The organism is Ensifer sesbaniae (assembly GCF_013283665.1).
Taxonomy (GTDB): Bacteria; Pseudomonadota; Alphaproteobacteria; order Rhizobiales; family Rhizobiaceae; genus Ensifer; species Ensifer sesbaniae.
On record NZ_JABEKU010000002.1, the window covers coordinates 637,171 to 1,546,139 of the forward strand.

At 61.5% G+C, this 908,969-nt stretch carries 792 protein-coding genes, 2 tRNA genes and 61 pseudogenes (2 of these 855 only partly in view); 412 read left to right on the top strand and 443 right to left on the bottom strand.

The window, feature by feature from the left end:
- The 7 genes from BHMPCIPO_RS20730 to BHMPCIPO_RS20760 form a co-directional block, all read right to left on the bottom strand.
- Positions 1–331, bottom strand: the start of a protein-coding gene (locus BHMPCIPO_RS20730; RefSeq protein WP_246304615.1) for a glycosyltransferase family 4 protein. Its footprint begins 833 nt before the window's first position; only the first 331 of its 1,164 coding nucleotides appear in the window; the start codon lies at positions 329–331; its stop codon lies beyond the left edge, outside the window.
- A gap of 262 nt (positions 332–593) precedes the next feature.
- Entirely contained in the window at positions 594–1,853 is a 1,260-nt protein-coding gene (locus tag BHMPCIPO_RS20735; RefSeq protein ID WP_173518719.1) for a glycosyltransferase family 4 protein, read from the bottom strand.
- Between the two features lie 9 nt (positions 1,854–1,862).
- Positions 1,863–2,624 (bottom strand): polysaccharide deacetylase family protein, encoded by a 762-nt coding sequence (locus BHMPCIPO_RS20740; protein WP_173518720.1) that lies wholly within the window; start codon positions 2,622–2,624, stop codon positions 1,863–1,865.
- Positions 2,617–3,945 carry an O-antigen ligase family protein gene (locus BHMPCIPO_RS20745; RefSeq protein WP_173518721.1) on the bottom strand — a complete coding sequence of 443 codons (1,329 nt, stop codon included), beginning with the start codon at positions 3,943–3,945 and terminating at the stop codon, positions 2,617–2,619. The genes BHMPCIPO_RS20740 and BHMPCIPO_RS20745 overlap by 8 nt, the downstream gene beginning before the upstream one ends.
- A gap of 12 nt (positions 3,946–3,957) precedes the next feature.
- Positions 3,958–5,574: a GumC family protein gene (locus BHMPCIPO_RS20750; protein WP_246304617.1), complete on the bottom strand. Its 1,617-nt coding sequence runs from the start codon at positions 5,572–5,574 to the stop codon at positions 3,958–3,960.
- A gap of 128 nt (positions 5,575–5,702) precedes the next feature.
- Positions 5,703–6,851 carry a GNAT family N-acetyltransferase gene (locus BHMPCIPO_RS20755; RefSeq protein WP_173518722.1) on the bottom strand — a complete coding sequence of 383 codons (1,149 nt, stop codon included), beginning with the start codon at positions 6,849–6,851 and terminating at the stop codon, positions 5,703–5,705.
- Positions 6,841–8,160, bottom strand: a complete 1,320-nt coding sequence (locus BHMPCIPO_RS20760; RefSeq protein WP_173518723.1) for a lipopolysaccharide biosynthesis protein — start codon at positions 8,158–8,160, stop codon at positions 6,841–6,843. The genes BHMPCIPO_RS20755 and BHMPCIPO_RS20760 overlap by 11 nt, the downstream gene beginning before the upstream one ends.
- Before the next feature lie 225 nt (positions 8,161–8,385).
- Here BHMPCIPO_RS20760 and BHMPCIPO_RS20765 point away from each other — a divergent pair, with 225 nt between their 5' ends.
- Both BHMPCIPO_RS20765 and BHMPCIPO_RS20770 read left to right on the top strand, forming a co-directional pair.
- Positions 8,386–9,084 carry a N5-glutamine methyltransferase family protein gene (locus BHMPCIPO_RS20765; protein WP_376741674.1) on the top strand — a complete coding sequence of 233 codons (699 nt, stop codon included), beginning with the start codon at positions 8,386–8,388 and terminating at the stop codon, positions 9,082–9,084.
- Complete coding sequence (locus BHMPCIPO_RS20770; RefSeq protein ID WP_173518724.1) at positions 9,081–10,196, top strand: hypothetical protein; 1,116 nt, start codon at positions 9,081–9,083, stop codon at positions 10,194–10,196. The genes BHMPCIPO_RS20765 and BHMPCIPO_RS20770 overlap by 4 nt, the downstream gene beginning before the upstream one ends.
- A 173-nt stretch (positions 10,197–10,369) precedes the next feature.
- Here BHMPCIPO_RS20770 and nadE read toward each other — a convergent pair whose 3' ends face one another.
- From nadE to BHMPCIPO_RS20810, 8 genes are all read right to left on the bottom strand, one after another.
- A complete protein-coding gene (gene nadE / locus BHMPCIPO_RS20775) occupies positions 10,370–11,377 on the bottom strand; it encodes an NAD(+) synthase (protein ID WP_173518725.1) in 1,008 nt (335 codons plus the stop codon).
- The gene (locus tag BHMPCIPO_RS20780; RefSeq protein WP_173518726.1) at positions 11,374–12,921 is read right to left on the bottom strand and encodes a class I adenylate-forming enzyme family protein; all 1,548 of its coding nucleotides are present in this window, start codon (positions 12,919–12,921) and stop codon (positions 11,374–11,376) included. Before BHMPCIPO_RS20780 ends, nadE begins: the two co-directional genes overlap by 4 nt.
- Before the next feature lie 21 nt (positions 12,922–12,942).
- Positions 12,943–13,209 carry an acyl carrier protein gene (locus tag BHMPCIPO_RS20785; RefSeq protein ID WP_173518727.1) on the bottom strand — a complete coding sequence of 89 codons (267 nt, stop codon included), beginning with the start codon at positions 13,207–13,209 and terminating at the stop codon, positions 12,943–12,945.
- A 22-nt stretch (positions 13,210–13,231) separates the two neighbouring features.
- Entirely contained in the window at positions 13,232–15,169 is a 1,938-nt protein-coding gene (asnB, locus tag BHMPCIPO_RS20790; protein ID WP_173518728.1) for an asparagine synthase (glutamine-hydrolyzing), read from the bottom strand.
- 148 nt (positions 15,170–15,317) lie between these two features.
- Positions 15,318–15,521: a hypothetical protein gene (locus BHMPCIPO_RS20795; protein WP_173518729.1), complete on the bottom strand. Its 204-nt coding sequence runs from the start codon at positions 15,519–15,521 to the stop codon at positions 15,318–15,320.
- Positions 15,522–15,993: 472 nt separating this feature from the next.
- The gene (locus BHMPCIPO_RS20800; protein WP_173518730.1) at positions 15,994–16,755 is read right to left on the bottom strand and encodes an FkbM family methyltransferase; all 762 of its coding nucleotides are present in this window, start codon (positions 16,753–16,755) and stop codon (positions 15,994–15,996) included.
- Positions 16,756–16,863: 108 nt separating this feature from the next.
- Positions 16,864–17,328 carry a cyclic nucleotide-binding domain-containing protein gene (locus tag BHMPCIPO_RS20805; protein ID WP_173520122.1) on the bottom strand — a complete coding sequence of 155 codons (465 nt, stop codon included), beginning with the start codon at positions 17,326–17,328 and terminating at the stop codon, positions 16,864–16,866.
- 91 nt (positions 17,329–17,419) lie between these two features.
- The gene (locus tag BHMPCIPO_RS20810; RefSeq protein WP_173518731.1) at positions 17,420–20,122 is read right to left on the bottom strand and encodes an ABC transporter transmembrane domain-containing protein; all 2,703 of its coding nucleotides are present in this window, start codon (positions 20,120–20,122) and stop codon (positions 17,420–17,422) included.
- 303 nt (positions 20,123–20,425) lie between these two features.
- Here BHMPCIPO_RS20810 and BHMPCIPO_RS20815 point away from each other — a divergent pair, with 303 nt between their 5' ends.
- The gene (locus BHMPCIPO_RS20815) at positions 20,426–21,100 is read left to right on the top strand and encodes a class I SAM-dependent methyltransferase (protein ID WP_173520123.1); all 675 of its coding nucleotides are present in this window, start codon (positions 20,426–20,428) and stop codon (positions 21,098–21,100) included.
- Positions 21,101–21,253: 153 nt separating this feature from the next.
- On the opposite strand, the gene BHMPCIPO_RS20820 is transcribed toward BHMPCIPO_RS20815, so the two are convergent.
- From BHMPCIPO_RS20820 to BHMPCIPO_RS20860, 9 genes are all read right to left on the bottom strand, one after another.
- Positions 21,254–22,390, bottom strand: a complete 1,137-nt coding sequence (locus tag BHMPCIPO_RS20820; RefSeq protein ID WP_173518732.1) for a glycosyltransferase family protein — start codon at positions 22,388–22,390, stop codon at positions 21,254–21,256.
- Positions 22,390–23,634, bottom strand: coding sequence for a glycosyltransferase family 4 protein (locus BHMPCIPO_RS20825; RefSeq protein ID WP_173518733.1), 1,245 nt, complete (start codon positions 23,632–23,634; stop codon positions 22,390–22,392). Before BHMPCIPO_RS20825 ends, BHMPCIPO_RS20820 begins: the two co-directional genes overlap by 1 nt.
- Before the next feature lie 4 nt (positions 23,635–23,638).
- Positions 23,639–24,856: a glycosyltransferase family protein gene (locus BHMPCIPO_RS20830; protein ID WP_173518734.1), complete on the bottom strand. Its 1,218-nt coding sequence runs from the start codon at positions 24,854–24,856 to the stop codon at positions 23,639–23,641.
- Between the two features lie 69 nt (positions 24,857–24,925).
- Positions 24,926–26,101 carry an ABC transporter permease gene (locus tag BHMPCIPO_RS20835; RefSeq protein WP_173518735.1) on the bottom strand — a complete coding sequence of 392 codons (1,176 nt, stop codon included), beginning with the start codon at positions 26,099–26,101 and terminating at the stop codon, positions 24,926–24,928.
- Positions 26,098–27,096 carry an ABC transporter permease gene (locus BHMPCIPO_RS20840; protein ID WP_173518736.1) on the bottom strand — a complete coding sequence of 333 codons (999 nt, stop codon included), beginning with the start codon at positions 27,094–27,096 and terminating at the stop codon, positions 26,098–26,100. The genes BHMPCIPO_RS20835 and BHMPCIPO_RS20840 overlap by 4 nt, the downstream gene beginning before the upstream one ends.
- Position 27,097: 1 nt before the next feature.
- A complete protein-coding gene (locus BHMPCIPO_RS20845) occupies positions 27,098–28,999 on the bottom strand; it encodes an ABC transporter substrate-binding protein (RefSeq protein WP_173518737.1) in 1,902 nt (633 codons plus the stop codon).
- Positions 28,996–30,888, bottom strand: coding sequence for an ABC transporter ATP-binding protein (locus tag BHMPCIPO_RS20850; protein ID WP_173518738.1), 1,893 nt, complete (start codon positions 30,886–30,888; stop codon positions 28,996–28,998). The genes BHMPCIPO_RS20845 and BHMPCIPO_RS20850 overlap by 4 nt, the downstream gene beginning before the upstream one ends.
- A gap of 123 nt (positions 30,889–31,011) precedes the next feature.
- Positions 31,012–31,962: a polysaccharide lyase family 20 protein gene (locus tag BHMPCIPO_RS20855; protein WP_173518739.1), complete on the bottom strand. Its 951-nt coding sequence runs from the start codon at positions 31,960–31,962 to the stop codon at positions 31,012–31,014.
- Positions 31,963–31,971: 9 nt separating this feature from the next.
- Positions 31,972–33,321, bottom strand: a complete 1,350-nt coding sequence (locus BHMPCIPO_RS20860; protein ID WP_173518740.1) for an adenylate/guanylate cyclase domain-containing protein — start codon at positions 33,319–33,321, stop codon at positions 31,972–31,974.
- Between the two features lie 375 nt (positions 33,322–33,696).
- On the opposite strand from BHMPCIPO_RS20860, the gene BHMPCIPO_RS20865 reads away from it, so the two are divergent.
- Complete coding sequence (locus BHMPCIPO_RS20865; RefSeq protein WP_173518741.1) at positions 33,697–35,034, top strand: nucleotide sugar dehydrogenase; 1,338 nt, start codon at positions 33,697–33,699, stop codon at positions 35,032–35,034.
- Positions 35,035–35,083: 49 nt separating this feature from the next.
- On the opposite strand, the gene BHMPCIPO_RS20870 is transcribed toward BHMPCIPO_RS20865, so the two are convergent.
- Positions 35,084–36,253, bottom strand: a complete 1,170-nt coding sequence (locus tag BHMPCIPO_RS20870; RefSeq protein WP_173518742.1) for a DUF3095 domain-containing protein — start codon at positions 36,251–36,253, stop codon at positions 35,084–35,086.
- Positions 36,254–36,531: 278 nt separating this feature from the next.
- Between BHMPCIPO_RS20870 and BHMPCIPO_RS20875 the strand changes: the two genes are divergently transcribed.
- Positions 36,532–37,362 carry an MBL fold metallo-hydrolase gene (locus BHMPCIPO_RS20875; RefSeq protein ID WP_173518743.1) on the top strand — a complete coding sequence of 277 codons (831 nt, stop codon included), beginning with the start codon at positions 36,532–36,534 and terminating at the stop codon, positions 37,360–37,362.
- On the opposite strand, the gene BHMPCIPO_RS20880 is transcribed toward BHMPCIPO_RS20875, so the two are convergent.
- The 6 genes from BHMPCIPO_RS20880 to BHMPCIPO_RS20905 all read right to left on the bottom strand — a co-directional run bounded on the left by BHMPCIPO_RS20880 (position 37,349) and on the right by BHMPCIPO_RS20905 (position 45,881).
- Complete coding sequence (locus tag BHMPCIPO_RS20880; RefSeq protein WP_173518744.1) at positions 37,349–38,119, bottom strand: polysaccharide deacetylase family protein; 771 nt, start codon at positions 38,117–38,119, stop codon at positions 37,349–37,351. The two genes, BHMPCIPO_RS20875 and BHMPCIPO_RS20880, sit on opposite strands and share 14 nt — an antisense overlap.
- The gene (locus BHMPCIPO_RS20885) at positions 38,116–39,213 is read right to left on the bottom strand and encodes a glycosyltransferase family 4 protein (protein ID WP_173518745.1); all 1,098 of its coding nucleotides are present in this window, start codon (positions 39,211–39,213) and stop codon (positions 38,116–38,118) included. The genes BHMPCIPO_RS20880 and BHMPCIPO_RS20885 overlap by 4 nt, the downstream gene beginning before the upstream one ends.
- A gap of 69 nt (positions 39,214–39,282) precedes the next feature.
- On the bottom strand, positions 39,283–39,567 hold the full coding sequence (locus BHMPCIPO_RS20890) for a hypothetical protein (RefSeq protein ID WP_173518746.1): 285 nt from the start codon (positions 39,565–39,567) through the stop codon (positions 39,283–39,285).
- A 38-nt stretch (positions 39,568–39,605) separates the two neighbouring features.
- Positions 39,606–41,060, bottom strand: a complete 1,455-nt coding sequence (locus tag BHMPCIPO_RS20895; protein WP_173518747.1) for an MltF family protein — start codon at positions 41,058–41,060, stop codon at positions 39,606–39,608.
- Between the two features lie 42 nt (positions 41,061–41,102).
- The gene (locus BHMPCIPO_RS20900) at positions 41,103–43,229 is read right to left on the bottom strand and encodes a mechanosensitive ion channel domain-containing protein (RefSeq protein WP_173518748.1); all 2,127 of its coding nucleotides are present in this window, start codon (positions 43,227–43,229) and stop codon (positions 41,103–41,105) included.
- Positions 43,230–43,337: 108 nt separating this feature from the next.
- Complete coding sequence (locus BHMPCIPO_RS20905) at positions 43,338–45,881, bottom strand: SH3 domain-containing protein (protein WP_173518749.1); 2,544 nt, start codon at positions 45,879–45,881, stop codon at positions 43,338–43,340.
- 456 nt (positions 45,882–46,337) lie between these two features.
- On the opposite strand from BHMPCIPO_RS20905, the gene BHMPCIPO_RS20910 reads away from it, so the two are divergent.
- The 9 genes from BHMPCIPO_RS20910 to curA all read left to right on the top strand — a co-directional run bounded on the left by BHMPCIPO_RS20910 (position 46,338) and on the right by curA (position 55,595).
- Positions 46,338–46,790 carry a helix-turn-helix domain-containing protein gene (locus tag BHMPCIPO_RS20910; RefSeq protein ID WP_173518750.1) on the top strand — a complete coding sequence of 151 codons (453 nt, stop codon included), beginning with the start codon at positions 46,338–46,340 and terminating at the stop codon, positions 46,788–46,790.
- A 27-nt stretch (positions 46,791–46,817) separates the two neighbouring features.
- Positions 46,818–48,689, top strand: a complete 1,872-nt coding sequence (locus tag BHMPCIPO_RS20915) for an AfsR/SARP family transcriptional regulator (RefSeq protein WP_173518751.1) — start codon at positions 46,818–46,820, stop codon at positions 48,687–48,689.
- A gap of 32 nt (positions 48,690–48,721) precedes the next feature.
- Positions 48,722–48,943, top strand: coding sequence for a hypothetical protein (locus BHMPCIPO_RS20920; protein WP_173518752.1), 222 nt, complete (start codon positions 48,722–48,724; stop codon positions 48,941–48,943).
- A gap of 72 nt (positions 48,944–49,015) precedes the next feature.
- Positions 49,016–50,203 carry a YcaO-like family protein gene (locus BHMPCIPO_RS20925; RefSeq protein WP_173518753.1) on the top strand — a complete coding sequence of 396 codons (1,188 nt, stop codon included), beginning with the start codon at positions 49,016–49,018 and terminating at the stop codon, positions 50,201–50,203.
- Positions 50,200–50,925: a TfuA-like protein gene (locus tag BHMPCIPO_RS20930; RefSeq protein WP_173518754.1), complete on the top strand. Its 726-nt coding sequence runs from the start codon at positions 50,200–50,202 to the stop codon at positions 50,923–50,925. The genes BHMPCIPO_RS20925 and BHMPCIPO_RS20930 overlap by 4 nt, the downstream gene beginning before the upstream one ends.
- 65 nt (positions 50,926–50,990) lie before the next feature.
- A complete protein-coding gene (locus BHMPCIPO_RS20935) occupies positions 50,991–51,281 on the top strand; it encodes a hypothetical protein (protein ID WP_246304493.1) in 291 nt (96 codons plus the stop codon).
- A 600-nt stretch (positions 51,282–51,881) separates the two neighbouring features.
- Positions 51,882–52,928: an isopenicillin N synthase family dioxygenase gene (locus BHMPCIPO_RS20940; protein WP_173518755.1), complete on the top strand. Its 1,047-nt coding sequence runs from the start codon at positions 51,882–51,884 to the stop codon at positions 52,926–52,928.
- 27 nt (positions 52,929–52,955) lie between these two features.
- Complete coding sequence (locus BHMPCIPO_RS20945; protein ID WP_173518756.1) at positions 52,956–54,317, top strand: O-acetylhomoserine aminocarboxypropyltransferase/cysteine synthase family protein; 1,362 nt, start codon at positions 52,956–52,958, stop codon at positions 54,315–54,317.
- Between the two features lie 252 nt (positions 54,318–54,569).
- Positions 54,570–55,595, top strand: coding sequence for an NADPH-dependent curcumin/dihydrocurcumin reductase (gene curA, locus BHMPCIPO_RS20950; protein WP_173518757.1), 1,026 nt, complete (start codon positions 54,570–54,572; stop codon positions 55,593–55,595).
- Positions 55,596–55,615: 20 nt separating this feature from the next.
- Here the strand turns inward: curA and BHMPCIPO_RS20955 are convergent, their stop codons facing one another.
- The 4 genes from BHMPCIPO_RS20955 to BHMPCIPO_RS20970 form a co-directional block, all read right to left on the bottom strand.
- Complete coding sequence (locus BHMPCIPO_RS20955) at positions 55,616–57,385, bottom strand: hypothetical protein (RefSeq protein ID WP_173518758.1); 1,770 nt, start codon at positions 57,383–57,385, stop codon at positions 55,616–55,618.
- Between the two features lie 219 nt (positions 57,386–57,604).
- Entirely contained in the window at positions 57,605–57,880 is a 276-nt protein-coding gene (locus BHMPCIPO_RS20960) for a hypothetical protein (protein WP_173518759.1), read from the bottom strand.
- A gap of 453 nt (positions 57,881–58,333) precedes the next feature.
- Entirely contained in the window at positions 58,334–59,380 is a 1,047-nt protein-coding gene (locus BHMPCIPO_RS20965; protein ID WP_246304495.1) for an HAD family hydrolase, read from the bottom strand.
- 43 nt (positions 59,381–59,423) lie between these two features.
- The gene (locus BHMPCIPO_RS20970; RefSeq protein WP_376741713.1) at positions 59,424–60,377 is read right to left on the bottom strand and encodes a formylglycine-generating enzyme family protein; all 954 of its coding nucleotides are present in this window, start codon (positions 60,375–60,377) and stop codon (positions 59,424–59,426) included.
- A 275-nt stretch (positions 60,378–60,652) separates the two neighbouring features.
- Here BHMPCIPO_RS20970 and BHMPCIPO_RS20975 point away from each other — a divergent pair, with 275 nt between their 5' ends.
- The 8 genes from BHMPCIPO_RS20975 (at position 60,653) to BHMPCIPO_RS21010 (ending at position 69,219) form a co-directional block, all read left to right on the top strand.
- Positions 60,653–61,624: an AAA family ATPase gene (locus tag BHMPCIPO_RS20975; RefSeq protein WP_173518761.1), complete on the top strand. Its 972-nt coding sequence runs from the start codon at positions 60,653–60,655 to the stop codon at positions 61,622–61,624.
- Positions 61,625–61,640: 16 nt separating this feature from the next.
- Positions 61,641–62,636, top strand: coding sequence for a DUF58 domain-containing protein (locus BHMPCIPO_RS20980; RefSeq protein WP_173518762.1), 996 nt, complete (start codon positions 61,641–61,643; stop codon positions 62,634–62,636).
- Positions 62,637–62,707: 71 nt separating this feature from the next.
- A complete protein-coding gene (locus BHMPCIPO_RS20985; protein ID WP_246304496.1) occupies positions 62,708–63,166 on the top strand; it encodes a DUF4381 domain-containing protein in 459 nt (152 codons plus the stop codon).
- Positions 63,153–64,157, top strand: a complete 1,005-nt coding sequence (locus BHMPCIPO_RS20990) for a vWA domain-containing protein (protein WP_173518764.1) — start codon at positions 63,153–63,155, stop codon at positions 64,155–64,157. The genes BHMPCIPO_RS20985 and BHMPCIPO_RS20990 overlap by 14 nt, the downstream gene beginning before the upstream one ends.
- Complete coding sequence (locus BHMPCIPO_RS20995; protein WP_173518765.1) at positions 64,154–65,725, top strand: vWA domain-containing protein; 1,572 nt, start codon at positions 64,154–64,156, stop codon at positions 65,723–65,725. The genes BHMPCIPO_RS20990 and BHMPCIPO_RS20995 overlap by 4 nt, the downstream gene beginning before the upstream one ends.
- Complete coding sequence (locus tag BHMPCIPO_RS21000) at positions 65,722–67,086, top strand: BatD family protein (RefSeq protein WP_173518766.1); 1,365 nt, start codon at positions 65,722–65,724, stop codon at positions 67,084–67,086. Before BHMPCIPO_RS20995 ends, BHMPCIPO_RS21000 begins: the two co-directional genes overlap by 4 nt.
- A 346-nt stretch (positions 67,087–67,432) precedes the next feature.
- The gene (locus tag BHMPCIPO_RS21005) at positions 67,433–67,969 is read left to right on the top strand and encodes an L-2-amino-thiazoline-4-carboxylic acid hydrolase (protein ID WP_173518767.1); all 537 of its coding nucleotides are present in this window, start codon (positions 67,433–67,435) and stop codon (positions 67,967–67,969) included.
- Positions 67,966–69,219, top strand: coding sequence for a Zn-dependent hydrolase (locus BHMPCIPO_RS21010; RefSeq protein ID WP_173518768.1), 1,254 nt, complete (start codon positions 67,966–67,968; stop codon positions 69,217–69,219). Before BHMPCIPO_RS21005 ends, BHMPCIPO_RS21010 begins: the two co-directional genes overlap by 4 nt.
- 151 nt (positions 69,220–69,370) lie before the next feature.
- Here the strand turns inward: BHMPCIPO_RS21010 and BHMPCIPO_RS21015 are convergent, their stop codons facing one another.
- The 4 genes from BHMPCIPO_RS21015 to BHMPCIPO_RS21030 all read right to left on the bottom strand — a co-directional run bounded on the left by BHMPCIPO_RS21015 (position 69,371) and on the right by BHMPCIPO_RS21030 (position 71,993).
- Entirely contained in the window at positions 69,371–70,012 is a 642-nt protein-coding gene (locus BHMPCIPO_RS21015) for a hydrolase (RefSeq protein WP_173518769.1), read from the bottom strand.
- Complete coding sequence (locus BHMPCIPO_RS33860; protein ID WP_173518770.1) at positions 70,009–70,356, bottom strand: pirin-like C-terminal cupin domain-containing protein; 348 nt, start codon at positions 70,354–70,356, stop codon at positions 70,009–70,011. Before BHMPCIPO_RS33860 ends, BHMPCIPO_RS21015 begins: the two co-directional genes overlap by 4 nt.
- Positions 70,298–70,558, bottom strand: a complete 261-nt coding sequence (locus tag BHMPCIPO_RS21025; protein ID WP_173518216.1) for a pirin family protein — start codon at positions 70,556–70,558, stop codon at positions 70,298–70,300. Before BHMPCIPO_RS21025 ends, BHMPCIPO_RS33860 begins: the two co-directional genes overlap by 59 nt.
- A 205-nt stretch (positions 70,559–70,763) precedes the next feature.
- Entirely contained in the window at positions 70,764–71,993 is a 1,230-nt protein-coding gene (locus tag BHMPCIPO_RS21030; RefSeq protein ID WP_173518771.1) for an ROK family transcriptional regulator, read from the bottom strand.
- Positions 71,994–72,224: 231 nt separating this feature from the next.
- On the opposite strand from BHMPCIPO_RS21030, the gene BHMPCIPO_RS21035 reads away from it, so the two are divergent.
- The 12 genes from BHMPCIPO_RS21035 to BHMPCIPO_RS21090 all read left to right on the top strand — a co-directional run bounded on the left by BHMPCIPO_RS21035 (position 72,225) and on the right by BHMPCIPO_RS21090 (position 85,480).
- Positions 72,225–73,463: an extracellular solute-binding protein gene (locus BHMPCIPO_RS21035; RefSeq protein ID WP_173518772.1), complete on the top strand. Its 1,239-nt coding sequence runs from the start codon at positions 72,225–72,227 to the stop codon at positions 73,461–73,463.
- Positions 73,464–73,652: 189 nt separating this feature from the next.
- On the top strand, positions 73,653–74,534 hold the full coding sequence (locus BHMPCIPO_RS21040) for a carbohydrate ABC transporter permease (RefSeq protein WP_173518773.1): 882 nt from the start codon (positions 73,653–73,655) through the stop codon (positions 74,532–74,534).
- Positions 74,534–75,379, top strand: coding sequence for a carbohydrate ABC transporter permease (locus BHMPCIPO_RS21045; RefSeq protein WP_173518774.1), 846 nt, complete (start codon positions 74,534–74,536; stop codon positions 75,377–75,379). The genes BHMPCIPO_RS21040 and BHMPCIPO_RS21045 overlap by 1 nt, the downstream gene beginning before the upstream one ends.
- Positions 75,376–76,401, top strand: coding sequence for an SIS domain-containing protein (locus tag BHMPCIPO_RS21050; protein WP_173518775.1), 1,026 nt, complete (start codon positions 75,376–75,378; stop codon positions 76,399–76,401). Before BHMPCIPO_RS21045 ends, BHMPCIPO_RS21050 begins: the two co-directional genes overlap by 4 nt.
- A gap of 3 nt (positions 76,402–76,404) precedes the next feature.
- The gene (locus BHMPCIPO_RS21055; protein ID WP_173518776.1) at positions 76,405–77,340 is read left to right on the top strand and encodes a PfkB family carbohydrate kinase; all 936 of its coding nucleotides are present in this window, start codon (positions 76,405–76,407) and stop codon (positions 77,338–77,340) included.
- Positions 77,337–78,422 carry an ABC transporter ATP-binding protein gene (locus BHMPCIPO_RS21060; RefSeq protein ID WP_173518777.1) on the top strand — a complete coding sequence of 362 codons (1,086 nt, stop codon included), beginning with the start codon at positions 77,337–77,339 and terminating at the stop codon, positions 78,420–78,422. The genes BHMPCIPO_RS21055 and BHMPCIPO_RS21060 overlap by 4 nt, the downstream gene beginning before the upstream one ends.
- A gap of 104 nt (positions 78,423–78,526) precedes the next feature.
- Entirely contained in the window at positions 78,527–79,585 is a 1,059-nt protein-coding gene (locus tag BHMPCIPO_RS21065; protein WP_173518778.1) for a D-TA family PLP-dependent enzyme, read from the top strand.
- Between the two features lie 320 nt (positions 79,586–79,905).
- A complete protein-coding gene (locus BHMPCIPO_RS21070) occupies positions 79,906–80,943 on the top strand; it encodes a sulfate ABC transporter substrate-binding protein (RefSeq protein WP_376741675.1) in 1,038 nt (345 codons plus the stop codon).
- A 118-nt stretch (positions 80,944–81,061) separates the two neighbouring features.
- A complete protein-coding gene (cysT, locus tag BHMPCIPO_RS21075) occupies positions 81,062–81,922 on the top strand; it encodes a sulfate ABC transporter permease subunit CysT (RefSeq protein WP_210266620.1) in 861 nt (286 codons plus the stop codon).
- Positions 81,912–82,826: a sulfate ABC transporter permease subunit CysW gene (gene cysW / locus BHMPCIPO_RS21080; RefSeq protein WP_173518781.1), complete on the top strand. Its 915-nt coding sequence runs from the start codon at positions 81,912–81,914 to the stop codon at positions 82,824–82,826. Before cysT ends, cysW begins: the two co-directional genes overlap by 11 nt.
- 31 nt (positions 82,827–82,857) lie before the next feature.
- Positions 82,858–83,991 carry a sulfate/molybdate ABC transporter ATP-binding protein gene (locus tag BHMPCIPO_RS21085; protein ID WP_246304498.1) on the top strand — a complete coding sequence of 378 codons (1,134 nt, stop codon included), beginning with the start codon at positions 82,858–82,860 and terminating at the stop codon, positions 83,989–83,991.
- A 124-nt stretch (positions 83,992–84,115) separates the two neighbouring features.
- Positions 84,116–85,480 carry an FAD-binding oxidoreductase gene (locus BHMPCIPO_RS21090; RefSeq protein ID WP_173518782.1) on the top strand — a complete coding sequence of 455 codons (1,365 nt, stop codon included), beginning with the start codon at positions 84,116–84,118 and terminating at the stop codon, positions 85,478–85,480.
- 45 nt (positions 85,481–85,525) lie between these two features.
- Here BHMPCIPO_RS21090 and BHMPCIPO_RS21095 read toward each other — a convergent pair whose 3' ends face one another.
- From BHMPCIPO_RS21095 to BHMPCIPO_RS21170, 16 genes are all read right to left on the bottom strand, one after another.
- On the bottom strand, positions 85,526–86,035 hold the full coding sequence (locus BHMPCIPO_RS21095) for an RES family NAD+ phosphorylase (protein ID WP_173518783.1): 510 nt from the start codon (positions 86,033–86,035) through the stop codon (positions 85,526–85,528).
- Entirely contained in the window at positions 86,035–86,403 is a 369-nt protein-coding gene (locus BHMPCIPO_RS21100) for an antitoxin Xre/MbcA/ParS toxin-binding domain-containing protein (protein ID WP_173518784.1), read from the bottom strand. Before BHMPCIPO_RS21100 ends, BHMPCIPO_RS21095 begins: the two co-directional genes overlap by 1 nt.
- 72 nt (positions 86,404–86,475) lie before the next feature.
- Positions 86,476–87,261 (bottom strand): crotonase/enoyl-CoA hydratase family protein, encoded by a 786-nt coding sequence (locus BHMPCIPO_RS21105; protein ID WP_173518785.1) that lies wholly within the window; start codon positions 87,259–87,261, stop codon positions 86,476–86,478.
- Positions 87,258–88,127: a hydroxymethylglutaryl-CoA lyase gene (locus BHMPCIPO_RS21110; protein WP_173518786.1), complete on the bottom strand. Its 870-nt coding sequence runs from the start codon at positions 88,125–88,127 to the stop codon at positions 87,258–87,260. The genes BHMPCIPO_RS21105 and BHMPCIPO_RS21110 overlap by 4 nt, the downstream gene beginning before the upstream one ends.
- Positions 88,124–90,112, bottom strand: coding sequence for an acetyl/propionyl/methylcrotonyl-CoA carboxylase subunit alpha (locus BHMPCIPO_RS21115; protein ID WP_173518787.1), 1,989 nt, complete (start codon positions 90,110–90,112; stop codon positions 88,124–88,126). Before BHMPCIPO_RS21115 ends, BHMPCIPO_RS21110 begins: the two co-directional genes overlap by 4 nt.
- Before the next feature lie 15 nt (positions 90,113–90,127).
- Positions 90,128–90,511: a RidA family protein gene (locus BHMPCIPO_RS21120; RefSeq protein ID WP_173518788.1), complete on the bottom strand. Its 384-nt coding sequence runs from the start codon at positions 90,509–90,511 to the stop codon at positions 90,128–90,130.
- A 10-nt stretch (positions 90,512–90,521) separates the two neighbouring features.
- Positions 90,522–92,129: a carboxyl transferase domain-containing protein gene (locus BHMPCIPO_RS21125; protein ID WP_173518789.1), complete on the bottom strand. Its 1,608-nt coding sequence runs from the start codon at positions 92,127–92,129 to the stop codon at positions 90,522–90,524.
- A 46-nt stretch (positions 92,130–92,175) separates the two neighbouring features.
- Positions 92,176–93,339: an isovaleryl-CoA dehydrogenase gene (locus tag BHMPCIPO_RS21130; RefSeq protein ID WP_173518790.1), complete on the bottom strand. Its 1,164-nt coding sequence runs from the start codon at positions 93,337–93,339 to the stop codon at positions 92,176–92,178.
- A gap of 311 nt (positions 93,340–93,650) precedes the next feature.
- Positions 93,651–94,208 (bottom strand): gluconokinase, encoded by a 558-nt coding sequence (locus BHMPCIPO_RS21135; protein WP_246304500.1) that lies wholly within the window; start codon positions 94,206–94,208, stop codon positions 93,651–93,653.
- A gap of 102 nt (positions 94,209–94,310) precedes the next feature.
- Complete coding sequence (locus BHMPCIPO_RS21140; protein ID WP_173518791.1) at positions 94,311–95,006, bottom strand: class II aldolase/adducin family protein; 696 nt, start codon at positions 95,004–95,006, stop codon at positions 94,311–94,313.
- Positions 95,003–96,472 (bottom strand): FGGY-family carbohydrate kinase, encoded by a 1,470-nt coding sequence (locus tag BHMPCIPO_RS21145; protein ID WP_173518792.1) that lies wholly within the window; start codon positions 96,470–96,472, stop codon positions 95,003–95,005. Before BHMPCIPO_RS21145 ends, BHMPCIPO_RS21140 begins: the two co-directional genes overlap by 4 nt.
- 133 nt (positions 96,473–96,605) lie before the next feature.
- The gene (locus BHMPCIPO_RS21150) at positions 96,606–97,454 is read right to left on the bottom strand and encodes a sugar phosphate isomerase/epimerase family protein (RefSeq protein WP_173518793.1); all 849 of its coding nucleotides are present in this window, start codon (positions 97,452–97,454) and stop codon (positions 96,606–96,608) included.
- A gap of 2 nt (positions 97,455–97,456) precedes the next feature.
- Positions 97,457–98,455 (bottom strand): ABC transporter permease, encoded by a 999-nt coding sequence (locus BHMPCIPO_RS21155; protein WP_173518794.1) that lies wholly within the window; start codon positions 98,453–98,455, stop codon positions 97,457–97,459.
- Positions 98,452–99,453 carry an ABC transporter permease gene (locus BHMPCIPO_RS21160; RefSeq protein ID WP_173518795.1) on the bottom strand — a complete coding sequence of 334 codons (1,002 nt, stop codon included), beginning with the start codon at positions 99,451–99,453 and terminating at the stop codon, positions 98,452–98,454. The genes BHMPCIPO_RS21155 and BHMPCIPO_RS21160 overlap by 4 nt, the downstream gene beginning before the upstream one ends.
- A complete protein-coding gene (locus tag BHMPCIPO_RS21165) occupies positions 99,446–100,960 on the bottom strand; it encodes a sugar ABC transporter ATP-binding protein (protein WP_173518796.1) in 1,515 nt (504 codons plus the stop codon). The genes BHMPCIPO_RS21160 and BHMPCIPO_RS21165 overlap by 8 nt, the downstream gene beginning before the upstream one ends.
- A gap of 147 nt (positions 100,961–101,107) precedes the next feature.
- Complete coding sequence (locus BHMPCIPO_RS21170; RefSeq protein ID WP_173518797.1) at positions 101,108–102,100, bottom strand: autoinducer 2 ABC transporter substrate-binding protein; 993 nt, start codon at positions 102,098–102,100, stop codon at positions 101,108–101,110.
- Positions 102,101–102,345: 245 nt separating this feature from the next.
- Here BHMPCIPO_RS21170 and BHMPCIPO_RS21175 point away from each other — a divergent pair, with 245 nt between their 5' ends.
- From BHMPCIPO_RS21175 to BHMPCIPO_RS21185, 3 genes are all read left to right on the top strand, one after another.
- Positions 102,346–103,404: a LacI family DNA-binding transcriptional regulator gene (locus tag BHMPCIPO_RS21175; RefSeq protein WP_173518798.1), complete on the top strand. Its 1,059-nt coding sequence runs from the start codon at positions 102,346–102,348 to the stop codon at positions 103,402–103,404.
- An 88-nt stretch (positions 103,405–103,492) separates the two neighbouring features.
- Positions 103,493–103,945 carry an Lrp/AsnC family transcriptional regulator gene (locus BHMPCIPO_RS21180; RefSeq protein WP_173518799.1) on the top strand — a complete coding sequence of 151 codons (453 nt, stop codon included), beginning with the start codon at positions 103,493–103,495 and terminating at the stop codon, positions 103,943–103,945.
- 91 nt (positions 103,946–104,036) lie between these two features.
- Complete coding sequence (locus tag BHMPCIPO_RS21185) at positions 104,037–104,660, top strand: LysE family translocator (RefSeq protein ID WP_173518800.1); 624 nt, start codon at positions 104,037–104,039, stop codon at positions 104,658–104,660.
- Between the two features lie 37 nt (positions 104,661–104,697).
- On the opposite strand, the gene BHMPCIPO_RS21190 is transcribed toward BHMPCIPO_RS21185, so the two are convergent.
- The 3 genes from BHMPCIPO_RS21190 to BHMPCIPO_RS21200 all read right to left on the bottom strand — a co-directional run bounded on the left by BHMPCIPO_RS21190 (position 104,698) and on the right by BHMPCIPO_RS21200 (position 107,710).
- Positions 104,698–105,696 carry a DUF535 family protein gene (locus tag BHMPCIPO_RS21190; protein ID WP_173518801.1) on the bottom strand — a complete coding sequence of 333 codons (999 nt, stop codon included), beginning with the start codon at positions 105,694–105,696 and terminating at the stop codon, positions 104,698–104,700.
- Between the two features lie 149 nt (positions 105,697–105,845).
- A complete protein-coding gene (locus BHMPCIPO_RS21195; protein ID WP_173518802.1) occupies positions 105,846–107,018 on the bottom strand; it encodes an ATP-binding protein in 1,173 nt (390 codons plus the stop codon).
- Positions 107,015–107,710, bottom strand: a complete 696-nt coding sequence (locus BHMPCIPO_RS21200) for a response regulator (RefSeq protein ID WP_173518803.1) — start codon at positions 107,708–107,710, stop codon at positions 107,015–107,017. The genes BHMPCIPO_RS21195 and BHMPCIPO_RS21200 overlap by 4 nt, the downstream gene beginning before the upstream one ends.
- Positions 107,711–108,122: 412 nt before the next feature.
- Between BHMPCIPO_RS21200 and BHMPCIPO_RS21205 the strand changes: the two genes are divergently transcribed.
- Positions 108,123–108,824 (top strand): phosphatase PAP2 family protein, encoded by a 702-nt coding sequence (locus BHMPCIPO_RS21205; protein ID WP_173518804.1) that lies wholly within the window; start codon positions 108,123–108,125, stop codon positions 108,822–108,824.
- A 15-nt stretch (positions 108,825–108,839) separates the two neighbouring features.
- Here BHMPCIPO_RS21205 and BHMPCIPO_RS21210 read toward each other — a convergent pair whose 3' ends face one another.
- Entirely contained in the window at positions 108,840–110,933 is a 2,094-nt protein-coding gene (locus BHMPCIPO_RS21210) for a two-component system sensor histidine kinase NtrB (protein ID WP_173518805.1), read from the bottom strand.
- A complete protein-coding gene (locus BHMPCIPO_RS21215) occupies positions 110,930–111,670 on the bottom strand; it encodes a response regulator transcription factor (RefSeq protein ID WP_173518806.1) in 741 nt (246 codons plus the stop codon). Before BHMPCIPO_RS21215 ends, BHMPCIPO_RS21210 begins: the two co-directional genes overlap by 4 nt.
- Positions 111,671–111,888: 218 nt before the next feature.
- Here BHMPCIPO_RS21215 and BHMPCIPO_RS21220 point away from each other — a divergent pair, with 218 nt between their 5' ends.
- The 5 genes from BHMPCIPO_RS21220 (at position 111,889) to BHMPCIPO_RS21240 (ending at position 118,328) form a co-directional block, all read left to right on the top strand.
- Positions 111,889–112,911, top strand: a complete 1,023-nt coding sequence (locus BHMPCIPO_RS21220; protein WP_247958724.1) for an ABC transporter substrate-binding protein — start codon at positions 111,889–111,891, stop codon at positions 112,909–112,911.
- A 124-nt stretch (positions 112,912–113,035) separates the two neighbouring features.
- A complete protein-coding gene (locus tag BHMPCIPO_RS21225; protein ID WP_173518807.1) occupies positions 113,036–114,061 on the top strand; it encodes an ABC transporter substrate-binding protein in 1,026 nt (341 codons plus the stop codon).
- Positions 114,062–114,178: 117 nt separating this feature from the next.
- Positions 114,179–116,413 carry an ABC transporter permease gene (locus BHMPCIPO_RS21230; RefSeq protein ID WP_173518808.1) on the top strand — a complete coding sequence of 745 codons (2,235 nt, stop codon included), beginning with the start codon at positions 114,179–114,181 and terminating at the stop codon, positions 116,411–116,413.
- Positions 116,414–116,421: 8 nt separating this feature from the next.
- The gene (locus BHMPCIPO_RS21235) at positions 116,422–117,483 is read left to right on the top strand and encodes an ABC transporter ATP-binding protein (RefSeq protein ID WP_173520128.1); all 1,062 of its coding nucleotides are present in this window, start codon (positions 116,422–116,424) and stop codon (positions 117,481–117,483) included.
- Positions 117,484–117,515: 32 nt separating this feature from the next.
- Positions 117,516–118,328, top strand: a complete 813-nt coding sequence (locus BHMPCIPO_RS21240) for an inositol monophosphatase family protein (RefSeq protein WP_173518809.1) — start codon at positions 117,516–117,518, stop codon at positions 118,326–118,328.
- A 13-nt stretch (positions 118,329–118,341) separates the two neighbouring features.
- Here the strand turns inward: BHMPCIPO_RS21240 and BHMPCIPO_RS21245 are convergent, their stop codons facing one another.
- The gene (locus BHMPCIPO_RS21245; protein WP_173518810.1) at positions 118,342–119,121 is read right to left on the bottom strand and encodes a slipin family protein; all 780 of its coding nucleotides are present in this window, start codon (positions 119,119–119,121) and stop codon (positions 118,342–118,344) included.
- 60 nt (positions 119,122–119,181) lie between these two features.
- Positions 119,182–120,525 carry an NfeD family protein gene (locus BHMPCIPO_RS21250; protein WP_173518811.1) on the bottom strand — a complete coding sequence of 448 codons (1,344 nt, stop codon included), beginning with the start codon at positions 120,523–120,525 and terminating at the stop codon, positions 119,182–119,184.
- A 264-nt stretch (positions 120,526–120,789) separates the two neighbouring features.
- Between BHMPCIPO_RS21250 and BHMPCIPO_RS21255 the strand changes: the two genes are divergently transcribed.
- Entirely contained in the window at positions 120,790–121,479 is a 690-nt protein-coding gene (locus tag BHMPCIPO_RS21255; RefSeq protein WP_173518812.1) for a DUF2161 domain-containing phosphodiesterase, read from the top strand.
- Positions 121,480–121,543: 64 nt separating this feature from the next.
- Positions 121,544–121,867, top strand: coding sequence for a YbaN family protein (locus tag BHMPCIPO_RS21260; protein ID WP_210266684.1), 324 nt, complete (start codon positions 121,544–121,546; stop codon positions 121,865–121,867).
- Positions 121,868–122,503: 636 nt separating this feature from the next.
- Here the strand turns inward: BHMPCIPO_RS21260 and BHMPCIPO_RS21265 are convergent.
- Both BHMPCIPO_RS21265 and BHMPCIPO_RS21270 read right to left on the bottom strand, forming a co-directional pair.
- Positions 122,504–123,544 carry a glutamine synthetase beta-grasp domain-containing protein gene (locus tag BHMPCIPO_RS21265; RefSeq protein ID WP_173518814.1) on the bottom strand — a complete coding sequence of 347 codons (1,041 nt, stop codon included), beginning with the start codon at positions 123,542–123,544 and terminating at the stop codon, positions 122,504–122,506.
- A gap of 336 nt (positions 123,545–123,880) precedes the next feature.
- Positions 123,881–125,323, bottom strand: a complete 1,443-nt coding sequence (locus BHMPCIPO_RS21270; protein WP_376741677.1) for an aminotransferase-like domain-containing protein — start codon at positions 125,321–125,323, stop codon at positions 123,881–123,883.
- A gap of 80 nt (positions 125,324–125,403) precedes the next feature.
- Here BHMPCIPO_RS21270 and BHMPCIPO_RS21275 point away from each other — a divergent pair, with 80 nt between their 5' ends.
- On the top strand, positions 125,404–126,267 hold the full coding sequence (locus tag BHMPCIPO_RS21275; protein WP_173518816.1) for a DMT family transporter: 864 nt from the start codon (positions 125,404–125,406) through the stop codon (positions 126,265–126,267).
- Between the two features lie 51 nt (positions 126,268–126,318).
- On the opposite strand, the gene BHMPCIPO_RS21280 is transcribed toward BHMPCIPO_RS21275, so the two are convergent.
- Positions 126,319–127,212 carry a LysR family transcriptional regulator gene (locus BHMPCIPO_RS21280; protein WP_173518817.1) on the bottom strand — a complete coding sequence of 298 codons (894 nt, stop codon included), beginning with the start codon at positions 127,210–127,212 and terminating at the stop codon, positions 126,319–126,321.
- 112 nt (positions 127,213–127,324) lie between these two features.
- Between BHMPCIPO_RS21280 and BHMPCIPO_RS21285 the strand changes: the two genes are divergently transcribed.
- From BHMPCIPO_RS21285 to BHMPCIPO_RS21295, 3 genes are all read left to right on the top strand, one after another.
- Positions 127,325–128,194: an NmrA/HSCARG family protein gene (locus BHMPCIPO_RS21285; RefSeq protein WP_173518818.1), complete on the top strand. Its 870-nt coding sequence runs from the start codon at positions 127,325–127,327 to the stop codon at positions 128,192–128,194.
- A 72-nt stretch (positions 128,195–128,266) separates the two neighbouring features.
- Complete coding sequence (locus BHMPCIPO_RS21290; RefSeq protein ID WP_173518819.1) at positions 128,267–128,515, top strand: DUF2798 domain-containing protein; 249 nt, start codon at positions 128,267–128,269, stop codon at positions 128,513–128,515.
- Positions 128,516–128,686: 171 nt separating this feature from the next.
- Complete coding sequence (locus BHMPCIPO_RS21295) at positions 128,687–129,382, top strand: helix-turn-helix domain-containing protein (RefSeq protein ID WP_210266622.1); 696 nt, start codon at positions 128,687–128,689, stop codon at positions 129,380–129,382.
- Between the two features lie 34 nt (positions 129,383–129,416).
- Here BHMPCIPO_RS21295 and BHMPCIPO_RS21300 read toward each other — a convergent pair whose 3' ends face one another.
- Positions 129,417–130,406 carry a quinone oxidoreductase family protein gene (locus BHMPCIPO_RS21300; protein WP_173518820.1) on the bottom strand — a complete coding sequence of 330 codons (990 nt, stop codon included), beginning with the start codon at positions 130,404–130,406 and terminating at the stop codon, positions 129,417–129,419.
- 184 nt (positions 130,407–130,590) lie between these two features.
- Here BHMPCIPO_RS21300 and BHMPCIPO_RS21305 point away from each other — a divergent pair, with 184 nt between their 5' ends.
- A complete protein-coding gene (locus BHMPCIPO_RS21305) occupies positions 130,591–131,460 on the top strand; it encodes a LysR substrate-binding domain-containing protein (RefSeq protein WP_173518821.1) in 870 nt (289 codons plus the stop codon).
- Between the two features lie 79 nt (positions 131,461–131,539).
- Here BHMPCIPO_RS21305 and BHMPCIPO_RS21310 read toward each other — a convergent pair whose 3' ends face one another.
- Positions 131,540–132,580 (bottom strand): dipeptidase, encoded by a 1,041-nt coding sequence (locus BHMPCIPO_RS21310; RefSeq protein WP_173518822.1) that lies wholly within the window; start codon positions 132,578–132,580, stop codon positions 131,540–131,542.
- 273 nt (positions 132,581–132,853) lie between these two features.
- Between BHMPCIPO_RS21310 and BHMPCIPO_RS21315 the strand changes: the two genes are divergently transcribed.
- Positions 132,854–134,374: a serine hydrolase domain-containing protein gene (locus BHMPCIPO_RS21315; protein WP_173518823.1), complete on the top strand. Its 1,521-nt coding sequence runs from the start codon at positions 132,854–132,856 to the stop codon at positions 134,372–134,374.
- A gap of 87 nt (positions 134,375–134,461) precedes the next feature.
- Positions 134,462–135,391 carry a LysR family transcriptional regulator gene (locus tag BHMPCIPO_RS21320; protein ID WP_173518824.1) on the top strand — a complete coding sequence of 310 codons (930 nt, stop codon included), beginning with the start codon at positions 134,462–134,464 and terminating at the stop codon, positions 135,389–135,391.
- On the opposite strand, the gene BHMPCIPO_RS21325 is transcribed toward BHMPCIPO_RS21320, so the two are convergent.
- Both BHMPCIPO_RS21325 and BHMPCIPO_RS21330 read right to left on the bottom strand, forming a co-directional pair.
- A complete protein-coding gene (locus BHMPCIPO_RS21325) occupies positions 135,388–136,254 on the bottom strand; it encodes a D-amino-acid transaminase (RefSeq protein WP_173518825.1) in 867 nt (288 codons plus the stop codon). The two genes, BHMPCIPO_RS21320 and BHMPCIPO_RS21325, sit on opposite strands and share 4 nt — an antisense overlap.
- Before the next feature lie 71 nt (positions 136,255–136,325).
- The gene (locus BHMPCIPO_RS21330; RefSeq protein WP_173518826.1) at positions 136,326–137,384 is read right to left on the bottom strand and encodes a P1 family peptidase; all 1,059 of its coding nucleotides are present in this window, start codon (positions 137,382–137,384) and stop codon (positions 136,326–136,328) included.
- Between the two features lie 551 nt (positions 137,385–137,935).
- Here BHMPCIPO_RS21330 and BHMPCIPO_RS21335 point away from each other — a divergent pair.
- Positions 137,936–140,230 carry an Orn/Lys/Arg family decarboxylase gene (locus BHMPCIPO_RS21335; RefSeq protein ID WP_210266623.1) on the top strand — a complete coding sequence of 765 codons (2,295 nt, stop codon included), beginning with the start codon at positions 137,936–137,938 and terminating at the stop codon, positions 140,228–140,230.
- Between the two features lie 22 nt (positions 140,231–140,252).
- Positions 140,253–141,818 carry an arginine/agmatine antiporter gene (adiC, locus tag BHMPCIPO_RS21340; protein WP_173518827.1) on the top strand — a complete coding sequence of 522 codons (1,566 nt, stop codon included), beginning with the start codon at positions 140,253–140,255 and terminating at the stop codon, positions 141,816–141,818.
- 110 nt (positions 141,819–141,928) lie between these two features.
- Here adiC and BHMPCIPO_RS21345 read toward each other — a convergent pair whose 3' ends face one another.
- Positions 141,929–142,867 carry an AraC family transcriptional regulator gene (locus BHMPCIPO_RS21345; RefSeq protein WP_173518828.1) on the bottom strand — a complete coding sequence of 313 codons (939 nt, stop codon included), beginning with the start codon at positions 142,865–142,867 and terminating at the stop codon, positions 141,929–141,931.
- 107 nt (positions 142,868–142,974) lie between these two features.
- Here BHMPCIPO_RS21345 and BHMPCIPO_RS21350 point away from each other — a divergent pair, with 107 nt between their 5' ends.
- Complete coding sequence (locus tag BHMPCIPO_RS21350) at positions 142,975–144,177, top strand: MFS transporter (protein WP_173518829.1); 1,203 nt, start codon at positions 142,975–142,977, stop codon at positions 144,175–144,177.
- A 149-nt stretch (positions 144,178–144,326) separates the two neighbouring features.
- On the opposite strand, the gene BHMPCIPO_RS21355 is transcribed toward BHMPCIPO_RS21350, so the two are convergent.
- Positions 144,327–145,412: a DUF930 domain-containing protein gene (locus BHMPCIPO_RS21355; protein ID WP_246304624.1), complete on the bottom strand. Its 1,086-nt coding sequence runs from the start codon at positions 145,410–145,412 to the stop codon at positions 144,327–144,329.
- 380 nt (positions 145,413–145,792) lie between these two features.
- On the opposite strand from BHMPCIPO_RS21355, the gene BHMPCIPO_RS21360 reads away from it, so the two are divergent.
- The 4 genes from BHMPCIPO_RS21360 to BHMPCIPO_RS21375 all read left to right on the top strand — a co-directional run bounded on the left by BHMPCIPO_RS21360 (position 145,793) and on the right by BHMPCIPO_RS21375 (position 150,399).
- Positions 145,793–146,836: an amino acid ABC transporter substrate-binding protein gene (locus BHMPCIPO_RS21360; protein WP_173518831.1), complete on the top strand. Its 1,044-nt coding sequence runs from the start codon at positions 145,793–145,795 to the stop codon at positions 146,834–146,836.
- A gap of 14 nt (positions 146,837–146,850) precedes the next feature.
- Positions 146,851–148,041: an amino acid ABC transporter permease gene (locus tag BHMPCIPO_RS21365; protein WP_173518832.1), complete on the top strand. Its 1,191-nt coding sequence runs from the start codon at positions 146,851–146,853 to the stop codon at positions 148,039–148,041.
- A complete protein-coding gene (locus tag BHMPCIPO_RS21370; protein ID WP_173518833.1) occupies positions 148,038–149,111 on the top strand; it encodes an amino acid ABC transporter permease in 1,074 nt (357 codons plus the stop codon). Before BHMPCIPO_RS21365 ends, BHMPCIPO_RS21370 begins: the two co-directional genes overlap by 4 nt.
- 79 nt (positions 149,112–149,190) lie before the next feature.
- Positions 149,191–150,399 (top strand): TIGR03862 family flavoprotein, encoded by a 1,209-nt coding sequence (locus BHMPCIPO_RS21375; RefSeq protein ID WP_173518834.1) that lies wholly within the window; start codon positions 149,191–149,193, stop codon positions 150,397–150,399.
- 58 nt (positions 150,400–150,457) lie between these two features.
- On the opposite strand, the gene BHMPCIPO_RS21380 is transcribed toward BHMPCIPO_RS21375, so the two are convergent.
- The 3 genes from BHMPCIPO_RS21380 to BHMPCIPO_RS21390 all read right to left on the bottom strand — a co-directional run bounded on the left by BHMPCIPO_RS21380 (position 150,458) and on the right by BHMPCIPO_RS21390 (position 153,848).
- Positions 150,458–152,272 carry an ABC transporter ATP-binding protein gene (locus BHMPCIPO_RS21380; protein ID WP_173518835.1) on the bottom strand — a complete coding sequence of 605 codons (1,815 nt, stop codon included), beginning with the start codon at positions 152,270–152,272 and terminating at the stop codon, positions 150,458–150,460.
- Between the two features lie 398 nt (positions 152,273–152,670).
- Positions 152,671–153,309 carry an NrsF family protein gene (locus BHMPCIPO_RS21385; RefSeq protein WP_173518836.1) on the bottom strand — a complete coding sequence of 213 codons (639 nt, stop codon included), beginning with the start codon at positions 153,307–153,309 and terminating at the stop codon, positions 152,671–152,673.
- Between the two features lie 2 nt (positions 153,310–153,311).
- Positions 153,312–153,848 (bottom strand): sigma-70 family RNA polymerase sigma factor, encoded by a 537-nt coding sequence (locus BHMPCIPO_RS21390; protein WP_173518837.1) that lies wholly within the window; start codon positions 153,846–153,848, stop codon positions 153,312–153,314.
- Between the two features lie 220 nt (positions 153,849–154,068).
- On the opposite strand from BHMPCIPO_RS21390, the gene BHMPCIPO_RS21395 reads away from it, so the two are divergent.
- From BHMPCIPO_RS21395 to BHMPCIPO_RS21425, 7 genes are all read left to right on the top strand, one after another.
- Positions 154,069–154,392, top strand: a complete 324-nt coding sequence (locus tag BHMPCIPO_RS21395) for a BufA1 family periplasmic bufferin-type metallophore (protein ID WP_173518838.1) — start codon at positions 154,069–154,071, stop codon at positions 154,390–154,392.
- Between the two features lie 109 nt (positions 154,393–154,501).
- Complete coding sequence (gene bufB / locus BHMPCIPO_RS21400; RefSeq protein WP_173518839.1) at positions 154,502–155,428, top strand: MNIO family bufferin maturase; 927 nt, start codon at positions 154,502–154,504, stop codon at positions 155,426–155,428.
- A complete protein-coding gene (locus BHMPCIPO_RS21405; RefSeq protein WP_247958734.1) occupies positions 155,415–156,218 on the top strand; it encodes an HvfC/BufC family peptide modification chaperone in 804 nt (267 codons plus the stop codon). The genes bufB and BHMPCIPO_RS21405 overlap by 14 nt, the downstream gene beginning before the upstream one ends.
- A gap of 4 nt (positions 156,219–156,222) precedes the next feature.
- A complete protein-coding gene (locus BHMPCIPO_RS21410; RefSeq protein ID WP_173518840.1) occupies positions 156,223–156,738 on the top strand; it encodes a DoxX family protein in 516 nt (171 codons plus the stop codon).
- Between the two features lie 174 nt (positions 156,739–156,912).
- Positions 156,913–157,521: a helix-turn-helix transcriptional regulator gene (locus BHMPCIPO_RS33685; RefSeq protein ID WP_173518841.1), complete on the top strand. Its 609-nt coding sequence runs from the start codon at positions 156,913–156,915 to the stop codon at positions 157,519–157,521.
- Positions 157,518–158,495, top strand: coding sequence for an ornithine cyclodeaminase family protein (locus tag BHMPCIPO_RS21420; protein WP_173518842.1), 978 nt, complete (start codon positions 157,518–157,520; stop codon positions 158,493–158,495). Before BHMPCIPO_RS33685 ends, BHMPCIPO_RS21420 begins: the two co-directional genes overlap by 4 nt.
- The gene (locus BHMPCIPO_RS21425) at positions 158,492–159,478 is read left to right on the top strand and encodes a pyridoxal-phosphate dependent enzyme (RefSeq protein WP_173518843.1); all 987 of its coding nucleotides are present in this window, start codon (positions 158,492–158,494) and stop codon (positions 159,476–159,478) included. Before BHMPCIPO_RS21420 ends, BHMPCIPO_RS21425 begins: the two co-directional genes overlap by 4 nt.
- On the opposite strand, the gene BHMPCIPO_RS21430 is transcribed toward BHMPCIPO_RS21425, so the two are convergent.
- Entirely contained in the window at positions 159,468–160,409 is a 942-nt protein-coding gene (locus BHMPCIPO_RS21430) for a LysR family transcriptional regulator (protein WP_173518844.1), read from the bottom strand. The genes BHMPCIPO_RS21425 and BHMPCIPO_RS21430 overlap by 11 nt on opposite strands.
- A gap of 111 nt (positions 160,410–160,520) precedes the next feature.
- Between BHMPCIPO_RS21430 and BHMPCIPO_RS21435 the strand changes: the two genes are divergently transcribed.
- From BHMPCIPO_RS21435 to BHMPCIPO_RS21485, 11 genes are all read left to right on the top strand, one after another.
- Positions 160,521–162,320, top strand: coding sequence for an adenine deaminase (locus tag BHMPCIPO_RS21435; RefSeq protein ID WP_173518845.1), 1,800 nt, complete (start codon positions 160,521–160,523; stop codon positions 162,318–162,320).
- 58 nt (positions 162,321–162,378) lie between these two features.
- On the top strand, positions 162,379–163,779 hold the full coding sequence (locus BHMPCIPO_RS21440) for an NCS2 family permease (RefSeq protein ID WP_173518846.1): 1,401 nt from the start codon (positions 162,379–162,381) through the stop codon (positions 163,777–163,779).
- 73 nt (positions 163,780–163,852) lie between these two features.
- Positions 163,853–165,649 carry an adenine deaminase gene (gene ade, locus BHMPCIPO_RS21445; protein WP_173518847.1) on the top strand — a complete coding sequence of 599 codons (1,797 nt, stop codon included), beginning with the start codon at positions 163,853–163,855 and terminating at the stop codon, positions 165,647–165,649.
- A 539-nt stretch (positions 165,650–166,188) separates the two neighbouring features.
- A complete protein-coding gene (locus tag BHMPCIPO_RS21450) occupies positions 166,189–167,865 on the top strand; it encodes a putative bifunctional diguanylate cyclase/phosphodiesterase (RefSeq protein ID WP_173518848.1) in 1,677 nt (558 codons plus the stop codon).
- Positions 167,866–168,009: 144 nt separating this feature from the next.
- On the top strand, positions 168,010–168,528 hold the full coding sequence (locus BHMPCIPO_RS21455; protein ID WP_173518849.1) for a ubiquinone biosynthesis methyltransferase UbiE: 519 nt from the start codon (positions 168,010–168,012) through the stop codon (positions 168,526–168,528).
- Entirely contained in the window at positions 168,525–169,700 is a 1,176-nt protein-coding gene (locus BHMPCIPO_RS21460; protein WP_173518850.1) for a class I SAM-dependent methyltransferase, read from the top strand. Before BHMPCIPO_RS21455 ends, BHMPCIPO_RS21460 begins: the two co-directional genes overlap by 4 nt.
- Positions 169,697–172,057 carry a SpoIIE family protein phosphatase gene (locus BHMPCIPO_RS21465; protein WP_173518851.1) on the top strand — a complete coding sequence of 787 codons (2,361 nt, stop codon included), beginning with the start codon at positions 169,697–169,699 and terminating at the stop codon, positions 172,055–172,057. The genes BHMPCIPO_RS21460 and BHMPCIPO_RS21465 overlap by 4 nt, the downstream gene beginning before the upstream one ends.
- A gap of 4 nt (positions 172,058–172,061) precedes the next feature.
- Complete coding sequence (locus BHMPCIPO_RS21470) at positions 172,062–172,622, top strand: slr1658 superfamily regulator (RefSeq protein WP_173518852.1); 561 nt, start codon at positions 172,062–172,064, stop codon at positions 172,620–172,622.
- A gap of 13 nt (positions 172,623–172,635) precedes the next feature.
- Positions 172,636–172,977 carry a slr1659 superfamily regulator gene (locus BHMPCIPO_RS21475; RefSeq protein ID WP_173518853.1) on the top strand — a complete coding sequence of 114 codons (342 nt, stop codon included), beginning with the start codon at positions 172,636–172,638 and terminating at the stop codon, positions 172,975–172,977.
- 207 nt (positions 172,978–173,184) lie between these two features.
- Entirely contained in the window at positions 173,185–173,862 is a 678-nt protein-coding gene (locus tag BHMPCIPO_RS21480; RefSeq protein ID WP_173518854.1) for a FadR/GntR family transcriptional regulator, read from the top strand.
- Positions 173,859–175,163, top strand: a complete 1,305-nt coding sequence (locus tag BHMPCIPO_RS21485; protein ID WP_173518855.1) for a CynX/NimT family MFS transporter — start codon at positions 173,859–173,861, stop codon at positions 175,161–175,163. Before BHMPCIPO_RS21480 ends, BHMPCIPO_RS21485 begins: the two co-directional genes overlap by 4 nt.
- Before the next feature lie 87 nt (positions 175,164–175,250).
- Here BHMPCIPO_RS21485 and BHMPCIPO_RS21490 read toward each other — a convergent pair whose 3' ends face one another.
- A complete protein-coding gene (locus BHMPCIPO_RS21490) occupies positions 175,251–176,468 on the bottom strand; it encodes an MFS transporter (RefSeq protein WP_173518856.1) in 1,218 nt (405 codons plus the stop codon).
- Between the two features lie 320 nt (positions 176,469–176,788).
- On the opposite strand from BHMPCIPO_RS21490, the gene BHMPCIPO_RS21495 reads away from it, so the two are divergent.
- Positions 176,789–178,009 (top strand): winged helix-turn-helix domain-containing protein, encoded by a 1,221-nt coding sequence (locus BHMPCIPO_RS21495; protein ID WP_173518857.1) that lies wholly within the window; start codon positions 176,789–176,791, stop codon positions 178,007–178,009.
- A 10-nt stretch (positions 178,010–178,019) separates the two neighbouring features.
- Positions 178,020–178,661: a Vgb family protein gene (locus tag BHMPCIPO_RS21500; protein ID WP_173518858.1), complete on the top strand. Its 642-nt coding sequence runs from the start codon at positions 178,020–178,022 to the stop codon at positions 178,659–178,661.
- 13 nt (positions 178,662–178,674) lie between these two features.
- On the opposite strand, the gene BHMPCIPO_RS21505 is transcribed toward BHMPCIPO_RS21500, so the two are convergent.
- Positions 178,675–179,871, bottom strand: a complete 1,197-nt coding sequence (locus BHMPCIPO_RS21505) for an MFS transporter (RefSeq protein ID WP_173518859.1) — start codon at positions 179,869–179,871, stop codon at positions 178,675–178,677.
- 103 nt (positions 179,872–179,974) lie between these two features.
- On the opposite strand from BHMPCIPO_RS21505, the gene BHMPCIPO_RS21510 reads away from it, so the two are divergent.
- Positions 179,975–180,868 carry a LysR family transcriptional regulator gene (locus BHMPCIPO_RS21510; RefSeq protein ID WP_173518860.1) on the top strand — a complete coding sequence of 298 codons (894 nt, stop codon included), beginning with the start codon at positions 179,975–179,977 and terminating at the stop codon, positions 180,866–180,868.
- Between the two features lie 97 nt (positions 180,869–180,965).
- On the opposite strand, the gene BHMPCIPO_RS21515 is transcribed toward BHMPCIPO_RS21510, so the two are convergent.
- The 11 genes from BHMPCIPO_RS21515 to BHMPCIPO_RS21565 all read right to left on the bottom strand — a co-directional run bounded on the left by BHMPCIPO_RS21515 (position 180,966) and on the right by BHMPCIPO_RS21565 (position 191,662).
- Positions 180,966–181,796 carry an alpha/beta fold hydrolase gene (locus BHMPCIPO_RS21515; RefSeq protein WP_173518861.1) on the bottom strand — a complete coding sequence of 277 codons (831 nt, stop codon included), beginning with the start codon at positions 181,794–181,796 and terminating at the stop codon, positions 180,966–180,968.
- Between the two features lie 86 nt (positions 181,797–181,882).
- Positions 181,883–183,484, bottom strand: coding sequence for an MFS transporter (locus tag BHMPCIPO_RS21520; RefSeq protein ID WP_173518862.1), 1,602 nt, complete (start codon positions 183,482–183,484; stop codon positions 181,883–181,885).
- Positions 183,481–183,939: a DoxX family protein gene (locus BHMPCIPO_RS21525; RefSeq protein ID WP_173518863.1), complete on the bottom strand. Its 459-nt coding sequence runs from the start codon at positions 183,937–183,939 to the stop codon at positions 183,481–183,483. Before BHMPCIPO_RS21525 ends, BHMPCIPO_RS21520 begins: the two co-directional genes overlap by 4 nt.
- A gap of 28 nt (positions 183,940–183,967) precedes the next feature.
- Positions 183,968–184,204 (bottom strand): hypothetical protein, encoded by a 237-nt coding sequence (locus BHMPCIPO_RS21530; protein WP_173518864.1) that lies wholly within the window; start codon positions 184,202–184,204, stop codon positions 183,968–183,970.
- A 19-nt stretch (positions 184,205–184,223) separates the two neighbouring features.
- Positions 184,224–186,206 carry an amidohydrolase gene (locus tag BHMPCIPO_RS21535; RefSeq protein ID WP_173520131.1) on the bottom strand — a complete coding sequence of 661 codons (1,983 nt, stop codon included), beginning with the start codon at positions 186,204–186,206 and terminating at the stop codon, positions 184,224–184,226.
- Positions 186,206–186,499, bottom strand: coding sequence for a XapX domain-containing protein (locus BHMPCIPO_RS21540; RefSeq protein ID WP_173518865.1), 294 nt, complete (start codon positions 186,497–186,499; stop codon positions 186,206–186,208). The genes BHMPCIPO_RS21535 and BHMPCIPO_RS21540 overlap by 1 nt, the downstream gene beginning before the upstream one ends.
- 120 nt (positions 186,500–186,619) lie before the next feature.
- Positions 186,620–187,270, bottom strand: coding sequence for a hydrolase (locus BHMPCIPO_RS21545; protein ID WP_173518866.1), 651 nt, complete (start codon positions 187,268–187,270; stop codon positions 186,620–186,622).
- Positions 187,271–187,450: 180 nt separating this feature from the next.
- Positions 187,451–188,353: a helix-turn-helix domain-containing protein gene (locus tag BHMPCIPO_RS21550; protein ID WP_173518867.1), complete on the bottom strand. Its 903-nt coding sequence runs from the start codon at positions 188,351–188,353 to the stop codon at positions 187,451–187,453.
- A gap of 244 nt (positions 188,354–188,597) precedes the next feature.
- A complete protein-coding gene (locus BHMPCIPO_RS21555) occupies positions 188,598–189,506 on the bottom strand; it encodes a helix-turn-helix domain-containing protein (protein WP_173518868.1) in 909 nt (302 codons plus the stop codon).
- A 135-nt stretch (positions 189,507–189,641) separates the two neighbouring features.
- Positions 189,642–190,532, bottom strand: coding sequence for a helix-turn-helix domain-containing protein (locus BHMPCIPO_RS21560; protein WP_173518869.1), 891 nt, complete (start codon positions 190,530–190,532; stop codon positions 189,642–189,644).
- 230 nt (positions 190,533–190,762) lie between these two features.
- A complete protein-coding gene (locus tag BHMPCIPO_RS21565) occupies positions 190,763–191,662 on the bottom strand; it encodes a LysR family transcriptional regulator (protein ID WP_173518870.1) in 900 nt (299 codons plus the stop codon).
- A 179-nt stretch (positions 191,663–191,841) separates the two neighbouring features.
- On the opposite strand from BHMPCIPO_RS21565, the gene BHMPCIPO_RS21570 reads away from it, so the two are divergent.
- Positions 191,842–192,474: an alpha/beta hydrolase gene (locus BHMPCIPO_RS21570; RefSeq protein WP_173518871.1), complete on the top strand. Its 633-nt coding sequence runs from the start codon at positions 191,842–191,844 to the stop codon at positions 192,472–192,474.
- A 17-nt stretch (positions 192,475–192,491) separates the two neighbouring features.
- Here the strand turns inward: BHMPCIPO_RS21570 and BHMPCIPO_RS21575 are convergent, their stop codons facing one another.
- Complete coding sequence (locus BHMPCIPO_RS21575) at positions 192,492–194,714, bottom strand: aq_1923 C-terminal domain (RefSeq protein ID WP_173518872.1); 2,223 nt, start codon at positions 194,712–194,714, stop codon at positions 192,492–192,494.
- 449 nt (positions 194,715–195,163) lie between these two features.
- Here BHMPCIPO_RS21575 and katG point away from each other — a divergent pair, with 449 nt between their 5' ends.
- From katG to BHMPCIPO_RS21590, 3 genes are all read left to right on the top strand, one after another.
- Positions 195,164–197,371, top strand: a complete 2,208-nt coding sequence (gene katG, locus BHMPCIPO_RS21580; protein WP_173518873.1) for a catalase/peroxidase HPI — start codon at positions 195,164–195,166, stop codon at positions 197,369–197,371.
- Positions 197,372–197,789: 418 nt separating this feature from the next.
- The gene (locus tag BHMPCIPO_RS21585; RefSeq protein ID WP_173518874.1) at positions 197,790–198,902 is read left to right on the top strand and encodes an efflux RND transporter periplasmic adaptor subunit; all 1,113 of its coding nucleotides are present in this window, start codon (positions 197,790–197,792) and stop codon (positions 198,900–198,902) included.
- Between the two features lie 3 nt (positions 198,903–198,905).
- A complete protein-coding gene (locus BHMPCIPO_RS21590; protein ID WP_173518875.1) occupies positions 198,906–202,115 on the top strand; it encodes an efflux RND transporter permease subunit in 3,210 nt (1,069 codons plus the stop codon).
- A 144-nt stretch (positions 202,116–202,259) separates the two neighbouring features.
- Here BHMPCIPO_RS21590 and BHMPCIPO_RS21595 read toward each other — a convergent pair whose 3' ends face one another.
- From BHMPCIPO_RS21595 to BHMPCIPO_RS21625, 7 genes are all read right to left on the bottom strand, one after another.
- On the bottom strand, positions 202,260–203,777 hold the full coding sequence (locus BHMPCIPO_RS21595; RefSeq protein ID WP_173518876.1) for an FAD-dependent monooxygenase: 1,518 nt from the start codon (positions 203,775–203,777) through the stop codon (positions 202,260–202,262).
- Between the two features lie 121 nt (positions 203,778–203,898).
- A complete protein-coding gene (locus BHMPCIPO_RS21600; protein WP_173518877.1) occupies positions 203,899–204,627 on the bottom strand; it encodes a FadR/GntR family transcriptional regulator in 729 nt (242 codons plus the stop codon).
- Positions 204,628–204,645: 18 nt separating this feature from the next.
- The gene (gene yjfF, locus BHMPCIPO_RS21605) at positions 204,646–205,614 is read right to left on the bottom strand and encodes a galactofuranose ABC transporter, permease protein YjfF (RefSeq protein WP_173518878.1); all 969 of its coding nucleotides are present in this window, start codon (positions 205,612–205,614) and stop codon (positions 204,646–204,648) included.
- Positions 205,611–206,636, bottom strand: a complete 1,026-nt coding sequence (locus BHMPCIPO_RS21610; RefSeq protein ID WP_173518879.1) for an ABC transporter permease — start codon at positions 206,634–206,636, stop codon at positions 205,611–205,613. The genes yjfF and BHMPCIPO_RS21610 overlap by 4 nt, the downstream gene beginning before the upstream one ends.
- A complete protein-coding gene (ytfR, locus tag BHMPCIPO_RS21615) occupies positions 206,633–208,147 on the bottom strand; it encodes a galactofuranose ABC transporter, ATP-binding protein YtfR (RefSeq protein WP_173518880.1) in 1,515 nt (504 codons plus the stop codon). Before ytfR ends, BHMPCIPO_RS21610 begins: the two co-directional genes overlap by 4 nt.
- 140 nt (positions 208,148–208,287) lie before the next feature.
- Positions 208,288–209,250: a galactofuranose ABC transporter, galactofuranose-binding protein YtfQ gene (gene ytfQ / locus BHMPCIPO_RS21620; RefSeq protein WP_173518881.1), complete on the bottom strand. Its 963-nt coding sequence runs from the start codon at positions 209,248–209,250 to the stop codon at positions 208,288–208,290.
- 216 nt (positions 209,251–209,466) lie between these two features.
- Entirely contained in the window at positions 209,467–210,375 is a 909-nt protein-coding gene (locus BHMPCIPO_RS21625) for an EamA family transporter (protein ID WP_173518882.1), read from the bottom strand.
- Between the two features lie 91 nt (positions 210,376–210,466).
- On the opposite strand from BHMPCIPO_RS21625, the gene BHMPCIPO_RS21630 reads away from it, so the two are divergent.
- The 7 genes from BHMPCIPO_RS21630 to BHMPCIPO_RS21660 all read left to right on the top strand — a co-directional run bounded on the left by BHMPCIPO_RS21630 (position 210,467) and on the right by BHMPCIPO_RS21660 (position 219,050).
- A complete protein-coding gene (locus BHMPCIPO_RS21630) occupies positions 210,467–211,351 on the top strand; it encodes a LysR family transcriptional regulator (protein WP_173518883.1) in 885 nt (294 codons plus the stop codon).
- A 142-nt stretch (positions 211,352–211,493) separates the two neighbouring features.
- Positions 211,494–212,522 (top strand): LacI family DNA-binding transcriptional regulator, encoded by a 1,029-nt coding sequence (locus BHMPCIPO_RS21635; protein WP_173518884.1) that lies wholly within the window; start codon positions 211,494–211,496, stop codon positions 212,520–212,522.
- 112 nt (positions 212,523–212,634) lie between these two features.
- Complete coding sequence (locus BHMPCIPO_RS21640) at positions 212,635–213,903, top strand: ABC transporter substrate-binding protein (protein WP_173518885.1); 1,269 nt, start codon at positions 212,635–212,637, stop codon at positions 213,901–213,903.
- Positions 213,904–213,986: 83 nt separating this feature from the next.
- Positions 213,987–214,886, top strand: coding sequence for a carbohydrate ABC transporter permease (locus tag BHMPCIPO_RS21645; RefSeq protein ID WP_173518886.1), 900 nt, complete (start codon positions 213,987–213,989; stop codon positions 214,884–214,886).
- A complete protein-coding gene (locus BHMPCIPO_RS21650) occupies positions 214,883–215,704 on the top strand; it encodes a carbohydrate ABC transporter permease (protein ID WP_173518887.1) in 822 nt (273 codons plus the stop codon). Before BHMPCIPO_RS21645 ends, BHMPCIPO_RS21650 begins: the two co-directional genes overlap by 4 nt.
- A gap of 8 nt (positions 215,705–215,712) precedes the next feature.
- Positions 215,713–217,977: a glycoside hydrolase family 2 protein gene (locus BHMPCIPO_RS21655; protein WP_173518888.1), complete on the top strand. Its 2,265-nt coding sequence runs from the start codon at positions 215,713–215,715 to the stop codon at positions 217,975–217,977.
- Positions 217,974–219,050 (top strand): ABC transporter ATP-binding protein, encoded by a 1,077-nt coding sequence (locus tag BHMPCIPO_RS21660; protein ID WP_173518889.1) that lies wholly within the window; start codon positions 217,974–217,976, stop codon positions 219,048–219,050. Before BHMPCIPO_RS21655 ends, BHMPCIPO_RS21660 begins: the two co-directional genes overlap by 4 nt.
- Positions 219,051–219,065: 15 nt before the next feature.
- Here the strand turns inward: BHMPCIPO_RS21660 and BHMPCIPO_RS21665 are convergent.
- The 6 genes and pseudogenes from BHMPCIPO_RS21665 to queC all read right to left on the bottom strand — a co-directional run.
- A pseudogene (locus BHMPCIPO_RS21665) lies at positions 219,066–219,230 on the bottom strand (Tn3 family transposase); the annotation flags it as partial.
- A 290-nt stretch (positions 219,231–219,520) separates the two neighbouring features.
- Positions 219,521–220,384: an alpha/beta fold hydrolase gene (locus BHMPCIPO_RS21670; protein WP_173518890.1), complete on the bottom strand. Its 864-nt coding sequence runs from the start codon at positions 220,382–220,384 to the stop codon at positions 219,521–219,523.
- Positions 220,385–220,528: 144 nt separating this feature from the next.
- Positions 220,529–220,879 (bottom strand): DUF488 domain-containing protein, encoded by a 351-nt coding sequence (locus BHMPCIPO_RS21675; protein WP_173518891.1) that lies wholly within the window; start codon positions 220,877–220,879, stop codon positions 220,529–220,531.
- Between the two features lie 87 nt (positions 220,880–220,966).
- Complete coding sequence (gene queE / locus BHMPCIPO_RS21680) at positions 220,967–221,704, bottom strand: 7-carboxy-7-deazaguanine synthase QueE (RefSeq protein WP_173518892.1); 738 nt, start codon at positions 221,702–221,704, stop codon at positions 220,967–220,969.
- A complete protein-coding gene (queD, locus tag BHMPCIPO_RS21685; RefSeq protein ID WP_173518893.1) occupies positions 221,701–222,057 on the bottom strand; it encodes a 6-carboxytetrahydropterin synthase QueD in 357 nt (118 codons plus the stop codon). Before queD ends, queE begins: the two co-directional genes overlap by 4 nt.
- A complete protein-coding gene (queC, locus tag BHMPCIPO_RS21690; RefSeq protein WP_173518894.1) occupies positions 222,057–222,767 on the bottom strand; it encodes a 7-cyano-7-deazaguanine synthase QueC in 711 nt (236 codons plus the stop codon). Before queC ends, queD begins: the two co-directional genes overlap by 1 nt.
- Positions 222,768–223,112: 345 nt before the next feature.
- Between queC and BHMPCIPO_RS21695 the strand changes: the two genes are divergently transcribed.
- Entirely contained in the window at positions 223,113–224,129 is a 1,017-nt protein-coding gene (locus tag BHMPCIPO_RS21695) for a GSU2403 family nucleotidyltransferase fold protein (RefSeq protein WP_173518895.1), read from the top strand.
- A 761-nt stretch (positions 224,130–224,890) separates the two neighbouring features.
- Here the strand turns inward: BHMPCIPO_RS21695 and BHMPCIPO_RS21700 are convergent.
- The 9 genes from BHMPCIPO_RS21700 to BHMPCIPO_RS21740 form a co-directional block, all read right to left on the bottom strand.
- Positions 224,891–225,247: an SPW repeat protein gene (locus tag BHMPCIPO_RS21700; protein ID WP_057255411.1), complete on the bottom strand. Its 357-nt coding sequence runs from the start codon at positions 225,245–225,247 to the stop codon at positions 224,891–224,893.
- A gap of 318 nt (positions 225,248–225,565) precedes the next feature.
- A complete protein-coding gene (gene ggt / locus BHMPCIPO_RS21705; RefSeq protein ID WP_173518896.1) occupies positions 225,566–227,305 on the bottom strand; it encodes a gamma-glutamyltransferase in 1,740 nt (579 codons plus the stop codon).
- A gap of 249 nt (positions 227,306–227,554) precedes the next feature.
- Entirely contained in the window at positions 227,555–229,168 is a 1,614-nt protein-coding gene (locus BHMPCIPO_RS21710) for a GMC family oxidoreductase (protein WP_173518897.1), read from the bottom strand.
- Positions 229,169–229,189: 21 nt separating this feature from the next.
- Positions 229,190–230,407, bottom strand: a complete 1,218-nt coding sequence (locus tag BHMPCIPO_RS21715) for a mandelate racemase/muconate lactonizing enzyme family protein (protein WP_173520132.1) — start codon at positions 230,405–230,407, stop codon at positions 229,190–229,192.
- Positions 230,408–230,643: 236 nt separating this feature from the next.
- Positions 230,644–232,068: an aldehyde dehydrogenase gene (aldA, locus tag BHMPCIPO_RS21720; RefSeq protein ID WP_173518898.1), complete on the bottom strand. Its 1,425-nt coding sequence runs from the start codon at positions 232,066–232,068 to the stop codon at positions 230,644–230,646.
- A gap of 194 nt (positions 232,069–232,262) precedes the next feature.
- Positions 232,263–233,168, bottom strand: a complete 906-nt coding sequence (locus BHMPCIPO_RS21725) for a LysR substrate-binding domain-containing protein (RefSeq protein WP_173518899.1) — start codon at positions 233,166–233,168, stop codon at positions 232,263–232,265.
- 317 nt (positions 233,169–233,485) lie between these two features.
- Positions 233,486–234,484 (bottom strand): TRAP transporter substrate-binding protein, encoded by a 999-nt coding sequence (locus tag BHMPCIPO_RS21730; protein WP_173518900.1) that lies wholly within the window; start codon positions 234,482–234,484, stop codon positions 233,486–233,488.
- A gap of 29 nt (positions 234,485–234,513) precedes the next feature.
- Entirely contained in the window at positions 234,514–235,779 is a 1,266-nt protein-coding gene (locus BHMPCIPO_RS21735; RefSeq protein WP_173518901.1) for a TRAP transporter large permease, read from the bottom strand.
- A complete protein-coding gene (locus BHMPCIPO_RS21740) occupies positions 235,779–236,396 on the bottom strand; it encodes a TRAP transporter small permease (RefSeq protein ID WP_173518902.1) in 618 nt (205 codons plus the stop codon). Before BHMPCIPO_RS21740 ends, BHMPCIPO_RS21735 begins: the two co-directional genes overlap by 1 nt.
- 88 nt (positions 236,397–236,484) lie before the next feature.
- Between BHMPCIPO_RS21740 and BHMPCIPO_RS21745 the strand changes: the two genes are divergently transcribed.
- On the top strand, positions 236,485–237,144 hold the full coding sequence (locus BHMPCIPO_RS21745) for a GntR family transcriptional regulator (RefSeq protein WP_173518903.1): 660 nt from the start codon (positions 236,485–236,487) through the stop codon (positions 237,142–237,144).
- 473 nt (positions 237,145–237,617) lie between these two features.
- Here BHMPCIPO_RS21745 and BHMPCIPO_RS21750 read toward each other — a convergent pair whose 3' ends face one another.
- The 3 genes from BHMPCIPO_RS21750 to BHMPCIPO_RS21760 are packed head-to-tail and all read right to left on the bottom strand — an operon-like array spanning position 237,618 to position 242,615.
- On the bottom strand, positions 237,618–240,779 hold the full coding sequence (locus tag BHMPCIPO_RS21750; protein WP_173518904.1) for an efflux RND transporter permease subunit: 3,162 nt from the start codon (positions 240,777–240,779) through the stop codon (positions 237,618–237,620).
- A 27-nt stretch (positions 240,780–240,806) separates the two neighbouring features.
- The gene (locus BHMPCIPO_RS21755) at positions 240,807–241,955 is read right to left on the bottom strand and encodes an efflux RND transporter periplasmic adaptor subunit (RefSeq protein ID WP_376741679.1); all 1,149 of its coding nucleotides are present in this window, start codon (positions 241,953–241,955) and stop codon (positions 240,807–240,809) included.
- A gap of 57 nt (positions 241,956–242,012) precedes the next feature.
- Positions 242,013–242,615, bottom strand: a complete 603-nt coding sequence (locus tag BHMPCIPO_RS21760) for a TetR/AcrR family transcriptional regulator (protein ID WP_376741680.1) — start codon at positions 242,613–242,615, stop codon at positions 242,013–242,015.
- Positions 242,616–242,863: 248 nt separating this feature from the next.
- Here BHMPCIPO_RS21760 and BHMPCIPO_RS21765 point away from each other — a divergent pair, with 248 nt between their 5' ends.
- Positions 242,864–243,832: a DUF808 domain-containing protein gene (locus BHMPCIPO_RS21765; RefSeq protein ID WP_173518906.1), complete on the top strand. Its 969-nt coding sequence runs from the start codon at positions 242,864–242,866 to the stop codon at positions 243,830–243,832.
- Between the two features lie 77 nt (positions 243,833–243,909).
- Here the strand turns inward: BHMPCIPO_RS21765 and speB are convergent, their stop codons facing one another.
- On the bottom strand, positions 243,910–244,863 hold the full coding sequence (gene speB / locus BHMPCIPO_RS21770; RefSeq protein ID WP_173518907.1) for an agmatinase: 954 nt from the start codon (positions 244,861–244,863) through the stop codon (positions 243,910–243,912).
- A gap of 241 nt (positions 244,864–245,104) precedes the next feature.
- On the opposite strand from speB, the gene BHMPCIPO_RS21775 reads away from it, so the two are divergent.
- The 5 genes from BHMPCIPO_RS21775 (at position 245,105) to BHMPCIPO_RS21795 (ending at position 250,677) form a co-directional block, all read left to right on the top strand.
- Complete coding sequence (locus BHMPCIPO_RS21775; RefSeq protein ID WP_173518908.1) at positions 245,105–246,211, top strand: polyamine ABC transporter substrate-binding protein; 1,107 nt, start codon at positions 245,105–245,107, stop codon at positions 246,209–246,211.
- Positions 246,212–246,241: 30 nt separating this feature from the next.
- Positions 246,242–247,309 (top strand): ABC transporter ATP-binding protein, encoded by a 1,068-nt coding sequence (locus BHMPCIPO_RS21780; protein ID WP_173518909.1) that lies wholly within the window; start codon positions 246,242–246,244, stop codon positions 247,307–247,309.
- 9 nt (positions 247,310–247,318) lie between these two features.
- Positions 247,319–248,221, top strand: a complete 903-nt coding sequence (locus BHMPCIPO_RS21785; RefSeq protein WP_173518910.1) for an ABC transporter permease subunit — start codon at positions 247,319–247,321, stop codon at positions 248,219–248,221.
- Positions 248,222–248,232: 11 nt separating this feature from the next.
- Complete coding sequence (locus BHMPCIPO_RS21790; protein ID WP_173518911.1) at positions 248,233–249,057, top strand: ABC transporter permease; 825 nt, start codon at positions 248,233–248,235, stop codon at positions 249,055–249,057.
- 528 nt (positions 249,058–249,585) lie between these two features.
- Complete coding sequence (locus BHMPCIPO_RS21795; RefSeq protein ID WP_173518912.1) at positions 249,586–250,677, top strand: nucleotidyltransferase family protein; 1,092 nt, start codon at positions 249,586–249,588, stop codon at positions 250,675–250,677.
- 168 nt (positions 250,678–250,845) lie between these two features.
- On the opposite strand, the gene BHMPCIPO_RS21800 is transcribed toward BHMPCIPO_RS21795, so the two are convergent.
- Positions 250,846–251,730 carry a helix-turn-helix transcriptional regulator gene (locus BHMPCIPO_RS21800; RefSeq protein WP_173518913.1) on the bottom strand — a complete coding sequence of 295 codons (885 nt, stop codon included), beginning with the start codon at positions 251,728–251,730 and terminating at the stop codon, positions 250,846–250,848.
- Between the two features lie 386 nt (positions 251,731–252,116).
- On the opposite strand from BHMPCIPO_RS21800, the gene BHMPCIPO_RS21805 reads away from it, so the two are divergent.
- On the top strand, positions 252,117–252,494 hold the full coding sequence (locus BHMPCIPO_RS21805) for a cupin domain-containing protein (RefSeq protein WP_173518914.1): 378 nt from the start codon (positions 252,117–252,119) through the stop codon (positions 252,492–252,494).
- 14 nt (positions 252,495–252,508) lie between these two features.
- Positions 252,509–253,903 (top strand): NAD(P)/FAD-dependent oxidoreductase, encoded by a 1,395-nt coding sequence (locus BHMPCIPO_RS21810; protein WP_173518915.1) that lies wholly within the window; start codon positions 252,509–252,511, stop codon positions 253,901–253,903.
- Positions 253,904–253,997: 94 nt separating this feature from the next.
- Here BHMPCIPO_RS21810 and BHMPCIPO_RS21815 read toward each other — a convergent pair whose 3' ends face one another.
- From BHMPCIPO_RS21815 to BHMPCIPO_RS21825, 3 genes are all read right to left on the bottom strand, one after another.
- The gene (locus tag BHMPCIPO_RS21815) at positions 253,998–254,936 is read right to left on the bottom strand and encodes a LysR family transcriptional regulator (protein ID WP_173518916.1); all 939 of its coding nucleotides are present in this window, start codon (positions 254,934–254,936) and stop codon (positions 253,998–254,000) included.
- A gap of 272 nt (positions 254,937–255,208) precedes the next feature.
- Positions 255,209–256,912, bottom strand: coding sequence for an amidohydrolase (locus BHMPCIPO_RS21820; protein ID WP_173518917.1), 1,704 nt, complete (start codon positions 256,910–256,912; stop codon positions 255,209–255,211).
- A gap of 288 nt (positions 256,913–257,200) precedes the next feature.
- The gene (locus BHMPCIPO_RS21825) at positions 257,201–257,611 is read right to left on the bottom strand and encodes a hypothetical protein (protein WP_173518918.1); all 411 of its coding nucleotides are present in this window, start codon (positions 257,609–257,611) and stop codon (positions 257,201–257,203) included.
- Positions 257,612–257,947: 336 nt separating this feature from the next.
- On the opposite strand from BHMPCIPO_RS21825, the gene BHMPCIPO_RS21830 reads away from it, so the two are divergent.
- The 5 genes from BHMPCIPO_RS21830 (at position 257,948) to BHMPCIPO_RS21850 (ending at position 262,606) form a co-directional block, all read left to right on the top strand.
- Positions 257,948–258,649 carry an RNA polymerase sigma factor gene (locus BHMPCIPO_RS21830; RefSeq protein ID WP_376741681.1) on the top strand — a complete coding sequence of 234 codons (702 nt, stop codon included), beginning with the start codon at positions 257,948–257,950 and terminating at the stop codon, positions 258,647–258,649.
- An 88-nt stretch (positions 258,650–258,737) separates the two neighbouring features.
- Positions 258,738–259,259 carry a DUF4142 domain-containing protein gene (locus tag BHMPCIPO_RS21835; RefSeq protein ID WP_173518919.1) on the top strand — a complete coding sequence of 174 codons (522 nt, stop codon included), beginning with the start codon at positions 258,738–258,740 and terminating at the stop codon, positions 259,257–259,259.
- A 7-nt stretch (positions 259,260–259,266) separates the two neighbouring features.
- Complete coding sequence (locus BHMPCIPO_RS21840; protein ID WP_173518920.1) at positions 259,267–259,581, top strand: cupredoxin domain-containing protein; 315 nt, start codon at positions 259,267–259,269, stop codon at positions 259,579–259,581.
- 132 nt (positions 259,582–259,713) lie between these two features.
- The gene (locus BHMPCIPO_RS21845) at positions 259,714–260,736 is read left to right on the top strand and encodes an LLM class flavin-dependent oxidoreductase (RefSeq protein WP_173518921.1); all 1,023 of its coding nucleotides are present in this window, start codon (positions 259,714–259,716) and stop codon (positions 260,734–260,736) included.
- A gap of 139 nt (positions 260,737–260,875) precedes the next feature.
- Positions 260,876–262,606 (top strand): adenylate/guanylate cyclase domain-containing protein, encoded by a 1,731-nt coding sequence (locus tag BHMPCIPO_RS21850; RefSeq protein ID WP_173518922.1) that lies wholly within the window; start codon positions 260,876–260,878, stop codon positions 262,604–262,606.
- Between the two features lie 95 nt (positions 262,607–262,701).
- Here BHMPCIPO_RS21850 and BHMPCIPO_RS21855 read toward each other — a convergent pair whose 3' ends face one another.
- The 5 genes from BHMPCIPO_RS21855 to BHMPCIPO_RS21875 form a co-directional block, all read right to left on the bottom strand.
- Positions 262,702–263,064: a hypothetical protein gene (locus tag BHMPCIPO_RS21855; RefSeq protein ID WP_173518923.1), complete on the bottom strand. Its 363-nt coding sequence runs from the start codon at positions 263,062–263,064 to the stop codon at positions 262,702–262,704.
- A 123-nt stretch (positions 263,065–263,187) separates the two neighbouring features.
- Positions 263,188–263,958 (bottom strand): ABC transporter ATP-binding protein, encoded by a 771-nt coding sequence (locus BHMPCIPO_RS21860; protein ID WP_173518924.1) that lies wholly within the window; start codon positions 263,956–263,958, stop codon positions 263,188–263,190.
- Positions 263,959–263,967: 9 nt separating this feature from the next.
- Entirely contained in the window at positions 263,968–264,948 is a 981-nt protein-coding gene (locus BHMPCIPO_RS21865) for an ABC transporter substrate-binding protein (protein WP_173518925.1), read from the bottom strand.
- Positions 264,949–264,986: 38 nt separating this feature from the next.
- Positions 264,987–265,847 carry an ABC transporter permease gene (locus tag BHMPCIPO_RS21870; RefSeq protein ID WP_173518926.1) on the bottom strand — a complete coding sequence of 287 codons (861 nt, stop codon included), beginning with the start codon at positions 265,845–265,847 and terminating at the stop codon, positions 264,987–264,989.
- A 9-nt stretch (positions 265,848–265,856) separates the two neighbouring features.
- A complete protein-coding gene (locus BHMPCIPO_RS21875) occupies positions 265,857–267,209 on the bottom strand; it encodes an LLM class flavin-dependent oxidoreductase (RefSeq protein ID WP_173518927.1) in 1,353 nt (450 codons plus the stop codon).
- A gap of 518 nt (positions 267,210–267,727) precedes the next feature.
- On the opposite strand from BHMPCIPO_RS21875, the gene BHMPCIPO_RS21880 reads away from it, so the two are divergent.
- On the top strand, positions 267,728–269,089 hold the full coding sequence (locus BHMPCIPO_RS21880; protein ID WP_173518928.1) for a dicarboxylate/amino acid:cation symporter: 1,362 nt from the start codon (positions 267,728–267,730) through the stop codon (positions 269,087–269,089).
- A gap of 376 nt (positions 269,090–269,465) precedes the next feature.
- Complete coding sequence (locus tag BHMPCIPO_RS21885; protein WP_173518929.1) at positions 269,466–269,933, top strand: SRPBCC family protein; 468 nt, start codon at positions 269,466–269,468, stop codon at positions 269,931–269,933.
- 151 nt (positions 269,934–270,084) lie between these two features.
- Here the strand turns inward: BHMPCIPO_RS21885 and BHMPCIPO_RS21890 are convergent, their stop codons facing one another.
- From BHMPCIPO_RS21890 to BHMPCIPO_RS21910, 5 genes are read right to left on the bottom strand one after another with little or no spacing between them, the layout of a single operon-like run.
- Complete coding sequence (locus BHMPCIPO_RS21890; protein WP_173518930.1) at positions 270,085–271,101, bottom strand: ABC transporter ATP-binding protein; 1,017 nt, start codon at positions 271,099–271,101, stop codon at positions 270,085–270,087.
- Complete coding sequence (locus BHMPCIPO_RS21895; protein WP_173518931.1) at positions 271,098–272,093, bottom strand: ABC transporter ATP-binding protein; 996 nt, start codon at positions 272,091–272,093, stop codon at positions 271,098–271,100. Before BHMPCIPO_RS21895 ends, BHMPCIPO_RS21890 begins: the two co-directional genes overlap by 4 nt.
- A complete protein-coding gene (locus BHMPCIPO_RS21900) occupies positions 272,086–272,994 on the bottom strand; it encodes an ABC transporter permease (RefSeq protein ID WP_173518932.1) in 909 nt (302 codons plus the stop codon). The genes BHMPCIPO_RS21895 and BHMPCIPO_RS21900 overlap by 8 nt, the downstream gene beginning before the upstream one ends.
- Entirely contained in the window at positions 272,985–273,920 is a 936-nt protein-coding gene (locus BHMPCIPO_RS21905) for an ABC transporter permease (protein WP_173518933.1), read from the bottom strand. The genes BHMPCIPO_RS21900 and BHMPCIPO_RS21905 overlap by 10 nt, the downstream gene beginning before the upstream one ends.
- A gap of 12 nt (positions 273,921–273,932) precedes the next feature.
- Positions 273,933–275,510, bottom strand: a complete 1,578-nt coding sequence (locus BHMPCIPO_RS21910; RefSeq protein ID WP_173518934.1) for a nickel ABC transporter substrate-binding protein — start codon at positions 275,508–275,510, stop codon at positions 273,933–273,935.
- Positions 275,511–275,942: 432 nt separating this feature from the next.
- On the opposite strand from BHMPCIPO_RS21910, the gene BHMPCIPO_RS21915 reads away from it, so the two are divergent.
- From BHMPCIPO_RS21915 to BHMPCIPO_RS21930, 4 genes are all read left to right on the top strand, one after another.
- Positions 275,943–276,218: a metal-sensing transcriptional repressor gene (locus tag BHMPCIPO_RS21915; protein ID WP_173518935.1), complete on the top strand. Its 276-nt coding sequence runs from the start codon at positions 275,943–275,945 to the stop codon at positions 276,216–276,218.
- 48 nt (positions 276,219–276,266) lie between these two features.
- Positions 276,267–277,589 carry an MFS transporter gene (locus BHMPCIPO_RS21920; RefSeq protein ID WP_173518936.1) on the top strand — a complete coding sequence of 441 codons (1,323 nt, stop codon included), beginning with the start codon at positions 276,267–276,269 and terminating at the stop codon, positions 277,587–277,589.
- Positions 277,586–277,738 carry a hypothetical protein gene (locus BHMPCIPO_RS33865; RefSeq protein WP_376741682.1) on the top strand — a complete coding sequence of 51 codons (153 nt, stop codon included), beginning with the start codon at positions 277,586–277,588 and terminating at the stop codon, positions 277,736–277,738. The genes BHMPCIPO_RS21920 and BHMPCIPO_RS33865 overlap by 4 nt, the downstream gene beginning before the upstream one ends.
- 134 nt (positions 277,739–277,872) lie before the next feature.
- Positions 277,873–278,592, top strand: a complete 720-nt coding sequence (locus BHMPCIPO_RS21930) for a nickel/cobalt transporter (protein WP_173518937.1) — start codon at positions 277,873–277,875, stop codon at positions 278,590–278,592.
- A gap of 8 nt (positions 278,593–278,600) precedes the next feature.
- Here BHMPCIPO_RS21930 and BHMPCIPO_RS21935 read toward each other — a convergent pair whose 3' ends face one another.
- A complete protein-coding gene (locus BHMPCIPO_RS21935; RefSeq protein WP_210266688.1) occupies positions 278,601–279,740 on the bottom strand; it encodes an MFS transporter in 1,140 nt (379 codons plus the stop codon).
- A 264-nt stretch (positions 279,741–280,004) separates the two neighbouring features.
- The gene (locus BHMPCIPO_RS21940; protein WP_173518938.1) at positions 280,005–280,607 is read right to left on the bottom strand and encodes a TetR/AcrR family transcriptional regulator; all 603 of its coding nucleotides are present in this window, start codon (positions 280,605–280,607) and stop codon (positions 280,005–280,007) included.
- Positions 280,608–281,056: 449 nt separating this feature from the next.
- Between BHMPCIPO_RS21940 and BHMPCIPO_RS21945 the strand changes: the two genes are divergently transcribed.
- Both BHMPCIPO_RS21945 and BHMPCIPO_RS21950 read left to right on the top strand, forming a co-directional pair.
- Positions 281,057–284,200: an efflux RND transporter permease subunit gene (locus BHMPCIPO_RS21945; protein ID WP_173518939.1), complete on the top strand. Its 3,144-nt coding sequence runs from the start codon at positions 281,057–281,059 to the stop codon at positions 284,198–284,200.
- A 15-nt stretch (positions 284,201–284,215) separates the two neighbouring features.
- Complete coding sequence (locus BHMPCIPO_RS21950; protein WP_173518940.1) at positions 284,216–285,367, top strand: efflux RND transporter periplasmic adaptor subunit; 1,152 nt, start codon at positions 284,216–284,218, stop codon at positions 285,365–285,367.
- A gap of 104 nt (positions 285,368–285,471) precedes the next feature.
- Here the strand turns inward: BHMPCIPO_RS21950 and BHMPCIPO_RS21955 are convergent, their stop codons facing one another.
- A complete protein-coding gene (locus BHMPCIPO_RS21955) occupies positions 285,472–285,930 on the bottom strand; it encodes an SRPBCC family protein (protein ID WP_173518941.1) in 459 nt (152 codons plus the stop codon).
- A 146-nt stretch (positions 285,931–286,076) separates the two neighbouring features.
- Between BHMPCIPO_RS21955 and BHMPCIPO_RS21960 the strand changes: the two genes are divergently transcribed.
- The 4 genes from BHMPCIPO_RS21960 (at position 286,077) to fabF (ending at position 290,685) form a co-directional block, all read left to right on the top strand.
- Complete coding sequence (locus BHMPCIPO_RS21960) at positions 286,077–287,135, top strand: adenylate/guanylate cyclase domain-containing protein (RefSeq protein WP_173518942.1); 1,059 nt, start codon at positions 286,077–286,079, stop codon at positions 287,133–287,135.
- Positions 287,136–287,449: 314 nt separating this feature from the next.
- Entirely contained in the window at positions 287,450–288,055 is a 606-nt protein-coding gene (locus tag BHMPCIPO_RS21965) for a TetR/AcrR family transcriptional regulator (protein WP_173518943.1), read from the top strand.
- Between the two features lie 45 nt (positions 288,056–288,100).
- A complete protein-coding gene (locus tag BHMPCIPO_RS21970; protein ID WP_173518944.1) occupies positions 288,101–289,294 on the top strand; it encodes an acetyl-CoA C-acyltransferase in 1,194 nt (397 codons plus the stop codon).
- Between the two features lie 122 nt (positions 289,295–289,416).
- Positions 289,417–290,685 carry a beta-ketoacyl-ACP synthase II gene (gene fabF, locus BHMPCIPO_RS21975; protein ID WP_173518945.1) on the top strand — a complete coding sequence of 423 codons (1,269 nt, stop codon included), beginning with the start codon at positions 289,417–289,419 and terminating at the stop codon, positions 290,683–290,685.
- 24 nt (positions 290,686–290,709) lie between these two features.
- Here fabF and BHMPCIPO_RS21980 read toward each other — a convergent pair whose 3' ends face one another.
- Positions 290,710–291,165, bottom strand: coding sequence for an Lrp/AsnC family transcriptional regulator (locus tag BHMPCIPO_RS21980; RefSeq protein WP_173518946.1), 456 nt, complete (start codon positions 291,163–291,165; stop codon positions 290,710–290,712).
- A 116-nt stretch (positions 291,166–291,281) separates the two neighbouring features.
- Between BHMPCIPO_RS21980 and BHMPCIPO_RS21985 the strand changes: the two genes are divergently transcribed.
- On the top strand, positions 291,282–292,193 hold the full coding sequence (locus BHMPCIPO_RS21985) for a DMT family transporter (protein ID WP_173518947.1): 912 nt from the start codon (positions 291,282–291,284) through the stop codon (positions 292,191–292,193).
- Between the two features lie 25 nt (positions 292,194–292,218).
- Positions 292,219–293,424, top strand: coding sequence for an aromatic amino acid transaminase (locus tag BHMPCIPO_RS21990; RefSeq protein WP_173518948.1), 1,206 nt, complete (start codon positions 292,219–292,221; stop codon positions 293,422–293,424).
- 54 nt (positions 293,425–293,478) lie between these two features.
- On the opposite strand, the gene BHMPCIPO_RS21995 is transcribed toward BHMPCIPO_RS21990, so the two are convergent.
- The gene (locus BHMPCIPO_RS21995) at positions 293,479–293,961 is read right to left on the bottom strand and encodes a methyltransferase family protein (protein WP_173518949.1); all 483 of its coding nucleotides are present in this window, start codon (positions 293,959–293,961) and stop codon (positions 293,479–293,481) included.
- A gap of 157 nt (positions 293,962–294,118) precedes the next feature.
- Between BHMPCIPO_RS21995 and BHMPCIPO_RS22000 the strand changes: the two genes are divergently transcribed.
- Complete coding sequence (locus BHMPCIPO_RS22000; RefSeq protein ID WP_173518950.1) at positions 294,119–294,544, top strand: OsmC family protein; 426 nt, start codon at positions 294,119–294,121, stop codon at positions 294,542–294,544.
- A 170-nt stretch (positions 294,545–294,714) separates the two neighbouring features.
- On the opposite strand, the gene BHMPCIPO_RS22005 is transcribed toward BHMPCIPO_RS22000, so the two are convergent.
- The 3 genes from BHMPCIPO_RS22005 to BHMPCIPO_RS22015 all read right to left on the bottom strand — a co-directional run bounded on the left by BHMPCIPO_RS22005 (position 294,715) and on the right by BHMPCIPO_RS22015 (position 296,848).
- On the bottom strand, positions 294,715–295,095 hold the full coding sequence (locus BHMPCIPO_RS22005) for a VOC family protein (RefSeq protein WP_173518951.1): 381 nt from the start codon (positions 295,093–295,095) through the stop codon (positions 294,715–294,717).
- 244 nt (positions 295,096–295,339) lie between these two features.
- On the bottom strand, positions 295,340–296,311 hold the full coding sequence (locus BHMPCIPO_RS22010) for an aldo/keto reductase (protein WP_173518952.1): 972 nt from the start codon (positions 296,309–296,311) through the stop codon (positions 295,340–295,342).
- A 120-nt stretch (positions 296,312–296,431) separates the two neighbouring features.
- Positions 296,432–296,848, bottom strand: coding sequence for a hypothetical protein (locus tag BHMPCIPO_RS22015; RefSeq protein ID WP_173518953.1), 417 nt, complete (start codon positions 296,846–296,848; stop codon positions 296,432–296,434).
- A gap of 465 nt (positions 296,849–297,313) precedes the next feature.
- On the opposite strand from BHMPCIPO_RS22015, the gene BHMPCIPO_RS22020 reads away from it, so the two are divergent.
- Positions 297,314–297,937 carry a hypothetical protein gene (locus BHMPCIPO_RS22020; RefSeq protein ID WP_173518954.1) on the top strand — a complete coding sequence of 208 codons (624 nt, stop codon included), beginning with the start codon at positions 297,314–297,316 and terminating at the stop codon, positions 297,935–297,937.
- 99 nt (positions 297,938–298,036) lie between these two features.
- On the opposite strand, the gene BHMPCIPO_RS22025 is transcribed toward BHMPCIPO_RS22020, so the two are convergent.
- From BHMPCIPO_RS22025 to BHMPCIPO_RS22040, 4 genes are all read right to left on the bottom strand, one after another.
- Entirely contained in the window at positions 298,037–299,377 is a 1,341-nt protein-coding gene (locus BHMPCIPO_RS22025; RefSeq protein WP_173518955.1) for an HlyD family type I secretion periplasmic adaptor subunit, read from the bottom strand.
- A gap of 6 nt (positions 299,378–299,383) precedes the next feature.
- A complete protein-coding gene (locus tag BHMPCIPO_RS22030) occupies positions 299,384–301,723 on the bottom strand; it encodes a type I secretion system permease/ATPase (RefSeq protein WP_173518956.1) in 2,340 nt (779 codons plus the stop codon).
- Between the two features lie 20 nt (positions 301,724–301,743).
- Entirely contained in the window at positions 301,744–303,855 is a 2,112-nt protein-coding gene (locus BHMPCIPO_RS22035) for a type I secretion protein (protein ID WP_173518957.1), read from the bottom strand.
- A 130-nt stretch (positions 303,856–303,985) separates the two neighbouring features.
- The gene (locus tag BHMPCIPO_RS22040) at positions 303,986–305,722 is read right to left on the bottom strand and encodes a hypothetical protein (RefSeq protein WP_173518958.1); all 1,737 of its coding nucleotides are present in this window, start codon (positions 305,720–305,722) and stop codon (positions 303,986–303,988) included.
- Positions 305,723–306,255: 533 nt separating this feature from the next.
- On the opposite strand from BHMPCIPO_RS22040, the gene BHMPCIPO_RS22045 reads away from it, so the two are divergent.
- The 3 genes from BHMPCIPO_RS22045 (at position 306,256) to BHMPCIPO_RS22055 (ending at position 310,964) form a co-directional block, all read left to right on the top strand.
- Positions 306,256–306,738: a hypothetical protein gene (locus tag BHMPCIPO_RS22045; RefSeq protein WP_173518959.1), complete on the top strand. Its 483-nt coding sequence runs from the start codon at positions 306,256–306,258 to the stop codon at positions 306,736–306,738.
- Positions 306,739–306,903: 165 nt separating this feature from the next.
- Positions 306,904–307,851, top strand: a complete 948-nt coding sequence (locus BHMPCIPO_RS22050; RefSeq protein WP_173518960.1) for a DUF817 domain-containing protein — start codon at positions 306,904–306,906, stop codon at positions 307,849–307,851.
- Between the two features lie 74 nt (positions 307,852–307,925).
- Entirely contained in the window at positions 307,926–310,964 is a 3,039-nt protein-coding gene (locus BHMPCIPO_RS22055; protein ID WP_173518961.1) for an AsmA family protein, read from the top strand.
- 46 nt (positions 310,965–311,010) lie between these two features.
- Here BHMPCIPO_RS22055 and BHMPCIPO_RS22060 read toward each other — a convergent pair.
- Positions 311,011–311,418 (bottom strand): annotated as a pseudogene (locus BHMPCIPO_RS22060) (dihydrodipicolinate synthase family protein); the annotation flags it as partial.
- Positions 311,419–311,836: 418 nt separating this feature from the next.
- On the opposite strand from BHMPCIPO_RS22060, the gene BHMPCIPO_RS22065 reads away from it, so the two are divergent.
- The 6 genes from BHMPCIPO_RS22065 to BHMPCIPO_RS22090 all read left to right on the top strand — a co-directional run bounded on the left by BHMPCIPO_RS22065 (position 311,837) and on the right by BHMPCIPO_RS22090 (position 318,673).
- Positions 311,837–312,826, top strand: coding sequence for a GlxA family transcriptional regulator (locus tag BHMPCIPO_RS22065; protein WP_173520136.1), 990 nt, complete (start codon positions 311,837–311,839; stop codon positions 312,824–312,826).
- A 186-nt stretch (positions 312,827–313,012) separates the two neighbouring features.
- On the top strand, positions 313,013–314,074 hold the full coding sequence (locus BHMPCIPO_RS22070; RefSeq protein ID WP_173520137.1) for a hypothetical protein: 1,062 nt from the start codon (positions 313,013–313,015) through the stop codon (positions 314,072–314,074).
- Positions 314,075–314,361: 287 nt separating this feature from the next.
- Positions 314,362–314,958 (top strand): PE-PGRS family protein, encoded by a 597-nt coding sequence (locus tag BHMPCIPO_RS22075; protein ID WP_173518963.1) that lies wholly within the window; start codon positions 314,362–314,364, stop codon positions 314,956–314,958.
- A gap of 187 nt (positions 314,959–315,145) precedes the next feature.
- Entirely contained in the window at positions 315,146–316,861 is a 1,716-nt protein-coding gene (locus BHMPCIPO_RS22080; protein WP_173518964.1) for a type I secretion system permease/ATPase, read from the top strand.
- Positions 316,862–316,880: 19 nt separating this feature from the next.
- The gene (locus tag BHMPCIPO_RS22085) at positions 316,881–318,308 is read left to right on the top strand and encodes an HlyD family type I secretion periplasmic adaptor subunit (protein ID WP_173518965.1); all 1,428 of its coding nucleotides are present in this window, start codon (positions 316,881–316,883) and stop codon (positions 318,306–318,308) included.
- A gap of 95 nt (positions 318,309–318,403) precedes the next feature.
- Positions 318,404–318,673, top strand: coding sequence for a transposase (locus BHMPCIPO_RS22090; protein WP_173518966.1), 270 nt, complete (start codon positions 318,404–318,406; stop codon positions 318,671–318,673).
- Here the strand turns inward: BHMPCIPO_RS22090 and BHMPCIPO_RS22095 are convergent.
- On the bottom strand, positions 318,642–319,415 hold the full coding sequence (locus tag BHMPCIPO_RS22095) for a LuxR C-terminal-related transcriptional regulator (RefSeq protein WP_173518967.1): 774 nt from the start codon (positions 319,413–319,415) through the stop codon (positions 318,642–318,644). The genes BHMPCIPO_RS22090 and BHMPCIPO_RS22095 overlap by 32 nt on opposite strands.
- Positions 319,416–319,730: 315 nt before the next feature.
- Complete coding sequence (locus tag BHMPCIPO_RS22100) at positions 319,731–320,297, bottom strand: methylated-DNA--[protein]-cysteine S-methyltransferase (protein WP_173518968.1); 567 nt, start codon at positions 320,295–320,297, stop codon at positions 319,731–319,733.
- A gap of 140 nt (positions 320,298–320,437) precedes the next feature.
- On the opposite strand from BHMPCIPO_RS22100, the gene BHMPCIPO_RS22105 reads away from it, so the two are divergent.
- Positions 320,438–320,665 (top strand): hypothetical protein, encoded by a 228-nt coding sequence (locus BHMPCIPO_RS22105; RefSeq protein ID WP_173518969.1) that lies wholly within the window; start codon positions 320,438–320,440, stop codon positions 320,663–320,665.
- A 66-nt stretch (positions 320,666–320,731) separates the two neighbouring features.
- Entirely contained in the window at positions 320,732–321,220 is a 489-nt protein-coding gene (locus tag BHMPCIPO_RS22110; RefSeq protein ID WP_173518970.1) for an RrF2 family transcriptional regulator, read from the top strand.
- On the opposite strand, the gene BHMPCIPO_RS22115 is transcribed toward BHMPCIPO_RS22110, so the two are convergent.
- The 4 genes from BHMPCIPO_RS22115 to BHMPCIPO_RS22130 all read right to left on the bottom strand — a co-directional run bounded on the left by BHMPCIPO_RS22115 (position 321,203) and on the right by BHMPCIPO_RS22130 (position 323,423).
- The gene (locus tag BHMPCIPO_RS22115) at positions 321,203–321,424 is read right to left on the bottom strand and encodes a hypothetical protein (RefSeq protein ID WP_173518971.1); all 222 of its coding nucleotides are present in this window, start codon (positions 321,422–321,424) and stop codon (positions 321,203–321,205) included. The genes BHMPCIPO_RS22110 and BHMPCIPO_RS22115 overlap by 18 nt on opposite strands.
- A 248-nt stretch (positions 321,425–321,672) precedes the next feature.
- Positions 321,673–322,080: a cupin domain-containing protein gene (locus BHMPCIPO_RS22120; protein WP_173518972.1), complete on the bottom strand. Its 408-nt coding sequence runs from the start codon at positions 322,078–322,080 to the stop codon at positions 321,673–321,675.
- A 51-nt stretch (positions 322,081–322,131) separates the two neighbouring features.
- Positions 322,132–322,884 carry an SDR family oxidoreductase gene (locus BHMPCIPO_RS22125; RefSeq protein ID WP_173518973.1) on the bottom strand — a complete coding sequence of 251 codons (753 nt, stop codon included), beginning with the start codon at positions 322,882–322,884 and terminating at the stop codon, positions 322,132–322,134.
- Positions 322,885–322,943: 59 nt separating this feature from the next.
- Positions 322,944–323,423: a carboxymuconolactone decarboxylase family protein gene (locus BHMPCIPO_RS22130; protein WP_173518974.1), complete on the bottom strand. Its 480-nt coding sequence runs from the start codon at positions 323,421–323,423 to the stop codon at positions 322,944–322,946.
- A 131-nt stretch (positions 323,424–323,554) separates the two neighbouring features.
- Here BHMPCIPO_RS22130 and BHMPCIPO_RS22135 point away from each other — a divergent pair, with 131 nt between their 5' ends.
- Positions 323,555–324,460 (top strand): LysR family transcriptional regulator, encoded by a 906-nt coding sequence (locus tag BHMPCIPO_RS22135; RefSeq protein ID WP_173518975.1) that lies wholly within the window; start codon positions 323,555–323,557, stop codon positions 324,458–324,460.
- A 16-nt stretch (positions 324,461–324,476) separates the two neighbouring features.
- Here BHMPCIPO_RS22135 and BHMPCIPO_RS22140 read toward each other — a convergent pair whose 3' ends face one another.
- The gene (locus tag BHMPCIPO_RS22140; RefSeq protein WP_173518976.1) at positions 324,477–324,962 is read right to left on the bottom strand and encodes an Lrp/AsnC family transcriptional regulator; all 486 of its coding nucleotides are present in this window, start codon (positions 324,960–324,962) and stop codon (positions 324,477–324,479) included.
- A gap of 131 nt (positions 324,963–325,093) precedes the next feature.
- Between BHMPCIPO_RS22140 and BHMPCIPO_RS22145 the strand changes: the two genes are divergently transcribed.
- Both BHMPCIPO_RS22145 and BHMPCIPO_RS22150 read left to right on the top strand, forming a co-directional pair.
- On the top strand, positions 325,094–325,510 hold the full coding sequence (locus BHMPCIPO_RS22145; protein ID WP_173518977.1) for a DUF2000 domain-containing protein: 417 nt from the start codon (positions 325,094–325,096) through the stop codon (positions 325,508–325,510).
- A gap of 317 nt (positions 325,511–325,827) precedes the next feature.
- Positions 325,828–327,006 (top strand): MFS transporter, encoded by a 1,179-nt coding sequence (locus BHMPCIPO_RS22150; RefSeq protein ID WP_173518978.1) that lies wholly within the window; start codon positions 325,828–325,830, stop codon positions 327,004–327,006.
- 76 nt (positions 327,007–327,082) lie between these two features.
- Here BHMPCIPO_RS22150 and ycaC read toward each other — a convergent pair whose 3' ends face one another.
- Positions 327,083–327,709 (bottom strand): isochorismate family cysteine hydrolase YcaC, encoded by a 627-nt coding sequence (ycaC, locus tag BHMPCIPO_RS22155; protein WP_173518979.1) that lies wholly within the window; start codon positions 327,707–327,709, stop codon positions 327,083–327,085.
- Between the two features lie 146 nt (positions 327,710–327,855).
- Between ycaC and BHMPCIPO_RS22160 the strand changes: the two genes are divergently transcribed.
- On the top strand, positions 327,856–328,803 hold the full coding sequence (locus BHMPCIPO_RS22160) for a LysR substrate-binding domain-containing protein (RefSeq protein WP_173518980.1): 948 nt from the start codon (positions 327,856–327,858) through the stop codon (positions 328,801–328,803).
- 214 nt (positions 328,804–329,017) lie between these two features.
- A complete protein-coding gene (locus tag BHMPCIPO_RS22165) occupies positions 329,018–329,311 on the top strand; it encodes a hypothetical protein (RefSeq protein WP_173518981.1) in 294 nt (97 codons plus the stop codon).
- Positions 329,312–329,422: 111 nt separating this feature from the next.
- On the opposite strand, the gene BHMPCIPO_RS22170 is transcribed toward BHMPCIPO_RS22165, so the two are convergent.
- The 11 genes from BHMPCIPO_RS22170 to BHMPCIPO_RS22220 form a co-directional block, all read right to left on the bottom strand.
- Positions 329,423–330,121: an aspartate/glutamate racemase family protein gene (locus tag BHMPCIPO_RS22170; RefSeq protein ID WP_173518982.1), complete on the bottom strand. Its 699-nt coding sequence runs from the start codon at positions 330,119–330,121 to the stop codon at positions 329,423–329,425.
- A 446-nt stretch (positions 330,122–330,567) separates the two neighbouring features.
- On the bottom strand, positions 330,568–331,413 hold the full coding sequence (locus BHMPCIPO_RS22175) for a sugar phosphate isomerase/epimerase family protein (protein ID WP_173518983.1): 846 nt from the start codon (positions 331,411–331,413) through the stop codon (positions 330,568–330,570).
- Positions 331,410–332,720, bottom strand: coding sequence for a DUF6005 family protein (locus tag BHMPCIPO_RS22180; RefSeq protein WP_173518984.1), 1,311 nt, complete (start codon positions 332,718–332,720; stop codon positions 331,410–331,412). The genes BHMPCIPO_RS22175 and BHMPCIPO_RS22180 overlap by 4 nt, the downstream gene beginning before the upstream one ends.
- Entirely contained in the window at positions 332,717–333,997 is a 1,281-nt protein-coding gene (locus BHMPCIPO_RS22185) for an AMP-binding protein (RefSeq protein ID WP_173518985.1), read from the bottom strand. Before BHMPCIPO_RS22185 ends, BHMPCIPO_RS22180 begins: the two co-directional genes overlap by 4 nt.
- Entirely contained in the window at positions 333,981–335,729 is a 1,749-nt protein-coding gene (locus BHMPCIPO_RS22190) for an IucA/IucC family protein (RefSeq protein ID WP_173518986.1), read from the bottom strand. The genes BHMPCIPO_RS22185 and BHMPCIPO_RS22190 overlap by 17 nt, the downstream gene beginning before the upstream one ends.
- Positions 335,713–337,497, bottom strand: coding sequence for an IucA/IucC family protein (locus tag BHMPCIPO_RS22195; RefSeq protein ID WP_173518987.1), 1,785 nt, complete (start codon positions 337,495–337,497; stop codon positions 335,713–335,715). Before BHMPCIPO_RS22195 ends, BHMPCIPO_RS22190 begins: the two co-directional genes overlap by 17 nt.
- A 103-nt stretch (positions 337,498–337,600) precedes the next feature.
- Positions 337,601–337,891, bottom strand: a complete 291-nt coding sequence (locus BHMPCIPO_RS22200) for a DUF2218 domain-containing protein (RefSeq protein ID WP_173518988.1) — start codon at positions 337,889–337,891, stop codon at positions 337,601–337,603.
- A gap of 113 nt (positions 337,892–338,004) precedes the next feature.
- The gene (locus tag BHMPCIPO_RS22205; protein WP_173518989.1) at positions 338,005–340,314 is read right to left on the bottom strand and encodes a TonB-dependent receptor; all 2,310 of its coding nucleotides are present in this window, start codon (positions 340,312–340,314) and stop codon (positions 338,005–338,007) included.
- 119 nt (positions 340,315–340,433) lie between these two features.
- A complete protein-coding gene (locus BHMPCIPO_RS22210; protein ID WP_173518990.1) occupies positions 340,434–341,435 on the bottom strand; it encodes a FecR family protein in 1,002 nt (333 codons plus the stop codon).
- Positions 341,436–341,640: 205 nt separating this feature from the next.
- The gene (locus BHMPCIPO_RS22215; protein ID WP_246304632.1) at positions 341,641–342,144 is read right to left on the bottom strand and encodes an RNA polymerase sigma factor; all 504 of its coding nucleotides are present in this window, start codon (positions 342,142–342,144) and stop codon (positions 341,641–341,643) included.
- 448 nt (positions 342,145–342,592) lie between these two features.
- On the bottom strand, positions 342,593–343,042 hold the full coding sequence (locus BHMPCIPO_RS22220) for a winged helix-turn-helix transcriptional regulator (RefSeq protein ID WP_173518992.1): 450 nt from the start codon (positions 343,040–343,042) through the stop codon (positions 342,593–342,595).
- Between the two features lie 105 nt (positions 343,043–343,147).
- Between BHMPCIPO_RS22220 and BHMPCIPO_RS22225 the strand changes: the two genes are divergently transcribed.
- Positions 343,148–344,419 (top strand): MFS transporter, encoded by a 1,272-nt coding sequence (locus BHMPCIPO_RS22225; RefSeq protein ID WP_173518993.1) that lies wholly within the window; start codon positions 343,148–343,150, stop codon positions 344,417–344,419.
- Between the two features lie 125 nt (positions 344,420–344,544).
- On the opposite strand, the gene BHMPCIPO_RS22230 is transcribed toward BHMPCIPO_RS22225, so the two are convergent.
- Entirely contained in the window at positions 344,545–345,381 is an 837-nt protein-coding gene (locus BHMPCIPO_RS22230) for an oxidoreductase (protein ID WP_173518994.1), read from the bottom strand.
- Between the two features lie 115 nt (positions 345,382–345,496).
- Between BHMPCIPO_RS22230 and BHMPCIPO_RS22235 the strand changes: the two genes are divergently transcribed.
- Positions 345,497–346,402, top strand: a complete 906-nt coding sequence (locus BHMPCIPO_RS22235) for a LysR family transcriptional regulator (protein WP_173518995.1) — start codon at positions 345,497–345,499, stop codon at positions 346,400–346,402.
- Between the two features lie 85 nt (positions 346,403–346,487).
- On the opposite strand, the gene BHMPCIPO_RS22240 is transcribed toward BHMPCIPO_RS22235, so the two are convergent.
- The gene (locus BHMPCIPO_RS22240) at positions 346,488–347,426 is read right to left on the bottom strand and encodes an MYG1 family protein (RefSeq protein ID WP_173518996.1); all 939 of its coding nucleotides are present in this window, start codon (positions 347,424–347,426) and stop codon (positions 346,488–346,490) included.
- Positions 347,427–347,777: 351 nt separating this feature from the next.
- Between BHMPCIPO_RS22240 and BHMPCIPO_RS22245 the strand changes: the two genes are divergently transcribed.
- Complete coding sequence (locus tag BHMPCIPO_RS22245) at positions 347,778–348,221, top strand: hypothetical protein (protein WP_173518997.1); 444 nt, start codon at positions 347,778–347,780, stop codon at positions 348,219–348,221.
- A 48-nt stretch (positions 348,222–348,269) separates the two neighbouring features.
- Here the strand turns inward: BHMPCIPO_RS22245 and BHMPCIPO_RS22250 are convergent, their stop codons facing one another.
- From BHMPCIPO_RS22250 to BHMPCIPO_RS22280, 7 genes are all read right to left on the bottom strand, one after another.
- Positions 348,270–349,196, bottom strand: a complete 927-nt coding sequence (locus BHMPCIPO_RS22250) for a fatty acid desaturase (RefSeq protein WP_173518998.1) — start codon at positions 349,194–349,196, stop codon at positions 348,270–348,272.
- 220 nt (positions 349,197–349,416) lie between these two features.
- Positions 349,417–350,223, bottom strand: coding sequence for a phosphate/phosphite/phosphonate ABC transporter substrate-binding protein (locus tag BHMPCIPO_RS22255; RefSeq protein ID WP_173518999.1), 807 nt, complete (start codon positions 350,221–350,223; stop codon positions 349,417–349,419).
- A 178-nt stretch (positions 350,224–350,401) separates the two neighbouring features.
- Positions 350,402–350,617, bottom strand: a complete 216-nt coding sequence (locus tag BHMPCIPO_RS22260) for a hypothetical protein (RefSeq protein WP_173519000.1) — start codon at positions 350,615–350,617, stop codon at positions 350,402–350,404.
- 45 nt (positions 350,618–350,662) lie between these two features.
- A complete protein-coding gene (locus BHMPCIPO_RS22265; protein ID WP_173519001.1) occupies positions 350,663–351,073 on the bottom strand; it encodes an SRPBCC family protein in 411 nt (136 codons plus the stop codon).
- Positions 351,070–351,393 (bottom strand): ArsR/SmtB family transcription factor, encoded by a 324-nt coding sequence (locus BHMPCIPO_RS22270; RefSeq protein WP_173519002.1) that lies wholly within the window; start codon positions 351,391–351,393, stop codon positions 351,070–351,072. The genes BHMPCIPO_RS22265 and BHMPCIPO_RS22270 overlap by 4 nt, the downstream gene beginning before the upstream one ends.
- 140 nt (positions 351,394–351,533) lie before the next feature.
- A complete protein-coding gene (locus BHMPCIPO_RS32600; RefSeq protein WP_210266627.1) occupies positions 351,534–351,848 on the bottom strand; it encodes a hypothetical protein in 315 nt (104 codons plus the stop codon).
- A 251-nt stretch (positions 351,849–352,099) separates the two neighbouring features.
- Entirely contained in the window at positions 352,100–352,564 is a 465-nt protein-coding gene (locus BHMPCIPO_RS22280; RefSeq protein WP_173519003.1) for an Rrf2 family transcriptional regulator, read from the bottom strand.
- A 197-nt stretch (positions 352,565–352,761) separates the two neighbouring features.
- On the opposite strand from BHMPCIPO_RS22280, the gene BHMPCIPO_RS22285 reads away from it, so the two are divergent.
- A complete protein-coding gene (locus BHMPCIPO_RS22285; RefSeq protein WP_173519004.1) occupies positions 352,762–353,733 on the top strand; it encodes an alpha/beta fold hydrolase in 972 nt (323 codons plus the stop codon).
- Positions 353,734–353,781: 48 nt separating this feature from the next.
- On the opposite strand, the gene BHMPCIPO_RS22290 is transcribed toward BHMPCIPO_RS22285, so the two are convergent.
- Entirely contained in the window at positions 353,782–354,513 is a 732-nt protein-coding gene (locus BHMPCIPO_RS22290) for a glutathione S-transferase family protein (protein ID WP_173519005.1), read from the bottom strand.
- Between the two features lie 328 nt (positions 354,514–354,841).
- Here BHMPCIPO_RS22290 and BHMPCIPO_RS22295 point away from each other — a divergent pair, with 328 nt between their 5' ends.
- From BHMPCIPO_RS22295 to BHMPCIPO_RS22325, 7 genes are all read left to right on the top strand, one after another.
- Positions 354,842–355,315 (top strand): VOC family protein, encoded by a 474-nt coding sequence (locus tag BHMPCIPO_RS22295; RefSeq protein ID WP_173519006.1) that lies wholly within the window; start codon positions 354,842–354,844, stop codon positions 355,313–355,315.
- A 244-nt stretch (positions 355,316–355,559) separates the two neighbouring features.
- The gene (yghU, locus tag BHMPCIPO_RS22300; protein WP_173519007.1) at positions 355,560–356,474 is read left to right on the top strand and encodes a glutathione-dependent disulfide-bond oxidoreductase; all 915 of its coding nucleotides are present in this window, start codon (positions 355,560–355,562) and stop codon (positions 356,472–356,474) included.
- Between the two features lie 10 nt (positions 356,475–356,484).
- Positions 356,485–356,862, top strand: coding sequence for a hypothetical protein (locus tag BHMPCIPO_RS22305; RefSeq protein ID WP_173519008.1), 378 nt, complete (start codon positions 356,485–356,487; stop codon positions 356,860–356,862).
- Between the two features lie 339 nt (positions 356,863–357,201).
- Positions 357,202–358,542 (top strand): ABC transporter substrate-binding protein, encoded by a 1,341-nt coding sequence (locus BHMPCIPO_RS22310; RefSeq protein WP_173519009.1) that lies wholly within the window; start codon positions 357,202–357,204, stop codon positions 358,540–358,542.
- Positions 358,543–358,606: 64 nt separating this feature from the next.
- Entirely contained in the window at positions 358,607–358,744 is a 138-nt protein-coding gene (locus BHMPCIPO_RS22315) for a hypothetical protein (RefSeq protein WP_173519010.1), read from the top strand.
- Positions 358,741–359,682: a carbohydrate ABC transporter permease gene (locus BHMPCIPO_RS22320; protein WP_173519011.1), complete on the top strand. Its 942-nt coding sequence runs from the start codon at positions 358,741–358,743 to the stop codon at positions 359,680–359,682. The genes BHMPCIPO_RS22315 and BHMPCIPO_RS22320 overlap by 4 nt, the downstream gene beginning before the upstream one ends.
- On the top strand, positions 359,679–360,494 hold the full coding sequence (locus tag BHMPCIPO_RS22325) for a carbohydrate ABC transporter permease (protein ID WP_173519012.1): 816 nt from the start codon (positions 359,679–359,681) through the stop codon (positions 360,492–360,494). The genes BHMPCIPO_RS22320 and BHMPCIPO_RS22325 overlap by 4 nt, the downstream gene beginning before the upstream one ends.
- Before the next feature lie 18 nt (positions 360,495–360,512).
- Here BHMPCIPO_RS22325 and BHMPCIPO_RS22330 read toward each other — a convergent pair whose 3' ends face one another.
- Positions 360,513–360,917 (bottom strand): CHRD domain-containing protein, encoded by a 405-nt coding sequence (locus tag BHMPCIPO_RS22330; protein WP_312033055.1) that lies wholly within the window; start codon positions 360,915–360,917, stop codon positions 360,513–360,515.
- A 157-nt stretch (positions 360,918–361,074) separates the two neighbouring features.
- Entirely contained in the window at positions 361,075–361,638 is a 564-nt protein-coding gene (locus BHMPCIPO_RS22335) for a TetR/AcrR family transcriptional regulator (protein ID WP_173519013.1), read from the bottom strand.
- A 141-nt stretch (positions 361,639–361,779) separates the two neighbouring features.
- Here BHMPCIPO_RS22335 and BHMPCIPO_RS22340 point away from each other — a divergent pair, with 141 nt between their 5' ends.
- A complete protein-coding gene (locus BHMPCIPO_RS22340; RefSeq protein ID WP_173519014.1) occupies positions 361,780–362,982 on the top strand; it encodes an MFS transporter in 1,203 nt (400 codons plus the stop codon).
- 43 nt (positions 362,983–363,025) lie between these two features.
- Here the strand turns inward: BHMPCIPO_RS22340 and BHMPCIPO_RS22345 are convergent, their stop codons facing one another.
- The 5 genes from BHMPCIPO_RS22345 to BHMPCIPO_RS22365 all read right to left on the bottom strand — a co-directional run bounded on the left by BHMPCIPO_RS22345 (position 363,026) and on the right by BHMPCIPO_RS22365 (position 366,921).
- Positions 363,026–363,610 carry a cysteine hydrolase family protein gene (locus BHMPCIPO_RS22345; RefSeq protein ID WP_173519015.1) on the bottom strand — a complete coding sequence of 195 codons (585 nt, stop codon included), beginning with the start codon at positions 363,608–363,610 and terminating at the stop codon, positions 363,026–363,028.
- Between the two features lie 134 nt (positions 363,611–363,744).
- On the bottom strand, positions 363,745–364,128 hold the full coding sequence (locus BHMPCIPO_RS22350) for a response regulator (RefSeq protein WP_210266628.1): 384 nt from the start codon (positions 364,126–364,128) through the stop codon (positions 363,745–363,747).
- Positions 364,125–365,651, bottom strand: coding sequence for a sensor histidine kinase (locus tag BHMPCIPO_RS22355; RefSeq protein WP_173519016.1), 1,527 nt, complete (start codon positions 365,649–365,651; stop codon positions 364,125–364,127). The genes BHMPCIPO_RS22350 and BHMPCIPO_RS22355 overlap by 4 nt, the downstream gene beginning before the upstream one ends.
- A 438-nt stretch (positions 365,652–366,089) precedes the next feature.
- Positions 366,090–366,419 (bottom strand): ArsR/SmtB family transcription factor, encoded by a 330-nt coding sequence (locus BHMPCIPO_RS22360; protein WP_173519017.1) that lies wholly within the window; start codon positions 366,417–366,419, stop codon positions 366,090–366,092.
- Positions 366,403–366,921, bottom strand: a complete 519-nt coding sequence (locus tag BHMPCIPO_RS22365) for an SRPBCC family protein (protein ID WP_173519018.1) — start codon at positions 366,919–366,921, stop codon at positions 366,403–366,405. Before BHMPCIPO_RS22365 ends, BHMPCIPO_RS22360 begins: the two co-directional genes overlap by 17 nt.
- A 517-nt stretch (positions 366,922–367,438) precedes the next feature.
- On the opposite strand from BHMPCIPO_RS22365, the gene BHMPCIPO_RS22370 reads away from it, so the two are divergent.
- On the top strand, positions 367,439–368,332 hold the full coding sequence (locus BHMPCIPO_RS22370) for a DMT family transporter (RefSeq protein WP_173519019.1): 894 nt from the start codon (positions 367,439–367,441) through the stop codon (positions 368,330–368,332).
- 40 nt (positions 368,333–368,372) lie between these two features.
- The gene (locus BHMPCIPO_RS22375) at positions 368,373–368,648 is read left to right on the top strand and encodes a hypothetical protein (RefSeq protein ID WP_246304503.1); all 276 of its coding nucleotides are present in this window, start codon (positions 368,373–368,375) and stop codon (positions 368,646–368,648) included.
- Positions 368,649–368,752: 104 nt separating this feature from the next.
- On the opposite strand, the gene BHMPCIPO_RS22380 is transcribed toward BHMPCIPO_RS22375, so the two are convergent.
- The gene (locus tag BHMPCIPO_RS22380) at positions 368,753–370,204 is read right to left on the bottom strand and encodes an amidase (protein WP_173519020.1); all 1,452 of its coding nucleotides are present in this window, start codon (positions 370,202–370,204) and stop codon (positions 368,753–368,755) included.
- Positions 370,205–370,253: 49 nt separating this feature from the next.
- Here BHMPCIPO_RS22380 and BHMPCIPO_RS33690 point away from each other — a divergent pair, with 49 nt between their 5' ends.
- Positions 370,254–371,027 carry a helix-turn-helix transcriptional regulator gene (locus BHMPCIPO_RS33690; RefSeq protein ID WP_312033056.1) on the top strand — a complete coding sequence of 258 codons (774 nt, stop codon included), beginning with the start codon at positions 370,254–370,256 and terminating at the stop codon, positions 371,025–371,027.
- On the opposite strand, the gene BHMPCIPO_RS22390 is transcribed toward BHMPCIPO_RS33690, so the two are convergent.
- Both BHMPCIPO_RS22390 and BHMPCIPO_RS22395 read right to left on the bottom strand, forming a co-directional pair.
- Positions 371,028–372,359 carry an APC family permease gene (locus tag BHMPCIPO_RS22390; protein ID WP_173519022.1) on the bottom strand — a complete coding sequence of 444 codons (1,332 nt, stop codon included), beginning with the start codon at positions 372,357–372,359 and terminating at the stop codon, positions 371,028–371,030.
- Between the two features lie 152 nt (positions 372,360–372,511).
- A complete protein-coding gene (locus BHMPCIPO_RS22395) occupies positions 372,512–373,342 on the bottom strand; it encodes a hormone-sensitive lipase (RefSeq protein WP_173519023.1) in 831 nt (276 codons plus the stop codon).
- 327 nt (positions 373,343–373,669) lie between these two features.
- Here BHMPCIPO_RS22395 and BHMPCIPO_RS22400 point away from each other — a divergent pair, with 327 nt between their 5' ends.
- The 7 genes from BHMPCIPO_RS22400 to BHMPCIPO_RS22430 all read left to right on the top strand — a co-directional run bounded on the left by BHMPCIPO_RS22400 (position 373,670) and on the right by BHMPCIPO_RS22430 (position 380,730).
- A complete protein-coding gene (locus tag BHMPCIPO_RS22400) occupies positions 373,670–375,289 on the top strand; it encodes a benzoate-CoA ligase family protein (RefSeq protein WP_173519024.1) in 1,620 nt (539 codons plus the stop codon).
- A gap of 4 nt (positions 375,290–375,293) precedes the next feature.
- Positions 375,294–376,130 (top strand): tryptophan 2,3-dioxygenase, encoded by an 837-nt coding sequence (kynA, locus tag BHMPCIPO_RS22405; protein ID WP_173519025.1) that lies wholly within the window; start codon positions 375,294–375,296, stop codon positions 376,128–376,130.
- 42 nt (positions 376,131–376,172) lie between these two features.
- Positions 376,173–377,312 (top strand): ABC transporter substrate-binding protein, encoded by a 1,140-nt coding sequence (locus BHMPCIPO_RS22410; protein WP_173519026.1) that lies wholly within the window; start codon positions 376,173–376,175, stop codon positions 377,310–377,312.
- Between the two features lie 93 nt (positions 377,313–377,405).
- On the top strand, positions 377,406–378,326 hold the full coding sequence (locus tag BHMPCIPO_RS22415) for a branched-chain amino acid ABC transporter permease (RefSeq protein WP_173519027.1): 921 nt from the start codon (positions 377,406–377,408) through the stop codon (positions 378,324–378,326).
- 7 nt (positions 378,327–378,333) lie between these two features.
- A complete protein-coding gene (locus BHMPCIPO_RS22420) occupies positions 378,334–379,305 on the top strand; it encodes a branched-chain amino acid ABC transporter permease (RefSeq protein ID WP_173519028.1) in 972 nt (323 codons plus the stop codon).
- Positions 379,298–380,047 carry an ABC transporter ATP-binding protein gene (locus BHMPCIPO_RS22425; protein WP_173519029.1) on the top strand — a complete coding sequence of 250 codons (750 nt, stop codon included), beginning with the start codon at positions 379,298–379,300 and terminating at the stop codon, positions 380,045–380,047. Before BHMPCIPO_RS22420 ends, BHMPCIPO_RS22425 begins: the two co-directional genes overlap by 8 nt.
- Positions 380,044–380,730, top strand: a complete 687-nt coding sequence (locus BHMPCIPO_RS22430) for an ABC transporter ATP-binding protein (protein WP_173519030.1) — start codon at positions 380,044–380,046, stop codon at positions 380,728–380,730. The genes BHMPCIPO_RS22425 and BHMPCIPO_RS22430 overlap by 4 nt, the downstream gene beginning before the upstream one ends.
- Positions 380,731–380,737: 7 nt before the next feature.
- Here the strand turns inward: BHMPCIPO_RS22430 and BHMPCIPO_RS22435 are convergent, their stop codons facing one another.
- The 5 genes from BHMPCIPO_RS22435 to BHMPCIPO_RS22455 all read right to left on the bottom strand — a co-directional run bounded on the left by BHMPCIPO_RS22435 (position 380,738) and on the right by BHMPCIPO_RS22455 (position 385,866).
- Positions 380,738–381,706, bottom strand: a complete 969-nt coding sequence (locus tag BHMPCIPO_RS22435) for a threonine ammonia-lyase (RefSeq protein WP_173519031.1) — start codon at positions 381,704–381,706, stop codon at positions 380,738–380,740.
- Between the two features lie 140 nt (positions 381,707–381,846).
- The gene (gene kynU, locus BHMPCIPO_RS22440) at positions 381,847–383,094 is read right to left on the bottom strand and encodes a kynureninase (protein WP_173519032.1); all 1,248 of its coding nucleotides are present in this window, start codon (positions 383,092–383,094) and stop codon (positions 381,847–381,849) included.
- Positions 383,095–383,109: 15 nt separating this feature from the next.
- Positions 383,110–384,033 (bottom strand): ABC transporter permease, encoded by a 924-nt coding sequence (locus BHMPCIPO_RS22445; RefSeq protein ID WP_173519033.1) that lies wholly within the window; start codon positions 384,031–384,033, stop codon positions 383,110–383,112.
- A 5-nt stretch (positions 384,034–384,038) separates the two neighbouring features.
- Positions 384,039–384,818, bottom strand: coding sequence for an ABC transporter ATP-binding protein (locus BHMPCIPO_RS22450; RefSeq protein ID WP_173519034.1), 780 nt, complete (start codon positions 384,816–384,818; stop codon positions 384,039–384,041).
- A gap of 64 nt (positions 384,819–384,882) precedes the next feature.
- Positions 384,883–385,866 (bottom strand): ABC transporter substrate-binding protein, encoded by a 984-nt coding sequence (locus BHMPCIPO_RS22455; RefSeq protein WP_173519035.1) that lies wholly within the window; start codon positions 385,864–385,866, stop codon positions 384,883–384,885.
- 160 nt (positions 385,867–386,026) lie between these two features.
- Here BHMPCIPO_RS22455 and BHMPCIPO_RS22460 point away from each other — a divergent pair, with 160 nt between their 5' ends.
- The 13 genes from BHMPCIPO_RS22460 (at position 386,027) to BHMPCIPO_RS22515 (ending at position 400,710) form a co-directional block, all read left to right on the top strand.
- Positions 386,027–386,800 (top strand): GntR family transcriptional regulator, encoded by a 774-nt coding sequence (locus BHMPCIPO_RS22460; RefSeq protein ID WP_173519036.1) that lies wholly within the window; start codon positions 386,027–386,029, stop codon positions 386,798–386,800.
- 98 nt (positions 386,801–386,898) lie between these two features.
- Positions 386,899–387,423, top strand: coding sequence for a MarR family winged helix-turn-helix transcriptional regulator (locus BHMPCIPO_RS22465; RefSeq protein ID WP_246304504.1), 525 nt, complete (start codon positions 386,899–386,901; stop codon positions 387,421–387,423).
- A 212-nt stretch (positions 387,424–387,635) separates the two neighbouring features.
- Complete coding sequence (locus tag BHMPCIPO_RS22470; RefSeq protein ID WP_173520141.1) at positions 387,636–389,957, top strand: bifunctional salicylyl-CoA 5-hydroxylase/oxidoreductase; 2,322 nt, start codon at positions 387,636–387,638, stop codon at positions 389,955–389,957.
- A complete protein-coding gene (locus tag BHMPCIPO_RS22475; protein ID WP_173519037.1) occupies positions 389,954–390,730 on the top strand; it encodes an SDR family NAD(P)-dependent oxidoreductase in 777 nt (258 codons plus the stop codon). Before BHMPCIPO_RS22470 ends, BHMPCIPO_RS22475 begins: the two co-directional genes overlap by 4 nt.
- Positions 390,731–390,732: 2 nt before the next feature.
- Positions 390,733–391,575 carry an enoyl-CoA hydratase family protein gene (locus BHMPCIPO_RS22480; protein ID WP_173519038.1) on the top strand — a complete coding sequence of 281 codons (843 nt, stop codon included), beginning with the start codon at positions 390,733–390,735 and terminating at the stop codon, positions 391,573–391,575.
- Between the two features lie 2 nt (positions 391,576–391,577).
- Positions 391,578–392,771 (top strand): acyl-CoA dehydrogenase family protein, encoded by a 1,194-nt coding sequence (locus tag BHMPCIPO_RS22485; RefSeq protein ID WP_173519039.1) that lies wholly within the window; start codon positions 391,578–391,580, stop codon positions 392,769–392,771.
- Between the two features lie 14 nt (positions 392,772–392,785).
- Positions 392,786–393,973 carry an acyl-CoA dehydrogenase gene (locus tag BHMPCIPO_RS22490; protein WP_173519040.1) on the top strand — a complete coding sequence of 396 codons (1,188 nt, stop codon included), beginning with the start codon at positions 392,786–392,788 and terminating at the stop codon, positions 393,971–393,973.
- A gap of 10 nt (positions 393,974–393,983) precedes the next feature.
- Positions 393,984–394,412, top strand: a complete 429-nt coding sequence (locus BHMPCIPO_RS22495) for an acyl-CoA thioesterase (RefSeq protein WP_173519041.1) — start codon at positions 393,984–393,986, stop codon at positions 394,410–394,412.
- Complete coding sequence (locus BHMPCIPO_RS22500) at positions 394,390–394,785, top strand: RidA family protein (RefSeq protein ID WP_173519042.1); 396 nt, start codon at positions 394,390–394,392, stop codon at positions 394,783–394,785. Before BHMPCIPO_RS22495 ends, BHMPCIPO_RS22500 begins: the two co-directional genes overlap by 23 nt.
- Positions 394,786–394,796: 11 nt before the next feature.
- Entirely contained in the window at positions 394,797–396,779 is a 1,983-nt protein-coding gene (locus tag BHMPCIPO_RS22505) for a 3-hydroxyacyl-CoA dehydrogenase NAD-binding domain-containing protein (protein WP_173519043.1), read from the top strand.
- Positions 396,772–397,974 (top strand): 3-oxoadipyl-CoA thiolase, encoded by a 1,203-nt coding sequence (pcaF, locus tag BHMPCIPO_RS22510; RefSeq protein ID WP_173519044.1) that lies wholly within the window; start codon positions 396,772–396,774, stop codon positions 397,972–397,974. The genes BHMPCIPO_RS22505 and pcaF overlap by 8 nt, the downstream gene beginning before the upstream one ends.
- Before the next feature lie 231 nt (positions 397,975–398,205).
- On the top strand, positions 398,206–398,328 hold the full coding sequence (locus tag BHMPCIPO_RS33505; protein ID WP_282439093.1) for a hypothetical protein: 123 nt from the start codon (positions 398,206–398,208) through the stop codon (positions 398,326–398,328).
- A 312-nt stretch (positions 398,329–398,640) separates the two neighbouring features.
- Entirely contained in the window at positions 398,641–400,710 is a 2,070-nt protein-coding gene (locus BHMPCIPO_RS22515; RefSeq protein WP_173520142.1) for an ATP-dependent helicase, read from the top strand.
- A gap of 60 nt (positions 400,711–400,770) precedes the next feature.
- Here BHMPCIPO_RS22515 and BHMPCIPO_RS22520 read toward each other — a convergent pair whose 3' ends face one another.
- From BHMPCIPO_RS22520 to BHMPCIPO_RS22530, 3 genes are read right to left on the bottom strand one after another with little or no spacing between them, the layout of a single operon-like run.
- Positions 400,771–401,547, bottom strand: a complete 777-nt coding sequence (locus BHMPCIPO_RS22520) for an SDR family oxidoreductase (protein ID WP_173519045.1) — start codon at positions 401,545–401,547, stop codon at positions 400,771–400,773.
- 11 nt (positions 401,548–401,558) lie between these two features.
- Entirely contained in the window at positions 401,559–402,707 is a 1,149-nt protein-coding gene (dgoD, locus tag BHMPCIPO_RS22525; RefSeq protein WP_173519046.1) for a galactonate dehydratase, read from the bottom strand.
- A 53-nt stretch (positions 402,708–402,760) separates the two neighbouring features.
- Complete coding sequence (locus BHMPCIPO_RS22530) at positions 402,761–403,522, bottom strand: FadR/GntR family transcriptional regulator (RefSeq protein ID WP_247958784.1); 762 nt, start codon at positions 403,520–403,522, stop codon at positions 402,761–402,763.
- Positions 403,523–403,715: 193 nt separating this feature from the next.
- On the opposite strand from BHMPCIPO_RS22530, the gene BHMPCIPO_RS22535 reads away from it, so the two are divergent.
- The 4 genes from BHMPCIPO_RS22535 to BHMPCIPO_RS22550 all read left to right on the top strand — a co-directional run bounded on the left by BHMPCIPO_RS22535 (position 403,716) and on the right by BHMPCIPO_RS22550 (position 408,254).
- Positions 403,716–404,699, top strand: coding sequence for an arabinose ABC transporter substrate-binding protein (locus tag BHMPCIPO_RS22535; protein WP_173519047.1), 984 nt, complete (start codon positions 403,716–403,718; stop codon positions 404,697–404,699).
- A 178-nt stretch (positions 404,700–404,877) separates the two neighbouring features.
- A complete protein-coding gene (araG, locus tag BHMPCIPO_RS22540; RefSeq protein ID WP_173519048.1) occupies positions 404,878–406,410 on the top strand; it encodes an L-arabinose ABC transporter ATP-binding protein AraG in 1,533 nt (510 codons plus the stop codon).
- The gene (gene araH / locus BHMPCIPO_RS22545) at positions 406,407–407,357 is read left to right on the top strand and encodes an L-arabinose ABC transporter permease AraH (RefSeq protein WP_173519049.1); all 951 of its coding nucleotides are present in this window, start codon (positions 406,407–406,409) and stop codon (positions 407,355–407,357) included. Before araG ends, araH begins: the two co-directional genes overlap by 4 nt.
- A 3-nt stretch (positions 407,358–407,360) precedes the next feature.
- The gene (locus BHMPCIPO_RS22550; RefSeq protein ID WP_173519050.1) at positions 407,361–408,254 is read left to right on the top strand and encodes an aldose 1-epimerase; all 894 of its coding nucleotides are present in this window, start codon (positions 407,361–407,363) and stop codon (positions 408,252–408,254) included.
- 52 nt (positions 408,255–408,306) lie between these two features.
- On the opposite strand, the pseudogene BHMPCIPO_RS22555 reads toward BHMPCIPO_RS22550, so the two are convergent.
- The 4 genes and pseudogenes from BHMPCIPO_RS22555 to BHMPCIPO_RS22570 all read right to left on the bottom strand — a co-directional run bounded on the left by BHMPCIPO_RS22555 (position 408,307) and on the right by BHMPCIPO_RS22570 (position 412,344).
- A pseudogene (locus tag BHMPCIPO_RS22555) lies at positions 408,307–409,978 on the bottom strand (DHA2 family efflux MFS transporter permease subunit).
- The gene (locus tag BHMPCIPO_RS22560) at positions 409,975–411,069 is read right to left on the bottom strand and encodes an HlyD family secretion protein (protein WP_173519051.1); all 1,095 of its coding nucleotides are present in this window, start codon (positions 411,067–411,069) and stop codon (positions 409,975–409,977) included. Before BHMPCIPO_RS22560 ends, BHMPCIPO_RS22555 begins: the two are co-directional and overlap by 4 nt.
- A 47-nt stretch (positions 411,070–411,116) precedes the next feature.
- Entirely contained in the window at positions 411,117–411,530 is a 414-nt protein-coding gene (locus tag BHMPCIPO_RS22565) for a cupin domain-containing protein (RefSeq protein WP_173519052.1), read from the bottom strand.
- 61 nt (positions 411,531–411,591) lie between these two features.
- Positions 411,592–412,344 (bottom strand): SDR family oxidoreductase, encoded by a 753-nt coding sequence (locus BHMPCIPO_RS22570; protein WP_173519053.1) that lies wholly within the window; start codon positions 412,342–412,344, stop codon positions 411,592–411,594.
- A gap of 270 nt (positions 412,345–412,614) precedes the next feature.
- On the opposite strand from BHMPCIPO_RS22570, the gene BHMPCIPO_RS22575 reads away from it, so the two are divergent.
- On the top strand, positions 412,615–414,201 hold the full coding sequence (locus BHMPCIPO_RS22575; protein ID WP_173519054.1) for a winged helix-turn-helix domain-containing tetratricopeptide repeat protein: 1,587 nt from the start codon (positions 412,615–412,617) through the stop codon (positions 414,199–414,201).
- Positions 414,202–414,294: 93 nt separating this feature from the next.
- Here the strand turns inward: BHMPCIPO_RS22575 and BHMPCIPO_RS22580 are convergent, their stop codons facing one another.
- From BHMPCIPO_RS22580 to BHMPCIPO_RS22590, 3 genes are all read right to left on the bottom strand, one after another.
- Complete coding sequence (locus tag BHMPCIPO_RS22580; RefSeq protein ID WP_210266629.1) at positions 414,295–415,314, bottom strand: 2-dehydropantoate 2-reductase; 1,020 nt, start codon at positions 415,312–415,314, stop codon at positions 414,295–414,297.
- Positions 415,315–415,378: 64 nt separating this feature from the next.
- Positions 415,379–416,233 carry an EamA family transporter gene (locus BHMPCIPO_RS22585; RefSeq protein WP_173519056.1) on the bottom strand — a complete coding sequence of 285 codons (855 nt, stop codon included), beginning with the start codon at positions 416,231–416,233 and terminating at the stop codon, positions 415,379–415,381.
- The gene (locus BHMPCIPO_RS22590; protein WP_173519057.1) at positions 416,230–416,844 is read right to left on the bottom strand and encodes a nitroreductase family protein; all 615 of its coding nucleotides are present in this window, start codon (positions 416,842–416,844) and stop codon (positions 416,230–416,232) included. The genes BHMPCIPO_RS22585 and BHMPCIPO_RS22590 overlap by 4 nt, the downstream gene beginning before the upstream one ends.
- Before the next feature lie 104 nt (positions 416,845–416,948).
- Here BHMPCIPO_RS22590 and BHMPCIPO_RS22595 point away from each other — a divergent pair, with 104 nt between their 5' ends.
- The 5 genes from BHMPCIPO_RS22595 (at position 416,949) to BHMPCIPO_RS22615 (ending at position 423,319) form a co-directional block, all read left to right on the top strand.
- Positions 416,949–417,839 carry a LysR family transcriptional regulator gene (locus BHMPCIPO_RS22595; protein ID WP_173519058.1) on the top strand — a complete coding sequence of 297 codons (891 nt, stop codon included), beginning with the start codon at positions 416,949–416,951 and terminating at the stop codon, positions 417,837–417,839.
- Positions 417,840–417,993: 154 nt separating this feature from the next.
- Positions 417,994–419,178 (top strand): glycoside hydrolase family 5 protein, encoded by a 1,185-nt coding sequence (locus BHMPCIPO_RS22600; protein WP_173519059.1) that lies wholly within the window; start codon positions 417,994–417,996, stop codon positions 419,176–419,178.
- Between the two features lie 198 nt (positions 419,179–419,376).
- Positions 419,377–421,209: an adenylate/guanylate cyclase domain-containing protein gene (locus BHMPCIPO_RS22605; RefSeq protein ID WP_173519060.1), complete on the top strand. Its 1,833-nt coding sequence runs from the start codon at positions 419,377–419,379 to the stop codon at positions 421,207–421,209.
- 558 nt (positions 421,210–421,767) lie between these two features.
- The gene (locus BHMPCIPO_RS22610) at positions 421,768–422,934 is read left to right on the top strand and encodes a DUF2778 domain-containing protein (protein ID WP_246304505.1); all 1,167 of its coding nucleotides are present in this window, start codon (positions 421,768–421,770) and stop codon (positions 422,932–422,934) included.
- A gap of 118 nt (positions 422,935–423,052) precedes the next feature.
- A complete protein-coding gene (locus tag BHMPCIPO_RS22615; RefSeq protein ID WP_173519062.1) occupies positions 423,053–423,319 on the top strand; it encodes a DUF2277 domain-containing protein in 267 nt (88 codons plus the stop codon).
- 469 nt (positions 423,320–423,788) lie between these two features.
- Here BHMPCIPO_RS22615 and BHMPCIPO_RS22620 read toward each other — a convergent pair whose 3' ends face one another.
- A complete protein-coding gene (locus BHMPCIPO_RS22620; RefSeq protein ID WP_173519063.1) occupies positions 423,789–424,016 on the bottom strand; it encodes a hypothetical protein in 228 nt (75 codons plus the stop codon).
- A gap of 164 nt (positions 424,017–424,180) precedes the next feature.
- A complete protein-coding gene (locus BHMPCIPO_RS22625; RefSeq protein WP_173519064.1) occupies positions 424,181–424,678 on the bottom strand; it encodes a BA14K family protein in 498 nt (165 codons plus the stop codon).
- On the opposite strand from BHMPCIPO_RS22625, the gene BHMPCIPO_RS22630 reads away from it, so the two are divergent.
- The 3 genes and pseudogenes from BHMPCIPO_RS22630 to BHMPCIPO_RS22640 all read left to right on the top strand — a co-directional run.
- The gene (locus BHMPCIPO_RS22630; RefSeq protein WP_173518217.1) at positions 424,614–424,814 is read left to right on the top strand and encodes a hypothetical protein; all 201 of its coding nucleotides are present in this window, start codon (positions 424,614–424,616) and stop codon (positions 424,812–424,814) included. The two genes, BHMPCIPO_RS22625 and BHMPCIPO_RS22630, sit on opposite strands and share 65 nt — an antisense overlap.
- A gap of 134 nt (positions 424,815–424,948) precedes the next feature.
- On the top strand, positions 424,949–425,638 hold the full coding sequence (locus tag BHMPCIPO_RS22635; protein WP_173519065.1) for a hydrolase: 690 nt from the start codon (positions 424,949–424,951) through the stop codon (positions 425,636–425,638).
- A gap of 316 nt (positions 425,639–425,954) precedes the next feature.
- Positions 425,955–426,980, top strand: a pseudogene (locus BHMPCIPO_RS22640) (PAS domain-containing sensor histidine kinase); the annotation flags it as partial.
- A 31-nt stretch (positions 426,981–427,011) separates the two neighbouring features.
- Here BHMPCIPO_RS22640 and BHMPCIPO_RS22645 read toward each other — a convergent pair.
- Together BHMPCIPO_RS22645 and BHMPCIPO_RS22650 are read right to left on the bottom strand one after the other, a co-directional pair.
- Positions 427,012–427,551 (bottom strand): invasion associated locus B family protein, encoded by a 540-nt coding sequence (locus BHMPCIPO_RS22645; protein WP_246304507.1) that lies wholly within the window; start codon positions 427,549–427,551, stop codon positions 427,012–427,014.
- Complete coding sequence (locus BHMPCIPO_RS22650; RefSeq protein ID WP_173519066.1) at positions 427,551–430,649, bottom strand: autotransporter family protein; 3,099 nt, start codon at positions 430,647–430,649, stop codon at positions 427,551–427,553. The genes BHMPCIPO_RS22645 and BHMPCIPO_RS22650 overlap by 1 nt, the downstream gene beginning before the upstream one ends.
- Positions 430,650–430,876: 227 nt before the next feature.
- On the opposite strand from BHMPCIPO_RS22650, the gene BHMPCIPO_RS22655 reads away from it, so the two are divergent.
- Both BHMPCIPO_RS22655 and BHMPCIPO_RS22660 read left to right on the top strand, forming a co-directional pair.
- A complete protein-coding gene (locus BHMPCIPO_RS22655) occupies positions 430,877–431,971 on the top strand; it encodes a sensor histidine kinase (protein WP_173519067.1) in 1,095 nt (364 codons plus the stop codon).
- Positions 431,968–432,771, top strand: a complete 804-nt coding sequence (locus tag BHMPCIPO_RS22660; RefSeq protein ID WP_173519068.1) for a LytR/AlgR family response regulator transcription factor — start codon at positions 431,968–431,970, stop codon at positions 432,769–432,771. Before BHMPCIPO_RS22655 ends, BHMPCIPO_RS22660 begins: the two co-directional genes overlap by 4 nt.
- 29 nt (positions 432,772–432,800) lie before the next feature.
- On the opposite strand, the gene BHMPCIPO_RS22665 is transcribed toward BHMPCIPO_RS22660, so the two are convergent.
- Positions 432,801–433,694, bottom strand: a complete 894-nt coding sequence (locus BHMPCIPO_RS22665; RefSeq protein WP_173519069.1) for a LysR family transcriptional regulator — start codon at positions 433,692–433,694, stop codon at positions 432,801–432,803.
- Positions 433,695–433,840: 146 nt separating this feature from the next.
- Between BHMPCIPO_RS22665 and BHMPCIPO_RS22670 the strand changes: the two genes are divergently transcribed.
- The 3 genes from BHMPCIPO_RS22670 to BHMPCIPO_RS22680 are packed head-to-tail and all read left to right on the top strand — an operon-like array spanning position 433,841 to position 437,850.
- The gene (locus BHMPCIPO_RS22670; RefSeq protein WP_173519070.1) at positions 433,841–434,452 is read left to right on the top strand and encodes a glutathione S-transferase family protein; all 612 of its coding nucleotides are present in this window, start codon (positions 433,841–433,843) and stop codon (positions 434,450–434,452) included.
- A gap of 59 nt (positions 434,453–434,511) precedes the next feature.
- Positions 434,512–436,578, top strand: a complete 2,067-nt coding sequence (locus BHMPCIPO_RS22675) for a 2Fe-2S iron-sulfur cluster-binding protein (protein WP_173519071.1) — start codon at positions 434,512–434,514, stop codon at positions 436,576–436,578.
- A gap of 51 nt (positions 436,579–436,629) precedes the next feature.
- Positions 436,630–437,850 carry an adenylate/guanylate cyclase domain-containing protein gene (locus tag BHMPCIPO_RS22680; RefSeq protein ID WP_173519072.1) on the top strand — a complete coding sequence of 407 codons (1,221 nt, stop codon included), beginning with the start codon at positions 436,630–436,632 and terminating at the stop codon, positions 437,848–437,850.
- An 11-nt stretch (positions 437,851–437,861) separates the two neighbouring features.
- Here BHMPCIPO_RS22680 and BHMPCIPO_RS32970 read toward each other — a convergent pair whose 3' ends face one another.
- Positions 437,862–438,206, bottom strand: a complete 345-nt coding sequence (locus BHMPCIPO_RS32970; RefSeq protein ID WP_247958800.1) for a DUF6074 family protein — start codon at positions 438,204–438,206, stop codon at positions 437,862–437,864.
- A gap of 290 nt (positions 438,207–438,496) precedes the next feature.
- On the opposite strand from BHMPCIPO_RS32970, the pseudogene BHMPCIPO_RS22690 reads away from it, so the two are divergent.
- From BHMPCIPO_RS22690 to BHMPCIPO_RS22700, 3 genes and pseudogenes are all read left to right on the top strand, one after another.
- A pseudogene (locus BHMPCIPO_RS22690) lies at positions 438,497–440,214 on the top strand (ABC transporter ATP-binding protein).
- A 93-nt stretch (positions 440,215–440,307) separates the two neighbouring features.
- Positions 440,308–441,870, top strand: coding sequence for a D-aminopeptidase (locus BHMPCIPO_RS22695; protein WP_173519074.1), 1,563 nt, complete (start codon positions 440,308–440,310; stop codon positions 441,868–441,870).
- A gap of 81 nt (positions 441,871–441,951) precedes the next feature.
- A complete protein-coding gene (locus BHMPCIPO_RS22700; RefSeq protein WP_173519075.1) occupies positions 441,952–442,737 on the top strand; it encodes a pseudouridine synthase in 786 nt (261 codons plus the stop codon).
- 173 nt (positions 442,738–442,910) lie between these two features.
- Here the strand turns inward: BHMPCIPO_RS22700 and BHMPCIPO_RS22705 are convergent, their stop codons facing one another.
- The 3 genes from BHMPCIPO_RS22705 to BHMPCIPO_RS22715 all read right to left on the bottom strand — a co-directional run bounded on the left by BHMPCIPO_RS22705 (position 442,911) and on the right by BHMPCIPO_RS22715 (position 450,601).
- Positions 442,911–444,170, bottom strand: coding sequence for an HlyD family type I secretion periplasmic adaptor subunit (locus BHMPCIPO_RS22705; protein ID WP_312033057.1), 1,260 nt, complete (start codon positions 444,168–444,170; stop codon positions 442,911–442,913).
- A gap of 89 nt (positions 444,171–444,259) precedes the next feature.
- The gene (locus BHMPCIPO_RS22710; RefSeq protein WP_173519077.1) at positions 444,260–445,993 is read right to left on the bottom strand and encodes a type I secretion system permease/ATPase; all 1,734 of its coding nucleotides are present in this window, start codon (positions 445,991–445,993) and stop codon (positions 444,260–444,262) included.
- Between the two features lie 18 nt (positions 445,994–446,011).
- A complete protein-coding gene (locus tag BHMPCIPO_RS22715) occupies positions 446,012–450,601 on the bottom strand; it encodes a beta strand repeat-containing protein (RefSeq protein ID WP_173519078.1) in 4,590 nt (1,529 codons plus the stop codon).
- 862 nt (positions 450,602–451,463) lie between these two features.
- On the opposite strand from BHMPCIPO_RS22715, the gene BHMPCIPO_RS22720 reads away from it, so the two are divergent.
- From BHMPCIPO_RS22720 to BHMPCIPO_RS22730, 3 genes are all read left to right on the top strand, one after another.
- The gene (locus BHMPCIPO_RS22720) at positions 451,464–451,772 is read left to right on the top strand and encodes a DUF982 domain-containing protein (protein WP_173519079.1); all 309 of its coding nucleotides are present in this window, start codon (positions 451,464–451,466) and stop codon (positions 451,770–451,772) included.
- A gap of 320 nt (positions 451,773–452,092) precedes the next feature.
- Complete coding sequence (locus tag BHMPCIPO_RS22725; RefSeq protein ID WP_173519080.1) at positions 452,093–453,739, top strand: caspase family protein; 1,647 nt, start codon at positions 452,093–452,095, stop codon at positions 453,737–453,739.
- Between the two features lie 325 nt (positions 453,740–454,064).
- Positions 454,065–454,550, top strand: a complete 486-nt coding sequence (locus tag BHMPCIPO_RS22730; RefSeq protein ID WP_173519081.1) for an adenosine-specific kinase — start codon at positions 454,065–454,067, stop codon at positions 454,548–454,550.
- 156 nt (positions 454,551–454,706) lie between these two features.
- Here BHMPCIPO_RS22730 and BHMPCIPO_RS22735 read toward each other — a convergent pair whose 3' ends face one another.
- Both BHMPCIPO_RS22735 and BHMPCIPO_RS22740 read right to left on the bottom strand, forming a co-directional pair.
- Positions 454,707–456,083: a carboxymuconolactone decarboxylase family protein gene (locus BHMPCIPO_RS22735; protein WP_246304508.1), complete on the bottom strand. Its 1,377-nt coding sequence runs from the start codon at positions 456,081–456,083 to the stop codon at positions 454,707–454,709.
- Between the two features lie 71 nt (positions 456,084–456,154).
- The gene (locus tag BHMPCIPO_RS22740; RefSeq protein WP_173519082.1) at positions 456,155–456,739 is read right to left on the bottom strand and encodes a substrate-binding domain-containing protein; all 585 of its coding nucleotides are present in this window, start codon (positions 456,737–456,739) and stop codon (positions 456,155–456,157) included.
- Between the two features lie 127 nt (positions 456,740–456,866).
- Here BHMPCIPO_RS22740 and BHMPCIPO_RS22745 point away from each other — a divergent pair, with 127 nt between their 5' ends.
- On the top strand, positions 456,867–457,787 hold the full coding sequence (locus BHMPCIPO_RS22745; RefSeq protein ID WP_173519083.1) for a LysR family transcriptional regulator: 921 nt from the start codon (positions 456,867–456,869) through the stop codon (positions 457,785–457,787).
- A 229-nt stretch (positions 457,788–458,016) separates the two neighbouring features.
- Here the strand turns inward: BHMPCIPO_RS22745 and BHMPCIPO_RS22750 are convergent, their stop codons facing one another.
- The 4 genes from BHMPCIPO_RS22750 to aspA form a co-directional block, all read right to left on the bottom strand.
- Complete coding sequence (locus tag BHMPCIPO_RS22750; protein ID WP_173519084.1) at positions 458,017–459,345, bottom strand: sigma-54-dependent transcriptional regulator; 1,329 nt, start codon at positions 459,343–459,345, stop codon at positions 458,017–458,019.
- Positions 459,342–461,141 carry a sensor histidine kinase gene (locus BHMPCIPO_RS22755; protein ID WP_173519085.1) on the bottom strand — a complete coding sequence of 600 codons (1,800 nt, stop codon included), beginning with the start codon at positions 461,139–461,141 and terminating at the stop codon, positions 459,342–459,344. The genes BHMPCIPO_RS22750 and BHMPCIPO_RS22755 overlap by 4 nt, the downstream gene beginning before the upstream one ends.
- A 141-nt stretch (positions 461,142–461,282) precedes the next feature.
- A complete protein-coding gene (locus tag BHMPCIPO_RS22760; protein WP_173519086.1) occupies positions 461,283–462,563 on the bottom strand; it encodes a dicarboxylate/amino acid:cation symporter in 1,281 nt (426 codons plus the stop codon).
- 65 nt (positions 462,564–462,628) lie between these two features.
- Positions 462,629–464,047 carry an aspartate ammonia-lyase gene (aspA, locus tag BHMPCIPO_RS22765; RefSeq protein ID WP_173519087.1) on the bottom strand — a complete coding sequence of 473 codons (1,419 nt, stop codon included), beginning with the start codon at positions 464,045–464,047 and terminating at the stop codon, positions 462,629–462,631.
- Positions 464,048–464,211: 164 nt separating this feature from the next.
- On the opposite strand from aspA, the gene BHMPCIPO_RS22770 reads away from it, so the two are divergent.
- Entirely contained in the window at positions 464,212–464,415 is a 204-nt protein-coding gene (locus BHMPCIPO_RS22770) for a hypothetical protein (protein ID WP_173518218.1), read from the top strand.
- Here the strand turns inward: BHMPCIPO_RS22770 and BHMPCIPO_RS22775 are convergent.
- The 14 genes from BHMPCIPO_RS22775 to BHMPCIPO_RS22840 all read right to left on the bottom strand — a co-directional run bounded on the left by BHMPCIPO_RS22775 (position 464,357) and on the right by BHMPCIPO_RS22840 (position 477,715).
- On the bottom strand, positions 464,357–464,548 hold the full coding sequence (locus tag BHMPCIPO_RS22775) for a DUF4147 domain-containing protein (RefSeq protein WP_247958883.1): 192 nt from the start codon (positions 464,546–464,548) through the stop codon (positions 464,357–464,359). The two genes, BHMPCIPO_RS22770 and BHMPCIPO_RS22775, sit on opposite strands and share 59 nt — an antisense overlap.
- Before the next feature lie 234 nt (positions 464,549–464,782).
- Positions 464,783–467,755 (bottom strand): NAD(P)-dependent oxidoreductase, encoded by a 2,973-nt coding sequence (locus BHMPCIPO_RS22780; RefSeq protein ID WP_173519089.1) that lies wholly within the window; start codon positions 467,753–467,755, stop codon positions 464,783–464,785.
- A 129-nt stretch (positions 467,756–467,884) separates the two neighbouring features.
- On the bottom strand, positions 467,885–468,019 hold the full coding sequence (locus BHMPCIPO_RS32975; RefSeq protein WP_376741684.1) for a BCCT family transporter: 135 nt from the start codon (positions 468,017–468,019) through the stop codon (positions 467,885–467,887).
- Between the two features lie 124 nt (positions 468,020–468,143).
- On the bottom strand, positions 468,144–468,476 hold the full coding sequence (locus BHMPCIPO_RS22790; protein WP_173519091.1) for a cupin domain-containing protein: 333 nt from the start codon (positions 468,474–468,476) through the stop codon (positions 468,144–468,146).
- Between the two features lie 10 nt (positions 468,477–468,486).
- Positions 468,487–469,491, bottom strand: a complete 1,005-nt coding sequence (locus BHMPCIPO_RS22795) for a quinone oxidoreductase family protein (RefSeq protein WP_173519092.1) — start codon at positions 469,489–469,491, stop codon at positions 468,487–468,489.
- Between the two features lie 29 nt (positions 469,492–469,520).
- Positions 469,521–470,399, bottom strand: coding sequence for a beta-keto acid cleavage family enzyme (locus tag BHMPCIPO_RS22800; protein WP_173519093.1), 879 nt, complete (start codon positions 470,397–470,399; stop codon positions 469,521–469,523).
- The gene (locus tag BHMPCIPO_RS22805; protein WP_246304510.1) at positions 470,399–471,163 is read right to left on the bottom strand and encodes an SDR family NAD(P)-dependent oxidoreductase; all 765 of its coding nucleotides are present in this window, start codon (positions 471,161–471,163) and stop codon (positions 470,399–470,401) included. The genes BHMPCIPO_RS22800 and BHMPCIPO_RS22805 overlap by 1 nt, the downstream gene beginning before the upstream one ends.
- Positions 471,160–472,086, bottom strand: a complete 927-nt coding sequence (locus tag BHMPCIPO_RS22810) for a dioxygenase family protein (protein WP_173519094.1) — start codon at positions 472,084–472,086, stop codon at positions 471,160–471,162. Before BHMPCIPO_RS22810 ends, BHMPCIPO_RS22805 begins: the two co-directional genes overlap by 4 nt.
- 29 nt (positions 472,087–472,115) lie before the next feature.
- Positions 472,116–472,889: a glutathione S-transferase family protein gene (locus tag BHMPCIPO_RS22815; protein ID WP_173519095.1), complete on the bottom strand. Its 774-nt coding sequence runs from the start codon at positions 472,887–472,889 to the stop codon at positions 472,116–472,118.
- 64 nt (positions 472,890–472,953) lie between these two features.
- Positions 472,954–473,997 (bottom strand): branched-chain amino acid ABC transporter permease, encoded by a 1,044-nt coding sequence (locus tag BHMPCIPO_RS22820; RefSeq protein ID WP_173519096.1) that lies wholly within the window; start codon positions 473,995–473,997, stop codon positions 472,954–472,956.
- A complete protein-coding gene (locus BHMPCIPO_RS22825) occupies positions 473,997–474,875 on the bottom strand; it encodes a branched-chain amino acid ABC transporter permease (protein ID WP_173519097.1) in 879 nt (292 codons plus the stop codon). The genes BHMPCIPO_RS22820 and BHMPCIPO_RS22825 overlap by 1 nt, the downstream gene beginning before the upstream one ends.
- Before the next feature lie 10 nt (positions 474,876–474,885).
- On the bottom strand, positions 474,886–475,614 hold the full coding sequence (locus BHMPCIPO_RS22830; protein ID WP_173519098.1) for an ABC transporter ATP-binding protein: 729 nt from the start codon (positions 475,612–475,614) through the stop codon (positions 474,886–474,888).
- A complete protein-coding gene (locus tag BHMPCIPO_RS22835; RefSeq protein ID WP_246304512.1) occupies positions 475,614–476,411 on the bottom strand; it encodes an ABC transporter ATP-binding protein in 798 nt (265 codons plus the stop codon). Before BHMPCIPO_RS22835 ends, BHMPCIPO_RS22830 begins: the two co-directional genes overlap by 1 nt.
- Positions 476,412–476,437: 26 nt before the next feature.
- A complete protein-coding gene (locus BHMPCIPO_RS22840; protein ID WP_173519099.1) occupies positions 476,438–477,715 on the bottom strand; it encodes an amino acid ABC transporter substrate-binding protein in 1,278 nt (425 codons plus the stop codon).
- Positions 477,716–478,005: 290 nt separating this feature from the next.
- Between BHMPCIPO_RS22840 and BHMPCIPO_RS22845 the strand changes: the two genes are divergently transcribed.
- Entirely contained in the window at positions 478,006–479,055 is a 1,050-nt protein-coding gene (locus BHMPCIPO_RS22845; protein ID WP_173519100.1) for a LacI family DNA-binding transcriptional regulator, read from the top strand.
- 180 nt (positions 479,056–479,235) lie between these two features.
- On the opposite strand, the gene BHMPCIPO_RS22850 is transcribed toward BHMPCIPO_RS22845, so the two are convergent.
- A complete protein-coding gene (locus tag BHMPCIPO_RS22850) occupies positions 479,236–480,186 on the bottom strand; it encodes a LysR family transcriptional regulator (RefSeq protein WP_173519101.1) in 951 nt (316 codons plus the stop codon).
- Between the two features lie 104 nt (positions 480,187–480,290).
- Between BHMPCIPO_RS22850 and BHMPCIPO_RS22855 the strand changes: the two genes are divergently transcribed.
- The 9 genes from BHMPCIPO_RS22855 to BHMPCIPO_RS22895 are packed head-to-tail and all read left to right on the top strand — an operon-like array spanning position 480,291 to position 489,598.
- Positions 480,291–481,151 carry a dioxygenase family protein gene (locus BHMPCIPO_RS22855; RefSeq protein WP_246304513.1) on the top strand — a complete coding sequence of 287 codons (861 nt, stop codon included), beginning with the start codon at positions 480,291–480,293 and terminating at the stop codon, positions 481,149–481,151.
- Positions 481,148–482,209 (top strand): maleylacetate reductase, encoded by a 1,062-nt coding sequence (locus tag BHMPCIPO_RS22860; protein ID WP_173519103.1) that lies wholly within the window; start codon positions 481,148–481,150, stop codon positions 482,207–482,209. The genes BHMPCIPO_RS22855 and BHMPCIPO_RS22860 overlap by 4 nt, the downstream gene beginning before the upstream one ends.
- A gap of 39 nt (positions 482,210–482,248) precedes the next feature.
- Positions 482,249–483,529 (top strand): ABC transporter substrate-binding protein, encoded by a 1,281-nt coding sequence (locus BHMPCIPO_RS22865; protein WP_173519104.1) that lies wholly within the window; start codon positions 482,249–482,251, stop codon positions 483,527–483,529.
- A 40-nt stretch (positions 483,530–483,569) separates the two neighbouring features.
- Positions 483,570–484,289, top strand: a complete 720-nt coding sequence (locus BHMPCIPO_RS22870; protein WP_173519105.1) for an ABC transporter ATP-binding protein — start codon at positions 483,570–483,572, stop codon at positions 484,287–484,289.
- The gene (locus tag BHMPCIPO_RS22875) at positions 484,286–485,008 is read left to right on the top strand and encodes an ABC transporter ATP-binding protein (protein ID WP_173519106.1); all 723 of its coding nucleotides are present in this window, start codon (positions 484,286–484,288) and stop codon (positions 485,006–485,008) included. Before BHMPCIPO_RS22870 ends, BHMPCIPO_RS22875 begins: the two co-directional genes overlap by 4 nt.
- A complete protein-coding gene (locus BHMPCIPO_RS22880) occupies positions 484,995–485,858 on the top strand; it encodes a branched-chain amino acid ABC transporter permease (RefSeq protein WP_173519107.1) in 864 nt (287 codons plus the stop codon). Before BHMPCIPO_RS22875 ends, BHMPCIPO_RS22880 begins: the two co-directional genes overlap by 14 nt.
- A gap of 10 nt (positions 485,859–485,868) precedes the next feature.
- Positions 485,869–486,954 (top strand): branched-chain amino acid ABC transporter permease, encoded by a 1,086-nt coding sequence (locus BHMPCIPO_RS22885; protein WP_173519108.1) that lies wholly within the window; start codon positions 485,869–485,871, stop codon positions 486,952–486,954.
- Positions 486,947–488,701, top strand: coding sequence for an FAD-dependent oxidoreductase (locus BHMPCIPO_RS22890; protein ID WP_173519109.1), 1,755 nt, complete (start codon positions 486,947–486,949; stop codon positions 488,699–488,701). The genes BHMPCIPO_RS22885 and BHMPCIPO_RS22890 overlap by 8 nt, the downstream gene beginning before the upstream one ends.
- Before the next feature lie 3 nt (positions 488,702–488,704).
- Positions 488,705–489,598, top strand: coding sequence for an intradiol ring-cleavage dioxygenase (locus BHMPCIPO_RS22895; protein ID WP_173519110.1), 894 nt, complete (start codon positions 488,705–488,707; stop codon positions 489,596–489,598).
- A gap of 168 nt (positions 489,599–489,766) precedes the next feature.
- Here BHMPCIPO_RS22895 and BHMPCIPO_RS22900 read toward each other — a convergent pair.
- The 4 genes from BHMPCIPO_RS22900 to BHMPCIPO_RS22915 form a co-directional block, all read right to left on the bottom strand.
- Positions 489,767–489,862, bottom strand: a tRNA-Sec gene (locus BHMPCIPO_RS22900).
- Positions 489,863–489,917: 55 nt separating this feature from the next.
- Positions 489,918–490,172, bottom strand: coding sequence for a DUF4429 domain-containing protein (locus tag BHMPCIPO_RS22905; RefSeq protein ID WP_173519111.1), 255 nt, complete (start codon positions 490,170–490,172; stop codon positions 489,918–489,920).
- A 305-nt stretch (positions 490,173–490,477) separates the two neighbouring features.
- Positions 490,478–490,678, bottom strand: a complete 201-nt coding sequence (locus tag BHMPCIPO_RS22910) for a hypothetical protein (RefSeq protein ID WP_173519112.1) — start codon at positions 490,676–490,678, stop codon at positions 490,478–490,480.
- Positions 490,679–491,470: 792 nt separating this feature from the next.
- Positions 491,471–492,067 (bottom strand): helix-turn-helix domain-containing protein, encoded by a 597-nt coding sequence (locus BHMPCIPO_RS22915; protein ID WP_173519113.1) that lies wholly within the window; start codon positions 492,065–492,067, stop codon positions 491,471–491,473.
- A 296-nt stretch (positions 492,068–492,363) separates the two neighbouring features.
- Here BHMPCIPO_RS22915 and BHMPCIPO_RS22920 point away from each other — a divergent pair, with 296 nt between their 5' ends.
- Together BHMPCIPO_RS22920 and BHMPCIPO_RS22925 are read left to right on the top strand one after the other, a co-directional pair.
- The gene (locus BHMPCIPO_RS22920; protein WP_173519114.1) at positions 492,364–492,540 is read left to right on the top strand and encodes a hypothetical protein; all 177 of its coding nucleotides are present in this window, start codon (positions 492,364–492,366) and stop codon (positions 492,538–492,540) included.
- A gap of 112 nt (positions 492,541–492,652) precedes the next feature.
- Positions 492,653–492,880: a hypothetical protein gene (locus tag BHMPCIPO_RS22925; RefSeq protein ID WP_173519115.1), complete on the top strand. Its 228-nt coding sequence runs from the start codon at positions 492,653–492,655 to the stop codon at positions 492,878–492,880.
- A 126-nt stretch (positions 492,881–493,006) separates the two neighbouring features.
- On the opposite strand, the gene selB is transcribed toward BHMPCIPO_RS22925, so the two are convergent.
- The 7 genes from selB to fdnG form a co-directional block, all read right to left on the bottom strand.
- Complete coding sequence (selB, locus tag BHMPCIPO_RS22930) at positions 493,007–495,046, bottom strand: selenocysteine-specific translation elongation factor (RefSeq protein ID WP_173519116.1); 2,040 nt, start codon at positions 495,044–495,046, stop codon at positions 493,007–493,009.
- Entirely contained in the window at positions 495,043–495,870 is an 828-nt protein-coding gene (locus BHMPCIPO_RS22935; protein ID WP_376741685.1) for a tetratricopeptide repeat protein, read from the bottom strand. The genes selB and BHMPCIPO_RS22935 overlap by 4 nt, the downstream gene beginning before the upstream one ends.
- Positions 495,867–497,282: an L-seryl-tRNA(Sec) selenium transferase gene (gene selA / locus BHMPCIPO_RS22940; protein ID WP_173519118.1), complete on the bottom strand. Its 1,416-nt coding sequence runs from the start codon at positions 497,280–497,282 to the stop codon at positions 495,867–495,869. Before selA ends, BHMPCIPO_RS22935 begins: the two co-directional genes overlap by 4 nt.
- Before the next feature lie 93 nt (positions 497,283–497,375).
- The gene (fdhE, locus tag BHMPCIPO_RS22945; RefSeq protein WP_173519119.1) at positions 497,376–498,293 is read right to left on the bottom strand and encodes a formate dehydrogenase accessory protein FdhE; all 918 of its coding nucleotides are present in this window, start codon (positions 498,291–498,293) and stop codon (positions 497,376–497,378) included.
- 49 nt (positions 498,294–498,342) lie between these two features.
- The gene (locus BHMPCIPO_RS22950; RefSeq protein WP_173519120.1) at positions 498,343–499,062 is read right to left on the bottom strand and encodes a formate dehydrogenase subunit gamma; all 720 of its coding nucleotides are present in this window, start codon (positions 499,060–499,062) and stop codon (positions 498,343–498,345) included.
- Positions 499,059–500,000, bottom strand: coding sequence for a formate dehydrogenase subunit beta (gene fdxH / locus BHMPCIPO_RS22955; RefSeq protein ID WP_173519121.1), 942 nt, complete (start codon positions 499,998–500,000; stop codon positions 499,059–499,061). Before fdxH ends, BHMPCIPO_RS22950 begins: the two co-directional genes overlap by 4 nt.
- Positions 500,001–500,011: 11 nt before the next feature.
- Positions 500,012–503,098, bottom strand: a complete 3,087-nt coding sequence (gene fdnG / locus BHMPCIPO_RS22960; protein WP_210266632.1) for a formate dehydrogenase-N subunit alpha — start codon at positions 503,096–503,098, stop codon at positions 500,012–500,014.
- A gap of 546 nt (positions 503,099–503,644) precedes the next feature.
- Between fdnG and selD the strand changes: the two genes are divergently transcribed.
- From selD to BHMPCIPO_RS22980, 4 genes are all read left to right on the top strand, one after another.
- A complete protein-coding gene (gene selD / locus BHMPCIPO_RS22965; RefSeq protein ID WP_173519122.1) occupies positions 503,645–504,703 on the top strand; it encodes a selenide, water dikinase SelD in 1,059 nt (352 codons plus the stop codon).
- Positions 504,704–505,331: 628 nt separating this feature from the next.
- Positions 505,332–508,385, top strand: a complete 3,054-nt coding sequence (locus tag BHMPCIPO_RS22970; protein ID WP_173519123.1) for a GAF domain-containing protein — start codon at positions 505,332–505,334, stop codon at positions 508,383–508,385.
- Positions 508,382–508,771 carry a response regulator gene (locus BHMPCIPO_RS22975; RefSeq protein WP_173519124.1) on the top strand — a complete coding sequence of 130 codons (390 nt, stop codon included), beginning with the start codon at positions 508,382–508,384 and terminating at the stop codon, positions 508,769–508,771. Before BHMPCIPO_RS22970 ends, BHMPCIPO_RS22975 begins: the two co-directional genes overlap by 4 nt.
- Entirely contained in the window at positions 508,768–510,027 is a 1,260-nt protein-coding gene (locus tag BHMPCIPO_RS22980) for an adenylate/guanylate cyclase domain-containing protein (protein WP_173519125.1), read from the top strand. The genes BHMPCIPO_RS22975 and BHMPCIPO_RS22980 overlap by 4 nt, the downstream gene beginning before the upstream one ends.
- Before the next feature lie 4 nt (positions 510,028–510,031).
- Here BHMPCIPO_RS22980 and BHMPCIPO_RS33870 read toward each other — a convergent pair whose 3' ends face one another.
- The 10 genes from BHMPCIPO_RS33870 to BHMPCIPO_RS23030 form a co-directional block, all read right to left on the bottom strand.
- The gene (locus BHMPCIPO_RS33870) at positions 510,032–510,385 is read right to left on the bottom strand and encodes a DUF6894 family protein (protein ID WP_376741686.1); all 354 of its coding nucleotides are present in this window, start codon (positions 510,383–510,385) and stop codon (positions 510,032–510,034) included.
- 341 nt (positions 510,386–510,726) lie between these two features.
- On the bottom strand, positions 510,727–511,230 hold the full coding sequence (locus BHMPCIPO_RS22985; RefSeq protein ID WP_173520150.1) for an SRPBCC family protein: 504 nt from the start codon (positions 511,228–511,230) through the stop codon (positions 510,727–510,729).
- A gap of 329 nt (positions 511,231–511,559) precedes the next feature.
- A complete protein-coding gene (locus tag BHMPCIPO_RS22995; RefSeq protein ID WP_173519126.1) occupies positions 511,560–513,317 on the bottom strand; it encodes an adenylate/guanylate cyclase domain-containing protein in 1,758 nt (585 codons plus the stop codon).
- A 397-nt stretch (positions 513,318–513,714) separates the two neighbouring features.
- Entirely contained in the window at positions 513,715–513,852 is a 138-nt protein-coding gene (locus tag BHMPCIPO_RS23000; protein WP_173519127.1) for a hypothetical protein, read from the bottom strand.
- Between the two features lie 338 nt (positions 513,853–514,190).
- Positions 514,191–515,264 (bottom strand): ABC transporter ATP-binding protein, encoded by a 1,074-nt coding sequence (locus BHMPCIPO_RS23005; protein WP_173519128.1) that lies wholly within the window; start codon positions 515,262–515,264, stop codon positions 514,191–514,193.
- The gene (locus tag BHMPCIPO_RS23010) at positions 515,261–516,088 is read right to left on the bottom strand and encodes a carbohydrate ABC transporter permease (RefSeq protein WP_173519129.1); all 828 of its coding nucleotides are present in this window, start codon (positions 516,086–516,088) and stop codon (positions 515,261–515,263) included. Before BHMPCIPO_RS23010 ends, BHMPCIPO_RS23005 begins: the two co-directional genes overlap by 4 nt.
- Positions 516,085–516,987 carry a carbohydrate ABC transporter permease gene (locus tag BHMPCIPO_RS23015; RefSeq protein WP_173520151.1) on the bottom strand — a complete coding sequence of 301 codons (903 nt, stop codon included), beginning with the start codon at positions 516,985–516,987 and terminating at the stop codon, positions 516,085–516,087. The genes BHMPCIPO_RS23010 and BHMPCIPO_RS23015 overlap by 4 nt, the downstream gene beginning before the upstream one ends.
- Positions 516,988–517,164: 177 nt before the next feature.
- A complete protein-coding gene (locus BHMPCIPO_RS23020; protein WP_173519130.1) occupies positions 517,165–518,397 on the bottom strand; it encodes an ABC transporter substrate-binding protein in 1,233 nt (410 codons plus the stop codon).
- Between the two features lie 59 nt (positions 518,398–518,456).
- The gene (locus tag BHMPCIPO_RS23025; protein ID WP_246304648.1) at positions 518,457–519,323 is read right to left on the bottom strand and encodes a sugar phosphate isomerase/epimerase family protein; all 867 of its coding nucleotides are present in this window, start codon (positions 519,321–519,323) and stop codon (positions 518,457–518,459) included.
- 46 nt (positions 519,324–519,369) lie between these two features.
- Positions 519,370–520,404 (bottom strand): Gfo/Idh/MocA family protein, encoded by a 1,035-nt coding sequence (locus BHMPCIPO_RS23030; RefSeq protein ID WP_173519132.1) that lies wholly within the window; start codon positions 520,402–520,404, stop codon positions 519,370–519,372.
- A 137-nt stretch (positions 520,405–520,541) separates the two neighbouring features.
- Between BHMPCIPO_RS23030 and BHMPCIPO_RS23035 the strand changes: the two genes are divergently transcribed.
- A complete protein-coding gene (locus BHMPCIPO_RS23035; RefSeq protein ID WP_173519133.1) occupies positions 520,542–521,558 on the top strand; it encodes a LacI family DNA-binding transcriptional regulator in 1,017 nt (338 codons plus the stop codon).
- Positions 521,559–522,429: 871 nt separating this feature from the next.
- Here the strand turns inward: BHMPCIPO_RS23035 and BHMPCIPO_RS23040 are convergent.
- The 3 genes from BHMPCIPO_RS23040 to BHMPCIPO_RS23050 form a co-directional block, all read right to left on the bottom strand.
- Entirely contained in the window at positions 522,430–522,660 is a 231-nt protein-coding gene (locus BHMPCIPO_RS23040; RefSeq protein WP_173519134.1) for a hypothetical protein, read from the bottom strand.
- A gap of 386 nt (positions 522,661–523,046) precedes the next feature.
- The gene (locus BHMPCIPO_RS23045) at positions 523,047–524,165 is read right to left on the bottom strand and encodes a CapA family protein (protein WP_246304514.1); all 1,119 of its coding nucleotides are present in this window, start codon (positions 524,163–524,165) and stop codon (positions 523,047–523,049) included.
- A 284-nt stretch (positions 524,166–524,449) separates the two neighbouring features.
- On the bottom strand, positions 524,450–524,641 hold the full coding sequence (locus BHMPCIPO_RS23050) for a DUF6494 family protein (RefSeq protein WP_173519136.1): 192 nt from the start codon (positions 524,639–524,641) through the stop codon (positions 524,450–524,452).
- 89 nt (positions 524,642–524,730) lie between these two features.
- On the opposite strand from BHMPCIPO_RS23050, the pseudogene BHMPCIPO_RS33875 reads away from it, so the two are divergent.
- Both BHMPCIPO_RS33875 and BHMPCIPO_RS33880 read left to right on the top strand, forming a co-directional pair.
- Positions 524,731–525,152 (top strand): annotated as a pseudogene (locus BHMPCIPO_RS33875) (Tn3 family transposase); the annotation flags it as partial.
- A gap of 65 nt (positions 525,153–525,217) precedes the next feature.
- A pseudogene (locus BHMPCIPO_RS33880) lies at positions 525,218–525,295 on the top strand (IS3 family transposase); the annotation flags it as partial.
- 83 nt (positions 525,296–525,378) lie between these two features.
- Here BHMPCIPO_RS33880 and BHMPCIPO_RS23065 read toward each other — a convergent pair.
- The 6 genes from BHMPCIPO_RS23065 to BHMPCIPO_RS23090 all read right to left on the bottom strand — a co-directional run bounded on the left by BHMPCIPO_RS23065 (position 525,379) and on the right by BHMPCIPO_RS23090 (position 531,821).
- The gene (locus BHMPCIPO_RS23065; RefSeq protein ID WP_173519137.1) at positions 525,379–526,383 is read right to left on the bottom strand and encodes a TRAP transporter substrate-binding protein; all 1,005 of its coding nucleotides are present in this window, start codon (positions 526,381–526,383) and stop codon (positions 525,379–525,381) included.
- 49 nt (positions 526,384–526,432) lie between these two features.
- The gene (locus BHMPCIPO_RS23070; RefSeq protein ID WP_173519138.1) at positions 526,433–527,710 is read right to left on the bottom strand and encodes a TRAP transporter large permease; all 1,278 of its coding nucleotides are present in this window, start codon (positions 527,708–527,710) and stop codon (positions 526,433–526,435) included.
- Positions 527,710–528,243, bottom strand: a complete 534-nt coding sequence (locus BHMPCIPO_RS23075) for a TRAP transporter small permease (protein WP_173519139.1) — start codon at positions 528,241–528,243, stop codon at positions 527,710–527,712. The genes BHMPCIPO_RS23070 and BHMPCIPO_RS23075 overlap by 1 nt, the downstream gene beginning before the upstream one ends.
- Before the next feature lie 22 nt (positions 528,244–528,265).
- On the bottom strand, positions 528,266–529,426 hold the full coding sequence (locus tag BHMPCIPO_RS23080) for a fumarylacetoacetate hydrolase family protein (RefSeq protein WP_173519140.1): 1,161 nt from the start codon (positions 529,424–529,426) through the stop codon (positions 528,266–528,268).
- A gap of 216 nt (positions 529,427–529,642) precedes the next feature.
- Positions 529,643–530,350: a FadR/GntR family transcriptional regulator gene (locus tag BHMPCIPO_RS23085; RefSeq protein ID WP_173519141.1), complete on the bottom strand. Its 708-nt coding sequence runs from the start codon at positions 530,348–530,350 to the stop codon at positions 529,643–529,645.
- 43 nt (positions 530,351–530,393) lie between these two features.
- Entirely contained in the window at positions 530,394–531,821 is a 1,428-nt protein-coding gene (locus BHMPCIPO_RS23090; RefSeq protein ID WP_247958832.1) for an FAD-binding oxidoreductase, read from the bottom strand.
- A 147-nt stretch (positions 531,822–531,968) separates the two neighbouring features.
- On the opposite strand from BHMPCIPO_RS23090, the gene denD reads away from it, so the two are divergent.
- The 5 genes and pseudogenes from denD to BHMPCIPO_RS33885 all read left to right on the top strand — a co-directional run bounded on the left by denD (position 531,969) and on the right by BHMPCIPO_RS33885 (position 536,721).
- Complete coding sequence (denD, locus tag BHMPCIPO_RS23095) at positions 531,969–532,952, top strand: D-erythronate dehydrogenase (protein ID WP_173519142.1); 984 nt, start codon at positions 531,969–531,971, stop codon at positions 532,950–532,952.
- Positions 532,952–533,863, top strand: a complete 912-nt coding sequence (locus BHMPCIPO_RS23100; RefSeq protein ID WP_173519143.1) for an NAD(P)-dependent oxidoreductase — start codon at positions 532,952–532,954, stop codon at positions 533,861–533,863. Before denD ends, BHMPCIPO_RS23100 begins: the two co-directional genes overlap by 1 nt.
- A complete protein-coding gene (locus BHMPCIPO_RS23105) occupies positions 533,860–535,644 on the top strand; it encodes an IlvD/Edd family dehydratase (protein WP_173519144.1) in 1,785 nt (594 codons plus the stop codon). The genes BHMPCIPO_RS23100 and BHMPCIPO_RS23105 overlap by 4 nt, the downstream gene beginning before the upstream one ends.
- A 122-nt stretch (positions 535,645–535,766) precedes the next feature.
- Positions 535,767–536,189, top strand: a pseudogene (locus BHMPCIPO_RS23110) (DinB/UmuC family translesion DNA polymerase); the annotation flags it as partial.
- A 283-nt stretch (positions 536,190–536,472) separates the two neighbouring features.
- Positions 536,473–536,721 carry a ProQ/FINO family protein gene (locus tag BHMPCIPO_RS33885; protein WP_246304515.1) on the top strand — a complete coding sequence of 83 codons (249 nt, stop codon included), beginning with the start codon at positions 536,473–536,475 and terminating at the stop codon, positions 536,719–536,721.
- A gap of 78 nt (positions 536,722–536,799) precedes the next feature.
- Here BHMPCIPO_RS33885 and BHMPCIPO_RS23120 read toward each other — a convergent pair whose 3' ends face one another.
- From BHMPCIPO_RS23120 to BHMPCIPO_RS23180, 13 genes are all read right to left on the bottom strand, one after another.
- Complete coding sequence (locus tag BHMPCIPO_RS23120) at positions 536,800–537,774, bottom strand: 3'-5' exonuclease (protein WP_173519145.1); 975 nt, start codon at positions 537,772–537,774, stop codon at positions 536,800–536,802.
- 833 nt (positions 537,775–538,607) lie between these two features.
- On the bottom strand, positions 538,608–539,543 hold the full coding sequence (locus BHMPCIPO_RS23125) for a homocysteine S-methyltransferase family protein (RefSeq protein WP_173519146.1): 936 nt from the start codon (positions 539,541–539,543) through the stop codon (positions 538,608–538,610).
- A 23-nt stretch (positions 539,544–539,566) separates the two neighbouring features.
- Positions 539,567–540,010, bottom strand: a complete 444-nt coding sequence (locus BHMPCIPO_RS23130; protein ID WP_173519147.1) for an Lrp/AsnC family transcriptional regulator — start codon at positions 540,008–540,010, stop codon at positions 539,567–539,569.
- The gene (locus tag BHMPCIPO_RS23135) at positions 540,007–540,801 is read right to left on the bottom strand and encodes a phosphotransferase (RefSeq protein ID WP_173519148.1); all 795 of its coding nucleotides are present in this window, start codon (positions 540,799–540,801) and stop codon (positions 540,007–540,009) included. The genes BHMPCIPO_RS23130 and BHMPCIPO_RS23135 overlap by 4 nt, the downstream gene beginning before the upstream one ends.
- A gap of 13 nt (positions 540,802–540,814) precedes the next feature.
- The gene (locus BHMPCIPO_RS23140) at positions 540,815–542,203 is read right to left on the bottom strand and encodes an aspartate ammonia-lyase (RefSeq protein ID WP_173519149.1); all 1,389 of its coding nucleotides are present in this window, start codon (positions 542,201–542,203) and stop codon (positions 540,815–540,817) included.
- A gap of 21 nt (positions 542,204–542,224) precedes the next feature.
- The gene (locus tag BHMPCIPO_RS23145; protein WP_246304654.1) at positions 542,225–543,439 is read right to left on the bottom strand and encodes a trans-sulfuration enzyme family protein; all 1,215 of its coding nucleotides are present in this window, start codon (positions 543,437–543,439) and stop codon (positions 542,225–542,227) included.
- Positions 543,440–543,597: 158 nt separating this feature from the next.
- On the bottom strand, positions 543,598–544,476 hold the full coding sequence (gene dapA / locus BHMPCIPO_RS23150; RefSeq protein ID WP_173519151.1) for a 4-hydroxy-tetrahydrodipicolinate synthase: 879 nt from the start codon (positions 544,474–544,476) through the stop codon (positions 543,598–543,600).
- Positions 544,477–544,507: 31 nt separating this feature from the next.
- Positions 544,508–545,197 (bottom strand): ABC transporter permease, encoded by a 690-nt coding sequence (locus tag BHMPCIPO_RS23155; protein ID WP_173519152.1) that lies wholly within the window; start codon positions 545,195–545,197, stop codon positions 544,508–544,510.
- Positions 545,198–545,208: 11 nt separating this feature from the next.
- Positions 545,209–545,931 carry an ABC transporter permease gene (locus tag BHMPCIPO_RS23160; RefSeq protein ID WP_173519153.1) on the bottom strand — a complete coding sequence of 241 codons (723 nt, stop codon included), beginning with the start codon at positions 545,929–545,931 and terminating at the stop codon, positions 545,209–545,211.
- 113 nt (positions 545,932–546,044) lie between these two features.
- Positions 546,045–546,815, bottom strand: a complete 771-nt coding sequence (locus BHMPCIPO_RS23165) for a transporter substrate-binding domain-containing protein (RefSeq protein ID WP_173519154.1) — start codon at positions 546,813–546,815, stop codon at positions 546,045–546,047.
- Positions 546,816–546,854: 39 nt separating this feature from the next.
- Positions 546,855–547,634, bottom strand: a complete 780-nt coding sequence (locus tag BHMPCIPO_RS23170) for an ABC transporter ATP-binding protein (RefSeq protein WP_173519155.1) — start codon at positions 547,632–547,634, stop codon at positions 546,855–546,857.
- A gap of 128 nt (positions 547,635–547,762) precedes the next feature.
- Positions 547,763–549,172, bottom strand: a complete 1,410-nt coding sequence (locus BHMPCIPO_RS23175; protein ID WP_173519156.1) for an aldehyde dehydrogenase family protein — start codon at positions 549,170–549,172, stop codon at positions 547,763–547,765.
- Positions 549,169–550,233 carry a homoserine dehydrogenase gene (locus BHMPCIPO_RS23180; protein WP_173519157.1) on the bottom strand — a complete coding sequence of 355 codons (1,065 nt, stop codon included), beginning with the start codon at positions 550,231–550,233 and terminating at the stop codon, positions 549,169–549,171. Before BHMPCIPO_RS23180 ends, BHMPCIPO_RS23175 begins: the two co-directional genes overlap by 4 nt.
- A gap of 173 nt (positions 550,234–550,406) precedes the next feature.
- Here BHMPCIPO_RS23180 and BHMPCIPO_RS23185 point away from each other — a divergent pair, with 173 nt between their 5' ends.
- Both BHMPCIPO_RS23185 and BHMPCIPO_RS23190 read left to right on the top strand, forming a co-directional pair.
- Positions 550,407–550,874, top strand: coding sequence for an Lrp/AsnC family transcriptional regulator (locus BHMPCIPO_RS23185; protein ID WP_173519158.1), 468 nt, complete (start codon positions 550,407–550,409; stop codon positions 550,872–550,874).
- A gap of 238 nt (positions 550,875–551,112) precedes the next feature.
- A pseudogene (locus BHMPCIPO_RS23190) lies at positions 551,113–551,645 on the top strand (IS110 family RNA-guided transposase); the annotation flags it as partial.
- Positions 551,646–551,698: 53 nt separating this feature from the next.
- Here the strand turns inward: BHMPCIPO_RS23190 and BHMPCIPO_RS23195 are convergent.
- Both BHMPCIPO_RS23195 and BHMPCIPO_RS23200 read right to left on the bottom strand, forming a co-directional pair.
- Positions 551,699–551,923, bottom strand: coding sequence for a hypothetical protein (locus BHMPCIPO_RS23195; RefSeq protein ID WP_173519159.1), 225 nt, complete (start codon positions 551,921–551,923; stop codon positions 551,699–551,701).
- A 748-nt stretch (positions 551,924–552,671) separates the two neighbouring features.
- Positions 552,672–553,565, bottom strand: a complete 894-nt coding sequence (locus BHMPCIPO_RS23200; RefSeq protein ID WP_173519160.1) for a GNAT family N-acetyltransferase — start codon at positions 553,563–553,565, stop codon at positions 552,672–552,674.
- A 244-nt stretch (positions 553,566–553,809) separates the two neighbouring features.
- Here BHMPCIPO_RS23200 and argE point away from each other — a divergent pair, with 244 nt between their 5' ends.
- The 6 genes from argE (at position 553,810) to BHMPCIPO_RS23230 (ending at position 560,399) form a co-directional block, all read left to right on the top strand.
- Complete coding sequence (argE, locus tag BHMPCIPO_RS23205; RefSeq protein WP_173519161.1) at positions 553,810–554,934, top strand: acetylornithine deacetylase; 1,125 nt, start codon at positions 553,810–553,812, stop codon at positions 554,932–554,934.
- Between the two features lie 22 nt (positions 554,935–554,956).
- The gene (locus tag BHMPCIPO_RS23210) at positions 554,957–555,880 is read left to right on the top strand and encodes a 2-hydroxyacid dehydrogenase (RefSeq protein WP_173519162.1); all 924 of its coding nucleotides are present in this window, start codon (positions 554,957–554,959) and stop codon (positions 555,878–555,880) included.
- Between the two features lie 24 nt (positions 555,881–555,904).
- Positions 555,905–556,261: a cupin domain-containing protein gene (locus tag BHMPCIPO_RS23215; protein WP_173519163.1), complete on the top strand. Its 357-nt coding sequence runs from the start codon at positions 555,905–555,907 to the stop codon at positions 556,259–556,261.
- A gap of 147 nt (positions 556,262–556,408) precedes the next feature.
- Positions 556,409–557,872, top strand: a complete 1,464-nt coding sequence (locus BHMPCIPO_RS23220; RefSeq protein WP_173519164.1) for an aldehyde dehydrogenase family protein — start codon at positions 556,409–556,411, stop codon at positions 557,870–557,872.
- 9 nt (positions 557,873–557,881) lie between these two features.
- Complete coding sequence (locus tag BHMPCIPO_RS23225) at positions 557,882–558,925, top strand: tartrate dehydrogenase (RefSeq protein ID WP_173519165.1); 1,044 nt, start codon at positions 557,882–557,884, stop codon at positions 558,923–558,925.
- A gap of 19 nt (positions 558,926–558,944) precedes the next feature.
- Positions 558,945–560,399, top strand: a complete 1,455-nt coding sequence (locus tag BHMPCIPO_RS23230; protein WP_173519166.1) for an NAD-dependent succinate-semialdehyde dehydrogenase — start codon at positions 558,945–558,947, stop codon at positions 560,397–560,399.
- A gap of 340 nt (positions 560,400–560,739) precedes the next feature.
- Here BHMPCIPO_RS23230 and BHMPCIPO_RS23235 read toward each other — a convergent pair whose 3' ends face one another.
- Complete coding sequence (locus BHMPCIPO_RS23235; RefSeq protein ID WP_173519167.1) at positions 560,740–562,014, bottom strand: NAD(P)/FAD-dependent oxidoreductase; 1,275 nt, start codon at positions 562,012–562,014, stop codon at positions 560,740–560,742.
- 15 nt (positions 562,015–562,029) lie between these two features.
- The gene (locus BHMPCIPO_RS23240) at positions 562,030–562,698 is read right to left on the bottom strand and encodes a haloacid dehalogenase type II (protein WP_173519168.1); all 669 of its coding nucleotides are present in this window, start codon (positions 562,696–562,698) and stop codon (positions 562,030–562,032) included.
- 316 nt (positions 562,699–563,014) lie between these two features.
- On the opposite strand from BHMPCIPO_RS23240, the gene BHMPCIPO_RS23245 reads away from it, so the two are divergent.
- From BHMPCIPO_RS23245 to BHMPCIPO_RS23275, 7 genes are all read left to right on the top strand, one after another.
- Positions 563,015–563,851 carry a GNAT family N-acetyltransferase gene (locus tag BHMPCIPO_RS23245; RefSeq protein ID WP_173519169.1) on the top strand — a complete coding sequence of 279 codons (837 nt, stop codon included), beginning with the start codon at positions 563,015–563,017 and terminating at the stop codon, positions 563,849–563,851.
- 13 nt (positions 563,852–563,864) lie between these two features.
- Positions 563,865–565,241 (top strand): aspartate aminotransferase family protein, encoded by a 1,377-nt coding sequence (locus BHMPCIPO_RS23250; RefSeq protein WP_173519170.1) that lies wholly within the window; start codon positions 563,865–563,867, stop codon positions 565,239–565,241.
- 243 nt (positions 565,242–565,484) lie between these two features.
- Positions 565,485–566,198, top strand: coding sequence for an HAD-IA family hydrolase (locus tag BHMPCIPO_RS23255; protein WP_173519171.1), 714 nt, complete (start codon positions 565,485–565,487; stop codon positions 566,196–566,198).
- A gap of 69 nt (positions 566,199–566,267) precedes the next feature.
- Positions 566,268–567,878, top strand: a complete 1,611-nt coding sequence (locus BHMPCIPO_RS23260) for an ABC transporter substrate-binding protein (RefSeq protein WP_173519172.1) — start codon at positions 566,268–566,270, stop codon at positions 567,876–567,878.
- An 85-nt stretch (positions 567,879–567,963) separates the two neighbouring features.
- Positions 567,964–568,914 carry an ABC transporter permease gene (locus BHMPCIPO_RS23265; protein WP_173519173.1) on the top strand — a complete coding sequence of 317 codons (951 nt, stop codon included), beginning with the start codon at positions 567,964–567,966 and terminating at the stop codon, positions 568,912–568,914.
- Positions 568,911–569,774, top strand: coding sequence for an ABC transporter permease (locus BHMPCIPO_RS23270; RefSeq protein ID WP_173510806.1), 864 nt, complete (start codon positions 568,911–568,913; stop codon positions 569,772–569,774). Before BHMPCIPO_RS23265 ends, BHMPCIPO_RS23270 begins: the two co-directional genes overlap by 4 nt.
- Positions 569,774–571,429, top strand: coding sequence for an ABC transporter ATP-binding protein (locus tag BHMPCIPO_RS23275; protein ID WP_173519174.1), 1,656 nt, complete (start codon positions 569,774–569,776; stop codon positions 571,427–571,429). The genes BHMPCIPO_RS23270 and BHMPCIPO_RS23275 overlap by 1 nt, the downstream gene beginning before the upstream one ends.
- Before the next feature lie 159 nt (positions 571,430–571,588).
- On the opposite strand, the gene BHMPCIPO_RS23280 is transcribed toward BHMPCIPO_RS23275, so the two are convergent.
- A complete protein-coding gene (locus BHMPCIPO_RS23280; protein ID WP_173519175.1) occupies positions 571,589–572,065 on the bottom strand; it encodes an Lrp/AsnC family transcriptional regulator in 477 nt (158 codons plus the stop codon).
- A gap of 235 nt (positions 572,066–572,300) precedes the next feature.
- On the opposite strand from BHMPCIPO_RS23280, the gene BHMPCIPO_RS23285 reads away from it, so the two are divergent.
- On the top strand, positions 572,301–573,626 hold the full coding sequence (locus tag BHMPCIPO_RS23285; RefSeq protein WP_173519176.1) for an NAD(P)/FAD-dependent oxidoreductase: 1,326 nt from the start codon (positions 572,301–572,303) through the stop codon (positions 573,624–573,626).
- Positions 573,627–574,220: 594 nt separating this feature from the next.
- Here the strand turns inward: BHMPCIPO_RS23285 and BHMPCIPO_RS23290 are convergent.
- Positions 574,221–574,511, bottom strand: coding sequence for a type II toxin-antitoxin system RelE/ParE family toxin (locus tag BHMPCIPO_RS23290; RefSeq protein ID WP_173519177.1), 291 nt, complete (start codon positions 574,509–574,511; stop codon positions 574,221–574,223).
- Complete coding sequence (locus BHMPCIPO_RS23295; protein WP_173519178.1) at positions 574,499–574,777, bottom strand: CopG family ribbon-helix-helix protein; 279 nt, start codon at positions 574,775–574,777, stop codon at positions 574,499–574,501. Before BHMPCIPO_RS23295 ends, BHMPCIPO_RS23290 begins: the two co-directional genes overlap by 13 nt.
- 68 nt (positions 574,778–574,845) lie before the next feature.
- On the opposite strand from BHMPCIPO_RS23295, the pseudogene BHMPCIPO_RS23300 reads away from it, so the two are divergent.
- Both BHMPCIPO_RS23300 and BHMPCIPO_RS23305 read left to right on the top strand, forming a co-directional pair.
- Positions 574,846–574,965 (top strand): annotated as a pseudogene (locus tag BHMPCIPO_RS23300) (fumarylacetoacetate hydrolase family protein); the annotation flags it as partial.
- Positions 574,966–575,146: 181 nt separating this feature from the next.
- Positions 575,147–575,812: pseudogene (locus tag BHMPCIPO_RS23305) on the top strand (DUF433 domain-containing protein).
- A 961-nt stretch (positions 575,813–576,773) separates the two neighbouring features.
- On the opposite strand, the pseudogene BHMPCIPO_RS23310 reads toward BHMPCIPO_RS23305, so the two are convergent.
- A pseudogene (locus BHMPCIPO_RS23310) lies at positions 576,774–577,891 on the bottom strand (IS110 family RNA-guided transposase).
- A 276-nt stretch (positions 577,892–578,167) separates the two neighbouring features.
- On the opposite strand from BHMPCIPO_RS23310, the gene BHMPCIPO_RS23315 reads away from it, so the two are divergent.
- On the top strand, positions 578,168–579,622 hold the full coding sequence (locus BHMPCIPO_RS23315) for a TrkH family potassium uptake protein (protein WP_173519179.1): 1,455 nt from the start codon (positions 578,168–578,170) through the stop codon (positions 579,620–579,622).
- Here BHMPCIPO_RS23315 and BHMPCIPO_RS33510 read toward each other — a convergent pair whose 3' ends face one another.
- Positions 579,623–580,396 carry a glycosyltransferase gene (locus BHMPCIPO_RS33510; protein ID WP_282439094.1) on the bottom strand — a complete coding sequence of 258 codons (774 nt, stop codon included), beginning with the start codon at positions 580,394–580,396 and terminating at the stop codon, positions 579,623–579,625.
- Positions 580,397–580,734: 338 nt separating this feature from the next.
- Positions 580,735–581,175: a hypothetical protein gene (locus BHMPCIPO_RS33890; protein ID WP_376741687.1), complete on the bottom strand. Its 441-nt coding sequence runs from the start codon at positions 581,173–581,175 to the stop codon at positions 580,735–580,737.
- Positions 581,176–581,699: 524 nt separating this feature from the next.
- On the opposite strand from BHMPCIPO_RS33890, the gene BHMPCIPO_RS23325 reads away from it, so the two are divergent.
- Both BHMPCIPO_RS23325 and BHMPCIPO_RS23330 read left to right on the top strand, forming a co-directional pair.
- Positions 581,700–583,220 (top strand): amino acid permease, encoded by a 1,521-nt coding sequence (locus tag BHMPCIPO_RS23325; protein ID WP_173519181.1) that lies wholly within the window; start codon positions 581,700–581,702, stop codon positions 583,218–583,220.
- A 305-nt stretch (positions 583,221–583,525) separates the two neighbouring features.
- Positions 583,526–584,134: a DNA-3-methyladenine glycosylase I gene (locus tag BHMPCIPO_RS23330; RefSeq protein WP_173519182.1), complete on the top strand. Its 609-nt coding sequence runs from the start codon at positions 583,526–583,528 to the stop codon at positions 584,132–584,134.
- A gap of 300 nt (positions 584,135–584,434) precedes the next feature.
- Here BHMPCIPO_RS23330 and BHMPCIPO_RS23335 read toward each other — a convergent pair whose 3' ends face one another.
- Genes BHMPCIPO_RS23335 through BHMPCIPO_RS23345 form a run of 3 tightly spaced genes read right to left on the bottom strand, consistent with a single transcriptional unit; the run spans position 584,435 to position 588,727 of the window.
- Positions 584,435–585,634 carry an efflux RND transporter periplasmic adaptor subunit gene (locus tag BHMPCIPO_RS23335; RefSeq protein ID WP_173519183.1) on the bottom strand — a complete coding sequence of 400 codons (1,200 nt, stop codon included), beginning with the start codon at positions 585,632–585,634 and terminating at the stop codon, positions 584,435–584,437.
- Between the two features lie 4 nt (positions 585,635–585,638).
- Positions 585,639–588,002 (bottom strand): ABC transporter permease, encoded by a 2,364-nt coding sequence (locus BHMPCIPO_RS23340; protein ID WP_173519184.1) that lies wholly within the window; start codon positions 588,000–588,002, stop codon positions 585,639–585,641.
- Positions 588,003–588,007: 5 nt separating this feature from the next.
- Complete coding sequence (locus BHMPCIPO_RS23345) at positions 588,008–588,727, bottom strand: ABC transporter ATP-binding protein (RefSeq protein ID WP_173519185.1); 720 nt, start codon at positions 588,725–588,727, stop codon at positions 588,008–588,010.
- A 249-nt stretch (positions 588,728–588,976) separates the two neighbouring features.
- Between BHMPCIPO_RS23345 and BHMPCIPO_RS23350 the strand changes: the two are divergent.
- Positions 588,977–589,381 (top strand): annotated as a pseudogene (locus tag BHMPCIPO_RS23350) (TAXI family TRAP transporter solute-binding subunit); the annotation flags it as partial.
- A 360-nt stretch (positions 589,382–589,741) separates the two neighbouring features.
- Here BHMPCIPO_RS23350 and BHMPCIPO_RS23355 read toward each other — a convergent pair.
- On the bottom strand, positions 589,742–590,170 hold the full coding sequence (locus BHMPCIPO_RS23355; protein WP_210266635.1) for an ArsR/SmtB family transcription factor: 429 nt from the start codon (positions 590,168–590,170) through the stop codon (positions 589,742–589,744).
- Positions 590,167–590,811: a peroxiredoxin gene (locus tag BHMPCIPO_RS23360; RefSeq protein WP_173519186.1), complete on the bottom strand. Its 645-nt coding sequence runs from the start codon at positions 590,809–590,811 to the stop codon at positions 590,167–590,169. The genes BHMPCIPO_RS23355 and BHMPCIPO_RS23360 overlap by 4 nt, the downstream gene beginning before the upstream one ends.
- A gap of 124 nt (positions 590,812–590,935) precedes the next feature.
- Here BHMPCIPO_RS23360 and BHMPCIPO_RS23365 point away from each other — a divergent pair, with 124 nt between their 5' ends.
- The 12 genes from BHMPCIPO_RS23365 (at position 590,936) to arsH (ending at position 599,709) form a co-directional block, all read left to right on the top strand.
- The gene (locus BHMPCIPO_RS23365; RefSeq protein WP_173519187.1) at positions 590,936–591,862 is read left to right on the top strand and encodes an MBL fold metallo-hydrolase; all 927 of its coding nucleotides are present in this window, start codon (positions 590,936–590,938) and stop codon (positions 591,860–591,862) included.
- Positions 591,863–591,867: 5 nt separating this feature from the next.
- Positions 591,868–592,299, top strand: a complete 432-nt coding sequence (locus BHMPCIPO_RS23370; RefSeq protein ID WP_173519188.1) for a YeeE/YedE family protein — start codon at positions 591,868–591,870, stop codon at positions 592,297–592,299.
- Positions 592,296–592,736: a DUF6691 family protein gene (locus tag BHMPCIPO_RS23375; protein ID WP_173519189.1), complete on the top strand. Its 441-nt coding sequence runs from the start codon at positions 592,296–592,298 to the stop codon at positions 592,734–592,736. Before BHMPCIPO_RS23370 ends, BHMPCIPO_RS23375 begins: the two co-directional genes overlap by 4 nt.
- 14 nt (positions 592,737–592,750) lie before the next feature.
- A complete protein-coding gene (locus tag BHMPCIPO_RS23380; protein ID WP_173519190.1) occupies positions 592,751–594,427 on the top strand; it encodes a bifunctional protein tyrosine phosphatase family protein/NAD(P)/FAD-dependent oxidoreductase in 1,677 nt (558 codons plus the stop codon).
- Between the two features lie 16 nt (positions 594,428–594,443).
- On the top strand, positions 594,444–595,235 hold the full coding sequence (locus tag BHMPCIPO_RS23385) for a sulfite exporter TauE/SafE family protein (protein WP_173519191.1): 792 nt from the start codon (positions 594,444–594,446) through the stop codon (positions 595,233–595,235).
- 73 nt (positions 595,236–595,308) lie between these two features.
- A complete protein-coding gene (locus BHMPCIPO_RS23390; RefSeq protein ID WP_173519192.1) occupies positions 595,309–595,695 on the top strand; it encodes a DUF302 domain-containing protein in 387 nt (128 codons plus the stop codon).
- A 332-nt stretch (positions 595,696–596,027) separates the two neighbouring features.
- Positions 596,028–596,312 carry an EF-hand domain-containing protein gene (locus BHMPCIPO_RS33700; protein WP_173519193.1) on the top strand — a complete coding sequence of 95 codons (285 nt, stop codon included), beginning with the start codon at positions 596,028–596,030 and terminating at the stop codon, positions 596,310–596,312.
- Between the two features lie 678 nt (positions 596,313–596,990).
- Complete coding sequence (locus tag BHMPCIPO_RS23400) at positions 596,991–597,350, top strand: ArsR/SmtB family transcription factor (RefSeq protein ID WP_173519194.1); 360 nt, start codon at positions 596,991–596,993, stop codon at positions 597,348–597,350.
- Positions 597,351–597,369: 19 nt separating this feature from the next.
- On the top strand, positions 597,370–597,879 hold the full coding sequence (locus tag BHMPCIPO_RS23405) for an arsenate reductase ArsC (RefSeq protein ID WP_173519195.1): 510 nt from the start codon (positions 597,370–597,372) through the stop codon (positions 597,877–597,879).
- Positions 597,880–597,882: 3 nt separating this feature from the next.
- Complete coding sequence (locus BHMPCIPO_RS23410) at positions 597,883–598,581, top strand: aquaporin (RefSeq protein WP_173519196.1); 699 nt, start codon at positions 597,883–597,885, stop codon at positions 598,579–598,581.
- Positions 598,582–598,583: 2 nt separating this feature from the next.
- Positions 598,584–599,009, top strand: coding sequence for an arsenate reductase (glutaredoxin) (gene arsC, locus BHMPCIPO_RS23415; RefSeq protein ID WP_173519197.1), 426 nt, complete (start codon positions 598,584–598,586; stop codon positions 599,007–599,009).
- The gene (gene arsH / locus BHMPCIPO_RS23420) at positions 598,984–599,709 is read left to right on the top strand and encodes an arsenical resistance protein ArsH (RefSeq protein WP_173519198.1); all 726 of its coding nucleotides are present in this window, start codon (positions 598,984–598,986) and stop codon (positions 599,707–599,709) included. Before arsC ends, arsH begins: the two co-directional genes overlap by 26 nt.
- Before the next feature lie 191 nt (positions 599,710–599,900).
- Here arsH and arsK read toward each other — a convergent pair whose 3' ends face one another.
- Positions 599,901–601,148, bottom strand: a complete 1,248-nt coding sequence (arsK, locus tag BHMPCIPO_RS23425) for an arsenite efflux MFS transporter ArsK (RefSeq protein WP_246304516.1) — start codon at positions 601,146–601,148, stop codon at positions 599,901–599,903.
- Positions 601,141–601,506, bottom strand: a complete 366-nt coding sequence (locus BHMPCIPO_RS23430; RefSeq protein WP_173519199.1) for an ArsR/SmtB family transcription factor — start codon at positions 601,504–601,506, stop codon at positions 601,141–601,143. The genes arsK and BHMPCIPO_RS23430 overlap by 8 nt, the downstream gene beginning before the upstream one ends.
- A 42-nt stretch (positions 601,507–601,548) precedes the next feature.
- Between BHMPCIPO_RS23430 and BHMPCIPO_RS23435 the strand changes: the two are divergent.
- The 3 pseudogenes from BHMPCIPO_RS23435 (at position 601,549) to BHMPCIPO_RS23440 (ending at position 602,569) form a co-directional block, all read left to right on the top strand.
- Positions 601,549–602,039, top strand: a pseudogene (locus BHMPCIPO_RS23435) (DUF6428 family protein).
- Positions 602,040–602,070: 31 nt separating this feature from the next.
- A pseudogene (locus BHMPCIPO_RS33000) lies at positions 602,071–602,295 on the top strand (hypothetical protein); the annotation flags it as partial.
- Between the two features lie 2 nt (positions 602,296–602,297).
- Positions 602,298–602,569 (top strand): annotated as a pseudogene (locus BHMPCIPO_RS23440) (WGR domain-containing protein).
- A 461-nt stretch (positions 602,570–603,030) separates the two neighbouring features.
- On the opposite strand, the gene BHMPCIPO_RS23445 reads toward BHMPCIPO_RS23440, so the two are convergent.
- The 3 genes from BHMPCIPO_RS23445 to BHMPCIPO_RS23455 form a co-directional block, all read right to left on the bottom strand.
- Positions 603,031–603,321, bottom strand: a complete 291-nt coding sequence (locus BHMPCIPO_RS23445; protein ID WP_173519200.1) for a hypothetical protein — start codon at positions 603,319–603,321, stop codon at positions 603,031–603,033.
- 83 nt (positions 603,322–603,404) lie between these two features.
- Positions 603,405–603,947: a hypothetical protein gene (locus BHMPCIPO_RS23450; RefSeq protein ID WP_173519201.1), complete on the bottom strand. Its 543-nt coding sequence runs from the start codon at positions 603,945–603,947 to the stop codon at positions 603,405–603,407.
- Between the two features lie 111 nt (positions 603,948–604,058).
- Positions 604,059–604,472, bottom strand: a complete 414-nt coding sequence (locus BHMPCIPO_RS23455) for a SyrB-like regulator (protein ID WP_173519202.1) — start codon at positions 604,470–604,472, stop codon at positions 604,059–604,061.
- A gap of 351 nt (positions 604,473–604,823) precedes the next feature.
- On the opposite strand from BHMPCIPO_RS23455, the gene BHMPCIPO_RS23460 reads away from it, so the two are divergent.
- The 4 genes from BHMPCIPO_RS23460 to BHMPCIPO_RS23475 all read left to right on the top strand — a co-directional run bounded on the left by BHMPCIPO_RS23460 (position 604,824) and on the right by BHMPCIPO_RS23475 (position 609,336).
- Positions 604,824–605,855 (top strand): IS110 family RNA-guided transposase, encoded by a 1,032-nt coding sequence (locus BHMPCIPO_RS23460; protein WP_173519203.1) that lies wholly within the window; start codon positions 604,824–604,826, stop codon positions 605,853–605,855.
- Between the two features lie 847 nt (positions 605,856–606,702).
- Complete coding sequence (locus BHMPCIPO_RS23465; RefSeq protein ID WP_173519204.1) at positions 606,703–606,957, top strand: type II toxin-antitoxin system HicA family toxin; 255 nt, start codon at positions 606,703–606,705, stop codon at positions 606,955–606,957.
- On the top strand, positions 606,954–607,310 hold the full coding sequence (locus BHMPCIPO_RS23470) for a type II toxin-antitoxin system HicB family antitoxin (RefSeq protein WP_173519205.1): 357 nt from the start codon (positions 606,954–606,956) through the stop codon (positions 607,308–607,310). The genes BHMPCIPO_RS23465 and BHMPCIPO_RS23470 overlap by 4 nt, the downstream gene beginning before the upstream one ends.
- A gap of 274 nt (positions 607,311–607,584) precedes the next feature.
- On the top strand, positions 607,585–609,336 hold the full coding sequence (locus tag BHMPCIPO_RS23475) for a thiamine pyrophosphate-binding protein (protein ID WP_173519206.1): 1,752 nt from the start codon (positions 607,585–607,587) through the stop codon (positions 609,334–609,336).
- Here BHMPCIPO_RS23475 and BHMPCIPO_RS23480 read toward each other — a convergent pair.
- The gene (locus BHMPCIPO_RS23480) at positions 609,327–610,256 is read right to left on the bottom strand and encodes a LysR substrate-binding domain-containing protein (RefSeq protein WP_173519207.1); all 930 of its coding nucleotides are present in this window, start codon (positions 610,254–610,256) and stop codon (positions 609,327–609,329) included. The genes BHMPCIPO_RS23475 and BHMPCIPO_RS23480 overlap by 10 nt on opposite strands.
- A gap of 115 nt (positions 610,257–610,371) precedes the next feature.
- On the opposite strand from BHMPCIPO_RS23480, the gene BHMPCIPO_RS23485 reads away from it, so the two are divergent.
- The 6 genes from BHMPCIPO_RS23485 to BHMPCIPO_RS23510 are packed head-to-tail and all read left to right on the top strand — an operon-like array spanning position 610,372 to position 615,183.
- Entirely contained in the window at positions 610,372–610,836 is a 465-nt protein-coding gene (locus BHMPCIPO_RS23485) for an Lrp/AsnC family transcriptional regulator (RefSeq protein ID WP_173519208.1), read from the top strand.
- A gap of 28 nt (positions 610,837–610,864) precedes the next feature.
- On the top strand, positions 610,865–611,698 hold the full coding sequence (locus BHMPCIPO_RS23490; protein WP_173519209.1) for a transporter substrate-binding domain-containing protein: 834 nt from the start codon (positions 610,865–610,867) through the stop codon (positions 611,696–611,698).
- A gap of 12 nt (positions 611,699–611,710) precedes the next feature.
- Positions 611,711–612,412 (top strand): aspartate/glutamate racemase family protein, encoded by a 702-nt coding sequence (locus BHMPCIPO_RS23495; protein WP_173519210.1) that lies wholly within the window; start codon positions 611,711–611,713, stop codon positions 612,410–612,412.
- An 11-nt stretch (positions 612,413–612,423) separates the two neighbouring features.
- On the top strand, positions 612,424–613,083 hold the full coding sequence (locus BHMPCIPO_RS23500; protein WP_173519211.1) for an amino acid ABC transporter permease: 660 nt from the start codon (positions 612,424–612,426) through the stop codon (positions 613,081–613,083).
- A 44-nt stretch (positions 613,084–613,127) separates the two neighbouring features.
- Positions 613,128–613,898 carry an amino acid ABC transporter ATP-binding protein gene (locus tag BHMPCIPO_RS23505; protein ID WP_282439095.1) on the top strand — a complete coding sequence of 257 codons (771 nt, stop codon included), beginning with the start codon at positions 613,128–613,130 and terminating at the stop codon, positions 613,896–613,898.
- Between the two features lie 28 nt (positions 613,899–613,926).
- Complete coding sequence (locus tag BHMPCIPO_RS23510; protein ID WP_173519212.1) at positions 613,927–615,183, top strand: NAD(P)/FAD-dependent oxidoreductase; 1,257 nt, start codon at positions 613,927–613,929, stop codon at positions 615,181–615,183.
- Positions 615,184–615,343: 160 nt separating this feature from the next.
- Here BHMPCIPO_RS23510 and BHMPCIPO_RS23515 read toward each other — a convergent pair whose 3' ends face one another.
- The 8 genes and pseudogenes from BHMPCIPO_RS23515 to BHMPCIPO_RS23550 form a co-directional block, all read right to left on the bottom strand.
- Positions 615,344–615,673: a type II toxin-antitoxin system RelE/ParE family toxin gene (locus BHMPCIPO_RS23515; RefSeq protein ID WP_173519213.1), complete on the bottom strand. Its 330-nt coding sequence runs from the start codon at positions 615,671–615,673 to the stop codon at positions 615,344–615,346.
- Positions 615,670–615,945, bottom strand: coding sequence for a type II toxin-antitoxin system ParD family antitoxin (locus BHMPCIPO_RS23520; protein ID WP_173519214.1), 276 nt, complete (start codon positions 615,943–615,945; stop codon positions 615,670–615,672). Before BHMPCIPO_RS23520 ends, BHMPCIPO_RS23515 begins: the two co-directional genes overlap by 4 nt.
- A gap of 185 nt (positions 615,946–616,130) precedes the next feature.
- Positions 616,131–616,720: pseudogene (locus tag BHMPCIPO_RS23525) on the bottom strand (alcohol dehydrogenase catalytic domain-containing protein); the annotation flags it as partial.
- A gap of 19 nt (positions 616,721–616,739) precedes the next feature.
- Entirely contained in the window at positions 616,740–617,819 is a 1,080-nt protein-coding gene (locus BHMPCIPO_RS23530; protein WP_173519215.1) for a quaternary amine ABC transporter ATP-binding protein, read from the bottom strand.
- Positions 617,812–618,699 (bottom strand): ABC transporter permease, encoded by an 888-nt coding sequence (locus BHMPCIPO_RS23535; protein WP_173519216.1) that lies wholly within the window; start codon positions 618,697–618,699, stop codon positions 617,812–617,814. The genes BHMPCIPO_RS23530 and BHMPCIPO_RS23535 overlap by 8 nt, the downstream gene beginning before the upstream one ends.
- 101 nt (positions 618,700–618,800) lie before the next feature.
- Positions 618,801–619,802, bottom strand: coding sequence for an ABC transporter substrate-binding protein (locus BHMPCIPO_RS23540; RefSeq protein ID WP_173519217.1), 1,002 nt, complete (start codon positions 619,800–619,802; stop codon positions 618,801–618,803).
- Positions 619,803–619,919: 117 nt separating this feature from the next.
- A complete protein-coding gene (locus tag BHMPCIPO_RS23545) occupies positions 619,920–622,433 on the bottom strand; it encodes a CoA transferase (protein ID WP_173519218.1) in 2,514 nt (837 codons plus the stop codon).
- Between the two features lie 24 nt (positions 622,434–622,457).
- Positions 622,458–624,146: a GMC family oxidoreductase gene (locus tag BHMPCIPO_RS23550; RefSeq protein WP_173519219.1), complete on the bottom strand. Its 1,689-nt coding sequence runs from the start codon at positions 624,144–624,146 to the stop codon at positions 622,458–622,460.
- A gap of 160 nt (positions 624,147–624,306) precedes the next feature.
- Here BHMPCIPO_RS23550 and BHMPCIPO_RS23555 point away from each other — a divergent pair, with 160 nt between their 5' ends.
- Together BHMPCIPO_RS23555 and BHMPCIPO_RS23560 are read left to right on the top strand one after the other, a co-directional pair.
- A complete protein-coding gene (locus BHMPCIPO_RS23555) occupies positions 624,307–625,233 on the top strand; it encodes a LysR family transcriptional regulator (RefSeq protein ID WP_173519220.1) in 927 nt (308 codons plus the stop codon).
- A 126-nt stretch (positions 625,234–625,359) separates the two neighbouring features.
- Positions 625,360–625,755 (top strand): annotated as a pseudogene (locus BHMPCIPO_RS23560) (IS91 family transposase); the annotation flags it as partial.
- Positions 625,756–626,190: 435 nt separating this feature from the next.
- Here BHMPCIPO_RS23560 and BHMPCIPO_RS33005 read toward each other — a convergent pair.
- The 17 genes and pseudogenes from BHMPCIPO_RS33005 to BHMPCIPO_RS33010 form a co-directional block, all read right to left on the bottom strand.
- Complete coding sequence (locus BHMPCIPO_RS33005; protein WP_246304518.1) at positions 626,191–626,583, bottom strand: PIN domain-containing protein; 393 nt, start codon at positions 626,581–626,583, stop codon at positions 626,191–626,193.
- A gap of 122 nt (positions 626,584–626,705) precedes the next feature.
- A complete protein-coding gene (locus tag BHMPCIPO_RS23570; protein ID WP_173519221.1) occupies positions 626,706–627,236 on the bottom strand; it encodes a hypothetical protein in 531 nt (176 codons plus the stop codon).
- A gap of 483 nt (positions 627,237–627,719) precedes the next feature.
- Positions 627,720–628,787 carry a c-type cytochrome gene (locus tag BHMPCIPO_RS23575; protein ID WP_246304519.1) on the bottom strand — a complete coding sequence of 356 codons (1,068 nt, stop codon included), beginning with the start codon at positions 628,785–628,787 and terminating at the stop codon, positions 627,720–627,722.
- Positions 628,787–629,425, bottom strand: coding sequence for a cytochrome c oxidase assembly protein (locus BHMPCIPO_RS23580; RefSeq protein WP_173519222.1), 639 nt, complete (start codon positions 629,423–629,425; stop codon positions 628,787–628,789). The genes BHMPCIPO_RS23575 and BHMPCIPO_RS23580 overlap by 1 nt, the downstream gene beginning before the upstream one ends.
- Complete coding sequence (locus tag BHMPCIPO_RS23585) at positions 629,422–629,802, bottom strand: hypothetical protein (protein ID WP_173519223.1); 381 nt, start codon at positions 629,800–629,802, stop codon at positions 629,422–629,424. Before BHMPCIPO_RS23585 ends, BHMPCIPO_RS23580 begins: the two co-directional genes overlap by 4 nt.
- Complete coding sequence (gene ctaD, locus BHMPCIPO_RS23590; RefSeq protein ID WP_173519224.1) at positions 629,802–632,318, bottom strand: cytochrome c oxidase subunit I; 2,517 nt, start codon at positions 632,316–632,318, stop codon at positions 629,802–629,804. Before ctaD ends, BHMPCIPO_RS23585 begins: the two co-directional genes overlap by 1 nt.
- Positions 632,315–633,229 (bottom strand): cytochrome c oxidase subunit II, encoded by a 915-nt coding sequence (gene coxB, locus BHMPCIPO_RS23595; protein ID WP_312033058.1) that lies wholly within the window; start codon positions 633,227–633,229, stop codon positions 632,315–632,317. Before coxB ends, ctaD begins: the two co-directional genes overlap by 4 nt.
- A 275-nt stretch (positions 633,230–633,504) precedes the next feature.
- Positions 633,505–633,612, bottom strand: a complete 108-nt coding sequence (locus BHMPCIPO_RS33705; RefSeq protein ID WP_312033073.1) for a CHRD domain-containing protein — start codon at positions 633,610–633,612, stop codon at positions 633,505–633,507.
- Positions 633,566–633,994: a CHRD domain-containing protein gene (locus BHMPCIPO_RS23600; RefSeq protein WP_312033059.1), complete on the bottom strand. Its 429-nt coding sequence runs from the start codon at positions 633,992–633,994 to the stop codon at positions 633,566–633,568. The genes BHMPCIPO_RS33705 and BHMPCIPO_RS23600 overlap by 47 nt, the downstream gene beginning before the upstream one ends.
- A 124-nt stretch (positions 633,995–634,118) precedes the next feature.
- Positions 634,119–636,068 (bottom strand): protein-L-isoaspartate(D-aspartate) O-methyltransferase, encoded by a 1,950-nt coding sequence (locus tag BHMPCIPO_RS23605; protein WP_173519226.1) that lies wholly within the window; start codon positions 636,066–636,068, stop codon positions 634,119–634,121.
- An 82-nt stretch (positions 636,069–636,150) separates the two neighbouring features.
- Positions 636,151–636,360, bottom strand: a complete 210-nt coding sequence (locus BHMPCIPO_RS23610; protein WP_173519227.1) for a hypothetical protein — start codon at positions 636,358–636,360, stop codon at positions 636,151–636,153.
- Positions 636,361–636,428: 68 nt separating this feature from the next.
- Positions 636,429–636,551 (bottom strand): annotated as a pseudogene (locus tag BHMPCIPO_RS32605) (ATP-binding protein); the annotation flags it as partial.
- A 16-nt stretch (positions 636,552–636,567) separates the two neighbouring features.
- Positions 636,568–637,791: pseudogene (locus BHMPCIPO_RS23615) on the bottom strand (PQQ-dependent sugar dehydrogenase).
- A gap of 191 nt (positions 637,792–637,982) precedes the next feature.
- The gene (locus BHMPCIPO_RS23620) at positions 637,983–638,918 is read right to left on the bottom strand and encodes a DUF3618 domain-containing protein (protein WP_173519228.1); all 936 of its coding nucleotides are present in this window, start codon (positions 638,916–638,918) and stop codon (positions 637,983–637,985) included.
- Positions 638,915–639,334 carry a phage holin family protein gene (locus tag BHMPCIPO_RS23625; protein WP_173519229.1) on the bottom strand — a complete coding sequence of 140 codons (420 nt, stop codon included), beginning with the start codon at positions 639,332–639,334 and terminating at the stop codon, positions 638,915–638,917. Before BHMPCIPO_RS23625 ends, BHMPCIPO_RS23620 begins: the two co-directional genes overlap by 4 nt.
- Entirely contained in the window at positions 639,327–639,914 is a 588-nt protein-coding gene (locus BHMPCIPO_RS23630) for a nutrient deprivation-induced protein (RefSeq protein WP_173519230.1), read from the bottom strand. The genes BHMPCIPO_RS23625 and BHMPCIPO_RS23630 overlap by 8 nt, the downstream gene beginning before the upstream one ends.
- 452 nt (positions 639,915–640,366) lie before the next feature.
- Positions 640,367–640,764, bottom strand: a pseudogene (locus tag BHMPCIPO_RS33010) (glycogen debranching protein GlgX); the annotation flags it as partial.
- A 530-nt stretch (positions 640,765–641,294) separates the two neighbouring features.
- Between BHMPCIPO_RS33010 and BHMPCIPO_RS23635 the strand changes: the two are divergent.
- Both BHMPCIPO_RS23635 and BHMPCIPO_RS33015 read left to right on the top strand, forming a co-directional pair.
- Complete coding sequence (locus BHMPCIPO_RS23635; protein ID WP_376741688.1) at positions 641,295–641,930, top strand: UdgX family uracil-DNA binding protein; 636 nt, start codon at positions 641,295–641,297, stop codon at positions 641,928–641,930.
- A gap of 100 nt (positions 641,931–642,030) precedes the next feature.
- Complete coding sequence (locus BHMPCIPO_RS33015) at positions 642,031–642,342, top strand: glycogen/starch synthase (RefSeq protein ID WP_512698617.1); 312 nt, start codon at positions 642,031–642,033, stop codon at positions 642,340–642,342.
- Here BHMPCIPO_RS33015 and BHMPCIPO_RS23645 read toward each other — a convergent pair.
- From BHMPCIPO_RS23645 to BHMPCIPO_RS33900, 4 genes and pseudogenes are all read right to left on the bottom strand, one after another.
- Entirely contained in the window at positions 642,282–642,941 is a 660-nt protein-coding gene (locus tag BHMPCIPO_RS23645) for a BON domain-containing protein (RefSeq protein ID WP_173520160.1), read from the bottom strand. The two genes, BHMPCIPO_RS33015 and BHMPCIPO_RS23645, sit on opposite strands and share 61 nt — an antisense overlap.
- A 312-nt stretch (positions 642,942–643,253) precedes the next feature.
- Positions 643,254–643,473 (bottom strand): annotated as a pseudogene (locus BHMPCIPO_RS23650) (IS3 family transposase); the annotation flags it as partial.
- Between the two features lie 357 nt (positions 643,474–643,830).
- Positions 643,831–644,031, bottom strand: a complete 201-nt coding sequence (locus BHMPCIPO_RS33895; RefSeq protein WP_376741690.1) for a hypothetical protein — start codon at positions 644,029–644,031, stop codon at positions 643,831–643,833.
- Positions 643,964–644,209: a chemotaxis protein CheB gene (locus BHMPCIPO_RS33900; RefSeq protein WP_376741691.1), complete on the bottom strand. Its 246-nt coding sequence runs from the start codon at positions 644,207–644,209 to the stop codon at positions 643,964–643,966. Before BHMPCIPO_RS33900 ends, BHMPCIPO_RS33895 begins: the two co-directional genes overlap by 68 nt.
- Positions 644,210–644,227: 18 nt before the next feature.
- Here BHMPCIPO_RS33900 and BHMPCIPO_RS33710 point away from each other — a divergent pair.
- Positions 644,228–644,350, top strand: a pseudogene (locus tag BHMPCIPO_RS33710) (DUF1328 domain-containing protein); the annotation flags it as partial.
- A gap of 190 nt (positions 644,351–644,540) precedes the next feature.
- Here the strand turns inward: BHMPCIPO_RS33710 and BHMPCIPO_RS23660 are convergent.
- From BHMPCIPO_RS23660 to BHMPCIPO_RS23675, 4 genes and pseudogenes are all read right to left on the bottom strand, one after another.
- A pseudogene (locus tag BHMPCIPO_RS23660) lies at positions 644,541–645,148 on the bottom strand (DUF6766 family protein).
- Positions 645,149–645,466: 318 nt separating this feature from the next.
- Entirely contained in the window at positions 645,467–645,694 is a 228-nt protein-coding gene (locus BHMPCIPO_RS23665; protein WP_173519232.1) for a hypothetical protein, read from the bottom strand.
- A gap of 407 nt (positions 645,695–646,101) precedes the next feature.
- Positions 646,102–646,596 carry a YciE/YciF ferroxidase family protein gene (locus BHMPCIPO_RS23670; protein WP_173519233.1) on the bottom strand — a complete coding sequence of 165 codons (495 nt, stop codon included), beginning with the start codon at positions 646,594–646,596 and terminating at the stop codon, positions 646,102–646,104.
- A 539-nt stretch (positions 646,597–647,135) separates the two neighbouring features.
- Positions 647,136–647,345, bottom strand: a complete 210-nt coding sequence (locus BHMPCIPO_RS23675) for a CsbD family protein (protein ID WP_173519234.1) — start codon at positions 647,343–647,345, stop codon at positions 647,136–647,138.
- Between the two features lie 351 nt (positions 647,346–647,696).
- Between BHMPCIPO_RS23675 and BHMPCIPO_RS23680 the strand changes: the two genes are divergently transcribed.
- The 5 genes from BHMPCIPO_RS23680 (at position 647,697) to BHMPCIPO_RS23700 (ending at position 652,340) form a co-directional block, all read left to right on the top strand.
- Positions 647,697–647,999, top strand: coding sequence for a hypothetical protein (locus BHMPCIPO_RS23680; RefSeq protein WP_173519235.1), 303 nt, complete (start codon positions 647,697–647,699; stop codon positions 647,997–647,999).
- 88 nt (positions 648,000–648,087) lie between these two features.
- Positions 648,088–648,405, top strand: a complete 318-nt coding sequence (locus BHMPCIPO_RS23685) for a hypothetical protein (protein ID WP_173519236.1) — start codon at positions 648,088–648,090, stop codon at positions 648,403–648,405.
- A gap of 263 nt (positions 648,406–648,668) precedes the next feature.
- A complete protein-coding gene (gene ku / locus BHMPCIPO_RS23690; RefSeq protein ID WP_173519237.1) occupies positions 648,669–649,535 on the top strand; it encodes a non-homologous end joining protein Ku in 867 nt (288 codons plus the stop codon).
- A 3-nt stretch (positions 649,536–649,538) separates the two neighbouring features.
- Positions 649,539–652,091 (top strand): DNA ligase D, encoded by a 2,553-nt coding sequence (ligD, locus tag BHMPCIPO_RS23695; RefSeq protein ID WP_173519238.1) that lies wholly within the window; start codon positions 649,539–649,541, stop codon positions 652,089–652,091.
- A gap of 33 nt (positions 652,092–652,124) precedes the next feature.
- Positions 652,125–652,340: a KTSC domain-containing protein gene (locus BHMPCIPO_RS23700; RefSeq protein ID WP_173519239.1), complete on the top strand. Its 216-nt coding sequence runs from the start codon at positions 652,125–652,127 to the stop codon at positions 652,338–652,340.
- A gap of 4 nt (positions 652,341–652,344) precedes the next feature.
- Here BHMPCIPO_RS23700 and ku (BHMPCIPO_RS23705) read toward each other — a convergent pair whose 3' ends face one another.
- Positions 652,345–653,154 (bottom strand): non-homologous end joining protein Ku, encoded by an 810-nt coding sequence (ku, locus tag BHMPCIPO_RS23705; RefSeq protein ID WP_173519240.1) that lies wholly within the window; start codon positions 653,152–653,154, stop codon positions 652,345–652,347.
- A gap of 138 nt (positions 653,155–653,292) precedes the next feature.
- Complete coding sequence (locus BHMPCIPO_RS23710) at positions 653,293–654,246, bottom strand: SDR family oxidoreductase (RefSeq protein WP_173519241.1); 954 nt, start codon at positions 654,244–654,246, stop codon at positions 653,293–653,295.
- A 500-nt stretch (positions 654,247–654,746) separates the two neighbouring features.
- On the opposite strand from BHMPCIPO_RS23710, the gene BHMPCIPO_RS23715 reads away from it, so the two are divergent.
- The 3 genes from BHMPCIPO_RS23715 (at position 654,747) to BHMPCIPO_RS23725 (ending at position 656,241) form a co-directional block, all read left to right on the top strand.
- On the top strand, positions 654,747–655,232 hold the full coding sequence (locus BHMPCIPO_RS23715) for a hypothetical protein (protein ID WP_246304521.1): 486 nt from the start codon (positions 654,747–654,749) through the stop codon (positions 655,230–655,232).
- A gap of 186 nt (positions 655,233–655,418) precedes the next feature.
- Positions 655,419–655,760, top strand: a complete 342-nt coding sequence (locus tag BHMPCIPO_RS23720) for a hypothetical protein (protein WP_173519242.1) — start codon at positions 655,419–655,421, stop codon at positions 655,758–655,760.
- 124 nt (positions 655,761–655,884) lie between these two features.
- Complete coding sequence (locus BHMPCIPO_RS23725) at positions 655,885–656,241, top strand: low affinity iron permease family protein (protein ID WP_173519243.1); 357 nt, start codon at positions 655,885–655,887, stop codon at positions 656,239–656,241.
- A gap of 709 nt (positions 656,242–656,950) precedes the next feature.
- Here BHMPCIPO_RS23725 and BHMPCIPO_RS33905 read toward each other — a convergent pair.
- Positions 656,951–657,190: pseudogene (locus tag BHMPCIPO_RS33905) on the bottom strand (DUF892 family protein); the annotation flags it as partial.
- A gap of 51 nt (positions 657,191–657,241) precedes the next feature.
- Positions 657,242–657,829, bottom strand: a complete 588-nt coding sequence (locus BHMPCIPO_RS33025) for a cysteine hydrolase family protein (RefSeq protein ID WP_173519244.1) — start codon at positions 657,827–657,829, stop codon at positions 657,242–657,244.
- A gap of 712 nt (positions 657,830–658,541) precedes the next feature.
- Here BHMPCIPO_RS33025 and BHMPCIPO_RS23740 point away from each other — a divergent pair.
- The 6 genes from BHMPCIPO_RS23740 to BHMPCIPO_RS23765 all read left to right on the top strand — a co-directional run bounded on the left by BHMPCIPO_RS23740 (position 658,542) and on the right by BHMPCIPO_RS23765 (position 662,225).
- A complete protein-coding gene (locus BHMPCIPO_RS23740; protein WP_173519245.1) occupies positions 658,542–658,856 on the top strand; it encodes a PepSY domain-containing protein in 315 nt (104 codons plus the stop codon).
- Positions 658,857–658,889: 33 nt separating this feature from the next.
- Positions 658,890–659,495, top strand: coding sequence for a general stress protein (locus BHMPCIPO_RS23745; protein WP_173519246.1), 606 nt, complete (start codon positions 658,890–658,892; stop codon positions 659,493–659,495).
- Between the two features lie 261 nt (positions 659,496–659,756).
- Positions 659,757–660,236 carry a type I glutamate--ammonia ligase gene (locus tag BHMPCIPO_RS23750; protein ID WP_376741693.1) on the top strand — a complete coding sequence of 160 codons (480 nt, stop codon included), beginning with the start codon at positions 659,757–659,759 and terminating at the stop codon, positions 660,234–660,236.
- Positions 660,237–660,252: 16 nt separating this feature from the next.
- The gene (locus BHMPCIPO_RS23755; protein ID WP_173519247.1) at positions 660,253–661,071 is read left to right on the top strand and encodes an N-formylglutamate amidohydrolase; all 819 of its coding nucleotides are present in this window, start codon (positions 660,253–660,255) and stop codon (positions 661,069–661,071) included.
- A complete protein-coding gene (locus tag BHMPCIPO_RS23760; protein WP_173519248.1) occupies positions 661,068–661,610 on the top strand; it encodes an aminotransferase class III-fold pyridoxal phosphate-dependent enzyme in 543 nt (180 codons plus the stop codon). Before BHMPCIPO_RS23755 ends, BHMPCIPO_RS23760 begins: the two co-directional genes overlap by 4 nt.
- A 432-nt stretch (positions 661,611–662,042) precedes the next feature.
- Positions 662,043–662,225 (top strand): hypothetical protein, encoded by a 183-nt coding sequence (locus BHMPCIPO_RS23765; RefSeq protein WP_173519249.1) that lies wholly within the window; start codon positions 662,043–662,045, stop codon positions 662,223–662,225.
- A 322-nt stretch (positions 662,226–662,547) separates the two neighbouring features.
- Here BHMPCIPO_RS23765 and BHMPCIPO_RS33030 read toward each other — a convergent pair whose 3' ends face one another.
- Positions 662,548–665,025: a PAS domain S-box protein gene (locus BHMPCIPO_RS33030; protein ID WP_246304525.1), complete on the bottom strand. Its 2,478-nt coding sequence runs from the start codon at positions 665,023–665,025 to the stop codon at positions 662,548–662,550.
- Between the two features lie 157 nt (positions 665,026–665,182).
- Entirely contained in the window at positions 665,183–665,578 is a 396-nt protein-coding gene (locus BHMPCIPO_RS23790) for a response regulator (RefSeq protein WP_173519250.1), read from the bottom strand.
- 1,080 nt (positions 665,579–666,658) lie between these two features.
- On the opposite strand from BHMPCIPO_RS23790, the gene BHMPCIPO_RS23795 reads away from it, so the two are divergent.
- From BHMPCIPO_RS23795 to BHMPCIPO_RS23815, 5 genes and pseudogenes are all read left to right on the top strand, one after another.
- The gene (locus tag BHMPCIPO_RS23795; RefSeq protein ID WP_173519251.1) at positions 666,659–669,469 is read left to right on the top strand and encodes a cadherin-like domain-containing protein; all 2,811 of its coding nucleotides are present in this window, start codon (positions 666,659–666,661) and stop codon (positions 669,467–669,469) included.
- A 115-nt stretch (positions 669,470–669,584) separates the two neighbouring features.
- Positions 669,585–669,731, top strand: a pseudogene (locus BHMPCIPO_RS23800) (transposase); the annotation flags it as partial.
- Between the two features lie 145 nt (positions 669,732–669,876).
- Positions 669,877–670,745 (top strand): annotated as a pseudogene (locus BHMPCIPO_RS23805) (tyrosine-type recombinase/integrase).
- 9 nt (positions 670,746–670,754) lie between these two features.
- Positions 670,755–670,986, top strand: a pseudogene (locus BHMPCIPO_RS32625) (transposase zinc-binding domain-containing protein); the annotation flags it as partial.
- Positions 670,987–671,720: 734 nt separating this feature from the next.
- Positions 671,721–672,497 (top strand): annotated as a pseudogene (locus BHMPCIPO_RS23815) (transposase).
- A 406-nt stretch (positions 672,498–672,903) separates the two neighbouring features.
- On the opposite strand, the gene BHMPCIPO_RS23820 reads toward BHMPCIPO_RS23815, so the two are convergent.
- Entirely contained in the window at positions 672,904–673,350 is a 447-nt protein-coding gene (locus tag BHMPCIPO_RS23820; RefSeq protein WP_173519252.1) for a hypothetical protein, read from the bottom strand.
- A 565-nt stretch (positions 673,351–673,915) separates the two neighbouring features.
- Here BHMPCIPO_RS23820 and BHMPCIPO_RS23825 point away from each other — a divergent pair.
- From BHMPCIPO_RS23825 to BHMPCIPO_RS23835, 3 genes and pseudogenes are all read left to right on the top strand, one after another.
- A pseudogene (locus tag BHMPCIPO_RS23825) lies at positions 673,916–674,300 on the top strand (type II toxin-antitoxin system RelE/ParE family toxin).
- Positions 674,263–674,586, top strand: coding sequence for a helix-turn-helix domain-containing protein (locus BHMPCIPO_RS23830; protein WP_173518361.1), 324 nt, complete (start codon positions 674,263–674,265; stop codon positions 674,584–674,586). The pseudogene BHMPCIPO_RS23825 and the gene BHMPCIPO_RS23830 overlap by 38 nt, the downstream one beginning before the upstream one ends.
- A gap of 98 nt (positions 674,587–674,684) precedes the next feature.
- Positions 674,685–675,881, top strand: a complete 1,197-nt coding sequence (locus BHMPCIPO_RS23835; RefSeq protein WP_173519253.1) for a lactonase family protein — start codon at positions 674,685–674,687, stop codon at positions 675,879–675,881.
- Positions 675,882–676,005: 124 nt separating this feature from the next.
- On the opposite strand, the gene BHMPCIPO_RS23840 is transcribed toward BHMPCIPO_RS23835, so the two are convergent.
- The 3 genes from BHMPCIPO_RS23840 to BHMPCIPO_RS23850 form a co-directional block, all read right to left on the bottom strand.
- Positions 676,006–676,530: a nuclear transport factor 2 family protein gene (locus BHMPCIPO_RS23840; protein ID WP_173519254.1), complete on the bottom strand. Its 525-nt coding sequence runs from the start codon at positions 676,528–676,530 to the stop codon at positions 676,006–676,008.
- Positions 676,531–676,566: 36 nt separating this feature from the next.
- The gene (locus tag BHMPCIPO_RS23845; protein ID WP_173519255.1) at positions 676,567–677,529 is read right to left on the bottom strand and encodes an alpha/beta hydrolase; all 963 of its coding nucleotides are present in this window, start codon (positions 677,527–677,529) and stop codon (positions 676,567–676,569) included.
- Between the two features lie 134 nt (positions 677,530–677,663).
- Positions 677,664–678,395, bottom strand: a complete 732-nt coding sequence (locus BHMPCIPO_RS23850) for an AraC family transcriptional regulator (protein WP_246304527.1) — start codon at positions 678,393–678,395, stop codon at positions 677,664–677,666.
- A gap of 492 nt (positions 678,396–678,887) precedes the next feature.
- On the opposite strand from BHMPCIPO_RS23850, the gene BHMPCIPO_RS33910 reads away from it, so the two are divergent.
- Complete coding sequence (locus tag BHMPCIPO_RS33910; RefSeq protein WP_376741715.1) at positions 678,888–679,136, top strand: TfoX/Sxy family protein; 249 nt, start codon at positions 678,888–678,890, stop codon at positions 679,134–679,136.
- A 76-nt stretch (positions 679,137–679,212) separates the two neighbouring features.
- On the opposite strand, the pseudogene BHMPCIPO_RS23860 reads toward BHMPCIPO_RS33910, so the two are convergent.
- A pseudogene (locus tag BHMPCIPO_RS23860) lies at positions 679,213–679,388 on the bottom strand (Tn3 family transposase); the annotation flags it as partial.
- 310 nt (positions 679,389–679,698) lie between these two features.
- Here BHMPCIPO_RS23860 and BHMPCIPO_RS23865 point away from each other — a divergent pair.
- The 3 genes and pseudogenes from BHMPCIPO_RS23865 to BHMPCIPO_RS23875 form a co-directional block, all read left to right on the top strand.
- Entirely contained in the window at positions 679,699–680,337 is a 639-nt protein-coding gene (locus tag BHMPCIPO_RS23865; protein WP_173519258.1) for a helix-turn-helix domain-containing protein, read from the top strand.
- Complete coding sequence (locus BHMPCIPO_RS23870; RefSeq protein ID WP_210266636.1) at positions 680,330–681,562, top strand: type II toxin-antitoxin system HipA family toxin; 1,233 nt, start codon at positions 680,330–680,332, stop codon at positions 681,560–681,562. The genes BHMPCIPO_RS23865 and BHMPCIPO_RS23870 overlap by 8 nt, the downstream gene beginning before the upstream one ends.
- 663 nt (positions 681,563–682,225) lie before the next feature.
- Positions 682,226–682,441: pseudogene (locus BHMPCIPO_RS23875) on the top strand (peptidase T); the annotation flags it as partial.
- Between the two features lie 312 nt (positions 682,442–682,753).
- On the opposite strand, the gene BHMPCIPO_RS23880 reads toward BHMPCIPO_RS23875, so the two are convergent.
- The 6 genes from BHMPCIPO_RS23880 to BHMPCIPO_RS23905 all read right to left on the bottom strand — a co-directional run bounded on the left by BHMPCIPO_RS23880 (position 682,754) and on the right by BHMPCIPO_RS23905 (position 690,048).
- A complete protein-coding gene (locus BHMPCIPO_RS23880) occupies positions 682,754–683,287 on the bottom strand; it encodes a hypothetical protein (RefSeq protein WP_173519260.1) in 534 nt (177 codons plus the stop codon).
- Between the two features lie 31 nt (positions 683,288–683,318).
- On the bottom strand, positions 683,319–683,876 hold the full coding sequence (locus BHMPCIPO_RS23885; protein ID WP_173519261.1) for a hypothetical protein: 558 nt from the start codon (positions 683,874–683,876) through the stop codon (positions 683,319–683,321).
- Positions 683,877–683,993: 117 nt separating this feature from the next.
- Positions 683,994–684,428, bottom strand: a complete 435-nt coding sequence (locus tag BHMPCIPO_RS23890) for a SyrB-like regulator (protein ID WP_173519262.1) — start codon at positions 684,426–684,428, stop codon at positions 683,994–683,996.
- Between the two features lie 301 nt (positions 684,429–684,729).
- Positions 684,730–687,996, bottom strand: a complete 3,267-nt coding sequence (locus tag BHMPCIPO_RS23895; protein WP_173519263.1) for an error-prone DNA polymerase — start codon at positions 687,994–687,996, stop codon at positions 684,730–684,732.
- Positions 687,993–689,516, bottom strand: a complete 1,524-nt coding sequence (locus tag BHMPCIPO_RS23900) for a Y-family DNA polymerase (RefSeq protein ID WP_173519264.1) — start codon at positions 689,514–689,516, stop codon at positions 687,993–687,995. Before BHMPCIPO_RS23900 ends, BHMPCIPO_RS23895 begins: the two co-directional genes overlap by 4 nt.
- Entirely contained in the window at positions 689,431–690,048 is a 618-nt protein-coding gene (locus tag BHMPCIPO_RS23905; protein ID WP_246304528.1) for an ImuA family protein, read from the bottom strand. The genes BHMPCIPO_RS23900 and BHMPCIPO_RS23905 overlap by 86 nt, the downstream gene beginning before the upstream one ends.
- Between BHMPCIPO_RS23905 and BHMPCIPO_RS33035 the strand changes: the two genes are divergently transcribed.
- Together BHMPCIPO_RS33035 and BHMPCIPO_RS33040 are read left to right on the top strand one after the other, a co-directional pair.
- Positions 690,034–690,369 (top strand): hypothetical protein, encoded by a 336-nt coding sequence (locus BHMPCIPO_RS33035; protein WP_246304529.1) that lies wholly within the window; start codon positions 690,034–690,036, stop codon positions 690,367–690,369. The genes BHMPCIPO_RS23905 and BHMPCIPO_RS33035 overlap by 15 nt on opposite strands.
- A gap of 476 nt (positions 690,370–690,845) precedes the next feature.
- Positions 690,846–691,301: a thiamine pyrophosphate-binding protein gene (locus tag BHMPCIPO_RS33040; RefSeq protein WP_472955921.1), complete on the top strand. Its 456-nt coding sequence runs from the start codon at positions 690,846–690,848 to the stop codon at positions 691,299–691,301.
- Positions 691,302–692,878: 1,577 nt separating this feature from the next.
- On the opposite strand, the pseudogene BHMPCIPO_RS23915 reads toward BHMPCIPO_RS33040, so the two are convergent.
- Positions 692,879–693,026: pseudogene (locus BHMPCIPO_RS23915) on the bottom strand (CorA family divalent cation transporter); the annotation flags it as partial.
- Positions 693,027–693,245: 219 nt separating this feature from the next.
- On the opposite strand from BHMPCIPO_RS23915, the gene BHMPCIPO_RS23920 reads away from it, so the two are divergent.
- Positions 693,246–694,011 (top strand): IS5 family transposase gene (locus tag BHMPCIPO_RS23920; RefSeq protein WP_173519266.1). Its coding sequence is split into 2 segments (ribosomal slippage): positions 693,246–693,574 and positions 693,573–694,011, totalling 768 coding nucleotides; the frame shifts between segments, so codons are not numbered across the junction.
- A 184-nt stretch (positions 694,012–694,195) separates the two neighbouring features.
- On the opposite strand, the pseudogene BHMPCIPO_RS33045 reads toward BHMPCIPO_RS23920, so the two are convergent.
- Positions 694,196–694,331: pseudogene (locus BHMPCIPO_RS33045) on the bottom strand (histidine kinase); the annotation flags it as partial.
- Between the two features lie 315 nt (positions 694,332–694,646).
- Here BHMPCIPO_RS33045 and BHMPCIPO_RS23925 point away from each other — a divergent pair.
- From BHMPCIPO_RS23925 to BHMPCIPO_RS23950, 6 genes are all read left to right on the top strand, one after another.
- Positions 694,647–696,131, top strand: a complete 1,485-nt coding sequence (locus BHMPCIPO_RS23925) for a PAS domain-containing sensor histidine kinase (RefSeq protein WP_246304531.1) — start codon at positions 694,647–694,649, stop codon at positions 696,129–696,131.
- Positions 696,127–696,738 carry a response regulator FixJ gene (fixJ, locus tag BHMPCIPO_RS23930; protein WP_173520163.1) on the top strand — a complete coding sequence of 204 codons (612 nt, stop codon included), beginning with the start codon at positions 696,127–696,129 and terminating at the stop codon, positions 696,736–696,738. The genes BHMPCIPO_RS23925 and fixJ overlap by 5 nt, the downstream gene beginning before the upstream one ends.
- 91 nt (positions 696,739–696,829) lie before the next feature.
- Positions 696,830–697,168: a response regulator gene (locus BHMPCIPO_RS23935; RefSeq protein ID WP_173519268.1), complete on the top strand. Its 339-nt coding sequence runs from the start codon at positions 696,830–696,832 to the stop codon at positions 697,166–697,168.
- A gap of 68 nt (positions 697,169–697,236) precedes the next feature.
- Positions 697,237–697,875: a helix-turn-helix domain-containing protein gene (locus tag BHMPCIPO_RS23940; protein ID WP_173519269.1), complete on the top strand. Its 639-nt coding sequence runs from the start codon at positions 697,237–697,239 to the stop codon at positions 697,873–697,875.
- Positions 697,876–697,971: 96 nt separating this feature from the next.
- A complete protein-coding gene (locus BHMPCIPO_RS23945) occupies positions 697,972–698,133 on the top strand; it encodes a hypothetical protein (RefSeq protein ID WP_173519270.1) in 162 nt (53 codons plus the stop codon).
- A 134-nt stretch (positions 698,134–698,267) separates the two neighbouring features.
- Positions 698,268–698,537, top strand: a complete 270-nt coding sequence (locus tag BHMPCIPO_RS23950) for a hypothetical protein (protein ID WP_173519271.1) — start codon at positions 698,268–698,270, stop codon at positions 698,535–698,537.
- Positions 698,538–698,778: 241 nt separating this feature from the next.
- Here BHMPCIPO_RS23950 and rpsU read toward each other — a convergent pair.
- Both rpsU and BHMPCIPO_RS23960 read right to left on the bottom strand, forming a co-directional pair.
- Positions 698,779–699,016: pseudogene (gene rpsU, locus BHMPCIPO_RS23955) on the bottom strand (30S ribosomal protein S21).
- A 442-nt stretch (positions 699,017–699,458) separates the two neighbouring features.
- Positions 699,459–699,668, bottom strand: coding sequence for a cold-shock protein (locus BHMPCIPO_RS23960; protein ID WP_173519272.1), 210 nt, complete (start codon positions 699,666–699,668; stop codon positions 699,459–699,461).
- A gap of 782 nt (positions 699,669–700,450) precedes the next feature.
- Here BHMPCIPO_RS23960 and BHMPCIPO_RS23965 point away from each other — a divergent pair.
- From BHMPCIPO_RS23965 to BHMPCIPO_RS23975, 3 genes are all read left to right on the top strand, one after another.
- A complete protein-coding gene (locus BHMPCIPO_RS23965; protein WP_173519273.1) occupies positions 700,451–701,530 on the top strand; it encodes a fatty acid desaturase in 1,080 nt (359 codons plus the stop codon).
- 559 nt (positions 701,531–702,089) lie between these two features.
- A complete protein-coding gene (locus BHMPCIPO_RS23970; protein WP_173519274.1) occupies positions 702,090–702,368 on the top strand; it encodes a hypothetical protein in 279 nt (92 codons plus the stop codon).
- Positions 702,365–702,589, top strand: a complete 225-nt coding sequence (locus BHMPCIPO_RS23975; RefSeq protein WP_173519275.1) for a hypothetical protein — start codon at positions 702,365–702,367, stop codon at positions 702,587–702,589. The genes BHMPCIPO_RS23970 and BHMPCIPO_RS23975 overlap by 4 nt, the downstream gene beginning before the upstream one ends.
- 411 nt (positions 702,590–703,000) lie before the next feature.
- On the opposite strand, the gene BHMPCIPO_RS23980 is transcribed toward BHMPCIPO_RS23975, so the two are convergent.
- From BHMPCIPO_RS23980 to BHMPCIPO_RS23985, 3 genes are all read right to left on the bottom strand, one after another.
- Positions 703,001–703,771, bottom strand: coding sequence for a hypothetical protein (locus BHMPCIPO_RS23980; RefSeq protein WP_173519276.1), 771 nt, complete (start codon positions 703,769–703,771; stop codon positions 703,001–703,003).
- A gap of 103 nt (positions 703,772–703,874) precedes the next feature.
- Positions 703,875–704,168 (bottom strand): hypothetical protein, encoded by a 294-nt coding sequence (locus BHMPCIPO_RS33050; RefSeq protein WP_246304532.1) that lies wholly within the window; start codon positions 704,166–704,168, stop codon positions 703,875–703,877.
- Positions 704,169–704,453: 285 nt separating this feature from the next.
- Positions 704,454–704,663 (bottom strand): cold-shock protein, encoded by a 210-nt coding sequence (locus BHMPCIPO_RS23985; protein ID WP_173519277.1) that lies wholly within the window; start codon positions 704,661–704,663, stop codon positions 704,454–704,456.
- A 177-nt stretch (positions 704,664–704,840) separates the two neighbouring features.
- Between BHMPCIPO_RS23985 and BHMPCIPO_RS23990 the strand changes: the two genes are divergently transcribed.
- Positions 704,841–705,257 carry a hypothetical protein gene (locus BHMPCIPO_RS23990; RefSeq protein WP_173519278.1) on the top strand — a complete coding sequence of 139 codons (417 nt, stop codon included), beginning with the start codon at positions 704,841–704,843 and terminating at the stop codon, positions 705,255–705,257.
- Between the two features lie 476 nt (positions 705,258–705,733).
- Here the strand turns inward: BHMPCIPO_RS23990 and BHMPCIPO_RS33055 are convergent.
- The 3 genes and pseudogenes from BHMPCIPO_RS33055 to BHMPCIPO_RS24000 all read right to left on the bottom strand — a co-directional run bounded on the left by BHMPCIPO_RS33055 (position 705,734) and on the right by BHMPCIPO_RS24000 (position 706,817).
- Positions 705,734–706,026: pseudogene (locus tag BHMPCIPO_RS33055) on the bottom strand (type II toxin-antitoxin system RelE/ParE family toxin).
- Between the two features lie 117 nt (positions 706,027–706,143).
- Entirely contained in the window at positions 706,144–706,566 is a 423-nt protein-coding gene (locus tag BHMPCIPO_RS23995; protein WP_173519279.1) for a type II toxin-antitoxin system VapC family toxin, read from the bottom strand.
- The gene (locus BHMPCIPO_RS24000) at positions 706,563–706,817 is read right to left on the bottom strand and encodes a type II toxin-antitoxin system Phd/YefM family antitoxin (RefSeq protein WP_173519280.1); all 255 of its coding nucleotides are present in this window, start codon (positions 706,815–706,817) and stop codon (positions 706,563–706,565) included. Before BHMPCIPO_RS24000 ends, BHMPCIPO_RS23995 begins: the two co-directional genes overlap by 4 nt.
- A gap of 552 nt (positions 706,818–707,369) precedes the next feature.
- Here BHMPCIPO_RS24000 and BHMPCIPO_RS24005 point away from each other — a divergent pair.
- Entirely contained in the window at positions 707,370–708,752 is a 1,383-nt protein-coding gene (locus BHMPCIPO_RS24005; RefSeq protein WP_173519281.1) for an adenylate/guanylate cyclase domain-containing protein, read from the top strand.
- A 424-nt stretch (positions 708,753–709,176) separates the two neighbouring features.
- Here BHMPCIPO_RS24005 and BHMPCIPO_RS24010 read toward each other — a convergent pair.
- Both BHMPCIPO_RS24010 and BHMPCIPO_RS24015 read right to left on the bottom strand, forming a co-directional pair.
- Positions 709,177–709,593: pseudogene (locus tag BHMPCIPO_RS24010) on the bottom strand (plasmid maintenance toxin (PemK-like)); the annotation flags it as partial.
- Complete coding sequence (locus BHMPCIPO_RS24015; protein ID WP_173519282.1) at positions 709,580–709,858, bottom strand: type II toxin-antitoxin system Phd/YefM family antitoxin; 279 nt, start codon at positions 709,856–709,858, stop codon at positions 709,580–709,582. The gene BHMPCIPO_RS24015 and the pseudogene BHMPCIPO_RS24010, both read right to left, overlap by 14 nt.
- Between BHMPCIPO_RS24015 and BHMPCIPO_RS33060 the strand changes: the two genes are divergently transcribed.
- Genes BHMPCIPO_RS33060 through BHMPCIPO_RS24025 form a run of 3 tightly spaced genes read left to right on the top strand, consistent with a single transcriptional unit; the run spans position 709,842 to position 710,728 of the window.
- The gene (locus BHMPCIPO_RS33060) at positions 709,842–710,177 is read left to right on the top strand and encodes a hypothetical protein (RefSeq protein ID WP_246304533.1); all 336 of its coding nucleotides are present in this window, start codon (positions 709,842–709,844) and stop codon (positions 710,175–710,177) included. The genes BHMPCIPO_RS24015 and BHMPCIPO_RS33060 overlap by 17 nt on opposite strands.
- Positions 710,147–710,305 (top strand): type II toxin-antitoxin system MqsR family toxin, encoded by a 159-nt coding sequence (locus tag BHMPCIPO_RS33065; protein ID WP_376741717.1) that lies wholly within the window; start codon positions 710,147–710,149, stop codon positions 710,303–710,305. The genes BHMPCIPO_RS33060 and BHMPCIPO_RS33065 overlap by 31 nt, the downstream gene beginning before the upstream one ends.
- Before the next feature lie 36 nt (positions 710,306–710,341).
- Positions 710,342–710,728 carry a type II toxin-antitoxin system MqsA family antitoxin gene (locus tag BHMPCIPO_RS24025; protein ID WP_173519283.1) on the top strand — a complete coding sequence of 129 codons (387 nt, stop codon included), beginning with the start codon at positions 710,342–710,344 and terminating at the stop codon, positions 710,726–710,728.
- 540 nt (positions 710,729–711,268) lie between these two features.
- Here the strand turns inward: BHMPCIPO_RS24025 and BHMPCIPO_RS24030 are convergent.
- Genes BHMPCIPO_RS24030 through BHMPCIPO_RS24040 form a run of 3 tightly spaced genes read right to left on the bottom strand, consistent with a single transcriptional unit; the run spans position 711,269 to position 713,763 of the window.
- Positions 711,269–712,051 carry an SDR family oxidoreductase gene (locus BHMPCIPO_RS24030; protein ID WP_173519284.1) on the bottom strand — a complete coding sequence of 261 codons (783 nt, stop codon included), beginning with the start codon at positions 712,049–712,051 and terminating at the stop codon, positions 711,269–711,271.
- Between the two features lie 15 nt (positions 712,052–712,066).
- Positions 712,067–713,263, bottom strand: coding sequence for an aminotransferase class V-fold PLP-dependent enzyme (locus BHMPCIPO_RS24035; protein ID WP_173519285.1), 1,197 nt, complete (start codon positions 713,261–713,263; stop codon positions 712,067–712,069).
- The gene (locus BHMPCIPO_RS24040) at positions 713,257–713,763 is read right to left on the bottom strand and encodes a RidA family protein (protein WP_312033060.1); all 507 of its coding nucleotides are present in this window, start codon (positions 713,761–713,763) and stop codon (positions 713,257–713,259) included. The genes BHMPCIPO_RS24035 and BHMPCIPO_RS24040 overlap by 7 nt, the downstream gene beginning before the upstream one ends.
- A gap of 59 nt (positions 713,764–713,822) precedes the next feature.
- On the opposite strand from BHMPCIPO_RS24040, the gene BHMPCIPO_RS24045 reads away from it, so the two are divergent.
- A complete protein-coding gene (locus BHMPCIPO_RS24045; protein ID WP_282439097.1) occupies positions 713,823–714,779 on the top strand; it encodes a LysR substrate-binding domain-containing protein in 957 nt (318 codons plus the stop codon).
- Between the two features lie 287 nt (positions 714,780–715,066).
- Here the strand turns inward: BHMPCIPO_RS24045 and BHMPCIPO_RS24050 are convergent.
- From BHMPCIPO_RS24050 to BHMPCIPO_RS24060, 3 genes and pseudogenes are all read right to left on the bottom strand, one after another.
- Positions 715,067–715,361 (bottom strand): annotated as a pseudogene (locus tag BHMPCIPO_RS24050) (ATP-binding protein); the annotation flags it as partial.
- Between the two features lie 16 nt (positions 715,362–715,377).
- Positions 715,378–715,812 (bottom strand): annotated as a pseudogene (locus BHMPCIPO_RS24055) (IS21 family transposase); the annotation flags it as partial.
- 76 nt (positions 715,813–715,888) lie between these two features.
- The gene (locus tag BHMPCIPO_RS24060; RefSeq protein WP_312033061.1) at positions 715,889–716,875 is read right to left on the bottom strand and encodes an alpha/beta fold hydrolase; all 987 of its coding nucleotides are present in this window, start codon (positions 716,873–716,875) and stop codon (positions 715,889–715,891) included.
- A 200-nt stretch (positions 716,876–717,075) separates the two neighbouring features.
- Between BHMPCIPO_RS24060 and BHMPCIPO_RS24065 the strand changes: the two genes are divergently transcribed.
- Entirely contained in the window at positions 717,076–718,005 is a 930-nt protein-coding gene (locus BHMPCIPO_RS24065; protein ID WP_173519287.1) for a LysR family transcriptional regulator, read from the top strand.
- A gap of 175 nt (positions 718,006–718,180) precedes the next feature.
- Here BHMPCIPO_RS24065 and BHMPCIPO_RS24070 read toward each other — a convergent pair whose 3' ends face one another.
- A complete protein-coding gene (locus BHMPCIPO_RS24070) occupies positions 718,181–719,455 on the bottom strand; it encodes an LVIVD repeat-containing protein (protein WP_246304538.1) in 1,275 nt (424 codons plus the stop codon).
- 279 nt (positions 719,456–719,734) lie between these two features.
- On the opposite strand from BHMPCIPO_RS24070, the gene BHMPCIPO_RS24075 reads away from it, so the two are divergent.
- On the top strand, positions 719,735–720,625 hold the full coding sequence (locus BHMPCIPO_RS24075) for a LysR family transcriptional regulator (protein ID WP_173519289.1): 891 nt from the start codon (positions 719,735–719,737) through the stop codon (positions 720,623–720,625).
- On the opposite strand, the gene BHMPCIPO_RS24080 is transcribed toward BHMPCIPO_RS24075, so the two are convergent.
- The gene (locus BHMPCIPO_RS24080) at positions 720,619–720,780 is read right to left on the bottom strand and encodes a hypothetical protein (RefSeq protein WP_173519290.1); all 162 of its coding nucleotides are present in this window, start codon (positions 720,778–720,780) and stop codon (positions 720,619–720,621) included. The genes BHMPCIPO_RS24075 and BHMPCIPO_RS24080 overlap by 7 nt on opposite strands.
- Before the next feature lie 72 nt (positions 720,781–720,852).
- Entirely contained in the window at positions 720,853–721,593 is a 741-nt protein-coding gene (locus BHMPCIPO_RS24085; RefSeq protein ID WP_173519291.1) for a hypothetical protein, read from the bottom strand.
- A 152-nt stretch (positions 721,594–721,745) separates the two neighbouring features.
- Between BHMPCIPO_RS24085 and BHMPCIPO_RS24090 the strand changes: the two are divergent.
- Positions 721,746–721,940, top strand: a pseudogene (locus tag BHMPCIPO_RS24090) (IS30 family transposase); the annotation flags it as partial.
- Positions 721,941–722,116: 176 nt separating this feature from the next.
- Here the strand turns inward: BHMPCIPO_RS24090 and BHMPCIPO_RS33070 are convergent.
- Positions 722,117–722,296 (bottom strand): annotated as a pseudogene (locus BHMPCIPO_RS33070) (adenylate/guanylate cyclase domain-containing protein); the annotation flags it as partial.
- A 361-nt stretch (positions 722,297–722,657) separates the two neighbouring features.
- Here BHMPCIPO_RS33070 and BHMPCIPO_RS24100 point away from each other — a divergent pair.
- From BHMPCIPO_RS24100 to BHMPCIPO_RS24115, 4 genes are all read left to right on the top strand, one after another.
- Complete coding sequence (locus tag BHMPCIPO_RS24100; RefSeq protein ID WP_173519293.1) at positions 722,658–722,939, top strand: type II toxin-antitoxin system RelE/ParE family toxin; 282 nt, start codon at positions 722,658–722,660, stop codon at positions 722,937–722,939.
- A 30-nt stretch (positions 722,940–722,969) separates the two neighbouring features.
- On the top strand, positions 722,970–723,269 hold the full coding sequence (locus BHMPCIPO_RS24105) for a HigA family addiction module antitoxin (RefSeq protein ID WP_173519294.1): 300 nt from the start codon (positions 722,970–722,972) through the stop codon (positions 723,267–723,269).
- A gap of 406 nt (positions 723,270–723,675) precedes the next feature.
- Complete coding sequence (locus tag BHMPCIPO_RS24110; protein WP_173519295.1) at positions 723,676–724,998, top strand: type II toxin-antitoxin system HipA family toxin; 1,323 nt, start codon at positions 723,676–723,678, stop codon at positions 724,996–724,998.
- 17 nt (positions 724,999–725,015) lie between these two features.
- Complete coding sequence (locus BHMPCIPO_RS24115; RefSeq protein WP_173519296.1) at positions 725,016–725,294, top strand: helix-turn-helix transcriptional regulator; 279 nt, start codon at positions 725,016–725,018, stop codon at positions 725,292–725,294.
- Positions 725,295–725,882: 588 nt separating this feature from the next.
- Here BHMPCIPO_RS24115 and BHMPCIPO_RS24120 read toward each other — a convergent pair.
- Complete coding sequence (locus BHMPCIPO_RS24120) at positions 725,883–726,656, bottom strand: ABC transporter permease (RefSeq protein WP_173519297.1); 774 nt, start codon at positions 726,654–726,656, stop codon at positions 725,883–725,885.
- A 116-nt stretch (positions 726,657–726,772) separates the two neighbouring features.
- Between BHMPCIPO_RS24120 and BHMPCIPO_RS24125 the strand changes: the two genes are divergently transcribed.
- Together BHMPCIPO_RS24125 and BHMPCIPO_RS24130 are read left to right on the top strand one after the other, a co-directional pair.
- Positions 726,773–728,869 carry a 4Fe-4S binding protein gene (locus BHMPCIPO_RS24125; RefSeq protein WP_210266638.1) on the top strand — a complete coding sequence of 699 codons (2,097 nt, stop codon included), beginning with the start codon at positions 726,773–726,775 and terminating at the stop codon, positions 728,867–728,869.
- Positions 728,866–729,747, top strand: coding sequence for an FAD:protein FMN transferase (locus BHMPCIPO_RS24130; RefSeq protein WP_173519298.1), 882 nt, complete (start codon positions 728,866–728,868; stop codon positions 729,745–729,747). Before BHMPCIPO_RS24125 ends, BHMPCIPO_RS24130 begins: the two co-directional genes overlap by 4 nt.
- On the opposite strand, the gene BHMPCIPO_RS24135 is transcribed toward BHMPCIPO_RS24130, so the two are convergent.
- Both BHMPCIPO_RS24135 and pedF read right to left on the bottom strand, forming a co-directional pair.
- Positions 729,744–730,637 (bottom strand): substrate-binding periplasmic protein, encoded by an 894-nt coding sequence (locus tag BHMPCIPO_RS24135; protein ID WP_173519299.1) that lies wholly within the window; start codon positions 730,635–730,637, stop codon positions 729,744–729,746. The two genes, BHMPCIPO_RS24130 and BHMPCIPO_RS24135, sit on opposite strands and share 4 nt — an antisense overlap.
- Positions 730,638–730,645: 8 nt before the next feature.
- A complete protein-coding gene (pedF, locus tag BHMPCIPO_RS24140) occupies positions 730,646–731,332 on the bottom strand; it encodes a cytochrome c-550 PedF (protein WP_173519300.1) in 687 nt (228 codons plus the stop codon).
- Positions 731,333–731,482: 150 nt separating this feature from the next.
- Between pedF and pedA1 the strand changes: the two genes are divergently transcribed.
- The 5 genes from pedA1 to pedC are packed head-to-tail and all read left to right on the top strand — an operon-like array spanning position 731,483 to position 735,667.
- Positions 731,483–732,670, top strand: coding sequence for a lanthanide ABC transporter ABC transporter substrate-binding protein PedA1 (gene pedA1 / locus BHMPCIPO_RS24145; RefSeq protein ID WP_173519301.1), 1,188 nt, complete (start codon positions 731,483–731,485; stop codon positions 732,668–732,670).
- Between the two features lies 1 nt (position 732,671).
- A complete protein-coding gene (locus BHMPCIPO_RS24150; RefSeq protein WP_173519302.1) occupies positions 732,672–733,634 on the top strand; it encodes a YVTN family beta-propeller repeat protein in 963 nt (320 codons plus the stop codon).
- Positions 733,635–733,652: 18 nt separating this feature from the next.
- Positions 733,653–734,108, top strand: coding sequence for a cupredoxin domain-containing protein (locus BHMPCIPO_RS24155; protein ID WP_173519303.1), 456 nt, complete (start codon positions 733,653–733,655; stop codon positions 734,106–734,108).
- Between the two features lie 6 nt (positions 734,109–734,114).
- Positions 734,115–734,828, top strand: coding sequence for a lanthanide ABC transporter ATP-binding protein PedB/LutE (pedB, locus tag BHMPCIPO_RS24160; protein WP_173519304.1), 714 nt, complete (start codon positions 734,115–734,117; stop codon positions 734,826–734,828).
- Positions 734,825–735,667: a lanthanide ABC transporter permease protein PedC gene (gene pedC, locus BHMPCIPO_RS24165; RefSeq protein WP_173519305.1), complete on the top strand. Its 843-nt coding sequence runs from the start codon at positions 734,825–734,827 to the stop codon at positions 735,665–735,667. Before pedB ends, pedC begins: the two co-directional genes overlap by 4 nt.
- A gap of 400 nt (positions 735,668–736,067) precedes the next feature.
- Here pedC and BHMPCIPO_RS24170 read toward each other — a convergent pair whose 3' ends face one another.
- Together BHMPCIPO_RS24170 and BHMPCIPO_RS24175 are read right to left on the bottom strand one after the other, a co-directional pair.
- Positions 736,068–736,748 carry an ABC transporter ATP-binding protein gene (locus tag BHMPCIPO_RS24170; protein ID WP_246304540.1) on the bottom strand — a complete coding sequence of 227 codons (681 nt, stop codon included), beginning with the start codon at positions 736,746–736,748 and terminating at the stop codon, positions 736,068–736,070.
- Entirely contained in the window at positions 736,720–737,694 is a 975-nt protein-coding gene (locus BHMPCIPO_RS24175) for an ABC transporter substrate-binding protein (RefSeq protein ID WP_173519306.1), read from the bottom strand. Before BHMPCIPO_RS24175 ends, BHMPCIPO_RS24170 begins: the two co-directional genes overlap by 29 nt.
- A gap of 202 nt (positions 737,695–737,896) precedes the next feature.
- Here BHMPCIPO_RS24175 and BHMPCIPO_RS24180 point away from each other — a divergent pair, with 202 nt between their 5' ends.
- The 10 genes from BHMPCIPO_RS24180 (at position 737,897) to pqqE (ending at position 747,686) form a co-directional block, all read left to right on the top strand.
- Positions 737,897–739,663: a PQQ-dependent methanol/ethanol family dehydrogenase gene (locus BHMPCIPO_RS24180; RefSeq protein WP_173519307.1), complete on the top strand. Its 1,767-nt coding sequence runs from the start codon at positions 737,897–737,899 to the stop codon at positions 739,661–739,663.
- Between the two features lie 113 nt (positions 739,664–739,776).
- On the top strand, positions 739,777–740,466 hold the full coding sequence (locus BHMPCIPO_RS24185; RefSeq protein WP_246304542.1) for a response regulator: 690 nt from the start codon (positions 739,777–739,779) through the stop codon (positions 740,464–740,466).
- Positions 740,467–740,569: 103 nt separating this feature from the next.
- On the top strand, positions 740,570–741,721 hold the full coding sequence (locus BHMPCIPO_RS24190; protein WP_173519309.1) for an FIST N-terminal domain-containing protein: 1,152 nt from the start codon (positions 740,570–740,572) through the stop codon (positions 741,719–741,721).
- Entirely contained in the window at positions 741,718–743,910 is a 2,193-nt protein-coding gene (locus BHMPCIPO_RS24195) for a PAS-domain containing protein (RefSeq protein ID WP_173519310.1), read from the top strand. The genes BHMPCIPO_RS24190 and BHMPCIPO_RS24195 overlap by 4 nt, the downstream gene beginning before the upstream one ends.
- A gap of 83 nt (positions 743,911–743,993) precedes the next feature.
- Complete coding sequence (locus tag BHMPCIPO_RS24200) at positions 743,994–744,434, top strand: pseudoazurin (protein ID WP_173519311.1); 441 nt, start codon at positions 743,994–743,996, stop codon at positions 744,432–744,434.
- A 132-nt stretch (positions 744,435–744,566) separates the two neighbouring features.
- Positions 744,567–744,668: a pyrroloquinoline quinone precursor peptide PqqA gene (gene pqqA, locus BHMPCIPO_RS24205; RefSeq protein ID WP_173519312.1), complete on the top strand. Its 102-nt coding sequence runs from the start codon at positions 744,567–744,569 to the stop codon at positions 744,666–744,668.
- Between the two features lie 9 nt (positions 744,669–744,677).
- Positions 744,678–745,565 carry a pyrroloquinoline quinone biosynthesis protein PqqB gene (gene pqqB / locus BHMPCIPO_RS24210; RefSeq protein ID WP_173519313.1) on the top strand — a complete coding sequence of 296 codons (888 nt, stop codon included), beginning with the start codon at positions 744,678–744,680 and terminating at the stop codon, positions 745,563–745,565.
- Positions 745,562–746,332, top strand: a complete 771-nt coding sequence (gene pqqC / locus BHMPCIPO_RS24215; protein WP_246304543.1) for a pyrroloquinoline-quinone synthase PqqC — start codon at positions 745,562–745,564, stop codon at positions 746,330–746,332. The genes pqqB and pqqC overlap by 4 nt, the downstream gene beginning before the upstream one ends.
- A complete protein-coding gene (gene pqqD, locus BHMPCIPO_RS24220) occupies positions 746,329–746,601 on the top strand; it encodes a pyrroloquinoline quinone biosynthesis peptide chaperone PqqD (RefSeq protein WP_173519315.1) in 273 nt (90 codons plus the stop codon). Before pqqC ends, pqqD begins: the two co-directional genes overlap by 4 nt.
- Positions 746,598–747,686: a pyrroloquinoline quinone biosynthesis protein PqqE gene (gene pqqE, locus BHMPCIPO_RS24225; protein WP_173519316.1), complete on the top strand. Its 1,089-nt coding sequence runs from the start codon at positions 746,598–746,600 to the stop codon at positions 747,684–747,686. Before pqqD ends, pqqE begins: the two co-directional genes overlap by 4 nt.
- Before the next feature lie 386 nt (positions 747,687–748,072).
- Here the strand turns inward: pqqE and BHMPCIPO_RS24230 are convergent.
- Positions 748,073–748,946: pseudogene (locus BHMPCIPO_RS24230) on the bottom strand (SfnB family sulfur acquisition oxidoreductase); the annotation flags it as partial.
- A gap of 1 nt (position 748,947) precedes the next feature.
- On the opposite strand from BHMPCIPO_RS24230, the pseudogene BHMPCIPO_RS24235 reads away from it, so the two are divergent.
- Positions 748,948–749,313: pseudogene (locus tag BHMPCIPO_RS24235) on the top strand (pilus assembly protein); the annotation flags it as partial.
- Positions 749,314–749,541: 228 nt separating this feature from the next.
- Here BHMPCIPO_RS24235 and BHMPCIPO_RS24240 read toward each other — a convergent pair.
- The 3 genes and pseudogenes from BHMPCIPO_RS24240 to BHMPCIPO_RS24250 all read right to left on the bottom strand — a co-directional run.
- On the bottom strand, positions 749,542–749,748 hold the full coding sequence (locus tag BHMPCIPO_RS24240) for a hypothetical protein (protein ID WP_173519317.1): 207 nt from the start codon (positions 749,746–749,748) through the stop codon (positions 749,542–749,544).
- 1,107 nt (positions 749,749–750,855) lie between these two features.
- Positions 750,856–751,440 carry a DUF4334 domain-containing protein gene (locus BHMPCIPO_RS24245; protein WP_173520169.1) on the bottom strand — a complete coding sequence of 195 codons (585 nt, stop codon included), beginning with the start codon at positions 751,438–751,440 and terminating at the stop codon, positions 750,856–750,858.
- 358 nt (positions 751,441–751,798) lie between these two features.
- Positions 751,799–752,215, bottom strand: a pseudogene (locus tag BHMPCIPO_RS24250) (plasmid maintenance toxin (PemK-like)); the annotation flags it as partial.
- A gap of 593 nt (positions 752,216–752,808) precedes the next feature.
- Between BHMPCIPO_RS24250 and fdxA the strand changes: the two are divergent.
- A complete protein-coding gene (gene fdxA, locus BHMPCIPO_RS24255; RefSeq protein WP_173519318.1) occupies positions 752,809–753,147 on the top strand; it encodes a ferredoxin in 339 nt (112 codons plus the stop codon).
- A 126-nt stretch (positions 753,148–753,273) separates the two neighbouring features.
- Here fdxA and BHMPCIPO_RS24260 read toward each other — a convergent pair whose 3' ends face one another.
- The 8 genes from BHMPCIPO_RS24260 to BHMPCIPO_RS24295 form a co-directional block, all read right to left on the bottom strand.
- Positions 753,274–754,539 (bottom strand): amidohydrolase family protein, encoded by a 1,266-nt coding sequence (locus tag BHMPCIPO_RS24260; protein WP_173519319.1) that lies wholly within the window; start codon positions 754,537–754,539, stop codon positions 753,274–753,276.
- A 128-nt stretch (positions 754,540–754,667) separates the two neighbouring features.
- Positions 754,668–755,591 (bottom strand): LysR family transcriptional regulator, encoded by a 924-nt coding sequence (locus BHMPCIPO_RS24265; protein ID WP_173519320.1) that lies wholly within the window; start codon positions 755,589–755,591, stop codon positions 754,668–754,670.
- Between the two features lie 43 nt (positions 755,592–755,634).
- Positions 755,635–756,408 carry an enoyl-CoA hydratase-related protein gene (locus BHMPCIPO_RS24270; protein ID WP_173519321.1) on the bottom strand — a complete coding sequence of 258 codons (774 nt, stop codon included), beginning with the start codon at positions 756,406–756,408 and terminating at the stop codon, positions 755,635–755,637.
- Positions 756,405–757,562, bottom strand: coding sequence for a CaiB/BaiF CoA transferase family protein (locus BHMPCIPO_RS24275; protein WP_173519322.1), 1,158 nt, complete (start codon positions 757,560–757,562; stop codon positions 756,405–756,407). Before BHMPCIPO_RS24275 ends, BHMPCIPO_RS24270 begins: the two co-directional genes overlap by 4 nt.
- Entirely contained in the window at positions 757,559–758,914 is a 1,356-nt protein-coding gene (locus BHMPCIPO_RS24280) for an FAD-dependent oxidoreductase (protein ID WP_246304545.1), read from the bottom strand. The genes BHMPCIPO_RS24275 and BHMPCIPO_RS24280 overlap by 4 nt, the downstream gene beginning before the upstream one ends.
- A gap of 114 nt (positions 758,915–759,028) precedes the next feature.
- On the bottom strand, positions 759,029–759,802 hold the full coding sequence (locus BHMPCIPO_RS24285) for an ABC transporter permease (RefSeq protein ID WP_376741718.1): 774 nt from the start codon (positions 759,800–759,802) through the stop codon (positions 759,029–759,031).
- Between the two features lie 62 nt (positions 759,803–759,864).
- Complete coding sequence (locus BHMPCIPO_RS24290; protein WP_173519325.1) at positions 759,865–760,668, bottom strand: ABC transporter ATP-binding protein; 804 nt, start codon at positions 760,666–760,668, stop codon at positions 759,865–759,867.
- A gap of 4 nt (positions 760,669–760,672) precedes the next feature.
- Positions 760,673–761,707: an ABC transporter substrate-binding protein gene (locus tag BHMPCIPO_RS24295; RefSeq protein ID WP_173519326.1), complete on the bottom strand. Its 1,035-nt coding sequence runs from the start codon at positions 761,705–761,707 to the stop codon at positions 760,673–760,675.
- 221 nt (positions 761,708–761,928) lie between these two features.
- On the opposite strand from BHMPCIPO_RS24295, the gene BHMPCIPO_RS24300 reads away from it, so the two are divergent.
- On the top strand, positions 761,929–763,362 hold the full coding sequence (locus tag BHMPCIPO_RS24300) for an aldehyde dehydrogenase family protein (protein ID WP_173519327.1): 1,434 nt from the start codon (positions 761,929–761,931) through the stop codon (positions 763,360–763,362).
- A gap of 411 nt (positions 763,363–763,773) precedes the next feature.
- Here the strand turns inward: BHMPCIPO_RS24300 and BHMPCIPO_RS24305 are convergent, their stop codons facing one another.
- Genes BHMPCIPO_RS24305 through BHMPCIPO_RS24315 form a run of 3 tightly spaced genes read right to left on the bottom strand, consistent with a single transcriptional unit; the run spans position 763,774 to position 766,207 of the window.
- Positions 763,774–764,700: a dihydrodipicolinate synthase family protein gene (locus BHMPCIPO_RS24305; protein ID WP_173519328.1), complete on the bottom strand. Its 927-nt coding sequence runs from the start codon at positions 764,698–764,700 to the stop codon at positions 763,774–763,776.
- The gene (locus tag BHMPCIPO_RS24310; protein ID WP_173519329.1) at positions 764,697–765,404 is read right to left on the bottom strand and encodes a ribonuclease activity regulator RraA; all 708 of its coding nucleotides are present in this window, start codon (positions 765,402–765,404) and stop codon (positions 764,697–764,699) included. The genes BHMPCIPO_RS24305 and BHMPCIPO_RS24310 overlap by 4 nt, the downstream gene beginning before the upstream one ends.
- Before the next feature lie 17 nt (positions 765,405–765,421).
- Entirely contained in the window at positions 765,422–766,207 is a 786-nt protein-coding gene (locus BHMPCIPO_RS24315) for an SDR family oxidoreductase (RefSeq protein WP_173519330.1), read from the bottom strand.
- Positions 766,208–766,298: 91 nt separating this feature from the next.
- On the opposite strand from BHMPCIPO_RS24315, the gene BHMPCIPO_RS24320 reads away from it, so the two are divergent.
- The 3 genes and pseudogenes from BHMPCIPO_RS24320 to BHMPCIPO_RS24330 form a co-directional block, all read left to right on the top strand.
- Entirely contained in the window at positions 766,299–767,156 is an 858-nt protein-coding gene (locus BHMPCIPO_RS24320; RefSeq protein WP_173519331.1) for a LysR family transcriptional regulator, read from the top strand.
- Between the two features lie 559 nt (positions 767,157–767,715).
- On the top strand, positions 767,716–768,879 hold the full coding sequence (locus tag BHMPCIPO_RS24325) for an IS110 family RNA-guided transposase (RefSeq protein ID WP_173519332.1): 1,164 nt from the start codon (positions 767,716–767,718) through the stop codon (positions 768,877–768,879).
- 299 nt (positions 768,880–769,178) lie between these two features.
- Positions 769,179–769,319, top strand: a pseudogene (locus tag BHMPCIPO_RS24330) (transposase domain-containing protein); the annotation flags it as partial.
- Positions 769,320–769,493: 174 nt separating this feature from the next.
- On the opposite strand, the gene BHMPCIPO_RS24335 reads toward BHMPCIPO_RS24330, so the two are convergent.
- The 4 genes from BHMPCIPO_RS24335 to BHMPCIPO_RS24350 form a co-directional block, all read right to left on the bottom strand.
- Positions 769,494–771,668, bottom strand: a complete 2,175-nt coding sequence (locus BHMPCIPO_RS24335; RefSeq protein ID WP_246304546.1) for a peptidase domain-containing ABC transporter — start codon at positions 771,666–771,668, stop codon at positions 769,494–769,496.
- On the bottom strand, positions 771,665–773,005 hold the full coding sequence (locus BHMPCIPO_RS24340) for an HlyD family secretion protein (protein ID WP_173519333.1): 1,341 nt from the start codon (positions 773,003–773,005) through the stop codon (positions 771,665–771,667). The genes BHMPCIPO_RS24335 and BHMPCIPO_RS24340 overlap by 4 nt, the downstream gene beginning before the upstream one ends.
- Positions 773,006–773,421: 416 nt before the next feature.
- Entirely contained in the window at positions 773,422–773,571 is a 150-nt protein-coding gene (locus BHMPCIPO_RS24345; protein ID WP_173519334.1) for a hypothetical protein, read from the bottom strand.
- 45 nt (positions 773,572–773,616) lie between these two features.
- Positions 773,617–773,793, bottom strand: coding sequence for a hypothetical protein (locus tag BHMPCIPO_RS24350; RefSeq protein ID WP_173519335.1), 177 nt, complete (start codon positions 773,791–773,793; stop codon positions 773,617–773,619).
- 300 nt (positions 773,794–774,093) lie between these two features.
- On the opposite strand from BHMPCIPO_RS24350, the pseudogene BHMPCIPO_RS24355 reads away from it, so the two are divergent.
- A pseudogene (locus BHMPCIPO_RS24355) lies at positions 774,094–774,367 on the top strand (cupin domain-containing protein); the annotation flags it as partial.
- A 339-nt stretch (positions 774,368–774,706) separates the two neighbouring features.
- Here BHMPCIPO_RS24355 and BHMPCIPO_RS24360 read toward each other — a convergent pair.
- Positions 774,707–775,273, bottom strand: coding sequence for a UPF0149 family protein (locus BHMPCIPO_RS24360; RefSeq protein WP_173519336.1), 567 nt, complete (start codon positions 775,271–775,273; stop codon positions 774,707–774,709).
- Between the two features lie 256 nt (positions 775,274–775,529).
- On the bottom strand, positions 775,530–776,150 hold the full coding sequence (locus tag BHMPCIPO_RS24365) for a DUF1176 domain-containing protein (protein ID WP_173519337.1): 621 nt from the start codon (positions 776,148–776,150) through the stop codon (positions 775,530–775,532).
- Positions 776,151–776,268: 118 nt separating this feature from the next.
- On the opposite strand from BHMPCIPO_RS24365, the gene BHMPCIPO_RS24370 reads away from it, so the two are divergent.
- Positions 776,269–776,550, top strand: coding sequence for a hypothetical protein (locus BHMPCIPO_RS24370; protein WP_173519338.1), 282 nt, complete (start codon positions 776,269–776,271; stop codon positions 776,548–776,550).
- Between the two features lie 99 nt (positions 776,551–776,649).
- On the opposite strand, the gene BHMPCIPO_RS33525 is transcribed toward BHMPCIPO_RS24370, so the two are convergent.
- A complete protein-coding gene (locus BHMPCIPO_RS33525; RefSeq protein ID WP_173519339.1) occupies positions 776,650–777,390 on the bottom strand; it encodes a helix-turn-helix transcriptional regulator in 741 nt (246 codons plus the stop codon).
- A gap of 214 nt (positions 777,391–777,604) precedes the next feature.
- Between BHMPCIPO_RS33525 and BHMPCIPO_RS24380 the strand changes: the two genes are divergently transcribed.
- On the top strand, positions 777,605–778,228 hold the full coding sequence (locus BHMPCIPO_RS24380; protein WP_173519340.1) for a LuxR C-terminal-related transcriptional regulator: 624 nt from the start codon (positions 777,605–777,607) through the stop codon (positions 778,226–778,228).
- Between the two features lie 60 nt (positions 778,229–778,288).
- Entirely contained in the window at positions 778,289–778,714 is a 426-nt protein-coding gene (locus BHMPCIPO_RS24385; RefSeq protein ID WP_173519341.1) for a hypothetical protein, read from the top strand.
- Positions 778,715–778,723: 9 nt separating this feature from the next.
- Here the strand turns inward: BHMPCIPO_RS24385 and BHMPCIPO_RS24390 are convergent, their stop codons facing one another.
- The 3 genes from BHMPCIPO_RS24390 to BHMPCIPO_RS24400 all read right to left on the bottom strand — a co-directional run bounded on the left by BHMPCIPO_RS24390 (position 778,724) and on the right by BHMPCIPO_RS24400 (position 782,627).
- Positions 778,724–779,755 carry a peroxiredoxin family protein gene (locus BHMPCIPO_RS24390; protein ID WP_173519342.1) on the bottom strand — a complete coding sequence of 344 codons (1,032 nt, stop codon included), beginning with the start codon at positions 779,753–779,755 and terminating at the stop codon, positions 778,724–778,726.
- 81 nt (positions 779,756–779,836) lie between these two features.
- A complete protein-coding gene (locus tag BHMPCIPO_RS24395) occupies positions 779,837–780,541 on the bottom strand; it encodes a hypothetical protein (protein WP_173519343.1) in 705 nt (234 codons plus the stop codon).
- 409 nt (positions 780,542–780,950) lie between these two features.
- Positions 780,951–782,627 (bottom strand): ATP-binding response regulator, encoded by a 1,677-nt coding sequence (locus BHMPCIPO_RS24400; RefSeq protein WP_246304547.1) that lies wholly within the window; start codon positions 782,625–782,627, stop codon positions 780,951–780,953.
- A gap of 231 nt (positions 782,628–782,858) precedes the next feature.
- On the opposite strand from BHMPCIPO_RS24400, the pseudogene BHMPCIPO_RS24405 reads away from it, so the two are divergent.
- Positions 782,859–783,253, top strand: a pseudogene (locus tag BHMPCIPO_RS24405) (IS6 family transposase); the annotation flags it as partial.
- Positions 783,254–783,466: 213 nt separating this feature from the next.
- On the opposite strand, the gene BHMPCIPO_RS24410 reads toward BHMPCIPO_RS24405, so the two are convergent.
- From BHMPCIPO_RS24410 to BHMPCIPO_RS24435, 5 genes and pseudogenes are all read right to left on the bottom strand, one after another.
- On the bottom strand, positions 783,467–783,769 hold the full coding sequence (locus tag BHMPCIPO_RS24410; protein WP_173519344.1) for a hypothetical protein: 303 nt from the start codon (positions 783,767–783,769) through the stop codon (positions 783,467–783,469).
- A gap of 483 nt (positions 783,770–784,252) precedes the next feature.
- Complete coding sequence (locus BHMPCIPO_RS24415; protein WP_173519345.1) at positions 784,253–784,471, bottom strand: bacteriocin; 219 nt, start codon at positions 784,469–784,471, stop codon at positions 784,253–784,255.
- A 90-nt stretch (positions 784,472–784,561) separates the two neighbouring features.
- On the bottom strand, positions 784,562–785,188 hold the full coding sequence (locus BHMPCIPO_RS33530; protein ID WP_282439098.1) for a helix-turn-helix transcriptional regulator: 627 nt from the start codon (positions 785,186–785,188) through the stop codon (positions 784,562–784,564).
- Positions 785,189–785,411: 223 nt separating this feature from the next.
- Positions 785,412–785,558 (bottom strand): annotated as a pseudogene (locus tag BHMPCIPO_RS24430) (IS110 family transposase); the annotation flags it as partial.
- 375 nt (positions 785,559–785,933) lie between these two features.
- Entirely contained in the window at positions 785,934–787,028 is a 1,095-nt protein-coding gene (locus tag BHMPCIPO_RS24435; protein WP_210266639.1) for a sensor histidine kinase, read from the bottom strand.
- 548 nt (positions 787,029–787,576) lie between these two features.
- On the opposite strand from BHMPCIPO_RS24435, the pseudogene BHMPCIPO_RS33990 reads away from it, so the two are divergent.
- Positions 787,577–788,341 (top strand): annotated as a pseudogene (locus tag BHMPCIPO_RS33990) (IS66 family transposase); the annotation flags it as partial.
- Positions 788,342–788,660: 319 nt separating this feature from the next.
- Here BHMPCIPO_RS33990 and tnpB read toward each other — a convergent pair.
- The 10 genes from tnpB to BHMPCIPO_RS24490 all read right to left on the bottom strand — a co-directional run bounded on the left by tnpB (position 788,661) and on the right by BHMPCIPO_RS24490 (position 798,521).
- Positions 788,661–789,290 (bottom strand): IS66 family insertion sequence element accessory protein TnpB, encoded by a 630-nt coding sequence (gene tnpB / locus BHMPCIPO_RS24445; RefSeq protein ID WP_210266640.1) that lies wholly within the window; start codon positions 789,288–789,290, stop codon positions 788,661–788,663.
- A 194-nt stretch (positions 789,291–789,484) separates the two neighbouring features.
- A complete protein-coding gene (locus tag BHMPCIPO_RS24450; protein WP_173519347.1) occupies positions 789,485–790,918 on the bottom strand; it encodes an aldehyde dehydrogenase family protein in 1,434 nt (477 codons plus the stop codon).
- Between the two features lie 12 nt (positions 790,919–790,930).
- Positions 790,931–792,067, bottom strand: a complete 1,137-nt coding sequence (locus BHMPCIPO_RS24455; protein ID WP_173519348.1) for a fumarylacetoacetate hydrolase family protein — start codon at positions 792,065–792,067, stop codon at positions 790,931–790,933.
- Positions 792,054–792,953, bottom strand: coding sequence for an aldose 1-epimerase (locus BHMPCIPO_RS24460; protein WP_173519349.1), 900 nt, complete (start codon positions 792,951–792,953; stop codon positions 792,054–792,056). The genes BHMPCIPO_RS24455 and BHMPCIPO_RS24460 overlap by 14 nt, the downstream gene beginning before the upstream one ends.
- Positions 792,954–793,691, bottom strand: a complete 738-nt coding sequence (locus tag BHMPCIPO_RS24465) for an SDR family oxidoreductase (RefSeq protein WP_173519350.1) — start codon at positions 793,689–793,691, stop codon at positions 792,954–792,956.
- An 11-nt stretch (positions 793,692–793,702) separates the two neighbouring features.
- Positions 793,703–794,434: an ATP-binding cassette domain-containing protein gene (locus BHMPCIPO_RS24470; protein WP_173519351.1), complete on the bottom strand. Its 732-nt coding sequence runs from the start codon at positions 794,432–794,434 to the stop codon at positions 793,703–793,705.
- 3 nt (positions 794,435–794,437) lie between these two features.
- Positions 794,438–795,415 (bottom strand): ABC transporter permease, encoded by a 978-nt coding sequence (locus BHMPCIPO_RS24475; RefSeq protein ID WP_173519352.1) that lies wholly within the window; start codon positions 795,413–795,415, stop codon positions 794,438–794,440.
- Between the two features lie 146 nt (positions 795,416–795,561).
- The gene (locus BHMPCIPO_RS24480; protein ID WP_173519353.1) at positions 795,562–796,542 is read right to left on the bottom strand and encodes a sugar ABC transporter substrate-binding protein; all 981 of its coding nucleotides are present in this window, start codon (positions 796,540–796,542) and stop codon (positions 795,562–795,564) included.
- Positions 796,543–796,585: 43 nt separating this feature from the next.
- Entirely contained in the window at positions 796,586–797,788 is a 1,203-nt protein-coding gene (locus BHMPCIPO_RS24485; RefSeq protein WP_173519354.1) for a mandelate racemase/muconate lactonizing enzyme family protein, read from the bottom strand.
- 10 nt (positions 797,789–797,798) lie between these two features.
- Complete coding sequence (locus tag BHMPCIPO_RS24490; protein ID WP_173519355.1) at positions 797,799–798,521, bottom strand: FadR/GntR family transcriptional regulator; 723 nt, start codon at positions 798,519–798,521, stop codon at positions 797,799–797,801.
- A 110-nt stretch (positions 798,522–798,631) separates the two neighbouring features.
- On the opposite strand from BHMPCIPO_RS24490, the gene BHMPCIPO_RS24495 reads away from it, so the two are divergent.
- Positions 798,632–799,528 (top strand): SMP-30/gluconolactonase/LRE family protein, encoded by an 897-nt coding sequence (locus BHMPCIPO_RS24495; protein WP_173519356.1) that lies wholly within the window; start codon positions 798,632–798,634, stop codon positions 799,526–799,528.
- Between the two features lie 61 nt (positions 799,529–799,589).
- Here BHMPCIPO_RS24495 and BHMPCIPO_RS24500 read toward each other — a convergent pair.
- Positions 799,590–799,769: pseudogene (locus BHMPCIPO_RS24500) on the bottom strand (LysR family transcriptional regulator); the annotation flags it as partial.
- A 1,553-nt stretch (positions 799,770–801,322) separates the two neighbouring features.
- On the opposite strand from BHMPCIPO_RS24500, the gene BHMPCIPO_RS24510 reads away from it, so the two are divergent.
- Together BHMPCIPO_RS24510 and BHMPCIPO_RS24515 are read left to right on the top strand one after the other, a co-directional pair.
- The gene (locus BHMPCIPO_RS24510) at positions 801,323–801,694 is read left to right on the top strand and encodes a hypothetical protein (protein WP_173519358.1); all 372 of its coding nucleotides are present in this window, start codon (positions 801,323–801,325) and stop codon (positions 801,692–801,694) included.
- 174 nt (positions 801,695–801,868) lie between these two features.
- Positions 801,869–802,147 carry an HU family DNA-binding protein gene (locus BHMPCIPO_RS24515; RefSeq protein ID WP_173519359.1) on the top strand — a complete coding sequence of 93 codons (279 nt, stop codon included), beginning with the start codon at positions 801,869–801,871 and terminating at the stop codon, positions 802,145–802,147.
- 747 nt (positions 802,148–802,894) lie between these two features.
- Here the strand turns inward: BHMPCIPO_RS24515 and BHMPCIPO_RS24520 are convergent.
- Positions 802,895–803,374 (bottom strand): annotated as a pseudogene (locus tag BHMPCIPO_RS24520) (IS630 family transposase); the annotation flags it as partial.
- 158 nt (positions 803,375–803,532) lie between these two features.
- Between BHMPCIPO_RS24520 and BHMPCIPO_RS24525 the strand changes: the two are divergent.
- The 10 genes and pseudogenes from BHMPCIPO_RS24525 to BHMPCIPO_RS24570 all read left to right on the top strand — a co-directional run bounded on the left by BHMPCIPO_RS24525 (position 803,533) and on the right by BHMPCIPO_RS24570 (position 820,136).
- Positions 803,533–804,699 carry an IS110 family RNA-guided transposase gene (locus tag BHMPCIPO_RS24525; protein WP_173519360.1) on the top strand — a complete coding sequence of 389 codons (1,167 nt, stop codon included), beginning with the start codon at positions 803,533–803,535 and terminating at the stop codon, positions 804,697–804,699.
- Between the two features lie 511 nt (positions 804,700–805,210).
- Positions 805,211–805,321, top strand: a pseudogene (locus tag BHMPCIPO_RS24530) (DUF2950 family protein); the annotation flags it as partial.
- Between the two features lie 146 nt (positions 805,322–805,467).
- Complete coding sequence (locus BHMPCIPO_RS24535) at positions 805,468–806,133, top strand: CBS domain-containing protein (RefSeq protein ID WP_173519361.1); 666 nt, start codon at positions 805,468–805,470, stop codon at positions 806,131–806,133.
- A gap of 52 nt (positions 806,134–806,185) precedes the next feature.
- A complete protein-coding gene (gene adhP, locus BHMPCIPO_RS24540; RefSeq protein ID WP_210266641.1) occupies positions 806,186–807,214 on the top strand; it encodes an alcohol dehydrogenase AdhP in 1,029 nt (342 codons plus the stop codon).
- A gap of 60 nt (positions 807,215–807,274) precedes the next feature.
- A complete protein-coding gene (locus BHMPCIPO_RS24545; protein WP_173519363.1) occupies positions 807,275–809,713 on the top strand; it encodes a phosphoketolase family protein in 2,439 nt (812 codons plus the stop codon).
- Positions 809,714–809,735: 22 nt separating this feature from the next.
- Positions 809,736–813,578: a GH36-type glycosyl hydrolase domain-containing protein gene (locus tag BHMPCIPO_RS24550; protein WP_173519364.1), complete on the top strand. Its 3,843-nt coding sequence runs from the start codon at positions 809,736–809,738 to the stop codon at positions 813,576–813,578.
- Positions 813,579–813,580: 2 nt separating this feature from the next.
- Complete coding sequence (locus BHMPCIPO_RS24555; protein WP_173519365.1) at positions 813,581–814,900, top strand: glucoamylase family protein; 1,320 nt, start codon at positions 813,581–813,583, stop codon at positions 814,898–814,900.
- Positions 814,901–814,942: 42 nt separating this feature from the next.
- On the top strand, positions 814,943–817,288 hold the full coding sequence (locus BHMPCIPO_RS24560; protein WP_173519366.1) for an ethanolamine ammonia-lyase: 2,346 nt from the start codon (positions 814,943–814,945) through the stop codon (positions 817,286–817,288).
- A gap of 123 nt (positions 817,289–817,411) precedes the next feature.
- Complete coding sequence (locus BHMPCIPO_RS24565) at positions 817,412–819,091, top strand: ABC transporter ATP-binding protein/permease (protein WP_173519367.1); 1,680 nt, start codon at positions 817,412–817,414, stop codon at positions 819,089–819,091.
- 438 nt (positions 819,092–819,529) lie between these two features.
- Positions 819,530–820,136 (top strand): annotated as a pseudogene (locus BHMPCIPO_RS24570) (SOS response-associated peptidase family protein).
- A gap of 243 nt (positions 820,137–820,379) precedes the next feature.
- Here the strand turns inward: BHMPCIPO_RS24570 and BHMPCIPO_RS24575 are convergent.
- A pseudogene (locus BHMPCIPO_RS24575) lies at positions 820,380–820,568 on the bottom strand (hypothetical protein); the annotation flags it as partial.
- A 319-nt stretch (positions 820,569–820,887) separates the two neighbouring features.
- Between BHMPCIPO_RS24575 and BHMPCIPO_RS24580 the strand changes: the two are divergent.
- The 5 genes and pseudogenes from BHMPCIPO_RS24580 to BHMPCIPO_RS24600 all read left to right on the top strand — a co-directional run.
- Positions 820,888–821,147, top strand: a pseudogene (locus BHMPCIPO_RS24580) (IS6 family transposase); the annotation flags it as partial.
- Positions 821,148–821,978: 831 nt separating this feature from the next.
- Positions 821,979–822,779 (top strand): DUF2092 domain-containing protein, encoded by an 801-nt coding sequence (locus BHMPCIPO_RS24585; protein WP_246304552.1) that lies wholly within the window; start codon positions 821,979–821,981, stop codon positions 822,777–822,779.
- A gap of 53 nt (positions 822,780–822,832) precedes the next feature.
- Positions 822,833–823,102, top strand: coding sequence for a hypothetical protein (locus BHMPCIPO_RS24590; protein WP_246304663.1), 270 nt, complete (start codon positions 822,833–822,835; stop codon positions 823,100–823,102).
- 46 nt (positions 823,103–823,148) lie between these two features.
- Positions 823,149–824,591: a DUF1254 domain-containing protein gene (locus BHMPCIPO_RS24595; protein WP_173519370.1), complete on the top strand. Its 1,443-nt coding sequence runs from the start codon at positions 823,149–823,151 to the stop codon at positions 824,589–824,591.
- Positions 824,592–824,899: 308 nt separating this feature from the next.
- Positions 824,900–826,816, top strand: coding sequence for a mechanosensitive ion channel family protein (locus BHMPCIPO_RS24600; protein ID WP_173519371.1), 1,917 nt, complete (start codon positions 824,900–824,902; stop codon positions 826,814–826,816).
- Between the two features lie 46 nt (positions 826,817–826,862).
- Here the strand turns inward: BHMPCIPO_RS24600 and BHMPCIPO_RS24605 are convergent, their stop codons facing one another.
- On the bottom strand, positions 826,863–827,840 hold the full coding sequence (locus tag BHMPCIPO_RS24605; RefSeq protein ID WP_246304553.1) for an AraC family transcriptional regulator: 978 nt from the start codon (positions 827,838–827,840) through the stop codon (positions 826,863–826,865).
- Positions 827,841–828,423: 583 nt separating this feature from the next.
- On the opposite strand from BHMPCIPO_RS24605, the gene BHMPCIPO_RS24610 reads away from it, so the two are divergent.
- Positions 828,424–829,992, top strand: coding sequence for a DUF1254 domain-containing protein (locus tag BHMPCIPO_RS24610; protein WP_173519372.1), 1,569 nt, complete (start codon positions 828,424–828,426; stop codon positions 829,990–829,992).
- Positions 829,993–830,123: 131 nt separating this feature from the next.
- A complete protein-coding gene (locus BHMPCIPO_RS24615; RefSeq protein WP_376741719.1) occupies positions 830,124–831,461 on the top strand; it encodes an alpha/beta hydrolase in 1,338 nt (445 codons plus the stop codon).
- Between the two features lie 154 nt (positions 831,462–831,615).
- Here the strand turns inward: BHMPCIPO_RS24615 and BHMPCIPO_RS24620 are convergent, their stop codons facing one another.
- Positions 831,616–832,707 carry an IS630 family transposase gene (locus tag BHMPCIPO_RS24620; RefSeq protein ID WP_173515971.1) on the bottom strand — a complete coding sequence of 364 codons (1,092 nt, stop codon included), beginning with the start codon at positions 832,705–832,707 and terminating at the stop codon, positions 831,616–831,618.
- A gap of 68 nt (positions 832,708–832,775) precedes the next feature.
- Between BHMPCIPO_RS24620 and BHMPCIPO_RS24625 the strand changes: the two genes are divergently transcribed.
- From BHMPCIPO_RS24625 to BHMPCIPO_RS24640, 4 genes are all read left to right on the top strand, one after another.
- A complete protein-coding gene (locus BHMPCIPO_RS24625) occupies positions 832,776–833,534 on the top strand; it encodes a porin family protein (RefSeq protein ID WP_173520177.1) in 759 nt (252 codons plus the stop codon).
- A 73-nt stretch (positions 833,535–833,607) separates the two neighbouring features.
- Complete coding sequence (locus BHMPCIPO_RS24630; RefSeq protein ID WP_376741694.1) at positions 833,608–834,027, top strand: hypothetical protein; 420 nt, start codon at positions 833,608–833,610, stop codon at positions 834,025–834,027.
- A gap of 4 nt (positions 834,028–834,031) precedes the next feature.
- Entirely contained in the window at positions 834,032–834,610 is a 579-nt protein-coding gene (locus BHMPCIPO_RS24635) for an OmpA family protein (RefSeq protein WP_173519373.1), read from the top strand.
- A gap of 194 nt (positions 834,611–834,804) precedes the next feature.
- Positions 834,805–834,948, top strand: a complete 144-nt coding sequence (locus BHMPCIPO_RS24640; protein WP_173519374.1) for a hypothetical protein — start codon at positions 834,805–834,807, stop codon at positions 834,946–834,948.
- Here the strand turns inward: BHMPCIPO_RS24640 and BHMPCIPO_RS24645 are convergent.
- The 3 genes and pseudogenes from BHMPCIPO_RS24645 to BHMPCIPO_RS24655 all read right to left on the bottom strand — a co-directional run.
- Positions 834,936–835,448: pseudogene (locus BHMPCIPO_RS24645) on the bottom strand (transposase); the annotation flags it as partial. The gene BHMPCIPO_RS24640 and the pseudogene BHMPCIPO_RS24645 sit on opposite strands and share 13 nt — an antisense overlap.
- A 79-nt stretch (positions 835,449–835,527) precedes the next feature.
- A complete protein-coding gene (locus BHMPCIPO_RS24650; protein ID WP_246304554.1) occupies positions 835,528–835,923 on the bottom strand; it encodes a protein-L-isoaspartate O-methyltransferase family protein in 396 nt (131 codons plus the stop codon).
- 473 nt (positions 835,924–836,396) lie between these two features.
- Positions 836,397–836,828: a hypothetical protein gene (locus tag BHMPCIPO_RS24655; protein WP_173519375.1), complete on the bottom strand. Its 432-nt coding sequence runs from the start codon at positions 836,826–836,828 to the stop codon at positions 836,397–836,399.
- Between the two features lie 260 nt (positions 836,829–837,088).
- Here BHMPCIPO_RS24655 and BHMPCIPO_RS24660 point away from each other — a divergent pair.
- The 3 genes and pseudogenes from BHMPCIPO_RS24660 to BHMPCIPO_RS24670 all read left to right on the top strand — a co-directional run.
- A pseudogene (locus tag BHMPCIPO_RS24660) lies at positions 837,089–837,421 on the top strand (IS110 family transposase); the annotation flags it as partial.
- A gap of 299 nt (positions 837,422–837,720) precedes the next feature.
- Complete coding sequence (locus BHMPCIPO_RS24665; RefSeq protein ID WP_173519376.1) at positions 837,721–839,706, top strand: AI-2E family transporter; 1,986 nt, start codon at positions 837,721–837,723, stop codon at positions 839,704–839,706.
- Between the two features lie 783 nt (positions 839,707–840,489).
- Positions 840,490–840,726 carry a hypothetical protein gene (locus tag BHMPCIPO_RS24670; protein ID WP_173519377.1) on the top strand — a complete coding sequence of 79 codons (237 nt, stop codon included), beginning with the start codon at positions 840,490–840,492 and terminating at the stop codon, positions 840,724–840,726.
- Between the two features lie 157 nt (positions 840,727–840,883).
- On the opposite strand, the gene kduD is transcribed toward BHMPCIPO_RS24670, so the two are convergent.
- The 7 genes from kduD to BHMPCIPO_RS24705 all read right to left on the bottom strand — a co-directional run bounded on the left by kduD (position 840,884) and on the right by BHMPCIPO_RS24705 (position 848,720).
- The gene (gene kduD, locus BHMPCIPO_RS24675) at positions 840,884–841,648 is read right to left on the bottom strand and encodes a 2-dehydro-3-deoxy-D-gluconate 5-dehydrogenase KduD (RefSeq protein ID WP_173519378.1); all 765 of its coding nucleotides are present in this window, start codon (positions 841,646–841,648) and stop codon (positions 840,884–840,886) included.
- A complete protein-coding gene (gene kduI, locus BHMPCIPO_RS24680; protein ID WP_173519379.1) occupies positions 841,645–842,481 on the bottom strand; it encodes a 5-dehydro-4-deoxy-D-glucuronate isomerase in 837 nt (278 codons plus the stop codon). The genes kduD and kduI overlap by 4 nt, the downstream gene beginning before the upstream one ends.
- 38 nt (positions 842,482–842,519) lie before the next feature.
- Positions 842,520–844,385, bottom strand: a complete 1,866-nt coding sequence (locus BHMPCIPO_RS24685) for a DUF2264 domain-containing protein (protein WP_173519380.1) — start codon at positions 844,383–844,385, stop codon at positions 842,520–842,522.
- Between the two features lie 77 nt (positions 844,386–844,462).
- Positions 844,463–845,746 carry an ABC transporter substrate-binding protein gene (locus BHMPCIPO_RS24690; protein WP_173519381.1) on the bottom strand — a complete coding sequence of 428 codons (1,284 nt, stop codon included), beginning with the start codon at positions 845,744–845,746 and terminating at the stop codon, positions 844,463–844,465.
- A 43-nt stretch (positions 845,747–845,789) separates the two neighbouring features.
- Complete coding sequence (locus BHMPCIPO_RS24695) at positions 845,790–846,872, bottom strand: ABC transporter ATP-binding protein (RefSeq protein ID WP_173519382.1); 1,083 nt, start codon at positions 846,870–846,872, stop codon at positions 845,790–845,792.
- A 35-nt stretch (positions 846,873–846,907) separates the two neighbouring features.
- The gene (locus tag BHMPCIPO_RS24700; RefSeq protein WP_173519383.1) at positions 846,908–847,801 is read right to left on the bottom strand and encodes a carbohydrate ABC transporter permease; all 894 of its coding nucleotides are present in this window, start codon (positions 847,799–847,801) and stop codon (positions 846,908–846,910) included.
- Positions 847,794–848,720 carry a carbohydrate ABC transporter permease gene (locus BHMPCIPO_RS24705; RefSeq protein WP_173519384.1) on the bottom strand — a complete coding sequence of 309 codons (927 nt, stop codon included), beginning with the start codon at positions 848,718–848,720 and terminating at the stop codon, positions 847,794–847,796. The genes BHMPCIPO_RS24700 and BHMPCIPO_RS24705 overlap by 8 nt, the downstream gene beginning before the upstream one ends.
- A gap of 142 nt (positions 848,721–848,862) precedes the next feature.
- On the opposite strand from BHMPCIPO_RS24705, the gene BHMPCIPO_RS24710 reads away from it, so the two are divergent.
- The 5 genes from BHMPCIPO_RS24710 (at position 848,863) to BHMPCIPO_RS24730 (ending at position 855,088) form a co-directional block, all read left to right on the top strand.
- Positions 848,863–850,053 (top strand): YyaL domain-containing protein, encoded by a 1,191-nt coding sequence (locus BHMPCIPO_RS24710; protein ID WP_173519385.1) that lies wholly within the window; start codon positions 848,863–848,865, stop codon positions 850,051–850,053.
- Positions 850,054–850,120: 67 nt separating this feature from the next.
- Positions 850,121–851,185 carry a LacI family DNA-binding transcriptional regulator gene (locus tag BHMPCIPO_RS24715; RefSeq protein WP_173519386.1) on the top strand — a complete coding sequence of 355 codons (1,065 nt, stop codon included), beginning with the start codon at positions 850,121–850,123 and terminating at the stop codon, positions 851,183–851,185.
- A 794-nt stretch (positions 851,186–851,979) separates the two neighbouring features.
- A complete protein-coding gene (locus BHMPCIPO_RS24720) occupies positions 851,980–853,143 on the top strand; it encodes a hypothetical protein (RefSeq protein WP_246304555.1) in 1,164 nt (387 codons plus the stop codon).
- Positions 853,144–853,230: 87 nt separating this feature from the next.
- Entirely contained in the window at positions 853,231–854,187 is a 957-nt protein-coding gene (locus BHMPCIPO_RS24725) for a DUF8426 domain-containing protein (RefSeq protein ID WP_173519388.1), read from the top strand.
- A 157-nt stretch (positions 854,188–854,344) separates the two neighbouring features.
- A complete protein-coding gene (locus BHMPCIPO_RS24730) occupies positions 854,345–855,088 on the top strand; it encodes an HNH endonuclease (protein WP_173519389.1) in 744 nt (247 codons plus the stop codon).
- Positions 855,089–855,102: 14 nt separating this feature from the next.
- Here BHMPCIPO_RS24730 and BHMPCIPO_RS24735 read toward each other — a convergent pair whose 3' ends face one another.
- Together BHMPCIPO_RS24735 and BHMPCIPO_RS24740 are read right to left on the bottom strand one after the other, a co-directional pair.
- Positions 855,103–856,248: a hypothetical protein gene (locus BHMPCIPO_RS24735; protein WP_173519390.1), complete on the bottom strand. Its 1,146-nt coding sequence runs from the start codon at positions 856,246–856,248 to the stop codon at positions 855,103–855,105.
- A 10-nt stretch (positions 856,249–856,258) separates the two neighbouring features.
- On the bottom strand, positions 856,259–856,855 hold the full coding sequence (locus tag BHMPCIPO_RS24740) for a class I SAM-dependent methyltransferase (protein WP_173519391.1): 597 nt from the start codon (positions 856,853–856,855) through the stop codon (positions 856,259–856,261).
- A 174-nt stretch (positions 856,856–857,029) separates the two neighbouring features.
- Here BHMPCIPO_RS24740 and BHMPCIPO_RS24745 point away from each other — a divergent pair, with 174 nt between their 5' ends.
- Entirely contained in the window at positions 857,030–857,635 is a 606-nt protein-coding gene (locus BHMPCIPO_RS24745) for a HEPN domain-containing protein (RefSeq protein ID WP_173519392.1), read from the top strand.
- Here BHMPCIPO_RS24745 and BHMPCIPO_RS24750 read toward each other — a convergent pair.
- The gene (locus BHMPCIPO_RS24750; RefSeq protein WP_173519393.1) at positions 857,632–858,237 is read right to left on the bottom strand and encodes a poly-gamma-glutamate hydrolase family protein; all 606 of its coding nucleotides are present in this window, start codon (positions 858,235–858,237) and stop codon (positions 857,632–857,634) included. The genes BHMPCIPO_RS24745 and BHMPCIPO_RS24750 overlap by 4 nt on opposite strands.
- A 153-nt stretch (positions 858,238–858,390) precedes the next feature.
- Here BHMPCIPO_RS24750 and BHMPCIPO_RS33915 point away from each other — a divergent pair, with 153 nt between their 5' ends.
- The 10 genes from BHMPCIPO_RS33915 to BHMPCIPO_RS24800 all read left to right on the top strand — a co-directional run bounded on the left by BHMPCIPO_RS33915 (position 858,391) and on the right by BHMPCIPO_RS24800 (position 878,274).
- Positions 858,391–858,696 (top strand): XRE family transcriptional regulator, encoded by a 306-nt coding sequence (locus BHMPCIPO_RS33915; RefSeq protein WP_376741695.1) that lies wholly within the window; start codon positions 858,391–858,393, stop codon positions 858,694–858,696.
- Positions 858,689–859,882, top strand: a complete 1,194-nt coding sequence (locus BHMPCIPO_RS24760) for a cysteine desulfurase family protein (RefSeq protein ID WP_173519395.1) — start codon at positions 858,689–858,691, stop codon at positions 859,880–859,882. Before BHMPCIPO_RS33915 ends, BHMPCIPO_RS24760 begins: the two co-directional genes overlap by 8 nt.
- The gene (locus BHMPCIPO_RS24765; RefSeq protein ID WP_173519396.1) at positions 859,875–860,825 is read left to right on the top strand and encodes a DUF4007 family protein; all 951 of its coding nucleotides are present in this window, start codon (positions 859,875–859,877) and stop codon (positions 860,823–860,825) included. Before BHMPCIPO_RS24760 ends, BHMPCIPO_RS24765 begins: the two co-directional genes overlap by 8 nt.
- Positions 860,818–864,267: a DUF6079 family protein gene (locus BHMPCIPO_RS24770; protein WP_173519397.1), complete on the top strand. Its 3,450-nt coding sequence runs from the start codon at positions 860,818–860,820 to the stop codon at positions 864,265–864,267. Before BHMPCIPO_RS24765 ends, BHMPCIPO_RS24770 begins: the two co-directional genes overlap by 8 nt.
- On the top strand, positions 864,257–865,111 hold the full coding sequence (locus BHMPCIPO_RS24775) for a phosphoadenosine phosphosulfate reductase family protein (RefSeq protein WP_173519398.1): 855 nt from the start codon (positions 864,257–864,259) through the stop codon (positions 865,109–865,111). The genes BHMPCIPO_RS24770 and BHMPCIPO_RS24775 overlap by 11 nt, the downstream gene beginning before the upstream one ends.
- 144 nt (positions 865,112–865,255) lie before the next feature.
- On the top strand, positions 865,256–867,031 hold the full coding sequence (locus BHMPCIPO_RS24780) for a hypothetical protein (protein ID WP_210266642.1): 1,776 nt from the start codon (positions 865,256–865,258) through the stop codon (positions 867,029–867,031).
- A 208-nt stretch (positions 867,032–867,239) separates the two neighbouring features.
- A complete protein-coding gene (locus BHMPCIPO_RS24785) occupies positions 867,240–868,544 on the top strand; it encodes a methylation-associated defense system protein MAD7 family protein (RefSeq protein ID WP_210266643.1) in 1,305 nt (434 codons plus the stop codon).
- Positions 868,545–868,551: 7 nt separating this feature from the next.
- Positions 868,552–873,837, top strand: coding sequence for an FtsK/SpoIIIE domain-containing protein (locus tag BHMPCIPO_RS24790; protein ID WP_173519401.1), 5,286 nt, complete (start codon positions 868,552–868,554; stop codon positions 873,835–873,837).
- Between the two features lie 90 nt (positions 873,838–873,927).
- Entirely contained in the window at positions 873,928–876,279 is a 2,352-nt protein-coding gene (locus BHMPCIPO_RS24795; protein ID WP_173519402.1) for a sensor histidine kinase, read from the top strand.
- 9 nt (positions 876,280–876,288) lie between these two features.
- The gene (locus tag BHMPCIPO_RS24800) at positions 876,289–878,274 is read left to right on the top strand and encodes a hypothetical protein (RefSeq protein WP_173519403.1); all 1,986 of its coding nucleotides are present in this window, start codon (positions 876,289–876,291) and stop codon (positions 878,272–878,274) included.
- A 180-nt stretch (positions 878,275–878,454) separates the two neighbouring features.
- On the opposite strand, the gene BHMPCIPO_RS24805 is transcribed toward BHMPCIPO_RS24800, so the two are convergent.
- Complete coding sequence (locus BHMPCIPO_RS24805) at positions 878,455–879,369, bottom strand: helix-turn-helix domain-containing protein (RefSeq protein ID WP_173519404.1); 915 nt, start codon at positions 879,367–879,369, stop codon at positions 878,455–878,457.
- Between the two features lie 355 nt (positions 879,370–879,724).
- Here BHMPCIPO_RS24805 and BHMPCIPO_RS24810 point away from each other — a divergent pair, with 355 nt between their 5' ends.
- Complete coding sequence (locus BHMPCIPO_RS24810) at positions 879,725–880,618, top strand: hypothetical protein (protein WP_173519405.1); 894 nt, start codon at positions 879,725–879,727, stop codon at positions 880,616–880,618.
- Positions 880,619–880,673: 55 nt separating this feature from the next.
- Here BHMPCIPO_RS24810 and BHMPCIPO_RS24815 read toward each other — a convergent pair whose 3' ends face one another.
- The 4 genes from BHMPCIPO_RS24815 to BHMPCIPO_RS24830 form a co-directional block, all read right to left on the bottom strand.
- Positions 880,674–881,423 carry a hypothetical protein gene (locus tag BHMPCIPO_RS24815; protein ID WP_173519406.1) on the bottom strand — a complete coding sequence of 250 codons (750 nt, stop codon included), beginning with the start codon at positions 881,421–881,423 and terminating at the stop codon, positions 880,674–880,676.
- Positions 881,423–881,599, bottom strand: coding sequence for a hypothetical protein (locus tag BHMPCIPO_RS24820; RefSeq protein ID WP_173519407.1), 177 nt, complete (start codon positions 881,597–881,599; stop codon positions 881,423–881,425). The genes BHMPCIPO_RS24815 and BHMPCIPO_RS24820 overlap by 1 nt, the downstream gene beginning before the upstream one ends.
- A 301-nt stretch (positions 881,600–881,900) precedes the next feature.
- Positions 881,901–882,003, bottom strand: a tRNA-Pro gene (locus BHMPCIPO_RS24825).
- Positions 882,004–882,076: 73 nt separating this feature from the next.
- On the bottom strand, positions 882,077–882,916 hold the full coding sequence (locus BHMPCIPO_RS24830; RefSeq protein ID WP_173519408.1) for a DUF429 domain-containing protein: 840 nt from the start codon (positions 882,914–882,916) through the stop codon (positions 882,077–882,079).
- Between the two features lie 391 nt (positions 882,917–883,307).
- Between BHMPCIPO_RS24830 and BHMPCIPO_RS24835 the strand changes: the two genes are divergently transcribed.
- The 4 genes and pseudogenes from BHMPCIPO_RS24835 to BHMPCIPO_RS33120 form a co-directional block, all read left to right on the top strand.
- A complete protein-coding gene (locus tag BHMPCIPO_RS24835) occupies positions 883,308–883,562 on the top strand; it encodes a type II toxin-antitoxin system VapB family antitoxin (protein ID WP_173519409.1) in 255 nt (84 codons plus the stop codon).
- Positions 883,562–883,948: a type II toxin-antitoxin system VapC family toxin gene (locus BHMPCIPO_RS24840; protein ID WP_173519410.1), complete on the top strand. Its 387-nt coding sequence runs from the start codon at positions 883,562–883,564 to the stop codon at positions 883,946–883,948. The genes BHMPCIPO_RS24835 and BHMPCIPO_RS24840 overlap by 1 nt, the downstream gene beginning before the upstream one ends.
- Positions 883,949–883,951: 3 nt before the next feature.
- Positions 883,952–884,877: pseudogene (locus tag BHMPCIPO_RS33115) on the top strand (integrase); the annotation flags it as partial.
- Positions 884,847–884,942 (top strand): annotated as a pseudogene (locus tag BHMPCIPO_RS33120) (recombinase family protein); the annotation flags it as partial. The pseudogenes BHMPCIPO_RS33115 and BHMPCIPO_RS33120, both read left to right, overlap by 31 nt.
- Before the next feature lie 117 nt (positions 884,943–885,059).
- Here BHMPCIPO_RS33120 and serA read toward each other — a convergent pair.
- Complete coding sequence (serA, locus tag BHMPCIPO_RS24845) at positions 885,060–886,298, bottom strand: phosphoglycerate dehydrogenase (protein ID WP_173519411.1); 1,239 nt, start codon at positions 886,296–886,298, stop codon at positions 885,060–885,062.
- A gap of 169 nt (positions 886,299–886,467) precedes the next feature.
- On the opposite strand from serA, the pseudogene BHMPCIPO_RS33125 reads away from it, so the two are divergent.
- Positions 886,468–887,221: pseudogene (locus tag BHMPCIPO_RS33125) on the top strand (site-specific integrase); the annotation flags it as partial.
- A 174-nt stretch (positions 887,222–887,395) separates the two neighbouring features.
- Positions 887,396–887,602, top strand: coding sequence for a KTSC domain-containing protein (locus BHMPCIPO_RS24850; protein ID WP_173519412.1), 207 nt, complete (start codon positions 887,396–887,398; stop codon positions 887,600–887,602).
- A 236-nt stretch (positions 887,603–887,838) separates the two neighbouring features.
- On the opposite strand, the pseudogene BHMPCIPO_RS24855 reads toward BHMPCIPO_RS24850, so the two are convergent.
- A pseudogene (locus BHMPCIPO_RS24855) lies at positions 887,839–888,748 on the bottom strand (nucleotidyltransferase and HEPN domain-containing protein).
- 705 nt (positions 888,749–889,453) lie between these two features.
- On the opposite strand from BHMPCIPO_RS24855, the gene BHMPCIPO_RS24860 reads away from it, so the two are divergent.
- The 5 genes from BHMPCIPO_RS24860 to BHMPCIPO_RS24880 all read left to right on the top strand — a co-directional run bounded on the left by BHMPCIPO_RS24860 (position 889,454) and on the right by BHMPCIPO_RS24880 (position 894,284).
- A complete protein-coding gene (locus tag BHMPCIPO_RS24860) occupies positions 889,454–890,431 on the top strand; it encodes a tripartite tricarboxylate transporter substrate-binding protein (protein WP_173519413.1) in 978 nt (325 codons plus the stop codon).
- Between the two features lie 224 nt (positions 890,432–890,655).
- A complete protein-coding gene (locus BHMPCIPO_RS24865) occupies positions 890,656–891,117 on the top strand; it encodes a tripartite tricarboxylate transporter TctB family protein (protein ID WP_173519414.1) in 462 nt (153 codons plus the stop codon).
- 10 nt (positions 891,118–891,127) lie between these two features.
- Positions 891,128–892,633, top strand: a complete 1,506-nt coding sequence (locus tag BHMPCIPO_RS24870) for a tripartite tricarboxylate transporter permease (RefSeq protein WP_173519415.1) — start codon at positions 891,128–891,130, stop codon at positions 892,631–892,633.
- A 677-nt stretch (positions 892,634–893,310) separates the two neighbouring features.
- Positions 893,311–894,015, top strand: coding sequence for a Crp/Fnr family transcriptional regulator (locus tag BHMPCIPO_RS24875; protein ID WP_173519416.1), 705 nt, complete (start codon positions 893,311–893,313; stop codon positions 894,013–894,015).
- 53 nt (positions 894,016–894,068) lie between these two features.
- On the top strand, positions 894,069–894,284 hold the full coding sequence (locus BHMPCIPO_RS24880; protein WP_173519417.1) for a hypothetical protein: 216 nt from the start codon (positions 894,069–894,071) through the stop codon (positions 894,282–894,284).
- Between the two features lie 56 nt (positions 894,285–894,340).
- Here BHMPCIPO_RS24880 and BHMPCIPO_RS24885 read toward each other — a convergent pair whose 3' ends face one another.
- The 5 genes from BHMPCIPO_RS24885 to repA all read right to left on the bottom strand — a co-directional run bounded on the left by BHMPCIPO_RS24885 (position 894,341) and on the right by repA (position 900,585).
- On the bottom strand, positions 894,341–895,495 hold the full coding sequence (locus BHMPCIPO_RS24885) for an RHE_PE00001 family protein (RefSeq protein WP_173519418.1): 1,155 nt from the start codon (positions 895,493–895,495) through the stop codon (positions 894,341–894,343).
- A gap of 295 nt (positions 895,496–895,790) precedes the next feature.
- The gene (locus BHMPCIPO_RS24890) at positions 895,791–896,321 is read right to left on the bottom strand and encodes a hypothetical protein (RefSeq protein WP_173519419.1); all 531 of its coding nucleotides are present in this window, start codon (positions 896,319–896,321) and stop codon (positions 895,791–895,793) included.
- 598 nt (positions 896,322–896,919) lie between these two features.
- The gene (gene repC / locus BHMPCIPO_RS24895) at positions 896,920–898,215 is read right to left on the bottom strand and encodes a plasmid replication protein RepC (protein ID WP_173519420.1); all 1,296 of its coding nucleotides are present in this window, start codon (positions 898,213–898,215) and stop codon (positions 896,920–896,922) included.
- A 156-nt stretch (positions 898,216–898,371) separates the two neighbouring features.
- On the bottom strand, positions 898,372–899,385 hold the full coding sequence (gene repB, locus BHMPCIPO_RS24900; RefSeq protein WP_173519421.1) for a plasmid partitioning protein RepB: 1,014 nt from the start codon (positions 899,383–899,385) through the stop codon (positions 898,372–898,374).
- A 3-nt stretch (positions 899,386–899,388) separates the two neighbouring features.
- Positions 899,389–900,585, bottom strand: coding sequence for a plasmid partitioning protein RepA (gene repA, locus BHMPCIPO_RS24905; RefSeq protein ID WP_376741720.1), 1,197 nt, complete (start codon positions 900,583–900,585; stop codon positions 899,389–899,391).
- Positions 900,586–901,226: 641 nt separating this feature from the next.
- Here repA and hutC point away from each other — a divergent pair.
- Positions 901,227–902,006 (top strand): histidine utilization transcriptional repressor HutC, encoded by a 780-nt coding sequence (gene hutC, locus BHMPCIPO_RS24910; protein WP_173520179.1) that lies wholly within the window; start codon positions 901,227–901,229, stop codon positions 902,004–902,006.
- Positions 902,007–902,061: 55 nt separating this feature from the next.
- On the opposite strand, the gene BHMPCIPO_RS24915 is transcribed toward hutC, so the two are convergent.
- From BHMPCIPO_RS24915 to BHMPCIPO_RS24935, 5 genes are all read right to left on the bottom strand, one after another.
- A complete protein-coding gene (locus BHMPCIPO_RS24915; RefSeq protein WP_173519423.1) occupies positions 902,062–903,315 on the bottom strand; it encodes an adenylate/guanylate cyclase domain-containing protein in 1,254 nt (417 codons plus the stop codon).
- A 245-nt stretch (positions 903,316–903,560) separates the two neighbouring features.
- Complete coding sequence (locus tag BHMPCIPO_RS24920) at positions 903,561–905,030, bottom strand: sensor histidine kinase (protein WP_173519424.1); 1,470 nt, start codon at positions 905,028–905,030, stop codon at positions 903,561–903,563.
- Positions 905,027–905,701, bottom strand: a complete 675-nt coding sequence (locus tag BHMPCIPO_RS24925; protein ID WP_173519425.1) for a response regulator transcription factor — start codon at positions 905,699–905,701, stop codon at positions 905,027–905,029. Before BHMPCIPO_RS24925 ends, BHMPCIPO_RS24920 begins: the two co-directional genes overlap by 4 nt.
- A gap of 111 nt (positions 905,702–905,812) precedes the next feature.
- Positions 905,813–906,190, bottom strand: a complete 378-nt coding sequence (locus BHMPCIPO_RS24930) for a hypothetical protein (RefSeq protein ID WP_173519426.1) — start codon at positions 906,188–906,190, stop codon at positions 905,813–905,815.
- Between the two features lie 293 nt (positions 906,191–906,483).
- On the bottom strand, positions 906,484–906,795 hold the full coding sequence (locus BHMPCIPO_RS24935) for a hypothetical protein (RefSeq protein WP_173519427.1): 312 nt from the start codon (positions 906,793–906,795) through the stop codon (positions 906,484–906,486).
- Between the two features lie 682 nt (positions 906,796–907,477).
- On the opposite strand from BHMPCIPO_RS24935, the gene BHMPCIPO_RS24940 reads away from it, so the two are divergent.
- Entirely contained in the window at positions 907,478–908,515 is a 1,038-nt protein-coding gene (locus tag BHMPCIPO_RS24940) for a hypothetical protein (RefSeq protein WP_312033063.1), read from the top strand.
- Between the two features lie 10 nt (positions 908,516–908,525).
- On the opposite strand, the gene BHMPCIPO_RS24945 is transcribed toward BHMPCIPO_RS24940, so the two are convergent.
- Positions 908,526–908,969, bottom strand: partial view of an ABC transporter ATP-binding protein gene (locus BHMPCIPO_RS24945; RefSeq protein ID WP_173519429.1) — the 3' portion only. 639 nt of this gene lie beyond the right edge of the window; only the last 444 of its 1,083 coding nucleotides appear in the window; its start codon lies off the right edge, out of view; the stop codon is at positions 908,526–908,528.

Here is a 908,969-nt window from a genome sequence, read left to right on the forward strand (position 1 = left end):
GGATATGCAATACGTCCGGCCGCCGCCAGGCGGCAAGACATACGCCGAGAAATGTGTGAACGAGCGCCTCGAGAGCCATGCGGCGTGGCGACCAAAGAGGGATCACCTCCACCCCGTTCCAGGCATAGCAGTCGCCGTCCTGAAGATAGCGCCGACGCCCGACGACCTCGACATCCCAACCGTGGCCCAGAAGTTTGTCGGCGAGCATTTCGACATGCTTTTCGACACCCCCCTGTACGTTCGGAATACCGCGCAACCCCAGCATCATCACGCGCTTGCGCTCGCCTCTGGCTGCAACGGCTCCATTCTGGCCAGCGATGCCCCGTCGCATTCCAGAGTGAGCCGCGCCGCGCCGCGGCTTCTGCCCGCGTCCCTCGGACAACCCGGATTGTGCGATCTCCTGTGCAATCACCGGCTGCTGGTGATGACATCGCGAGACATCAGAGTTACTGCTCATGCGTCGCCTCGAAGGTTGTCCGCACTCGATTTCACGGCGAAATACTTATTAACCAAGTAAATATTTCATTCACCACTCATATAACTGACCGAAAACCATACGGCGAGCCCACATTACTACAAATTGTGCGCGACGGTTAACGGCGCCGCCCCTCCCCCGCCCCGAGCGATGCATAGAGGTCAAGGGTTCTGTCGCGATAGGCGGCGGCCGAGAATTCGCTGGCGATCCAACGCCGCCCCGCGGCCCCCATGGCAGTACGGTCGGAGACCGTGAGCGCCGCCATGCACGTCAGCACCCGCGCCAGATCGTCAGCGTCACCGGATAGGGCAGTCATCCCGGTCTCTCCTTCGCGGATCATTTCGGGGATGCCGCCGATCGACGCGCCAATTACGGGTCTTCCCAGCGCATAGGCTTCAAGCACGCTGATCGGCGCGTTCTCGTACCATTCGGACGGCAGGACCAGGGCACGTGATTCCCCAATCAGGCGATGCAAGGCCTCGCCGGAGAGATAGCCGGCAAAGGTGACATTGGCTCCGGTCTGTTCGACGAGCCGGCGAAGCATTGCTTCCTCGGGGCCGGTTCCGGCGATCACCACCCGCTGGCGCGACGATGCGGCAGCTCTTATCAAGGTCGCCAACCCCTTCTCTGGTGCCAGGCGTCCGGCGAAGACGAAATAGTCGCTCTCCGTCCATTGGTCGGAGTAGTCGTCGACATCGACAAAATTTGGAATGTGGACCATGCGCTCGCGCGGCCATCCCCACTCGACCAACTTCTCGACGTAGAACTCGCTTGGCACGACGATGCGATCCACCTGGTTGCTGTAGAGGCCGAGCGCGCGGTGGACCAGCGTTTCCGCGAGTACAACGGCACTCAGCGTCAGTTCCCCCTTGATGCAGCGGTGGCGCAGGACGTTGTAGACGTGTCCGCCGCGACAGTCCTCGCAGACGGTGCCGTCGCGCAGCATCTTGTAGGAGGGGCAGGCAAGTTTCAGGTCGTGCGCTGTCATGACGACGGGGATGCCGGCCTGCTTCAGCGTCGAGAAGATCGCCGGCGACAGATGATGGTAGACGTTATGGGCGTGGGCAATCGAGGGCCGGACACTGTGTATCAGCCGGTCGATGTTGCGCTGGGCCTCGCGCGAGTAGATGACGCTTGCGGCCTGCACGACCTTGCGCAACAGATTGGTGCGCCGGCCGTATTCGATCTCGGAGACGAAGTGGTCGGACCAAGGCGAAGGCTCGTTGTCCTCATGCTGCATGGCAAAGGGCACCACGTCCCAGCCAATCTCGCCAAACATCTTCATATGGTCGAAAAACACCGCTTCGGCGCCGCCGCGGCGATAGAAGTAGTTGTTGATAGCGAGCAGCCTGCTATCGCCGTTTCCCTGGCCAGACATGCCGCTCTCCTACCAGCCGAGCCTGTCGAGCGCCTGCTCGACCGGCAGGACCACGCATCCCCTGGAGACCGCGTGCTGAACGAGGTGCTCGAAGGTCTCCGGCGTGCAGCCATAGGGAGTGGGACGCGCGGCGATGTCGTGGGTAAAGAACACGAGCCAGCCCGGCCGAGCGGCCACATCGTCGATCCATCCGGTGAGCGCCCGTGCATCCGCCTCCGGCTGACGGATCTCCACGGCCTTGAGCATCAGGGGGTCGACGGCCGTGCGATTGACGCTTTCGCCGGCCGCGCGGCAGGTGCGATAGCGCCGCCCCAACTCACGGCGCGCCATCGGCCAGGCGGCATTGTAGGGAAACGCGAAGTTCGTCGCAGTCGCCTTGACCCCGCTGCGCTTCAGATAATCGGCATTACGGTCGAGGTCGCGGGCAAGGCCGTCACCGCTCAAGCGCCTGATCTTGGCGTGAGAATAGGTATGGCAGCCGACTTCGTGGCCCCGACCGGCGAGATCGGCGCATCCCTCCGACGAGATCAGCGTGCGATCAACTTCGACACGCCCGGCCAGCCCGCCAGCGATGTAGAACGTACCTCGCACGCCGTGTCGTTCGAGGATCGTCGCCCCGTTATGAAGTGCGCTGTCCGGCACGTCATCGAAGGTGAAGGAAACGAGCGGCACATCGGTCACGACATCGCACGGCTTGGCCGCGAAGCGCCAGATCAACCGGTTGGCGACGCGATCGACAAGGCCGCCGACGGTTTGCAGGAGATCAGACATAGACGGCTCCGGATTTTACCTGCTGCGGGGCCACCGAAAGAACCGCGCGCGACTGGAGGTGCAGGCCGTAGAGGGAAAAGAGGAAAGTGAACCACAGGAGGTTGCCGCCCTCGAAGAACAGGCTCTCGAGACCGGCGTTGAAGATCGTATAGAGCCAGACGCGGATATAAAGCCGGGTGAGATGGGAATGCTCCTCAGCCGGTGCCAGACGCGCGATGTTGCGCAGAGGCAGGACCAGCAGCCAGATCACCGTCAGCAACAGTCCGGGAAAACCCGTCGTCAGAGCGATGTCGAGATAGGAGTTGTGACCGTTTGCGGCCGCCACCGCCCAGGTTTCGATCGAGCCACCGCTATTGACGAGTTCCGACGTCTGCCAGAAACCCTTGAAACCGTAGCCGGTGATCGGTTGCTTGGCGAGCGCCGTAAAGGCGAAGCGCCAGATGTCGGCGCGATTGGTGAAGGTTGCATCGATGCCAAGCTCGGTGACGAAATCGCTAAGTGGCTTGAACACCGCGGAGCCGACCGCGAAGAGATTGAACAGGCCGACCCCACCGATGACGATCGGGATGCGCAGGAAGCGGAATCGCTCGAAAATCCAGGCAAGCAGCACGATCGCCGGCAGCATGGCGGTCGAGGTCTTGCCGCCCGTATGGAGCAGGAAGTTGAACGACAGGGCAACGATGGCAAGGCCGGCCAATCGCGACCAGACGTTCGTGACGAAGAGGCCGAAGAAAGCCGCAATCACCATGGCCGCGGCGGCGCTGTTCTTGTGGGGGAAATGGCCGCGCCAAAGGCCGGCGTTCATTGGCTCGCGCAGTTCGGAGGCCTGGTGGATCGCAAGCGTCGGCTTGAAGAGAATGCCGTAATAGGCGACCGCCAGCATGAACAGGGTGCCGATGCCGAGCATTTTGGCGAAATGTCGCTCCGAAGCCGGCAGCAGCAAATAGACGCTGGCGTTGATCGTCACCATCACCGCGAGCACGGTTCCCTTGATGCCGAACATCGGATAGGCCGAAATCGCCGAGACGAACAGAAACCAGCAGTAGAGCACCGCCAGCAACGGCCGCGGCTGCAGAATGATACCGCGTAGTGGGTGCGCCAGCCCGTAGGCGAACATGCCCGCGAAGAGTGAAAGCGATACGATCTGGTTCAAGCGATTGGAATTTCCAGCCGAAGGATCCAGCACCGCCGCCCCAGTCAGATCGATGAAGGGCGTGGTCGATATCCAGAAAAACAGGAACGTCGCCATGAAGAGCACGGTCCCGATGCGTGCGCGGAGCAGGTCCGCCGGGCTCTTGTCGCGATAGACGGCGCTCGTCATGCCGTCCCTCTCTCAGGCCGCTGCGCGCCGGCGTCCGCGCAGGAAGCGCCAGAGCCCCCGCGTCAGGGCCAGGCCGATGCCAAGTGCGAGGCCGAAGATTGCGCCGCCCGCGAGCAGGATCAACGTACGCGGCGGCCAGCTCCGCGCGTTCGGCGGCAAGGCGCGCGAGATTACGCGGACATTGGTCGTGTCGATCTGCTGGCGCTCGGTAATCTGCTGAGCCCGCGCCAGATGGGTCTCGTAGATCGCAGCCTTGGCCCGAGCATCTCTCTCGAGATCCCGAAGCTGCACCTGGGCCTCGTTGTCGGAGAAAACATTCGATTTCTCGTCGCTTGCCTTGGCACGCAAGGCGGCAAAAGCCTGCTGCTCGCGATCCATGTCCGCCTTGGCGCGATCGAGGATGCGGCGCGCCTCGTCGGCCAAGGCCCCTTCCAGGGTCGTGCGCTCGGAGCGGGCATTGACGAGGCGCGGATGCCGCTCGCCATAGGTGCGCTGCATCGAGGCGATCTGCTGCTGCAGCACGTTATACTGCTCGCGCAGGTTCGTCATGTTGACCGATTCGAACTCCGAAGCGCTCGCGGTGCGACCCTGCGCAATCGCATCATTCATCTGCCGGTAGCGTGTCTCCGCCTGAATGAAGCGCTGTTGAGCATCGAGAACCTGTGTGTTCAGCTCGTTTGAAAGCTGATTGCTGACGAGTTGGCCGTCGTTGGTGGACTGGAGGCCATTCTTGCGGCGAAAATCCTCGACGGCCCTCTCAGCCTCGGTCACGTTGCGGCGCAATTCGTCGAGACGCGCATTGAGGTTCTGGGCAACGCGACCGGCGCTTTCGGCGGCAGACTGAAACAGCTCCCGCTCAAAGGCTGCGACGATCGCATTGGACAGCGTCACCGCCTTCGCCGCCTCTTCGCTCCAGACCTTCATCACCACGACGAAGGAGCGCTCTTCGCGCCGCGCTTCGACCCGCTCCGATAGCGCCCGCATCGCGGCAAGCTCATTGCCAGCCTGTTGTTCCGCCTTCGTCGAGAAGAGGCCCTTCAGCGAGCCGAAGACTGAGGGTTTCACGAACTCCGGATCCTCGGAGAGGCGCAGTTGGTCGATGACGCGCGACAGCACGTTGCGCGATGTCAGAATGCGAAGCTTGCTTTCCACCTCCAGCAACTGCGCATCGCGCTGCGGGTTGGAAGTGAAAACGTCGTCGCTGACGACATTCAGGTTGGAGGGATCGACAACGATGTCGGTATAGACGTTGTAGCGCGGCGTCGCCGTCATAGCATAGGCGAGCGCGGCGGCCACACAGAGCATCACGGCGACGACGATCCAGAGGAGGCCTTCTCGCAGCCAGCCGATGATATCGTCGATGCCGATATTGCCGAGATTGTTCAATCCGGGGAAATAACTGTCGCGACGCAACTGTGGCGTTGGCACAACGGCACTGACCTGGCGACGCGATGCTTCCGAAGGACCGCCGGCTTGCGGTCGGGCAACTGCGGGCTTCTCGTCCTCCTGCTCGGCTTCCGGCAAGTCAGGTGACAGCAGATCGAGCAACGAGCCTCTCGCGACCGGCACACCCTGATCGTGCACCGGACGGCTGGGCCTCCGTTTTTCGGCCTCGTCCGGCCTATACATAAGCATCCCTCACGCACGCCCATCAAGACGCGAAGATCGTGACCCCGCGAGCCGCCTTCCATCGCAGAATTAGAGTTGTAGGGTGAATTTTCCGTTAAACGGCGGGGATCGCCGCTTAACACCGGGGGTCAGAAGTCGGTCAGCAACCGGCTCCAGCTTTCCGACGCCAGTCCGCCGACATAGATATCGTTCCGCTGGGCGGCATCCTTGAGATCCGCGTGCCGCGTCACCATGCAGAAGTATCCGCGATGATGGAAGGAGAGCCATCTCTGGCGCGAAATAGCATTCATCAGGAACGGCTGCGCACTGCCGACGGCAAGAGCGTAGCCCTCCGCATCAAGCGAATGGAACATTTGTGCAGTGACGTCGAACTCACGGCCCGCCTCACAGACGATGTTGAGCACCGTCGCCGCCTCGCCTGCCCTGCCGAAATAGAGATAGGCACCGATCACGCGCCCGCTCTCGTTCACGACCTCCCGGCAGAGGAGTTCGCCCAAGGTATTGTTCAAGCCGGCGACCGCCATCAGCCAGTTGAACTCGCTCCTCGACCAGACGGGTCTGACGGCAAAGCGCTGGAGCATCGGCTCGGCGCACTCGACAAAGGCCGCGGGATCGATGGCGCGCGTTGCGCACCCGGCGGCGGCATCCGGTTTCGTCCTGGGTCGGCGGCGGCGCAGAATTCGATCGGCAACCGCGAGCGGCCCCAAGACGACGCTCGATCGGAGAAGCGGTACCTGCCGACCGACCGTCAGGGCCCAGGCTTTGAGCGGCCGAAAAGAGCGACGCCAATCGAGGCTCTGTATCGGCAGCACGCTACCCCCGCCCGCCACCCAGTGATCCGCACTGACCGGTGACGAATTGTCCGAAAAGCACATATCCTGTTTGGCGGCGCGCATGGCGCGGGCAAGGCAGGCCGCGCCGACTGCGCCAGCCTTGCCTTCGGACATGAAGGCGCACAACAGCTTCGCTACCGTCCGGCGACCGTTGACCGTGAACTCCATGGGAAGCGCCAGGATGGCGCTGCCGATACCGCCGGTACCATCGTCATAGACGATGCTGCCGTTTTCCGGGGTATAGAGGGGGCTGCCGAAGAAGATCGTCTCGATATACCGCCGAAGCTCTTCGCTTGCTGCTCCTTCGCGCTTGCGAAAGATCCGGGTGAACATGCTGCTGACGGCGGGGATATCCCGGGGCTCCATCGCCCGTACATTGCCCAGGCGGGCCATTTCCCGTGCGAGCGGCCTTGCGGCCTGGATGTTCCCGGCTTCAAGCTTCATGGGCCATCCTCGCCGCCAGGGGCGCGCCGCCGGCCTGTTCCCTGTCGCGCCGTACGAAGCGCAGGAAAACGGCCCAGGAAACGATGACCATCGCGATTTCGATGACGTAGAAGGAGATGAACGTTCCGGCCGGCGGTGCGTACCAGGTGGCCCAGGCCGTGAGCGCCGCGCCGAATACGCTGCCGAGCCCCATGACCGAGGCGCGCGCCGGATGGTGGCCAGACGCACCGAGCGCCTCCATCGCCACCGCCCACATGGCAATCGGCACAACGACCCAGCAGAGGATACGGACGAAGGAAACGAGAGAGACGTAATCCTTGCCGAAGAGATAGGGCAGAACCGGTGCGAGCACGAAGACCGCGATGGCGGCGGCTACACTGATCGACGTGGCGGCCAGAAGCACCTTGCGCACACGCTCGAACGCGTGATGCAGGCCGGCTGCAGTCGCCTTCGCGGACCCCGGATAGATCAGCCGGTTCAGCGCTTCGACCGAAAGATAGCTGCTCTCCAGCATCCGCCGCGCGACGCTGTAGCTCGACGTCACCTCGGCGCTCGCCACGAGGCTCAGCACCAGAAGGTCGGCATTCTGCCTGACGGCGCGCAGGATGAACGGGATGCTGAAATAGAGCCCCAGTGGCAGTTCTTCGCGTACGATGCCATAGGTCGGACGCCCCAGCCCCTTGACGGCGCGCCAACATCCGACAGCCACGAGCACATGGCAGATGAACTGCCACACCGCCCAGGCGGCGACCGTGGCCACCCCGAAGGCGATACAGGCGAGCGCCGCGGCAATGGTGCGCGCCACGGCAAAGCCGACGACGACCTTGTTTGCCGAGGCAAAATTGGAATGGGCGAGGAAGATCTGTTCCGCCAGCACGATGATGCGGACGAAGACGATGTTGGTGATGAGCATCAGCGTGATGACGGCGACATTGGTTGCCGGATCCGGTGACAAGGTGAAGAAGAATGGCAGTACGGCCGCGCCGAGCAGAACCAGGACCACGCCGCTTACGGCGGTCAGCAGAATGTTGTGCCCGAGCATGCGCGAGTACATGCCGCGATCGCGTGCCACGCGGCGCACCAAGCACTCCATCGCGCCAAGACCGCACAGGTGTACCGCAATGTTGGCGACAGCAGTAATTGCGACGAAAACGCTGAACTCATGTACGCCGAGCCAGCGCGCCAGAATTGCAAACGTCAAGAGCTGGGCGGCGGATCCGATGACGAGACTGCCGCCGGATGCAGCATAGGACATGATCATCGAGAGGAACGGTTTGTGCGCGCGTTCCTTCACACCTTCCGAAGCCATTCCGAACTGCCTTTGACACCAACCCGTCGTTCATTGCGCAAACGCGCACTCAATGAAAACGAGCAATCCCCTTTGATCGCTGCGCAAGGTAGCAGGCAGAGATGATTGCGCGGTTAACGCACGCGCCGCGATTGCATTTGAGCTTCGTTTACCCGATTACAATAGTCTGCAGCACTGCGCGTCCATAGATTTATCCAGGAACAATTCGACCGAGGACGCGAGGGGGTGGCCGTGCCGCACAACGACAACCATATCCGACTGCATCGCTTCATGGGCGTGGACCTCGAACTCGCACCCGATGTTCTGGTTCCCCGCGAGGAAACGGAGCTCCTCGGACGAAAAGCAGTGTCTATCCTCGCCGATGGCCCGGCGGCACCGACCGTGATCGACATGTGCTGCGGCTCCGGTAATCTCGCGCTTGGCATCGCCAACGATATCCCCTCTGCCCGCATCTGGGGCGCTGACCTCACGGACAGCACCGTCGCATTGGCGCGCCGCAACGTTGACCGGCTCGCGACAGGTGCACGCGTCTCCATCCGGCAGGGCGATCTCTTCGCCGCCTTCGAGGGCGATAATCTCGAAGGCACTGTCGACATGATCGTCTGCAACCCGCCCTACATCTCGACCGGACGCCTTGAGGGAGACCGGGCGCACCTGCTCGAAAACGAGCCGCGCGAGGCCTTTGACGGCGGCCCCTACGGCATATCCATTCATCAGCGGCTGGTCCGTGACGCCGTTGCCTTTCTGAAGCCGGGCGGCTGGCTGCTGTTCGAGTTCGGCGAGGGCCAGGATCGTCAGGCGGCAGCACTTCTGGCGCGCATCAAGACCTATGAACCGGTGACATTTGCGACCGATCGCGACGGCAAGCCGCGCGTCGCCATCGTCAGGAAAATCGACGACCAGGCCGGAAGCTTACCCAAATGAGCGAAATCCGTTCGCTCGAACGCGCGGACATCCCAGCGATTGCGGGCATGTTCCAGCGGGTGTTCCGCAACGACCAGAGCACACCGCCGCCAGCACTTGCCGATTACATGCAGCAGCTCTACCTCGATGCGCCCGGCTGCGATCCGGAGATACGCCCGCTCGTCCATGTGAACGACAAGGGCGTCATTTCCGGATTTGTCGGCGTCAACGTCCTGCCGATGGTGCTGAACGGCCGCCGGCTGCGCGCGGCAATCTGCGGCTCGCTGATGGTCGAGGAACGCGAGAACGATCCGCTCGCCGGCGCGCGCATTCTCAAGGCCTTTCTGGCCGGCCCGCAGGATCTCTCTTTCAGCGAAACCGCAAGCGACGTCTCGACACAGATGTGGACGCGCCTGCGTGGCGTCGTCCTGCCGCAATACAGTCTCGATTGGGTGCGCGTCATTCAACCCGCTTCCTTCAGCCTGAGTGTCGCGTCAAACCGCATCAAGCCGGCGCGCATTGCGGCACCCTTCGCGCGGGCCGTTGACAACGCCTATCGCAAGCGGATGGCGCCCGGCGAGCAACGCTGGTCCGCCGTGTCTGCCGGTGGCACCAGCCAGGCCGGCTTCACGACTGAGGAAACCGATCGCAACGGCTTTGCCGCCGTGGTCGATCGCTTCATTGCGTCGTTTCCGCTTCGCCCCGAATGGGCCGAAGGGCAGCTCGACCATATTCTCGGCGATGCGGAACAAAAGCCCGAGCAGGGCGAACTCATCTATGCGCTTGTCGCCGCGCGCAGCGGCACGCTCGTTGGCGCTTTCGCCTATTACGCCAGGGCGGGCGAGATCGGGCGGGTACTACAGGTGCTGGCGCTGCCGGGCCAGGCCGGTCCGGTTATCGACTGCCTCGTCGACCACGCCTCCAAGCGCGGGCTTCCGGGCCTCAGGGGGCGGACGCAGCCGGTGCTCATGGAAGCGATGCTCGGACGTCGGATTGCCTTCGTCCACGTCGCCTCGACGGTGCTTCACTCCCGTGACCCGGCAATCGTCCAGGCCTGCCGGGATGGGCAAGGCTTCTTCAACGGCATCGCCGGAGAACACTGGTGCCGGCTGATCGCGGGGCAGTTCGACTGATTACCGCATGTCTCCTTAAATCGACATCGATTTAAGGACGAAGACATGCAGAAGATCAAAGTTCTACAGCGACCTTTGCGCGTCTGAAAAGACGCGCGGCGTTGTCGGCCCTCGGCTATTGCGATCTTCCGCGAAGCCATCGCAATAACCCGCCCGCGCAATGAGGGTTGCGATCAGCTTTTGATCTCCTCCACCGGCCGCACCAGCTGTGGCCCCAGATGCAGGTAGCGTGTGGCCTTGCGCTTCGCGGCGATATCCGCCCAGACCCGCTCCACCTGCGTGGTCGTCAGGTCTGCCGCCTTGGCGACGGCGTCGATCTCGATGCCGTTGTTGAGCCCGTAAAGGCAGAGATCCATGCGGTCGTATGGCAGTGAGAAATAGAATTCCTCCTGCGTCTGCTCCAGCGAGTAGGTATCGGTCGTCGGCGGCCTGCGTCGGATCTCCTCGGGAATGCCGAGATAGGCCGCAAGCGCGTAAACCTGCGACTTGTAGAGATGGGCGATCGGCTTGACATCGGCTGCCCCGTCACCGTTCTTGACGAAGAACCCCTGGTCGTATTCCAACCGGTTCGGCGTGCCGAGCACGGCGAAATTCAGCCGGTCGGCATGATAATATTCCACCTGCTTGCGCGTGCGCTGCTTCATGTTGGTAGCGGCGACGATGCCGAGGTAGACCGACGGCGGCATGCGGTGCTTCGAGCGCGTGCCGTCGGGGCTTTGCACCACGAGGGAGGAGATGTTGTAGCCTTCGCCTTCGAGCGCATTGGCGATGACGATCTTCGAGGCCCATCCGTCGCCATAGTCCGGGACCAGTTCACGAATAAAGGCATCGCGACGCTCGTAGCAACCCATCGCCTTCAGGGTCGGACCGATATCCTCGATGATCGCTTCGACGCCGAACGTCTCGGCCACGAGGCGACCAAAGCGCAGGCTCTCGGGATCGGAATCGTTTTCCGGCATGAACAGACAGAAGACATTCTTGGCACCGACGGCACGCACGGCGAGCGCCACCGAAACGCTCGAGTCGATTCCACCGGAGAGCCCGAGCACCAGACCGCGCTTCTTCATCGCCCGCAACTGCTCGCGCAGCCCGGCGACGATCTGGTCGGTTTCGGCCGCATGGTCAATTGTCAGCGTCTCCGCCGAAAACGGGCGCGTGCCCTCAGTCGTCAGAATGTTCATTGGGCGGGCTCCATCGTCTCGGCCGCAAGGCGGCGGCTGACCTTACCAGTATCTGTCTTCGGAAGTTCGGTGCGGAATTCGACAATCTTCGGCACCATGAAGTCTTCGAGATGACGGGCGCAATGGCGAATAATGTCCTTGTCCGTCAGGCCGGGATCGGAAAGCACCACCAGTGCCGCAATTGCGTGGCCGAGCACCGGGTCGGCGACACCGACCACCACGGCTTCGGCAATACCGGGATGCGCGTGCAGCACGGTCTCGACTTCCTTGGGCGCGACCTTCTCGCCGCGCGTCTTGATGATGTCGTCCTTGCGGCCGACGAAATAGAGGAAGCCCTCCTCATCGGTCTGGAAGAGGTCGCCGGTGTAGAGCACCTTTTCCCACGGGTTCGGCCCCGGCCGCAGCATGCGCTCGGTCGCTGCATCGTTGCGCCAGTAGCCCTGCATGACGTGGGGACCGCGAATTACGAGTTCACCGGGAACACCAGGCGGTACGCGCTTGCCCTCATCATCGACCACGAAGGCTTCGGTATTCGGTATCGCGATGCCGACCGAGCCCGGCCGGCGGTCGAGTTCCTCCGGCGGCAGGTAGGTGCACCGCTTGCACTCCGTCAGCCCGTACATTGAATAGAGCCGGGCGCTCGGGAAGAGCTCGCGCAGCCGCGCGATATGCGGCGGCGGCAAGGCGGCGGCGGTGTTGGAGAGATAGCGCAGGCTTGGCAGGAAGCCAGGCTCCAGATCACGCATCTGCAGGATCATCGCCGCCATCGTCGGAACCAGCGGGAAGCCGGTAACGCCCTCCTCGCGGATCCGCTCGAAGATCGCATGCGGGAACGCGAAGGATTTTTCGAGCACCAGTGTCGCACCGATGCGGATCGCCATCAGCAACTGGTAGAGGCCGTAGTCGAAGGCAAGCGGCAATACGTTGAGGATGATATCGTCGGGCTCGTTGCGCAGGTAGGTGGTGATCGATTCAGACGCCGCATCGATGTTGCGATGGGTCATCATCACGCCCTTCGGACGGCCGGTCGAGCCCGAGGTGTAGATCAACATCGCGAGGTCCACATCGATGCCGCGATGCGGGACAGGCGTCGCTCCTTCCGTGAGGCAGGTCTCGAAGGAGATCGCGTCAAGCGGCGTCTGACCGTTGGCCGCAGCCGTCGAGGCAACGAAGATGTCCGATTTACCGCTCAGCGCTTGCGCCTCCGCGACGATCGGCATCAGCTTTGCCTGCGTCAGGATTGCGGCCGCCTCACAGTCGGTGATGATATAGGCGAGCTTGTCCGCCTTGGTCGAGGCGTTGATCGGGCTAAATGTCGCGCCGGCCTTCAGGATCGCGAAGATCGAGACAGCCGCTTCCCAGCAATTGTCCATGAAGACCAGCACGCGGTCGTTGCGTTTGACGCCGGCCCGCGCGAGCGCGGCAGCCAGCCTGCCCGACAGATCGTCGAATTCGCCGTAGTTGAGGCGACGGCGATCGGTGACCAGCGCCGTTTTCGCCGCGTGCCTGGCGGCATTGCCAATAAGGAATTGCTCGAACCGCATGGACGCCCCCTCGCGCCTTGATTATGCCGTAGCCGGCGCCCCGACCCGGGCCTCGATGAAGGCCGAAATGCGCGCAACAGAATCGAGGTTCGCGGGCACGATATCGGCGTCGCCCATGGCAATGCCGAACTGGTCCTCGATAAAGGCTACGAGTTCGAGAACGCCGGTCGAATCGATGATGTCATTCTCGATGAGCGACGCTGTATCGGCGAGATCGTAGGATGTGTCGCCGAACAGGAAGTTTTCGATGACGAAGGCTTTAACCTTGTCCTTGATCGTTTCCGTCATGTGGTTTCCTTTCCTAAATATTTCAGGCTGCTTCCGCCGCGCGGACGCTGGTGCCGGTGAAGGTCTGCAGCCAGAGCTGTGTCGAAAGGACTCCGACGAAAGCCGCATTGTCGCGGAAGCCGGACACCGGCTGCGACTGGCATTTTTCGTAGAGCTTCGTCACGGCTTTGGCATTGAAAAGTCCGCTGTCGCTGATGCGCGTCTCGCTCATGGCGTCGCGAACGTAGTCGAGCTCGCCCGCCCCGGTGAAGGAATGGCTGTCGGGCGCGCGATAGGGCTGCTTGGTCCGCTGGCCGATGGATGGGGGCAGCAGATCCTTCGTCGCTTCGCGCAGGATATGCTTCTCCACCAGTCCCTTCAGCTTCATCCTGGGCGGCAGGCGGGTCGCGAATTCGACGAGGCGATGGTCGAGGAACGGGAAGCGCCCCTCGACCCCATGGGCCATGGCCATCCGATCGCCCTGGCTGGAGAGAATATAGCCGGGCAACAGGAAACGGCTTTCGAGATATTGCGCCTGGTGTAAGGGGTGCCAGCCTCCGAAGGCGGCCGGAAGCCGGCTCGCCAGGTCCTCCGCAGCATCGTAGTTGCTCAGCCGCGTACGCAGGTCGCCCGAGAAGAAGATCTTGGTTGCCGCCGTACTCTTGAAGCGTGGCCGGTGCGAGAAGAGCGGATCGTTGAGCGGCACATCGCCGGCACCGAAGAACGCTGCAAGATACTCAGCCGATTGCTGCTGCAGGCCCGGGATATAGGGATAGAGCTTGCGGAACAGGTGCGGGCGTATGCGCGATCCAGGCTGGCGGCCACAGAACCGACGAACCCTCGCCTCCTTGAAGATGTCGTAGCCGGCAAAGACCTCGTCGGCCCCTTCGCCGGTCAGAACGACTTTCAACCCCTCGTCGCGGACGAGGCGCGAAAGCTGGTAGAGAGGCGCCGGTGCCGTTCGGATGATCGGCCGCTCCGCAAAGCGGACGACTTCCGGAAAGGACCTGGCAATGTCGCCCGCCCGGCAGGCAACGGCGCTGTGATGCGTGCCGAGCGCCGTCGCCATTTCCATTTGGAAGGCGCTCTCGTCGTGTTCCACGCTCTCGAAGGTGACGGAGAAGGTCCTGAGCCCCTGTGGCGCCATGCCGGTGGCCATCGCCGCGACGATGGAGGAGTCGAGCCCACCTGAAAGATAGGAGCCGACAGGAACATCGGCGCGCATCCGGATCCGGGTAGCATCCGTGAGCAGCGCTCGCAGTTCTTCGGCAGCTCTGCGCTCGTCCGTCAACAGCGGCGATGCCTCGCGTTCGGGATAGTCCAGTTGCCAATAGGGGCGGATCGTGACCTTGCCCCTTTCTGCAATCATGAGATGTGCTGGCTCGAGCTCATGAATGTCGCGAAAACCGGTGCGTGGCGCGATCGGAGCCCAAAGCGTGAAGATCTGGTCGAGCGCGATCGGATCGAGCTCGGCAGAGACGCCCGGCACCTGCAGCAGGGCCTTGATCTCGGAAGCGAAATAGAGCGTGCCTCCATGGGTCATGTAGAACAACGGGCGTACGCCCATCCGATCGCGCGCCAACATCATCCGCTGGCGGCGGCGATCCCAGATGGCGAAGGAAAAGTCGCCGTTCAGGCGGGCCAGACATTCCTCCCCCATGACATCGTAAAGATGCAGGATCACTTCGGTGTCACTCGAGGTGCGGAAGCGCCGGCCCTTGGCGCGCAGTTCCTTGCGCAATTCAACATAATTGAAGATCTCGCCGTTGAAGGCGATCGTCAGTTCACCGGTCTCGTCGGACATCGGCTGCTGTCCGTCGCCAAGTCCGACGATCGACAGGCGTGCATGAGCAAGACCGGCCCCCTCGTCGACGAAAACGCCGTTCTCGTCAGGGCCGCGATGCGCAATTGCGGCAACCATTCTCTCGAGGAGGATCTTTGCCTCTGGAACTGCGCCGAAATAGCCACCAAATCCGCACATTCTCAAATACTTTCACACCGGTCGATCACCGCCGAAGCATAGTTCGCGTGAGGGACTCATGGGTTAAACTTCCGGCATTTTCTGGTTGTATGGTAAATGCCATGGTTCAGGCGTCAAAACCCGACATTGGGGCAGGAAAATTCTAACCTTAGCGCTCCGAAATTCTTGTTTTCGATATCATTTTAAACATCAGATAGAGAAACAGGACCGGCCAAAGAATGCAGACCAGCAGTCCGGCAAGACGATACATGTTCCAAGGCGCACGCGCCTGCAAACCTTCAAGATAAGTCATCGCCACGAGGAACAAGGCGGTCAGGCAATAGGCGGCAATCGCAAAATACATCAATGACATGCGGTCGTCCTCACGACACAATATCAATTCTAAGGCGTGTCGCGCAAAAGTGCGCAGTGGCTTTGCGTGACATGCGAAATATCAATAACTTAAAGCGAAAGGAACGGATCTGAACGATCGCGACGCCTTTGGGCAATACGCCGCGAAATATATACCACCGAAAATCGTGTCTTTAAACGAAGAATTAACTTTGTCTAAAGAATGGTTAACCGCGCCGGCCCCGCCACCGTTGTCGGCGAGTGTCTGCCGCGCCCCGCAAAATGATCCGACGGGACAGCGTTGAACGCCTGTCGCGAACCGCGTCTGCGCGAAGCCGGAACCGCCGCTTGAAGCACGGGAAGATGGAGAACGCCCCTACAGCGCTGCGGGTCTTATCAGACGAGCAAAGGTCGCTGTAGGACTTTGAATTTCTGCATGTCTCCTCAAATCGAGATCGATTCAAGGAGACATGCAGTAGCGTTCTTGGGATCGCTTAGCGATCACTCTGCCTGGAAACGAACAAGAGGTCGAAGCCTCGAAATTCTCGGCGGGCGATCGATTTGCGCAGCGCCGCCCAGATCGCCTTGGGATTGTCGAGACGAAAGCCGCTCAGGCTGCGGATCAGGTGCATCGTGGCTGCGATGGTGCGAATGGCACGCAGCAGCGAAGGTCCAGTCAGTGAGGCAAAGAGGATTTGCGGGTGCACGGCGAGCAGGACGCCGGCGGTCCGCTGCGGATCGATAGCCCGGAACTGGTCCATGGCACGATACTCATATCCCTCGATGTCGATCTTGAAACAGAGCCGCTCGGTCCGGGCCATGGTCTGAAGCTCACCGATCGTAACCGTCTGCGCACGGATCGCCTCACCGTCATCGTCGGCAATCAGTGCGGACGTTTCTGAACTGCCGAAGCCGCCACCGACGGAATGTAGCACCAGCACCTCGTCCTCGGAGAGTGCCGCGTTGATCACACGCACCTCGCCGCTGTTTTCCGGCTGCATCTCCTTGAGGATGCCGAAGCAGACGGGGTCAGGCTCGACGGTGATGACGTTGTCGGCGATCTGCGCCGCCCAATAGGGCGTCACTCCGATCCATCCGCCGATGTCTATGAAGGTCGTCTTGCGATCGACGAGGCGTTCAATGTTCTGAAACGTACAAGGCTCCCAGTCACCATTCTGCAACCGCGCGAAGAAACGCTTCTTCTCCGGCTTGTCGGGAAACTGGACGGTTTTGCGGAAATAGGTGATCGAACGCATGTCGCCTGTCTAGCCGATATCCCCGCAAAGCGGAATCGCTTTTGCGAAAGGCTCACATGCCCGAAGGGAATGTCTCCACATGAAACAATTCGGGCCGTGGGTTAGGCGTCAGGCCTCCACCCGTTCGATCTGGTTACGGGCTTCGCTAAGCTCGGCCGTGGTCTGGGTCAGGCGGTCAGCCAACACACGCATGATCTCCACCGCCATCTCCGGAAAATCGGCCAGTAGCTTGAGGAAATCATCCTTGCGAATACGCAAGGCTTCGAGCGGCGTGGTGGTCCGCACGGTCGCCGTGCGTGGGGTGTTACAGAGGATGGCGATTTCGCCGACGATCGAATTTTGCTCGAACTCGGCAATCTTGAAGGGCCCGCCGGCAGTATTGATGAGAACCTCTGCCTTACCGGAGAGGATGACATAGGCTGCATCGCCGATGTCGCCCTGATAAAACAGCGCCTCGCCGGCACCGTACATGACCCTGTCGGACGTGAAGGCAAGAAGCTTCAACTTCGCCGGCGGCAGCCCCGAAAACAGGGTAATCCGGCGCAGCATTTCAACTTCATCCTTGAGCAACATCACAATCCGTGTCTCCGATTTCCGGTCGGGAGCAGTCTGCCTCCCGCATCGCGGCGGGACCATAGGCTCGTGCTCTGACATTAATATTACATCAAGATGCCATTTCCTTGTAGTCGCGTCCGTCATCCACCGCTGCGTCGACACCGGTGTCATGAATTAGGCGTCCGTTCTCGAACTGCGCAACGCGGTCGAAGAGATCCAGTAACGAGGGATTGGCAAGGACCCAGACGATCGCCGGATCACGCCCTGCGCGGTCAAGCAGCGAGAAGACATTGCGCACGACCTGCTCCTGGACGCGTTGATCAAGCGCAAGCAGCGGCTGATTGAAGATGTAGAAATCGCAGGCGCGGACGAGCGCGCGCGCAAGATCGAGCTTCTGCCGCTGCGCCGCCGTCAGACGCTTGCCGCCGGCGCCCACATTGTAGTCGAAGCCGAAGGCCAGCACTTCGTTATAGAGGCCGCCGGCCTCGAAGAGATCGCGAACGATCGCCCGGATTTTTTCCGACCCGTCGGCATGCTTGTGGCCGATGCGGCCGAAGAGCACGTTGTCGATGATGCTGCCCGAGGCGATGTAGCGGTTCGGGCGATAGTGCTCGATCATCCCGGCGAGGTCGGCCGGGAGGCCCTCATCGAATTCACGGCGTGCCGCAACGACCTTCGCCATGACCTCTTCCGTCAGCAAACCGAAGCGATGCCGCGGCTCGATGTAATCGAAGCACAGCCGGATGATCTTGATCTGATCGTCTTCCGAAACCTCGCTCTTGCCGCGGCTGCGCACCTTCTGCAGGATGGTCTCGTAGACAGGTATTTCCTCGGCGGTCATGAAGGTCAGCTGCTGGAAGAACGGATGGTCCGGCGGCAAGTCGCGGAACAGTTCGACCACGTTCTCGGCAATCTCGATGCCCATCTCGTAGAACGTGTCGCGCAAACCGACGCGCCGCAGGATGGTCTTGAAGAACGGATGGTTCTCAAGCGCATTCGCCCACATCACCTGATCGGTGATGGTACCGAACAGCATGTTTTCACCGATGGTGGCCTCTACATTGTAGGTCCCCGGTTCGAAGAAGACGACGAGATCGCTGAGTTTTTCCTTTTCGAGACGCTGCCTCAGAGCACTGCGCATTTCGACGATACCGGCCGCAAAGGCCGCGTGCCGGTTCGGGTCGATCGTCGAGCGGACGGCAAGCGCCATCACGTCATTGGTCAACAGGACGGCATCGAGAACCGGGCGGATCTGCACGAGCAGATCATCCGGACCGCTGGCCCCGGCCGAGCCGTAGTCGATCCAATCGCTGTTGATATCAAGTTGCGGATTGCCGGCCAGGCGCGCCTCGGTCACTTCCCACTTCCGGTGCGAGGCCCGCTCTCCCTCATAAGTTACGTCCGTCAGCGGGGCGTGCTTCAACCCGTAGAGGATATTGTCGCCGAGGCTGCCCTGGAACACGTAGACGTCGGACGACGCATAAGCGATGCGACGCCCGGTAACCGATTCCGGTATCTCCAGAATATCCTGTCCACCGATAACAACCTTGCCGCTCGCCGGCCAGACCAACCGACCGAAGGCCTCGGCCAGTACCTCGCCGCCACCGGTCAGGGCGACCTTCTCGCCCTGCTGCACCTGAAGCGACACGTGCTCGAGCACGGTGGAGCCGCCGTCGTCGATCACCGTCAGGTTCACGGCCGCCAGTGGACCGCTCAACGATTCGGTGGCTCCTGCAGCAACGGCCTGAACCTTCGGATCGAGCAACGGCTCGATGCTGAATTGCTCGACGACCTGCGCATACTTGACCTGAACGTCCTGGCGGGCCTGGTCCCAGTCGATGAGCTCCTTCAGCGGACCTGGCAGGTCCTTATAGGCGCCGATGACCGCGACGAGCTGACCGATATCGAGGCGACCCTGCAGGGCGAAGTAACCGCCGATCGCGTAGAAAAGGAAAGGTGTGACCTGCGCCAGGAAGTTGTTGATGAACTTGACGAGGAATTTCCACTGGTAAAGGTCGTAGCGGATCTTGAAGATCCTGCCGAGACGCGACGCGATGTCGGCACGCTCGTAGTTGGAGGTATCGTGGCCGCGGATGGCTCCGATACCGTCGACAATTTCACTGACGCGGCCGGAGAGTTCTCGCGCCGTCAGCTGCCGTTCACGCCCAAGCACCAGAAGCCGCTTGCGCATGCGCGGGATGATGATCGCCTGAACCGCCACGATCAGCGTCGCGACCAGACCAAGCCAGAAGCTCTGCAGCAGGATGAACACCAGCGCCGTCAGCGCCTGGCCGCCGAGCAGTGCCGGCGAGACGAAGGCGTCACCGGTAAAGCCGCCGAGCGGCTCGACCTCATCCTTGATCATCGTCGCGATTTCGGCCGGCTTTACCCTCTTGAAGTGGCTGGGCGGGAACCGAAGCACGCGATCGACGAGCTCGAAGCGAATGCGCCGCAGGAGGCGCTCGCCGAGCCGGCCCTTGAAAGTGTTGATGTAGAACTTGAAGAGGCCGTTGACGACCACCAGCAGCAGGAACACCAGGCTGAGCGCGAGCAACATGCCTTCTCGACCGAGATGGAAGCCGTCAAAGACATTGATCGTTCCAAGATACGGTAAGTCGAACGAAATCGGCAGGAAGGCCTGCGTCGCCTCTGGACTGTCGAATCCGTCACCCTGGATGGGTCCGTTGACGATCTGCTTCGGCAGGTCGAAGGACAGGAAATAGGGGATCATCGACAGCGCGACGACCACCAGAATCCAAAGCTGATCCTTGCGCGTGTGGGTCCAGATGTAGCGGGAAAGGCGTGGTTCCATGTGTCTGGCAATAGGACCTTATTGAACACGATAGCTGCTGGCGTGGCGGGCTGCCGATTGCCCCGCCACGCATCATTCCTCGGCGGAGCTCCGGATGGGTGCCTATCGGCGCTCGATCGCGAAGTGGATGTCTGCATATTCCGCCCGGCGCCGAATCCGGTTCCATTGATTATGCAGGTGCGGGGGAAATCTGCAATGGACGCGGCTTCGTCTCCACTGCCGCGAAGGCAACCACAGAGACTGTCATTCTCCGAAGCACACGCCGTTATTGCACTCGCCCGACACCCAGCTTACAACGAGCACATGAAACACACCAGCCACCCGCCTTCCCAAACCAGCGATTGGTATGAGCATGCCTTTGATTTGGCACGCGGCATCGCCGCCTATACGCAGAGCCCTCTCATCGAAGGCATCGCGAAGGTAATCGCCAGACACCCCGAAGCCCACATCGCCAACGCCTTCAATCACAAGCAGGTTGCCTGCAAGATCTGGGCGCGCGATACGCTCCTCAACGTGGCTGGTTCGTCCTACGCCAGGATTGCGATCCTCGGCGGGTGGTACGGCATCCTGGGCGCGATGCTGCTGGAGGACGCGCGCTTCAACGTGGCCGCGGTCGACAGCTTCGACATCGACCCGGACGTCGAAGCGGTTGCGCGAACCCTGAATGCCGCCTTCCCGGAGAAATTCCGCGCCGTGACGGCCGACATGTACGCCATCGACTATGTGACACTAGGGGCCGACCTCATCATAAACACGAGTTGCGAACACATCGCCGACCTGAAATCGTGGCTCGACCGCATTCCCGCCGGTACGCGCGTTCTGCTGCAATCCAACGACTATTTCAGCGAGCCGACCCACATCAATTGCGTTGCTTCCGTCGAGGATTTCGTCAAACAAGCGGCGCTGACGACAGTGGAATTTGCCGGCGCCCTGCCGACGAAAAAATATACCCGCTTCATGCTGATCGGAACGGTCTGAGTGCTGCAGCTGCCGTCGCTCGATCCCGTCGTTTCAGGATAAGCCTCGCCGGGCACGTACGCCAGCAAGACGCGCCATCTATCGCATGGCACCGAAAACCGATTCCGCGCTCGCGATGACGCGGGCCCGGTACAGCGCCCGCGACGAGGCCGGTCAAAGGGCGATGCGGCGCTCCAGGATTTCGGCGGTCTTCGTCGCGCCGTCAAGGTCCAGCGGCGGTATGTTCGGCTTCCGTCTCGCCAGCATCGCTTCGACATCGCGCGCCAACCTTACGGGCGTCACTTCGGCCTCCGGCAGCACGCCGGCAAGGCCGAGCTTTTCGAGTCGCTCCGCCCGGGTCGACTGCTCGGTTTCGCCGCCGGCGACGAAGGGGATCAGCAAGGATCCGCAACCGGCACGGATGATGTCGCAGACCGTGTTGTAGCCGGCCTGAGAAACCGATAGCCGCGTGCCCGAAAGCAGACTGGCGAAATCCTTGCGGAAGCGGAAGAGCCGTACGTTGCCCGGCGCGGCGGCCGCGAAGGCGTCGTAGTCCTGCTGCGGCAGGTTCGGCCCCGTGACCAGACACCATTGCAGCGCGGGCGGCAGCAAGCTCGCCGCCTGCAGTGCCGCACCGATCAGTTCCTTGCCGACCGCACCACCACCGGCCGAAACGAGCACGTCGAACGTTTCCGACGGAGCTTCGGGTGCCGGCCCAGCCACGAGGCCGGTATAGGCGATCTTGTCGGCGATCTCGGCCGCGTAAGGGTAGGTCTCTTCGAGCCGCGCGAAGGCAGGATCCCCGTGCACGAGCACGAGATCGAAATGTGCCTTTACGACGTCGAGGGTCTCCTCGGCACGCCCTGGCTTCGTCCGCTCTTGCAGGATATCCCGAAGCGAAGCCGCAACCAGGGGCCGCGGGTTCTGCTTTTCGATGACCTCGAGCAAGGGCATCAGCTCGAAACGCATCTGGCGGCGGCCGAAGGGGAAAGCTTCGAAGATGACGATATCGGGATCGCAGGCAAGGTACGCCTCGATCAGCAGGTCCCGGCGCCTGTCCTTGAACGCATCGCTCACCGGATTTCCCTCGCTGTCGGCAAGGCCGGAAAACCCCGTGTCGCCGGCGAGCACCGGCGGAAGGGCCACGTGCTTTACGTCATTTCCCGGGAAGCCCGACACCGGATTGCCGCCGGTCACGACGGTTACCTCGAAACCTCTGGCGGCAAGAGCGCTCGCGATCCGGCTCGCCCGCGCCAGATGGCCGATGCCGAGCAGATGCTGCACGTAGAAAAAGACGCGGCGCGCACGCATCACGCGGCTCTCCATTCGCTGGCAAACAGCCCGGCAAGCTGATCGATACTTGTGTGGTGGTCGAATTGCGCGCGGACTTTCCGCTCCGCCGCATCGCCCAGCCTGTGACGAAGCGCGGGATCGCGGATGAGTGCTTCGAGGGCCGCCGCAAGCGCCTGTGGGTCTTCCGACGGGACGACCCGGCCATTCTCGCCGTCGACGAGAAGTTCCGGTACGCCGGAAATCGCCGTCGAAACGCAAGCCAGGCGTTGGCTCGAGGCTTCGACGAGCACATTGGGCAACCCGTCGCGATCGCCGTCGGCCGAGATCCGGCAGGCAAGCGCGAAGATGTCGCTCGTCCGGTAATGCGCAAGCACGTCCGTCTGGTCAAGCGCGCCCTTCCAGGCGATCCGGTCGGAAACGCCAAGCTCGGCGGCCAGTGTCTTGAGCGTGGCGGTCAGCTCGCCGGCGCCGATGTGTTCGAACCGCCAATGGAGATCTGTCGGCAGCAGCGAGAGTGCCTTCAGCAGCACGTCGTAGCCTTTCTTGCCGACAGCGCGGCCGACGCTGACGATGCGGACGGAATCCGAAGGGTCGGAACCATTGCGGCCAGAATGCGCGCCCTCGAAATGAGGGAACCGATCGAGATCAAGGCCATGGTAGCTCAGATGGACCCTGGCCTTTTCGGTCGTCAGGCTCTTCAGATGCTCATAGCCCATGCGCGTGCAGGTGACCGTCCAGCGCGCCCGGCCAAGCTTTTCGGAAAGCTCCCAGTCCGGCGATGTCCAGATGTCCTTGGCATGCGCCGAGCAGGACCAGGGCGTGCCCGTGATCACGCTGGCATAGGCCGTCACCGACGCCGGAGTATGGATGAAATGTGCGTGTAGCCAGCGCGGATTGCCCGGCCATTCCGAAGCGAGCACCAGCGCCTGCCCGAACCGACGAAAACGATTGCGGCTGAAATCGCGGCGCAGGTCTTTCAGAAAGAGCCCGAATGCCGGCCAGAAACCCGGCTTCGGCAAGCAACGCACGAGACCGCGGAGCACTCGCAGCGGCTCCTCGTGCAGATATTCGGGCAGATAGTGGACATCGGCACGAATTTCATCGTGAACCGGATGGCGCTTGCCGTCGGTCGGGCGGCGAAGCGCGATCAGCACGAGGTCTAGTCCGGCCCGCTCGAGGCCAAGCAGTTCCTGCGCGATGAAGGTTTCCGAAAGACGCGGATAGCCCTTCAGAACGATTGCAATCTTGCGATTTGTCGGCAATGCTTCAGCTCGATTTCTTCACGATATTCAGGTGGTCGCTCGAAGGCCGTTCGAGCCACCCGCCGACGATTTCAGAGATATGCGCGAGTCCTTCCAACCGCAAGCCGTTGGCGGTGCTCTTCGACGGCGGCGCCCGGGACGGCAGCGCCTTCAGCGCCGCCGCCAACCGCAGCGGATCTTCCGCTTCGTCCGGCAGCAGCATTTCGACGAGCCCAAGCTCGGCGGCGCGGCGCGCACGGATCAACTGCTCTTCGCGCGGCTGGATGCGCGGCACGATCAGAGCAGGCTTGTCGAAAGACAGGATTTCGCAATAGGTGTTGTAGCCGCCCATGGCGACGACGCCTTTTGCCCCGGCGATGAGCTCTTCCATGCGGTTGTCGAACTCGATGATCTTGATATAGGGGATCTTGCTGCCCTTACGGATCAATTTTTCCCGCTTCTTGACCGGCATATAGGGCCCGAGCACGATCAACGCATTGTACGTGAGTTTCGGGTCCTGTTGATAGGCGTGGATCACATCGTGGATCAGGTCAGCACCGTCGCCGCCGCCACCTGTCGTCACCAGGATGTAGTCGCCCTGCGGCTTGTGTCCGGGCAATTCCTCGCGCGGAACGCTGCGCTGCAGGAAGCCGACGAAGTTCATTCGGTCGCGCACGGCCGGCGGCACTTCGAGCTCGGTCAGCGGGTCGTAGAAATCCGGCGGGCCATAGACCCAGATCGTATCGTAATACTGCTCGATCTTTCGCATCGTGTCGCGCCGCTTCCACTCCGCTTCCAGCAGGTGCGGCGCATCCATGACCTCGCGCAAGCCCAAGACCAGCGTCGTGCCGTGCGCTTTCAAATAGGTGAGCGTCTCTTCGACTTCGCCGCGCAGGCCCATCGGCTCCTTGTCTACGATGAAGATGTCGGGCTTGAAGGTCTCGGCGGTGTGGCGAATGATCGCCTGGCGCATCTTCAGCGTCTCATCGAGCTCGATGTGGCGGTCGAGCGACGTGTAGTCGCCATTGTGGAGTTTGATAACGCTCGGGATCTTCACGAAATCGACGCGCGCACGGTAGTCGAATGCGCCGGCGATCGTCGCGCCGGAGATGATCAGAATGTTCAAACCGCGGTAGTCTTCCACCAGCGAATGCGCGATCGTGCGGCACCGGCGAAGGTGCCCGAGCCCGAACGTGTCATGGCTGTACATGAGGATCCGGGCATCTTCAAAGCGCCGCATCATGCAAGGAACCTTTCGCTCAGGGGCAATGAACCGTTTCACGCCGTTCGGTTGCCGGCATCAAATCGGGCCTCATTTGTAGGGATCGGCCGCGTCACGCAACCCATCTCCCAGGAAGTTGAATGCCAAAATCACAAGAATGACCGGAATTGTGGGAAATAGGAGCCAGGGATAGAAGGCGATGACGCTGACGCTTTTTGCCTCGGTCAGGAGAATACCCCAACTGGTGATCGGGGGCCTGAGGCCGAGGCCGAGGAAGCTCAGGGCGGTCTCGCCGAGGATCATGCCGGGGATCGAGATCGTCGCGGTGGCGATCAGATGCGACATGAAGCCGGGCACGAGATGTCGGCCGATGATGCGGCTGCTCTTCGCACCCATCAACTGGGCCGCCAGCACGTAATCTTCCTCGCGAAGCGCGAGCAGTTTCGAGCGTACCGCGCGCGCGAGCCCCGTCCAGTCCAGGAGTCCGAGGATGATCGTGATCGCCAGGTAGATCAGAATCGGGCTCCAGGTCGCCGGCATGATCGCCGCGAGCGACAGCCAGAGCGGGATGCTTGGGATCGACTGCAGGACTTCAATGACGCGCTGAACGATGAGATCGAAGACGCCGCCGTGATAACCGGCAAGGCCGCCGATGACGATGCCGAGCACGAAGCTGACGGTGATGCCGAGAAGACCGATCGTGAGCGAAATTCGAGCGCCGTAAATGATGCGCGACAGCACGTCACGGCCGAGACGATCCGTTCCCAGGAAAAAGGCCTGACCGCCTTCGGCCGGGCAAACGAGATGCACGTTGCTGTCGAACAGGCCCCAGAAGCGATAGCTGTCGCCGCGGCAGAAGAAGCGGAGCCGCTGCACGTCCTTGGTATCGTCGGTGTAGTTGCGCTTCAGCGTGTCCATGTCGAGTGTCATGGTCCGTCCATAGACGAAGGGACCGACGAACTTGCCCTCATGGAACAGATGCACCGCCTGCGGCGGCGCATAGATGTAATCCATGTTGCGGGTGTGCAGGTTGTAGGGCGCCAGGAACTCGGAGGCGACGATCGACAGATAGAGCACCGCGAGGAAAATGCCGGAGGCGAGCGCGAGCCTGTGGCGGCGGAATTTCCACCACATCAGGCGAAGCTGGGAAGCCTGGTTGACGCGCACCTGCTCGTCGGTCATCGCCTCGACGGAATAGGGATCGAAAGGAGCCGTCGATACGTAGTGCGGCAAGGGCTCGCCGGGCGCCGGAAGGAATGACGTCACTTGGTGCTCCTGCCTTGCAGCCGAATTCGAGGATCGAGGATGGCGAGCGCAATGTCGGAAATCAGCACGCCGATGACCGTCAGAAAGGCGAGGAACATCAGGAACGAACCGGCGAGATACATGTCCTGGCTCTGCAGAGCCTTGATCAACATCGGTCCGGTGGTTTCCAACGACAATACGATCGCGGTGATTTCAGCGCCGGAAATGATCGCCGGCAGGATCGAGCCGATATCCGATATGAAGAAGTTCAGGGCCATCCGCAGGGGGTATTTGACCAGCGTGCGCATCGGCGAAAGGCCCTTGGCCCGGGCCGTCACCACATACTGCTTCTGCAACTCGTCGAGCAGATTGGCGCGCAGGCGCCGGATCATGCCGGCCGTGCCCGCCGCACCGACGATGATGACCGGAATCCAGATATGCTCGAGGATCGACTTCGCCTTGGCCCAACTCATCGGCTCGGCCAGATATTTCTGGTCCATCAGGTGACCGATCGAAATCCCGAACCAGATATTGGCGAAATACATCAGGATCAGCGCGAGCATGAAGTTCGGGATGGCGATACCGATCAACCCCATGAGCGACAGGCCGTAGTCACCCCAGCTATACTGATGCGTCGCGGAATAGATGCCGATCGGAAAGGCGATCAGCCAGGTGAAGATGATGGTGACGAAGGAAACGAGGATCGTCAGCCACAGACGGTCGCCGACCACGGCGCTGACCGGCAGTTCATATTCGAAGGAATAGCCGAAATCGCCCTTCAGCATGCCACCGAGCCAGTAGACGTAGCGCAGGGCCGCCGGCTGATCGAAGCCGTACTCCTTCCTCAGCGCCTCGATCTGCTCCATGTCGACGCCTTCGCCCTGCGCCTTGATCTCGGAGACATAGCTCTCGAAGTAGTCGCCGGGCGGCAGTTCGATGATGGTGAAGACGAGAGCGGAAATGATGAGGAGGGTTGGAACCATCGCCGCGATACGCCAGAGAATATATCGCAGCATGTCAGGCTTCCTGCTCGATCCAGAACGTATCGGTCTTGTAAACACCAAAATAGCAGGTGGGATCGAAACCGTAGAGCGCCGTTTCCGGCACATTCCGAAGCTTCTTGGCCACGAGGATCGGCTGCAGCGAGGCGTTGACGATACCGATCGAGAAGACCTGGTCTGTGTAAATCGACAGCATGCGGGTCCAAATCTCCGTACGCTCGGCATCTTCAGCCGAATGCCGCCAGCGCTGCAGCAGCTCTGTCAGTTCGATGGCGGCCGGAAGATCCGGCGGCTGGCCCATTTCGCCATGGGACAGGTAGTTGAGCCCCCAGACCGGCCATTGCAGTTGGTCGTCGGCGGTCGGCGCCAGCTGCCCCGGGTTCATGCCCGGGGTGGGAACGCCGTTGTCGAGCCCGAACCACATCGACATGATGATCTCGCCGCCGACAGCGCGGCTGCGGAACGTGTCGCGCTGCGAGGTGCGGATGAAAAGGGATATCCCGATCTTTTGCCAATAGTCGGTGATGAGCTGCAGCACGTCCGTTTCGAGCGTGCTTTCACCCGCCGTTTCCACGACGATTTGCGCCGCCCGGCCGTCGGACAGGATGCGAATGCCGTCGCTACCGCGTTGCGTAAGCCCCGCCTCGTCCAGCAGCGCATTCGCCTGGGCCGGATCGTGGGCGATCCAGGCGCTGGCGAATTCCGGACGAAAGAGCGGGCTATCCTGCAGGACCGTGTCGGCGCTCTCCTTGGTCAGGCCGTAGAAGACTGCCTTGTTGATCTCGGTGCGGTCGATCGCAAGCGAGAGCGCGCGGCGAACGCGCACGTCCTGCAGAAGCGCCCGCCAGACCGTGTCGGAGCAGTTGAGGTTCGGCAAGAGCGCCAGGCGCGAGCCTTGCGTCTTCTTCCACAGCAGCACCTTCACCGGATAACGCTTCTCGGAATCCTTGAGGAAGGTATAGTCGACGAAATCGATACCCGTCGCCTGCAAATCGCTTTCGCCCGTTCCGGTCTTCGCCGGAATCAGCGCCGGCGAGCTGACGTTGAGCACGAACTTGTCGATATAGGGAAGCTGCAATCCGTTCTCGTCGACGCGGTGGAAATAGGGATTGCGCTCGAAGACGAACTGTTCGGCCGGAAGCGACGTGGTGTTACGCCATGGATCGAGCGTTGGAAGGTCGGGGTTCTCAGGGCGATAGGAGCGAGCCATGCGCATATGGAGCTGGCTCCATTTCTTGACGCGCTGCTCCTTCATCAAAGCCTTGAGCTTGTCTTCTTCCTGGTACTTCTCATGGAACTGTTTGAGATAGGCTGACGGCATCGCCACCACCAGCGGCTGCGGTGCCGCGAGCTTCTGCAGGAAGTCCGGGTTCGGTGTCGACCAGGTATAGCGAACGGTTCGCTCGTCGATGACTTCGAACTTTCCTGCTTCGCCGTCCATGACGAGCGCAGTCGGCAATCCGGCGGGGCTAAGCTTCTCGTTGTTGAGGACATCGTCCCAGCAGTAGCGGAAGTCCTCGGCCGTCAGCGGTGTTCCGTCGGACCACTTGTGCCCTTCCCTCAAATGGAAGGTGAAGATACGGTCCTCGACCGTCTCGTAGCTCTCGAGCACGTCCGCTTCGAGCTTCAGCGTTTCGTCATAGCCGACCAGTCGGGCATAGCCGTAGACGGTCATCAGCCGGATGTCCTTGGCGCTGCCGATGATCATCGTCACGACGCCACCATGCTTGCCGGGTTTGCGCCCCAAGGCCGCGACGTTGATGACGCGTGGCGTCTTGGGCAAACGTTCGCTAAGCGGCGGGAGCTTGCCTTCCGCAATCAGCTTTTCCAGAAACGCCGGCTCGCCGGCGGCAGCCAGGAGCCGCATAGGAAACGCCACGGTTGCAAGCAATGCCAGAACAGTTCGGCGGGTGATCATGGCCGTAACTCCCTTGCATCCACCGACCGGCGCGCCAGTACGAAGTGGTCGCCACCGAGATCTGCGGCGGTGAGCGTGTCGCCAGCGTCGTCGTCACGGAACTGCGGTCCCCAGCGCCGCATATCCGATCCTTCGCTGTCCTTCAGCCTGTCGAAGTCGAGTTGCCGGTCGAGATCCGGATAGGGAACGGCCGCCAGCAGCGACTTGGTATAGGGATGAACCGGATTGCGCATTAGCACCTCGCGCGGGGCGAGCTCGACGATGCGACCGGCGCACATCACGGCGATGCGGTCCGCCATATAGTCCACGACTGCAAGGTTGTGCGAGATGAACAGGCAGGTCAGCCCCAGTTCCTTCTGCAGATCCTTGAGAAGGTTGAGAATTTGCGCCTGGACCGAAACGTCGAGCGCCGAAACCGGTTCGTCGCAGATCAACAGTTCCGGTACCAGTGCGAGAGCCCGGGCAATGCCGATACGCTGACGCTGCCCACCGGAGAAGCTGTGCGGGTAACGGTTGATGAAACGCTGGTCCAGACCCACCGCCTGCAACAGCGAACGCACCGTCTCGACACGCGATTTCGCCGTCCCGCGCCCGTGAATCTCCAGCGGTTCGCTGAGGATGTTCTTGACCGTCATGCGCGGGGAAAGCGACGAAACCGGATCCTGGAAGACCATCTGGATTTTCGAGCGCAATGCCTGGAGATCGTCGCCCTGCGCCTTCAATACATCGACGGGACCTTCGCCATTGTCGAAGATCACCGATCCGGCATCGGGTGTCACCGCCCGCATGAGGATCTTGCTGACGGTCGTCTTGCCGCAGCCGCTCTCTCCGACGAGACCAAGACATTCACCACGGCGAATATCGAAGCTGACGTCGTCGACGGCGCGATGCAGCGTGCTCTCCCCGCCGCCGAACCACGAAGACTTTCGCGTTCCGTAGGTCTTCGAAACATTGTGGACGGACAAGAGCACATCGGGACCGGCCCGTCGGTCGGCAGCCGAGCCCCCAAGCAGCGTGCCCGCCTTGACCGGCACTTCACGCAGCGCCTTCAACCGCTCGCCGGGCTTCATGTCGAAATGGGGAACGGCCGCCATCAGCCCCTTGAGATAGGGGTGCTGCGGATTGCGGAAGATCGCCTCGACGGGACCGGCCTCGACGATCTGCCCGTGATAGATCACCACAACCTCGTCGGCCATGTTGGCGACGACGCCGAGGTCGTGGGTAATCAGCAGCATCGCCATATTGAGCTTCACCTGAAGCTCGCGCAGAAGTTTCAGGATCTGCGCCTGTACCGTCACGTCGAGCGCGGTCGTCGGCTCGTCGGCGATCAACAGGGCAGGCCGACAGATCAGTGCCATGGCGATCATCGCGCGCTGGCGCATCCCGCCGGAAAGCTCGAAGGGATACATGTCGTAGGCGCGCTTCGGATTGGCGAAGCCGACATAGCCGAGCAGTTCCTCGGTGCGCGCACGGCGCTCAGCCTTTTCCGCATCCGTGTGGATTTTCAGCACTTCGGAAATCTGGTTTCCGATCGTGTGGAGCGGCGACAGCGACGTCATCGGCTCCTGAAAGATCTTGCTGATGCGCGTACCGCGTAGACCGCGTATTTCCTCGCCTTCCCGCTCCAGCGAGAGCAGGTCGATCGGCTTTGCCGCCGTGGTGGGGTCGTTGAACAAAATTTTGCCACCAACCCTCGCGACGTTGGGCAAAATGCCCATTACCGCTTGGCTGATGGCCGACTTTCCCGATCCCGACTCACCGACGAGAGCCGTAACCTTCCCGGGCAAAATCCTGAAATTCGCGTTATTGACGGCTTGAACTTCGCCGCCGAGCACCGAGAATGTGATCCGCAGACCTTCAACTCGAAGCAGGTCCGCCCCAGATGTCATCGCAGCACGCTTCCCTCATCGCTTCTTTTTATCCGCCGCCTCTAAAAAAAGACTAGCGCAGCTTCAGAGGGCTGTCCAGCAGGGCCGACTGCAACCGGAGCATTGCCCCGTGCATTCAGTTGGTTAGAGCGCAGGGCACGCCCCGCCCTTCAACACATCGGAGCAATTCGGCGAGCGACGGAAGTCGTCATAAAACAGCGTCCAGTCCGTCCCGTCGGCCGCACGGTAGGGGCCGAATTTGAAGTATTGGTTCTTCCCGAGCCCCTTGTCGTCGTGGCCGACGTGCCCCGTTACCGTGATGATCGGCTTGTCATTGGCGAACAGCTCGATGCGCCCCGTCCCATTGGCTCCCGGTAGCGTGTAGATCGCGAAATCGATCCAGCCGGATTTCGGGTCGGGCAGGGGGTTGCCGTGGTTCGTCACCTTGATGGCATCCGTGCAGGCATTGAACAGACTGCCGTCCTCCAGTTTCCAGTTGCTGTCGGCGGCGACCAGCATGCGCATCTGGTTGACGCCTGGCCGCCCCCACACGGGGATCTCGCCGGGCTTGCAGCTCGCTGGCGTACCTTCCGGACCGGATGAGAGCGGCGCGATGTAATTCGTCTCCACCGTGACGAAGAGCTTGCCCGCCTCGAGGCGCAAGGCAAGGAACGGGCTGAAGTCGCCTTCGGCGCCGGGATCGATCTCGCGCTTCCATTGGGCGATCAGATAGCGATGATCCTCGTTGGGGATCGGATCGGCGAATTTGACTGCGAAGCCGTACCAAATCCCCTGGTCGTAGGGCACGCGAAGCGCCGTCTTCTCCCAGATCTCGGCTCGCTCGCTGCAACCGTCGAGCGAATCAGGACAGGTCGGAACGACGCTCAGTTTGAGCGCGCCCTTTCCGGTATGCGTGACCTGGCTTTGAAATTCGACCGTGCCGGCGCTCTGCTCGAAATTCTCGCGATAGTAAAGCCCACCTTCGGGCGCGAAGTTCTGTCCCTCGAAGCCGTCTGACAGTTTGGTTTCCCACGGCTGCGCCATCGCGCCCCCGGCCATGGCAATGCTGGCGGCGACAAACACGACTCGGAACATTCTTCCCCCTTATTGAAGCATCTTGTCGATGAGGCCGCGCGGCGGCTGTAGCGGACGAGTATTGCGATGAAGCAACATGACATGTTCCGCCTCGGAAAGTCCATCCTGCAACACATCGTCGAAGCGCTCGTCTGCCCTGGCAAGCAACGCCGCATCGTTGGGGTAGAGAATCGTGAATTTCTGCCGGACTCCGCGCAGTTTTTCCTGGCCGAGCGCCGTCCAATCTCCGCCGCAGTAGTTGACGAAGGCCTCACTGGCAACAACGCTATGCGCATATTTCTTGGTGAGGTTCTGCAACCGCTGCACTTCGTTGACGGCCGAGCCGAAAGCGGAAAAGGTCAGCCGGTCGCGCAAGCCAACGTTGCCGAACATCACGTTGCCGACATGGAGCCCGATACCGTAGCCAATCGGATCGCGCGCTTGCTTGCGCCGTTCGCCGTTCAACATCTCCATGCGCGCCGTTGCTGCGCGCACGGCGGAAAAAGCCTCGCGGGCAGCAAACTCGGACGGCTCCTTGTGGCGGCCGCACGGATAGACGGCGATGAACCCATCCCCGACGAAGCTCAGGATATGGCCGCCATTGCGGTTGAACGGCGCGGCGATCGCGTCGAAATAGGTGTTCAGCGTCTCGATGTAGGACTGTCGCCCTTCCTTTTCCGCCAGCATCGTCGAACGACGCATGTCGGCCATGACCAGGATCGCGCGCACCGTTTCGCCGTCGCCACGGCGGACCTGACCGCTCATCACGCGTCGACCGGCACTGGAACCGAGATAGGTGGTCAGCATGTTGTCGGCGAGTTTGCCGAGTACCGCCATCTTAGCAGCGACCGCGAGGTGATACTGCAGCTTCAGCAATGCCCCGATCACATCGTCGGTGAAGCCGCCGTGACGATCCGTCGTCCAGGAACCGACCATGCCGTGACCGGAATCGGCGCCGAGCGACTGCATGAAGGCCAGATAGTCGGTGGCCCCCATCTCCTTGAGGTCGTCGAAGATCGGGAACTCGGACGGGGTATCCTGATAGATGCGCCGCCGGACATGTTCGAGATTGTTGTTGAGCAGATAGTAATAGGGGCTCTGGAGGAAACGCTCCGGATTGAGCGCCAGCTCTTCGTGCCGAAGGCCGCTGACCTCGACGCCCTTGCCGCGGATCCAGGTAAAACCAAGCGCATCATAGAGCGGATGCAACATCGAAAAGGACAGATGAACGCGCATCAGCGGCAGGCCGGCGGCGGCGAGCCGCTCGCAGAAGCCCTTGACGATCGTCTCCAGCGGTGCGTCGCTCAGCGATGTCCGCATCAGCCAGTCGGCAACCTTGTCGATGAGGATTTCGGATACGTTGTCGTTCGTCGGGGCCATTTCGCGTCCTCACCATGACAGACCGTCCCGCGTCAGCATCCGGAGACGACGAACGCCCCGGCAAAGTGCCGGTCCATGTTCGCGGGGGGGATGATGATGAGCCGTGCCCGTTAAGAAAATGCTCCAGCCGATTCCGGCGTCAATGACGTGCAGGCACCCGGAATGCGGCACTTATATGTTGCAGATATTGATCCCGCCTTGCGATTTCCAGAGGCCCGGCAAAGTTTTTCTCGCACGAAGAATTGATAGCCGGCTCAAGGGCCTGAATGCAGGCGTGACGCAGTGCCTCGCTTGACTTGCCGCTTGTTTCTCTCCAACAAACCACGACATGTTCGCGCGGGCGCCACCGCCTGCCACGAGATCCGGAAAACAAACTTGACCTCACCTCATTACGAAAGCCTGCTCTCGTCCATCTCCGCCTTGAGCGCCACGGTTGGCGTCATCGGTCTCGGCTATGTCGGCCTGCCGCTCGCCATCGCCGCTGCTCGCGCGGGCTTCGTCGTCACCGGCTTCGACATCGACCCCACCAAGATCGTCGCGCTCGACGCGGGCAAATCCTACATCGCCGCCGTATCGGACGCAGCACTTGCGAAAGAGAACAGTGCCGGCCGCTTCCGCTCGACCACGGACTTTCAAAAGCTGACGGACTGCGACGTCATCATCATCTGCGTGCCGACCCCGCTCACCAAACACCGCGATCCCGATCTTTCCTTCGTCGAGAAGACGTCACGGGCGATCGCCGCGACCCTGAGGCCCGCACAGCTCGTCGTCCTGGAATCGACCACCTATCCCGGGACGACCGACGGCGTCGTGCGCACGATCCTCGAAGAAACCGGGCTCAAATCGGGCAGCGATTTCTTCGTCGGCTTTTCGCCGGAGCGTGAGGATCCCGGCAACCCGACCTACGAAACCGTCAGCATTCCGAAGGTCGTCGCCGGCGACGGACCGCAGGCTTCGGCGTTGATGGAGCGCTTCTACGCAGCCGTGGTGAAAACCGTGGTGCCGGTCTCCTCCAACGCCACGGCGGAGGCGGTGAAACTGACCGAGAACATTTTCCGCTCGGTGAACATCGCCCTCGTCAACGAATTGAAGATCGTCTACGAGGCGATGGGCATCGACGTATGGGAAGTGATCGAGGCGGCGAAGACCAAGCCGTTCGGCTACATGCCCTTCTACCCCGGCCCGGGGCTCGGCGGTCACTGCATACCGATCGACCCCTTCTATCTCACCTGGAAGTCGCGGGAATACGAACTGCCGACACGCTTCATCGAACTTGCCGGCGAGATCAACTCGGCCATGCCCCGTCATGTGATCAGCCGACTTGCCGAGGCGCTCGACCGCAAGGCCGGCAAGGCGCTCAGCCGTTCCAACGTCCTCGTCGTCGGCCTCGCCTACAAGAAGAACGTTCCGGATATTCGCGAAAGCCCGTCGCTGCGCCTGATCGAATTGATCGAAGAGCGCGGGGGCCGCACCGCCTATCATGACCCCTACGTCGCCGAGATCCCGCCGACACGCGAACATGGTGCGCTGAAGGGCAGGCGTTCGGTCCCGCTCGACGCGCGAACGGTCGCGGCGTTCGATGCGGTTCTGATTGCCACCGACCACGACCAGGTGGACTACGCCGCCCTTGCCAATTCCGCCTCGCTCATCGTCGATACGCGCAACGTCTTTTACCGCAACGGCTTGACCGGCGACCATATCGTCAAGGCTTAGCCCGATCTGGCCCGGGAGGTCTGAAAATCGGGCGGCAGCTCGCGTGTGTCTACGCCGCCTGCACGCGCGCCAGCGCGGCCTTGAGCTTGCTTGCTGCCACCGCATAGCCGCCCGACGCGCCGTCGACGAAATGCATGTGATCCCGTGTCATCGGCGTCGGCACGATGCAGGTCATCAGCGCCGAGCCCTGTTGATGCAGGCCATAGTGCCCGACACCCGCCGCCTCGGCCTGCCTTAGCCGCGTCTCGATCCGTCCGAGCCGTTCGGCACTGATGTCGATCGTCATTTTCAGCCCATCATCGAATTTGCGGAAATCCGTGTTGTCGGCGAGATCACGACGGTAACGGCCCGTGTCGAATGATCCAAGATTCCAGCCCATCCTGAGGCAGACGAACAGCACCAGCGTCTGCACGGTGATGAAGCAACGGGCGAGGAAGCGCCGTCCTTTTGGTGCCACAGCCCGCGTCTCGGCATCGATCCCCTTGAAGGAGAACCGCGGATTCGGCCCGAGTTCAGGAACCGGATGGCCGTTGCGCTCCTCCTCGTCGGCCAAAGCGACAATATCGGCGATCAGCGACTGGAATTCTGCTCCATTGCCTTTCGGTCCGGGCACGGCGATGATCGACGCAATGGTGCCATGGCGGGACTCGATCGGGTTCCAGCGACAGGAGAGCCCGGTCAAATCAGGCCGGCTGCCGGGGATCGCGGCACCGACGGAATAGCGACCCGCCTTCATCGCCGCCTCGGCCCAACTGGCGCCACCGCCCGCAAACATCGCATAGGAAACTTCTTCGCTCGCCTTGAAGCGGGCGACGCGCATGTCGAGGCCGTTTGCGCGGATATCGCTGACCGGCACCAGCGCGGCGCGCAAGTCGAGCCCAAGTTCCTCCGCCACCCAGGTCTTCACGGCGGCGAGTGCGTCGCGGGCGCGATCCTGCATTGGCGCCGGCAGCGCGGCGAGCGCGCCGTCACCCCCGAAAACAAAGGGCATCGACTTTTCTTCGAGTGCGTTCATCAACGCCGAAATGACGCTGGCGCCTGCCATGTTCACGGTTTTGTAACGGCCCTCGGCGATCGCGCCGGTGGAATTGACGATGTCGGCAACGGCAAGAATCCAGCTGTCCGGCAGCGGGCGATAGTTCGCCTCGTCCGCGACCCCTTCGAACGCATCGAAAAGGGGGACGCTGTCGTAGAACCGCCCGTCTGCTGTCTCAACCATGCGTGACCTGTTCCCTACGTTACTGCGTTCGATAGACAATCCATATAAGAGCGCAACAAAAAGTTTCACATGCCGTTGCCAAGGCCCCGCAATCTGTCCGGCGACCCCCGCTATAATGCGGTTCCGTCGGGCGATTTCCAATCAGGCGCTGTTGGCGACGCTAAGGTTACTTTCCAAATAATAACCCATGGCATTGCAGGGGTATGGCCATCTGTGCTTGTTTAACAGTCACACAAGGATCAAAATGACCCGAGCGTGCGTAGTGAAGCCGAAACTGAATGCGTGACGACAACTTTCGAGTGCGGTTCTGGGGCGTAAGAGGAAGTTTGCCGGTATCCGGCCAACAATACGTCGCCTATGGGGGAAATACATCCTGCATCGAAGTTCGATGCGGCAAGGATGTTTTGCTCTTCGATGCGGGGTCTGGGCTGCGCGAAGCCGGTTACTCGCTGATCGCCGAGGGCGTCGACCGGTTCGACCTTTTCTTCACCCACAGCCACTATGACCACATCATCGGCCTTCCCTATTTCAAGCCGATCTACAAGTGTCAGAATTCGGTTCGCTTCTGGTCGGGCCACCTGCACGGCAGCATGACCACCAGGGAAATGATCCGTGACTTCATGCGCCCGCCATGGTTCCCGGTGGACCCGGATATCTGTCAGGCAAGCCTCGACGGCATGGATTTCAAGCCCGGCGACGTACTGACACCGCGCGAAGGGATCACGATCCGCACGACAAGTCTCAATCATCCCGGCGGCTGTGTCGGCTACCGCGTCGAATGGAACGGCCGCGCCGTCGCTCTCGTCTACGACACCGAGCACGAGCCCGGCATTCTGGATCCCGCCGTTCTCGAACTGATCGCCGGCTGCGACCTGATGGTCTACGACTGCACCTATCTCGAGAGCGAGATGGATCATTTTCAGGGCTATGGACACTCGACCGGCATGCATGGCGCCCGGCTGGCGATGGCCGCCGGGGTCAAGCAGCTCGCCATGTTCCATCATGATCCGTCCCGCACCGACGAGGCGCTTGCCGCCATGGAGCGTGACATTCGAGCCACCTTCGCCGGCGCCTTTGCCGCCCGCGACGGGCAGTTCATCGATCTGTAAGGTCGCCGCCGGCAAGCCAGCGACAGGCAGGATGTCTGCTGGTCGCTGCGAAGAGCTTTTCGAGGAACGCCCATACTCCCTCGTCGTGAACCAAGTGATGCGTCAGCACGCCGATCATGCGGCCCTTCTGGTCTGCTCTCTCATCGACATCGCCGGATACTTGCCGAAGCCTCGCGAGGATGTCGGCGACGATCAGGGCATGGTCGCGGCAGCCGCGTGTCCCGCGCCAGTCCATCACGTCGACATGGGTGTTAACGAGCTTGAACGGTGACGGCTTTTCCGGACCGAAGATCGAGAGCGCCTTGAAACCGACATCGGGCAAGCCGTCGAGAAGGGCTGGATCGATCCGGTTCCACGGCGGAACGAGCATCGGCACGAAGCTACCGGGGAAAAGCGCCTGCAGGCGGCTATAGCCGCGCTCGAGTTCGTGGAGCACCGTGGCGCGCGGTCGGTGTGCGCCGAGCTCCTGCTTCTTTTCCTCAGGCGGCGCGTGATTGCGATGCGCCCAACCGTGCACCGCAATGCTTGCACCTTCGAGCCCGTCGAGGCGGCGCGCGAGCGCATCGCCGGCCTGGGCCGGCGGAACGGCCAGAACCACCGGAGATGCGTGTCGGTCGATCAGCGACAGCAGGCGATCGAGCGCCGCCGTCGGTTCGGCTGCGTCGTCGTCCCGCAGCCAGAAGTCCACCTGCCGCCCCGACGCCGCAACGCGATCGAGTTCCGCAGCAAAGCGCTGCCAATGGATTTCTTCGGTCATGCCGGCCTCTCCAGGAATTCATCGAAAATCGAGCGAAGCCGTCGAGCGGCTGCCGGAAACGAACGCTCCTCATGAACGAACCGTCGGGCGGCTGCGCCCAATCGCCATCGGCGTGCCGGGTTCTCGATCAGGTCGCGCATCGCCGCCGCATAGGCATCGATATCCCCGTCCGGCGTCAGCAACCCGGTCTCCCCGTGCCTCACGACCTCGGGCACACCGGCCGTTCGCTGGGCAACGACCGGCAGACCGGCCGCCTGCGCTTCGAGATAGGCAAGCCCGTAGGCCTCGCCGCAGCCGGGCCACACGTAAAGGTCACCGCCTGCAAGAATTTGCGGAAGCTCGGCTGCATCCTTTTCGCCAAGCCACACCAATCGGTCGGGAGGCAAGGAAGTGAAGGTTTCTTTGACCGCCTCCCGGCAAGGCCCGTCGCCGACGATCGTCAAGGTCCAGGCGGTGGCAGCAAGGCGCATCAGCGCCTGCGCCAGCATGCGGTAGCTGTCCATCTTGTCGCCGCTGCGCATCATCGCGACCACGACCATCCGGCAATCGGCATCGGCCCGCGGCTTGGTTTCAATGAATGGCGCCGCATCGATGAACGGCGCGAGCATCGTGTGGCGGCAGGAAGGCGCGGCTTCAAGAAGGCCGTCGCGGTCGCGGTGTGTCAGGCAGATATTGACGGCCGCCTGCGAGATGGCCGCAAGAACATGCCGCTGGGCTATGGCCCGGATACCCTCGTTCCGCCGCATCGAATAGGACGCTTCAGCCGTCACATAGGGAATGGAAAATTCGTCTGCGAGCCCCGGCCCGAGAAGGTCCGGCGCCTTGTAATAGGGGTGGTAGCAGAACCAGAGATCGGGCGCGCCCTCGCTGCGCCAGAGTGCCCGAAGGCGCGCGGCCTCCGTGTCCGCCGCAAGCTCCAACGCGTGGAAATCGTGATCGGATGGCGTCGCCATGAAGCTGCGCAGGTCGGATGCAATGGCAACCTCGTGCCCATCGATCCGAAGGGCCGCCATCAGCATGCGCGCCATCAGCCGGTCACCTGACGGCACCGGGTGATCGGGGGATTTCAGCGGTGCATAAAAGGCGATCTTCATCTGCAGCGAGCTATCGTGCCTCCGCGCGAGACTGTCAACCAACCGAGTCCGGCACGCACCTTAGGTTCATCAATCAAACGGCAAATCATAGTAGTCGCGCCGGATAAGTTTCAGCGTGCGATCCGGCTGAATGACATAGGTCTCCTGAACGAAACTGTTGCCGCTCGTGAAGCGGTGCGGGACGATGCTGCCCACGGGCGCCTTCGTCAGTTTTGTCCGGGGCTGGCCACCATAGGTGATGCTGCCCGGGATCGGCTCGATGTCTGGCGTCGTGCAGCCGGCGAGCGTCAGAGCGAAAAGGCAAAGAAGGGCTGCCGATCGCCTCACGGGCGCATTGCTTTTCACCGCGACCATTTCGAAACCTCCACTTCCGGCGAACGCGTGCGCCGCACCTATGGCGCGGTGGGTGCCGCCTTGTTTTCAACTTTTGCCGCGGCCGCGTCGGCGTCATGGGCCTCGAGCAGGCTGTAGGCGACATAGTATTTATGGATGTTGCTGACATATTGAACCGTCTCGCGCCCCACGATCGCGGCAGCGGCGTTTTCGACATTTCCGAACCAAACGTTCGGATCGAGTCCCATCTCCTTGGCCTTCGTTCGGAACTTGCGCAGGTTCCCAGGCCCGGCATTGTAGGCGGCGAAAGCGAACAGCAGCTGGTCTCGCGGCGTGACCGCCGGATCGTTGATATAGGTGTCGATGAGGAAACGCAGATACTTCGATCCAGCCTCGACGTTCAGGTTCTCGTCCTTGTCGATGCCGCGAATGTCGACAGACTTGTCGGCCGCGGTCGATGGCAGCAATTGCATGATGCCAACGGCGCCGCGCGGGCTGCGCCTGGACTGGTCGAGTTGCGATTCCTGATAGCCCTGGGCCATCAGCATCAGATGATCGAAGGAATAGTTGCCTCCGTGCTTGCGGAAGATCTCCACCAGTTGCTTGAAGCGCTCGACATCATCAGGCGCATAGGCGCGCTTCAGCATCTTGTCGCTCTTGTAGTATTTGTTTCTCAGGATGTTGCCGAAGGTCGTGCCGATCCGATGCCCCTTAACGAATCCGTCCAGGACGGCCTTGAATTTCGGGCTGTTCTTGCGGATCGCCCAGGCAATCTGTCCATGATCCGAAATGACGATATCGTCGCGCACCTTGATGTCGGTCAAAACCCTCGACCAGATACCCACCTTGTGCCCGTCGACGACGGTCCACGACAGCAGACCGGCATTGACCATCTCCAGGATGTCTTCGTCCTCAAGGTTCTCGTCGATGTCCTTCAGCGCGATCGGCGCACGGCCCACCTTCTTGAAATTCGCGCTGAGCGCCACCAGGTGTTCGTAATAGCTGCTCGAGCGGCGCACGTGGATCTCCTGACCGCTCAGGTCGTCGAGGCTGGCGATTGCCGGTGCCGAAGGACCGGTAACCAGCACTTCCTTGGCCTCCTCGAACAACGGCGCGGTAAAGTCCACCTTGGCAAGCCGCGTCTCGGTGATCGTCAGATTGGCCATGACGACATCGCCAAGGCCCTCCTCAAGCGCCGACAGCAACCGCGCGCGGGGCACGGGCACGAAACCGACATGGATCTTGTCGACCTGCTTCTTGCGGCCTTTGTTGAGCTCTTTTTCGAGAGCCATCCCTGATTCGACCGCCGTGCCGAGCTGCTGGCCGCGGTCGATGAAGTAGATCGTCTTGCTGAACGGCACGAGGATGCGGACAATCCGCCTCTTTTCCATCCCGTCGAAATCGTCCTTGTGCGGAACGAACATCGACCGGACGAATTGCTCGCTCGATTGCGCCAAGGCGCTGCCGCCTGCGAAGAACACGAACAGCAACATCCCCAATAGAACGCGCTTCATGGTCGGCCTCCCCAGCCCCTGGAAAACCTGTCGATGAACCCCCTATTCCTCTGGCGGCCCTCCCTCCCCGAGGGCTGCGGCGGCATTCTTCTTGGCGATGGCATCGCGGGTGGCGGCAGCGGCGGCAGCAGAATGCTGCTGCTCGTCGCCGGCCACCTGCACCGTCGGCGAGGCGAAGTTGATGCCGTTTTCCTTGAAGGCTTCCTTGATCATGACCTGGGCCCGGCGTCTGACCTGGGTCTGGCTGCCCGGCTTCGTCTTCATGGCGAAGCTCAGGGTCATCCCATAGTCACCAAAATTCTCGACGCCCTTCATCTTGACCGTTTCCAGGATCAGTGGCCCGATATCCGGATCTTCGAGCAGCTTGGCACCGATGCCCTTCACCAGCTTCTTCACCTTGGCGACATCGGCATCGAACGAAACGTTGATCAGGAACTTGTCGATCACCCAGTCACGGCTCATGTTCTGCACCGCGCCGAGCGAGCCGAAAGGCACGGTAAAGACCGGGCCGCGGTGATGCCGGAGCTTGACGGAACGAATGCTGAAGGATTCGACCGTGCCCTTGTAGCTGCCGCTCTGGATATATTCCCCGATGCGGAAAGCGTCATCCATCATGTAGAAGATGCCGCTGATGACGTCCTTGACGAGCGTTTGCGAGCCGAAGCCGATGGCTACGCCGAAGACACCGGCACCGGCGATCAGCGGGCCGATTTCCACTCCGAGGCCGGACAGCACCATGAGCACCGCCACGACGGCGATGATGGCAGCGAGGAAGTTGCGCAGGATCGGTAGCAACGTCATCAGACGGGTGTTGCGGGCGCGCTCGGCCGGGTCCTCGGTCGCGTGATTGGCCTGCTTGACGCGCAGATTGATGAAACCCTTCACGAGCTGCCAGATGAGGTCTGCCGCCAGCAGAATGACGATACCGGCGAGCGCCCCGCGGACCACCCGATTGAAGGCGTCGTCATGCATCATCGCCGTGGCACTGACCTTGAAGACCAGCGCCAGCCAGCCGGCCGCCAGAGCGATGACCAGCAGCCGCGCGCCGCGCTCGACGAAGATATTGCGCATCACACGCGTGTCGTCTTCGGCAGACGCAACCAGCATCGTCTTGGTAAACGCACTGGTGAAGCGCAGCAACGGCGGTATGCCGATCACGTAGAGGCCGATCCAGAACAGCACGTCCATCCCCGCGACCCACAGCATCCACAGCACGACCAGGAAGGCGACCAGCAGGATATTTCCGACGATGCGGCGCGAGCCGACGACGTTACCGGTGGGCCGGCGCACCACCGTCAAGATCCCGAGCGCCAAGACCACCAGGCCAAGAGCCGCGGCGACGAGATCGTGCACGTCAGTGGGAATGGAAAGAGCCAGCATCGCATCGCCGACACCCCAGACCAGCGCGGCAGCGCCGATCAGCCACAGGCTGTGCCGGTACCAGAAGCGGGCATCGTCCGGCGTCAGCGACATGTAGCCGACCCGTCCATCTGCACTCTCCTCGCTTGCCGGTCCGCCGGTCAACACAGCCGAGGCGATGATCATCAGCAGGCGGGCGCCGATCCAGGCGCCAAGCAGCGGCGCGATCGTCGTCTCCAGCCGCCGAGGCCAATCGGCGATCGCAAGCACCGACATGCTGGCGGCCGCGAAAACGATGAGCGGCAGGACCCGTGTCAATATCGTCCGGGCCGGCCCGGTCAGGACCGCACCCTGCAGGCTGCGCTTTAACACCCAACGCAGCAGATATTCGGCGCCGTAGCCGATCAGCAAGATGAGGAAGAAGCCTTTGAGGATCGGAGCGGCGCCGTGGTTTTCCATGTCTCCGGCCAGGCGATCCCGTGCGGCTTGCATTTCCGGGAGAACGCGCGGCACGGCATTGGTGATGCCTGTCAGGTGGCGCCTGATTTCAGCCGTCCACCGGGCGACGACCCCCGTCGCCGGCGCCTCGGTCGCAGCCGGAGTGACGGCAGGCGTCTGTTTCGTCGAAAGCCACTGCTTCACTTCGGGATCGTCGAGAAGCTGGATCAGTTGCTGGACCTTGGCAGGCGGCGCGGCGGGCGCCGCTTCCTGCGCAAATCCCTTGGAAACGGGACCGAAGACAATCGAAAGGAACACGAGAAGGCCGATGATCGGCCCTAGAAAACGATGCGACGACCCGACACAGCCCATTCTTACCACCCCCATTGACCATGCCGGTCCCCCGACCGGCACGATTCTCAACCTTTTCAAATGCTAACATACCTATAGGCGGTTCTGCCAACGCCCTTTCGCCGCAGATCAACGACGTCGGAAGCCGCCGCCCCCGTGGAAACCACCGCCTCCCTGGAAGCCGCCACTGCCATGGAAGCCGCCTCTCTCGAAGTCACCGCCACCGAAGCCACCCGGACGGTCAAAGCCACCGCCTGCGCTGCTCGGGAAGTTCAGCGGCCGCTCATCGAAGGACTGACGCCCGAAGGAACGCTGGTTGCCGAGCTGTCGCCCGATATTGTCGATGGCCAGGTGATCGGGCGCGCGGTCCAGCGTTCGCGCGCCCGCTCCCTGGCCGAAATCGATCTGCTGGTTCAGGCTCTGGGCCGCGTCCGGGTGCCTGGCAGAAAAGTGTTCGCCCGCCTTGGCCCTGTCCTGGATCGAAGGCTTGTCGACCGGCTGCCAGCCGTCCGGAGTGTGCTTCTGCCATTGTCCGTCGTCGCGGCGATAGACGTTTCCGTCGCGCCCGGCATAGACGTCGCCGCCCTTGCCGTCGGCGACAAAGCCGTGATTGCCGTCCGACGTGCGCCAATGCATACCGGCGCCGTCCGCGGTCGAGCCGCCGGAAATGCGCGCATAGTCGGAACCATGCTTGACGGCCGCCGTGCCCCAGCTCCCGTAGACATTGTGCCCGCCGCGCGCGATCGCAGCGTTGCCAGTGCGCGGATTGTAGGCGGCAAGGAAGCCCCGGTCACCGTTCGGCCCGTAGCCGACGGTACCGCGCATATAGGTGCCGGTGCGTGGATTGTAGGCCGCACCGGCGGCGATGCCGCGATAGGGACCGTACGCATAGCCATAGCGGCCGAAGGTCCCGACGGCCGGGTTGTAGAACGCACCGACGCCATAGGTCACGGGACGGGGATAATAGGGCCAGTAGCCGCCGCCGGCCCAGCCATAGTCCCAATAATCGTCATAGTACCAGCCAGTGCCGTAGACGAAGGTATCCCAGGCGAGATAGGCGCCGAGATAGCCCATCGTATAGCCGAACCAGACGGCATCCGGTTCAGTTTCGTAGATCCGCACATAGGTGACGTTGTAGACCGGCGAGGACGGCGGGATCTTGTAGATCTCGTCGGGCACCGCCTTGGCGACGCTGAACGGTCCAGTCGGCGTGTCGCCGACGAACCATATACCGTCCTTCACCACGAAGTATTGGTCACCGACCTTGATGACGCTCTCGTTCGTGTTCACGGCGTAGGTGAGCGAGGTGCCGTCGATCTTTTCGAATTTCGGATCGCCACTATAGGTGACGTCCGCCTTGACCGACCCGTCGAGCGCCACACGCGCCTTTTCGGGGATGCTTGCCTTCAGCCGCGCCTCGGCATTCTCGGACGTACCGGGAACGGACGAGCGCACCGTGTAATAGGCGGCGTCCTGCGGGATGTTCTGGAAATCTTCGGGAAGCTTGGGCGTGGCGAAAGTCCACGGGCCATCGAGCGAAGAACTCGCAAACCAGCGACCGGACACGAGGATATACCAGTTGGAATCTGCGTCGCGGTAGAAGACGTCGCTCTCGCTGTTGGTCGCAACCTTGAGGCCGGTGCCCGGTACCTGCTCGAGCTTCGGCTCACCGTCGAAGACGAGCAGTTCCGACGGCTTGTCCGAATAGATGACCTTCGCCGCGGCGTCCGTCTCGGCCTGCGGCGGGATTGCCGCCTTGGCATCCTTCCAGTTGTCATCGTCCGGCAGCTTGCCGAGAATGTCCGGAAGCGATGAAGCAGGTTGCCACCCCGAGGCCAGATCCTTCGATTGCAGCCACGCCTTGTCGTTGCGCAGGTAATAGCTGCCGTCCGCATCGACCTTGAACAGGTCCCAATTGGTATTGACCGCGAAGGACAGGCCCTCGACGCCCTTGACCGGCGCGAACACCGCTTTGCCGTCGGTCTGCACCAGCACCGCCGGCTCGTTGCTGACGAAGATCGGCGGTGGATCGGCCTTCAGCCCCTCGACATTGCCGAGCCGCTCGTAGTCGGCGAGGCTCGCCGTCAACTTGTCCTCGGAAACCGTGATGGTTCCGACCGGCATCAGCTTGCCGACCTCGAGAGCGAGTTCCGCCAGTTCCTTCCGATCGAGGACTGAGAAATTGATCTCCGTCATCTTGATATCCGAAACGACGACCTGGCCGGACGCGCTGTCGGCATCGGTCTTGCCGGTCACCCCGATGACACCGTAAATCGGCTTGGCGTCGTCGGACCGCTTGTATTCGGCAGCGATCAGCGCATCGAGGTCGGTGAAGTCCTTCCACGCGTTGATCTGCGGCTGATAGAGCGTGATGGTCGCGCCGCTGTCGGTCTTAAAGGCGCGCGGCCAGCCGAGCCCCTTGAGATCGGCATCGTTCAGATATTTGCCGCTGACGAAGCCGTTCTGGCCATCGAAGCTCACCGCGCACCATGTGCCGCCATCGTCGCATTCCTTGACGTCGACTTGCGCGCCTGCCGCAATCGTGCCGAGACTGTCGAAGCCGGTTCCCGGCCCTTCCCGGAAATTGACGGACGCGCTCGTCGTTGCGGGACCGGCCTCGGCCGGAACGGAAGCAATCGCGAACAGGGTCAAGGTCAAGGTCAATCTGCGCATTTGGTTCTCCGGCATCTGGCAGCGATCAGAACCGGCACCGCGCCGTCGCCCCTCGCGTAGATGGCGGGTGGGGAGCGGACATGGGACCGGGATCATCGCAGCATCCTCGGCAGCGGGAACAGCGCAAGTACGTAACAGTAACGGCGACTGTAACCGGCTGCTGAAAGGGACGGTAAGTCTCGGCCACAGGCCCCTCGGGCGGCCGCGTAAGACGAGATCGATTCGCGCGGGCGCGCTTCGCATTTCGGCGCAATCAGGGCAATCTGTCGCATATGGACCATCACAATTGGCGCGCTTGCGTGCCGATCACGGCAGCACCGGCCGGCTCATCCCTTGGAAAACCGGGACGGCGCCGCAAATCTCGGCGTTTTAGCCCGTAGTGATTGCATCAGGAGATTTATTCAAGCAAACTCATATGTATGATTTCGACCATTCCTACGTGCGGAGGACATGCAAGTGAACACAAAAGCCCCCAGCCAGATTGATGTCTTTGTCGGTTCCCGCGTCAGGATGCGTCGGTTGATGGCCGGGTTGAGCCAGGAAAAGCTGGCCGACGGCCTCGGGATCACATTCCAGCAGGTTCAGAAATACGAAAAAGGCACCAACCGCATCGGCGCCAGCCGTCTTCAGGCGATCGCCGATATCCTCGGCGTGCATCCGAGCTTCTTCTTCCAGGAAGGCGACGACGCCTCTGCTCGCACCGGCGCCGGCGACACGACCCGCGAACCGAGCGAGATCTCCTCTTTCGTTTCGTCGAAGGAAGGCATCGCCCTCAACCGCGCTTTCCTGAAGATCAGCGATCCGGTGCTGCGCAAGAAGATCATCTCGCTCGTCGCCGCCGTGGCCCAGACGCCCGAGACGGAAAGCAGCCGCGCAGGAACGAGCCACGCTCAGGATCTGCACGGATAAGCGTTTGCGCCCGACAGGAATGAGCGGATGACATTCAGACTGCAGACCCTCGGGCGCTTGCGTCTCGTCGACAAGAACGGGCGCGAAGTGGCCTTTCCGGAGAAGGGTCTGCTCATCCTTTGCCATCTGATCGTCGGCGGATATCGCGAACAATCGAGAAACGACATCGCGAAGCTGTTGTGGGACGAAGTCGTCCCCAGCCAGGCCTTCGTCAATCTGCGCAAGACAATCTCCCGGATCAGCGCGCGACAGGACGAACTCGGCTGCCATTTCCTGAGTTTCTCCCAATCGTCGGTCGCGCTCGACGTCGATCGGCTGCAGAGCGACCTGGACGAAATCAATCGAGACCCGGGCGATGCGCTCACCCGCTTCGAACTGGCGGCAACGACGTTCCAGGAAGATTTCCTCAAGGACCTGAAATCGCAGGGGCAATCGTTGCACGGCTGGATCGAACGGCAGCGCGGCGAACACATGACGCTCCTGCGCGAAAGCCTGATCGCAGCCGCGCCGGAAGCGACGAAGACCCATCGCAAACTGGTCAAGGCGGCTGCAGCGCGGCTTCTCGAGCGCAATCCGCTCGACGAGGATGTGCGCAAGATCCTAACTGAGGTGTTTCAGCTGGAAGGCAATCACCTCGAAGCGAGGGCAATCGCACACAGCAATGCGCCGGCCATTCCGGCCGTCGCGGAATGGCGACCCGCTTCGCCGATCTTCACGCCCGTCTCCGAGGCGGCCGCGGACCTGCGTCCGCCACGCGTCGTGCTGCTGCCGCCGAGCAACGGAGCGATCGACAGTCCCGGCACGCAGTTTGCGAGCGCCTTGATCGAGGACGTCACCATCGGCCTTTGCGGCCTTCGTTCGGTCTCGGTCATCGCCCCCTACACGGCGGCGCAGATCAGCCTCCAGGCCGACAAGGCAAACACCTACCAGAAGCACGCCATCAGCTACATCCTCGACACGCGCCTGACGGACGAAGGCAGCCGGCTCACCCTGTTCACGCAGCTGATCTTCTTTGCCAATGACGAAGTGATCTGGGCCGACCGTTTCAATCTCGACGGCGAAGGGCTGATGACCTCGCGGCGGGAGATTGCCCGGCAGATCGCCTATGCCATCGCCAGCCAGGTAGAGCGCAACGAGACGCACCGGAAGACCTACGAGACCAATGTTGGTTCCTATCGCAGCTTCCTGCTGGGCCAGCGCTACCTCAAGCAACTCAACCTTCCGGAGCTGCGGCGCGCGCGCAAGAGCTTCCGTGAATCGCTGTACGAAAATTCCGACTTTGCGCCAGCAATGAGCGGTCTGGCGCGCAGCTACTTCTTCGAATGGCTGTTGACGGCGCGCGGCGACAGCGAATTGCTGGCGCTTGCGGAACGGCACGCACGCGATGCAGTGGTGGCCGACGACACGCTGGCAACCGGCTACCGCGAGCTCGGCGTCGTCAAGCTCTATCTGAGACAGTTCGATGAGAGCATGGAATACCATGACAAGGCGGAGGCGCTGAGCCCGCAGCACGCCAACGTCATCGCGAGCTACGCCGACACGCTGGTGCAGGCGTCGCGGCCGGAGGGCGGCCTTCGCAAGATCCAAGCCGCGCTCGACCTTAACCCGATCGCGCCGGACGAGTATTTCTGGACCGCCGCCGGCGCCAGCTATTCGCTTGGCCAATACGAACAGGCCATCGCCTACATCGAGCGCATGCGCGATCCGACGCCCGCCGACCGGCTGTCGGCGGCAAGTTGGGGCATGCTCGGCAACAAGAAGAAGGCCCGCCAATTCGTCCGCAAGACGTTCGACGTACACCCGGATTTTAATCTCGACAAATGGATGGCCATCGTTCCCTTCAGGGAAGAGTGGCAACGAGTCCACTATTGCGAAGGTCTGCGCAAGGCAGGCTTCTGAGATCTTCGTTCAGCGAAAGCCAGGAGGGGCAAATGGCGAAAGTGGTGGTAATTGGCGTGGCGGGTGACGATCGGCTCTGGATGGCCGATCTGGATGCGGGAACGGTGACACAGATTCCGGCGCCGACACAGGGGCCTTTGGCAGCGGCCAATGACCTGCGCGTCAACGGTGGCGCAACGGTACACAAGGGCGTCAACCTCGCCGTCCTGGCGGCCTCGTCCGACTCGGTATCCGGCGGGTTCATGGACGGCTGACGCCGACAGGTGGCGCAAGTCAGCGGAATTGACCGGGCGTCGGACGATTGTTTCAGCCGTTCGACGCCCGGCGTGCTTTCATACAGCGATCGCGCCTGCCCACCGGAAGAGACCCTCCGGCGCATCGAACCGCTTTTGCCGAAATTCGGCGTCAGCAGGCTTGCGCGCCTGACCGGGCTCGACAAGGTCGGAATTCCCGTCTGGAGCGCCATTTCTCCGAACGCGCGGTCGATCGTCATCAATCAGGGCAAGGGCGTCACCGACGATGACGCCAAGGTTTCGGCCGCCATGGAGGCGCTCGAACGCGCCGTTGCCTGCGCTCCATCGGTGCCGGCCAGCATGGCGACCCGACAGGCATTATGTGAAAGCGGCGATCGGGCGTTGACGCTTCCGGGATTGATCGCCAGCGGCCAGCCGGATCTCGGCGACGATGAGACGATCGCCTGGCTTCGCGGCTTCGATCTCTCAGACGGAGCCACCACCTGGGTGCCGCTTCAGGCGACCACGCTCGACCGGACCATCGAAGGCTGTCGATACTGGCAATCCTCGGATGGCCTCGCCTCCGGCAACACCCGGACGGAAGCCATTCTGCACGGACTGCTTGAGCGGATCGAGCGCGACGCCGAAACGCTTTGGCGCCTGTTGCCGCTCGGCGCCAAGCTCGGAAGTTGCATCGATCCTGCGTCGTTCGAGGATCCGATCCTCGACGCGATGCTTCGTCAAATCATGGCCTGCGGCCTGCAATTGCGCCTCTTCGACGTGACCAGTGACGTCGCTATCCCCTGCTACGCAGCAACCCTTGCAGATGCCGGCATCTCGAGTGCACGGCAAGCCCGGTACCATGACGTGACGATCGGACATGGAGCTCACCCGGTAGCGCGCAGAGCCGCCATCCGCGCCGTGACCGAGGCAGCCCAGTCGCGCCTCACCTATATCAGCGGCGCCCGCGACGACGTTTTTCCCGAAACCTTTACCCACCCCCTCTCTCGCGAGACGCAGCGCCTGTTCGAGGCGGCCCCGCAAAGGAAAGCCCCGATGCCGACAAACGCAGCAGGTGCACCGCAGGGACTGCTGCGCTTCGCAATGCAACGGCTCGAGGAGGCGCGTATCCGCTCGGCTGTGGTCGTACCGCTCGTCGAAGAAGGAGACATGCCGTTCTCCGTCGTCAAGGTTCTCGTTCCGGACCTCGAGAACCCCGACGGGTTGCGCAAGCGCCGTTTCGGCGAACGGGCGCTGGCGCGCGCGCTGGAGGTCGGATGAAGATCGCCTTTGTCGGGCCGAGCCTGCCGGACGCGCACCGCCTGGCAGCCGCCGCCATCACCGTCCTGCCGCCCGCCGCTCAGGGCGACATTCTGCGCGCGACCGAACGTGGCGCGACGGCCATCGGCCTGATCGATGGCAATTTCGAACACGTCGCCCCGGTTTGGCACAAGGAGATTCTGTATGCGCTGACGCAAGGCGTTCAGGTATTCGGCGCCGCCAGCATGGGGGCGCTTCGCGCTGCCGAATGCGCTCCCTTCGGCATGGTGGGCATCGGTGAGATCTGCCGACAGTATGTTGAAGGCAGGCGTGTGGACGATGCCGATGTCGCCCTGATCCATGGCCCGGCCGAACTCGGATACCTGCCGCTGACCTTGCCACTCGTCAACGTCGACATGACCCTTGGACGCCTACGGGAGCGTCAGTTGCTTCCGGCGGATGAGGTGGCGGCGCTCGGCGCCGCGGCAGCCGCCGTCTTCTACAAGGATCGCACCTGGACGACGATCGTCGAGCGCGCGGCACTTCCTGCCGGCACCAACCGCACCCGCCGCGCTGAGCTGCTTGCCGCAGAATTCATCGACCAGAAACGCATTGATGCGCTGCATTTGCTAGACGCACTGCACAACGCGCCCGACCAACGGACGGTTGTGGCGCGAGATTGGGAATTCAATTCTACCAGCATGTGGAAGAGGTTGTTCGGTCAACCTGACGCTTCATCTTAAGCGCGCGGTTTTCCCATACAACGTGTGTCACGCTCATGTCACGCGCACTGCGGCGCAGTCACGCTATGATTGACCACGCTGAACTGGATCTATCGATCCATAGGGAGCTGGGGAAAATGATGCTATCTTCATTTGCTGTACCGGTGGAACCGGAAGACAAGGAAAAGGAGCTGCTGGCATTGGCTCGCCTTGTCACCTATGCGCGAGATTCCGCCAAGACCCTCAATGTCGAAGGTGTGCAATATTGCCTCGAGCTGGCGCTCGCATCGCTGCTCAAGGAGGCTGGGGAATACGGTGACAAGAGGGCGCATCTCACCAACGAGCTGATGACGCGACCAAGCCTCGGTCGCTGCTGAGGCCGGCGAGTTCTGGGCGTTCAGCGTCCAGAATTGTGCAAACGTGAAAGATCATCCGCCGTTGCCGGGAACGATGGAATGATCTGAAAACCAAATCGCTAAAAAGCCCTGTCTGCAGACGTGCACGACAGGGCTTTTCATTTGCCGCCTGCGATTTCATCTCCGACGATGCGTCGTCGTGCGGCCTGCGGGGCACCGCAGTTTCGTCTTCCGCCGATCTGCCGCCGGCACCTGTCATCAAACATTTGAAGCTCAGTGCGAGATAGCGCTCGCCGGAGGCAAATGCAGGGGCTGGACGGATTTTTCCTGGAAGGTCGCCCCGTCCGAATGTTTGCTTCGCTGATCGCCGACAATTTAGTCCAGATTTTCCATAGATTTTATTGAATAAAGAGCATTACCGGGTAGGCTTGAACTGCCAGACACAAACGGGGATGCCATGAGCCAACTCCACTTCACGACCGGTGACTTGTCGCAGCGCAATCTCTTGCGACCAACCGCGGCTGCCGGACTCCCCCTTCCCACCTGCCCCTTCGGTGCAGCCGCCGCCCGCTCCGCTCAATGCGCGGGGTTTCGCCGGCCAGCGGCACGGGCCACGCAACAATGGAGACCAGCTTGAGCCAGACCAACCCAACCCTGCCTGTCCTCGACCTTTCGCGCTTTGCGGCGGGCCACCCCGAGCGGGCAACGGCGCTCGACGAATTGCGCAGCGTTGCCCGCTCGGTGGGCTTCTTCTACCTCGAAGGACACGGCATTCCGCAAGACGAGATCGACGGCATCCTCTCGCTTTCGCGGCGCTTCTTCGCACTGCCTGAGGATGACAAGCTGGCGATCGAAATGCGCAAGTCGCCGCACTTCCGCGGCTATAACCGCGCCGGCCTCGAATATACCCGCGGCACCCAGGACTGGCGCGAGCAGGTCGATTTCGGCCCCGAGCGTCAAAGCCTTGAGGTCACGGCACAGGACGCGCCGTGGAAGCGGCTGGTCGGCCCCAATCAGTTCCCCGATGCATTGCCCGAGTTGAAGCCGGCAGTCCTCGGCTATATCGAAGCCGTCACCGGGCTCGGCATTCGTCTGATCGAGATCTTCTCCGAGGCGCTCGGCCAGAAGCCCGATGTCTTCGGGCCGATCTATCGCGACGGCCCCAACCAGCTTCTGAAGATCATCCGCTACCCCGGCCGCGACAAGACCGAGAGCGACCAGGGGGTGGGTGCCCACAAGGACGGCGGCTTCGTCACCATCCTGCTGCAGGACGTGGTCGGCGGCTTGCAGGTCGATGATGGCAAGGGCGGCTGGATCGACGCGCCGCCGAAGCGCGGCACATTCGTCATCAATGTCGGCGAACTGCTCGAACTGGCGTCGAACGGCTACCTGCTCGCCAACATCCACCGGGTGGTCACGCCGCCGGCGGGCGGCGACCGGCTTTCCGTCGCCTTTTTCCTCGGCGCCAACCTCGCCTCGACCATTCCGGTGCTCGACCTGCCGCCGGAGCTGGCGGCGCAAGTCCGCGGCGTGACCCAGGATCCGCAGAACCCGCTCTTCCACGAGGTGGGCCGCAATGTGCTCAAATCCCGGCTGCGCTCGCATCCGGATGTCGCGGCCGCGCACCACGCCGACCTCCTGGAGCAGAAGGCCGCCGTACCCGCCTGATCAACCTGAGAACCGAGGAGAAATGGCATGACGATCCATCAAAGGCCGGAAGAACCCGCAATCGAGATCAAGGCACCGACCGGGCTGCGGGAGACCGGCGGGCGACTGCATCCGGAAACCCTGGCGCTCCACGGAGGCAGCTACCGTTTCGACTCGGCAAGCGGCGCCGTCGCCGTACCGATCTACCAGACGACCTCCTATCAGTTGCCCGGCACGGATGGGGCCGACAAGCTCTTTGCGCTCGAGGCCCCGGGGCATCTCTACACCCGTGTCTCGAACCCGACCCAGGACGCCTTCGAGCAGCGCCTGGCGGAAATCGAAGGCGGCGCCGCAGCACTGTCGCTCGGCTCCGGCCAGGCGGCATCAGCTTTCGCATTGCTGAACCTTGCACGCGCCGGTGACAACATCGTCAGCGCCGCCGGCCTCTATGGCGGCACCTGGGCGCTCTTTGCCGCAACGCTGAAGAGCTTCGGCATAGAAGTGCGCTTCGTCGATGCCGCCGATCCCGAGGCCTTTGCCCGGGCAACGGACGACAGGACGCGCGCCTACTACGCCGAGGCCCTGCCAAACCCGAAGCTCGAAGTCTTCCCGATCGGCGAAGTGGCCGAAGTCGGCCAGCGCTTCGGCATTCCGCTGATCGTCGACAACACCGCGGCGCCGCTGACCATCCGCCCGTTCGACCACGGCGCGGCCGTCGTCGTCTATTCGACGACCAAATATATCGGCGGTCACGGCACCTCGATCGGCGGCGCGATCATCGACAGCGGCCGCTTCCCCTGGCATGAGCATGAGGCGCGGCATCCGAACCTGCACGAGCCGGACCCGAGCTATCAGGGCAAGACCTGGCTCGAAAAGGCCGCCGCGATCGCCTTCCATCCCTATATCCTGCGCGCCCGGGCGGTACTGCTGCGCGACCTCGGCGCCGCCATTAGTCCGTTGAACGCCTTCCAGTTCATCCAGGGGCTGGAGACGCTGCCGCTCAGAATCCGCCAGCACAACGAGAATGCGATCAAGGTCGCCGAGTTCCTCCTCACCCATCCGAAGGTCGGGCGCGTGATCTTCCCGAAACTCCAGGAAGGCGAAGTGAAGGCCCGCGCCGAGAAATATCTCCAAAACGGGCACTATGGGGCTCTGGTCGGCTTCGAGCTGAAGGGCGGACGCGAGGCCGGACGCCGCTTCATCGACGGACTGAAACTGCTCTACCATGTCGCCAATATCGGTGATGCGCGTTCACTTGCCATCCATCCGGCAACGACGACGCACTCGCAGCTTTCGGAGGAGGACCAGCTGAAGACCGGCGTAACGCCGGGTTACGTCCGGCTGTCGATCGGCATCGAACATGCCGACGACATCATCGCCGATATCCGCCAGGCGATCGACGCGGCCTGACGACACGTTTCCGTGCCATCCTCCGCAGCCCGGGCCCTTGCGGTCGGGCTGCGGAGGTTTCTTTTGGCGGGCGAGAAATGCCCGATAGGCCGACGATCGCTTTCGTGCCACAACTGCCCGCCGGTCGCGGCGTCCGTGAAACGCTACCCGAACGCCCCCAACAGCGCCGAGCGTCAGACGCACGAAGGCTTTTCTGCATGTCTTCGTCCTTAAATCGAGGTCGATTCAAGGGGACATGCAATAGGAGAGATGATGAGCACGAATACCCAGATCCTGCTTGCCGCCCGGCCATCGGGCCGGCCGACGCCAAGCGATTTCCGCATCGTCGAAGCGGCAATCCCCGAGCCGGCCGAAAGCGAGGTCCTGCTGAAGATCCTCTACCTCTCGCTCGATCCCTACATGCGTGGCCGCATGAACGCCGGCAAATCCTACGCCAAACCCGTGGAGATCGGCGCGGTCATGGAAGGCGGCACCGTTGCCCGCGTCGTACGCTCACGTCACCCGGACTTCACCGACGGCGACTTCGTGCTCTCCCACTCCGGCTGGCAGAGCTATGCGCTCTCGCGCGGTGCGGACCTGCGCAAGCTCGATCCGTCCGCGGCACCCCTGTCGACCGCGCTTGGCATTCTCGGCATGCCCGGCTTCACCGCCTATGCGGGACTGCTGACGATCGGCCAGCCGAAACCGGGCGAGACGGTCGTCGTGGCTGCGGCAAGTGGCGCCGTCGGCTCGGCGGTCGGCCAGATCGCACGCATCAAGGGAGCGCGCGCGGTCGGTATAGCGGGCGGAGCGGACAAGTGCGCTTTCGTTCGCGACACGCTCGGCTTCGATGCGGTGATCGATCACCGCGCTCCCGATTTCGCCGAGCAGCTTGCCACCGCGTGCCCCAACGGCATCGACGTCTATTTCGAGAATGTCGGCGGCCATGTCTGGGACGCGGTCTTTCCGCTGCTGAACGACTTTGCCCGCGTCCCCGTCTGCGGCTTGATCGCGCACTACAATCAGACCGGTGGTCCGCAAGCGGGCGGCGACAGGCTGCCGGGCGTCATGCGTGAAGTTCTGAGCAGGAGCCTGCTGATCAGGGGCTTCATCCAGCGTGAATTCGCCGGTCAGCGACCAGCCTTCTACCAGGAGATGGCAGACTGGATTGCGCGCGGCGAGGTTCGCTACAAAGAGGACATCGTCGATGGCATCGAGAACGCTCCCAATGCCTTCATCGGGCTGCTCGAAGGCCGCAACTTCGGCAAGCTGATCGTGCGGGTGGCCGCCGAGAACTGAAAGCCACGCCTCGCAAGTGATCAGTGCAGGCCGGCGAGACGGACGCCGGCCTTGCCAAGACCATCGTCGAGAAGCGCGATCAACTCGGGCGCATAACCGCGCGCGGTGAGTTCGCTTTCAATCGACCGCGTCGAGCCAACCTTGTGCCAGCGTAAGCCGTCAAGGGCGCTGGTGGCCTCTCTCGTTCGGCCGAGTTGACCTGCCGCTGCGATCCGCAGGAGGTTGACGGCGGTGTCGGCGGGATTGGCGAGTTGGCGCGCACGTCTCAGCGCTTCGCGGTATTTGCCGTTCCGATAGTCTTCGAGCGCCAGTGTGAGCGCCGCGTCGCGATGCAGATACTCGCAGCCCACCTCCGCCACCCGCGCGAGGCTCACGCCCTCCGAATATTGCCCACTGACAAAGAGCAGCAGGCCGAGCCGGGCGGCTATGACGTCATCGAGCGGATTGAGCGCAGCGGCACGGCGACCGGACAAGAACGCGGCCTCTGTGTCGCCGGTGACGAATCGCGCCTGCATCTGCGCGATGTAGCTCTGGCTCGATTGCGGTGCAAGAGCCACGGCCTTGTCCGCGAGCTTCACCGCCCGTGCCGCCACCGTCGGCGAGGCGCTCGCCTCGCCGGTCGCCACCAGCACCATGGCGAGGCTCGCGAGCACGTCGGGATCCGCCGCCTGGTAGGTCATCGATTGCTCCAGGCAGGCATGTGCCGAAGCCAAGCCTTCCGGGTCGAGCCGGGCCACCGCGACGTCGGCAAGCAGCACGCAACCGTAGCCGATCGACGGCGTCACGAGCTGCCGCGCCGCCTCCAGGCTGACGATGACGCCTTCCTCGCCGGCGAGCGAGCGGGCGAGCCGAGCCAACAGTTTTTCCTGAACTGCTTGTGCATCACCGTTGTCTATATCGGCTTTCGCGGTACCCGCTCTCAGCGCCTCATTGCTTTGCGCATCGACAACCTGCCACGAGACCTGATGCTCCTTGACGTCGGCACTGTACGCGACCGAGAGCCGGTATTCCTTGCTCCCCTGCAGCTTCACCTGCGGTGCTGACGCGACCCAGCCGGTAACCGATGCGACATCGACGCCCGGCGCCGGCGCCCGCGCCAAAGTGCGGACAGTGGAGAACTGGGACAAGGCGTGGATCAGGTAGTCGCCTGCCTTCCTCTGCTCTTCGCCACCGGTTCCGCTGCCCGCTGGAGCGTCGATGACGATCGTGGGCTTGGCGGAAAGCACCGGTTGCCATGGAAGGCGTTCAGCGACGGAGAGATAGAAGGTTCCAGCCATGGCTGCGAGTCCTGCGGCAGCGGCCGCAATCACGCCGAGCGGACGACGCGACCGTCGAACAGGGGCCGAAGCGACGTCGGCCGGTTCTTGCTGCTCGTTCCCCGATTCAGTGGGATCCGCTGCGATTTCCGAAGGGCCCTGCGCCAAGCCGCTCATCACGAAATGCGGGACGTAGTTTCCCTTTGGGAGCTCAATGCGAAGCCTCTCCTTTTCGCCGACGGTCTCATAATATTGTGTCAGCGCCGCGCGCAGCCGCGAGGCTTCGACACGCACGATCGGATCGGTTGCCGGATCGAAGGAGGCCGGTCGGCCGAAAACGTCGATCGCGATAGTATAGGCTTTGACCTGCCCCGAGCGGCCAGCGAAGAACTCGTCGACCAGGTAGCGCAGGAGCTTCCGGTGGCGTTCAGTCGCGTGAAATTGGCTATCCGCAAGAATACGATCAAGTGCAGCACGTGCGTCACATTCATCAACGGCACAATGAGCTGCTAGACCCGTATTTCTGGCTTCCATAATACGCTCCCAACTGCCCACAACCCCAAAGAGAGTGCAAACGCGAGACGAACTCTAGACGAGAGCCGCGATGACGAAAAGAAGAATATTGCGCCATCACAAAGCATTTTTGCGAAGGAAACGAGCTATTTCAGAGCGGGATAAGAACCGCCAAAATATCCCACGAAGTTTATACTGGATTTACATGAAATCTATGAATCCAAGGAGGCTATTTGCTAATCACACCGGACTAGGTTCGCGGCCTGAATCGATGATACAGATAGAAATTACCTCTTCTTCAATCTCGCGACAGATCAATTCATACTCCGAGATCATGGAATGATCCAGCGGATCGAGCCTGCGTTGCCGGTCGAGCATGGAACTTGCTTCTTCGTAGGCCTCGCAGAGGTTGGAAAGAGACACGTTCTTGGCGATCAGGAGCTGCAGTTGGCCGCGCAGCGCCGGGAGCTTCAGCATGAGCTTCAAAAATCCGCGCTGTAGGGCCGCGTTGGGCATTGTTTGTTACCCGCCTGATCGACAGTCGATGACCTTGTCGCCAGCCCGACATGCTGGCGCGCCATTTCTCAGGACCATTTTCCCGGCACCGAGACGACACATCGGTCTGCCGACGCCCTCAACCAAGGCTGGCGACGGGAGCAGCCCTCTCCCTCGAAGGTCAGCGTGACGACAGCCGCTCCGTTTCGGAAGTACGTAACAGTAACATTGCCCCGATAGTCTTGACGCCGACGCGGTGAGCGTCCGAATTCGTCCCTCGATACGGCGAGCCTTACCCCTCGCGGGCCCCGGCATCGCCAAGGCTATCCCTGTCGACGACAGATCGGTTTGGACGCCTTTCTCGAACCATAGGTCACCGTTGCCGGAGCGCGGCCGAGAGGGCTGGAACCCACCGGCTGTCGTAGGCGGGTCGATTGACCCCGGGGCGCCACCGCCCAGGGGGCTGACTGCTCCCTACTTCTCGAAAGCATAGATCTTGCGCCAGTCCTCTTTCATGTCGACCAGCAGCCAGTTTCTCTGTTCGGCTTCCGTCAGCGCCTTGTCCAGCTTGCCGACGGGCGATTGCCGATCATAGGCCCATTCGCGCTCTCCATCCGTATGGTGCACGATCAGGCCGAAGCGTGGGCCTGCGCCGGCCGTCGCCCAGCGCAGCATTTCGTAGTCGCCGTCGGAATTGCCGGCAGCAAAGATCGGCCGTCGGCCGATGAACGTGTTGATGCCGACGGGCTTGCCCGGGCCATCGTCGATGAAGTCGATCTTGGGTTCGCGCGTCAGCACCGGCGTATCGCCATCGAGTGCATATTTCGTCACGATGCTGCTGCCGATGACCTGTTCGGGCGGGATGCCATACATCCGTTCGGTCATCGGCCGCATGAACTCGATGCCGCCGCCGGAGACGATATAGGTCTTGAAGCCATTGGCCCTTAGATAATCGAGCAGCTCACGCATCGGCAGATAGGTGATCTCGTTATAGGGACGGTTGAAACGCGGGTGCCTGGCCGTCGCGAACCAATCCTTGACCGTCTTGGTAAACGCATCCGTCGTCATGCCGGCATGGGTCTCCATCAAGAGTTCGACGAGGCCTTTCTCGCCGGCGGCGGCGACACCCGCCATGTCGCCCTTCAGCAGCGATGCGAACGGCTCCTTGTCCTTCCATTCCGGATGCTCCGGCGCCATGACCTTGACGCGGTCTGCGGCGAACAGGCCCTGGAAATAGCTCGGCTGCTCGGTCCAGAGCGTGCCGTCATTGTCGAAGACGGCGATACGTTCCTCCGGCGCCACGAAGTCGGCGCCGTTCTCGCTGGTCACCCGCGTGACGAAATCGACGATGGCCGTCTTCGCCTCACCATCGTTCCAGGACGGAAGATTGTCGGCGGGCGCATCGGCCGCGACGACGGCAGCCGGCGCGGCCAAGGCGGTCGAAAGCAGAAACAGGAGAGCGGCGAACCGCGAGCGGCACCGGCTTGGCCTGGCATTGGATCGCATCGCAATTGCCGTCATACCGCATCCTCCTTGCAGGAACGATTTGAATCCTCTGGAAAGGTTAGGGCCGCCGAATGCAGCGAAAACCGATATGGGTGGTCGCCGCGTTTTCCTCATGCGCATGGCGCGCCGCCGGCCGGTAGCGGCGGCAATAATTGGGTGCGCAGAGATGCGAGCCACCTTTCACCACCCGGCGGGCGATGTGGATCGTCGGTTGTCTCGGATCGAAACTCGCTTCCCTGTCGCCGCCGCGCGGATTGGAAGGGATACAGCAGCTCTTTTGCGCCGGCGCCGGGTGGTGGGTCGACCAGAAATCGCTCGACCATTCCCAGACATTGCCAATCATGTCGTAGAGGCCGTAGCCGTTCGGCGGGAAGCTTGCGACCGGCGAGGTCCGCTCGAAGCCATCGGGCCTGAGATTTTCCGTCGGGAACATGCCGTGCCAGGTGTTCGCCATGAAGCGACCCTCCGGTACCAGGTCGTCGCCCCAGGCAAATTCAGCGCCCTCGAGCCCGCCCTTTGCGGCGAACTCCCATTCCGCCTCCGTCGGCAAATCCTTGCCCGCCCATTCCGCATAGGCCTTGGCATCGAGATAAGAGACCTGGACGACCGGATGATCGAGCTTGCCGCGGATATTGCTCTGCCGCCCATAGGGCCGCCGCCAATCGGCGCCGAACTTGAAGTTCCACCATTGCGACGGACTGCTGCCGGAAATCCTCTTCGGCGGATCGAAGATCACCGACCCGGCACGCATCATCTCCGGCAGGGCGCCCGGATAATCCTTGGGATCCGGCGCCTTTTCCGCCTCGGTCACGTAGCCCGTCGCCTCGACGAAGGCGGCAAACTGGCGGTTGGTCACCGGCGCCACGTCGATCCAGAATCCGTCGACCTTAACCGGATGCGCCGGCGCCTCCTCCGGATAGTGCTTGTCCGAGCCCATGACGAAGGTGCCGCCTTCGATCCAGATCGGCTCACGCGCACTGATCGCCGCCGGCGTTTCGTTGAGAAGCAGTATTTTCTGCGACACGGGCATGCGGTTCCATATCCCCGGAGCGGCGGTTTCGATCACCAAGTCGCTACAAGCTAACGCCATTTCCCTTCGACCCAAAGTACGTAACCGTTACGACGGCAAGCAAAACCTCGCGCGCCACGGTCGAAATCGGGCAAATGCGCTTCCTGCCTAGTCTTTGTTACTGTTACATCCTTTCCAATTGGCCTGATTTAACAATAAGCTCTGCCGAAATTTCATGATGACTGATGCTGCCGGAAAGGCAGAGGGAGCAGGAATTCATGGGTGCACGCGACGACATCGAGCAACTCGGCAAACGCATCGGCGAAGCGATCGTCGGCCAGCAAGGCATGATCGAGCGGTTGCTGCTGGGCTTGCTCAGCAACGGCCACTTGCTCGTCGAGGGCCTGCCGGGGCTCGCCAAGACGCGCGCCATCAAGAGCATGGCGAAGAACCTCGACGCGGAGCTTTCGCGCATCCAGTTCACGCCCGACCTTCTGCCCGCCGACATCACTGGGTCGGAGATCTACTTTTCCGATGGCGGCAAAGGCGAGTTTCGCTTTCAGGAAGGCCCGATCTTCGCCAATCTCATCCTCGCCGACGAGGTGAACCGTGCGCCGGCGAAGGTGCAATCGGCGCTGCTCGAAGCGATGGAGGAGCGCCAGGTCACCATCGGTGGCAAGCGTCACGCCCTGCCGGACCTGTTCCTGGTGATGGCGACCCAGAACCCGATCGAGCAGGAAGGTACCTATCCCCTGCCCGAAGCACAGCTCGACCGCTTCCTCATGCATGTCCAGGTGGATTACCCGAACGCTGCGTCGGAAGCCGAAATCATGCGGCTCGTGCGGTCCGAGGAAATCCACACGAAACCCAACAATCACGCGACGGAAAAACTCGCCCAGGATGCGGTGTTTACCGCGCGCCAGGAGATATCGGCGATCACCGTTTCCGAAGCGATCGAGAACTACATCGTCGCGCTCGTCATGGCGACCCGCTACCCCGACAAGGTCGACAAGGATCTCGCCAAATGGGTCCAGGTCGGCGTCAGCCCGCGCGGCGTCATCGGCCTCGACAAGGTTTCGCGGGCGCACGCCTGGCTGAACGGCCGCGACTTCGTGACGCCCGACGACGTGCAGGCAACCGTACATGACGTCTTTCGCCACCGGCTGGTGCTCTCCTACGAGGCGCATGCCGGCGGCACCACCGCCAACCAGGTGATCGACCGTATCGTCGAACTCGTCGCGGTCGCCTGAGGATGGAGGTCTGCCGATGGCCATATCCCTGCCGGCTCTCGCCCGTTCCCGCGGCATCGTAAAGCCCCGCCAGGTCGATACGACCGGCGTCTATACGTCGGTCGACACGCTCGTCGGCCTTGAAGCGATGGCCCGCGACCTGACTTTCCTGCGCAAGGCGCCGGTGCGGCGCCTGCTTGCCGGACGTCATGAATCGCGCATGCGCGGCCGCGGGCTCTCCTTCGAAGAACTGCGCAACTATCTCCCCGGCGATGACATCCGTGCCATCGACTGGCGGGTGACGGCCCGCACCGGCAAGCCGGTCGTCCGTGTCTATGACGAGGAGAAGGACCGGCCGGCGCTGATCCTCGTCGACCAACGCATCAACATGTTCTTCGGCAGCCGCCGCGCGATGAAGTCGGTCGCGGCTGCCGAAGTCGCCGCGCTCTCGGCCTGGCGCGTGCTGGCGCTCGGCGATCGTGTCGGCGGCGTCGTCTTCGGCGACGAAGAGGTTACCGAGGTGCGCCCCTATCGCAGCCGGGAAGCGGTGATCCGCCTGGCCGACAGCATCGTGCGCTACAACATGGCGCTGAAGGCGGGTTCGCAGGCGCCGCATGGCGAGGAACAGCTCGACGTGGTTCTCTCCACGGTCGCCAACATTGCGCGGCACGATCACCTGATCATCGTCATCAGTGATTTCGACGGCTACAGCCTCGAGACCCGCGACATGCTCCTGAAGCTCTCGGCCCACAATGATGTGATCTCCGTTCTCATCTACGATCCGTTCCTGCTCGAGCTGCCCCGCAAGGGCGATATCGTCTTCAGCGGCGGGCTGCTTCAGGCCGAAGTGCAATTCGGCCACGGCAATGTTCGCGAGGCCATCGACGGCTTCGCCAGAAAGCGCGGGCGGGCGCTGCGCGCCTGGCAGGAGGAACTCGGCTTGCCGATGTTGCCGATTTCGGCGGCCGAGGAAGTGGCGCCGCAACTGCGCACCATGCTCGGCCAACTCGCCAGCCGGCAGCGGAGGCGATAGCGATGGCGACGGCCGCCCCTGCGAAAGATCCGTTGCTCGAGGCAAGCCTTCGAGGTCTCGCGGACATCGCCATGCCTCAGCCCGTCTCGATGATGCCGCAGACCGTGGCCTGGGCGGTGCTCGGCTGCGTCGTGCTCCTGCTGATCGCCTTCGCCTGCTGGCGCTGGTACCGGCGCTGGGAGACCAATCGCTACCGCCGCGAAGCGCTCGCTGACCTCAAGGAAATCGAAGGACGGCTGACCGCCCCCACCACCCGCGGCGAAGCGCTCGTCGCCCTGCCCGTCCTCCTGAAGCGCACCGCCTTGGTACTCTGGCCGCGCGAAACGATAGCCGGGCTCCACGGCACGGGCTGGACGGGTTTCCTCGATGCCCATTCCGGCGGCCCCGTGTTTCCGATCGCCTCGGCGCGCTTTTTCGAAGAGGCCGAATATCGCGGCAGCGCGGCGCTTTGCGCGGTTCCGGAGCCGGAAGCGCGGACCTATGCCGCTGCGGCACGTCACTGGATCGAGGCGCACCATGTACGTGCTTGACCATGCCTGGGTTCTGATCCTCCTGCCGCTGCCCTTCCTCGTCTGGTGGATGCTTCCGCCGTACCGCGAGCAGTCGGCCGCCGTCAGAATACCTTTCTTCAAGGACATTACCGCCGCTGCAAATCTCGGTCCGACCGAAGGTTCGGTCGTTCCGAGAACCAATCTCGGCCAGAAGGTGATTGCGCCGATCTGCTGGACCCTGATCGTGCTGGCGCTCGCGCGGCCGCAATATGTCGAGCCGCCGATCGAGAAGACCGAGCCCCAGCGCGACCTGATGCTGGCGATCGATCTTTCGCAGTCAATGGACACGCGGGACTTTCGCGCTCCCTCCGGCGAACTGCAGACCCGGGCAGAGGCGGTTCACAAGGTGGTCGCCGGCTTCATCGACCGCCGGCCGAACGATCGCCTCGGCCTGATCGCCTTCGGCGATGCGCCCTATCCGCTGGTGCCGTTCACGCTCGACCACGAGACCGTCAAGCTGATCCTGTCCGACAGCCTGCCCGGCATGGCCGGCCCGCGCACCGCCGTCGGCGACGCGATCGGCCTCGCGATCAAGATGTTCGACGCCAGTACCGCGCCGGACAAGGTGATGATCCTCCTGACCGACGGCAACGACACCGCCAGCAAGATGCCGCCCGACAAGGCCGCCAGCATCACCGCCGACAGGCAAGTGGTGATCCACACCGTCGGCATCGGTGACCCCAATGCGGAAGGCGAACAGAAGCTCGATACGGCAACCCTCCAGGGCATCGCCGAGACGACGAAGGGCCGCTATTTCTTCGGCCAGGACCAGGCAAGCCTGCAGAACATCTACGAACTGCTCGACCAGCTGACGCCGGCCAATCAGAAGACGCTATCCTGGCGGCCGCGCATCGAACTGTTCCACTACCCGCTTGGCGCAGCCCTTCTGATCGTCCTCGCTTACCACACCATCATGTGGCTCCTCTCTTCGCTTACCGAGCGCCGCCGACGGCAGGAGGCAGCGCCATGATCTCGGATTTCCACTTCCTGAGGCCGTTCTGGCTGCTGGCGCTGGTCGCCGCCCCTCTGCTCGTCTACCTCGTCAGCCGGCGCGGTGATGTCCGCTCGCAATGGCAGGGCATGATCGCGCCGCATCTGCTCGACCACCTTCTGGTCGAAAAAGGCGGCAAGCGGCGCTTCCAGCCCGTGCACGTCACGGCGGCGTTGATCGTCGTTGCGGCCATCGCCGTCGCCGGTCCGACCTGGCAGCGCGAGCGCCCGCCCTTCGTCGAGGACACCGCGCCGCTGGCGATCGCCATCGACCTCAACCCGACCATGAACGCGACCGACATCTCCCCGACGCGGCTCGAACGCGCCAAGCTCAAGGTCCTGGATATTCTCAGCCTCAGAAAGGGTTCGCGCACCGCGCTCTTCGCCTATGCCGGCTCCGCCCATATGGTGCTGCCGCTGAGCGATGATGCAGCGCTGGTCAAAACCTATCTCGCCGCCCTCTCACCTCAGATCATGCCGGTCGACGGCAAGGATACGGCAAAGGCCCTGCAGGAAGTCGAGAAGGCTCTGGCCTATGAAACGGTGCCCGGCACGATCCTGTTCATGACCGACGGGGTCGAGCGCGCCGCTTTCCAGGCGTTCAGCCGGTATCAGGGGCGCAATGCCCTGATGGTGCTCGGTATCGGTACGGCCGAAGGTGGCCCGGTGAAGACCGCCGACGGCGGGTTCCTGACCGACGCGACCGGCAGTCATGTTCGCTCCAAGCTCGATGTCGACGCCCTCAAGGCGCTGCAGTCCGCGTCCAAGGCCGAGGTCGCGACCGTGACGCCTGACGATGCCGACGTGCGCTGGATCGTCCGGCGCATCCAGACCAACTTCGCCGCAAAGACCGCGGAGGGGCTGACGCGCTGGCACGATGCCGGCTGGTGGCTGACGATCCCGATCGCCGTCTTCGGCCTGTTCTGGTTCCGGCGCGGCTGGACCGTGCGCTGGGCAGTCTACCTGTTCGCCGTCGCCCTGTTCATGGGCAACGAACGGGCGCAGGCCGCCGATAACCGATTCCTCGATCTCTGGCTGACGCCGGACCAGCAGGGCCGTCGCGCCTTCGAGCAAGGCGACTTCCCGGGCGCGACCGAAAAGTTCGCCAATCCCGACTGGCGCGGGGCGGCGCTCTATCGTGCCGGGCGTTTCCAGGATGCGATCGACGCCTTCGCCGAGACCGATACGGCCGAAAGCTACTACAACCAGGGCAACGCTCTCATGCACCTCGGCAAGGCGGAAGAGGCGATCGCTGCCTATAAGCAGGCATTGAAACGCCGCCCCGACTGGCCCGACGCGAAACAGAACCTGGCGGCTGCCGAAAATTTCAAGGTCGCCAAGGACAAGCAGGAACAGGACGAGCAACAGGAACAGGCGGGCATCGACCCCGATCAGGTGCAGTTTGACGACAAGGGCAAGAAGGGCACGGACGCGACGATCCAGGGTGAGCCGCAGACGGCCGACATGTGGATGCGCAACATCCAGGTCTCGCCCGCTGCGCTGCTCGCACGCAAATTTGCGATCGAGGCGAAGGAGGCGACACCGTGAGCGCCTCGTCCAATTTGCCTCGGCTGCTCGTCTGGCTCGTTGGCCTGTCGTTCTGGCTTGTGGGCAACGCACTTGCCGCGAACCCCTTCGCGCGCGCCACGCTCGCAACCGAGGGGACGATCTATGCCGGGCAGCAGATAGAGATCGACGTCGACGTCTTCGTGCCGAACTATTTCCTGGCGCCGCCGCAGTTCCCCTTGTTCGACCTTCCGGGTGCGGTGGTCACCATGCCCGACGACCGCGGCATGAACCTCAACGAGACTGTTGATGGTGAGGCCTTCTCCGGCATCCGCAAGACCTTTGTGATCACGCCTCAGGCAGCGGGCAACTATGCCCTGCCGACGATCGTGATCCCCTTCGGCTATGCCGCCCTGCCCGGCCAGACGACACAAGGCAGGGTGGCGGTACCACGGCTCAAATTTACCGTTGCTGCGGTTCCCGGAGGGGCGGCCGGTACGCCCGGTGTCACCGCCGGGAAAATAACGATCACGCAGACATTCGACCGGGACGCCGCCGGCCTGCATGCGGGCGACGCACTGGTGCGCACAGTCACCACCCGCGCGACCGGCCTGGCGCCGATGATGATCCCCGAGCCGACCTTCGAAGCGCCCGAGGGCGTCAAGATTTATCGGCACGATCCGGTGCTCTCGGAGGAGCGCACGCCGCGCGGCGATATTGCCGCCGGACTGCGCAAGGACGCCGCAACCTATGTCTTTGCCGCGCCGGGAACCTTCTCGCTGGCGGCGATTACACTGGAATGGTTCAGCCCCGCGACCGGGAAGACCGAAACGGCTGAGGTCGACGGGGCGAAGGTGGTGGTCGGTGCAGCGCCGGCAACGGAAATTGCCCTTGCGCCGCCCCCGCCGCCACCCGTCGAGGCACCAATCGACTGGCTGTGGTGGGCCGCTGCCGCGGCCGCCGTCCTCGCTTTTGCCTTACTGGTCCAGCTTGCCGCCAATCTGGCCGGCCGGCTGGAAACCTGGATCGGCGCGGCGCTCTTGCGCAAAGCGCACTCAGAGGAGACGGCCTTCCGACACGTTCTCGATGCCTGCCGCGACCATGACAGGACACGGCTGGAATCGGCGCTCGATAAATGGTCGCGCAAGACCGGCAACGTGCCGCTTGCGAAATGGGTGGATCGGTTTGCCGATCCGAAGACGCAAAGCGCCTTCGCTCGCCATCGGCAGAGCCGCTACGGCATCGCGCAATCAGGACACGAGCGCTCCGATTTCACCCGTCTGCGAAGCGGACTGAAGTCGGCCCGGCGACGTTGGCTGGAAGAGTTCTCCGACGACGAAGCGGCTGATGAATTGCCCGAGCTCAACCCGCTGTTCGACAGCACCTTGCGCAAGAGCCGCTGAAGCCCCATGCGGCGCCCCCGTTACACGCGTCCGCGCGCCTTCGTAACCGTTGCGTACTTACCCGCTGGCGCCTTCCCGCGGAGATTACGTCGGTAAATTCGAACCTTGCCTGCAGTCCAAGAGCCGATCGCATAAATCTGTGTTTCGCCGGTCACGAACGGACATCACGCGACTCCTACTCGTTCGGCGCCGGTGGCGGCGAGATTGATTCCGGCATAAGCGCAAATCCGCGCAAAATATTTGCACCATATCAGTCGCTTCCGGCACAGAATTGCAACACAAAGGCATCACCGCCGTAGTATCCTCCCCCCGTTGTTCTGCCCTGTGGCAGACAGGGAGGCATTCCATGGAAAAGACGGACAAAGAAAACACCGAAACCACGTCGCGGGCGGCGATGGACGGCGAAATCGGTATTCTCGCACGCCGCCGGATCGAGGCCGGCATCATCGCGCCGATCTACGAGGCGATGCGTGAGGAAATCGGCGAGGCGCGCGCGCAGGCAATCCTCGACAAGGCGATCACAAAGGCCGCGATCGAAGCCGGCCGGACCTTTGCGGCAAAGACACCCGGCGGCACCAATCTGCGCACGTTCCAGGAGTTGCAGGACCTCTGGACCCAGGATGATGCACTGACGATCGAAGTCACGAAAGCGACGGACGAAGAGTTCCACTACAATGTGAAGCGCTGTCGCTACGCCGAGACCTATCGCGAGATGGGGCTCGGCCATATCGGGCACCTGCTTTCCTGCAACCGTGACGGCGTCTTCTGCACCGGCTACGACCCACGCATCACGCTTGAACGCACCCAGACGGTGATGCAGGGCGCAACCCATTGCGACTTCCGCTACCGGTTCGACAAGGACGCTCCGGAGCAGCCGAAATGAGCGCCGAAGCCTTGCGCACTCAGCCCAAGCGCATCAACACACCGGCAACAAACGGCGACAGGCTGTGGAACGACATCGTCACGACGGCCCGTTTCGGCGGCACCGACAAGGGCGGGGTCACCCGCCTGACGCTGACCGAGGAGGATCGCCAGGTCCGCGACTGGTTCGTCGGCGAGTGCCGGGCGCTCGGCTGCTCGGTCGAAGTCGACGGCATCGGCAACATCTTCGCGACCTATCCGGGCGAGGACATGGCGCTGCCGGCGATCGCCGTCGGCAGCCATCTCGATACCCAGCCGCAAGGCGGCCGGTTCGACGGCATCCTTGGCGTGCTGGCTGGGGTCGAGATCCTGCGCACCCTCAAGGAAACCTCCACGCGGCTCCGCCGTCCGCTGACGGTGGTCAACTGGACGAACGAGGAAGGCTCGCGCTTCTCGCCGGCGATGATGGGTTCGGGCGTCTTCGCCGACGCGCTTTCGCTTGATGCAGCCCATGCCCTCAGCGACCGCGAAGGCGTCACGGTGGGCGCGGCCCTCGATGCGATCGGCTATCGCGGAAGAGGAACGCTCGAAGCGACCGCCTTAGCCGCCTATGTCGAGCTCCATATCGAGCAGGGACCGCTGCTCGAAGCGTCCGCAACCGAGATCGGTGTCGTCACTGGCATCCAGGGCCTGCGCTGGTTTGATGTCGTCATCACCGGAACCGAGGCACATGCGGGCAGCACGCCGATGGCGCAGCGCGACGATGCGCTCGTTGCCGCCGCCGAAATCGTGCTTGCCGTGCGCGACATCGCCCGAGAGAATCCCCCCGGCGTCGGAACCGTCGGCTTCGTCGAGGTCGGCCCCAATTCGCGCAACGTCGTGCCGGGTTCCGTTCGACTCCAGATCGACATGCGCCATCCCTCCGAGGCTGGCCTCGACCGGATGGAAACCGCTTTGCAGGATGCCGTTCGCAAGGCGGGCGCTAACGCCGAGCTGAAGTGCGTCTGGTCGAAGGCGCCGGTCGTCTTCGATCCGTCGATCGTGGATGCCGTGCGCCACAGCGCAGACGCACTCAGCTATTCGGCCACGGACGTCATATCCGGCGCCGGGCATGATGCGGCGCATATCGCGACGATTACGCCGACCGCAATGATCTTTGTGCCCTCCAAGGACGGTCTTTCGCACAACGAGGCGGAATATACCGCGCCCGAAGAGTGCGCCCGCGGCGCGGAGGTTCTGTTCCAGACCATCCTGGAACTCGACCGGCGCTGATCGATAAAGCGAAGCACACAACGCCGTGGGTGTCTGTAGGTGTCGTGGTCTTGCTCCGCGTTGGAACGCAGGCACGCATTCGGGTTCGCCGAACACGAACGCTTCGGCGTTTGGATTGGGGCGCGGCGGTCAGCCGCGCCCGCGGTTTTCGTTATTCGGATTTGTCGTAAGAGAACTGGATGCCGGCGGTACCGCCGGTCTCGATGAAGAGATTCATGAAGGCGGTCGCCGTTTCCTTGCGCTGCCAGTCACGCTGCAGTTCGCAGAAGAGCTGTGGCACGCTGATCATCTGGCCGCCCGCCTGTTCGATCCGGCGCAATGCGGCCTCATGGGCGGCGACGGACGTGCCGCCGACCGCGTCGACCGGGACATAGACCTCGTAGCCAGCCTTCAGCGCGTCGAGCGCCGGAAATGTCAGGCATGCTTCGGTCCAGAGCGCTGTCATGATCAACTTCTTGCGTCCGGTCTTCTCCACGGCTTGCCGGAACTCGACGTCTTCCCAGGAATTGATCGAGGTGCGGTCGTAGGTCGGGACCTCCTTCAAGACCCGGTTGACTTGCGGGATCGGCGGCTTGTTCAGCCCGGTCTTCACGTTGACCGTCGAATGGACGATCGGCAGCCCGTAGACGACAGCGGCTTTGGCTGCGCCACAGATGTTGTTGATCAGCAGTTGCCGGTCCATCGAAGCGATCGAGTTCACCTGGACCGGTTGGTAGTCAATGATGATGAAGGTCGAATTGGCAGGGGTCAGCAGATGATCCTTTGAAGGATCACGAATTGCTTCACTGGTCATGGTCGTCTTCCTTCCTTCGAGTGCCCGAGATGATCGGCGGATCGTCCCCGCCGCAGGACCGCCCGAGCGTCGGTCCGGGACACGGGCGCCTGGCAGGCTAAGCCGACGCTAGGCGCTCGCGATCTTGCCAAGCGGCCGGACTGAAAGTCCGTCATCGCCTGCCTGATTTCCTGCTCGGTGTTCATGATGAAGGGGTCGTCCATGGCGACCGGTTCGTTGATCGGCTCGCCGCTAAGGACGAGCGCCGTCACATCCGAGCTGACGTCCAGTGTAACGCCGCCGCCGTCACGACCGAAGAGAACAAATTGCCTCCCCGAAGAGATAGCCGCGATTGACGAGGACATTGCCGCGCGGGACCGCCAGGCCAGCCGAATGGCCCTCCGGGAGATCGAGAGCCAGCGAAGCTTGCCGTTTCAGGCGCAGGTCCCAGCGATCGGGCGTGAAGTTGCGGGCGGATCCATGCGCTCCGGCATAACTCCCGGCAATCACCCGCAACGCTCCGGCGCCATCCGGCAGGCAGACCGTCGAAATGTCCCGATCGAGCAAAATTGGTCCGGCAGGACCTGAAGGATGGCACGCTGGTCGATGTGCTGCCGGACTGGGGGCCAAAGGCCGGCAGCATCCACGCCGCGTTCCCGTCGCGCCGGGCCTATTGCCTTCCGTTCGCGCGCTGCTCGACCTTCTCGCCTCCGAATTTGCGGACCTGGCGCGTCTGGACGAGCCGCGAACCTGATCGCCCGCAAACCCGTGGTCATAGGGCGGCGCTGACCCGGGTCTTGAGGATTGCTGAGAAGCGCGGATCGAAAGTGCGGCTGATCGGCTCTGCCGCGGCACCGATCGCCACCGCCCAGGGATCGGTGAAACCGATCTGCAATCGCGGGAGGCTGCGGTCGCGCCGGTCGGCGATCGAAGGCAGCAACGGCATCATCGCCTCGACGAGCAGACGCGCGAGCCCCGGTGGAAGCCCGCCGCACAGGATCACCGTCTGCGGATCGAAGATCGTTTCGAGCGCCTGCACGGCGGCGCGCAGTTCGAAGACGGCCGCGTCGAGCCAGCGCCGCACCCGCTCGTCCGAGCCGGCGGCAACCGCATCGATATGGGCGTATAGCTCGGGATCGGCGGGGTCGAGGTCGAGCAGCCTGCAGAGCGAAGCGATCGAGGCGCGGTGTTCGAGCGGCGTACGCTCGTCCAGCGACGCACCCCGCGGCAGGCTGAGGATCATGCCGATCTCGCCGGCATTGCCATTGGCGCCGCGGTAGAGCTCGCCGTTGAGGATCAGCCCGGCGCCAAGGCCATAGCCGAGATAGATGCAGATGGCATGGTCCACGCCGTGCGCTGCTCCAACCATGCGTTCGGCAGTCGCAGCCGCAGCGGCATCGTTCTGCAAGCCGACATCGAGTCCCGTGCCGGCCGCAAGCGTTTCGAGCAACGGAAAATTCTGCCAGGCTGCCATCATCCAGGTATCGTCGTCATCGGCTTCGATACCGAAGGGACCGGGCATTGCCGCCCCGAGGCCGACGAGCCGGTCTTCCGATTGCGGAGCGATCGCCGTGAGATCGCGGCGGGTCTTCTCGATCAGTTCCAGGATCGTCCGGACCCCGGTCGCCGGTCCCCCGGCGGGCAGGTTGGCCTCGCCGCGGGCAAGCACGCGGCCGACGAGATCGACCGCGATGGTCCGCGTCACATGCCGGTCGATCTGCAGTCCGATCGCAAAGGCACCCTCCGGCACCAAGCGATAGGGTGTCGAGGGTTGTCCGCGGCCGTTGCGCACCGCCTCAAGCGATTCGACCAGCCCGTCACGCTCCAGCTCCTCGATGATGTTGGAGACCGTCTGCTTCGTGAGCGCCGTCGCGCGGGCAAGCTCGGCCCGGGACAATTGACCGTTCAAGCGCAGAGCGTCGATCATCACACGCCGGTTGTGTGCGCTCGTTCCTTCCTGATTGGTGCCGCTCTTCGCCCGGATCAGGCGCATATCGTTCATCCAAAAACCCCTCTTGACACTGTTAGAATATTGAACAAAAAATAAGTCAAGACAATTGACTTAATAGGAGCCGAAATGAGCTCCGGGGGAACGAAGGCAGCGGCAAAGGCCGCTGCGGGCGCTCCGATGGATATGTCGACGGCCGCTCGGAAACGGACGGACTTCTCGCATACGGCGCACCATAGAGAGGCGTCGAAGGAAGCTGAAACGCTCAAGTTACTGGAGGTAATCATGTTGAAATCGATAAGAACCGCGCTGCTTTGCGCGACCCTCGCCGGCGTTTCCTTCGCCGGCCATGCGCATGCGGAAACGACGCTGAATGCGCTGTTCATGGCCCAGGCTGCCTATAGCGAAGCGGACGTACGCGCCATGACGGAGGGCTTCACCAAGGCCAATCCGGATGTGAAGGTGAACCTCGAATTCGTGCCCTATGAGGGGCTGCACGACAAGACCGTGCTGGCGCAGGGGTCTGGCGGCGGCTACGACGTCGTGCTCTTCGATGTGATCTGGCCGGCCGAATACGCCACCAACAAGGTGCTCGTCGACGTCACCGACCGCATCACCGACGAGATGAAATCCGGCGTGCTGCCCGGCGCGTGGACGACCGTCGAATATGACGGCAAGCGCTACGGCATGCCCTGGATCCTCGACACCAAATACCTGTTCTACAACAAGGAGATCCTGGAGAAGGCCGGCATCAAGGCGCCGCCGAAGACCTGGGACGAGCTTGCCGAACAGGCGAAGGTGATCAAGGACAAGGGCCTGCTCGCAACCCCGATCGCCTGGAGCTGGTCGCAGGCCGAAGCCGCGATCTGCGACTACACGACCCTCGTCAGCGCCTATGGCGGCAAGTTCATCGACGGCGGCAAGCCGGCCTTTACGTCGGGCGGCGGCCTCGACGCGCTCAACTACATGGTGACGAGCTATTCTTCGGGCCTCACCAATCCGAACTCCAAGGAATTCCTGGAGGAGGACGTGCGCAAGGTGTTCCAGAACGGCGAAGCCGCTTTCGCGCTGAACTGGACCTACATGTACAACCTTGCCAACGATCCGAAGGAAAGCAAGGTTGCCGGCAAGGTCGGCGTCGTGCCGGCGCCGGGTGTTGCCGGCAAGAGCGAGGTTTCCGCCGTCAACGGTTCGATGGGCCTCGGCATCACCTCGACCAGCAAGCACCCGGACGAGGCCTGGAAATACATCGTCCACATGACCTCGCAGCAGACGCAGAATGCCTATGCCAAGCTCAGCCTGCCGATCTGGGCCTCTTCCTACGAGGATGCGAGCGTCACCAAGGGTCAGGAAGAACTGATCGGTGCCGCCAAGCGCGGCCTGGCGGCCATGTATCCGCGCCCGACGACACCAAAGTACCAGGAACTTTCGACTGCCCTTCAGCAGGCGATCCAGGAAGCGCTGCTCGGCCAGGCTTCACCTGAGGACGCCTTGAAGACGGCGGCCGAAAACAGCGGCCTTTGAGCCGTCCTCCCAAGCCCCGGGCGGATAACCGCCCGGGGACCGCGGGAAGCGACGCTTCGGCGGTTTAACGCTTGCGTCCAAGGACTTTAACACTTTGATTTGGCGCATCATTCGCTTGGGTCGGTTACGATCCGAGGCAATGTGCGATAGCATGACGGGGCTCCCTGGGCCCGAGAAGGTTTCCACCCCATGTCCGGCACCTGGATAACGACGCGCGCATGGCTGCTCATGCTGCCACTGCTGGTGGTCATGATTGCGGTCATCGGCTGGCCGTTGGTCGATACGGTCAGGCTGTCCTTCACCGACGCCAAACTCGTCGGCACTGAAGGCACATTCGTCGGCTTCGACAACTATGCCAAGATGCTCGGCGGCTCGAACTTCCAGCGCGCCTTCGTGACGACGGCCTGGTTCGCCGTCGTCTCGGTCACCGCCGAGATGGTGCTCGGCGTGCTGGCGGCCCTTCTGCTCAATCAACAGTTTCGTGGTCGCACCGCACTGCGGGCGCTGATGATCCTGCCCTGGGCGCTGCCGACGGTGGTCAACGCCACACTCTGGCGGCTGATCTATAATCCCGAGTATGGCGCGCTCAACGCCGCCTTGACGCAGATCGGCCTGATCGACAGCTACCGCTCCTGGCTCGGCGAGCCCGGCTCCGCGCTGACGGCGCTGATCATCGCCGACTGTTGGAAGAACTTTCCGCTGGTGGCCCTGATCGCACTCGCGGCCCTCCAGGCCGTGCCGCGCGATATCACCGCCGCCTCGCTCGTCGATGGCGCCGGCCCCTTCAATCGCTTCCGCTATGTCATCCTGCCCTATCTGGCGGGGCCTCTGCTCGTCGCCCTCGTGCTGCGCACGATCGAGGCCTTCAAAGTGTTCGACATCATCTGGGTGATGACGCGCGGCGGCCCCGCCAACAGCACGCGCACGCTGTCGATCCTCGTCTATCAGGAGGCCTTCTCCTTCCAGCGCGCCGGATCGGGCGCCTCGCTGGCACTGATCGTCACGCTGCTCGTGACCGTGCTGGCCGTCGCCTATGCGGCACTGGTGCGCAAGGCCGCAGGAGCATCGTAATGGAACGCCAGAGCCACCTGTTCACCACCTTCGTCTACGCCTCGGCGCTCTTGCTGGCAGCGGTCATCCTCGCCCCCATTCTCTGGCTCTTCGTCATGAGCATCTCTTCGGCTGCCGATCTCTCCGCAAGGCCGCTCAACTGGTGGCCGGACGAAATTGACCTGTCGCGCTACCGCCTGCTGTTGTCGACGCTGGAAAACAGCGCCGGCGCCGCCTTTACCGCTTCGCTGTTCAACAGCATCAAGGTCGCCGGCATGGCGACGCTGGCGGCGATCGCTGTCGCCATACCGTCCGCCTGGGCGGTATCTCGCACGCCCAGTGTTTCCTGGTCGCTCTATGGCGTGATCGCCACCTATATGCTGCCGCCGGTGGCGCTGGCCGTACCGCTCTACATGGGGCTTGCCTATCTCGGCCTTTTGAACTCCGTGTTCGGCCTGGCGCTTGTCTACCTCACCATTTTGGCCCCCTTCACCACCTGGCTGTTGAAATCCGGCTTCGATTCCATTCCCAGGGAGATCGAGAGCGCGGCGATGATCGATGGCGCCCGCCTCGACCAGATCCTGCGGCTCATCACCCTGCCGCTCGCGGCACCGGTCATGGCGACTTCCGCGCTCTTCGCCTTCCTGCTCGCCTGGGACGAATTCTTCTATGCGCTGCTCTTCACCTCCGATCTGCGCGCCAAGACGCTCACGGTCGCCATTGCCGATCTCGCCGGCGGCCGTGTCTCCGACTACGGACTGATCGCAACCGCCGGGGTGCTCGCCGCCCTGCCCCCGGTGCTGATCGGCCTCCTCATGCAGCGAGCCCTGATTTCCGGGCTGACCAGCGGCGGCGTCAAAGGATGACGGCTATGACCACCACGCAACGCCCGGCCGGGCTCGTCGCAATCGATCGTGAAATGGCGCGTCAGGCCTCGGATGCGATCGCCTCCTTCCACCAGGCAACCACCCCTGCAACGAAGATTGCCGCCTCGCTAGAGGCGACGGGCAAGCTGCTGCTGCTCGGCATGGGCGGTTCGCATGCCGTCGGCCGCGCCGTCGAGCCGCTCTACCGCGCCCATGGCATCGACGCCGTTGCCCTGCCGCTCTCGGAACAGCTCGGCCAGCCGCTTCCAATCGAGAACAAGACAATCCTGGTGACCTCGCAGTCGGGCGAAAGCGCCGAAGTGCTGCGCTGGTTTGGCGAAACCAATGGTGCAACGCCGGACACCTTCGGCCTCACCTTGGAAGGCGGCTCCTTCCTCGCGAGGAATGCACCATCGCTCATCGGCGTTGGAGGCACGGAAAAAGCCTTTGCCGCCACCCGCAGCCTGACGATCAGCTTCGCCCTGCATCTTGCCGTTCTCGCTGCCCTTGGCGACGACCCGGCCGCAGCGTTTCAGGCACTGGAACATCCGCAATCGCCCGATGCGGCGGCAGCGCTTGCTGCGTTGAGCGGCGTCCGATCCGTCGTCACGTCGGGCCGCCGGTTGCAGGGCCTCGCGGAAGCGATCGGCCTCGGTCTGACCGAGCTTTCGCGACTGCCCTGCTTCTCGCTCGAAGGCGGCCAGCTCCGCCACGGACCGATGGAAATGCTCGGCCCATCGGTTGGCGTCGTGCTCTTCCGGGCGAACGATCCGACCGCCGGTCTCGTCGAAGCCATGGCTGTTTCCGCCGCCGGGGCCGGCTCGCCGGTCATCGTCTTCGACGCCTCCGGCCAAGCGCCGATCGAAGGCGTCACCACCGTTTCCTTTGCACCGGCCGCCGGCATGGCGGCGATTTTCGCCATGCTGCCGGTCGCCCAGTCCTTCATGATCGCCTTTGCGGCGGCCCGCGTCGAGAATGCCGGCACTCCCGTGCGCTCGACCAAGATCACCCGGAGCGAATAGCCGATGCGTCCTCTTGCCGTGGTCGGCAACGCCAATGTCGACCTCATCCTCGGGCCGGCGGCCCCCTGGCCGAAGGCTGGCACCGAAATCATCGTCGATCACGACGAACTGCGCGTCGGCGGCTGCGCCGGCAACAGTGCGCTCGCCTGGAATTCGCTCGGCGTCGACTATGTGATCGCCGCCAATGTCGGCAACGACCAGTTCGGAACCTGGCTGAAGGAGGCTTTTCCCGAGCGATCCAAGTCCTGGCCGGTCGAAAATGTCGGGACCACGCTCTCCGTCGGCATCACCCATCCCGATGGCGAGCGCACCTTCTTCACGACGCGCGGACATCTTCCGCTTTTGAGTTTTAAGAAGGTTCGAGCGATGCTTGACGGCGAGAAGCTGCGCGGCGGCTACACGCTGCTTTCGGGTGCCTTCCTCACCGATGCGCTAACCGCGGACTATGACCGTTTCTTCGACTGGACAGACGCGCACGACATAGCCGTTGCCCTCGACACCGGCTGGCCGCTCGACGGCTGGACGCAGACAAACTGCACGGCAACCGTCGGCTGGCTGAAGCGTTGCCGGCTGGCGCTGTTCAACGAGGTCGAGACGACGACGCTGACGGGCGTTGCCGACCCGACCGCAGCAGCACACGAACTCCGGAAACACATGCCCGAGGGCGCGATCGTCGTCGTCAAGCGTGGACCCCATGGCGCGATCGCCATCGATGCGGAAGGCCGTCTTTCGTCGGCCGCCGCACCCGCGGTTTCCGTGGTCGATACGATCGGCGCCGGCGATGTTTTCAATGCCGGGTTCCTGGCGGCACTTGCCGCCGAGATGCCTTTGGAAGCCTGTCTTCGCACCGGCGTCGCCATCGCCTCCGAGGCGATTTCCACCCTGCCGCGCAGCTACGGCAAACCGCTTTCGTCCTACCTTCAGGAGACCGGCGCATGAGCGCTCTCGCCATTCAGAATATTCACAAGCGCTATGGCGAGATCGAGACGCTGAAGGGCATCGACATCGACTTGGAGAGCGGCGAGTTCCTGGTGCTGCTCGGTTCGTCCGGCTGCGGCAAGTCGACCCTGCTCAACATCATCGCCGGACTTGCGGAGCCGAGCGGCGGCGACATCCGGATCGGCGATCGCTCCATTCTCGGCGCCCACCCCAAGGACCGCGACATCGCCATGGTGTTCCAGTCCTACGCGCTCTACCCGAACATGAGCGTCGCGCGGAACATCGGCTTCGGGCTGGAGATGCGCAAGGTTCCGGCCGCCGAGCGCGAGAAGGCGGTGGCGGAAACGGCGAAGCTCCTGCAGATCGAGAACCTGCTCGACCGCAAGCCGAGCCAGCTTTCCGGCGGTCAGCGCCAGCGCGTCGCCATCGGCCGCGCGCTTGTCCGCAATCCGCAGGTCTTCCTCTTCGACGAACCGCTCTCCAACCTCGACGCAAAGCTGCGCATGGAGATGCGCACCGAGCTCAAGCGCCTGCACCAGATGCTGAAGACCACGGTCGTCTACGTCACCCACGACCAGATCGAGGCGATGACGCTCGCGACCCGGATCGCGGTGATGCGCGACGGGCGGATCGAGCAACTCGGAACGCCGGAAGAGATCTACGACCGGCCGGCGACGCTCTATGTCGCCGGCTTCGTCGGCTCGCCGCCGATGAACATCCTTGATGCGACCGTTGCGCGAGGTGAGTTGCAGATCGCCGGCGACGGGCAGGCAATCACCCTGCCGACCCGCTTCCGGGGCGTTGTCTCGGATGGCCAGCGCGTCAAGGTCGGCCTTCGGCCGGAAGCGCTGCGGCTTGCCGCCGCCGGCGAGACCGCGCCGCAGTTCAAGGCCCGTGTCGAGGTGGTCGAACTGACCGGCCCCGAGCTCGTGACGACGGCGCGGATCGGCGAGCAGCGCATCACCGCGTGCCTGCCGCCGCGCAGCTCGGTTCTTTCGGGCGAAGAGCGCGCCTTCGCCGTCGAGGCGGATGCCCTTCATCTCTTCGATCCCGACAGCGGCCGGTCGCTGGCGAAGGCCTGAGGTTGGCTACGGGCGACGGCCCGGATTGCTTTGACAACGCCTTTTCCTTCTTGTGAGAATCGTTCATCACAGATTGTCCCGCGCGAGAAGAGGAAGTGACCGTGATGCCCTTGCCGATCGAAACGCCGGCCGTTCTCGTCGATCTCGAGGTTGCCAAGCGCAACATCGAGCGCTTCCAGGCCTACGCCGACGAGCATGGCATTCGCGTGCGTCCGCATATCAAGACGCACAAGCTGCCGCAGATGGCCGAACTGCAGCTCGAGGCCGGCGCAGTCGGCATCACCTGCCAGAAGGTCACCGAGGCGGAAGCGATGGTCGAGGGCAGCGACCGGATCAAGGACGTGCTGATCACCTACAACATTCTCGGCGAGGCCAAGATGGCTCGGCTGGAACGGCTCAATGGCCGCGTCGCGCTTGCCGTCGTCGCCGACAATGAGACCGTCATCGACGGGCTTGCGGGCTTTTTCGCGGGCAAGGACAAGCCGCTTCGCGTGCTTGTCGAATGCAACACCGGTGCCGATCGCTGTGGCGTTGGCACGCCGGCAGAAGCCGCGAGGCTGGCCCGCCGGATCGCGGATGCGCCGGGGCTGGTCTTCGGCGGCCTGATGACCTATCCGCCGGTCGACGGCGAGGCGAAGGTCCAGGCCTTCATGAGTGAGGCGAAGCGACTGATCGAAGCCGACGGCATCGCCGTGCCCGCCATCACCTCGGGCGGCACCCCGAGCATGATGCACGCCGCCGGCGCCCCTGTTGCCTGTGAGTATCGACCGGGCACATACATCTACAACGATCGCTCGCTGGTTTCGCGCGGCGTTGCCGGCTGGGACGATTGCGCCCTGACGGTGCTTGCGACCGTCGTCTCGGTGCCTTCCGAAAGCCGGGCGATCATTGATGCCGGCAGCAAGGTGCTGACCTCGGACCTGCTCGGGCTTGCCGGTTACGGTCACGTGCTCGGCCGTGATGACATCCGCATCGACCAACTCTCGGAAGAACATGGCCGCCTCGTCACCGATGGCCCGATCAACCTTAAGGTCGGCGACCAGCTCCGCATCGTACCCAACCACGCCTGCGTCGTGACCAACATGGTCGACGCCGTCCATATCGTCGAGGGCGGCACGCTGAAGGACACCTGGCCAATCGTCGCCCGCGGCCGCGTGCTGTAGAGACGTAGCGACCTGCCTTCTGCAGAAGCCTGTACTCTCCGGGAGTACCCGCATTCGCCCTGAAATGCAGAGCTGACGGATCCTTGAGGGACCTTTCGGCCAAACAGCAGCAGGGAGAATCGACGCGCGTCCACTGGACATAGGCGTCGCTCCCTCCATTTAATGGTCCCGGCGGACCGGTGCGGCCCGATGGGACGGTTGCAGGCAAACCGTTCCTGAAAAAGCCGCGAGAACGATAGGACATTTCCCGACAGCCGCCTCCAGCATCATCGGTTTGCGTTGTAGCAGTCGATTAAATTGATAGTTTTATCTGGTAACCAATGGAGGTCGAGATGGTCTTTGGACGAATTACCGGAATAGTGGGACTGGCAATTGTGCTCGGAGGCCTGCAGCTGGGAGCTGCGAGTGTTGCGTTTGCCGACACAACGATCCTGAACGTGTCCTATGACCCGACACGTGAACTCTATAAGGACTTCAACGCTGCCTTTGCCGAGAAGTGGAAGGCCGATACCGGCGAAACGGTGACGATCCAGACGTCGCATGGCGGCTCGGGCAAGCAGGCGCGCTCGGTCATCGATGGCCTGCAGGCCGATGTCGTCACGCTGGCGCTCGAAGCCGATATCGACGCGATCGCCAAGGGAACCGGCAAGATCCCGGCCGACTGGAAGTCGAAATTCGAAAACAACAGCGCGCCTTACACGTCGACGATCGTCTTCCTGGTGCGCAAGGGCAATCCCAAGGGCGTCAAGGACTGGAACGATCTGGTGAAACCGGACATCCAGGTGATCACGCCGAATCCGAAGACTTCGGGCGGGGCACGTTGGAACTTCTTGGCCGCTTGGGCCTACGGCAGAGCCGCCAATGGCGGTGACGACGCCAAGGCGCAGGAATATGTGACGGAACTCTTCAAGCACGTTCCGGTGCTCGACACCGGTGCGCGCGGAGCGACGACGACCTTCGTGCAGCGCGGCCTCGGCGACGTCCTGCTCGCCTGGGAAAACGAAGCCTATCTGTCGCTCGAGGAGCTCGGGCCCGACAAGTTCGAGATCGTTACGCCGTCGATCTCGATCAAGGCCGAACCGCCGGTGGCGCTCGTCGACGGCAATGTCGACGCCAAGGGCACGCGCAAGGTGGCGGAAGCCTATCTCGGCTACCTCTACAGCGATGCCGGCCAGAAGATCGCCGCCAAGCACTACTACCGGCCGTTCAAGCCGGCGGCGGCCGACCCGGCTGATATCGCTCGCTTCGGCGAATTGAAGCTCGTCACCATCGAAGATTTCGGCGGCTGGAAGGAAGCCCAGCCGAAATTCTTTGGCGATGGCGGCGTCTTCGATCAGCTCTACAAGCCGGGCCAATAAGAACAACCTCGGACGCGCAGCCGGTCAAACGGGCTGCGCGTCTTGCTTCGCGCCGCGCCGGGCCATTGGCAGGAAATGCGGTTCATTACGTCTCGTGAGCTTTGCAAAGGTAGTGCCATTGACGGATACGACGAAGACTGCGCCCTGGCGGTTTCGCCAGCCGAGTGTCTTGCCCGGGTTTGGGCTGTCGCTCGGGATCACGCTGAGCTGGCTGGTGCTGATCGTGCTGATCCCGCTGTCGGGCCTGGTGTTTCGCGCCAGCGGGCTCGGCTGGTCCGATTTCGTGGCGCTGACGCTCGATCCGCGCACGCTCAACGCGCTGAAGATCTCCTTCGGCACGGCGTTCCTCGCCGCGGTGATCAACCTGATCTTCGGCGTCATCCTCGCCTGGGTGCTGGTGCGCTATCGTTTCCCCGGCAAGCGGGTGATCGATGCCATGGTCGACCTGCCGTTCGCGCTGCCGACCGCGGTCGCCGGCATTGCCCTGACGACGCTCTATGCGCCCAATGGCTGGATCGGCCAGGTCATCGAGCCGCTCGGCCTCAAGGTCGCCTTCACCCCCGCCGGCATCGTCGTCGCGCTGATCTTCGTCGGCCTGCCCTTCGTCGTGCGCACCGTGCAGCCGATCATGGAGGAGATCGACAAGGAGGTCGAGGAGGCCGCCGCCACCCTTGGCGCCAGCCGCTTCCAGACGATCAGCCGGGTGCTGCTGCCGGGGCTGATGCCGGCCGGCCTCACCGGCTTTGCGCTCGCCTTTGCCCGCGGCGTCGGCGAATACGGCTCGGTGATCTTCATCGCCGGCAACCTGCCCTATGTCTCCGAGATCGCGCCGCTGTTGATCGTCATAAGGCTGGAGGAGTTCAACTACGCCGCCGCCACCGCGATTGCCGCGGTGATGCTGGCGATCTCGTTTGCGATGCTGTTGTTCATCAACTCGATCCAGGCCTGGAGCCGGCGGAGATATGTCTATGTCGCATGATCTGACCGCCAGCTCCGTGGCAAGCCCCCTGCCCGCTTCCGGCCCGCAGCCGGCCCTGCCGCAGCTTGCCGCCGCCACCTCGGAAAGCCGCTTTGCCCGGCTGACGCTGACGATCACCGCCCTTGCCTTCGTCGCGCTGTTCTTGCTGTTGCCGCTCGCCGCCGTCTTCACCGAGGCGCTGCGCAAGGGGCCGGCCGAGTTCGTGGCCGCACTTGGCGACGCCGAGACCTTCTCGGCGATCCGCCTGACGCTCACCGTCGCCGCCATCGCCGTGCCGCTCAACCTCGTCTTCGGCGTCGCCGCCGCCTGGGCGATCGCCAAGTTCGAGTTCAAGGGCAAGGCCTTCCTGACGACGCTGATCGACCTGCCGTTCTCGGTCTCGCCGGTGATCTCCGGCCTCGTCTTCGTGCTGTTGTTCGGCTCGCACAGCCTGATCGGCCCGTGGCTGCAGAGCCACGGCATCCAGATCCTCTTTGCCGTGCCCGGCCTGGTGCTCGCCACCGTCTTCGTCACCTTCCCCTTCGTCGCCCGCGAGCTGATCCCGTTGATGCAGGAACAGGGCAGTAGCGACGAGGAGGCGGCGCTGTCCTTGGGCGCGTCCGGCTGGCAGACCTTCTGGCACGTGACGCTGCCGAACATCAAATGGGGGCTGCTCTACGGCGTGCTCTTATGCAACGCCCGCGCCATGGGCGAGTTCGGCGCCGTCTCGGTCGTCTCCGGCCACATCCGCGGCGAGACCAACACCATGCCGTTGCAGGTGGAAATCCTCTATAATGAATACAACTTCGTCGCCGCCTTCGCGGTGGCGGCGTTGCTGGCGCTGCTGGCGCTGATCACCCTGATTTTGAAGACGGCGCTGGAGATCCGCTACAGCGCCGAGATCGCCGCCAGCCGCAGGCACTGACCGGGACAGCCCGCATTCGAAAGGTATCGCCATGGACGTGCGCGTTCACAACATCCGCAAGGAATTCGGCCGCTTCCCGGCGCTCGACGACGTCTCGCTCGACATCCGCTCCGGTGAGCTGATCGCGCTCTTGGGTCCCTCCGGCTCCGGCAAGACGACGCTGTTGCGCCTCGTCGCCGGGCTCGAAAGCCCGACCGGCGGCACGATCTTCTTCGGCGACGAGGATGCCTCGCAAAAGACGGTGCAGCAGCGCAACATCGGCTTCGTCTTCCAGCACTATGCCCTCTTCCGCCACATGACGGTGCTCGACAACGTCGCCTTCGGCCTCAAGGTGCGGCCCGGCCACCGCCGGCCGCCGGCGGCCGAGATCCGTAAGCGGGCCCTCGATCTCCTCGAGCTGGTGCAGCTTTCCGGCCTCGACAAGCGTTATCCGGCGCAGCTCTCCGGCGGCCAGCGCCAGCGCGTCGCACTCGCCCGCGCCATGGCGGTCGAACCGAACGTGCTGCTGCTCGACGAGCCCTTCGGCGCGCTCGACGCCCAGGTGAGGAAGGAACTGCGCAAGTGGCTGCGGGAGATCCACGACCGCACCGGCCACACGACGATCTTCGTCACCCACGACCAGGAGGAGGCGCTGGAACTCGCCGACCGGGTCGTGGTGATGAGCAAGGGGGCGATCGAGCAGGTCGGCACCCCGGACGAGATCTACGACCATCCGGTCTCGCCCTTCGTCTATGGCTTCATCGGCCAGTCGAACTGCCTCGCCGTGACGCTCCAGAACGGCGAGATCTGGTTCGAGGACCGGCCGATCGGCCTTAGGGCCCCGGCCGAGCCGGACGGCCCGGCCAACCTGCACTTCCGCCCGCACGACATCGAGCTGATCGACGGCTGCGGCGGCTGTCTCGCCGGCCTCGTCACCGCCAGCCGCCGCGTCGCCGGCACCCGCCATCTCGAACTCGACCTCGGCCGCACCCACCCGCCGGTCGAGATCGAGCTCCCGCCCGAACGCGCCGCCGCCGGCGACCACAGCCGCATCGCCTTCCGCCCGACCAAATGGAAACTCTTCAGGGACGGAGAACGACAGACGGAAGACGAGAAGGCTGAACAGCAGGATGTGGAGGAATCCGGAGAGACGGAAGCCTTCGAGCTCGCCCGCACGGGCACCTGAATTCATCGCCCCTTCACAGGCTGGCGAAGACGTTTGAGCTTCGTCGGCCGATTTCGGTTTGCTTCGATATGCGTTAAGCAGGGACGCCCGCTGCCCACAATCGCCGCGGAAACGGGAGAAGCGCATGACGATCGTCGACGACCTGAAACAAGCCCTCGGCGACATCGTCCTAACGGGAACCGAGATCGGCGAACGCCATCGCAGTGACGCCAGCCTGACCGGCCGCGAACTGCCGAAGGCCGTTATCAGGCCAACGCGCAGCGAGGAAGTTGCGGAAGCCCTCCGCCTCTGCAACGCGCGCGGCCAGACGGTCGTTGTCCAGGGCGGCCTCACCGGACTTGCCGGCGGGGCGAATGCCGGCAGTGATGCCGTGGTGATTTCACTTGAACGTTTTACCGGCATCGAGGAAATCGACCCGCAGGCCGGGACCATGACGGTGCGCGCCGGCACGCCGCTCGAAGTTGCCCAGCGCGCTGCCGAAGACGCAGGCCTCCTGCTGCCGATCGATCTGGGTGCGCGCGGCTCCTGCCAGATCGGCGGCAACCTTGCCACCAATGCAGGCGGCATCCGGGTGCTTCGCTACGGCGTGACGCGCGACAACGTGCTCGGCCTCGAGGTCGTGCTCGCCGACGGCACGATCGTCTCGTCGATCAACAAGATGATCAAGAACAACACCGGCTACGACTTGCGTCAGTATTTCATCGGCTCCGAGGGAACGCTCGGCGTCATCACCCGCGCCGTCCTCCGGCTGCGGCCACTGCCGGCCGGCCGGCTGACGGCGCTTTGCGCCCTCGACAGCTACGACGCTGTCGTTGCCTTCCTCGCGCGCTGCCAGCGCCGTCTGCCCGGACTCTCGGCCTTCGAGGCCATGTGGCAGAGCTACTTCCGCTTCAACACCGAAGCCGAAAAGCAAAAGCTGTTCGCCGAAATTCCGCCCTTCGCCGTCATCATCGAGCAGGATCTGCTTAGTGACGACAGCGAGCGCGATATATTCGAAGCCTTTCTCGGCGAGACGCTCGAAGCCGGCATCATCAGCGATGCGCTGATTGCCCAGTCGGAGAAGGAGAGCCGCTCGTTCTGGAGCATTCGTGAGGGCCATGCGATGGACCAGTTGTTGCCCGCGATGATCAACCTCGACGTCAGCCTGCCGATCGGCGATATCAGCCGCTTTGCCGAGGAATGCGGCCAGGCCTTGTCTGCGCGTTTCCCCGCCGCCCACGTCTCCTTCTTCGGCCACGTGGCCGACAGCAACCTGCACATCGCCTTCTCGGAACCGGACAGCGACGCCGAAACGCCACATGTCGTCGACCGCATCGTCTACGAGATCGTGCGGCGCTATCGCGGCTCGATCTCGGCTGAACACGGTATCGGTACGCTGAAGCGGGATTTCCTCCACCATTCGCGCAGCCCCGCCGAACTCGAGCTGATGCAGCGGATCAAGCAGGCGCTCGATCCGAAGGGAATTCTCAACCCGGGCAAGGTGCTCTAACGCGGCTCGGTCTTCCGTCCGTAGCTGCGCTTCGGAGCATGGGTTTCAGAGCCAGGAAGCCGGCGTTTTCGGCAGGCGCCCCTCGGGATCGATGACCTGCAACTCAGCCCCTTCCCCATCGTTCCAGCGCCAGAGCGCAACGCAGGTGCCGCCAGGCGACATGAAGGACGGATAGATCAGGGCGTCGAAACCTCGGGCGCTAAGGTCCGCCTGCAAGCGATGTGTCTCCGGCACGAGACCGCCATCGAGCGCATCGCGCCATTCGCAGCGGTGGATGTCGTCGGTGAGTCCGAACATGGCCAGCCCATCTGCCGTTGTCAGATCGGCGAGCCTCGCAGAGCGTAATTCAAGCTGGGCGATCAGCGCCGGGTGCTGGACGAAACCCTCATTATACTCGGCCCAGGCGGTCGAGAGTTCGCGCGCGGCATAGATCGTCTGCGTTCCGATCGGATTCCAGCGTCCGCCGAAGCGTGCCGCGCCTTCGCCGGAGAGCGGCGCATGCGCCCAGCGCGGCACATAGGCGCGCCACAGGCGCACCGGCTCGCTTCCTGCCATCAGGCGTAGACACCGGAACGTACGGCTTCGAGATAGGCGAGCACCTTGTCGGCCTTGCCCTCGCCGACGAGATCATAGGCAGTCTTGCCGGCCCAGCCGGGGATCGGCTGGTGCTTGAACCAGATCACGGCGCGACTGTCGTCACCCGCCATCTCGCCGGCCATAGCAAGGATGCGCACGACGTTGCTCAAAGCCGCATCGACCTTGCGGGCACTGGACTTCGCCGTCAGCGTATTGCGCGCGACGCCGATCAGCTTCGCGAGCTCGGCAAGCGTCACGCCGAGACGATCAGCGACCAGCCGGGCGGAGAGAAAGGACGAGTGGCTCTCGCCGTAGCGGGCGGCGGAGACATTGAAACTGACAGCCATGGCACGATCCGCGCTTATTTTGATCACCATGCAATCAAAATAAGCTCAAAAAGCGTCCAATTCAAGGAAGGCCTATTGACGCCAGGAGGGCTCACGCTTGTCAAAAAAGGCGCCGACACCTTCGCGAGCCTCGTCGGACTCCCAGCAATCGGCGAGCTGCTCGATCGTCGCCGCGATGGTTTGCTCGGTGATCGGGGCCCCGAGCGAACGCGCGAGCCGCTTGGCCCGGCCGGTGGCTTCGGGAGCCGTTACCAGATAGGGCCCGATCTCCGCTTCGACCGCCGCATCCAGTGCGTCGGCCGCGGCAACGACCGTAACCAGCCCCAAGGCGCGCGCCTCCTGCGCGCCGAACAGGCGGGCGGACATGAACAGCGGTCGCGCCTTGCCCTCGCCGATCCGGGCGACGACATAGGGGCTGATGGTGGCCGGGATCAGGCCAAGGCGAGTCTCGGTCAATCCAAATTTGGCGTCGGCCGCGGCAACGGCGGCATCGCAGATACTCATGAGACCGACACCGCCGCCGAAGGCATTGCCGTGAAGACGACCGATCACCGGCTTGGCGATCTCATTCAGCGCCTTGAACATCATTGCAAGCCGCGTCGCCTCAGTGATCCGGGCCGGCCGATCCGCATCGAACTGCTCACGCATCCAGCCGAGATCGCCGCCAGCGCAGAAGCTGCGGCCCTCCGCTTCCAGTATGACGACCCGGACCGAGCGGTCGTCCGAAAGCGCGTTGGCGGCATCGGTCAGTTCGCCGATCATCCTCGCCGACAATGCGTTGTGTTTCTGCGGTTGCGCCAGCGTCAGCCGCGCGACGCCGCGCGTGTCGGTCGCGATCCGGATCGTTTCAAAAGTCATGAGTTTGTCCTCAAAGTCCGCGCGAAAGCCGCCGCTTGCCCAAGCTTCACCGGGTCGAGACCGGTCGAAAATCCCTTGCCGGTGACGAAGGCGCTGACGGCGAGCGTATCGACGTTACCGGCCGCTCCCGGCGCATAGGGACATCCACCGAGACCGCCGGCCGAGGCATCGAAAACCCGCAGGCCGCGGTTAAGCGCCACGGCGATATTGTCCAATGCGCGGCCGGACGTATCGTGGAAGTGGCCGGCAAGCCGCTCGGACGGAATGCGCTCCAGCACTTTGGCCAGCATCGCGTCCACCGCCTCCGGCGTGCCGCGGCCGATCGTGTCGCCGAGACTGATCTCGTAGCAGCCGAGATCGTCGAGCAGACCGGCGACATAAGCAGCACTGGCCGGCGCAATCGCGCCCTCATAGGGGCACTCGACGACGCAACTGACATAGCCGCGCAGCAGAAGCTCGCGCTCACGGCAGGCGTCGGCAATCGGTCGAAACCGCTCGATACTTTCGGCGATCGAGCAATTGATGTTCTTCTGCGAGAAGGTTTCGGAAGCGGAGGCGAAAATCGCCACCTCGTCGGCGCCGGCCTCGAGTGCCGCTTCGAGCCCGCGCATGTTGGGCGTCAGCACCGCGTAGCGCGTACCGGGTCGCCGGCTTATGCCAGCCATGACCTCCGCGGCGTCCGCCATCTGCGGCACCCATTTCGGACTGACGAAGCTCGTCACCTCGATCCGCTCATAGCCGCATTCAGAGAGCATGTCGACGAGGCGAATTTTGTCAGCCGTATCGACGATTCGGCCTTCATTCTGCAGTCCGTCACGCGGCGCCATCTCGACGATCGTCACGTGCCGCGGCCCCGATCCACTCATGCCGGGTTCTCCTGCTGGAGCATGACCAACACGGCGCCGGCGCTCACCTGCTCACCTTCGCTGACCAGAACGCTCTCGACCACGCCGGCGCGCGAGGCGGACAGCGTGAGTTCCATCTTCATTGCCTCCATGACGGCGAGCGCCTGTCCCTTTTCGACCGCATCACCCGGGCGGACCCGGATGAGCTTGACGATGCCAGGCATCGGCGCCGACACCTCGTCGTCGGCCACCTCGGTGGAATGACCGGTGCCGAGGGCATCGGGTAGGCGCAGCACGTAGGTTTCACCGCTGAGGAACAGGGTGATCTGCTCGCCCTCGCGCAGGAAGCGGAACTCATGCTGCGCGCCGGAAATCTCGGCGCGGGCGCCATCGGTGAAGCGGGCGAGGATCACCACGGGCAGAGCCGCCGTTCCGGTGTGGACCGCAAACTGGTCGCGGCCGCGCGCGGCAAGCGTCACGATCGTCCGTCCGCTGCTGTGCTCAACCGTGACGTTCCTGCTGGCGTCGCCCCAGATCTGCCAATGGCCGAGCGAAGACCAGGGATCGGCAGATCCATCCGGCAGCAGCGCCCCGGTCGAGATGATCGCCGCCAGCGCCAGCGCCGCATCGCTCGGCGCCATCGTTGCCGTGAGTTGTCCGATCGAACGGTCGATCAGGCCGGTATCGGGATGCCCGGAGCGAAAATCCGGTTCCGCAGCAAGGCGCGCCAGAAAATCGAGATTTGTAACCGCGCCGCCGATGCGGCAAGCCCTCAGCGCATTTTCAAGCTTTGCGAGAGCGGTCGAGCGGTTGGGGCCATGGACGATCAGTTTCGCGATCAACGGGTCGTAGAACGGGGTGATCCTGTCACCTTGGCGAACACCGGCATCGACACGCACGCCATCCTCGGGAAAGCTCAGCGTCGTCAGCCGCCCGGTGGCCGGCAGGAACCCGCGGGACGGGTCTTCCGCGTAGATGCGCGCCTCGAACGCCCAACCGTCGATGCCGATCTCACTTTGCCGTTTCGGCAACGCTTCACCAGCAGCGGCGCGCAATTGCCACTCGACGAGGTCAATACCGGTGATCGCTTCGGTCACCGGATGCTCGACCTGCAGCCGGGTGTTCATCTCCATGAAGTAAAACTGATCCGGCCACAGCCCATCCGTCACGTCGGCGATGAATTCGACGGTGCCCGCACCGACATAGCCGATGGCGTGGGCTGCCCGAACTGCAGCATCGCCCATCGCGCGACGTACTTCCGCGGTCATGCCGGGGGCCGGCGCCTCCTCGATCACCTTCTGGTGGCGGCGCTGCAGCGAGCAGTCGCGCTCGAAGAGGTGCAGAATGTTGCCGTGCCGGTCGCCGAAGACCTGAACCTCGATATGCCGGGGCTTCGTCAGGTATTTTTCGATCAGCACCGAACCATCGCCGAAGGCGGCTTCCGCCTCGCGCCGCGCCGCCTCGAGTGCGGCCGGAAACTCGGTGGCGCTGTCGACGCGCCGCATGCCTTTGCCGCCACCGCCGGCACGGGCCTTGATCAACACCGGATAGCCGACATTCGCCGCTTCCGCCGCGAGGAAGTCAGCATCCTGCCGCTCGCCGTGGTAACCGGGAACGACCGGCACGCCGGATTGCTCCATCAGTGCCTTGGCTGCATCCTTCAGACCCATGGCGCGGATCGCCCGCGCCGACGGACCGACGAAAGTGATACCGGCCGCCTCGACGGCATCGGCGAAATCGGCATTTTCCGAGAGAAAACCGTAACCCGGGTGGATTGCATCCGCACCGACCGCGCGCGCGGCGGCGATGATGCGCTCAGCCGAGAGATAGCTATCGAGCGCCGGCGGCGGGCCGATGCGTATCGCTTCGTCGGCAAGCGCTACGTGCAGCGCTCCCACATCGGCATCGGAATAGACGGCGACCGTGCGAATGCCGAGACGCTTGGCGGTGCGCATCACCCGGCAGGCAATCTCGCCGCGATTGGCAATCAGGAGTTTGGAAAACATCGGCATCCCCTGCCTCTATCGCGCCGCGATCACGTCGACTTCAAGCAGCCAGCCGGAATCGAAGATCCCGGCGATCACCACCGTCATCGCCGGGGCGAGCGCGCCGAGATATTCGTTGCGGATCTCGCGGTTCGCCAGAGTGTGATGGCGGTCGGCGAGATAGGTCGTCACCTTGACGATATCCGTCTTGCTCATACCCGCCGCCTTCAACTGCGCGTCGATATTGAGCCAGACCTGGCGTGCCTGCGCCTCGAAACCATCCGGCAGCACGTCGTCGGAGTTCAAGGGCACCTGGCCGCTGACGAAGAGCAGATGCTGGAAATCCTCGAGGCGAACAGCCTGCGAATAGCCGCCGCGCGGTTGCGGCGCGTTCTTGGCATTAATGTTCTCGCGTTTCATCCGCGTCTCCCTACATCCTGAAGAGGCCGAAGCGCGTGTCTTCGATCGGCGCGTTGAGCGCTGTCGAAAGCGACAGGCCGAGCACGTCGCGCGTCTTGCGCGGATCGACGACACCGTCGTCCCAAAGTCTTGCCGAGGCATAGAGCGGATGGCTCTGGCGCTCGAAGAGATCGAGGATCGGCTGGCGGAAACGTGCCTCCTCCTCTTCGCTCCAGGGCGTGCCCGCCCGTTTCAACGCTTCGCTGCGCACCGTCGTCAACACGCCGGCCGCCTGCTCGCCGCCCATCACCGAGATCCGGCTGTTCGGCCAAGTCCACAGGAAGCGCGGCGAGAAGGCGCGGCCGCACATGCCGTAATTGCCCGCGCCGAAGGAGCCGCCAACGAGCATGGTCACTTTCGGAACCCTCGCGGTCGCCACCGCCGTCACCAGCTTGGCGCCATGCTTGGCGATGCCTTCGGTTTCGTATTTTCGCCCGACCATGAAGCCGGTGATGTTCTGCAGGAACACGAGCGGGATCTTGCGCTGGGTGCAGAGTTCGACGAAATGCGCCCCCTTCAGCGCCGATTCCGAGAACAGCACGCCATTGTTGGCGATGATGCCGACCGGGATGCCATGCACATGGGCGAAGCCGCAGACGAGCGTGGTGCCGTAGCGCGCCTTGAACTCGTCGAAACGGGAGCCATCGACCACACGGGCGATGACCTCGCGGATGTCGTAGGGCGTGCGCAGATCGGAGGGCACGATGCCGGCGATCTCCTGCGGATCGTAGAGCGGCGGCTCGGGTGTCGCCAGTTCGACCGCCAGCGGCTTGTGACGGTTGAGCGTGGCGACGGCCCGACGCGCCAGCGCCAGCGCGTGGGCGTCGTCGCGCGCCAGATGATCGGCCACGCCGGAAAGGCGCGTATGCACATCGGCGCCGCCGAGATCCTCCGCCGAGACGACCTCGCCGGTCGCCGCCCTGACGAGCGGCGGGCCTGCGAGAAAGATCGTGCCCTGGCCTTCGACGATGATCGTCTCGTCGGACATCGCCGGCACATAGGCGCCGCCGGCGGTGCACGATCCCATCACGACGGCGATCTGCGGAATGCCTGCAGCCGACATGTTGGCCTGATTGTAGAAGATCCGGCCGAAGTGATCCCTATCCGGGAATACCTCGTCCTGGTTTGGCAGGTTGGCACCACCGGAATCGACGAGATAGATGCAAGGCAGATGGTTTTCCGCGGCAATCTCCTGCGCCCTGAGGTGCTTCTTTACCGTCAGCGGATAGTAGGTACCCCCTTTGACCGTCGGGTCGTTGCAGACGATCATGCATTCGCGGCCGGACACCCGGCCGATGCCCGTGATCAGTCCGGCCGCGGGCGCGTCACCGTTATACATGCCATGCGCCGCCGTCATGCCGACTTCGAGGAAAGGCGTTGCCGGATCGATGAGGTGCGCCACCCGGTCGCGCGGCAGAAGCTTGCCGCGGCTGACGTGACGCTCGCGCGCGGCATCGCCCCCGCCAGCGGCCGCGAGCTTCACGGCCTCCTCGACCGTCGCGATCGCCTCGGCCATGGCCGATTGATTGGCCCTGAACGTTTCGGAGGACGGCGAGATGTGAGATTTCAGAACGGTCATGAGGTCCTCATTGGATCGAGTTCGGCCGCTTTCGTCTCATCCCGCTCTAGCTCGTCTCGGTGAACAGTTCCCGGCCGATCAGCATGCGGCGGATTTCGCTGGTGCCGGCACCGATCTCGTAAAGCTTGGCGTCGCGCAGCAGACGACCCGCCGGGTAGTCGTTGGTATAGCCGTTGCCGCCGAGCGCCTGGATCGCCTCGAGCGCAAGCGCCGTCGCCTTCTCGGCCGCATAAAGAATGCAGCCGGCCGCATCCTTGCGCGTCGTCTCGCCGCGATCGCATGCCGCCGCCACCGCATAGACATAGGCACGTGCCGCATTCGCCGTCACATACATGTCCGCGAGCTTGCCCTGCATCAGCTGGAATTCGCCGATCGGCTGACCGAACTGCTTGCGCTCATGCAGATAGGGGACAACGACATCAAGGCAAGCGGCCATGATGCCGAGGGGGCCTGCCGAAAGCACCACCCGCTCGTAGTCGAGCCCGGACATCAGCACGCGGACGCCGCCGCCGACGGTGCCGAGCACGTTTTCTGCCGGCACTTCGCAGTCCTTAAAGATCAGTTCGCAGGTGTTGGAGCCGCGCATGCCGAGCTTGTCGAGCTTCTGGCCGGTCGAGAACCCGGCATAGCCCTTCTCCACCATGAAAGCGGTGATGCCGCGTGGACCGGCCGTCGGATCGGTCTTGGCATAGACGACGAGCACGTCGGCGTCCGGGCCATTGGTGATCCACATCTTGTTGCCATTGAGCACATAGCGGTCATCACGCTTGTCGGCCCTCAGCGTCATCGAGACGACGTCTGACCCGGCGCCGGGCTCCGACATCGCCAATGCGCCGACATGCTCGCCAGAAATTAGCTTCGGCAGATAGCGCGCCTTCTGGTCGTCGTTGCCGTTACGGTTGATCTGGTTGACGCAGAGATTGGAGTGCGCGCCGTAGCTGAGGCCGATCGAGGCTGATGCGCGGCTGATCTCCTCCATCGCCACGCAATGGGCGAGATAGCCCAAGCCGGCACCGCCGTATTCCTCGCCAGCGGTGATGCCGAGCAGGCCGAGTTCGCCCATCTCGCGCCAGAGCTGCATTGGAAATGCATTGTTGCGATCGGTCTCGTCCGCCAATGGCGCGATGCGGTCCATCGCGAAGCGCCGCACGCTCTCGCGCAATGCGTCGATGTCCTCGCCAAGCGCGAAGCTCAATCCGCCCTCAAACATGTCTATCCTCCCATCGTGCGGGCCGCGCGGTCTCCTCCCACAGCGGCCGGACGATAACGCTCCATCCTCTACGCGGATCGCGGCGAAAGCAATGATATCAACGCCGCGACATGGCCGGACGATAACACCGCGTTCCGCTAATTTCCTTCCAAAGAGCGGCGAAGCCAAGCACGATATGAAAATGCGAAGGCACCCGATGATTACATCCTGTGCGTGAAGCGGTCGCCGGAGGGGCAACGACACGAGGAACCTGCAGCTTGTGGCGTCACGACCGCGCCGAACCGGTCGTTTTCGGAAAACCGCTTCGAGACCTAGCGGCCAGCGGCAACGCCCAGCCCCACAAGCTGCGCGAGCACCTCATGGATCACGGCCTGCGGCGGCGGAGAGATGTCCACGGTGACGGTCAAAGGCTCGCCGACAGGGTCTTCCAGCGTCGCGAGCTGCGTGTCGAGCAACGAGGCAGGCATGAAATGTCCCGTCCGGCGCTGCATTCGCCCGGTAAGAACGTCGCGATCGCCGTGGAGATAGACAAAGGCAACAGGCTTGCCGGCACTCTCACGCAACAGATCGCGATAGCTGCGCTTCAGCGCCGAACAGGAGACGACGAGCGGAGCATCACCCGATGCGAGCTGCCGGCCGATCTCCTTCAGCCACGGCCAGCGGTCCGCATCGGTGAGCGGGATGCCCGCCGACATCTTGCGGATGTTCTCCTCGGGGTGAAGTGCATCACCCTCGATGAAGCGGTAGCCGCAGGCGGCGGCGACGGCCTCGCCGACCGAGGTCTTGCCGGTACCCGACACGCCCATCACCACGATGGAGCCGGGAAATGTCAGATGAAGACCGACCTCGGACGCGTGATCGTTCGACATGGCCGCGCTTGCTCCTTGCATCTGCCGCACTGATCCTTCCTGATACCTTTGCGACGACGGACGGACAAGGCGCCGGGGAGCACTTGCGCGCCGGACGCCCCCTTAAATCGCAGCGCGGGGGCGGGCGACGTCGTTGACGCCCTCGCCATCCGGCGCCTGGCCGTAGCTCATGCGACGCATCTGGGCGATGACCCGCTCCATCTCATCGTCGGGGAGCACCGGCGGTTCGCCGAGCGTCAGCGCCTGGACATACATGCGCGACAGGGTTTCGATCTCGATCGCCAGCCAGAGCGCGGACTCGAGCGTCTTGCCGAGTGAGATCTGGCCGTGCTGGCCGAGCAGGCAGGCCGTCCGGTCCTTGAGCGCCACCAGCGCATTGTCCGAGAGCGCCTGGGTGCCGAAGGTCGCATATTCGGCGCAGCGGATCGTCGTGCCGCCGGCGATGCCCGTCATGTAGTGGAAGCTCGGAATGGTCTTGTGATGGCAGGCAAGCGTCGTCGCATAGACGGAATGGCAATGCAGCACGACGTTGATGTCGGTGCGCTCCCTCAGGATATCGCGGTGGAAGCGCCATTCCGACGACGGACGAAGACCAACATAGGTGCCGTCGAAATCCATCTCGACCAGATCTTCGGGCTGCATCGTCTCATAGGGCAGCGACGACGGCGTGATCAGAAAACCGTCGTCGGTGCGCACCGAAAGATTGCCTGCGGTGCCCTGGTTGATGCCGCTCGAGTTCATCCGGCGGCAGATGTCCACCATCTCGCGGCGGAGCGAGAGCATGTCGGTCTTGGTCATCGATATGTCCTTTCGAAGTCGCGACTGGAACCATTGTTGTGCCCGGCGCGCGCTCGGGCGCGCCATTGCGACGCATAGACGGCGACCGCAGGCGAAAGATGCGAAACGTCGCCCGGATCGGCGAGCGACAGCGGCGCGGGACCTTGGCGTTGGCCCTGACTTGCAAGCAGCGCAGCACCGGAGGCCACGCCGTAGGCATCCAGATTGAAGCGGACCCGCCGGTTCGGCATGAGCGCCGCAACGAGGCGGGCATAGAGGGGATCGCGCAGAAAGCTTCCGTCAAGCACGACCAGCGGCCCCGGCCCGAGCGCTTCAATGCATTCCGCCGTCAGCAGGGCACAGTAGATGAGAGCCAGCGCCTTGCGCTCGATCGGGGTCTCCGGTGGCGGCCCGCTAATGCGACCGCGTCCGGCGCTTCCCGGAAAGAGGCCATCGTCATCGCCGAAGGAGGGCAGCGCCATGGTGCGTTTGGTGATCAGGCCCAGCACGACATCGTCCGGGACCTGGGCTGCCGGCGGTGCGGTGCCCGCCACATGCGAAAACTCGCGTCCGCCCATGGTGAGCACACCGCCCAGAGGATTGCCGAAGACGTCGCTGTTCAGCGTCATGCCGCGATGCTCGTCGAGCCGGCCGAGCGGCGTGCGGCCGGAAAAGCCGACGATCCAGGTTCCCGTGGAGACGACGATGAAATCGCCGAGGCCGGCGGCATGGTAACGATAGTGGTTGACGCTGCTGTCGTGGCCGCCGGTCAGCACGCGCAGCCCCTTCGGCAGGCCATAACGGTGGGCAAGCTCCGGACGTACCGGGCCGAGGACCTGCCAGGCATCGGCGAAATCCGGCATCAGCCGTTGCCAGCCGCGCGCGGCGACAATGGGCGCGAACCGGCGTTCGGCGACGTTCCACAGGTGCGATTGCGCGCCGAGGAAGCTTGCTTCCGATGCCGCAACGCCGGATAGCCGCCACGCCCAGTATTGTGGCAAGCCGAGATACCAGCGCGCACCGGCGACCGCATCCGGTGCATGCTCCTGCATCCAATAGAGCTGGCGGGCCTGATGGGTGGCGCTGTGCATCATCGCGCTGCCGCGATCGAAGAAGGAGCCGGCAAGCGGCGCGTAGCCTTGCCGGATCGCCTCCGGCAAAGGCTGCTCGTAGTCGATCATCGGTAAGGCGACGCCGGCCTCCGCGTCGGGATCTGCGCCGACGAGGACGCCACCGGATCCATGACCGGCGGCGACGAAGATTTGCAGCGGATGACGATTGCCGAGCGCTGCGAGGTTGGAGAGGACCCACTCGCCGAGGCTTGCGAGGTCGTGATGTCGCCAGGGCGGCCCCGGCAGCACCGAATTGGCGACGCTCTGCGTTTCCAGAACGACACCGTTTGCAGAGACCGCATTCAGCTTCACATTGGTCTTGCCGACATCGAGCACGGCCACCGTAGCGGCCTCGTCATCCGCTGCGACTGACATCTCGCTCGCAACCTCCCGTCCTGATCTAACGCGCGCAGAAGCGTTCTAGAGCGGCTCCAGCGAAAGCCGCTCTATCTGTTTGTTTTTACGCATTTCCGGACGTAAGCCGCTGCGCGCGTTTGCTGGAAATGCTTTAGATCAACCCGTATTGCCTCGCCTTGTTGCGCAGGAACGGCAGGCCGTTACCCATGACCTCCTCCTCGTCCTTGGCGACGGGTCGCCAGACGGCGAGGCCATAGGCAACTTCCGGCGGCATGTTGATGAAGCTCTCCATCGCAAGGCCGCCCTTGAAGCCGATCGCCGCCAGCGTCGCGAAGATCTCGTCCCAGGCGCAGTTGCCGTAACCGGGCGTGCCGCGATCGCTCTCGGACAGGTGGATGTATTTGATGAAATCGCGCGCATCGAGAATGCCGGTGCCGATGCCCTTCTCCTCGATGTTCATGTGGTAGGTGTCGAGGTGGACGAAGACATTGTCGGCACCGACGCGCTTGATCATGTCGACCGCCTGCCAACCGGTGTTGATCAGATGGTTTTCGTAGCGGTTGACCGCCTCAACGCCAAGCTCGATGCCGCGCATCTTGGCGTGCTTGGCCGCCGCCTGCAGCACGCGCGCGATGTTGTCGTATTCGGCCTCGGTCGGCGGCACGCCGGTGCGCTCGCCGATGCCGCCGTAGATGACGCCGGAGAGCGCCTCGCCGCCGAGATCGGCCGTCTTGTCGATCGCCACCTTCAGGTGCTCGATCGCCGCATCGGGACGGACGGATGCCCAGGCGTGCTCGGGCAGGCCGAGCGAGCAGACGGCGCGCAGCTTGTGTTTCTCGAGCAGGGCCTTGGTATGGGCGGTGTCGACCGCCGGCGGGTTGAGCATCGGGATCTCGATGAAATCCACCCCGTATTTCATCGCCGCGGCGACCGCGCGCTCAGCGCCGGGACGATCCCAATTCATGGTCCACATGCTCGTATGGACACCAAAACCCTGCATGGTCACGTTTCCTTTCTGACAAATGAAATCTTGAACTTGGTCGCCACGAAGCGCAGCACCATGACGCCGGCAAGCAGCAGCCCCCAGACGGCCGTTGCCAGATGCTGGTTGGCGCCGACGAGGTTGAGACCGGAGGAGAGAAGCTGCAGTACCACCAGCGCGACGAAGACGGGAATGACCCGGCCGAAGCCGCCGAACGGATTGACGCCGCCGAGGAAGCAGGCGAGCACCGTGATCAATAGGTAGCTTTCGCCGTGGCCGATGCGCACGGAGTTGAAGCGCGCCAGCATGATGATGCCGGCAATCGCGCACATGGCGCCCGAAAGCGCATAGACGAGCACGATTACCTTGCGAGTGTTGATGCCGGAATAGCGCGTCGCCTCGAGGTTGGAGCCGATCATGTAGGTGTTGAAGCCGAGCTTGCTGCGGGTGAGCAGCACGTGCCAGGCCAGCACGCAGACGACGAAGACGATGAGCGGAACCGGCACCCCAAGGAGCGATCCGTGGCCAAGCGGGCCGATGAAGGCCGGGAAACCTGAGACATCGCCGCCGCGGGTCAGAAACTCGCCGAGGCCACGGAGGAAGATCATCATCGACAGCGAGACGAGGATCGGATGGGCGCGGGTAAAGGCGATCACCAGTCCCATGATCACGCCGCTTGCCGCACCGACGAGGATCGCCAGAACCGAGCCGAGCATGAATGCGGCAGGTCCGGCATCGGCGCCGCCATTTGCCTGCAGCACCCAGGCGAGCGTCAGCCCGGCGATGTTGGCGGTAAAGGTGATCGCGAGGTTGAGGCCGCCGGTCAGGATCGGCAGCAGCATGGCGAGCGTCAGCAGGCCGAGCTCCGGAAGCTGGAAGGCGACCGAGCCGAAAGTGGCCGCACTCAGGAATTGCGGCGAGGCAATGCCGAAGACCAGCACCACGGCGAGGAAGGCCAGGCCCGGTCCGGCCATTTCCGGCCCGAGCACGGTCTTCACGCGTTCGATGATCGCGTTCATCGTCCGGCTCCTTTCTGGCTGACGAAGGGCAAGAGCCTTTCGATGCGGGTGTTGGAGAGCGTGATCGCCATGAGGATGATGGCGCCGACGATCATCTTGAAGGCGAAGGGCGACACACCCATCAGGTTGAGGCCATTCTGGGTGATCGAGATCAGGAGCACGCCGAGCACGCAGCCGAGCACCGAGCCCTTGCCGCCGCCAAGCCGCGCGCCGCCGAGGACGACCGCCGCCAGCACGTCGAGCTCGCGGCCATAGAGCGCGTTCGGCACCACTTCCTGCGCATAATGTGCCTGGATCAGGCCGCCGATCCCCGCCATCAGTCCGAGCCAGCCGAAGGCGATGAACTGCATCGCGCCGATGTTGATGCCGAAGCGGCGGGCGCCTTCCGGATTGTCGCCGAAAGCATAGAGCTGGCGACCGGTGGTCGTGCGGGTGATCAGCACCCAGGTGGCGATGACACAGAGAACCATCACCAAGACCGGCAGCGTGATCTCGATCCAGGTTCCGTCGGCCATCTCGTGTTCGAACAGGATGACGCGGTCCGTCAGCCAGCCCGGCAGGTCGTAGATCGACACGCCCTTGGTAAAGAACATCAAGAGGCCGAAATAGATATTGAAGGTCGAAATCGTCGCGACGATCGATATGACGCGGAAGCGGTGGATCAGGAAGGCGTTGATCGCACCGAGCAGGATGCCGAGCGAACCGGCGATCAGCAGTCCCGAGACCCAGCCTCCGCCGCCGATCCAGCCGAGTGCGATCGCCGTGCCGTATTGGACGACCGACGCAGCGACCGCGAAGGAGATGTCGATGCCGCCGGCAATCAAAACCACCAGCAGGCCGACGGCGAAGATGATGTTGACCGAACTGATATTGAGCAGGTCGAAGGCATTTCCGAGTGAGAAGAAGTTGGCGGTCGAGACCGACAGCACCGCACTGATCGCGACGATGACGGCGAGCAGCGACACTTCCGTCGCGTGGGTACGGACGAAGCTACGCATAGACAGCTCCTTCGATATCGGCGAGCGAGGACGTGCGCGGATCATAGCTGCCGACAATGCGGCCCTGCGCCATGTGCAGCACGCGATCGGCATTGAAATAGACTTCCGGCACCTCGTCGGAAATCAGGATGATCGCCAGCCCGCTTTCGGCGAGCCGCGCGACGATGTCGAAGATGCCGGCGCGCGCGCCGACATCGACCCCGACGGTCGGAGCGTCGAGAATGAGAAGCTTCGGATCTGTCGCGAGCCACTTGGCGATCGCCACACGCTGCTGGTTGCCGCCCGAAAGCGTCGAAATCGCATCCTGCTGCAGGCCGATCTTGACGCCGAGATCGCCGATCCAGCGAGCGACAAGGCTGCGCTTGCGCTCTTCCGAGAGGAGACCGCCGGAAAGGACCTTGTCGAGCGAGCTGATGACGAGATTGTCGGCGATCGATTGCGGCTGGATGAGGCCGAGCGACAGCCGGTCCTCGGAGAGATAGGCGACCCCGGCCCTGATCGCATCGCGATTGGAGGAGAAATGGACAGGTTTGCCCTCCAGCGAGATCGTACCGGATGCGGGCTTCAACATGCCGAAGAGTGTCAGCGCCAGTTCCGTACGCCCTGCGCCGAGCAGACCGGTGATCCCGAGCGTTTCGCCACGGCGCACCGTCAAGGAAACATCTTCAAACTGGCTAGGGCGCGACAGTCCCTTCACATCAAGCACGACCGGCTGCCCGTCACGCGACTTCGCCCGCACCTGTTGATCGAAGGTCTTGCCGGTCATCAATTCGGTGATGCGCGATTGCGTCATGCCCGCCGCGGGGTAGACACCCACCAGCGCGCCATCGCGCAACACCGTGATGCGGCTCGAAATCTCCAGCACCTCGGCAAGCCGATGGCTGACGAAGACGACGGCGACACCGGAGGCGGAGAGCCCGCGAACGATGTCAAGCAGGTGATCGGTTTCCGATTGGGTCAGCGATGCGGTCGGCTCGTCCATGAAGACGAGCTTCGCTTCGCCGACGAGAGCCCGGGCGATCGCGACGATCTGGCGCTGGGCGATGGCGTATTCCTTCAGCGGCAGGTCGACGTCGAGCGTCACGCCGAGGCGGGCGAGCGCATCCTTGGCGATCTGACGCATACGGTTGTAGTCGACGAGCTTCGGCCAGCGGCCGAGCACGGTCTGGAAGGCGATGTTCTCGGCGACGCTCATCTCGGGGAAAAGGGCCAGGTCCTGCCAGATCACCTGGATGCCGCGATCCTGCGCGGTCACCGGAGACATGTGGGAATAGCTCTCGCCGTCATATTCGATCGACGCGCCGTCGGCGGGACGATAGACGCCGGTGATGATCTTGATCAGCGTACTCTTGCCGCAGCCATTCTCACCGGCAAGGCAATGGACCTCGCCCGGACGCACGTCGAAGCTCACATTCTTGAGCGCTCGGACGCCGCCGAAGGTCATGTTGATGTCGCGCAGGGCCAGAAGCGGCTTCTCGCTTCCTCCCGCGGTCGCAAGCTGATGCATGTGCCTGCCCATAAATCGCGTTAAGTTAGAGCGGGATGCGGGCGGAAAGCCGAAAACACCTTTCCTCATCCCGCTCCAGTACCGTTTGAGGGGACTTGCCAGGCCGGCCGGAGCCGGCCCAGCAGCCGGGAGAACCGTTGAGGTCTGTCAGAGACCCATGGCCGCGAGATCTGCGACCGTGTCCTTGTTGATCGGCACGAGCTGGTCGACGATGATGTTGCGGTTCTCGAAGTCGGGCTTGATCTTGCCGAGACCTTCGATCTCGTCGCCCTCCTTGACCTCCTCGCCCTTCATCAGCTTGTCGGCAAGGGTGACGAAGACTTCGCCGGCCTGTTTCGGATTCCACATGAAGCCACCGGAAATCGCGTCGGATTTCACCAGCTTCTGGCCCTGACCGGGGGAGAAGGGACCGAGTACGAAGATCTCACCGACCTTGCGGCGTTCTTCGACGGCGCGGCCGGCACCGATCGGGCCCTGGCTGCCAAAGGCGAGGAAACCCTTCAGGTTCGGATGGGCGGAGATCAGGTCGAGCGCGGTCGACCGGCTCTTGTCGACGTCTTCAGCGACGCCATAGCGGTCGCCGACCAGCGTCATGTCCGGGTAGTTCTTCTTGATATAGGCGATCGCCGCATCGGCCCAGGCGTTGTGCAGCGGCACGGTCAGGGAACCGACGAAGACGGCGTATTCGCCCTTGCCGCCCATCTTCTCGGCGAGCAGCTTGCCGTGCGCCTCACCGAAACCGGTCGACGACGCCAGTTCGAAATCCCAGTCGGCGCCCTTCTGGCTCGGCGATTCATGGGTGATGACGATGATGCCTTTTTCCTTGGCCTTGGTCAGAACCGGCTCGAGCACCTTGGCGTCGTTCGGGACCACGCCAATGACCTTGACCCCTTGGGCGATCAGATCTTCGATGGCGCGAACCTGGAGCGCCGGATCGGCGCTGGTCGGACCGACCATGAAGGCGTCGACGCCGAGCTTCTGTCCGCGCTCCTTGATACCGGCTTCCATGGCGTTGAACCACGGAATACCGCCGATCTTGACGACGACGCCGACCTTGCCGGCATCCTGAGCAAAGGCGGCTGCAGAGCTGGCAAGCGCCAGCGATGTCGCCAGGGCGGCGACGAGAATTTTCCTGATCATGTCTCTCCTCCACTCGTTCCCGAAGAGGGAACGCGCCCGGTCGCTTCCAAGCGCCGGCCTCCAGTTTCAAACCATCACTGGCGAAGTGCGCCCTCGCCTCCCGGATCACCGCCTCCTCAGACGGCACCACCAAAATTGCACAATCGATATTTCTTGTTTGCACAATCGATGGTGCAAGAACTATTGTGCAGACTTAATCTTTCGTCAAGGGGAAATCGGCACTAAAACGATCAAGGGAGAAAGCGATGGCCAACAGCGGCAAAAAGAAAGCGACGATCTACGACCTGTCGGTGTTGTCGGGCAGCTCGCCCTCAACCGTAAGTGCTGTCTTGAACGGCACCTGGCAGAAACGCCGGATCAAGGAAAGCACGGCGGAATTCATCCGGAGCCTCGCTGAGACGCACCAGTATACGGCCAACCGCCAGGCACGCGGCTTGCGCAGTTCGCGCTCCGGCCTGATCGGCCTGCTGCTGCCGATCCATGACAACCGCTATTTCTCGTCGATGGCGCAGACCTTCGAGGCGCATGTCCGAAGCAAGGGGCAATGCCCGATCGTCGTCAGCGCCAGCCGCGATCCGAAAGAGGAGCGCAAGACCGCGGAGACGCTGATCTCCTACTCGATCGACGAACTTTTCATCTGCGGCGCCACCGATCCTGACGGTGTGCATGAGGTTTGCGAGGCGGCCGGTCTCAAGCACATCAACATCGACCTGCCTGGCACCAAAGTGCCCTCGGTCATCAGCGACAACTACGAAGGCGGGCGGATGCTGACGGAGGCGATCATCCGCCACTTCCAGGCAACGCGCCCGCTCGAACCGCATGAACTCTACCTCTTCGGCGGCCGCAACGACCATGCCAGCCGCGAACGTATCCGCGGATTCCGCGCCGTCAAAAACGAGCTTCTCGGCGCCGATCCGGACGAGTGCATCCAGCCGACCGGCTATGCGCCGAACAATGCGAGGCTGGCCTTCGAGGCCTTCTACGAGAAGCACGGCAAGTTGCCGCGTGGTCTCTTCGTCAACTCCTCGATCAACTTCGAGGGCCTGTTGCGCTTCATGGCGGGACATCCGCACGAGAACTTCGCCGATCTCGTCGTCGGCTGCTACGACTACGATCCCTTCGCATCCTTCCTGCCCTTCCCGGTCATCATGATCCGGCAGGACGTCGAGGGCATGATCACCAAGGCCTTCGACGTCATCGAGGAGGCCCGGCCCCAACCATGCATCCACCTTATCCAACCCGAACTGGTGCAGCCACGAACGGCACTGACCGGCCCGCTCGACGCCTTAAAGGACATCGAGTAAGCCACCCGGCCAACGTTTCCTCGGCCGAACCCATCGGCAAACAAAGAATCTTCTGTACAATTCCTAAATTCCCGCGTATTCATTGGTCATGGATGCAGTGGACAGAAAAATCATTGAAATTCTCGCTGAAGACGCCAGGCGGTCGCTGACCGATATCGGCGCCGCGGTGGAGCTTTCCCCCTCCGCCGTCAACGAACGCATCCGTCGGCTCGTCGCCACTGGCGTGATCCGAAACTTTACGCTTGAGGTCGATCATCGCGCGCTTGGCCTCGACGTGCTGGCCTTCGTCTGGGTCGGCTTGGCGCCGGATGCGGATGAGGCGGCGTTCCGTAGCTTCATGGCCGACCATCCGGCCGTGGCCGAGTGCCACCATGTTACCGGCGCCTGGTCCTATTGCGTGAAGGTCCGGATGCCATCACTTGGCGACCTTGAACCGTTCCTTGCCGAGTTGAAGCAACGGCGGTTCCTGGCGCGAAGCGAAACGGTGATCGCGCTGTCGACCGTCCGGGAAAGCCTGGCGACGACCGCACAGCGCGCCTGACCGGAGGCGCAAAGACTTGCTGCTACATTTTTGAATTGCTGCGCATGGCCATCCATTGGGGTGTCGAGCCATGCCGCGCCGGAGACCTGCCATGTCTACGTTGTTGTTTGGAAAAAGCCTCTTGCTCGGTCTCGCGATCGCAGCCCCGCTCGGCCCGATGGGGGCGCTCTGCATCAACCGCACGCTGGAACGCGGGTTCTGGGCCGGCGTCGCCGGTGGACTGGGAACGGCCGCTGCCGATGCCACCTACGCAGCCCTTGCCGCGATCGGTTTTGCCGCTTTCGCAGCCGTGCTCTCGATCGTGGCCACGCCGCTTGGCCTGGCCGGCGGGCTGTTCATGATCTGGCTCGGCTTAAGCGGTTTGCGGCCGAAACCGGTGACAGCCGCAGCCGATGTCGGCGGACACGATCTCATCCGCACGACGGCTTCAACGTTTCTCCTGACGATGACCAGCCCGGCGACCATCCTATCCTTTGCCGCGATCTTCGCCGGCCTCGGCCTCGCCAAAACCGGCGACGCACTGAGTGCAGCGATCGTCGTCATCGGCGTGTTCCTCGGCTCGCTCGGCTGGTGGTTTTTCCTGAGCGGCGGGGTCGCGATCGCCCGGACACGGCTGCCCGGCAGCTTCGTCGCCTGGGTGTCGCGCCTTTCGGGCCTCGTCCTGATCGCCTTCGGCGTCATCGCCGTCGGCGCCGCCGCCAAGGGACTGTTTTAGAAAAGCAGAAGGGAGGAAGCGTGCCGATGCGCCCGGTTCAGTAGAACCAGGCGCCGATGTCGCGGAACGCCCGCTTGCTTTGCTCGCGCCGATTGCCCCCGGGCGCGGCCTTGGCGTCCACAACGGGAAGGCGGAAGCCGAAGGGTTCAGCCGGTGCCCCGCCGCGATCGCACCAATAGGCGTCGAGATCCACCATCATCATCTTCCGCCGCTTGAGGCGACGGCGATTGATCACGTGTCTTTCGTTCGAAACCGCATGGATAAAGGCCGCATGACCTTCCGCCACCAGCCCCTGGAGGACGAGCAGCGCCGCATCCTTGGGACGCAAACCACCAAGATCACGCGTTGCCGTGATCAACGCCCGTTTCGCATCTTCGCCCTTCGGCCCCTGCATGCCGCCGATCGCAAGGCTGTAGGTGTCGTCGCCAGAGCGTACGAAGACGAAGCCGACCGTACAAAGCGTGTATTCGTCGCTCTGGCGGCGAAGCCTGATTGCGAAGGCACCCTCGTGACGGGCACCGCAATGGTCGGCCAATTGCAGCTGAATGCGATAGTTCTCAGCGCGACCGGAGACCGTTCCCATCTCCAGCGCGCCTCCCCGCCAGAGCGCCATCAGCGAGCGGCGTGACAGGACCTCGCTCGCGACGTCGAAATGATTGAGCAGCAAGTCGAGCCGTCCGGACGAAGAGGCACCGTGCAGGAAGAAGGTCGGGATCGATTTGCGCACGAGATCGTCATGCGGCAGCCCCAGGCGATAGCGTTCGCCGAACTCGCCGAGAAAGGCGATCCAGCGCGCAGTAAGGAAGGGATGGCGCACAAATCGCATCGAAAAGACGATAGCGCGTTTCAGGTTGACCCTGAGGCCGAGCTTCAGGACGTGGCCCAGGATCGATGCTTTGGTTCGCGACCGCTCTCGGGCAATCGACCCGGGCAGCGAGCGTCCTGAAGACGATAACGGCGCGCCGCCATGCGTCGTAGTGTCTTGAGCGGGTAACCGCAGGTCCGCGCTGTATTCCTGCCTGATTTCCAGGGACATGGTGCAATCCTCGAGAGCAAATGCTGCCGGCGGGGTTAATCGGCCAGCCTGGGTTTGCCTTCGGACTGTCAAGGAATTGCGGAGAAGCGGTCGGCAAATGAGCGCGGAATCTGCACGCCAGGCGCGACGCCCGGAGGCCGGCGCCGGCCTTAGGCTGGGACTGCGCGGGGCAGGACGATCGTGATCACGGCGCCGCCGCCGGCGCGGGATGCGAATTCCAGCCGCCCGCCATGCGCCTTGGCGATCGCCTGCACGACGGAGAGACCGAGGCCGGTGCCTCCCGTTGCCCGCGACCGTGAGGCATCGCCCCGCCAGAAAAGATCGATCGAATGGGTCGAGACGTCGTCCGGCAGTCCTGGGCCGCGATCCAGCAACCGGATGAAGGCCTCGTCAGCCCCGCGTCGGCCCGTCTCACACCGTAGTACCCCGCCACTGGCTGCGTAACGCGTGGCGTTCTCGATCAGCGCCAGAAGCGCCTGGCGCAGGCGTTGCGAATCTCCGGAGACCCGGACCGGTTCCAGCGCCGTCTCGACCGACATGCCGACCGCGCCAAGCAAAGTGCAGGACGCGCCGAGAACCTGGGTTGCCTCGGCCGCAAGATCGACCGGTTGACACTGCGTGACCAGCTTCTGTCCGGCGGCGAGCGAGAGCGTCCGCAAGTCCTCGACCAGGGCGGAGAGTCCCTCCACCTGCAGCAACAGTTGCTGGACCCTCTCCTGTTCGAGAGGAAACACGCCATCCGCCATGCCCTGGAGGTTGCCTTGAAGGATCGTCAGCGGCGTTCGCAGCTCGTGGGCCACCGCCATCGTGTTGAAACGCAGCCGATTCTCCATGTTTTCGAGCTCGGCCGCCAGTTCGTCGAACGTCTTCACGAGCGTTGCCACCTCCTTGGCACCCTTGCGGATCGATCCGACGCGTACGGCGAAATCACCCGCCCTGAGGTTCTGCGTTGCCTGGGCGAGCACCTCGAGCGGCCTGCTGATCTTGCGCGCCAGCCAGTAGCCGACGAGACCGCAGAAGGTTACGGCGGCGGCCCCGAAGCCGAGGATGATCTTGTCCACCTCCCAGTTCGCCCAGTCCTCAAGTTCCGGCATGGTCGAAAGCAATTTCTGCAGCGATTCCTGGCTCGGCAGCTTGCCGGAATTGAAATCGGTATAGGCCTGGGCTGCCTCCGGCGGCATCCGCTCAAGCATCTTCGCTTCCAGCCGGGGCTCCATGTAGTCGACGCCGGCATAGATGATGAACACGCTGATGATCAGCAGAACGATCGTCACCAGGGCCGTGAGAACGCCGAGCGGCAGGCGCGAGAGGCTGATCTTCATCTCGGCTCCACGAAACGATAACCGACGCCACGCACGGCGCTGAAGAAACCACAGGCGCCGAGATCGTCCAGCTTGCGCCTGAGATTGGCGATATGGGTATCGACCGTGCGGGCCAGCGCATCGCTGTCCGGCAGGCAGGCATCGAGGATATCGGCGCGGTCGAAGGCATGGGTCGGGCGACGGATCATGTGGGCAAGGATGCGGAATTCGCTGAGCGTCAGCGGCACCGAATGGCGGCGGCCGCTCTTCTCGACGAAGGCGACGTGGGCATCGAGATCGACCTCCACATTCTCGAAGCGAAGCACGGTCGCACCCGCGCCGTTTCGGGTGCGCCGCAGCACCGCGTTGACGCGCGCCACCACCTCCTGAGGATTGAAGGGTTTCACCACATAATCGTCGGCCCCGAGCCTCAGGCCGGTCAACCGGTCGAGATCCTCGGCAAGGGCCGTGACCATGATGACGGGCGTGTTGCCCTCGCGTCGCAGACGGGCGAGGACTTCGAAGCCATCGAGCTTCGGCATGCGGACGTCGAGCAGAACCAAATCGGGCGACAAAACCGCATGATGCGTCAGCGCCGTTTCGCCATCGGCCGCACGCACCGTCCTGAAGCCATCGCGCACCAGATAGGCGTCGAGTATCTGCGCGATCTCCGGCTCGTCCTCCGCCAAAAGGATGAGACCCTTGTCGACCATAAACCAACTCCCTGGGCCGATGTTGTAATGAGCAGCTTATGGGACGAAAGGATTCGACTTGCAATTCGTCCGGGCAGCACGACCGCCCCTTCTCTGGCTTTCCGGATAGAGCGCCGGACAAATCTCCGCCGTTTCTTGACAATCGGCACCGAGGCGCCAGGGAAATTGATAGATGGCGCCACCTGTAATCAACCAAAAGGTGTGGCCAACAATCGCGTTACTCTACGCGTCAAGCGCACCTTGATCCTCCACCTAGCCTTGACAGGGCGAAGCAAATGTCCGGTCCGCGCACACCGACAATCTGCGAGCGACCGGCATGTCCAGCCTTTTCCCATCCACGGCAACATCTTCAGACGGCATCCGACGGTTGCGCGCCAGTCCGCGTCTGTGGGTCAGGCAAGCCCGCGCCCGCATGGAAGATCAACCGATCGCCGTTGCCGGCGCGTTGACCATCTGCGCGGCTTTCGTCTTCATGGCCCTTCCCGGCATCGATCTCGTCGTTTCGCGCTGGGCTGCATCGGCGGCAGGTGACTTTCCGCTTTCCCGGGAGCCCGTGCTCAGGGCACTTCGCGACTTCAATCGCGTCCTGCCGGTCTTCATCCTGCCGTCCGTCCTGGCACTGTTGATCATACAGACGATCACCCCGCACCCACGGTTGCTGCGTCCGCACAAGGCATTGTTCCTCCTCACCTTTTATGCCGTTGGGCCCGGGCTGCTCATCCAGACGCTGAAGCGGCTGGTCGGCCGCGCCCGCCCCTACGACATCACGGATTTCGGCGGCAGCCTGCCGTTCACGCCCGCCTGGCAGGTCTCCAGCGCCTGCTCGCGCAGTTGCTCCTTCGCGTCCGGCGAATCCGCAACGGCGATTGCTCTCATTGCATTGGCGCTGCTTCTGCCCGTTCGGTGGCAACGCATGGCGATCGTCGCGCTCATCCCCTTGATCCTCGCCTTGTCGCTCAACCGGATCGTGTTTGGCGCACACTTCCTCTCTGACGTCGTGCTCGCCTGGCTTCTGATGCTGTGGCTGATGACGTGGCTCTGGTCGGCCTTCCGCGACAACGGCGAACGCATCGATGCCGCCGTTCAACGGCTCGGGCGGCGGCGAAATCCGTAGACCGCCACCGACGGTTCAACTCGGAAAGACCAGCTCGACGGTCGTTCCCCTTCCCGGCTGAGAGAGGATGCGGGCATCGCCCCCGCTTTGCCGGACGAAGCCGTAGACAACGGCGAGGCCGAGGCCGGCGCCGCCCTGCTCGTCGCGGGTGGTAAAATAGGGCTCGAACGCCTTGTCCGCGGCTTCCGGCGACATGCCGATCCCCTCGTCTGTCACGGAGACGACGACGTCGCCCTCCATCCGAGCGGCCCGGATCAGGATCGTCCCGCCCTCAGGCATCGCGGCAGCGGCATTGAGGCAGAGATTGAGGATCGCCTGCTCGAAGAGGGCGGCATCGAGCTGCACATTGGGCAGGCCGTCGGCGATCTCGAAGGCAAGACGGCATTTTTCGCCGACGGCGATTTCCAGCACGTCGGCCATGCCGCGCAGCACCCCGCCGATCTCCAGCGTGCCGGGCTGGATCGGGTGCTGGCTGCCCACGGACAACATGCTCGAGGCAAGCGAACGGCCGCGATCGGCCGCCTTGCGGATGCGGGCGATGTGACGCTTCTGCCGATCGTTGAAACCGGTGTCCCTTTCCAGAAGCCCTAGGCTGCCGGTGATGATGCCGATCATGTTGCCGACTTCGTGGCTCACTTGGTGCGTCATGCGCATGATGCCATCGAGGCGCTGGGCCTTTGCCGCTTCGGCCTCCTGCCGATCGATGTCGGTCACGTCCCGGGCAAGCAGCACGATGCCGCGATCCGGCTGCCGCGACAGCGAAACCTCGATCACGTGGCCGACCTCGGACCGATGCCGCAGGACAAGTCGGTCGTCGAGCGTGCCCGCGTCGCGATCGGCCGGCAGCAGAGCCGGGTCGATCTCGGGCATCGGGCTCACGAAACTGCGCAGCGGCAGCTTCCTTGCCGAACCCGGCCACCCGACGAGCTCCATGACGCGGCGGTTCATCGTGATCGGCTTGCCGCTGGGATCGAAGAGCGCGATGCCTTCGTTCATGTTGCGAAAGGTTGAACGGATGGTGCGCGCGGCGGCCTCGGCCGTCCGACGGAGCCGCGAGACGCGCTCGACGCTTTCTCGAAATGCGCTGAACGCCTCCAACAGCCGAACGAGCTCCGTTTCCGTCCCCTTGTAGGTCGGCGCGTCGACGTCGCGGCGCCCCTCCGCAAGCGCGTTCATCCCATTGGACAGCGACACGATCCCACGCGACACGCGCATGACGGAGCGAATGGAGAAGACTGCCATGACGAGCACGAGGAGCGCGGCGACGGCGACGATGACCAGCAGGCGGCTCAGAGCATCGGAGGTCGAAACGAGATCGTCGTTGAGGCCGCGGGCGACGGCCTCGCTCTGCGTTTCCGTCGCATGCGAGAGGTCGCGCGACACGCTGTGCAATCGCGCCACAGCCGCGCGAATGGCGAACATCTCCAAGAGATATTGCGTCTGCGCTTCGAAAACCCGTTCGTAAGGCGCGAGTTCGGCGGCGGAAACCCGGATATCCGGCGCCGCATGCTCGAGACGCGGCACCGTTTCGGCAATGTAGCGGCGGCGCAATTCACCGAGCTGGAACAGGCTGTCCGAGTTGGATGCCGATTGTACGATCCCATTGAGGCGGCGGCGGAAGTCGGCGTCGGCCATGCCGCTGCCGATCGCGATCTCGCCAAGCGCGGCGGCCGCTTCCGCCTTGTGCTGCTGGGCCGATTCGGCGTCGCCGGCCAGCGTCATCGTCTGCATGCGGATGGTCTCCAGGAGCTCGACGATATGAGCACTGGCAAAGCCCTTGGCGGCCGCGTCGCCATCGTGCGGCACCATGGCGCGCAGCAGCGCGTCGACCTGCGTCACGACCGACCGGCTTTCGCTCGACACGCGATAGGGAGAGGTCGCGTTCATCAGGAACGGTGCGCTCGACACGAGGTCGGAAACCTGGCGGGAAACCAGGGAAGCCCTTGCAAGGCTGGAAAAGGCCTGCAGCCCGTAGGCCGCCATCTCGTCGCGCGCCCGTTGCAGGCCGAAGACCGCAACCGTTGCAAGGCCGAAGACAAGGACGCAGATGAAGACGATCGCGAAGGGCAGCCGGAAGGCGATCGACGAGAGAAAAGGGCGAACGATCACGATTTCGGCTCGCCGTCGTCGGTATCGAGCACGTAGCCTTTGCCGCGTCTCGTCTTGATGTGGCGCGGTAGATCCGGATTGCGCTCGATCTTGCGGCGAAGCCTGAGCACGAGCACATCGACGTTGCGGTCGATGTAGCGATCGCTTTCGGCGCCGAGGCGGTCGAGGATCTGCGCGCGGCCAACCGGCGTGTTCGGCGTTTCTGCGAGGATTTCCAGAAGGGCGAACTCGGCGCTCGTCAGCGATCTGGAGGGATCCGTCAGGCAAATCGCCCGGCGGCTCCGGAGGTCGATCGACCAATCGCCGAGCTTCATCGATGCAGGTTCAGGCTCGCGCTCGCTTTCCCGCTCAGGCTTGAGCGAAGGATGGGTGCGGCGCAGGACGGCCTTGATGCGCGCCGTCAGCTCGATCGGCTCGAATGGCTTGACGACGTAATCGTCCGCCGCCGTCTCCAGGCCCAGCACCCGATCGGCAGCGCTGCCGGCCGCCGTCACCATGACGATGCCGATATTGGTGCGCGCCCGCAGCCTTTGCGCAAAGGTGCGGCCCGAAGTGCCCGGCAAATTATGGTCGACAAGCACGAGATTCACCGCCTCGCGCGCGAGCACATTGGCCGCCGCCTCCGCCGACGGCGCTGTAAGCGGTAGCCAGCCTTCCGCCTCGACCAGATCGGAAATAAGCTCCGCCATGTCCGGATCGTCCTCGACGATCAGAATCCGTATCCTTTCACTCAGCATGCACGTCCTCCCGCCCCCATCATAGGCGGGGCCGTCTGAATGTTCAAAGCAGCTCGCATTATCTGATTTGTCATATTTGTAATCTTTGTAATTTTGAAACGGCGGAGAGCGCCCGAAGCTGTAAGAACGGTAACCATTCTGCGGGTTGCGGCAGGCGGGGAATATCGACATCCTGACTGCGGAGATTGGGACGGCAGCGTTCCGAAGAGGAGGACATCGTGAGAGGCATCACCGCAATCGGCGCGGGCGTGGCGCTATGGCTATGCGCCGCCACAACAGGCATGACGGCGCCGGCGCTCACCGTGTTGTGCGGTGTCGACGAAGCGTGGTGCGCCACGATGAAGACGGCGTTCGAGGCGAAATCCGGCCTCGAAATCTCGATGACGCGCATGAGCACCGGCGACATCCTCAACCAGCTCCGCGCCGAGAAGGACGGCCCGACCGTCGATGTCTGGTGGGGCGGCACGGGCGACACCCATCTGCAGGCAGGGTCCGAGAACCTGCTCGAAACGTATAAACCGGCGCATGAACGCGACATGCTGCCCTGGGCGCAGAACTTCTTCGCCATCTCCGGCGGCCGATCGGCCGGCATCTACGCTGGGGCGCTTGGATTTGCCTACAACGCCGATCTCCTGCATGCACTGAAGTTGCCGGCGCCGACCTGCTGGAAGGACCTCGCAGACAGCGCCTATCGCGGCCGTATCCGCAGCGGCAACCCGAATTCCTCCGGTACCGCTTTCACCACGCTTGCGACGCTGGTCCAGCTTTTCGGTGAAGAGGAAGCCTTCCGCTTCCTGTCGGCGCTCAACCGCAACATCGACCAGTACACGACGGCCGGCTCCGCCCCGGTGAAAGCGGCCGCACGCGGAGAAACGCTGATCGGCATTTCCTTCATGCATGACGCCGTCACCCAGAAGCAGGCGGGCTCGCCGCTGGTCATCGTCGCGCCCTGCGAGGGGACCGGTTACGAGATCGGAGCGGTCAGCATCGTCAAGGGTGCCCGTCATCTGGAGACGGCGAAGATCTTCGTCGACTTCGCGCTGAGCCCGGAGGGCCAAGGCACCGGGGCGGCCTCCGGGCAGAACCAGGTGCCGTCCAATGCGCGCTCGAACCTACCGCTCGCCGCGCCCGATATCTCGATGATCAAAATGGTGGATTACGACTTCGCCACCTTCGGCTCGCCGGAAGAACGAAGTCGCTTGCTCGAAAGGTTCGACGCGGAGATCGCCGCGACGAACTGACTGGCCCTTAGCCAACTCGCACAACCAAAAATCGTGAACGTGCTGCCCGCCGGGCAGGCCGATGGCCGCCCTGCGCGCCCCGTGTTCGCGTCAAGTTTCAAACAGGCAACAGGAGGATGCCCCAATGAAAACGATGACCCTTTCCCTCATGCTCTTCGCCGGAACGGCGCTCAGCGCGCTTTCGGCCCAGGCTGCCGGCAGCCTCAATCTCATCTGCTCGGCGGACGTGGTGATCTGCGAGCAGATGACCGGCGATTTCCAGAAGGAAACCGGAATCAAGGTCAACATGGTTCGCCTGTCCTCCGGCGAGACCTATGCCAAGATCCGCGCCGAGGCGCGCAATCCGAAGACCGATATCTGGTGGGCCGGTACCGGCGACCCGCATCTGCAGGCCGCTTCCGACGGCCTGACGCTCGAATACAAATCACCGATGCTGGATCAGCTTCACGATTGGGCAAAGAAGCAGGCCGAAGGCTCCGGTTACCGCACGGTCGGCGTCTATGCCGGCGCGCTCGGCTGGGGCTACAACACCGAGATCTTCTCGAAGAAAGGCCTGAAGGAGCCGAAGTGCTGGGCCGATCTGCTCGACGCCTCGCTGAAGGGTGAGATCCAGATGGCGAACCCGAATTCGTCCGGCACCGCCTACACGGCGCTTGCCTCGCTGGTGCAGATCATGGGCGAAGACCAGGCCTTCGACTATCTGAAAAAGCTCAACGGCAATATCGCGCAGTACACCAAGTCGGGCTCGGCGCCGGTAAAGGCAGCCGCGCGTGGCGAAGCGGGCCTCGGCATCGTCTTCATGCATGACGCGGTGGCGCAGACCGCCGAAGGCTTCCCGATCAAGGCGATCGCGCCCTGCGAAGGCACGGGCTACGAGATCGGCTCGATGTCGATCATCCGCGGCGCCAAGAACCTGGACAATGCCAAGGCCTGGTACGACTGGGCGCTGAAGCCCGAGGTCCAGTCGCGCATGAAGGACGCCAAGTCGTTCCAGCTACCGTCCAACAAGTCGGCCGAAGTGCCGAAGGAAGCACCGAAGTTCGAGGACATCAAGCTGATCGACTATGACTTTGCCACCTTCGGCGACGCCGAGAAGCGCAAGGCGCTGCTTGAGCGCTGGGATCGTGAGATCGGCGCCACCGCCAACTGATCCTCCGGACAGGCTCGGCCGGATGATCGATCCGGCCGAGCGGCCCAGCGCTCGTCCGTCGCCTCCGCGGCGACGCCACGTCACACCATTCTCATTTCAATTCACGCGAGGACCGTCATGGAACATCGCAACCGCAGGCTCGACCTCGCGCTCGGGCTCGGACTGGCCGCATTCTTGGCTGTCCCCTGGTATCGCATCGAAGGTGGCTTCTTCGGGCTCGGCTGGATCGCCGATTTCCCCGGGGACTCGGCCGTTGCCCCCGGCCTGATGCAGATCTTTGCGCATGGCCGGCCGTGGCTGGTCGTGGCACTGGTGCTGCTCGGCATCTGCGCGGCGGCGCGCTTTGTGAGCGATCCCGCACGCCGTGGGCTTGTGCTTGCTATCGCCGGCGCAACGGGTGTCCTCTATCTCGCCCTTCAGGGGCTTGCGATCGGCTTCACCGGCTGGACGTGGACAGTCAGCGAGGTCCTGTTCGGGCCGCTTTCGGACGGGCAGCCATCGATGGGCGCCGGCGCCGTATTCCTGGCACTTGCCTTCATCCTGATATTCGCCTTCGGGCTTGCCGAGCGTGGCGTGCTCAAGGGAGATGCCTTCATCGTCGCAGCGATCTCGCTGCTCGTTTCTCTGGTCGTCGTCTTCGTTTTCTATCCGGTCGGCAGCATGTTCGCGGCTTCCGTCCAGGATTTCGACGGCTCGTTCAAGCCGGACGGGTTCATCCGCAACATCCAGGATGCCTCGATCTGGAGCTTGCGCTGCGTCGTCGGCGAGGGCCGCTGCGGCGTTGCCTGGCGAACCCTGTGGCTGGCACTGATGACGGCGTCCGGCTCGACGCTGCTCGGCCTCGCCTTCGCGCTGGTCGCCACCCGCACGCGCTTTCCCTTCAAGAAGGGCATGCGGCTCTTGACGGTGCTGCCGATCATCACGCCGCCCTTCGTCATTGGCCTGGCGCTGACCCTGCTTTTCGGCCGCGCCGGCGTCGTCACCGAATTTCTCTCCGATGTTTTCGGCGTCGAGCCCGGCCGCTGGCTCTATGGGCTCACCGGCATCTGGATCGCCCAGGTTCTCTCCTTCACGCCGATCTCCTTCCTTGTGCTGATCGGCGTCGTCGAAGGTGTCAGCCCGTCGATGGAGGAGGCGTCTCAGACGCTGCGCGCCGATCGCTGGCGCACCTTCTGGAACGTCTCGCTGCCGCTGATGAAACCCGGCCTCGCAAACGCTTTCCTCATCGGCTTCATCGAAAGCATGGCCGATTTCGGCAATCCGCTGGTGCTCGGCGGCAGCCACGGCGTGCTCTCGACCGAAATCTTCTTTGCCGTCGTCGGCGCGCAGAACGATCCCTCCCGCGCCGCGGTTCTCGCGATCATCCTGCTCTGCTTCACGCTCTCGGCCTTTTTGGCGCAGCGCTACTGGCTCGCCGGCAAGAACTATTCGACCGTCACCGGCAAGGGCGACTCCGGCGCCCACAGTGCGCTGCCGCGCTCGCTGTCGATCGGCGTTCACGCCGTCGTCATCCCCTGGATGATCTTTACCGTGGTCGTCTACGGCATGATCCTCTTCGGCGGTTTCGTGAAAACCTGGGGCCTCGACAATTCGCTGACGCTCGACCACTACGCCAAGGCTTTCTCGATCTCCGTCGTGGACGGCGCGATCGCCTGGACCGGCGTTGCCTGGAACTCCTTCTGGACGACCATGGAAATCTCGCTGATCGCAGCGCCCCTGACGGCGTTGGTGGGGCTGCTCACTGCCTATCTCATCGTGCGCCAGCGCTTTGCCGGCCGCGACGTCTTCGAGTTCGCGCTGATGCTGAGCTTCGCCATTCCCGGCACCGTCATCGGCATCAGCTACATCATCGCCTTCAACCTGCCGCCACTCGAAATGACCGGCACGGCGTTGATCCTCGTCGCCTGCTTCGTCTTCCGCAATATGCCGGTCGGCGTGCGCGGCGGCATTGCGGCGATGAGCCAGCTCGACAAGAGCCTCGACGAGGCGTCGCTGACGCTTCGGGCAACGAGCTTCCGCACGCTGCGCAAGGTCATCCTGCCGCTGCTGAGGCCCGCCGTCGTCGCCGCCCTCGTCTACTCTTTCGTCCGGGCGATCACCTCGATCAGCGCAGTCGTGTTCCTCGTCAGCGCCGAATACAACATGGCGACCGCCTATATCGTCGGCCTCGTCGAAAACGGCGAGTTCGGTGTTGCGATTGCCTATTCCTCCGCCCTCATCTTGGTGATGATCACCGTCATCACCGGCCTGCAGCTCCTCGTCGGCGAACGCAAGCTGAGGCGGGAGAACCGCGTCTTCGGCGCCGCTCCCGCCCGTCCCGCCACCACCATCTCCCAGGAGAAAACCGCATGAGCACTCACATGAGCGCCCCGCGCACCGGCTCTGTCGTCTTTCAGAACGTGCGCAAGCAGTTCGGCGCCGTCACCGCTATCCACGACCTGTCGCTCACCATCGAACCCGGTACGCTCGTAACCCTGCTCGGGCCCTCCGGCTGCGGCAAGACGACGACGCTGCGCATGCTGGCGGGCCTCGAGCACCCCTCTGCTGGAAAGATCCTGATCGGCGGCAAGGACGTGACCATGCTGCCGGCCAACGAGCGCGACGTCTCGATGGTCTTCCAGTCCTATGCGCTCTTCCCGCACATGTCGGCGCTCGACAATGTCGCCTATGGGCTCGAGTCGTCCGGCATCAAGAAGAAGGAGGCGCGCGAGCGTGCCGAAGAAGGTCTGCAGCTCGTCGGCCTTGGCGGTCTCGGACAAAGGCTCCCGGCCGAGCTTTCCGGCGGACAGCAGCAGCGCGTGGCCGTTGCCCGAGCCCTCGTGCTTGAGCCGCAGGTGCTCCTCCTCGACGAGCCGCTTTCCAACCTCGACGCGCGCCTGCGCCGCAGGGTGCGCACCGAGATCCGCGAATTGCAGCAGCGGCTCGGCTTTACCGCCGTCTACGTCACCCACGACCAGGACGAGGCGCTCGCCGTTTCCGACCGCATCATCGTCATGAAGGACGGCGCAATCGCCCAACAGGGCGCGCCGCGCGATCTCTACGAGGCGCCCGCCTCCACCTTCATCGCCGACTTCATGGGCGAGGCCAATGTGTTGCCCTGCGAGGTCACCGCGACTGACGCCGGCCAGGCGACAATCCGTGTCGGCGGCCTCGAGCATCGCCTGCAGTCGAGAAGTGCTCGGCCCGGTCCGTCGAAACTCGCCGTCCGACCGAATGCGGTGACGCTGACGCCGGCCAAGGGTGCGGCCCTTGCCGGCACGATCAGCAGCGCCGCCTATCTCGGTAGTCACGTCGAATACGAGGTCGAAACGCCGGCGGGCCTGTTGTTTGTTGTCGATCAGGCGGTCGAGGAAATGCTATCTCCGGCAACCGAGGTCGCCATCGGTTTCCGCAACCGCGGCCTTGCTTTGATTGACGCCTGAATTTTCAAACTGGATACGAGAGGGACACTTGCATGACTTCTGAAATTGCCGGCCTCGACGCCCGCTTCGCGCTTGCCAGATCCATGGCCGAGGAGGCCGGCCGGCTCGCCTACGATTATTTCCTCAAGCGGGAAACGCTTGTCATCGAAACGAAACGCGACGCGCACGACGTTGTCTCGATCGCCGACCGCAACGTCGAGACCTTGATCCGCGACAAGATCGCCGCGGCATTTCCGGACGATGGCGTGCTCGGCGAGGAACACGGGCTTCTCCACGGCACGTCCGGCTTCACCTGGGTGCTAGACCCGATCGACGGCACCACCCCCTTCGTCAACGGCATGCCGAACTGGTGCGTGTCGATTGCCGTTGTCCATGCGGAAAAGCCGGTCATCGGCGTCATCCATGCGCCGTGCCATCAGGAAATCTATGCCGCGGCAACGGGCCGCGGCGCGACACTGAACGGCAAGCCGCTTCGTCTCGACGGCACACGCACGATCCGCAACGCCGTCACCGGGCTTGGCGCCAACGACCAGGTGAAACCCGCCGAGATGGGCGCCATCGTCGAGCGCCTGCTTTCAAACGGCGGCAACTTCATGCGCAACGGCTCCGGCGCGCTGATGATCGCCTATGTCGCCGCTGGCAGGCTGGTCGGTTACTATGAACCCTGTATGCATGCCTGGGATTGCCTCGGTGGCTACTGCCTGGTGAACGAAGCCGGTGGCTGGACATTGCCCTTCCCGACGCGTGGCGAGGCTTTGACCCATTGGGCGCCGGTCCTGGCGGCTGCGCCCGGCGCAGTCGACGATCTGCTGAAAGTCGCCAATCTTGAAAGGACGGCGGCCTGAGCCCTTGGCGCACTCATGATTGACCGGTCGGCTTGTCAGCCTTTAGCCCGAACAGGCCGCCGATCTCCATCGGGAAGGGAAAGACGATCGTCGAGTTCTTCTCGCCCGCAATCACGTTGAGCGTGCTCAAATAGCGTAGTTGCATCGCCTGAGGCTGCTGGGACAGGATCTCCGCAGCCTCGAGCAGCTTGGCCGCCGCCTGCTGCTCGCCCTCGGCATTGATCACCTTGGCGCGCCGCTCGCGTTCGGCTTCCGCCTGGCGGGCGATCGCGCGGATCATGCTCTCGTTGATGTCGACATGTTTGATTTCGACCGTCGCCACCTTGATGCCCCAGGCATCCGTCTGGCTGTCGAGGATCTTCTGGATGTCCTCGTTCAGCCGGTCGCGCTCGGCCAACATCTCGTCGAGATCGTGTTTGCCGAGCACCGAACGCAGGGTCGTTTGCGCCAGCTGGCTGGTCGCCATCATGAAATCCTCGACCTGGATCGTCGATTTCTCCGCATCGATGACGCGGAAGTAGATCACGGCGCTGACGCGGACCGAGACGTTGTCATGGGAGATGACGTCCTGGCTTGGCACGTCCAGCACCCGGGTTCGAAGGTCGACCCGCACCATCTGCTGCACATAGGGCACGAGCAGGATCAAGCCCGGCCCCTTGACGCCGGTGAACCGCCCGAGCGTGAAGACCACCCCGCGCTCGTATTCGCGCAGGATCCGGATCGCATAGGCGATGACGAGAATGATGAGCACCAGCAACGCGGCAAAAGGAGCAAGGCTCCCGAACATGTCCATGACCATTCCTCCATTCCGGCTTTCGCTTGCGCCCACAGGACCCGCGGCGCGCTATGCCTTTTAGCCGTCGCGCACCACTTCGAGCGTCAGGCCGTCTCGCCCGACAACCTTCACAGTTTCACCTCTCGATAGCGTTTGCGTGCTTACCGCCTGCCAGCGTTCACCATGGGCAATGACGTAGCCGGCGGCGCCTGTCCAACTATCGACCTTGCCGACAATGCCGATCATCTGTTCGCCGCCGGTCACCACCGCGTGGCGGCGTGAGCTGAAGGCCAGCCGGGCGACCAGCAGGCTGAAGCCGAAGCTTGCGACGGCAAGCGCCGCCAGCACGGACCAGGAGACCTGCAGGCCCGGCGTATCTGTGTCGAAAAGGATTGCCGCGCCCAGGACTATGGAAACGCTGCCGCCGGCTCCGAGCACGCCGAAAGACGGCGAATGGGCCTCGGCAACCATGAGGCCGATCCCGAGCAGGATCAGCCCGATGCCGGCGTAGCTGACCGGCAGCACGGAAAGCGCATAGAGCCCAAGCAGCAGGCTGATGCCACCAACGGTGCCCGGCGCCACCGATCCCGGCGAGAGAAACTCGAAGATCAAACCGTAAATGCCGATCATCATCAGGATGACCGCGATATTGGGATCGGTGACGACTGAAAGCAGTCGGGTGCGCCAGTCGGGCATGAAGTCCTCGGCGGCGATCCCTGCCGTATCGAGCACGATCTCCTGCTGCCCGGCGCGCACGGTCCGCCCGCTTGCCTGCTTCAACAGATCAGCGATGGTTGTGGCGGTGAAATCGACGACCTTCTCCCTGACGGCCGCCTCGGCCGAAAGGCTTGCGGCCTCGCGCACCGCCTTTTCGGCCCAGTCGGCATTGCGCCCGCGCAACTCGGCCAGTCCGCGGATATAGGCCACCGCATCATTGACGAGCTTCGCCTCGGCGGCGTTCTGCGCCGCGGGCGGTTTGCCGTCGTCCTTGTCGGTATCGGCATCCTTGCCCTGGCCGAACATGTCGCCGCCGATCGCAATCGGGGTCGCCGCACCGAGATTCGTTCCCGGCGCCATCGCCGCAATGTGGCTGGCATAGAGGATGTAGGTGCCCGCGCTCGCTGCGCGCGCACCGCTCGGCGCGACGTAGCTCGCTACAGGCACGGGGGAAGCGAGGATCGCGCGGATGATCTCACGCATCGACGTGTCGAGACCGCCGGGCGTATCCATCTGCAAGACGATGAGCGCAAGGCGACGCTCCTGCGCCTTTGTCAGGCCGCGCCTGACATACTCGGACGTGGCCGGGCCGATGGCGCCGTTGACATGCAACACCAAGGCGACCCGATCGTTTTCGGCTCGCAACGAAGCTGGAAACGCGAACGATGAGACCAAAACGAGCAACAGCGTGAGGATTCGCAACATCCGTCGTCAAAACCTCGCATGCGCAACGCCCCCGAAGAGGCGTCCATTCGAGGATGATAGCACAACACAAGGTTAGGACGAAGCAAGCTTGCTACTGGTTGGCCGGCTCCCCGAGCAACGAGGGCAGCCTTCCGGCTGCGGCGTGATGACAAGTCCGGCGATCGGGGTTATCTGCTAGGCTCCTTTCGCGAAGACGCGCCGCGGCCGGCTCGAGGCAACAGCTACGGCGCCTCCCCGATATCGACCACAACAGGATTTCCGGGTTTGGAGACGACCCTCTATCAGCCGATCAAGAACTTTCTCGAGGCCCGTGGCTACAGCGTCAAGGGCGAAATCGGCGGCTGCGATATCGTGGCGCTCAGCGATGACGAGCCGCCGCTGGTCGTCATCTGCGAACTCAAGCTGAGCTTCAATCTCGAATTGATCCTGCAGGCCGTCGACCGCGCCGCCGCCGGCGACGAGGTATGGATCGCCGCCCGCGTCTCGGCCAAGGGCAAGGGACGGGAGAGCGATCGCCGCTTCCGCGATCTCTGCCGCAGGCTCGGTTTCGGCGTGCTGGCGGTCGCCGACAACGGCATGGTCGACGTCATTCTCGCAGCCTCCGCGGTAATGCCCCGCAAGAACAACAGGAAGCGGTCGCGACTGATCGGCGAGCATCGCCGCCGCAAGGGCGATCCGACCGCCGGTGGCGTTACGCGCTCGCCGATCATGACCGCCTATCGGCAGCAGGCGCTTGCCTGTGCCGCCGCCCTGCAGAACGGTCAGCTGCGTCCGCGCGACCTTCGCGCAGTCGCACCGGATGCGGCCAAGATCTTGCTCAGCAACGTTTATGGCTGGTTCGAGCGGATCGACCGTGGCATCTATGCCCTGACGGAACTGGGGGTCGAGGCGCTTCGCCGCTGGCCACCGAGCGAGACGGCCACAACGTCAATCGCCGAGGCAACCGAAGCATGACGCCGTCTGGAGCCATCACGTGAACCCCGCCCTTCGCATCCTCTGCCTCTGCCTGGCATGGCTGATGGTCGGGCTGGGCGTCATCGGCGCCTTCCTCCCCGTCCTGCCAACGACCCCATTCCTGCTTTTGGCTGCGGGGCTCTTCGCGCGCGCTTCCCCGCGACTGGAGCAATGGCTGCTGAACCATCACATCTTCGGCACATCGCTGCGGCTATGGCGTGAAAAGGGCGCGATCTCCAGGCGCGCCAAAACCGGCGCGGTGAGCCTGATGGCCGCAAGCTTCGGGCTCTTCCTTTTCTTCGCGCATCCGAGTCTGGTGCTGACGGCGATCGTCGCAGCGGCGATGACGCTCCCGGCGCTGTTCATCCTGACGCGTCCCGCGGAATAGCCATCCGGAGAACTACCTGCGCCGCCCTGCAGGAAAACGATACTTTTCCTCTCAAGAAATACTGGCCCCACTCGAAAAGGTCGCACAGTTCTTGAAATTACACTTTATGAGCGCGCAAATATCGATACTTAGTGTTTTTGTAAATCAAGATATATTTCGAACAACTCAAGAACAAAGTTGTACAAACGTGCAATTTGCAGAGCGGCGCGCTTAGGTCGCGCGTCCCGCCCGCCCTTTTTCCCAAACCGCCATCGCAGCCACGCATCCGAGACAGACCGGGATTCGCACGCTTTGTTGACCTCCTGTGACCCGAGCACGCGCGTCGGTCGGCCGCCGGCGCACCCCCACACTAAGCTGTTGCTTTCGGCCGTGCCCGACTCAGATATCCGCTTCGACGATCCGGACGCCCAGGTGAGCTCGGCGCAAGCGGATGAAACGCGCCGCCGCTCTGCCGTGCCCCAGGAGACGAACCGCGATGTTGAGCCCGATCATTTCGTGCGCGTCGCCTGAGCCAACAGCTATAGGACCAACAAAAAACGCTCCGCAACTTGAACTGCGGAGCGTTTTTTGTTGGTCGCGAAAAGCGCAACCCCGTTGATTTTGGCCCGGCGCCCTCGTGTGCGCCGGGCTTGAAAATCAGGCGGCTTCGCGATTTTCGGCGCCGGTCGGAACGGTTGCGATCGTCTTCAGGATCTGCGATGCGATCTGGTAGGGGTCGCCCTTGGAGTTCGGGCGGCGGTCTTCCAGGTAGCCCTTGTAGCCGTTGTTGACGAAGCTGTGCGGAACGCGGATCGAAGCACCGCGGTCAGCCACGCCATAGCTGAACTGGTGGATCGAGGCGGTTTCGTGCTTGCCGGTGAGGCGCATATGGTTGTCCGGGCCGTAAACCGCGATATGGTCGGCGCGAGCTTCGGCGAAGGCAGCCATCAGGCTTTCGAAGTAATCCTTGCCGCCGACTTCGCGCATGTAGGCGGTCGAGAAGTTGGCATGCATGCCCGAGCCGTTCCAGTCGGTGTCGCCGAGCGGCTTGCAGTGGTACTCAACATCGATGCCGTATTTTTCCGTCAGGCGCTGCAGCAGGTAGCGGGCGAGCCAGATTTCGTCGGCGGCCTTGCGCGAGCCCTTGCCGAACACCTGGAATTCCCACTGGCCCTTGGCGACTTCCGCATTGATGCCTTCATGGTTGATGCCGGCAGCCAGGCAGATGTCGAGGTGCTCTTCGACGATCTTGCGGGCGACATCGCCGACGTTGCTGTAGCCGACGCCGCAGTAATAGGGGCCCTGAGGCGCGGGGAAGCCGGCTTCCGGGAAGCCGAGCGGGCGGCCGTTCTGATAGAAGAAATACTCCTGCTCGAAGCCGAACCAGGCGCCTTCGTCGTCGAGGATCGAAGCGCGGGTGTTGGACGGATGCGGCGTCTTGGCGTCCGGCATCATGACTTCGCAGAGAACGAGCGCGCCGTTCTTGCGCTCCGGATCCGGATAGACGGCAACCGGCTTCAGCACGCAGTCAGAGCTGCTGCCTTCGGCCTGCATCGTGGACGAACCGTCGAAGCCCCAGAAGGGAAGCTGTTCAAGCGTCGGGAAAGCGTCGAATTCCTTGATAAGGGTCTTGCCGCGCAGGTTCGGGGTAGGCTTGTAACCGTCGAGCCAGATGTATTCGAGCTTAAACTTTGTCATTTCGTTCTCTCACTTGACGCCAGGAATGGCTGGGTTCCGAAGCGGCTGGGCAATCCAGATCGGCTTGCCCGACGACCGATGCCTGTTAAGAAGCATTAATCGTGCCAATTCGAATTCAGCGCCGAAAATCCAAGAGAATTGATAATTGCCGGCACCCGTGAACGCCGGCGAACCGATGCGTCAGCGCAAGGAAGAAGCGCCATGCACAAAAAATAGGCGAAAGCTGCTCGACTCCGCGGCAAAGCAAATCGGCGAGGCTGAGATCGGCCGTCCTTCCCCGGAGATCGCCGGCGGTTGCCTCCAAAAAGTGCAACTGTCGTTGGCGGGCGATCCCACTTAGCCCGCCCCCGCAACGCCGCATTGGCGCATGATCGAAGGCAGGACCTTGAAAAGCCGCTCGTCTTCGCATTGAGAGACATTGAAGCGCAGGAAGTCATTGGCCGTGCCGGCATGGCTGAAGACATTGCCGGGTGCCAACACGATCTCCTCAAGCAACGCCTTTTGCGCCACCTCGGCCGCATCGATACTCTCCGGCAGGCGGCACCAGAGGAACATCCCCGCCTGCGGCTCGATCCACGGTTTGATGCCGATATCCGTGAGCCGTCCTGCCGTGTCGGCCATCGCTCGCGCCAGGCGCTGGCGCAGCGCCTCCATGTGCTTGCGATAGCTGCCGTCCTTGAGCATCGTAAAAACGAGTTCCGCCGCAAGGCTCGGCCCGCCAAAGGTCGTGGCGATCTTCAGGTCGGTGAGCCCTTCGATCCAGTCGCGCGGCGCGGCGATGAAGCCGCAGCGCATCGAGGCGGAGAGGGTCTTGGAAAAGCTGCCGATCTGCACCACGCGATCAAGCCCGTCGAAGGCGGCGAGCCGCGGGGCCGGCACATGTTCGAAATCGGCAAAGATATCATCCTCGACGATCGTCAGCCCCGCCTGCTCGGCAAGCTTGAGCAGGCGATGCGCGACAACGGGCGAGAGCGTTGCGCTGGTTGGATTGTGGATTGCGGAATTGGTGATGTAGAGCCGCGGCCGATGCGCTGCCAGGACTTCGGCAAATCGTTCGAGGTCGGGGCCCGTGGGCGTATAGGGAACACTGACCACCTCGGCCCGGTGAGCGCGCAGCAAGGCATAGAAATTGAAATAGCAGGGGTCGTCGACCACGACCGTATCGCCCGGCTCCAGCAGGAAGCGGCAGATAAGGTCAATCGCCTGCGTCCCCGATTCCGTCAGGATGATCTGATCGGGCGACGCCTCGACGCCATGCTCGCCGAGACGCCGCGCCAGAAGCTGGCGCAGCGGCCGATGGCCAAGCGGCGTTCCATAGTCGGTCAGACCGCTCGCCTCCAGCCGGGCGGCGGACTTGAGCGCGCGGCGCAGGGCCGCCTCCGGCATCCAGCTCGGCGGCAACCAGCCGCAGCCCGGCTTCAGCACGGTGTCGCCGGTTTCCAGCGCCTGGCGCGAGACCCAGAGCGGATCGACGGCGCGGTCGAGCCGCGGGCCGATCTCGGCCAAAGACAGCGGCGCCAGGGGCGCCGAGACAAAGAAACCGGCACCCGGCTTCGAGCGGATGACCCCTTCGGCCACAAGCCGTTCATAGGCTTCGACGACGGTGGACTTGGAAACGCGCATGGTCTTGGCGAAGGCGCGGATCGACGGCAGCTTCGCCCCCGGTGTCAAAACGCGCGCCGAGATCCGCTGCCGGATTGTCGCCATCACGCCTTCGAGCAGTGTCTCGCTGCCGAGACCGAATTCTTGCATCGTCATCCGTACTGCCCGAGTATCCATTACAGTTTGGAAAAACTGTACCGTATTGTCTCTGGCGAGACCAGCCCGCTCGACCGATACAGGCGAAAAAGGAGCCTATTATGGACAAGACGGCAGACGGTTGGGTAAGCGGTTTTCTCGGGGTATTGATCTTCAGCGGATCTCTGCCGGCGACACGCGTTGCGGTGATGGATTTCGATCCAGTGTTTCTGACGGTGGCGCGCGCGGCGATCGCCGGCCTGCTCGGACTCGCGCTGCTTGTCGTCTTCCGCCAGTCGCGCCCGGCGCGGGCCGATCTCGTTTCGCTCGCAATCGTCGCCTTCGGCGTCGTTCTCGGTTTCCCGCTGTTGACCGCCCTGGCGTTGCAGCATGTCACCTCGGCGCATCTGATCGTCTTCGTCGGACTGCTGCCGCTGGCAACCGCCATCTTCGGCGTGCTGCGTGCCGGCGAGCGGCCGCGCCCGGCCTTCTGGCTATTTTCCTCCCTCGGAAGTGCGGCAGTCGTCGGTTTTGCGCTGATGCAGGGCTTCGCCGCATCTCCCGTCGGCGACCTCTTGATGCTCGGCGCCATCATCGTCTGCGGCCTCGGCTATGCCGAAGGCGCCAGTCTTTCGCGCAGGCTCGGCGGCTGGCAGGTGATCTGCTGGGCGCTGGTACTGTCACTGCCGATCATGCTCGCGCTCACGCTTTTCACCATGCCGGCTTCCTTCTCGACGATCAATCACGCCGCCTGGACGGGGCTTGCCTATGTATCGGTCTTCAGCATGCTCGTCGGCTTCGTCTTCTGGTATCGCGGCCTCGCGCTTGGCGGCGTCGCCGGCGTCGGCCAGTTGCAATTGCTGCAGCCCTTCTTCGGTCTGGCGCTAGCGGCGACGCTGCTGGGCGAAGCCGTAAGCTGGGGCATGCTGGCGACCACGGGCGCGATCGTGTTCTGCGTCGCCGGCGCCAAGAAATTCGCGAAGTAGGCGCCTTCAGAGATCAAGATTGGGCGGCGGACGAAGCACCCTCACCCCGCTTCAAAGCTGATCGAGCTTCAGGTGTTCGCCGAGAAGATCCAGGAAGCAGCGGATCTTTGCAGACGGAGTTCGCCCTTCCAGCCAGAGCGCATGGATCGGCACCGGTGCGGGTTCGAAGTCTTCGAGCACGAGTTCGACCTTGCCCGCGTCGATCAGGTGCTTGATCTGCCAGAGCGGCGAGTAGCCAAGACCAAGGCCTTGCTCCACCGCCGCGTAGATCGCGTTCATCGAGTTGGTGCGCAACTTGCCGCCGACCTTGACCGCCCGCGCCCTGCCGTCGATGGTGAACATCCAGGCACCAGGCCGCTCGTCGCCCGTGCGCGTGACACAGCCATGCTCAGCCAGTTCCAGCGGATGCGTGGGCCGACCGAAACGGGCGAAATAGGAGGGCGCGCCGAAAACGACACGGCGGAGCGCACCCAGCCGTTTGCCCGTCAGTCCCGAATCCGCGAGGTCGCCGATCCGTATCACCATATCGAGCCCGCTGCCGGCGAGATCGACGAAGGCATCGGAGAGATCGAGATCGACCTCGACCTCAGGGTACCTCGCCATATAGCCGGCGATGACAGGCATCAGGAACCGCGGCGCAAACAGATTGGGCGCCCCGAGGCGCAGCACGCCTGAAGGCTCGGACCGGCGTTGCGCAGCTTCCTCGCGCGCGTCGTGGATCTCCTCCACCGCCGACTTGATGCGCCGATAGAAGCTCTCGCCAGCCTCGCTCGGCATCGAGCGCCGCGTGGTCCGATGCACCAGTTCCACGCCTACGTCTGCCTCGAGCATTGCGAGCGAACGGCTGACGGTTTGAAGCGGTCGCCCCAACCGTTTGGCCGCAGCCGTCAGGCTGCCCTGTTCCACGATCGCCAGAAAGGCTTCCAGGTCTTCGATGCGGCTCATGAGATAATCCCGTTTTCCGGGAGAATAAATCACATCTGACGTGGATTGTCCGCATTGTTTTGACTCACTAGCTTGAGGTCATCGCTCCTCGACGGCACGAAAGGCAGCCCCCATGAGCCAGCGCTCCAATACCATCCTTGTCGTCGGCGCCACCGGTCGCTTTGCCGGCCTCGTCGTCCCGGAACTGGCGCGGCGGGGAGCAAGGGTCCGCGCGTTGATCCGCAACGAAGCGCATGGCACGCTTGCGAAATCCCTCGGCGCAGCCGAAATCGCCATTGGCGACCTGCGTGAGCGAGGAAGCCTCGACCGGGCGCTCGAGGGCGCCGCCGGCGTCTTCCATATCGGGCCGGCCTTCGCGCCGGATGAAGCGGCGATGGGCGTGTCGATGGTCGAAGCCGCGGTGCGTGCCGGTGTCAGGAAGTTCGTCTTCTCCTCCGTTATCCAGCCGAGCCATATTCGATTGAAAAACCATGCGGCAAAGATCCCGGTGGAGGACGCGCTCTATTCGTCTCCCCTCGAATACACCATCCTGCATCCGGCAAACTTCATGCAGAACCTTCGCTCTGCTTGGCCCACTGTGCTTGCAACCGGCACCTTCGCCGAACCGTTCCCGACGACGGCCCGTATCGCCCGTGTCGATTACCGCGATATTGCCGAGGTTGCGGCAATCGCGCTCACCGAGGATCGGCTCGCCTTCGCAACACTCGAACTCTGCGCCGAAGGCCGGCACAATCGCGAGGAGATCGCCCGAATGATGGGCGAAGCCCTCGGGCGGCCGATCGTTGCCGGAACCATCGACTTTCAAGAATGGGCAAGACCGATCCTTGCAAAGTACACCGACCACCAACTCGACCTTTTGGCCAAGGTGCATGCCCACTATGCGGAGGCGGGACTCGGCGGAAACAGCCTGACGCTTCGGGCGGCCCTTCAGCGTGAACCCCGCAGCCTCCAAGGCTTCATCCGCGAGATGGCGCAATCCTGACGGCAAGGATCGTCCGGGCCATTCCGGCCGACCGACAAGACCGTTTTCTTCAACATCCTGGAGTTCATCCCCATGCCAAAGAAGCTTCCACATCGCTACCAGGCAATCGTCATGCCATTGGTCCTCTCCGTCCTGATGTCGTCGATCGTCTCCTTCGTCTCGACGGCCAGCGGCAGCGGCCTTCAGCCAGGCCTCCTGGCGTTGTGGCTCAAGGCCTGGGCCTTCTCCTGGCTGGTCGCGTTCCCAAGTCTGCTCGTGGTTCTTCCGCTCGTCCGCCGGATCGTGGCGGCGACGGTGGAGCAAACGCGCAGTAGCCCTTGAGGCGGATAGCGCACTCCTCTGCTCTCACCCTCGGCAGCCACCCGCCAGGAGCCCGCCCCTTCGCCGTTTCTGGCCTTCTGCCGCCGTCCAAGATTTTTAGGATATCTAAAATCGATTGACAGGAAATCGGGCTGCACCCTAGCTTGAGCAGTGACGAGAAGGGGACAGACAGTGACAACGGACCAGGCCAGCGGCGCACCGACCGGCGGGGCAGAGGCGACGCCGCTCGGCGATCGCCTGCGCCAACGGCGCAAGGCGCTGAAGATGACGCTTCAGGAAGTCGCCGACGAGGCGGGCTTCTCTGTCGGCTTCATATCGCAGATCGAGCGCGGCATCACCGTTCCCTCCTTGACTTCGCTGATCGCCGTGTGCCGGACGCTGAAGGTCGAGGCCGGCAGCTTCCTCAACCCGCCGAAGGTCGCGACGCCCTTCACCCGTCGCGACCACCGACCGGTCTACGGCCTCGGCGGAGAAGGCGGCAACTCCGTCTCCTACGAACGGCTCTCCGCTTCCTTCCCCGGCAATGTGCTCCGGAGCACCATCATCCACGAGCCACCGGGACACCGCAGCGAACCGATGTCGCACGAGGGCGAAGAGATCTTCTTCATACTCCAGGGTGCCTTGACGCTGGAGGTAGACGGCGAGCGCATGGTGCTGGAGGCCGGCGATTCCGCGCATTTTCCGTCGGTGCGCACCCACACGATGTGGAACCACACCGGCGAGCCGACCACAATCCTGCACACCTGCACCATGGATGTCTTCGGTGACGGCGATCCGTCAGGCAACCCGGCCGACAGCCTTGCGGTGACCCGCGCCGAAAACCGGTTGAATGCCTCCGGGAAGTCTGAGGGCAGCCAGGAAATTTGAGTGGAGACCGAAGGCAGCTCACTGACACAAGCTCTCAGACTTCCCTGACACGGTCAGGCAACAGCACCATCGCACCCGTCGTCTGGCGTCCTTCGAGCCGGCGGTGCGCCTCGGCCGCCTCCGCCAAGGGCAGGCGTGCGTGGACTGGGATCTTGACCGCGCCGCTCGCGACGACGTCGAAGAGGTCCTTGCTCATGGCAAGCACGTCGTCGCGCCGCGCCAGATGCGTGGGCAACAGCGGCCAGGTGGCGTAGAGCGAGCCCTTCGTCGCCAGTATCGTGATGTCGAACGGCGCGATGGGACCGGACGCCGCACCGAAGCTCACGAAGTGGCCGAACGGCCGCAGGCTGTCGAGCGAGCCTTCGAACGTCAACTTGCCGATGCCGTCATAGACGACATCGACGCCCTTGCCTTCCGTAATCTCGCGAACACGCGCAACGAAGTTTTCCTTGCCATAGTCGATCACGTGGTCGGCGCCATTTGCCCGTGCGAGGTCGGCCTTTTCCGCTGAGCCGACCGTGCCGATGACCGTTGCGCCGAGATGCTTCGCCCATTGTGTGAGGATCAGGCCGACACCGCCCGCCGCCGCATGGACGAGGATGATGTGACCGGCCCCGACCCGGAAGGTGCGGCGCAAGAGATATTGCGCCGTCAGACCCTTCAGCATCATCGCTGCACCAGTCTCGAAGCCGATATCATCAGGCAGGTGCACGAGGACATGAGCAGGCACATTGTGCTCTTCCGCATAGGCGCCGAGCGCCTCGGCATAGACGACCCGATCGCCCGGCTTGAAGCCCTCGACGCCAGGTCCGACCGAGATCACCTCGCCTGCCCCTTCTTTTCCGGGCGTGAATGGGAACTGCGGCGGCGGATAGGAGCCACGGCGCAGGTAGACATCGACGAAATTGACGCCGATCGCGCGGTTGCGAACGCGAACCTCGCCTGGCCCGGGCTCGGCGATCTCGACATTTTCATAGGCGAGCACGTCCGGCCCGCCGTGCTGGTGCACGCGAATTGCTTTCATGCGTTTCTTCCTTTGGACGGGATGCTGGCGGCGGGGCCATAACGGCGCCTAGACGGCGATGGATGCCGGCTTGGCTGTCACGGGCAACGTCGCTTGAAGCGCTCCTCTCTGATCACAGCTAATAGATAGCCATCCCAACGTTCCCATTGTAGACTGATATCTATGACAACAGAGTTCAAAGTATATGATATCTGATCAGATCGGCATCGACCTGCTGCGCACCTATGTCGCCGTCTGCCGGCAGGGCAGCTTGAACCGTGTCGCCACCCAGACCGGCCGCACCCAATCGGCGCTCAGCATGCAGATGCGACGGCTCGAAAGCCTGCTCGGTCGCCAGCTGTTCCAACGCACGGGCCGCGGTGTGGTGCCGACGCCCGAGGGCGAGCTGTTCCTGGGATACGCGACCCGTATGCTCGCACTCGGCGACGAAGCGGCGGCCCGCCTCCGGCAGACGGAGCTAAGCGGCGGCGTGCGCGTCGGCCTTGCCGAGGAAGTGGCGACGACGGCACTGCCGGAAGCGCTCGGACGGCTGCGGCGCGGCTATTCGGAAATCCGGCTCGACGTGGTCGTCGAGCAATGCGTCGCACTCGGGAAGTCCTGGCCCGAAGGCGATCTCGATATCATGGTCGTGCCGACCTCCGTCGTGACCGCCGATGCAGTGACCACCTGGAACGTCGAGCTGCAGTGGGTCTGCGCTGCGGACTATGCGCTCGATGAGACGCGGCCGATCGATCTCGTCGCCTTCGCTGCACCCTGCCTGTGGCGCCGGCGCATGATCGAAACGCTGGCGGACAAGGGGCGGGAACACCGGATCACCTTTACGAGCCAGAGCATCACGGCCCTGCAGGCCGCCATAGAAAACGGGCTCGGCATCGGGTTGCTGCCGCCGGAGGCGGTGCGGGCGAGTAAGATGCGCGTGCTCACCGCTTCCGCCGGCGTGCCGAAGCCGCTTCCGGTCCAATACGGGCTCTTTGCCAGGGACCGCCGCGCAGCCGTCGTCGACGCGGCGATCGCCGTTCTGTTGGAGGGGCTGCCTCTGGCGCCGAAGACTTAAACCCGTCGCGCAGCGGTTTTGCGCAACAGGCGAAGTATCAAAAAGCGCAAGGCGCGAACGCGAAAGATCGCGACGGTTTTCAAGCTCCCCAGGTCGTCTCCAGAACACTGATCCAATTGCCGTGGCAGATCTTGGCAAGCGCCGCATCGTCGTAGCCGCGCTCGCGCAGGAGATCGACAAGCAGGGGCAGGTCGGCCGCACTGCGCATCGCGGCCGGGATCGTCGTTCCGTCGAAGTCCGAGCCGAGCGCGACATGCTCGATGCCGATACGATTGACGATGTAATCGATGTGATCGGCCAGAAGCGACAGCGGCGTATCCGGGTTCTTGACGCCATCGGAGCGCAGGAACAGGACACCGAAATTGATGCCGGCGAGACCGCCGGTGTCCTTGATTGCGTCAAGCTGCCGGTCGGTGAGATTGCGGCTGTGCGGGCAGAGCGCGTGCACGTTGGAGTGGGATGCCACCAGCGGCGCCTGCGACAAAGCGGCGATATCCCAGAAACCCTGCTCATTCATGTGCGAGAGGTCGAGCACGATCTTCAGCTCGTTGCAGGCGCGCACCAGATCTCTGCCGGCTTCGGTCAGGCCCGGGCCGATATCGGGCGAGGAGGGAAAGCGGAATGGAACGCCATAGGCGAAGATGTTCGGCCGGCTCCACACGGGCCCAAGCGTACGCAGGCCGGCGGCATGGAGCACGTAGAGCGCTTCGAGATCGGCGCCGACAGCTTCGATGCCTTCGATATGCAGCACCGACGCAAACGCGCCCTTGGCCATGGCGCCGCGGATATCCGCCGCACTCCGGCAGATCTTCAATCGTCCCTCCGACTGGCGCTCGATCCGCATCAACAGGCTTGCCATGCCGAGCGTCGCTTCGAGCGCGCTCGCCTGATCCGGCGTCGCAAACTCGCCGCTGCCGTCCTTCGCGAGCCCCGGAGAGGACACGTAGACGGCGCACAGGCCGCCGGCCAAACCGCCCTCCTCCGCCTTGTCAAGGTCGATATGCCCGGTGTCGACGCCATCGAGAAAGCGGCGTTCCGGCGCGCCGCCCGGCGAACGCCAGAGCCGCGACAGCACGTCGTTATGTCCGTCAAAGACCGGAATTTTCGCTTGGATCGCCAATTCTGGATCGCCTTCTCAACCTGTTGTCCTGTGCGCGACTCATGGATAGTCGCGGACGGACCATAGACTTTGGATGCGGGCACCGCACCCCTTTTCCAAAGAGCGTCCTTAGTGCGTTCATCCGAACCACGCCCTCTAGCGCACGGCAGGCACGCCGGGCAAATGCAAACCGTGCATAGGCCCTGCCGGAATCGGAATTGGCAGCAAGGGCGGCCGTCATGCTTAGTCGGAAAATGCGCGCGGGAGCCGCCGCAAACGGAATGGAGAATGGACATGACGAAGCCGGCATCGCTGGATTGGCAAGCCGCCGAAGCAACCGCAAAGCGCCTGACCGCACAATGGACAGAAGATCAGCCGGGCGGCGCCGTCATTGGTTTCGACAGATCCGGAACCTGCTTTTCGCATGCGGGTGGCGTCGAGAGCCTCGCGACGTTTGCCCCATTCACGGTCGACAGCGTGGTGCGTTATGCCTCCCTCACCAAGCATGTCTTTTCGGCGATGGTGCTCGCTCACGATGATCTGATCGGCCTCGACGATCCGCTCGGCCAACACCTTCCGGAATTGCGTTCACCGCTTGCCGAAGTCACCGTCGGGCAGGCACTCGACATGAGTGGCGGGCTGCCGGATACCCGCGAATGCCTGTCGTTGCTCGGCCTCTCGGTCTATACGGAGACGAAGGCGGGACCGCTGCTCGATTACATTTCGCGCCTCGAACGGCTGAATTTCGATGCCGGCCGCGAAGTCTCCTATTCGAACACCGGCTACCGCCTCGTCGAAGCCGCGCTCGAGCGCAAGGGTTTCCGCTTCGACGACTTCGTTGAGCGCGAGATCGCGACGCCGCTTCGCGTCGCGCTGAAGGCGCCAGACGTCTGGAACGACCCGGTGAAGGGCCTCGTTCCCGGCTATTGGCATTCGGGGGAACGCTGGCAGCTTTCCGCCGCCGGTCTGCACATCTCCGCATCGGGCAGCCTGACGGGCAGCGCACGGGCGCTCGCCACCTGGCTCCACGCCCTGCTCGACGATGAAGGTCGCTTCGCCGGCCTTCTCGACAGGCTGCAGGCAACGCGCTTTCTCGCCGACGGACGGCCGACCGGCTACGGTCTGGGCTTGCGCAAGTCCTGGCTCGGCGCGCACGAATTCGTCGGCCACGGCGGCTCGCATCCCGGCTACAAGACCTATTTCCTGCTTGATCCTAAGACCGGCGCCGGCTTCGTTGTCGTTTCCAACCGCGAAGACACCAACGGCTACAAGATCGCGCTCGAAGGCATGGCGGCGCTCACCAGTCTCCCCCTGCCGGCTCCCGCGGCCGATCTCGGCGACGGTTTGTACGTAACGGAGACCGGTCCCTGGTGGATTGAGATCAAGGACAGCACCTGCACCTATCTCGATGCCGACGAGACACTTTATGACGACGGCGAGGGCTGGGTCTCGTCCCGCTCCGCCTCGGCGCCGATACGGCTTCGTCGCGATGGTCCTGCGCTTGTCGGCGAGGTCGGCCATGCCGCCAGGCGCTTCCTTCCCGCGGCGACGCATGAGCCGGTGCCGGCTTCGCTCTCCGGCGTCTGGCGCTCGGACGAAGGCGCGGAATTCACGATCGAGAACGGCGCGGTCTTGATGGGCGTCGGCCCGACCCGCCACGCCATGGCGCTGACTGCACTCGGCAATGGCCGCTTCCTGTTCACCCTGATCGACGGTCCCTGGGTCAAGCGCATCTGCCTGCATGTGCTTGCGCCCGATCATCTCGAGTTGGTGTCGAGCCGCGCCCGCATGATCGAATATCGTCGCCGTGCCTGATTTCTCTTGATGACGCGCGGGCGCTGCCGCAAAGGAGCCTGTCCCCCGGCGACCGGCTGAGCGGAATGGACTTCCGGAGTGCATGTCGTGGAAATCAAATGGCTTGAAGACTTTCTGGCGCTCGCCAGCACACTGAACTTCTCCAAGGCGGCAGACGAGCGTCACGTGACCCAGTCGGCTTTCAGCCGTCGCATCCGGCAATTGGAGGCCTGGCTGGGCGCGACGCTCGTCGACCGGGCGACCTATCCTTCACGCCTCACCGAAGCGGGCGCGAAATTCGTGCCGGTGGCGCAGGAAACACTGAAGCAGCTCTATCAGACGAAGCGCAACCTTCAGCAGGAGGAAGGCTCCGACGCCCGCACCATCAAGCTGACGGCGCTGCACACGCTTTCCTTCACCTTCTTTCCCGAGTGGATGAGCCGCGTCAACGCCAGGATCGGGCCGCTCTTCTCACGACTTCGCCCGGACTCCGGCAGCATGGAGGAAAACCTCAACTCGCTCGTCGACGGCGAGTGCGACTTCCTGCTCACCTATGCCCACACCCAGGTTCCACACCTGCTGGACCCGCGGGCCTTCGAGCATCGCGTGCTGGGCCACGAGCGCATCCTTCCCGTGTCGGCGGCGAGTAAAACGGGCACACCCTTGCACTCACTCGTAGACGCAGCGATACCCTTCCCGCATCTGAGCTACGAGAAATCGTCCTTCTTCGGCCAGCTTCTCGACGAGCTGATCGGCCCGGAGCTGCCCGCCTCCGAGCGGGTCCACGAAGGCAGCATGTCGGTCGGGCTGAAGGCCATGGCCGAGGCCGGCTGGGGCATCGCCTGGGTTCCCGAGAGCCTGATGACGGCCGAACTGGCGAAGGGCTCGCTGGTGCGCGCCGCCGATCCGCGCTGGGACGTCAGCGTCGAGATCCGCCTCTATCGCGCCAAGGACAACCGTCGCCCGATCGTCGGCCGGGTCTGGCAGAGCCTGGAGGCGCCGTCTGAGCGCCAGTCCAACCGCGCACGGACGACCTAGATCGCCGTCCGCCGCGCGTGCTCCAGATAGAGCTCGCGCAGACGCTTGACGATCGGCCCCGGTGCACCGGAGCCGACGGGCTTCCCGTCGATGCGGGTAATCGGCGCGACGAAATTCGAGGCGCTTGTCAGGCAGGCTTCGCGGGCGTTCAACGCCTCGTCGAGCGTGAAGGGTCGCTCTTCCAACGTCAGCCCCTGTTCGGTGGCCAGCGCCAGGGCGGCAAGCCGGGTGCAACCGGGCAAGGTTGCGTGGCTGTTGCCCCGTGTGATGATGCGGTTATCCTCGGTGACGATGTAGGCGGTGGAGGACGCGCCTTCGGTCACGAATCCGCCTTCGATCATCCAGGCTTCGTCGCAGCCTTCAGCCTTGGCGATGCGCTTGGCGATCACCTGCGGCAGCAGGCAGACGCTCTTGATGTCGCGGCGTTCCCAGCGCTGGTCCGGCACGGTCTTGACCGAAAGCCCCTTCTCCGCCGCAGCGCCGCTCACCAGCGTCTTCTCCTGGGTGAAGAGCACGAGGGTCGGCTTGATAGCCTCCGAGAACAGGAAATTCCGGTCTTCGACACCGCGGGTGAGCTGGAGATAGACGATGCCTTCGAGAACGTCGTTGTCTCGCACCAGGCGCTTTTCAATCGCCACGATCTCCTCGGTCGACACCGGCAGCGGCACGCCGATTTCGCGCGCCGAACGTTCCAGTCGGGCCATATGCGGCGCGCTGTCGACCAGCTTGCCGTCGAGCACGGCGGTCACTTCATAGATGCCATCGCCGAAGAGGAAGCCGCGATCGAAGATCGAGAGGCGCGCCTCGTTCTCCGGCAGAAACGCGCCGTTGAGATAGACTGTGCGAATGGGCGGCTGGGACATGTGGACTCCGTGAACGTTTCTTTGGGGGGGCAGACTGGATCGCTGCTTGCTCGCGATCCGTGGCGCAATTGTCAGTGTCCGCTCAGGGCGCGAAGCCTCTCGAGCGAGATTGGTTCGACCGTGCTTGGCTTGCCGCTCGCGGCGTTGAAGCCATGCATCGTGCGTGCCATGGTGAGCGAATTGAGGATCGCCTCCTCGCTCGCCTCGATCGCTGCCTCGAAGAGCGGCGACATCAGGTCGTTCGGAAGGTCCGGATAATGCGTGATCGCTGCCCGCCGCGCCTTTGTGCGGCGTACGGCAGGCGCCGTGGAGAAGCCAAGCGCATAGTCTCCGGAACCGTTGCTGAGCGCTGCCCCGGTGCGGGCAAGGCCGCCGAAGGCGCGCTCGGCGAGGCGCTTGAGATTGCGTGCGAAGAGCGGCGCGTCGGTCGCGATCACGATGACGATCGAGCCATCCCGGTCGTGCGCCGCCGGCGCGTCATAGGCACGGCCGCAAACGGTGAGCCGGCCGCCGTAATTCGTCTGAACCAGCACGCCGAGGGTGAAGACCTCGCCGGCGGTCTTGACGCGGCGCGAACTGGTGCCGATACCGCCCTTGAGGCCGAAAGCCACCGTGCCGGTTCCAGCGCCGACTGCACCCTCCTCCACAGCCCCGGTCCTGGCGGCCGCGAGGGCAGCACCGATCTCGTCAATCGTCGGGCGGCCGGCGCGGATGTCGTTGAGGCGGGAATCATTGGTCTCGCCGACAACCGCGTTCAGTGACACGACCTTCTCGTTGCCGGGTTGCGCCAGCGTCCAGCGGTTGATCGCCTCGATGGCGCGGCCGGTCGCCAGGGTGTTGGTGAGAACGATCGGCGTCTCCAATTCGCCAAGCTCTTCAATCTGAGTGGACCCGGTGAACTTGCCGAAACCGTTGAACACGGCGAGCGCTGCAGGCACCTTGTCCTGAAAGAGGTTGCCGCCATGCGGCAGGATGGCGGTCGCGCCAGTGCGAATGCGGTCCGCCTCGATCACGGTGGCATGGCCGACCGCGACGCCCTCGACATCGGTGATGGCATTATAGTGACCGGTCTCGTAGACTCCCGGCCGGAATCCGAGGTCCCGAAGTCGCAAGCATTTGATATCTGTCATTTTTCCCCGTCGCCTCCTGTCCGCCGACCCGATCGAGAAGCAGGCATTTCGTCGCAGGGGACCCTACCTTCGTCGGCGGTAAAACGGCATCTCAAAAATGGAATAGTTTTATGAGAAGCCTGCAACGCCGGCAATCACACCGTTTCGACACCCGCGAAAGACGAAGCCGATTTCCCTTATCGCCGCCAGGCAGGCGGCAGCCACTGATAGTCGAGTAAAACAAAGCAGTTGCAACCATAAGAGACAGTTCATAAGTTCGCCTCGTCTTTGGCAAGGAACGCCCCATCCATGACGAAGCCGCCTGATGCTAGCATCGGCAGAACTCAGGAAATGAGGTCCGCAGTGGCGCGGCTAAGTCTCGGCAGGACCCTATGCGCTGGTCGCCTTCATCTTTTCGCTGTGGACCGTCTACGGCAGCGAGCCCCTGGCCGGCCTTTGTTGCCTGCTGCTGTCCGTCTTCCTTTCGGTCGAAAGGAGGGCGCAGGCCGCAAGCTGACGCCAGAAGAATACCCCCGCCTGCACCAAGCACCGAACTACGGAGAGGATTGGACATGACCACGTTGAACAGGGGTCACCGCCGTCTCGGCATGAAAGCACTCGTTCTTGACGACGAGATCAGCGAAGAAAGTGCGGCTGGCCGGGCCGTGCGGTCGCTGATATCAGAACTCGAGCAGCGCCAGATCGAAGTGGTGACCGCAGAAAGCGCAGACGACGGCGTCGCCGTGATCCGGTCCGACCCGGCTCTCCAATGCGTACTGGTCGACTGGGACCTCGGACCGAAGGGGCACGAGCAATCCATCGGGGTCGTCGAGGCGCTGCGCAAGCGCAACGGCACCGTGCCGCTCTTCCTGCTCGCCGACCGCAGCGTCGCTTCGACCGTTCCGGCCGACATCATGGCCAAGGTCGACGACTTCGTCTGGATGCTCGAAGACACCATGGACTTCGTCGGCGGGCGCATCCAGGCGGCGATCGAGCGCTATCGCTCCACCGTGCTGCCGCCGATGTTCAAGGCGCTCGCCCAGTTCTCCCAAGTCCACGAATATTCCTGGCACACGCCCGGCCATACCGGCGGCACGGGTTTTCTGAAGTCGCCTCCCGGCCGCGCCTTCTTCGAATTCTTCGGCGAGCCGTTGCTGCGCTCGGACCTTTCGATCTCGGTCGGCGAACTTGGATCGCTGCTCGACCATTCCGGGCCGATCGGCGCCAGCGAAAAATATGCCGCGCGCGTCTTCGGCTCGCACCGCAGCTACCACGTCACCAACGGGTCCTCGACTTCCAACCGCGTCATCCTGATGGCGAGCGTCAGCCGCGACCAGATTGCGCTTTGCGACCGCAATTGCCACAAGTCTGCCGAACACGCGATGACAATGTCGGGCGCCGTGCCAACATATCTTGTGCCGACCAGAAACCACTACGGCATCATCGGCCCCATCCCGCCGGAGCACCTGACGGCTGCGGCGGTCAGAAAGGCGATCGATCAGAACCCGCTCGCGGCCGACCTCGCGGACCAGGAACCGAAACACGCGATCATCACCAACTCCACCTATGATGGCCTCTGCTACAACGTCACCAGGGTTGAGGAACTGCTCGGCGCCAGCGTCGACCGGCTGCATTTCGACGAAGCCTGGTACGGTTACGCCCGCTTCAACCCGATCTATCGCGACCGGCACGCAATGCACGGCGATCCGAAGGCACACACCGCGGACAAGCCGACCGTCTTCGCCACCCAGTCGACCCACAAGCTGCTCGCCGCGCTTTCGCAGGCGTCCTTCATCCACGTGCGCGACGGCCGCAAACCGATCCCGCATGGCATCTTCAACGAGACGTTCATGATGCACGCCTCGACCTCGCCGAACTACGCGATCATTGCATCGAACGACGTCTCGGCCGCCATGATGGACGGCCCCGGCGGCCCAGCGATCACCAGCGAATCGATCGAGGAAGCCGTCGCCTTCCGCCTGATGATGTCGCGGCTTGCCAACGATGCCGCCGAGCGCGGCGACTGGTTCTTCGATTGCTGGCAGCCGGACACGGTGCGCGACCCGAAGACCGGCCGCACCAGCCCCTTCCATGAAGCCTCGCCCGAAGCATTGGCGACGGACCCATCCTGCTGGGTGCTGAAGCCCGGAGCCGCGTGGCACGGCTTCGGCGAGATCGAGGACGGCTACTGCATGCTGGACCCGATCAAGGTCTCGGTCGTCACACCCGGGGTTGCGGCGGGCGGCGGACTGATGCCGGTCGGCATTCCGGCGAGCCTTGTCACCGCCTATCTCGCGGCATCGTGGTGGAAAAGACCACCGATTTCACCATCCTGTTCCTGTTTTCGCTGGGCATCACCAAGGGAAAGTGGGGATCGCTCGTCAGCGCGCTCTGCGACTTCAAGCGCGACTACGACGCCAATCTCACGCTCGAAGTGGCGATCCCGTCGCTGGTCGAGGACCATCCCGAACGCTACGCCGGCATGGGTCTCAAGGATCTGGCAAGATACGATGTTTACCGCGATGGACCAATTGAAGACCACGGCCTCGATGGCCACCGCCTTCTCTGTGCTGCCGCATCCGGATCTCAGCCCGGTGCGTGCCTATGAACGGCTGGTGCGCGGTGAAGTCGAACAGGTGCCCCTCGACCAGCTGGCCGGGCGCACGGTCGCGACCGGCGTCGTGCCCTACCCGCCGGGCATTCCGCTGTTAATGCCGGGCGAGAATGCCGGCGCGGCCGACGGCCCTGTCCTCGGCTACCTCAAGGCGCTGGAAGCCTACGACCTCCGGTTCCCGGGCTTCACCCATGACACGCACGGCGTGGAGGTCGAGGGCGGCTTCTATCGCGTCTACTGCTTGACCCGTTGAACCGGCCCCAGGAGCGACGAAAATGGCTGCTGTCGATACCGCTTCCAAAACCATATCTGCGGGCGTGGCGGACTCCGCCAAGATCGGCCTCGTTCCCGCGACCTTGATGGTCGCGGGCAACATGATGGGCTCTGGCGTCTTCATGCTGCCGGCGAACCTCGCCGCGGTCGGATCCATCGCCATCTTCGGATGGCTGATCACGATTGCCGGCGCCATCGCGCTGGCGCTGACCTTTGCGAAGCTGGCAGCGATCGATCCCGCCGCCGGCGGGCCCTATGCCTATACGCGCAAGGCCTTCGGCGACTACATGGGCTACCAGACCAACCTCATCTATTGGCTCGCCAACGTCGTCGGCAATGTCGGCCTTGCGGTCGCCGGCCTCGGCTACCTCACGGCCTTCTTCCCGATGCTGCGAGATCCGCTCGTCTCGGCGCTGGCGCAGGTGGCGCTCATCTGGTTCTTCACCTACGCCAACATCCTCGGTCCGAACGTCGTCGGACGGCTGCAGTCCTTCACGACCTCCTTCGCGCTCGTACCAATCCTCGGCATGGCGATCTTCGGCTGGTTCTGGTTCTCGCCGGCGACCTTCTCCGAGGGCTGGAACGTGTCCGGCAAGGACAGCTGGGCGGCGATCATGGCAACGCTCAACTTCACGCTCTGGGCCTTCATCGGGGTCGAGAGCGCGTCGGTCTCGGCGGGCGTCGTGCGCGATCCGCAGCGCAACGTGCCGATCGCCACCGTCGGCGGCGTCATCCTTGCGGCCGTTGCCTATATTCTCTCCTCGACCGTGATCATGGGCATGATCCCGAACAAGGAGCTGATCGCCTCCTCCGCGCCTTTTGCCGACGCCGCCCGGCTGGCGCTCGGCGATACCGCCGGTGCGGTTGTCGCGATCTGCGCCGCCCTCGGTTGCCTCGGCTCGCTTGCCGGCTGGACGCTGCTTGTCGGACAGACGGCAAAGGCTGCCGCCGACGACGGTCTCTTCGGCTCTATCTTCGCCAAGGTCAATTCCAAGGGTGTGCCTTCGGCGGGCCTCGCGATCGTCGCCGTCATCATGACGGTGCAGGTCTTCGCCACGATGTCGCCGACCGCCAGCGAGCAGTTCGGCAAGATCGCCTCAATCGCGGTGATCATGACGCTGCTGCCCTATATCTACTCGGCGATCTCGATCAAGGTGCTCGGCTACAAGAAGATGCCGGCGAGCACTTATAACTGGTACGTGGTCATCGGCCTGGCGGCGGCGATATACAGCCTGGTGGCGCTCATCGGCTCCGACGGCGAGCAGACGCGCTGGTCGCTGATCTTCGTCATCTCGACGATCGTGTTCTACTCGGCCGCAATCACCCGCAAGCGCGAGATCGACGAGAAACACATCGATCCCGGCGGCCACGCACCGACCTGGATCCGCTACGTCACGGTCACCGTAACGATCGCCGCCCTCGTCGCTCTGTTCTGGGTTTCGGTCGGCCGCCATCGCGCCGAGACCTTGCGCACCCGCTCGCCGGTACCGCCGGCCGCAAGCACCGCCCAGCCCGCCGCCGGATCACCCGCGGCCGCGTTGCCCGCCGAAAGCCAACCGACGCAATAGCCCGGACAAACGGGGCGGTGGAACCGTCCGCCGCCCTCCTCGACGGCCCGGGATCATGGCGTCCGGGCCGTCCTCACCGCCGAGTTTGAGACGACGCCGCTGCCGCCGGTTCACGAAACGGTCTGCTCCGGAGCCGAAGCCAGGTTTCGCGAATGACTTGGCGGCGCGCCCATGATCTTGCGGAAGGCGCGGCTGAAGGAAGCTTCGGAATCGTAGCCGAGCCGGTTCGCCACATGGGCGACGCGTTTTCCTTCGCGCAGCCATTGATGCGCCTGATGCATACGCATGCGCGCTACATAGCGGGCCGGCGTCTCGCCGACCGTATCGGCAAAGCGCTGGGCAAAGCCCGAGCGCGACGCGCCCATGAGCTTGGCGAGCTCGGGCACAGTCCAGTCCTTCGTGGGATCGAGATGGATCGCGGCGAGAACGCGGCCGACCTCCGGATGGCGGACGGCTGCAAGCCAGCCCGTCGCCGTGCCGCATCCATGCTCCACCCAGGCGCGGATGATCGTCGCGGTCAGGACGTCGGCAAGTCGCGCCAGGATGCCGCCCGAGCCGACGCGCTGCATCGCCGCCTCGCGCGTCATGGTATCGAGCAGCGACGGGATAGACGGCTCGCTGGATGCGAGATCGCTGGTGCGCATGACCGAGGGCATCAGTTGCAGCAAGGGGTGCAGGCGATCGACGTTAAACTGCATCACCGCGAAGAACAAAAGGTTCTGGCTGTCCGAATTGGGGCATTGCACATCGACGATGCCGTCGCAGAGCTGCCGCTTCGGCAGGTCACGGATCGAAATCGTCGGCAGGCCGGGTTCGCTGGCAAGCACATGCGCATCGCCGCGCGGCAAGAGCACGGCATCCCCCGGCGCAAGCTCCATCCAATCGCCGTCCGGCGTCTGAAGATGAGCGGAACCGGACGCCAGAAAATGAAATCGCGCCGGTTCCTGCGCGGGATAGGAGGTTGCCCATGGCGCACAGGGCTGACAACGCCCATATTCCACGCCGTCGAGCCTCAGTCCGCGCAGGATGTCAGTGAGCGCATCAGTCATTGGCCACTCCAACTTTGGACAAATGGCATAGTGTTTTGGATTTTCTAGCATAGAAACTCCAAATCGCCATGGATATTTTCATCCCAACTGCAATGGAGATGAAAATCATGGATGGCATCGTCGCAAGCCCTGCAGGCGAGGCGTATGAACGGAAGAAGCCACTATGGGCGGCCGTCGTTTCGCTTTCGCTCGGGGTTTTTGGCCTGGTAACGGCGGAATTTCTGCCGGCAAGCCTTCTCACGCCCATGTCCGCCGATCTCGGCGTAACCGTCGGTGCGGCCGGCCAATCGGTGACCACGACCGCCGTCGTCGCGGCCATTGCCGGTCCGGCGATCGTCGTCTACACCGGGCGCTTCGACCGGCGGAATGTCCTTCTTACACTGACCGCGCTTCTCGTCATATCGAGCCTGATTGCCGGCTTTGCCTCCAGCCTGCCGATGCTGCTTGCCGCACGGTTCCTGCTCGGCATCGCGCTTGGCGGTTTCTGGGCCCTGTCACTGGCGCTCGCCATGCGGCTCGTTCCGGGCAGGCTGATGCCGCGGGCGATGGCGATCATCATGTCGGGCGTGTCGATCGCGACGGTCTGCGCCGCCCCCATCGGCGCCTGGATCGGCGCGACGCTCGGCTGGCGCTATGCCTTCCTGCTCGCCGCCGCCGTCGGCATCGTCGCCTTCATCGTCCAGGCCCTGACGGTCCCGCGGCTTCCGCCGGTCGGATCAACCGGCCTGAATACGATCCTCAACGTGCTGAAGCGCCCGGCCATCCGGCTCGGCCTCGCAACCATCCTGCTCGTCGTCACGGGTCACTTTGCCGGCTTCACCTATGTTCGCCCGTTCCTCGAGCAGGTGCCGCAGTTCGGCGTCGAGGCGATCACCGCGATCCTGCTCGCCTTCGGTATCGGTGGCTTCTTCGGCAACATTGCCGGCGGTTTCCTCGCCGAGCGCAGCACGCGCCTGTCTATGATGTCGGCTGCAGCCGGTGTCGCCGTCACGACCCTGACGCTGGCGCTTGCCGGCGCGCTGCCGGCCCTTGCCATCCTAGCCACCGCCGCCTGGGGCTTCGCCTTCGGCGCGCTGCCCGTCAGCGTCCAGTCGTTCTTGAGTCGCGCCGCCGGTGACGAAGCCGAAGGTGCCGGTGCGGCAACGCTCACGACCTTCCAGATCGCCATTTCCACCGGCGCAATCCTCGGTGGCCTTCTCGTTGAATTGCAGGGTCCGACTGGCGTCTTCCTCTTCGCCGCGGTCGCGGCGATGCTCGGCACATCGCTGGTCTCCGTCTACCGCGAGCGGGCGCTGCAAGCCGCAGAGTAACGCTGTCCGCCACGGTTTGGTGCGAGTGGCAACGCGCACCTGTGCCTGCCGGGCCTCACGGGGGTCCGGCAGACGAAGCGCGCGTCATTGGCGCCCTCCTTTGCTGGACGACATGGAAGACAGGCTTCCCACATCGAAGCGCGACGTGATCAACTCGGTGGCGGACGCAGGCGTCTCTTCTCCCAAGTTGCCTTCGGCACGATGTTGCCAATGGCGATGCTGAACGATACCAGTTCCGTTGCGTCCTCATTAACGAGGCACTTGAAGTCGACATCATACCAGTTCGACTTGTTGTGGTAGGCGCCACCGCTCGCCTCCATTCGGTTATCGAAGATGAAGCCGCCCCTCGGACCAAAGGGAACGAAACCTTCCGGCGGGGTATTCGGTCGCTGATTGCGGATCTGCTCCAGCGCCTCGGCCGTGCAAATCTGGCGGATGCGTACTTTGACGGGCAACTTGAGAAGTGCCTGCTTGAACCGCGGGTCAGCGATTGCCTTCTCCGAATATAGTACCTTCGCCTCCACCAATTTGCTCGGCACCGGCTTGAGCTCAACTTTTGCAGCCGCATCTGCCGGCTTCGTCTTCGGCTTTTCTTCCGGTTGCTTTTCCGCTTGCTGCTTGGCCTCGGCTGCCTTCGTATCCTTCGGCTCGGGCTTCACCTCGGCCACCGTCGCCATTGGCTTTGCGTCCGATTTTGCCGTGGCATTGTCTGGCGATTTCGCTGGGGCGGCCAGCGTCGGCAAGGGCTTTTGCTCCTTTACCGGAGTCTCATCCTTCTTGAGTGGCACCTTTGCAGGCTCATCTACGGCTTTCGCCGATTGGCTGGCAGCCTTCACCTGCTCCGACGCGTCGGGCTTCTTTTCAGCCGTTTGCGCGGCCGGCGGAAGCTCGGCCTCCTTGTTGTCCTGCTTGGTCTTGGCCATGGCCGAGGCGAAGGATTGCGGCAGTTGCTGCGCGGGCTTCGGCTGTGGCTTTGGTTGAGGCTGCGGTTTGGGTTGCGGCTTGGGCTTCGGTTGCGGTTTCGGCTGTTCGGCCTTCTTCTGCTCAGCCTTCTTCTCTTCCTTTGCCTGGGGAGGAGGAACGAGCTCGACGTTGACGGTCTGCTCCTTCGGAGGCTTCGGCAGTTCGAGCGGCAGGTCGAACAACAGCAAAAAGGCGACGATGAGATGCAGGGCCACCGATGTCGGCGCGCCCCATCCTACCCGTTCCCACCATTTCTTCGCAAAGAGCCGCATTGCCAACGAAATAAACCATTCGACCGGCGGAACCTATGAACTTCCGCCGATCTCAACAAGAGGCACAGTTCTGAGACCCGGCAGCCCGGACGCGCAGCTCCCGGCCGATCGGACCACGCAGTCGCCGCCACGCGGGAGCGTGGTCTCGCCTAACGCAAGCGGGCGACGACGCAATATGGCCGCCCTGCTTCGGCCCGACCTCCCACTTGTCAAAAAAGTCCCCGATAAAAACGGGACAGCGAAATCTGTTTCGGGCCGCGCGCCGATTTTGCACAAAAATTTCTATTATATAAATTCTATATATTTAATCATTACGGCACGCATCGGGCGCTTCCGCCGGGCATGCGCAGCGACATTCCTTTCTGGCTTTGGGGGCCTTCATGCAGCAACATTTCACTCACCGAAAACTTTTCACCAAAGCCTTTGCCGCAACGACAGCGCTGGCGGCTGGCCTGATCGCCACGTCAGCGCTTGCCGGCGAAACGCTCGACAAAATCAAGGCACGCGGCGTGATCAAAGTTGGCGTCGGCACCACGCCGGGCTTCTTCTCGCCCGATAGCAGTGGCCGCTGGCAGGGCTTCTTCGTCGATTTCGGCCGCGCCATCGCCATCACCGTTTTCAACGACGCCGAGAAGGTCGAGTTCACCAACTCCTCGCCGCAGCAGCGCCTGCCGGCACTGCAATCCGGCGAGTTCGATATCCTGCTTTCCGGCGTCACTCAGACGGTGAGCCGCGCCTTCAAGCTCGGCTTCCACTTCGGTCCCGTCGTCTTCTATGACGGCCAGGGCCTGCTGGTGCGCAAAGACCTCGGCGTCGCCAAGGGCGAGGAACTGGATGGCGCGACGATCGGCGTCCAGAGTGGCACGACCGGCGAACTCAACATCGCCGACTTCTTCCGCAAGACCGGCAAGGCCTTCACGCCTGTCACGATCGAGGAGACCGGCGAATTCCTGAAGGCGCTCGATTCCGGCCGCGTCGATGCTCTGACCCAGGATGCGACCGACCTTGCCGCCAAGCGCACCCAGCTTTCCAAGCCCGACGACTACGTGCTTCTGCCGGAGCGCCTGTCGAAGGAGCCCTTGGCACCGGCGATCCGCGCCGGCGACGACCAGTGGCTCGAAATCGTCAACTGGACGGTCTACGCCACGATCCAGGCGGAAGAATTCGGCATCACCAAGGACAATGTCGACACGTTCCTGAAGAGCGAAGATCCGGCAATCAAGCGCTTCCTCGGCGTCGACCCGTCGCTCGGAGAAGCCATCGGCCTCGACCCGAAGTTTGCCTATAACATCGTCAAGACGGTCGGCAACTACGGCGAAATCTTCGAACGCAATGTCGGCAAGGGCACGGCTCTCAACTTCGAGCGTGGCTACAATCAGCCCTGGACCTCGGGCGGCCTGCTCTATTCGCCGCCGTTCCGTTGAGCCGGGTCTTTCCCATGACACGCTTCCTCCAACCGGGCCCTTCGGGGCCCGGACCCGTCTTACGCCTGCGCACCTGGATCGGGCCCCTGCCGCTGCAGCAGAGCCTGCTCTTCGTCGGCGTGCTCCTGCTCTTCGCGGTTTTGGGGCAGAACACTGCCGACAGCATGCACCGCATGGGCCTCACGCCGGGTTTCGCCTTTCTCTCCCATCAGGCGAACTTCGAGATCGGTGAAAGCGTGCTTTCCTATTCCGCCGGCGACAGTTATGCCCGGGCGCTTGCGGCCGGCGTCGCCAACACGGTCAAGGTCGCGGTTGCCGGCTGCCTGCTTGCAACCGTGCTCGGCGTCGCGCTCGGCATCGCGCGGCTCTCGGGCAATTTGCTGCTTGCCAGCTTCGTCCATGGCTACGTCGAGTTTCTGCGCAATACCCCGCTGTTGCTGCAGCTCTTCCTGTGGAGCGCGATCATTCACGCGCTGCCGCCGCCGCGCGGCGCCTATACCTTCCTGGGCAGCGTCTATCTCAGCAATCGCGGCATTTACCTACCCTCGCTCTCGATCGAGGGGGTACCGACCATCGTCTGGCTTTCGACGGTCGTACTGGCTGTTCTCGCCGCGGTCCTTCTCTGCCGTCAACTTTTCGCAGGCTCAGCCTTCTATCTTCCGAAATCTGCCGGTGTCGCGCTCGCCGTCCTTGCCCTCTGCTACCTCGCACTCACCTCCCTTGGCTTCGCGGCCTCTGTCGAAATCCCCGCCAAGGGCGGCTTCAACATTCGCGGCGGCCTGTCGCTGACGCCGGAATTCGCGGCATTGCTCGTCGGCCTGGTCGTCAATGCCTCGGCGTCGATTTCGGAGATCGTGCGCAGCGGCATCCAGTCGGTGAAATCGGGCCAATGGGAGGCAGCCCGAGCCCTCGGACTGCGGCCCGCGCAAATCCTGCGTCTTGTGGTGCTGCCGCAAGCCCTTCGGGTCATCGCGCCGCTGATGATCTCGAGCTTCCTGGATCTCACGAAGAACTCGAGCCTCGCGGTCGCGATCGGTTACCCCGACCTCGTCAGCGTCGCCAATACGACGGCCAACACGACCGGACAGGCACTGGAAGCGATCATCATCATCGGCGCCGTCTACCTGACGATCAGCCTGTCGGTATCGTCCGTCATGAACGTCTACAACCGGCGCGTGGTTCTGCGCGGAGAAGGAAAGCGATGAGCCAGATCGAACTTGCGTCCCCCGTCGCGCCCGATTGGCACCGCTGGCGCCAAGGGCTTTTCAACGGCTGGGGGAACGGCCTCGTTACGCTTGGAACACTTGCGACGATCCTCTGGCTCGCGCTTCCCCTTTTCCGCTGGGCGGTCATCGATGCCGTCTGGTTCGGCACGTCGGCCGATTGTGCTGAGGAAACCGCCGGCGCCTGTTGGGCCTTTGTCGGCGCAAAGCTTCGCTTCATGCTTTTTGCCTTCTTCCCACCGCCGCTGCAGTGGCGCCCGGCATTGGTCGTTGCCTTCATCCTGACGCTGCTCGCGGTCTCCGCCCTTCCCCGCTTCTGGAGCTTTCGCCTCGTGCCGGTCTGGCTGCTGGCTCTTCTCGGCAGCTGGCTGATAATGGCGGGCACCGGTGCCATGGAACCGGTCTCGACCAATCACTGGGGCGGGCTGCCGATCACGCTCACCGTGTCGATCGCCGGCCTCGCCTTTGCCTTCCCGATCGCGCTGCTGCTGGCGCTTGCCCGCCAGTCCGACATGGGCATCCTGCGATGCCTGGCGATTGCCTTCATCGAAGTGCTGCGCGGCGTGCCGATGATCGCCATCCTCTATGTGGCGATGCTGATCGTGCCGATGGCGCTGCCGAGCGGGGCCACCATCGACAAGCTGCTGCGCGCGCAGATCGGCGTCACCCTGTTCTTTTCTGCCTATCTCGCCGAAGTCATTCGCGCCGGTCTCCAGGTCGTTCCCGTCGGTCAGCGGGAGGCGGCCCTGTCACTTGGCTTGAGCAGAATTCAATTGCTGCGCCTCGTGGTCCTGCCGCAGGCGCTTCGCGCCGTCATCCCGGCTATCGTCAACCTCGCAATCGGCATCGTGCTCAACACCTCGCTGCTTGCGGTCATTGGCATCTATGATCTGCTGAACGCCGCCAAGACCTCGGCAACCGACCCTGGCTGGCTCGGCTTCTACAGCGAGGCCTACATCTTCGCCGCGGCGGTCTATTTCGTCATCTGCTTCACCGGTTCGCGCTACAGCCTGTGGCTCGAGAGGAAGCTCAATGGTGCCAATCGCCGCTGAGTGCACGTCAGGCGGGGTTGCGCGACGGCCGTTGCCGGGCCAAGAGTGCCGGGAGTGGAATCGATGACCGGGCAGGCGGATGGGGAAGAAGCAGATCGCCGTTATCGGCGGTGGGCCAAGCGGGCTGATGGCCGCCGAGGTGCTGGCTGAACGCGACCACGCGGTCACTGTCTACGACGCCATGCCGACGGTCGCGCGGAAGTTCCTGCTTGCCGGCAAGTCGGGCCTGAACATCACCCATTCCGAACCCTATGCCGTCTTTGCCGAGCGCTTCGGCAACGCTTCGCCGCGGCTGCGCGCGGCCCTTGATGCGTTTACGCCCGACGATGTCAGGCAATGGGCCGCCGCTCTCGGAACGAAGACCTTCGTCGGTTCGTCGGGCCGTGTCTTTCCTGAGGTCATGAAGGCGTCGCCGCTGCTGCGCGCCTGGCTGAAGTCGCTGGAAGGCCGCGGAGTCCGGATCCTGACCCGGCACCGCTGGACGGGCGTGGAGGGCAGCGAACTCGTCTTCGACACGCCCGATGGCAAGAAGCTCGCCAGCGCCGACGCGACGCTACTCGCGCTCGGCGGCGCCAGCTATCCACGCCTCGGATCTGACGCCGTCTGGGTCCCCCAATTGGGCGAGAGGGGCGTGGCTGTCGCCAGCTTCCAGCCTGCCAACTGCGGCTTCGACGTCGATTGGAGCGAAACCTTCCGCGACCGTTTTGCCGGCGCAGCGCTCAAGGGCGTCACCGCCACATCCCCGGCAGGGACCGTTCCCGGTGAGTTCGTGGTGTCCAGCAGCGGCATCGAGGGCAGCTTGGTCTACGCCCATGCAGCCCCGCTCAGAGACCGCCTCGTGGGCGGTGAAAAGGCCGATCTGGTGGTCGATCTCGCTCCCGGACGAACCGCCGAGCGACTGGCGAAGGATCTCGGCCGCTTTGACAGCAAGACGAGCTTCGCCAACCGCCTGCGCAAGGGAGCCGGGTTCGAAGGCGTGAAGGCAGCGCTGCTGCGCGAACTTGCGCCCGAAGCCGCCCGGATGAGCCCACCGGATCTCGCTGCCTTGATCAAGGCGCTGCCGATACCGCTGCGACGCCCGCGGCCGATCGCCGAAGCCATCTCTTCGGCAGGCGGAGTTCAGTGGGATTCGATCGACGACAGCTACATGCTGAAAGCCCTGCCCGGCACGTTTGTCGCTGGCGAGATGATCGACTGGGAAGCGCCGACCGGCGGCTATCTGTTGACCGCCTGTTTCGCCACCGGCCGTGCGGCTGCGCGCGGCATCGTTCGCTGGCTTGCTCAGTAGATACGAAATCCGCCGCGCCCACATCAGGCGCGGCGAACAGTTTGGCAGACGACATTCCTTACTGGTCGTTCAGCACCAGCCCCTTGGTCAGTTCCAGCGCCTGGCGCTCGAAGAGACCGCGGTAGATTCCGCCGTCAAGACGGATCAGCGCGTCGTGCGTGCCCTCCTCCGCGATCCGGCCGTGATCGAAGACCAGCAGCCGGTCGAGCGCCCGCACGGTCGACAGGCGATGCGCGATCACCAGCGTCGTACGCCCGAGCATCAGCCGTTCCATTGCCTGCTGGATCAGCACTTCCGATTCCGAATCGAGGCTCGAGGTTGCCTCATCGAGAATAAGGATCGGTGCATCCGCCAGGAACGCGCGCGCAATGGCGATGCGCTGGCGCTCACCGCCCGAGAGCTTGACACCGCGTTCGCCCACCAGCGTGCCGTAGCCTTTCGGCAGGGCCGTGACGAAGTCGTGGGCGCTGGCAAGCTTCGCTGCCTTCTCGATCTCGCTCTGCGTGGCGCTCGGCCGCGCATAGGCGATGTTTTCTGCAAGCGAGCGATGGAACAGGATCGGCTCCTGCTGGACGATCGCGATCTGCTGGCGCAGCGACGTCTGCGCCACCGAGGCGATGTCCTGGCCGTCGATCCGGATCTGCCCGGACTTCAGATCGTGCAGACGCTGGATCAGCTTGACGAAGGTCGTCTTGCCCGAGCCGGAATGCCCGACGAGGCCGACACGTTCGCCCTCCCGGATCGTCACCGAGAACCGGTCGTAGAGCGGCTTGCGGTGCGCACCGTAATGGAACGTCACGTCCCTGAACTCGATGCGACCGTCGGTGATCCGGATCGGCTTGGCATCGGCCCTATCCTCGATACCGAGCGGCTGGCCATGGATGTCGACGAGCTCTTCCATGTCGTTGATCGAGCGCTGCAGGTTGCGGATATGCTGCCCGACTTCACGCAGGTAACCCTGCAGGATGAAGAACGAGGTGAGCACGAAGGTGATGTCACCCGCCGTTGCCTGCCCGCGCGCCCACAAAAGCAAGGCGAAGCCGATCACGGCCGCGCGCAGGACGAGCAGCATCGCCCCCTGTGTCGTGCCGTTGGTCGTGCCTCTAATCCACGTGCGGCGCGTGCGGTCCCGCCACTTGGCAAGAACCTTGGCAAGGCGTGCATCCTCGCGCCCCTCGGCGCCGGAGCCCTTGACGACGATGTTGCAGCTCACCGCGTCGGCGAGTGCGCCGCCGAGCTTCGTGTCCCACCGGTTGGCGAGGCTTGCCATCGGCGCGACATAACCGAGCGAAAGCGCGATCGTCATCAGGATGAAGACGATCGAGCCGATACCGATGATGACACCCATCATCGGCCAGTAGAACGACATCAGCACCGTCGAACCGACCAGCATCACGACGGACGGGAACAGCGCGACCAGCAATGTGTCGTTCAGAAGGTCGAGCGCCCACATGCCGCGCGTCACCTTGCGCACCGTCGAGCCGGCGAAGCTGTTGGCGTGCCAATCGGTCGAGAAGCGCTGGATGCGGTAGAACGCCGCCGAGGCGATGTCCGCCATCATCTTGAGCGTCAGATCCGTGACGCCCAGGAAGGTGAGGTGACGCAACAGGATCGCGCCGAGCGAGAGCGCCATCAGCATCCAGAATGCCGCGATCGCCGCGGTCCAGGCGAGCTCATCCGTTGCCGCGCCGGAAACGACGGCATCAACGAGCCGGCCCGAATAGAGCGGCGTCAGGACATCGGCGAGCGTCGACAGAAGGACCATGCCGAGGATGGCGCTGATCCTGATCGGCTGCGCCTTCCAGTGAGACCAAGTGAAACCAAGAACGCTGCGGAACGCACCGCCGCGCAAGGCGAAACGAGTAAAAGCCATAATATTTGCCCGATGCGCGACGCATCGGCCTCAAAAAGATTCAGAATGGATTATGCCGTTAAAAAGGAACCCAGCTTCCGATGCGGCATCATTGGCTTGGCAATATTCTCTGGAAGAGAACGGCCAAAATCAGCGAAACGACTTCTGACCCGGAATAGACGGAAAGACGAAGGCGCCCTTCTGCGTCCAGTTCAGAACTGTACGCCGCCCCGTAGGGAGAAAGAAAAAGCTGGCATCTTTTGAAACCTCCCTGATTGGTTGCCGGATGACGAGCTATAAGCGAATCGCGTGCAACCGCCAAGTGCGGAAATCTTGCCATGACGCCAATCGTCGCGGCTGCGTCCCGTATGCAACAGTCGCAGAAACAGCCGACGGCGTGGCTTCTGCCCGCGACCTTTCTACCAGCGGACGAGCCAGCGGGCGCCAAGGGTCCCGAGCAGGGTGAGGCCAAGGACGGCAATCGTGTACCAGGTCGCGACGAAGAGCGGTGAATCATCGGGGCAGTGCGCCGCATAAAACGTGGCGGCGATGCCGCCGGCGGCAAGCCCCGCCAGTGCACCGGATAGCGCCGGACGCGATGGAGCGCCGTAGCGCAGCGCCAGCAGGAAGAGACCCAGTGGCGCCAACCCGATCAGCGGAATGAAGGTCAGGCAAAGCCGGCTGTTGGTGCCGATAAGCCGCGTCGCCCAGGCGTCCTGCGGCACCGCGAGAAGCTCCAGCACGACGCCGCCGACGACCAGCGCTGGCGCGATTGCGAGATAGGGCAGCAGCTTGCGCAAATCCGCTTCGGGCCAGGCCGCGACGCGCATGGCGACGAAGGCGGCGGCGGCCAGCGCGATGGTCACGACGAACTTGAAGAGGAAGCGCACCGTCTCCGCGACGATGGCGATGTCCGGCCGCGGTCCGAGGAGGACCGAAAACACGAGCCCGGCGAGAACCAGCGCGCCGGCACAAGTGGCGAACCAGACGGCATTCATCGAGAATCCGGGCCGCCTTGTATCCGCGGCAAGAGCCTTGATCAGGTCGTTCGTATCCATGTTCAGTCTCGTCCAAATCGACGGGCGATTGCGGCAAGGCCGCGATGAAGCGCCACGCGAACCGCCGTCTCATTCATATCCAGTCTCTTCGCCGTCTCGGCCACCGAACAGCCTTCGATCGAGATCGCATTGACGACCGAACGCTGCCCCGGTGCGAGGCCCTCGAGCGCCCGGCCGATCTCCCAATCGCGGGCCTTTTCGGTTTCGGCGCTCGCAAGCGTCTCTTCAAACTCCTCGATGCCAACCGTCGGGCGGCGGGCCTGTCGTCGGACGGCATCGACGAATTTGTGCCTGGCGATCGCGTGAAGCCAGGGGATAACAGGGGCATCGTTTCGCCAGGTGTGGCGCTTGACGTGCACCGCCAGCAAAGCCTCCTGCACGATGTCTTCGGCATCAATGCCGCCGCCAACGGCCCACCGCCGCGCCCAACTGCGGATCAGGACCGCGGCGTCACGCAGGAAGTCAGCATAGGCCTTTTCGTCTCCGGCCACAGACCCGCGAAGAAGTCCTGCCAGATGCTCGTCGTCCGCGCCGCTCAACCGCGCCTTTCCTTCTCATTCGCCGAACCCGGGCGTTCGTTACACCTTCATCCCAAAAATCGCAGCGGCTGTTAGCCTGCCGTCATGATCTAGACCGCTCGCGAAGACATCACGAAAGCGTGTTGCCAAGGTTATGTAACGCCACCCGTCTCCGCGACGAAAGACCCGATGTGCGCCTGAGAAAGGACGCACGGGAACAGTTCAACACGGAGAAAGAATGATGTCCATGAAGTCCACGATCAGCAGCGCAATGCTGGCAAGCGCGGTGGCTGCCGCCCTGTCGTCGCTTGCGACCGCAGCACCGCTCACCGAGGCGCAAGTCAAGGCGGCTATGGATGCGGGCAAGGAAAAGTGCTTCGGCGTCGCGCTCAAGGGCCAGAACGATTGCGCCGCAGGACCGGGCACAACGTGCCAGGCCACTTCGACAGTCGACTATCAGGGCAACTCCTGGAAGTTCGTCGATGGCGGGACGTGCGCCACGATGCAGCTTCCGGACGGACGCAAGGGCTCGCCGGACCCGCTGACGCGCGACCTCCCGTCCTGAGCCGATCCGATGCGGGCGGGAAGAGCGAACGCCTTTCCGCCCGGACACGGCAACAGCGGTCGCGCAATGCGGCGCGACCGAACGCGGAAAACCAGCAACAGGATTGGCAATGAGCACTTTAGCAGCAACGCCCGATCGGCTCGCTTCGGCAAGCCAGCGGTTTCCCACGCATGAGATCGATGGCCTGGCAGGCACCAGCTTCAAGCACCAGCATCTGCAGGCGATCCTTGCGGATAACGCCTCCGGCGGCTTCTTCGAAGTCCACGCGGAAAACTACATGGGCGCCGGCGGTCCGCCGCATGCGGCGCTGGCCCGGATCCGCGAAGACTTTCCCGTTTCGCTGCACGGCGTCTGCATGTCGATCGGCGGGCCGCAGCCGCTCGACAAGGCGCATCTGGGGCGGTTCAGGGACCTGGTCCGACGCTACGAACCGGCGCTCGTCTCCGAGCATCTCGCCTGGTCGACTCATGAAACCACCTACTACAACGACCTCTTGCCGCTGCCCTACACCGAAGCCACGGTAACGCGCGTTGCCGCGCATATCGACGAGGTCCAGCAGGCGATCGGCCGGCCGTTGCTGCTCGAGAACCCTTCGACCTACGTCACTTTCCGGGAATCGACGATGAGCGAAACGGCGTTCATCCGCGAACTGGTGAAACGCACCGGCTGCGGATTGCTGCTCGACATCAACAACGTATTCGTTTCCGCCACCAACCAGAATTATTCCGCGCTCGACTATCTGAGCGACTTTCCGTTGGACCATGTCGGCGAAATCCATCTTGCCGGGCATGCTAAGCAGCAGGATGACGAGGGCGAGTTGTTGCTGATCGACAGCCACGACGGACCGGTCAGCGATGCCGTCTGGAAGCTCTTCGACATCGTCATCGGCCGTAGCGGCCCGATCCCGACGCTGATCGAATGGGATAGCGCCATTCCCGACTGGCCGGTGCTGAAGCGCGAGGCGGCGGCCGCGCAACTGATCCTCGACCGTCATTCCGAGGCAGCTTCGCGGGAGAAGAGCCGTGCAAGCGCCTAGCAAAAAGCCCGCTGTGCCGCTCGAAGGGAGCGAGAACTACGCTGCCGAATTCGTGCCGCCGCTTCTCGATCCGGAACGTGAAACGCCCGCGCTCGTTTCCGGCCCCGACGGCAAGGCCGCCATGAAGCGCTTCAACGTCTACCGCAACAATGTCACCGTCAGCCTGATCGAGGCGTTGGCGGCGACGTTCCCGGCAACGGCGCGCATTACCGGCGAAGCCTTCTTTCGCGCCATGGCCCGTTTTCATGTGCGGGAGACAGCCCCGACTTCGCCGCTGCTCTTCGAGTACGGCCGGGATTTTCCGGATTTCATCGCACGCTACGACCATGCACGGTCGATGCCCTGGCTGGCCGATGTGGCGCGGATCGAACGTGCCTGGCTCGATGCCTATCACGCTGCCGATGCGCCAGCTTTGACGCCCGAGACACTCGCCTCCGTCCCGCCTGACCGGCTCGGCGACGTCGTTTTCGAGGCCCATCCGGCAACCAGACTTGTCCGTTCCGATTATCCAGCCGTGACGATTTTTGCTGCCAATCGGGCGAGTGATCCGGTCGGCCGGATCCAGACCTCGGCGCCGGAAAGCGCGCTGATCACCCGCCCCGACTTGGAGGTGGCTGTCCGCCACCTGACACCGGGAGCCGACATTCTGCTCGACCGGCTGCTCTCAGGCGTTCCGCTCGCCGCAGCGGCAACGGAGGCAGCAAGCCATTGCCCCACACTCGACCTCGCCACCGTCATCGCAACGGCGCTCGACGCCGGCGCCTTCGCCGCCCTTCATCAAGGAGGATGAAAACATGATGTCCGCATCCAGTTCACCGAACGACATCAACCGGGCAGACCTGTCGCACTGGGTCCGGCGCGCCAACCAGGTGGTGAGCATGCTTGCCCCACTTTGGCTTGCCCAGCTCGTTCTGCGCTTCGGCCTCGCAGTTCCGTTTTTCCGCTCAGGCATGAGCAAGTGGGACGGCTTCCTGCAGTTGAACGACGTCGCCGTGCTGCTGTTCAGCTCGGAGTTTCAGTTGCATCTTCCCGGCGGTCCCTACCCCTATCCTGCCCCAGCCGCCATGGCGTTTGCTGCCGGCTCGGCCGAGATCATGCTGCCCATCCTGCTGGTGTTCGGTCTGGCAACCCGCCTTGCCGCGCTCGGCCTCCTGATCATGACGGCAGTCGTTCAGCTGACCGTGCCGGATGGCTGGCCGATCCACATCACCTGGGCTGCGATGGCACTTGGCCTCATGGCCTCCGGGCCCGGCAAGTTCTCGCTCGACCATATGCTCTGCGCGTGGCGCGGCGGCCCCCGCAAAGGCTGAGACCAACCGCGGTGCCTGGGGTCAGCACCTGGCGTCGGAGCAGCGGCATAGGATGCAATCAGCGGCGTGCGAACCCTTGCACGCCGCTGTTGCGCCTTCCGGATACAAAAAATCTATTATGGACAACTTAGTCTACGAATGGTTTAACGGCCACCGATCGAGAAAGGGAAGGCCGTGAACCCGGAACTCCGCCCGCATATCCTAGTCTGCGACGCGATTGCATTGCTGTTCCAGCCCTATGCCGAAGTCGTGTTGCACGACCTCGCAACCGAAACCGTCGTCCATATCTCCGGAAATTTCTCGAAGCGGGAAATCGGCGAACCCTCGCTGCTCAGCGAGATCGGCTTCAAGGAAGCGGACGGGATCATCGGTCCCTACGAGAAGGTCAACTGGGACGGCCGCCCGATCAAGGCGATCAGCGCCGTGCTGCGCGACAGGATGGGCAAAGCAATCGGCGTGCTCTGCATCAACGCCGACGTCTCGGACTTTCACGCCGCACTGCGCACGCTCAATGCGTTTGTCGGTGTGCCGGCCAGCGACAAGCCGGAGAGTCTGTTCAAGGAGGACTGGCACGAGCGCGTCAACGAATATGTCCAGCAATGGACGGCTACCCGCGGACTGACGATCTCGACCATGAGCCGGACCGACAAGCAGGCGCTGGTGATCGCGCTTTCCTCCGATGGCGCCTTCGGCGGCAAGAATGCCGCCTCCTATATCTCCCGCATCCTCGGCATGGGCCGGGCGACCGTTTACAAATATCTGAGCAAGGATAGCGCGCAATGATCGTGATCGACCGCGAAAGTCTTGCCAAACTGCCCTTGCTGACGCTCGCAGCCCCGGCGATCCGTGACGCCTACATCGCCGCGATCGACGGCCGCGCCAACCTGCCGCCGGTCGGCTACCTGCCGCTTTCCGGCCGCAACGCTGATTGCCACATCAAATACGGCTACATCGAAGGCGATCCGATCTTCGTCGTGAAGATCGCCTCCGGCTTCTACGACAACCCGGCCAAGGGGCTGCCATCGAGCACCGGCATGATGGTTGCGGTCTCCGCCGAGACTGGAGAAGTCGTCGCCGTGCTCGACGACAAGGGGTTGCTGACCGATCTTCGCACTGGCGTTGGCGGCGCGATCGCGACCATGGCGCTCTGGCGCGGCGACGCCCGGAGGATCGGCATGGTCGGCACCGGGACGCAGGCTCGCGTTCAAATCCGGGCGCTGGCCGCACTCTCGGACCGTCCGTTGCAGTACACTGTTTGGGGCCGGTCGCCGGAAGGTGCTAAGGCCGTGGTCACCGACCTGGCGGACCTTGATCTTTCCATCGCGGCGACAACCGATCTGGAAACATTGTGCCGCCAGTCCGACGCGATCGTAACGACAACACCGTCGAAAGAACCGCTGATCCGATCGGAATGGATCGCACCAGGCACGCATATCACCGCCATGGGCGCCGACGCGCCAGGCAAGCAGGAACTCGATAGCGCGCTTGTTGCCCGCGCCGATCGCCTCGTCGTCGATCTCGCTGAGCAATGCCTGGACCATGGCGAATTTTCCGCTGCCGCGCGCGCCGGGCTGATTGGCAGAGACCGCTGTATCGCGCTCGGCGCAGTCCTTTCCGGGGCGTCCGAAGGCCGGCTCTCGAACGGGGATATCACCATCGCCGACCTGACGGGGATCGCCACGCAGGACATCGCCATCGCCCACACCGTGCTCGATGAACTCGGCCTGCTCGGCCGCGTGCAAGGAACAACCCCATGACCAAAGACGTCCTTGAAACGGCCGCGCGCTCCGTCAGGGCTCGCCAGCGCATCCGCCCCTTCATCTATGAGACGCCGCTGCTCCCCTCCCGCACGATTGGGCAGCAGAGATCTTCGACAGCGCTGTTCAAGGCGGAGAACCTGCAACTAACTGGCTCCTTCAAAATCCGCGGTGCTGCCAGCAAGATGACCTCGCTGCCGCGGGACCAGCGGGTCATCACCGCCTCCTCCGGCAATCACGGCATCGGTGCTGCCCATGCGGCAAGCGTGATCGGCCAGAACCTGACCGTCGTGCTGCCCGAGATCGTCACGTCGGCAAAACTCGAACGCATCCGTTCCTATGGCGTTGACGTCATTCTCCACGGCGCCGAGACCGGGCTTGCCGAGCAGCATGCGCAAGGGCTGGCCGCATCGGAAAAGCTCGCTTACGTCTCGCCCTACAACGACCCTGACATCATTGCCGGACAGGGGACGATCGCCCTCGAATTGCTGGAACAGGCCGAGCGCATCGACAATGTCTTCGTCGCCATGGGCGGCGGCGGGCTGATCAGCGGCATAGGCTCCGTATTGAAGAGCTTCAGTCCACACACCCGTGTCATCGGCGTTTCGGCCGCCAACTCGGCGGCGCTCGCCGCTTCCATGAGCGCCGGCCGAGTCGTCAACACGGACCATCTCGACACGCTCGCCGAAGCAGTTGCCGGCGGTCTCGATGAAGACAGCCTGACGCTCGGGCTTTCGATGTCCGTGATCGACGAGGTCGTGACCTGCACGGAAGCGGAAATCGCAGCGGCGATGCGCGACCTGCTTCTCGGCGAGCACATGCTGGTGGAAGGTGCGGCCGCCCTAGCACTTGCCGGCTTCCGGCAGGTCGCCGAAAAATGTGCCGGCCAGACCAATGTCGTCCTGCTCTGCGGCGGCAATGTCGACGGCACCAGCGTGCTTCCCACATTGCTTAACCAGGCGAAGATTGCCGTCAAAGACTGACCCGTTCCACGTAGTAGCGCGGGATCTTCACCCGGTCCCGGTCGCGATAGAAATCGATGCAGAAGTCGACGAAGGCCTTGAAGCGCTTCGACACGTGCCGGCGGCGCGAATAAATGAGGTTGATGGCCGTTTGCGGTGAACGCCAGTCGGGAAGCACCGGCTCCAGCAGTCCGGCCTGCCGCTCGGTCTCGACGAAGAAGTCGGGCAGATAGGCGATGCCCTCCCCTGCGACAGCAAAATACTTGATCGTCCAGTAATCGTTGGTGGTGCAGGTCGCCGTCGGTAGCAGGTCCACCTCGTCCTCACCGGGTTGCGTCAGATACCAGGACTGTAACCGCGTCGGCTGGCGGAAGACGAGGCCGCGATGGCCGGCAAGCTCATCGGGATCTTTCGGCTGACCGTGGCGCGCGATGTAGTTCGGACTGGCGAACAGGCCGTAGGACGAGACCGAAAGCCTGCGGCTGATATAGTCGACATCCGACGGCTCGCCCCAATGGAAGATGCCGTCGAGCGCCTGCTCGGTGACCTCGGAGAACGGCTGGCGCGAGGAGAGAAAGACGACATCGAGATTGACCTGCGGATATTGCTGGCGAAAGGCGTAGAGCAGTTCCGAAGTGATCGTGGTGCCGAACTCGCCGGTCGATCCTACACGCAGCGTGCCCGCCACCTCCTGGCGCATCTCCGCCATGGCGGTTGCCGCGTCGTCACAGTTTGACTGGATGAGCCGTGCATAGCGCAGGAACTCCGCCCCCGCATCGGTCACGTGCAACTGATGTCCTTCACGAACGAAGAGTTCGATGCCGAACTCGTCCTCCAATTGCCGGATCTTGTGGCTGAGCGTCGACTTCGGCAACCGATAGCGACGCGAAGCCGCTGAAATCGAACGGGAATCGGCGACCTTTACGAAGCAGTCGATGAGCGAAAGATCCATATTTCGTCCAAAATCTTGGATGATATGTTCAGAAACTAGCCTGTTTCGGCCCATTGTGTAAACAGCATGGAATTGGGAATATTCACTGGAGCTAAGGGAGAAGAGGTTCCAGTGAGCGATATCAGAGAATTCATTCGCGCCGCGTCGGGCACCGGCGGCAAAGCAACGCTCGCGATCCGGGGCGGTCGCCTGGTCAATGTCGTCTCGGAAGAGATCTATCAGGCCGATGTTGCCATCTATGGTGAGCGCATCATCGCCGTCGGCGATATCTCCGACTATGTCGGTCCCGATACCAAGATCGTCGACGCAGCGGGCAAGTACCTGGCGCCGGGCATGATCGACGGGCATCTGCATGTCGAATGCTCGAAGATGTCGCTGACGAGCTTCGCCAAGGCCGTCGTTCCGCTCGGCACGACCTCGATCGTCACCGGTCTCGACCAGATTATCGTCGTCGGCGGCCCCGATGCTGCGCGCGAGTTCCTCGACGAAGCGAAGCAGACGCCGCTGAAAGTCTTCTGGGGCGCGCCCTGCAAGACGCCCTACACCATGCCGCGCTCGACCGTCGGCCACTATTTCAGCCCCGCCGACCACCAGGCCACGCACCACTGGCCGGAATGCGTCGGCATCTGGGAAACCGTGCGCGAATTCATCCAGGAGGAGGACGCCGACGTGCTCGCGGCGCTCGAACTCGCCAAGAGGAGCCGTCTGCCGGTGCTCGGCTGCTGCCCGATGACGCGCGGCGCACGGCTCAACGGCTACCAGCAGTCCGGCGTGCGTGCCGATCACGAGAGCTACACGCCGGGGGAAATGCTCGAAAAGCTGCGCGCTGGCATGCATGTCGTGGTGCGCGAATCCTCGATCTCGCACTTCCTCGCCGACAACCTGCGTATCGTCACCGAGATGGGCGCCAAGGCACTGCGCCGCATCAGCTTCTGTACCGACGACGTGGTGGCGAGCGACATCCTGAAGCGCGGCCATCTCGACAACATGGTGCGCATGGCGATCGCGATGGGCATCTCGCCGATGGCGGCGATCCAGATGGCGACGATCAACGGCGCCGATGCGCTGCGGATCGACGACAAGGTCGGCTCGATTTCGCCCGGTCGCGCCGCCGACATCCTGCTCGTCAACGACCTTCGTAACTTCAACATCGAAACGGTGGTCGCCAAAGGCGAGGTGGTCGCACGCAACGGCAAGATGACGATCGAGTTGACGCCGCCGGAACGCAGCGCAGCACTTCTCAATTCGGTGAAGGTCGCGCCGCTTCAGCCCGGCGATCTCAAGGTTGCCTATGATGGCGCCGGCGAGACGGCGCAAGCGATGGCAATTGGCGTCACTCCGGAGAAGATCTTCGTGCGCACCCGCCGCGACGTGACGCTTTCGGTCAGGCAAGGCCAGGTGTTCGCTGATCCCGCGAGGGACGTGCAATACGTCACCGTCGTCGAACGCTACGGCAAGACCCGGAACCGCCCGGTCGCCTTTGCCTCCGGCTTCGGCCTCAAGGAAGGCGCGATCGCCAGTTCCACCGCGCCCGATGACAACAACATCATCTGCATCGGCGCCAATCTCGAAGACATGCGCATCGCCATCAACCACCTGATCGCAAACAATGGCGGCCAGGTCGTGGTCAAGAACGGCAAGGTCGAAGCCTTCCTGCATCTGCCGATCGGCGGCATCGTCTCCGACATCGAGCCGGCCGAAATGGCGGCACTGGAAGATCAGCTCGACGATGCGGCCCGCGCGCTCGGCTGCCCGCTGCCCTGGCCCTTCATGTACATGTTCGTCCTGCAGATCACGGCGATCCCGGAATATGCGATCACCGATCTCGGTGTCGTCGACTGCGTCGGGCTGAAGGTGATCTCGCCGTTTGCGCCTACGGGCGGGGATGAGCGTGCCGTCGTCGCCGAATGATGCCTAGGAGGGGGCCGGCCACGCCGGCCCCCTTCGTCATCTAAAAAAGGGGAACAAGATGAACTACCAGAACAAGACCGTGGAGGCGGCACCAGGCCCGGAGACATCCTGGCTCGGCGCTCTTCTCGACCGCTACTTCCAGATTTCGCGGCGCGGCTCGACCGTCCGCACCGAAATCCTCGCAGGCCTCACCACCTTTCTCGCCGCCTCCTACGTCATCGTCGTCAATCCGTCGATCCTGGCGCATGCGGGCATTCCGTTTTCGGCCGGCGTGACGGCGACGGTGCTCGTCAGCTTCATCGGCAGCTGCGCCATGGGGCTCTATGCGCGCAGCCCCATCCTCGTGGCACCCGGCATGGGCATCAATGCGCTCTTTGCCTACACCATGGTCGTCGGCGCCAAGGTTCCGCTCGAAATCGCACTTGGCTGCGTCTTCTGGGCCGGCGTGCTCTTCACCATCATGGCGTTCTTCAACCTCCGCCAGACGATCATCGAGGCGATCCCGGTTGATCTGCGCTATGGCATCGCCTGCGGCATCGGCCTCTTCATCGCACTGATCGGCCTGGAAAACGCCAAGTTCATCGTCGCCAATCCCGATACGATCGTTGGCCTCACGCAATTCAACCCAGTGACGCTTACCTTCATCGTCGGCTTCGTGCTGACGGTGGCTCTGGTGCTTCGGCGCGTCCCCGGCGCCATGATGGCCGGCATGATCCTCACCACGATCCTCTCGATCCCGATCGGCCGCTGGTGGGGCGACGGCAGCGCGTTCTCGCCCGAAACCCCTGACGTACACACGCTCGTCAACTGGAGCGGCTTCTCCGCCGCGCCGGATTTCAGCTTCGTCGGCCAGATCGATCTGTTGGGCGCTTTGAACCTGATCTACCTGCCCTTCATCTTCGTCTTCCTGTTCACCAACTTCATCGAGGCGCTTTCCACCTTCCTAGGCCTGGCGGAAGCTGCCGACCTCAAGGATGAAACCGGCATGCCGCGCAACATCCGCGAATCCATGCATGTCGACGCGATCGCGGCGCTGATCTCCGCACCGCTCGGAACGAGCCCCGCGACGGTCTATCTCGAATCCGGTGCGGGCATCGCGCAAGGGGGACGAACCGGCCTCGTCGCACTGATCGCGGGTCTTCTCTTCGTGCCCTTCCTGTTCCTGTCGCCACTGCTTTCGCTGGTGCCCGCGGTCGCGACCGCGCCGGTGCTGATCCTCACCGGCCTCTTCATGTCCGAACCGATCAGCAACATCCGCTGGAGCGTGCTTGATGAAGCGATCCCGGCCTTCCTTGCGATCGTATTGATCCCGCTCACCTTCTCGATCACGCTCGGCCTGTCGCTTGCGATCATCGCCTACGTGCTGATCAAGCTGGTCTGCGGCCGCGCCGGCGATGTAAGACCGGTCATGTGGTTCGTCGCCCTGCTTGCCGCAGCGCTCGTCGCCCAGACCCAGTAGACCGCCAGCAAATCCTTCGGCGCCCTCCGTTCCAAAGAAGGGCGCCGACATCGCCCATTCGAAGGAAACCGTCATGCTTCAATCCTGGTCGAAAACCGCACCCGAACTGGTCGACGTCGCCATGGGCCGCAAGCCGGCCGATCTCGTGATCCGCAACGGCAAGTGGGTCAACGTCTATTCCGGCGAGATCATTCCCGGCACCGATATCGCCGTCAAGGCCGGCCGTTTTGCCTATGTCGGCCCGGACGCCGGCCACACGATCGGCGCTGAAACCAAGGTCGTCGACGCGGCCGGCCGCTACCTCGTGCCTGGCCTTTGCGACGCCCACATGCATGTCGAAAGCGGGCTCGTCACCGTCACCGAATTTGCCCGCGCGGTAATCCCGCACGGCACGACCACCATGTTCATCGATCCGCACGAGATCGCCAACGTGCTCGGGCTCGATGGCGTCCGGTTGATGAACGAGGAAGCCCAGAGCCTGCCGATCAACGTGCTCGTCCAGATGCCGAGCTGCGTGCCGAGTGCGCCGGGCTTGGAGACCGCCGGCGCCGAGCTTTCCGCCCAAGATGTCGCCGAGGCACTCGCCTGGCCGAACATCATCGGGCTCGGCGAGATGATGAATTTCCCCGGCGTCGCGGCCAACGATCCGAAGATGATGGCCGAGATCGCCGCCACCCAGGATGCACGCCTCACCGTCGGCGGGCATTATGCCTCGCCGCATCTCGGCCGCGCGTTCCATGCCTATGCCGCCGGCGGACCGGCCGACGACCACGAAGGCACGACCGTGGAGGACGCCATCGCCCGCGTTCGCCAGGGCATGCGCGCCATGCTGCGGCTCGGTTCGGCCTGGTACGACGTTGCGGCGCAGATCAAGGCCGTTACCGAATCCGGTCTCGATCCGCGCAATTTCCTGCTGTGCACCGACGACAGCCATTCCGGCACGCTCGTCCATGACGGACACATGAACCGGGTCGTGCGCCACGCGATCGCTCAAGGGCTGAAGCCGGTGACCGCCATCCAGATGGCGACGCTCAACACCGCCCAGCATTTTGGCCTCGAGCGCGAGCTCGGATCGATTGCGCCGGGCCGGCGAGCCGACCTGATCGTCACCTCGGATCTCGCGGCGCTACCGATCGAGATGGTGTTTGCCCGCGGCGAACTCGTGGCCGAAAGCGGCACGCTCGCGCGCGATATCCCGGCTTACGTCTATCCGGAACGTGCGCGCAACACCGTCCACCTCGGTCGGATGCTCGCCGCCGCGGATTTCGACATTGCGTCCAACGCACGCGCGTCGTGCGCCCGCGTTCAGGTGATCGGCGTCGTCGAAAACCAGGCGCCGACGCGTGCGCTCGAGGCCGAGGTCACGATCGAGAACGGCCTGGTGCAGATGGACCGCGCCAACGACATTTGCCAGATCGCGCTGGTCGAACGCCACCGCGGCACCGGCGACGTCGTCAACGCCTTCGTTTCCGGCTTCGGCTATGACAGCGATTGCGCGATCGCCAGCACGGTCGCACACGACAGCCACCACATGATCGTCGTCGGCACGAACAAGGTGGACATGGCCAAGGCGGCCAACCGGCTGCACGAGGTCGGCGGCGGCATCGTCGTGATCAAGGAAGGTCGCGAGCTGGCGCTCGTCGAGTTGCCTGTCGCGGGTCTCATGTCCGATCAGCGGGCAGAGATCGTCGCCGAGAAGGCGGCCGCCATCGTCGAGGCGATGCGCGCCTGCGGCTGCCGCCTGAACAACGCCTACATGCAGCACTCGCTGCTGGCGCTCGTCGTCATTCCGGAGCTCAGGATATCCGACAAGGGCCTGATCGACGTCCGGACCTTCCAGAAGACCGACGTGATCCTGAGCACGCGTTGAACCCTCTTCGGAATCGGCCGCCGATACAGGCGGCCGACCTTTGGCCGCCAAACTGTGCTTTCGACCCCGTCGCGGGTGCCGAGCAGTCATCCGATCCACCAGTTTCTTCGTTTATGGTTAACCTGCGCCTGAAGGAGACCATTCCATCCGCTCGCCCGTCCAAATCAGCGGTTCGTCGATCCCGGGCAGGAAGCCCTTGCGCCGCAAAGCTTGATTCACACGGCTGTCCTGCAATGGGATTGCTGCATGAACCAAACTTCGGCGCTCTCTCTAAGTGGCACCAAATTGCATGCAATGATGGTAAATGATAAAAGAAGGAGCTTACATACAACCGTGCAGGGCAATGGCGCCGTGCCAGGCCCACGACGTTCCGAAACGAGGTTTCCACAGGCAAGGTCCAGCGTGCGGCAAGGGCATTGACCCGGATACGTCGCGCGATAGCTTTGGGGAAGGACGATCCACGCCGTGTGCAGTGTCCGCGGGAGGCGCAATCGTTTGCTACCCCGGATGAGTTCGGGACAGAAAAGGGAAAGGCAAGTATGCCGGACACTGATGCAACTTTGTCTGCTTCAGCTTCAGTGCAAGACACCGTAGCGGCCAACGCCGATGAAATCCTTTCGTTCTATGATGAGGCTTTCCATCTGACGAGCGCTTCGTCAGCGCTCCAGGAGACCTACGAGGTCGGCGCGCTGGTCGATGCGACCCTGTGGCACCTCTATCCGGAGCTGCTTGCGCCCGCCTCCAAGGCGACGGTCGAGTCTGTGATCGCGAACGGCGTGCCCAGAAGCGTCGAAGTCATCGACGCCACCACCAAGTCACGGCGCACGCTCCTGGTCTTCCGCGCCGTGCGCGGCATCGGCGTGCTCGAAACGAGCGGCCGCGCGACGCGCCGAGAGGTCGGCAGCCACGGCGAAAGCGAACGGGCGCTGCTGCTGCATCAGGCGACCCACGATGTGCTGACGGGCCTGCCCAATCGCCGGCAATTCAGCGACGATCTGCAAAGCATCCTGCCGACGCCGGGCGAGAAGCTGGCGCTGATGCAGATCGACCTCGACGACTTCAAGCCGGTCAACGATACGCTCGGCCACGGCGCCGGCGACGCCGTGCTCAAGATGGCGGCGGAGCGGATTCGCGGAGCGCTTCGCGATGGCGAGGTTGCCTATCGCCTGGCCGGCGACGAGTTTGCCGTCATCCAGCGCCACAGCGACCAGCCGACCGACGCCGAATATCTCGCCGAAGCCTTGATCCAGGCGTTCAACGAGCCGTTTACGATCGACGGCATCACAGTCTTCGTCGGCGCCAGCATCGGCATCGCCATCGCGCCGAACGATGGCAACGAGATCGAGCAGTTGATGAAGGCGGCCGACATCGCGCTCTACGCGGCGAAGAAGGACGGCAGGGGCCGGGCCAAGACCTTCAGCCGCTCGATGCTGATCGTGCTGGAACAGCGAGAGATGCTGCGTCGCAGCCTGCGCACGGCTCTGCAGGACAATCAGTTTTCCATCGAATATCAACCGCTCGTCGAACCGCCGTTTTCGATCGTCGGCTTCGAAGCATTGGTGCGCTGGCACCATCCGCTGGTAGGTGTCATTCCCCCCAACGTCTTCATTCCCATGGCGGAAGCCGACGGGCTGATGAGCGAGATCGGCCAATGGGTGCTCGAAGAGGCCTGCCGGCAGGCCGCCACATGGCCGTCGCACTTCACCGTCGCCGTCAATCTCTCTCCGGCTGAATTCCTGCGGGAGGGGCTGACCGACCGGATCGCCCAAGCGCTCGACATGTCCGGCCTCAGGGCTGACCGGCTTGAGTTGGAGGTCACGGAAACGGTCCTGCTCGAGCGCACGACCAACAATCTGGACACGCTGAACACCCTGAACGTACTGGGCATCCAGATTTCGCTCGACGATTTCGGCACCTTCTACTCCTCGCTCAGCTACCTCAAGAACTTCCCCTTCGACACGATCAAGATCGACCGCTACTTCATCAAGGACCTCGAGAGCGACGAGAAGAGCCAGACGATCGTTCGATCGATCATCGGGCTTGCGCATGGCCTCGGCATGCGGGTCACCGCCGAAGGCGTGGAAACGGTCGGTCAGGCGGTCTGGCTGCGAAAAGAGGGATGCGACCGGCTGCAGGGCTATTTCCTGGGCATGCCCATGCCGGCAGACGCGATCGGCGCCTACCTTCGCCGCTCGTCGGCCATGGCTACGCTCTAGTCGCATCCATGCGTTGCGCAATGAGAGGCGCGACGCCAAGCCTGGGTTGTTTACGTGCAAAATCCGGGGGTTGCGTGGTTACAAATCATTATGGAAAGTGCCATATGGCCGTAGCAGAGTTCGGGGTGGGGAGGACATTGCTGCATGGGTGCAAGTGTCAATGAGACCACGGAGACGGCTTTCGAGCCCTTGCTTCAGTTCGATATGGAGATGGAGATATTCCTCTCGGATTGGCAGCATTGCGATCATGTTTCGAGCTACCTCGCCCGTATGATCAGCCACAACAGAACCGATCCCGTGCGGCATTCGAACTTCTTCTCCTCCGCTCTGAACGAGCTTCTGGAGGTCTCGTTTCGCGGCGGCACCACCGACGGAAAGATCGGCCTGTCGATCTACCGCCAGGGAGGCACGGAACGGGTTCAACTCAGTTTCCCATGCCCGCCAGGTCAGGCGCGTTTCTACCGCGAGGCCGTATCCAAAACCCGCGAGAGCGATGCTCAGGCCCGCTATCTCGACGCCATTTCCAACGACCTCGCCCCGAGCCGAGAATCGGTGCTTCTGGATCTCGCCGTCAACTATGACGCCCGCCTTCGGTTGGACGAACGCGAGGCACCGGCCATCACCCTGATCGTCGACCTGCCTCTTGAAGGAATGGTGAGTTGATCACCGCGGGCCTTACTCAGCGCTTCAAAGTCGCATTCGACCCGAACAGCCAGATCTTCTCGCTCGCCGGAACGATCCGTCCGCGATCGATCGATGAGATCGCCGAGAGCATTCATGCGCTGCGCGAAGCAATCGATGCGGTGCGAGGCGTTCTCTATATCGACGTGAAGCGCCTCATCCAGATGAACAACACGGCCTTCCAGGCCTTCATCCGGGTCGCGCTCGATGCCTGCCGCGAGCGGTCGGACCTGCGTCTGATCATCATCACCTCGAGCGTCGTCGGCTGGACGACAAGGATGTTCAGGCACTTGAGCACGATTGAGCCGCAGATCTCCGTCGAGGTCTACGATTCGATGTTCTACCCCGGCCAAAGCTTCGTCGAGGATACGAGCTTCATTCCCATCCTCCGCGCGCAGACGAAAATGACCTGGCGCCACGAGCGCACCATCCTGCCGCGCCACGGCATGCGGCCCGGCATCGCCATGGCCGACATCTGCTGCGGCATCGGCGATTTCGCCGTGCTCGCGCAGAAGGAGTTTCAGCCGGCCCGAATCGTGGCCCTCGATCATTCCCGCGCGAGCCTTGCCTACGCGCGCACGGTGGCCGCCGATTTCGGCGTCACCGGCATCGAATACACGTTCGGCGACGCTTCCGAGATGCTGCTCGAGGACAACCAGTTCGACTTCGTGACCTGCCGGCATTCGCTGCAGATCTTCAATCAGCCGGAGCTGCTTCTCAAGGAGCTCTATCGGATCGTGAAGCCGGGCGGCCGCGTCTACATTACCAACGAGAAGAACTCGCACTGCCTCGGCGAGCCACGGGCGCAAAGCATCCAATGGACCTATAATGAGCTCGCGAGGCTGTTGAGCCACTTCGAGATGGATGTGGAGCTCGGCCCGAAGAGCCGGCGCTATCTCGCCGACGCGGGCTTCGACGACATCCTGGTCGAATCCTTCATGGTCACCAATCTCGACGGCGACCCGCAGGATTTCGCCGACGTCATCGCCGGATGGGAGAAGATGTTTGCGGCTATGGCGACGAGACACGGCGAAACACCCGAATTCATCGACCGTTTTCGCCAAGGCTTCCGCGATCACATCTTCGCGGCGCTGCATCCGAAGGGCTATGCAGGCTGGCCGATCTGGGCAGCGTCCGGACGCAAACCGCTATGAGCGAGAACAATGTCCAACGTCCCCGGTTCGGTTTGAGATCCTTTCGCGCAAAGTTCGTGCTGGTCGTCGGCAGCGCCGTGCTCTTCGACCTCCTGGTCACAGGCGGCCTGGCGCTCTGGAACGTTCAAAGATTGTCGCGCGACGCGACGACGGAGGTCGGGCAGGGCCTGGAAAAGGCAAACAAAGATTACATGCTCACCTACGCGGAATCGACGGCCGCGCGGGTTGATCTTCTGCTCGGCCAGGTTCACGCCGACGTCGCCACGCTCGCGGGCGTGCTCCAGGCGCAGATCGACCGCCCCATGCGCAGGTCCGACGTCGGAGAGGCGCTTGCGCGGCACGCACCGGAATCCGTTACCGTGGCTTACGATCCCAAAGGTGGGTGGGCGCAGAACCTTCCGGGACCGCTCTCGAGCGTCAGCGTTTGGAGCTATCTCCTTGGCCCCGACCGCCGGCCGCTACCCGAGGTGCAGACCGATATCGAGAACAGCGCCGTTCTCGATCTGGTTGCTCCCGCCCTGCTTGCGCACGGGCGTTCCAAACTGCAGATGTACTACGTCGGACCAAAGGAGCGGCCGATCTTGCGGATGGCGCCCTATGCCGATCAGGCGCAGACGTTCGACCGCCTCTACCCCGGTCACAACGAGGCCAACTTCTGGAACTTCTTCTTCCCCGGCCTCTACGAGTCCTGGGAGGGATGGGCGAAGGATCCCGGCCTCAGGCCCGTTGCAGTCGATACCACGCAAACGGCACCTTATACGGATGCTGCCTCGGGAAAGCTGATCGTCAGCTTCTTCCAGCCGCTCTGGACGCGCGACCGCAAGGGTGTCGCCGGGGCGGCCGGAACCGATATCACGCTCGATCAGCTGGCCGAGGTTGTCGAAAGCGTCAAAGTCGGCGACAGCGGGTTCGGTTTCCTCGCCATGTCCGACGGCAACGTGGTTGCCATCAACGGCGTAGGAGAAAAGGTCATCGGCCTGCAACGATCGAGCGAGACCGGCAGCCAGGGTGTCACGGGCCTTAATCGCTCGCTGCACCAAAGTGTGCAGCCGGCGATCGCGCAACTGCCGCTCGGCGCCGACGGCGCGATACAGCGCGTACTGCTCGACGAGGCCGGCGAGAAGGTGCCCTATCTCATCCTCTTGAAGCAACTCGAGCCGGCGAATTTCTGGGTATCCGGCCCCGTTCGCCGCGAGACCATGTCGCTCGGCATCGTCGTGCCCGAACGCGAGATCTACGCCTCGTTGTTTGCGGCGCAGGCCGGTATTTCCGAAGCAACGAACCGTATCCTCGTCTATCAGATTCTCGCTCTGCTTGCCTCGCTGCTGTTCGTCACGCTTGCAGTGTTCGGCATTTCCAAGCGGGTCACTCGCGGCATCAGCGCCCTTGCCGGAGCGGCAACACGGATCGAGGCCAAGGACTATTCGGTTCGCGTTCCGATTACGACGCGCGACGAGGTCGGCGAAGCCGGTATCGCCTTCAACCGGATGGCTGAAGAGATCAGCTACCACACCGAGAACCTCGAAAACCTGGTGACCGAGCGCACAAAGCAGCTCGAGGACGCCAACCATCAGATTTCGACGCTGAATACGCAATTGCGCAGCGAGAACCTGCGCCTCGGCGCCGAACTCGCGGTCGCCCGGCAGATCCAGATGATGGTGCTGCCCAGGGCCCGTGAGCTCGCGGAAATCGCCGAACTCGAGATCGCCGCCTATATGCGACCGGCCGACGAGGTTGGAGGCGACTACTACGACGTGCTTCGCGACGGGGAGCGGCTGAAGATCGGTATCGGCGACGTGACCGGCCACGGGCTTGAAAGCGGCGTGCTGATGCTGATGGTGCAGTCCGTCGCCCGGGCCTTGCAGGAAGCCGGCGACATGAACCCGCAAGAGTTCCTCAACCGCCTGAACCGCGCAATCTACAAGAACATCGTGCGGACCAATACCGACAAGCATCTGTCGCTCGCCTTCCTCGACTACGATGACGGCCGCCTGACCCTGTCGGGGCAGCACGAGGAACTAATCGTGGTGCGCAAGGGTGCCGAAGTCGAGCGGATTGACACGCTCGACCTTGGTCTGCCCATCGGCCTCGAATCCGACATCTCGCGCTTCGTCGCGACCCGCGAAATTTCCTTCGGGCACGGCGACATGGTCGTGCTGCACACGGATGGCGTGACCGAGGCGGTGAACGCCAAGGGCGAAATGTTCGGCATTGAGCGGCTGTGCGCGAGCGCAGGCAAATTTTACGGGCAGAGCGCCGAAGAGGTCAAATCGGGTATCATCGAGGACCTGATGGCGCATATCGGCAAGCAGAAGATATATGACGACATCACGCTCGTCGTCATGAGACACAGGTGATCAGATGACCACGCTCTACGGACTGGCGGACCTGACGATCGGCGCCCACCAGAGAATGACGCGGCTGCGTCTTTATGACGGTCCGCTCGATCTGAGCTGGAAGCATTGCGCCATGGCTTCGGATTTCGTGGCCGAGCTCGCGGCGCTGCGCTACCGCGCCTCGCGCAATGTCTACCGCGAAGTTCGGCACAACATCGGCTATCTGACCAACGAACTGGTCGAGAATGCGGTGAAGTTCCGTGCATCGGGCGCCGTTGTCGTGGAAGCGGGTCTCGAAGCGAACAGCTTCCGCACGAAAGTCTCCAACATCATCGACAACGAGACGGCTGTCCGCTTCCAGTATCTGCTTTCGGAGATCGCCGAAAGCGACCCGGGAGACCTGCTCATCGAGCGTATCGAGGCCAACGCAACGGGGCTGGGTAAAAGCGGCTCGGGGCTTGGTCTTTTGACGCTGATGAGCGATTATGGCGTTCGTTTCGCTTGGGTTTTTGGCGCCCAGGGAGACGGTGGCGAAACCTCGCTGGAGACCTATGCCTCCATCGCGGTCCCAGACCTCTCGAACTGATGAGCCGGAGAACATGGAAAACAAGGACGAAGAAGAGTATCGCGTTTGGTCCGAAGGCAACGATATTCATTTCGAAGGCACCATGCGGCTGCCCGGAACGGAAGCCTATGCCCCGATCTTCTCAACTGTCATGGGCGTGCTCGAAGCCGAGCCTGAGCACATCACGATCGATCTCACCGAATTGCAGTTTCTGAACTCGTCCGGGATCAACTTGCTCGCCAAGCTGACGATCGAGGCGCGCAACCGGCCAAACGTGCAATTGACGGTGCGCGGAACCGCAGAGATTCCGTGGCAATCGAAGTCCCTGCCGAACCTCAAGAAACTGCACCCCGGCCTCGACCTCAGGCTCAATTGAGGCCGGCCGTTCGGCGGCTTCGCGGCCCGCTCAAAGCGATGACGTCAGGCCAGCGCTCCCTTGCCGGCGGCGCTGGTTGATGCCGGCAAGACAGATTTCAAGGGAAGAACCCGATGCAGCTCGGCCCTCGGCTGCGCTCTATGCTGATTGACTGGCGGAGCAATCCGACTTATTGATAAAATCATCTGATGACTTGATGAGCAGATGATGCAGCCGATCAATCGTACCAATCTCGCCGAGAGCGCGGCCGAAAGCCTGCGTGCGGAAATCCTCAGCGGCCGCTGGGCGGTCGGGGAGCGTATTCCCAACGAAACGGCGCTCACCGAGTTGCTCGCCGTCAGCCGAGGCACGGTGCGCGAAGCCGTACGGGTCCTGATCTCGAAGGGCCTGCTCGACGCCCGCCAGGGCTCCGGCACCTATGTCCGTTCGACCGTCGACGCCTCCGGCGCTCTCGACCGGGTCAAGCGCACGAGCCTGCGCGATCAATGGGAAGCGCGCGCGGCACTCGACGTCGAGGCCGCCCGGCTGGCGGCACTGCGCCGCACGCCTGAAGACCTCGAGCGCCTGTTCAAGCTGCTTAGGGCGCGCGGCACGGTGGCCGACGGCGGACGTGAAGCTTTCAGCCAACGCGACATCGCCTTCCACCGATCGATCGTCGAGGCATCGGGCAATCGCGCCATCATCGAACTCTACGATTTCTTCACCTCCGCCATCCTCGAGACGATCCACTCGACGCTCAATGGCGACCTGCCAGAACCTGACGACCGGGCGCATGCGGCGATCGTCGAGGCCATCGCGACCGGCAATCCGGACGAGGCCGCAGCCTCGGTCCGGGCGTTCATGGCCCCGGTCCTCGCTGAACTTGATCGGCTTCTCACCCAATGAACCAGACTTTTCGTACTCCCCACACGGCCGAGACCGCCGAGCGGCTGGACCTCGAAGACCAGCTTATCGATGCCGAGGCCGACAGCCTGCCGGCGCCGCAGCCACCCGTCCTGAGCCGCAGCGCCCGTATCCTTCTGGGCGTGAGCCTCGTCCTGATCGCCTTCAACCTGCGGCCGCTGTTTTCCAGCCTCTCGGTGCTGCTGCCCGAGGTCATGCAGACGACCGGCCTGTCCACCGCCGGCGCCAGCGTGCTCACCACCCTGCCGGTGGTCTGCCTCGGCATCTTCGCGCCGCTTGCGCCGAAACTCGCGCAACGTTTCGGCGCCGAACGCACTCTTCTTGGCGTGCTGCTGCTGCTGACGCTCGGCACGGGCCTGCGCGGCATCCAGTCGGTGCCACTGCTATTCCTCGCAACCTTTGCCGCCGGTGCGGCGATCGCGATCGGCAACGTCCTGCTTCCCGGTCTCGTCAAGCGTGACTTTGCCGACCGGGCCGCGATGATGACGGGTCTCTACACGATGGCGCTCTGCGCCGGCGCGGCGAGTGCCGCCGGTCTCACTTTGTCGATCGAGCATCATGTCGTCAGCTCCTGGTCCGGCGCGCTCGCGGCCTGGGCGGTGCCGGCGCTCATCGTGGTGATGATCTGGGCGCCGCAGGCGCTGCGCGGCAAGGCGCAGGCCCGCCACAGCGGCTTCCGCGTCGTCGGCCTCTGGCGCGACGGGCTCGCCTGGCAAGTGACCCTTTTCATGGGACTGCAATCGGCCCTCGCCTATTGCGTCTTCGGCTGGATGGCGCCGATCCTCCGCGAGCGCGGCCTCGATGCCGCCACCGCCGGTGCGGTCGTTTCGGCCTCGATCATGATGCAGGTCGTCACCTGCCTGCTCGTTCCTTCCTTTGCCGTCAGGCGTCGAGACCAGCGTGCCGTCTGTGTTGCGCTCGTGGGCGCGGCCGTCTTTGCGCTCATCGGCATCCTCTTTGCGCCGATATCGACGGTTCTCATCTGGGCCGTGCTGCAGGGCATCGGACAGGGCGGCCTGATCGCCGCGGCGATGACCCTCATCGTGCTCCGCTCGCCCGATTCCCATGTCGCCGCCCACCTCTCCGGCATGGCCCAGGGCGTCGGCTACGTGCTTGCCGCCATCGGCCCGCTGCTCGTCGGTTTCATCCGCGGCTGGACCGGCAGCTTCGCCGCCAGCTCCGTTCTCTTCATCGCCCTCGGCACCGGTGTGGCGATCATGGGGATGGGCGCAGGCCGGGCGCTCCATGTCGGCGCCCGGACTGTCCGGATTGACGATCGTTAAAGCAGACCAGGCCTCTCGGGGCAGGCATCGATCGGATCGGGCTCCATTTCTTAGGTGGGGCCCATTCTGTCGATCTCCGCGGCTGCATCACGCCGCCGCAGCAACCGCCTGCTGATAGCGCGGTGCAGGCCTGAACGTCAGCGCGATCAGGAATGCCCCGAGGCCGATACCCCAGGAGCCGACATAGAGCCAGGTGTAGCTTGCCAGCGCATCGTAGATCATGCCGCCGGCAATCGGTCCCGTCGCCATCCCCAGGCTGCCGGCCATGGCCGTTCCACCGATGACGGTTCCCATCATCCGCAAGGGGAAATTCTCGCGGGCAAGCACGGCATAAAGCGGCATGACGCCGGCATAGATGAAGCCGAACAGGGCCGCGACGGCATAGAAAGAGCCAAGCCCCGCCGCAAAGACATAGGCCAGCGCCCCGAAGGCCTGGGCGAGCAACCCGAGAACCAGGACGCGCTTTGCCCCGAAGCGGTCGCCGAGCAGACCGAACACCACGCGCCCGCCCATGCCGGCCAGTCCCTCGACGCTATAGATCGACACGGCCGCCATCACCGGAATGCCGCATGTGACGGCATAGCTCACCGTATGGAAGATCGGGCCCGAATGGGTGGCGCAGCAGAAGAAATTCGTCAGCAGCAGGATGATGAAGAGTGGCGATTTCAGCACCTGGCTCGTCGTCATCGACGAATGCGCCTCGTCCTCCGGAGATACCGCGGCAGCGCCCGCTGCGAATGCCGGCGGCTGGCGAACGAGAAGCGACACCGGGATCATCACGACGGCGACGACGACCGCGATGATCTGCAGTGCGGTTCTCCAGTCGTAGCCTGAAACCAGCCAGGCCGCGAAGGGCGACATCGTCATCGGCGCCATACCCATGCCGGCCGAAACGAGCGAGACCGCGAGGCTCCGGTGCGTGTCGAACCAGCCGGTGACGCAGGCCATCATCGGCGCGAAAATCGCCGCCGCTGCCGTGCCGACGACGACCCCGAAGACGATCTGGAAGACGATGAGGGACGTTGCCCAGCTTGCTGCCATCAGGCTGACGGCCAGCAGCACCGAGCCGATGAGCACGATCGGCCGTGCGCCCCAACGATCGGAGAGGCTGCCCCAGGCAATGCTGGCGAAGGCCATCGCCAGGAAGCCGATGGTCATCGCACTGGAGACTCCGGTGACAGACCAGCCGGTATCACGCGAGATCGGCAGCAGGAAAACCGGAAGCGAGAACATGGCGCCGATCGCCAAGCAGCCAAGCAGACCACCGGCCGCCACGATAACCCAACGATAATGCGAATTGGTCATTGCAAATCTCCCTGACGGCGCCCCACTGTCGGCAGCGCCGATAACGTGCAAACTGATCGCGCAGCAGGTTGGAAGTGCAGAGCACCACCTCTTGCTCGTTGCTTTAAGACGCTGGTGCCAACCGAAATCCGACACCGTATTTTGCAGAATTTTATAATTATTGCAGGTTCGCCGGGCGTCTTCCCAGCCACGCCTGCAACCGGTCTGGATCCAGGCACTTGATCGTGCCGTGAAGGTCCTCACTGTTGTCCCGTGCCGTTCGAGCAATAGATAGAGGCCGGAGCACAAGTTGGGGGAGTGACAAGTGTGACGGGATTTCCATGGATTCGCTGATTACCGCGGCAGGCCGGGCTCTGGCGGCCGGCGATCTGCTCGGTGCGTTGAAGCGGGTCGCCTTGCGGGACGACCCTCCGGCCCTGGCGCTTCGCGGTATCGCCATGGCTCAGCTCGGAGAGCTCGGCCGCGCCAAGACCCTTTTGAAAGCGGCGGCGCGCGGCTTCGGCCCGAAGGAGGCCGTGGCCCGGGCGCGGTGCGTGGTTGCCGAAGCGGAAATCGCCATCGTCTCGCGCGATCTCTCCTGGCCGATGAAGGCGCTCGACGCCGCCCGCGCCACGCTCGAAGCCCACGGCGACCACCTCAATGCCGCACACGCTCGAAATCTCGGCGCCCGGCGCCTATTGCTTCTCGGCCGTCTCAACGAGGCCGAACACATGCTTGCCAAAGTCGATGCGGGCCGGCTGACACCGCCAGCAAAAGCCACACACGAACTCGTGGTTGCCGGCATCGCCGTTCGCCGATTGCAGACGGCCGCCGCGGCCAGCGCCTTCGCCCGGGCAACCGAAGCGGCGCGAGCAAGCGGCATGCCGGCTCTGGGCGCGGAAGTCGAAGGCGCGGCCCTTGTCCTGAAGACACCTGCGGCCCGGCTTCTGTCCAGGGGAGACGAGCGCCTGCTGCGGCTCGCCGATGTCGAAGCCCTGCTCAATTCCGGCGTGCTGGTGGTCGATGCGTGCCGGAACATCGTCCGGCGCGAAGCCTCCGCCGTTTCACTTGCAACGCGGCCGGTGCTCTTCGCGCTGGCGCGCGCACTTGGAGAGGCGTGGCCGGCCGATTTGTCGCGGCGCGCCTTGCTCGCCCGTGCGTTCGGCGCGAAACATGTCGACGAATCCCACCGGGCAAGGCTGAGGGTCGAGATCGGCCGACTGCGCGAAGAACTCCGCGCCTTCGCGGACATCATCGCGACCCAGGACGGCTTCCGGCTGGTTCCGCAGGGCGAGCACACGGTCGTCGTGCTCGCGCCGCCAGTCGATGAACGCCATGCGGCGGTGCTGGCGCTGCTTGGCGACGGCGAGGCGTGGGCAAGTTCAGCTCTCGCCATTGCACTCGCCGCCAGCCCGCGTACCGTGCAACGGGCGCTCGACGAGCTTTCCTCAGAGGGAAAGGTGCTGCCGGTCGGTCGCGGGCGGGCGCGACGCTGGGTGATCCCGCCGGTACCGACATTCCCGACAGTCTTGTTACTCCCCGGTCCACTGCCAAGCGATTAGGATTGAAACCATGAAACGATCCGAAGCCGAAATCCTCCGCGAATATGGCCCCTTCCCCGGGGCTGACCACGTCCATGGCGTCACTTTCGACGGCCGGAACATCTGGTTTGCCTCCGGCGACAAGATCAATGCACTCGACCCGGAAAGCGGCAGCACCGTGCGCTCGATCGACGTCGCCGCGCATGCCGGTACGGCCTTTGACGGCAAGCACCTGTTCCAGATCGCCGAGGACCGCATCCAGAAGATCGATCCCGATAGCGGCCGCGTGCTGGCGACGATCCCGGCACCGGGCGGCGGCGGGGACTCCGGCCTTGCCTGGGCCGAAGGGACGCTTTGGGTGGGGCAGCATCGGGGCCGGAGAATCCATCAGATCGATCCCGAGACCGGCGCAATCCTGCGCACCATAGAGTCCAAGCGCGTCGTGACCGGCGTCACCTGGATCGATGGAGACCTGTGGCACGGCACCTGGGAAGGCGACGACAGCGACTTGAGGCGCATCGACCCTGAAACGGGGTCGGTGCTCGAGCGGATCGTAATGCCATCGGGCACCGGTGTCTCGGGGCTGGAGTCCGACGGCGGCGATCGCTTCTTCTGCGGCGGCGGTGGAAGCGGAACGATCCGGGCCGTTCGCCGGCCGAAGCGGTCCCGCTGATCCTCCAGCAGTCTCAACGGTTCGACAGAGCCTGGGCCGGGCTGCGCCTTGCGCGGAGCTTCGCTGTCAGCGCCGCCACCGCAAGCACGGCGCCGAGCAGGCTGACGCCCGGCCACGCGCCACAGCTCCAGGCGGCGAAGGACAGGGCGGAACCGGCCGCTCCTCCGAGAAACATGCTGGTCATGAAGACCGTGTTGATACGGCTGCGCGCCGCAGGTTCCAGCGCATAGATGATGTGCTGGTTGGCAATCAAGGCGACCTGGATACCGACATCGAGCACGATGACGCCGGCCACCAGTCCGGCAAGCGAGGTCCACGTTCCGAGTAGAGCCCAGGCGGCGAGCGTCAAGACGGCGCCGAACCAGACGACGGACCGCGCACCTCTTCGATCTGCCATTCTGCCGGCGAGTGGTGCCGCAAAGACGCCGACCGCGCCGACAATACCGAACAGACCGGCAGTATCCGCGCCCAGATTGAAACGCGGCGTCGCAAGAAAAAGGGCAAGCACGGTCCAGAACGCCGTAAAGGATGCGAAAAGCGCCGCCTGCACCATCGAGGCGAGGCGCAACTCGGGTTCGCGCCGCCAAAGCGTGGCAAGCGAACCAAGCGCCTCGCGATAGGGCAAGCGCGATGCCGGACGCAGATCCGGCAAGGCCCGGATCATCAGCAACGAACCTGCGAGAGCAAGCGGGACACTCGCCCAGAACATCTCGCGCCAGCCGGCATGGGCGCCGACAAAGCCGGAAACCGTGCGGCTGAGCAGGATACCGGTCAGGACTCCAGCCATGACTGTCCCGATCGCCGCCCCGCGTTTGTCAGGCGTGGCAAGCATTGCAGCGAGCGGGACGATCTGCTGCGCGACGGTCGCGCTTGCTCCGAGCAGCACGGACGCGGCAATCAGCCATGACGGCGACGGAGCCACAGCCGCGGCTGATGCTGCTACAGCAACTGCCAGGAACTGGCCGACGATCAGTCGCCGCCGACGGACGATGTCCCCAAGCGGCAACAGAAGCAAGAGGCCGAGCGCGTAACCGAGTTGCGTCGCTGTCGGAAGGAGGCCGACGGCCGCCTCACCGGGAAACTCGGCCTCGATGAGACCCAGCAGCGGCTGATTGTAATAGATGTTTGCGACCGCGACGCTGCTGGCGACGGCCATGGCGTAGAGGCGGATTCGGCCGAGACCGGAATGCTCCATTTCGTGGGTAACCATTTCACTTGCCCTTCTCACTGGAGAGATGGGTTTGATCTATCTCTTTATCGATATGCGCTGTAGTGTTGTATTTCTTGGCACTAGTATATCGGAGATCGATATAATGAATCTCGATGAGGTCCGCGTCTTCGCCGCGGCGGCGCGCGGCGGCAGCCTCGCCGAAGCCGCGCGGCGGCTTGGCATCACGCCAATGATCGCGACCAGGCGGCTTGCCTCATTGGAGCAGGTGCTCGGCGTTCGGCTGATGCATCGCACGACCCGGTCACTGTCGCTGACGCCGGAGGGCGAGACCTTTCTGCCCTATGCCCAAGGCCTGCTCGAAACCGAACAGCAGGCGCGAACGCTCCTGAGTGGTGACGGGGATGGGGCGAGCGGTCTCCTGCGCGTCTCGGCGCCCGTTGCCTTCTCGATCAAGCTGATCGCTCCGCTGATCCCCTCGCTGCTTGATGACCATCCGGAACTCAAGATCTCACTCGACATGAGCGACACCATGCCCGACCTCGTGGCATCGGGCATCGATCTGGCGATCCGCATCGCACGACTGAAGGACAGCAACCTGATAGCCCGCAAACTCAGCGAAAACCCGCGTTCCCTCGTCGCCGCTCCATCCTATGTCGAAAAGCACGGACGGCCTCGGACCGGCAGCGATCTCATTCATCATCAATGCCTGCCCTTGCACGGCGTCAGCCATTGGACCTTTCTGAGCGCCGGGGCCGAGACACATGTCCGCTTGCAGAGCCGCTTCTCGTCGACGAGCATCGAGGGGTGTCATGCCGCCTGCCTCGCCGGTGCCGGCATCACACTGCTATCGGACTGGAACGTTGCCGACGATCTCGACGCGGGCCGGCTGGTGCGCATTCGCCTCGAAGACGCGGAGGCCGAGACTTTGGCGATCTGGGCGGTCTACCCGACGACAAAGCTCGTCGCGCCCAAGGTACGGGTCTTCATCGACCGGTTGATGCGCGCGCTTGGTGAAACCGCGAAGGCACGCGCTTGAGCAACAAAGACCCGCACCGCGATCATGGCGGTGCGGGCACCAACATTCATCCCGGCACGGTCCGCTGTCCCGAGACGCTGCGGATCATGCCAGCCTTTTAGGCCTCGATGAAGGCAAGCAGGTCAGGATTGATGACATCGGCATGGGTCGTCAGCATGCCGTGTGCATAGCCCTCGTAGACCTTGAGCGTACCGTTTTTCAGGAGCTTGACCGCAAGCCGCGCACTGTCGTCGATCGGAACGATCTGGTCGTCGTCGCCATGCATGACCAGCGTCGGCACGTCGATCGCCTTGAGGTCTTCGGTGAAATCGGTTTCGGAGAAGGCCTTGATGCCCTCGTAATGGGCCTTGGCGCTTCCCATCATGCCTTGGCGCCACCAGTTCCGGATCACACCCTCGGACGGCTCGGCGCCCGGCCGGTTGAAGCCGTAGAAAGGGCCGGTCGGAACATCGAGGAAGAACTGGGCGCGATTGGCGGCCAGTGCCGCCCGGAAGCCGTCGAACACCTCGATCGGCAGGCCGCCGGGATTGCTCTCGGTCTTGACCATGATCGGCGGCACGGCACCGACGATGATGAGCTTGGCGACCCGGCCGCCGCCGTGGCGCGCCACATAGGCGACCGCTTCACCACCGCCTGTGGAGTGGCCGATATGCACGGCGTCGCTGAGACCGAGCTTGGTGGTGAGTGCGGCCACGTCCTTGGCGTAGTGGGCAATATCGTGACCTTCGCTCACCTGTGTCGAGCGACCATGGCCGCGGCGGTCGTGGGCAATGACGCGATAGCCCTTGTTGACGAAATAGAGCATCTGCGCGTCCCAATCGTCTGCCGACAGCGGCCAGCCATGGTGAAAGACGATTGGCTGGCCCGTGCCCCAATCCTTGTAGAAGATGTCGACGCCGTCTTCAGTCCTGACGAAGCTCTCGGTCATGGGAATGGTTCCTTTGCTTGGGTTCTATTGCATGTTTTCAGGCACGTTCCGTGGCGCTGGCTTCGCGACATGGAACGCCACCCGCTTCAACCGAGATGCGGCCGGTTGATCGCGAGAAGGTGGTGAACGACCGGTGCCGCCGGTCCCTTGTGAAAGCGACGAACGTTTTCCTGGACATCGGCATCCGCCTTGGACACGCGCTTGTGCTGGCGCAGATGCTCAGCCCAGGACTCGACCATGAACCACTCCACCATGCGGCCGGTATCAGCCGCGTCCTCGGTCACGCCCCAGCCATAGGCGCCGTCGCGGCGACGCTCATGCGACAGGCGGGCAAGCGCCTTCAGGAATTCGGAACGATCCGCCTTTTCGACTGAGTATTCGATCAGCACGAGCACGGGGCCCCGGTCGTGTTCGACCGGCTCGCTGGTCAGTGGCTCCGGCCAATGGTTGGAGGGGATGAGGTCCGCCTCTCCCTTCGGCAGTTTCATGGTGTGAAAGACGCCCCCGACGCACAGAAGGCCGACGGCCGCCACTCCCAGGGTGAAGGGCACGCCGATCGCCTCGGCGATCGCGCCCCAGGCAAGGCTGCCACCGGTCATGGCACCATTGAAAACGGTAAGATAGACGGCGAGGGTACGCCCCCGCACCCAGTTTGGAAGGATGGCTTGCGCGGTGCTGTTCAGGGTCGTCAGCGCCGTAATCCAGGCGGCGCCGCAAACGAGCAGCGCCACAACCGCCACCCATTGCGCCGGCGCGAAGGAGAGCACGCCCATCACCGCGGCCGTGAATACGGCCGCAAGCAGTAGCAGCCCGTCCGCATCCATCCGGGCGCGCAGGCGCGGCATCACCAGCGCGCCGCCGATCGCACCGGCGCCGACGGCACCGAGCAGGATGCCGTAGAAGCTGGCGCCACCGCCGAGAAGCTGACGGGCGACCAGCGGCAGGAGCGCCCAAATCGCGCTCGAAAACGCGAAGAACACGGCGGCACGCAGCAGGACAACGTGCAGTTCGCGGCTGGCGCGGGCGTAACGCAACCCCGCCCGGAAGGCGCCGAAGAAGCGCTCTGCAAGAGCGTCGTCTTCCGCCGCCCCGCGCCGCCACCACAGGAGTGCCGCGATCACGAAGGCATAGCTGATGACGTCGACGCCATAGGTGACGGCGGCGCCGAACCAGGCAAGCAGCAGACCGCCGAGTGCCGGACCGATCGCGCGGGCGATGTTGATGCCGAGCGAGTTCAGCGCCACGGCGCCCTTGACGTCCTGCCTTGAGACGAGCTCGGGCACGATCGCCTGCCAGGTCGGGGCGACCAGTGCCGCGCCGATGCCGCCCACAAAGGTCAGCGCGATCAGCGAACTCACGGACTGCAATCCGGTCGCGGAGAGAAACAGCAGGCAAAGGCTTGCGGACGCGAGCAGGAACTGCACCACAATCAGGAACTTGCGTCGGTCGAGGATATCCGAGAGGACACCCGCGGGAATGGCGAGCAGGAAGATCGGCAGCGTCGCCGCCGCCTGGACCATAGAAACGGCGGCCGGCGTCGCAGAAAGGTCTGTGACCAGCCAGGAGCTGGCGACATCACGAATGAAGCTGCCGGTATTGCCGATGATCGTCGCGACCCAGAGAACCGCGAAGACCTTCTGCCGGAGCGGTGCAAACGTGCCTGCGCCCTGCTTCGCTGCCGCCGTCATCGCCCTGCCCTCCTTGCGGACGCCCGTTGGCTGAGATCGTAGCAGGCGACGAGCAGGAAGGCACCGGCGAGACCGATATGCTCGAAGAATCCGTTCGTCGCCATCGCCCGTTCCATGCCCGGCGGCAGCTCCCAGAAGCGAAACGCAAGGAAGGTGGCAGCCAGTGTGAACGCGGCAAGCGCACTGGCTGCCGCCCAGCGATAGAACCCCATGAGAATGAGGGCCGACATCAGAAGCTCGAAGATGATCACGCCGACGGCAAAGAGCGGTGCCGGATGCAGACCGAAGTGGTCCATCTCGGCAAGCGCACCCGGAAAGTCGAAGATCTTCGTGAGCGGCCCCTGGATGTAAGCCGAGCAGAGCGCCAGCAGCCCGATGAACACGACGCGGCTGCCGGCAAGGCTCGGCCGAAGGCGAGCGACGAGATGGCTTTCAAGGGAGGAAAGGCTCAGCATTTTGGTTCCTTGTCAGGCGGCCTTCAACTCAACGGGGAGCCGGACTGCCCTCATCGCGTTTGCTGTCATTCGAGATGGCGATCGGGGTCTGGGACACGCCTTTGTAGTAGGCGCCATGCTTCGACGCCGGATGGTTCACCACGACCTTCGCCCAGGGGTGCCGGACGCCGGCCGTTGGCGAGGCTGAGGCGCAAACAGGAGCAAGCGACGAGCTGATCAGGATTGAGACCGCCGCCATCGCCGCAGTCCCGACTATCGTTCGCATTTGATCCCTCCACTCTTCCTCACACGGCCCAGCACGAGCAGCCGAGCGCCCCGAAGAAGCCCTTGAGATCGGCGATCGGCAGGCGGGACGTCCAGGCGCCGGCGTGGTCGTGGCCATGGACGCCGCAATTGCTGGCGCAGCCACAGGAGCTGATCGCGGTCCGCCGGAGGGAATTCTTGCCGGCACCATCGGGCTCGCCCCAGGCAGCATAGCCGCCGAAGCTTCGCACCGGCGACCAGTCCGGCATCGCCGGCGGCAACGGGTTTTCGTCGTGGGGCGCAAAATCTCCCGCCGCATAGACGATCTTGCCGCCGACCATCGTGAGCTCCGAGGTGAGGAACGAGATCTCGTCCTCGGCGCAGTTGAAATAGTCCTTGTCCGGCACGATCAGGTCGGCGAACTGCCCCTTCTCGATGCGCCCCTTCTTGCCCTCCTCGTTGGAGAACCACTGCACCTTTTCGGTCCACATCCTCAGCGCCGTTTCGCGGTCGAGACAATTGGCGCGCGGATAGAGCTGCATGCCGCCGACGGTCTTGCCGGTGACCATCCAGGACAGCGAGACCCAGGGATTGTAGGAGGCAACGCGGGTCGCGTCGGTACCGGCGGAAACCTTGACGCCCTTTTCGAGCATCTTCGCCACCGGCGGTGTCGCTTCCGCCGCCCCATGGCCATAACGCTCGACGAAATACTCGCCCTGATAGGCCATGCGATGCTGGACGGCGATGCCGCCGCCGAGTGCGGCGATCCGGTCGATCGACCGGTCGGATATCGTCTCGGCATGGTCGAAGAACCAGTTGATGCCGGAAAGCGGGATATCCTGGTTGACCTTCTCGAAAACGTCGAGCGCGCGGGTGATCGTCTCGTCATAGGTCGCATGCAGCCGCCAGGGCCAACGGTTCTCGGCCAGGATCCGGACGACCTCTTCGAGTTCCCCCTCCATTTCCGGCGGCATGTCCGGACGCGGCTCGCGGAAGTCCTCGAAATCGGCGGCCGAGAAGACCAGCATCTCGCCGGCGCCGTTGTGACGGAAGTAGTCGTTGCCCTGCTTGTATTTGACCGAGGAGGTCCACTTCAGGAAGTCTTCCTTCTCCTGCTTCGGCTTCTGGGTAAAGAGGTTGTAGGCGAGGCGCACGGTCATCTGGCCCTCATCCGACAGCTTCTGGATGACGGCGTAGTCGTCCGGGTAGTTCTGGAAGCCGCCGCCGGCATCGATGACGCTGGTCACCCCCAGCCGGTTGAGCTCGCGCATGAAATGGCGGGTCGAGTTGAGCTGATAGTCGAAGGGCAGTTTCGGCCCCTTGGCGAGCGTCGAATAGAGGATGCCGGCATTGGGCTTTGCAAGCAGCAGACCGGTCGGGTTGCCGTTGGCGTCCCGGCTGATCTCCCCGCCCGGCGGGTTCGGCGTGTCCTTGGTGTAGCCGACCGCCCGAAGGGCTGCGGCATTGAGCAGTGCCCGGTCATAGAGATGCAGCAGAAACACCGGCGTATCCGGCGCCACCGCGTTGATCTCGTCGATGGTCGGCAGCCGCTTCTCCGCGAACTGGTGCTCCGTGAAGCCGCCGACGACGCGCACCCATTGCGGCGCCGGCGTGATCGCCACCTGCCGCTTCAGCATCGCCATTGCATCGGCGAGCGAGCGCACCCCGTCCCAGCGCAGTTCCATGTTGAAGTTCAGACCGCCGCGCACGACGTGGGTGTGGTTGTCGTTGAGGCCAGGCAGGACGCGCTTGCCCTTGAGGTCGATCTTTTTCGTGGCTGACCCGGCCAGTGCCATCACCGTCCGGTCGTCGCCGACGGCAAGAATGAGGCCGTCCTTAATCGCAATCGCGGTCGCAGCCGGGTTGGCGCGGTCGAGCGTCGTGACAAGGCCGTTGTGAAGGATCAGGTCGGGCGTCATCGAGGGGTCTCCGGTCTGTTGGGCGCCGGCGCTACGGACCGACGAAAAAAGGGCAGGCAGGGCAAGCGACGATGCCGCGCCGAGGAAGGAGCGTCGCGTCGGCATCATCCGACCCTTTCATCGTTGAGCGCCGCATCCTTCGCCTTGCCGGCGGTGGCCTGGGCGCCGCCAGGGAGGTGGCCGAACATGTGCGGCATGCACTGCAGATTGAACCAGCTGAGATTGACCGGTTCACCCGACAGGACGCGCTTGACCAGCGGGACGGATTGCTCCCCGACGAGGATGCCGAGCAGTCCGACCAGCGCGACGACGGGCGGCGCCGGCGAGCGGACGTTCAAGAGGGAATAGATGACGCCGACCAGCACCCCGGCTGCGAGCGAGAGAAGATACATCTTCATCGCCAACTCCTTCACGAATGACATTGCCGCCCCGGCGACCGCAAGCGCGGCCAGAGCGTTCATCCAGGGCGCCGCGCGTTCAGAGAAACGCGCGGCGCCCACTTTGATCAGAGCGTCCCGTCAGTGCCCTTCGGAAGCGCCGAACATCGACTTGGCGTAGATGATGCCGAGGCCATAGGCGCCGCCGAACTTCTTGGCGATGCCGGTGGTCATGTCGTAGGTCTCGATGCGTGCCCAGTCGCGCTGAAGCTCGAGCATGTATTGCAGCGAAGTCATCGGCCGCACGCCGGCCTGCACCATGCGGTCCATCGCGCGCTCATGCGCCTCGTCGGAGACGTCGCCGCAGGCGTCGGCAATGACATAAACCTCAAAACCCTGGTCGAGCGCCGACAGCGTCGGACCGACGATGCAGACGGACGTCCAGAGCCCGCACATGACGAGGCGCTTCTTGCCGATGCGGTTGACCTCTTCGATCACGGCCGCGTCTTCCCAGGTGTTCATCGAAGTGCGGTCCAAGAGCTTCTGGCCCGGGAAGGCATCGGTGATCTCGGAGAACATCGGACCGGAGAAGGTCTTCTCGGCAACGGTGGTGAGAATGGTCGAAACGCCGAATCCCGCGGCCGCATGGGCGACCAGCGCCGCATTGTTGCGCAGGAGAACCGCGTCGATCGACTTGGTCGCAAAGGACATCTGCGACTGGAAGTCGATCATGATCAGGGTGTGATCCCTGGGCGAGACGAGGAGTTTGCCGGGGGTCGCTGTCGCGGACATGGTCGTGGCCTCTTTCTGTTGAAACTCACTCCGATCGGAGAGGCTCAACTATGCCGTCGACGGCGGTCCCGTTCTTGTCGCCAAAGATGGATTTTTGAAAGTTTCGCTCGCCATGCCAGCGGCCGACAATCTGGTCCGAGCCGCTTCACCGCACAACTATACTTTTGGTAGCCCGAAAGATTACTGGCTGCGGCGCCACAGACGCGGTGTCGTCCCGACCGCCTGCACGAAGGCACGGGTAAAATGGCTCTGATCCGAAAAGCCGCAGGTGGACGCGATCTCGCTCAGCGGTGTGGAGGAGAACTGCAGCAGGTCCTTGGCCTTTTCGATCCTTTGCTGCAGCAGCCAGCGATACGGCGTGCTTCCCATGGTCTCCCGAAAGGCGCGAAGAAAAGCGGCCTGCGACAGATTGCAGGTCGAGGCCAACTCCTCCACGGTGAGCCCGCCGTCAAGACGGGCCTGCACGAGTTCGCGGATCTTTGCCTGGCAGCGCTGCGAGAGCCTACGCCCCCCCGCCAAGCTATCGCCGCGGCCGTTGCCGTACTGTCGCACCATATGCACGCCGATTGCGACCGAGAGCTGGTCGACGAACAGGGCGCTTCGATCCGTGTGGCCGTCCACCGATGCAAACAAGGCGCCGAGCATGCCGCCGAGAACGGGATCGGGAGAGCCGGAAATGGATCTGAGCTCGCTGACACCGGTAAGATCTGCCGCATCCGCAATGCGCTGCAGCGCACCGTAGCCGATTTCAAGCAGGGTAAAGTCAAAGGACCCTTTCAGATCCGCCTTGTAATCGTCGGCGAAGTTCCTGACGTAAATCGAGTTCTGGCCGAATTCCTGGATCGCCGAATGATGCTCCCCGAAGACCCGACGGCTATGGCCGCCTGAAAGCGACAGGCCAATCAGATATCCCCGTCCATTGCCGGGCGTCGTGACCCGGCCCGGCGGCCCTGCAAGCGATCGCTTGCGATAAAAGACCATGTCGCGGCCTTCGATCGTCCTGTCGTCGTCGAGTTGGTCCAGCGAGCATCCGAGGCTGTCGCGCGGCCGCGTTCCGGCCGAGGCAGCGGAGGCATTCGTCATCGTCTTCGCTCCTGTTTGTCGCGACCACCTGCCAAAACCTCCTGCAGCGCTGATGAAAACGAAAAGCGCGGAACCATACTGACGCGCGGATCGCGGCGCGCTTGAAACGCGTGCACGCAATTCATTCTCATATTCACCAGATCGTCTGCAGGAGCGGCGTATGATTGCCCCGACCGCGGCGGCATTCTTGCACGCTTTTCATGTATTTTGAATGATCCGTATGAGGGCGCGCCCTCTTTCCGCGCTATAGCTGAGATCGATCGACCGCCACGCTGACGGCCCGGTTCTTTTTCCTGAAACGCGCCGGTGTTTCTCCCGTCTGGCTGGTGAAAACCCGGGTCATGTGGCTCTGGTCGGCAAAACCGCAGTGGATCGCGATTTCGGCAAGAGGGATGTCCTGAAGCAGACACTCCTTGACCCGTGCAATCCGGTACTCGGTCAGCCACCTGGAAGGCGTGCGCCCGAAGCTCTCCTTGAAAGCCTTGTTGAAATAGCTGCGCGAGAGCTCGCACTGAGCCGCGAGATCGCCGATTGAAAACGCCTTGTTGAAGTGTGCGACCAGAAACTCCGTTGCCTGCCTCTCCTGCCAGGGCGCCAGCGTGCCTTTCTTGTCGACAGGGAAATGCAAGCCGCCATAGGTCTGGCTGAGATGAGCCAGTGCCGCGAGGTTGATCTGTTCGACGAAAAGCAGATTGGCCCGGTCCGGCTCGTCGAGCGAAGGCAGCAGTGCCTGGGCAAGGCCGAACATCACCGGATCGACCCGTCCCTGCACCGGCGAGAGCGACACATACTCGCCGCGCCCCGCCCTTTCGGTGAAGGTCCGCATGCAGGAAAAGGGGATGTGGAAGCGGACATTGTCGAAGGGAGACAGGTGATGGCACTGCCATTGATCCCGAAGGTCGGTGATCGCGAGCGATGCCTTTGAGTGCCCGCCTTCGTAGACGAGCTCGCCACGGCGCCACAGCCGATGCGCCTCGAAATCGCGCATCTGGACGATGACGTTGAAGGCGTCGGCGACGGGGATCATCGGCCCGAGCTCCAGATCGAAACGATCCGAGAAGGTTCTCGTCACGGTGATCTCGCCCGCGCTGATCTTTTTGACAGTGGGGCGCGACGTGCGATCGCCGGCGCTCAATCCCTCATGCAAGGCCATCGGTCACGCTCTCCCGATTTCCAGCTCGGCCGTCCGCTTCAGCGGCCGGGCAGATGCTACACCGGTTGGCCACCACATGACAGCGGCAATTCCCGCGGCGCTTCTCAGAGCTTCATGGGTCAACGTCGTGTCCCCTCACTGCAGCCAGCGCGCACGCCAGGCAGCGGGCGTAACCCCTGTCACCTCGCGAAAGGCTTCGATGAAACGCGTCTCGTCGGCATAGCCGCAACTGGCAGCGACTTTGGCGCACGACCAGCCCTCCTCGATCAGGTAGCGTTTCGCTCGACCGATCCTGTAGCGTATCAACCACTCTTCCGGCGTTTGTCCGGTCACGGCCACGAAGGCTGCGGCAAAGTCGCCCTGCGACAGGTTCGCGGCCGCCGCCGCCGCCGCCATCGAAAAGTCCTTGGCCCAATGGTCGATCATGAAATCCTTGGCCGCCTTCTCCTGCCATACGGACAGATCCGGGCCGCCGGATAGAGTGGCGCGATCCGGATAGGAGTGCAGGAGATGTGCGCAAATGGCGACGGCAATATGCCGCAGCACCGGACCAGGTTCGTTCTCACTCTCCGCAAGCAGCGGCAGCAGGGCCAAGGCAAGATTGTGCATGACGTCGTCGATCTCGCCGCGGCGGCACCGCAGACCAGTGGCGGCGGGAGCGTGCGAGAACTCCGAGACTTCGCGCAACAAGGCCCGCGGCAGATGAAAGGCGACTGAATCGAGATCGCTGACAAGTCGGATGCTGGCGCCCTGAACGAGATCGACGAGACAGATCGATCCTTGCCGGTAACGGCGAATTTCACTGTCGCTTGCGCCCGCAACCACGTCGCAATGCATGACGTCCTTGAAATAGAACATCAGGAAATAGGCGTCGTCCGCGGGAAGGGAGACGACACGGCTCAATGCTCCATTGAGCCGGCACTTGAGACGCGTGACCGAAAACCGAGCGTCGCGGACGGGCCGAACCATGAGCGACCGCGCCTTCGGCTCGCCGAAATGCGCTCCAATGCCATTCGGATCTGTCATAACCTGCCGTCCACCCTCGCCTCCTGGCGATGGAGTTCATTCCTCGCGTGGAACCGGCCCCAATGCTTGATCGACCCGATGGCGAACGCACAGGGGATCATCTCGCGATTGCCGTCCATGTCAGGGAAAAGATGCGGGGGCCTGCCGCCAATTTCTTGTATCCTTTGCTCACATTTAGCCCCAAACGACTCCGTTTTGAGGGAAAATCCGTTCGACATGAACCGATCGGGCTAGAGCGGTCGCGTTTCGGTGACATAGCTCTCGAAGAAATCCGAGAACTTGGCAACCCTCAGCGGCAGCCGTTCATAGGGCGGATAATAGAGCGTGAGCCACAGTTGCGGGGCCTCCCACCCATCGAGGATCTGCTTGAGCGCTCCAGTTGCCAGCGCATCCTCGACGATGAAAAGCGGCAGGAGCGCGATGCCCTCTCCATTTTCCGCAAGCCTCGCGACGAACTCGCCATTGTTGGCAGCCAAGGTCTGGCCGGCCCTGACCCTTCGCGCCCGGCCCTGGGATGTGAGTTCCCAGGTCTCCGAGATCGCCTGTCCGTCATAGGCAAGGCAGCCGTGACGGTCGAGATCATCCGGCGTCTGCGGGGATCCATATCTGGCGAGGTAACCGGGCGACGCGACCAGCACGCGCCGCACCGGGCAGATCCGGCGCCAGATCGTCGATTTGTCGCGCGGCGGTTCCGACACGCGGACAGCAAGATCGAAATCCTCGGCCACGATGTCGATGAGCCGGTCGGTCAGCGACAGCGAAATTTGCGTGCCCGGATGCTCGGCGCGAAAGCCGGTGACGATATCCGGCAGGATGTGCTGGCCGAGCGACAGCGGCGCGTTGATGCGGATCAGTCCGGCGACGTCGCCGTGCTGCTCACGCAGATCCTCGCGCGCTTCATCGAACTGGCGGATCAATGGCTCGATACGCGCCGCATAGACCGCGCCAGCCGAGGTCAATGATACCTGGCGTGTCGTGCGCAGCAGCAACTGAACCCCGAGGTCGTCTTCCAAAGCACTGACTGCGCGGGTGACACTTGGCGCCGTCATCGAAAGCTGGCGCGCTGCGGCGGTAAAGCTTCGCTGTTTCGCCACCGCCAGGAAGACGCGGATATCACTCAAATCGCTCATGCGAAATAATTGCGATAAATGCAATAATATTGTCAATATTATTGCTGTTCATTTTGCCTATGAATGCACCGATCCTTGTCTCGGGAGAAGCGCGACGCGTGGCGTGCTGACCGGGATCAGGCAGCAGTGCCTGCGGCCTCGACGACGGCCTCTCGATCTCCCAAATCGGGAGTGGCAGCATGACAATCTCACGTTTCGACGAGCAGGTGGAACAGTTCAGGCACGACGCACCGATCGTCTTTGCTTTCTACGATCCCGGTCCGGACGATCCGGTCGCAGGGCTGATCGCCAGCATACTACCGGATGCCCAGGTGTTTTCTTTCAATAAAGGCACGAGAGATACCGATCCCGCGCGCCCTTCCCGGATCAGCGACGCGATGCCCGATATGCAGGCATTCGCTGTTCATGTGGAAGACTTGACAAACGTCATTACCGATAAGCGGCGCCTATATGATGGCAGGACCGCCTATGGGATCGGCTACACGACCGGAGCGACGGTGCTCACGGCGCTCCTGGTCAAACGCCCTGATCTGTTCGATCGCGCCGCCTTGTTGCATCCCCTCGTTGCGTGGACGCCGCCCGGCAATGCCGGGCTTGCGGGCAAACCGGTCCTCGTCACGGGCGGCCAGGACGATCCGGCTCGCCCATTGGCGCTTATCGAGCGGCTGGTCGACTATCTTGCCGGACAAAAGGCTGATGTCCGAGCCCTCTACAATCGCGGCACGCATGAGATCGGACGGGAAGAAATGATGGCACTGCGAGAATTCCTAGAGGAACCCATAGGCAGAAGAGATGCGAGCCGCGTCGGCTGACGCGGCCCGCAATCGCGTTACTGTGCCGTGGCTTCGAGGTCGACCTTGTCGAGCAGAAGCGCGGGGTTTTCGGCAGCGCCCATCAGCTCGAGGGCGCCGATCCCGGCTTCATCCTTGGCCTTGACCTTCAGGGTGAAGGCGCCGGGCTTGCTGATGAACTGGGTAAACGCAGTTGCCGCGTCCTGCAGCTTCGGCTGGGTGGCAGCAAAATGCTGCACGCCTGCGCTCGTCATCAGCACGAGGAGCCCACGAACGCTGTCCTCGGTCATGTGGTTGTCCTCGGCATAGAGCTTGATGCCCTTGGCCAAGATGCCCTTGTCTTCAAGCTTGAGCGTGGCTTCCCGGGCCGTGAGGCCGAAGAGCGCCACCTGCGCAGCGGTCATGTCGCCGGAGAAGAAATCCTTGCTGGCGCCTCCCATCAAGCCGGAGAAGGAGAAGCTGCCCATGTCCTTGCCGTTCACGGAGATGTCCTTGATGACGAGGTTCTCGTTCGGCTCATCCCAGGCGAGCTCGACGTTGGAGGAGAACACCAGCTTGTCGAAACCCAGCTTGCGCAGCGTCGCGAAACCCTCGTCCTGCGTATCAGCCGGCACCTGCACGCTGAGATCACGGTAGGTGACCCGAACATCCGTCGGGATGCCGTTGCGCGGCTTGGTCAGAGCCACCTCGTAACTGTCGAGCGTGAAGCGCACGCGTTCGGGGACCGAAGGCACGGCATCCTGCTCGGCCGGCGCTTCGACCATCGGAGCGTCCTGGGCATCGGCCGGGACCTCTGTCTCGGATGCGGCATCCCCATCCGTCGCGGCATCACCATCGGAGGAAGCATCGCCATCGGTTGCCTCATCCGGCACGGGCTCGGTGCTGACGGACGGATCGGCCTCATTTTCGGTCGCGCTCGGGTCGCCGTCGATAATTTCGCTGTCCGTCAAGCTTGACGGCTCGGCGCCAGGCATGTCCACGTCCAGTCCGGCGATGCGGATTGTTCCGAACTCCGGCATCAGCGTCGTGAAGGGGAAGGTTTCAAACTCTTCCTCTTTCAGCCCTGCCAGCTTCGTGAGCGCCTCCATGGTCGGAGCCCAGGAGAAGCCCTTGATGCTTGCTTCGGCGAGCTTGACGTAGTCGGCACCTTCGCCGGCAGAAAGGCCGTGGAGGGAACCGTCGAAGCTGCGGCCATCGAGCTGCATCGCCACCTTGTCGACGGCGAGCTTGATCGTCTTGCCTTCCTCATCGCTGCTCTTGTCCGGCACTTCCATCTTGATGCCCGACAACTCGATGTCGCCGTTGCCGATCATGTCGACGATCGAAAGGACGCGCTTGAAGAACGCCTGCCGCTCGGCCGGCGGCAACGCCTCGGGGTCTGTTACGCCTTGCAGTTTTTCGAGCGTTTCGAGCAGGGGTTCCGCTGGCATGCGCGCAGTGAAGCCCTTGCTGCGCACTTCGTCATAGCCGAACGTCGCCTTGCCGTCGGAGAAGGCAAGGTTCTTCACCGTGATCGGGCCATAGAGCGGCTTCGGCTCCTTGTCGTCGGGTCCGGCCTTTTCCGTATAGATCCGCGTCAGATAGGCCGCATCGAAGTTCTCGCCCGTGACGGCCCCGATCGAGCCGTTCATCTGCTCGCGCTTCGTTGCGCCTTCTCCGTCAGGAACATCCATGGCAAAGGCGAAGCTTGCGCCGCTCGCCGAATAACGGGCGACGCGACCGCCCGCGATGTCCTCGAGGGCGAGATCCTTGTACACCGTCTTCTGCTCGGTACCGGCCACATCTTGGCTGATTGTCGCCTCCGGCGCCGAGATCCGTTTTGCGGCAAAACGCTCGATGCGTTTCAGGGTCGTCAACTCACCCTGATCGCCTGCCTTGGAGAGCGCGCCGGCGAAGAAGTCCGGCTCCTCGATGACCGCATGCGGCACAGAGAACTTTCCTGCGGCGATGTCGAGTTCAAGTCCCTTCACGTCAAGCTTGCCGCTCAGGAAGAAGATCTTGGGACGGCCATCGATCGCGGCGACCTGTACCTTGGTGCCATTGGCAAAGGGCAGCGTCACGTCGCGCAGGTGAAGGCGGCCGAGAAAGTCCGCCTCGACGGAGCCGGCCTTGCCACCACGCGCGGCGATGAACTTATCGACCGACCTTTCGAGCATGAACTTGCCGCCGGTCACGCCGGCGGCCGCGATCGCGATCACTGCGACGGCCGCCCAAAGCGCTTTGCGACGGCCCTTGCCGGCCCCAGTTTCTGTCTCAGCCACGATGTCTGTCCTTTCACCACGCGAAAAATGGAAAGCTCTTTGAGTCTATGCGGCTGTGACTAACCATTGATGCTTTTTTCCGCAAGTTTGGCGGGAGTGCCGTGCACCAATATTCTTGTGTGGGCTGCAATCGGCGAAGCGGTCGGACGTCATCAGAGATGCATACAAGGCTGCAAGCATGCGCTTGTTGCCCTGTCGCCCACGGCAATAGGATTGCCTTATCGCTGCCATCAGGAAATCCAACTTAAATTAATGGAACCACTTTGATAGACTCGTCAGCGCAATGAAGGAGATGCAGCCAGTGGCCAGACCGCTTCGCAAAACGACAATCAGCGACGGCACAAAGAATGCCGCAAGCCGGGCCCGGCAAACCGTTGGCCCGCACAGCCTGCTTTTCCTCTGACCCGCACAATTCACGTCATCGTAAGTCATCGTAAAGGGAGATAAAAATGGACGCGAAAGCCGACAAAACGGGCAAATGTCCCGTCATGCACGGAGCTCAGACGAGCGCTCAATCGGCCGGCACCTCGAACCGCGACTGGTGGCCGAACCAGCTCAACCTGAAGATCCTGCACCAGAATTCCTCCCTTTCCGATCCGATGGGCGAGGCGTTCAACTATGCCGAGGAATTCAAGAAGCTCGACCTGCCGGCGGTGAAGAAGGATCTCTTCGCCCTGATGACCGATTCGCAGGATTGGTGGCCGGCCGACTTCGGCCACTACGGACCGCTGTTCATCCGCATGGCCTGGCACAGCGCCGGCACCTACCGCACCGGCGACGGCCGCGGCGGCGCCGGTGCCGGGCAGCAGCGCTTCGCACCGCTCAACAGTTGGCCGGACAACGCCAACCTCGACAAGGCGCGCCGCCTCCTCTGGCCGATCAAGCAGAAATACGGCAACAGCATCTCCTGGGCCGACCTGATGATCCTCGCCGGCAACTGCGCGCTCGAATCGATGGGATTCAAGACCTTCGGTTTCGCCGGCGGCCGTCCCGATGTGTGGGAACCGGAAGAGGACATCTACTGGGGCACGGAAAAGACCTGGCTCGACGACAAGCGCTATTCGGGCGACCGGGACCTCGAAAACCCGCTCGCAGCGGTGCAGATGGGCCTGATCTACGTCAACCCGGAAGGCCCGAACGGCAACCCGGACCCGCTCGCTGCCGCCAGGGACATTCGCGAGACCTTCGCCCGCATGGCGATGAACGACGAGGAAACCGTTGCGCTGATCGCCGGCGGCCACACCTTCGGCAAGACCCACGGCGCTGGTGATGCGGCCAATGTCGGCCGCGAGCCGGAAGGTGCGGGCATCGAGGAACAGGGCCTTGGCTGGGCAAGCACCTACGGCAGCGGCCGTGGCGGCGACACCATCACCAGCGGTCTCGAAGTCACCTGGACGACGACGCCGACCAAGTGGAGCAACAACTACTTCTGGAACCTCTTCGGCTACGAATGGGAACTGACGAAGAGCCCGGCCGGCGCCCACCAGTGGACGCCGAAGCATGGCATGGGCGCCGGCACCGTCCCGGATGCGCATGACAAGTCCAAGCGTCACGCCCCGTCGATGCTGACGACCGACCTCGCGCTGCGCGTCGATCCGGCCTATGAGAAGATCTCGCGACACTTCTACGAGAACCCGGACGCTTTCGCCGACGCCTTTGCCCGCGCCTGGTACAAGCTGACCCACCGCGACATGGGTCCGCGCGCCCGCTATCTCGGCCCGGAAGTTCCGGCCGAAGAACTGATCTGGCAGGATCCCATCCCCGCCGTCGATCACCCGCTCGTCGACGCGAAGGATATCGCCGACCTCAAGGCCAAGATCCTCGCTTCGGGCCTTTCGGTCTCCGAGCTGGTTTCGACCGCCTGGGCATCCGCCGCGACCTTCCGCGGATCGGACAAGCGTGGCGGGGCCAACGGCGCCCGCATTCGCCTTGCGCCGCAGAAGGACTGGCAGGTCAACCAGCCGGCACAACTGGCAAAGGTTCTCGAAACCCTCGAAGGCATCCAGCGCGCCTTCAACGACGCGCAGTCCGGCGGCAAGAAAGTGTCGCTCGCCGACCTGATCGTGCTTGGCGGCGCCGCTGCCATCGAAAAGGCAGCGAAAGCAGCCGGCCATGACATAGAGGTTGCCTTCGCGCCGGGTCGCATGGACGCCTCGCAGGAACAGACCGACGTCGACTCCTTTGACGTTCTGGAGCCGATCGCCGACGGTTTCCGCAACTACCAGCGGACACAATATGCGGTTTCGCCGGAAGAACTGCTGATCGACAAGGCCCAGCTCTTGACGCTGACCGCGCCGGAGATGACCGTTCTCGTCGGGGGCCTGCGTGTTCTCGGCGCGAACCACGGTCCGACCAAGCATGGCGTCTTCACCGATCGTGCCGAAACGCTCAGCAACGACTTCTTCGTCAACCTGCTCGACATGAGCACGGTCTGGAAGGCGACGTCGGATGCGAAGGACGTGTTCGAAGGGCGCGACCGCAAGACCGGCGACGTCAAGTGGACGGCGACCCGCGTCGATCTCGTCTTCGGTTCGAACTCGCAGTTGAGGGCGATTGCGGAAGTCTACGGACAGGCGGATGCCAAGAAGAAGTTCGTGCGCGACTTCGTGGCCGCCTGGAACAAGGTAATGAACGCCGATCGCTTCGATCTCGTCTGAGATCCGGTCGGACTGCCGAAATCCAGTACAGATCCCGGCATCATGCCGGGATCTGGTTCGTGCACGTCGAATGCAAAGCGTCACCCAAGGTTGCAGCCACGGCTCGTTGCCCGTAATGGCCGACCACACGTTAAACGACCGCTGCCAAACGTCCCAACTAACCGGACGACCGAGAGTCCCAGGCTGTCGAGCCCTTCCGCGTCGAACAGGCCTCCCCGCGCAAGCCTTTGCTTTTGTGACAACTTCTCTCTGTCGGCATCCTCCATCGGCAAATTCGCCGTCGCTCTGCATCCGGCGCCTTATCAATCACTAATTGCGTGACTTGACGTGGATAACGTGTTCTGATTTCAACGCCATCGGGCCGCCTGCGAAGGCGACCGACGTCATCTCAAGCTGTTTCGTTCAGGGGGAACGTTGCATGCATCGCTCAAGAGTCCGGGTCGCTTCACTTTCATCAACACTCCTTGTCGCGATCTTCCTCGCGGCGCAAACCGCCTCTGCGCAGCAGGCTCCGGCGGTGGTCGTGGCGCCGGCCACGGTCATGGACCTGCGCGAGAGCGTCGATCTGACGGGTCAGGTCACCGCCATCCAGAAGGTCGATATTCGCGCCCGCGTTTCGGGCTTCCTCGAGGCCGTCAACTTCACCGAGGGACAGAAAGTCACCGCTGGCACGGTGCTCTACCAGGTCGAAGACGGTGCCTATCGCGCCGCAGTCCAGGAAATCGAGGGGCAGATCGAAGCGGCGGAAGCAGCCAAGGAACTTGCCATCCTCGAACGTGACCGCGCCGAGCAACTGCTGACGACCAAGACGATTTCTCAGGCGAAGGTGGACGAGGCCCATGCCGAGGTGAGGAAGGCCGAAGGCGATCTGGTCCGGCTCAGAGGCAGCAAGGACAACGCCGACCTCAACCTTTCCTATACGAAGATCGTCGCGCCCTTCGACGGCATCGTCGGCTTGACAGCCGCGGATGTCGGCGCGCTCGTCGGCCCGGACAGCGGGCCGCTGGTAACGCTGACTCGGCTTGATCCCATCTATGTTCAGTTTCCCGTGGCGACCGCCCTCTACCTTACCTATCGCGAGCGTGTGCTGAAGGGCGAGATCAGCGGCGGCGCCAATGTCGGGCTCGGGCTGCCGAACGGCACGGAATACAAGCAGAAGGGCACGATCAACTTTATCGCCAGCAACGTCTCGCAAGGGACGGACACAGTGACGGTGCGCGCCGAGTTCCCTAATCCGGACAGCATCCTGCTCGACGGCGCCCTGGTGCGCGTCATGCTCGAGCAATCCGACAAGCAGGAGGTTCTCGCCGTGCCGCAGCAGGCGGTCCAGCGTGATCAGCAGGGCGCCTTCGTGCTGGTGGTCGATGCGAGTTCCAAAGTGGAGCTTCGCCGCGTCGATGTCACGCGCAACACGCGCGGCCAGGCCGTCATCGGCAAAGGCCTCAAGGAAGGCGAGAACGTCATCACCGAGGGGGCGGGCAAGGTCCGACCGGGCATCGCTGTCGATGCCGCCACGGCAGCAGGTGGCTGACCCATGATTTCAGAGATCTTTATCGATCGCCCGCGCTTCGCCACGGTCATTTCCATCGTGCTGACGCTGGCGGGCCTTCTTGCGCTCACCCGCCTGCCGATCGCGCAATTCCCCGATATCGTACCGCCGCAGGTGAGCGTCACCGCAAGCTATCCCGGCGCCGGCGCCGACGTAGTCGAAAACACGGTCGCCCAACCGATCGAAAGCAAGGTCGTCGGTGTCGACGACATGCTGTACATGAAGTCGACCAGCGGCGCTGACGGCTCCTATACCCTGACCGTCACCTTCGCCGTCGGCACCGACCCCGATATCGCCACCGTCAACGTCCAGAACCGCGTCTCGCTCGCCGAAGCTGGCCTGCCAGCGGAAGTCAAGCAGAGCGGCGTCAGCGTGCGCAAGAAGTCCTCGGCGCTGATGCAGGTGATTGCCATCTATGGTGCGGACGAGAAACAGAACTTCGATTCCCTGTTCCTGTCCAACTACGCCACGATCAACGTGCTCGACACGGTCAAGCGCGTGCCCGGGGTCGGCGATGCTCAGCTCTTCGGTGCGCAGGACTACTCCATGCGCGTCGTCCTCGACATCGACCGGATGACCAGCCTCGACCTGACGCCGACAGACGTGATCAATGCGCTCAAGGCCCAGAACGTCCAGGCGGCGATCGGCCGCATCGGCGCGCAGCCGATGACCGACGACCCGCTGTTCCAGCTAAATCTCCAGACACAGGGCCGCCTCACCGACCCAAAGCAGTTCGAGGATGTGGTGCTGCGTGCAAGGCCCGATGGTTCCTATGTACGCATCCGTGACGTGGCGCGTGTCGAGCTCGGCGCCGCCAGTTCTGATTCCAGCGCCCGGATCAATGGCAAGCCTGTCGCCATGATCGGCACCTATCAGGCGCCGGGCGCCAACGCGCTTGCCGCTGCCAGAGGCGTGCAGGAGGCGATGGAACGATTGTCGAAATCCTTCCCGCCGGGCCTCACCTATTCGGTCTCCTACGACACGGCGCAATTCGTCGAAGCGAGCGTCGACAATGTCGAGGAAACACTGTTCGAAGCCTTCGTCCTCGTCATTATCATCGTCTTTCTCTTCCTTGGAAACTGGCGGGCAACGCTGATCCCGCTCGTCGCCGTTCCGGTCGCGCTGATCGGCACCTTCGCGGTGCTGCTTGCCATGGGCTTCTCGCTCAACACCGTGTCACTGCTGGCTTTGGTTCTGGCGATCGGTATCGTCGTCGACGATGCGATCGTGGTGGTCGAAAACGTCGAGCGGGTGATGGAGGAGAACCCGGGTCTCTCGGCGGCGGAAGCGGCGCGGCGCGCGATGGGCGAAATCACCGGCGCCATCGTTGCGATCACCCTTGTGCTCCTGTCGGTTTTCGTGCCGGTGGCCTTCATTCCCGGGTTGAGCGGCCAACTGTTCCAGCAGTTCGCCGTCGCCGTCTCGGTATCGATGGTGATCTCGGCAGTCAACGCGCTGACGCTCAGCCCGGCGCTCTGCGCCGTGCTGCTGAAGCCGCATCACGGACCCAAGCGCGGCATTCTCGGCTATATCTCGCGCACCATCGACAAGGGGCGCGACGGCTATGCCTTTGTGGCCGGGCATATCGCCCGGCGCGCGATCATCGGCCTCGCGCTGCTGGCACTCGCCTTCGTCGCGGCCGGCTCCCTCTTCCGCGTCGTTCCGACGGGTTTCCTGCCGGCAGAAGACCAGGGCGCCTATTTCACCGAAATCCGTCTGCCTGAGGGCTCTTCCTACAACCGTACCGATGCCGTCGTGAAGCAGGTGGAGACGATGCTTGGCGGCATCGAGGGCGTCGCCAATGTGACCACCGTCACCGGCTACTCCTTCCTCGACGGCCTTTCCAAATCGAACTCCGCTTTCGCCATCGTGACGATGAAGCCCTTCGCGGAGCGCCTAAGCGCATCGGCCGGCGTCGAGGCGGTGATCGCCACCACCATGGCCAAGGGACAAACGATCCGCGGTGCGCAGATCTTCGCCTTCAACCTGCCACCAATCATGGGTCTCGGCACCGGGTCGGGCTTCGAATACCAGTTGCTCGACCTGCAGGGCCGCTCGGTCACCGATCTCGCGGCGACTGCCGGCGGGCTGATCATTGCCGCCAACCAGAACCCGGCGCTCGGTCCCACCTTCACCACCTATTCGGCCAGTTCACCGCAACTCTATCTCGACATCGACCGCGATCGGCTGCAATCGCTCGGCGTGTCGGTCAGCGATCTGTTCACGACGCTGCAGGGCACGCTCGGCAGCTACTACGTCAACGACTTCAACCTCTTCGGCCGCACCTGGAAGGTGACGATGCAGGCGGCCCAGGCCGACCGCAACGCCGTCGACGACATTCAGCGCCTGCACGTGCGCAACGTGAACGGCGACATGGTCCCCGTCGCCTCGGTCGCCAAGGTCGACTATATCGTCGGCCCGCAGTCGATCGTGCGCTACAACAACTACCGCTCGATCACGCTGAACGGCCAGCCGTCCGCCGGCCATTCCTCGGGCGAGGCGCTGGCCGCGATGGAAGCGCTATCCGCCTCGACCCTGCCGCCCGGCTACAGCTACGAATGGACCGGGACGGCGCTGCAGGAACTGGAAGCGGCCGGCAAGACGACCGCCATTCTGGCGATGGCCGTGCTCTTCGCCTATCTCTTTCTCGTGGCGCTCTACGAGAGCTGGACGATCCCGGTACCGGTGCTGCTGTCGGTCGCCTTTGGGGTTACGGGTGCGCTGCTGTCGGTGCTCGTCGCCGGTCTCTCCTTCGACATCTACGCCCAGATCGGCCTCGTCGTTTTGATCGCGCTCGCCTCGAAGAATGCGATCCTGATCGTCGAGTTCGCCAAGGCGCACCGCGAGGCCGGTGCGACGATCGTCGATGCGGCGATCGAAGGCGCGCGCGCCCGCTTCCGTGCCGTGATGATGACGAGCTTCGCCTTCATCGTCGGCCTGGTGCCGCTGGTGATCGCCAAGGGCGCCGGCGAACTCAGCCGCCGCGCGGTCGGCACCGGCGTTGCCGGCGGCATGCTCGCCGCCGCTCTCGTCGGCATCTTCGTCATCCCGGCACTCTACGTCGCCTTCCAGTGGCTGCGCGAACGCGGCCACAAGCTCGCCGGCATTTCCAAGCATCCAGCCGAAGCGCAGGGTGCCTCGGCTGAGAGCGGCATGACGGAAGGCAAGACTGCGACACCGGCCAGCCACGGTTAGGTTTGGGGCCGGACGATAACATCGAGACGGGGCCAATCTGGCCCCGTTTCCGCGTTCACCATTTCCAGTCGGAGCCCGTGTCGAATTCCAAACCTGACGAAAAACCGCCTTCGGGACGTTCCGGCTCTGTTGTGCGGATGTCCGTCAGGACAGGGTGATCCCTTGTTCCGCCAGATAGGCATCGAATAGCTCGGGTGCCTGCTTTTCAGCGGCGAGCGCCACGTAAGTGTCCGGCCGCAGGAGATAGACGGCATCCGCGGCCAAACCTGCCGTCCCGTGCGCCCTCGTCCATGGGAACACATGGAGCGGCACGCCGCGCGCTCCGCACCAATCTCTCATCTCGTCGCGCGGCGTGCCATAAACATGCACCTGCCAGGTGATGGCGGTGAGCGGCTGATAGTTGTCGCGGCCAGCCGTATCGACCCAGGGAAGCCGGTCTCCGCCCTTCACTCCGCCGGCCGTGCCGCGGCTCAAGGGGCCACCGCGATAGTTCAGCTGGGTCTGCGAAAGCATCCGGAACAGAAACTCGCGGACACGGCCGATGCGGAAGGCGACACCCGCCAGAATGGGAGCGATCTCGACACGCAAGACGTCCGCGAAACGGCCTTCGGCAGTCACGAAGGTGAACAGGCGATCCGTGGTCGCAACGAGCTGGCGCGCGAAACCGATGCGCTCGCGCTCATAACTGTCGAGCAGGCTGTCGGGCGCCTGTCCCTTCAATACTGCCGCAAGCTTCCAGGCAAGATTGATCGCGTCGCCGATACCGGTGTTCATGCCCTGGCCGCCGACGGGGCTGTGCACATGGGCAGCGTCACCCAGCAGGAATGTGTGTCCCTGTCGAAAGCGATCAGCGACGCGATGATGGACGCGATAGGTCGAGAACCAATTGACCCTGTCGATCGTGAGCCGCAAACGCGCGATCGCCCGGTGGCTGACATCCTCGAAGGCGAGCCTGTCCGCGTCCTCCCGTTCGTCGCGGACGAGGCCGATCAGACGCCCGCGACCCTTGGCATAGGCAAGCAGCGCAACAAAGTCGTTGCTGTCGAGGGAAACATGCACCTCGCCATTGGCAGTGGGACCGCTCGCCTCGACATCGGCGACATAGAAAATCTGGTTATACGTGCCGCCTGCAAAACCGGTCGCGAGCTTGTGCCGCACGGGCGAGCGCGCGCCGTCGCATCCCGCGAGATATCGGGCGATCGAAACCTCCTCGCTGCCGTCGGGCAGCCGAAGTTGCGCGCTCACGTGGCCATCGGCGTCCAGGAAGCCGACAAGCTCGGTCTGCCGCTCGACCTTGACGCCCAGGGCTTCCAGCCGTGCAGCAAGCAGCCCCTCATGATGATCCTGCGGATAGATCAGGACAAACGGATAGGCCGTCAGCTTCGCACCGGTCGAAGTGAAGGAAATTCGTGCCTTTTCCCTGCCTTTGGCCCAAAGATTGACCGAAGGGTTGCGGTGCCCCGCTTCGATCACGGCGGATGCCAAATCGAGCTGGCGATAGAGCTCGAGTGTACGGGCATGCACCACCATCGCCCGCGACGTCGGACCGGGACCGGTGTTTTTATCAATGATGCGGACCTTCACCCCCTGGGCGGTCAGCCAGAGGGCAAACACCAGCCCCGTCGGTCCAGCGCCGACGATCAGCACATCCTGTTCCGTCACCCGGTTCTCCGCTCGCCTTCACCCGCAGCGGCAGCCTACGCGCACGCGACGGACAAAGCCAAGCCGCGCGGAAAGTGCCTTGCGGTCACGCGTCGCGAAGCATCCGGTGCTCACTTCCGGGTCAGTCGCGCACCCGCAAATTTGCGATCAGCTGTTGTTGCCCCACGCGTATCACGTGCTCCATTGCGCTTCGTGCACCTTCCTCGTTGCGCAGGCGGATTTCCTCGACGATACGGATATGCGCGACGGCGACACGATCGATCTCGGCACCATCGGTGGCCGCGTTGCTCAAGCTGAAAACGCCCATCAGTGCCGCCTCGATCAGGCTGCCCACCGTCTGCATGAACGGATTGAGGGAAGCTTCGAGAAGGCGGAGATGGAATTCGAGATCGGCAATGGCCAGCGTCTGCGCGCTGTGCCCGGCATCGCCCATGGCGACCGCCAGCCGCATCATATGGGAGATATCGGCGTCGGTGGCCCGACGCGCAGCGAGCCCAGCCGCAAAGGGTTCCAGGGCGAGACGGACCTCGGTGACATGGCGCAGGAACTCCTCATCGACACCGGCCCGGAAATGCCAGGAAAGCACGTCCCCGTCGAAAAGGTTCCAGTTCGCCCGGGGCATCACGCGTGTGCCGATGCGAGCGCGCGCGACGACGAGCCCCTTGGCGGCGAGCGTCTTCATTGCTTCGCGCAGAACCGTGCGGGAGACGTTGAACCGCGCCGCAAGCTCCACGTCTCCGGGCAGGATGGCGCCGACGGCGAATTCCCCTGCGACGACCGCCTGGCCGAGCTCTTCAACCACGAGCCGATGGCTCGTCCTCTTGCGCGGCGGTTGGAAGAATGGCCACATCGCACGATCCTTGTCCGGTCACGCCGGCTGTCGACGATGACGCGAGACGTAGATGATGCCCTTCTGCAAGAGGATGAAAGCAAAGAGCAGAAGGCCGATCAGGATCTTCGTCCACCAGCTCGACAGCGATCCGTCGAAAGTGATGTAGGTCTGGATCAGGCCCTGGATGAGGGTGCCGACAAATGTGCCCGCAACGAAACCGGAGCCACCGGTCAAGAGCGTCCCGCCAATGACGACGGCGGTAATCGCGTCCAGTTCGACGCCGACGGCCGCAAGGGAGTAGCCCGCGGACGTGTAGAGCGAAAAGACGATGCCGGACAACCCGGCGAGCAACCCCGAGAGCGCGTAGATCCTCACGGTCGTTGCCGCAACCGGAACGCCCATGAGCCGCGCCGTCGCCGTACCGCCGCCGAGCGCATAGACATTGGTGCCGAAGCGGGTTCGATGCGCCAGGAGAATACCGACCGCAAAGACGAGCAGCATCAGCCCGCCGATCAGCGTGATGCGTCCGCCGCCGGGCAGCTTGACGTAAAGTCCTTTCAACGTCGCGTAGAACGGATGCTTGATCGGGATGGAATCGATCGACAGCACGAAAGCCATGCCGCGCGCGAGAAACATCCCCGCAAGCGTGACGATGAAGGCCGGCATCTCCAGATAGTGGATGATCGCACCCATCGCGGCACCGAAGAGCGTCGCGATCGCGAGGACCATCGCGAAGGCGACGAGCGGGTGGATGCTGCTGTGTTCCAGCACGACGGCCAGGAAGACGCCGGTGAACGCGATGACTGAACCGATGGAGAGATCGATGCCGCCCGAGAGGATGACGAAGGTCATCCCGACGGCCGCGATGCCGAGGAAGGCATTGTCGGTCAAAAGGTTTCCAATCACCCGCGTGGACAGGATGTTCGGATACTGCGCGACGCAAAGCGCATAACCGAGCAGAAAGATCACGAGCGTCGCGATCAGCGGAAGATATTTCGGCTTCATTTTGCAGCTCGCTCGCTTGGTTTGCTCGCACCGCGCGCCGGCACGAGGAAGGCAAAGGCGGTGCGGAACCGCGGCGACTGAAGCACCAGGATGACGACGATGATCGCCGCCTTGATGATCAGGTTGAACTCTGGCGGGAAGCCGGAGAGAAGAATACCGGTGTTGATCGCCTGGATGATGATCGCGCCGAGCACCGATGCGGCGATGCTGAAGCGTCCGCCGAGCAGCGACGTGCCGCCGACCACGACCGCGAGAATGGCATCGAGCTCCAGCCAGAGCCCGGCATTGTTGGCATCGGCGCCACGAATGTCGGCGGCGGCAATGATGCCGGCAATGGCGGCGCAGAGACCGGAGAGAACATAGGCGGCGATCAGCAGGACTGGCGTCAGCACGCCGGACAGCGTGCTCGCCTGACGATTGACGCCGATCGCCTCGATCAGCATGCCGAGCGCCGTCCGCCTGACGAGCATGGCGATCAGCACCCCGAAAACCAACCAGATCACGACCGGCATTGGCAGGCCCGCGAAGGAGCCGCTGCCGATGAAGATGAGGCCGGGATCATTGAAGGTCAGGATCGCGCCCTCGGTAATGAGCTGGGCAATCCCCCGCCCGGCGACCATGAGGACCAACGTGGCAATGATCGGCTGGATGTCGAGCACCGCCACCAGCACCCCGTTCCAAAGACCGCAAAGAATACCGACGGCAAGCGTGATCAGCAGCGTTCCGGCGAGCGAGTGGCCGGAGGTGATCGCAGCGGCGGCGGTGGCGCCGCAGATCGCCATCACCGCGCCGACCGAGAGATCAATGCCCTTGGTGGCGATGACGACAGTCATGCCGATTGCCAAAAGCACGACGGGCGCGCCGCGATTGAGGATGTCGACGAGGCTGCCATAAAGGCGTCCGTTCTGGATTTCCAGGTTGAGGAAGCCGGGAAACACCAGTGAAACCGCCACGACGATGACGGCAAGCGCGATCAGTTGCGGCAGCAACCGGTTCAAATAGAGCCGGAAGAACGACGTCATGACGCCCTCCTTTCATTGGTTGCGGCGATCGCTTCGACGATCTCGTGGGCCGTGAGCCGGTTGCCGTCGAGTTCGGCGACATGGGCGCGATCCCGAAGCACGATGACCCGCGTGCTGTAGGCGACCAGTTCCTCGATCTCCGACGAGACGACGATCAGCGACAGCCCCTTCTCGCGCAGCGCCTCAATGAGCTTGACGATCTCCGCATGGGCGCCGACGTCGATGCCACGGGTCGGCTCGTCGAGGATCAGGAATTCGGGCTCGGTCGCAAGCCAGCGCGCCAGGATCGCCTTCTGCTGATTGCCGCCGGATAGAAGCTTGATCGGTTTTTCTCGATCGGCGGTGCGGATATCGAGCGCGCGGATGTAGTGGTCCGCCAGCCGGTTCTGTTCCGCCCGCGAGATCGGCCGTGTCCAGCCGCGGCGCGCCTGCAGCGCGAGCACGATGTTCTCGCGCACCGAGAGATCGCCAATGATGCCTGATGTCTTCCGATCCTCCGGGCAGAAGCCGAACCTGTGCCGGATGGCGGCACGCGGCGATGATAGATCGATCGCGCGGCCGTCGATCTCCGCCTGACCGCTATCGGCAGAGTGGGCGCCGAAGAGAAGCTCCGCGGTTTCCGTCCGTCCGGAGCCGAGCAGGCCGGCCATGCCGACAACTTCGCCGGCACGGACATCGAGGTCGAAGGGACGAACGCGACCCTTGCGGCCATAGTTGCGAAACCGGTAACGCAGCGGCCCTTCCGAGGTTTGCGCACGCGGGGCATGAATCTCAGCGGCCAGTTCACGGCCGATCATCATCGCGATCAACGCGCGGCGGTCGAGATTGGCAGTTTCACGGGTTCCGACGAGCTGCCCGTTCCTGAGCACCGTTATCCGGTCGGAAATCTCGTAGACCTGTTCAAGAAAATGGGTGACGAAGACGATGCCGAGCCCGCGGGCCTTGAGGCGCCGGACAATGCGGAACAGCATCGCCACCTCATGCGCATCGAGGCTTGCCGTCGGCTCGTCGAGGATCAGCACCTTGCCTGAGAGATCGACGGCACGGGCGATGGCGACGACCTGCTGGATCGCCACGGAATAGCTTGCGAGATCGCGGGTGACGTCGATGTCGAGCTCATAGTCAGCGAGCAGCTCCCGCGCACGCCGGTTCATGGCGCCAACGTCAACCATGCCGAAGCGGCGCGGCTGGCGCCCGAGGAAGAGGTTTTCGGCAACCGTCAGGTTCGCCAACAGGTTGACCTCCTGGTAGACCGTGCCGATACCCAGAGTCTGGGCCTCGAACGTGTCGCGGGGATCAACCTCCGTGCCGTCGAGCAGGATGGCACCGCCGTCGCGGCGGTAGGCGCCCGTAAGGCATTTGATGAGAGTAGACTTGCCGGCGCCGTTTTCGCCAAGCAGCGCATGAACCTCTCCACGCCGGAGGTGAAAATCGACCTTGTCGAGGGCCCTGGTGCCCGGGAAGGCCTTCTCGATCCGGATCGCCGAAAGAATGTGGTCACTGGTCTGCATCGATACCGTCTCCGCGATGCGGGTATCTGTCGGACGAGAAGCACAGTTTGGCCGCGGCAAGCTGCACTCTTCGCCCGGAAAGTATCTCAGGAAAGGAGCCTGGCCCGCGCGCGAGAAGAGGGCGCGGGCCAGGGGCGACGTCAGTAGCCGAGGCCCTTCTTTTCCTCGTAGACCTTCAGCGGTTCGTCGGCCTGCGTATAGAGCTTCGATTCCGTCTGGATCCACTTCGGCGGTGCCGTGCCATCCTTCTGGTAAGCAGCAAGCGCATCGAAGGCGGGGCCGGCCATGTTCGGCGTCAGCTCGACCGTGGCATTGGCTTCGCCGGCGGCCATCGCCTGGAAGATATCCGGCACGGCATCGATCGAGACGACAAGGATATCCTTGCCGGGTTTCAGGCCGGCCTCCTTGATCGCCTGGATGGCGCCGACGGCCATGTCGTCATTGTGGGCGTAGAGTGCGCAGATGTTCTTGCCGCCGTCCTCGGCCTTCAGAAAGCTTTCCATCACTTCCTTGCCCTTGGTGCGGGTGAAGTCGCCGGTCTGGCTGCGGATGATCTTCAGGTTGTCATGCCCCGACAGCGCCTGTTCAAAGCCCTTCTTGCGGTCGATCGCCGGCGAGGACCCCGTCGTACCCTGGAGCTCTACGACATTGCAGGGCTTGCCGGCCGTGGTGTCGACGAGCCATTTGCCGGCGACACTGCCCTCGTGCACCAGGTCGGAGGTTACCGCCGTCAGATAGAGATCCTTCGAGGCGTCGACGGTGCGGTCGAGCAGGATGACCGGAATTTCCGCGTCCTTGGCTTCCTGGAGAACTTCGTCCCAGCCGGTTGCTACGACCGGGGCGAGAAGAATGGCGTTCACGCCCTGCGCGATGAAGGAGCGGATCGCCTTGATCTGGTTTTCCTGCTTCTGCTGCGCATCAGCGAACTTGAGGTCGATGCCGCGCTGTTCGGCTTGCTGCTTGGTCAGCGTCGTCTCGGCGGCGCGCCAGCCGGACTCCGAGCCGATCTGCGAGAAGCCGACGACCAGTTCGGCGGCAGTAGCGCTGCCGAACGTGCAGGCAGCAAGGATCGTTGCACTCGCAAGTGCCTTGGCGATTTTCATGATTTCCTCCCAAAGAAAGCTGCCTCCGCGCAGCCAGCGAGAAAAAATCATATTATATTACTTTTGTAAACCGACACTTCTCACTTAGCGCGTAAGATGTGGATGAAATTCACCGGGAGGTCGCAGACGAAAGAGCGCGGGTCAGCCGCCCCGCGGCAAGCGACAGCGGAATTTTCGTAGGATTGACGAACGAGAACGGCGCCTTCCGCTATGGCGTTAGGCTTTCGCCAGCACGGTCCCGGCGGCACTGGCGAGCATCACGAGTGCGACGCCGAAGATCTGGTGGAGCGACAGCACCTGCCCAAGGACGATGAAGCCCGCGCAGGCGCCGATAGCCGGCTCCAGGCTCATCAGGATACCGAAGGCCGATGGCTGCATGCGGCGGAGCGCCATGAATTCGAGCGCGTAAGGGAGCAACGGCACCAGAACGGCGAGCCCGGCCGTCACCAGCAGCAGGTCGAAGGATAAGCCGGATTGCACCTGGTGAACGCCGAACGGCGTTGCGACGAGTGCTGCAAACAATAGCGAAACGGCAAGCCCCTCCAATCCCCTGAAGCTTTGGCCGGCATGTTTCATCAGCACGATATAGCCGCCCCAGCCGATCGCAGCGCCGAAGGCGAAAAGCAGCCCGCGCGCATCCGCCACCCACGCCGAACCGTCCCAGGAAAGGCACAGCACGCCGGCCGCGGCGATCGCAGGGAAAAGCAGGCGCCAACCGCGACCGCCAAATATCGCCGCGACGGTCAAGGGGCCGAGAAACTCGATCGCCACGCCAAGCCCAAGCGGGATCCGTTCGATCGCCGCGAAGAAGCAGAGCGTCATCGTCGCCATCGTGGCGCCGAGCGAAAGCGCCGTTAGCCACTGCGACCGCGTGTAACTGAAGAAGCGCGGCCGGACGAGAAGCAGCAGGAATGCCGCAGCCCAGGAAACCCGCAGCCAGGTTGCGCCAAAGGCGCCAAGGCTTTGCATGGCCGGCTTCGAGAGCGCGGCGCCGAACTGCACGCTCGACATGGACAGAAGGCAAAAGGCGATCGCTATAGACACTCGCCCGGCAGAACCGGGCACCGTTGCCGGCCCGCTCCAGCCGCTGTCTGCCGTTACCGTTGCCGTTTCCGTATCAGCCATGTCCGTTCTCCTGTTGGGCTTGAACGGACATAGCAATTTCGGCACAATAATGAACTCTAATAGTTGTGATGCCTCTATAAGGGATCGTTATATGCATGATCTGGACATCGGCCTGTTGCGGGCCTTCGTCGTCACCGCCGAATGCGGCAGTGTCAGCGGTGCCGCCCAGCGGCTGGCGCGGACCCAGGCCGCCGTCAGCATGCAATTGCGCCGGTTGGAAGACGATCTTGGCGCCAGGTTGTTGAACCGCAGCACAAGGGGCATGGACCTCACCGAAGCCGGGTATGTGCTGCTTCCCTACGCCCGGAAAATGCTGGGCTTGAGTACGGGCGCACGGAGGGCGTTGGCCGGCCGATCGGTCCACGGCCCGATCCGCTTCGGCATGATCGAGGACATCGCCGTCGGCTCGCTGCCAAGGGCACTGCAGCGCTTCTCCGAATGCCATCCAAACGTGGCACTCGAGCTGACGGTCGCCGAAAGCACCGTGCTGTCGGAGAAGCTGTCGCAGGGACAGCTCGATGTCGCAATCGGCGACCCCGCTCTGATCCATGGCCGGCCGATCCTCGCCTGGCGGCTACCGCTCCGCTGGGTCGCCGCGCGTGGTTTCGCGATGCCGGACGAGGGTCCCCTGCCGCTCGTCACCTTCGACGGGGTCTGCACCTGGCGCCAAAAGATGATCGAAGCGCTGAACGGTGGCAAAAGACCGTGGCGCACGGTGCTGACGAGCGCCAGCCTCGCCTCGATCCAGTCGATGATCGAAGCCGGTCTCGGCATTGCGGTTCTGCTGGATCTCAACATCCGCCCGAACACGATGAAGATCCTTGGCGCCAATGAAGGCTTGCCGCCGGCTCCGGTGATCGAGCTCGGCCTCTTCGCCGCCGACGACCAGGGCCTGTCGTCACAGCCCGTCGCGGCGCTCTGGGAATTTCTCTCCGATGAACTTCAGGCAGAAGCCCTGGCAACAGCTCAATCTTAGCAATCGCAAATGCAGTCCGATCCCGGAACGAAATACGGCCCCGGCGCGAACCGGAGATTGAAAATCCCAAAGCAAAATTTTACTAAATAATGATTGCGCCGCGCCCGAAACCGGGCCGCTGGCGGCGGGCAGGAAGCTGGACATGGTCACAATAAAGGAAATCGCGTCGGCTGTCGGGGTTTCGTCGGCAACGGTTTCGCGGGTGCTGAACTACGATCCGACGCTTTCGATCTCCACGAAAAAGCGTCAGGCGATCATCGAAACGGCCGAGGCGCTGAACTACGCGACGCCACGCAATCGCGGCCGCGGCGCCGGCTCGATGCAGGGCCTGAAGTTCGCACTGGTGCATTTCCTTCAGCCCGCGCAGGAACTGATCGACCCCTATTATGTCGGCGTTCGGCTCGGGATCGAGAACCGCTGCCAGGCGCTGAAAATCGAGGTGGTCAAAGTCTTCCACAACGGCAACCTGCCGGAGGCGGCGATCCTCCAGGGCGCCAGCGGCGTCGTTGCCGTCGGTCACCACTACGGCGAAGAGGTTCACTGGCTGCGGCGCCATAGCCGCCACCTGGTCTTTGCCGACTTCGCGCCTGACGACGACATCGACGACAGCGTGATGAGCGATGTCTCCGTGGCAATGAACCGCTTGTTGCAAGGCGTTCACGGCATGGGTTACCGCCGCATCGGCTTCCTCGGCTGGATCGACGCCTTTCGTGGCAAGGACGACATCCATTCCGAACGCCGCTGCCGCGCCTTCATCAACTGGACGACGAATGCAGGCCTTTACGATCCGGACCTCTGCATGGTCGAGAAGCTGACGCCGGACAGCGGCTACACGTTGGCAAAGGCCATGCTGTCGAAACCCAATCGGCCTGAGATCCTGATCACCTGCAACGACAACATGGCGATCGGCGCCTATCGCGCAATTCACGAGATGGGCCTGAAAATTCCGGAGGATGTCGCCGTGGCAAGCTTCAACGACATTCCGGTCGCGCAGTTTCTCGGCCCACCGCTTTCGACGGTCAAGATACCGGCGGAAATTATCGGCGAAACGGCCGTCGACCTGCTGGTCGAGCGGCTCTCGGGACGCGACGTCGCCAAGAAGGTGCTGCTCGGAACGGAGATCGTTTGGCGCGGCAGCACCGCCGCCGGAAGCGCGACTGCAGGCCGGTAAAAATGGCTTGGTAAAAATTTACTGAAATATTGCCTTCTTCAGAGTTTTACGAAATACTCCGCGCCGAGACACGGAGGAACGTCTCGGGGAACGAAAATCGAGGGAGGAAATTATGGACATGCGTACCTATCTGCCGCGTTTTGCCGCCATCGCGCTCGCGGGGGCCAGCCTGTTGGCGGTGACTTCAGCGCAAGCCAAGGAAATCACGGTCTGGTGCTGGGATCCGAACTTCAACGTCGCGATCATGAAGGAGGCCGGCGCGCGCTATACCAAGTCGCACCCTGACGTCACCTTCAACATCGTCGATTTCGCCAAGGCCGATGTCGAACAAAAGCTGCAGACCGGTCTCTCGTCCGGTACGGCGGATGCGCTTCCCGATATCGTGCTGATCGAAGACTACGGCGCGCAGAAATATCTACAATCCTTCCCCGGCGCCTTCGCGCCACTCTCCGGCACCGTCGACTATTCCGGCTTCGCTCCCTACAAGGTCGAGCTGATGACGCTGAATGGCCAAGTCTACGGCATGCCGTTCGATTCCGGCGTGACCGGCCTCTATTATCGCAAGGACTATCTGGAGCAGGCCGGTTTCAAGCCCGAAGACATGCAGGATCTCACCTGGGATCGCTTCATCGAGATCGGCCAGCAGGTCGAAGCCAAGACCGGCAAGAAGATGATGGGTCTCGACCCGACCGACGCCGGGCTCGTGCGCATCATCATGCAGTCGGCCGGGCAATGGTACTTCGACAAGGAAGGCAACACGAACATCACCGGCAACGCCGCGCTCAAGGCGGCGCTGGAGACGGTTGGCAAGATCATGTCCGCCAACATCTACAAGCCGGCCGCCGGCTGGTCCGACTGGGTCGGCACCTTCACGTCGGGTGACGTCGCAACCGTCATTACCGGCGTCTGGATCACCGGCACGGTCAAGGCGCAGCCGGATCAATCGGGCAAATGGGGCGTGGCACCGATCCCGGCCCTTTCGATCGATGGCGCGACGCATGCCTCGAACCTTGGCGGATCGAGCTGGTACGTGCTTGAAAGCTCGGCCGAGAAAGCCGAGGCGATCGAATTCCTCAACGCGGTCTACGCCAAGGACGTCGATTTCTACCAGACAATCCTCCAGGACCGCGGTGCCGTCGGCTCTCTGCTTGCCGCACGCGGCGGGGCCGCCTACGGCGAGGCCGACGCCTTCTTCGGCGGCGAAAAGGTCTGGCAGAACTTCTCCGACTGGCTCGCGAAGGTCCCCTCGGTCAACTACGGCATCTTCACCAACGAGGCGGACACCGCCGTCACCGCGCAACTGCCGGCGCTGTCGCAGGGAACGCCTGTCGACGAGGTCCTGAAGGCGATCGACGCCGAGGTCAGCGCACAGGTCCAGTAATCGCCGCGGCGATTGTCTGCCTTATTCCCGGCCGTGGCGGCGTATGCCACGGCCAACGGCTCCTGCTATCCATGAGGATGATGATGGCTCTCGCACATCGCGGCGGCATCGGCCGATACTACAACATCAATGGCTGGCTATTCGTCGCGCCGGCGCTCGGGCTGATCGCCCTTTTCATGATCTATCCGATCCTCTGGTCGCTGTGGATGTCGTTCCAGTCCGGCCGCGGGATGATGCTGAAGTTCGCCGGTTTCGCCAACATCGTCCGTCTCTGGAACGATCCGGTCTTCATCAAGGCACTCACCAACACGATGACCTATTTCGTCGTGCAGGTGCCGATCATGATCCTCCTGGCGCTGATCCTGGCGTCGCTGCTCAACAATCCGAGGCTCGTCGGCCGCGGCTTCTTCCGCACCGCCATCTTCCTGCCCTGCGTCACTTCGCTGGTCGCCTACTCCGTTCTCTTCAAGGGAATGTTCGCGCTCGACGGCATCGTCAACTCGACCCTCGAGGCGGTCGGCATCATCGCTTCGCCGATCCCGTGGCTGACGCATCCCTTCTGGGCCAAGGTGCTCGTAATCATCGCCATCACCTGGCGCTGGACCGGCTACAACATGATCTTCTACCTCGCGGCGATGCAGAACATCGACAAGTCGATCTATGAGGTGGCCCGCATCGATGGGGTGCCTGCCTGGGCGCGCTTCACCCACATCACCATCCCGCTGTTGAAGCCCGTCATCCTGTTCACGACAGTCATTTCGACGATCGGCACGATCCAGCTCTTCGACGAGGTCTACAACCTCACCGAGGGCAAGGGCGGACCGTCGAACGCGACGCTGACGCTGTCGCTCTACATCTACAACCTGACCTTCCGCTTCATGCCGAATTTCGGATACGCGGCAACGGTCTCCTATGTGATCGTCGTGCTCGTCGCCCTGCTTGCCTCTCTTCAGTTCTTCGCAGCACGGGAGCGTGACCGATGAACAATGGATCCGCACGTATCGCCGGCGCCATCGTCACCTACGGCTTCGTCGGGCTGATGGCCTTTCTCTCGATCTTCCCCTTCGTCTGGATGCTGCTCGGTGCTACCAATTCGTCGATCGACATCATCAAGGGCAAGATGTTGCCGGGCAGCGCGCTTGCCACCAATATCAGCACCTTCTTCACCCAGGTGAACGCGCCGCTGGTCTTCTGGAATTCGGCCAAGATCGCCATTCTTGCGACAGCGCTGACGCTCGCCGTCTCGTCGCTTGCCGGCTACGGTTTCGAGATGTTCCGCTCGCGCCGTCGCGACCGGATCTACAGCGCTCTTCTGCTGACGATGATGATCCCGTTTGCGGCGCTGATGATCCCGCTCTTCATCATGATGGGCAAGGTGGGCCTCATCAACACGCACCTCGCCGTGGTGCTGCCGTCGATCGGCTCGGCCTTCGTGGTCTTCTATTTCCGCCAGTGCACCAAGGCGTTCCCGTCGGAGCTTCGCGACGCGGCCAAGGTCGACGGGCTGAAGGAATGGCAGATCTTCCTCTACATCTACGTGCCGGTGATGCGCTCGACCTATGCGGCGGCCTTCATCATCGTCTTCATGACGGCGTGGAACAACTATCTCTGGCCGCTGATCGTGCTGCAGTCAAACGAGACGAAGACGATCACGCTGGTCATCTCCTCGCTCGCCTCCGCCTACTATCCCGACTACGGCGTCGTCATGGTCGGCACCATTCTCGCAACGCTTCCCACCCTTGCGGTCTTCTTCTTCATGCAACGCCAATTCGTCCAGGGAATGCTGGGCTCAGTCAAATAGGAATGATCATGCGTTCTGTTACATCCTTCAACGACACCTGGGTCTTTTCCGAAGGTTTCTCCGCCACTGAAACCAGCCGGCTGCGGGCCGGCAAGCCCGTCAGCCTGCCGCACAATGCGGTGGAACTGCCGTTCAACTATTTCGATGAGACCTCCTATCAACGCAGCTTCACCTATCAGAAGGTGCTTGCCTGGCGTCGGGAGTTCCACGGCCGCGAAGTCTCGCTCGTCTTCGACGCTGCCATGGCCGACGCCGTCGTCTACCTCAACGGCGAAGAAATCGTCGCCCACAAGGACGGCTACACGCCCTTCGAGGCGCGGCTGACGGACAGGCTCAAGGAGGGAGACAACCTGATCACGGTCAAGATCGACGGCAGCGAGAACCCGGAGATCCCGCCCTTCGGCGGCCGCATCGACTACCTCACCTATGCCGGCATCTATCGCGACGTGTGGCTGAAAGTCACCGATGCCGTTTCGGTCGCCAATATCAAGATCGAGACCCGCGACGCACTCAGCGACACCAAGTCTGTCACGGTCCGCTGCGATCTCGCCAATCCGCAAGGCTTGACCTTCGCCGGTACAATCACGGCGCTGCTCAAGGACGCCAACGGCCGAGTGCTGGCGGAAGCCATCGGCGAAACCCGCGGCGAGAGCGTCACATTGGAAATGACCGGTCTCGCCAGGCTTTCGCTCTGGGATATCGACGATCCGGTCCTCTATGAAATCGAAGTCCAACTGCGCAGCGATCGCGGCAGCGACCGCCTCTCCTCGCGCTTCGGCTTCCGCACGGCGGAGTTCACCACGGATGGGTTCAAGCTCAACGGCCGGCCGCTCAAGATCCGCGGCCTCAACCGCCACCAGGCCTTCCCCTATGTCGGCTATGCCATGGGCCGCACGGCACAGGAGCGCGATGCGGAGATGCTGAAGAACACGCTGCATTGCAATCTGGTGCGGACCTCGCACTACCCGCAGTCCAAATGGTTCCTCGACCATTGCGACCGCATCGGCCTGCTGGTGTTCGAGGAAATCCCCGGCTGGCAGCATATCGGCGGCGAGGCGTGGAAACAGGAGGCGATCCAGAACGTCCGCCGCATGATCGAGCGCGACTGGAACCATCCTTCGATCATCATCTGGGGCGTGCGCATCAACGAGTCGCAGGACTCGCACGACTTCTACGTCGAAACCAACCGGCTCGCCCGTGAACTCGACCCGACGCGCCAGACCGGCGGCGTGCGCTACATCACCGACAGCGAATACCTCGAAGACGTCTACACCATGAACGACTTCATCCTCGGCAACGAGGAGCTGCCCGGCGCAAACCGCCCGCGCACGGCGCTGCGGCCGCAGCAGGAATGCACCGGGCTCAATCGCAAGGTGCCCTATCTCATCACCGAATTCGGCGGCCACATGTACCCGACGAAGATCTACGACCAGGAGCAGCGGCAGGCCGAGCACGTACGCCGGCACCTGGAGGTACTGAATGCCGCGCACGGCGACGCAAGCATTTCCGGCGCCATCGGCTGGTGCATGTTCGACTACAACACCCACAAGGACTTCGGCTCCGGCGACCGGATCTGCTATCACGGTGTCATGGACATGTTCCGTCAGCCGAAATTCGCGGCCTATGTCTATGCCAGCCAGTGCGAACCGTCGGAGGAAGTGGTGATGAAGCCGGTCACCTTCTGGGCGCGCGGCGAGCGCAACATCGGCGGCGTGCTGCCGCTGATCGTGCTCACCAATTGCGACGAGGTCGAGCTGAGATACGGCTCGCTGGTGAAGCGCGTCGGTCCGGACCGGGAAAACTTCCCGCATCTGCCGCATCCGCCCGTCGTCATCGACCATCGCCACTTCACCAAGGACGAACTCGGCGTCTGGGGCATGAAGTGGGAAGATGCCGCTTTCACCGGCTTCATCGACGGCAAGGCCGTTGCCAACCTCCGGATGGTCGCCGATCCCGTGCCGACGACGCTGGAGGTCGTCGCCGACAGCACGACGCTGAGAGCCGAAGGGCGTGACGGCGTCCGCGTGATCGTGCGTGCGCTCGATCAGGCCGGCAACGTCCTGCCGTTCCTCAACGATGCGGTCGACGTCACCGTCACTGGGCCGGCCCGGCTGCTCGGGCCCGAACGCCTCGTCTTCCAGGGCGGCTCGACCGGTTTCTGGCTGGAGACGACGGGAGCTGCCGGCGGCATCGCGGTCGCGGTGGCCTCGACACGACTTGGGTCCGTAAGACTCGAACTTTCGGCAATCGCCAGCGAGGCAGCGGCTGCATGAGCGAACTCCAACTCAGCGACGTCAGAAAATCCTATGGCAACTTCGAGGTCATCAAGGGCGTAGACCTCGACATCAGGACAGGCGAGTTCGTCGTTTTCGTCGGACCATCCGGCTGCGGCAAGTCGACTTTGCTCCGGATGATCGCCGGCCTCGAAGAGATCACCTCCGGTGATCTCTTGATCGATGGCGAACGCATGAACGATGTCGACCCGTCGAAGCGCGGCATCGCCATGGTGTTCCAGTCCTATGCGCTCTATCCGCATATGACGGTGAGGGAAAACATGGGCTTTGCGTTGCGCTTTGCCGGGGTGCCGAAGGCCGAGATCGACAGCCGCGTCGGCGAGGCGGCGAACATTCTCGAACTCGGACCGCTGCTCGACCGCAAGCCGAAGCAGCTTTCCGGCGGCCAGCGTCAGCGCGTGGCGATCGGCCGGGCGATCGTGCGGCATCCGAAGATCTTCCTTTTCGACGAGCCGCTGTCCAATCTCGATGCGGAACTGCGCGTGCACATGCGCATCGAGATCGCGCGGCTGCACAAGAAGCTGGCAACCACGATCATCTACGTCACCCACGATCAGGTCGAGGCGATGACGCTCGCCGACAAGATCGTCGTCATGCGCGGCGGCGTGGTCGAGCAGGTCGGTTCGCCCCTCGATCTCTATGACGATCCCGCCAATCTCTTCGTCGCCGGCTTCATCGGTTCGCCGAAGATGAATTTCCTGAAGGGGATCGTCGAAATGGGCGCGGGCGGAGACAAACACGTCCGCCTGCCGGATTTCGGCAACGCGACGCTTCCGGTTACGGCAAGGGATGCGGCACCCGGCAGCGCCGTGACGATCGGCATCCGGCCCGAGCATTTCGGCGACAATGGTTCGGCCCATCTCGCTCTGACGATCGACATGCTGGAGCATCTCGGCGGCGAGACCTTTGCCTATGCTCGCCACGGCAACGGTGAGCTGATCGTCATCGAAACGAAGAACGGCCGCAGCCTGAAGTCCGGCGACAGCATCGCCGCTCGTTTCGACTCCACCGTCGCTTTGGTATTCGACGCGGATGGCAGACGCCTGCGCTAGAGTATCTTAGGGCTTGCCGGCGACCATCGTGGCGGCGCACCGGAAGAGATCGGGCCAGTTGGAAACGATCAGCTCTTCGCGGATTTTGCCGCCGATCAGGCCGCGCAAGTCCTTCGGCATTGCTGCAGGATAGAACACGTAGAGTCGTTTTGAGGGCAGATCGCGGATGCGCAGGATGGGCCGATAGCCGATGCGTTGAGTGCTGAAGGCCGCAGCTACCGTTGGGTCGCGCGCGACCTTGGTATGTCGGCAGAGGAGTAGCCGCAGGCCCTCGATGAAGCCATCCCGTCCCCAGCGGAAACTCGCGCGTTCATGAAACACCGCGACGGTTCCGTCCTTCACTATCGACAATCGGCCGCGACCTTCCGCAACGGCGCATGGCGGTTGCGAAGCGACAAGCTGTAGGCTGGTCGCTCCACAATGGGGGGAAGTCACCCCACCAAGGCACCACTCTCGCGGCAGTCTCGCACTTACGGGAACATGCCCTTTGGCGTCTCGCCCTTCAGGAAGGGCTCGGTGAACGCGTATAGGAGATCCGTCTGGTTGATGACCGCGGTGTGCGACGTCGCCGGCAGGATCGCAAGGCGAGAGGCGGCGAGCGGCTTGCCCATGTCGCCCATCGCTCCGCCGCCGAGCAGGCGGAACAGCGCAACATTGTGTTCGAGCGTCGCCACGTCGGCATCGCCGGCAATGATCAGAACCGGTACCTTCAGAGCCTTGACGTCAGCCTCCCAGGCCATCGGCTCCTTTTCGAGCTGGATGAGCTTTCTCGCCAGTTCCGGAAAGCCGTCCGGGTTGGCGGCGAGCTTGCGATAGTCTTCGGCAAAGGGCAGGCCGACGATCATCTCAACGGTCATTTGCGGGATGACCGCCTTGAACTCCGGCTGCCAGCCCTCGGCATCATAGGCGACGGATGCGGCCACGAGCTTGTTGACCTTCTCCGGATGCCGGATCGCGAGCTGCAGACCGGCGGCCGCGCCCATCGAATAGCCGAAGACGTCGGCCTTCTTGAGATCGACGGCATCCATGAAGGCGGCGACATCGTCAGCCAGGTTCGGATAGGTGATCGGCCGGTCGATATCGGTCGTGCGGCCATGGCCCTGCAGCTCGACCACGTAGACCTTGTGGGTCTCGGCAAGCCTCGGGATGATCTCGCCCATCGACGGAATGTTCATGTAGGCGCCGTGCAGCACGACCAGCGGTTCACCCTCGCCCGAGACCTCGTAATACATCTTCATGCCGTTGACATCGACGCGATTGCCGATCGGCTCGGCCTCGGCAGTCGCGGTGCCGAAAATTAGCAGGGCGCCTGCGATCAAAGCGGTACGAAACATTCTCAATCTCCCTGTTGCCAGCGCGGTCCAAAACCGCCGTCGAGATTAAGACGTGCGGCAACCGCCCGTCCCGACATTGACGGCCAAGAAACTTCGCGGTTTTTCATGCAGCAGGTGGCTCGCAGATCGGGGCGTCCGTTATCGCTATGCTCGCCCCAGCATATGGGCCTTGAGGACCTCGGCGTGATTGTGCGTCTCGTCCTTCACGCTGTAGAGCAAGGTTACCGGGCCTTCTTCGATGAGGTTGCGCAACTGCTCGACCACGGCCCGGTTCCCGTCGAGCTCGGCAAGGTAACGTTTGCTGAACTCGGCCCAGGTGCCCTGATCTCCATGAAACCAACGGCGCAGTTCCGTCGTCGGCGCGATCTCCTTCAGCCAGAGATCGACCGCGGCTTCCGCCTTGGTCAACCCCCGCGGCCACAGGCGATCGACGAGGATGCGCATTCCGTCGCTGTCGGCTTTCGGCTCGTAGACACGTTTCGTGCTCAGTTGCATGACCGCCCCCCGCGCATCCCCACCGTTGGAGCATAGACCAAGGCCTTTGTCCAATCGCGCTCCGGTGATCTGGCAACGGCCGGGGCGTCACACCCCGCGCCTGTTGCCCCAGAGCAGGACATGCAACTGCGGCAGAACGCGGGCCTCGAACCAGCGATCCTCCGTTACCTTGCCGACGAGCCAGAGCATGCGGTCGATGATACCGTCGATATCGACGGTGGCGTTGTCGTCATCAGGCGGTGGCGGCGTGTGGTTGCCGGGCTGCAGGTAGAGCGGCAGATGCGGATAACGAGCCGCGACGTCACGCGCATAGGCATAGTCGCGCTCGTCGAACACGACGATTTTCAGCGCCACCTCAGGCTTTCCCGCCGCCATCAAAAGACAGTCGTCGAAGTCGTGCCAGTTCGTTTCCATGCCGCTCGACGGCGGCTTCGGGCTCAACACCAGGACGTCGAGATCGGCGAACCAGTCCTTCGCGATACTGCCCTGCGTCTCCAGGGCAAACCGGTAACCATCCTTTCGCCCACGCGCGATCAGGGGGCCGAGCGGCTGGATCGCCGGATTGCCGCCGGACAGCGAGACCGTGAGCGGCTTGCCGCCCGATAGCCGGATCACTTCGCTCCAGATCTGCTCCACCGTCATCGGCAGCCATTGGTCGCGGTATTCGCTGTCGACGGCATGCAGCGTATCGCACCAGCTACAGCGATAATCGCAGCCGCCCGTGCGCACGAACACGGTCGGCAGGCCGATCAGTATGCCCTCGCCCTGGATCGTCGGGCCGAAGATCTCGCTGACGCGGATGCGCGTTTCGCCGGGTCCGGTCATGGCCGGTATTCCGCCCAGGTCTTCGGCGTCTCGCTGACGCGCACCGCCGACGTTTCGGGCAGCCTCGCCTTGCACCAGTCGTAGAAATGCTTCGCCAGAAATTCGGCCGTCACCTGGTCGTGGCCGAGAACATCGTTGAGGTGACGATGGTCGAAGCTCTCATCGATATAACGCTTCAGGGGTGCCAGCTCGTGATAGTCGCGGACAAAACCGTGGACATTCAATTCCTCGGCAGCGAGTTCGACTTCGACGACGTAGTTGTGGCCATGCAGCCGGGCGCATTGGTGGTCAGCCGGCAGGCTCTTCAGCTGATGCGACGCGGAGAAATGGAACTCCTTGGTGATCCGAAACATCACTTCACCTCCTCTGCCGCATATGCCGAGGTCGCAGCCACCCAGAAATCCGGATCCTCATAGTCGGTCGGATCCGCAACGCCGGCGAGATGGAAGGCCTCGCGCCGCTCGACACAGGTGCCACAGCGACCGCAGTGGCGGGCGCCGCCCTTGTAGCAGGACCAGGTCTCTTCAAAGGGTGTCGCATGGCTTGCGCCGTCGGCGACGATATCCGCCTTTGAGATCGTCACGTAGGGCGCATAGAGCGCGACCTTGGCGTAACCATCGAGCGCGTGGTTCTGCATCGCCTGGAACGCGTCGATGAAGCCGGGTCGGCAGTCGGGGTAGATGAAATGGTCGCCGCCATGCACGGCGACGGCCACCGCATCCGCCTTCTGTGCCGCCGCCAGTCCGAAGGCAATGGCGAGCATGATGGCGTTGCGGTTCGGAACAACCGTCGCCTTCATCGTTTCCTCGGCATAGTGGCCGTCGGGCACGTCGACGTCATCCGTCAGTGCCGATCCGGTGAGATGCGTACCTATCGTGCGGATGTCGATGATCTGATGCGGAACGCCGAGGCGCCGGGCGCAAGCCGCGGCAAAGTCCAGTTCCTTGCGGTGTCGTTGTCCGTAGTCGAACGAGAGCAAGCCAACAAGCTCCCGCTCGGCTGCGACCTTGTGGGCAAGCGATACCGAGTCCAATCCGCCGGAGCAGATGACGATGGTCTTCATGATAGGTGTCCTTGTTTTGACCGGGTAGGCTGCGACCGGATTACAGGGTGCCTTCTAGGACAAAGCAGGGGCGATGGGAAGCGTTATGTTTGTTCTCTCTCTCTCTCTCTCTCTCTCTCTCTCGGTCGTGGTGGGTTTATATCGACCGCCTTCGGGAGCGGCCTCTGGCGTAATCTGGGCGCGCTTCGGCTGCGAATGACGGGAGAACGTGCGCCCGCTGGTTGCAATCAGCAAATAGCAACTCCAAACACAACCACAAGGCACGCACCAGAGAGAATATGCCGTTGTTTTTATACCTTTTGTCCTGCAAAATCAAAAAAATCAGAATTTGCAGGACAAAACTTTATGGTTGAAATCGTAACCCCATACACTGATGAACAGCGGCGCGTTCTCATCAACATCGAACAACACTATGACGTGTGGCTGGGTGTGGAACGCGCCCTGCTAACGCTCCCTTATGGGATGAAATGGGCAGAACGCTCGGGCAAACAATACCTTTACGAATTGCTCGACAGAACCGGGAACGCGAAAAGTCTGGGAGCCAGGTCTGAGGAGACCGAAGCTGCCTACGAAAGGTTCCTCCGCACTAAGGATGACCTAGCAGGACGACTGCTAGAAAGCCGCAAGAGATTAGCCGAAACCTGCGCCCTCTATCGCTCCCTCCTATTACCACAGATACCTTCGGAGGCGGCTAAAATCCTCAGGGAGGCTGACAAGCGTCGAATGCTGGGGGAAAAGCTGTTGGTTGTGGGTACAAACGCTATGCCGGCTTACAACATCGAAGCCGGCGGGCGCATAAATGACGCCCCCGATGAGACCGATGACTTCGACATGACGTGGTCGGCGCTTATAAAGGACGATACCGGCGGCGGCGTCATGTCCATGCTGAAGGCAGCCGACAGCACTTATACAGTCAACACAGAGAGAACCTTCCAGGCCAGAAACGCAAAGGCGTTTGAGTTCGAGTTGTTAGCTGCGCCATCTACGGTTTCCAATATGCTCCAAAACGACAGGCCCAGTCCGCTTCCCCTACCAGAGCAGGAATGGCTGTTGTTGGGTCGGCATGTGAACCGCGTCGTTGTAGGGCGAGATGGGACGCCGGCTCGGCTCGTCGTTCCCGATCCTCGGTACTTTGCGCTTCAAAAGCTTTGGATGGCCGATCAGGACAAGCGCAACTTTCTGAAACGACCCAAGGATGTCAAGCAAGGCTCCGCAGTGCTCGCCGCGATCGCAGCCTCGATGCCTCATTTTCCCCTGGATGAGCGGTTCGCGCAGTCACTGCCTGCAGAACTCAGTCCGTACTTCGACCAATGGCGGTCTACGTACAATGAAACTCCCGCAAAATCTCCCTCTTGGTGGTAATCCAGATTGGTGGCTCGTCCCATTCTTCAGCCGATCTTAATCCGTAACCGGCACAAAACCCGCGACCACATCGCGCACCCGAACGCCGTAAAAGTCCATCGATACCCGCGAGGATACGATTGAGCGGCTTGTCCCGAGTACCTTTTTTCGAGGACGAGGTCCTCACGAGTTATGTCGCGCGCGTAGCGCGAGCTAATGGCCGATCGTCGTCCTCGACGGCCGGAAACCTATCAAGCGAGCCGCCAAAATCACTCAAAAATCGATAACAATTTCAGATACTTAGAGCGCGGTCAGATTAGCCTGTCATTTGGGACATTTTGCGGTGACGCAGGCTGCGCTAACCCTCTGAAATTGTTGGTACGACTAGGTCAAACTCCGTGTCTTTCCACATGTTGTTCGTGCTCTGCCTCGGCAACGCCGGGACCGTCATCTGAGCTCTCCATCACACCCCGGCGCTTCACCCGCGTGCCGGTTCCGGCTTGCTTGATCGCATCCTGAACTGGGTTGGCGATGGCCCGTCTGAGGGAAACCGCGAACGAGTTATCGATCGCCAGACTGGGTGGCGGCAATGTTGCGGCACAACTCGACGTCATCCACGGTGCCAGCCAATTCTTTGAAATCGCGCAAATCTGAAAGGAGATCGTTCTACGCGTTTTCAGGATTTGCTCTCAATCCGGGAAAAACAAAAGTTTGCATCGAAACATGCTACCTGTTCGCGGCCCGGAGCTGCGGCGCCGGGCCGCGACCTTCGCTGCTCATCATCATGCATGCGCATGCGGGTGCTGCCGTTCGTCCCAGACCGACCAGATCGCGAGCGCAGTCACCAGTGCCCCGAGGACGACATGCGTCCACATGGGATTGGCGCTGGTCGAGAAGCCGAGCAGCCAGGGGGAAGCGATCAGCCAGAGCCCGACGACGAGGCTTGCCCATTCCTCCCATTCCGCAAACATGGCCAATGTTGCGATCGCCAGAACGCCGAGTACGACGCCAGCGGCCCAGGCGTTCCAAGCCGGAACGCTCTCGACAACAAAGCCCATGATCCAGGGGGAGATGAACAGGCAGACGGCGAGAACCAGATTGATCCAGTCCTGCGCTTTCTTTCCTTCCATCAGTGCCATGACAACCTCCACGAATGAAGCTTGATCAAAGCGCACGACCGCGTGCGGCGCACGCTCTGGAAACTATAATAAATTCAATCAAAAGCGCTTTCAAATCTTTTTCGCGCGAGCATCCGGTGATCGCACCTGCGGAACCGCGCGGCGAACCGGCGATCCGCCGCTTTCCCGGGTGGCACCGTCTTGCCACCATCGTCTCGCCAAAACTCTAGATCACGATGATTTTGGGTCGGGTCGACCCAAAATCATAAACGTGATCGATTCTAATAGGTTGGAGCGGGATGCGGGCGGAAAACCGCACACACTTTTCCTCATCCCGCTCTAGTAGCCGCGCGCAGCGCCTGCGCCGATGCGGCTGTCTACCGCGCCGTTGTAGCGGGCGCCGCCGCCGGACTCGATGTCGGAGAGACTCTCGCCGCCGACGAGAATGCCGGTCGCCTGCCCCCAGATCGTCCAGTTTTCGTCGATCTGGACCTTGTGGCCCATTGCCGAGAGAAGCTTGCGGGTATCGGGCGAGAGGGCATAGGGCTCCATGAAGACCTTGTCCGGCAGCCATTGATGATGGATGCGCGGCGCGTCGACCGCTTCCTGAATGTTCATGCGATGATCGATCACATTGAGGATTGCCTCGAGCGTGATGGTGATGATGCGGGCGCCTCCGGGGCTGCCGATCACCATGAAGGGTTTGCCATCCTTGGAGATGATCGTCGGGCTCATCGACGATAACGGCGTCTTGCCGGGCGCGATCGCGTTCGCCTCGCCCTGGACGAGCCCGTAGAGATTGGGCACGCCGGGCTTGGCGGTGAAGTCATCCATCTCGTTGTTGAGGAGGATACCGGTTCCAGGCGCCACCACGCCGGCGCCGAAGGAGCCGTTCAACGTATAGGTGACGGCGACGGCATTGCCCTCGTCGTCGATGATCGAATAGTGGGTCGTCTCCTTGCTTTCGCCGAAGCCCTTGGGGATCAGCGCCGCGGAGACGCCGGCACGGAACGGATCGATCTTGGCGCGGATCTCCTTCGCATAGGCCTTGTCGGTGAGCTTGGCGACCGGGTTTTCGACGAAATCAGGGTCGCCGAGCGACGTGTTGCGGTCGACATAGGCGTGGCGCATCGCCTCGATCATCGCGTGAACCGTGTCTGCGGCGCCGTAACCCATATAGGAAAGCGGATAGCCTTCGAGAATATTGAGGATTTCGCAGATGATGACGCCGCCGGAGGACGGGGGCGGCGAGGAAATGATGTCGTAGCCGCGATAGTTGCACTTGACCGGCTCCAGCTCGCGCACCGCATAGCGCTCGAAGTCTGCTTTCGCCAGAATACCACCCTTCTCGGCACTGGCCTTGACGATCGCATCGGCAATCGCGCCCTTGTAGAAGGCGTCGGTTCCCTTTTCGGCGATGCTGGACAGAGACGCCGCAAGATCTGTCTGAACCAGCTTCTCGCCGACCACGAAGGGCTTGCCGTCCTTGAGGAAGATCGCGGCGGCCGCCGGATCCTTGGCGAGCCTATCGGTCTCGCCGTCGAAGGAGTCGATATCGCCTTGCTCCAGCACAAAGCCGTCCTTGGCAAGCGCGATCGCCGGCGCGATCAGGTCGGCCAGCGGCTTCGTGCCGTAGCGGCTGCGGGCCACTTCGAAGCCCATGACCGGCCCCGGCACGCCGACGGCAAGATAGCCCTCGGTGCTCAGCCCTTTGACGACATCTCCCTTGTCGTCGAGATACATGGTCTTGGTCGCCGCCTGTGGCGCCCGCTCGCGGAAATCGAGGAAGGTCGTCTTGCCGTCCTTGAAGCGGATGGTCATGAAACCACCTCCGCCGATATTGCCGGCAGTCGGGTAGGTGACAGCCAGCGCGTAGCCGACGGCAACAGCGGCATCCACCGCATTGCCACCGCTCTTCAACACCGCAACGCCGACATCCGATGCCAGGTGCTGGGCGGTGACGACCATGCCGTGCTCGGCCTTCACCGGCTCCGGCGAGGCCGCTCGGCCCTCTATTGGCGCCAAGCTCAGCGCGAGAAACAAGGTAACGGGCAGGCTCTTCAAGCGGAAACTCAGCATGCGTCTCTCCCTCGCAGGCGTTGCTCGCAGTGCTTTGCCGACGGCCGCAGCGCGGACGCCCCTCACCGCAGCAAATGCGGCGGCAACAATCTCTTGGCCAGGCAAGCACTGATTGTGGGCAGCTATGAAGTCAACGGAGTATAGCCACGCTCGATCGGCGATGGCAATTCACACCTGGCCAATCGCAGCGCTTGCATTCGCGGCCGGCGAAGCCCCAGCCAGCGAACGGTGGACCATTCGGACCCCGCGTCAGGCGGCATCCGCCAGGATGAGATCGGCGCCCTTTTCCGCAACCATCATCGTCGGCGCATTGATGTTGCCGGCGGTGATGTTCGGGAAGATCGAGGCGTCGACGACGCGCAAACCCGGAACGCCATGGACCCGCAGGCTGCCGTCGACGACGGAGGTCGCCTGATCCGGCCCCATCGTGCAGGTGCCGCAGAGATGGTAGATCGACCCGGAGTTTTCGCGGAAATAGTCCATCAGAGCCTCATCGCTTTCCACGCGCGGCACCGGCGAAATCTCTTCCGCGGTCAGCGAGGAGAGCGCCGAGGCAGAAGCGATCCGGCGGACGAGCCGGCTTCCCTGCAATACCTCATCGATGTCGCGATCGGTCGTCAGGTAGTTCGGGCGAATGAGCGGCTTCTGTGCGGGGTCGCCGGACGCGATCGAGATGCTGCCGCGGCTCGTCGGCCGGCAGGAATTGAAGCAGATCAGGTAGCCGGGATAGGGCTCGGGCTTCAGGCCCGCCTTTGGATCCTTAGGGATGCGATACGACAGAGGATTGAAATAGAGCTGAATGTTCGGTCGTTCTTCATCTGGCCTGCCGCGGAAGAAGCCGCCGGCCTGGTTGACGCTCATCGAGAACGGACCCTTGCCGGTCAGCAGATATTGGAGGCCGAGGCGCATCTGGCCGAAGAGACTGCCGAATTCGTCGTTGAGCGTCGGGATCGTCGCGCGATAGTAGAAGCTGGCGCAGAGGTGGTCCTGCAGGTTCTGGCCGACGGCCGGCAAGTGTCGCCGCGTTTCCATGCCGAGCGTGGAGAGTTTCGCGCCATCGCCGATCCCGGAGAGCTGCAGCAACTGCGGGCTGCCGACCGCGCCGGCGGCGAGAATGACCTCACGCGCAGCCGTGAAGCGCCGCCGCTCTCCGTTCTGGAGAACATCGACGCCGGTCACACACCCATCGTCCCCAAAGACCAGCCGCTCGGCCTGGGCATAGCGCTCGATCGCAAGATTCGGCCGCTTCAGCGCCGGCCGAAGATATTCCGCGCTCGAATGCGACCGGCGGCCGTTGTTGGTGTTGACGTCGTAGACGCCGGCCCCTTCGATCGAGGCGCCGTTGAAGTCCTCGTTCAGCGGCAGTTGCAGCGATCCGCAGCTTTGGAGAAAGGCGTCGGTGATCGGGTGCGTCATGCCGCGCATCGGCGTGATATGGATCGGGCCTTCGCCGCCATGCCATTCTGACGATCCGCGCGCATGGGTTTCGAGCCGACGAAAATAGGGCAGAACGTCGTCATAACCCCAGCCTGCATTGCCGGCGTTTTTCCAATCGTCGAAATCGTCGCGCGCGCCGCGCACGAAGATCATAGCGTTGATCGATCCGGAGCCACCCTGGACTTTGCCGCGCGGCACATAGATGCGGCGATCCTGCAACTCGCCCTCCGGCTCGCTCGAATACATCCAGTTGACCCGCGGATTGTAATAGTTGCGGGCATAGCCGACGGGGATCTTGAACCAGAAGGAATTGTCGTTGCCGCCCGCCTCGATCAAGAGGACGCGGTGCCGGCCATTCTCGCTGAGGCGGCTCGCCAGGATGCAGCCTGCCGACCCGGCGCCGACGACGATATAATCGTGGATCATCTCCAAATCCTATCGTCGCAGTTATCCGCGCGCCGGTGCGAAGGCCTTCACGTCGGCCGGCCGGCTGTCCATCTGCAGGTGCAGACGCTCGCCGGCATAGGGCGTGTGCTCTTCGACAACCTCCAGGTCGAGTTCGATGCCGAGCCCGGGCTCGCGCGAGGGGATCAGGTAGCCATCGTCGAAGGCGAGCTTGGTCTTCAGCACATCCGCATGGAAACCGGAGAAATCGAGGATCGCCTCGTGGATCAGGAAATTCGGCGTCGCGGCCGAGAGCTGGATGCTCGCCGCGGCGCCCACCGGACCGTTGTAGAGATGCGGGGCGATCTGGGCGTAATGGGCCTCGGCCATGCCGGCGATCTTCTTCGCCTCCAGCAGGCCGCCGACGCGTGCGACGTTCATCTGCAGGATCGACGCCGCCTTGAGCTCAAGCACGCGTTGAAATTCGTATTTCGTCGTCAGGCGTTCGCCGGTCGAAACGGGAATCGAGGTTGCGCGCGCCACTTCGGCCATGGCCGCTTCCTGTCCCGGAGGAACGGGCTCCTCGAACCAGAGCGGGTCATATTTTTCCAGGCGCCGCGCCAGCCGGATGGCCGAGGACGGCACCATCTGGCCGTGGGTCCCGAAGAGGATATCCGCGCTGCTGCCGACCGCGTCGCGTATCTTGCGGCAGAACTCCTCGCAGCGATCCATGACGCCGAGCGAAAGCTGATGGCCGGAATAGTTGGTGTAGGGACCCGCGGGATCGAACTTGACCGCGGTGAATCCCATTTCGACCATCTCGACGGCGCATTCGGCCGCAAGATCCGGGTCGTTGAAATCGAACTCGCCGGCGGCGTTCTTCGGGTAGAGATAGGTATAGGCGCGGAGCTTCTCGTGCACCGTTCCGCCGAGCAGATCTGACACAGGCCGGCCGGCTGCCTTGCCGATGATGTCCCAGCAGGCGATCTCAAGTCCGGAGACGATGCCCATCATCGTCGGATCAGGGCGCTGGGTGAAGCCGCTCGAATAGGCCGAGCGCCAGAATCGCTCGATCTGATGGGGATCACGGCCGAGCAGATGCCGCTCGAAGACGTCCTCGATCAGCGGCGTCATGACGCTCGGATGGAACGAGGTCGCATAAATCTCGCCGATGCCCTCGATGCCGCAGGCGGTCGTGAGGCGTACGAAGATCCAGTACATTCCGCCCACATGCGGCGGCGGAACGGCGACGGCATAGGTCTTGAGCGACGCGATTTTCATGTGTGTCATCCCTTTTTCGTGGGGCGGACCATTAGAACCAGGGGGCGATCACGATCAGCGCCAGTTGCAGATAGCGGCTGCGAGTCGCGGCGGATGGCGCGGCGGTATCGGTTTCGGCAATTGAGCTCACAGGTCGTCTCCTCCCCCTGCCGGTAGCGAGAGCGCCGCCATCGGCCCGGTATTGATGTCGGTCAGCAGTTCCGGTTTCCGGCCGGACTTGCGCAATCTCGAAAGGTTTAATGTTTGAGCACCACGAGGCGCGTCTGGGTGAATTCCAGCATGCCATGCTTGCCGTCATCACCGCCGAGACCCGAACGTTTCCAACCAGCGTGGAAGCCCTGATAGGGATCGGCCGGGAAGCGGTTGACATAGAGTTCACCAGCCTCGATCGCCTCGCTGGCGCGCATCACCGTGCGATAGTTCTCGGTGAAGAGCACCGAACTCAGGCCGAACTGATGGTCGCTCGCCTTCGCAAACGCTTCCTCGAAGGTGGCGTAACGGAGAACGGCGAGCACCGGGCCGAAGACTTCTTCGCGAACGATCTCCATCTGCTGGCGGCAGCCGGAAATCAGCGTCGGCGGATAGAAATAGCCGTCTCCCTCAGGCAGGTAGCCACCGGTCTCAACGACGCCGCCTTCCGCCCGCGCCTGCTCCACCATGGCGTGAACCCGCTTCTGCGCGGCGGCGTTGGCGAGCGGCCCCATGCGGGTAGCGTCCTCGGCGCGGTCGCCGAAGGCGCGGCCGGCAAAACCTTCGCGCAGCTTGGCGAGCAGCCGATCATGCACGCTTTCGTGCACGTAGAGCCGCTCTGCGCTGGTGCAGACCTGGCCGCAATGGGTGGTCTTGGCGGCGATGATCATCCCGGCCACCGCATCAAGATCCGCGTCCGGCTCGACGATCACGGGCGTCTTGCCGCCCAGTTCGAGCGACGGCTTGGCAATATTTTCCTTGCAGTATTCGAGCACGACACGACCAGCCGACACGCTTCCCGTCAGGGTGATCATGCCGACACCAGGATGGGTGCAGAGCGTCTTCGCGACGTCGTGCGACATCGTCAGGATGTTGACGAGTCCTTCCGGCAAGCCTGCCTCGGCGACGGCCTCGGCAAAAACGAAGGCCGAGGTCGGCGTGTTGTTGCTCGGCCGCACGACGACGGCGTTTCCGGCAATGAGCGCTGGTGCGATCTTCCGCACCAGCGTGTAGATCGGATAGTTGAACGGGATCAGGCAGGCGACCACTCCGATCGGCGTGCGCTTGAGGAGAAGCGTTTCGCCAGGATTGTCGCTCTCGATCACCTCACCTTCGATGCGACGGGCCCACTCGGCGTGATAGCGCATCAGTTCGGCGCCGTAGATCACTTCGGCCGTCGCGTCGGCAAGGCTCTTGCCCGACTCTTTTGCGAGCGCGGCACCAATGTGCTCGGCCCGACTTTCCAGCACTGCCGCAAGGCGGCGGAGCGCGTCGCCGCGCTGGATGGCCGGCAGCGCCGCCCAGGCGCGTTGCGCCTTCGCCGCGGCATCGACCGCCGCCCTCGCCTCGTCGTCCGTTGCCGCCGGCACCGACGCGAAGACCTGGGCCGTTGCCGGGTTGCGGACCTCGATCATGGCCGTGGATGGGCTTTCGATGAAACGACCGCCAGAGAAGTTGCGATAAGGGCCCATGGCATCTCAGAAACGTTCGCCGCTCTCTGCGCGCCTTTGGCAACGCAGGAAAGCAGATTGGCGGGAGAGCGCATTACGAGCGACGGCCAGGCTCCCTCCCCGATCGGAACCGTCCCGAAAACTGATGCGACGATGAAGACGAGGGCACAAGCGAGTAATTTTCGATGAGAGCATTCCAAAAAGGAATGCTTGGCTCAGGCGGTCCGCTCAGTCGCGACCTCCGCCAGCAGCCAGGCGCGGAACGCTTGCACCTTGGGATCGCTTCCGGATTTCGGTCGCGCCACGAACCAGTAGGATTCATGGCCTGCGACCTCGACGTCGAAGAGCTGCACCAATTGTCCCGACTGCAACTGGCCACGCACCATCGAGCGGTCGGCGACGGTGACGCCCAGCCCGGCGCAAGCCGCCTCGATCGCGAGATCGAGCAGGTCGAACTCGAGGCCGCCGCGGGTGTCGACATCCTGGAAACCCGCCGCATCCAGCCAGTGGCGCCAGGTCAGATAGCGCCGGTCGGGCGAGGCCAGCACATGCAGGAAGGTGAAGCGCTGAAGATCGGTCGGCCCTGCGACTTTCACCCCTTCGAGAAGCGAAGGCGCGCAGACGACCACATGTCGCTCCGTCATCAGAATGCTCGTATCCAGCATCGGCCACTCGCCGTCGCCAAAGCGGATGGCGCAGTCGAGAAGCCCGCGTTCGGCAAGCGTGTCCGTGGCCTCAGTGCTGATACTGACGTCCACATCCGGCATGACCTCACGCAATCGAGCCAGACGCGGCAGCAGCCAGCGCTTGGCGAAGGTCGGCGGTACGTTGATCCGTAAGCGATTCTGGTTGCTCTTCTCGGTTATGCTGCGCAGCGAGACTTCGATGCTGTGAAACGCCGCCTGGATCGTCGCCAGCAGTTCGGCGCCGGCGGGCGTCAGGTCGAGATGATGGTGGCGGCGGATGAGGAGGTCCTCGCCAAGCTCGTCCTCGAGATTGCGGACCTGCCGGCTGACGGCGCTCTGCGTCAGGTTGAGGCGCTCGGCCGCCCGCGTGAAGCTGCGGGTTTGCCCAACCACTTCGAAGACCTTCATCGCCGACAGTCCAGGAAGTCTTCGCATCGCTATTTTAGCCTCGGGATAGGGAGCGCTGACATCTGCGTAGACGCCAACGCGAGATCGACACGCACTTTTGCGTGCCGCGCCTTGGCGCACAAGCAGGAAAATCGGCATCGTTTTCCAGGAGGATTTCTCGGCTCGATTGTTCCAGCCCTTGTAGGACCGGTGCTCGACCGTTGCCATGAGGTCATCCCGTTTCCATGCCCGCCCAACTGAAATCGCCACTACGATTATCCAGGGCACGCCGGAGGCCGACGGTCCGCACCCTGTCTTCCGAGGATACGGACCACCAGTCGTCAGTCGCTTGGGCGTTGGGCGGCTCAGAGCGTCGCGCCGACCTTGCGCAGGTCCGCGAGTATCGGTGCCTTCGGCAGCCAGATTTTGTCGTATTCGGCGATGATCCTTGCCGCATCGGCGACCTGCACATCCTTGATCGGAATCGGGGCGGCAGCGAACTGTTCGAGCAGTTTCGGCTCATTGGCCACCGTCGCGTCAATCTGAGCGTCGAGCGCTGTCTTGGTGGCCTTGCTTATCAGCTCGCGATCGGCCTCCGGCAGGGTCTGCCAAACGCGACCAGATGCCAGCGCAACGCAGGGCATGAAGATGGCGTTCATCTTCAGCATGGTCTTCGCTACCTTGTCGAAGCGCTGGTTCCACGAGAAGTCCAGATCGGCCTCGAGACCGTCCACCTGACCATTCGACATGGCATCAAATACAGCCGGCGTCGGGATCGGCGTCGGGGCCGCGCCGAGCAACTGGTAGAAATCGCGGTAGGCGGGCGTCGTGTTGATACGCAGCTTCATGCCGTTGAGGTCTTCAAGACTGCTGATCTCCCTGGCGGAGAAGACCACACGCATAGTGGTGATGCCCCAAGCGAGCCCGATCGTGCCGGTTTCCACCGGCAGGACGTCAAGCAGCTTCGTGGCGATCGGATCGCGAACGAGCTTGGCGACCTTGGCCGTGGAATCGACCACCCAAGGCGCGTTGATCGCAGCGACCGAGGGAATTCGCGAGCCGAGCTCGGCTGTCATGATCCAGCCGAAGTCGAGCGCACCGCTCTGCATCTGCTGCATCATCGCGGCTTCGTTGCCCAACTGGTTGGCCGGGAAGACTTCGATCGACAAGCGGCCATTGGTCTCGGCCTTTAGCGCTTCGCCAACCTTCAGGGCCGCATTGTTCCAGGGATGGCCCGGAGGCGTTGTGATGCCGAGGCGGAACACGCGCGCATCCTGGGCGCGCAGGATAGACGGCGTGCCAAGCGTGAAGACGGCGGCACCCAGTGCTGAATTGCGGATGAAGGTTCTGCGTGTAAGCGTCATGTCACTTCCTCTGGTTGGTTCGCTTTTGTTTATCGGATCATGAAGGTCGAGAGTGTCGGGAAGATCGAGAGAAGGACGAGCAACAGGCACGACACGAAGAAGAAGGGCAGCGTCACGATGAACATCTTGCCGGGCTTGGCGCCGGTTACCGCGGCGGCGACGAAGAAACAAAGGCCAACCGGCGGCGACAGGAAACCGAGCACCAGGTTGATGACCACGACCACGCCGAAGTGAATAGGGTCGATACCGTAAACCTCGGTGGCAATCGGCAACAGGATCGGAACCGTCATGATCAGGCCGGGCGCACCGTCGATGACAGTGCCGATGACCAGCAGGATGACGTTAACCAGCAGCATGAAGGTGATCGGATCGGACGCGATGGCCTGAACCCAGCTCGCAACCTTCTGCGGTACCATGCCGTAGACCAGCACCCAGGAAAACACGCCGGCTGCCGCGACGAGGAACAGCACGACGGCGGAATAGATGCCGGCGCGCAGCAGCATGGTCGGGATTTGCGACAGCTGCAGTTCTCCGATCCAGTATCGGCCGACGAGCACGGCGGCAACGGCGCCGACGGCGGCGGCCTCGGTGGGGTTGGCCAGCCCGCTGAGAATGGAGCCAACGATGATCACCGGGATCAGCAACGTCGGCAGCGCGTTGAGAACCGTGCGCACGCGTTCGCGCAAAGTTGCTCGTTCGCCGCGGGGGTAATTGTAGACATAGCCCATCGCCGCGATGATGCAGCAGAACGCGACCGTGAGGAGGATGCCCGGCACGATGCCGGCAGCCAGCATGTCGCCGACGGGTATCTGTGCGAGAACGCTGTAGACGACGAACATGATTGACGGCGGGATGATTGGCCCGAGCATTCCGGCATAGGCCGTAAGGCCGGCGGCAAACGTCTTGTCGTAGCCCTTCTTCTCCATTTCCGGCACCATCATCTGCGCCATGATAGCGACCTGCGCCGTCGCCGAGCCGAGGATCGACGCCACGAACATGTTCGCAAGCAAGTTCACATAGGCGAGACCGCCCTTCATCGCACCGACGAAGGCCATGGTCATCTCGATGATGCGCTTGGTGATGCCTCCGCCGTTCATGATTTCGCCGATCAGCACGAAGAGCGGAATGGCGATCAATCCGTAATTGTCGACGCCGCCGAAGAGCTGTGTCGGGAAGCTCTGGAAGAGCAGCGGATTGCCGGAGGCGTAGATGTAGACCACGCTGACGAGGCAGAGACAGATGCCGATCGGAACGCCGACCAGCATGAAGATCAGAAATGCAGCGCCGGTAACCATCAGTTGACCCCCTCTGCGCTCTTGAACTCGGGATGGGTTCGGCGTTCGCACCAGCCGAGATCCTCCACGATGTTTGCAAGGCCGTGCAGCGTCATGGTGATCGCAAACAGGGGAATCACGAGATTAACCGCCCAGGTCGGCCAGTTCAGCGTCTGGGTGCGCTCGGTGTAGAGGAAGTTGAAGCTCCCAGCGGCGTAAGCCTTGGCATCGAAGCCTGCGCTGGCGATTCCAATGGGATCAAGCCAGACGTAGCACATGGCCGCGAGCGCGATCGCAAACGCAATCAGCAGCGATGTTGCCAGGATCTGCATGACGCGCGCGGCCGAGGGCGAGAGCCTTTCCGTCAGCAATGTCATGGAAAAGTCCAGTCGCAACCGCGTGAGCGCAGAGCCACCGATGAATGTGAGCCAGACCATGGCGTATACCGCCGCTTCATCGACCCAGTAGAGCGGCATGCCGGTGTAGCGGGTTACGACATTCAGCAGGATCAGGCTTACGAGTACGCACATGAAGCCGCCGACGGCAATCTTCTCGACAGCAAGGATCCCCTCCGACAGGCGTACGATAAGACGCGCCGCGGGCGCGAATTTTCCGCCCGTGGCGGGTTGATTGGTCATGACGTTCCCCCAATTTTCGTATAATGTAAATTTTATACATTTTACGAGTCAACTGGCTTTTTTTCCTTTTTCATGTAGCGGATACGCCATGGCTTCGACTTTGAAACACCGCACGCTCTCCGGCGCCCTGCTCGAGGAAATTCGGCAGGCCATCCTCTCCGGCCGTTATCCCGCAGGCAGTCAGTTGCGACAGGATGCGCTTGCCGAAACCTATGGCGTCAGCCGTATCCCAATCCGCGAGGCACTGTTCCAGCTTGAGGCGGAGGGGCTGGTGCGGATCGTGCCCCAGAAGGGAGCGATTGTCTCAGAGCTGTCGCAGGCGGAGATCGATGACGTGTTCGAGCTGCGCGCACTTCTGGAGCCACGTCTCTACCGTCGCTCCGCCCCCCTCTTGTCGAAAGCCGATTTCGATCAGTTGGAGCAAATTCAGGCAAGCTACGTCCGCGCCATCAAAGGCGGAGAAATCAATCGGTATGGCCAGCTGAACGCCCAGTTGCACGTCGCACTTTATCAGCGCGCCAACATGCCACGTACACAGCAGATCGTCGCGTCGCTCCTCCAGACCAGCGATCGCTACACCCGCGTCCAGCTGTCGAGCATCGATGCGATGAACCGCGCCATGGATGAACATGCCGAACTTATTCGCCTGAGCCGAGCCGGCGACTTCGAGATGGCGGCGAAATTGTTGGAAGCTCACATCGTTACGGTTAGAACTGATCTTCTGGCTGTTCTCAAGCGGCAGAACTGATCACGGAGAGATGTCTCCTTATCGAGCGGTGAGCGAACGACATAGGCCGCCACCGAAGATCAGGCGACGACACTCGTCACGATATTCCGATGCGCCATGGCGCGGAAACGATGAACGTGTGTGGCGAGAGCAGAGCGGCTGCGATGCGGCGCGACGAAGAGATTTCCGGTGCGGAGAAGATAGTCATGAAACGTTGTAGTTCGCTGATCGGAGCCCTGCATTATTCGCTCTCCGGTCTGCGGGTGGAGCGGAATTCGCGACTATATCTGGATGAACTACTGCCTGTTCAAGTATCTATGGCACGGCCACGCTCTGTATATCATGGCGTGAGCTGAGGCGGCTGAAAGCCGCCCCTTCTTCAACTCCAGATCCTTTCATTGGAACAGTGAAAGGATCTGGCTGTTTGAATGACGCAATTCTGGACGGAAAAACCGTTTCTCACTTTCTCGGAATTTCCCCAAGGCGCCGTGGCGCTATTCCGCCGCCACGGCCGGAGGATAAGCATGCGGCTCGTCGCGCCCGGCATTCGGATTGACCTCTTCCGCCTTCTCCGGATCCGCACGCTCCTTCTTGGGCTCGCGCCCGAAGAACAAGGCGTAGCCGGCGGGCAACACCAGAATGGTTAATACCGTCGCGACCAGGATGCCGCCCATCATGGCGTAGGCGAGCGGTCCCCAGAAGACACCACGGGAGATCGGGATCAGCGCCAGCACCGCCGTCAGCGCCGTCAGCGTGATCGGGCGGAAGCGTCGCACGGCAGAGCCGACGATCGCCTCGGCCCGGTCCATGCCGGCGGCGATGTCCTGGTCGATCTGATCGACGAGAATGATCGAGTTGCGCATGATGATGCCGAGCAGCGCGATCACGCCGAGGATTGCGACGAAACCGAAGGGCGCCCCGCTGATCAGCAGTGCGGCCGCGGCACCGATGATGCCGAGCGGCCCGGTGGCGAGCACCAGCATCGCCTTGCCGAAATGCTGGAGTTGTATCATCAGCAGGACGACGATGACACCGAGCATGATCGGCGCCTTGGCGGCGATCGAGGCCTGGCTCTCCGCTGAATCCTCGGCGCCGCCCTGAATGCTGATGCTGTAGCCGGCGGGCAGGCTGTCGCGCAGCGACTGCATGTCGCCGAACATCTTCATCGCCACGTCATTCGGCTGCACGCCATCCGGCAGGGTGCCGCGCACGGTGATCGTCGGCAGGCGGTCGCGGCGCCATTCGATGCCCTGTTCGAGCACGGGCACAACCTTGGCCACCTGCGAGAGCGGAACGAAGCCACCGAAGTCGGTCGGGATGTAGATGGAGTCGACCGAGCTCAAGAACTTGCGGCTCTCCGCCGGCTCACGCGCGACGATCGCCACCGTTTCCTCGCCATCGCGGAAATTGTCGAGCGGCGCACCGGTGACGCTCGCCTGCAGCATCTGGCGGATGCGCTGCGAGGTCACGCCGAGCGCGCGGGCGCGATCCTGGTCGATCACCAGCTTCATGCCCGGCACCGGCTCCAGCCAGTCGTCGTGAACGGCACCCAAGAGCGGGTTCTCGTGGAACTTCGCCTTCACCCGGTCGGCGATGCGCCTGACCTCCTCGCGGTCCGGTCCCATGACGCGCATCTGGACGGGCCAGCCGGTCGGCGGACCGAGGAACAGCCGGTCGACCTTGGCCCGGATCGACGGGAAGTCGGCGGCGAGGATCGCACGCATCTTGGCAATCAACCGCTCGCGCGCCAGCTCGTCCTTGGCCATGACCAGAAGCTGGACAAAGTTCGGATTGCGCAACTGCTGATCGAGCGGCAGGAAGAAGCGCGGTGCGCCCTCGCCGATATAGGTGGCGATGAAGCGCTTGTCCTCGTCGTCCATCATGCGGGCTTCGAGCGCCTTCGCCTGCTTCTCCACTTCCTTGATGCTGGTGCCCTCGGGCAGCCACAGGTCGACGAGAATTTCTGGTCGCGACGACTGCGGGAAGAAGTTCTTCGGAATGAACTGGAAGGCCCAGAGGCTGACCAAGAAGATGACGAGCGTCGTCGAGAGCACGATGATGCGATGGCGCACGGCCCAGGCGACGGTCGAACGCAGATGCCGATAGAAGCGCGTGTCGAAGACATCGTGATGGTTGCCGGCATGGCTGCGCTGTTTGAGCAGCATATTGCCGAGCCAGGGTGTAAAATAAACGGCGACGAACCAGGAGACGACGAGCGCGATGCCGACCACGTAGAACAGCGAACGCACATATTCGCCAGCCGTCGAGGCGGCGAAGCCGACCGGAATGAAGCCGGCGGTGGTGATCAGCGTGCCCGTCAGCATCGGGAAGGCGGTGGAGGTATAGGCGAAGCTCGCGGCCTCGACCTTGACGAGCCCCTCCTCCAGCTTCCGCTCCATCAACTCCACCACGATCATGGCGTCGTCGACCAGCAGGCCAAGTGCGATGATCAGTGCGCCGAGCGAGATGCGCTGCAGATCGATGCCGAGCTCATACATGATGGCGAATGTCGCAGCCAGCACCAGCGGGATGGTTATCGCGATCACCAGGCCCGAGCGCCAGCCGATCGACAGGAACGAGACGACGAGAACGATCGCGAGGGCTTCGCCGAGCGCCTTCATGAACTCGCCGACCGCCTCCTTGACGACCTCCGGCTGATTGGAGACCTGGTCGACCTGGACGCCATAGGGCAGCGACGCCTCGAAGCGCTCATAGGTCGCTTCCACCGCTTTGCCAACATCCGTCACCTTGAAGCCCTTGGCCATGACCACGCCGATCTGAACGCTATCCTGGCCATTGAAGCGGAACTTGCGCGAGAAGGGATCCTCGAGCCCAGAGCTTACCGTCGCGATGTCGCCGAGCCGGGTAATCTGGCCACCAGCGCGAAGCCTGAGGTTCTTCAGGTCCTCGACCTTGTCCAGGCCGCCCTCGACGGAGATGCGCACCGAGCGCGAGCCGGTATCGACGGAACCCGCCGGGTCGATATTGTTCTGGCCGGCAATGGTGCTGCGCAAATCGTTCAGCGTCAGGCCGCGCTCGGCCAGCACCTTGGAAGACACGTCGATGAAGATCTTCTGCGGCTGGTCGCCGATGATGACGGCCTTCTCGACGCCCGGCGTCGTCAGGAGCATGTCGCGCGCCTGGATCGCGAACTTCTTCAGTTCCGGATAGCTGTATCCCTCGCCGCTCAGCGAATGCAGAGTGATGAAGGTGTCACCGAACTCGTCGTTGAAATAGGGCCCGAGCAAGCCTTCTGGCAGCTCGCTGGAGATGTCGCCTACCTTCTTGCGGACCTGGTAGAAGGCGTCAGCCACCTGCTCGGCGTTGGTATCGCCTTCGACCTGCAGCGTGATGATCGCACTGCCAGCGCGCGTATAGGAGCGGACGAAATCGAGATGCGGCGTTTCCTGCAGCTTGCGCTCGATCTTGTTGACGACCTGGTCCTGCATTTCCTCGATCGAGGCGCCTGGCCAGAAGGCCTGCACGACCATGACGCGGAAGGTGAAGTCCGGGTCCTCCTTCTGCCCCATGCGCATCAGGCCGAAGACGCCGGCGAGAATGATGAGACCGAACAGGAAACGCGCCATGCTCGGATGCGCGATCGCCCAGCGCGAAAGATTGAAGGGCCGCTTTTCTTCGGAAGAGGAGGTCGTCATCGGCTCGGTTCCGCTATCCTGGTAACGTCAGCGCACGAGGCTGGTTTCGGCTGCCGCAGCAGCTTGGCGCATCGTATCGTTGGAGATGGTCACCTTGAGATCGTCGGTCATGAACTGCGTTCCCGCAGCAACGACGAGGTCGCCGACATTGAGGCCCTCGGTGACCCGCACGCCATCGGTGGTGAAGTCCGCAAGCGTGACCGGCCGGCTGCGGACCGTTTCCGTACCGCGATCGACGACCCATACGATCGGATAGCCGTCCTTCTCAGCCAACGCGCTCAAGGGGACGGAGACGAAAGGAGTGCCGCTGCCAGCGGAAGCCTCGACGGTCGCGGTCATGCCGAGCAGGACCCGCGGGTCATTCGGCAGGCTGACGCGCACCGAGAAGGTCCGCGATTGCTGGTCGGCGCTGCCGGCGACCTCGCGCACCATGCCGTCGAGCGACAGGCCCGCATCGGACCAGATCCCGACCTTGACCGGCAAACCGGCCTTGAAGTTGCCGATTTCGGTCTCGGGTACCGCGACCTGGACTTCCTTTTCGCCTTCAACGGCAACCGTGGCAACAGGCGTGCCAGAGCCGACGACCTGGCCGACATCGGCGTTGATCGCGGTAACGATACCCGGCCGGTCGGCGACGAGGCTCGTATAGACCACCTGGTTCTTCGCCTGGGATAGCGCCGACTTCGCGGCATCGCGCGTGGCGACGGCCTGGTTGTAACTCAGCACCGCCTGGTCGAATTGAGCCTGCGAGGCGAATTTCCTGGCGAGCAGCTGCTTGGCGCGATCGCGCACCAACTCGACCGTCTCGACCTGGCGCTCGGCCGCCTCCAGATTGGCGGTGGCGCTGCGCACCGCGAGCTCGTAGTCGGTCGCGTCGATGCGGGCGAGGCGATCGCCGACCTTGACGCGATCGCCGACATTGACGATCCGCTCGACGATCTTGCCGCTGACACGGAAGCCGAGGTTCATCTCGGTTCGCGCGCGAACCGCACCGGAATAGCTGAGCTGGCGTGCAGCGTCGGCCTGGGCGATCTCGACGACCTTGACCGGGCGCACGACGTCGGCAGTTTCGGATTTTTCTTCCGAGCAGCCGGCGAGCGCCGTCGAGAGGGTGGAAATCAGCGCAATAGTGGCAACGAATGAAATACGGCGGCGAAATTCAATAGGCATAAACATAGTCGCACTCCTGAAAATAGGCCGACGCCGCCACTGGCTGCGCCGGAAACAGTTCGGCTAGACCTTCAATCCCTTGATCGCGAATTCGACCAGTTCTTCCGGCGCGGCGCGGTTTGTCTTGCTGAGACATTGGGCAACCATTTGCGGGTGACAGAGTGTGACCGTCGCCGCACCGAAACAGCGCGACGCCGCATCGGCGTCCTGTTCCGGGAACTCACCGGCGGCGATGCCTTCGCGGATGACGTCGGCGAGAAGCGCATCGATCCTATCGATATGCTTGTCGATGACATGCCACTCGCGTTCGATGGCAACGACCACCATCTCATGCACTTTCGTGTCGTCGAGCATGAGCTCGACGGTCATCTGATGCTGCGCGTGGACGTAACGGCGCAGACGCTCCGTCGCGCTCAATGGCAAGGAGCAGATCTCCTGTGCCATCTGATAACTCGCCGCGAGCATCCGGCCGCAAAGCGCCTGGTGGATCTCCGTCTTGGAGGCAAAGAACCGGTAGATGTTTGCCGGCGACATGCCGAGTTCCTTGGCGATGTCGGCAACATTGGTCTTGCTGTAGCCGAAATGCCGGAACAGCCGCTCCGCGGCATCGAGGATCCGCGTGATGTTGTCCTGGCGCGCCTGGTCCACGACCGTATCATTGCTCACCGGCATTGCCTGCCTTTCGATTTACGACTGACGAATTTTGTATTTCGTCAGTCGTAAATCGAAATGAGACACTCGTCAACGATAGAATCCGTCCACACGATCACGATTTGATAACCAAGACTGCTCTTGCCGCGCGCGGCCGACAGCCCGCGAACGGCATCCGGCGGACGTTGACTCGACACGCCATGGTGGTTACCAGCGCTACTGGAGCCTCGTTTCTCGGATTCTTCTCAAGGGGTTAGCAACTTATGGCCACAGGTCTCATCGCCCTCCTCGACGACATCGCGGCCATCGCCAAGATGACGGCCGCTTCGCTGGACGACGTGGCGGCCCAGACCGCGAAGGCCAGCGCCAAGGCGGCCGGCGTCGTGATCGACGACGCTGCGGTGACCCCGCGCTATGTGGTCGGGCTGACGCCTGAGCGGGAACTGCCGATCATTGCGCGGATTGCCCTAGGCTCGTTGAAGAACAAGCTGCTTTTCCTGCTGCCCGGCGCACTGGTGCTCAGCTATTTCGCACCCTGGGCAATTACGCCGCTCCTGATGCTCGGCGGCATCTATCTCTGCTACGAGGGCGCCGAGAAGCTTTACGGTGCAGTCTTTCCGCATGCGGCCCACGCGCATGAGAAAGCGGTGCTCGGCGAGATGAGCGATCCGGTGGCGCTGGAAAACGAGAAGGTCTCCGGAGCCATCCGCACCGACTTCATCCTCTCTGCCGAGATCATGGCGCTGACGCTGTCGACGGTCACCGATGCCGGCATCTACACGCAGGGCATGGTGCTCGCCGGGGTCGGCATCCTGATCACGCTTGCCGTCTATGGCGTCGTGGCGCTCATCGTCAAAGCTGATGATGCGGGCGTCGCGCTCGCGAAGAACCCGCTGTCGACCTTGAGCCTGTTCGGTCGCGGCCTCGTTCTCGGCATGCCCGCATTCCTGAAAGTTCTGGCCGCGATCGGCACCGCCGCCATGCTCTGGGTCGGCGGCAGCATCCTCGTGCATGGCATGGCGCAACTGGGACAGGCCGGTCCGGAACACTTCATTCACGATGTCTCCGAGGGAGTCGTCCACACGCTGGCCCTCGCCCCGGCGGTCGTCGGCTGGCTCACGACCTCGGCGCTCCAGGCCCTGCTCGCCATCGCCGTCGGCGCCGCAACCATCATCGTCATGGGCAATGTGGTCGCGCCACTCTGGAGTCGTCTGCGGCCGGCGAGGAGCTAGAGCCGCTCGCAAGCGCGTTCGACCAGGAGACCGCTCCCGGCGCCTCCTGGGACTTCGTTTCCGATCTCCCCGGCGGCCTACCGCTTGTACTTCACGCCCGGCAGGACACAGAGCATCTCGTAGAGAAGGTTTGCCGCCGTAATCGCCGTCGTGCCTGTGGTGTCGAAAGGCGGGCTCACCTCGACGAGATCGGCACCAACGAGATTAAGGCCGCGGCAGCCGCGAATGATTTCGATCGCCTGGATGACAGTCAGTCCGCCGATTTCCGGCGTGCCGGTGCCCGGAGCATAGGCCGGGTCGAGGCTGTCGATATCAAAGGTCAGGTAGGTCTTGTGGTTGCCGATCCTGGCGCGGATGCCTTCGATCAGCGGCACCATCGACTTGTGCCAGCACTCTTCCGCCGGGACGACGGTGAAGCCCTTGTCGCGCGACCAGTCGAAATCGTCGGACGCATAGCCGGTACCGCGCAGGCCAATCTGGAACACGAGGTTGGGATTGAGGCAGCCGTCCTCATAGGCGCGGCGGAACGGCGTGCCGTGCGCAATCTTCTCGCCGAACATCGTATCGTTGATATCGGCGTGGGCATCGACATGGATGAGGGCAACCGGCCCGTGCTTTTCTGCGATCGCCTTCAGGATCGGATAGCTGATCGTGTGATCGCCGCCGAGCGTCAGCGGGATGCAATCGTGCTTGAGGATCTCGCCGATACCGCGGGTAATGATTTCCATATTGGCCGGCAGGTTGAAGGTGTTGATGGCGATGTCGCCGATATCGGCCACCTGCAGGCTTTCGAAGGGTGCTGCGCCCGTCGCCATGTTGTAGGGGCGGATCATCACCGACTCGGCGCGGATCTGGCGCGGTCCGTATCGCGTTCCGGAGCGGTTGGACGCGCCGATATCCATAGGGATGCCGACGAAGCAAGCATCGAGGCCTTCAGCCGATGTCGCAGCGGGAAGGCGCATCATCGTGCCCGGACCACCGAAGCGGGGCATGTCGTTGCCGCCGAGTGGCTGATTGAATTTCTGCTCCATGGAAAGCTCTCCCTTTGATGTCGCCGAACCCTAGCAGGCACTGAAAGCCGAGAAATACCCATTGATCGAATGTTACTTCGATGCGGGCCAAACAAACTTCGCTCGATGCAGCCAAGGCAGGCGTCGATTGCGTTTTACGATGCTGCTCCGCCTCCCGCACCTAGCCAAAGGGAGTGTTGCCGTCTTTGGGCCTGCCAATCACTTTGGCGAAAACAAAAATACGCCGTTCTTGGGAGGAACCATGCAAAACTTACGTCGCACCACGTTGCGCTCCATGTTCGCCGCGTCGCTTGCCGCCCTTGCGCTCTCAACGACCGCCCAGGCACAGGACAAGCTGTTCATCTACAATTTCTCGGACTATTTCGCCGAAGATACGGTTTCGGACTTCCAGACGCGCACCGGCGTCGAAACGCAGGTCGATTTCTACGATTCGCTCGAAGTGCTCGAAACGCGGCTGCTCGCCGGCGGCAGCGGCTTCGACGTCGCCTTCCCGAGCGCCACGGTCGGAGAGCGGCTGATCCAGTCAGGCGCGCTGAAGCCAATCGATGTCACGGCTCTCAAGAACTACGGCAATCTCGACAAGGACCTCTTGAAGCTCGTCGCCGAGTACGATCCGGAAAACCAATATCTCGTTCCCTATATGTGGCTGACGACGGGCGTCGCCTACAACGCCAAGCTCGTCGCCGAGCGGCTGCCGGATGCCCCCGTCAACAGCCTCGACATGTTCTTCAAGCCCGAGGTCGCCGAGAAATTCCAGGATTGCGGCATCGGCATCGTCGACGCACCGAACGAGGTGATCCCGATCGCGCTCAACTACCTCGGCCTCGATCCCTATTCCGCCAAACCTGATGATCTCGACAAGGCGAAAGAGCTCCTGCTCAAGCTCCGCCCCTATATCCGCCACATGCAGAGCGGACAGCTCGTCGCCGACATGGCCTCGGGCCAGCTCTGCCTGGCGCTGATGTGGAGCGGCGATGTCGGCATTGCGGCGGCACGCGCCGAGGAAGCGGAGACCGGCGTCGAGGTCGACTATTCGATACCGAAAGAGGGGACGATCATCTCCTTCGACACGATGGCGATCCCGGCCGACGCGCCGGATCCGGAACAAGCGCTGGCCTTCATCGACTATATCCTCGAGCCGAAAACGGTCGCCGCGATCAGCAACCACGTTTTCTACGCCAATGCCAATGCCGCGGCGACACCGGAAGTCGATGCCGCGATCCGCGACAACCCGAACATCTATCCTCCTGCCGACGTCCGTTCCAAGCTCTTCGTCGACAAGTCGCTGCCGCCGCGCCAGACGCGCGAGCGCACCCGCGTCTGGTCGGCCTTCAGGGCCGGCCAATAGCGCGAACCGTCAACAGCAGGACCAGACCCCGTGCAATCCTATATTTCGATCGAGAACCTAGCGAAGTCCTATGGCGTCGTCACCGCCGTCAACAATATCAATCTCGGCATCGAGAAGGGCGAGTTCTTCTCGCTTCTCGGCCCCTCGGGCTGCGGAAAATCGACGCTGCTCCGGATGATCGCCGGCTTCGAGACACCGACAACCGGCGCTATCAAGCTGGAAGGGGCGGATGTCACCGACGTTCCTGCGCATAAGCGTCCGACCAACATGATGTTCCAGTCCTATGCGCTGTTTCCGCATCTGACGGTGGGCAGGAACATCGCGTTCGGATTGCAGCAGGACGGCCTCGACAAGGGCGAGATCAAGAAGCGCATCGGCGAAGTCGCGGAAAAGCTGCAGCTGACCGCACTGCTTGATCGCAAGCCGGCGCAGCTTTCCGGCGGCCAGCGCCAGCGCGTGGCGCTCGCCCGTGCACTGGTCAAACGGCCGAAGGTGCTGCTGCTCGACGAACCGCTCGGCGCGCTCGACAAGAACCTGCGGACGGAAACGCAGCTCGAACTCGTCCGCCTGCAGCGGGAACTCGGCCTCACCTTCATCATCGTCACCCATGACCAGCATGAGGCGATGACGGTTTCAACCCGCATCGCCATCATGAAGCAGGGGCAGGTGCTGCAGGTGGGCACACCCTCGGAAGTCTACGAAACGCCGCAGTCGCGCTATGTCGCCAAGTTCCTCGGCGAAACGAACGTGTTTGCCGGTGGTCGCGCCGATCGCAGCGGCGGCGAACTGCAGATCGAAAGCGACGAAGCCGGCGGACCCGTCCGCGCCGCCTTCACCGAAAGGGTGCCGCTCGATCGGCCATTCTGGGTCTCGGTTCGCCCTGAGCGGGTGGAACTTGCGACTTCGGGCGGTGGCCTCGAAGGGACCGTGGAGCAGCTCAGCTATACCGGCGTCGAGCGGCACTACCGGGTGCGGCTGAAATCGGGGGCGACGCTCGACGCGCGTCGGGTCAATCTCGGCGCCGAAAGCGATCTCGCGGTCGGTGATCGGGTGTTTGCGAGCTGGTCACCGCAGGCAAGCCGCCTCTTGGCCGAATAGGAGGTCTCCATGCGCACGGCAGCGACACCGTCCTCTAAGACGAGCTGGGGCAGGCGTATTCTGATCGCCATTCCCTATGCCTGGCTTCTGGTCCTGTTCCTGGCACCCTTTGCACTGGTTGCGGGCATCAGCCTCTCGACCGTGCGGCTCGGCATGCCACCTTTCGAACCGCTTACGGCCTGGGACGGATCGATCCTGAACCTCAGGCTCAACTTCGAGAACTTCCTCTACGTTCTCACAGACGACACCTATCTGCTCGCTTATCTGACCAGCCTCAAGATCGCGGCGATATCGACCGCGGCCATGCTTTTCATCGCCTATCCGCTCGCCTATGGCATTGCGTCCTGCTCGCCGTCCTCACGCTCTCTCCTGGTCTTCCTGGTGATCGTGCCCTTCTGGAGCTCGATGCTGATCCGGGTCTATTCCTGGATGAGTATCCTCAGGAACGACGGTCTTCTGAACGCGCTCCTCTTGAAGATCGGCCTGATCGGCGAACCGCTGCGCATCCTCAACACCGAAACGGCGATTTATATCGGCATCGTCTACACCTACCTGCCCTTCATGGTGCTGCCGATCTATTCCAACCTCAGCAGCGCCGATCGAACATTGATCGAAGCGGCGCGCGATCTCGGCTGCGCCCGCATCTCCGCCTTCTGGAGGGTCACCTTCCCCTTGAGCCTTCCCGGTGTCTTGGCCGGCTGCGCCCTCGTCTTTATCCCGGTCGTCGGCGAATTCGTCATCCCGGATCTGCTCGGCGGTGCCGATACGCAGATGATCGGCCGCGCCATCTGGCTCGAATTCTTCAACAACCGTGACTGGCCGATGGCCGCCGCCGTGACGATTGTACTGCTCGCCCTGTTGGTGGTTCCGATCGTCTACTTCCAGTCGCGCCAGGCGCACACGCGGACTTAAGGGAGATGGCCATGACGAAACCAAGCTGGTTCAATCGGCTGTCGATCCTGTTCGGCCTTGCCTTCCTCTATCTGCCAATCGTCGTTCTCGTCATCTACAGCTTCAACGGCTCGAAGCTCGTGACCGTCTGGGGCGGCTTCTCGACCCAGTGGTATGCGACGGTTCTCGCCAATCCCTCGATCATCGAGGGCGCGAAGGTCAGCTTCCTGGTGGCCGCGGTGTCGGCGACGGCAGCGACCATTCTCGGAACGCTCGCAGCCGTTGTCATGGTGCGGCTGCGCCGCTTCCGTGGCCGGGCGCTGTTGAACGGCATGCTGCTCGCGCCCATGGTCATGCCGGAAGTGGTGATGGCCGTCTCGATGCTCTTGATGTTCGTGACGCTCGGGATCGATCGCGGGCCGCTGACCATCACGCTGGCACACACTACCTTCACGCTCTGCTTTGCCACCGTCGTGCTGCAATCACGGCTGGTCGAACTCGACCCGTCGCTGGAAGAGGCGGCGCGCGATCTGGGCTGCCCGCCGGCCAAGGCTTTCGTCAGCGTTGCCTTACCGAACATGGTCCCGGCCCTCGTTTCCGCCTGGCTCTTGTCCTTCACCCTGTCGCTCGACGATCTGGTTATCTCGAGCTTCACGACGGGGCCGGGCGCCTCGACCCTGCCGATGAAGATCTATTCCCAGATCAAGTTCGGGGTGACACCGGAGATCAATGCGATCTCGACGATCATCCTCGGCACCGTGGTGCTTGGATTGGTCGCCGCGCAATTGGTTTCGCGGCGAGCGGAACAACGGGGGAAGCGCCGCTGCTTGAAGCAATTCGAGACTGGGGATTCGTAGGGAAGCAAGTGGCCGACGCGTACCGAGGTGTTCGCCCACCGCGCCTACACGGAAATGACGGCGCAAGTTGGCCCGGCCGAGAACGTGACCGTCCTCACAACAAGCTGTGTCATGGCTTGAGAAGAGCGGTCTCCTTCGACCCGTTGCCGTCGTCCGCTTCAGGCGCGGTGAATGGCACAGTTAGCCCATTGCACCTCGGCAGGACACGACGAACGGGACGATCACACCTGGAGCGGACACTTGGGCACCAGCACGAGGTTGCCACGTGACGCCGACCTTGTCCGTATGTTGATTAAGCATACCCGCAGCGGCGCTCGCCCTTTGCCGCGAAAGTGCATCCCTTGGGTCTGCGCTGGTGCCAATGGAGAAGTCGGCGTCGCTCTAGATCCGATGGAAATGGGCGATCATTAGATCCGAGGCGCGAAATCTCGCCTGTTATTACCATATCCGCAGGTATGGTAATAACAGGCGGTAGACTTTTTTGCGAATTAGCGTTATTACCATTGACGCGAACATGGTAACAACCTATTGAAACTCACGCACACCTACCAGACACTTTACAGCGAGCTCTCTCAGCGAGCACTTGATAGTTCGTTTGCAAGCGAGTTCAACGTGGAAGGCCGCTTTATCTCTGCCGAGGTGAAGGGGCGTAGATACTGGTATTTCGATCTTCCAGACGGAAAGGGTGGGAAGAAGCGGACCTATGTCGGCCCTGTCGAAGACACCGAGATCACAAGACGGGTAGAGAACTTCAAAGATCTGAAGGCAGACGTCCGTGAACGACGCAAGCTGGTATCGACCCTCGTGCGCGAAGCGTATCTGCCCCGTCCGGAACGACAAACAGGTGAAATTGTGCAGGCGCTGGCTGAAGCCGGTTTCTTCCGTTTGCGTGGTGTCCTGGTCGGTACCGTAGCCTACCAGTGCTATCCAGCGATACTCGGCATTCGTCTGCCGGGGATGGCCATGATTACGGCCGATGCGGATTTCGCTCAGTTCCATTCGATTTCGGTGGCGGTTGAGGATCAAGCGCCGCCCATGCTCGAAACGCTGAAGACGGTCGATCCAACATTCAGGGAGATCCCGCATCAAGCTGACGGTCGCTTCACGACGCAGTACGCGTCTCGAGAGGGCTATAGGGTAGAATTCCTCACTCCAAATCGCGGTACCGACGATTATAGCGGGCGGCCGACACCCATGCCTGCACTCGGCGGAGCTGCGGCGCAACCGCTCCGCTTCCTCGATTATCTAATCTACCATCCGATCCGCGCCGTTCTACTGCACGGAGCTGGCGTTGCCGTGAATGTTCCCGCTCCGGAGCGGTTCGCCATCCATAAGCTGATCGTCGCCAGTCGTCGCCTCACCGACAAGGACGGCACAGCGAAGAGCCGCAAGGACCTAGCTCAATCTGTCGCCATAATGGAGGCAATGATCGAGACGCGGCGAACGGAAGACCTCGCCGAAGCCTTCATGGAAGCATACGATCGTGGTCCAGCTTGGAAGGATGCCATTCGTAAGAGCGTGGGCCAGCTCGAAGATGATGTCCGTGCGCGCATCCAATCGTCACTCGGCGCGAGTATCCGAATGTTGAAAGGGGATCCCGCGAAATACGATTGCCGATAGCGTCCGGAAGAACCGTTGCCGTAGCGGTCCTACCGACTGATGGACTGGCTCTGTCGCTAACTTGGCGAACGATTTCCTACGTGATCGCATTCGTTTGATTGCAAAAGCGAACGCGACTGGCGCGCAGCCTTGGCAGCCCACACATGTAATTGCGTCGCAAGAGTTAAATTAGTGCTGCATCAGCACGCCGCCCGGCGACAGGTATGAGACCAGCGGATCCTCGAAGGCACTGCTCGCCGACGACACGGCGTCGATGAACAGCGAGAACAGCGCGGTCTGCGAGGTGATGTCGAGCTTGGCGTAGAGGTTGCGCCGATGCAGCTTGACGGTCGCCGGTGATATGCCAAGCTTTTCAGCGGCACCCTTGACCGAATATCCGCGAAGGATCATCTGAGCGACCTGGCATTCGCGATCAGTGAGCAGGCTGCGGCCAAAGTTCCGGATTGCCTGCGCCAAGGCGCTCTGCAGCGGCGAGCCGTCATCGCCGAGGCTTTCGGGCCTGAGGTCGCGATAGTGCCGAAGCACGGCCATGCTGAGCAGCGGCGCTGCACTCTGCAGAAAATCCTGGTCTTCTCCGCTGAAGGCCGCGTGCGAATGGCGCCGCGCCAGCGAGATCGCGATCTTCGTGTCGGCATCGATGCCGATGAAGAAATTGAATTCGTCGTGCAGGCCCGAGTGGCGGTAGTAGTCGCGATAATATTGCGACCGGTCGAAGGACGGATCGATCTGCCTCAGGCGGTAAAGACCATCGTCGCCATTGTCGAGCGCCAGCCGGTAGAACGGGTCGAGCCGATACGGGCCCTGCAGATAGGCGCGGATATCGGACAAGCCCTTGTCCGTACGCCAATCGTTGAACAGGATCTTCGGCGCCGTGTTTCGCCGATACAAGAGCATCAGACCTGCATCGATCGCAACGTGTCGCTTCAGCGACTGCGCCAGACGATCCTGGAAATCCGAACGCCCAACCCCCTCCATCAGGGATAGCGCCAGATCCCCCACACCGGGTGCCCGCTGCGTCGCCGTGCAGACTTTGATGATCGTATCGTCGTTCATGTTGTTCTCCTCCAAGCGCAGACTAGGCGAAGGTTGGGCTCGTCGCAAGCAACTGACCTTTACTATGTGATTTCCAAAACTATCGTTTGGCCGGGCAAAACAACAGCAATCGCCGCCAAAGCCCGGCAAGGCAAGGCCTGTAGCCCGGTGGCGGGGCGCCGTTTGCACCGGCAACCTAGCCCTTTGGCGTATACCTAAGGTCATTCCAACCACTTAGAAAAACAGGACAAGCCGCGCAGTAAGAACGTCGACTTGCAAAGCAGTGCGCGATGGCCGAGACGACATTGATCTCTGGCACCGCGTCGTATTGCGAAGATTTTAAGCAACGAAACCTTGAGGGGCGGCCGATCACCTTACCGCTCGTCTTTTTCTGAACTGGAGTGAACATGTCGAAGGTCATCAAACTCGGGCGCAACGGTGTCGGCCTGCGCGAGCTCGAAAAATGCAGCGTCGTGCCCCCGGAGGCGATCCTTTCCGGTTTTGCGGACGAGCTCGGCGACATTCATTTCGAATGCCCCGGCAAGGCGGTCGTGATCGGCACCTGGCAGTCGACACCCTATGCGGAAATGCTGTCCTATCCTGAGGGATGCGAATATAGCTTCATTCTGTCGGGCAAGGTCGCGATCACCAACCCGGACGGTTCCGTCGAGACTTTCGAAGCGGGCGAAAGCTACGTCCTGCCTGCAGGCGTCGAGGTGCGTTTCGAAGTGCTCGAGACGATGCGCAAGGTCTACGTCCTCTACACGGCACCAGCCGCGAAGTGATGTGAGGCGCCCCTATGACCGAGGTAAGTAGCAAAGCCCTTGCAGATGTGAAGATGACGCCGTTCTGGCTCGATCGGTCGGATGCGCCCGAGCCGCGAGAGCGGCTGACGCGCCATCTGAAGGCGGATCTGCTCGTCGTTGGCGGCGGCTTTACCGGATTGTGGGGCGCCATCCAGGCTAAGCAACGCCAGCCCGAAATCGACGTCGTGCTGATCGAGAAGGGCTCGGTCGCCAATGGCGCTTCGGGCCGGCCGGGCGGCGTCGTCTCGACGTCCGTGATGCACGGGCTTTCGAATGCCGTGCGCATCTTTCCCAAGGATATCGCCGCGCTCGAAAAGCTCGGCCAGGAGAACATGCACGGTTTCCTGCAGACGCTTGAGGAACATCAGATCGACTGCCACGCCGAGTGGGGCGGCGAACTGACGGTCGCGGTCGACGACGCGCATGTCGAGGCGCTGCACGAGGAGCACGAACTCCACCTCAAATATGGCCACCAGGCCGTCTTCCTCGATCAGAGTGCGGTGCGCGCCGAGATCAACTCGCCGCGCTACAAGGCGGGCGTTTGGTCGAAGCATATCTGCGGCACGGTGCATCCGGCACTGCTTGCCTTCGGGCTGAAGCGCGTTGCGCTCACCCTCGGCGTTCAGATCTTCGAGAACACCGAGCTCACCGGCCTAGAGGACCTCGGCGACCGGATGAAGGCCACGACGTCCTCAGGAGGCGTGACGGCACCGAAGATTCTTCTCGCCACCAATGCCTTTGCCTCCGGCCACAAGAAGATCAAGCACCGCGTCGTCACCGTTCGCGACCGGGTCCTGGCGACGGAACCCCTATCGGCAGAACGCATGGCGTCGATCGGCTGGAGCCACCGGCAGGGCGTCTATGACACTCGCACGCAGATGAACTACATGCGGCTCACCAAGGACAACCGCATCATCTTTGGCGGACGCCTCGCCTACGCTTTCGCCGGTGATCCCTTCCCTTCCGTCGACCAGGAACTCGAAACCTACGAGCCCCTGGCATCCGCCTTCTTCGACACCTTCCCGCAGCTCGAAGGTGCGCGCTTCACCCATGCCTGGAGCGGACCGATCGATCTCAGCACCCGCATGGCGATGCATTTCCAGCGGTATTACGGCGAGAAGGTCGTCTATGCCGGCGGCTATTCCGGCTTCGGCGTCTCGGCCTCCCGCTTCGGCGCGCGCATCGCGCTCGATATCCTCGACGGTTCGAAGACTCCGGAGAGCCGGCTCGATTTCGCCACCAGCCTGCCGAATGCGATCCCGCCGGAGCCGTTCCGCTGGCTCGGCGCGCAGGTCACCATGTATGCGCTCGATACGGCCGACAAGTCCGGCGGTTGGCGCAAGCCCTGGCTGAAGATGGTCTCCGCCATGGGTTTCCCACTGAGCTGACGTTCTTTTCGGCAAGAGCATTGAACAGAGGCGAAGCCGGCATTCCGGCTCCGCCTTTATTCGCGCGCCGTTACCGGCTAGGTCGAGGTTGCGGCTATCGCCCGGCCCGCAGGCGCGACGCGCTTCGCCCGGACTGCGACACGCCAAATTCGCTGATGAGCAATTTCACGAAAAACGGGACCAGGCCCGACTTTGCGCGCGACTTGTCGAAAGCGGCCTGGAACGGCGCCTTGTAGCTGAAGAGATCCGGACGGATCGGCCGTAGCAACCCTTCGCTGACATAACGGCTGGCGAAGTGATCGGGCAGATAGCCGAGGTAGCGGCCGGAGAGGATCAGCCGCGCTTCGGCCTCCATGTCGCTGACGGTTGCGCGCGGATTGGCAATCGCGAAAATCTTGAGGTCGCGGGCATTCCAATAGGAGCGGCCGATCAGATTGTAGGAGCGGATGTCGTCGATCTCGATCTCGCTGTCATCACGGGAATAAAGCGGATGCTCGGCGCCGCAATAAAAGCGCTGGGTCTCCTCGTAGAGGTCGATATATTCCAGCCCCAGCGTCGTGCGCGGAAAACTGGCGATCGCGATGTGAAGCTCGCCCGTTATCACGTCCCGCAGGAGTTCGTGCGGCGGCCGTGTGACGATCGAAAACGCCACTTCCGGCGCTTCGTCCGTCATACGGGCAAAGACGCGGTTGAGGCGGGAGGACGGATCGGAGAGCGTGTTGTCGATGAGGCCGATGCAGAGCGTGCCATTCAACTGGTGCTGCAATCCCTTCATGCGGATATCGAACTGGTCGATCGAGCCGAAGAGGCGCTTGGCTTCCTCGTAGACGGCACGCCCCTCCTCCGTGAGACGAAAGCCGGACCGGCCGCGCTGGCAAAGGGTGAGGCCCAGCCGGCCCTCCAGAGCCGAGATATGGTTGGAGATCGTCGACAGCGAGAGGTTGAGCTCTCCCTGCGCGGCCGCGAAGCCACCCGCCTCGACGATCGTGACGTAGATGCGCAGCAGCCTCACGTCCAACGAGTCCAGTGCCATTACAACGCGCCCCTTACCTTGATAAAAGTCTAAGTGAAGCGCGATTATTATGCATATTCAGGCACTAAGCCAGGGCAGGCTGCGACGATCCTGGCAACAGCCCACCAAACTTCAGATGAGCACCGAACAGCTCCGAAAACCGGTAACGGCAAAGCCCGCACGCCAAGTCGGCTGGCGCCACAGGCGCCGGCCGAAAATAATCAGACGACCCGAAAGCGCGATCGCCTTGGCCCACAAGGCGACCGGCAATAATGGTGAGCTCTCTTCCAGATTTACGGCTGACGATAGACCTCGTTTCCGGCGAGGTAGGTCGCCTCGACCTTGCGTTCCCGGATGGAACGATCAAGCGGATCCGGCAGCGTGCCGTCGATCACGACGAAATCCGCCCACTTGCCGACGCTGATCGAGCCGATCTGGTCGCCCCAAGGGGTCATGTCGGCACCTGCTTGCGTCAAGCCGTGCAGCGCCTGATCGAAGCTCACCGCCTGCTCCGGATGCCAGGGTCCATCACCAAGACCGAACGGGCTTTCGCGGAAGACGGCGTCGTTGATCTGCGTCAGCGGGCTCAAAGGCGAGGTCGGCCAGTCCGAGCCGAACACCAGCGGCACGCCGGCATCGAGCATCGAATGCCAGACATAGGCCCGCGGCTCGCGTTCGGTACCGATGCGTTCGGTGATGTATTTGCCGATCGTGCCGGTTGCGTGGTTCGGCTGCATCGAGGCAACGACGCCGAGTTCCTTGAAGCGCTGAATGTCCTTGGTTTCGACCACCTCGATATGTTCGATGCGGTTCGGTTGCGGCCGCGGAACGGACGCCTTCGCAAACGCATCCAGCACGAGACTGACGCCGCCGTCGCCGATCGCATGCACCGCCGTTGGGAAGCCGTTTTCGTTGGAAGCCTTGATCGCGGCGGCGAGCTGCTCCTTGGTTTCGAAAGGCTTGCCCTTCCAGCCGTGCTGGTCGGAGTAGTCCTCATGCATATAGGCCGTGCGGGTCGAGAGCACGCCGTCGATCACCGACTTGGTGTAGCCGAGCTTGAGCAGCGGTCCCTTCGTCTCCTGTTCGCCGGAATCCGCGGCGACCTTATCGACCTCGTTGCGGTCCTTCACGGCGGCGGCGATCTTCTTCGGGTCGCCCTCGAAGAAGCCGTACCAGACGCGAAGCGGCATCTTCTTTTCGGCGAGGATCGCCGCATAATCATGCACGGCGGCAAGGTCGGACATGTCGTTGACGCCGGTGATCCCCAGGCTGTTGGCGAACTTCATCGTCTGCAGCAGTGCCTCGCGCCGTTCGCTGTCGCTCGCGACCGGGCGGTGCTTTTCGACAAGATCACCGGCCTTTTCCAGCAGGATACCACTCGGTTCGCCCTTGTCGTTCAGCAGCACCTGCCCGCCCTCTTCGACTTTCGACGTTGCCGTCACGCCGCCGACTTCGAGTGCCTTGGAGTTGACCCACACGGAATGGAAATCGATGTCGCGCAGGACGACGACGCGATCCGGCACCACGGCGTCGAGATCCTCCTTGGTCGGCAGCTTGCCTTCGCCGAGCGTGTAGTCCCATCCGCCGCCCATCAGCCAGACGCCCTTGGGCAGGCGCTGATCGGCTTCCTTGATCTTTTCGAGCCAGGTCTTCTTGTCCGGGATGTAGGAAAGGTCGACGCCGGTCACCATGTCCATGCCGGATGTCAGATGGGTATGGCCGTCGATGAAGCCCGGCGTGACGGTCTTGCCGCCGGCATCGATCACCTTGGTCCCGGCATCGGCGAGCGTCTTGATCTCGTCATTGCTGCCGATCGCGGTGAACTTGCCGTTCTCGACGGCAAAGGCCTGCGCCTTGGCCTTGCTTTCATCGACCGTGCGCACGTCGCCATTCAGCACGATCAGATCGGGCGCCGCCCAAACCGGCTGGGTTGCGCAAACCATGATCGCCAGGGCCGAGGCCGCGCTCAGCGCCCGGGTTACTGCTGCCAATGTCATGAAATCCTCCTCCCGCGACTGCATCCCTCCAAGCCCCGGCGAGCCGCGCGACACCGGCGTTAAGGGATGATGCTGCAAGTCGGGAACGCAGCGATATACTCCCTCGGGCTAGGTTTGCATAAAGCCGCAGTGTCGTTTGGAGGATGACGTTGCCGCCAGCCGTTGCCGGCAGCCGCACCACGTCTCAACCACCCTGCGGCGAACCCTCATCGCCGCAGGAGAGGAAGACGAATGTGAGGGAAGCTTCCGGCTGACGCCATGGCTTCCCTTAAGTGAGGCCGATCCGACTCAGCTAAAGAGCGCCTTCAGTCGCGGCCAGAGGCCGATGGCTGAGCGAACCCGCCGGGCCGCATAGGCGGCACGTACCGAGCTGCCGAAATTGCAGTCGCAGACGATGTCGTGCAATTGGTGGTCCGATATTTCGAAGAACCGTTTTGCTTCGCCATAGCTGTCATCGGCAAGGCCCGCGAGCCGCAATTGCGGATCCTCGAATGCAACGGTCATGGGGGAACCGTTGACCTGCATGGCCTGCCGAACGGCAGCGGTCGCACGTTCGGTACCGGAAAGCGTGCCCAGCCGGCGGTCGGGATTGCTTTCCAAAAGTTCGGCCCAACGTTGAAGCCGTTCCGTTCTCGTCATCACGGGATCGGGACGGATTTCGGCGAGCGCTTGCAATTGTTCAATCGATTGATGCTTCATAGTCGTCTCTCCTGGTCCGAAGATGCGACCTCGGTGCGCGCCCCTCCACACGGAGATCGCCGCTTCACCAACTCGCCAGCAGGAACCACAGTTCCCTCCTCGATAAAAAAAAGACAGCTGACGGGTACCGTCGCGCGAAAACTGGCCCGGCCTCCAACTATCACTGGCGAAGATACCCGTATTCTCGGTCCGAGCAGGCAAACTCACGCGACCGCGTACCGGAAAGCGGGGACCCGATTTCCGTTCCGGTCGCCCTTGGCAAAGGGTATTCTTTCCGTCAACCGATCGGGAACGATTTTGCCGGATCCGCATCAAACGTTGGTTTGGAGGTGGATGATGAAGGATGTTCTCTTGCAAATGCCACGGCTCTCGCCTCAGGCCGATCCATTGACGGACCACGATCTCGTCCAGCGCGCGCTCGCCAATGATCCCGAGGCGTTCCGCACCATCATGCGTCGGCACAATCAACGGCTCTTCCGCATCGCGCGTTCGGTCGTGCGCAACGACAGCATCGCCGAGGATGTGGTGCAGGAGGCCTATCTTCGCGCCTTCGAGCACCTTGAAACTTTCCGTGGCGACGCCAGTCTCACCACCTGGCTCCATCGCGTGGTTCTCAATGAGGCGCTCGGACGCTTGCGCAAGTCGTCCACGCGCCATGAGGTTCCCCTGGCAACCGAACAGGCGAGCGCCGACATCGTGCCGTTTCCAAACGCGGCAGCTTCGGACGATCCGGAGCGAGCCCTCGCCCAGCGGCAAATCCTGCGTCTGGTGGAAGAAGCGACGGACGCCTTGCCGGAAGCGTTTCGCCTGGTCTTCACCGCTCGCGTCATAGAAGCCATGAGCGTCGAGGAAACCGCCGCTCTGCTTGACATCAAGCCGGAGACAGTCAGAAGCCGCCTGCACCGGGCCCGCCAGCTCCTGCGCCAACATATCGACCGCAAGATCGGCCCCGTGCTGATGAATGCCTTTCCCTTTGCCGGTCGCCGCTGCGAACGGCTGACGGCAGCCGTCATGAGCCGGCTCGGGCTCGTCAGATAAAATTTCGGGAACCTTCGTCGATGGCGCACATCCAATGGGTGTCATCCACAGAAACCGGCGGCAACGCGCCGCCGGAGAGGAGTTCCCGATGTATGCCCGCCTGACCTCAGCCCTCGCCCTCGCCTGCCTCATCAGTGGCGCCAGCCTTGCGGCGGGGAGCAAGATCACCGATCCCCAGATTGCTCATATCGCCTACACCGCCGGCGTTATCGACATCGAGGCCGCCAAGCAGGCCCTGAAGATTTCGAAGGACAAGGAGGTGCTCGCCTTCGCCAACGACATGCTGCGCGACCACGAGGTCGTGAACAAACAGGCGCTCGATCTCGTGAAGAAACTGAAGGTGAAGCCCGAGGACAATGACACCAGCCGCTCACTGACGAAGGCAGCCACGCAGGAGCGCGAAAAGCTGGCGAAGCTGAGCGGCGCCGACTTCGACAAGGCCTATGTCGCCAACGAGGTCGCCTACCACAAGCAGGTCAACGGCGCGCTCGAAACCCTGCTGATCCCGTCTGCGAAGAATGCCGACCTGAAGGATCTGCTGGAGACCGGCCTCAAGCTGTTTCAGGGCCACCAGCAACATGCCGAACACGTCGCGGCCATGATGAAGTAGGCCGATCATGATCTCGAAGCTGAGGCTTGGTGCCATTGGCGCTCTGGCCCTGATGCTGGCCGGATCGCCGGCGCGGGCCGGGACCATCCGGGTCACGATTGAAAAGCTCGTCTTTTCGCCCGCCGAGATCAGCGCCGCTGTGGGCGACGTGATCGAGTGGCAGAACAAGGACGTCATGGCGCATACGGCAACGGCCAAGGGTGATTTCGACATCGTGATACCGCCCGGAAAAACGGCGGCACTTACCGTCACCAAGGCCGGCACCTTCGCCTATTTCTGCCGCTTTCACCCGAACATGAAGGCGCGTCTGCAAGTGCGATAAAACCGGAAGGACCCTGTTCCGTAGAGGGGCAGGGTCCCACTCCGTTCACGGCGAAGTCACCGATCGCCGTCTGTATCCAAAATCGGAATCGTGTCATGAAGCGGTCGGTTTCATTCGACAGGCGGCACGACCATGAAGAAGATCGGTTTTCTTTCCTTCGGACACTGGACCCCTTCGCCCCAGTCACAAACGCGATCGGCGGCCGACGCATTGCTGCAGTCGATCGATCTCGCCGTTGCGGCCGAGGAATTGGGCGCGGATGGCGCCTATTTCCGTGTCCATCATTTCGCCCGCCAGCTCGCCTCGCCGTTCCCGCTCCTGGCCGCAATCGGGGCCAAGACCAGCCGGATCGAGATCGGCACCGCCGTTATCGACATGCGCTACGAGAATCCGCTGTACATGGCCGAGGACGCCGGTTCGGCCGACCTCATCGCCGGCGGACGCCTGCAGCTCGGCATCAGCCGCGGCTCGCCGGAACAGGTGATCGATGGCTGGCGCCATTTCGGCTACCAGCCAGCCGAAGGCGAAACCGAAAGCGACATGGCAAGACGGCACGCGGAAGTGCTGCTCGACATTCTGCGCGGCGAAGGATTCGCGGCGCCCAACCCACGGCCGATGTTTCCCAACCCTCCTGGCCTGCTGCGCGTCGAACCCCACTCCGATGGTCTGAGAGACCGCATCTGGTGGGGCGCCAGCTCGAATGCTACCGCCGTCTGGGCCGCCAAGCTCGGCATGAATCTGCAAAGTTCGACGCTGAAGGACGATGAGACCGGCCAGCCTTTCCATGTCCAGCAGGCCGACCAGATCCGAGCCTACAGGGAGGCGTGGAAAGCCGCCGGCCATACGCGCAAGCCGCGCGTCTCGGTCAGCCGCAGTATCTTCGCGCTGGTAGACGAGCGCGACCGCGCCTATTTCGGGCATGGCAATCAGCACGAGGACAAGATCGGCTTCATCGACGACAAGACGCGGGCGATCTTCGGGCGCAGCTACGCCGCCGAACCGGACGTTCTCATCGAGCAACTGGCGAAGGACGAAGCGATCGCTGAAGCAGACACGCTGCTCCTGACCGTGCCGAACCAGCTCGGCGTCGACTACAACGCCCATGTAATCGAGGCGATCCTGAAGCACGTCGCGCCGGCGCTCGGCTGGCGCTGAGACCTGGCTCGGCGAACGCTGGCAGGGATGTCGCCATGAAGCTCGGTTGCCGTCGATCGCACCCATAAGCACTCCCTCATAGACATTTCTGGCCGACGTCCTACAATTCCGTGCACCCCATTCTGCGGAAGCACGCGACATGGCTGAAGAACGCGCTCAACGGCGTCTCGCTGCTATCGTGGCTGCCGATGTCGTCGGTTACAGCCGCCTCGTCGAACTGGACGAAGGCGGCACGCTTGCAGCTTTGAAAGAACGCCGCAAGCAGATCCTCGATCCCCTTGTCCGCGAGCACAACGGCCGCATCGTCAAGACGATGGGCGATGGCGTGCTGGTGGAGTTTGCCAGTGCCGTGAATGCGGTCAGCTGCGCGATCGACATTCAGAAGGGCATGGCAATGGCCAATCAGGGGCTTGCCGATGATCGCCGAATTCTCCTGCGCATCGGCATCAATCTCGGCGATGTCGTCGTCGAAAGCGGCGATCTCTATGGAGACGGCGTCATTGTCGCCGCGCGGCTTCAGACCATGGCCGGCCCCGGCGAAATCTATGTCTCCGGCAACATATACGACCAGGTGAGGCGGCGCCTCTTTTGCGATTTCGACGCGCTTGGCCCCCACGCGATCAAGAACATCATCGAGCCGGTTTCTCTCTATCGGATCGGCACGACGACCTTGAGCCAGGCCAGCAGCGCCAGGGCCTCCCTGCCGTTGCCCATCAAGCCGTCTATCGCCGTCCTCCCCTTCACCAATATGAGCAACGAGCCGGAGCAAGAGGTCTTCGTCGATGGCCTGACCGAAGACCTGATCACCGACCTTTCCAGGGCCGGCGGGCTGTTCGTCATCGCCAGCAACTCGGTTTTTGCCTACAAGGGCCGGCATGAGGATGTGCGCCGCATCGCGCGGGAACTCGGCGTTCGCTACGTTCTGGAAGGCAGCGCCCGACGGGCGGCGGACCGAGTTCGCATCAACGCCCAACTGATCGATGCCCTGCAGGGCGATCACCTGTGGGCGGAGAGGTTTGACCGCAGCCTGGAGGATATGTTCGCCGTTCAGGACGAGGTGACGAGCAGGATCGTCGAAGCCCTTGTCGGGCGTCTCACCGACGCGCCGGCCCGCAACCGCCCATCGAACCTGAAAGCCTACGACTATTGCGTGCGCGCACGCTCGCTCGGTCTGCAGACCGCAGGGGCAGCAAGAGAGGCGATCTTTCTTCTCGAGCGGGCACTCGCTCTCGATCCGGACTATGCGGAGGCGCATCGACTGCTGGCGCTGAACCTCTGGCTAAGCTGGGAGTTCTGGGACCAGCCGATCGATCCCTATCGGCAGCGCTCCGTCGACGAAGCGCAAAGGGCGGTCGCGCTCGATCCCAACGACGCCGGGAACCGCTGGGTCCTCGGCATCATTCTCGGCCACGAGCGCCGTTGGGAAGAATCCGACGCCGAGTTCGACCTGGCCCTGACACTTGATCCTAACCATGCCGATGCCTGGGCGATGCGCTCCGACCTCATCGTCCTCTGTGGCCGACCGGCACAGGCCATCGAGCATGTTCACAAGGCGCTACGCCTCAACCCGCATCCACCGGGCTGGTACTATTGGATGCTTGGTCAGGCTCAATATGGCATGCGGGATTACGAGGCCGCGGTCCAAACCTTGCGCCACCCTGCAACCTATCGGGCGACATCACGCCGCCTGCTCGCTGCCAGTCTGGCGCGGCTTGGTCGCCTGGACGAGGCACGAACCGAAGCGCAGTTGTTCCTGATGAACAATCCAAACTTCACGATCACCCAATGGGCCACCTCTCAACCGTTCCGGGACGAGAAGATGCGGCAGCACTTCGTGGAAGGCTACCGCCTGCTCAACCTACCCGAATAGGCCGCGCCGCGATGAGGTGCGTCAACGGAACGACGCGTGAGATCTGTCCCACGCGTTGCCTCCAGGCACTGTCGGTTGGATCCGCAGTATCAGACTCAAGGAACCTGTGGCGGATGCGCGACACCGAGATAGTAGTCGCCCTCGTGGGGACCCTGGTACTCACCCGTGTAGCGCTGGCGGGCATCGCCCAAAGTCCTCGCCGGCGGACGATAGACGTAAACCGGCGCTGGAGCCACATAGATGCTGCCTGTCGGCATCGGATCGACGTAGACCGCCCCTGGCGCCGGCGCCACATAGACAGGCGCAGGCGCGGGCTCGACATAATACATCACCCTGTTCTGGGTACCAGGCGGATTGTGCGGGTCGATGCCCGTATAAAAGCCGTTGGCCAGCACCGGACCCGCTGCCCCAAGGGCAAAGACGATCGCGGCGAATGACATCCTCTTGGAAATTCTCATAGCGTTGCTCCTGTCTCGGCTCGGCATCCGGCCCCGCACGAGAGGCCCAGCAGGCTGCGCCTCCTGTCGGATGCGGCCTTGAAGAGGGTAACGCTTGATCGCTGCAACCGTTCCGCCAAAGCCTCAATGCAGACCGAAGAGGTGGAGCAGTCCTTCGCGATGACGGACGAATTCGGGTGCGCTGCGATCGCGGGGTCGCGGCAAGCCGATCTCGATCAGCCTGGGCTCACCACCCTTCTCGCGCGGCAAGATCAGGATACGATCGGCGAGATAGATCGCCTCCTCGAGGTCGTGCGTGACGAGAACGGTCGTTACGTCCTCGTCACGCCAGATCCGCGCCAGTTCCTGCTGCATGCTGATCTTGGTCATCGCGTCGAGCGCGCCGAGCGGCTCGTCGAGCAGGAGGATTTCAGGCTGGACCGCGAGCGCGCGCGCAATGCCGACACGCTGCGCCATGCCGCCGGACAGTTGCCGGGGATAGGCCCCTTCGAACTGTTGCAGGCCGACGAGTTGGACGTAGCGCCGTGCCCGCTCCCTCGCCGCGCCGCGGAAAAGCCCCTGCGTCTCCAGCCCAAAGCCGACATTGTCGAGCACGGTCAACCAGGGCAAAAGCCGCGGCTCCTGGAATATCACCGCACGGTCGGTGCCGACGCCTCTCGTCCGCTTACCGTCGATCAGAACCTCTCCGGCATCCGGATCCTCGAGCCCCGCCAGTACCCGCAGCAGGGTCGTCTTGCCCGAGCCGCTGGCACCGACAATGGCAAGTGTCTCACCGGACCGGATATTGAGGTTGATATCCCTAAGGACAGGCAGTGGCGTCCCGTTCAGGCGATAGGATTTGGAGAGGTGGCGGATCGCCACCTCTCCACGACGAAGGTTCTGGGAAGCGCTCATAGCCGTTCCTCAGTTGCTGACCGGAGCGTCGACGGCGAAGAGCACATCCTTGGGCGCCAGTTGGCCTTCCTTGAGCTTGCCTTCACGCACCAGGACGTCGATCCAGAACTGGACGTCGCGCTCGACGGGCAGGCCGCCCGCTCGCACCCCGTAACCGCGGAAATACTGGGCGATCTCAGGGTTTTCGCCGCGCGCCTGCAAAGCCTTTGCCAGGATCACCTTGGTTTCCTCCGGATGTTCGCGCGCGTAATCCAGCGCACGGGCCGACTGAAGAACGAAAGTCTTTGCGGCCTCGGGATGCGCCTTGACGAAATCCCGGCGCAGCACCACGAAGCCGCCGGCAATTTCCCCCAGCACGTCGGTGTCGTCGAAGATCGCCCGCAGGCCGCCGTTCTTGCGCGCTGCGCCCTCGAAGGTCGTCTGCCAATAGCCGAAAGCGGAAATGTCCACCTGGCCGGAACGCAGCACCTGCTCGAGCTGCGGACCAGGCACGACCACCTGGTTGGCGGCGTCCGTCGGCAGGCCAACCGAATGCAAGGCTTCGCGGATCGTATAGTCGAGATGCGCCCCGAGCGTGTTGACCGCAATGCTCTTGCCGGCGATGTCCTTGATGCTCTTGATGGGACTGTCTTCCAGGACGTAGAAGATCGACTGAACCTCGTCATTGATGCCGTTTGACGGGTAAGCGGCGACGAAATCGTTGCCGCTGACGATCGAGTTCAGCACGGCGGACGTTGCGGCACTGCCGATCTCGACGTCGCCCGAAGCAAGGGCGATCAGCGAGGCCGGACCGCCGGTGGCGTAGCCGATGTTCTCGATCGTGATCCCGGTGCCATCGAAGTAGCCGAGTTCCTGAGCGAGCTCGTGCGCCGACAGGCCGCCCTGGCTGGCAAGATAGCGCAGCTTCACTGCGTCGACGGCCGCCGCCGGTGCAGCAAGGCCGAGGGTGAGTGCGGCAGACAGAAGAAGATTGCGGGGGTGGAAAGTCATCGCGTTGTCCTTTCGAAAGAGAAAATGGGAGGTGACGATCAGGCGTTGGGTTGCGACCAGCGGCAGAGGTTGCGCTGGGCGAGAACGAGCAGCGCGTTGGCGGCGAGCCCGAGCAGGGCAAGCAGCAGGATCGCCGCGAACATCAGCGGGATTTGGAAGTTGTATTGGGCGTTCATGACCTGGAAGCCGATGCCCTTATTCGCGCCAATCATCTCGGCCGCGATCAAGAGCAGAAGCGCCGTGGTGGCCGAGAGACGCAGGCCGACGAAGATCGCCGGCACCGAGGCCGGCAGCACCACGCGACGGAAGACGGTGAGCGGCCCGGCACCGTAGGTCCGCGCCATCTCGACAAGTTTGTTGTCGACCTCTTTGACGCCGCCGATCGTGGAAAGAAGGATCGGAAACAACGTGGCCCAGAAAATCACGAATACCTTGGAGGTCTCGCCGAGGCCGAGCATCAGGATGAAGACCGGGTAGAGCGCCAGGGCTGAAGTCTGGCGGAAGAGCTGCAGGATGGGGTCGAGCGCCTGCTCGACGAAGCGAACCTGCCCCATGAACAGCCCGAGCGGGATACCGATGGCAACTGCGGCCGCAAAGGCGATGCCCGATCGCTGCAAACTGATGGCGATATCGTCCAGCAGCGCGCCGCTGGCAAGACCGCTCCAGAGCGCGGACAGGATCACGTCGAGGGGCGGAAAGACCGCTGGGTTGACCCAGCCGACGGTGCTTGAGAGTTGCCAGAAAGCGAGAAAACCGAGCACCAAGCCATAGCGTGCGACGATAAAGCCAATCAAGGCGCGCCAGCGCGAGGCAATCGCCGGGATCGCAGTGGAGTGCCCCTCAGCGCGGCCGAGCCCAAAGCCTGCCGCAAGCGACGTGTTGACGTGTTCGTAGGACATGATCGCACCTCACTCTGCTGCCTGGACGGCCGTCCGCGCGGCTGCCCATCGGTTCACGGGAACGGGCAGGCCGAGATTTTCCCGGAGCGTCCTGCCCTCGTAGGCGGTGCGGAAAAGGCCACGGCGCTGCAGTTCCGGGATCACCAGCTCGACGAAATCGTCGAGGGCCGTCGGGAACCAGGGCGGCAGGATATTGAAGCCATCGGCCGCTTCGTTTTCGAACCACTCCTGCAGGGTGTCGGCGACCTGCTCCGCGGTTCCGACGATCGTATAGTGGCCGCGCGCCGAAGCGATCCATTGATAGAGCTGGCGGATGCTGAAGTTGTTTTCGTCGGCGATCTGGCGGATCAGCGCCTGCCGGCTCTTCATGCCCTCGGTCGGCGGTGCCGGCGGCAATGGCCCATCGAGATCGTAGCCGTGCAGATCGAGCGTGCCGCCGGTCAGGCCATTGAGCAGGCCGATGCCATCCTCCTCGACGATGAGCGAAGTGAGGCGATCGTATTTCTCGCGCGCTTCGGCCTCCGTCCTGCCAACGAAGGGAGAGACGCCAGGCATGACCAGAATGTGGTCCGGGTTGCGGCCGAGTCCCCGGGCGCGGGCCTTGATGTCACGGTAGAATTCCTGCGCTGTCTCGATGTGCTGGTGGGCAGTGAAGATCACCTCCGCCGTTGCGGCTGCCAGCCCGCGGCCGTCATCGGACTGGCCTGCCTGTACGATCACGGGGTGGCCCTGAGGAGAGCGCGAGATGTTGAGCGGGCCGCGCACCTTGAAATGTTCGCCGCAATGGGCGGTGTCGTGCAGCTTCGTCGGATCGAAGAAGATGCCGGTTTCCTTGTCGCGAATGAAGGCGTCGTCCTCGAAGCTGTCCCAGAGTTTCCTGACCACCTCGACATGCTCGGCGGCGCGCCGATAGCGCTCGGCATGCGGAAGCTGGGTATCGCGATTGAAATTCTGCGCCGTTGGGTCGCCGGTTGTCGTCACCACGTTCCATCCGGCGCGACCGCCGGAGATCAGGTCGAGCGAGGCGAACTTGCGCGCCGTGGTGTAGGGCTCTTCATAGGTCGTCGACGAGGTGGCGATGAAGCCGAGGTGAGTGGTCAGCGGCGCAAGTGCCGAGAACAGGGTCACGGGCTCGAAGCCCGCCACCCGGGCGTTGCCGCCTTCACGCGCACCGCCGAAACCGATCGCCAGCCCATCGGCCAGAAAATAGGCGTCGAACAGGCCACGTTCTGCCGTCAGCGCCAGTTGCTTGTGAAACTCGAAACTGGTCGCCCCGTCGGCTGGCTGGTCGGGGTGGCGCCAGGCGGCGATATGTTGTCCGCCGCCGGGAAGAAATGCTCCAAGCCGGATCTTGCGTGTCATCTCAGTCCTCTCCTCTTCTCGCTGCAAATGCGTGGGCGCGGCGCGGATGAAGGACCGTCTAAAGCCAGACCCAGGATCTCGGGCACGCCATACAGACAAGTTACATTATCCATAATATTTATAGAGAAAGAGAATTTCTCTTGCGCCGGAAGCAAGTGAAATGATTTTCGACACAGAGGCAGAAAGCAGGATCAGCCGCCGTAGGCCCGGGACTGAATGCGCGTCAAAAGAAGTCAGTCACAGCGTGACCTTGCTGCGCGCGGGCAGCCCAAGGAGCCGAGGAATTAGCTCAACGCGCCGCTGCACATGCTGCTTGGGCGCGGCTATCGTTTCTATTCGGGCCTCGGCTGTGCACTTGGGCAACCCAAGGGAATTTTGCCGGAGAAATTATTCCACTCTGAGTGGTTTCCGCGCCAAAGAGTTTCTTACCCGGAACCGGACACTCGACTATTTTTCGAGCACTTGCGGCGGCCTTTGCCCAAAATTTCGGCCGCCGCCATCCAATGAGAGTGCAAGACGTGTCGCAAGCAACCACCAAATCCTCACCGCAGCCGATTTACGCCTCCTTCGGTTTCCAAGTCCTGGCCGCCATGATCATCGGCCTCCTGCTCGGCCTGATCGCCCGCAACATGGGCGCAGACGCCGCCGGCAATGCCAATTGGCTGACCGTTACCCTCCAGACGGTCGGCTCGATCTTCGTCCAGCTCCTGCGCGCGCTCGTGCCGCCGCTCGTCTTCACCGCGATCGTCGCCTCGATCGCCAATCTCGCGACGCTGCAGAACGCCGCAAAACTCGTCTGGCAGACGCTGCTCTGGTTCGCGATCACCTCGCTGATCGCCGTTGTCATCGGCATCGCACTCGGCCTGATCCTGCAGCCGGGCATCGGCTCGGCCGTGTCGCAGGAAGCCGCCAAGGCCCCCTCCTACTCCGGCTCCTGGCTTGATTTCCTGAAGGGTCTCGTGCCTGCCAACGTGCTCGGCCTCGAAGCCAGCACCAAGATCACCGAAGGCAGCGCCAGCACCTCGCTCAATTTCAACGTGCTGCAGATCCTCGTCGTCTCCATCGCCGTTGGTGCGGCTGCGCTGAAGGTCGGTGACGCCGCCAAGCCGTTCCTCGCCTTCAACCAGTCGCTGCTGGCCGTCGTCCGCAAGATCCTCTGGTGGGTCATCCGCCTGACGCCGATTGGCACGATCGGCCTGCTCGGCCGCGCCGTTGCGCAATATGGCTGGGAAACGCTGGCGCAGCTTGGCTGGTATGCCGCCGCCATCTATATCGGCCTCGCGATCGTGCTCTTCGTCGTCTATCCGGCGCTGCTCGTCGGCCATGGCCTGAAGCCCTCGCGCTTCTTTGCCGGCGCCTGGCCGGCCATCCAGCTCGCCTTCGTCTCGCGCTCCTCTGTCGGCACTCTGCCCGTCACCGAGACCGTGACCGAAAAGAGCCTCGGCGTGCCGCGCGAATACGCCGCCTTCGCCGTGCCGCTCGGCGCAACCACCAAGATGGACGGCTGCGCCGCGATCTATCCGGCAATCTCGGCGATCTTCATCGCGCAGTTCTTCGGCCTGCCGCTCGGGATCCAGGAATATGTGCTGATCGTCTTCGTCTCGGTGCTCGGCTCGGCAGCTACGGCCGGTCTGACCGGCGCGACCGTCATGCTGACATTGACCCTTTCGACGCTCGGCCTGCCGCTCGAAGGCGTCGGGTTGCTGCTCGCCATCGACCCGATCCTCGACATGGGCCGTACGGCGGTCAATGTCGCCGGCCAGGCGCTGGTGCCGACGATCGTCTCCAAACGCGAAGGCATTCTCGACGAGACCGTCTACAACGGCGACAAGTCCGTCGACGACCTCGAGCCGCTCGCGGCGGCCGCCCGCGCGGCCTAACGCTCCTACAGCGCCGCGCGTCTTTTCAGACGCGCAAAGGTCGCTGTATGACTTTAATTTGCTGCATCTCTCCTTAAGTCGAGGTCGATGCAAGGAGACATGCAGTAGGGAAGAACATGCGGGCCACGACACCCGCATGTGCCCGTCGACGAGGCGCACGGCCACCATCAAGTCAAGTGGATGGCCCTGCGACACGCCCATGGCGGCGGCCTGCAAATCCCTCTGCTGAACAAGGAGAGCTTGCACAAGCAAGCCAAGAGGCGGATCTTTTGCCGAGACTTATCGAATGTCTGGCCGGATCACGTGCGCTGGCCTGCGCTTTGCTCAAGCACTGCTGCCGGCGTCCTGCGTCGTCCGGCTCTGAAGAGGACCGGCGATGTCTCTCACCGAATTCCATCTTGTCACCCAATGGCCCATCGATGCCCCGGTGGAGGATGTGTGGCGGGAGCTGAGCACGCCGGAGGCCTGGCCCGAATGGTGGCCATCGGTCAAGCGGGTTTCCCTCCTGCGTGAGGGAGATGAACACGGCATCGGTGCGGTTCGCCGCCTGGAATGGGTGACGGCCTTGCCCTATGAACTGGCCTTTGACATGGAGACCGTGAAGGTTGAACCGCTGTCGCTCATCGAAGGCAGGGCTTCGGGAGAGTTGGAGGGGGTCGGCCGTTGGACGCTGCAGAGCGACGGTTCCCGCTGCCGCGTGCGCTACGACTGGATGGTCAAGATCACCAAACCCTGGATGATCAGGCTTTCATTCATTCTAAAGCCGGTTTTCCGTTGGAACCATGGGATCGTCATGGAGCGTGGCCGGCGCGGTCTTGTGCGCCGCCTGGCCGACAGCGACTGACAAAAAGAGCCCCGCTCGATGGCGGGGCAGTCGCGCATCCCCAGCTTACAAGGATGCGAGGGAACTGTGGATTCGGCGGTGGTCACATCCAGACTGGCAGCTGCGAGGCGCCGCTCTTTGGGAGCAACGCATGGGCGGGCCCTTCCCGGCTCTATGCGGCCGACACCTCCTGCTGAAGGAGAGCCGATCGCTTGCCGCGATGAAGATCCCCAGCGAAGGTGCAGGCCGCCGTGTGACCCGGCGAAAGCACGCGGGATGGCGGCAGCGCCTTGGCACAGTCGTCGACGGCAAGAGGGCAGCGCGTTCGGAACCGGCAGCCCGACGGCGGATTGGTCGGGCTTGGCACCTCCCCGATCATCAGTGGTCCCCTGCGGTTCTTCTCGATCCGCGGATCCACCTCGGGCGCCGAAGCCAGCAGCATCTGCGAATAGGGGTGGCTCGGATGGTCGTAAAGCTCCTGGGACGGGCCATGCTCGACGATCTTGCCGAGATACATGACGTAGACCCGCGAGGCCGCCTGCCGCACCAGCGCGAGATCATGGGCAATGAACAGACATGCAACGCCGAGATCCTTCTGCAGCCGCAAAAAGAGGTTCATCACTTGCGCCCGGATCGAAAGATCGAGGGCGCTCACGGGCTCGTCGCAGATCAGCACCCGCGGGTTCACGGCGAGCGATCTCGCAATCGCCACACGCTGGCGCTGACCACCCGAAAGCTCGCGCGTATGACGGTCGCTGACCGCGGACGCGAGGCCCACCTGATCCAGGAGCTCCTTCGTACGACGATTGCGCTCCTCCGGCGACCGGGTGCCGGCGATCACCAGTGCTTCGTCGATCGTCTCGCCCACCGTCTGACGATCATTGAGCGACGAATAGGGATCCTGAAAGACGTATTGCAGCGCCCGGCGGCTGTCACGCAGGGCAGCTCCGGAGAGGGCGCTGAGATCGACGCCATCGAGCAGAACGCGGCCGCTGCTTGCCTTCTCGAGCCCGACGATGGTGCGCCCGAGGGTCGATTTACCACAGCCGGATTCACCGACAAGGCCAACGATCTCACCCGGGTAGAGCTCGATCGAGACGTCGTCGACGGCATGGACATATTTGTCCCGCTGAACGCTCTTGAAGCGCGTCTGCAGGTTTTCGACTTTGAGAACGGGTGCTTGTGTCATGCGGCAGCCTTTCCTTGATTGACGACGGGGCAAGCCACGAGAACGGCGCTGTCGTCCGACCGGACCAGCGGCGGGCGGCTGTTGCCGCATGCCGGGACGGCCAGTTCGCAGCGCGGCTGAAGGGCACAGCCCTTGATCGGCGCACCGAGCGTCGGCGGGATGCCGGGAAGCCCGCGGAACTCCGAACCGATCGGATCCTCCCGTCTCGGTATCGCGTTGATCAGGCCCCTTGTGTAGGGATGGCGCGGGCTCACCAGAACCTTGTCCACCGGACCGCATTCCGCGGCGCGCGCCGCATACATGACGACGATGTTGTCGGCAGCGCCTGCCACCACGCCCATGTCGTGGGTAATCAGCACCATCGCCATATTCAGCCGGCGCTGCACGTCTTTCAGCAATCGCAGGATCTGCGCCTGAACCGTGACGTCGAGTGCGGTCGTCGGCTCGTCGGCGATCAGCAGCTTCGGTTCGCCGGCAAGCGCAATGGCAATAACGATGCGTTGCCGCAAGCCGCCGGAGAGCTCATGCGGATATTGCCGGAGCCGTGCCATGGGATCGGATATGCCGACGAGCTTCACGAGTTCCAACGCACGCGCTTCCGCGGCGCTGGGCGTCATGTCGAGATGCAGTTCGGCCATCTCGGCGATCTGTCGCCCGATCCGACGCACCGGGTTGAGGGCGCTCATCGGGTCCTGGAAGATGAAGCCGACGGATTTCCCGCGCAGTTTCTGGATCTCGGCCTCGGGCAAGCCGATCAACTCGCGGCCCTCGAGCTTGACGGAGCCGGAGAGCATCGTCGTCACGCCTGTTGGCATCAGGCCGAGCGGTGCGAAGTTCATCACCGTCTTGCCGCTGCCGCTTTCGCCGACGATGGCGAGACATTCGCCTTGGCGGACCGAATAGCTGACGTCGTCGACGGGGCGGAGCGCCGATTTCGCAGTCAGCAAGTTGACCGTCAGATTGCTGACGTTCAGGAGAGGTTCGTCATGCATCGGAATTCTCCTTGCTCCAGCTTGCGACCTCGGCACGACGGATTGCCAGCATGCGCCGGGTGAGCGGTTTCGGAATGCGGTTGAGCGCGATGGATTCTCCAAGCGTGTTGAAGCCGATGACTGCGGCCGTGAGGGCGAGGCCCGGCAGCAGAACCTGGCGCGGGTCGGACTCGAGATAGGGCAGCGCATCAACGAGCATCTGACCCCATTCCGGCGTTGGCGGCTGGATGCCGAGGCCGAGGAAACTCAGCGTCGCGACCGCGAGTGCGGCGGTGCCGGCATCCGCCGTCGCATAGACCATCACCGAGCCGATCGTGCCGGGCAGAAGGTGGCCGAAATAGATGCGCCAGGGGCTGGCGCCCAGTACCCGCAAGGCTTCGATATGCGGCTTGCTCATGATGCTGACCGCGACCGCGCGGCTGATGCGGCCGCTCATCGGCCACCAGGCGAGCGCCAGTGCCAGCACCATCGTCCAGTATCCAGGGCCGACAATGCCGATCACCGCCAGCGAGATGATCAGGCTCGGCACGGACAGGCCGACATCGACGACGCGCATAAGGAGGTCGTCGACCCAGCCGCGATGATAACCGGCGATCGTTCCGAGGAGGATGCCGATGGTCATGGCGGCGCCGAGAACGGAACCGACGCTGACGAGCGAGGTGTTTGCGGCGATGATCAAGCGGCTGAAGGTATCGCGTCCGAGGTGATCGGTTCCGAGCCAGTGCGCAGCGGACGGGCCAAGTCCAGCCTCCAGCAGGTTTTGGGTGCTCGGATCCTGGGGTGCAAGCCAGGGCGCGAAGGTTCCGAGAGCAAAGAAGAGGCCGATGGTGATCAGCGCCGCGCGCGGCATCTTGTTCAATCGGGCCAGAATGGGATTGAGCATGTTCATGGTCAGCTCCATTGGCGGCGGATGCGCGGATCGGTCAGCAGGACTGCCAGATCGACGATCAGGTTCACCACGATGAAGAAAGTGAGGAAGATGAGCAGGCACGCCTGCACCACCATGAAATCGCGGAAGCGTACGCCGGCGAGGAAGTAGTCCCCCACGCCCTGCCAGGCAAACAACGGCTCGACGATGATGGCCGTCGCGGTCATCAAGCCGACCTGGGTACCGAGCGCGTTGATGAAAATCGGCGTGATGTTGGGCAACGCTTCACGGAATAATATGGCGGTGCGACCGAGCCCCTTGCTCTTTGCGGTCAGAACGAAGGGGCTCACCATCGCCTCTTCCAGGCCCACCCGCACGACGCGACTGAGAACGGCCGCTGGCAAGACTGCGATGGTGAGCCAAGGCAGGATCCAGCTCTTCGGACCGTCGAAACCGAACGATGGCAGGAGCTGGAAGGTGACGGAAAAGGCGTAGATCATCAGCGCGCCGACGAAGAACGTGGGTGTGGACGCGCCAAGGAGTGCCAGACCGCGCGAGACGCGGTCCGGCAATCTGTAGGGCCAGAAGGCACCGAGGAATCCCAGAGCCAGGCTGATGAGGGTGGCGATCACGGCCGAACCCGCAATCAGCGTTCCGGTCACGAGCATCCGGTTTGCGAGATCCGCACTGACGTCCTGACCGGTTCTATAGGAGATGCCGAAATCTCCGCGAACAGCGTCACCAAGCCAATCCACGTAGCGCATCAGCAGTGGCTTGTTCAGTCCTATCTCTTCCTCAACCTGTTCAACATAACCAGGCGTGGCGACGGCTCCCCGCAGTTCGGCAATCAGGACGGCAACATTGCCGGGTGCCGACACGACGAGTGTGAAGCAAACCAGGGACGCCATGAACAAAAGGACGAGGGAATGCTTCAGCCGCTTGCTGATGAAGTGGATCAAGGCACCCTCCCGCTATTCGGCCAATACGATGTTTTCGTAGGGCATGTCGTATTCGGTGACCGGACTGCCAAAGCCCTGGACGCGCTTGGAATGCGCCCAGATGCTCGGCACGTATACCAGCGGCGCAATGGCGTCGTTGTCCCTGAGCCAGTCAAAGACCTTCTGAATGGTCGGCTGGATCTGATCCCCGGTCGCGGCCATCGCCGCATTGATCAACGGATCGAGATTGGTCGGATCGGTGACCAGCTTGCCCTCGACATCGTTCTTGAAAGTCGACAGGCACAAACCCACGATCGAGCCGAACGGATCGTAAGGCGCGCCATAGGTCAGGAAGAAGCCGAGGTCGTACTTCTGCTCCAGCATGTCGGTGTGCTTGGAGGCATGGTCGACCGACCGGATCACCAGGTCGATGCCGATCTCCTTCATCTCTGACTGGATGACTTCGGCGATCACGCGCGATCCCGGCACCGCATCCGGGCTGACGACCAGTTCGAGCGTCAGCGGTTTGCCGTTCTTCGATCGGATGGGGCTTCCCATCCAGCCGGCCTTTTCGAGCAGGGCCGATGCGGCCGCGACGTCGCGCACGGGCGCATCATGTTGCGTCCCGGCATAGGGCAGAGCCTCGGAGAACATGTTGCCGGCGGGCCTGGCGTAGCCGTGGTAGAGCACCTTGGAGATCGCCGCGCGGTCGATGCCGATGCTGACGGCCTTGCGCACCTGCGGGTCCTTGAGCGCCTCGGCACGGTCGGGGTTGAACGCCATCACAAGCGTGACATTGCCCGGATCGACGACGACGTTGAAGCCGGCTGACGCGAGTTGCTTGCCCTCCTCCGGGGTCAAAGGCGCGATCCAGAAACCGCCGATGAGGTCGATCTCCCCGGCACGCAACGCCGCAACCCGCGACCGCGCATCGGGGATGACCTTGGCCTCGAGACGCTCATAGGTCGGCTTGTCGCCCCAATAGCCGTCATAGTGTTCGAAGACGCTCTGGGTGTCATCGGCGCTGATCTGGACCCACGGTCCCGTTCCGACCGGATCCTTGAACTTGCCGTCGGCGCCAACCGATTTGGGCGAAAGGAAGCGCGTCGGCCGCGTGTAGGAAAGCTCCTGCATCAGCGCGAGGACCGGCTCCTTGAAATGCAGGGTGATGTGATAATCGTCGATGACCTCCAGCGACTGGAAGTGCTTGGAGCAATTCATCCAGCTGAACTGGTCGAGACCCATCCAGCGCTCGAGGTTCCACTTGCACGCGGCGGCATCGAACTTGGTGCCGTCCTGGAACGTCACACCCTGGCGCAACGTCAGGTGCAACGTCTTGCCGCCGTCCTCGATCTCCCAGTCCGTCGCCAGGCACGGCTCGATCTGGCCGCCCTTGCCGTATTTCACGAGCGGCTCGAACATCAGATCCTGGATCGCCCAGATGGCGTAGTGGCTCTGCGGATCGAGATTGCCGGCGGGCTTGGCGATGGCGACCCGGAGCGTGCCGGCCGCCCCCTGAGCATAGGCGATTTTCGACAAGGCACTCTGTGCGATGGCCAAGCCGACAGCGCCGGCCGCCCCTTGCAGGAACGTACGTCTCTTCACTGACATGGATTTTCTCCTCCTTTTTGGCGCTCCTCGCGCCGTCGACACAATCGGCCTCCACACCGTTTTGTATAGACAAAAATGACTGTCTCATGTATGCAATCTTGCGTCAATATCGTATTTTATGTTGTAGGCATTCTGAACATAGAGTGAAAATCCGCCGACGCCGAGACGCTGCCGTGACTGCGAAAGGCGCCAATTCTCCGCGCCCACGAGGGCAAAACATCGGCTTCATCGCCGGCATGAGCGGCCAAAATCGGCCTAGATAGGCAACATTACCGGAATTTTCCGAGATAGAATTGCATACAATACGAGGAAATTCGCCTCATTCCCCGGTGAAATTGCGCGCGCTTGGACGGAACAGGGCAGACTGCTGCCTCAACTGCCGCGACAAGCTATTACTTGAAATATCCTCTCCAGGAGGATAGGTTGCAAGAAATGACCGAGCACAGACACGACACCCACCCCGAGATCGTCAAACGGCTGAAGCGCGCCGAAGGCCATCTGAAGAGCGTCATCGCCATGATCGAGAGCGGCCGGCCCTGCCTCGACATCACCCAACAGCTCCACGCGGTGGAAAGGGCGATCAGCCAGGCGAAGCGGACCCTGATCCAGGATCATCTGGATCACTGCCTCGATGAGACCATCGGGACGCTGCCGCGCGACCAGCGCCAGTCCATCGACCAGTTCAAGGCGATCACAAAGTATCTCTGAACGGCCAAGCCCGCCTTGACCGCCACCGAGTGAGCGAGCCCAAACATCATGCTGCAGATCCTTGCAAACCCGACTTATCGTCATCTGTTTCTGGCGCAGGTGATTGCGCTGATCGGAACTGGTCTCGCGACAGTCGCACTCGGGCTTCTCGCCTACGATCTGGCCGGCGCCGAGGCCGGAGCCGTGCTCGGCACCGCGCTCGCGATCAAGATGATCGCCTATGTTGGCGTGGCACCTGTCGCCGCCGCCTTCGCCGAACGGCTTCCGCGCCGTGCCATGCTCGTCTGCCTCGATCTGGTGCGCGCCGCCGTTGCGCTCCTCCTGCCGTTCGTGACGGAAATCTGGCAGGTCTATGTGCTGATTTTCGTGCTTCAGTCAGCCTCGGCCGCCTTTACCCCGACGTTCCAGGCGACCATTCCGGACGTGCTGCCGGATGAAAAGGAATACACGCGCGCCCTGTCGCTCTCGCGGCTTGCCTATGACCTGGAAAGCGTCGCAAGCCCGATGCTGGCGGCCGCGCTGCTCAGTCTGATCGACTTCCACAGCCTGTTTTCCGGCACGGTCATCGGCTTCCTCGCTTCGGCCGCCTTCGTCGTCTCGGTCGTCCTGCCGAGCCCGAAGGCCCCGGAACGCCGAGGCATCTACGACCGGACGACCCGTGGCCTGCGCATCTATCTGGCAACGCCGCGGCTTCGGGGACTGCTGGCGCTGAACCTCGCAGTCTCGGCGGCGGGGTCGATGGTCATTGTCAACACCGTGGTTCTGGTCCAGGCAGAATTCGGCCTCACACAGCGCGCCACCGCCCTGGCGCTTGCCGCCTTCGGCGGCGGCTCAATGATTGCGGCGCTGCTGCTGCCCCGCCTCCTCGACAGGACTGCGGACCGCCTCGCCATGTTTTCAGGGGCGGCGATCCTTCCCATTGGCCTGTTCATCGGCGCCTTTGTCCCAAGTTTCGTTTGGCTGGTGCCGCTGTGGCTCGTGATCGGTCTTGGCTATTCGCTGACACAGACGCCGTCCGGCCGGCTGCTGCGCCGCTCGTCACGTCCGGAGGACAGGCCGGCGCTCTTTGCCGCGCAGTTCGCCCTGTCGCATGCCTGCTGGTTGATCACCTATCCGCTTGCCGGATGGCTTGGCGCGACGGCCGGTCTGCCGGCAACCTTTGCAACACTGGGAGTGATCGCCGCGGCCGCCATCGTCGCGGCGGCACGACTTTGGCCCGCGCATGACCCGGACGAGATCGAACACGTCCACCATGACCTCGAGGAGAGACATCCCCACATCGCGGGCGCCGTGCGCGTCGACAGCGGGCACAAACACGTCCATGTCTTCGTGATCGACAGTCATCATCCCGATTGGCCGGCCGAGCGATGAGCGACCTTGGCGTCCACGCCGGGCTGTTCCTGATGGCGTTTGCAACTGCCACGATCCTGCCCGTGCAGGCAGAAGAGACGCTGGATTGGAGCGTACACAATATTGGTATCAACGGTTTGGCAAGCGGTCGCTGCTTCTCTGTTCGATGATCACAGGCGATCCGTTGACCAGCGCGGCCGGCGACATGAAAGACCCACTAACGCATTTTGTGCTGCTGGTGACGGTCGCCAAGGTGACACGGTGTCCAGCCGTGGCGACCATTACTGTGAACTGAGCATAGGCATTGCTGCAATCGATCGTAGACATCCAGCGTGACATCTATCTCGCCTTTGCGGAGCATATCAAAATGTTCGCGAACGGTGATGGTTGGGCGGCTTTCCTGGCCTTCCTGCCGATGGGGATCGTGTTTGGCGCGGTGCACGCGATGACCCCGGGCCACAGCAAGGCTGTGCTTGCCACCTACCTGACCGGAGCCTCGGCGGGCATGCGGCGCGGGCTGGTGGTCTCCCTGGCACTCTCTGCCACGCATGTGTCGATGGCCGTGATCATAGCCTTGTTCTCGCTGCCGCTGGTCTCCGTCATGCTTGGCAGCGCCGGGTCCGCACCGCTGCTCGAGAATGCGAGCCGCGGCCTGCTCGGCCTCATCGGAGCCTGGATGCTGTGGAATGCCCTCTTCCGTCCGCCGCATGTCCACGGCGAGGGGGAAGGTGTCGCCGTCGGCTTCATGGCCGGCCTGATCCCCTGCCCCCTCACACTGTTCGTCATGACCTTCGCCATGTCGCGCGGCGTGCCCGAGGCCGGGATCATGTTCGCGCTCGTCATGATGACCGGAGTAGCGCTCACGCTCTCCAGCGTGGCGCTCGCGACCGTCTTCTTCCGGACGCGAATGGAGAAACTGCTGGCGACCCGGCAAGCTCTGCTGATCCGAGCCTCAAAGGTTCTCGAGGCCTTCACCGGTCTGATCCTGATGGCCATCGCCGTGCGAGAGATCTTTATGCGCTGACGATTACGTCAGCATTCCTCCGGCGGCTTCAGCCTCCGGAACTGCATCAGCAACATGAGATCGTAAACAATCTTCAACATCCCGCAGATGAGCAGCGGCCATGCTCGGGACGAAGCGGCGAAGAGAGCGCCCGCCAGGACGGGGCTCACCGAGGCGGCGAGACTACGTGGCACTGACGTAAAGCTTGCAGCTGCGGCCCGCTCTGTCTCGGTGACGACGGCCATCACGTAGGACGAGCGCGTCGGCACGTCCATCTGCGACAATGCCGCCCGGACGAGCAGAAAGCCAAGCGCAAGCGACAATGTCGGCGCAAGCGCCGCCAGCACCAGGGCGATACTGGACGGTATATGTGTGAACACCATGGTGTTGATCAGCCCGATGCGCCGCGACAGCCATGCGGCCACAGGGAACGAGAATGCCGACAGCACGCCCGACCAGAAGAAAAAAACACCCGCCTGTGGAAGCGACAAGCCAAATCGCTCGAAAAGCCAAAGGGCGAGCAGCGATTGGACGACAAAGCCGCCCGCAAAGGCATCGAGACTGAACAGCGCCGCCAGCTTGAAAACGATATGGCGCGATGGACCCAGGGCAGCGGTCGTGCTCGCGGCTTGTACCGGACGGCGCGGGATGCGCGCGTAGAGCAGACCACCAAACAGCCCCAGAAAAGCATAAAAGACGAACATGGCCCTGATACCGCCAAGCCGGCCGAGCCCGAGCGGGGTCAAAAGATCCGGTACTGCTGCAGCAAGTCCACCAACGGCTCCGGCGATTGCGCCCACGAGACTGTAGCGCGCGAACATGCTGGTGCGTTCACGCTCCATGACTTCGCGCGTGAGCACGGCGTGCTCCAAGGGCACGAACACGCTGACACTGCCGGCCGAGGGGTTGATCGTGCCAGCGAACGCGATGACCAGCAGAAGCGCGTAATCGTGGACCACGGCAAAGACCACGCCCGTTGCGATCATCAAGCTGGCGCCAGCCAGCAGAAGGTGGCGGTGATCATGCCGGGCCCCGAGGAAGCCGACACAGATCGTCAGCAGCGCGGAACCGAGAAGCGACGCGGTGGCGATGACGCCGACCTCCAGGGGCGTAAATCCGAGCGCGAGCAGATAGACCGGCAACAGCACGGCCACGAAGCCGTCGCCCATGTCGCGCAAGGCACGCGCTGCGAAGAGGAATGTTACCGGATGAATCCGCAGCACCAATCGGGGTCTCGCAATATTTGGTCGCTTGCATCAGCGTCATGGCCTTCGCCGGTCGCCGCCTGAAGCCGCGATATGATGCGGAGCGGAGTGTCGGTTGTCACTACTGCATGTCTCCCTGAATCGACCTCGACTTGAGGACGAAGGCATGCGGAAAATCGAAGTTCTACGGTGACCCTTGCACGTCCGATAAGACGCGCAGCGCTGTACTTATTCCAAAGCAGCACCGCTCCCGGCAAAGGACAGGATCGCCGCGTCAGCGATCTCTGCAAAGCGGGCGCTCGGCCCTTCGGCGCCGCTGCATTGCTGAGCGGCGCGCGCGCCCTCGATCAAAAGCAGCAGAGTATCGCAAAGCAGTTCCGCCTCGGCGATGCCGGCCCTGCGGCAGAGCCCCACGACACGGTCACGCTGCGCATCCTTGAACATCCGGATGACCGAGCGCCCGGGATGATCCTCGTCCGTAAGCTGGACGGCGGCGCTCATCATTTCGCAGTGGCAATTGTCATCACCGAGATGCTCGGCAATCCGCAGGACCCAGGCCCTGAGCTGTTCCAATCCGTCGCCGGGATGCGCGTCTTCCAGTTCGCGCCAGAAATCGTCCATCTCCATGCCCGCGTGGCGAAGGCATTCGACGATCAACTCGTCTTTCGAACTGAAGTGGCGGTAGAGTGTCATCTTGTTGCTGCCGGCGGCATCGGCGATCGCATCGACGCCGGTCCCGCGAATGCCGTGCCGGCGGAAGAGATCACGCGCAGCCGCGACGATACGATCGCGCGGCGAACGACGTGATGGTTTGCAGGTGTCCGTTGTCATCGCGTTGGCCCGGCGTGGTCGGCCCGGAAAATCTGGCCCCTTGACGCCCTGGCATTGGTCGATAACATGCAGCGATGTTACCGACCAGTAACATTTTCGCCAGCGCGGCACGTCGAGGAATGGCCGCTTGCCGCAAAGGCCCTTTCAGATACGGCGGTAACCGCAAAAAATTCTAGCGCAGTGTCGGCGGGCGCGGTCGTCAGGCGTCTTTTAGCCTGAGCGCACGCCGCGGAGACATTTGAAGTTCGATAACGCTCGTGATTTGGGTCGATCCGGCCCATCATGATCTCGTGCTGGAGCCTGACAATGCGCATGCTGGATGGGCTTAAGGCTGGAAAATACGTCTCTGACCTGACGGTCTGCGTGGCAGGCGTGCGCGTGACCGGTTTCAAAACGTTCCGACTTGCCGCCCGAAGGGCTGGCGGCGCCCCAAAAGGATCGATCCTGCCATGATCGACTTCTTCATTCACCGGCCGATCTTCGCATCGGCGATCGCGATCATCATGACGCTCGCCGGCGGTATCTGCTATTTCCTGCTGCCGATTTCGCAGTTTCCCGACGTGACGCCGCCGCAGATCGTCGTCGCCGCCAATTATCCGGGTGCCAGCGCCCAGGTGGTTGCCGACACGGTGACGACGCCGCTCGAACAGCAGATCAACGGCGTGCCGGGCATGCTCTACATGACCTCGACGAGTTCGAACGACGGCTCGTCGCGGATCATCATCTCTTTCGAAGTGGGCTACCCGATCGACGTCGCGGCGCTCGACGTGCAGAACCGCGTCTCGCAGGCAGCCTCCTCGCTTCCCGCGCTCGTCAACCAGACCGGCGTCACCATCGCCAAGCAGATCCCCAATTTCACCGTTCTGGTGAGCCTGGATTCGCCGGACAATTCGGTCGACTTCGCCTCGGTCAGTAACTACGCCTATCTGCAGATCCTCGATCCGCTGAAACGCCTGCCTGGCATCGGCGACGTCCAGCTCTTTGGTGAGCGCCGTTATTCGATGCGCGTCTGGCTCGATCCCGACCGCATGGCCAATCTCGGCATCACTGCCGTCGACGTCCAGAACGTCATCGCCGAGCAGAACATCCAGGTCGCGGGCGGCAAGATCGGGCAGTCGCCGGCGCCAGCCGGAACGCCCTTCGAAATGCAGATCAATGCGCTTGGCCGGTTGAGTGATCCCTCGCAATTCGGCGATATCGTGCTGCGGGCCGACCAGACGACCGGGGCGACGACCAGGTTGCGCGACGTGGCGCGCATCGAACTCGGGGCACTGCTCTATTCGTCGTCCGTCACCTTCAACGGCAAGGAGAGCGTGGTGCTTGCCGTGTTCCAGGCGCCGGGCTCCAACGCGCTCGACCTGCAGAGCCGCGTGCAGGCGAAAATGGACGAGCTTTCGCAGCGCTTCCCAACAGGCATCGCCTACCACATGTTCTACGACACCACGCGGTTCGTCTCGGCGGCGATGAAAGATGTCGTCTTCACGCTGCTCGAGGCGCTTTCACTCGTCGTTTTCGTCGTCTTCCTCTTCCTGCAGAACCTGCGCACCACGATCATCCCGACGATCGCCATTCCGGTCTCGCTGATCGCGACGCTCGTCGTCATGTATCTGCTGGGCTTCTCGCTGAACATGCTGAGCCTGCTCGGCATGGTGCTCGCCATCGGCCTCGTGGTCGACGATGCGATCGTCGTCGTCGAGAACGTCGAAAGGCAGTTGGAGTCCGGCCTGCCGCCACTTGCCGCCACGCGCAAGGCCATGCAGGAGGTCACGGGCCCGATCATCGCGACGACGGCGGTGCTTCTCGCCGTCTTTGTGCCGGTCGCCTTCATTCCGGGCGTTGCCGGTAGCCTTTACAACCAGTTTGCCCTGACGGTCGCGATTTCGGTTGCTTTCTCTGCCTTCAATTCGCTGACCCTCAGCCCGGCGTTGAGCGCCGCCTTTCTGCGCTATCGCGGCGAGCCGCGCTTTGCCCCCTTCCGCTGGTTCAACACCGGCTTCCATGCGCTGTCGCACGGCTATGCGCGCAGCGTCGCCGGGCTCGTGCGCTGGCACTGGGCGCTGTTTGCCCTCTTCCTGCTGGCGATCGGCTCCACCTACGCGTTGTGGCAGCGCACCCCCTCGACCTTCCTGCCGGTCGAGGACCAAGGCTATTTCTTTGTGGTCATCCAGCTTCCGGATGGCGCCTCGCTCGAACGCACCGAGGCCGTCGCGCGCCGATCCGAGGAAATCCTTCGCGGCACCGCAGGCGTCGATTTCGTCGGTTCCGTCGTCGGCTTCAATTTCCTGTCCTTCGCCGCCCAGTCGAACTCCGCCGTGCAATTCGCCGTGCTGAAACCATGGGACGAGCGGCCACCGGAACAGGGCGCCTCGGCGCTGCGCGAGGCCGTGCAGCCGCAGCTTCTGCAGATCCCGGATGCGCTCGTGCTTGCCTTCGATCCGCCGTCGATCCAGGGGCTGGGCGCTACGGGCGGTTTCGAATTCCAGGTGGAGGATCTGGGCGGACGCAGCGCCCAAGCGCTAAACGACGCAACGCAGGCGCTGATTGCCGAGGCGCGCAAGCAGCCGGAGATCAATCCCTACCAGCTCTTCACCACCTTCAGCACGTCGAGCCCGCAGTTCGACTATGACCTCGACCGCGACAAGGCAAAGCTCCTCGGGCTCACGCTGCCCGATATCTTCAACACGCTGCAGATCTATTTCGGTTCGCTCTATGTCAACGACTTCAACCTCTTCGGCCGCACCTTCCGCGTGACGCTGCAGGCCGACCAGGGCGCCCGGGCCTCGGCCACGGATCTTTCGCGCCTCTATGTGCGCAACGCCCGGGGTGAAATGGTGCCGCTCAACACGCTCGGAGCCTTCAGGCCGACGGTCGGTCCCGAGACCGTCACCCACTACAACAACTACCCGTCGGCGCTGATCAACGGTGCGGCAGCGCCCGGCTTCAGCTCGAGCCAGGCAGTGGCGGCGATGGAGCGCGTGGCCCGTACGACGCTGCCGCGGGACTACACATTCGAGTGGACCGGCATTACCTATCAGGAGATCCGGGCAGGCTCGATCGCCGCGCTCGTCTTTGCGCTCGCGCTCGTATTCTGCTTCCTGATCCTGGCCGCCCAGTATGAAAGCTGGTCGATGCCCTTCATGGTGCTGCTTTCGGTGCCGCTCGCGCTTCTGGGTGCGCTTTCGGCGCTGTGGCTGCGTGGAATGCAGATCGATGTCTATTCGCAGATCGGTTTCGTGATGCTGGTAGGACTTGCTGCCAAGAACGCCATTCTGATCGTCGAATTCGCCCGTCGCCGGCGCGAGGAAGGGCTCGACGTGGTCGCCGCGGCGGCGGAAGCGGCACGCCTGCGCCTGCGGCCGATCCTGATGACGGCCTTCGCCTTCATCCTCGGCGTGCTGCCGCTGATGTACGCCAGAGGCGCGGGTGCCGCCAGCCGCCAGTCGATCGGCACCACGGTCTTCGGCGGCATGCTGGTGGCGACCATTCTCACACTCATTTTCGTCCCGGTCTTCTACGCGGTCATCGAGCAATGGCGGGAGGGGGTCTCGTCCAAACCGGTGGGTGCGAGCCAAGAGCCGGAGGCGGCGGAATAGGAATTGGAGCCTGACATGCGTGGTTCGAAACTGGTCCTTGCCGCAGCGGTCGTGAGCGCCTCCCTCGCCGCGGCCTATCACTACAAGAACGGAGGCTTTGAGCTCAAAGGCGGCGATGCTGGCGCTGCGGTGGGACCGCCGCAGCAGGCGATGCCCGTTCCCGTCGCGGCGGTCGTCAAGAAGACGGTCCCGATCTACCTCGACTATTCGGCGCGCACCGAGGCGATCCGCAACGTGACGCTTCGCGCCAAGGTCACCGGCTATATCGAGTCACAGGCGGTGCCTGACGGTTCGGATGTGAAGCAGGGCGACCTTCTCTACCGGATCGACGCCCGCGACTATCGCGCTGAACTCGATCAGGCCAAGGCCCAGGTCGAGCGCGATGAGGCATCGCTTGCCTACCTTCGTTCCAATCTCACGCGCGGCAATGAACTCGCGACCACCGGCTATCTCGACAGAGACAGTTTCGACCAGCGCCAGAGTGCCGTGCACCAGGCAGAAGCGGCGCTTGCCATGTCGCGGGCAGCGGTCCGCACCGCCGAGATCAACCTCGACTACACCGAGATCCACGCTCCCTTCGCCGGCCGCCTGGGCCGCAACCAGGCGCCGGAGGGCACACTGGTCAGCAACACGACCGGAACGCCGCTCAACAACCTGGTGCAGCTTTCGCCGATCTACGTCTCGTTCAACCCGAGCGAGTCCGAGCTCGCCAACATCCAGAGGGCGCGGGCGAAAGGCAAGGTGGAGGCCGAAGTGCTTCTGCCAGGCGATACCGAGCCGCGGTATCGCGGCGACCTCAGCTTCATCAACAATACGGTCGAGGGCAATACCGGGACGGTCGTGGCGCGCGTGACGATCGACAACAAGGACCTGACCCTGCTCCCCGGCCAATATGTCCGCGTGCGGCTGAAGATCAGGGATGAACAGAACGTCCTGATGGTGCCGGAAACGGCGCTCGGTTCGAGCCAGCTCGGTAAATACGTCTATGTCGTCGGCAAGGGCGACACGGTCGAACAGCGGCTGGTCTCCCTCGGCCCGACGAGCGGCAACCTCATCGGCCTGACATCAGGGGTTTCGGAGGGCGATCGGGTGATCGCCGGAAACCTGCAGAAGATCTTCCCCGGCGCTCCGGTCAAGCCGATGCCTGCGGAACAGGCGCAGAAGTAGCGGCTCTCGACGACCTGCGGGAGCCGGTGCCCATTCCGGCGAAGGCCGTCATGCCTACGCGTCGGTGGCGGATGTCACGCCAGGTGCCCTTTTGAGAGAGGTGGTCAGCTGCTGCTGCCGTCACGGCCGAGCCATGGATCCGGCCCGGGATCGCGCCCCGACGCGACCTGCCCCAAGCGCTCCAGATAGTGCGCCCAACCTTCCGCATGGCCGGCGCATTGCTCGGAATTGGGCAATCCCGTGTGGGTGAGACGCAGCAACGTGCCATCCGGTTGTTCGATCAGGTCGATCTCGACCAGACTGGAACCGGGCGGGACGATGTCACTGCCTTCCCAGCCGAAGCTGTAGGCGAGCCGATGCACCGGCACGACCTCACGGAAAGAACCGCGGGCAAAGCGTGCACCGGTCACGTTGACGAGATAGAGACCGCCGGGCTCCGCCTTGGTGTCGGCCTCCGTTCCCATCCAACGGAGGATCTTCTCCGGATCGGTCAGAAGCGCGAAGACGGCGGCAGGCGGTGCCTGAATATGCGTTTCGCGGCGGACGACGAGGGCTTCCTGCATCGGTTTTCCCTTCGCTGTTTGGCCTGCCCACCGGTTCTTAAAAGAGAAAGCACGGAACCCGGGCTGCCGCGATCATAGACCCGCGCGGCCGATGGCGCCACCGGCATGGCTCTTGCCCGAACGGGTCCCGGCACTATCATTCTGGCATGGATTTGTCCGCACCCCTCGCCTGGCTGGTGGATGAAGCAAGCGCCGTGTCTGAACCGGACCGCTTCCTGGCGCAGCTTGGACACCTGCTTGTCGCCGACGAACTGCCGCTTGCCGGTGGTGCCCTCACCCTTTCCGTGCCGCACCCGATCATCGCCCGCCGCAGCTGGTTGTGGCGGGCGGAGACCGGTGTGGTGATAGAAAGCCTGGGCTTTGCGGGCGCAGTCTCCGACCGGGCAGGTCAAGATTGGCTGGCCGGGCTGGGACCGGTGCTGGTACAACCAACCGGCTCCGGAACGGACCGAGCGACGCTCGGTTGGGCCGGTACCCGGCCTTTCGATCCAGCCGAGAGGGCAAAGCTTCGTCAGGTGGCCCGCTTTGCCGCCGCGCCCTTGGCCGCACTCGTCGAGCGGGCAGCGCTCGCTGCACTGCTCGAAGCCTATCTCGGCCGCCGCAGCGCCGCCCGCGTCCGGGCCGGGGCGCTCACCCGTGGAACCGGGGAAACCATTCGTGCAGCATTGTTTTACGCCGACCTGCGCAATTTCACCGTTCTGTCCGAAGCGACGGAACCCGCTTTGGTGATCGCGGCGCTCGACGCCTGGTTCGATCGCGTGGCCGGCGCGATCCATGCCTTTGGCGGCGAGGTGTTGAAATTCATCGGCGATGGCGTCCTGGCGATTTTTCCGGTCACTGGCTCGCCGACCGAAGCCTGTGATGCGGCTTTGCACGCGGTCACGGCCGCTCGCGCCGGCATGGCGCATCTCGATGCGACACGGCAGGCCGAGGGCCTAGCGCCGCTCTCCTTCGGCGTGGCCCTGCATCTCGGCGACATTCTCTGGGGCAATATCGGCGCAGCCGACCGGCTCGATTTCACCGCCATCGGTTCGGCAGTCAATCTCGTCAGCCGCCTCGAGGGATTGTGCCGGCCGCTCGGCCAGTCGGTGCTGATCTCGGGCGCAGTCGCCGCAGCGACCTCGACTCCGCTCCTGCCGCTCGGCGATCACACCTTGCGCGGCATCGCAACACCTTGCTCCGTCTTCACCCTGCCGGATGCGTAGGGCCGTCGTTGGGCTACCGGTCAGAGCGCGCTTGACGAGAGTTGGCCTGAAGGCCAGCAGTCATGTGCTGCCACGGCATACGTTTGAACGCGATGCTGAAGGCGGCTTGCGAGGCGTAGCCGACGGACTGCGCGGCATGGGCGGCAACAATCTGCCATCAGAAGGCGACGACCGGTGTGCGGCTAGGCGCCTGGAGCTTGCACGTCGTGGCCACTCAAGCGGCCACTAAGATTTCGATCACCATCTATACTTGACGAATAGATGGTGATCACAATATAACCTCACTGTTCGCATTTCCTTGACGGGAGCAGGCAATGAGAGTGAGCCGCGCACAGGCGGAGGAAAACCGCCGAACGGTCATCGACGTCGCCAGTCGCCTCTTTCGGGAGAGAGGCTTCGACGGCATCGGCCTGAACGACCTGATGAAGGGCGCCGGCCTGACCCAAGGCGGCTTCTACAAGCAATTCGAATCCAAGGACGACCTCATCGTTCAGGCCTCCTCCAAGGCCTTGGAGAAGGGCGTCGCGAACTGGGCCGGGGTCGTTTCCAAAGCGGCCGGCAAGCCGCTTCGCGCCCTGCTCCGCTTCTACCTGTCGGATGCGCATCGCCACGAAAAGGCGGAGGGATGCGCCTTGGCAGCGCTCGCGCCGGAGGCTGCCCGCCGCGGCAAGGCCCTTCGCCAGGTTTTCGAGGCCGGCGTCGAAAGCCATCTCGATATTCTCGATGGCATGATGACACCTGCGCCGGGGCACGAGGTACGTGACCAATCGATCGTCGCGCTCTCGACCATGGTCGGTGCGCTGATGCTGTCTCGGGCCGTCGACGACGAGCAACTCTCCAATCGGTTCCTCAAAGCGGCCGCGGACCATCTGTATCCGGAACCGTTTACCGGGGACGCCTCCCAACATCTGCCTCGGTGAGCGGCGGGAACCGCACCGTCATTTTCCAGCCGGAAAGGTTTCGACATGTCCAGTCCCATTGATCCGATCGTCATCGTATCGGCGGTGCGCACGCCGCTTGGCCGCTTTCTTGGCGATCTGGCACCGGCCCAGGCGAGCGCGCTTGGCGCCCACGTCATCCGCGCGGCACTCGAACGGGCACAGCTCCCTCCCGATCGGCCGGACGAGGTGTTGATGGGTTGTGTGCTTCCCGCCGGCCAGGGACAGGCACCGGCAAGGCAGGCAGCCCGCAGCGCCGGCCTGCCCGATTCCGTCGGCGCCACCACGATCAACAAGGTCTGCGGTTCCGGCATGAAGGCGACAATGCTGGCGCATGATCTCATTCTCGCCGGACCGATCGATGTCGCGGTCGCCGGCGGCATGGAGTCGATGTCGAACGCGCCCTATCTGCTCCCCAAGGCGCGGGCCGGCTATCGCGCCGGGCATGACCGGATCTTCGACCATATGATGCTCGATGGCTTGGAAGATGCCTATGAGCCCGGCCGCCCGATGGGCGATTTCGGCGAGGCGGCGGCCGAGGCCTATGGGTTCAGCCGCGCCGATCAGGACGCCTATGCGGTGGAGACGCTGACACGCGCCCGTGCCGCGATCGAAACGGGGGCCTTTGCCGACGAGATCGCACCGATCACCGTCGCTGCCAAGGGGGCAGACAAGGTCATCGCTAGCGACGAACATCCGCTGAAAGTGTCGCCCGAAAAGATCCCGAACTTGAAACCCGCCTTTCGCGCCAACGGCACGATCACGGCCGCCAGCGCGTCGGCCAATGCCGATGGCGCGGCCGCTCTCGTCCTGACCCGCCGCTCGATCGCCGAGCGCGAAGGCATGCCGATTCTCGCTGAAATCAGGGCGCATGCGACGCACAGTCAGGAACCCGCCTGGTACACCACGGCGCCTGTTCCCGCGATCCGCAAGCTATTGGAAAAGACCGGCTGGAGCGTCGATGACGTTGATCTGTTCGAAATCAACGAAGCCTTCGCCGTCGTCGCCATGGCCGCGGCCAAGGACCTTGGCATCGCCCGCGACCGGCTGAACGTCAATGGCGGCGCCTGCGCGCTCGGCCACCCGATCGGTGCCACCGGCGCGCGGCTGATCGTGACCCTGCTTCACGCCTTGGCGCGACGGGGGCTTTCGAAAGGCGTCGCGGCCCTCTGTATCGGCGGCGGTGAGGCCACCGCGATCGCCATCGAGCGCCCACGCTGAGAGCAGATCAAAAGGGACGTCCGCGCTGCTGCACGCTCGTTGCGGCCCGCAAACCAGAGCAATTTCAGAACAACACGAATGGTTTTCCGTTCGGGTTGCGTAAACCCAGGTCAGGAGAATCGATGCGTCGCATCGTCGTAACAGGAATGGGGGCCATCAGCCCTTTGGCAGCGGGCGTAGAGGCAAGCTGGTCGCGGCTTCTTGCCGGACACTCGGGGCTTCGGCGTCTGCCGGATGAGGTCGTCGCCGACCTTGGCAGCAAGATCGCCGGGACGGTGCCTACGCCTGCCGACGACGCGGAGGCTGGCTTCGATCCCGATCGGATCGTTCCGCCGAAGGACCAGCGCAAGATGGACCGCTTCATCCTGCTGGCGCTGGCGGCGGCGGAAGAGGCAATCGAGCAGTCCGGCTGGAAGCCTGCAAGTGCGACCGAACAGCAGCGCACGGCCACGGTGATCGCGTCCGGCATCGGCGGCTTCCCGGCAATCTCGGAGGCGGTCCGCACGGTCGACCAGCGCGGCGTGCGGCGGCTCTCGCCCTTCACCGTACCCTCGTTTCTCGTGAACCTCGCCGCCGGCCAGGTTTCGATCCGTCACGGTTTCAAAGGGCCGATCGGCGCGCCGGTGACCGCCTGCGCCGCAGGTGTCCAGGCCATCGGCGACGCGGCCCGGATGATCCGCGCGCACGAGGCGGATATCGCGATCTGCGGCGGGGCGGAAGCCTGCATCAACACCATCAGCCTCGGCGGTTTCGCCGCCGCCCGCTCCCTGTCGACCGGATTCAACGAGACGCCTCATCGCGCCTCGCGGCCGTTCGATATCGATCGTGACGGTTTCGTCATGGGTGAAGGCGCCGGCATCGTCGTGATCGAGGCGCTGGAGCACGCATTGGCGCGCGGCGCGACGCCGATCGCCGAACTCGTCGGCTACGGCACGACGGCGGATGCCCACCACATCACCTCGGGCCCGGAGGACGGTGCGGGAGCCCGACGGGCTATGGAGATCGCCATCGCCCAGGCCGGCCTTCGGCCAGGCGATATCCGTCACCTCAATGCCCATGCGACCTCGACGCCCGTCGGCGACAGGGGCGAAATCGAGGCGATCAAATCGGTCTTCGGCCGCAACGGAGAAATCGCCGTCAGCGCGACGAAATCCGCGACCGGACATCTGCTGGGTGCAGCCGGTGGTCTGGAGGCAGTCTTTACCGTGCTTGCGCTGCGCGACCAGACGGTGCCGCCGACGCTCAACCTCGAAACGCCGGATCCGGCTGCCGATGGCATCGACATCGTCTCCGGGGCGGCACGAAAGATGCCGCTCGATCATGCCATCTCCAACGGCTTCGGGTTCGGTGGCGTCAACGCCAGCGTCATCTTCCGACGTTGGGCGGCGTGACGAGGCCCGGCACTCGCTGGCCGCTCACAGACGCGGAAAGACGGTCGCGCGCTTGACCGTGCCATAGGCAAAGCTCGTATCGATCGCCGCAATGCCCTCGATATTGTGCAACTGCGTGCGGACGAACTGTTCGTAGTCCTTGAGGCTTGTCACCAGGACACGCAGCAGATAATCCGCCTCGCCGGTCATGACGTAACAATCCTGGATGTTGTCGATCGTTCTTACCTTGCGTTCGAAGGCGGCGACGGAGGCTTCGGAATGGCGCTCCAGGCGGATGCGGACGAAGGCCGTGATCGGCAGACCATAGGCCTCCTCGTCGACGATCGCCGTATAGCCCTTGATGATCTTCGCCTCTTCGAGCAAACGCAGCCGCCTGAGGCACGGCGACGGCGACAGCGCGACCTTCTCGGAAAGGTCCTGATTGGAAAGGCGGCCGTCCTTCTGCAGCGCCCAGATGATCTGCCTGTCCTTTTCGTCCATTCACCCCTCCCCGTTGGCAGATTCTGCCAATATCCATGTGCTAGGCCAGTGAAATAGCAAGAAATCGACTGCCCGAGAAGCATATCATGTGAGCCATCCAGACAGCGAGGCCCCGCATGACCGATGTGACGTCAGATTTCCAGCAACCGAGAACCGGATGGCTGACACCGACGGCAACCGGCTACGTCGTGCTCTCTATCGTCGTCTTGGTCTGGGCAGGTTTTGCGCTGACCATGCGGGCGATCGGGGCATCGCCGCTCGCCACCGCCGACGTCGCCGTCATCCGCTTCGCGATCCCCATCATCGCTTTGCTGCCGGCCATTCCCCAGCGGCTCTCCGCGCTTCGCAAGGTCGAGCTACGGGATGCGTCCCTGGTCTTGCTCGGCGGCGTGCCGTTCTTCTTCGTCGTCTCCGAGGGTGCCAAGGCGACATCCGCGGCCCATGTCGGCGCGCTGGTTGCCGGAACGACGCCGCTTTCCGTTGCCTTGCTCGCCTTTCTGCTCGAGCGAAAGGGCGTTGCGAGGAAGCGCTGGCTGCCGCTGGCGCTGATCCTCGCCGGCGTCATCGGCATCGTCGCCGGGCAGCAGCATGCGGTAACGACCGAGACGCTCAGCGGCGTCGGCCTGCTGCTGATCGCGAGCCTTTTCTGGGGCGCCTATACGATCGGCCTTCGCCGCACCGGCGTGGATGCGATCAGCAACGGTCTGCTGCTCTCCATAGGCTCGCTCGTCATCCTCGCCCCGCTGCTGCTCACGGGCGCCGTCACGACGCAAATCGGGCAATTTTCCTGGCACCAGGCCCTGCCCTTCATTCTGGTCCAGGGGCTCGGCGTCGGTCTCGTCTCGACCGTCGGCTACGCCTTCGCGATTTCGCGGCTCGGCGCTGCCAGAAGCGCGACGCTCGGCTCACTCGCACCGGCGCTTGCCAGCCTGATGGCCATTCCGATCCTCGGCGAGGCCCTCGCGCTCGCGACCGCCATCGGCATCCTGGTCATCACCACGGGCGTGATCCTGGCAAACCGCCATTAGTTTCAAGAACGACAGGAACCCAAGCATGCTCGCTGCTCTGCCAATCGCCGACCCCGATCCATTGTGGGCGCTCATCAGCGCGTTCCGGCAGGATCGTCGCACCGACAAGATCGACCTCGTCGTCGGGGTCTATCGCGACGCTTCGGGCCAAACTCCGGTAATGCAAGCCGTGCAGGATGCTGAGGCGCGCCTCGCTTCCGCCGCTGCCTCCAAATCCTACAGGGCGCTTTCCGGGAACCTGGCGTTCAACGATGGAATGTCGAGACTCCTTCTCGGTGACGAGGCCGAGGCGCTCGACCGTCAATGCACGATCCAGACGGTCGGCGGCACCGGCGCGCTTCGAATCCTCGCCGATTTCATCGCTCTCGTCTCGCCGCGCGCGACGGTCTGGAACACCAATCCCGGTTATGTAAACCACCGCCCGATCATGGCCGCTGCTGGCCTGACCGTGCGGGCATTCCGCTGGCAGGAGAACGAGACCGGCCTCGACCTCGACGCGGTCGTCGCGGATCTCGAGGAAGCCAGCCGGGGTGACGTGGTTCTTCTCCACGGCTGCTGCCACAATCCGACCGGTATCGACCCGACATCAGGGCAGTGGCGCCGGCTTGCCATGCTCTGCAAGGAGAGAGGACTGATCCCCCTTATCGACATGGCCTATCAGGGCTTCGGCGACGGGATCGAACAGGATGCCGCGGGCCTGCGCCATTTCGCTCAAGAACTCGACACGATGCTCGTTGCGGCAAGCTGCTCCAAGAACATGGGCCTTTATTGCGAACGGACCGGTGCAGCGATGGTGATCGCGCCAGAGCGAAACCTGCTCGGCAACATTCGCGCCACGCTGGAGAGGATCACGCGAGCCAACTATTCCATGCCGCCGGAGCACGGCGCCGCCATTGCCGCGCACCTTTTCGAGAGCCCCGGAATGTGGCTTTCCGAACTGGAAGCAAGCCGCCGGCGCGTCGCCGAGGTCCGCCGCGACCTCACCGCAGCGCTCGCTCGCTGCGGCGCTCCGGAGACGTTCCAGGCATTGCGCCGTCAAAAAGGCATGTTCTCGCTGCTGCCCCTCGACCAGCGCCAGATGGGCCGGCTCCGTGAGGATTTCAGCGTCTATGGAACCGCGAACGGTCGCATCAACATTGCCGGGCTGCTGCCTGGCGACGTCGAGCGACTGGCCGAAGCCCTCCGGGCGGTTTCTAGCTCTCCGTACCTGGTTCACGCTCGAGCGGGATGAGGAAAGTGCGTGCGGTTCCGCCCGCATCCCTCCCGCTTCACTGATCGTCGTGATCTAGAGCCAGCGCCTGACGCGTCCCTTGTAAGCGCGATAGACGTCACCGAACTTACGCTCGAGATAGGCTTCCTCGCGGGCGACAACGCCATAGCGGATGACAAGGTAGAAGGGGACCAGCAGGATCAGCAGCCACAGGCTGTCGAAGACGATGGAAAAGCCGATCAAGCCGAGGAACATGCCCGTATAGATCGGGTTGCGCGTAAAGCGGTAAGGCCCGGATTCAACGATCGTGGTGGTCGGCCGGTCGATCTGGATCTGGGTTCCCGCCCGGCCGAAGGTCACGGCTGACCAGACCAGCAGCGCCAGACCGGCGACAAAGACGATGCCACCGACCACAACACCGGGCACCGCGTCGGGCACGAACGGCAGCGGGTAGAGGCGGTCAAGCACGAAGCCGCCACCAACCGCCAACACCCAGGCGATCGGCGGATGGACCACCGCGCCGGAACTGTCAGCCGATTTTCCGGTCGTCTCGTTCATCCCACTGATCCTCGCCCTGTTTCGCGTGCAAATGAACACAGGCTCCATTTTAGCGGAGGCGGGCCATTTGCGAAAACCCTTCGAGACGTTATGTGAACTGGGGATCATCGACCTCCTGGTCCATGATCCGGGCATTTGCTGCAACGGGACGAGACACATGAAAGCACGCGTCAAATGGGTGGAAGACCGGACCTTCGTCGGAGAGTCTGGAAGCGGCCACAAAGTCGTATTGGGAACCGCCTTCGGTGAAGAGGGGCGCACACCGGGGCCGAGCCCCATGGAGATGGTGCTGATCGGCACGGGCGGCTGCTCGGCCTATGATGTCGTCCATATCCTCCAAAAGGGCCGCGAGCCGGTCGAGGACTGCGTCGTGGAACTCGATGCGGATCGCGCCGAGACCGAACCCCGCGTCTTCACCCGCATTCACATGCACTTCATCGTCAAGGGGCGCGGGCTGGCGGTCAACAAGGTCGAACGCGCGATCTCGCTCTCGATCGAAAAATACTGCTCGGCCTCGGCCATGCTCGCCAAGACCGCGACGATCACGCACGATTTCGAAGTGGTCGACACCAGCGCCGGCTGAGACCCGCCCCACCTCTCGCGCCCCAGCGGTACGCGTGGCATCGACGAACGTGCCTACTGCATGTCTCCTTAAATCGACCTCGATTTAAGGACGAAGACATGCAGCAAATCAAAGTCCTACAGCGCCCTTTGCGCGTCTGATAAGACGCGCGGCGCTGTAGGGCGCGAAAGTCATCGGCCCGCTGGCTGAAACAGTTCGACGACATTTCCGGAGGGGTCGACCAGCAGGATCTGCGCCCCTCCGGGACCGGTGACGATGTCATTGCGAAACGTGACGCCGGCGTGGCGCAGCCGTTCCACTTCGGCCTTGAGGTCATCGACGATCAGATGGATGCGGCTCCAGCCGCCGGGCCCCGGCTTCTGGCCATCCGGCATCGGCCTGCCCGCCGAACTCGTCGGCCCGCTGAGCAGGAGCCGCAGTGCACCGCGCCGGACATCCGCGAAGGCCGGCGCATGACTCGACAGAACCGAAAAGCCGAGATGGGTCGTGTACCACGCGATCGCCGCCTCTACGTCGTCGACCATGTAGCGGACATTGACTGTTTCCGACATTGCCTTTCCTCCAACGGAGCACGGCCGATGCGGCTCCCTCGCGATGGCCAGAGCTCATTCCGGTAAATCCGCAAGCCTCATGCCTTCAGCATATCGCGCAGGCGGCGTCGTGTCCCGATAGGGCGCGCGAGAACGGTGCAGGCGGTCGAGTTGCGCGCAGGTGCGACGAGAAATCGGCAAGCCCAACCAAGATCGATCCAGCTGCAGGGCCAATTCTCCAGGCTAAGCGGGCGAAACGGGCCGCTCAATCCCGGTAGAAGTTGCGCCGCCAGCGATGGGCGCTCAGCTTTGCGCGCTGAGCATCCGGCAAGCCCAAGCCGTCGCCGATGGCGCAGTTGCGCTCGACATTGCGCACCGAGCGCATGCCGGGAATGACGGTCGATACCGCGGGGTGGCTGAGAACGAAGCGCAGCGCCGTTTCGGCGAGCGCATCGGGCGCGATCTCCAGGTCTTCGACGATCTTCTGCGTGCGCTCCTCCACCTCGCGCTTGCGCTCGCCCCGGAAGTAGGCCTCGCGAAAATCCCCTTCGGGGAAGACGGTGTCGGCGCGGATCTGGCCGGTCAGGCCGCCTTCGTCCAGCGCCACGCGAACGATGACGCCGACCTTGTGTTCGAGGCATGCGGGCAGCAGCTTTTCCTCCGGCGCCTGCTCGAAGATGTTGTAGATCACCTGCACGCTGTCGACCACGCCGGTCTCGATCAGCCTCAGGGCATTGTCGGGCTCATAGTCGTTGATCGAGACGCCGAAGTAGCGGATCTTGCCGTCGCGCTTCAGGCGCTCGACCCCCTCCAGCCAGTCGCCACGGCCGACCCATTCATCGGACCAGACATGGAACTGCTGGACGTCAATCGTCTCGACACCGAGATTGCGCAAGCTCATCTCGGTACAGGCGATCACATGATCGGCAGGAAAGGTCTGCTCTGCCGGCGTGCCGGCGCGGGCAGGCCATTGCATGTTCTTCGGTGGAATCTTGGTGGCGACATGGATCGTCTCCGACCGCTCACGCAGCAAAGCCCCGATCAGCTTCTCGCTGTGCCCCTGGCCGTAGCCGAGTGCGGTGTCGATGAAGTTCACGCCCAGATCGACTGCGCGGTTCAGGGCCCGGGCGGATTCGTCGTCGCTCGCGCCCCGCCAATGGCTCTTGCCGATGCCCCAGGCACCATAGCCGATTTCGGATATGCGAAGGCCGCTGCGGCCGAAGGTTCTATAGTACATGATGAGCTCGCTGGCGTTGGAAGGGCGGGGTGTCGCCGGTTATCTAGGGTTCGGCCTTCCCTCGTCAACCGTCGCGGCACTGCAGAGATCGGGCAATGTCGCCCGCACGCTTTCATCGCCCTATGTCAGGAACCAGAAGAAGACTGCTGACAGGAAGATGAAGGCGAGCACCAGGCCGATGAACTGTCGCATCGCGTCGCTGGTATTATCGCCGAGCACGGCCAACCAGACCGGCCCGCCGGAGCAGTCCTCGTCACGCATATCCTGGACAGAAACCAGCTTGCCAAGCTTGACCGCCGGACGGCTGTAGTCGTGCGGAGACGGTTGGTGGCTGCGATCGGGTTCAAGGGTGGCATCGAGATCGGGGGCTACCAGACCGCCGTCGCCCGCGTCGACAACCTGCGCCCGCGGTTCTTCCGCCGTCGCTCGGCCGCCCGCATCACCGCCTTCTGCCCGCCGGATATGCCCGGCGCCGTGGTGAAACGCCCATCGCGGTGATTTCAGTTCCACATGGGTTTTCAAGTGCCGGATAGCCATTGGAACCTCCTTCGGATTTAACCGTCCAGCCGGCGCTTTGTTCCGCAGAGTTTGAGCGCGCCATACACCCGCCGTCGCTGCCGGTGCATGTGCGAAGGCTGAGGTTTCCATCCGGCGAAAAACAAAAGAGCCCGCCGCGGGAGGAGCGGCAGGCTCTTGAAAGATTGATCAGCAGCCTGGGAGGAGGAGTGGCGCTGATCTCGCAAACGACCTTTGGGAGGAGGAGAAAGTCGTTCGCCTGTCGAAGCTCTGCGGGAGGAGGAGCATCGCTTCGATGTTTTTGAATATATAGCGATCGCGCCGAAATCGTAGCGGGGATTTCGCAAGCCAGCCATGCGTCCTGCGCGCAACGGGTGCCTTGCCCGTTGCCCGATGACCCGCGCGCGTCCCTTCATCACGCCAATTCGATTTTACTCGGCCAAGCACGCCCATTAGGCTTTCCTGAAACCGATGGGAGAGAGATCCATGAGAAGCCGACTTGCAGTTCTCGCATTCGTCCTGGCCTGCTCCGGAGCAGCCCATGCTCAGGACAACAGCATGAGTTTCTTCGTCACCAGCGTGAACCCCGGAAAGGGCGGTGATCTTGGCGGTCTCGCGGGCGCTGACGCCTACTGCGACACCCTGGCAAAAGCGGCCGGATCGACCGGCAAGACGTGGAAAGCCTATCTGTCCACCGACAGCGAAAATGCCAAGGACCGGATCGGCAAGGGCCCATGGTACAATGCCAAGGGCGAGAAGATCGCCGACGACGTTGCCTCCCTCCACAGCGACAAGAACAACCTCACCAAACAGACCGCGCTCAACGAGAAGGGCGAGGTCATCAACGGGCGTGGCGACACACCCAACCGCCATGACATTCTGACCGGCTCCAAACCGGATGGCACCGCGGCAGCGGACACCTGCGGCAACTGGACGATGGGCGGCGCGGACGGGGCGGCGATCGTCGGCCACAGCGACCGTATGGGCCTGAACGATTCCGCCGAAGCGAAATCCTGGAACGCCTCGCATGTGACGCGCGGAGGCTGCACCGTCGAAGCCTTCAAGGGTACGGGTGGCGAGGGCCTCTTCTATTGCTTCGCGGCGAATTGAAGCTCAGAGGGGAACAGGCTCCTCCCCCGTTCCGTCAGCAATCCAGCGTGAGGGTCCCAAGCGATTGGCACGCTCCGAACGAGCGTCGAAAGGCCCCGATCAGTTTTCCATGAAGGCGCGGGCCATGCTATCGCGGATCGGTTTCGTAAGATAATCGAAGAAGGTCCGCTCGGCCGTCTGGATGAGGATTTCGGCCGGCATGCCCGGCGTCACGGCAAAGTTATGGACCCGTGCGAGTTCACTGGCCGGCAGGCTGACACGGGCGAGGTAAACCTCGCGCGTCCCGTCCTGCGTCTGCACGGGCAAGGCGTCGGCAGACACATAGAAGACCTGCCCGTTGAGAACTGGCGTCGTGCGTTGATTCAGCGCCGTCAGTCGCACGGTTGCCTTCTCGCCGACCTTGATATTGTCGATCTCGGTGCGCAGCACCTGCGCCTCGATGATGAGAGGCACGTCGGCCGGCAGGATTTCCATGATCGGCTTGCCGCTTTCGATGACGCCGCCTGATGTGTGATAATGCATCCTGATGACCGTACCGGTCACCGGGGCGTTGATCGTGGCACGGCGCAGCACATTGGTAGCCCCGCGCAACTGCTCGCGCACTGTGTCCAGTTCGGCTTCAGCTTTCTGCAACTCGTCGAGCGCCGCCTCCTTGTAGCTCTCTTCCGTCTGGTTGACTTGCTGCTCCTGCTTCAGGATCTGTGCACCCGTTTCGGAGACTTCCGACATCAGTCGGCCGATCTGGCCTTCGGCATCGGCGATCGCCCGCTGGATGGTCTTGATCTCCGTCTTGCGGATCAGGTCTTTCGCCAGCAGCACTTTCTTGCCGGCGTATTCCTCGTTGAGAAGCGCGCGCTGCTCACGAACCGCCTTCAACTGCTCCTGGAAGCCTTCGGACCGGAATTCCAGGCTCTCGATGTTGCGTTTCAGCAGGCCGATATCGCTATCGAGCTTGCTTCTCCAAGTCTGGAAATTGAGCTGCTGGCTTTGCACGATCGGCGCGATTTCCGGATCATCGTTCAGATGCGATGTCAGAACATCGGGCAATGCGATCTCCTTGAGGCCATGCGCCTGCGCACTGAGGCGGGCGACGATCGCCTCAAGCCTTGCCCGTCGCAGGAAGAACTGGCGCTCGTTGGCGAGCGCGGCCGTCTCGTCGAGACGGACCAGCGGCTGGTCCGCCGTGACATGATCGCCCTCGCTGACCAGGATTTCCTTGATGATCCCGCCTTCGAAATGCTGGATCACCTTGTTCTGGCCGGTAGCGACGAAACTGCCCTGCGCGATGATCGCCGCCGCCAATGGTGCGGTGAAGGCCCAGGCACCGAAGCCGCCGAATGTGACACCGATCAGCACGAAGCCGATCAGCGTGTGTTGCCAGATGGATCGCGGAACCTCCGCGTACCATGTCAGGTCCTGAACTTTGGCTGTGTCCGTCATGGTCGCCTACGGAAGCTGGTTCTGGTCGAGCGGGTTGCCTTCGGTATTCACGCCGCGCTGAGCAAGGGCCTTGAGAACGTCCTGCCGCATGCCGAAGAGCGCCACCGCGCCGTTCACCAGCAGCAGGACCTTGTCGACGCTGTTGAGAAGCGCGGGCCTCTGGGTGATGGTAATGACCGTGATTTTTTCGCGCTTTGCATGGGCGAGCGCCCGTGTGAGCGCCGCTTCGCCGGCCGTGTCCAGATTGGAATTGGGCTCGTCGAGCACCACCATGCGCGGATTGCCGAAGAAGGCACGGGCGAGTGCGACGCGCTGCTTCTGGCCGCCCGACAAGGGCGAACCATCGGCCGCCACCACGGTCTCGTATCCGTGCGGCAGCATGGCGATCATGTCGTGAACGTCCGCAAGCTTGGCGGCGGCATAGATCTCCGCGTCTGTCGCATCTTCGCGCATGCGGGCGATATTGGCCTTGATCGTCCCCGGGAAGAGCTGCACGTCCTGCGGCAGATAGCCGATGCTTTCACCGAACTGACGCTGATCCCAGTTCCTCAAATCCATGAGATCGAGCCGGACGTTGCCGGATGTCGGCAGGATCGAGCCGACCAGCATCTTGCCGAGTGTCGTCTTGCCCGCACCGGAACTGCCGATCACGGCAAGCGAGTCGCCCGGCTCGAGTGCGAAGGTGATGCCGTTGAGCACGACACGCTTGGTGCCTTGTGGAACGAAGAGCAGACGTTCGACGTCGAGGCGTCCTTCGGGACGCGGCAGCTTCAACCGCTCGAAATTGAGCGGCGAACTCTGGAGCAGCGAGGCGATGCGCGAATAGGCGGCACGCGACTGGATAACCTGACTCCACCCCTCGATTGCCCCTTCGATCGGCCCAAGCGCGCGGCCGGCGATGATTGAGGCCGCGATCACCATCCCGCCCGTGAGCGCGCCATCGATGGCGAGATGGGCGCCCCAGCCGAGCATCGTCACCTGGGTCAAAAGCCGCACGGCCTTGGAGAGCGAGGCGAAGGCGATGTTGCGGTCCTGCGCCAAGACCTGCGCCTTGAGCGAGCCGGCCATGTCCTTGCCCCAGATGTGCACGGCCTCGGGGATCATCGCAAGCGCATTGATGATCTGCGAGTTGCGCGACATCGAATCGAGATGCAGGTTCGCCCTGGTCTGGAAATTGGTGGCTTCGCCGAAGGCACGGGCAGTCGCCCTCTGGTTCATGACCGTGACGATGAGAAGAAGAAATGCCGACGTAACCACAATCGCGCCAAGATGCGGATGAATGAGGAACACGGCCACGAGGAAGAGCGGTGCGATCGGTGCGTCGAGGAAGGAAAGCAACGTGCCCGACACCAGGAACGAACGCAGCTGCTGCAGGTCGCCAAGCGTCTGATATTCGCGTCCATTGCTGTGCAGCGCCGCCCTCGCCGCCGCACTCAGGATCGGCGCGCCGAGCTGAGCGGCGACCTCCACCGCCGTCCGCATCAGGATCATGCGTCGAATGGCGTCGAAAACCGTCTGCAGGGCGACCGCGCCGACGATGATGATCGTCAGCATTACCAGCGTGTCGAGCGAGCGGCTGGTGAGAACCCGATCCGAAATCTGGAAGAGATAGACGGGGATCGCGAGCACGAGGACGTTGGTGGCGATCGTGAACACCATCACGATCATCAGGTTCTGCCTGATCGCCTTGAGACCGGCCCGCAGGCTGGCGGAGAAATCGACTGGCCCGAGGCGTTTGTGAAAGGCGCCCCCGCCTCCCCCACCGCCTGTCCCGTTGGGGGAACCGCCGCCCTTGCCGGGTGGTCGGGCCTCCGCCTTGATCGGTCCGCGATCGCCATCGATCACGACCATGCCCGGCGGCGAACCCTTGTCCTTCATTTCGGCCGTCGGCCAGACGATCGGCTTCTCGACGTGGGGCTCAGGCTTTTGCTCCACCGGCGCACGTTGCTGTTCGGCCGACATCCTGTTGCGCAGTTCGGATAGGGTTTCCATCTTGGCCGGGTTCTCGGTTTTCGGGGGCCATGTCCGCTGTGTGACGTTGCTCGTCGGCGCCGTGCCTGCTGCCGTGCCACTTGGCCCCGGAACGGGTGGGGCAGCGGAATTGGTCCGGTACTCGTTTTCGTTGACACCGGTCGCCGCCGCTCGTCGCAATTGGTCTGCCACCCCGTCGATCTCCTTGACAGCTCGATCGACAATGTTCTCCTGATGGTCAAGCTTGCGGAGGAATTCGTTCTTCACGATTTCCGCATCCGGCTTTTCCGGCTGCCCGCCCGCGCCGGCGGCCGGCGAGGCGTCTGTATGATCGCCTGCAAACGGCGGCCGGGCTGGCGCGCGGTTGTCGGTCATGGTCTCCTCCCACGTTCCCTTCAGGCCAGCATACTTTGCATCGGATCGGCGTCTGTCGTGTCGATCGAATGCGGTCCGTGATCTGCCGGCCCATGATCGGATTGCCCGTTATTCCGCGCCTCGTGGTCCTTGTAGCCGTTCTTCTGGTGACCGGGCGGCTCGTGATCGGGCGACTGGGGCCCTTGATCCGGCGCCAGCATGTCGTCGCCGAGAAATACCACCGCCTCGCTGACGAGCGCATCGGGATCCTGGCCGGCAAGGTAGGGGTCGTCCTTGATCAATTCGGCCTGAAAAAGGACTTCGTCCGAATAGACGTCTCCACCGGCATAGACGGTCTTGCCGGTATCCACGTCGACGATGCCGGCGTAGTTCATCAGGGCATTCTTGCCTGTCGCAATGGTCCAGTCCGCATCCGGACGCTCCGTCAGCGCGTTCATGGCCAGCGTCACCTGGTCGCTGTCGCCCAGAATATTGGTCTGCTGAATGTAGTTGAGGCTGACGAGGTCGCCGGAAATATAAAGCACCCTCAGGCCCAACAATCCGGCAAAGGCAGAATCGTGCATGAAGTCTTTCGACGACGGGTTCTTTCCTTCGGAAAGATCTTGCAGGGCCGACAGGTAGCTTTCGGGCATCGGGTTCACCGGACCCGCACCACCGGCTTCAACGATGCTGGCATAGTTCCACAAAAGGTTGCCGCCGGCCGAAACGGACCCGTGGCCGCTCATATGGAAACCGCCGACAGCCCCGATGAAATCGTTGTCGAGCAGGATGTTGGTCTGCTGGATGATGTTGGCGTCGAAGACGTTTCCGCCGACGAAGACGAGATCGAAGCGATATCCCAGCTCCAAAACCGAGAGCTGGTTGGCGGCGGTGTTGTCGCCGGCGATGATCGACAGCTTGGAGCCGGAGGCGGCCAGGATCGCCGTGTCGTTGTCGGACATGAAAGTGAATTGTTGGTGCCAGTTCACCATCATCAGGTCACCCTTGATTTCGGTGATGGCCCAAGCCTTGGGAAAAGCGTTCGTCTCGTTGTGTGCGGTTTCCGTTGGCTCGACATGCTTGAACGATGCGATATTGAGCGCCTCGGTCTGCTTTTCCGCCGCAAGCTCCCCACCGGTGAGCGTGGCGCCCACGGCGTCACTGTCGGCATAGACATTGGTCTGGATGATGGCGTTGTGCTGGACGTGATCGCCGGCAGCCGCAAGGACATTCGCTTGCAGCCAATTGCCTGAAATGACGACCTCGTTGACCAGCGTGTTGCTACCGGCCTCCAGTTCAACCGAAGCTGCGACTGGAACAGGACCCTCGCCGTGCGCGACAGCGCCACTGGCCTCCTTCGGGCTGTTCGTCAGTTCAGGCACATCGGGTTCGTTCGACGGTTCGTCGGGGTTTGGCAGATGATCCTTGAGAACGGGCGCCTTCTCGACGAGTTCCCCGTTCACATGGATGCCTTCAAGCGTGTCGCCTTTGGCGACGAATTGGCTGGCAGCAAACCCATCCACCTGTCCCGTATCGTCGGGAGAATAGGCATCAAGCGTCGCGGCCGTCGTCGTAACCAGGCTGGCGATCGTTGCATCGGAGCCGGCAACGTCCACGGGGCCTAGCGGCGAAACCTGCTGCGCGGCGTCGATGAGCTGAGCCATCGTGGCGCTGTCGTCGATATGCAGGCCGGATTTCAATCCGTGCCCACCCATGTCGACGAAATCGTTATCCGAGAGCTCGATGGTCTGCTGGCTGTAGACCGCCACCGACCCCGGGGGATTGATGGTGTGCGGCGCACCGACATAAGACGCCTTGAAGGACGAGGTTTGCGCGACACCTTCAACGTCGCCGCGGCCAATCACGCCTTCCGTGAGCGGGGGCTCCGGAAAGGGCAGTCCGGCATATCCGTCCGGAACAGGCCCAGAGATGTCAGTGTCGAGCGGACGGTAGGGAACGTCGGGACTGAAGTCGTCGAGATTGTAGGGAGCCTGCGCCTTGACGGGCGCGGTCTCGATATCCTTGGGATCCTTGTGAACGTCGCGTTCCGGGTCGAACTTCTCATGCGCTTCGCGTAGGCGAGCATCTTCGATCGAGACTTGGAAAAGACCGATGAAATGGGCGATGGTTTCGGAGATTTTCGCGGAGTACATGGTTAGTGTCTCCTCTTTGTTGCCGGTAGTGGCCCTTAGCGGATCGGGTCATGACGGGCTGCGCGGGAACCCGCGCAGCCCTGTTTGAAACCGATTGCGAACCGTTGGAACCGGCCGCGTCACCTCACGATCAGGCGTTGTCGTCGTGACCGATCACGTCGGCATGGTAGTCGCCACCGACGACCGTCATGTCGATCGTATTGCCCTGCAGGTTCGCACCGAGCACGATCTGCTGGTTGAAGGCATTGGTGTCGATCGTGGCATCTGCCGTCGCCTGGGAGAGCCCCTCGACCACGGAGTCGCCGCCGTTGAAGGAACCCCAGGTGCCCGCATTGCCGCCCGCGCCGCCATCGCCGTTGGTCGCGAAGCCGCCGTTGCCGCCGGCACCGCCGTCGCCGCCCCAGGCGTCGCCACCAGAGGCCGCACCGCCTTCACCGCCACTGGCCCACGAGCCCGTGAGGGCAAGACCGCCGAGGCCATGGCCACCAGCCGCTGCGCCACCGGTTCCGTCACCGCCTGTGGCAGCACCAGTGGCTCCGCCGTTCGCGCTGGCACCGCCGCCGGCACCGCCGTCGCCACCGTAGCCAGCGCCTGCGCCAAAGCCGCCGCCGGCACCGAAGCCTGCGCCAAAGCCGTTGCCGCCATTGCCGGCATTGCCTGAGCTGCCACCGCCGGCGTCACCGGTCTGCCCCAGTGCTACGCTGTTGCCACCGTCGTTGTCGCCACCGTCGCCACCGAAATTGAGGATCGGAAGCACGAACCCACCGGCATCCCCGCCGTCGCCAGCATCCGAGGCGTTGGCTTCGTCGCTTTCGACGTCACCCGACTCCCCACCGTTTCCGGCAGTGGTATCACCGCCTTCGCCGCCGGCTGCGGCACCGACCCCCAGGCCGACGCCAAGACCGAGGCCGAGACCGAGACCTGCGGCGCCTGCGCCACCGGCACCGCCCGTGGCAGCACCACCGTTGGCGTCACCGCTCGTGCCGTCCGCACCGACGCCGACGCTGGCTGCGATACCGCCAAGGCCGTGCCCGCCGGTTGCGTCGCCATCGTTGTCGGAATCGCCGCCGTCCCCCTCACCGCCAGCTGCAAAGCCACCGATCGTGTGACCGCCGCCGCCGCCGTCGCCACCATTGGCAGAGGCATTGCTTCCGCCTACGCCGCCGTCAGCTCCGGATTGAATACCGTCGCCAGACGTGGCGGTGCCACCCCAGGCGCTGCCGTTCTGGTACAGCTGTCCGCTGTTGTTGATGTTATCAGCGTTGTCGTCATCCGACATGATGGCGTTCTGGCTGAAGACGTTGGCCACGTTGTTGTTGCCATTGAGCGAGTCATTCAAGATGTCCTTGAAGCTCGTGCTCGCCATGCCGTTGATCGTCGAGTGGTCGATGTCGTTGAAGTCATCGTCAGACGGCTTGTAACCATCGAGGTCGATATCGACGTCGACGTCCACCTTGGTCTTGCTGTCGACGTCGACATGGGTGTTCGACGTATTTTCATTGAGGTTGGCGTTCAGGTTGCCGTTGGCATTCAGGTTGCCGTTACCGTTCAGGTTGAGATTGCCGTTGCCGTTGCCATTGGCGTTACCGTTGGCATTGCCGTTGCCGTTGGCATTGCCGTTGGCGTTGCCGTTGTAGGATTCGCTGTACTGCGACTGGCCTTGGCCCTGTCCTTGGCCCTGATCCTGACCTTGTCCCTGGCCCTGATCCTGTCCTTGTCCCTGGCCTTGTCCCTGACCCTGACCCTGGAGCTGGCCCTGGAGCTCAGCCTGCAGTTGTCCTTGTCCCTGGCCTTGACCCTGATCCTGGTCCTGGCTCTGATCCTGGCTCGGGTCCCATGGGAACAGGAAATTCTTGTCCTTGCTCATAACGATCACCTCAAGTTGAGGCCGCCGTAGCCGAACCGCATTCTTCTCTTACGCGGATTTGGGCCATCAGCGGGCTGCGGTTGGTTTTGATGAAAGTTTGGATCCTCCGAGGCGCTTGCGCGCCCGTATGTCAATAATTTGCAATCAACTTAAATAGAGCTGCTCTCTCTCCCACTTGGTCGAGAAGAGCTGATCAGGTTCTAAAAAGGGCATTTTCCATTTCGGTGCAGTGTCCAGCCCTCAAAGGCCTGAGTGCATCCTGCTCTCCGGTTGCGCCAGCAGTCTGTCGCAAACAGACATGTGTTGTAAGCTGCCACTTCGAGTTAGCCTCGCCGGGGTAGCGCGACCGTTGCTCTCGGTCCGCCCAAGGTATTACCTATTAGAACTAGCTTTTAAACGGAGTCATTGCACGCGACCGAGCCGGCACCGTATGCGTGCGCCGCATCGTCCCATTGGAAGAATTTACTGAAAACGGGAATGCGCTATTCTGGAACGTAATGGTTCTTGGACAGCAAGGTTTTGGCAGGGCCCCAATGGCGAGATTTCACGACATCCTTCTCCTGATCGGGCAACTCAACTACACCTGGACCAACACGGAAAGCCTGCTCATCTATCTGATCGCCGGCCTCGCGCGGGTGGACAAGGAAACCGCGATCGTCATCTTCCTAACGCTGAACACGACGCGGGCTCGCATCGAGCTCGTCGAGCGATTGGCCAAGACAAACAAGACGCCGGCGAACCAACGGCAGGAAATTCTCGCGCTGACGCAACAGCTCGCTCGGCAGGCGAAGCTTCGCAACAAGTACAGCCACTGCATCTATTCCTTCGACGAGACCGGAGACCTAGCAAGCACCCAGCTGATGGCGATTTTCGACAGCAAGGACACGATCAAGTACGGCAAGATCGAGCAGATCAACGATGCCGAGATCTCCCGGATCAACGACGTCATCGAGCAGCTCCAGGGGGTCAACAAGGAAATCTGGGCAATCGTCGAGCGCTATTCCTTCCCACGTTGAAGCCACTGGCCCGCAGGCGCTGCCGCAAGATAGAATGAGCCCGGTGTCGCAAGGCGGCGCCCGCATGTCCATCCACCTGCCAGTTGTCGTCCATCCATAATTCAACCGTAATGTCCCGCCATCGCGTCTCCAACGGGCGAAGCGGAGGCGGAAACGGTGGCTCAAATGTCGGATGGCAGGCGTTTCACGAGCCGGGAAGCGCGCATTGACGCTGTGGCGCATCGCCTTCTCGATCGACTTCCTGCGAGCGGCCTCCTCGGCGGTCTGACGGAGTTCCTGGTGTTCGGCATCAAGCAGGCCTTCGCCTGCCTTTTCGGCGGTGCCATGCTCGCCCTGATGCTCGCGACGAAATTGTTCTGGCCGGAGGAGATGGGCATCGCCCGCTATGATTTCCTTTTCCTCGCCGCCCTTGCCATCCAGGTTTGTCTGCTCGTCTTCAAGCTCGAGACCATTGCCGAGGCCAAGGTCATTCTGATCTTCCACGTCGTCGGCACGGTGATGGAGATCTTCAAGACCTCGGTCGGGTCGTGGATCTACCCGGAGCCAAGCTTCTTCCGCATCGGTGGCGTGCCCCTGTTCTCAGGTTTCATGTATGCCGCCGTCGGCTCCTATCTCGCCCGCGTGACCCGCATCCTCGACATGCGCTATGGCAGCTATCCGTCGCTCTGGGCGACGGTGCTGCTCGCCTTGGCAATCTATGCCAATTTCTTTACGCACCACTTCATCGTCGACCTGCGCTACGCGCTGTTTGCGATCACCGCGGCACTGTACTTCCGCACCACAGTGCACTACCGCGTCTTCCGGTTTCGGCACCGCATGCCGTTGCTTCTCGGATTTCTGCTGGTCGCCCTGTTCATCTGGTTTGCGGAGAATATCGGCACCTGGTCGCGCGCCTGGATCTATCCTTCGCAGCACGATGGCTGGACCCCGGTATCACTCCAGAAGCTCGGCGCCTGGTACCTCCTGATGATCCTGTCCTTCGTGCTGGTGACGCTCGTGCATCGCCCGCGAACATGCGTGGCGGCAGTTCGGAACGTATCGACGACGAACAGCGATACGAAGGCGAACACGGACGTCACCGCAGGGGCAGAAAGTCCCGCGGCTTCCAGGTGAACACCGCAGGAGTTGCAAAACGCGCCGCCGTGGAAAACGATACCGAATCAATCGCTTTCGCAACGGAGAGACACATGCGGCGTTTCTTTCTCGGCCTGCTGGCGCTCGGGGTTCTCGTCGTCGTCTCTCTCATTGTCCTGCCGAGCTTCGTTTCCAGCGACTGGATGCGTGCCGAACTCAGCCGACAGCTCTCGAGCGCGACGGGCAGCACGATCGAACTGAAGGGTCCCGTCCGGCTTTCCGTCATCCCTCATTTGGCAGTTGTGGCCGAGAACGTTTCGCTCGACGCGGAAGGCGCTGGCGTGACGGCCGAAATCGGCGAAGTTGCCAGCTCGGTGACACTCTCCTCGCTATGGTCGGACCGCTTGCACGTCAAGGAAGTCAGGCTCACGCAGCCGGTCGTGGTGATACGGCAGAAATCAGTAGACGCAGCGGCCGCGCAAGACGACGGCGGCGGCAATGGCACGGCAAAGCCGAATGATCCGCTTGCCGCCCTGATCGCCTTCCTCGAACGAAGCGCGATCGATACGATATCGATCACCGAAGGCACGCTGAGACAGGTGAATGGCGGCGGGGCGAATGAGGTCGTCAGTGATCTCGACGTGACACTCCAGGCCCCTGACATCGACGGCGAACTTTCGCTGTCGGCCGGTGCCCGGCTCGAGGACCGGCGCTATCGGATCGCGCTCTCCGTCTCCCCGCTGCGCCCATTGCTCGAGCGCAAGCCGGCCGATCTCAGCCTCTCGGTGGAAGCCGATCCCGTGCTTGCACCCGGCCTGACCGAACTCAAGGCCACCGGGCAAGTGGCACTCAACAGCAATGGCAGCTACCAGATCCGCGGCGGCAAACTGCTTGTCGGAGACGAAGAGCTCAGCCTCGATGCGCTGTTCATTCCCGGCGATCGGCCGCGATTTTTGGCCGATCTCAGTGCCGATCAACTGGATTTCAGCGCCTTTGTCGAAACCAGCGCCTCGGGGTCGTCCAAATCCGCGGAGCAATCGGAGAAGCAGTCGCCTTCGGCCGGCTTGCAGGCACTCGCCGGTTTTGATGCCGATGTCAGCGTCAATGTGGGCGCCATTTCCGTCAACGATATTTCCGCCGCTGATGTAGCGCTGACGGCGACGCTGAAGGATGGAGTGCTCACGACCCGGCTTGAACATCTTGGTATAGACGCCGGCGGCATTTCGGCCGAGATCACCGCCGACGTCCGCAAGGGCGAGCCGACGTTCAAGGGCCGCGTCGCAAGCAAGGGGCTTGACATCTCGAAGCTCGCGAGCCTCGCCGGCCAATCGGTTCCACTGTCCGGCACGCTTGCGATGGATACCGGGTTCGCGTTCCGCGGCCTCGGCGGAAACACATTCCGGAAGACCGTCAATGTCAACGGCACCGCCAGCCTGCGCGATGCCACCTTCGTAGCGCCAGGCATCAGTGACCCGTCGATGAGCGAGGTGAAAATCAGGAAGCTGGCAGTCAAGATCGACGATCTTACCAAGCCGGTGCTCCTGTCCGGCAATCTGGTCTGGCGGGGGAAAGCGGCCGATGCCGATTTACGGCTGCCTGTCCGCGACCTGCTCTCGGGCTCGGTTCCAAGTGAGCTGCCCTTGAAGCTCGACCTGCGCATGCCGGAAGCGACACTCTCGCTTGACGGCAAGGCGGCCGTCACAGGCAGCTATGCCGGGAAGGTGAATTTCGCGGCAGCCGATATGCGCGCGCTTCTGGCTTGGATCGGCCAGGGCGGCGGCGACAGCGTGAAGCAATTCGCCTTCAAGGGCGAGGTCAACGCCAGCGCCTCCGGCGTCGCGTTTCAAAAAGCCACTCTTTCGGTCAATGGAGTCGAAGGGACCGGCAACGGTTCCGTCGAACTGGGTACCCCGCTCAAGTTAGCCAGTGCGCTCCATTTCGCCGAACTGGACCTGGCGCGTCTTGCCGGTGCCCGACCAGCATCGCCGCAACCGAAGGGCAAAGCCGGCAGCCCAGTTCCCGACGCGCCGCTGGACCTGTCGTCGCTTCGAACGATCGATGCGTCCATCAAGGTCGATGCCGAGAGGCTCGGATATGGCCGCGTCTTTGCCGGACCGGTGGCAACCACTCTGGTGATCTCCGAGGGTGTGGCCAGCCTCGACCTGCCTGAAAGTCCGTTCTATGGCGGCCGGATGGCCGCGAACCTCAAGGCTGATGGCACCGCAGAAGAGGCGTCGATCGCCTTGAAGGCCTCGATTGCCGGCGCTTCGGCCGCCCCGCTGCTGATCGACCTTGCGAATTTCAAGCATCTCGAAGGCGCACTGCAGGCCCAGTTCGATATCGCCGGCGCGGGCGCGACAACTGGAGCGCTCAAGCGTGCGCTTCAGGGATCCGCGAACGTCCGCTTCTCCGACGGTGCTGTCCGGGGCATCGACGTCGCCGATGTCTACAGCAACCTCGTCGGCCTGATGTCGTCGGGCTTCAAGCAGAACGAAAACAACGCAACCGGCTTTACCGAACTCGGAGCATCCTTCGCCATCGAGAACGGCGTCGCGCGCACCGAAGATATCAAGCTCATCGGCCCGCTGGTGCGTATGAGCGGCAGCGGTGAGGCAAACCTTCCGAACGACCAGCTGAACTTCCGCCTGGATCCGCGCGTCGTCGCCTCGCTGGAAGGCCAAGGCGCCGATATCGCGACCGAGGGCATCGGCGTTCCTGTGATGATCGAGGGTTCCTTTGCTGCTCCGCGCATTTATCCCGATCTCTCAGGCCTGTTGAAGAACCCGGACGCCGCACTGTCGGCGCTGAAGAAGCTGGGACTGCCCACCGAAAAGCTGAAGCTCGACGAGCTTCTCTCCGGCGGCGGGAAGGCCGGATCCATCCGCGACATCATCGGCGGCGCGATCGGCAAATCACCGAAAGACGGAGGGGATCAGCTCTCCATCGAAGAGATCATCGGTGGCAAGGCGACCGAGGGCGGCGAGACGCCGCCCGCGCCGCCGGCTGAAGAGCAAGCGGTGACACCCGACGTCGCCGCCGAACAACCGGCACCGGCAGTGCAACAGCCCGACCAGCAGCCGGCCGCCGAAGCGGAGCAGCCTGCGGAGGAAAGCGGCACCTTGGGAAAACTGTTCAACCAGCTTCTGCAATAGCCCGCGCCTGAAGCGCCTTCCTCACCGATCCGGACGCGGAGGAACGTCACCTTGGACGTTCGTATTTCCGGAGGATTGCCACGATCTGGCCGTCCTGCTCTGCGTTCGGAAGCAGGGCAGGCTGGCGGCCCGCACCGACGGGGGGGGCCTGCAGGAAGAGCGCGCGCTTGACCATGGCCGGGGCGAAGCCGAGCGCATAGAGGTCTGTGCGGAAAGCGGCGAAGATCGCCTGCTGCTTTTCGGCTTCATCGATCTCGCCCGTATTGAAGGCCTTCAGGATGCCCGCAAGCACCTGCGGTATGGCGTTGCCGGGGCCTGAAATGCGGTCGGCCGCACCGTTCTGCAGCGCGCAGAGCACGAGATGGTCGGGACAGGAATAGACCTCGAAACCATCGACCTCCTTGGCAACCTGCAGATAAGCCTCCAGCGTCTCCTTTGCGCCGCCCGAATCCTTGGGCAACGAATGCTTGCTTGGTCATGCGGGTATCCTATGAATGTGCGCGCCTCAAGATGCGCGCTGAAGACGTGCGGCACGATGGCGGCCTGGACGTCGGGATCGGGGTCGAGGCCGGCGGCGAGCAGCGCGCGGGTATAGTCAAGTAGCCTCTTGCGCCATGGTGCCCGGCGGAGGTCTGCTTCATCCCGCGATGAGCAACAGCCTCACGCGACTTAAAAAAGATGGAACCATGGGTCCCGGCTGATCTTCATGGATGATTGTGATGCTCTGGCACGCGGATTTCAGATAGGATAACGGATCGGATCCTGGTCGGCGAAACGTGATTGTCGCCGCTCTTGCGACGTTGCGCCACGATCCTCGGGAGGTGTCTCGGCCGTGACGGGCAGGAGCAATTGAAAGTGGGTTCTCAATGACGATGAACACGAAATCCAACGATGCCGCAGCCAATCGTCTCAAGATCGGCTTCGTGCTCGCACGATCGTTCACACTCTCGGCCTTCGCTCTCTTCATTGATACGCTTCGGCTGGCAAGCGACGAGCTCGACAAATCGGGCCGCGTGCGCGCCGACTGGCAGGTCCTCGGCAATACCCGCCACCTGATCGCATCCAGTTGCGGGGTTCAGGTGGCGCCGACGTCTGGTCTCGTCGACCCCGGCCAGTTCGACTACATCGTGATGGTCGGCGGCCTTCTCAAGAACGAACATCCGATCGATGACGAGACCATCGCTTTCCTGAAGAAAGCAGCCGCGAAGAAAGTGCCGTTGATCGGCCTGTGCACCGGGACCTTCATCCTGGCGGAGGCGGGGCTGATGGCAGGGCACGTCGTTTGTGTCAGCTGGCTCCACTACCAGGCGTTCCGCGAGCGCTTCCCGGATCTGAAGGTTCGCTCGGACCGCCTCTTCAATCTCGACCGCACCCGCGGGTCCTGCGCCGGCGGCAGCAGTGCGGCCGACATGGCGGCCCATATCGTGCGCCTCCACATCAGCAGGGAGGCAGAGCGCAACGCGCTCGAGGTCCTGCAGATCGACAAGGCCCGCTCGCATCTTCATGTGCAGCCGAGAAAGCCGCTCGCGATCGAGAGCAACGACCCGCGCCTGAACGCTGCCCTCATCATCATGGAGCAGAATACCGAGAACACGATCTCGATCCCGGAGCTGGCGGCCTCCGTCGGCCTGTCGCGGCGGCAACTCGAGCGCCTGTTCATGGAAAAGGCGAAGATGTCGCCCGCGCACGTCTACAGGAAGTTCCGGCTGGAACGCGCCAAGCATCTTCTCACCCAGACCGATGCTTCGCTCATTGAAATCGCCCTCGAAGTCGGCTTCGAGAGCGCGGGGCACTTCTCCAGGACATTTGCCAAGACCTTCGGCCAGTCGCCGCGGCAGATGCGCGCGACCCTGTCGAAATGAAACTTGCATTGCGGTGCTCGGGGACTGGGCCGCTATTAGCCGATCGGCTAACACCCTCCCCGAACGGGCGTAGCCGAATTGCAGGCTCACCTTTTGCCGCAACCGCCTTCAAAATAGCTCGCGATGCGTGCTCGCACACGTCGCATGATCGTGTTGCGAGGGATCGGGTCTATGGGAGTCATGGCGATGGCGGAAACTCGTCTTTTGTCGGAAGAGGCACCGAACGCGAACTCCAATCAGAGCACGGTCGCCGGCGGACATCTCGCGCTGGTTCCGACGTGGCTTCCGCTCGACATAGCGCCGACGCAGAACTCCGCTGGAAGTGGCGGCGACGGCACCAGCCTGGGCACGATCGGCAGCAACACGTTGGCGATGTTCACGCCGTCGAACGCGGCAATCGCCGGTCCGCATACGGACGCCGACGCGCACCAGGGCAACAACGCCTTGATAAACCAGCACGTCACCGAGATGGCGGGCATCGGTGGCGAAGGCGGGAACGGTAACGTGGCCAGTGGCCATGGCAGCGGCAGCGTGGCCGGCGGTGGCGGCGACGGCACCTTCTTTGGCGGCCTCGTCAGCACCGACACCGCCGTGTTTGCGCCGTTGAACCTGGCGGTGGCGGCCGGTCCAGGCGCGAGCGCTTCGGCCGGGCAGACAAACAATGCCGCCTTCCTCCAGGGCGCCACCCAGATCGGCGGCGTTGGCGGCGCCGGCGGGGACCATAACGTTGCCGGCAATACCGGCCCGGCTCCGCAGGGCGCGACGTTCATCTTCAATGGCGACAACTATGCGGGCCACGGCGGCGACGGCACTTTCATCGGCAGCATGGTCGACGTAAACGTCGCTGTGTTCTCGCCGATCAACATCGCTGTCGGCGCCGCCGGCGGTGATGCCCAAGCCACGCAGACGAACAACGTGATCTTCGACCAAGGCGGCGTGCAGATTGCCGGAGTCGGCGGCAAGGGCGGCGGTTTCAACCTCTCCTCGGACACGATCTTTACCGGAGGCGGGGTCGCTGGCGGCGGCGGTGACGGCTATTCGAACGGCAGCACCGTCGACGTCAACATCGGCTACTTCCATCCGATCAACATCGCCGTGCCCGCGGGCGGCGTCGCCGAGGCGGACCAGCTCAACCACCTGCTCGTCGACCAGCATACGCTGCAGATCGGCGGCATCGGGGGAGCAGGCGGCGAAGGCAACATTGTCGATACCAATGCCGCCCTGATCGACGACGTCCTGCACGGCTGATCCCGCCACATATCAAGCCCAGAAAACGCCCTGGCGTCGCGGATACCTGACGTTCTGCCGCCATTACCATCATCATTATAGTTGATAACCGTGCGCCGCCGGAACACTTGACGCCGGCCGAAGCCTGAAGCGCGGGCAGACCCTACCCAAAGGAACGTCTCCGAATATCCGGCTGGTTCGCCTCGATGATCGCGCGCACCATAATTTGCGCTGACCCCCGCCCGTGGCGGTGTGCTGTGGCATCGAACCGTCCAACACTACGGGGCAACGAGTAGAGGAGAGACGCTATGCCTATTACGCAAGTGACATCAGACACGATTAACCTGGCCAATCCCACTGCGGGCGACGCGAATGCAGGTAACGGTGGCGACGGCACCAACAACGGCGATATCTTCTACAGTCCAGTCGCCACTCTCGCCAGCACACAGACCGTCGATGGCGCAGACCCCACGGTCTTCAATGGCGACATTGTTGGGCAGGGCGCGGCCTGGGGAACCGGCGACGCCAATGGCGGCGGCCTCGTTCAGGTGCCGATCGCCGTGCTTGCAGCCCTCACCAATACCGGCACCGGCGGCGCAGGCGGGAACCCGACCTCGAGTGGCGACCAGAGCAATTCGAGTGGCGGCAACGTCGTGGGCATGGGTGCGGATACCACCGCCACCCAGACCAATACACTCGTTGCCGACCAGCATGGAACGATCATTGCAGGCATGGGCGGTGCCGGCGGCAACGGCAATGCGGCCCTCGGTGGCGATATTTCCGCCGCTCTGGTTCATTCGAACCCGATCTCGGAAACCACCACGACGACCAACACCACGGCGGTCTCGAATGTTCTCGACAATTTCGACAACACTTTAGGCAACATCAGCGATATCGGCATCTGAGTCGCTCGACAAGGGTCGCCGGCCATGGCCGGCGATCCTCCTATTCGCCTTTCCTGCGGCACCGCGCCTCCCGGACGCGCAAGGTGCCGTAGCACGTTGAACCGCTGCGGGATTTAGTCCTGAGATCGATTTCGGTTCAGGGAATCCTGCGGGAAACGAGCCGCCGTGTCAGTATCGAGATCTGATAATGACAACGAATCCGACAGGAGCGCACCTTCCTCCGACCCATCTCGTCATCGCTCTCAGGGCCTGCACCGGGGCGTTCCTGCTGGTCTTCCTTTATAGCTGCGCCTATAACCTGTTCCTGCTGGCTCCCTCCATCTATCTGCTGCAGATCTACGATCGCGTCCTGTCGAGCCGCAGCGCCGACACGCTGCTCATGCTGACGCTCATCATCGCGGCGGCAGTGTTGGTGGGCTCGATCCTCGATATCGTGCGGCGCGCGGCATTGTCGCGGATCGGCAGTTGGCTGGACCACCGCTTGCGGCCGGTCGTGCTCACGGCATGCTTCGAATATGGAGCCCGCACGGAAACGGGCCTCGCCAACGACTGCTACCGGGACCTGTCGACGCTGCGCCAGTTCCTCGACGCCCCGGCCAGTTCGCTGCTTTTCGACGTTCCCTGGGCGCCGATCTTCCTGCTGCTTCTATTCCTCGTCCACCCATTGCTCGGAACCATTGGCCTCTTCACCGCGCTCATCTTGCTGCTGCTTGCCATCGTGACGGAATTCTCGACCCGCCAACCGCTGGCGAAAGCGAACCTGGCACTCTCCCGCAGCCATATGCGGTTCGCGACCGCACTGCGCTATATCCAGGTCATCCGTGCGATGAACATGCAGAACGGCGCCGCTCAGCTCGTCTACCGCGACGCCGAAACCGCGCGGCAAGCGCAGGACGATGCGATGAAGCGCACCGAGACCATTCTCGGGCTCTCGAAATCCGTGCGCATGCTGGCGCAGATCCTGATGATGGGGTCGGCTGCCTGGCTCGTCCTGGAGGAAAACGGAAACCCCGGCATTATCTTCGTCTCCAGCCTGCTTCTCGGTCGCGGGCTTGCACCGATCGAGGGCGCGATCGGTGCGTGGCGCGCCGTTGCCTTCGCCTATGCTGCATTCAATCGCATCAATACGATGCTGATGTCGATCGCCGCGCAGGACAATGTGCGCACGATACCGATGCCCGAAGCGGGCGGCCTCGTGCTCGAGCGCGTCGGCTACACGCTTCCCTCGGGCAATCGCCAGATATTGAACTCCGTCACCTTGCGGCTGATGCCGGGCGACTGCCTTGCGCTGATCGGTCCCTCTGGCTCCGGAAAGTCTACGCTTGGCCGCATCATCGCGGGCGTGCAGCCGACGACCTTCGGCAACGCCCTGCTCGGCGGCGTCGATATCTCCACCCTCCGGCTCGGTGGCGGCATGCGCCACATCGGCTACCTGCCGCAGGACATCGAACTCTTCGGCGGCGCGGTGAAAGACGTCGTCGGCCGGCTCGACGGCGGCGACGTCAACAAGGTCATCCAAGCGGCAAAACTTGTCGGGCTGCACGATGTGATCATGCAGCTGCCACAGGGCTATGAGACGGATATCGGCGACGGAGGCGCGACCCTGCTGCGGGCCCAGCGCCAGCAACTCGGATTGGCGCGCGCGGTCTACGGCAACCCCGCACTCGTCGTCCTCGACGATCCCAATTCCAGCTTGGACTATGACGGCGAACGCCGATTGTTTGCAGCAATCGCTCGCATGCGCGCCATGGGAATGATGATTGTCATCATCACGCACCGCATGGGCATTCTCCCCGTGACCAACAAGATCGCGATCATGCGCAACGGCACGATCGAAGCCTTCGGCGACAGCGACTGGGTCTTCGATACCTATCTGCAGCCACCGGCGCGGGCGGGCACGTGAGCAGGGAGGCACGAAAACGATGGAGCTCATCAAATCCGACCTGACCCGACGCGGACCTGAAATCGATGGCTATGTCTCAGACAGCAAGGGGATAACCAGGCCCCAACCCTCCACCGCCATCGCCACAAGCCTTCCGCTGACGCTTGCCGACGCCTCACCGATGTCGAGACTGCGGCATGTCGCCTGGACCGGGAATCTGCTGGTCGGCGTCTTCGTCGTTGGCCTAGGCATCTGGTCTGTTCTTGCACCGCTCAGCAGCGCGGCGATCGCGTCCGGCGTCGTCGAGACCGAAGCGAACCGCAAAACCATCCAGCATCTCGAAGGCGGGATCGTCAGGCGGATCCTTGTCCGCAACGGCGACGCGGTATCTGCCGGTCAGGTGCTGATCAAGCTCGACGACACGAAACCTCGTTCGGAGCGGGACAGTCTTCGCGGCCAACTCTGGGATGCCGAGGCGCGGCAGGCGCGGCTGACCGCCGAGCAGGACGGTTCGGACCACGTCGCCTTCCCGCCCGATCTCGTGGAGCAGGCCGACAACTACCGGGTGATCCGCGACATCCTCGACGGGCAGCAGAACATCTTCGACGCGCGGCGCCAGGTGATGCAGTCGGAAATTGTGATCACGCAGCAGAAGATCAAGGAGGTGCTGGAGGAAATCGCCGGACTGAGCGCCCAGAAGGCATCCCTGGTCGAAAGAAGCGCCATATCGCATCAGGAGCTTGAAACAGTCTCGATGCTGACCGAGAAAGGCCTCGAACGAAGAAGCCGGGCCCTCGTCCTGGCGCGAGAAAAAGCCGACATCGGCGGCCAGATCGGCGAAGTCTCCGCACGCATATCCCGCGCCCACCAGGTCATCAGCGAGTCGCAGTCCTACATCGTCAAGCTGCGTAGCGACCGGCTGAATGAGGTCGCGCTCACGCTGCGCGACACGGAAAACCAGCTGGCGCAGCTGCGCGAACGCCTGAACGCCATCGATGATCAATTGGCGAGAACGGAGATCCGGGCGCCCGACGACGGTGTGATCATGGACCTGCGTGTCCACACCACGGGCGGCGTCATCGGTGCCGGAGAGCAGCTGGCCGACCTCGTGCCGGACGCCGGCGCACTGGTCGTGGCAGCGCGGGTGAAACCGGAAGACATCGCCCAGGTCCATGCCGGACTCGAGGCCCAGGTTCATCTCATTCCGTACAACCAGAGGCGGGTTCCGCTGCTGAAGGGCACCGTCTCCTATGTGTCCGCCGATCACCTGGTCGACCGGCAAACCGGGCACACCTACTACGCCGCAACGATCCGCGTTACCGATGAGCGGCTGGGTCTGATGCCGGGCGTGGAGATGGTACCGGGCATGCCGGTGCGGGCCATGATAGAGACCGGTACGAGCAGCGTGGCGCTTTATGCGCTGCGTCCGTTGATGGACAGTTTCAATACCGCATTTCGCGAGAACTGAGGTATGCCGCGCGGTACGCCGTGGCCTATCACTTAGGCTCTGTTTTCTGCCCTCGCGACCACATGTGCCACTCGCTTCCCCGAAGGATAGCCGCGATGGGCAAACGCAAGTTCAATGACGACGAAGTCCTGGAGATCCTGAAGGAGCATCAGCACGGTGCAACCGTCGCCGATGTCTGCCACCGGCATGGCATCAGCCAGCCGACTTTCTATCGGTGGCAATCGCTGCAAAGCAGGGGCCCCAACTTCGATGCGGACCGCCTCAAGGCGCTCGAAGTGGAGAATCAGAAGCTCAAGAGGTTGCTGGCCGAGGCCATGCTGACGGCGGCCACCCTCAGCGAGATGCTCGAAAAGACGTCACGTTGACGACCCTGCTGCCGTTGGTGGCGACGGCATGACCATCGCCGGCGGTTGCCCGGTCAGCCAGCAAGGCGACGACCTCCGTTCGGTTCTGCACCTGCAATTTGCGCATGATGTGCTGCAGATGCATCTTCACCGTATGGTCGGACAGATTGAGCTTTCCAGCGATCACCTTGTTCGAAGACCCGCAGCGCAGCTCGGCGAGGACGTCCGCCTCGCGGGGCGTGAAGTCGGCGAGCGCAAACTCGCTTCGGTAGGCGCTGATCGGTACCCTATCACTTTGGCGAACGGCAGCGGCACAATCGGTGAGCGCGGCAAGCGGGTCTGGACAGAAGACACCGCCGGCAAGGATCAGACGCAAGCCTGCAAGCGCCAGGTCGATTCGCAGGGAGGTCGTGAAGAAGCCGCGAACGCCAAGCTTGAGAACGTTGGCGGCAGTCGTCTTGTCGTCCGCGTCCGAGAGCACCGCAACCGGCACGTCCGGAAAGTGCTTGCGAATTTTCGCAAGCGCATCATGCAAGCTGTACCCGACATCGCTTCGAGCGCTCAGGTCCAGCACAATTAAACGCACGTCGTAGCCGAGCGCCTGGTCAAGGCAGTCCGTCGAAACCATATCGATAAAGTTCCAACCGGAGAGTTCGCACTCGAGAATGGCGACGATGACGCTTCGCACCAGCGTCTGCTGTTCTATCACGATCCCCGTCGGCGTACGGTCCTTGCGGCACGGCGTTCCTGAACTGATGGACATGCGTCACCCCCAGGATTCGTTTGCGACAAGTTGGTGACGCTAAAATATTTCCGTTCTGATAGTCTGTCATGAGAAAATCGGAATTAATCCGATCGGGCAGCTTCGACAACATTTTGAAAACACTATGTATTTCGTGAAATGCCGATGAAGCTTGTAACATATCTTGAGCAGCATGCCTGAGAACCTCTCGGGAAGAGGGTGGCAGGGCGCAACCACCAATCCACACCTGTTCCCACAACACACGCGCACGGCGTCCCAATTGGTTCGGCAAAAGCGACTTTCAGTGCCGGATCCGTGGGGCGATCGCCGAAGTCTTTAGAACCCGAAGGACTGTTGCGTCGGTTCGGCCGTCTGACCCAAATGGACGCCTTCCAGCTCGAGCATGCGGGTCTTGGTGGTGGAACCGCCGGGCGCCGAGAAGCCGCCAATCTTGCCGCCGGCGGCAAGCACCCGGTGACAAGGGATGATCAAGGCTACCGGATTCCTGGCCATGGCCTGACCGACATCACGCGCCGCCTCCGGCCCGGCACCCAGCTCTTTTGCCAGCGCACCATAGGTGGTGGTCTGTCCCCAGCGCAGCGCGCGGGTCGCGGCATAGATGCGGCGGAAGATCTCGTCCTGGCCTTCCAGATCGACCGTGAACCCGGTGAAGTCGACTTCCTTGCCGTCGAAGTAGCGTCGGACGGCTTCCACGGCTTCCCGGATTTCGGAGGTCGGCTGGGAAGCCTCGGCGACCGGCAGACGCCGCAACAGTAGCCGCTCGGTTGCCTCTGCCGTACGGGTCGGCAGCTGGAAGCGCGTGATGCCCACTTCGTTCCAGGCGATACCGCAAAACCCGGCGGCAGTCTCGAAGATGAAATAGCGATGTCCTGCCTGGCCCATCGGTACGGTCTCCCTGTGTCTCCCCATCAAAATCGTGCCGGAGGGGCAAGAATTCAACCCGTTTCCTGCCATGATGGCCGCCGCTTGACTGCGCGACGGCTACAATTTCATCACCATCTCGCTCGGCAAATGCGCTCGCCGTGCTGGCGCTGGCGCTGGCGATGATCTGGCCCGGCCTGCGCGCTTTCGGCAATCCGCCGCTGAAGATCGCCTCCGCACTTTTCGGACCGATCCTCTGGATCGCAGTGACCTACTTCTCCGATTTTTTCCGCGAAAGCGTCACGATGCTTCCTGAGCCGGGACATCGCGCACCGCAGCGAACTGCCTGCACCGCAAGGTGCAGCGCTGTTTACACGGCGGCAAAATAGGGATATTTGTTATCCTTAATAGGTGCGGATGGCACCGGCCGGACGAGTGCATGATCGTTAGAACACATGATCCTTAAGAGCCAAGTCGAATGGGCGTTGCATTGCTGTGCGATCCTCGCGGGCCTGCCTGAGGGCCGTTACCTCTCGACGAAGGCGCTTGCCGAGTTCCACGGGCTCCCCAAGGAATATCTGTCGAAGGCGCTGCAGAGCCTCTCGCAAGCCGGCCTTGTCCACACCACCCTCGGTCCGTCGGGCGGATATCGGCTGGCAAAAGCGCCGGCCGAACTGACCTTTCTCGATATTGTCGAAGCGGTCGAAGGCAAGGCGCGAACCTTCGTCTGCACCAACATCAGGGCCAACAATCCCTGTCGCGCACCTGGTTATTGCGAAAGCACGCCGTGTGCGGTGGCGCGCATCATGTGGGAAGCGGACGAAGCCTGGCGCGAGAAACTGCGCAATGTGCGCTTGTCCGACCTGATCGAGATCCTGTCGAAGGAAATTCCCGCAGACCTCATGAAGCGTACGTTCGGCTGGGTGCTAGAGCGCGCCGGCTGAACGAAGTCCGGTGTCTGTCTCGGCAGGCGGCGCATAAAGATATGCCTGCGGCGGCAATGCAAGCGAAAGACCGTCTTGGCGACATTGGTCATGGACGCGCGCGATCACCTCGTTGCGGGCGGGGGTCCGTTCTGCCGGGCTCTTGACGCGAAACTGCAGTTCAACCTCGATCGCCACCGCGTCGATCGCCTTGAGGGCGACCACCGGCGGCGGCTCGTGCACGATCCGGACGCAGCCATATAGCGCCGTCCGCAGAAGAAGAGGATCTGGACGATCAGCCTGGCCGTGGGGCGGTCGCGACCCTGCAGGTGCCAGACGACAATGCCGGCAACCCCGAGAAGATTGATCAGGACGAGCGGCAATGGCAGATTGTCGGCGAACATGATCGGCTCCAAAGGTTGCGCCCGAACGAAAGGGCCGGCTGCGCGATCGGCACCCGGCCCTTCCTTGCGTTACTTCGTCATCGGATAGGTCAGTTCCTTCTCGGCAGTATCGACCACGAAAACAGCAAGCAGCTTGGCCGGTTCGGTCTTGCTGCCGTTTTCACTGACGCCATGACGATCGCCGGGCATCTCGGAGAAACTCTCACCAGCCTTGTACTCCTTGACCGGGCCGTCATTGACCTTGCTTCGGATCGTGCCTTCGAGCACCGTTGCGTAGATGAAGGCCGTGCTCGGATGGGTATGCGCTTCCGAGGAACCGCCCGGCCCATATTCCACCAGCACACCCTTGATGCTCTTGCCTGGCACGTTTGGCAGTTCATGCTCGTAGACGAGCGTAACCTTGGAAGCGTCGCCAGCAGCGGCTGATCCAAACAATGCGGCCGTGACCGCAAGAGCGGAAACGAGTGACTTGATCATGTCGGAAATCCTTTCGGGTCTGGTGGTGTGCGCCAAGCACATGGAGTTTGGTCACTTGCGAGCGGAGGTGGCGAACCACTGCTCGAAGGTGATGCGGCCGAGCCGCGGGTTGTTGTCGGAGACGAGCGAACCGTCCTCCAGACGTGCGCCGAAATAGCGCGCCTGGGGATCCGGCTCGACCTTGCGGCTGTCCCCGCTGGCCTCGAGATAGCGCGCGACGAGATCGCTGAGACGCGAGCGCTCCGGGCCAGCAATTTCGGTCGTGCCGTTGGCAGGCGCGGCAAGGGCGATCTCGGCCATGGCGTCAGCAACATCGTCCGAGGCGATCGGCTGCACGTAGGCGGGGGACAGATGCACCGTGTCGCCGACGGTTCCCGACTGGGCGATGCCGCCCAGGAACTCCATGAACTGGGTCGAGTGCACGATCGTATAGGGAATGCCGCCGGCCTTGATCAGCTTCTCCTGGGCGAGCTTGCCGCGGAAATAACCGCTTTCCTGCAACCGCTCGGTGCCGACGACCGAAAGCGCGACATGATGTTTGACGCCCGCCGCCTTTTCGGCCGCAAGCAGGTTGCGGCCGGAGGTCTCGAAGAACGCGAGCACCGCCTCGCCCTCGAAAGAGGGCGAATTGGCAAGATCGACGACGACGTCGCAACCGGCAAGCGCCTCAGCGAGGCCTTCGCCCGTGATCGTGTTCACGCCGGTATTCGGGGAGGCGGCGATCACCTCGTGGCCCTGCTTTCGCAGGCGCTCGACCGTCTTGGAGCCGATAAGGCCCGTTCCGCCGATGATGACGATTTTCATGGGATCCTCCAATCGCTACGGCGCACGCGCCGCGCTGCTCGATCACTCTGGAACAGGGGTCAGTTCAGTCCGGCCTTGTCGAGGCCATAGAGTTTGTCGGCCGAACCGGGCACGTTCTTGAAGGCGACGCTGACACGGTTCCACGCATTGATGACCGAGATTGCCAAGGTCAGGTCAGAGATTTCCTTCTCCGAAAGCTGGCCGCGTACGCGCTCGTAAACTTCATCCGGAATGCCGCCTTCGGGCAATTTCGTCACCGCCTCGGTCCAGGCCAGCGCTGCGCGTTCGCGCGGGATGAAGAGGTTCGATTCGCGCCAGATCGCGACATGGTAGAGGCGCAACTCGCTCTCGCCGTGGATCTTCGCTTCCTTCACATGCATGTCGAGGCAGAAGGCGCAGCCGTTGATCTGCGAAGCCCGGATGTTCACGAGGTCGCGGATCTTCTGCTCGATGACGCTGTCCTTCAGGCTGAAGCTGAGGTCGGAGAGCTTCTTCACGAACTCGGGGGAATGCTGTGCGTAGTTCAGGCGCTGTGTCATGGCTTCTTGCTCCGTTATTAAGGACATCAAATATCCTTATGGACACAAGATATCCTTAATCGCTGGACAGTAAAGCGCATTGGGCATACATTCGGCGCATAAGCCTTATGCCGAAACGTTTGGGGACCTGAATGGACATCGTCTCTGCGCTGAGAGCCTTCTTGCGGGTGGCGGAAACGGGCTCGTTCTCCGCAGCAGCGCTCGACCTCAACCTGACACAGCCGGCCGTGTCGCGGCAGGTATCGGCGCTGGAAGAGCACTTGAACACGCGCCTTCTGCATCGAACGACGAGCGCGCTGGCGCTCACCGCCGAGGGTGAACATATGATTCCGATGGCGCTGAGAGTGGTCGAAGCGGTCGACGCACTCAACGAGGCGTCCTGCGCCGAGACCGCCATGGTGTCCGGACGCGTACGGCTCACCCTGCCTGCACCGCTCGGCCTCTATGTCAGCGACCGTCTCGCTGCCTTCCTCGAGCGGCATCCGGGCCTGTCGGTCGAATTGACCTTCCGCGAAGAACCGTCTGATCTCGTCGGCGAAGGCATCGATCTCGAAGTGCGTCTCGGTCCTGTTTCAGACAGCAGCCTGATGTGCCGTCGCATCGGCTGGACGACCGCCTTTCTCGTGGCAGCACCCGGCTATCTCGACGGAAGAAGCGCACCGAAAACACCGGATGAGATCGGTGGCCACGAATGTATCTGTTATAGCCGCGCCGGAGACGGGCGCTCCTGGACCTTTTCCGATGGATCCGACGACATCTTCGTGCGCATCGCACCGCGTCTCGTGGCCAACAACGCGGTGGCCGTGCATCGGGCGGTATTGGCAGGGGGCGGACTTGCGGTTCTTTCACATATCCTGGCCTGCCCTGACATCGAAGCCGGCAGGCTGGTGAACGTCATGCCAGACTTTCCGCCGGCACGCCTGCCGATCAGCGTCGTCTATCCGTCACGCCGGAACATGCCGCTGAGGGTGCGGACGGTTCTCGACTTCCTCGTGCAGGTCGTCCGGGAGGACCCCTTGATGGCGTCCGCCTCCTGACCACGAAACGCTTCGCTCAGCGGTGGCCGGTCGTCGCGCGCAAAGGGAGGCCGCTGAAGGCCTTGATCTCCTTCAGGACGAAGGTCGTCTGCATTTCCTTGATGCAGGGCAGTCGCCGCACGACCTTCATGGCGAAGTCCGAGTAGGAATCGAGGTCGGATGAAACGACCTGGAGAAGGAAGTCCGCATCGCCGGCAATGCTGTAGCAGGCTACGACGCTGTCGAGCTTCATCACTTCGTCAGCAAAGGCATCAGCTTCCGCCTCCGTGTGGCTGTCGATTTTTACCCGGATGAAGGCAAGCACCCCCAAGCCGATTTCCCTCCGGCTCAGGACGGCCATGTAGCCCTGAATGACACCATCGTCCTCAAGCTGGCGCACGCGCCGCCAGCACGGCGAGGTCGACATGCCGACTTCCTTCGAAAGCGCCTGGTTGCTCAGGCGCCCGTCATTTTGCAACGCGGTCAATATCTTCACGTCGCCAGGCGTCAAAGTCGCAGGCATATTCTACCTCACTGATCTCTCCTCTTGGTAGAACCTACCCCATCCTAACAATTTTCCGCAACATCCGAAAGAACCTACCTCGAAGCTCGGTCTATTCTCCCGATCGAGAAACAGAGAAGGAACAGACCACCGTGCTTCAGGACATCCGCCTCGCCATCGTCGTCAATCCGGAGTTGTCACCGGGCCACCTCGCCAACACCATCGCGGCGATTTCCATCGGCATCGGCTCGGCGATGCCCGACCTTGGCAACCAGAGACTGACGGACAGCAGGCAGAATACGATCGATATCAGCTCCAACCGCCCCGTACCGGTTCTCCAGGCCGATAGTCGCACGATCGGCGCACTGCTTCTAAAGGCGCTGCCGAAACAGGAGGACCGCATCGTCGTGCCGTTTCCGGCCTTCGCACGCTCGCTACACAACTTTACGGATTATGAGGCCCAGTTCCCCGAGCGAGACCTTGCAGAGGAAGCGATCGACGGCATCGGCCTCGCCGGCACCGTCAAATGGGTGAAGTCGCTGACGGGGTCCCTGAAGCTGCTCAGGTGATCCGCATCGAACGGCAGGCGTGCGGCGTCCATTCGCAGGGACGCCGCCCATGCTCATGTATATTTTTTTCACATCAGCGAAGCATCACACGGCAAGGTGGCGACACATTCGCAACACCCTCCCGCCATTCGCTCCGGAATGGTTGCATTCCCGCCAGAGAGGCTCTTTTCAAGCTTGACGACATCTGTCGTGCACTACAAGCTTTGAAAACGATTTTCAGAATATCAAAATTGCTTCATAGACCGCATCGGTTCGACGGCGCCGCCGCTGCCGAGGCTGGAGTGTGCGATACCGATATCTATTGGGGAACAATGCGCATGACCAATCAACGGCTCATCATGCTGATCTTCTTCCTTCAGCCGATTGCCTTCGGCGCCTGGCTGCCGCGCATTCCCGATGTACAGCAGCGGCTTGGTCTGGGACCGGCGGAGCTCGCCGTTGCCCTCCTCGGCATGCCGCTGGGCATCTTGCTTACCCTGCCCTTCGCCGGGCGTTTCGTCGCCTGGATCGGCGGCCGAGCCACCATCCTCTACGGTTTCGTGGTCTTTCTGGCACTTGTCTGGCTGCCGACATGGGCGTCAAGCATCGAAGGACTCTTCGTGACACTCGCCATCGTCGGCGTGGCGCTGGCAACGCTCGAACTCGGCCTCAACGTCGAGGCCGACGCGATCGAAAAACACTCCGGGCAGTTGATCATGAGCACCTGCCACGGGTTCTGGAGCCTCGGCATCATGACCGGAAGCCTGATCGGTGTCGGCTTCGCCGCGCTCCGCGTCGCGCCGGAATGGGCCGTGCCGCTGACGGCCGCGCTCATGCTGCCGATCAGCGTCTTCTTTGCCAGCAAGCTGCCGCGCCTCCAGACCGGCGAGACCGCGGCTGCGGAGACGGCGCCATCCAGGCGACGGTTGCCGAGCCTTGCACTGCTTGGCGTCTGCTTCTTCGTTTTCGGCATCACCATGACCGAAGGCGCCGTGGCGGACTGGTCGGCCGTCTTCCTTCGCGACGTCTTCGGGCTTTCCGCCGCCAGCGCCGGTTTCGGTTATTCGATCTTCGCCTTCATGGTGGCAGCCGGCCGCTTCGCCGGCGACCGGCTGAAGGCAAGCTATGGACCAGTTGCCGTCGCGCGCGCCTGCAGCATTGCCAGCGTTACCGGGCTGGTTCTGGTGGTCATCAGCCCAGCTGCTTGGGCAGCGCTTGCCGGTTTTGCCGCCATGGGCTTCGGCGTTTCAGTCGGGTTCCCGCTCGCCGTCACCGCTGCGGCCGACCAGAAGGACCGGCCAGCCGCCGCCAGCGTCGCCATCCTGTCCTTCATCGCGCTCTTGGGCTTCCTGCTCGGACCGCCGCTGATCGGCCTCGTCGCCGAACACAGCGACATGCGCTTCGGCCTTAGCGTGCTCGTGCCTTTCCTCGTGATCAGCCTGCTTTTGACCGGCCGGCTGAAACCCGCCGCCCGCGTCACCGTGCAAGATGCTCAACGGGCCGCCAGCCGCGCGTAACGGCCATCGCGATATGCCATGCGAAAAGCCCCGGCCGAAAACGACCGGGGCTTTCACTGTCAGCGGCAGGCGTGCCTTACTTGCGCGCCGCCATGGTGTTGTAGCTGGTGATGAGGTTGCGGTAGTCGGGGATGTGGTTGGAAAACAGCGTACCGAGACCCTCGATGTCGTTGCGCCAGTCGCGGTGCAGTTCGCAGGCAACGCCGAACCAGGTCATCAGTTGAACGCCGGCGGCGGTCATGCGCGACCAGGCGGAATCGCGAGTCACCTCGTTGAACGTGCCGGAGGCGTCGGTGACCACGAAGACCTCGAAGCCTTCTTCGATTGCCGAAAGCGCCGGAAACGCGACACAAACCTCGGTCACCACGCCGGCGATCAGCAACTGCTTCTTGCCAGTGGCCTTCACCGCCTTGACGAAGTCCGCGTTGTCCCAGGCATTGATCTGACCCGGACGGGGAATGAAGGGCGCGTCGGGAAACAGTTCCTTCAGTTCCGGCACCAACGGGCCGTTCGGGCCGTCTTCGAAGCTGGTGGTGAGAACCGTCGGCAGCTTGAAATATTTGGCGAGATCGCCGAGCGCCAGGACATTGTTCTTGAACTTGTCCGGATCGAAGTCGCGCACCAACGACAGGAGACCGGTCTGATGGTCGACGAGCAGGACGGCAACATCATCCTTGTTGAGACGTACGTAGGGCTTGGTCATCGGAAGTCCTTTCCTTCGCTTGGTTTCCATCACCGCCGGCGGTGCGTTCGTCGCGGCCTGATCCGCTGTGATTGGGTGTAGGCTACTGCAGGACCGACCATGCAAAAAGATTGTGAAATTCGACGCAGCGTTCTATTTGTAGAACGATGCAAGACCTGAACGACCTCTATTATTTCGTGCAAGTCGTGGAGCATGGCGGCTTTGCGGCAGCGGCACGGGCGACCGGAACGCAAAAGTCCCGATTGAGCCGACGGATCGCGATGCTGGAGGACCGGGTTGGCGTCCGGCTGATCCAGCGCTCGCCGCGCCGCTTCTACGTCACCGATGTCGGCCGCGAATATTACCAGCGCTGCGTCGCCGTGTTGATCGAAGCCGAAGCGGCCGATGCCTTCATCGCGCAGCACCAGGGAGAGCCGCAGGGCACCATCCGGGTGAGTTGCCCGACGGCACTGATCTCCTTCCAATTCGGCCGGCTCTTCGCCCGGTTCATGACCGCCCATCCGAAAATCAGCCTGCAGCTCGAAAGCACCAACCGCCGCGTGGACGTGATCGCCGAGGGCTTCGACGTCTCGATCCGGGTGCGGTTTCCGCCGCTGGAAAGAAGCGAGCTCGTCATGCGCAAGCTCGACGACAGTTCGCAATATCTCGTCGCCAAACCGGGCTTCCTCAAGGAGCCGATCCGGGTGCCCGAGCAACTGACGGGACTCGCGAGCCTTGCCTGGACATCCGCCACCCACAGCTATGAATGGCGGCTGGAAAGTTCCTCGGGAGAGCAAGCGGTCATCCGGCATGAGCCGCGCTTCCTGACCGACGATATGGCGGCGCTGCGCGAGGCCGCACTCGACGGCGCCGGCATCGTGCAGTTGCCGACGATGATGATCTGGAAGGACCTTGCGGCCGGAACCCTGGTGCCGGTGCTGCCGCAATGGCGGCCGGCGTCAGGCATCGTTCACGCCGTCTTTCCCTCGAAGCGCGGGCTTTTGCCGTCGGTTCGCACCTTCATCGACTTTCTCGCCCAGGAATGCGCTGCCGACCGCCTGACGATCGACGAGAGCCTGGCATGGCCGACGAAGACCACCCATATAGGTGGCTGAAGCGCCGCGAAGGCAACTCTCTTGCCGTAGGTCGCGACCCATGCGCGGGGCGCATAGTAGCCATTCCTTGCATACCGCGCCGCTATTCACGATTTTAGTGGGGAAGCCGCGTTCGACGCCGGCTCCCTTTAACGATCCATCACAGTCGTAGACTTTTCCCCCGGCCCTCTGGCCGGCGCGGCCAATTCCGGCTTGAACAACAGGGAAGGTAATCATGCAGACATCTGCCAAGACGCTTGACGCCAAGACACTGGACAAGATGACGCTTCACGAGCGTTCGGACATGATGGCGCTCGTCGCAGACGCACTCGAGGCGACGGCCGAAAAGGCCTATGAGATTGGCGATGATCGGTTCGCAGAGAATTCGATCAGCCTCGCCAACATCATCACCAGCTGTGCCGACGATCTGGTCACAGGCAACTTGCCGGCAGCCGAACTTCTACTGCAGCAGGGCATCGCGTTGGTCAGCCTGTTTCAGGGCGAGCCCCGAGCATTCACCTTACACTAAAGCTTGCGATCACGGCCGGCGGTTCCGCCGGCCGTCAAAGCATCGCGCGGCCAGCGCACCTCCGTCAGCACCCTGCCCGACCCGGCAGCAGTCGAATGGCATCTCAGCCACTCACGCGCCTTCGAGGGCGAGGTCCACGGCGGCGAGCGCGTGGATCTCGGTGGTGTCGAAGACCGGGACCGGGCTGTCTGCCTGCGAAATCAGAAGCATGATCTCCGTGCAGCCCATGATGATCGCTTCCGCGCCCGCATCGACGAGCCGCGCGATGATGGCGCGATAGGCGTCGCGCGAGCTGTCCTTGACGATGCCGGCGACGAGTTCGCGATAGATAATCTCGTGCACCTTGGCGCGGTCTTCCGCCTCCGGCACCAGCACCTCCAGCCCGAACGCGTCTTTCAGGCGGCCCTTGTAGAAGTCCTGCTCCATGGTGAAGGCCGTGCCGAGCAGGCCAACCTTGCCGAGGCCTGCCGCCCTGATCTTCTCGGCCGTCGGGTCGGCGATATGAAGCAGCGGGATGGAGACGGCTGCCGAAACGTCAGTGGCCATCTTGTGCATGGTGTTGGTGCATATCATCAGGAAATCGGCGCCGCCTGCTTCCAGTCGGCGTGCTGCCGCGATCATTTCCTCCGTCAGCGCCGGCCAATTGCCATCGTGCTGGAGACGCTTGATTTCACCGAAATCCATCGACCACATCAGCGATTTTGCCGAATGCACGCCGCCGAGCCGGTCGCGGACCGTCTCGTTGATGATGCGGTAATACTGGGCGGAGCTCTCCCAGCTCATCCCTCCGATTAGCCCAATGACCTTCACCTGACGTCTCCTCTTTGCACCGACCTTCGAGCTAACAAATCGCCGGCGATAGCGAAAGCTCCTGCGCGCGGGATTTCCCTGATGAACCGGGCGCTTCCTCGGCCGAGACTGCGCCGGCCCTGCCGGCCTCCATCAAGCCTGGCGTTCGACAACGCCCGTGACACGACGGCCTCCGGTCGACGCCGTGCCGATTGCTGATCCGACACGCCGCCATGCCCGCCGCGGCGTTGCAAGCGACGAGCTCAAGAGCCCCTTGCGCGCCCGACTGTATTCCGGCTAAACGGCGTTACCGGCAGGTCGGGGAGGACCATTTCGTCCAGGTGTAGACGGACCGTCGTCTATCCGGTACCCGCCCGCAAGGCCAGGGGAGCCACGCGCGGCGATCCGCTCGCCGTCATGCGGCACCGCCAAGGTGCCGCCATCAAGGTACTTCTTGTTATCGTGCTTTAGATCTGCGCCGTTCGCAGCGGTCTTTCGCGGCTCTCGATCGACTGGCGCACCCGCCTGCGATCGCGCCCGAGTGTCTCCAGGCAATCATTGCCGAACCACTCCAGCGACGCCTCGGCCTGCGGATCGCCTGAAATCTCCGCAAGAATGCGGTCGTAGTCGACAATCCCTTCGAACAGGGGCGTCATGCCCCTCCGGCTGCCGGCGGCGGCATAGACATTGGCCGGTTCGAAAACGGACAAATCCGAGCGGGCGACGATGTTCTTCAGGTGGTAGTGGCGGATATGCGGCTTCATCGTCCGGTGGACCGCGACGGGATCGTCACCCCCCTCCCACACATGCAGCGTATCGAAGTTGATCGCAAAATAGGGATGGTCGACCTCTTCGATGAGCTGCATGGTCGAGGCCGCGATATCGGCCAACGTCTTCGGATGGGTCTCGGCGAGCAGATGGATGCCGTAGCTGGCGGTGATCACGCATATCTCCTTCAACCGGGCGACAACGCGCTGCCGCTCTTCTGCGCTGGCCGCAAGGCTTCCGACGCTGCCAGCAAAGGTGCGGACCTTGCGCGTGCGCCATCGGCGCGCGAGCCGGCAAAGCTCCACCGCCTTGTGCCGCAAGGTCTCCACCTCGCCATCGAGCGGCAGGTAGTCGCTGATCATCGGCACCGCGAGACCGTAGCCGTCGAGCCAATCGGCATTGCGATCCGATCGCGGCGCCAGGTTGCGCGCGTGCGCGCCCCAGAGCTCGATGCCTTGAAAATCGTTGGCCTCAGCCCAGGCGGCAATCTCGTCGAGCGAGGTGAGATGATGCCGGAACGTAATGGTGCAGAGCGAAACTCTCATCGTGCAATTCTCTTCAATGCAGGAATTTGTTCGGGAAGGACGAGATCGCACCAGAGATCGAAGACCTCGGCGAGCTTGCCCTTGAGCTTCGTCTCCAGCCGATCTGCCTCGTCGAGGCGCTCGAAGACGGTGCCCGCCAGGGTTCGGTCGCCGGTCTGGGCAAGCTTCATGCAGGCGTAGTGCAGGGTCTTCAGCGCCTGAACCAACGCCTCGATCTCCCTGCACCACCTTTCGAACTCTGCCGCCGGCAGCTTCAGCGCCCGCCAGTAGAAGGCAAAACCGTGTTCATAGGCGTATTTCCGGATGGTGATGACGGGAAGTTCGCGCACCGCCGCACCGAGGTTCGAAAGCGCGAGGCCATCCCGTTCTTCAAGATGCGCGGCAACGATCGCGCGGACCGCATCGACCAGCGGGTTTCTGTCTCTGACGAAGCACGCCTCGAAATAGGCTTTCAGATCTTCGGCATGTGGGGCCCGCGCTTCGGCAGTGTCGAAGACGTAACCACCGCCGACGGTCGGCTGCATGATGGCGTGGATAACCTTCTCCCGCGCGATCTCGCCTTCCCAGCGGTAGTCCGGATCGTGCACGAACCAGGTCTTGGGATCGGCGGTCTCCTGCAGCATCAGGTAGTGTGGGAAGGGGTTCTGGTTGAACTTGTTCTCGCGCTCCGGCAGGTGGAACATGTCGAGCATGACCATGACCGAGCCGGTTTCGCTGCGCTGTTTGAGAAGACCGGTGAGCACCGCCAGGTTGTCGAGTTTGGTGCGCTCCGGATCGTACCATTCGACGACGGAGACGCCGTAGAGCCGCTCGAACCAGCCGCGGAAGAACTCCTGGGTGATGTCGGGCGCGTGATAGAGAAGCTCGAACCGGTCGCTCACCGCGAACTTCGCGTCCCAGACACCGAAATAGAACGGCCTCTGGTCCAGCCCGTTTCGTTTCAAGCCATCGGAGACGCAACTGACGAAGCAATGAACCTTGATGTCATAATAGGCTTCACCATGGACACCCTCGTCGGTCGTCCCGCCGGTGAGCGGAAAGGCTGGAACGACGGTCGCTGTCGTTTTCGGCAGATAGAGCGAGACGAGATCGGAGATCGTTTCGATCTCCTGTTTCGCGATCGCTTCTTCCGGCACGGACAGCCCGTATTCGAGCTCGAGATTGAGGAAGATCTCCAGGATCAGGACGGAGTCGAGATAGAGGTCCTCGTTGAGCCGGGCATCCGGACCGAAGCCCTCCATATGCCCATGCGCCATTTTTTCATTCAGAACAGTCTCGATCGCCGTCAGGATTTCGATTTCGGTCATGATGCGGTTCCTGCCATCGGCTTGTTGAATTCCCCGGCCAGATGGCGCGCCGCGACGTCCCGACGGCTAATCTTGCCGTTGGCCTGCCGGGGGACGGCATCGACCTGCAGGATTTCCATTGGCAGCTGGTGGCCGGCGAGATGGCGGCTGCACCATTCGCGCACCGCCTGCGGCGGCACCGGCCCTTCAGCGCTGAAGAGTAAAGCGACGCGCTCCCCGGCGAAGCGGTCGTTCTTGCGGAAGGCGACCGCGTCGGTGATCGCCGGCATCGCCATGACCGTGTCCTCGACGTCCTTCGGATAGACGTTGAGGCCGGAGACGTTGATCATGTCGTCCAACCGCGAAACGAAGACCAGCATGCCATCGGCGCGACGGTAGCCGAGGTCGCGCGTACGGATCGGTGTGCCATCGCTATTGCTAACGACGATCTCGCCGGTGTCCTCGGCGCTGGTGCCCGTTTCGGCAGACAGATGCGGCAGCACAAAGCCCATATCGCCAGCGGCGGTCACATCCGGATTGATCGCGATGCAGCCGGATTCCGAGCAGCCATATTGCTGGAACATGTGCCTGCTCTTCGCGCGGATGTCGGCAAACCACGGATCGGGAAGCAGCGTGCCCGAGGTCATCGTCGCGTGGATCTGTTCGCGCTGAGGCAGCAGTCGCGCCAGCGTGTGCAGGATCGCCGGCGACGAATAGAGCAACGGCCGCTCGGTCTCGCGCAGCACCTTCAGCAGGTATTTCGGATTTGCCGTATTGACGATGACCGGCGTCTGGCCGCGCTTCATCGCCACCAGGATGCCGCAGATCAGCCCATAGGAATGGGTGGTCGGGCAGGCAATGATCGGAGTCATGTCCTCCGGTTCGCGGAAGGTGCGCACGTAACTGTCGATCTCCGCATCGATGTCTTGCCAGCTTCGCGCAACGCATTTCGGAGCACCGGTGGTACCGGAACTCATCTGCAGCAGCGTGCCTTGCGTCGATGCCACCTCCGGCACGTCGAGGACCTCGGCCGTGAGACTATTGTAAAACAGACGATCGCAGCCGGCAGCGATCGCGAGCCTGCGGGCCGCCGGATAGGGCGTGCCGGGATGGATCGGCAGCACGCTCGCACCCGCCTTGCGGATCGAAAAGAACAGCGCCAGCCAGTCGACCGTCTCTGCAAAGCAGACGGCGTAGCGGCCGGTGCTGCAGTCGGAAACGCCGGTCGCGACAGCGAGCTGCGCCGATCTCTCGCTGAAATTGGTCTCCTCGTAGAGCCTGTCATCGATGCGGATCATGCCATCTCCTTTGTTGAAGCGCTTTCCCGGCCAGGGTGTTCGGTATGCTGTGGTGGTATTCCGGCTTGGCGGCGAGGAGCTTCCTGGTCATCAGGGATTCGGTGAGAATGCGGGGTCGGCCGCAGCCGAGCGCAGCCAGCCGCTCCGTCGCCGCATGCGCCACTTCGTAGGAGGCGAGCACGGCTGCGACGCGTTGCCAGAAGAGCGCTTCCGGCAGGTCATAGGCGTGGTCGAGCAAATGGGAGATTTCGCTGAGGTTGAAGACGAACAACGTGTCCATCACCAATTCGCGTAGCGAATCCGGATTGTCCGTCCAGTAGAACCGGTCCGGCTCGGCATCCCGGTAGACCGGGTTCAGCGCCAGGAAATCCGGCGCGTTGCCCGGCTCGCGCAGGAAGCTCGGCGAAAACTCGATGCTCTCGTGGAAATCGCGCAGGATAAGCCTGGCCGGCCAGCCGTCGCGATGGACGAGCAGCATGTTCTGCCCGTGCGCCTCGACCGCCAGACCGTGATGAACGAGCAGATGCCAGACCGGGAGAACCGCGACTTCGATCAGCCGGTTGATCCATGGCATCAGCCCATGGCGCTGGATCCAGTCGTCGGCGAACGGACGTCCGTCCCCTTCCACTATCATCAGGGCATTGAAGGGAATGACGGCCTCGCCGGCTGCAAGCGTGGCTTCGGCATTTGCGCGCCATATGGCAGCGACCTGTCCCGCCAGAGGTCCATCGCGATCGGCGATGATGCCCGCATATTCCTGCAGGATCGTCAGCGGATAACGCTCACCAAAAGCCGGATCGCTCGCAACGATCCCGGCAATCCAGCGCGAGATCACCGGCGCCGTGCAGACCGAATGCGGCTCCAGCGTCCGCCGCGACGAGGTGTTGACGATGTTGAGCGGCAGCTTGAGGCTGGCGGCACCAGGCCGGTCCCTGTTCATGAGCGAGCGAACCGACTGCGTCGCCGCATAGTGGTCGCCCGCCGGCCCCAGGCAAAGCGCCTCCCCCGACGCGATCCAGCCGGAAAGCTCGGTTTCCCGCAGTTCGCGCCATTGCCAGGGGTGGAGCGGGACGAGCCCGAATTCTTCCGGCGAGACGCCGAGTTGCTGCTGCTTCGCGGTCAGCTCGCACCATGCCTCATGCCCGAGTTCCGCCCGCCAGAATGCATCCTCGTCTCCGGGCAAGGCCTGGTGAAGATGTTTGCGCGCGACGAGCAGCCAGACGAGTTGGAACGCCCGACCTGCCTCCGGCCCGTAGGCCGCATGGTCAGCGAAGGAAAAACCGGTGCGCGCCTTGAAGCAGGGATGGTACGGGTGTCCCTCGTCAAGCGCGCCTTCGAGCTCGGCGACGGACAGGGCACGGCGAGGGCGCTGAGGGAGATGGCGTTCGTTCCACGCGCAAAAGGCGATCGTCTGCGAAAGCTCGTCGAGCAGCTTTCCTCGCGTGGGACCACTGCCCGGCAAGGCTGCAACCAGTTGCGCCAGCGCCGGCGCGATCCAGTTGTCCGCGCCTTCGCGGACTTCCACGGAACCCGGCACCAGGCGAAGCCGTCCAAAAGGGCCAATGGTGCCGCGGCAACGATAGTCCCGGCCGCCGAGCGACCACTGAAACTCGACCGCATCCCCTTGGATGTGCTCCCTGGCATTGACGACGCCCTCGAACAGCAGCGCCCCAACGAGCTGGCGAAGCACCCTATCCTCCGGCCGTGCCTTGAGATCAAGAGGCAATGGCATGATCGGTCCTCGGCACTGTCAGGACTGCCGGCGCCCTGAGCGGGTTTGGCACCGGGCGGTAGAGCGCAGGGGCGTGATTGGACTGTAGCTCGTCCACGTCATGGAGGCGGGTCGTCAGATTGGCCTTGGACGCGATCGTCGGCAGGTCGAGAACATGGCGCGCGAATTCACGGCCAGCTCCGGTCATACGGGCGGCATAACCTTCGAGATGCAGGCGCAGTTCGCGCAAGAGCAAGCTCTCGTTGCAGACGCCGTCATGGCCCATGCGACTGACGACCGAGAAGACCTGGTTGACGATCAAATAGTAGGCGAAGCGGTCGCGGACTTCGCAGTCGGCAAAATAGAGAGACGCGATCGTTTGCGTCTCGGGAATATGGCTGACGAGCAGGTTGCGATAGCGTTCGGAGAGATAGAAGCCCTGGTTGTCGCGATAATAGCTGGCCGAGGGATAACCATTGGCCACGTCGAGCAGGCTGTTCTGCTGATGCGCCTCGAGCGCGATGCCATAGTCGTCATAGAGGCGGATCAGCGGTTCGACGGCGCAGTCGAGGTAGCGACGGAACCACAAGAGAGCCGCGTCCGGCAGGCTTTCACCGGTGCGCGCGGCCAGCGCCCGTACGAGGCGTTCCAGGCGGGAAACCTGGCCCGGAAGCGGATCTGCCGTCAGGGCGGCGACCGTCACAACACCCCTGCCCTTCGTGCCCGGAAAAGGGTTCTCCCGCAGGATGACTTCGAAGCCGCTTTCGCTGCGGCCGGGCAGGTCGAGCGTGATGCAGGCGGGGTCCTGGATGATGTGGAAATTTTGGGACCGCGCGGCAAAGCCGATGCGATCGATGAGCTTTGCCATGGCGACGCCCGCCTCGAGCTCCTGGCGCCGATTGAGACGAACCGAGTTGGTGATGCGGACAGGGAGGGAGAACTTGAGCATCCAGTCGGCATCGGCGGCGTAGACCGTGCGTACCGAAGAGGTCGCCGTAAAGGGTTGGCCGGCGGGACCGAGATGGCGCAGCCGCCCTTCCCCGAGCATGGCCTGAATCTCGGGATCGAGCAGCAGTGCTTCCGCCTGCAGCGGGTGCATTGGCAGCAGATGCTCGTCGTTCCCCAGCGCGATGGCCTCTGCGTCCGATCCCATCAATGACCGGACAATCTCGTGGGCCGTCATCGAACGGGCGGATGCGTGCCGCACGCAATCCGCATGGGCCGCAAAATAATGCAGTCTGAACTGCCCGCGCAGTTCCGGTGCGTAGGATTCCTGCTGCCAATAGGTCATGCCTTGCCGACTTTTCGGCGTCGGGTGCTGCCAGTGACCAAAGACGAGCGACTGCTCGGCTTCGATGAAATGGCCGCCTTCCGCCGGTTCGGGCGCCGCCTTGTCGATATAGAGGCTGGTCTGCTGATAGCTTTCGAGCACCCGCATCAGCAGTTCGAGTTCGAAGCCGCGCAAGTTGTCGGCGTGATTGTCATCAGCCTGGCGGTAGCATTCGTGAATGAGAATGTGCAGCGCGGAGATCAACTCGATCTGGCGCCAGGCCATATCCGAGATCCCCCGACCCCAGATCCGGCCAAAATGATGCGGGCCGCAAAGCGACGGCGAAACCACCTCGGCGCGCAGGATCATGTGCTGCCTTGGGAGCGACCATTCCACACAGTCGAAGCTGCCGCCGACGGTTCGATGCATGACCCGGGTGCCCGGGTTCACTTCGCGCAGATAGCAGTTGGCGAAGCTTTGAAAGGTGGCGATTTCTGCGACTTGCCTAGACGATTGCATCCTGTCGGTCCTCGGCACGCGACACGTACAGCCGCGCAATGGCGTTGGCATTCTCGGCCAACACATTGAATTTCTTTTCGAACGAGGTTTCAGTGCGCCGTGCTCAGCCGGTGGCCTGCCAGTGCAACGATCCCGGCTCCTCGCGGAATGCGAAGCGCCGAAGATGGCTTTCGATGACCGACTTTGTATCGGCGAGATTGGCCTCGTCGGGTGACCGGGCCCTGATACTCAGGCCGTCCGATGTTGCCTGGAGATAACCAGTCCCGCAGGAGAACCGCAGTTCGGCGCGATCGCCCGCCTGCTCGACGTCGATCTTGTGGGCGAAGTGCTTGCAGAGCTGCGTCAGGTATTTCTGACCGTCTTCCGTCGCAAAATGGGTGGTCGCTTCTTGCATCTGGAACTCCTGTTTCGGCTTTCGCTGCTCGGGCGGCCCTTGGGCGGCCGCCGTCGCGTCTTGAAGCGAGTGCCGCGTGGAGGATGCGGCGGTCGCGATCGCGGATCGTCGACCTAGAAGGTCGCTCTTGCGGTCAGGATGAAGGAACGGCCGGGCTCGTAGAGCGGCGTCACGTTCCCGAACTCCTGGCCGTAGGTCGCCCGGTCCGAATAGGTTTCGTCGAAGATGTTCTTGAGCTCGGCGCGCAGCGTCAGGTTGGGTCGTTGCGGCGGCACATATTCGACAAAGGCGTTGAAGACTTCGTAGCCCTGCAAGGGCTTGCTGCCGGCAGCGACATCATCATAGTCGAGTGCGATTTCCGCATCGGCGCCGAAGGTGACGCCCCAGTCGGCCAGTGTGTGAACCGCCTGCAGAGTGATGATCTGGCCGGCGGGTGCTGCGAGATAGGTGCCGAGATCGGAGTCGGCAGGCTTTCCATCGATTTCGACGTCGATATTTGCGTATTTCACCTTGAAGTAGCCATCGCCCCAATTGTAGCCGCCGCCGATTTCAAAGCCACGCGAGCGAACGTCATGGGCGGCGATGCCGAGATCTGCGCGGAAACGCGGCGCGCGCGCATCTTCGAGATCGGTCTGGAAGACACTGCCCTCGACGATGAAGCCGTTATGGTTGGCCTCCAATCCGAAGATGTAATTGTCCGCGGTTACCGGCTTCGGACCGCTGCCGTAGTCCCACTTCGGATTGATGATGAAGTTCTCGGCAAGCGGAATGCCAGCCCAGACATGCGAATAGCCGGCCTTGGCCGTCAGAAGATCCTCGATGAGATCATATTCGCCCGAGATGTTGCCGCTGAAGCCGGAATTTCTCCATTTCTCGCCGGTCGTTCCGGTGAAGTGCTGGTTGTCCCCTCTTGCGCCGAAGGAGAGCCGCGTCCTCTCCCAGGGCTCTAGCCTCGCCTGCGCGTAGATACCGACATTGCGCGCCTTCTCGGCACCGGGATCGTAGAGGTCCTCGAGCTCCGCCTTGTCGCTGTAGAAGTCGATGCCGGCGATCACATTGCCGATGTCGAAGGAGAACTTGTTCTCGAACTTGCCGTTGAAGCTATCCGACGTGCCGACGGCGTCGTAGCTGGCAGGAACACCCGGCCGCGGTTTCGGGAAGATCGGCAGATCGACCTCGGTCTTGCTGTAGGCGAGCAGAAGCTTCGGGTCCCACCACCCCTCCGGCGTGCTGTCGGTATAGGTGAAAACGGTGTTCTGCCGATCGAGCGTATAGTCGCGAATGCGTGGCTCCCACGGCTTGGGGTTCGAAATCGAACCCACGTTGGCACGGAACGGCCGTGGCGCGGCGTCATTGATCCGGTCGTGACTGATCTCGAAGCGGTCACCGCTGTCGAACTCATAGGCGAGCTTGCCGAGACCGCTCAGCAGATTGGTGCTGGTGCCTTCGACCTCATTGCCGTTGCCGGCGGTGAAATCGTTGCCCTTGCCGAAATTGAAATAGCCCAGGAATTCGAGCCCTTCCTGCATGCCGTAGGCCGAAAGGCCCGTGGTTACCGTATCGCTGTTGAAATTGTAGTTCGACGTGACGAAGCCGCCGAAACCGTCGCCATCCGACAGCTCGCGCGGGTCGATCGTTTCATAGGCAATCGCACCGGCGAGCGCCCCCGGGCCGGCATCGGCGGGCGCAACGCCGGCATCGACGTTGACGGCCTTCAGGAGGCCCGGATCGATGAGGTTCGTACCGTTGTGGTGGAAGACCTTGTTGTTCTGGCGGCCGCCGTCCATGGTCACGGCAAGGCTCGTTTCCTCGATCCCGTGGACATAGACCTTTTGCGACATCGGCAGCGAACTGCCGACGGCTATGCCCGGCTCGCCTGAAAAGACGTCGGCGATGTTGGCAGGGTTCTTCTGCTTCAGATCCTCGGACGAGATGACGATCTCGCCGGCGCCGAGCGGGCCGCTGCCAAGGGCGGAAATCGGGTCAAGGACCGTGGCACCGGAAGCATCCACGCCCTCGCTGCCGCCGGCCACAGTCGTCGCACCGATCAGGGCCGTTCCGCCCGATATCCTGTAGGAGATGCCGGTGCCCGACAGCAGCCGTGTAAGAGCCTGCTGCGGTTCCAGCGTCCCGTTGACGGCAGTCGAGCGGATGCCCTCGGACGTCGCGGCAGCCAAGGTCACCTGCAGGCCGGACTGCCGCCCAAAGGCATTCAGGGCACTCGCAAGCGGTTGCGACGGGATGTTGAACGTGCGGGCCGTGCTGCCGCGCGACGTCATCTCTTGGGCCGAGGCGACGGAAAGGGGCATGAAGGCAAGGGAGGAAAGCCCGACGATCGCCGTCGTTGTCAGCAGGCGCAGTCCTGCATGGCTATATCCTGCACTGAAGGAAGGATGTCCCTTGCGGCATTTCGGCGAACTCATTTTACCCCCGTGTCGATGATCCGCGCGCTGCCTCTCGGGCAGGCGCTTCGGACCAAAGACGACGGGCTCCGGATTTTTTTTCACCGGCCCGCGATTTTTCTTGAATTTTTGAGTCCAAATTAAAATCGCGTCAGAACGCGGCCATAGGGTGTTACCGCGCGCACCGTGCCGCCAAACGGCTGAACCAATGCCTGAAGGGCATGATCGGGATCCGTGAGATCGTAGACCCCCGTCACTCGTCGTGCCGCGAGCTCCGGTTGCGGAATGGAGATCCAGGCAGAATGGTAGCGTTGCAGCCGCGCGGCTGCGGCGGCGACGGTAACGTTGTTGACGAACATCTTGCCGCTGCGCCAGGCTCCGATCTCTTCGGTCGCAATCGTACTTCGGGTGACCGCGCCCGTCGCATGCACCACTGTCGCTGTTTCTCCCGGCGCGAGTTCGAAATTCTGCCTGTGGTCTTTCCCGCTGTACGAAACGGCCACCGCGCCATGCGCGAGCTCGACCGTCGTTTCCGTACTTGCGAGTTGCACATCGAAGGACGTGCCGAGAACCGACACTTCGACGCCGCCGGCGTCGACGACGAACGGACGCGACGGGTCGCGCGCGACATCGAAATAGGCTTCGCCCTTGAGGAGTCGGACGTGCCGGACCGTGGCAGAAATCTCGGTGGCGATGGCGCTGCCGCCTCCCATTTCGATGGTCGTGCCGTCCGCCAAGGTGATCGTCCTGCTCTCAGCGGTCTCGGTCACGTGGTCGGCCTGCCACCACACCAACAGCGAAGGGAGCGAGACGAACAGCACCAGGCAGGCGGCGAGCGCTATGGCCGCCGCACCGGCGGCCCAGGTTCTGGCCGCCCAGCGCTTCGGCTGGCGGGCAGTTGCGGCAGGTGAAACCAACGGCGCCGCGCCGCGCCAAAGATGTTCATGCACCGGCGGCACGTCTCCCAGCATTTGCCAGGTCTTCAGCGCCGTCTCCCAGGATCGGACATGGAGGGCCGATCGACCCAGCCAAGCCTGAAACGCGAGCTCCGTCTCCCGACAGTTCGGACGCGCCTTCAGTTCGAGGAACCAGTCCATGGCCTCTTGGAGCAACGCCTCCGGTATGTTGTTGTCCTTGGTCAAAGCTCTGCCTGCTGGTTATGTGTTCAACGAAACACTACGGCGCCGCGCGTCTTATCAGATGCTCAAAGGTCGCTGTAGCACTTTGACTTGCTGCATGTCTTCGTCCTTAAAACGAGGTCGATTCAAGGAGACATGCAGGAGCGGAATCATCCGGTCTGTCACAAAGACGAATTGCTTCGGATTTTTTTTCACGCGGACCAAAATCCTAGGAGGCATCGCCTGCCAGAGTGGTCGCCACCCGCATCATGGCGGTGCGCACATGGCGATGGGCGGTTGCGACCGAGATGTTCAGGTGGGCGGCGATCTCCTCCAGGGTGTATCCACCGAAGCGATGCATCTCAAGGGCAATACGAACCTCCATGGGAAGCGCGTCGAGGACGCCGGAAATGCGCCGGATCTCATCGGTCACCACAACGATATCTTCCGGCGTCGGCAGCTCGATCGGCATCGACCAGAACGGCGGCTCGCCCTGTTCCTCCCGCGCCTCGATCTTCCGGCGCTTGAGAAGATCCAGGCACAGGTTGCGGACGATCCTGTAGAGATAGGCAGGCGAGAGCCCCTGGGAACCATCGTCGGTGCTGGTCGGTGCAAAGCGGATGAACGCCTCCTGCACGATGTCTTCGGCCGTTTCACGCGAGCCGACGATGCGCGTCGCATAGGCGACCAAAGCGGTACGATTGGCGAAATAGACCTGATGGCGCGTTTCCATATCGACCAAGGCGTCTGATCCGAACAAAGCAACTTCGATTGGCGTCCAGCGTCGTTACTGCTTGCCGCTACGCGATCGGTGGACCGGATGACCAAACGAGCGCGAAGCCTCTTAGCACGCGGAAATAAACTTGTCTGTAATAGTCATGTTATTTTTCGAGGCAGCAACCGCGACGCGTTGCCGCCGAGCCTTTCCGTTCTTGGCGGGGCACCCGTATCCCGTTGCAGAAGCGGAACTTTTCTCCGAGAGGACCATTACCCAGCCGAGCGCGAACCGTGTCAACCGGACGCGGCAGGGATGGCGAACATGGCGGTTTTTCCGGTTTCTCGCCATGGCCAACGAAACGGCAGTCGAGCGCCCAACCTGCCCGGTTCGTCTCACCTTTGTATCGAGGTTCCGGCTGGCGACGATCGGTTTGTCGTCGTTGTGCGAATCGTTGCAGACCCGATCAGTCTTCGGGAACCTTGATCAGGGCCGTCTCGGCGGCACCGATCGGCCTGCCGTCCTGTGTGCGGATATCAAGCTTTACCGGCAACCCGGTTTCCTTTTCGACCAGCAGGGAATGCTCCTCGCCTGGCTGAAAGAGGTGTCGTTCGCCGAATTGCCGCAAAGCGACCATCACGGGAAACAGGTCCCGCCCCATCGGCGTCAACTGATACTCGACCCGGGCCTTCGTCCCGCCCACGGGAACCGTCTCGAGAATGCCGCGGTCGACGAGCGTACGCAGACGATCCGTCAGGATGTTCTTGGCAATGCCGAGGCTTTTGTGAAAATCGCTGAAGCGCCTCAGTCCGTCGAACGCATCGCGCACGATCAGCAGCGACCACCAGTCGCCGATCGCGTCCAGAGATCGCGCGCTCGGGCAGTAGTCCCCCTTGAGGCTTTTGCGCGCCACCATACGAACTCTCCTCTCCCGCGCCACGAGACTTTTGGTTGCATTATAAAACTAAACCGGTACCATTGGGTTTGTTTCATTATTAAACCGAAGCAAGGAAGAAGTCCAATGGATGGTAGAGCTGCTGCGGCGTCGAGCGACGCCGCAAACGATGCCGTGCGCCCAAATGCCGGTGCCGTGGTGTCACCGTTACCGCGCCCGATGATGACCCTTTTTGCCTTTGCCGCCGGCCTTGCGGTCGCCAACGCCTATTTTGCGCATCCCCTGCTGGATGTGATGACGGCCGACCTCGACCTTTCGCAGACAGGCGCCGGCTTGATCGTCGGGGCGACGCAAGTCGGCTACGCGCTCGGCCTGATCCTGCTTGTTCCGCTTGGCGACCTTTTCGATCGCCGCAGGGTGATCATCGCCCAATCGTTGCTCTCAACGGTGGCGCTCGGCTTCGTGGCCCTTTCAGCCAACACGGAAATGCTGATGGCCTCGATCGCGGCCGTCGGCATGCTTGCCGTCCTGACGCAGGCCCTGGTTGCCTATGCGGCCAGCCTGGCCCGGCCATCTGAACGTGGCCATGTGGTCGGTTTCGTCACCAGCGGCATCGTGATCGGCATCCTGTCCGCCCGCACAGTCGCAGGTCTCCTGACGGATCTCTTCGGCTGGCGGTCGGTCTATCTCGCATCGTGTGCCGTGACGCTTGTGATCGCCGTCTTACTGCATCGGCTCCTGCCGCACCAGAAGCGGGAAGCGAATGAGCTCAGCTACCCCCGCCTTGTCGGCTCCACCTTCAAGCTGATCTGGCAAGAGCCGGTGCTGCGCACCCGGGGCGTGATAGCCCTGCTGATTTTCGCGAACGTGACGACGCTGCTGACGCCGCTTGTTCTGCCGCTGAGTGCGCCGCCCTTCTCCATGTCGCATACGAAGGTCGGTCTTTTCGGCTTGGCAGGCATCGCCGGGGCACTGGCTGCTTCTCGCGCTGGCCGCTGGGCCGACCTAGGACTGGGCCAGACGACGACGGGCATTGCACTCGCGCTCATGCTCATTGCGTGGCTGCCGATCTCATTGCTGGACCAGTCCATTCTGTGGCTGATCGCTGGTGTCCTCGTTCTCGACTTCGGGCTCCAGGCGGTCCACGTCACGAACCAGGCCTTGATCTACCGGGTCCGCCCGGAAGCGCAGAACCGGCTGACGGCCGCCTATATGCTGTTCTATTCGCTCGGCAGCGCAATCGGATCCTCCCTGTCCACCGTCGCCTACGCACATGCGGGATGGAGCGGCGTTTGTCTGATGGGCACGGTGATCAGCCTTGCCTCGCTGCTCTTCTGGCTGGCGACCCGACCTTCGAGATCGAAGCATACGGAGGAAGGGGCGGCGTTGAACGGTTGAGTGGCGGCGCCGACCGCGACGACCGGCCGAGACCGCCGTCGTCAAAGCGGAGTTGTCCCAGATAACGAGAAAGCCCCGCACCATGGCGGGGCCGCCTCCGCGGGAGCGGCAGGCCGCCTCGACGTTTATGCGGCCGGGTCGAAGTCGGTCGAGAGGGACACGGCACGCCATTGGGCCAGAAGCTCGGCGTCCGATTCGTGTTTGGCCTCGATCGCCGCCACCGTGTCGCTACCGAGCGGCAACCGCACCGGCGGATTTTCCGCGTCGACGAACGAGATCAGCACCTCTGCCAGCTTGTCGGGGTTGCCCGGCTGGTTATGGCTGATGTCCTTCGCCTTGCTGCGAACGACAGCGGCCGTCTCCGCGTAATCGTCGATTTCGATCGGGCTGACGCTGAGTGAGGTCGAGTCGAGGAAGTCGGTGCGGAAGTAGCCGGGCTCGATCGCCGTGGCATGAATCCCAAGCGGGGCAAGCTCTGCCGCAAGTGCCTCGGTCAAGCCTTCGACCGCAAACTTCGTCGAGCAATAGACGCCAAAGCCGGGCCCGCTGCGATATCCGCCGATCGACGAGAAGTTCAGGATGCGCCCCGAATGCTGGCGGCGCATATGCGGCAACACGGCACGGGTGACGGCCAGCAAGCCGAAGACATTGGTGCGGTAGAGGGCCTCGATCTCGGCACCGCTTGCCTCTTCGACTGCACCGAGCAGTCCGTAGCCGGCATTGTTGACCAGAATATCGATCCGGCCAAAGCGTGCGATCGCCTGCCCCACGGCCTGATGCGCCTGAGCCTCATCGGTAACATCGAGCGCCACGGCGAGAAGATTGGGCTGCGCGCCGAAACGCTCGACGATCGCCTTCGGATTGCGCGCCGTCGCGACGACCTGATCGCCCTTGGCGAGCGCCTTTTCAACGATGAGGGCACCAAATCCGCGGGATGCACCGGTAACGAACCAAGTATGCATGTGAACCTCCTGTTGTTTCGCCGCTCCATCGTCGGCGGCTGAGAAGGTTTTACCCCGTCGCATTTGCTGAGATAATCGACTGGAATCTCTTTTAGCTAATGAGTAGCTTTCAACAATGAGAACCGTATCGCCTTCCGATCTGTCTTGCTTCCTGGCGCTGGCCCGGCACCGAAGCTTCCGCCGCGCCGCCGACGAAATGGGCTGCACGCCATCGGCACTCAGCCATGCCCTGAAGGCACTTGAGGAACGGCTCGATCTTCGTCTCTTCAACCGGACGACCCGCAGCGTCGCGCTGACGGAAGCAGGCGAACTTCTGCTCGCCCGGGTCGCCCCCGCCTTCCGCGACATCGAGGATGCGCTTGATGATCTCAACAACTTCCGGGGCACACCTATCGGGCGGTTGAAACTCAATACGGCGCGGGTCTCGGCAAAGTTGGTGCTCCTGCCTCTGGTCGCGCGTTTTCTGAAGGTTCATCCGAAGATCAGTATCGAGATTGTCGTCGACAACGACCTCGTGGACATGGTGTCGGAGGGCTTCGATGCCGGCGTTCGTTTCGGCGAAGTGATCGCGCAGGACATGATCGCCGTGCCGATCGGGCCGCGCCAGCGCACCGCGATCGTGGCAACGCCTTCCTTCTTCGAGCGCTTTGCCAAGCCAACTGCTCCCGATCACCTGAAGGAACTACCCTGTGTCGGACTGCGCTTCGGCAGCGGCCGGCTTTATGCATGGGAGTTCGAGCGCGGCGGCGTGGAACTTCAGGTCGAGGTGAACGGCCCTCTGATCGTCGACGACCAGGACATGATGGTGGACGCCGCGCTTGCGGGCGCCGGCGTAGCCTTCACCTTCGAGGATCAGGTGCGATTGCTCGTCGAAGAAGGCAAACTGGTTCGAGTGCTCGAGGATTGGTGTCCCTATTACGGCGGCTTCTATCTGTATTACCCCAGCCGGCGGCAAATGCCGGCGGCGCTGCGCGCCTTCGTCGATTTCGTCAAAACCGCGGGCCCCAAAACTCAGCGCTAAGCCGCTTCATGCGACCGATCGCGCCGCGGTCGGTCCTGATACCGTCTCCGGCCAGGCAAAGCCGCCCGATGCAAGATCCCCTGGCTTACGCCCTGTTTTCCGTGGCGGAAGTGGCCTCCGCAACGGCCAGCGCGGCCATGGCAAGGGCCGCTTCGCGCGTTGCGGCGGCCGCGATGAAGCGGCCATTGTGACAGAAGCTCGCGCCTGCGACCCCACAGACCGCCTCCAATTCGCCGTTGGTCAGACCGGCCCAGGCTGCCGGCAGGTCTGCGCGAAGCTCGAAGCCCTCATCGGCCTTGCGGATGCCCGTCAGGCACCAGTCTTTTTCGCGCGGATGAACGACGAACAGCAGGTGATCGGCGCCGGATTTCACGACGGCCGGACGAAAGGGCATGCCCATCGGCAGTTCGAGAATTCGACCGTCGCCGGCCTGGGCGATTTGCTGAAGGACGAGCGTCTCGGCCCTGAGCTTGGCAGCGCGCTGCGCTACGCCGGCCTCTACGAGCGTACGGGCAATCGCCAAGGCAGCCTGAAAGCCGCGATCATCAGCCTCCTGGCCGGCTTCGTCGAAAACGGGTTTCAAGGTTTCGAGCAGCGCCGGCAACGTGAGCCCGGCCAGCGGTCCGGCAACGGACGGATCGAGCGCGCCATTGTCCATCAGGTCGACCGGAAGCACGAAGCGGGCGTCGAAGGCGGCATGGACCGCCTCGATATGGTCTTCAGGAACGCCTGACGCGGCCAGATAGTCGCGGCCATAGTGCTTCCAGATCAGTCCGAACGAACTGTAGGGCTGGCCGTCCGCTCTCAGCGGCGCGCCGCGCTGATGATGATCGAAGATACCGGCGGCGGCGTCATACTGGCCGCCCACATCGTAGACGATGCGGTCTGCACCGGGCCTGATCCATTCCGCAGCCCGACTGCGGACGAGACGCGCCTCTGGGAAAAGCCGCGTGAGGATGACGGTGGACAACAGCTCGTCGGCATGGAAGCCACCGGAATGGGTAACGAGAAACTCTGGGATCATCCCGATTGGCCTTGTGGTTCGTTGAAGAGGGCGCGCCCCACATAGCCATTGCTTGCTGCCACCTCAACCCACCATCTTCTTCGCGGCGTGGGGGATCTCGCATCCGGACTGGTTCGAGCGCACGACGACGAACCGCATCTGTGTTTTACGACACCCCCATCTCCAATCCACCAGGCTTTCCTCGGATATCGACTTCGAATGACGTAAGAGCCTTTCACGGACAGGATGTCAGCCGGTTCAAGTCACTGCGGCGAGATGGTAGTTGTTCGCGCGGCAGCGATCAGACGCCGGGGACTGGATATGCCGCCAACGCTTTGACAACATAGGCGTTCAAGGCAGGGTTGCGATTCGATGACGATTTTCTTTAAGGCAGCAATTTCCGACGACGTGGCATTCGGGATGATCGAGCGGTGTTTTTCCGATCCGGATGATTATGACGGCTATCTCGATATCTTTGGCGATCACACCGAGCGGACCGTTTCATGGAGCAAGGGACGGTCGGTAGACGAGTTCAAGGCAGAGATAACGGAAGCGTTGCGGTCCGCTTGGGAAAGCGCACGTTTCTGGCAGGTATACGAACGGCGCGAAGACCGGGACGATGCCGGCACCAACGAAATTCGGCGCGCTGCCATCAACCTGACACGCACCTATGGCGGCGTGATCGTCATCACGCTGAGCCTGCTTGGCAGGCGTAGCAGCACGAACGATCTCGAACTGGTGTTCGTCTGCTTCCAGGAAGATGCCCAGCGCCGGAATTTTCGCGTGCGCTACGACGGCAAGTTCATTCCCGTCTGACGCCTCCCGCAGCATGGAAAGCAGCGCCCACGTCGCTCGCTCCCTGAGCTACGGATGCTGCGGATGGCGCGGATCGTCATGCGGCTTCAAGAGAAATCGGCGCGCCACGTCGAGATAGCCGCGATAGACGAGGCCACCATTGATCGTCAGCAGCGCAACTCTGTGCCGGCGATAAAGGCCCGGGATCTGATACCAGGGAACGCCCGGTCGTTGGTGGTGCAGCACATGCAGGTTGTTGTAGAGAAACAGGAGACCGAAGAGCGGCGTGCCTTCGACGATCGCCGTCCGCTCGTCATGATGACCGGCGTAACGATGTTCCGCATAGGAGCGAAGCCTCGTCAGCGCAGCTCCGACATAGACGAAGCCGAAAAGATAGAGCCAGAGCGGCAGGCCGCAAACACCGACAATCCAGACGAGCACGACGGCAACGCCGGCCGCGTGCGCGCGCCAGATCCTTGTCCGCGCGCAGCCACCCCGCGCGATCAGGACCGCCTCCTGCGCGAGGAAGCTCAGGATCATGACCAGCGGGCCAAGCGTCAGCCGGCCGAGCAAGGTCGTGTTCCACTCGGCAAGTTTCCGTCCCGCCTTGCCCATACCTTCCCAGGCCGTCCGGGTGAAAAAGGAGGACTCCGGATCCTCTATCGGATCCGTCAGATGTTCGTCGCGATGGTGGACGAGGTGCCCTTCGCGATAGATCGCATAGGGCAGCCAAAGGGACAGCGGCGGCCATCCGATCGCATCGTTGACGCGCTGATTGCGCGTCGGATGCCCGTGAATGACCTCGTGCTGCAGCGATCCGTGCCAGGCAATGAGCCAGCCGCCAAGGCCAATCACGACGGCAATAGGAAGCGATTGCCAGAACCAGGTCAGAGCGAGAAAGCCACCATAGATGACGAGCGCCAGGGCAACGGTCTGCCATTCGACGCGGGCGATTGCAGATAGGCTCGATTGTGGGGGCAGCGCGTCAGTCGACATCGGGTCTCCGGCCGGAAAAAGCGATCGATTTCAATCGCCAATATAAAAAGCCGACCAATGGGAAGGCGCCGCATGGCTTTGCGGCGAAGCCACGCAAACGGGAAAAGTGCCTGCGCCAAACGCACAGCAACAAAATATTTATTCTATGTAATTTATAATCTATTCCGCCCGTCTCGCTTATGTTCGCGACCGGTCGGGATGAATCGCGGTTGATGAACCGTCAGGCGATCGTCGGGTACCCCCGGCCGGCAGCATCGCGGTCAAGCGCAGCCAAAGCCTCGTAGTCGCCATCTCCCAGCAGGCTGATGCCGCGCAGCGAAAGCGTGTTGCAGATCTCGGCAAGTGCCGGATCGGCGATGGTTTCCGCAAGCACGCGGCGCAGCAGCACGAGATCCCTTGCCGGCGTCGATGCGGCGGTGATGAACGGCAATCCCGGACCTTTTTTCGTTTCCGCCAGGATGCGCACGCCGGCGACGCGATCCGGGTCGAAACGCAAGGTATTGCCGAAGGTCACGCAGTCGATCGCGGCGATATCCGCGATACCGCTCGAAACCGCGTCGATGCTCGCAACATGGCCACCGGTCTCCAGCACCGACGAGAAGAACCGGCCGTCGACCGCATGGGGCGCCACAAAGGCGCGAAAGAGGTTGTAGCCGGAATTGCTGCCAGGATCGTTGATCGCCGCGCGGGCACCCCGAAGCTCCTCGATCGAGCGCGCAGAGGATTCGGCATTGACGATGATGAAACTGCATTTGAGCGGGCCATCGCAGCCCGGCAGTCCGTAGACCGGTGTCGCCACCAGTTGCACCCGGCCGCGCAGCCGCTGGACATAGGGATAACCGCAGGTCTGGCCGAACAACAGGTCAGGACGAAGCCAGGCGTCGTCATAACGCATGTCCTCCTGCAGTGCCGCGGGCGCATCGAGCCCCACGGCACGAAGGCGATCCGCCAGCGCCTCCCAGAACAGCCGCGTCGCGTCTTTCAGCGGCGCCGGGCTGACATACATGGCAAGACTTGCGATGGGCATGAGCGACCTCGGGGCGACATCGTGAATGCGATTAGAAATCCTATGCATTGCATAGACTTAATTCTCAATCGAATTCTATGCGACCCCGAGGCCCGCCTCGAGGATAGGGGATTCCCGCACGCGCTTGTCTACGCCGACTGGGTGCCCGCACGGCCCTTTTAGGATCCCGTCACGCCCCTTACTCGGCCGCCTGAACCCTGTCCCTCGGCTTGCTCAGATAAGGTAGCGCGAAGAGATAGAGGCCCGTCGGCAGAAGCACGGCCAGCGGCGGCAGAGGCAGGTAGTAGACCCATTCGGGAAGCACCACCAAAACCATGCCGGCAAAGATCGCGGCAACGGCCAGGGAGAACAGCAGCGACGTCCATCGATGGATTGTCCGGATGAGAGAGGTCATTCTGGCACCTTGATTGTGAGAAGCGGTTCTGAAGCCAAGGGATGATCAGTCGAGTTTCGCGACGACCTCGGCCAGCTGGGTGATGAAGCGCGGCCATCCGACGGTGGCGCCCTGGAAATAAGCCTTCTGGTCCGCCCTGAAGCCGCGCTGCTCCATGCGCAGGTTCGTGCCACCATCGGCGGCTGCAAGGGTCCACGTAACGACGCTGGTGAGATCCTTGGTATCCCAGCGATAGGCGAGCTCGCGGTTCGTCTCGATCGTCTGAACCTCGCAATCGACCTGCCCCCAATCGGCGGAGAGGGTAAAGCGACGGCCGACCTCAGGGATGAAATCGTTCCGCATCAGCCATTCGGCGATCAGATGCGGTTGTGTCAGCGCGCGCCAGATCTTCTCTGGCGGATAGGGAAAATTGCGTTCGACCACGACAGCGCGGGTAGTTTCGGTTGTTTCGATCATTGGTCCATTCTCTTCAGTAGATCATCGAGATCGTCGAAGCGGTCCTGCCAGAAGCCGGCCATCTCCGTCGTCCAGTCAACCAGGGTCCCAAGCGCTTCGCGTCGGGCACTGTAATAGGTGTAGCGGCCTTCATGCCGGTCGTGCACGAGCCCTGCAGCTTTGAGGATCTTCAGATGTTTGGACACGACCGGCTGCGAAACGCCGGCATCGGCCAGCAAGCCGACGACGGTCGTATCCCCCTGGCGGCAGAGACGCTCGAAGAGCCCACGACGTGTGGGATCTGCGAGCGCCCGAAATACCGCGTCCTGCAACTGCGACATGTCTCATACCCAATTGGCTATGAATGACGTATACCCAATTGGCTATACGTTTGTCAAATGGGTTGCGGCGAAACTTGCTTGCAGGTCTCGTCCGTCTTCGCATCCAAGGCAGTTAGAGAGGAAGGTGAGCTAATCGGAGATTACCATTTCCTGCTGAGTTTGAACGTGACGGTCCGGGCGTCGCCGTAACCGCAGACGAGCACGCCGCTGCAACCGCTCACATACTCCTTGTCGAACAGGTTGGTGACCTCCTTGTCGAACAGGTTGGTGACGTTCAGAGCGGCATCTTTAATGCGCAACGGAAGCCCTGATTGGGGGCGCATTAGCGAACCCCGTCGAAGGTGAATCAGGCCTGCATCGGTTGGAACGAACCCGCAAGTTTCAAAATGGAAGCCACGAAGATGTGCCTCGAAGTCGACATGCAGCCATTCGCCCGATGACTTTGCATTTGCCACCGTCTCTTCGACGAGCCGACGTGCATAGCCCTTTCGCCATCAAGGCGTGGCCACCATGTCGAACAGAAAGGCGTGCTGCCGTCCCAGGCAACATTGACGAAACCGCCAAGCTTTCCCGAGAGAAGCAGGCAAACCCAGCCGAGACTGACGATGTTCACCTGCGTCTACCAATCGTCCTCGGCAACCCTGTGTTCGAAACATTTGGCTTATCGCCATTCTTGAAGTCGCCGCGCCATACCAGGCGCGGGTCGTCAGCGCTCATTTCCGTCTCTTCCATCGGGAGGCGGGATCACTTGTCTTCCGTCCGATATGGCATGTTCGGCAATGATCGACAGCCTGAGCTTTGCGAACTCGTCCAGCAAAGCGCTCTCCGCCTTGTCGAACGCCTGCACCAGGGCGGCATTCGCTGCCCGCTCTACCGGACAGGCGGGGTGATCTTCCGAAATGCCGGCGGCCAGGACCTCGCCTTCATCCAGCGCCTTTTGAATATCAAGGACTGTCAGGTCGTCCAGCGACCGCAACAGAACCCATCCGCCGCCTCGTCCCCCTTCGGAATCCACCACGCCCTTGCGCTTCAAGGCCGCCATCGTGCGGCGCACGACCACCGGATTGGTGTTCAACATTTTCGCGATGGTTTCCGAAGTCTCGCGCCCGCCCAGAAGCCCCATATGGATGAGCACGTGGATCATCCGCGCCAGCCGGCTATCTCTTTTCATGTGTCACCCCTAAAGCGTAACTATGATTGTTACGCAATCTTGACCTCACCCGATTCTGTAACTTATAAACTTACGGAATCAAGGACCCAGGGATGCGAAGACGGACGATATTGGCCGCTCTGCTGGCAGCAGCGTGGCCGGCAAGGAGCGCTGGGATCGCCATCCGAGGCACTACATCAAGAGCGGAAGGACTGCAAATGCCTGCTCGTACCATCGAGACGCGAACGATCCGGATGAATGTCGTCGAACAGGGAGAAGGGCCGCTCGTCCTCTTCTGCCACGGCTTTCCGGAAACGGCCCGCGCCTGGCGTCATCAATTGGCGGCACTGGGCAAAGCCGGCTTTCGTGCGGTGGCACCGGATATGCGCGGATATGGGCATACGGAATGCCCCGCAGCGATCGATGAATACACCCTGTTTCATCTCGTCGGGGACATGGTCGCGCTCTTGGACGCGCTCGGCGAAGAGACTGCCCTCATCGTCGGCAACGACTGGGGTGCCACGGTCGCGTGGCATGCCGCGCAAATGCGGCCGGATCGCTTCCGTGGCGTGGTCGCGATCAGTGTGCCGATGATGGCTCCTCCGCCCGTGCCCCCGACCCGGATCTTCCCGCAGACCGATAAGGCACAGCTCTACGCGCTCTACTTCCAGGAACCCGGTATCGCCGAGGTGGAGCTGGAGCGGGACATTCGGCAGACGCTAAGGAAAATTCTCTTTGCAGCCTCCGGAGACGCCGGCCCGCGGCAAGCCGGGGATCAGACGCCAAATCCGTTCGGGATGGTTTCCCGGCGCGACGGACTGCTGGCGACTCTTCCTGATCCGCATAACATGCCGGACTGGCTGACGGCCGCCGACCTCGAGGCCTATGCGCAGGCGTTCGCCCACTCCGGCTTTCGCGGCGGCCTGAACTACTACCGCAACCTGGATCGCAACCGGCAACTGCAAGCGTCGCTCGCCGGCATGAAAGTCGATGTACCCGCCCTGTTCATGGTCGGCGAGCGGGACACCGGGCTCAGCATCCCAGGGATGCAGGACATCATCGACGCAATGCCCCGCCTCGTTCCCCAACTCCTGCACCAGGTCGTCGTGCCCGGCAGCGGACATTGGCTGCCGCAGGAACGTCCGGACCTCGTGAGCGACGCCATCATCGATTTCGCGCGGCATATCTGACGGTCGGTGGGTTGCGCGCCGCGCTCGTCGGCGCATAACCTCATCGGATCAAAGCGCGCCCGTCAACCGCAACACGTCCTCAAGCGGAACGAGTCCTTTCATCGAACCGTTACCGGCAGCCGGCTCTCCATCCTCGATCGCCAGCGCGAAGCGGAAGGCGGGATCGGCCTCGAGGCGTTTGCGCAGCGCGTGGATGCGGGGGTAGTTCCGCTCATAGTCCTGCGGATCGATCGCTTCGTGAAAATCCACCCAGCGCGCGACGCCAACGAACACCGCATCGGCGAGCGTCGGCCGGTCGCCCAACAGATAGTCGCTGGCGCCCATCATCGCCTCGAGCTGCGCATGCCGCTTGGCGACAAATTCGCGACCGGCGGCGCGGAGCGTTTGGCGATAATCCTCCGTGGCCTCCTCCGCCTCTAGCGCCACCCACAGGGGGAAGAAGGCGCTGGTGAAGCCGGTGTTGAGGAAGGCGATGAACTGATGCATCCGGTCAGCTTCGTACGTTCCGGGCGCGAAGCTGATGCGGCGCTCTCGGTCCCGCCCCTCCAGCCACAACGCGATCGCCATCGTTTCGGTGAGGACACGGCCTTCCTCGCTGACCAGTACGGGGGTTTCGACCCGGCCGTTCAGCCGCCGATAGGCCTCGGTGCGCATTTCCCCGAGCATGTCGACGCGGGTGAGGCGGTAGGGTTGGCCGAGCCATTCGAACGCAGTGACGAGTCCTGCGGAACTGCCAAGCGGAAAGCCCGCGGTGAAGATCGGTTCAGAGATAGAGTGCATGTCGGTTTCTCCATGGTTGGTGCCATGGATGTAACTGTGTGGACGCTGTCTCTGCAGATGGTCTGACTTGGACTTATCGTCTACATGTGTAGACGCTGACTGTCGCGAGTGAGACCGCCGCCCAACCAGGGATCGCGACCCGGCTTTCCAACGGATGACGCTCCGATCGAATGCGCGTGCAAAAATGCAAGGCGATGGAAGCTGTCATCATGCGCGCTCGGCAGAACGCTCTAACACTTTTGGGCTGGAGAAAACCGGGAGGCTACCTATTTCGTAGGAGACCCCATGGAGAGGACCGCAGGTCTTCAACGCGAAAGGAACAAAGCTCATGGCAAAGAACACGATCTGCCTCTGGTACGACAAGGATGCCGAAGCGGCCGCGCGCTTCTACGCCGAAGTCTTTCCGGACAGTCGCGTGACGGCGGTGCACCGGGCGCCCAGCGACTATCCGTCCGGCAAGGAGGGCGACGTGTTGACGGTCGAGTTCACCGTTGCCGGTGTCGCCTGTCTCGGCCTCAACGGGGGACCGATGTTCAAGCACAACGAGGCCTTTTCGTTCCAGATCGCCACCGACGATCAGGAAGAGACCGACCGCTACTGGAACGCCATCGTCAACAATGGCGGCGAGGAGAGCGCCTGCGGCTGGTGCAAGGACAAATGGGGGATCTCCTGGCAGATCACGCCCCGCGTCCTGACGGAAGCGCTGGCCGCCGGCGGCGGCGAGGCGAAGCGCGCTTTCGAGGCCATGATGGACATGCGGAAAATCGATGTGGCCGCAATCGAAGCGGCAAGGCGCGGCTGAGGCTCCGCCCAACGGACGATCCTGCCAACGGCGTTCTTGGCCGACCAGAGCGGAGGCGCGCACGTCGAAAAAGCCGCGCGTCTACGAGACTCGCATGCTAGTGCGTGCGCACGAAGTGAAACCGTATTTCTGGAAGGCGCCGAAAGGACGGTATAGAACTGCGCGAAGCAGCTGGCCGACATCGGATGCTTTGTGACGTTGCTTGCCCGTTGGATGTGCCTTTTAAACGACAAGGACAGATTTCATGACCGAAAAATCTCCCGCTGACAATTTCCCTGCGGGCTACCAAGTTCCCAAGGTCTGGACCTGGGACAAAAGCAACGGCGGCGCGTTTGCCAGCATCAACCGCCCGATCTCCGGGCCGACCCACGACAAGGACCTGCCGGTTGGCAAGCACCCGCTGCAGCTCTATTCGCTCGCGACTCCGAATGGCGTGAAAGTCACGATCATGCTCGAAGAGCTTCTGGCCGCGGGCCATTCGGGCGCCGAATATGATGCCTGGCCGATCCGTATCGGCGATGGCGAACAGTTCGGATCCGGATTTGTCGACGTCAACCCCAACTCGAAGATCCCGGCGCTCTTGGACCGTAAGCCGAAAGGCGGCGGCGAACCGGTCCGCGTCTTCGAGTCAGCCTCCATCCTCACGTATCTCGCCGAAAAATTCGGTGCCTTCCTGCCGAGCGAGCTTCGTGCCCGCACCGAGACCTTCAACTGGCTGTTCTGGCAGATGGGCTCGGCCCCCTTCCTCGGCGGCGGCTTCGGTCATTTCTACGCCTATGCGCCGATGCACATCAAATACGCCATCGATCGCTATGCGATGGAGGTGAAGCGCCAGCTCGACGTGCTCGACCGTCATCTCGCCGATCATCGGTTCCTGGCGGGCCCCGAATACACCATCGCCGACATGGCCACCTGGCCCTGGTACGGCAACCTCGCGCTTGGCCAGGCCTATGGCGACGCCGGCACCTTCCTCGAGGTCCAGAGCTACGAGCACGTCCAGCGCTGGACGGCCGAAATTGCCGCGCGCCCGGCGGTCAAGCGCGGTCGCATGGTCAACCGGTTGAGCGGCGATCCGTCGGAACAACTGCACGAGCGCCACGACGCCTCCGACTTCGAGACGAAGACGCAGGACAAGATCGCTCAGGCCGAGACGGCCTGAGGAGGATCAGATGGCAAACCTGCCCGACATGACCAAACACCGGGGCTTTCCGTCCGGCATGCCGGGCACCGGCATCCAGTTCACCATTCGCCGGGCCAATCCGCGCGGGGTGACGCCGCTCAAGGCGATACCGCGTCGCGGCCGCCCGGGCACGGCGGAACACCGCATCGACGCCGCCTTCCTGCATGCTCTTTGGCATTACTTCGGCGCGGAACCCTTCGAGCGCGGCAATCTCGACGCCGCCCGCCTCTGCCTTCTGTTCGGCCGCGAGGTCGTGGCCGCGGACAAGGACTTCGACCCGCTATCCTACGAATCCCTGCTCGTCATCGACGAAAGGGTCGCCCGCCAGAGCTTCCCGGAATCGTTCGAAGACGTATTCGAGGTATGACCGCCGCGATTGGACCTTCAAGCATCTGATCGCCGAGGCCCAATCGGCTTTTTCCGCCGCCTTCGCGTAGACGCGCTCCATCCCCAAGGCGCTGACGAGAGCGGCTTTCGGCTCTCCAGCAGCGTTGACGCGGTGATCGGACCGGCTGAGAAATTCCTACCCCGGTCGATGGGTCGTCGCAGGAAATTCGTTCTCATATAATCCATAAAACATATAGACTATATGTATGTTGAGATCAATTTCTCCCCCATGATGCTGAAGCAAGGTCGCGCGGCGCTGACCACCGGCCGACGGAGGCGCGCGCCGACCGCCAGAACTCAGATCTCGACGGAGGATCCCATGTCCAGTTCCATTTTCGACCAGGCTTACCGCCGCCGCAGCGTGCTGAAATCGCTTGCCGCCGCCGGGACCCTTCCTTTCACCGCACCGCTTGTTGCCTCGACGGTGCTTGCATCCGGCAACAAGTACGCCGGGCGCACGATCAATCTCCTGATCATCCAGCCGCATGTCGTCACCGGCAGGAAAATCGCCGAGGATTTCGAGAGATTGACCGGCGCCAAGGTCAACGTCACGGCGGTCCCTTATGATCAGGTCAGCGTCAAGGCGACACTGGACGTGCAATCGGGCGCGAACCAGTTCGACGTCATCGACTATTTCTATACCTACAAGGGCCAGCTCGCCGAGGACGGCGTGATCGAGGATGTAACGGACCTGATCGAACGCGACAAGGCGGAGATCCAGCCGGACGATTTCATCCAGACCATCTACGACCAGTACACGCTGCATGATGGCCGCCGCTACGGACTGCCCTATGACGGCGACAGCCATCTGCTGTTCTACAATCGCGAGATCTTCGACCGCTACGGCCTGAAGGCGCCTTCCACCTGGGACGAATACAATGAAAACGCCAAGGTGATCACCGAGGCCGAAGCGAAGAACGGCATCTACGGCGCGGCCGTTCTGGGCGCCAAGATCCCGGTCATCATCCTCTCGACCTATGCCAACCGCCTGACCGGCTTCGGCGGCAACTTCCTGAAGCCAGACGGCACCTCTGCGCTTGACAGCACCGAGGCCGTCGAGGCGTTGAAGTCGCTGCTCGCCTCGGCACCCCATGCGCTGCCGACCCCGCTCGAAACCCGCTTCGAAGAGGGGCTGCCCGCCTTCCTCAACGGCAAGGCGGCGCAGATCGATTTCTGGACCGACCTTGGCGGCTATGCCCAGGATCCCAAGGGCTCGAAGATCGTCGACAAGTGGGGCGTTGCTCGCATTCCCACCGGCGGCAGCAACAGGACGCCGCGGCTCGCCTTCAACGCCGGATTCGGCTTTGCAATCACGAGCGGATCCAAGAACAAGGATGTCGCCTGGGACCTGGTCAAGCTCGCCACAGGCAAGGACTATCACGAGCAGCTCCTGGCGCTGACCGGCTCCGGCATCGATCCGGATCGCCAGTCGGGCCTGAAGTCGGAAAAGTTCAAGGCCTTCCAACCGCTCGTGCAGCCGTTGCTGGATGACGGCGCCTTGGAAAACAGCCTGGCCTGGCCGACGGCGGTTTATGCGCCGAAGCTCGAAAACGCGCTGACCGACGAGCTGGCGCTGGCGCTCGCCGGCACCAAGAGCGCAGAACAGGCGATCGCCGATGCCCACCAGGCCTGGACCGAGATCATCGAGACCAACGGCTGATTGCTCGCTGGGGGCGCTCGCTTCCTCCCGGCAGCGCCCCTCTTCTCTTTAGAGGTGAAAGACCATGACCACGCAAACCTTGCCGAAGCGCAGGCTCGGCCGCAGCGAATTCGAAATCACGCCTGGTGACATCGAGGACATGCTGGTCGCCACACGGGCCGGCAGCAGGTCGACACGGCCTGCTCTGGCAGAGGCCGCATGACCGTCTTCACTCTCGACGCCCTTGGCCCGGACGCGAACCGAAAGACCTGGCGCCGGGGCACCCTGTCGGCACGCTTCGGCCGTGCGTTATGGATCGTCCCCGTCGTGCTCGCGCTGGCCGTCACGACGTTCTACCCGACCGTCTTCCTGCTGGGTCTCGCCTTCAGCAAGAGCACCCTTGGAAAGCCGTTTCGCGGCTTCGTCGGCATCAAGCATTTCGCAACGGTGCTGCAGGATCCGGTGTTCCTTTCGGCGATCGGCAGAAGCGTCGCCTATGCGTTTTCGACGTCGCTGCTGCAGCTCGCATTCGGTTTCCTGATCGCGCTGCTTTTCACGTCGCTGCTGAAAGGCGGCCGATTCCTGACGAGCCTCGTGCTCTTGCCTCTGATGACGCCGCCCGTCATGGTCGGCATCGCCTGGAAGCTGATCTTCGCGCCGGCGGGCGGTCTGCTGAACGGCACATTGATCAACGCCGGCATGATCTCCCAGCCGATCTGGTTCCTCGGCCACCCGCTGTTCGCCTGGCTGGCGATCGCTGTGGCCGACCTCTGGCAATGGACGCCCTTCATCGTCATCCTCTGCTTCGCGGCGCTTTCGACGATCCCGGAAGGCGTCCGGGAGGCGGCACTCGTCGATGGCGCGAATGGCTGGCAGCGCTTCTGGCACATCACGCTGCCGCTCGTCGCCGCACCTCTCTCGTCGATCTATCTCTTGAAGCTGATCCTCTCGTTGAAGCTGTTCGACCTCGTCTATATCCTCACCTTCGGCGGGCCGGGTTTTGCAACGACATCGGCGGGATTTTCCATCTACAGGCGGGCGATCGAGCAGTTCGATGTCGGGCGGGCGGCAGCCGAGACGATAATCTACGCGCTGGTAATCGGACTGGCGACGCTGCCGGTCGTCCGTCTCCATCAGCATTTCGAAAGGCGCGAATTATGAGGCTCGTCCCACGCCATCTCTGGCTCAGCCTGGCAACGGCACCGATCGTCGGCTTCTTCGCCCTGCCCTTCCTCTATCTCCTCGCCGTCTCCCTGAAAACGAAGGACGACGTGCTCAACGGCCACTTCTGGCCGACTGCGCCGACGCTTGCCAATTGGCCGGCGGCCTTCGAAGCGGCCAACATCCTCGGCTTCATAGTGAATTCCGTGATCGTATCGCTCCTTGCCGGATCGCTCACCATCGCGCTCACGTTGCCTTCGGCCTACGCGATGCTGCGGCTGAAGATCGGCGGGCGATGGCTTTCGGACGTAACGCTCTCAAGCTACATGGCGCCACCGATCGTGGCACTCATCCCGCTGTTTTTCCTGCTGAAGGCGAGCGGTCTCCTCGACACGCGCACCGGTCTGGTTCTCATCTATGGTTTCGCCAACGTACCCGTCGCCTTCTGGCTGCTGACGCCATTCCTGCGCCGGATGCCGATCGAGATCGAGCAAGCCGCGGCCATCGACGGAGCGGGGCCGCTTCGCATTTTGCTGCAGATCGTGGTGCCGATCATCGCGCCGGGCATCGTGGCGACCTTCATCATCGTCACGATGCTCGCCTACAACGAGTTCCTCTTCGCTTCGGCCTTCACCTTCTCCGATGCCACGCGAACGCTGCCGGTCGGCATTTCGCTCTTCCAGGGCGACAGGCTGGTGAATTTCGGCCAGATGGCTGCGGCCTCTCTGGCGGGCATCGCCCCGGTCTATCTGATCGCACTGTTCATGCAGCGCTATCTGGTCAGCGGGCTTGCCCATGGCGCCGTGAAGTAGGCGGAAGGTCGCCGGCCGTTACTGTGCCTTCTCCACCTGGCCGCGGATCTCACCGTCGGGGAATTTTGCCGTGTGGATGTTGAGGTACCACTTGCCGCCTTGCAAATCGGCGAGCTGCTGATCGGTGAGTTCGGCAGAGCCCGATTTCATGGAGGTCGAGATATCGACGACCGGGTCGGCGTTTTTCCCCGTGGCTGCCGGACCATGAAAATGGGCGGCGGTCGGATCCCCTGACAGGCCATCGGCCGTCACGGTCCAGGTCAACGTCTTCGACGTTGTATCAAGGGTGACTTCACCCATGCCCTTGCCCGCGCTTTCATTGGGCGGCACTTCAGCCGATCCCGTCATATCCGCCTTGAATTTCAAGGTTTCGGCCGAAACGCCGCCGGCGGCCATGATCGCAATGGCAGCAAGGCCGGCCAAAAGGGAACTCTTGTGGATCGGTCTCATCTCGCATCCTCCAGAACAGGTGTTGGGCAGGTCTTCCAACCCCGAGCACCGGCTTAAGTTCCGGTTGCAGGATCGTCGCAGGACCCGCGGCGGGATGCAGATGCTATCGTTCTCGGGAAGCAAGCACGCCTCAAGGCGCCGGTTTCGCCGCCAGCGACGCCCTCACCAGACGCTCGACATGCGCCGCGTCCGGCGCTCCGCCGAAGAGGATCCGGTACATGATCGGCGCGACGACGCCGTCCATGACGGTCTCGACATCCGGAAAGAATTCACCGCGCTCCTCGGCGCGTTCGGCAATCGTTTCGATCTGTTGCCGCGTGAAGTTGCAACATTGGTAGGCGCCGCTTCCATCCTGTGCCGCAAGCACGTCGCGGATCATTTCGCGACCCGGCCCCGAGGACATTTCCTCGGCATATTGTTCGGCCCAAGCCATCAGGTCACTACCAAAACTTCCAGTGTCGACGGGTACCATGTCGGGGCGCAGCCGCTCGACCGCGACATCGGCGAGAAGTTCCTGCAGGTCGCCCCAGCGGCGATAGATTGTCGAAGGCGTAACGCCCGCTTCCGCCGCGATCAGCGGAACCGTGACCTCGGTGCGCTCGTGCGTCGCCAGCAATGTCTGCACGGCCTTGTGAACCGATGCCTGAACCCGTGCGCTTCGTCCGCCCGGCCGCGGGCCTTCCCTTGTCGCCATTCGCTCCAACCCTGTCTTCCTTGGCCGCGCGGCCGATGCTTCAGAAATTCTCACAACAGCATAAAAGCAAATTATTTGCTTTTAGCGCGGCGCATACCTAAATCTGCCAAACGCAACGATTTAGCTTTAAGGGTTATATAGATGTCTTCCTCCTCCGAATCCAGAGAGAGCACTCGCCCGGCAGGTCCCATCGCCTTCTACGCCGTCACGCTCGCGACATTCTTCGGGGCCTCCTCGGCACCAACCCCGCTCTACCGCTTCTATCAGCAGAACTTCGCCGCCAGCCCGGTGGAAATGACCGTTATTTTTGCGGTCTATGCCTTCGCACTTCTCGCGGCCTTGCTGATCGCCGGTTCGATCTCGGACCATCTCGGGCGCAAGCCGGTGATATTCGCAGCATTGCTCGTCGAGATGGCGGCAATGGCCCTGTTCGTGCTCGCCGACGGAACCCACTGGCTGATCGCGGCACGCATCGTGCAGGGTCTTGCGACTGGCGTCGCCGGCGCTTCGATCGGCGCGGCGCTCGTCGATGTCGACTACGCCAGGGGGCAGCTCGTAAACTCGCTCGCACCGCTGATTGGCCTAGCGGTCGGGGCGCTCGGCACCAGCGCGCTGATCCAGTACGGCCCCCTTCCGCTTCATCTCGTCTATGTCCTTCTGTTCGCCGGCTTCCTGGTGCAGGCGGCGGCGATCTGGCTGATATCCGAAACCGGTTCGCGCCGCCCCGGAGCGCTATCCTCGCTCATGCCGCGGATCGCCGTTCCGCAGCGCGCCAAGCGGCCGCTGGCGCTCGTCACCCCGGTCAACGTAGCGAACTGGGCGCTTGGGGGCTTTTACCTCTCGCTCGTCCCATCGCTGGTCGTCGCCACCACGGGAAGCAAGAGCCCGCTGACCGGGGGCGCCGTGGTCGCGGCGCTGATGGCTGCCGGCGCGTTCGCAGTCTTCCTCCGCCGCGCCCGCAATCCTCAGGCAAACCTGACCTTCGGCGTCCTGAGCACGACCTTCGGCATGCTGACCGTGGTCACCGGAACCCACCTCGCCTATGTGCCCGTCCTGGTCGTCGGCACGCTTCTCACCGGCATGGGTTTCGGCACGAGCTTCCTCGCCACGCTCGGCTCGATCATGCCGCTGGCAAAAGCCGACGAGCGCGCCGGGCTGCTATCCACCATCTACATCCAGAGCTACCTGGCGTTCAGCCTGCCGGCAATTCTCGCCGGCTTCCTGGCGAAGGCGCTGGGCTACCAGCTCACGACCGACATCTATGCGGCAGCGATCATTGGCGTCGGTATCCTCGGCCTGATTGCCAGCCGCACGTCTTCGGAAAGGGAGCCGAGCATGGCCTGACCCGCGGCGCGAGGGGTGTTGGGGACCTGCCAAATGGCCGCGCCTAAGCCCGCATCTGCGAGAGCCATTCCTGCGTCGTCGCGATCTCCAGCTGAACCGAGAAGCGATTGCCGAGGAGGTCGAGCGCGGCATTGTAAGTTTGATCGACGGAGCTGCAGACGGCGTCCTTCAACAGGATCACCCTGTAGCCAAGGTCGATCGCGCCAAGTGCGGTCGCCAGGACGCAGACATCCGTTTCGCCGCCCGTCACCACGATCGTTCCGACGTCCTGATGAGCGAGCAAGCTTTCCAGCTTGCCGCTTAGCCAGGGCGAATAGGTGCGCTTGTCGAGGACCCGGGCAGGCGGCACCAGACGCTGCAAGGGATGAAGCAGATCGAGCATGCCCGGGTCGAGCCGTGTCGCTGTCATCATCGGCCATTTTTCATAATAGGACCGCCACATGCCAGGCATTTCTGCCGGCGAATGTGGCGGAATGAACCGGGTAAAGACAGTGCGATCAGGAAAGCGACCTGCAACCTCCAGCACCTGGTCCGAGATCGTCGCCATCCAGTTCACCTGCCATGGCGTCTCCTCGCTGAACATGCGCTGCATGTCGACGCAAATATGAATCCAGCGTTCCGCGTTCATGATCACAATCCACCCGACACATTGGGCCATCCGATGCATTTGGGTCCGACGACCCAACCCGCAGGATGAAATGCGGTTCCTTCAGGGCGGGAGGCACTCTATGCAGGCGCCACCAGCCAGGGTGCCCGGGCCCATCATGAGCGGCTGCCGTCGAAAAGCGTCGTGAGAGCCTTCACGAGTACCGCACTCGCGAAGGGCTTGGAAAGGATCGGGGCCGCATGGCGTGTCCCGCTGAGAGCGGTGTCGCCATAGCCGCTCAGGATGAGAAAGGGGATCGATCTTTCATCGCATGCGTCCGCGACCGGAAGCCCGCTGTGTCCCTGGAGGTTCATGTCCAGCACGACGGCATCGATTTTGGCCTCGTCCTGCAGCAGCCCCAATGCCCGCCCCACGGTGGGCGCGGGGCCAACCACCTCGCCGCCGGCATCGATCAAGGTGTCCTCGATCGACATGGCCACCAGCATCTCGTCTTCGACGACAAGTATCCGGCGTCCCGCCAAAATCGCAGACATGATCATTCCCCCCTGTCGTCCATGCCGGCGCGCCGCCCGTCGACGAAATCCATCCGGATCGTGCAGGTAACACCCGCCGGCTCGAACCGAAGATCGACCGGGCGTCCGAGTTCGCTGGCGAGCCCGCGGTTGAGAACGCGCAGCCCGAACCCCTGGCGGTGCGGGGGTGACGCCGATGGTCCGCCGCGCTCTTCCCACCGGACCGAACATGCGTCGCTGCATTGCCACGACAGCACAACGCAGCCACTGCTGTTCGATAGAGCGCCGTATTTGATCGCGTTGGTCAGCAATTCGTTGAACGCCATCGAAAGCGCGAGCGCCTGTTTGGGACTGATGCGGATCGCAGGTCCTAGAAGAGACACGCGCCCATCTTCGATCCAGGCTGCGAGAACGGCGTGGGCAATGTCGTTGAGGTATACCGCCTGCCATGCCTCGCGCGTGAGCAGGTCGTGCGCCTTGGCAAGAGCAAGCAGCCTGGTGTTGAAAGCACTGGCGAACGCTTCCGGCGTCTCCACGCTCTTCAGCGTCTGTTCGGCAAGGGACTGCACTGTTGCCAGCGTGTTCTTCACACGATGATTGAGTTCGCCGATCAGCAGCTTCTGCCGCTTTTCCGCCCTGCGCTCCTCGGTTCGGTCCCTGAAGATCTTGAGGTAGCGGTCCGGTCCGCTCCCCTCGACCGGAAGCATGACGCCAGAACCCCAGAAACGGGATTCATCCTTGCGATAGTGCCAGCGCTCGCTGGTCGCGCGGCCCTCCTCGCGCGCCGTTCGCATTTCCTGGTCGGGGACATCCGACGCTCGGTCCTGAGGGCTGAAGAAAATGCCGCCTGGTTGGCCAAGTATCTCGCTCTCGCGATAACCGAGCAGTCGTTCGGCGCCGCTGTTCCAGCTTGCGATCCGTCCGGCACCGTCGAGCGTGATGATCGCATACTCGCTGGCGCTGTCGAGGATGATCCGCAATCGCTCATTGCTGCGGCGAAGTCCCTCCTCGGCACGCTGATGCGCCTCCTCGGTCCGTCTACGCTCGATGCTGAAGCCCAATTGTCGTGCGATCGTCAGGGAGAGAACGGCCTCCTCCTCCGTGAAGACGTGCACGACTTCGCGATAGGTCATAAACTTTCCAATGACCACGCCGTTGGCGGTCAAGGGAATGAAGGCCAGCGCGCGGATCCCCTCGCGTCTTATGGTGTCCTTGAGCGCCTCAGGCTCGTCGGCAAGCTCTATGTCACTGATGAAAATCGGGGCGGCGTCGCGGTCACCAGGTTTCCACGGCGAGTGACCGTCAACAGCCCGGCGGTAACCTTCCGAGAGCCCGCGCGACGCGACGAAGCGCATCACCCCCTCATGGTCGAAAAGCAGGATGGAGGCACGGCTGCAGCGCAAGGCTCGCTCGATCGCATCGAACGTAGCATCGAAAATGTCGGCGATCGAATCGGCGCGGTAGAGGGCATCCGTGAACTGAAAGAGGGCCGCTAGTTCGTCGGCCTTCTTGATCCAGGAACTATCGACGCCGGACGAACCCTGCCTCATGTCTGCACCCCGAGTCCCGGCGAGAGGTCTGCCGGATCCACCCCTGGAAGGCTGCGATCACGAATGCCATTTGTGAGATTGGTCCGTCCACGCACGCCCGGTGACCAAAAGAAAACAACTGTAGCGGCGCGCTTCGATTTCAAGCCTGCCTGGACAGCCGATCGGACCAATCACGGACAAGTGCGACGCGCGACCCGGGCGGGCATCTCGACCTTTGGCGGCACGAGATCGGTTCGAGCACCGAGACCAGGCGTTCCCGGCGCTCGCCAGGTGGTCCGTCGCGAAAGACGTATCCAAGGCCGGAACCGTCGGCAATCATCGGATCGCAGGTGCCGTTTCTCCTCTCCGGCGCATCCGGACCGGATCACCGGCCAGGTCGGCCAAGTTGCCGACGGACACGCACTTTGATCCGGCCATCAGGGCCGAACCCACATCGCCTCAGGGCGCTTCGACAAGCGACTTGAGCCGGCCAAGCGCCTTGTCCCAGCCCTCTGCGATCGCCTCGAGAAATGCGCGCGCCTCTTCGAGGCGACGTGGATCGACCGCGTAGAGGACCTCTTTGCCGTGACGCTCGTGCACCACCAGCCTTGCCGTCACCAGCACCTGCAGGTGTTTCACGATCGCCTGCCGGGTGATTGCCTGCCCCTCGGACAGCGCCGTTGCCGTCAGGGCACCGGCGGCCAGGAGCCGCGTGACCAGCGCAAGTCGGGTCGTATCGCCGAGTGCCGCAAAGACGCCCGCCAGTTCGCGCTCAGGCGTGTTCGACATGGCGCTTGATGTTTTCAATCTGGGCGCTCCAGCCCCCGTCATTCATGAGAAATGCGCGCTTGCGCCGATGCGCAGGCACGTTTTCGAAGCCGGATTCCGTGACCGTCAGCCGTGTGTCGCCGGCAACCGCCTCCAGCCGGAATTCAACGAGCGTGGTCGGCTCCCGCGCGGGATCGCATTCGGCGTCGAGGCCGTAGGGTATCCAGCGGAAGCTGAAAAGCCGCGGCGCATCCATTTCCTCGACGGTGCAGAAAACGGCATTCGGTTCAGGCTGGCGGATCGGGGCCGGCTCGAGACCCATCGCGGCCTGGTATTTCGCAATATGCTCCTCGTTGAACTCTCCCTTGAATGAGCCGGTTACCGCCCGTCCCGGAGCAAACGGCTCGTTCAGCTCGACGCCAAACCACCGCCCGAATTCCGAGACGTCGGTTATCGCCCGCCAGACGCGCTCGATGGGCGCGCGCAGCAGGATTGCCTTCTCGATACGATCGAATGAGCTCATGACGCTTTCCTTTCGTGCAACGATTTGGTTGCAAGTATAGCGGCCACCGACAGATGCGCAACCAAATAGTTGCACATAATATCCACCGACCCTGCGCCGCGAGATCGCTCAGGATGCGGGGACCGGCCGCCGCAGCGCCTTGCCGTCGTCAGTCAGGAATCCCGTCAGTGCCGCGACAGGTAGCCGAGGCCCACGCCGCCAGCAGTCGCAACGACGCCCAAAGCCAGAAGGGCGATCCTTTGATGTCCGAACCTAACGACAGCCGGCTTCAGGCGTTCCGAGCGCCTGGAGAAAAGTGCAGAAAGACGCATTCGCAATCAACGTCAGCGCGCAACCCCTTGGACATATCGCCTGCTTACGCCCGACAGCCGCTGTGAACGAGGCCGCATCGTCCCCACTGAGGACGAAACGCTCTGTTGATGCGGCTGAAAAAGCGCTGGACGAATGCTGCCCGCTCAAGCTTTAACGGAGGCCGAGGAGAGCTCCTGCGGAGCTGCAGTCTACCGATCGGAACATCATGCCAATTCATGAACTCGCCGCGCTGGGGGCGGCGACCTGCTGGGCCCTGACGGGATTGATCTCGGCCGGGCCGGCCGGCCATCTCGGCGCACCCGCCTTCAACCGCCTTCGGCAGGTCTTCGTCACAGGGCTCCTCGCAATCTACGTGCTCGCCACCGGGACGTGGCGCGAGCTTCATGCCGCAAGCGTCACCCCACTGCTTTTGTCCGGCTTGATCGGCATTTTCATCGGCGACACGCTGCTCTTCGCCGCGCTCAACCGGCTCGGTCCGCGCCGCGCCGGCATCCTCTTCGCCCTCAACGCGCCGATCGCCGCCTTGCTCGGCTGGCTGGTGCTCGGCGAAACGCTGTCACCCACGGCGGTCGCAGGCATCGCGCTGACGGCCACCGGCGTGTTTCTCGCCATTCTCTTCGGCAAGCGCCGGGCGCAGATTCACGAATGGGAAAAGGTCAAGGGGCCGCTTTGGATCGGCGTCCTGCTCGGGCTCGGCGCCGCCACCGGCCAGGCGATCGGCTCGATCATCGTGCGACCGGTCATGGCCGCCGGCATCGATCCTTTTGTCGCCTCCATGCTGCGCGTCGGCATTGCGGCCTTCTGTCTGAGCATCCTGATCCAGCTGCCTATTCCATCGGTCAAACCGAGGGCGCCGCTGACGCTGAATGTTGCCGTAATGACGGCGCTGACCGGGATGCTCGCCCTTGGCATGGGGATGACGCTGCTGCTCTTCGCGCTCGCGGGCGGCAAGGTGGGCATCGTATCGACATTGTCGGCGACCTCGCCGGTCATGATCCTGCCGATGCTCTGGCTGCGAACGGGCGAACGGCCTGCCGCCGGTGCCTGGGCCGGGGCTGCCCTCGTCGTCCTCGGCATGGCGCTGATCTTCATTCGCTGATACCCGGTCATGGTGCGCCTCATTATGCCGGGCATTGCTGATGCTTGGCGTGCAGGCGACACGTTTCCACCGCGCAGCCGAACGCAAGGTGCTCGGTCGCAATGTGCTCTCGGACGCAGCCACCGAGCCGGACGAAGAGCTGGCGGACCCGAGCAAGCTCTTCGATATGACCAACAAGCTCTCGTCGGTGCTCATCAACCGCAGCGCCGTCGTGCCTGTCGCGGCTGCCGCGCTCATTCCCTTTGCCGTCGCCGGCGCAACCAGACTGCCCTACAAGGACGTCTTTTCGGTGCTGAAGAAACTCCTGCTGCTTTGAGGCCTTGGCTTCGGCCGGGCCGCAGGCTCCACCCGAAGGATAGCAGGTCCGGAAGCGACAAGCCCGGTGCTCTCAAATGACAGATGGCACTCGATGGCGATAGCTCACCAGCGCCACCACTTTGCTCGACCGACTGCAAGACCCGAAGCCTGCAATACGCTCTCGATTGCGCCGCCGATCGACAACAGCTCCTCATCGCCATAACGACGGCCGACGACTTGCAGGCCAACAGGCAGGCCATCGTTGGCGAGGCCGGCAGGCACCGAGAGAGCCGGACACTGCGGCAGCAGGTTGAACGGGCAGGTCATGTCCAGCCCGCGAAAACGCCCCTCTGGCGTATCGGCAACGTAGTCGTTGTCGTCCGCGTCGGCTGAAGGGGCCGTGACCGCGCAGGTCGGGCAAAGCAGCGCATCGTAGCGGGCAAGGATGGCGGCGAGATCAAGCCACATCGCGGTCCGAAGCAGTTCCACCCGTTTGTAGACTGTGGCGCTCAGACCAAGCCCACGTTCGATGAGCTCGATGACGATCGGGTCCATGCGCTCGCGGTAGCCATCGATCGCGTCGCCGAAAAATGCGGCCATGAACACACACCAGAGATCGTACCATTGGTCGTTGACGGCTCGAGACCAGCCGATATCCACGAGTTCCACCGTGGCCCCGGCCGCACGAAGCTGCTCGACCGCGGCCAGGATGGCGGCTTGCACCGGCGCCTCGACTCTGTAGTAACCAAAATCCAGCGAAAGCGCGAAGCGCCGGCCCCCAAGAGAGCCGGCCTGTGCCCTGTCGACCACGAAGGGAAGCGGCAGCGAAGAAATGTCCGCATCATCCGATCCGGCGGCCGCGGCCATGAAGGCGATAGAGTCGCCGATGGTCCGCGCCAGCGGGCCGAAATGGGATATGTTGTCGAAGACGCTCGGCAGGATGGTCATGGGAACTCGACCAAGGCTGGGCTTGAAGCCGACGGCGCCCGAGAGCGCGGCAGGAATACGCACCGACCCGCCCATGTCCGTGCCTTCGGCGAACGGGACAACGCCGGTGGCGACGGCGACCGCCGATCCACCGGACGAGCCGCCGGAGGTTCGCTCCGGGTTCCAGGGGTTGCGGGTCACGCCCCATCGTGGGCTCGACGTGAAACTGGAATGGGCGAATTCCGGCGTCGTCGTCTTGCCGATGAGGATCGCGCCGGCGTCCTCGAGCCGCTCGATGCACAGCGCAGTCTTTGTTGGAACCCAATCCCCGCGCGTCCAGGAGCCGAGCGTGGTGAGATCGCCCTTGGTCGGCGTCAGATCCTTGGCGGCAAAGGGGACGCCGAGAAGAACGGGCGTGTTGCCGCCGGTTGCGACAAGTTCGTCAGCCGCCCGCGCGGATGCAAGTGCTGCCTCCTCACGCAGCAGCGTGAACGCGTTCAGCGATTGGTTGACAATTTTCGCGCGGCGCAGGGATTCGGCAACGACCGCCTCGGCGGAAAAATGGCGGGCGCGGATGCCGGCAGCGATCTCCGTTGCGGGCAGATCGAGCGGATGCGTGGGCGCAAGGGCGCGAGAAATCGTCTGCATGACTGCGGACTCCGTGCTAGGTCTTGTCTTCGACAGGTGGGGAATGGATGTGGCAGCAAGATCCGGTGGGGCGAGCGCCTATATCGATGATTGGAATGCCGGGCTCGCAGAGGCCGTAGCGAACCTCGGCGAACTCGGTTTCCCGGAGGCTCTGGAGCGTGCGCTTCGGCAACTCGTCTCCTTCGAGATGATGAACGGCTTTGCCTATTCGCCAGGCGGTAAGGCCTTCGATCTCGATAACGACCGCATCGTCGGCGACCGCATCACCATCGTCGACCACTACCTTGCCGGCGCCTACATACTCGACCCGTTCTACGATGCCGTCCGCAGTGCAAAACCCGACGGCGTACTGGTGATGCGACGATTGGCGCCGGACCGCTTCACCGAGACGGAATACTTCCACCGCCACTACCAGGCGACTGGCATCGTCGACGAGATCGGCTTCATTCTGAAGCTTCCGGACGTCGATGCAGTGCTGTCGCTCTCGCGCATCGGCACAGTGCCTGCCTTCTCCCGCCGTGATATCGCACGGTTGGAAAGCGCGGCGCCGATCGTCCGGGCGCTCGCTGAACGGCACTGGCGCGCGCGGTTCGACCCGCCGCGCCAGGAGGACGATGCCGCGGCGACGATCAGCCACCCATTGCTTTCGAAACGGGAACTGGAGATCGTGACCCTGATCCTCAAGGGTCACTCGACCTATTCGATCGCCGCGACGCTCGGCCTCTCGCCGAATACGGTCAAGGTCCATCGTCGCCAGGCCTATGCCAAGCTCACCATTTCCAGCCAGGCGGAACTCTTCCATCTCTTCCTCAGCCGCCGCTGATCATTCGACGAACTCGACTTCCGGCGGCGCAGACTGGAAAAACCGGGTGAGGTAGGCGAGATAGCACACGCCGACAGCCAGCCAGATGATACCCAGAAGCTTGGCGTGGCCATCGAGATTCCACAGCAGGAACAGGTCGCAGACCGCACCGACAGCCGGCACGACAAGTCCGAGGAGCGCGCCAAGCGGCCGCACGATTGCGTTGCCCTGCAGGTAGAGCGCGATCACCGACACATTGACGGCAGTGAAGGCGAGGAAAGCGCCGAAATTGATGAAGGACGTCGAGGTCGTCACATCAAGCGTGAGCGCGAGCAGGCCGACGATGCCGACGAGCACGAGGTTGAAAACCGGCGTGCGCCATTTCTCGTGCAGCTTGCCAAAGACACCGGCCGGCAACACGCCGTCGCGGCCCATGGCGAACAGCAGCCGTCCGACGCTCGCCTGTGCCGCAAGGCCCGAGGTGAACTGGGCAACCACGAGCGTGGCGAGGAACAGGGTCACGAAGAGATCGCCGCCGATCATCAGGGCGATTTCCGAAGCGGCGGAATCGACGGAGGTGAACGCGCCGCCGGGATGGGCGAGCTGCGTGACATAGGCCGAACCCGTGAAGATGATCCCGCCGATGACCGCGATGATCATGATTGCCTTCGGCATGGTGCGGGTGGGATCACGTGTCTCCTCCGTCAGGGTCGAAACGGCATCGAAGCCCAGGAAAGAATAGGCCGCGATCGCCGCACCGGCGACGGAAGCGCTGAACGGTACATTCGCTTCAAAGAATGGCCGTACCGACGCAAGCCCACCGGCGCCGTTGATGGCAACGACATAACGCGCTGCCAGCGCAACGAAGGCAACCAGCACCGTGAGCTGCACCAGCATCAGCACGACGTTTACCCGGTTGGCGAACGCGATGCCGATGACGTTCACGGCCGTCGTCAGCACGATGAAACCGGCGATCCACAGCCAGGCCGGAACGGCCGGGAAGGCGGAGCCCAGATAGGCAGCGCCGATCAGCCAGATAACCATCGGCAGGAAGAAGTAGTCGAGCAGGACGGCCCAGCCGACAAGGAAGCCCGCGCCCGAATTCAGCGACTTACGGGCGTAGGTGTAGGCGGATCCGGCGACCGGATAGACCTTCGCCATGACCCCGTAGCTCGCGGCCGTCAGGAAGATCGCAAGCGCCGCGATGAAATAGGCCATCGCCGTCGTGCCCTGGCTTGCCGAGGCCAGCGCCCCGAACGTGCCGAACACGATCATCGGCGTCATATAGGCAAGCCCGAACAGCACCACCGACCACAGACCAAGGGTTCGATCGAGTTTAATGTTTTGCGTCATGTTCCCCTCCTCCAACGAACAGGCAGGAAACGTCGGGGAAATCGAAGGCTATGCCAATAACCCTAGGGTGTTATGGCGCCCCACGGTGACACGGCGCGGAGGGGAGAGCCAGCCGGGTCACTCGAGCTTCACAGCTTGGTTCGGCGCCGCGCTCACACGGAGAGCAAGGTTCTCGTCAGCGGATGCCCGGCATCGGCAAGACCATCGATGATGTTGAAGTGATGCCTGTCCGGCTCCACGACGGTCGCCGTGGTCGCCCCGAGCCCGATCCAGATGTTGGCAAGGAGCGCATTCTGGCGCAGGAACTCCGCGCGCTCGCCGCCACCGACCCAGCAGGTGATGCGGGCATTTGGCATTGGCCGCAGCAGCGCCGGGCTCTCCGAAAGCGCCTCCGCCTCGTCGATCGCCAGTTTCTCGTTCATCCCCGTCGACATGATTGGACGCAGATCGTGCACGCCCGAGATCGAGACGACGTTGCGGATTCGCTCCTGGACATCCGGCGCAAGCGGCGCGCTCGCGGTGATCATCCGGCTGACGAGATGGCCGCCGGCGGAATGGCCGGCCAGCATCAGCGGCCCTTCAACCAGCTTCGCCGCTTCGCTGATGGCCGCCGCGACCTCGCCGACAATCCCGGCAATCCGGATCTCCGGGCAGAGCGTGTAGGAGGGCATGGCTACGGCATAGCCATGGGCGACAGCGCCTGCCGCGAGATGCGACCAGAAGCTCTTGTCGAGCTGCAGCCAGAAGCCACCATGGACGAAAACGACCAGACCTTTCGCCGCGCCATCGGGGAAAAACAGGTCCATGCGGTTTCTGGATCGCTTGCCATAGGCAACGTCAAGCTTGGCAAGCCCCGATGCTGAAAGCGCGTTGCGGAATGCCTCGGCAGGCCCCGCCCATGCCTCCGGCCACCGATCACCCCGCGCAATGTTCACGCCATTGGCATAGGCGTCGTTCCAATCGGAAACACGGTGTTCCAGCATCGATGCAATCCTCCCTTCGATGTCTCCCCACGCATAGAAATCACCCGCCCCGGCCAGAAACGCAATGGCATCATCGGAAAAACTTTAGGCTTGAAATAATTTTGGACTGGTGCGATGCTGCCTCATGTTCAGCCGAGAAGTGGAGGTCTCGCTGTGCCCATCACGATCATTGGAGTTGTCGCAGCGACGGCGCAGCCCATCGGCGACGATGCGGCGAAGCTTGCGACCAGTTCGCACGGCAGGGCTCCGCACCACCGCACGAAATTTAGCCGGCTTTGAAAAATGCCTGCGCAACAGGCAGGAACTGAACAAGGGAACAGCCGCCACATGCTTGGACCGACTTCGCACGTCGATACGTTCACACGCGACCATCTGCCACCACCGGAAGAATGGCCGGTATTCCTTCTCGAAGGCTTCGACTACCCGGACCACCTCAACGCCGCCGTCGAACTGACGGACGTCATGGTCGCCAAGGGTTTTGGCGACCATACCGCGCTGATCGGCAACGGCCGCCACCGAACCTACAAGGAACTGTCCGACTGGACGAACCGGCTCGCCCATGCGCTCGTCGAGAACTACGGCGTGAAGCCGGGACAGCGCGTGCTCATCCGCTCCGCCAACAATCCGGCAATGGTCGCCTGCTGGCTGGCGGCGACAAAGGCCGGCGCGGTCGTCGTCAACACCATGCCGATGCTGCGCGCCGGCGAACTGACGAAGATCGTCGACAAGGCAGAGATCGGCCTTGCGCTCTGCGACACGCGCCTGATGGACGAGATGATCGCCTGCGCCAAGGACAGCCGCTATCTGAAACAGGTCATCGGCTTCGACGGGACTGCGAACCACGACGCCGAACTCGACCGTATTGCACTCGACAAGTCGGTGGTCTTCGAGGCGGTGAAAACCGGCCGCGACGACGTGGCGCTTCTCGGCTTCACCTCGGGCACGACGGGGATCCCAAAGGCAACCATGCACTTCCACCGCGATCTCCTTGCGATCGCCGACGGTTATGCCCGGGAGGTCCTCGGGGTCACCCCTGACGATGTTTTCGTCGGCTCGCCGCCGCTCGCCTTCACCTTCGGCCTCGGCGGCCTTGCGATCTTCCCTTTGCGTTTCGGGGCGGCGGCAACGCTGCTCGAGCACGCGACGCCCGCCAACATGGTGGAGATCATCGAGAAGTACAAAGCGACGATCTCGTTTACCGCCCCCACAGCCTATCGGGCGATGATGAAGGCGATGGACGACGGCGCCGACCTCTCCTCCCTGCGCGTGGCGATCTCGGCGGGCGAGACCTTGCCGGGACCCGTCTTCGAGGAATGGACGGCAAAGACCGGCAAGCCGATCCTCGACGGGATCGGTGCGACCGAGATGCTGCACATCTTCATTTCCAACCGTTTCGAGGACCGCAAGGCCGCCTCGACCGGGAAACCCGTCGGCGGCTATGAAGCCCGGATCGTCGACGACGAGATGCGGGAAGTCCCGCGCGGCACGATCGGCAAGCTTGCCGTGCGCGGCCCCACCGGCTGCCGCTACATGGCCGACAGCCGCCAGCGCGACTATGTCCGCGAGGGCTGGAACCTCACCGGCGACGCCTTCTACCAGGACGAGGACGGTTTCTTCCATTTCGCCGCCCGGTCAGACGACATGATCATCACCGCCGGCTACAACATCGCCGGCCCGGAGGTCGAGGCCGCCCTGATTTCCCACCCGGAAGTCGCCGAATGTGCCGTCGTCGGCGCGCCCGATGCGGAGCGAGGCCAGATCGTCGAGGCCTATGTCGTGCTGGTATCAGGCGTTTCGGCAGACGCCGCGACGATCAAGCGCCTGCAGGACCACGTGAAGGCGACGATCGCGCCCTACAAATATCCGCGATCGGTAAAATTCCTGGACAGCCTGCCGAAAACAGCCACGGGCAAGATCCAGCGGTTCCGATTGCGGTCGGAGAACTAAAACCATGAGCAAGTCATACGACCCTTCGAAAGAAGGCGCGCAGATGTCGTTCAAGGGACGCATGTCCTACAGCGACTACCTCATGCTGGAGAAGGTGCTCGACGCACAGGAGCCGCTTTCCAAGGCGCACGACGAGATGCTGTTCATCATCCAGCATCAGACATCGGAGCTCTGGATGAAGCTCGCGCTGCACGAGATCAACGCCGCGGTCCGCTCGATCCGCGACGACCGGCTGGAACCTGCGTTCAAGATGCTGACGCGGGTTGCGCGCATCTTCGAGCAGCTAAACAGCGCCTGGGACGTGCTGCGCACGATGACGCCCAGCGAATACACCACGTTCCGCGAATCGCTCGGCCAATCCTCCGGCTTCCAGTCCTGGCAGTACCGGGCGATCGAGTTCCTCGCCGGCAACCGCAATGTCGCGATGCTAGGGCCCCATGCGCACCGGCCCGACATCATGGAGAAGCTGGAAGCGATCCTCGCCGCGCCGTCGCTCTACGACGAAGCGATCCGGCTTCTTTCGCGCAACGGCTTCGACGTTGGCGAGGAGGCCGATCGGACCGATTGGCGCGAAACCCGCACGGAAAGCGACAAGGTCTTTGCCGCCTGGCAGACCGTCTACCGCGATCCCGAGCGCTACTGGATGCTTTACGAGCTCGCCGAGAAGCTGGTCGATTTCGAGGATTACTTCCGCCGCTGGCGCTTCAACCACGTCACAACGGTCGAACGCATCATCGGCATGAAACGCGGAACCGGGGGCACATCCGGCGCGTCCTATCTGAAAAAGATGCTCGAAGTGGAACTCTTCCCTGAGCTCTGGCACGTGCGCACGGGCCTCTGATAGAACACATTTATAAGGGAACCCCAAAACGAGGAGAACAGCATGAACCGCATTCTGGCAGCGAGCCTTCTTGGCCTCTCGCTTGCGACGTCGAGCCTTGCCCATGCCGAGCCGGTGAAGATCGGCGTCATCACCACGCTTTCGGGCGGCGGCGCGGGACTCGGCATCGACATGCGCGACGCCTTCACGCTGGCGATCAAGCAATCGGGCAACAAGGACGTGGAACTGGTGATCGAGGACGATGCCCAGAAGCCGGAACTTGCGGTGCAGATCGCCGAGAAGATGATCCAGGGCGACAAGGTCGATCTCATGACCGGCATTATCTGGTCGAACCTGGCGATGGCCGTCGTGCCGAACACGGTCGCGCAGGACGTGATCTATCTCTCGCCCAATGCCGGCCCCTCGGCTCTTGCCGGTGCGAACTGCAACCCGAACTATTTCAACGTCGCCTATCAGAACGACAATTTCCATGAGGCGATGGGGCAATACGCCAACAAGGACTACAAGAACGCCTTCATCCTGGCGCCCAACTACCCGGCCGGCAAGGACGCGCTGACCGGCTTCAAGCGCTACTACAAGGGCAGCCTCGCCGGCGAGATCTACACGCAGGTCGGCCAGACGGACTATGCCGCCGAAATCGCCCAGATCCGTGCGTCCGGCGCCGATAGTGTCTACTTCTTCCTGCCCGGCGGCATGGGCATCGCCTTCATGAAGCAATATGCCCAGTCGGGCGTGAACATCCCGGTGATGGGCCCCGGCTTCTCCTTCAGCCAGGATGTCCTGCCGGCAATCGGCGATGCTGCGCTCGGCGTCAAGAACTCGGCGACCTGGTCGAAGGACCTCGACAACGAGGCCAACAAGGAATTCGTCGAAGCCTTCAAGGCCGAATACAAGCGCCTTCCCTCGATCTATGCGGCACAGAGCTGGGATACGGCAAACCTGATCCTCGCAGCTCTCTCGAAGGCTGATGTCAAGGACAAGGACGCTTTCCGCGCGGCGCTCAAGGCGGCGGACTTCCAGTCGGTGCGCGGCAAGTTCGTCTTCAACAACAACAACCACCCGATCCAGAACATCTACGTTCGCGAGGTGGTGAAGGAAGACGATGGCACGCTCACCAACAAGATCATCGCCACCGCCTTCGACGATCACAAGGACGCCTACGCCGAGAAGTGCAGCATGTAATGCTTCGGCGCTGTTATCGCCCGGATGCCCGGCCTTCACGCCGGCATCCGGTCGGTGATCCATGTCCTCCCAAATGAAGCTTGGACCGGTCTCTTGTTCACCGCACTTCTGATTGAACAACTGCTCAACGGGCTGCAGCTCGGTGTGATGCTGTTTCTGATGGCCGCCGGCCTGACGCTGATCTTCGGCGTCATGGGGTTGATCAACCTCGCCCACGGCTCGCTCTACATGATCGGCGCCTTCGCCTGCGCCACCGTCGCCGCGGCCACCGGCTCCTTCTGGATCGGGCTGATCGCCAGCCTAGCGGCCGCCGCCGGCGTCGGTGCGATCATCGAAGTCGCGGTCATCCGCAGGCTCTACGACCGTGATCATCTCGACCAGGTGCTCGCGACCTTCGCGCTGATCCTGATCCTGTCCGAAGGTGCCCGCTGGCTCTTCGGTTCGTTCCCGCTCTATCTCGACATACCGCTTTTGCTGCAGGGCGCGGTGCCGCTCCCGGGCGGCGGCCAGTATCAGCTCTATCGCCTGGCGATCATCGGCGTAGGCATCGCAGTGGCTGTCGGTCTCTATCTGCTGATTTCAAGGACGCGTCTCGGCATGCGCATCCGGGCGGGCGAGTCCGACCGCGAGATGATCGGGGCGCTCGGCGTCGACATCGGCACGCTTTACACGGTCGTCTTCGCGCTTGGCGCAGCGCTCGCGGGCCTTGCCGGCGCGCTCGTCGGCGCGCTGCAATCGGTGCAGGTCGGCATGGGCGAGCCGGTGCTCATCCTTGCCTTCGTCGTCATCGTCATCGGCGGCATCGGCTCCATCAAGGGCGCGCTGGTCGGCGCGGTGATTGTCGGCGTGGTCGATACGATGGGCCGCTTCCTGCTTCCCTCGCTGCTGGCGCTCACCATGCCCGCGTCGCAGGCGACGACGATCGGCGCCGCACTCGCTTCGATGCTGATCTATGTGGTCATGGCGCTGATCCTCGCCTTCAGGCCGAGCGGCCTGTTTGCGGCGCAAGCGTGAGGTCCCGATGAGCCGCGAAACCACCGTCAACCTGCTTCTCGCCCTTCTGCTTCTCGGCACACCGCTTCTGGCCGCCGGCCTGGGCGAACCCTTCTACGTAACGCTCGCGACCCGCGTCACCGTGCTGGCGCTCGCTGCCGTCGGCCTCAATCTCGCGCTTGGGCTCGGTGGGCTGCTCTCCTTCGGGCACGCCGCCTTCTTCGGCCTCGGCGGCTACGTCGCCGGCATCCTCGCGACGCATGCCTTCAATGCAGAACCGCTCTTCGCCGACATTCCGGCCACGACGTCGATGCCGCTCATTTGGGTAACGGCCGCTGCGGTCGCCGGACTCGTGGCGCTGCCGATCGGTGCCGTCAGCCTGCGCACATCAGGCGTCTATTTCATCATGATCACGCTCGCCTTCGCGCAGATGATCTACTATTTCGCGATCTCCTGGCCGGCCTATGGCGGCGAAGACGGGCTCTCCCTGTCGATGCGCAACGCCTTTCCCGGCGTCAACACCGCCAAGCCCCTGCCCTATTTCCTGATCTGTTATGCTGCACTCATGGCCGCACTTCTTCTGTTCCGCGCGATCGAGGGTTCGCGCTTCGGCAGCGCGCTGCAGGCGGCAAGGCAGAACGGAACCCGCCTTGCAGCCGTCGGCATCGCGCCCTTCCATATCCGGCTCGTCGCTTTTGCGGTCTCGGCGATGATCACGGGCCTTGCCGGGGCGCTTTATGCCGATCTCAACCGCTTCGTCGGCCCCTCGATGCTGTCCTGGCACATGTCGGGCGAACTGATCGTGCTGATCATCCTCGGCGGCAAGGGCCGGCTGTTCGGCCCGGTCGCCGGCGCGATGGTCTTCGTCTTCTTCGAATATGTGCTCGGCGGCATCACCGAACGCTGGCAGTTCTTCCTCGGCCTGATCCTTCTCGGCATCGTGCTCTTTGCCCGCGGCGGATTGCTGGGTCTCCTCTCCGGAAAGCCGCGCCATGTCTGAGCCCGTTCTCGAAATCCGCGATCTCCGCAAATCCTTCGGTGCCCTCAAGGCCACCGACGGGGTGAGCCTCGATCTTCGCCCGGGTCAGATCCACGCGCTGATCGGCCCGAACGGCGCCGGAAAAAGCACACTGATCCACCAGATCGCCGGTTCGCTCAAGGCCGACAGCGGCACCATCCGCTTTCTTGGAGAGGACATTGGCAACCTCGACATGGCCGCCCGCGCCAGACTCGGTCTTGCACGCAGCTTCCAGATCTCCTCGCTGGCGCAGGAGTTTTCAGCACTTCGCAACGTCATGCTGGCGGTGCAGGCGCGGCAGGGCAGCAGCTTCCGCTTCTTCCGCCAGGTGACCCGCGACAAGGACCTGACTGAGCCGGCGATGGCGATGCTCGAACGCGTCGACCTCGCCGCGCGCGCCCATGTGCCGGCGGCAGAACTTTCTCACGGCGAACGCCGGCAACTGGAGATCGCGATCGCGCTGGCGCTTGCGCCGAACGCGTTCCTCCTCGACGAGCCTATGGCCGGCATGGGACCGGAGGGCTCGAAGCGGCTGACCACGTTCCTCGACGGCTTGCGCCATGAGGCACCGATGCTCTTGGTGGAGCACGACATGGACGCGGTCTTCGCGCTCGCCGACCGGATATCCGTGCTCGTCTATGGTCGCATCATCGCGTCAGGCACGGTCGATGAGATCCGCAGCGACCCGGAAGTGCGCCGGGCCTATCTGGGAGAAGCCGCGTGAGCCTGCTCGAAATCAAGGGCCTCGAAACCTTTTACGGGGCTTCCCAGGCGCTTTTCGGCGTCAATCTCGATGTGCGGCAGGGCGAGGTGGTCGCGCTCATGGGCCGCAACGGCATGGGCAAGACGACGACGATCAATTCGATCCTCGGCCTCGTGCGCCCACGCGCCGGCGCCATCTCCTTCGCCGGCAAGGCGATCTCCGGCATGCGCCCGCACCGGATCGCCAGGCTCGGCCTTGGCCTCGTACCCGAGGGGCGGCGCTGCTTTCCCAATCTCACCGTCATGGAAAACCTCATAGCCACGGCGCGCGGCAGCGCGTGGAGCTTCGAGAAAGTCATCGCCCTCTTTCCCCGCCTCGGCGAGCGGCACGACCAGTATGCCAACACGCTTTCGGGCGGCGAGCAGCAGATGCTCGCCATCGGCCGGGCGCTGATGACCAATCCCAGCCTTCTCATTCTCGACGAGGCGACCGAAGGGCTGGCGCCAGTCATCCGCCAGGACATCTGGTCGGCGATCCGCACGCTGAAGGAGGCGGGACAGTCGATCCTGGTGGTCGACAAGACGCTTTCGGAACTGCTGCCGGTGGCCGACCGCTGCTTCGTCCTGGAAAAAGGCGCGGCGGTTTTCGAGGGGCCACCGTCCGCGTTGACTCCTGAGCTTCAGGACCGCTATCTCGGCGTCTGAGTTCTGGTCAGGCTGCGGGAATGCCGCCGCCGAGCACCACGGAATAGGCCGCCGCGTCGATGTTGCCGCCGGAGATCACGCAGACGACGTTTCCCTTGAGGTCCGGCCGCGCGATCGCGGCGGCGAGCGAGGCAGCGCCTGCTCCTTCGGTGACGATCTTCGCCTTCTTAAACAACAGCCGCATCCCATCGGTCACCTGAGCCGGGCTGACGGCAATCGCCCCATCGATCAACTCGCGTGCGACCGGCCAAAGCTTAAGCACCAACGACGGCGCGCCAATGCTCTTGATGAACGAGGGGCGCATTTCCACCGTCACGATCCGTCCTGCCGCAAGGGCGGCGCAAACCGGGGCAGCGCTGTCATCCTCGACCGCAAAGACACGGCGGCGGTCGGAAGCGATCTTGACGGCACTTGCGACCCCAGTGGTCAAGCTGCCACCGCCATAGGGAGTGAGCACCACGTCGACATCGGGCAAATCCTCGGCGATTTCCATGCCGATGGAAGCGTTGCCGGCAAGCACCGCCTGATCCGTCACCGGATTGATCAGCAGTTCCGGCGCGTCCGGCCGGTCCGCGCCGGTGATGTAATCCCACCACGTTTCTCGGGTGACGAAGCGCACCTCGCCGCCAAGCGCGCGCACGCCCTCGATCTTGGTCTGCGGCGCGCCGCGATACATGTAGGCAACCATCGGCGCGCCGACGAGGCGTGCAGCCCAGGCCATGCCATAGGCCATGTTGCCGGAACTGGTGACCGCCACGCCCTGCCGCAGAGCCGCGGGATCGCGCGACAAGACTGCGTTCAGCGCCGGGCGAAGCTTGAAGGCGCCGATCGGAGACAAAGTCTCCAGTTTCAAGAAGATCTGCCGGTTGGGAAGTCCGAGGTCGAGCCTGACCAGCGGCGTGCGCTTAAAGTGCGGCGCAATGCGCTGGCGGGCTTCGGCGATTTCATTCGGGGTCGGACGGTGTGGCGCAGTCATTGCTTAAGTCCCCCGTTTTCCGTCCGCTCACCTTCGGGCACGATGGCCCCGAACCAGTCCGCTGCTGGGCGGCGACCTTAATCTGCGCCTGAACAGAAGCTGCGGGCGAAATGCCGCCCGCAGTCCGTCAGCGCCATCACTCAGGTCACGGCTGCCCGGACCGCGAAACGCGCGTCCTCCCATGCACCGGTGCTGAGGATCTCTTCCAGAATCTCAACCGCCCGCCAGACGTCGGCATAGCTCACATAGAGCGGCGTGAAGCCGAAGCGCATGGTGGTGGGCGCGCGGAAATCGCCGATGACGCCGCGGGCAATCAGCGCCTGCATGACCTCGTAGCTGTTTGGATGGCTGAACGAAACCTGGCTGCCGCGCTTCGCGCCGTCGCGCGGGCTTTCGAGCTCCAGCCCATAGGCGCCGCATTTCGCCTCGACGAGCGTGATGAAGAGATCCGTGAGCCGGATGCTCTTCTCGCGCAACGCCGCCATGTCGACCTCGTCCCAGACGTCGAGCGCGCCCTTGAGCGCGCGAAGCGAAAGGATCGGTTGCGTGCCGCAGAGGAAGCGACGGATACCCTCTCCGGCGGCATAGTGCTGTTCGAAGGCGAACGGGCGGGCGTGACCCCACCAGCCGCTCAGCGGCTGACGGATGTCGCCGTGATGACGGGTGGCCGCATAGATGAAGGCAGGGGCTCCGGGGCCGCCGTTCAGATATTTGTAGGTGCAGCCGACGGCGAAATCGACATTGGCGCCGTCGAGATCGACCGGCAGGGCGCCGGCCGTATGGCAGAGATCCCAGATGACCAGCGCGCCATGCTCCTGCGCCTTGCGGGTCAACGCCGCCATGTCACGCAACACGCCGGACTTGTAGTTCACGTGGTTGACGAGAACCACGGCGACGCTGTCGTCGATCAGGTCCTCGATCTCGGGCGCATCAACCCCTTCGAGACGCAGCGAAGCGCCGGGACGGGTCGAGACCACACCCTCGGCCATGTAAAGGTCGGTCGGGAAACTGCCGCCCTCGCTTACGATTACCGAACGATCGGGTCGCAAGGCCATGGCGGCATGCAAGGCCTTGTAGATGTTGATCGACGTGGTGTCGCAGACGACCGTCTGGCCGGCGGCGGCCCCGATCAGCCGCCCGACCCGATCGCCGAGCGCAAGCGGCATGTCGAACCAGCCTGCCGTATTCCAGCTACGGATGAGATCCTGGCCCCATTCCTCGGTCGCGGCCTTGCGCAGTTCGTCGAAGGCGGCGGTCGAGGCGACGCCCAGCGAGTTGCCGTCGAGATAGATGAGGCCCGGCGGCAGGATGAAGCGCTCGCGCATGGGGCGCAGCCAATCGGCTGCATCCATGGCCTCGATCGCAGCAAAATCAGGAACTGCATTCATGAAGGTGGTCCTTGTTTATTCGCGAACGGTTTCGCGGGCGGGTGCTGGCCCGCGGCTTCGCTTGAGGCTCGGAAGAGCCAGCATGGCGAGAACGAACAGGCCGGTCGCAAGTTTCAGATCCGGCGGCGGCATGCCGGCCGCCAGGCAGAAGGAGACCAGCTGATAGTAGACGATCGCGCCGACAAAGGGGGCTGCGAGCTGGCACAGCACATTTTGCTTGCCGACGATCGCTTCGCCGATCATCAGCGCTGCAAGTCCGTTGATCAGGATGCCAAGCCCCATGTTGACGTCGGCAAAGCCCTGCGACTGCACCATCAGCGCGCCGCTTGCGGCCGAAAACGCGCCCGCAAGTCCTACGCCGCCGATCGTCGCCAGCCAGACATTGATGCCTTGCGCTTCCGCCATGTCGGGGTTGGCGCCGACGGCGCGCACCGCCGTGCCCTTCTCCGTCCGGAAGAAGTGATAGAGCAGGAAGAAGACGATGAGCGCGATCATCCCGGCGACGACGATCTTGCTCGCCGGGAAGCCCGGCTGCAGCCCCGGCGCCCAGTCGAAGACCGTCGAAGCGCCGAAGACCGAGAGGTTCGATCGGCCCATGATCCTGAGATTGATCGAATAGAGCATCGTCATCATCAGGATGCCGGCAAGCAGCGTGTGGATCCGGAACCGAAGATGAATGAAGGCCGTGCAGCAGCCGGCGACGAAGCCGGCGACGAGCGCGATGGCGATTGCGGCAAGCGGCGACATGCCGGCCGCCATAAGGACGCCGCAGACGCAGCCGCCAAGCGGGAACGCGCCTTCGCTGGTCAGATCCGGAAAGCTCAGCATGCGGAACGGGATCATGATCCCGAGCACGACGAAGGCGAGGATCAGGCTCTGCGCCAGCGTCACGGGAACGAGCGAGATGAAGCTCGCCAGGGTGTTTTGAAGAATATCCATGGTCGTCAGCTCGCCAGGAACATGCGGTCGGTTTTGACGGAGAAATGGCCGATCAGGTCCGGCACCGTCGTCTGGGCCTTGTCCTTGCCGTCGATTTCGAGACGCACACGCCCGGCATCGAGCATGATGACCTTGTGGCCAAAGTCCACCGCGTGCTGCATGTTGTGCGTCACCATCAGCGTCGTCAGCTTCAAGGCTTCGACCGCGCGGATCGTCGCCTGCATGACGATATCGGCGGTGCGCGGATCAAGGGCCGCGGTGTGCTCGTCGAGCAGCAGCAGTTCCGGTTCGCCGCCGACCGCCATGATCAGGGACAGCGATTGCCGCTGGCCGCCGGAGAGCAACTCCACCCGCGTGTCGAGACGGTTTTCAAGACCAAGCCCCAGCAGCGACAGTCGTTCCCTGTAGGCGGCAAGCCGCGTCGCATTGAGCCCGCGGCGTAGGGTGCGCTTGTTGCTGCGAAGCTCCGCAAGCAGCATGTTTTCCGCGACCGTCATGCTGGCGGCGGTGCCGCGCATCGGGTCCTGAAAAACGCGGGCAAGCCGCATGGCACGCTTGTGGACGGGCATTGCCGTAACATCGTCGCCGTTGATGACGATCTGGCCTGAATCGAGCACCAGCGCGCCCGAGATGGCATTGAGCATGCTGCTCTTGCCGGCGCCGTTCGAGCCGATGACGACGCCGAACTCGCCTGTAGCAAGGCTGAGGTCGAGGCCGTCAAGCGCGACCTTTTCGTCCGCCTGCCCCTTGTAAAAAACCTTGCGGGCCGATCTGATTTCCAGCATTGGCTCCCCCTAACCATGGCGTGACGGCGCTCTTGGCGCCGTCACTGTTGAGACCAACTGGAAATCAGTCGACCACGCAGTTGCACTCGCCAGCGAGCGCCGCTGGTACTTCGATACTGAAGGCGGCCGTCGCCTTTTTCGAGATGAGCGGTGCGTGATCTTCATAGGCCGGACGCGACGGCGCGATGGTTTTCGGGTCCGTGCCTTTGAGGATCTCCGCTGCAATCTTGCCGGCATTGACGCCGACCTGCTCGTAGTTGACCGCAAAGCTTGCCGGCACGACGCCATCGCGGACGGCGCCGTCGTCGGAATTGACGATCGGGATCTGCGCCTGGCGTGCGGCCGCCGAAACGGCGCCGATCGCCGGCTGCAGCAGGTTGGACGCGGGCGTGTAGATCACATCGGCCTTGCCGGCGAAGGAGGCGATGCGTTGCTGGATGTCGTTGACGTTGTCGACGCCGACCTCCACGACCTCGAAGCCGGCGGCAGGGGCTGCTTCCTTGATCTTGTCGAGCAGGGCGGTGTCGTTCGCTTCACCTGGATTGTAGGGCACGCCGAAACGCTTGGCTTCCGGCAAGAGCTTACGGGTAAAGGCCATGACGGCGGCCACGTCCTGAAGGTCCGTCGCGCCGGTCATGCCATCATCGCCCGCCTCCCAGGACGGAACGAGCTTCGCGGCAACCGGATCAGTAACGGCGGAGAAGACGACCGGAATACCGGAGCCGGCAAGCGCCTTCTTGGCGATCTGCGAGACGGGCGTGGTGATCGTGTAGACCAGCTTCGGCTGTTCGGCCTGCAGCTTGGCAATCATCTGCGGCACGAGCGAAGCGTCGAAGTTGGTGTGGCTCTCGGTGTAGACGACATCCTTGCCTTCGACGAAGCCGTTTTCAGCCAGCGCCTTCTTGAAGCCGGCGATCGACGCGTTCAACTGCGGATGTTCGCCGAAATTGGCGATCCCGATGCGGATCGGATCGGCGGCAGCCGTTCCCAGTCCCCATGCCATTGCGCCGGCGACGACCAACCCTGAAAGCCAAGTGCTCTTGCTCATAATCCCTCCCAGAACTTGACGAGCGTTACCGCCCTCCTCGGCGGCGTGCGGGGATGATGGCGAGGGTCGGAGTTCTTGTCAAACAAATATATATATTTTCACAATCGAGGCGTAACTATATATATTTGTATCGATCCGATGCGGACGCTAAGGGAATGTGATGCAGGACCACGAACAGTCGACCAAGACGGAATCGGCCTACCGGTTGCTACGCCGCGACATTCTGGCGACGCGGCTGAAACCCGGTGCGCCAATGAAGCTGAGCGCGCTGCGCGAAAGCTATGGGATCGGCTGGACGCCTCTGCGCGAGGCACTGTCGCGTTTGGAGGCAGAGGGCCTCGTCACGGCGATCAGCAATCGCGGCTTTGCCGTCGCACCGGTGTCACGCGAGGAGCTGGATGATCTCACCCGCGCGCGCCTCGCGGTGGAAATGCCGCTGTTGATCGAGTCGATCGAAAACGGTGACAGCGCATGGGAATCCGCCGTCGTCACGGCGCACTATCGGCTGTCCCGCTGCAAGGTCTCCGTCGAGCACTTCTCCGAAAGCGAGGTCGACGAGTGGGACGAAAAGCACGCCGGTTTCCATGCGGCACTGATCAGCGCGGCGCAGTCGAACTGGCTCGCGCGCTTCCAGGCGACGATCTCCGACCAGCTTCGGCGCCACCATCGTTTCTTAAGCCTTGCCCCGACGATGAGGGCTGCCGCCGGCATGAGCGAGGGCTATGAGGAGGCCGTCGCAGCCTTGCAGGACGCCATGGCGATCAAACATCACACCGAGCTCATGGAGGCGGCACTCGATCGCGACATCGAGCGCGCCAAGGTGCTGATGGCGGACCACATCGGCTTTACGGTCAACGTCTATGTTCAATCCGAGGACGGCGGGCGCGCCTCGGTTTCCACGCGACAGACAGCGCCGGGGCTTGCGTCCAAATGACGGCCCATGACAGCCTGTCCAAGAACCGCAAACGCCTTTAAAAAGCAAAAGCAGGAAGAGCCTGCCGATTTGCGCAGGGTTAGAAGCGGACATTGGGAATGATGGGTGAAGACAAGTTCGACACTTCGCCGGAATGGGTGGATGGTGAGACCAAGGCGCTCGAGGCTCCGGGCGATCACCGCGCCGAGCTGAGGCTCTGGCTGCGCCTGCTGACCTGCTCGACGCTGGTCGAGAGCGAGATTCGCCGCAGGCTCCGGGAAGAATTCGACTCGACCCTGCCACGCTTCGACCTGATGGCCCAGCTCGAACGCGCGCCCGACGGCATGGTGCTTGGCGAAGTCTCGAAGCGCATGATGGTTTCGCCCGGCAACATCACGGTGCTGGTGGAGCGCTTGACCGAGAGCGGCCACATCAGCCGCACGACGCTTCCGACGGATCGGCGCGTGCAGGTCATCGCGCTGACGCCCTTCGGCCGTGCCGAATTCGAGAAGATGGCAGCAACGCATGCCGATTGGATCTCCGAGCTGTTTGCCGGTGTTTCGCCGCAGGACAGCAGCGTGCTGATGGACGAGCTTGCCAAGCTCAAGCGGTCCATTATCGCCGCACTGGCGCGCAATAGCTGAGGCACTCGCCCTTCCCTCCCCCTCGAGAACTTCCGAAATGACACGACGTCTCCGCGTCGTCTTCGACGCGCGCGCTGGCGTCGCATTTGCCCAAACAATTTTAAGCTTGAAATTTCTCCCGAACGAGTCCAACCTGTTCCCAGCAGTCCGGGATGACGGTCGACGGCATCTCGACGGCGACACGCGCGGCCGGAGCTCGGGAGGAGAACCATATGCGGATCGTCTGTATCGGTGGCGGGCCGGCGGGCCTGTATTTTGCGCTTTTGATGAAGCGCCAGCACCCGGAACACCACGTCACCGTTGTCGAGCGGAACCGCGCCTTCGATACCTTCGGCTGGGGCGTCGTCTTCTCCGATCAGACCATGCAGTCGATGCGGCAATGGGATCCGGAGACGGCCGAGGCGATCGAGGTCTCGTTCAACCACTGGGACGATATCGAGCTGGTCTTCAAGGGCCGCAAGATCCGCACGACCGGCCACGGTTTCGTCGGCATCGGCCGCAAGAAGATGCTCAACATCCTCCAGAACCGCTGCCTCGAACTCGGCGTCGAGCTCCTGTTCGAGCGGGACGTCGAAAGTGACGAGCAGTTTTCCGATGCGGACCTGATCATTGCTTCCGATGGTGTCAACTCGCGAATTCGCAACAAATATGCAGACGTCTTCCGACCCGACATGGTCGTTCGGCCGAACCGCTATGTCTGGCTCGGCACGAACAAAAAGTTCGACGCCTTCACCTTCGACTTCCAGCGCACCGAACATGGCTGGTTCCAGGCACATATCTACCGCTTCGACGAAAATACCTCGACCTTCATCGTCGAGACCACCGACGAAGTGTTCAAGGCCCATGGCCTCGACCGGATGGACCAGGACCAGTCGATCGCGTTCTGCGAGAAGCTCTTTGCCGAAACCCTCGACGGCCACAGGCTGATGACCAATGCGCGGCACCTGCGCGGCTCCGCCTGGCTGAACTTCGGCCGCCTGATCTGCGAGAAGTGGAGCCACTTCAACGGCCGGAGCCACGTCGTCTTGATGGGCGACAGTGCCCACACCGCCCACTTCGCCATCGGCTCGGGCACCAAGCTTGCCATCGACGATGCGATCGAGCTCACCCGGCAGTTCGACATCCTCGGCCACGACAAGGCCAATATCCCCGCGGTGCTCGCTGCCTATGAGGAGGTGCGCCGCGTCGATGTGGCCCGCATCCAGAATGCGGCCCGCAACGCGATGGAATGGTTCGAAGTGGTCGGCACGCGCTATGCCGACACGCTGGAGCCCGAACAGTTCATGTATTCGATGCTGACCCGCTCGCAGCGCATCAGCCACGAAAACCTTCGCCTGCGCGACAAGCACTGGCTCGAAAGCTTCGAGCGCTGGTTTGCCGAACGCGCCGGCGTCGAGCCGGCCGCAAACGGGGCGGTCCCGCCGCCGATGTTCACGCCATTCCGGCTCCGCGGCCTGACGCTCAAGAACCGCATCGTGGTTTCGCCAATGGCGATGTATTCGGCGACCGACGGCGTGCCGAACGATTTTCACCTGGTGCATCTCGGCGCACGCGCCATGGGAGGGGCTGCTCTCGTCTTCCCGGAAATGACCTGCGTCTCGGCCGATGCCCGCATCACGCCCGGATGCCTGGGGCTCTGGAACGACGCGCAGACATTAGCTTTCAAGCGCATCGTCGACTTTGTGCACCAGCAAACCCCCGCCAAGATCGGCATCCAGCTCGGCCACGCCGGGCGCAAGGGCGCTACCAGGGTGCCATGGGAGGGGATCGACCAGCCCTTGAGCGAGGGCGGCTGGCCGCTCATTTCCGCGTCCGCCCTGCCCTATCTTAAGCATTCCGACACGCCGCGCGAAATGACCCGTGCCGACATGGACCGCGTCGTGGCCGACTTCGTGCGGGCCACCGAGCGCGCCCGCGATCTCGGCTTCGACATCCTCGAACTGCACGCGGCGCACGGTTACCTGCTGTCGAGTTTCCTGTCGCCGCTCACCAATCTGCGCACCGACGAATATGGTGGCGATCATGCGGCGCGAGCCCGCTTCCCGCTCGAAGTCTTCCGCGCGGTCCGCAAGGCGTGGCCAGATGACAGGCCGATGTCGGTGCGCCTCTCGACGCACGACTGGCACGAGGGCGGCAACACACCGGAGGACGCGGCGATCTTCGCCCGTCTGTTCAAGGAGGCCGGCGCCGACATGATCGACTGCTCGTCCGGTCAAGTGGTGAAGGAAGAAAAGCCGATTTATGGCCGGCTGTTTCAGACGCCGTTTTCCGACAAGATCCGCAACGAGATCCAGGTCCCGACCATCGCCGTCGGGGCGATTTCCGAGGCCGACCACGCCAATTCGATCATCGCCGCCGGTCGCGCCGACCTCTGCGCGATAGCGCGTCCGCATCTGGCCGACCCCTCCTTCGTCATGCATGAGGCGGCAAAGATCGGCTATGACGGCCAGCCCTGGCCGAAGCAGTACCACTCCGCCCGGGCGCAATATGTGAACAATCTGGCGCGTGCGGCGACTTCGGCGGGCAAGCCATGAGCAAAAGGCACGCCCTCGTCACAGGCGCCGGCAGCGGCATCGGCAAGGCGATCGCGCTGGCGCTCGCCGCCGAAGGCCATGTCGTCAGCCTCGCCGGACGCCGCGCTCTGCCACTCGAAGCCGTACGGGACGAAATCGTCGCTGCGGGCGGACAAGCCTTTGTCCGCGACGGCTTCGATGTGACCAACCCGGAGGCCGTTGAGCAGGGCATTGCGGCCGCGATCGCTGAAGCCGGAGACATCGCCGTTCTCGTCAACTGCGCTGGCGAGGCACCCTCGACCCCGTTCGAGAAGACCGATCTCGCACTCTGGCAGCGGGTGCTCTCGATCAACCTGACCGGGGTCTTTCTCGTGACGCAGGCAGCCCTTGCCTCGGTTCGCCGCGCCGGCAACGGCCGGATCGTCAATGTTGCAAGCACCGCGGGCCTTACCGGCTACGCCTATGTTTCCGCCTATTGCGCCTCGAAGCATGGCGTCATCGGCCTGACGCGCGCACTGGCGCTCGAGCTTGCCCGGACCGACGTGACCGTCAATGCCGTTTGCCCCGGGTTTACCGACACGCCGCTGATCGACGGCGCGCTCGATACGATCAGCGAAAAGACCGGTCGTTCGCGCGAGGAAGCCCGTGCCAGCCTTGCCCGATCCAACCCGCAAGGGCGCCTGGTGACACCGGATGAGGTGGCCAACACCGTCTCCTGGCTCGTATCGGAAAAGGCAACCGCGATTACCGGCCAGGCGATCGCCGTTGCCGGCGGCGAAGTTCTTGGAGGATAGAAATGACAAACCCGATGCAGGCCAAGAAGCGCGCCTTCAAAGACCACAAGGCCAAACACTTCCTGTTCGAAACGGATGCCGACGGCAGGGTTGCGACGATCACGCTCAACCGCCCGGCAAAGAAGAACCCGCTGACCTTCGAGAGCTACGAGGAACTTTGCGATCTCTTCCGCTCACTCGCCCGCGCCAGCGACGTGCGCGCCGTGGTGTTGACGGGCGCCAACGGCAACTTCTCCTCGGGCGGCGATGTCTTCGAGATCATCGAACCGCTGACGCGCATGTCGATGCCCGATCTCCTGGATTTCACCCGCATGACCGGCGAACTGGTCCGCCAGATCCGCGCCTGCCCGCAGCCGGTCATCGCTGCGGTCGACGGTATCTGCGCCGGCGCCGGGGCGATCCTGGCGATGGCTTCCGATTTCCGCTTGGCGACACCGGAGGCGAAGACCGCCTTTCTCTTCACCCGTGTCGGGCTGGCGGGTGCCGACATGGGCGCCTGTGGCATTCTTCCCCGCATCATCGGCCAGGGCCGTGCGACAGAACTGCTTTTCACCGGGCGGGTGATGACCGCGACGGAGGGACATGCCTGGGGCTTCTACAACGCGCTGCACGAGCGCCCGTCGATGCTTGGCGAGGCGCAGAAGTTCGCGCGCAGCATCGCCGACGGCCCCTGGTTCGCCCATGCGATGACGAAGAAGATGCTCGACCAGGAATGGGCGATGGGCATCGACCAACTGATTGAATCGGAAGCCCAAGCTCAGGCGATCTGCATGGCGACCGGGGACTTCCGCCGCGCCTTCGAGGCCTTTGCCGCCAAGGCGAAGCCGGAATTCAAGGGGAACTAAGCATGGGGTCCCATGATACGGTTCTGGGCTCACCGACACGCGACCATCTCGACTGGCCGTTCTACGACGACAGCCACCGCGCGCTTGCCGCCGAGCTGGATGACTTCGTAGCCCGTGGCGGCCTCGGCGAAATCGATCATGCAGACGCCGATGCCGCCTGCAAACATCTGGTCGCAGCGCTGGGCAGCGCAGGCGTGCTTCGCCATTGCGTGCCGAAAGCCTTCGGCGGCGTGAGCGAAGACATCGACAGCCGCGCGCTCTGCCTCATTCGCGAGACCCTTGCCTATACCGACGGCCTTGCCGACTTCGCCTTCGCCATGCAGGGGCTCGGCACCGGCGCGATCAGCCTTTCCGGCCCCGAGGCGCTGAAGCGGACGGTTCTGCAGAAGGTCGCCCGCGGCGAGTGGATTTCCGCCTTTGCGCTTTCCGAACCCGAGGCGGGATCGGATGTGGCGGCCATGGCCTGTGCAGCGCACCGCGACGGTGATCACTTCGTGCTCGATGGCGAGAAAACCTGGATCTCGAACGGCGGCATTGCCGACGTCTACACCGTCTTTGCCCGCACCGGCGAAGCGCCCGGCACACGCGGCATTTCCGCCTTCGTGGTTTTCGCCGACACGCCCGGCTTCACTATCGCCGAACGCATCGAGACGATCGCGCCGCATCCGCTTGCTCGGCTCCGCTTCGACAATTGCCGCATCCCGGCCTCGCAGCTTCTCGGGTCCCCTGGTGAAGGCTTCAAGATCGCCATGCGCACGCTCGACATCTTCCGCCCGTCCGTCGCGGCGGCCGCGATCGGTTTTGCCCGCCGCGCGCTCGACGAGGCGGTGGCGCATGCAAAGAACCGCAAGATGTTCGGCGCGACCCTTGCCGATCTGCCGACGGCGCAAAGCACGCTTGGCGAGATGGCGACCGCAATCGACGCTGCAGCACTTCTCACCTGCCGCACAGCGTGGCAACGCGACGTGCGGAAGCGGCCGACGACGCGCGAAGCGGCGATGGCCAAGATGACCGCGACGGAGAACGCGCAATGGGTCATCGACCAGGCTCTGCAGCTCTTTGGCGGTCGCGGCGTGCGCGTCGGCGAAATCACCGAACGGCTCTATCGCGAGATCCGCGCGCTCAGGATCTACGAGGGCGCGACCGAGGTTCAAAAGCTCATCATCGGCCGCGAGCTGATGAAGGGCCGATCATGAAGGGGATGTCGAACATGCATGGTTCGAAGGCGTCATTCGACTGGCAGGATCCATTCAACCTGGATGCGCAGTTAACCGAGGAAGAACGCATGGTGCGGCGCACCGCGCAAGGCTATGCCGAAGATCGGCTGGCGCCGCGCGTGCAGGAGGCCTTCCGCCACGAAAAGACCGACCCGTCGATCTTCGCCGAGATGGGCGAACTCGGCCTGCTGGGGCCGATGGTGTCAGAGGCGTATGGCGGGGCCGGCCTCAACTATGTCTCCTACGGCCTGATCGCCCGCGAGATCGAGCGCATCGACAGCGGTTACCGCTCGATGATGAGCGTGCAGTCGTCCCTGGTGATCGTGCCGATCTACACATTCGGCAGCGAAGACCAGAAGCGCAAATACCTGCCTGGCCTGATTGCCGGCACCAAGATCGGCTGCTTCGGCCTGACCGAACCCGACCATGGCTCCGATCCCGGCTCGATGATCACCAAAGCCGCCAAGGTCGATGGCGGTTATCTGCTCTCCGGCTCCAAGACCTGGATCTCCAACGCCCCGATCGCCGACGTCTTCGTCGTCTGGGCAAAAACCGCCGATGGCGCGATCCGTGGCTTCATCCTCGAAAAGGGATGGAAGGGTCTGAGCGCACCGGCAATCCACGGCAAGGTGGGTCTGCGGGCATCGATCACCGGCCAGATCGTCATGGACGAGGTCTTCGTTCCGGACGAAAACATGCTGCCTGGCGTAACCGGTTTGAAAGGCCCCTTCACCTGCCTCAACTCCGCCCGTTTCGGCATCGCCTGGGGCGCCCTTGGTGCAGCCGAGTCCTGCTACGAGACGGCACGCCAATACGTGATCGACCGCAAGCAGTTCGGCCGGCCGCTTGCCGCCAATCAGTTGATCCAGAAGAAACTCGCGGACATGGCGACGGAGATTGCTCTTGGTCTCCAGGGGTGTTTGCGCCTCGGACGGATGAAGGAGGAGGGAAATCCGCCGGTCGAGCTAACGTCGATCCTCAAGCGGAACTCCTGCGGCAAAGCGCTGGAGATCGCCAGGATCGCGCGCGACATGCTCGGCGGCAACGGCATTTCGGACGAGTTTCCGGTGGCCCGCCATCTCGTCAATCTCGAAGTGGTCAACACCTATGAGGGCACGCACGACATCCACGCACTGATCCTCGGTCGCGCCATCACCGGCATCGCCGCTTTCGCGAACTGAGGTCGGATCCATGTTCAGGACCAAGAGACCGCTGCGTTTCGGAGACTGCGATCCCTCGGGGATCGCCTATTTCCCGTCCTACCTCAACATCCTCGTCGGAGTGACGGAGGACTTCTTCGCGTCGCTCGGCTTTCCCTGGAAGGCGATGAACGACGAGCGGCGGATCGGCGTGCCGACGGTGCGCCTCGATCTTACCTTCGTTCGCCCCGGCTTCCAGGGCGACGAGCTCGATTTTGCGCTGGCGGTCCGTGGTATCGGCCGGTCGTCGCTCGATATGGAGCATAGGGTCTCGGCGAGAGACACCGTGCTTTGGACGGCGAAACAGCGGGTCGTTGCCACCTCGCTCGACAATCACGCTTCTTTTGCATGGCCGGACGACATCCGCGCCGCGCTGACACAACATCTGGAGACGACCGATGCACACCATCCTGCAACCTGAAGGTTGGGCAAAGCCCATCGGCTATGCCAACGGCGTGGCTGCAACGGGCCGCACCGTTTTCGTCGGCGGCCAGATTGGCTGGAACGCGCAGTCCGAGTTCGAGACCGACGATTTCGTCGAGCAGGTGCGCCAGACGCTGAAGAACGTCGTCGCGGTGCTCGCCGCCGGCGGCGCCGAGCCGCATCACATCACCACGATGACCTGGTACTTCACCGACAAGCAGGAATATGTCGGCAACCTTCGCGGCATTGGCCAGGCCTATCGCGAGATCATCGGCCGGCATTTCCCGGCCATGGCCGCGATGCAGGTGGTGGCGCTCGTCGAAGACCGCGCCAAGATCGAGATCCAGGCCACCGCCGTCGTTCCTGATTGAGACTTGCCGACATGGCTGAGATCCGATTTTCCGAGAGCGTTTCCGCCCGCCTTGAAGCGGGTGTCCTCGTCGTCACCATCGATAACCCGCCCGTCAATGCGTTGTCCGCGCATGTTCGCTCCGGCCTGGTGGCGGCGCTCGATCATGCGGCCAATCTTCCAGCGGTCGCAGGCGTCGTGATCACGGGCGCCGGCAACACCTTCATCGGTGGCGCCGATATCAGGGAGTTCGGCAAACCACCGATCGAGCCGACGCTTCCGGAGGTGATCGAGCGTATCGAGACATTCGGCAAGCCAGTCGTCTCGGCCGTCAATGGTGCGGCCCTTGGCGGCGGCTGCGAGGTGGCGCTCGCCTGCCATGGCCGCGTTGCCGGCGGGAAAGCATCGTTCGGTCTGCCCGAAGTCAAACTCGGCCTTGTCCCGGGCGCCGGCGGCACGCAGCGCCTGCCGCGTCTGATCGGCATGATCGCGGCGATCGATCTCATTGGTACCGGACGGGCCGTCAAGGCAGCCGAATCTGTTACGCTTGGCCTTGCCGACAGCATTGCCGCCGATCCGGTAGATGCTGCATTGGCTTTTGTGCAGGCCCATGTCGGCAAGCCGCTCCGTCGGACCGGCATGATCGCCGTTCCCTCGGCGGACGCCGCTGCAATCGGCGCAGCGGAAGCAAAGGTCCTGGCAAAAGCCCGGGGCCAAGCGGCTCCCGCCGAGGCGGTTCGCCTCGTCAAGGCGGCCGGCGAAGTCGACCTGAAACAAGGGCTGACTGAGGAACGGGCAAGCTTCCTGCGTTTGCGTGATTCAGCAGAGTCCGCGGCGCTCCGGCACGTGTTCTTTGCCGAGCGCGCCGCCGGCAAGGTCGAGGGACTCGACACGGTATCGCCCAGGCCGATCGAGACGGTCGGCGTGGTTGGCACGGGGCTGATGGGATCCGGTATCGCCGTTTCCGCCCTGGTCTCCGGCTATCGCGTGGTGGCACTCGAGCAGACGGAAGAAGCTGCCGCCAGCGGGCGGGCACGCATTACCGAGACCCTCGACAGGACCGTGCGCTCCGGACGGCTGACGGTGGCCGGCCGCAACGACTGCCTCGCGCGGCTGCGGACAACCACAGAAGCGAGAGACCTCGCGAAAGCCGGCCTCGTCATCGAAGCGGTGTTCGACGATATCGAGGTCAAGACGGAACTGTTTCAGAGGCTCGACGGCATCGTCGCCCCCAGCGCCATTCTCGCAACCAACACCAGCTACCTCGACCCTGATGCGATTGCCGCGGCGACAGTCGATCCCTCGCGCGTTGTCGGCCTGCACTTCTTCTCGCCCGCCAACGTCATGCGGCTCGTCGAAGTCGTCGATTGCGCCAGGACAGCGCCCGGCGTGCTGGCGACGGCCCTTGCCTTCGTCAAACGCCTCGGCAAGCTGCCGATCGTTTGCGGTGTGACCGAAGGTTTCATCGGCAACCGCATCTTCTCCGCCTATCGCCGCGAGGCGGAGTTCATGCTGGAGGATGGGGCACTGCCGCAGGAGATCGATGCCGCGCTCGAGGCCTATGGTTTTCCGATGGGGATCTTCGCCGTCAACGACATGGCCGGGCTCGAGATCGCCTGGGCGCGCCGCAAGCGCCAGGCGGCGACACGCGACCCCGCCGCGCGTTATGTCGAGATCGCTGACAGGCTCTGCGAAGCGGGACGTCTCGGCCGCAAGAGCGGGCGCGGCTGGTACGCCTATCCCGATGGCGAGCGCACCGCCGATCCCGAGGTTACGGCGGTGATCGAAGCGGCGCGAGCGGTGAAGAACATCACGCCGCGCGATTTCACCGCGGACGAGATCATGAGCCGGCTTTTGAAGGCGATGGCCGACGAGGGAACGGCCCTGCTGGCAGAAGGCATTGCCGCGCGTCCCGGCGACATCGATCTGGTGCTGATCAATGGCTACGGCTTTCCCGCGCACAAGGGCGGGCCAATGTTCGCCGCAGAGCAAAGCAAGGACAAATCCCATGGGTGAAGCCTATATCGTCGGCGGCGTCCGCACCCCCATCGGCCGTTATGGCGGCGCGCTCGCGAGCGCGCGCCCGGACGATCTTGCGGCCCGCGTGATCCGCGAGGCGCTGGCGCGTGTTGCGTCCGTGCCGGCCGAAGCGGTCGACGAGGTCGTGCTCGGCTGTGCCAACCAGGCGGGCGAAGACAACCGCAACGTCGCGCGCATGGCCTCCTTGCTTGCGGGATTGCCGGATACGGTTGCCGGAACGACGATCAACAGGCTCTGCGGCTCCGGGCTGGATGCAGTCGGCTATGCCGCCCGCGCGATCCGGCTCGGCGAGGCGGAGGTCGTTGTCGCCGGCGGCGTCGAGAGCATGTCGCGCGCGCCCTTCGTCATGCCGAAGGCCGAAGGCCCGTTCCAGCGCAGCACCGAGATCCACGATACGACCATCGGCTGGCGCTTTCTCAATCCCGTCATGAAGGACCTCTACGGCATCGACTCCATGCCGGAGACGGCTGAGAACGTCGCCGCCGAGTTTTCAATCTCGCGGGCCGACCAGGATGGTTTTGCGCTGCGCAGCCAGGCGCGTGCCGCGGCCGCACAAAAGAGCGGCCGGTTCGCCCGCGAAATCGCTCCCTACGCGATCAAGGGACGCAAGGGTGAGACGACGCTCGTCGAAGGAGACGAGCATCCGCGCGAAACGACGATCGAAAAGCTTGCCGGCCTGCCGACGCCGTTCCGCGTCAATGGCTCGGTGACCGCCGGCAACGCCTCCGGCGTCAACGATGGCGCGGCCGCGCTCATCGTTGCCTCCGCCCGCGCCGTCGAGCGCTACGGCCTTCGGCCTCTCGCACGGGTCGACGGGATGGCAACCGCGGGTGTTGCGCCGCTCATCATGGGCATCGGCCCGGTCTTTTCCACACGCAAGCTCCTGGAGCGCTTTGGCCTTGGCATCGGCGACATCGATATCGTCGAACTGAACGAGGCCTTCGCGGCGCAGGCTCTCGCCTGCATGCGTCAACTCGGGCTTGCCGACGATGCGCCCCACGTCAATCCGAATGGCGGCGCCATCGCGCTCGGCCATCCGCTGGGCATGTCCGGCGCGCGCCTGGCGCTGACGGCGGCATTGGAGCTCGAGGCGCAAGATGCGAAGCGTGCGGTCGCCACCATGTGCATCGGCGTCGGACAGGGCATCTCGATGCTGCTGACGCGGCCGTGACGCCCGCTTCCCGGAACATCGATGTCCAACGGCCGACCCGACCGCCGGGCGGCCGAGGCGAACCGCCTTCCGTTCGCGCCCGATTGCGCGGGCGGGAGGTACGTTCCACGGCCAGCACCTCGCGTGCAGAGGCGCGCCATCGACGCTCAGAAATAGCGTCCATAAGTTTACGCCCCCGTTACCAAATCCAGCCACCATCCTGTCAGGCATGATGCCGAGGGGAGAGCAATGATGGGCTATGATTGGGATGGCGCACGCGGGCGCCGCATGAAGATCGTGCGCTTTGGCACGGCCGTCGCTTTGGCTGCCCTTTTGGTATCGGTCGCGGCACAGGTCGTGACCCGGGCGATCTGAGCGTCGCAAACGGTTGAGCCTGTGCGGTGCACCGAAGGTGCAGATCTTTCCGGATGCCGAGATCAACAGTCCGGGATCTCGTTCTTGAGATCAAAAATCCCACCGTCCACGGCTCAGCTCCTGCATCGCAACCGGTGAAAGCCGGCGTGCCGGCTTTGCAGCGGCGAACGAAGCTGATACGTTCCATTTTTGTTCCGAGTCATCTGCTTCGCGCGGCGAGTCTGCGGCTACGAAGCGGAATCCGTGAAGTCTTTCAAAGAGATGAAACGGCGCGAGGAATTGGGGAATCTTGCTGACAACGCCTGGACACGAATGAGCGCCGCCTATCTCGAAAAACTGAACGACCGCCAGCGCGAGGCGGTGGTGCATGGTGTGGGATTGCCGCAAGGCGAAGTCGGCGGCCCTCTGCTGATCATCGCCGGTGCCGGTTCGGGCAAGACGAACACGCTCGCCCACCGGGTGGGACATCTGATCGTGAATGGCGCGGACCCGCGCCGCATCCTGCTGATGACCTTTTCCCGCCGCGCCGCCGCGGAAATGACGCGCCGGGTCGGGCGCATCTGCCGCCAGGTGCTCGGCGATAATGCCGCCGTCATGACCGATGCGCTTTCCTGGACCGGCACGTTCCACGGGATTGGTGCGCGCATCCTCAGGATCTATGCCGAACAGATCGGCCTCGACCCGGATTTCACCATCCATGATCGCGAAGACAGCGCCGATCTCATGAACCTCGTCCGCCACGAGCTCGGCTTCTCCAAGATGGAAAGCCGCTTTCCGACAAAGGGCACATGCCTTGCGATCTATTCGCGCGTTGTGAATTCGGACAGCTCGATCATCGACGTGCTGAAGACGGCCTATCCCTGGGCCACGAGCTGGGAACAGCAACTGAAGGAACTGTTTGCCGGCTATGTGGAGGCCAAGCAGGCGCAGAACGTGCTCGACTACGACGATCTGCTTCTCTACTGGGCGCAGATGGTTTCCGATGCGGAACTGGCGCAGGACATCAGCAGCCGATTCGAACATATCCTGGTCGATGAATATCAGGATACGAACCGCCTTCAGGCCTCGATCCTGCTGTCGCTCAAGCCCGAGGGCCATGGCCTGACGGTCGTCGGCGACGACGCCCAATCGATCTATTCCTTCCGGGCCGCGACGGTCCGCAACATCCTCGATTTCCCGAGTGCGTTTTCGCCGCAGCCGGCCGACGTCATCACGCTCGATCGAAATTATCGCTCGACCCAGCCGATTCTTGCGGCCGCCAATGGCGTCATCGGGCTTGCGCGGGAGCGGTTCACCAAGAACCTCTGGACGGACCGGCAGTCGGAGCAGCGCCCTCAGCTTGTCACCGTCAAGGACGAAACGGATCAGGCCGCCTACATCGTCGAGCAGGTTCTTGCCAACCGTGAGGTCGGCATGGCGCTGAAGCAGCAGGCAGTGCTGTTTCGCTCTGCCAACCACAGCGGCACGCTCGAAGTCGAGCTTACCCGCCGCAACATTCCCTTCGTGAAGTTCGGCGGCCTCAAGTTTCTCGACAGCGCCCATGTCAAGGATCTGCTGGCAACCTTGCGGTTCGCGCAGAACCCGCGTGACCGGGTCGCCGGCTTCCGTCTGTTGCAGATGCTGCCCGGAATCGGCCCACAGACCGCGGGCAAGATCCTCGACGCGATCGCCGCCGATCCGGAGCCGCTCGCAGCGCTCGCAGAAATCCCGGCGCCACCGAAGACCGGAGAAGATTGGGCAAGCTTCGTCGATCTCGTTTGCGCCCTCCGCAAAGCCGACACCGGATGGCCGGGAGAAATCGCGACGGCGCGGGCCTGGTACGAACCCCACCTCGACCGCATCCACGAAGACGCCGAAACGCGCAAGGCCGATCTCCTGCAGCTCGAGCAGATTGCCGGCGGCTACCAGAACCGGGAACGATTCCTGACCGAATTGACGCTGGATCCGCCGGACGCCACCAGCGACCAGGCAGGCCTGCCGCTGCTCGACGAGGACTATCTGATCCTCTCGACCATTCACTCGGCCAAGGGACAGGAATGGCGCTCGGTCTTCATGCTCAATGTCGTCGACGGCTGCATTCCGTCCGACTTGGGCGTCGGCACGACGGCCGAGCTCGAAGAGGAGCGGCGGCTGCTTTATGTCGGCATGACGCGGGCGCGCGACCACCTCGCGCTGGTGACGCCGCAGAGGTTTTTCACCTACGGCCAAAACAGCCAGGGCGACCGGCATGTTTACGCGTCAAGAACCCGCTTCATTCCAGCGACGCTGCTGCAGTTCTTCGAGACGACGAACTGGCCGAAGATCTCGGCGGCCGCCGGCGAACGCAGCGCCAAGCAGATCCGCATCGATGTCGGAGCCCGGATGCGCTCCATGTGGAAGTGAGGACGAGCCCGCGACCGCGATCCGCAGGAAACGGCGCGTATTTCAGTATGTTCCTGCGTCTCACGGATGGTGCAGTACGCTCATTCCGCCATCGACCGTGAGGCAGGTGGCGTTCATGAACGGGCACTCGTCCGAAATCATGAAGAGTGCCGCCTTGGCGATTTCCTCCGGCGTGGCGATGCGGCCGCCGGGATGGAGCTTCATCGTTTCCGCCTCCGCCGCGACCGGGTCCGGAAAGCTGTTCCAGTAATCCACGACCTTCTGAGTCCTGACATATCCCGGTGCCAGTGCATTCACCCGCACGGCCTGGCCGGCATATTCCAGCCCCAGCGCCTTGGTCATGCCGAGAAGCGCATGCTTGGCGACGGGGTAGGGAAAGGTGTGCGGAATGATGGTGAAGGCGTGGGTGGAGGCGATGTTGAGGATGACGCCGCCGCCGGCCGCGATCATTCCCGGCAGCACCGCCTTGCTGCAGTTCCACGCGCCCTTGAGATTGATGTCGAAGCAACGCTGCCAATCAGCATCGGAGAGTTTCAGCGGCTCGAAGAACGCGTTGATGCCGGCATTGTTGACGAGTGCATTCGGCTGGCCGATCTCACGGGCGGCAGTGGCGACCGCTTGCTCGATGGCATCCGCATCGGTGATATCGGCCGCGGTGTAGCCGACCTTTCCGCCCGTCGCGCGCAGCCGCACGGCCTCGTTCGCCAGCAGATCGCCGTCGCGGTCAATGAGGAAGAGGCTCGCGCCTTCCGCAAGGAAGGTCTCGGCGATGGCGAGGCCGATGCCCTGTGCCGCACCGGTGATGACGACGCGCTTGCCCTCGAGACGACCCGCCATGTCCGCGCTCCTCACCACTCGGCGACGCTGCCGTCGGCATGGCGCCAGATCGGATTACGCCAGCGATGACCTTCCTTGGCCCGTTCGACGACATATTGTTCGTCCACTTCGATGCCGAGGCCGGGGCCTTGCGGGATCGACACGAAACCATCCGCGTAGTGGAACACTTCCTTATTCGAGATGTAGTCGAGGATATCGTTGGCCTCGTTGTAGTGGATGCCGAGGCTCTGTTCCTGGATGAAGGCGTTATAGCTCACGGCGTCGACCTGGAGGCAGGCGGCCAGCGCGATCGGTCCGAGCGGGCAATGCGGCGCCAGCGCCACGTCATAGGCTTCCGCCATCGCCGCGATCTTGCGGCACTCGGTAATCCCTCCCGCATGCGAAAGGTCCGGCTGCAGGATGTCGACATAGCCGTCTGACAGCACCGACTTGAAGTCCCATCGCGAATAAAGCCTCTCGCCAAGAGCGATCGGGGTCGAGCAATGGTTGGCGATTTCCTTCAGCGCCTCGCGATTTTCCGAAAGCACCGGCTCCTCGATGAACATCAGGTTGAAGGGCTGCAGTTCCTTCGCCAGCACCTTGGCCATCGGCCGGTGCACGCGGCCGTGGAAATCGACGCCGATGCCGATATGCGGGCCGATCGCCTCGCGGATCGTCGCGATGGTTTCGACCGCCTTTTCCACCTTCTCCCAGGTGTCGACGATCTGCATTTCCTCGCAGCCATTGAGCTTGATGGCCTTGAAGCCGCGGGCGACGACGTCGCGGGCATTGTTGGCGACATCCGACGGACGGTCGCCGCCGATCCAGGAATAGACCTTGATACGGTCACGCACCTGACCACCAAGCAGCGCATGGATCGGCTGACCATAGGCCTTGCCCTTGATGTCCCAGAGCGCCTGGTCGATGCCGGCAAGCGCGGACATATGCACCGCGCCGCCGCGATAGAAGCCGCCGCGGTACATGACCTGCCAATGATCTTCGATCAGCAGCGGATCCTTGCCAATCAGGTAGTCCGAGAGTTCGTTCACCGCCGCTTCCACGGTCAGCGCACGCCCCTCGACGACCGGCTCGCCCCAGCCGACGATGCCCTCGTCGGTCTCGATCTTTAGGAACAGCCAACGCGGCGGGACGATGTAGGTCGTGAGCTTGGTGATTTTCATGGTGCGATATCCGCTGGGTGCAAGAAGGCGGCGACGGCCGCAAGGAAAAAGGGTCAGCGCGCCGAAGGGGCGGGCCGGTGACGTTCGACGGCAAGCTTGAGGTCGCGGGCCGCAAGGTCGAGCATGCGCATCGAACAGTCGCGCGCCCGTGCCTTGTCGCGCAGGCGCAGCGCCTCGACCAGCTCGCCGTGAATATCGACAGCTTCGTCACGACGATCGGCCACTTCGTTGGAAGCATGCAGCGAGAACTTCAGCGCTGCCTGGATGATGCCGACCAGCTGCAGAAAAACCTGGTTGTGGCTGGCTTTGAGCAGGCAGGTATGAAAGGCGACGTCGGCGTCGGTGAAACCGATCAGATCCCGCTCGCCGTCACGCATCCCCTGCCAGGCGCGCTCGAGATCGGCGATCTCCTGCACGGTCGCGCGCTCGGCTGCAAATTCCGCCGCTGCCGGCTCGATCGCCCGGCGCGCCTCCAGAATGCAGTTCAACAGATCGAATTCGAAGATGCGTTCACCGATCCATTCGAGCACCTGAGAATCGAGGATGTTCCATTCGTCCTTGTTGCAGACGATCGTGCCGACCCGGGAACGGCCGCGCACCATTCCCTTCGATTCCAGCACCTTCAGGGTCTCGCGGATCACGGTCCGGCTGACGCCATAGCGATCGCAAAGATCGTTTTCGCGTGGAAGGAACGAACCGACCGGGAAGATATCGGCGCAGATGTCCGAGGCGATGGCGCGCGTCACATTCTTTTGAACGCGGGGGCGGCGCTGGCCGCGCTCCTCAATGGCACTTTGGTCCTGCTGCTCTTCCACCGCCACTTTTCCTCTCCCCTCGCATCTCCTCGTCGCTGAATAGCGCAGACGCCGGAACGCAACAACGCGCCGAAGCACACTGCTATCGTTATACACCACTAGCTCATTCATCATACAAAGGCAATTGACGAATATGATGATTCATCATACACAAATGCTTACTGCAGGAGGCAGTTCACCAGGGAGAGACATCATGCGCTTTATCAAGGCAGCCATTCTGGCTGGTACCGTCGCCGTGCTCACGGCTACCTCGGCCTTTGCTGCCGACGTCAAGATCGGCTTCATCGTCAAGCAGCCGGAAGAGCCGTGGTTCCAGGATGAATGGAAGTTCGCCGACGTCGCCGCCAAGGAAAAAGGCTTCACCCTCGTCAAGATCGGCGCCGAAGACGGCGAGAAGGTGCAGTCGGCGATCGACAACCTCGGCGCCCAGGGCGCGCAGGGCTTCATCGTCTGCACACCAGATGTCAAGCTCGGCCCCGGCATCGTCGCCAAGGCCGCCGCCAACGAACTCAAGCTGATGACCGTCGACGACCGGCTGGTCAACGCCGATGGCAGCCCGATCGAAGACGTTCCGCATATGGGCATTTCCGCGACGAAGATCGGCGAGGCCGTCGGCCAGGCGATCGTCGACGAGGTCAAGAAGCGCGGCTGGGACATGAAGGACGTCGGCGCCATCCGCGTTTCCTACGACCAGCTCCCGACGGCGGTCGACCGTGTCGAGGGTGCCCTTTCGGTGCTCAAGGCCAACGGCTTCCCGGAAGCCAACATCTTCGACGCGCCGCAGGCCAAGACCGATACGGAGGCGGCACTCAACGCCTCGACCATCGTCTTGAACAAGAACGCCGGCATCAAGAAGTGGGTCGCGATCGGCCTCAATGACGAAGCGGTGCTCGGCGCCGTGCGCGCGACCGAGACGGTCGGCATTCCCGCCGACAACATGATCGGCGTCGGCATCGGCGGCGCGGATTCGGCGATCAACGAGTTCAAGAAGCCTACGGCTACCGGCTTCTTCGGCACGGTCATCATCTCACCGAAGCGTCACGGCTACGAAACCGCGCTCAACATGTATGAGTGGATCGCCAACGGCAAGGAGCCGGAAAAGCTGACACTGACCGCCGGTCAGCTTGCGCTGCGCGACAACTACGAAACCGTACGCAAGGACCTCGGCATCGAGTGATCGCGGTCCCGCGACACCAGATCACGATTGTTTTGGGTCGGACCGACCCAAAACAATAAACGTGATCGATTCCAGTAGTTTAGAGCGGGAATCGGGCGGAAAAACGCGCACACTTTTCCTCATCCCGCTCTATCGACCCGGCGGCTCGTCCGCCGGGCAATCCGCCTCGGAGCCGCGCATGCAAGACTTTCTCGAATTCCGATCCATCTCCAAAGGCTATCCCGGCGTCCAGGCGCTGTCGGACGTCTCGTTTACCGTGCGCAAGGGCGCCGTTCACGGTCTCATGGGCGAGAACGGCGCGGGCAAGTCGACGCTCATCCGCCTGCTGTCCGGTGACCAGGCAGCCGACGAGGGTGAGATCCGTATTGAAGGCGAGGCGCAAGGCTATCGCTCCGTGCGCGATGCCTTTCGGGCCGGTGTCATCGTCATCCATCAGGAACTGCAGCTCGTTCCGGAACTGACGGTGGCCGAAAATCTCTGGCTCGGCCACTTCCCCGGCAAGGGCGGTGTCATCGATCGCCGCCAGTTGATCCGTGTCGTCGGCGAGAAGCTTACGGAAATCGGCATCGACGTCGATCCGTCCGCCAAGATTGCTTCGCTCTCGATCGGCGAACGCCAGATGGTCGAGATCGCCAAGGCGGTCATGCTCGATGCACGCGTCATTGCGCTCGACGAGCCGACATCGTCGCTGTCCTCGCGAGAAAGCGAAATCCTCTTTGCGCTCATCGAACGCCTGCGCTCGAACGGCACCGTGATCCTCTACGTATCCCACCGCCTCGATGAGATTTTCCGCCTCTGCGACAGCCTGACGGTATTGCGCGACGGCAAGCTTGCCGCCCACCATCCTGACATTTCCAAGGTGACGCGCGACCAGATCATCGCCGAGATGGTCGGGCGCGAGATCGCCGACATCTGGGGCTGGCGGGGTCGCGATCTCGGACCCGAGCGCCTGCGCGTCGAGGCGATCGCTGGGCCGAAACTGAAAACGCCTTTAAGCTTCTCCGTCCGGCGCGGCGAAATCCTCGGCTTCTTCGGCCTGATCGGTGCCGGCCGCAGCGAAATGGCACGGCTCGTCTACGGCGCGGACACGCGCTACCAGGGAACGGTCGTGATCGACGGTGCGAAGGTGCCGGCCGACAGCCCGCCGCAATCGATCCGCGCCGGCATGGTGCTGTGCCCGGAGGACCGCAAGTTCGACGGCATCGTCCAGGGGCGCAGCATCGAGGAGAACATGGCGATCTCGTCGCGCCGGCACTTTTCGCTTTTCGGCGTCCTCGATCTCAAGAAGGAAGCGGAGCTTGCCGACCGCTTCATCGCCAAGCTTCGGATACGCACGCCCTCGCGCAAGCAGGACATCATCAACCTCTCCGGTGGCAACCAGCAGAAGGTCATCCTCGGCCGCTGGCTTTCCGAACAGGGCGTGAAGGTGCTCGTGATCGACGAGCCGACGCGCGGCATCGACGTGGGCGCCAAGTCGGAGATCTATGAAATCCTCTACGATCTCGCCGCGGAAGGCATGGCGATCGTCGTCATCTCCAGCGAGCTGCCGGAGGTGATGGGCATCACCGACCGCATCCTCGTCATGTGCCAGGGCCGGATCGCGGCCGAGATCGCGCGCGCCGATTTCGACGAACGCCGCATCCTCGCCGCCGCCCTTCCCGATGTGGCAAACGCCAGCGAACTTCCAACCGAGCAGGTTCAGCCGTCATGACTTCACTGAAAAAACTTCTTCTCGGCGAACAGGGTCTCGTCGTCATCTTCGCCGTCGCCTTCGCCATCGTGGCGCTGACGGTTCCGAACTTCCTGACGGAGCGCAACATGCTCGGTCTCCTGCAGTCGGTCGTCACCATCGGCATCGTCGCCTGTACGATGATGTTCTGCCTCGCCTCGCGTGACTTCGATCTTTCGGTCGGCTCCACCGTTGCCTTTTCCGGCATGGCCGCCGTCATGGCTTCGAACGCTTCGGGCTCGATTCTCGTCGGCCTCATCGCGGCGCTGATCTGCGGTGGCATCGTCGGCCTCGTCAATGGCGTGGTGATTGCGCACTTCCGCATCAACGCGCTGATCACGACGCTTGCCACCATGCAGATCGTGCGCGGCTTCGCACTGATCGCCTCCGACGGTCGCGCCGTTGGCATCAACGATCCGGGGTTCTACCAGCTGGCGCTGTCGAAGTTCCTCGGCATCCCGACGCCGATCTGGGTGATGGGCGTCTTCTTCGTCGTCTTCGGCTTCGTGCTCAACCGCACCGTCTTCGGCAAGAACACACTGGCGATCGGCGGCAATCCCGAAGCCTCGCGCCTTGCCGGCGTCAACGTCTCCAACATGCGCATCTGGATCTTTGCGCTGCAGGGTCTTGTCTGCGCCGTTGCCGGCGTTCTCCTTGCCTCACGCATCACCTCGGGCCAGCCGAATGCGGCGACGGGCCTCGAGCTCTCGGTCATTTCGGCCTGCGTGCTCGGCGGCGTCTCGCTTGCCGGCGGCCGTGCGGCAATGACCGGCGTGATCGTCGGCGTTCTCATCATGGGCATCGCCGAGAACGTCATGAACCTGCTCAACATCCAGGCCTTCTACCAGTATGTCGTACGCGGACTGATCCTTCTGCTGGCCGTGCTGCTCGACAATCTGCGCTCGGCCGCCGCCGGCCGGCGCGGCTAACGCATGGCGGAAGACACCGTCCTTCTCGAGAATGACGACGGGCTCACCGTCGAAGTGAGCCCGCTCGGCGGCGCCCTCCTCGCCGTCCGCTGGCGTGGCACGCCGGTGCTCGCGCCGACGCCAGCTCCGGGTCTCGCCTCGAAGGTGCTCGGCGCCGAAGCGTGCTTCCCACTCGTGCCCTTCGGCAACCGCATTAAGGACAATGGCTTCCACTTCGAAGGCCACGATTACACTCTGACGCCCAACACGTCCGATGCGCTGGTTCTGCACGGCGATGCCTGGCTTCAGCGCTGGTCGATCCTTCGCCGGGACGGACATTCGCTTGCGCTGCACTACCGGCAGGAGGCAAGCGCCGTCACGCCCTTCGCCTATGAAGCGGTGCAGACGATAACGATCGATGGTGCGAAGCTGACCCTTTCGCTCGCCATCACCAACCGCGCCGCGCGGGCGCTCCCCTACGGACTGGGCCTTCATCCCTATTTTCCGCGCCGGCGGGGAATGCGCCTCTTTGCCCACGCCGACCGCTATTGGACGGAACGGGAGAACCACCTGCCGGGCGCAATGCAGCCAGTTCCGCAAGATTTGAACTTCACGGCCGGTGCGCCGCTACCACCGGGCTGGCTGAACAATGTCTTCGAGGGCTGGGACGGCAAGATGCGCATCGAGTGGCCGGAAACCGGCCTTGCGCTTTCGCTGGATGCGGACGAGACCTTTCGCTTCTTCGTCCTCTATTCGCCCTCCATCGATGCCGACTTCTTCTGCTTCGAGCCGATGAGCCACCGACCGAACGCCCACCACCAGCCCGAAAACGGCGGTCTCGTCAGACTGGCGCTGGGAGAAGTCTTGAACGGCACCGTCACATTGCGGGTCGATCAACTGGCACCGTCAACGACCTAGCTATGCCTTCAGGAGGTTGGCCATCCGGTCCCGACCGGAAAACCTGAGGTTGTCAAAGCTTCAGTGATTCACGGAGAACCGGAGGAACAGGCCGATCAAAGGTGCGGCCGTGTATGCCGCTCTTCGGATGCGCCTGCGGTAGCTCTACGCGCCGTATCGTGCGCATCTTTGCGTGACGGGCAAGCACGATCTTGATGCCAATCAACAGGGGAGCGGCGAACAGGAAGAGCAGAGCGACCGCGGCGAATGCAGCGTCGAAGGCGATCACGGTCGACTGCCCTGTCACCATACGACCGACTAAAGTTCGTCGCTGCCCGGCCGGCTGCGACCGGATCCAGCCCTTTCGCCGTAAGCATGGCCGTGGTGGCCGCCAGCCGCTCGAGGACAGCGGCTCCGCCGGTGGTGACGTTCGCGCCGAGCACCGCGACATTCGCGACCACATTGTGATCGATCATCGTCTGGAGTGCCGCAACACCCATGAGGCCTCCAAGCTGGCGGCCCGTGTTGAAGAGGCCGATACCGGCAGCGAGTTTTCGGCGGTCGAGGTCGCTGAAAGCGATCAAGGTGATCGACAGAAACAGAAAGCCAAGCCCAAGACCGCGCAACAGGACCGCAGCCATCATGTCATCCGCGCCGCTTTCGCTGGTCGACCCGGACAGCATCCACATGGCCGCCATGATCATCAGAATACCAAAGGGAACGGTCGCGAATGGAGGGATGCGGCGAACCTGGATGAGAAAGGCGGCAACAAGCAGGGCGCCGGCGAAAAGCATACCGCTCGGCAACAGGAGCTGACCCGCATCTGTCGGCGTGAACGCGAGAACCGATATGGCAAATGACGGGATCAGGAATGCGCTCCCGAACAATGCGGCGCCGGCAACGAAACTGACGATGAAGGCGAAGGAAAAATCGCTCGATCCGAACAGGGTGAAATCGAGCAGGCCGCGCCCCAGAACTTGCTGACCAAGAAAGGCCAGCAGCGCCGCAATGCCGATCGCCGTCAGCCAAAAAATGCGAGGCTCCTCAAGCCAGTCCCATCGGCTACCCTGGCTAAGGACATAGGTGCTGCAGGAAAGCGTGATGGAAAGCAGCACGAAGCCGATCCAGTCGAACGGCCGGTGCGTGGTTTTAGCTCCCACCCGATCGCCCGCGGTCAGGAGGAGCCCTGCCGCCGCAAGCGACAAGGGGACATTGCCGAAGAAGATCCAGGTCCAGGAATGGTTGTCCACCAGCCAGCCCTGAAGCGCCGGCGCGACCGTCGCGGGAGCAACCACGGCTCCGATGGCAAACAGGGCCTGCAGGAGCGGCTGGCGGGATCGCGGATAGGCAAGAAAGATGACCGTCTGTCCGGCGACCAGAAGGACGCCGCCGGCGAAACCCTGAACTACTCTGAGAGCGACCAGGAGCTCCAGCCAAACGGTAGCTGCTGCGATGCAGCAGGCTAGGCCCATGGCCAGCGTCGAGACGATGATGAGGCTCACCGGTCGCACTTGGCTGAGCAGCCAAGGCGCCACCATGAAGCCGACGAGCTTGAGCGTAGTGTAGCCGATATCAAGCCAGGCGAATTCGTCTGAAGTGGCATGGATGTCGCCAATGATGTCGCTTCGCCCGAGCGAGAGGACGGTGCTGGCGACCGCCTCCGTCAGCGCGGCCAGCACAACGCCCGTCAAGAGAAGCACGCCTGCGGCCGATGCATCGCGGTTTGATATCGCAGCGGCGGTCACGACCCGCTCTCCAGATCAACCTCGACACGGGCCGACAGGCCAGGCACGAGCCGGCCGGGCAACGGATTGCCCATGAACCGGATTTTGACCGGTACGCGCTGGACGACGCGGACAAAATTCCCCGTCGCGTTATCCGCCGGGAGCAGGCTGAAAGCGGATCCGCTGCCAGGGGCGAAACTGTCGACCGTGCCTTGAAGGCGCTCGTTCGGGTAACCGTCGACGGTGATGTGAACGCGCTGTCCCGGTCGGATTTCTTCGAGCTGCGTTTCCTTGAAGTTTGCTACGATCCAGACATCATCGATCGGGACGATGTCGAGCAAGGCGTTGCCAGGCGCCACGAACCGTCCGACGCGAACCTGGCGATTGCCGATAACGCCATCGACCGGCGCACGGACGACTGTGCTGTCGAGGTCGATCTGGGCGAGATCCCGGGCCGCCCTCGCCTGGGCCACGGCGGCGACGGCCGCTTCGCGCTGGGCGGCGAGAACGGCGGTGCGCTGCCGCTGCGCCTCGACCGTCGCGGAAGCCGCCGAAACGCTCGCCTCCGCTCGCGATCGCGCCGCTTCGCTTTCATCGACATGAGCCTGACTGATGGTGTTGCTGCGAATGAGTTCGCGCCGACGCTCGTAGGCTTTCGCCGCCAGATTCATCTCAGCTACCGCCGAGCGCTTCTGCGCTTCTGCCTGCCGGATGAGGACGTGCTGAAGCTCGGTCTCGGCATCGACGTTGACGAGCCGCGCCTCGGCCGCGTGCACATTGGCAACAGCCTGTGCAAATCGCGCCCGATAGTCCCTGTCATCGATCCGGAAGAGGATGTTACCCCTTCGCACAGCCTGATTGTCCCCAACATCTAAGGCCGTGACATATCCGGAGACCTTCGGTGCGAGCGACGTCACGTCCCCTCGGACATAGGCGTTGTCGGTCGTCGCCGCTCCGTGCGAACGGCTCCAGGCCCACCCGCCGGCCACAGCAACAACGGCGCCGAGGCAGAGCATCAGGCCGGCGAGCTTTTTCTTGTTGGGCCGCGCGAGGGGAGCGGTCGCAGTGTCTTCGCCGGTGGCCATGGCAACCTTCTCCTCGAACGTGTCCATCGTCTTCGTTTCCTATTGATGTCGGGCAAGGCCAAAAGCCTGTCAGTTCATTCACCGATCGGCGTTGTCAGTTCCGTTTCGCCGGTGTCGACAACAAATACCGCGAGCAGTCGTGCGGGCTCCGTCTCGCTGCCGTTCGCGCTGACGCCGTGGCGGGAGCCCGGCTCTTCGTAGAAGTTTTCGCCGACTCCATAGACCTTTTCCGGCACGCCGTTGACGCTGCTGCGGATCGAGCCCTCAAGCACGGTCGCATATATGAAAGCGGACTTTGGATGGGTGTGCGCGGGCGATCCACCGCCTGGGCCATATTCGACGAGCACGCCCTTCATGCTCTTGCCGGGAACATTCGGAATAGGACGATCGAAGACGACCGTCACCTTGCCGGCAGGCCGGTCGGCAGCCGACGCTTGGGCGATCGAGAGGACGATTATGGCCGAAGCCGAGAGAAAACGGGCAAGCATTGCACTTCTCCTTTTCCTTTGATGAGCCGAAGGCGGGCTTAAGAGGGTCGAGGCGCGCGTCTCAGCGTGCAGCGTTCTGGCCAAGCCAGTCATCGAAGTGGATCGCGCCGAGGCGCGGGTCCTTGCCGGGTGTCAGCGATTGGTCGTCGAGAACGGCACCGAAGTAACGCGCGCGAACGTCCGGTACGACATTGCGCCCATCCTGAGTCGCCCGCAGGAAGCGTCTGACAACTTCGTCGAGCGGTATGGCGTCTGGTCCGGCGACTTCGATCGTTGCATTAAGCGGCGGCGCGAGCGCGACGTCGGCAAGCGCGGCGGCGACGTCGTCCGAGGCGATCGGCTGAAACAGCGCTGGTGACAGGCGAACCTCATTGCCGACGGTCGCCGATTGGGCGATGCCGCCAACGAACTCGAAGAACTGCGTTGCGCGCAGGATGGTATAGGGAATGCCGGACGCCTTGATGAGAGTTTCCTGCGCAACCTTGGCGCGAAAATAGCCGTTTTCGGGAAGACGCTCACTGCCGACGATCGAGAGCGCGACGTGATGGCGCACGCCGGCCGCGGCTTCGGCCGCAAGCAGGTTGCGACCGGACGTTTCGAAGAAGTCGAGGACTGCCTGGTCTTCCCAGACCGGCGCATTGGCGACGTCGACGACGATCTGCGCGCCGTCCATCGCTTCGGCCAGACCTTCGCGGGTGATGGTGTTGACGCCCGTATTGGGGGCAGCCGCGAGCACGTCATGGCCCAGTTCGCGAAGGTTCTTCACAAGTTTCGACCCGATGAGGCCCGTGCCTCCGACGACAACGATCTTCATGAGCTCTCTCCAACTTTCCGACGCAACCACTGCAATCGATGGAGGAAATATGGCAGCCAGGGTCCGGGAAGTCCCCCAACCGAGATTGAATTGTCCTTCAGGCGAGCTTGGTTTTTCGTCCAAAACGGCACTTGCCGGACCGGCATCACAGCCGCGGACGGTGCACCCCGTTACACCCCGTGTTATCAATAGCCGTGTTATCAATATCAGACACGAACAGCCAATTGCCTCGGCCCAGAGCCATGGGCGCCTGGCCAGGGAACACCGATCTTGCAGTTCATGTTTGGAGACTACGTGCTCGATCAGCAGCGCCGGGAATTGGCGCTGAAGGGTGAGATCGTGGCTATCGGTCCCCAGGTCTTCGACCTGCTCCTTTATCTCGTCACCAACTGCGACCGCGTCGTTAGCAAGGATGATCTGCTGGAGGCGGTGTGGGCCGGCCGGATTGTCTCTGACTCGACGATTACCAGCCATATCAACGCGGTCCGCCGGGCCATCGGCGACAATGGCGAGGAGCAGCGCCTGGTCCGCACGGTGGCGCGCAAGGGTTTCCGCTTCGTCGGCGCGATCACCATCGAAAAGTCAGGGGAGCCCGACGGGTCCGATACAGTTGGGCAAGCCGCCAGCAAACTGCGGGACGCGCCTGCGGTTCTTGTCCTTCCCGACAAGCCCTCCATTACCGTCCTGCCGTTCCAGAATCTGAGCGGCGATCCCGGGCAGGACTACTTTGCCGACGGGGTGGTGGAAGACATCATTACGGCCCTGTCGCGGATCCGCTGGCTGTTCGTGATCGGCCGCAATTCGAGCTTTACCTACAAGGGCCGGGCGATCGATGTGACGGATGTCGGGCGGGAACTCGGCGTGCGTTACGTCTTGGAGGGAAGCGTCCGCAAGGCAGGCAGCAGGGTGCGCATCACCGGGCAGTTGATCGATGCCACGAGCGGAGCGCATCTCTGGGCGGAGCGCTTCGAAGGCATGCTCGACGACATCTTCGAACTCCAGGACCAGATCGCTCAAAGCGTCGTGGGGGCGATCTCGCCGCAACTCGAACGAGCAGAGATCGAGCGTGCGAAGCGTAAGCCGACCGAAAGTCTGGACGCTTACGATTACTACCTGCGCGGAATGGCGAAGCTGCACAGCGGCACCCACGAGGCGATCGAGGCAGCGCTGCCTTTGTTCTACAAGGCAATCGAGCTCGATCCCGAGTTTGCCTCCGCCTATGCCGGAGCCGCCTGGTGCTATTTCTGGCGCAAGCTCAACGGCTGGATGGTCGATCGGGAAAAAGAGATCGACGAAGGCATGCGCCTGGCACGGCTGGCGGTGGAACTCGGGCGCGACGATGCGGTGGCGCTGACCAGAGGTGGCCATGCCATTGGCCATCTCGCCGGCGATCTCGACGGCGGCATCGCTCTCATCGATCGCGCGAGGCTGCTCAATCCCAACTTCGCCCCTGCCTGGTTTCTCGGTGGTTTCCTGCGAATCTTCCGCGGCGAGACGGAGGGCGCGATGGACAATCTTGCCCACGCCGTTCGCCTCAGCCCGCTGGATCCGGAGATGTTTCGCATGCAGGCCGGGACCGCGCTCGCGCATTTCTGCGCCGGTCGGTTCGATTCCGCGGCCGTCTGGGCCGAGAAGGCGCTTGGAAACCTGCCGAGCTTGCTGGTTGCGGTTGCGCTGCTTGCGGCGAGCCAGGCGCTCGCCGGACGACAGGAAGAGGCCCGACAGGCCATGCAGCGACTGCGTTTGCTTGATCCGACTTTGAGAGTTTCTAACCTCAAGAACTGGCTTCCGATTCACAGGGCGGCAGACCTCGCGCGCTTCGCCGAGGGCCTGCGACTGGCGGGATTACCGGAGTAGCGACACGAGCGCGTCATCCTGCTTCCGACCGTCAGTGCATCATCGAGGACTGTCTGCGATGCCGAGCGCCTGTCTGCGAAGACAGCGCTCTTTCTATCCTGAGCGCGCGCTCTGCCTGAGGTCGGCAAGCAACGCTTCTGCCTCCCACGCCTTCGGCCCGGAGGCGGCGGCCTCCTTGACTAGCGTGCACAGCCGCGCGTTGACCGGTGCCCGACGATCAAGCCTTGCCGCAAGCGCGACGACTGCGCCATTGATCCAATCCACTTCGGGGAAGCGGCCGGCGGCAAGGTCGTCGGCCATGGAGGAGCGCGCCGTGGGGTCGATCTTCAGCATGCGACCGGCAATGATCCGGAACAGGGCATCCGGCAGGCTCAGGACGGGCGGCAGCCAAGCTGGTGGCAGCGGTGTCAGGCGTGCCGGCTGGAGGCGCCCCTCAGCGGCCAGCAGCGAAAGTGCTTCCCGCTGGGCAATCGCCAGACAAAGGCGAAAGCCCCGCATCCGGAGCTCTTCACTCAAGGGCAAGCCGGAGAGCGCGTTGATTGCGTTGTTGAGGTTCATCAGCAGCTTCGCCCATTGCACCGCTTCCATATCGCCGCGCAGGTCGAGCGCCAGTCCCGCGGCCCTGAAGAGCGGTACGGCCGCGGCCGTCACCGGGTCGTCCTCGACGGCAATGCTCCCTTCCGTTGCACGATGCAGATGAGCCGGTCCGGGTGCCGTCACGTTGAACGGAACCATGCCGCGCAGGATTTTGGCAGACGGCAGAAGCTGCTGCAGGATCGCTGTGTTGCTCACCCCATTCTGAAGGCTGAGGACGCGAATGCCGGAGCGTAGCACCGCGCAGAGCTCTTTCGCAGCAACCGCGGTCTGCCCGGACTTGACCGTCAGGAGGATGAGATCGCAAGCCGCCAGGCGAGAAACCGACTCGGAGTAGACGACCCGTTCGGGCGCGACGAAATCGTCACGTCCGTCCAGATCGGTGAGGCGCAATCCATCTTTCTGCCAGGCGGCACCGCGGGCCGACCGGCCGACGAAAACGACCTCCGCGCCACCAGCCAAAAGGCACCCGCCGACAAAACCGCCGACCGCGCCGGCACCGAACACTCCGATCTTCACGACACCCGCCCCCTCCCGCATGCCTGGGAGTATAGGCCGGCATCGTCGCTTTCCAACTCGTCGTTCATGATCGAGCGGAAACGCCTTGACTGAGCCAGATGCTGCCGACGACCGACAGGATGCCGACAAGCTGAAAGGCATTCAAGGACTGGCCCAGGAATACCCATCCGAGCAGGACGGCCGTCAGCGGGCTCAGGAAGAGAAGCGCCGACACCGCCGCCGAATCCAGCCGACCGATGCCGCGAAACCAGAGAACATAGGTCAGCGCCGCGCCGATCAGGCTCAACCAGGCGAGCGCAAGCAGATTGGGAACGGTCGGCAACGGCACCGCCGGCTCGAAGACAAGGGCGACGGGAACGAGGAGCAAGCCACCGGCCGTAAGCTGCCAGGCCGTGGAGGTGAGCAGCGATTCCGGCGACTTCCATCTTCGGGCCAGGACATTGCCGAAGGCCATGGAAACTGCCCCGGCAAGACCGGCTGCGATCCCGACCTCGTCGAGTGCGGCCTGCGGTGTCAGCACCAAAAGGGCCACACCGACAATGCCGACCATGGCCGCGACAACCGACAAGGGGCGGATCGGCGCCTTCAGGAGAAGCGCCGCGATGAAGACGACGACCAAAGGCTGGACCGCCGCAACGGTTGCAGCGACGCCGCCTGGAAGCCGATAGGCTGCGACGAACAGCATGCTCAGAAAGATCGAGATGTTGAGCGCGCCGAGCGCAAAGGCGCGAAACCACCAGATGCCGGTCGGCAGTCGCCGGACGATCAGCAGCAGGAGCAATCCGGCTGGCAATGCGCGCAACAGGGAGACCGTCAGCGGCGAGAAGCCCTGCAGGAACTCGGTGGCGACGATATAGGTGCTGCCCCAAATGACGGGAGCGATTGCCGTGAAGGTGATATCGGAAAGGTCGGCTTTCATGAGAAGTGAAGAACCTCGGCGAGCGGTCGGCGTGGTTTTTGCGGCCAGTTTCCGGGTGCAGCGCGGCCAACCGCGACAAGCATTGCCGGCAGTTCGTCCGGCCCCAGATTGAATTCCTGCGCCACGCCCTCGGCATCGAAGCCTCCCATCGCGCCGGACGACAGTCCCAACGCTTCGGCGGCGTAGATCAGGGTCGCGGCACCGAGGGTCGCCGAACGCACCGCTTCGTCGCGGGCAACCTTTGCATCGGCATATTGCGCGCGCACGGCTTCCTGCCAACCGGAGACCATCTCGGTTTGCATGTATCCAGTCTCGACGAAGGGACGCAGCCTGGCAGCGAGCGCCGCGTGATCGGGCAGCAGGCCGCAGATGATGAAGGTGACGGCGGCTTCCGAGACCTTGGCTTGCCCGTGCGCCACCTCACGCAGCCTGGCTTTGCCTTCCGGTGTGCGCACAGCGATGAATCGCCAGTTCTGAAGATTGTAGGCCGTTGGCGCGTGGGTCGCGAGGCGCACCAGTTCCTCGATTTCCGCGTCCGCCAACGCATGGGTCGCATCGAACCGATTGGCGGACGCGCGCCGTTCGATCAGGGCGATCATGGGATGTGTCATTCTTTGAGTCCGATTGAAGGTCATTCGGACCGACCGTATTGAAATCACCCGCGATTGATAATATCGCCATTTCACAAGACATCATTCACCGGTGGAAAACTATCGTGGATCGCTATACCGCCCTCCAGGTCTTCCGCCACGTGGCCGAACTCGGCAGTTTTGCCGAGGCCGGGCGTAAGCTCGGCCTGTCTCCTGCCGCAATCAGCAAGAATGTTGCCGAGCTCGAAGCAAGCGTCGGCGCGCGGCTCATCAACCGAACCACGCGACGCATGGCGCTGACGGACGAGGGGAAACTCTATCTCGAGCATGTCGTGCGCGGACTGGATGCATTGAAGGATGCCGACGCGGCGCTATCGCCCATCCGGCAAACGCCGGGCGGAACGTTACGCGTCGCCGCTCCGATGACCGTGACACTGATGCGACTTTCCTCCGTCATCCCCGAGTTCCTGTCCCGCTACCCGGACCTCAAGCTCGATCTGCATCTCGACGACAGGCGCGTCGATATCGTGCGGGAGGGATTCGATCTCGCCATTCGCGGCAGCGACAAGCTGGAGGATTCAAGCCTGATCGCCAGGAAACTCGCGGTCATGCCGCATGTCGTTTGTTCGGCACCCGCCTATTTCGAGGCGCATGGCGAACCGACGGACCCCGTGGACCTGAAATCGCACAACTGTATCCGCTTCAGTCTTTCGGGCCATGCGGACTTATGGGAGTTTCGCAAGGGCAGTCGAACTGAAAAGGTGACCGTGAAAGCCCGCTATTCCGTGACGTCAAGCCTTGCCGTTCGCGACGCACTGCGCGCCGGCTTCGGGATCAGCCTGATACCCCTTCCTTATGTGGAAGACGACCTGAGGACCGGTCGACTGCAGCGTGTACTCTCCGATTGGGATGCGGTCGAAACCACGCTCTACGCCATCTACCCCTCGCGACAGCACGTCGCGCCGAAGATCCGGGCGTTTCTCGATTTTCTCGCCGAAACATTCAGCAGCCCGTAGTCACGCGTCCGGGCGCCGCGATCAGGCCGTCGCGCGACCGGCAGGTGATCTGGCCGCTGCAAGCAGAAAACGTCTGGCCCTGTTCCCTGGGAAACATCGGCCAGGCGATGCGCCAGGTTACCGGCACTCGGACCAGATCCCGAAGGATGACCTTATGCGCCTGCTTGCCGCCACCCTCTTCGCTCTCAGCCTTGCCGGCCCGGCCAATGCGGCTGATCTGATGACGTTCTGGGACAAGCCCCAGCATGGCGGCAACAGTTTCAACCGGCTGCCGCCGGACGAGGCCTATTTCAAGGCATTGGCGGGCTATGGCGCCACGTGGGTGCGCCTTTCCTACGACAAGTGGAAGCCGGCAAAACGCGACTACCTGATCGGCGACGCCGACAGATATGCGGGTATTCCGGCCGCCGATCTCGAAACGTTGAAGGCGACGCTCGACCGCGCCGACGAGGCCGGGCTCAAAGTCGTGATCGCACCGCTGTCGCTGCCAGGCATGCGCTGGGCCCAGAACAACGACAATACATTCGACGGCCGGCTTTGGCGCGACAAGGCCTGGTGGGACCAGGCGGCAAATTTCTGGCGGGATCTGGCGCGTGAATTGAAGGACCATCCGGCGGTCGCCGCCTACAACATCGTCAACGAACCGGCACCGGAGAAGAACAACGGCCTTGCCGAGCACGCCGATCCGCAGGCGATGCAGGCCTGGTACGCCAGCACGCAAGGCAGCGCCGCGGATCTGGGAGCCTTCTACGAGACCATCATCACCGCCATCCGCGCGGTCGATCCGGCAACACCCATCATGGCAGATGCCGGCTGGTATGGGGCAGCTGACGCGTTTTCCTACTGGCCGTCAGGGCTCACGGACCAGAAGGTGCTCTACAGCTTTCACATGTACGAACCCTATGCGGCGACGAGCGCGCCCAACATCAAGCGCGACAAACCCTATGCCTATCCGGGCAAGGTGCCCTTTGGCGAAGGCGAAGAGACCTGGGACAAGGCGCGAATGGCCGGCTATCTGGCAAAGCCGGTTCAATGGGCCAAGGACAGGGGCATCCCGCTCAATCGTCTCGTTGCCGGCGAATTTGGCTGTATGCGGCGCTGGTCGGGCTGCAAGACCTATCTCGAGGACGTGTTGACAGCGCTCGACAAGGACGATCTGCACTGGGCCTTCTACAGCTTCCGCGAAGATGCCTGGGATGGCATGGACTATGAGCTCGGCTCGAGGGCCGTGGCCTGGGAATATTGGCAGCAGATGGAAGCCAACGAGCGCGACACGACGCCGCGCAAGTCGACGCTGGAGTTTGCGCCCATCAGCAGGCGCCTTGCCAATGATCGGTGATCAGTTTTGCCGGAGCGCTTGGAATCTGGCTGTACGGTGGCCGAACCGTCACAAAGCGCTCCATTGCTACGCACATCACGTCGCGGCCTTCGCCCAACCAATCGGACCCGATCCGCTTGGAAAAAGGGCAAGAATCGTTAGAACAACTTTTAACCTTGCGAGCGCCGCGACGTCCGTGGTGCATTGAAAACTTGGGGCATGTCTGTGGAGACGACCGGGGCGGCCGACGCCGACACACGAAAGCGAACGATTTCCCTGTCGCGCACGCTGGCGATCGTGATGGCGGCGTTGGTGGCGCTGACCGCCGCCGTCATCCTCTCCGTCGTCTGGTATATGTCGGCCGGTGCAACCCGCGAATTACTCGCCCAATCGGCCCATCTCGGCCTCGACGCCGTCCAGACGAAAATCGGCAGCCGGTTCGCCCCGGTTGAGGACCAGCTGGCGTTCCTCGCCAAGGAAGTCGGGGCCGGACGCCTCGATCCGAGCGACACCCTGGCCCTGGAGCGCGTAATGACTGGTGCGCTGGCGGCGACCCCGCAGGTTCGCGTGCTCTCCTTCGTCAGGCCAAACGGCGAAATCTTTGGTGTGACCCAGGGCCCCAAGGGGGTCTTTTCCTTCGCCGACACCATCAAGACCGACAACGAGCGCATGGAGATCGACCAGACGCGCCGCAGCGGCAAAGCCCAATGGGGGCCGGTCTATTTCGTTCCGGACCCGGCGATACGCACATCGGTCACAAACCGACAGCAACCGGCAAGCGCGGGAGACCAGTTTGCCGGCGTCTTCAGGGCAACGATCACGGTTGATGCCATTTCGGACTTCCTGCGCCAGATCGCCGTCTCGAATCCCGGGACGACACCCTTTGTCCTTTATGGCCGCGACCAGGTACTCGCCCATCCCCTGATGGCGTCGGGCCATCCATTGTTATCCGCGTCGCACCGGCTGCCGAAGCTTGACGAACTTGGCGATCCGTTCCTTGCTGCACTGTGGGAGGGGGAACCTCAGACCTTCCATGACTCCGCACTGGAAGCGCGCTTTGTGGAGGCGGGCCAAGACGACCGTGTCATTCTCACCCGCGAGATCAGCGGCTATGCACCGGCCCCTCTCATCGTCGGCGTCGAGATACCGATCGAATCCCTGGAAAAGCCTATATGGGACCTGCTGCGCGCCGGCATAGCCGGTCTCGTGGTCCTGCTCGCAGCTATTGTCATTGCATGGGTCGTCAGCCGCCTGATCGTTCGCCCGGTTGCCAGCATGGCGCATGAGGTCCGTGCCGTCGGCATGCTCGACTTTGCGGCTCTTCACCCCCTGCCCGGCAGCCTGTTCACCGAATTGAACGAGCAGGCGCGGGCCTACAATACGATGCTGACCGGGCTGCGTTGGCTCGAGACCTACGTGCCGAAGAAACTGGTACGCCATCTCCTTGGAAGCGGCGATCTCGTCTCGACGCAGCGAACGGTGACGATCATGTTTACCGACGTGGTCGATTTCACCGCCACGGCTGAAAAGACCACCGCTGCCGAAGTCGCCACGCTCCTGAACAGGCATTTCGACTTGCTCGGCCGTTGCATCGAGGATGAAGGCGGCACGATCGACAAGTTCATCGGCGATTGCGTGATGGCATTTTGGGGCGCCCCCGATGACCAGCCGGATCACGCCGATCGCGCCATGCGCGCGGCCCGCGCCATTACCCTCGCGGTCGCGGAGGACAACGCGGACCGGCGTCGGCAGGGACTGTCTCCCCTCCGCGTGCGCGTCGGCGTCCATTCCGGGCCGGTCATTTCGGGTAATATCGGCATGAGCGGGCGGTCCGCCTACACGATCGTCGGCGATGCGGTGAACGTGTGCAATCGCCTGGAGCAGCTCGGCAAGTCGGTTGCGCCAAATGAAGAGATCGTCGTGCTCCTGAGCGGTGAAACAGTCGGTTTCCTGACCGAAGACCGCTCCGACCTCACACCACTTGGCAAACACTGCCTTCCCGGTCGGACGGAACAGACGGAAATCTACCGGTTGCCGACCAAAGCGGGATAGGCGGCCCGCCGGTGCCGCCGGTCTGCTCAGTTCGTTGCCATTCGCCTCCAGGAGAAATCGGCCGCGCTCCGGCTGTCGGTATGCGTCCGCAGTGACGGACAATGGGCGCTGCCCGCGCTCCGCCTTTTCGGTCTTCTCGCAGGTGACAGACAATCCTGAAGCGCATTCGTCGGCGGGCAGCGCGCGCTGCGAGCAGACCCTTTCAGAATTTCGGATGGCTGCTGATAAAAGCTGCTTTTCGCCGGCTGGAAAGCAAAATTTAACCATACTTCTCCATCCTTTGTCCATCAGTCGTCAAGAAGGGGACAATCCGGAAAGTCGCGTAGCGATGGTCGCTCGCCGGCCTGGGGCCTTTTGCGTGAATTTCTGGCTTGATTTGCGTTGTTGAGTAAGATCATTCGCCCACAGTCTTTGAATCGTCTGTTGCGTCCATTGTTGATCACTTGTTGCGGCACCGCTCTTGTCGGCGCGGCTGCGTGGTCACTCGTCGGTATGGTCGCGATGGGGGGTTCCTTCGCGCATGGTTCGGGGCGCCTCCTGCCCAAACCGCAGCTCCATTTGGCTGAAAAAACGAAAGAGCGCGCCTGGGACAAGCACGCCAGGGTCAACCAGGCGACGCGGCTCGTCGCGGCCGCCGCGGCGCAACCATTCGTCTCCGCAACGAGATTCGCGAGCGATCCCGAATTTCCGAGAGATGCCGAATTGCTCGGCAAGAGCGCGCGTCTCGCGGCGGCTGTGAAGAAAGCCGTATTGGCGTCCGAACAGCTCGCCAGCACTTCCGCTCCCTCGATTTCCGCCCAATCTCGCCAAGTGACCGCGATGGCCGGCGTAGCCGCGCCGGCGCGCTTCGCTCCGATGACCACCGGTTTCGCCGACAAGCCGGCGATCCAGCTCGCCTATGCCAGCCCGTCTCAGAGCCACGTGGAAGGCAGCGCTTTCTCCGCCGTGCTGACCGCGCCTCCCGAGGACGATCTCGCCGAACAGCCTGATCCGGACACGGCGGATGACACGGCCGCGCTGCCGAGCCATGAAGACACGCCGTCCGTCGGTCCCATGCCGCAGTTCCGCCCGCGCAGCGAACAAGCTGAGAAGCCCGCTGCCGAACCCCAGAAACCTGCGACGAAACAGGCCGAAGTCGAGGCTGCGGCGAAGCCCGAAGAGACCGGAAAGGCCGGCGAACGCGAAACGCAGGCAAAGCCGAAGGTCGCTTATGCGCGGCCGCAAGATCCGGCGGAAAACAGTTCCGGCACCGGATTCGGCCAGGCGCTGCGCAACATGTTCGGCGGTGGAGCCAAGGCCGGCAATGGCGTCGCCGTCTACGACATTACCGCTGCCAAGGTTTACATGCCCGACGGCAGCGTGCTCGAGGCCCATTCCGGCATCGGCAAGATGGCCGACAATCCGCGCTACGTGGACGTCAAGATGACCGGCCCGACCCCACCGCACACCTACAATCTCAAGATGCGCGAGACGCGCTTCCATGGGGTCGAGGCGATCCGCATGCTGCCGATCGACGGAAAGAACAAACACGGCCGCGACGGCTTCCTGACGCACAGCTACCTGCTGCGCGGCGGCCGGGCGGAATCGCATGGCTGTGTCGCCTTCGCCGACTATCCGCGTTTCCTGACCGCCTTCAAACAGGGCAAGGTCAAGCAGATCGTCGTGGTGCCGAGCGGCGGACGCGCGGCCGGCCTGCGCCTGGCACAGAACGGCAGGAGTTCCTGACGGGAAGCGTCTGACAGTCGGAATGCAGGAGAAGGACGGTGAAGGTCTTCCGCCGATGGGGAACGGGCATTAAGATCCGGGCCTCAGGAGCGAGAACGAAGAGGACCGGGAGCTTGTCATGTGCCGAAACATAAAACCCCTGTTCAATTTCGAGCCGCCGGCGACGGACGCGGAAATCCATGACGCCGCGCTGCAATTCGTGCGCAAACTGAGCGGAACGACCAAACCGTCCAAGCGCAACGAGTCGGCCTTCGAGCACGCGGTCAATTCGATCGCCGCATGCGCCCGGGAATTGCTCGATTCACTCGAAACGTCGCAGCCGCCGCGCAACCGCGAGGAAGAGGCCGCCAAGGCCCGCGCCAGGAACGCGATCCGCTTCGCCTGAGTCGACGCAGCCTCATGCCTTGGCTGCAAGGCCGATTGCGGAGCGGAGGGAGGAAAGAGGGGCCAGAAAGAAAAAAGGGCCGACGGAAGACCGCGGCCCATAAGGTGTGAAGGTCAATAAACCTCCAGAGGGGAACAGCTGCTGCGGCGGCATTGGGAGGAGAACCGCCATGTGCATCAGCTGTGGGCTTTATGCCTGATTTTTAACCATCTGGAAAACAATTATTGTGCAATGCAGCTATGCGCGTGCCGCACAGGAGCAAATCCACGCCATGCTTCGGCGAAGCGGCGCCTACGACCAAAGAAAGATCTGGATAGAGGATCGGGACCGGCGCGAAACACCGGTCCCGATGATATAGCTGCTACACTAGCGACCGTGGGATCGGCCGCATCTGCATGCTAGGGCGGTTTTCTCGATCCGAAAGCCCGGCCTCGGAGCTGCCCGGGTTGTCCGCAATTCTATCCACCGGTTATGCACAGGCCGAACTTGCCGCAACGCCTTGGCGGAGCTCCCATTTCTTCGGCTCTGTGATTTGCGCTTTCTTCAGCAGGGGCGCTGGGCGGATTCGCCTGGTGACCCATGCCAGAGGGCGGCGATTGGTGACGAGCATCCGGTTGACGATGGCTTTTGCCTCGGCGGCCTTGCCGCCGATACCAGGGGCAATGCGCTCTCCATCGACCTCGTCCGCGATCTGCACAGGATCAACTCCGATATCGCCGCGACCCACTGGTTTAGGCAGCCGGACCGTTGAACCGCAGCCGGATCGGAGGCACCGTGCCGGCAGGTGCTGCCGGCTGATCGAAAGGCGGTGGTCACTCTGTTCGTCGAGCGGTGACCTTCTCAAGAAAGCCTGTGGACCCGTCAGTAGGGCGAGACGCAGATCCGCCGCGGACCGTAATAGGGCTGGAACGTGTTGTCGTAAGCCCTGTAAGACCGGTAACGGGCATAGCACCAGCTTGTATGCGCGTCGCCGCCGTAATAGGTCTGACGATAATAGCGCGGCGCATAGTAGCGTGGCGCATAGTAGCGCGGACGATAGTAGGTTGGGCCATAGTAGCCTTGGTCGTAATAGCCGTCACCGTAGTAGCTTGGGCCATAGTAGCGCGGCTGCGCCAGCGCTCCACCGATGATCGTCCCGACGGCCAGCCCGCCGAGCGCCCAGGCCCAATCGTCACTGCCACCGTGATGGTGTCCGCGGTAGCCACCGTGGTAGCCGCCACCGTATCGCCGGTACTGAACCAGTTGCGCTTGCGTCGCCTCGATCTTCGGGACGTCCGCGGCTGTAGGAAATGCCATGGCCGACGGAACGCTCGTCAGCGTCGACGCCACGGACAAGGCAATGATCGTTAGCCTGTTCATCGGCTTACCTCCATTTTCCCTGCTTGACCCCAATTATACATCGGAAATGGCGCCGAAGCACTGCGTTGGGATGCTGCGCCCGGTCGTGGTCGGTGGAAGCCAAAGCCATTCCAATTATTTCATTTACTGCAATTAAATTGCAGATATTATTTCTATTCTTCGGCGCGATCAGCCGCGCTAATCTCACTTCATCGGCAGCAACCGACGGGCCAGGATGGCCCAACGAATTCCATACCCGCCCGCCGGCGGCCACCACTGAGGAGAGAAGACATGTCCAGCAAGCTCGAAGTCCTGACCCCCGCCAACAGCCAGCTGATCTTCATCGACCAGCAACCACAGATGGCTTTCGGCGTTCAGTCGATCGATCGGCAGGTCCTGAAGAACAATGTCGTCGGCCTGGCCAAGGCGGCCAAGGTCTTCAACATCCCGACGACGATCACGACTGTCGAAACCGGTTCCTTCTCCGGCCACACCTACCCCGAGCTGCTGAGCGTCTTCCCAGAAAACGACATCCTCGAGCGCACCTCGATGAATTCATGGGACGATCAGAACGTCCGCGACGCACTGGCAAAAAATGCCGCGAACGGCCGAAAGAAAGTGATTGTTTCCGGGCTCTGGACGGAGGTCTGCAACACCACCTTCGCACTGTCCTGCATGCATGACACCGACTATGAGATCTACATGGTTGCCGATGCATCCGGCGGCACGTCCGCCGATGCGCACAAATACGCCATGGACCGGATGGTTCAGGCCGGCGTCGTCCCGGTCACCTGGCAGCAGGTCCTCCTGGAGTGGCAGCGCGACTGGGCGCATCGGGAAACCTACGACGCGGTCACTGCAATCGTGAAGGAGCATTCCGGCGCCTACGGCATGGGCATCGACTATGCCTACACTATGGTTCACAAGGCAGCCGAACGCGTCGCACATGGCAAGACGATCGGCCCGAACCCGGCGAAGTGATCGCCAAGCTTGCTTGGGTGAACACCAGCAAATACGCACAGTCGCCAGGAAGAAGACAAGGCCGGCCCTGAGGGGGCGGCCTTTTCGTTCAGTCCGCATCCACGCGCCCTAGCAACCCGGCGCTGATCCAGCTTTGGGTCAGGTCCTGTCGCAAGCATTATCGGGGCTCCCAAGTGCAACTTCAGCATTAACGATTAAGGAATACACCTGCTTTCCAAATTATGTTGACGGTCCGATGTTCCGCGCGCATTTTAGAAAGCAATAGTTTTCCTATTTTGCCTTTCGCCCCGCCACACGGGGGAAAGGAACCGGCCATGATCTTGAACCTTTACTGCGGCGCGTGCTGGAGCGCGGCGAGACAGTGGTTGCGAAAGACCGTCCCTTTTATATCGAGCGTCACGGTTACCCCGAAACAGTTTATTTCGATATCTCCTATTCGCCCGTCCGCGACGAAAAACAAAAAGTTCGTGGCGTTTTCTGCATCGTCAACGAAACGACGGAGCGGGTGAAGTTCGAGGGCGCCTTAAAATCAAGTGAAGAGCGACTTCGCGCCATTTTCTCGCAGTCGGCCGCCGGCATCAGCCAGACGGACCTGACGGGCCGCTTCCTTCTGGTCAACAATCGTTTCTGCGAAATCGTCGGCTACAGCGAAGCCGAACTGCTGACGTTACGGATGCACGACATCGGCGCTTCGAAATTGGCTCACGACATTACGGTGCGGAAGGAGGCGGAGCGCCTTCAGACCGTCTTGGTCGGTGAACTGAACCATCGCGTCAAAAACGTGTTTGCGACCGTCCTGGCAATTGCCCGGCAGACCCTCGGGCGCAGCGACACAACGGATGTCGGAGAGGTGGAGGCTTTTGAGGCGCGTCTTGTTTCGATGGCACGAGCGCACGACCTGCTCACCAATGGAAATTGGGAACGGGCGGAGTTGAAGACGATCATCAACCAGGCAATCTCCCCCTACGCACAGGAACGGTTTGTCGTTTCCGGCCCGCAGGTCCAGGTACCGACGAGGATGGTCGTATCGCTGTCCTTGGCGCTGCATGAACTCGCTACGAATGCTGCAAAGTATGGCGCGTTATCGACCGGGCGCGGCCGGATCTCGATCACCTGGTCTCTGCAGACCGGCCCACCGACCCGGTTGACGCTGCGCTGGCAGGAATCTGGCGGTCCGGTGGTAAAGCAGCCATCACGCAAAGGGTTTGGCTCGCGCCTAATTCAAACCCTATTGGCTGCCGAACTGAATGGCCAGGTGGAGATCAGCTATCACCCGTCGGGTCTGGTGTGTTCTGTCGATGCGGCCCTACAAGGCGGGTGGGACGAACCCACCTCGCCCTGATTGGGCCGTGACGCGCAAGCACGACGTTGGCCTACGCCTTGCCGGAAAGTGCAAGCACGCGGTCCAATGCCGCCGCAAAGCCTTTGAGCGACACCGAGAACGCGACGTCCTTTTCCGTATCGCTCGCATGGCCACCGATTTTCAGCGTCGTTCCACTGCGCAGCGAGGCGACCGTGCCCTCGGTAAAGGTCAACGATACGATGCAGCCGATGGGCAGGCAGGTTCGGAATGGCGTCGGCTTGCCGCCGGTCGCCTCATCGACGCCAAGCGTGACGCCCTTTTCCAGATAGAGGCCGAACGGAAGCGCGAGGCTCCCCTCCAGACCGGCCGTTTCAGCCGGCCGAAGCTCGAGCGTCAGCACATGCTGGCCGCTCTTGTGAAACTGCCGCTGTGACAGGATGCAGTGCCTTTTACCCGCGACCTCGGCGCAGGCCACGCTCCAGTCCTCATAAGTTTCGGAAAGCTGGGAGGGTGCAGAAGCCTTTCCAGCCGCCGCGTCCTCGCCATGGAGCGGCGTGCTGGCGACGAATGTCGCCACCAGCATTGTCGAGAGCCACACGAACCGACGCATCAGAAGCGTACGTCAAGCTTGGCGTCGACCGCATTCTGCGTCGTGCCGGAGCCGAACTGGCCGGTGTAGGTGATGCCGAGGCTGGCATTGCCCGTCAGTGCGAAATCGATGCCGGCCTCGATGATTGCGGCATCTTCGGCGATCGGCGTCCCGGCCACCGAGAACGCACTGCCCGTGCCAAAGGCCATGGTCGAGAACGGCGTCGTGTCGCCGAAGGCGTGTTGCCAGCCGAGCATGCCGCGCACCTTTGCGTCGGTCGGGCCAAGGCTGAGCGGCGCAGAAGCACGCAGACCGAGCGTCGTGAAGGTCGTATCGGTTGTGTTGCTCCGGCTCGAAAGCGCTGCCGCGGCACCGCGCTCGGTGAAGCCGTCAGTGTGCAGGCTGACATAAGCGAGGTTCGCAAAGGGCTCGAGCGCGACACTCGGCAGATCGATGCGGTAGCCGACTTCGCCGAACGCCTGGAAGGTTCCGGCATCGTAATCGGCCTTCAACTGGTCGGTGAAACCGGGGAAGGCAACGGAGCGCGCGGTGTTGATCGAATGCCAGGTGTAGGCCAGGCCCGACCGCAGCGCGACATCACCCCAGCGGCCGCCACTATAGACACCGAGGTGGTAGTTGTCGCTGTCGCCGCTGGAGGCACGGCTGTCGACATCGAAGTTCGTCCGGCTGTAGGCGGCCATGATGCCGATCAAAGCATTGTCCGAGACCGCGGCATCGAAGCCGGTGACGAAACCGCCCGTCGACTGGTCAAGCGCGCCAGCGTTGCCGTTGCCGTCGGTGTTGGTCCAGGAGCCGAACACCTGGCCCCAGCCGGCCATCGCCGGCCGGGCCACCGATGCCGCGTTGATCGCCCCGACGGCACCGGTTGTGATTTTGTCTTCCGGACCATAGGCCAGAACCGGGACATCCGCCGCTGCCACGTCGTCGAAGGCTGCGCGAATGCGGTCGTTCGCGGCGTTGCGCAACAGACTGCTGTCGTTGATCAACGCCGTCTGCGCCGAAGCATGGACTTCGCCCGACAAAAGGTCGAAGGCCCGACGTGCTGCATCGCCGTCCAGCAGGATCAGGGCATTGTAGAGCCCGAGCGAAGGGCCGCTCTGGCCGAGCGTGTTGAGGGCCAGCGCCGCCTGTCGCTGGTTGCCCGTGGCAGCTTCGCCTTCAAAGACGCCGGGCTCGGGTTCGCCGGGTTTCGGTTCGCCGGGCTTGGGTTCACCCGGTTTCGGCTCGCCCGGCTTTGGTTCCCCGGGCTTCGGTTCGCCTGGCTTGGGCTCCGTGCCCCCGTTTTTGACCTTGATCTTGAGGTCGACCTGCTTTTCCTTCTGGTCGAGCGACACTTCGAGGAAGGCGGATTTCGAGATCGCTTCGGCGAACTTCCCCTCGATCGCCCGATCCGCGGTCAGGATCGTATAGGTCTGTCCGGTCTTGTAGCTGGTGTTCGCGTCGAGTGCGGTGACCTGAACGTTGGTACCGCTGCCGATCTTGGCGATACCGGTGTTTTCGTTGGTGCCAATGCTCTTGACGACGATCCGGTCGGAACGGCCGTCGCCGGCGATGTCCGCCTCGTAGATCGAACCGGTCGCCATATCGAGCCGCCCCACGACCGTCAGCGTGCCGGTGGAACTGTTGCCGGGCGAGATGATCGCCTTCGAGTCGATGTAGGTGTCGCCGACTGTGCCGGAGCCGCCCAGCCTGCCGAAAGAGGTCGAGTTCGGATCGCGGATGCGGTTCATCTCGCCGAACACGTCCACCTCATTCGTATAGAAACGATCGCCCTCAACCCGTCCCGTCTCGCCGTCGACGATCAGTGTTCCACCGGTCACTTCGAACCGGGTCTCGCTGTAGTCCGTAATGCCGGTATCCGGATCATTGTCGATCGTGTCGAGGTTGCTCTTCAGCACCAGCTTGCCGCCGGAAACGTTCACCTTGCCGTAGAATTTCGTCAGGTCGCCGCTGACGATGGTTTCGCCGGAGAAATTGCTGATCGTGCCCTTGCCACCGATCGTGTTGGCAAACTCGTAACCCGCGTTCGTATGGTTGAAATTGACGTAACCCCTTCGCGGGCCGAAATCGATCTTCGCCGCCGGATCGACCGTGCCCGCCGCCTGCGCCTGCCGAGCAATGGGCTCGGCGATATTGTTCAGGTCGACTTTGCCGCCGATCGTCAGGCTGCCCATGCCTTCGTTGTTGACGCCACCGATGCCGGAAAGCACGATGCCGCCGCCCGCCGAAAGCTTGCCGCCGTTTGCGACGGAAAGGTTGACCCTGCCGCTATCGCCGATCGTCAGCGTGTCGGCAACCTTGAGCTCGCTGCCGGCGCCATCGACATAGGCTTGGATTGTGTCGACGCTCTCGTCTTCCTGCAGGACGGCGGTGTTGGTCGAGACGACGGCGCCCTTCTCGATCGTGAGGCTGTCGCCGATCGTCAACTCGCCGGTATTGACCCAGCGCGAATTCTCGCCAGTCACCAGAACCGTGCCGTTCTCGAAGTAGGCCGTCCTGGAATTGATGAGACCGCCGTTCTCGATCCTGACTGCGGCGGTGTTGAGCGTCAGCGCACCATCGGCGACACCCAGATAATCGGTGGAAAGCATGGAGCCGGCGCCGCGCACCACGAGCGTTCCGTCGCCTTCCTGTAGCGAACCGACATAGGTTTCCTTGGCTGAGACCGTGCCGCCGTTCTCGATGATCAACGTGCCCTTGCCGCCATAGATGCCGTTTTCGAAGCCGCCGACGAAGAGCGCGCGATAGCCGTTCGGATTGCTATCGACAATGTTCCAGGTCGAGCCTGGACCGGAGACGACGACCGTTCCGACGGAACCGCGGCCATCGGCGATGTAGCCGTTGGTGCTTTCAACCTTGGCGCCGTCCTTGATCGTCAGGGTGGCGCCGCCGGTGCCGCCGCGGATCACCAGGTTGCCGTTGATCGTATGGTCGCCGGTCCAGGTTGTGTCGCCCGGAACGAGCAACCCGGCCGCGTTCGCCGGAGACGGGATGAACGGTGCGGCCGCCAGCATCATCGAGAGAAGACCGGCGCGGCCAAGCGCGGTCGAACTCAGAAGGTTGATCCTCGAAACGTCCGCCTTCGCAGAGATAATCAATGTCTGCCCCTTTTTCATTTGCACATGTTTGCGCACAACTCCCAGGCGAACGGTTTCGCCGGGACGCGCGGGTCATGGGCGGCTATAGCAAGCCGGCGAAAGGGGAGAATTCCGGTTTCTGCAAACGGCAAATTGCAGCGCTGAAGGGTTGTGGCTTTCTGCAGACGGCTTGATTTCGCCGACGAACGGCAATCGACATCGGCGCCCGCTTCAACCATAAAAATGGCATGAAACCAGAAGATGAAACCAATTCAGTGGACGAAGGCGCCTATATCGCCAGCGTGCGGCGCGCGACGCTCTGGCTCGGATTTCTCTATTGGTTCATTGAATTCATCATCAGCAGCATCCTGTGGGGCATACTCGGAATCGATCCGATCATGTCGGCACCGGGAAAGCTGCTCCTGATGATCTGCGGCATGACCTTTTCCTATGGCATCGCCGCGGCGATGTTTGGCGTGCGGCGGCACCATATCGCAATCAAGATCGTCGTCGGTTTTGCAACTTCGCTCGTGGCCGCATTCGCCAATACCGGCGTCGACTTCATGCTCTACCTTGTGATCGTGCGTCCCGATCCGATCACGGTCGACTGGACCAGCATCGGCTATACGCTCGTCTACAGCATGGCGACCTTCGTCGGCTGGTCGTTCTTTTTCGTCGCGCTGCTCTACAGTTTCGAGCTGCGCGAACGCGAGCGACGCCTGGCGATCACGCGCGAGGAGGCGCTCGCGGCGCAAATGCGGGCTCTCCGCTACCAGGTCAATCCGCACTTCCTGTTCAACACGCTGAACTCCATCGCCGGACTGATCGAGGAAGGGCAGACCGTTGCCGCAACGCGCATGGTGATGTCGCTTTCAAACTTTCTGCGCACGACCCTGGAGCTCGATCCCTTGCACGACGTGCGGCTGGCGGATGAACTGGCCCTGCAGGCCGGTTATCTTCACATCGAAGGCGAGCGTTACTCCGACCGGATGAAACTCAGGATGGACATTGCCAGCGGCCTGGAAGAGGCGCTGGTGCCGAGCCTGATCCTGCAACCCCTGATCGAGAACGCGGTCAAACACGGCGTCGGCCGCTCGCCAGAACAGGTCGAGATCGTCATCAGCGCGGCCAAGGTCGGCCAGGCGCTCGAAATCACCGTCGAGAACGATATTGCCGCAGAGGCCGACAATGGCCGGCGCCAGACCTCCGGCACCGGGATCGGCCTCAAGAATGTCGCCGACCGCGTCCAGGCGCGCTTTCCGGGTGTCGGCGCCTGTGTATCCGGGCTGGTGACGCCCAGGCGTTTCAGAGCCGCAATTACGATACCGCTGAGGCTTGCATGAACGAAATCCAGACAGTCTCCCTTTCGATCCTCGTCATCGACGATGAGCCGCTCGCCAGACGTCGCCTGCTGCGCCTGCTCGGCGCAATGCCAGACGTCGAGGTATTGGGAGCCGCCGGCAATGTCCAGCAGGCCTGCGACCTCATCGCCGAGCTGCAGCCGGACGTGATCCTGCTCGATATCCAGATGCCTGGCGGCACCGGCTTCGACATCCTGGGGAAGCTGGGGAGCAATGCGCCCGCAGTCGTCTTCGTGACCGCCTTCGATCACTATGCGCTTCGCGCCTTCGAGGCGGCTGCCGTCGACTATGTCACCAAGCCGATCGAGGCGAACCGCCTGCGCACCGCAATCGAGCGGGCGCGCGTGGCGATTGCGGCGCGAACGAGCACCGAACGTGTATTGGAACTCAACGAAACCGTGCATGCGCTGCGACAGGCACTGCGCAAACACGAAGCCCAGTCGGCCGATCTCTGGATCAAGTCCCGCGGAGAATTCGTTCGCATCGCGCTTGATCGGGTCGTGCGTTTCCAGGCGGAGCGCGACTATGTCCGCATCCATATCGAGGGTCGGTCCTATCTGCATCACGAAAGTCTCGCATCGCTCGAACGCCGGCTCGACCCGGCCGAGTTTCTGAGGCTACATCGCAGTTGGATCGTGCGCCGCGACTGCATCATGGGACTCAAGCAGGCCCCCTTTGCTGCCCTTATCGCCCTGCTCTCCGATGGCAGCGAAATCCGCGTCGGGCGGACCTATGCGCGCCATATCCGGCCGACCACCGCCGAGCGCCCACCAAGCGCTTGAAGGGCCGCGCGCGGAAGATCGCGACATACTTAGCGCAAGACTCCGCGCAGCCGTGGCACCGCAAAATCCACGAACGCCCTGAGCTTCATCGGCACCAGACCCTGCGGCAGATAGACCAGCTGGACCGGAAGCGGCGGGTGTTCGAACGCCTCCAGCAAGGGAACGAGCAACCCCTCTGCGACGGGACGCGCCACCTGATAGGAAAGCACCCGCGTCAGGCCGAGGCCGGCGATGGCGGCATCGACGGCCGATTCCGCCGTGTTGACGATCAGCCGCGACCGGATCGGCGCAGCCAGTTCGCGCCCATCGTCGAGAAAGCGCCAGACATGGGCGGCCGTGACGTTTTCGAAGGTGATGCAGTCATGCTCGGCGAGCTTGTTCGGATGCTGGGGCGCGCCGAGCCGCGCGACATAATCGGGGCTTGCATAGACCACGCGGCGGACGGTGCCGAGCTTGGTCGCAACCAGATTGCTATCGGGAAGATTACCGATCCGAAGCGCCACGTCGATGTGGTCGTCAACGAGATTGGCAAACCGGTCACTCAGCGCCAGCCGCATGTCGATCTGGGGATGAGCCTTCAGGAAGTCCACGACGACCGGAAGGACGTGCAGGCGGCCGAAGACGATCGGAGCAGAGATCGTCAGGTCGCCCTTGACCGCGCTGTATTCACCGGCGGCCACTCTTTCCGCCTCTTCGACGCGCGCCAGGATCTCCTTGGCCGCTTCCACATAGGAGCGGCCGGTTTCCGTCAGAAGGACTTTGCGGTTCGTCCGGGTGATGAGCTGGGCGCCAAGATGCGTCTCGAGTTCCGAAACTTTCCGGCTGACGGTGGCAAGCGGCACCTTGAGCTGCCGCGAGGCGGCCGACAGGCTGCCATTCTCGATGACGGCAAGCAGAACGCCCATGGCGTCGAGACGGTCCATTCTTTCCTTCCAAAAAATGAGAATCTGACTACCGAATATCCATTCTACTGCCAAAAATTGGAAAGTCATAGATTGCTCTCGAAGGCGGTTCATCCCGAACCGCCGGAGGGCCGCGACGGTTCTCACGCACTCGAGGGACATCCCCCATGAAACTCTATCGCCATCCGCTGTCCGGCCATTCACACCGGGCACAGCTCTTTCTGTCGCTGCTCGGCGTACCGCACGAACTGATCGACGTGGATCTCAAGGCCCGGGCACACAAGGAGCCGGAGTTCCTGAAGCTCAATCCGTTCGGTCAGGTTCCGGTTCTCGATGACGACGGCACCATCATTGCGGACTCCAATGCCATCCTCGTCTATCTCGCCAAGAAGCTCGGCCGCATCGACTGGCTCCCGGAAGATCCGGCCTTGGCCGCCAAGGTACAGAAATGGCTTTCGGTTGCCGCCGGCGATATCGCCTTTGGCCCGGCGGCTGCCCGGCTCGTCACCGTGTTCGGCGCCAATCTGCGGGCGGAAGAGGCGATTGCCCGGGCGCATCGCGTGCTGGCGCAGATCGATGCTGAACTGACCGGCCGCGACTTCCTGCTCGGCGCCCGGCCGACCATCGCCGACGTTTCGCTCTACAGCTACGTTTCCGCCGCGCCCGAGGGCAATGTCGACCTCTCCGACTATGCCCAGGTCCGGGCCTGGCTTGCCCGCATCGAGCGCCTGCCCGGCTTCGTCGGCTTCCAGAAGACGGCTGTCGGCCTCGCCGCCTGACGAACCGGGCCCCGGGGCAGCCACCCTGTCCCGCCCTCACCCCAACGAGGTTTCAGATCATGCCGGACAATGCACAACAGAAACGGCCGGACTCTCCCTGGCACGAAGGCGAACTTGCCATCCAGCGCAGCCTCGGAGTCGTCGAACGCATGGATGCAACGGGGCGGAACTTCGTGCGCAGCTTCATGCCCGAGCAGCACCAGCGGTTCTTCCCCATGCTGCCATTCGCTGTCTTCGGCGCGGTCGACGCAAAAGGTGACGTCTGGGCGACGATGCGCGCCGCAGCCCCCGGCTTCATGCAGGCTCCCGACGCCTTGAACCTCGACGTGCGGCTGCCGCGCGAACCCGATGATCCGGCGGATGCCGGCATGGATGACGCCCATTCGATCGGCATGCTCGGCATCCAGCTCGAAACCCGGCGCCGCAACCGGCTGAACGGCGCGATCCTGCGTGAGGGCGACGACGGGTTCACCATTCGTGTGCGCCAGAGTTTCGGCAACTGCCCGCAATATATCCAGCTCCGGCAATTCTCCTTTTCCCGTGCCCCGCACGATCCGGCATCGCACCGGCCGGTCCGCTACACGGCGCTCGACGAGCGCGCCCGGGCGATCATCGCCAATGCCGATACCTTTTTCGTCGCCTCCTATTTCGACCGCGATACCGGCGAGCGGCAGGTCGATGTCTCCCATCGCGGCGGAAAGGCTGGTTTCGTCGAGATCGGCGACGATGACGTTCTCACGATCCCCGACTTCTCCGGCAACCTGTTCTTCAACACGCTCGGCAACTTCATGGTCAATCCGCGCGCCGGTCTGCTGTTCATCGACTTCGCGACCGGCGACATGCTGCAGCTGACCGGTAGCGCCGAGGTCATTCTGTCTTCGCCCGAGGTCGCCGCCTTCCAGGGTGCCGAACGCCTGTGGCGCTTCCGGCCCGAACAGGTCGTTTATCGCCAGGATGGCCTGCCGCTTCGCTGGGCCTTCGAGGATGGTGGTTGGTCGCCCAACCTGCTGACGACAGGCGACTGGGAGCAAGCGAAGGCACGCCTGCAGGCCGCGACCCTGGCCGAAAAGTGGCGGCCGTTCCGGGTTGCGCGCGTCGAAGAGGAAAGTACGACGATCCGCTCGCTCTACCTCGCGCCGGACGATGGTGTCGGCCTCATGGCCCACCGGGCCGGCCAGCACCTGCCGATCCGGATGCGGACAGACGCGAACGGCAAGGCTCTTGTCCGAAGCTACACGCTCTCCTCCGCCCCGACCGATGCGCTCTATCGCATCAGCGTCAAGAAGGACGGCATGGTTTCACGGCAACTGCACGGGCTCAAACCCGGTGACCGGATCGAAGCGCGTGCGCCAGCCGGCAGTTTCACGATCGATGGCACGGAGCGGCGACCGGCGGCGCTGATCGGCGCCGGCGTCGGCATCACGCCGATGGTGGCCATGCTCCAGCACATCGTCCACGAGGGTCGCCGCAAGCGCCGCACGCGTCCGACCTGGCTTTTTCAGGCCGCCCGCTCCTTGGAGGAACGTGCCTTCGACCGGGAAATCGCCGCTCTGGTCGAGGAAGGCCAAGGCAATATCCGCCTCGTGCGCGCGCTCAGCCAACCGGAGGGCGCGACCGAAGGGCAGGACTATGACGTCAGTGGCCGGATCGATCTCACTCATCTGAAAGCCACCCTGCCTTTCGACGACTACGACTTCTATCTGTGCGGCCCGGCGGCCTTCACGCAGTCCCTCTATGATGGTCTTCGCGCGCTCAATGTGGCCGACGCCCGCATCCATGCGGAAGCCTTTGGGCTCTCGTCGCTGACACGGCGGCCGGATGGCGGTTCTCAGCCGATCATGGCACCGCCGGCGAGCGTTCCCGTCCACGTCGTCTTTGCGAAATCCGCCAAGGAGGCCCGCTGGCAACCGGGCGACGGCAATCTGCTCGATCTCGCCGAAGCGCGCGGGCTGACACCCGAATTCGGCTGCCGCAACGGCAGTTGCGGATCCTGCAGGACGTCGGTGCTCGAAGGAAAAGTGACCTATCCGTCCGCGCCCTCTTTCCCGGTGGCAGAGGACGAAGCGCTGATCTGCTGTGCCGTTCCGGCTGAAGACGAGGAACACAAGCTGCATCTTTCGCTCTAAGCCATGTATCGGCTATTGATGGACATCGTCAGTAGCCGTGCGGGATGCAGAATGAACGATCAACAGATCCGCGATATCGTCCTCTGGCTTTCGGAGCAGGGCCTGAAGGGGCTGGATGAGCCGGAGCTGTTCGCTGGCTTCTGCGAGCAGTGCCGTGCAGCCGGCCTCGACCTTGCCCGCGCACTCGGGCTGATCGACACGCTGCATCCGGAATTCGAAGGCCGCGCCTTCCAGTGGAATGACGAGACGGATGTGACGCCCGATGTCATCCAGTACGGCTCGACAACGACCGGCGAAGCCCTGTTGAATTGGCAGAATTCCATCTTCTACCACATGCTCAACGATCATGAGCCGGAACGGCGCACCCGCCTCGCGACCGAGGAAACCGTCAGCTTCACGATGCTGAACGAGCTGAAGGAGCAAGGGCACACCGATTGCGTCAGCATGATCCACCATTTCACCGATCAGGGTCGCGTCGGGGGAATGGATTGTTTCTATTCCTATTGGACGACCCGCAAGCCGTCCGGTTTCGCCGAGGACGACATCGCTGCGCTCCGGGCCCTGTTGCCGACGCTCGCGCTCGCGGTGAAGACCGGCTCCTGCATGCGCATCATCAGCACGCTTGCCGATGTCTATCTTGGCGCCGACGCCGGAAAACGCGTTGTCGAGGGAAGCATCGCCCGCGGTGCGGCGGTGCGCATCGAAACGGTCATGTGGTTTTCGGACCTCAGGAGCTACACCCGCATCTCGGACACCGCCTCGCCCGACCAGATCATCCCGCTGCTCAACGATTATTCGGGCACGGTGATCACGGCCATTCACGACCATGGTGGCTGCGTGCTGAAGCTCATCGGTGACGGTGTGCTTGCGATCTTCAATGCCGACGACCCGGCTACCGCCTGCGCCAACGCCATTGCGGCCGAACGGCAGCTCCGCCGCATGCTCGCCGAGCTCAATACGAGCCGGCAGGCGGAGGGCAAGCCGACGACCGACGTCTATCTCGGCCTCCATATCGGCGAAGTGTTCTACGGCAATATCGGCAGCCAGACCCGACTCGATTTCACCGTCGTCGGTCCGGCCGTCAACGAAGTGAGCCGCATTTCATCGATGTGCCGTTCGGTCGAGCGGCACATGATCATGTCTTCTGATTTCGTCGAGGCCTGCCCGCCGGAACATCAGGTCCATGCGGTGTCGCTGGGGCGTTTCGCGCTGCGCGGCATCGCGCGGGCAAAGGAGCTGTTCACGTGGGATCCGGAACTGCCGGCGAACTGAAAAGCGTGCCGTTACTGGCTCATCACGCCCTGAGAGACGCGCGAGAGATGGCGGTGCTGCAGCTCGGCTTGAACCTCACCCTGGAAGTCCATCACCTGCCGGCGCACTTCGTCTTCCGAGCAGCCGCAGGCAAGAAGTTCGTCGGCGAGGGCGCGGCACCGGCGGCGCCAGAATTGCAGGGCTTCGGCGCCATGCAGATCTTCAAGCTCGACGGCAGCGGTGCGGATGGCGGTCAATCTCCTTGCCACCGGAAACGGAACGATCGTGCTCGCATCGGATTCCGTGGCTTTCACTGATTGCTTGCCTGCCATCTTCTCATTTGCCCCCTGGAGCTTCGTGCGTTGACGCGAACGCATGAAGACGCCCTACGCTTGTCGATGTCGAGCACCTCACGCGCCTGCGGTGTCCCCAACCGCAGGCGAAGCACTCTGGTGATTCCTGTTCTACGAAGCCTATGGTTAACGTTTCCTTCCCGCCGCCACCGCCAGATGCGGATTGACCGCTTGTGGGACAGAAGATGTCGGCCTCGTCAAACCGGCGACACGGTTGTCCGCTTTTCTGGGTTGGTTTCCGACATAAAACATGACATTGGAATTCATATTTATACCCACCACCCTCGGTCGCCGCCCCCAGTGAGTGCAGCTGCATGTTGAAGCGTTTCTTCGCGTTTTACCGCCCCTATCGCGGCCTGTTCATTCTCGACTTTTCCTGCGCCGTGCTTTCCGGCCTGCTCGAGCTCGGCTTCCCGATCGCAGTGAAGCTGTTCGTCGATCAGCTTTTGCCGAGCCAGGAATGGACCCTGATCCTGTTGTCCTCGGCGGGACTACTGCTCGTCTATCTGCTCAATACCGGCCTGATGGCGACGGTCACCTATTGGGGCCACATGCTCGGCATCAACATCGAGACGGACATGCGGCGGATGGCCTTCGACCATCTGCAGAAGCTCTCCTTCTCGTTCTTCGACAACCAGAAGACCGGTCATCTGGTCGGGCGCCTGACGAAGGACCTCGAGGAAATCGGCGAAGTCGCCCACCACGGGCCTGAAGACCTGTTCATTGCGATCATGACCTTCATCGGCGCACTCTTGCTGATGCTGATGGTGCATTGGCAGCTGGCGCTGATCACGGCCGCCGTCGTGCCGATGACGGCCTGGGTTACCAGCCGCTACGGCGGGCGGATGACCCGGAACTTCCGCAACCTTTACGGCCGGGTGGGCGATTTCAACGCCCGCATCGAGGAGAATGTTGGGGGGATACGGGTGGTACAGGCCTTAGCCAAGAAGCGCATGAGCGCAGCCTCTTCGAGACCGACAACCAGAACTATCGCCGCACCAAGCTCGAAGCCTATCGCATCATGGCCGCGAGCACGTCGCTCAGCTACATGAGCATGCGGCTGACGCAGCTGATCGTCATGATCACCGGCTGCTACTTCGTGCTGACCGGCGAGCTGACGAATGGCGGCTTCGTCAGCTTCCTGCTTCTGGTCGGCGTGTTCTTCCGCCCCGTCGAGAAGATCAACTCGGTCATCGAGACCTATCCGAAGGGTATTGCCGGCTTCAAACGCTTCCTCGAACTCATGGAAACCGAGCCCGATATCGAGGATCGGCCAGATGCTGCCGACGTCACCGACCTCAAGGGTGACATCACCTATAGCGGCGTCTCGTTCGGCTACAGCGCCGAGAAGCCGATCATCCAGAACATCGACCTGACGATCCATGCCGGCGAGACGATCGCCTTCGTCGGTCCCTCGGGCGCCGGCAAGACGACGATCTGCTCGCTGCTGCCACGCTTCTACGAGGTCAGCGAAGGTTCGATCACCATCGACGGCACTGACATCCGCGACATCACGCTTTCCTCGCTGCGTGGCCAGATCGGTATCGTCCAGCAGGATGTCTTCCTCTTCGCCGGCACCATTCGCGACAACATCGCCTATGGCCGGCTCGGTGCCAGTGAAGCCGATATCCTGGATGCCGCCCGGCGCGCCAAGCTCGACGGCACGATCCAGGCGTTGCCGGACGGCATGGACACGGTGATCGGCGAGCGCGGAGTCAAGCTTTCCGGCGGGCAAAAGCAGAGGCTGGCGATCGCCCGCATGTTCCTGAAGAACCCCGCAATCCTCATCCTCGACGAGGCGACCTCCGCGCTCGACACCGAATCGGAACGGGCGATCCAGCAGTCGCTGGCCGAACTTTCCAGGGGCAGGACGACATTGATCATCGCGCACCGGCTGGCAACGATCCGCGATGCCGATCGCATCGTTGTGGGCGACGGCAGCCGCATTCGCGAACAGGGACCGCACGAAACACTGCTCGCCGCCAAGGGCGCCTATAGCCGCCTCTATCACGCCCAGGCAGGTACCATCTGATGATGGCCATGGCAGCGTAGGCATTGCATGCGGAAGGAGGGGACGATACGAACGGAACACATTGCACCCTCCGTCCGCCAGATCCTTAGCGCCATGAACACTCCTGATCTTTCCGTCCTTGAACGCGCCATAGCAGCCTTGCCGCAGCACCACCCCGGACCGGGCGGCGTTGCCGGTGTGGTGAGAGACGGCGAGGTCCTGTTTCGCCACGCCTGGGGCTATGCCGACCTGACGGCCCGCAAACAGATGACGATGGCGACGCGGATTCCGATCTGCTCGATCACCAAGCAGCTAACCTGCGCGGTGCTGCTGGACGCGGTTGGTCGTCCCGAGAAGCTCGACCCCGCGCTCGACGCCTATCTCCCCTTGCTCGAAGGCAAGCGCCCGACCGCTGCCCATCTCTGTCACAACCAGTCCGGACTTCGCGACTACTGGGCGTTGACGGTGCTTGAGGGCGCCAGCCACGATGGTGTCTTCCGCCGTGAGGATGCACGCCCGCTGCTGTCCAAGGCGCGCTCGACGCATTTCGAGCCCGGCACCCGCTATTCCTACTCCAACGGCAATTTCCGCATTCTCGCCGACCTGATTGAAGAGCATACCGGCCGCTCAATGGCGGAACTCTATCAGAGCTCCGTCTTTGGTCCCGCGGCCATGCAGACCGCCGCCCTGACCCCGGATACCAGCCTGCCGCCGGACGGTATCGTCGGCTACGAGGGCAACGAGGCGATCGGCTATTTCGAGGCGCTCAATCGCATCTATTGGGCGGGCGACGCCGGTGTTTCCGCCTCGCTCGACGACATGCTGGCCTGGGAGTGCTTCATCGACGGGACGCGTGACGATGCGGACGGGCTCTATCGCCGCCTTTCTGCACCGCAGACCTATGCGGATGGTCGCCCGGCACCCTACGGCTTCGGCCTCGCACACGAGATGATCGGCGATGTCGCGATCAGTGGTCACGGTGGCGCGCTTCGCGGTTTCCGCTGCCGCAGGCTTTACGCACCCACCGAGCGTCTCTCCGTCGTGGTGATGTTCAATCACGAAGGCGATGCCCATGCGGCTGCAACGACGCTGATGAAGATCGCTCTCGGCCACGAGGATACCGAGACCACGTCCGGGAGCTGGGACGCGCGGAGCACCGGAAGCTACCTGGATCCGGAAACGGGCCTCGCCCTTGTCGCCAGACCGACGGCATCGTCCCGCATCGAACTGCGGTTCGCGACTTCGCCCGAAACGCTTGCCGTCAGTGCCGACGGCAGCGCCCGCTCGGCGGCGGTGACCCTGACCGCGCAAGGCGCCGCGCTTCGCATGGAACGGCCCCGCGAAAATCTGACGGTGAATGCCGAACGCATTTCCGGCACGGCGTTCCCCGACATCGCCGGCCGCTACCATTCGGCTGAACTCGACGCTCATCTCGACATCGTCTCCACCAATGGCGTCTTCTACGGCGGCTTCGACGGTGCGCTCGGCACCGGAGCGATGCATGCCATGCGACCGCTGGCCGAAGACGTCTGGCTCCTTCGCTGCAAGCGCGCGATGGATGCACCGGCACCGGGAGACTGGACCATGCTCGTCCGGCGCAACGCGCAAGGCGAGGTTGCAGGCCTCACCATCGGCTGCTGGCTCGCCCGGCGGATCGACTACACGAAAATCGGCTGAGGCCGTGATCGAGGCGCCGGATATGCTAAGCAGAGGCGCGGCAATGGGCCGCGACATGACCAGAAACCGGAAGACCACGGCGTGAAACAGAAGCGACCAACGGCTGCGCGAGACAACGGCCGCCGCCCCGCAGCCGATGCCGGCAAACGCGTGACCGTTGCCCGCGCACTTTCCAAGCTCGGCTACTGTTCGCGCACGCAAGCCGAAAAGCTCGTTCTCGAAGGACGCGTCAGCGTCAGCGGACGCAAGGCCACGAGCGTTTCACATTGGGTCGACATCGACAAGGATCGCATCGCGGTCGATGGCAAGCCGGTGCATGCCGAAGAGAAGATCTATCTGATGCTGAACAAGCCGCGCGGATTGGTCACCACTCGGCACGACCCCGAGGGCCGGCCGACGGTGTTCGATTGCCTGACGGAATCCGACTTGTCTTTCCTGTCCCCAGTCGGTCGCCTCGATAAAGCCAGCGAAGGGCTTCTGCTCTTCACCAACGACACAGTGCTTGCCCAGCGCCTGCTCGATCCTGAAACACATCTCGGCAAGGTCTACCACGTGCAGATCGCCGGTCAGGTCGGTGACGGGCATCTCAGGCACATGGTTGCCGGCATCGAGGAAGGCGGCGAGGTGCTGCGCGCCGCACGTGCCGTCCATCTCAAGGGTGGCGACAAGAACACATGGATCGAAGTGGAGCTGGAAGAGGGGCGCAACCGCCAGATCCGCCGCATGCTTGATGCGCTCGGCTTCGAGGTTTTGCGCCTGCTTCGCGTTTCGATCGGGACGATCGCGCTTGGCGACCTACCCAAAGGCGCCACCCGTACACTCACGGCGGAAGAAATCACCTATCTGAGACAACGCACGGGTCTTTGACGGGCCATGCCGGAACATTCGAGTGCCTCGAGACCCAGGCTGGCCGCTGCAATTTTTAGGAACACCCTGCCGTGAGGTGGGCGGTCATCTAATGCGACGTCCGAAACGACGACCTCACTCCACCGGAACATGCACGCGACAAGCGCGTGGTTGGCCGGTAGCCGGTTCCGACCTCAATTCTCCCGCATGGCCCTGCGAAATGTTCGTGCCAGCGGCTCGCCGATATAGGCGAGCATCGTTCGGCTGCCGGTGCGGATCATCACTTCGCTGGTCATCCCGGGGAGCAGCTTGCGGCCGGCAAGCTTGCCGAGCTCTTGCTCATCGACCACGATGATAGCCGTGAAATAGCCGGCGCCGGTTCTGTCATCGGTCAGGCGATCGGCCGATACGAGCTCAACGCGACCCTCCAGCGGCGGCATATCATAACGTGCAAAGGCCGATATCCGGACGTGTGCGGACTGCCCGATGGCGATCGTGTCGACGTCTTCCGGACGGACCATCGCCTCGACCACCAGCTTCTGGCCGACGGGCACGATCGACATCAGCGGCTCGCCGGGGCGCACGACACCACCGGCCGTGTGGACCTGCAATCCCATGACAACGCCGTCGACGGGAGCTCTGATGTCGGCGCGCGCAAGCACGTCCTCGGCCGCGCGCAACTGCTGCTGGAGATCGAAAAGTTCGGCTTCGACCTTGCTGAGCTCGGCCACCGCCTCGTTCAGGCGGGTCGTGGACAGGTTCATGATCTGCTGCTCGATCTCCGCCATCGACTCCCGAATGCGGGCGATTGCGGCAATGTTCGTGGCACGTTCACCTTTGAGTTCCCCCTGGCGCCGGCGCAGCTGAAGGTGCCGCTCGCGTGTGGCGAGGCCCTTTTTTGACAGTTTTTCCAGATCAGCGGCTTCTGCTTCAATCGACACCATCACTTGATCTTGGGCAGCGACCATGTCTTCGAGCCCTTTGATCTCATTTTCGCTTTGCAGGATGCGCTGATGCAGAATGCCAGTTTCGTTGCTGAGAGCCAGGCGCCGCGCCCGGAAAACTTCGTTCTGCACGGCGACTGCTTCGGCGGCCGGGGACGACGACGACGTCAGAAGCTCTTGTTCGAAGGCAATCTCGTCTTTTCCGTCCCGCTCGGCCCGCAGGCGGGCGGCCGACGCCTTGCGAGATATGACACGGTTCCTGAGGAGCTCCAAATGCGCGGCTGCCTGCGTGTCATCCAGCTTGATCAGAACCTGGCCACTTTTGACGTGTTCGCCATCGGCGACCTTGAGCTGCGAAACGATGCCGCCTTCGAGATGCTGGATCACCTTGCGTTCGCCCTCGACCTTGACGACACCCTGGGTGACTGCCGCGCTGTCGAGCGGCGCCAGAGCGGCCCAGCCGCCGAAGATGCCAAAAAAAGCGAGGATCACCACAAGCCCGGTTGCCACAGCGGGTCTTAATCGCGGCAGAAGCCGGGTGTCGTCGGTGGCTGTGTATGTTGTAGGTTCGCCACCAAGAGGGATTAGCAGCTTGGCAATCATGCGCTCACGACTCCCAATCGAGGGGCTGTGGTTGCGGCTCGCGCTCGCTCTTCCATCGCACGGAACACATCGTTGCGCGGACCGAAGAGATCGATCTGACCGCGCTGAAGCACAAGAACCTTGTCGACGCTCTCCATCATGTTTGAGCGATGGGTGATCAGAACTATCGTCCTTCCGGCAGCCTTGAGCTTTTGAAGCGCATCGCTCAGCGCCTGCTCACCGTCTCCGTCAAGGTTGGAGTTGGGCTCGTCCAGGAGCAAGAACGCAGGATCCCGGTAGAGTGCGCGGGCAAGCGCGATCCGCTGACGCTGGCCGCCCGAGAGCACCGCGCCCGCCTCGCCAATCTCAGTGTGGTAGCCTTTCGGTAGCCCTTTGATGAGCTCGTGTACCCCGGCCTCGCACGCAGCGCGCACGACATTGCGGAAGGATTGCTCGTTGAGTTCCTGAAATCGAGCGATGTTCTCGGCGACGGTCCCGGAGAAGAGTTCGATGTCCTGTGGCAAGTAGCCGACATGCTGGCCGCGATCCGCGGCTGCCCATTGCGCGACATCCATGCCACCAAGGAGCACCCGGCCGTGGCCGGCCGTGGAAGCGCCCACGATGAGCCTTGCCAGGCTCGTCTTGCCCGCCGCAGACGGACCAATGACCGCGAGCACTTCGCCGGGTTCGAGCTGGAAGCTCACGCCCTTCAGGATCGGCTCGCCGCCGCCTTCGCGCGCAACGATGACATTCTCGACGACAAGCCGCCCCTCGGGACGCGGCAATGGCAGAATGGGGACCTCGTCGCGCCGAGCGCCGGCCACGACGGATAGCCGGTAATAGGCAGATCGCGCGCTCAAGATCGCCTTCCACGTACCGATCGCCTGCTCGACGGGTGCAAGCGCCCGCCCCATCAGGATGGAGGCAGCCACCATCGCGCCGGGAGAGCCCTCGGCATGCACGACAAGATAGGCTCCGAGCCCGAGAATGCCGATCTGCAGGCCGAGCCGGAGAAAGCGCGCCGCCGCGGCAAGGGCCGCCGAACGAAGGCTTGCGGTCGCCTGCCCCTCCGCCGCAGCCTTCTGCACCGGCTTCCAGCTGGACATCATCGCCTGCAGCATGCCCATGGCCTGTATGGCCTCGGCGTTTCGGATCGCCGCTTCCGCTTGTGCATAGGCTTTGCTTTGAGCGCCGCTCGCCTGGGCAACCGGCTGTCGCGTGACAAGCTCCGTGAGCACCGCCAGAAGGAAAAGCGCAAGACCGCCTCCCAATGCCAGCCAGCCGAGCCAGGGGTGCAGCAGGAAGATTGCCGCAAAGAAGATCGGCGCCCAGGGCGCGTCAAGGATCGGGAAAATTGCCGAGCCGGTGACGAAGTTCCCGAACTGCTCGAGGTCGCGCAGCGTGCGAGCGCCGCCATTGCCGCGCTTCCCCGCCGCCTGTTCGATCGACGCAGCAAGCAGCACAGGCGAAAGGCGACCGTTCAGCCAGATCCCGGTGGCGATAAGCAGTTGCGATCGCACGGTTTCCAATATTGCCAGGGCCAGGAGCGCCACGACGGCCATCACGGTGAGCGCCGTCAGCGTTTCGAGGCTGTGGCTCGAAAGCACCCGATTATAGACCTGCAGCATGTAGAGCGCCGCCGTCAGCATCAGGATGTTGATTGCCGCGCTGAAGGCTACGAGTGGCCAGGCGGCACGCCGAAGTTCGGCCATCACCGCCTGGAGGGAGGACTGGTTGGGTGCAAGGCGCATTTTTCGCTCGTCCTCACGCTAGACGAACTGAAAATCACCGGCATTCAAGGTGCCGAGATTGCCAAGCAGCGTGACATTATCGAGTTCCGCGACAAGCACCGCGCCGCCTGCCACCGCCGGATTGGGGTCGTAGTAGACCGCGGCATGACCAAGATCCGTATTGTGGAAGACGAAGAACGCACCCGTGGTGATGTTGCCGTAGCCATTGATCGTTCCCTGAACGGAAGCATTGGTGACGCTCCCATCCGTTTTCACGGCGACTTCCGTGCCGGCAAAATTGATCGCTGCGTTGTTGCCCGCCTTGAAGTTCTCCACGGTCGGGTTGTTGTTGCCGGCGGAGAATTCGCCTGCTCCGGTCCCCACGTCGAAGCGCAAGGTATCGACGGTCGTCGAATTTATGCCTGACTCGAAATCGGTAACGTGGTTCGCCGTGCTCCCAAAGTTGCGGAAGACGAAGGTGTCATCGCCAATCCCGCCGGTGAGAATGTTGTTGCCGGCCCCGGCATCAAGGGTGTCATCCCCGTTACCGCCGACGAATACGTCGTTTCCCTGCGTTCCGCTAAGCGTCCGGTTCGCGGTGAGGGTGTCCTCGTGATTCTTTCCGTCAATGTACGAGTAGTTGTAGCTCAAGGAGCCCAGGTTGATATCATTATCATTGCCGGTCGACGCCATGGAGGGCGTCTGAACGGTGAACTGGGCGGTCGACGTGTGCCCCTGCCCATCGCTGACCGTGTACGCCAGGGTGGCCGCTTGGTTGATATTGCCCGTGCTCACGTTGAACCCGGTGATCACCCCGCCCGCCGTCACCGACATGATGGTCCAACCGCTCGGCAGCGAGCCGATGCCCGCCCCAGAAATCGAAAGGGCGTCTCCGTCAGCATCCGTGTCATTGTTGAGCAGCCATGCCGCCGAGAGGAATACGGACGTTCCGGTGGATATGACGATAACATCATTACTTGCCACCGGCGCCGCATTGGGCGGCGGATTGACCGTCAGCCCCACCGTGTCGGTATCGCTCAGGAAACCATCGGACGTTGTGACGGTCAAAGTGTCGGTGCCGCCGTAGTTCGTGTCGCTGACGTAGCTCAGGGCAGCCAGCGCGGCATTGACCTGCGTGAGCGTCCCGCTGATGGTCACCGTAGCCGTGGCATTGTTGCTCACGGTCACACCGCCACCGGTTCCAACCGTCAGCTTGCCATGGCCGACCGATACGGTCGTCGACACGTTGGCGCTGTCGACATCCGTCACGGCGACACCGTTGATCGCGCTCGCCGTGTTCGAGTTGACGGTCTGCGCGCCTGGCACGGTATTGGTAGGCGCGTCGTTGACCGGGGTGATGTCGAGGCTCGCCGTGCCCGCCACGCTACCGCCGTGCCCGTCGGTGATCGTGTAGCTGAACGAGACCCCGGTGTCGTCGTTGGCGGCAGGCGTATAGGTCCAGCTGCCATTGGCGTTGGCGACCAGCGAACCATTGCCCGTCGCGATTTCCAGGTTCGTGGCCGTCAGACTGTCGCCGTCAATGTCAGACGCATTGGCTCTCAGCTCTGCCTGGGTGATGATGCGGCTGACGCTGTCCTCGGCAATCGGTGTTAGCGTCACCGCAGAGGTCGTCGGCGCATCGTTCGTGCCGGTGACGGTCCAGGTGACCGAGGCCGGCGTCGTGGCGATGCCGTCCGACACCGCATAGTTCACCGTCACCGTCGTCGGCTGGCCGGCGGCCAGGTGATCGTAGGCGGCATGCTTCGGATCGAGCGCAAAGGCATGGGTGGCGGCGTCATAGCTGACGCCGGCCGGCAGCTGGGCCGGCACATCGACGACCTGCAGCGCCGTGCCGTCATCGACGTCGGTGGCGTTGGCGAGCGCGTCGAGCGTCACGGGCGTTCCGCCCTCGGTGGCGCCATCGCTGACCGCCCCCGACACGGCAGGCGCATCATTGGTGCCGGTGACGGTCCAGGTGACCGAGGCCGGCGTCGTGGCGATGCCGTCCGACACCGCATAGTTCACCGTCACCGTCGTCGGCTGGCCGGCGGCCAGGTGATCGTAGGCGGCATGCTTCGGATCGAGCGCAAAGGCATGGGTGGCGGCGTCATAGCTGACGCCGGCCGGCAGCTGGGCCGGCACATCGACGACCTGCAGCGCCGTGCCGTCATCGACGTCGGTGGCGTTGGCGAGCGCGTCGAGCGTCACGGGCGTTCCGCCCTCGGTGGCGCCATCGCTGACCGCCCCCGACACGGCAGGCGCATCATTGGTGCCGGTGACGGTCCAGGTGACCGAGGCCGGCGTCGTGGCGATGCCGTCCGACACCGCATAGTTCACCGTCACCGTCGTCGGCTGGCCGGCGGCCAGGTGATCGTAGGCGGCATGCTTCGGATCGAGCGCAAAGGCATGGGTGGCGGCGTCATAGCTGACGCCGGCCGGCAGCTGGGCCGGCACATCGACGACCTGCAGCGCCGTGCCGTCATCGACGTCGGTGGCGTTGGCGAGCGCGTCGAGCGTCACGGGCGTTCCGCCCTCGGTGGCGCCATCGCTGACCGCCCCCGACACGGCAGGCGCATCATTGGTGCCGGTGACGGTCCAGGTGACCGAGGCCGGCGTCGTGGCGATGCCGTCCGACACCGCATAGTTCACCGTCACCGTCGTCGGCTGGCCGGCGGCCAGGTGATCGTAGGCGGCATGCTTCGGATCGAGCGCAAAGGCATGGGTGGCGGCGTCATAGCTGACGCCGGCCGGCAGCTGGGCCGGCACATCGACGACCTGCAGCGCCGTGCCGTCATCGACGTCGGTGGCGTTGGCGAGCGCGTCGAGCGTCACGGGCGTTCCGCCCTCGGTGGCGCCATCGCTGACCGCCCCCGACACGGCAGGCGCATCATTGGTGCCGGTGACGGTCCAGGTGACCGAGGCCGGCGTCGTGGCGATGCCGTCCGACACCGCATAGTTCACCGTCACCGTCGTCGGCTGGCCGGCGGCCAGGTGATCGTAGGCGGCATGCTTCGGATCGAGCGCAAAGGCATGGGTGGCGGCGTCATAGCTGACGCCGGCCGGCAGCTGGGCCGGCACATCGACGACCTGCAGCGCCGTGCCGTCATCGACGTCGGTGGCGTTGGCGAGCGCGTCGAGCGTCACGGGCGTTCCGCCCTCGGTGGCGCCATCGCTGACCGCCCCCGACACGGCAGGCGCATCATTGGTGCCGGTGACGGTCCAGGTGACCGAGGCCGGCGTCGTGGCGATGCCGTCCGACACCGCATAGTTCACCGTCACCGTCGTCGGCTGGCCGGCGGCCAGGTGATCGTAGGCGGCATGCTTCGGATCGAGCGCAAAGGCATGGGTGGCGGCGTCATAGCTGACGCCGGCCGGCAGCTGGGCCGGCACATCGACGACCTGCAGCGCCGTGCCGTCATCGACGTCGGTGGCGTTGGCGAGCGCGTCGAGCGTCACGGGCGTTCCGCCCTCGGTGGCGCCATCGCTGACCGCCCCCGACACGGCAGGCGCATCATTGGTGCCGGTGACGGTCCAGGTGACCGAGGCCGGCGTCGTGGCGATGCCGTCCGACACCGCATAGTTCACCGTCACCGTCGTCGGCTGGCCGGCGGCCAGGTGATCGTAGGCGGCATGCTTCGGATCGAGCGCAAAGGCATGGGTGGCGGCGTCATAGCTGACGCCGGCCGGCAGCTGGGCCGGCACATCGACGACCTGCAGCGCCGTGCCGTCATCGACGTCGGTGGCGTTGGCGAGCGCGTCGAGCGTCACGGGCGTTCCGCCCTCGGTGGCGCCATCGCTGACCGCCCCCGACACGGCAGGCGCATCATTGGTACCGGTGATGGTCACCACGATGTCTTGGCTGGCGGTCCCGTCTGCGGACCATACGGTCAGCGTGTCCGTGACCTGCTGCCCGGCGGGAAGCGCCTGGGTCGCCAAGCGGGCATTGTCGAGTGCGTAGGTCCAAGCCCCTGTGGACGCGTCGAAGCTGAAGTTGCCGTATGTACCCTCGAGCGCAGCTTCCAGCGGTGCCTGGAAATGGTTTTGGTTGAAATCGGCATCATAAACGTGCAGCGTACCGGTGGCTGTTGGCGAACCGGGATCGCTGTTGTTCGTGCCTCCCGCTTCGACGACGCTCCCTTCGTACGTGCCGCCGAACGTCGACACGTCGTTCTGGCCCGTGATGTCCAGTGTCACCTTGGCGTAGCTCAGCGTGCCGTTGCCGAGCCGGATCGAATAGTAGAACGAGTCCTGTATGTGTTCGCCGCCTGCCAGGGAGTCGACGCTCCGGGCATTGTCGGGCGAGTTGGAGCCGTCAGCAATTCTATATTCGATCTTTCCGCTGGAGATTCGCATCCAGTTTCCTTCTGCGGTCCTCTCCCAACTGGTTGTGACATTGCTTTGCAACAGCTCGGTCATGAAATTCGAGCCGCCGTCGTCGATCGACCAGAGAGTCTTCGCTTTGCCGCCAAGATCGTTGGCCATCACGTCCAGGGTGATGGTATTGGTACTGGAATTGTAGAGGCCAGATGACTTCAGTTGATCCTCGGTCCACGCATAGGCATCGCCCTGCGCCTGCGGTGCGTTGCTGAAAGATGTAGTGCTTCCACCACCCGTGGTCTGCGTAGCCATGACATTCCCCTCCCGCCATGCGTATCCGATATCGAGGTACTGTGGTTTTATGCGATGCCCGTCCGATGGCGCGCCGTTGCGCCATCGGCGATCTCATCCCGCCGTTGATTGAAATCCTTCATACAGGGCGCAGAGAGCGCCAAAACATCCTGTGTGGAGCGACCAAGTGTGAGCCCGCGACTGCCTGCTCGCGATCGCCCAATCGGTCGAACATTGGAAGAAGAAGCAAGACTGCAATTCTCGGCCAAGCAGAGGCCCTGACCAGTCTGAGCCGGTGTCCTTGCCGTCCACACGCCCTCTCGGGGCGAGAAAAATTCGCGCACGACTACTCCTATCGGGGCAGCCAGGAAAAACAGCCGCTCCCAAACTAACTTCCTGAAAATTATGTTGGTTTCCTCAGCCGCTCTTTGTCCCACCGGGCTTCGGCAACCTATATCCTTAATGAATTAATAACACATTCGGCGGATTAGCAAACAAGATATTTCAATTTGCTAATTTAAAGAGTGTAAACATAGTTAACCTTCGTGCCCGAAAGAATGAGCGAAAACGGCACCGCTAATCCTGCGGCCGCAATACTTGCGGGGAAGAGGTGATGCTGGCGGGCTCAGTCGCGACGCGATGGTCCTTCTGCCCCGGAAGAGAGCCGAAAAGGCTTCGAGATCCAAGAACGCTACCGGCGACAATCGACTAAACCGAAGAGCGGCCTCGATGCGAACCTCTACGTCATTCGCATAAATCCGTACGACGAACGGACGAGCCCCGCCCCCTTGGTACCTGCCGTGTTGACGTTGAACCGCGGGGGCCGTCGCTGTATCATTTTGGTGTTCTTTTTCATCCTGTTAGCCTGCGGAAGGAGGACATTATGCGCCTTCCTGAGATACCTTGGGCGGTCCCGCTATCTGTTCGTTTGCAGTCAGGATCGAACCGCATTTTTGCATCGGTCTACGACGCACTGGACTTTCTAGAACATGAATGGCCGATACGGCACGGACAAGGCTATGAACGCGCCGTCATAACGTGCCGCTGTGCGCTGAATCGCTCTGTTCCAGCAGCGGTTGCTCGTGATGCCTTCATCGGTGCGTGCTTGGAGGCTGGTATGGCGACGTCAGCGGTTGCCAACCACTATCACCATGCCAGCCCGGGATCTCACGGCAACAAGCCATTGAGCTGACAACGCCAAGCGTGGCTGTGGCCTGATTGAACTCCGATCTTCACCGATAACCACTTCCAGAATGTGGTGATGGGGATCCGACCGATCCAGCCAAGAAACGACGAGCGGACTGCGTACCGATTATGTGACTACACCCGACGGCGCCGCTAAGCTTCGACAACATTCGGGTCTTGGTTGACGACATGCGCGCCTGGGATCATTCTTAATTCATCCCGACTGCAATCCCTTGGGCTGGTCCGATGCGCTGACAGCGACAATCGGAGGTGTGCCTGCCAAACGTCGATTTCGACTTGGGAGCATGGTCGGTGGGGCTGGCTCCTATGTATTTTCTTCGTGCGGCCGTTGTGCTCTCGCTCTTTTTTCTAAGCTCGTACGCTTGGGCCGAAAAGCGCGTCGCGCTGGTCATTGGAAACTCGGCCTACCAGCACGCGCCACAGCTTACGAACCCGCAGAATGACGCCAGCGACATGGTGTCGAAATTGACAGGACTGGGATTCGTGGTGGTGACCGGCCACGACCTCGACCTGGCGGGAATGCGTCGGTCGATCCGAGAGTTTGTGGGAAAAGTCGAAGGCGCTGACGTGGCGCTCTTTTTCTATGCCGGTCATGGGCTGCAGGTAAACGGGGCCAACTACATGATCCCGGTCGACGCGCAGCTTCGTTCAAACAACGATCTGGATTTCGAGGCGTTGCCGATCGAGCTCGTGCTCTCCGCCATGGAGCGTAATGCCAAGGTCAACTTGGTGTTCCTCGACGCGTGCCGTGACAATCCACTGGCCGTGACACTGGCACGCTCCCTGGGAACGCGGTCCATGGTCGTCGGGCGGGGGCTAGCGAAACTCGATACCGGCGTGGGCTCTCTGATTGCGTTCGCAACTCAGCCGGGAAACGTTGCCCTTGATGGGGCTGGCAGGAACTCCCCGTTCACGACGGCCTTGCTGAAACACCTCGGCACACCCGCGCAGAGCATAACGGATGATCTGATTGCAGTGCGTCGCACCGTGTTACAGGTCACGGACGGCAAGCAGATTCCTTGGGACAGCTCATCCCTGACAGGCCCCGTTGTTCTAAATCCATCGCCGGTCCTGGCCCCAGCAACGAGGCCGCCGGCGACAGCGGATACCGACAGAACCGTGGAGCTTGCCTACTGGAATTCCATTAAGGATTCGACCGAAAGCAATTTCTTCGAAGCATACCTCCGGGAATACCCCAATGGCGCGTTCGGAACGCTTGCGAAATTGAAGATCGCGGCGATCGGAGCGCGCGAAAAGGAAAGGCAGGCGGCGGAGCAGGAAACGGCCGATTCCAAACGTGCCGTAAACCTTGAAGGCAACGCCGGGCCAACTGACGTTGCTGTTCTTGGACAGGCCAACTCAAGGGCACAGGCGTCAGGTGCGCCGGCGGCCAACATGACGGCCGGTGAACTCGCGTTCGCCGCCCAAAGGGAACTGGCGCGCATCGGATGCCTCAGCCGGGTTGACGGCAAATGGGGTGACAGCAGCCGGAAGGCCCTGCAGGCATATGCCGGGCGCAAGGGACTGAAGCTTACCTCACTCGCACCGACCGAGGAGCTTTTGAATGGGCTGAAAGCGATTGGGAATCGTGTTTGTCCGCTCGTCTGCGGCAACGGATTGGAAGCCCGCGACAACCGCTGCGTGGAGCTCGGCCTGAGTGCCTTCGACGGCACATGGCGGATAATAAGGCATGCAAAGACGGACTGCGGCGACTGGCGCGAACTCTCGTCAACCGTTTTCGTAAGTCACGGCACAGTGTCGTCCAGCTCTGGGTTCTCGGGAAAAATCTCCAGCAACGGAGCCGTCACGATTAGCCACACGTTTGTCCATAAGGGAAGGAAGGGAGGCAACATCCTGACGGGGATGATAAAAGGAGATAAAGGGACGGGCAAGTTCAGGGGGACCGGAGCAGGCAGCGGTTGCTCCGGACTTATTACTATGGGCAAGATGTAGCGTGAAGGTAGTGTCAGGGAGACTTCGATGTGCGTGCGACCTGCCCCGAACTTTCATCCAGCGGCGACATTCTTAAAGCCTGCGGCGCGATCCACTTCAGCGTCATAGGCAGATCCCTGGGCCGTGCGCGTCGAGCCGACTGGATCTTCGCTCGGTTCCTGCGCGATCGTAAGTCCAATGGAGAAAGCGTTTGCCAAGGTAGCAACGGCCCGCAAGCGGTATTCCGCCGCTCCGTCGCTTTAGGTCCCAGCGCAACATGGCCGCTTGAAATCACCCTGCACGGGCCTAGCTACCATTACATTGCCTACCTTGAAGGAGCGCAGCCATGGAACTCACCGTGGTGCCCATCGTCAAGCCGGACGCCGCCAACTTCATTTTCGGCCAGTCGCATTTCATCAAGACTGTGGAAGACCTCCACGAGGCGATGGTGGGCGCGGTTCCTGGCATTCGCTTTGGGCTCGCCTTCTGCGAGGCCTCCGGTAAGCGGTTGGTGCGCTGGTCGGGTAATGACGAACCCATGCTCGCCCTTGCACGAGACAACGCATTGGCAATTGGCGCCGGGCACACCTTCCTAATCTTCCTGGGTGACGGATTCTTTCCCGTCAATGTGCTGGCCGCCGTGCGTGCCGTGCCGGAGGTCTGCCGCATTTACTGCGCGACGGCCAACCCGACACAGGTGATCGTCGCACAAACGGAGTTGGGTCGCGGCGTGCTTGGGGTGGTGGATGGCGCCTCACCGCTGGGTGTCGAAACGGATTCAGACATTGCGTGGCGGAAAGACCTGCTGCGGCAGATCGGCTACAAGCTTTAGTGCCTGGATTAGGCCCATGTCAGCGCGCCGGTGCGGCCCGCGCGCCACCGAAGGCCATCCCAATCCAGGTATGGCCGGTGGCGCGTTGGAACGGACAGGCCGAAATCTCCTGGCCGGCACGGGCAATACCGATGATGACCATTCGAGCCACGCAGGTTAGGGACCCTCGTCGGCTTCGGTTGCGTGAAACACCTGGCTTGCCGATGCCATCGCCGCCTGCACACGACTGAAACCGGCATAGGGCAGCATGTGGAGAATGGCCTCCGTCACTTCCTGTCGTGTGGCTCCGGCGTTCAGCGCCCCTTGGACGTGAACCTTGAGCGGTATTTCGTCTGCTGCGGTTCCACGCGCCGCAAGCGCGGCGACAGCCGCCAGTTCGCGCGATTTGAGGTCGAGACCGGGCCGCGAGAACACATCGCCGTAGGAAAATTCGAGGATGTAGCGGCCGAGATCGGGAGCGATGTGACGGAAGGCTTCAACCACGGCGTGGCCAGAGGCCCGGCTGATGTCGCCCATGGCTGCGACGCCTCTGTCGAAGCGGGCCTCGTCCGTCTCTGCCTGCGTACGCTCCTCGGCCAAGCCCTCACTTGCCTTTGACGGTTCAGCCAGACCGCCCGGCTTCTCCGCTTCTGCGAATGCGGCGAGTGCCGGTTCGACTGCGGTGAGCGCCTTTGGCCAACCGATGTAAACCGGCAGCTGGATCAGCAGTTCCGTGATTTCAGCCCGCGTCCAACCGGTCCGCAAACAGGCCTCCACGTGAAAACGCACCGTGCTATCGAGATTGCCGATCGCAACCACCATGGCGAGGGTTGCAAGTTCCCGGTCCTTGACCGCAAGGCCCGGCCGGTTCCAGATTTCGCCGTGGGCAAACTCGACCGTCAGCCGATCAAGATCGGGAGATGGGCCAGATCCGTCGACCGCGCGGCGGACAAGTGCGCCGGCGTCGTCTTTGCCTGTCTTGAGCAGCTGTTGCACCCCGAGCACCCAGTCATCACCTTCCGGTCGACCGGAGGCGGTGTCGACGGCAACGCCGCGCGCAGCAAATACGTCCCTGGCCAGAAGCATGGCGTCCTGGGCGAAGGGAAAGCCGCCGTAGACCACACTATGAATCAGGGTCTCGACAACCTCACGCGGGTTCCAGCCGGTCTCCAACATGCCGGCGATGTGAAAGCGAAGTGCAGGCCGCGCTGTCCCCAGGACGGTGATGACGGCCACATTGATAAGCTCGCGGGTTTTCTGCGAAAGGCCGGGCCTTGCCATCACGTTGCCATAGGCATCTTCGATCAGAATCCGGGATAGATCCGCGGAAAGCGGATCGAGCGTTCGGCTGAAGTCTGCGCCGCCAACGGCGCTTAGCGCCTCAAGCCCCTTTGCGCGCCGATTCTCGGCTGCGGCATCAACCCCTTGTGCGGAAGCGGGTTCGCCGAGTGCGGCGGTAGCCACCAGGCCTGCAGAAGTCTTGAGCATGGTTCGTCTGTCCTGATCTATCGTGCCGTCGCCGTTCAGCTCGGCATCTTTCCACTTGCTGGTCATTGTCTTCGGATCCTTTTGGTCTCACGACGCTGTGCTTCGGGGCGCGCCTAGTTTGACCACGTTGCCTGGAGTCAGCCGTCAGCCCGGATCGCTTCGGCGATAAGCGGGACGAGATACGGCTCGGTCCATTCTGCGGAGAGTGCGATGGATGTCGTCGTGCCCATCCGATAGAGGCGACCGCCCGAAATCGGCCCCAGCGCCTCTTCGACCTCGCGCACAGCGTTGTCTGACGTGGAGAAGTTCAGAAAGAAGACGTGATCGGCAGGGGAGCGCCGCAACGCGTGGAGGCAGAGAGACGTCACGCCCGAAGCGCCGACATCGACGCCTTCCGGTAGAACAGGCCTGAAGCCCAACTGTTCAAGAACGCGCAGGACCGGGCCACCGACATTGTTCTCCGTGTTGAAAACGTAGAGCGTCGGCCCATGGAGTTCGGCGAGCAGCACGCGTTCACCGGATGCCAGTGCATCGGCGACGCTCGCCTTTGCGGCATTGATTGCGTCGGCGACGGCAACCGCTTCGATTTTCGTCTGCGCGACCGCTGGCGAGACAAGCGCAAGGCTGATCGCCGGAGCCGCCAGGCTCGTGATTGCCAGATGAAGCGATGTGACGAGCGAGACAGTCTTCCGGTGACGGGAAATGGTGGAGGGGCTGGGCAAACATCTTCTCCTTCAGCGGGCTCGAGTTGGTCGAGCGGCGATTGGATCGGTCTGAGGGACCGAAGGAACGCGGCCATTGAAGGTCTAGCGATTGCGATAAATCCAATGAATTAATAATATCGCCGCCATGAAAACAGTTAATATCGCCAGCATCGACCTCAATCTCCTGGTCGTGTTCGACGCCCTGGTGGCGGAAGGACATGCGACCCGTGCCGCCGAACGGATCGGGCTCACGCAGCCGGCCGTCAGTCACGCACTCAATCGACTGCGCGCCCTCTTCGGCGACCCTCTGTTCGTTCGCTCGCCGCGCGGCATGATTGCGACGCCGGTTGCGCTTGAAGCCGCTCCGGCCATCCGCTCGATCCTCGAACAGGTCGAAGTCGTGCTGCGCGGCGGCCAGGCATTTGAACCAAGAGAGAGCGCACGCCAGTTCGCACTCGGCTTGTCCGACTATGCGGCCTACGTGCTCTTGCCTCGACTGACTGCGCGCCTGGAACACGAAGCGCCGAACGTCTCGCTCGTGGTCCGCAACACCAGTCACGGCGTCGGCCTGCCGATGCTGGAAGAAGGATCGGTCGAACTCATCGCCGGCAACTTCCCCGGACCCCCTACGCACCTGCGCGAGGAGCTGCTCTACGAAGAGGATTTCGTCTGCGCCGGCCGGGGCGATCACCCCGCCCTTGCTGGCCCTCTCGACCTCGACCGCTATCTATCGCTTCGCCATCTCCAGGTATCGACGAGGGGCAATCCGTACGGTTACGTCGATGCCGTGCTGGCCGAGCGCGGGCTGAAACGAAAAGTGGTGGTCACCGTCGGGCACTTTCTGATGGCACCATTCCTGGTCGACTCATCGGACCTGGTGGCAACGGAACCCCGCCGGCTGTTCGGGCGGCTGCCAGGAGGGCTGCCGCTTCGGTTCTTCCCGCCGCCCATCGGAATTCCGCCCTTTCGGGTCGTTCAGGCCTGGCATGCGCGCCATGAGGCGGATGCGGGACACCAATGGCTTCGACGCGTGATCCGAGAGATATCGCAAGAGACGGATCAATAGCGTCGCCGAAAGTTGCTCCGATCGATTGGGGCGGCCAACGCCATCCGATCCACTTGCGCCCGACCGCGCCGGCGTCCAATGTCGATGATTTCGAATTGGCCCCGAAGCCAATCGCGCCGCTCGTGCCATCGTGAAAACAGCATGGAACTTCAGAGGGCGCTAATTCCCCAAACGACCACTGCATCAAAGATGCCGAGATGTCTTCGCAGTGCCAAGCCCCAGATCGGTATCACGTCAAACCGTACTTGCGGATTTTATCGTGCAGGGTCGCCTTTGGCGTCAATAATTCCTCGCTGGTGCGGGCGAGGCTATTGCCGTTGCGACTGAGGGCTTCGGCGATCAGCGCGCGCTCGAAAGCTTCGACGGTTTGTGCCAGAGGACGAGAGGTCGCATCCGCCGCTCCGCCGAAAGGCGGAAAGCCGGTCTCGATGCCCAGCACGCAGCGCTCAGCGACATTGCGCAACTCGCGCACATTGCCCGGCCAATGATAGGCAAGCAGCCGCCTTGTCCGCTCGGCATCGGGATCGAGCACGGCCCGCTCGTGACGTGACACCGCCTGCAGGGCAAAATGCTCGAACATCAGGCCGATGTCCTCGCGGCGTTCGCGCAGGGGCGGCAAGGGTAGCGTCGCGACATTCAGCCGATAATAGAGATCGGCACGAAACTCTCCTCGTTCCGCAAGCGCCGCCAGATCCACCTTGGTCGCAGCGACGACGCGGCAGTCGATGGAGATCGGCGTGTTCGATCCAAGGCGCTCGAGCGTTCGCTCCTGCAGCACCCTGAGCAGCTTCACCTGCATGGCCATCGGCATGCTCTCGATCTCGTCGAGAAACAGCGTGCCGCCACTGGCGTGCTCGATCTTGCCGATCCGGCGCTTTGCGGCACCGGTGAAGGCGCCCGGCTCGTGGCCGAAGATTTCGCTGTCGAACAGGTTTTCGGGGACCCCGCCGCAATTGATGGCGACGAAATTGCCGCTCCGTCTCGGGCTGGCATCGTGCAGGCAGCGCGCCACGAGTTCCTTGCCGGTTCCTGTCTCCCCCTGGATCAGTACATCCGCGGCGCTGTTGCCGAGCTCGCCGATGAGGTGACGCACCCTCTCGATAGCGGCAGAGTCTCCGATGATGCGAGCGGCGGTCATTTGCCTGTTCTCGAGCCGCGCGCGCAGTTCGCGCACCTCCAGCGTCAGCCTGCGATTTTCAAGCGCTCGCCGCACGACCTCGACGAAATAGTCGGGCGAGAACGGCTTCTCGATGAAGTCGTGTGCTCCGTCCTTCATCGCTTGAACCGCCAGAGAAATGTCGCCATGCCCGGTCATCAAGACGACCGGCAGGTCGCGGTCCTGCCGCAGAAGATCATGCATGAGCGCCATGCCGTCGTCGCCCGGCAGGCGGATGTCGGTAACGACGATCCCCGCAAAGTCGACAGGAACGAGCCGTCGCGCCTTCTCGGCGCTCTCCACCGCGTCGACATCCATGCCTTCAAGTTCGAGTGTCTGCTGGCATCCAAGGCGGACGTTCGGTTCGTCCTCGACGATCAGGACCTTGAGGTTGTCGCTCATGGCGTTTCTCCGATACCGGGTGCGGGCAGGACGACGGTGAAAACCGCACCGCCCTGAGGGTGGTTCGCCCCGGTCAGCGTTCCACCGAAATGGTGCACGATTTCCGACGAAATCGCCAAGCCGAGCCCCAAGCCCCTGTTGCTTTCCTTCGTCGTGAAGAAGGGTTCGAAGAGGTGCTCGCGCACGTGTTCCGGCAGGCCCGGCCCGTTGTCATGGACCTCGATGACCGCGCGTCCATCTTCGCGCCAGCCGCGAAGGCGTAGAGCAGGCGACGCTGCGTTTTCGATGGCGTCCAGCGCATTGGCAATCAGGTTGACCATGACCTGCTCCAAACGGTTGGCATCGCAGAGCGCCGTAATCTCGCCCGTCGCGATCTCGGTGGACACGTCTACATTCGCGCGGCGCAGGCGCTGTTCGAGCAGGAACAGTGCGTTGCCCACCGAACGTCGGACATCGATCGGACCCGGCGTACCCGAGGATTTGCGGGCGAAGGACTTGAGCTGGTTGGTGAGCGTGCCCAGCCCATCGACGATGCTGCCGATGCGGTCAAGGTTGCTTTCGGCAGTCGCCACATCACCCCGTCGGAGGAACTTGACCGCATTGCCGGAAAGCGTGCGCAGCGCCGCGAGAGGCTGATTTATCTCATGGGCAAGGCCGGCGGAAATCTGGCCGATCGTAGCCAGCTTGGCGGTATGGACGAGTTCGTCCTGCGCGGCCCGCAACGTCCGTGTCCGCTCCTCAACCTTGCGCTCCAGCTCGTCATGGGCGCGCTGCAGCGCTTCGCGAGCCCGCAGTTGGTCGTGCAGATGCCGCCGCCGCTGGTCGAGCAGCACAAGTACAATTCCGACGAAGGCACTGGCGATCGCCGCCAAAGCAGCACGGGTCCAGGCGATCGCCCTGACCTCACCGGCGGGGGAAAGCACCGTCAGCGACCAGCCGGTGTCGCCCATCGGGGCGGTCTGCGCCAGAAAGTTGCCCGACAGCTTGGAACCGCCGCCGACGTCCGCCGATGGCGCAAGCCGCACGAGGGTGGCATTTTCGCTGAAAGCCTCCTCGCGCCGCAGTCCGAGCGAGGGAAGCGGGCGGGCGTTGTATTGCAGGCTGCGCTCCAGACGCCGCCGCTCTTGGTCCGGCAGCGGGCGCAGCGTAGTGAACTTCCAGGAGGGTACGGACGCAAGGATGACGACGCCGTTCTGGTCCGTGACGATGACCGGCACTTCGACGGTCGCCCAGGACTGCTCCAGCTGTTCAAGGCTGACTTTGACCGCAGCCACGCCGACGACCGCGCCTTTCGCGAGCAAAGGCGAAGAGAGATAGTAGCCAGGCTCGCCGCGGGTGGTACCGATGCCGAAAAGCCGGCCGGGCCGCCCCTGCATGGAATCGTTGAAATAGGACCGGTAGGACAGGTCCTCGCCGATGAAGCTGTCCGGGCGGTTCCAATTGCTGGCGGCGACCACGTGCCCCCCGCGGTCGAGCAGGTAGATCGACAGCGTGCCTGCCCGCTGGTTGAGCTGCTCAAGGTAGCGGTTGACGGTGTCGGTGAGCGGCTTACCGTGCGCGATCAGGTCGATCACGTCCCGCTCCAGGCCGAGCGTCGCCGGGAAATAGGCGTATTTGTCGATCTGCCTGTTCAGGCTGGTGGCATAGAGCTCGAGGCGTTGCGTGCCCGTTCTCTGTAACTCCGCCAGGCCGAGGGTCTCGCTGATGCGAAAGCCCGCAAGGCCGACAACCAGCGCCACGGCGGCGAGGCCGGGGAGCAACAAACCGTATTTGCGGACAAAAGAAGCGATCGACATTGGGAACGAATGGGAGCGGATGCACACGCCGCAGCACTATTGTTGATCCGGCTCCCTACCACATCCGATGAGGCCGAGCGAGCTTGCGGTGATCTGCCCGCCTATCAAGAGAAAGCGGGCAGACAGTCATTGGGCGTCGGCCTATTCGGCTGCGACCAGTCTTTCGCGCGTGCGCTGTTCCGCTTCGTCAGGAATGTCGAGCGCGTTTTCCCACTTGGCGACGACGGTCGTGGCAATCGCATTGCCCAGCACGTTGGTGGCGGTGCGCCCCATGTCAAGGAAGTGGTCGATGCCCATGATCAGAAGCACGCCGGCCTCAGGCAGGTTGAACATCGGCAGCACGGCGGCAACGACGACCAGCGCGGAGCGCGGCACGCCGGCTATGCCCTTGCTCGAAACCATGAGGACCAGCAGCATGACGATCTGCTGTTCCATGGTGAGCGGCAGGCCATAAGCCTGGGAGATGAACAACGCAGCGAAGGCCGTATAGATCATCGAGCCGTCGAGGTTGAAGGAGTAGCCGAGCGGCAGGACGAAGCCGATGACGCGCTCCCTCACACCGAAGTCTTCCAGCTTCTCCATGACGCGCGGATAGGCCGCTTCGCTGGAGGCGGTGGAGAAACCGACGAGCATCGGCTGGCGCACTTCCTTCACCAGGCGGAACACGTTCGAGCCCAGCACCAGGAAACCGGCACCGATCAACACGGCCCAGAGCACGACGAGCGTCGTGTAGAAGCTGCCGACGAACTTGCCGTAGACCATCAGGATGCCGAGGCCCTGGACGGTGACGACGTTGGCGACCGCGGCAAAGACACCGAGTGGGGCGAAGCGCATTACATAATCCGTCACCTTCAGCATCACCGGGACGGCACCTTCGATGACCTCGATCAAGGGGCGGGCCTTCGTGTCCTTCAGGCTGCCGAGCGCAAGACCGAAGAACACCGAGAAGACGAGGATCTGGAGGATCTCGTTGTTCGCCATCGCTTCGAAGATGTTGCGCGGGAAGACGTGGGTGATGAAGTCCTTGAGATTGAGCGACGACGTCTTCAGGTCGGCGGTGGCCGAAATGTCGGGCAGCGGCACGCCGACATTAGCGCCGGGTTGGAAAAGGTTGGCGAACACGAGGCCGATCGCCAGCGATGCGAGCGACGCCATCAGGAACCAGCCGAGCGCCTTGCCGCCGATGCGCCCGACGGTGCGGGCGTCGCCCATACCGGCCATGCCGGCGACGAGTGTGGTGAAGATCAGCGGCGCGATGATCATCTTGATCAGCCGCAGGAAAATGTCCGTCACCATCGCGAAATATCCGGCGATGTCCTTTGCTGCAGCCGGGCTGCCCGACAGAACATTGCAGCCATAGCCGACGATGACGCCCAGGATCATCGCGATGACGATCCAGGTCGTCTGCTTGTTTATCTTCATGATAATCTCCTTCCTCCCTCCGCTCGGCTCATCCGGGCGGATTTTCAGTCAACAGTTGGGGTGGTTCAGTTGCGCGCGATGATCGGGCGCGGTTTGGTCAGCGCCTCCGGGCGCAAGGCTTCGGCAAGCGTTTCGGCCGTCATCAGGCCGCGCGCCTCCACGAGTTCGGCGACGCCTTTGCCGGTCCGGTGGGCCTCGGCTGCGATCTCGGTCGCATTGGCATAGCCGATGATCGGGTTGAGTGCAGTGACGATGCCGATCGAGCCCAGCACGCTTGCTTCCAGGCGTTCGCGGTTCGCGGTGACGCCGTCGACGCATTTGTCGGCGAGGATCAGGCATCCCTGGCTGAGGTGGCCGATGCTCTTGAACAGGCTGTGGGCGATGATCGGTTCGAAAGCGTTGAGCTGCAGCTGGCCCGCCTCGGCGGCGAAGGTCACCGTCAGGTCGTTGCCGATCACCTCGAAGGCGATCTGGTTGACGACTTCCGGGATCACCGGATTGACCTTGCCGGGCATGATCGAGGAGCCGGCCTGGCGCGGCGGCAGGTTGATCTCGCCGAAGCCCGCCCGCGGGCCGCTGGAAAGCAGCCGCAGATCGTTGCACACCTTGGAAAGCTTCACCGCGACGCGCTTCAAGACACCCGAAAGCTGGACGAAGCTACCGCAATCCTGTGTGGCTTCGATGAGATTGGGCGCGGTGATCACTGGCACGCCGCTGATCTCGGCAAGCAACCGGCAAACCAGGGATGCGTAGTCGGGATGGGCGGTGATGCCCGTGCCGATGGCGGTGGCGCCGAGGTTGATCTCGCGGATCAGCAGCGCAGCCTCGCGCAACCGCTGCTCGTCTTCGGCCAGCATCACCGCATAGGTGGAGAACTCCTGCCCCAGCGTCATCGGCACTGCGTCCTGCAACTGGGTACGGCCCATCTTGAGAATGTCGTGGAATTCGTCCGCCTTGCGCTCGAAAGCCGCCCGGAGATGCGCCATGGCATCAATCAAACGGAAGATGCCGCTATAGGTCGCAAGCTTCAGCGCCGTCGGATAGACGTCGTTGGTGGACTGGCCAAGGTTGACGTGTTCGTTTGGATGTAGATGCCGGTAATCACCGCGTACGCGCCCCAGGACCTCGAGCGCCCGATTGGCGATCACCTCATTGGCGTTCATGTTGGTGGAGGTGCCGGCGCCGCCTTGGATCACATCCACGACGAATTGGTCGTTGAGCGCGCCGCCTTCGATTTCCCGGCAGGCCGCAACGATCGCCTCCGCCCGTTGAGCATCGAGCTGCCCCAGTTCCAGATTGGCCCGTGCGGCCGCCATCTTGATCTGCGCGAGCGCGCGGATCAGGTCCGGATAGTGGGAGATCGGAATTCCGGTCACCGCGAAGTTTTCGACGGCACGCAGGGTGTGAACGCCGTAGTAGGCGTCCATGGGGACCTCGCGGTCCCCGAGCAGGTCATGCTCTACGCGGCTCAAGGCAACAGTCATTGAATGTTTTCTCCTCTCCATCCACCCGCTGCCGAGCGGGGGTTGCCTTGGGAGAGCAACACGCGTGCCAATTCGAGCGGACGCGAGCAGCGCCGCTAAACCATTGAAATCAAACCATCCTATTTGCCGTCCCGTTCGACCATGTTCGGATTTCCGGATGAAGCATGGCCAGCGCGTTCGGAAACCCGAATGATGTGACCCCGTTCCGGCAGCAAGCCTACTTCCTGCCGTCGAGACTCGTCCTGATGCCGGGCTTTTGCTTAGCCAATTCGCTTGGACATGATCCGGCATTGGCAGGGATTTTTGGATTTAGCTGCCTCCACGCCACTGTCGCAATTGCGCCCGCGAACGAACGAATGCGCGCGTGATGAGCAACGCGAGCCGGTAAGTCTGAGCTATCGCGTCCGCGAGCGCCATGCCCGCGGGCATCGGCAGCAGCGCCGAGCCGCCGCCGGAATTGAGCGCGATTACGAGATCCTTCGCAGACAGACTCGAGACCACCTTCAAAGCCGCCTCGAAGGCGAGGAACCCGCCTCGTCAGGTACGGATGCAATCCTTCGATAATTTGGATCCTGTCGCAGGCGTCGCCGAACCCTTGCCCGCACCGACCACAACGGTGCGGCCCTTCGGGCGCGGCGATAGATTGACGACGATCCTTTTGCCGGATCGGCAGCAGCGACCACCATTAAAGAGCGAGGTCGAGAACGGACGACGCTCGTCGGCCGACAACCAGTATCACTCCTCCGCTGGCCCGTAGAGGCCGAGCTTTTCGAGCAGTGTCCGCTGCCGATCGACACTTTCAACGAGCAAGCCGGTGTAGCGATCGACGATCCGGTCGCGATGGTCCGGATCGGAAACGGCAGAGAGTGCGCCGAGGATCGCAGCGACCCTTTCGGACGTCCGCCGCAGGTCCCCAAGGAGGTCCGCCTTGCCGCCGAGTTCGGTGACCGCTCTCTTCGAGACCCGGCCGATGCCGGCGGGAGTGCAACTGCCTGCCGACACATAGCCAATCGGCAGGTCACCCTTGAGATTGGTGACCGACTTGAATTGAATGGCATCGAAGATCTGGTCGACTGCCTGCTTCGCACCGGTCACGCGCGTGGGATGATCGGTGTCCGCAGCAGCATGCGGCAGCAGTTCGAGCTTGCCCTTATGGCGCTCCTCGAGCGGCAGGTAAGGCAGCATCGGTCCGCTGAGCTTGCCGGTCGCGGCATCCTTGAAGAGGTCGGCGTCGATCGCGGCATGCGCGATCTTGCCGGATGACAGCGCCTCGTCGAGCGCGACCGCATCGACGACCTCGCCGCGGTCGTAATTGACCAGCACGGACCCGTCATTCATCGCGCCGAGCACCTTCGCATCAACCGTCCCGGCGTTGGAATAGACGCCGCTTGCCGCGTCGAGGCGACCGAGACCAATATGAACGGAGAGGACGTCGGCACCAGCCGCCGCCGCGACCGGACTTGCGGCATAGTCGAAGCCTTCCGCCTCGATCCAGCGCTTGTGATGCTCGCGGGCGTAGATCGCCACCTTCATGCCGAAGGCCTTGGCGAGCTTGGCGACTTCACGACCGATATTGCCATAGCCGAGAATGGCGATCTTCCGGCCTTCGAGCTTGGCGGTGGGAAAATCCTTGAGCTGACGGCCGGTGTCGAAGTCGCCCTCGGCGACCATCCGGTGCAGCCTGTGGACCGGCAAATCGGGAACGACCTTCACGACCGCCTTCATCGCCATCTGGGCGGTCGCCCGGCTGTTGATCCCCGGCGTGTTCATGAGCGGCGCCTCGCCGCCCTCGCCATTGCCGCCGCCCCAGGAGGCCGAGCCCATGTTGCCGGTGCCCGCGCCAATGCGCACGCCGCCGAGCGGGAAGACGGAGGCCTTCGGAATGAAGGTCGCCGCGGCAATCAGCGCGTCGTACTGGCCCTTATCGGTCTGCGGCAGGATCTCAGCCTCGGTGCTGAGATTCGGCTGGTAGAAGAAATGGATGCGGCCCTTCTCGAGCGCCGACCGGTCGCCGATCGGCCCGAGATGGAAGACACCGCCCTTTTCCTCGATATAGGCCTTCACCTCGCTGTGATCCGGCTGGCCGTCGGCGCCGAAGCGCAGGCCGATCATATCGGCGATCAGCACGGTATAGGCACGCGTCGGATCGTCCTTGCGGACGGGCCCATCGGCCTTGGCCGGAGCCTCGAAGGTGACGCCATTCTTCGCCAGTTCCTCTTCAAGAACGACGATCTTGGCAAGCAGATAGGCGTATTGCAGGTTCTCCAGAAGCGCGACGACATCTTCCGGCTCGCGGATGCCGCCGACCCAGGCGCGGTAGTCGCCGGGCGTGCCCGGGAAGGCATTGACGTAGCGGGCCGCGTCGAGGCCGGGCTCGTAATCGCCGTTCGGGTGGGTAATGCCCTCATAGCCGAGCAATTGTTTCGAACGGGCGATGATGCGGGCGTGGATGGCAGGATCGCTGATGCCACCGTCCTCCACCTTCAGCAGTGTCACGGCCGCGCCGCGCCGCTCGGCATCGGTGACCGTCAGCGACAAAAGCGGATGCGCCTTGACCCACTCCTCGACCACCTTGCGATTGGCGGCGGATCGACGGTTGAGATCGACGACAGAGCCAACCCGAGCCTCCGACTGCAACAGGCCGAAGGTGGTCTCGGCAAAGGCGAGCGCGCTGTAGGTGTTGATGACGCCGCCGAGCATGCGATCTTCGGCCGGGTCGTAGAACGGCCCTGCGTCGACGGAGCGCTTGGCCGAAAAGGGCTGCCTGGGATCGACGGGCGGCGCAATCTTCAGTTGCCGGGGGATCGCCCAGGCGGGAGATTGCTGGTTCTTCTCGATCAGTGCCAGGGCGTGCGGCGTGAAGGAGGCGACAAAATAGCCCGAAATGCCGCCGATCGCCTTCTGGAAAGGCATGAACAGGCAGCACTTCACCATAACGGCAGCGACCAGTTCGGGCTCCCACGGCATGGCACCCAGCATCGAGGTTGCGTCGAACACCGCATGGCGGTTTGTCGGATCGCCATCGATCCAGTTCAACAACTCGCGGATCTCGCCGCTGGTATAGGCATTGGCACCGGTCGTCTCGTGGCCAACACCGACGAAGATCGAAACGCCAAGGGAGGAGAGCTCTGCCGCAGTCGGAATGACGCCTTCGGAGGCGGCGAAATGGATACGGCTCTCGCAACCCTTTTCGGCGAAGCGCTGCATTTCGATCAGCTGTGTTGCCCAGGACTGGCGGAAGAAGCCCGCGGCCTTGGACGGATCGCTCTCCGGCCGCGGCGTATCGACATAGATGCGTTGGGAGGTGTCGTTGGCATTCATCAGATGCTGGACGCAAACGGTGAAACCACTGTGGCCACCGCCGAGCCCGACTGCCATGCGGTTCGTCTTCGGAAAGCCGAAATAGCGATGGATCGCCCGCATCATGTCGGTCAAAATCTTATCGGCCGGATAGCCTCGGTGCATGCTGCGGGAAATCTCGGCGGTTGTGAAGCCGCCAATGTCGTTGCCCCTGTCGTCGAACTTGCGATAGGTCTTCTCGATCCAGGCATCGAACGCGATCCGCCGCAGGCGGCTGTCCACTTCGTCGGTGGTTGCATCGGTGATCGGGCCGACACCGAAGAATGGGTTGGACGGCGGCCTCGGCGCGCCCGATTTGGTCAGTTCGATTGCCTTCAGTCGCTGTTCCTGCATCTGCGCGATATTCATCGTGATCTGCCTATCTGTTCTCGAGGCGAAGGATGATCGGCATAGTGGATCGAACCCATCGGAAAGAAGACTTCATCTGCGGCGAACAGCAGGCGAAATGCGCCATGGGCGCGCTGTAAAGCATGCCCATCACGATCGCGCCGGCATCCACGCCCAGGTCACGCCGCGCGGAATGAGGAGCATACCGATCACAAGATCGCGGATCGTGCGGACACGCGAGATGCAGGCAATGAGCACGCCGACGAAGGGCGCCAGAAGCCCCACCTCGCCCCTGCCTAGCGCGCCGTGTCCATTTATGGGAGATGCGAGCGATCTCAGTCCCGCACGACGATTCCTCGCCTTATTCATCTCTGTTAGCTGCTGGGCTTCATGCCCATCGACATGAAGCTCAAGTCGGCATTGCGAGCAGGATCGATGCCGGCGCGTTCGTCCGGTTGACCAGCGCCCGCGCCTCACCCGGTGCCAGCCTGCAACTGTCGAGCAAGCCGAGCGTCACGCTCCCGGTTGGCGTTTCGATTGTCACCTCGCCCGCAACGACGATGTAAATCTTCTCCACCTCGGCCGCCTTGAGAGACGTCCGGCCAGCGGGAAGGAGATGTGACAGACCGATCCAGATCGTGTCGGTTTCCGTCGCCTCCTTGCCTTGAAGCCGGAGGCAGCGCATGTCGTAATGCTCTGCTGCCTCGTAAGCCTTGGCCGCGGCGTAGCGCGTGACCTGCATCCGGCTCTCCTTACGGCTTCAGCAGCACGCGGTCGGCCGTGCCGCGCAGCACCGAGGCATAGGCCTTGGCCGCATCCGCAAGGCCATAGACAGTCTCCGGGTTGATTGGGAACGGCTTCAGTTTGCCTGCTTCGAACATCGGCTTGAGCTTGTCGAAGATGCGTGCGCCCTCGACGGAGGAGAGAGCCAGCGTATCGATGCCGATATATTTGTGGCGGCCGCGGAAGAAATTGAAGATATCGAAGGGCACGGCGCGATCGAAGGTGGAGATGAAGATCTGCCGCGCCTGCTTCGCCATGGCATTGTTGCCGATTTCGAAATAAGGGCTGCCGACCGTATTGAAGACGATGTCGGCGCCATGACCGCCGGTCTTTTCCTTGACGATCGCGGCAACGTCGTCTTTGGCGCTGTTCAGCATGTCCACCGGAGCGTTCGTGTGGGCAAGCAGCGGCTGCTCGTTATATTCGACCGCGAAGACCCGTGCGCCGGCAAGCGTGGCAAGCTGGATCGCCGCCTGGCCAACCTTGCCGTTGCCGCCACAGACGAGCACGACGTCTGTCGGCTGCACGCCGCCGGCCTCACGCAAACCCTCATAGGCGGTGATGAAAGGAACGCCAATCGACCCCGCCTCTTCCATCGTGAAGTTCGAAGGTTTGGCGCGCACGGCCTTCTGATCGAGAACCATCCATTTGGCGTGGCTGCCATCCTGGGTGATGCCGAGCTCACCGCCGCCCCCCCAGATTTCCATACCGATCATCGAAGCCGGTCCCTCGCGCACGACGCCGCCGAAGTCGCGTCCCGGCGTGCGTGGCCAGATGGCATGCGGCATGTGTCCGAGAGACGCCTTGACGTCGCTGGGGTTGACACCGGCCGCAACGATCTCGACCAGCACCTGGCCAGGGCCCGGCCGCGGAATGGTCACATCGGCCAGATCAATCTTGAGATTGTCGAGATCGGGCGATTTCTCGTTGACCCTCAACGCTTTGGCGATTTTTGCGTCGACCTGGATATTCATGTCTCATCTCCCTGAACTGGTTGTCAAAATCATGCCGGAAGGCCGAGCATTTCGCGCGCCTGTGAGGGCTCGGCGATCTTGCCGCCGAGCTTCTCGATCAGGTCACGAGCACGCTCGACGAGTTCGCCGTTGCCTTTGGCGAGCACGCCCTTGGCGATGTAGGAATTATCTTCGAGGCCCACCCGCACATGGCCGCCGAGCAGATAGGACTGCACCGCCATCGGGAAAGACATTCGGCCGACGCCGAACCCGGTCCAGACGGCATCGCCAGGCAGCATGCGAGCGGCGGTCGCCATGACATCGGTCGTCGACGGAAAGCCGTATTTGACGCCGGTGACGATCGTAAACATCGCGGGCGACTTCAGGGCGCCCGCTTTCAAGAGGTCGTGCGCGAGCTGGATGTGGCCCGTGTCGAACACTTCGAGCTCGGGCTTGGATCCCGCGTCGTTGATGATATCCGCCATAACCTTCACGTTCTCTGGCGTGTTGATCACCACCTCCGAGCCGAAGGTCATCGTGTTCAGGTCGAGCGTCGCAATGTCGGGCTTGAGCGCCGCGATGTGCTCGACGCGCCGTTCCGGCCGCATCAACGTGGTGCGCGGCCCGGCGACGGCTGGATTGTCCTCGCTCGGATGGTACCGGCCGCCCGGACCGGTGGTGATATTGAGGATCAGGGCGTTGTTCCTGGCCCGAATCCGCTCGACCACCTCCCGATAATATTTGAGCTCCATCGACGGCTTGCCGGTCTCCGGATCGCGGACGTGGATGTGGGCGATGGCGGCGCCCGCTTCTGCCGCTTCCAGGCAGGAATTGGCGATCTCCTCGGGCGTGACGGGTAGACCGGGGTGGTTTTCCCGCGTGGTGAGATTGCCTGTAACCGCACAGGTGATGATGACATTTTGCTGCATCACAGATGCCTCCCACCATCGACGACGATCCGGTCGCCGGTCGAGAATTTGAGATGTGTCGCGCAGGCGACGATCGCCTCGGCCACATCGAGCGGCGAGGTGATGCGCTTCAGCGGCGTCGTCGCAGCAACTTTGTCGTTGAACTCCTTGCCGCGGCCGGGGACGAACTGAGTGTCAACCGCGCCCGGCGACACCGAGAGTACACGGATGGCTGGTGCCAGTGCGCGAGCGAGCGATTTCGTCATGATGTCGAGCCCCGCCTTGGCGCCGCAATAGGCGACATTGGAGCCGACGCCCGTGAAGGCGGCGATCGAGGAGACATTGACGATGAGCCCGTCGCCACGCTCCGTCAGTGCGGGCGCGAAGGCGCGGATGGTCGCGAAGACACCGCGCCAGTTGTTGACGAAGATCTCATCGATGAGGTCGTCCGTTAGCGCATCAAGGTCGCCGTGCGGGATGGGCTTGGTGATTCCGGCGCTGTTGACGAGAATGTCGGCGCCGCCCATTTCGCCGAGGACGCGGTCCCGGAAGGCCCCGATGCTGCTGCTGTCTTCGATCGAGACAGCCTCCGCCATGTGGCCATCCCCCGCCAGGCTCTCCTTCAGCGTCCGGGCTTGTTCGGTGGACGACCGGTATCCGATCGCCACTCGGGCGCCCGCTTCGGCGAGAAGCCGGCAGGCCTCGCGCCCGATGCCGCCGGAGCCGCCGGTGACGACGGCCACCTTGCCGGCGAGCGGCAGTCGATGTTCATACGTTGCCATCATGACTTGGTCCCCGAGATCGGCGGCACGGGAAAGGTCGACTCGCCCTCCGTCAGGCGGAACTGATATTCGCAGGTGTAGAAGGGCGACGGCGTATCCGGGTGATCGGGATGCGGCTCGCGATGCTCGACGAAATCGCCGACGATCTGCTGCTTGGCGCCGAACACAACATCATCTGCAAGCGCCTCCGACGTATCGGAAAAGATCTGCGTGATCAGGGTCTTGTATCCGGGCGCCGAGACGATGAAGTGGATGTGGGCCGGACGCATCGGACGCCGCCGCTGGGCATGCAGCAATTCCCCCACCGGTCCGTCAGTCGGGACCGGGTAGCCGGCGGGTTTTACCGAGACGAAGTGGAACGAGCCTTCCGCGTCCGTATGAAAGACGCCGCGCAGGTTGAAGTCCTCCTGGTCCGGATCCTGGTTCTCGTAAAGGCCAACAGGAGAGGCCTGCCAGACATCGAGCTTGGCGCCGGCAATCGGCGTGCCGTCGACCCCGGTCACCTTGCCCTGGAAGAAGAGCTTCGGCCCAGGTGTTTCCGAGCGAGCAATGCAATCGCCACAGGCGCAGGCGGGAGCCTTGCCGCGGTAGAACGGGCCGAGCAGCGCGGACATAGTTTCGCCCTGCATGCCGTCATTGTTGATGAGGTCGATCAAGGTCGACGCGCCGAGAACGTCGGCGGCGAGCACGACCTCATTGTTGGTCTCATTGGTGTGATGGCCGAGGGCGGCGATCCATTGCAGCGCCTTTTCGAATTCCGCCTCGGTCGGAAGCGTCTCGATGATGAAGGCATGGAGGTGACGCGTCGCGGACTCCATCAGCGTGCGCAGGCGCGCGTCCGGTGTGGCCGCCATCGCCGTGACGACCGTCGGCGTCACATCCTCGAGGGTCGATATCAGTTTCGGTTCGACTTTTACGTGTTGCATGACATGTCTCCTGGCTGTCGCAGCCGGCCTCAGGCGGCCGTCGTCTTCAGGGATTGCAGGTGCGGGTATTTCTCGGTCAGCAGCGACCCGTGGTAGTAGGTCGCGGCGAAGGCGTTGGTTTCGCGGATGAGGTCCAGCCAGCGGCCGACTGCCGGTGACGATGCCCACAAGTGACCAAGATTGATGTCGTCCATGCGCACGATGACCGGCATGATGGCGATGTCGGCGAGCGACAGAATGCGGCCGAGGACAAAGGGGCCGCCGCTCTCGTCGAGCCAGCGCGCGAAGCGGTCGACACCGCGCTGCAGGCGGCCGAGCGCTTCGTCCATCTCGGCCCTGGGGAAGCCGGTGCGGCCCATCTTCAGGAGGAACTCGCGGCGCAGAGGCTTGCTTTCGCAGACGGCCAGAAACTCCTCCGCGGTCATCGCCTGATAGTGTGGCAGGAAGGCGAGATTGTAGGAAGGTACGCGCACGGCCGGTGTCGGCACCTCGTCGATGTAGCGCATCTTGGCCCGCATTTCGGCGACCTTGAGCGGGTCGGACGGGCGAAGCGGCGCCACCTCGGGATGGATGTCCTCGAGATATTCCATGATGACGGAGGAATCGAGCACCGAGGTCCCGTTATGAACGAGCGCCGGCACCAACCCGTTGGGGTTGACCGCCAGGTACTCGGGCTTCAACTGGTCGCCCCGGAAGAGGTCGAGCTTGTGCTCGACGAAAGGAAGCCCCTTCGTGTGCAGCGTGTAGCGAACGCGCTGGCTGCAGGTCGATTGCGGTGCGTTATAAAGTTCGTACTCGGACATGCCTTCCTCCTCCTGCGGTTCTGCAGGTCAGTCATGTTGCGGTTCGATGTGTCGGGGCTGGAGCTCAGTCCCAGTTGAGCACACGCGGCAGCTTGCCGCGTCGCGCGAGCGTTCCCACCAGGCCGAGCGGAAAGAAGATCAGCCCGAGCGCCATCACCAGGCCGGTGCCAAGGATGTTGAGTTCCGAAGCGCCCATCATGGCAACGAAGAGCTCGTTGAGCGCAACGATCAGCACGGCGCCGATGACAGGGCCGGCAACGGTTCCCTTGCCGCCGAGGATCGCCATCAGCACGAGGTTCACCGCGATCGGCATGATCAGGAAGATATTGGGGCGGAGATAGGTGATGTACTCGCCCCAGACGGCGCCAGCCATGCCGACGAAGAAGGCCGAGAGCGCGAAGGCCATGACCTTGTAGAAGCGCGTGTCGATGCCGGCGCTTTCCGCCTTGATCTCGTCCTTGGAAATCGCCCTGAGGCCAAGGCCGAACTTGGAGTGCTTGATGCGATAGCTCGCCCAGACGCTGAAGGCGGCGATCGCCAGCATGGCGTAGTAGTAGGGGATCTTCGCCCAGAGCACCGGTAGACTGGTGACCGGCAGCGTGACGCCATTGGCACCGCCGACGAATTCCCAGTTATCAAACAGGATGCGGGCGATCATCAGGAGCGCGATTGACGAGATGATGAAGCTCGGACCGCGAACCTTGAGCGTGACCATGCCTATCAGATAGCCGATTACGGCGGCGACGAGGCCGGCAAGCGGCGCGGTGACGATCGTCGAGACGCCGAAACGGGCCAGGATCATGCCGGAGAAATATCCGCCGATCGCGAAGAACACGGCGTGGCCGAGCGAGATATAACCGGCGAAGCCGCCGAGGATGTTCCAGCCCGAGGCCATCGCCACATAGCTCGCGGTGAAGAGCACCATGTGCAGCACGTAGTTGTAGTTGCCGGTAAGCTGCAGCAGCGGCAAGGCGACAAGAACCGCCATCAAGGCGAGCGGGAACCAGGCTGCCCGCGTCTGGTCGGCCTTGCGGGCGAGCTTCTCGTTGTGCAGGCGGCGCGCTTCGAGGACGCCGCTGGTAGTGGATTGCTGAAGCGTGACGGTCATCATGCCATCTCCGGTTTTTCGCCGAACAGCCCCTGGGGCCGGACGAGCAGGATGAGGAAAAGAGCGACGAAGAAGGTCAACGTCGACCACGTCGCGCCAATCCAGGCGCCGACGAAGGCGGCAATGACCGACAGGAACAACGCGGCCACGACCGTGCCGAGAATGCTGCCCATGCCGCCGAGCACGACGACGGACATCAGCATCGCAATCCACTCGCCGTGTTTCGCCGGGAAGAAGCTGAAGACGAAGCTGACCAGCGAACCGGCCGCGCCCGCAAGCCCGATGCCGATCGCAAAGGCGAGCACGCTGATGAAGTTGACATTGACACCGAGAAGCTCTGCCGCCTCCCGGTTTTGCGTCGTTGCGCGGATAGCATAGCCAAGACGGGAGTATTTGAGGAACAGCGTCAGTCCGACGATGATCGTCAGGGAGACGATACCGGCGTAAAGCTGGCCCTTCGGGATGAAAAGGTCACCGATGAAGAAGGCATCGGTCGCATAGTCAGGCGAGACGATGCGCTGCGTGTTGGTGAAGAGCCCGCCGAGCGCGCCTTCGACGACCATGGCGAGCGCAAAAGTCAGGAGCACGGTCATCTCGGAATATTTGGCGCTTTTCGTCTGCCTCTCGAGCATCAGGCGGTAGAGCAACACGCCGATAGCCGCCATGATGACGGAGGCGACGGGCAGCATGACAATCGGATCGACGCCAAGAAGCTTGAACGCCCAATAGGTGATGTAGGCACCGGCGATGATGAGCGACGGGTGCGCGAGGTTGACGATGCGCATCACCCCGAACACCAGCGACAGACCGGAGCCCATCAGCGCGATGACGCCACCGAGAGCTAGGCCCAAGATCAGAATTTGAAGTATTTCAGCCATCATAGCTCCTTCAGGCGGCTTTCTTGCCGCCGAGATAGAGTTCCTGGATGCGCGGGTCGGACAGGATCATCTCGGCTGGGCCCTCGAAAAGCGTGCGGCCGAGGTCGAGCACCACGCCCCAATCGGAATTCTTGAGCCCCATCAAGGCGTTCTGCTCGACGAGTAGCACCGTGACGCCCTCCGCCGACATCATCTTCATGATGTCGAACATCTCCTGAATGACCTTCGGAGCGAGTCCGAGCGATGGCTCGTCGAGCATGACGATGGCGGGCTTGATGATCAGCGTGCGGGCCATCGCCAGCGTCTGCTGCTGGCCGCCGGACATGGTACCGGCGTGCTGGTCGGCGCGCTCGCGCAGGATCGGGAACCGCTCCAGAATGCCGTCGATCCGCCGCTCCAGTTCCTTCTGGTCGTTGAGGATGAAGCCGCCCATACGCAGGTTTTCGCGCACGGTCATTTTCGGGAACAGCGCCCGCTCCTGCGGCACGAAGCAGATGCCCTCGCGCAGGATCTGGTCCGGGCGCATGCCGTTCAGGCGCTTGCCCTTGAAGATCACGTCGCCCTTGCGGATCGTCAGCATGCCGCAGATTGCTTTCATCAGGGTCGATTTGCCGGCGCCGTTCGGGCCGATGATGCAATGGACCTTGCCGGGTTCGACGGTGAGATGGGCGCCGTCGAGGATCGCCGGACCATCGCCGTAGCCGGCGGTGATGTTGGTGACCTGAAGAAGCTCGCTCATCACGCCGCCTCCGCTTCCAGGATGCCACCAAGATAGGCTTCGAGCACCTGCGGATCCTGGCGAACGACATCCGGCGTCCCCGAACAGATGACGCGCCCCTGCGCCATCACCACGACCTTGTGCGAAAGACGCATGATCAGGTCCATGTTGTGCTCGACGATAAGCACTGTCAGGCCCTTCTCGTTCAAGGCGCGGATGTGACCGATGATCTCTTCGAGAAGTGACGGGTTGACGCCGCCTGCCGGTTCGTCGAGCAGGATGATCTTGGGATCGGACATCAGCAGAGCCGCAAGATCCATCAGCTTCTTCTGCCCGTAGGAGAGATTGTGGCCGTCCTCGTAGGCGATGCGGGTGATGCCCAGGAACTCCAGGATCGACATCGCCTTGTCCTTTTCCTCCGCGCTCATGGCGGGACGGAACAGGCCGGACCAGCCATCGACCCGCGATTGCACGATGACGTTCTCGATAACCGTCATTTCGGCGAGATTGCGCGAGATCTGGAAGGTTCGGCTCAAGCCGCGCGCCGTCACCTTATGTGGTCTCAGATGATCGATGCGATCGCCGTCGAGCCGGATCTCGCCCGATGTCGGCGTGACGGTGCGACTGATGCAGTTGAACGCCGTGGTTTTGCCGGCGCCATTCGGGCCGATCAATGCGGTGATCGATCCCTTCTCGACGGTGAAGCTCGCACCGTCGACGGCTCTGATGCCGCCATAGTGCTTGCAGAGATTCCTGACTTCGAGCATGCGCTCGACCTCCCGTTCCTTCAGTCCACAGGAATGTCGCGAGCCGGACATTTACCGCCTCGCGTCGGCTTCACCGGTCAGAAGCCGGCCTTGGGGTAGCTGAAGGGCACGACGCCTTCGAACTCGCCCTTCGGATAGACGAACTTGAGGTTGCCACCCTGCCACTGGGTCATGATGTGGGATTTGTTCTGGGCGAGGCCGCGCTCATCCCAATTGAAGCGGCCGAGCACCGTTTGCACGGGTGCATCCTTCGTGCGCGCGTGCAGCCATTCCGCCATCTTGGCATTGTCGGTGGAACCGGCGCCAGTGATTGCCTGCTCGATACCCTGGCAGACAGCGAACGGGATGGCGCTGTCCTCGTCCGGCTCGACGCCGTAGGCAGCGGTGAAAGCCTTGACGAAATCGCCATTGCTGAACGGCTTGCCGGCGAGCGTGCTCTCGAAGGGCACGTCCTTGTGCCAGGTGGTGTGGATCATGACGCCGTCGGCCGCGTCCTTGCCGACGCCTTCGATGAATTCGTTTTGCGCGCCCTGGCTCAGGTAAACGAGTTTCGGCGTGGCCCCAACGGTCTTCAGCGCGCGGGTCAACTGCACGGCTTCTTCCGCCGAGGCAGTGAGGCCGACGACCATTTCGGCGCCGGAGCGCTTGATCGAGTTGGCGAGGTTCAGCCAGTCGTTGAAGCCTTCCTCCGGCCACTTCTCCTGCATCACGACCTTGATGCCGGCATTGGCGAGGTAGCCCGGAGCGAGATCGGCGATCTCTTTGTCGGTCGCCGGATCCTTGACCTTTTCGCCGAGCAGGCCGGCGGCAATCGCATTGGCAAAGAAGTCGTCCGCAGACACGATCGCAGCGCTCTTGGGCCCCTCGCCTGCCGGGATCAGGTCGTGGATGACAGCGGTCACGTCCTTTCCGGTATATTCGGCCGCACTCACCTGGAAATAGAAGAGGTTGCGGTAGCCCTGCTCGTAGATGCGCAATGCGCCGCCGGAGGGAACCGCGTGCACCATGTTGTACTTCGACAGGATCGCGGCGACGGGGAACGTCAGGCGGCTCGAGAACGTCCCGTAGACGGCGTCGACCTTGTCGACATTGATGAAGCGTTCGTATTGGTTGATGGCGGTCGCCGGATCGGAACGATTGTCGCTGACGATCAGGTCGACCTGCCGGCCAAGAATGCCGCCCGCTTCATTGATCAGCTTGGTGCAGAGCTCGTAGCCCCGCTTGTGCTTTTCGCCGCTGACGGACAGGCCGCCTGTGATCGGCAGCGACGCGCCGATACGGATGCTCTCCGCGTGCGCGGCGGTTGCTGCAAACACCATTGCGGTCGTTGCTGCCAGAATTCTTGCCAGAGTCATCGATGCTCCTCCCATCAAATCGGCTACCGGTTGTCTTCATTGCCCCTTATGTCATGCAATCGATTGCATACACGGACGCAAAACAAACTAATAAACGCCTGGCGCGTGCCCTGCGATCTCCTCCATCGTCATTAGGGCACAGCTTGGCACAGCCGCCTCGTATCGGCCACGCCTTTGCAATCGATTGCGTAATGTATCTAACACGGCTAATATGTCGCGTCAAGATGATTGTGCAATCGATTGCCTCGACGCTCGAACGCGGTAGAATGGGATACGGACGGAGTAACCAAATGAAGAAAAAGAGAATTACGCTCAAAGACATAGCCCGCGAAACCGGCGTTCACGTCTCAACCGTCTCGCGGGCGCTCGACCCCATCGAACGCAAGTCGATTACCGACGACGTCGCCAATCGCATTCAGGCCGCGGCCGAACGGCTCGGCTATCGTCCGAACCGCATCGCCGCCGGATTGCGCACCAACCGCACGATGACCGTGGGCGTCATGATTCCCGACATCACCAACCTGGTCTTCCCGCCGATCCTGCGCGGCATCGAAAGTGTGCTCGAACCGCTCGGCTATGCCGCGATCATCGTCAACACCGACAGCGAGCGCGACCGCGAGGTTCGCCTGCTTGATGTGCTTCGCGACCGAGGCGTCGACGGCATCATCCACGCTGCCGTGCTGCGAAGCGATCCTTCGATCGCGCGGGCTGCCCAAGACGGCCTGCCCGTCGTCACGCTCAACAGAAAGGTGGAGCAATCCACGATCCCCAGCGTGGTCAATGACGAAGATGCCGGTATATGCGAGATGCTGCGGCATTTGAAAGAGCTCGGCCACACCCGCATCGCCCATATCGCCGGGCCGCAGGAACTTTCCACCGGTCAGCTCCGCCTCTCCGCCTTCCGCAAAGCAGCCGATGACCAGGCGATAGAGGTCGACGAGGCGCTTATCCGGGTGGCGACCCGGTTCAACGAGGAGGATGGAGCCCGCTGCCTTCTTGAACTGCTCGATGGCGGTAATGTCTTCACTGCCGTCCTCTGTGCCAACGACCGGCTGGCGCTCGGCGCCATCGAAGCCCTGCGCGACCGCGGCATCGACTGCCCCGGGCAGATCTCCGTGAGCGGCTTCAACGACATGCCGCTGCTCGACCTTATCCGACCGAAACTCACGACCGTTCGCATTCAGCAGTACGAGGCAGGTCGTACGGCAGCGAAACTGCTGATGCGGCTGGTTAATTCCGCCGAAGACGACGCGATACCACTCGAAACCGTTCTGCCCGTGGAACTCGTCGCCAGGGAGAGCACGGCCCCCGTGGCCGCCGGCGGCCCGAGTTCTCGATAACAGGGACCGGGCAAACAAGATCGTCGAACAGTTCGAGCGGTTCATCAAGGGTTCATTGACTGCAGATTCTTGAACTCGCCTACATCAGACTGCGGCGATATCCGCTCGCCGAGCACATTCGTAAGCTCGGCCAAACACAGCTGCCTTGCGGTCACCGGGTTAGCGTGGGCGCCTATTCAGCTAAACACCCCACACCACGGCCTGTTCATGTCGATGGATCAGGTGCTGAAGCCGGTCGAAGCTGTGGCGGATATGTTGCGAGAATTTCTCGATGGCCGGGGTATGCGCCGAGGTCGCGCGGCTCAAGAGCCCGAGAGCGCGTTCCGGGTGCGGGACCGAAACCGGAAGTGCCGTGATCGATTTTTCGTTGCGTAGCGCAAAAACGACGCTGTGCGGAAGCACGGTCAAGGCGTCGATACCCTTGAGGTAATTGACGAGGCTCATCAGCGAGCCGCCTGTGTAGCGTATCTTGATCTCGGTCGCCCCGAAGGAGAGCAGCAGGCTATGAAGATCCGCAAGCAGCGGGCTTCCCGGCGGCGGCGCCACCCAGGGATATTCGAGAAGCTGCGACGGCTGCGGCCGTCTCTTCAGCAGAAGCGGATGCGTCACCCGGCAAGCGACGACGTTTCGACCGGGAAGCACCTTCTGGAACGCCAAGCCCGATCCCTCCTCAAGAATGTCGATCGGGCAGATGGCAAGATCGATCTGATCGCCCTTCAAGGCAGCGCGCAGATCGGCCATGTAGCCGTAGCTCTGGTCGATCCGGACGTCAGGGTTTTGCACCTGGAAGTCTGCGATCATCGGCGCAATCAAGGCGTCCATGAAAAATGGCGTGCCGCCCACGCGTACGAGACCGCTTTTGCCGAGGCGAAAGCTCTCGATCGTATCGGACGCCTTGCGCGAGGCCGACAGCATGACCTGACCGTGATCGGCGAGCGCGCGCCCGAGCGGTGTCGGCTGCAGCGGCCGCCGCCCCTTGACGAAAAGCGGTTCGCCCAGGCGCCTTTCGAGCATGGCAATGGTGCGGGAGATCGCCGGCTGCGACAGCCCGAGCAGCGCCGCGCCTTCGGTGACGCCGCCCGCTTTCACGACCGCAGCGAGCTGGACAAGATGGCGTTCGTCTATCTTCATAACAATTGATTATATTAACTGAGAGTAAAATCATCAATCGCGCCTGGGCCCCGTGGTAGCTTTCATTTCAGCCAAGTGTCTGGAGGAGTGTGATGCGGGGCGCGATGGTTTCGAATCCTAACGAAACAGCCTTCGCCGAGGCTTTCGCACAGCGAATTTCGAAAGCCGATGACGGCGCGCTGCCGCAGGTGCTGCGCACGGTCGTGACCCACCTCCACGGGCTCATCAGGGAATTGCGCCCCAGCGCCGCCGACTGGCGCAAGATGATCGAATTTTTGACCGAGGTCGGTCACACGACCGACGAGCGGCGGCAGGAATGGGGTTTGCTGTTTGATCTGCTTGGTGCCTCGGCGCTGGTCGACGAGATCAATTCGCGTCGGCCGAAGCAGGCGACGCCCAATACTGTCCGTGGGCCCTTCTTTCGCGCCGACACGCCACAGCGCGCTTCCGGCAGCAATATCTCGCTCGATGGCGTCGGCGAGCGGCTGGCGGTTTTCGGACAATTGCTCGACCTCGACGGGCACCCGATCGAGAGCGCAGAGGTCACGACCTGGCAGGCGAACGCCGCCGGTTTCTACGAGAACCAGCAACCGGACCTGCAGCCGGAGTTCAATCTGCGCGGCGTCTTCAAAACGGACCGGGAGGGACGGTTCGACTACCTGACGGTGCGCCCGACCGGCTACAGCGTCCCGGTAGACGGGCCGGTGGGCAAGCTCCTTGGTCAAGCGGGTTGCTCGCTCCGGCGCCCAGCCCATCTACATTTCATCGTCACCGCCCCAGGATTCCATCCGATTACGACGCATATCTACGACGGCAGCGATCCCCATATCGACGAGGACGCGATCTTCGGGGTCAAGCCGGAACTGGTGCACGAATTCAAATGCTTCGACATCGGCGGCAAGTCCGGCTGGCGGCTGGACTTCAAGTTCCTGATGGCGAGGGCAAGGCAAGGATCTGCGTCGTGAGGAACAGTTTCACCTATCAGGGCAGCGCAGCGCACATCGTCTTTGGCGAAGGCAAGAGCGACGAGGCAGGAGCTTGGGTCGAAAAGCTTGGGTGCAAACGGGCGTTGGTGCTTTCAACGCCCCATCAACGGGCAGACGCGGAAACACTGGCGGAGCGGCTCGGGCCACTTGCCGTCGGCGTCTTTGCCGGGGCTGTGATGCATACGCCGATCGATATCACGGCAAAAGCGATGGAAGCGGTCAAGCAAAGCGGCGCCGACTGCCTCGTCTCGCTTGGCGGGGGCTCCACCACCGGGCTCGGCAAGGCGATCGCCTATCGCACCGACCTGCCTCAAGTCGTTATCCCGACGACCTACGCCGGCTCGGAAGTAACGCCGATCCTCGGACAAACGGAAGGCGGCCGAAAGACGACCGTTCGGCATGCTTCGATCCTGCCGGAAGTGGTGATTTACGATCCGGGACTGACGCTTGGCCTGCCGGTCGGCATGAGCGTGACGAGCGCGCTCAATGCCATGGCCCATGCGGTCGAAGCACTTTATGCGCAGGACCGTAACCCGATCTCTTCGCTGATGGCAGCCGAAGGCCTGTTCGCTTTCAAGACGAGCCTGCCGAGGATCGTCGAGGCGCCGGGAGATCGCGAGGCGCGAGCCGAGGCGCTTTACGGAGCCTGGCTCTCGGGCACCGTGCTCGGCACGGTCGGTATGGCGCTGCATCACAAGATTTGCCACACGCTCGGCGGCACCTTCGACACGCCGCACGCGGAAACGCACGCAATCATGCTGCCACATACGGCCGGCTACAACGCCGCGGCCCTGCCTGACCTGCTTGGGCCCGTGGCCCGGATGCTCGGCGGTTCGGTTGGCGGTGGCCTGTGGGATTTCGCAAAGTCGCTCGGCGCGCCGCTTGCCCTGAAAGATCTCGGGCTCTCCGAAGCCGACCTCGATCGCGCAGCCACGATTGCGACCGAAAACCCCTACTGGAACCCGCGGCCGATCGACCGCCAGTCCATTCGGGCGCTGCTGCAGGATGCCTGGGAGGGCAACCGGCCGACGAACTGATGACACCCTTCGGGAGGAAGGGCATTGAGAGGAGGAACCATGCTGACGAGACGCGATTTTCTGAAGACGACAGCCGCAGGTGGCGCTGTCGCCTTTTCATCGGCACTTTCGATGCCGGCGATAGCCAAGGGCACGGCAATCAAGCTTGGCTATGTCAGCCCGCAGTCCGGGCCGCTCGCCGCCTTCGGCGAAGCCGACAAGTTCGTGATCGATGCCTTCCTGGCGACAACCAAGGCCAAGGGCCAGAACTTCGAGGTTGTCGTCAAGGACAGCCAGTCGAATCCCAACCGGGCGGCGGAAGTCGCCAAGCAGTTGATCGTCGTTGACGAGGTCAATCTCGTCCTTGTCGCCTCGACGCCGGAGACGACGAACCCGGTCGCAACCACCTGCGAAGCCGAGCAAATGCCCTGCATCTCGACGGTCGCGCCATGGCAACCCTGGTTCATCGGCCAGCAAGGCAATCCCGGCGATCCAGCCTCGTGGAAACCGTTCGACTATGCCTATCACTTCTTCTGGGGTCTCGAGGATGTCATCGCCGTCTTCACCAACATGTGGGCTCAGGTGGAGACGAACCACAAGGTCGGCGGGCTCTTTCCCAACGATGGCGACGGCAATGCCTGGGGCGACGGGACCGTGGGTTTCCCTCCAGTCCTCGAAAAGCTTGGCTATGGCCTCACCGATCCCGGCCGCTACCAGAACATGACCGACGACTTCTCGGCGCAGATCAATGCGTTCAAATCGGGCGGATGCGAGATCGTCACCGGCGTGGTCATTCCCCCTGATTTCACGACCTTCTGGAACCAGGCCAAACAGCAGGGTTTCGTGCCGAAGGTCGCCTCGATCGGCAAGGCCCTGCTCTTTCCGCAGGCAGTCGAAACGCTGGGCAAGGCTGGGCACAATCTTTCGTCGGAAGTCTGGTGGTCGCCGAGCCATCCTTTCGCCTCGTCGCTAACTGGCGAGACATCCGCTCAAGTGGCCGAAGCCTTCACCAAGGCGACCGGCCGGCCCTGGACCCAGCCGATCGGTTTTGCCCACGCCCTCTTCGAACTGGCCGTCGACGCCGTTACGCGGGCCGACGATCCGACCGACGGCGATGCGCTGGCTCAGGCGATTGCCGCCACCAGGCTCGACACGCTCGTCGGTCCCGTAGCCTGGGACGGTAAAGGCTTGCCGCCCTTTGCCGCTCGAAACGTGGCCAAGACGCCGCTCGTCGGCGGTCAATGGCGGCTCAAGGACAGCGGCGGTTACGACCTCGTCATCACCGACAACAAGACGGCGCCGAACATTCCCGTCGGCGGGAAAATGGAAGCGATCGTGTGAGCGCCTCAAGGCGTGGGACGGTGACCGAGGAGGGTCAGGCATGTCTCTGTTAGAACTCGAGCGGATCTCGAAGCGCTTCGGCGCGCTGACCGTTGCCGACGAGATCAGCTTCTCGGTCGGCGAGGGCGAGGCGCTCGGCATCATCGGGCCGAACGGCGCCGGCAAGTCGACGCTGTTCAACCTGATTGCCGGCAACATCGCCCCCGACAGTGGCACCGTCCGCTTCGGCGGCATGGATGTCACCCGAACACCGCCGATGGGCCGCTGTCTGTCGGGCATGGGGCGGACTTTCCAGATCCCGCAGCCCTTCGAAAAACTGACCGTCTTTGAGAACCTGCTCGTCGCCGGCAGTTTCGGCGCGCGGCGGCGCGAGGCGGAAGCCTGTGACCGCTGCGCCGAGATCCTGGTGGACACGGGCCTGTTCGACAAGGCGAATGTTCTGGCCGGCGGCCTTACCCTGCTGCAGCGCAAGCGGCTGGAACTGGCAAGGGCGCTCGCCACCGAGCCGAGGCTGTTGCTGCTGGACGAGATCGCCGGCGGCTTAACGGAAGCCGAATGCCACCAGTTGGTCGCGACCATCAGTGCCATACAGCAGAAGGGCGTTGCCGTCATCTGGATCGAACATGTGCTGCATGCGCTGACCTCGGTGGTGGAGCGGCTGCTGGTTTTGAACTTCGGCAAGGTGATCGGCATCGGAAAACCCGACGAGCTCATGGCGTCGCGTGCGGTCCAGGAGATCTATCTGGGGATCGAGCTATGACAGCGATGCTCGAAACCAGGGGCCTCAGGGCCTTCTACGGTGACTTCCAGGCACTCTTCGGCGTTGATATCGCCGTTGCCAAGGGGGAAACCGTCGCGATCATCGGGGCCAATGGCGCGGGCAAGACCAGCCTGATGCGCGCCATCTCCGGCATACTCGCGAGCGAGCCGGGCATGATCGTCTATCGCGATGAACCGATCGGTGCGCTGGCAGCACCCGATGTTCTTGCCCGCGGCATCGCCATGGTGCCCGAGGGACGCCGGCTGTTCCCGTCGCTGAGCGTCGAGGAAAACCTGCTGATCGGCGCCTATCGCCGCAACGGAGAGGGACCTTGGACGCTCGAGAGTGTCTATGAGCTCTTCCCGATCCTGCGCGAGCGTCGAAACAACCCAGCGACAGCCCTTTCCGGCGGCCAGCAGCAGATGGTGGCAATCGGCCGGGCGCTGATGTCCAACCCGGACGTGCTGCTTTGCGACGAGATCAGTCTCGGCTTGGCGCCGGTCGTCGTTCGCGACATCTATGCGGCCTTCCCGCGCATCCGCCAGACCGGTGCTTCGATCGTCATCGTCGAGCAGGACATCGCCCAGGCGCTGAAGGTCGCAACCCAGGTCTATTGCCTGATGGAAGGGCGGGTGACGTTGTCTGGGCATCCGGAGGCGCTGACCCGCGAGCAGATCCACCAGGCCTATTTCGGAGCGCCGCGCCATGAGCATCATTGACACGATCGTGCAGGGCGTTCTGCTCGGTGGGCTCTACGCCCTCTTTGCCGCCGGCCTCAGCCTGGTCTTCGGCATCATGCGGCTCGTCAATCTCGCCCATGGCGACCTGATCGTGCTTGCCGCCTTCCTGATCCTTCTGCTGTCCTCGGCGCTCGGCCTCAATCCATTTTTCGCGGCACTCATTGCCGCGCCGCTGATGTTCGTTGCCGGTTGGGCACTGCAATATTTCGTGCTCAATCGCACGCTCGGCAACGACGTCTTGCCACCGCTGCTCGTTACTTTCGGTATCTCCACCGTCCTCCAGAATGGCCTGCTCGAAGCGTTTTCCGCCGATAGCCGCCGTGTCTCCATCGGTGCGCTGGAGGGTGCTTCGACCGGTCTCGGCCCGCTCAACGTCGGCCTGATGCCGTTGATAACTTTTCTCTCGGCTCTCACCGTCATCTTCGGCCTGAACCAGCTGATCTATCGGACGGCGCTGGGACGCGCCTTCCGGGCAACGTCCGACGATATCGTGACGGCTGGGCTGATGGGCATTCGCCCACAACGCATCTTCGCGGTCGCGACCGGGCTTGCCATGGTCGTGGTGACGATCGCCGCACTCTATCTTGGCACGCGCGCCAACTTCGATCCGACGTCAGGTCCGTCGCGGCTGATCTACGCCTTCGAAGCGGTGATCATCGGCGGCCTCGGCTCGCTCTGGGGAACACTTGCCGGCGGGGTCATCCTCGGCGTTGCGCAGACACTTGGGGCGGCCGTCAATCCGGAATGGCAGATCCTTGCCGGGCACCTCGCCTTCCTCGCCGTTCTCGTCATCAAGCCGCGCGGGCTATTCCCCCGCGCCGTCGATTGAGGTCAAGCCGATGTCCATCGCCATTCCGTCCTTCAAGGTCGAAACGCGGAGCGGAACCTCATCGCTTGCAGCCTTGGCGGCATTTGCCGGCCTTGCGCTCGCGATTGCAGCTCCCCTCGTCGTGTCCCGCGGTGTCGTGCAGGATCTCTTCTTCATCCTGACCACGCTGGTGCTCGCGCAGAACTGGAACCTGCTTGCCGGCTATGCCGGGCTGATCTCGGTCGGTCAGCAGGTTTTCGTCGGCTTTGGCGCCTATGCGATGTTCGGTGCGGTCATTCTGGCTGGCCTCGATCCCATCGCCGCCATTCTGATTGCCGGCGCTCTTTCGGCACTTCTTGCCATTCCGACAGCCTTTTTCACCTTCCGGCTGCAAGGGCCCTATTTCGCCATCGGCACCTGGGTGGTGGCCGAGGTGGTGCGGCTGCTGCTTGCTCAATGGAAGGCGCTCGGCGGCGGCACCGGCACCTCGCTGCCGCGCGATGCCACGCGCGATATGATAGGCGTTGACCTCATCCGCGACCTCTTCGGCATGAAGGCGGCCGCGGCCAGCGATGCCCTCACCTATTGGATCGCACTCCTGTTGGCGCTCGCGACTATCGGCTTCATCTACCGCCTGCTGCGCAGCAAGCAGGGGCTCGGCCTTGCCGCCGTGCGCGACAACGAGCAGGCCGCCCGGGCCGTCGGCGTCGACGCCCGGCGCATGAAGGCGCTGGTCTACGTGGCGACGGCGTTCGTCACCGGTGTGGCCGGTGCGCTGATCTATGTGCAGAAGGCGCGCATCTCACCGGACGCGGCCTTTTCCGTCACCGACTGGACGGCCTATGTCATCTTCATCGTCGTGATCGGCGGCATTGGCACCATCGAAGGGCCGATCGTCGGCGTCGTTCTCTTCTTCCTGCTGCAGAAGCTCTTTGCGGATTTTGGCTCCTGGTACCTGCTGGTCCTTGGCGTCATCGGCATCCTCGTCATGCTCTTTACGCCGCGCGGCCTCTGGGGTCTGTTCTCCGATCGCACCGGCATCCAGCTCTTTCCGGTCCGCCGCACGTTGATCGGCGGACCACCCGCACACACGCCTAAGGGAGGACCAAATGGCTGACATCACAACCGACGTACTCATCATCGGCACGGGGCCGGCCGGGTCCGCCACCGCCGCGCTGCTTTCGAGCTACGGCATCGAAAACATGGTGATCAACCGCTACCGCTGGCTGGCCAACACCCCGCGCGCCCATATCACCAACCAGCGCACGATGGAGGTGTTACGCGATCTCGGCCGGGACGTGGAGGACGAAGCCTATATGTTCGCCGCCGAGCAGGATCTGATGGGCGAGAACGTCTTTTGCACCTCGCTTGCCGGCGAAGAGATCGGCCGCATGAAAAGCTGGGGCAAACATCCGGTCTCACGCGCCGAACACCAGCTTTCCTCGCCGAGCCAGATGAACGACCTTCCGCAGACCTTCATGGAACCGCTGCTGTTCAAGACGGCTTGCTCACGCGGCACCCAGGCGCGGATGTCGACGGAATATCTCAGCCATGTGCAGGATGACGACGGGGTTACCACGACCTGTCTCGACCGGTTGACCGGCAAGGAATTCACCGTTCGCTCAAAATATCTGATCGGCGCGGATGGCGGCAACTCGAAGGTCGCGGAGGATGCCGGACTCAGCTTCGAGGGCCGGATGGGCGTTGCGGGATCGATGAACATCCTGTTCGAGGCGGACCTGTCGCGCTACGTCGCGCATCGCCCTTCGGTGCTCTACTGGGTGCTGCAACCGGGAGCCGACGTCGGCGGTATCGGCATGGGCCTCGTGCGCATGGTCCGCCCCTGGAACGAGTGGCTGATCGTCTGGGGATACGACATCAACCAGCCGGCACCGGCCGTAGACGAAGCCCACGCGAAGAAGGTGGTGCGCGACCTGGTCGGCGTGCAGGATCTCGATGTTACGATCAAGCAGGTCTCGACCTGGACGGTCAACAATATGTACGCGACGACGATGTCGAACCGACGCGTCTTCTGCATGGGAGATGCCGCGCACCGCCATCCGCCATCGAACGGGCTCGGTTCCAACACCTCGATCCAGGATGCCTTCAACCTTGCCTGGAAACTCGCCTTCGTGCTGAAAGGTCAGGCTGGCGAAACGCTGCTCGATACCTACACCGCGGAGCGGGCACCGGTCGCCAAGCAGATCGTCACGCGCGCCAACAAGTCGATTGAAGAGTTCGGCCCGATCTTCAAGGCACTCGGCCTGCTCGATTCCATCGATCCCGTGAAGATGCAGCAGAACATGGACGGGCGCTGCCGCGATACGCCGGCGGCGGAAGAACAGCGCGCCAGCATCCGCAAGGCGATCGCCGCAAAAGTCTACGAGTTCGACGCCCACGGCGTCGAGATGAACCAGCGCTATCGTTCGGATGCGATCGTTACCGATGGTCAGCCCGAGCCGGTCTTTACCAAGGACCCAGAACTGCACTTCCAGCAGACCACCTGGCCGGGGGCCCGGGTTCCGCATGCCTGGGTCTTTTCGAATGACGGCAAGAAGGCCTCGACGCTCGATCTCACCGGCCACGGCCGGTTCACCGTGCTCACCGGGATCGGCGGACAGGGCTGGATTGAAGCGGCGAAGGTCGTCGGCCACGAGCTTGGTGTCGATATTGCGGCCCACGTCATCGGCGCGCGGCAGCATTGGGATGATTTCACCGGCGACTGGGCCGCACTCAGCGAAGTGCGTGACAGCGGCATCGTTCTCGTGCGTCCTGACCATCATGTCTGCTGGCGCTCGAAAGGGCTGCCGGCAGATCCCGTCGCAGACCTTCGCCGGGTCATGACATCAGTCCTTGGGAGGTGATCCATGGAAGCGCATGAGAAAGGCTTCTTCACCGAAGAAAACTCGATCGAGGTCGTCACCGGCCGCAACAGGAACGCCAAGGACGAACGGCTGAAGCAGATCATGGAAGTGGTCACGCGCAAGCTGCACGAGGCGGTGCGGGAAATCGAGCCGACGCAGGAGGAGTGGATGGAGGCCATCCTCTTCCTCACACGCACGGGGCAGATGTGCAACCAATGGCGGCAGGAGTTTATCCTGCTGTCCGACACGCTCGGCGTCTCGATGCTTGTCGATGCCATCAACAACCGCAAACCGTCGGGTGCCTCGGAAAGCACCGTGCTCGGGCCGTTTCACGTGCAGGATGCGCCGGAGCTCGAGATGGGGGCCAACATCTGCCTCGACCAGAAGGGCGAGGAGATGGTCGTCGGCGGACGCATCCTCGACACCGAGGGCAGGCCAATTGCCAATGCGCTGATCGACGTCTGGCAAGCCAATGACGAAGGCTTCTATGACGTGCAGCAGAAGGGCATCCAGCCGGAATTTAATTTGCGCGGCGTCTTTCGCACAGGGCCTGACGGCGAATATCGGTTCCGGGCGGTAAAGCCGAAATACTACCCGATCCCGAATGACGGTCCGGTCGGTCAGATGCTGGAGCATCTGGGCCGCCACCCCAACCGCCCGGCCCATCTCCACTACATCATCAAGGCCGACGGGTACGAGACGCTTATTACCCACATCTTCGATCCAGATGATCCGTATATCCATTCGGATGCGGTATTCGGTGTGAAACAGAGCCTGCTCGCGACCTTCCGGCACGTTGAGGACCCGGCACGCGCCAAGGAATACGGATTCTCCGACCGCTTCTGGGAAGTGAACCACGACTTCGTGCTGGCGCGGTCAAAGGGCGGCACCCGCTGACACGATCCAGGAACCACTACCTTGCCGAGGTGATCCGGAAAAGTACCGTCGCTCAGGCCGCGGGCCCTTCCGCGGCACAACCACGCCGAGCACTCTTGGCGCGCCGTGCCTTGGACGCGGAAGCAGGCCGTCTTCGGAATGCGCCCACGCAAGGGTGAGGTTCCGCCTTGGCGGAAGAGAGTGGGAGTCGAACCCACCAAGGACCGTCTGTCAGCCCCTCCCGGATTTGAAGTCCGGACATGCCACCGGGCATGCATCTCCTCCAAACATTTGACTTCTATTGTCTTTTCTCTTTGGCGATCCACCTCGACATAAGCCTTTAATTCAGCAAAGCCGCTTGGTTTGCACTCGTGAACATGACCGTATTCTCGTCGGTCGTGGCGTCCCATACGCCACTCTCAACCCCGCCCGCTACAGACAACTGAATATACCCATTGGTGAAGCCAGCCTTTTTGAACTGCACCGCCGTTATGCTGCTAAACGGGATGCTCTTTTCACCGGACAGTCCATGCGCAAGGAACGCGAGCGCCCCCTTGCGCTGTATAACCAGCTTGTCCTCGAAAATTTCGATCACCCCCCGACGCCCTGCAACTTCATGTTAGCCCCCCCACGCTCTACAACCATGATGGTGCAATGCTCTCACAGCGCAAGTTGCAGTCAAGGCTTATTTAGCCTTCTCTAAATTTTAACGTGTGTTATCGTCCGGCGGGAGGGGGGTCAATTACTTGGACTGGGAGCGGTGGTTCTGTTCTGAGGAGGCGGCTCACGAAGCCGGGTGGAGAAGAGCCTACAAGTAGTCATCAGGAGAACATGCCGCCCCATCTGGTGCAAGATTTGGTCGGGCGGATCGGCCCTGTAGTGCGGCGCATCCATGACGATCTACTGGGACAGCAAGAAGCTGCTTTCGGATTGGCTGCTCTCGATTTCGAAAATCTCGCGCTTCAGACGCGCAATGTGCGCATACGAATACTGCGCATCCTCTAACAGCATACCGGCTCGGTCTTCCGCGAATTTCGCCTGGCGGCGATGGTTGTCGATCTGCGCCAATTTTTGTTTGATCCGAGAATCGTCCCTGGTCATTCCCAGCCTCCCTGGAAAGCGCCCTGGGCCGACATCTTAGACGAACAGCGAAGTTTGTCGATTTACCCATCCGGCGGATGCCGCTTCAACCCTTTCGGATAGTGGCTTTCGCCAATCGTGTCGGAGGGAAAGGGGCGGCGCGACCCGTAAGGTAATTTCTGGAGCACATTGGCAGACTAGAGCTTTTCCTTCAGGACGACGGCACTTTGAGGGAACATGCTTCCGCGATCAGTTATCGGCTTCGGTCATAGGAGAGGAAAGGGTCGTCCGCATGGCGTTCAATGATGATGAGTACGTGTCGGCCTGGCAGAATGGTGGAAGCACCGCGGTTGAAGACTTGCTCCGTGAACGTTGCCCAGATGATGATGCTAGAGTCCGAGTGCTGCCGCGCCTCGATGATCTCGGTACGTGGGATATTCTGTGGCACCGGTCGTCGGATACGGGTGAGCTCGACTACGGAATAGTTCGATCCCATCTCGGCTAGACGATGCAACAAAAAAGGCCGGATGATCCGGCCCTTCCGTGATCTCCTCCCGCCGCTGCCAGTACATCCGTGGTCAGCAGGCGAGAGGGACCGTATGCCTCCAATATAGGCGTGATTGAAATTTATTCAAATCGGAAATCAAAAGGCCTCGCCCTGCAGCGGCAAATGCTCGGGCACACGCGTTCGCCCTTGTCTTGATGCAGGCGCCACGCTGGACGGCGGAAATCGGCGTCCCACGCAGAGATTTTGAGAGCAATTGACGAGACGTCACGCGTTCTGAAAGGCAGTTACAACAGCGTTCCGCCCTTTCACAACGGCTTTCCTGGGAGCCCAATGCCGACGGCCAAACGTCTCTTCAAAACCGACATCGACGAGCGGCTCGTCGCGTAGACTTTCATGGCGAAGCGTGAAGTAGGCGGTGAAGCTCTCACCCACGCCGATTTTCTTCGGAAGACCGCCGCTGAACATTCCGGGTGTGTGATCTTCTCAATCGGAAAATCGTGAAGGGGGTTCAGTATAAAGAGCTGAACTTTCTTGAACCATCTCTTGCGAGAACGGTCCACCGCCAAGTAGAGCGTAACATTCCCCGGCCCGAGATTTGTCGCAAGCAAGGAGATGACCTTGAATCCGTCATCACTGCCGCCAATAATCGTATTAACGGAGAAATGAACGCTGACTTTGGCCTTTGGATAGATAAACTTCGACCAAACGTTCCAGATAAAGCACGCAAGAGACACGAAAAACGAGCACAGGCTTATGACTAACGCCCAATCGGCAGTGGTCATCCTCTCGACGCTGCTCACGCGAGCATCTTGCCCCGCCTCGAAGCGGTTGACCGTGTTTGCTCCCACACCCGCCTTTTGTGCGAGTTCCTGGGTGCTCCAATTGAGGGCTGCACGCCCCATTCGACACTGATTTGCAAATCCGCGATCGCCTCGAAGCTCACATAGAGCGGGTGATTGCTCTGCTCGATGAGATCGACGGCGCCCCGACCTTGAGCCGGCGCTTGCCTGGCCCTTCCACGGCCCGCAGTGGCTTTCCGAGGCCGGTATCGCTGACGATGACCGGGAATGGGAGGACGAGCGGGAATGGGACCCCGCGGAGATGGGCATCGCTGATAGCGACGGCGCAGCCGAACAATGGCCGGGATTTGGTCTGGCCGGGAGCTACACACTATGAGCGCGATCAGCAGAAGACCCTCTTGGGCGGCCCTGCAGGTACGGCCGGTGGCGTCATCGGTACCGCCATTCCCTTGCCGGCGCCGGCCGCGGTCGACGATCCTGTTATGACGCCGGAGGAACGCATGCAGGCAGCGATCGAAGAACTGCAGGCTGCGGACTCTGTCGCGATACCGAGCGTGAAGCGGTGGCGGATCTGATCCCGAGCACGGCTGCCCGCTCATTGTGACAGCATTCACGTTCTGAGGGGGAGGATGGGAGATGGATGGCCTATCAACCCTCCAAGCCCTTATAGACGCCCATAGGGCCGCTATGGGGCGCTATGACAGCCTTCCAGGCGGTGATGTGCCTGATGACATCGCCGCCGAGATGATGCGAACCGGTGGGGCGCTGTGCTCCTACCGGCCGGCGACGATCGAAGGAGTCCATTTCAAGGCCGCCCACATGGTGACCTGTGACGCGTTCGTCGGCGGAGAAAATGGAGATCCAGATTTTACGCACCTGCAGTTGGTGAGCGGGTTTCTGCCGGCGACACCGTGAACAGCACGGGAACATCATTGCTACCATTTTGCTACCCAACGCGGTAGCACCGACCGAAATCCAATAACACGATCTAACATAGGGGGCAACGATAACGCCGGAGCTTCCGGCACTTTGAAGGATGGGTCAGGACGGGGAAGTACGACCGCGATCAAATTTGAAGTCCGGACGCCCCACCGGGGACGCATCTCCTCCTCGCGCGTCCGATCGGACGAGTGGCACTCCAGGGACAGCATTCGGCAAATTGCCGAAGAAATCCAGACGGCTTCGGTTGAGGCGGCGGAGGTCCCCGCGCCTGAAGGTGACGCTGTGACGATCGAAGAAGTCAAGGATCTGGATAGCAACCTTGCGACCGTTTTCGAGGCGATCGCGAAATTGCATCGCAGTGAACCAGCCCTGGTCGGCGACCGCACCGATCTCTGCCGTGATAGCGATCATCTCGGCGACCACCTGGCGCAGGAAGAAATGATCATGCGCCACTTCGTGCACCCGGCCCATGCGGCTGCCGAGTTTCAGGAGACGGCGCGCCTGCACCTCCGGGATCGCCAGCAACACGGCAATATCGCGCACGCGTGGCGGGCGGAAGCGTTCGGATCCACCGAGCAGCGGCTCGATCTGACGCCAGAGCCGTTCGTCAGCGGGGCCCATGGTGACCTGATGTTCGACAAGCCGCACCCAGGCGCCATCCACCACAATCTCTACCGACGCGACGAGGGCCTGCAGGGCCGCGCGGAACGCCGGTGCCGGCAGGCGCAGCGGAAGCGCTGTCCGCAACCGCTCAACACCCATGCCCAGCAGATCCGGATTTTCCGCATGAAAAACCGTGAGCCGGGCAAGAATGTCGCCTCGGAGTTTCTCCCAGCTTTGCAAGGACATGACGAGCCTGGCGGCATCCGATGGCAGTTCAATCACGCCTAGGGATCGCGCCAGAGCTTGCGCTTCCGCGGCAGCAATCGCCCGATCGCGGCCGAAGGCGCCGATGTCGATGAAGAAGGGTGGAATGGCGAGTAGCGCTTCGATCGTCTGTCGTACTTCGCTCAAGCACAGTGCATCGAGTTGCGCCATCCGTTCCGGCGTGCGGCGCTTCCTTGCGGGGGCGCGCAAATCCAGGAACCGACCGCCGCCGATCGTGCGCCGGGCGGACGTATCGCGAACAACATAGCGGTCACCGGCGGCCGCCGCGATCGGCCGGTCCAGTACCAGTTGGACGCGCGCGCGCGTTCCTGGTGACACGGCCTGTTCGGCCAAGAGGACGATGCGGGCTCCAACTTCCACGGAGGCGTGATGAAGCCGCACCGGGAACCAATGGCCGATCGGCTTCGGCTCGGAGCCAAGCACGCGTAAAGTCGCGTCGATGCGGTCGGTCGGCGCATATAGGCCGGGGTCGCAGATCACGTCGCCGCGGCCGACGGCCGCCTTCGTGATGGCGGGACCAACGAGGTTGAGCGCGCAGCGATCGCCAGCGCGACCGGTTTCGCTTTGGCTGTTCTGCGCGTGGATTGATCGCACCCGTGCCTTGAGGCCCGAAGGGCTGACGACGATATAATCTTCGACCGACACCTGGCCCGAAAGAACGGTTCCGGTGACGACCGTCCCTACGCCCTGGATAGTGAAGGAGCGATCAATGGCCATGCGGAAACATCCGTTTGCTTGCCGCTGCGTGAAACGCCGTGCCACGTCGAGGATTTCGTCGCGAACCGTCGCCACACCTTCGCCCGATATCGACGAAACCGGGATAATGGTCGCATCCGCAAGCGCCGTTTCCGCGAGGTGGTTGCGCATCGCCTGCTCGACGGCCGCAACGCGAGCGTCTGTCACGAGATCGGCCTTGGTGATGGCGATGACCCCGTGCCTGATGCCAAGCAGATCGACGATAGCGAGATGCTCGCGCGTCTGCGGCATGACGCCGTCGTCGGCCGCGACCACGAGCAGCACGAAATCGATGCCGCCGGCGCCTGCAAGCATGGTGTGGATGAATTTCTCATGGCCGGGCACGTCAACGAAGCCGATCGTCTCCACGCCCTCGACCGGCATATAGGCAAAACCGAGCTCGATCGATATGCCGCGGTCCTTCTCCTCCTTCAGCCGATCCGTGTCGACTCCGGTCAGCGCCCGCACGAGCGACGTCTTGCCATGATCGATGTGGCCGGCTGTGCCTACGATCACCTTTGATCCCTCTCATTCGTGGGCCGAAGCGGCACCGCCGCCTCGGAGAGCGGCAGCGAGGCTCGCCGTTCGGCCTCCTGCAATTCCTCGTCATTGAGCGCGGCGCGCACGACGTCGAAGAACGGCGCCGCCAGCGCACTGCCTCCGCCGCGCGCCCTTATCAGCCAGGCAAAGGCCTCGATCGGGTCGTGGGCTGTGCCGCTTCCAAGATGATAGGCCGCGCCAAGCATCGCCTGACCGTCGGCATCGCCAGCGCACGCGCCGCGCCGCCACCAGTAGGCAGCCTCGACCGGATCACGCGCCACCCCGATGGCATTGTGATAGAGCATGCCGAGCCGCGTCATTGATGCCGCGGAACCGTTCTGCGCGGCCGCCAGCGCCCACCGACAGGCTTCGGCAAAATCGGGCTCGATGAGATCTCCTTCGAGCGCCATCCAACTCAGCATGTCCTGAGCTTCCGCGTCATTTTGTTCGGCGGCCTGGCGGTACAGGCTTGCTGCGCGCTCGTAGTCCGGCGGGATCCCCTCGCCCTTGAAGAGAAGCGACGCGAGGTTGCGCTGACCGACAGGATCGCCGGCCTCTGCAGCAAGACTGAGCCAGCGATAGGCAAGGCCGGCATCCCGGGCGACTCCCAAGCCGCCGGCAAAGCATGCGCCGATATTGTTCTGGGCCCGGGCATTCCCCGCCTGTGCAAGAGGTCCCCAAAGGGCGAGAGCGGTTTCGTAGTCGCTGTTGCGCGCTGCGGCGAGCGCCTTTGCCATGGGTGCTTCCGGGCCCCCCTCACCCTTGGGCGGCCTTCCAAAGAGACGGCTGAGAAGGTTCACGATGCAGCTCCCTCTTCTGCCAACGGTTCGAGGACCGCGAGATTGGCGACGAAGCCTTCCTCGTCCTCGAGGCAGCGCAGGTCCAGAATGAGCGACCCGCGTTCGATGCGGCCGATGACCGGCATCGGCAGGCGCCTCAGGGCCGCGGCCAGTTCGGCAAGCATGCGGCCGCTGCCGGACAATGACGCAAGTGCCAGACCCGCGCTCGGCACGGTGACGAGCGGCAAGGCGCCGGAACCGATCTGGCTGCCGCAATCGATGACCGAGACTTTGAATGCGCCATTGACCGCCCGCTCCACCGAGGGGCACAACCGCTCGGCCTGCTGGCGGACCTCGGCCTGCGGACGCGCGAGCAGACGCATCGTCGGAAGGCGCTCGCTCAAGCGGTCCGGGTCGCGATAGAGCCGGAGCGTTGCCTCCAGTGCCGCCAAGCGGATCTTGTCAAGGCGCAGCGCCCGCTTCATCGGATTCCTGTTGATCCTTTCGAGGAGGTCGACGCGCCCGACGATGAGGCCGGCCTGCGGTCCACCAAGCAGCTTGTCGCCGGAAAAAGTGACGATATCGGCACCGTCGGCGACTGCTTCGGCGGCGGTCGGCTCATGAGCGAGCCCGAAGCGGTCGAGATCGGCAAGTGTGCCGGAGCCGAGATCGTTGATCAACGGCAGCCCGTGCTCATGGGCGATTGTCGCCAGCTCGCGCGCCCCGACCTCCTTGGTGAAGCCCTCGATGCGGTAGTTGGAGGTGTGGACCTTCAAGATCAGTCCGGTCTCGGGCCCGATGGCGTCCCTGTAGTCCCGGGCATGAGTGCGGTTGGTGGTGCCGACCTCGACGAGTCGGACCCCGGAGCACTGCATGATGTCCGGCATGCGAAACGCCCCGCCGATTTCGATAAGCTCTCCGCGCGAGACGATCGCTTCCCGGCCGGCCGCCAGGCTGTTCAGCGTCAGCAGCACCGCGGCGGCGTTGTTGTTGACCACGGTCGCACCCGCCGCGCCAGTTAACTCGCAGATGAGCGCGCCCAGGTGATCGTCCCTCTCCCCGCGTCTGCCGCTCTTGAGGTCGAATTCGAGCGCGACTGCTTCGCGCATCGCAGCCGTCGCGGCATCGATCGCCGCCTCCGCCAGCAATGCGCGGCCGAGATTGGTGTGGAGCACTGTTCCCGTCAGGTTGAATAGCGGGCGCAGCGTCGATCGATCATTTGCCTCGAGCGCCGCGACGGCAGCCGTGGCAATGGCGTCCGGAGAGGGAACCTCTTCGCCTTTACGCACGTCCTCCCGGATCATGACCAGTACACTCCGCAAGGCTTCGGTCACAGCTCGCCGCCCGAAGCATTCGATCGCTTCGACAAGGGTCGCCGATCTCAGAAGCTCGTCCACCGAGGGGATGTCACGCAACCTGGCATTGGCGTCCATTCCGGCTCTCCCTGGGGCGCGCCTCGACCCGATCCCACCAAGTTAGAGCGGGATGCCGGCGGATAAACCACTCAGACCTTTCCTCATCTCGCTCTAGATTCCGGCCAGAAGCGGTGCAAACCCACCCCGGCGATAGGGACCTTCACGCATCAGGAGATCGAGGCTGAGGCTCGCAACATCGTCGGCAATCGGCTCGGTCGCCGGTGCTCTGTTCTGATAGAAGATCTTCGTCCAGCCATGGCATTCGTCGCAGGTTTCAGCCTTGACGGTGCCACCGTGGTTCTCGATCTCGCGATAGCCGATCCCCTTGGTGGAGCCGCAAAGTACGCACTTAATGCGGACATGGTGCCAGAGGGTCGAACAAAGCGAGCAGCAGCAGAAGCGCGCGCCGTGCGAGCCCGGCCAGCCGACGACCATGGACGAAGCGGGCCTGCCACCGCAGGCCGGGCAAATGCCGTCGGCGACTGGCCTTAATGTGGCGGGGTCAAGCACGGATGCCAGCCGAGCGAACTGCACCTGAAGCGCGGCCCAGACGAAGATGTGCTCGGCAACCGCGTCTTCAGGCAATGAGCCGGAAAGGATGGTTTCGGCCATGGCAAGACGTGCTTCACGATCGGCGCCGATCACCCGAGCGAGGGCGTCGGCAGCCGCGGCCGGCTTTTCGATCGCGTCAGCGGCGGCGAACAGACGGTCGAATGTGGCGTGGATTGCTTCGCCGTCCTCGATCCTGTTGCAGTGGAGCGGCGGCATTTCGAACTCACGGGCGCGCAGCAGTGTCGCGGCGTCGGGGCTCTCGGCGGGCGGGAGGTCGGCTTGGATGAGGTGCTGCGCGGTCGTCAGTCCTGCAAGGAAGTTGAGATAGGGTGCAAGGCCGCTCACCTCGGCCAGATGACTGAAACGCGTAGCTCGCGTGGCAAAGAGGGACGCGATGTTTGGCAGGCGCGCAAAGGGTGGCGAGGAGACGTCTCCAATAGCGGTCGGATCGGGCGCTGTGGCGTCTTTGCGTGTCATCACACTCCCTCACGAACCCGACGGGTCACGTGATGCGAACCCAGAAAAACTACTCGGCTGCGGTCCTTTTTCTGTCTGCCGTCGGCTCTTTCGTCGGCGGTCTGGCGACCAGTTCGCGCAGCCACTTGCGGTGATATCGCCAGGCCCAACCGCCCGTCACGGATCCACGTACCATCGCCCGTATCGTACCCTTTACCCAGATCGCTGCATAGACGTGGGTGATCCAGACGCTGATCGCGAGGATGGCGGCGATCGAGTGCACCAGAAGGGCCCATCGCTGCTGCTCGATCGTGGTGTAAGCCGCGAAATACTGATTCCATATGACGATACCGGACCCTATCAGCACGATGATCAGGGTCGACATGGACCAGAAGACCAGCTTCTGCCCGGCATTGTACTTGCCGACCTCAGGCAAGCGTTCGTCATGGGCAGCGAGCACGTCGCGCACGCGTGCAAGCCAGGTGCCGTCTTCCCGTTTCCAGAGGTTGAGCTTCCAGAAGCGCAAGAAAAGACCAAGGAAGCTGAAGAAAAGGACGACACCGATCCAGGGGTGAATGGTCCGCACCCATTGACCGCCGCCGAAGAGCGCAGACAGGAAGAAGAGCCGCGGGTGGAACAGGGATAGGCCGGAAAGCGCGAGCAGGACGAGGCTCGTGGCGGTGATCCAATGGTTGATCCGCGCGCCGCCGGTATAGCGATCGACCGTGACGGGTTTGCCGGGGTGAACGCTGTCGCCTTTCCCGACGTCATATCCACTATCCGTACTCATGAGGACCGATCTCCCGTGAGCCGCTGAGCCGCCTCCTCGTCTTCTTCGGAAACGCGGTTCGGGCCGTTGACCATGTAATGCAGGAAGCCGGTGACCGCCGCGACGCCCATGACGGCGAGGCCGGCATATTTCGTCACGCCCTTCCACGCCTCGACGATCGGGCTGATCGCCGGATTGTTGGGCAGACCGGCATAGATCTCCGGCTTGTCGGCATGGTGCAGCACATACATGACATGTGTGCCGCCAACGCCCGGCGGATCGTAAAGGCCCGCACTGTCAAAGCCGCGAGACTTCAGGTCGGCGACCCGCCCCTCCGCATGTTTCTTCATCTCCTCCTTGGTGCCGAAGACGATCGCCTGCGTCGGGCAGGCCTTGGCGCAGGCCGGTCCCTGACCGACGGCGATGCGATCAGAGCAGAGCGTGCATTTGTAGGCGGTGTGATCGACCTCGGAAATCCTGGGAATGTTGAACGGGCACCCTTTGACGCAATAACCGCAACCGATGCAGTTCTCGTGGACGAAATCGACGATGCCGTTCGAATATTGAACGATAGCCCCGGGTGCGGGGCACGCCTTGAGGCAGCCAGGGTCCTCGCAATGCATGCAGCCGTCCTTGCGGATCAGCCATTCCAGATTGTTCGTATCCGGATTCTCCCACTCGGTGAACCGCATCAGCGTGAACATGTCGGGGGTCAGGTCGTGTGGATTTTCGTAGATGCCCGTATTGCTCTCGAGTTGCGGATGAGTGTCGTTCCATTCGATGCAGGCCGATTGGCAGGCCTTGCAGCCGATGCACTTCGAGACGTCGATGAGTTTCGCCACCTCGGTCTGCCGCTGGGCCGGCGGCGTTACCGTAGACGCCGATCGCCGCATCAGGTCCCTTTCGCCGAACTTCGGCTCTTGAGGTACGGTGGTGGGGTTTAGGACGGGAGGGAACATGGCACAGCCTCCTACGCCACCGGCCCAGCAATGGGCTCGATATTGACCAGGAACGCCTTGTATTCTGGCGTCTCGATGTTGGCGTCGCCCACGAACGGCGTCAGCGAGTTCGGACCGAAGCCTTTTCTAGCCGCGCCGGTGAAGCCCCAGTGCAACGGTATGCCCACGACGTGGACCGGTTTGCCGTCGCAGATCAGCGGCTTTATCCGCTTGGTGACGACGGCCTTGGCCTGGATCGATCCGCGCTTGGACCAAACGCGCACCCAGCCACCCTTGGTGATGCCCTTCTCGGCCGCGAGTTCCTCGGATATCTCGACGAAGAATTCCGGCTGCAGCACAGCATTCGTCCGGCAATGCTTGGTCCAATAGTGGAAGTGCTCGGTCAGCCGGTAGGACGTCGCCGCATAGGGGAACTCCTTCGAGGCGGTTTCGGCGAATTGTTCGAAGTCGCCCTTGAATACCCTTGCTGCGGGATTGCCGCGCACCTTCGGCGCCACGAGGTTGTCGAGCGGCGATTCGAACGGCTCGTAATGCGCCGGGAACGGCCCGTCACGCATCAAGCCGCGCGTGAAGAGGCGCGAGACACCCTCGGGATTCATGATGAACGGTCCGACATCTGTGGGCTTGGCTGTCGGCGCGATATCGGGCACGTCATAACCCGCCCATTTTGCGCCGTCCCATTCGATCAGCTTGCGGCTCGGATCCCACGCCTTGCCGTTTACGTCCGCCGAGGCTCTGTTGTAGAGGATGCGGCGGTTGACCGGCCAGGAGAACGCCCACTTGGCATAGGCGCCGGTCTCGTCCGGGTCGGATGTGTCGCGCCGGGCCATGTTGTTGCCGTTCTCGTTGAAGCAGCCGGAATAGATCCAGCAACCACTCGAGGTCGAACCGTCGTCGCGCAGCGCCGCGAAGCCCGGTAGCAGCTTGCCGGCCTCAGCCAAGACCTTTGTCGGGTCGGCAGCATCGTAGACGGTGGCAAGCGCCTTGCCGTTGATCTCCTTGGCAAGCTCTTCGGCTGTCGGTTCCCCGGCATCCGCATAAGCCCAGTCGAGATTGATGATCGGATCAGGGAATGCTCCGCCTTCCTTGCGGTAGAGTTCCTTCAGCCGCACGTGGATCTGCGCCATGATCCAATTGTCGGTCCTTGCTTCACCGGGAGGCGTGCCGCCCGGCCAATGCCACTGCAGCCAGCGGCTGGAATTGGTGAGCGAACCTTCGTCTTCGGCAAAACAGGTGGAGGGAAGCTGGATCACCTCCGTCTGGATCTGCGAAGGATCGACATCGTTGAACTCGCCGTGGTTCTCCCAGAATCGTGCCGTCTCGGTGTCGAGCGGATCCATCGTGACGAGATATTTGAGTTTCGACAGCGCGTCCGTCACCTTCTTGCGGTTCGGCGCCGCAAGCAACGGGTTGAAGCCCTGACACAGGTAACCCGTCATCTTGCCCTGGGTCATGAGCTCGAGGGCGCGCAGGATGTCGTAGCCTGGCACGTCGAGCTTCGGCAGCCAGTCATAGGCGAACTGGTTTTCCGGTGTGGCGGCAGCACCCCACATCGCCTTCTGGAAGCTTACGAAGAACTTCCTGTAGTTCTGCCAGTAGCTCATCTGGTTGGGCCGCAGCGGCTTGAAGCCGCGTGTCGACATGTAGGTCTCGAGGTCGATCTCCTTTTCATTCGGCAGCGTCAGGTAGCCGGGGAGCAGATTCGACATCAGCCCGACATCGGTCAGGCCCTGAATGTTCGAATGGCCGCGCAGTGCATTCATGCCGCCGCCGCGAATGCCGATATTGCCGAGGATCAGCTGCAGCATCGCCATGGCGCGGATATTCTGCGAGCCCTTGGAATGCTGCGTCCAGCCGAGCGCATACATCGAGGTCATCGCCTTGGTCGGCGACGAGCATTCCGCGATCATTTCAGCGACCTTCAGGAACTTGTCCTTCGGCGTGCCGCAGATGCGCTCCACCATTTCGGGGGTATAGACGGCGACATGCTCCTTTAGCAGGTTCCAGACGCAGCGCGGATTGGTCAGCGTGTCGTCCACCGTCGCATAGCCGTCAGGCCCGATGACATAGTCCCAGGTCGACTTGTCGTAATCGCGCTTTGCCTCATTGTAGCCCGTGAACAGCCCGTCCTTGTAGGCGAAGCCGTCCTTGACGATGTAGCTGGCGTTGGTGAACGCCTTGACGTAGTCCCACTGCACCTTGTCGTTGCGAATGCAATGGTTGATCACGCCGAGCAGGAAGGCGATGTCCGTTCCCTGGCGGATCGGAGCATAGAGATCGGCGACCGACGCAGAGCGGGTGAAGCGCGGATCGACGACGATCAGCTTCGCACCGCGGTTGGCCTTCGCCTCGGTCACCCATTTGAAGCCGCATGGATGCGCTTCGGCGGCATTACCGCCCATGATGATCACGAGGTCGGTGTTCTTGATATCCGTCCAGGAGTTGGTCATTGCGCCGCGGCCGAATGTTGGAGCCAAACTGGCTACCGTAGGGCCGTGTCAGACACGCGCTTGGTTGTCGAAGACCAACATCCCGGCGCTGCGGACGACCTTGTAGGTCTCCCATGCCGTTTCGTTCGTTGTCGCCGAGGCCGCGAGGAAGCCGGTCGTTATCCACCGGTTCACCGTCACGCCATCCTTGTTCTTCTCCACGAAATTGGCGTCGCGGTCATCCTTCATCAGCCGCACGATCCGATCGAGCGCGTCATCCCAGTTGACCCGTTCGAACTTGTCCGACCCCGGTTTGCGGATCATCGGATATTTCAGCCGGGTGTCGGACTTGACGAAATCGAGCAGCGCCGCGCCCTTCGGACAGAGCGTGCCGCGGTTGGTCGGATGGTCGGTGTCACCCTCGATATGGATGATCTCCGCCTGCTCGCCCTTCGTCCGGTCGCCCTTCGAATACATGATGACGCCGCATGCGACGGAGCAATAGGGGCACGTGTTGCGGGTTTCGGTGGTGTTTACCAGCTTGAAGGTGCGGATCGCTTCGGCATGCGCTGCTTCGATGTCACCGAAGCCAAGGGCACCGAGCGCAGTGGCCGCAACCCCGGCACCGGCTGCGCCGAGAAATTGGCGCCGCGAGAGTTCCATGTTCATGCCATGATACCTCCCTGAAAACCGGCTTTGCCAACAGGGGCGCGCCGGAAGACCTCGGTACGCCTTCGCATACTCAGGCGTGACTCGGTCTTTGAAATTAAAATCTTAGCTGTCTGTATTCTATTGTCAATTTAATTGAACATGAATACCATGCTCCAGTTAAACGAACCCGAATTGACGCTCTGTTAGCGATCGACCATATTCAATTCATGAACTTGCTCGCCGCTCCCGAGTTTCGGGGCGCCGCACACCGGGCTGACATTACGCCGCCGCAGCCGGCGAGCGCTTCAAATTGTGTCCGTTCATATTCTGCAACATACGAACAGATGGGCCGGAATTCGATTACCGCATGTATCCGCTGGCGGAAGTCACCGCGGTACGGCCCGATTACAGCAATTGCAAAGTCTTACGGCGACTGTTCACATGTGATTGGACGCGCAGTGCTCTGGAGCCGGATGCGATTGAATGCGTGATCCGTTCTCGTGAGATTCGTGACGGACCGGGAGCGGGCTGGAGTTTCATCCTTGCGAAGCATGGGAGGCAATCATGGATACCTCGACTGCAACGACGCCCCTCCGGCTGACCGCACTTGCCCACGGCGGCGGCTGCGGCTGCAAGCTGGCACCCTCGGTTCTGCAGCAATTGCTTGCCGATCAACCCACCGGAGCCTTCACCCGCCTTCTCGTTGGCACGGAGACGGGCGACGACGCCGCCGTCTGGCAGCTCGACGACGAGACCTGCGTCGTCGCGACCACTGATTTCTTCATGCCGATGGTCGACGATCCCTTCGATTTCGGCCGGATCGCAGCGACCAACGCCATCTCCGACGTCTATGCCATGGGCGGCAAGCCCATTATGGCACTCGCCATTGTCGGCATGCCGATCGCCAAGATGCCGGCCGAAATGGTGCGGGAGATCTTGAAAGGCGGCGCCGTAATTTGCGCAGAGGCAGGCATTCCGGTGGCGGGTGGCCACTCGATCGATTCCCCCGAGCCCATCTATGGCCTGGCGGTGATCGGAACATGTTCGCCGGCCAGCATTCGGCGCAACAGCGGCGCCCGAACCGGCGACACGCTGATCCTGACAAAGGCACTCGGTGTCGGGATCTATTCAGCGGCCTTCAAGAAGGGGGCGCTGCCGTCGGATGCCTATGCGGAACTCATCGCATCGACGACGCGTCTCAACAGCATCGGCACCGAACTCGCTGGGGACCCCGACGTGCACGCAGTCACCGACGTCACCGGCTTCGGTGTGCTCGGCCACGCTTTGGAGATGGCACGCGGATCACAAAAGCTGTTGTCGCTGAAGGCGGGCAACTTTGCCCTCTTTTCCCGCTGCGCCGAGCTCGCAGAGCAAGGATTCGTGACCGGCGCATCCGATCGCAACTGGGCCAGTTATGCCACGGAGGTCTCTCTGCCCGATGCTCTCCCGATGTGGCAACGCCACATCTTGACCGATCCCCAGACCTCCGGCGGTCTTCTTGTGTCATGCAGCGCCCACCGAGCGCAGGATCTGCTTCATCACATAGTTGCGGCAGGCTATCCCGCCGCCAGGATTATTGGTGAGGTCGAGGACGGCGAGCCCGGAGTTCGCATCGTTGCCTGAGTGCCGGTCGATCTTCTGGAGTATTGGTTTGCTCCAGCAGCGGAATAAATCTGCCAGATCGAGTGGCGCTTGACGCGCACGGGTCGTCGCCGCCGTGCTCAGTGGACGGAATTTTGCGAAAAGGCGATCATTGATTTCTAAGAGCGAAATAGACGTCGGTGCCGTGGCCATGGTCGCTGTTGGCCATGGGTGGCGGACCGTAATCGGCCTCACGTTTCAGAGGCGCCCTTGCCATTCGGGTTTGGTGCCGGCGTGTCTCTCGTGTCGCGAGGCGGATGTGTCTGTTCGGACTTCGGCTCGGCGTTGTGCGGATCGCGATTGCGGTCCGGCCGTGGTTTCGGCTCGCCCTTCCTCGGCGGCACAGGAACTTTCTCTGACATAACGTTATGCTCGCGCCTTTCACTGCAAAAACGGACTGACGGAGCTAAAGGTTCCGAACCGGCAGTCTCATCGCTGAGTGTAATTGCCGCCTGGACCAGACGCCGTCTCAGACGAGCATGGCAGTGGAAGTAACCTCGTCACACCTTATCAGTTGGAGTATTCTACCCATTCTGGCGCCGGCCATGGCGCACCCCGTGGTGGTGAGGGTAGCGCTCGACGCAAGCTGATTGCATGGGGGGATACTGCAGTGGAGGGGCGCGAGGCGGATGAATCAAGCGTCAGTCTCAGACAACAGGTCGAACTGCTGAAGCGGGAGCTTGACGAGGCCCTCGAGCAACAGGCAGCGACGAGCGAAATATTGCGGGTCATTCCGACCTCAACCAGTTCCGCGCAGCCCGTCTTCGATGCTATAGCGAAAAGCGCAGCGAGGCTGTGCGCGGCAGAATTTTGTTTTGTGTTTCGGTTCGACGGCGAGCTGCTGCATCCGGCCGCGTATCACGGCATTTCACGCGAGGGCATCGAAGCCGTAGGTGCCAAGTTTCCGCAGCAACCAAACAGAGGCAATGTCACGGGCCGAGCATTTATCGGCGGTGTCGTCGAACAGATCCCCGACGTCTTTACCGACCCTGATTATAAGATGCTGCCGCTCGCGAAGATCGTGTCCTACCGCAGCGCCATTGGCGTGCCGCTCTTGTGGAAGGAACGTCCGATCGGAGCGATCGCCGTCACGCGGCGCGCGATCGGCCTCTTTCCCGAGCGGCAGGTTGAGCTGCTGCGAACCTTCGCCGATCAGGCGGTGATCGCGATCGAGAACGTCCGGCTCTTCAACGAGGCTAAGGCGCACAACCGAGAGCTCACCGAGGCGCTCGAACAGCAGACGGCAACGAGCGAAATCCTGCGCGTCATCTCGACCTCACCGACCGATACGCAGCCCGTGTTCGACACGATCGCCCAGCGCGCCGCCCAGCTGTGCGGCGCGCAATTCTGCCACGTGTTTCGCTACGATGGCGAACTGTTGCATTTCGTGGCCCATCACCAGCTGGAACCCGAGAGCGCGGTGCTTCCAGCCCCACCGGGTCGAGGCACTGCGGCCGGGCGTTCGATCCTCAGCCGATCGGTGGAACAGATACCGGACCGGCTCGCCGACCCGGAATACGTGATGCATCCCGCCATCAGGGCTCAAGCGTCGAACCACCGAAGCCTGCTGGCCGCACCGATCATGCGCGGCGGTGTTCCGATCGGCACCATTGTCGTGGCACGAACCGAACCAGGATTGTTTCCCGATCGGCAGATCGAACTCCTCAAGACCTTCGCCGACCAGGCCGGGATAGCGATCGAGAATGTTCGATTGTTTTCGGATCTGGAGGAACGGAATCTCGACCTCAAGGAGGCACTGCAGCAGCAGACTGCGACAGCCGATGTCCTCAAGGTCATCAGTCGGTCGACCTTCGATCTCCAGACGGTGCTGGATACGCTCGTCGAATCGGCGGTGCGGCTTTGCGAGGCCTATGATGCGGCCATTTTCCTAAAGGATGGAGACACTCTCTACTTGCGGGCACATCACGGGCCAATACCGATCGATTTCGTCGGCTGGCCAATATCACGGGGCTGGGTGACCGGACGGGCTGTGGTCGACAGAAAACCGGTTCATGTGCCTGACCTGACTGCCAATGCCGATGAGTTCCCAGAGGGGCAAAGCATGGCCGTGCGGATGGGGCATCGCACGATCTTGGCCGCGCCCTTGCTGCGGCAACAGGAGGCTGTCGGTGGTCTCGTCATACGACGAACTGAAGTCAAGCCATTTGCCGAAAAGCAGATCGACCTTCTCCAGACCTTTGCCGACCAGGCAGTCATAGCAATCGAGAACGTGCGACTGTTCGACGAGGTGAAGTCGCGGACCGCCGAACTGGCCGAGGCGCTGAAGCAGCAGACCGCGACGGCGGACGTACTGAAGGTCATCAGCCGCTCCGCATTCGACCTGCAATCGGTTCTGGATACCCTCGTAGCGTCCGCTGCCCATCTTTGCGAGGCGGACATGGCTACGATGACCCGGCCGATGGGTGACGCGCACTATCCTGTCGCCCGCTTCGGCTTCTCGCAGGAATTCGATCAGTATTTCCGAACGCTGCCGCTGGAGCCGGGGCGCGGCAGCGTAGTCGGGCGAACCCTGCTTGAGGTCCGGCCGGTTCAGATCGCCGACGTCCTCGACGATCCCGAGTACGCCATGCCGGAAGCGCAAAGACTTGGCGGGTTTCGTAGCGTACTTGGCGTGCCGCTCCTGCGCGAAGGTAGCCCGATCGGGGTGCTCGCGTTGGCCCGCTCGAAGACCGTGCGGCCCTTCACCGAGAAGCAGATCGAGTTGGCATCGACCTTCGCCGACCAGGCCGTGATTGCCATCGAGAACGTGCGTCTCTTCCAGGAAGTGCAGACGAGAACCGAGGAACTGTCGCGCTCCCTTGAGGAACTCAAAGCCACTCAGGACCGGTTGATCCAGACGGAGAAGCTCGCCTCGCTCGGACAACTGACCGCCGGAATTGCGCACGAAATCAAGAACCCGTTGAACTTCGTGAACAACTTCTCGGCGCTGTCGGTGGAGTTGCTCGAAGAGCTTCAGCAGGCACTCGACGGCACTGTAGCCGACGGCGCGCCGCGCGCCGAGATCGACACACTCGCCGAGACGATAAAGGGCAATCTTGAAAAGATCGTCCAGCACGGCAAGCGCGCCGATTCAATCGTCAAGAACATGCTCATGCATTCGCGTCAGGGAGCGGGCGAGCGCAGGCCGACCAATATCAACGCCATCGTCGAGGAGAGCCTGAATCTCGCCTATCATGGCGCTCGAGCCGAAAAGCAGGGGTTCACGATCACGCTGGAGAAATCACTCGATCCGGCGGCCGGGGAGGTCGACCTATACCCGCAGGAGATCACACGCGTACTTCTCAACCTCATCTCGAACGGCTTCTATGCGACGAGCAACCGCGCGGCATCTGTGCCCGGCGACGGTTATGAGCCGACGCTGGCGGCGGTGACCCGGGACCTCGGAGAAAGCGTTGAGATCACTATCCGTGATAACGGTGTCGGAATCCCACCAGGGGTGAGGGAGAAGATGTTCAATCCTTTTTTCACAACCAAGCCTGCTGGCGAGGGGACGGGCCTCGGCCTGTCGCTCAGCCACGACATCATCGTCAAGCAGCATGCAGGTTCCATCGAGGTGGACACGGAACCTGGTCGTTACACCGAGTTTCGCATTCGACTGCCGCGGAACACCCCGGCGAAGACCACGCCGGAGGGCAGAACATGAGCCTCCTCATCCTGGTGGTCGATGACGAGCCTGACGTCGAGTTGCTTTTCAGACAGCAGTTCCGCCACGATCTGCGCGCCGGCCGCTTTGTCATGGAGTTCGCGCGATCAGCGTCATCCGCCCTCGAAAGGATCGCCGATGCAGGTGACGTCACGCTCATTCTCATCCTGTCCGACGTTAACATGCCAGGCATGAGCGGGCTCGAATTGCTGCCGAAGGCGAAGAGCGTACGGCCTGACGTGCCGGTGATCATGATCACTGCCTATGGCGATCCGGACACGAAGCGAAGAGCCATGGAAAGTGGCGCAGAAGCGTTGCTGACCAAGCCAATCGACTTCAGCGCGTTGAGAGAAGAAATCGACAGTCGAGTTGGGCGCGCCGCATGAACACGAACATACTCGTTGTGGACGACGAGCCGGACCTGGAGATGCTTCTTCTCCAGAAATTCCGGAAGCAGGTCCGTGACGGATCATTGCGTTTCCTGTTCGCCCGCGACGGAGTTGACGCCTTGGCCGTGCTTGCCGCCAACCGCGACGTGGATATTGTGCTGAGCGACATCAACATGCCGCGTATGGACGGCCTGTCGCTGCTGGCGAAGCTTCAGCAGATGGACGAGGACCTATCCACGATAATCGTCTCCGCCTACAGCGATATGGCCAACATCCGCATCGCGATGAACCGCGGCGCCTATGATTTCGTAACGAAGCCGATCGATTTTCCCGATCTGGAGGCAACGATCGTCAAGACGATCCACCATGTGGAGACGTTGCGCGAGGCGCAACGCAGGCAGTCGGCGGCGGAGCAGGCACGCGCATCGCTTTCCCGTTACTTTTCGCCAAACCTTGCCGAACGCCTGGCCAGCGGCGCCGACGCTCTCGATCTTGGTGGAAAACGCCGAAATGTTGCGTCGCTCTTTACCGATCTGACCGGGTTCACCACACTGGCGGAAACGATCGAGCCGAACGTGCTCGGGCAACTCCTCAATGATTACATCGTCGGCATGACCGACATCGTGTTTTCCCACGACGGTACTGTCGCCAAGGTCATTGGCGACGCGCTGCACGTCCTTTTCGGTGCGCCGGTCGATCAGTCGGATCATGCCAGTCGCGCGATCGCCTGTTCATTCGCACTTGACGCCTTCGCACAGTCTTTTCGTGAACACTGGTGCAGAAAAGGAATAGCCCTTGGACACACCCGGATTGGTGCACATGCCGGCACGGCCGTAGTCGGCAACTTCGGCGGAGGAAAGTTCTTCGACTATAGTGCCTATGGCGACACCATCAATGTTGCCGCGCGCCTGGAAGCGGCCAACAAGTCGCTCGGCACGCGTATTTGCGTGAGTGGCAGCCTCGCGGCGAACATGCAGGGGTTTTGCGGTCGCCCTGTTGGCGACCTCCTGCTTAGAGGTAGGGTGGAGCCGATCCGCGCGTTCGAGCCGCTTGAGGCCGAAATCTATGCCAGTGGCGCAACCCGGGCGTACATGGCTGCCTTCGAAGAGCTGGAGGCCGGCGATCCTCATGCCGTGGCTTCATTCGCTGCACTGGTCGGTCGCAATCCGGAGGACCCGCTCGCTGGCTTTCACCTGAAGCGGCTCATGAACGGCGAATTCAGCGCAACCATCAACCTCAAGAATTTCCACTGATCGGCTAGTCTTTCAGGACCAGCCCATCGTCCAAACCTTCATTCCTCCCCGAACGCCCGGTTGCAATCCCGCGGGAGTTGGCTGGTATCCAGGCCGGCAGTTCCCGCCAGGCGTGTTCGAACTTCGAGCTTGCAGACTGCCAGGGAGGCATGGCCTTCGTCGCAGTGACGCGGGCCAAAACCGGGCCACCTGCCCTTTCAACAGTTACGATTACGCTCCGGTGCCTGTCGTCTTCTGCAATCCCGTCCGCAACCGATCTCCCGCGCGCCACCGCCTGGCTATCGCTGGCATGAAACGTTCCGGTGCGGTCGCGATTGAACGTCCCAAGAAGATGAATGTGAAAGAGATATCGGCGCATCTTCGTACTCGAACACCGGCATGGCTTTTTTACTTCTTAGCAGTTTCTAAAGAAATTTGCGCGTGACAGTTGCGTGACATCCCTCGCCGCCTGGTTGCTTTGCCGGGGCGCGACCGTTCGTTCCTGATGCCAGCCCAGCTCCAACGGCTCGGGCGGGCGCCCCAAACCGCAGGCCAATTTCAACGCACCCTTCACGCGATGAACGGCGCGGCGCATGGTCTGGAAGTCGCTCCCAAAGGCGGAGGCATCGTTGGCCGCTTTGGGCCTCGCTCCGGGCGGAAAGGCGGGTGGCGTCACTTCCAAGAGCAGACGTTCCCCCGAGGCGAGTTTCTCGACCCGCGCTACTCGCCTTTGCCGGAAAGCAATTCGTCGAGTTGCTCCAGCTGTTCCGGCAATGCGGCCGCCGAGCCCTGTAGTGCTTCCTCAAGCGCCTCCTTGGACGGATAGACTTCGTGGAAAGTCAGCAGCGTCTTCCCGCCATGGTCCTCGAAAATCACGGTCGTAACCGCGCCCTCTTCGCCCTCGTCGTTGGTCCAGACGATGCGCTCGTTCGGCACCACCTCGAGATACTTGCCATAGAAGGCCATGGTGTCCGAACCGCCGGCGCCGAATTCCAGCCGATATTTGCCGCCGGTACGGACGTCCATATCGCACGATACGAGCGAAACGCCGGATATCGATTTTGGCACCCACCAGCGCTGGAACAGCTCGGGCTGGCTCCACGCCCTGTAAAGCGTGCTCGGCGGCGCATTGAATGTCCGCGTTACGACGAGTTCGCGATTCCCTTTGCGCTCGACTGACGTGCGGTTCTGCGCGCCACCTGGACTGTTAGCCTGCTGATGCATCTCCCGTCCGACCTTCTGCGTGACGACGAGCCCCGCCCGCTCGTTAGAACCTGGACGTGCTTCTTCATACCGGTCAGCGTCATCTGGGAACTTATCCGCGAGACTGGTGATCGACGCGTCCCCTCGCGCAAAGGCGCGACAAGGAATTGAGGCGCTTCCACTTGATACATTATGGATCTTCTTGGCCCAGAACGCGAACATCCTCGCAACAATCCGTGCACGGGGCTCAGGAAGAATGGCCCCTTCAATCTTCCAAGACATTTGGTTGGCTTTGCACAAGCGATCAAACTCCCGGCCGAGAGCGAACCTCGCACGTGCTTCAGAACCAATCAGCGTTCGGGCAATCCTGCTTTCCGCAAGCCCTCGGCCATTTGATGTTGCCACTGGGGTATGTTTTGAAACCAGGGTAGCGCTCGATACCGGTCGATTGTAAAGCCTGGCTCGGCCGCCAACAGCTTTTGCGCGGCCCATCGGGCGGTCTCAAGGTCTCCACTCATCGCCGACCAGGCGGCGAGATGGCGGTAGGACCAGGTCACGTCAGGATAGGTGTTGATGACCTCATGGGCGATCGCGATGGCCTGTGAAAGAGAACCTTCCATGGCCAGAGAAAAGGCCATCCCCAATCTCATGTTGAATACGAACGGATCCCTCGGACTCAGAGCCATCCCACGCTGGAAATGTTCCCTCGCTTGCGTGGCTTCGTCCTTGTAAATGGCGAGCCAGCCGAGGCGCGCCCATGCCCAGGCATTGTTTGGATCAAGCGCAAGGGCCTTCTCGATGAAGGTGGTGGCGCGCTTCTGGTCGCCGCAGATGCTCGTTGCCGCGCCGGCGGCAGTCAGGGCGGTTGGATCATCGCTGATCGAGCCTACGGCTTCAACCGCCGCGCGCGCCTTTTCCAGCTCACGTTCCGGCTGTTCGGTCCACAGGTAGGAGGCGTTCGAGGCATAGCACCACGCCAGGAGTGCATGGGCGCGGCCATAGCCCGGATCGACGGCAATTGCTTGCTGAAGCAATTCGATCGCCTGGTTGTTGGTATCCTTGCGGCGGCCCCAGAGGTTCGGGAAGGCCCGCATAACGAGATCATAGGCCCTGAGACTGGTCGGCGGCTTGCGCCTGGCCAGTGCGATCTCGGCATCGCGGATGGCTGGGTGAATGGCGCCTGCCACCTGAGCCGCGATCCGATCCTGGAACTCGAAAATATCTTCGATTGGGCCTTCGTAACGATCGGCCCAGAACTGGGCCCCTGTCTCGGCATCGATCAACTGCACCGAAATGCGCAATCGGTCGCCGTCTCGGCGAACGGTACCCTCGACCACATAATTGACACCGAGCTCCCTGCCGACTTCACGCACATCGACAAAGCGTCCCTTGTAAGTGAAGGCGGACTGGCGCGCGATGACAAAGAAGTCCCGAACACGGGAGAGCGCAGCGGTAATCTCTTCCACTACGCCGTCCACGAAGTATTCGTCACCCTGACCGCTGAGGTTGTCGAAGGGCATGACGGCGATCGACGGCTGGTCCTTGTCACGGCGGACGGCAAATGATGGCGCGGACGCGATGCCGCCTTCGACAGGCGTCGCTTGCTGCCATTCGACCCGAAAGACGAAAATTGGCCGCGGGATGTTCTTCAAGCTGCGCTCGCCGAGGCTGGTCAGCGTAAACGGCACCTTGCCGTCGAGATGTTCACGCACAGATCCCGAAATGCAGATGCCTGACGGAGCGGCCATTTCCTGCAGGCGAGCCGCAATATTGACGCCGTCTCCGAGCAGATCGTCTCGCGACACAATGACATCACCGAGATTGACGCCGATGCGGAATTCCAAGCGCCGTTCGGGGTCTTCTGACACGCCAAGAAGACCGCGCTGGATTTCGACGGAGCACCGGACGGCCTGAACAGCGCTTGAGAACTCGGCAACAAAGCCGTCACCGGCGCTACCGAAGATACGGCCGCCATGCTCGCGTACCCATTCGGCGATCCGATTGCGGCACAGATCGAGTGCGCGAACCGTACCCTCCTCGTCCAGCGCGGCAAGGCGGCTGTAGCCAACAACATCGGCTGAAAGGATGGCTGCAAGCTTTCGATCCACGGCTGTGACCGCTCCTGCGGCGCCACGATATCGTGGGGCTTAATATGCGCGCAGTTTCCCACATTCGCGGATGTTTGTCGCCAGCAAGATCGGATGAAAGATCTCAGCAGCCATGCTGCATGACAGTCTCCACCCGCTCGAGACAATCGCAGCTTGTCCACGCACCCTGCGGCAAGCCGACTGCGAAATCCCTCGCCTTGAACGCCCTTGAAAGGGATCGAACCTTTGGCAACCTACAGCCGTCATGAAGCTCCCCGAATTGGCGATCGGTAGAGCTTTTGCGATCAGGGTCTGCCAAAGACCGGAACACGACTACACCCATCTCTTCGTCTGACGGCGACCGCCTCTCTCGTCTCCGAGCTTAAGGAACGAATCCGATCAGCGCGCTTGCACCGCTTCAGCGCGGGGCAACCGCGCCCGCATAGAATCCGCCGTCACCGCCGTAGTAATCCTCTCTGACACTGCTCGCACCGCCGGCGGTCTGGGCGCATCCGGCGAGCGCGGAGAGTACGAGCAACAATGTGACTATACGCATTGAGTTTGATCCCTTCTTGGTTGCCGCACACATAGTCATCGGCAAAGGCTCGGACAACCAGGCGACAGCTCGATTTTCAACCAAACCCTGTATTCGAACGAGTACGTTACTGAAACGAAGACGCACGGCCGGGACGATCGCGCCACCCTCATCATCTGGCTTCTCGCGGGATGGGTCGTGATCATCCGCACAGCCGAAGGATTAGCCTCTCGGTCAATGTGACCCGTCGCGCGATCGATACCTTATGTGATCTTTCGCCATCGCAAGGGCGTCAGCGGACGTCGGCAAACCCGTAGGCGGGATGCATGCGAGCGCTGCCGGCCGATAGCCATTTGCCCTCAGCCCGGCACGCGCCGTTCGGTTGCGGCGTCGAAAAGATGAATGCTGCCGGAGGCGAAGTTCAGCCCGACCCTGTCGCCGGCTCTTGCCCCCGAGCGGCCATTGAAGACCACCGAAAGCTCGGGCGTCGTTGCCATCGTCAAAAAGCAGGTCGCCCCGGTCGATTCGACCAGCGCCACTGGCGCCGAGAGAGCGCCCTGATCCGGCGCAGCAAGCTCGATATGCTCTGGACGCAAGCCGATACTCAGGGCCTGCCCGGGCCGCACCGCCCGGTTGATGGCGATTGTTTGTTTGACGCCGAGATCCAAGATGATCGATTGCCCATCCTGGCCGCCGATCGCAGGCAAAAAATTCATGGCCGGAGATCCGATGAACCCGGCCACGAACTTGTTCGCCGGCCGATCATAAAGCTCAAGCGGGCTGCCCTGCTGCTCGATAATTCCATCGCGCAAGATGACGACATGGTCCGCCATCGTCATCGCTTCCACCTGGTCGTGAGTGACATAAACCGACGTGGCGCCCAGCCGGTCGTGCAGCGCGCGGATTTCCTTGCGCATGTGAACGCGAAGTGCGGCATCGAGATTGGAGAGCGGCTCGTCGAAGAGGAATGCCTTGGGATGACGAATAATCGCCCGGCTCATCGCCACGCGCTGACGCTGCCCGCCGGAAAGTTCACGCGGATAGCGCCCGAGCAGGTGCGTAAGCCCTGTCACGGCGGCGACTTCATTTGCTGCCTTCTTGCGTTCGGCCTTGGCAACGCCCTTGATGCGCAGGCTGTAGGTCAGGTTTTCCTCGACCGTCATATGCGGATAAAGCGCGTATGACTGGAAAACCATCGCCACATCTCGCTTGCGCGGTGGCACGGCATTCATAACCTCGCCGGCGATTTTCAGGGTACCGGACGATATGCTCTCCAATCCGGCCAGCGACCGCAGAAGTGTCGACTTGCCGCACCCGGACGGACCGACTAGCGCGGTGAAACTGCCTTTGCGGATCGAAAGCTCGATATCCTTCAGCGCGTGATAGGCGCCATAGTACTTGTTGACGTTGGTCAGTTCGATCTGGGCGGTCATTTGAGCGCTCCCGAGGTAAGGCCAGAGACGATGCGGCGTTGCAGGAGGACGAAGATGGCGAGGATCGGCGTCACGTAGATCGCCGCATAGGCCATGATGTTGTTCCATTCGTTGGTGTTCGGCCCCATGAAGGAGTTCAAACCGACGCTGGCCGGTTGAAGCTCGACAGCTTGGATCATCGATTTCGAATAGACGAACTCTCCGAAGGCCTGCATGAAGATCAGGATGACGCTGACGAGGATGCCGTTTCGTGCCAGCGGCAGGACGATGTTGAAGAAGGCGCCGACCCTGGAGTTGCCGTCCACGAGTGCTGCTTCCTCCAATTCCTGAGGAACACTCATGAAGGTCGCGCGGACCAGAACGACGAAGAAGGGCATGCTTTTCGCCGCAATCGCAAGGATGACCGCAAGCCGCGGATAATTGAGCAGTCCAACTTGCGAAAAGCCCACGAAGATCGGCGTCACCATCAGCGATGCCGGGAGCACCTGCAACATGAGGATCAGGAAAAGCCCGATATCGACCCAGATGTTGCGGTAGCGCGCCAGCACGTAGGCGCAGCCGACACCGAGCACCGCGATGACACTGACCGCCCCGCAGGCAATCACTAGCGAATTCCAGATATACCGGCCCATATTCCGGCCTTGCCAGACGTTGCCGAAGATCTGCCACTGGGGATCGGTCGGCCAGAAGGTCGGCGGCGTGGCAAACATCTCCGACCCCGATTTGATCGTGGTGATGTACATCCAGTAGAGCGGGAACAGATAGATGCCGGCGAGAATGATGGCGGCTGCGAAAAGCAGACGATCACGGGTTACGTTACTCATCCGCGCACCTCATGCCGTGTTGAGCGTACATAGACGACCGAGGCAATCATCACGAAGACGATCATGATCACCGAGATCGTCGCGCCCTTGGCAAAATCGTACTGCCGAAACGACAAATCCCAGGCCCAGTATTGCGTGACGTTCGACGCATTGTTCGGCCCTCCCGAGGTGATGGCTGCGAACAGATCGAATTGCTGTAGCGTGAAGATAAGCCCGAGCGCGATGATGGCACCTATCGATGCGCGCATCATTGGCAGCGTGATCGTCCAGAAGCGTTGCCAAACATTGGCGCCGTCCAACTCGGATGCCTCATAGAGATCGCGGGGGATGGCTGACAGTCCCACGGACAGCAGGATCATGTTGAAGGATGTGCCAAGCCAAATGTTGGCAATGATGACCGCCCAGAGCGAAAAATCGGGGTCGGAGCGCCAGAAGATGTTGCCTCCGATGAGACCTGTTTCGCGCAGGATAAAGTTGAGGACGCCGAAGTCCCCTGAAAGAATCCAGTTCCAGATCGCGCCGACCACAAGGCCGGGCATCACCCAAGACACCAGGAACAAGCCCCGTAGCCACGAAGCACCTGGAAAATTTGTCCAGAAGAACAACGCCAGGCCGAAACCAACGAGGAACTGACCGGCAATCGAAGCAATGACGAAGGTCGCGGTATTGGCGAGGATCGGCCACGTTTCCGGCTGAGCGAACAGATCGCGGTAATTCTTGAGGCCGACGAAGGGGCGCCAGAAGCTGCCGAGGCTGAACATGTCGACCTCCTGGAAGCTCATGACGATATTGTAGAGCAGCGGCAGACCGGACAGCGTAAGCAGGAACGCGAGCGGCAGGCTGACAAGGCCGATATCGAAGCCGCGGCCGTCGATCATGCTGGATAGAAAGCGTTTCATGATGTCCCCCGCTGCCGAGCCAGCAGCCGACTTGGGTCGCAAATTGCGCGACCTGTCACGACCAGGTGGTGCCGGCACGGCCAGCACCGATTGCGGTTTTTCGCTCCAGCGCCTGGGCGCGACCGAGCGTCCTTGCGCTTTCGGGAATACCCGGAAGCGCAAGCCGTCTTTCCGACTTTAGCCAAGCACCGCCTTTATCTTTTCAGCCGCCTGGTCGAGTGCTTCCTTCGAGGTCATCTGTCCGGTCAGGGCCGCCTGGATTGCATCCTGGATTGCCTTCGAGATCTTCGGCCATTCCGGATGGGGACCGCGCGGCTTTGCAAACTTGAGCTGCTCGATGAAGACCTTGAGAGCCGCGTCCTTCAGCGGCACCCCGGTCTCGGGGATAGCGATGTCGGAACGGGCGGGAAGCTGCCCGAAGTCCTTGAACATGCGGTCGTCCTGGGAGGCGAAATACTCAAGTACCTTGAACGCTTCGGCGGGATGCTGCGTGTTCGAGAAAATCGCCCAGTTGAAATCGCCCATGGCCGACGAACGCTCCGCACCGACCTCGGGCACCGGCAGCAGCGCGACGCCCCAGTCGAACTTCGCTTCGTTCACCATCCGGTCGAGCTCCCATGGACCGGAGATAGCCATGGCGGCGTTGCCGGAATTAAAGGTGCCGGTCGAGTCCCACTGGCCGCGGGTCAACGTATCCGGCGAGGCCAGTTTTTCGGTTATGATCGTCTTCCAGATGTCGAGCGCCTTGACGGCGCCATCCGAATTGATGTGCTCGTAACCACCGCCGGCCATCTGCGCCCATGGCAGGAACTGGAATGTCCCCTCCTCGTTCGCCTTGGCCGAGAACGCGAGCCCGTAGACGTTGGCGGCGGGGTCCGTCAGCTTGCGGGCCGCATCGACCAGCTCATCCCAGGTCTGCGGAGGCTTGTCGGGATCGAGGCCCTTCGCCTTGAACATGTCCTTGTTGTAGTAAAGCGCGATCGTATTGGTGGCCTTAGGCAGGCCGTAGTTCTTGCCGTCCCACATGGTGGAGGCGAGAGGTCCAGGAAAATAGTTCGCCGTTTTCACCACGGTCGACTTGGCGATCATGTCGGTGAGATCGAGGAATGCGCCGCGTGACGAAAACAGCGCATGTTCCGGGTTGTCGATGGCGATGATGTCGGGGGCCTGACCCGTCGAATAGGCGCGCATCGCCTCGCTGACGACATCGTCGAACTGGATCTGGCGATACTCGACCTTGATGCCGGTACTCAGCTTGTTGAAGTCCGCTATCAGGTTCGGTGCGGGCTGGATATCGCGATCGAGCGACCAGACGCTGATCGTGACATCGTCCGCCTTGGCAGAGAGACCGAACAAAGAGACACCTGCAAGGGCGAGAGCGCCCAGGATTGCGGATCCGCGGATAGCCATTTTCTCCTCCTTTGGTTATCCCAATGCCGGCATCCTCCATGCCGGCCGGCATGCACGTCTCAGACCGGGTCGACGACGAACTCGCCGCCCCGGCACGTCTTGAGGTAATTCAGTCCATGGACCTGGCCGGTCATCTCCAGATCGTCGCGATAAACCGGATCATGCCAGCCTTCGATATCGATCGAGCCGGACCAGCCGGCCAGTCGAAGCTCGGAAATCACGTCGGTCCAGTTGGTGTCGCCAAAGCCGGGCGTACGCATGAAGACGAACTTTTCCTTGCCGAAAATTCCGTGTTCGCGGATGACGTCCCAGCGGATGGTCGCGTCCTTGCCGTGCACGTGGAAGATCTTCTTCGCCCATTTGCGGATCTGCGGCAGCGGATCGATCAGGTAGACCATCTGATGGCACGGCTCCCATTCGAGGCCGATGTGATCGTCCGGCGTCTCGTTGAAGATGAGTTCCCAGGCGTCCGGATTGTGCGCGATGTTCCAGTCGCCGGTATGCCAGTTGCCGTCCATGGCGCAATTTTCGAAGGCGATCCTCACGCCTCTGTCGGCTGCGCGCCTTGACAGCTCGGACCAGATCTCGCGGTAGCGCGGCAGACTGTCGGTCAAAGGCTTGCCGCGAAGGCGGCCGGTGAAACCGGCAACGCATGTGGCACCGAAGTGATGGGCATTGTCGATGCAATCCCGCCAGCCTTTCAGGGTCTCCTCGTCGATCTCCGTCGTCTCCAGCGGATTGCCGAACATGCCGAGCGTGGAGATGGTGATGTCGCGATCGCCGATCGCCTCGATGCACCGCTTACCAAGTTCGGCGAGATCCTGCCCATTGGTCGTCTGCCAGAAGAAGGGTTCGAAACTCTCGAAGCCCATGTCGGCGATCTGGCTGATGCGCTTGTCTGCGCCGCCCTTGGTGGCCGAAATCATCGTGCCGATGCGAATGGAGTTTCTGGTTTTTTTCAAAATTGGCTCCCTAGACTGCAATGGTGACGCGTTTGCCATCCCGCGCGCTGTCGATCGCGCCGAAGACCATGGCAAGGCTTTTGATGTTGTCGCTGCCATCCGTTTCCGGCACGGTTCCGGCGTCGACGGCTTGGACGAAACGCTCGATGACGCTCGCGTGCCCGTGCGTATCGGCACGGTCTTCGGCCTCGGGCACTGCGATCGGCTCGACGGCACGCAGGAAACCCTCGCTGCCTGTGACCACATTGGCCTCGAAGCGCTCACCGCCATCCCAGAGCAAAGTTCCCTTGGAGCCGACAATTCGCCACGCGCTTTCCCAACTGGTGTTGGCGCCCTCGGCGCACCAGGAACCGCGATAGCTGAAGGCGACATTATCGGAAAATTCGAAGATCGCATTGGCGGCCGCGCCGTGGCGATACCAGGAGCCCTCAGGATTGTATTCGTGGCAATAGACAGCGAGAGGCTCCTTGCCGGACATGAAGCGGGCCGCATCGAAGGTGTGGATCGCCATGTCGAGCAAAAGGACATTGTCCATCTGTTCGCGAAAGCCCCCGAAATGCGGACCGAGGAAGAAATCGCAATGCAGCGCCGTCAGCTCGCCGAGGCTGCCGGACTGGATGAGGCGGCGTATGCGGCGGACGCCGTCGATGAAACGTCGGTTTTGCACGATCGCATGGATACGCGAGGCTTCGCTCGCAAGTCGGCGCAACTCGCGCGCCTCTTCGAGCGTGGCGGCCATCGGCTTCTCGCTCAGCACATGGCAACCATGGGCGAGACCGACGGCCACCACCGCGCGCCGTGCCGCCGGAACGACGATGTCGAAGAGCAAATCAGCCCGGCTTTCGCGGAGAACCTCTGGTAGGTCCGTACCGATCAGGATGTCGCCAAGGTGGAACTCGGCAGCGAGCGCTTCAGCGGTCGCCCGATTGAGATCGACAAGGCCGACAATCTCCACCTTCTCTCGAAGAGAGTTGCTCTCCGTCAGCGCCCTCAGCCAACCTTTGGCCATAGCTCCGCACCCGCACAAAACGGCCCTGTGTCTCACGTGATTTCCTCCAAGAAACGGAAGCGGCAACTCCTCAATTGGCTTCCGTAAACGTTTACGATACTATGCGGCAACGGGTTTTTATGTCAAGAGGTGAGAAAATGGCCGATCGTGAGGCTCAGGAGGAACGCGGAAAAATGAAGGGGATTCGCGAGCTTGCCGAACACCTCGATATTTCGATCGGCACGGTGTCCCGTGCGCTGAACGGCAAGCCCGACGTCAACGAAGAAACCAGAAAAAGGGTGCTGGAAGCAGCGGAATCCCTTGGCTACGTCGCCAACCAATCGGGTCGCGCCCTCCGGAAGGGAGCAACTGGCGTCATCGGCTTCATGATGCAGACCGGCACTGAAATCACCGGCCAGGGCGATACCTTCTTCATGAGCGTCTTCGACGGCGTTCAGACCGTTTTTGCGCGTCACAAGCTCGATCTGGTCGCCCTGCTCTGCTCCTCTGAGGAGGATCCGAACGACTATTTGAAGCGCGTCGTTGCCCGCGGTTTTGCTGATGGCATCATCCTCTCGGCGACCCGGCGGCACGATGCCCGTTTCGAACTGCTGGCCAAGCGCAAGATCCCGTTCATCACCCTCGGACGAAGCCTGACCGATGTCGGTCAGCCGTGGCTCGACCTGGATTTCGAGGGCATGGCGGAGGCTTCCATCGACCGGCTCGTCGCCCGGGGTCACACGAACATTGCCATCACACGACCGCATGACGACATGAACCTCGGCTATGTGTTCGAGGATCAGTGCCGGGCAACCCTTGCCCGCCACGGGCTTCGCCTCGACGAGCGTCACGTCTTTCGTTCGACTCCGAACGAGGCCGGAGGCTACCAGATCGCCCGTGAACTGAGCGCGCTTCAGAACCGTCCGACGGCGATTGTGCTGATCAACGAAGCAATTGCCGTCGGCCTTTATCGCGGGCTGGTGGAAGCAGGAGTAAAGCCTGGACGAGATCTTGCGATCATCGGCCGCCAAAGTCCGCAATCAGAGTTCCTGTCGCCCCGCCTAACATCATTCAGCCTGTCGCTACGTGACCTCGGCATTGCACTTGCCGAAACCCTGCTTGGCACGATGCCGGCTTTCGCGCATGTCTACCCGGCGAAACCCGCGCAACTGCTCTGGCCCATGGCGCTCGTCCCGGGCGAAAGCGATTAAGCAACAGATATGTCCCATCAGCAGAAACGGACTCTATGCAGCTGTGCATCCTCGCCTTGAACGAGTACGAACCGCGTCCCACCACCTTCACCGGATGGGGTATCCGGAGGTCGGCGTGTCAACGCACACTCGTCATCCCCTGAAATGGGTATAGCTCCTCACAGGACCAAAAGGTGGAAACTCAGTTTCCCTGGGAACGGCCGGTTCTAACTGGTCTGCCTAACATTGGTGTCATTCAAATTGGTCATGGATACGTCAGATGTCTAACTCAATCTGCGATACATTTCCCGGGATATGCGAAAAAAGCCGCCTCAGAGGTCCACGACCGACTCGGCTCTTGCGCGCCGCAAACGACAACCTTCTTCGTGGCAACTGGTCCTCGTTCGATACGTCCATTCCCACGCTCTCTCCTGGTGGCGACGGCAGCCCTGCCATCCGATTTGGATCCGCGATCTCCATCCTGGGGTTGGTTGTTGTCACCGCGCATGCCGAGGTTGGAGCCGCGGCAGAAGTCCTCTTCGGGGCGCTTGGTGAACTCTTGACGAGAGTGCCAACGATTCTCTGGTGACTTCGGCCCATGCCGGCAAGGCGGACACGGGCCGGCAGAGGCAGTCACGGCCTGCAAAAGCACGCCCGCGGAGCTTCGGCGAGCCGATCTCACACCCTAAGGCTTACGCCCGATACGTTCAGCCAAAAGGTCGTAGTTGCGTTGCAGATTCCGATTTGCCCTGACGGTTGAAACATCGACCAGTTCAGCAGGCAAATGGCCCGCCAGATGGAGAACTTTCCGTAAGGGCGGCCGAAGACATGGGATGCGGACCGATCTCCTTCCGTGTGGTGAGCGCGCAGTTCTCCACGCCGTCGGCGTGGTTTAGAATCCGCTTGGCGGCACGAACAGGCAGACGGTGCGCCCGCTCTTGGAGCCGTTCACTGAACACCAATGGTACTCGCCATCGGGCAAATGCCGGATTCCTGTGTCCTTGTAGGGAATCGTCTCGCCGGTCGCTTTTACGATGAAGCCTTCCGGTTCGAAGGCTGCGAGACGGAACCACGTTCGACGTAAAATGATCCATCGTTTCTGAGTGCCCCCATCAAGCTCCATCGCGAGCTCACCCGAGTGATGCGCTTCAAATAAGGTCTTTACGGCAACCCGACCACTACTGGCTTGGCAATGCCGCAGAAGTGCTCATAGCTTGCCTATAGAGCGGGGCTATGGGTATTTAGCAGGGATGGCTTCGGACATTATCGAGGCGTGACGCAACGCTGGGAAAGTCGTCACGCGCAATCCGCAGCCCGCGTGCTGGTAAAACTGATGGGCAAGCTCGCAGGATGCCCGGCGACCTCCACACCCCCGGGCTTCAAGTAGCTTTCCGAAAAGTGTATACCCACGAGCAGGTTGCGGACCGTTTCGCGACGATCCGGCCTCGTCCGTGCAGGCGAGCGAGCCCCCCCTGCCCCGATCGTCAGAACCTCGATCGAGGAAAATCTTCATCGCACCGATTTGTTCGCGCTCGACCACGACAAGGCAAGCCGCCCACCTAGCTCGGGTCGCACGCCAGTCCCAAGCCGCCGGCTGTCCCGGTCGAGGGTTTCGCCGAGCCACTCGACGTCCATTTTGGAGGGATAAACGAGAGTGAACCGATGTGCCTGTAGCGGGGCGATTTCAAGTGCCGAAAGCTCGCCATTCGCCGGGTTGACGCCGGCGAAATACATCAGACGCAGATCGCTCCGAAACTCCTCGTGCCCGGCAATCCCTTCATAGTCATTGAGGAAGTCCCCGCAGCCATAAAGGATGAGGCGGTTGCGGTAAACCTCGATCGCTTTGGCGTGGTGCGATGAGTGTCCGTGCACGATCGATACGCCGGCATCGTCTATAAGCGCATGCGCAAATTGCCGCTGAGCGGCGGGTATGTCATCCCCCCAATTGGGGCCCCAATGAATCGATAGGACGACCACATCCCGTGGCCGCTTCATCCTGACGATATGATCGGCAACGCGACGGGCACTGGTCGGAGTAAGATCCGGCAGAAAACCCACGCCTGCCCTGTTGCTTGCTGCGGCCCAGCTTCGTGGTGTCCCGGCCGTCGGAGTCGCAAGCGCAAACACGAGCACGCGTCCTTTGTTACCCCTCTCAAGGACGGCCGGCGCGCTCGCTTCGGCCAGGTCATGCCCGGCACCGGCGGTCTTGATTTGCAGGTGGACCAAGGCCGCCAAAGTGTCGAGTAAGCCAACGGGTCCCCAATCGAGAACGTGGTTATTGGCAAGGACACAGCAGTCCACGCCGGCAGCGACAAGACAGGATGCGTTTTCGGGGCTCATCCGATAGTTGATGCCCTTCGGGACGTAATCGTTGCTGCGGGTTACGGCCGTTTCGAGATTGATGATGCGGACATCAGGGCGCACACGCTCGAGCTCATCCAATGCCACGCCCCAGATATAGGTTGGTCCCGCCGATCGCGGAATCGGTCCGTGCGCTTGCTCCGCCAGACGGACGTAGTCTCGGGCTGATCGAAGATGCTCCTCATGCAGAACCGGATTGGATGGAACGGGCAGCACTTGATCGAGGCCCCGCCCGGTCATGACGTCACCGCAAAGGAAGAGCTGCATATACGGGTCGTGCTGGTGTGACCGTCCCATCAGATGCCCCGAGCTTTTGCCGCTACTATTCTCGCCTGCGGAGAATAGGCGGCTAACCTATTGGGGTACAATTTAGGCAAGGCTATCGGTCGCGATCGCGGCTGGGAGGTCCGATCCCGGCGAGGGCCTTCAAAACGCCAACTCCTCCTTCTTCGGCTCAATTGGCTCATTCTGCTGGACCCTGGGCCTCTACCAACGCCTACATCGAGTGATATCAGGGGCGCTCCTGGCTGGGGCCGACGCCCTCCTTAAGCTTACGGAAGCTCTATCTCGCCGTCGATCACGTGGTTGAGTCCGGTGCCTTCCGCTGTCAGTGTCATGCGGACTTTCAGCTTCTTGCCGCCGATCTGCCCTTCGCGCACCGTCTCCTCGATCTTGCGCTGTGAGGTGACGCCGACTTCCTTCAGGAACTTGCGGATCGACATGTTGAAGGTGTCTTCGCTCATGGCGGAACTCCTCCGTCTTCCGAACGGCATTGTAAGGGAAGGCGAGTGCCCAAGGAAGCGAGACGATGACGCGCGCTGCCATACAAATACGTCAAAACGGACTGGCGCTCGCGCTTCGTGATATCGGACGAACAGGTCCATCTTCCTGCCGCAATGGTGGCAGAACCCCGAAAATCCGCCGCAACGCTACCGCCAGCCTCAACAAGAGCGAAGCCCGCGCGCTGTTCTTCAATCGTCTTGGAGAGCTCCGGGACAGCACCTTCGAGAGTCAGTTCTACCGTCCGGGCCGAACCTCCTCATCAATCCCATCGTCTACTGGAATACGCTCCATCTCGAACCGGCTTTCGCCGAGATCAATCGTGAAGGCATCGCCACGCCTGCGGAAGTGATCAAACATATCACCCCACTCGCCTGGCAGCATATCAGCCTGACCGAAGATTACATCTGGACTCCGACGGACAGCCCCGATCTCAGGCCGCTGCGGCGAGAAACATCTATCCTCGCTGCATGATCACCATATGTTCTCAAATGTCGGACAGATTCACCACTTTCGCGTCGTGACGACTATTACAAAATTACAATCATCAGCGCACCAAGCTGAAACTGAAAGGACTGAGCCCTGTGCAATACAGAACTCAGTTCCTATTATCCTAGCCCAGCAATCGTCCAACCTTTTGGGGTCAGTTCAGCACTGCGGTCTTTTTTGGCGCGGTCCCGACGGACCGCCACCAGGGAGATTATTTGCGGATCTCGGCGAGCTTGGCGAGAATGCCGTCGACGACTTCGGCACCGATCTCGGCCTTGTGCTTTTCGTAGACGACCATGGACTTCTCGCGGATGCGAGCCTGCTCTTCCGGAGACAGGACGTTCACTTCCAGGCCTGCGGCCTTGATCTTCTCGAGCGACTTCTTGTTCAGGTCGCTAATGACCTGACGCTCGACATCACGACCGACGGAAGCGCATTCCCGCAGAGCCGCCTGTTCATCGGGCGTGTAGGTGTCGAAGATCGCCTTGGAGAAGAGGAAGAGGAACGGCGTGTAGGCGTGGTTCGTCTCGGTGATGTACTTCTGCACTTCGAAGAACTTCGAGGTGTCGATCGTCACATAGGGGTTTTCCTGGGCGTCGATCGTCTTGGTTTCCAGAGCCGAGAAGACTTCGCCGAAGGCCATCGGGGTGGCGTTGGCGCCGAGGTTCTGGAAGGTGTCGAGGAATACGTTGTTCTGCATGACGCGAACCTTCATGCCCTCGAAGTCCTCCCACTTGGTGACGGGACGCACCGAGTTCGAAAGGTTGCGGAAGCCGTTTTCCCAGTAGCTGAGGTTCACGAGGCCAACCGCTTCGAGCTTCTTGCTCATCTTGTCGCCGAAGTCGCCGTCGAGAATCTTGTAGGCTTCCTGGGCATTGGAGAAGAGGAACGGCAGGTCGAAGACGCCGAGAGCCGGCTCGATGCCGACGAGCGGAGACGACGAGGTGACGACGGCTTCCTGAACGCCCGAGCGCAGGGCTTGGGTTGCCTGCAGGTCTCCGCCGAGCGCGCCGCCCCAGAAGGCCGTCAGCTTGAGCTTGCCGCCGGACTTTTCGTCCAGGCACTTCTGCATGGCCTCGATACCATTGCCGACCGGATGATCGGCGTTGATGCCGTTCGACACGCGGATGTTGCGGTCGTTGAATTCAGCGAATGCCGGAGCAGACATGGTGCATGCCAATGCGATGGCGGTGGTGGTCAGAAGCAGTTTTCTCATATTATCCTCCCAATGGATTGTTGAGTGAGAAGGTTGGGCGCGCCGGTTGTCAGTGGAGCCAACGCGCCGGTACGATGACCAAGTCCGGGAACAGGACCAGGAGAAAGAGCACGATCGCCTGCGCAGCGAGGAACGGCCACACACCCGCCGTGACCTTTCCGAGCGGGATACGGCCGACGCCGCTGACGACGTTGAGAACGACGCCGACCGGTGGGGTCAGAAGACCGATGCAGTTGTTCATGATGAACAGGACGCCGAAGTAGACCGGGTCGATGCCCGCCTGCTTGATGATCGGCATCAGAACCGGCGTCAGGATCAGAATTGTCGGCGTGAGGTCCAAAGCGGTACCGACGATCAGCACCAGGATCATGATGGCGAACATCAGCAGGATCGGACGGTCGATCAGCGGTTCGATGTAGCCGGTAATCTCGGCCGGAATGTTCGCTGCGGTGATCAACCAGGCGGAAACGAGCGCGGCGCAGACCAGGAACATGATCACGGACGTCATCTTCGCCGCCTGCAGGATCACGCGCGGAAGTTCTTTCCACGTCAGCTCACGGTAAATGAACATGCCGACGAAGAGGGCGTAGGCCGCGGCGACCACGGCCGCTTCGGTAGGGGTGACCATGCCTGCCTTGATGCCGCCGAGAATGATGACCGGCATGCCGAGCGCCCAGAGTGCCCGACCGGTCACCTGGAGGCGTTCATTCATCGACGCGCGCGGAAGCGCCTCGATCTTGTCCTTGCGCACCACGACCAGCCAGGTGACGATCAACGAAATGCCCATCAGCAGACCGGGAAAGACACCTGCCATGAAGAGCTGCGTGATCGAAACGTTGGCGGCGACGCCGAAGACGATGAAGGCCATGGACGGCGGAATGACCGGGGCGATGATGCCGCCGGCGGCGAGGAGGCCGGCCGAACGCGGGACATTGTAGCCGGCCTTCGCCATCATCGGGATAAGGATGGCGGCGAGCGCGGCGGTGTCCGCGGCTGCGGATCCGGAAATGCTGGCCATGATCAGCGCGGCGACGATCGCCACGATTCCGAGACCGCCACGAATGTGGCCCACGCAGGCGATGGCGAAATCGATGATACGGCGCGAAAGGCCGCCGGCGTTCATCAGCTCGCCCGCCAGAATGAAGAACGGAATGGCCAGCAAGGTGAAGGTGTCAGCCCCCGCGATCATGTTCTGGGCGATGATCTGGGTGTTGAAGATACCCATGTACCACATGAGCACGACGCCGCAGAACATCAGCGAAAATGCAACCGGCACCCCGATCGCCATGGCTCCCAGCAAGGAAGCAACAAACACGAGAAGGGTCATCAGCTACGTTCCGCCATCTGCTCAAGAGTGAGGTTTTCGCCAGCGAAAGCCTCGATTTCTTCCTGGGTCACGCGACCGGTGAGGAGACGGACAAGCCGTTCAAGCGCGATGATCACGCAGCCGCCGCCGGTAAAGAAGCCGATACCGTAGACGAAGCCCATCGACAGGCCGGTTACGGGCGCCTTCATGCTCCAGTTGATCGGAAGCTGCATCCAGGTGCCCCAGAAGAAGATCGCACAACAGCCGATGATCACCAGGTTGCTCAGGATCATGCAGACGATGCGCCCCTTGCGGCCGAGAAACGCGACCAGCGTTTCGACGCCCAGGTGCCCGTGTTCGCGGAACGTCACGACGGCGCCGATGAAGGTTACCCAGACGAAAAAGTAACGCGCCAATTCATCCGACACGGTCAGGCCAGAATTCATCGCATAGCGCATGACGACGTTGACGAAAACCATGACTGCCATCCCCGAAAGAAGGACGATCAGCAGGAATTCGAGAGCTTTGTAGAATAGATCGATTGCCTTTTGCACTTGGTCCTCCCCCGTTCGAAAATTACAAGAGATCGCGCTTGGCGAGGTTCCGCATGAGGGCGCCGACCCCGAAGGTCCATTCCGGGCAGGCATTGCAGCGATCAACCCAGTTCACCAGGCGCCCGAGCTTCGGCGTCGATATTTCCACCCTGTCGCCCACTTCGTGCGTGAAGCCCTGTCCGACGCCACGGCGATCCTTCACTGGCGCGAACATAGTGCCGAGGAACAGCACCGCGCCGTCCGGATACTGATGATTGCGGTTGCGCAGTTGCGACACCAGGTTTTCCGGGCTGCGGCTGATCGCCTCCATCGGGCTTTCGCCGGCCATCTCGAAACCATCCTCACCTTTGACCAGCAGCGAGACGCGAACCTTGCGCAAGTCGTCGATGGTGAAGCTCTCGTCGAACAGGCGGATGAACGGGCCGATCGAGCAGGACGCATTGTTGTCCTTCGCCTTGCCGAGCAGCAAGGCGGAACGGCCTTCGACATCACGAAGGTTCACGTCGTTGCCGAGAGTGGCGCCTAGGATCGTGCCGTCAGAACGAATTGCGAGCACGACTTCGGGCTCGGGATTGTTCCACTGCGAGATCGGATGGATGCCGACCGTGTCGCCACAGCCGACGGAGGACATCGGCTGCGACTTGGTGAAGATCTCGGCGTCGGGGCCGATGCCGACTTCGAGGTACTGCGACCAGAGGTTCATGTCCTGCAGCAGCGCCTTTACCTTCGCCGCCTGCTGCGAACCGGCTACGAGACCACGCAAGCTGTCGCCGAGCACCGGCGCCAACCGTTCGCGGATTTCGAGAGCCCGGGAGGAATCTCCCCTGGTCTGCTCCTCGATCACGCGCTCGAGCATGCTGTCGGCGAAGGTGACGCCAGCCGCCTTGATCGACTGAAGGTCGATCGGCGCCAGGAGGTCACCCAACTTGCCGGAGAGGAAATCGTCGAGAGAGCCGAGATCGGCAAGACCAGCCGCGGATATTAGCCTGCCGACCAGCCCATCCTGCTCGAACAGGAAGGAAACGGTGGCGGCGATGCTTGTCAGGTCAAGCAAGCGTCCGTCGCGCAGCAGTACCGGGCAAGGGCCATCGACGGCCTTCGACCACACACGCCCGACCAGAACGGCCTGCGCCGCGTCTTCCGGCAAAATTGCGGCCGCGGATAGTGAATACTTGGAAACCAAGTCGCTCCTCCCATTTCGAATGTCTCCCAGGCAGCAACCTCCCGCTGCCTTGCCGTATTGTCTGGATGTCTGACAACAACCTGTAACGTTTTAGTCGGGCTCCGCGGCACTGTCCAGCTTCAAATCATGACTTGCTCAAAAGCCGCCATGCTTGGGGCTCTCATGACCATTTCCACAGACCCTCGAGATTGGCCTCGAGTTTAATCAAATGCGCCCTCAATAGGACTCGAGCGTCAGATCGAGCCGCCGCGCCGCCCCCAACAGGTGCATCTTCATCGCCTCCCTCGCTCGCCTCGGATCCCGGCTGGCAATGGCATCGCGTAAAACGACATGCTCCTTGATCGTCACCTCGACGATCTCCTCAAGAACCGCGGCCGCTCGCGCCGCATTGATCGCCAGGCTGATGCGCTCCGCGATGAACCCGATGAAGACCGCGAAGTACTCGTTTCCGGTGGCGGCGGCGACTGCGCGATGAAACGCAAGGTCGGCGACGATACCTTCCGCCGTCCACTTTTCCGCGCCGCTCATGCTGGCGAGCGCCTCGTCGATACGCTGAAGATCATCGGGTGTATGGTGCAGGGCAGCGAGGCCTGCGGCCTCGATTTCCAGCGGCACACGCAGCTGAAAGAGATCACGGAAGCTTTGGCGGTTGGCCAGGTCATCCTGCTCGATACGGATCGGTCGTGCGTGGGGCTCGGTGACGAAGGCGCCGACACCCTGGCGCGTCTCGACAAGCCCTTCGTTGCGCAGCTGCGCAATCGCCTCGCGCACCACGGAGCGGCTCACGCCGAGCGCCTTGGCCAGAAAGTGTTCGGTCGGCAGCTTTTCGCCGGGACGTATTCGGCCTTCGGTGATGTCGCGCGCAATCTGAGCGGCAATGCGTGCCGGCAGCTGTTCGCTTCGCCTGATTTGTCCGAATTCCATCGTATTTACGCCCGCCTCCTCCGCGTCACGTGAGGGTTGTCTCTCAATCCCGCGCGAAACTCAATTGGGAACCGGGATTCATCCGAAGATCCGGATCGATCGCCGTCTTTGCCGCGGTCAGCAGCTTGCGCCGAACCGCGGACAGACGCGTGTCGAAGTCGGACTTCTTCAAGCGACCGATGCCGTGCTCCGCACTGATCGAGCCGTGATAGCCGTCGAGCACTTCGTTGATGATCTTCTTCGCCTTGTAGATGCGCGCGTCGATCTCACTCCGCGGCAGGTCACCCGGCGGCAGCACATTCAGGTGCACGTTGCCGTCGCCGACATGGCCGTAGGAGACGCAGACGCATTCTGGAAGTGCGTCGTAGACGGCCTGCTGCGCATCGCGCACGAAATCGGCCAGCCGCGATAGCGACACAGAAACGTCGGTGCGCAAGTGCGGACCGCGCTTGGCCTGCCCCTCGTTCATACCCTCGCGGAAAAGCCAGAGATTGCGCGCCTGCGCCTTGGACGTGGCGACCACTCCGTCGATCACGAGACCGTCGCCCATGACACCTTCGAGGAAACGTTCCATCAGATCCGATACGTCGACCAGCCCCGAACCCGAGATTTCGATTAGCGCATATGCCGGGTGATCGCCCGACATTGGCATGGCGAGGTCCGGCATCGCCTCGCGCGCGAGTGTGAAGGCGAGCGGCGGCATGAACTCGAAGGCCGACAGAAGGTCGCAGCAGTCGCGACGGGCGCGGCGGTAGAGCGCGATCACGTCGTCGAGCGCATTCAATCCCAGCAGGGCGGTGGCCACCTGATCCGGCATCGGCATAAGTTTCACCGCGACCGCCGTGATGATCCCGAGCGTACCTTCGGCTCCGATGAACAACTGCTTCAGATCAATGCCGCGATTGTCCTTGCGCAGCGTCGATAACCCTTCGAAAACCGAACCGTCGGGCAGAACGACTTCCAGTCCCAGCACCAGTTCGCGCGTCATGCCGTAGCGCAGGACATTGATGCCGCCGGCATTGGTGGAGACATTGCCGCCGATTTGACAGGACCCCTGCGCACCGAGCGCGAGCGGGAAGAACATTCCGGCTTCCTCGACCTTGTCCTTGAATTCGGACAGGATAGCGCCCGCCTCAACGACAGCCGAATAATCGTCGACGTCAAGCTGGCGGATGGCATTCATCCGCTCAAGGCTCAGCACGACCTGGCTTTCCGGCGCATCTGGCGTAGCACCCAGCACGAGGCCAGTGTTGCCGCCCTGCGGCACGATCGCAACGCCGAGTTCGGCGCAGATGCGTACCGCCTTCGAGACATCATCGGTAGAGCGCGGACGAAGGACCGCGATTGCTCCGGTGGTCACATCTCCGTGCCAGTCACGACAATAGCGTTCAACCTCCTCCCCGAGGAGAACCAGGTCCGCCCCGAGGGCATCCACGAATTTCTGCTGATGTGACTGGATGCGCGCGCTCACATGTCCCTCCCGGCGTGCGGGACGCCAATTACCTGTTTTCAAACGCATCATATAAGGTTATCAGACAACCTTACAATGTCTTTTTTCGGTTGAGTGGTTCGCACCTTCGTCGGAAGGTTCTGAACGAAAGCATGGAGGAGTAGTAAGGTGCACATTCTGATCATCGGCGCCGCCGGCATGGTGGGTCGCAAGCTCACGGCACGTCTCGCAAGGGACGGATACCTGAACGGCCGCGCCATCGAGGCGATGACGCTGGTCGATGTCATCACCCCGGAAGCGCCGATGGGTTTTACCGGCAAGACTGTCCTTGAAACCGTTGACCTTTCGGCGGCTGGCGAAGCCGAGCGCCTCATCACCGGACGGCCGGACCTGATCTTCCACCTCGCCGCCATCGTGTCGGGCGAAGCCGAACTCGACTTCGACAAGGGCTACCGCATCAACCTCGACGGCACCCGTTACCTGTTCGACGCGATCCGCATCGCCCACGGCCAGGACGGCTACAAGCCGCGTGTCGTGTTCACCTCGTCGATCGCTGCCTTCGGCGCTCCCCTGCCCTATCCGATCCCGGACGAGTTCCACACTACGCCGCTGACCAGCTATGGCACACAGAAGGCCATCTGCGAACTTTTGCTGACCGACTATTCGCGTCGCGGCTTCTTCGACGGCATCGGCATCCGCCTTCCGACCATCTGCATCCGTCCGGGTAAGCCGAACAAGGCTGCCTCCGGCTTCTTCTCCAACATCCTGCGCGAGCCGCTGGTCGGCCAGGAAGCCGTACTACCGGTCTCCGACGACGTCCGTCACTGGCACGCCTCGCCCCGCTCGGCCGTCGGCTTCCTGATCCACGGCGCGACCATCGACGTCGAAAAGGTTGGCCCGCGCCGCAACCTTTCCATGCCGGGCCTCAGCGCCACGGTCGGTGAACAGATCGAGGCTCTGCGCCGCGTCGGCGGCGAGAAGGCCGTGTCGCTCATCCGTCGCGAGCCCGACGAGATGATCATGCGCATGTGCGCCGGCTGGGCGCCCGGTTTCGAAGCCAAGCGCGCCATCGAACTCGGTTTCACCGCTGAGAAATCCTTCGACGAGATCATCAGGGTCCACATCGAGGACGAACTGGGAGGCAAGCTCTGATGACCGCAGAGAAAGCGGCTGCGTCCCGGCGCATTGCCTTTCTTGGCACCGGGCTCATGGGCGCGCCGATGGCGCGCCGCCTGCTGAAGGCAGGATTTCCCGTCACCGTCTGGAACCGTGACCCCTCCAAAGCCGAAGCCCTGGTGGCGGATGGCGCAAACCTTGCAGCCACGGCCGCCGACGCTGCACGTGATGCGGACATCGTCTTCACCATGCTGAGCGACGGAAACGCGGTCGGCAAGGTGCTGTTCGGAGCCGGCGTCACCACAGTCCTGAAGGCCGGCGCGATCGTCGTCGATTCCTCGTCGATCGCCCCGCCGATCGCCCGCGATCACGCCGCGCGCCTCGCTGCGCGCAACGTCGCCCACGTCGATGCCCCGGTCTCCGGCGGCGTCGTCGGCGCCGAAGCCGGGACCCTCGCCATAATGGCTGGCGGTGAAGCGGAGGTTATCACTGGCCTTGCGGACGTCTTTGCCGCGCTTGGCCGCGTCACGCATGTCGGCCCGGCCGGCGCCGGCCAGGTCTGCAAGCTGGCCAACCAGCAGATCGTCGCCATCACGATCGGTGCGGTTGCCGAGGCGATGATCCTCGTGGAAGCCGGCGGCGCGGATCGCGGCAGGTTCCGAGACGCCATTCGTGGCGGCTTCGCCGAGAGCCGGATTCTTGACCTGCACGGCGCCCGCATGGTCAACCGCACCTTCGCCCCCGGCGGCCCCTCTCGGCTGCAACTGAAGGACCTGGATGCGGTTGCCGCCATGGCCGATCTCCTGGATCTGGAATTGCCGTTGACGGCCATGGTGCGCAGTGAATTCCGTGACTTCGTCGCCGATGGCGGCGGAGAACAGGATCACAGCGCGCTTCTATTGCATCTGGAGAAGGTCAACGGAAGCGAACGGAAGGAAGATCAATGACCGACGACAAGAAGGCCGCCCGAAGGCTGCGCTCGCAGGACTGGTTCGATAATCCCGAGCACCTGGACCTGACCGCGCTCTACCTGGAGCGCTTCATGAACTACGGCACCACACCGGAAGAGCTCAGGTCCGGCAAACCGATCATCGGCATCGCCCAGTCGGGCAGCGACCTCAACCCCTGCAACCGCCACCATCTGGAGCTGGCGAAGCGCCTGCGCGACGGCATCCGCGATGCGGGCGGCATTCCGATCGAGTTCCCGACCCATCCGCTGTTCGAGAACTGCAAGAGGCCGACGGCGGCGCTCGACCGCAACCTCGCCTATCTCGGACTGGTCGAAATCCTTTACGGCTATCCGCTCGATGGCGTGATCCTAACCACCGGCTGCGACAAGACCACCCCGTCGGCACTGATGGCCGCCTCGACTGTCGATATTCCGTCGATCGTCTTCTCCGGCGGACCGATGCTCGACGGCTGGAACGACGGCGATCTCGTCGGCTCCGGCACCGTGATATGGCGTTCGCGCCGCAAGTATGCCGCCGGCGAAGTAACCCGCGAGCAGTTCCTCGAAGCGGCCCTTGATTCCGCTCCCTCCGTCGGCCATTGCAACACCATGGGCACGGCGTCCACGATGAACGCCATGGCCGAAGCGCTCGGCATGTCGCTGACCGGCTGCGCGGCGATCCCGGCGGCCTACCGCGAACGCGGACAGATGGCCTATCGCACCGGCCGCCGCGCCGTTGAGCTCGTACTGGAAGACATCAAGCCGTCGGATATCCTGACGCGCGAGGCATTCCTGAACGCGATCAAGGTCAACTCCGCCATCGGCGGCTCGACCAATGCCCAGCCGCACCTGATGGCAATGGCCAAGCACGCGGGCGTGACGCTCAACCCGGACGATTGGCAGGTCCATGGCTACGACATACCCCTGCTCGCCAATGTCCAGCCGGCGGGTGCCTATCTCGGCGAACGTTTTCACCGTGCCGGTGGTGTGCCTGCCATCATGTGGGAGCTGCTCAAGGCCGGAAAGATCGACGGCAGCTGTCCGACGGTCACCGGCAAAACCGTGACCGAAAACCTCGAAGGCCGCGAATCCGATGACCGCGAAGTGATCAGGCCTTTTGCCGAGCCGCTGCGCGAACGCGCGGGCTTCCTCGTCCTCAAGGGCAATCTCTTCGACTTCGCCATCATGAAGATGAGCGTCGTTTCCGACAGCTTTCGCAAGCGCTACCTGCAGGAGCCGGGACGCGAGGGCGTGTTCGAGGGTCGCGCCATCGTCTTCGACGGGTCTGAGGACTACCACAAGCGGATCAACGACCCCTCGCTCGATATCGACGAGAACTGCATCCTGGTGATCCGCGGCGCCGGTCCCAAGGGCTGGCCGGGCTCGGCCGAAGTGGTCAACATGCAGCCGCCGGATCACCTGCTGAAGCGCGGCATCATGAGCCTTCCGACGATCGGCGACGGCCGCCAGTCCGGCACCGCCGACAGCCCGTCGATCCTGAACGCCTCGCCCGAAAGCGCGGCCGGCGGCGGTCTTGCCTGGTTACGTACCGGCGACACGATTCGCATCGACTTCAACGAAGGCCTCTGCGACATGTTGGTGGACAATGCCGAGATCGAGCACCGCAAGGCCGGTGGTATTCCTAAGGTACCGGGTGACGCCACTCCCTGGCAGATGATCTACCGCCAGACCGTGACCCAACTCGCCGACGGCGCGACGATCAGGGAGGCCGACAAGTTCCGCCAGATCTCCGGGACGCCGCCGCGCCACAACCACTGACTATCTCGCGATCGCACGGAGCAACCACTTCCGTGCGATCGCCAATCGAGAGCCTTCCCCTGTTTGATTTGCCCGGTAGTAGGTCGCATGGTGCGATATGACGAGACTTACGATGCGTTCAAGGTCGGGGCCGCAGTTGCTATTACTGGATCGCCCGCGGCATCGACGAACGGCAGGTCAAACCCGACCGGGTGCGCAAGTCGATCGGTGCGGAAGATACTTTCTCCGCTGACAGTCACGATTTCGACACGGCACGCTCAGGACTTCAGCCGCTGATCGAGAAGGTCTGGCGCTATTGCGAGCTAAACCGAATTCACGCCAAGACGATAACACTGAAAGTGAAATGGGCTGACTTCACACAGATCACCCGGAGAAGGGCTGTCTGGGCCCCAATCGCGAACGCTGGGGAACTCGCCGACGTCTCGACGCTCCTGCTCTCGCCGCTTTTCCCGGTCGCGAAAGGTATTCGGCTTTTGGGCGTGTCGCTGTCATCGCTCGACAGCGCAACCATCGAAGACAAACCTCAACTCGCGCTCGCGCTTTAAGCTTGTCCGGCCGAGACCGTGCGGCTCGGCCTAATGTCGCTCTGTTGACATGTTGTGCGACATAACCTCAATGAGGATTTTGCCAGATTGCTGCAGGCACGAACTGTGACACGTCAGAAACCTCCCACATCGAAATCTTCGCGAGAAAACACCGGCCCGGTTCCGGCACGCGATAGAGAGGTATCAAAGGCTGAGGAGATCAATGCTCTCCTCACACGGCCGATTGCGATCCTGCCGATAAAAGTTGGCGACCCGATCCGGCCGTTTGCCTTGGGCCTATGGAATGAGATCCGATGTCAGCGTGTCAACGCTACGCAAAGCGACCGGGGCCTACATCCATTCGAGAAGCTATCAGATCGCGGTCGCACGCCGGGATTCGCACCGCCATGACATTAACGGCGTGCCGATCGATTTCGTACCCGACGCCGATCGATTGGATGCTCAGCAAGCTTCAGGATGCGCGACGGGAAGCGCAAGCCAAACGCATGCCTCCCTCTTGCTCCCGCTACGCCGCCTTCAAAGACGGAAATGATCCGTGCAGCTTTTCTTGAAAGACGCCGGTCTCCCAATACGGCCGGATAGCCAGTACCGGTCTGATTGAGAGACGGCTTCACGACGCCTTGAAGCGGTCGAAGGCCGTCAGGTACTTGATAGGTGGATCGGCCTCATCCCAGCGATAGATATCTTCGCGCAGGTATCGAAGCTCGCCCTCGAGAGCATCCTCGCCGATTTCAATCCACCATGACTTCGGGCGCCCGTCGCTGCCGTCCGACCAGCGATAGCCGCGCGCCTTCAGGTGGTCCTTCATGTCGAATGGGCTGTTCTGCGCGAACACACGAACGCGGGATCGCTGACTTGCCTCATAGAGTTCGGTAAACGGCGTACGGCTCGCGCCATCCTCGCCCTTTGCCAAGACCTCCAGGAGTGCGAAGCAGTCATCGACGGCTCGATGTCCGTCGTGGAAATAACCCGCCTGCCCAATCAGGTAACCGAGCTTGGTGCCTTCGAAGCCGCGGGATGCCCAATCGATTTCAGAGACGGAGCAAGCCCAGGCCTTGTCCGCAAAGATAGGAGAAAAAGCTTCGCAGAAAGGCCGATCGAAACCGGCGTTATGCGCAACGATGAGATCGGCCGGTTCGACCATCGCGCGCAATGCCTGAATATCGATCATCTGGTCAATGACCATTGCATCCGTAATTCCGGTCAGGCGTGTGACCTCAGGTGGAATCGGAACGCTTGGTTGCTGAAGCCCTCCATAGACGCCGGTCACATCGCCAATGTTGCCGACCTCGTCGAATGTCAAGGCGATGGCACCAATCTCTATGATCTCGTCCTTGCGATGGTTGAGACCTGTCGTTTCCGTATCGAGGATGACGCCTTTCAAGGGAAACTCGGGGCGTAACGCCGTCGCGATGGGGCGAGGCTCAAGCTTTGTCAGAATCCGAAACCGGCCCGTTGCCCGCAGGTGCCGGACCATCTCCTCATCGCTGAGAACGGTTGAAGCCTGTCGCTTCATACTTAATGGATGGACAGCTTTTGAGGGGGCCGGCTCATCGGAAACAAATAGGTCGAACTGTTGTGTCATTCGCTTTCTCGAAATCGTTCCCGAATCTGTTCCCCGAATCCAAGGCCCGGAAGCTCAGATCTAAGCCATACGCTTGAACGAACTCCGGGGAAATTGCGGAAACGATAGAAAGCAGCGATCGCAGCGACTTTGCAAATGGGAAACGAGCGTCGTTCCCTGGATCTCGTTCACGGAGCGGCAGGGACAAGGCAGGGCTTGGGCAAGTGCGGGGTCGATCGTTCCTCACGATCGTTCCCCTGGGAACGGCCAGTTCTAACGGTCTGCCTAAGATTGGTATCGTTCAAATTGGTCATGGATACGTCAGATGTCTAACTCAATCTGCAAGACATTTCCCGGGATATGCGAAAAAAGCCGCCTTACAGATCCTCGACCGAGTCGGCGCTTGCGCGCCGCAAACGACAATCTTCTTAATGGAAACTGGCCATCGTTCGGCCTCGGTCGAGCACGCCAATGAGATGGGCACATCGGAATTACCGCACTGGACCAGCATCATGTTGGCAGCCATCGCGCTGACCACGGACCGAAGCATGAACCCGGGGTGATTTCAAATGAAGGACGGAGCAAGCCAGGCATCGGCGAAAGGGAATCTGTAGGGATTATTTACCGCACTGGCAGCATGACGGCGCCGCTGCGGTCGTCACTTTTTGCTTGACTGGAACGGCCTCGTTACCGAAGCCTTGTGCCTAGTCTCCCGGGACGGCCGTGAACTGCCGCCACTCCAGCCACTTCCCAAGCAACTTGAGGACGTAAGTCGGTCGGGGGCTTAGCTCAATTAAGAAAGCCGAGCGCAATTGTTCGGGGATAAGGCCGTTGTGCTCGCAGGAGCGCGCCACCTATTCAGCTAAACGCGAGTACGAATCGTTTTCGCGCCGATTAAGCCGAGAAGCGACGCACCGTATATGCGACGCACCCACACCACAGCAGCCACCGATGATCGAGGCTCCGCTCTTCACCCAACCGCAAGCGAAGCGAGAATATCGGTCAGCTGAGAGATCATCTCTAACGGAATGTAACGTTTCATTTGCCGCTCCCTCCTCATCGGAAGCGAATGCATTCGCATAAACACCTATATTTAGGGAAACGCCCAAGGTGTCTAAGACCTCAGACGCCTCCTCGACCGCTGCCTGCATAACTTCTGGACGGCTGCAATTGAACAGGAGTGCCTGAGCTCCCGACCCGGCAACCCAGCGTGCAGCATCGTCCAGGAGTTCCCCGGAACGCAGGGCTGCCGGGTTTGGCTCTGTGCCTGGCCCGTCGTCAAGCGTGAAAGAGATCCAGAACGGTTTGCCGGTGCTCGCTACTGCCTGCCGCACTGCCTCGGCTTCGGCCACGAGGCTCAGAGTCTCACCTAGCCACAGATCAACGTAGGGCGTGAGCTCTTCGACCAATACGCCAAGATAGTCCTGCGCCCGCTCCGGTCTGAAGAGTTGCGGTTCGTATGAACCGAATATCGGCGGCAGAGATCCGGCGACGAGTACTTTGCGCTCTTTAGCACTATCGGCTGCTGCGCGCGCAAGTCTTCCAGCAAGAGCAATCAGCCTGCGGCCCTCGGCACGAAATCTCTCCTCACCGATATGAAACGGCACCAATGCGTAACTGTTGGTGGTGATGACATCGGCGCCCGCGACGATGAACTCCTCATGCACGCGCCGGACAACTTCCGGAGCCTCCATTAGCGCGAGCGCTGACCATTCAGGCTGCCTGAGGTTCGCTCCAAGTCGGACAAGTTCGCGGCTCATTCCGCCGTCGAGAATTTTAATCGGTTTCATGGCTTATCCCTTTTTGGCCCGGCTCATCGCTTGATCACCGAAGACAGTGCGAACGCTGTGAGCGTGTCTCGAACGCCCGGAAGTGCCGATATTTCCTGCCAGATTTCGCGGATGCGGTCGGTGGCGCCCGCTTCAACTCGAACGACCAGATCAAACTCGCCGCTCATGACGTCGCAGGACACCACCTCCGGCAGTCGTTTGAGCGCGTGGATGACGTCACCACCGCGCATGCGGTCGTGTCGATACACGAACATCATCGCAGTGACGGCTGTGGCGGGCGGCCTACCCTCGCCAGCGATGATCGTGTAGCCCTGAATAAGACCGTCCCGCTCCAACCGCTCAATCCGCTGGCGCACGGCGTTGCGCGACAGATTGACCACCTCCGCCAACTCGGCGTGCGGGATTCGGGCATTTCGAGCCAACTCGATCAGGATGCGCTCATCCGCTCGGTCGAGAATTCGCTTCATGGCTGCAGCTCCTCGGTACATGCCTTGGCGGAGTGGAAGGCCTTGAACGTGCCCGCTTCAAAATCCGTGAGCCTGCAATCTTTTCCAAGCTCGGCAGCAGCAGCGGCCATCACGAAGGCCGGTAAGGCGCGCCATTCTGGTGCAGTCAAACGACGGACCTCTTCGTACCCGGCGAGCAAGGGGCGGACGAGCCTGTTCTCCAGCATACCGTCCGCTCGCGCGGTCCAGCGCATTAAGACTTGCCCGAGTTCCGCGACCAAAATGTCGTCGTGGCGCAATCGGAAATTAATGACGCCACTCACGGCCTCGCCGAGGAAGAAGACATTGTCCCGATTGAGGGCTCCGTGCACCGGACCTTTCGGGAGGCCTGAGCGCCCTTCGTCAAAGGAACGCCTCAAGGTCTGGTGGATGCGCGCGACGCAGCCCCCCAGCGCCCGGCTCTTCTCAGGGGTGATCTCGTTCGGTCGTGACCCCGGCATGAAGCCGACAACCGCAACGAGCTTGCCAGACACGGTGACCGTCGCTGCGCCGGCATCGGTTCGGAACGTCGTCGGACAGGGTACGCCTGCGGCAGAAAGGGTTTCCATAGTGCGAAAAGCACGCTCGAGATCGAAGGGATCGGCGCCGCTTTCGAACAAGGTGACAATGAACTCACCGCGTTCTGAGCGGAAGAGAAAGGTGGTCTCGGCATCGCCGTCGGCAATGCCGATGACCGAGGTCAGACGTCCCAGGCGGTAGGCCGTGGCGATTTGGCGACACTCGACCTCGGTCAGATCTGTGAACACAGCCATTCTTATGCTTCCTTCAGTGTCGCCTCGGTTCTCCAAAGATCGTGTCGATCTCTGCCGCAGACAGCCCACTGTCGCGCCCGACCACCTCGCGCAGCGACTTCCGTTCCGCCAGTGCTGTTCGGGCAAGGCATGCGGCCTGGGCATATCCTATGAGAGGATTGAGGGCTGCTGCAAGAACGAGGGAATCGTCGTGAAGCGCCCGGCAACGCTCTGCATCGGCCTCGATTCCTTCAATGCATCGAGTTCGCAGCGCGTCCATGCCTCGCGTCAGAAGCCGCATGGATTGGAGAATGTTGAGCACGATGACAGGCTCCATCGCATTCAGCTGGAGTTGCCCGGCACTGGCTGCAAGTGTGACCACCATATCATTGCCGATCACCTGGAAGCCGATCTGGTTCAGCATTTCTGGGATCACCGGATTGACCTTGCCCGGCATGATTGAAGAGCCCGCCTGCATGGCTGCAAGCCGGATTTCGCCGAAGCCCGCGCGCGGGCCGCTCGACAGGAGCCGTAGGTCGTTGCAGATCTTCGAAAGCTTCACTGCCATGCGTTTGAGAGCGCCCGAGATCGAAACGAAGGCGCCGGTGTCAGACGTCGCCTCGACGAGGTTGCGCGCGGGTCGGAGAGTGATGCCAGAGATGCGGGACAGATGCGCACAGGCCGCAACAGAGAACTCCGCGGGCGCGTTGACTCCTGTACCGATCGCGGTGCCACCCAAATTGACTTCGCGCATCAGCTCGGCGGCGCTGAGAAATTGTGCGACGTCTTCTTCCAATGTCTCCGCGAAGGCTTCGAACTCCTGCCCAAGTGACATCGGGACGGCATCCTGGAGCTGCGTCCTGCCAACCTTCAGGATGTCAGAGAAGGTTTCTCCCTTGCATCGAAACGAGGCTACCAATGCCGAAAGAGCCAAGCTTAGTTTCTCACCTTCCCGCAGCACCGTCAGACGAATTGCGGTCGGATAAACGTCGTTTGTCGACTGGGAGAGGTTTACATGATCGTTTGGGTTGACCGCATCATAGCTGCCAAGCTGCCGCCCCAGGCCCTGCAATGCAAGATTGGCAATTACCTCGTTGACGTTCATGTTGGTCGAAGTCCCCGCCCCGCCCTGCATCATGTCCACCGGAAAATGCGGCTCGAGAATTTCCCCGGCGATCAGTCTGTCGGCGGCGCGCTCGATTGCCCGTGCGAGACGAGGTTCAAGAAGTCCAAGTTCGAGATTGGTCGCGGCGGCGGCCTGCTTGACCATTCCTAAAGATTGCACGAACTCGGGAAAATCTTGGAGCCTGATCCCTGATACGTCGAAGTTCTCCGTTGCTCGTAGCGTGTGGATCCCAATCAGGGCGTTTGCCGGAATTGTCCGGGGCCCGAGCAGGTCAGTTTCGATGCGAGTCTTTGTCATAATCTTTCTCTGCGCTCAGGTTCACGCATTGATCGCTTGGTCGAGGTCGGCAATGAGATCGTCGGTCGCCTCCAGCCCGACCGACAGCCGGAACACTCCATCCCCCGCAAAGCGGCGGTAATCAGCGAGCTGCTCACCTGTGAGCCCGTAGGTCGATTTCATCATTTCCTGCGTATCGAGCAGCACCACGATTGAGCGCTGATGACCGAGCGAGAAGGCATAATGGGCAACCTTGAGATGCGCGGCGAGCTTCCGGGCCATCGTCGCGGGGTCTTTCACCTGAAAGGTCAGCACGCCTCCGAACAGATCCATCTGGCATTTCGCCAAGTTATGCTGCGGGTGGGAGGGTAGTCCCGGGTAGGCTACAGCCGCCACCGCCGGATGACCTTGCAGGAACGTCGCGATCTTTGTCGCGGAGTCAGAGATCGCCCGCATGCGGGGAAACAGCGTGTCGATGCCACGCAGGATGAGCCAAGCGTTCATGGCCGGCATGGACGCACCGAGATATACGCCGGCGCGTGAGCGGATTTTTTCCACCAGCTCCTTGCGTCCGCAAACGACGCCGCCCAACGTATCGCCATGCCCGTTGATAAACTTCGTCAGGGAGTGGATGACGAGATCCGCTCCGAGTGTCAGCGGCTGCGTGGCCACAGGAGTGGCTAATGTTGAATCGACCGACATCAGAGCACCGTGCCTTCGTGCAACGCCGGCGATGGCGGCAAGATCGGTCAGGCGCAGGATCGGATTGCACGGACTTTCGCAATGGACAAGCCTGGTGTTGGGCTGGAACGCGGCAGCAACCTCCTCGGTGCGCGACATGTTCACCGGCGTCACCTCAATGCCGTAGTCCGGCAATATGCGCCGGGCGAGTTCGTTGGCACCGGCATAGCAAACGTCGCTCACAATCAGGTGGTCGCCCTTCTTCAAGAAGGTAAGGAACGTTGCGCCGATTGCCGCAACGCCCGTTGCCGTGGCAACCGCGTCATCGGTGGCTTCGAGTGCGGCAAGGCGCTGCTCCAGCTGCCGCACCGTAGGATTGGTCCAGCGCGCATAGAGGAACGGCAGCGCGGTCAGATCGTCGACGCCATCCGCGGAAAAAGCTCCGTCACCGGGTGTCAACACATTGTTGACGGACATGGAAACGTTGGGGGCGATGGCCTTCGTTGAGGGATCGATGACGAGCCCGCCGTTCAGAGCGAGGGTTTCGCGACTGAGACCCATTGTAGCGCCGGGCATGCTCTTGTTCTGGGCTGGCTCGCGCTCGAACAGAGCTGGGAGTGTCGTTGTCATCTGGGTATCCTCCTGGGCATTCAGTCCCTGACTAGGGATGGTGGCATCGTTTGCGCTGACTTTGCCGTTGCTGCCTAAGGCGATCTGGCCGAGAGACCGGCAGATCAGACCGAAAGACCGGCGTGTCGCATGGCTTGATCGATTTCGGCTTCCACCGCAGGCGCGACCGTTACGAGCGGCAGACGCACGTCCCGGCGCATGCGCCCCTGGCGCCAGAGGGCGTATTTCGGACCCGCCGGGTTGGTTTCCAGGAAAAGCGCGCGGTGCAGTGGCATCAGGCGGTCGTGAACTTCGAGCGCGCGACGGAAATCACCCGCAAGACACGCGGACTGGAACTCCGCACAAAGTCGCGGCGCGACATTTGCGGTCACGGATATGCAGCCGTGTCCACCATGCGCCATGTAACCAATGGCTGTGCCGTCCTCGCCCGATAGCAGATTGAAATCTCGACCGCAGGCCATTCGTTCCAAGGAAGGACGCAGGAGATTGGCGGTGGCGTCCTTCACGCCGATTACGTTTCGGCAATCCCGTGCCAGACGTGCAAGCGTGTCCACGGAGACGTCGACGACGCTGCGTGGTGGTATATTGTAGACAATGATCGGAATAGAGACCGCCGCGTCAATGGCGCGGAAATGCTGGTAGAGTCCCTCTTGCGTCGGTTTGTTATAATAGGGCGCGACGACAAGCAGCGCATCGGCGCCCGCCTCCTGCGCGTGCCTTGAAAAGTCGATCGCCTCATCAGTGCTGTTGGATCCGGCGCCAGCGATCACAGGAATTCGTCCCCTCGCTACGTCCACAGTCAGTTCAACCAGCCGCTTGTGCTCGGCGTGTGAAAGTGTCGGGCTCTCTCCGGTCGTGCCGCAGGGGACAAGACCGTTGGTGCCCTCCGCAATCTGCCATTCGACGAGCGACCGAAAGGCCTCTTCATCAACCTTCTCGTCTTGAAACGGTGTGACAAGAGCCGTGATCGATCCTTTAAACATCGTAATCTCCGTTTGACTTGCACCGGCGATGTCAGCGCCGTATCGGGACCTGCATCTCGACGATGCGGAAGGCGCGCGTGATCATGAGGGTGAGGCAGATATAGAAGACGGTCACGACGGCCAGAGGCTCGTAGACGAGTAGCGTGTCCTGCCTGATCTTGTAGGCGACGGCATAGAGATCCATCACGGTGACGGTGAAGGCGAGCGGTGTCGCCTTCAGTTGTAGCACCACCTCGCCGGTGATCGTCGGCAGGGCGATGCGGATCGCCCGTGGCAGCCAAATTCGCCGCAAAAGGGTCCACCGTGTCATGCCGAAGGCGCGTCCGGCTTCCAGTTCTCCCTTTGGAACGGCGAGCAACGCACCGCGCAGCACCTCCGCCTCGTAGGCGGCGTAATTCAGCGTGAAGCTGACCGCCGCGAAGAAGAAGCCCTCGCGCACGATCGGCCAAAGGAAGCTTGAGCGCAGGCCGGGGATCATAGGCAGCAAAGACCCGACGCCATAATAAAGCAGCCACAATTGGATGAGCAGTGGCGTACCACGCAAGCACGTGCAGTAGGCTTTTGCGCACCATCGCAGCCAATGGGGACCGCTCACCTGCGCGAGCGCAAGGCCGATCGCCAAAACGAAGCCGAGAGTGACCGAAATGAAGAGCAGAAGTATCGTCTGTAACGCGCCTGCGGCGATGAGCGGCCAATAGTTGAAGACCCACGAGAAATCCATTGTGCGTCTCCTCAGGCTGCTCTCGGCTGTCCGCGTCGGAAATGGGTCTCCAGGCTAGCGAACACGACATTGGAGGCGACCGTGATCGCCAGATAGATTGCGGCAGCGGCGAAGAAGAACAGGAAATAATGTTTGGTATTTCCGGCGGCGAGACGTGTCGCAAGCGCCAGTTCCTGGTAGCCGACGACGGCGATCAACGCACTGTCCTTGGTTACCGACATCCAGAGATTGGCCATGCCGGGGATCGCATTCGGTATAAGAGCGGGCAGAACGATCCGGCGGAAGCGCAGCCACGGTCGCATGCCGAAGGCGCTCGCGGCTTCGATCTGGCCAACGGGAATGGCAAGGATTGCACCGCGCAGCACCTCGGTCATGTAGGCGCCCTGCACGACCCCGAGCACAAGGACGGCGGCGAGGAAGCCGTTGATCTCGATTGGCGGGAAGCCGAGTGCGGAAAGCAGTCTATTGATGCCGTCCGTCCCGGCATAATAGAGACCAATGATCAGGATCAGTTCCGGGATAGCGCGCACCGCCGTCGTATAAAGATCAAGCAAGGTGGCGACGGCACGGCTGCCCTTGAGTTTGCCGGCCGCGGCCGCAAGCCCGATCGATATGCCGACCAGGTACGCTCCGAGCGAAATCATAATGGTCGAGACCGCGCCCGAAAGCAGTACCCCGCCCCATCCCGGTGGATTGGGAGAAAGCAGTTCGAGAATGGATAAGCTTGTCTGCATGAACAACAGCTCCGCGGCGTCCGAGCAGATTCGTTACGGCTCGAACGCTTTGTCGGTGAGAGGGGGCAATCGGCGGAGATACAGCGGGTCGCCTTAACTCCCGCTAGGTCCGACTATTCGCCGTAGGGGTCGAAGTTGAAATACTTCTTGGAGATCTCTGCGTATTTTCCGTTAGCTCGAATGGCAGTGATGGCGGCGTTCAACCTGGCGAGCAGCTCGGAATCTTCTTTGCGCAATCCGCCGCCGATCCCCTGTCCCAGAACATCCGGGTCATCCTGGACATTGCCCTTGTCCTCGCAGCAATCCTTGCCAAAATCCGATCCAAGGAATGTCATCAGCGGGATGGAGTCGCCGAACACGTAGTCCACGCGGCCGACTGCGAGGTCCTGGAAAGCCTCATCCAGTGTGGCATAGGTCTTCTCGTCGGCCACGCTCGCAAAGTGCTTTTTGTAATATTCGGTCTGGACCGTGGAGACCTGGATGGCAATCGTTTTGCCGGCGACGTCATCGGCGGTAGTACCGCTTTTGCCGTCTTGTGCACCAATCAGTTTGCTTGGTGTGTTGTAGTACTTGTTCGTGAAGGCGATTGTCTTCTTACGTTCATCCGTGATGGACATGGAAGACCAGATGACGTCGAATTTCTTTGACTGAAGACCCGGGATGAGCCCATCCCAAGACATGTCAACGACCGAGCAGCTTTCCTTCATTTCCGAGCAGATCGCATCCATCAGATCGATTTCCCAGCCGATCCATTTGCCCGACGCGTCCTTGGTAAAGAACGGCGGGTAGGCTTCGTTCATGATGCCAAAGCGCACTTCCGCACCCGCGCCAGCGCCCGAGGCGAAAAGAGCTGCTCCGGCGATAAGGTAAATTGCGGTCTTCATGTCAGTTCCCTTTCGTTTTTGCTTGGTGCACTGCCGCGCTCAATGGCGTGACGAGCTCGTGAATTCGCGACACCGCGCGCTGATGGGAGCGCCAAAGATTTGCTCCGGTTTGCCCTCTTCCTCGACGCGGCCTTGATGCAGGAACATCACGTGGCTTGAGACGTCGCGGGCGAACTTCATCTCATGCGTTACGAGCAGCATCGTGCGGCCCTCTTCCGCGAGATCTCGGATGACCTTGAGCACTTCCCCAACGAGTTCCGGATCAAGAGCCGAGGTCGGTTCATCAAACAGCATCACGGATGGATCCACGCACAGCGCCCGCGCTATTGACGCGCGCTGTTGCTGTCCACCTGACATGAAGGCGGGGTAGACGTGGCGTTTTTCGTAGAGCCCAACTTTATGCAGCAGCGCTTCAGCTTTCTCGGTCGCCTGCCTGCGGCTCATCCCGAGCACGTGGACTGGCGCCTCGATGACATTCTCAAGGACAGTCATGTGTGCCCAAAGATTGAAGCTCTGGAAAACCATGCCGAGACCGATCCGGATGCGCTCTACTTGTCGCCAGTTGGCAGGACGTACGCGATCGGCCGATCCAGCCTTCATTAGTACTTCCTCACCGTTGATGATGAAACGGCCGCGGTCCGGGACCTCGAGAAAGTTGATGCAGCGAAGGAAGGTACTCTTGCCGGATCCTGAGGACCCAATCAGCGAGATGACCTCCCCCTTTCCCGCAGCAAGTGATACGCCTTTCAACACTTCGTGGGTGCCGTAACTCTTGTGTACGTCGTCGACGCGCAGTGCGCATGAAATGCTGGTTGTCATTCGTTCCCCACTTTTTCGTGGCTTGTTAGGGCGCAATTTAGCAATCGCTTGCGCGGCGTTGCCGCACAATCGTATGTTGTTGAGGATTTTTTCCGCGACGTGTTGCTAGACATCGCGGCTTTTCCGCGTCACTGCCCGTTGATGCAGATCACCTTGGGTTGGGTCATGTCCTCGTAGGCAAAGCGCACGCCTTCGCGGCCCATGCTGCCGTGTTTGAAACCTCCGAACGGCATGGCGTCAAATCGATAGTCAGAGGAATCGTTGATCATAACGCCACCGGCCTCAATGCCGGCTGCGGCCTCCAGTGCAACGGCGAGATTGTTGGTGAAGACGCCAGCATGCAGGCTGTAGTCCGGTTCGTTCGCTAGCCGGATTGCGTCCGCAAGCGTCTCAAAGCGCTCGAGTATCGCAACTGGTGCGAAAACCTCCTCCTTCCAGAGACGATTGTCACGCGGGACGCCTTCGAGCACGGTTGGGTGGTAGACGGCGCCTTCGCGGCGATGGCCGCATAGCAGCCGCGCGCCAGCAGATAGGGCTCTTTCTACGGCTTCTTCGGTGCGTTCGGCCGCAGCGGCGGAAATCATGGGTCCGACGTCCGTAGCCTCAAGGCGCGGGTCTCCGGCACGAAGGCTGCGGGTGCCCGCGACAAATGCCTGGCGGAACTTTTCGTAGAAGGCGGTTTGGACGAGAACGCGTTGCGTGCCGATGCAGTTCTGGCCGGCCGCCCAATAGGCGCCCGAGATGCAGCCTTCCACCGCCTTTTCAAGGTCGCTGTCTGCCATGACGATAACCGGAGCATTGCCGCCAAGGTCCATGGCGAGCTTCTTCAGACCGGCCGTCCGCGTGATTGCCTCGCCGGTCGCAAAGCCACCGGTAAATGACACCATGCGGATATCGCGAGCTGAGACAATGGCGCGCCCCAGATCTGCGCCGCCAATCGCGACGGTGACGATTTCCTCTGGCAGGCCCGCTTCGATCAACGTCCCAACCAGCTTGAGAGCGGAAAGCGGCGCGAACTCTGACGGCTTCAAAAAGACCGAATTGCCACCCGCGATTGCAGGGCCAAGCTTGTGCGCTACGAGATTCAGCGGATCATTATAGGGGGTGATGGCAGCAATGATTCCAAGCGGTTCGCGTGTGAACCAGCCTTGGCGCGTCTCGGAGCCCGCGTAGGCGTCGAACGGAATAATCTCGCCGGCGTTGCGCTTGGCTTCCTCCGCAGAGAGCTTCAACGTGTTCACGCAACGCGATGCCTCCTTGCGGGCCTGCGTGATCGTTTTGCCCGCCTCGCAGACAATCGTGCGTGCGAAATCCTCGAGATGGTCCCCTACGAGCCGTGCTGCTTGTTCCAGAATGGCGGCCCGGCGATGCCTAGGGAGCGCTCGCGACACCGCCGCCCCCCGCTTGGCACGCTCAAGAAGGGTGCCAACGTCGTCGGACGTGCTGGCTCTTACGCTTTCGACAACCTTGCCGTCATAAGGATTGAAAACGTCGATCAATTCCGTAGTCGGGGCAACTTGAAGCTTGACGTTTGTCATTCCGCGGCCTCCGTGATCGAACCGGCCGACGCTGAGCGGTGGATAGCAATAATATCGGAGAGAAGAGCATAAGCGGTCTCGACCCGGCCAGCTCCCGGACCCGTTACCGTCACTGAACCGAGCATCTCAGTGGTGAAGGATACGGCGTTTATGGCGCCGCTCACTCCCGCGAGTGGGTGGTCGAGCGGCAGACGGCGCGGCGCGACAGATGCCTCGACGCTACCGTTCTCTAGACGCGCCGCCGAACCGATCAGCTTCCAGCGGTATCCCTCTTTGGCGGCTGTCTCTATGTCCATGGTGGTGAGCGCCGAAATTCCTTCACAAGACACGTCCGTCGGTTTGAGCGCTGCGCCCAGCAGTTCATTTGCCAGAATGACCACCTTGAGACGAACGTCGTAGCCTTCAACATCAGCGGTCGGATCAGCCTCGGCGTAGCCGAACCCCTGGGCCTCTTTGACCGCCGCAGAAAAACCGAGCCCGGCCTCCATGCGACCGAGTACAAAATTGGAGGTGCCGTTGAGGATGCCTTCGAATCCGCTGAGGCCAGCGCCGGCAAGTGCGTTCTTCGCCAAACGTATCACGGGTGTTCCGCTCATGACGGCCCCTTCATACTCGAAATGAACATGGTTGCGACGAGCCACTGCCTTGAGATCGGCAGCAGCAAGGGCCACCGGGCCCTTATTGGTCGTGACAACATGCTTATGATTCTCGAGCGCCCAACGGCAATGGGAAACGGCCGGTTCTCCGTCGCGAGGGTTTGTGAAGGTGGCCTCGACAACTATGTCAGCAGGCGCCTGCCGGATGACTTTTTCGTTGTCCGCTTCCGCAGATCCACCGGAAAGCCTGGCGAAGCCGCCCTTCTCGAAATTGGTCTCAACGAGCATTCGTGCATCAATGCCATTTCGCGAGACGACGGAGCCGAGATTAAGATCGGTCACCGCGACAATGTTGAGCCGGAAGCCGAGTTCCGATTGCCAGAGCTCGTTTCGCTCGGCCACGAGCTGCGCGAGAGCGCGGTTGACTCCACCGAATCCGATAAGAGCTATGTTGTACTGTACCATGTCGGTTCCTCATCCTGGGCGATGAGAAGAGCATGACTGCCGGCAAACGCAGCAGGAAGCTTCCGAAACGGCCAAAAATCTGGCCGCTTTGACAAGCGTGCGCGACAACTGCGCAAATGTGGCAGAAAGCGTGGTAGTGCAGAGGCGGCCAAGGAAATGCCTGGGATGAGAAAATGGAACCGATTGACGACTTCGACCGCAGGATTTTGAGCATCATACAGGTTGACTGCCAGATGAAGGCGGAGGCCATCGGCGACTTAGTGGGTTTGTCCGCATCAGCCGTGCAGCGTCGCCTGAAAAGGATGCGGGACTCAAACATCATTACCGCCGAGATTGCTATCATCGACCGCAAAGTCGCCGGCAACCCCATGACGTTTATCGCCGGAATGGAGATCGAACGCGAGAACTACGACGCCCTGTCGAAGTTTCGCGTCTGGCTTGCCAAACAGGAACATATCCAACAGGTCTACTATGTGACCGGTGCAGTGGACTTAATCGCGATTATCACGGCTCGGGACGTTGGCCAATATGACGAGATCACTGCCAACTTGATGTCAGAAAACCCGCAGATCAAGCGCATTCACACCAATGTCGTGCTAAAAGATATTAAGCTCGGGATGTTCGTACCGGTCGCAAGCTAGTCCAAGCGCTCCCGCGCTACAAGGACGCAAGCTGACCGCAGATTCGCGGCGCCTTCCGGTGGATACATTATGCGATCTTCTGTAACGGGCGTTGCGTCAATCCCTTGTGCGCTCAATCCCTCGCCGAGTGCTTGCTTCTGTTGGGGTGGACGGCCCCCAACGGCATCGAATGTGCCAGAGGGAGTCGTTGTGAACTCAAGCAAAGGGAGCCGTCCGTGGACAAATTATTCGTATTGGCATGGATACGTCAAAACATGTCTTTCAATTGCATGGCGTCAACGCTGCTGAGCAACCGATCCTGCGCAAGAAGTTGCGCCGTAAGGAAATGATGGGCTTTTTCACGGAATGCCCGCCGACTGTGATTGCGATCGAAGCCTGCGGTGCTTCGCATCACTGGGCCCGGTCGCTGACCGCGCTCGGGCATGAGGTCAGACTGATCCCCCGCAGCTCGTGAAGCCTTACGTCAAACGTGGCAAAAATGACGCAGCTGATGCGGAAGCACTATGCGAGGCGATGAGCCGCCTAACAATGCGGTTCGTTCCGATGAAATCGGCGGATCAGCAAGCCGTACTGATGCTAGTTGGCATGCGCGAGCGCGTTGTTTCCGCACAAACGCAGCTTTCCAATACGATTCGCGGCCATGCGGCTGAGTTTGGGCTGACCGCCGGTAAAGGCATGTCCCATATCCCGCTACTGCTTGAACGGATCCTGATTGACGAAACCATTCCAGCCCTGGCACGCGATCTATTTGCATCTCTCGCTGACGAATTTCACTCCCGAAGAAGGACATACGGTCTTACGGTGAAAAGCCCGGCCTGATAAGCCTAGTTTGCTTCGTCGATACAGACCGAGCGGATGTCGCCATTGCTTAGCGTCGTCTTGCACCGCTGGTTCGACTTGCAGTTAGGGTCACCGTTAGCCGTCACGACACCGCCAACGCGCTCACATTCCTGAGCAGTCAGTTCAGCAGAGCCGACCGTGGTCAGTGGGCCGGTTGCTCTATCCTTAACCGATGGCGCTTTCACCAGCGGCTTCTTGGTCTCTGCCACCAGAACCAAATCCGATGGATTTGCAGCGGTGGGGCTGGTCCAGGACGGACTGCCTGTCATGTTGATAGGCGCTGCGTGGATCGTCGTTGCAAAGCCTATTGAGAATGCGGCAACGGAAAGGAAGCGAGCCCGAGACATTCTTTGCCCTCTACAACCGGTGGTGAAGCTGGGGTTATGATATTAGCAGCAAATAGGGCGGCGCGGAATGCACGTGTCGTTTGGCAGATCCGCCTTTACCCACCCGCCTCGCCGCTTTGTTTATGCTACTCAAGCGACGAGGCGGAGCCTTTCGAAGCGACGCTCGGGCGAGTCGGCAACGCATATAATGGCAACCTCCGAAGACGACCAGTTTGTCGTTTGCGCAACAACCACTTTCACTATCCGGTGAGCTGACGGATCGCCTTCGGCCCCAATTGAGACGCTCGGATCAAGAATCCGTTCTTCTCGCTTCCCGGGCGTTCAGATCAAAGGCAACAACGCGATCTCTCCATCCGCTTGAGACGACTGGAAGCCGGCAACATGCCGCTCAGTCCGGATGTCTCCTATCCCTCGCCTTGAAGGGATTCGAACCAGCTTCGATTATGGTTAATTAAGCGAATTCGTTAATTAACAAAAATGCCGTTTCGTTTATTAATGCCCGTCCTATTACTGCAATACAGAACACGTGAACATTACGGCTCGATACCGCCCCGTTATCGTCAACAAGAGGGAACCGCCTTCCGCTCTGCCTGGAGAAGCTGCGCTGCAGTCAGCCGAGCGCGTGGCTTGCCAACCCGTAGAGGTTCGGTCCCGGTACCACGACTGCGCCGCCTTTGCCCGGACGAGACATTGCGAGCACTGTGTCGAAGACGGCCAAGCCGGATTGCGAGAGGAATGTTGCGAAAGCGCCGGCCTCGACCGGTGTGTCGAGCCGCAGAAATTGACCTTCGTGGGTAGCGACATGATGCCGTATCACGGCGATGGCATCCGCATCATTTTCTGCCACGACCGGGCCAATGACATGCCCCCTGCCGAAACGACGGCAAAGTGCGAAAGCGCACAGCCGACCGCCGCGAACCAAGCCGTAGCCTAGGGACTGTGTAAAGAGCTTGCCGATCAGCGTCGCCCTCGAGGCACCGAATCCGCCCGCATCCAGCTCGACGACCGCAGCGAGGTCCTCCCCTTCCAGTCGCCGAACCAACGGCTGATCCGTTGGAGTAACAAAGTCGGTCGACCGGCGGGCCATGCCCTGGCATTGGTATATGGTCCGTATGGGCTCAAAACCGAGCGAATGATAAAGACGGCGGGATGCCCTTGTCGCATTGAGCCTCAGATCTCGTCCTCGGCTATCCGAAAGCACGTGGTCCATTAGCCATCGCCCGGCGCCGTTTGTCTGCAGCCGCGGCGAAGTAATCACCATGCCTATGGTCGCGAAATCATCGCCGTGCGGAAACCACATGGCCGAACCTGTCAGCCTGCCGATTTCGTCAAGCGCTATATAGCCTCGGCCGACCTCGCGCAGGAACTGCAAGTCTTCGGAGCGAAGCGGCCACCCGACGGAAACCGACAGAGCATGCAGTTGCTCGAGATCGGCGCTCTCAATCCCAGCTATGCGCATTTCGAAACTGTCAATGACTTTGGATTCGGATGTCGGTGTGTCCACCTCTTGCCTCCCGTCCTGCCGTCGCCCTGTCTCGTCCCGCACTCCAACCGGCACGCGGCCAAAACCTTTGTACGTTAGACTAGAACAGTACGCTCGATACAATTCACTTGAGAGGCCGCCTGACGCAACACAATCCTCCAAATCCGACGCGCTTTCAGCATGTAAAGCCTGGCCAGGCTTTTACAGTACCAGGCATCGTCGACGACGCTGACCCCAGCGGAGATATGGATGCTGTGAGGACAAGATGCAGGCAGTGGAAATACTCGAAAAACTCGTCGGCTTCCCCACCGTCGTCGGCACACCCAATGCTGACATCGTTGCCTGGATTGGCGGCTATCTGCAAAGCCACGGCATTGCCGTCACGCTCCTTCCCGGCCCGGAGGGCGATCGGTCTAACCTGTTCGCCACGATCGGTCCGAAAGAGGTGCCGGGTTATATTCTGTCGGGTCACATGGACGTCGTTCCGGCGACCGAAAGCGGCTGGACGGGCGATCCCTTTCATCTGCGTCAGGAGTCGGACCGACTTTATGGACGGGGCGCCACCGACATGAAGGGTTTCTTGGCCGCCGCCCTCGCCGCCGCGCCAAAGCTCGCCGAGATGCACCTGCGCCGGCCCATCCACTTTGCCTTCTCCTATGACGAGGAGGCCGGCTGCCGTGGAGTACCGCATATGATCGAACGCCTGCCGAAACTCTGCGAAAAACCCCTCGGCGCGCTCATCGGCGAGCCGAGCGGCATGCGGGCGATCCGGGCGCACAAGGGCAAGTCGGCAGCGAGGCTTTCGGTGAAGGGCCGTTCCGGGCACTCCTCGCGTCCGGACCAGGGGCTGAATGCCATCCATGCCATGGCGAAAGTGCTTACCTCTGCTGCCGGAGAAGCTGACCGGCTGACCCGCGGCCCGTTTGAAGACGTATTTGAGCCGCCTTACTCTTCCCTCCAGATTGGCACTGTCCAAGGCGGCCAAGCAGTCAATATCATTCCGGAGACCTGCGAGGCGGAATTCGAGGCGCGTGCGATTTCCGGCGTCGATCCGGCGGACCTGCTAAGCCCTGTGCGAGGGACTGCAGAGAAACTCAGGGAACTTGGTTTCACAGTCGAATGGCAAGAGCTCAGCGCTTATCCAGCGCTCTTTCTCCCCGCCGATGCGCCGCTCGCAACGCTTCTGGAGGAACTGACCGACCTCGTGTCTCTCCCGGCTGTCAGTTACGGCACCGAAGCCGGGCTTTTCCAGCAGGCCGGCATCGACGCGATCATCTGCGGCCCCGGCGAGATTGACCGCGCCCACAAGCCGAACGAATACATCCTCACCGACGAACTCGCTGCCTGCCAGGCGATGATCGAGCGGCTCGGTGAGCGTTGTCGCGCCTGAGGCATCAAGGCGGAGACGCGCAATGACCTTCCTCTTCAATTCCGACGCAAAACGCGGTGCGATCTTCGCCAAAGCTTTTTCGCGTGAGCTTCCGGACGTTCCTTTCGCCACGGATGCGGCGGCGGTCGATCCAGATGCGGTGCGCTACCTGATCACCTGGACGGTTCCGGAAGATCTTTCGCGCTATCGCAACCTTGAAATCCTCTTTTCGATCGGCGCCGGCGTCGACCAGTTCCGCATCGAGGCCGTTCCGCCGCGTGTGAAGGTCGTGCGCATGGTTGAGGACGGCATCATCCGGATGATGCAGGAATATGTGACACTTGCCGTACTCGCGCTCCATCGCAATTTGCCGGCCTATTTGGACCAGCAGCGCAGCCAACATTGGCAGGCCATTTCCCAGATTCAGGCGTCGGAACGCCGCATCGGCGTGCTCGGCCTCGGCATGCTCGGCACCGCGGTTCTCGAACGATTGAAGCCCTTCGGCTTTTCCCTATCCGGCTGGAGCCGCAGCGCGCACGAACTCGAGGGTGTCAGATGCCTGCACGGTGCTGACGGTCTCGACAATCTGTTGGCCGACACCGACATCCTCATCTGTCTCATTCCTCTAACCGACGAGACGCGCGGTTTCCTCGATGCCGAGCTCTTCGCCAAGCTCCCGGCCGGTGCGGCGCTCGTTCATGTCGGCCGCGGTCCGCAGCTCGATCATCAGGCACTTCTCGACGCACTCGACAGCGGCCATCTCTCCGGCGCCCTCATCGACGTCACCGACCCCGAGCCGCTTCCGGCGGACCATGCCATCTGGCGCCATTCGAAGATTCTGCTGACGCCGCACATAGCGAGCGTGACTCAACCGGAAACCGCCGCCAAGGCCGTGATCGAGAACATCAGACGCCACCGCTCGGGTCTCGATCCGGTCGGGCTCGTTGATCGCGGCCGCGGCTATTGAATTCCACCCCAGGAAAGGAAAGCCATGTCACTCCTGAAGACCATCGATACCAACCCCTCCTTCGCGCCGCGGGAATCCCGTCCCCTTCCGGAGCGCCTCATCTCCGGCGACCCCTCTTTCAAGACATGGGCTCAGGATGTCGCCCGTGGCGAAATGATCCACACCGGAATCTGGGAGGCGACGCCCGGCGAGACGCGCTCGATCAAGGGCGAGACCTTCGAGTTCTGCCATATCCTTTCCGGCGTCATTGAACTCACGCCCGAAGGCGGCGAGCCGGTCACCTACACGGCCGGCGACAGCTTCGTCATGAAGCCGGGCTTCGTCGGTATCTGGAAGACGATCGAGACGGTGCGCAAGGTCTACGTGACCGTGATGGCTTGAGCGATCGGGCGGGGTTATCCGACCCCGCCAAACAATACACTGCGCGGCGGCTGCAAAACGGTGTTTTCCGCCGCGCCACCTCCACCAACAAACCAAGCGACTACCTCAGTTTTGCTAGCTTCGACTGCAGTTATCCGAGGTATCCGCATGGCACTGAGTTTCGACCCTGACACCGTCCACCTCCCTATCGGTCACTTCATCGGCGACCGGATGATCCCTGCCGACGGGGTCATCGACATGCATCGTCCATCCGATGGCAAAGCCTATGCCAGCTGTCCGCTCGCGGATGTGGCACTCGTCGACCGCGCTGTCGAAACCGCCAAGAATGCGCTGAAGGCTAGCAACTGGGGCGGCGTGCGTCCACGCGAGCGGACAGTCGTGCTGCAGCGCTGGGCCGACCTGATCGAAAGGGAGGCGGAAACCCTCGCCAAGCTCGAGGCGCTTTCCTCGACGCGTCCCGTTGGTCACCTCGTCGCCGGCGATGTCGCTGTCAGCGCCGAGCAGATCCGGTTCTTTGCGGAGTTCGCCGATAAGGAAGGAAGCGACCTCGTGCCGACCGACGACGGTAGTCTCGGCATGGTCATGACGGAGCCCTATGGCGTCGTTGCCGCCATCACCCCGTGGAATTTTCCCATTTCGATGGCCGCCTGGAAGCTCGGCCCCGCGCTTGCGGCCGGCAATGCCGTGGTACTGAAGCCGTCGGAATTGACGCCGTTTTCGACCGTCTATCTCGCCGAACTCGCGATCCGCTCCGGCCTGCCGGCTGGTCTCGTTAATATCGTGCTGGGCGACGGTCCGGTGACCGGCACTGCCCTCACCGGCCATCCAGACATCGCCAAGGTCAGCTTCACCGGCTCGACCGGCGCCGGTTCAGCCATCATGGCTAACATCGCCCGCACCGGGGTCAAACCCATGACGCTTGAACTTGGCGGAAAGAGTCCTCAACTCGTGTTCGCCGACGCGGACCTCGACAAGGCGGCCGCCGCGATCGCACAGAGCATCCTCTCCAATGCCGGCCAGGCCTGCGTCGCCGGCTCTCGCCTAATCGTCGAGGAGGGTGCTGCTGCGCCGCTCGCCGAGGCGATCGTCAGACGCATGAGAGCGGCGAAGGCGGGGCCGACCTGGCACGAGGCAACCGAATACTCGCCGATCATCTCGAAGCGCCAGTTGAACCGCATCCACGGCATCGTCGAGGCTGCCGTTGCAGCGGGCGGCGAATGCCTGTTCGGGGGCGCGCCAATGGATGCGCCCGGCTACTTCTATCAGCCGACGTTGATGGCCGTGCGCGACAGTTCCTCGCCAGCGATAACTGAAGAAATCTTCGGTCCGGTCCTGACCATGCAGACCTTTGCCGACGAAGAGGAGGCCGTGGCGCTCGCCGATCACCCGACCTACGGCCTGGCCGCCGGCCTTTTCACCCGTGACCTGTCGCGCGCCCTCCGGCTTACGCGGCGACTCCAGGCAGGCACCGTTTGGGTCAACCGGTACAGCCGCTCACGCGACCACATTCTGCCGACCGGCGGCTACAAGCGCTCCGGCATCGGCAAGGACCTCGGACGCGTAGCCTATCAAGCCAATCGCAAGAGCAAGAGCGTTCTCATCAACCTCTAGGAGCCTTCCATGAAATCCTATTCGATCGCACTCATCCCCGGCGACGGTATTGGCCAGGATGTAACGGATGCGGCCTGGCGGGTTCTTTCGACCGTTGCCAGGCATTCCAACTTCTCGCTCACCGGCACGCCCTTCCCCTGGTCCTGCGCCTATTACAAGGAAACGGGCGCGATGATGCCAGCAGATGGCATAGAACTCTTGCGTCGCTTCGATGCGATCCTGCTCGGGGCCGTCGGCTGGCCCGCCGAGGTGCCGGATTCCGTCTCACTCCACGGCTTGCTTCTGCCGATCCGCAAGGCCTTTGTGCAATATGCCAATATCCGCCCGCACCGGCTGCTGCCGGGTGTGCAGGGGCCGCTGAAAGCGGAAAATTTCGACATTCTCTGCATCCGCGAGAATACCGAAGGCGAATATTCCGGAGCCGGCGGCCGCGTGCATCAGGCAACGGTCGACGAAGTCGCGGTCGAAACCTCGATCTTCACGCGCACGGGCGTCGAGCGGATCTTGCGCTTCGGCTTCGAACAGGCTCGCCAACGCCGCGGCAAACTCGCTTCGGTGACCAAATCCAACGCCCAGAAATACTCCATGGTGTTCTGGGACGAGATTACGCGAGAGCTCGCTGCCGACTATGCCGATGTCGAGGTGACGAACTATCATATCGACGCCATGGCCGCGCGCATGGTGATGGCGCCAGAGAGCCTCGATGTCGTGGTCGCCTCGAACCTTTTCGGCGACATCCTGACCGATCTCGGTGCCGCCATTCAGGGCGGTCTCGGCTTTGCGGCTTCGGCCAACATCAATCCTGATCGCAGCGCCCCTTCAATGTTCGAGCCGGTGCATGGATCAGCGCCCGACATCGCCCATCTAGGCATCGCCAACCCAATAGCCGCCATCTGGTCCGGTGCGATGATGCTGGAGCATCTCGGAGAAAGCGACGCCGCGCGCATTGTTCTGGCCGCGCTCGAAAAAACGACCGCCCGCGGGATCGGCACCGTGCCGGGCAAAGACAAAACCGAAACCATCACGGCGGCTGTGCTTGCCGCGCTCAACTGATATTGAGAGGAGAGAAATAATGAAGTTGGACGATAGGGAACTTTTCCGGCAAGAGGGCTTCATCGACGGAGCCTGGCTGGCAGCAGCCTCGGGTAAGACCGTCGACGTTTTCGATCCTGCCAGCCAGACGCGTCTCGGTATTATTCCGGACATGGGTGAAGAGGAAACGCGCGCCGCCATCGCAGCCGCCAATGCCGCCTTCGGGCCGTGGAAGAAGAAGACGCATGCCGAACGGGCCGCGATGCTCGAGCGCTGGTACACGCTGATGATTGAAAACCTTGAGGATCTGGCGCTGCTCTTGACGATGGAACAGGGCAAGCCCCTGGACGAAGCGCGCGTGGAAATCCGTTACGGCGCGTCCTTCGTCAAATGGTTCGCCGAAGAAGCCCGCCGCATCGGCGGCCACACCATTCCCTCTCCGACGGCCGATCGCCGCATCCTCGTTCTGAAGGAGGCAGTCGGCGTCTGCGCCATCGTGACGCCGTGGAACTTCCCGAACGCAATGATTACCCGCAAGGTGGCACCCGCCCTGGCCGCGGGCTGCACGGTGGTAATCAAGCCCTCGGAATTCACGCCATTTTCGGCGCTCGCCCTTGGAGTTCTGGCAGAGCGCGCCGGCATTCCCGCCGGCGTGATCAACATCGTCACCGGAATGCCGACCGCAATCGGCAACGAATTCATGGCGAACGAAACAGTGCGCAAGATCTCCTTTACGGGCTCGACGCGCGTCGGCTCTCTCTTGATGAGAGGCGCGGCCGACAGCGTCAAGCGCCTCTCGCTCGAACTCGGCGGGAATGCCCCCTTCATCGTCTTCGACGACGCCGACCTTAATCTGGCGGTCGAAGGCGCGATCGCGTCGAAGTTCCGCAATGGCGGCCAGACCTGCGTCTGTGCCAACCGCATCCTGGTGCAGGCCGGCGTCTACGACGCCTTCGCCGAGAAGCTCGGCGCACGCGTTAACGCAATGAAGGTCGGCCCCGGCACGGAAACCGGAATCGCGATCGGACCGATGATCAATGATGCGGCAATTGACAAGATCAACCGCCATGTCGAGGACGCGCTTGCCAAAGGCGCGAAGGTTTCGGCGCGCGGCATCTCGGTGCCGGAGGGGAGACAATATACGGCCCCGATCGTGCTGACCGGCGCCACCACCGAGATGCTGCTTGCCAGCGAAGAGACCTTCGGTCCCGTTGCCCCACTCTTCCGCTTCGAGACGGAGGAGGAGGCAATCGCCATCGCCAATGGCACGCCCTTCGGTCTGGCTGCCTATTTCTACACCGAAAGCCTGAAACGGTCCTGGCGCGTGGCGGAAGCGCTCGAATTCGGCATGGTCGGCCTCAACACCGGCGCCATCTCCACCGAAGTCGCCCCCTTCGGCGGCGTCAAGTATTCCGGCCTCGGCCGCGAGGGTGCCCAGGTCGGTATCGAGGAATATCTCGAGATGAAGAGCTTCCACATCGGCGGCCTGGATTAATGCAAGTGGCGCAAAAATGTGGGCTTTTGGGGCAACGACATGCTCAAACAAGTACCTACGGCGCGTCGCGTGAATTCGATTGAACGCGACGAGCTGTGGGTAGTCACGACGATCTTGGGTCGGATCGAACCAAAGCCGCAAACGTGATTGTTCCAGGAGTGGAGTGAATGCCTGCGAAAAGGCGCCGTGTTTCTTCATCCCGCTCTAAAGCGCGCGCGAGGCGCTTCAACTCTTTCGCAAAATCCGCTGCACACTTCAGGCAGCACACCAGGCGAGATCCTCCAAACAAAGAAGGGCGCGGGCCTGTCCGGTCCGCGCCCTTCTTCCTTACCTGAGCTGTCTATTGGACCTTGTCCAGCATTTTGTAATACATGCCGACGAGCGGCAGGAACCAGGGCTTGCCGAAATGTCCTGGCACGGCCGGCCATTCGAGACCCTTCAGCGGGTTGCGGTCCGGCCGGTCGAGAATTGCATCCGCTATGATCATGCCGAGATGCGTCGAAACCTGCGCGCCGTGGCCGGAATAGCCCATGGCGTACCAAACCCCGTCTTGATAACCGGCGCGGGGGAAGCGGTCCTTGGTCATGTCGACGAGACCACCCCAGCAATAGTCGATCTCGACGTTGACAAGCTGCGGAAAGATCTCAGCGAGGCTCGCCTTGAGGATGGCACCGCTTTTCGCGTCCGACCGTTGGTCGGATTTCGCCGAGAAGCGGGCTCGGCCGCCGAAGATTAGACGGTTGTCGTGCGAAAGCCTGAAATAATTGCCGATGTTCATCGACGTGACGCAGGTGCGATTACCCGGCATGCTTGCCGCGATCTCCGCCGCTGTCAGCGGTCGGGTGGCGATGATGAAGCTGCCGACGGCGATGATGCGGCGACGAAAGTAGCCGAAGGTCGAAGGCGTGTAGGCGCCGGTGGCGACAAGAACCGCATCCGCTGTGACGCTGCCGCGGGCGGTCTTCAATGCGTGCCGGCCGGCCGCCTGCCGATGCTCGGTAACCGCCGCGCTCTCGAAGACCGTGGCGCCATGGCGGGTGGCCGCTTCGGCGAGTCCGACGACATAGCGCCCCATGTGCATCATCGCGCTCTTCTTCGAGAGCATCGCCCCGCAGAAGGGCGAGCCGACTTCCTGCTTCAGGTCCTGTGCGCAGAGAAGCGCGGTGTCGCGGTCAACTTCCGTGTTGACCGCCTCGAAATTGCGGGCGATCGCCTCGAAATGCTGGGGCTTCGAGGCGAGCTTCAGTTTGCCAGCGCGGCGGAAACTGCAGTCGATGCCTTCTTCGGCGATTAGTGCCTCGATCGTGTCGATCGATTCGTCGAACGCCTGGTAAAGCGCAATCGCCCGCTCCCTGCCGAGTTCCGCCTTGGCCGCGAGATAACTGTGGGCGAGCCCGTTGTTCAAGTGGCCGCCATTGCGTCCGGAGGCACCCCAGCCAACCCTTTCCGCCTCCAGCACGACGACTTTGGCGCCAGCCTTGGCAAGTTGCCGAGCAGCGGCGAGGCCGGTGAAACCGCCGCCGATCACCGCGACGTCGTAGTGGCCCTCGACCGGACCCTGAGCAGCCCCGGCAAAGGCCGGGGCGGTGTCGTGCCAGTAGGACAGAAACTTCATGGCGGACTGCCCTTTCTAAAGACCGACGACGCCCGGAAGGGAAGAGATGCCGGCGATCTCGATGTAACCGTAATACGGATTGGCCGGCTCGTGGCCGCGATTGACCCAGACCTTGTTCTTCATGCCGAGATCATGCGCCGACATCAGGTCATAGCGGAAGGAAGACGAGCAGTGGAGAATGTCCTCGGGGCCGCAGCCGAGCATGTCGAGCATGTATTCGAAGGCCTTGAAGCGCGGCTTGTAGGCCTGCGCCTGTTCGGCGGTGTATACTGCATGGAAGGGTGCGCCGAGCTTTTCGACATTCGACATGATCTGCGAATTCATTGCATTCGACAGGATCACCAACGGGATCTCCTTGGCGACCCTGGCAAGCCCCGCCGGCACGTCCGCATGCGGCCCCCAGGTCGGGACACGCTCGTAGACCATCTTCGCAGCTTCATCGCGGAACTTTATGCCGTTGCGCTTGCAGGTCCGTTCCAGCGAATTGTGCACCACCTCCGCATAGGGCTTCCAGTCGCCGAGAATTTCGTCAAGACGATAGGCGGCGAAATTCTTGATGAATTCGGCCAAGCGCGCTTCATCGAGCTGCTCCCCATAGAGGTCGCGCGCAGCTTCTGCCATCTGGAAATTGGTTAGCGTGCCGTAGCAGTCGAAAGTGATGTATTTCGGACGGAACGTCGTCATGTGCGTATCCTTGTAAGAGCGGGACCAGGTATTCTGTAAGGATCATAGGCGCTGCGCCTCCCATCGCCTCGCCTGATTTGGCGGCGTTCGAAGCAGAATCTATCGTATCGAGAGCCGGCTTTGGCAGAAGGTTGCGTGGCTGCTGATCGTCAACAGTGCCTTTCGGCCCGGCGCCGTCCCAGCGCTCCTTCCTTATCAGCATAAGATGCGGCGACCGGCAGACGCAAAGCTATAAGATACCGCGCGAGCCAAAGCTTTCAGACGATCTTCCGGTCAGCACTCCTTCAGACTAGCGGGCAGAAATGAAGGAAACGCCATGCAGACAAGTCAGATCGATATTGCCGCCTTCGGGCCTGAGCATCTGGAGGCCGCCGTCAAGCTCTCGCAGCAGGCCGGTTGGCCACATCGCCTTGAAGATTGGCAGATGGCGCTAATTATGAGCAAAGGTGTCGTCGCGATTGAGGGCAACCGGGTCGTCGGCACTGTATTCGTGACCCCTTACGAGTCGGACTGTGCGACGATCAACATGGTCATCGTCGACGAGGCGATGCGCGGCCGCGGCCTCGGTCGCAAGCTGATGGACGCGGCGGTGGAGCTGGCAGCCGATCGTCCGCTTAGACTCGTGGCAACGACTGAGGGCATGCCACTGTACGAAAAACTTGGCTTCGAGAAGACCGGGCGCGTGCTGCAACACCAGGGGATCGCTCGAGAAATAGCCACGCCAGCGGCAGCCGAGGCGGCGGACACCTTCGACATCCAGGCGATCGCCGAGCTTGATCGTCTAGCCTTTGGTGCCGACCGCAGGAGGCTGATCGCCTATCTGGCCGAGGTTGGCGAATTCGCCGTCATTCGCCGCGACGGTCGCGTCTCCGGTTTCGCAGCCTTGCGCGCCTTCGGCCGCGGCGAGGTCATCGGCCCCATCGTTTCCGGCAACCTCGATGACGCCAAGGCGCTCGTTCAACATTTCATCGCCGTCAAAACCGGCCGCTTTCTCCGAGTTGATACTACCGCCGATACGGGCCTTTCGCCCTGGCTTGCCGAATACGGACTTGCCCATGTCGGCGGCGGGATCGCCATGATGAAGCCGCCAGTTCACCGCGCCGCCGATCCCGCCGCCATCACCTTCGCCCTCGCCAATCAGGCGCTCGGCTGATCCGGAGATCATTATGTACAGCAATTCCCTTATCGAGCTCGACCGTGCCCACCTGATCCATCCGGTCGCCTCCTATCGCAGCCACGAAAAGCTCGGCGTGCGCGTGCTCGCCTCGGCCAAAGGTGCAACGGTCACCGACGCCTCGGGCAGGCAAATGATCGACGGTTTTGCCGGACTCTGGTGCGTCAATGCGGGCTACGGACATGAAAGTATCGTCGAGGCGGCAGCAAAGCAGATGCGCGAACTCCCTTACGCGACGGCCTATTTCGGCCTCGGTTCGGAGCCGGCCATCCGCCTCGCTTCTGAACTCGCCGAACGCGCGCCAGGCGATCTCAACCATGTCTACTTTACGCTGGGCGGTTCCGATGCCGTCGATAGCACGATCCGCTTCATCCGTTATTATTGGAATGCCCGTGGCGAGCCGCAGCGCGATCAGTTCATCTCGGTCGAACAGGGCTATCACGGCTCCTCGACCGTCGGCGCCGGCCTCACCGCGCTGCCGGCCTTCCATGCCGGCTTCGGCATTCCCTTCGACTGGCAGCACAAGATCCCGTCGCATTATGCCTACCGCAATCCGGTGGGTGAGGATCCGCAGGCAATCATTGACGCATCGCTGGCGGCACTCCGTCGCAAGGTCGAGGATATTGGCCCCGAGCGCGTCGCCGCCTTCTATGCCGAGCCCATCCAAGGCTCGGGCGGCGTGCTGGTGCCGCCCAGGGGCTGGATGAAGGCGATGCGCGAACTTTGCCGCGAGCTCGGCATCCTCTTCGTTGCAGACGAGGTGATCACCGGCTTCGGCCGCACTGGCCCGCTCTTCGCCTGCGAAGAGGACGAGACCGTGCCGGATTTCATCACCACGGCCAAAGGTCTCACTTCCGGCTACGTGCCGATGGGCGCGGTCTTCATGGCCGACCATGTTTATCAGACGATCGCCGACGGTGCCGGCGCTGCCGCCGTCGGCCACGGCCATACCTATTCGGCTCATCCGGTCAGCGCGGCGGTCGGCCTGGAAGTGCTGAAGCTTTACGAAGGCGGCCTGCTGGAAAATGGGCGGAAGGCCGGTGCCCGTCTGATGCAGGGCCTTGAAAACCTGAGAGACCACCCGCTCGTCGGCGATGTGCGCGGCCGTGGCATGCTGGCCGCCGTCGAACTCGTCGTCGACAAAGTGAAGAAGACCCCTTTGCCGGCAGCCGCGGAGCCAGCGCGCCGCATCTTCGACCGTGCCTGGGAAAACGGCCTTGTCATCCGTGCCTTCGCCAATGGCGTGCTGGGCTACGCGCCGCCGCTCTGCTGCACCGAAGCGGAGATCGACGAAATCGTCGAGCGCACCCGCCAAACGTTGAACGAGACCTTGGAAGACCTGGATGTTCGCCAGGCTTTGAGGGCCTGATGGACGACTGACGCGATATGTCGCGGAACCGCCATATTCGAAATTTTGTGCCGCGCTACGGCGCCCTTTCAGAGACTCCAGCGCGGCACAACTGCCAAACTCAAATCAAGGAAGCGGCCGGATCCCAGCATATGCGGCCTTTCCAGCAAGAGCGGGAGAGAACATCCCGCCGACGGGAACAGAATATTCTTCTTCATGAAGTCGGCGCTCCGACGTGGGACGCGAAAAAACTGGGGAATCGATGTGCACAAGAGCCTTCCCGAATTCAAATACATGACCTTCGACGTCGTCGGCACGCTGGTCGACTTCGAGGGCGGTCTCAAGGATTGCCTCGCCGGCGTCGCCGCCGAGGCCAGTGTCGCCATCGATGGCGAGGAGGCGCTCAGCCTCTACCGCGCAGCGCGCTACTCCAAGGACGCCGACCTCTTCCCGGACGATCTGGTGCGCGTCTATCTTGAAATCGCGCCGAAGCTCGGCCTTCCGACTGAGCGGAAATATGGCGAGCGTCTCAGGGACTCCGCCAGGAACTGGAGGGCCTTCGCAGACAGCGCCGAAGCGCTGGCGCGCCTTGCGAAGAATTACCGGCTTGTCGCTATGACCAATGCGCGCCGCTGGGCCTTCGATTTCTTCGCCGAGGAACTGGGCGATCCCTTCTACGCCGCCTTCACCGCCGACGATACCGGCACCGAAAAGCCTGACCCCGCCTTCTTTCAGAAGGTTTTCGACTTCATCGGCTCGCAAGGCAATTCGAAGGACGACGTCCTCCATGTCGCCCAGAGCCAGTACCACGACATAGGCATTTCGCGGAAGCTCGGACTGACCAGTTGCTGGATCGAGCGGCGCCACGCGCAGAAAGGTTACGGCGGCACCATAGAGCCGGCCGAGTTCACCGAGCCCGACTACCACTTCACCTCCTTGGCCGGCCTTGCCGATGCCGTGGCCGTCGCACGTAGCTGACCAGTTCACCGGATTGGGTCTAAGTCCGCGGAAGACGTGCAGCCCGTCAACAACGAAAAGGGGAATGACATGAACGACAAGATCACCAATTGGACCAGTTCCGACGACGCCCTGGTCGAAAACGCCATCCGCCGCGGCGCTACACGCCGTGAGCTGCTGCAGATGATGCTCGCGGGCGGCGTTGCTCTCTCCGCCGGCGGTCTCGTGCTCGGCCGCGCCTCCAACGCGGTTGCCGCAACGCCGGTCTCCGGCGGCGCGCTTAAGGCGGCCGGCTGGTCGTCCTCGACTGCGGACACGCTCGACCCGGCCAAGGCATCGCTCTCCACCGACTATGTGCGCTGCTGCTCCTTCTACAACCGTCTCACCTTCCTCGATAAGAGCGGCACCCCGCAGATGGAGCTCGCTGAGGCAATCGAGTCTGAGGATGCGAAGACTTGGACGGTCAAACTGAGGAGCGGCGTCACCTTCCACGACGGCAAGCCGTTAACCGCCGACGACGTGGTCTTCTCGTTGAAACGCCATCTCGATCCATCCGTCGGTTCGAAGGTCGCGAAGATCGCCGCGCAGATGACAGGCTTCAAGGCCGTCGACAAGCAGACAGTCGAGATCACGCTCGCAAATCCGAACGCCGACCTGCCGACCATCCTGTCGATGCACCACTTCATGATCGTCGCCGATGGCACGACGGATTTTTCCAAGGGGAACGGCACCGGCGCCTTCGTCAGGGAGGTCTTCGAGCCCGGCGTACGCTCGATCGGCATCAAGAACAAGAACTATTGGAAGTCCGGCCCGAACGTCGATTCCTTCGAGTACTTCGCGATCAGCGACGATAGCTCGCGCGTCAACGCATTGCTCTCAGGCGACATCCATCTCGCTGCTACGATCAATCCGCGCTCGATGCGCCTGGTCGAGGCCCAAGGCGACGGCTTCGTGCTCTCGAAAACCACCTCGGGCAACTACACCAATCTCAACATACGCATGGACTTGGAGCCCGGCAGCAAGCGGGACTTCGTCGAGGGAATGAAGTACCTCGTCAACCGCGAGCAGATCGTCAAGTCGGCGCTCCGCGGCCTCGGAGAAATCGGCAACGACCAGCCGGTTTCGCCGGCAAATTTCTACCATAATGGCGACCTGAAGCCGCGGGCGTTCGATCCGGAGCAGGCGAAGTTCCATTTCGAGAAGGCCGGCGTTCTCGGTCAGTCGATCCCGGTGATCGCATCCGAGGCGGCGAACTCGTCGATCGATATGGCAATGATCATCCAGGCTTCCGCTGCCGAGATCGGCTTGAAGCTCGATGTCCAGCGCGTTCCGGCCGACGGCTATTGGGACAATTATTGGCTCAAGGCACCGGTCCATTTCGGCAACATCAACCCGCGTCCGACACCGGACATCCTGTTCTCGTTACTCTATACTTCGCAAGCGCCATGGAACGAGAGCCAGTACAAGTCGGAGAAATTCGACAAGATGCTGATCGAGGCGCGCGGCTCACTTGACCAGGAGAAGCGCAAGGCGATCTACAACGAGATGCAGGTGATGGTCGCAAACGAAGCCGGCACCATCATTCCGGCCTATATCTCCAATGTCGATGCGATCACCGCCAAGCTCAAGGGCTTGGAAGCCAACCCGCTTGGCGGCCAGATGGGTTATGCTTTCGCGGAATATGTCTGGCTCGAAGCCTGATGAAGCGAACGGTCGGGGTTGCAGCCGCAGCGCTGCAGCCCTGATCCTTTTGGTTTGAAATCTCGAATGCCGAAAGGGAACGCGTGTGAACAATCGTGTCCTATCGCTCGTGTTGAGCAGATTGCTCATCGCCTTGATCACGCTGGTGATCGTCTCCTTCGCCGTGTTCTTCGCCACGACGCTCTTGCCGGGAGACACAGCGACGATCCTGCTTGGACAGGCCGCCACGCCGGAGGCAGTCGAAGGCTTGCGCAAGGCCATGCATCTCGACGACCCGGCGATCTTCCGTTTCCTGCGCTGGATCGTTGGTTTGCTGCAGGGCGACCTTGGCACCTCCTATGCCAATGAGATGCCTGTCGCGGATCTGATCGGCGGGCGCTTCATCAACACGCTGCAACTCGCGGGCGTCACCGCGCTCTTTTCCGTGCCAATCGCGCTGACGCTCGGCATCACGGCGGCGATGCTACGTGGCTCGCTGTACGACCGCGCCGTCACCGTGCTGACGATAGGGGTCATCTCCGTGCCGGAATTCATGATAGCGACCTCCGCGGTGTTGATCTTCGCCGTCTACCTGAAATGGCTGCCGGCGCTCTCCTTCGCGAACGAAGTCACGTCGCTGACAGAGCTCCTGCGCATCTATGCTATGCCGGTGATCACCCTTACCTTCGTCATCTCGGCACAAATGATCCGCATGACCCGGGCAGCGGTGATCGAGACGCTCAACACGCCCTATGTGGAGATGGCGTTGCTCAAGGGTGCCTCGCGGCCGCGCATCGTGTTTCGGCATGCGCTGCCGAACGCTCTGGGCCCGATTGTCAACGCGGTCGCGCTTTCGCTCTCATACCTGCTCGGCGGCGTCATCATTGTCGAGACGATCTTCAACTATCCAGGTATTGCCAAGCTGATGGTCGACGCCGTCGCCACTCGCGACCTGCCGCTGATCCAGAGTTGCGCGATGATCTTCTGCCTCGGCTATCTGCTCCTGATCACGGCCGCCGATATCATAGCCATCCTTTCCAATCCGAGGCTCCGATGACAATGACCAATTCTGAGACCAAGGCTGACCGGATTTCAGGAACCCGGCTTGGCTATCGCTTCAACATCATCGGCATGGTCGGTCTCTCGGTCATCCTTTTTTGGGCGTTGATCGCGATCTTCGCGCCGCTGATCATCCCCTACCCCGTCGGCGAGATCGTCGACCTCGACTACTTCGGCCCGATGAGCCGCGACTTCTGGCTCGGCTCGGATTATCTCGGCCGCGACATGCTCTCGCGAATCCTGATGGGCGCCCGCTATACGGTCGGTATCTCGCTTGCGGCAGTTACGATCGCCTGCTTCAGCGGCGTGATGCTCGGCATGTTCGCAGCGGTCGCCGGCGGCTGGCTCGACACGGTCCTGAGCCGCTTCCTCGACGCCCTCAACTCGATCCCGAGCAAGCTGTTCGGCCTTGTGGTCGTCGCTGCCGTCGGCTCCTCCATTCCCGTACTAATCCTGACGCTGTCGGTGATCTATATCCCCGGCGCGTACCGTTTCGCCCGCGCGCTTGCCGTCAACATCAACGCGATGGATTTCATCACCGTCGCCCGCATCCGTGGCGAAAGCACGCTCTATCTCATCCGCTCGGAAATCCTGCCGAACATCGTCGGACCAGTACTTGCCGACCTTGGCATCCGCTTCGTCTTCATCGTTCTCCTGCTCTCCGGCCTCTCCTTCCTCGGCCTCGGCGTCCAGCCGCCTTACGCAGACTGGGGGGCTCTCGTGCGTGAGAATATCGGCGGCCTGCCCTTTGGTGCACCGGCGGTGATGGCTCCCTCCTTTGCGATCGCCAGCCTCACCATCAGCGTCAACCTGCTGATCGACAACCTGCCCAAGAAGATCCGCGATCGGAGCGAATGATGGTAAATCTCGTAGAAATCCGCGACCTGAAGGTCGAAGCCACCACCGATTCCGGCCGCCGCGTCGAGATCATCAACGGCGTCAGCTTCGACATCGCTGAGGGCGAGATCGTGGCGCTGATCGGCGAAAGCGGCTCCGGCAAGACGACGATCGCACTCACGCTGATGGGCCATGCCCGTCCCGGCTGTCGCATCTCCGGCGGCAGCGTCTCAGTCGCCGGAAAGGATATGGTGACGCTGAGCGAAAAGCAGCGCGCCAGGGTACGCGGCACCGAGGTCACCTATGTTCCGCAATCAGCCGCCGCCGCATTCAACCCGGCCACCACAATCATGGACCAGGTGATCGAGGTCACCCGCATCCATGGGATTATGTCGTCCGACGAGGCGCGCGCCCGCGCAGTGGATCTCTTCCGAGCGCTGTCGCTACCAGAGCCCGAAACGATTGGTAGGCGCTATCCGCACCAGGTCTCCGGCGGCCAGTTGCAGCGGCTTTCAGCGGCGATGGCACTGATCGGGGACCCGAAGCTCGTCATCTTCGACGAGCCAACGACGGCGCTCGACGTGACGACGCAGATCGAGGTGCTGCGCGCCTTCAAGTCGGTCATGAAGAAAGGCGGCATCGCCGGCGTTTACGTCTCGCACGACCTCGCCGTGGTCGCCCAGATCGCCGATCGGATCGTCGTCTTGAAAGGCGGCGAGACCAAGGAGATCGGCACGACCGAAGAGATCCTCAATGGCGCGAAGCACCCGTACACGCGGGAGCTGCTCGCCGCCTTCGAGCCGAAACCCCGTGGCGCTGCGGGCGCGGCCGAGAGTGGTCCGGCCCCGTTGCTCGAAATCGAAAATCTCATCGCAGGCTACGGCCAGGTTCAGGCCGACGGCCTGCCGCTCGTGCGCGCGGTCGAGCATGTCAGTCTCAAGGTGGAGAAGGGGCGCAACCTCGGTATCATCGGCGAGTCCGGTTGCGGCAAGTCGACGCTCGCTCGCACCATCGCCGGCATATTGCCGGCCGCTGTCGGCAAGATCGTTTTCGACGGCAAGGAACTCGGTCGCAGCGCCCGCGAGCGCTCGCGCGATGAACTACGCGAAATGCAGATCGTCTTCCAATATGCCGATACGGCGCTTAATCCGGCGAAATCCGTCGAGGACATCTTAGCCCGGCCACTTACCTTCTATCACGGGATGAATGCCAAGGCGCGTAGCGCACGCATCGATGAGCTGCTCGACATGGTGCGTCTGCCGCGCAACCTGCGTCATCGCCGCCCGGGCGAGCTTTCCGGCGGCCAGAAGCAGCGCGTCAACTTCGCCCGCGCGCTTGCCGCCGACCCGAAGCTGATCCTTTGCGACGAAATCACCTCGGCGCTCGATACGGTGGTCGCCGCCGCCGTCATCGATCTCCTCAAGGAATTGCAGCGCGAGCTCGGTCTTTCCTACATCTTCATCAGCCATGACCTCTCCGTGGTGGAGTCGATCTGCGACGAGATCGTCGTGATGTATGGCGGCAGAAAGGTAGAGGAAATCTCGCCGGCGAAGATCAAGACACCTGAGCATCCCTATTCGCAGTTGCTCTTCTCGTCGGTGCCGAGGCTCGATCCCACGTGGCTCGATGGGCTCGAACAGGATCCGGAGCTCGTGCGAGCCTATCGCCAGCGCTGAGGCGCCGGCTCATTCCAACCTGCTGGCCATCGCCTCAGTCCGAAGAAGGACCGAAGGAGACGCGGACGAAACATCATACCTTGTCAGGTGCGGCTCCGGAGGAGCGGGCCAGATCGCAGGCGCCCGCTGCGCAAGCCGGCGCAAGCCGATCCGAAGATTCTACATCCGAAACAGGCTGGTCAGTGGCATGTGCACCTTGACGATCGGCGACTTCAAGACGACGAAACTAAAATACTTGTCGATGCCGACGTCCATGTCGGTGAGGCGCTCCATGATCGTCTGGTATTCGCCGATCCCGGCCGTGACGAATTTCAGGAGATAGTCGTAGCCGCCGGACACCAGATGGCATTCGATCACTTGGTCGACCTTCTCTATCGCCGCAAGGAAGCGGGCGAAGTCGATCTGCCGGTGGTTCTTCAGCGTGATCTCGGTGAAGACCGTAAGGGTTTGCCCGAGCTTGCTGACGTTGATCTGCGCTGAGTAGCCCTCGATATAGCCCTCCGACTGCAGCTTCTTGACCCGCATGAGGCATGGGCTCGGGGAAAGATTGACGAGCTCTGCAAGCTCCACATTGGTGATGCGGCCATTCTTCTGCAGTTCGTACAGAATCTTGATGTCGATCCGGTCGAGTTTCATGGCGGGCCTTTCCCCTTGCTGAAGTGGCCAACGGCGCAGCAGATTGTGCTGCGATTTTCCCGACGATGACCTTAACACATTGGAGAGGCGTGTCGATTTGGTTTGGGACAGTGGGCCAAAGCAGAAAGGGCGGCATTGCTCCTGCAAGACGGCATCTTCTGCTGCGCTTCGGCCATACTCCGGCAACGCCTTCGCGCCCAAGCCGCTAGACTGCGCTCGAAACGGAGGTCCCGCCATGCCCGCACCACTGAAACTCGTCGACACAACTCCGCAGTTGCCCGATGCCGCCGATGCCGTGGTAATCGGCGGCGGCATTGTCGGCGTGTTCGCGGCCTATTACCTTGCCCGCCGCGGATTGAACGTCGCCCTCGTCGAGAAGGGACGGATCGGCGCGGAACAGTCGAGTCGCAACTGGGGCTGGTGCCGCCAGCAGAACCGGGACGCCCGTGAATTGCCGATGGCGACGAAGAGCCTCGATCTTTGGGAGCGTTTCGCCGCCGAGAGCGGCGAGGTCACCGGTTTCCGCCGCTGTGGGCTGCTCTACCTCAGCAATAGCGAAGAGGAACTGGCCGGCTGGGCACGCTGGCGCGATTTCGCCCGGACCGTCGGCGTCACCACCCATATGCTCGACAGCGCCCAGGCGACCGAGCGCGGCCGCGCAACCGGCAAGCCATGGAAGGGCGGCGTCTTTTCGCCGAGCGACGGCACCGCCGATCCGGCAAGCGCGGCACCCGCGGTCGCGCGTGCGATCCTCAAACTTGGCGGCACCGTGCACCAGTCCTGCGCCGCCCGCGGCATCGAGACAGAAGGCGGTCGCCTATCCGGTGTCGTCACCGAGCATGGCACCATCCGCACGAAAACGGCCGTCCTCGCCGGCGGCGCCTGGGCCTCCTCCTTCTGCCGCCAGCTCGATATCCGCTTTCCCCAAGCGTCTGTCCGCTCATCGATTCTCGCCGTCTCGCCGGGCGCCATCGGCCTTCCGGATGCGCTGCATACGGCCGCTGTTTCGGTGACGCGCCGCGCCGACGGCGGCTATACACTCGCCATCAGCGGCCGCGGCCGCGTCGACCCGACGCCACAGCAATTGCGCTTCGCGCCGCAGTTTCTGCCGATGTTTGCCCGGCGCTGGCGCAGCCTTGCACGCGGCGGCCTTGAAGGTTTGCGCTCCGGTCACGAGAGCCTCACCCGTTGGCGCATCGATGCTCCGACGCCAATGGAGCGTATGCGCATCCTTGATCCCGCAGTCGACAAGGCCACCATTCGCCTCACTCACTCACGCGCGGTCGAGCTGTTGCCTGACCTGAAGAACACCAGCATCGCCGCCGCATGGGCCGGCTACATTGACAGCACGCCCGACGGTGTGCCGTGCATCGGCGAAATCGCCACCATACCAGGCTTCATCCTGGCCGCCGGCTTCAGTGGGCACGGCTTCGGCATTGGTCCTGGCGCCGGTCACCTGATCGCCGACATCGTCACCGGTGACGAGCCAATCGTCGACCCCCGCGCGTACCATCCGGACCGCTTCCGAAAATCCGTCTGGGGTAAGGTCGCCGATTTCTAGTCACCTGAATCCATAGTTCGGTCATTGTTTTTTGGCAGAATCGTTTGACGGCGGCGAGGATGCTGAGCGTCGATCAAGCGAGGACCAGTCCACCGGAAGGAAGCCGTAGCGGGACGTCATCCCTCGTCGACGAAATGCAGATCAGAGCTTGCAAGTTCAAACCCGCCTTGACGGCATGCCATAAAGCAGTTCCGCCGGCGCTGAAACCAATCCCGAGGCACGAAGGGCTCTCTTCACGACGGCTCTGGACGGCCCGCTCTAAACCATCACCCTTAAAAAGATGGTTGTGAAGCTCCTCTCCGCTCAGATCCGGCCGTCCACTTACGTCAGCTAGTGCAGATTTCGGTGTTCGAAGCGAACAAGCGGTTCAAATACGTTTGGACAACCACGAATGAATGTCTCCACCACCAACCAAATCTCGTATCCGGGACATTAATCAAACCTGGCTTCATCAGAGTGGCAGCTTTGCACCGCTAGAGTGCTTGCGATACCTAAGATGGCCATTCCAGTCGATACATTATGCGTTCTTCGGGCGGGTGAACCACTGCGGCCCGTTGGCCTTCGCTGATAACCAGACCAACAGCCGGTCTACCCTCAGAAGCCAGCTTCTTTCTGATGCCGCACGGCGAGGATTGTCACAACGTCGTCGTCAATGCGGTACCGTGTAATGTATCCGCTATCTCCAAAATCGATGAGCCACTCTCGATACTGATCCGGCAAATCATCAATGAGGCGCCCCAATTTTGGATGTACGCCAAGGGCTTGCACACCTGTCAGAATGGCTTCAGCCGCGCGCTTTGCTGCCAACGGGCTTTTCGGTTGCAAGAATTTTCGGAGGCGCTCAAGATCACGAACCGCTGCCTGAGAGAAGACTATTTGTGGCATTCAGGCGCAGCACTCTCGTCGTCAGCTCCCCACGTGGATAGCCAGTTTTCGACCTCAGCCGCAGTGGCATGGAGGCCGGTCGATTGATACTCCTCCCACGCCGCCAGCGTGTCCTGTCGCAATGCTTCTCGCTTCTCTTCTCGCTCGACGTATTGCGCAATCGCTTCTCGCATGATCCAGTGAGACGACCGGCGACGGATTTCAGCCAAGTGTTGAACGCGGCCCTTCAACTCATCATCGAGCTTGAGCGAAGTCGGGGATGCCATAGCAGCCGTCCTTAGTTTAAGGTAATACCAAGCGCTAAATATAAGTGCTGCGGTTTCACTTGTCTATGATCCAGCATCTCGTTTCCTACCTGTCGCAGTACACGTCGCTGCAGCCGGGCGACATCATCTCGACCGGCAAGCCGCCCGGCGTCGGCACCCAGAAGCAGTTCGCACGCGCGGACGACTGATCTTACGTCGAGGAGAACGACCGCTAACGGAAATCCCACGCCGTCGTTTCCAGACGATACATTATGCGACTTTCGACGCACAAAACAGGAACAGCACGCCCGTCCTCAATACTGACACTTTAGGGAGGTTCGGAACTCCTCGATCGCGAATTATATATTCCGCCACATCGGAAGATTTAATATGGAGGCTCAGGTGTCTGCAGTTGCGGAAATGCTGAAGGCGAGCGAGGCTCGCCGTTGTCTCACGCGTGAGCTTACGCGACATCAATCGCGTCATTGATGAGCACGTTCTGCCAGACGCCTTCGTTTCGCTCGACAATGGCCGCCACATCCTGGCGGGGGCCTGTTCACTCATCGCCTTCTATTTTGAGAGCGCACGCCGCCTTACGTCGGAGGAGCGATTGTTTGCTATCCGCACCGCAGAGGCGCGACTGGCAAAAGCGCGCACACTCCCCTGGGCGGCTCTGTTGCGCGAGGACTGGACCGTGCACCATGAGTTTCTGACGATCGATCTTATGCCCTTTATGAGAGGTGCGAGCGAACGCCTGGACGACTTGCCGCAGCGCGAGAGATCGTCACAGCCTCACCCGACGTCCTTGGCGATACGCCTGTCATCCTCGGCACCCGCGTTCCGGTCTATGATGTTGCCGCATCCGTGGCTGCTGGTCATTCGGTTGAGCGCATCCTGGAAGCCTGGCCTAGCCTGGACGCGGAGAAGATAAGGCTCGCCTCTATCTATGCGGAAGCGAACCCCTTGCGCGGCCGGCCCCGCGTCTCCCGCGACATTCCCGAAGGCTCGGTCATCCCCACGGATCGTCGCGTCCCCCGCCGTAGGAAGACGGGATGAAGTTTCTGATCGACGAGTGCCTCAGTCCTCAACTGGCAAAAATGGCAATCGAAAGGGCCACGGCGAAGGCGGCCTGAAGGACCGGGAGCTCAAACCGATCATTCTCGAAGGCGACTGGACATTTGTCACGAAAACTCGGTCGATTTCCGGGGACCAAAAGACAAGCCAGGCACCAAGGGACAATATGCCGACGTCGCCATCCATGCCGGGCTGATCTGCCTTAACGGCCCACCCGGCATGGACCTCGACATGCAATTGAGTTGTTCGAGCAGGCATTGATCGAGCTCGACAATGACGATGATCTCATCAATCGGGTGTTGGAGATTTCCCTCGAAGACGAAGACCTGCGCGTGCTTCGCTACGCTCTGCCGAAAGAATAGTCAAAAAGGGCGCGCGCACCCCTCGACTTTCATCTGAGCCTCGACGCCCAACGTGTGTTCGGAAACCGCGGAAGATCTTTTCTACATAATTGCCAAAATCGGGGCTCTTGAGATCCCATCAGGGGTGAGTAGCGGCCAGCACCGTGGCAGAGTGAGGTCGCTAGAAAACTCTCTGGAGGCCAACCATGCCGATGACACCAGATCAAACTCAAGCACCGACCGCTACCCCCATCGATCTTGGCGCAATTTTCGTTTCGTTGGAATTCTTATGTTCATTTGCAAGTGGCGTAACCACGACTGTTCGCCCCGCCAACAATGGCTGGTCCTTTAGGGTGTAGCTAATGCGCAATGTAGGAGACAGGGCGTCAAGACGACGGTTTGCAAACTCTTATACGCGGGTTGAATACCGCATTTCGGTGTGTACGCCTGGGGCTGCTTCTCTCTGAGCACGGGCATCGACGTCGTCGGCCACTCAATTCCATCGAAGATTCCCCGACCAGGGCCCTGCCTCCAACATTGGGCATCAGCAGATGATCGATGTTTGCCCTCCTTCTAATGCGCGCTCTATGCGGGGCGCTTGGCTAAGCTTGATGAACTGGTTGCACTTCCTGGCCAATAGCCCAGAGGAATGCCGCCATTTCTCGCGCGATCGCGGTGATCGCGACGGCCTTTGCTTGCCCGCGAGGGTCATTTTTCGATAGCGTGAGCAGAGGCGGAGCTGACCTTTCCAGGCTATTTCGCGAACGCTTCTCGACGGCCTTCCAACTGCGCTTGCTTGGATCGACTTACCCGCGCAGGGAAGCGGTAAGCCCATGCGCCTTCAACCAGCAGGCGACGGGCCCGAGAGTTCCCGGCCTTAGTGATGCCACCACGTTTGATATGTTCACCTGTCGAGCTCTCTGACGGAACGAGGCCAAGAAAGGCCATCAGCTGGCGGGGGTTTTCGAAGCGGCGGATGTCGCCAATTTCGGCAACAAAGACGACGGCGGCAATCAACGACACGCCCCGCAGCGCCTGATTAGGCTTCAACAACAGGAGCCATCGTCCAGGATTTGACAGTCTCCGATATCAGATCGGTCAGAGGCTTCAACCGCACCTCGGCATCCTCGATCGCCTGGCAGTATTCCTTGAGCACGATGAAGTGCGCCGGATGCTCGAACTTCAGAGTCGATATCCACCGCATATGCGCCAGCGACCAGGATGAGCGGCCCGAATAGACGCGGCCATGTCGAAGGAGGAACGACTGAAGCTGCTGACGCGCCCGCTTTTGAGCCTCCTGTGCTGCTTCTCGGGCCCGCACGAGATCGCGCATAGCCTCGTGCCCGCGGTCAGGCACCCAAACCGCTGTCAGCTCACCCGCACGATGTAACCGCGCCAAGCTGACCGCATCGCGCCGGTTTGTCTTCACTCGATCTCCGGGACGCTTGGGAATTAGTGCCGGTGCCACCACCACACAATCATGGTCCATCTCGCTGAGCTGGCGGTAGAGTTCGTAACCTGTAGGCCCTGCCTCGTAGCAGAAGTGGAGCTTAGCTCCTCGCTTGGCCAGCTTTTGCACGACATTCGCCACCGACGCCGGATCTGAGGGTATGTCCCCAAAAAATCTTACCTCACCACCCCGCTCGCCATCTGCGACTGCTACAGAAATCTTCAGTTTCGCGACGTCCAGACCGACGAAACGTCTGCTATGCTGATCCATGGTTCATCCTCGCTAAGCTTGGGGCTCGGCTTCGGCCACTCCGAAGCAACCCCCGATCTCAGCTTACGGCGAGGGTGAGCCGCCTTCACCCCGAGAACATACGGTCTGAGCGGAATCGAACTGCAGACCCGCAATTCACCAGTTCAAGGTGGCCCGGCTCGACGAGGATCGCCCGGCAACCACAAACCGCTGGATCCCCGCTTAGGCCTTGTTGTTCATTGACCTCTTCACAAGGAAGCGTCACGTTCGAACAAAATCCAGGACCAGGGGCCATTCATGTCAGCTGAAACCTATAGATCCGCGCTCCACGTTGCAGCGGTGTTCGGCTTTTACCTGTGCTGCGCGATGCTGGTGCCTGCCTTCGTGGACTTTTATACCGGGCACCCGGATTGGATGGTGTTTACGCGGGCGGCGATTTTCTGTGGCGGTTTCTGCGGTGCGGCCGCGCTTGCGACACGCGACACCCCACCTCCATTGAACCGCAAGACCGGGTTCTTGCTGGTAAACCTGCTCTGGGTGGTGTTCTCGTTGATCGGTGCCATCCCGTTGTGGCTGTCATCTAAAGATATGAGCCTGATGAAAGCTATATTCGAGTCCGCGTCGGCCGTCACCACGACCGGATCGACGGTCATGACCGGGCTCGATTATGCGCCACCTGGAATCTTGCTTTGGCGATCGATGCTGCAATGGTTCGGCGGCATTGGAATTGTCGCTCTTGGACTTTTCGTCATGCCGTTCTTGAGACTTGGCGGCATTTCCTTCTTCCGTATGGAATCGTCCGACACAAACGAGAAAGTCTTTGCGCGCATTGCCACCTTTATGCGGGCGTTCGTCGTCATCTACATCGCCATCACGCTCGTCTGTTTTACGGTGTACCACGTCCTTGGCATGACGCAGTTCGACGCGCTCAATCACGCCATGACGACGGTGGCTACGGGCGGTTTTTCGACGCACGATGCTTCGTTTGGATACTTCCAAAGCGTGCCGCTGCTGTGGGCCTCGACCTTTTTTATGACGCTATGCAGCCTGCCGTTCTCCATTCTTATTCTCTTTCTTGTCAAGCGAAGTGCCAAAGCCCTGCAGGACCCGCAAATCCTCGTGTTCCTGGGGTACCTCACCGTCGCGGCGTTCCTGCTCGCCGCTTATCACAGGTTCACCAACGGCGTGCCGTTCGGCGTGGCTTTGTCGCACGCCTTTTTCAATCTCGCTTCTATTTTGTCGACTTGCGGGTACGCGAGCGAAGACTATACCCTCTGGGGTAGTTTCGCGGTAATCTTGATGTTCTTTGCGACTTTCGCCGGGGGATGCTCGGGGTCTACGGCCGGAGGGATAAAGGCCTACCGCTTCGTCATTATCTTCGGGACCGTAAAACCCGCGATCACTCGCATTCTTTATCCAAACAGCGTCATGACGGTTCGATACGGTGAAGCAACTGTCGACGCCGATATGCAGCGGGCCGTCCTTCTGTTCTTCGCCGTCTTCATAACGTTGTGGGCGCTGGGCAGCCTTGCCCTGGCCGCATTGGGCTATGATATCCTTACGGCGACCTCAGGTGTAATCACCGCACTTTCCAACGTCGGCCCCGGGGTTGGACCGGTGATCGGACCTGCCGGCAACTTCGCGACCCTGTCGGATCCAGCCCTCGGCGTGCTCACGGTGTTGATGATCATGGGTCGCTTGGAGGTGATGACGGTCCTCGTCTTTTTCTCTCCGTTCTTCTGGAGAAGTTGATCACGATCCCGATCTATGCGTCGTGTCGAGGTCCTCCAGGATGCGAATGGCGCGCTGAACGCCACCCTCGCCTCGCATCTCCAAGCCGACTTTTGACGCACCGGAGCGAATCCGCGGATCGTCGACTGCCCGGAGGGCAGCGATGATCTTTTCGACCGTGAGGTGCTTCATGTCGAGTGGCGGCGGCCCCGCCTCCAAAGCGCACACACGATGCGCCCAGAAGGGCTGATCCCCAAAAAAAGGGCAAATTATCGACGGCTTCCCGGCGCGTAAGGCTGCGGCAGTCGTTCCCGCTCCTCCGTGATGAATTACCGCATCGGCTCGCGGAAATAGCTGATCATGCGGAGCATATTCGATCGGGAAGATGCGGTCCGAACCAGCCACGTTTCCAAGAGCGCCGCCTGTGGCGAGAATCGCGCGCTTGCCGATTCGGCTGGTTGCCTCCACGAATATGGCGGCGAGTTTTTCACCGTCGAGGTTCGGCATGCTTCCAAACCCCACAAAAATTGGCGCAGGCCCTCCGGCGAGAAACGCCTCAAGCTCGGCCGACGGTTTCCAGTCCGGATCGTCAAGCCACCACGTGCCTGTGACATGAACATCCTGCCCCCAGTCTGGGGGGCTGGGCACGAGAAATCGACTATAGGCGTAGAGCGTCCGCGCTGGCTTTCGCGGTGGTGCCGAGCATTGGGGGAGCCCCAGCGACTTCTTCCTCCACTGAGCCAGGTTTTTCGCAAACAGTCGCTGCGAGGACCATTCGGTCAACCTGTGGCTCATCCGGTTCAATGGCCCCAATGTGTGGAACGGGAAAGATATGGAATTCGCCCCTCAACTCTGAGACGTCTCCGCCGCAACGGTAGGCTCGACGTGGAGGGAAATCGTGTGTGCTACGCACCGATTGTTGCATGGCCTCGCCGCCAGCGGCTCGTCGGGGCCATACTTCCCTTGGATCAGATATCCCGCGCAAGAATACTGGCCGCTGCTGATCGCTCGCAGTCACTCGGGCCGAGTGTAGCAGTCTTATCTGGTAGGCACTTCCGGGGAGGCAAGGCAGCAGTGCTCAAGCTCGCCTCGGTCAGCGCCCTCTTCCGATGGAGCATTTCAGCGCTACCTACCTAGACTCGAAAAATCATCATCGCGTTCAACAGCATGGCGAACAATCCGGGACCCGGTGCAGCCACTTCACGAACGCATTCGGCGACAACCGCGGCGCGCACCGTAGCTCCAGAATGGCAACTGCACACAAGCTGATGCATATCCAGGTCGCTCAACTCGAAGAACCGCTTTGTCTCCCCGTAAGTATCACCACCAAGACCGTCAGCGCGCAGGACGGAATCCTCAAAGGCCACGGTAAGGGGAGAATTGTCGCTTCGCATCCCATCCCGTATTGCAGCCGGTCGGTACTCGGTCTCCGAAAGCGTGTTGAGGTACCGATCAGGTGTTCTTTCCAAGAGCTCTACCCATCGAGCTAGACGCTCGCCCCGCGTCAATGCGCGACGCATATTTGTATGGACATCGGCTATCCTCTGAAGCCGTTCTCGTGTTTGATGCTCCATTGTCGCCTCCCACTGTTCTACAGTTCGCGCCCAGGCATATGCCCAGCTGCAGCGCCCGCTTCAGGGGAAATTTACTTCCCCTGCAGTGTATTCGTCGGATTGCTACCGATCGAGTAGGATATCACAGCTTTGCCTGAGTCACGAATCCAGCGTAAACCGAAGCGGCTGTCGGGGTCAGGCGAAATTATATTTGTATAGCGCGCTGATTCTTAACTATCGAAGCAGAAGCAGCGTCCTTTTAATACTATCTCAGTACCAAATCGCGCTTCTGTACCACGAGCGCGCTATCATGCGTTTATAGTTTCTCATTTTCCGCGCAAAGGAAACGACCAACATTTGACAAATCAGCTGGTTAGGCGTGAAGTTGTTTTTGAAGTGCTGCGGAAGCTGCGGCGTAATTGAGATTTTCTTTGCATAAAGTCCTCGAAAGGTGAACTTGTCCGGCGACGGCTCATACCAACCTAATTCCGCTTCGTCGCACCGCGTTTCCGCGTACACGTTTACTCTGATCGGGAGGCACGGTCATGGCCAATGATAGCAGGGAGCACGAGGGCGGCGTAACCTACCACGTGCCCGGTCAAGAGTACTTCGAAAGGCGAGGATTGAGGCGCCACGCGGGCGTCTTTTCACTTTGGGCCCTCGGCGTGGGCGCTGTCATTTCCGGCGACTTTTCAGGTTGGAACCTCGGTTTTGCAGTGGGTGGCTGGGGCGGGATGTTCGTCGGCACCATTCTTATCACGATGATGTATCTCGGCCTTACCTATTCTATCGCCGAAATGAGTCCTGCTCTGCCGCATACAGGCGGCGCGTACTCTTTCGCGCGAACTGCTTTCGGGCCGTGGGGTGGCTTCATAACCGGCGTAGCGGAGAATATCGAATATGTACTCACGCCGGCGGTGGTTGTGTTCTTTATCGGCGCATACCTCACCGGAATTTTTGAGACACCACAAAGCTTCCAACCGGTCTGGTGGCTGATCGGCTATATTATCTTCGTCGGCCTCAATGTTCGGGGCGTCGAGCTTTCATTCGCGGTGACGATGGTCGTCACGCTGGTCGCGCTGGCGATCCTTTGCTTGTTTTTCGTAAGCGCGATTCCGTTCATCGACTTCGGAAAATATGCAATGAATATCAGCGTCGACCCGGCGACTGGCGCGATCACGGAGCTCCCGGATGGCGGTGGGCCGTTCCTGCCGTTCGGCGTCTATGGTGTGCTGGCCTCAATGCCCTTCGCCGTATGGCTTTTTCTTGCCATCGAACAACTACCGCTCGCCGCCGAAGAGTCCGTCGAACCAAAGCGTGATATGCCGAGGGGCATCATGCTCGGCATGTTCACATTGATTGCCACAGGCTTCCTGGTGCTGATTATCAATCCGGCAATTCCAGACGGTGCCTTCAAGCTCGGCTCTTCGGGCGAGCCAATCCTCGATGGCTTCCGCGCGATCTATGGGGCCGGATGGGCTAAGATTCTCGCACTGTTCGCAGTCGCTGGGCTGATTGCCAGTTTCCACGCGATCATCTTCGCCTTCGGGCGGCAGATATATTCGCTTTCGCGCGCCGGCTATTTTCCACATTTCCTGTCGGTGACGCACGGACAACACAAGACGCCCAACACTGCGTTGGTCGCCGGTGCGCTGGTAGGCTACCTTGTGATGTTGGTCGTGTGGTTCACTCAAGGAGGTGAGTTGGCGGGGTCATTCATCGGGGGCGTGCTTCTGAACATGGCGGTATTCGGTGCAATGTTCTCCTACCTCCTGCAGGGGCTGACCTTCATTCAACTGCGGCGCGCTTTCCCGCATATCGAACGGCCATATCGTAGTCCGTTCGGTGTGCCGGGCGCGGCGCTCACCGTGGTCATTGCACTTGTCACGATCTTCTTCCAGCTCACCGATCCACTCTATCAGAAAGGCATCATCGGGGTGGCTATCTGGTACGCCCTCGCAATCCTCTATTTCGCCGTCTACGGCCGCAAGACGCTGGTTTATTCGCCCGAGGAAGAGTTTGCGGTCAAGCAGCGAGAGGGCGCCGCATCGATGCAGCACAGGTGAAACTTGAGCGGGTCATGCCAGCTACCACACGTTGGCCTACTGCAAAGCAACAGCACCGTTCGACTAACATATAGGAGAGCAACGCTCCGACCGCCGGAGCCCCAATCATCCAATCTTTTCTTCTTGCAGGCAGCCTCCAGCCGAACGCGGGCGGGACACACCTTGCCCACAATATTGATCGGAAAAGCCTCGAAGCGTTGGTTCAGGAGGATCCTTTCTTGGCAGAGCGAGTGGTGAGCGCCGATATCCACGAAGTCACGCCAGGCCGCGTTGATGAACGGCTTATTTTTCTGAAAGAGTAATCGATGAGCGGAACTGTCCTGGGTCATGACGGGCGGCTGCGCTGCCGGTGGTGCGCGACCGCACCCGAGTTTCTTCATTACCATGACGCCGAGTGGGGCTTTCCGGTCTCCGACGATTTTCGTCTTCTCGAAGGGCTCTGCCTCCAAGGCTTTCAGTCGGGCTTGAGTTGGCGAACAATCCTCGCCAAGCGCGAGAACTTCAGGTCTGCCTTTTGGGCCTTCGATTTCAATCGCATCGCACAATTCAACGACGCCGACATCGATCGACCCTTGAGCGACGAGGGAATTGTACGACATCGTGGCAAAATCAATGCAGTCATCAACAATGCGAAGCGTGCGCAAGAGCCCGTCAAGGCGGAGGGCTCCTTCGCCAGCTATATCTGGCGCTTCGAGCCGAGACGGGAAGATTGCGCCGAACCGCAGACTGCATCGACTTCCGCAGCTTCAGTTGCGCTATCGAGAGATTTGAAAAAGCGTGGGTGGTCCTTCGTGGGACCAACCACCGTTCACGCTTTCATGCAGGCGATGGGGCTCATCAATGACCATGCCTGGGGATGCGAGATCAGGGCTTCGGTCGAAGAAGCAAGAGTGGAATTCCAGCGCCCAATGTGACAGACAGGAGAGAACCCAGGATCTTCCAGGGGTTGCGGGACTGCTCGAATTCTACAGTCCTCATAAGGATGAATGAGCATAGGCGCGCGCCGGGAACTGCACGGCGGTGAACGTTTCGGGCACCTCGCCCCGACACGACAACAAGTCCGCCGCTGTCACTCTTTCGAGCTGTACGAAAGCCTCTTTCAGGTGCGACGCCGTGCTTTGTCTGCCGAAACCAGCGAGCAAAAGAATTGTGCCATTAATCTTGTTCACAGGAAGCATCATAAGGGTTGGAGCGCGATCGTTTGATCCCTTTCTTTAACGCTGAACAATAGCCACGCCATCCCGGATCCGGTCGCTCGGATAGAGAACGACTTTATCCCCTTGTCGAATGCCCTCGCGAATTTCAACCGCTAGGTTGTTGCGGTGTCCAACGACAACAGTGTGGATACGTGCCCTTCCCTCATCCGCGATGAAGACGGCCCATTCTTCGCCTTGCCGGAACAGCGCACCGAGTGGCAGCATAAGAATTTCCCCCTCGAAGAGGAGGACGCGCACGTCGACCCGATAACCATGGCCAAGCGAACGCCAGCGTTCCGGAGATGAAACAAAATCGAGGATAACATCAACGCGCTGCTCCTCGATCCCGAGCGCCGAGACTTCGGTCTGCCCGAACGGTTCGACGCGCCGCACGACTGCATTGAGATCTTCTCCACCCCAGCCGGTAATGATCGCTTGCTGGCCAGGCTGGATCCGCACTGCGTCCTCTGAGAGGAAGTTGACAGCGATCTCAAGATCCGTTGGGTCGCCTATAGCGAGCAGCGGCGTTCCCGCTTCCACCACGCCTTCGCTGCGGCGCAATACCTGAAGAACGACACCGCTCACTGGCGCCGTAACCGGCATACAGTTACATGGCTCACGCAGGCTCCTGATCTCCTGGCGCGACAGCAGGCGAGATTGCGCCTGAGCAAGCTCGTACTCTCGCACTTTCAGGGCGGCTTCAGCTGTCGCGAGATTGGCTTGTGCGACATTGTAGGCACGCTCGGCATCTTCCAGACTGCGCTGCGAGATCGTCCGACGTTCGATCAGCAGTCGAGCGCGAGCGCGCTCCCCCTCGGCAAAGGTCAGATCGGCTTTAGCCTTATTGAGTTCGGCGGCAGCAAGGTTGTGGGCTGCTCGCGCCGCCTCGGCCGCCGCCTGCAGCTCCGCCTCGGTCCGCACGTCGAGGAAGGCGGGTGGCGCGGCTTCGATTTGTGCGAGTTGAGTCTCGCCGGCCTCAACGACGTCGCCGGCCTCGGCGGTAATGCGCTGCAACTGGCCGCGCAACGGCGCGTGAAGCGTGTAGACGTGGCGTACCCGTGTTTCGCCCTCCTCGTCGAGGGTGACGCGCAACACGCCGGTCTCGGCGGTGGCGAGATCGACCTGAATTGGCTGCGGCCGCAATGCATAGCCGATCCCGGCCGCTAGAAGGGCGAGCAGGCTGCCCCAGATTGCCACCCTGCGCTTCGCAATGCTCATCAGCCTACTCCCTTGTCTTCAGCACCGCTATCAGGTCCAGACGATCGAGCCGCCGCCGCACGACCGCAGCGCAGACAAGCGTGGCAGCAAGCGCGATCAACGCCGCCTTGCCGTAGGTCGAATCCCGCAGGACGAGCGGCACGCGGTAGAGTTCCGTCTCGAAGGCGCTGGTCATGTACCATGCGAGGCCGTAGCCGATCGCCGCGCCGAGCGGGATGGCGACCCACGTCAGAATGCCGACTTCGCCGAGCAGGATGTAGGAGATTTCCCAACGACTGAAACCGAGCACGCGCAGCGTCGCGAGTTCTCGCGCCCGTTCGGATAGTGCAATGCGGATCGAGTTATAGGTGACGCCGACGGAGAGGGTCATCGAGAAGGCGACGAAAAAGCCGATGAAGATAAAGATGGTTTCGCCCATGGTCTTGTAGAAGGTGTCGATTGCAGCCTGCCGGAAGAGCACCGCCGCGACGTTGGGGATGTCCTTCAGTTTTGCCAACAACGTCGCGCGGCTCGGGGCATCGACGAGGATATGCAGTCCGCTCACGACGCGACCGTCGCCCGCTATCCGGTTCAGCGCGTACATGTCCATGTAGGCGGGAGTGCCGAGATGGGTTTCGAAGACCTGAGCTACCGGAAGGCTTAATCGCGCCTGGCGCCCTTCCAGGAGTTCAACGCTCACGGTATCGCCGGCGCTTACGTGAAGCAGCTCGGAGAGCTTGCGCGATACCATGAGTCCGCCGGGCGGGACCTCGATCGGACCGCGATCGACGTCGAAGACGGGACTGAGGATTGCACCGGGCGGGACGCCGATTATGCCTTGTCTCTCGACAAGGTGCCCGTGACTGATGCGCGCCGAAGCATAGCGGTAGGGTTCCGCCGCCAGGACACCGGGCAGCCCCTCGAAGTCTCCAACTGTGTCGATGGGTTGCAGGTCGTTGAAGGCAACGGTCGCGTCCTGGTGCTGCCCACGTTCGAAGACTGTTTCGGCAAGGGAATCGATAGCGTCGACCCATTGCAGTGCCATGATTAGCACTGCCATCGACATTGCAAGGCCGAGGCTGGCGAGAAGCGCCCTGACTGGCCACCTGATGATGCGTCTTAATATCATGCGCGACGGCTCGTCTAGCGCACCGGCGAGCGCGGTCCGCGATGCCCAGGTACGACGATAGATGGGCGGGGAAGGGGGCAGCATGGCTTCCGCAGGCGGGAGCCGGACGGCGCGACGGACCGCGGCGAGGCTGCCGGCGAGCGCCGCACCTAGACTGATTGCCCCGGCGATCACGAAGCCGGCGGGGCCGGGGCGATAGAGCAGGAAGGGGAACCGGTAGAATTTCGTGTAGAGCTCGGTGTTCCAGTGTCCGAGCCAGGCGCCGACCAGTGAGCCGATTAGGATGCCAAGCGTGCCGATGACAAGGACCATCTTGGCGTAGTGCCAGCCGATTGCTAAATTGCCGTAGCCAAAAGCCTTCAGTAGCCCGATCTCGCGACGCTCGGTCTCGATTAGCCGCGCCATCACCATGTTCGTCAGAAAGGCGGCGACCGCCAGGAAGATGGTCGGCATGATGCGGGACAAGTTCTTCTGTTGGGCGATTTCGCTTTCCAGGAACCAGTTCGAGGTCTGGTCGGCACGACCGTAGGCGCCGGTGGCGCCGAAGGGAACCAGAAGGTTGTCGAGCCGGCGGATGACGTCCCTTTCGTCGGCGCCGGGCAGGAGGCTCAGCGTGACGCTGTTGAAGGAAGCCTTGAGGTCGAAAGCGGCCGCCAGCGCCTCGTGACCCATCCACAGAATGCCGAAACGCTCATCGTCCGGCATGAGCCCGCCCGGGGCGATAGCGTAGACGAATTCTGGGCTAAGGGCGGTGCCCACAACCTGCAACGTACGTTTGCGCCCCCTTAAGACTGCGTCGAAGCTGTCACCGAGCCTCAAGTGATGGGCTTCGGCGAAGGGTTCGCTGACTACCACCTCGTCGGCGCGCGTCGGGTCGATTGGGCGACCGGTCCGGATTACCAACACGTTCAAAAGCTGAGAGCTTCGTTCAGGCAGCGAATGTAAGTTGGCAACGACCGGCTCCGCAAAGCCCGGCATATCGAGAATGGCGCCTTCGACGATGCGCGTCTCGGCGACGCGGACGCCTGGGATATCCGAGATCTCGCGCGCAAGATATTCAGGAGCGCGCTTCACCTGCGCAAACACATCGGCAAAACGCGTTCGCTCGTAATAGGCGGCGGTCGTCTCCTCCAGAGCTTCGATGGTGGTCAGCGCCATGATGAGCAGGGCAGTACCGGATGCAATCACGAGCGCAATCGCAAGAACCTGGGCCCTTAGCCTCCAGAGTTCACGAAGCAGCTTTCGATCGAGACTGCCCATCATGATCACCAGGCCAGTTCGCCGGGGGCACGTTGGACGGCGTTCCGCCGTGTTTCGACAATGCGCCCATCAGCAAAGTAGAGTACGCGATTGGCAATGTCGGCAATAACCGCGTTATGGGTGATGAGCGCGGTAGTCGTTCCAAGCTCGCGATTGATCTTGAGGATAGCGTCAAGCACAAGGATGCCGGTCTTGCTATCAAGCGCACCCGTCGGCTCGTCGCACAGGAGCACGTCTGGTCGCTTGGCGATCGCTCGGGCAATTGCGACCCGCTGCTGTTCGCCGCCGGAAAGCTGTGCCGGAAAATGATCCAGCCTCTCGCCAAGGCCGACGATCGACAGGGCCTCAAGGGGCGGCATTGGGTTCCTGGTAATTTCGGTCACGAGGGAGACGTTTTCGCAGGCCGTCAGGCTGGGGATCAGATTGTAGAACTGGAAGACGAAGCCGACGTGATTGCGCCGATAGAGGTTGAGGGCGCGTTCACTCTCCATCGCCAGCCGCTGATCGCGAAACAGGACATCGCCGCTGGTGGGCGGGTCGAGACCGCCGAGAATGTTGAGCAGAGTTGACTTTCCGCTTCCGGATGGCCCCAACAGAACCACCAGTTCACCCTCGCGAAGGTTAACGTCCACGCCACGCAAGGCGAGAACTTCAACCGTACCCATACGATAGGTCTTGGTGAGTTTTCGCCCCTCAAGGGCAATAGCCGATTTCTCGTTTTCCATTGCTGGCTCCCGGAATCCAGGCGTGGCGTTGCAAATGTCCCGCCCTCGCCGCCGTCAAGCAGATACCGTTCCGAGGGTCTCGATCTCCCGGATCGACTACTCTACCAGATCCTTTGGCTTATGGTGGCGGGAGCAGCAGAGCACAACTGCTGAGAAGGACGGGCGCCCGAGAGTAAACCTTGGCGGCCTCGGCCCCGTTGCGATGGCTCACCAGGGGCAACGTGTTTCCCTTGGTGGTTCAGCATTTCAATGAAGAACCGCCAGCTCGACGCGACACTCCAGTCGGCAGGCCTCGGTGTCTCGTCCTTCAAGGACCTCGCGACATCGCTCGATGTGCAGATGGTGTCGGTGCCTGAGGCCATCGCCGCCAAGCTCGGGGCGCCCTACATCGCCGCAATAGTTCCGGCAGGGACCTATCAAGGCCAGGACAAGGACGTTCCGATGGTCGCGGTCGTCAACTTTCTCGTTACACATTCCAAGGTTTCCGACGAGACCGCCTATCAGATGACCAAACAGCTTTTCGAGAACCTGCCGGCCATGGCAGCCGCTCACAAGGCCGCCGAAAAAATCAAGCTTGAGGACGCAGTGAAGAGCATGCCGATCCCTCTGCATCCGGGTGCGGAGCGCTACTATAAGGAAAAGGGGCTGCTCTGACGGATTTGAGACCGTCCATGCGACGACGGAGGATTGCCGCATGGACGTCCTCTTCCAGCGGATATTTCGGGAGGAAATGATGCACGACAACGATGCACCGGCCGGCAGAACGACCGTCGATCTCAACAAACACGACGCGCTCGCGGGCGCATTTCCCGCGACAAGCGAAGGCCGCCTGCTCTTTGCAATCGCTTTCCTATTTTCCATGTTTCAGATCGCCACGGCGGCCCATTTTGTCGACCCGCCGAGCCAGCTCGTGCGCGCAATCCATGTCGGTTTCGTTACGGTGCTGATTTTCCCACTGCTGGCCAACATGGCTGGCAAATTGTGGCGGCCCCTTCGACGTGGCCGAGGTATAGCCTACCGCGCCGGATCCAACCGCGCGAACTGCGCCGCTTCGCCGATATCCGCCTTCCGCGCGGTGTCTGACGACGATAAAGGCGCAGGTTGCCTGTCGCGCGAGGATTGCGGATAGCGGTCGGTGCCGCAGAAGAGGTCGAGGAGCAGGCCCATGACCGCTTCGACCCGTTCATCGGCAACGGAGTAGTAGATCGTGCGCGACTCCCGACGCGTCTTGACCAGGCCTGCCTGGCGCAGTTCCGCAAGTTGTTGCGAAAGTGCCGGCTGCTTCAGCCCAAGATCATTCTGGATGTCGCTGACTGACCGTTCTTGCTGAGCGATATGGCAGAGCAGCATCAGGCGGCCTGGTGTGCTGAACAACCGCATGAATTCGGCCGCCTCGGCTGCTTTGTCCTGCAATGCTTCGACGGGATTGTCTTTCCTCATCATGCGACCCGTTCCCGATAGTACCAGGCGCCCTTCGACCCACTGGCCGTTTCCGCCTCCTCCATGGTCGTTGCCGCTGCCTCGACGAGCGGATCACCAGTCCGCCAGCCCTCTGGCGTGGATGCGCCTTCCTCCAGGGACGCCTGCAAGGCTTCGACAAGGCGCAGAAGTTCGTCCACGGACCGGCCGACATTCATGGGATACCAGACGATGGCGCGGATGACGCCTTCAGGATCGATGACATAGGTGGCCCGGACCGTGGCGCTGCTCGGCGAGGCACTGTCGAGCATGCCATAGGCTCGTGCAATCGCCATCGACGGATCCTCGATCACCGGGAAATCCACCCTTACTCCGAAGCTCCGCTCGATATCGCGCAGCCAGGCAACGTGCGCGTACAGGCTGTCCACCGAGAGACCCAACAGTTCGCACTCGAGTGCCGCAAACCTCCCCTTTGCACGTGCCAAGGCTATGAATTCGCTCGTGCAAACCGGGGTGAAATCCGCCGGGTGCGAAAAGAACAGGACCCAGCGGCCACGATAGGAGGCAAGCGACAGCTCTCCCGTCGTCGATCGAGCCGAGAAGCCAGGCGCGATATCGTTGATCCTGAGAGATCGCACCTCGATCCCTGAATCGGTGTCGTCCATTCCAAATCTCCTGATCGGCCATGCTTCTTCGCCTATAGCTCAGAAGTTTTCACGATTCCATTAAATACATACTTGCATATTTAATGTAAATATATATGTAGTGGGTCCAACCAGGAGGTTAACCATGTCGGACACCGCACTCTCCCACGCTCGCGACGTCATCCTCGCCGCCCAAGACGACACATCGAAAAGCCCCGCCGTCACATCCTTCTTCGACCCCGCCACATTCACCATCAGCCACGTCGTTCGCGATCCGGGCTCGAACGCCTGCGCCGTCATCGACAGCGTGCTCGATTACGATCCGGCCGCCGGCCGGACGATGAACGCTTCGGCGCGCGCGCTCATCGATTACGTGAAATCCGAAAATCTCGAAGTGCAGTGGCTTCTGGAGACGCACGCCCATGCGGATCATCTGTCCGCAGCTCCGTTTCTGCAGGCGGAACTCGGTGGCGCGCTGGCGATTGGTCGCGAGATCATCCGGGTCCAGGAAGTGTTTGGCAAGATTTTCAATGCCGGTAGCGAATTCCAAAGGGACGGCAGCCAGTTCGATCAGCTCTTTCGGGACGGCGACCGGTTCAAGGTCGGCCGCCTCGAAGCGACCGTCTTGCATGTACCGGGACACACACCCGCTTGCCTCGCCTACATCATCGGCGATGCAGTGTTCGCCGGCGACACGCTGTTCATGCCGGACTATGGCACCGCGCGTTGCGACTTTCCGGGCGGCGACGCCCGCCAACTCTATCGCTCGATTCAGCGCCTGACGCGTCTGCCGGACGAGGCCCGGATGTTCATGTGCCACGACTACAAGGCGCCTGGCCGCGATGAATATGCCTGGGAGACCACCGTCGGCGCAGAGCGGACCGGCAATGTTCACGTGCACGAGGGCGTTGACGAAGATGCGTTCGTCAAGATGCGCAACGAGCGGGACGCGACGCTTTCCATGCCGAACCTGATCCTGCCATCGGTGCAGGTCAACATGCGCGGCGGCAGACTTCCACCGCCTGAGGACAACGGCGTGCAGTACCTGAAAATCCCCGTGAACGTGTTGTGAGCGCGATGATTGAAATCAACTATCTCTGGCCGCTCGCCGGCGGCCTTCTGATCGGTATATCGGCTGGGCTATACCTTCTGCTGAACGGACGGATCGCCGGGATTTCCGGTCTTGCGGCCGCTGCGGCAGGCCTGACACATGACGGCATCAGCAAGTTGGGACTGGGCTTTCTCGCCGGCATCATCGCCGGCGCGTGGCTCGCGTCCCACCTCATCCGACAACCCCACATCACCATCACCTCCTCGCCCGCGCTGCTGATCGTTGCCGGACTGATCGTCGGCTACGGCACACGGCTCGGATCGGGCTGCACGAGCGGTCATGGCGTCTGCGGCCTAGCTCGTCTTTCGCCACGTTCGATCGCGGCGACGGCGATCTTCATGGCCATCGCGGCTGTCACCGTCTTCGTCACGCGCCATCTTCTTGGAGTCCAGTCATGACTGCCCGCATCGCAGCATCGATTATCTGCGGCCTCATCTTCGGGACCGGCCTGGTGATCTCGGACATGATTAATCCAGCACGCGTGCTGGCTTTCCTCGATGTCGCCGGCAACTGGGATCCGTCGCTGGCCTTTGTCATGGGTGGTGCGCTGATCCCCTCCGCCGTGGCCTACATCATCCGCGGCCGCCACTCGGCGCCCTTGCTCGACAGCCGGTTCTTTGTGCCGGCGAATGCCTCGATCGACTGGAAACTGGTGACTGGCGCGGCCCTGTTCGGGCTTGGCTGGGGGCTGGTGGGTTTCTGCCCCGGTCCCGCCGTTGCTGCATTATCGACAGGGCGGTGGGAGGCTGCCCTGTTCGTCGCGGCCATGCTGGTCGGGATGTCGGCCTATCGCTTTTCGCTCGGCCGGCGCCTTCCGAATTACAATTTTCGATGAGGAGGAAGAACAGCATGGACATCCGCAAGATTGATGACACGATCAGCGTGTCACCGCAGATCGGGCTTGAGAATACGAACGAGCTAGCGGCGCTCGGATTCAAATCCATCATCTGCGACCGACCGGATGCCGAGGAAGCCGACCAATCCACCGGCGCTGACGTCTGCCAGGCCCCCATGGGCGCGGGCCTCGACTTCCGCCACATTCCGGTCATCGGTTCAAACATCACAGACAACGACATAGCCCTCTTCCGCGAAGCCTTGGCGGTTCTACCAAAGCCAATTCTTGCCTACTGTCGATCGGGCACGCGCTCGGCGACGCTTTGGGCCCTGTCGACGGCCGAGACGACCAGTGTCGAGCATGTGATGGCGACCGCAGCGGAAGCCGGCTACGACCTTAACGCGCTTCGCTCGCGCCTGGAGGGGTCTCAACGGCGAACCACAAAATGTGTCTCAGCCGCGTGCGACGTACTCGTGGTCGGTGGAGGCGCCGCCGGCATTGCAGCGGCTACGAGCCTGCTGAAGCGGCGTCCCTTTCGCAACATAACCATCGTCGACCCCTTGGATCGACATGCCTATCAACCAGGCTGGACCATGGTCGGCGGCGGCATCTTCAAGCCGGCCGATACCGTTCGCCCAATGCGATCGGTCATACCGTCCGGCATCCGCTGGGAACAGGCGGCCGTCACCGAGTTCGATCCGCAACATGACCAGGTTGTCCTGAGCGATGGCCGCCGGTTGGGCTACCGCATGCTGGTGGCCGCCCCCGGCCTCAAACTCAACTGGTCCGGAATCGAAGGCCTTGAGGAATCGCTCGGCCGCAATGGCGTGACGTCGAACTATCGCTACGACGCGGCGCCCTACACCTGGCAACTCGTGCAGAACCTGAAAGGAGGGCGTGCGCTCTTCACGCAGCCGCCCATGCCGATCAAGTGCGCCGGCGCGCCGCAAAAGGCGATGTATCTCTCGGGAGGCCATTGGTACCGGCAGGGTCGCATCAACGACATCGCCACAGAGTTCCACACAGCAGCTCCGGTGCTGTTCGGCGTCAAGGACTATGTGCCGGCGCTGATGAAATATGTGAAGCGCTACAGGGCGAACCTCAATTTTGGATCGCACCTGACAGCCGTCGACGCTGATGCCAAGGTGGCCACGTTCTCCGTAACCGGCGCCGACGGGCAGGCAACGACAGTCACACGCGAGTTCGACATGATTCACGTCTGTCCGCCGCAGGTTGCCCCGGATTTTGTCCGCGAGAGCCCGATTGCTGCCGGAGGCGGCTGGATTGATGTCGACGAAACGAGTCTGCAGCACAAGCGTTTCTCCAACATCTTCGCGCTCGGCGATGGCGCCGCCACCTCGAATGCCAAGACCGCGGCCGCGGCCCGCAAGCAGGCACCGATCGTGGCCGAGAACCTTCTCGCGGTCATGGACGGGCGAACGATGCCGGCCGCCTATGATGGTTATGGGTCCTGCCCGCTTACGGTCGAGCGCGGCAAGATCGTGCTCGCGGAGTTCGGCTACGGCGGCAAACTCCTGCCGACATTTCCGACGTGGCTCATCGACGGCACCAAACCATCGACGCTGGCTTGCTATCTGAAGGCCGAAGCCATGCCGCCGATCTATTGGCACGCGATGCTTAAGGGCCGCGAATGGCTTGCATCGCCGGAACTCAAGGCCGAGGCCGCATAGCACCCCAAGGACATTCATGTATCTCGATGCTCTACAATATCTGCTCGGAGGGCTGTCCGGCGTCCTGGTTGGCTTCACTCTCGGGCTCTTCGGTGGCGGTGGTTCGATCCTTGCCGTCCCGCTGATGGTCTATCTCGTCGGCGTGCCGAGCGCGCATCTGGCGATCGGCACCAGTGCGCTCGCCGTCGCCGCCAACGCTTTTACGAACCTTGTCGGCCATGCTCGCCTCGGCAACGTCAAATGGCGATGTGCCGCCGTCTACAGTGCCGCCGGCGTCGTGGGCGCGTTCCTCGGCTCCACGCTCGGCAAAATGGTCAACGGTCAGCACCTGCTAATACTGTTCGCCCTCCTGATGCTGGTCATCGGCGCACTGATGTTCAAGCGGCGAGATGCCGAAGGCAATCCGGGCGCCCAATGCAGTCCCGAGAACGCCTCGAAAGTCCTGGGTTTCGGCGGCATGACCGGTATCCTGTCGGGGTTCTTCGGCATTGGCGGCGGGTTCCTCATCGTCCCCGGACTGATTGCCGCGACAGGAATGCCAATCATCAACGCCATCGGCTCCTCGCTCGTCGCCGTCACCGCGCTCGGGCTGACGACAGCCATCAACTACGCTCTTTCCGGCTATGTCGATTGGGCACTGGCTGCCGTCTTCATCCTCGGCGGTGTCGCAGGCGGAGCGTTCGGCGCGTTTGTCGCGGCCCATCTTTCAGCCAGGAAAGGCGTGCTCAATAGCCTGTTCGCCTCACTGATCTTCGTGGTTGCCGGCTACATGATCTACAGGGCCGTGGGCCAAATTGCTGCGGCTTGATCTCACGCGCACCGAGGAGATCATTTCGAAGCAGGCTGAAATGCGTCGATGAAAACCGACGAAGGGAAGTCCAATGAGCTACTACTTCGCAAAAACATTGTCATGCGGCTTTGACGAGGCGGTACAGCGAACGACGGGCGCGTTGAAGGCCGCCGGCTTTAGCGTCATCACCGACATCGACGTCAAAGAGACCCTTAAGAAGAAGATCGACGTGGACTTCCGTCCTTATCGAATCCTCGGTGCCTGCAACCCGCGCATGGCGTATGAGGCGCTCAACATCGAGGATAAGGTCGGGACGATGCTGCCGTGCAACGTCATCATACAGGATGCCGGTGGTGGCAAGATCGAGGTCGCCGCCATCGATCCTGTTGCCTCCATGCAGGCGATCGGCAATCCAACGCTTTTGGAGGCGGCCAAGCAGGTGCGGTCGATGCTGGAGCGCGTAATCGAGGGCCTCTGAACGGTCACAGCGCTCATCGCGCGGTAAGAAGGTCCGGAAGGCGGCCCAGATAGAGCCGCTCGTTGTCGGCCAGTCGGTCCGTCGTTGATGTCGATCAATGCCCAATGCCGGTCAGCGACATAACGTTGATTTTCACCGAGCAGGAGCAGAGCGATGTACAAGCCTTCCATGATTGTAGTGCTGACCCTTGGGATGTTGTCAGGGCAGACGCTCGCCGACGACGACTTCGGACCGCGATGAGGTTGGCGACAGGGTCCTGGCCCTGGAATGATGCAGCGTCTCGGCGCCATCGACACCAATGATGACGGCATGATCAGCGATGACGGGAATCGGTGTTTGCCGCGATGGATGGTGATGACGACGGTGATTTGACCGAGGACGAATATATGAGTTTGCGCATGGGGCCTGGACGAGGCTTCAATGAGGCACGGCAAAAGGCGATGCAGGAGCGCAAGAAGATCCGGTTCGCTGAAATGGACCACGACAAGAGCGGCAAGGTCAGCAAGGCGGAGTTCATGGCGGCCGGCAAGGCTCGCTTCGAAGCGGCCGATACCGACAAGGATGGACGGGTCCTGTGCAGTCAGCTCATGGTAAAACCAGACGGGCGGATTGCGTGACCGATGCCCTTCCTGCGCCAATCGCATCGCGGCCTTCGACCAGGGCGAGCTCGTCCCGCAACATTTCTGCGATAACTGTGGCTTCTACTTGCGGCGTGCGTCGAATGTCGCTGTCCGTGCTGCGACAAGGCGGCTCGACCGTTGCATCAATGATATCTGCCGCTTGGAAGCGATCACCGGATCTCTGGCCAGAGGCAACCTCGTTCAGCGCTTGCAGGACCTGCGAGCCTCAGCCGGCATCTATGCCACATCGAACCTGACCGGCCTGTCCACAGCGGCGCGTATTCGGTGCATGGAACGCCTGGCCGAGCAGCCGGTCGATTGGCTGACGACAGAAGACGACGTTGTTGTCGCCATCGGGCGGCGGTTGATTCTGGCGCCAGGTGGGCATGCCCCCTTGATCGCCCATATCGCAACAACGCTGGAGCGGCGAGGGCAACGCCTCCCGACGAGCCGGACCGCCGGCTGCCGAACTCCCAGTCGTCCTGGGCGCCTACTTACGCATCAGAGAGGCTCCTCATCGGCCGCCCCGTCGAAACCGCGGTCCGGTCGGCGATAGAGAAAGTGCTGATCCCGATGCCCGCGGCGACGAGAGCCACGGGTGACGCCGTCCCAAGGGAACGGTTCAAAATACTGTCATGTCATTGAACTGTCATATACATCCATTATTCTGGATATATGGATGATAATCAGACAATTGCAGCGCTTGCTGCCCTTGCCCAGCCAACGCGCCTACGCACGTTCCGCCTGCTGGTCGAACGCGAACCCGAAGGGGTGCCGGCGGGCGAACTGGCTAAGCTCGTCGACGTGCCGCAGAACACCATGTCGGCGCATCTTGCGACACTGTCGCAGGCCGGACTGGTGCGGGGCGAGCGGCACAGCCGCTCGATCGTCTACCACGTCGACCTCAATCGGTTCCGCGCCGTCATGGTCTACCTCCTGCAGGACTGCTGCGGCGGCAACGCCAGTCTCTGCGCGCCATTGATTTCCGACCTGACCCCCTGCTGCGCTCCTGGGGAGGAGACGCAGGCCTGTTGAGCCAAACTGGAGAGCGCCCATGAGCGACAAAGTCTACAACGCCCTTTTTCTATGCACGGGCAACTCCGTCCGCTCGATCATCGCCGAAGCCATCCTCAACAGGCTTGGCATGGGCAAGTTCAACGCCTATTCGGCAGGCTCGCAACCGAAGGGGGAAGTGCATCCGTTTGCCCTGCAACTCCTCAAGAGGCTGAACTACGACACGTCCTTCGCCCGTTCGAAGGCTTGGGACGAATTCGCTGCACCCGGCGCACCGCAAATGGATTTCGTCTTCACCGTCTGCGATAACGCCGCCGCCGAGGCCTGTCCCGTGTGGCCGGGGCAGCCGATGACGGCGCATTGGGGCGTGCCTGATCCCGCCGCGGCCGAAGGCAGCGAGGCCGAGCGGCACTTCGCCTTCGCCGAGACCTACCGCATGCTCAACAATCGCATCTCGATCTTCGTGAGCCTGCCGATGCCGAGCCTCGACAAGCTCGCGCTGCAGAAAAGGCTCGATGAGATCGGCCGCAACATTCAGAAGGCCGGCTGAAACATGGCATTCGATCTCAAGCGCCGCCTAGCCGCGGAAGTCCTCGGCACGGCCATCCTGGTCGCCACCGTCGTCGGCTCCGGAATCATGGCCGACCGTCTTTCTGACGACGTCGCGGTGTCGCTGCTCGGCAACACCATACCGACGGGTGCTATCCTCGTCGTGCTGATTAGCATTCTCGGCCCGATCTCCGGCGCCCACTTCAATCCTGCTGTCACCATGGTGTTTGCGGCACGGCGAGAGATCGAGGTACCTGCCGCGGCGCTCTACGTCCTTGCGCAGATCACCGGCGGCATCGTCGGGACGGTGATCGCTCACGCGATGTTCGACCTGCCGCTGCTACAACTGTCGGAAGCCGTCCGCACCGGCTCAGGCCAATGGATTGCTGAAGTGGTCGCCACGTTCGGGCTTGTGCTCACGATCCTGACGGGACTTCGCTTCCGTGGTGACGCGATCCCATGGCTCGTCGGCCTCTACATCACAGCGGCCTACTGGTTCACGGCCTCGACGTCGTTCGCGAACCCTGCGGTGGCTGTGGCCCGCGCTTTCTCCAACACGTTTGCGGGCATCCGTCCGACGGATGTCCCAGCTTTCGTCGGCGCCGAGGTCCTCGGTGCGCTGGTCGCCACGGTCATCGTAGGCTGGATGCTCACCGAGCGAAACACCTCAACAGCGGCAATCATGGCCAAGGGAACCGAATAACCATGGACGTCACCATCTACCACAACCCCGCCTGCGGGACCTCGCGCAACACGCTGGCGCTGATCCGCCACGCCGGCATCGAGCCGACTGTCGTCGAGTATCTGAAGACGCCACCAAGCCGGGATGAGCTTGCCCGGATGATCCGCGACGCCGGGCTCTCTGTTCGCGAGGCGATCCGCGAAAAAGGAACGCCCTATCTGGACCTCGGCCTTGATGACGCAACTCTCTCGGACGACCAGCTCCTGACAGCGATGCTCGAGCATCCTATCCTCATCAATCGCCCATTCGTCGTCACCCCGATGGGCACGCGGCTGGCTCGGCCATCGGAGGCGGTTCTCGACATCCTGTCTGCCGACGCCTTCAAGGCCGCGTTCGTCAAGGAGGACGGCGAGAAGATTCTCGATGACGAGGGCCGACGTATTGTCTGATCTTCCTGCCGCCGATCTGCGCCATCTTCAGAAGCCCGATCTCGACGCGCTTCGGCCGCCGTTCTCGAGCCACCCGCCGCGCATCCTGATCCTCTACGGCTCGGTCCGCCAGGTGTCCTATTCCCGATTGCTGGCCGTGGAGGCCGGACGCCTGCTCGAACACTTTGGGGCCGAGGTGCGCTTCTTCGATCCCTCAGGGCTGCCGCTTCCGGACGACGCGCCGGTCAGCCATCCGAAGGTCCAGGAACTGCGCGCACTTTCGGCGTGGTCGGAGGGCCAGGTATGGGTGAGTCCGGAACGGCACGGGGCGATTACCGGGATCATGAAGGCGCAGATCGACTGGATTCCGCTGTCGATCGGCTCTATCCGGCCGACGCAGGGAAAGACGCTTGCTGTCATGCAGGTGTCGGGCGGTTCACAGTCCTTCAATGCCGTCAACACGCTTCGCCTGCTCGGGCGCTGGATGCGCATGATCACCATCCCGAACCAGTCGTCGGTCGCCAAAGCCTACCAGGAGTTCGATGGAAACGGTCGCATGAAGCCGTCCTCCTACTACGACCGGGTCGTCGATGTCTGCGAGGAACTGGTGAAGTTCACGCTGCTGACCCGCGATGCATCGGCCTATCTCGTCGAGCGCTACAGCGAACGCAAGGAGACCTCGGAGAAGCTGGAACAGCGCGTCAAGCTCAAATCAATCTGACCACGCTTTTGCCCGCAAGCAGCGACAATGGCCGATGAGTGAGTGAGGGAATACAAAAGCAAAAGATCGATTGGACCAAACCCTGGTGGAAGCCCGTCCTGATCGGCACCTGCATCGTGGTCGGGCTCGCACAGCTGATCGGCGGTATTGTTATGTATTTCGCTTATCGATAACACGGGCGGCGCCGGTCCTCATGGCGTCACAGCGGCCGCGCGCTTCGCGGCCGCCGTCACCGCGACGAATGCTGCGACGCCGACCGCACCGAGCAAGGCACTGACGGTCAAGGCAACATCGATCCCGAAACGCTCCATGAGGACGGAGAGGACGAAGGGGGCCACGGCGCCTGACGCCAACCGGGTGGCGGCCATGCGGCCTGTGATCGCGCCGTAGCCCAACGACCCGAACAGCCACAGAGGCAGCGAGCCCTGGGCAATGCTGTTGATGCCGGACCCTAGGCCAAGGCAGATCGCGAAGGCTGCAGCCCCGGGCAGCCAGGTTCCCGACAGGCTGAGGATGACAACCGCCGTGACGATCAATGCGGCGGAGAGGGTCGCGAGTGCGGGCGGCGACACATTTTTGCCGAACGCCATGTTGATCAGCCGGCTTAGAACCTGCGCAGGCCCGAACAACGAGCCGATCACCACGGCCGCCGTTCCGAAGCCGATGGCTCCGAGCATCGGAACCATATGCGTCAGCATCGCGGAAAGCGCGAATCCCTGCAGCGCAAACGCCAGGGAAACAAGACGCAGTCCACGCCGCCTGACCTCGGCCGGCAACGCGCCGACGACCACCTCCCGATCCTCGCGTGCAAGTGCGCTCGCTTCGGACCCTCTGCCGCACATGATCCGATAATGGAGCGGGAAACAGACGAGCAAATTGAGAACAGCGTAGGCGACGTAGATTTCGCGCCAGGTGAAGTGTTCGCGCAGGTTTGCGGCGATCGGCCAGAAGAGTGTCGAGGCAAAGCCGGCGATCAAGGTGAGATAGGTGATGCTGCGCGCGGCGGCCCGCGGACGGCTTTCGACGAGGGTCGCAAAGGCCGCCTGGTATTGCACCATGCCGGAGGCCACCTCCAGGAGGACGACCGAAGCGGCAAACACCGCGATCGATGGAGACCAGGCGCACAGGAGCAAGGCCACCGCGGAAAGGACCGAGCCGACGGTCATAATCATCGCTGCGCCGAAGCGATCCATCCAGCGGCCGATGAAAGTCGCCGAAAGCCCGCCCACGAAAAGTGACGCGGAGAAGACGCCGAACACCTGCTCGACACTGAGCCCGAGGTCGCTTGCCATGCCCGGCGCGAGGATGCTGAAGCTGTAGTAGAGCGTGCCGTAACCGATGATCTGGGTGAGGCCAAGCGCGGCGACGATGCGCGCCGGGATGGCGGGAGTGAGCGGAACGGTTGTTGCCGCGGGAGCGTCGGGCTTCATCTTAGACATTCCCGCCTTCAGCGGTCGCGGACGAGGGCGAGCAGCAATTGTCGTCCTGCTCGAGGAGGGCGCGCACGCGGGCGTGCCCGGCGCAGCAATCCTCCATCAGGAACTTCACGAGACCGGACAGTGCATCGTAGTTCGCGCTGTAGACGATCGAGCGCGATTCACGCCTTTGCGCGATCAATCCGGCTCGCTCCAGCTCCTTCAGGTGGAAGGAGACATTTGATGGTGAAACGGCCATCGCCTCCGCGATCGCACCAGCCGCCATGCCGTCGGGGCCGGCCACGACGAGCGTTCTGACAATGCCGAGGCGGGTCTCTTGCGACAGGGCCGCAAAGGATAGGAGGGCTTGACGCTCTTCCATGATTCAATAATCCTTGAAATATTGAATCATGGAGTAGCGCAGATGACGCTTATAGACAATACCCGATACGCGCCCGCTCACATCACCCTTGGCGCCCTGTTGGAAAAACTTGGACAAGTGGCCCTCAGGCCGCTCGTCTTCGAATACGACGGCAAGGCTGTCCGCCCGGGTTACCATGTCACCGAGGTCAAGGCCGGCCAATTCTCTGCCTTGGATTGCGGAGCCAATCCAGAAGCCTGGTCGGAAATCTTCGTCCAGCTCTGGGACGTCGATGATGGCGATCGCACGCACATGACGGCGGGCAAGTTCTCCGTCATCGTCAGGAAGGTTTCAGAACACGTCGCCATCGACGGGGCCGCCAAGCTGACCTTCGAGGTCAGCGATGGTGTCAAGCCGATGCAGCTTTACTGCGCCGGCGACCCGTTGAGCGCGACAACGCCGTTTTCATTCACCTGTCACCGCGCCCTTCGAGCTGCAAACCGCGCGATCGATGGCTCGCCGCACAAACCGCCCCGGCACAAGCGGGTTCTTAAAGCGTGACATCCTGGATTGGCGGGGGCTGCGATGGGTCGGAAAGCGGACGCGACGAAATCTCCCCGAACGCACTCTGCGCCGATTCTGGCGCGCGAACGAGAGGTCGCGAAAACCGCGGCGATCAACGCTCTCCTCACCCGGCCAATCGGGATCCTTCCGGCGAAAGTTGGCGACCCGGCCAGCCCCTTTGCGCTCGGGCTCTGGAATGACGTCCGTCCCCTGCTGAAACCGGAAGTCAGCGTCTCGGCTCTGCGCGCATAATCACGCAGCCCTATCGCCTCTACATCGAACGCAAGGACACGACGAAGAACATGGCGCGCTTCTATTCGCTCGAGATCGGCAGCAACCTCTTCGGCAAAATCTGCCTCACACGTCGCGGGGACGGATTGGCGCGCGCGGACAAACGGCGGCGCATCAGTTTTCGCGCGAAGAAGACGCGGTCGGCCTCTTCCTTGATTTGGCGCGCCGCAAGCTGCGGCGCGGATATCGCCCGCGGACGGGGACGCGGCGAGAAAAACAGACCACTTGATCTTGTGCGGCGAAGGACAGATTGCTGCTGCTTGAACCAGGCACAGCGTCGACGATAGCGAACTAGACGCGATCTGCGCACGCTGACAGCGTCAGGACGCCAGGCACTCTTCACAGATCCCACAACCGTCTGAGTCCATGCTCGTCGCTGGGCGCTTCTTTTGACAACAGAGGCAGGTGACGGTGTCGCGCGCGCTCCTGTTGTCGCGCTTCGGCGGTATGATTTCGATTGGATGGTCGGAGACCGTTTGTCTACCTTGTTGATCCATCTCGGCGCTCCGTGTCGAGGCTGCTAGTTCAGATAGGAAGCCTTGAGACGGCAACAAGATGTGTAAGCGGCAACATTATGCTTCCGGCGTCACTCGGTCGGGCGGATAGGAGCGAGATGCGCAACCCCGACTGTGAGAACCACGAATGGAGACGGTATTTGGGCTGAAATCGCGCTTGAACGGATACCGGAGCTCATTCCTCACCGTCTTGCATGATCCGCAGCGCCCGGATGAGGTCCGCCGCATCGAGAAGAGTATCTCTCGCGTCCTCTGGTGACAAATCTCGGGCGCGCGACGACGCAACCTGCAAATCGACCAGCACGTCCCTCGCGCGCCGACTACCAACCCTTCCAGTCTGCTCGCGCATATCGCGGATCGTGTCGACAGACCGGTCAAGAAGACGGCTCATCTCGTGCGGTGTCAGCTTCTCGATCTCATTGGCGGCTCTGATCAATTCGGAGATAAAGGCGGGAATGGAAGACATGGCGGGGAACGTGTGGATGCTATGCCACTTCAATGTTGCGTTCGTCGTGCTCGGTCAAACGATCGTCGAAAAGCGCGCTCGAATCACGATCTGTCAAACCGCTTCAGCAATCCTGCAAGCTGCTTGTTCTGCAGCCGCAGCTTTTCTGTGAGCTGCCGCCTGAGCTGCCGGACCTCTTCATCCAGAGCAGCAACTTCGTCGGACAACGTCGGTGGCGACCGCACGACGACGGATGCTTCCTTCGGCTGCATCGCTGCAACCACAGCAACTGGCCTTGCGCTTGGCTTCCTGACGCGCCGCTGCACTTTTCTCGGTTGCGCCGATTGTGCGCGTTCCGACGCGTGATCGTCGGCGCGCGGCGAATCGACCCTAATGGCCGCGGACACCTGCTCGACTATTTCGACCGGGACAACGAGGTTACCGGTCGGGTCAGCCGACGTGTCCGGCCCGTCAACCGTCGCGCTTGCACCGTCGTCGCTCCGATCCAAGGGTGCCGGAATGCCCTCTTCCCGAGCGAACGATGGTTCGTCCGGCTTCGAATTTTCAGCTTCCGGCGGGCTCGCAGGCTCCTTGATTGTCCGGCCAAAAGACGTCAAACCGGCCAGGTATTTCCAGGGTGACTTCATCGTGCGCCCTCATCTCACGCGATGGCGTCGGCACCCATTGCTGGGACCGTAAGCCACCAAAATGTAGGAGGAGGCCGATCGCGCAGACCGATCGGCTATCACCGAAAACGATCAGGAAAGACCGAGCCGCTTGCGCAGGTCCGCGTTCTCGGCCCGCAGCTTTTCGGCCAGCGCCTTACGGAGTCGTGCATTCTCTTCTTCGAGCTGAAGCAGGTCCGCGATGTCGTCAAGGACCGGAGCTGCCGCTGCGATGGTTTGCTTCGGCGCTCGGGTCTTTCCGGCGCCCTTGGCGCTGTTCTTTGCCGAGGTCTTGCCGCCAGTCGCGACAGAGGTCACGCCTTCGGCCGACGTCGCGGATTTCTTCCGGCGTCCCCTTCGCGTCTTGACACCATCTTCCTTTGGGGCTTCGGCGGTCGCTTCCGCAGCGACGTTCTTCGGCTTCGGGCCCCGGCGCTTTTTCGGCGGCGCAATTTCCGCCGGGGTGGTCGTCGTCTCGACGGTCTCAATATTGTTGTCGTCTGCCATGGCTGTTCCCTCTGCAACTATCAGGCTTATTTCCAACGCGGAAAGGGCAGAGTCAATGAGACTCTCCGGTCCGCAACAACCCGGCTGTCAAAAGACGGCGCCGCTTTTCGGCAGCTTGAGACTTTCGCAGAGGCGTGAACTCAGCGAAAGGGGTTTTGTACGGGATCCCCTCTCCATCCAAAAGCGCTGTACAGGCGTTGGCGGGGTCCACTGATCAGAGCCCTTGCTCGGTCTAGATGCCGTAATGGGCCGGCACTCCTCGCATAGCCAAGAAGGTGGCTGTCCCTCAGAGTGATGATGTTGAAACGGGGTCCGATGATCTCGGCCCCAAGCATCAAGCGAGGGACAACCATGGACTATTATGCAGGAATTGATGTGTCGCTGGAACAGAGCAGCATCTGCGTCGTGGATGGGTCGGGCAAGATCGTGCGTGAGGTGAAAGTGGCGAGCGAGCCTGAAGCGCTGTTGCAGCTTTTTGCCGATCTGGAGCTGCCGATCGTCACGATCGGCCTGGAAGCAGGACCATTATCGCAGTGGCTGCGCGCTGCACTTGTCGAGGCGGGCCAGGATGTGGTGTTGCTGGAGACGCGGCATGTGAAGGCGGCGCTGTCAGCGATGACCGTGAAGACAGACCGCAAGGATGCTCGCGGGATTGCACAATTGCTGCGCATGGGCTGGTACCGCCCAGTGCATGCGAAGTCTGCGAATGCCCAAGACGTTCGGGCGCTTTTGGTCGGTCGCAAGCTTTTGCAGGCCAAACTGCTTGATGTCGAGCTCAGCATCCGCGGGATCCTGCGGGGTTACGGGCTCAAGGTTGGCGAGGTGAGCCGGGGCCGTTTCGAGGCGCGCATTCGCGAATTGATCGAAGGCCATGAGATGCTTGGGACGGTGATCGGGGCGATGTTGCAGGCACGGGGTGCATTGTGGAACGAGTTTACCCGGCTGCATCGCGCGATGCTGAAGATTACCCGCGCCGATCCTGTCTGCCAACGGCTGATGAGCGCCCCTGGTGTTGGAGCCTTGGTAGCCATTACCTATCGCTCGGCAGTCGACGATCCGGGTCGGTTCGAAAAGTCCCGCACCGTCGGTGCGTATTTTGGACTGACGCCCAAGAAATACCAGTCGGGAGAGACCGACATCGACGGCGGAGTAACCAAGGTCGGCGATGCCATGGTGCGCACTGCGCTTTATGAAGCGGCGCATATCATGCTGACGCGTGCCACGCGGTTCTCTGCCCTGAAGCGCTGGGCGCTGGACGTGGCGAAGCGGCGCGGTATGAAGCGAGCCAAGGTGGCGCTCGCCCGCAAACTCGCGACCGTCCTTCACCGCATGTGGGTTGACGTCAGCGCGTTCCGTTGGGGTAAGGATACTGTCGCCCCGTAAAGGCGAGATGAGATTACCGAAGCAGGCCGCCGACGGCGCTGCTTCTCCGAGGTCCCGTCGCTGGGACGAGGGCTTGGCAAGGTCGGGAGTAGTGCTGTGAAGGCTTCGGCAAATCACGCGTCCTAGATTGACCTGCCGGCTTAAGGATCTGATGGCATGGTGTGGCAGTCTTGGTGCTGACCACGGACAGAAGCATGATCCTGGCGGCGTGATGATCACGGAGGGACTTGACGAGCAAGGGCCCATTACAGAAGCACTACGACTGCGCCAGAGCTCCGTAACCCGGTCTCTTGTAGCATGCTCTCGTTGGCCGCGATTTCAGGATCGTAAACTCTTGCATCCCACTCCGCCGGTTCCACTTCGGAGATGGAAACGGAAGGCGAAGCATCGCTTGAACCTAATATGGCTTTCGCGGCTTCGACTATCCCTGAGGCGTAAGCTGGAAGCCGGCCTTCAGCTTCCGGCCTCGAACGCGACGTTAAAGTATTCGATTGGCACATCCGCCTCTCGCACTCTTTGCTCGTTCTGCTGGGCGCGTCGAACGGCAAAGTTCCACCCGACTGATACGATCGAAAGCCGGCGACATGCCGCCAGTCCGGATATCGATTCCTATCCTTCGCCTTGAAGAGAATCGAACCCGCCGCCAGTTCTTCCCGGGCGTGCGACTCGCAAACGACTATGCCAAAAGCCACGAGCGCACGGATCTTCGCAGCGTCAAGGGTGCACGGGCGCGCAAGTAGAGATCGGACCCATCGAGCGATGCACACCCATGGCTCAAAACACGCGGATCGTATTTGCATGAGAAATAACGCTTGCAGAAATAGCAAGCACCACTATATATGCTAGCATGAACAGCAAGCAGAAAAAGACGCTCGTGGCGATCTTCAAAGATCCGGTCTCGGGAACCATCGAGTGGGCCGCTATAGAAAACCTGCTTGTCGCTGCCGGCGCGAACGTCATCGAAGGAAACGGCTCTCGCGTTAAGTTCGAAAAGGACGGCATAATCGCGAGCTTCCATCGTCCTCATCCCGACAAGGAGGCAAAGAGTTATCAGGTTCGCGATGCTCGCGAGTTCCTGACGCAAATTGGAGTAGAACCATGAACACCATGACTTACAACGGTTATCACGCTCGCATAGAATTCGACGCGGAGGACGAACTGTTCTTCGGTAAGATTGCAGGCATTTCTGACGTAGTCGGGTTTCACGGGGACAGCGTTGGTGAACTGAAGAAGGCATTCCACGAGGCTGTCGATGATTACCTCGAGGCCTGCAAAAGCATCGGCAAAGAGCCTCAAAGGCCCTATTCAGGCAAGATGATGTTTCGTGTTGCTCCTGAAGTGCACCGCCGGGCTGCTTTGGCGGCCGAACTTTCGGGAAAAAGCCTCAATCAGTGGGCCGAGGAGGCCCTGGAAGAAGCCGCGGCGCACTTCCCTGAAGCTCGTCTTTCAGCGTAGCGCGTCCATTGGGTGCAGGATGGCCGCAGACTCCACTCGGCCATTCTCTTCCTCACAAGGCTGGCATTCCAGTCGATACATTATGCGATCCTTTGAGCACAGAACGAGAACGAGCGCTCCGGCCTCCGATAAAGACGAGCGCAAGCCCTTCGCCACGTTGGGCAGGACCGACGAATCGCCGGCAGGAACAGCGCTGATCTGGCGATGCGCGGGTACATACCGAAAACCAGCTCTTCTAACCTCGTGTGTACCTATGCACAACAGGAGAGACGAAATGCGCGGCGCTGATATTCTGGTAGAGATGTTGATCGGCTACGGCGTCGAGACGATCTTCGGCGTGCCGGGCGACACCAATGTTCCACTCTACGAAGCTTTGCAGGGACGCGAGGACAAGATTCGCCATGTGATGGCCCGAGACGAACGGTCGGCGGGGTTCATGGCAGACGCCTATGCCCGGTTCACCAACAGGCCCGGAGTGTTTGAGTGCCCGTCGGGGGCGGGTGCAATGTACTCGCTGCCGCCAGTCGCCGAATCGAACGGTTCCTCCGTGCCCGTCATCCTGCTGACGATCGACATCCCCCTCCCCGGCGAGGGGCGCGGGGTTCTGACCGAGCTTGACTGCGCCAAGCTTTTTGAGCCCGTCACCAAAATGTCCGTGCAGGTCAAATCGCCCGAGAAGCTGCCGGAGATCGTTCGCCGCGCCTTCCGCGTCGCCTGCTCGGGCAAGCCAGGCGCGGTCCATCTGCAGATACCGGAAGACATGCTGCTGGCCGAGGTCGACGCGACGCGGATATCACTGCACATCGAAGAGGAATGCCGCACATTTCCGGCCTATCCCACATTACCTCCCCGGCGCAAACTGCAGCAACTCCTGGACCTCATTGCCAAGGCAGAGCGCCCGCTCATAGTCGCCGGTGGCGGTGTCAACCGGGCTAGAGCAGGTCAGCTGATCACTGAGCTCGCCGAGAAATACAATATGCCGATGTGCACAACGATGACGGGACAAGGCGCCATCGACGATGACCACCGTCTCGCGATTGGCGTCATTGGCGACAATGGTTATCATCCGCATGCGAACTGGGCGCTTGAGCACTCCGATTTCACTCTGTTCGTGGGATCGCGCATCGGCTCGGTCGTGACGATTGGATGGACCTTCCCCAAGATCACTCTGAACCGCCGGCTTGCGCAGATCGACATCGCACCTGAGGTAATGGCGAACAACTACGAGAACCTGCTTTCCATCCAGGGAGATGCGCTTCTGGTGCTCGATGAACTGCTGCAACTGGAGCACGACGTTGACCCCTCGCGTCACGAGCCTTGGGTCGAAGAACTGAACGTGTCCCGCCGTATCTTCTGGAAACATGCCGAGGGGGCACTGACGGACGAGCGGCTCCCAATGCGCCCGGAGCGGGCAGTGAGAGCTTTCAACGAGGCGCTGAAAGCCTCGGGAAAGCCCGCCCTGATCTATTCGGACGCCGGAACCCCAACCCCCTACATGACGCGCTTTCTGAAGATCAACGATCGCGAAACGCGCTTTGCAATCCCTCGCGCCTTCGGCGGTCTCGGTTCCGCCCTCCCTGCAACGGTAGGTGCATGGCGGGCTGATCCAAGCAAGCGTCCAATCGGCCTTTTCGGTGATGGATCCTTCGGGATGACTGTCGGCGAACTCGAAACATTGGTACGGCTGCAGGTGCCCGCGATCCTCATCCTGTTCAACAACGGCACCTTCGGATGGATCAAGGGGCTGCATCGGCTCAAAGGGCACAACCAGTGCTTCGGCGTTGACTTCCTCGCACCGCAAGGGCAAGCGATCGCCGAGGCCTATGGTCTGAAAGCCTGGACAGCCAAAACAGGAGCGGAGCTGGACAACGCACTCGCGGGGGCCTTTGACTACGATCTGGGCCCCTGCCTCATTGATGTCCACATCGAGTCGATCGCGGATCGGGTGCCGCCGGTATATTCGTGGCTCACTAAACGTGGCGATGACCCGCTGGAGCTTCGGCCCCGTGAACGGCGCTACCTTTGAAGAAAATCCGGCGCCGGCGGCAGAAACTGCCTCTGGCGCTGGAACTCGGTCAAGAACCAGTCACGAAAAGCCCTGACGCCATCCGAGCCGATGCGAGACTCGGGATAGCATAGGTAGAAGCTCTCGCCCGAGGGCTGATACCGGCGAAATGCGGGTCGGAGCCGACCGTCGGCAATCTCTTCACGGACATGTATTTCGGGGACGACTGCCAGCCCCATGCCCTGAAGTGCACACTCAATGATCATGTCCGTCGTCGGCAGGCGCGGGCCATATATGCGGCTATTATAACTTACGCCGGCGCCGCGCAGCCAATGCAGCCATAGGCTCGGCCGGGCGGAGTTCTGTATCAGCGGGCAATCAAGCAGCGCTTCGTCGCTCGGCAATCCTTCGGCTGGAAGGAGTTTCGGCGAACCCACGACGACCAGCTCCTCCGGAAACAGCAGGTGACTGCGCGCACCGGACCAGTTTCCCGTCCCCCTGAGAATGGCGAAGTCCAGGTCGGATGTCGCGAACTCCAGATCATGGCGACACGGATAGACTTCAAACCATGCTTGCGGGTGGTTCGAAGAGAAAGCCGTAAGCACTGTCGCTCCCCATCGGCGCATCAGCGTCGAGGGCAGCCCAATCTTTAGAATGCCCTGGGTCTTTCTACCGCGCACAGCGTCGATCGAGGCTTCTTCGAGCTTACCGAGCAGCCGCGAAACCTCCTCATAATAACTCGCGCCTGACTCCGTCAGGATGAGTCGCGGACCCGAGCGCTCGAAGAGGCTAAGGCCAAGAAAACTCTCAAGATTCCTGATCTGTCGGCTAATGCCGCTCTGGGTGATGCCGATGTCTTCGGCCGCCCGGGTAAAATTCAGGTGCCGGACTGAAGCATCAAAGGCATGCAGGGCTGAAAGGGACGGCAGGAAACGGCGCAAGCATCAGGCCTCCATGGACGCATGATGACTTTAAGTCATGCAGAACGGAGTTTTCAATGTTTTTCCTTGGGGCGGTTCAACTGCATTCTAATACAGGAATGGATGTGAGGTTGACATGGATTACGGCGACAGCATCGATCGCAATCTGATCACCATGCTGGAAGAGAACGCGCGGATGCCCGCAAGTGAGCTTGCGCGCAGGGTCGGATTGGCGCGATCGAGCGTCCAGGAGCGGATCGAGCGACTGGAGCGCCGCGGAGTCATTCTGGGCTATCGAGCGATCGTCGGGCGTCATCTCCTCGCACAGAGCATCTTCGCCTACCTCTTCATCGCAACCACGCCCCGCGCGGCGCAGCGGCTCTTTGCGATCCTGCGAGGATATCCGGAAATCCTCGCTGCTGATGCGACAAGCGGTCCGGCCAACATCATGTGCCGGGTCTGTGTCAATTTCCTCGAGGACCTCGACGCACTCATCGAAGACCTCGCGAAGATCGAAGGAATTGAAAGCGTCACCTATTCGGTCGTGCTTTCCAACAAGATCAACCGTGAAAGCGGCTTGATCAATGTCAGGGCCCAATGAAGGCCAACCAACAAAAAGGGGAACCACAATGAACAGACGTGATTTCAACAAGCGTTTATTGCTCGCTGGCAGTGTTGCCCTATTATCGCGGGGTATCGTGCGAGCGGCGGCCGAAGGCCCGACGCTCGAAGCCATCCGGGCGCGCGGCGCATTACGGATCGGCGTGTTTTCGGGGACCGAACCCTATTATCACAAGGATCTGGCAACCGGCGAATGGGGCGGCTTCTGCGTGTCGCTGGCGAAGGACTTCGCTGAGCATCTGGGTGTCAAGCTCGAGATGGTCGAGACTACCTGGGGCAATGCGGTCCTGGACCTGCAAGGCAACAAGATCGACATGATGTTCGGGTTAAGCAAAAATCCCGAGCGGGCCAAGGTCGTCGATTTCACCGGCGCGATGCTCGACAACACCTTTACCATCCTCACCCGCAAGGATCTTGCAGTCACCAAATGGGATGAGTTGAACAAGCCCGACGTGCGAGTGGCGGTCGATCTCGGATCCACCCATGACATGTTCGCGCGCAAGAACCTGCCTGACTGCACGCTAGTCGCTCTCAAGAGTGCGGATGAAGTGATCCTCGCGCTTCAGTCGGGTCGCGCCGATGCCTTGATCCAGGTGGCGCTGCTTTCTGTCGTCACATCGAAGAACCTCGGCGACAAGTTCAACCTCGTCGTGCCTCAGCCGCAATCCAGCCAACCGACGACGATCGGCGTTCGCCGCGATCCGAATGGCGAGTTTCGCGATTTCGTCGATAATTGGCTCCAGACCCGTCGTCACGCGGGCAAGGTGAACGAGTGGATACTCGATAGCCTTGCGCTCGTCGGAGTCGACCGGGCGAAGCTGCCGCCGACGCTGAAGTTCTAGTCGGTCGCCGCGATGTCCGCCCCTGCCCGTTCCCTAGGTGTCATCATGCTGGATACGGACTTTCCTCGTCCACCCGGCGATGTCGGTCATCCCGGCTCGTGGGACTTTCCGGTAAAGTTCAGACGCGTCAGCGGAGCCTCGCCGGACCGGGTGATCCGTCGAGGGGGCGCCGGCCTCCTCGACGACTTCATCGCGGCCGGTGAGAGCCTCATAGCGGAAGGTTGCTGCGCCATTATCACGTCCTGCGGGTTCATGGCGTTGCATCAGCAGCGCCTGGCCGATGCCCTTGGTGTTCCGGCGGCCGCTTCGAGCCTGGTTCAGCTTCCATTGGTGGAAGCGACACTCGGCGCCGGACGGCGGGCGGGTGTCATCACCTATGATGGCGCCAATCTGACGCCGGAAATGCTCTCGGCCTGCCGCGCGGATCCCTCCACGCCAGTCGCCGGGGTGCCTTCCAACGGCGCTTTCCATGCCCTGATCGAAGGCGGAGCTGCCTATGACAAGGACCGACTCGAGGCTGAAGTCATATCCGTCGCCTGCGATCTTGTGGCACGGAATCCCTCGGTCGGCGCGATCGTTCTCGAATGTACCAACATGCCGCCCTTCGCAGCCGCTATCGCGCAAGCCTGCGCCTTGCCGGTCTTCGACGTCCTGACGCTTGGCCGGCTGCTCTACAGTTCAACCTGCCCCCGGCACTTTGCCGGGATGGAATAAGGTCGCACCCAATGGATTACCAATGGGATTTTGCCACTCTCTGGCAATATCGTTATCTCCTGCTGGAGGGCCTCGCCTATACGGCCGGCTTCACGGTACTTACCGTCGTTTCCGGCGTTGTCGTCGGCACAATCTTCGCGCTGGCCAGGCTGTCCGGGCTCCGCGTTGTTACCGTTCCCGTGATGGCTGTCGTCGAGTTGTTTCGCTGCACCCCTGTGCTGGTCCAGCTCGTCTGGTGCTACTATGCGCTGCCCATGCTGACCGGCGTGGAGATTTCGCCGCCCATGGCCGCCTTCCTTACCCTGACGCTTTACGGCGCCGCGTTCTATTCCGAGATCATCCGTGGCGGGATCGTGTCGATCGACATAGGCCAGTGGGACGCGGGCCGCGCGATCGGGATGCGGCGCGGGCAATTGATGGGCAAGATCATCCTGCCGCAGGCGCTTCGCCGCATGGTACCGCCGCTCGTCAACCAGTCAGTCCTGCAATTGAAGAACACGTCACTCCTTTCGGTGCTGGCGGTGCCAGACCTGTTGTACCAGGGCCAGCTCGTGACATCGGCGACTTATCGCCCGCTGGAAACCTATACCTTGATCGCCGCGATTTACCTCGCCGTCCTCTTTCCGCTAACCCGGACGGCACACTGGCTCGAGGACAGGAACAAGGCATGACCTATCAGCCCAATTCCGATTTGCGGAACCACCGGAGCCCCCTCATGGACAAGGATCTGATGATTGAAGTCGTCGGGCTGAAGAAGTCCTTCGGCCCGCTCGAAGTTCTGCGCGACATCAATCTGATCGTGCCGCGTGGCCATGTCGTGGCCCTGATCGGGCCGAGCGGCTCAGGTAAGTCGACCCTACTGCGCAGCCTGAATCTTCTTTGCCTTCCTGATGCGGGCTACGTCGCCATTGGCGATCACAAGATGGATTTCTCCGCCGGAAACGTCTCCCTGCGTGACAGAGACCTCGCCGCATTCCGAGCGAACACAGGCATGGTGTTTCAGAATTTCAACCTGTTTCCGCATATGAACGTGGTCGAGAATGTCATGGTCGGTCCGGTGACGGTATTGAAGCAGGACAAGAAAAGCGCGCGCGAACGCGCCATCGAACTTCTTTCCAAAGTGGGCCTTGCCGACCGAGCCGAAGCACACCCCGAACAGCTCTCGGGGGGCCAGAAGCAGCGGGTCGCCATTGCCCGCGCGCTTGCAATGAACCCGGACGTGATGCTTTTCGACGAGGCGACCTCCGCCCTCGATCCAGCACTCGTGGGTGAGGTGCTGGCTGTGATACGGCAGCTCGCCGAACAGGGCATGACCATGATCCTCGTCACTCACGAAATGGCTTTCGCCCGCGACGTGGCAGACACCGTGATCTTCATGAAGGACGGTTACGTTGTCGAAGCAGGAGATGCACGCCAGGTCATTAACCAACCGCGCGAAGCGGCAACGCGCGAGTTCCTCAGCCATTTCCATGGCGGACTTGCCTGATCGGGCGACCAGACATCGGATAGAAAGCATGACGGGCAATGTAATTGTTCTCGGCGCCGGAATCGTCGGTGCCTGCACGGCACTGAGGCTGGCGGACGCGGGCTGGAGTGTAACGATTTGCGACGGCGGGCGGCCGGGGGGCGAAGAGGCTGCCAGCTACGGCAATGGAGGATGGATTAGTCCGGCCTCGATCATCCCCATGAGCTTCCCGGGTATCTGGCGTAAGGTGCCGGGCTTTCTGCTGGATCGCAGTGGACCGCTGACCATCGACTGGACATCAATCCCGCGCCTCGCGCCGTGGCTCTTGCGCTTCCTTCTGGCGGGGGCGACCGAAAGCCGCGTCACGAAGATTGCGCGTCACCTGAACAGCCTTCTGCACGACGCGCCGGAGCGTCATCTGGCTCTAGCCGAGCGCATCGGGCGACGACAGCTGATTGTCCAGAGGGGCCTGCTATATGCCTATCCGGACCGCATGGCCTACGAGGCGGAGGCCCTGAGCTGGCGGCTACGACGGGAGAACGGTGTCGCTTTCGAGGAATGGGACGAATCCAAACTCCGGCATCAATTACCCGCGCTTGGTCCGAATTTCCGCTTTGGTGCCTATGTGACAAAGGGGGCCCACTGCGTCAATACTGGCGCCTATGTAGCCGGTATCGTTGATGCGGCGATCGCAGCGGGTGTTCGCTTCGTTCAGAAAAGCGCGAATTCCATCCTAACCACGCCAACCCCAAGAGTCGTTCTTACGGGCGGCGAGAGTCTTGCCGCGGATTACGTCGTCGTGGCTGCGGGAATCCATTCCAAAAGGCTGATGCGCGAGTTCGGGATCAAAATCCCCATGGAGAGCGAAAGAGGATATCACGTCACCGTCACCTCGGGCGATGTTCCGTTCGATATCCCGGTCATGCCGAGTACCGGAAAGATGGCAAACACACCTACGGAAATGGGTCTGCGGCTCTCCGGTCAGGTGGAACTTGCGACCATCGAGAAGGCTCCGAACTGGCGGCGTGCCGAGGTTCTTCAGTCTCATGCACTGGCAAGCTATCCCTATCTCGCCAAAGAAAAGCAACCGGAACTCAAGCTCTGGATGGGTCATCGCCCCTCGACACCCGATGGATTGCCGGTGATCGGCTCCCTTAAACGGCACTCTGGAATCATAGCCGCGTTCGGTCATGGCCATGTTGGGCTTGCTTCCGGACCGAAGACGGCCGACCTCGTGCTGGATGCTCTTGAACAGCGGTCACCCGAGCAGAAAGGCGCGTTCTTACCCGCCCGGTTCGGCTACTGAGACCGCCTGTTTTTGATTTTGTCTATATTTAATCCGAAGCGGACGCGGCCATCAAACCTACATGACTTCCTTTCGGCTATACCAAGGGTTGGCATTCCGTCGCCTTGAGTGGATACGAACCAGGGGCCCACCAATAGCTTCGGCGGGAATGTCCGTGCGGTCAGTGATTGTTCGGCTCCAGCGTCCATTGCGGAATGTCTTGCTTGGCATGTAGCACGCGCCACACGTCGACTTGATCTGGCTGGTCGCGATAGAAAACGAGATAGGGATATCTCTTCACAGAGACACTCCGTAGGTCAGGCAATCCCAATTCGTATGCATACCGCAACAATCCAGCCTCTGGATGGCGTGCGATCAAAGCGTACGCCGCTTGAACTGCGTCGATAAATCCGACGGCGACCTCGGTTCCTGCTTCGCGTGCATAATAGTCAATGGCCGCCTCGACGTCGCTGCGCGCCGACTGCCGCGGGATAATAGTCTTATTATTCACTTGCTGTGCTGACCACGAACTCGATCGCGCAGACTGGTGAAATACTCCGCGTCGACCGGCTCAGTTGGTGCGGACGAGGCTCCGTCAAGTAACAACCTACGTAACGCGAGGCGATCCTGATCTCGACGTATCAACTCCCGAATATACTCACTACTTGTCCCATAACCCCGTCCGGCGACTTGCTCATCGACGAAGCTTTTAAGATGGTCCGGCAGGGAAATGTTCATTGTGCTCATGCGATTGACCATACCGGCCTTGGCAAAATTTGGCAAGACCGCTCGCTTCCCTTCAACCACGAGACCGCGCCGCAATGCCGAATCCGCGCATGGCAGAGTGATGCAGGTTCCGGACGATACATTATGCGATCGTAGAAGCACGAAACCGGAACAAGCGGTGTGCAGGCGGCGGCGTCGAGACAGTTTCATCACTGGCAGAACAACAGTCTTGCGTTTACAGCCCGGTCAATGATGGTGGCGGCACCGAGGCCGGTGAGATAATCCGCCTCGGCCGTCCACCCAGTAACGGCAGCGACGCTGTAGCCGCGCGCGGCTAAAAGCATGGTTGCAATACTGCCGACACCACCGGCGGCACCGGTTACCACCACCTCTCCGCTATCCGGCATCACACCGTTGCGCTCGAGCGCATGGCTCACAGCATCGCCGTGTAGCCAGCGGTCCCTATCGCCATGGCGTCCCGGAGGCTGACCCTTTCCGGCTCCAGCCAGTCTCCACTCACACGCGCCTTGGCCGCCAGTCCACCCCAATGCCGCTCCCCAACGCCCCAGCCGTTCAGCACCACCCGATCACCCGGCTCAAAGGCGGAATGGGAACTTTCGGCAACGACGCCCGCAAAATCGATCCCAGGCACCATAGGGAAACTGCGCACCACCGGCGAGGCGCCGGTGATCGCAAGAGCGTCCTTGTAATTCAGGGTCGACCACGCGACATCCACCAGCACTTCGCCCTGAGGCAGTCGCGAGGTATCGATCTTCGAAAGACCGGCCTCCTGCCCGCTGTCGGACTTCTCGATCAGGACGGCGTCAAACATCTGAGGTCCAAATTCTTGCCTACGCGACTTTCTTTGCGTTGGGCGTAGAGCAGGCCACTTGCGCATTGACCATGGCGTCAACCGCCTGGGGAAGCGTCAGCACACCTATGGCCTGACCGTCGCCATCGACAACGGCGATCTCGCTTGCCCCGGCCAGCGTCATCGCTCTTGCCGCTTCCTCCAACTTCGCGCCGGCCGGCACCGAAATCTTCAACTCACGGGCCGAAGCATTCAGCGGGGTGGCGACTGTCTCGACTTTGATGACGCGCGCGCGGTTTACTTCCCGGACGAAGCTGGCGATGTAATCGTCGGCCGGGTTCATCACGATGTCCTGCCCGGTGCCCTGCTGCACGACTTCCCCATCCCGCAAAATTGCAATGCGATCCCCAAGCCTCAGCGCCTCGTCCAGATCATGGGTAATGAACACGATTGTCTTTTTGATCTCCTTCTGCAGGTCGAGGAGCACGGTCTGCATGTCGACGCGAATGAGCGGGTCCAGCGCGGAAAACGCCTCGTCCATCAGCAGGATCGGCGCATCGTTCGCCAGCGCACGGGCAAGACCGACACGCTGTTGCATACCGCCCGACAACTGATTGGGATATTTGCTCTCGAAACCCTTGAGTCCGACACGCTCGATCCATCGCATGGCGCAGTCGACCTGCCGGTTACGAGGTGCCCCTTGTATCTCCAGGCCATAGAGGGTGTTTTCGAGAACGGTGCGGTGGGGGAGAAGCGCAAACTTCTGGAACACCATGGCGGTCTGATGCCGACGGAACTCACGCAACTGCACGGCATCCATCTTGACCACATCCTCGTCGCCGATGATAACCTCACCGGACGTCGGATCGATAAGGCGATTAATGTGGCGGATGAGCGTGGACTTTCCCGATCCCGAAAGTCCCATGATCACCTGAATGCCGCCAGCCGGCATTGAGATGTTAATATCTCTCAAACCAAGGACATGGCCATGCTTTGTGTTCAATTCCGTCTTCGTGACACCTTGCTCGACAAGTTTGACGCAATCCGCACCATTTGGACCGAAGATTTTGTAGAGCTTTTTGATTTCGATGCCGAAGCCACCAATTTTTTTGTTACCCATGAACCACCTCCCGGTGCTTTTGAAGGCGCGCGCCGAAAGCTTGGCTGACGCGGTCGAAGATGATGGCGATGCCGACGATGGCGAGACCGTTGAAGATCCCGAGCGTGAAGTACTGGTTGGAGATCGCCTTCAGCACCGGCTGTCCAAGGCCCTGAACGCCGATCATCGAGGCGATGACCACCATGGCGAGCGCCATCATGATCGTCTGGTTGATGCCCGCCATGATGGTGGGGAGCGCAAGCGGCATCTGCACGTTCTTCAGCTTCTGCCAGTTCGAGGAACCGAAGGCATCGGCGGCTTCGAGTACATCCTTGTCAACGAGGCGGATACCGAGATTGGTAAGGCGGATCATCGGCGGGATGGCGTAGATCACCACCGCGATCAGGCCGGGAACCTTGCCGATGCCAAGCAGCATGACGACGGGGATCAGGTAGACGAAGCTCGGCATGGTCTGCATGACGTCGAGGATCGGGTTGATGACGTTCTGGACTCTGTCCGAGCGGGACATGGCGATGCCGATGGGAATACCGACGACGATCGACAGCACCGTGCAGACGAAGATCATCGAGACCGTCTTCATCGTGTCGTCCCACATATCGAAATAACCAATGAGCAGCAGCGTCACGACCGTTCCCGCGACGATCTTCCAATTACGGCTGGCGAACCAGGCGACAGCAGCGATCAACAGGAGGATAATCGGCCAGGGCGTCTTCGTCATGAAGCGTTCCGACCAGATCAGAAAGTGCTGTAGCGGCTCGAAAATTGCTTCAAGACCGTCGCCATAGGCACGCGTGAAACCGCGAAACCCCTCGTCGATCACCTTCTTGAGATCGCGTAAAGACGCATCGTCCATGTGGGGAAAGCTGAATAGCCAATCCAAAATCCATCCTCCTCGATAACGGTAAGCGCATCCTTTGACGCGCTGTTCGTTGCCGGCGCAGCATGTTCCACCGGGGCGCGCCAGCAACGTCTTGAACGGGATCAGAGTGCTGCCTTGATCTTCTCGGCAGCTTCCGGCGATACCCACGCCTTCCACATGGCCTCGTTCTCTTCGAGGAAGTGCTTTGCGCCGTCGTCGCCGCTTGCCTGGTTGTCGGTCATCCAGGCCATCAGCTTGTTGACCGTGTCGTTGCTCCAGGCGCGCTTGTTGAGGTAGCCCATGACGTCCACGCCGGCGCGCTCGGAGAACGCCTTGGTCACGAGCGTCTGGACCGTATCCTTCGGCCAGTCGTTCTTCTTTGAGTCCGGGCAATCCGCAACCGTGTTGCAGCGCTTCCACTCGGCCGCATCGTAGGGTACGCCATGCTCGACCTTGACCATCTCGTACTTGCCGAGAAGCGCGGTCGGGGCCCAGTAGTAGCCAACCCAGCCCTCCTTGCGCTCGTAAGCCTTGGCAATCGAGCCGTCGAGACCGGCGGCCGAACCGGTATCGACCAGCGTGAAGTTCGCCGCCTCAGCGCCGTAGGCCTTGTAGAGTTGGCTGCTCACGACCGTACCGCCCCAGCCCTGCGGGCCATTGTGGATCGCACCCTTCGATTTGTCTTCGGGGTCCGGGAACAGTTCCGGATGCTTGAGGACGTCATCGATCGTCTTGATGTCCGGATGAGCGTCGGCGAGGTACTTCGGAATCCACCAGCCTTGCACCGCGCCGTCGGTCAGGACGGTCGATGCAACGACGAGCTTTCCGTTCGCAACGCCGGCGTTGACGACATCAGGCAGAAGATCGACCCACCCTTCCGGCGCGATGTCGGGCTGGCCCTTTTCGGTCATCGACGTGATCGTCGGGACCGTATCGCCCTGTATGATTTCGGCGTTGCAACCATAACCCTCGGTCAGGATAAATTTGTCCAGACTGGCGAGCACTTCGGCGCTCTGCCAGTTCATGCTAGCGATGGTGACGTCGCCGCAATCCGCTGCCTGCGCCGAATTGCCAAAGGTCAGCATCGCTGCTGCAAGGCATGTCGAGGCGAAGAGTTCTTTCATGGCATTTCCTCCCTATGCGCGATGTTGAAGTTTCAAGCCCGTCGACGCCATCGCGTACCTCAGCGGGCCGCCGGCGGCTCCGGTATCCTCCTCAGAACCCGAAGCCGCCGTTTCCTGCTAGCTTGGCAGATACTCAGCACTCCAGGTCTCGCTGATCGTACCGGAGGCGATCAGCCGGTCGATCTCGGCGTCGGTGCAGTTCAAGGACCGGAGAACGGCGCGCGTAGACGCCCCGTACTTCTCCGCCGGCGCGACAGCCTTGACCTTGCCGACGGCCGGACGGATGGCGAAGGGGTCGAGCTGCGTGACCGTGTGTCCGCTCGGATGGTTCGGGAAGATGGAGAAGGAATAGCTGCCCCGGTCGATCCCGGGCGTGCCGTCGGCAATACGGGCACTGCGGCTGCGGATCGTTTCGATGTTCTCACAGAGCGATACGCCAATATCGGCTTCCTGCAGGCGCTGCTGCCAGGTTTCCGCCGGCGCGGTCAGGAAAGCCCCTGCGAGATAGGCCTCGCGATCGGACGCGACCATCTCAACAATCCCTCTCAGACCTTCAACCTTGCCGAAGCGCGGAAGATCGGCTTCCGAGGCGCACAAAAGAAGGTGATCGCCGCCTGCCGTTTCGTAGAGCCGCGACAGGGCATGATACCCCTTGGTTTCGCGGCCGGACGGCTCATCGAACGGACCGCGCCCCGCATAGTCATAGCAGAACGGTATCTGAGCGAGGCCGGTCAGTGCCGACAGCGATGTGCGCGGGCGGCCGACAATCCCGGTTCTGGATTTTTGGTAGAGAGCCGTGGCGACGCCGAGCGCCGCGCCGAAGCCGCACATAACGTCGATGGTGCCGACATGGGCGTGCTCTTCCGGCGTTTCCATCGAGCCGCCGAAACGCAGCATGATGCCGGTTGCCGATTGCACGAGATCGTCATAGCCGAGATAGTCGGTGCGCGGGCCGGTGCGAACGCCGCCGAAGCAATCGAGCTGGCAGAAGATCGCTTGGGGGTTGAGCGCCTTCAGACCTTCGGCATCGAGCCCCATCGCCTTGACCTGGCGGTCGGTGGCGTTCCAGACCACGACGTCGACGGAGCGCACCAGTTCCTCGAAGACAACGCGGCCATCGGGCGAACCGATGTTCAGAAGCACGGACTGCTTGCCGCGCATGTGCGACATGCCGAAGATCACGGTGTTCCAGCAATCATAGAGCGGCTTGGCCGGATCGATCTTGATGACCTCCGCGCCGAAGCGGGCGAGATAGGCGACCGAATGCGGGCCGGCAATCACATTGCAGAGATCAAGTACCCTGACGCCATCCAGCCAGCCACCGGGGGCGTCGGTCGGAGGGGCCGGCAAGGAAGGACGCTCCATGTCTGCAAACATCGCCAGCGCATCCTTGACCGTTCCCCAGCGCCGAGGGTGCGGCGTTAACATGGCGTCCGCGCTCTCTTGCAGCCACGCCATCGGCCCGGGCTGGATCATGCGGCCGAGGGTCGGATCGTCCACCTCGATCATGAGGCCGGCAGCCTTGGCGTGATCGTCGGCGATCCATTCCTTTAGCCAGCGCTGTGGCGCACCCGGAAACAGCCCTTCCCCAAAGACCCGCTCCCATTCGGCCGCCGTCTTCGTCAGGAAGACCTCCTTCATGCGGGCCGCGATCTTGTCGGCCCAGAATTTCGGGAGCGGATAGACGCCAAGCGAAACGTCCGACGACCATTGAGAGACCGGAAGATAGGTGTCTTCCTCCTCGCGCAGTCCCTCGGTCACCAGCTCATCGTAGAGGCCGAGGGCTTGCAGGCAGCGCTTCGCATGGTTCTTGTGGCTGGGGCAGACGACGTAGAACATCCGCCCGTCGGCGCACATATAGCTGCGATAGAAGGGATCGAGGAACTCCTGGAGGTCGTCATAGGACATATCCATCGGCAGGCCCTCGCCGCGCCGGCGCTCGATCTCCCGCTCGCGCTGGGTCTGGTAACGCAGCGGATAATCATCGATCAGGATCGAATTGTAGGAGAGGCCCTCCATGACGGCACTTGCCAGCGGTACTTCGATGTGGTCGCCGTGCCCGGTGCGCTCGCGCGCCTGAAGCGCCAGCACCGTTGCGGACGCCGCAAGCATTGTGCCGTAGGCGGAAGAGAGCGGCAGCGGCGAGAACGAGGGGTTGATGCCCATCAAAACGCGATTGAGTCCCATATCCGTGAAGACGCCGGAGGACGCCGCAATTACCGCCTCGAAGGCCCTCCAGTCACGGCGAAGCTGATCGTCGGAGGCAAAACCGGGGATCGACAGGGTGATCAGCTCCGGCCGCGCCTTGCGGAGCGCTGCAAAATCGATTCCGAGCCGGGCGAGCACGCCGGGGCGGAAATTCTCAACAACAATATCGGCCTCGGCGACCAGCGCCTTTGCCTGTTCCACCCCCTCCTCTGTCTTGAGGTCGAGGGTGATGATCAGCTTGTTGCGGTTGAGGATGGCATTGGCGGGATTATCCCAGAGCGGGCCACCGGGCGGATCGACATGCACGACGGTCGCGCCAAGATCGCCAAGGATCATGGCAACAGCCGGGCCGGCAATATATTGCCCGAAATCAACCACCCGAACGCCGGAAAGCGGAAGCGCGGAGCGCGCGATCGATGTCATTTCGACTGTCCTCCCAAGGATTTCCTATACGCGTGCATCGGCAATGATCCAGCCGGCCGCCTTTTCGGCGATCATCAGCGTCGGCGCGTTCGTGTTGCCGCTGGTGATCTTCGGCATGATGCCTGCGTCGACGACGCGCAGGCCATCGATGCCGTGCACCCGAAGACGGCTGTCCACCACCGCCATCGGATCATCGTCACGGCCCATCTTCGTCGTCCCGACGGGATGAAAGATGGTGTTGGCGATATCGCCCGCGAGCCGGGCCAGCTCCTCGTCGCTCTGAAACTGCAAGCCGGGTTTCCACTCCCGCGGCTGGTATTTCGCGAGCGCCGGCTGCGACACGATCTTGCGCACCTGCCGGAGACTCTCGGCAGCAATACGGCGGTCCTCTTCGGTGCTAAGGTAGTTCGGCGCGATCGCCGGGGCATCCGACGCCTTGCCGGAGCGAATGCGCACGCTTCCGACGCTGGTCGGATTGAGGTTGCAGACGCTTGCGGTGAAGGCGGGAATGTTGTGCAACGGCTCGCCAAAGGCGTCGAGGCTGAGCGGCTGGACGTGATACTCCAGGTTGGCATGGGCCTGGCTGTCATCTGAACGGGTGAAGGCACCGAGCTGCGAGGGCGACATGCTCATCGGGCCGCTGCGCTTCAGCATATATTCGAGCCCGATCATCGCCTTGCCGAACAGGCTGTTGGCGAGCGTGTTCAGCGTCTTGGCATTGCCGACCTTGAAGACCGCGCGGATTTGCAGATGGTCCTGAAGATTTTCCCCGACGCCCGGCAAGTCGTGCGCGACCTCGACGCCTTGGCGCTTCAAGAGCGTGCCCGGCCCGATGCCCGACAATTGCAGGATCTGCGGCGAGCCGATTGCGCCGGCGGAAAGGATGACCTCCCTGCGCGCACGAACCTGCGCACTGCGTCCCTGCCGCTGAAGCATAACGCCAACGCAACGCTTGTGACCGGAACCCTCGGTTTCCAGAATCAGCCTTTCGACGTGGGATTGCGTCCAAATCGTCAGGTTCGGGCGGTGTTTCGCCGGGCGCAAGAAAGCCTTGGAGGTATTCCAGCGCCAGCCGGAGCGTTGGTTGACCTCGAAATAGCCGACACCCTCATTGTCGCCGCTGTTGAAATCGTCGGAGCGCGGAATACCGGCCTCGACGGCGGCCTCGGCGAAGGATTCGAGGATGTCCCATTTGAGCCGCTGCTTCTCTATCCGCCATTCGCCACCGTGGCCGTGCATGTCGGAGAACCGGCTGTTGCCGCCGGTCTTCGGGTCCGCGCCGTTGTCGAGCCGGTAATGGTCCTCATGCGCCTTGAAATCGGGCAGGCAATTCTGCCAGGACCAGGCGGCATCGCCGGTCGCCGCCGCCCAGCCGTCGAAATCGCGCGCCTGGCCGCGCATATAGATCATGCCATTGATCGAGGAGCAGCCGCCGAGCGTCTTGCCGCGCGGATAGCGCAGCGACCGGCCGTTCAATCCGGCATCCGGTTCGGTCTTGTACAGCCAGTCGGTGCGCGGATTACCGATGCAATAGAGATAGCCGACGGGGATGTGAATCCAGTGATAGTCGTCCTTTCGGCCAGCTTCTAGCAGCAGCACGCGCATCGCGGGATCGCTGCTGAGGCGATTGGCGAGCAGACAGCCTGCGGAGCCTCCACCGACGATGATATAGTCAAAACTATCGGCGGCGCGGTAAGAAGCGCGGCTGGTCATCGGCTTGCCCGCCTGCTGCGATGCAATACCGCACAATCATAAGCTTCGACGATTTGCCGCAGCATTTTAGCCTCCTCCTCATCTCTGTTTTCAGGAATAGCGGAGGAGCGACCCGGAAATCCAATGACAAATAACGCAAGGCATTATAAGTGAAATTAATATGCTTCAGTCAGTCGACCTGAGAAAATTGAAGGCATTCGTCACCGTCGCGCGCGAGGGCAACGTCACGCGCGCCGCGGAGCAACTGCACGTCACCCAACCCGCCGTCACACTGCAATTGAAGCGCCTTGCCGCCGATACCGGGCTCACCTTGTTCCGGCGGACGTCCACGGGGCTGAAACTGACGCAGGAAGGCGCCCTGCTGGCAGCCAAGGCGGAGCAGGTGCTGACGGCATTGACGGATTTTGGGCAGACGGCCGGACATTTGGCGACACGCGTACGAGGGAAATTGCGGATCGGCACGATCATCGACCCGGAGTTCACCCGGTTGGGGGCGTTTCTGAAGGCGCTGATCGAAAGCGGGCCGGGCATAGAAACCACACTGCGCCACGGCATGAGCGGCGACGTTCCGGAGGGGCTGAGGCGAAATGAACTCGATGCCGGTTTCTATCTCGGCGACCCAAGAGATTATGATCCTTCCGCCGAGATTACCGGAGAAAGCGCCGCACCGCTTTTTCATGCCCGCGAGCTGGCGCAATTAACCTATCGCGTCGTCGCTCCACCATCGCTCGCCGGTTTCGTGCGCGGCGCGGATTGGTCACAGCTCGCATCGCTTCCTTGGATCGGCACACCGCAGGCCTCGGTCCACAATCGATTGCTGTCGCGCCTATTTGCCGAATTAGGCGTCCGGCAAAATATAGTCGCCCAAGTGGATCAGGAGGCGTCCATGGTTGCCATGGTACGGACAGGGGTGGGATTGAGCCTTTGCCGAGAGTCGATTGCCCTTCATGAACAACAGGCACACGGCCTTGTCATCGCTGAGAATGTTAAAATCTCCACGACGCTGAGTTTCCTCTGCTTGGAGGCTCGTATCGGCGATCCCTCTATAATGGCTGCTTTCGATGCAATAAGGCGGGTTTGGATATAGTCGGGGCAGTCTTCGCAGTGGCTTCTCTTTTTGCTGGCGTCGCACGGGCAATTTGCGTCTTTCACGGTAGACAAGCGCTATCGGGCAACGCGTTGTCGTAACTCAGGCCTCTCTCAAAACCATGTCTACCTTGGCGCGCGCATCGGCATGACCAGCGTGCTGCACACCTGGGGATCGGCGCTGACCCATCACCCGCATGTGCACATCATCGTGCCCGGTGGCGGGCTGTCGCTGGATGGCACCCGCTGGATCGCATGTCGCCCCGGCTTCTTCCTGCCCGTAAAAGTTCTGTCGCGTCTGTTCCGGCGATTATTCCTTGAGGGCCTGATGGCACTGCATCAAGCCGGCGATCTGTCCTTTTTCGGGGATCTCGCCGGGCTCGCCGAGGCGGATGCCTTCGCTGCCTGGCTTGCCCCCTTGCGCAAATCCGAGTGGGTCGTCTACGCCAAGCCCCCGTTCGACGGTCCCGAGGCGGTCTTGGCCTATCTCAGCCGCTACACCCAACTCCGTGCATGCGCCTCCCGATCTCCTCCGCATGGCGCAGCCTACCGACGCCGAGCGTGTGGATGACGCCGAGCGACCAGCGGTTGCCGGCATGCGCGAGCAGTTCGCTGCGCACTCCGTCATCAAGGCCGAAACGCATTCTCAATGAGGCAAAACGATGAGCGATACAGCATACGATACAACGCCGCGGTCCATTCTCGTGCTGAGTGCCGGGGAACTCGGGCAACCCGTCCTTCGCAATCTGGCACGCCGTGCACGCGAGACAAAGGAGACGACGATCAGCGTCCTCCTGCGCGCCAGCGCCGTCTCGTCAGATGACCCGGATAAGCAGCGCGCCATTGCGGAGATTCGGGAGCTCGGCATCGAGATCGTTGTTGGCGACCTGGTCAAGAGTTCGATCGATGAGCTCGCTTCACTGTTCGCACGATACCACACGGTGATTGGTTGTGCCGGCTACGCCGCCGGGATCGATACGCCGATGAAGCTGGCCAAACCCGTCGCCGCAATCAGTGCGTCGGCCTCGTTGCGCCGGTCCGGGATGCGCAGGTGCGCGCAACGTCTCGCAACCGCATCGTCAACCGGCAGGATTCGGCCGGCGAATTCCGGGCGCACGTGACTTCCATCGCCATTCACATCGACAATCTTGTCGAAGCATCTGGTGACGGAAACGGCGACCGACTGCGGGAAGCCCGGCGCTTCCTTGCCCAGCCAGGCAGCATATTCCCTGACCGGGCTTGTTAAGTTCTCGTCTGCATTGATTTTGACGAACCCGGCCTCGATGTCGGCGGCATGCTCCTCGTAGCCGATGACACCCTCTTCGTTTCTATCGATGCGCGCGAAACTCATCTGCTGCCGAGGCGCTGGCTGAGTCCGGGCTCCTTCTTACTCTTGTCCGAACCACCGGCCTGCCCGCGCGTTTAGTTAGGGCAATTGTGAGGTGTTCGGCGATGCCAAGATCGAGACACCGGTCAGAGAACGATAACAAGTCGAAGCCGGGAACCTGGATAAGGTTCGACTATGAACGCACGGCCGTAGATCGCTTTCGGGAGAGTTTCCGCCGCGCGCGCTGGAATCCCGATCGAAGGGAATGGTTTGTGCCAGGAAAGACCGCCGGTCAGAGGATTGCCCGCTGGTTCGACCAGGAGCGCGCTCACCACGATCCATTCGGTGATCAGAGAGGCAGGGATGCCTTCGAATTCGAGCCGATAGAAAGTCCTTATCTCACAGCCGATGACGACCTGCTCGTGCGCACCCCGTATTCCAAGGAGCTTGTCGCCCTGTTGCGATCTGTCCCATGGTCGAACTGGGACGATGGTTTGCGGGCGTGGCGGATTCCCTTCCGTTCGTATGAGCAACTTCGCAACCGTTGGCCGAAGATCGAGGCGGCTGCGCGTTCGGCCGAGCCGGAAGAACGCAAACGCCGCCGACAGGCTGAGCAAAACACGCCAAAGGCCGTTAAGGCTCGTCTTAACACTCGAGAGAGACGCAAGCGTCGCCACCCCGTTCTCGCCACATCCATTCCTCCGCTTGACCGCCCCGTCGCGACGACCAATTGGGGAATAGTCAAGTTTGAGGCGGTCAAGGGCGAGATCGTGGACCCTGAAGTCCTTAGAACCTCCTATCCCAAGCTCGCGCAAACCGGGCTCGAATACATCTGGGGACAGTGGCGCCGAGCCACTTTCGCAGAGCTGGTCAGAACGCGACCTGCCACTCCAGCGCAAATTGCACGTGGACGCGACAGAGGTTGGTGGGAGCCCACCCTCGAGGAACTCAGGGACGCACGCCGCCAGGAGCGCGCGTTTGAGCGGAGGCGAAACGATCAAACCGGCAAGTCGTCTTCGCGCCCCGCCTCCCGACTCCGCAACGGGACCTAAGGGATTTTGGCAGTGCGACGGACGTCCACGCAAGGAGCAGCGACCAGAAGCTCTTTCATGCTTGAGCCCTTCGATATTCCATCAATACGATCCCAGACTCCACCTGTCTCAATCGCCCGGAGACAACGTTGAGAAATAGGTCGTGACGTTTTCGATATCGGCGTCGGACAGGGATTTTGCGGCATTCTCCATCAGGGGACTAAACCGGGTTCCTCCCCGCCTGCCTTCCCGAAACAGACGCAATTGTGCCGAGATATACGCCGCAGATTGCCCCGCGAGTCTAGGATAGGCCGGGCTACGCTTCGCGCTGGCGTGGCAGCCAAGACAGGCCGGCACTCTTTCTACCGGGCGGCCGTGCCGCGCAATCTGTTCACCACGGCGGAAACGCTCCTCTTCGCCCCTCGCCGGCGCGACAGCACGCGGCAGCTCTGCGAAATGGCGCGCGAGAGCCGTCAGACGCGCGTAATCTATGGCCTGGACGGGAAGGGTCATCATGCCGCTCGGTCGGCGGCCCTCAGCATAGGCGCGCAAGCTTTCAAGCAAGTAAACCTCGTTCTGCCCCGCGAGTACGGGCGTCGATGGACTTCGGCCCATTCCATCGACGCCGTGGCATCGGTTGCATTCGGCGAGGGCTTCTTCAATCCCGGTCGCATGCATGGGCGGTGATGGTTTGCCGTCATAAGCGAGCCTGCGATAGGTCGTCGCATCCATGGCCGGAAGCGCGCGCAAGAATACGACCATCGCCCAGACCTCGTCGTCGCGTGCTTGGGTTGGCCAGGCCGGCATACCCGTGAAACGCACGCCGTGCTTCACGATCCGAAAGAGTTCCCTGTCCTTCCATTTTCCGACGACGTCCGCGAGGTCTGGTGGACGTGGCAACATAGCCAGTGCTGCCGGCGAGCGCGGCTCGCCCGGGGCACCATGACAGATGGCGCAGCCGCGCGCGAAGTGCCCCCCCGCCGGTTGCAGGCCTTCCCGCGGCAGCCTGTCTGGCACATCGACCGTAAAGGCATAGGTGCGGACCGCCGAGCGCATCGCGAAATGCAGAAACCATTCGGTGATCTTCCAATGGCCGGTAGACGCTCCAACGTTGAAGAAACCGATCCAGGTCGCGAAGAACACGACGATCGGCAGGATCGCGAGCCCGATGGCCAGGTGTTTCCATCGAACGTGCATCAGGCAATCCTCCGGCATGGCTCCGCCAGCAGCCCTGCCAATAGTGCGACACCGCCCGCGAGATAGACGGCTGCGCCCACCAACAGCATGACGACGGCACCGAGTTGCTGATCCTGCAGCGCCGTGAGGGTCGTCCCAAGACAGCTGGCATCGCCGGAGCCATAGAGAGGACGCGGGCTCAGTGCGAGAAGGGCGCCGAGCAGCGTCATATGAATGGTGGTGAGCAGCAGACCGAAGGCACCGGCGGCCCGATGCGAAGACGCGTTGGTGCTTCCGGCCGCAAGACACGAAAGCCAGAGGAACAGGCCCGCTACGAGGAAACACGCCTGTTCTGCCGCCGTACCCCACGCCGAGCTTTCCGCCCACCGGCGTGCGGCCGGTGCATGCCACCCCCAGACGACGGCGAGCTCGATAAGCGAACCGATAATCGGCAACCCGATGAGCATCGAGTTACCTGATGCCTTCGACAGGACTAGGCGAGACGCAAGACCGAACGCGATCAGCGGTGCGGCGACCGCGACCACGCCCATATGCGCCAGCATGTTGGCGGTAACGGAACCGCGCCACGCGCTCACCAGCGGCCCTAGCCAGATCAGAGCCACCACCAGAATGCCAAGGGCGAGATAGAATAACCTCATCGCAGGCACTCCGTCATGAACATCGCCGGCAGGGCCGTCATCACCACGGCAACGAAGCTCAGGCCCGAGAGCAGCAGCGTGGCAAACCCCTGGAACAAGATCCGATCGTGGCGCGTCGGATCGTCATGTGGTGGATCGTGGGCGCCGAAACCCCACTGTCGCCAGGCGAGAAGAGCCGAAAGAGTGATTGCCACCAGCGTGGCGCCCGTGACGAGGGCGATGCCGAGACGCAATGAGCCGAACTCGAAGCTCAATAGTCCCGGTTTGGCACAGAAAATCGCGACGCTGACATAACAGATAAGGAAGTGCCCGGCCCAAACTACGGGCGCCGTGAACAAGGTCCAAAGGGAATCGACCTCTTTCGGCAGCAGGCGCATCACAGAACCTCCGGAAACAGACCGATCACGATGAAGGTGACGACCGCGGTGATCGCCATGAAATGCCAGTAAAGCGCGACGTTGCCGATATCCATGTCATGATCCTTCGTCAGGCGGCCGGCAAAGTGGCGGGCAAGGCAATAAGCAAGCATCACGGCGCCCGTCGCGGCATGAACCAGGGTCCAGGCGGTCAGCAGCCAGACAATGGCCGCATACACATGCGCCCTCGGATCCATGCCGTACTGCCAGGGTCCTGCGAATCCAGCCGTCGAGGCGACGACGGCAAGCACCACCCCCACCGCCAGAACGGCACGCGTGAGGATGATACTCCCTCGACCATTGAGATGCCTTGCCATGAGTACCATGAGCCAGGCGGCGACGAAGAGTGCGGCCGACAATAACGGCCACTTCATCCCCGGACCGATGACGCCCGCGGTGAAGTCGTCGTGGATCGTCCAATAGAAGAAATAGCCGAAAACCAGGCTGGCAAAGGCGGTGCTGTCGCCGACCATGGTGATGAACATCGCCCACCAACCGACAGAAGGCGGCCCGGATGTGTACAACGGCAATGTAAGCCCGACCCCGACTTCCTTCTCCGCCTTCTCGGGAATTTCAGCTGTGCCGGTCCACAGCCAGTAAACGATCGCGCAGAAGCAGACGGTCGCCGCAACCATCGTCGCGATCCACCATTTGAAGGTCAGTGCAACGAACACCGCCCCGAGCGAGAGGGCCGAGATGATGGTAACATAGGATGTGCCGCCAACCCTCAGAACCTGTTCCGGCCTTGCATCGAGCACCGAGGTGACCAACCCTTCACGACGGCCCTCCTCGGCGTCCGGAAGGTACCAGCGCCCTTCGCCGATTTGACGGGCGAGTGCAGGCTGATCCCAGAGGGGATAGCGGCTCGCAACGAAAGGGATCGAGCGCACGCCCCAGTTTTCTTTGGGTTCGCTGATCCATTCGAGGGTTCCGGCATTCCAAGGATTTTGCTCTCCTCGGCGCTGCCGGTGTTTAGGGCGGAGGACGTCGAGCACGACGAGTGAGATGCCGGCCGCGAACACGAAAGCGCCGAGGGTCGAGATGAGGTTCAGCCCGTTCCAGCCAACATCGTCCGGATAGGTGAAGACCCGGCGCGGCATGCCGAGCAGACCAGTCAGGTGCATGGGAAAGAAGGAGACGTTGAAGCCGGCAAACATCAGCCAGAAGGCGATGCGGCCGAGCCGGTCGGACAAGTGTTTCGCATCGATCAACGGATAGTAATAGTAAATGCCGGCGATGACCGGAAACAACATTCCTCCAATCAGCACATAGTGCAGATGGGCGACGATGAAATAAGTGTCATGCGCCTGCCAGTCGAAGGGGGCCACCGCTACCATCACGCCAGTCAGCCCGCCAATGACAAAGATGATGATGCCGCCCATTCCGAAGAGCATCGGCGTCGAGGGAATGACGCGGCCGGCAAGCATTGTCGCGATGAAGACGAATATCTGCACCGCAGTCGGGATCGCCACCGCCTCGGACGCTGCCGAGAAAAACGCGAGCGATATTTGCGGCAGGCCGGTCGCGAACATGTGGTGCACCCACAGGCCGAAGGATAGAAAGCCGGTGCCGACCGCAGCAAGTACAATCCAGGAGTAGCCGACGATCGGCCTTTGCGCAAAGGTCGGTACGATCATCGCCATCAGCGCGATAGATGGAAGGAAGATGATGTAGACCTCCGGATGGCCGAAGATCCAGAACAGGTGCTGCCAAAGCAAGGGGTCGCCGCCGCGCGCCGGATCGAAAAACGGCCAATCGAACATGCGTTGCAGCTCGAACAATATGTCGCCCGCGATCAGCGGCGGGAAGGCGAACAGGATCATGCCGGCGACAATGAGCAGATACCAGGCAAACAGCGGCATCAGGTTGATGCGCATGCCGGGTGCGCGACACTTCATGATGCCAACGATAAGTTCGACGGCCGCCGCGATCGAGGCGACTTCGATGAAAGAAAGGCCCAGCAACCAGATGTCGGCGCCGATGCCGGAGAGGTTCTCGTCGGTCGCGAGCGGCGGATACATGAACCAGCCCGAGGACGGCGCGGCATCAAAGAAAATCGAGCCACAGACAAAAATTCCGCCGAGCAAAAAGCTCCAGAAGCCGAAGGCTCCAAGCCGCGGAAACGGTAGCTCGCGGGCGCCGAGCATCGGGGGCAGCAGAAAAATCGCAACGGCCTCGAAGATCGGCACGGCGAACAGGAACATCATCACCGTGCCGTGCAGCGTGAAGGCCTGACTATAGAAATCGGCCGAGATTAAGTCGTTGCCTGGCACGGCGAGTTGCGCGCGCATGATCAACGCCAGCACACCAGCGAAAAGCAAGAAGATGAAGGCGGTTGCCGCGTACCACAGGCCGATCTGCGTGTTGTTGACGCTTGTCCAGTACCGCCAGCCGCCAGGGTTTGCCCACACCTTGCGCAGGCGCGCCGCTTGCGCGTCGCCCTCATCGTCCTGAAGGCGGTCGCTCGGACGGATCATTCCAGCCTCTTCAGCCAAACGGCGATGGCGCGGATATCCTCCTGCGGCAGCATGGAGAAAGCCGGCATGTTCGCGCCGGGCTTGATCGCGTCCGGCGCAGCGATGAAGCGGGCAATGTTATCCTCGGTGTTGGCGATGATTCCGGCGGCCAGCATCTGTCGCGAGCCAAGATGCGACAGGTCGGGCCCAAGCGTACCGGACGCCTCGGTTCCCGCTACCCGATGGCAGGAACCGCAGCCATGGTGCACAAAGAGCGCTCCGCCCTCGCCGCCGGCGTTGATGGAGGCTTTCGCCTCGGTCATAAGCCAGGCGTCAAATGCAGCCGGCTCCATCACCACGGCGGTAAGTGCCATCAGAGCATGCGAGCTGCCACAATATTCGGCGCAAGCACCGCGAAAGACGCCGGGCTTGTCTGCCAGCAGCGAGAGGCGGTTTGCTCGACCGGGGATCATATCCATCTTGCCCCCGAGCGAGGGTATCCAGAAGGAATGGATGACATCGTCGCTCTTCAGTGAAAACTCGATCCGGCTGCCCACCGGCAGCCGTATCTCGTTGGCGGCCAAGATCGGCGGACCCGAGCGGTGATAGGCCACCTGCCACCAATATTGCCTGCCGGTGACCTCGATGCGCAGCGCGGCCTCGCTGGCTGTCGCAAAGGGCCGCAGCGATGGCATCAGCCAGAAAGCATAGCCAAGCAGAGTGATGAGCGTGACGGACGGAAAAACGGCGCCGCCCCAGAAGATCAGCCGGCTTGCGGATTGCTCGGCAACGACTGCTCGACCTTGGCGCATCGCGAACCAGAGGATCGAGGCGACCCCAAGCCATACCGCGCCGCCGGTGAGGACCATGGCCACGAACAGTGTCGATATGGCGCGAGCCTCCGCCCCGGCGGGATCCAGCGCAGACTGCACGCCTTGGCAGCCGACCAGCATCGGCAATGTCGCAAGCAGGCGGTACGGATGCGCAGGAAACGCCCCTCGCCCTTCACTCTTAGTGCACGTGATGGTTTCCTTTCCGATTCCAATTCACGCGTAACCCAAAGCGCAGCGGAAGGTTCCATTTGATCCGAGCATTGGCTGTTGTTCGCAGGCCCCACACTGGCAAGGACGGCACGCCCTCGCAAACCTGGACGAAGCTGACGTCCGGCCGAGTGCGTAAGGCCTCATGCGTGCCCATGAAGGCCCGATCAGGCCGCCGCTAATTGTGCCTTTTCCACCTGCCCTCGGATTTCTCCGTCGGGGAATTTTTCAGCGTGGATGTTCAGATACCACTTTCCGGCTTGCAGATCCGCGATCTGCTCGTCCGGGATCTCCGCCGATCCAGTCTCCATGGCGCTCGAAATATCGACGACCGCCGGACGCTGCAGGACCATGAAAATGAGCCGCCGTGGCGTCGTCGGATGAGCCGCTGGAGGTGACGGTCCAGGTCAGCTTCTTACTATCCGTGTCGAGAATGACATCACCGGCTGCCTTCCCCACGCCTTCGTTCGGCGGCGCCTCGCTGGATCCCGCAAGAGTAGCCTTGAACTTCAAGGTTTCGGCTGCTGCTTCGCTCGCGAGCAAAGCACCGATGAGAGCAAATCCGGTCACAAGACATTTCGCGCAGGTCGGTCTCATCTCACATCCTCCAAAGCTGAAATGTTCCAGGTCCGCCTCCGGCACGCGTTTCGTGATCATGCGGCTCGCCGGCAAATGAGTCTCCTGTGCGGTCTTTTAGCGATTATCAGCAACGGTCCGGAACACCGTCGATCCGCGCGCCGTGCGTCACGGGAGCATGATTGTTTCTGCCCGGCGGCTGAGCTCATAGACCGAACGGGAACGTGTCGGGCACGCCGCGGCGTACGCCATCTCCATCGATCGGCGTGATCGCCTCGCTGCGGTCGAACCAGACGAAGGCATCGAAGGCCAGAGGGAGAGCAACTTCCATGTAATGGCTGCGCAACTCGGTTTCGCGTCGATAGACGACGCCGATGAAACGCTGAAGCCTGGAGGTCGAGAGCTCGGATTTGAGCGCCTCGTCGGCGATGAAGTCGAAGAGTGCCGGTGAGACGCCGGCGTCGTGGAAAATCCGCTCGTAACTTGCGGAATGCGCCGGAGCAACGGACATCGTCTCCGACGGCCTGTTCCAATCGTGCGCGGCTGTCACTGTCCCTTCATAGCTCCCAAATCCGACAATCGCGCATTCGGCACCGTGGCCCTCGCGGCATAGCTGCCCCAGACTGAGCTCGTCGCGAGACGCACCCATCTCCGTGTGGCGCGCGTCGGCGACATGGGAATTGTGCGCCCAGACAACCGCCTTCTCCTTAGCGCCGAGCAGACGTTCGAGGGTGTCGAACATCTGCCGATCCCTCAGATTCCAGGCGGAGGCGTTGCCGTAATACATGATGCGGTAGTAGTGCTCGGCGGCCGCAACGAGCCTGGCATTCTGTTGAGCATCGAAAAACGCGCCGACGTCAGCGCTTTCGTAGTCGAGGCGTCTTGCGAGAAGGTCGCGGCACTGCTGGATCACGGCGTCTTCGCATGCCTTGTAGGCCTTGGTCAGGACAGCGCGCCCATAGGTCGACGGTTCGTTCTGCCAAGGGGTGAGACAACCATACCGCTCGCGCGCAACGGCCGCAGCGCGGGGATCTATCTTCTCGAGGTAGGTGATGACAGCGTCGATTGCGCCATGCATGTTGTAGATGTCGAGGCCGCGGAAACGGCAGCGATCGGCCTCAGCACGCCCGATATTGAACCCCTTCAGCCAGGTGAGAAGCTCGGAGGTTTCGCGGTTGCGCCACATCCACCGCGGGAACCTCTGAAACGCTACTGGCTCCTTCTGCGGATGTGGACGGTCGCAGACGAAGCGGTCGACGATTGCAGCATCCGGCCAATCCGCCTCTACGGCGACGATACGAAAACCGTGTGCCTCGACGAGTCGTTTGGTGACTGCCGCGCGGGCGCGGTAAAACTCGGACGTTCCATGCGTGGACTCGCCCAACAACACGATACGGTGTTCAGCGAGCCGATCGAACATGGTACCGAATAGCGGATCATCGAGCGCGGGAAGCGCCGTCGCGGAATTTGCTACCAGCAACGACAGGGCGCGCGCGTGCTGGGTTGAGTTCTCATTCCATCCATGCCGGCCGATGAGCGGTACGAACATGACCCTGCCAAGATCGTCTTGCGAGAAGGTGGTGGCGGATGTCCTGACGATCCGAATGAGATGCTGCCTGTCTTCGCTGCCGATCGGAATGATCAGGCGGCCGCCCAGTTCGAGTTGTTCTTTCAACGGTTCGGGGATAGATGGCGCACTCGCGGCAACGATAATCGCATCGAACGGGGCTGCCTCCGGCCAACCTCCGGTTCCGTCCACGATGTGGACACTCACATTGTCGTAGCCGAGTTGCGAGAGCCGTTCGCGTGCGGCCTCTCCCAGTCGGCGATTGCGCTCGACCGTGTGAACCTCGCGAACGAGTTCCGCGAGTACGGCTGCCGCATAGCCCGATCCTGTCCCCACCTCGAGCACCTTGTCCTCGGGGCCAATCCGTGCGTGCTGGATCATGGCGGCCACGATGAAGGGCTGGGAAATCGTCTGGCCGAATCCGATGGTCAGTGGCGCATCTTCGTAGGCGAACTCGGCAAGGTCCGGGGCAACGAAAGACTCTCGCCGGACCTTGCCCATGGCCGCCAGGACGCCGGGATCCGTAATCCCTCTTCGCGACAGTTGGTTCTTGATCATTCGGGCCCGCGAGAACTCGAAGTCGAGCATGCTGCCTCCGACTGCTGCGACACTACTGCGACGATCAAACCAAGAAAGAGCGCGATCGTTCCGGAAACGGACAAGAGCGCCACTAGCGCAAAGTACGCTCCTTGATCGGCTTGCGCGTCTCGGCTGCCTTCTTCGGCGAGGCAGTGCGATCCGCCTTGGAGCTACGAACGGAGGCGTCTACGCCGATCTGCCCGCCCTTCTGGGGCGATGTGTTGCTATCGGCTTCCCCGCGACCATGATCGCTCTTGCGCTGCTGTTTGCCGGTGTTCGTCGGCTTGTCTCTGAGGGGCATTGCCCACCTCCTTTTTTTTAAGCCGATCGAACCGCCGTTTCGATACATCGCAGAACAGTGGCGGCCGCTCACGGTGCATGAGGCCCGGAGCGGCACCTCTCGCGGTCCCGGTAGCTGTCGCCTCGGATGGTGATCACCGTCCAGTGGTGAAGCCAGCGGTCCAATATTGCCGTGGCAACGACAGGGTCTCCGGAGCACCCATATCCCTCAATTGCGTCGACTTACGCGCCAGATGACGTTGCCGACGTCGTTCGCCACAAGCAGTGCGCCGCTTTTGTCGATCGCCACGCCGGCCGGACGCCCCATCGCCTTGTTGTCGCGGCCGATAAAGCCGGTGAGGACATCCTGTGGCCTGCCACTGGGCTTGCCGTTGCGGAAGGGCACGAAGACGACTTTGTAGCCGCTGTAGACGCTCCGGTTCCAAGAGCCATGCTGACCGACGAATGCCCCGTTGCGGTAGCGTGGGCCGAGTGAAGCGCCTTTGGAGAAGGTCAGGCCCAGCGAGGCCGTGTGCGAACCCAGGGCATAGTCGGGCTTGATGGCCTTGGCAACGAGATCCGGCCGCTGAGGCTTGACCCGGGTGTCAACTTTTCCGCCGAAATAGCTGTACGGCCAGCCGTAAAAGCCTCCATCGCGGACGGAGGTCATGTAATCGGGCACGAGATCGTCACCGATCTCGTCCCGTTCGTTGACGGCGACCCAGAGTGCGCCACTTTGCGGATTCCAGGAGAGGCCATTCGGATTGCGCAGGCCCGAGGCGAAAACGCGCGTGCGGCGGCTTGCGCGGTCAACCTCGAGAACCGCGGCTCGGTTCGTCTCCCCCTCCATACCCTTTTTCGCCGACATTGCTGTTCGAGCCGACAGCCACGTAAAGTTTGCGTCCGTCTGGGCTGGCGATGACGTCCTTGGTCCAATGGTGGTTGAGATCGCCCGCCGGCAGATCGACGATCTTTTGCGCCGGAACGGTTATTCGAGTCCGGCCGTTCATATAGGGGAAGGCGACGAGGGCATCGGGGTTGGCGACATAGAGCGTGCCGTTCGATTGGTTGCTGTGCGCCGGCACGCTTCATTGCGGCGCCTATGACCAGCTTGCGAAGACTGAAGCCGCCCCCCTTCTTTTCCGGCGCATTGCTTTCAGCGACCAGCACATCGCCATTGGGCAGGACGTGCAGCCAGCGCGGGTGATCGAGACCGGCGGCGAAGGCCTTGACCCTCAAGCCCTTCGCCGGCGTCGGCGCCGCCAGCCTTTCGCCTCGGCAATGCGGATCGTGGGGATCAGCGTCGATCGCGGCTTTGGCAGCGTCGGGTTCGGGCCGTAGCTGCCATTGGCCGCAATTGCCCCTGTCTTCTCAGAGGAATTGGCGACACAGCCCGTGACAAGGGCCCTATGAAGGTAACGATGATCAAGAGTCGCGGGAAACCGGTATTCATCGGATGTCCTCCGAACGGAATGGATCATCGCCGGTTCGGATGTCCGCTTTTCTCCGCTTCCGTGGCCGCATCGTGTCTCGCTGACAAGACGGTCTCCTGGGATCGCCCGCATTTCGTCGTCACGATGAACCGGCATGTCACCAAGCCCTGAATAATGTCCATGTTTGCGCGGGTCCATACTAGATTGAGCGTCATCCAGGAGAATGCGCCTCACTCGCCTTCGCTGTATCATCCAGAACTCCCTCGGCGCCTTCGATTGCCCCTTCTGCTGCGGCATCGGCCGTGGCCGCGAGGTGATCGCGGACTCTGTCCGACGCCTCGCCGGCGGCCTCATCCTCTAGCGCTGTCGCAGGCAATGCAGCGCCAATCGCCGCACCGATCGCAAACGCCAACGCACCTCCCACCAGCGGCTGGTCGCGAAAGTTCTTGAGAATGGCCGCATTTAGCTGTGCGCTGCGAGCTTGCGCTGATTGGCCGACATCGCGAGCACTATCTGCCACCGCCCGGCCGGCGTCCGCAACGGTACCAGAAATGCCGCCCGCCGCGCCCTTTATCTCTCGCCACGTTGCCGACGCCCAGCCGGAGGCTTCATCGAACAACTTGCCTGTTTCATCACGGATATCCTCGATCGGCCGTCCGGTAACGTCGGCGAAGCCACGGTAGACGGTGCCACTGGGATCGACGAAATGACCGGCCCTGCGGCCAGCGGCATCGGTGCGGGCTCGAAAGCGACTGCCACTTTCGTCTTCGAAGTGGCTGTACCGCTCGCCAAAATTCGCCTCGACCGGGCCAACACGCCGCAAGTTGCCTTTGACGGACGCGAGTGGATAGTTGTCGAAACCATTATCGGGGGCTGAAGCATGAGGTGCGCGGGAGGCGGGATCCGCGAGTAGCCAGGCTAGGCCGATGCCCGTCAGAGCTACCGGGATAGGATTTGCCTTCATTGCGCCAGCGAGATTGGTGAGAAATTCAGCTCCTCCGCTCCGCCTCGCATAGGCGAAAAGTTCATCCATCAATTCGCCAGGGGACATACGCTCCTGGATAGTGTGAAGCTTGTCTTCGATCCTTTGTCGATCGGCTTCGATCTCCCGCTGTAATTCGGCAGGCGAATGCGTGTCAGCGCTCATCGTACTGTTTCCTTAGCCACATCGAGGTCGCGTTGGAGGGAAGCCGTCGTCTTGTCGAAGCGCACGCTGCGGTCGCCAAGTTTGCCAAGACTGCGCGAGATCATTGCCCAGGCGAGAAGGGCGACGAGGACACCGACGATAACCGCTGACAAGGCATTGGCGTTGGCTTCCTGCATTCCTTGTGCGACGAGAAAGGCACCGAGGCCCTGCACAACAGCACTCAGGAGCACGCCGATGGCCGCGATGGCGAAGATAAGCCCGACAAGAAGTGTTTCGAGAGCACCGATCGCCCGGTCCAGATTCTCGCTTGCCTCGGCCTTGGCAAGTTCGATTTCTTTTCGGAAAAGCCCGGATATATCTATCACCAACCCTGCCATGAGGTCGGTTAGGGAGCGGTCGTCACGGGGGTTAAGCATCGCGCAATTCCTTCTCAAAGTCCCAATCGCCTTCCTCGTCAAAGTCCCAATCGCCTTCCTTCTCGTTTGTCGGAGAGGAATTCGATCGAGCATCATCTGAAGTGCTCTGGGATCGCTGGGCCGAGGCAGACAGGAAGCGACTTGCCGCCAATCCCGCAATTGCTGCCATGCCGAGAAAGGCGAGGGGTTGCTTTCGCCCAAAATCTTCGGCCATTGCGGCTATTTCGCCGAGCTTTCGCTCCTCACAGTCGCGCGCCAGCCGTCCGATTGAGCTCCCCATTTGTTGCGTATAGCGCCCAAGCGCCGGTTGCTCCGACTGGCGGAGTTCAGATCCGACCTTCTCCATGGCGTTTGCGAGACCGCGCAGTTGGCGCGCTAGAGCGCTCTTTTCGTGATCGATGGCCTGGGCTGCGGCTACCTTCGCTTGGCTGCCTTGATCATCACCGCGTGAATCAGCCCGAGTTTCATCCGGCCTCTCGGGGAAACCATTTCTGGAGCTCGTCGCGTACCGGCCGTTCTCCTCGGACGACGACAACCTTTGCTGTTGCTGGGGTCTGGGGTCCTTTGGGTCGTCGGTCATTTGCGCCTCCTCTTCGATCGGACGGCGGCCCGATTCATTGCGCATCAAACCAACGAATTTGATCCTTGTTCCCCGGATAGGCGCAGCCTGGATCGCTTGACCAACATGCCTTGCGGAACTGCTCGGAATCGCGACCCCTCTTGAAGCGCGAGCCCAATTGGGGCGGCTCTCCGGCGACCGAAGCCCCGTATGAAGCGCCAAGACCGCTAACGCCGTCGTGGCGACGACCATGTTAGATAGCGCCTGTTGTCCGAGCAGCCTCCGGCGAAGCGTGGCCAACGAGACCAAAATTTAAGTTACGGCAGAGTCGATCTCCTTACGCGGAAGGGATACGAGCTTCCTTCGGGTTCAAGCAATTGAATGGCGCAAGATTCCCAGTTGCCGCGTCGGCTTTACGCAGTCCACGCGGCGACCATTCATCCGACACGTTGCAGAGGACATCGCCGGCACGGGATAAGGTACGGGTCTGTTGCCCCAAGGCCGAGATCGGCTTGTGGGTCGCCGAGCCGGTAGCCAAACAGCGCATCGTTCCATTGAAGCCGGCCGAATATCGCATAGGGATTCGAGTAGCAGCTTGTGTGGCTTAAAACGATAGCCGTCTGGTTCGTAGGGACCGTGGACACGATAAGCATAGATGGTCTCGGGTTCTGTTCCAGCGATAAAACCGGACCAGATGTCCCCCTCCCGGTTGGGCAGAGCGAGGCCGGCCCCTTCTTGCCGTCCGTAGAAAACAGGCAGAGTTCCACCTTTTCAGCATGCGTCGAGAAGAGCGCAAAATGGGTCGCCCGCCCGTGAATTCGGCTCCGAGTTCCGATTTAAGCGCATTCAATTCCGAAAACACGAGATCCACGTACAAGCTCTCCTGGAGTGAATTCAGGCGGGCCGCAGCTCCCAGGTGTCCGGGCGGCAACGTGTGAAGGGCCCGGGAGTGCGAACCCCGCGGGCCGATGATTGTTCCGGCAGGACCATGCCAGGAACGAACGAGTGCCTCTGAGGTTCTAATGCAGCAACAGGAACGACCCCCATGGATATACTTGAAGAACCGCGCTGGGGCGCGAGGATGCTGTCACCAGATCGAGCCCGGTTCTCTATCTGGGCCCCTGACCACAAATTCATGTGCCTGGCGCTCGGCGATCGCGTTCTCGATATGGAAGCCGAAGCGGACGGTTTGGTTTTCAGTTACTCGCCCCGCGGCCGCCGGATCACTCTATCAATTCGTCCTTCCGGAGGCGACGCACCGATGCCGTCATATGGTCAATCGGCTGGCTCGCCAGATGTGCCCTCACCGCTCCGGGGATTGTGGTGTCAGTGGACACCCAGACAGTCAGGCGGAACTAAGCGCAGAGTAGTGGCAGGTGTGCTATGCCAGGGTCAGTCACATTGAAGGCAGGCCCGGCGCTTGCTACGAAACATGCAGCTGGCGCTTCTTTAAGCGCAGTCAAGCATCAGGCACACGAATGTCAGCGTTGCGACCTCTATAAATATGCAACGCAACTCGTGTTTGGTGAAGGCCCAGATGTCGCCAAACTCGTTCTCGTTGGCGAACAACCCGGTGACAAGGAGGACGTTGCAGGGCGCCCCTTCGTTGGACCAGCTGGAACCGTTTTGACCGAATGTCTCCGGGAGGCTGGAGTCGAGCGGAAGGATTGTTATCTGACGAACGCCGTTAAACACTTCAAATATGAGCAACGCGGCAAACGCCGGCTGCATTCGAGACCGAACGCCGGTGAAGTGCAGCGCTGTGCCTGGTGGCTGGGCGCCGAGCTCGAGCAAATCCGACCGGACGTCGTTGTGGCATTAGGCGCCACGGCGGCAAGAACGCTGCTTGGCGCTGCCGTGAAAGTGACGAGAGATCGGGGAAGGCCAATTGATATCGGTCGTGGCTTCTGGCTGCTTGTGACGATACACCCGTCTTATCTCTTACGAATCCGCGATCGGGAAACTGCTGCGCGCCAACGCAGGGATTTTGTCGACGACTTGAAAACCGCGGTTAAACTTCAAACCCGGCCCGGATAACAAAAATTCGCTAAAACACCAGCATGCAGATACCTCGCCAAAACAAAAGATTCGGCGAATCCAGCCGTTCCTCGTCTGTGGCAATGGCAATGCGAGACTTTTGTCGCCGCCTTACCACCGCGACATCAGCTATCTCAAAGCAGGCCTTATGTCGGCGCATGCGATCACTGTCGTCAGTCCGACATACGCGCGCGAAATCATGTCGCCGCGGCAAGGCATGGGACTTGAGGGTGTCATCAATGTGCGTCACGACGACGTGGCAGGAATCGTGAACGGTATCGATTCGTCGAACCCCTACATACGCGCACCCTTGCGGAAGGGGGTGCAAACGGTCAGACCTAATACGGCCCCTCAAACCACTTCGTCCTGCGTTCCGGCGGTGGTCGATGAACGCACGCGCAGATTGTTCTGAACGTGCGTTACACCGGAGACCATCTCGACGCAATCCTCAGCCCGTCGCTTGTCCGATCGGCTCGACACCTCGCCCGACAGCGTCACTTCGCCGCTCGCGACGGAAACGTCGATGTCCGAAGCATCAAGCCACGGGTCGTCGGTCAGACGATCGTTCACGTCTTCTTCGATGCGCTCATCGGCGCGAGTATAGCCCTTCGGACCCTTACCGCGGAACTGGTCGGCTCTGCGCCGCGAAGCGGCCTCCTCATCGCCAAACCAGGACGCGATTTCATCGCCGGCACGGTCCATGAAGCGGCGCTCGCGCCCATAGCGATCTTCGCGCCGGGGCTCATAGCGGCCACGCTCTGAGCCATAGCGATCCTGGCCATAGCGATCTTGGTCACCATAGAGGCTGGAGCGCCCATATGACGGATAATCGAGATCATCGGTGCGCCAATCGGAGGGGGCACCCCGATCGTAATCGGAAAACTGGTAGTCGCTGTCCCCATAGGGGCGGCTCCTGAAATATCCACGCCGTTGGAGGCCATAATCATCCGGGCGCGAGTTGCCGTAGCGGCGCCCATAACGTTCTTCGCGTTCGTAGCGGTCCTGTGCCATCGATAGGTCCTCCTTATTGGCGGCTCTTGCTTGAACGGGCTCAGAACCAGCAACGGTCCTTCCTGTTCCTCTGAACGGCAACGCGAATTCAAAATTGTGCCAGTCATACCAAGGGACCTGCCTATCGCTGTCCACTGCTCCGCATCCGCCAAGTGCAGAGGGCCGATGCAACGGTCCGCTTCCACGGCAGGGGCGGTGGCTCGCCCATGGCATAATCCATCCTCGACATATCCTGGAAACGTAACCTGAGAAAAAGGCTGCGTGGCTCGGTGCGCGGTGCCACGAGGCGACCTTCAAGTCACGACTTACGTTCACCAGTTCCCGATCCGGGAGCGGTGGGCGTCCTCTGGCTCTGGAAAGGGAGCTGTGGCACGCGCAGCGATATTTGACCGGGCGACACCTGGGGTTTCGCAGACGGCCTTCATTCCAAAATTCCTCTCGGAAGAGAGATTGAGCGCAACATCCGTTTTTTTGGGCCACCAGCGACTTCGAGGGCTTCCTTGACGATTTCGCTCTCCATCGTCTTTTGGCCAGACCCATATAGATCGAGACGCCGCTTGTGATGCTGCACAGCGCTATACATGGGAGATGCTTGGCTTCAAAGCTGGGCGCCCTGAAATGACAGGTCCGTGCGACGTGCCGGTGTGGCTGCGGTGACTTAACCGGCGATGCCAACGATCTAATGCAATCCGAAGAAAGACAGGATCGCGATGACGATTACGACAAGGCCTACAAGATAGATCAGCTGGTTCATGACCTCCTCCTTTTGGGAGGTCTAACCGGTGAACGGTGGTTCCGTTCCAGTTCGGATTGATGGATTGCGTTCTGGGCCAAGGACTGGAATGCAGCCTGATCGCGGAAGAACATGGTGACCGAGATCAAGAAGTCACTAAAAAGCGCTTGGGATTCCTCCGGGCGTTTCGCGCAGATGGGCATAGTATTCTGCAAGCGTCTCCTTGCGCGTGACCTGGGCGCGCCGCGCAATTCGACGCAGGATCGTCGCCCGCTTATACTGCGAGAAATCATGGCCGGTGCGCACCTGTATGTGCGAGAATCCTGCCAAGAAAATCCTCGTCCCCGGAACGAACATAGGTCGCCGGAAGTTGGTCGCGCAGCGCCAGCAATTCTGCAAGCCGGTCGGCAATCTGTGGAAGCGGCAATACGAAATCCGCCGCCTCGGTATCGATGGCGCTTCGGCATGGAGGCATACTCGGCGTCGTTCGGTCCTGCACCAGCACGATCCCGCCGGCTTCCTTGACGGCCGTCACCCCTAGGGCCCCGTCAGCGCCGGCCCCAGTGCCGCCCCGGCTGGCATTGCCAGAATTCTCTTCTTTATCGTCTTTATCGTCGTTGCAATCTTCATCGTGTTTCTCGCGCTTGCGTTCATGCAGGGAAAGATCGCCTTCTAGATAGCGCCGTTTGCAATCTCGAGCGGTTGTTGCTGACCCGGCGAAGATTTAGGAAGAAGCGATCCGGTGGACATGGACCGTTCATCGCCGTGGCAACGACAGCCCTGTAGCCGGGATTCCTCGGCGTTTAGTTAAATGCCAGGCGAGATCCTGGCAGAGCCACGGATGGGGTTCTCGGTTTCTAACCTGTCTAGGCACCTGTTTTGGAGTGAGGATCAGAAACCGACTTTGACTCGGGGGAGCCTCGGAACCGCAGGAAAATCGACAGGACGACGAGAACTGCTGTCGACAGGAATTCCGATTGCCAGTTCTGAAAAGACTCAAACCACAGCTTGGCACTGAAGAGGTGTTCGCCAATCGTGGGTGCTTGTTGGCCATGCAGCATTGCCTCGACGGCCTGCGCAGACGCGCTCTCACGCAGGTGCATTGGAAAGCTCAGCATGAAGAGCAGGAACAGTATCCAACCGAGTGAATAGGAATAAAGTGACCTTGCCATCCCGCCCGTCCTTACGGGCAGAGGTGCTGCGGGATCGTCTTGGTCGAGACCAGAGTCTTCTTCCTGGGAAGGTTGGTCGGGGTCATTTGATTCCGCCGAGCCGCGCTGGACTCCCAGTTCTCAAACAAGGCGGATAGGAAGTGACCGCTTAGAAGGTATGGAGCAAGCGTTACAGTTTGCCCGCCATGTTCCGCCAGTTCGTCGTTGTAGACACGAAGACCCGTAAAGAGCATACCTGTCAGCGTGCCGAGCGTCGCCAGCAGCAAAACGATCGTCAGGCTGTTGTCGCGCAGTACTTTCATTAGGACCTCCACAATGGCACACAGCTGGGACGAGAATCCATGCCCCGGAAATCACACCTTGTCGGCTTCCTATTCAGTGTCACTTCGTCTTCAAGGCTCGATATCAAACAGCGCGGCTACACGTGCAGTTTCTCGAATCTCGAGCGGCTTCTCGCAAGCTGGTGCCGCGCCGGTGACAGTCGCGGGATTCCGGTAATCATCGGATGTCCTTTGGACGGAAGGTATTTTCTCCGCGTTAAAGTTAGACAGGAACCCGCCGATATTATTCCGTGGTTTTGCTAGCCGCGAGGGCTCACGCGCTGGCGCGGCTAATCAAGCCTACCCTTGCGGAGCAAAGCGCGTTCTGATGCCAGCCTCAGCAAAGCGGGTGAGTTGATTCTGGGTTGCGTCCTCCGTGTAAAGAATTTGAAACGTGCGGCCGCTGGCCGTGAGCTTTTCAGCCTCTTTGAAAGCCTCTTCAAAGCTGACGGGAATTGCATCGGCAGGGTTAGCGGGATCGTCCTGTACCAGCACGTAAAATGTGGCGTTTAGGATATCTGTTGTCATCGGCTTTCTCCTTTCGCGCAACAATAGCTGGCGAGCACGATGGTTCCGGATCACGCAGAATTTGGCTGTCGCTGCATCACCGCCGCTGGGGAAGTGGCCAGTGCGCCAGATCGGCTCATATTTCGCGATTGCTGCGGAGTCGCTGGGGCCGGCGGCTGCAAGACAAGTCACGCTTTCGCCTAATATAGGAGGGCAGTGTACGCCGATGCTGTGGCGCTCTCCTATCGTGCGCAAGCCTCTCAATCGCACGTCAAGGCCTACTTCTTCAGTCTCCGGACGCGTACGAGCAATTCATCCGTGACCTTATCGCCCTGCCGCAAAGGGCGCAACTTCGCCGAAAGGTCCGGCAGCCGCATGAGCCGCAGCTGTGTGTGGCACCGGCAACTTCGGCGAGAAGTAGTGGGCGCTCAAGCCGCCTTTGCCTTCGGATTTGCGGCGGCCACGGCAAGCTTCGTTAATGCCTTGTCGGTCGCTCCCTCTTCCTGCAGCGTGGCATCGAGCAGAGAAACCGCTTCTTTCAGCCCGAGCTGGGTAGCCCAAGTTTTCAAGGTGCCATACTGCGCTATCTCGTAATGTTCGACCGCTTGCGCTGCGGAGATCAGCCCTGCATCCAGGGCAGGTGAGCCCTTGTACTCTTCAGCGATCTCCTCCCCTTCGGTGATGATACCGTGAATGGCTTCACATGTTTTTCCTTGGGCACGTTTGCCGATGATATCAAAGACTTGCTGTAGTCGCTCTACGTGCGTCTCGGTCTGTTCCTTATGCTTCTCGAAAGCAGCCTTGCAGTCAGCACCTTGAGCTGCCCTCGCCATCTTTGGCAATGCCTTCAAGATCTGGCGTTCGGCATAATAGATGTCCCTGAGGTGGTCGTAGAACAGCATCTCGAGGTTTTTCTCTGCCATCGTTAGGTCCTCCTGATCGTCGTGAAGACCACATAACCCCGTCATGAAAAATCAGTTCCGGGCTAACAATGAGCACTCGTGTGCGCACGGTGCGGCCGGGCGATTCCGTCGCCTCCGGGACAGCAGCGCAGCGGTCGGTGCCACTGCCAGTCCAACCGCACGAACTTCCGGAAGTCTCCGCGCTGCGCGGTAGGGTCGTCCCGCTCCATTCCTTCCACTTGGGCATTGGTTGCTTCTTTCGTTTTTCCCTCGGTTTCGCGAAACCGTCGAGAGAGCACTCAGTTCCGCAGCTCGGAGGTCGCCGCCACAATCGCGCGGTCAGTTCCGCCGGCGCGGTATGCACCCGAATGTGGGGTGGTTTTGAGCCGCTGATCGATGGCGTCGAGGCGCGCCGGCCCTCTGTTTTGCTGCGACTCGGCCAACCGGTGAAAGGCGCATTGGTCATGTTGGCCGACCCGATGCGCTGCAACAGAAACTGCTGGGCCCACACCAAGAAACCCCGCCGAAGCGGGGTTCCTTTGAGTAGGCGACGCCGGAATTTACCAATTCCAGGTCTGGCGCTCGTACCAATCATCGATGTCGCGCCGAATGCGGTCCTTCTCGATGCCATAGCGCTCCTGAATCTTGCCTTCGAGCTGTTCGCGATTGCCGGCGATTTGGTCGAGGTCGTCGTCGGTAAGCAGACCCCACTGCTCCTTGATTTTGCCTTTGACCTGCTTCCAGTTTCCTTCGACGCGGTTCCAGTCCATCGAGTATCCTCCTGCGTTCACACACCGTGAAGCTCAAACTCTCGACGACGGATTTGGTTCGGCCATTCGCGCGCCACCGGCGCCTATACGCGGGCCAGGACCTCAGTTCGATATGCCGATCAGTATTTTTCGAGGGCATTCGGAAGACGCTTGCCGACGTCGCCGCAAACATTTACCTGATCGATGCCACAAGGCGGCTCAGCGTCGCCGCTCTCGACGAGGGCACCGGTCGTCAGTGATTTCGGCCGTCATGAAGCTCCATGCAACTGAGCGGATGCGCGATTGCGTTGCAATGGCGATGGACATCCACCGCGGCAAGGCGATCATCAACAGGAATTACCTCCAGCTCAGATGGGCCCGATCGGCATCACGGTCGAGGGTGCGATTATCCTCACGCGCAATCTGATGATCTTCGGGAAGGGCGCGGTGCGCTCGCATCCACATGCTGAAGGAATATTGGCGCTGTCGGATGAGGAGGTGGCGAAAGGTCTGGACGCGTTCGATAAGATGGTCTGGCGGCATTTCATGCATTGGCCGCGCTTTGGGGAGCCGTCGTGCGCGGCTGGTCGGGCGGGCTCGTCGGGCCGCTCCAGGCACAGTGGCAAGGTTGGCTACTGGAGACAGCTCTCGCGGCACGCTCCATGCGCAGCCTAGTCCGAAGGGGAACATTTCCGGAAGCGAGAGGTTCGTTGGATTGGCCAAGCGCAAGAGACCGCTTGGAAACAACAAATGGAGTTTAGACATGAAACTCGTATCCGCTGTCTTAGCGGCAGCTCTTTTCTCGGCGGCCAGCCTGACTGCCTCCGCGCAGATCGGAACGAGCGCCACCGGGGACCAGCTTTCGATGAATACGGAAAAATGCAAGCCGGGTAGCCCCAATTGCAAGGTGGAGCAACAGGAGAACAAGTCGTATTCCGACGAGACCACTGGCAGTGTGAAGAGCAATGACAACAGCGCCGCCGGGGAAGCGCAGGACGAGGTCCCGAACAAAGATTGCCCGCCCGGTCTCACCAAGAAAGACGCCAACCCCAGTGAAGGACGGGATATAACGGGCTGCTAAGGAGCTCAATGAAAACGCCCCGCTCACCGATGGGGCAAGGTGCGTATCCAGTTGGCTCCTAAGATGCGGGAAAGATGTAGCGCCCGATGGAGCTACACCATGAATCTAATGAGTTAAGCTGGCTAAGGTCTGTTCCCGCTTTGTTACCCGCCGCGCGACATCACGTTTACGAGCGGAACAAACCCTTTTGCATCGACGTTCCCGATCATCGAGGATGTTGCGCGCGCTATACCGCGCATTTTTTGCGAGAGTGAGGCCGCATTGTGGCGCCGAGAGCTAATTGGAAGGGCTACCTGAAAGTCGCAGAAGTGAGCTGTCCGGTGGCGCTTTACACAGCAGCATCGACCTCGGGACGAATTGCCTTCCATACCATCAACCGTGCGACCGGCCATCGCGTTTACCGACAATTCGTCGACAGTGAAACGGGAAAGCCGGTCGAAAAGGATGATCAGGTCAAGGGGTATGAGGTCGGATCTGGCGATTACGTCGTGCTTGAGCCCGACGAGATCGCCGCGGCCGTCCCGGAAAGCGACAAGACCTTGTCAGTCTCCGCTTTCATCGCCTGCGGTGATATCGATGACGTTTACTTCGACAAGCCCTACTATCTCGCTCCCACCAAGAGTCACGCAGAAGACGCCTTCACTCTGGTTCGCGAAGGCATGCGAAAGAAGAAAGTCGCCGCCATTGCTCGAGCTGTGTTGTTTCGGCGTGTGCGCACGCTTCTGATCCGCGCGTACGAGGACGGGCTAATCGCGACGACATTGAACTTCGATTACGAGGTTCGCTCGGCCGAAGACGCGTTCGATGAAGTGCCGCACCTGAAGATCGAGGGGGAGATGCTGGAGCTTGCCGAGCACATCATCAAGACGAAGCGAGGCAAGTTCGATCCGGCAAAGTTCTACGATCGTTACGAGGAGGCGCTTGCCGAGCTGGTCAAGGCGAAACTCGAGGGCAAGAAGATCGAGCCGCGCCAGGAGCCGAAGCGCGAAAAGGTCGTGGATCTGATGGAGGCATTGCGGCAGAGCGCCGGCGTCCAGGCCAAGAAAGCCAAGGCGGCCACCCAAACCAAGAAGAAAGCGGGCCGCGCGGCGAAGCCGAAGGAAGCTTCATCGCGGCGCAAGGCGAGCTGAGCCATGGCTCTCGAGGTCTATCGACAGAAGCGCAATTTCGGGACGACTCCTGAACCGAAGGGCCGCAAGGCGCGCCGCTCGGGCAACAGCTTCGTTGTCCAGAAGCACGACGCCACACGCCTCCACTACGACTTCCGGCTGGAGATGGACGGGGTTCTGAAAAGCTGGGCGGTCACCAAGGGTCCGAGCCTCGTTCCCGGTGAGAAACGCCTGGCCGTTCACGTCGAGGACCATCCTCTCGAATATGGAGATTTCGAGGGTACGATCCCGAAGGGTGAATATGGCGGCGGAACCGTGATCCTTTGGGATCGCGGCACCTGGTCGCCGATCGGCGATGCGCATCGAGGTTACTCCAAGGGGCATCTTGACTTCGAACTTAACGGCGAAAAGCTTGGCGGGCGATGGCATTTGGTTCGGATGGCCGGGAAGCCGCGCGAGAAACGGGAAAACTGGCTGCTGATCAAGGGGGACGACGAGGCGGCGCGCTCAGAGCATGATCCCGACATTCTCGAGGAGCGACCGGAGTCGGTTCTGACCGGTCGCGAAATCAAGGATCTGGCCGGCGAAGAGCCGGGCTGGTCATCGAAGACCGGCAGGATACGTAAGAAGGCCCGCGCCACGACAAAGACCGCGTCGCGAGAAGAGGAGCGCCAAGCCGCTGCCAACCTTCCCGATCCCGCCAGGATCAAGGGTGCCAAGCCCGCCCCGTTGCCGGATTTCGTCGAGCCCGCATTGGCCACGCTTGTCTCATCCGCTCCGGCCGGTGAACGCTGGCTCCACGAAATCAAGTTCGATGGCTACAGGCTGCAGGCGCGGATCGAAGCCGGCCGCGTCAGGCTTCTCACCCGCGGCGGGCTCGACTGGACGAAGAAATTCGGAAAGGCGCTGGTCTCGGCATTACAGGCATTGCCAGTCGCAAAGGTGCTGTTCGACGGTGAGGTTGTCGTCGAAACCGGTTCCGGCGCGTCAGACTTCTCAGCCTTGCAAGCGGACTTGAGCGAAGGCCGCAGCGATCGCTTTCGGTTTTACGTGTTCGACCTGCTTCATCTCGATGGTTACGATCTGCGTACCCTGCCCCTGTTCAAACGCAAAGAGCTGCTTGGCCAGATGATCGGCGAAAGCGACGGGATCATCCGTTTCAGCAGTCATTTCGAGGAGGAAGGCAAGCTGGTGCTGCGTCACGCCTGCAGACTGAGCCTTGAAGGTGTCGTCTCGAAGCTGCGCGACGCGCCTTATCGAACGGGCCGGAACAAAAGCTGGGTGAAATCCAAGTGCTCGGCACGCCAGGAGTTCGTGGTGGCCGGCTACGTGCCCTCGACAATATCGCGAAAGGCGATCGGCTCGCTGGTGCTCGGTGTCTACGATGGCGGCAAGCTTTATCATGTCGGCCGTGTTGGCACGGGGTTCACTGCGGCGTTTGCCGAGGACCTATTCAAAAGGCTTGAGCGATTGAGGACGACGGAAAGCCCGTTTGGAGCGCGGCTTAGCGCGGACGACGCGCGCCAAGTCCGGTATGTAAGGCCCGAGATCGTCGCCGAGATCGAGTTCAGGGCCTGGACCGCCGACGGACATCTGCGCCACGCGTCATTCAGGGGTGTGCGAGAAGACAAGCTTGCCCGTGACATCGTGCGGGAGGCGACCAAGTTTGGGACTGCTCAGCCCAAACTTCAGCGCCGAACCGTCACGCTCACGCATCCGGACCGGCTCTACTGGCCGGATGAGGGGGTGACGAAAGAGGGTCTCGCCGATTACTATGCCGAGATCTGGCGCTTCATTGCGCCGCACATCGTCGGGCGACCCCTGGCGTTGGTCCGATGTCCGACCGGAATTGCCGGCGAGCAGTTTTTCCAAAAACATGCTTGGAAGGGCCTGAACGCCAACATCGTGCTAGTCAATGATCCGAAGGAGCCATCCGACGAACAGCTCTTAAGCATTCGAGACCTCGATGGTCTGACCGCGCTCGTCCAGTCGGCCGTTCTCGAAATCCACCCTTGGGGTTCGACGGTGGCCGACTGGGAAAGGCCGGACACAATCATCATGGACCTTGATCCTGGCGAAGACGTGCCATTCGAAGCCGTTATCGAGGCCGCTTTCGAGACGGCAGACCGGCTCAAGGCGGCCGGTCTTGTGCCCTTCGTCAAGACATCCGGCGGCAAGGGGCTTCACGTGGTTGCCCCGCTTAAGCTAAAGGCAGAATGGCCCTTGATCAAAGCCTTCACCAAGTCGATTGCCGACGCGATGGCCTCCGACGCCCCCGATCGCTTCGTGTCGACGATCACCAAATCGAAGCGCCGCGGCAAAATCCTGGTCGACTATCTCAGAAATCAACGCGGAGCGACCGCCGTTGCAGCCTATTCGACGAGAGCGCGACCGGGGGCTGCCGTATCGATGCCGCTCTCCTGGGATGAACTGACACCCGGCATCGGACCGGCCTACTTCACGGTGGAGAACACACCGGCGCGGCTTGCATCGTTGAGCACCGACCCGTGGGGGGATTTTCGCGCGGCTGCCGTTCAACTGACGCAGCCGAAGATCAGACGAAGAAAAGCTACCTGACCGCGGGACGCGGGTAAGCGATCGGTGAAGCAAATGCCGTCGCATCTGATAAAGAAAACAGACTACGATCCCGAGACGCGGACGCTCTCAGTTTGGCTTCTGACCAACGACAAGCGGTACGATTACGAGGATGTACCTGTCGAGATCTATGCCGCGTTCAGAAGGGCCTTCTCGAAGGGCCGCTTCTTCAACGCGCGTATCCGCGACCGCTTCAAGTATCGAGTCTCGGAGCCCGACGGATCTCCGTGATCTCCTACTGACCTTTCGTCTTTTTCGTCTTTTCCGAGCTGATGCTCTTGCGAAGCACGTCCATGATATCGACCACGTTGCTCGGATGGTCCTCTTCTGCCTTTGCCTTTGCCGGCCGTTTGCGGCCCTTCTTCTTGGCGGAGATGATCTCTAGGAGACGGGCTTGGACGGGATCACTCACCATGTCGGGGTGCCACGGCTTGCTGCGTTCTTCGATTAGCGTCGTCACCAGCCGCATTAGTTCAGGATCGTTTTCGCCGTCATCGATGTTGCGGAAGAACTCTTCCGGTTGCCTGACCTCGTCGCCATATCGGAGCGTCCAAAGAATAATCCCCTTGCCTCTCGGCTCGAGCATCACAGCGCGCTCGCGGCGATACAGGACGAGCCTAGAGATCCCGACTGTGCCTGTTGAGGCCATCGCATCGCGGATCACCGAGAAGGCCTCTTCACCGACAGGGTCGTCGGGAACGAGATAGTGAGGCTTGTCGTACCAGATCCAACGAATGCTGTCGGCCTCTACGAACATATCGATGTCGATGGTACGTGTGCTTTCCAGCCCGACGGCCTCGAGCTCGTCGTCCTCCAAAAGCACGAAATCGTCCTCGCCACGTTGGTAGCCTTTGACTTCGTCATCTTCGTTGACAGGTTTTCCGCTAACCGCATCGACGTACTGGCTGACAACGCGATTGTTGGTCTTCCGGTTAAGCGTGTGAAAACGAACCTTTTCATTCTCAGTGGTCGCTGGCGTCATCGCCACCGGGCAGGTGACGAGCGACAGTTTCAGGTAGCCTTTCCAGGATGAGCGGGGCGCCATAATGCGTGCCTCGTTGAACTTGCTAGCTTCGGTCTATCGAAACGGCCCTGATGCCGAGTTAGTTCCTGACGCAGCAGCCGCTCCCTCGCATGTTTCATCAAGTCGAAAACTCGTGTGGAAAGACATCCCAAGAAGACATCAGTAACCGCCGACGATCGGGAGAATCTCGCCGGTGATGTAGCTCGACATCTGCGAAGAGGCGAGAAAGACGTAGGCCGGAGCAATTTCCTCCGGCTGTGCAGCACGCTTCATTGGCGTATCGGAGCCGAACTTCTCGACATCTTCAGCCTCTTTGTCCGAAGGATTGAGCGGTGTCCAGACCGGGCCAGGAGCAACGGCGTTCACGCGAATACCTTTAGGCACGAGATGTCCCGAAAGAGCACGAGTGAAGGCATGAATGCCGCCCTTGGTCATGGAGTAGTCGAGAAGCTCCTTCGAGCCAGTGAGGCCCGTGACAGACCCTGTGTTGATGATTGCCGAGCCGTTCCTCAAATGAGGAATAGCGGCCTTTGCCATGTAGAAGTATCCATAGAGGTTTGTTTTCAGCGTTTCGTCAAAGTGCTCGTCGGTAAGGTCCTCGATGTCCTGCGTGTGAAGCTGGAAGGCGGCGTTGTTGACGAGGATGTCGAGGCGGCCAAGCTGCATCACCGTCTTTTCCACTGCACTTCGGCAAAAGCTCGCGTCCTTGACGTCGCCTCTGATCACAAGGCACTTGCGTCCCTCCTTCTCAACAGCAACCCTGGTGTCATCTGCGTCCTGAGTTTCGGCGAGATGCACGATTGCGACGTCTGCCCCTTCACGAGCGAAGAGTATCGCCACCGACCGACCAATGCCGGAGTCGCCCCCAGTGATAAGTGCTACCTTGTCCTTCAGCTTGTCTGAGCCCTTGTAAAACGGGGCGTCACACATGGGCGCGAGAGGAAGATCGGCCTCTGAGCCTGGCTTGTCCTGATGAACCTTTGCAAACGGTGGCTCTGGATAACGGCGAGCGCCCGCCTGCATGGCTCCCGAACTCTTCGGCTTTCGCTTTTTGTCGGCCTCTTCCACCTGCTTCTGGATTTCGCGCTGCTTGTGACCAGTTTCGGATTTCATTGGAACCTCCTTTGATTGAGGAGGTAAAACGTTGGTACGGCCAAAAAGTTTGGGCGCGCGCAATGTTCGCTGCCGTGCAATGCTCGGTCTGGACGCAAAACCCAGGAGGTATAAGTGAGCAGCAGCATGTAGAACGCATGTCCGGCATTGGACACCGGTACGCGCACCACCGTGCTTTTTGCCAGCGGCCCGCCCAGTATAAGCAGGCAAGTTCGCGAACTCGTGGTCACAGTCTTGCTGAGTGCCCGAGCAGGCACCAGGACGGAGCCCGGCGACTCCTATCCATGAAGTGCCAGAATAAATTCCGCTTCGCTTCAGCGGCCGGCATTAAATGCGGCCACCCAGTCCTGCGCGAATGCTATCCAACATCGACTCGTCAACCTCTGCTGACGAAACAAGATAGGCGGGCTAGGCGAATTCCGGACTGTCGAGAACAATCTCAATCTGCTGATGTTGGTGCCCCCGCAAGCGATCTGGGATTCGTTCGGAGCGTGTAATGGATGGCCTCTGATCCGGCGGCCATCCGTTTTCGCCCTGCCATCTTGGAACAACCGATTTTGCAGCGGGTTCTAGGTTGGTCGTCAATGGAGGCAGCAGCCATGAACATAGTCGGGCAACAGGTGTTATCTGATCCAGGTGGCGTAATGACCGTCGAATGGGTCGCGGAAGGCGGTGATGTGATTTCCGTTCGTCTGCAAAGCTCGAGCGATCTTGGCGTCGATAAGGCTGTGGCAAAGGCGAAGGCCATGATGGTGCAGGTGGCCGCCTTCGAAAAGGGAAACGCCGAAATTGCCACCGCGTCTGATGCGGGGGGATCTCCGGCGGTTGAATCTTTGCGAAGTGCTCGTAGCGCGAAGGATACCGGCACGCTTGAAGAGCAGCTTGACGAAGGTCTGGAGAGTTCGTTCCCTGCCAGTGACCCGGTTTCCGCCACTAGCAGCTCTATTCCGACAGGGCGCGCCGAACCTCCCGATACCGGGACATGAGCCATCGACAACGTGGTCGCTATGATGACGCCCCTCCCCGATCAGCTTGCAAGACCTTGAAAGCGCCGGTCATTGTATGGGGAGTGAGGAAACTTGAGTGAGCGGAACTGGCCACGCGACTTTGCATCGCCCTTGGACTTTGGACCGGTCGGCAGACATGCGCAGAAACAGAACAGGAAGGCACCAATGGCTCGCAGGATCAAAACTGAGAAGGCCCAGAAGATTAACCTCATGTTGAGCCATGCCGTCACGGCAATGCGCGTTAACGAAAGGCTGGTATGCGAATTGTTGCGGTGGGCGGCAGATCACAGCCAGGATCCCAACCGATTCATCCATGCCGTCCTGGAGGAAGCCAGAAACGATCTGACACGTGCCGGCAGGGACGACAGTATGACGTCTTTGATCGCGACTCACGAAGCGCTCGAATACCTTGATAATCTCGCCGCAGAGATCCAGGACGGGCGAAAGGCTCTCCAGCCGAAAATGGCGAGGGCAAGCGGTACCCAACTATCCACGTTCCGTTGGTGAGAACCTGAGGGACCCGCACCGCGGCAAACCATCGGATGTGGGCAAGACCAAGGGTGATTGAAACTGTGCTTATGGACTGGATGCGAACAATATCTGCCTTGGCGCGAGTTACGGAGAACTGGTGGTGAATCACTATCTTTTTCGAATGGCTGATTTTCTGTCTCGTCCTCCCGGCTTTTACTTCGTGATCCTGGCGATGGCTGGCTGCACTGCACTGGTGCCCTTCGGCTTCACAAACGTCATCACCTATGCTCTGTCGGTCGCAGCGATCGTGATCACCAGCATCGTTTTGATCCAAGGCTACCGCGATACGGCAGCAATCCAAGCCAAGCTCGACGAAATCATCGTGTCAATGCATGAGCCCCGGAACGAGGTAGTCGGCCTCGAGCACGAACAGCCGGAGCACATCGCGGCCACCGTCGAGCGGCTCGAAGCGGAAGCTGACGAGCAAGACGGAGCTACTCGAGCGGCCCCCATCTAGGGAATTTGCGTAGTTCAACAGCGACCCTTCGGCAGAACTGCGCATTATAGGTCAGATGGCACGGTCGCCCCGAAGACGAGGGCTCCCGGTGTAGCAGTGGAAGGTGATGGAAAACTTGATGTCGGTCGGGCGTCACATGTCTCTTGCCGAAAAGACGAAAATAGCTCTCGATGAATCCCGGATGTTAATGCTGGGTGCCCAAAATTCTGCTCGGATTTCAGTTGCATGCGCCATTCCAGGACGGGTTTTCGCGATTCCGCCTGAAAAGGCGACGGAGATCGTTGTCCTTTACTCGTCGTCGCACTGCTGATCACGCCGAGCGCTCGCCATCGGATAGTGGAGCGAGGGGAAGCCACGCCGGCTTTCAACCGTTTTGTAACTCAAATTGCTATGATCACACTTGCGCCGTTTGCCCTTGCGCTCAGCCTTGACCTTTATGTTGCCGGGAACCTGAGTCTTGGATCGCCCACCGGGGCGGTAATGGGTTTTATCGGAGGCCTCGCCGCTATTGGCCTCTGGTACGGACCATGGGTGCTTAGGAACCCGGAGGGAGATGTAGCCGTGTCAACTTCGAACGAGAAAACGTCGAGCGCCGCAAAGATCAACTACGTGTTGACTGAAGCGCGAGTCATACTGCCCGGCGTCCAAGCGTTGCTTGGCTTCCAACTTGTAATCGTTCTGACAACCAGTTTTGCCGATCTGCCTGCCGGAGCTTGTGCGCCTCACCATGGCCGAGGTCTTTAGGTCTTTAGCCATTCACGAAGCGAACCATAGCGGGCGATCTCGTAGTGCGCGACAGCTTGGCAAGCGGCCAGAAGACCGGCTGGAACGCGGTCCCTTCAGCCTCTTTCATCAACCCGTCTGCCTCCTTGATCAGACCCTCGATGGCGTCGCATTTTTCGCCACATGCCGTTTTGCCGATCGACTTAAAGACCTGCTCCAGTAAACGAGCTTGGCTACAATTTGGGCGGTGGGTTTCGCCCGGCCACGTCCCGCTCTGTCACCGCCCAGGTGTCGCAGCCAGCCATTCCTCAGCAGTTGCGAACTCGAGTTGAACTGAGAAGCGATTGCCGAGAAGCTGAAGCGAAGCATCGTGTGTTTCATCGAGCGAGCTGTAAACGCTGTCCTTCAAAAGGATTACTTTATAACCGAGATCGATCGCACCCAAGACCGTGGCCATGACACAGACGTCAGTCTCGCCACCGGTGATGATGACTGTTTCGATGTTCTGATGCGTCAGCACACTTTCCAACCTTCCGCTCATCCAAGGTGAATAGGTACGCTTGTCGAGAATGCGAGCGGGCGGCACAAGCAGATGCAGTGGGTGGATCAGATCAATCAGGCCCGGATCCATCCGGGTCGCGGTCATCATCGGCCACTTTTCGTAGTACTGGCGCCACATTCCCGGCATCTCTTCAGATGAATGCGGCGGGACGAAGCGAGTAAAAATCGTGCGTTCCGGAAACCGGGTGGCAACCTCGATCACCTGATCGGCGATCTTTCCCATCCACTTCGCCTGCCAGGGTGTTTCCTCCTCGAACATGCGCTGCATATCGACACAAAGATGGATCCACCTCTCGGATTTCATGCGCTCTACCTAGGAACGATTGAACCGAGGTAAGAACCTGGTTGATACAGCGCAGTTCCCTGTCCTCGTTACGATTGCTGGAGATGCTGCGAAAGCTCGCTCTGGCAGGGCAAGCGCCTCGATCAAAGTTGCGTTGACGAACGCAAATACGCCAGCCGATCAAAAGTCCGCAACACCCACGACCGGCTGCTGCCATTCTGCCTCCCAACCGCTAGTCTTGAGCAAGGGCGCGGTGAATTCCTTCATGATTGACCGCCCGCTTATAATCGCAATAACCCCACGGCCGACTACGCCCTCGGCGCTCCTGAGTACCGCGGCGATGCTTGCCGCGATCGCGATCACGAGTGATGCAGGTTTCACCGCGGTTCGCCACTTTTTCTCAACCACGCACCACCGGAAATGGCGTGAGTGGCTGGGCGGTATGTGCAACACAAGTGAACTGCCGTACTCGTCATCGAGAACAAGCCAAAGATGCTGACGGGCTTGAACCAAAAGGTGCACGGTCGGATTGCTTCCCGCCAGTTTGGAAGCACGCGAACAACATGACCGCCGGCGAAAAGGCAGGGTCTACCGATTACCACGAACCAGGCGCTCGTCGAAACCCGAAGGCGGCGCCGTGCTGCCGACGGCGTGAAAGGCGGAACGGAACCAAATCGCGCCCGAGTGGTTGGGCGGGTCGGGATTAAACCCGATCTTCGGTAGAGGTAACGACATGAAAAACAGGACCATTATTGCGGCAGCGCTGATGAGCGCTGTGGCCACGGCGTCGCTCGCGCAGACGACACCTTCTCCGCAGGGAAACACACCAGCGATTGCAACACCCGACTCACAGAATCCGACCGCGCCCGTTGCGGGCGCTAACAGCTTTACGGAAGCCCAAGCCAAGAAACGGATTGAAGAAGCCGGATACACCGATGTCAGTGGACTGAAGCTCGACGACAAGGGTGTGTGGCAGGCGATTGCAATGAAGGACGGCAAATCCGTTTCCGTCGCACTGGATTACCAGGGCAACGTAACAGCCCAATAAGCCCTCGTTCCTCTAAACCAAGGGAGAATGAATATGAGAACCGTGACAGGTCTCTTTGACGATTATAACGCAGCTCGCAACGCCGTGAGCGATCTGGAAGCGGCTGGCGTGCCGTCCGATGATATCAGCATTGTCGCCAACAACGCGGGTGATCGGTACTCAGCCGATAGCTCTGGCGCAGCCGAAGGTGCCGGCGCTGGCGCTGGACTTGGGGCTGCTGGCGGTGGCGTGGTCGGGCTTCTCACAGGGCTCGGCCTCATGGCCATTCCCGGAGTGGGACCCGTCGTCGCCGCCGGATGGCTCGCATCCACCGCTGCTGGCGCTGCGGCTGGTGCGGTCGCTGGCGGCGCGGCGGGAGGCATCATCGGCGCGCTGACGGACTCCGGAGTCAAGGAAGACGACGCCCATGTTTATGCCGAGGGCGTTCGCCGCGGAGGCACGTTGGTAACGGCAAGGGTAGACGACAGCCTGGCACTCAAAGCAGAAGCCATTTTGCAACAACGAGACCGCGTTGATCTTTCCGCCCGCAGGCGCATTTATGCCCAAGAGGGCTGGTCCCAGTTTGACGAAAATGCAGACCCCTACACGCCGGATCAGGTCAAGCGCGAACTTGAGCGTTATCGCACTATGATGCCGTAGCGGCGGAACTCGACTTCTCACATCGCCGAAAGGCCCGATCTCTTCCGAGCTCGGGCCTACCATTGATTGGCAGCAGGGCCGACCGGCGGCTCGCGCCGACGGAGGCGTCAACGCGCTAAAGCCATTACCCGGTTGCCGGAATTCACTCCCCCAACCTAGCCTCGCCTGGCCCGCCGGCGGCCCGACCTATGGATAGGCGCGACGCATTGGTGGAACAAGGCGCGAGAAGGAACTGGCCACCGGACCTTTTCTCAAACTTCGGTGCTCTCCTACATGCGGCTCGTACCGCACCATTGGAGCGCCGCTTACACCTGCCTCGGCGAAAAGAACCGCGAGGCGACGCTCCGCATTTGCCCGACGCTGGACCTGCCCGGCAGCAATCCGGCCAAGCAGTTCAACATGGAGTATCGCGCCGCCGACGCCTGCGCCAGCCCGCATCTGTCGCTGGCGGTGCTTTTGAAGGCCGGCCTCGAAGGCATCAGGGCCGGGCTCGAACAGCCGCCCTTGATCAACTCCGACCCCTCCGATTTCTCGGAGGAAGAGCAGAAGAAGCTCGGCATTCGCCGCCTGCCTGCAAGCCTGCCGGAAGCGCTCGACACGCTGGCCGCCGATCCCGTCGTCACCGGCTGGTTTTCGAGCGATTTCCTTGCCTGCTACATGGCGATGAAGCGCAAGGAGATCGAGATCGTCGAAGGCCTCTCCCCCGAAGAACTGTGCGCCCGCTACGCGGCGGTCTACTGATTGACGGACGGGCATCATGACCTCGACAACGGCCATCAAGAGTCCCGAACGCGGCGCGCGACACGACCCGAGCGCGCCGCTGCTGGCGATCGACGAACTGCCGCCCTATGCGGTCTTCAATCCGGACGGTACCTCGCCGATCCTGCTTCTGTGCGAGCACGCCTCGAACCGGATGCCGCGCGCGCTCGGCGACATGGGGCTGCCGCTGCACGAGCGCCAGCGCCACATCGCCTGGGACATCGGCGCCATGGCCCTGGCTCAGCACCTGAGCTTCAGCCTCGACGCGCCGCTGTTCTTCACCAACTATTCAAGGCTGGTGATTGACTGCAACCGACCGTTTTCTGCACCCTCGATGATCCCCGAGATCAGCGAGACAACGGAGATCCCGGCCAATCGAGGCCTGAGCGAGGAAGAACGGCAGCAGCGGATCGATACGCTGTTTCGGCCTTTCGCTGACGCCGTCAGCCGCCGCCTCGACCGGCTGGAAGGCCAGGGCAAGCGACCCTTCGTCGTCGGCATCCACAGCTTCACCCCAGTCTATTTCGGCAAGCCGCGTCCCTGGCAGGCCGGCATCCTCTATCGCGATGCGGTCGACTTTGCCGGCTCGCTGATCCGCGAGCTCGCAAGCGAGCCCCAACTGACGATCGGCGACAACGAGCCCTACAACATCCATCCCGACGAGGATTATACCGTGCCGGTTCACGCGGATGCGCGCGGACTTCCCGGCGTTCTGGTCGAAGTTCGCCATGACCTGATCGACACGGATGCGGGCGTCGCCGCTTGGGGCGAGCGGCTCACCCGCTGTCTGAAGGCGAGCATCGGGGAAGTTCGGTGACTGGGCTCTACGAAAGAGACAGGGCGGCGATCGCCACCCTGCAGAAGCTGCGCTTCTTCCCGCTCGCCATTGCCGGCGGGCGCGGCGCACGGGTTGTGGAGGAGAACGGCCGTGAATTGATCGACCTCTCCGGCGCCTGGGGCGCGGCAAGCCTCGGCTATGGTCACTCGGCGCTTGTCGAGGCGATCTCCGGTGCTGCGGCAAATCCCGCCGGTGCCAGCGTTCTCTCCGCCGCCAACGGACCGGCAACGGCGCTTGCGGAAAAACTGCTCGCCGCCTTTCCGGGGTCGGGCGACAACAAGGTCTGGTTCGGCCATTCCGGTTCCGATGCCAACGAGGCCGTCTTCCGCACGAAGGCGACGGGCCGCAGCGGGAGACCGGTAATTTTTCTGGGGTGCGCACGAACTCCGCATCAGAACCGTCTTTGGCACAGGGAGGATTCGCAATCCCCGCTGGATGGTGTGCAGCGATTGCTATCCAGGCATGGTGGGTGCGTTCGCGCCACTGAAGGAAATCTGCCCCGATCGGGCGACGCCTGAGCTGATGGAACCGACGGCACGGCTGGGAAGCGTTATGTCCTACAGGCAGGCAGCGAATGTACTCACCAAGTTTCTTCCTGTTGAGACAACCGAGACGCACGCGACCGTGCCCAAGCGTACATCAGGGTCGGCGAGCGAGTCGACGACCAGGTTGCAAATGAAGAATGGCTCGCGACAAGGAAAATGGAGGAGCGGCATCAACTCGAAATGCCCGCTTCCTGGTGATCGACGCAAAGAGTTTGTCATCAGCATCGATACGGCCCATGTTCGTAGCGCCGAACCCAATTCAGCGCGAAGCTTCGAGCTTGTTGTGGCCCGATGCGGTCGCGGTGGTAGGGGCGATGCCGGCGGCCGCTATTTCGTCACCGCCAGCACCGAGCCGAAAGTTGGAAATATACTGAGCACCCAAGTCCAATCGCAAGGGACGAGAACGTGGACAAACATGGCGTAAAGGGCACCCGCGCGGGCACAAACTCACCGTCCGAGCTGCAGGACATTGCTCAGAAGCTTTCGGCTCTCGCTCAACAAATTAAAGCAATCGCGGCCGCCCCGCTCAGCAACGCTGTCGATCTCGACGAAAGCGGAGAAGCGACTCAGAGAGTGGCAATCGAATGACCTGGAAGCATTGGCATTATGGCAGAGCGAGCGGATCGGTGACCCCGCCAACTCTCCCAGCCTGACGTGACCAATCTCCCAAAAGCCCGAAGCCTCATGCAGGTTCTAGTCCTGCCGGGTCAGCTCACCTTCTTCACGGGCGGTGTCATCCAGGAATCGTCGATGATGGAAGGATCGCTCTCGTTGGTGGTGCATCGATGCAATCGCTCCTGCAAAAACTAGTTCAGTCAGTCGTTGCTCGTCATTATGCTCGCGACCAACGATGGCACATCCCGTGCCGGTACGGGACCGTGGCACATTGCACCTGTCACGACAGATGGCCCTATTCTTGCTGCAACCGATCTTTCGGAACAATCAGTCGAACGACGAGCCCCTCCGGGTCCCAAATGCGGTTGATCTCTCCGCGGAATTGTTTCTCTAGAGTGAGCTTGCCAAGTTTCGTCCCGAAACCCTCTGTCTCCGTCTTCACGACAGCCGGCCCTCCTCGCTCCGTCCAGACCAGTTCCAGCGTTTCCCCACGGTCGGTACATTCGATATCGAGTCGGCCACTGTCGGCTGACAACGCTCCATATTTGGCAGCGTTCGTTGCCAACTCGTGCACGACAAGCGCAAGACCCGTTATGGCCGAGCGTGACACGGAAAGGTCACATCCCCGGATCGTCACTCGATTTCCCTGATCTGTTTCGCCAGCGTAGGGTGACAACAATGTGCCCAGCAGCTCCTGCAGCGTTGCGCTACCCTCCCCGGTTTCTGCGCCACCCAATCGCGGGAGAGTGAGCGCGTGCGCTCGCGCTAAGGAAGCCAGCCGCGCGCCGACGGCCGTAGCGAGCTCATCCGCAGAACTCGCGGATCTCGCACTGAGCGTTACCACACTGCTCGATACGGTGAACAGGTTCTTCATCCGGTGGGCCATTTCGCGGATGAGCAGGTCTTTCTGTTGCTCGGCCTGCTTGCGTTCGCTGATGTCGCGCGCGATCTTCGAAGCGCCGATGATGACCCCACCATTGTCGCGGATCGGTGAAATTCGAAGCGAGACCGGGATCAGGGTGCCGTCCTTGCGACGCCTTACCGTTTCGAAATGGTCGACGGGATCACCAGCACGGATTTGCGCCAGGATGTGATGCTCCTCGCCAAGATGGTCCTCAGGGATCAGCAGTGTAACTGGACGTCCAATCGCCTCCTCGGCGGTGTAGCCGTACAGCCGCACAGCTCCAGCATTCCAGCTGGCGATTACACCATTGGGGTCCATCGACAGGATCGCGTCTTCCGACGACTCGACGATGGCGGCGAGTTGCTGAGCTGCTCGGTCGGCTTGGAGCCGTTCAGAGACTTCACGCTCCGCCGCTTTGAACAGCTGAGCGTTGTCGATTGCGACAGCGGCATGGGTTGCGATCGAGATGACCGTCTCCTCGGCTTCGGTGGTGAAGACGTCCGGTTGGTCGTGGCCGAAGAAAAGGCCGCCATGTACCTCGCCCGAATGCGAAATGACTGGAACGGCCAGATAGCTGACCACTGGCGGGTGCCCCTTCGGTATCCCGTAATAAGGAGCCGACTTTCCATAGCGCGGGTCGGCTCGGATATCCGCCGAACGGACAACGCTAAGGCCGCGAAAGGTTGGGTCGAAGACGGCCGTATTGCGCGGTAGTTGGAAGTTCTCGAAAGCCGCTCGTGGCCCGCCTGACAGGGTATAGCGCGTGTATCGCTCACCGTCGGGATCGGTGCGATTATAGAAGAAAGCACCGAACTTGGCCCCGGTGAGTTCAGTCGCGGCGTCGGTGACCGTCTGAACGATATGATCCAGATTCTTACTCGCGATCGCCTTGGCGATCTTGTCGACCGCCTCAAGCCGGCGGTCGCTCACCTTGCGCTTTGAGATGTCGAGAATGGAGACATAGGCGCGTTCGCAGCCCGGACCATCGAAAACGATTGTGAAGACGACGTCGATCCGTCGCCCGGAAAGAGTGCGCACTACGGTGTCGCTGCCGAACCGCCGTCCGCCTTCCCAGATGGTCACCAATTCCTCGAGGAAGATCGCCGACGTTTCCGGCAGGAAAGATCGAAGCAACTCTTCCTTCCTGGTCGCTTCAAACAGTTCAACTGCGAATGGGTTGACGTCAAGGATCCGGACGCGCGTGATTGCTTCTTGCAGCACGTCTGGATGTGCCGCCAGATGGCTTCGTAAATCCTTCACCCCCTCAGCCTGCAAGCTGTCCAGCAGGTCGACGACACGCAAAAAGTCTCGCTCCCAGACAGCCGCACCAACGTTTTCGAAAAGAGAGCGGAACTTCGTTCCGCTCTCGTGGTTGCGCTGCTCGGGCGCTTTGAGCTCGCTGATGTCCATCAAAAGGTTCACCGCGCCGACGAACGCACCGGTGCGGTCAAACAGCGGCGTAGGGTAAGGGATGAACGCCACCCGGGTACCGTCTGGCCGCTCCGCCAACACTTGATATCCGCGCACAGGCAATCTCTGCTGCAGGGTCAGAGCCATTGGACACTCGTCATGCGGCAATGGCGTACCATCGGGCCAATAGAGTTTCCAGGAGCCGCAGAATTCGGTTTTGCCGAGTTCTGGGCGAACACCCCAAAGCGATACGGCCGCTTCATTGAAAAAAGTGATCCGCCCGTCCGCATCCGTCGTGTAGACGGCCACCGGCAGAGCTTTAAGGATCTCTTCGGCAGGGTAATCGCCGGTCCCGAGCAGTTGACACTGCTCGGATAGTGCTTTTGGAGCATTGGTTGGTAGTGACTGCATATCGCGATCGACCGTGTGCCCGTTACCGGTTTTCATTTCGATCTCCATCGCAGTCTCCGGCCAACCCCATCGTAGAGATCCGAGCCGTTTACACGATAGCAACTTACCTGAGCCCGCACAAACGGCGCGTGCGGAACGCAAAGCACTGCCGACACGCGTCGGACTTGGGCGCAATCGGGGAGTTGACAGCGCGGACGCGACATTCTCAGTCGACCAACGGCTGACTGGTGCTCGTGTCGTTTAGGAGTTGCGAGATCGCCGTCACGAGCTGAGCCATGGCGAAGGGTTTCTCAAGCATAACGCTGTTCGGGACACCCTTCGAGGCCCAATCACGAGCGCTGTCGCCGCTGACATAAACGACGGGAATCTGTGGGTCGATTTCTCGCGCGGTGCGTGCGATATCCCACCCGTCAGGTGGAGCACCTAGCCGGATGTCAGTGACAACGCCATCGATTGGTGGGGTCGGGGCGTTTAAGATCCGCATGGCGTCCCGTGCATCGGTTGCCGTTACAATATCGAAGCCGGCGTTCGCCAGCGCTTGCTCGAATTCCAAGAGCAGCAGCGCCTCGTCCTCAACCAGAAGTAAAGTTACGGTTTCCATTTTCCCCTCATGCGACATTGCCCCGTCACCCGAACGTTAAGGACTGAAAAAGGTTCCCCCTATTTTCGGGGGCTATCGATAGCCGAGCAGATTGAATCGGCTCCGCTAAAGCGCGACTATCAACCTGGAGGGTGGCAGCAACGCCCCTGCGATCCGACGAGATGCAACCTCGCTCACCTCGGTGATGATCCTGAGAGTGCCTGGTGTCTCTCCCCGCAACAAAATCCGTTTGCCTTTGGCTTTCGGTCTCGGCAACCTCCGGTCGGCCTACGGCCCGGTTACTCCCACTAACCTTGCGACAGGAAGAGAACAAAGGCGGCGGAAACACCGTTTGACAGAGGAACCCTTTGCTTCAGAGCGCTCGCGTCGTAATTGAAGGTTGGTGACCGCCTCCGGCGGCGACGAATGCATCCAGATCCGAGGCGAGTTAACGCGCCGAGAGAAAAGTGTTCCCCGCTATCCGACTTGGGTCCCATAGGCGAGCGCATAAGTCCTAGGGAGATTGTTGACGAACCCAAAGGGCGCATAATTCGCAGTGCCTATCGCGCATCATCCACACAGCGCGTCTGGCCGAACCCAGAACCGTTCGCGCTTACCCTTCAGGACGGTTCTGGTCGCTGCGTCCCCTGGAACCCAGCGGCTCTACCTCAGGCGGTCACGGTCGGTTGCCTTATCGTCGGATCGGCCCATACTGTGCTTACCTCCGGGCAGACCGTCGAACGGTAAAACGGCAGGTTCAGACCGGACCTTGTTCGGGGCGCGCCGAGCTGGTATTTTCAGAAGGCTGGAGCGATAGACGTTTTAGTTGTTTCTTTATTAAGGGATACGACACCGCTGGTGCAAAGGGATGAGTTGGCACTCACCTCACGTGCGGTAGCTTGCCGAAAAGATCTTGCGGACGGATCGCGAGCTTACGTCCAACACCGATTCACGAAAGAGTACGTGAACTTGCTGCATGACCCCGCCGTATCGGACAGGGATCACGGCAGGCTTCAATTCTATCCAATCTGACAACCGAATTACGCGCGGAACAGGCGGACGGCTGCGCGTGTCCGCCTGTTCTCGTCATGGGGGGTTAACATGGCCAAAAGTACCTCGAAGGCATTGTCCGACACAGTTTCCATTCTTGAGGACGCCAGCCGAACGGGGAATGTGCTCTCAAACGATACCGGCCTCATCCAGGTTACCAAGACGAAGTTCGCAGGCAGTTCGTTTAACGTGGCCTCGGGCGGCACAACGATTCAAGGGACTTACGGCTATCTGACGATTTGGCCCGATGGCAGGTACAGCTACACCGCCAATACGCCGAAGGCCGAAAGCCTTGCTGAAGGGCAAACGGGCACGGACGTTTTCACTTATACCGCCGTCGACGCAAGCAAGAAGACCATGAGCACAACGCTCACGCTGACCGTCACCGGCGTAAACGATGGACCGCTCGCAGTGGCCGATTCCTTCTCGGTCACGGAGGACACCAACAATGCAGCCTTCCCCAACCCGGTGAGCGGCAATGTGCTTGCCAATGACACCGACGTGGATCTCGCCGACACCCACACGGTATCTGCGGTCAACGGTTTGGCAGCGAATGTTGGGGCCGGCGTTCAGGGTACCTATGGCACGTTGCGGCTGAACAGCAATGGCAGCTTCACCTATATCCTCGACAACTCGAAGACGTCAGTGCAGGCGCTTACTGACGGCCAGACGGTAACGGACGTCTTCACCTACACAAATTTGGACAACCATGGTGCCTCGTCCATCACGACGGTGAAGATCTCCGTCATAGGCACCAACGACGCGCCGGTTGCGGTGGCCGATGGTGCCGTGGTGAAAGAAAATACCAATGACGCGGCGTCTCCCAATCCAGCTAGCGGCAACGTCCTTACCAACGACACCGACCCGGATTCCGGCGATGGGCACACGGTCTCAGCAGTCAACGGCCTGGCAGCAAATGTCGGGCTCGCCCTCCAGGGCATATATGGCTCGCTGCGGCTCAACGGCGACGGCAGTTTCACCTATACCCTCGATAACTCACAGCCGTCGGTGCAGGCTCTCGCTGAGGGCCAGACAGCAACTGATGTGTTCAGCTACACAAATACGGATAACCACGGCGCCTCGTCCACCGCGACCCTGACGGTCACCGTAACCGGCACCAACGATGCGCCCGTTGCCGGGAACGATGCCCTGTCGACCGGTGTCAACACGGCGCTTGTTTTTGCAGCCGCAGATTTGCTCACCAACGACACCGATCTCGATAAGGATGCCTTGGTTGTGACGGCTGTTTCCGGCGACAGCGATATCCATGGGACGGTGAGCCTCGATAACGGTACGATCACCTATGTTCCCGATCAGGACTTCGCCGGACAAGCGTCGTTCATGTACGAGATTTCGGACGGCAACGGTGGTATTGCGACGGGAACCGTGAGCGTCAGTGTCACATCGGCCCCGCCCGTCGCGGTGGCTGATGCAGCATCCGTCAAGGAAGACACGAACAATGTCGGCTTCCCCAATCCGGTGGTCGGCAACGTTCTGACCAACGACACCGATCCGGATTCTGGCGACACGCACGTGGTTTCGGCAGTCAACGGCGCGGCGGCGAACGTTGGGGCCGCCATAGCAGGCGCATATGGCACGCTGTCGCTCAGCGCCGATGGCGCCTTCACCTACACCCTCGACAACCTGAACCCATCGGTGCAGGCGCTCCGTGACGGCCAGACGGCAACTGACGTGTTCAGCTACACCAACGAGGACAACCACGGCGCCTCGTCCACCACGACCCTGACGGTCACCGTCACCGGCACCAACGACGCGCCCACCGCCGGGGGGGATAGCTACAACTGGAGCATGGATACGAGCATCACAATTCCGGTGCGCAAGGGCGTCCTGGGCGATGACAAGGATGTCGATGGTGATCCGTTGCATCCGGTTCTTGTTTCCGGTCCCTCCCATGGGACGTTGGCGCTCAATGCGGACGGCTCGTTCACCTACACCCCGAACACCAACTATACAGGCAGCGACAGCTTCAAATATGCCGCAAGCGACGGGATTGCCACGAGCAACACCGCAACCGTCAGCATTCACGTCAGCGACACGCACGAATGGGCGACCAATATCTACCCAAGCGGCGATCCGGCGGGGCTGGGCTGGAATCCGTTTACGGGGACCCTTTTTCTTGTCGACTCTGAAGCCGATGAGTCTCCCTATTTCTCGAACGATAATATGTTCGAGCTCAACACCAGGGGTGAACGTCTCGCGACGATTAGCCTGGCGTCCTTCACCAAAGAACCCACAGGCGTGGCCTTCGGCGTTGATCCGAACACCGGGCAGCACCTGATGTTTGTCACCGATGACGATAAGAAGAAGGTCCTGGTCCTAGATGCTACGGATCCTTTACATCCAACACCGATTAGAAGTTTTTCGACCGTTGGTCTCGACAGTACGGTCATCGACACGGAAGACGTCACGATCAATCCTCGGACCGGCAATCTCTATATCGCCGGAGAGCTGACCCACTCGATCTATGAGGTCACGCAGGCGGGCGATTTGGTCAGAAAGATCGAGCTCCCCGACCCGATCACCAATCCGGAAGGCATCGCCTACGACGTCCAGAACAACGTCTTCTACGTCGTTGGCTTCTTCAGCCAGAATGTGTTCAAGGTGAGCGCCGACACCGGGCAGATCCTGGAGACGATCACAGACCTGGCGAAGCGACCAAATCCGTATAATGACGGCAGGGGCCTCTATCCCAAGGGCGTCGAGCTCGCGCCGTCCAGCGACGATCCAAGCAAGATGAGCCTATGGGTCGCCGACTACGGATATGACCAGCATGCAACGCCTGACGGAAGGCTTTTCGAGATTCCGCTTCATGTGCCGTTTGAGTATTCTCTTTTGGTTTGATGTTTGATCCAAATCCGCTGGTCCCCGCAATGACGGTGAAGAGGTTGAATTAGCCCCCGAAAGGCACGGACATGCTCCCTTACTTAGCTAAGTGGGTAGGAGTAATGTTGATAAGATGACTAGTAGCAATTTTAAGATGGAAGTCCTTTCGGGTCCGGAACGGCGACGGCGTTGGAGCACGGCGGAGAAGCTGGCCATTATTCAAGAGACCTACGAGGCGGATGCGACGGTGAGCATCGTTGCCCGGCGCCACGGTTTCCAGTGGATACATTATACAACGAGCGCAATGTCTGACTCTCGTGGGATTGAACTAACCCGCTGATGCGGGAGAGGTCGGGTTTGGAGGCGCGGTCTCCTGATGGGATGTTGGGGTGTTGAGAACCAACCCCTGACCAGGAGACCGACCGATGACCGACGCTCCGGCAGCGGTGAGCCCGCTGCGCCGCCGCATGATCGACGACATGACACTCCGCAACCTGTCGCCGGCCACGCAACGATCCTACCTGCATGCCGTAACAAAGTTCAGCCGTTATTTCGACCGCTCCCCCGATCGGCTGGGTTTGGAGGATGTGCGCGCTTCCAGGTGTACCTGGTGTCGCAGGGCATCTCCTGGCCGGCACTCAACCAGACGGTCTGCGCCTTGCGCTTCTTTTACGGCGTGACGCTGGACCGGGCGGAGATCCCCGAGCGGATTGCCTATGCGCGCACGCCCCGCAAGCTGCCGGCGATCTTGAGCGCCGACGAGGTCGTGCGCTTTCTCGAGGCGGTGCCGTCGTTGAAGGCACGCACGGCGCTGACGACCGCCTATCCCGCTGGACTGCGTGCCTCGGAGACGGTGAGCCTGAAGGTCGCCGACATCGACAGCCAGCGCATGGTGATTCAGGTCCGTCACGGCAAGGGCGCCAAGGATCGCACGGTGATGCTGTCGCCGCAGTTGCTTGCCATCCTACGCACCTATTGGCGGCTGGCACGCCCGAGGAACTGGCTGTTTCCCGGACGCGGCGACAAGCCGATCGATGCGCAGGTGCTGTATGCCGCCTGCCGTTCGGCGACCAAGGCGGCGGGATTGACCAAGCGGGTCAGCGTGCACACGCTGCGGCACAGCTTTGCCACCCATCTGCTCGAGAGCGGCGTCGATATCCGCATCATCCAGGTGCTGCTCGGACACACCCACCTGTCGACGACGGCGCGCTACACGCAGGTGGCGACAACGACGATCGCCCGGACCGAGAGCCCGCTTGATCGGCTGCGCCTGGAGGTCGTGCCGCCGGCCTGAGATCGCGCTATGCGACCGGCGCTGGAGGTGGCGGACATCTTCCGCCGCCATGGCCCCCGCTTATCGTCCTACCCATGACGGTCATCTCGGCCGGGGAGAGCGCCGCGTCATGGCGGCGATCGAGCTGTGCCGGACTGCGGCGCTCGGCGGCCATGTCGAGACCTGCGACGATTGCGCCTTGAGCAGCGTTGCCTACAACTCGTGCCGCAACCGCCATTGCCCCAAATGCCAGGGTGCCACGCGCGATCGCGATTACCTCCACGGCAACGCACCGCGCTCGATGACGCTGGCGCCGCACGAGTTCATCCGCCGTTTCCTGCTCCAGCCTGCCCGTCGGCTTCCACCGCATCCGCCACTACGACTTCCCCGCCAACGGCATCCGCCGCGCCCGCCTCGCCGTCATCAGCCGACTGCTGGCCGGTGCCCCACCGCAACGCCGCCGGGCCGAAGGCGGGCAGCCCGGGCACCAGCGCGCCCGCTTCGATCCGACCGTCTGTCCCTGCTGCGGCGGCATCCTGCGCATCACCGCCAGGCTGCGGCGGGCGCGGGCATGGCCCGACATGTCATGAGTGCCTGCCGCCGGTCCCGACAGCCTTGCCGTACCGGCCCAGGTCGGTGCGATGCCGATCTGAGCTCCTGTGTCATCTCGCTGCGGTTCTGGCGCTGCCAAAGCCGCGCTCAAGACCCCGGTGTTCCCCGCAACACCAGCGCCGGACGCCACCGCACCGCGGCATTGCCCCCGCCGCAGCGGCGCGCGCCATCAATACCGGCGCGCCACGATCAAACGCCGTAGCACTAAATCCATAGCGCCGTGCCAGCGTCAGCGGGCGAGTTCAATCCGGCTTCAATGAGGTCGCGCCCGGCGCCAGTTCGCCAGCCCATCCCTGCGCGACCTCACAGAACCCTCCCGATTCCTTTTGGGCTTCGAATCCGAATCGATGCTGCAAACAGGAGGTTTGCGGTGGGTTCAGCGATATCTCTTTGCGACAGGATTATGATGGGTTGGCGCTCCGGCGGTTGGCTCGGCAAACGAGGGATGCCGATCAAGCCCGTCGCTTGCTTGCGCTGGCGTCGATCTACGACGGCGGCTCTCGTTCAGAGGCCGCTCGCCTCGGCAGCGGGACGGTGCAGATCGTCCTCGACTGGGTCGTGCGGTTTAACGAGCGCGGTCCCGATGGACTGATCAACGGAAAAGCACCGGGTGGACCCGCGAAGCTGAACGACGCGCAACGGCAGGCGCTGGCGAAAACCGTTGAAAGCGGCCGATTCCCGCTGTGCACGGTGCGTTGGCGGCGCAAGGACCCCGTTCAGTGGCTGTTTGAGGAATTCCGGATATCACCGCATGATCAGCGCACGATGTGGGCCGACATCTTCGGCGCGATCTGCCCGAAGAAGGGCAAGGGTGCTGGTCTCGTCCTTCCCTATTGCGACAGAGGCGATGCAGGAACACCTTGTCAGCAACGCCGTCGATCCCGGAGCACATGCCGTGCTCATTCTCGACCAAGCCGGATGGCACGTCACGCCGAAGCTGAAGGTGCCGGACAACATCACCTTGATGTTTCTGCCGCCGCGGTGGCCGGAATTGAACCCGGTCGAGAACCTCTGGCAGTTCATGAGGGACAACTGGTTGTCGAACCGCGTCTTCAAGGACTACGACGACATCGTCGATCAATGCTGCCGCGCTTGGAACAGGCTCGTCGAGCAACCGCGGAAGATCCCATCGGAATGCGCGATTGGGCGCATCGGTCATGATCAGCGCACGTTGGCACAGAACGGGAACAAACGTGGCACAATCGTCGCGCGAACCATTCGCAACTGGAAACCAAGCTTCAAGGTTTCCGTCGAAAACCCGGACGTTCCGTCTGGGACTAGCAGTGTGATGACGTCCCAGGGCGTAGGGCAGCATGCGCTCCGAGACACGGGCCGTCGGAGTATGCATCTTCTATGTTTCCTACAACGGCACTAAAAACAAGCCGAACGGAGTTCCGGGTGTGGCGTCGAGATCAAAACGCTCGATCGCCCAGGGCGTCAAAGGGGTGTTGCGTCACGTCTCAGGCGCGGCCACGATCGGAGGCAACGCATAACGAATGGTGGCGTTGTCGTTCAGCCGCTTCTTACCGCGCTGAAAGGCTCCCGACCCAGCACAAGTACGACGCTGCTATTCGCCACACGCTTTGAGCACGTCGACTTTCCCTCCAGGAGCAAGCGCAAAATGGCAAACAACTGTCGTGCCTGGCGAAAAAGTCGCGGTACCCCCAACCTCAACTCGTGCTCCATCTCCGGAAAATTCAATCTCGGGCGCGCCAACGCTGTAGACCCCGCCTTTGACGAGTTCCACGGAATGAACAATCCGGGCCCGGCCTTTCTCGCTCCCCGCTAGCTTCCATTCCGCCACGACGCGCGACGAAACGTGTTCGAAACCCTGGCTTACAACGATGATGCGATAGCTGCCTTCGCCAATGCCGTCTTCTCTCCAGTACCCGCCTTCCACGACCGCCATAACGTCGGGATCCACCAGCGCCTCGGCGAAAGACTCGTGGGCAGCGAACAGAACAAGGCACCCGAACAGTTTGCCAAGAATGCGGCCCCCTTTTGCAATGCTCATTGATCGTTCCCCCCCTTGATGTTGATTGGCTGGTTTCGCGGTTACTGCCATATGTTTACCTCTGGTTGATCCTAACCGCCATCATTTCGCGTTCTTCTCGTTTGACGGCACCAAATTGGTTGCATCTGTCTACTGGTATCCTGCGGTCGGAGTGGCCGGTCGTACGTGGCCATTTTTAATCGGGCTCTTATGCCGGCACGACGGTCGTTGTTGCGCTCGACAATCGCTTATTGTTAGGCACCGGCGACCCCAAAGCTGTTAGCTCAACAGCGAAACGCAGCGGTCCCAGAGTTGGTCTGCAACGCCTACAACAGGAGCCATGATGACGAGATCGCTGGCATCCCAAAACAAGCGACCGGTCAACTTCAAAAGGCGCCCACTGCAGCGAGTGACTTTTTCTTTCCGGGAAATCCTAACTATTCTGAGACGTCAGGTTGCCAGCCTGGCCGGGTCGATAGCGTAGCGTGCGGTCGCTTCTTGCCCCAGGACGGTATGGGAAGCAGCGTAGTCCCCGCAAATTTTCCCGACAACTTGATAGGCGTAGCACCTAGTGCTATATGAAGTGATGTCAGAACGAACTTTCAAAACGGCGTGGTTTTCCAAGGCAGCGAAGAAAGCGTGGATCTCCGACAAGGCCCTTGCAAGGCGATTGAGCAAGTCGCACGCGGACAGGCTGACGATCTCGGTGGCGGCGTGTTCAAGAAGCGGCTCAACATAACATGCATCGTTCGATCGTTCTGGCGAAAGCCGGTGAGTACTGGGTGTTCGCCTATCTGTTCGCGAAGAAGGACCGCGCAAACATCGATGACGACGAGTTCCTGGCTTTCCGGAAGCTCGCCGAACTCTATCGGCGCAAGACGCAGGCCGAGCTTGATGCCGAAATCGGGACCGGCGCCCTACTGGAGATTTGCAATGACGACCAAGCGCAAGTTCAAGAGCGATGCCTTTGAGGCGATCCATAGCGCCGTCGAAGACATGTATGCGGCAGGCACCATCGACAAGGAAACCATGAAGACCTTCGACGAGACTTGCCTGTCCGTCCCGCAGGAGCTGACGCCGGGTGAGATCAAGGCGCTGCGCGAGAACAATCATGTCAGCCAGCCAGTCTTCGCGCGCTACCTGAACACCAGTGAATCCACAGTGCAAAAGTGGGAAACCGGCGCGAAGCGGCCGAGCGGCCCAGCATTGAAGCTGCTCTCGATAGTGCAAAAGCATGGTCTCGGATTGCTCTCATGACTAGGACCGAACATTGCGCTCTGGTTGAAGGATAGCCAGCTTCGGCCGAGCCCCTCGTCCTGAAGGGTGCTCTGGCTTCCGTTGCCCAAACCTACGCGATGGGCCGGCTCGCACCTGCGGGGGCTGGTCTGCGCGACAGACTTACCATTCTGACGATCGAGGATGGTACGGTGCGCACCGCCTCGCTCAACGTGTCGAATTCCGTCACTGCGGCGCCGGAAGTCATCGCGCTCACGCCGGACGGCGCGACCGCTTTCGTGGTGGAGCGGCTCGGTGAACGGCCGGCCGGTGGAGAGACGGTGCGGGACCTCTCGCCGGGGAACCGGCTCTTCGCGGTCGACCTCAGCGACAAGGCAAATCCGGTGATCGCGGATACGATTGAGATCGCCCCGTTCCCTGAGGCGCTCTCCGTCGGCCCACAAGGTGACAGGGTGGCGGTCGTCTCGAATACCCCGGACGCGAGCTATCTTCAGATCGCTGCCGTCGCCGACGGCAGGTTCGGGGAAGTCGCGCGGTTCAGCCTGGGCGATCTCGGCGTGGAGGGCTCGTCTTCCGGACCGCGCGGCGGCATTACGGCGACGAATGTCCAATGGCATCCGAGCGGTCGCTTTCTAGCCGTCAACATAAACACGCAGAACCGGGTCGCGTTCTTTGCGGTGACGGAGCAAAACGGAGCTCTCAGCGTGCGATCTTGGGGCAACATCGTCGAGGTCGGGCGGGATCCATTCGTCGGTCGCTTCACCCCGGATGGCCGCTACTATCTGACGTCCGACTGGGGTCGGGACTTCACCGCTTCCGACCTTGAGGGGCGGCTTCCGCAGACGCCTTCATCGATCAGCGTCATTCGCATCGCCGATCCGCAAGCCCAGAACGGTGATGCGCGGCACGAAAGGATCAGCGGTGCCGAGACCGATGTTTCTGCGGAGGGCATTGCGATCAGCCCCGATGGACGCCTGGTTGCCACGGTCAACATGCGTGGCACGCCCTTCCTTCAGGAATCGCCGCGTTTCCAACGCGAGGCAAGTGTTACCCTGCTCACCTTCGAGCCGGAGACGGGCTCCATCGCCAAGGTCGCCGACTATCCGGTCAACGGCGTTCTGCCGGAGGGCGGCAGCTTCGACCTGACCGGCGACCATTTCCTCGCTACTGTTTTCGAGGGCCATGCTGGCGCGGATGCTGACAGCGGTGCGGGTCTCGAAGTTTTTCGCGTGGTACGCGGCGAACGCCCCGCGCTCGAAAGGCTCGGCCGCGTTCCTGTTCCCCATGGCGCCCATCACGTCGTCGTCGGACAGTGACATTTCGATCTGGGGTCGGTCTTGCTGGCCACCCCCAAAACCCGCTCGTCTGGACCGACATACGGGGAAATGCGGAGATACGGACAGCCGGACCGCACCCGTTCAGCGCCTTGCAGGGCCTCGTTCATTCGAGGCGGCTGGCTCGGGTCACGGCTTTCTCGACTAGCCCCCTGTCGCCGCTCTCGTGGGTCCAGGTCATCACCAGCCGTGTGATCCGCCAGCTGCCGTCGCGCTTTACCAGATCGTAGTGATAGCGCCCCATCAGGATCCACATTTCCCCGCCCAGCCGGTGAGCGGCTTGGAAGTCCGCTTCGGCGACAGCCGCATCGGCTGCGGTGGTCGATATGGCGTGATTGGTAACGAGGTGCTGCGTGGTGTCGAAACCGGGGAGAAGGCCCGACCACTGTTCGACGACATCCTCGGCAGATAACGTGGACGGCGCGCCGCCCCACAGGCTGGTGTAGTCCAGCGTGACCGTATCGGCGAACGCGGCGCGCACGCGGTCCCATTGATGCCGATCGGCGCCAGCCGCTATGTCAGTGATGACATCAATGATCGCGGCGCGGTCCTCAAGAGTCGGTGTCTGGGCCATAGCGATCGATGTACAGGTCGTTGCGGCGATAGCCGCGGCAAGTGCGATTGCCTTCATCTGTTCTCTCCTGCGGCGCGAGAGTAGGCCGCCGCTTCAGCGACCGGCCCTGATGCCGGAAAAATGCCTGGATGCGGCATCGGCGGCGATCTCAACCACGTCGGGCCGGTCGTAGAACTCGAATTGCGTGATGTCATCGAGCCAGAGTTCGTCCGCCATGCCCTCGACGTTTTCGAGGAACTGCCGTGCGCCCTGCGGGACCGCGGCAGCGTTCGAGTGGACGAGCAGCAGCGGCTTGTCGAGCCCGATTGCGAGAGCGACCGAATCGTAGATCAGCCACGGTTCCCAGGAGGCGAGATTGAAGCGGTTGTCGTATTCCGGAACGAGGCCTCGGTTCTCCTCGGTGTAGTACGGGACCTGGTACATGAGGGCGTCGCGATCCGTCGCGCTCGCGGCCGTGATGACCTGCGGCTGACCGGCCTGTTCCGACAATTCGGCCTGTCGCGACGTCGCAATCAGGGCGGCCACGCCCGCGCCGCCGCCATAGACCTCTTCAACGATAGCCGCATTGTGCAGCCAGGGGGCAACGAGAACGATGCCGTCGAATGCCGTATTGCCGGTGGCAGCAGCCGTCATGTAGCCGGCGGAGGCGCAGATGCTGAGACCGAAGACTGCCGAACCGTCGACCTCGGGCAATGTGGTCATGAAACTCGCGGCAGCGACGATGTCGGACGTCTTCGCAGCCGGATCTTCCTTGAAACGGATATGTCCGCCCGAGCTTCCCCAGCCCCGGAAGTCGAATGCCAGCGCCGTGAAGCCCCGACTGGCCATTTCGCGGGCGTAGAGGCCAGACATCTGTTCCTTGACAGACGTCCAGGCGCCAGTGACGACGACGCCGGGGTGGCTTTCGCCGGGCTCGTGATCGGTTGGCAGATAGAGCGTGCCGACAAGCGTGGCCCCGGCGTTTTCGAACGAGATCTGTCGGGTCTGAATGTCCGCGGCAAAGGCCACCGAACTCATCAATGCTGCCAGTCCCAAGGAAGGTGCAAGAACTCTCATTCATTCTCTCCGTGCAAAAAGCAGGTTGCTGTTGGCCAGGAGAGAGTTGCATCGCGCGCCGGGCCGCGCCGGAGCAAATCTTGGCAATCGATGAGTGAATCTTGCCGTTTTGGAGTTCGGAAGCGTGTACGAGGCTAATGCGCGCGCCGGAAAGCGCCTGGCGCCAAACCGGTGTGCCGTCGGAAGTGGCGTCCGAACCGCGATGGATCCTCATAGCCGACGCTGAATGCCACGCCGGCAACCGACGTGTTCGTCGTGCGCAGAAGTAGCTTCGCACGTTCCATGCGCTGCTCGATGACGTATTGCAGAGGCGACTTGCCCAATGCCTTTCCGAATGCACGAACGAAATGATACCGGCTCATGGCCGCTTCGGACGCCATCGCGTGGAGGGACAACTCTCCCATGAGGTTGTCATGGATGTAGGCAATGGCCTTCCGTAGACGCCTGTCGTCGATCGAAATAGCTGGGACATGTCGCGGCGACAACACGTGGGTCAGATGAGCTGCCGCCGAAATGCTCATGGTCTGCCGATAGAGCGAGTCCGACGTCTCGGTCGTGGCGACAGCGTTCTTCACCATCTGGACGAGCAGCGGATCGAGCCCCCCGACGAGAGGCGTGAAGTCGGGCTGGTCCCATCCTGTCTCGCGCAGCAGGTCGTCCGGGAACTCCAACGTGAGATAGGATAGGGTCTCATCGAACTCGCATATACCGCTCGCCCGCGCCGGCAGAATCCATCCCTCGCCTGCACGGAGCGGTATGCATGACGTAATGTCGGTGCCTACAGCAAGGCGATGATGGTTCTGGTCGACAAGAAAGATGCCGACCGTCAGGTTGTGAAGCTGGAATGGCCCGCCGCCGGCCGGCAATTCCCGACTTTTCGCATGTATCTGAAGCGAGCCTCTAGCCATCGATATCTCCTAGCAAGACAAGAGCATCGTCATGGGCGTGGGAACGCACAGGAAGCCACCGCCGACATTGGCAAAGACGTCCGCGAACGCACCAAGACACACGGAGGAAAGATCCTCTTTTGACGGAATCCAAGATGGGTCGAATACCTCACTAACAGAATTGCAGGACAGCAGCAGGCAGACGCCACGGCTGAGTAACGGCGGTCGATTTAGGTTTTGAGGCGCGGCGCATAGCAGCGGCGTACAAAAAGGCTTAAAACCATATCGCGGTATTCGCGATGGCGACTCTTCCCAAATCACACCACTACCAGTGCTGCTGAACGAAGTTCATGACATTTTTTGGGAAAAGCGTTCTTATCACAGGCGGCACGCGCGGCACTGGACTCGGTGGTGGACGTCGCATGTCGCAGGGCGGAATTGTTATTCGTGCGCAGACCATGACATGAAAGGATCCTTCTATCTGCGGGTGACGAAACGAGCCGTGCTCGATTTGATGCTGTGGGCGCCACGGCATTTGGGTATGCCGGCGCCGGGAAAATCGTAACGGTCCCAAGCTATTGCACTGTCCCAGACGAAATTCTCGACGACCCCGAACTGCTTCGCGACTGGGCTTCTGCAGCGGTTCGGGCAGCCCAAGGCGCCCGGCGAAAGGGAGCCGCCCGTGCGAGGAAGGCGCGGCCGTCACAGAGCCTCAGATAGGGTGAGCCGAAAATTTCGCCGATAATCTCGATCCACCACAGCTAGGAGTCGGGTCCGGGTGCGTCGTGGTGTCGACCATATAGAGCGAGTTCCAATAAACATTGCTGCGGTGACGAGGTTCAAGCCCGACGCCCGGCATTGCTGGGCCTCGTGGCTGCGGTCGATGACGCGCCCCTGTCGGAACGTATGGATGGCCTGCGCCAGGGCATGGCGCTGCTCGCCTTTGTTGAGGCCGGCGTGGCATCGGCGGCGCGGGTCGAATTCCAAACGCTTTTTTGGGCCGCGACTCCGAGGTTCACGAACTGATCATGGTGCACCGCTTAGAGCCACCATTCCTTTGCCCGGGAGCGCGCCTGTAGCGTGACCAATTATTAAGGTTGCGCGGCGTGTTAGGGCAGCCACACGCATGTGGCGCGCTGATGGTGGATCGGGCGGCTCATATGTGTAAGCATATGATTTATGACTCGATATATGTTAAAACATATAGATTCAAAACATTCGACCTTGAATATAAATATACGCGAGCATATAAATAAGATCCAATTATATACGGCAGCATATCATGAGAGCTGATGAAGAGACGATAAAGGCGATAAAGCGTGTGAGAACGGAAAAGGGCCTCAGTCAATCTGAGCTTGGCCATCGTGTTGGCGTCCCCCAAAGCCACATCTCAAAAATCGAAAAGGGCGATGTGGATATCAAGCTATCAAGCCTCGTCCAGATCGCACGCGCTCTCGATTTGGAGGTGAAGCTCGTCCCGAAGAAGGCCCTCCCGGCCGTCGACAGCATCGTTCGGGCATTTCCGCAGGACGAGACAGCTGCGGCGTTAAACGAAATTCGTAAAACTCTTACCCTCCTCGATCGCTTGGGACAGGCTCCAAAGCTCCCCGACAAACTTCATGACCACTTAAAGACCATAAACCAGCACCTCCAGGGCTTGAGGACATTGCACTTCGGAACCGACGCGTTTTTACGACTGCAACAGACGTTGGAGCAGATCAGGAAAATCACCGCTCCCCTTGATCCATCAAATATCACTTGGGACGCGGCCTTGGCAAAAGACCCGACAGCCCCTCAAGTCGAGAAGCTCGCCCGTTCCGCCGGCGATCTCAAAAGCCTCCATAGCGACTTGGCCCAACGCGCAGCCCAGAGGGACCCACTGGATCTTCCCGCGTACTCTTTGGATCATGACGATGAGTGAAACGACGGCACTCAGCATCCTTTTGCATGGCAAAAGGATTGGGACGCTCAGCCTACTCCCAGGTGATCGTTCGATTTTCTCATTCGAAACGGACTATATCGAAGCGACGGATCGAGACACGCTCAGCCTTTCGTTCAAGAATGCGGTCGGCGGACTGCGCACCAATTTTCCGGCAACCGGCCCCAATCTGCTCCCGTTCTTTTCCAATCTTCTGCCCGAGGGAACGCTACGGGACTACCTAGCCCGTCAGGCGGGCGTGAAACCGATGCGCGAGGCCTATCTGCTTTGGGCGCTAGGTCAGGATTTGCCTGGCGCCATCACCGCCGTGCCGGTCGACGGCGATGCCCTGCCGGATGAAGCGGAAAATTCAGCGCGGGAAAAAGCCGTAGGTCAACAGCAAGCTCTGAGGTTCTCTCTGGCCGGAGTGCAGCTCAAGTTTTCGGCCCTTCGCAACAAGGGCAAGAATGGCGGTCTGGCCATACCCGCGAAAGGTATTGGGGGTTCGTGGATCGTGAAGCTTCCAGCCGACCGGTTCGAAGGGGTGCCGGAAAACGAATTCTCGTTCATGACAATCGCGCGGACGATCGGAATTGATGTCCCAAACATCACCCTTGTCGATCTCGACGCGATCGAGGGCCTTCCTCACGGTTTGGGTCGCCTGCGTGGCGAGAAGGCATTCGCGATTGAGAGGTTCGACCGCAGCGAAGCCGGGGCGATCCACGTCGAAGATTTCGCGCAAGTGTTCGGGCGCTATCCACACCAGAAATACGATGATGCCAGTTATCGCAATATAGCGAACGTGCTCGGTATTGAGACCAGTCAGGACGACATCGCGGAGTTTATCCGGCGGCTAGTTTTTTCAACACTCATCGGCAACGATGACATGCACCTGAAGAACTGGTCATTGATCTATTATGACCGGAAAACGCCGAAGATCGCTCCGGCCTACGACCTGCTTTCTACAATTCCTTATCTACCAAGCACGACGGCCGCCCTGAAATATGCCCGCACCAACGTAATGGCTGAACTGACGCTCGAAGAGTTTTCTTATCTGGCAGCTAAAGCCAGACTTCCCGAAAAGCTGGTGCTGGATACGGCGAAGCAGACGGTCGCGTCGTTCCGTGATGTCTGGCACAAGGAAAAAAGCAACTTGGTGCTGAGCAAAGAGGTCGTGGCAACGGTGGACACCCATTTGAGCACGCTTCCCCTTCTAAAGGAATGTTGAAGCGGCACCTCATCGGGATCCAAAAGGCGCGGATCGTTACGTTTGTAGTCCGCAGAGTGCTTCCGCTTGAACTTGCGGGCAAAACGGCGATTTCGGGCCGGATAAGCCTGGATCAACATTACGAATTCGTCGAGACGGGACGCATGCTTGAAGTGACCGCCGTGAGTGTGCCTGATATTTTTTTGTTCAACCGTACCGGAATCGCGAAAACAGCCTTCCCCCTTTACCCGTCCCTTCGGTAGCTTCTTCCAATAGTCTTTGCAGACTTCCCAGCGTCCAGCGAGCCATCTGGGCGCGGCTCTCGCCCTGCCTCATTTGGCAGGGCTTTTTCTTCAAGGATTCCAAATGCTCAGCCATTAATCCGAAGGGACTATGTTGCCACCCTTATCCTTTGTGCACCATCGCCGGGTATGCCAGTTTCGGCTCATCAACCTGCCCCCTGCATGGAGATCAACCAGAGTGTCGGCAATTGAGCCTCTGCACTGACAGAGGCTCGTTTCTTAAGGGAAAGCGGACCGGCACTTCCCATTGATGCGATAACTGCGGTCGCTAATGACAGCCGAGCGAGAGCGCGACCATCGAGCGCGTTCGGCACCCAACAATCACTCCTATGGTCCCTTTTAGTGGTTTGAATAAATAAAGCTTCGCGGTTTTATACCCATTCTCGGGATCGAAAAGAAACTGATCCCGATGCGCGGTGGCACCGATGGCGCGGTGCTTTCGGCCCGCGGTATTCCGATGCCGAACCTCTTTACCGGCGCCTACAATTTTCATTCGCGTTATGAGTTTCTGCCAGTACTGGCATTCGAAAGGTCACTGGAAGTGGCGATGGGGATTTGTCGGTTGGCGGCGACTGAACGCAGAATGCCCCGCTGGTAGCACTACAGGCGCTGCCCACCGTTGTTGCCCGCCGCGCCTCAGCAGCGCCGCCATTCTTCGCACAAAAGCGATCTGTACCAAGACTAGGCGGTGCGCCCACATAAGCACGCGAAGAATTTCGTCGGATAGCTGGAATGGAGATCCCAAGCGTCGTGCACACGCGCAATAAGCTAGGCGGACTCCTCTTGTGTTTCAAGAAGACGCTTCTGCGCGATGACTGGCAGCCTGCAACGCCATGCGCGGACCGGATATCGACTGGCCGCGATCCGGATCCGGTGCGGTTCCCGCGCGGAAAACGCGCAGTCGACCCGTCTATTTTACTTCAAACCGCTCAAGCATCTTTCGAAGCTGGATGTTCTCTTGCTGAAGCCGATGTGCCAGCAGTCCCTTCAGCCGCCGGTTCTCTTCCTCGAGAGCGACAAGGTCGTTGGCAAAGGCTCCGGCTTCGGTAGCAGCAATTGTCGCCGCGCGACCATCTCGAATGATGTTGCGCTTGCTGCGACGGCGCTTCGGCGGTGTCGGCGGCGCTATCTTCGGGCTGTCCGTTTCCAGCGGCGAAATGGCAGCTTCCTCGACCCCGGCGGAAACTTCTGTAAGGGCCACGAGATCCGCGATTTGTGTGGTGTCGCTCGTGCTGGTGCTTTCGTTCGCGCGTATCTCTACACTTTGCGTCGGAGAAAGCTCGTTCGGTCCCTCAGCCGGGTCGAACAGATGTGGAGCCTCGGCCTCAGCCTTGCGCACGAGTTCCTTAAGATCCGTATCGCCCCAGATGGATGTTGGCCTGATCGTCGAACGCCGGCGTGCCGACTTAACTTCGACGATGAACTTTCGCTGCTGTGGTCTCATAGATATCCAATAGTCAAGAGCGCGAAACTGCTCACGATGCGTCATACCGCTCTAGCATTTGCTTGAGCTGCGCGTTCTGCAAAAGCAACTTTTCCGCCAGTTGGCGTCTCAATTGCCTGATTTCGGCATCCAGTCCAGCAAGCTCGTCGAAGAAGGTCATCGGCGGCTGCGCAACACTGGAGCGTCCGCCTCCATATTCGACAGCATCGGTCACCGCAACATTCTTGACTTTCGATTTTGCGCCGCGCCTACGCCTTTTCACCGGCAAAGGTTGGGCTGGATATGCTCGTTCCGGAAGCACCGCGTGATCGTCGGTAGTTGACCGATCGACCGTCGCAACGGCCGCGCTTTCACCGCCGGCAACCTCGGCAATAGCGGTAGGCGTGGCTGCGGTATCGAGGTTGCTAACCGCATCGTTCGAGGCTGCAACTATTGGCTCTGCAACGTCGCTGGTCCGAACGGACAGTGCTGATATATGAGCTGGGGGCGCGTTCGGCTTCGCGGTCTCGCTTTCTCGCGAGCTGTCTGGCTCCTTGACCGTTCGCCCGAGAGACGCCAGTTGCACCAAATATTTCCACGGTGATTTCATAGTGCGCCGTCACCCCGAGCCCGCACCTGCATCCGTTGCAGCAGCCTATAGGCAAGTCGAGCAAGAATGCGATGACGAGGGCCGATCGCGCAAGCCGATCAGCCCTTCACTGAATGATCAAGCAAGACCAAGCCGCTTGCGCAGATCAGCGTTCTCTGCCCGCAGCTTTTCAGCCAGAGCCTTGCGAAGCCGCGCATTCTCTTCTTCGAGCTGAAGAAGATCCGCGATGTCGTCGAGGATCGGAGCTGAAGCGGGCGTCTCTATCGTCTGTTTTGCCACACGGGTTTTTCGGGTGCCCTTGGCGACATTCTTTGCCTTGCCCTTCGAACCGGTCTGCGTCTTTGCCGAGACCATCGCATCTGCCGGCTTGTCTGCACGCTTCCTGCGTCCCCTCACGGGCTGTGCGGCAACTGCCTCCGGTGTTTCAGCCGTTGCTGCCGAGACTATATTCTTCGGCCGCGGCCCCCGCCGCTTCTTCGGCGGCTCTATCTCTGCCGGCGGAGTCGCTTCCAGAGCGTCTGTATTGTCATTCGTATTGTTCTCGTCTGCCATGAGTTGTTTTCCTCTCCAACTGTGGGCCTTTTTCCAATGGGCGGAGAACAGAGTCAATAATCGTGCGTGACACCCGCATCGAGACATCGACGATCCAGGCCGATGTTGTGTGAGGCTGTCTCATGAGCGACGCTGAATTCTTGGCTCGTCTCCGGCATCAGAACCGCGCATGGCTTGTCGGGCGCGCGCGTTGTGGCACAAAGTAGTGGCGTCGAAGGAAGTCATACCTGGGCCGAAAGCGGGCTAACAAATGCCGCTCTTGAAGCGATAGCAAACGCCTCGAAAGGGATCCACCTTCCCCTCACCTGAAATCCCGCGTTTTCACCTTGATCGCATCGAGATGCAAATAGGGATCAACGATGTCACGTGGCCGCGGCCTTTTCGGCAGCCCGCGCGGATCGGGTGCCTGCGCGCCATGGTGGAACTCGTCGCCGCGCCCGTGTGGCAGCGGGAAACTGTCATCGCGGTCACTGACGCTGGCAAGCTCGCCTGACAGATCGGTCAGCCGATGGGCAACCAGGTGGACCACCTCGCCTTCCCGCTGGATCCGGCCATAGATGCCGAGCATGCCGGCACCCAAGACGACGCGGCGGTACTTCTCGACGGTCTTTGCCCAGACGACGAGATTGGCGATGCCGGTTTCGTCCTCGATGGTGACGAACATGACGCCCTTGGCGGAACCTGGTCGCTGACGAACGAGCACGAGGCCGACCGCCTCCAGCCATCTGCCATCGCGCGCCTGCATCGCATCCCGGCAGGTGACGATGCGGCGCTTCGTCAGATCCGCACGCAGGAACGAGAGCGGATGGCTGCGCAGCGTCAATCCAACATGTCCGTAGTCCTCGACGACCTCACCGCCCGATGTCATGGGCCTCAGCGCCACCGACGGCTCGTCGAGCTCGGCCATCGTCCGGTTCTCGCGCTCCGACGCGGCCGCAAACAGAGGTAGAGGTTCGTCGCGCAGCGCCTTGATCTCCCAAAGCGCTTCGCGCCGCGCAAGACGCAGCGAAGCCCTGAAGGCATCGGCTTCGGCAAGTTCGACCAGCGAGGCGGCTGGGACGCCGGCCCGGCGCCAGAGATCGTTGACGGTCGCGAAGGCGCGCTCCGCACGCACCGCAATGATCCCGGCCGCGTCAGCATTCGCAAGTCCTTTGACCATACGAAGACCGAGGCGAACGGCAAACCGGCGCTCGTCATCGGTCGGCTCGAGCGTGCAGTCCCAGCGACTGGTATTGACGCAGACCGGCCGGACCTCGACTCCGTGCTCGCGCGCGTCGCGGACGATCTGGGCCGGGGCGTAAAAACCCATCGGCTGAGCGTTGAGAAGGGCCGCGCAAAAGACATCCGGATGCCAGCACTTCAGCCAGGACGAGGCATAGGCGATCAACGCAAAGGAAGCAGCGTGGCTTTCGGGAAAGCCATAGCTGCCGAAGCCTTCCAGCTGCCGGAAGGTCTTTTCGGCAAATTCCGGCTCGTAGCCGTTCGCGACCATGCCGGCGATCAGCTTCTTGCCGAACTTCGAAACGCCGCCGGTATGCTTGAAGGTCGCCATGGCACGCCGAAGCTGATCGGCCTCGCCCGGCGTGAAGCCGGCACATTCGATCGCGACCCGCATCGCCTGTTCCTGGAAGAGTGGCACGCCGAGGGTCTTGCCGAGCACCTGCTCCAGTTCTGGCTTCGGATAGACCACCGCCTCCTTTCCCTCACGGCGGCGCAGATACGGATGGACCATGTCGCCCTGGATCGGGCCGGGACGCACGATCGCCACTTCGATCACGAGGTCGTAGAAGGTGCGCGGCTTGATCCTGGGCAGCATCGACATTTGCGCGCGGCTTTCGATCTGGAAGGTACCGAGCGTGTCGGCCCGCCGGATCATCGCATAGGTGCGCGGATCTTCCGCTGGAATGCTGGCGAGGTCGATATTGATCCCCTTATGCTCGGAAAGCAGATTGAAGCCGCGCTTCATGCAGGAGAGCATGCCGAGCGCCAGGCAATCGACCTTCATGAACTTCAGGATGTCGATGTCGTCCTTATCCCATTCGATGACCTGACGGTCGGCCATTGCTGCAGGCTCGATCGGCACGAGTTCGTCGAGACGATCATTCGTCAGGACGAAACCGCCCGGATGCTGCGACAGGTGGCGCGGCGCGCCCATCAATTGGCGGGCAAGCTCCAGCGTCAGGCGCAGCCGCCTATCACCAAGGTTGAGGTTCAGTTCCTCGGCATGTTTCTCGTCGACATCCTCGCCCCATCCCCAGATCTGGGATGAGAGCATCTTCGTCATGTCCTCCGGCAGGCCAAGCGCCTTGCCGACGTCGCGAATGGCACCTTTCGAACGGTAGCGGATGACGGTCGAACAAAGTGCTGCGTGATCGCGGCCATAGGTGTCGAACACCCATTGCATGACGATCTCGCGGCGCTCGTGTTCGAAGTCGACATCGATGTCGGGCGGTTCGCGCCGCTCCTCAGAGACGAACCGTTCGAAAAGGAGATCGTTCGTGTCCGGGTCGATCGAGGTGATGCCGAGCACATAGCAGACCGACGAATTGGCGGCCGACCCCCTGCCCTGGCAGAGAATGTCCCTCGAGCGCGCGAAGCGAACGATCGCATTCACAGTCAGGAAGTAGGGCGCGTATTGAAGCTTCTCGATCAGCCTCAGTTCGTGTTGGAGGTTCCGCCTGACCTTGTCTGGCAACCCCTCGGGATAGCGCCAGGCAGCGCCCTCCCAGGTCAGTTGCTCCAGTGTCTGCTGTGCCGTCAGTTCCGGATTGGAGCGTTCCTCCGGGTACTGATAGGCAAGCTCATCCAGCGAGAAGCGGCATCGCTCCATGATCTCGATCGTGCGGCCGAGTGCTTCCGGGTAGCGCGAAAAAAGCCGCACCATTTCCTCCGGCGGCTTCAGATGGCGATCGGCGTGGCGCTCGCGCCTAAACCCGGCTTCGTCGATGGTGATGTTGTAACGGATGCAGGTGACAACGTCCTGGAGAATACGTCGCTCCGGCACATGAAACAGAACATCGTTGGTGACGACTGTCGTGACCCCCAGGGCAGCCGCCATGTTTGCGAGCGGATGGAGCCGCAACTGATCATTCGGCCGGCGCCTCAGCGTCATCGCCAGATAGCTGCGGTCGCCAAAGGCTTCCCGTAGACGTCGAAGCTGATGCGCCAACCTGTCATCGGCCTCACCCGGAATGAGAACGGCGATCAGGCCCTCACCATGGGCAATGAGATCGGTCCAGCCGAGCCGGCATTTCGCCTTGCCGGCGCGCCTCTTTCCGAGCGACAGCAATCGGCAAAGGCGAGCATAGGCCGGCCGATCCGTCGGATAGACCAGCACCGAGAGATCGTCATCGAGATCCAGCCTGCAGCCGACGATCAGCCGCACGCCGGTATCTTTTGCAGCCTGATGTGCCCTGACGATGCCGGCCAAACTGTTGCGGTCGACGATCGCCAGTGCTTCGATGCCGATTTCTGCGGCGCGATGAAACAGTTCCTCGCAGGAGGAGGCTCCGCGCAGAAATGAGAAGTGCGAGGTCACCTGCAGTTCGGCATAGCGCGGCGTCGTCATCCGAATATCCCGTGCAGGAACCAGCGGTGGCTGCCGGTCTCGCCATGTTCGCCGTCGCCGGACCGGAAGATCCAGTAGCGCGCGCCGGCGTCATCCTCGACCTGGAAATAGTCTCGGACTGCCACGAGCTCGGCATCGCGCTTCCACCATTCGCCAAAGACCCGCTCCGGCCCATCGGCGCGCCGCACGCGCCGCCGGACGCCGCGCCAGGTGAAGCTGACCGGTGGATGGTCGGGTAGGAGCGCCATGGTTTCGATCGGCTCCGGGTGGAGAAGAAGGCGCGTCGGCCGCGGCCAGTGACCGGGCCAGGTCTCGCCTCCATCGGGTGTCAATGGGGCAATGCGGGCAATCGAACGCTCAGGCACATCGCTTGCGACCGGCGCGAAGCGGAAGAGCCGGCGCTGGCCGATCCGGTTGCCGAGAATGTCGATCAGACCGGAGACATCGGCTTCCGGTTCCTCCACCAGCGACGAAATCACCTGGGTGGCGGTGAGCGGCTCGGCGTGGCTTGCTGTCAGCGACATGATCTCGATCCCGAACCCCGGATCGATGGTTTCGATGCGATCGGTTAAGAGCCGCGTCAAGCGCTTGATGTCGCGGACCGGGGTCGCGGTTCCAGCCCGGATCGCCTGATAGGAGTTGTCGACGCGGTGAAACAGAAGATCGACACGGCGCGCGCCAAGGCCTTTCTCCTCGAGCAGCCGACAGAGCTTAGCCACGAGCTTGGCCGTGTAGCGCGCGATCGTTTCGGCGGCAGCGATCGGCTCGCCAAACGAGCGGCGAACTTCAATAAGCTCGGGCGTGCGTATCGGGTCGATCGGTTCAGCGATGCGGCCGATTGCCTGATCGAGGCGCCGTCCAAGTTCCGGTCCGAACCGCAACGCAAGCGGTGCGCGCGGCTGACGGGCGAGGTCGCCGATCGTGTTGAAGCCGAGAACGCGAAGACCATGGACAATCGACGGATCGAGCCTGAGTGCCGCGATCGGCAGGTTTGCAATGAGCTCTCCTTGCGCGCCAGGCGCAATGGCAATCGTCGGCTGAGCCAGGAAGCGGGCACCAGCATGAGCAGCACCCCAGGTGTCGGCAATCGCAGCCCGCGCGGCGATGCCTGAGCCATGGAAGCGATTGACCATGCCAGACAGCATCAGTTCCTCGCCGCCGTGCAGGTGATCGGCGCCGGTCGTATCGATCACCAGTCCGTCGGGTGGATCAGCGGCAACGATCGGCGCGTAGCGCTGCAGCGCCCAGAGCGCCAGGCGCTCGAGCGCTTCGGCATCGGCAACGGGATCTGAATCCATAACGACGAGATCGGTCACGAGCGCCTGCGCCTTCGTCGCCGGCATGCCGATCCTCAGTCCCGCGGCAAGCGCCGCAGCGTTTGCCGCCATGACCACCCGTCGGCGCTCGCGGCGGCCAATGAGGACAAGGGGAGCGTCAGCCGGCGGCGCGGTGTCGGCGAGCTTCCTCCTCAGGCGATCCGTGGACCAGGTCGGAAGGAAGAGCGATACGACCCTTGGCATCGGGGGCCTCCACTTCGAAATCTGCGCTTTCACCGGCGCGACAACGGATGAGCTCGACGAGCCAGCGTGCGCGGCCGACACCGGGAACGGGTAACGGCGCAGAGGGCAGGACGGAAACCCGCCAGCGTGTCGTCGACGCGGTCGGCTGCCCGAAATCCGACGCCTCGGCCTGCCTTCGCCAACGGCGGATCGCGATCCCGATCGTGCCCGAGCGTTTAGCCGCAAGCTGCAGTCGGCGCGAGGCCGTCATCGGAAGGCGCGCCAGTTCGCCAACGACGACGCCAAGCCCGCCGTGACGCAAACCTTCCTCCATGCAGGCGAGAAGCGCCTTTTCGTCTCCGGCTTCCACATAGATGACGCGGCCCGGTGACAGGCCCGCTTGAGCCAGTGCCGGCGCAAAGAGATCCGGCCGCGTCACGCACCAGAGCACCTTGCCCTTCGAGCGTGCAGCGATGCCCGCGCAAAAGAGTGCGGCAGCGGCACCGTCGATGGCACCGTTGCCGCCGCCGGCGACCTCATGAAGCGCGCCCAATGCGAGCCCTCCTCCGGGCAAGCGCCTGTCGATTTCGGTAACGCCAAATGGCAGGACCTGTCGCCCGCGGCCGCTTGTGCCTTCGAGGCGCTGAATGCGCTCGCGAAGTTTGGAGACGACCGCATTGTCGACCGGACGGGGCATTTTGGAAGGAACAACTCCCTGGGCTATGCGTTAATGCTTCCTGTTGATGCGTTCTCTATTTGTTCCTTTTCGCATTGCGAGTCAACCGACCTCCAGGGCAAGAAGTTCTCAAGGATGCAACTCAACGGACGGGCGAGCCCGAAGTCGAACGAAGGCGACAGCTGCCGGCTTTCGTAGGTATGAAGTGCTAAGGCTTTCGAAGCCGGTGAGACCGGCCGAACTGCGATCCGTGATCCTGGCCAAAGTACTGGAATCCCGGGGGGATAGCCGGACGCCCGCCCGCCAACGTCCATTAGGCGTCGAGGCAGAACGGACCGCCACCCCGTTCCGTTCGATACATTATGAAATTTTGAGCACAGAACCAGAACGAGCGCCTCCAGCGTCCGATATAGACGAGCGCAGGTCCCTCGGTACGTTGGGAAGGACCGACGTATCGCAGGCAGGAACAGTGCTGATCTGGCAATGCGTGGGTACATACCGAAAACCAATTCTAACCTCGCGTGTACCTATGCACAGCAGGAGAGATGAAATGCGCGGCGCTGATATGGTAGAGATATTGATCGGCTACGGCGTCGAGACGATCTTCGGCGTGCCAGCCGATACCAATGTTCCACTCTACGAAGCTTTGCAGGGACGCGAGGACAAGATCCGCCATGCCCCGAGACGAACGGTCCGCGGGCTTCATGGCAGACGCCTATGCCCGGTTCACCAACAGGCCCGGAGTGTTTGAATGCCCATCGGGGGCAGGTGCAATGTACTCGCTGCCGCCAGTCGCCGAATCGAATGGTTCCTCCGTGCCCGATCTGCCACGCGATTGTGAGACAGCACGCACGATCGCAAGGCAGCTAATCAGTAGCTACCAGAAGGGCATTCGCGACAGCGGCGCCCTGAAGTACATAATCGGCTTCGACAAAAGATCGGTGTCAGGCACAGACGCAGATACACCGGAGCAGGGCAGCGAGGAGTCAGCGCAGGAAATTGCCGATGGAATGAACAGCCCGATCAGCCCCGACGACCTTGATATGCTCAGCGCACTATCGACCGTATGTGCATCTGTTGCAGCATTCCGCGTCATGGAAAGCGGGCCGATCGCCTGGCTCGGCATCTGACGGATCGGTTCCGCAAAGGAATGTCCGATGAAGGGCGCGCTGTTCGAAACCGCCATGTGGCTGGGGTTGCACTCTTTAGATCAACACCGCTCGGACGCCTCAATGCGGAGCCGGCCAAGGCATGCCGGGGGCTGCAATCGCTCCCCACGCGATGACGTGGCTCGTAGCGCATTTCTCTTGGGTAAGGATCGGCCCCGCCCAGACCGGGGCCGTTGAGGTGACCGCAGTTGAGGTAAACGGTCGAAGAGTTGAACTACGACAATTCTCGCTAGGCGCCATATAGCAGGGATATTGATGGGCAGGGTGGGGCCTAGAAGGCCCTCGATTGCGGGTGAGCGTCGAAGGCGGAATCAAACCTAGGGCGTCAGAAAAGGTTCCTCCGTGGGCCTTCAGTCCCATACGCCGGTCGCAAAGGTCTGACGTTCGTTGTCGCGCGAAAGCGTCGCGTTAATTTCGTCTAAGCCCAGGGCAATTCGGCCCTTAGCTGCCTTGGGCGCAACGGCGTCGGAACATCGCTTTTCAGTCCGCATTGGACGAGTTCTGACGCCGTTGCCTGCAGGAGGATTGAGGATTGTCTAGCTACCAACAACACAACTACAGAGCACCAGAGCGGAAATTTACGACCGGGCTTTCGATCGTTGTGTTGCTTCTTTCGATGTCGGTGATTGCTGCTTACCTAATGATCGGTGGCGCCTTGTCGCACGACACCGACCATCCGGCTACCATCGTCCTTCCGAAGCCTGCCGTGGTCAGCTCGCGATAACAGAAGCAGGGAAACCGTATGCGGGTGGCTCCTCCGTCGATCCCACATTTCAAGAGAGTTACACGAAGCAGGTGGCAGCATAGGGGAGCAGCATGGGATTGATGCACTTAGGTCGGGCTCGCTTGGCGATGGCTCTGCCACGGCATCGCCAGCAACTCCGCGAAACCAGAGACCAGCGCCTCTTTGATCTCTTTGAGTCTTACGCACTGGCCTCCTCGAAGCTGGACAGCCTCCTACGAGAGGTCCCGCGACGGGAGGATCTAGTAGACGAATACCAGCAAATCTGTCTCGACTTGCAGGCCGACGTCGTCAAATTCCTCGCGCAGTCTCGATGAGGTCATGCACCCTTCTGGCCTTGCACCCGCGCCGGGAGGTGATCAGTGAACCGAGAAGCTTGCGAGCCTTAACTCGCGGGATCATCGGCGCGGCTCTGATCTCCCCTTCCCACTGGAGCCCGGATAACGCACTCTTGGCCCCGTCGCCTTTCGGGGCCGTTTTCTTGGGCGACCGAGCATGCTCCAATAGGAACAACTCGGCATAAAACGAGCTGGAATTCCATAGGAGCTCCAGCGATGATTCTGATCCCACGAGAACTTGACTGCCGAGGTGGCGAGGGTTCGGATGCCTCGGATCTGATCGCCTCCATTAAGGACGCGTTGGCGGCGGAAGCACCCTTCGAGACGACTAACCTTTGCATCCGCGTTCTGATGCGCGTCGGCTGCCCACGTTTCACCCAATGATTCCGGAGCGCAAAAAACAGGCAATCGGCAGCATGGGCCTTTGTCCGCGCCAAAGCGCGTTCTCCCGGCCCGAGTCAGATCCAGCCGGCCCTTGAAGCGGTAAAGAAGAAGCAGAGCGATCGTTCCGAGCACTGCAAAATAGCCGTACCGTGTCTCCAACTCCGGCATGTTTTTGAAGTTCATGCCGTAGATTCCCGCAATCGCCGTCGGTAGGGCGAGAACGCGCAGCAAATCGTCATCTCGGCAAATTCGATCGTGAGGATCGGGTACGCTTTTGGGTGCGCAGCGCGACACCATTTCCTCGACAGTCCGCGATGGCTGGCATTCTCGGGCACCCAGATCCTCGCTTCATTGGTCTCAAGCGGCAGAACACGGTGGAGTTCTTTTTCTTGGCATTTATCAGCCGCCGTGATTCAAGGCTTCGAAATAGGGAAGCATTTGATGACGCGTCGTCGCTACGAACTGACTGACCACGAATGGTCGATCATATCGCCGCTGTTGCCCAACAAGCCACGCGGCGTCGCCCGCGTTGATGATCGGCGGGTACTGAATGGCATCCTCTGGCGGTTTCGAACCGGCTCGCCTTGGGCGGAGGTTCCGGAACGCTATGGCCCGCCGACGACCTGTTACAACCGCTTCGTCCGCTGGCGCAAAGCCGGGGTATGGGATCGGCTTCTTGAAGCGGTGTCCAAGGCCTACGATGGCGACATCGTCATGATCGACTCGACCTGTGTCCGCGTTCACCAGCACGCGGCCACGGGAAAAAAGGGATGGAGACGATGGTGACATGGGACGTTCCCGCGGCGGGCTTACGAGCAAAATCCACGCGCTCGTCGATGCCGAAGGTCGCCCGGTCAATCTGCGTCTGATTGGTGGACAGATCGCCGATGGTGCCGAAGCCGACGCGCTGACGGATGAGCTTGGCGAGGGGGACATCCTGCTGGCCGACAAGGGTTATGACACGAATGCCATTCGGGCCAAGGCCGCCGAGCGAAAGGCCCGGGCCAACATCCCGCCGAAGAGTAATCGCAAGGGCTCTTTCGTGTTTTCGCGCTGGGCTGTCTATCGGCAACGCAATCTCGTGGAACGGTTCTTCAACAGGATCAAGCAGTTCCGGGGCATCGCAACCCGATATGGCAAGCGCCCGGAAAACTACCTCGCCGCCGTAAAGCTCGTCGCAACAAGAATATGGTGCCAAAGTTTATGAGTCGACACCGTAGATCCCGTCGACGTTGGGGTGGTAGCCGATTAGAACAGCTCACCCGACTAACCCAGCAAGGTTCGCCGAGGAATTCAACGGGCGACGCCGCGGGGATGATCAGGACGCTCAAGATGGATCTGCAGACAATGAGTAGGTCCTGACCTCACTCATTGAACGTGCTTTCAAGGTAAAAAAAAGCGCGGCTGGCGGTGCAGACGCCCAGGTTCTGATCAAGCAGGGGCAGGGGATCGGGAACCGTGTCGATAATGCCCTGGGCTTCCGGGTGGCCATTTCCGCAACAAGCGGTAGAGGTCTTCGAGATTCATTGCTATCACGCCCTCGTTGCCCAACACGTCTCTACACGGAACAACGTACAGCACTTTGCGCCCCCACAAAGGAGCTTCTGACATTCTCGGCCACGACGCGGCACGCCGGTCAGCGGAGCACAAAACTGCTCCGCTAACGAGATCGCCCAATCGGATTTCGTCTTGCTCTCTCAAACAATCACGCCGCCCCCTTTCGGCCAAAAGAGGGGTGCGGCTTTCCATGTGACAACAGCGTTATCAGAATGATAAACGTCAATTCGGTTGCAATGGGGAAGCGCGGAAGAAGAGATGATGCTCACTGGTCGGAACGGCTTAATGCGCACCATTTCGGATTGCGTGCTCCGCCGAACTTCATCACCCGCCGAAGCTTACGGCTTTGCCGCGACCACTGTTCTGATTGCCTTTGTCCTTCGCTATTTCCTCATGGGTGTTCTGGACGATCGGGCAATCTACATTCTTTTCGTGCCCCCCGTCCTCCTTGCAGCCGCTATCGGGGGTATCGGTCCCGGAATGCTTGCTGTCATCGCTTCTATCGGTTCGGCAGTCTATCTGAGGTCACTTACTCCTGGCGGCGTCCAGATACCTGAATTGGTCGTGTTCACCGCCGTGGGGGTTGCAATTTCCTTCTTGGGAGAATTGCTCCGACGCGCTCAACATGACCTAACAACTGCTGACGAGGCCCTGAGTACAAGAGAGGCGCACCTCCGCTCGATCCTGGACACTGTTCTCGACGCTACCATCGTCAGCGAGCAGGACGGTACAATCGTGTCGTTCAACGCCGCGGCGGTCAGACAGTTTGGCTACGCCGAAGATGAGGTGATCGGCCAGAACCTGCGGATGCTGATGCCGCAACCCTATCGCAAGGAACACGACGGCTATCTCGAGCGGTACCTCTCTACGGGCGAGAAGCGCATTATCGGAACCGACCGTGTGGTCGTCGGTCAACGAAAGGACGGATCGACCTTTCCCATGAAACTTGCCGTTGGGGAGATGCGATCCGGGGGTCGAAGATTTTTCACGGGTTTTGTACGCGACCTGACCGAGCGCGAAGAATCGGCCGCTCGCCTGCAAGAGGTTCAGACCGAACTGGCTCGCCTTGCCCGCCTCAACGAAATGGGCGAAATGGCGTCGACGCTCGCCCACGAATTGAACCAGCCACTCTCCGCTATAGCCAATTATGTCCACGGCTGCGGACGGCTGCTTCAGCAAGCCGAAAGCCCGCGCGACATCCAGATACGCGATGCCCTTATGGAAGCCGGCAAGCAGAGCCTGCGTGCGGGACAGATCATCAAACACTTGCGGGAATTCGTCACCAAGGGCGAGACGGATAAGTCTCCCCACAACCTGCGGCAACTGGTGGAAGAGGCCGGCGCGCTTGCATTGGTCGGGTCGCGCGAGAAAGGGGTGCGTACGGTATTCGACTTCGAATCCGGCGCAGACCAGGTCCTGGTCGACCGAATCCAGATACAGCAAGTGCTGACAAACCTCATGCGCAACGCCGTAGAGGCGATGAAAAATTCGCCCAAGAAGGAACTTTTGGTCACCATTCGACGCTTGGCAACTACCGAGGTGATGATCGCTGTCGAAGACTCCGGCGTCGGCATACCTGAGGAAATTGCCGCCGACCTGTTTAAGCCGTTCACAACGACCAAGGCTGGCGGAATGGGTATTGGGTTGTCGATCTCCAAGCGCATCGTCGAGGCGCACGGCGGCGATCTAACCGTGTCCCCCGGGAGCTTGGGCGGCGCGCGTTTCAGCTTCACCCTGCCGCAATACAACGAGGAAGAAAATGCCGATTGACGACTTCACCGTGCACATTGTCGATGACGAGGAGGCGGTCAGGAAATCACTCGCGTTTATGCTGACGATGCACGGACTGGGGGTCCGCATGCACGAGTCCGCCACCGCGTTCCTTTCCGTTGCTCCAAATCTTAGGCAAGCCGTGCTTATCACCGACATGCGCATGCCCGATCTTAGCGGACTGGACCTCATTCGCCGACTGGCCGCCCTCAAGACAACGATCCCGTCGATCATGATAACTGGGCACGGGGATGTGCCGATGGCCGTGGAAGCGATGAAAGCAGGAGCCGTCGATTTCATTGAAAAGCCCTTTGACGACAACACCATTGTTGAAGCGATCCGACGCGCCTCTGAGCGGCTGAGCGATGCGGCGTCGCCAATCGAGAGTGCTGAAGACATTCGGGCGCGCATCAGCACCCTCAGCGACCGCGAGCGTCAGGTTCTGACCGCGGTCGTCGCCGGACAGCCGAACAAGGCGATTGCGTTTGCTCTCGACATTAGCCCGCGCACCGTTGAAGTTCACCGGGCTAACGTCATGGCGAAGATGCAGGCCCGCAGCCTCCCAGAACTTGTAAGGATGTCACTCGCAGCAGAAGCCGCAGACTAATCGCGGCATCGTCTTGATCTGGAACAAAGCCCGGCCTGCCCGTCTGTGCGAATTTTGAGGAATTATCGCGCCTCAAGCCCACGGAACCGCAGTGTCCAGTCCGCCCCCTGTCGTCACGATTGCGAAAGACGAAGCCTTGCTCCGCTCTTTAGCCTTCGCGATGGAGGCGCATGGATATCAGGTCGAGCAATTCGGGTCATGGACAGCAGCAAAAGAGCGAAGCTCCGTGGCCGAAATCCTGGTCCTTGACGGCTCTCTTCCGATGATGGACATCGAAGCATGTTTGGCGCTGGCGGCCGGCAAAAGAGTCATATTGCTTGCAGATGAAGACATCGACCAGGTGAGACCTCAAAACATTCTCGTCCTTCACAAACCTCTCTCCGGCTCTGATGTCATCGCGGCCCTGACTGCACTACGTAATAACACGTAGTGGAACGACCGAATTTCGCACGCGGCCATGCTTCGTCATGATTTGACCGTCAACAAAGGGTCGGTCCCATGCACGTTTCTACCGCTTCCATCGCCTCCTTCAGCTTGAACCCCGCCGGCCTTGATGGTCGTGCATTCGCTCGGCCTCGCGCGATCTCATTCTACGAGCCAGAAACCGAAATCTACGCCCAGGGCGAACTGGCGGGTGCGCTCTATCGGATCGAATATGGGGCTGTTCGGATCTTCCGCCTCCTCACCGACGGCCGCAGGCAGGTGGTCGCGTTTTACGTTGCCGGAGAGACCTTCGGTTTCGAAGCGCGGACCATGCGCAGCTTTTTTGCTGAAAGCATCGTACCCACGGGTCTGACCACCATCGCCATCGAAGAAAAAGGCCGCGGTTCCTCCGAATTGATGGCGCTGGCGCTGGAGAGCATGGTGCGGGCGCAGGAACATCTTCTGGTCGTCGGAAAGCAAAGCGCGCTTGAAAAAGTGGCCGTTTTCCTCGTCGATCTTTACGAGCGTCAAGGCGAGGACGGCACAATCGACCTTTTAATGACCCGAACAGATATCGGCGACTATCTTGGCATGACGATCGAAACCGTCTCGCGGAGCTTCTCTAAGCTGCGCTGCATGGGGGTAATTCGACTCAGAAGCGCACGCGCGATCGAGGTATTGGACGTGACAAAGCTACGGCTGATGAGCGAATAGGCGGCCCACTGGACGCGCGGCCGCGATACACCCGCTTTTGCGGTGAGCTCCGCGCAGAACTGCTGCGGCTTGTCACATTCACGACACTGGGCATCCGTGCCATGGTCGGCTGGCACCACGCCCACGGTCTCCCAGGGCTTCACCGGTTCCAGCATCTTTTCGATCGCCGGCGCGCCGATCGCCAAGGATGCCGCCACGCTGGAAGCTGGCCTCGACTTCGCCATCGCACCGAGGGCAACGGAGCGTGCAGTCGGATAAAGGTTCGTCCTCGCAGTCCGGCAAGCGGCCGGTCCGGAGGTCGGGGTAGTGGAGGGCAATGTCGGCTCAGAAGCTGCGCAGGGAAGGCCAAGAGGGCGTCGGGCGCCGGTATAGCGCGTGATCGCGCTGGCTCTTTGCGGCGCTCCGCCGTCATTCTCCCACCGTTCGAGATTTGCGGTTTCAACCTGCCGCGGGGTGCGCAACCCATTCCGGCTCTGCAGTTCGGCAAGCAAGGTCTCTGCCGCGGTTACGCCGGCCTTAGACCGCCCGACAAGGAGGCCAGCGGCAAGACGAAGGTGATCCTGATCATCGATCTCAACGCGCTGATGAAACCCGGCGCGTTGCAATACGCCATCCAACATTGCCAGGTCGGAGGGAGCCAAGAAATTCCGGTGTACGGATGACATGAAGCCCCCTCCTGTTGACGGGGAAGTCGTGTTCGCGTTCGGTATCGGCGGCAATCACGGACGACGTGATCTACGGGCCCGCTTGCTTGCGGGCGCCTCTACAACGGCTTCGGAAGCGGCGCGCTCAAGGCGCTGCGCCTTGAGCTTCTCGGTCTTCTTTTCGCGGGCGATATGTGGCGTTGGGGTCTGGCGTCATGGCCTATCTCCTGACGCGGCCGGTGCTTGCCGCACCGAAAGCTCAGCGCGGTCGCGCCGCTTTCTTCGGCGCCGGCAGCAGGCCCTCGCGCTGGAGCTTCTTGCGCTGCAGCTTTGCGTTGACGCCTCACCGCTTCTGCCTTTTCGCGCACACGCTCTTGCGAGGGTTTCTCGTAGCTGCTGCGCGCCTTGAATTCACGAAACAGGCCCTCGCGCTGCATCTTCTTCTTCAGAATCCGCAAAGCCTGGTCGATATTGTTGTCTCTGACAAGTACTTGCAAAAATGTTCTCCTGTCTTGGTCGCGGAAGGCCAGGGCCTGCGTGCTCATCTGCCGCGCTTGGCGCTCAATGGCTTGAGCCACGGCCCGGTGGCGGTCGCTCTTGGGGGCGTCGTCAGTCGCGGTCTCGGCGTGTTCGATGTCGGTCGCCAGTACGCATCGTTCGAACGTCTCGCCCTCCACCTGTACGCGATAGCGGGCCTCGCCACGATCTGCCGGCAACAGGCCGACGATCTGGCCGACGCGGCTGCTCAAGACCGACTGCGTGGCACTCGCCCTCAGTGTGACCTTGTTGCCAATCTCTTAGGCCACAGAGCGCATGGCAATCTCCTGAAAACGAAGGGTCCTAGGACGCAAAAAGGTCGGGTTATTCCCCCGACCTCTTCCCGTCATTCATGTGCCTCCCTGCCAGTACATCCGTGGTCAGAGGAGGGCGAATGACAAACTATTCGGCCCTGAGATTGTCGGCCGAGCTCTTGCCCGATTTGCGATCGGCGACGACGTCGAACGTCACCTTCTGACCGTCGGTGAGCGAGCGCAGGCCGGCGCGTTCAATCGCCGAGATATGGACGAACACGTCGGTGCTGCCGTCATCCGGTTGAATGAACCCGAAGCCCTTGGTGCTGTTAAACCACTTTACTGCGCCTGAAGTCATGATGATTTCCTTTCAATCGCGGAGTTTGACAGAAATATTTCTCTGACGATGATCGATATTTAAAAGGATATCTGGCCGCGCCAAAGCGCCATGTCAAAGTTCACAAGCAATATTCGATGAACCGATATATAGACGGTATTTTTTGAAACTCAACGATAATATTAATTCCAACCTCATGAAGATCCTCTTCAACAGCCTGAAATGGCGGGTTTTTCGTCGATTTATTTTTCTTTTTATTGCAGCTTTCCGGTCTGGCCAGTTTAGTCTAATGTCGAGACGGGCATGCGAGCCGTCTTGGTCGCGCTCTGGCCACACAAAGGGCAGAACTTCCCACCCTTCAACACAACATGTTGCAGAGAGCACGTTCAAACTGCCGATTGACGCCTGGGTGAAGATGCCGATAGAACGATCTATCGAATTTGCTTGCTAGCTTTGGTTATTGCGCGATTGGCGTCGCGCTTTGAACGAACCTTCCTTTCAAAATCGCTATCGGGCCCCTGTTTCGCGCGGGGGTTCTCAGTATTGCTACGGAAGGGCTCGTCATGATCACCGGCACAGTTAAATGCATCCGATAAGGACTTGGCTCCGTCTAATCTGACAAGGGCGGCGCCGACGCGTCTACCCATAGTTCCGCAGGCGATCGCGCTGAGATCAGTGATCTCGTCGAAGGCCAAAAGATGGTTTCGAACTTGAGCGAGATGTCAGCCCAAAATCCCCACATTGCCTGATGCCGTAGCAATGGCCGAAGGTGAGCGTGTCAAACCATCAACTAGGAAGACGCTTTGAAGAAAACTAGACTCAGCCAGCTTTCCGACCGCCGCGCGGAAACAACCGCCGATCGCGAAAAAGCCTGGCTGAAGATCCTATCCGCCTATCGACAGCCGCATATTGGCCGCAGCACATTCGAACTGACGGTGACCCTTGTGCCTTTCATTCTGCTGTGGGCGGGGGCGTGGGCCTCCATGCACTTCGGTTACTGGCTCGGCATGGCCCTAATCGTCCCTGCGGCGGGATTTCTCCTGCGCTTGTTCATGCTGCAACATGACTGCGGCCATGGTTCCTTTTTCGGCCGACGCAGCCTGGATGACTGGACGGGCCGGATGATCGGCGTGCTGACGCTAACACCCTATGACTATTGGCGCCGCGCCCACGCCGAACACCACGCTTCGGCAGGCAACCTCGACGAGCGGGGTGTCGGTGACATTACGACACTCACCGTCGCCGAATACGGAGCTCTCACGCGCAGAGGGCGGCTCGTATACCGCCTTTACCGGCACCCCGTCGTCATGTTCGGCATCGGTCCCGCCTGGCTCTTTCTGTTCAAGCAGAGGCTGCCGTTCGGAATGATGCGCTCCGGCGCCCTGCCATGGGTCTCCACCATGGCAACGAATGTCGCCATTGCCGCACTCACCGGTGTTCTTGTCTGGGCAGTTGGCGCCGTGCCGTTTCTCCTGATCCATCTGCCGATTGTGCTTCTTGCTGGGGCTGCAGGTATTTGGTTGTTCTATGTCCAGCACCAGTTCGAAGACACTCACTGGTCGAGACCTCCCGAATGGACGTTCCAATACGCGGCCATGCATGGCGCCTCGCACTACGATCTGCCGCGGCCCTTGCGCTGGATCACCGGCAATATCGGCGCGCACCATGTCCACCACTTGTCAAGCCGCATTCCCTTCTACAGACTTCCTGAGGTTCTGCGTGATTATCCTGAACTGGGAGAATTGGGCCGCATCACCATCGGGGAGAGCCTGAGCTTGGTGAAACTCGTCCTTTGGGACGAGGCCTCACATCGACTGCTATCATTTCGAGAAGCCGAAGCGCATCAAACTGCAGCACGATCAGCTTTGCCTACGCCTGCGTGATAGCGCTGGTAACATTCTGCACAGCCAAGGAAAGGCAGCACGCGGGCGACCGTCGATGGGTTCAATGCTCGCCTCCAGTGGTCATTCCCCTCTCATCAACAGACAGATTGAAGGTAGACAATGAAAAGCTTGGACGAAAAACTTCTTATTATTCTGAGTGCCTTCCACAGTGTTCGATATGGGGTGTCGCCATCCGTCTCACGCGGGGCTGCTGAAAATCATTCCAAGAAACATGGACTGGCCGGAGACGATTACAGCCAGACCCTTGAAGCCGCCATAGGCGCTGGGCTCATCGGTCTTTCGTCTGACTCATCTCTTTCAATTAGGGCAGCAGGACGAACGAGGTTAGGCAAACGCTAGCCAGAGCGTGCAGTGTGGCGTGCCGGATAAAAGGCCGTGAAATGGCCACCACGGTAGATTCCGAAATGTCCCGCAGGGATCGCAAAGTGCGAACAGATCGCCAAGCTCGATGGCATTCTGTCGTGCGGGGACGCGCGCGTCGATGCCCAACCTTTCGGCCAAACGCTGAAGATGTTGCGACGGTGAGACGCTTTGCTTCATGCCCGCCATCGTGAAGTTCTGTCCGCGGCTGAAATACGAGCCAAATCGAGCCAATCAACTTACCGGCTGTCCTGCCTCGTTGGGCCCAGCATGGACCCGTATCCTTTTGCGCAGCCGCTATTGGCGCAACTTTGAACCGGTCGATCCGGTCCCCGACATTGGTCTGCACGCTCATATTGAAATTGCTGCCAACAAATTTATAGAGGACAATGACGTCCTGGATCTGAGAGGCGACAGCCATTGGACTTTGAAAAAATTGGCCGAGCACGCCTCATGATGCGGCTGCCACGACACCGCAAACAACTTTCAGAACTCCGATTCCTGGCGTTGAGCACTCTGATCGAAGCCTACGGCATAGCTGTAGTCACTCGCGACGAGTTGAGTGAGCATGCAATGTCGGATGAACCGCTAAAAGCCGAATACGCCGACAAATGCCAGGCGATCGAAGACAAGGTCGTGGTGTTGCTTACAAATATCAGCCCTCGTTTCGTCAATTGACTCCAGCTGCGGCATTGGCTGAACTGGGGTAGGACGCCGGCCGTTTTCTACCCTTGCTGCTGCAATCAATCGGCGGTCTTGAACCGGACGGCTGCCGAGACGTTGCAAAAGCGCTCGCGCGTTTTGTTGCACAAGCCCATGACTCCCAATCGGAATGGTCTCAGATGAACGAGGGCCGCAATGTCATCGCGTTTGGTCTTCTGCCTGCTTATGGTCGCCCTATCGGTTATCCTTGTCTGGGTTTTCAGACCGCCTCAGGGCAACGCCGATGCCCGCCCCGCCATGCCGCATCTGACCGATCAAGGACGGGAGGCGAACCGCGCTTGTGCGGTCGGCTAAACCATGGCTCGCGGTCGAATGCCAACAATATCTGGGCGGCCCGATGGAAACATCGACGACTGCGAAGTGTGATCACTCCATACGGCAGCGCCCGTTCTGGAACTGATACGGCCGGTTGCATTCCCAGCCGTTACCGGAACGATCGAGATGTGCGTTTTCAGGAAGCTTGATTTCTGAGCATGCGGATCCCTTTGCTTCAAAGCCGCGGTCACATTTCCACTTCTGCCCGTAGGTAGTGTCCGCGAAGCTTGCGTTTTGGGGAACCTTTACGGCAACACAGGCCTGGTCCTTCACTTCAAAACCGCGGTCGCATAGCCATTCATTGCCGCTGGTTGTCAGATAGGCATGCTCAGGAACGTTCAATGCGACGCATTTGCCACCGACAACCTGGTAACCACGTTCACATTCCCACCCCTCGCTATAGCTTGAATCCGTCAGAAACGCATTATCCGGCACCTCGATAAGGTCGCATCCAGTGTCATTTCGGCGATACCCGCGCATGCATCGCCAACGGTCGCCAGAATACGGATCAAGATAGGCGTTGGCAGGCACCTCAACGGCAAGGCACTGGTCGCCCCTTTGGGCAAAGCCGTAGTGACATTCCCAGCCCTTGCCATAGGACTCGTTTGTCAGGAAGCCATGGTCGGGAGCCGTCACGGCAACACAGGAATCGGCTTCTTTTCTGAAGCCACGATTACACTCCCACCCTGAGCCATGGCGATTTGCTTCGGCATTCGCAGGCACCGGCAGCGTTCCTTGGCCATAAGCGCCGGAGACGAACAGCGTTCCAGATAGAAACACGCTCATTTGAAGAGCCAACGCAACATAGGATAGCTGGCGCATCAATTAATCTCTCCAATTGAGGTTTTAAGTTGTTACGGGAACGGGAAACCATTGCGGCTGCTCCTTCGCAGGAACGCCGCTTCCGTACCATGCACGATGTCGCTCACTTCGCGAGGTGTTGCAGCTCTACAGGCAACCCTTGAATTGCGTAGCGCCCCAAGCGAAAACCCGGTGGCTGCCTGTGCTTCCCGGCTCGCCCGAACCGGCATTCGAGCCGCGCTGCTAGACGCGAGCGCGACTGAACTCCCTCGAGCATCAGCCTAGTTACCAGCAACGAAGCAGTCTCAAAAAGCCCCGGATCTTGGACAAGAAGGTCGGCGCCGTAACCAGCATCGTCCAGGACCCATTGTATCTTTGCTCGTTCGGAAGGAGAAATGTGGCGTGCGGGGAAAGACATGGCGTTCCCTTGCTTGGGGCCAGGGTATCGAGCCCTCAAGCAGTAGCGCCCGTTTCATCTGCTACTGAAGGCTGGACACTGCACCTTTGCCGTTAGAATAGCAACCGTATTCGTTCGTACGGCGAAAGATCCGCCACAACTGCCCTGGCATTGGGGCACTCATGATTTATAGGCCAATCCGTATTCGATCTTTGCCAATAAAAAAGGCCGGGCGAACCCGACCTTTACATAGCGCCTCGATGGCCACTGCAAGTACATCCGTGGCGGTGGCCAGAAGCGAGCTCTTTAGGCGGCTACGAGGTTATCGGCTGCATTCTTGCCGGAACGTGCATCCCGAACGATGTCAAAGCTAACCTTTTGCCCTTCGACAAGCGAACCCAAGCCGGCCCGCTCAACTGCAGACGCGTGAACGAATACGTCCGATCCGCCGTTCTCGAGAGCGATGAAGCCGAAGCCCTTGATGCTATTGAAAAATTTTACAGTTCCAGTGTTCATGACAGTTCCTTTTCAAAATCATGATTGGGTCACCCGGCCAAAGAGATGACAGCCGAGGCAGATAGATCGATTTTGAAAGGAAAGGTCGGCTTGGACGCGAAAGGCGAGAAAACAAAGCTCAACAAGCAAAGATCGATGACGGTGTACCTATAGACACAATGTGTCCTTAACAAGTCCGTGACGACTGTTCATTCCAATGTCGCCGGTTGGCGCGGGCACTCGGGACTTCGGCAACTAAACGTTGGAGGCGAGACACTGTGGAGCATTGGCTATTTCTCTACTGGCTGTAACATCGACGCCCGGTTCTCGATCGTTAGTGCGCTGTTCACGATTGGGCAAAGCCACCTCGAAAAAGTGAAATGCTCAAGTGTTGCGGATAACGTGGCCGGCTCGATAGTCGCGCAAGCCAGGGGAGAATACGCAGACAACGTCCTGACAGTTTCTAGCACGATCACTGAGGACATCATGCGTGACGACATCCGCACCAAGGCCAAGACAACGGAAGTCATCAAATTCGATCTTAGCAAAGGCTGCATTGTGCGCGCCGCCAAGGTTTTATCAGACAAACTTGCACGGCTCAAAATCGCAAGATAACCGCCGACACGCGGAGAAACAACACTACCTGCGTGGCGATGACCCCGAATTTCACGATTGCGCACTGGGCCGCGGCACAACCCGCCCGCGACGTGGAGACGGTCCAGCGCTTCGTCGAAGGCTATCGCATGATCGGATTGCCGGAATGAATGTGTTCGGGCTCGTAGGACCCCAGCAATTTCAGCTCGCACAGCTTTCCGGACTGGGGATCTTCGTCGGACGGAACGATCTGATGAGCGAACTTTTGATCGACGGCCCACGTTGTCCAGCATCGTCATATGCCAAAAGCGGACGTAGGTGCTGGTTGGTCGGTTAATGGAATCCGGCATGTTGTTCGCTCGCCAGTGAAACCGAATTACGAAGACGGGCCGCATTGCCGATGCGACCGCCGCCCTCCGGGAGACCTGTGCATCCGTCGCCTTGAGTGGATACGAACCACGGGCCCACCAGTAGCTTCGGCGGGAATGTCCGAGCGGTCAGTGATTGTGCGGCTTCAGCATCCCTTGCGGAATGTCTTGATTGGCATGTAGCATGCGCCACACATCGACATGATCTGCTGGTCGCGATAGAAAACGAGATCGGGATATCGCTTCACAGAGACACTCCGTAAGTCAGGCAATCACAATTCGTATGCACACCGCAACGATCCGGCCTCCGAATGGCGTGCGATCAATGCGTACGCCGCTTGAAGTGCGTCGATAAATCCGAGGGCGACCTCGGTTCCTGCTTCGCGAGCATAATAGAGCTCAAGCTGTAGGTTGATTTTCAACGGGCATACATCAGCCTATAGACTGGCGCCATGCACCAATTGTCAGTTTAAAGGCTGAACAAACCGAGTGCGGATTGAAATCAGGAGGACTAATTGGGCCCGCTGAAGAGACAATCATCAGCCTTGCCATGGATCGACCACAACGACACCAGTACCATCGAAATCCTTGACATTGCGTGTCACGACAATCATGTCGTGGACCAAAGCTGTCGCGGCAATCAACGCGTCTGCTTCGTTGCGTCGATCGGGAACATGCAGGTGCGCGCAACGTGTCGCAACCGTATCGTCAACCGTTAGGATACGACCTGCGAACTCTGGTCGGACTTGGCCGTCGAGCCAAGAACGCAGCCGAGCGCCCTGTGCCGCATCCCGGCGCTGCACGCCAAGCACTCCTCGTTCCAATTCAAGAATCGTGATGGCTGAGATAAAGAAGCGAGCCGCATCTTCTGCTCCTATCCACGCTACAACATTGGCATCAGCTTTGTCGTCACCGACTTTGCGTAGTTCCGAAATGACATTGGTATCGAGCAGGTACTTCAAGACAAATCCACTTCGCGGAGTCTGATGTCAACGCGATGCGGCTCGAAATCGATGGCCGAGAGACCTGGCATAGCGAGAGCCTCGACAAGACTGCGGTGCTTGCCGCTCAAGCGTTCGAATTCATCATAGGTCATAAGGACATGCGAAGGCTTGCCGCGGTCGGTGATGATAACTGGACCGCTTTTTGCCGCCTTCTTGGCACTGCTGACGTCATGATTCAGTTCTCTGCTGGAAAGGGTCGTGATGCTCACGGGGCACCTCCATGTAGGTAATTACCTACATATAGCATGAGAGAATGAAATAACAAGTCGAGCAACGCTTGGGCGCTCCTTGCCGAACGGAAGAGCCCCCGGCGCAGTCGGCATTCCAGCCGATACATTACGCGATCCTGGCGGCACAGAAAGAGAACGAACACTGTACCTACCCGTCATCCGGTGCTACGGCGTACCCGAGAGCCGTGGGACGCGCTAGTCAGACGAATATGCGGGGCTGGTCGCGTTGTTTGACCACGTTCTTATCGATCAGAGCTCGGTCGCCAGGAAAACATGACGGGACTTCAGAGGACTTCGGCTCTGTCGCTACGCCAATGCGCTTGAGGACTTTTCCGGTCTGGCAAAGGCGCGATTGGAAAGTCAGCGCACACTGTTTCTCTCAACCTCATTCGGCCGGGATGATCTCCTGGCGGCAGATGCGGCGGTACCTTCGTGAAGAGCACCGGTCGCGGGCGCCCGGCTCGCGCAAGATTCGATTGCCAGCACTATTGGTGTTAGAATCTTTTCCGACCGGCGGAGCCGTGTTCGGACATGACCAGAGTAACCGCCCTACCCGATCAGATGGATTTTAACGTGGCCGCCGACGAGACCTTGCTCGAGGCGGCTCTGAGGTCCGGCGTGCCGTTTGCACATGCATGCGGCGGCCGGGCGAAATGCTCGACCTGCCGCGTGTGGATCCTCTTTGGGCTGGAGGCCTGCCCAAATCGGAATGCCGCTGAGGCTTCGATGGCGGACCGGTTGAGGTTGACGAACGAGGTTCGGCTGGCTTGCCAGCTTAAACCGGAAGGCGACCTTCGCGTCCGGCGTCTGGTCTTGGACGAAACCGACATGATGATCACCAGCCAACTTGGCGCCTCTGCCGCGACACGGTCCGGCGAGGCCAAGCACGTTGCGGTGTTCTTCAGCGACATCGCCGATTTCACGGCACTGTCGGAAGCGCTTTCTCCATATGACGTGATGTATCTGCTCAATCGCTATTTCGCGCAGGTCGGCGACATCATCGAGCAGAACGGCGGTTTCATCGACAATTTAATCGGTGACGGGCTAATGGCCGTATTCGGAATGAACGACCAGCCTGATGCTCCGCTGCGCGCCGTCAATGCAGCACTCCAGACGCTTGGCACGGTCGATCGTCTTAAGCCTTTCTTCGCCTCGATGTACGGCATCGATTTCGATATTCGCATCGGCCTCAACTACGGCGAGGCCGTCATCGGAACATTGGGTTTTGCACGACACGGGCGTCTGACTGCCGTCGGTGACGTGGTCAATGTGGCAAGCCGGATCGAGGCTGCCAACAAGGAGGCTGGTACACGTCTCCTGGTATCCCAGTCGCTCCGCGACGAGATCGCCGACAAGTTGGAGGTCGCCGATTTCCTACGAGTACGCCTCCGCGGCACCGGGGAGCGTACGACGCTGTTCGAGGTCGTCGGACTGAAGCCTGAAATCAACGCGGAACTCAACGCCATACCTCGTCGCGAAACCATCCGGCAGGGTGGCAGAAGATGGGTTCGCGCTCTTGCTGAAGATGAACTTCAACCCCACGAACGACGGATTCTCGATTTCGAAGACTTCGACATCGTGGTCGTTCGCGGAGCGGAGGGTTATTGCGCCTTCAACAACGCCTGCCCGCATCTCCATCTGCCGCTGTACGAGCGCCGCAGTCCAGCCCAGACTGAGGGGCTGCAACTCCCACACACCGAAAGCACCATCACCAGCGATCTTGGCCTGGTCTGCCGATGGCATCAGAGCTGTTTTGATCTGCTCACTGGTGAAATCAGGCAGTGGGCGCAGTTGCAGGAGGACGGTACTGCGCCTGGATATGAATACGCGGGTGATATTTCGAAAAACCGCGCCAGGTTAGCCATTTATCCTTGCCGACAACGGGACGGATTCGTCTGGATCGGCCTGGAGTGACTTGCGGGACCCTTAGCGGCCGTCCGTCCATGCCGATACATGCATGGCGACCTTACACGCACGCCCTAGACTATGTTGGCGATTATCCCGGCTTATGCGCCGCCTCGATCCACGGCAATTCGAGATAAACAAGACACTTCATAACCCAATGCGGCCCGCTGAACTCCAGTTCCCGGTGATACATTATGCGATCAATTTGGCCCAGAGCGTAAACATACGCGCAACAAGCCTTTGTACAGGGTTGATCCGCCCTTCGGCTTGACCGTTGCTTCACGGGAGTTCGATGCATTTTCTACGGCATCAATATCCCGGCGCAAGATGCTGGCGAACCGCATGATGCAGGGATGGGTTCCCGTCTTTTCCGGAACGCCATGCGATGCGCCATTTTGCAGAGATCGCCGGAACAAATCGCGTTTAGGAGCGGGGTCGCCTGATGTCTCTGGCTGCGCGCCAGCCCGACAAAGCGACGCTTCACCTCTTCAAACAGGGCCGGAGGCAACGGGCCGTGGTAGCCGCTATCCGTGTCGAGCGGCCGGACGTCCGGCCCTGGCCAGGCAAAGCGGTTGCTTTCCGTCAAGACAATCCAGGAGCGTTCGTCATCCAGTCCCAAACGACGTTTTGTCGCCGGCGGGATCTCGACTGCCTCGGCTGGATCGGAGGGCGGCGTATGCGTGATCGGAAGGACGCGGACCACCGGCGTTCCATCTTCCAAGGTGGCAACGATGGCAAGAACGAGCGCCGGGCGATCCTTGTCACCCTCTTCTCGTCCCTCCAAATGCTGCCAGTGCCAAAGATAGGAATACCGGAAGACCCAGCCGACCTTTGGCTCAGTCGGCAGCATTCTTGTCCTTCGTCAATTCGGCATTGAGATGGTCAAGTCCAGGATCCATCGTGGATGTTTCGACTGCAGCGAGGTCGTCCGCATCCAACGCGCTCGTCAGTTCGACTCGGCGCTCGCGCCGCATCAAGCGAAGATAGTCCTCATAGGCGATCAAAACCGTGCGCGGTCGGCCGTTCTTGGTGATAATCAACGGCTCGCGCATGGCTGCGTCCTGGTAGGCTCCAAAGTTCTTGGAGACCGCAGCGGCGGTGACGGTGGATGTCATCATGCACCTCCATTTTTCCGTAAAATACGTACTTTACGGAAATTTACAAGACGCCAACGTCACCAAGAAATTAAATATGGTCCGGAAGAAAGCAACGGATGTCGTCCCGAAACGCACCACCATTAGGGTGGCATATAAAGGCATGGAGAAAGCACGGCCGACCTACGATCTCGAGGCGATCAAGGTAGCGCTCGGGTCGACCGAGACGCTCGCAATGACCTCTTCCGCGCTCCGGGACGCCATGGCATTGGCTTCGATCGCGCGGGCGTGGTGGAAACGATCGCCGGGATGGATCGGCGGATGTTTTATAAGTCGATGACGACCTTTGCCGATCACCGCGTGTGGCAAGACGTTTATCACGTGCCAGCACGCGGCATGCTTCTTTACGTGAAGTTTCAGGCAGACGTTATCACCGAGTTCGTGGTCATGTCTTTCAAGGAGAAATGAGCATGGCAGTAAGCAAAAAGAGATCTGCCCGAAACGATGGTGTTTCCGGAAACCGGCGAAACGCTGCGCCGGGGGGTACGACCCTTCCTCGTTACCTACAAGGGCACCAGCAAGACCGTCGAGCTTCCGGGGTATTACCCGGAAAATGGTGATGAGGGGATCCACGTCGACGATGATATGGCCGTTACCGACGCGGCGATTAGGGCGTTGAAAGAAGAAGTCGAAGGCATTCCCTCGCCCGCCACCATACGACGCGTGCGCAAGAAGCTGAAACTATCTCAGCGCGAGGCGGGCGGCCTTCTCAAAGTTGGCGAGAATGCCTTCGACAAGTACGAGCGAGGCCTGGTCGAGCCGAGCGGCCCAACCAGCCAATTGCTGCGGCTCCTCGATGACCATCCCGAACTGATCGAGGAGCTCCGCTAAAGCTTGGCATAAACCCTGCTCAGCGGCGGACGCTACGCTCGTCGGGCGGAGGAATCTGCCCTGATTGGGGAACTTTTAGTTGCTTCGTTGATATACATACTGAGCGGGCGTCGCCATTCTTTCCGAAGAATGGAACTGCGCGCAGCGCCCAGCCAGGAACTCATTGAATAGATCAGATATCGGACTCGTGAAGGCGGCGGTGTACAGGGGCAAGGCTCCCACCTGCCTCGCCTACAAGTTGAACCTGATCTATGATGGCAATGGCGACCCCGTGGTCGATAGGAAATGCAGGCGCGGACGCCAACGACCTTGTTTTTTCTGCCCGCAGGGCCTGCGTGAGGCGGTCGCTCAAAAAGAATAGTCGGGTCAGGTGCGGATCACCGGACAGCTGATGCTACAAAGGAAAGTCCATCTGGACGCCGCACGGGAACGACCTCTGAGTGAGTGTCGTTCCCGTTCGGGTTCCATCCATTATGTCGTCTGTCTGCGAGCATGAATTGCAGTTAGCGAAATGGGCCGCATGCCGCGAGACGTTGGAACTCAAGCAAGCGTCGACCTGAAAGCGCCACCGTCGAGCAGGATATTCTGGCCGACAATGTAGCCTGCGTACTGGCTGCAAAGAAATGCCGCGGTAGCGCCGAACTCCTCAATCGTGCCGAAGCGCCCGGTCGGATTCTCCGCATGCGCCTCCTGCCGCGCCTGGTCGATTGAGATGCCCTTCATTTCTGCCCTTCGCTGGAGAAGCACGGCTACACGATCAGTCTCATGCGCCCCTGGTAGGAGGTTGTTGATCGTTACGCCATGTTTCGCGACTTGCCTCGCCGTCCCTGCCACGAAACCGGTCAGTCCGCTGCGCGATGCGTTGGACAGGCCCAACTCCGGGATCGGTGACTTTACTGACGCGGAGGTGATGTTGACGACGCGCCCCCAGCTCCTATCGATCATGCCGGGCAGAACCGCTTTCATCAGCAAGATTGGGGTCAGCATGTTGGCGTTCAGTGCGTTCAACCATTCATTCGTCTCCCAATCAGACCACAGCCCAGGCGGCGGTCCCCCTGCATTGGTGACGAGGATGTCGGCTTTCGGTTCCGCTTCGAGAAGCTCTTGCCGTCCTTCTACGGTCGTTACGTCGGCGACCACGGCATAGACTTCGGCGTCTGCCAATTCCCGAAGCTCCCTCGCGGTGGCCTCCAGCGTGTCCCGGCTACGACCGTTCAGGGTAACGATCACGCCCGCCTCCGCAAGTTTCTGCGCCACGCCTCTGCCCAGCCCTTTTGAACTCGCGCAGACGATCGCACGCTTGCCCCTTATTCCCAAATCCATCGCAGTTCCGTCCTTCTATTGGATTGCATCTTTTGCGATTTGTTCAACCGCATAGACGAGGCCATCGACCTCCCCCGCGGTATTGAAGTAACTGACCGAGGCTCGGGCTATTTCCTGTAGTCCGCGCGCCGTCATGTCGAAGGGCGTGTAGGGTATGCCGTTTGCCCCGATTGAGATGCTTTTGGCAGCTAGCTTGCTTCTCACAACCGATGCCGAAATTCCCGCCACGGCAAAAGATACAAGGCCCGACTGTTTCGTACCGAGGTCGCGCATCTCGACTCCTGGAATACGTTTCAACCCTTCGCGAAGCCGGGTTGCCAGTAGGGCGATGCGGGCTTGGATCGCCTCGACACCCAACTCCGAAGCCAGCGCGATCGCCTCGCCGAGCCCCAGGAGTAGTGATATAGGCGCTTCGGACGTTTCGAATAGACGAGCGTCTTTCCTCAGCTCGACTTTTCCATTCACGAGAGGGCCGGAGCTCACATCAACGAAACCGGGATCGAGCTTCTCAAGGAACTTGGAGCGAACGTAGACGAGAGCCGTTCCGCGCGGCCCTCTAACGTATTTCCTGCCGGCCGCCTTGAGAACATCGCAACCTATCCTCGACACATCGATAGGGAGCTGACCAAGTGCCTGCCCGGCATCCACGAAGTATGGGATGCGAGCCGCGTTGGCGACCCGCCCGATGGCTTCGGCGTCGTTTATCAGTCCCCCGTTGGCAGGAAGCCATGTAAGCGAGATGAGGCGCACGTTGTCGTCGATCATTGCCGAAAGAGCGTTCGCATCGACACTGCCGTCGTCCATGCAGGGAATGATCTCGATGCTTGCCCCGGCATGGCTTGCCGCACGCTGCATCGATGCGACATTACCGCCCCATTCCTGTCGGCCAATTAGAATGCGCTCGCCCGACCTCAGCTGTGGCAACGCAGCAAACACGCTCCCCCAAAGGGCAGACCCCGATCCACCGAACGCAACCTCGCCTTCGTCGGCGCCGATGAACTTGGCAGCGTTGGTACGAAGCATCGCGAGCTCGTCCGCAACCAGTGCGGCAGCTTCCATCGGACCTCGCCTCGATTCCAGCATCAAGTGTCCGATAATTGCTTCGGTGACCCGCCTCGGTGGGAGCGAAGCTCCGGCGTGATTGAAGTGCCTTCGCTCGGCGCAGCCGGGTGTGTCGTTGCGCAGGCTGTCGATTTTTGCATCGGTCAGCATCTGGTCTCCTCCAGTTCCACGACCGCATCGATCTCGACGGCTGCCCCCGAGGGAAGCGAACTGACACCAATGGCTGCTCTGGTGTGCTGCCCGGCTTCGCCGAACACCGCAACCATAAGGTCGGAGGCACCGTTTGCAATCTTCGACTGATCCTTGAACTCGCTCGTTGCCGTGACGAACACGCCGAGCTTCACGATGCGACGGACAGACGAAAGCGAACCGTCTGTTTTGGCGGCGATCAGTCCGAGAAGGTTAAGGGCTGCGATAAGCGCCGCTTGCACCCCCTGCTCGTGGGATATGTCCGCACCCAGGGTGCCTGCAATAATCTCACCATCTGGCGCCTTGCTGATCTGACCTGATATGAACAAGAGGTTGCCCGTGCGGACCACCGAAATGTAGTTCGCAGCCGGAGAAGTCGGTGCGGGGAGTTCCAGGCCAAGAGTAGCCAGTTTGTCACGGATAGATATCGTCATTGCTTTCTCCTTTTCTTCTTGCTTCATGGAAGAAATCCGAGGAGCCCACCAATTCAAAGCTTTGTGCCCTGTGATCGAATTCGTTAATGTCAGCCGCCATTCATCCGCGAGGCATCGGCAAGTTGCGTAGTTCCCCATTTCTCCCACCCCTTTCCGCGGCCAGGGTCTTTCAAGTGGTAGCGAACCGAGGGAGCTTCCGATTGGCCGGCGAGGAACTGCTGATTACGCAAAGCGCGGTGAGCCACCACATCAAGCAGCTCGAGAGTGCTCTGGGTACTCCGCTCTTTCGTCGCAAGAGTAAGAGCATAGAGCTGACCGAGGCAGGCACGATGTTTCTTGCCACCGTTGACGAGGCCTTCACTGTGCTGTCGGAGGGCACCGCGAGGGTACGCTCGCAATCCGGGCAGACCAGATTGCGTGTGAGCTTGCTCCCCTCCTTCGCCGCGAACTGGCTGATCAACAGACTTGGCGGTTTCCTCAAGAGCCATCCAGCGATCGAACTCGAATTGGATCCGACCCTGCGTATTGTCGATGTAGGGCGCGGAGAAGCGGATATCGCGATTCGATTTGGCGATTTTGGCGCGAGCAAGCAGTCCTGTGTGCACCTCGCAAACGAAGATTTGTCTCCGGTGTTGAGCCCGGCGCTGTACGGAGACGGCTCCCAGTTTCAATCCCCCCTGGACCTTCTCAACCACGAGATATTGCAGGCCAAGAGCGGCCTCGAGTGGCAGCTGTGGTCGGAGGCAGCCGGATTTCCACTTGAGAAGGCCAAACAGACCCGCCTGACCGACTACAACATTGTATTGCAAGCTGCTCTTGATGGTCAGGGTGTCGCCATGGGGCGAGGCCTTCTTGTTCGGGAGCATATTCGGACGGGGCGGCTGGTCAGGCCCTTGTCAGCGTCCTTGAGCTCACAGAAAGCAGCGTACTGGGCAGCCTTCGACCCGCTCTCGAAGAAACTTCCAGCGATAGAAGCTCTTGTCGGCTGGTTGAAAAACGAGATGACCCTATCGGCGCAGAGAACGTCCGGCCCCATTTTTTGATCGATGCAATCGCCGTCCCAACGATAAGATCTGCCGGCGGATACCTCTCGGCGCGCCCATGATCTCTGGTCCCTCCCTCACGTCGGAGGCCCATCGCCACGTTGAGAGGAGCAGAGCGCAACTCTCACTCTACGCCCCGGGCCAGATCACGGGCTTTGGCAAATTCAAGGTCAGTGCGACGCGAAAGTCGCCTAAGTAATTGTTTGTACAGGAGTTATATTCTGGAACAAACCTGATGTTCTGCGCGGCGACAATCAAGGTGAGACTCTCATCCTGATCGTCGCGCAGCCTGGACCTCCGACAAGCACGACGTTGTTGGCATCCGCCATGAACTCACAGCGATGGAGCTGGAGCACGAGGGCCTCGCTGATCTCACTGCTGGCGAAGTCGAAGCCAGCCAGATCGCGGTAGACCTGGAAGGGGGCTGCCTTGAGCTGATAGGCGACGGACCTGACCTCCCGCTCCATCTCGGCCTTCAGGAGTTGCGACAGGACCAGGGTGGCGGCTTCGCAGGCGGGAGATGCCTGCTCGGTCAGTTCGGCGACGGCCTGCGCCATGCCGTGCATCTTCAGGCCTGAGCATGATGACGATGGCGGGATCATGACGCTTGGCGCGCCTCCCGAGCCTGGCGCAGTGCATCGTAGCGCTCGACATTAGCCTGCGGCTCCTTGGCTTGGCCAGGCTCAGCGCCTGCGGTGCATCCGCGACAGGTGTCGGGAGCGGCCTGCCATCGACTAGCCTGTGCAGCACATTGAGGATGTGGACCTTGGTGGTGACGCCGACCTCGAGTGCCATCTCCACTGCGGCCAGCACGGCCTGCTCGCCATGTTGCAGAACGAGAACCAGGCTCTCGACCATCTCCCGGTCGCCTCCGGGCTTCCTGAGCAGATGCTGCTGCAACTGCTTGAAAGCTTCGGGCAGTTCTGTGAAGGGAGCGCCGTCGCGCAGAGCACCGGGCTTGCGCTGGATAACCGCCAGATACGGTTCGACCGGGGCCGTCATGCGACCGTTCGATGATACGGCGGTGCTCGCAATGCGGCCTATACGCACATCCAGACGCTGGGAGAACGGCTCTCCAGATAGACGAGCATGGGCTCCATGATCCGTTCTCAGTCAATCGGTTTTACGTCGGCGGGCTGCGCGAGCGTCCGGGTCACCTCGGCGATGAGCCTGCTGCGCCCGCGCTCCGGCCTGTCGAGATGAACGTAATGCGTTGCCCTGGGGATTGTGACCGTGCGCACGCTTGCAGCCCGTCTCAAGTCCTGAGCCAGCGTCGTGACGTCCTCCGGTCGGCTCCAGAAATCATTTTCCGAGCGGATCACCAGCACACGCGCAGTGATCGGACCGGCATCCCAAAGTTTGCGCCCCGAAGCAAGTTCAAATGAGTCGGCCATGGCGCCCGACGGAGCTCGGAACGAAGGTGGGTTGCGGCTGGCTGAGGTCGGATCAGAGGCAAGCGCCGCAGCTTGATAGGCCTCCGCCACCCTCGGATCGCGCCAGGTGGCCTTGTCCTCGACCGGAATCGAGCGGTCCCACGATGGCAGCAAGGAGGCGGCCGTGTTCAGGCGGTAAGCCCCGAAGCGCTTGACGTGGAACTCGTCGGGCTTATTCGGATCGGCCATGTCAGAGCCTGGCCCCAGGGTCTTGTGACCGGAGTGCGCACCGTAGAGGCTGTTGTAGATCACCAGATGGCTCACCTCGTCCGGGTTCTGGCTGGAATACATGCCCGCCCAATGACCGCCGGTGGCCCAGCCCAGGATTGCAACTTGCGACCGCCCTGTCCTCGCCTGTATGGCGTCGACTACGGCGGCGATGTCGCGAACCACTTCGTCGGAGCGTACGAGCGGTTGGCCATCTTGGCTTCCGTCTTGCCCGCCCCTCCTTGAGCCACCGTAGCCGCGCACATCAATGATGAAGACGTGATGCCCGGCGCGAACCAAGTCGGCTGCGAGAGAGCCTCCCTCCACCGGAAGATCAAAGGAAGCAACGCCGGGCACGCGCGCGCCGTGGACCAGCACAACCGGCAGTCTGCCTGGCTGAAGCTTGTCATCGCTTACCTCACGGACCGCCAGTTCAACGCCCGGATCGCTGGTCACGGTAAAGTCTTGGCGCATTATCGCTGCATGAGCGGTACCGCCAAGAAGAATAGCCCCGATGAGGACCGCCCTGCTCAGACGCGGAGTTATTGGCTGCGAGCGCATTAGAACCTCCTTTCTGCTGCTGTCAGGCTCTTGACTTGGCACCTCTGTGCGGTTTCTTCCAATATCAATTGGCAGTTTATTGAGACGATATTGATATGATGGTCGACCTGCATCACATGCGCCACTTCGTGGCCGTTGCCGAGGAGCTTCACTTCGGCAGGGCCGCCAGCCGTCTTCACATGGCCCAGCCGCCACTCTCGCAGTCGATCAAACGCCTTGAAACCGCACTCGGTTTTCAGCTCTTCGTCCGGACGCAACGGCGGGTTGAACTGACCCCTGCAGGCCATGTATTCCTGAATGAGGCGCGCCGCACGCTACAGCAGGCCGACGACAGCATACGAATGGCGCGACGGGCCGCATCGGAAGATCTGGCCGAAATCACGGTGACCTTTACGAGCGCGGCGCTCTACCGCGTTCTTCCCGCCGCGCTCCGCGCCCATCGCGAACGCTTTCCGATGGTCGAGGTCCGCTTGGATGAACGATCAACCGACGCACAACTCCAGGGATTGCTGGAGGGCACGGTCGACGTGGGGTTTGTTACGCCGCCCCTGAAGACGGAATCAGGGCTAGAGGTCGAAGTGATCGATCGCGACCGCTTTTGCCTCGCAGTGCCGCGTACGAGCCGCTTGGCGACGGGGAAACCGGTCGGCTTGGCTGAACTCTCGCACGAGTCCTTCGTACTCTTTCCGCATGTGCAAGGACCATCGCTCCACAGTCAGTTAATGAGCGCCTGCCGGAAGGCCGGCTTCGTGCCACGCGTGCGCCAGGAGGCCCGCCAGATGCATACGATCCTGAGCCTTGTCGCGGCCGATATGGGAGTGGCCTTCGTACCGGAAGGGGCGCGCTCCATGCAGGTGGAGGGTGTGGCTATGGTGCCGTTGGAGGGAATGCCGGACGACCTAACCTGGGATCTCGCGATAGTATGGAAGCCGCGCGGCGTCCGCCGGGCGCCGGGCGCGTTTCTGGAGACGGTCAGATCCCTGTCGAGCAGAAGCAGACAGCCAGGGCACAAAGCTTGGTCGTGACAGGACCTGATATGTGCCGGAGATCTTACCGTCGGGAGGCCCCATTACATTGAGGACGTGGTCGTCTGGTTCGAATCGCTTCGAAACGCCACAGGGGGACGGCGGGCGAGTGTCGCGGATGGCTTCCTCGCGATCCGCTCCGGCAGTAACAGCCGTACTGCAATGAGTCCGACGCTCATGCGCGGCGCGCCTGCGGCCGCTCGCCGATGTAGCGCAGGACCCAGATGCCCTGGTTCTTGTCGCTAATGTAGATGAAGCCTCGCCGGTCAACGACGACATCCTCCGTCTGAAGGACCAGCTTGTCCTCCGGTATTGGACCGTAACGGCGCACCGGCTCGGGCGGAATGAAATAGCCCACTTCCCGCGGGAGGCGTCTGTTGGAGACGTCATAGATCCGCAGCCCCGCATTGAAATGGGCTATGTAGAAGAGGTCTCCTTGCTTTTCGACATCCGAATGATGCTGATGATGGTTGATGTTGTGCGGGCCGCGCCATCCGCCTCGCGTCGTGAAATCAGCGTAAGGAGCCTCGGCCGGGGGCACAGGCTCCGGGAGCAACGACAGCAGGAAAGGCTCGCTGGGGTCCGATATGTCGATGATCGAGGCGTGATGGGCAGCGCCCTGCCCATAGGTCACATTCTCTGAATTTGCGAAAGCGATGCCCTGCTCCGGAACCGGCAGGACCCCGTGCACGCCGAAGCGGGAATGAAACGGTGGGCTGAAGCTTAGTCCGCCGATCTTCCGTGGCCGCGATACATCGCTTATATCGAGCACGATCATGCCGGCCGCCCCATAGGGCAGATAGACGTGGTTTCCCACGACGTAAGCGGGCCCGTGCAGTGAGACGTCCTCGCCGGAGCAAAATGCGCCGCATATGCATTGCGCCTGAAACCGCATCGGTTCCGCTCGCTCTCTTGAACGTGAGATACTTGTCAGCAGCGCATCGGAGAAGCTCTCACCTCCTGCCTCGTGCTGCCCCGGCACCCACCAGCGTCCCGCTTCACGCGGATTGGCGCGATCCGAAATATCTAGAATGAGGTAGATGTTACCGCGATAACCCGGCATGGACGCGGCAACGTGAACATAGCGTCCGCCTGGATAGAGATTGCGGTGGGTGCCGTTTGCGCCGGTCTTGAAGTGCGACAGCAATTGCGGGTTCAGCGGATCGGCGATGTCCCAGACGAGAAGGCCTTCATCAAAGGGAGCGTCTGGTTCGCCGCCGAAATTCGCGAACGGCTTTTCCAGAGCCGTCACCATTGTGTCGCCCGACAGATCGATCTGCAGCGTCCACGTGTTCGGTGTCGGGTACGAGATGAACTTCGCCACCTGCGGTTTGGCAGGATCGGTCACGTCAACGATGCTCCAGCCGGAGTCCCAGAAATGGCCCGTATAGAGATGCCACCGGCCTCTCACCTCGCGGATAGCCATCTTGAAAGCCGGACGGTGTTCCATGTCGGTGTAGCCGACCGCCTCGACGTTGTGCGCATAGGCGCCAGCGGGGGCAGGCGAGTTTGACGGCTGCGGCTGCGCGACGGCTTCGCAAGCGAAGCCGGATTGTGAGGCCGCGACAATGGTTGCGCCGACGAGAGGTGCCTGCAGCATCTGCCGCCGCGAGAACTTCTGATCGCTCATGTTATCTCCCTGCGAAGCATCCTTTGCGCATGATGCTGGAGGAGATATATTCCGTCCAATATTGTTTCATCCGCCTGTGATACCGGAACGGAAACTCTAATGGAGCACAGACTGCTTCAATCCTTCGTGGCCGTCGCAGAGGAACTGCATTTTGGCCGTGCCGCAAAGAGGCTCAACATCTCCCAGCCTCCACTCACCAAGCAGATCCAGCGGCTAGAGCGTGAACTCGGCGTAGCACTGCTTGAGAGGACGAAACGCAAGGTCGAGCTGACGGCGGCAGGCTCGGTTCTTTTGGAGGAAGCACGCAGCCTGCTGCGGCAGACGGAAACCGCCACCGAACTTGTCCGGAAGACCGAGCGCGGCGAGACGGGACATCTCTCCGTCGGCTTCATCGATGCGGCGATCTATAGCGTGATTCCCACGATCGTCGATCGCTTCACCCGATCATACCCGGATGTAACACTTGAACTCTCCGATCTCCGCATTCCGGATCAAGTTCGCGGCGTAAGCGAGGGCCGGCTGGATGTCGGCTTCATTCATCCACCAGTCAGCGGCAAGCACCTGGTGATCGAAACAATCCTTGTCGAGCCTCTGGTGATTGCGGTGCCACAGCAGCATAGACTTGCGTCTCAGGCTGAGATCCCGCTGGCAGAGCTTGCAGATGAACCACTGATCCAGTTCCCTCGCAGCATCAATGCTACTCTATATGACCAGATAATCGGACTTTGCCAAAGCTCTGGCTTCAGTCCCAGAATCGTCCGGGAGGCCACGCCGAAGCAGACGATCATCGGCCTCGTTTCGGTCGGCCTTGGCGTTTCGCTCCTCCCGAAATGTCTCGAGAACCTGAAGCGCGACGGGGTCGTGTACAGGCCCATTTCGGGATCGAACCTCTCGATAGATACCTCGATCGTTTACCGAAGCGACCGGTTACGGCCTGTGACGGGAGCGTTCATCGATGTCGTCCGCGCCGTCGCAGGAAAGAGCTACTGAAAGTCGATCGATAGCTTTGCCGCTCTGCGGACGATCTGCTCGCCGTCCGGTATGCCGATCAGTCCGCCAGGCGTTCCGGGATTGGCGAAGCGGACAGGCCTGCAGGAAGAAGGCACCGGCCGCCGACTGGCCCGCCGCGACATCTCGTCGGTCATCGGGATCTTTCCATCAGGTTGAGCTTGAACAACCCGACCCTATCTGGAAAACACTGATTGCCACCGCTCCTGCTACATAATCTCCTGCGACATCATCCGCGCGCTTGTTTCGTCTTCACGCGGGCCCGTCGCCCTCTCGGGGGAAATGAAAGACTTGCTGAACCCATCGCTTGAGGCCGTTCCCTGCCTAACTCGACGGCCCGACCAGCGGCGTCTCACTTGGCCAGTTTGTCGATGGGGGCCTTGGGCCGGAGCGGCCCCAAGGTCCGCCGCTTCGGACGCCATCGCGTGGAGGGACAACTCTCCCATGAGGTTGTCATGGATGTAGGCAATGGCCTTCCGTAGACGCCTGTCGTCGATCGAAATAGCTGGGACATGTCGCGGCGACAACACGTGGGTCAGATGAGCTGCCGCCGAAATGCTCATGGTCTGCCGATAGAGCGAGTCCGACGTCTCGGTCGTGGCGACAGCGTTCTTCACCATCTGGACGAGCAGCGGATCGAGCCCCCCGACGAGAGGCGTGAAGTCGGGCTGGTCCCATCCTGTCTCGCGCAGCAGGTCGTCCGGGAACTCCAACGTGAGATAGGATAGGGTCTCATCGAACTCGCATATACCGCTCGCCCGCGCCGGCAGAATCCATCCCTCGCCTGCACGGAGCGGTATGCATGACGTAATGTCGGTGCCTACAGCAAGGCGATGATGGTTCTGGTCGACAAGAAAGATGCCGACCGTCAGGTTGTGAAGCTGGAATGGCCCGCCGCCGGCCGGCAATTCCCGACTTTTCGCATGTATCTGAAGCGAGCCTCTAGCCATCGATATCTCCCTTGACAACGATTGATCAGCTGATTGCGTACCGGGGCAATAAGATACGTCATCTGCCCGACCGCAACAAATCGACACCGCGAGTAAGAGATTGGATCTGGATAGCGCAGAAGTGCTAGCTCGGGAAACAGCGCTATGCCCTCTCGCTAGTCGAGCGCAAGAGCCGCTACACAGTGATGATCAAGAATGGCAGCCGCCACCCACAGCCGCTCATCGACAAGATCGTCGATGCCTTTTCACCGCTGCCGGCCTTTGCCCGTCAGAGCTTCACCTTTGACCGCGGTACTGAGTTTCGCGGTTTCAGGGCCTTGGAAGATGGACTCGGCGCCACGAGCTGGTCGACATTTTGGACCGGGTTGATGTTCGACAGGTGAGTTTTGGCATCGGAGGGGGACCTTTTGAGGGCATGGCGTTGGTTTCCCGCTTGTATGGGGCAATTCTTGTCAAGCCTGATCTACAATCATTTCCCATCTCCTTGTTCGGCCAGCTGGCGACCATCTCCTCGTCCCGACCTGAGCCCCTGCTGCAGGGCAACAGCACATTCCACAGCATCGACGACACTCGAGAACTCTGCCAAAAGTCCGTCGCCCATTGGCTTGAAAATGCGGCCGTGGTGACGGGCGATTTCAGTCTCGAACAATTCCTTGCGGCCTGCAACCAGCCTCTCATAAGTGCCTTGTTCATCGCGCTCCATGAGCTTGGACTAGCCGACGACATCCGCGGCCAAGATTGCGGCAAGCCCACGATCCATGGCTCCCCCAATTCGAAACTTTATTTGATGTATTTCTAAAATACCACAACCGAAGCCCGTAGTCAGCGCACGGGAGATAGTGGTGGTGCGGAGCGCGACCGGGAATTTTTGCGATGACCCCGATGTCGTATTTGGTTCGCATCTGGTCCGGCACACATCTCCGCCTTGAAGGGATCTGAACCGGAGATCGACCACGTTGAGATCGCGTAAACAGGAACGCGATTGCGAATCTGTATCGTGCAATGATACATATTGGTTGACTTCAACCTGTATCACCATATGATACAAACATTAAGAGCCAGGCGTGATCAGGTCATTTAAGGATGCGAGAACCGAAGCCGTTGCCCGCGGCAAACCGCCAAAAGGTTTTCCCTCAGACATCGTGAGGTCGGCCGTCCGCAAACTGACAATCCTGAACAGCGCTGCAGCTCTTGAGGACCTGCGCTCTCCTCCCGGCAATCGACTAGAAGCGCTTAAGGGGAATAGAGAAGGCCAACATTCAATCCGGATCAATGATCAGTGGCGGATATGCTTTGCATGGACTGATGCCGGTATCGAGGACGTTGAAATAGTTGACTACCATTGAAGGCCAAGCGTGGCAGACAGGGAGCTTGAGATGACCCATATCCTTCCGCCGATCCATCCTGGCGAAATCCTCCGCGAGGAGTACCTGCGTCCTCTGAACATGAGTGCCGGTGCATTGGCGAAAAAGCTCCATGTTCCTCGCACCCGCATAGAACGCATCGCGGCCGAGCAAACACCGATAACCACGGATACCGCCCTGCGCCTTGCAAAGTACTTCCGCACAACGCCGGAATTTTGGATGAACATGCAGACCAGCTTCAACCTCAAGACAGAGGAAATAGCGCTTCATGGCGAACTGGAGTTGATCCCAGAAATCGATAGAGCGGCGTAACCGGAGCCTGCGCAAAACGGCGCCTTCCAGTCGATACATTATGCGATCCCAGACGCACAGAACGCGAACATTGACTGAACTCGGGGTGCGCGCTGTCGCTGTATCCCACGTCAAAGGCGATGTCGCCGCGTGAACCCCTTTGCGGAGCAGCCGAAGGCGTCACTGCGATGCCGATGGTCTAGGCAAGTCCTCAAAATCGACCGCGGGTTCGGATTCCGCTCACGGCTGCATGTAAAATTAAGGTCGCAACTTGAGTGCGTTGCGTGGCCGGAAGATGGTCAGCCGGATCAGAAGCTTCCATAGCCGTTTCGGTAGCTGGCAGTTCTGACAGCAGTTATTCAACCCACTGTGGTGGGTTGAATAACTTCCAAAGATGCATTATTTGAACCATTGAAGGGGTCAATTAATGCGCCTAACGCTCCAAGCCCATTTTAATGGCGAGTGGCATCACGCTGCGACGCTAGAACTCAAGGACGATGCGGCCGGTTTTCAGGGCGCGTCCATCGTCGATTACGATCTCGACTATTTCGTCACCGTGGCGTCGGCGGAATTCGCCGCCGGGAAAACTGTCCGCGATCATCGCGCCTTGTCAGTCCGTTATCCCGTTGATCTCGAGAATCGATATAGCCGCAGTTGGCCGCCCTTCCTCTTGGATCTTATGCCCCAGGGGCATGCAAGGCGAAAGCTTGCCGATCACCTCGGCGTTGCTGAAAGCTCGCGCGCTTCCGATCTGCAGCTACTTCTGCGATCGGCAACGGGCGGCATAGGCAATATCCGCATCAAAGAAGCTGCAGATGCCGAAGCGGAACGGCTGCGCGGTGTTGAGCGCGAAGGGGTGACAGAAGCGGAAATTCTTGAGCGGTCTGATCGCTTCATGGAAGTCGCCGATCGCTTTGGAATGCTCGCATCCGGCTCAAGCGGCCTGCAAGGCGAATGGCCGAAGGTCTCAATGACACAGGCGAATGATGGGCTCTACTATCCCGACAGCTTCGTGACTGATGATGAGGCCGTACGCCACGTCATCGTCAAACTGGTACGCAGCTACGAGCCTGTGGACCGCCTGATTCTCGAAGGCGAAGCCCTCTATTCGCGGATCGCTCAAGAGATCGGTCTGAATGTCAGCGAACCTTCGACCTACGCCGAAGGCGTTCTGATCATTCCCCGTTTCGACCGGAAGAAGAGAGATGGCGGCGGAAGCATCCGCCTCGGCCAGGAAAGCCTCGTGTCGGCGATCGGTGTCGCCGATTTCGGCCATGTTGGCACGCACGAGGCGTATCTTGATGTTCTGCGCCAATACTCGGCTGATCCCTTCGCGGATATTGTGGAATACCTGAAGCGAGATATCGCCAACCTGGCGCTCGGTAATCCCGACAATCACGGTCGGAATTCCGCACTCAGCAAGCACCAGAACGGCACGATCCGCCTGTCTCCGCTCTTTGATTTTGCGCCAATGCGGCTCGCCAAAGAGGGGATTGTTCGCTCCACCCGTTGGGCCATGATGCGTGACGGTGGTCGTGATCATCTTCCCGATTGGAAGCACATTTGCGGTGAACTGATGCCTGATCCTGCTGAGCAGAAAGCGCTCGCAACTACGCTTACCGAATTTGCTGAACATCTGCGCCAGGCTCCGGCCATGGCGAAAGAGATGGGAGCGTCTCCGGATATTCTGGACCATGCGATGGGACGCGGCATCGCGATCGCAGACAGCGTTCTGGCGGCGTGCCACTGATGGCCAAGGACTGCTAAATGGCTCGATGGAAGAAGCCGACGAAAGAGGAGATTCTTGAAAACCGGCGAACACTGGCCGAGCGTGCTCGAACCGGTGACCTGAGGCTGCCCGGTGCTGTGGCGGAGATCCGCAAAGGGTTCGGCATGACGCAGGAGGAGTTTGCCAAAGCATTAGCGCTCACAAGACGTCAAGTCGCAGAAATTGAAGCCGGGGCGGCGAACCCAACGCTCGAAACTTTAGTGAAAATTGGCCGACTGTTCGGATTTGCTGTGGGGTTTGTTCCAAAGGCGCAATGAAGGCAGAATTTTAAGTTTGCCGCATCGATTAAAAGTTGTGCTTTAACGAGTTTGGGATATCGATTCACTGCTGAATTTTGCCGGGGGATCAGTACCGATCACTGATCGGAGGTAATCATACCCGTCCGCAAAGTTACGCGTACCGCCATCGGTCCTTGTTGAGCTCGTCTCTCTGCGCTTCAAGGCTTGGTGCTCCGATCAAAGGTACGACGCGTACCGCCGACAATTTCGATATGACGCGATCGAAGATCGCGAGATTCATACGCCCATTCAGGCGGGATGGATAGATGATGCCGTCCGGCACGGATCGGTGCTCATGGAAAGCGACCACGTCCGCGCGAGGGTTTCGCGGGAGGATTTCGCGACATCCGTCGACACTCCCATCCTGATTGCGTGGTCCTCGCGGAGATCAACAAGGCGGAGATCCGCAATCGTCTTAATCTCTGCGTAGCGCCGCTTTCTTGCGTTCTCGTCTTCCACGCGAGATGGCCGCTTTGGGCCAACGTCCCAGCGTCTCGCCTTGAAGGGATGTGAACCGACCACATGTCATTGCGTCGCGCGAACACCAGAGGTCGCTATAAGCCTGCGTCAGCCGTTTTTGAGCGCCCGTTTCCAGCGGACGGAATGTGCTTCCCAGCGCTGGATGACAAAGTGCTCGACGACTAACATGACCGCGACGAAAGCAAGGGAGTAAACGAGAACATGGGTGGTCTCGAATTGTTGGAAATAGAGGTGGACGCGAAAACCTATGCCATTCGAGCGACCGAGGAATTCGACGACGAGCACGATCTTCCAGATCACCGCGATTCCGTTGCGCGCCGCGACAGCGAGCCAGGGGGCGAGTTGCGGCAAAACGAGATGGCGCAGCCGGTCGCGGCGGGAAAGGCGGGAAACGGTTGCGAGATCCTCCAGCGCCGGAGCGAAGGCACGCACGCCCTGACGGACGGTGATCATCACCATCGCCGTCTTGTTCAGCGTCACGGCGACGATCGCTGCAGGTTCGTTAAGGCCGATCCAGAGGTAGCAGAGCACGATCAGCACTAGCGCCGGCAGGTTCATGAAGATCGTCACCCACGGGTCCGCCCAGCGGTCAAACGCCCGGTAGCGGCCAAGCAGATAACCGAGCAGGCTGCCAACCGTCATGGCGAGCACGAAGGCAGTGGTGACGCGCAGCAGTGTCGCCAGGAGTTCGCGCGGTAGGCGTCCCGAAGCGGCCTCCAAGCAGAACACGCGCGCAACATCGTCCGGCCCGGGCAGGACGGTCGGATCCGCCTTCAGGCCGGCAAGCGCCGCCCAGAACAGGCCGAATAGCCCAAGCGATAAAATGTACACGGTGCCCGACGGGCGGTCTTCGGTGCGCATCTCAGCCAATTCTCCCGTCATGACTATAGCCCGTCGGGCCTTCAGCCGATCCGCGACCTTGGTCGTATGGCGGTGTTTTCGCAGGCGCATAGGAATCGGACCGGGAGGATCTGGTCATGAAGAAAGGGCTGGTGCGGCGTGTCGCGCTGCGTGGCATTCTCATTCTCAGCCTCATGCACTTCGGCCGCAGCTCTTTCGCGGCCCCGCTCGATCGCGAAGCGCTAGCCGGCATGATCGTGCCGCCCTATGCGCTTGGCGAGCCGGTGAATAACAACGGCGTCTGGACACTGCTCAATTCCGGCGGGGCGGATGCAGGCTATGTCTTCGAAACCGGACCACTCGCGCCGTTGCCCGGCTTTTCCGGCGCGCCGATCGACATGCTCGTGACGATCGATCGCGATGGCCGCTTTCTCGATGTCCGGCTTATCTCGCACAACGAGCCGATCTTCGTTTCCGGCCTTGGAGAAGCGCCGCTGCGTGCTTTCCTTGAACAATATCGCGGTCATTCGATCCGCGAGTCGCTGGTCATCGGCACACCCTATGGCGACGCCGGCAACGGCTCGGACCTCGTCTATCTCGACGGCGTGACGAAAGCGACGGCCTCCGTGCGGATCGCCCACGAGTCGATCCTCGCCGCGACGCTCGCCGTGGCGCGCGAAAAGATGCAGGGCATCGCAGGCGGCCCGCCGGTCCGCCCCGATGCAGCCATCGACGAGAAGCTCGACTGGGCGACGCTCATCGCACGCGGCTACGCCCGGAACCTCAAGATCACAAACGCGAAACTCGACGCAGCCTTCAAGGCGACGATCTGGGCGCATGACGATCCCGAAGCCGCCGGCAATCCCGAAGGCCTTTATCTCGATCTCTGGGCCATGGATATCGGCCCACCGGCCGTTGCCCGGGCTGTCCTTAGCGAAGAGAGTTTCGCCGATCTTCAGCGCCTGCTGCGCATGTCGCCGGATGACGAGCCCATCCTCGTCATCGATGCGGGCCGTCACGGCCTGGTCTCGGCGGATTTCGTGCGCAATACAGCGCCGGACCGGCTTTCGGCGGAGCAAGACGGCCTGCCCGTGGCGCTGCGCGATGCCGACATGATGGTGGAAGCACGGGACGGCGTGCCCCAGGGGACGACCATGCTGCTGCGCGTCGACCGCCGCCTCGGCTTCGATCCGACGCGGGAGTGGACGCTGTCCGCCCAAGCCGTGCGGACACATGGCATGCTGAAGCCGGAGCTGGGTTCCGTGCATTTTCCACTGGTGCTAAAAGCTGACCAGAAGTTCTTCATTCGTCCCGACATCGGTGCCGCGATGCCCCCGTGGCGAGAGGCTATGGTCGCCCGCAAATGGGACTTAGCGGTATTCGGATTGTTATTGACCGGGCTGCTCGCCGCCGTCGGCCCCGGTATGCGCAGGCTGTCAACGCCGACGGTTCTGCGCCCCGCGCGGCTTGGCTTCCTTGCCGGTGTCATCGGTTTCGTTGGCTGGTGGGGCCAGGGTCAGTTGTCGATCGTGACACCGCTGGCCGTGCTCCGCACGATCAGCGGCGGCGGCAATCTTGCCGTCCTCCTCTACGATCCCTTCTCTCTCATGATCTGGGGGGCAGCCATCGCCGGCTTCGTGCTCTTCGGGCGCGGGTTGTTCTGCGGCTGGCTTTGCCCCTTCGGTGCCATGCAGGAATTCGCCCATCACGCCGGCCGCCTGCTACGGCTGCCACAATGGAAACCGCCGCCAATCTGGGACGAGCGACTGAAAGCCGGCACCTGGCTATCACTCGCGGGCCTGATCGCCGTCGCCGTTCTCGCGCCAGAAAAGGCCGAAACGGCGGCCGAGATCGAGCCCTTCAAAACGGCCATCACCACGCTCTTTAAGCGCGAATGGTACTATATCGCTTATGCCGCCTTCTGGCTGCTGCTTGCCATGGTCACCTTCAAGGGTTTCTGCCGCTATCTGTGTCCGCTGGGCGCATTGATGGCGCTGGGCGGCCTGTTGCGCATGCGCAAATGGATACCGCGGCGCGTGGAATGCGGTTTGCCCTGCCAGCTGTGCCGCGTGCGCTGCCACTATGGCGCCATCGAAAAGACCGGCGAGATCGCCTATTCGCAGTGCTTCCAGTGCCTCGACTGCGTATCGATCCATGACGACAAGGCGCAATGCGTGCCGCTAGTGCTCGCGGCACGCAAGCGGGCACCGATATCAATGGGAATACGGGCATGAAACGACGGCGTTTTATCTTCATCGCCGCGGCCGTAGCCTTTGCTGGTTCCGCCCGGTGCGAGATGACGACCTGGCAGGCGGACATGTTCGGCGGCACGGTTCGCGTCGATCTGCGTGGCCCGCATGGTATTTCAGAGGAAGTGACCCGCAGGATCGGAGAAACGATCGCCGAGATCGAAGGCTCGGCGAGCCTGTTCAAACCCGACTCTGCCCTTAGCCGGCTCAATGCCACCGGCCATCTCGACGATCCGCCCCCTGCCCTCATCGATCTGTTCGGCCTCGCCGATCACCTCTACAAGGAGACCGGCGGGTGTTTCGACCCGACGGTGCAGCCGCTCTGGCGGGCGCTTGCCGAGGGGCGCGACAGCACGGAGGCAAAGGTGACAATTGGCTGGGACAGGGTACAGATTGGATCGCCCGTCCGGCTCGGCAGAGGCCAGGCCTTGACCTTCAACGGCATCGCGCAGGGCTATGCGGCGGACCGCGTGCGCGAGTTGCTGCGAGAGGCGGGCTACGGCCAGGCCATCGTCGAAATGGGGGAATTTGCCGCAATCGGCGGACCATTCAGCGTCGCGGTGGAAGACCCTCACCTCGGCGAGATCGCCGTCCGCCGCCTTGCCGGCAACGCCATCGCCACCTCCAGTCCCTCCGCCATGCGGATCGGCAACGCATTCCATATTCTCGGCCCAAGGGGCGAGCGTCCATGCTGGTCAACGATCTCGGTGGAGGGGGACAGTGCCGCCATGGCAGACGGCTTTTCGACCGCCTTCTGCCTAATGTCGGCCGAACAAATCCGTGCCGTGCTACACCAGTCCCGCTCCATCACCCGCGTAACGGCGGTCGATCTCGCCGGAGACGTCTCGACCGTTTGGAACTAGCGCTGCGGGGGGGTGAAGGTCAGGCCATGCCCTTCGAAGATGCGGGCAATTTCACCATCGGCCAGGGCCCTTTCGATCGCCTCGTCGAGGGCGTAACCGAGATCCTTGTGCTGAAAATTGACGCCGACGCCGAGAGTCCAACTTCCTCGACCGAAACCGACGAGCGTCGGGGAATGAACTTTCAACCCGTCATCCGGATGACGGGACGCACCCGCCTCCAGCTCGGCGCGCGGTCCCATCGCGGCCTTGGTCTCGCGCTTCGCCAGCCCATCCATGGCAGCGGTGGTCGAACGATAACGATGGATCTTGTCGACCGGGCCGATCAGCGACGTCAGGTAGAAATCGGCAATCGAGTCGTTCTCGACGGCAACGGGATCGAACCGGAAGAAAGGTGGTGTCGGCGCCTGGTCTTCGTAATCGGCCGCGCGATAGGCGATCGCAACGTTTTCGGTGGCGTATTGGCCGGTGAAGGTGACTTGTTCGATGCGGCAGACGAGCGCACTGTCATAGGGCACATGCAGCATGACGTCGCTCACCCGCCCGCCGACGGCGGCACCCTTCCAGACATAGTTGTGCAGGTCGGCTTCCAGGTTTTCACCAGATGCAACCAGCCGGAACTTCGGCTCGACGCCGAGGGCCTTGGCGATCAGGCGACCGATCTCGATATCCACGCCGGCCAGCTTACCCTTTTCCTCATAGGACCAGGGCGCATAGTCCTCGTAGACGGCGAACTCGATCCAGCCCTCGTCGATGATTCGGTCGAAATCCCGGCCGACATCCTGCGCGAAGGTGTTCTGCGGCTTGGGCTGGGGCTTGTAGCCTTCGCAACGCGCAAAAGCGCCGCCCGGGAGGGCGACGCTTACGAGACAGGCTAGAAAGGCGCGGCGCATGGCGGCTCTTACTGCGTGGCTGAAAGGCCGACGGTCAGAACTTCCGCCGCCTTCTTCCAGCTTTCCGGCTTGTCCGAGAGTATGCGCGCCGCCTCATAGGTGACGCTGTCGGCGACCGGCGCGCCGGAGGCCGTCTTCACGGCGGTAGCAATCGTCTCGAGTTCCTGTTTCAAAGCGGCGGTGTCGGCGACCTTACCGGAGCCGAGTTCGTCGCGGATTTCGTGCAGGCGTTTAGCATGGTCATCAAGTGCACCATCCTCCGGGCGTGTTTCCACGTAGGTGCGGATCGCCCACGCGGCCTTCTGACCGAGAATGTCGCCGAAGGCCGGCATCTTGGTCGTGCCGTCCTGCGTGTATCCGTGGCGGAAGCGCTCGATGAACCACTCGTCACCCGCCTCTTCCGCCTCGAGGAAGCGCAGGTCGGGTGCAAGACCACCGGAGACGGCGCCCAGACCATGACAGCGGGCGCAATTCTGGTTGAAGCCCGAGGCACCGATTTCGACCGCCTTTAGCCAGACTTCGTGACCAGCCTTCGCCTCGCGATAGGGATTTTCGGTCTGCCACTCCTCGCCCACGTCCGGCAGCGCGTCCGTGTTAACCGGTTGCGGCGACACGTCGCCATGGGCGATCACCAGGCCCGTCGTTGCCAGAAGGATGGCTGCGGCAATCCCGCCGCGAATGATGTTGGCCGACATGCGGTCCCTCCCTTGCATTTCACACGGATTATTTTCTACGGCACACCAGTCGCCGCCGATATGCGACCTAGGTCGCCCCGCCCCATGGCACCAAGGTCGTATTTCGGCGTGTGCGCCATTCCGCCATGCTCTTTGCCGGGAGGACGTGAGATGTCGGCAAGTCTTGCAGCGTGCCGTAGGAGGCTTTGCCTCGCGGTCGCGATCGTCTGCTTCGCGTCGTCGGCCGCGGCAGAGATCGCCATACCGATGACCTATCTCCGGCAGGTCGTGGAGACGCCGCCGGTGCTCTCCAATCTCGATTCGATCCCGCCGGATCGCGGCATCGCCGGTGCTGAAGTGGCGCTGACGGACACGAAAACAACTGGCAGCTTTCTAGGCCAGAACTACAGCCTTGCCGTCGTCTCGGTCGAAGCCGGCGGCGACTTCCCCAGCGCAGCGCGAAAGGCACTTGCCACCTCGAAAATCCTGTTCCTCGAAGCCACGCCCGAAGACATGCTCGCCGTCGCAGATCTGCCTGAAGCGAAGAACGCCCTGCTCTTCGACATCGCCTCCGGTGCACGGCGGCTGCGCGATATGGATTGCCGCTCGAACCTGCTGCACACGATGGCGGAAGATGCGATGCGCACCGATGCCTTGATGCAGGTGCTGAAGGCCCGGCGCTGGACCCGCACGGTGCTGATCGTCGGGCCGAAGCCGGAAGACACGGCCTACGCCGAAACGCTGCGCGCCTCCGCGCAAAAGTTCGGGGTGGATATCCTCGCTTCCAAGAACTGGACCTTCGACACGGATCTACGCCGCGCCGCCGGCCAGGAAATCCCGCTCTTCACGCAGGACTTTCCAGATTACGACGTGCTGCTGATCGCCGATGAATCCGACGATTTCGCCCGCTATGTGCAGGACAATACCTGGCTGCCGCGCCCGGTAGCCGGTGCGGATGGGCTCCGTGGCGAAGGTTGGGCTCCAGTCTTGGAGCAATGGGCTGCCGTACAGCTGCAGAACCGTTTCGAGAACACCACGGGCCGCGAGATGAACTCACGCGACTATGCCGCCTGGGCGGCGCTCAGGACCATTGGCGAGGCGGTCACGCGCACCAACTCCGCCGATCCGGCAGTGCTGCGCGCCTTCATCCTCTCGGACAAGTTCGCCCTCGACGGCTTCAAGGGCCGCAGCCTCAGCTACCGCAGTTGGAACGGCCAGTTGCGACAGCCGATGGCGGTCGTCAATTCTCGCGCGCTCGTCGAGCTGACACCACTCGACGGTTATCTGCATCAGACCAATGACATGGACACGCTGGGCCTCGACAAGCCCGAAAGCGCCTGCACCGCCTTTGGAGAATGAGATGAGTTTTCCGCTCCTGCTGCTCGCCCCCCTTCTCGCCGCGACCGCATCGGATCCGTCCGGTGAAATCTGGGTGACGAACGAGAAGGACGACACGATCTCCGTCATCGACACGGCCAAGCTCGAGGTCGTGCGCACGATCAAGACCGGCGAGCGGCCGCGCGGCATTACCTTCAATTCCGACCACAGCCGCGTCTATATCTGCGCCTCCGACAGTGACACCGTGCAGGTGATGGACCCGGCGACCGGCGAAATCCTGCACGACCTGCCCTCCGGCGAGGACCCGGAACAGTTCATTCTCGCGCCCGACGACAAGCACCTCTGGATCGCCAACGAGGACGATGCGGTGACGACCGTGGTCGATGTCGACACACGGCAGGTGGTCGGCCAGATCAATGTTGGCATCGAGCCCGAGGGCATGGCGATCTCGCCGGACGGCAAGATCGTCATCACCACTTCGGAAACGACGAACATGGCGCACTGGATCGATACGGAGAAGAAAACGATCTTCGCCAACACGCTGGTCGATTCCCGCCCGCGCCATGCCGAATTCGCCAAGGGCGGCACGGAGCTCTGGGTTTCCTCGGAAATCGGCGGCACGATCACCATCTTCGATGTCGCGACGCAAACCGAGAAGGTAAAGATCCGCTTCGAGATCGCGGGCGTGAACGCCGACCTTATCCAGCCCGTCGGCTTCGAATTCACCGCCGACGGCAAGACGGCCTTTGTCGCACTCGGCCCGGCCAACCATGTGGCCGTCATCAATGGCGAAACCTTTGCGGTCGAGAAATACGTGCTCGTCGGCCGCCGTGTTTGGCACCTCGCCTTCTCGCCGGATCACACGCAGCTTTTCACCACCAACGGCGTCTCCGGCGACGTGACCGTCATTGATGTCGCGACGCTGGAGCCCTTGAAATCCATCAGAGTCGGCCGCTTCCCTTGGGGCGCGGCGACCCGGCCATGACTTGAGAGGCAGGGCGGGATGAAAAAAGCAATTTTCGCCACCATGCTGCTCGCTGCCGTCCCGTTCGCCGCGGTCGCCAACGATGACGACGCCAAGCCGGAGGCCATGATCGGTCTTGCCGGCCTTCTGTCAAAATCCAACCGCGAGACGCTGCCCGGCCTCACGCTCTCGGCTGGCCAGCCGATCGCCCAAAGGCCGATGACCCTGAAATCCGGCAGATACTACACGCTGAAGATCGAGGCCGATGGCAGCCAGGAACTGGCGCTGGAAGGCGCCGGCTTCTTCCGCGCCATCTGGCTCAACGAGATCGTCGTCGAAGGCATCGAGATCCGCCCGCTCGGCGTCGATTCCATCGAGTTCGACGAGGCCGGCGAAGCGGAAATCAGCTTCATCGCGATCAAGCCGGGCAGCTACCAGCTGAAAATTCCGGGCAGCACAGGCCAGACACAACAGGTCGAGATCACCATAGAGTGAGGCACCATGGGCGGTTTGAGGGTCGAAGGTATCAACCATGATTGGGGAACGCGCCGCGCGCTCGACAATGTTTCCTTTGCCGTTGAACCCGGCCGCTTCTGCGCCCTGCTTGGACCGAATGGTGCGGGAAAATCGACGCTGTTCGGCATGCTGACACGACTCTTCACGCCGCACAGCGGCCGTATTGCCGTCGCGGGGCATGACTTGGCGCGAGAACCGCGCGCAGCGCTCGCCCGGATGGGCGTCGTCTTTCAGACCTCGACGCTCGATCCCGATCTCACCGTCAAGCGCAACCTCCTGTACTTCGCCGCCCTGCACGGTCTTTCGGGGCGTGAAGCAGAGACACGCGCCATGGCCGCACTCGACCGGCTCGGTATGGCAGAACGTGCCGGGGAAAAAGCCTCGAAACTCAACGGCGGCCACCGCCGGCGCATGGAGATCGCCCGCGCCCTCCTTCACCGGCCGAAGGTGCTGCTGCTCGACGAGCCAACGGTTGGACTGGACGCCGCTTCGCGCGCGGCGATCACCGCGCATGTGCATGATCTCGCCTCACAGGGACTGACCGTGCTCTGGGCGACCCATCTGGTGGACGAGGTTCGGGCGAAGGATCGCCTCATTATTCTCCATCGCGGCCAGGTACTCGCCGATGGCGAGGCCGGCGACATCGCCGGCGGCGATCTCACCAGCCGCTTCCTTGCTCTGACAGGAGAACGGGCATGACGGTCGAGGCTTTCCCGTCAATCGAAGAAGAAACGGGCGGTTTCCTTCACTCGCATTCCCTTGTCGCGCTGCGGGCGATCCTTCACCGCGAGGCGCTGCGCTTCATCGGCCAGCGCGGGCGGCTCGTCGCGGCGCTGGTGCGGCCGCTGGTCTGGCTTTTCGTCTTCGCCGCAGGCTTTCGCGCAGCCCTCGGTCTTGCGATCACGCCGCCCTACCAGACCTATATTACCTATGAGATCTATATCGTGCCGGGGCTGGTCGGCATGATCCTGCTGTTCAATGGTATGCAATCCTCGCTCAGTCTCGTCTACGACAGGGAAATGGGCTCGATGCGCTTGCTGCTAACAGCACCGCTACCGCGCTGGTGGCTGCTGTTCTGCCGGCTGCTGGCAGGTAGCCTGATGGCCGTTGTGCAGGCCTACGCCTTCCTCGCCATCGCAGCACTCTATGGCATTCGCTTCCCCTGGTTCGGCTATCTCGCCGCTGCCCCGGCGATCCTAACCGCCGCAATGATGCTCGGCGCGCTCGGCCTGCTGCTGTCCTCCTTCATCCGACGACTCGAAAACTTCGCTGGCGTCATGAACTTCGTCATCTTCCCGATGTTTTTTCTGTCCTCCGCCCTCTACCCGCTGTGGAAGATGGCCGAGGCCTCGCCGCACCTCAGGGATCTCTGCGCGCTCAATCCCTTCACCCATGCCGTCGAGCTGATCCGCTTTGCCCTCTATGCCAAGGGCAACCTCACGGCGCTCGCCGTCACGCTCGCCGCCTTCGTCATCTTCGGCCTCGTTGCCATCTGGGGTTACGACCCTGCCCGTGGCCTCACCGCGCGAAAAGCCTGAACAGAAAAAACGCCGTGCGCCTCGTCACTCTCGCCGCCAGCCTGCTGTTTCCCGCCAATGCCGCGCTAGCTGCCCAAACGGATACGGAGGGCGGCGGCACGCTCAAACCCGAGGAGCTGACGCTGTGTGATGAAGTAGCTGCGCCGCCGCCGGTTGGACGGGGGCGATGACCTAGATGTCCAGCTCGACGACAACGGCCTTGGCAACCACGAAGACCCGGACGCCGCCGCCGACTGGGACCGTCGCGCTGCGGAGGCCGGCGCCCATTGGCGAGCTCAACTGCGGGCTCAACCTGATGCGCGGGGCGTGGTTTCGTCGAACACCAGGCGCTCGGCCGCCGGTTCGTCGATGAGGCAGCGAAGAGCAGTCTTCCAACCGCACGGCGTGTCAACGAGACCGGCTACGATCTCGACATCGTGACGCCCGATACTGGCAACTGGAAATATGCGCCGGCCTTCTGGCGGTCCTCGACGAGCCGCGCGGGCCGCCCCTCAAGCCGCAGGACGCGTCCGGCCAACCGCTCGGCCTCGGCCCGCACATGCGTAACGAGCAAGGTCGCACAGGGGCGTGCTTCGATCAGGCGTTCGAACAGGGCCATCATTTCCGATGCCAGAGCCGGATCGAGGCTGACGAAAGGCTCGTCCATGAGAAGCAGGTCAGGCGCGCAGGCGAAAGCGCGGGCAAGCGACAGCCGCCGCTGCTGGCCGAGGGAGAGCATACCGGGAAAACGATCGCCAAGCCCCGCCAACCCCACATCCTCCAGCCAGTGCCACGCCTCCTTTTCGCCAATACGCCCGACGATGGTGAGATTCTGGATGGCCGTGCGCCAGGGCAAGAGCACGGGCTCCTGAAAGACCATGGCGATCCGTTCGCTCGTTTCACACCGGCCGTCAAAGGCGCGGTCGAGACCGGCGATGATGCGCAGCAGCGAGGTCTTGCCGACGCCGGACGGGCCGGTCAGCGCTACCGTTTCACCCGGAAGCAGCGAAAGCACCATCCGGCCGAGCAAATGGCCCGGCCCGCCGCGTTCGAGATCAAGTCGGAGAACCGGCTCAGCTGCCGGGATGAAGGAAAACGCCATCGGGAAGTTCCTTCAGGTCCCCGACGAGATCGGCGCCGCCAAGCTCCGTCATGAGAGCGAGCATCCGGGCAGCCGCCTGTTCATCGACCGCGCCTGTTTTCGGTGTTCCGGCCAGAAAGCCGGCCTTCAGCGCCTCGAATTCCACATCGTTCGCCGCCTTCATCATCGAGCGAATGCGCTCAAAGCCGGCAGGATCGGAGGCGAGCTTTTCCTTGGCGGCACGGGACGCCGCCGCAATCGCTTCGCCAAGACCAGGATGTGTCTTCAGCAACTCGCCGCGCACGACATAGCCGACGAGCGGCGTTTCCGGATCAAGCCCCAAGGCTTTTGTGGCCTGGTCGATGGTCAGCAGCGGACGCATGCCCGCCGCCTGCATTCGGGCCCCGAAGTTCCAGAAGTTCAGGGCGGCCTGCACCTCGCCATCAAGCGCCGCCTTGTAGACCAGCGGCGGTGCGGCAAAAACCTGCTCCGTCGAGCCGGCGAGATCAAACCCCTCCACCTTCTGCGCATAGGCGCGCAGGATCAGCCAGCTCTTATCGATCGGGCTGCCGGCAACACCGATCTTCTGCCCCTTGAGGTCTCCCAACGCCTTGGCCGCGCCGTTGGCCGGCACCATCAGGCCACCGACAGCACGGGAATAGGGAATGAAGACGAGATCACGGCCAGCGGCGCGCTCGCGCGCCACCCAGAGCCAGTCGGAGACGATCATGTCGACCTGGCCGGCAACGAGCGCGATCTGTGCCGCCGGCGCACCGGCGACGTCGCTCACCTCAAGGGAAAAGCCGTTCGCTTCGTCGAAACGGTAGTGGCGGATCGTGTCAGCTTCCCAGTTGACCGTGCCGGAAAGCTGCAGCGCGGCGCGCACCACCGGCGTTTCGGCCAGCGCCGGCGCAAAGGATAGAAGCGCTGCGGCTGCGGCGCTGGCGAGCGATTTCAGGATTCTCATGGGCTCCTCCTCCCTGATCGGATGAGGCTAACCGCTCCTCCTTGGCGCCGATATACGACCTATTGACAGGGGTCGAACCCGTGCGACCCTCGGCGAAACCGGCATTTTACGACCAAGGTACAATTCAGTCGTTCCGCAACTGCGCCGATGATCCCAATCGTGGAGCCCGCGTGCTGCTGCGGGCGTGGAGTGGGAGGATGCCATGAGGAAACTCGTTCTGGCCGCGATCGCGGCCCTCACCTGTTCAAGCGCCGCTTATGCCGGCGTGACCGAACAAGATCTTGCCAAGGACGCCGAAACCGTCGGCGACGTCCTGACCAACGGCATGGGGCGCAACCTGCAGCGCTTTTCGCCGATGGAGACGCTGAACACCAAGAACGTCAAGAACCTGATGCCCGCCTGGGCCTTCTCGCTTGGCGGCGAAAAGCAGCGCGGCCAGGAAAGCCAGCCGATCATCTATGACGGCATCATGTACATTACCGGCTCCTATAGCCGTCTCTATGCCATCGACGTCAAGACCGGCAAGGAAGTCTGGCAATACGACGCCCGGCTGCCGGAGGGCATCCTACCCTGCTGCGACGTGGTCAATCGCGGCGCTGCCATTTACGGCGACAACATCTATTTCGGCACACTCGATGCGCGCCTTGTCGCGCTGAACCGCAAGACCGGTGATGTCGTCTGGAGCAAGAAGCTCGCCAACTACAAGGAGGGCTATAGCTACACCGCAGCACCGCTGATTGTGAACGGTCTCGTTGTGACCGGCAATTCCGGAGGCGAGTTCGGCATCGTCGGCGAGGTGCAGGCACGCAATGCCGAGACCGGCGAGCTCATCTGGACCCGCCCCGTGATTGAAGGTCACATGGGCACCTTCAAAGGCAAGGAAAGCACGATGACCGGGACGCTGAACGCGACCTGGCCAGGCGACATGTGGAAGACCGGCGGCGGAGCAACCTGGCTCGGCGGCTCCTATGACGAGGACACCAAGACGCTCGTCTTCGGCACAGGCAATCCCTCGCCCTGGAACAGCCACCTGCGCAATGCCGGCAAGCCTGTCGAAGGAAACAAGGGCGACAATCTCTATGCCGCCTCGCGCCTCGGCATTGATCCGGAAAACGGCGAGATCAAATGGCACTTCCAGACGACGCCCCGTGAAGGCTGGGACTTCGACGGTGTGAACGAGGTCGTTCCCTTCGTCGACAAGGACGGAAACAAGCGCTTCGCCACCGCCGACCGCAACGGCTTCTTCTACGTGCTGAACCGCGAGGACGGCAAATTCGTCTCAGCCCATCCCTTCGTGAAGAACATTTCCTGGGCGAAGGGCATCGACGAGACCGGCCGCCCGATCTACAACGAGGACAACCGTCCGGGCGATGCCGCTGCGGCGGCGGACGGCGCCAAAGGCCAGCAGGTCTTTGCCGTGCCCTCGTTCCTCGGCGGCAAGAACTGGATGCCGATGGCCTATAGCCCGAAGACGGGCCTGTTCTACGTGCCCTCAAACGAATGGGGCATGGACATCTGGAACGAGCCGATCAGCTACAAGAAGGGGGCTGCCTATCTCGGCGCCGGCTTCACAATCAAGCCGCTCTTCGAGGACCATATCGGCAGCCTGAAGGCGATCGATCCAAACACCGGCGAGATCAAGTGGGTGTACAAGAACGGCGCTCCACTCTGGGGCGGCGCGATGACCACGGCCGGTGGCCTCGTCTTCTTCGGCACGCCGGAAGGTGATTTCATCGCGCTGAACAACGAGACGGGCGAGGAACTTTGGAAGTTTCAGACGGGCTCGGGCATCGTCGGCCAGCCGGTGACCTGGGAACAGGACGGCGAGCAATATGTCTCGATCATCTCCGGCTGGGGCGGCGCCGTTCCGCTCTGGGGTGGGGAAGTCGCCAAGAAAGTCAATTATCTTAATCAAGGCGGCATGGTCTGGACCTTCCGCCTGCCAAAACAGCTGGCTTCGCTGAACTGAAATTTGGAGCCGGGCGAAAACGCCCGGCTTTGCTGCTTTTGCTCTGGCCAATAGGCCGATGAAGACGGACGAATTCAATGCTAAGCTATCGCCAGCCCTATCGGGAATTTCGCATGTTGCCAGTTCTTATACCGCAAAAGCCTGTGCGTAAGCTGACATCGGCGCTGATCGTTGACGATCACCCCCTTTTCTGCGACGCGCTGGCGATGACACTGACAGGGCCGGTCGGTATTCCGGACGTTCAGGCCGTCGGCACGCTGGAGGCCGCGCTCACGCGACTTGCCACGTGTCCGCTGCCCGATGTCGTGGTGCTCGATCTCAACCTTCCCGACGTCAACGGGCTCGACGGCGTGGTGCGCCTGCGCCAAGCTGCTCCGGAAACGCCGATCGTCGTCGTCTCGTCCTTGGACGAGGTGCGCATCGTGCGCGCCGCGCTGAAAGCCGGCGTCAATGCTTTTGTGCCGAAGCACGCATCGCGCGAAGAGTTCCGCGAGGCATTCTCGGTCATCGCGCGTGGCGAAATCCACGCCAGCCATCTCACGCTTGAGGGATCCGTCCCGCCGAGTCTGTCAGAGGAAGCGGTCAAGCGGCTGGCGCTCTTGACGCGGCAACAGGCGCGTATCTTGCAACTCGTCTGCGCCGGGCGCATGAACAAGCAGATCGCCTACGAGCTTTCGATCGCCGAGACGACGGTGAAGGCGCATGTTACCGCGATCATGCGCAAGCTCGGTGTCCAGACGCGCATGCAGGCTGTGCTCTTCGCGCAAGAGGCAAGTTTCAACACGATGATCACGGACGCTTGAGGCTCTAAGACCATCGGCTAAGAATCGCATTCCACGCTGGCGCCGAGGCGCGCCGAATGGTTTAAAATAGAGGACGGGGGAACGGCGGAGGAGGCCATCGCCCGTGGACGAACATTACGTATCGCGTGCGCTCGTTTCCGCGCACGAGACCTGCCCTGTCGAGCACCTGGCGAAAAGCCTCGGCCCCGGCCCCTTTTCACTCGTGCTGCTCTTCGTGTCGCCCGAGGCGGATGTATCGTCCGCCGTTACCGAGGCCCGAAGGGTCTGGAAGGGCGCGAAGATTGCCGGCTGCACCACCGCGGGCGAGATTTCCGGCGATGGTTATGACGAAGAAAGCATTGTCGCCGTCGGTTTCCATGCCCGCCACTTCGCCGCCGAGACCTTGCTAGTCCCCGACCTCTCGAAACTCGTGGCAAGCGACCTTTCCGACACGCTGCTGCACATCCGTCAGGCTCTGGCCCGCGACCATGGCCACCTGCCGGAAGAGTTCGCCCTCCTGTTTGTCGACGGGCTTTCGGCGCGGGAGGATGAGCTTGCCTCCGCGCTGGCAGCGGCGACCGGCGCGATGCCGCTGATTGGCGGCTCGGCGGGCGACGGCACGCGTTTCCGCGAAACGCTGGTCTTTGATGGCAAGCAACTGCTCGCCAATGCCGCCGTCATCTCCATCATGCGGGGCGCCTGTCCGCTGCGTCCGTTCAAGATGGACCACATCAAGCCGACCGAACGGCGCATGGTCGTGACGGATGCGGATCCGCAGGCCCGGATCGTGCGGCGCATCAATGCCGAACCGGCGGTAAAGGAATATGCCCGCCTCATCGGCATGCAGCCGGAAAGCGTCAATACGCTGACCTTCGCCATTCATCCGCTCACCGTGCGCATGGGCGAACGTCACCACGTTCGCGCCATCCAGCGCGTCCTGCCATCGGGCGAACTTCTGTTCTTCTCTGCAATCGACGAAGGCATGGTACTGACCATCGCCGAGCCGCACGACCTCGTCGGGCACCTCTCGGCGGAACTGAAGGCGCTCAAGCAACCGGCCAATCCCGTTGCCGTGTTAGCCTTCGACTGCATCCTGCGCCGCATAGAAGCGCAAGAACGGCAGATGATCGGCCCCGTCTCGGAACTCTTAAGCCAGCATGGCGTCATCGGCTTTTCCACCTATGGTGAGCAGATCGGTCCCATGCATATCAACCATACGATGACAGGCTTTGCCTTCTACCCGCCCGGCACCGTCTTTTCGGAAAATGCCCCATGAACGATCGCCTTTCCGATGGCCTGTTCGATCCTGCCGATGGCGAGGCCCGCAACCTCGAAAAGATGCTCGTCATCGCCGACGCTCTAATGCGTCATGTCGAGCAGAACACCGGCGATCGGAGCGCCGCCTTCGAACAGTTCCGCCGCGCGGCCATGCTGGAGGAGCGGGTCCGCCAGCGAACGCGCGACCTCGAAGCGACGCTGAAGCTGCTCAACGAGGCTAACAGCGCGGCCGAGCGCGCGCGCCGCGACCTGTCGCAGGCCATCGAGGCGATCGAGGAAGGCTTCGCACTCTTCGATCCGGCAGAAGTCCTCGTGCTGTGCAATTCGCGTTTCTGCCGCGATCTTGCGGATGTGCGCCCGAAACTGTCGCCAGGTATCACGTTTGCAGATTATGTTGAAACGGTCAGCCGCTCTGTGAAACTCGCGCTGCCGCGGGGCGTGACGCCGAAGAGCTGGGCGGCCGAGCGCATGCGGCTGCACCGGGCACGGCAGGTCTTCAATGTCGGACTTTCCGGCGACCGCTGGCTCCAGGTCAGCGAGCAGCGCACCGCTGATGGAGGCACCGTCATCCTCCAGACAGATATTACCGACCTCATCCGCATGGAGCGTTCGGAACGCGGCAAGCTACTCGACAACCAGGCCCGCATGATCCGCGCCACCCTTGAGCACATCAATCAGGGCGTCGGCATCTTCGACGCCAACCGCCGCCTCGTCGGCTGGAACAGCCGGATCGCGCAATTGCTGGATATTCCACCGCGCCTCCTGCGGCTGGGCGTCCCGTTCGAGCTGCTGGCAAACCATATCAACCAGGCCATTACCCTCGGCGACGGCTTTTCCGGTGCCGCGCTGCGCCAATGGATTGACGGGGATTTGCAGCGCGGACCGCTCTCCTTCGAGATCACGCACGCATCTGGCATCATCCTTGACGTCTTCGCCCAGGAAATGCCGGGCCGTGGTTTCGTCATGTCCTTTGCCGACGTAACGCGCGAGCGGCACGCAATCCACGCAATGATCCGCGCCAACACTTCGTTGGAGGCGCGGGTCGCCGCTCGGACCGGTGATCTTGCTGCCGCCCTTGCCGAAGCCGAACGCGCCAACTCCGCTCGCGTCCGCTTCGTTGCGGCCGCGAGTCACGATCTGCTGCAACCACTTTCCGCCGCCAAGCTCTTCGTAGCTGCTGCAAGGGATGACGCGGACGCGACGCCGATGCGGGGAACGCTGGAAAAGGCGCACAATGCGCTTGTGAGCGTCGAGGGTATCCTCGGGGCACTGCTCGACATTTCGCGATTGGAAGCGGGTGGTGCTGCGATGGATGTCGGTCCAGTGCCGCTCTCCCTGCTCCTGAAGCAACTCACCGACGAATTCGCCCCCGTTGCCGCCCGCAAGGGCCTGCGACTTAATATCCTCCCCTGCGAACTCACCGTTTTGAGCGACTCGACCTATCTGCGCCGCATCCTGCAGAACCTCATCAGCAACGCCATTCGCTACACCGCGAGCGGCCGTGTCCTCGTCGGCCCACGCCGCTCGAACGGGCAGGTGCGAATAGAGGTCCATGACACAGGACCTGGCATCGCGGCGGACCAGCAACAGTCGATCTTTCGCGAGTTCCATCGCGTCCAGGGTTCCGCCTCGGCCTCCGAGGGGATGGGGCTCGGCCTTGCCATTGTAGAAAGAGCCTGCGCCCTGCTCGGTCATAGGCTTGTGCTGCGCTCGGACCTCGGGCGCGGCACGTGTTTTTCCGTTGAACTGAAGCCGGTGGCGCAGCATGCCTGTCCGAACTACGGCGAAGTAGCGCCGGTCATCCCGGAGGAACCGGGCGGAAACAGCGACCGGATCGCCCTTCTCGTCGAAAACGACGTGGACCTGCGCCGGGCGATCGCACTGTTGCTGGAGCGACGCGGCGTCAGTGTCTTGGAAGCGGGCAGCGGCGAGGAAGCGCTCTCGCTCCTGGAGGAGATCGGCATCGTGCCCGACCTCTATCTCGTCGACCAGCAGCTCGACGGCGCGTTTACCGGCATCGAAACGGTGGAAGCGCTGCATGCCGAATATGGCGAGCGCCCAACCCGCATCCTGACCGCCGACCGCAAACCGCAGACGCGCATGGCCGCCGAAGCCGCTGGAATCGAGATCCTGTACAAGCCGATCGCCGCTGATGCGCTGGAAGCCTTCGTGCTCCACGCCAGCTAACGCTCTCGTCCGCCACCAAGGTCGCATTGCGACACCAGCCGCCCCATGGGACATCCCTTCCACCTGAACTGGAGGAGATGGACATGAAGAAATTTCTGGCTTCGGCAGCCCTGGTGATCCTTGCAAGCGGCACCGCTGATGCCGCCGAGCACATGATCAAGATGATGAACAAGGGCGAGAGCGGCAACATGGTCTTCGAACCCGCCGCTGTGGCCGCGCAACCCGGCGATACCGTTCACTTCATCCCCACCGACAAGAGCCACAATGTCGAGGGCATCAAGGGCATGCTTCCGGACGGCGTAAAACCCTTCAAGAGCAAGGTGAACGAGGAATATGTCCTGAGTGTCACCGAGCCGGGCTATTATGGCGTTAAATGCTCACCGCATTTCAGCATGGGCATGGTGGCCCTTATCCGCGTCGGCGATGGTTCGCCGAATGCCGACGCTGCCAAGGCGGTCAAGCTCCCCGCCAAGGCGGGCGAGCGCATCAAGGCCGCTTTTGAGACCCTGGCAACCGCGAAATAGGCGCAAGACCTCGGTTGCCGGGCAGCTCAACCCAACTGCTCCGTGAACACCGAGACCTTGGTCGCATTGTCGAGACACCTGCAAGAAGCGCAAGCTGACACCGTGGCCGTTCACAGTTGGAGGAGAAAAGCTATGGCTTGGAAGAAACCCGTTATCAAAAACATCGCCTGCGGCATGGAAATCAACATGTATGGCCCGTCGGAAGATGAACCGCGTCCGGACCATCCGTTCTGAACCGGAACAATGCGTATCGTCATACTCGGGGCAGGCGCCGGTGGCGGCCTGCCCCAATGGAACTGCGGCTGCACCCAATGCTCCGCCGCACGGCGGGGGCTGATCGCTCCGATGACGCAGAGCACATTGGCCGTCAGCGTCGATGGCTCGACCTGGGCCTTGCTCAATGCGTCGCCGGATCTGCGTCAGCAGCTCGCCACCTGGCCGGCGCTACACCCGACCAGCCTTCGCGGCAGTCCGGTGAAGGCCGTAGTGCTGACCAATGGCGATGTCGATCACATCGCGGGCCTGCTGACCTTGAGGGAAAAGACCGGCTTCACCCTCTACGCCACCGACGCAACGCATCAGGTTTTGTCCGAAAACACGGTGTTCGGCGTGCTCGATCCGGTCCTGGTGCGGCGGGAGACCGTATTTCTGGACCATCCCTTCAGCCCGCTACCGGGCCTGATGGTCACCGCCTATGCCGTTCCGGGAAAGACCCCTCTCTACCTGGAAGGCGAAACGCCGGAATTGGAGGCGATGGGCGAACAGACCGTGGGGCTGCGCCTGCAAGCCGGCGGACGCGAAGCCCACTATGTTCCAGGCTGCGCCGCCCTCCCCGACTGGCTCGTGGATCACCTCTCGCAGGCGGCCGTGGTGCTGTTCGACGGCACGGTCTGGAGCGACGATGACATGCCGCTCTCTGGCACCGGCGCCAAGACCGGCGTGCGCATGGGGCATGTGGCGATGCGCGGGCCCGCCGGTTCGCTCGCGCGCCTCGGCCCGCTGCAAGGTCGGCGCATCTATACGCACGTGAACAATACAAATCCGGCATTGATGCCCGACAGCGAGGCCCGCGCAACGATCATGGCCGCCGGATGGGAAATCGCCAACGATGGCATGGAGATCGTCCTTTGAACCTGACCCCGAAACAGGAAGACTGGCCCCTGAGCCGCGCGGAATTCGAGGCGCGGCTGCGCCGTGTCGGCGAGGAGCGCTATCACGACAAGCACCGCTTCCATGACAGACTACACGGCGGAGCTTGCACGATAGATGAGGTCCAGGCCTGGGTGATCAATCGCTGGCAGTATCAGTGCTCCATTCCCATGAAGGATGCCGCGCTCCTGTCGCGCTGCCCTGATCCGGATCTGCGGCGCATCTGGCGCTCCCGCATCGAGGATCATGACGGCGGCACCGAAGACGGCGGCGGGATCCGACGCTGGCTCAGACTGGCCGAGGGCGTCGGGCTGGATCCCGCCTATGTCGCCTCCGGCCGCGGCGTGATGCCGGCCACGCGTTTCATCGTCGACGCTTATATCCGCTTCGTGCGCGACGAGCCGCTCATCGCCGCGATGGCAAGCTCGCTCACCGAGATGTTTGCGCCGGCGATCCACACGCAGCGAATTTCCGGCCTGCTGGAACATTATGATTTTGCCGATCGCGACACGATCGCCTATTTCCGCCACCGCCTGAACGAGGCGCCGAAGGACGTACGTTTCACACTCGATTGGGTCTTGACCCACGCCGTAACCCGCACCGAGCAGGAGGCGGCTATCGCGGCGCTGACATTCAAGACGGATGTCCTGTGGGCGCAACTCGACGCGCTGTGGAGCAGCTATGTCGATGGTCACATCCCGCCCGGCGCCTGGCGGCCCGGCGAGGCGCAACGGACAATCCGCCCATGACGACCGATCCCGTTCCCCTTCTGCCGCGCGGAACGCGCCTGCATCATGACCGCGTCCGCGACACAATGGTGCTGCTCGTCCCGGAGCGGGCGCTGCTGCTCGACGATATCGGTGCTGCCATCCTTCGGGAGGTCGATGGCCGCTCCACGCTCGGCGCGATCTCCAGCCGTCTCGCGGAGCGCTACGGCGCACCGAAGGCAGACGTCGCATCCGACGTTCGCGATTTCCTCGACGGCCTCGCCGGCCAGCGATTGGTGGATTATCAATGACGGACCGCCCTGCCCCACCGATCGCCATGCTTGCGGAGCTGACGCATCGCTGCCCCCTGTCCTGCTCCTATTGCTCCAACCCGCTGGAGCTGACGGAACGGACGCGGGAACTGACGACTGAAGGCTGGATCGATGTGTTTCGCCAAGCTGCCAAGCTCGGCGTGCTGCAATTGCACTTGTCCGGCGGCGAGCCGGCATCGCGGCGCGATCTCGAAATTTTGGTGAAGGCGGCGCGGGACGCCGGCCTCTATGTCAACCTCATCACATCGGGCATCGGGCTGACGCCGACGCGTCTCAATGCCCTGGAAACCGCCGGGCTCGACCATCTCCAGCTGTCACTGCAGGCGACGACCGCCGACAAGGCCGACTGGATCGGCGGCTACAGGGGAAGCTTCGCGCGCAAGCTTGCTTTGGCAGAAGAGGTCCTTTGGCGTGGCATTCCGCTGACGGTCAATGCCGTCATGCACCGGCACACGATCGATGATGTCAGGACAGCGATCGATTTCGCTGCCAATCTCGGCGCGCGGCGTATCGAGGTCGCCTGCGTCCAGTTCTATGGCTGGGCGCTTGTCAACCGCGATGCGCTTCTGCCGACCCGCGCCCAAGTAGTGCAGGCAAAGGACGCGGTGGCCGAAGCCCGACTCGCCTATGCCGGCCGGATGATGATCGACTTCGTCCCACCGGATTATTACGCGGATTATCCCAAGGCCTGCATGGGCGGCTGGGGCTCGACCGGCATCAATGTCGCGCCCGATGGCACGGTCCTGCCCTGCCATGCCGCCGCGACGATTCCCGGCGTCGTCTTCGACCGGGTCACCGAAAAACCCCTTTCGGCGATCTGGTATGACGGAGCGGCCTTTAACGCGTTTCGCGGCCATGCCTGGATGCAGGAGCCTTGCCGGAGCTGCGCCCGTCGCGATCATGATCACGGAGGCTGCCGCTGCCAGGCCATGACCCTCGCCGCCGACCCCACCGCCACCGACCCGGTCTGCCGCCACGCGCCTGCCCGACCTGCCGTCGATCACATTCTCGAGCAGCAGGCTCCGTCGGTATCACCATTCATTTATCGTGGCAGCAAGCGTTAACTGACGAGCGTGGCCAACGCCGCCAGAGAAAAGACCGATTTTCGGCGTGCGTTGCGTTGGCGATATGAGGCACTTCATCCACGTCGCCGATCCGCCAAGTGAAGCTACGAACCAACTCCGATGAACCAGCCAAGCCGCGCGCACCTGCATGCAGGCTAATAACGACGGCCCAACATCTCTGGATGGGCGATTGAAACTGCCTGTGAGACTTACAAGCCGAAGTGTGGACATGTGGATCCTCCAATTTGGCTCAATAATCTATAAACTTTGTGGATTAAAGAAATCCGCCACTCTTTCCTGAGCAATTTGTAGAAAAGAACGCTCATGCCAGCGCGGCAGGCGTGAAGCTGGAGTGCGTCCGATGGGGCGCGCTCCAGCCTTTGCGTTCAACTCCAGGCGTGAAGGGGCGGGTTCTCCCCGTTCAGGAAGTACTTGCCAAGAATGGCGTATTTCCAGCGCACCGGGTCATGGAGCGTGTGCGTCCGGGCATTGCGCCAATGTCGGTCAAGATTGTGCTCGGCCAGCGTCGAGCGCGTACCGGCCAGTTCGAAAAGCTTGTTGGTGGCAGCGATAGCGATTTCCGTCGAGAGGATCTTGGCTTCCGCAGTCGTGATCTGGGATTGCGCCACCGTCTCGATCGTCGGGTTTGCCACCGCACGGTCGATCGCATATCCGGCTTTTTCAAGCAGTGCCTGCGCCGCGTGGAAGCCTCAGCGTCAGATCCCCGATCGCCTGGATGGTGTAGGGATCATCCCAGGCGTTTTCGAGACCGCTGTCCACCCAGGCGCGGCTCTTGGTTCGGACGAACGAGACTGTCTCATCGATCGCGGCCTGGGCAATGCCGGTATCCACCGCCACCTGGATGATCTGAAAGATTGCACCGTCGGCCGTCGGAACTTCATAGCCCTTGTACCCTGGAACGAGGTGCGACTTCGGCACCTTGACGTTGTCGAGAATGACCGTGCCGGAAAGTGTCGTGCGCTGGCCGAAGGAAGACCAGTCATCAACGACAGTCAGACCCGGGGCATCACGTTCGGCAATCGCGTACCAGGCGCGTCCCTCATCGTCGAGTGCGACGATCGGCACCAGATGAGCAAGGAGGGCTCCGGACGAATAGAACTTCCGACCGTTGACGATGACATGATCGCCTGCATCGACGAATTTGGTCTCGAAATCGACGGCGCGCTTGGAGCCGAATTCCGAGAAGGCGTTGCCGAACCGCGTGCCGCGAAGGACTTCGGCAAAGAGGAGTTTCTGCTTCACGGGTGAGGGGGTCACGTTCTTCCTGATGAACGGCGCCCAACTCGACATTCACGGCGGCTCGACCTTCATCATCACGCCATCCCTGACGGGGGACTGGGCAGGTTTCGCGATCGTCGCCGCCCGGAACAATACGGCGACCGCGACGATCAACGGCAACAGCGCCTCGTCGCTTGCGGGCATCATCTACATGCCGGCATCACGCGAGATCCAGTATGCCGGCAGTGGCTCCACCGGCGGCGAATGCGTGCGCATCGTCGCGCAGGAGATCACCATGATCGGCAACAGCAGCTTCAAGCTGGATTGCAAGGCGACGCTCGCGAACAACACCATCAACAACCCCGGTGCCATTCGTCTGGTCAGATAACAAAAATCAATCAGGGCGCCGGATGAAGATCATTCGATTTGGAACGGCCGTCGCACTGGCGGCCTTGTTGGTGTCGATTGTAGCCCAAGTCGTGAGCGAGGCGATCTGAGGTCGAAAAAGGCCCCAGTATCCCACGAGGATGATCTGGAGCCTTCTGTCTGAGCGTTCGAATTCGCAGACGCCGCAAATTAGCCGGCAACCTGTTACGAACGCAATCCGGGTAGATGACTAGTCCCGCGGATTCGCGCGCCAATATCGTGCAAGCTGCGGGTCGTGCTCTAGGTGCTCCCGCCAGGCCGCCTCAGGCACCTGACCAGAACGATAAGCCTCAATAAGCAAACGCTGATCGTCATTCAACTCGGGCTCGTCCTCGGCATGGTGCCACTGGAACAATCCGAGCACCGCCTCGTCGATATCTCTCATATGGATGGACATTTGAAACCTCTATTGGCCGGTCTCGTCATAAAACGCATAGAGGTCAATGATGTTTCAGAGTCGACTGCGCCAACATGGCGTCGATGCGTGTTGGAGAGGTCGAGCCCGAAACCGTCCTTACCGTGCAGGAACGGACGTAGCCGCCCTTGCCGGCCCGGTTCACACCGAAGAAGTTCCGCTGCAATGAGTGGATGCGTCGTAACAAGGCTCGTCACCATAGCGGCCAATCTGACCACAGCAACTCTTTCTGTCCCGTTGCGCGCGAGGCGACAAGCATTCCTTCATCTGACGGCGATATACTCTCTCCTCTCCGTAGGGGTTCGCGCCTCCGGTACCAGCAGATGACCGACGGCGCGGCTGTTGGGCCCCTTGCCCACCCGCGCGAGGGGTCTTTCCCTAGGCCGCGCCTCCTGCATGGCCGAAACTGTGAGTCGGCCGCCTTCAAACGGGTGGGCCATAAAGTTAACTGGGCAGGACCCATGGTTAACCGACCTGTTCGAGAGCGCTGAGCAGATCGCGCGCGTCTGTGGGCTTACCAACATTGGGAGCCCCCCGCCAGGACGTATCCGCCGACCTCCGCGGGTGTCTTATACGCACTGGCTATGACAAAGGGTACATATTGCTTGCCCGAAGTGCCTCTGCCAACCGGGGTCACTATACCGTCCTTCAGTGTCACGTCGAGAATAGTGACAGATGGCAGTTGTTCTTCCAACAGCGCCAGCGCTTCGTCCACCGTTACCGCTGGGCCGATGACATTCCAGCCCCGTCGCTCCGACGGCTTCGGCGTACGCTTAGCCGTCACCTTCCTGTTTCCGAAGAAATAGGAGCCGGCATAAATCCGGTCGCTTTAAGCTCGTACCGGCGAAGACCAGCCGTTCAAGCGCCATTCTGCACGGCGGCGGAGACGCACGTTATTGGCCTGCAAGGCGGCGCCGGCAAATCCGCCTCGCCTTGGACCAAACCGGCCTGCTGAAAAAAGACAGGGCGCTCAACCCGTTGCGGGGAGCGCCCTGTCCGACCCGGACGACCGTCGCGGCAGCCAAGCTGCTCGGCAAAGCGGCATCGAAACGGGTGATGGCCGACAGATGATATTTCACCATCCAGATTTCAAGATTCGTTGACGCGCTCGAGTTCGAAGAAATAGACCCGCTCGTCGCCGGCGACTGTCATCGCACCCGTGACTCGGTGCTCGTCGATCCGGCGGAAATGATCGACGATCGGCTGGTGGTCGTAGACCATGGCCGCACTCTCGACACCGACGAATATCATGGTCTTCAGGGAAGCGACCGGCCCCCGCGCCTGCAGCCGGCGCTGAAGATAGCAGAACAAGTTTCGCGCGGCGTGCGTCCGGCCGAGCGTATGGAAGCGAAGCGCCAGGCTGAGCGGTATCCACTTTGGATCGACGGCGACCACGCGCCGCTCACTTGCGCGAAACAGAAGCGCGTCCGCGCGCATATCGGGCGTAAATCGCTTGCCGAACCAGCCGAGATTTTCGAGCACGCCGTCGAACGGATGCCCCGCCGCTATGCCGCGCCCTTTCCACAAGCCGACGAGGTCGCGCGGCTCGACCGGGGCTAAGCTTCGAAATGCCTCAAGGGTGGTTTGCTGTTCTCTGACGGAACAATGTGTCCTTGCGCTCTTCGGCTCGCCGCCTGGATCTGGCGTTGCGTCGCGCCACTGGCAATTTCTCAAGCGTTTGGCAACCTTAGGTCGCGCTCGCCTTGTTTCAAGGGCGAAGAAGCCTATTTGATTACGCTGGCCATTTTTTTGCGTCTGGCCCACAGCCAGTCTCCAGTTGCAGTTGATACATTGTGCGATCATTTTGGCCCAGAGCGTAAACATACGCGCAACAAGCCTTTGTACAGGGTTGATCCGCCCTTCGGCTTGACCGTTGCTTCACGGGAGTTCGATGCATTTTCTACGGCATCAATATCCCGGCGCAAGATGCTGGCGAACCGCATGATGCAGGGATGGGTTCCCGTCTTTTCCGGAACGCCATGCGATGCGCCATTTTGCAGAGATCGCCGGAACAAATCGCGTTTAGGAGCGGGGTCGCCTGATGTCTCTGGCTGCGCGCCAGCCCGACAAAGCGACGCTTCACCTCTTCAAACAGGGCCGGAGGCAACGGGCCGTGGTAGCCGCTATCCGTGTCGAGCGGCCGGACGTCCGGCCCTGGCCAGGCAAAGCGGTTGCTTTCCGTCAAGACAATCCAGGAGCGTTCGTCATCCAGTCCCAAACGACGTTTTGTCGCCGGCGGGATCTCGACTGCCTCGGCTGGATCGGAGGGCGGCGTATGCGTGATCGGAAGGACGCGGACCACCGGCGTTCCATCTTCCAAGGTGGCAACGATGGCAAGAACGAGCGCCGGGCGATCCTTGTCACCCTCTTCTCGTCCCTCCAAATGCTGCCAGTGCCAAAGATAGGAATACCGGAAGACCCAGCCGACCTTTGGCTCAGTCGGCAGCATTCTTGTCCTTCGTCAATTCGGCATTGAGATGGTCAAGTCCAGGATCCATCGTGGATGTTTCGACTGCAGCGAGGTCGTCCGCATCCAACGCGCTCGAAACAGCAGATGCGATGGTCGCACCACGGCGCGCACATGCTCATGGAGGTCCGGACGGCCGCACTGAACGGCGAACTGCGCGATCGTTTGAGGACACCGTTCCGACAGCCAGAAGCGAACATGCCTTCGATATTCAAACCCAAGCCACCGCTCCTGCGTGCCGCCTGACCCCAGAGACGTTACCGGTCTCCTATGAAAAGGCGGCGACCACGATCACCGAGACGATCCTGAGGGGCATCCTCCGGCAGCCCTGAGCCGGACAGGCGAACAAAGCCGCTTGCGCGATTCCTGTCCGCACAGCGCGCGTAGGTCCGGGCGATCCGGCTCATTCAAGGTTTGCGTCACCGCAGAATTTTGCGACGTGACCGCAGCAAGCAAGATCGAAAAAGCATTGGACGTTGCCTTTTTGGCAATCGACCTTGCGAATATCTGTGCTTCTTCGGCAAGGGAAACTCTGAATAATTGGCCGTGCAAGCAACCCTCCAGAGATCCGCAAGATGGCCTATGTCATTACCGAACCCTGCATCGACGTGAAGGATGGCGAATGTACCGCCGCCTGCCCTGTGGACTGCATCTACGAGGGTGGGCGCACCTTCTACATCCACCCGGACGAGTGCATCAATTGCGGCCTCTGTCTCTCGATCTGTCCCGTCGATGCCATCGTCTGGGATCAGGAGATATCGCACGGACAACGCCATTTCATCGCTGTGAACAAGGAGTTCTTCGGATCCGACGTCACCGGGCTGGGCTCGCCAGGCGGCTGGAGCAAGGAGTGCTCCACGGAGCTGGACCATCCGTTCGTTGCGGCCTTCGAGAAGGCGGCAGTGATCGCGTAGCAGGTGCTGATCTGCGAAGGGCAGCTCGCGTTCGGCCAACTCCGAACCGATCGCCAAACTGAGAGACCGAACCTTCAAGTGGCGGCTCGCATGCGACGGATACGTCGACTTGCTTGCTGCCCTCACTCACCAGTCGGAATAATAGGCCCGTGTCGCGGCGGCCAGTTTGGTCACGCGCCCGCGCTCGGCGGTCAGCCGCGAAAGGTCCGCACGCGCCTGCTGCAGCAGTTCGGCCCGGGCAGCCTCGAAATCAACCCGGGTCAGCCGCCCATCGCACATGACCTCCTGTCCCGCTACATAAAGCGCCTTCGCATGCGCGGCGGTCATCCGGGTGAGCAGAACCTCCGCTTCATCCAGATCGTCAATCAAGCTGTCGGCAATCAGCGCAGCGTAATCCACGAGCACCAAGTCTTCGTTCGCCGGCGCGTTCACAACCTTGGCACCGACATGGATCGCGGCATCGAAAACGCGTCCTGCCGTAAAGGTCCGCGACAAGCCGCGGCCGCCATGGAGCAGATGGGCGAGCCGCAATTCGCGCCAGAGATCCTGGTCGTCGTCAAATCCTGTCCCGTCGAGACCGAAAGCGAAGAGAGGACCGTTTGCCGGCATGGCGGCGACCGGTGCCACGCCTGAACGCAGCCGCAAGTTCGCCGACGGGTTCGACACGAGCTGCACGCCCCTTGCTGCCAGCAGCTCCAGCTCATCCGGCCGCAGTTGGACGCCATGGGCAACGGCGAGGCGGGGCGAGAGGAAGCCGATCTCGTCGAGAAACCGGACGACCCCTTGCGGAAAGCGCCGATCCAGCCACTGCCTCTGCCTGGGGCTTTCGAGGAGATGCATGTGAATGCGCCGGTCCGTTGCCTGAGAGGCCTCGGCGATCGCTTCGAGCAGTACATTGGAGCACCATTGCGGCCCGATCGGCCCATACTGGACATCGATCAATGGGCTGGTATTGGCTGCAGCGACGGCGTCGGCCGCCGTAATCTGCACCGAGGGTGGCGCATATCTGGGTATCGAGACACTCAGTTCGTCCCAGTCTGCCGGAGCGAGGTACGGTCGCAATCGCTCAGGCCCGCCGTCATAGGCCCACGGATCATGGTCGAGAAGCGGACAGGAAATCGCAAGCCTTATGCCCACGTCGCGCGCCGCACGCATCACGGCGCCGGCCTCGTCGACGAGGCGGTCGACATTGAGAGAATTGTGGCAATGCATGGTGGCGCCGACGCCCCTTTGCGCCAGTCTTGAGAAGGCCACCAGCGCTTCCAGATAGGGCTCGGTTCGCGGTCGAAGCCGAAGTCCCGGGATCCACACTTCCAGGGCATCGTCCGCGTTGCCAAAATCGAGCGTGCGGATGCCATAACCATGGTCATGGGCGTTGACGGGCGGCGGCATAAGCAGAGCACCGGCCGGGATCGTCGTCCATGAGGCGCCCCCAGGCAAATGATCCAACAGATTTTGCGCGCGCCCTGCGGCCTCGTGGCCCGGTCGCAAGAGAAGTCGCCCGGGAACGGATGCTGTATTCACGGATGGATCGACTCCATGATCTGGTCGCTGAACCTCTGCAGTTCCGCGCCAACGAATTCGATGACGGCCTCAGCCGCGTGCGTGCGCTGCCGGCGTCGCTGCACCAGAATCCCGACATGCAGGTTCTGAAGGCGCGAGCCGGAAAGCGGTATGGCGACGAGATCGCCCGATCTGATCTCGGCGAGGAAACCGATCGGCGTGAAGAAAGCCACGCCCTGACCGGACAGGATGAAAGGTTTAAGCATCATCTGGCTGTTCGAGAGCACAAAGGGCCGGCCAGTCCGTTCGAAGACCGAAAGCTCGATCTCGATCAGCGAGCGGATCGGTTGTGTATCCAGTTGCAGAAGAAGGTCGTATTGGGCGCATTCGGCGAGCGACACCTCCCGCAGCTTGGCCAGCGGGTGGTCCCGTCCGACGAAGGCCATCAGCGGCATCGGCACGCGAAAGAGCATCTCGGTATCATCAGGCCGGGCCAGATCGAAGGTCAGACCCATGTCGACATCGCCTTCGGCGACCAGGCTGCTGATGTTGCCGTGACCGGCGGTGTGGATGTGAAAACTCACGCCGGGATGGATGCGGTGGAACGCGTTGACCATGTCCGGCAGGAACTGGATGGCCAGGCTGTCGAGACAGGACATCTGCACGCGACCGGTCTTCTTCCCCTGCAGGGCGCCGAGGTCGCTGCGCAGCAGTTCGAAATTCTCGAGCGTCACCCGGGCGTGGCGCAGCACGTTTTCCCCGGCGACGGTCAACCTCAGGCCGTTCGAGAGCCGCTCGAAAAGCGCGATCCCGAGCTCATCCTCCAGTTTCTTGATCTGCCGGCTGACCGCCGAGGATGCGACGTGAAGCTCCTCGGAGGCCTTGCGGATGGACCCGGACCGCGCGACCGAGACGAAGTATTTCAGGATACTGGCGTGCATTCGATTGGACCCCTCCTCCCCTAGGCCCCGACCTATAACACGCTCACCGTCCCCTCCAAACGGGCGCACGCTTCTCCTGAAAGGCGCGGACGCCTTCCAGGGCATCCTCGCTGTTCAGCGCTCTCACGAGCGCAGGCGTACGCAATCCCTGGGCCTCCGCCGGAGACAGATGCCCAGTGCGATTGACCGTCTGCTTGATGGCGCGCAGCGAGAGCGGCGCACAGGCGACGATTTCCTTCACCCAGCGGGAGACGGCAGAATCGAGCTCGCCCGGTTCGGCAAGTTCGTTGACAATACCGAAGGCGTGCATCTCGGCTGCGGAGAACCGCCGACCGGTCAACAGCACACCCATGGCAAGGTTGTGCGGGATCCTGCGCTGGAGAAGCACCATACCGCCATCGAGCGGCAGGCGCCCGACGCGAGCCTCGGGGAGGCCGAAGGCCGCCTCCGTCGAAGCTATGACGATATCGCAGCCGAGAACCATCTCGAACCCACCACCGAGCGCATAGCCATTGACCCTCGCGATGACGGGAACATCCAGAGAGCGGCGAAAGGCCAGTCCTCCAAAGCCGTTCGGCCGGCTTTCGGTCCAGTAATCAAGGCCGGTCTTTTCAGCCCCCTTCAGATCCGCCCCGGCGCAGAACGCCCGTTGGCCGGCGCCCGTCAAGACGACGCAACTGATGTCGTCGCGCGCTTCGATCTCTTCCCAGACCGCCTCCAGTTCGCGTTCGGTAGCCACGTCCACGGCGTTCATCCGCTCCGGACGGTTGAGGGTGACGCTCGCGACGCGATCCTCTACGACGAAGGTGACGCTCATGCCGCATCTCCCTGACGAACCGAAAGCCCCGCGAGGATCTCGTCATTGTGCTCGCCGAGCTTCGGCGGCGCGATGCGAACCGTCACGGTCGCCGCCGACATGTCGATAGGCGAACCAACCAGCCGGATCGGACCGGCCTTCGTCTCTCCCGCGTCCAGGATCATGCCGTTGATCGTCGTCTGTTCGTCGTCGAGTGCTTCGGAAAGCGAGCGTACCGGTGCGCAGAGAATATCCACCTGTTCCAAGCGGCCGAGCCAATGGGCGCTGCTGTTCTTTGCGAACGCCTCGCGGAAGATTTGCTGCAATTCCGGGCGGCGCTGCATCTGCGCGTCGAAGTCGGCAAATTGCGGTTGGGGGGACAGGTCCTCGATCTCGAGCGCAGTGCAGATGTCGCGCAGCGGGTTCTGCTTGAAAGCCCCGACCATGACGATGGCGCCGTCGGTGGTTTCGAACACGCCCGTCAGCGGGAAAGCGCCCCAGTTCAGGTCTTTCTCCCGCATCATATGTGTCGTGCCCTCCTGCATCTGCATCGCGAGCATCGAGCTGTAGAGACTGACCGCCACCTGCTGGCCGTGCCCGGTCTTCTCGCGATGCAGCAATGCCAGCAGAATGCCCTGCACCAGGTGCATGCCGGCCGAGTAGTCGGCAAGCGGCGTCGCATAGATCGACAGCGGATGGCTGGCATCGGACTTGCGCCGCATGACGCCGGAAAGCGCCTGCGCCAGGATGTCCTGCCCGCCCTTGTGCCGGTAGGGACCCTCAAGGCCGAAGCCTGTGCCGACAGCGTAGATCAGCCGTGGGTTTGTCCGCTTCAGCTCATCATAGCCGAAGCCCATGCGCTCCATGACGTCAGGACGGAAATTGTTGACGACCACGTCGGCCGTGTCGATCAACGCGCGGACGGCGGCTCGCGCCTCCTCCTGCTTGAGGTCGAGCGCCAGACTCTTCTTGTTGCGGTTGAGCGACGAGAACACCGGATTGTTGAGGCCATCCGGATCCGAGCCCAGCGACCAGCGCGAGAGGTCGCCTATCTTGGCCTTTTCGACCTTGATGACCTCGGCGCCGTAGTCGGCCAGCATCTGCGTGCAGCACGGGCCAAGCATGACCTGGGTGAAGTCGACGACGCGGATACCGTCGAGAGGAAGAGACGTCATTCTGCGGCCTCCAAATAGGTTGCATTTTCGGATGGTACGTCGCCGGGATCGGCGCCCTGCGCCCGCAGCTGCTTCTGGATCGCCTTGACATCGGCGTCTCGCACCTTGACGCCGGCATTGAGCGCGACGGTGGCGGCAACACCGGCCGCCTCGCCCATCGCCATGCATGGCGGGATCTCGCGGCTCGACTTCTGCGCCTGGATGGTCGCGGAATAATGCCGGCCTGCGACGATCAACTGATCGACCTCCTTGGGCAGCATGGCCCTATAGGGCGTGTAGTAGTCGCGGCCACGGCACACCGTGTCGGTGAAGTGCTGGCGGTTCATCACGTCGTCCTTCGTGACGACATATTCGCCCTGGAGCAGTCGCGACTGGCGCACGCCCGTCTGCGGCGCAAAGTCGATCACATGGGCATTTTCGAAGCCCGGCAGGTTGGCGCGGGCGAAGTCGAGCAGGCGGGCAATGCGGCCACGGCCCTCGAGTTCCGCATAGGTTAAGTCTTCGACACGGAGGCCGGAGAGCTTCGGCATGTGCGGGCAGTTGAGCCAGATGACGCCCGGCAGCGGGGTCTTCAACCACCAGAACGACCAGCAGCCACCGATCAGGCGCTTGGCCTCGTGATCGATTGCCTTGAACTTTTCGGGTTCCTCGAATTCAAAGCGCTCGGCGGCTTCAGTGTCGATGCCGCCCCAGCGAGAAACCGTCGTCAGAATGAAATTGCCGTCCGTATGCTGGGCGCCGGCATCGGCCGCAACGTCGAGGTCGCCCGAGGCGTCGATGACGACGTCGCCCATGATGGCCTCGCGGCCGGATTTCGTCTGGCAAACCACACCCTTGATCGTGCCGTTCTCGACGATCGCCGAGGAGAACCAGCTGTGCGTCCTGAGCTTCACGCCGGATTCGCGAAGGATGTCGTAGGAGACGTGCTTGAAAGCGTCCGGATCAAAGGCCGCAGCATAGCAGATCGGATGCGGTGCAGACGGCGTGTGGAAGTCGAACAGGCCCCAGCGCGCCCAACGACGCCAGGCTTCCGGCGTGTCGCGAATGTCGAGCTGGCGGTCGCCGTCCGTCGGCGTGACGCAGAGACCGAGCGTCTTCATCCGCTCGATCATTTCCATGCAGATGCCGCGCACGGTGATCTCGACGCCGTTGACCATGTCGTCGAGCACCAGAACCATGCCGCCTGCGGCAAGCCCGCCGACATAGGGATAGCGTTCGAGCAACGTGACGCTGGCCCCGGTGCGGGCTGCCGAAACCGCGGCGGAGATCCCGGCCGGTCCGCCGCCGACGACGACCACGTCCGAGCGGTCGACGATCCGGGCATTGCGCAGGCGTTCTCTGATGGTTTCCATAATCGTTTCCTCCATAGGGAAAGTGTCCGGCGAAATGTGAGGGAGCTCACAGCCAGTGACTTCGTCGGTTGACCGGACCCGGATATCCAGGTCCGGCAGCAAAGGCGTTTGGGATCAGTGGTCCGTCGTCGGTTTCCAGCGGACGATCTTCGATTCCGCGTAGGAGACGGCGAAGAAGAGAACCACGGCAAGCGAGGCCGCAATCACCACCGTCGCATAGAGCAGCGGCGAGCGGAAATTGTAGGTCGCCTCGATGATGAGCGCACCGAGACCGTAGCTGGAGCCGATCCATTCGGCGACGATTGCGCCCATCACGCTGCTGGTTGCCGCAATCTTGAGCGCGGCGAACAGGAAAGGCAGCGAGCCCGGCAGGCGAACCTTCCAGAAGATCTCGGAATTGCTGGCAGACAGAATCCGCATCAGATCGAGCATTGCGGGGCTCGCCGACTTCAGTCCCTGCACCATGTTGACCAGCGTCGGGAAGAAGCAGATCAGGCCGGCGATGATGATCTTCGGCGCGATGCCGTTACCGACGAGGAGCACCAGGATCGGCGCAAGCGCGATGATCGGGATCGACTTGATGATGACGGCGATCGGATAGAAGGCTCGCTCCGCGAGCGGGCTATACACGAACCAGACCGCCAGAAGGACGGCAATGACATTGCCGAAGATGAAGCCGAGAACGGCTTCCATGAGCGTCGGCCAGAAGTTCGTCCACAAGACGCCGGCATTTTCGCCAAAAGCCTTGATAACGTCGACCGGCCCCGGCGCCATAAATGTCGGTACGGAAAAGCCCCAGACAACCAGTTGCCACAAGAGGATGCAGCCAAGGATCGCGAGTGTTGCCGGTAGATGCCGCAGGACCGCGCCGGCAGCCGTATCGAGCATTCGGAAGCGGTTGCCGTCGGTCAAGGCGCGGCCTTCCGCCTGTGAAGGAAGGGCATTCGCCATCAGCATTCTCCCAAAAGTTTGCGCAGGTGGGCGGTCACCTGGATGAACTCGACCGTGTCGCGCATCGCCAGGGATCGCGGATAGGGCAAGTCGACCTTCATGAACTCTTTGACGCGGCCGGGATGGGCGGCGAGCATCAGCACGTGTTGACCGAGAAAGACCGCCTCGGGGATCGAATGGGTGACGAAGAGGATCGTCGTCCCGGTTTCCTGCCACAGGCGCAGCAGTTCTTCGTTCAGCTTGTCGCGGGTGATCTCGTCGAGCGCGCCGAAGGGCTCGTCCATCAGCAGGATGCGGGGGCGGGTCACCAGCGCCCGGGCGATCGCCACGCGCTGACGCTGGCCGCCCGACAATTCGTGCGGCATCGACTTCTCGCGTCCCTTGAGCCCCACGAGCGCCAGAAGCTCTTCCGGATCGGCATATGTCGCGCCCGCCTCGCGTTTCCCCACCAGCAGGGGGAGACGCACGTTGTCGATCACATTGCGCCACGGCAGCAGCGTCGCTTCCTGGAAGACGAAGGCGAAGTCGCGTCCCTCGCGCGCCTTGCGTGGCGTCTGGCCATGCACCGACACCGAACCGTCGGTGATGTGGACGAGATCCGCGACAGTTCGCAACAAGGTGGACTTACCGCAGCCGGACGGACCAAGCATGGTCACAAGCGAGCCGGCCGGGATCTCGACCGAAACGTCGGAGAGCGCGGTGAAGCCGGAATCATCTGCGCCGAAGCGAATATGAAGGTTCTTCACCGACACTGCGGAGTTACCGACCGAATCCTGGCCGGATCTATTCAGCGTTTCCAGCATTGACTTATCCTACGCTCTTGCGGACGTCGGCTGTCGCATCCAGGATCGCCATCGTGTAGACGTCGTTCGCATTCGGGACGAAGCCGGTGAACTGGCCGAGGTCCGCATAGGTCTTGATCTGCTCTTCCCAGTTTGCCCGGTCCATGCCACCCCAGCCCTCGGTCGCTGTGGTTTCGTTGAATACGAACTTCATCAGCGGCCCGATCGCTTCGAGTTCGCTCGCCTTGTCTAGGTTCGGATAGGATTCGAGCAGGATATCGACGGCCTCTTCGTGATGATCGCGCGCATAGCCCCATCCGCGAGCCGAGCCGGATACGAACGCCGCAAGCTGGTCCGCGTGATTTTGCAACTGGTCGTCGGTGGTATAGTAGACGTTGGCATAAAGGCGGATGCCGCCATCCCAGAGGGTCAGATCAACCCGGTCGTCGCCCAGCACCTTCAGGGCGTTGACGTTCGTCAGCCAGCCACAGACCGCATCGGCCTGGCCGGTTACGAGCTGGTTCATGTCCGAGCCCATGTTGACGATCTTGACCTGGTCTTCCGATATCCCGTTCTTGGCAAGAAGCGCCCGCAGCAGAATGACCGAAGTCGGGATCGCGGCGATCGTCTTACCGATCATGTCCTGCGGCTTGGCGATCGGGTTTGCCTTGCGGGAGAAATAGGCGAAGGGATGTTTCTGGTAGCCGGCCGCGAATGCCTTGATCGGCGCGCCGGCCGAACGGGCGAGCATCACCGACGGGCTGGATGAGATCTGACCGATGGTCGACTGGCCGACGGCAACGCCCGCCACGCCATCGACATTCGGTCCGCCAGGCACGATTTCGAGCTCGATGCCCTTCTCGGCGTAATAGCCCTTCTTGCGGGCAACGAGTTCTCCGAGAAGCCCGTTGGAAGGCAGCCAACCGAGCTGCATCCGAATCGTCGTGGAATCGCCAGCCAGGCCGGGCGAAACATTGATAAGGCTATGGGTCGCAGCGATCGCGCCCACGGCGGCTGCATTCGAAAGGAAACCTCGGCGGTTCATCATAAAACGAGACATATCGTTCCCCTTGCTTGTTATGGGATCGATGATGATGGAATTTGGCATCTCATAAAGCACAATTTTTAGCGGTTCGCGTTGCCGATATGGCAACACCCACGAGGCGTGCCGGGGTTTGCCGTTTTGGCAATGGTGAGGTCTAAAGATTGTTCTTTGTGCGAGCTCGACTGCGTCCGATAAGCGAAGACATAGTCAAAGTCTGAGCGCCGCGGAGGATAGATATGGTGCAGAAAAACCTGATCGATGGGGAGTGGATCGCCGGTAGCGAAGCGTTCCGCAGCATCAACCCGTCGAACACCAATGACGTGGTGGGCGAATATGCCCGCGCCTCGGCCGACGATGCGCGGGCAGCGATCGCGGCGGCCAAGGCGGCGTTTCCCGCCTGGTCGCGCTCCGGCATCCTCGAGCGCCATGCGATCCTGAGGAAGACCGCCGACGAGATCCTCGCCCGCAAGGACGAGCTCGGAAAGCTTCTGTCGCGCGAGGAAGGCAAGACGCTGGTCGAAGGCATCGGCGAGACCGTGCGCGCCGGCCAGATCTTCGACTTCTTCGCCGGCGAGTGCCTGCGCCTGGCAGGCGAAGTCCTGCCGTCCGCCCGGCCCAATATCGGCGTCGAGATCACCCGCGAGCCGGTCGGCGTCGTCGGCATCATCACGCCCTGGAACTTCCCGATCGCCATTCCCGCCTGGAAGATCGCCCCGGCGCTCTGCTACGGCAACACCGTCGTCTTCAAGCCGGCCGAGTTGGTGCCCGGCAGTTCCTGGGCGATCGTCGACATCCTCCATCGCGCCGGCCTGCCGAAGGGGGTCTTGAACCTCGTCATGGGCAAGGGCTCGGTCGTCGGCCAGGCGATGCTCGACAGCCCCGATATCAGCGCCATCACCTTCACCGGCTCGGTCGGCACCGGCAAGCGGGTCGCTGCCGCCTCCGTCGAGCACAATCGCAAGTACCAGCTGGAGATGGGCGGCAAGAACCCCTTCGTCGTGCTCGACGACGCCGATCTGTCGGTGGCGGTCGAGGCGGCGGTCAATTCCGCCTTCTTCTCCACCGGCCAGCGCTGCACCGCGTCCTCGCGCATCATCGTCACCGAAGGCATTCACGATCGTTTCGTGGCGGCGATGGGCGAACGGATGAAGGGGCTGACGATCGACGATGCGTTGAAGGCCGGCACCCATATCGGCCCGGTGGTCGACGAGAGCCAGCTCAACCAGGACACCGACTACATCGCCATCGGCAAGCAGGAAGGCGCGAAGCTGGCCTTCGGCGGCGAGCTTCTGAAGCGCGACACGCCCGGCTTCTATTTGCAGCCGGCGCTGTTCACCGAGGCGACGAACGCGATGCGGATCAGCCGGGAAGAGATCTTTGGGCCGGTCGCCGCCGTCATCCGCGTCAGGGATTACGACGAAGCGCTCGCCGTTGCCAACGACACGCCCTTCGGCCTGTCCTCCGGCATCGCCACCACCAGCCTCAAGCATGCGACCCATTTCAAGCGCAACGCCGAAGCCGGCATGGTGATGGTCAACCTGCCGACCGCCGGCGTCGACTTCCACGTGCCCTTCGGCGGCCGCAAGGGATCGTCCTACGGCTCGCGCGAGCAGGGACGCTACGCCGCCGAGTTCTACACCACCGTCAAGACGGCCTATACGCTCGCTTAAATGTGAGGCAAGCCCCGGCGTCCAACATCCATCTCGGTGTTGGGCGGCGGGGCTGTTTCGATATACAGATCAGGTCCGCAAGGATAGTTGCCCAGGCCGCCAACTCAGGAGGTCGAGATTTTCTCTCAGAGAACGGGATAGAGGCCTCGCGAAGACACTACGTACTGGATCACCGCAAGCAGGATCGCGATCACAACGATCACACCGACACGCAACGTTCTTTCAAGGAAAGTTTCCTGGCCCTGCATCGTCAAACCTCGTTCTGCAACAGGTGTATCGACAATCGGCAAGGTCAGAGTATCAGGCGCGCAGCGCGAGCACAGACCGCAATGACAAGTCGCAGAACGGGGACGACCTTGCAAACCCGTCCGCCGCTCCAGACCAGAGACGGGGGCCCCAGGGAGAAGAAGCCTAGAAAGCAGCTCGCTTGTCGTGCTTCGCGAGACGGGCAAGCAGATAGTCCACTTCCGACCGCGCTGTCGGCGTCAGCATCTGGGCTGGCTTGCGTTGCGCGTCGGTGGCGATAACGCCGCGACGCTTCAGAACGTGCTTGCGAATGGCAAGGCCAATCCCGAACTGCTGCTCGTAACGGATCAACGGCAGGTGCGCGTCGAAGAGATCGTGCGCTTCATCCCTCTTCCCGGCCGCAGAAAGCTCCATCAGTTCGGTGAGCATGTCCGGAAAGCCATAGCCGGTCATGGCACCATCGGCACCACGCTCCGGCTCGAAGTCGAGGAACAGGCCGCCGTTGCCGCACAGGATGGAAAATTCGCGAAGTTCGCCCGCCTTCTGCATGGCGCGCAACTTCGATATTTTCTCAAGACCGGGCCAGTCCTCGTGCTTCAGCATCAGGCAGGACGGATGATTGGTGATGATCTTCGCGATCACGCCAGGCGTCATGACGACCGTGAGGGTCAGCGGATAATCCTGCAGAACCCACGGCACGTCTTCGCCGACGGCTTCCACCGCACCGGCGAAATAGTTGACGATCTGGTCATCGGTACGCAATGCGGGGGGCGGAGCGATCATTACTCCGGCAGCACCCATCTGCATCGAGACACGTGCCAACGAGCGCATGCTGGCGAACCCTGGAGCGGAGACCCCGACAATCACCGGGATCTTTGATCGGGAGACCACGCGCTTAACGATGGCACGGCTTTCCTCCGGCTCGAGCTTCGGGGCCTCGCCCATGATCCCGAGGATCGTGACGCCGGTGCAGCCGCTCTCCTCATAAAAGTCCGTGAGTTTGTCGATCGAATTGAAATCGATCGAACCATCGTCGTGAAATGGCGTGGTTGCGATGGCGTAGACGCCCTTGGACTGCGTACTGAACGTCATTTCTGGCTGTCCTTCCAGGCCTCATATCGGGCCTTCGTTTCTGCATTCATCGGGTAAAGACCGGGAAGCGGCACGCCCCGGTCCACTTCGTTCATGATCCAGGCCTCCATGCGCTCCTGTTCGGGCGCCTCGGCGAGCACCTGTTCGAGGAATGCCGACGGGATGAGGACCGCTCCGTCGTCGTCGACCACGACGATGTCATCAGGAAGAACGGCAACGCCGCCGCAGTTGATCGGCTCCTGCCACCCGACGAAGGTCAGACTCGCGACGGAAGGCGGTGCTGCGATGCCATTGCACCACACCTTCATCCCGCTCGCCAGCACGCCCTCGCCGTCACGCATGGCGCCGTCGGTGACGAGGCCGGCGACTTTGCGTTTCGCCATTCGGGCACACAGGATGTCGCCGAAGATACCGGCATCACTGACGCCCATCGCATCGGCGACGGCGACGCACCCTTCCGGCATCGCTTCGATCGCCGCCCGGGTGGAGATCGGCGAGGCCCAGCTCGCCGGCGTGGCAAGGTCCTCGCGAGCAGGGATGAAGCGCAGCGTGAATGCCATGCCGACAACCCGTCCCTGGCCGGGTCTAAGAGGCTTCGTGCCGCGCATCCAGACGTTGCGAAGCCCTTTTTTCAGGAGAACCGTCGTGACCGTCGCGGTGGACACGCCCTTCAGGATTTCAACGACATGGGGTTCAAGTGACATGAGAAACCTCACCTAAATCAGATGCTGTTGATCAGACCGCCATCGACGCGGATGACGGAGCCGGTGATATAGGAAGCGCGGGGGCTCGCAAGGAACGTGACGGTGTCGCCGTATTCCTTCGGATCACCGTAGCGGCCGACCGGGATCGACCCGGTGCTTTCAGCCGTGACATCGGCGACCGGTCGGTTCTCGCGCTTCGCCTTCTGCTCGTCCAGAAACACGATGCGCCCCGTGGCAATACGCCCGGGCAGCACGATGTTTGCAGTGATACCGTCGCGCCCGACCTCGCGCGCCAAGGTTTTTGACCAGCCCACCAACGCCAGGCGCAGGCTGTTCGATATCCCGAGATTTGCAATCGGCGCGACGACGCCGGAAGACGTGGAGGTAATAATGCGCCCCCATTCGCGCTCGCGCATACCGGGAAGCACCGCATCGGTGACCGCGATCACCGAGCGAACCATGAGATCAAAGTATTTCGACCAATCGTCAGGCGACTGTCCTGCGGCCGGCGTCGGCGGCGGCCCGCCGGTGTTGTTGATCAGGATATCGACCGGGCCGAACGCGCTCTTGATGGCATCGAGCTTCTGGCCAATCAGGGACAGGTCGCTGATATCCCAAGCCAGCGGAATGGCCTTGCCGCCTGCTCCTGTGATTGCATCCGCGGTCGCTTTGGCGCTTTCTCCGTGGATGTCGGCGACGATGACGGAAACGCCCTCCGCCGCAAGCGACCTTGCGATTGCGCCACCAAGCCCGCCGCCGGCGCCGAAGACAAGCGCCGTCTTGCTGTTCAACTGAAGATCCAACTTTTCCTCCTTCGCTTTCGGCCACTATGACAAGGCGAAAACGCAAGAAAAACCTTCCTTTTTCTTCCTTCAGACGATAGTAAAACTAACGATGGAAACCCGCTTTCTCGAAACCTTCCTGACCGTCGTCCAACACGGTTCTCTGGCCGAGGCGTCGCGCCGCCTGGGCGTGACGCCGGCCGCAATCGCACAACGTATCCAGGCGCTGGAAGACGAGATCGGGCTGCCCCTTCTCGCGCGATCAGGTCGGCGAGTGAAGCCAACGGAAGCCGGGGTTGCGATCCTGGAGAAGAGCCTACGTGTTCTATCGGAAGTCAGGCAGTTGAAAGGGCTGGCGCACGACGGCCAGGCATTCGGAGAGTTGCGGCTTGGCGCCATCTCGACGGCACTGACGGGCCTGCTTCCGAACGCTTTGCGAAGCGTGTTCGACAAGACACCGGGCGTCGACATCTTCCTGCTGCCGGGAACGTCGGCAGAACTCTATAACAGCCTGCTCGAGGAAAAGATTGACGCGGCAATCCTCGTCAAACCGCCTTTCCCCATACCGAAGACCTTACACTGGGAACTGATCCGATCGGAGCCGTTCGTCCTTCTGGCGCCGCGCGACCTCGCGAACGTCCCCGCCGACCACTTGCTTCGCGAGCAACCGTTCATTCGATACGACAGAAGCAATTGGGGTGGCCGGCTCGCGGATACCTATCTTCAATCCCAGCGGGTTCTTCCGCGGGAATGGCTGGAACTCGACTCGCTCGAAGCCATATCGGTGATGGTTGAAGCGGGGCTGGGCGTATCTCTGATGCCCGACTGGCGTTCATCCCTGTTCGACAACCTGCGCGTTGCCCGGCTGCCGCTGCGCAATGCACCATGCCGCGAAATCGGCCTGCTCAGACCTCGCAGCGTGCCGTCCGGCCGACTGATCCAAACCGTCCTCGATGCCATTCGATCGTAGAGAACGCGGTAGCGTCGGTCGTCGACTAGTTCCCACTCACACGATACTCGACCGCACCCCTGAAATGCTAGCGAGGAACACCGAACTTGCCACTGGAGTTCGCGAGATGATGGTGCATCCCGTCGATCATTATTGCGCGCGGGTACGCAGATCGCACGCAATCGTAGTTCCTGACGATACACTATGCGATCTTCTGTAACGGGCGCTGGTCAGCTTCCGCCAATATCTTCAGCTTAGTTTCTTTCGACCATCGCCGCCTACGCTCGACGCCGGAAATGATCTCCATGCGGGCCATGCCAACCTCTCAGATCTGGAATTAGTGTCAGCACTAATGCTGGTTCTAATGCCAGAACATCGCCTAACTGGCTCGTTCAGCAAAATCCGCTCACCGGACGCTCACATTAGAATTTTTGCCACCGGCCGAAAATCGTGGTTGTTCAGCGACACCGTCGATGGAGCCAAGGCCAGCGCCGTCACCTATAGATCCCATGGGTTGGATGACGGCCAGCGTTTTTGCAGAATGAGTGGTCGTACCAGCAACCGTTCATTCTGAGGTCCCATGTTCAGAACCCAAAAATCCGCCGCCGCTATCCAGACCAATCTGGCCGCCATTTTTGTCTCGATGGAACTCTCTCGTTCAACCTGGCTGATCACAACGTTGTTGCCGGGGAGCGGCGAGAGGATGTCGAAATATGCCATTGCAGCCGGCAACACTGGCAAGCTGTTCGATCTGTTCTCGAAGCTGCAGGAAAGGAGCCGCGCCAGGACAGGGCAGGACTGGCCGATCATCACGATCCAGGAGGCGGGTCTTGATGGCTTCTGGATCCACCGGGTGCTCGTGAAAGAAGGCATCGAGAGCCATATCGTGGATGCGGCGTCGATCGCGACACCACGCAAACGGCGGCGGGTGAAGACCGATCGCGTCGATGGCGAGGCGCTGCTGCGGGTTTTGTTGGCGTTCAAGAGAGGTGAGCCCCGTGTGTGTTCAATGGTGCGGGGTGTCGCTCACGAGGATGAAGACCGACGACGGATCGGCCGAGAGCGCAAAGCGTTGATGGTTGAGCGTGTCGCGCACGTCAACCGCATCAAGGGCCTGTTGTTCTCGCAGGGTATTGCCGATTACGAACCCCTTCATAAAAACCGGCGCCAGCAACTCGAAGAGTTGCGAACGGGAGATGGACAGATACTGCCGCGGCACATGAAGGCACAGATCAGCCGGGAACTGGACCGGTTAGAACTGGTCGTCAGTCAGATCCGAACCATCGAAGATGAGCGCGATGCGCTTATCGCCGCGCAGACCACGGATAGCACGAAACCATCGCCTGTCACGATGCTGCTCGGGATCAAAGGGATTGGCGCAGAGTTTGCAAACCTCCTCTGGTCGGAGGGACTGTTCCGGCATTTTGATAACCGTCGTCAGGTGGCCGCCTATGCCGGTCTTGCGCCAACGCCTTGGCAAAGTGGCTCGGTCAATCGGGAACAAGGAGTGTCGAAGGCGGGCAATCCGGGACTGCGGTCGACGTTGATCCAGCTATCCTGGCTATGGTTGCGGCACCAGCCGGGTTCGGCACTGGCAAAATGGTTCAGGGCGCGCGTTGAACGTAATGGCGGGCGCATGAAGAAAACGACCATCGTTGCGCTGGCACGCAAACTGTTGGTAGCACTTTGGAAATACGTGAACTCTGGGGTCGCGATCGAGGGCGCTGTTATGAAAACCCTATAAATCCCTGCACTTCAATCTTTCTGAATCTACCTGGGCCTCATGAACCCTGGCGGATCCGGGTGACGAACCGACATCAGGCTTGGCTAAAATGCCGCTCTATAGAATGGTCTCGTCCTCCCGGGCTCAGCCCGCCGAAAGCGGGATATTGGTGCAGCCGCAATTGTCGGCGACCGTATGTGAGTTTGATCAGGCTTTGCGAAATAAGCCGTGTCGCGCAGTATTGAGCCCGAGCCTGGAACCGAAATCTTTGAGGTATGTCGAGATGCAATAATCAGCTTGACACCGATTATCCCCATGTGAGCCTGATGTTGACCTGTCGCGCCTGTGGCGTCGAACCATTCGCGTGGTTGCGCCACGTCCTCACCGAACTGCCGCAGCGTCCCGACAACGCCGACATCGACGACCTGCTACCATTCAACTTCACAAAGCAGCCTGCCTGACCGCCGGCTCAAGCCCCCTTATAACGCGCAGCGAAATGCGCGCTTACGCTTGATCGCGCGACGTATCCCCGCATCGGACGCCTCGACCGCTTGTGGCTTAGCCTTCCATGCTTTCGTCGAGCCGCAGGCGGTGCGCCTATGACTTCCTGCAAGAACCGTCCCGGTATGTAAACGCTAACCGTGAAGCTCTCGCGCATCGTGTGTGAGAGCGCCAGCACGAACCCTTGCTGACTGCTTGTCGAGATAAAGGACCCGGTTGGCGATTGCCAGGCTTGAAGGGCGGTGAGCAATGATCACCCGGGTCATCGGGAGTTTGCCGATCGCGTCGTTGATGCGGTCTTCATTTTCAGAATCAAGCTGGCTTGTTGCTTCATCCAGAAGCAGGATTCCAGGCCGGCGGTAAATTGCTCGTGCCATCACAATGCGCTGCCTCTGCCCTCCGGAAAGGGAGCTACCCATGTCACCAACGAGTGTTTCAAACGCCATTGGCATCTCAAGGATTTCGTCGCGGATTGCCGCCATTTCGGCGCAGGCCAATATCCATTCTGGGTCCGCATTGGGATCGAAGGTTGAAATGTTTTCGGCAATCGACCCGGCAAACAGGCGATCATCCTGAAGCACGCATCCGACCCTGTTCCGGTAGGCATGCAGTCCCATCACCGAAATTGGCACACCATCGACCGCGACATGTCCCTCCATAGGGCTGGCCAATCCAGCCATGATCTTCAGCAGCGTCGATTTGCCCGCGCCAGACGGACCCGTGACGCCGATGCATTCACCGGGGAGAATTTCGAAGCTGAGATCCTTGAAAATATCTGGTTCGTTTTCTGCATAACGGAACCGGAGGTTTTGCACAATAAGGGAACTAGGTCCCCTTCGGGCAGTGTTCGTCACGACGGACGGTTTCTGGTCGGCTCCCCTCTCAGGTTCCGCATGCGCGATGTCGGCGACACGTTCGCCATGCAGGGACAGCATCCGTAGCTCCAAGGCCGTATCGATGGAACTGTTGATCCGACTTGCGAACTGATCCTTGTAAGCAAGAAACGCGATGAGCATGCCGACGGACAGATTTCCGCTCAGGATTGCATGAGCACCAAGATAGATCATCAGGATACGATCAACACCAAATAGTATCTGGCTAGCAGAGCCAAAGAAAATATCAAATCTTTCGACGCGCAGCCGAGCGCCGACGTGATCAACCAGGTAGTTGACCCACACTCCGCGGCGGCGCTGCTCAAAGTTGAGCGCCTTGATGCTGGCCATGCCGCGCACACTTTCGATGAAGTGCGAACTTTCCTGGGCTTCACACTTTATCGCTTCTTCCGACATCGATCGGTAGGGCAAATAGGCGCCAAGACGCAAGGCCGCGTAGAGAAGCATCGTGACGATCGCGAGCACCGCCAGCCAGCCGCCATAAATCACCATCATCGCCAGTAACACGATCGACAGAGCACCATCGACCAGAATGGTGATGGCCTTCGTTGTCACTGTTCGCTGGATGGCATCAAGCGATCCAAATCGCGAGACGATGTCGCCGACATGACGCTTTTCGAAGAATTCCATTGGTAGCCGCATGAGTTGGTCGAATAGGCTGACTTTCCATTGCAATACCAATTGACCGCCGAATAGCATGGTGGCCCAGGATCGGACGAATTTCGTCAATACCTGAATGAGCAAAAGTCCACCCAACCCGAGAGCAATCACGGTCAATAGATCATAATCAGCGGCGACAACGATTTCATCGATGACGAGTTGGAACCCGATCGGCATGGCGACCGTGACCAGTTCCAGAAGAATGGAGATCGCCAGCACCTGCACTGCCACCGATTTAATGCCAGCGGTCCGACCCACAAGATCGATCAGACTGATGCCCTCGCGCTCATCGCGTGTTTCGAAATGCTCGTTTGGCCACGCTTCCAGCGCGACGCCGGTGAAGCTTTTTGACACATCCGCCAATGAGAGCTTCCGCCGCCCGATAGCAGGATCATGTACGGTGATACTCTTGCGTCCGACCCGTGTCAGAACCACAAAATGATTATGATTCCAATGTAAAATGCAAGGCAAGCGCAGACGCGAGAGGTTATTGAGATCAAGTCGCAGAGCACGTGCCGTAAGCTTCATCTCGCTTGCGATTCCGATCAAGTCGCGCAGACTCATCCCCTTGAGTGAGGTTGAAAAGCGTCGGCGCATGGTAACAAGATCGACCCGATGACCATAATGACCACTTATCATAGTCAAACAGGCAAGCCCGCATTCGGCACTCTCGGACTGGATCGCGACGGGTGTCTTTGACCGTAGACGATCAGACAGGATGTCAAGGAGACCGGCATGGTCGCGCAGTTGCATCATAGACCCTTCGCAGCATCTTCAAACATACGGCCACGCAAACTGTACAGTGGATCGAGCACCCATTGGTAGAGCGGGCGACTATCCGCCAAAATATGCGCCTCAAGCTGCATCCCGACTTGCAGAGGCTCCTTCCTGTTGTACGCGAGTACGTAATCCTGATCCGGACGCACAGTAATACGATACACTGATTTCGTCTGACGCTCGTCTGCTCCGCCGGTCAACAATTGCACTTCCTCCGGCCGCAAAGTGGCCCGCGAAATCAGAGATACAGTTCCGGGGAACTGCCCGAAGCGTTGATATGGGAAAGCTTCGTAGCGCAGCAAAACACGATCACCTGCGCGGACGAATCCGATAGCATCGCTGGGGGCAAGAAGCTGTACTTCAAGTGGAGCTTCATTCGGAAGGATCGTCAACATCGGCACGCCGGCCGTTAGCATCTGGCCAGCCTGGCTGATGACACCTGTGACCCTGCCTGACCTAGGTGCCGTGATCGTGATCTCGCGTTTGGCCTCGCCCTCAGAAATCTGCCGATTGATATCAATGATCTGTTGTCGCAACTGGCCGCTATCAGAAGCCGACTGGACATCGAAGGTTAGGAGTTGATTACGCACGTCCGACAGTTTGGAATTGATCTGGATGCGCTCGCGCTTGAGCGCCTCCAACTGGCTTTCCTGATTCATGTAGCTTTGTTGACGGCTCTCTATCTGCTGCCTTGTCGCGATGCCGCGCTCCAGGTTTTCCCGCTGTTGTTCCATCCATTTACGCAGCGTATTAGCGCTCTCCCGCGCCAAGCGAATCTGAGCATCCGCTTGGGCAAGCTCAATGGCAAGGTTTTGCTCCTGCTCGCGAAGATTCTGCTTCTTTCCGGCGTCAATGCTGCTGCGGCGCTCTAGATCAGCCTGCATTTCGGCCCGGCGCTGCCTTAGGAGGTCTATAACCGCCAGTTGCGTGCCGCCGCGCGAGGTCATGCTCATGCTGTCAAGACTCATTACATAAAGAACATCGCCCTGACGGACGACCGCTCCTTCCTTGACCGGCATGCTGCGTATCCACCCCGCTGCCGGCGACAGAACGCGAGTCACCCCCTCCGTAGGAAGAACGATGCCTTGTACGCGTACCCGGCGCGTATACTCGCCAAAAGCGAGAAAGGCGAGAAGCAAGATTGCAATGACGACTGCGCCCGTAGCAAACATGGACAGCGAAATGCTGCGAGGAAGCTGCGGGGAGCCGAGCCACGCCATGGAACGGGCCGCCTGAACTTCTGGTCGGAAGAGCGGAACGGTAGGCGGTCTTGAGGGCGCAGCCTTGATGTTCTCCACCGTGTCAGGAGCAGTCATTTAATGATCAAACCGTAAAAATCCTATCGCGGATTTGTTGGAAACTGCCCGGCCGACAAACTGGATCCTGGGAATGAAATTGCCAATATCCCCGGATTTTCGCAAAACGCCCCCGGAATCGCGTTCAAATTCTTGCGGATGTCGCATCCGGGCGTCGCACGTTACGTCCTGGCCGCCGCTCATCCGCACTCCCGGTCAGATGACGTTACAAGGACCGCCGACAATTCGCTCTGCCGCATTTGAACAGTAAACCTTCGGCGTCCTGTATCAGCCATCTGTCGATTGAAAGTATCATCCGCGATGACCACGCCCAAAGAACCACTCAACGGCCATTAACAGTGGGCAATCTGAGGACGTCTCGCTGTGAACTAAAAATCACATTTGCGAGACGCCATGATTGCGACGTTCACATTGATTTAGAGTGACAGCCACTCGAAGAAATCGCTAGTCTTTGTGACCGCCCAGTTGTAGCCATGTGCGAAATTTGCACCGAGACGATAAAAGGCGTTCGACTCATCAGCACCACCTGAAATCATGTCGATCTCTAATTCATTAAGTTCACGCATAACATTTATCTCCTTAAACCGGCTCGAAGCCAGACCTAAACTTGTTTACAGAGCCTCGAAGAACCCATCAAAAAAGGCGGTGATTTCCGGGACGTGCGTGATAACCAGGCCAAGAGCGATGGCCGCAACGACACCCCCAGCCACGCCCTCCGTTTCGAAGGTATCCAGTTCAAAAATCACGTCTTGGTCAGATGTACTGCTACCCTGAATTTCGTTTGTCATTGATTGTCTCCCAAGATTCGGTCAAATTTCACGCGTTTCACAGACGAAATGCGCGAAATGGACTATATTATTGCTTTGGAGCGGGGGGCTACTGTCAATTATGACAGGGCGGCAGCCGCCCGGCCTCGTTCTGACGCCCGGACAATCGCACGATAATCGGGGCTCTTGGCCATTGTTCCGGATGATTTCCGACCGGGCCGACATGTGATATGAACCCTCCAAAACTGGACCAGTTTTGGCTAGAGTTTTCCGGTGTCTATTCCTGGCTGGGAAAGGAACGGAAGACGATGAAGGCATCGCAGTTTTCGGACGTCCCGCGTCCGCTTCACCCACATCCCGGGGCATGCGCGAGGTTGCTTGGCATAAGGTCCCGGAGCCCGTGTTGACGGTCCGGCTGGATGGTTCGGTGGATTACGAGACGAGCGACGGAGAGGTGCGCCACGTTCCGGCAGGTAGTTTCGTGTTGGTGGAGGACACGCATGGCAAGGGCCACCTTTCGCGCCATTCCCCTGAGGCGCAAACCGTCATCTGGATCTCACTGCCAAACGGCCTCGAATTGCCGCCCGCACAGTAGGGATCGTTTGCTGGAGGGGGCGAAACAATACCTTAAGACCCAGGTGTCAGTGGCTGGATCATGAGCCGCAGTTTCGCGCTTCTAACGCAGGAGCACGGGAACGAAGGGTCGATTGTGCAAGGATTGAAATGTGAAGCGGAGCTCAAATCGCTGCTTGCTGCCCTGGCTAATCGCTTTCCAAGGCCTCGTGCAACCGGCGAAAACAGAAGACGTCAAGCAAGTGAGAGCATTTACCGATGGGGATTTCATGGCGGACATTCTATGACGGGACGATCGATAATGAGCGTAACGAATGGCCCACGGCTTTCGTGATTGACTAAATAGGTTTCTGGCTCTCGGTCAGAACTTCTGCTTTGCCCGCTTCGGCATAAAGTAGGTTCGGATATTGACGAGTGCTTCGGCGACCTCAGCAGCATCGTAGTGGGTTGCTTTCCGTTTTGCCTCGCCGAGCTTGCGGATGGGCGCGATGTTATCGCCAGTCCCGGCATGACCTTGAAGGGCCGGCTGCCAAAGCCTCGGCGCGTACCTTGTTCCTAGCAGAAAGCAGAGGTCCCAATCGAATGGATCAAAGGTCTGATCATCGATGCTGGTGAACTTGGGCCGGTGGTCTTTCGGTGTTTCGGAAAGGCTGGCCGAGATGCGGTTATATTCCGCAACGATCGTCTGCACGGCCCGATGTGAGGTTGTTTCCATCGGCATATTCAGGGCCTCTGGGCCGGTTAGCTCCGGGATCCACTGACGTGGGTCGATGAACTTTGGGCCGATGATGAGAGCCGTGAGATAGCCATCGAGACCGCTCATTGACCAGATTGGCGATGCCGGACGACGTGCCCTGATGAACGCCTCGAACGCCACATCATCAAGCTTCGGTCGTGCGGTCGTCATCCCCTGGTTGTTCGGTGTCATGCCGCCCGTCGCTCCTGCTCCGTCAGCGCCTCGCGGAGCGCGTAGGAAAAGTGGTCGCGGTCGCCGAACACGAACTGGGGCCGGTTCCGGCTCAGGGCGAAACGACACCCTAAGAGTTTGCCTCGATGGGCCAGAGATAATCGCCCGTCAATAGGATGTGCGCCAGCCGAACAGTCTCATGCGTCTACAAAGGCCGAGAGAAATACGTCGATGGGAGAAGGTTAAGCCGTTCGTTCCAGGGGGACGAAAGGGACTGTTACCAAATATCCCGCTCAATCAGCGCCTGCGGATTATCCTCGCCGTCATAGGTTGCGTCGACCGCAAAATACGTGATCTGAAACTTTCCGTCCCGGAAGACCCACCGAGTGAGTGAATTGGCGCCACCCCGGCCTGGCCATTTGTTGGCTTCTTCCATAGTTCGGGTATCGGGATCGTATCGCGCATTCATCACATCGCGCTTATCGATCGTCTTCTTTATGGTAATCGATTCGACCGGACCTTTCTCATTTTCGCCTATGTAGCGGATATCGATCATCGGCGCCGGAAAGGTCACCGGCAATGCTACCCCGTGCTGGTCGGCGATGATAAAGACATAGCTCCGATTGTCGCCGTGGCGGCAGGGGAACTGCACCAGCAGCGCCAATCGCGATGCAGTCTCCTCGCCGATCCTCAAAGGATAGACTACCGCATCATGCAGGGGGGCGCCATCTTCCGACGAGCAATTTGGCGGCCTAGTTTCCAAATGCAGCGCGCGTGCCCTTGCCATCGCGGCCTCTTGCCAACGCTCAGTCTGAGCGTACCCGGCCCCCACTTGAACCGCAACGCATCCGGCCAAGACAGCGCCCAGGTATTGGCGTCGTTTGATCAAGAGCGTCATGAGGCACTCCAATTGATGGTCACCAGTTTCCTAATGCGAAGAGCGTTTCGAGCATCGCTAAGCGTGCTTCGCACTTTCGCCACGGCAGCGGGACGACTCGGAGAAAATCACGAGCGACATGCTCCAGGAAACAACCATCATTCCGAAGAACGTCACGCACCGGACCAATGCGACCTTGCCAGCAACTTCGGCCCCACCCGAAGCCGTATGGCGCGCCAAGGGCTTTTCAATCGCTACCGGAACGAGCATCGAGTGGGCATCCGCTGCCCGCGAAACACCGGCGATTGTCAGTGCAATCGAAGCGGGCGATGCGGTCAGCAAGATGGCGCCGGCCAACGCAAGGGGTTTGGCCAAAGGCCTGGACAATGAACTCACTTGCCATCCCCGTGGTTGCGATTGAAGCACGACAAGGCGCCTGCAACCAACGGCTAACAGCTGGTCAAAGACTAAGCTACTGTCAAAATTGACAGCGGGAAACGAACTGCGGCAGAGTTTCATCTTACGGATGAATAAGGCCTAGCGCCGTTGCGCGCGCACAAGCGGCTCTGCGGCCCCTAACGTTGAGCTTGTGCGCAGCCTGATAAAGATGGAAATTCACTGTCCTCTCGCTGATCCCGAGGATCATCGAAATTTCCCAGGACGATTTCCCGACCGCCGCCCAATGCAGAACCTCGAGCTCGCGCTCCGACAGGTCGGGCCTTTTGTCGTCCCAGCGCTGCAACCGTGCCATGGCGACGTGCAGGCAGCTTGCGAAATAGGTCAGCGATGGCAGTGTCGGCAGCAGATCGCGGAGGTCTTTCGTTCCGTCGGTCGTGAAGGTCATGAACGACCAGTTCACGCCAGGCGCGCCGATCGGGACGGTGATGCCCGAGGTAATTCCATGCTCGCCGGCACTGCGCAGGATCGAGCTTGCCAGTTGCCCTATGGTCGTTTCGGTGAAACCGACACGTCCTTCGACATTCCAGGCCGTTGAGGGCATGCCGGCCCGCACATGCAGGACACGGGCGTCACGTTCGGCAATCCGGTCGTTGCCGAGGATGTCGTATGTCTTTCCCCATTCCGGCGCGAAATCGCTGAAGTTGTAATAGTTTCGCCGATCGGAGCCCGGCTGGCCGCGAAGTCGCACCGCATAGGCCGCGTGATTGAAGCCATGCCGGGCCGAGACAATGGAGGCAATTGCCGTCAGATCGCCCAAGGTCGTGGCACGCAGTGCCCTGTCGATATCGTCAAAATATTGCATGGCGCTAAGGGCGTGAGACAAAGCTGATACGGAGCGCAGATCGGAACGCGGGTCTACCGCAACCATGACGTGCAGCAACGGTCAAGCGAACACGACAGCAATACCCTTCTATTCGACGAACGGCTACTTTGGCCACTAGCACGGTTGTACTAGTGGCGCCCGCACACTCCGTTTGTTACTACAGCTGAGAAAATTCCCGAGAGAGGATGCAGCGTTGGATGAAGCTGAAACGATACTTGTCGCCGACGACCACCCAGTATTTCGCGACGGGCTCGGCTCTCTTATTCAGTCTCAAAATCCTACTGCCGCTGTCCACACCTTCGACGCGTTCTCGGATGCCCTTGCGTTGGCCAGGTCGCTCCCCTCCCCGCCGAGCCTTTTCGTCCTCGATCTCTTCTTCTCGCGCAAGAGCATCAAGTCCGAGCTGCCAGCGCTGCGACGAGAATTCCGGCGGGCGGCGATCGTCGTTGTGACCATGTCCGACGACACGGCAACGATCGACGCCGTCATGGCGGCAGGCGTAAACGGCTTCATCTGCAAATCGGCGCCACCGCACCAGATCGCCGCGGCCATCGCCGCGGTCCGTGCGGGCGAAATAGTCACTCCGTCTCCGGCGGCTGGCCGGGCGCCGGCGGGCGGCATGTCGACCACGCTCAGCGAAAGACAGCTCGAAGTCCTGCAGCTCATCGCCCAGGGGAAGACAAACAAGGAAATCGCCCAGGACCTCGGCCTTTCGCCCTTCACGGTTCGCCTCCACGTCTCGGCGATGTTTCGAAGCCTTGGCGTGACCACCCGCGCTGCAGCCGTGACCAAGGGCGTTTCCGAGGGAATCCTCTGACGGCATTCCCCATCAGAAACCGGGCGCGCGGTGTGCCCGTCACTACAGAAGGATCTACCAATGAAACCACTACTTATCGCGGCCGCAGCCGCGGTCGCGCTGACGGGCGTAGCTGCCTCGCCTGCGCTTGCCGGCACCTGTGCGAGCAATTTCAAGGTGGAGGGCGTGCCTATGCTCTCCGCCATGACGTTCCGCAGCTCGCAAACGTTCCCGAAGGTCGCGCCGAAAACCGCGCTCGCACAGCTCGCCGCGGCCGTGGCCGCCGAAGGATTCCACGGCATCGACGTCGACCACCAGCTCGGCGCGATCTCTGCATTGCAGGAAACGACCGGCACTGGTCGGCCGCAGACGCTTCGCGTCGTGGTCCGCCGCAGCGGCAAGGGATCGCGTGTGGACGCGGTTTTCACCGTCCAGCAGGGCCAGGTTGCCGGCAAGGACTACATCCGCCAAGGCATGTGCCGCGTCGTTGCGGCCGCCGGCGAATAATCGCCGCCTTTACGACGAAAGCCGCTCGATTTCGGAGCGGCCCCACTTTCGGGTCCGCTCCGACAGCTCAAGCGTTTCCGCGAGCTGCGATGCTTTCACTAACGTCGCGTCCGCGTCGTCCTGCAGACCTAGTTGAACCTCCGCATTCCCGAGCAAGACGGTAGCGGCTAGTTGCATATCGGCCGGCCTCCCTTCCCAGTCCTCGGCCGCGACGACCTCGCCCAAGCACTGCCGCGCCGCCCGCGCCACGGCCAAATTTCCGGGCATGGTGTGCAGGGCGGTCACGGCCAGTTTCGTCTGCACCGCCGCATCCCCGCGAAATAGCTGCGCGGCCGCAACGTAGTGCGCGGCCGCCTCGAGCTCCCGGTCGCCGGCCCGGGCAAGCACGTCGAGCTTGATGCAGGCGAATTGCTCATCGGTCGCAATCGCCGGCGATGCGCGCTCGGCCTCGGCGATAGCCTCAGCCGCGTCCGCCATTCGGCCGGCCGTGAGCGCGTCCATGACCTCGCGCAAAGTGTGCTTACGCACCCAGGCGTCATCGCTGATCGCTTCCCGCCAGGCCGCCCGCGCAGCCGCGAAATCCCAGGTGCCGTCCAGGACGGCGCCGATGACGGGTTTTGCGTCCTCGGGATCACCTATCCAGGCAAGCACGCCGGCGCCGTCGATCACATAAGTCGAAGGAACGCCATCGCGGCCGCTGGCTTCAAGCCACTCGCGCGTCACTGCACCTCGCGACAGCCCTGACCCGGTATCCGGCCGCTCCTCCAGCGCCAGCACCGCTTTGTCGGTGCCCCGCGCGGCTGCGGCCGCAGTGGCCGCTACATCGCGCACCAGGACGGCAACGCCATAGACCGGCACCCCGAGGGGTTCGGCGAACTCAGCAAGGTCGCCGACCGCCGGTAAGCAGCCGACACAGCCGGCATTCCACAGCACTAAAACGCTGGGCCGGTCAAAAACGACCGGGCCTAAATCCGCCCTGTTGAAAACCTGCCCAAACTTCAAGCCGGGGGCGTTGTCGCCCGGCAATAAACGGATGGACAAACAAAACCTCCCTGTTCCGCCCCCGGCCCGAAGCATCGTGCTCACTCACTGCCGCTTGCGATTACACCTGGCAGACGCCGATCAGCGGGCCGGGGCCATCGAGATCGTGGCAGATGCAGCCCGGTCCCTGCGTCGTGCACTGGAAGTCGAACGAGCACGAGATCGAGATGCAAGCAGCTTCGCCGCCTCGTCCTGCACCTGCAGGTCCCCCACGGACTTAGAAGCGCCACCCGAAACTTTCAATACCGCCGGATCGGCGGCGGCGCCGATGCCCGGCCCGCGCAGCGGATCGGCGATCACCGCGCGTTCGCGCGCCACGCCTTTAGTGCCGGCAACGTGTGGCAGCACCGCGACGTTGTTGACGCTGTAGAGCGGCGTGCTGGCAGCACTCGGCCGCGTGGTCGAGACCGTCCAGGCCTGCCGGTCGAGCTCGACTGCCGCCGCCATGTCGTCGAAGCCGTCCGCGAGCTTGTAGCTCACGCGCGTCGCCTTCGTGGCGCCCGATGCGCCGATGGGACCGGCGGTCTGCTCGTAGACGAGCACGCCGTCCTTGAGGCTGACGCTCACGCCGGGTTCCAGCGTCGCATGCGCCCCATCGCCCGCCGTGAAGCGATAGACGCGCTCATGCTTGTTGAAATCGAGCGTGCGGCGGATGGTGAAGGCGGTGTTGCCGTCCGCGTCCGGCTTGCCGTACTGCACATCGAGCCACGTCGTGCGCCGCTCGCCGTCCTTGAGCTTGGCTGCGTTCGCGCAGGCGCCGATCTTCGCCCCGGCACCATCGAGCACAGCGAGTGCATGCAGTGGCCATCGCCCTCGGTGCGGCTCTTGATGCTGAACTTGTCGTTCACGTCCACCAGTACATGCCGCTTGGCGGGATCGTAGAGCGCGTGGACTTCGTTTGCCGCCCACATGCTGGCCGGACCGGCATTCGCCGTCTGCGTCCGTTCCATGCCGACGCCTGCGATGGCGGCAGAGACGCCGTCCAACGACGCGATCGCCATCGATCCTGATTTCAATATGACAGTCTCCATTGCGTAATGAAACAACCGTCGCGGATCTCAGGGACGCCCACGTGTTGCGAACGTGCCTGTCCGCAAGTTGCCGATACGCTGGCCGACGTAAAACCGGCGTGATGCCAATATGCCTGAATGCACAAATCCCGCTGCGGCCGGGCGCAGCGAACCGGAATTGCCCGTCACTCCCTCAAATCGAGTGCACTGGCAAGAACCACTGACCGTAGCTCAGCCGGACGCACGGGCTTTGTAAGCAGTGGAATATCGGGATCTCCCAGCTCGTCACGGACGCGATCTGCGTCGTGCCCGCTCATAACCACCACGGGAATATTCCACTGCTGCACACCTCGCACGACCTCGATGCATTCTTTTCCGGTCACTCCTCCTCCCAAGTCGTAGTCAGTGATGAGCAGATCGCAGTCCTCGAATGTTTCTGGAATTACGGTCGACTTGTCGACCTCGCAGCCCCAGCTCTCCAGCAGGCTCGCAGTCGCGAGCAGAACGGCGTCGTCATCCTCGACCAGCAGCACTCGCAGACCGTCCATTGCGGAGACCGGCCGCTGCTGCGCCACCCGCTCACGTTCCGCAAACTGCGGTTCGACCGTCGGAAGCCCGGCCAAGGTTACGCGGGTTCCGTGGCCAGGCCTCGATTCAAGGACGACGGTGTGACCAAGCAGCGCGGCCAGCCTCTTCACGATCGGAAGCCCCAGCCCCACCCCTTCAATGTCGCGATCACCCCGCTCCCGAACCTGGTAAAACTCTTCAAACAAGTGCGGCTGATGCTCGGCAGCAACCCCAGGACCACGGTCGAAGACCTCGACCGCAAGCGTCTGGCCATTTCGCCTACAACCGATGACGACCGGCCGACCAGGCGCATATTTGATCGCGTTGTTGATCACGTTCTGCAGCATCGTCGTCAACAGGCTGGGGTCGCTTTGGACCCAGGCCGACGACCGGACCACGCGGAGTTCCCCGCCGGCGCGCTCCGCGGCCTGAGAATTCTGACGCACGACGTCGTCGACGATCTGCTGGACGGCAAACGGTTCGATCTTCGGTGTCACCCTGCCACTGTCCAGCGTCGAGACGTCCAGCAGTGATTTGAAGAGCCGCGACACGCTCTCCAAAGAGCGGTCGATGTTGTCGACCATCTGCACTTCGCGGGGCCCAAGGCCAGCGTCACGCAGGCAGGACGTGAATAGACTGATTGCGTGAATTGGCTGCCGTAGATCATGGCTAGCCTGCGCCAAGAACCTTGATTTGGCGAGGTTGGCCTCCATAGCCGCGTGGTAGGCCTTCTGAATTTGCGTGATGAGCGTAAGGACATATGCCGGAACAATCATCGTCGTGAGGACGAGCGTCAGCACCATGTCCGGGTTTTCGCGCCAGTAATTATTGAAATAGCTTGTCAACCCGAGGACTCCGAATGCCGCCGCCGTTGCGCCGATGAGGTAACGCGGGCCGAAGCGCAGTCCGTTTGCCAAAGTCACCCATAGCAGAGCCGCGTAGACCGGCAGGGTCGCGGCGCCGCCCATCGCCAAGGCCAGCAACATGCCGAGGTAATCGTTCGCCATGCCGAATAGCCGGCGGCCGTGGAACTGCCCCGGCCGTTGGAGAATGTCCCGGTACAACAGCACAGACACCGGTATATACGCGATCAAATATGCCACGGTGAGCTTGAGCCAAGTCTCGGCGCGATCTTCGCCGCCCAGCAGTTTCGGTACCACGTAGAGGCACAACAGAGGCACGAGAACCAAGCGGACCAACGCCTGCCCGCGCTCAGCGTCGTCGCCACGACTGCGGAGCACGTACGCGAAGCTACCAAATACTCTGTCCTGCCACGCCATCGCCGCTTCATTCATGCGAACCACCGTTTTTTGCAAGCGAGACGAGTCCGCCACGGGCTGCCCGCCCGTCTTCGTCCGCCCGGAATATAGCTGGCCCCAGCCGAAACGGCCGGCGCCAATGAATCGAAATGATGCCGGCAACGCCACTAGCACAAACGGTCTAGTGTCGTCGCTGGTCGTGTTCGGAAAACGGTCGTTTCCCGAACATTCGCGACGAGGCCTAAAGAGAGCATCGAAAATGCTTGCTTGATGCATCTGGATGAGGTGGTGATTTCCATCGGTGGCCGAAAACATTGGCTTTGGCGCGCCGTTGACCAGGACGGTTACATTCTCGACGAGATCGTCCAGGCCCGCCGCGATACCAAGGCTGCCAAGCCAGTGCTGGTCAGGCTGCTGAGGAAGCAGGGCCTTTCGCCGAAGCGCGTCGTCACCGATAAGTTGCGCTCATACGGGGCGGCAAGAAGGGATGCGACGCCCTGCATCGAACATCGATCGCACAAGGGCCCGAACAATCTCGCGGAAATTCTCACGGGCCATTTCGAAAACGAGAGCGGATGATGCAGGGCTTCCGATCCGTCGGCGGTTTGCAGCGTTTCACCTCGGTCTTTTCAGCCGTCAGGAATCTCTTCGTTCCGCCTCACTTGAGACCGAATGTCCAAGGACGCCTTTGTCGCGTCCGGCTTCAATTACGAAGAGGCGATCAACCGCATCTTGGCCCGCGCTCGACAGCCTTGAGAGCGGCATTATTTATAATGGGCTCATATGAGCGAACAAGACGGTTTCGCCCCCCGCCGCCATTAGGGCAGTCACGGCTGCCGTTCATTGTCGACGAAAACTGTGAGCGCGCGGAGCTTTCAATTGCACCATTGCACTCCTCCTGGCTCGAAGGACCACTGTGATGCCGGATAATCCATCTTCACCACGGACATCACGCCTTTGAACTTGGGTGGCAAAGTGAAGCTCGCTGTGTTTCGCCGCACATCGCCAGCGTAGTTGACGGCGTACTCGGCCGCGCAGTTCCAGCTTCGGTCGTCCGGGTTGATCGCATAGATCCAGAATCCCTTATCATTCCAGTCCCACCGCACGAGAGGCTCTGAACGAGCTGGCGACGATTGCACAACGAGCATCAGACTGGTGGCCAATACAAGACGTTTCATTGGATCTTCTCCGTGGCATGGCGATCGGCGCCCTCATCCGCTGTCAACGCGCCTGAGCTTTCAATCGCCGGCAGGGTGCACTCGGCCGCAGGAGACGAATGATGCGATCGGCCATCTTGAGGGTGCTCGGTCGATGTGCAACGATGATCCGCGTCATCGGCAAGGTGCGCACGGCCCCGTTACGCCCCCCACGGGCAGAACGACGCCCGCAACCTTCACGCGGCGCGTATACTGCGCGTAAATCATCAGAAGGACCGCAAAGCCACGAACATCAATGCGACCATAGATACCGCAGCGAGAGAGAGCCGCCCCTGGTCGTTAGTCGGGCGACCCGGTCAAGCGCGTTGAAAGACTCTGGTCGAAAGAGAGCAGTTAGTTCCATCAGCCCCTCGGGATAGCTAGGCGGCCCCGCTCCGGGGCGCAGCCCGACGCGCATTGCGACGGGCCGACCAGGATTAATCTGAAGACTGAACGCAGCGGCAGTCACTGATTGAAATAAAACTGGTGCGTGCTGCTGCTGTATCCAACTGTCAAGCCGCCGTTGACATGCCCACCGCCCCACGTGGCAATAGCACCATAAGAGCCAGTAGCGAAGCGGAACTCGCCCATCTCGAAGTAAAGGCCGCCGCTAACCGCATCGAGTTCCTTCTCGTTGAGTTCTCTCAGGCCGGAAGCTTCTGCAGTAATTGAATCGTAGTTCATCTTTTCCTCCATCGATAAACGCGTGGCGGATGCATTCTGACGGCGAAGCCTAGGGAAAAGAAGCTGTCAACTTTGACAGGGGTGCAGGGCCTAAAGCGTGATGAGACCGAGAGCAATCGCTCGTGTGCAGGCAGCCTGCCGCCCATTCACTTCCAGCTTGCGAGCAGCCCCTTGCAGATGAAAATTGACGGTCCTTTCACTGACGGAGAGTATCGCGGAAATGTCCCACGATGTCTTTCCGAGCGCGGCCCACCGTAAGACCTCCCTTTCTCGTTCGGTCAAACGAGGTGTGGCTTCATCACAACCCTGTAGGCGCCGGGCGGAGACATGGAGGCAACTGGCAACGTATGTCATCGGCGCGATCGTGCAAAACAGATCGCGCAGATCAAACGTGGCATCGGTCGTGAACGTCATAAAAGCCCAACTAACGCCCGGAGACGAGATCGGCACGGTGATTCCGGCCCGCAACCCATACTCTCCAGCCCGGCGCAGGATTTGGCCCGCCTGCTTACCAATCATCTTGTCGGGGCCCATTCGGAAAGTGAAATCGCTGAAGGTAAGAAAATCAGAGCGATCACGCCCATGCAGATCCTTAAATTTAACGGCGTAGGCTTGATGACCAAAACCAGTGGAAGTCGCCCAAGCCTTCGATTCGCGAACGAGCTCTACAAATGAACTGGCGCGAAGAATTCGTTCAACCTGATCCCAATACTCCATTGGTCGTTCCTTATTTGTTCGCCCTCAGTATCCAGCCCCGCGCGAAACGGCCAGTGGCGGCCGGGATGTATTTTCTCGCAGACGCCATTAAGTGTTCACACAAACGCAACTCATGGCTGTCTTGGCTACACCGCCTTTGAAGATCGACCGTTCGGGGGCGACACGTCCAGGACATTTGGAAACACCGCCAGATGAACTCTACTATCTGCCTGGGAAAGAAATCCATCGCCACGCCGTGCGCGCCGAACCAGGCGATCAGCGCATCGGGTTCGCTGAGGATCTTTGCTTCCCGCACAATGCGGCCATCCGCATCCACCACGCACACACTTGAGTACTCCAGTGATACGTCGATGCCGGCATACTGCTTCATGGTCGTCTCTCCGTGCTGCTATGGAGCAGGCCACTCCTGACTCCGCGACACCATCATTGTGAGGGACGACCACCGGCCCTTCAAACCTGCCGGGCCGGATCCGCCCGTTACACCATCTTTTGTAAAGGGGGTACATTCTATTTCCAAGTGTTGGTGTGGACGGCCTCCGATCCGGGGTCGCAATCTGCAAATGTCAGATCAGGGAGTTTTTTGGCAAAGGAACCGTCCCATCGCTCGAAATTGGTATGGATACGTCGAAGCATCTTCTTCAGATGCAAGACATCGCCACTCCCCCTGCTCCGTCAGGGGAACGCTATAATTGGAACTCCGAGCGCCGCGCCACCGCATCAGTTCGGCGCGTGGCCGCACGACGTGTCAGTGCTCGGCTCGTTTGATTCTCAGGGGCATCTTCAGAGATACGCGATAGCGCGTCGGCTCAATATAACCGGCGGTCAACGATGCGCCCTCTGGAAAATGCGTTTTGATCCGATGGGCGACATTGGCAAGGCCAATGCCGAGGCTGTTGCCGGTCTTGCCGGAGGCGGCCGATGCGGCAACGTCGTTTTCGACCGACAGATAGAGCGTCTCACCGACCCAGCCCGCACGGATGTGAATTTCGACCTCGTCGGCAGAACCGCCGACGCCGTGCTTTACCGCATTTTCGACCAACGGCTGCAGGATCAGACTTGGAACCATCGCGCTCTCAAGCTCGGGAGGGATGTCGATCCGGACAATCATTCGATCCGAAAACCGCTCTTTCTCGATATCGAGATACTCTTTCTGCAAGACCAGCTCGTCTGCAAGCGGCAATTCGCGCATCGGATCGAGTTGCAGCGTCGACCGCAGAAAGGCCGAGAGCGACATGATCATCCGCTCAGCCCGTTGCGATGCCCCCTCCTCGACCACGCCAGTGATTGAGTTGAGCGTGTTGAAGAGGAAATGCGGATTTATCTGATACTGCAAAGCGCGCATCTGGGCGGCGAGCGCCTCTTCACGCGAGGCAATCAGTTTCAGATCCCGATCGCGCACGTCCATGTGTTTGAGCAGCGCCACGAAGAGGAACGACCAGCCGAAGAAGATCGACATGCGATAACAGACCGCATAGCCGTAATCCATGATGTTAAACGGCACGACAACGGGCGACATGATCAGCGCATAGAGGTGAGAGTCCAGCAGGGACATACCCAGCGAACTGACCAGGGAAAACAGCAGACATGCGAGAACCTGCGTGGCGTAGCGTTGATCTCTCATTCGGCTCAGCAGCTGCGCAAACAGAATGGCCAGAACGATAAAAGCCGCTCCAAGGACAAGCTTCCCAAGAAACGGCTTCAGCGGATTGTCACCGATTGTCAGCCAGATCGGACTAGTGATCAGCAACTCGGCGGCCGCATAGATCAAGGCCATGCGCAGGGTCGTCGCACGAAATCTACCGTCCAGGAATCTATCGGTGGGAACGGCGATGTGCTTCATGCAAACTCTGTCGTGTCGAATTCAGGTGGTTTTGTCCGAGCGGCGGAGTCGCCGAGGTGACAAACGTCTGGGCTAAGGAGAAAGCAACTGAAGGAAGATACAATGCATTTAAATCGCGTATCGAATTGCAAACAAAGTCGGCCGAGGCCGATCACAGCGCGCGGTAAAGGCCGTCCGCTGAAAACGTTGGGTCCCCGGAAGCCATCATCGCCATCAGGAGCGAGGCAAGTATCTTCAGATACCACATCCAGAACGGCTATCCCGAACGCACTGTGGAGCGGGTCCGCCAGCCCCGGCGGGCGGTAACATACAACTCTCCTTCACTTGAACTTTGTCCGAGAGATGGACAGCGACGCATCAGATAGCTCGACTTTGCGCACGAGGACCACTAGGTCAGATGTTCTAATGTGCTACGAGCTGAAGACATGGTAGGAGGTTGACGGCACTCGCGATTCCATTCGCGCAGTGCGGCATTGTCGGCAACTTAAGCAGTTTGCGACCAGCAATAGTCGACGAGCGCTAATTCTAGAACACCCGGGCGTGCCAGTGCGGTGTTTGGCTATCTGGACGGCCGCCACGCGGATCCGGCGCTGGTGGCCAAAATCCGCGGCCACGAATCACGACGCTTTTGCAATCAGGTGCCATTTCTCGAATATCTGGCGAGCAAAGGCATCGACATTTTCGACAGGCAGGCGGTCCGTGTGATCGCAGAAGCAGGCGTCTGGGGCTCCATCCGCCATCATGGTCTTCTCGGCGACACGGTGATCGTCTCTCTGACGATGCCGGCCAGTGCCGGTTCGGCAACCATACCCTGTGTTGGGTGCACGCCGAGCGGCTGCTGCAGAAGCTGATGCCGGCCACGCCGCGGCAAGTGCGTCTGGTCGAGACGGTGCGCTCGTGTGGCGGTTCTAACGGGCACTGAAGAGCGTCAAACGAAAGCACCCACTCGGCCTTGCCGCCGCATTTCACAAAAGCTTCGGTCGCATCTTCTCGCTGCGCACCGGTTATGAGGACCTCGACAAGCTTCTGGTACGTCTTTCTCGCCGGAAGGACGAACTGCTCAAGGTACTGGAACGGCCTGACATCCCGCTTCACACTAATGTGTCGGAAGACGACCTGCGCAGCTTCGTCACCAAACGCAAGATTTCCCGGGGGCACGATGAGCCGGCACCCGTGGCGCGTGACACCATGCTCGGGCTGATGAAGACATGCCGGAAACTCGGCCTATCGTTCTGGCGTTATCTCGGCGACCGCCTCGGCCTCGAGGGCAGACCATTCCGCCGCTGGCCACCCTGGTCGCAGCAAGAGCTTAGGCGCGCCTCCCCCTTGCAGGCACAAGCCTGCCCCATCGTCTCATTGCGCTCAGCGCTATTCCCGTCCCGACCGCCGCGGCTCCCCCAGGCGAAACCGACCGGGTGGGTGTTGCCATCCACCGTCGCTGATGCCAGCGTCATCGCGCTTATTCCAGCCTGTGATACGGTCGCATCGGCCCTGCTTTCGAGCAGCCTGGAGAATACCCAGGCTCGCTACATTCCCGATAATACCATTCCCGATAATACATTATGCGATCCCAGAAGCACAAAACTGGAACATTCGCAGAACCAAGCTTCGCTCTGCTCTGGCGGCAACCGCTCAGAACTTAATTCTGGCACCGCCGAGAACAGCGAAACTGTCCTGGAGATCAGCGGTTTCCTGCTCAAGCGAGTAGGTGCGGGCGCCGAGATAAAGTTCCGTCTGCAGATAGTCGAGGTTCTGGACAATCTGCGCCCCGAAGGAATCGCTTTTGCTGCCCCTTCCCGCAATGTCCTTGCCGAAATAGGCATCAACGGAGAACGCTGTCTTGCCGACGTCGAAAATATCGGCCTGATAACCGACTTTCACATAACCGTAGCGCCCATCGACCGTTTCCTTATCCGAATAGCCCGCCGCAAGGGTGAGGCTGAGGCCGGTATCCAGATGCAACACGGAAAGGGACGCGTCGTAGATCGAATTGCCGTCGCCTGGCCTCGAAAAGGCAATTGCGCCACCGACCTTGAAGGCATCATAGGTCTCGTCATATCGGACCGCCATGCCCCAGACGGTGACATCGGTTTCCTCCGGGACGACCTGCCCGGCGCTGGTCGGACGCCAGCTCTGCTGCGGGTTTCGCCAATCGATCCCCTCCAGCAGATAGGACATCTGGCCGGGCGTCAGCGCGATCGCGCCACCCTCCGTCGCCGGCCAGATGAAGCGGCCGCGCTCGATTGCCGGGATTCGCGTCAAGCTTCTTGGAGACCATCGATCCGGAAGTAGAGCCCCGGAGTATTTTTTTGGGGGGGGGTCGTGGGGGCTGCAACCAGATGCCAAGGCGTTTTTTCATTGGGTGCGAATACTGGCCACTGCTTCTCGTTTGAAGGGAATCGAACATTCCTTGACTGACTGGGATGAGGGCCGAATTCCGAATGTTTCAACGCAGTTCAGGCCAGCGTGTAGGCCGTCTTGACGGTGGTGTAGAACTCGGCGGCATAGCGTCCCTGCTCGCGCGAGCCGTAGGACGAGCCCTTGCGGCCGCCGAAGGGCACGTGGAAGTCGACGCCGGCGGTCGGCAGGTTGACCATCACCATGCCGGCTTCGGCGTTGCGCTTGAAATGGGTCGCATGCTTGAGGCTGGTGGTGGCGATGCCGGAGGACAGGCCGAAGGGCGTGTCGTTGGCAACGGCGAGCGCTTCGTCGTAATCCCTGACGCGGATGACGGCGGCGACCGGCCCAAAGATCTCTTCCCGGCTGATCCGCATCGCGTTCGTCGCCTCGGTGAACAGCGCCGGCTGCAAATAGAAGCCGGGCGTGTCGCGCTTCAGAAGCTCGCCGCCGAAGGCCAGCTTCGCGCCTTCCTGCTTGCCGATGGCGATGTAGTCGGTGTCCTGGTTGAGCTGGCTCTCGTCGACCACCGGGCCGATATGGGTGCCGGCCTTCAACGCATCGTCGATCGTCAGCCCCTTCATCCGTTCGCCCATCGCCGCCACGAAACGATCGTGAATGCCTTCGGTGACGATGATGCGCGAGGACGCGGTGCAGCGCTGGCCGGTGGAGAAGAAGGCGGAATTGACCGCCGCCTCGACCGCCACCGACAGATCGGCGTCGTCGAGCACGACGAAGGGGTTCTTGCCGCCCATCTCCAGCTGGTACTTGCGATTGTGCTCGACGGAGGCGGCAGCGACCCGCTTGCCGGTGCCGACCGAGCCGGTGAAGGTGATGGCGCTGATATCGGGGCTGTCGAGCATCGCCTGGCCGACGACCGAGCCCTTGCCCATGACGAGGTTCAAGACCCCCTTCGGCAGGCCGGCGCGATGGAGGATGTCGACGATCGCCCAGGAACTGCCGGGCACCAACTCGGCCGGCTTGAAGACGACGGTGTTGCCGTAGCAGAGCGCCGGGGCGATCTTCCAGGCGGGAATGGCGATCGGGAAGTTCCAGGGCGTGATGATGCCGACGACGCCGACCGGCTCGCGGGTGATCTCGACGCCGATATTGGGCCGGGCGGACGGCAGGACTTCGCCTGCCAGGCGCAGGCACTCGCCGGCGAAGAAGTCGAAGATCTGGCCGGCGCGCACGGTCTCGCCGATGCCTTCGACCAGCGTCTTGCCTTCCTCGCGCGACAGAAGCTTTCCGAGCTCGTCCTTGCGGGCGAGGATCTCGTCGGCGGTCTTCCTCAGGATCGCATGGCGCTCGAGGATGCCGGAGCGCGACCAGGCGGGAAACGCCGCCTTGGCCGCCGCGATCGCTGCCCGCGCATCGTCAGCCGAGGCGCGGGCATATTCGCCCACCACGTCATTGGTGTTCGACGGGTTGATGTTGGCAACCCCGTCACCACCGACCCATTCGCCGGCAATCAGGTTCTGGTGCAATGTCATGGTCGGTTCCATTCAGATCAGCTGACGCGCCGCGAGATTGCGCATCAGGTGCGATGCGCCAAAAGTCCAGGGACTGCACTCTGTTGACAATCGCACCGTGTTGACCAGGGATCCCAGCTGGGCGTTTGAGATTGTCACGACATCCCCGAGCTTGTGCGTAAATCCCTGACCCGGGACATCACGGTCTTCGACGGGCGCAAACAGCGTGCCCATGAACAACATAAAGCCATCGGGATACTGGTGATGGCCGCCGATGGTCTGCGATACCAGATCGAGTGGATCGCGACTGATCTCCTTCATCGAGCTCCTGCCCATCAGCACATAGCCATCCTCGCCTTCTAGTCGCAGATCGAGGTCGGCATTGCGCACGTCGTCGATCGAATAGCTCTCATCGAACAGTCGAATGAATGGCCCGAGCGCGCAGGAGGCATTATTGTCCTTGGCTTTGCCAAGCAACAGCGCCGAGCGCCCTTCAACGTCGCGTAAGTTCACATCGTTGCCGAGCGTCGCCCCCTTTACCCGGCCCTTGCTGTCCACAGCGAGCACAACCTCCGGTTCCGGGTTGTTCCATCTCGATATCGGGTGCAGCCCTACCTCGTCTCCATACCCAACCGCCGACATGACCTGCCCTTTGGTGAAGACTTCGGCATCAGGACCGATTCCAACTTCGAGGTATTGCGACCAGACGCCCTCCTCGATCAGGGCCTCCTTGACGTTGGCCGCCTCCGCGGAGCCGGCCTTGAGGTCGCGCAGGCTGTCGCCAACCAGCACCGTCACGCGTTCGCGGATTTTAGAGGCGAGGTCAGGGTTCCCCGCGGCACGCTCCTCGATCACCCGTTCGAGCATCGAGCGGGCGAATGTCACGCCGCAGGCTTTGATGGCCTGAAGGTCACATGGTGCGAGTAGCCGGGCCGCCTCGGAGCCCCTCGGTGTTCCCGAGAGAACCTCGTCTAGCGCGCAGATCGCCCTTCCCTGTCGTTCCCGGACGAACCCGACAGGATCGTCCATCTCCAAGAGATCACGCATGGTTGGCGCTTCTCTTGTGGTGATGTCGAACACCACGCCGGCACTGACTGTCACCAGGACGGGCCCCTTCTCCTCAGACAACCAAACACGACCAACGAAAGTGCCACTCTTATCGAGTTCCATATGCCTCTTCCCATTCCAAAGTCATTGAACCAGTCATCTCATGGCGGTCTTCAAGTATCTTCAGGCCTGGCCGCCCCACGAGGTTATGTGCGTCCACCGGGTGGGAAACCGGCTCAAAACAAAAGAAGTCCGCCTTCGCATCTGGCGAATAGAGCAGCGCATAGCCGAGATTATCGGAGGCCAAGATCCTGACGGAGACCGCCCCCTTTCCCTGCATGATGACCGCCTCTCCAGCCCACCCGCCGAAGGCGTTGTTGATCCACCGGTCGGGCAACGCCCGCCCGTCGCTAAAATTCCAGTCTGGAATTTCGCATAGCTTTCGACGACCTGTCGGCAAGTGTTCATTGTCCTCCAGCCAGACCTCCTCGGCGAGAAATTGCAGCCGAGTGCCCGCATTTCGCGGAAACCACGGGTGGAATCCGATGCCGAAGGGTAGTGACCGTCCCGAGATGTTTTGAACCGTGAGCTTTATGTCGAGTTTTTCGGGCCCAAGAGTGAAGACCTGCCTTGCCCGATAGTGAAACGGACCGATCGCCCCATCGCATTCCAGTTCGACGGTCTCGCCGCTGCGAGCAACCAATCGCCAGCCCCGCTGAAAGCCGTCCCCGTGAATGGGGAATGGCTCGCCGGCGAGGTTAGGTGGAATGGGATGAAACGCACCGTCATGTTCAAATCCGCCGCGTGAAATGCGGTTGGAGAATGGAACAAGCACATTAGACCCCAGTTCGAAGGGGCCATCTTCCATTCGGCCGTTCCACGGTCTCAACACAGGAAGCCACTCGCCTGACGGATGTCGTACGTCAAGCTGTGCAATGCCGCCACCAAGTGCCGGGATCAGCTGCAAGTGCGCCTTGCAGTTCTCGACATTGATCCGCTCGACAACCATCTACCAACCGCCGTCGATGGCGAAATTCTGTCCAGCAATCATGTCCGAAGCGGATGAGACGAGGAAGTAAACGAGTTCCGCGACGTCCTCGGGCTTAACACGTGATTTCAGGCATTGCCGCTCGAGGACCCAATCGTTGTATTCCTGCAGCCGATCGGCAAATACCCGGTTCTCTGCTTCAGAAACCACCGCTCCGGGCGAAATCGCGTTGACGTTGATCCCGAATGGTCCGAGTTCACGGGCCAAGGATTTCGTCAGACCGATCATTGCGCCCTTCGATGCGACATAGGGCACATAGCCGTCCCATTGGCCATTGAGCGTAATGGAAGCAAAGTTGAGGATCTTGCCGCGTCCTTTGCGTTTCATCAGGTCGGCACAGGCTCGAACAGCCGCAAATGCCGCCGACGAATTGACGCGGATCTGGTCCTCGTACTCCGCCAGACTGAACTCTTGGAACGGCTTGTTGATTATGAGCGCGGCGTTGTTGATCAGGATATCGATACCGCCTGAGGTTTCGGCCTCCTGCCGGATGAGATCCTCGGTTTTCGCGAGGTCATTCAGATCGCATCCGAGAAAGCGCGCGTTTTCGCCGAGATTTTCCGTCAGATCTACCTGGAGGCCAGGACGGTCGAGTACGATGACAGTGGCGCCTTCCGCTGTGAGTTTTCGGGCCTGCGCTCGACCAAGTGTGCCAAGGCCGCCCGTGACAAGCGCCACTTTTCCCTGAAGTGGTTTCATCTGCGTTCCCCTCAAAGTACGGACTGGACTTCGTCGATCGACGTCTCGCTGACACGCTTGTCGAGCACAATCTGCCCACGCGCCATGGCGACCACGCGATCACAGGATTCGAAGACGTGATGCATATTATGACTGATGAAGATGCCGGTAACATTCTGTTCCTTCAACGAACGAACGAAACCTATGACCTTGTTCGTTTCCTTGACCGACAGGTGGTTCGTCGGTTCGTCGAGGATCATCACCTTCGACTTGAAATGCATGGCACGGGCGATCGCGACCCCCTGTCGTTGCCCGCCTGAGAGTTCGCCGACCAAGGCGTCAGGCGAGCGCAGATGAAGGTCGACGTCCGCGATGGCCTGGACGCTTTCCTCGCGCATCTTGCGCAAATCCAGAACGCCGAAGCCGAAGAGGGAGTATTTGATCGGCTCGCGACCAATGAACAGGTTCCGCGCGATAGACATGGTCGGGACCATAGAGTTGTACTGATAGATGGTCTCGATCCCGAGCCGCATGGAGTCGCGCGGGCTCGATATCGCAGCCTCTTTTCCCTCGACGAAGATACTGCCCTCGTCCTGTTTCTGGACGCCGGAAAGGATGTTGATGAGTGTCGATTTGCCTGCGCCGTTGTCACCAATCAGACCGACTGCCTCGTTGCGAGCGAAATCGACCGAGACGCCCTTAAGAGCATGGACGCCTGAATACCATTTGTGCAGGTTCCGGACGGATACAATTGGACCGTTCATGGCTTAAACCTCCACCTTGATCGATTTTGCCCGCTTGCGAAGCCAGGAGTTGGCGACGACAGCAAAGATCGTCAGCGACCCGATCGCAAACTTGAACCAATTGGCGTCGACCTGGCTGAGGATGAGGCCGTTATCGATCACGCGGATGAGGATGACACCAATGATGCCGCCGAAGACCGCTCCAACGCCGCCGTTCAGGGCGGTGCCACCAATGACGGCTGCGGCAACCGCTTGGAGTTCCATGCCTTCGCCGATCGAAGGCAGCGGCGACCCGAGGCGAAGCACCTGAATAAGCCCGGCAAAGCCACTCAGTACCGAGCAAAGAATGAAGCAGGCGATCTTGACGCGTGCTGTCGGAATGCCGAGGGCGTCGGCCGCTGGCAGAAAGCCACCGGTTGCTCTGATCCAGTTTCCAAAGTTCGTACGGCTCAGAAGCAGCGATACGAGAACAGCAATGGCCAGAAACCAAAGGAACGACATGCGCAGCAATTGGCCAGGCCCAACAAAACTGGTGAAGAGCCAAGTGGGAAGATCAGTTGGCAACAGAGGCGGAAAGCCGCCGGAGATCACGACCGTAAGAGATCTGGCGACGAACATCATGCCAAGCGTGGTTATGAAGCTTGGGATCGCAAAACGAATGGTCAGATAGCCGTTCAGCAGTCCGATCGCCACACAAACGAGAAGGCCCGCGACTAGTGCCATCGGGAACGAGACCCCCGTGGCCATCAAGACGGCCATCGTCATCGGCATCAGCGCGAAAACGGCGCCGACAGAAAGATCGAATTCTCCGCAGATCATCAAAACAGTGACACCGATCGCAACCAGTGCCATCTCCGGGAGTATCCCAAAGAAGCCTCGCAGGTTATCAAAGCTCAAGAAGACGCCTCCAGACCGGAGCTGGAAGAGAACTACGAGCAGCAATAGTAGAAGGAGCGCCGCGAGCTCCGGCTTCTCCATGTAGATTTTCAGCATTCTTTTCATCGCATGCACTCCCGTGCGGCAGGGCGGCGCGTTTCGCGGGCCTGCCGGCCAAATTCAGTGCTTTGCGCGCCGTGTTCGACGCGCAAAGCACATGCTTCATCATCAGCCTCTTTCTGCGAAAACCATCCGATTTCGAAGAAGCGCGTCTACCGGAGGCCCTGTGCTGAAAGGTCCATAATGTTGTCGGCATCGGCTGGACGGACGATCCCCTGCCCCGTATCGATGTCAGCCGGGGCGAGGCCAAAATTCTTGGCGAGATAGACCTGCATGACAGGCATGAAGCCCTGCATGTATGGCTGCTGATCGACCTGGACCTGAACGTAGCCCGTCTGCATTTGCTGCACGACTTCGGGCACCAGATCGAAGCCGCCCAGAAGCACCTGACCAGGCGCGACCCCACGATCCTTCAGAACTCTTGCCACCGCGGCATGCCAGAATCCGGTATCGAAATAGGCGGTGGTGTCGGGGTGCGCATTAAGGTAGGCGCCGACACGGTCTGATGTCACGGCAAGGTCCGTGCCGCTGTCGATCCGTTCCCAGGACACTTCTCGACCGGGGTTCGCGGCCTTGAATTCCGCGAGGAAATCCATGACACCCTGACCGCGGGCCTCGGACCAGTTCTGGCCGGGCGCGGAAATCCCGACCAACACTTTGATCGGTCCCTCCTTGGGAAAATTCTCCGACATGGCCTTTCCAAGCGAGTACCCGGCGCGTCGGAAACCCTGACCGACGAAAGCGACCCGCGCGTTTCCTTTCGCCCCCTCGCTGTCGTCGACGTTGACGCCGATGACCTCGACGCCGTCCTTGGCGGCCCGAGCGATGACGTCGTCAAACGCCTTGTCATCGACGGTGGACGTCAGAAGGGCGTCAGGCTTGCTTGCCAACGCGGTCTCCATATTCGAGAGCTGTTGTTCAACGGAACCCTCGGTCTGGGTAAACACCATCTGGCAACTTGCGCCGATCTTTTCGCAGGCGTCGTCGTAACCCTTTTTGACCGCCTGCCAGAACGTGTTCGACGCCGACGAGTGATGTGTGAAGACGATCTTCAGCGGTTCCGCCGATGCGCCGAGCGCGGTCGAACCCAAAAGCGCCAACCCCAATGCACTCCGTATCAATAAAGTTCGCATGCTTGCTCCTCCTTAAGCTGCAGAATTGCGAAAGAACCCGGCCTTAGCCCCCGCTCGAAGTGCGACGGGACACCGTGAATGCCTTTTCGAGGTCGGGATTAAGCTCCATGCCGAGGCCGGCCCCTGGTGGAACCGTGATCATCCCGTTTCGGACTTCCGGGAGCGCCGTAACGAGGTCGCGATACCAGGTCTTGTAGAAGGCCCGAACGCTCTCCTGGACGAGCGCGTTGGGCGCGTTCAGCGACAGATGCGTCGATGCGCAAAGAACGACGGGACCGGTACAATCGTGGGGGGCAACCGGGAGGTGCCACGCCTCCGCCATCGCCGCGATCTTGCGCGCCTCCGACAACCCGCCACACCAGCTGATATCCAGCATGACGACGCCAGCGGCGTCGGTCTCCAGGAGGTCGCGGAAAGCCCACCTCGAACCCAATGTTTCCGACGCCGAGATCGGCGCAGGCGAGACGGCTGCATAGCGCTTGAGGCTCGAGAGGCTATCCATCTTGATGGGATCCTCGTGCCAGAACGTTTGATAGGGTGCGAGCGCCTTGGCAATCTGCATTGCCGGCAAGAGCTGCCACATCGAGTGGAACTCGACCATGATGTCCATGCGATCGCCAACGGCGTCGCGGATCTTCTGGAATGGCACCAGCGCCGATTTCAAGTCGGGCATCGAAATATACTGACCACGCGACTTTTCCGCCGCGATATCAAACGGCCAAATCTTCATCGCCGTAATACCCTCTTCCAAGAGGGACAGTGCCAGTTCGTCGGCGCGATGCAGGAAGCCGTTGAGGTCGTCGTAGTTGCGGACGCCGGCGGACGACAGATCGTAGTTTGCGGTCGTCTGACCGGTTGCCTTCTTGATGTACTCCGTACCCGCACAGGTGTTGTAGGTGCGGATTTCGTTGCGGCTGAAGCCGCCGAGCAGCTGCGCGATCGGCTGACCCGTCGCCTTTCCAAAAATATCCCAAAGCGCAATGTCGAACGCCGAATTCCCACGCACCTCTGCGCCGGACGAGCGAAATCCGAGATAACCGACCAGGTCAGATGCCAGCAGATCGATCTGCAGCGGGTTTCGCCCGATTACACGAGGGGCGACGTATTCGTGAATGTAGGTCTCGACGGTTTCTGCGCCGAAGAAGGTTTCTCCGAGCCCCGTCAACCCCTCGTCGGTGTGGACCAGCAACCAAAGCAGGTTCGGCCGTTCCGCGATGCGGACCGTCTCAAGTTTCGTAATTTTCATCAGGTTTTCCCTATGCGATTCCAGCCGCGAGCAGCGCTTTTGCGCTTTCATCGAAATGGCGGGCCATGAGCTGGCTGGCGGCTTGCGGGTCGCCAGCAAGGATTGCCTCGGCCAAGTCGATATGTATCCGGTTCATGGCGTGCCGCTCGGCGTCGGACGCGCGGCTGCGCCACCCGATCGGCCAGGTCTGCCGGGAGACACCCTGGAACGCGCCGACGATTATCGAGAAGATCGGGTTCTTGGAGGCGCGAGCGATCTCCAGGTGAAAAGCGAGATCGCTCTCCATGACCTTGTCCGCATCCGCAAAATTGGTCTCCATCGCTCTCGCATGGTCGAGGATGATGCGCGCTTCCGCGTCGGTTCGGCGAAGTGCAGCCAGCGTCGAAGTTCGCATCTCTATGGTTCGGCGAACGTCGTAAACCTGATTGATGTTGATCTGGGCCGTGTGCACGCCGTGCTCGATCATCAGGGACATTGCGCCGTGGTCGAGTTGGGCCACAGTGGCACGCTTTCCGACATTGAGATCAATCAGCCGCATCGTGGCAAGCGACCTGAAAGCCTCACGAACGACCGACCGCGACACGCTTAGCTCCTTCGACAAGGTGGCCTCGCTCGGCAGTCGATCTCCCGGACCCAGCTCGTTCGTGCGGATGTGCTGGGTGATGGCACCGATAGCGGTACTGACGAGATTGCCTCCTGCAAACTGTTCTTCTTCGACTGGAGCTAAACTCATTTTCGTCTCCCAGTTTGATAAAACCTGTCGGACAGGTTGAATTGAACTGAGTCATAGTTTATGGATAAGCTGTGTGTCAAGAACCAATTTGCGAAGAGCTCGGAGGGCTTATGAAAATCCAAGTTGACGTGGCATTCGCGGCGGAAAACATAGTTGGCGAGAGTGCGGTCTGGGATGATCGAACGCACAAGCTTTGCTGGGTCGACATCGTCGGAAAATCGATCCACCGGCTCTGCCCGAGCACCGGCAACCATGAAAAGTGGAGTTTCCCGGACCTCGTCACGTCAATTGGCCTTCGCGACGACGGCGGCGCTATTGTCGGATTGCGGAAATCCATCGCCTTATGGGAGTTTGGAGGCGAGCTTCGTCCCGTGGCGGAAGTCGAGCCCGAAGTGCCGGGCAACCGGTTGAACGAAGGCGTCGTTGCACCGGATGGGGCCTTCTGGGTAGGCACGATGCAAGACAACATCGCCGCCAATGGCACGCCGATCGCGATGTCGGGAAAGTCCGGAAGGCTCTACCGCTACGCGCGAGGAAAATTACGTCCGGTTTCCGAGGATCGGTTTGGTATCACCAATACCCTGATCTGGATCGACGGCGGGCGGCTGATCACGGCAGATACCGAAGACAACGCGGTCTACAGTTATGCACTCGGCGCCGACCCCATAGTGTTGAACGACAGGCAAACGATTCTTTCGGGTTTTGAGCGAGGGCTGCCGGACGGCTCCTGCGTGGATGCTGAAGGCTTCATTTGGAATTGCCGCGTCGCCGGCGGCGGCTGCGTGATCCGATGTGCACCTGATGGTAGGATAGATCGCGTTGTCGACCTACCGTGTTCATGGCCGACCAGCTGCGCCTTTGGCGGTTCGCAGTTCGAGACTCTGTTTGTTACGTCGGCGCGCTTCACGATGAGCGACGAGTATCTTGCCCGCAACCCACATGAAGGTGCGGTCTTCGCGCTGCAGCCGGGCGCCCACGGTGTGCCAACAAGCCGTTTCGGGCGATGAGATGGAACACCTTCATTGAACTTAACGCCGCCTCGCTCTATCGCCAATGCCCCCCCGCACCTCACCTGGCCGGTCGCGCTAGCGACCGGGCGATGTCGATGATGTCGTCCCGTGACACCGTTGGATCCTCCTTATTCCAGGCAACACCAAGCCCGATCTTGAGATCGACGCCGCGCACGGGTCGGAGCTCAAAGTTGCGGTTCGGCAAGTCCTTCGTCCATTCCGGCGCAAAACCGATCCCGCCAATGGTTGTTTGTGGGGACAAGGTGCCGACACTTGAACTCTCCGATCGACGACCGGAATCGCACATGTTGCTTCTGGGGGTGATAAACTCGATTTGCATGGATTTCCTCGTCCGCAAGAAAATCTCGCTGAAGATGGCATTCAACATCGTAGACAGCCTTCCCCTCCCCGTTACTTCGGAGGTGAACGCGTCGAGACGGCGATCGCCCAACGAGCCCTTCTTCTAACTGCCGCCGGTTCGGAAATGGCTGATTTCTGGCGTAGCTGTGCAGAATTGGTTGGCCTCGATGTCAGACGTTTCTCACCCGAGACGAACCCCACAAAGCGTCGCAAACTGGTTGCCGAGCTCGACGTCCTCGTCGCTCGCGACCTTTTCGGCCTCTCCAAAACGGATATGACCTATCTTTTGGACCCTTCGGAAGTTCTCGGTGCCGATTGCGGATTTGAGACATTTGGGACACTCAAGCGAGCCGAGATGCGGGAATTTAGACGTTTCGAGACACGGGACGCCATATTATCGCGATGGGATGAACTGGCGACGGGCGAGGCTGCTACCCTCGCGGCGAAGTCCTGCTTCTGCTCCTCGGTGCGGCCGGGGAACATCTTTACGGCGATGTGCGGCATTTCCATTCCATTCGTTGGTAGCGAGTGCACTGATGCGGACAGAAACGACCTTGAGTATGACGCGGGTCGCGTCTCTGATCGATATCCCACCCGCTCACCGGGCGATAGCCCCGTTGTGGCGATCAAAACGCCAGGAGCGGCGAGCAGGATCAGCCCATCACGGCTGATGCCCGTGCGGTCGCGCATCGCCCGTTCATTCGCAAATCGATGCTGCTTCCAATTGCTCCACTCTGGCGCGCAATCGACTGGAAGGGGACGCAGATTTTTTCTGGCGCCGCAATAAGCTTCAAGAACATGGATACAGCTGATCCGCACGAAGAACGCAGCTCTATTAGCTGATTAGAAAATTTAAATGCCAAGCAAGCGATTAACCAGTATAGCTAAATTGGTATGCACCTATTCGCTCGGCGCGCGATCCTGGATGGAGCCCCGAGGTACGCGCGCTCAGGAGGTATTTCTGCCGGCAGATTGCGCAGCTTAGAGGGGAGTCAGCTTGCATAGAAAAGATTGGAGCACAGACGGAAAAGGCAATATTCGGGCATCTGCCGTCATCGATTGGAAAGCTGAGGCCGTCACTGCAGATGCGAGTGGCGACGTCTTCTTGAGGATCGAATTCAGCGTCGATCCGAGTCGAACCGACGTGTCGTCACTGCGGTTCAGATTAACCGAGCAGCAAGCGAAACACCTTGGTGCGAAGTTGGCGTCCATCTCAAACCAGTCACCGCAATCATCGGGGCTTGTCAGCACAGCCCGACAGTGCGTTTCGACATAAAATAGCCAGCAACCCAGAACGACGAAGGCACCAAATGCCCGCATGCGAAGTACGGTCCCGTGGCGATTGGCGGCCGTGTTCCAGACCGTTTGAACCGTGGATCGCCTGCGAAGCGGGCATCGCGCGGACCCAAGCACTATTCTAGGAGGCACTGCATGACAGTTGAAGAAATGTCGCCAAAGTTTCTCACGCTCCAGCCTGGCGGCGCCATTGGCAAATTTGCATTGAACCAGGAAATCGCCGCAGCGCTCACGAGGCTTCCGGATGACCCTTCGCTTTACTTCGATCTTGGCGAAGAACACCTGCTTATTCCGCTCGAGCAGTTGGTGAACGCGCGTGCGCGCGAAAGAGGGATCGTCAATGCAAACCGCCATATGCTGGCGGCGGCCAAGGGCCGTCAGGAGAAACGAAAACCGCTCACCGTTCGCGCGCTCGGCAAGGAGCTATGGCTCGTGGTCGATGGGAATTCGACATTGCTCAACGCCCGACATTCGAACTGGCGGGCGCTCCCCTGCAGCGTCGGATGACCAGAGCGCCTTATCCAACAGGCATGGACCCAAGGCCCAATGGAACGGCTTTCGACGAAAGGCCACGATTGCGCTGTGGAAATCGTCGGTATTTGGGCCGTGCACGCTGGAACGCCAGATGACAAAAGGGATCCCGCCGGATGAGAATTCCCGCGTCATCAAGAGGGGAAAACAATGACAACAACCAATGAGATTGCAGAAAAGATCGCGATCGAACATGGCTTGACTAAAGTCCAGAGCAGGGCGGTTGTCGAAGCGGTCTTCGCTGCCGTGACTGCCGCCGCCACGGCTGGCGCCGAAACATCGATCCCGGGCTTCGGAAAGTTTAAACTCAAGGATACGCCAGAGCGCGAGGCGCGCAACCCGGCAACCGGTGCGACCATCAAGGTTGCTGCTGCGAAGAAGTTGACCTTCGCGCCGGCCAAAGCTCTCAAGGACGCGCTGAACGGCTGACGCGAACGGCAGGTTGGGGAGCCAATTGATCCCGGACCGGGAGCGCTTTCACGACCGCCGACGGCCTGAAGCGTCGTCATCGTACGACGCTTATCGAACGCTTACTCCGGGCGGGTGACGATCATCGCACCGACCCCGATCCGGCGGGGTCGGCTTGGCCCTGAATGGACCAGATGTGCGTCGATAGTTCCGGTGTAGCATCGAGGATGCGACTGCAGCACAGCCCTTGTGGTCGCCCCGACCCCAGAGCCTCTACCTCGAGCAGAGGCTCACCCCGACGGCACGCCACTGCCTCTTGGTTGAACTGCTTCGAACTCCTCCCGCCGCCCTGCAAGCCTGAACACCCTTCCCGTCACAAACAGGCAGAAGGTCCCGTCAGGCTATGATGAAGTAGCCCTTTCGGACCTCTCTGGTCGCATCCAGGGATCGCGCCTCGATCTTGAACAACCGGATGAGAGCCAAACGGTTCGGCGAGGTATGAACACGCGTTTCGCTCACCTCGTCGCTGAGGCAGTCCGAGGAACTCTCGCGCGCCATGCCAATCATCCCTGCTTACCAGGCTTATTCTCGCGGAATGATTGAATCAGCTACTACACCCGTTCGCCTTTAACGACTTCTTAGTCGTCATAACATTATCTATTCCTAATGTACGGATTGGGGCGGCAGGGAACGTGCAGCCAACTGGCCGCATTTCGCGAGACTGGTAACTTTTCTGGGGTGCGCGCGAACTGTTAGAGCAGATCCTGTTCAATCCGGGTCATATCCTGCAGCTCTGAAGTAGTTGGCGCATTCTCCAGGAGTGAATCGGGGTAGCAAGGCGCCGACTGCGTCCCATAGCGCATCAATCTTTCGCTCCGCTCTTGCCCGCAACATGGCTTTCAAAATCGAGAATGCGTTTTCGATGGGGTTAAAGTCGGGACTATAGGGCGGCAGGAACATGAGTTTGGCGCCGGCGCGCTCGATGGCTTCGCGCACCCCGGCTGCCTTGTGGGCCGGCAGGTTGTCCATCACGACGACGTCGCCGGTCTGAAGGGTCGGCGAGAGCACTTGCTCGACATAGGCCAGGAAGACATTGCCGTTCATCGCTCCATCGTAGACGAAGGGTGCGGTCATGCCCGTGAGGCGGAGCGCGCCGGTGAATGTCGTTGTTTTCCAATGGCCGTGCGGCATGCCCGCCCGACAACGCTCGCCTCGAATTGCGCGTCCGCGCAGGCGTGCCATTTTGGTACCGGTGAGACGAGTTCGCCATTTCCGTTTTTGCCAACCGAGCAGCATGACCGCGTGCATGGTTCGTTCCATCTTGGCGTTGTATAGATGCTATGGGGCGGGCGGCGAAGATGTGGCACCTTTGGCGCTGCTAAGAACCACGTTCTGGAGGTGCCCCCATGTCGCAATCTTTTGACGCAAACCGGTCCCTCACCGCTCTCAATGAGGATAGCACGTTGATCGCAGTCATCGAAATGAGCCAGGCAACGTGGCTGATTGCCGCGCTCGTTCCCGGGCTGCAACGGCAGCCGCTGAAGAAGATCGACGCCGATGAGACGGCATTGTTGAAACTGCTGCAGCGTTGGCGCGACGAAGCCGGCCACATCGGCCATCGTATCGAGCGCATCGCCATCGCCTATGAGGCGGGCCGCGACGGCTTCTGGCTGCGCTGGCTCCAGGTGCGTGGCATTGAGGCCTATGTGATGCATCCCGCCAGCGTTGCCGTCTCCCGCGAGCACCGGCGCGCCAAAACCGATCGCCTCGACACAGAACTGCTAATGCGCGCCTTTCTCGGCTGGCTGCGCGGCGAGAAGCGTCATTGCACGATGGCGGCAATCCCGGCGGTCGAGGAGGAGGACGCGCGGCGGCCGAGCCGCGAGCGCGACAGCCTGGTCGCTGAGAACACGCGCATCATCAATCGCTTCAAGGCGATCCTCGCTCGCTTCGGCATTCGCACCTTCAAGCCGGCCTTGCGCAAGGCCGTGGACAGGCTCGAGGCCGTCCGCACGCCGGAGGGCATGGTGTTGCCGAACAACACGCGCGCTGAGCTGCGCCGCTTGCTTGAGCGGCTGCGGCTCGTGCGCGAGCATATCCGCGCCATCGAGCGGGAACGCCTGCGCCTGCTGGAGGCGGCGCCGGCAGAGGCAGAAGACCATCCGCCGGCAATGGTGCGCTTGCTCGCGAAGGTGATCGGCATCGGCGTCGAGACCGCTGACATGCTGGTCCACGAGATCCTGTCGCGCAAGCTGCGCGATCGGCGTGCCGTGGCACGCTACGCCGGCCTTACCGGGGCGCCGGACGAGAGCGGCAAACGCCGGCGCGAGAAGGGATTGTCACGCACCGGCAACGGCCGCGTGCGATGCGGCATGATCCAGTTGGCGTGGCGCTTTCTCCGCTTCCAGAAAGACAGTGCGCTTGCGCAATGGTTCCAGGCGCGCACGAGCGACGGCCGCAGCGGCACACGGAAGACGATGATCGTGGCGCTCGCCCGCAAGCTGCTGATCGCCCTGTGGCACCTTGTCACCACGGGCGAGGTGCCCGAGGGTGTAGTGTTGCGTCCGGCGTGATGCACGCGGAAGGACCTCGCACCACGCCCAAACAAATTGGCGGCTCCGTCGCAGGGTCCGCCGATGACGATCCGAGGTGGCGGTGACCCGCGTTTCCCGTTGGGCCGGAAGCCGTTGTTTAGAATGGGCCCGCCGCCCGGAGCTTCGCCGCCGATGCGAATGCCTGCATCATGGTTGTGTCCCGCACCGATCAACCGAATACAAGCCTGCCAGGCGCGACCCCAGCGCTGGCTGATGGCGAGCTCCCCTCGGAACTGTCGTCGGTCTTGCTTTGCACCGAAGCGGCCCGACCCGGAACAGCCGGCCACCCTGCTCATGACCGTCAAGGACAAGCCGCAAGGCGGTGGGCCCTATCGGGCCCATCCTTGACCGTCACTGCGCATGGGCGGCGGCAGAGATTCAGGTCGGGACGAGGAGATGGTCGCCAGCCGGCCGAACAGGGAGATGGGAAATGATTGTAGATCAGGCTTGACAAGAATTGCCCCATACAAGCGGGAAACCAGCGCTATGCCCTCAGCAGGGCATCGTCTACGAACGCGATCTCGGGCCAAGTACCGAAGAGATCGTGCCGTTCATCGATCGTTTCGATCCCGACGACAAATGGAATGTCACTGCAGACTGACAATGGAGACTTCACTGGAGGTTCTGAAAAAGACCGCTAAGCCGCGCAACCAGAAGAGTGGGAAACTTTTATTGTCGATCGACCGCGAGAGGTTTACGTTAAGTTACTGATGGCGGTACCGAGATCCATTGGGAGGTGGATCAAAAATGCGCGTCAAAGATGTGATGACGACAACGATCGTCAAGCTTTCGCCTGACCATAGTGTCAGACATGCAGCCCGAATTATGGTCGACAATCACGTCAGCGGCCTGCCCGTCGTGGACGATAACGGGCATCTGGTGGGGCTGATAAGTGAAGGCGATCTGATCCGCCGCAGCGAGCTCGGCGGCGCCATTCCGAAGCTAGACGCAACACGCGGCGCCGACGAGAGAGCTAACGCCTATGTGCGGCGGTCTTCGTGGCGGGTCGGCGACGCCATGACCGCCAATCCAGTGACAATCGATGAAAATGCCTCCGTGGCGCGCGTCTCGGCGCTCATGCAGGAGCGTGGCATCAAACGCATTCCTGTCCTTAGAGATGGGATGATGGTCGGTATCGTTAGTCGAGCTGACCTGTTGAAGGCAATTTTATCCGCAAACCGGGATGAAACAGCATATGGTGACGAAGCCATCCGCCGCAGTATCCTCGTTCGTCTCGCAGAAAACACAGGTCTTGAAGGACTCGATGTGAAAGTCGCCGTGACCGATGGCATCGTTCACTTCTGGGGAAATGTTGAAACAGTTGAATGCCGGAGAGCCGCACGAATTCTCGCCGAGAACGTCCGTGGCGTAAGAGGCGTGGTCGAGCATTACTCTGAGCCATATCCTGACTGACATCACTGCCCACGAAATGCGTCGAAGTCATACAAGCTGGAGGAGCATGGAAATGGCAAAGACGATGAAAGCGGCTGTCGTTCGACAGTTCCGCGCTCCGCTCACCATTGAAGAAATGGCCGTTCCGACACCCGGACCAGGACAGATACTGGTCAAGTACGAGGCGACGGGCGTGTGCCACACTGATCTCCACGCCGCCAATGGCGACTGGCCGGTAAAGCCGTCGCCGCCTTTTGTACCCGGACATGAGGGCGTTGGCTTCGTTTCAGCGGTCGGAGCCGGCGTGAAAAGGGTAAAGGAGGGCGACAGGGTCGGGGTGCCTTGGCTGCACACCGCCTGCGGCTACTGCCCCTATTGCCGAACCGGTTGGGAAACACTGTGCGCTTCGCAGGCCAATACAGGATACTCCGTCAACGGAACCTTCGCGGAGTTCGGACTGGCGGACCCGGATTTTGTCGGCGCCGTTCCAGATAAACTGGAGTTCGGTGCAGCTGCGCCGGTCCTTTGCGCGGGAGTCACCGTATACAAGGGACTGAAGGAGACGGAAGTTCGCCCCGGGGAGTGGGTGGCGATCTCAGGCGTCGGTGGCCTCGGCCATATGGCCGTGCAGTATGCCAAGGCGATGGGCATGAATGTCGTCGCCGCGGACATATTCGAGGAAAAACTGGCGCTGGCCAAGCAGCTCGGCGCCGACATCGCAGTCAATGGCAAGGCGAAAGATGCTGTCGAGCAGGTAACGAAGGCAACCAACGGCGGCGTTCATGGGGTCCTTGTGACCGCTGTTTCTCCCGCTGCAATGGAACAGGCTTTCGGGTTCATGCGGTCGAAGGGGACCATGGCGCTCGTCGGCCTGCCTCCGGGCATGATGTCCCTGCCTGTCTTCGAAACAGTCCTCAAACGCATCACCGTGCGGGGATCGATCGTCGGTACGCGACAGGATCTGGAGGAATCGTTGACCTTTGCGGCCGAAGGAAAGGTGAAACCGCATTTTTCCTGGGATCGCCTCGAGAACATCAATGACATTTTCGAGCGGATGGAGGCGGGCAAGATCGACGGTCGCATCGTCATGCGACTTCACTAGTTCACCAGTGTGCACGATGACAATCTGATGGCATTTCCATCGCCTGATAAGGACGCTCAGATGATTTCACCTGAATTAGCATCCGCAAGCTCAGCAGTCCCGCTGACAGACGACGAACTCCGTCTGATGGACGCCTATTGGCGAGCCTCCAACTACCTTTCCGTCGGCCAGATCTATCTGCTCGACAATCCGCTGCTGCGCGAGCCGCTGAAACGCGAACACATCAAGCCACGCCTGCTCGGCCATTGGGGCACCTCGCCCGGCCTCAACATGCTCTATGTGCATCTCAACCGCGTGATCAAGCGCGACGATCTCAACATGATCTATATCATCGGGCCGGGGCACGGCGGACCGTCGCTGGTGGCGCATGCCTATCTCGAAGGCACCTATAGCGAGTTCTATCCGGATATCGGCGAAGACGCCGAGGGCATGCAGCGGCTCTTCAAGCAGTTCAGCTTTCCGGGCGGCATACCGAGCCACGTGGCGCCGGAAACGCCCGGCAGCATCCATGAAGGCGGCGAGCTCGGCTATGCGCTGAGCCACGCCTATGGCGCGGCCTTCGACAACCCGGACCTCGTCGTCGCCTGCATTGTCGGCGATGGCGAGGCCGAGACCGGGCCGCTTGCCACCGGTTGGCAAAGCAACAAGTTCCTGAACCCCGCCCGCGACGGCTGCGTCCTGCCGATCCTGCATTTGAACGGCTACAAGATCGCCAACCCGTGCTTCCTCGCCCGCATCCCGCGTGACGAGTTGCAGAAGTTCTTCGAGGGCATGGGCTACAAGCCCTATTTCGTCGAAGGGCATGATCCGGAAAGCGTGCACCAGCAACTGGCCGGCGTGCTCGATACGGCCATGGCCGAGATCCGGCAGATCTGGGACGACGCCCGCGTGAGGGGCAACCTGAAGCGGCCGGCCTGGCCGATGATCATCTTCCGCACGCCCAAGGGCTGGACCTGCCCGAAGGAGATCGACGGCAAGAAATGCGAGGATTACTGGCGCTCGCACCAGGTGCCGATGGGCGAAATGGACAAGCCCGAGCACATCCGCATCCTCGAGCAGTGGATGAAGAGCTATCGCCCCGAGGAGCTTTTCAGCGACGAGGGCCGGTTGAAGCCCGAAATCGCAGCGCTGGCGCCGACGGGGCATCGCCGCATGAGCGACAATCCGCACGCCAATGGCGGCCTGCTGCTGCGCGACCTGAAGATGCCGGCGTTCCGGAATTATGCCGTCGACGTTCCGCGTCCGGGTGCGACGACCGTGGAGGCCGCCCGTGTCATGGGCAAGTTCCTGCGCGACGTCATGAAGTCCAACATGGACTCCAGGAACTTCCGTCTGTTCAGCCCGGACGAAAACAATTCCAACCGCTGGCAGGACGTGCTGGAGGTCACCAATCGCTGCTACATGGCCGAGATCTATCCGGAGGACGATCACCTCTCACCGGATGGCCGCATCATGGAGGTCTTAAGCGAACACCAGTGCCAGGGCTGGCTCGAAGGCTATCTCTTGACCGGCCGCCACGGCTTCTTCTCCTGCTACGAAGCCTTCATTCACATCATCGATTCGATGTTCAACCAGCATGCCAAGTGGCTGAAGGTCTGCAACGAGATTCCCTGGCGCCGGCCCGTCGCGTCGCTGAACTACTTCTTGAGTTCCCATGTCTGGCGGCAGGACCACAACGGCTTCAGCCATCAGGATCCGGGCTTCATCGATCACGTCGTCAACAAGAAGGCCGACGTCATCCGCGTCTACCTGCCGCCGGATGCCAACACGCTGCTCTCCGTCACCGACCACTGCCTGCGCAGCCGCAACTACATCAATGTCGTCGTCGCCGGCAAGCAACCGGGGCCGCAATGGCTGACGATGGAGCAGGCCGTGCGCCATTGCAGCATGGGCGTCAGCATATGGGATTGGGCCAGCAACGATGCCAACAGCGAGCCGGACGTCGTCATGGCCTGCTGCGGCGACGTTCCGACGCTCGAAACGCTGGCCGCGGTCCAATTGCTGCGAGAGCATCTTCCCGAAGTGAAGGTCCGGGTCGTCAACGTCGTCAATCTGATGAAGCTGCAGCCGGCGGAAGAGCACCCCCATGGCCTCTCCGACCGCGATTTCGATGGCATCTTCACCAGGGACAAGCCGATCATCTTTGCCTTCCATGGCTATCCGTGGCTGATCCATCGCCTCACCTACCGCCGTACCAACCACGACAACCTGCATGTGCGCGGTTACAAGGAGGAAGGCACGACGACGACGCCTTTCGACATGGTGGTGCTGAACGAGCTCGATCGTTTCCATCTCGCTGGCGACGTCATCGACCGCCTGCCGCAACTCGGCGCCCGCGCCGCCTACTTCAAGCAGGCGATACAAGCCAAGCTGATCGAGCATCGGGAATATATCGAGAAGCATGGCGACGACATGCCGTCGATCAGTGGCTGGAAATGGGGCGTCAAGGATGCGCAGCAGGCGAAGCCGACGACCTCGACGGAAGGCGATAACGTCTAAGGCCCAATGAAGGATTGGTTCGATGGCCAGGCCAGTTGGCACGATCGACGTCACTGCAACGCGCCTAGCAGGCGTGCCTCCTGACACGACCTTGCTCTCGAACGGCCACTACAACGTGCTTCTGACGGAGGCCGGCGCCGGCTACGGAAACTGGCGCGGCCTCGATATCTTGCGTTGGCGTGAAGACGGCACACGCGATTGCTGGGGCCAGTTTTGTTATGTTCGCGACCTTGAGAGCGGCGAGGTCTGGACGATCGGCAGGCAACCGATCTGCCATGCTGATGCGACCTACGAGCACCGATTTCACGGAAATTGGGCCGAGTATCGCTGCTTTCTCGATGACATCGACATTCATTGGGAGGTCTGTGTCGCGCCGGATTGCGATGCCGAGGTGCGGTTGCTGAACCTCCGCAACAGGGGGACGAAAGCAAGAAAACTGGAGCTGACAAGCTACAGCGAGGTCTGCTTGAGTGGGCGGAGCGCAGACAGCGCACACCCCGCCTTTGCTAAGCTTTTCATCGAAACCTGGTTCGACGCGGATACGACCGCCTTGTTCGCGCGACGCCGGCCACGCAGCGCATCGGAGCGACCCATTTGGGCGCTGCACGTGTCCGCATCACGCGAGCCGGCGCAGCCAGTAGAGTATGAAACGGACCGCTACACCTTTCTCGGGCGGCGTCGAACACCAGAAAACCCCATCGCGCTTGCGCCTGGGAGCCGCCTGTCAGGCGCGACAGGCCCTGTGCTCGATCCCATCTTCAGCCTGCGCCGTAAAGTCCATCTGGAACCCTCTGCGATACAGCAGATCGCGTTTGTAACGGGCGCTGCCGACAGCGATGTTGGCGCTGCGGCGATCGCCAAACGGTTCACCGATATAGACGCAGCGCACCAATCGTTGCTGGACGCCAAGAAAAACAATGGAGCATCCCCTTTTCCATCGCTTCAAGAGTTGGCCATTTACAATCGGCTCGCAGCGCACTTAGCTTTTTCTATTCCAAGCTCCCGAGAGACTGGCGCGACCGACATAAGGCGGGCAAAGCGTAGCGACTTGGGAGCGGTTGGACTGTCGGGTACAGTCCCAATTCTGCTGTTGCATATCGACGAAACAGCCGATGCCCTCGTCGACGAAGTGATAATTGCCCACGCATTCATTGTTAATCGTGGATTTCCCTTCGATCTCGTCGTCCTGGATGAAAGAGATTCCAGCGAAAGCTTACAGTTGAGCGGCAAGGCGGCCGCCCATGTGGAGCGAGTTCTGGGCCAAGCAGGAGGCGTTCACTTTCCAAAGAACGAAAATGTTTCGGAGGGCGTTACAAGCGCGATCACCGCCGCCGCGCGCCTGATTCTTTGCTGTGGTCGTGGCCCTCTGACAGGCCAGCTTTCGTCAATATCAGCACCCACGTCTTCAGCGTTGAAAGAGGCCAAGCCAAACATCCCCGCCGCACAAAGTGAGCGTCAGGCCATATCGCCAGAGAGTCTGCTTTTTTGGAATGGCCGAGGCGGCTTCACGAAAGACGGACGCGAATACGTAATCGCAGCCGATGCGCCTCCAACGCCGTGGTGCAACGTCCTTACCAATGGGATGTTTGGCTGCCTGACAAGCGATAGCGGCCTTGGGTACACCTGGGCGGGCAATAGCCAGCTGAATAGACTCACACCCTGGTCAAATGACCCGGTTTCAGATGCTCCCAGTGAAGTTGTCTATTTGCGTGACGAGCAGACCGCGGAAGTGTGGACCCCGACGCCCTTGCCGCTAGGGCATACCTTGGCGACCAAGACCAGGCACGGCCACGGCTACAGCTGCTACGAGAGCCGCCACGGAACCCTGCACCAGGAGATGGCTGTGCACGTCCCGTCTTCAGGAAGCATCAAGGTCATCCGCCTTGCTATCCGCAACGACGGCAACAAGACGCGAAATTTAACTGCGACATACTTTCTCGAATGGGTCCTCGGCACCCTACGCGAAAGTGCATCCGCTCGGGTCGAATGCGAATTTGACGCTGAGATCGGTGCCATCGTTGCCCACAACATCTGGGAAGATGGCCTTCCCAAAACCCTCGCATTCGCGGCCTCAAGCGCGCCTATCCGATCGTTCACATGCGATCGCAGCGCGTTCCTCGGCAGAAACGGCTCTATCGCCCAGCCGTTGGGATTGAAAGGCCTTGATCTCGGCGGGCATTCTGGCCCTCATCTAGACCCTTGCGCAGCCCTCATGGTCAGCGTTTCAATCCCTGCGGCGCAGACCGTCGAGCTGGTATTCGTGCTTGGCCAGGCCGAGAGCCGCGAGGAAATGCGCAGGCTCATCCGCGAACATGCCAATTCGAAGGGCTCCAAGAGTTCGCTTTCAGCCGTTTCACAACGTTGGGATCAACTGCTGAGTTCCGTCACGGTTCGAACGCCCGACATGGCCTTCGACCTGATGATAAACCGCTGGTTGCTCTACCAGGTGTTGGCCTGCCGTCTCTGGGCGCGAACGGGCTTCTACCAATCAGGCGGCGCGTATGGGTTTCGCGACCAGCTTCAAGACGTCGCAGCTCTTGTCCATTGTGCGCCCGAGGAAGCGCGTGAGCACATTCTGCGGGCCGCATCGCACCAATTTACGGAAGGAGACGTGCAACACTGGTGGCACCCGCCTACGGGCGCCGGGGTGCGTACCCGCATGACGGACGACCTCTACTTTCTGCCATACGTGGTCGAGCACTATGTCTCGGTCTCAGGAGACTACGAACTCCTCAACGAGCAGGTACCCTTCATTGTGTCGCCACCTTTGACTGACGATGAGGAGGAACGCTACGAGGTCCCCGCAGTCAGTGAGGAACAATGGACCATCTACGAGCATTGCTGCCGGGCGCTCGATCAGGGTCTGCGCCTGGGAACTCATGGGCTCCCGCTTATGGGAACGGGCGACTGGAACGACGGTATGAATCGGGTCGGCGCGGAGGGCAAAGGCGAAAGCGTCTGGAATGGATGGTTCTTTTTGACCGTGCTCAAGTCTTTTGCCGGCATTGCTTCGAAGATGGGAGATGACGAACGCGCCGCTTGGTGTATCGGCAACGCAGAGGCCTTACGCGTGTCGCTGGAAACCCATGCCTGGGACGGTTCCTGGTATCGCCGCGCCTACTTCGACGATGGTACGCCCCTAGGGTCCCATTTGAACGATGAGTGCCAGATTGACGCTATTCCGCAGGCCTGGGCGGTCATCTCAGGTGCTGCAGATTCCGAGCGGGCCGCCATGGCAATGCACGCAGTTTGGGAACGACTTGTTCGGACCGATAACGGTTTGATCCAGCTTTTCGATCCGCCGTTCGACAAAGGCTCTCTGCAACCGGGTTACATAAAGGGCTACGTGCCCGGAATTCGAGAAAATGGCGGCCAGTACACCCACGCGGCCACCTGGGTGGCGCTGGCGACCGCATTGATGGGAGATGGCGATCGAGCATTCCAGCTCTGGAGTATGCTCAATCCCATCAATCACGCCGTGTCGCCCAAAGACACCGACCGCTACATGGTGGAACCCTATGTTGTCAGCGCCGACGTCTATGGCGCCGCTCCTCATACTGGTCGCGGGGGCTGGACCTGGTACACGGGATCGGCGGGCTGGCTTTATAGGGTTGGGCTTGAAGCCATCCTTGGCATTCGCCGCGAGGGACGTCGGCTTGTTGTCGAGCCTACAATCCCCAAACAATGGCCGGGATACGATGTTGATTTTCGATATGGGAGATCAACTTACCATATCAAGGTGAGCCGAGATCACAGACTCGAACGGACCCACTATTCGCTAAGTGTTGACGGAAAGGTCGCTCATCAGAGCGTTCCACTCGTGGACGACGGACGAGATCATAATATCCGTCTCGTGATTGGTTAGCCATGCCGGAATTGCTGTCGACAGATCCCGAACTGAACCGGATGCCGACCGAGCAGGACCTTGCCCGGCTGCAGTTCACGACCCTGCTCTACTACCTGCATTGCACCAATCCCGATAACGGGCTCGTGCGCGACAAGACTCAGGAAGATGCGCCCGCAAGTATCGCGGCGATCGGCATGGCGCTTGCGACGATCCCCGTGCTGGTCGAGCGGGGCATCGTCATTCGCAAGTTCGCCGCGAAGATCGCGCGTCGACGGCTGCAGTTTCTGCTGCAATGCCCGCAGGGGCCGGAGCCGGACGCCTCGGGCTACAAGGGCTTCTTCTATCACTTCCTTGATATCGAGACCGGCAGGCGCGTTTGGGAATGCGAATTGTCGACGATCGACTCCGCCTTCCTTTTTGCTGGTGCGCTGACGGTCGCCGCTTATTTTGATGGCGATGCGGCGGACGAAGTCGAAATCCGCCGCTCGGCAAATGCGCTCTATGAACGGGCCGACTGGAACTGGGCCTGCGATCACGGACTTACGCTGACGCATGGCTGGCGGCCGGAAAGCGGCTTCATTCCCTATCGCTGGCGCGGTTACGACGAGGGCCTGCTTCTCTACATCCTGGGCCTCGGTTCCCCCACCCATCCGCTGCCGGCGGAAGCCTACACCGCCTATACCGAAAGCTACGACTGGCGGAACCTCTATGGTCGCGAGCTCCTCTATTCGGGCCCACTCTTCACGCACCAGCTGTCACATATGTGGATCGATTTCCGCGGTATCCGTGACGCCTTCATGCGCGAGCACAACAGCGACTACTTCCAGAACAGCCGGCACGCGACCTTCGTCCAGCAGCAATATGCCATCCGCAACCCGCTGAGTTTCGTCGGCTACGGCGAGCATTGCTGGGGGTTCACGGCGAGCGACGGACCCGGCTGGACCAAGCGCACCGTGAACGGCAGCGAAAGGGAGTTCTTCGATTACCTTGCCCGCGGTGCGCCCTTCGGCCCGGATGATGGGACCGTGTCGCCCTGGGCCGTCGTCGCCTCGCTGCCCTTCGCGCCGGAGATCGTCATCCCGACGGTCCGGAACTTTGCCCGCATGGACCTGGGCATGACCAGGCTTTACGGCTTCAAACCCTCCTTCAACCGAAGCTTTCCGGTGGAGGGAAGCGAATCCGGCTGGTGGGTCAGCCCCTATCACTTCGGCATCGACCAGGGCCCGGTGGTCCTGATGATCGAGAACTACCGAACCGGCCTGCTGTGGAACATCATGCGCCGGTGCGCGCCGCTGGTGGTGGGACTGAGACGAGCCGGTTTCTCCGGCGGTTGGCTCTGAGCAGCTAAGGCCGGTATCGACATCTGCAGAAAGGAAACACCCATGAACAAGGGCTTCTTCTCCAACCAGCATGCCGGGCTATCCAGAAGAGATCTGATCGTAATGGCAGGGACCGCCGCGCTCGCAAGCTACAGTCACCGGGCGATAGCAGCGCTGGCTGGAGAGGTCCTCACTATCAAGGAAATCGCACAAGACGAGGACGTGTTTACCTATGTCAGCAGGGTTAAAGGCAGCTTCGATCAGAAAACATACCAGCAGGTTATTGGTGCGGCAAACGACTTCAAGGAGGGCGATCAGGCAATCGGAGTAGGCGCTGCCGACGATGCGACCCGACGCAACGCTCGAGCCCTTCTGGCAAACACGAAAATCAAGGATCTGCACCAGCGTCCGCTATTCGAGGACGATCTGCAGCGCCTCATATGGCAGACGACTGATCAGGCCCAGTTTGAAAGGACGAAAGACTGGACCATGAGCCAGCTGAAGGAATTTCTTCTGACCAAATCGGAAGAAGAGATCAAAGGGATCATGAATGGCCTGAGCAGCGACACCATCGGCTGCGTGCCGAAGCTCATGAGCAACGAAGAACTGATCGCCGTCAGCCAAAAGATTTTCAACGTTATGCCCGGCACCAAGCTGGGCGCCAAAGGATACATGGGCGCACGTATCCAGCCGAATTCGCCGACCGATCACCCCGATGACATCATGTGGCAGGTCTTTGATGCATTCTCTTACGCAACCGGCGACATCGTCATCGGCACCAACCCCGTCGACAGTACGGTGGACAGCGTCGCTACGGTTGAGCGTGCCCTGAAGGACGTCGTCGATACCTTCAAGCTGAACGACGTCGTTCCCTGGTGCGTGCTTGCGCACATCGACGTCCAAGGCGAGGTGAGTGAGCGTTTCCCTGGCACGGTTTCTACGATGTTCCAGAGCCTTGCAGGTACGGATGACTGCAACAAGATTTTCGACATCACCAACGAGAAGATCCTGAAGTATGCCCGCGGGAAGGCAGGGGAACGGTATGGCCTTTACTTCGAAACCGGACAGGGCTCGGAATTCACCAACGGCGTGGCCAACGGCGTCGACATGATGGTGCTGGAGTCGCGAAAGTACGGCTTCAGCAGGGCGGTCGGTATCGAGCTTGCGAAGGTGCAGCCCCAGGGTGCGTGGCTGCATGTCAACGATGTGGCCGGCTTCATCGGACCAGAGGTCTTCAAGAGCCGCGACCAGCTTGTGCGGTGCTGCCTCGAAGACATGGTCATGGGCAAGCTCCACGGACTTACGATCGGCCTCGATATCTGCACCACCTTGCACATGACGGTCAGCCTGGACGATCTCGATTGGTGTCAAGACCAGATCATGCCCGCCAATCCGGCATACCTGATTGCCCTGCCCACCAAGAACGACCCGATGTTGAGCTATCTCACGACCGCGTTTCAGGACCACGTGCGCGTGAGGGAGAAATTCGGCTTCAAGGTCAACGATGCCATGTGGGACTTCTACAAACGCATCGGGATCGTCGGCAAGGACAACAGCTACACGTCACACTACGGAGATCCCCTCTGGGTCTACTACCAGTACCGCCTCGCCAAGGGTGACAAGCGGGCCAAGAAAGCAGTCTACGCCGAAGGCAGGCAGCAGATGATGGAGGTCGAAGCGAGAGGCGTCGACCTGGCAACGGGACACGGAGACAAGATCTGGGATCTCAACCCTGCGCTGGCGACGAAAGTCAGGGGCCTGTATGATGATGCCAAACAGTCTCTCTGGGCCGAGCTCACGCCGGAGTTTATCGCGGCCGTCCCCAACGTCGTGCCGGTTCGTACCCTGTCCAAGGACCGAAACGACTACATAGCCCACCCGACTACCGGCGAGACACTGAACCGGGAAGCGATTGCCGAAATCGAAAGGCTTAGAGCCTCCTGGGGAAGTGATATGCCCAAGGGCCAGATCGTCATCTCGGACGGTCTGAACGCCAAGGCCATTATGGATGATGGCCATCTCTCCCCGTACCTTGAGGAGATGCGCCGGTTGCTTGGCGACGCCGGCGTCACAGTCAGCGACAAGAACATCCTCGTGACGGGCGGCAGAGTGCGGGCCGGCTATCGAATCGGCGAGATGCTGTTCGAGAAATCGGACCCAGACAGCCTGAGAGGGATACTTCACATAATCGGAGAGCGGCCCGGCACCATGCACCATGCTTTCTCGGTCTACATCACCGTCGCTAAAGGCAAGCGGTGGTCAGAGAAAGGTATCGATCACGATGTTACGCGGCTAGTCAGCAATGTCGCGGATACCGCGCTCGCCCCCAAGGAAGCGGCCAAGGAAACCCTGACCATCATCAGAGAAATCGTCGCCAAACAGGTCAACAACAGTCGGCGATACGGATAGGCAGCCGTCCTGAGGGCCTGTGGTTCGCGGGAAAACCGGAAGTTAGTCGTCATGGTTGGAGGGCCGGCACCTGGCATCTAGAGCTGCATCCTCGCAACCAGCGTGTTTGCGAAGGACACTTAGATGGATAACCAGCAAGTGCCGCTTAAAGTCACCGCGGCGCGTTTCTTACGATCCTTGCGAATTTTGTTGGCCTCTGAGGTCGGCGGACGGGCTAAATTGTTGTTTGCCGGGCTCGTGTTGTTGTTGTGCGGGTTGAACGGTCTCAACGTCGTCAACAACTATGTCGGCCGAAACTTTATGACCGCGATCGCCGAGCGCCAGACCGACGAATTCGTCCGACAAGCTATTTTCTATATTTGCGTTTTTGCAACCCTTACCGTCGTCGGGGTGATCGCTCGTTACGCCGAGGAACAACTGGCGTTGCTGTGGCGCGAGTTCCTCACCCGTCGCGCGGTAAATCTCTACCTCGAGGACGGAACTTACTATCGCCTCGATATTTCAGGAAAGCTCGCTCATCCGGATCAACGCATCGCAGAGGATATCCGCGCCTTCACTGTCACCACACTTTCTTATGTCATCATGCTGTTCAGCGCTGGGCTGACTGTGGTGAGTTTCTCCGGCGTGCTTTGGTCCATAAGCCCCGTTTTGTTTGTCGTCGCGGTCCTCTACGCGGCCTGCGGCTCCTATATAACGATTGTGCTGGGACGACCACTCATCGACTTGAACTACAACCGGCTCGACAAGGAGGCCAGTTTTCGATCAAGCCTGATCCACGTCCGGGAAAATGCCGAATCCGTTCTGGTAACGCGTAGCGAGGAGCAACAACAAACTCGCCTCCTGCATCGCTTTGACGACCTGGTCGCCACCATTCGCAGTATCATCGCTGTCAACCGCAACCTGGGCTTCTTTACCAATGGCTACAACTGGATGATCCAAATCATTCCGGACCTCATCATAGCACCCACGTTCATGAGAGGGGAAATCGAGTTTGGCGTCATCACCCAAGCGGGTGCAGCCTTTGCCATGCTCGTCGGTGCATTTTCGTTGATCATTCGGCAGTTCAATTCGATCTCGAACTTTGCCGCCGTCGTCTCTCGCTTGAGTTCATTGCTGGAGGCCATAGAAAGATCGCACACAAGCGGCACTGCCTGCATTGAACTCAAAGAGCATGAGGGACGGTTCGCATTTGAGCAAGCGACCCTGCGTGCACCTGATGGATCACCTCTCGTCAACGATCTCTCGATATCCATTCCCGCGACTAGCCGTGTGCTGGTGACGGGAGCCAGCCCTGCCGTGGGAGCAACCCTGTTCAGGGCGGCTGCTGGAATTCCAGTGGCCGGCGCCGGTCGAATTATTCGGCCTGGCCCGAAGGACCTCATGTTTCTCCCGCAGCGACCCTACTTACCTCCTGGCTCGCTGCGGCAAGTGTTGCTTCCTTCGGGCGAACTCAGCGAAGTATCCGATTCCAAACTTCGTCAGGTGCTGCGAGAAACTGGATTGGAGGACTTGGCCGACGATGCCAGCGCACTGGACAAAGAAGACATCCGAGAAATGTCTCTGGGCGACCAGCAACTCTTGGCAATCGCCAAAGTCCTCCTGGCCAGACCACAGTTTGTTTTTCTCGACCGGATTGAGACAACGCTCGGACAGAAACTGTTCGATAAAGTGCTGGCCCTCTTCTCGGAAAAGTCGATTGCCTGCGTCAGTAATAGCGAGCGACCCGACAACCGTGATCTATATGAGGCGGTATTGGAGTGCCACGACGGCGGCAAATGGACATGGAAACCAAGGCGGTTGTGACACCAGCGGCTCGCTTGGTCGTAAGCGTTATGGTTCCCCCGCCATTATCGCGCCGACCTGCCGGAGCGTTCGGCTTGCCAGGAGCGGATATGCTTCGCAAAGTCAATCGCGTTGTTGTCATCCGTTCGCATCTGGCGCAACATGCTTCGCCCCGCAATAAGCATCTCGATAAGAAATGCCAAAAGCGATCCGATGAGCGACAGAATTGCCCCGCCAAAAAACCAGAAGAGACTTTCTTCACGGAAACAGAACTGGAGGGCACCGGCGCGCGCAATGCGGCTACACCAACTGGCTTGACCGATGGCAGCTCGCGAAGAAGTAGGGCGCCGACACGCCGATAGCCATTCTCCGCCCTCATCTCGTCTGCTCCCAATGTGAAAACCGTGAAGGAAACGGCCTGAGACTTGGCAGGATCAATCGCAACGCTTGAGGGGACGCATGTGCAGCAAGTACACGATCGAAGTGCTCTTTGACGAACTGTGGCGCCGATCGAAGGCGACGCGCGATATCACGAACCGGGCGAACCGGTCGCAGGAGGCTTATCCCGATCGGGTCGCGCCTGTCGTTCGGAACACCGCGGACGGGGAGCGCGAGATCGCAAACCTCACATGGGGCATGCCCTCAAAGGGGAAGCCCGATTATGGAGTGACCAACATCCGCAAGACGGATTCGCCGCATTGGCGCCGCTAGCTCGGCGTGCAGAGCCGCTGCCTGGTGCCATGGACGACATTCATCGAGTGGGAAGACACGAAACCGAAGAAGACCGAGCGCCAGTTCGTGATCGACCACGGCCAGCCCCTCGCCTTTTTCGCCGGGATCTGGACGACATGGAAAGGTGAGCGCGGATCGGCGAAGAACCCACGTGCGGGCGAGCACGAGCTGTTCGGCTTCCTCACCTGCGCCGGTTCTGCTGACGAGCGAGGCTGACATCGAGCTCTGGATGACGGCAGACTGGGAACAAGCGAAGGCACTGCAGCGTCCCTGTCCCAACGACGCGATGACGGTGTTGCCGGCGGAAAGAGCCACGGAGCCGCTGCTCCTTTAGTGGCGGTCAACCTCACCAGAGCGTCCGGGCTTTGGAAAGCCCCTCCCCTGCTGCGCACGGCGGGTATGCACGACGTTCGAGGACCGTGCGACCTTACCGCCAGAAACGTTTCGTTTCGACAAAGGTGTCGTGCGCTTCTGCCGCTCGGCGCAGAAGCTTCGTCTTGTCGTCGGCGCTGACGAGATCGTCGTGGCAGGTCAAAGGGAACCGAAAGCTCTGCGACTTGCAACGATCAACAGCAGACTAGTGAAAATTCCCGCTCTTGATCTTCAGCGTATCGATATGAAGATCGGGGGTGAACATATCCCTCACCCTGACACCCGCCGCCGGCCGCTCGCGAGAATCCGGGCTGGCCGGCGAACCACGGGCGAACTCATCGCCGCGGCCGGTCGGCGGCCGGAATGCCCCGTCGCGCTCGGCAAGACTCGACATCATGAACGGATATCAAAAAAATTCTCGGGCGCCCTTGTGTGCGATGTGCCTTCAGTGCTTACGCGCGGTTACCGTCTCCGGAAGAACCACCTGAATTCTTTCGATGCCCACGAGCGCTTTTTTGAGGAGTATCGGAGTATCCGTTGCAGAAGTTAAAGCTGTGCAGCCGCTTGGAGGTTGGCGCCTTCCTGGGGCATTTGCTGGAGCCCCAAAGTGTCGAGAACTCCTCGAGGGGTAGAAAGCCGACAGACTCGTAAAAGGCACGGGTAGCGGCATACTTCTCGTCGGACTTGGACTCTGCAAACGTCTTCGCCGTCAGGAAGCGGGCACACGCAAGCTGAAGCAACTGATCAAACCGGTGAGAGGGTTCAAGACGCTGAAAACGGCTATGCGACGATCAAAGGCTTCGAGGTCATGCGTGCTTTGCGCAAAGGACAGGCCGCGATTTTCAACCTGACGGGCGACCTCCATGGAGAAGCACGCATCGTTGAACGTGCTTTCGGCATGGGACCGAGTGCGCTGACGGAGCCTGTAGCACTGCTCGCTCAGAATTTCGAAAACCGCGAGGCCGCCAGCTAAGCGACGTCCCGCACAACGGCCATCACAACCAAAAGGGAAATTTGCAACAGAGCCGCTATCCCAAGCTTGCGTCGACAGCCTCGGGATAGCTCTTTTCCCAATCTTATGTTCCCTTACGACGTTACGACGTGGATCTCAGGATTGCGTTTTTGAAGGTCTTGTAAGATTTCCTCGAGTAAGGAACTTTCGATATTCGAGTTGCGTCGGTAAACCTCTGCGTAGAGGCCACCTCGCTGAACGCAGTGCTCCATTGCCGAACTAGCCAGACCGCGGGCTACAAGTTCTTGATCAGGCCCTGGTTCGACAAAGAATGCATCAAGGAGAGAGCCAGGGCGTCCTCGACGACTGCAGAAAATAGGGATGGAGATCGCGAAGCCCAAGTTCGCCGTCCCCTTCGAAGCGATAAACGCAGTGAACTTGGGAGCGGTCCCGAAGCCATGCCGGAGAAAGTCCTCCGGCGAGGATTCGACAATGCGCGGCCCACCGGGGTGGGCGGCGTCGCTGTATCCCAAGTCAAAGGCGATGTCGCTGCGTGAACCCCTTTGCGGAGCAGCCGAAGCCGTCACTGCGATGCCGAGGGGTCTAGGCAAGTCCTCAAAATCGATCGCGGGTTTTGGACCTCACTGAAGTGTTCGCGTCGGCATACGATCTTTGACCAGATTCCCCTCACGGGCGCATGTAACATTAAAGTTGCAACTTGGCGTGAAATGGTAAGATCACACGCGGCTAATACAGCAGTAATCCCTAAGCCGGGATGCCTTCGCACAAGATCAGCCAGAACCGTTGCGAGATCCGGCCGGCAAGCAAATCAACAAGCCTGTGGGTGAGCGAATGGATGGCGGACTGAGATTACCCGGCGCAGCTTGGCGGCGCCAGTTTACCGCAATGTTGGTGGCCGCTGGTTGCATGGTGGCCTGGCCGGTATCGGCGCAAGACGGAATCGAGCCTGAGGCGCATCGGATCCTGGTCGCGATGAGCGAAACTCTCAAGTCGGCGCCGACCCTCAGTGTCGACTACGACGTGGATCAGGAAGTCGTCAATCTGCAAGGTCAGAAAATCCAGTACAGCGCCTCCGGTTCCATCGCCGTCGATCGCGAACGAGGTTTTCGAATGAAGCGCATGGGCCCCTTTGCCCAGGCGGACGTGATATTTGATGGCGAGACGATATCACTGCACGACAAAGTGCTGAACGTTTACGCACAGCTTCAGAGCCCCGGACGACGCGTTGAAGACGCGGCCGAGGAGCTTCGCGCCGCCACCGGACTTGACGCTCCCGGAGCCGATTTTCTGGCAGGCGAGCCCTATGCGGTCCTCACTGACGGCGTGACGGAAGGAACCGTTGTCGGATCGGCCTTCGTCAATGGGGTGGAATGCGACCATCTCGCCTTCAGGACCGACATTGTGGACTGGCAGATCTGGATCAGCAGGGGCAGCAGACCATTGCCGCTCAAATACGTCATCACGACCAAATGGACCACCGGAGCACCCCAATATTCGCTGCGGCTCACCAACTGGAGGTCGGATGGGATCGTAGCCGCGCAGTTTAAATTTGCGCCGCCTCCGGCTGCCAAGAAGCTCGAACACGTCCACGCCGATGTCACCGGCGAGCTTTCGCTGGAGACGGTGCAATGAGGACGCACACGCTGCACGGAAAGATCCTTTCACTTGCCATCGCCGGTTTTGCCATGCTCGCGGCAGACGCTCTCGCTCCCGCGCCGTTCGGCTCGTTCGTGCCCGAGGCGCAGGCGGTCGTGGGACGGCCGTTGACACCTGGAAGTGTTGCGGGTGTCGCTCGCCGCACCACGCGCCGAGTGATCCGCCGCTCCACGGTGTATGTTGCCGCACTGCCCACCGGCTGCGTTAGAACGAGTGTCAATGGCACGGTCGTGTGGCGCTGCGGCGGGGTCTACTACCAGCCGTACGGCGGGCGCTACGTCGTCGTTTACATTGACTAAACTCAGAGCATTACGTCGCAACTCGATTTTTCGATGGAGGAATAGAATGGATATTACGCGTCGTGACTTGACGGCCGCCGGTCTTGGAGTGTTGGCGGCAGGTTCTCTCGCAAGACCTGGTGCTGCCGCCGACGGGTTGGTGGCGGATCTGCCGGAAGGGCTCGACGAATTCGCGCTCGCCGTCGAGGCGTACACTTATGCCTATCCACTGGTGACAATGGAACTGACCCGGCGCGTGATTACCAACGTCGCGGAACCTGAAGGAACCCGTGGCCCCATGGGGCATCTGATCAAGCTGCGTCAGTATCCGGACGCCAAGTTTCGGGATGTGACCGCACCGAACGCAGATACCCTTTATACGACCGCGTTCTTCGACGTGGGCGATGAGCCCTGGGTCATCACCCTGCCCGACCTCAAGGATCGTTACGCCCTGTTCCCAATGCTGGATGGCTGGACGACCGTTTTCGACGTTCCTGGAAAGCGCACGACGGGCACCGAGGCCCAGACATTCGTGGTAACAGGACCCGGCTGGGAAGGCACACTTCCCGACGGCGTGACCCAATACAAATCTCCGACGAGCATCGTTTGGCTGCTTGGACGCATCTATTGCACGGGTACCCAGGAGGACTACGCCGAAGTTCATAAGCTCCAGGACGAAGTGAAGCTCTATCCCTTGAGTGCATGGGGCAAGGACTGGACAGCACCCAAAGGCAAGGTCGATCCGACCATCGATATGGAGACTGCCGTTCGCGAGCAGGTCAATGGCATGGATGCCATCGAGTACTTCACCCTCTTTGCCGAGCTTCTGAAACGCAACCCACCGAGTGAGGCGGATGCACCGATGATTGCCAAGCTCGCCGAGCTTGGCATTGTCCCGGGTCAGGACTTCGATAAAAGCAAGTTCGAACCGGCGTTTGCCAAGCGCGTGCCCCAGGTCGCCTTCGCGCGCATCATGATGCACTTCAAGCTCAGCGATGGCGACGTGCAGGATATCGATGGCTGGGGTTTCACGACCAAGACTGGCATCTATGGCACCAACTACATCCAGCGAGCCTTGGTCACCGCGATCGGCCTTGGGGCAAACCGGCCGCAGGATGCGGTCTACCCGACGTCGATGAAGTCCGGCGGCGGTCTGATCAAACGGGCCTATAACGGTTCCGAGAAATACGTGATGACTTTCAAGAAAGGCCAGACGCCGCCCGTTTCGGGTTTCTGGTCCTTGACTATGTATGACGCGGGATACTTTTTCGTCGACAATCCGCTCAATCGCTATTCGATTAGTGCACGGCAGGACCTGAAGGCAAATCCCGACGGTTCGATCGATTTGTTCATTCAGAATGAATCGCCCGGGGCAGATAAGGAGTCGAACTGGCTTCCAGCACCCAAGGGGAAGTTCATTCTCATGATGCGCCTCTACTGGCCCAACGAGAGCAATCCCTCCATCATTGACGGTTCTTGGACGATACCGCCGGTAAAGAAGGTGAGCTAATTCCACCAGCCTGCATGCAGCCGCCGCGGGTCCGGTTCCTGGCGGCTGCAAACACGAAGTCTCGGCATCCACGTCTCTTGTTGAGCATGGTGCGATCGGTCCTCAGTGAAGATTAATCAAATTACATCAGCTTCGGTCCTGTCATTGGTTTTTGGAGACCAATAATTTGACAAAGGGGATTTGATCCAGTGGACCGGGCTTTTATGTACATCCTTCGGACTTTGCTATGCAGTCTGTTCCTCTGCCTTTGTGGGCTTACGCACCTGCAGGCGCAAACGCCTGTGCCCCCAATTGCTCAGCCGTCCAAGGTGGCCGAACTGCTGCGTCTGCTTGAGGATGAGGATGTGAGGGTCTGGCTGGAGCAGAAGCAAGCCGCCGCTTCCGAGTCCCGCGACAATGAGGCAGTGTGGTTCATTGAGGAACGTGAGGCGCTCTTGCGCGCCCGTTTCAACGCATTTTTTTCCGCGGTGCCACGCGTCAGCGATGAGCTTTCGCGCGTCGGGTCTACGGTTTGGCAGGACGCACGGAGCAACGGCGTCATGCCAGCGGCGCTCGTGTTGGCAATCATCGCCGGCATAGCTTTTGGCATCGAATGGATTTTTCGCCATTCAGTGCCCGCTGTGCCCTTCCCCAACCCACTCTTGAGGCAGACCTACGCGGAGTTTCTGACGCTCTCGATATTCACGGCGATCGTCGCGATCCTTTTTCTCCTGTTCGCCTGGCCGCCACTCGTGCGTGTGGTCGTTCTGTACTCGCTCCTCGCATTGATCGCCTACAAGCTCGCGACCGCGCTCTGCCGCATCGCGCTCGCCGCGTCCATAATGTCGGCCCGCTCTTATTTGCGGGTCCGGATATTCGTCGCATTGCTGGCAGCGACGATGGCATTCTCGGCTGTAAGCGAACGCCTTGGTGTTGCAGCCGACGTCCAGTCAGCCCTCACTATCGGACTGTCCATCCCAATTGTTGTTCTGGCAATGGCGATGATCTGGCGTGAGCGCTCCAGCGATGTCAGATCGTGGCGAGACCGGATCTCTCGCGCTATGGGCATCTCCGGCGCAATTGTGCTCTGGCTGCTCTGGTGCGGCGACTTCATGGCTCTATTCTGGCTCGGTGTCATGATTGTCCTCGTGCCGCGCGCTTTGTCGATTGCCGACAGCCTGATGCTTTCATTCTCGCCCTCTCGCTCAAATGAGCGAGACCCATCGGACCCGAAGGCGGTCCTGCTCGTCCGCGGAACGCGCGCTATTATCCTGATTGCAGCGGTCGATTGGGTCGCCTTCGTTTGGCGAAACAATTTCCCTTTTGCTTCCGGAGAAGTAACATTGATCCGGACGATCATTGCCGGCGCATTCAACAGCGTCGTCATCCTGCTAATCATTGACCTCGTCTGGCAATTGGCAAAAGCCTACATCACCCGCAAGCTGCGCGACGTCGGTGATGAGGGAACCTCTCCCTCAAACGCACTCGCCCAAGAAAGCCGGCTTCGCACTTTGCTGCCCGTTTTCCGCAACGCCCTGGCAGCGGCACTTCTCTGTGTCGCGGTGCTCACAATTCTTTCGGAGATGGGCGTCAAAATCGGCCCGCTGGTCGCTGGGGCGGGCGTCGTCGGCGTTGCAATTGGATTCGGCTCGCAGACCTTGGTCAGGGACGTCGTCAGCGGCGTTTTCTACCTGCTGGACGACGCGTTTCGGGTCGGGGAATACATCGAAGCAGGAAGTTATACGGGCGTCGTGGAATCCTTCAGCCTGCGTTCCGTGAGGCTGCGGCACCACCGCGGGCCAATCTTTACCGTACCTTTCGGTTCGCTTGGCGCGATTAAGAATGCCAGCCGCGACTGGACTGTCGACAAGTTCCGCATTCGTGTCCCTTTCAAAACTGATGTTGACAAAGTCCGCAAGCTCATCAAGGAGATCGGCGCGCAATTGCAGGCCGATCCGGAACTCGGTTCGCTCTTCATCGAGCCGCTCAAACTGAAGGGCGTCGAGCAGATCGGTGAATATGGAATTGAGCTTGGCATCGCCTTCACCTGCAAGCCGGGGCAACAGACAATGATCCGTCGCAATGCTTACGCAATGGTCATGCAGGCTTTCCATGAAAATGGAATCGACTTTGCTCAACCGATGGTTCAAGTCAGCGGAGACGACAAGGAGACAGTGGCAGCGACGTTCGCGGCGCGGCAGGCTCCGGGTAAGACGACTTCGCCGGGCACCGCCTCGCCAGCTTGAAAATCCCACGTGGAGTCTCTGGAGCAATTGCCTTAGCGAGGTTCGGCTACAGCTCGCCCGTTCGTTCTGGGGGGTCGCCGTCGGTATCGGCAGCAGATAGGTTTTCCTTGACGCGAAACTCGCGAGGCCCAAATCCGGTCGCTTTTCGAAAAGCTCGGGTGAAGCCGGCGGGAGAGGAGTAGCCAAGATCCTCGGAAATGTTGGTGATCGACACGGTTCCATCGCGCAACATTTCTGTCGCACGTTGCATTCTCACCGCGCTGGTCAGGCTTCGGAAGTCGGCGCCTACCACTCGAAGTTCACGCTGCAGTGTCCGAACGCTCGTGTTCATTGTTCGCGCTGCCTCCTCGATCGACACATCGCCCGCCAGCAGTTGGGCGCGAATCTGTGCAGTGGCGATTTCCAGCAAATTCCGAGGTGCACCTCCAGGACGATCGCGAGCCACATCCTCGAGGGTCACAATCGACCGAGATGTTCGTCGCGACGCAGCCATCAACCTATGCCGCTCAACGACGACCGCCACTGCTGGCGCATTGAATATCACCGGGCATTTGAATACGTCCTCAAAAAGCGAGGTATGGGCTGGAGTCGGGATGTCAAGTTCGACGCGAAGTGGGTGCCAATGGTCAGGCAGATATGCCTTGAAGAAGCTTAGCAGTTCGCCAGCAGCGGCACATGCGACCGACTCATACCCCCGAGACCCAGCCAAAGCGAATTTATAGCCAAAGCGCAGTTCCTCCTTCGTGGTGGTGACAGTCAGATTGTCAAAACTGCTGTGATACTGCAGCGCCACGATACCTCGTTTGATCGCGTCGCCGAGCGTGTCTGCCTCGGTTATGAAGCGACCGAAGCTGCCATACGCGGAAACATCCATATTCGGCACGAGCAGGAGACCGAGGTTTGTGTCGCCCACTGCCCTCGCCATGGCTTCGACGAACCCGACCACAGATTGCTGGGGAATGTAGACATTGCGGTCCTCGATCAATTCCACGTCGAAGCCCGCGGCGCGATTGGCGCGCAACAACGCTCGCTCCCCAAGTTCGCTTCGAATAAACGCGGGTAGGCCTTGCAAGACGTGGCTCGAGATCACGGGAATCGCGGCGATCTGAAATGGTTCCTGAATACGGGATTGGCGTGAAATGGATAATTTTCACATATTCGACCGCCGGTAGAATTGGCAAGCAATATCTGCAATTCGATGTAGACGGTACATACGCCTGCATAGATCAGCCTCCCTTCAATATGCGGCCAACTTACCGAGTGCCCCCCAAGCCACAGACGCGGAGCGCATCCGAAGCAAGCACCCGAGACCTCGTCCTGAAGATGCTACGGAAACGAAACCGGGTCTTATCCTTTCACGCCAGTCTCATCGGCCCCGGAGCGGATGGTCAAATATTCGCGCTTTGCAAAGCAATCATAAGTGGTAGGTTGTTGCAACTGTGCGTTCCCGGGATGCGTCTGCGATTTGGCGGGAAATGGTAAGATTGGCAAGGGGAGGCACAGCTAGTCTCCCGCAACGAACGCTTCGGTTTGGTTGTCGGATCGTCGGGAGGCTTTCCTGCAACGCAGGTGGTCGTATCAGCTAGAAAGTCCAGGAGAGGGCAAACATGTTATCTGAAATGCTTCGTCCTGCGGTGTTGGCCGCGGCCGGTTTGCTTGCAACGACGCTGACTGCGGCCGGCGAGGTAAAAACCCCGGGCTACAACCATAAAATCCCCGAAAAGATTATGACCCCCGACAAGGTGGAAACAAGGTTGGGTACGCTGAGGTTCTTTGATGGGATGCCGGATGAAGCAACTGTCGATAGGCTCTATGACAATCTCGACCTCATGCGCGGCGTCGAGACGTTCCTCAACGGCATCCCCGCCACATCCGTCGAAGGCATTCGGCTCGGGCATCTGGAGTTGGGCGCGGACACATCATATAAGGCAATCCTTCTTGACCAGCTGATGGACTCGGCGCCGCTGTTCCTCACCGGCAACACCGACACTGTCTATGGCAGCGTTGTTCTCGACTTGTGGAAAGACGGGCCGACGGTTGTGGAGATTCCTGCCGGGTCTGGTCCCGGCACGGTCAACGATGCCTATTTTCGCTTTGTGACCGACATGGGCGGGCCGGGCCCCGACCGCGGCAAGGGCGGCAAGTATCTGATCCTGCCGCCCGACTACCAGGGAGATCTCAATCCGCCGGTCGGCGGCATGGAGGCGGAGGTCGAGGGTGAAACGTACTTCGTTTCCAAGTCTACGAGCTATGTAAATTGGCTGATCCTGCGTGGCTTTCTGGTCGATGGAAAGCCCGACGCGGCAGTCGCTTCCTTCAAGAGCGGGCTGAAGGTCTATCCGCTCAGTAAGCGTGATAACCCGCCGGAAATGGAGTTCATCAGCGGATCGCGTAAATCCTGGAATACCATTCATGCCAACAATTACGCGTTCTACGAAGAGCTCCACACGGTCATCAATCGGGAACCGACGTCTATGCTCGATCCCGAACTGCTCGGCCTGTTTGCCGCTATCGGCATTGAAAAGGGCAAGCCCTTCGCCCCGGATGCGCGGATGAAGAAACTGTTGACCGAGGCAGTCGCTGTCGGCAACGCAACCGCCCGCGCGCTGATTTTCCGACCCCGTCTTGACGGTTTCCATCTCTACCCGAACAGCGCATGGGGCGCGGCCTTCGTTGGGGGAAGCTATGAATGGCTTCGGGACGGCGGCAAGGGTGGCCGTTATCTCGACGCCAGAACCCTCTTCTTCTACCAGGCGACGGTCAACACACCTGCCATGGTGGAGAAAATGATCGGCGCTGGTTCCCAGTATGCATATGCTGCGACCGACCGAAACGGCGACTATCTGGATGGCGCAAAGACATACAAGCTTCGCATTCCCGCCAATCCACCGGCCAAGGATTTCTGGTCCGTAGTGGTCTACGATCCGCAGACGCGCTCGGAACTCCAAACCGGCCAGACCTTCCCAAGCAAAAACAACAAGCGGGACAAGCTGATCGAGAATCCCGACGGCTCGGTCGAGCTCTATTTCGGTCCGAAGGCACCCGAAGGCAAGGAGGCAAACTGGATTCAAACCATCGCCGGCAAGGGATGGTACACGCTTCTGCGGCTTTATGGGCCACTCGAGCCCTGGTTCGATAAGACCTGGCGGCCGGGCGAGTTCGAACCGATCGATTAACATCTGCAGTCGGGACCCGAGAGATAAGTCGCTTAGACCGGGCGTGGCGTCAAATGATAAGTTCGTCGCCTGCTTCCCTTGTAGGTAGGATTTACATGAAGAGGAGTAGCGGTCGGTCGGCGAACTCCTTGATGCGGACATTGAGGGGATCGTTGGTGCAATTTCAGTCTGCTCACGACCGGAACGCCAAAACCGGCGCATTCTCCTGGTCGCTTTCGACATGCGTCCTCTTGGGTTTGACGCTGCTCGCGGCTTGTGCGAGCCGCCCGACCGGCGTGCTTGAACCTGTGGGAGCCATTCCGTCGGCCACCCAAGTCGAGATGCTGGTCACCACGACTCGAGGTCGCTCGGAAAACCCCGGAGAGATGTTCAGCGGCGAACGTGCTTTCAACCCGACATTCGCTGACATCACCGTTTCAATACCGCCTGACTCCGCGCGCAAGGCAGGCGAGGTTGCCTGGCCGCGCAAGCTTCCGCCAGATCCAGCAGCCGATTTTGCAGCGCTCAAGGCTGACGAAATCGACCGCGAAACGGCTGAAAAGTGGTTGAATAGCCATGTGCGCAAAAGCCCGGACGGCAGTGTTCTAGTTTTCATTCACGGCTTTAATAACCACTTCGAGGACGCCGTCTTCCGTTTTGCGCAGATCGTGCACGATTCCGGCGCACGTAGCGTGCCGGTACTCGCCACATGGCCGTCGCGCGGAAGCCTGCTGGCCTATGGTTACGATCGCGAAAGCACCAACTATACGCGCAACGCGGTTGAGCGGCTGTTCCAGTACCTGGCAGCCGACCCTCAGGTCAAGGAAGTGTCTGTTCTCGCCCATTCCATGGGCAACTGGCTGGCACTGGAATCGTTGCGGCAAATGGCGATCCGCAACGATGGGCTGCCGGCCAAGTTCAAGAATGTCATGTTGGCGGCGCCTGACGTAGACGTCGATGTATTCCGTTCGCAGATCGCGGATATGGGCCAGCAACGGCCGCGCTTTACGCTATTCGTCTCTCGTGACGATCGTGCGCTCGCCGTTTCGCGCCGCGTGTGGGGAAACGTCTCGCGCTTGGGCGCAATAGACCCGGAACAATCGCCCTACAAGGAAGAACTGGCGGTGAATGAAATCACCGTCGTCGATCTGACCCAACTCAAGGAAGGTGATAGCCTCCACCATACAAAGTTCGCAGAGTCGCCTGAAATCGTACAATTGATCGGCCGCCGGCTGTCGAGCGGTCAAACCTTAACCGACAGCCGGTTGGGGCTTGGCGACCATATTGTGGCGGCCACTGCTGGGGCCGCGCACTCGGTCGGCACAGCTGCGGGCCTGGTCGTTGCCGCCCCGGCGGCGATTGTCGATCAAAACACACGGCAAAATTATGTTCATCACGTGGAGGCGCTCGTCGGACCATCCGGCAACGCGAATTCGAACACCGCCGGCAATGCCTGCAGGGAGCCGAGATCAGGAACCTGCAGCCGATAGCCAATCGCTCCGAGTACACAGGACCAAGCCGCGGGCCGCCATTGGCTGAACGAAATGCCTACAACAGCGATTGCTCGCCACAGCGAGCATTACAGGGAGACAACATGAGGATTCGCATCGTTCGTACTCTAGTCATCTGAATCCGAAATTCGTGTCATAAGCTGTTGTCGACCTTCTGACAGAAGCGCTTGACGGATGCGAGAATGTCGTCTGCGGATTTGGTCCAGCGATATGGCTTGGGGTTTTTGTTGTGGCGCTCGATGAAGCTTTTGATGTCGGCTTCGAGTTGAGCTGTCGAAGTATGGACGCCACGTCGTAGTTGCTTGCGGGTCAATTCCGCAAACCAGCGTTCGACCTGGTTGATCCAGGAGGCCGAGGTTGGCGTAAAGTGCACGTGGTAGCGTGGCCGCCGCATCAGCCAGTTCTTGATCGATGCAGTTTTATGCGTTGCATAGTTGTCCATCACGATATGCACGTCCAAATCGGGCGGCACGTTCGCATCGATCTGCTTCAGGAAGTCCAGGAACTCGGTGGCCCGATGCCGCTTGTAGCATTTGCCGATGACAAAGCCGGAGGCGACATCGAGTGCTGCAAACAATGTCGTCGTGCCGTGCCGAACATAAGAATGGGTACGCCGTTCAGGCATGCCAGGCATCATCGGCAGCACTGGCTGCTCGCGATCGAGCGCCTGGATTTGGCTCTTCTCGTCCACGCTGAGAACCAGCGCCCGATTGGGAGGCGACAGATAAAGACCGACGATGTCGCGGACCTTATCGACGAACAAGGGATCGCTGGACAGCTTGAACGTCTCAGTGCGATGGGGCTGCAGGCCGAAGGCGTTCCATATCCGGCGGATCGTCGTGTGCGAAAAACCAGCGGCTCCTGCCATCGAGCGGATCGACCAATGGGTCGCATCCGTGGGCGTAGAACGCAGCGTGCGCTCGATCACAGCAGCAATCTGATCATCGCCGATCGTGCGGGGCCGGCCAGGGCGAACTTCGTCGAGCAGGCCATCGAGCCGATCTTTAAGAAAGCGCCGCCGCCATTTGCCAACCGTATGTTCATGCACGCCGAGTTCGCCGGCAACGACCTTGCTCGCAATTCCGTCGGCACAGCGAAGAATGATCCGGCACCGCTCTGACATGGAGCGAGCAACGCGATGCTTACGCACCTGCCGCTCCAAATACTCCCGCTCCGCCTCGCTCAAAATCAATGGTGCCGTCGGTCGGCCAGTCGCATTTGCCATTGCTCAACCTCCCATGAACAGGCAAAGCGTACAATGTAATGAACTTCAGTTCCAGATGACTAGCGGCAATCGGAACTTGCCTTGTTGCGGGTACGGCGCAGGCCACCGAAATCTATTCCCCGATGACGCCGGAAGTGCAGCAGAAGACCACCGAAGGCGGATGGACATTTTCCTTCGCCCCATATTTCTGGGCGGCCGGTTTGTCGGGTGACCTTGAGCAGTTCGGGCTGCCCGCAGTCGATGTCAATGCCAGCTTCCGTGACATCTTCGACCACCTTGAGTTCGGTGCGATGGCGATCGGCGAAGCGCGCAACGGCCCCTACAGCATCTTCGCCGATGCCATGTATACCAAGATTTCGGGGCAGTCGGGGACACCACGAGGCATTGTTGCGACAGACGTCGAACTCACATCGGAGACCTTTGCCGGGCTGCTCGGCGCGGGATACTCCGTCATCGACAACGATACAGCGCGGTTCGACGTGGTCGCCGGCCTGCGCGTATGGTCCGTCGAAAGCGAGCTTTCGTTCCATGGCGGCATTCTCGATGGGCGCAGCAGAAGCGATCAGGCAACTTGGGTAGACGGTCTGGCGGGTTTCCGCGGCACCTATTCTCTCACGCCCGAACTCTACCTGACGGGCTGGGGTCTTGTCGGTGCTGGTGGCGCTGACCTCGATTGGGACGTGGCGGCGGCAATTGGTTATAGGTTCAACAATTCGATATCGGCCATTGCCGGCTACCGCGCGTTGGGCGTGGACTACAGCAATGACGGTTTCGTGTTCAACGTCACTCAGCAGGGTCCGATGCTGGGGCTCTCAGTGCGGTTCTAAGCGGAGCCGCTCAAACCCACCGACCCCCTTTCCAAACAAATCGAGCGACCACAAATCTGAAGGAGACGAAGCTTTGAAGACAAGAAATACCATAGCAACGGCACTGTTCATCGGGCTCGCGTTAGCGGGCGCGACGCGCGCAGAAACACTTAGCTACGCCGACGCCGTCACGAGGCTGGCGCAGGATTGCGGCGGCGACATCAAAAAGCTCTGCCACGGCCTCAATCTCGGCAACGGGCGGGTCGCCGATTGCCTCCAGAAAAACGCAGCAAAAATCTCACCGGTCTGCGTCGGATCGATCACGACTGTGCTCACCTCGATCAGCCAGCGGGAGCAGGCCCAGGCCGCATACGCGAATGTCTGCAAACACGATGTCGCGCAACTCTGTTCAAGCGTGAAAGGCGACGGCTACCGTCTCGCATGTCTCATCAAAGCCGAAAAGCGCGTAGGCAAACCGTGTAATCAGGCGATAACCGATGCCGGCTGGAGATAAGCAAATGACCAGGCTCCGTAACCTACTCCTCACTCTTTTACTCGCGGCATCGAGCGCACCGGACTTTGCAGCCGCCCAGGAGGTCTCCCAACAACGGATCGTCTCAGGACTTGGCAAGCTCGTTGAGGCGGCTCCGTTGATCGACATCGCAATTCTGCGCCAGGAAGCCATAGAGGGCGGCGGAGTGGCGATGGCGTCGCTTCCGAACTGGGGAAAGATCGCCAAGCTCCCGCAAATGGTCGTCGAGATCGACTTCGAGAACGATTCGGTGATGATCAAGCCGGAATCCTACAGGACTCTGGGCCTGCTCGCCGATGCGCTTCATCATCCGAATCTCTGGGCCTACAAGTTTCTGATTGTCGGGCACTCGAGCTCAACAGGCAGTGACAAGCATAATCTGGAACTCAGCGAAAGACGGGCCGTGGCCATCACGGAAATTCTCTCAACGACATTCGCGGTCGCCCCTGAACGGCTCTATGCCATTGGTGTCGGCGAGTACTTCCCGATCGATGGCTCAAAGGGCGATTCAGCGAGTAACAGACGCGTCCAGCTTGTCAATTTGGGTGTCTTCACGACGCCGTAACAATGCCTACCGCCGGCAGACCACGCGTGCCCGCAATCGGCCTGCGCTCTCACCAAAGAAGCGCAGGCACTGCGGACTACTACGCGAGGCTCGCATGACGTGCCGAGGAACCCATCTGCTCCCACCGGACCGCTTTGAGCCGGATACCCCCAACACCTGTTCATGTGCTTCAGACGCGTTGGAGTGGCTCTCTGATGGACAAATTTCTCGATCTTGGTCCCACGTGGGCCGAACTGGAAGAGCTCGTTCCTTGCGTCGCGAAGAAGATGGTGGCGACCACCACCGAAGATCGGGTTTGTCGTTTTGCATTTAACCGGGTTCATCCTCAATTTCTGTGATTCAGCGGCAGCTTTCTCGCCCTCTTCAGTGCTGGGCCGGCGCGACCGTACATTGCACGCTTCAGCATCTTGAGGCGGTTGATCTGCCCTTCGGCTTGACCGTTGCTCCACGGGAGTTCGATTGCATTTTTGACGGCATCAATATCCCGGCGCAAAACGCTGGCGAAACGCATGATTGCCGTGAGCTCGGTGTCGATGGCATCGTCGATCCATTCATCCAGCGCGTCCGGGCTCCTGCTGCGCAAGATGCCGTTGAAGCGCATGGCCAAGCCACGCATTATGGCGAACGCTCGAGAGCCCTGCTTCAATGCATTGACCTTTCTGGCCTGACGATCTGTCAGCAGGCCGCGCGGTTTTATGCACAAAGCTGCGGCCACCACAGATGAGATCATATGGCCCGTATCAGGATCGCGGACGGGTTCTGAAACATCCGTCTCCGGAGGCGGCTCGTCGGGTTGAATGTTTTCGACTTCGCGCCACACCTTCAACAGGCGCTCCAGAACCTTGACCCCTGGGCCGGGTGACCATTTCAATTGCGCTCGCATCCCCGCAGATAGCAGTCGAGGCGCTAACACTCTGTTAACCACAGAAATTGAGGAAGACCCCGATACCGTCGAAAGGCGCGTGCGCAGCCCAACCATAGTAACCGTCGCCCACCTTCACCTCGACATTGTCGAAGCGGAGCTCCGCCAAGCGGGCGGCTGCCCTTTCGCCCAGCTCCGGTATGATCTCAATCGAGTAAACCTTCGCTGCGAGCGGCGACAAGACGGCTGCCTGATAACCCGAGCCAGTACCGATCTCGAGAACAACGTCACGAGGTCCGACGTTGATCAGGTCGGTCATCAGCGCGACGATGAAGGGTTGCGAAATGGTCTGGCCGTATCCGATCGGCAGTGGCCGATCTTGATAGGCCTCGCCGCGCTGCTCCTCGGGCACAAAAAGGTGGCGCGGCACCTTTTCCTCCTTCTTCTTCATCGAGCTGCTTTTCCGCTTCGTGCCAGTGGCGCTCATGCCCTACGTCAGGTCCTACCTCGTGCTACCAGATTTCGTAGGCGTGTCTCCGAATGCGCTCTTGCCTCTATCCTCCTCGTGCATGCGGCTGACGAACCCGCCAGGCTTGCCATCAGAGCAGCCGTGGTCGGCAAGGTCCGGCAGATGCGAACCAGCTGGCAGAAAACCCCGGCAAACGGTTCTGCCCCACTTTGCCTGTGAAATTCGGACGGTTCGCTTCCAATCGAACGATTGGAAGCGAACTCGATGCGCTTGGCGGCCCGTGCTTTTTTAGATTTTTCCGGAGTGACGCCGACGGGGCGGTGGCGCCGTCCAATGATCCCCTTCGGGGTTCGTCCAACGAAGTGACGATTTCTTGGCGGCATGCAGAAAAGGGCAAGCACGCCCGTCAGCAGCAAACGTGACCGCACCGCCCTGGCTACAGCACGAGTTGAGCCTCACTCACCGTCCCAGTTGACCGCAATGATACCCGGTGCGTCCGAGTTGTAATTCACAAAGTGCCAGCGGAGGTCGTCCTTCCATATTTTAAGCTTATAGGTATCGCCCGTCTCGTCCGTAAAATAGAGCCGAAAATATCGGAAAATCGATGGTCCCCTTGCCTGCACGTAAACCGAGTATCGATAGTGCGATATCGCCGGCTTGTTGATGACATATATGGTGCTGGCGAAGGCGTCGCCCTCTCCAACAATTGTCGATTGCAAGTTGGTGGCGCCATTGATTGCCAGCAAACCAGCCCCCGGTAATAGCGGCGGCCCGTTCGCAGATCCCTCGGTTTTGCCGGCGTCGTCAGACGTAAAATTCGAGCCTACTTCCAGTGGTAGCGGCTCTTCCGGAAGAAACGCTTCAGATGACTTAAAAGTCCGAAACATTGCTGTCTCCTGTCTATCTACCCAACGTTGCGAAACATACTTCGAAAATCACGCCGCGCTACGCTCAAAAGATAGGGCTTTTTGCGGATTCTCGCGAACAGGGGCGCTTGCATCCGCCGCTTCTGGGATACCAGAGGCGACGCGCTACTTCATGGATCCGGCCCTTTTCCTTCATTAGTGGGGCCCCTGAAACGCATCGAGCCGCACCGGCTGGTGGCACTTGTTGTTGCAGACGTCGGCCGGTACGCTCAACAGAGACCCCGCAGCTCGTGAAGCCTTATGTCAAACGCGGCAAAAATGATGCAGCCGATGCGGAGGCACTATGCGAGGCGATGAGCCGCCCAACAATGCGGTTCGTTCCAAGGAAATCGGCGTATCAGCAAGCCGTGCTGATGCTAGTGGGCATGCGCGAGCGCGTTGTTGCTGCACAAACGCAGCTTGCCAATACGATTCGCGGCCATGCGGCTGAGTTTGGACTGACTCATATCTCGCCACTGCTTGAAAGAACCATGATTGACGAAACCATTCCAGCCCTGGCACGCGATCTATTCGCATCTCTCGCTGACGAATTTGTGCAGTTAGAGGTCAGGCTTGGCGTTCGGCGCACCCTCGTTTGTTGCGGTCGTGCGAAACGGACGCTAGGGAATGCAGACGGCGGGATAAGCGTCTGACATCCCCCGTTGTTTGGATCCGGTTAGCTCTTGCCATCGGGACCCGTCGTCTAGCTTATTTGTGCGTCCGTTCTAATATTATCAGTTCGGTTTGTCATCCTGATCGACAGTACCGATAAATTGATGACGCTTACCTGTCGCTGTTGAGAACCACCTGGCCGGCTCGGGTTCGCAATTGGAGACCAGAATGGGGCATAGCTGAAAAGGTCACGGGAGGTTCGATGCTGAGATTTTCGCGCAAGATCGGAAAAGAACCTGTTGAAATGGCCGAGTTGCACCCGCTGACCTTGTCGCGTGCGACCGCGGAGACCTCGAAGCTGCCAACCCTTGTAGCAAGTGCTGTAACCGTGGCGGTGCTCTACTTTGCCCGCGACGTGTTCTTGCCCTTGGCGATCGCTATCCTCCTGACATTCGCTCTCGCGCCTGGCGTCTCAAGGCTACGGCGCACCGGCTGCCCTCGCTCGGTCGCGGTTGTCGGAACCGTGACGACGGCTTTCCTGTTCCTCACTGCATTTGGCGTCATCGTCGCGCTGCAAATCAGCGAGGTCGCGCGAGATGTGCCGAGATACCAGTCGAACATTGTTGAGAAGGTCCGCTCTCTCAAAGAGGCCGGATCGGAGAGCCAAATAATCGATCGACTGAGCCGGGTGATGGAGCGGATCAGCGTTGAGCTCAGCCGACCTGAAGAAGATTTGGCTGTGTCGCCCGCAACCGTTCCTGAACCGAAGCCGCTTCTGGTCGAGATATTTTCGCCGCAGCGCCCGATCGAAATCCTGATGAGCGTGATCAATCCGCTCCTTGGTCCCTTGGCAACCGCTGGCCTCGTTACCGTCGTTGTCATCTTCATGCTGCTTGAGCGCGAGGATCTGCGTGACCGGTTCATCCGCTTGGTCGGTTACGGCGATCTTCATCGAACCACCGAGGCGCTCCAGGATGCGGGCGCTCGTGTGGGCCAGTATTTGCTCATGCAACTTGTCGTCAACATCACTTATGGGGTGCCGCTTGCGATCGGACTTTGGTTTCTAGGGATTCCAAACGCGATTTTATGGGGCATGCTCGCGATCGTACTGCGCTTCGTGCCCTATATCGGGCCGGTGATTGCTGCTGCTCTACCCCTTTTCCTGGCATTCGCGGCAGCACCCGGATGGAGCTTGGTCGTTCTGACCCTTGGGCTGTTTGTTGCCCTTGAACTTGTCAGCAACAATCTGGTCGAGCCGTGGCTATATGGGTCCCGCACCGGTCTGTCACCGCTTGCGATCATTGTTGCCGCCATCTTCTGGGCCTGGCTCTGGGGGCCGGTCGGACTGGTGATGTCAACCCCGCTCACCGTCTGCCTGGTTGTGCTCGGCCGGCATGTCCGCCAGTTCGAGTTTCTCGAAATTCTGTTGGGCAATGAGCCGGTACTCAATCCCAAGGAGCGCCTTTACCAGCGATTGCTGGCGGGAGATCCGGACGAGGCAACGGACAATGCGGAGGAGATGCTCGACGAAATCTATCTCGTCGAGTTTTACGACACGGTCGCCATCCCTGCGCTGCTTTTGGCTGAAACTGATCGTATGCGCGGCGCATTGACAGAAGAACAGAGAGCGAAAGTTGCCGAAAGTGCGGGCACACTTGTTGCCAACCTCGAGGAGATCGCCCTTGAAGAGGAAGACGAAGACGAAAACGAAGATCCCGATAGCAACGACGATGCTCAGGTGAACGATTACGACCTCCCATCTGGTGAAGGGCGATCCGTGCTTTGCCTTGGCGGGCGAAATGCGCTCGATGACGTCACGGCGATGATGCTCCACCAGGTGCTGCGGGTGCAAGGCGCCGACGTGAGTTACTCCAGCCACGAGGGCCTGAGCCCGCGAAAAATCAAGGACCTGCCGGTCGAGGGGCGACACGCCATCGTACTGACGGTTCTCGACCGGCAATCCATGCGTCACGCCAAATTCCTTGTCCGCCGGCTCAAGCGACTGGCGCCCGCAGCGCGGGTCGGGATCGTGCTCTGGCAGGACTTGCAGCAACGGGACACCGAGAAAAACGAGCTTCTTGTCGAGGAAACGCAGGCCGACTTTGTCGTCTTTGCGATCACTGAGGCCGTCCGGGAGGCGCTGTCGGCGGAAGCGCCGCAGCCCGTCAAATTCACGCATCCAAGAACCGCCCGTCGTGCGACGTTGCGTGGAAGTCTTGATAGGCAAGAAAGGACAGCAGCCGACTGAACTCAAAAGTAGTCAGAAAATCGCCGGAACCTTGCGCGCCATCGTCGGTTCGCTTTCTCTCTGGAAAGGAGCCCGATGATGAACGAGCCCAAAGACGAAATATCCACCAGAACGACGACGGCACCAAATGCCTGCATGCGAAGTACGGTCCCATGCCGTGTTCGCAGACCCAAGCACTATTAGATCTTAAGAGGCACTGGATGACAGCTGAAGAAATGCCACCGAAGTTTCTTGTCGTTTTGCATTTAACCGCCAGACTCCGACAACAACAATTTCAATAAGATAGCTTGGCACTTAATTTGAGACTTGGCAGTTAATTTGAGATTGCGCCGTTGATTTTGGCACGTAATGTGAGATTCAATCGCCGACGAAATAGACGGTGTTTCTGCATGAACGATCCATTGCCCGACGAGATTGACGAAGCGCTTCGGGATGAGGCGTGTCGACGAGCCGAGGCGATGCTTTCCCTGCTGCGTGGCCCACTTCTGTAACGCGATAGAAGTGATGGGGCGGGCACCAGTCGCGGAGGTCTTCGCAGTTACACTTAATTTGAGATTCTCAGCCCAAGGAATCTCAAATTAAATGCCAACCAAGAAAGAAACGGCCGCATTCTCACAGTTAAGTGCCAAACGTCACTGCTCGCTGCGAATCTCGAATGTCAGGCCCCTTGACGGCCGAGAAAACAGCACCTCTCCAACCAACCGGAATTCTTGCAACAGAGCCGTATGGGCGAGGTTTCCAAGCCGTATCGTCACAGGGACGCCCGGCACGAGGATGTTCAGCTTGCCCACTTGGCAACGCAATGTGTTTATTGCGGCCGTCAATCGCAAACCAGATACCCGTCTGTTCAAGCGGCATATTGATCCACAGACACGTTTCGCGGCTCGTATCCGCTCAACCCACCCCGTTTTTAAGAACGGCAGCGTACAGGTTTGGCCAACCCAGCACGTATTCGGCGGACAAGGTGTGGTTCGCCGAAACATGCCGCTCGGCGTCACGATGTGGCGGTATCGTGATTGAGGAAGCTGTGCACATCACTCATTGCCGCATCAACGGTTCTGAGGCGGAAATCCGTTACGTTTGCCGTTCGCTCCATCCCCAGACGAGGCTCGATACCACCAGTATCCGCACTATCAGCAATCTCTGAGCGCCTCCCATCCGCGCCAGGTCGTTTCCGCTACCGCGCCAACCAGCCGCCATCAACTGGGATGACCGCGCCGTGCATATAGCTCGACGCCGGCGCAAGCAGGAAAACGGCGGCGTCGCCGATATCGTCTGGCGTGCCCCAACGGCCTGCTGGGATGCGGTCAAGGATCGCGGCGTTGCGATCGGTGTCCGAGCGCAACGCATCGGTGTTGTTGGACATGATATAGCCGGGCGCGATGGCGTTGACGTTGATACCTTGACTTGCCCATTCGTTGGCGAGGATGCGGGTGATACCGAGCACGCCATGCTTTGATGCCGTGTAGGAGGCAACACGAATGCCACCCTGGAACGACAGCAGCGAGGCGATGTTGACGATCCGCCCTGTCCGCTTCTCGTCAAGCAGTCTACGGCCATAGGCCTGGCTCAGAAGGAAGGCCACCTTCAAGTTGAGGTCGATCACCTCGTCCCAGTCCGCTTCCGAGAGCTCGACCGAGGCGGCGCGACGAATGATGCCGGCATTGTTGACCAATCCGTCCAGCGGACCGCATTCCTCCGAGACACGGTCGATCAACCCTTTGACCGCATCCCCATCCGCGAGATCGCAGGCGAACGGCACGATCCGGCCGCCGGCCAGTTCGACCTTTTCCACCGTCTCGGCCATCGACGAGCGCCCGACCGCCACCACCTCGCCGCCGGCCCGGCCGATCGAAACCGCTATGCCCTGGCCGATCCCGGTGTTGGCGCCAGTGACGAGCACACGCTTTCCGTTGAGGCTGAAGGCGGAGAGATCGCTCATCGCAGCGTCTCCATCGGCACCGGGTCGGCGTCGGTGTAATCGACATTGTCGCCGGCCATTGCCCAGATGAAGGCGTAGTTGGAAGTGCCGCATCCGGAGTGGATCGACCAGACCGGCGAGAGCACGGCCTCCTCGTTGGCCATGACGATATGGCGCGTCTCGGAGGGCTCGCCGAGGAAATGGAAGACCCGCGCCGGCTCTGGGAGATCGAAGTAGAGATAAACTTCCATGCGCCGGTCATGGATGTGCGCCGGCATGGTGTTCCACACCGACCCCTTTTTCAGTTCCGTCATGCCGACGACCAGCTGGCAGGTCTCGATCCCGTTGGTGAACTGGAAGATCGAGCGCTCGTTCGACGTCTCCAGGCTGCCGAGATCAAGGCGCTTGGCCCCGGCAATCGTCAGGAGCGCCGTCGGAAAGGTCCGGTGCGCCGGGGCCGACAATAGGTAGAACTTTGCCGGAACCGTCCGATCATCGGATACCAACGTCACGTGCGAACCCATGCCGACATAGATCATGTCACGCGCAGCGAGCGGATGGCTCTTGCCAGAAACGATGGCACGTCCCGGCCCGCCGATGTTGACGGCGATCAACTCGCGACGCTCGAGAAACGTCCTCGTGCCCATCGGCTTGATCGCTTCGAGCGTCAACTCGGTCTCGACCGGCATCGCCCCGCCAATCACCATGCGGTCGTAGTGGGTGTAGGTGAGGTTGACGCGATCGCTCTCGAAGAGACCGGAGATGTGGAAGTTGTGGCGCAGTTCGTCCGTCCCCATCGCAGCAGCGGCGAGCGGATCGATGGCATGGCGGGACGAGAAATCGGTGATCGTCATATCAGGTCTTTCGGTCGTTGCGGGAGGATCGGTTGACGTCAGAAAGGCACGCCGCGCATCAGCGTTACGGGGGTTCCCCGCTCCAAAACGAGCTGTCGGAGCGCCTCGAGATCGGGTGCTGCGGGTAAGCGGGCAAGTATCCTCTTGCCATCGTTCGGCTCGGCCTGCGCGAGAACCGCCACAGCCAGAATGCTGATGCCGGCAGGAATATTGCCGAGCAGTTGCGGAACCACGGTCTTTGCGGAAATCAAATTGGTGTTGGGGGCCGCGGTGTGGCACCGCCCCTGGCGCCCAACCGACGAGCCGAGATCGATGATGGCCGACAGGTCGGCCGCCGTGGTGACAATGGCGCGGCCGGCGTCCTGCTCCCGGATTTCGCCGGCATCCCGCCCGATCGCAAAACCACCTTCGATGGTCTGAAGTGGCCGCGGCGTGTCGATGCGATGGAGCCGGACCTGAAAATCACCGTCCCAGTAAAGCCAGGTCTCAACCGAGACATCGGCATAGGGTCGCCAGAGCGCATAAAGAACGCCGTCGGCGATCAGCGCTTCTTCGTTGGTCTCGCGCACGCGGAAATGCACGCCATCGTCGCTGAAGCCGATCATCGATTCGAGCACGGAATTGTCGAACCGCCAGAGATCGTTTTCGATGCTGAAGCCGTAGCGTGCCGAATAGGCGAACTTCGCGTATTTCTCCGGCGCGAAGCGGATGAAGGTGTTCTCTGCGCTCGTGTGCTGGCCGCAGGAGAGCGCAATCGCATCACCCGGCGGGTTGGCGATCAGGAAACCAATGTGACGCTGGACAGAGACGGCCGGTCGCGGTGGAGAGATCTCCTCGTCGCTCGCCCAGAACGGATGGTCCTCGGGCAGCATCAGCGGAAGGAAGGCCTTCAGCGCCCAATAGGGCGATTGCGCGGAATTATAGGGCTCCGACATGATCAGGCTGGGATAGGCGTAGCCGACGGGCATCACGCCGTCGCGCGCGGCGAAGGGCTGTTTCCCCCACCAGCGCAGATGACGCAGGAAATATCCCTTCTGTTCGCCGAAGGGGATCGCGTCTTCGTCGACGAGCGCCATGGCGCCGAAAAAGCCGGCAATGGCAAAGCGATAGGTCATCGAACGCCCGAAGCAGAGCGCCGGCCCGCCATCGGCAAACCATCTCGTCATGTCGCCGGCGATCAATCGCGCCCGCTCGCGATACCTGTCCGTCCAGTCGGCGCCGTCGAGCGCCGCGAGGATCAGTCCGTAGAAGTGGAAGGCAAAGGGGATGTAGTGGTCGGCGCGGCGCGTATCGCCATCGTGATACCAGCCGTCGCCGAGATAAAAGCCGTCGAGCTCCCGCCGGTACTGCTCGTCGAGCCGACGATCACAGTCGACGCCGACGTGTTTCAACCCCGTGCTGACAAGCAACCGAAAGAACTTCCAGTTGTTGTCGCTGTATTCGCAGGCGTGACCTTTCAGCAGGTAGGCCGCAACATTGCGCCGTTCGGCCTCCGACAGGGGCGCCCACAGCTTGTCCGGCACCAGCCTCAGTGCAAAGCCGATCGCCGCCAGCTCCACCAGCCGCTGGCTGCGGTCGAAAGGGTCGCCCCAATATTCCGGATGCGCCGGATCGCAGCCATTGGCAAGACCGCGTGCGATCGGCGTCCAGTCGATCCAAGTCGCGCCGCCGACTTGAGCCGGCGCCAGGCCCCAAAGCAGGCGGGAATAGCCCTCCATGTCGGCGGACTCCTGGTCGAAGTGCGCCGCATGCGCGTCCAGCCGAATACGCGCGCCACCGGGAGACCGGTACTTCTCGACCGGCTCCACCAGCACTCTGAGCGCGGCCTCGACATCGGCGCGGCTTTTCAGCGGATTGCCCGCCCACGGCCTGAACAGGGTTTCGGGGAAGATCGTGTCGGTCATGCGAAAGGCTTCCGTTCGAACATTGCCGCGCGGGAAGTATGATTTTCCCGCGCAGCTCGGCTAAGTGGAGCAGATGCTCAGGCCTTGAGAATGCGGTCGGCGGACGAAACGAGTTCGTTGCCCGCTTCCGCCGGTGTCAGCTGGCCAAAGGCAACCTTGTCGGCGAGTGGCCGGAAGACGCGCTCGTCAAGCTCACCGGCGCCGAGCGGCACGGCGGGCGGATAGGGTCCGACGCGGTCGGCGATGCCGTTGACATAGTCGACGGTCTTTTTCGCCGTCGCGTCGATTGAAGGAAGAACGGCAGTCTGCACGTCGGTGTTCACGGGCACGCCGCGCTCGACCTGAAGGATCTTGCCGGCTTCCAGATCGTTGACGAAGAAGTCGATGAACCGTGCTGCAAGTTCCGGGTTCTTCGCGGTGCTTGCGATCGACCAGTGCAAGCCGGGGCGATAGAAGAGACCAGAGGGACCACCGGCGCTGCTGACCGGCAGCGACGTGATGTCGAGCGTGCTCTTGGAGATCTTCTGGAAGGCCGGGAGCTGGTTGGAGAAGGCAATCGCGATGGCCGCGTTGCCGGTCGCCAGCGGGTTGCTGTCGACCAGCACTTTATCGAGCGCCTGGATCTCGGCGGAGACGCAGCCGCCGTTCTTGGTGAGGCTTTCCCAATAGCCGAACCAATCGGCGGCGTCGCTCGCCTCGTAGCCAAGCTTTCCGGCCTCGTTGTAGAGCTTCTTGCCGCGTTGATGCAGGAACGCCTCGAAGGCGTAGGTGTAGCGCGACGCGTTTCCGACCGCCCAGACATTCTTCTTGCCCATCGCCTTGGTGAGGTCGATCGAGAACTTGGCGAAGTCGTCCCAGGTGGTTTTGGCCGAAGGCGGCGTAAGCCCGGCCTTTGCCACGGCATCGGCGTCGTAGATCATGGCAAAGGCGTTCAGCGACAGCGGCATGCCGGTGACCTTGCCGTCGACCGTTCCAAGGTCGAGTACGCCCGGCACCAGCTTCTCCGTGCGGATCACCTTGCCGAGATAGTCGTTGAGCGGCAGGTTGGTGGCGCGGCGGCTATAGTCGGCAAAGCGGCTCGGTTCGAGCTGGAAGATGTCAGGCGCGTTCCCGCCGGCAATCATCGTCGTCAGTTTCGCCCAGTAGTCGCTGCCACCCACCTCGCCGACGATCTTCACGCCGGAGTGCGCGGCTTCAAAAAGCTTGGCGGCACCCAGCGTGCGCTCGGCGCGGCTGGGTGTGCCCCACCAATAAAGGCGCATCGAATCCTCAGCAAAGGCGCGGAAGGCCGGCATTGTCGCGAGCGTGGCGCCGGCGCCGAACAGGGCCGCGTTGCGCAAGAAATGGCGTCTGTTGATCATGTTCTCCTCCTCCATGATTGTGTTTTCAAATCCCGTTCCGCGATCATTTGCCGATGCGGTCGCCGGCCTCGTCGAACAGGTGGCAGTTCTCCGCAGCGATCCGGACCGCCAGTGTCGAGCCGGCACTGATTGCGCGCTGGCCATCGAGAGCAACCGTCAGCGACTGCCCGTCGACGAGCCGGCCGTAGACGACGGTCTGGCCGCCGAGATGCTCGACGTGCACGACCGTCAGCGCGCCGAGGTCGAGCCCGCCGGTTTCATCCGTTCCGATATGTTCCGGACGCAGGCCGAGGCTGAGCTTCGCGCCATCAACGACACGCGCCTCGATCGGCAGCCGGGCTTTTCTGCCGGCAAGGTCGATCGAAACGCCGTCGTCGCGGACGTCGCTCGCGACGACATCGAGAAAATTCATCTTGGGCGAGCCGATGAAGCCAGCGACGAAACGGTTGGCCGGCCGGTTGTAGATCTCGAGCGGCGTGCCGTGCTGCTCGATGACGCCGGCACGCAGGACGACGATGCGATCGGCAAGCGTCATCGCCTCGACCTGGTCATGGGTGACGTAAATCATCGTCGCGCCGATATCCTTGTGCAGCTTGGCGATCTCGACGCGCGTCTGGACCCTCAGTTCCGCATCGAGGTTGGAGAGCGGCTCGTCGAACAGAAAGATCTTGGGGTCGCGCACGATCGCCCGGCCGATCGCCACGCGCTGCCGCTGGCCGCCGGAGAGCTGCTTCGGCTTGCGCTCGAGCAGATGGGTGATCTGCAGGATGTCGGCCGCCTTGCGCACCCGCTTGTCGATCTCCGGCTTCGGCATCTTTGCCGTTTCGAGGCCGAAGGACATGTTCTTGTAGACGCTCATATGCGGGTAGAGCGCGTAGGACTGGAAGACCATGGCGATGCCCCGCTCGCTCGCCGCCCTTTCGTTCATGCGCTCGCCGCCGATCGAAAGCTCGCCGCCGCTGATCGGTTCGAGCCCCGCGATCATGCGCAGAAGCGTCGACTTGCCGCAGCCCGACGGGCCGACGAAAACCACGAACTCTCCGGAGCCGATCGCCAGATCGACGCCACGGATGATGTCGAGATTGCCAAAGCTCTTCTTGATCTTGTTCAAAGCCAGCGTCGTCATCTCTTCCGTCCCTATCTCTCGATTTCAAGTTTGTGTCAGCGCTTCATGCCGGTTGTCGCGATGCCTTCGATCAGCAAGCGCTGGAACAGGATGAAGAGAATGAAGACTGGCAACACCGTCAGCGTCGACATGGCGAAGAGCGAGCCCCAGTCCGACGTCCCTGTGGAGTCGACGAAAGTGCGCAGGCCGAGCTGGGCGGTGTATTTCTCGATGTCGTTCAGGTAGATCAGCGGCGCAAAGAAGTCGTCCCAGGTCCAGATGAACGAGAAGACTGCCGCCGTTGCCAGAACGGGCGTGGAGAGCGGCAGGATCACCTTCAGGAAGATGCGCAGCGGTCCGCAACCGTCCATGATCGCCGCCTCGTCCAGTTCACGCGGAATGCCGCGGAAGAACTGCACCATCAGGAAGATGAAGAAGGCGTCGATCGCGAGGAACTTCGGCACCACGAGCGGCAGGATGGAGTTCACCCAGCCAAGCTTGAGGAACATGACGTATTGCGGGATCAGCACCGCATGCTGCGGCATCATCAAGGTGCCGAGCATCAGCGTGAACCAGAATCCGCGTCCCTTGAAGCGCAGGCGCGTGAAGGCGTAGGCGGCCATCGAGCAGGAAAAGAGGTTGCCGATGACCACCAGCAACGAGATCACCAGCGAGTTGAAGAACATCCAGCCGAAGCCGATGCTGAGGCCGCTCCAGCCGCGACGATAGGCATCGACCGTAAGATCGGCCGGGACCAGCCCTGTAGAGGTGAAGATTTCGCTGTCCGGTTTGAACGAACTCGCGACCATCCAGAGCAACGGGTACAGCATCAGGAAGCTGACCGCGAGCAGCAGGGCGTAAAGCAGGGCGCGTTTCCACGGCGATACGCTGGGCTCGCCGGTATCGGTGCGCGGTGCGATGGTGGTCGTCGAAAGAGCGGCATCAGTCATCGTAGTGAACCCAGAACCTGGCCGTCAGGAATGACATGGCGGTGAAGAAGGCGATGATGAGCACCAGGACCCAGGCCAGCGCCGAGGCATAGCCGAAGCGGAAATTGGTGAAGGCCTCCTGGTAGAGATAGAGCGTGTAGAACAGCGTGGAGTCGATCGGGCCGCCGGTTCCGTCGCTGATGACGAAGGCCGAGGTGAACGCCTTGAAGGCATCGATAGTCAGGATGACGGCATTGAAGAAGATCACCGGGGTCAGCAGCGGCAAGGTGATCTTTAAGAACTGCCGTGCCTTGCTGGCACCGTCGATGCTTGCCGCCTCGTACATGTCCTGCGGAATCTGACGCAGACCGGCAAGAAAGATGATCATCGACGATCCGAACTGCCAGACCGCCAGCAGAACGAGTGTATAGAGCGACGTCGAAGGGTTCGAGATCCAGCTTGGCCCTTCGAAGCCGAAGAGCGCGTTGAGTGCCTGATTGAGCAGGCCGTCTCCGGCAAACACCTGCCGCCACAGCACTGCGACGGCGACGCTGCCGCCGACCAGCGACGGCAAATAGAAGATCGCACGAAAGAACGACAGGCCTGCGAGCCCCCGGTTCAACGCCACCGCAACAGCGAGCGCAAAGATGAGCTTCAGGGGTACGGACAGGAGCACGAACGTAAAGGTCACGTTCATGGCGGTCCAGAAGCGCGGATCGTCGGTGGCGATGCGCACATAGTTTTCCGCGCCAACCCAATTTGCGGCACCAAGGCCGCTGTAGTCGGTCAAAGATAAATAGAACGAGGCGATCGCGGGGCCGAGCGTCAGTAGAAAAAAGCCGACAAGCCACGGCGCCAGAAAGCCGTAGCCGGCTAAACTGTCGCCGAACCTGAACCGGCCACCAGCAGCCGGCCTTTCAGTTGTCCGTAATGTGGACATGGTACCCTCTCCAACGATGCCCGGCTCCTCCCGAGCATCCGACTCCTACCGTTTAGAAATTTTCCCGTCAATAGAAAGTTTCGTGATTGACGAAAATATCGTAATCGTGCGAAAACTTCACGAAACCAACGTGAGGCTCATCATGCGCATCGAACGAAACAGCTACTTCAACGCGGTCGAAATGGTTGGCAATCGCCCCAGTCGCGAACGTCACCAGCAAGCCCTGGAACGCTGCGTTGCCAAATTGCGCCAGACCATGCCGACCATCGGTCTGCGCAATCCAAAAATCGGCCTGCCGGACCAGACGTGGAGCTATTGCGGACCTTATGACTGGGTCGTGAGCTTCCACGCCGGCCAGCTCTGGCTGGCGCTAGAGCTCACCGGCGAATCCTGCTTCTTGAACGCCGCCCGTGCCCGACGCGCCGTGTTCCGCGACATCTTGCGCCATCGCGACGCCCAAGACCACGATCTTGGCTTCCAGTTTTCGCTGAGCTGCGTCGCGGAGTGGCTGCTGACCGCCGACCTGGAGGCCCGCGAGCTCGCTCTTGAGGCCGCTTCCCGGCTGCTTGAGCGCTACCGGCCGGACGCGCAGTACATCCAGGCCTGGAATGCCCGCTCGATTCATGGCGGCATTCGCTCCGAATTCGCCAATGGACGCGTCATCGTCGATACAATGCAAAACCTCGCGCTGCTGCATTGGGCGCATCGCGAGACGGGTCGCGGCGATTTTGCCGAGGCCGCCAATGGCCACGCCACGACGACGCTGAAACACCTTGTTCGTGCTGACGATACGAGCTTCCACACGTTTCTGTTCGACCCGGCCAGCGGCAAGCCGCTGCGCGGAGAAACTCATCAGGGCTATGCGGACGATTCCTGCTGGTCGCGGGGCCAGGCCTGGCTGATCCATGGCTACGCGCAATGTGCTGCGACGACCGGCAACCTAGCCTTCCTCGACGCGGCCAGGCGCTTGGCGGCAAAGGCGGAAGCGCTCATGGCTGATGACGACGTTCCTGTCTGGGACTATTCCGTCCCCAACGCCAAGACCGCGCCGCGCGACAGCTCGGCCGGCGCAATCATGGCCGCCGGGGTCTTCATTCTCGCAGGTCTCTGCGAACCGGAGGAGGCGTCACGCTGGCACGGCTTCGGCGATCGCCTGATCGGCGGCCTGCTCGACAGTTGCGACCTGACGGGCGATCCCAAGGCCGAGGGCTTGCTCGCCCATGGGGCCGCCCATGCCAGCGCCGGCTACTCCGACGCCATGCTGCCTTACGGCGACTACTATTTCATGGAGGCATTGATGCGCTCGCTTGGGCATACGCGCTTCTTCTGGTAGTGGACGATCATGACCATGCAGCCGCGATCACTCTCGCCCACTTCGGCACGATAGGACACTCGTCGATATGGATGACGAATCGAATGCCCCGACCCTCAAGGACATCGCCGACGCCGCCGGCGTTTCGGTCGCATCCGTATCGAAGGTGCTCAACAATCGCGGCGGCGTCGGTGACGAAAGCCGGCGCAAGATTCTCGACCATGCGGAGCGGCTGGGCTATCAGGTCCGCGCCGCCCGCTCCCTGATCCGCGCCGGTGTCGAAAGCACGGTGTTGGTGATGCCGGCGCAGTTTTATGCGAGTTCAGCTTTCTATGAAGACGTCATCCAAGGCGTCCTTTCGGAGGCAGGCACAAATTCGCTGCGGATTGACGTCAGGCTCGTTTCTCTCGACGCAGAGATCGCAATTGGCGAGATTGCCGACATCCTGCGTGACCTCCGCCCGGGCGCCCTGATCATGCTTGGCATGGATCATCCGGTCATGATCGACAGGATCGTCGAAAGCGGTATTCCCGCCGTCATCATCAACGGCATGGACCGGACGATGCGGCTCTCTTGCGTGCTGCCCGACAACTGGTCTGCCGGCTGGCTCGCCGCACAAAGGCTGCTATCGGCCGGCCACCGCGAGATCGTGCACGTGACGATCCCGCATCGGCTGTCGCTGCGCCGCCGCCTCGAAGGTTTCCGCGTCGCGCTGGAAGAAGCCGGCATCGCCTTCGACGAAGATAAGCACCTCTTCGATCTCGGCCGCCTTGGCCTGCAGGAGCCCGACACGACCCCGGCCGTACGGCAAGCGCTGCAGCAGGGACGCTTCAGCGACACGACCGCTTTCTTCTGCAGCACGGACCTGATCGCGATCAACGTCATGCAGGCGCTCGAGGCAAGCAGCCATTCGGTTCCGGGAGACTTCTCGATTATTGGTGTCGATGACATCGCGATCGCCCGGCACAGCCGCCCCCCGCTGACAACAATGCGAATTGACCGTGCCGAGCTTGGTCGGGCCGGCATCCAGCTCCTACTGGAGCGGATCAACGATCCCGAAATCAACGTACGCCGGGTCAATCTGGGTGTTCGCCTGGTGGAACGCGCTACACTCGCTGGACCAAGGAACAGCCTTCACGCGAAAAGAGCGTGAGTCGCACCAGGGATCGAGAGCAGCGGCCTTGCAGTCCGCTTCGATGAAGGCGAGCGTAACCCGCTCCCACCGCGGGCGCGTGACCGGTTAAAAAAGGCCACCGCAAGTTCAGCAAGACCGGCTCCGGCCTGTATGAAATCATACGCAAGGGAGAGTCAGGCGAGCCTTTCAGTCGGCGCGTTCCTAGCTTCGACACAGTTCCGGTCGATACATTATGCGATCATTTTGGCCCAGAAGGTGAACAACCTAGCAACACGCCGTGCAGCGGCGCCGTAAATCACCGCCGCGCGAGTAGCATTGGGATTCGAGTTCGGCCTCGTGGGAGATCTAATGCCTTTGGGTGACTTTTCGCGGGTCGTCCACGCGTTCTACTATCTAGGCGGGAGATGTGGAGAGGGGCATGCACTATCGGCAAAGGTCGGTGTTGTTCGCAGCACCACCTCCCTTCAGCGATTATATCATTCGGCATGAAACGGGGGGGTTCACCCCTCGAAACCGAAGGGGGCAATTTTTGAACCAAAAGTCGAAAACATCTTTGCTGCCTCAAGGCTATACAGTGAGGCGTTTCTCGCAACCATTGCCGTCGTCAGTATCCGATTTCAAAAAAGCAATCTCCCCCACACCGCGATTCGCGGGTGCGATCCTTCAACACCCGCATTGAGACCTAGACTATGATTTTCGCGAGGCGAGCCTTGCAGCGACGGTTAGACGAGCTCCGCGAAACCATACCAGATGGCGCAGTTGACCAATTATGCGCGCGCCTTAATCGACCCGGTAAGGATCGGCTTGCAGCAATGTGGGAGGTCGTTGTCCTTCATGCGCTTACCAAGTGTGGTAAGCTTTTGAACGAAGATCAACTCCCCTCCGGGCGTCGTCCGGACATAACTTTCGAGAGCCTGATCGTTCGGTTTACCGCTGACATAACGACGGTGTCGGATGAGGGGCTCGACGCCGAAAATCCGTACTCTGAGCTGAGCGAATTGCTCGAAAAAACGCAGAACAAGCTAGGGCTGCCGCTTGGTGGCTTGGATGTACAAGTGAAGTCAAAGCGCAATCGAAGTGCGCGAGGCGTCCGGACCGTCCTCCGGCTGCCGCCACGCAAGCAGCTTGAGGTCTTTGTTCAAGAACGGCTATTGCCACAACTGCGCGATCAAATATCCGCAGGCAAAAAAGTGCTGCGGATCGCGATTGACGATGAAGAAGTCGGACTTGATATTACAATCGATACCGCAGGATCTCAGTACAACTCCGGCGGCTTTGCCACCTATAACATCCCAACAATTAAGGACCGAAATCCCCTTTACAATGCGTTGAGGGCCAAAGCGGCGCAGCTTCGAGGCGCCGCTGGTGTCACCGGCGTGATCGTCGGCGACGGCGACTGCGCTGCGCTTGTCGACCGCCAGCACAACTGGGAGGCTGTCTCGGCAGCGGCGATCGCTCGAGAGTTTCTTCGCCAATATTCGTCAGTCGACTTCGTTTTGATGTTAACGGTTCGCGAAAGGAGGCTTCACGGATGGGCGGCAGACCGGCGGACGTTCCCGATTCTTGTAGTTCGCTCAGGATGCGCAGTCGAACCTCAGATCCAAGCAATTTTCACTGCGATGCTCTCAGAATTGCCTAAACCGGTCGCAATGCCAGTCAACGGGGCACTACGCGCCCGAGAAGCACAATATCCCCTTGGTCATCATGGAGGAGGCAAGATGAGTCAAAGAAGGATCCGCATCAGCTCCAGGGAACTAACAGAAGTTCTCGCCGGCCTTCGCACACTGGGCGACGGCGCCACTCAATTCGGCGAGGCAGCTCAGTCTGACTCACCGCAAAGCGCCTTCCTCCGGAACCTAACCGAGGGCCGGCTTCCCGTCGCCGTGACTGTGATAAAGACTGATGAGAACCACAGCGATGACTGGATTGAGTTCGAGTTTGGCGATCCCGACCCGGCGATATCCCCGCTACGTTGACCTCGGCGGGAGAACGCCACATGTAGCCAGAAAAGCTTCTTTAGTAATCTGCTGTCACTGTTCCCGCTGTCAAACGGTGGATCTTCTATGCCCAATGTTTATGCCTACCGCCTCGCACCAAGTGGAATCGACCGGGTTTCTCAGCTTCTTAAAGACAACCAAATAGCGATCGGTTGGAGCGACCTTGATGAACAAACGGCATTGAGTCCCTCAGTATCGAAAGAGGAAATCCGACAGAAGCTGACCGCTCTTTATCCCCAGCTAACCGCAAAAAACCGGATCACTTACGGGACGAACCAGGTGTGGCGGTTTACTCAAGAAGTAAAAGTCGGGGATATCGTTATCGTCCCACACTTTGGCGACGCTCATTTCCTACGTGTGACCGGAGAGCCGACTTATCTGGCCCACAAGGTAAAAGACGATACCGCCATCAGGCGCGAAATCCGCAAACTGAAGACCGTCAAGAGATTGGACCTCCCTAGCCAGATACGCCAAGGCCTCGTTTTCCGAGGCCATGCGTCGGTCTCGCTCGACCATATCAAGCACGAGGTACTGAATTTCCTTGGCATTGATCCGGAGATTCTAGCGGAGGAGGAGGAGGCCGTTAGAGCTGAGAAGCTGATGCATGAAGCTATGGGAGCGTATGCGATCCCTGCGAAAGATGAAATCACCGTTACACGAAGGCATGCTGATGTCTTCGCGGCTTTGGTCGAGCACCTTCAGGCAAAAGGGTTGAAGGTAGTAAACACCCGAACGGCGGGCCTGGCACCTGACCTGTGCACTGTATGCACCACAGACCCCATGCTGTTTGAAATCAAAACTGGGCAGGGGTCCGGTGACTACCTGAAAGCACTCGGACAGTTGCTGTTCTATGAAAAGGTCCGCGGCCGCTCGTATCGTAAATTCCTGGTCGCTCCTGCGGGTATGGGACAACTCGCCATATCCATTCTTGCGGGCTTTTACATTGGCGTCATCGAATACGCCACTCAGGACGGCAGCTTGAGTTTCAACTGGCCATGCGTTGCCTCACTGAAACATCGCTAGCGTTGAGAAAGGGTTAGTCTCGGCTTGAAGGGAACCGAACGGCCGATATTCGTTCCGTCCACCAGACAAGTGTGTGTTTAGCTGTAGTCCTTCTGGAGACCATTGCAGACTCCCTTGAAGATGGTCGCGATTGTCAACTTAACTGACGAGAAAAGAGATGACGAAGCTCGGTAAGCAGGGTACGGCAGTCTTGCGCCTACTTGTAGATCTTCTCCCAAACGTTCGGCCTGGTGATCCCAGAACGTACATAAGCTATGGCAAGGCCCATGCGCTCCTTGGGTTTCCGGGCACTCCTCAGGATCTCGAGTACCAGGGATTAGGCGATGTAGCCGTCTTCGCGAAGGATGAAGACTTACCCGCAATTACTGGCCTCGTAATACGTCAAGACACCCTTGGACCTGGCAAGGGCTACTTCGAAGTCTACGGCAAAGACGAAATGGACTTTACCTGGTGGGAAAACCAAGTTGCCCTATCCAAAAGGTTCAACTGGCGACCATATCTTGATGCGGAGCTGTCTGCGCCTCGGGCGACACCCCCAGCGAATGATATTTCGCAACCAACTCGCGTTGACACCAAGGTCTCTCGAATTCTCCGCGATACGCAACTCGCTCGGTTGATCAAGGAGAAGCACAACTTCGCCTGCCAGCTTTGCGGAAAGACGATCCTTTTGGCGAATGGCGAGCGATATGCGGAGGCTCACCACATTCAGCCCCTAGGCTCGCCTCATGATGGTCCGGACATAGAGGGAAACATCATCTGCGTGTGCCCCAACCATCATGTAGAGCTCGACTACTTCGCGCGACCGCTCGATCCTGATCAAATAAGAATAGTCGCTGGCCACGAACTCGATCCACGTTTTCTAGATTACCACAATCGGCACCATACAAGCTTAAGACGATAGCCGGAGGCTGCATGCTACCTCCGACGCCACGCAGAAAACACTGTCGCCGCAGTCAGAGTCATCCCGAAGGCGTAACCCACCTGAGACCAATTGGAGCTAATCCATGGTTGCTGCACTGCAAGTTCGGGAGGCAGAGCAATCGCAGCAATCGTAAATATCGCTGTTGCACCACTCATGCCCGCTGCCGCATAATTCGCCGCTTTGTCATCGCTGTTCCTCGCAGCCCTCATCCACAGGGCTGCGGACAAGATTGCCGTCGCGCCGGCGGTAATTGCACTCGTGAGGCCAAACGGCATGGTCAGTAGAGACTGCCCACCAAGGGACCAGGCCGTTGGCAGCATTAGCAACCCAACTGCGACAAGGCCTGCAACTATATACGCATTTGATGGCGCAGACTCCGTCTGTTGGTAGCGTCCGCTCGGATGCTGCTTACCAGGATAACGAAGCAAGAGATCAAGACGAGCGTTCAGGTACTCGATCTCCTCATCAATTTTTTCATCCAACTCCCGCGGGTAGACGTAAGTGCTGAAGCGGGGAGGAGTGTTGTCCAACTGATCATTGTACGCCATCTCGAGCATCGTGAAATGCGTCGCAGCTTCGGCTAACCTGGGCATCAGTGGCCCATAAACATGGCCGGACTTTTCCTGAATAAGGCCCCTTAACGTGACACCATTATCAATCATTTTCTTAAGAAGATTTTGATCCGCATTGGAAAGGCTTGTCTTCCATTGAGGATCCAAAAGAGCAATCAACGTTCTGAAGTCAGAACCGCCTTGCTTCTGGCGAAATTCATTGGCAATTAACTTGTTCTCTACGGATCTAATTTTGAACGGGCCATAGAACGAATTTAAGCGCTCTTGAATTTCCTTCATTTCCGCCTCGTTCGACTTCTGTCTCAAGGTGGAGCGACCGGTGAGATGCGCAATGAGTACGCCGGCGCCGGCTGCTAGCGCGCCGGCAATTCCGCCTCCAAATGGACCAGTTAGAATGGCGACCAGGGCAGGTTTGTCTTCTTTCTCGGTCCTAAACGGTTCGGCCTGCTCCACCCGGACATTCAGCGTTTGGGGGATAACTTGCTCCCCTTGATTGCCTGACGACGACTGCGCCCAAACCGGGCCAGAGAGAAACGCCCAAACAAAGGCAAGTACAAATTTTTTCAAGGCGACGGTCCTACTTAATAGATCGCGCTATCGTGTTCATCCAGCGATCGTCCGTGTTCAACGAAACAATCGGGTCGTACTGGCTCTCGATCAGCTCGAAACCAGCGCGTGCCAAGCGCTCCTCCCATTCAGATGGCATAAAATAGGTAAAGAATCGGCTGTCATCGGTTCGATTTTCGCCATCACCCATCTTCATCGAGCTAAAGAACAAACCACCACCGACTAATGTATTTCTTATCGCCGCCAACGCGCTGTCTATATCTTTCCGCCGTAAATGTAGAAGTGATGCCGAGGCCCAAACCGCATCGAATGAATTTTCTTTAAACGGCAAGTCGAGTATATCACCGACTGTGACGGGGCATCCGGAAGTCATGCGGGCAATTTTTGCTAGCTCGAATGCAGCATCCAAACCCACAGCGTCGAAGGCGCGCCGCGAGAAAGCCGTAAGATCACGTCCGCCGCCGCACCCCAAATCTAGGATCAACGCACCGCCTGGCAGCAAAGCGGTAAAGCGACCAATCGGCTCATTCATCGAATGTTTGGCGGTCGCCGCAGCGTACCGAGAGGCCTCTCGGTCGTAATATTGGATGGTCTTTTGATCAACCATCACGGCAGTCTTTGATAGGCATTCGTGGGGCTCCCTTAGAGGTTCGAACCACTATATAGACGAGAAGCAAGCACATTGCTCTTGGGAGCGGGCTATCTTTTGAGGCCACGGGTGCCTTGTCATTGCATATCTCATTCCGCAGTTTACGGACAACGTCTGAGCGATGGAGGAAACATGACCGCGACCTTTGACCAAAAGCTCTCGGCGGTTACCGGCACTAGTCGGCGAATAGCTATCGATGATCCGCATGGCCGTTATAGTGGTGGGCTTCTTTATTACCTCGCTAAGTCAAAGAGTATGCGCGGGTCGGCGCTTGCACTTGGAGGAGAACCCTTTGGAGAGCATTTCGATGCTTTCGCATTGCTTGCCGGCTTTTCCCTTGAGGTTTTGATAAAGGGCACATTACTCGGCCTTGGGGAAAAGGTACCGCTTACGCATAACCTGCTGAAACTCGTTGACCAAGCTGGGTTGACGATTTCGAGCGACGATCGTGCAGTACTTCGGGCCCTCACAATCTACACGATATGGCGCTCGCGCTACCCTGCGGCGAAAGGGAAAAATGAAATGATCGAGGATACTGAAGTCTTGGATTCCCAGTATCTTCACTCGGGCAGCCTAGAAAGCATTGTCTCTTCAGCCTGCACATCGCCACGAGCTGTGAACACCGCAAGCTACGAACGACTGTACGATTTTTTCGTTCAGCGGTTCTTCGACGTGCAAAGCCGCGTATTTGAAAGCGCGGAATTTTCATTCAATATTGCCCCAGCAGCACCTACTTAGTCTGCGCGCACCCGGTAGGAGGCGATGGCGGCTCTCAAGCAACGCACAAATGCTTGTTCGCGTGTGGGAGCAGTCCGGAATTCCTCGCGAAGGGACAACGGGATCTCAAGCTGGACACCAGCCTTTGTGACGCCCCGGTTGCAAATATTATCGCGGTGAATGCCCCTGAACTTTGGTGGATCGAAGAGAACAGGAAATCCCGCTTCATGAAGTGCACCACCGATATGCTCTGATAGTTTACGATCCAGCCCGCCCATCCAAGTCCTCTCAGGGTCATCATCATCTCGCCGGCCATGGAGCGCGACCACGACCTCAGCGGATTGTAACGCGGTCAAGGCCTCTGGCACGTCGTAGTGCTCAGACGCGATATGCATTTCTACTCTGTTGTTCGCGGCAAGGTTGGCCTCGAATAGGTAACAAGAGTAGTCTTGTGCCGCCGTAGCCCGAGCGATTTCTGCGGTGCGAACCTCGATCTTGCCGCCGTGCGGAGCCATGATCAGCACGGATGGGTTCGACCCCATTCTGGTTTCCACGTTAAAGTGCTTGCCACGAACATAAACCGCTGCAAGGTCGTGGTACGAGTGAAATCGATCCTTCGCCATTCATCCCCCTATTCAACTCTCAATTGTTTAGTTACCACCCCGAGGTGACTCACAAATAGTTGTGAGCTGCATTGCCACACGACCGAACTCAGCTTGCGGTTCCTATGGAAAATTTTCCATAATCAAAATAAGCGAATCAACCTAGGGCCGAGCATGAGGAATTCTGCCACAAATGCCGTTCTTCTCTCTACGCCAGATGTGGCACCGGTCGTCCGCACAGACCTTCGAGGCATCCTAGCCCGTGTTATGGCGGATACTGGCCTAAGCCAAACTCGAACCGCCAAGCTTTGCTCAACCGATCAACCGACACTTTCAAAGGTTTTGTCTGGGCGTAGCGATATCGCAAGCACTGACCAGCTTTTGCGCTGGCTGGTGCAGCTAGGTTGCGACGTTGAAATTAAGGTCCGAACCCCGTCCGATGCGGGTCCTGGCTCAATTAGGGCCACCTTCGATGAATGAACACGCTTTAGTGCAAAATTTGCCACTGCGACCCAAGGGTACCGGGCTTTACTTTGATCACCATGCAACTACCCCTGTTGATCCTCGGGTGGCTGAGGTCGCGGTTCGCATGATGGTCGAAGAGTTCGGGAATGCGAACGGCGTTGAAAACATCCATGGTGAGCGTGCAGCGTCCGCCGTCGCGCAGTCGAAAGACAGGGTCGCGCAGCTGTTGCGAGCGGAGCCCGACGACGTTTCCTTCACCTCCGGTTCCACTGAGGCGATCCAGCTCGCGATTGCCCATTCAATCTCGAACCATCGTGGGCCACTCCGAATTGCGATAAGCCGTGCGGAGCACAAGGCTGTCATCGATACTGCCTTGCGTGCCGAGCGCTTAGGATTGGCTCATACATCGTGGATCGAGATCGATGCCAAAGCTCAACTCGACTTGGAGAGCTATCGGCGCATCCTGAAGGAAGGTGTCGACCTCGTTTGCGTTATGTCCGCCAACAACGAGGTAGGGACTGTTTATCCCATCGACACAATCGTTCGCAAAGCGAACGTACACGGTGCAGATACGCTGGTTGACGCCACCCAAGCAATCGGGCGTCTGCCTTTGAACCTAGGAGAACTTGGCGCGTCCTATGTCATATTGAGCGGTCATAAGATCTACGGCCCCAAGGGAACAGGCGCGCTCATCTCTCCGATTTTTGATCATTCGTCGGTATTTGGCCTCCAAGGAGCGCATCATCCCACGCCCAACGTTAGCGGTATCGCCGCGTTAGGTTTCGCATGCGAGCTCATGGAGCTTGAAGGAGAGGCAGAAACTGTCCGACTCTCGAAGCTGAGGGATTCGTTGCAAGATCGCTTATGTGAACTGGTTCCCGGCCTGATAGTGAATGGGGACGAAGTGAACCGCCTGCCTCATAACCTTCACGTTTCAGCACCTGGGGCGCCCAACGATGTGGTTTTGAGCCGTCTTCGGGGCAAGGTGTCAATTTCGACTGGCTCAGCTTGCAATACTGGAGCGCAGGAGCCATCGCACGTGCTCAGGGCGATGGGATTGCCCAATTCTCAAATCGAAAGCTGCCTGCGGATCGGATTGGGCCGCACAACGACAGCTGACGACGTTGAGCGTGCTGCCATCGAAATAGCAAGCGCCATCAACGATGTTCGTAATTCATTATCCGGGGTCATCGATGTTTGACATATCCGCCACCGAGGGTCAGCCAGGCTATCGGTTTTCGGGGCACGAAACCTTTGCATGCCGCTACGCGTGGCTGCCGAAGGCGTACCGAGCAATCGTTGGAGACTCCAGCATCTTCTACAACGAAGATGCTGCGATGGTTGAGCTTGGCATCGGCAAGAACATGGTTCGTGCGCTGCGTTTCTGGGTTGACGCGATGGGTATCGCCCATCCCACCACTGACCGCACGCACGAGATTTCGGGGCTCGGACACGTTATATTTGGAGAGAACGGCTTCGACCCGTATCTGGAAGACAGCAGAACACTATGGCTTCTACACTGGAACCTCTCCTCGTCTGCGACCCCAGCTATTTTCGCGTGGTACTACTTGCTGGGCGCGTGGCCGTACGCTGAGTTTTCTCGGTCTGAGGCGCTCACAGCATTCGCCCGGCAATCTCAGCGCCTAGGGCATTCCCATTCCGAAATTACCCTGAGCCAGCACCTGGACGTCTTCTTGCACACCTATCTCCCAGCACGCGGCTCGAGAGCGGGGATAGAGGACTCTCTGGATGGCCCACTTGTCGAGTTGCGCCTCTTGCAACAGACCGGTGAACGCCGTGGCGAAGGTGGACGTTGGGAGGCTGTGTACGCCTTCCGGAAGGAGCCCAAGGCGGATATCACCAATGATCTCTTTGCTTACGCTGTTCTTGATTATTGGGAACGAACAGCGCCCGGTGAAAAGACAATCCCTGTTCGACACCTTCTCTCTGCGGCAGGTGCGCCCGGGCAGTCATTCAAACTCCCAGAAGAAGACGTTCGTGCTCGGCTTGAGAGCCTTTCTCTCGACGGCCGACACGGCTTCACCTATCGCCCATCAGCCATTCAGGGGCTGTTGACGCGCGAAGCCCCGATCAAGGCCGACGCGCGGACAATTTATGCGAACGAGGCAAACATCGATGGCTGAGCCGGGCGCTGCGACAATCACCGAAATTTTCTCGATCCCTGGTCGATTCCTTCGATCAGTCCAACTGGAAAAAGACTTCTTGGACGCATCTGCGCTCGAGAATTACATTGTCACGCCGCCCATGGCCGACGCGCTGCACCAGATCCTCTCGAGCGTCCGCCGGGGCTCGAAGCGTCGGGCTTGGCGTATCACAGGCGACTATGGCGTCGGAAAGTCGTCCATGGCGCTGGTGTTGGCTCGACTCTTGGCCGATCCGTCGGGGAAAGACTCCAAACGCGTCGCCGAGGCAATAGGTTGGCGCGCGGATAACGATGATCGACGCTTCCTGCCGATCCTGGTTACAGGAAGCCGAGAAAGTATCCCAAGTGCCGTCGCTCGCGCGATTCGAGAGGCCGTCATTCACTCAGCCTGCGCCGACTTGCTTGATGCGCAGGTTGAAGCGGCGTTGGAAGCTTGTGAAACAACCGGCTGCGTCCGCTCGCTGGAACAGCTTATATCTCTGATGACCAAGCGAACCGCCAACCGAGACGTCGGATTGCTGCTGATCATCGATGAGTTGGGAAAACTCCTCGAGCATGCGGCATTGAATCCCGATCAGGAAGATGTCTTCGCGCTGCAGCGACTGGCCGAGATGGCGGCTCGTAGCAACGCCAGCCCCTTCTTGCTTGTCGGTATTCTGCATCAGGGCTTCCAGGCTTATGCCGAACGCCTCCCGCTCGCGCTTCGCCATGAGTGGGACAAAGTCGCTGGACGTTTTGAGGAGATCGTGTTCGATCAGCCGCTGGTTCATTCCGCGGCTCTGGTCGCCGGGGCGCTTGGTGTGGATGAAGGCGCCCTCCCGGCTCTCGTAAGAAATCAAGCGAACTCAGCTCTTGAGAAGGCGGGTCAGGTTGGCTGGCTCGGCGGACGCGGATTCGCTATTGACCCGGCCCGGTTCTATCCATTGCATCCTGCTCTTCTTCCGATGATGGTCAGGTTCTTTTCGCATTTCGGCCAGAGTGAACGATCTTTGTTCGGCTTTCTCCTTTCGAGCGAGCCAATGGCGCTGCAGGCATTCTCAGCCTCGACGGAGGTTGGTGAAGGCTGGTTCGATGCCGCGCGCTTCTACGACTACGTCCGCGCGTCATTTGGACATCGCGTGTCGGCGGGAAACTTTCAGAACCAGTGGCTTCGCATCGTGGCGACGATCGACAACTGTGTTGGAATCGACCCTGTTGAACTGAAGGTCCTGAAGACGGTAGGGCTGCTCAACTTGCTCGACTCCGACGACTTGCTTCCGACAATCAAGACAATCGACGCTTGTTTGTCAGAATCCGGCGCTGTGGGCGCAGCTATCGACAATCTTGTTCGGGACGGCCTCTTGTTCGAGCGCGGTGGTTCAGGGGCGTTCCGCCTTTGGCCGAGCTCAAGTATCAATTTAACGGCATCCGTGAATGCCGCCAGGCGAGCGGTTGGCGAGGTCGAAGCCGTTGCGCCGGCTCTCTCTGTGATCTTGGATGGCGAGATGGTACTTGCGCGTCGCCATTATCTCGAAACCGGAACAATGCGGTATTTTGAGCTGAGATACGCCACCACTGAAGACGTCGGCAAGGCAACCAGCAAGCCAACAAACGCAGATGGTCTCATCGTTGTGGCGCTTGCTGACCGAAAAGATCAGCAGCAGGTTGCACGGGATATCGCCGGCATCCCCGTTGTGGCTGAAAATCCTGCTATATTGGTCGCCGTGCCGCCCCCTGTCTGGCAACTCGCCTCCTACCTCCGCGACGTGCTGGTTTGGCGTTGGGTCGAGGCGAACACACCTGACTTATCAAGCGACGATTTCGCATCCGCTGAGGTCAAACGTCAGGTCGCGCGGTCGCGCCAGGCACTGGTTGCGCAGTTCACCGAGTTGACCAGGATTGATGCCAAGAGGGGCATGGAATGGATCTATGGAGGTAAAAATTTTGACGCGACCGGCAACCTACCAAGGATCGTTTCTCAGCTCTGCACTGATCTCTATCCGCTGAGCCCGAAGGTCACGAACGAGCTTGTAAATCGCAATGTCCTCAGCAGTGCCGCGGCCTCTGCGCGGATGCGTTTGATCGAGGGCCTGTTCAAGGCACCGGAGCTGCCATTCCTTGGGATGGACGAGCGCAAGTCCCCGCCTGAAAAATCGATGTACCTTTCAGTACTTCAGAAGGGTGCACTGCATGTGGCGGATGGCGAGACCTTCACGTTGCGGATTCCCCAAGCCTCGAATGATCCGCTACATCTTGAACCAAGCTTGGCCGAAATCGTCAGAATGGTGAGGGCTGGCAAAGGTTGCAGGATTGCTATCACCGACATCTTTAGCCGACTATCAAATCGGCCATATGGTGTGCGTGATGGATTGGCTCCAATTCTGTTGGCAGTAGTGGTCAAAGTGCATGGCCATGAGCTCGCTCTCTACGAAAACGGCACCTTCCTTCCGAGATTCGGCGCTATGGAATTCCTGCGCCTGATCAAGGCGCCACAAACCTTCGATATTCAGCATTGCAGTGTCGAAGGTGTGCGCTCGCACGTATTTACCCGCCTCGCAAACCTCTTTGCATCGGGCATCGAGGGCCGCCAACCGGTTCTGCTAGACGTCGTGACTGAGCTCTGCCAGTTTGCGGCAAAACTCCCTGAATACACCCGAAAGTCAAAAGGCTTGTCGCCGACGACACTCGCCGTGCGCGACGTACTCCTATCTGCGCGCGAACCGGCGACGCTTTTGTTTGCGGACCTGCCCAACGCCTGCGGCCTTCCGATCTTTCGCATTGATGAAGCCGATGAGAGTTCCGTTGAAGAGTTCATCAGCCGCTTTACAGATGCGGTTCAAGAACTTCAGAACACCTATGCAGAACTCATAGCCCGCATCGTGAAAAGAACGTGCGAAGCGGCCGGTCAGGACCCAGAAAAATTCGATCGTGTCGCGTTGGCGTCTCGAGGTGCTCGCGTGTCACTCGCCGCCCGCGAACCGCGTCTCCGCGCGTTTGCGCTTCGACTACGGGATCCCGCCCTGCATGACGAAGCTTGGGCGGAGTCGCTGGCAAGTTTTGTGGTGGCGAAGCCTCCTGCCCGCTGGATGCCTGGGGACGAAGCCAGGTTCATCGAAGAGATTGCTGCATTGGCTGAGCTTTTTGCGAAGGTCGAGAGTACAGCATTCTCCACGTCGGAGGACCGCCCAAATACGGAAGCGATACGTCTGAATCTAACGCGCGGTGACGGAAGAGACCTCGTTCGTGTCCTTCATCCGGTCGATCTTGACGCTGCGGACCAGAAAAAAATGGAAACCTTCACGGAATGGTTGCCACAGGGTGACGCGCAACGAATTCAAGTTCTTGCCAGCCTCCTCTGGCAAGAGCTAGCCCGCACCAGGGAAACTTTCACAGAGGAAAAAGGCTCTGGCGCAGCAGGTGTGAGGACGCAGAATGACAACTGACTATGCATCTCAGATTTTTTCATCGTTCGGGTCGGAGCAGCCGCGACATATCTTGAGCCTTTCCGGAGGCAAAGATAGCGCGGCGCTCGCTATATACCTTCGCGACCGCGTTCCGGAAATTGAATACATTTTCCACGATACGGACAAAGAGCTTCCGGAAACGTACGACTATATCGGGCGTCTGGAAGCAATTCTGGGCAAGCCGATCGTTCGCACCACCCCGACAGACAGCTTTGATCACTGGCTGACCGTTTATCGCGGGATGCTCCCGTCGAACCACCGCAGGTGGTGCACCAAGATGCTAAAGCTTAAGCCGTTCGAAGCTTATGTCGGTGACGGGCCAGTCATCAACTACGTTGGCCTTCGTGCGGACGAAAACAGAACCGGTTACATCAGCACCAAACCTAACATCTTAGCCGTTTACCCATTTCAAGACGACGGCTTGGTACGGGCAGACATAATAGCGATCTTGGAAGACTCCGGGCTGGGTCTGCCACCATATATGGATTGGGGCCGGTCCCGGTCAGGATGCTATTTCTGCTTCTATCAGCAGAAGATCGAATGGGTGCGTCTGTTGGAAACCCATCCGACGTATTTCGACCTCGCAATGGAATATGAGGAGCGTGCAGTTCAGTTTGGTGAGCAGTTTTTCTGGTGCCAGAATGAACCCTTGCGTGACCTCGCAAAGCCGGAGCGCGTCGCAAAGATCAAATCAGATTGGGAAAAGGCTCAAGCGAAGAAGAGGGCCAATAGGAAATCGTTGTCACTCGTCGAAACCCTCGGTGGTTTGGAGGTTGAAGACGATAGCCATTTGCGCGACGGTTGCCTTGTATGCTCAATATAAAGATGTAGTTGTAGATTAGCGATCGAAAGGGGTCGGTCGGATATCGAACAGCGAAGGGGTTTCGAGGGCGAGAGGATGAGTGGGCTGGGGGGCCGATGGGTTCGCTTCTTACGACAGTACGGACCGATCTCAAGAAATGACAATATGTACGACGAGCAGATCCGCCGCTCTGCCCGGCGATACGATGTCGAGGCTTTAGATTTCGCGCATCCGCTTGAGGTGGATCTTTTTGCGGCTGTCTCGAAATCGGCGGAACGAGCTCGCTCCATTATTTTGACTGGAACGGCGGGCGACGGAAAGAGCCGGCTCTGTGGCCGCCTGTGGACCGAACTGGGCGGAAGCTCTGACGAGTGGACTGCCAACGAGATCTATCAGGAGATCTCTTCGGAAATAGCCGGTCGCGTTCGAACTGTCGGCATCATTCGTGACCTGACGGCCCTCCCTGCCCAGGGAACTTATGGGATCTGGGAGGGTAAGAATGCTCTGCTCGCGGAGGTCAACCGAAGCTTCTTTTCGCCTGACCCAGATTGGATATTCGTCGTTGCAGCAAACGACGGGCAACTTCTCGACACATGGCGGAGGGCCGCAGAGGTTCCGCTTTCGAAGGAAAGCTACGATCTCCTCGAGACATGCCTGGTCGAAGGGAAGCCGGCCAGCCAGGGTGGCGTCGCTTTTTTCAACCTGAGCGCTGTCTCTTGCGCGAACATCATCGATTTGACGCTGGAGGCCATCGTCGCCCATCCGGGTTGGGCGGCGGCCTATGATGAGGCAGAGACGGAGGGTTTCTTTTCTGAGGCGTGCCCAATCCGGCGTAACTATGAAGTTCTATCGTCCCCACAATTCAAGTCGCGCTTGCGGCAGTTGTTTGAATTGATGGATTTGAATGAGCTTCACACGCCGATCCGGCGAGTGCTCTTATTGATCGCAAATATGTTGCTTGGTCATCCAGCAGCAAAAGATCGGCTGATGTCGCCGACCGATATCCGGCCGTTCATCCGCGCCGGACGGGCTCATCTGGCGGACATCCATCAAAATCTTTTCGGCGCGAACCTGACACCCGCTCGGCGCGAAAGCTTGGAGATTTTCGAGTTCCTGAACCGCTTTGGCATCGGGGATGAGACAACGAACAGGATCGACAATATTCTTGTATTTGGTGCGTCGGATGAAACGCTGCGCCCCTACTATGAAAGCTTGGTAGAGGGGGCGTTTTCTTCCCAAGCCCTAGATGAACTTTCTGCGCTGCGTAATGACTATCTTGAGCGTCCTGACGCTACGCAGGAAGGCGAACATCCATTCTTGACCAGCCTTCAGGCGCAACGGCGCGCCATTTTCTTTCAGATCCGCGATGACCAATCGGACGATTTGAGGCTGTGGGATCTCACAGTGTTTCGCCACGCGGGCGAATTTCTGCGAGACGTGGTTGCGCCTCTGCAAGATACTGGAAAAGCAAGCCGAGCCATAACCGCACGTCTGGTGAATGGTCTGAACAGGATCTTCACGGGGATGCTGGTGACAACCGACCGAGAGCTTTTGATCGCGGCCGGACTATCAGGTTCGGCCGCAGGCCTCAGCCAAATCCTAATCGAACGCATAAGCGTTGTCCCTCGGCGCTACGAACGCATCGAGCTCCGGAATGGGACGTTACCGACTCTAGTCGTCCAAATTGACGATGGGATCGAAGCAAGCTTGAAACTAAACCTCGTTCGCTATGAGTTCCTCATGCGAGTTGCCGGCGGCGCACTGCCGGGCAGCTTCTCCAAGGAATGTCACGAGGACATCCTCGCGTTCAAAAGCGCCATTCTGGCTGCATTCTCCCGGTCTCGCCCCCCGGCGGAAACGACTGACCTCAGCTTCAGAATCCTTGGCCTCAATGGCGAAGGCGAACCTGTGGATGATGTGATCGAGGTGAATTGTGCTTGAGACCCTACCGCCGCCTCCGCGAAACGATCATCCGCAAAATGATATGTGGATCGATGAACAGATCTGGGGCCATCGCCTATGGGACGCGACAACGCCTTGGTTGATTTTCCTAGAGTTCCTAGGTGTCGCTGAGGCAAAGGATAGGGACCGGTCCCTTCTTGACGACCAAGGAAAGCTGTATCCGCTCCGTTTTAAGCCGGCGCAGCGAATGTATATCCGAAACATCCTCTATAACAATGAGCCGATGCTACGGATCGCCGATGAGAACCTTGCCGACAGCGCTTCCTGGGACAAATGGTTGGCGGCGATGGCCACCCGCGCACAAGGCGTTCCACTTCGAGATTTCTCCTACTTGCGCAAGCGGTTCAACTCGTTCTCGGATTTCGTGGCGCTGGTGTCCATGTTGCGCGGCACCACTATCGAGAATGGGCCGAACAAACGTTGGTCGTCACGCTTCGTGTTCCCGTTTGGGCGACATGCGCTATACGAAGATCTGAGCCTGACGGCGTCTCGCGAGTACATTAACTTTGGCCTTCCAGGGGAGCTCGTTTATCAGATGCTCTGCCGCTCGTCGCGTGCGGCTGAACTGGCGCCAGAGATCGCAAAAATGCTGGATGGAGATCCTTGCGATCGTCTCCTACAACTGATGGAACCCGACTACGACGAAGACCGGTCAACGCGTGGCAACAGCTACCTGCCCTATGCTCGACACGAGACGTTTGATGATCTGGCGCAGGATTGGCTGTCCCTTCTACGTGGCCCCCTTCCCCGTTTTGACACCTACCCCCACTTAGCGGCGCTCACGGCGTTGCACCTGCTGCGTTACCAGCTGGTCGTCGCAGCGGTCCATTGCTTCTCTCCGAAACCTCACTTTATTTGTGAGATTATCGCACCCAAACGGACCCCGATCCGCGAACTGTCCATTTCGAATTTCCAGCTCAACGACACGCTACCTTCGCGAGCGGTCGATGCCTATATCGACGCGATTGGCAGGAGCGAAGAGTGGGAACGCCGACGTCTTGGCGAAACGCCGTTCCCAGATTGCAGACGTTTGCTTGTCGACCGCGTCCGATGGCCGGAGGAAGACGATTACAGCGGACAGCCTGACGAAGCCGAGCTCTTAGCCGATCTCAAAAGAGCCGCCCAGGCGCGGCATCGTAAGCATGTGGCCGCTGTTCATCGCTCATACGGCGCCGGCGCCGGACTGGTATCTCGGCGAGGGACAAGTCAGCTGCGCTATGCACCGACGGACGCACTGCTGAAGTCGCTAATACTAGCGAATGTCGAAACTCGCATGGATTACAGCGAGTTCCTGGACCTCCTTTATCGCAGGTACGGTCTCGTTATCGGTGAACGCGAGGCGGTGCAGGTGCTGTCTGACGATGAGTTTGATCGAAAATCCTTCCAAATGAACTCAGCCCGCCTCGAGCGACGGCTGAGAACGCTTGGTATGTTGCGACGTCTTTCTGACGCATGCGCTTACGTCGAAAACCCGCTTTCGGTCAGGATGTGACGACAGAATGGATATCCACGAACTGATTGGAAAAGTCGCGTGCTCGATCCTCAAGGAGGAGTTGGGAGATGTAGGTGGAGAGGCCGCCGGCACTGCCAGATTCCTGTTAGACGGTCTGAGCATTCCGCAGACACTTGCCGTCACACGCGCTGTGCTGGCCGACGTTTTCTTAGGCGAGCGCGTCGACATCAAGCTACCCCGTACTCTTTTCGACGGGCACGCATTACCTGAGGATATCTTAACTGACCGCAATGCGACGTTCTATCGGAGCGCGGATTGTGAGAAAGCGGCCTTTCTCATTACAAACGCGAGTGCGGATGAGGGACAGGCCGAAGATATGTCCCTTCATGAGGTCACGCCTATTGGAGCCGCTCAGCTGATCGAGCGGTTGCCCGCATGGGTATCTGCTGCAAGTGCGGGGCTGGCTCTAACTGATGATGCGAAGGCTTGGTGGGAGCGGTCTCTTGCGGGACTGAGCCAAGTGGGCTCTGTGGCGCTTGAGCGTTTCGCCCGCTACATTGTGGCGACCCGAGAGTCAGTGATTGACGAAGGTTACCCGATCATCGAAGCACTTGGTTACGCGCTCCCAGCGCTTCAGCTTCCCCGTGATCCGGCGGCCTTTGCCGGGATCAAGGACAAGTCCCGCCGTCATGCATCGGTTTGGAAACGCGAATACATCGGGTTGCGCCGTAAGCGCCACCCCTATCTGCTCAAGCAAAACCCGAACCAAATCGTCATCTCGGAGTCCGAACTGCGCGATGCCTTCGAAAAGGCACGAGATGTAATTCCTGAAATCGTTCACCCCGTGGTCGAGCTTTTCATCGAAAGCCGACCTGCTTGGAATTCCGGCTCTGAGGCCTTGGCGAACTGCCTTTGGGAGCACGTGAAGCCGCTCTTTGAAGGTTTGGCTAGAGAAAAGACCAACCTTGGCCAAGATACTCAACGCTTCTATTCGGAGGGGCCCGAGGACCTGCTATCAAAGGACGACGAGGAGCATCTGGAGCTTCTGGCACGAAGAAAGACGACTGCCAGCCCAGAACCTGAAGATATTGATTTCTACGAACGCCACCGTGACGAAATTAGAGAAGACCGCAAGCTTAAGTCTTCCTGGGACAAGTTCATCTATGGGCGGCCGCTGGAAACCGAGGATTTCCTATCAGGATTAGCGATGGTGATGGACACGCTGAACGCCCGTGCAGCGGTTGGTGTGGAGCGAAGGTTAACCATCCGGTGTGACTCTCTGACTAAGCGGGATCTCCGCAGCTTGAATACGGAGGCCGGCCTTTTCTTCTCGCTCAGATATGCTGGTCTGCAGAAGCTGCTGGGCACGAACGTGGCAATCGAGTTTGGCTCGTTGATGGACTATCCCACCGTGTTACGGGGGTGGCAGGATGCCAAGGACAAGTCCGCGATCAATCGATCAACTGCTAAGGCAGCGCTGCAGTTACGGTTCCAATTGGAACTCGAAACCACCGATTTCGAAGGCGGGACCTCCGTCGCCTCCGCGCAGCTCATTTGGAAGTATCGACCCGATGTTATCTCGTCGCAATTGACAGACGATTGGGACCGCTTATGCGACAACGCCTTTGTGGCGCTTCGATGTGGCCGAGAACCCGGAATGGCCGGCCGTCGGCCCGGTGCGATTGACCTTTCAGACGTAAGGACACTGGTCCCTGCTTATGACCGGGATCGGGGATCGCTCGTCCCAACCTATAGACGCGACCGTGACTTGCGTCTGATCTGGCAAGCCAATCTCAAGGCTGCGATCGAGCAGGATCTTATCGACGCGGCCGTTTCGACGACGCTCTCTGCAAGTTTCGAGTCATTCTGCGAGCGATATCAGACCGCGATCAGGTCATTTCGGATCGAGGGCGCATCTAATCCCGCGTGTCGCGATCAGGCTGCGAGCTATGCAGAGCTACTTGATCTTGTCCGGATCCTAGCCCCTGGCGATCGCAACAAGGACATGCTGTTGCGCCCCCTCCTGGAGCTGGGTCAGGCCCCAGTTGGCGACGGAGCCGCTGCCGCGATTGTTGCGCCGTGGCACCCTCTACGACTCGCGGCTATCTGGCGGAAAGCTCATCTCGTTCGAGAGGTGGTGCGCAAAATTGTCGACCGGCCCGCGGGCCTCGATGGCGATACGAAGCTATTCTTCAGAGATCTTGCTGAAGATATGCGGCACGTCTTCTATCCGGAGGTGGTTGTCTCATGGAGCGGCCGCAAACCGGAGCTCCTCTCGCTGGCGGATTATCAAGGCGACTATTCGCTTCACGAACGACCTGTGCTCGATGGAGCGGAAGGAGGAGAAACAAACGACGACGCAAAGGCCGGGACGAACTGCCTCCTTGATCTGACGCAGCGCTACTTAAACCTGCATCCTCATGAACGGGCGAATATGTCGCTTGTTCTCTATAATTGCGATTCAGCTCGTCTTCCTCAGCAGTTGGTCGACGGGCTAGGCGAACTGAACGACGACGAGGACATCAGGTGTCAGGTGATGTTGCGTCACACGGACGGGACTCGGCTTCGCGATATCTATCGATCAATTCTGACAAGTACCAGCGGCTCCGCTGAGGTACTGGCGGCTTCCGAAATCACGCAAGATTTCATGGCCAGACTACGCATAAGTGTCATCGCGGATCAGGCTCCGCCGCCAGATCCGCGTGACGGGCGGCCGTACGATATCGTTTTCAGTCAGGACGTTATTTCTCGACATGCGTCGGTCGAATGGTATCGGGAATCTGCTGATCCGGCTGATCTCGCGACGCTGTTGCCGGCGCGATGGTCGCGCCGACGCCCCGGCGCGATGGATGACTTGAAATCGAGCGTTTACTTGTGCTCACCCGTGCAAAGTCACGAAGGCTGGGCATTCCTGTCTGCAACCACAGCGTTCCTGAAAAATGACGAGGATGTACAAGACGGAAAACGACTGCTTCCTGTCCGACAGCTCGATTTCAGAGACGACCGCACAGCCCGCATTTTCGAAGAAACGCATGATTTGGGCGCATGGGTCGTCAACTTCGACGAATTGCTTGATCGTCGCCAATTGCAGAACCAGAGCGTGCGCGTCATTCGGTATAAGCAGTCCGCTACACAGGGCCGGAACGTCGTGATTTCGTCTCGTGCCCCACTCACCCTCCTTCGCGCGATGGTACGCCGGCGGCTCGAGGAACTACAGCTCGATCTTTCGCCTGAGGACATCGATGCACTCGCGGACCGCTTTATCGGTGACGCGAATGATATTTCGGGCGACATTGTGTTGCGAGCTGCAAAACGCGGTGAAGCAGCCGGTGAACTCATTGGCGTCGTCTTGAGCCGGTTCCTCGCCCGGCAGTCTCTCGGGACCGACCGCCTTGTCGGGTGGTATTTCCTTGACGACTACGCAAGTTGGCTTGGGGCCCGCGAGGAGACACAGGCCGACATTCTTGCATTGTCTCCCTCGATCGATACCAGTGGGCAATTGACTTTGCGGATCATCGTGACAGAAGCGAAGTATGTCGATGCTGTCTCCTTCCCATCGAAGCGCAAGGAATCGGAAAAGCAGCTCCGCGACACAATGCGCCGCATCATTGATGCCATGTCTGAGCCCGATCGCCTCGATCGCGAGTCATGGCTGTCTCGTTTGGGTGATCTTCTGCTAGACGGCATTCAAATCCCGGCCGCCAGCAATGTCCCTCTAGTGGACTGGCGCCGCCGGATAAGAGATGGCCTCGCCCAGATCGAGGTGGTCGGTCTAAGTCATGTCTTCGTTCCGACCGCTCTAGATGGTTCCACGGTTACAGATTTCAGCGAAGTAAGCGGCGCGCCCGCTAGTCGACAGATGATCTTCGGTCGATCAGAGCTCAAGGCTCTGATCATGGCCTACATAGCGAATGAAACCGTTGATACGCTTCTAACCTCGATCGACCCTATTTACGGCAAGGTGCCCGCGCCGCATACGCCCGGCCAGACCATCAATCCAAGATCGGATGCGCCGGGCACCCTAAGAAGAGCAACGTCCGAACGTGTCGCTGCAAGCGATGACCGCCAGCCCGCCCCTCCACCACCCGCTGAAAAGCCCGGTGAAGAGAATCCGCTTGAACCAGAAGTGACCAATATTATCTCTCCGGTGAGCAGTGTGGCAGAAATCGTCGACCGGCACCTTGACACCGGCCCGAAACAAACGGCGGCCGATGAAGAGTGGTTGGCAAACACCGCTATGATGGCTCGTAGCGCCCTTCAACAGCTTGGTCTACAAGCGAAACTGATTGACCAGAAGCTGACACCGAATTCTGCGATCCTGCGTTTCAGCGGAAGCGCAAATTTGACCGTCGAACAGGTTCTCAAGCGTCGGTCCGAGCTTCTGACGACACATCGCCTCGACGTCATCTCCGTGAGGCCAGAGCCAGGTGCTATCGCAATCTATGTCGCACGCACCCAACGGCAGGTGGTGGATATCCAAAGTCTTTGGAGCCGATGGAAGCCGACAGTTTCATCGACTGGGAACCAGAACCTAGTGATCGGAGTGCGGGAGGATGACAACGAACTTTTCGTGCTTTCCCCTAGCCAACGGCACGCGCCCCATACGTTGATCGCCGGCAGCACAGGCTCTGGAAAATCAGTGCTAATGCAATCGATCATATTGGGGATTGCAGCAACAAATGATCCACTTCACGCGAAGATCGTGCTGATCGATCCGAAACAGGGCGTCGACTATTTCGCCTTTGAAGCGCTCCCACATCTGGAGGGCGGGATTATCGACCAGCAAGAGACTGCCGTCGACCAGTTGGAACGTATGGTTTTGGAGATGGACCGGCGCTACCGGCTCTTCAAAGAAGCGCGGGTCGCTAACATCACTGCCTATAACTCCAAAGCTGCGCCCGCTGAGGTGCTGCCCACCTACTGGGTCATTCATGACGAGTTTGCGGAATGGATGCTGACGGATGACTACCGCGCAGCCGTCGCCTCGACTGTTGGGCGGCTCGGGGTTAAAGCCCGTGCGGCAGGCATCCATCTAATCTTCGCGGCTCAGCGACCTGAGGCGAATGTGATGCCTATGCAACTGCGTTCTCAGCTTGGAAACCGATTGATACTGCGCGTCGACTCCGAGGGCACCTCCGAGATTGCACTCGGAGAGCGTGGAGCCGAAAGACTGTTGGGTAAGGGCCATATGATTGTCCGAGCGGAAGGTGAGCAAGGGTTGATTTACGCGCAAGTTCCGTTCGCATCTGAGAAGTTTGTCTCTGAGGTCGTCGAAGCCATCGAGCTATCTCAGGGACAAGACATCGGAAGAGTTCGGAATGACGGACTTTAACCACGGGTTATGCTCCATAGACTACGATCCAGAAGCTTCCGCAGCGGCGGAAGGGCGACTTGTTACGCAAAATTGAGAGAAGTTGGTTCGGTGAGTTTTACATTTGAGGCGAGAACGCTCCTAGAGTTAGGCAAGGAGCTGATAAGTTCCGACGAGGTTGCCATCTATGAGCTGATCAAGAACTCAGTAGATGCCCTGTCTCCACGCGTCGAGATCCTCATCAACGTTCAGCTGACCTACTCTGATTTCAAGGAAGCGATCGCCCGCATCACAGAAGAAGGAAAATCGATCGAGGAGACTCTTGCTTTCGTGCAAAGTTGTGTCCTCGATATTGAGAACGATGGCGCGAAGGCGATGATTGAATCGCTCCGTGAAGCGCGTACAGCGGATGAATTCTGCCACTCCCTTCGTTCCAGCTATCAAGAACTGAACACTATTGAAGTTCGAGATACCGGAAGTGGCATGTCCTTGCATGATCTGAAGAATATATTTCTTCGAGTAGGAACTCGGTCGCGAAGAACTGAGAATTTGGCAGGGGCGCGAAATCTGGGAGATAAAGGTATTGGCCGTCTATCTGCAATGAGGCTTGGTGATCGGCTCCGCGTCAAAACATCAAAATCTGGCGAAGTCCATTGGAATTTTCTTGATATTGACTGGTCGTTATTTTCTCACGATAGCAAAAAAACGATCGAAGAGATCAACGTTGACCCAATTGTCTGGGAACGTAAAGAAGCTCCATCCGAGAGCGGTACGACGATCTTGATCTCAGCGCTGCAGAGTGATTGGACACTAGTTCGCTTCACTGACATTCTGCAGGGCCGCATCGCTCGCATGGTCGATCCGTTCGAGCCTGGCGCAGCAAACAAACTATTAACCGCCCGTTTCAATGGCCAACGGATTAGCATTCCGTCTATTCCCCGTGAGCTACTCGATTCCGCGCACGCCTACTGCCACGTAGAATTCGATATGATCGATGGTGAGCCGGTCGTAACCGGCTTTGTCGACTACAGATTTAGGCACAGGAGCATTCGCATTGACGAGAGAGGAGCTGGCGTTTACTCGCTCGCTCAGGAAGCCGTAAAGCGGCGCGCTAAGCGGGGACATGCAGCCTTTCGATTAGTCCCTGTTCGCCGGTCGGCCTTCGAAGCACTCGGCCGATTCACATGCGATATCTATTGGTTCAATCGCCGGGTAGTTCAGGCGGTGGCCGGTCTCACCGAGAAAATGCAAGATACACGGAGAGAAATATCGCATTGGAGCGGCGGGCCTATGCTTTACCGCTACGGCTTTCGCATTCTGCCGTACGGGGACCCGTCGAATGATTGGCTGGATTTGGATGAAAATGCCTTCGGATCTTCAGGCTTCAAGCTGAATCGGCAGCAAGTGATTGGCCGCGTCCTGCTTGAAACTTCCCACACTGCTTTGAGTGAGCAGACCAACCGGGAGGGTCTAATCCAATCCGACGCAGCAGATGCATTGCGAAAAATCCTTCTGTGGGTCGTGCATTCTGAGATGCGTGGGCTCATCAACGAAGCCGATGAAATCGAACTGATCGAACGGCGGGCTGCGGACGAAGATACGAAACTCGTGTCAGCCAGTCGGGAACGCGTCAACAATGCTCTTGAGCGAATTCGGAGAATTGTCGGAGAAAATGGAAAGGCTGAGATTGCAGATCTGAGCAAGAGTGTTTCGCAGCTCACGACGCAGTCGGCCACGCTAGTTGAGCGGATTGAGAAGGTGATCGCTGAGGCTGAAGAGGAACGTGAGAAATTTGTCTACCTAGCCGGTATCGGATTGATGACTGAGTTCATCTTCCATGAACTTGAGCGAGCGGTCGGCCATACGATGGATCTGCTGTCGGCCGGAAGTTTGCGGCAATCAACAATCGACTCGCTCCGAGAACAGCTTAAGACCCTTCATAAAAGAATTGCAGCGTTTGACGAGCTAACCGGCGAAAAGCGGCAGTCAAAAAGCAAATTCAATCTTGCGGATCTGGTTGACGACGTGTTGTCCAATCACGCGAAGGAATTTGACCGACACGGCATCACGGTACGGTTCAGCCGTCCAGAACGTCCATTCATGGTAAATGCGGTCAGAGGAATGGTCATTCAAATCCTCGAGAATATGATTGTAAACTCAGCCTATTGGCTGAAACAGCAAAAAAAGTACCAAGACCGCTTCGCTCCCCAAATAACCGTCGTTCTCGATGAGAACGAGAAAAGTCTAACGATAGAGGACAATGGTCCCGGTGTGACCGAAGATCGACGGGAGCGAATATTTCAGCCCTTCGTTACTTCCAAACCCACAGGACAGGGTCGTGGACTGGGCTTGTACATTTCGCGCGAGCTCGCAGAATATCACAAATGGAAGTTGTATATGGATTCGACAGTTGGACGCATCCGAAGTGGGCGCGTGAACATGTTTGTCCTGGACATGGGCTAGGGAAATATCATGGGACATGAAAAGCGAATTGTAGAAGCGTTCTCTGAGAATCAGATTCAGAGGGTCCTACTGATCGACGATGTCTACGACATGCCGGAGTTCGATGAGATTTCGGGCGAGCTGCTGGAATTTATGGGCAGTATCGACGGCCAGGAGGCCTGTAAGGATGCGGGCGTCAATGACGCAGATCTTGCCGACACCACTGACGCGATTGACCGAAACGATGTGGGGTCGGAAGCGGTGGCCAGCACAATGCGTGCGCTTTACGCAAAGTTTGTCGAAACTAGAGATCCGCGCTTTGATCCTGGCAAGCGCTTCGAGACACGCAAAGGTCTAACTCTGGCGTTGTTGGATCCACTTATCGCGTTGCTTCGCAAGTGCGGGGAGAATGTTGCGATCGAATTATCCGGCCTCGAAGACGGCGAAGAACGCTTCGTTCAGTTTAAACCGCAGATCGTCTTCCTTGACTACTATTTAAGTCCCGACGCGACTGGTGAGGCCCTTAAGCCGGCAGTCAAAACAAAGGCGCGGAAGGCGTCGATTCAGTTGCTCAATCGACTCTTGAAAACAAAGCCGGAAGAAGACCCTGCGGTCGTTCTGATGTCTTCCGAGGAAGTTAAGGATAAAGCTCAGAGCTTTCGGCAGGACGTTGAATCATTGGGCGAGAACGTTATCGCGCTTCGCTTCCGGTTCTTACGGAAAGGCTGGGTAGGTTTCAACGGGAACGATCTGACGATCAACAACGAGGCAGCAGACACGCTTCTCGACACTAGCCAAGGCTACGTATTCGGCCAGGTGGTCCACCGAGCTCTAAAGGAATGGAGATCCGGAGCAGAGAGTGCTTTGAGGGAAGTGCTCAAGCAGATAGGCAGTTTGGAACCGAAGGATTTTGCATACCTGTTCCGGTTCAGGCTAGCGACCGAGGGCGAGAAAATGGGCGAATATCTTGAGTGGTTATTCGGCGAAAATCTTCGCGGGGTTGTAGCTGAGACTGTGAACTGGTCGAGCGAGTCTTTCACCAGGATTGATGACTCGAAGCTGAGCAAAGGGATCGAGGGGGCCTTTGACGGCCCCTCCGTTCCAATCGCTCGGTTGTTCCATCGAGTGCGAGTTGATGAACGGCCTCAAGTCGATGGTGCCCGGCGTCGGCTTGGTGACATGTTCATCAAGCCGAGCGAGAAAAAAGTAATGGTCGTAATAACGCCGGATTGCGATTTGGTTCCCCGCGGCACTGGGCCAAAGGTGAAGCGCCTGCTTACCATGGACGGCGAGCTTCGTCCTTTTGACCAAGAGAACGCGTCCGCGGATCAGTTCATTTTTTACAAGAAGAAACCGTACAGCCTAAAATGGAATCCGAAGGCGCTTCACACGTTTCCAGTATCCGGGTCGGGGTCTCTAGGCGTCCTTAAGGGAGTTGAATATCTTGGAACACTTCGTCCGCTTTACGCTCAGGAGGTACAGCGTTTAGCTTTGACTGACCTTGCTCGCCTAGGGCTCAGTGTCGCGCCGACTATGGGCGTTGACGCTGAAATCACGGTGCACCTTCGTGTCAAGAATGGCAATGGAACTGCGACACAGATCCTAGATATGCCTGGGAGCTCAATCGCCACAGTCTTGCCTGAGCGCGGAGACTTGCAAAAAGGACATCGTGTACTTCTCCGCCGCTCTTTCATACATACTCTTGTTGAGAAGCTAAGAGAAGTTGATCCCGCTACTCTTACACCTGAAGATGCGGCCAAGCTTTCGGATTTCTTGCGAGAAAAAAATGAAGATCAAATGATCAATGGGTTCCTCATCAAAGGCGCGGCGACCAAGGAAAAAGGTCCCCTCTCGACCACCATCAAAATCGCCTCAAAACCCGATCGGGATAAAGATGCAGCTTGGCTTCAATTCACGCTTAAGCTGTCTGAAGAGGCAATGGAAGAACTGCTGAGCGTAGACCCATCAATGATGATCTCAGAGGAACTCAATGAGCCGGCGGCCGAACCCGAATAGCCCGCCGGAGAACTTTGTAGCGAAAGCCTTGCGTGTCGGAGATCAACTCTACCGTTCGAGCAGCGATGTTGCTTGTTCCCCTCGTCCTTAATAACTCGCTCAAGTAGCAACGCAAGCCCACTGCGCCCTTGATTGGTAGCCGAGAACAGCTTTTGTAAGGACGCAGCTGCGCGCTCACGCTTAGCGGCTTTTGAGGACGACCTCCCGAAGCTCGTCGAGCGTGAGCCACGGCCGCTTTGTGTGAATCATCCGGTGACAGTCGGCGCAGACGAGCGCTAGGTCTTCGAGTTGGGTCTTAGTCTCTACGGCCAGAGTATGAAGCGGCTTAGTGTGGTGCACTTCGATATAGCCTTGACCTCTTTCTCCATACTTCTCACCATAGTCAAAGTCACAGACTTCACATCGAATTCCGTGACCATCTCTCATTGCTTGCGCTTTCCGTTGTTCCACAAGCTTGCGACTCCGCTCGCGAACGCGATGAAGACGGGTTAGAACGCGGCCTTCTTCGGCCTCAGTGATCTCCGCATCATTATCGTGATCAAGGTCAGCGTCCAAAGGAAGCCTCACCGCAGCCTTGATCGCCTCGGCAACAACCGACAGACGCTCACGATCGTTGCCATATAGCTTCCAAACGACCTCCTCCAGATGGTTCCCTCGGGACAGGCCGACCTTTCCCTCAGCGGCAAATTGAGGGTCGAAACGGCGAAAGTTCATCATTTTCATATACACACCGTTCGGGTTTCTGAACGTCGCCGCTCGCTCCGTACCCAACCAAGCCGCAAGCTGGTTCAGAATCGCCGAGAGTCCAACTACCTCTGCGCTTCCTTTGCTAGGCGGTGAGGCAGGGTTGGTAAAATAGAGTTCGAGCGCAAGAGTAAGCTCATCAACACTCCAAGGCGGGTTTCGGGTGACCACACCGAGCACGTCGTCCACCGTGGTTTCGAAGAAAGTGGCAAGCCGAATAAGGGCTGCAATAGGAGGATCGACTTTTCCTGCTTCCCATCTCGCAACCGTTTGCTGAGTGGTGCCTAGCTCGTCGGCCACTTGCTGTTGCGACACGCCGCGATCTTCTCTCAATTTTTTAATGTTGGTCATTGTTGCCCCGGCCATCAACTTCACAACGTGTGTATCTCACACACTTTGCGCCGTCAAGCGGTTGTGTGTTAATAACGCATGACACGTGTATTCTAGCCATTTTTGCGGAGTGACCACAAAGGGTAGCTATTGAAATCCTCCAATTGTTGACATTTCTGGACGTTGGTCCTCAACAGTGGTCCACTCGAAACCAGTCGGCCGGGGCCAAAAGCACTTGTTTCCGGGCTCCTCTGGTTGGAATCTGGTGGCTCTCTTCTGGAGACGGCGCTCCTTGGCTACTATGGCTTCAATGGCTGACAGAGGACAGGCTGCGGTACAATTCCTTGACCCGCTGCGTTGATAATTAGGGTGGCCCATGACGTATTTCAGCGAAAAGGAAGAAGGTGATCTGCCTCGGGACAAGGAGGAAGTAGGTGAAGGGGTGTGGGGCGGCATTAAGGCGCTTATCACTGCCCGAATAGATGATGGCTCGTTTGGCGCGACCTACGCTCTTTCGTGTGAAGATAGGCGGGGGCCCATAGGCACTGACGCGGATGCCCTTTGGCAAGCGATGCGGGCAGAAATTCCAGACCTTCAAGTACGTGTATTGCCGCCGTGGTACCACGGAGAAGACATGCCACGAACGCTGGATGCCCTTGATATGATCCAGTTTTGCTGGCGGTGCGTCGGAAAGCCGATCCACCAAAGTTATCATCCATACTTTCAACACTATCATCTGCGGTTCGAAGTCGAGGAGGGCCGCGAAGACTTCCGAACAGATATTAATCGGATTTTCCGACGCAATGGCCTTGCCTACGAACTCAAGGAGGATGGCAGCATTGAACGTCTTGTCCCTCCAGTGCTGCGTGAGGCGCTTGCGTCAGCATATTTTCACACCCGCGATTCTGAGCTTAATCGCATGCTGGAGACAGCGCGTTCCAAGATTGGCGATCCAGGCGAGGAAATACGAAGAGAAGCACTGGAGAAGCTTTGGGACGCATGGGAGCGACTAAAGACGCTGGGCACCGGTTCCGACAAAAAGTCACAGGCTATCGCCCTCCTCGATGCCACTGCGGGTGCATCCTCCCCAATACTCCGGGAAGCATTGGAGAGAGAGGCCCGTGAACTCAGCTGGATCGGGAATCACATGCAAATACGCCACTCGGAGAAGGGAAAGGAACAGGTCGCGAAGGGTGAACACATCGACTACCTTTTCCATCGGCTCTTCAGCCTCATTCAGGTAATTCTCCGCTTGAACAAGGAGATTTGATTAGGGGATGCGCTTTTTGGCAGAGACGAAGTGTCCTCCCGTGTCACCCATGGCGTCATCCGCCTGCGGCTGCGGCCACAGCTTCAACGTTTGCCCCGCCATGGGCGCTTCGAGCCTGCCGAATGAACGTCTTAATCTCTGATCTGAGCCGTTCCAGGTCCCCAATCGCTAGGTCGTCGCCGATCCCGTTTACCTTCTCTAACACGGCTTCCGCACCCGCTATGAATTCGTCGTCGCCGGTGAGCAGAAATCCTTTATTGCACCGTTCCAGCGCAATGGCACAATCCGTCGAACGAGCCTCAAGTGCTACCTGCAAAAGGTGCTTCTCGAACTGATGGAACGTCGCCAACTCGTCCAAGGCCCTCGAAAAACTAATGTTAAAGGCTGGGACATTTTCTGGGTCGTATTCAATCCAGTCAGTTCTCTTGAGATCAGACGGCGCGGTGCCTTCCTTAGACTTCACGATGATAAGCGGCTTTCCGCACATGGCAGCAAAGCCTAATTCCAAAGCGATATTTGCCATCGCCGTAATGCGCGTTTGCTCTGAAAAAATCGCAACGGTGAAACCGGTAGCGCGAATGAGGCCGAGTATGCGTTCTAGGTAATCTTTTCCGCCGGTTGTGGTGGTTGCATCAGTTCCCACATAGCCGCGCTGCTGGAGTCCGTCGATGACCGCCGCGTTGATAGCTATATCGATTTCCGGAGGGGTACCGAGCTGCCTCATAATAAATGCATGCTTCGGTAGGAGTTTTTTCGGTGGCTGGTCAAGCACTGCTTCAGACAGTGGAGAGAAGACCAGCGGCATTACTTTTTCCTTGTAGCGTCGACGACCCCTTTATAGGGGCCGGGCGTCTTCTTTTGTTCGATGATGCGACCTGTAGAAGTGTCGACTTTTACCCAACGACCCGTCACGGGATTTTGGATTTGAACACGCTCTTTAACAGCGCCTTTTCTATATGAATCTCCAGTGTTCTTAGCCATGTCCGGGTCCTTGGAAGTACCATCCCCATATAAGTGGCATGGCCATTTCTGACTTTCAAACCAAAAGTTGCCTTGGTCGGCTTGCTCCCAAAAACATAGACGGGCTTGAAAAACGCGATGGGCTCCCCTGGCCATATCCTTTCGCCTTTACCTCTTGCCGCTGACGTCAGCCGATGCATGCGGGCAAGACGACGAACCCAGACGACTAGGACAACGTATCGTTAGGTATTTCGTTAGGCGCAAGAACTTTCCATGAGAGAAAAGCGCGTTGATGCCGACTATGAAACAAGGCTTTACCGGCTGGTCGGAGTGGCGCGATTCGAACGCGCGACCCCCACGTCCCGAACGTGGTGGTGCGGTCATATCACGCCTCATACCCGAAACCTCCCCTCCCCGACATCCCCTGCAGCCGAGTTCGCCAACAGTCCGCCGCGCCGCCTGCGCCGTCACGTCGAGGGTGCCCCGGCAGCCTGCTCCTCAAATGAAGTGTGTGGGAGCCGTATAGCCCGAAAGCGTCGGATCGGCGATCCAGCCCTCGTTGGGATCGCCATCGGAGGGCGCGCCAAAACCGTCAAAACGACGCCGCCAGGACCAAGCGGCTTGCACCGCGCACAACAGGGCGTCCAGCCTGTCGGCGCCTGGATCCTCGCATAGGCTGTCCGGCGCGTCCACGAAGATGCCGTGGGTTGATGACAGGATTCCGTCGCGCAAGGCGACAAGGATGTCGCGACGGGCTTGAGCGTGCTCCGCCGTCTGCTTGCTGCGCGTGTCCTGCTTATAGCTTCGTCGACCAATAATCTGGCGTGCCAAGACACCCGGGTAGGCTTCGACGACAACACGATGCGGATCACCCGTCAACAGAGAGGGCACTGTTGCACCCGACCGCAAGACTCGGGCCGCGCCTTCATAGAACATCAGGCCGACCGGCACTCCGAACAGCTTCTGCGGACTGATCGAGCCGGCAGCAATGTCGGTGCGGCGACGATGCTCCTTGTCACCCTTCAGTCGCGTTGTACGATACCCATCGAGCGCCGCGCGGAAATTAGCCCGTCCAAGACCGTGTGCGTATGCGACATAGTCGGCCCAGCGCTTCGGCCAACCGATGGTTTCGATGAATCGGCTTGCTTGCCCGAACGGGAAGTCGATGCCGGCAATCCAGGGACCTGGTTCCTGCAGAGCGCCCTCAAACCCCTCAAAGTCCGCCCACTCGATCAGGCTCCGGACGATCAACAGGTCATCCTCGAGTTCACAGTCAACGCAGGTGATCGGCTTGCGTCGCCGCGGCGCACTGGTGAAATCAATGCCGAATACGCGCATGATGGCCCCTATCCCCGCTCGTTCCCGAAGCACCCAAACTCGCATCGGGTTTCTACAATGTACAGCGGCAGACGAAGATGCGCGCGGGGCAGCACCTCATGCCCGCCGCTGAGCCCACAATGCCTCCAAGGCTTCCCATACAGATTTCATAAACAATTAACCATATGAATTATCGTCGAAATTCTTGCAAACAGAAATCAAATCACAATTTACTTCCGTCATCCAGACGCCGTTTCGCAAATGATATTACTATCGATAGTTTTCAAGTATCGATATTGATGAGTATGGAAGCAGTCGCGCTGATAAGCAGGCCCAATCCCTCGCATTGCCCGCGGCCCGCGACTATGTTACAAAGGTATAATCTAGACAATTAGGAACCTTGGACGACAGTATGGCGCTGAGCATCAAAGACCACGACACCGAACAGCTGGCCCGCACTCTTGCCGAACGGACCGGCGAAAGCATTACACTGGCAACTAAGCGCGCGCTCGAAGAGCGCCTGCGACGCCTTGGCTCTGACATGCGCAAAGCCGCTCTTCTCGAGGATCTCGAAGCGATTCAGCGACGCTGGAACGACCGACCTGTACTCGACGGCCGAACCGCCGACGAGATTCTCGGCTACGACGAGAACGGACTGCCATCCTGATGGTCATCGATACATCCGTTCTTGCCGCCATCGCCTTCAATGAGCCGGAAGCGGCCACTTTCCGCGAGCGCATCGCAGACGACCCCGTAAGGCTCATCTCCGCAGCGACCGTTCTTGAGGCAGCCTTGGTGATCGAAACTCGACTTGGGGAAGCCGCAGGCGCCGACCTCGACCTCTGGCTTTACAAGGCAGAAGTCGAAATCGTGCCGGTTACAGCCGAACATGCCGATCGTGCGCGGCGCGCTTGGCGGCGCTATGGCAAGGGCCGTCATCCGGCCAGCCTCAACTACGGCGATTGTTTTTCCTATGCTCTTGCCGCGCTGTCCGGAGAACCGCTCCTCTACAAGGGTAACGATTTTTCGCAAACCGACATCGATGCGGCGTGAGGAATTGTTCATGGCAGCTCGAACCGACCCAGCAAAAGCGCCCGCGGATGTTTCGGCGCTGAAGAACTCGGCGCTCTGGACGCCATCCTGCCCTTCGATCGGCGCGACCAGCTTCAGCCCTTCTCACCGATGAAGACGTCGCTACGCTTAAGCATCTCGCCGGCGAGGGCATGGGAGGCAATACGCTGCGGGCGCTTGCGTCAGACCTTGGCTATCTCGAAGGCTGGTGCAACCTCGCTACTGGGTTTCCCCTCCCCTGGCCGGCCCCGGAAAGTCTACTGCTGAAGTTCGTCGCCCATCATCTCTGGGACCCGGTCAAGCGCGCGAGGATCCGGACCACAGCATGCCGCGGACGTGGAGGCCGGGTTGCGCGATCGTCGCCTGCTGGGAGCAAAAAGCCCCCATGCTCCCAACACGATGCGCCGACGGCTGACGAGCTGGTCGAACCTGACCCGTTGGCGGGGCTTACAAGGGTGCTTCGACGGCCCCTCGCTCAAATCCGCGTTGCGGCTCGCAGTGCGCGCGAGCGCGCGACCACGACAACGAGAAAGCAAGAAGGCGGTCACGGTGCGACATCCTGGCCAAAGCTGCTGCAGGCTTGCGGTGGCGAGCGGCTGGTCGATCTGCGCGACCGGGCCCTGCTTCTGGCCGCTTTCGCGTCTGGCGGGCGGCGGCGATCCGAAGTCGCGGCATTGCGGGTCGAGGATCTCGTCGACGAAGATCCCGTTCGTGCCGATCCGAACGATATGGCCTTCCCGCCCCTTCCCTGCCTTTCGAGCCGCCTCGGCCGCACAAAGACGACGACAAGCGACGAGGACGGGCGTGTGATCCTGATCGGCCGGCCGGTATCGGCACTGAGATACTGGCTCGACGAGGCTCAGATCAAGGAAGGTCCCGGGTTCCCGCGCAACTGGACCAGATGGGAGAACGACCCGTGCGCGGCGGCAAGAAATGGCAGCCCTCCTCCGTCCGGGACCTTGTGGACGAAGCCCACCCATGCAGGAACGGCGGGGCAGTTGCGACCGCACGCGGCTCCACCAGGCCTACGAGCTCAGCGATGGCATCAAACCAAAGGTGCTCATTCGCTGGTGCGCTGAGCTCCGGTCAGCTGTCAGTAGAGTAATCGCGTTCGTATCGTTCCAGGAATTTCGCGTAGGGACTGAAGAATCTCCTCGGCATTTGCGGAAATTCCTTCGGCCTCGACCACCACATAGCCCGTGTCGCCATGCGTCTGAAGGAACTCAGCCATGATGTTTAGCCCGCGCGACGAGAAGATCTCGTTGAGTTGGATGAGCATGCCGGGGCGGTTTTCATGCACGTGAATGAAACGCGTGCCGTTCGGTCGTTCGGGCAGCTGTACCTGCGGAAAGTTGACGGCGCCCATCGTTGAGCCGATGTCGGAATACTCGACCAGCTTCCTTGAAACCTCCCCGCCGATGCGCTCTTGGGCTTCCTCAGTGGAGCCGCCGATATGCGGCGTCAGAATGACATTGTTCAAGCCTTGCAACGGCGTCTCAAAACGCTCGTTGTTCGATGCTGGCTCCTTGGGGAAGACGTCGACGGCCGCACCCGCTAGATGCCCGTCTTTCAGGACTTTCGCAAGCGCATCGAGATCGACCACCGTGCCGCGAGAATTATTGATGAAGATGGCGCCCTTTTTCATGCGGCGCAATTCGGTCTCGGTGATCATGTTATGAGTCGAAGGTGTTTCGGGAACGTGCATTGTCACATAGTCAGAAATTTCGAGAAGGTCGCCGAGCGAAGCCATCGACTCCGAATTGCCCCGGCGCAGCCGCTCGGAAAGATCGAAGTAACGCACGATCATGCCCATGCTTTCGGCAAGCGCGCTGAGCTGTGATCCGATATTGCCGTAGCCGACAATGCCGAGCGTTTTGCCGCGGACCTCCCGGCTGCCGACAGCGGACTTCTCCCACCCACCTTGATGCGCGGAAGCCGAGCGCGGAAAGATCTGCCTTGTCAGCATGATAATCTCGCCGATCACAAGCTCGGCCACCGATCGCGTGTTTGAATAAGGTGCATTGAACACTGGAATGCCGCGCCGCCGCGCTGCATCCAGATCGACTTGGTTCGTACCGACGGAAAAACAGCCAACGGCGATCAGTTTCTTGGCGGATTCGAAGATCTCGTCCGTCAGCTGCGTGCGGGAACGAATGCCGATGATATGCGCGTCGGCGATGTGGCGCCTAAGATCCTTGTCGTCGAGCGCCTTCGGCAAATGAATGAGGTTGGTGTAGCCGGACGACGAAAAGTAGTCCACCGCGGTCTGGCTAATGCCTTCCAGCAGAAGCACGGAAATTCGGTCGCGTGGGAGAGAAAGTTGGCGGCTCATAAATATTGCTCCGATCTCCGAAAGGCCGATGTGGCTTCGTCGCCTATGAAGGTTTAAGCGGCCGGACAGGCTAACATCAACACCTTGATACCGCGAACGGTCTCAACGTACCGCGGCTTTCCATGCTCCCTACCCAAACGTTGGCAAGAAAGGATGACCTAGGCTTCGCCAACTCGCCACTGGCACTCCCCTCTCTTGGCCCGCGCCCGATCCTGCTGCTCAAATTCGTCGCCTACCAACTCTGGGATCCGGTGAAGCGCGCCGAGGATCCGACCCACGGCATGCCGGCGGAGGTAGAAAAGGGCCTGCGCGCTCGTCGGTTGCTTCGGGCTGCTCAAGTCCGCCCTGCGCCTTGCCGTTCGCGCCAGCGCGCGACCACGACAGCGCAAGAGCAAAGTCGGTTACAGCCGATGTTCTGGCTCAATTGTTGCTGGCCTGACTGGCGAGCGCCTGGTGGACGTGCGCGATCGGGCTCTGCTTCTGGTCGCAGTCGCCTCCGGCGGCGTCGACAGTCCGAACTGGCAGCACTGCGCATCGAGGACCTCACCGACGAAGAGCCCGTCCGTCCCGCCGATCAAGACTCCCCTCTCCTCCCCAGCCTCTCCATCCGCCTGGGCCGAACGAAGACGACCGCCAGCGACGACGACGAACATGCGCTCCTGGGACAACATCGACCGGCGGGCGCTGACGCCGCGATCGGTCAATCTGATCCTGAAACGCCGCCGCAAACAGGCAGTCTCGATCCGGCATTGTTTTCGGCGCATGGATTGCGGCGGGCTATCTGACTGAGGCCGGCATCCGCGGCATTCCCATTCCCCTCCCGAGGCCATGCAGTGGTCACGGCATAAGCGTGTCGCGCAGGCGGCACGCTATTACAAGGACGTAGAACCCAGCGGGGTAGAGCGTCACGGTTGCACACCTAGATCGCCTCAAGCCCAGCATTTGGAAGAAGACCGTCAGTCTGGCAGCTTCCGAACTGGGCATGGGCGGCATTGGTGAACACCCTATCGCAAAGTTGTGGGGGCCCAACATCGAAAGCTTACGACTCCGAACTAGATATCAAACGAGAACCACTTGCTTTTTCACGGAGGTTCCTAATGCCTTCCAATCTCATCAGGCGGGCCGACTACGATCCGCAGACGCGAAAACTTTCAATCTGGCTAGTAACGACACAGAACCGATACGACTATGAAAACGTCCCGCCAGAGACATACGAGGCTTTCCGACGCGTCTTCTCTAAAGGCCGGTTCTTCCACCGTCATATTCGCGATCGTTTTCGCTATCACGTGACGCCGCTCGGATAAGCAGTCCAGTCGGCTCAGTCCGCGCAAGAGCAAAACCGACAACAAAAGAACGTACGAGCAGCCCGGATAATCGGCTAACAACGCCGTTTCCAATGAGAGGGCATAGTGCTGGCCTCCCACCGCGATGCACCTCAAATGACGAAGAACTCCATGGCCCGGCAATCGCGCCGGCAGTATGCGAGGCTGTCGCACCATTGCGGACACGAAGCGCTGACTTGCGCAAGCGAGGCGAAGAGTTAGGTCGTGGCCGCTGCTCGAGCCAGTTCGGTCAGCCGCTCCGCACAAATCGTCTCCACAAGTCGGTGGAGATGCTCTGTCCGTTCGAGAAGCCAGGCAAGCGCTTCTTCGGTGATCTCGAAGTGCTTCGAATAGCGTGCCTTCACATAGGCTTCGTTGAGAATGTTGTACCAGGCGCTGAAGCGATGCTGATCCCGCGGCCAGGCCTCGATGAGCCGCTGATCACGGTCCTCGGCGAGACCGCGGAGAAATTTGAGGTTGTGCGAAGGTGGGCTGTAGTTGGTAAGGGTGAGGAGCATGCAGGAATAGGCAGTTTCTATTGATTGATGCAACTCAAAGGCCGAATGCCTCAACTGATTCTTCCCAACGAGATATTGGGCTGTGTCCAGAAAGCTAAGCGCTGACGGAAACTTGTCGTCGAAATGCTCCTTCGCCACCCTGAGCGCGTCGGCCGGCGAGAGCCGTTTCGGCTCGGCCAGAGGTCGGTCGTCGAGTTCGTAGAGCACGATGCCCTCGCGCAGAATATCGACGAAGAAATATTGGCCGTCGGCCAGGAAGTTGTTCACCTCGCGGGCGCCATGGACAATCAGCCCAACCGGCGTCGAGACGCCCTTGTCCCAAATCAGACGGTCGGTCGCCTTGTCAGTATTGCGGTTCTGCGAGCTTCTTCGAATTGACGATGACGAGGATATCGTAATCCGAGCGATAGCCCTTCATCGTATGCGGTTCGTCAACAAAGGTGCCGCGGGCGTAGGAGCCGAACAGGATGATCTTCAGGATCCGCCCGCGCTTCTTGAAGTCGGCCGAGCCACCCTCGAGCGCATCGGCAAACTCCTCGTGGACGATCTCCACGACGCGGGCAAGCTCGCGCTGCTTCTTCTCGGGAAGATGTTCGAGGCTCGTTCTCATACTCAACCGATAGGATAAAGACGACTCGTCGTCTACTACAGGAATTATGAGTAAGACACGCTTCTGACCTTGCGCACTTCCCATGAATCCTGCGCCGATCGCGTCGGCAAGGTCGGCGATCTGACCCAAGTCCCTTCATGTCCGAGCATCTGGAGTGGCAGCTCGCAACCGACCGTGAGCCACTTTTCCGCTCATGAGCAGATGACGTCCGTCCGTCGGCTGGCTCATTGCGCCTCCCTCCCCGAACATCCCACGGCTTCCGGTCTGTCGTGGGTGCTGGCGATTACAACACGCACTCAACCGCGCGTTTGATTGCACGCAGTAACCAGCTTGAAGCGCAATTCAGGTTGGCTGAGTTTTGTCGCGGCGGCAGGTCGTCGATCTCCGGATCGTCGGGTGGCTGCGGCAGTTTGGAGAAGACGTAGCGCAACCAGCAAAGGTTCGACATGGCAGGTGAAGCTGTCAAAACTCGACACAGGATCTCTGCTTGAAATTGCAATGGGCCTGTAATGGGTGGAAATCCACCCATGCGATCGGCCACATGTTTCCAAATCCACCCAAATCAAAGCCTGGGCCCGACAAATACGTGCCGTCGCCCCGCTAAGCCGTTGTCTATGCTATGATTGCGTTTGCAAATTGGGGTACCCAGATCCGGCGCGGGAGGAAACCTTGCCGGCTGGCCGATATTTCATCCGGGAGGAAGAGATGAAGACCCTGAATGCCCTGCTCGGCGCTGTCGCCGCCCTTTCGCTTTTCGCCGTTTCCGCCAAAGCGCAGACCTACCCCGAACGTTCGATCACCATGGTCGTGCCCTTCTCCGCCGGCGGCCCGACGGATACCGTCGCGCGTCTCGTGGCCGAATCCATGTCCAAGGATCTCGGCCAGCAGATCATCGTCGAGAACGTCGGCGGCGCCGGCGGCACGCTCGGCGCCGGGCGTGTCGCCCAGGCCGATCCCGATGGCTACACGGTGCTGCTGCACCATATCGGCATGGCGACCAGCGCCACGCTTTACCGCAAGCTTGCCTACGACACGCTGAATTCCTTTGAGTATGTCGGCCTCGTGACCGAAGTGCCGATGACCATCGTCGCGCGCAAGGATCTCGAGCCGACCGACCTCAAGGGTCTCGTCGACTACGTCAAGGCGAACAAGGATACGGTGACGGTCGCCAATGCCGGTATCGGCGCTGCCTCGCATCTTTGCGGCATGATGTTCATGAGCGCCATCGAGACACAGCTGACCACCGTGCCTTACAAGGGAACGGGCCCGGCGATGACCGATCTTCTCGGCGGTCAGGTCGACATCATGTGCGACCAGACGACCAACACCACGAAGCAGATTCAGGGCGGCACGATCAAGGCCTATGCGGTCACCTCACCGCAGCGCCTCAAGGTCTTCCCCGATCTGCCGACGACGACGGAAGCCGGCCTGCCGAACCTTCAGGTCGGCATCTGGCACGGCATCTACGCCCCGAAGGGCACGCCAGCGGAAGTGACCGAACGCCTGTCGAAGTCGCTGCAGGTCGCGCTCAAGGATCCGAACGTTGTCGCCCGCTTCGGCGAGCTCGGCACAGAACCCTCATCGGACGCTGATGCGACCCCAGCCGCGCTGAAGGCGAAGCTCGAGAGCGAGATCGCCCGCTGGAAGCCGGTGATCGAAGCTGCCGGCCAATACGCCGACTGACCGCCGCTCGTCGCGCCGCGCGCCGGTTCGCCCGGAAGCGCGGTGCTTCTGACATTGGGATGCCGCGACGGTGCCCGGAGGGGTCAAACACCGTCAACTGCCGTTGACAGCTGTCAACCTTCCGCCGCCCAATGCGCGAACCCGGCATTACGCCGGCAATGCCAATGCGGGAGGCCGTAAGAAAAGCCTCGGCCGGCTGCCCTGCTAGAACAAATGGGGATACGATGAAATCACTCTCCTTCGATACCACCAATGCGCTCTGCGGCGGGATATTGACGGCGGTCGGGCTGTTTTTCACCTGGCAGGCCTTCAACCTCGAGCTTGGCACCGCCTTTCGCATGGGTCCCGGCTATTTCCCGCTCATGCTCGCGGTTATTCTGACGCTGCTCGGCATCGTGATTCTCGTGCAGTCGGCTCGCGTCCAAGGCGAGCCCATGGGCCCGATCGCGCTGCGCGGCATGGCCTTCATCCTGCCCGCCCCCATCTTCTTCGGCCTGACGGTCCGGGGCCTCGGGTTCGTGCCGTCGCTATTCTTCACGGCGTTGATCGCCTGCTTCGCTTCGGGCCGGATGAAGCCGCTCATGGCAGTGGCGCTTTCTCTGGCGCTGACGGCCTTCTCCGTGGCGGTGTTCAGCTATGGCCTCGGCCTGCCCTTCCAGCGCTTCGGCCCCTGGGTTCAATTCTAGGAGACGCGCGATGGAACTCTTCAGTAATCTTGCGCTCGGCTTCGCAACCGCCGCCTCCCCTGCCAATCTGCTCTTCTGCCTGATCGGCGTTTTGCTCGGCACCTTGATCGGTGTGCTTCCAGGTATCGGCGCCACGGCGACCATTGCCATGCTGCTGCCAATCACCTTCCAGCTTGAGCCAGTCTCGTCGCTGATCATGCTCGCCGGCATCTACTACGGCGCCCAATATGGCGGCTCGACCACGGCGATCCTGATCAACATGCCCGGCGAATCCTCCTCGGCAGTCACTGCAATCGACGGCTACCAGATGGCCCGCAAGGGGCGCGCCGGCGCAGCGCTTGCAATTGCCGCTCTCGGCTCGTTCTTCGCCGGCACCGTTTCGACCTTCCTCGTTGCGGTCTTCGCGCCGCCGCTAACCGAGATCGCGCTGCAATTCGGCGCTGCCGAGTATTTCTCGCTGATGATCGTCGGCCTCGTTTCCTCGGTCGCGCTTGCCCACGGGTCGATCGTCAAGGCCTTGGCGATGGTGGCGCTCGGCCTGCTGCTCGGGCTGGTCGGCACCGATATCTATTCCGGCACGCCGCGCTTCACCCTCGGCATCCGCGAATACGCCGATGGCCTGAATTTCGTGGCGCTTGCCGTTGGTGTCTTCGGCATTGCCGAGATCCTGCGCAACCTGGAGAATGAACGCACCCGTGAAGTGCTGATGGCCAAGGTCACCGACCTGATGCCGACGCGGGATGATTTCAAGCGCATGTTTGCACCGGTCGTGCGTGGCACGATCATTGGCTCGGCGCTTGGCATTCTGCCGGGCGGCGGCGCGATCCTTGCCGCCTTCGCCTCCTATACGGTGGAAAAGCGCGTCTCGGACCGACCCGAGGAATTCGGGCATGGGGCCATCGCCGGTGTCGCCGGTCCGGAAAGCGCCAACAATGCCGGCGCACAGACCTCGTTCATCCCGCTCCTGACCCTCGGTATTCCCGCCAACCCGGTCATGGCGCTGATGATCGGCGCGATGATCATCCAGGGCATCGTGCCCGGCCCGAACGTCGCCACCGAGCAGCCCGCACTGTTCTGGGGCATCATCGCCTCGATGTGGATCGGCAATCTGATGCTGGTGGTCCTCAACCTGCCGCTGATCGGGCTTTGGGTGAAGCTGCTCAAGATCCCCTATTACGTCCTGTTCCCGATCATCATGGCGTTCTGCTCGATCGGGGTCTACAGCGTCAACTCCAACGTCTACGACCTCTATGCCGTCGCCTTCTTCGGCCTGGTCGGCTACCTGCTGTTGAAGCTGCGCTGCGAGCCGGCACCGCTGTTGCTTGGCTTCGTGCTCGGACCGCTGCTCGAGGAGAACCTTCGCCGCGCCATGATCCTGTCGCGTGGTGATCCCACGACCTTCGTGACCCGCCCGATCAGCGCCATCCTGCTCCTGATCGCAGCGCTCGTGCTTGTCGTCGTGTTCCTTCCGAGCGTAAAGGCCAAGCGCCAGGAGGTTTTTGTCGAGGAGGATTGATCTCTGCCAGCCGTTTTTACGGCATTATCAATACTAATCAATAACTTAAAATGCCGCCCCTCCACACGGTGGCGCGGCATTTTACTGCCATGCGGCATTCTGCCCCTGCGCGGTTTGCCACATTGAGCTTTGTCAATCCTCTCGCCTATTTCTGACTCATCGAGAGACGCGAGGACGAGCCTGAGCGATGACATGTCGCACGAAATCAAGATGGGACAGAGCCTTGCGCATTCTGTGCGCCATGGCCCTTTGCCTGCTCGGTTTCGCTCATCTCGGCCCGGCCCTCGCCGCTCCGCTGCCCGCGGTCGAATATGCGCGCTACACCCTTCCTGACGGCTCATCGCCGGACTTCTGCCAAACCGGCATTGACGAGAATGGGAAGGAAAAGCCGGCCCCCAAACATGTCTGCAGCGCCTGCCGGTTCTTTTGGGCCTTGTTGGCGCAGCCAGGCGACACTGTCGGGGAGCGCCTGCAAGGAAGCCTCTCGCCCGCCGTTACGGTGACCGCCGCGCCGCCTGCGACCTGCGTTCATTTTCCGAACTCCAGCCCACGTGGACCACCCGAAGCCGCTACCCGGCTTTGAAACTGCGTTGACAGCTGTCAACCCTCCTCCTTCGATGTCGGATGGCAACAAGGCGCCATGCCTCCTTGCATCCGCAATGCGGACATCATCTCCCATGCCCGAAACCCAATTCGCTGTCGCCTCTGCTGCGGCTCCTCCCCTCGCGTCCCTGACGAGGCCGGCGCGTTTGCCCGCCCGCAGCCGTGTGGTCGGTGAAAACTTCACGCTGCTTTTTGAAGGTGGCCGCAACCGCTCGCTCTTTCGCGTGCTCGACGGTTGCATCGTTCTCTCCCAGCTGCTCGACGACGGTCGCAGACAGATCACCGATGTGCTCGGCCCAGGTCGGCTCTTCGGCTTCACCATAGATGGACGCAACATTGCCACGGCCGAAACGCTGAGCATCGCGCGCATCGAGGCTCTGGGAGATGCCGAACTTCTCGCGAACAATTCGGCGATCGCCGGCGAGTTGAAAACGACACTGCATCGACTGCAGGCACACGCCACCCTGCTTGGTCGCAAGACCGCGAGCGAAAAGGTGGCAAGTGCATTGGTCGAACTGTCGCGCATCTTCAGTCACAGCGGTCGCAATGGCAATCCGGCCCGACTGAGCTTTCACCTGCACCTCACGCGGGCGGACCTTGCCGACTGGCTCGGCCTTACGGTCGAGACTGTCAGTCGCTGTCTCAATCGCTTCAAGCGGGAAGGGCTGATTGATTTCAGCCATCCAAAAACCATGCGTTTGCTCGACCCGGAACGGCTCGAAGCCGCCGCCGGCTTTACGCGCCAGCGGTTGGCAGGAAGCGGACGTCCCCCGAGCTGAACGTCTCTCAACAGGCCACCCCCACCCGGACTGCCTCCAGGAAAGGAAGAAGAATGATTGCAAGGCTAGTTTACAACGTGCCGATATTTGGCTGGATGCTGAAGGAAGCGGTGCAGGGATCGCAGACGGCAAAAGTGCTGTTTCTGATCAACTGCGCACTGATCTGGTTGCTCGCGATCGCCACCTTCGGCTACCCGGCGATTATCATTCCGGCGCTGGTTCTCGTGCCCGCGGTCTTTGTGGTGTTGATCCTGATCACCATGGGCTGACATCAAGGCACCTCACCTTAGCGATGCCCCTTGGCGACGTGAGCGCCACCCTGAAGCTAAAGCACCCCCCAGCCGCGGTAGCGTCCGCGGCCGGTCATTTCGCGGATGCCGAGTTCACGTATAAGGTTCAACGCACCGCGAGGCGTCACCCCGGCATGCTGGGCGACGAGCGCAGCAGAAACGATCGGACGGGACAGGACAAGCTCGATCAACGCGGGCAGGCTGCTGTTGGAACGGCGATCGCGGATACGCATCTCCATCTGGGTCTTGGCGAGCGACAATCGGTCGAGCTCTTTCAGGCCCAGATCCGCGGTTGCCGTCATCGCTTCGAGGAATGCACTCCACCGTGTCACCGGATCCTGTGCGCGGCGCCGCTCATGACGAACCGCTTTCTGCCCAGTATTGAAGGTGAGAAGATGCGAGGTAACCTTGCCGCGCGATCTCAGATAGGCGCTAACGAGCAGCGAGCCCAACCAGTGTTGCCGACGCAGCGGCTCGATCCGGTCCCAGGCGTCGAAGAGAAGCGCAGCGCCGAGACTGGCCGGTAGCTGATCCGCGCTCGCGACGGCATGGCGCCATTCGTCAATACGTGCATCCTCGTCCCATTCCTCGTCAAAGAGCAGGCCCAACTGCCCGACAGGCTCCTGTGTGGTCACACGGGCCGCCCGTTCGGCGATTTCAAGCGCGTCCATGTCGTGCGCTTCGAGCAGTTGCTGCGAACGGGCGATTGCCGCATCGATGGCCGCAAATTCGGCGGCCATCGGATTTGCCTCCTCTTCCTCCTCAAGCTGAGCGCTGTCCTCTAAGGTCGATGGCGGCTCGGATGGCGCAGCTGCGAGCAGATCGCCTGCGTTGCGGACGTTCCCCTGTTCCCCTCGAAGGGTAGCCAGGCCCGGCAGCGAAAGAGCCCAGGCCGGATCGGCCAGCCAGATACGCCGCCGCGCCCGAAGAACCGAATGCGCTATCGTCAGTTCATGCGTGGGAGCGCGCGCATCCATATGGGCATCGTGCAACACCAGGTCTTCGACATGGACGAGTTCGCCAGCCACCCAAAGGGCGGCCGCTGCGTCGAAGAAGTGACCACGCTCACGAAATCCGTCTTCGACCACATGGCGGTTTGCACGTTCGTCCAGTCGCGCCAAGGCGTCTTCCGCCGAAATCAGGAGTGGAAGCAGCGCTGGATGATATGGATCGGGAACCTGGTATCGCATTTCAAACTAAGGATGTTGCCGAAGAAACGGAACGTAACACGATAATCATTTCCGTCACAGACGCGATGCCTTCGGTGTCAGGTCGTCCAAACGCGGCATTGCCAAAGGTGCCGGTGAAGGGAATGGTATCCGACAAACTCGCAGGGCAAATCTTCGGGACTGAGTTCATCAGCCTGAGAATTCGATGCGTGTCGATTGTTGACAGCTGTCAACGCATGTCATCACGAGCCAGGTTGCCACTTGGAGACGCGCCGCGAAGGCATCAGGGGGCCGGTCTGATAGACCATCAGACAAGTTAGTTTCCCCGGGCCGGACGCAGCCAGATATATGCAGGATTGGCAATTGCTTCGCTGATCGTCTGAGCGGTCAACTCCGGCGTCTCTGTATTTGGAACGACCTGCCCAAGCAGATGCAGGTTGCGTTCGATCGCCTGGCATATCCGCAACACCATATCCCCCAATCGCTCGCGCTCAATGCGGTTTGCTTCCCGATCAATGACGCGATCGATCGGCGCCCAAAGCGTGAAAACAGAGACGGGTGCCTTATCGGGTAGTCCGCTGCAGAACAGATCAAGCTTTTCGGCATCGTCGAAAACGTATTCGAAGGGAACCTTGGAAGCTCCCATTGTCAGATAGGCAGTGGCGAGTGCAGCGCTGGCCCGGTAGGTAGAACCAGGTCTCAAGGAATGTCGAACGTTTTCAGGGGCAAAATGGCGCAAAGCGTCACCGGCGATGTTGATCGCACCGGGATGGCGCCTTGCAAGAACCCGGCTCACCGTTGTCTCCCCGACCCCGGCCGGTCCGTTGATAACAATGACATGTGACATCGACTGAAGGTCCTCGGTTGCTTGATGCTTCAACACGATAGCCGGAAGCTCTCGGTGTTGCCGGCATGCACGTTTCGCCAAGAGGGAAGGGCAGGGCTTAAAGTTGGTTTCGGACAAGTACATTTCTTGGCCGGACTTGGGTCTTATCCTTCTAGCTCAGAATAAAACCTATCGCCTCATGCGGTTGACAGCTGTCAACATAAGAGCCGCCTTCAGCCCGAAGACTGAGTATCTTCTTCGTTCTCGGGCCCACGAGCGTGCAAAACCTGGGCAATAGACCTGATCTTGCGCTCCGCTATCCCGCGTCGCTGAGAGGCAGCCGTTCTCACATTCGCAGGCGCACAACATGAGGCTCCAATGGCCGTCCGCGCGACGGAAGAAATCAGTCGTTTTCCTTCCGTAACGGATGAAAACATCAATCTTTTCTTGGAGATGGCGGAAGGCTGATTTGAATCCCGAGCGTTAGATTATCCCAAAGATATCAACGAATCCCTTCAAGCAAGTTTCCTGCATTTGCTCGCCTTATACAAGATCTCGCTGCCGACTATCGAAGGAGCACCGGCTCCCGGACGATCGCCTTCCATTCTGAGCGGGGCGATTATCCATCCATTGCAGCAACCGACGTCTGGGCGCGTAGGCGCGCCGCCAACATTGCGGAGACAGCAAACGACTGGGTCTTCGCCCGGCGCGTCAGATCCCGCAGATAGGCACCCACTGAGCGAATGTGCTCCGCGCGTTCAAGAAGGCAGGCAAGCACGGTGGCCGTCGTTTCTGGACCGAGTGTAGCGCAGGCTTCGTCGTAGGCATCAGGGCTGATCGCAAGCATGTTTTTGACCACAGTTGCGGCCGTCAGAAGATCGCGCCAATTGTCGATACGACCGGATGGGCCGTAGTCGCGGATCTGCGGGCAGGCTCTCAAAACGAGAGGCAGGGGTACTGAGCGGTTCAGGGAAGAGGTTTCCCCGCGATGCTGATGGGACTTTTGCACCGCAGATGTTTCGACCTTTGCGAGTTTACCCATATCGTGGCTGAGTTCCGGCACATCTGCTGAAGGCTTGCACGACAATTTCACCCCAAGTCTTTCATCAGCCGGTTCAGATTCAGAAAGATAATCGGATTCTGAATTCTGTATGTGCCGCTCATTTTGGCGTTCATTGGCAGCCGTATTTTGTGTTTTTAGTAGGTTTTCCAGACGATTAGTCAGCTCGTCCTGCAGTTGGGCGAGAACGGGAAGGACGCGTTCGATTTCAGCGATGGAGGGCTTGCGCGAGAGAGACATATAGATGGCCTGGCAGTGGATCTCCGCCTGCTCTGCATAGGCGAGGTCAGAGGAGCGCAGTAGATCGACCAGCTTCGCAACGTCGCGGCGGCTGAGGCTCACGCGTTCACGCATCACCTGAAGATACCGCCGATCGGCTTCGAGACGCGCAGCCTCCGCTTCGAACTCGGCCATACGGGCGAGCAACGGAGCAAGGTCGAACCCGAATGCCTGGCCGATTGCGCCTTGACGGTCGCGTCGAGCGTAGCGTTTGCCGTTGGGGCTGTCGCGCCGGAGAATAAGGCCGGCCTCGATCAGGGTGGCGAGATGCCGCCTGAGCGTCGTCTCGGCCATGCCGTGCGTTCTCAGCGAAAGCTGAGCGTTGGACGGAAACACGACGAGGCCGTCGGCCGCCGCAAGTTCCGTCTTCGGGTAGAACGACAGCAAGGCGTTCAAGACGGCAAGAGAACGATCGGAAACCCCAAGGCTCGACTTGGCGGCGCAGACCGTTCGAAACAATTTCCATTTGTCGACCTTGCCTTCGTTAACGGCCGAAGCGCTGGAAAGCTGGCGTGCCAACATTCCAAGCGACATCGCCCGCCGCCCGAAGGGCGTCGTGACAATCCCACAATCCATTCGTCTTCACCTTTTTCAAGGCAAAAGAAATCCGTTCGCCGAAACGACGTTGAAAACTCTTGACACCGATTCGCGGAAATGGGATTCTCTAGTTGCTACACGAGAGAAGGGTTTCCGCAGCGCTAGTCGTTCGGAAGCCTTTTTCTTTTGCTCTGTTTAGTCTCCTGTTTCCTCTTGGTATTCGAGGTACAGAGATTTGAGCCTCTGCCTCACGAAATCAGCAAAGCCCGGCGCCTGTCTCCTGTTGAAAGACAGCGTGGTTTCGCCGTCTGTTTCACGGATCCGGACCGGGGTTGTATCGTCGGGCGCCACCCACGAGATGGCTCTGGCGCGCGCCTTGGAGGTGTTCAGGAAGGCACAAAGCGCATCAAAACGCTGATCACTTCCTGCCGCCTGGAATTGTTTGTCCTTCACGAAGACGTTCGCAGCCTCGCTCTTCCCATCTTGGGCCAGCAGCTCGGCGAGATCGAACCAACGACGTCGGCCGATCGCCGGTGCCGGCCCGACAGCCTCGATCAGCGAGATCGGTAGCCGACGAATGATGGAAATCATCTTCGACAGTGCCGCCTTGTCGACACCAAGCGAAGACATGATGATCTCGCGGGAGAAACCGCGATCCTCAAGCCGCGTGGCAAACAGCGCCCGTTCGATGAAGGACAGATCCGTGCGAGTGTTGTTCTCCTGCCCTTGAGAGACGACCAGCTGTTCGTCGCTGAGATCGCGGACAACCGCGCGAACCTTTTTACCGAGCTCGCGAGCCGCTGCCAGCCGGCGATGGCCATAGGCAACCTGGTATCGCCCATCGGCGTCAGGGTGCGGCCGCACGAGGATCGGAACCTGTTGTCCGTGTTCGCGGATTTGCTCCGCGAGCGCGGATTGTGCATCCGCAGTGATCTCAAGGCGGTCAACGATGAAAGAGGCGTCGATGAGCGCGGGGTCCAGATCGACGACGACAAGTCCTTCGGCAAGTTGGCGCTCCAACTCCTGGGCGCGCTCAACTTTCTGAGTGATGTTCGACAGCGACCGGGTGATGCCGCCGACAGCGCTTGTAGGCCGGACGCCGACGCTCAGGCCGGCGATAGGTCGCGCTGCGACCAGGCGTTCCAGAGCCGCGTCGGCATCGTTTTCGGCTTGGTCAGCGGTAATTCCGATCAGATTTTTGCGGGCCATCGATTACTTCCTCCCCCAAACCTGGCGGATCAGCTCTTCGATCTCGCCATTGACTTGGTTCAGCGAATCCATGGCGCGATCGTAGGTGCCACGGACGAATTGCGAGCGCTCGACTTCGTAAAGTGTCTGCTTCGTCACGCCGGCATCGGAAATGGCCGTCGATTTCACCATAGCGTTCTGCAGCATGCGATTGCCGAAAATGGCGCGCATGAAACCGGTCATCTGGCTTTGTGGACCGTCATTCGGCTCGAAACGTGTGCCGAGATAGCGCATCCAGTCGTAACTGGTGCGACCACCGGCCTTCTCGACGACGCTCATCAACTCGCTCGTCATCGACAGGAACTGCGACATGGACATGACGTCGAGCATCTGTGGATGCACCGTTATCAGTACGGATGTCGCGGCGCAGAGAGCCGACATGGTCAAAAAGCCGAGCTGCGGCGGGCAATCGATGACGACGATATCGTAGAAACTCTCGATTTCCGACAATACGTCGCCGATGCGCGCGAAGAAAAGAGTCTCGGCAGCACCCCCCATCATCATTGCCTTCGGGGTCTCGTGCTCGAATTCCATGAGCTCGAGATTGCCGGGAATGAGGTGAAGGTTGGTGGTGTAGGTCGAGCGCACGATGTCGGCAATCGGCCGCGGCTCGTCGTAGCGGATCGCGCCGTAAAGCGTTTCTCCTTCGCCAACGTCCAGTTCCGGCTGGTGGCCGAAGAGGGCGGAGAGCGAGGCCTGTGGATCGAGGTCGATCGCAAGCGTCCGATAGCCGCGCAGCGCCAGATATTGGGCAAGGTGGGCAGATGTCGTCGTCTTCGCCGACCCACCCTTGAAATTCATGACCGAAAGCACCTGCAGCTTCTCGTCGCCGCGGCGGTGTGGGATATATTTCCCGGATTTTCCGCCTTCGTCGAGAACGCGGCGGATGCGTTCGATGTCCTCAACGGCGTACATGCGCCGACCGTTTGACAAGGGAGCAGGCCCGTGGCCCTCTGAGGCGACCTGCCTTAGATAGCCTTCACCGATTCCAATGAAGGCGGCTGCTTCGGCAGGACTAAAGAGGCGCATGGCCTTTTGAGCTTGCGGAGGGAAGATCTTCTTTTGATGCTGCTGCAGCTGATGCGCCAGTTCCAAAGCGTCGGCAGCCAGAAGCGTCGGCAGATGCTCCTGTACGTCGTGACCTTGAATTTTCTGTTGCAACATTGAGTTCCCCAAAAACTGCGCAAAAACCGTCATATCGCAACAATCTGCGCAGCTGCACTATGCTCCGATTCGGTTCGGTTTTACAAATGCATAGCGAATTATACCCAACGCCCTATTTTGCCGGCAAATGAACGCCCGTTTCTGGGTCAGTTGTCCGCGGACAACTGGCGTTTTCATGTTGCGAGGTGTCAGGGCTGGCGGCGCCATTTCTCGGCCGGCGCGAGAAGATCTAAAAGAGTATAGAATTTATAGACTATTGACAGATGAGCTGATTGTGTCACCATTGCTTTCATCGGAGACGAGACGCGAGAAGGTTCGCTATGTTCTATCTTGGTGGAATGACCCTTGGTTATCTGGCACCGCCGCCACCGAAGGCGACCCGGCAGTCGACAGTCGAAGTTGGGCCGGCACCGGTCGAGAAGGCTGACTGCGAAGAGTCTGATCGCAATCAGGAATGGGCGCGTGCATTTTTGACCCCCTGGCATCTCCTCTATTGACCATCCGGTGTTGGCGCTTGCCTCCTCGGGATGTTGACAGCTGTCAACAGTGCGCCGGGGATATCCGTCGCTATGGTGAAAAAGCACGAAACAGCGAGAGAAGGGCTGTTTCGCCGCCTGGAAATGATTAAGTTCGGTCTCATGGACACCAAGCAAGACCGAACCGTTTCGAACGATCAGCCCGACGATGCCGTCGACACTCAAGGGCAACCCTTGTCTTTGCATCAGCGTATCCTCGGGGACGTGGAAGGACGCATCCTCTCCGGCGAATGGCCGCCGGGCCATCGCATCCCATTCGAACACGAGCTGACGGAACAATATGATTGCTCGCGGATGACTGTGAATAAGGCGCTGACCGAACTGGTCAAGCGCGGCTTGATCGAGCGGCGTCGCAAGTCGGGCAGTTACGTCACCTTTCCCCAGGTGCAGTCGGCGGTCATGGAAATCCACGACGTCAAGCTCGAGGTCCAATCGCTGGGTCTCGATTACAGTTTTCGACTGGACGAGCGAAAGATCCGCAAGGTGGAAGGCCGGGACGTCGAACGCCTGGATCTTCCGGCATCGGCGCGACTGCTGGAGGTAACGTGCCGGCACTTTGCTGGCGGTCGTCCTTTTTGTTTCGAAGAACGCCTGATCAGCCTTGCGGCGGTGCCGGAGGCGGAGGCGGAGTTGTTTCAGGCCGCAGCCCCCGGTTCATGGCTGCTTGGCAAGGTGCCGTGGAGCACGGCCGAACACCGCATTCGCGCCGTCGCGGCGAACAAAATGGCAGCGCAAGCGCTCGACATTTCGACCGGCACTGCCTGCCTGGTCATCGAGCGCCGCACCTGGAGCGGACGTGCGCCGGTCACGCATGTGCGGTTGACTTATCCTGGCGACCGCCACGAACTCGTTGCCCAGTTCGCGCCGAGCCAAATCGGATAGCCGGCTAACGCTCTTCTATCCGGCTGGCGTCCCGCCAGTTGTCCGCGGACAACCACTATTCTCCGACCGCGCGCAGAACCGGTGCCGGGCCATTGCCGGAAAAGGCGAAGACCTCGATCGGTTCGCCAATCCCTCTGACCGGATAGGAACCCAGATGCTCCATGCTGGACGCGCAGCCTGCCAGTTCCACGAACGCCCGCGACAGAAGCACCGGCCGCTTTGTTTCCTTGGTCAGGCTCTCCAGCCGCGAGGCGATGTTGACGGCGGGGCCGATCACCGTGAAGTCCAGCCTGTGGCGCGAACCGATATTGCCGTACATGACATCCCCGACATGGACGCCGATCCCGTAGCCAAGGGGTTCACGGCCCTTTTCGAGGTTGTCCTTGTTGAGAAGGGCGATTGCTGCTTCCGCCTCACGGATTGCCTGCAGCAGATTTTCGGCGGCATTGGCATTGCTGAGCGGAAAGATTGCCAACAGGCCATCGCCCATGAATTTGAGGATCTCGCCCCCGTGCCGCTCGATCGGTTCCGACATCGCATCGAAATAGGCATTGAGCAGATCGATCACGTCGTCACGCGGCCACAGATCGGAGAGTTTCGTGAAATTGCGCAAGTCGCAAATCAGGATCGCGGCGCCGACCGTGACACCGCTACCGCGCGTCGTGGCGCCGGCGAGAATCTGCTCGCTGGCATGCGGGCCGACATAGGTTTCGAGCAGCGTGCGCACGAACCGGTTCTTCAGCCGGATTTCGCTGACCAGCGCCAAGGCGGGCAGAAGATCCGAGAGAAAAGCGACGTGCTCATCCTCGAAGCCGCCCTTTCGGTCGGTGGTGAAGGTCACAACGTGGCGTTTGCCGAGCGTGTGTTCGAGCGGCCAGGCAATATATTCCGTCAGCCCTTCGGCCTTCAGGTCGACATAAAGCGAGTTCTGAGCGTGCTCTTCCGGCAGGGCTTGAAGGTTCGTGCGAACCTCGGCGCCGCCGTTGTTGATCACATAGAGCGGACTGTTGAGATAGAGCGCGGTGTTTTGGGTCCCATAGTCGTAGAGGTCGATCTCAGCCTCCGCCAGGCCCTTGCGCCAAAGAATGCGGGCACCGAGCCACTGCGGATGATTGATCCGGAAATGCAGGGTCGCTCGCGCAACCGGGACACCTGCCGCCTGGAGCCGCTCGCACATTTCAACGAGGATGTTGTCGATAAACCGTTCGTTGCGCGTTTCGATGATCAGCCAGTCGAGCACGCTTCGGCGTCGAGTCGGCCAGTTTCCGTCCTCAAGCGAAGGGGAGGGAACCCGCGAAGACATCTGCATTGGCAATTCTCCATTCTGGTCGAACGCTCAGCCGCTCTTCCGGCGAACGTTTGCGATGTATCGCTGCAAATGTGGAGCATCAGTGGCGCCTTGATAAGGGGGAGGCGGAAAGCTTTTGAGGAGAGGCGATTGCTACCGCATGCTTCCTTTGAGCGTCGCTGATTAAAGAAGAAAGGCATGCTGCAATTCAAAGCTCTACGGCGACCTTTGTGCGTGTGATGGACGCGCGGCGCGTAGGGCCGTCATCACACGGATGCCGGTGCCGATTGCTGCACCGGGCGGCCTCCGTCGAGAAGCGGCAGTTGCAGCCGTACGCGGGCGCCCCGCCACGGGCCGGCAAGAATATCGATGCGGCCACCATGCAGGCGGGCGATCTCCCGTGCCAGATTGAGCCCCAGGCCGGCACCGGTGGACCGTGGACGCAAGCGATAGAAAGGTTCGAAAACGCGTTCGCGCTCCTCGACAGGAATCCCAGGCCCCTCGTCCTGGATTTCAAGGCCGCCCTCGGCATTGACCAGCACGGTGATCGTACCGGTGCCGCCGCCATGTTCGATGGCGTTGCGCAGGAGATTGGTGACAGCCTGTTCGATCTGGCGTGGCCGGGCGCTGACCCGCGCCGTCGGCACCTCGGTTTCGAACGCCAGTTCATAGCCGGCTTCGAACGCTAGAGGCGCGAAGTCTGCAGCGATGGTTCTTGCGAGTGCAACGAGGTCCACCACCTCGAGCGCGCCACCGGCATGCTCGAGCACCTGTCGGTCGAGGAGCTGTTGGGCGAGGTGGGACAGACGTTCGATATCCAGCCGCAGACGGGTGCTTTCCGGAGCCTCCTGGAGAAGTTCGGCTCGGGTCCTGAGAATCGCAATCGGGGTGCGCAATTCGTGTGCCGCATCGGTGAGGAAACGGTTGCGCTGCTCGTATCCCTCGCCCAGCCGTGCCAGTGCCTTGTTGAAGGCGTGCACCAAAGGTGCGATCTCGGTCGGTACCTGTTCGGTCTCAAGCTGGACCGCTCGATTGTCGATGTCGATGCGGCCGGCCTGATCAGCCGTCAGTATGAGGCTCGCCAAGGAACGCCGAACGACCGCCGGCGCCGTGACCAGCGTGGTCACGCCCATGACCAGAACGATCGGCAGCAGAAAGCACAGAATAAGCAGTGCGATCATCGGAACGACCTCGGTCCAGGTCGTCGTGCCGTCGAGGTCGCGCGCCATGTCGACATCGATGCTGATCTGCACGTCCAGCGGTCCATTGTCGCGTCGCGAGGAAACGGTCGAGGCGATGATCTGGACGCGGCCGGCGTCGGTGTCGGCGTTGTGGAGGACCGCGTCCGGCAGCGTTCCGCCCTCATCGAAAAGCAGCTTCGCGCCCTCCACGCGTCGCAGCAGGTCGCCACCGCTTTCGTCATAGGGAGGAGGAACGTTTCCCTGTCGCAGAACCTGACCGGCATCGTCGCGGATGATGAACCATAGATTGGGGTGGGACTGCCGCAGCTGACGAAGGTCTTCGGTCTCACGGACGATCAAGGCGCCGCTCGCATCGCGCCCGACCGCGCGCTCGAGAACATCCACCGCCGCTTCGTTGTCGACGAGAAGGCGCGGCTGGGCGATGAACATGGCCAGAAAAAGCAGTCCGATAAAGACAAACAAAGTCGCGGCCTGCAGCAGGATGAGGCGGCGCACGAGCACCCATTGCAGCGAGCGGGGCCGAGCCTTGGTCATGTCGTTGCGCGCAAGAGATAGCCGAGGTTGCGGATGGCTCTGATCTCGACCCCGGCACCGACATCATCGAGCTTTCGGCGCAGGCGCGACAGATGCGAATCGAGCGCATTGGATCCGATCTCGTCTTCCATGGCGTAGACCGATTCTTCGAGCGTCGCCCTGAGCACCGTGCGACCCGGCCGACGCATCAAGGCCTCGAGCGCAAGGCGCTCTCTGCGCAAGAGATCGAGCGGCTTGTCGTCGACGGCCGCTTCGCGGTGGTGGAAGTCGTAGATCAGGCGTCCAACCTTGGTTTGCTCAGCATTCAGTGAGACCGGGCGGCGGGCGAGCGCCCGCAAGCGCGCCATGAGTTCTTCAACGGCAAATGGCTTGGAAAGATAGTCGTCGGCGCCGGCATCGAGCCCGGCGACCCGATCGTTGATCGACCCCAATGCGGTCAGCATCAATATGGGCGCCGCTACCCCGAGGCTGCGCAGTTTCGGAATGAGGTCAAGCCCCTCGCCATCCGGCAACCGGCGATCGAGCACGACAACGTCATAAGGCCAGAGCTCGGCGACGGCTTCGGCATCGGCCAGCGTCGAGACGTGATCGACGATCACCTGACGCCGCTCCAGCGCCGCCTTCAGGGCCGAGGCCATTTCCGGCTCGTCTTCCAGCAGCAGGATGCGCATGCAATTTCTCCCGATTACAGGTATTCCTGAGCAGACAAATCAATAAAAACATGCATAAATTCAAATAGTTACAGCTAGTCCCGTGCAGCTTGCCGAAAGGGGCCGAAGCCGTCACTCGCATTCCAGCTTCGGCTGGCGGAAATTGGTAATGTACCAACGGCCCTGCTGCATCCGGGCATAGAACGTGTAGAAGCATTCCTGTTCCTCGACATAGCCCGGCGTCGTGTACTCCTCGTAGCGCATTCCACGCCGGGTGTCTCTGATTTCACCGCTCGACGTGCCGGAGACGACATTCGTCGAGATCTTGCGCCACTGATAGGCTCGCTCGTTCCAGCCGAGATTGAGAATGTTCGTCGGCGGGCCGTAGTCGATGATGACGGATTCGACCGGCTGGCCGATGTAGGTTTTCATCGTGTCGGAAGCGCAACCGGCCAGGAAAATGGCGGCGGCGAGGCATGCGAGGGCGCGACGCCCATTGGCGAAGAACATGACGGATCCCGGTTTACCCGTGGCATCAGGCGCCACCCGGACGCACAAGGCCTGCGGTCGTTCATTGACTTGCCGCTGCCTCTGATCGGTCGCGAGTCCGCAGTGGTGCAGCGAGAGACCGGGTGCTAAGGCCGCAAGATTACAGGGACATTGCGTGGCTTGGCGGGGCCATCGAAGTTCGCCGCCAGGAGAGCGGTGCCATATTCGGCTCTGCGAGACGAAAATCGCTGAGACATTGAGCTAATCGACGCCTTGGATCGTGCGGCTATGGACCGTAAGCCGGTAGGCCGCTGTCAGGCGGCGCGGTCCGCTTCGTTCGGCGTGGCACTCTCTTTCGCATCCGTCGCGTAGACGAGACCGGGCAACACGATCCATTCGCCGGAGCGAAGGGCCAGCACGTCGAAACCGCCGCCAGGCAGACGCGGCGCAACGCCGACGAAACGGTAGCGTAGGCCGTCGCGATCGCTCACGGCTTCGCGGATGGGGCGGCCGGCGAGGTAACCGATGACGGCGCCTTCGAACGCGACATCTGCCAGGACGAAGTATTCCGTCGGCAAGCGTCGGTTCGCCTTGGAGGTGAGTTTGAACCCATCCCTGAATTTCATTGTCTTGCTCGTTGTGAGGCGCCTCGCGAGACCGGGGGGAGAGGCCGGTGGTGGCGGAGGCTGCGCTCTCTTCTGCTTTCGCGGCCCGGCGCTACGACGGATACCCGCCAACCAAAACCAGGCCGATTTCTGTAAAGGTGGAACGTGGCGAGGGCTCCGATGGTTCCGGGCGGCACGGCGCGTCTGAAGCCATCGAAAAGCGGCGCCATGAAGGCGAAGCCATCCATGACACTATGCGGCATTTGCTCGCGATCTCCTGTTAGCGCGAACGCAGGTAGGAAATCGTTTGGGGAGATCGGCCAGGCGAATAAGGGAAACATAAGGGCTGGTGCACCGGACGACGCTTGGGGCTGCAAGATCGCTGGCATTGCTGAGGGCGCGCCTTGGGCCAACCGCGTCAGAAAAAATTCTGTTCCCACCGTTGGATCGTTTCCCTCGGCCATATTCTCGACACCGAGATTGTTGACCTCTCCGGCAGGCTGGGGCCACCCGGCGTTCACCGAGCGCCCGCTCCCGCTTCCTATCGGGGAAGCGGGAGCGGGCGTTTTGCGCCTATTGAAAGATCATCCACTTGTCATTCGACAGACCCTCCGGGCACGTCACGAAACGAATTGTGCTGCACTTTCCAGGCTTTGAGCCCTTGGACGCCGTCAAACATCAAGCGCGCTACAAGCGATCGGCGGTGAAGACTGCCACCCTTCACGATTTCGAGGTCCAGGTGGGACCGGTGCAGATCGAAGGGCCGAGCCGCTACTTCGACGTGGACAGTCAAGGCGCCGATTGGCGAACGATGAGCCGCGTCTACGTCTTCGATCACGACGAAATCGTCAAAAGCCTGAACGGCCGGCCGACGCTGCACAGAATGGTTTCGGGGTATTTGAGTGCTGCGCGGATCGTCTGGGAAGGTGGCGCCTTGTCCTACTTCAAACATGCGTGGCGCTTCGGTCTGTTCTTCCTCTTTCCATTCCTGCTGGTGGCAATCGGCCTCGCTCTGAGCGTGCTGATCGGCACCGCGCCCTACTGGCTCGGACTTGACACATCGCATCTGATCTTAAGCGCAATCGTCGCATATGTGGTCTTCTCCCGGCTCCTTCTTCCCTGGTCGGACAGATGGCACACGCTGCACCTTTTTTCCGATTGGGAACTGGCGGTCGCTGTCGCCAGTCTGGAGAAACCCTATTTCAAGCAATGGGTTGAAGATAGCTTGGCGTCCGTACGGGCTGCTCTTGCCGAGCCCGCCGACGAATATGTCATCAGCTCCCACAGCATGGGCTCCAGCATCGCCACCCAGGTGATCGGCATTTTGGTGGAACGAGAGCCCAGCCTGTTTGCGGGAAAACGCATCACCTTCGTCACCCTAGGCGGCGCGATTCTGCAATGTGCGCTGCTTCGCTCGGCCGAGGTCTTGCGGGCACGCGTCGGCGCCATCGCCCGTATGAAGGAGATCTTCTGGTTCGACGTTCAATGCCTGACCGATGCGATCAATTTTTACAGATGCCAGGTCGTGGCACTCGCCGGCCACCATGATGCACCCCAGCCGCCGATCGTCTTCATCCGGTTAAAGCACATGCTTTCACCGGAGCGCTATCGCAGGATCAAGCGCGATTTCCTTCGGGTTCACCGGCAATATGTGCTCGATGCCGACGTCCGAGCGCCCTTCGATTTCACGCTGATGACGGCCGGACCGCGCCCGGCCGCCTCGTTCGTCAATCCGAGCTGATAGAGACATCTCAGGATTTCAGCAGGGTGATGCCGCTTTCCCTGTCAAAGAGATGCAGCCCTTCGGGTTCGACCGCGAAAGCGACGGCGTCACCTGGCTTTGGGCAGGTGCTGGCCCTGACCAGCGCGCCGATTTCCTTGCCGGCAAAGAGGAAGGTCACCAGCGCGTCGTTGCCGTGAAATTCGACGAGATCGGCGATGCCCGAGATGAGATTGGGCCCTGTCTGCGCGATCGTCAGATCGGCCGGCCGGATGCCGAGCACCAGCGACTGGCCATGGCGCAGGCCGAATTTTCCATCCGAAATCGAGAAGCTGCCACCGGCGCTGCGCAGCAACCACCCGCCTTCGGTCCTCTCGGCGGTGACGTCGATGAAGTTCATGTTCGGCGTACCGATGAAGCCGGCGACGAAAAGGGTGCGAGGCCGCTCGTAGATTTCGGCGGGCGTCCCGACCTG

Excerpts from the sequence above, each read along its gene's own strand:
- BHMPCIPO_RS21290 (WP_173518819.1), top strand. The coding sequence starts at position 128,267 with ATGCCAAAGAAGCTTCCACATCGCTACCAGGCAATCGTCATGCCATTG.
- BHMPCIPO_RS23835 (WP_173519253.1), top strand. The coding sequence starts at position 674,685 with ATGGGCCGGCTCGCACCTGCGGGGGCTGGTCTGCGCGACAGACTTACC.
- BHMPCIPO_RS21765 (WP_173518906.1), top strand. The coding sequence starts at position 242,864 with ATGGCCACAGGTCTCATCGCCCTCCTCGACGACATCGCGGCCATCGCC.
- BHMPCIPO_RS23840 (WP_173519254.1), bottom strand. The coding sequence starts at position 676,530 with ATGAAGGCAATCGCACTTGCCGCGGCTATCGCCGCAACGACCTGTACA.
- BHMPCIPO_RS23370 (WP_173519188.1), top strand. The coding sequence starts at position 591,868 with ATGATTGAAATCAACTATCTCTGGCCGCTCGCCGGCGGCCTTCTGATC.
- BHMPCIPO_RS20915 (WP_173518751.1), top strand. The coding sequence starts at position 46,818 with ATGACATTCAGACTGCAGACCCTCGGGCGCTTGCGTCTCGTCGACAAG.
- BHMPCIPO_RS20980 (WP_173518762.1), top strand. The coding sequence starts at position 61,641 with ATGGCCATATCCCTGCCGGCTCTCGCCCGTTCCCGCGGCATCGTAAAG.
- BHMPCIPO_RS22020 (WP_173518954.1), top strand. The coding sequence starts at position 297,314 with ATGAGAAGCCGACTTGCAGTTCTCGCATTCGTCCTGGCCTGCTCCGGA.
- BHMPCIPO_RS21820 (WP_173518917.1), bottom strand. The coding sequence starts at position 256,912 with ATGACATTGGCAGCAGTAACCCGGGCGCTGAGCGCGGCCTCGGCCCTG.
- BHMPCIPO_RS22735 (WP_246304508.1), bottom strand. The coding sequence starts at position 456,083 with ATGACCAGCAAGTGGAAAGATGCCGAGCTGAACGGCGACGGCACGATA.
- BHMPCIPO_RS21285 (WP_173518818.1), top strand. The coding sequence starts at position 127,325 with ATGAGCCAGCGCTCCAATACCATCCTTGTCGTCGGCGCCACCGGTCGC.
- BHMPCIPO_RS24525 (WP_173519360.1), top strand. The coding sequence starts at position 803,533 with ATGTCGCAATCTTTTGACGCAAACCGGTCCCTCACCGCTCTCAATGAG.
- BHMPCIPO_RS22280 (WP_173519003.1), bottom strand. The coding sequence starts at position 352,564 with ATGAAAAGAGATAGCCGGCTGGCGCGGATGATCCACGTGCTCATCCAT.
- selD (WP_173519122.1), top strand. The coding sequence starts at position 503,645 with ATGGATACCTCGACTGCAACGACGCCCCTCCGGCTGACCGCACTTGCC.
- BHMPCIPO_RS22000 (WP_173518950.1), top strand. The coding sequence starts at position 294,119 with ATGAAAGCACGCGTCAAATGGGTGGAAGACCGGACCTTCGTCGGAGAG.
- BHMPCIPO_RS21355 (WP_246304624.1), bottom strand. The coding sequence starts at position 145,412 with ATGCGGCTCTTTGCGAAGAAATGGTGGGAACGGGTAGGATGGGGCGCG.
- BHMPCIPO_RS22695 (WP_173519074.1), top strand. The coding sequence starts at position 440,308 with ATGAACACTCCTGATCTTTCCGTCCTTGAACGCGCCATAGCAGCCTTG.
- BHMPCIPO_RS23790 (WP_173519250.1), bottom strand. The coding sequence starts at position 665,578 with ATGGAAACCGTAACTTTACTTCTGGTTGAGGACGAGGCGCTGCTGCTC.
- BHMPCIPO_RS20870 (WP_173518742.1), bottom strand. The coding sequence starts at position 36,253 with ATGGTTGAGACAGCAGACGGGCGGTTCTACGACAGCGTCCCCCTTTTC.
- BHMPCIPO_RS21610 (WP_173518879.1), bottom strand. The coding sequence starts at position 206,636 with ATGACGTCGTTCTTCCGGCTCTATTTGAACCGGTTGCTGCCGCAACTG.
- BHMPCIPO_RS21395 (WP_173518838.1), top strand. The coding sequence starts at position 154,069 with ATGTCCATGAAGTCCACGATCAGCAGCGCAATGCTGGCAAGCGCGGTG.
- BHMPCIPO_RS24885 (WP_173519418.1), bottom strand. The coding sequence starts at position 895,495 with ATGCGATACCAGGTTCCCGATCCATATCATCCAGCGCTGCTTCCACTC.
- BHMPCIPO_RS23390 (WP_173519192.1), top strand. The coding sequence starts at position 595,309 with ATGAGCTACTACTTCGCAAAAACATTGTCATGCGGCTTTGACGAGGCG.
- adiC (WP_173518827.1), top strand. The coding sequence starts at position 140,253 with ATGGCTGCTGTCGATACCGCTTCCAAAACCATATCTGCGGGCGTGGCG.
- BHMPCIPO_RS21500 (WP_173518858.1), top strand. The coding sequence starts at position 178,020 with ATGAAACGATCCGAAGCCGAAATCCTCCGCGAATATGGCCCCTTCCCC.
- BHMPCIPO_RS21865 (WP_173518925.1), bottom strand. The coding sequence starts at position 264,948 with ATGACTTTCCACCCCCGCAATCTTCTTCTGTCTGCCGCACTCACCCTC.
- BHMPCIPO_RS21235 (WP_173520128.1), top strand. The coding sequence starts at position 116,422 with ATGAGCGCCCCGCGCACCGGCTCTGTCGTCTTTCAGAACGTGCGCAAG.
- BHMPCIPO_RS23620 (WP_173519228.1), bottom strand. The coding sequence starts at position 638,918 with ATGAGCGCTGACACGCATTCGCCTGCCGAATTACAGCGGGAGATCGAA.
- BHMPCIPO_RS22150 (WP_173518978.1), top strand. The coding sequence starts at position 325,828 with ATGACCAATCAACGGCTCATCATGCTGATCTTCTTCCTTCAGCCGATT.
- queD (WP_173518893.1), bottom strand. The coding sequence starts at position 222,057 with ATGTTTCGGATCACCAAGGAGTTCCATTTCTCCGCGTCGCATCAGCTG.
- BHMPCIPO_RS23490 (WP_173519209.1), top strand. The coding sequence starts at position 610,865 with ATGAACAGACGTGATTTCAACAAGCGTTTATTGCTCGCTGGCAGTGTT.
- BHMPCIPO_RS21135 (WP_246304500.1), bottom strand. The coding sequence starts at position 94,208 with ATGTCGAACGATCACGCGTCCGAGGTCGGTCTTCATCTGACATTTCCC.
- BHMPCIPO_RS20975 (WP_173518761.1), top strand. The coding sequence starts at position 60,653 with ATGGGTGCACGCGACGACATCGAGCAACTCGGCAAACGCATCGGCGAA.
- BHMPCIPO_RS24200 (WP_173519311.1), top strand. The coding sequence starts at position 743,994 with ATGAAGAAATTTCTGGCTTCGGCAGCCCTGGTGATCCTTGCAAGCGGC.
- BHMPCIPO_RS22270 (WP_173519002.1), bottom strand. The coding sequence starts at position 351,393 with ATGTCGCAGTTGCAGGACGCGGTATTTCGGGCGCTCGCAGATCCCACA.
- BHMPCIPO_RS24730 (WP_173519389.1), top strand. The coding sequence starts at position 854,345 with ATGACGAAGCTCGGTAAGCAGGGTACGGCAGTCTTGCGCCTACTTGTA.
- BHMPCIPO_RS22175 (WP_173518983.1), bottom strand. The coding sequence starts at position 331,413 with ATGAGAGTTTCGCTCTGCACCATTACGTTCCGGCATCATCTCACCTCG.
- BHMPCIPO_RS33005 (WP_246304518.1), bottom strand. The coding sequence starts at position 626,583 with ATGAGTTTCGCGCGCATCGATAGAAACGAAGAGGGTGTCATCGGCTAC.
- BHMPCIPO_RS23025 (WP_246304648.1), bottom strand. The coding sequence starts at position 519,323 with ATGATTTCGGCCACCAAGGGCGGCGCAGACAAGCGCATCAGCCAGATC.
- BHMPCIPO_RS21090 (WP_173518782.1), top strand. The coding sequence starts at position 84,116 with ATGACGATCGTCGACGACCTGAAACAAGCCCTCGGCGACATCGTCCTA.
- BHMPCIPO_RS24560 (WP_173519366.1), top strand. The coding sequence starts at position 814,943 with ATGAACAAGGGCTTCTTCTCCAACCAGCATGCCGGGCTATCCAGAAGA.
- BHMPCIPO_RS21100 (WP_173518784.1), bottom strand. The coding sequence starts at position 86,403 with ATGGCTGTCAGTTTCAATGTCTCCGCCGCCCGCTACGGCGAGAGCCAC.
- aspA (WP_173519087.1), bottom strand. The coding sequence starts at position 464,047 with ATGACTGTTGCCTTGAGCCGCGTAGAGCATGACCTGCTCGGGGACCGC.
- BHMPCIPO_RS23040 (WP_173519134.1), bottom strand. The coding sequence starts at position 522,660 with ATGGAGCTTGATGGGGGCACTCAGAAACGATGGATCATTTTACGTCGA.
- BHMPCIPO_RS23180 (WP_173519157.1), bottom strand. The coding sequence starts at position 550,233 with ATGGTACAGTACAACATAGCTCTTATCGGATTCGGTGGAGTCAACCGC.
- BHMPCIPO_RS24155 (WP_173519303.1), top strand. The coding sequence starts at position 733,653 with ATGAAAAAAGCAATTTTCGCCACCATGCTGCTCGCTGCCGTCCCGTTC.
- BHMPCIPO_RS23925 (WP_246304531.1), top strand. The coding sequence starts at position 694,647 with ATGCGCACCATTTCGGATTGCGTGCTCCGCCGAACTTCATCACCCGCC.
- BHMPCIPO_RS22635 (WP_173519065.1), top strand. The coding sequence starts at position 424,949 with ATGTCCAGCAAGCTCGAAGTCCTGACCCCCGCCAACAGCCAGCTGATC.
- BHMPCIPO_RS24550 (WP_173519364.1), top strand. The coding sequence starts at position 809,736 with ATGGCCAGGCCAGTTGGCACGATCGACGTCACTGCAACGCGCCTAGCA.
- BHMPCIPO_RS21165 (WP_173518796.1), bottom strand. The coding sequence starts at position 100,960 with ATGCATCAGCTTGCGACCGCGGGAGGAAGCGAGAAGCCGCTTCTGGCC.
- BHMPCIPO_RS21150 (WP_173518793.1), bottom strand. The coding sequence starts at position 97,454 with ATGCAGGGTTTTGGTGTCCATACGAGCATGTGGACCATGAATTGGGAT.
- BHMPCIPO_RS24750 (WP_173519393.1), bottom strand. The coding sequence starts at position 858,237 with ATGGCGAAGGATCGATTTCACTCGTACCACGACCTTGCAGCGGTTTAT.
- curA (WP_173518757.1), top strand. The coding sequence starts at position 54,570 with ATGAGCACGAATACCCAGATCCTGCTTGCCGCCCGGCCATCGGGCCGG.
- BHMPCIPO_RS21735 (WP_173518901.1), bottom strand. The coding sequence starts at position 235,779 with ATGGTTACCGGCGCTGCATTTCTGATCTTCATGCTGGTCGGCGTTCCG.
- BHMPCIPO_RS21585 (WP_173518874.1), top strand. The coding sequence starts at position 197,790 with ATGCATCGCTCAAGAGTCCGGGTCGCTTCACTTTCATCAACACTCCTT.
- BHMPCIPO_RS22470 (WP_173520141.1), top strand. The coding sequence starts at position 387,636 with ATGCGGATCGTCTGTATCGGTGGCGGGCCGGCGGGCCTGTATTTTGCG.
- BHMPCIPO_RS20855 (WP_173518739.1), bottom strand. The coding sequence starts at position 31,962 with ATGTTCCGAGTCGTGTTTGTCGCCGCCAGCATTGCCATGGCCGGGGGC.
- BHMPCIPO_RS24175 (WP_173519306.1), bottom strand. The coding sequence starts at position 737,694 with ATGAGAATCCTGAAATCGCTCGCCAGCGCCGCAGCCGCAGCGCTTCTA.
- BHMPCIPO_RS21600 (WP_173518877.1), bottom strand. The coding sequence starts at position 204,627 with ATGTGGCCATTCTTCCAACCGCCGCGCAAGAGGACGAGCCATCGGCTC.
- BHMPCIPO_RS20965 (WP_246304495.1), bottom strand. The coding sequence starts at position 59,380 with ATGACGGCAATTGCGATGCGATCCAATGCCAGGCCAAGCCGGTGCCGC.
- BHMPCIPO_RS24665 (WP_173519376.1), top strand. The coding sequence starts at position 837,721 with ATGCTGAGATTTTCGCGCAAGATCGGAAAAGAACCTGTTGAAATGGCC.
- BHMPCIPO_RS22890 (WP_173519109.1), top strand. The coding sequence starts at position 486,947 with ATGGCTGACATCACAACCGACGTACTCATCATCGGCACGGGGCCGGCC.
- BHMPCIPO_RS23670 (WP_173519233.1), bottom strand. The coding sequence starts at position 646,596 with ATGGCAGAGAAAAACCTCGAGATGCTGTTCTACGACCACCTCAGGGAC.
- kduI (WP_173519379.1), bottom strand. The coding sequence starts at position 842,481 with ATGACGATCACCGATTTCTCGTCCCGCCATGCCATCGATCCGCTCGCC.
- BHMPCIPO_RS24740 (WP_173519391.1), bottom strand. The coding sequence starts at position 856,855 with ATGGTTGATCAAAAGACCATCCAATATTACGACCGAGAGGCCTCTCGG.
- BHMPCIPO_RS21995 (WP_173518949.1), bottom strand. The coding sequence starts at position 293,961 with ATGAACGAGACGACCGGAAAATCGGCTGACAGTTCCGGCGCGGTGGTC.
- BHMPCIPO_RS21590 (WP_173518875.1), top strand. The coding sequence starts at position 198,906 with ATGATTTCAGAGATCTTTATCGATCGCCCGCGCTTCGCCACGGTCATT.
- BHMPCIPO_RS23940 (WP_173519269.1), top strand. The coding sequence starts at position 697,237 with ATGCACGTTTCTACCGCTTCCATCGCCTCCTTCAGCTTGAACCCCGCC.
- BHMPCIPO_RS23500 (WP_173519211.1), top strand. The coding sequence starts at position 612,424 with ATGGATTACCAATGGGATTTTGCCACTCTCTGGCAATATCGTTATCTC.
- BHMPCIPO_RS33885 (WP_246304515.1), top strand. The coding sequence starts at position 536,473 with ATGAGATCCGATGTCAGCGTGTCAACGCTACGCAAAGCGACCGGGGCC.
- BHMPCIPO_RS20935 (WP_246304493.1), top strand. The coding sequence starts at position 50,991 with ATGATTGACCACGCTGAACTGGATCTATCGATCCATAGGGAGCTGGGG.
- BHMPCIPO_RS23665 (WP_173519232.1), bottom strand. The coding sequence starts at position 645,694 with ATGACAACAGATATCCTAAACGCCACATTTTACGTGCTGGTACAGGAC.
- BHMPCIPO_RS21730 (WP_173518900.1), bottom strand. The coding sequence starts at position 234,484 with ATGACGCTTACACGCAGAACCTTCATCCGCAATTCAGCACTGGGTGCC.
- dapA (WP_173519151.1), bottom strand. The coding sequence starts at position 544,476 with ATGTTTAAAGGATCGATCACGGCTCTTGTCACACCGTTTCAAGACGAG.
- BHMPCIPO_RS21430 (WP_173518844.1), bottom strand. The coding sequence starts at position 160,409 with ATGGATCTTTCGCTCATCGACTGCTTCGTAAAGGTCGCCGATTCCCGT.
- BHMPCIPO_RS22455 (WP_173519035.1), bottom strand. The coding sequence starts at position 385,866 with ATGAGCAAGAGCACTTGGCTTTCAGGGTTGGTCGTCGCCGGCGCAATG.
- BHMPCIPO_RS24005 (WP_173519281.1), top strand. The coding sequence starts at position 707,370 with ATGACCAGAGTAACCGCCCTACCCGATCAGATGGATTTTAACGTGGCC.
- BHMPCIPO_RS22805 (WP_246304510.1), bottom strand. The coding sequence starts at position 471,163 with ATGATGGCAACGTATGAACATCGACTGCCGCTCGCCGGCAAGGTGGCC.
- BHMPCIPO_RS21115 (WP_173518787.1), bottom strand. The coding sequence starts at position 90,112 with ATGTTTTCCAAACTCCTGATTGCCAATCGCGGCGAGATTGCCTGCCGG.
- BHMPCIPO_RS23675 (WP_173519234.1), bottom strand. The coding sequence starts at position 647,345 with ATGGACTGGAACCGCGTCGAAGGAAACTGGAAGCAGGTCAAAGGCAAA.
- BHMPCIPO_RS22660 (WP_173519068.1), top strand. The coding sequence starts at position 431,968 with ATGAACGAAATCCAGACAGTCTCCCTTTCGATCCTCGTCATCGACGAT.
- BHMPCIPO_RS21440 (WP_173518846.1), top strand. The coding sequence starts at position 162,379 with ATGAACTACCAGAACAAGACCGTGGAGGCGGCACCAGGCCCGGAGACA.
- BHMPCIPO_RS23000 (WP_173519127.1), bottom strand. The coding sequence starts at position 513,852 with ATGCGTATAGTCACATTGTTGCTCGTACTCTCCGCGCTCGCCGGATGC.
- BHMPCIPO_RS23130 (WP_173519147.1), bottom strand. The coding sequence starts at position 540,010 with ATGAAGCGAATTCTCGACCGAGCGGATGAGCGCATCCTGATCGAGTTG.
- BHMPCIPO_RS20795 (WP_173518729.1), bottom strand. The coding sequence starts at position 15,521 with ATGTCATTGATGTATTTTGCGATTGCCGCCTATTGCCTGACCGCCTTG.
- BHMPCIPO_RS24770 (WP_173519397.1), top strand. The coding sequence starts at position 860,818 with ATGGCTGAGCCGGGCGCTGCGACAATCACCGAAATTTTCTCGATCCCT.
- BHMPCIPO_RS21240 (WP_173518809.1), top strand. The coding sequence starts at position 117,516 with ATGACTTCTGAAATTGCCGGCCTCGACGCCCGCTTCGCGCTTGCCAGA.
- BHMPCIPO_RS22205 (WP_173518989.1), bottom strand. The coding sequence starts at position 340,314 with ATGAGTTCGCCGAAATGCCGCAAGGGACATCCTTCCTTCAGTGCAGGA.
- BHMPCIPO_RS21155 (WP_173518794.1), bottom strand. The coding sequence starts at position 98,455 with ATGAACGCGATCATCGAACGCGTGAAGACCGTGCTCGGGCCGGAAATG.
- BHMPCIPO_RS23410 (WP_173519196.1), top strand. The coding sequence starts at position 597,883 with ATGGCATTCGATCTCAAGCGCCGCCTAGCCGCGGAAGTCCTCGGCACG.
- ggt (WP_173518896.1), bottom strand. The coding sequence starts at position 227,305 with ATGCTGAGTTTCCGCTTGAAGAGCCTGCCCGTTACCTTGTTTCTCGCG.
- BHMPCIPO_RS20780 (WP_173518726.1), bottom strand. The coding sequence starts at position 12,921 with ATGCGGTTCGAGCAATTCCTTATTGGCAATGCCGCCAGGCACGCGGCG.
- repC (WP_173519420.1), bottom strand. The coding sequence starts at position 898,215 with ATGGATTGTGGGATTGTCACGACGCCCTTCGGGCGGCGGGCGATGTCG.
- BHMPCIPO_RS22630 (WP_173518217.1), top strand. The coding sequence starts at position 424,614 with ATGGCCGACGGAACGCTCGTCAGCGTCGACGCCACGGACAAGGCAATG.
- kynA (WP_173519025.1), top strand. The coding sequence starts at position 375,294 with ATGAGCAAGTCATACGACCCTTCGAAAGAAGGCGCGCAGATGTCGTTC.
- BHMPCIPO_RS22050 (WP_173518960.1), top strand. The coding sequence starts at position 306,904 with ATGTCGGATGGCAGGCGTTTCACGAGCCGGGAAGCGCGCATTGACGCT.
- BHMPCIPO_RS21070 (WP_376741675.1), top strand. The coding sequence starts at position 79,906 with ATGGAGGTCGAGATGGTCTTTGGACGAATTACCGGAATAGTGGGACTG.
- BHMPCIPO_RS21325 (WP_173518825.1), bottom strand. The coding sequence starts at position 136,254 with ATGTCCCAGCCGCCCATTCGCACAGTCTATCTCAACGGCGCGTTTCTG.
- BHMPCIPO_RS22665 (WP_173519069.1), bottom strand. The coding sequence starts at position 433,694 with ATGGACCGTCTCGACGCCATGGGCGTTCTGCTTGCCGTCATCGAGAAT.
- BHMPCIPO_RS22230 (WP_173518994.1), bottom strand. The coding sequence starts at position 345,381 with ATGCATACTTGGTTCGTTACCGGTGCATCCCGCGGATTTGGTGCCCTC.
- BHMPCIPO_RS21365 (WP_173518832.1), top strand. The coding sequence starts at position 146,851 with ATGACACGCTTCCTCCAACCGGGCCCTTCGGGGCCCGGACCCGTCTTA.
- BHMPCIPO_RS24935 (WP_173519427.1), bottom strand. The coding sequence starts at position 906,795 with ATGAAATTCAGGGATGGGTTCAAACTCACCTCCAAGGCGAACCGACGC.
- BHMPCIPO_RS21385 (WP_173518836.1), bottom strand. The coding sequence starts at position 153,309 with ATGGATACGAACGACCTGATCAAGGCTCTTGCCGCGGATACAAGGCGG.
- BHMPCIPO_RS23745 (WP_173519246.1), top strand. The coding sequence starts at position 658,890 with ATGAGAACCGTGACAGGTCTCTTTGACGATTATAACGCAGCTCGCAAC.
- BHMPCIPO_RS23645 (WP_173520160.1), bottom strand. The coding sequence starts at position 642,941 with ATGGCACAGGACCGCTACGAACGCGAAGAACGTTATGGGCGCCGCTAC.
- BHMPCIPO_RS24240 (WP_173519317.1), bottom strand. The coding sequence starts at position 749,748 with ATGTCCATCCATATGAGAGATATCGACGAGGCGGTGCTCGGATTGTTC.
- BHMPCIPO_RS22750 (WP_173519084.1), bottom strand. The coding sequence starts at position 459,345 with ATGAGCGACAACCTCAAGGTCCTGATCGTCGAGGACGAACCGAACGTC.
- BHMPCIPO_RS23120 (WP_173519145.1), bottom strand. The coding sequence starts at position 537,774 with ATGACACAACAGTTCGACCTATTTGTTTCCGATGAGCCGGCCCCCTCA.
- BHMPCIPO_RS23140 (WP_173519149.1), bottom strand. The coding sequence starts at position 542,203 with ATGACAAAGACTCGCATCGAAACTGACCTGCTCGGGCCCCGGACAATT.
- BHMPCIPO_RS23340 (WP_173519184.1), bottom strand. The coding sequence starts at position 588,002 with ATGGGCAGTCTCGATCGAAAGCTGCTTCGTGAACTCTGGAGGCTAAGG.
- BHMPCIPO_RS22830 (WP_173519098.1), bottom strand. The coding sequence starts at position 475,614 with ATGAGCGAGCTTCTTCAGGTCACCAACATCACCGCCGGCTACGGCGAT.
- BHMPCIPO_RS23625 (WP_173519229.1), bottom strand. The coding sequence starts at position 639,334 with ATGCTTAACCCCCGTGACGACCGCTCCCTAACCGACCTCATGGCAGGG.
- BHMPCIPO_RS21895 (WP_173518931.1), bottom strand. The coding sequence starts at position 272,093 with ATGCATGACGAACCTCTCCTGAACGTCAGCAATCTGACGGTCAACTTG.
- BHMPCIPO_RS22850 (WP_173519101.1), bottom strand. The coding sequence starts at position 480,186 with ATGAAGATAGACGAACGCCATCTTGTCCAGCTCGCTGCGGTCGTGAAA.
- BHMPCIPO_RS21060 (WP_173518777.1), top strand. The coding sequence starts at position 77,337 with ATGAGCGCTCTCGCCATTCAGAATATTCACAAGCGCTATGGCGAGATC.
- BHMPCIPO_RS24385 (WP_173519341.1), top strand. The coding sequence starts at position 778,289 with ATGAAACCACTACTTATCGCGGCCGCAGCCGCGGTCGCGCTGACGGGC.
- BHMPCIPO_RS21950 (WP_173518940.1), top strand. The coding sequence starts at position 284,216 with ATGCGTGGTTCGAAACTGGTCCTTGCCGCAGCGGTCGTGAGCGCCTCC.
- BHMPCIPO_RS23175 (WP_173519156.1), bottom strand. The coding sequence starts at position 549,172 with ATGACAAACGTCAAGCTTCAAGTTGCCCCGACTACGGAATTGATCGAC.
- BHMPCIPO_RS21030 (WP_173518771.1), bottom strand. The coding sequence starts at position 71,993 with ATGAACGATATGCGCCTGATCCGGGCGAAGAGCGGCACCAATCAGGAA.
- aldA (WP_173518898.1), bottom strand. The coding sequence starts at position 232,068 with ATGGGCCCTTATCGCAACTTCTCTGGCGGTCGTTTCATCGAAAGCCCA.
- BHMPCIPO_RS23050 (WP_173519136.1), bottom strand. The coding sequence starts at position 524,641 with ATGAGCGAAGACACCTTCAACATGTCGATCCGCAAGTTCCTGAAGGAA.
- BHMPCIPO_RS21260 (WP_210266684.1), top strand. The coding sequence starts at position 121,544 with ATGGTCGGGCTGGGCGTCATCGGCGCCTTCCTCCCCGTCCTGCCAACG.
- BHMPCIPO_RS21870 (WP_173518926.1), bottom strand. The coding sequence starts at position 265,847 with ATGTCCTACGAACACGTCAACACGTCGCTTGCGGCAGGCTTTGGGCTC.
- BHMPCIPO_RS33030 (WP_246304525.1), bottom strand. The coding sequence starts at position 665,025 with ATGGAGATCGAAATGAAAACCGGTAACGGGCACACGGTCGATCGCGAT.
- BHMPCIPO_RS23290 (WP_173519177.1), bottom strand. The coding sequence starts at position 574,511 with ATGCCACAAATAGTCTTCTCTCAGGCAGCGGTTCGTGATCTTGAGCGC.
- BHMPCIPO_RS24490 (WP_173519355.1), bottom strand. The coding sequence starts at position 798,521 with ATGAGTTTAGCTCCAGTCGAAGAAGAACAGTTTGCAGGAGGCAATCTC.
- BHMPCIPO_RS24335 (WP_246304546.1), bottom strand. The coding sequence starts at position 771,668 with ATGATGCAACTGCGCGACCATGCCGGTCTCCTTGACATCCTGTCTGAT.
- BHMPCIPO_RS22320 (WP_173519011.1), top strand. The coding sequence starts at position 358,741 with ATGACCGTCTTCACTCTCGACGCCCTTGGCCCGGACGCGAACCGAAAG.
- BHMPCIPO_RS22360 (WP_173519017.1), bottom strand. The coding sequence starts at position 366,419 with ATGTCGAACACGCCTGAGCGCGAACTGGCGGGCGTCTTTGCGGCACTC.
- BHMPCIPO_RS24170 (WP_246304540.1), bottom strand. The coding sequence starts at position 736,748 with ATGGCGTTTTCCTTCATCCCGGCAGCTGAGCCGGTTCTCCGACTTGAT.
- BHMPCIPO_RS21945 (WP_173518939.1), top strand. The coding sequence starts at position 281,057 with ATGATCGACTTCTTCATTCACCGGCCGATCTTCGCATCGGCGATCGCG.
- BHMPCIPO_RS24270 (WP_173519321.1), bottom strand. The coding sequence starts at position 756,408 with ATGAGCGTCACCTTCGTCGTAGAGGATCGCGTCGCGAGCGTCACCCTC.
- BHMPCIPO_RS23355 (WP_210266635.1), bottom strand. The coding sequence starts at position 590,170 with ATGATGAGGAAAGACAATCCCGTCGAAGCATTGCAGGACAAAGCAGCC.
- BHMPCIPO_RS22015 (WP_173518953.1), bottom strand. The coding sequence starts at position 296,848 with ATGGCTATCCGGCACTTGAAAACCCATGTGGAACTGAAATCACCGCGA.
- BHMPCIPO_RS22985 (WP_173520150.1), bottom strand. The coding sequence starts at position 511,230 with ATGCATCAGCAGGCTAACAGTCCAGGTGGCGCGCAGAACCGCACGTCA.
- BHMPCIPO_RS23160 (WP_173519153.1), bottom strand. The coding sequence starts at position 545,931 with ATGCAGACAAGCTTATCCATTCTCGAACTGCTTTCTCCCAATCCACCG.
- BHMPCIPO_RS23845 (WP_173519255.1), bottom strand. The coding sequence starts at position 677,529 with ATGAGAGTTCTTGCACCTTCCTTGGGACTGGCAGCATTGATGAGTTCG.
- BHMPCIPO_RS24765 (WP_173519396.1), top strand. The coding sequence starts at position 859,875 with ATGTTTGACATATCCGCCACCGAGGGTCAGCCAGGCTATCGGTTTTCG.
- BHMPCIPO_RS21565 (WP_173518870.1), bottom strand. The coding sequence starts at position 191,662 with ATGAGCGATTTGAGTGATATCCGCGTCTTCCTGGCGGTGGCGAAACAG.
- BHMPCIPO_RS21035 (WP_173518772.1), top strand. The coding sequence starts at position 72,225 with ATGTTGAAATCGATAAGAACCGCGCTGCTTTGCGCGACCCTCGCCGGC.
- cysW (WP_173518781.1), top strand. The coding sequence starts at position 81,912 with ATGTCGCATGATCTGACCGCCAGCTCCGTGGCAAGCCCCCTGCCCGCT.
- BHMPCIPO_RS21635 (WP_173518884.1), top strand. The coding sequence starts at position 211,494 with ATGGTCACAATAAAGGAAATCGCGTCGGCTGTCGGGGTTTCGTCGGCA.
- BHMPCIPO_RS21410 (WP_173518840.1), top strand. The coding sequence starts at position 156,223 with ATGATGTCCGCATCCAGTTCACCGAACGACATCAACCGGGCAGACCTG.
- BHMPCIPO_RS21205 (WP_173518804.1), top strand. The coding sequence starts at position 108,123 with ATGGAAGATCAACCGATCGCCGTTGCCGGCGCGTTGACCATCTGCGCG.
- BHMPCIPO_RS22225 (WP_173518993.1), top strand. The coding sequence starts at position 343,148 with ATGGATGGTAGAGCTGCTGCGGCGTCGAGCGACGCCGCAAACGATGCC.
- BHMPCIPO_RS24465 (WP_173519350.1), bottom strand. The coding sequence starts at position 793,691 with ATGAAACCACTTCAGGGAAAAGTGGCGCTTGTCACGGGCGGCCTTGGC.
- BHMPCIPO_RS22835 (WP_246304512.1), bottom strand. The coding sequence starts at position 476,411 with ATGTCCGGCTCGCGACATTCCTGTGGACTGAAGGAACGGGAGGTCGAG.
- BHMPCIPO_RS21380 (WP_173518835.1), bottom strand. The coding sequence starts at position 152,272 with ATGGCTTTTACTCGTTTCGCCTTGCGCGGCGGTGCGTTCCGCAGCGTT.
- BHMPCIPO_RS21655 (WP_173518888.1), top strand. The coding sequence starts at position 215,713 with ATGCGTTCTGTTACATCCTTCAACGACACCTGGGTCTTTTCCGAAGGT.
- BHMPCIPO_RS22840 (WP_173519099.1), bottom strand. The coding sequence starts at position 477,715 with ATGACTCTGGCAAGAATTCTGGCAGCAACGACCGCAATGGTGTTTGCA.
- BHMPCIPO_RS22745 (WP_173519083.1), top strand. The coding sequence starts at position 456,867 with ATGAAAACAGTTAATATCGCCAGCATCGACCTCAATCTCCTGGTCGTG.
- BHMPCIPO_RS23540 (WP_173519217.1), bottom strand. The coding sequence starts at position 619,802 with ATGAAAGAACTCTTCGCCTCGACATGCCTTGCAGCAGCGATGCTGACC.
- BHMPCIPO_RS21835 (WP_173518919.1), top strand. The coding sequence starts at position 258,738 with ATGTATGCCCGCCTGACCTCAGCCCTCGCCCTCGCCTGCCTCATCAGT.
- BHMPCIPO_RS24295 (WP_173519326.1), bottom strand. The coding sequence starts at position 761,707 with ATGTCTCGTTTTATGATGAACCGCCGAGGTTTCCTTTCGAATGCAGCC.
- BHMPCIPO_RS22565 (WP_173519052.1), bottom strand. The coding sequence starts at position 411,530 with ATGCTTGCCCGTTTTCTCTCGGCTTCGGCCATAATCGTCCTCTCGATC.
- BHMPCIPO_RS24195 (WP_173519310.1), top strand. The coding sequence starts at position 741,718 with ATGAACGATCGCCTTTCCGATGGCCTGTTCGATCCTGCCGATGGCGAG.
- BHMPCIPO_RS22605 (WP_173519060.1), top strand. The coding sequence starts at position 419,377 with ATGTCTGTGGAGACGACCGGGGCGGCCGACGCCGACACACGAAAGCGA.
- BHMPCIPO_RS24300 (WP_173519327.1), top strand. The coding sequence starts at position 761,929 with ATGGTGCAGAAAAACCTGATCGATGGGGAGTGGATCGCCGGTAGCGAA.
- BHMPCIPO_RS21140 (WP_173518791.1), bottom strand. The coding sequence starts at position 95,006 with ATGACCAAGACCGACATGCTCTCGCTCCGCCGCGAGATGGTGGACATC.
- BHMPCIPO_RS22075 (WP_173518963.1), top strand. The coding sequence starts at position 314,362 with ATGCCTATTACGCAAGTGACATCAGACACGATTAACCTGGCCAATCCC.
- BHMPCIPO_RS24180 (WP_173519307.1), top strand. The coding sequence starts at position 737,897 with ATGAGGAAACTCGTTCTGGCCGCGATCGCGGCCCTCACCTGTTCAAGC.
- BHMPCIPO_RS21145 (WP_173518792.1), bottom strand. The coding sequence starts at position 96,472 with ATGTCAGTCGCAGCGGATGACGAGGCCGCTACGGTGGCCGTGCTCGAT.
- BHMPCIPO_RS23715 (WP_246304521.1), top strand. The coding sequence starts at position 654,747 with ATGGCCTCTGATCCGGCGGCCATCCGTTTTCGCCCTGCCATCTTGGAA.
- BHMPCIPO_RS22255 (WP_173518999.1), bottom strand. The coding sequence starts at position 350,223 with ATGCCCATCGCAAGTCTTGCCATGTATGTCAGCCCGGCGCCGCTGAAA.
- BHMPCIPO_RS21805 (WP_173518914.1), top strand. The coding sequence starts at position 252,117 with ATGTCGAAGGTCATCAAACTCGGGCGCAACGGTGTCGGCCTGCGCGAG.
- BHMPCIPO_RS23900 (WP_173519264.1), bottom strand. The coding sequence starts at position 689,516 with ATGCCAAGGGTCGTATCGCTCTTCCTTCCGACCTGGTCCACGGATCGC.
- BHMPCIPO_RS22240 (WP_173518996.1), bottom strand. The coding sequence starts at position 347,426 with ATGATCCCAGAGTTTCTCGTTACCCATTCCGGTGGCTTCCATGCCGAC.
- BHMPCIPO_RS21755 (WP_376741679.1), bottom strand. The coding sequence starts at position 241,955 with ATGTTTATGCCTATTGAATTTCGCCGCCGTATTTCATTCGTTGCCACT.
- BHMPCIPO_RS21935 (WP_210266688.1), bottom strand. The coding sequence starts at position 279,740 with ATGGGCGACGGCTTCGTGGCCGTGCTGTTGCCGGTCTATCTGCTCGCG.
- BHMPCIPO_RS21660 (WP_173518889.1), top strand. The coding sequence starts at position 217,974 with ATGAGCGAACTCCAACTCAGCGACGTCAGAAAATCCTATGGCAACTTC.
- BHMPCIPO_RS21160 (WP_173518795.1), bottom strand. The coding sequence starts at position 99,453 with ATGCGTAGCTTCGTCCGTACCCACGCGACGGAAGTGTCGCTGCTCGCC.
- BHMPCIPO_RS23720 (WP_173519242.1), top strand. The coding sequence starts at position 655,419 with ATGGCTCGCAGGATCAAAACTGAGAAGGCCCAGAAGATTAACCTCATG.
- BHMPCIPO_RS24070 (WP_246304538.1), bottom strand. The coding sequence starts at position 719,455 with ATGGAACACCGTCCGGCTTTCAAGATGGCTATCCGCGAGGTGAGAGGC.
- BHMPCIPO_RS21745 (WP_173518903.1), top strand. The coding sequence starts at position 236,485 with ATGGCTTCGACTTTGAAACACCGCACGCTCTCCGGCGCCCTGCTCGAG.
- BHMPCIPO_RS23105 (WP_173519144.1), top strand. The coding sequence starts at position 533,860 with ATGACCGACGACAAGAAGGCCGCCCGAAGGCTGCGCTCGCAGGACTGG.
- BHMPCIPO_RS20895 (WP_173518747.1), bottom strand. The coding sequence starts at position 41,060 with ATGAAGCGCGTTCTATTGGGGATGTTGCTGTTCGTGTTCTTCGCAGGC.
- BHMPCIPO_RS24615 (WP_376741719.1), top strand. The coding sequence starts at position 830,124 with ATGCGGACATTGAGGGGATCGTTGGTGCAATTTCAGTCTGCTCACGAC.
- BHMPCIPO_RS23870 (WP_210266636.1), top strand. The coding sequence starts at position 680,330 with ATGAGTGAAACGACGGCACTCAGCATCCTTTTGCATGGCAAAAGGATT.
- BHMPCIPO_RS22490 (WP_173519040.1), top strand. The coding sequence starts at position 392,786 with ATGCATGGTTCGAAGGCGTCATTCGACTGGCAGGATCCATTCAACCTG.
- BHMPCIPO_RS22500 (WP_173519042.1), top strand. The coding sequence starts at position 394,390 with ATGCACACCATCCTGCAACCTGAAGGTTGGGCAAAGCCCATCGGCTAT.
- BHMPCIPO_RS21555 (WP_173518868.1), bottom strand. The coding sequence starts at position 189,506 with ATGGCCTTGCATGAGGGATTGAGCGCCGGCGATCGCACGTCGCGCCCC.
- BHMPCIPO_RS21055 (WP_173518776.1), top strand. The coding sequence starts at position 76,405 with ATGCGTCCTCTTGCCGTGGTCGGCAACGCCAATGTCGACCTCATCCTC.
- BHMPCIPO_RS23885 (WP_173519261.1), bottom strand. The coding sequence starts at position 683,876 with ATGAAATCACCGTGGAAATATTTGGTGCAACTGGCGTCTCTCGGGCGA.
- BHMPCIPO_RS20820 (WP_173518732.1), bottom strand. The coding sequence starts at position 22,390 with ATGCGTGCGCGCCGCGTCTTTTTCTACGTGCAGCATCTGCTCGGCATC.
- BHMPCIPO_RS23405 (WP_173519195.1), top strand. The coding sequence starts at position 597,370 with ATGAGCGACAAAGTCTACAACGCCCTTTTTCTATGCACGGGCAACTCC.
- BHMPCIPO_RS21940 (WP_173518938.1), bottom strand. The coding sequence starts at position 280,607 with ATGACAACGGACACCTGCAAACCATCACGTCGTTCGCCGCGCGATCGT.
- BHMPCIPO_RS21370 (WP_173518833.1), top strand. The coding sequence starts at position 148,038 with ATGAGCCAGATCGAACTTGCGTCCCCCGTCGCGCCCGATTGGCACCGC.
- BHMPCIPO_RS33890 (WP_376741687.1), bottom strand. The coding sequence starts at position 581,175 with ATGGAGCATCAAACACGAGAACGGCTTCAGAGGATAGCCGATGTCCAT.
- BHMPCIPO_RS21485 (WP_173518855.1), top strand. The coding sequence starts at position 173,859 with ATGAACCAGACTTTTCGTACTCCCCACACGGCCGAGACCGCCGAGCGG.
- BHMPCIPO_RS21050 (WP_173518775.1), top strand. The coding sequence starts at position 75,376 with ATGACGGCTATGACCACCACGCAACGCCCGGCCGGGCTCGTCGCAATC.
- BHMPCIPO_RS23240 (WP_173519168.1), bottom strand. The coding sequence starts at position 562,698 with ATGACGACGTTCCGTCCGAAATACATCACTTTCGACTGCTACGGCACG.
- BHMPCIPO_RS24810 (WP_173519405.1), top strand. The coding sequence starts at position 879,725 with ATGACGTATTTCAGCGAAAAGGAAGAAGGTGATCTGCCTCGGGACAAG.
- BHMPCIPO_RS24495 (WP_173519356.1), top strand. The coding sequence starts at position 798,632 with ATGAAAATCCAAGTTGACGTGGCATTCGCGGCGGAAAACATAGTTGGC.
- BHMPCIPO_RS21910 (WP_173518934.1), bottom strand. The coding sequence starts at position 275,510 with ATGTCAGTGAAGAGACGTACGTTCCTGCAAGGGGCGGCCGGCGCTGTC.
- BHMPCIPO_RS22340 (WP_173519014.1), top strand. The coding sequence starts at position 361,780 with ATGTCTTCCTCCTCCGAATCCAGAGAGAGCACTCGCCCGGCAGGTCCC.
- BHMPCIPO_RS24485 (WP_173519354.1), bottom strand. The coding sequence starts at position 797,788 with ATGAAAATTACGAAACTTGAGACGGTCCGCATCGCGGAACGGCCGAAC.
- BHMPCIPO_RS21475 (WP_173518853.1), top strand. The coding sequence starts at position 172,636 with ATGGAAAACAAGGACGAAGAAGAGTATCGCGTTTGGTCCGAAGGCAAC.
- BHMPCIPO_RS22980 (WP_173519125.1), top strand. The coding sequence starts at position 508,768 with ATGAACACGAACATACTCGTTGTGGACGACGAGCCGGACCTGGAGATG.
- BHMPCIPO_RS24320 (WP_173519331.1), top strand. The coding sequence starts at position 766,299 with ATGGAAACCCGCTTTCTCGAAACCTTCCTGACCGTCGTCCAACACGGT.
- BHMPCIPO_RS21520 (WP_173518862.1), bottom strand. The coding sequence starts at position 183,484 with ATGACGGCGGCAGCGAAGCAGGGCGCAGGCACGTTTGCACCGCTCCGG.
- BHMPCIPO_RS21920 (WP_173518936.1), top strand. The coding sequence starts at position 276,267 with ATGCTGCAGATCCTTGCAAACCCGACTTATCGTCATCTGTTTCTGGCG.
- BHMPCIPO_RS22305 (WP_173519008.1), top strand. The coding sequence starts at position 356,485 with ATGGCAAACCTGCCCGACATGACCAAACACCGGGGCTTTCCGTCCGGC.
- BHMPCIPO_RS24915 (WP_173519423.1), bottom strand. The coding sequence starts at position 903,315 with ATGCAGATGTCTTCGCGGGTTCCCTCCCCTTCGCTTGAGGACGGAAAC.
- BHMPCIPO_RS22520 (WP_173519045.1), bottom strand. The coding sequence starts at position 401,547 with ATGGCGGGTCGTCTCGAGGGCAAGCGCGTCGTCATCACCGGTGCGGCA.
- BHMPCIPO_RS22200 (WP_173518988.1), bottom strand. The coding sequence starts at position 337,891 with ATGCAAGAAGCGACCACCCATTTTGCGACGGAAGACGGTCAGAAATAC.
- BHMPCIPO_RS23210 (WP_173519162.1), top strand. The coding sequence starts at position 554,957 with ATGACCTTCCTCTTCAATTCCGACGCAAAACGCGGTGCGATCTTCGCC.
- BHMPCIPO_RS21005 (WP_173518767.1), top strand. The coding sequence starts at position 67,433 with ATGGAAAAGACGGACAAAGAAAACACCGAAACCACGTCGCGGGCGGCG.
- BHMPCIPO_RS24725 (WP_173519388.1), top strand. The coding sequence starts at position 853,231 with ATGCCCAATGTTTATGCCTACCGCCTCGCACCAAGTGGAATCGACCGG.
- BHMPCIPO_RS22495 (WP_173519041.1), top strand. The coding sequence starts at position 393,984 with ATGTTCAGGACCAAGAGACCGCTGCGTTTCGGAGACTGCGATCCCTCG.
- BHMPCIPO_RS23450 (WP_173519201.1), bottom strand. The coding sequence starts at position 603,947 with ATGAAGTCACCCTGGAAATACCTGGCCGGTTTGACGTCTTTTGGCCGG.
- selA (WP_173519118.1), bottom strand. The coding sequence starts at position 497,282 with ATGGACGCCAATGCCAGGTTGCGTGACATCCCCTCGGTGGACGAGCTT.
- BHMPCIPO_RS24415 (WP_173519345.1), bottom strand. The coding sequence starts at position 784,471 with ATGAACTACGATTCAATTACTGCAGAAGCTTCCGGCCTGAGAGAACTC.
- BHMPCIPO_RS24510 (WP_173519358.1), top strand. The coding sequence starts at position 801,323 with ATGACAGTTGAAGAAATGTCGCCAAAGTTTCTCACGCTCCAGCCTGGC.
- BHMPCIPO_RS22950 (WP_173519120.1), bottom strand. The coding sequence starts at position 499,062 with ATGAGTACGGATAGTGGATATGACGTCGGGAAAGGCGACAGCGTTCAC.
- BHMPCIPO_RS23830 (WP_173518361.1), top strand. The coding sequence starts at position 674,263 with ATGACGACCAAGCGCAAGTTCAAGAGCGATGCCTTTGAGGCGATCCAT.
- BHMPCIPO_RS21190 (WP_173518801.1), bottom strand. The coding sequence starts at position 105,696 with ATGTCCCTGGAAATCAGGCAGGAATACAGCGCGGACCTGCGGTTACCC.
- BHMPCIPO_RS23430 (WP_173519199.1), bottom strand. The coding sequence starts at position 601,506 with ATGGAAGAGCGTCAAGCCCTCCTATCCTTTGCGGCCCTGTCGCAAGAG.
- BHMPCIPO_RS24120 (WP_173519297.1), bottom strand. The coding sequence starts at position 726,656 with ATGCGCACCGAAGACCGCCCGTCGGGCACCGTGTACATTTTATCGCTT.
- ctaD (WP_173519224.1), bottom strand. The coding sequence starts at position 632,318 with ATGATCCGTCCGAGCGACCGCCTTCAGGACGATGAGGGCGACGCGCAA.
- BHMPCIPO_RS22310 (WP_173519009.1), top strand. The coding sequence starts at position 357,202 with ATGTCCAGTTCCATTTTCGACCAGGCTTACCGCCGCCGCAGCGTGCTG.
- BHMPCIPO_RS24410 (WP_173519344.1), bottom strand. The coding sequence starts at position 783,769 with ATGAAACGTCTTGTATTGGCCACCAGTCTGATGCTCGTTGTGCAATCG.
- kduD (WP_173519378.1), bottom strand. The coding sequence starts at position 841,648 with ATGAGCGATCTCTCCGCCTTCAGCCTCAACGGAAAGCGTGTGCTCGTC.
- BHMPCIPO_RS20755 (WP_173518722.1), bottom strand. The coding sequence starts at position 6,851 with ATGAAGCTTGAAGCCGGGAACATCCAGGCCGCAAGGCCGCTCGCACGG.
- BHMPCIPO_RS24290 (WP_173519325.1), bottom strand. The coding sequence starts at position 760,668 with ATGCTGGAAACGCTGAATAGATCCGGCCAGGATTCGGTCGGTAACTCC.
- BHMPCIPO_RS24785 (WP_210266643.1), top strand. The coding sequence starts at position 867,240 with ATGTATATCCGAAACATCCTCTATAACAATGAGCCGATGCTACGGATC.
- BHMPCIPO_RS23250 (WP_173519170.1), top strand. The coding sequence starts at position 563,865 with ATGTACAGCAATTCCCTTATCGAGCTCGACCGTGCCCACCTGATCCAT.
- BHMPCIPO_RS23185 (WP_173519158.1), top strand. The coding sequence starts at position 550,407 with ATGGAACCGATTGACGACTTCGACCGCAGGATTTTGAGCATCATACAG.
- BHMPCIPO_RS23575 (WP_246304519.1), bottom strand. The coding sequence starts at position 628,787 with ATGCACGTTCGATGGAAACACCTGGCCATCGGGCTCGCGATCCTGCCG.
- BHMPCIPO_RS21900 (WP_173518932.1), bottom strand. The coding sequence starts at position 272,994 with ATGGAGCTGACCATGAACATGCTCAATCCCATTCTGGCCCGATTGAAC.
- BHMPCIPO_RS23225 (WP_173519165.1), top strand. The coding sequence starts at position 557,882 with ATGAAATCCTATTCGATCGCACTCATCCCCGGCGACGGTATTGGCCAG.
- pqqE (WP_173519316.1), top strand. The coding sequence starts at position 746,598 with ATGACGGACCGCCCTGCCCCACCGATCGCCATGCTTGCGGAGCTGACG.
- BHMPCIPO_RS24870 (WP_173519415.1), top strand. The coding sequence starts at position 891,128 with ATGGAACTCTTCAGTAATCTTGCGCTCGGCTTCGCAACCGCCGCCTCC.
- BHMPCIPO_RS23270 (WP_173510806.1), top strand. The coding sequence starts at position 568,911 with ATGACAATGACCAATTCTGAGACCAAGGCTGACCGGATTTCAGGAACC.
- BHMPCIPO_RS20845 (WP_173518737.1), bottom strand. The coding sequence starts at position 28,999 with ATGATCACCCGCCGAACTGTTCTGGCATTGCTTGCAACCGTGGCGTTT.
- BHMPCIPO_RS21850 (WP_173518922.1), top strand. The coding sequence starts at position 260,876 with ATGGCTGAAGAACGCGCTCAACGGCGTCTCGCTGCTATCGTGGCTGCC.
- BHMPCIPO_RS24265 (WP_173519320.1), bottom strand. The coding sequence starts at position 755,591 with ATGCACGCCAGTATCCTGAAATACTTCGTCTCGGTCGCGCGGTCCGGG.
- BHMPCIPO_RS23975 (WP_173519275.1), top strand. The coding sequence starts at position 702,365 with ATGATGCGGCTGCCACGACACCGCAAACAACTTTCAGAACTCCGATTC.
- BHMPCIPO_RS22895 (WP_173519110.1), top strand. The coding sequence starts at position 488,705 with ATGGAAGCGCATGAGAAAGGCTTCTTCACCGAAGAAAACTCGATCGAG.
- asnB (WP_173518728.1), bottom strand. The coding sequence starts at position 15,169 with ATGTGCGGATTTGGTGGCTATTTCGGCGCAGTTCCAGAGGCAAAGATC.
- BHMPCIPO_RS21250 (WP_173518811.1), bottom strand. The coding sequence starts at position 120,525 with ATGTTGCGAATCCTCACGCTGTTGCTCGTTTTGGTCTCATCGTTCGCG.
- BHMPCIPO_RS22645 (WP_246304507.1), bottom strand. The coding sequence starts at position 427,551 with ATGCGTCGGTTCGTGTGGCTCTCGACAATGCTGGTGGCGACATTCGTC.
- BHMPCIPO_RS22345 (WP_173519015.1), bottom strand. The coding sequence starts at position 363,610 with ATGAACGCGGAACGCTGGATTCATATTTGCGTCGACATGCAGCGCATG.
- BHMPCIPO_RS23455 (WP_173519202.1), bottom strand. The coding sequence starts at position 604,472 with ATGGCAGACGACAACAATATTGAGACCGTCGAGACGACGACCACCCCG.
- BHMPCIPO_RS22550 (WP_173519050.1), top strand. The coding sequence starts at position 407,361 with ATGGCGGAAGACACCGTCCTTCTCGAGAATGACGACGGGCTCACCGTC.
- BHMPCIPO_RS23980 (WP_173519276.1), bottom strand. The coding sequence starts at position 703,771 with ATGCGCCAGCTATCCTATGTTGCGTTGGCTCTTCAAATGAGCGTGTTT.
- arsC (WP_173519197.1), top strand. The coding sequence starts at position 598,584 with ATGGACGTCACCATCTACCACAACCCCGCCTGCGGGACCTCGCGCAAC.
- BHMPCIPO_RS22475 (WP_173519037.1), top strand. The coding sequence starts at position 389,954 with ATGAGCAAAAGGCACGCCCTCGTCACAGGCGCCGGCAGCGGCATCGGC.
- BHMPCIPO_RS24720 (WP_246304555.1), top strand. The coding sequence starts at position 851,980 with ATGTGGGAGGTCGTTGTCCTTCATGCGCTTACCAAGTGTGGTAAGCTT.
- BHMPCIPO_RS23740 (WP_173519245.1), top strand. The coding sequence starts at position 658,542 with ATGAAAAACAGGACCATTATTGCGGCAGCGCTGATGAGCGCTGTGGCC.
- BHMPCIPO_RS24875 (WP_173519416.1), top strand. The coding sequence starts at position 893,311 with ATGCCCGAAACCCAATTCGCTGTCGCCTCTGCTGCGGCTCCTCCCCTC.
- BHMPCIPO_RS33895 (WP_376741690.1), bottom strand. The coding sequence starts at position 644,031 with ATGTTCGTTCCGGGGACGAGGATTTTCTTGGCAGGATTCTCGCACATA.
- BHMPCIPO_RS33050 (WP_246304532.1), bottom strand. The coding sequence starts at position 704,168 with ATGTCTTTCCCCGCACGCCACATTTCTCCTTCCGAACGAGCAAAGATA.
- BHMPCIPO_RS21265 (WP_173518814.1), bottom strand. The coding sequence starts at position 123,544 with ATGACAAAGTTTAAGCTCGAATACATCTGGCTCGACGGTTACAAGCCT.
- BHMPCIPO_RS23295 (WP_173519178.1), bottom strand. The coding sequence starts at position 574,777 with ATGGCATCCCCGACTTCGCTCAAGCTCGATGATGAGTTGAAGGGCCGC.
- BHMPCIPO_RS21200 (WP_173518803.1), bottom strand. The coding sequence starts at position 107,710 with ATGGTCGACAAGGGTCTCATCCTTTTGGCGGAGGACGAGCCGGAGATC.
- BHMPCIPO_RS20770 (WP_173518724.1), top strand. The coding sequence starts at position 9,081 with ATGAGCGAAATCCGTTCGCTCGAACGCGCGGACATCCCAGCGATTGCG.
- BHMPCIPO_RS24045 (WP_282439097.1), top strand. The coding sequence starts at position 713,823 with ATGTCAGCCGCCATTCATCCGCGAGGCATCGGCAAGTTGCGTAGTTCC.
- BHMPCIPO_RS22670 (WP_173519070.1), top strand. The coding sequence starts at position 433,841 with ATGAAACTCTATCGCCATCCGCTGTCCGGCCATTCACACCGGGCACAG.
- BHMPCIPO_RS24150 (WP_173519302.1), top strand. The coding sequence starts at position 732,672 with ATGAGTTTTCCGCTCCTGCTGCTCGCCCCCCTTCTCGCCGCGACCGCA.
- ytfQ (WP_173518881.1), bottom strand. The coding sequence starts at position 209,250 with ATGAAAATCGCCAAGGCACTTGCGAGTGCAACGATCCTTGCTGCCTGC.
- BHMPCIPO_RS22100 (WP_173518968.1), bottom strand. The coding sequence starts at position 320,297 with ATGGGCCAGGCAGGACATCGCTATTTCATCTTCGAGACTGCCGCCGGG.
- BHMPCIPO_RS22680 (WP_173519072.1), top strand. The coding sequence starts at position 436,630 with ATGAACGATCAACAGATCCGCGATATCGTCCTCTGGCTTTCGGAGCAG.
- BHMPCIPO_RS22380 (WP_173519020.1), bottom strand. The coding sequence starts at position 370,204 with ATGCAGACGATTTCTCGCGCCCTTGCGCCCACGCATCCGCTCGATCTG.
- BHMPCIPO_RS21860 (WP_173518924.1), bottom strand. The coding sequence starts at position 263,958 with ATGAGCGCTTCCCAGAACCTTCGTCGTGGAGAGGTGGCGATCCGCCAC.
- BHMPCIPO_RS24360 (WP_173519336.1), bottom strand. The coding sequence starts at position 775,273 with ATGACACCGAACAACCAGGGGATGACGACCGCACGACCGAAGCTTGAT.
- BHMPCIPO_RS21855 (WP_173518923.1), bottom strand. The coding sequence starts at position 263,064 with ATGAGAATTTCCAAGAGGATGTCATTCGCCGCGATCGTCTTTGCCCTT.
- bufB (WP_173518839.1), top strand. The coding sequence starts at position 154,502 with ATGAGCACTTTAGCAGCAACGCCCGATCGGCTCGCTTCGGCAAGCCAG.
- BHMPCIPO_RS20985 (WP_246304496.1), top strand. The coding sequence starts at position 62,708 with ATGCCTCAGCCCGTCTCGATGATGCCGCAGACCGTGGCCTGGGCGGTG.
- BHMPCIPO_RS24820 (WP_173519407.1), bottom strand. The coding sequence starts at position 881,599 with ATGGCTAAGAACACTGGAGATTCATATAGAAAAGGCGCTGTTAAAGAG.
- BHMPCIPO_RS24310 (WP_173519329.1), bottom strand. The coding sequence starts at position 765,404 with ATGTCACTTGAACCCCATGTCGTTGAAATCCTGAAGGGCGTGTCCACC.
- BHMPCIPO_RS24715 (WP_173519386.1), top strand. The coding sequence starts at position 850,121 with ATGGATGACGAATCGAATGCCCCGACCCTCAAGGACATCGCCGACGCC.
- BHMPCIPO_RS24370 (WP_173519338.1), top strand. The coding sequence starts at position 776,269 with ATGCTCCAGGAAACAACCATCATTCCGAAGAACGTCACGCACCGGACC.
- BHMPCIPO_RS21750 (WP_173518904.1), bottom strand. The coding sequence starts at position 240,779 with ATGACGACCTCCTCTTCCGAAGAAAAGCGGCCCTTCAATCTTTCGCGC.
- BHMPCIPO_RS20860 (WP_173518740.1), bottom strand. The coding sequence starts at position 33,321 with ATGGCCCCGACGAACGACAACGTATCCGAAATCCTCATCGACAAGGTT.
- queC (WP_173518894.1), bottom strand. The coding sequence starts at position 222,767 with ATGAAGACCATCGTCATCTGCTCCGGCGGATTGGACTCGGTATCGCTT.
- BHMPCIPO_RS24830 (WP_173519408.1), bottom strand. The coding sequence starts at position 882,916 with ATGCGCGTATTCGGCATTGATTTCACCAGTGCGCCGCGGCGACGCAAG.
- BHMPCIPO_RS24595 (WP_173519370.1), top strand. The coding sequence starts at position 823,149 with ATGGATATTACGCGTCGTGACTTGACGGCCGCCGGTCTTGGAGTGTTG.
- BHMPCIPO_RS23345 (WP_173519185.1), bottom strand. The coding sequence starts at position 588,727 with ATGGAAAACGAGAAATCGGCTATTGCCCTTGAGGGGCGAAAACTCACC.
- BHMPCIPO_RS22505 (WP_173519043.1), top strand. The coding sequence starts at position 394,797 with ATGGCTGAGATCCGATTTTCCGAGAGCGTTTCCGCCCGCCTTGAAGCG.
- BHMPCIPO_RS20995 (WP_173518765.1), top strand. The coding sequence starts at position 64,154 with ATGATCTCGGATTTCCACTTCCTGAGGCCGTTCTGGCTGCTGGCGCTG.
- BHMPCIPO_RS21530 (WP_173518864.1), bottom strand. The coding sequence starts at position 184,204 with ATGCGAACGATAGTCGGGACTGCGGCGATGGCGGCGGTCTCAATCCTG.
- BHMPCIPO_RS24260 (WP_173519319.1), bottom strand. The coding sequence starts at position 754,539 with ATGCCGCCGCCCGTCAACGCCCATGACCATGGTTATGGCATCCGCACG.
- BHMPCIPO_RS23985 (WP_173519277.1), bottom strand. The coding sequence starts at position 704,663 with ATGAACACTGGAACTGTAAAATTTTTCAATAGCATCAAGGGCTTCGGC.
- BHMPCIPO_RS22260 (WP_173519000.1), bottom strand. The coding sequence starts at position 350,617 with ATGACCTCTCTCATCCGGACAATCCATCGATGGACGTCGCTGCTGTTC.
- BHMPCIPO_RS22315 (WP_173519010.1), top strand. The coding sequence starts at position 358,607 with ATGACCACGCAAACCTTGCCGAAGCGCAGGCTCGGCCGCAGCGAATTC.
- BHMPCIPO_RS21270 (WP_376741677.1), bottom strand. The coding sequence starts at position 125,323 with ATGGATACTCGGGCAGTACGGATGACGATGCAAGAATTCGGTCTCGGC.
- BHMPCIPO_RS22590 (WP_173519057.1), bottom strand. The coding sequence starts at position 416,844 with ATGACACATCCCATGATCGCCCTGATCGAACGGCGCGCGTCCGCCAAT.
- BHMPCIPO_RS24880 (WP_173519417.1), top strand. The coding sequence starts at position 894,069 with ATGATTGCAAGGCTAGTTTACAACGTGCCGATATTTGGCTGGATGCTG.
- BHMPCIPO_RS21645 (WP_173518886.1), top strand. The coding sequence starts at position 213,987 with ATGGCTCTCGCACATCGCGGCGGCATCGGCCGATACTACAACATCAAT.
- BHMPCIPO_RS22285 (WP_173519004.1), top strand. The coding sequence starts at position 352,762 with ATGCCTGCTCGTACCATCGAGACGCGAACGATCCGGATGAATGTCGTC.
- BHMPCIPO_RS22040 (WP_173518958.1), bottom strand. The coding sequence starts at position 305,722 with ATGAGCAAGGACAAGAATTTCCTGTTCCCATGGGACCCGAGCCAGGAT.
- BHMPCIPO_RS24780 (WP_210266642.1), top strand. The coding sequence starts at position 865,256 with ATGTACGACGAGCAGATCCGCCGCTCTGCCCGGCGATACGATGTCGAG.
- BHMPCIPO_RS20785 (WP_173518727.1), bottom strand. The coding sequence starts at position 13,209 with ATGACGGAAACGATCAAGGACAAGGTTAAAGCCTTCGTCATCGAAAAC.
- BHMPCIPO_RS22265 (WP_173519001.1), bottom strand. The coding sequence starts at position 351,073 with ATGATCGAAACAACCGAAACTACCCGCGCTGTCGTGGTCGAACGCAAT.
- BHMPCIPO_RS21985 (WP_173518947.1), top strand. The coding sequence starts at position 291,282 with ATGACCGATGTGACGTCAGATTTCCAGCAACCGAGAACCGGATGGCTG.
- BHMPCIPO_RS23070 (WP_173519138.1), bottom strand. The coding sequence starts at position 527,710 with ATGACCCTTCTCGTGTTTGTTGCTTCCTTGCTGGGAGCCATGGCGATC.
- BHMPCIPO_RS22295 (WP_173519006.1), top strand. The coding sequence starts at position 354,842 with ATGGCAAAGAACACGATCTGCCTCTGGTACGACAAGGATGCCGAAGCG.
- fdxH (WP_173519121.1), bottom strand. The coding sequence starts at position 500,000 with ATGTTCCCTCCCGTCCTAAACCCCACCACCGTACCTCAAGAGCCGAAG.
- BHMPCIPO_RS21525 (WP_173518863.1), bottom strand. The coding sequence starts at position 183,939 with ATGCTGAGCCTTTCCTCCCTTGAAAGCCATCTCGTCGCTCGCCTTCGG.
- BHMPCIPO_RS22365 (WP_173519018.1), bottom strand. The coding sequence starts at position 366,921 with ATGAGCTCATTCGATCGTATCGAGAAGGCAATCCTGCTGCGCGCGCCC.
- BHMPCIPO_RS21740 (WP_173518902.1), bottom strand. The coding sequence starts at position 236,396 with ATGACCAATCAACCCGCCACGGGCGGAAAATTCGCGCCCGCGGCGCGT.
- BHMPCIPO_RS32970 (WP_247958800.1), bottom strand. The coding sequence starts at position 438,206 with ATGCGTTCGCGTCAACGCACGAAGCTCCAGGGGGCAAATGAGAAGATG.
- BHMPCIPO_RS20800 (WP_173518730.1), bottom strand. The coding sequence starts at position 16,755 with ATGCGTTCGATCACCTATTTCCGCAAAACCGTCCAGTTTCCCGACAAG.
- BHMPCIPO_RS22420 (WP_173519028.1), top strand. The coding sequence starts at position 378,334 with ATGAGCCGCGAAACCACCGTCAACCTGCTTCTCGCCCTTCTGCTTCTC.
- BHMPCIPO_RS22110 (WP_173518970.1), top strand. The coding sequence starts at position 320,732 with ATGATCCTTAAGAGCCAAGTCGAATGGGCGTTGCATTGCTGTGCGATC.
- BHMPCIPO_RS23585 (WP_173519223.1), bottom strand. The coding sequence starts at position 629,802 with ATGCGCCTGCTGCCGAAAGAGGTCGATTCCCTTTGGACCTTGTTCACG.
- BHMPCIPO_RS24105 (WP_173519294.1), top strand. The coding sequence starts at position 722,970 with ATGACCCATATCCTTCCGCCGATCCATCCTGGCGAAATCCTCCGCGAG.
- BHMPCIPO_RS24305 (WP_173519328.1), bottom strand. The coding sequence starts at position 764,700 with ATGACGTTCAGTACGCAGTCCAAGGGCGTCTACGCCATCGCAACCACG.
- BHMPCIPO_RS21275 (WP_173518816.1), top strand. The coding sequence starts at position 125,404 with ATGGACAAGACGGCAGACGGTTGGGTAAGCGGTTTTCTCGGGGTATTG.
- BHMPCIPO_RS20840 (WP_173518736.1), bottom strand. The coding sequence starts at position 27,096 with ATGCTGCGATATATTCTCTGGCGTATCGCGGCGATGGTTCCAACCCTC.
- BHMPCIPO_RS22180 (WP_173518984.1), bottom strand. The coding sequence starts at position 332,720 with ATGACCGAAATCGAAATCCTGACGGCGATCGAGACTGTTCTGAATGAA.
- BHMPCIPO_RS21495 (WP_173518857.1), top strand. The coding sequence starts at position 176,789 with ATGGATTCGCTGATTACCGCGGCAGGCCGGGCTCTGGCGGCCGGCGAT.
- BHMPCIPO_RS23580 (WP_173519222.1), bottom strand. The coding sequence starts at position 629,425 with ATGAGGTTATTCTATCTCGCCCTTGGCATTCTGGTGGTGGCTCTGATC.
- BHMPCIPO_RS21670 (WP_173518890.1), bottom strand. The coding sequence starts at position 220,384 with ATGTTTCGTACCGCTTTGATCGCAGGCGCCCTGCTAATTTTCGGCACC.
- BHMPCIPO_RS24840 (WP_173519410.1), top strand. The coding sequence starts at position 883,562 with ATGGTCATCGATACATCCGTTCTTGCCGCCATCGCCTTCAATGAGCCG.
- BHMPCIPO_RS24545 (WP_173519363.1), top strand. The coding sequence starts at position 807,275 with ATGATTTCACCTGAATTAGCATCCGCAAGCTCAGCAGTCCCGCTGACA.
- BHMPCIPO_RS24805 (WP_173519404.1), bottom strand. The coding sequence starts at position 879,369 with ATGACCAACATTAAAAAATTGAGAGAAGATCGCGGCGTGTCGCAACAG.
- BHMPCIPO_RS23235 (WP_173519167.1), bottom strand. The coding sequence starts at position 562,014 with ATGAAGTTTCTGTCCTACTGGCACGACACCGCCCCGGCCTTTGCCGGG.
- kynU (WP_173519032.1), bottom strand. The coding sequence starts at position 383,094 with ATGAATGCAGTTCCTGATTTTGCTGCGATCGAGGCCATGGATGCAGCC.
- BHMPCIPO_RS23710 (WP_173519241.1), bottom strand. The coding sequence starts at position 654,246 with ATGAAATCCGAAACTGGTCACAAGCAGCGCGAAATCCAGAAGCAGGTG.
- BHMPCIPO_RS24130 (WP_173519298.1), top strand. The coding sequence starts at position 728,866 with ATGAAACGACGGCGTTTTATCTTCATCGCCGCGGCCGTAGCCTTTGCT.
- BHMPCIPO_RS22790 (WP_173519091.1), bottom strand. The coding sequence starts at position 468,476 with ATGCAGGTCACGCGCTACGCCGCGGCCAAGGCTTACGAGGCAGCAGAG.
- BHMPCIPO_RS21955 (WP_173518941.1), bottom strand. The coding sequence starts at position 285,930 with ATGCAGGAAGCCCTCGTCGTCCGCCGCGAAACGCATATTCAGGCACCG.
- BHMPCIPO_RS23820 (WP_173519252.1), bottom strand. The coding sequence starts at position 673,350 with ATGAGCATTGCAAAAGGGGGCCGCATTCTTGGCAAACTGTTCGGGTGC.
- BHMPCIPO_RS24585 (WP_246304552.1), top strand. The coding sequence starts at position 821,979 with ATGGATGGCGGACTGAGATTACCCGGCGCAGCTTGGCGGCGCCAGTTT.
- BHMPCIPO_RS21345 (WP_173518828.1), bottom strand. The coding sequence starts at position 142,867 with ATGACTGATGCGCTCACTGACATCCTGCGCGGACTGAGGCTCGACGGC.
- BHMPCIPO_RS24470 (WP_173519351.1), bottom strand. The coding sequence starts at position 794,434 with ATGAACGGTCCAATTGTATCCGTCCGGAACCTGCACAAATGGTATTCA.
- BHMPCIPO_RS23610 (WP_173519227.1), bottom strand. The coding sequence starts at position 636,360 with ATGCCCCTCAGAGACAAGCCGACGAACACCGGCAAACAGCAGCGCAAG.
- BHMPCIPO_RS21425 (WP_173518843.1), top strand. The coding sequence starts at position 158,492 with ATGACCAAAGACGTCCTTGAAACGGCCGCGCGCTCCGTCAGGGCTCGC.
- BHMPCIPO_RS21300 (WP_173518820.1), bottom strand. The coding sequence starts at position 130,406 with ATGAAAGCAATTCGCGTGCACCAGCACGGCGGGCCGGACGTGCTCGCC.
- BHMPCIPO_RS21785 (WP_173518910.1), top strand. The coding sequence starts at position 247,319 with ATGCGCACGGCAGCGACACCGTCCTCTAAGACGAGCTGGGGCAGGCGT.
- arsK (WP_246304516.1), bottom strand. The coding sequence starts at position 601,148 with ATGTCTAAGATGAAGCCCGACGCTCCCGCGGCAACAACCGTTCCGCTC.
- BHMPCIPO_RS23045 (WP_246304514.1), bottom strand. The coding sequence starts at position 524,165 with ATGCAGCTCTTCCTTTGCGGTGACGTCATGACCGGGCGGGGCCTCGAT.
- BHMPCIPO_RS24695 (WP_173519382.1), bottom strand. The coding sequence starts at position 846,872 with ATGACGACGCTGGCTTTGAACAAGATCAAGAAGAGCTTTGGCAATCTC.
- BHMPCIPO_RS20815 (WP_173520123.1), top strand. The coding sequence starts at position 20,426 with ATGAAACACACCAGCCACCCGCCTTCCCAAACCAGCGATTGGTATGAG.
- BHMPCIPO_RS23020 (WP_173519130.1), bottom strand. The coding sequence starts at position 518,397 with ATGGCTATCCGCGGATCCGCAATCCTGGGCGCTCTCGCCCTTGCAGGT.
- BHMPCIPO_RS24850 (WP_173519412.1), top strand. The coding sequence starts at position 887,396 with ATGCCTTCCAATCTCATCAGGCGGGCCGACTACGATCCGCAGACGCGA.
- BHMPCIPO_RS22195 (WP_173518987.1), bottom strand. The coding sequence starts at position 337,497 with ATGCAATCGTCTAGGCAAGTCGCAGAAATCGCCACCTTTCAAAGCTTC.
- BHMPCIPO_RS22815 (WP_173519095.1), bottom strand. The coding sequence starts at position 472,889 with ATGTCCGAGTACGAACTTTATAACGCACCGCAATCGACCTGCAGCCAG.
- BHMPCIPO_RS23220 (WP_173519164.1), top strand. The coding sequence starts at position 556,409 with ATGGCACTGAGTTTCGACCCTGACACCGTCCACCTCCCTATCGGTCAC.
- BHMPCIPO_RS22400 (WP_173519024.1), top strand. The coding sequence starts at position 373,670 with ATGCTTGGACCGACTTCGCACGTCGATACGTTCACACGCGACCATCTG.
- BHMPCIPO_RS22465 (WP_246304504.1), top strand. The coding sequence starts at position 386,899 with ATGATGGGTGAAGACAAGTTCGACACTTCGCCGGAATGGGTGGATGGT.
- araG (WP_173519048.1), top strand. The coding sequence starts at position 404,878 with ATGCAAGACTTTCTCGAATTCCGATCCATCTCCAAAGGCTATCCCGGC.
- BHMPCIPO_RS21650 (WP_173518887.1), top strand. The coding sequence starts at position 214,883 with ATGAACAATGGATCCGCACGTATCGCCGGCGCCATCGTCACCTACGGC.
- BHMPCIPO_RS24890 (WP_173519419.1), bottom strand. The coding sequence starts at position 896,321 with ATGTCACATGTCATTGTTATCAACGGACCGGCCGGGGTCGGGGAGACA.
- BHMPCIPO_RS24835 (WP_173519409.1), top strand. The coding sequence starts at position 883,308 with ATGGCGCTGAGCATCAAAGACCACGACACCGAACAGCTGGCCCGCACT.
- BHMPCIPO_RS21840 (WP_173518920.1), top strand. The coding sequence starts at position 259,267 with ATGATCTCGAAGCTGAGGCTTGGTGCCATTGGCGCTCTGGCCCTGATG.
- BHMPCIPO_RS22375 (WP_246304503.1), top strand. The coding sequence starts at position 368,373 with ATGCTTGGCGTGCAGGCGACACGTTTCCACCGCGCAGCCGAACGCAAG.
- BHMPCIPO_RS24535 (WP_173519361.1), top strand. The coding sequence starts at position 805,468 with ATGCGCGTCAAAGATGTGATGACGACAACGATCGTCAAGCTTTCGCCT.
- BHMPCIPO_RS23530 (WP_173519215.1), bottom strand. The coding sequence starts at position 617,819 with ATGGGTAACAAAAAAATTGGTGGCTTCGGCATCGAAATCAAAAAGCTC.
- BHMPCIPO_RS22215 (WP_246304632.1), bottom strand. The coding sequence starts at position 342,144 with ATGGAAACGCGCCATCAGGTCTATTTCGCCAATCGTACCGCTTTGGTC.
- BHMPCIPO_RS21875 (WP_173518927.1), bottom strand. The coding sequence starts at position 267,209 with ATGACACGCAAGATCCGGCTTGGAGCATTTCTTCCCGGCGGCGGACAA.
- BHMPCIPO_RS22795 (WP_173519092.1), bottom strand. The coding sequence starts at position 469,491 with ATGAATATCCAGGTCGACGCAAAAATCGCCAAAGCGTTGAGGGTCAAC.
- pcaF (WP_173519044.1), top strand. The coding sequence starts at position 396,772 with ATGGGTGAAGCCTATATCGTCGGCGGCGTCCGCACCCCCATCGGCCGT.
- BHMPCIPO_RS22560 (WP_173519051.1), bottom strand. The coding sequence starts at position 411,069 with ATGGACACGTTCGAGGAGAAGGTTGCCATGGCCACCGGCGAAGACACT.
- BHMPCIPO_RS24705 (WP_173519384.1), bottom strand. The coding sequence starts at position 848,720 with ATGTCCACATTACGGACAACTGAAAGGCCGGCTGCTGGTGGCCGGTTC.
- BHMPCIPO_RS22065 (WP_173520136.1), top strand. The coding sequence starts at position 311,837 with ATGAACACGAAATCCAACGATGCCGCAGCCAATCGTCTCAAGATCGGC.
- BHMPCIPO_RS22435 (WP_173519031.1), bottom strand. The coding sequence starts at position 381,706 with ATGACTGCGCCACACCGTCCGACCCCGAATGAAATCGCCGAAGCCCGC.
- BHMPCIPO_RS21450 (WP_173518848.1), top strand. The coding sequence starts at position 166,189 with ATGCCGGACACTGATGCAACTTTGTCTGCTTCAGCTTCAGTGCAAGAC.
- BHMPCIPO_RS22885 (WP_173519108.1), top strand. The coding sequence starts at position 485,869 with ATGTCCATCGCCATTCCGTCCTTCAAGGTCGAAACGCGGAGCGGAACC.
- BHMPCIPO_RS24135 (WP_173519299.1), bottom strand. The coding sequence starts at position 730,637 with ATGCGCCGCGCCTTTCTAGCCTGTCTCGTAAGCGTCGCCCTCCCGGGC.
- BHMPCIPO_RS21695 (WP_173518895.1), top strand. The coding sequence starts at position 223,113 with ATGGTTGAAATCGTAACCCCATACACTGATGAACAGCGGCGCGTTCTC.
- BHMPCIPO_RS20890 (WP_173518746.1), bottom strand. The coding sequence starts at position 39,567 with ATGGTCGCGGTGAAAAGCAATGCGCCCGTGAGGCGATCGGCAGCCCTT.
- BHMPCIPO_RS22220 (WP_173518992.1), bottom strand. The coding sequence starts at position 343,042 with ATGGTGGCGCGCAAAAGCCTCAAGGGGGACTACTGCCCGAGCGCGCGA.
- BHMPCIPO_RS22725 (WP_173519080.1), top strand. The coding sequence starts at position 452,093 with ATGTATTTTCTTCGTGCGGCCGTTGTGCTCTCGCTCTTTTTTCTAAGC.
- BHMPCIPO_RS23365 (WP_173519187.1), top strand. The coding sequence starts at position 590,936 with ATGTCGGACACCGCACTCTCCCACGCTCGCGACGTCATCCTCGCCGCC.
- BHMPCIPO_RS23360 (WP_173519186.1), bottom strand. The coding sequence starts at position 590,811 with ATGGACGACACCGATTCAGGGATCGAGGTGCGATCTCTCAGGATCAAC.
- BHMPCIPO_RS21315 (WP_173518823.1), top strand. The coding sequence starts at position 132,854 with ATGACGAAGCCGGCATCGCTGGATTGGCAAGCCGCCGAAGCAACCGCA.
- BHMPCIPO_RS24275 (WP_173519322.1), bottom strand. The coding sequence starts at position 757,562 with ATGACGTCTCTTCCTCTCGACGGTATCCGCGTCGTCGACTTCACCCAG.
- BHMPCIPO_RS21170 (WP_173518797.1), bottom strand. The coding sequence starts at position 102,100 with ATGATCAGGAAAATTCTCGTCGCCGCCCTGGCGACATCGCTGGCGCTT.
- fabF (WP_173518945.1), top strand. The coding sequence starts at position 289,417 with ATGCGTCGCATCGTCGTAACAGGAATGGGGGCCATCAGCCCTTTGGCA.
- BHMPCIPO_RS24700 (WP_173519383.1), bottom strand. The coding sequence starts at position 847,801 with ATGACTGATGCCGCTCTTTCGACGACCACCATCGCACCGCGCACCGAT.
- BHMPCIPO_RS21230 (WP_173518808.1), top strand. The coding sequence starts at position 114,179 with ATGGAACATCGCAACCGCAGGCTCGACCTCGCGCTCGGGCTCGGACTG.
- BHMPCIPO_RS23605 (WP_173519226.1), bottom strand. The coding sequence starts at position 636,068 with ATGCTCGACTTCGAGTTCTCGCGGGCCCGAATGATCAAGAACCAACTG.
- queE (WP_173518892.1), bottom strand. The coding sequence starts at position 221,704 with ATGACCGGACCCGGCGAAACGCGCATCCGCGTCAGCGAGATCTTCGGC.
- BHMPCIPO_RS24790 (WP_173519401.1), top strand. The coding sequence starts at position 868,552 with ATGGATATCCACGAACTGATTGGAAAAGTCGCGTGCTCGATCCTCAAG.
- BHMPCIPO_RS23015 (WP_173520151.1), bottom strand. The coding sequence starts at position 516,987 with ATGAAACGCTTTCTATCCAGCATGATCGACGGCCGCGGCTTCGATATC.
- BHMPCIPO_RS23475 (WP_173519206.1), top strand. The coding sequence starts at position 607,585 with ATGCGCGGCGCTGATATTCTGGTAGAGATGTTGATCGGCTACGGCGTC.
- BHMPCIPO_RS22600 (WP_173519059.1), top strand. The coding sequence starts at position 417,994 with ATGCGCCTGCTTGCCGCCACCCTCTTCGCTCTCAGCCTTGCCGGCCCG.
- BHMPCIPO_RS23680 (WP_173519235.1), top strand. The coding sequence starts at position 647,697 with ATGGGCCCGATCGGCATCACGGTCGAGGGTGCGATTATCCTCACGCGC.
- pqqB (WP_173519313.1), top strand. The coding sequence starts at position 744,678 with ATGCGTATCGTCATACTCGGGGCAGGCGCCGGTGGCGGCCTGCCCCAA.
- BHMPCIPO_RS21510 (WP_173518860.1), top strand. The coding sequence starts at position 179,975 with ATGAATCTCGATGAGGTCCGCGTCTTCGCCGCGGCGGCGCGCGGCGGC.
- BHMPCIPO_RS23230 (WP_173519166.1), top strand. The coding sequence starts at position 558,945 with ATGAAGTTGGACGATAGGGAACTTTTCCGGCAAGAGGGCTTCATCGAC.
- BHMPCIPO_RS24080 (WP_173519290.1), bottom strand. The coding sequence starts at position 720,780 with ATGACCGACGAGATGTCGCGGCGGGCCAGTCGGCGGCCGGTGCCTTCT.
- BHMPCIPO_RS23895 (WP_173519263.1), bottom strand. The coding sequence starts at position 687,996 with ATGACGACGCCGCGCTATGCCGAACTGCAGGTGACCTCGCACTTCTCA.
- BHMPCIPO_RS24280 (WP_246304545.1), bottom strand. The coding sequence starts at position 758,914 with ATGGAAACCATCAGAGAACGCCTGCGCAATGCCCGGATCGTCGACCGC.
- BHMPCIPO_RS24400 (WP_246304547.1), bottom strand. The coding sequence starts at position 782,627 with ATGAATGAAGCGGCGATGGCGTGGCAGGACAGAGTATTTGGTAGCTTC.
- BHMPCIPO_RS21305 (WP_173518821.1), top strand. The coding sequence starts at position 130,591 with ATGATATCTGATCAGATCGGCATCGACCTGCTGCGCACCTATGTCGCC.
- BHMPCIPO_RS21125 (WP_173518789.1), bottom strand. The coding sequence starts at position 92,129 with ATGACCGTTCTGAAATCTCACATCTCGCCGTCCTCCGAAACGTTCAGG.
- BHMPCIPO_RS21625 (WP_173518882.1), bottom strand. The coding sequence starts at position 210,375 with ATGGCTGATACGGAAACGGCAACGGTAACGGCAGACAGCGGCTGGAGC.
- BHMPCIPO_RS22715 (WP_173519078.1), bottom strand. The coding sequence starts at position 450,601 with ATGGCTACGCAGACCACGGGTGGTGGAAGCACTACATCTTTCAGCAAC.
- BHMPCIPO_RS22190 (WP_173518986.1), bottom strand. The coding sequence starts at position 335,729 with ATGCCATTGCCTCTTGATCTCAAGGCACGGCCGGAGGATAGGGTGCTT.
- BHMPCIPO_RS23795 (WP_173519251.1), top strand. The coding sequence starts at position 666,659 with ATGGCCAAAAGTACCTCGAAGGCATTGTCCGACACAGTTTCCATTCTT.
- BHMPCIPO_RS21540 (WP_173518865.1), bottom strand. The coding sequence starts at position 186,499 with ATGAAGATGTATCTTCTCTCGCTCGCAGCCGGGGTGCTGGTCGGCGTC.
- BHMPCIPO_RS22370 (WP_173519019.1), top strand. The coding sequence starts at position 367,439 with ATGCCAATTCATGAACTCGCCGCGCTGGGGGCGGCGACCTGCTGGGCC.
- BHMPCIPO_RS24350 (WP_173519335.1), bottom strand. The coding sequence starts at position 773,793 with ATGACAAACGAAATTCAGGGTAGCAGTACATCTGACCAAGACGTGATT.
- BHMPCIPO_RS21560 (WP_173518869.1), bottom strand. The coding sequence starts at position 190,532 with ATGACAGATCCGAATGGCATTGGAGCGCATTTCGGCGAGCCGAAGGCG.
- serA (WP_173519411.1), bottom strand. The coding sequence starts at position 886,298 with ATGAGCCGCCAACTTTCTCTCCCACGCGACCGAATTTCCGTGCTTCTG.
- BHMPCIPO_RS24800 (WP_173519403.1), top strand. The coding sequence starts at position 876,289 with ATGGGACATGAAAAGCGAATTGTAGAAGCGTTCTCTGAGAATCAGATT.
- BHMPCIPO_RS24555 (WP_173519365.1), top strand. The coding sequence starts at position 813,581 with ATGCCGGAATTGCTGTCGACAGATCCCGAACTGAACCGGATGCCGACC.
- BHMPCIPO_RS22800 (WP_173519093.1), bottom strand. The coding sequence starts at position 470,399 with ATGCAGCAAAATGTCATCATCACCTGTGCGGTTACAGGCAATCTCACC.
- BHMPCIPO_RS24640 (WP_173519374.1), top strand. The coding sequence starts at position 834,805 with ATGGACAAATTTCTCGATCTTGGTCCCACGTGGGCCGAACTGGAAGAG.
- BHMPCIPO_RS24340 (WP_173519333.1), bottom strand. The coding sequence starts at position 773,005 with ATGACTGCTCCTGACACGGTGGAGAACATCAAGGCTGCGCCCTCAAGA.
- BHMPCIPO_RS21470 (WP_173518852.1), top strand. The coding sequence starts at position 172,062 with ATGACCACGCTCTACGGACTGGCGGACCTGACGATCGGCGCCCACCAG.
- BHMPCIPO_RS21965 (WP_173518943.1), top strand. The coding sequence starts at position 287,450 with ATGAGAGTGAGCCGCGCACAGGCGGAGGAAAACCGCCGAACGGTCATC.
- BHMPCIPO_RS22910 (WP_173519112.1), bottom strand. The coding sequence starts at position 490,678 with ATGACCAGGGACGATTCTCGGATCAAACAAAAATTGGCGCAGATCGAC.
- BHMPCIPO_RS24635 (WP_173519373.1), top strand. The coding sequence starts at position 834,032 with ATGACCAGGCTCCGTAACCTACTCCTCACTCTTTTACTCGCGGCATCG.
- argE (WP_173519161.1), top strand. The coding sequence starts at position 553,810 with ATGCAGGCAGTGGAAATACTCGAAAAACTCGTCGGCTTCCCCACCGTC.
- BHMPCIPO_RS23145 (WP_246304654.1), bottom strand. The coding sequence starts at position 543,439 with ATGCCCGGCGCTACAATGGGTCTCAGTCGCGAAACCCTCGCTCTGAAC.
- BHMPCIPO_RS22325 (WP_173519012.1), top strand. The coding sequence starts at position 359,679 with ATGAGGCTCGTCCCACGCCATCTCTGGCTCAGCCTGGCAACGGCACCG.
- BHMPCIPO_RS20830 (WP_173518734.1), bottom strand. The coding sequence starts at position 24,856 with ATGATGCGGCGCTTTGAAGATGCCCGGATCCTCATGTACAGCCATGAC.
- BHMPCIPO_RS24815 (WP_173519406.1), bottom strand. The coding sequence starts at position 881,423 with ATGCCGCTGGTCTTCTCTCCACTGTCTGAAGCAGTGCTTGACCAGCCA.
- BHMPCIPO_RS24565 (WP_173519367.1), top strand. The coding sequence starts at position 817,412 with ATGGATAACCAGCAAGTGCCGCTTAAAGTCACCGCGGCGCGTTTCTTA.
- BHMPCIPO_RS22535 (WP_173519047.1), top strand. The coding sequence starts at position 403,716 with ATGCGCTTTATCAAGGCAGCCATTCTGGCTGGTACCGTCGCCGTGCTC.
- BHMPCIPO_RS21710 (WP_173518897.1), bottom strand. The coding sequence starts at position 229,168 with ATGATCCACGATTATATCGTCGTCGGCGCCGGGTCGGCAGGCTGCATC.
- BHMPCIPO_RS22720 (WP_173519079.1), top strand. The coding sequence starts at position 451,464 with ATGCGCCTTCCTGAGATACCTTGGGCGGTCCCGCTATCTGTTCGTTTG.
- BHMPCIPO_RS24040 (WP_312033060.1), bottom strand. The coding sequence starts at position 713,763 with ATGAAGCAAGAAGAAAAGGAGAAAGCAATGACGATATCTATCCGTGAC.
- BHMPCIPO_RS22055 (WP_173518961.1), top strand. The coding sequence starts at position 307,926 with ATGCGGCGTTTCTTTCTCGGCCTGCTGGCGCTCGGGGTTCTCGTCGTC.
- BHMPCIPO_RS22245 (WP_173518997.1), top strand. The coding sequence starts at position 347,778 with ATGACGATTTTCTTTAAGGCAGCAATTTCCGACGACGTGGCATTCGGG.
- BHMPCIPO_RS22140 (WP_173518976.1), bottom strand. The coding sequence starts at position 324,962 with ATGCCTGCGACTTTGACGCCTGGCGACGTGAAGATATTGACCGCGTTG.
- BHMPCIPO_RS21550 (WP_173518867.1), bottom strand. The coding sequence starts at position 188,353 with ATGACGAATGCCTCCGCTGCCTCGGCCGGAACGCGGCCGCGCGACAGC.
- BHMPCIPO_RS23335 (WP_173519183.1), bottom strand. The coding sequence starts at position 585,634 with ATGAGCATTGCGAAGCGCAGGGTGGCAATCTGGGGCAGCCTGCTCGCC.
- BHMPCIPO_RS21515 (WP_173518861.1), bottom strand. The coding sequence starts at position 181,796 with ATGACCGAGAGCTTCGTCAGGACTGAAGACGGCGTCGACATCTTCTAC.
- BHMPCIPO_RS20885 (WP_173518745.1), bottom strand. The coding sequence starts at position 39,213 with ATGAAGATCGCCTTTTATGCACCGCTGAAATCCCCCGATCACCCGGTG.
- BHMPCIPO_RS23165 (WP_173519154.1), bottom strand. The coding sequence starts at position 546,815 with ATGAAGACCGCAATTTACCTTATCGCCGGAGCAGCTCTTTTCGCCTCG.
- adhP (WP_210266641.1), top strand. The coding sequence starts at position 806,186 with ATGGCAAAGACGATGAAAGCGGCTGTCGTTCGACAGTTCCGCGCTCCG.
- BHMPCIPO_RS24865 (WP_173519414.1), top strand. The coding sequence starts at position 890,656 with ATGAAATCACTCTCCTTCGATACCACCAATGCGCTCTGCGGCGGGATA.
- BHMPCIPO_RS23865 (WP_173519258.1), top strand. The coding sequence starts at position 679,699 with ATGAGAGCTGATGAAGAGACGATAAAGGCGATAAAGCGTGTGAGAACG.
- BHMPCIPO_RS22335 (WP_173519013.1), bottom strand. The coding sequence starts at position 361,638 with ATGGCGACAAGGGAAGGCCCGCGGCCGGGCGGACGAAGCGCACGGGTT.
- BHMPCIPO_RS22410 (WP_173519026.1), top strand. The coding sequence starts at position 376,173 with ATGAACCGCATTCTGGCAGCGAGCCTTCTTGGCCTCTCGCTTGCGACG.
- BHMPCIPO_RS24475 (WP_173519352.1), bottom strand. The coding sequence starts at position 795,415 with ATGAAAAGAATGCTGAAAATCTACATGGAGAAGCCGGAGCTCGCGGCG.
- BHMPCIPO_RS23170 (WP_173519155.1), bottom strand. The coding sequence starts at position 547,634 with ATGACAACCAGCATTTCATGCGCACTGCGCGTCGACGACGTACACAAG.
- BHMPCIPO_RS22730 (WP_173519081.1), top strand. The coding sequence starts at position 454,065 with ATGGAACTCACCGTGGTGCCCATCGTCAAGCCGGACGCCGCCAACTTC.
- BHMPCIPO_RS22425 (WP_173519029.1), top strand. The coding sequence starts at position 379,298 with ATGTCTGAGCCCGTTCTCGAAATCCGCGATCTCCGCAAATCCTTCGGT.
- BHMPCIPO_RS22810 (WP_173519094.1), bottom strand. The coding sequence starts at position 472,086 with ATGCAACACGTAAAAGTCGAACCGAAACTGATATCGACCCTCGAGGAT.
- fdhE (WP_173519119.1), bottom strand. The coding sequence starts at position 498,293 with ATGACACGCAAAGACGCCACAGCGCCCGATCCGACCGCTATTGGAGAC.
- BHMPCIPO_RS20760 (WP_173518723.1), bottom strand. The coding sequence starts at position 8,160 with ATGGCTTCGGAAGGTGTGAAGGAACGCGCGCACAAACCGTTCCTCTCG.
- BHMPCIPO_RS21980 (WP_173518946.1), bottom strand. The coding sequence starts at position 291,165 with ATGGACGAAAAGGACAGGCAGATCATCTGGGCGCTGCAGAAGGACGGC.
- ku (WP_173519240.1), bottom strand. The coding sequence starts at position 653,154 with ATGGCGCCCCGCTCATCCTGGAAAGGCTACCTGAAACTGTCGCTCGTC.
- BHMPCIPO_RS22820 (WP_173519096.1), bottom strand. The coding sequence starts at position 473,997 with ATGACCGTCACGCTTCAGCAATCCACTACCAGCGGCGTCCTCGAAGCG.
- BHMPCIPO_RS23755 (WP_173519247.1), top strand. The coding sequence starts at position 660,253 with ATGACCTCGACAACGGCCATCAAGAGTCCCGAACGCGGCGCGCGACAC.
- arsH (WP_173519198.1), top strand. The coding sequence starts at position 598,984 with ATGACGAGGGCCGACGTATTGTCTGATCTTCCTGCCGCCGATCTGCGC.
- BHMPCIPO_RS23380 (WP_173519190.1), top strand. The coding sequence starts at position 592,751 with ATGGACATCCGCAAGATTGATGACACGATCAGCGTGTCACCGCAGATC.
- BHMPCIPO_RS24480 (WP_173519353.1), bottom strand. The coding sequence starts at position 796,542 with ATGCGAACTTTATTGATACGGAGTGCATTGGGGTTGGCGCTTTTGGGT.
- BHMPCIPO_RS23375 (WP_173519189.1), top strand. The coding sequence starts at position 592,296 with ATGACTGCCCGCATCGCAGCATCGATTATCTGCGGCCTCATCTTCGGG.
- BHMPCIPO_RS23880 (WP_173519260.1), bottom strand. The coding sequence starts at position 683,287 with ATGAGACCACAGCAGCGAAAGTTCATCGTCGAAGTTAAGTCGGCACGC.
- BHMPCIPO_RS21330 (WP_173518826.1), bottom strand. The coding sequence starts at position 137,384 with ATGACAGATATCAAATGCTTGCGACTTCGGGACCTCGGATTCCGGCCG.
- BHMPCIPO_RS21890 (WP_173518930.1), bottom strand. The coding sequence starts at position 271,101 with ATGACACAAGCACCCGTTCTCAAAGTCGAAAACCTGCAGACGCGCTTC.
- BHMPCIPO_RS21130 (WP_173518790.1), bottom strand. The coding sequence starts at position 93,339 with ATGTTTGAGGGCGGATTGAGCTTCGCGCTTGGCGAGGACATCGACGCA.
- BHMPCIPO_RS21180 (WP_173518799.1), top strand. The coding sequence starts at position 103,493 with ATGGATGCAGTGGACAGAAAAATCATTGAAATTCTCGCTGAAGACGCC.
- BHMPCIPO_RS20920 (WP_173518752.1), top strand. The coding sequence starts at position 48,722 with ATGGCGAAAGTGGTGGTAATTGGCGTGGCGGGTGACGATCGGCTCTGG.
- BHMPCIPO_RS23545 (WP_173519218.1), bottom strand. The coding sequence starts at position 622,433 with ATGACATCGATCGCGCGCTCCGCGCTTCCGCTTTCCGGCGTTCGGGTG.
- BHMPCIPO_RS22185 (WP_173518985.1), bottom strand. The coding sequence starts at position 333,997 with ATGATCCGCATCGATGACAGGCTCTACGAGGAGACCAATTTCAGCGAG.
- BHMPCIPO_RS24365 (WP_173519337.1), bottom strand. The coding sequence starts at position 776,150 with ATGACGCTCTTGATCAAACGACGCCAATACCTGGGCGCTGTCTTGGCC.
- BHMPCIPO_RS23470 (WP_173519205.1), top strand. The coding sequence starts at position 606,954 with ATGAACACCATGACTTACAACGGTTATCACGCTCGCATAGAATTCGAC.
- pqqD (WP_173519315.1), top strand. The coding sequence starts at position 746,329 with ATGACGACCGATCCCGTTCCCCTTCTGCCGCGCGGAACGCGCCTGCAT.
- BHMPCIPO_RS21545 (WP_173518866.1), bottom strand. The coding sequence starts at position 187,270 with ATGTCCGCGACAGCGACCCCCGGCAAACTCCTCGTCTCGCCCAGGGAT.
- BHMPCIPO_RS22515 (WP_173520142.1), top strand. The coding sequence starts at position 398,641 with ATGAGCGCCGCCTATCTCGAAAAACTGAACGACCGCCAGCGCGAGGCG.
- BHMPCIPO_RS23085 (WP_173519141.1), bottom strand. The coding sequence starts at position 530,350 with ATGGAATTCGGACAAATCAGGCGAAGCGAACAGCTGCCGGCACGCATT.
- repB (WP_173519421.1), bottom strand. The coding sequence starts at position 899,385 with ATGGCCCGCAAAAATCTGATCGGAATTACCGCTGACCAAGCCGAAAAC.
- BHMPCIPO_RS20955 (WP_173518758.1), bottom strand. The coding sequence starts at position 57,385 with ATGGAAGCCAGAAATACGGGTCTAGCAGCTCATTGTGCCGTTGATGAA.
- BHMPCIPO_RS23245 (WP_173519169.1), top strand. The coding sequence starts at position 563,015 with ATGCAGACAAGTCAGATCGATATTGCCGCCTTCGGGCCTGAGCATCTG.
- BHMPCIPO_RS20850 (WP_173518738.1), bottom strand. The coding sequence starts at position 30,888 with ATGACATCTGGGGCGGACCTGCTTCGAGTTGAAGGTCTGCGGATCACA.
- BHMPCIPO_RS21630 (WP_173518883.1), top strand. The coding sequence starts at position 210,467 with ATGCATGATCTGGACATCGGCCTGTTGCGGGCCTTCGTCGTCACCGCC.
- BHMPCIPO_RS24515 (WP_173519359.1), top strand. The coding sequence starts at position 801,869 with ATGACAACAACCAATGAGATTGCAGAAAAGATCGCGATCGAACATGGC.
- pqqA (WP_173519312.1), top strand. The coding sequence starts at position 744,567 with ATGGCTTGGAAGAAACCCGTTATCAAAAACATCGCCTGCGGCATGGAA.
- BHMPCIPO_RS23065 (WP_173519137.1), bottom strand. The coding sequence starts at position 526,383 with ATGAGAAAACTGCTTCTGACCACCACCGCCATCGCATTGGCATGCACC.
- BHMPCIPO_RS22250 (WP_173518998.1), bottom strand. The coding sequence starts at position 349,196 with ATGTCGACTGACGCGCTGCCCCCACAATCGAGCCTATCTGCAATCGCC.
- BHMPCIPO_RS21010 (WP_173518768.1), top strand. The coding sequence starts at position 67,966 with ATGAGCGCCGAAGCCTTGCGCACTCAGCCCAAGCGCATCAACACACCG.
- BHMPCIPO_RS23280 (WP_173519175.1), bottom strand. The coding sequence starts at position 572,065 with ATGAAACTCGACCGGATCGACATCAAGATTCTGTACGAACTGCAGAAG.
- pedF (WP_173519300.1), bottom strand. The coding sequence starts at position 731,332 with ATGTCGGCCAACATCATTCGCGGCGGGATTGCCGCAGCCATCCTTCTG.
- BHMPCIPO_RS22080 (WP_173518964.1), top strand. The coding sequence starts at position 315,146 with ATGACAACGAATCCGACAGGAGCGCACCTTCCTCCGACCCATCTCGTC.
- BHMPCIPO_RS20875 (WP_173518743.1), top strand. The coding sequence starts at position 36,532 with ATGCGTGACGACAACTTTCGAGTGCGGTTCTGGGGCGTAAGAGGAAGT.
- BHMPCIPO_RS20880 (WP_173518744.1), bottom strand. The coding sequence starts at position 38,119 with ATGACCGAAGAAATCCATTGGCAGCGCTTTGCTGCGGAACTCGATCGC.
- BHMPCIPO_RS21825 (WP_173518918.1), bottom strand. The coding sequence starts at position 257,611 with ATGAAGCATCAATCGATTGAACAATTGCAAGCGCTCGCCGAAATCCGT.
- BHMPCIPO_RS22915 (WP_173519113.1), bottom strand. The coding sequence starts at position 492,067 with ATGGGGCGTGCAGCCCTCAATTGGAGCACCCAGGAACTCGCACAAAAG.
- BHMPCIPO_RS22070 (WP_173520137.1), top strand. The coding sequence starts at position 313,013 with ATGGCGGAAACTCGTCTTTTGTCGGAAGAGGCACCGAACGCGAACTCC.
- BHMPCIPO_RS23125 (WP_173519146.1), bottom strand. The coding sequence starts at position 539,543 with ATGAAACCGATTAAAATTCTCGACGGCGGAATGAGCCGCGAACTTGTC.
- pedA1 (WP_173519301.1), top strand. The coding sequence starts at position 731,483 with ATGTCGGCAAGTCTTGCAGCGTGCCGTAGGAGGCTTTGCCTCGCGGTC.
- BHMPCIPO_RS21110 (WP_173518786.1), bottom strand. The coding sequence starts at position 88,127 with ATGAGTGGATCGGGGCCGCGGCACGTGACGATCGTCGAGATGGCGCCG.
- BHMPCIPO_RS22160 (WP_173518980.1), top strand. The coding sequence starts at position 327,856 with ATGCAAGACCTGAACGACCTCTATTATTTCGTGCAAGTCGTGGAGCAT.
- BHMPCIPO_RS21775 (WP_173518908.1), top strand. The coding sequence starts at position 245,105 with ATGCAAAACTTACGTCGCACCACGTTGCGCTCCATGTTCGCCGCGTCG.
- BHMPCIPO_RS20940 (WP_173518755.1), top strand. The coding sequence starts at position 51,882 with ATGGAGACCAGCTTGAGCCAGACCAACCCAACCCTGCCTGTCCTCGAC.
- BHMPCIPO_RS22355 (WP_173519016.1), bottom strand. The coding sequence starts at position 365,651 with ATGAGGCAGGGTTCGTCCGGCGTCGATAGTTCCTGGATCAAGAAGGCC.
- BHMPCIPO_RS24035 (WP_173519285.1), bottom strand. The coding sequence starts at position 713,263 with ATGCTGACCGATGCAAAAATCGACAGCCTGCGCAACGACACACCCGGC.
- BHMPCIPO_RS21280 (WP_173518817.1), bottom strand. The coding sequence starts at position 127,212 with ATGAGCCGCATCGAAGACCTGGAAGCCTTTCTGGCGATCGTGGAACAG.
- BHMPCIPO_RS22045 (WP_173518959.1), top strand. The coding sequence starts at position 306,256 with ATGGCGAGATTTCACGACATCCTTCTCCTGATCGGGCAACTCAACTAC.
- BHMPCIPO_RS21225 (WP_173518807.1), top strand. The coding sequence starts at position 113,036 with ATGAAAACGATGACCCTTTCCCTCATGCTCTTCGCCGGAACGGCGCTC.
- katG (WP_173518873.1), top strand. The coding sequence starts at position 195,164 with ATGGACGCGAAAGCCGACAAAACGGGCAAATGTCCCGTCATGCACGGA.
- BHMPCIPO_RS22870 (WP_173519105.1), top strand. The coding sequence starts at position 483,570 with ATGTCTCTGTTAGAACTCGAGCGGATCTCGAAGCGCTTCGGCGCGCTG.
- BHMPCIPO_RS23325 (WP_173519181.1), top strand. The coding sequence starts at position 581,700 with ATGGCCAATGATAGCAGGGAGCACGAGGGCGGCGTAACCTACCACGTG.
- BHMPCIPO_RS22445 (WP_173519033.1), bottom strand. The coding sequence starts at position 384,033 with ATGGATATTCTTCAAAACACCCTGGCGAGCTTCATCTCGCTCGTTCCC.
- BHMPCIPO_RS24115 (WP_173519296.1), top strand. The coding sequence starts at position 725,016 with ATGGCTCGATGGAAGAAGCCGACGAAAGAGGAGATTCTTGAAAACCGG.
- BHMPCIPO_RS22460 (WP_173519036.1), top strand. The coding sequence starts at position 386,027 with ATGCAGGACCACGAACAGTCGACCAAGACGGAATCGGCCTACCGGTTG.
- BHMPCIPO_RS21185 (WP_173518800.1), top strand. The coding sequence starts at position 104,037 with ATGTCTACGTTGTTGTTTGGAAAAAGCCTCTTGCTCGGTCTCGCGATC.
- BHMPCIPO_RS20740 (WP_173518720.1), bottom strand. The coding sequence starts at position 2,624 with ATGTCTGATCTCCTGCAAACCGTCGGCGGCCTTGTCGATCGCGTCGCC.
- BHMPCIPO_RS22710 (WP_173519077.1), bottom strand. The coding sequence starts at position 445,993 with ATGCGCCTTGCACCCAACCAGTCCTCCCTCCAGGCGGTGATGGCCGAA.
- BHMPCIPO_RS24860 (WP_173519413.1), top strand. The coding sequence starts at position 889,454 with ATGAAGACCCTGAATGCCCTGCTCGGCGCTGTCGCCGCCCTTTCGCTT.
- BHMPCIPO_RS33525 (WP_173519339.1), bottom strand. The coding sequence starts at position 777,390 with ATGCAATATTTTGACGATATCGACAGGGCACTGCGTGCCACGACCTTG.
- BHMPCIPO_RS23505 (WP_282439095.1), top strand. The coding sequence starts at position 613,128 with ATGGACAAGGATCTGATGATTGAAGTCGTCGGGCTGAAGAAGTCCTTC.
- BHMPCIPO_RS24345 (WP_173519334.1), bottom strand. The coding sequence starts at position 773,571 with ATGCGTGAACTTAATGAATTAGAGATCGACATGATTTCAGGTGGTGCT.
- BHMPCIPO_RS21465 (WP_173518851.1), top strand. The coding sequence starts at position 169,697 with ATGAGCGAGAACAATGTCCAACGTCCCCGGTTCGGTTTGAGATCCTTT.
- BHMPCIPO_RS24775 (WP_173519398.1), top strand. The coding sequence starts at position 864,257 with ATGACAACTGACTATGCATCTCAGATTTTTTCATCGTTCGGGTCGGAG.
- BHMPCIPO_RS23550 (WP_173519219.1), bottom strand. The coding sequence starts at position 624,146 with ATGACCAGCCGCGCTTCTTACCGCGCCGCCGATAGTTTTGACTATATC.
- BHMPCIPO_RS23460 (WP_173519203.1), top strand. The coding sequence starts at position 604,824 with ATGGACTATTATGCAGGAATTGATGTGTCGCTGGAACAGAGCAGCATC.
- BHMPCIPO_RS23495 (WP_173519210.1), top strand. The coding sequence starts at position 611,711 with ATGTCCGCCCCTGCCCGTTCCCTAGGTGTCATCATGCTGGATACGGAC.
- BHMPCIPO_RS33870 (WP_376741686.1), bottom strand. The coding sequence starts at position 510,385 with ATGCGCCGATATCTCTTTCACATTCATCTTCTTGGGACGTTCAATCGC.
- BHMPCIPO_RS23100 (WP_173519143.1), top strand. The coding sequence starts at position 532,952 with ATGACCGCAGAGAAAGCGGCTGCGTCCCGGCGCATTGCCTTTCTTGGC.
- BHMPCIPO_RS21725 (WP_173518899.1), bottom strand. The coding sequence starts at position 233,168 with ATGCGAAGACTTCCTGGACTGTCGGCGATGAAGGTCTTCGAAGTGGTT.
- BHMPCIPO_RS22390 (WP_173519022.1), bottom strand. The coding sequence starts at position 372,359 with ATGACGCAAAACATTAAACTCGATCGAACCCTTGGTCTGTGGTCGGTG.
- BHMPCIPO_RS23400 (WP_173519194.1), top strand. The coding sequence starts at position 596,991 with ATGGATGATAATCAGACAATTGCAGCGCTTGCTGCCCTTGCCCAGCCA.
- BHMPCIPO_RS24760 (WP_173519395.1), top strand. The coding sequence starts at position 858,689 with ATGAATGAACACGCTTTAGTGCAAAATTTGCCACTGCGACCCAAGGGT.
- ade (WP_173518847.1), top strand. The coding sequence starts at position 163,853 with ATGCTTCAATCCTGGTCGAAAACCGCACCCGAACTGGTCGACGTCGCC.
- nadE (WP_173518725.1), bottom strand. The coding sequence starts at position 11,377 with ATGAACATTCTGACGACTGAGGGCACGCGCCCGTTTTCGGCGGAGACG.
- BHMPCIPO_RS21715 (WP_173520132.1), bottom strand. The coding sequence starts at position 230,407 with ATGAAAATCGCGTCGCTCAAGACCTATGCCGTCGCCGTTCCGCCGCCG.
- BHMPCIPO_RS22095 (WP_173518967.1), bottom strand. The coding sequence starts at position 319,415 with ATGTCCATCAGTTCAGGAACGCCGTGCCGCAAGGACCGTACGCCGACG.
- BHMPCIPO_RS22135 (WP_173518975.1), top strand. The coding sequence starts at position 323,555 with ATGGACATCGTCTCTGCGCTGAGAGCCTTCTTGCGGGTGGCGGAAACG.
- BHMPCIPO_RS22025 (WP_173518955.1), bottom strand. The coding sequence starts at position 299,377 with ATGACGGACACAGCCAAAGTTCAGGACCTGACATGGTACGCGGAGGTT.
- BHMPCIPO_RS24925 (WP_173519425.1), bottom strand. The coding sequence starts at position 905,701 with ATGCGCATCCTGCTGCTGGAAGACGAGCCGGAAATGGCCTCGGCCCTG.
- BHMPCIPO_RS22395 (WP_173519023.1), bottom strand. The coding sequence starts at position 373,342 with ATGCTGGAACACCGTGTTTCCGATTGGAACGACGCCTATGCCAATGGC.
- BHMPCIPO_RS21885 (WP_173518929.1), top strand. The coding sequence starts at position 269,466 with ATGTCTCTCACCGAATTCCATCTTGTCACCCAATGGCCCATCGATGCC.
- BHMPCIPO_RS21490 (WP_173518856.1), bottom strand. The coding sequence starts at position 176,468 with ATGACCAATTCGCATTATCGTTGGGTTATCGTGGCGGCCGGTGGTCTG.
- BHMPCIPO_RS24590 (WP_246304663.1), top strand. The coding sequence starts at position 822,833 with ATGCTCGCGGCAGACGCTCTCGCTCCCGCGCCGTTCGGCTCGTTCGTG.
- BHMPCIPO_RS21095 (WP_173518783.1), bottom strand. The coding sequence starts at position 86,035 with ATGGCAGGAAGCGAGCCGGTGCGCCTGTGGCGCGCCTATGTGCCGCGC.
- BHMPCIPO_RS22350 (WP_210266628.1), bottom strand. The coding sequence starts at position 364,128 with ATGATCATGTCTGCGATTTTGGCGGGACGCCGGATACTTGTCGTCGAA.
- BHMPCIPO_RS24930 (WP_173519426.1), bottom strand. The coding sequence starts at position 906,190 with ATGTTCTTCGCCAATGGGCGTCGCGCCCTCGCATGCCTCGCCGCCGCC.
- BHMPCIPO_RS22760 (WP_173519086.1), bottom strand. The coding sequence starts at position 462,563 with ATGAAGATAAACAAGCAGACGACCTGGATCGTCATCGCGATGATCCTG.
- BHMPCIPO_RS33915 (WP_376741695.1), top strand. The coding sequence starts at position 858,391 with ATGAGGAATTCTGCCACAAATGCCGTTCTTCTCTCTACGCCAGATGTG.
- BHMPCIPO_RS24450 (WP_173519347.1), bottom strand. The coding sequence starts at position 790,918 with ATGACATTGCACCAGAACCTGATTGCCGGCGAATGGGTCGGTGGTGAC.
- BHMPCIPO_RS21195 (WP_173518802.1), bottom strand. The coding sequence starts at position 107,018 with ATGAAGATCAGCCTCTCGCGCCTGCCGCTCGGCGTTCTCACGGCCCTG.
- pedC (WP_173519305.1), top strand. The coding sequence starts at position 734,825 with ATGACGGTCGAGGCTTTCCCGTCAATCGAAGAAGAAACGGGCGGTTTC.
- BHMPCIPO_RS22030 (WP_173518956.1), bottom strand. The coding sequence starts at position 301,723 with ATGACCGACAACCGCGCGCCAGCCCGGCCGCCGTTTGCAGGCGATCAT.
- BHMPCIPO_RS23330 (WP_173519182.1), top strand. The coding sequence starts at position 583,526 with ATGAGCGGAACTGTCCTGGGTCATGACGGGCGGCTGCGCTGCCGGTGG.
- speB (WP_173518907.1), bottom strand. The coding sequence starts at position 244,863 with ATGGAGCAGAAATTCAATCAGCCACTCGGCGGCAACGACATGCCCCGC.
- BHMPCIPO_RS22975 (WP_173519124.1), top strand. The coding sequence starts at position 508,382 with ATGAGCCTCCTCATCCTGGTGGTCGATGACGAGCCTGACGTCGAGTTG.
- BHMPCIPO_RS23315 (WP_173519179.1), top strand. The coding sequence starts at position 578,168 with ATGTCAGCTGAAACCTATAGATCCGCGCTCCACGTTGCAGCGGTGTTC.
- BHMPCIPO_RS22010 (WP_173518952.1), bottom strand. The coding sequence starts at position 296,311 with ATGTACTATAGAACCTTCGGCCGCAGCGGCCTTCGCATATCCGAAATC.
- BHMPCIPO_RS23035 (WP_173519133.1), top strand. The coding sequence starts at position 520,542 with ATGAAGGGGATTCGCGAGCTTGCCGAACACCTCGATATTTCGATCGGC.
- BHMPCIPO_RS21505 (WP_173518859.1), bottom strand. The coding sequence starts at position 179,871 with ATGGTTACCCACGAAATGGAGCATTCCGGTCTCGGCCGAATCCGCCTC.
- BHMPCIPO_RS23285 (WP_173519176.1), top strand. The coding sequence starts at position 572,301 with ATGCCCGCACCACTGAAACTCGTCGACACAACTCCGCAGTTGCCCGAT.
- BHMPCIPO_RS22780 (WP_173519089.1), bottom strand. The coding sequence starts at position 467,755 with ATGAATATCGCGCAGATGCAGGAACAGCGACTGAAGGCAATCGAACTG.
- BHMPCIPO_RS20750 (WP_246304617.1), bottom strand. The coding sequence starts at position 5,574 with ATGTATAGGCCGGACGAGGCCGAAAAACGGAGGCCCAGCCGTCCGGTG.
- BHMPCIPO_RS22845 (WP_173519100.1), top strand. The coding sequence starts at position 478,006 with ATGAAGAAAAAGAGAATTACGCTCAAAGACATAGCCCGCGAAACCGGC.
- BHMPCIPO_RS24620 (WP_173515971.1), bottom strand. The coding sequence starts at position 832,707 with ATGGCAAATGCGACTGGCCGACCGACGGCACCATTGATTTTGAGCGAG.
- pedB (WP_173519304.1), top strand. The coding sequence starts at position 734,115 with ATGGGCGGTTTGAGGGTCGAAGGTATCAACCATGATTGGGGAACGCGC.
- BHMPCIPO_RS21105 (WP_173518785.1), bottom strand. The coding sequence starts at position 87,261 with ATGACTTTTGAAACGATCCGGATCGCGACCGACACGCGCGGCGTCGCG.
- BHMPCIPO_RS23465 (WP_173519204.1), top strand. The coding sequence starts at position 606,703 with ATGAACAGCAAGCAGAAAAAGACGCTCGTGGCGATCTTCAAAGATCCG.
- BHMPCIPO_RS22585 (WP_173519056.1), bottom strand. The coding sequence starts at position 416,233 with ATGAAAGCCGACCTTTCCGATATCACCTTCACGGCAATCGCTCCCGTC.
- BHMPCIPO_RS21375 (WP_173518834.1), top strand. The coding sequence starts at position 149,191 with ATGGGGAAGAAGCAGATCGCCGTTATCGGCGGTGGGCCAAGCGGGCTG.
- BHMPCIPO_RS21990 (WP_173518948.1), top strand. The coding sequence starts at position 292,219 with ATGCTCGCTGCTCTGCCAATCGCCGACCCCGATCCATTGTGGGCGCTC.
- BHMPCIPO_RS33040 (WP_472955921.1), top strand. The coding sequence starts at position 690,846 with ATGCCCCGAGACGAACGGTCCGCGGGCTTCATGGCAGACGCCTATGCC.
- BHMPCIPO_RS33510 (WP_282439094.1), bottom strand. The coding sequence starts at position 580,396 with ATGAGCCACAGGTTGACCGAATGGTCCTCGCAGCGACTGTTTGCGAAA.
- BHMPCIPO_RS21455 (WP_173518849.1), top strand. The coding sequence starts at position 168,010 with ATGGGTGCAAGTGTCAATGAGACCACGGAGACGGCTTTCGAGCCCTTG.
- BHMPCIPO_RS23385 (WP_173519191.1), top strand. The coding sequence starts at position 594,444 with ATGTATCTCGATGCTCTACAATATCTGCTCGGAGGGCTGTCCGGCGTC.
- BHMPCIPO_RS20900 (WP_173518748.1), bottom strand. The coding sequence starts at position 43,229 with ATGGGCTGTGTCGGGTCGTCGCATCGTTTTCTAGGGCCGATCATCGGC.
- BHMPCIPO_RS21570 (WP_173518871.1), top strand. The coding sequence starts at position 191,842 with ATGACAATCTCACGTTTCGACGAGCAGGTGGAACAGTTCAGGCACGAC.
- BHMPCIPO_RS22875 (WP_173519106.1), top strand. The coding sequence starts at position 484,286 with ATGACAGCGATGCTCGAAACCAGGGGCCTCAGGGCCTTCTACGGTGAC.
- BHMPCIPO_RS21040 (WP_173518773.1), top strand. The coding sequence starts at position 73,653 with ATGTCCGGCACCTGGATAACGACGCGCGCATGGCTGCTCATGCTGCCA.
- BHMPCIPO_RS22450 (WP_173519034.1), bottom strand. The coding sequence starts at position 384,818 with ATGCTGGAAATCAGATCGGCCCGCAAGGTTTTTTACAAGGGGCAGGCG.
- BHMPCIPO_RS23970 (WP_173519274.1), top strand. The coding sequence starts at position 702,090 with ATGCCCGCCATCGTGAAGTTCTGTCCGCGGCTGAAATACGAGCCAAAT.
- BHMPCIPO_RS24075 (WP_173519289.1), top strand. The coding sequence starts at position 719,735 with ATGGAGCACAGACTGCTTCAATCCTTCGTGGCCGTCGCAGAGGAACTG.
- BHMPCIPO_RS24610 (WP_173519372.1), top strand. The coding sequence starts at position 828,424 with ATGTTATCTGAAATGCTTCGTCCTGCGGTGTTGGCCGCGGCCGGTTTG.
- BHMPCIPO_RS22675 (WP_173519071.1), top strand. The coding sequence starts at position 434,512 with ATGCCGGACAATGCACAACAGAAACGGCCGGACTCTCCCTGGCACGAA.
- BHMPCIPO_RS23010 (WP_173519129.1), bottom strand. The coding sequence starts at position 516,088 with ATGAGTAACGTAACCCGTGATCGTCTGCTTTTCGCAGCCGCCATCATT.
- ycaC (WP_173518979.1), bottom strand. The coding sequence starts at position 327,709 with ATGACCAAGCCCTACGTACGTCTCAACAAGGATGATGTTGCCGTCCTG.
- BHMPCIPO_RS22755 (WP_173519085.1), bottom strand. The coding sequence starts at position 461,141 with ATGTCGATCGCTTCTTTTGTCCGCAAATACGGTTTGTTGCTCCCCGGC.
- BHMPCIPO_RS23890 (WP_173519262.1), bottom strand. The coding sequence starts at position 684,428 with ATGGCAGACGAGAACAATACGAATGACAATACAGACGCTCTGGAAGCG.
- BHMPCIPO_RS24455 (WP_173519348.1), bottom strand. The coding sequence starts at position 792,067 with ATGGAACTCGATAAGAGTGGCACTTTCGTTGGTCGTGTTTGGTTGTCT.
- BHMPCIPO_RS22290 (WP_173519005.1), bottom strand. The coding sequence starts at position 354,513 with ATGCACTCTATCTCTGAACCGATCTTCACCGCGGGCTTTCCGCTTGGC.
- BHMPCIPO_RS24285 (WP_376741718.1), bottom strand. The coding sequence starts at position 759,802 with ATGCTCGATACGGCTGCCGGCGCGGTCCTGCGGCATCTACCGGCAACA.
- BHMPCIPO_RS24685 (WP_173519380.1), bottom strand. The coding sequence starts at position 844,385 with ATGACCGACACGATCTTCCCCGAAACCCTGTTCAGGCCGTGGGCGGGC.
- hutC (WP_173520179.1), top strand. The coding sequence starts at position 901,227 with ATGGACACCAAGCAAGACCGAACCGTTTCGAACGATCAGCCCGACGAT.
- BHMPCIPO_RS21085 (WP_246304498.1), top strand. The coding sequence starts at position 82,858 with ATGGACGTGCGCGTTCACAACATCCGCAAGGAATTCGGCCGCTTCCCG.
- BHMPCIPO_RS22770 (WP_173518218.1), top strand. The coding sequence starts at position 464,212 with ATGGCCAGCGCGTTCGGAAACCCGAATGATGTGACCCCGTTCCGGCAG.
- BHMPCIPO_RS24920 (WP_173519424.1), bottom strand. The coding sequence starts at position 905,030 with ATGACCAAGGCTCGGCCCCGCTCGCTGCAATGGGTGCTCGTGCGCCGC.
- BHMPCIPO_RS23960 (WP_173519272.1), bottom strand. The coding sequence starts at position 699,668 with ATGACTTCAGGCGCAGTAAAGTGGTTTAACAGCACCAAGGGCTTCGGG.
- BHMPCIPO_RS21360 (WP_173518831.1), top strand. The coding sequence starts at position 145,793 with ATGCAGCAACATTTCACTCACCGAAAACTTTTCACCAAAGCCTTTGCC.
- BHMPCIPO_RS20905 (WP_173518749.1), bottom strand. The coding sequence starts at position 45,881 with ATGCGCAGATTGACCTTGACCTTGACCCTGTTCGCGATTGCTTCCGTT.
- BHMPCIPO_RS21800 (WP_173518913.1), bottom strand. The coding sequence starts at position 251,730 with ATGAACGACGATACGATCATCAAAGTCTGCACGGCGACGCAGCGGGCA.
- BHMPCIPO_RS21065 (WP_173518778.1), top strand. The coding sequence starts at position 78,527 with ATGCCCTTGCCGATCGAAACGCCGGCCGTTCTCGTCGATCTCGAGGTT.
- BHMPCIPO_RS22625 (WP_173519064.1), bottom strand. The coding sequence starts at position 424,678 with ATGAACAGGCTAACGATCATTGCCTTGTCCGTGGCGTCGACGCTGACG.
- BHMPCIPO_RS23630 (WP_173519230.1), bottom strand. The coding sequence starts at position 639,914 with ATGACCGACGACCCAAAGGACCCCAGACCCCAGCAACAGCAAAGGTTG.
- BHMPCIPO_RS21815 (WP_173518916.1), bottom strand. The coding sequence starts at position 254,936 with ATGGCACTGGACTCGTTGGACGTGAGGCTGCTGCGCATCTACGTCACG.
- BHMPCIPO_RS24125 (WP_210266638.1), top strand. The coding sequence starts at position 726,773 with ATGAAGAAAGGGCTGGTGCGGCGTGTCGCGCTGCGTGGCATTCTCATT.
- BHMPCIPO_RS21175 (WP_173518798.1), top strand. The coding sequence starts at position 102,346 with ATGGCCAACAGCGGCAAAAAGAAAGCGACGATCTACGACCTGTCGGTG.
- BHMPCIPO_RS23700 (WP_173519239.1), top strand. The coding sequence starts at position 652,125 with ATGCCGTCGCATCTGATAAAGAAAACAGACTACGATCCCGAGACGCGG.
- BHMPCIPO_RS23555 (WP_173519220.1), top strand. The coding sequence starts at position 624,307 with ATGCTTCAGTCAGTCGACCTGAGAAAATTGAAGGCATTCGTCACCGTC.
- BHMPCIPO_RS20810 (WP_173518731.1), bottom strand. The coding sequence starts at position 20,122 with ATGGAACCACGCCTTTCCCGCTACATCTGGACCCACACGCGCAAGGAT.
- fdxA (WP_173519318.1), top strand. The coding sequence starts at position 752,809 with ATGGCCTATGTCATTACCGAACCCTGCATCGACGTGAAGGATGGCGAA.
- BHMPCIPO_RS21420 (WP_173518842.1), top strand. The coding sequence starts at position 157,518 with ATGATCGTGATCGACCGCGAAAGTCTTGCCAAACTGCCCTTGCTGACG.
- BHMPCIPO_RS23600 (WP_312033059.1), bottom strand. The coding sequence starts at position 633,994 with ATGATCACGAAACGCGTGCCGGAGGCGGACCTGGAACATTTCAGCTTT.
- BHMPCIPO_RS20735 (WP_173518719.1), bottom strand. The coding sequence starts at position 1,853 with ATGTCTGGCCAGGGAAACGGCGATAGCAGGCTGCTCGCTATCAACAAC.
- BHMPCIPO_RS23155 (WP_173519152.1), bottom strand. The coding sequence starts at position 545,197 with ATGGATTTCTCGTGGGTCTTCAACTATTGGCCGCTCATCGCCGCAGGC.
- yjfF (WP_173518878.1), bottom strand. The coding sequence starts at position 205,614 with ATGAAGCCGAAATATCTTCCGCTGATCGCGACGCTCGTGATCTTTCTG.
- BHMPCIPO_RS21335 (WP_210266623.1), top strand. The coding sequence starts at position 137,936 with ATGACCACGTTGAACAGGGGTCACCGCCGTCTCGGCATGAAAGCACTC.
- BHMPCIPO_RS23215 (WP_173519163.1), top strand. The coding sequence starts at position 555,905 with ATGTCACTCCTGAAGACCATCGATACCAACCCCTCCTTCGCGCCGCGG.
- BHMPCIPO_RS23510 (WP_173519212.1), top strand. The coding sequence starts at position 613,927 with ATGACGGGCAATGTAATTGTTCTCGGCGCCGGAATCGTCGGTGCCTGC.
- BHMPCIPO_RS21045 (WP_173518774.1), top strand. The coding sequence starts at position 74,534 with ATGGAACGCCAGAGCCACCTGTTCACCACCTTCGTCTACGCCTCGGCG.
- BHMPCIPO_RS23275 (WP_173519174.1), top strand. The coding sequence starts at position 569,774 with ATGGTAAATCTCGTAGAAATCCGCGACCTGAAGGTCGAAGCCACCACC.
- BHMPCIPO_RS20745 (WP_173518721.1), bottom strand. The coding sequence starts at position 3,945 with ATGACGAGCGCCGTCTATCGCGACAAGAGCCCGGCGGACCTGCTCCGC.
- BHMPCIPO_RS21790 (WP_173518911.1), top strand. The coding sequence starts at position 248,233 with ATGACGAAACCAAGCTGGTTCAATCGGCTGTCGATCCTGTTCGGCCTT.
- BHMPCIPO_RS21350 (WP_173518829.1), top strand. The coding sequence starts at position 142,975 with ATGGATGGCATCGTCGCAAGCCCTGCAGGCGAGGCGTATGAACGGAAG.
- BHMPCIPO_RS33065 (WP_376741717.1), top strand. The coding sequence starts at position 710,147 with ATGGATCGGCGGATGTTTTATAAGTCGATGACGACCTTTGCCGATCAC.
- BHMPCIPO_RS33865 (WP_376741682.1), top strand. The coding sequence starts at position 277,586 with ATGAGCGACCTTGGCGTCCACGCCGGGCTGTTCCTGATGGCGTTTGCA.
- BHMPCIPO_RS23445 (WP_173519200.1), bottom strand. The coding sequence starts at position 603,321 with ATGTCTTCCATTCCCGCCTTTATCTCCGAATTGATCAGAGCCGCCAAT.
- BHMPCIPO_RS22615 (WP_173519062.1), top strand. The coding sequence starts at position 423,053 with ATGTGCCGAAACATAAAACCCCTGTTCAATTTCGAGCCGCCGGCGACG.
- BHMPCIPO_RS24745 (WP_173519392.1), top strand. The coding sequence starts at position 857,030 with ATGACCGCGACCTTTGACCAAAAGCTCTCGGCGGTTACCGGCACTAGT.
- BHMPCIPO_RS24085 (WP_173519291.1), bottom strand. The coding sequence starts at position 721,593 with ATGGCTAGAGGCTCGCTTCAGATACATGCGAAAAGTCGGGAATTGCCG.
- BHMPCIPO_RS20930 (WP_173518754.1), top strand. The coding sequence starts at position 50,200 with ATGAAGATCGCCTTTGTCGGGCCGAGCCTGCCGGACGCGCACCGCCTG.
- BHMPCIPO_RS22925 (WP_173519115.1), top strand. The coding sequence starts at position 492,653 with ATGGGGCGCTATGACAGCCTTCCAGGCGGTGATGTGCCTGATGACATC.
- BHMPCIPO_RS24110 (WP_173519295.1), top strand. The coding sequence starts at position 723,676 with ATGCGCCTAACGCTCCAAGCCCATTTTAATGGCGAGTGGCATCACGCT.
- yghU (WP_173519007.1), top strand. The coding sequence starts at position 355,560 with ATGACCGAAAAATCTCCCGCTGACAATTTCCCTGCGGGCTACCAAGTT.
- BHMPCIPO_RS23135 (WP_173519148.1), bottom strand. The coding sequence starts at position 540,801 with ATGGCTGTGTTCACAGATCTGACCGAGGTCGAGTGTCGCCAAATCGCC.
- BHMPCIPO_RS21535 (WP_173520131.1), bottom strand. The coding sequence starts at position 186,206 with ATGCCGACGCGACGCTCCTTCCTCGGCGCGGCATCGTCGCTTGCCCTG.
- BHMPCIPO_RS21830 (WP_376741681.1), top strand. The coding sequence starts at position 257,948 with ATGAAGGATGTTCTCTTGCAAATGCCACGGCTCTCGCCTCAGGCCGAT.
- dgoD (WP_173519046.1), bottom strand. The coding sequence starts at position 402,707 with ATGAAAATCACCAAGCTCACGACCTACATCGTCCCGCCGCGTTGGCTG.
- BHMPCIPO_RS22855 (WP_246304513.1), top strand. The coding sequence starts at position 480,291 with ATGGTTTCGAATCCTAACGAAACAGCCTTCGCCGAGGCTTTCGCACAG.
- BHMPCIPO_RS21120 (WP_173518788.1), bottom strand. The coding sequence starts at position 90,511 with ATGAAACGCGAGAACATTAATGCCAAGAACGCGCCGCAACCGCGCGGC.
- BHMPCIPO_RS21675 (WP_173518891.1), bottom strand. The coding sequence starts at position 220,879 with ATGCAACTGAGCACGAAACGTGTCTACGAGCCGAAAGCCGACAGCGAC.
- BHMPCIPO_RS24460 (WP_173519349.1), bottom strand. The coding sequence starts at position 792,953 with ATGGTTGTCGAGCGGATCAATGTCGAGAACTGCAAGGCGCACTTGCAG.
- BHMPCIPO_RS22125 (WP_173518973.1), bottom strand. The coding sequence starts at position 322,884 with ATGAAAATCGTCATCATCGGCGGAACGGGCCTTATCGGCTCCAAGACG.
- BHMPCIPO_RS22480 (WP_173519038.1), top strand. The coding sequence starts at position 390,733 with ATGACAAACCCGATGCAGGCCAAGAAGCGCGCCTTCAAAGACCACAAG.
- ytfR (WP_173518880.1), bottom strand. The coding sequence starts at position 208,147 with ATGCAGACCAGTGACCACATTCTTTCGGCGATCCGGATCGAGAAGGCC.
- BHMPCIPO_RS22485 (WP_173519039.1), top strand. The coding sequence starts at position 391,578 with ATGGGGTCCCATGATACGGTTCTGGGCTCACCGACACGCGACCATCTC.
- BHMPCIPO_RS33530 (WP_282439098.1), bottom strand. The coding sequence starts at position 785,188 with ATGGAGTATTGGGATCAGGTTGAACGAATTCTTCGCGCCAGTTCATTT.
- BHMPCIPO_RS21845 (WP_173518921.1), top strand. The coding sequence starts at position 259,714 with ATGAAGAAGATCGGTTTTCTTTCCTTCGGACACTGGACCCCTTCGCCC.
- BHMPCIPO_RS21215 (WP_173518806.1), bottom strand. The coding sequence starts at position 111,670 with ATGCTGAGTGAAAGGATACGGATTCTGATCGTCGAGGACGATCCGGAC.
- BHMPCIPO_RS22880 (WP_173519107.1), top strand. The coding sequence starts at position 484,995 with ATGAGCATCATTGACACGATCGTGCAGGGCGTTCTGCTCGGTGGGCTC.
- BHMPCIPO_RS33860 (WP_173518770.1), bottom strand. The coding sequence starts at position 70,356 with ATGTCCTCGTCAATCGCGGCTATCTCTTCGGGGAGGCAATTTGTTCTC.
- BHMPCIPO_RS22085 (WP_173518965.1), top strand. The coding sequence starts at position 316,881 with ATGGAGCTCATCAAATCCGACCTGACCCGACGCGGACCTGAAATCGAT.
- BHMPCIPO_RS21810 (WP_173518915.1), top strand. The coding sequence starts at position 252,509 with ATGACCGAGGTAAGTAGCAAAGCCCTTGCAGATGTGAAGATGACGCCG.
- BHMPCIPO_RS21015 (WP_173518769.1), bottom strand. The coding sequence starts at position 70,012 with ATGACCAGTGAAGCAATTCGTGATCCTTCAAAGGATCATCTGCTGACC.
- BHMPCIPO_RS24030 (WP_173519284.1), bottom strand. The coding sequence starts at position 712,051 with ATGGATTTGGGAATAAGGGGCAAGCGTGCGATCGTCTGCGCGAGTTCA.
- BHMPCIPO_RS21245 (WP_173518810.1), bottom strand. The coding sequence starts at position 119,121 with ATGGACATGTTCGGGAGCCTTGCTCCTTTTGCCGCGTTGCTGGTGCTC.
- BHMPCIPO_RS22130 (WP_173518974.1), bottom strand. The coding sequence starts at position 323,423 with ATGACACAGCGCCTGAACTACGCACAGCATTCCCCCGAGTTCGTGAAG.
- BHMPCIPO_RS20990 (WP_173518764.1), top strand. The coding sequence starts at position 63,153 with ATGTACGTGCTTGACCATGCCTGGGTTCTGATCCTCCTGCCGCTGCCC.
- BHMPCIPO_RS24655 (WP_173519375.1), bottom strand. The coding sequence starts at position 836,828 with ATGTTTCGGACTTTTAAGTCATCTGAAGCGTTTCTTCCGGAAGAGCCG.
- BHMPCIPO_RS24650 (WP_246304554.1), bottom strand. The coding sequence starts at position 835,923 with ATGAAGAAGAAGGAGGAAAAGGTGCCGCGCCACCTTTTTGTGCCCGAG.
- BHMPCIPO_RS22570 (WP_173519053.1), bottom strand. The coding sequence starts at position 412,344 with ATGAAGATCGTTGTCGTCGGAGGCACGGGCCTCATCGGGTCGAAACTT.
- ligD (WP_173519238.1), top strand. The coding sequence starts at position 649,539 with ATGGCTCTCGAGGTCTATCGACAGAAGCGCAATTTCGGGACGACTCCT.
- BHMPCIPO_RS22035 (WP_173518957.1), bottom strand. The coding sequence starts at position 303,855 with ATGTACTCCGCGAAAATCTCCGAAACCATCGCCCATTTCATCGGTCTT.
- BHMPCIPO_RS24065 (WP_173519287.1), top strand. The coding sequence starts at position 717,076 with ATGATGGTCGACCTGCATCACATGCGCCACTTCGTGGCCGTTGCCGAG.
- BHMPCIPO_RS21480 (WP_173518854.1), top strand. The coding sequence starts at position 173,185 with ATGCAGCCGATCAATCGTACCAATCTCGCCGAGAGCGCGGCCGAAAGC.
- araH (WP_173519049.1), top strand. The coding sequence starts at position 406,407 with ATGACTTCACTGAAAAAACTTCTTCTCGGCGAACAGGGTCTCGTCGTC.
- BHMPCIPO_RS23485 (WP_173519208.1), top strand. The coding sequence starts at position 610,372 with ATGGATTACGGCGACAGCATCGATCGCAATCTGATCACCATGCTGGAA.
- BHMPCIPO_RS22825 (WP_173519097.1), bottom strand. The coding sequence starts at position 474,875 with ATGGCTGAAATACTTCAAATTCTGATCTTGGGCCTAGCTCTCGGTGGC.
- BHMPCIPO_RS20945 (WP_173518756.1), top strand. The coding sequence starts at position 52,956 with ATGACGATCCATCAAAGGCCGGAAGAACCCGCAATCGAGATCAAGGCA.
- BHMPCIPO_RS23260 (WP_173519172.1), top strand. The coding sequence starts at position 566,268 with ATGAACGACAAGATCACCAATTGGACCAGTTCCGACGACGCCCTGGTC.
- BHMPCIPO_RS21640 (WP_173518885.1), top strand. The coding sequence starts at position 212,635 with ATGGACATGCGTACCTATCTGCCGCGTTTTGCCGCCATCGCGCTCGCG.
- BHMPCIPO_RS21700 (WP_057255411.1), bottom strand. The coding sequence starts at position 225,247 with ATGGCACTGATGGAAGGAAAGAAAGCGCAGGACTGGATCAATCTGGTT.
- BHMPCIPO_RS33025 (WP_173519244.1), bottom strand. The coding sequence starts at position 657,829 with ATGAAATCCGAGAGGTGGATCCATCTTTGTGTCGATATGCAGCGCATG.
- BHMPCIPO_RS33505 (WP_282439093.1), top strand. The coding sequence starts at position 398,206 with ATGGGCTATGATTGGGATGGCGCACGCGGGCGCCGCATGAAGATCGTG.
- BHMPCIPO_RS20805 (WP_173520122.1), bottom strand. The coding sequence starts at position 17,328 with ATGTTGCTCAAGGATGAAGTTGAAATGCTGCGCCGGATTACCCTGTTT.
- BHMPCIPO_RS24710 (WP_173519385.1), top strand. The coding sequence starts at position 848,863 with ATGCGCATCGAACGAAACAGCTACTTCAACGCGGTCGAAATGGTTGGC.
- BHMPCIPO_RS22235 (WP_173518995.1), top strand. The coding sequence starts at position 345,497 with ATGAGAACCGTATCGCCTTCCGATCTGTCTTGCTTCCTGGCGCTGGCC.
- BHMPCIPO_RS22165 (WP_173518981.1), top strand. The coding sequence starts at position 329,018 with ATGCAGACATCTGCCAAGACGCTTGACGCCAAGACACTGGACAAGATG.
- BHMPCIPO_RS24325 (WP_173519332.1), top strand. The coding sequence starts at position 767,716 with ATGTTCAGAACCCAAAAATCCGCCGCCGCTATCCAGACCAATCTGGCC.
- BHMPCIPO_RS22005 (WP_173518951.1), bottom strand. The coding sequence starts at position 295,095 with ATGTCGGAAACAGTCAATGTCCGCTACATGGTCGACGACGTAGAGGCG.
- BHMPCIPO_RS24435 (WP_210266639.1), bottom strand. The coding sequence starts at position 787,028 with ATGAAGCACATCGCCGTTCCCACCGATAGATTCCTGGACGGTAGATTT.
- BHMPCIPO_RS22655 (WP_173519067.1), top strand. The coding sequence starts at position 430,877 with ATGAAACCAGAAGATGAAACCAATTCAGTGGACGAAGGCGCCTATATC.
- BHMPCIPO_RS24690 (WP_173519381.1), bottom strand. The coding sequence starts at position 845,746 with ATGATCAACAGACGCCATTTCTTGCGCAACGCGGCCCTGTTCGGCGCC.
- BHMPCIPO_RS20960 (WP_173518759.1), bottom strand. The coding sequence starts at position 57,880 with ATGCCCAACGCGGCCCTACAGCGCGGATTTTTGAAGCTCATGCTGAAG.
- BHMPCIPO_RS24185 (WP_246304542.1), top strand. The coding sequence starts at position 739,777 with ATGTTGCCAGTTCTTATACCGCAAAAGCCTGTGCGTAAGCTGACATCG.
- BHMPCIPO_RS22865 (WP_173519104.1), top strand. The coding sequence starts at position 482,249 with ATGCTGACGAGACGCGATTTTCTGAAGACGACAGCCGCAGGTGGCGCT.
- BHMPCIPO_RS21960 (WP_173518942.1), top strand. The coding sequence starts at position 286,077 with ATGGATTTGTCCGCACCCCTCGCCTGGCTGGTGGATGAAGCAAGCGCC.
- BHMPCIPO_RS22120 (WP_173518972.1), bottom strand. The coding sequence starts at position 322,080 with ATGATCAAGTCACTCGTTTCCGCTCTTGCGGTCACGGCCGCATTGTTT.
- BHMPCIPO_RS22090 (WP_173518966.1), top strand. The coding sequence starts at position 318,404 with ATGGGCAAACGCAAGTTCAATGACGACGAAGTCCTGGAGATCCTGAAG.
- BHMPCIPO_RS21915 (WP_173518935.1), top strand. The coding sequence starts at position 275,943 with ATGACCGAGCACAGACACGACACCCACCCCGAGATCGTCAAACGGCTG.
- BHMPCIPO_RS24025 (WP_173519283.1), top strand. The coding sequence starts at position 710,342 with ATGGTGTTTCCGGAAACCGGCGAAACGCTGCGCCGGGGGGTACGACCC.
- BHMPCIPO_RS33035 (WP_246304529.1), top strand. The coding sequence starts at position 690,034 with ATGAAGCGCGCCCAATGCGAGCCCTCCTCCGGGCAAGCGCCTGTCGAT.
- BHMPCIPO_RS23005 (WP_173519128.1), bottom strand. The coding sequence starts at position 515,264 with ATGACCGCCCAGATCGAACTGACCAACGTCAACAAGTACTATGGCGCC.
- BHMPCIPO_RS23685 (WP_173519236.1), top strand. The coding sequence starts at position 648,088 with ATGAAACTCGTATCCGCTGTCTTAGCGGCAGCTCTTTTCTCGGCGGCC.
- BHMPCIPO_RS24015 (WP_173519282.1), bottom strand. The coding sequence starts at position 709,858 with ATGACATCCACCGTCACCGCCGCTGCGGTCTCCAAGAACTTTGGAGCC.
- BHMPCIPO_RS21970 (WP_173518944.1), top strand. The coding sequence starts at position 288,101 with ATGTCCAGTCCCATTGATCCGATCGTCATCGTATCGGCGGTGCGCACG.